The sequence below is a fragment of the Pseudomonas ogarae genome (genome assembly GCF_014268695.2).
Lineage (GTDB): Bacteria > Pseudomonadota > Gammaproteobacteria > Pseudomonadales > Pseudomonadaceae > Aquipseudomonas > Aquipseudomonas kilonensis.
Genome location: NZ_CP077086.1, coordinates 1055001 through 1970831 on the forward strand (window position 1 = coordinate 1055001; position 915831 = coordinate 1970831).

At 60.4% G+C, this 915831-nt stretch carries 843 protein-coding genes, 8 tRNA genes, 2 rRNA genes, 1 other RNA gene, 15 pseudogenes and 2 riboswitches (2 of these 871 running past the window's edge); of the genes and pseudogenes, 513 read left to right on the top strand and 356 right to left on the bottom strand.

Going from position 1 to position 915831, the window contains the following annotated elements; all coding sequences use genetic code 11:
• The 8 genes from HU749_RS04505 to yfiB all read left to right on the top strand — a co-directional run.
• Positions 1–1757: ribosomal RNA gene (locus tag HU749_RS04505) — 23S ribosomal RNA — on the top strand (it extends 1132 nt beyond the left edge of the window).
• 155 nt (positions 1758–1912) lie between these two features.
• Positions 1913–2028: ribosomal RNA gene (gene rrf / locus HU749_RS04510) — 5S ribosomal RNA — on the top strand.
• A gap of 156 nt (positions 2029–2184) precedes the next feature.
• Positions 2185–5637, top strand: a complete 3453-nt coding sequence (gene recC / locus HU749_RS04515; protein WP_079301988.1) for an exodeoxyribonuclease V subunit gamma — start codon at positions 2185–2187, stop codon at positions 5635–5637.
• A complete protein-coding gene (gene recB, locus HU749_RS04520) occupies positions 5634–9323 on the top strand; it encodes an exodeoxyribonuclease V subunit beta (protein ID WP_079301989.1) in 3690 nt (1229 codons plus the stop codon). The genes recC and recB overlap by 4 nt, the downstream gene beginning before the upstream one ends.
• A complete protein-coding gene (gene recD / locus HU749_RS04525; protein ID WP_079301990.1) occupies positions 9320–11416 on the top strand; it encodes an exodeoxyribonuclease V subunit alpha in 2097 nt (698 codons plus the stop codon). The genes recB and recD overlap by 4 nt, the downstream gene beginning before the upstream one ends.
• Before the next feature lie 139 nt (positions 11417–11555).
• Positions 11556–12131: a regulatory sequestration protein YfiR gene (yfiR, locus tag HU749_RS04530; RefSeq protein WP_079301991.1), complete on the top strand. Its 576-nt coding sequence runs from the start codon at positions 11556–11558 to the stop codon at positions 12129–12131.
• A complete protein-coding gene (gene dgcN / locus HU749_RS04535; RefSeq protein ID WP_079301992.1) occupies positions 12128–13396 on the top strand; it encodes a diguanylate cyclase DgcN/YfiN in 1269 nt (422 codons plus the stop codon). The genes yfiR and dgcN overlap by 4 nt, the downstream gene beginning before the upstream one ends.
• 3 nt (positions 13397–13399) lie before the next feature.
• Positions 13400–13903, top strand: a complete 504-nt coding sequence (yfiB, locus tag HU749_RS04540; RefSeq protein ID WP_046063063.1) for an outer membrane lipoprotein YfiB — start codon at positions 13400–13402, stop codon at positions 13901–13903.
• Here yfiB and HU749_RS04545 read toward each other — a convergent pair.
• A complete protein-coding gene (locus HU749_RS04545) occupies positions 13900–14847 on the bottom strand; it encodes a LysR family transcriptional regulator (protein WP_046063064.1) in 948 nt (315 codons plus the stop codon). The two genes, yfiB and HU749_RS04545, sit on opposite strands and share 4 nt — an antisense overlap.
• Positions 14848–14987: 140 nt before the next feature.
• On the opposite strand from HU749_RS04545, the gene HU749_RS04550 reads away from it, so the two are divergent.
• Entirely contained in the window at positions 14988–16514 is a 1527-nt protein-coding gene (locus HU749_RS04550) for a CoA-acylating methylmalonate-semialdehyde dehydrogenase (protein WP_186650466.1), read from the top strand.
• Positions 16515–16524: 10 nt separating this feature from the next.
• Positions 16525–17412, top strand: a complete 888-nt coding sequence (mmsB, locus tag HU749_RS04555) for a 3-hydroxyisobutyrate dehydrogenase (RefSeq protein WP_079301993.1) — start codon at positions 16525–16527, stop codon at positions 17410–17412.
• A 226-nt stretch (positions 17413–17638) separates the two neighbouring features.
• Here mmsB and HU749_RS04560 read toward each other — a convergent pair whose 3' ends face one another.
• The gene (locus HU749_RS04560) at positions 17639–17983 is read right to left on the bottom strand and encodes a cupin domain-containing protein (RefSeq protein WP_003197542.1); all 345 of its coding nucleotides are present in this window, start codon (positions 17981–17983) and stop codon (positions 17639–17641) included.
• Between the two features lie 97 nt (positions 17984–18080).
• Positions 18081–18962, bottom strand: coding sequence for a LysR substrate-binding domain-containing protein (locus tag HU749_RS04565; protein ID WP_079301995.1), 882 nt, complete (start codon positions 18960–18962; stop codon positions 18081–18083).
• Between the two features lie 213 nt (positions 18963–19175).
• On the opposite strand from HU749_RS04565, the gene HU749_RS04570 reads away from it, so the two are divergent.
• Entirely contained in the window at positions 19176–19940 is a 765-nt protein-coding gene (locus HU749_RS04570; protein ID WP_079301996.1) for a sulfite exporter TauE/SafE family protein, read from the top strand.
• On the opposite strand, the gene HU749_RS04575 is transcribed toward HU749_RS04570, so the two are convergent.
• Complete coding sequence (locus HU749_RS04575) at positions 19930–20244, bottom strand: putative quinol monooxygenase (protein WP_024617827.1); 315 nt, start codon at positions 20242–20244, stop codon at positions 19930–19932. The genes HU749_RS04570 and HU749_RS04575 overlap by 11 nt on opposite strands.
• 199 nt (positions 20245–20443) lie before the next feature.
• On the opposite strand from HU749_RS04575, the gene mdaB reads away from it, so the two are divergent.
• On the top strand, positions 20444–21034 hold the full coding sequence (mdaB, locus tag HU749_RS04580; protein WP_079301997.1) for an NADPH:quinone oxidoreductase MdaB: 591 nt from the start codon (positions 20444–20446) through the stop codon (positions 21032–21034).
• Between the two features lie 198 nt (positions 21035–21232).
• A complete protein-coding gene (locus tag HU749_RS04585; RefSeq protein WP_079302023.1) occupies positions 21233–22144 on the top strand; it encodes a LysR family transcriptional regulator in 912 nt (303 codons plus the stop codon).
• A gap of 124 nt (positions 22145–22268) precedes the next feature.
• On the opposite strand, the gene HU749_RS04590 is transcribed toward HU749_RS04585, so the two are convergent.
• Together HU749_RS04590 and HU749_RS04595 are read right to left on the bottom strand one after the other, a co-directional pair.
• Positions 22269–23714, bottom strand: coding sequence for a SulP family inorganic anion transporter (locus tag HU749_RS04590; protein WP_079301998.1), 1446 nt, complete (start codon positions 23712–23714; stop codon positions 22269–22271).
• Positions 23711–24052 carry a hypothetical protein gene (locus tag HU749_RS04595; protein ID WP_139381063.1) on the bottom strand — a complete coding sequence of 114 codons (342 nt, stop codon included), beginning with the start codon at positions 24050–24052 and terminating at the stop codon, positions 23711–23713. Before HU749_RS04595 ends, HU749_RS04590 begins: the two co-directional genes overlap by 4 nt.
• On the opposite strand from HU749_RS04595, the gene HU749_RS04600 reads away from it, so the two are divergent.
• From HU749_RS04600 to HU749_RS04615, 4 genes are all read left to right on the top strand, one after another.
• A complete protein-coding gene (locus tag HU749_RS04600) occupies positions 24051–25400 on the top strand; it encodes a GntT/GntP/DsdX family permease (protein ID WP_186650470.1) in 1350 nt (449 codons plus the stop codon). The genes HU749_RS04595 and HU749_RS04600 overlap by 2 nt on opposite strands.
• Before the next feature lie 27 nt (positions 25401–25427).
• Complete coding sequence (locus HU749_RS04605; protein ID WP_079301999.1) at positions 25428–26288, top strand: MurR/RpiR family transcriptional regulator; 861 nt, start codon at positions 25428–25430, stop codon at positions 26286–26288.
• A 1-nt stretch (position 26289) separates the two neighbouring features.
• Positions 26290–27762 (top strand): N-acyl-D-amino-acid deacylase family protein, encoded by a 1473-nt coding sequence (locus HU749_RS04610; RefSeq protein WP_079302000.1) that lies wholly within the window; start codon positions 26290–26292, stop codon positions 27760–27762.
• Between the two features lie 124 nt (positions 27763–27886).
• Positions 27887–28255 (top strand): glyoxalase superfamily protein, encoded by a 369-nt coding sequence (locus HU749_RS04615; RefSeq protein WP_046063073.1) that lies wholly within the window; start codon positions 27887–27889, stop codon positions 28253–28255.
• A gap of 71 nt (positions 28256–28326) precedes the next feature.
• Here HU749_RS04615 and HU749_RS04620 read toward each other — a convergent pair whose 3' ends face one another.
• The 6 genes and pseudogenes from HU749_RS04620 to HU749_RS29545 all read right to left on the bottom strand — a co-directional run.
• Positions 28327–31110, bottom strand: coding sequence for an RHS repeat-associated core domain-containing protein (locus HU749_RS04620; protein ID WP_079302001.1), 2784 nt, complete (start codon positions 31108–31110; stop codon positions 28327–28329).
• A complete protein-coding gene (locus HU749_RS04625) occupies positions 31107–35585 on the bottom strand; it encodes a SpvB/TcaC N-terminal domain-containing protein (protein WP_186650473.1) in 4479 nt (1492 codons plus the stop codon). The genes HU749_RS04620 and HU749_RS04625 overlap by 4 nt, the downstream gene beginning before the upstream one ends.
• The gene (locus tag HU749_RS04630; RefSeq protein ID WP_079302003.1) at positions 35582–39349 is read right to left on the bottom strand and encodes a Tc toxin subunit A-related protein; all 3768 of its coding nucleotides are present in this window, start codon (positions 39347–39349) and stop codon (positions 35582–35584) included. Before HU749_RS04630 ends, HU749_RS04625 begins: the two co-directional genes overlap by 4 nt.
• Positions 39350–39379: 30 nt before the next feature.
• The gene (locus HU749_RS04635) at positions 39380–41914 is read right to left on the bottom strand and encodes a Tc toxin subunit A (protein ID WP_079302004.1); all 2535 of its coding nucleotides are present in this window, start codon (positions 41912–41914) and stop codon (positions 39380–39382) included.
• Between the two features lie 251 nt (positions 41915–42165).
• Positions 42166–43029, bottom strand: coding sequence for a methyl-accepting chemotaxis protein (locus tag HU749_RS29540; protein ID WP_409557442.1), 864 nt, complete (start codon positions 43027–43029; stop codon positions 42166–42168).
• A 42-nt stretch (positions 43030–43071) separates the two neighbouring features.
• A pseudogene (locus HU749_RS29545) lies at positions 43072–44085 on the bottom strand (methyl-accepting chemotaxis protein); the annotation flags it as partial.
• A gap of 191 nt (positions 44086–44276) precedes the next feature.
• On the opposite strand from HU749_RS29545, the gene pmrG reads away from it, so the two are divergent.
• The gene (gene pmrG / locus HU749_RS04645) at positions 44277–44969 is read left to right on the top strand and encodes a lipopolysaccharide core heptose(II)-phosphate phosphatase PmrG (protein WP_079302006.1); all 693 of its coding nucleotides are present in this window, start codon (positions 44277–44279) and stop codon (positions 44967–44969) included.
• Between the two features lie 22 nt (positions 44970–44991).
• Positions 44992–45837: a phosphatase PAP2 family protein gene (locus HU749_RS04650; protein WP_095962094.1), complete on the top strand. Its 846-nt coding sequence runs from the start codon at positions 44992–44994 to the stop codon at positions 45835–45837.
• Between the two features lie 153 nt (positions 45838–45990).
• On the opposite strand, the gene katG is transcribed toward HU749_RS04650, so the two are convergent.
• On the bottom strand, positions 45991–48255 hold the full coding sequence (katG, locus tag HU749_RS04655) for a catalase/peroxidase HPI (protein ID WP_186650475.1): 2265 nt from the start codon (positions 48253–48255) through the stop codon (positions 45991–45993).
• Between the two features lie 370 nt (positions 48256–48625).
• Here katG and HU749_RS04660 point away from each other — a divergent pair, with 370 nt between their 5' ends.
• Positions 48626–49216: a hypothetical protein gene (locus HU749_RS04660; RefSeq protein WP_046063106.1), complete on the top strand. Its 591-nt coding sequence runs from the start codon at positions 48626–48628 to the stop codon at positions 49214–49216.
• A gap of 50 nt (positions 49217–49266) precedes the next feature.
• Here HU749_RS04660 and HU749_RS04665 read toward each other — a convergent pair whose 3' ends face one another.
• The 6 genes from HU749_RS04665 to HU749_RS04690 are packed head-to-tail and all read right to left on the bottom strand — an operon-like array spanning position 49267 to position 55453.
• Positions 49267–50781 (bottom strand): ABC transporter substrate-binding protein, encoded by a 1515-nt coding sequence (locus tag HU749_RS04665; protein ID WP_186650477.1) that lies wholly within the window; start codon positions 50779–50781, stop codon positions 49267–49269.
• Between the two features lie 28 nt (positions 50782–50809).
• The gene (locus HU749_RS04670; RefSeq protein WP_079302010.1) at positions 50810–51781 is read right to left on the bottom strand and encodes an ABC transporter ATP-binding protein; all 972 of its coding nucleotides are present in this window, start codon (positions 51779–51781) and stop codon (positions 50810–50812) included.
• Positions 51778–52764 carry an ABC transporter ATP-binding protein gene (locus HU749_RS04675; protein ID WP_186650479.1) on the bottom strand — a complete coding sequence of 329 codons (987 nt, stop codon included), beginning with the start codon at positions 52762–52764 and terminating at the stop codon, positions 51778–51780. The genes HU749_RS04670 and HU749_RS04675 overlap by 4 nt, the downstream gene beginning before the upstream one ends.
• Complete coding sequence (locus tag HU749_RS04680; protein ID WP_095962091.1) at positions 52761–53618, bottom strand: ABC transporter permease; 858 nt, start codon at positions 53616–53618, stop codon at positions 52761–52763. Before HU749_RS04680 ends, HU749_RS04675 begins: the two co-directional genes overlap by 4 nt.
• A complete protein-coding gene (locus HU749_RS04685; protein ID WP_079302013.1) occupies positions 53615–54562 on the bottom strand; it encodes an ABC transporter permease in 948 nt (315 codons plus the stop codon). Before HU749_RS04685 ends, HU749_RS04680 begins: the two co-directional genes overlap by 4 nt.
• Before the next feature lie 3 nt (positions 54563–54565).
• Positions 54566–55453, bottom strand: coding sequence for a proline iminopeptidase-family hydrolase (locus HU749_RS04690; protein WP_079302014.1), 888 nt, complete (start codon positions 55451–55453; stop codon positions 54566–54568).
• 164 nt (positions 55454–55617) lie between these two features.
• Here HU749_RS04690 and HU749_RS04695 point away from each other — a divergent pair, with 164 nt between their 5' ends.
• From HU749_RS04695 to HU749_RS04755, 13 genes and pseudogenes are all read left to right on the top strand, one after another.
• Positions 55618–56379 (top strand): LuxR family transcriptional regulator, encoded by a 762-nt coding sequence (locus HU749_RS04695; protein WP_003197595.1) that lies wholly within the window; start codon positions 55618–55620, stop codon positions 56377–56379.
• A gap of 90 nt (positions 56380–56469) precedes the next feature.
• Positions 56470–57369 (top strand): proline iminopeptidase-family hydrolase, encoded by a 900-nt coding sequence (locus HU749_RS04700; protein ID WP_095962088.1) that lies wholly within the window; start codon positions 56470–56472, stop codon positions 57367–57369.
• Positions 57370–57545: 176 nt separating this feature from the next.
• Positions 57546–59252 (top strand): ShlB/FhaC/HecB family hemolysin secretion/activation protein, encoded by a 1707-nt coding sequence (locus tag HU749_RS04705; RefSeq protein WP_186650481.1) that lies wholly within the window; start codon positions 57546–57548, stop codon positions 59250–59252.
• 24 nt (positions 59253–59276) lie between these two features.
• Positions 59277–66983, top strand: a complete 7707-nt coding sequence (locus tag HU749_RS04710; protein ID WP_225919126.1) for a two-partner secretion domain-containing protein — start codon at positions 59277–59279, stop codon at positions 66981–66983.
• Positions 66984–66992: 9 nt separating this feature from the next.
• Entirely contained in the window at positions 66993–67250 is a 258-nt protein-coding gene (locus HU749_RS04715) for a hypothetical protein (RefSeq protein WP_186650484.1), read from the top strand.
• Between the two features lie 145 nt (positions 67251–67395).
• Positions 67396–67647, top strand: a pseudogene (locus tag HU749_RS29445) (hemagglutinin repeat-containing protein); the annotation flags it as partial.
• A 145-nt stretch (positions 67648–67792) separates the two neighbouring features.
• Positions 67793–68116, top strand: coding sequence for a hypothetical protein (locus HU749_RS04725; protein ID WP_225919127.1), 324 nt, complete (start codon positions 67793–67795; stop codon positions 68114–68116).
• A gap of 323 nt (positions 68117–68439) precedes the next feature.
• Complete coding sequence (locus HU749_RS04730) at positions 68440–69474, top strand: hypothetical protein (RefSeq protein ID WP_186650488.1); 1035 nt, start codon at positions 68440–68442, stop codon at positions 69472–69474.
• Positions 69475–69577: 103 nt separating this feature from the next.
• Positions 69578–70003, top strand: coding sequence for an RDD family protein (locus tag HU749_RS04735; RefSeq protein ID WP_186650490.1), 426 nt, complete (start codon positions 69578–69580; stop codon positions 70001–70003).
• A gap of 211 nt (positions 70004–70214) precedes the next feature.
• Positions 70215–70808 (top strand): hypothetical protein, encoded by a 594-nt coding sequence (locus HU749_RS04740; protein ID WP_186650493.1) that lies wholly within the window; start codon positions 70215–70217, stop codon positions 70806–70808.
• 214 nt (positions 70809–71022) lie between these two features.
• Positions 71023–71490, top strand: coding sequence for a hypothetical protein (locus tag HU749_RS04745; RefSeq protein WP_186650495.1), 468 nt, complete (start codon positions 71023–71025; stop codon positions 71488–71490).
• A 175-nt stretch (positions 71491–71665) separates the two neighbouring features.
• Positions 71666–72490 (top strand): DUF695 domain-containing protein, encoded by an 825-nt coding sequence (locus HU749_RS04750; protein WP_225919128.1) that lies wholly within the window; start codon positions 71666–71668, stop codon positions 72488–72490.
• Between the two features lie 41 nt (positions 72491–72531).
• Entirely contained in the window at positions 72532–73605 is a 1074-nt protein-coding gene (locus HU749_RS04755; protein WP_095962084.1) for a tetratricopeptide repeat protein, read from the top strand.
• A gap of 183 nt (positions 73606–73788) precedes the next feature.
• Here the strand turns inward: HU749_RS04755 and HU749_RS04760 are convergent, their stop codons facing one another.
• Together HU749_RS04760 and HU749_RS04765 are read right to left on the bottom strand one after the other, a co-directional pair.
• A complete protein-coding gene (locus tag HU749_RS04760; RefSeq protein WP_186650498.1) occupies positions 73789–75150 on the bottom strand; it encodes a Fic family protein in 1362 nt (453 codons plus the stop codon).
• A 183-nt stretch (positions 75151–75333) separates the two neighbouring features.
• Entirely contained in the window at positions 75334–75606 is a 273-nt protein-coding gene (locus HU749_RS04765; protein WP_095962082.1) for a hypothetical protein, read from the bottom strand.
• A 724-nt stretch (positions 75607–76330) separates the two neighbouring features.
• Here HU749_RS04765 and HU749_RS04770 point away from each other — a divergent pair.
• Positions 76331–77812, top strand: a complete 1482-nt coding sequence (locus tag HU749_RS04770; protein WP_186650501.1) for a leucine-rich repeat domain-containing protein — start codon at positions 76331–76333, stop codon at positions 77810–77812.
• A 403-nt stretch (positions 77813–78215) separates the two neighbouring features.
• On the opposite strand, the gene HU749_RS04775 is transcribed toward HU749_RS04770, so the two are convergent.
• Entirely contained in the window at positions 78216–78908 is a 693-nt protein-coding gene (locus tag HU749_RS04775; RefSeq protein WP_095962080.1) for an HIRAN domain-containing protein, read from the bottom strand.
• A complete protein-coding gene (locus tag HU749_RS04780; RefSeq protein ID WP_095962079.1) occupies positions 78895–79869 on the bottom strand; it encodes a HipA domain-containing protein in 975 nt (324 codons plus the stop codon). Before HU749_RS04780 ends, HU749_RS04775 begins: the two co-directional genes overlap by 14 nt.
• Before the next feature lie 504 nt (positions 79870–80373).
• Here HU749_RS04780 and HU749_RS04785 point away from each other — a divergent pair.
• From HU749_RS04785 to leuA (HU749_RS04800), 4 genes and pseudogenes are all read left to right on the top strand, one after another.
• Positions 80374–80700: pseudogene (locus HU749_RS04785) on the top strand (leucine-rich repeat domain-containing protein); the annotation flags it as partial.
• A gap of 99 nt (positions 80701–80799) precedes the next feature.
• On the top strand, positions 80800–81633 hold the full coding sequence (locus HU749_RS04790) for an oxidoreductase (protein ID WP_095974190.1): 834 nt from the start codon (positions 80800–80802) through the stop codon (positions 81631–81633).
• 21 nt (positions 81634–81654) lie between these two features.
• On the top strand, positions 81655–82590 hold the full coding sequence (locus tag HU749_RS04795; RefSeq protein ID WP_186650503.1) for an AraC family transcriptional regulator: 936 nt from the start codon (positions 81655–81657) through the stop codon (positions 82588–82590).
• A 226-nt stretch (positions 82591–82816) separates the two neighbouring features.
• Complete coding sequence (gene leuA / locus HU749_RS04800; RefSeq protein ID WP_186650591.1) at positions 82817–84511, top strand: 2-isopropylmalate synthase; 1695 nt, start codon at positions 82817–82819, stop codon at positions 84509–84511.
• A gap of 40 nt (positions 84512–84551) precedes the next feature.
• Here the strand turns inward: leuA (HU749_RS04800) and bcsC are convergent, their stop codons facing one another.
• The 11 genes and pseudogenes from bcsC to HU749_RS04850 all read right to left on the bottom strand — a co-directional run bounded on the left by bcsC (position 84552) and on the right by HU749_RS04850 (position 100028).
• Complete coding sequence (gene bcsC / locus HU749_RS04805; protein ID WP_186650506.1) at positions 84552–88028, bottom strand: cellulose synthase complex outer membrane protein BcsC; 3477 nt, start codon at positions 88026–88028, stop codon at positions 84552–84554.
• Entirely contained in the window at positions 88016–89131 is a 1116-nt protein-coding gene (gene bcsZ / locus HU749_RS04810; RefSeq protein ID WP_186650509.1) for a cellulose synthase complex periplasmic endoglucanase BcsZ, read from the bottom strand. The genes bcsC and bcsZ overlap by 13 nt, the downstream gene beginning before the upstream one ends.
• A 4-nt stretch (positions 89132–89135) precedes the next feature.
• The gene (bcsB, locus tag HU749_RS04815) at positions 89136–91418 is read right to left on the bottom strand and encodes a cellulose biosynthesis cyclic di-GMP-binding regulatory protein BcsB (RefSeq protein WP_186650511.1); all 2283 of its coding nucleotides are present in this window, start codon (positions 91416–91418) and stop codon (positions 89136–89138) included.
• Positions 91415–94009, bottom strand: a complete 2595-nt coding sequence (gene bcsA / locus HU749_RS04820; RefSeq protein WP_186650513.1) for a UDP-forming cellulose synthase catalytic subunit — start codon at positions 94007–94009, stop codon at positions 91415–91417. Before bcsA ends, bcsB begins: the two co-directional genes overlap by 4 nt.
• On the bottom strand, positions 94006–94728 hold the full coding sequence (gene bcsQ, locus HU749_RS04825; RefSeq protein ID WP_186650515.1) for a cellulose biosynthesis protein BcsQ: 723 nt from the start codon (positions 94726–94728) through the stop codon (positions 94006–94008). Before bcsQ ends, bcsA begins: the two co-directional genes overlap by 4 nt.
• Positions 94725–94967, bottom strand: a complete 243-nt coding sequence (gene bcsR, locus HU749_RS04830) for a cellulose biosynthesis protein BcsR (protein WP_186650517.1) — start codon at positions 94965–94967, stop codon at positions 94725–94727. The genes bcsQ and bcsR overlap by 4 nt, the downstream gene beginning before the upstream one ends.
• Positions 94937–96565, bottom strand: coding sequence for a cellulose biosynthesis protein BcsG (gene bcsG, locus HU749_RS04835; protein ID WP_079301732.1), 1629 nt, complete (start codon positions 96563–96565; stop codon positions 94937–94939). Before bcsG ends, bcsR begins: the two co-directional genes overlap by 31 nt.
• On the bottom strand, positions 96552–96743 hold the full coding sequence (bcsF, locus tag HU749_RS04840) for a cellulose biosynthesis protein BcsF (RefSeq protein ID WP_018612952.1): 192 nt from the start codon (positions 96741–96743) through the stop codon (positions 96552–96554). Before bcsF ends, bcsG begins: the two co-directional genes overlap by 14 nt.
• Positions 96740–98326, bottom strand: a complete 1587-nt coding sequence (locus tag HU749_RS04845; protein ID WP_225919129.1) for a BcsE family c-di-GMP-binding protein — start codon at positions 98324–98326, stop codon at positions 96740–96742. Before HU749_RS04845 ends, bcsF begins: the two co-directional genes overlap by 4 nt.
• 362 nt (positions 98327–98688) lie before the next feature.
• Positions 98689–98783 (bottom strand): annotated as a pseudogene (locus HU749_RS29550) (LysR family transcriptional regulator); the annotation flags it as partial.
• A gap of 156 nt (positions 98784–98939) precedes the next feature.
• Positions 98940–100028, bottom strand: a complete 1089-nt coding sequence (locus HU749_RS04850) for a GlxA family transcriptional regulator (protein WP_186650519.1) — start codon at positions 100026–100028, stop codon at positions 98940–98942.
• A 98-nt stretch (positions 100029–100126) separates the two neighbouring features.
• Between HU749_RS04850 and HU749_RS04855 the strand changes: the two genes are divergently transcribed.
• From HU749_RS04855 to HU749_RS04900, 10 genes are all read left to right on the top strand, one after another.
• Positions 100127–100996 (top strand): substrate-binding periplasmic protein, encoded by an 870-nt coding sequence (locus HU749_RS04855; RefSeq protein ID WP_079301735.1) that lies wholly within the window; start codon positions 100127–100129, stop codon positions 100994–100996.
• A gap of 78 nt (positions 100997–101074) precedes the next feature.
• Positions 101075–101863, top strand: a complete 789-nt coding sequence (locus HU749_RS04860; protein ID WP_014336530.1) for an amino acid ABC transporter ATP-binding protein — start codon at positions 101075–101077, stop codon at positions 101861–101863.
• Positions 101863–102519, top strand: coding sequence for an amino acid ABC transporter permease (locus HU749_RS04865; protein WP_186650521.1), 657 nt, complete (start codon positions 101863–101865; stop codon positions 102517–102519). The genes HU749_RS04860 and HU749_RS04865 overlap by 1 nt, the downstream gene beginning before the upstream one ends.
• Positions 102516–103199 carry an amino acid ABC transporter permease gene (locus tag HU749_RS04870; protein ID WP_014336532.1) on the top strand — a complete coding sequence of 228 codons (684 nt, stop codon included), beginning with the start codon at positions 102516–102518 and terminating at the stop codon, positions 103197–103199. Before HU749_RS04865 ends, HU749_RS04870 begins: the two co-directional genes overlap by 4 nt.
• Positions 103200–103203: 4 nt before the next feature.
• A complete protein-coding gene (locus HU749_RS04875; protein WP_079301737.1) occupies positions 103204–104631 on the top strand; it encodes an amidase in 1428 nt (475 codons plus the stop codon).
• Positions 104631–105863, top strand: a complete 1233-nt coding sequence (locus HU749_RS04880; RefSeq protein ID WP_186650523.1) for a D-amino acid dehydrogenase — start codon at positions 104631–104633, stop codon at positions 105861–105863. Before HU749_RS04875 ends, HU749_RS04880 begins: the two co-directional genes overlap by 1 nt.
• Positions 105864–105889: 26 nt before the next feature.
• A complete protein-coding gene (locus HU749_RS04885) occupies positions 105890–106258 on the top strand; it encodes a RidA family protein (RefSeq protein WP_014336535.1) in 369 nt (122 codons plus the stop codon).
• Positions 106251–106514: a transcriptional regulator gene (locus tag HU749_RS04890; RefSeq protein ID WP_202888911.1), complete on the top strand. Its 264-nt coding sequence runs from the start codon at positions 106251–106253 to the stop codon at positions 106512–106514. Before HU749_RS04885 ends, HU749_RS04890 begins: the two co-directional genes overlap by 8 nt.
• Positions 106504–106788 carry a helix-turn-helix domain-containing protein gene (locus HU749_RS04895; RefSeq protein WP_053178128.1) on the top strand — a complete coding sequence of 95 codons (285 nt, stop codon included), beginning with the start codon at positions 106504–106506 and terminating at the stop codon, positions 106786–106788. The genes HU749_RS04890 and HU749_RS04895 overlap by 11 nt, the downstream gene beginning before the upstream one ends.
• Positions 106789–107746: 958 nt before the next feature.
• Complete coding sequence (locus tag HU749_RS04900) at positions 107747–108331, top strand: sce7726 family protein (RefSeq protein ID WP_225919130.1); 585 nt, start codon at positions 107747–107749, stop codon at positions 108329–108331.
• Here the strand turns inward: HU749_RS04900 and HU749_RS04905 are convergent.
• The 6 genes from HU749_RS04905 to HU749_RS04930 all read right to left on the bottom strand — a co-directional run bounded on the left by HU749_RS04905 (position 108306) and on the right by HU749_RS04930 (position 113455).
• Positions 108306–109388: a beta family protein gene (locus tag HU749_RS04905; RefSeq protein WP_186650525.1), complete on the bottom strand. Its 1083-nt coding sequence runs from the start codon at positions 109386–109388 to the stop codon at positions 108306–108308. The two genes, HU749_RS04900 and HU749_RS04905, sit on opposite strands and share 26 nt — an antisense overlap.
• Entirely contained in the window at positions 109381–110244 is an 864-nt protein-coding gene (locus HU749_RS04910; protein ID WP_186650527.1) for an ImmA/IrrE family metallo-endopeptidase, read from the bottom strand. The genes HU749_RS04905 and HU749_RS04910 overlap by 8 nt, the downstream gene beginning before the upstream one ends.
• Positions 110244–110876, bottom strand: coding sequence for a hypothetical protein (locus HU749_RS04915; RefSeq protein WP_186650529.1), 633 nt, complete (start codon positions 110874–110876; stop codon positions 110244–110246). The genes HU749_RS04910 and HU749_RS04915 overlap by 1 nt, the downstream gene beginning before the upstream one ends.
• A gap of 224 nt (positions 110877–111100) precedes the next feature.
• Entirely contained in the window at positions 111101–111547 is a 447-nt protein-coding gene (locus tag HU749_RS04920; protein WP_186650531.1) for a ubiquitination-like system serine protease family protein, read from the bottom strand.
• Positions 111544–112731, bottom strand: coding sequence for a ThiF family adenylyltransferase (locus HU749_RS04925; protein ID WP_186650533.1), 1188 nt, complete (start codon positions 112729–112731; stop codon positions 111544–111546). The genes HU749_RS04920 and HU749_RS04925 overlap by 4 nt, the downstream gene beginning before the upstream one ends.
• Positions 112706–113455 carry a multiubiquitin domain-containing protein gene (locus HU749_RS04930; RefSeq protein ID WP_186650535.1) on the bottom strand — a complete coding sequence of 250 codons (750 nt, stop codon included), beginning with the start codon at positions 113453–113455 and terminating at the stop codon, positions 112706–112708. Before HU749_RS04930 ends, HU749_RS04925 begins: the two co-directional genes overlap by 26 nt.
• 100 nt (positions 113456–113555) lie before the next feature.
• Between HU749_RS04930 and HU749_RS04935 the strand changes: the two genes are divergently transcribed.
• The 3 genes from HU749_RS04935 to mobI all read left to right on the top strand — a co-directional run bounded on the left by HU749_RS04935 (position 113556) and on the right by mobI (position 115628).
• Positions 113556–114038, top strand: a complete 483-nt coding sequence (locus HU749_RS04935; protein ID WP_225919131.1) for a helix-turn-helix domain-containing protein — start codon at positions 113556–113558, stop codon at positions 114036–114038.
• A 13-nt stretch (positions 114039–114051) separates the two neighbouring features.
• Positions 114052–114927, top strand: coding sequence for an ImmA/IrrE family metallo-endopeptidase (locus HU749_RS04940; RefSeq protein ID WP_186650536.1), 876 nt, complete (start codon positions 114052–114054; stop codon positions 114925–114927).
• 239 nt (positions 114928–115166) lie between these two features.
• Complete coding sequence (gene mobI, locus HU749_RS04945) at positions 115167–115628, top strand: conjugative transfer protein MobI(A/C) (protein ID WP_186650538.1); 462 nt, start codon at positions 115167–115169, stop codon at positions 115626–115628.
• A gap of 369 nt (positions 115629–115997) precedes the next feature.
• On the opposite strand, the gene HU749_RS04950 is transcribed toward mobI, so the two are convergent.
• Positions 115998–116363: a hypothetical protein gene (locus tag HU749_RS04950; protein ID WP_186650540.1), complete on the bottom strand. Its 366-nt coding sequence runs from the start codon at positions 116361–116363 to the stop codon at positions 115998–116000.
• Between the two features lie 542 nt (positions 116364–116905).
• Positions 116906–117865 carry a site-specific integrase gene (locus HU749_RS04955; protein WP_186650542.1) on the bottom strand — a complete coding sequence of 320 codons (960 nt, stop codon included), beginning with the start codon at positions 117863–117865 and terminating at the stop codon, positions 116906–116908.
• A gap of 225 nt (positions 117866–118090) precedes the next feature.
• On the opposite strand from HU749_RS04955, the gene HU749_RS04960 reads away from it, so the two are divergent.
• Positions 118091–118666 (top strand): recombinase family protein, encoded by a 576-nt coding sequence (locus HU749_RS04960; protein WP_186650544.1) that lies wholly within the window; start codon positions 118091–118093, stop codon positions 118664–118666.
• Between the two features lie 85 nt (positions 118667–118751).
• On the opposite strand, the gene HU749_RS29140 is transcribed toward HU749_RS04960, so the two are convergent.
• From HU749_RS29140 to HU749_RS04975, 3 genes are all read right to left on the bottom strand, one after another.
• Positions 118752–119492, bottom strand: a complete 741-nt coding sequence (locus tag HU749_RS29140; RefSeq protein ID WP_225919132.1) for a hypothetical protein — start codon at positions 119490–119492, stop codon at positions 118752–118754.
• Positions 119493–119610: 118 nt separating this feature from the next.
• Positions 119611–120648, bottom strand: coding sequence for a hypothetical protein (locus HU749_RS04970; protein ID WP_186650547.1), 1038 nt, complete (start codon positions 120646–120648; stop codon positions 119611–119613).
• A 69-nt stretch (positions 120649–120717) separates the two neighbouring features.
• A complete protein-coding gene (locus tag HU749_RS04975; RefSeq protein WP_186650549.1) occupies positions 120718–121356 on the bottom strand; it encodes a hypothetical protein in 639 nt (212 codons plus the stop codon).
• 158 nt (positions 121357–121514) lie between these two features.
• Between HU749_RS04975 and HU749_RS04980 the strand changes: the two genes are divergently transcribed.
• The 3 genes from HU749_RS04980 to HU749_RS04985 all read left to right on the top strand — a co-directional run bounded on the left by HU749_RS04980 (position 121515) and on the right by HU749_RS04985 (position 123774).
• Entirely contained in the window at positions 121515–122630 is a 1116-nt protein-coding gene (locus HU749_RS04980) for a hypothetical protein (RefSeq protein ID WP_186650551.1), read from the top strand.
• Between the two features lie 65 nt (positions 122631–122695).
• Positions 122696–122857 (top strand): DUF6037 family protein, encoded by a 162-nt coding sequence (locus HU749_RS29750; RefSeq protein ID WP_496196832.1) that lies wholly within the window; start codon positions 122696–122698, stop codon positions 122855–122857.
• An 86-nt stretch (positions 122858–122943) separates the two neighbouring features.
• Positions 122944–123774, top strand: a complete 831-nt coding sequence (locus tag HU749_RS04985) for a hypothetical protein (RefSeq protein ID WP_225919133.1) — start codon at positions 122944–122946, stop codon at positions 123772–123774.
• A gap of 144 nt (positions 123775–123918) precedes the next feature.
• On the opposite strand, the gene HU749_RS04990 is transcribed toward HU749_RS04985, so the two are convergent.
• The 11 genes from HU749_RS04990 to HU749_RS05040 form a co-directional block, all read right to left on the bottom strand.
• A complete protein-coding gene (locus HU749_RS04990) occupies positions 123919–124974 on the bottom strand; it encodes an AAA family ATPase (RefSeq protein ID WP_186650553.1) in 1056 nt (351 codons plus the stop codon).
• The gene (locus HU749_RS29450; RefSeq protein ID WP_367575881.1) at positions 124974–125306 is read right to left on the bottom strand and encodes a helix-turn-helix transcriptional regulator; all 333 of its coding nucleotides are present in this window, start codon (positions 125304–125306) and stop codon (positions 124974–124976) included. Before HU749_RS29450 ends, HU749_RS04990 begins: the two co-directional genes overlap by 1 nt.
• 363 nt (positions 125307–125669) lie before the next feature.
• Entirely contained in the window at positions 125670–130562 is a 4893-nt protein-coding gene (locus HU749_RS05000) for a DEAD/DEAH box helicase (protein ID WP_186650555.1), read from the bottom strand.
• Between the two features lie 140 nt (positions 130563–130702).
• Positions 130703–131908, bottom strand: coding sequence for a tyrosine-type recombinase/integrase (locus HU749_RS05005; protein ID WP_186650557.1), 1206 nt, complete (start codon positions 131906–131908; stop codon positions 130703–130705).
• A gap of 173 nt (positions 131909–132081) precedes the next feature.
• Positions 132082–132477, bottom strand: a transfer-messenger RNA (tmRNA) gene (ssrA, locus tag HU749_RS05010).
• A 96-nt stretch (positions 132478–132573) separates the two neighbouring features.
• On the bottom strand, positions 132574–132864 hold the full coding sequence (locus tag HU749_RS05015) for a PA2433 domain-containing protein (RefSeq protein ID WP_079301751.1): 291 nt from the start codon (positions 132862–132864) through the stop codon (positions 132574–132576).
• Positions 132865–132960: 96 nt separating this feature from the next.
• Complete coding sequence (locus tag HU749_RS05020) at positions 132961–135828, bottom strand: FAD-binding and (Fe-S)-binding domain-containing protein (protein WP_079301752.1); 2868 nt, start codon at positions 135826–135828, stop codon at positions 132961–132963.
• Positions 135825–136496: a LutC/YkgG family protein gene (locus tag HU749_RS05025; RefSeq protein ID WP_046063136.1), complete on the bottom strand. Its 672-nt coding sequence runs from the start codon at positions 136494–136496 to the stop codon at positions 135825–135827. Before HU749_RS05025 ends, HU749_RS05020 begins: the two co-directional genes overlap by 4 nt.
• A complete protein-coding gene (locus tag HU749_RS05030; protein WP_079301753.1) occupies positions 136493–137950 on the bottom strand; it encodes a LutB/LldF family L-lactate oxidation iron-sulfur protein in 1458 nt (485 codons plus the stop codon). Before HU749_RS05030 ends, HU749_RS05025 begins: the two co-directional genes overlap by 4 nt.
• The gene (locus tag HU749_RS05035) at positions 137947–138771 is read right to left on the bottom strand and encodes a (Fe-S)-binding protein (protein WP_046063138.1); all 825 of its coding nucleotides are present in this window, start codon (positions 138769–138771) and stop codon (positions 137947–137949) included. The genes HU749_RS05030 and HU749_RS05035 overlap by 4 nt, the downstream gene beginning before the upstream one ends.
• A 150-nt stretch (positions 138772–138921) precedes the next feature.
• Complete coding sequence (locus tag HU749_RS05040; protein WP_186650559.1) at positions 138922–140616, bottom strand: lactate permease LctP family transporter; 1695 nt, start codon at positions 140614–140616, stop codon at positions 138922–138924.
• Between the two features lie 262 nt (positions 140617–140878).
• Here HU749_RS05040 and HU749_RS05045 point away from each other — a divergent pair, with 262 nt between their 5' ends.
• Positions 140879–141646, top strand: coding sequence for an FCD domain-containing protein (locus HU749_RS05045; protein WP_014336561.1), 768 nt, complete (start codon positions 140879–140881; stop codon positions 141644–141646).
• Positions 141647–141765: 119 nt separating this feature from the next.
• Here the strand turns inward: HU749_RS05045 and smpB are convergent, their stop codons facing one another.
• A complete protein-coding gene (smpB, locus tag HU749_RS05050) occupies positions 141766–142248 on the bottom strand; it encodes an SsrA-binding protein SmpB (protein ID WP_003197663.1) in 483 nt (160 codons plus the stop codon).
• Positions 142249–142366: 118 nt separating this feature from the next.
• Between smpB and HU749_RS05055 the strand changes: the two genes are divergently transcribed.
• Genes HU749_RS05055 through HU749_RS05065 form a run of 3 tightly spaced genes read left to right on the top strand, consistent with a single transcriptional unit; the run spans position 142367 to position 144520 of the window.
• Entirely contained in the window at positions 142367–143770 is a 1404-nt protein-coding gene (locus HU749_RS05055; protein WP_046063185.1) for a sodium-dependent transporter, read from the top strand.
• Between the two features lie 7 nt (positions 143771–143777).
• Positions 143778–144221, top strand: coding sequence for a type II toxin-antitoxin system RatA family toxin (locus HU749_RS05060; RefSeq protein ID WP_014336563.1), 444 nt, complete (start codon positions 143778–143780; stop codon positions 144219–144221).
• The gene (locus HU749_RS05065) at positions 144218–144520 is read left to right on the top strand and encodes an RnfH family protein (RefSeq protein ID WP_095974212.1); all 303 of its coding nucleotides are present in this window, start codon (positions 144218–144220) and stop codon (positions 144518–144520) included. Before HU749_RS05060 ends, HU749_RS05065 begins: the two co-directional genes overlap by 4 nt.
• A gap of 59 nt (positions 144521–144579) precedes the next feature.
• Here HU749_RS05065 and HU749_RS05070 read toward each other — a convergent pair whose 3' ends face one another.
• Positions 144580–145107: an outer membrane protein assembly factor BamE gene (locus HU749_RS05070; protein WP_046063142.1), complete on the bottom strand. Its 528-nt coding sequence runs from the start codon at positions 145105–145107 to the stop codon at positions 144580–144582.
• 97 nt (positions 145108–145204) lie between these two features.
• Between HU749_RS05070 and fur the strand changes: the two genes are divergently transcribed.
• Positions 145205–145609: a ferric iron uptake transcriptional regulator gene (gene fur / locus HU749_RS05075; protein ID WP_003197684.1), complete on the top strand. Its 405-nt coding sequence runs from the start codon at positions 145205–145207 to the stop codon at positions 145607–145609.
• A 75-nt stretch (positions 145610–145684) separates the two neighbouring features.
• On the opposite strand, the gene recN is transcribed toward fur, so the two are convergent.
• Complete coding sequence (gene recN, locus HU749_RS05080) at positions 145685–147358, bottom strand: DNA repair protein RecN (protein WP_186650561.1); 1674 nt, start codon at positions 147356–147358, stop codon at positions 145685–145687.
• Positions 147359–147599: 241 nt separating this feature from the next.
• Here recN and grpE point away from each other — a divergent pair, with 241 nt between their 5' ends.
• From grpE to HU749_RS05120, 8 genes are all read left to right on the top strand, one after another.
• Positions 147600–148166, top strand: a complete 567-nt coding sequence (gene grpE, locus HU749_RS05085; RefSeq protein WP_079301756.1) for a nucleotide exchange factor GrpE — start codon at positions 147600–147602, stop codon at positions 148164–148166.
• 101 nt (positions 148167–148267) lie between these two features.
• The gene (gene dnaK, locus HU749_RS05090; RefSeq protein WP_025211778.1) at positions 148268–150184 is read left to right on the top strand and encodes a molecular chaperone DnaK; all 1917 of its coding nucleotides are present in this window, start codon (positions 148268–148270) and stop codon (positions 150182–150184) included.
• 321 nt (positions 150185–150505) lie between these two features.
• Complete coding sequence (gene dnaJ / locus HU749_RS05095) at positions 150506–151630, top strand: molecular chaperone DnaJ (RefSeq protein ID WP_186650563.1); 1125 nt, start codon at positions 150506–150508, stop codon at positions 151628–151630.
• A gap of 9 nt (positions 151631–151639) precedes the next feature.
• The gene (gene dapB / locus HU749_RS05100; protein ID WP_014336570.1) at positions 151640–152446 is read left to right on the top strand and encodes a 4-hydroxy-tetrahydrodipicolinate reductase; all 807 of its coding nucleotides are present in this window, start codon (positions 151640–151642) and stop codon (positions 152444–152446) included.
• Positions 152447–152701: 255 nt separating this feature from the next.
• Positions 152702–153838: a glutamine-hydrolyzing carbamoyl-phosphate synthase small subunit gene (carA, locus tag HU749_RS05105; protein ID WP_003197697.1), complete on the top strand. Its 1137-nt coding sequence runs from the start codon at positions 152702–152704 to the stop codon at positions 153836–153838.
• Positions 153839–153943: 105 nt separating this feature from the next.
• Positions 153944–157165: a carbamoyl-phosphate synthase large subunit gene (carB, locus tag HU749_RS05110; protein ID WP_079301757.1), complete on the top strand. Its 3222-nt coding sequence runs from the start codon at positions 153944–153946 to the stop codon at positions 157163–157165.
• Between the two features lie 2 nt (positions 157166–157167).
• Positions 157168–157644: a transcription elongation factor GreA gene (greA, locus tag HU749_RS05115; protein WP_027911987.1), complete on the top strand. Its 477-nt coding sequence runs from the start codon at positions 157168–157170 to the stop codon at positions 157642–157644.
• A gap of 28 nt (positions 157645–157672) precedes the next feature.
• Entirely contained in the window at positions 157673–158077 is a 405-nt protein-coding gene (locus HU749_RS05120) for an MFS transporter (RefSeq protein WP_079301758.1), read from the top strand.
• A gap of 10 nt (positions 158078–158087) precedes the next feature.
• On the opposite strand, the gene HU749_RS05125 is transcribed toward HU749_RS05120, so the two are convergent.
• Positions 158088–158396 (bottom strand): YhbY family RNA-binding protein, encoded by a 309-nt coding sequence (locus tag HU749_RS05125; protein WP_003177852.1) that lies wholly within the window; start codon positions 158394–158396, stop codon positions 158088–158090.
• A 105-nt stretch (positions 158397–158501) separates the two neighbouring features.
• Here HU749_RS05125 and rlmE point away from each other — a divergent pair, with 105 nt between their 5' ends.
• The 16 genes from rlmE to HU749_RS05205 all read left to right on the top strand — a co-directional run bounded on the left by rlmE (position 158502) and on the right by HU749_RS05205 (position 174033).
• Positions 158502–159134, top strand: coding sequence for a 23S rRNA (uridine(2552)-2'-O)-methyltransferase RlmE (gene rlmE / locus HU749_RS05130; protein WP_003177853.1), 633 nt, complete (start codon positions 158502–158504; stop codon positions 159132–159134).
• Positions 159135–159334: 200 nt separating this feature from the next.
• Complete coding sequence (ftsH, locus tag HU749_RS05135; protein WP_013692252.1) at positions 159335–161245, top strand: ATP-dependent zinc metalloprotease FtsH; 1911 nt, start codon at positions 159335–159337, stop codon at positions 161243–161245.
• Positions 161246–161253: 8 nt separating this feature from the next.
• Complete coding sequence (folP, locus tag HU749_RS05140) at positions 161254–162105, top strand: dihydropteroate synthase (protein ID WP_046063145.1); 852 nt, start codon at positions 161254–161256, stop codon at positions 162103–162105.
• A 16-nt stretch (positions 162106–162121) separates the two neighbouring features.
• The gene (gene glmM, locus HU749_RS05145) at positions 162122–163459 is read left to right on the top strand and encodes a phosphoglucosamine mutase (protein ID WP_186650564.1); all 1338 of its coding nucleotides are present in this window, start codon (positions 162122–162124) and stop codon (positions 163457–163459) included.
• A gap of 66 nt (positions 163460–163525) precedes the next feature.
• Positions 163526–164281, top strand: a complete 756-nt coding sequence (gene tpiA, locus HU749_RS05150; RefSeq protein WP_018612860.1) for a triose-phosphate isomerase — start codon at positions 163526–163528, stop codon at positions 164279–164281.
• Between the two features lie 4 nt (positions 164282–164285).
• Entirely contained in the window at positions 164286–164669 is a 384-nt protein-coding gene (secG, locus tag HU749_RS05155) for a preprotein translocase subunit SecG (protein WP_025211789.1), read from the top strand.
• 21 nt (positions 164670–164690) lie between these two features.
• Positions 164691–164776, top strand: a tRNA-Leu gene (locus HU749_RS05160).
• A gap of 97 nt (positions 164777–164873) precedes the next feature.
• Positions 164874–164950: transfer RNA gene (locus HU749_RS05165), tRNA-Met, on the top strand.
• A 140-nt stretch (positions 164951–165090) separates the two neighbouring features.
• The gene (rimP, locus tag HU749_RS05170; protein ID WP_013692254.1) at positions 165091–165549 is read left to right on the top strand and encodes a ribosome maturation factor RimP; all 459 of its coding nucleotides are present in this window, start codon (positions 165091–165093) and stop codon (positions 165547–165549) included.
• Positions 165550–165608: 59 nt separating this feature from the next.
• Entirely contained in the window at positions 165609–167090 is a 1482-nt protein-coding gene (gene nusA / locus HU749_RS05175) for a transcription termination factor NusA (RefSeq protein ID WP_003177868.1), read from the top strand.
• A 27-nt stretch (positions 167091–167117) separates the two neighbouring features.
• The gene (gene infB, locus HU749_RS05180; RefSeq protein WP_014336576.1) at positions 167118–169637 is read left to right on the top strand and encodes a translation initiation factor IF-2; all 2520 of its coding nucleotides are present in this window, start codon (positions 167118–167120) and stop codon (positions 169635–169637) included.
• Positions 169638–169796: 159 nt separating this feature from the next.
• Positions 169797–170198 carry a 30S ribosome-binding factor RbfA gene (gene rbfA, locus HU749_RS05185; protein WP_003177871.1) on the top strand — a complete coding sequence of 134 codons (402 nt, stop codon included), beginning with the start codon at positions 169797–169799 and terminating at the stop codon, positions 170196–170198.
• A 3-nt stretch (positions 170199–170201) separates the two neighbouring features.
• On the top strand, positions 170202–171119 hold the full coding sequence (gene truB, locus HU749_RS05190; protein WP_014336577.1) for a tRNA pseudouridine(55) synthase TruB: 918 nt from the start codon (positions 170202–170204) through the stop codon (positions 171117–171119).
• Between the two features lie 143 nt (positions 171120–171262).
• Positions 171263–171532 (top strand): 30S ribosomal protein S15, encoded by a 270-nt coding sequence (gene rpsO / locus HU749_RS05195; protein ID WP_003197723.1) that lies wholly within the window; start codon positions 171263–171265, stop codon positions 171530–171532.
• Between the two features lie 194 nt (positions 171533–171726).
• Positions 171727–173832 (top strand): polyribonucleotide nucleotidyltransferase, encoded by a 2106-nt coding sequence (pnp, locus tag HU749_RS05200; RefSeq protein ID WP_186650566.1) that lies wholly within the window; start codon positions 171727–171729, stop codon positions 173830–173832.
• Positions 173833–173957: 125 nt separating this feature from the next.
• A tRNA-Thr gene (locus HU749_RS05205) sits at positions 173958–174033 on the top strand.
• A 9-nt stretch (positions 174034–174042) separates the two neighbouring features.
• Here HU749_RS05205 and HU749_RS05210 read toward each other — a convergent pair.
• Positions 174043–174591, bottom strand: coding sequence for a hypothetical protein (locus HU749_RS05210; protein WP_024617717.1), 549 nt, complete (start codon positions 174589–174591; stop codon positions 174043–174045).
• Positions 174592–174896: 305 nt separating this feature from the next.
• Here HU749_RS05210 and HU749_RS05215 point away from each other — a divergent pair, with 305 nt between their 5' ends.
• Positions 174897–175202, top strand: coding sequence for a DUF6388 family protein (locus tag HU749_RS05215; RefSeq protein ID WP_003197729.1), 306 nt, complete (start codon positions 174897–174899; stop codon positions 175200–175202).
• 150 nt (positions 175203–175352) lie between these two features.
• Here the strand turns inward: HU749_RS05215 and nadC are convergent, their stop codons facing one another.
• Positions 175353–176201: a carboxylating nicotinate-nucleotide diphosphorylase gene (gene nadC / locus HU749_RS05220; protein ID WP_046063151.1), complete on the bottom strand. Its 849-nt coding sequence runs from the start codon at positions 176199–176201 to the stop codon at positions 175353–175355.
• 226 nt (positions 176202–176427) lie between these two features.
• Here nadC and HU749_RS05225 point away from each other — a divergent pair, with 226 nt between their 5' ends.
• From HU749_RS05225 to HU749_RS29555, 4 genes are all read left to right on the top strand, one after another.
• On the top strand, positions 176428–178641 hold the full coding sequence (locus HU749_RS05225; RefSeq protein ID WP_186650568.1) for a DUF1631 domain-containing protein: 2214 nt from the start codon (positions 176428–176430) through the stop codon (positions 178639–178641).
• 64 nt (positions 178642–178705) lie between these two features.
• Positions 178706–179266, top strand: coding sequence for a 1,6-anhydro-N-acetylmuramyl-L-alanine amidase AmpD (ampD, locus tag HU749_RS05230; protein ID WP_186650570.1), 561 nt, complete (start codon positions 178706–178708; stop codon positions 179264–179266).
• Positions 179263–180099, top strand: coding sequence for a regulatory signaling modulator protein AmpE (gene ampE, locus HU749_RS05235; RefSeq protein WP_186650572.1), 837 nt, complete (start codon positions 179263–179265; stop codon positions 180097–180099). Before ampD ends, ampE begins: the two co-directional genes overlap by 4 nt.
• 1645 nt (positions 180100–181744) lie before the next feature.
• Entirely contained in the window at positions 181745–182449 is a 705-nt protein-coding gene (locus tag HU749_RS29555) for a methyl-accepting chemotaxis protein (RefSeq protein ID WP_373419640.1), read from the top strand.
• 150 nt (positions 182450–182599) lie between these two features.
• Here HU749_RS29555 and HU749_RS05245 read toward each other — a convergent pair whose 3' ends face one another.
• Positions 182600–183376 carry a TatD family hydrolase gene (locus HU749_RS05245; protein WP_186650576.1) on the bottom strand — a complete coding sequence of 259 codons (777 nt, stop codon included), beginning with the start codon at positions 183374–183376 and terminating at the stop codon, positions 182600–182602.
• A gap of 20 nt (positions 183377–183396) precedes the next feature.
• Entirely contained in the window at positions 183397–184392 is a 996-nt protein-coding gene (gene cra, locus HU749_RS05250) for a catabolite repressor/activator (protein WP_186650579.1), read from the bottom strand.
• A 288-nt stretch (positions 184393–184680) separates the two neighbouring features.
• On the opposite strand from cra, the gene ptsP (HU749_RS05255) reads away from it, so the two are divergent.
• The 4 genes from ptsP (HU749_RS05255) to HU749_RS05270 all read left to right on the top strand — a co-directional run bounded on the left by ptsP (HU749_RS05255) (position 184681) and on the right by HU749_RS05270 (position 191979).
• A complete protein-coding gene (gene ptsP, locus HU749_RS05255) occupies positions 184681–187545 on the top strand; it encodes a phosphoenolpyruvate--protein phosphotransferase (protein WP_186650581.1) in 2865 nt (954 codons plus the stop codon).
• Entirely contained in the window at positions 187545–188486 is a 942-nt protein-coding gene (gene pfkB, locus HU749_RS05260; protein ID WP_018612826.1) for a 1-phosphofructokinase, read from the top strand. The genes ptsP (HU749_RS05255) and pfkB overlap by 1 nt, the downstream gene beginning before the upstream one ends.
• A 14-nt stretch (positions 188487–188500) precedes the next feature.
• The gene (locus HU749_RS05265) at positions 188501–190246 is read left to right on the top strand and encodes a PTS fructose-like transporter subunit IIB (RefSeq protein WP_041475727.1); all 1746 of its coding nucleotides are present in this window, start codon (positions 188501–188503) and stop codon (positions 190244–190246) included.
• 191 nt (positions 190247–190437) lie between these two features.
• Entirely contained in the window at positions 190438–191979 is a 1542-nt protein-coding gene (locus tag HU749_RS05270) for an alkaline phosphatase D family protein (protein WP_095974218.1), read from the top strand.
• A gap of 162 nt (positions 191980–192141) precedes the next feature.
• Here the strand turns inward: HU749_RS05270 and HU749_RS05275 are convergent, their stop codons facing one another.
• The 6 genes from HU749_RS05275 to HU749_RS05300 all read right to left on the bottom strand — a co-directional run bounded on the left by HU749_RS05275 (position 192142) and on the right by HU749_RS05300 (position 200449).
• Positions 192142–194667 (bottom strand): PepSY domain-containing protein, encoded by a 2526-nt coding sequence (locus HU749_RS05275; protein WP_186650601.1) that lies wholly within the window; start codon positions 194665–194667, stop codon positions 192142–192144.
• Between the two features lie 665 nt (positions 194668–195332).
• Complete coding sequence (locus HU749_RS05280) at positions 195333–196496, bottom strand: type III PLP-dependent enzyme (protein WP_018611340.1); 1164 nt, start codon at positions 196494–196496, stop codon at positions 195333–195335.
• 485 nt (positions 196497–196981) lie between these two features.
• Positions 196982–198139, bottom strand: coding sequence for an osmoprotectant ABC transporter ATP-binding protein OsmV (locus HU749_RS05285; protein ID WP_095974219.1), 1158 nt, complete (start codon positions 198137–198139; stop codon positions 196982–196984).
• Positions 198136–198789 carry an ABC transporter permease gene (locus HU749_RS05290; protein WP_003197757.1) on the bottom strand — a complete coding sequence of 218 codons (654 nt, stop codon included), beginning with the start codon at positions 198787–198789 and terminating at the stop codon, positions 198136–198138. The genes HU749_RS05285 and HU749_RS05290 overlap by 4 nt, the downstream gene beginning before the upstream one ends.
• Before the next feature lie 15 nt (positions 198790–198804).
• The gene (locus tag HU749_RS05295; protein WP_018611334.1) at positions 198805–199707 is read right to left on the bottom strand and encodes a glycine betaine ABC transporter substrate-binding protein; all 903 of its coding nucleotides are present in this window, start codon (positions 199705–199707) and stop codon (positions 198805–198807) included.
• 25 nt (positions 199708–199732) lie between these two features.
• Complete coding sequence (locus HU749_RS05300) at positions 199733–200449, bottom strand: ABC transporter permease (protein ID WP_014336595.1); 717 nt, start codon at positions 200447–200449, stop codon at positions 199733–199735.
• Positions 200450–200781: 332 nt separating this feature from the next.
• Here HU749_RS05300 and HU749_RS05305 point away from each other — a divergent pair, with 332 nt between their 5' ends.
• Together HU749_RS05305 and HU749_RS05310 are read left to right on the top strand one after the other, a co-directional pair.
• On the top strand, positions 200782–202365 hold the full coding sequence (locus tag HU749_RS05305; RefSeq protein WP_014336596.1) for a peptide chain release factor 3: 1584 nt from the start codon (positions 200782–200784) through the stop codon (positions 202363–202365).
• Between the two features lie 625 nt (positions 202366–202990).
• Positions 202991–203248 (top strand): hypothetical protein, encoded by a 258-nt coding sequence (locus tag HU749_RS05310; RefSeq protein WP_186650583.1) that lies wholly within the window; start codon positions 202991–202993, stop codon positions 203246–203248.
• A gap of 121 nt (positions 203249–203369) precedes the next feature.
• Here HU749_RS05310 and HU749_RS05315 read toward each other — a convergent pair whose 3' ends face one another.
• The 8 genes from HU749_RS05315 to HU749_RS05350 all read right to left on the bottom strand — a co-directional run bounded on the left by HU749_RS05315 (position 203370) and on the right by HU749_RS05350 (position 214186).
• Complete coding sequence (locus tag HU749_RS05315) at positions 203370–204350, bottom strand: peptide ABC transporter ATP-binding protein (protein WP_186650585.1); 981 nt, start codon at positions 204348–204350, stop codon at positions 203370–203372.
• Positions 204350–205318, bottom strand: a complete 969-nt coding sequence (locus HU749_RS05320) for an ABC transporter ATP-binding protein (protein WP_046063165.1) — start codon at positions 205316–205318, stop codon at positions 204350–204352. Before HU749_RS05320 ends, HU749_RS05315 begins: the two co-directional genes overlap by 1 nt.
• Positions 205319–205328: 10 nt before the next feature.
• Positions 205329–206240, bottom strand: a complete 912-nt coding sequence (locus HU749_RS05325) for an ABC transporter permease subunit (RefSeq protein ID WP_018604492.1) — start codon at positions 206238–206240, stop codon at positions 205329–205331.
• A gap of 10 nt (positions 206241–206250) precedes the next feature.
• Positions 206251–207261, bottom strand: a complete 1011-nt coding sequence (locus HU749_RS05330) for an ABC transporter permease subunit (protein WP_014336601.1) — start codon at positions 207259–207261, stop codon at positions 206251–206253.
• Between the two features lie 76 nt (positions 207262–207337).
• Positions 207338–208933, bottom strand: a complete 1596-nt coding sequence (locus HU749_RS05335; RefSeq protein ID WP_186650587.1) for an ABC transporter substrate-binding protein — start codon at positions 208931–208933, stop codon at positions 207338–207340.
• A gap of 75 nt (positions 208934–209008) precedes the next feature.
• Positions 209009–210388 carry an OprD family porin gene (locus HU749_RS05340; protein WP_046063167.1) on the bottom strand — a complete coding sequence of 460 codons (1380 nt, stop codon included), beginning with the start codon at positions 210386–210388 and terminating at the stop codon, positions 209009–209011.
• Positions 210389–210562: 174 nt separating this feature from the next.
• A complete protein-coding gene (locus tag HU749_RS05345; RefSeq protein ID WP_095962050.1) occupies positions 210563–212164 on the bottom strand; it encodes an ABC transporter substrate-binding protein in 1602 nt (533 codons plus the stop codon).
• A gap of 396 nt (positions 212165–212560) precedes the next feature.
• A complete protein-coding gene (locus HU749_RS05350; protein ID WP_095962049.1) occupies positions 212561–214186 on the bottom strand; it encodes an ABC transporter substrate-binding protein in 1626 nt (541 codons plus the stop codon).
• A 1273-nt stretch (positions 214187–215459) separates the two neighbouring features.
• Between HU749_RS05350 and HU749_RS05355 the strand changes: the two genes are divergently transcribed.
• Complete coding sequence (locus HU749_RS05355) at positions 215460–215600, top strand: hypothetical protein (protein WP_217870595.1); 141 nt, start codon at positions 215460–215462, stop codon at positions 215598–215600.
• 828 nt (positions 215601–216428) lie between these two features.
• The gene (locus HU749_RS05360; protein WP_053179962.1) at positions 216429–216812 is read left to right on the top strand and encodes a DUF6124 family protein; all 384 of its coding nucleotides are present in this window, start codon (positions 216429–216431) and stop codon (positions 216810–216812) included.
• Positions 216813–217010: 198 nt separating this feature from the next.
• Here the strand turns inward: HU749_RS05360 and HU749_RS05365 are convergent, their stop codons facing one another.
• On the bottom strand, positions 217011–217727 hold the full coding sequence (locus HU749_RS05365; protein WP_095974671.1) for an SIMPL domain-containing protein: 717 nt from the start codon (positions 217725–217727) through the stop codon (positions 217011–217013).
• Positions 217728–217966: 239 nt separating this feature from the next.
• Between HU749_RS05365 and HU749_RS05370 the strand changes: the two genes are divergently transcribed.
• From HU749_RS05370 to HU749_RS05385, 4 genes are all read left to right on the top strand, one after another.
• Positions 217967–219226: an ATP-binding protein gene (locus HU749_RS05370; protein ID WP_046063171.1), complete on the top strand. Its 1260-nt coding sequence runs from the start codon at positions 217967–217969 to the stop codon at positions 219224–219226.
• The gene (locus HU749_RS05375; protein WP_003177957.1) at positions 219223–219783 is read left to right on the top strand and encodes a response regulator transcription factor; all 561 of its coding nucleotides are present in this window, start codon (positions 219223–219225) and stop codon (positions 219781–219783) included. The genes HU749_RS05370 and HU749_RS05375 overlap by 4 nt, the downstream gene beginning before the upstream one ends.
• 92 nt (positions 219784–219875) lie before the next feature.
• A complete protein-coding gene (locus HU749_RS05380) occupies positions 219876–221603 on the top strand; it encodes an ABC transporter ATP-binding protein/permease (RefSeq protein ID WP_046063172.1) in 1728 nt (575 codons plus the stop codon).
• 277 nt (positions 221604–221880) lie between these two features.
• Positions 221881–222627, top strand: a complete 747-nt coding sequence (locus tag HU749_RS05385) for a FadR/GntR family transcriptional regulator (RefSeq protein WP_003197797.1) — start codon at positions 221881–221883, stop codon at positions 222625–222627.
• Between the two features lie 83 nt (positions 222628–222710).
• Here HU749_RS05385 and HU749_RS05390 read toward each other — a convergent pair whose 3' ends face one another.
• Positions 222711–223067: a hypothetical protein gene (locus tag HU749_RS05390; protein WP_189664601.1), complete on the bottom strand. Its 357-nt coding sequence runs from the start codon at positions 223065–223067 to the stop codon at positions 222711–222713.
• Between the two features lie 372 nt (positions 223068–223439).
• Here HU749_RS05390 and kdgD point away from each other — a divergent pair, with 372 nt between their 5' ends.
• The 5 genes from kdgD (at position 223440) to HU749_RS05415 (ending at position 230147) form a co-directional block, all read left to right on the top strand.
• Entirely contained in the window at positions 223440–224351 is a 912-nt protein-coding gene (gene kdgD, locus HU749_RS05395; protein ID WP_003177964.1) for a 5-dehydro-4-deoxyglucarate dehydratase, read from the top strand.
• Positions 224352–224480: 129 nt separating this feature from the next.
• Complete coding sequence (locus HU749_RS05400) at positions 224481–225926, top strand: aldehyde dehydrogenase family protein (RefSeq protein ID WP_014336611.1); 1446 nt, start codon at positions 224481–224483, stop codon at positions 225924–225926.
• Between the two features lie 85 nt (positions 225927–226011).
• The gene (locus HU749_RS05405) at positions 226012–227376 is read left to right on the top strand and encodes an MFS transporter (protein ID WP_079302669.1); all 1365 of its coding nucleotides are present in this window, start codon (positions 226012–226014) and stop codon (positions 227374–227376) included.
• Positions 227377–227389: 13 nt separating this feature from the next.
• The gene (gene garD / locus HU749_RS05410) at positions 227390–228943 is read left to right on the top strand and encodes a galactarate dehydratase (RefSeq protein ID WP_014336613.1); all 1554 of its coding nucleotides are present in this window, start codon (positions 227390–227392) and stop codon (positions 228941–228943) included.
• A 262-nt stretch (positions 228944–229205) separates the two neighbouring features.
• Positions 229206–230147 carry an AEC family transporter gene (locus HU749_RS05415; protein ID WP_046063174.1) on the top strand — a complete coding sequence of 314 codons (942 nt, stop codon included), beginning with the start codon at positions 229206–229208 and terminating at the stop codon, positions 230145–230147.
• A 108-nt stretch (positions 230148–230255) separates the two neighbouring features.
• Here HU749_RS05415 and HU749_RS05420 read toward each other — a convergent pair whose 3' ends face one another.
• The 6 genes from HU749_RS05420 to gatC form a co-directional block, all read right to left on the bottom strand.
• Positions 230256–230636: a carboxymuconolactone decarboxylase family protein gene (locus tag HU749_RS05420; protein ID WP_024616067.1), complete on the bottom strand. Its 381-nt coding sequence runs from the start codon at positions 230634–230636 to the stop codon at positions 230256–230258.
• Positions 230633–231694 (bottom strand): calcium/sodium antiporter, encoded by a 1062-nt coding sequence (locus HU749_RS05425; RefSeq protein WP_095963071.1) that lies wholly within the window; start codon positions 231692–231694, stop codon positions 230633–230635. Before HU749_RS05425 ends, HU749_RS05420 begins: the two co-directional genes overlap by 4 nt.
• 49 nt (positions 231695–231743) lie before the next feature.
• Positions 231744–232121, bottom strand: coding sequence for a septal ring lytic transglycosylase RlpA family protein (locus tag HU749_RS05430; protein ID WP_014336618.1), 378 nt, complete (start codon positions 232119–232121; stop codon positions 231744–231746).
• A gap of 223 nt (positions 232122–232344) precedes the next feature.
• Entirely contained in the window at positions 232345–233790 is a 1446-nt protein-coding gene (gatB, locus tag HU749_RS05435; protein WP_003197813.1) for an Asp-tRNA(Asn)/Glu-tRNA(Gln) amidotransferase subunit GatB, read from the bottom strand.
• 10 nt (positions 233791–233800) lie between these two features.
• Entirely contained in the window at positions 233801–235252 is a 1452-nt protein-coding gene (gene gatA / locus HU749_RS05440) for an Asp-tRNA(Asn)/Glu-tRNA(Gln) amidotransferase subunit GatA (protein ID WP_186650106.1), read from the bottom strand.
• 16 nt (positions 235253–235268) lie between these two features.
• The gene (gene gatC, locus HU749_RS05445; RefSeq protein ID WP_020297123.1) at positions 235269–235556 is read right to left on the bottom strand and encodes an Asp-tRNA(Asn)/Glu-tRNA(Gln) amidotransferase subunit GatC; all 288 of its coding nucleotides are present in this window, start codon (positions 235554–235556) and stop codon (positions 235269–235271) included.
• A gap of 214 nt (positions 235557–235770) precedes the next feature.
• On the opposite strand from gatC, the gene mreB reads away from it, so the two are divergent.
• From mreB to tldD, 8 genes are all read left to right on the top strand, one after another.
• Entirely contained in the window at positions 235771–236808 is a 1038-nt protein-coding gene (gene mreB / locus HU749_RS05450; RefSeq protein WP_002555108.1) for a rod shape-determining protein MreB, read from the top strand.
• Between the two features lie 140 nt (positions 236809–236948).
• Positions 236949–238100 (top strand): rod shape-determining protein MreC, encoded by a 1152-nt coding sequence (gene mreC / locus HU749_RS05455; protein ID WP_095963072.1) that lies wholly within the window; start codon positions 236949–236951, stop codon positions 238098–238100.
• Positions 238097–238585, top strand: coding sequence for a rod shape-determining protein MreD (gene mreD, locus HU749_RS05460; RefSeq protein WP_003197820.1), 489 nt, complete (start codon positions 238097–238099; stop codon positions 238583–238585). Before mreC ends, mreD begins: the two co-directional genes overlap by 4 nt.
• Positions 238586–238748: 163 nt before the next feature.
• Positions 238749–239345, top strand: a complete 597-nt coding sequence (locus HU749_RS05465; protein WP_095963073.1) for a Maf family protein — start codon at positions 238749–238751, stop codon at positions 239343–239345.
• 56 nt (positions 239346–239401) lie between these two features.
• The gene (rng, locus tag HU749_RS05470) at positions 239402–240859 is read left to right on the top strand and encodes a ribonuclease G (protein ID WP_003177988.1); all 1458 of its coding nucleotides are present in this window, start codon (positions 239402–239404) and stop codon (positions 240857–240859) included.
• A 60-nt stretch (positions 240860–240919) separates the two neighbouring features.
• Complete coding sequence (locus HU749_RS05475; protein WP_186650104.1) at positions 240920–244723, top strand: YhdP family protein; 3804 nt, start codon at positions 240920–240922, stop codon at positions 244721–244723.
• A gap of 162 nt (positions 244724–244885) precedes the next feature.
• A complete protein-coding gene (locus HU749_RS05480) occupies positions 244886–245749 on the top strand; it encodes a carbon-nitrogen hydrolase family protein (protein WP_079302664.1) in 864 nt (287 codons plus the stop codon).
• A gap of 5 nt (positions 245750–245754) precedes the next feature.
• Complete coding sequence (gene tldD, locus HU749_RS05485; protein ID WP_095963075.1) at positions 245755–247197, top strand: metalloprotease TldD; 1443 nt, start codon at positions 245755–245757, stop codon at positions 247195–247197.
• Between the two features lie 46 nt (positions 247198–247243).
• Here the strand turns inward: tldD and yjgA are convergent, their stop codons facing one another.
• Positions 247244–247768 (bottom strand): ribosome biogenesis factor YjgA, encoded by a 525-nt coding sequence (yjgA, locus tag HU749_RS05490; protein WP_014336624.1) that lies wholly within the window; start codon positions 247766–247768, stop codon positions 247244–247246.
• Between the two features lie 252 nt (positions 247769–248020).
• Here yjgA and pmbA point away from each other — a divergent pair, with 252 nt between their 5' ends.
• The 6 genes from pmbA (at position 248021) to HU749_RS05520 (ending at position 253393) form a co-directional block, all read left to right on the top strand.
• Entirely contained in the window at positions 248021–249367 is a 1347-nt protein-coding gene (gene pmbA / locus HU749_RS05495) for a metalloprotease PmbA (RefSeq protein ID WP_046063849.1), read from the top strand.
• A 256-nt stretch (positions 249368–249623) separates the two neighbouring features.
• Positions 249624–250019, top strand: coding sequence for a hypothetical protein (locus tag HU749_RS05500; protein WP_014336626.1), 396 nt, complete (start codon positions 249624–249626; stop codon positions 250017–250019).
• A complete protein-coding gene (locus HU749_RS05505; RefSeq protein ID WP_046063850.1) occupies positions 250012–251388 on the top strand; it encodes a class II fumarate hydratase in 1377 nt (458 codons plus the stop codon). Before HU749_RS05500 ends, HU749_RS05505 begins: the two co-directional genes overlap by 8 nt.
• A gap of 28 nt (positions 251389–251416) precedes the next feature.
• Entirely contained in the window at positions 251417–251857 is a 441-nt protein-coding gene (locus HU749_RS05510) for a DUF2753 family protein (RefSeq protein ID WP_014336628.1), read from the top strand.
• Positions 251858–251859: 2 nt separating this feature from the next.
• Positions 251860–252483: a superoxide dismutase gene (locus tag HU749_RS05515; RefSeq protein ID WP_014336629.1), complete on the top strand. Its 624-nt coding sequence runs from the start codon at positions 251860–251862 to the stop codon at positions 252481–252483.
• Positions 252484–252502: 19 nt separating this feature from the next.
• Positions 252503–253393: a ZIP family metal transporter gene (locus HU749_RS05520; RefSeq protein ID WP_014336630.1), complete on the top strand. Its 891-nt coding sequence runs from the start codon at positions 252503–252505 to the stop codon at positions 253391–253393.
• Positions 253394–253481: 88 nt separating this feature from the next.
• On the opposite strand, the gene HU749_RS05525 is transcribed toward HU749_RS05520, so the two are convergent.
• From HU749_RS05525 to HU749_RS05570, 10 genes are all read right to left on the bottom strand, one after another.
• The gene (locus HU749_RS05525) at positions 253482–253757 is read right to left on the bottom strand and encodes an HPr family phosphocarrier protein (RefSeq protein WP_014336631.1); all 276 of its coding nucleotides are present in this window, start codon (positions 253755–253757) and stop codon (positions 253482–253484) included.
• Positions 253758–253772: 15 nt separating this feature from the next.
• Entirely contained in the window at positions 253773–254630 is an 858-nt protein-coding gene (gene rapZ / locus HU749_RS05530; protein ID WP_018613998.1) for an RNase adapter RapZ, read from the bottom strand.
• A gap of 2 nt (positions 254631–254632) precedes the next feature.
• Positions 254633–255097: a PTS IIA-like nitrogen regulatory protein PtsN gene (gene ptsN / locus HU749_RS05535; protein WP_018613999.1), complete on the bottom strand. Its 465-nt coding sequence runs from the start codon at positions 255095–255097 to the stop codon at positions 254633–254635.
• Between the two features lie 12 nt (positions 255098–255109).
• Positions 255110–255418: a ribosome hibernation-promoting factor, HPF/YfiA family gene (hpf, locus tag HU749_RS05540; protein WP_003178005.1), complete on the bottom strand. Its 309-nt coding sequence runs from the start codon at positions 255416–255418 to the stop codon at positions 255110–255112.
• A gap of 77 nt (positions 255419–255495) precedes the next feature.
• Positions 255496–256989 carry an RNA polymerase factor sigma-54 gene (locus HU749_RS05545; protein WP_079302660.1) on the bottom strand — a complete coding sequence of 498 codons (1494 nt, stop codon included), beginning with the start codon at positions 256987–256989 and terminating at the stop codon, positions 255496–255498.
• Positions 256990–257153: 164 nt separating this feature from the next.
• The gene (lptB, locus tag HU749_RS05550; RefSeq protein WP_018614004.1) at positions 257154–257879 is read right to left on the bottom strand and encodes an LPS export ABC transporter ATP-binding protein; all 726 of its coding nucleotides are present in this window, start codon (positions 257877–257879) and stop codon (positions 257154–257156) included.
• Positions 257879–258427 (bottom strand): lipopolysaccharide transport periplasmic protein LptA, encoded by a 549-nt coding sequence (gene lptA, locus HU749_RS05555; protein WP_095963076.1) that lies wholly within the window; start codon positions 258425–258427, stop codon positions 257879–257881. Before lptA ends, lptB begins: the two co-directional genes overlap by 1 nt.
• On the bottom strand, positions 258414–258983 hold the full coding sequence (lptC, locus tag HU749_RS05560) for an LPS export ABC transporter periplasmic protein LptC (RefSeq protein ID WP_079302658.1): 570 nt from the start codon (positions 258981–258983) through the stop codon (positions 258414–258416). Before lptC ends, lptA begins: the two co-directional genes overlap by 14 nt.
• Before the next feature lie 7 nt (positions 258984–258990).
• Positions 258991–259515: a KdsC family phosphatase gene (locus HU749_RS05565; protein WP_079302657.1), complete on the bottom strand. Its 525-nt coding sequence runs from the start codon at positions 259513–259515 to the stop codon at positions 258991–258993.
• On the bottom strand, positions 259516–260490 hold the full coding sequence (locus tag HU749_RS05570) for a KpsF/GutQ family sugar-phosphate isomerase (protein ID WP_095963077.1): 975 nt from the start codon (positions 260488–260490) through the stop codon (positions 259516–259518).
• Between the two features lie 274 nt (positions 260491–260764).
• On the opposite strand from HU749_RS05570, the gene HU749_RS05575 reads away from it, so the two are divergent.
• The 10 genes from HU749_RS05575 to hisC all read left to right on the top strand — a co-directional run bounded on the left by HU749_RS05575 (position 260765) and on the right by hisC (position 268740).
• Positions 260765–261574 carry an ATP-binding cassette domain-containing protein gene (locus HU749_RS05575; RefSeq protein ID WP_079302655.1) on the top strand — a complete coding sequence of 270 codons (810 nt, stop codon included), beginning with the start codon at positions 260765–260767 and terminating at the stop codon, positions 261572–261574.
• Positions 261574–262371 carry a lipid asymmetry maintenance ABC transporter permease subunit MlaE gene (gene mlaE, locus HU749_RS05580; protein ID WP_079302654.1) on the top strand — a complete coding sequence of 266 codons (798 nt, stop codon included), beginning with the start codon at positions 261574–261576 and terminating at the stop codon, positions 262369–262371. The genes HU749_RS05575 and mlaE overlap by 1 nt, the downstream gene beginning before the upstream one ends.
• On the top strand, positions 262371–262838 hold the full coding sequence (gene mlaD / locus HU749_RS05585) for an outer membrane lipid asymmetry maintenance protein MlaD (protein WP_018614017.1): 468 nt from the start codon (positions 262371–262373) through the stop codon (positions 262836–262838). The genes mlaE and mlaD overlap by 1 nt, the downstream gene beginning before the upstream one ends.
• A gap of 11 nt (positions 262839–262849) precedes the next feature.
• Positions 262850–263503, top strand: a complete 654-nt coding sequence (locus HU749_RS05590; RefSeq protein ID WP_079302653.1) for an MlaC/ttg2D family ABC transporter substrate-binding protein — start codon at positions 262850–262852, stop codon at positions 263501–263503.
• 8 nt (positions 263504–263511) lie between these two features.
• Complete coding sequence (locus HU749_RS05595; protein WP_079303433.1) at positions 263512–263817, top strand: STAS domain-containing protein; 306 nt, start codon at positions 263512–263514, stop codon at positions 263815–263817.
• A gap of 115 nt (positions 263818–263932) precedes the next feature.
• Positions 263933–264172 (top strand): BolA family protein, encoded by a 240-nt coding sequence (locus HU749_RS05600; RefSeq protein ID WP_024618940.1) that lies wholly within the window; start codon positions 263933–263935, stop codon positions 264170–264172.
• A 22-nt stretch (positions 264173–264194) separates the two neighbouring features.
• A complete protein-coding gene (gene murA / locus HU749_RS05605; RefSeq protein ID WP_003197868.1) occupies positions 264195–265460 on the top strand; it encodes a UDP-N-acetylglucosamine 1-carboxyvinyltransferase in 1266 nt (421 codons plus the stop codon).
• 129 nt (positions 265461–265589) lie between these two features.
• Positions 265590–266225, top strand: a complete 636-nt coding sequence (gene hisG / locus HU749_RS05610) for an ATP phosphoribosyltransferase (RefSeq protein ID WP_003197870.1) — start codon at positions 265590–265592, stop codon at positions 266223–266225.
• A 123-nt stretch (positions 266226–266348) separates the two neighbouring features.
• Positions 266349–267686 (top strand): histidinol dehydrogenase, encoded by a 1338-nt coding sequence (gene hisD / locus HU749_RS05615; protein ID WP_018614029.1) that lies wholly within the window; start codon positions 266349–266351, stop codon positions 267684–267686.
• Position 267687: 1 nt separating this feature from the next.
• The gene (gene hisC / locus HU749_RS05620; RefSeq protein ID WP_079302652.1) at positions 267688–268740 is read left to right on the top strand and encodes a histidinol-phosphate transaminase; all 1053 of its coding nucleotides are present in this window, start codon (positions 267688–267690) and stop codon (positions 268738–268740) included.
• Between the two features lie 184 nt (positions 268741–268924).
• On the opposite strand, the gene HU749_RS29560 is transcribed toward hisC, so the two are convergent.
• Positions 268925–269767, bottom strand: a complete 843-nt coding sequence (locus HU749_RS29560) for a methyl-accepting chemotaxis protein (protein ID WP_373557688.1) — start codon at positions 269765–269767, stop codon at positions 268925–268927.
• A gap of 15 nt (positions 269768–269782) precedes the next feature.
• A pseudogene (locus tag HU749_RS29565) lies at positions 269783–271063 on the bottom strand (methyl-accepting chemotaxis protein); the annotation flags it as partial.
• A 219-nt stretch (positions 271064–271282) separates the two neighbouring features.
• Here HU749_RS29565 and HU749_RS05630 point away from each other — a divergent pair.
• A complete protein-coding gene (locus HU749_RS05630) occupies positions 271283–272098 on the top strand; it encodes a M48 family metallopeptidase (protein ID WP_079302650.1) in 816 nt (271 codons plus the stop codon).
• 126 nt (positions 272099–272224) lie between these two features.
• On the opposite strand, the gene HU749_RS05635 is transcribed toward HU749_RS05630, so the two are convergent.
• The 3 genes from HU749_RS05635 to HU749_RS05645 form a co-directional block, all read right to left on the bottom strand.
• Complete coding sequence (locus HU749_RS05635; RefSeq protein WP_014336648.1) at positions 272225–272809, bottom strand: TMEM165/GDT1 family protein; 585 nt, start codon at positions 272807–272809, stop codon at positions 272225–272227.
• Between the two features lie 88 nt (positions 272810–272897).
• Positions 272898–273020, bottom strand: a riboswitch (yybP-ykoY riboswitch).
• 49 nt (positions 273021–273069) lie between these two features.
• Complete coding sequence (locus HU749_RS05640; protein ID WP_058543355.1) at positions 273070–274068, bottom strand: methyltransferase; 999 nt, start codon at positions 274066–274068, stop codon at positions 273070–273072.
• Between the two features lie 33 nt (positions 274069–274101).
• A complete protein-coding gene (locus HU749_RS05645; protein WP_186650101.1) occupies positions 274102–275067 on the bottom strand; it encodes a 2-hydroxyacid dehydrogenase in 966 nt (321 codons plus the stop codon).
• Between the two features lie 206 nt (positions 275068–275273).
• On the opposite strand from HU749_RS05645, the gene HU749_RS05650 reads away from it, so the two are divergent.
• The 6 genes from HU749_RS05650 (at position 275274) to HU749_RS05675 (ending at position 284958) form a co-directional block, all read left to right on the top strand.
• The gene (locus HU749_RS05650; protein WP_046063862.1) at positions 275274–275903 is read left to right on the top strand and encodes a LysE family translocator; all 630 of its coding nucleotides are present in this window, start codon (positions 275274–275276) and stop codon (positions 275901–275903) included.
• A 168-nt stretch (positions 275904–276071) separates the two neighbouring features.
• Entirely contained in the window at positions 276072–277754 is a 1683-nt protein-coding gene (locus tag HU749_RS05655) for a fatty acid--CoA ligase (protein ID WP_014336652.1), read from the top strand.
• Between the two features lie 288 nt (positions 277755–278042).
• The gene (locus HU749_RS05660) at positions 278043–279914 is read left to right on the top strand and encodes a DUF1302 domain-containing protein (protein WP_079302648.1); all 1872 of its coding nucleotides are present in this window, start codon (positions 278043–278045) and stop codon (positions 279912–279914) included.
• A 25-nt stretch (positions 279915–279939) separates the two neighbouring features.
• The gene (locus HU749_RS05665) at positions 279940–281304 is read left to right on the top strand and encodes a DUF1329 domain-containing protein (protein WP_018614046.1); all 1365 of its coding nucleotides are present in this window, start codon (positions 279940–279942) and stop codon (positions 281302–281304) included.
• Positions 281305–281662: 358 nt separating this feature from the next.
• Complete coding sequence (locus tag HU749_RS05670; RefSeq protein WP_079302647.1) at positions 281663–284398, top strand: winged helix-turn-helix domain-containing protein; 2736 nt, start codon at positions 281663–281665, stop codon at positions 284396–284398.
• 59 nt (positions 284399–284457) lie between these two features.
• Positions 284458–284958: a methylated-DNA--[protein]-cysteine S-methyltransferase gene (locus HU749_RS05675; protein ID WP_079302646.1), complete on the top strand. Its 501-nt coding sequence runs from the start codon at positions 284458–284460 to the stop codon at positions 284956–284958.
• A 132-nt stretch (positions 284959–285090) separates the two neighbouring features.
• Here the strand turns inward: HU749_RS05675 and HU749_RS05680 are convergent, their stop codons facing one another.
• The 5 genes from HU749_RS05680 to dctP all read right to left on the bottom strand — a co-directional run bounded on the left by HU749_RS05680 (position 285091) and on the right by dctP (position 291332).
• Positions 285091–286995, bottom strand: a complete 1905-nt coding sequence (locus HU749_RS05680) for an alkaline phosphatase D family protein (RefSeq protein ID WP_186650099.1) — start codon at positions 286993–286995, stop codon at positions 285091–285093.
• Positions 286996–287255: 260 nt separating this feature from the next.
• On the bottom strand, positions 287256–288251 hold the full coding sequence (locus HU749_RS05685) for a TRAP transporter substrate-binding protein (RefSeq protein ID WP_186650096.1): 996 nt from the start codon (positions 288249–288251) through the stop codon (positions 287256–287258).
• Positions 288252–288358: 107 nt separating this feature from the next.
• Complete coding sequence (dctM, locus tag HU749_RS05690) at positions 288359–289642, bottom strand: C4-dicarboxylate TRAP transporter large permease protein DctM (RefSeq protein ID WP_186650093.1); 1284 nt, start codon at positions 289640–289642, stop codon at positions 288359–288361.
• Positions 289639–290271 carry a TRAP transporter small permease gene (locus HU749_RS05695; RefSeq protein ID WP_046063870.1) on the bottom strand — a complete coding sequence of 211 codons (633 nt, stop codon included), beginning with the start codon at positions 290269–290271 and terminating at the stop codon, positions 289639–289641. Before HU749_RS05695 ends, dctM begins: the two co-directional genes overlap by 4 nt.
• Positions 290272–290336: 65 nt before the next feature.
• On the bottom strand, positions 290337–291332 hold the full coding sequence (gene dctP / locus HU749_RS05700) for a C4-dicarboxylate TRAP substrate-binding protein DctP (protein ID WP_046063871.1): 996 nt from the start codon (positions 291330–291332) through the stop codon (positions 290337–290339).
• Between the two features lie 358 nt (positions 291333–291690).
• Here dctP and HU749_RS05705 point away from each other — a divergent pair, with 358 nt between their 5' ends.
• The 9 genes from HU749_RS05705 (at position 291691) to HU749_RS05745 (ending at position 300208) form a co-directional block, all read left to right on the top strand.
• Entirely contained in the window at positions 291691–292128 is a 438-nt protein-coding gene (locus tag HU749_RS05705; RefSeq protein WP_225919134.1) for a type VI secretion system amidase effector protein Tae4, read from the top strand.
• Between the two features lie 71 nt (positions 292129–292199).
• The gene (locus HU749_RS05710; RefSeq protein WP_046063873.1) at positions 292200–292427 is read left to right on the top strand and encodes a hypothetical protein; all 228 of its coding nucleotides are present in this window, start codon (positions 292200–292202) and stop codon (positions 292425–292427) included.
• Positions 292428–292891: 464 nt separating this feature from the next.
• A complete protein-coding gene (locus HU749_RS05715) occupies positions 292892–294046 on the top strand; it encodes a mandelate racemase family protein (RefSeq protein ID WP_046063874.1) in 1155 nt (384 codons plus the stop codon).
• A gap of 71 nt (positions 294047–294117) precedes the next feature.
• Positions 294118–295740 carry an ABC transporter substrate-binding protein gene (locus HU749_RS05720; protein ID WP_046063875.1) on the top strand — a complete coding sequence of 541 codons (1623 nt, stop codon included), beginning with the start codon at positions 294118–294120 and terminating at the stop codon, positions 295738–295740.
• A gap of 34 nt (positions 295741–295774) precedes the next feature.
• Complete coding sequence (locus HU749_RS05725; protein WP_024616252.1) at positions 295775–296812, top strand: ABC transporter permease; 1038 nt, start codon at positions 295775–295777, stop codon at positions 296810–296812.
• Positions 296812–297720: an ABC transporter permease gene (locus tag HU749_RS05730; protein ID WP_079302641.1), complete on the top strand. Its 909-nt coding sequence runs from the start codon at positions 296812–296814 to the stop codon at positions 297718–297720. Before HU749_RS05725 ends, HU749_RS05730 begins: the two co-directional genes overlap by 1 nt.
• Before the next feature lie 10 nt (positions 297721–297730).
• Positions 297731–298570: an ABC transporter ATP-binding protein gene (locus HU749_RS05735; protein ID WP_186650091.1), complete on the top strand. Its 840-nt coding sequence runs from the start codon at positions 297731–297733 to the stop codon at positions 298568–298570.
• Positions 298571–298580: 10 nt separating this feature from the next.
• Positions 298581–299348, top strand: coding sequence for an ABC transporter ATP-binding protein (locus HU749_RS05740; protein ID WP_186650088.1), 768 nt, complete (start codon positions 298581–298583; stop codon positions 299346–299348).
• Positions 299349–299485: 137 nt separating this feature from the next.
• Positions 299486–300208, top strand: a complete 723-nt coding sequence (locus tag HU749_RS05745; RefSeq protein WP_186650086.1) for an oligogalacturonate-specific porin KdgM family protein — start codon at positions 299486–299488, stop codon at positions 300206–300208.
• A gap of 129 nt (positions 300209–300337) precedes the next feature.
• Here HU749_RS05745 and HU749_RS05750 read toward each other — a convergent pair whose 3' ends face one another.
• The gene (locus HU749_RS05750; protein ID WP_024616248.1) at positions 300338–301081 is read right to left on the bottom strand and encodes a FadR/GntR family transcriptional regulator; all 744 of its coding nucleotides are present in this window, start codon (positions 301079–301081) and stop codon (positions 300338–300340) included.
• 97 nt (positions 301082–301178) lie between these two features.
• Here HU749_RS05750 and HU749_RS05755 point away from each other — a divergent pair, with 97 nt between their 5' ends.
• Positions 301179–301892: a FadR/GntR family transcriptional regulator gene (locus HU749_RS05755; RefSeq protein WP_186650083.1), complete on the top strand. Its 714-nt coding sequence runs from the start codon at positions 301179–301181 to the stop codon at positions 301890–301892.
• A gap of 198 nt (positions 301893–302090) precedes the next feature.
• On the opposite strand, the gene HU749_RS05760 is transcribed toward HU749_RS05755, so the two are convergent.
• A complete protein-coding gene (locus tag HU749_RS05760) occupies positions 302091–303140 on the bottom strand; it encodes a hypothetical protein (protein WP_014336663.1) in 1050 nt (349 codons plus the stop codon).
• 117 nt (positions 303141–303257) lie between these two features.
• Between HU749_RS05760 and HU749_RS05765 the strand changes: the two genes are divergently transcribed.
• A complete protein-coding gene (locus HU749_RS05765; RefSeq protein WP_013692294.1) occupies positions 303258–303629 on the top strand; it encodes a PH domain-containing protein in 372 nt (123 codons plus the stop codon).
• Positions 303630–303773: 144 nt separating this feature from the next.
• On the opposite strand, the gene HU749_RS05770 is transcribed toward HU749_RS05765, so the two are convergent.
• On the bottom strand, positions 303774–304190 hold the full coding sequence (locus tag HU749_RS05770; RefSeq protein ID WP_186650081.1) for a VOC family protein: 417 nt from the start codon (positions 304188–304190) through the stop codon (positions 303774–303776).
• Positions 304191–304297: 107 nt separating this feature from the next.
• Between HU749_RS05770 and HU749_RS05775 the strand changes: the two genes are divergently transcribed.
• From HU749_RS05775 to HU749_RS05785, 3 genes are all read left to right on the top strand, one after another.
• On the top strand, positions 304298–304951 hold the full coding sequence (locus HU749_RS05775; RefSeq protein WP_041475735.1) for an arylsulfatase: 654 nt from the start codon (positions 304298–304300) through the stop codon (positions 304949–304951).
• 41 nt (positions 304952–304992) lie between these two features.
• Positions 304993–305742 carry a hydroxypyruvate isomerase family protein gene (locus HU749_RS05780; protein ID WP_095974683.1) on the top strand — a complete coding sequence of 250 codons (750 nt, stop codon included), beginning with the start codon at positions 304993–304995 and terminating at the stop codon, positions 305740–305742.
• 137 nt (positions 305743–305879) lie between these two features.
• Positions 305880–306425, top strand: a complete 546-nt coding sequence (locus HU749_RS05785) for a DUF4256 domain-containing protein (RefSeq protein ID WP_095974684.1) — start codon at positions 305880–305882, stop codon at positions 306423–306425.
• A gap of 183 nt (positions 306426–306608) precedes the next feature.
• Here the strand turns inward: HU749_RS05785 and HU749_RS05790 are convergent, their stop codons facing one another.
• Both HU749_RS05790 and HU749_RS05795 read right to left on the bottom strand, forming a co-directional pair.
• On the bottom strand, positions 306609–308120 hold the full coding sequence (locus HU749_RS05790; RefSeq protein ID WP_225919135.1) for a DUF6630 family protein: 1512 nt from the start codon (positions 308118–308120) through the stop codon (positions 306609–306611).
• A gap of 205 nt (positions 308121–308325) precedes the next feature.
• Complete coding sequence (locus HU749_RS05795; protein WP_186650108.1) at positions 308326–308730, bottom strand: DUF488 domain-containing protein; 405 nt, start codon at positions 308728–308730, stop codon at positions 308326–308328.
• 217 nt (positions 308731–308947) lie between these two features.
• On the opposite strand from HU749_RS05795, the gene HU749_RS05800 reads away from it, so the two are divergent.
• From HU749_RS05800 to HU749_RS05810, 3 genes are read left to right on the top strand one after another with little or no spacing between them, the layout of a single operon-like run.
• A complete protein-coding gene (locus tag HU749_RS05800) occupies positions 308948–309751 on the top strand; it encodes a response regulator transcription factor (protein ID WP_186650076.1) in 804 nt (267 codons plus the stop codon).
• Entirely contained in the window at positions 309751–312138 is a 2388-nt protein-coding gene (locus tag HU749_RS05805) for a hybrid sensor histidine kinase/response regulator (RefSeq protein WP_186650073.1), read from the top strand. Before HU749_RS05800 ends, HU749_RS05805 begins: the two co-directional genes overlap by 1 nt.
• 1 nt (position 312139) lies before the next feature.
• The gene (locus HU749_RS05810; protein ID WP_186650071.1) at positions 312140–314488 is read left to right on the top strand and encodes a TonB-dependent receptor; all 2349 of its coding nucleotides are present in this window, start codon (positions 312140–312142) and stop codon (positions 314486–314488) included.
• On the opposite strand, the gene HU749_RS05815 is transcribed toward HU749_RS05810, so the two are convergent.
• Positions 314472–315557, bottom strand: a complete 1086-nt coding sequence (locus HU749_RS05815) for a sensor domain-containing diguanylate cyclase (protein WP_186650068.1) — start codon at positions 315555–315557, stop codon at positions 314472–314474. The genes HU749_RS05810 and HU749_RS05815 overlap by 17 nt on opposite strands.
• A gap of 484 nt (positions 315558–316041) precedes the next feature.
• Here HU749_RS05815 and HU749_RS05820 point away from each other — a divergent pair, with 484 nt between their 5' ends.
• The 3 genes from HU749_RS05820 to HU749_RS05830 all read left to right on the top strand — a co-directional run bounded on the left by HU749_RS05820 (position 316042) and on the right by HU749_RS05830 (position 317297).
• The gene (locus tag HU749_RS05820; protein WP_186650065.1) at positions 316042–316401 is read left to right on the top strand and encodes a DUF6124 family protein; all 360 of its coding nucleotides are present in this window, start codon (positions 316042–316044) and stop codon (positions 316399–316401) included.
• A 175-nt stretch (positions 316402–316576) separates the two neighbouring features.
• On the top strand, positions 316577–317059 hold the full coding sequence (locus tag HU749_RS05825; RefSeq protein WP_186650061.1) for a hypothetical protein: 483 nt from the start codon (positions 316577–316579) through the stop codon (positions 317057–317059).
• Between the two features lie 4 nt (positions 317060–317063).
• Positions 317064–317297: a hypothetical protein gene (locus HU749_RS05830; protein ID WP_186650059.1), complete on the top strand. Its 234-nt coding sequence runs from the start codon at positions 317064–317066 to the stop codon at positions 317295–317297.
• 37 nt (positions 317298–317334) lie between these two features.
• Here the strand turns inward: HU749_RS05830 and HU749_RS05835 are convergent, their stop codons facing one another.
• The 7 genes from HU749_RS05835 to HU749_RS05865 form a co-directional block, all read right to left on the bottom strand.
• Positions 317335–317589: a colicin E3-like toxin immunity protein gene (locus HU749_RS05835; protein WP_186650057.1), complete on the bottom strand. Its 255-nt coding sequence runs from the start codon at positions 317587–317589 to the stop codon at positions 317335–317337.
• A 39-nt stretch (positions 317590–317628) separates the two neighbouring features.
• Positions 317629–317877, bottom strand: coding sequence for a pyocin S6 family toxin immunity protein (locus HU749_RS05840; protein ID WP_186650056.1), 249 nt, complete (start codon positions 317875–317877; stop codon positions 317629–317631).
• A gap of 31 nt (positions 317878–317908) precedes the next feature.
• Positions 317909–318133, bottom strand: a complete 225-nt coding sequence (locus HU749_RS05845) for a hypothetical protein (protein WP_186650054.1) — start codon at positions 318131–318133, stop codon at positions 317909–317911.
• Positions 318134–318199: 66 nt separating this feature from the next.
• On the bottom strand, positions 318200–318430 hold the full coding sequence (locus HU749_RS05850) for a DUF7683 domain-containing protein (protein WP_186650051.1): 231 nt from the start codon (positions 318428–318430) through the stop codon (positions 318200–318202).
• A 90-nt stretch (positions 318431–318520) separates the two neighbouring features.
• The gene (locus HU749_RS05855) at positions 318521–318775 is read right to left on the bottom strand and encodes a colicin E3-like toxin immunity protein (RefSeq protein ID WP_186650049.1); all 255 of its coding nucleotides are present in this window, start codon (positions 318773–318775) and stop codon (positions 318521–318523) included.
• A gap of 29 nt (positions 318776–318804) precedes the next feature.
• Positions 318805–319053, bottom strand: a complete 249-nt coding sequence (locus HU749_RS05860) for a pyocin S6 family toxin immunity protein (protein ID WP_186650046.1) — start codon at positions 319051–319053, stop codon at positions 318805–318807.
• Positions 319054–319066: 13 nt separating this feature from the next.
• Positions 319067–320263, bottom strand: a complete 1197-nt coding sequence (locus HU749_RS05865; RefSeq protein ID WP_186650044.1) for an S-type pyocin domain-containing protein — start codon at positions 320261–320263, stop codon at positions 319067–319069.
• Between the two features lie 492 nt (positions 320264–320755).
• Between HU749_RS05865 and HU749_RS05870 the strand changes: the two genes are divergently transcribed.
• Together HU749_RS05870 and HU749_RS05875 are read left to right on the top strand one after the other, a co-directional pair.
• Positions 320756–321115, top strand: coding sequence for a DUF6124 family protein (locus tag HU749_RS05870; protein WP_041475740.1), 360 nt, complete (start codon positions 320756–320758; stop codon positions 321113–321115).
• A gap of 314 nt (positions 321116–321429) precedes the next feature.
• Positions 321430–322416 (top strand): DUF3644 domain-containing protein, encoded by a 987-nt coding sequence (locus HU749_RS05875; RefSeq protein ID WP_225919136.1) that lies wholly within the window; start codon positions 321430–321432, stop codon positions 322414–322416.
• An 80-nt stretch (positions 322417–322496) separates the two neighbouring features.
• Here HU749_RS05875 and HU749_RS05880 read toward each other — a convergent pair whose 3' ends face one another.
• The 7 genes from HU749_RS05880 to HU749_RS05910 all read right to left on the bottom strand — a co-directional run bounded on the left by HU749_RS05880 (position 322497) and on the right by HU749_RS05910 (position 329678).
• On the bottom strand, positions 322497–325031 hold the full coding sequence (locus HU749_RS05880) for a DEAD/DEAH box helicase (RefSeq protein ID WP_186650040.1): 2535 nt from the start codon (positions 325029–325031) through the stop codon (positions 322497–322499).
• 2 nt (positions 325032–325033) lie between these two features.
• Positions 325034–326020, bottom strand: coding sequence for a HamA C-terminal domain-containing protein (locus tag HU749_RS05885; protein WP_186650037.1), 987 nt, complete (start codon positions 326018–326020; stop codon positions 325034–325036).
• An 822-nt stretch (positions 326021–326842) separates the two neighbouring features.
• Positions 326843–327442, bottom strand: coding sequence for a DUF4326 domain-containing protein (locus tag HU749_RS05890; protein ID WP_186650035.1), 600 nt, complete (start codon positions 327440–327442; stop codon positions 326843–326845).
• A complete protein-coding gene (locus HU749_RS05895) occupies positions 327439–327882 on the bottom strand; it encodes a DUF488 domain-containing protein (protein ID WP_186650033.1) in 444 nt (147 codons plus the stop codon). The genes HU749_RS05890 and HU749_RS05895 overlap by 4 nt, the downstream gene beginning before the upstream one ends.
• 8 nt (positions 327883–327890) lie before the next feature.
• Positions 327891–328562, bottom strand: coding sequence for a dual OB domain-containing protein (locus tag HU749_RS05900; protein WP_186650030.1), 672 nt, complete (start codon positions 328560–328562; stop codon positions 327891–327893).
• Between the two features lie 249 nt (positions 328563–328811).
• Positions 328812–329141: a hypothetical protein gene (locus tag HU749_RS05905; protein ID WP_186650027.1), complete on the bottom strand. Its 330-nt coding sequence runs from the start codon at positions 329139–329141 to the stop codon at positions 328812–328814.
• A gap of 452 nt (positions 329142–329593) precedes the next feature.
• Positions 329594–329678: transfer RNA gene (locus HU749_RS05910), tRNA-Leu, on the bottom strand.
• Between the two features lie 108 nt (positions 329679–329786).
• On the opposite strand from HU749_RS05910, the gene queA reads away from it, so the two are divergent.
• The 6 genes from queA (at position 329787) to HU749_RS05940 (ending at position 335866) form a co-directional block, all read left to right on the top strand.
• Positions 329787–330836: a tRNA preQ1(34) S-adenosylmethionine ribosyltransferase-isomerase QueA gene (gene queA, locus HU749_RS05915; RefSeq protein ID WP_186650024.1), complete on the top strand. Its 1050-nt coding sequence runs from the start codon at positions 329787–329789 to the stop codon at positions 330834–330836.
• Between the two features lie 14 nt (positions 330837–330850).
• Positions 330851–331966, top strand: a complete 1116-nt coding sequence (tgt, locus tag HU749_RS05920) for a tRNA guanosine(34) transglycosylase Tgt (protein ID WP_161796642.1) — start codon at positions 330851–330853, stop codon at positions 331964–331966.
• 43 nt (positions 331967–332009) lie between these two features.
• Entirely contained in the window at positions 332010–332345 is a 336-nt protein-coding gene (yajC, locus tag HU749_RS05925; RefSeq protein ID WP_007982729.1) for a preprotein translocase subunit YajC, read from the top strand.
• A 63-nt stretch (positions 332346–332408) separates the two neighbouring features.
• A complete protein-coding gene (gene secD, locus HU749_RS05930) occupies positions 332409–334277 on the top strand; it encodes a protein translocase subunit SecD (RefSeq protein ID WP_046063907.1) in 1869 nt (622 codons plus the stop codon).
• A gap of 9 nt (positions 334278–334286) precedes the next feature.
• Positions 334287–335201: a protein translocase subunit SecF gene (gene secF / locus HU749_RS05935; protein ID WP_095974616.1), complete on the top strand. Its 915-nt coding sequence runs from the start codon at positions 334287–334289 to the stop codon at positions 335199–335201.
• A 116-nt stretch (positions 335202–335317) separates the two neighbouring features.
• Positions 335318–335866 (top strand): glycine zipper 2TM domain-containing protein, encoded by a 549-nt coding sequence (locus tag HU749_RS05940; RefSeq protein ID WP_014336691.1) that lies wholly within the window; start codon positions 335318–335320, stop codon positions 335864–335866.
• 173 nt (positions 335867–336039) lie between these two features.
• On the opposite strand, the gene suhB is transcribed toward HU749_RS05940, so the two are convergent.
• Positions 336040–336858 carry a type III secretion system regulator SuhB gene (gene suhB / locus HU749_RS05945; protein ID WP_003185165.1) on the bottom strand — a complete coding sequence of 273 codons (819 nt, stop codon included), beginning with the start codon at positions 336856–336858 and terminating at the stop codon, positions 336040–336042.
• 144 nt (positions 336859–337002) lie between these two features.
• On the opposite strand from suhB, the gene trmJ reads away from it, so the two are divergent.
• The 22 genes from trmJ (at position 337003) to HU749_RS06055 (ending at position 356372) form a co-directional block, all read left to right on the top strand.
• A complete protein-coding gene (gene trmJ / locus HU749_RS05950) occupies positions 337003–337773 on the top strand; it encodes a tRNA (cytosine(32)/uridine(32)-2'-O)-methyltransferase TrmJ (RefSeq protein WP_003185164.1) in 771 nt (256 codons plus the stop codon).
• Between the two features lies 1 nt (position 337774).
• Positions 337775–338551: a serine O-acetyltransferase gene (gene cysE, locus HU749_RS05955; RefSeq protein ID WP_046063909.1), complete on the top strand. Its 777-nt coding sequence runs from the start codon at positions 337775–337777 to the stop codon at positions 338549–338551.
• 267 nt (positions 338552–338818) lie between these two features.
• Positions 338819–339310 (top strand): Fe-S cluster assembly transcriptional regulator IscR, encoded by a 492-nt coding sequence (iscR, locus tag HU749_RS05960; protein WP_041475746.1) that lies wholly within the window; start codon positions 338819–338821, stop codon positions 339308–339310.
• A 50-nt stretch (positions 339311–339360) separates the two neighbouring features.
• Positions 339361–340575 (top strand): IscS subfamily cysteine desulfurase, encoded by a 1215-nt coding sequence (locus tag HU749_RS05965; protein WP_014336693.1) that lies wholly within the window; start codon positions 339361–339363, stop codon positions 340573–340575.
• A 43-nt stretch (positions 340576–340618) separates the two neighbouring features.
• Positions 340619–341005 carry a Fe-S cluster assembly scaffold IscU gene (gene iscU, locus HU749_RS05970; protein WP_003185157.1) on the top strand — a complete coding sequence of 129 codons (387 nt, stop codon included), beginning with the start codon at positions 340619–340621 and terminating at the stop codon, positions 341003–341005.
• Between the two features lie 24 nt (positions 341006–341029).
• Positions 341030–341353 carry an iron-sulfur cluster assembly protein IscA gene (gene iscA / locus HU749_RS05975; protein WP_003185155.1) on the top strand — a complete coding sequence of 108 codons (324 nt, stop codon included), beginning with the start codon at positions 341030–341032 and terminating at the stop codon, positions 341351–341353.
• 8 nt (positions 341354–341361) lie between these two features.
• Positions 341362–341883, top strand: coding sequence for a co-chaperone HscB (gene hscB / locus HU749_RS05980; RefSeq protein ID WP_046063910.1), 522 nt, complete (start codon positions 341362–341364; stop codon positions 341881–341883).
• A gap of 50 nt (positions 341884–341933) precedes the next feature.
• The gene (hscA, locus tag HU749_RS05985) at positions 341934–343796 is read left to right on the top strand and encodes a Fe-S protein assembly chaperone HscA (protein WP_186650021.1); all 1863 of its coding nucleotides are present in this window, start codon (positions 341934–341936) and stop codon (positions 343794–343796) included.
• A 3-nt stretch (positions 343797–343799) separates the two neighbouring features.
• Complete coding sequence (fdx, locus tag HU749_RS05990; protein ID WP_003198002.1) at positions 343800–344141, top strand: ISC system 2Fe-2S type ferredoxin; 342 nt, start codon at positions 343800–343802, stop codon at positions 344139–344141.
• A 13-nt stretch (positions 344142–344154) separates the two neighbouring features.
• The gene (iscX, locus tag HU749_RS05995; RefSeq protein ID WP_003198004.1) at positions 344155–344355 is read left to right on the top strand and encodes a Fe-S cluster assembly protein IscX; all 201 of its coding nucleotides are present in this window, start codon (positions 344155–344157) and stop codon (positions 344353–344355) included.
• 88 nt (positions 344356–344443) lie between these two features.
• Entirely contained in the window at positions 344444–344869 is a 426-nt protein-coding gene (gene ndk / locus HU749_RS06000) for a nucleoside-diphosphate kinase (protein WP_003185145.1), read from the top strand.
• 28 nt (positions 344870–344897) lie between these two features.
• Positions 344898–346046 (top strand): dual-specificity RNA methyltransferase RlmN, encoded by a 1149-nt coding sequence (gene rlmN, locus HU749_RS06005; protein ID WP_003198007.1) that lies wholly within the window; start codon positions 344898–344900, stop codon positions 346044–346046.
• A 12-nt stretch (positions 346047–346058) separates the two neighbouring features.
• Entirely contained in the window at positions 346059–346817 is a 759-nt protein-coding gene (gene pilW / locus HU749_RS06010; RefSeq protein ID WP_046063913.1) for a type IV pilus biogenesis/stability protein PilW, read from the top strand.
• Positions 346817–347848 carry a RodZ domain-containing protein gene (locus tag HU749_RS06015; protein ID WP_186650017.1) on the top strand — a complete coding sequence of 344 codons (1032 nt, stop codon included), beginning with the start codon at positions 346817–346819 and terminating at the stop codon, positions 347846–347848. Before pilW ends, HU749_RS06015 begins: the two co-directional genes overlap by 1 nt.
• A 3-nt stretch (positions 347849–347851) precedes the next feature.
• Positions 347852–348961 (top strand): flavodoxin-dependent (E)-4-hydroxy-3-methylbut-2-enyl-diphosphate synthase, encoded by a 1110-nt coding sequence (ispG, locus tag HU749_RS06020; RefSeq protein WP_018607678.1) that lies wholly within the window; start codon positions 347852–347854, stop codon positions 348959–348961.
• A gap of 22 nt (positions 348962–348983) precedes the next feature.
• A complete protein-coding gene (gene hisS / locus HU749_RS06025) occupies positions 348984–350273 on the top strand; it encodes a histidine--tRNA ligase (RefSeq protein WP_014336698.1) in 1290 nt (429 codons plus the stop codon).
• 40 nt (positions 350274–350313) lie between these two features.
• Entirely contained in the window at positions 350314–350955 is a 642-nt protein-coding gene (locus HU749_RS06030; protein ID WP_014336699.1) for a YfgM family protein, read from the top strand.
• Entirely contained in the window at positions 350948–352099 is a 1152-nt protein-coding gene (gene bamB, locus HU749_RS06035) for an outer membrane protein assembly factor BamB (RefSeq protein WP_079302542.1), read from the top strand. The genes HU749_RS06030 and bamB overlap by 8 nt, the downstream gene beginning before the upstream one ends.
• 133 nt (positions 352100–352232) lie before the next feature.
• Positions 352233–353705 carry a ribosome biogenesis GTPase Der gene (gene der / locus HU749_RS06040; protein WP_003185121.1) on the top strand — a complete coding sequence of 491 codons (1473 nt, stop codon included), beginning with the start codon at positions 352233–352235 and terminating at the stop codon, positions 353703–353705.
• A 251-nt stretch (positions 353706–353956) separates the two neighbouring features.
• Positions 353957–355105: a pyridoxal phosphate-dependent aminotransferase gene (locus HU749_RS06045; protein WP_046063916.1), complete on the top strand. Its 1149-nt coding sequence runs from the start codon at positions 353957–353959 to the stop codon at positions 355103–355105.
• Positions 355093–355884 carry an amidohydrolase gene (locus HU749_RS06050; protein WP_186650014.1) on the top strand — a complete coding sequence of 264 codons (792 nt, stop codon included), beginning with the start codon at positions 355093–355095 and terminating at the stop codon, positions 355882–355884. Before HU749_RS06045 ends, HU749_RS06050 begins: the two co-directional genes overlap by 13 nt.
• Before the next feature lie 68 nt (positions 355885–355952).
• Positions 355953–356372, top strand: a complete 420-nt coding sequence (locus HU749_RS06055) for a hypothetical protein (RefSeq protein ID WP_014336703.1) — start codon at positions 355953–355955, stop codon at positions 356370–356372.
• A gap of 185 nt (positions 356373–356557) precedes the next feature.
• On the opposite strand, the gene leuA (HU749_RS06060) is transcribed toward HU749_RS06055, so the two are convergent.
• From leuA (HU749_RS06060) to xseA, 3 genes are all read right to left on the bottom strand, one after another.
• Positions 356558–358237, bottom strand: coding sequence for a 2-isopropylmalate synthase (leuA, locus tag HU749_RS06060; protein ID WP_024616419.1), 1680 nt, complete (start codon positions 358235–358237; stop codon positions 356558–356560).
• 468 nt (positions 358238–358705) lie between these two features.
• Complete coding sequence (locus HU749_RS06065; RefSeq protein WP_186650012.1) at positions 358706–359527, bottom strand: peptidoglycan DD-metalloendopeptidase family protein; 822 nt, start codon at positions 359525–359527, stop codon at positions 358706–358708.
• A 3-nt stretch (positions 359528–359530) separates the two neighbouring features.
• The gene (gene xseA / locus HU749_RS06070) at positions 359531–360910 is read right to left on the bottom strand and encodes an exodeoxyribonuclease VII large subunit (RefSeq protein WP_186650009.1); all 1380 of its coding nucleotides are present in this window, start codon (positions 360908–360910) and stop codon (positions 359531–359533) included.
• A 220-nt stretch (positions 360911–361130) separates the two neighbouring features.
• Between xseA and HU749_RS06075 the strand changes: the two genes are divergently transcribed.
• The 6 genes and pseudogenes from HU749_RS06075 (at position 361131) to HU749_RS06095 (ending at position 366996) form a co-directional block, all read left to right on the top strand.
• Positions 361131–361898 carry a sulfite exporter TauE/SafE family protein gene (locus HU749_RS06075; RefSeq protein WP_186650006.1) on the top strand — a complete coding sequence of 256 codons (768 nt, stop codon included), beginning with the start codon at positions 361131–361133 and terminating at the stop codon, positions 361896–361898.
• A 70-nt stretch (positions 361899–361968) separates the two neighbouring features.
• Positions 361969–362517 (top strand): sugar ABC transporter ATPase, encoded by a 549-nt coding sequence (locus HU749_RS06080; protein ID WP_095962863.1) that lies wholly within the window; start codon positions 361969–361971, stop codon positions 362515–362517.
• A gap of 158 nt (positions 362518–362675) precedes the next feature.
• Complete coding sequence (guaB, locus tag HU749_RS06085) at positions 362676–364145, top strand: IMP dehydrogenase (protein ID WP_014336709.1); 1470 nt, start codon at positions 362676–362678, stop codon at positions 364143–364145.
• A gap of 79 nt (positions 364146–364224) precedes the next feature.
• Positions 364225–365802, top strand: coding sequence for a glutamine-hydrolyzing GMP synthase (gene guaA / locus HU749_RS06090; protein ID WP_095962833.1), 1578 nt, complete (start codon positions 364225–364227; stop codon positions 365800–365802).
• 388 nt (positions 365803–366190) lie between these two features.
• A pseudogene (locus tag HU749_RS29150) lies at positions 366191–366467 on the top strand (hypothetical protein).
• Positions 366468–366471: 4 nt separating this feature from the next.
• Positions 366472–366996, top strand: coding sequence for a helix-turn-helix transcriptional regulator (locus tag HU749_RS06095; RefSeq protein ID WP_095962832.1), 525 nt, complete (start codon positions 366472–366474; stop codon positions 366994–366996).
• Positions 366997–367111: 115 nt separating this feature from the next.
• On the opposite strand, the gene treR is transcribed toward HU749_RS06095, so the two are convergent.
• Positions 367112–367816 carry a trehalose operon repressor gene (gene treR, locus HU749_RS06100; protein ID WP_079302534.1) on the bottom strand — a complete coding sequence of 235 codons (705 nt, stop codon included), beginning with the start codon at positions 367814–367816 and terminating at the stop codon, positions 367112–367114.
• A 244-nt stretch (positions 367817–368060) separates the two neighbouring features.
• On the opposite strand from treR, the gene treP reads away from it, so the two are divergent.
• The 8 genes from treP to tadA all read left to right on the top strand — a co-directional run bounded on the left by treP (position 368061) and on the right by tadA (position 379825).
• Positions 368061–369503 (top strand): PTS system trehalose-specific EIIBC component, encoded by a 1443-nt coding sequence (gene treP, locus HU749_RS06105; protein WP_079302533.1) that lies wholly within the window; start codon positions 368061–368063, stop codon positions 369501–369503.
• Between the two features lie 72 nt (positions 369504–369575).
• Positions 369576–371222: an alpha,alpha-phosphotrehalase gene (gene treC, locus HU749_RS06110; protein ID WP_095974612.1), complete on the top strand. Its 1647-nt coding sequence runs from the start codon at positions 369576–369578 to the stop codon at positions 371220–371222.
• Between the two features lie 143 nt (positions 371223–371365).
• Positions 371366–372589, top strand: a complete 1224-nt coding sequence (locus HU749_RS06115; protein ID WP_095962829.1) for a maltoporin — start codon at positions 371366–371368, stop codon at positions 372587–372589.
• A gap of 74 nt (positions 372590–372663) precedes the next feature.
• Positions 372664–375198 (top strand): phosphoenolpyruvate--protein phosphotransferase, encoded by a 2535-nt coding sequence (ptsP, locus tag HU749_RS06120; protein WP_186650003.1) that lies wholly within the window; start codon positions 372664–372666, stop codon positions 375196–375198.
• Positions 375199–375200: 2 nt separating this feature from the next.
• Complete coding sequence (locus tag HU749_RS06125) at positions 375201–375488, top strand: PTS sugar transporter subunit IIB (protein ID WP_186650000.1); 288 nt, start codon at positions 375201–375203, stop codon at positions 375486–375488.
• 285 nt (positions 375489–375773) lie between these two features.
• Entirely contained in the window at positions 375774–377753 is a 1980-nt protein-coding gene (locus tag HU749_RS06130; RefSeq protein WP_186649997.1) for a tetratricopeptide repeat protein, read from the top strand.
• A gap of 198 nt (positions 377754–377951) precedes the next feature.
• The gene (locus tag HU749_RS06135; RefSeq protein ID WP_186649995.1) at positions 377952–379328 is read left to right on the top strand and encodes a multicopper oxidase family protein; all 1377 of its coding nucleotides are present in this window, start codon (positions 377952–377954) and stop codon (positions 379326–379328) included.
• Positions 379328–379825, top strand: coding sequence for a tRNA adenosine(34) deaminase TadA (tadA, locus tag HU749_RS06140; protein ID WP_003198069.1), 498 nt, complete (start codon positions 379328–379330; stop codon positions 379823–379825). The genes HU749_RS06135 and tadA overlap by 1 nt, the downstream gene beginning before the upstream one ends.
• 172 nt (positions 379826–379997) lie before the next feature.
• Here the strand turns inward: tadA and cmoB are convergent, their stop codons facing one another.
• The 8 genes from cmoB to HU749_RS06180 all read right to left on the bottom strand — a co-directional run bounded on the left by cmoB (position 379998) and on the right by HU749_RS06180 (position 389429).
• The gene (gene cmoB / locus HU749_RS06145) at positions 379998–380954 is read right to left on the bottom strand and encodes a tRNA 5-methoxyuridine(34)/uridine 5-oxyacetic acid(34) synthase CmoB (RefSeq protein ID WP_186649993.1); all 957 of its coding nucleotides are present in this window, start codon (positions 380952–380954) and stop codon (positions 379998–380000) included.
• A complete protein-coding gene (gene cmoA / locus HU749_RS06150) occupies positions 380951–381694 on the bottom strand; it encodes a carboxy-S-adenosyl-L-methionine synthase CmoA (RefSeq protein ID WP_018611163.1) in 744 nt (247 codons plus the stop codon). The genes cmoB and cmoA overlap by 4 nt, the downstream gene beginning before the upstream one ends.
• A gap of 232 nt (positions 381695–381926) precedes the next feature.
• Entirely contained in the window at positions 381927–382562 is a 636-nt protein-coding gene (locus HU749_RS06155; RefSeq protein ID WP_095962824.1) for a lysoplasmalogenase, read from the bottom strand.
• Between the two features lie 2 nt (positions 382563–382564).
• Positions 382565–382957 carry a protease inhibitor I42 family protein gene (locus HU749_RS06160; protein ID WP_014336724.1) on the bottom strand — a complete coding sequence of 131 codons (393 nt, stop codon included), beginning with the start codon at positions 382955–382957 and terminating at the stop codon, positions 382565–382567.
• 216 nt (positions 382958–383173) lie between these two features.
• On the bottom strand, positions 383174–385588 hold the full coding sequence (gene lon / locus HU749_RS06165; RefSeq protein WP_095963310.1) for an endopeptidase La: 2415 nt from the start codon (positions 385586–385588) through the stop codon (positions 383174–383176).
• Positions 385589–385742: 154 nt separating this feature from the next.
• On the bottom strand, positions 385743–387056 hold the full coding sequence (locus HU749_RS06170) for an MFS transporter (protein ID WP_041475749.1): 1314 nt from the start codon (positions 387054–387056) through the stop codon (positions 385743–385745).
• 306 nt (positions 387057–387362) lie between these two features.
• Positions 387363–388604, bottom strand: coding sequence for a transporter associated domain-containing protein (locus HU749_RS06175; RefSeq protein WP_186649990.1), 1242 nt, complete (start codon positions 388602–388604; stop codon positions 387363–387365).
• Between the two features lie 12 nt (positions 388605–388616).
• Positions 388617–389429 carry a cytochrome C assembly family protein gene (locus HU749_RS06180; RefSeq protein WP_041475750.1) on the bottom strand — a complete coding sequence of 271 codons (813 nt, stop codon included), beginning with the start codon at positions 389427–389429 and terminating at the stop codon, positions 388617–388619.
• A 206-nt stretch (positions 389430–389635) separates the two neighbouring features.
• Between HU749_RS06180 and ffh the strand changes: the two genes are divergently transcribed.
• The 11 genes from ffh to HU749_RS06235 all read left to right on the top strand — a co-directional run bounded on the left by ffh (position 389636) and on the right by HU749_RS06235 (position 400090).
• Positions 389636–391012: a signal recognition particle protein gene (gene ffh, locus HU749_RS06185; RefSeq protein WP_046063931.1), complete on the top strand. Its 1377-nt coding sequence runs from the start codon at positions 389636–389638 to the stop codon at positions 391010–391012.
• A gap of 251 nt (positions 391013–391263) precedes the next feature.
• Complete coding sequence (rpsP, locus tag HU749_RS06190) at positions 391264–391515, top strand: 30S ribosomal protein S16 (protein WP_003198088.1); 252 nt, start codon at positions 391264–391266, stop codon at positions 391513–391515.
• A 5-nt stretch (positions 391516–391520) separates the two neighbouring features.
• Entirely contained in the window at positions 391521–392057 is a 537-nt protein-coding gene (gene rimM / locus HU749_RS06195; RefSeq protein WP_003198090.1) for a ribosome maturation factor RimM, read from the top strand.
• On the top strand, positions 392039–392812 hold the full coding sequence (gene trmD / locus HU749_RS06200; protein WP_170845966.1) for a tRNA (guanosine(37)-N1)-methyltransferase TrmD: 774 nt from the start codon (positions 392039–392041) through the stop codon (positions 392810–392812). The genes rimM and trmD overlap by 19 nt, the downstream gene beginning before the upstream one ends.
• Positions 392813–392857: 45 nt before the next feature.
• Entirely contained in the window at positions 392858–393208 is a 351-nt protein-coding gene (gene rplS / locus HU749_RS06205) for a 50S ribosomal protein L19 (protein WP_003175895.1), read from the top strand.
• Positions 393209–393340: 132 nt separating this feature from the next.
• Positions 393341–394237 carry a site-specific tyrosine recombinase XerD gene (gene xerD / locus HU749_RS06210; protein ID WP_003198093.1) on the top strand — a complete coding sequence of 299 codons (897 nt, stop codon included), beginning with the start codon at positions 393341–393343 and terminating at the stop codon, positions 394235–394237.
• 206 nt (positions 394238–394443) lie between these two features.
• Positions 394444–395175: a bifunctional protein-disulfide isomerase/oxidoreductase DsbC gene (gene dsbC, locus HU749_RS06215; protein ID WP_014336731.1), complete on the top strand. Its 732-nt coding sequence runs from the start codon at positions 394444–394446 to the stop codon at positions 395173–395175.
• Between the two features lie 132 nt (positions 395176–395307).
• Positions 395308–396612, top strand: coding sequence for a homoserine dehydrogenase (locus tag HU749_RS06220; protein ID WP_003198098.1), 1305 nt, complete (start codon positions 395308–395310; stop codon positions 396610–396612).
• 105 nt (positions 396613–396717) lie between these two features.
• Complete coding sequence (thrC, locus tag HU749_RS06225; RefSeq protein WP_046063933.1) at positions 396718–398127, top strand: threonine synthase; 1410 nt, start codon at positions 396718–396720, stop codon at positions 398125–398127.
• 120 nt (positions 398128–398247) lie between these two features.
• Positions 398248–399618, top strand: a complete 1371-nt coding sequence (locus HU749_RS06230; protein ID WP_186649988.1) for a transporter substrate-binding domain-containing protein — start codon at positions 398248–398250, stop codon at positions 399616–399618.
• A gap of 184 nt (positions 399619–399802) precedes the next feature.
• Positions 399803–400090 carry a DUF3509 domain-containing protein gene (locus HU749_RS06235; protein ID WP_046063935.1) on the top strand — a complete coding sequence of 96 codons (288 nt, stop codon included), beginning with the start codon at positions 399803–399805 and terminating at the stop codon, positions 400088–400090.
• Between the two features lie 751 nt (positions 400091–400841).
• On the opposite strand, the gene HU749_RS06240 is transcribed toward HU749_RS06235, so the two are convergent.
• Positions 400842–402041 carry a CaiB/BaiF CoA transferase family protein gene (locus tag HU749_RS06240; RefSeq protein WP_095974608.1) on the bottom strand — a complete coding sequence of 400 codons (1200 nt, stop codon included), beginning with the start codon at positions 402039–402041 and terminating at the stop codon, positions 400842–400844.
• A 147-nt stretch (positions 402042–402188) separates the two neighbouring features.
• On the opposite strand from HU749_RS06240, the gene HU749_RS06245 reads away from it, so the two are divergent.
• The 3 genes from HU749_RS06245 to HU749_RS06255 all read left to right on the top strand — a co-directional run bounded on the left by HU749_RS06245 (position 402189) and on the right by HU749_RS06255 (position 405966).
• Complete coding sequence (locus HU749_RS06245; RefSeq protein WP_003198109.1) at positions 402189–402731, top strand: YaeQ family protein; 543 nt, start codon at positions 402189–402191, stop codon at positions 402729–402731.
• A 158-nt stretch (positions 402732–402889) separates the two neighbouring features.
• Positions 402890–404599 (top strand): single-stranded-DNA-specific exonuclease RecJ, encoded by a 1710-nt coding sequence (gene recJ / locus HU749_RS06250; RefSeq protein ID WP_018611096.1) that lies wholly within the window; start codon positions 402890–402892, stop codon positions 404597–404599.
• Between the two features lie 260 nt (positions 404600–404859).
• Positions 404860–405966, top strand: coding sequence for an NADH:flavin oxidoreductase/NADH oxidase (locus tag HU749_RS06255; protein ID WP_063322819.1), 1107 nt, complete (start codon positions 404860–404862; stop codon positions 405964–405966).
• A gap of 112 nt (positions 405967–406078) precedes the next feature.
• Here the strand turns inward: HU749_RS06255 and HU749_RS06260 are convergent, their stop codons facing one another.
• A complete protein-coding gene (locus HU749_RS06260) occupies positions 406079–407707 on the bottom strand; it encodes a glucan biosynthesis protein D (protein ID WP_046065348.1) in 1629 nt (542 codons plus the stop codon).
• Between the two features lie 361 nt (positions 407708–408068).
• On the opposite strand from HU749_RS06260, the gene HU749_RS06265 reads away from it, so the two are divergent.
• Positions 408069–408254, top strand: a complete 186-nt coding sequence (locus HU749_RS06265; protein ID WP_003198116.1) for a hypothetical protein — start codon at positions 408069–408071, stop codon at positions 408252–408254.
• A gap of 57 nt (positions 408255–408311) precedes the next feature.
• Here the strand turns inward: HU749_RS06265 and HU749_RS06270 are convergent, their stop codons facing one another.
• From HU749_RS06270 to HU749_RS06310, 9 genes are all read right to left on the bottom strand, one after another.
• Entirely contained in the window at positions 408312–408599 is a 288-nt protein-coding gene (locus HU749_RS06270; protein WP_186649986.1) for a type II toxin-antitoxin system RelE/ParE family toxin, read from the bottom strand.
• Positions 408562–408825: a CopG family ribbon-helix-helix protein gene (locus HU749_RS06275; protein ID WP_003198119.1), complete on the bottom strand. Its 264-nt coding sequence runs from the start codon at positions 408823–408825 to the stop codon at positions 408562–408564. Before HU749_RS06275 ends, HU749_RS06270 begins: the two co-directional genes overlap by 38 nt.
• A 146-nt stretch (positions 408826–408971) precedes the next feature.
• Entirely contained in the window at positions 408972–410396 is a 1425-nt protein-coding gene (locus HU749_RS06280) for a gamma-aminobutyraldehyde dehydrogenase (protein WP_046065345.1), read from the bottom strand.
• 147 nt (positions 410397–410543) lie between these two features.
• Positions 410544–411362 carry an ABC transporter permease gene (locus HU749_RS06285; RefSeq protein ID WP_041475751.1) on the bottom strand — a complete coding sequence of 273 codons (819 nt, stop codon included), beginning with the start codon at positions 411360–411362 and terminating at the stop codon, positions 410544–410546.
• A complete protein-coding gene (locus tag HU749_RS06290) occupies positions 411352–412299 on the bottom strand; it encodes an ABC transporter permease (RefSeq protein WP_014336741.1) in 948 nt (315 codons plus the stop codon). The genes HU749_RS06285 and HU749_RS06290 overlap by 11 nt, the downstream gene beginning before the upstream one ends.
• 1 nt (position 412300) lies before the next feature.
• Positions 412301–413338, bottom strand: a complete 1038-nt coding sequence (locus tag HU749_RS06295; protein WP_018611080.1) for an ABC transporter ATP-binding protein — start codon at positions 413336–413338, stop codon at positions 412301–412303.
• Between the two features lie 207 nt (positions 413339–413545).
• A complete protein-coding gene (gene ydcS / locus HU749_RS06300) occupies positions 413546–414697 on the bottom strand; it encodes a putative ABC transporter substrate-binding protein YdcS (RefSeq protein WP_186649984.1) in 1152 nt (383 codons plus the stop codon).
• A gap of 90 nt (positions 414698–414787) precedes the next feature.
• Positions 414788–416245, bottom strand: a complete 1458-nt coding sequence (locus HU749_RS06305) for a gamma-aminobutyraldehyde dehydrogenase (protein WP_095963313.1) — start codon at positions 416243–416245, stop codon at positions 414788–414790.
• A gap of 197 nt (positions 416246–416442) precedes the next feature.
• Entirely contained in the window at positions 416443–417357 is a 915-nt protein-coding gene (locus HU749_RS06310) for a LysR family transcriptional regulator (RefSeq protein ID WP_095963314.1), read from the bottom strand.
• A gap of 182 nt (positions 417358–417539) precedes the next feature.
• On the opposite strand from HU749_RS06310, the gene HU749_RS06315 reads away from it, so the two are divergent.
• From HU749_RS06315 to HU749_RS06385, 15 genes are all read left to right on the top strand, one after another.
• Positions 417540–418250: a tellurite resistance TerB family protein gene (locus HU749_RS06315; protein ID WP_046065340.1), complete on the top strand. Its 711-nt coding sequence runs from the start codon at positions 417540–417542 to the stop codon at positions 418248–418250.
• Between the two features lie 282 nt (positions 418251–418532).
• Complete coding sequence (locus HU749_RS06320) at positions 418533–420155, top strand: methyl-accepting chemotaxis protein (protein WP_046065339.1); 1623 nt, start codon at positions 418533–418535, stop codon at positions 420153–420155.
• Entirely contained in the window at positions 420155–420691 is a 537-nt protein-coding gene (locus HU749_RS06325; protein ID WP_046065338.1) for a chemotaxis protein CheW, read from the top strand. The genes HU749_RS06320 and HU749_RS06325 overlap by 1 nt, the downstream gene beginning before the upstream one ends.
• Positions 420688–421953, top strand: coding sequence for a CheR family methyltransferase (locus HU749_RS06330; protein ID WP_186649982.1), 1266 nt, complete (start codon positions 420688–420690; stop codon positions 421951–421953). The genes HU749_RS06325 and HU749_RS06330 overlap by 4 nt, the downstream gene beginning before the upstream one ends.
• Positions 421950–422621, top strand: a complete 672-nt coding sequence (locus HU749_RS06335; protein ID WP_046065336.1) for a chemotaxis protein CheW — start codon at positions 421950–421952, stop codon at positions 422619–422621. The genes HU749_RS06330 and HU749_RS06335 overlap by 4 nt, the downstream gene beginning before the upstream one ends.
• Positions 422618–424882, top strand: a complete 2265-nt coding sequence (locus tag HU749_RS06340; protein ID WP_186649979.1) for a hybrid sensor histidine kinase/response regulator — start codon at positions 422618–422620, stop codon at positions 424880–424882. Before HU749_RS06335 ends, HU749_RS06340 begins: the two co-directional genes overlap by 4 nt.
• Positions 424879–425889, top strand: a complete 1011-nt coding sequence (locus HU749_RS06345; protein ID WP_186649976.1) for a chemotaxis response regulator protein-glutamate methylesterase — start codon at positions 424879–424881, stop codon at positions 425887–425889. The genes HU749_RS06340 and HU749_RS06345 overlap by 4 nt, the downstream gene beginning before the upstream one ends.
• A gap of 45 nt (positions 425890–425934) precedes the next feature.
• Positions 425935–426936 carry a diguanylate cyclase domain-containing protein gene (locus tag HU749_RS06350; protein WP_186649973.1) on the top strand — a complete coding sequence of 334 codons (1002 nt, stop codon included), beginning with the start codon at positions 425935–425937 and terminating at the stop codon, positions 426934–426936.
• 280 nt (positions 426937–427216) lie between these two features.
• Positions 427217–428312 (top strand): peptide chain release factor 2 gene (prfB, locus tag HU749_RS06355; protein WP_095963568.1). Its coding sequence is split into 2 segments (ribosomal slippage): positions 427217–427288 and positions 427290–428312, totalling 1095 coding nucleotides; the frame shifts between segments, so codons are not numbered across the junction.
• 109 nt (positions 428313–428421) lie between these two features.
• The gene (gene lysS / locus HU749_RS06360) at positions 428422–429924 is read left to right on the top strand and encodes a lysine--tRNA ligase (RefSeq protein ID WP_003198151.1); all 1503 of its coding nucleotides are present in this window, start codon (positions 428422–428424) and stop codon (positions 429922–429924) included.
• 101 nt (positions 429925–430025) lie between these two features.
• Positions 430026–430742, top strand: a complete 717-nt coding sequence (locus tag HU749_RS06365; protein ID WP_003198153.1) for a TetR/AcrR family transcriptional regulator — start codon at positions 430026–430028, stop codon at positions 430740–430742.
• 151 nt (positions 430743–430893) lie between these two features.
• Complete coding sequence (locus tag HU749_RS06370; protein ID WP_046065332.1) at positions 430894–431448, top strand: hypothetical protein; 555 nt, start codon at positions 430894–430896, stop codon at positions 431446–431448.
• 36 nt (positions 431449–431484) lie between these two features.
• Positions 431485–432762, top strand: a complete 1278-nt coding sequence (locus HU749_RS06375; RefSeq protein WP_014336757.1) for a flavohemoglobin expression-modulating QEGLA motif protein — start codon at positions 431485–431487, stop codon at positions 432760–432762.
• 59 nt (positions 432763–432821) lie between these two features.
• Complete coding sequence (locus HU749_RS06380) at positions 432822–433727, top strand: alpha/beta hydrolase (RefSeq protein ID WP_046065331.1); 906 nt, start codon at positions 432822–432824, stop codon at positions 433725–433727.
• Complete coding sequence (locus tag HU749_RS06385; protein ID WP_014336759.1) at positions 433724–434053, top strand: PA3694 family proteiin; 330 nt, start codon at positions 433724–433726, stop codon at positions 434051–434053. Before HU749_RS06380 ends, HU749_RS06385 begins: the two co-directional genes overlap by 4 nt.
• 186 nt (positions 434054–434239) lie before the next feature.
• Here the strand turns inward: HU749_RS06385 and lptF are convergent, their stop codons facing one another.
• From lptF to HU749_RS06400, 3 genes are all read right to left on the bottom strand, one after another.
• The gene (gene lptF / locus HU749_RS06390) at positions 434240–435028 is read right to left on the bottom strand and encodes a lipotoxin F family OmpA-related lipoprotein LptF (protein ID WP_024619070.1); all 789 of its coding nucleotides are present in this window, start codon (positions 435026–435028) and stop codon (positions 434240–434242) included.
• A gap of 51 nt (positions 435029–435079) precedes the next feature.
• Positions 435080–435493 (bottom strand): DUF4398 domain-containing protein, encoded by a 414-nt coding sequence (locus tag HU749_RS06395; protein ID WP_095974827.1) that lies wholly within the window; start codon positions 435491–435493, stop codon positions 435080–435082.
• Positions 435494–435777: 284 nt separating this feature from the next.
• A complete protein-coding gene (locus HU749_RS06400; protein WP_003198166.1) occupies positions 435778–436122 on the bottom strand; it encodes a hypothetical protein in 345 nt (114 codons plus the stop codon).
• A 180-nt stretch (positions 436123–436302) separates the two neighbouring features.
• Here HU749_RS06400 and ppc point away from each other — a divergent pair, with 180 nt between their 5' ends.
• The 7 genes from ppc (at position 436303) to HU749_RS06435 (ending at position 443736) form a co-directional block, all read left to right on the top strand.
• Positions 436303–438933 (top strand): phosphoenolpyruvate carboxylase, encoded by a 2631-nt coding sequence (gene ppc, locus HU749_RS06405; RefSeq protein ID WP_046065351.1) that lies wholly within the window; start codon positions 436303–436305, stop codon positions 438931–438933.
• 291 nt (positions 438934–439224) lie between these two features.
• Complete coding sequence (gene adk / locus HU749_RS06410; protein WP_014336764.1) at positions 439225–439872, top strand: adenylate kinase; 648 nt, start codon at positions 439225–439227, stop codon at positions 439870–439872.
• A 93-nt stretch (positions 439873–439965) separates the two neighbouring features.
• A complete protein-coding gene (gene tsaB / locus HU749_RS06415; protein ID WP_095974828.1) occupies positions 439966–440643 on the top strand; it encodes a tRNA (adenosine(37)-N6)-threonylcarbamoyltransferase complex dimerization subunit type 1 TsaB in 678 nt (225 codons plus the stop codon).
• A gap of 353 nt (positions 440644–440996) precedes the next feature.
• Positions 440997–441308, top strand: a complete 312-nt coding sequence (locus tag HU749_RS06420) for a hypothetical protein (RefSeq protein ID WP_014336766.1) — start codon at positions 440997–440999, stop codon at positions 441306–441308.
• Positions 441308–442168, top strand: a complete 861-nt coding sequence (locus HU749_RS06425; RefSeq protein ID WP_079302057.1) for a DUF72 domain-containing protein — start codon at positions 441308–441310, stop codon at positions 442166–442168. The genes HU749_RS06420 and HU749_RS06425 overlap by 1 nt, the downstream gene beginning before the upstream one ends.
• Positions 442169–442199: 31 nt before the next feature.
• The gene (locus HU749_RS06430) at positions 442200–443021 is read left to right on the top strand and encodes an isocitrate lyase/PEP mutase family protein (RefSeq protein ID WP_079302058.1); all 822 of its coding nucleotides are present in this window, start codon (positions 442200–442202) and stop codon (positions 443019–443021) included.
• A 16-nt stretch (positions 443022–443037) separates the two neighbouring features.
• Positions 443038–443736 (top strand): extensin-like domain-containing protein, encoded by a 699-nt coding sequence (locus HU749_RS06435; RefSeq protein WP_046065328.1) that lies wholly within the window; start codon positions 443038–443040, stop codon positions 443734–443736.
• Between the two features lies 1 nt (position 443737).
• On the opposite strand, the gene HU749_RS06440 is transcribed toward HU749_RS06435, so the two are convergent.
• Positions 443738–444358, bottom strand: coding sequence for an energy transducer TonB (locus HU749_RS06440; RefSeq protein ID WP_095974829.1), 621 nt, complete (start codon positions 444356–444358; stop codon positions 443738–443740).
• 108 nt (positions 444359–444466) lie between these two features.
• Between HU749_RS06440 and HU749_RS06445 the strand changes: the two genes are divergently transcribed.
• Entirely contained in the window at positions 444467–445249 is a 783-nt protein-coding gene (locus HU749_RS06445) for a class I SAM-dependent methyltransferase (protein WP_079302060.1), read from the top strand.
• 124 nt (positions 445250–445373) lie between these two features.
• Here HU749_RS06445 and HU749_RS06450 read toward each other — a convergent pair whose 3' ends face one another.
• On the bottom strand, positions 445374–446009 hold the full coding sequence (locus HU749_RS06450) for a TetR/AcrR family transcriptional regulator (RefSeq protein WP_079302061.1): 636 nt from the start codon (positions 446007–446009) through the stop codon (positions 445374–445376).
• Positions 446010–446103: 94 nt separating this feature from the next.
• Here HU749_RS06450 and HU749_RS06455 point away from each other — a divergent pair, with 94 nt between their 5' ends.
• Both HU749_RS06455 and HU749_RS06460 read left to right on the top strand, forming a co-directional pair.
• Entirely contained in the window at positions 446104–447204 is a 1101-nt protein-coding gene (locus HU749_RS06455) for an efflux RND transporter periplasmic adaptor subunit (protein WP_079302062.1), read from the top strand.
• Positions 447205–447210: 6 nt separating this feature from the next.
• Positions 447211–450276: an efflux RND transporter permease subunit gene (locus HU749_RS06460; RefSeq protein WP_095974830.1), complete on the top strand. Its 3066-nt coding sequence runs from the start codon at positions 447211–447213 to the stop codon at positions 450274–450276.
• A 190-nt stretch (positions 450277–450466) separates the two neighbouring features.
• Here HU749_RS06460 and HU749_RS06465 read toward each other — a convergent pair whose 3' ends face one another.
• The 4 genes from HU749_RS06465 to plsB all read right to left on the bottom strand — a co-directional run bounded on the left by HU749_RS06465 (position 450467) and on the right by plsB (position 454739).
• Positions 450467–451156, bottom strand: coding sequence for a DUF4197 domain-containing protein (locus tag HU749_RS06465; RefSeq protein ID WP_046065322.1), 690 nt, complete (start codon positions 451154–451156; stop codon positions 450467–450469).
• 33 nt (positions 451157–451189) lie between these two features.
• Complete coding sequence (locus HU749_RS06470; protein ID WP_003198192.1) at positions 451190–451585, bottom strand: YbaY family lipoprotein; 396 nt, start codon at positions 451583–451585, stop codon at positions 451190–451192.
• A gap of 92 nt (positions 451586–451677) precedes the next feature.
• On the bottom strand, positions 451678–452052 hold the full coding sequence (locus HU749_RS06475; protein WP_046065320.1) for a hypothetical protein: 375 nt from the start codon (positions 452050–452052) through the stop codon (positions 451678–451680).
• Between the two features lie 188 nt (positions 452053–452240).
• A complete protein-coding gene (gene plsB / locus HU749_RS06480) occupies positions 452241–454739 on the bottom strand; it encodes a glycerol-3-phosphate 1-O-acyltransferase PlsB (protein ID WP_186649967.1) in 2499 nt (832 codons plus the stop codon).
• 226 nt (positions 454740–454965) lie between these two features.
• On the opposite strand from plsB, the gene HU749_RS06485 reads away from it, so the two are divergent.
• The gene (locus HU749_RS06485) at positions 454966–455175 is read left to right on the top strand and encodes a cold shock domain-containing protein (protein ID WP_003198198.1); all 210 of its coding nucleotides are present in this window, start codon (positions 454966–454968) and stop codon (positions 455173–455175) included.
• A gap of 161 nt (positions 455176–455336) precedes the next feature.
• On the opposite strand, the gene HU749_RS06490 is transcribed toward HU749_RS06485, so the two are convergent.
• The 3 genes from HU749_RS06490 to dapE all read right to left on the bottom strand — a co-directional run bounded on the left by HU749_RS06490 (position 455337) and on the right by dapE (position 457757).
• Positions 455337–455714: a hypothetical protein gene (locus HU749_RS06490; RefSeq protein ID WP_003198200.1), complete on the bottom strand. Its 378-nt coding sequence runs from the start codon at positions 455712–455714 to the stop codon at positions 455337–455339.
• 82 nt (positions 455715–455796) lie between these two features.
• The gene (locus HU749_RS06495) at positions 455797–456606 is read right to left on the bottom strand and encodes a putative RNA methyltransferase (RefSeq protein ID WP_046065318.1); all 810 of its coding nucleotides are present in this window, start codon (positions 456604–456606) and stop codon (positions 455797–455799) included.
• Entirely contained in the window at positions 456606–457757 is a 1152-nt protein-coding gene (dapE, locus tag HU749_RS06500) for a succinyl-diaminopimelate desuccinylase (RefSeq protein ID WP_014336780.1), read from the bottom strand. The genes HU749_RS06495 and dapE overlap by 1 nt, the downstream gene beginning before the upstream one ends.
• A 362-nt stretch (positions 457758–458119) precedes the next feature.
• Here dapE and tcdA point away from each other — a divergent pair, with 362 nt between their 5' ends.
• Positions 458120–458938 (top strand): tRNA cyclic N6-threonylcarbamoyladenosine(37) synthase TcdA, encoded by an 819-nt coding sequence (gene tcdA, locus HU749_RS06505; RefSeq protein WP_079302066.1) that lies wholly within the window; start codon positions 458120–458122, stop codon positions 458936–458938.
• Positions 458939–459053: 115 nt separating this feature from the next.
• Here the strand turns inward: tcdA and HU749_RS06510 are convergent, their stop codons facing one another.
• From HU749_RS06510 to HU749_RS06525, 4 genes are all read right to left on the bottom strand, one after another.
• The gene (locus HU749_RS06510) at positions 459054–459458 is read right to left on the bottom strand and encodes a SufE family protein (RefSeq protein ID WP_079302067.1); all 405 of its coding nucleotides are present in this window, start codon (positions 459456–459458) and stop codon (positions 459054–459056) included.
• On the bottom strand, positions 459455–460660 hold the full coding sequence (locus tag HU749_RS06515) for an aminotransferase class V-fold PLP-dependent enzyme (protein ID WP_186649965.1): 1206 nt from the start codon (positions 460658–460660) through the stop codon (positions 459455–459457). The genes HU749_RS06510 and HU749_RS06515 overlap by 4 nt, the downstream gene beginning before the upstream one ends.
• A 76-nt stretch (positions 460661–460736) precedes the next feature.
• Positions 460737–461771, bottom strand: a complete 1035-nt coding sequence (gene dapD, locus HU749_RS06520) for a 2,3,4,5-tetrahydropyridine-2,6-dicarboxylate N-succinyltransferase (protein WP_003198211.1) — start codon at positions 461769–461771, stop codon at positions 460737–460739.
• 32 nt (positions 461772–461803) lie between these two features.
• Positions 461804–462166: an ArsC family reductase gene (locus HU749_RS06525; protein ID WP_014336784.1), complete on the bottom strand. Its 363-nt coding sequence runs from the start codon at positions 462164–462166 to the stop codon at positions 461804–461806.
• 176 nt (positions 462167–462342) lie between these two features.
• Between HU749_RS06525 and HU749_RS06530 the strand changes: the two genes are divergently transcribed.
• The 3 genes from HU749_RS06530 (at position 462343) to HU749_RS06540 (ending at position 466702) form a co-directional block, all read left to right on the top strand.
• Positions 462343–463698, top strand: coding sequence for a type III effector protein RopAA (locus HU749_RS06530; RefSeq protein WP_186649963.1), 1356 nt, complete (start codon positions 462343–462345; stop codon positions 463696–463698).
• Between the two features lie 183 nt (positions 463699–463881).
• Positions 463882–465528 (top strand): Na+/H+ antiporter, encoded by a 1647-nt coding sequence (locus tag HU749_RS06535; protein ID WP_079302071.1) that lies wholly within the window; start codon positions 463882–463884, stop codon positions 465526–465528.
• Between the two features lie 814 nt (positions 465529–466342).
• Positions 466343–466702, top strand: coding sequence for a DUF6124 family protein (locus tag HU749_RS06540; RefSeq protein WP_186649961.1), 360 nt, complete (start codon positions 466343–466345; stop codon positions 466700–466702).
• Between the two features lie 251 nt (positions 466703–466953).
• Here HU749_RS06540 and dapC read toward each other — a convergent pair whose 3' ends face one another.
• From dapC to map, 3 genes are all read right to left on the bottom strand, one after another.
• Entirely contained in the window at positions 466954–468153 is a 1200-nt protein-coding gene (gene dapC / locus HU749_RS06545; RefSeq protein ID WP_079302072.1) for a succinyldiaminopimelate transaminase, read from the bottom strand.
• 136 nt (positions 468154–468289) lie between these two features.
• Positions 468290–470992: a [protein-PII] uridylyltransferase gene (locus tag HU749_RS06550; protein WP_014336789.1), complete on the bottom strand. Its 2703-nt coding sequence runs from the start codon at positions 470990–470992 to the stop codon at positions 468290–468292.
• Between the two features lie 44 nt (positions 470993–471036).
• A complete protein-coding gene (gene map / locus HU749_RS06555; RefSeq protein WP_014336790.1) occupies positions 471037–471819 on the bottom strand; it encodes a type I methionyl aminopeptidase in 783 nt (260 codons plus the stop codon).
• Positions 471820–472194: 375 nt separating this feature from the next.
• On the opposite strand from map, the gene rpsB reads away from it, so the two are divergent.
• The 23 genes from rpsB (at position 472195) to ispD (ending at position 498476) form a co-directional block, all read left to right on the top strand.
• Positions 472195–472932 (top strand): 30S ribosomal protein S2, encoded by a 738-nt coding sequence (gene rpsB, locus HU749_RS06560; protein ID WP_003198231.1) that lies wholly within the window; start codon positions 472195–472197, stop codon positions 472930–472932.
• 194 nt (positions 472933–473126) lie between these two features.
• A complete protein-coding gene (tsf, locus tag HU749_RS06565) occupies positions 473127–473990 on the top strand; it encodes a translation elongation factor Ts (protein ID WP_018603730.1) in 864 nt (287 codons plus the stop codon).
• A gap of 216 nt (positions 473991–474206) precedes the next feature.
• Complete coding sequence (pyrH, locus tag HU749_RS06570; RefSeq protein ID WP_003184915.1) at positions 474207–474950, top strand: UMP kinase; 744 nt, start codon at positions 474207–474209, stop codon at positions 474948–474950.
• Positions 474947–475504 (top strand): ribosome recycling factor, encoded by a 558-nt coding sequence (frr, locus tag HU749_RS06575; protein ID WP_003198238.1) that lies wholly within the window; start codon positions 474947–474949, stop codon positions 475502–475504. Before pyrH ends, frr begins: the two co-directional genes overlap by 4 nt.
• 13 nt (positions 475505–475517) lie before the next feature.
• Positions 475518–476273 carry a polyprenyl diphosphate synthase gene (uppS, locus tag HU749_RS06580; RefSeq protein WP_079302073.1) on the top strand — a complete coding sequence of 252 codons (756 nt, stop codon included), beginning with the start codon at positions 475518–475520 and terminating at the stop codon, positions 476271–476273.
• The gene (locus HU749_RS06585; RefSeq protein ID WP_186649959.1) at positions 476273–477079 is read left to right on the top strand and encodes a phosphatidate cytidylyltransferase; all 807 of its coding nucleotides are present in this window, start codon (positions 476273–476275) and stop codon (positions 477077–477079) included. Before uppS ends, HU749_RS06585 begins: the two co-directional genes overlap by 1 nt.
• A complete protein-coding gene (gene ispC, locus HU749_RS06590) occupies positions 477076–478266 on the top strand; it encodes a 1-deoxy-D-xylulose-5-phosphate reductoisomerase (RefSeq protein ID WP_095963146.1) in 1191 nt (396 codons plus the stop codon). The genes HU749_RS06585 and ispC overlap by 4 nt, the downstream gene beginning before the upstream one ends.
• Before the next feature lie 52 nt (positions 478267–478318).
• On the top strand, positions 478319–479671 hold the full coding sequence (gene rseP / locus HU749_RS06595) for an RIP metalloprotease RseP (protein WP_041475753.1): 1353 nt from the start codon (positions 478319–478321) through the stop codon (positions 479669–479671).
• 74 nt (positions 479672–479745) lie between these two features.
• Positions 479746–482121 (top strand): outer membrane protein assembly factor BamA, encoded by a 2376-nt coding sequence (bamA, locus tag HU749_RS06600; RefSeq protein WP_079302077.1) that lies wholly within the window; start codon positions 479746–479748, stop codon positions 482119–482121.
• A gap of 45 nt (positions 482122–482166) precedes the next feature.
• A complete protein-coding gene (locus HU749_RS06605; protein ID WP_003184901.1) occupies positions 482167–482670 on the top strand; it encodes an OmpH/Skp family outer membrane protein in 504 nt (167 codons plus the stop codon).
• Between the two features lie 3 nt (positions 482671–482673).
• On the top strand, positions 482674–483729 hold the full coding sequence (lpxD, locus tag HU749_RS06610; protein WP_095963432.1) for a UDP-3-O-(3-hydroxymyristoyl)glucosamine N-acyltransferase: 1056 nt from the start codon (positions 482674–482676) through the stop codon (positions 483727–483729).
• Positions 483730–483834: 105 nt separating this feature from the next.
• Positions 483835–484275: a 3-hydroxyacyl-ACP dehydratase FabZ gene (fabZ, locus tag HU749_RS06615; RefSeq protein WP_003184897.1), complete on the top strand. Its 441-nt coding sequence runs from the start codon at positions 483835–483837 to the stop codon at positions 484273–484275.
• Positions 484272–485048, top strand: coding sequence for an acyl-ACP--UDP-N-acetylglucosamine O-acyltransferase (gene lpxA, locus HU749_RS06620; protein WP_053178301.1), 777 nt, complete (start codon positions 484272–484274; stop codon positions 485046–485048). The genes fabZ and lpxA overlap by 4 nt, the downstream gene beginning before the upstream one ends.
• 2 nt (positions 485049–485050) lie before the next feature.
• Positions 485051–486181: a lipid-A-disaccharide synthase gene (lpxB, locus tag HU749_RS06625; protein ID WP_079302078.1), complete on the top strand. Its 1131-nt coding sequence runs from the start codon at positions 485051–485053 to the stop codon at positions 486179–486181.
• Positions 486178–486831: a ribonuclease HII gene (rnhB, locus tag HU749_RS06630; protein ID WP_095963433.1), complete on the top strand. Its 654-nt coding sequence runs from the start codon at positions 486178–486180 to the stop codon at positions 486829–486831. Before lpxB ends, rnhB begins: the two co-directional genes overlap by 4 nt.
• Before the next feature lie 195 nt (positions 486832–487026).
• Positions 487027–490548, top strand: a complete 3522-nt coding sequence (dnaE, locus tag HU749_RS06635) for a DNA polymerase III subunit alpha (RefSeq protein WP_046065021.1) — start codon at positions 487027–487029, stop codon at positions 490546–490548.
• Between the two features lie 149 nt (positions 490549–490697).
• The gene (locus HU749_RS06640; protein ID WP_053182408.1) at positions 490698–491645 is read left to right on the top strand and encodes an acetyl-CoA carboxylase carboxyltransferase subunit alpha; all 948 of its coding nucleotides are present in this window, start codon (positions 490698–490700) and stop codon (positions 491643–491645) included.
• A gap of 151 nt (positions 491646–491796) precedes the next feature.
• Positions 491797–493122 (top strand): tRNA lysidine(34) synthetase TilS, encoded by a 1326-nt coding sequence (gene tilS / locus HU749_RS06645; protein ID WP_095963435.1) that lies wholly within the window; start codon positions 491797–491799, stop codon positions 493120–493122.
• A gap of 274 nt (positions 493123–493396) precedes the next feature.
• Positions 493397–495028 (top strand): CTP synthase, encoded by a 1632-nt coding sequence (gene pyrG, locus HU749_RS06650; RefSeq protein WP_046065018.1) that lies wholly within the window; start codon positions 493397–493399, stop codon positions 495026–495028.
• Between the two features lie 4 nt (positions 495029–495032).
• Entirely contained in the window at positions 495033–495878 is an 846-nt protein-coding gene (gene kdsA, locus HU749_RS06655; RefSeq protein WP_003198268.1) for a 3-deoxy-8-phosphooctulonate synthase, read from the top strand.
• 154 nt (positions 495879–496032) lie between these two features.
• Positions 496033–497322 carry a phosphopyruvate hydratase gene (gene eno, locus HU749_RS06660; RefSeq protein ID WP_024619350.1) on the top strand — a complete coding sequence of 430 codons (1290 nt, stop codon included), beginning with the start codon at positions 496033–496035 and terminating at the stop codon, positions 497320–497322.
• Between the two features lie 171 nt (positions 497323–497493).
• Positions 497494–497772 (top strand): cell division protein FtsB, encoded by a 279-nt coding sequence (gene ftsB, locus HU749_RS06665; RefSeq protein WP_003184873.1) that lies wholly within the window; start codon positions 497494–497496, stop codon positions 497770–497772.
• A complete protein-coding gene (gene ispD, locus HU749_RS06670; protein WP_186651818.1) occupies positions 497769–498476 on the top strand; it encodes a 2-C-methyl-D-erythritol 4-phosphate cytidylyltransferase in 708 nt (235 codons plus the stop codon). Before ftsB ends, ispD begins: the two co-directional genes overlap by 4 nt.
• A gap of 155 nt (positions 498477–498631) precedes the next feature.
• Here the strand turns inward: ispD and HU749_RS06675 are convergent, their stop codons facing one another.
• The gene (locus HU749_RS06675; protein ID WP_014336804.1) at positions 498632–499528 is read right to left on the bottom strand and encodes a LysR substrate-binding domain-containing protein; all 897 of its coding nucleotides are present in this window, start codon (positions 499526–499528) and stop codon (positions 498632–498634) included.
• 107 nt (positions 499529–499635) lie between these two features.
• On the opposite strand from HU749_RS06675, the gene HU749_RS06680 reads away from it, so the two are divergent.
• From HU749_RS06680 to rpoS, 8 genes are all read left to right on the top strand, one after another.
• Positions 499636–500748, top strand: a complete 1113-nt coding sequence (locus HU749_RS06680) for an S-(hydroxymethyl)glutathione dehydrogenase/class III alcohol dehydrogenase (RefSeq protein WP_079302082.1) — start codon at positions 499636–499638, stop codon at positions 500746–500748.
• An 8-nt stretch (positions 500749–500756) separates the two neighbouring features.
• On the top strand, positions 500757–501602 hold the full coding sequence (fghA, locus tag HU749_RS06685; protein ID WP_018603685.1) for an S-formylglutathione hydrolase: 846 nt from the start codon (positions 500757–500759) through the stop codon (positions 501600–501602).
• Between the two features lie 43 nt (positions 501603–501645).
• The gene (gene ispF / locus HU749_RS06690) at positions 501646–502119 is read left to right on the top strand and encodes a 2-C-methyl-D-erythritol 2,4-cyclodiphosphate synthase (RefSeq protein ID WP_003184863.1); all 474 of its coding nucleotides are present in this window, start codon (positions 501646–501648) and stop codon (positions 502117–502119) included.
• Entirely contained in the window at positions 502116–503174 is a 1059-nt protein-coding gene (gene truD, locus HU749_RS06695; RefSeq protein ID WP_186651816.1) for a tRNA pseudouridine(13) synthase TruD, read from the top strand. The genes ispF and truD overlap by 4 nt, the downstream gene beginning before the upstream one ends.
• Positions 503162–503911 (top strand): 5'/3'-nucleotidase SurE, encoded by a 750-nt coding sequence (surE, locus tag HU749_RS06700; protein WP_003198282.1) that lies wholly within the window; start codon positions 503162–503164, stop codon positions 503909–503911. The genes truD and surE overlap by 13 nt, the downstream gene beginning before the upstream one ends.
• 41 nt (positions 503912–503952) lie before the next feature.
• Positions 503953–504588: a protein-L-isoaspartate(D-aspartate) O-methyltransferase gene (locus tag HU749_RS06705; protein ID WP_170862085.1), complete on the top strand. Its 636-nt coding sequence runs from the start codon at positions 503953–503955 to the stop codon at positions 504586–504588.
• 211 nt (positions 504589–504799) lie between these two features.
• Positions 504800–505651 (top strand): peptidoglycan DD-metalloendopeptidase family protein, encoded by an 852-nt coding sequence (locus HU749_RS06710; protein ID WP_186651814.1) that lies wholly within the window; start codon positions 504800–504802, stop codon positions 505649–505651.
• A gap of 106 nt (positions 505652–505757) precedes the next feature.
• Positions 505758–506765 carry an RNA polymerase sigma factor RpoS gene (gene rpoS, locus HU749_RS06715; protein ID WP_003198289.1) on the top strand — a complete coding sequence of 336 codons (1008 nt, stop codon included), beginning with the start codon at positions 505758–505760 and terminating at the stop codon, positions 506763–506765.
• A gap of 1484 nt (positions 506766–508249) precedes the next feature.
• On the opposite strand, the gene fdxA is transcribed toward rpoS, so the two are convergent.
• Entirely contained in the window at positions 508250–508573 is a 324-nt protein-coding gene (gene fdxA / locus HU749_RS06720) for a ferredoxin FdxA (protein WP_079302086.1), read from the bottom strand.
• 142 nt (positions 508574–508715) lie between these two features.
• Positions 508716–511283 carry a DNA mismatch repair protein MutS gene (gene mutS, locus HU749_RS06725; protein ID WP_186651812.1) on the bottom strand — a complete coding sequence of 856 codons (2568 nt, stop codon included), beginning with the start codon at positions 511281–511283 and terminating at the stop codon, positions 508716–508718.
• Between the two features lie 242 nt (positions 511284–511525).
• Between mutS and HU749_RS06730 the strand changes: the two genes are divergently transcribed.
• The 3 genes from HU749_RS06730 to HU749_RS06740 are packed head-to-tail and all read left to right on the top strand — an operon-like array spanning position 511526 to position 513514.
• The gene (locus tag HU749_RS06730; RefSeq protein ID WP_186651810.1) at positions 511526–512266 is read left to right on the top strand and encodes a hypothetical protein; all 741 of its coding nucleotides are present in this window, start codon (positions 511526–511528) and stop codon (positions 512264–512266) included.
• Positions 512259–512819: a hypothetical protein gene (locus HU749_RS06735; RefSeq protein WP_186651808.1), complete on the top strand. Its 561-nt coding sequence runs from the start codon at positions 512259–512261 to the stop codon at positions 512817–512819. The genes HU749_RS06730 and HU749_RS06735 overlap by 8 nt, the downstream gene beginning before the upstream one ends.
• Before the next feature lie 29 nt (positions 512820–512848).
• The gene (locus tag HU749_RS06740; RefSeq protein ID WP_186651806.1) at positions 512849–513514 is read left to right on the top strand and encodes a hypothetical protein; all 666 of its coding nucleotides are present in this window, start codon (positions 512849–512851) and stop codon (positions 513512–513514) included.
• On the opposite strand, the gene HU749_RS06745 is transcribed toward HU749_RS06740, so the two are convergent.
• The 7 genes from HU749_RS06745 to HU749_RS06775 all read right to left on the bottom strand — a co-directional run bounded on the left by HU749_RS06745 (position 513511) and on the right by HU749_RS06775 (position 516852).
• The gene (locus tag HU749_RS06745) at positions 513511–514509 is read right to left on the bottom strand and encodes a tyrosine-type recombinase/integrase (RefSeq protein ID WP_186651804.1); all 999 of its coding nucleotides are present in this window, start codon (positions 514507–514509) and stop codon (positions 513511–513513) included. The genes HU749_RS06740 and HU749_RS06745 overlap by 4 nt on opposite strands.
• Before the next feature lie 11 nt (positions 514510–514520).
• Positions 514521–514715 carry a DUF4224 domain-containing protein gene (locus HU749_RS06750; protein ID WP_010564156.1) on the bottom strand — a complete coding sequence of 65 codons (195 nt, stop codon included), beginning with the start codon at positions 514713–514715 and terminating at the stop codon, positions 514521–514523.
• Positions 514716–514778: 63 nt separating this feature from the next.
• Positions 514779–514976, bottom strand: a complete 198-nt coding sequence (locus HU749_RS06755) for a hypothetical protein (RefSeq protein ID WP_186651802.1) — start codon at positions 514974–514976, stop codon at positions 514779–514781.
• Positions 514973–515266, bottom strand: a complete 294-nt coding sequence (locus tag HU749_RS29350) for a CopG family ribbon-helix-helix protein (RefSeq protein WP_186651800.1) — start codon at positions 515264–515266, stop codon at positions 514973–514975. Before HU749_RS29350 ends, HU749_RS06755 begins: the two co-directional genes overlap by 4 nt.
• A gap of 83 nt (positions 515267–515349) precedes the next feature.
• Entirely contained in the window at positions 515350–515505 is a 156-nt protein-coding gene (locus HU749_RS06765) for a hypothetical protein (RefSeq protein ID WP_186651798.1), read from the bottom strand.
• A gap of 127 nt (positions 515506–515632) precedes the next feature.
• Positions 515633–515950, bottom strand: a complete 318-nt coding sequence (locus HU749_RS06770) for a response regulator transcription factor (RefSeq protein WP_186651796.1) — start codon at positions 515948–515950, stop codon at positions 515633–515635.
• A 152-nt stretch (positions 515951–516102) separates the two neighbouring features.
• Entirely contained in the window at positions 516103–516852 is a 750-nt protein-coding gene (locus tag HU749_RS06775; RefSeq protein WP_186651794.1) for an XRE family transcriptional regulator, read from the bottom strand.
• An 86-nt stretch (positions 516853–516938) separates the two neighbouring features.
• On the opposite strand from HU749_RS06775, the gene HU749_RS29455 reads away from it, so the two are divergent.
• The 14 genes from HU749_RS29455 to HU749_RS06845 all read left to right on the top strand — a co-directional run bounded on the left by HU749_RS29455 (position 516939) and on the right by HU749_RS06845 (position 524809).
• Entirely contained in the window at positions 516939–517268 is a 330-nt protein-coding gene (locus tag HU749_RS29455; RefSeq protein ID WP_186651793.1) for a transcriptional regulator, read from the top strand.
• A gap of 249 nt (positions 517269–517517) precedes the next feature.
• A complete protein-coding gene (locus HU749_RS06785; protein WP_186651791.1) occupies positions 517518–517835 on the top strand; it encodes a DUF3077 domain-containing protein in 318 nt (105 codons plus the stop codon).
• A complete protein-coding gene (locus HU749_RS06790) occupies positions 517832–518125 on the top strand; it encodes a hypothetical protein (RefSeq protein ID WP_186651789.1) in 294 nt (97 codons plus the stop codon). Before HU749_RS06785 ends, HU749_RS06790 begins: the two co-directional genes overlap by 4 nt.
• Positions 518122–518856, top strand: coding sequence for a Rha family transcriptional regulator (locus HU749_RS06795; protein ID WP_186651787.1), 735 nt, complete (start codon positions 518122–518124; stop codon positions 518854–518856). The genes HU749_RS06790 and HU749_RS06795 overlap by 4 nt, the downstream gene beginning before the upstream one ends.
• Entirely contained in the window at positions 518853–519446 is a 594-nt protein-coding gene (locus tag HU749_RS06800) for a hypothetical protein (protein ID WP_186651785.1), read from the top strand. Before HU749_RS06795 ends, HU749_RS06800 begins: the two co-directional genes overlap by 4 nt.
• An 8-nt stretch (positions 519447–519454) precedes the next feature.
• A complete protein-coding gene (locus HU749_RS06805; protein ID WP_186651783.1) occupies positions 519455–519679 on the top strand; it encodes a hypothetical protein in 225 nt (74 codons plus the stop codon).
• Entirely contained in the window at positions 519676–520479 is an 804-nt protein-coding gene (locus tag HU749_RS06810) for a helix-turn-helix domain-containing protein (protein ID WP_186651781.1), read from the top strand. The genes HU749_RS06805 and HU749_RS06810 overlap by 4 nt, the downstream gene beginning before the upstream one ends.
• Positions 520463–521296 carry an ATP-binding protein gene (locus tag HU749_RS06815; protein ID WP_186651779.1) on the top strand — a complete coding sequence of 278 codons (834 nt, stop codon included), beginning with the start codon at positions 520463–520465 and terminating at the stop codon, positions 521294–521296. The genes HU749_RS06810 and HU749_RS06815 overlap by 17 nt, the downstream gene beginning before the upstream one ends.
• Positions 521293–522669, top strand: a complete 1377-nt coding sequence (locus HU749_RS06820) for a replicative DNA helicase (RefSeq protein ID WP_186651777.1) — start codon at positions 521293–521295, stop codon at positions 522667–522669. Before HU749_RS06815 ends, HU749_RS06820 begins: the two co-directional genes overlap by 4 nt.
• On the top strand, positions 522662–522949 hold the full coding sequence (locus HU749_RS06825) for a hypothetical protein (RefSeq protein ID WP_186651775.1): 288 nt from the start codon (positions 522662–522664) through the stop codon (positions 522947–522949). The genes HU749_RS06820 and HU749_RS06825 overlap by 8 nt, the downstream gene beginning before the upstream one ends.
• Positions 522946–523329, top strand: coding sequence for an antiterminator Q family protein (locus tag HU749_RS06830; protein ID WP_186651773.1), 384 nt, complete (start codon positions 522946–522948; stop codon positions 523327–523329). The genes HU749_RS06825 and HU749_RS06830 overlap by 4 nt, the downstream gene beginning before the upstream one ends.
• Before the next feature lie 169 nt (positions 523330–523498).
• Entirely contained in the window at positions 523499–523972 is a 474-nt protein-coding gene (gene gvpU / locus HU749_RS06835) for a gas vesicle accessory protein GvpU (RefSeq protein ID WP_186651771.1), read from the top strand.
• A gap of 127 nt (positions 523973–524099) precedes the next feature.
• Positions 524100–524471: a DUF3450 domain-containing protein gene (locus tag HU749_RS06840; RefSeq protein ID WP_186651769.1), complete on the top strand. Its 372-nt coding sequence runs from the start codon at positions 524100–524102 to the stop codon at positions 524469–524471.
• A complete protein-coding gene (locus HU749_RS06845; protein WP_186651767.1) occupies positions 524471–524809 on the top strand; it encodes a hypothetical protein in 339 nt (112 codons plus the stop codon). Before HU749_RS06840 ends, HU749_RS06845 begins: the two co-directional genes overlap by 1 nt.
• A gap of 78 nt (positions 524810–524887) precedes the next feature.
• Here HU749_RS06845 and HU749_RS06850 read toward each other — a convergent pair whose 3' ends face one another.
• A complete protein-coding gene (locus HU749_RS06850) occupies positions 524888–525091 on the bottom strand; it encodes a hypothetical protein (protein ID WP_186651765.1) in 204 nt (67 codons plus the stop codon).
• A 92-nt stretch (positions 525092–525183) separates the two neighbouring features.
• Here HU749_RS06850 and HU749_RS06855 point away from each other — a divergent pair, with 92 nt between their 5' ends.
• The gene (locus HU749_RS06855; RefSeq protein ID WP_186651763.1) at positions 525184–525360 is read left to right on the top strand and encodes a hypothetical protein; all 177 of its coding nucleotides are present in this window, start codon (positions 525184–525186) and stop codon (positions 525358–525360) included.
• Positions 525361–525657: 297 nt separating this feature from the next.
• On the opposite strand, the gene HU749_RS06860 is transcribed toward HU749_RS06855, so the two are convergent.
• Entirely contained in the window at positions 525658–526095 is a 438-nt protein-coding gene (locus HU749_RS06860) for a hypothetical protein (protein ID WP_186651761.1), read from the bottom strand.
• A gap of 100 nt (positions 526096–526195) precedes the next feature.
• On the opposite strand from HU749_RS06860, the gene HU749_RS06865 reads away from it, so the two are divergent.
• From HU749_RS06865 to HU749_RS07015, 31 genes are all read left to right on the top strand, one after another.
• Positions 526196–526381 (top strand): hypothetical protein, encoded by a 186-nt coding sequence (locus tag HU749_RS06865; protein WP_186651759.1) that lies wholly within the window; start codon positions 526196–526198, stop codon positions 526379–526381.
• Positions 526372–526746, top strand: a complete 375-nt coding sequence (locus HU749_RS06870) for an HNH endonuclease (protein WP_186651756.1) — start codon at positions 526372–526374, stop codon at positions 526744–526746. The genes HU749_RS06865 and HU749_RS06870 overlap by 10 nt, the downstream gene beginning before the upstream one ends.
• 148 nt (positions 526747–526894) lie before the next feature.
• Positions 526895–527380, top strand: a complete 486-nt coding sequence (locus tag HU749_RS06875; protein WP_186651754.1) for a phage terminase small subunit P27 family — start codon at positions 526895–526897, stop codon at positions 527378–527380.
• Positions 527380–529107 carry a terminase large subunit gene (locus tag HU749_RS06880; protein ID WP_186651752.1) on the top strand — a complete coding sequence of 576 codons (1728 nt, stop codon included), beginning with the start codon at positions 527380–527382 and terminating at the stop codon, positions 529105–529107. The genes HU749_RS06875 and HU749_RS06880 overlap by 1 nt, the downstream gene beginning before the upstream one ends.
• Positions 529108–529118: 11 nt before the next feature.
• Positions 529119–529283 carry a hypothetical protein gene (locus HU749_RS06885; protein WP_186651750.1) on the top strand — a complete coding sequence of 55 codons (165 nt, stop codon included), beginning with the start codon at positions 529119–529121 and terminating at the stop codon, positions 529281–529283.
• Complete coding sequence (locus HU749_RS06890) at positions 529276–530613, top strand: phage portal protein (RefSeq protein WP_225919137.1); 1338 nt, start codon at positions 529276–529278, stop codon at positions 530611–530613. The genes HU749_RS06885 and HU749_RS06890 overlap by 8 nt, the downstream gene beginning before the upstream one ends.
• Positions 530610–531311, top strand: coding sequence for an HK97 family phage prohead protease (locus HU749_RS06895; protein ID WP_186651748.1), 702 nt, complete (start codon positions 530610–530612; stop codon positions 531309–531311). Before HU749_RS06890 ends, HU749_RS06895 begins: the two co-directional genes overlap by 4 nt.
• A gap of 9 nt (positions 531312–531320) precedes the next feature.
• Entirely contained in the window at positions 531321–532580 is a 1260-nt protein-coding gene (locus tag HU749_RS06900) for a phage major capsid protein (RefSeq protein ID WP_186651746.1), read from the top strand.
• Positions 532581–532640: 60 nt separating this feature from the next.
• Positions 532641–532862, top strand: a complete 222-nt coding sequence (locus HU749_RS06905) for a hypothetical protein (RefSeq protein ID WP_186651744.1) — start codon at positions 532641–532643, stop codon at positions 532860–532862.
• Positions 532863–532877: 15 nt separating this feature from the next.
• Entirely contained in the window at positions 532878–533363 is a 486-nt protein-coding gene (locus HU749_RS06910) for a head-tail connector protein (protein WP_186651742.1), read from the top strand.
• Positions 533363–533725 carry a phage head closure protein gene (locus HU749_RS06915; RefSeq protein ID WP_186651740.1) on the top strand — a complete coding sequence of 121 codons (363 nt, stop codon included), beginning with the start codon at positions 533363–533365 and terminating at the stop codon, positions 533723–533725. Before HU749_RS06910 ends, HU749_RS06915 begins: the two co-directional genes overlap by 1 nt.
• Positions 533718–534239 (top strand): hypothetical protein, encoded by a 522-nt coding sequence (locus tag HU749_RS06920; protein ID WP_186651739.1) that lies wholly within the window; start codon positions 533718–533720, stop codon positions 534237–534239. Before HU749_RS06915 ends, HU749_RS06920 begins: the two co-directional genes overlap by 8 nt.
• Positions 534240–534292: 53 nt before the next feature.
• On the top strand, positions 534293–534691 hold the full coding sequence (locus tag HU749_RS06925; RefSeq protein WP_186651737.1) for a hypothetical protein: 399 nt from the start codon (positions 534293–534295) through the stop codon (positions 534689–534691).
• A 59-nt stretch (positions 534692–534750) separates the two neighbouring features.
• The gene (locus HU749_RS06930; protein WP_186651735.1) at positions 534751–535341 is read left to right on the top strand and encodes a phage tail terminator protein; all 591 of its coding nucleotides are present in this window, start codon (positions 534751–534753) and stop codon (positions 535339–535341) included.
• Positions 535338–535544 (top strand): DUF2635 domain-containing protein, encoded by a 207-nt coding sequence (locus HU749_RS06935; RefSeq protein WP_186651733.1) that lies wholly within the window; start codon positions 535338–535340, stop codon positions 535542–535544. The genes HU749_RS06930 and HU749_RS06935 overlap by 4 nt, the downstream gene beginning before the upstream one ends.
• Positions 535544–537040, top strand: coding sequence for a phage tail sheath subtilisin-like domain-containing protein (locus HU749_RS06940; protein ID WP_186651731.1), 1497 nt, complete (start codon positions 535544–535546; stop codon positions 537038–537040). The genes HU749_RS06935 and HU749_RS06940 overlap by 1 nt, the downstream gene beginning before the upstream one ends.
• A 60-nt stretch (positions 537041–537100) precedes the next feature.
• Positions 537101–537448 carry a phage tail tube protein gene (locus tag HU749_RS06945; protein WP_186651729.1) on the top strand — a complete coding sequence of 116 codons (348 nt, stop codon included), beginning with the start codon at positions 537101–537103 and terminating at the stop codon, positions 537446–537448.
• On the top strand, positions 537445–537741 hold the full coding sequence (locus HU749_RS06950; protein ID WP_186651727.1) for a phage tail assembly protein: 297 nt from the start codon (positions 537445–537447) through the stop codon (positions 537739–537741). Before HU749_RS06945 ends, HU749_RS06950 begins: the two co-directional genes overlap by 4 nt.
• Before the next feature lie 130 nt (positions 537742–537871).
• A complete protein-coding gene (locus HU749_RS06955) occupies positions 537872–539887 on the top strand; it encodes a phage tail tape measure protein (RefSeq protein ID WP_186651725.1) in 2016 nt (671 codons plus the stop codon).
• 3 nt (positions 539888–539890) lie between these two features.
• Positions 539891–541147 carry a DNA circularization protein gene (locus HU749_RS06960; protein WP_186651723.1) on the top strand — a complete coding sequence of 419 codons (1257 nt, stop codon included), beginning with the start codon at positions 539891–539893 and terminating at the stop codon, positions 541145–541147.
• 3 nt (positions 541148–541150) lie between these two features.
• On the top strand, positions 541151–542266 hold the full coding sequence (locus tag HU749_RS06965) for a phage baseplate assembly protein (protein ID WP_186651721.1): 1116 nt from the start codon (positions 541151–541153) through the stop codon (positions 542264–542266).
• Positions 542263–542772 carry a phage baseplate assembly protein V gene (locus HU749_RS06970; protein ID WP_186651719.1) on the top strand — a complete coding sequence of 170 codons (510 nt, stop codon included), beginning with the start codon at positions 542263–542265 and terminating at the stop codon, positions 542770–542772. The genes HU749_RS06965 and HU749_RS06970 overlap by 4 nt, the downstream gene beginning before the upstream one ends.
• A complete protein-coding gene (locus HU749_RS06975; protein WP_186651717.1) occupies positions 542772–543170 on the top strand; it encodes a phage GP46 family protein in 399 nt (132 codons plus the stop codon). Before HU749_RS06970 ends, HU749_RS06975 begins: the two co-directional genes overlap by 1 nt.
• On the top strand, positions 543160–544197 hold the full coding sequence (locus tag HU749_RS06980; RefSeq protein ID WP_186651715.1) for a baseplate J/gp47 family protein: 1038 nt from the start codon (positions 543160–543162) through the stop codon (positions 544195–544197). The genes HU749_RS06975 and HU749_RS06980 overlap by 11 nt, the downstream gene beginning before the upstream one ends.
• Positions 544188–544787 carry a YmfQ family protein gene (locus HU749_RS06985; RefSeq protein WP_186651713.1) on the top strand — a complete coding sequence of 200 codons (600 nt, stop codon included), beginning with the start codon at positions 544188–544190 and terminating at the stop codon, positions 544785–544787. Before HU749_RS06980 ends, HU749_RS06985 begins: the two co-directional genes overlap by 10 nt.
• Positions 544788–544797: 10 nt before the next feature.
• Positions 544798–546024 carry a hypothetical protein gene (locus HU749_RS29165; RefSeq protein ID WP_225919138.1) on the top strand — a complete coding sequence of 409 codons (1227 nt, stop codon included), beginning with the start codon at positions 544798–544800 and terminating at the stop codon, positions 546022–546024.
• A gap of 14 nt (positions 546025–546038) precedes the next feature.
• A complete protein-coding gene (locus tag HU749_RS06995; protein WP_186651711.1) occupies positions 546039–546332 on the top strand; it encodes a hypothetical protein in 294 nt (97 codons plus the stop codon).
• The gene (locus tag HU749_RS07000; RefSeq protein ID WP_186651709.1) at positions 546329–546634 is read left to right on the top strand and encodes a hypothetical protein; all 306 of its coding nucleotides are present in this window, start codon (positions 546329–546331) and stop codon (positions 546632–546634) included. Before HU749_RS06995 ends, HU749_RS07000 begins: the two co-directional genes overlap by 4 nt.
• Positions 546631–547089 carry a DUF1353 domain-containing protein gene (locus tag HU749_RS07005; protein ID WP_186651707.1) on the top strand — a complete coding sequence of 153 codons (459 nt, stop codon included), beginning with the start codon at positions 546631–546633 and terminating at the stop codon, positions 547087–547089. Before HU749_RS07000 ends, HU749_RS07005 begins: the two co-directional genes overlap by 4 nt.
• 117 nt (positions 547090–547206) lie before the next feature.
• On the top strand, positions 547207–547632 hold the full coding sequence (locus tag HU749_RS07010; protein WP_186651705.1) for a cell wall hydrolase: 426 nt from the start codon (positions 547207–547209) through the stop codon (positions 547630–547632).
• Positions 547629–548147 (top strand): lysis system spanin subunit, encoded by a 519-nt coding sequence (locus HU749_RS07015; RefSeq protein WP_186651703.1) that lies wholly within the window; start codon positions 547629–547631, stop codon positions 548145–548147. Before HU749_RS07010 ends, HU749_RS07015 begins: the two co-directional genes overlap by 4 nt.
• Positions 548148–548321: 174 nt before the next feature.
• Here HU749_RS07015 and HU749_RS07020 read toward each other — a convergent pair whose 3' ends face one another.
• From HU749_RS07020 to HU749_RS07050, 8 genes and pseudogenes are all read right to left on the bottom strand, one after another.
• Entirely contained in the window at positions 548322–548657 is a 336-nt protein-coding gene (locus HU749_RS07020) for a hypothetical protein (RefSeq protein WP_186651701.1), read from the bottom strand.
• A 242-nt stretch (positions 548658–548899) separates the two neighbouring features.
• Positions 548900–549607: an SOS response-associated peptidase family protein gene (locus HU749_RS07025; RefSeq protein ID WP_186651699.1), complete on the bottom strand. Its 708-nt coding sequence runs from the start codon at positions 549605–549607 to the stop codon at positions 548900–548902.
• A 17-nt stretch (positions 549608–549624) separates the two neighbouring features.
• Positions 549625–550005 (bottom strand): hypothetical protein, encoded by a 381-nt coding sequence (locus HU749_RS07030; RefSeq protein WP_186651697.1) that lies wholly within the window; start codon positions 550003–550005, stop codon positions 549625–549627.
• Between the two features lie 86 nt (positions 550006–550091).
• On the bottom strand, positions 550092–550301 hold the full coding sequence (locus HU749_RS07035; RefSeq protein WP_186651695.1) for a hypothetical protein: 210 nt from the start codon (positions 550299–550301) through the stop codon (positions 550092–550094).
• A 176-nt stretch (positions 550302–550477) separates the two neighbouring features.
• A pseudogene (locus HU749_RS29460) lies at positions 550478–550648 on the bottom strand (helix-turn-helix domain-containing protein); the annotation flags it as partial.
• Positions 550648–550866 carry a helix-turn-helix transcriptional regulator gene (locus tag HU749_RS07045; RefSeq protein WP_186651693.1) on the bottom strand — a complete coding sequence of 73 codons (219 nt, stop codon included), beginning with the start codon at positions 550864–550866 and terminating at the stop codon, positions 550648–550650. The pseudogene HU749_RS29460 and the gene HU749_RS07045, both read right to left, overlap by 1 nt.
• Positions 550867–551168: 302 nt before the next feature.
• Complete coding sequence (locus HU749_RS29570; protein WP_437127841.1) at positions 551169–551474, bottom strand: hypothetical protein; 306 nt, start codon at positions 551472–551474, stop codon at positions 551169–551171.
• A 1259-nt stretch (positions 551475–552733) separates the two neighbouring features.
• Positions 552734–553087 carry a DUF6124 family protein gene (locus tag HU749_RS07050; RefSeq protein ID WP_046065010.1) on the bottom strand — a complete coding sequence of 118 codons (354 nt, stop codon included), beginning with the start codon at positions 553085–553087 and terminating at the stop codon, positions 552734–552736.
• Between the two features lie 538 nt (positions 553088–553625).
• Here HU749_RS07050 and HU749_RS07055 point away from each other — a divergent pair.
• The 20 genes and pseudogenes from HU749_RS07055 to HU749_RS07150 all read left to right on the top strand — a co-directional run bounded on the left by HU749_RS07055 (position 553626) and on the right by HU749_RS07150 (position 568683).
• Positions 553626–554360, top strand: coding sequence for a LexA family transcriptional regulator (locus HU749_RS07055; RefSeq protein WP_186651822.1), 735 nt, complete (start codon positions 553626–553628; stop codon positions 554358–554360).
• A gap of 512 nt (positions 554361–554872) precedes the next feature.
• Complete coding sequence (locus HU749_RS07060; protein WP_186651691.1) at positions 554873–555292, top strand: tail fiber assembly protein; 420 nt, start codon at positions 554873–554875, stop codon at positions 555290–555292.
• 89 nt (positions 555293–555381) lie between these two features.
• Entirely contained in the window at positions 555382–555732 is a 351-nt protein-coding gene (locus tag HU749_RS07065) for a phage holin family protein (RefSeq protein WP_186651689.1), read from the top strand.
• A 36-nt stretch (positions 555733–555768) separates the two neighbouring features.
• Positions 555769–556281, top strand: a complete 513-nt coding sequence (locus HU749_RS07070) for a hypothetical protein (protein WP_095974588.1) — start codon at positions 555769–555771, stop codon at positions 556279–556281.
• 3 nt (positions 556282–556284) lie between these two features.
• Positions 556285–556896, top strand: a complete 612-nt coding sequence (locus HU749_RS07075; protein ID WP_014336816.1) for a phage baseplate assembly protein V — start codon at positions 556285–556287, stop codon at positions 556894–556896.
• An 11-nt stretch (positions 556897–556907) separates the two neighbouring features.
• On the top strand, positions 556908–557240 hold the full coding sequence (locus HU749_RS07080) for a phage baseplate protein (protein WP_014336817.1): 333 nt from the start codon (positions 556908–556910) through the stop codon (positions 557238–557240).
• Positions 557237–558232, top strand: a complete 996-nt coding sequence (locus HU749_RS07085; protein ID WP_014336818.1) for a baseplate J/gp47 family protein — start codon at positions 557237–557239, stop codon at positions 558230–558232. Before HU749_RS07080 ends, HU749_RS07085 begins: the two co-directional genes overlap by 4 nt.
• Entirely contained in the window at positions 558229–558864 is a 636-nt protein-coding gene (locus HU749_RS07090) for a phage tail protein I (protein WP_079303597.1), read from the top strand. The genes HU749_RS07085 and HU749_RS07090 overlap by 4 nt, the downstream gene beginning before the upstream one ends.
• Complete coding sequence (locus HU749_RS07095) at positions 558865–560757, top strand: phage tail protein (protein WP_186651687.1); 1893 nt, start codon at positions 558865–558867, stop codon at positions 560755–560757. It begins immediately after the preceding gene.
• A 2-nt stretch (positions 560758–560759) separates the two neighbouring features.
• Positions 560760–561188 carry a tail fiber assembly protein gene (locus tag HU749_RS07100; RefSeq protein WP_186651685.1) on the top strand — a complete coding sequence of 143 codons (429 nt, stop codon included), beginning with the start codon at positions 560760–560762 and terminating at the stop codon, positions 561186–561188.
• Positions 561189–561277: 89 nt separating this feature from the next.
• Positions 561278–561487, top strand: a complete 210-nt coding sequence (locus HU749_RS07105; protein ID WP_186651683.1) for a hypothetical protein — start codon at positions 561278–561280, stop codon at positions 561485–561487.
• A gap of 2 nt (positions 561488–561489) precedes the next feature.
• Positions 561490–562656, top strand: a complete 1167-nt coding sequence (locus tag HU749_RS07110; RefSeq protein WP_038855979.1) for a phage tail sheath protein — start codon at positions 561490–561492, stop codon at positions 562654–562656.
• Complete coding sequence (locus HU749_RS07115; RefSeq protein ID WP_079303601.1) at positions 562656–563162, top strand: phage major tail tube protein; 507 nt, start codon at positions 562656–562658, stop codon at positions 563160–563162. The genes HU749_RS07110 and HU749_RS07115 overlap by 1 nt, the downstream gene beginning before the upstream one ends.
• A 156-nt stretch (positions 563163–563318) precedes the next feature.
• Positions 563319–563885, top strand: a complete 567-nt coding sequence (locus HU749_RS07120; RefSeq protein ID WP_079303602.1) for a phage tail assembly protein — start codon at positions 563319–563321, stop codon at positions 563883–563885.
• 128 nt (positions 563886–564013) lie between these two features.
• Positions 564014–566167, top strand: a complete 2154-nt coding sequence (locus tag HU749_RS07125) for a phage tail tape measure protein (RefSeq protein WP_186651681.1) — start codon at positions 564014–564016, stop codon at positions 566165–566167.
• Entirely contained in the window at positions 566167–566550 is a 384-nt protein-coding gene (locus HU749_RS07130; protein ID WP_186651678.1) for a phage tail protein, read from the top strand. Before HU749_RS07125 ends, HU749_RS07130 begins: the two co-directional genes overlap by 1 nt.
• Positions 566543–566755, top strand: a complete 213-nt coding sequence (locus HU749_RS07135) for a tail protein X (protein WP_186651676.1) — start codon at positions 566543–566545, stop codon at positions 566753–566755. The genes HU749_RS07130 and HU749_RS07135 overlap by 8 nt, the downstream gene beginning before the upstream one ends.
• 9 nt (positions 566756–566764) lie before the next feature.
• Positions 566765–567781 (top strand): contractile injection system protein, VgrG/Pvc8 family, encoded by a 1017-nt coding sequence (locus HU749_RS07140; protein ID WP_095962769.1) that lies wholly within the window; start codon positions 566765–566767, stop codon positions 567779–567781.
• A 136-nt stretch (positions 567782–567917) separates the two neighbouring features.
• Positions 567918–568166 (top strand): annotated as a pseudogene (locus HU749_RS07145) (phage tail terminator protein); the annotation flags it as partial.
• Positions 568167–568437: 271 nt separating this feature from the next.
• Positions 568438–568683 (top strand): hypothetical protein, encoded by a 246-nt coding sequence (locus HU749_RS07150; RefSeq protein ID WP_186651674.1) that lies wholly within the window; start codon positions 568438–568440, stop codon positions 568681–568683.
• 71 nt (positions 568684–568754) lie between these two features.
• On the opposite strand, the gene HU749_RS07155 is transcribed toward HU749_RS07150, so the two are convergent.
• A complete protein-coding gene (locus HU749_RS07155; protein ID WP_186651672.1) occupies positions 568755–569861 on the bottom strand; it encodes an acyltransferase family protein in 1107 nt (368 codons plus the stop codon).
• A 147-nt stretch (positions 569862–570008) separates the two neighbouring features.
• Here HU749_RS07155 and HU749_RS07160 point away from each other — a divergent pair, with 147 nt between their 5' ends.
• From HU749_RS07160 to recX, 5 genes are all read left to right on the top strand, one after another.
• Positions 570009–570542 carry a glycoside hydrolase family 19 protein gene (locus HU749_RS07160; RefSeq protein WP_186651670.1) on the top strand — a complete coding sequence of 178 codons (534 nt, stop codon included), beginning with the start codon at positions 570009–570011 and terminating at the stop codon, positions 570540–570542.
• Positions 570539–571054, top strand: a complete 516-nt coding sequence (locus HU749_RS07165; protein WP_095962779.1) for a lysis system i-spanin subunit Rz — start codon at positions 570539–570541, stop codon at positions 571052–571054. Before HU749_RS07160 ends, HU749_RS07165 begins: the two co-directional genes overlap by 4 nt.
• Positions 571055–571125: 71 nt before the next feature.
• Complete coding sequence (locus HU749_RS07170) at positions 571126–571626, top strand: CinA family protein (RefSeq protein WP_014336834.1); 501 nt, start codon at positions 571126–571128, stop codon at positions 571624–571626.
• Positions 571627–571709: 83 nt separating this feature from the next.
• Positions 571710–572762, top strand: coding sequence for a recombinase RecA (gene recA / locus HU749_RS07175; protein WP_079303629.1), 1053 nt, complete (start codon positions 571710–571712; stop codon positions 572760–572762).
• Positions 572763–572770: 8 nt separating this feature from the next.
• Positions 572771–573238 carry a recombination regulator RecX gene (gene recX / locus HU749_RS07180; protein ID WP_186651668.1) on the top strand — a complete coding sequence of 156 codons (468 nt, stop codon included), beginning with the start codon at positions 572771–572773 and terminating at the stop codon, positions 573236–573238.
• Between the two features lie 46 nt (positions 573239–573284).
• On the opposite strand, the gene HU749_RS07185 is transcribed toward recX, so the two are convergent.
• A complete protein-coding gene (locus HU749_RS07185) occupies positions 573285–574403 on the bottom strand; it encodes an LOG family protein (RefSeq protein ID WP_186651666.1) in 1119 nt (372 codons plus the stop codon).
• Positions 574404–574857: 454 nt separating this feature from the next.
• Between HU749_RS07185 and HU749_RS07190 the strand changes: the two genes are divergently transcribed.
• A complete protein-coding gene (locus HU749_RS07190) occupies positions 574858–575052 on the top strand; it encodes a hypothetical protein (RefSeq protein ID WP_014336838.1) in 195 nt (64 codons plus the stop codon).
• On the opposite strand, the gene HU749_RS07195 is transcribed toward HU749_RS07190, so the two are convergent.
• On the bottom strand, positions 575053–575475 hold the full coding sequence (locus HU749_RS07195; RefSeq protein WP_018607947.1) for a quorum-sensing-regulated virulence factor family protein: 423 nt from the start codon (positions 575473–575475) through the stop codon (positions 575053–575055).
• Positions 575476–575659: 184 nt separating this feature from the next.
• Here HU749_RS07195 and HU749_RS07200 point away from each other — a divergent pair, with 184 nt between their 5' ends.
• The 3 genes from HU749_RS07200 (at position 575660) to HU749_RS07210 (ending at position 577706) form a co-directional block, all read left to right on the top strand.
• The gene (locus tag HU749_RS07200; RefSeq protein ID WP_079303635.1) at positions 575660–576406 is read left to right on the top strand and encodes a tRNA-uridine aminocarboxypropyltransferase; all 747 of its coding nucleotides are present in this window, start codon (positions 575660–575662) and stop codon (positions 576404–576406) included.
• 212 nt (positions 576407–576618) lie between these two features.
• Positions 576619–577272, top strand: a complete 654-nt coding sequence (gene erdR / locus HU749_RS07205; RefSeq protein ID WP_095962781.1) for a response regulator transcription factor ErdR — start codon at positions 576619–576621, stop codon at positions 577270–577272.
• A 71-nt stretch (positions 577273–577343) separates the two neighbouring features.
• On the top strand, positions 577344–577706 hold the full coding sequence (locus HU749_RS07210; protein ID WP_186651664.1) for a diacylglycerol kinase: 363 nt from the start codon (positions 577344–577346) through the stop codon (positions 577704–577706).
• A gap of 4 nt (positions 577707–577710) precedes the next feature.
• On the opposite strand, the gene HU749_RS07215 is transcribed toward HU749_RS07210, so the two are convergent.
• Entirely contained in the window at positions 577711–578637 is a 927-nt protein-coding gene (locus HU749_RS07215; protein WP_024617637.1) for a LysR family transcriptional regulator, read from the bottom strand.
• 121 nt (positions 578638–578758) lie between these two features.
• Here HU749_RS07215 and fpr point away from each other — a divergent pair, with 121 nt between their 5' ends.
• Positions 578759–579538, top strand: a complete 780-nt coding sequence (gene fpr / locus HU749_RS07220; protein WP_003184787.1) for a ferredoxin-NADP reductase — start codon at positions 578759–578761, stop codon at positions 579536–579538.
• A 237-nt stretch (positions 579539–579775) separates the two neighbouring features.
• Here the strand turns inward: fpr and tsaA are convergent, their stop codons facing one another.
• The 5 genes from tsaA to rimO form a co-directional block, all read right to left on the bottom strand.
• Positions 579776–580474, bottom strand: a complete 699-nt coding sequence (tsaA, locus tag HU749_RS07225) for a tRNA (N6-threonylcarbamoyladenosine(37)-N6)-methyltransferase TrmO (protein WP_046064976.1) — start codon at positions 580472–580474, stop codon at positions 579776–579778.
• A 6-nt stretch (positions 580475–580480) separates the two neighbouring features.
• Positions 580481–580942, bottom strand: coding sequence for a YehS family protein (locus tag HU749_RS07230; protein WP_014336844.1), 462 nt, complete (start codon positions 580940–580942; stop codon positions 580481–580483).
• A gap of 57 nt (positions 580943–580999) precedes the next feature.
• Positions 581000–581710, bottom strand: coding sequence for an rRNA pseudouridine synthase (locus HU749_RS07235; protein ID WP_024617635.1), 711 nt, complete (start codon positions 581708–581710; stop codon positions 581000–581002).
• A gap of 83 nt (positions 581711–581793) precedes the next feature.
• Complete coding sequence (locus HU749_RS07240; protein ID WP_014336846.1) at positions 581794–582267, bottom strand: GNAT family N-acetyltransferase; 474 nt, start codon at positions 582265–582267, stop codon at positions 581794–581796.
• A 237-nt stretch (positions 582268–582504) separates the two neighbouring features.
• A complete protein-coding gene (gene rimO, locus HU749_RS07245) occupies positions 582505–583845 on the bottom strand; it encodes a 30S ribosomal protein S12 methylthiotransferase RimO (protein ID WP_186651662.1) in 1341 nt (446 codons plus the stop codon).
• A gap of 334 nt (positions 583846–584179) precedes the next feature.
• Here rimO and HU749_RS07250 point away from each other — a divergent pair, with 334 nt between their 5' ends.
• Entirely contained in the window at positions 584180–586021 is a 1842-nt protein-coding gene (locus HU749_RS07250) for a potassium transporter Kup (protein ID WP_412177599.1), read from the top strand.
• A gap of 261 nt (positions 586022–586282) precedes the next feature.
• On the opposite strand, the gene HU749_RS07255 is transcribed toward HU749_RS07250, so the two are convergent.
• The 4 genes from HU749_RS07255 to HU749_RS07270 all read right to left on the bottom strand — a co-directional run bounded on the left by HU749_RS07255 (position 586283) and on the right by HU749_RS07270 (position 590752).
• Positions 586283–587572, bottom strand: coding sequence for a virulence factor family protein (locus tag HU749_RS07255; RefSeq protein WP_186651660.1), 1290 nt, complete (start codon positions 587570–587572; stop codon positions 586283–586285).
• A complete protein-coding gene (gene mprF / locus HU749_RS07260) occupies positions 587572–590214 on the bottom strand; it encodes a bifunctional lysylphosphatidylglycerol flippase/synthetase MprF (protein WP_046064973.1) in 2643 nt (880 codons plus the stop codon). The genes HU749_RS07255 and mprF overlap by 1 nt, the downstream gene beginning before the upstream one ends.
• Positions 590215–590366: 152 nt before the next feature.
• Positions 590367–590443: transfer RNA gene (locus HU749_RS07265), tRNA-Met, on the bottom strand.
• A 232-nt stretch (positions 590444–590675) separates the two neighbouring features.
• A tRNA-Met gene (locus HU749_RS07270) sits at positions 590676–590752 on the bottom strand.
• 282 nt (positions 590753–591034) lie between these two features.
• Between HU749_RS07270 and dinB the strand changes: the two genes are divergently transcribed.
• Entirely contained in the window at positions 591035–592096 is a 1062-nt protein-coding gene (gene dinB / locus HU749_RS07275; protein ID WP_018607870.1) for a DNA polymerase IV, read from the top strand.
• 158 nt (positions 592097–592254) lie between these two features.
• Here the strand turns inward: dinB and HU749_RS07280 are convergent, their stop codons facing one another.
• The 4 genes from HU749_RS07280 to HU749_RS07295 all read right to left on the bottom strand — a co-directional run bounded on the left by HU749_RS07280 (position 592255) and on the right by HU749_RS07295 (position 597028).
• Positions 592255–593208 (bottom strand): hypothetical protein, encoded by a 954-nt coding sequence (locus HU749_RS07280; RefSeq protein ID WP_079303641.1) that lies wholly within the window; start codon positions 593206–593208, stop codon positions 592255–592257.
• Positions 593209–593225: 17 nt separating this feature from the next.
• The gene (locus tag HU749_RS07285) at positions 593226–594941 is read right to left on the bottom strand and encodes a proline--tRNA ligase (protein WP_186651658.1); all 1716 of its coding nucleotides are present in this window, start codon (positions 594939–594941) and stop codon (positions 593226–593228) included.
• Between the two features lie 129 nt (positions 594942–595070).
• Positions 595071–596630 (bottom strand): AmpG family muropeptide MFS transporter, encoded by a 1560-nt coding sequence (locus tag HU749_RS07290; protein ID WP_079303643.1) that lies wholly within the window; start codon positions 596628–596630, stop codon positions 595071–595073.
• A 44-nt stretch (positions 596631–596674) separates the two neighbouring features.
• Positions 596675–597028, bottom strand: coding sequence for an MGMT family protein (locus HU749_RS07295; RefSeq protein WP_186651656.1), 354 nt, complete (start codon positions 597026–597028; stop codon positions 596675–596677).
• Between the two features lie 164 nt (positions 597029–597192).
• Here HU749_RS07295 and HU749_RS07300 point away from each other — a divergent pair, with 164 nt between their 5' ends.
• A complete protein-coding gene (locus tag HU749_RS07300) occupies positions 597193–598200 on the top strand; it encodes a DUF481 domain-containing protein (protein ID WP_079303645.1) in 1008 nt (335 codons plus the stop codon).
• 198 nt (positions 598201–598398) lie between these two features.
• On the opposite strand, the gene HU749_RS07305 is transcribed toward HU749_RS07300, so the two are convergent.
• On the bottom strand, positions 598399–598608 hold the full coding sequence (locus tag HU749_RS07305) for a cold-shock protein (RefSeq protein ID WP_002554837.1): 210 nt from the start codon (positions 598606–598608) through the stop codon (positions 598399–598401).
• A gap of 354 nt (positions 598609–598962) precedes the next feature.
• On the opposite strand from HU749_RS07305, the gene dcd reads away from it, so the two are divergent.
• The gene (gene dcd / locus HU749_RS07310) at positions 598963–599529 is read left to right on the top strand and encodes a dCTP deaminase (protein ID WP_003184751.1); all 567 of its coding nucleotides are present in this window, start codon (positions 598963–598965) and stop codon (positions 599527–599529) included.
• A 99-nt stretch (positions 599530–599628) separates the two neighbouring features.
• The gene (locus tag HU749_RS07315) at positions 599629–599835 is read left to right on the top strand and encodes a hypothetical protein (protein ID WP_014336858.1); all 207 of its coding nucleotides are present in this window, start codon (positions 599629–599631) and stop codon (positions 599833–599835) included.
• Between the two features lie 502 nt (positions 599836–600337).
• Here HU749_RS07315 and HU749_RS07320 read toward each other — a convergent pair.
• The 6 genes from HU749_RS07320 to HU749_RS07345 all read right to left on the bottom strand — a co-directional run bounded on the left by HU749_RS07320 (position 600338) and on the right by HU749_RS07345 (position 607327).
• A complete protein-coding gene (locus HU749_RS07320; RefSeq protein WP_046064968.1) occupies positions 600338–601102 on the bottom strand; it encodes an ABC transporter ATP-binding protein in 765 nt (254 codons plus the stop codon).
• Positions 601103–601115: 13 nt separating this feature from the next.
• Positions 601116–602234, bottom strand: a complete 1119-nt coding sequence (locus HU749_RS07325) for a succinylglutamate desuccinylase/aspartoacylase family protein (RefSeq protein WP_095962784.1) — start codon at positions 602232–602234, stop codon at positions 601116–601118.
• Positions 602235–602261: 27 nt separating this feature from the next.
• Positions 602262–602972, bottom strand: coding sequence for an ABC transporter permease (locus HU749_RS07330; protein WP_046064966.1), 711 nt, complete (start codon positions 602970–602972; stop codon positions 602262–602264).
• Positions 602969–603697: an ABC transporter permease gene (locus tag HU749_RS07335; protein WP_014336862.1), complete on the bottom strand. Its 729-nt coding sequence runs from the start codon at positions 603695–603697 to the stop codon at positions 602969–602971. Before HU749_RS07335 ends, HU749_RS07330 begins: the two co-directional genes overlap by 4 nt.
• A gap of 58 nt (positions 603698–603755) precedes the next feature.
• Positions 603756–604538: a transporter substrate-binding domain-containing protein gene (locus HU749_RS07340; RefSeq protein ID WP_079303651.1), complete on the bottom strand. Its 783-nt coding sequence runs from the start codon at positions 604536–604538 to the stop codon at positions 603756–603758.
• A 338-nt stretch (positions 604539–604876) separates the two neighbouring features.
• Entirely contained in the window at positions 604877–607327 is a 2451-nt protein-coding gene (locus tag HU749_RS07345; protein ID WP_186651654.1) for a penicillin acylase family protein, read from the bottom strand.
• Between the two features lie 208 nt (positions 607328–607535).
• Here HU749_RS07345 and HU749_RS07350 point away from each other — a divergent pair, with 208 nt between their 5' ends.
• Positions 607536–608093, top strand: coding sequence for a cysteine hydrolase family protein (locus HU749_RS07350; protein WP_046065452.1), 558 nt, complete (start codon positions 607536–607538; stop codon positions 608091–608093).
• Positions 608094–608251: 158 nt separating this feature from the next.
• Here the strand turns inward: HU749_RS07350 and HU749_RS07355 are convergent, their stop codons facing one another.
• The 4 genes from HU749_RS07355 to HU749_RS07370 form a co-directional block, all read right to left on the bottom strand.
• Complete coding sequence (locus HU749_RS07355) at positions 608252–608455, bottom strand: SEC-C metal-binding domain-containing protein (protein WP_003198420.1); 204 nt, start codon at positions 608453–608455, stop codon at positions 608252–608254.
• A gap of 5 nt (positions 608456–608460) precedes the next feature.
• Complete coding sequence (locus HU749_RS07360) at positions 608461–608946, bottom strand: LEA/WHy family protein (protein WP_186651652.1); 486 nt, start codon at positions 608944–608946, stop codon at positions 608461–608463.
• 69 nt (positions 608947–609015) lie between these two features.
• Entirely contained in the window at positions 609016–609504 is a 489-nt protein-coding gene (locus HU749_RS07365) for a YchJ family protein (protein ID WP_024619899.1), read from the bottom strand.
• A gap of 2 nt (positions 609505–609506) precedes the next feature.
• Positions 609507–610004: a DUF6231 family protein gene (locus HU749_RS07370; RefSeq protein WP_014336870.1), complete on the bottom strand. Its 498-nt coding sequence runs from the start codon at positions 610002–610004 to the stop codon at positions 609507–609509.
• Positions 610005–610195: 191 nt separating this feature from the next.
• On the opposite strand from HU749_RS07370, the gene HU749_RS07375 reads away from it, so the two are divergent.
• The 4 genes from HU749_RS07375 (at position 610196) to HU749_RS07390 (ending at position 612876) form a co-directional block, all read left to right on the top strand.
• Entirely contained in the window at positions 610196–610891 is a 696-nt protein-coding gene (locus HU749_RS07375) for a PA1041 family peptidoglycan-binding anchor lipoprotein (RefSeq protein WP_079303656.1), read from the top strand.
• A gap of 90 nt (positions 610892–610981) precedes the next feature.
• Positions 610982–611707 (top strand): PA1041 family peptidoglycan-binding anchor lipoprotein, encoded by a 726-nt coding sequence (locus tag HU749_RS07380; RefSeq protein ID WP_003198431.1) that lies wholly within the window; start codon positions 610982–610984, stop codon positions 611705–611707.
• 145 nt (positions 611708–611852) lie between these two features.
• Entirely contained in the window at positions 611853–612125 is a 273-nt protein-coding gene (locus HU749_RS07385; protein ID WP_079303660.1) for a DUF1145 domain-containing protein, read from the top strand.
• The gene (locus tag HU749_RS07390) at positions 612118–612876 is read left to right on the top strand and encodes a hypothetical protein (protein WP_095962788.1); all 759 of its coding nucleotides are present in this window, start codon (positions 612118–612120) and stop codon (positions 612874–612876) included. Before HU749_RS07385 ends, HU749_RS07390 begins: the two co-directional genes overlap by 8 nt.
• A gap of 132 nt (positions 612877–613008) precedes the next feature.
• Here the strand turns inward: HU749_RS07390 and HU749_RS07395 are convergent, their stop codons facing one another.
• Complete coding sequence (locus HU749_RS07395; RefSeq protein ID WP_014336875.1) at positions 613009–613473, bottom strand: CopD family protein; 465 nt, start codon at positions 613471–613473, stop codon at positions 613009–613011.
• Between the two features lie 99 nt (positions 613474–613572).
• Between HU749_RS07395 and dinG the strand changes: the two genes are divergently transcribed.
• From dinG to pdxH, 4 genes are all read left to right on the top strand, one after another.
• Entirely contained in the window at positions 613573–615717 is a 2145-nt protein-coding gene (gene dinG / locus HU749_RS07400) for an ATP-dependent DNA helicase DinG (RefSeq protein ID WP_186651650.1), read from the top strand.
• 237 nt (positions 615718–615954) lie between these two features.
• Positions 615955–617100 carry a serine hydrolase domain-containing protein gene (locus HU749_RS07405; protein WP_186651648.1) on the top strand — a complete coding sequence of 382 codons (1146 nt, stop codon included), beginning with the start codon at positions 615955–615957 and terminating at the stop codon, positions 617098–617100.
• A gap of 118 nt (positions 617101–617218) precedes the next feature.
• Positions 617219–618331 carry an OmpA family protein gene (locus HU749_RS07410; RefSeq protein ID WP_186651646.1) on the top strand — a complete coding sequence of 371 codons (1113 nt, stop codon included), beginning with the start codon at positions 617219–617221 and terminating at the stop codon, positions 618329–618331.
• A gap of 24 nt (positions 618332–618355) precedes the next feature.
• Positions 618356–619003, top strand: coding sequence for a pyridoxamine 5'-phosphate oxidase (gene pdxH, locus HU749_RS07415; RefSeq protein ID WP_046065441.1), 648 nt, complete (start codon positions 618356–618358; stop codon positions 619001–619003).
• On the opposite strand, the gene HU749_RS07420 is transcribed toward pdxH, so the two are convergent.
• Positions 618951–619235: a hypothetical protein gene (locus HU749_RS07420; protein WP_046065440.1), complete on the bottom strand. Its 285-nt coding sequence runs from the start codon at positions 619233–619235 to the stop codon at positions 618951–618953. The genes pdxH and HU749_RS07420 overlap by 53 nt on opposite strands.
• Positions 619236–619406: 171 nt before the next feature.
• Between HU749_RS07420 and HU749_RS07425 the strand changes: the two genes are divergently transcribed.
• A complete protein-coding gene (locus HU749_RS07425) occupies positions 619407–619871 on the top strand; it encodes an outer membrane lipoprotein (protein WP_003184697.1) in 465 nt (154 codons plus the stop codon).
• 375 nt (positions 619872–620246) lie between these two features.
• Here the strand turns inward: HU749_RS07425 and nhaA are convergent, their stop codons facing one another.
• Complete coding sequence (gene nhaA, locus HU749_RS07430; protein ID WP_079303669.1) at positions 620247–621434, bottom strand: Na+/H+ antiporter NhaA; 1188 nt, start codon at positions 621432–621434, stop codon at positions 620247–620249.
• A gap of 268 nt (positions 621435–621702) precedes the next feature.
• Between nhaA and HU749_RS07435 the strand changes: the two genes are divergently transcribed.
• Positions 621703–622797 carry a PLP-dependent cysteine synthase family protein gene (locus HU749_RS07435; protein ID WP_014336880.1) on the top strand — a complete coding sequence of 365 codons (1095 nt, stop codon included), beginning with the start codon at positions 621703–621705 and terminating at the stop codon, positions 622795–622797.
• 150 nt (positions 622798–622947) lie between these two features.
• Here HU749_RS07435 and HU749_RS07440 read toward each other — a convergent pair whose 3' ends face one another.
• The 3 genes from HU749_RS07440 to HU749_RS07450 all read right to left on the bottom strand — a co-directional run bounded on the left by HU749_RS07440 (position 622948) and on the right by HU749_RS07450 (position 625970).
• On the bottom strand, positions 622948–624561 hold the full coding sequence (locus tag HU749_RS07440) for an NAD(P)/FAD-dependent oxidoreductase (RefSeq protein ID WP_046065438.1): 1614 nt from the start codon (positions 624559–624561) through the stop codon (positions 622948–622950).
• 73 nt (positions 624562–624634) lie between these two features.
• Positions 624635–625309, bottom strand: coding sequence for a COG3650 family protein (locus HU749_RS07445; RefSeq protein WP_186651936.1), 675 nt, complete (start codon positions 625307–625309; stop codon positions 624635–624637).
• Between the two features lie 61 nt (positions 625310–625370).
• Positions 625371–625970 carry a short chain dehydrogenase gene (locus HU749_RS07450; protein ID WP_186651934.1) on the bottom strand — a complete coding sequence of 200 codons (600 nt, stop codon included), beginning with the start codon at positions 625968–625970 and terminating at the stop codon, positions 625371–625373.
• A 104-nt stretch (positions 625971–626074) separates the two neighbouring features.
• On the opposite strand from HU749_RS07450, the gene HU749_RS07455 reads away from it, so the two are divergent.
• Entirely contained in the window at positions 626075–626989 is a 915-nt protein-coding gene (locus HU749_RS07455) for a LysR family transcriptional regulator (protein WP_046065437.1), read from the top strand.
• A 122-nt stretch (positions 626990–627111) separates the two neighbouring features.
• Here HU749_RS07455 and HU749_RS07460 read toward each other — a convergent pair whose 3' ends face one another.
• The 9 genes from HU749_RS07460 to HU749_RS07500 all read right to left on the bottom strand — a co-directional run bounded on the left by HU749_RS07460 (position 627112) and on the right by HU749_RS07500 (position 634699).
• Positions 627112–627591 (bottom strand): DoxX family protein, encoded by a 480-nt coding sequence (locus HU749_RS07460; RefSeq protein WP_046065436.1) that lies wholly within the window; start codon positions 627589–627591, stop codon positions 627112–627114.
• On the bottom strand, positions 627588–628346 hold the full coding sequence (locus HU749_RS07465) for an HvfC/BufC N-terminal domain-containing protein (RefSeq protein WP_186651932.1): 759 nt from the start codon (positions 628344–628346) through the stop codon (positions 627588–627590). Before HU749_RS07465 ends, HU749_RS07460 begins: the two co-directional genes overlap by 4 nt.
• Positions 628343–629212 (bottom strand): MNIO family bufferin maturase, encoded by an 870-nt coding sequence (gene bufB / locus HU749_RS07470; RefSeq protein WP_095963396.1) that lies wholly within the window; start codon positions 629210–629212, stop codon positions 628343–628345. Before bufB ends, HU749_RS07465 begins: the two co-directional genes overlap by 4 nt.
• A 25-nt stretch (positions 629213–629237) precedes the next feature.
• Positions 629238–629543: a BufA1 family periplasmic bufferin-type metallophore gene (locus tag HU749_RS07475; RefSeq protein ID WP_046065433.1), complete on the bottom strand. Its 306-nt coding sequence runs from the start codon at positions 629541–629543 to the stop codon at positions 629238–629240.
• A gap of 155 nt (positions 629544–629698) precedes the next feature.
• Positions 629699–630400, bottom strand: a complete 702-nt coding sequence (locus HU749_RS07480; RefSeq protein WP_014336889.1) for an ABC transporter ATP-binding protein — start codon at positions 630398–630400, stop codon at positions 629699–629701.
• Positions 630401–631168 (bottom strand): high-affinity branched-chain amino acid ABC transporter ATP-binding protein LivG, encoded by a 768-nt coding sequence (gene livG, locus HU749_RS07485; RefSeq protein WP_046065432.1) that lies wholly within the window; start codon positions 631166–631168, stop codon positions 630401–630403.
• Positions 631165–632421: a high-affinity branched-chain amino acid ABC transporter permease LivM gene (locus HU749_RS07490; protein WP_095974561.1), complete on the bottom strand. Its 1257-nt coding sequence runs from the start codon at positions 632419–632421 to the stop codon at positions 631165–631167. The genes livG and HU749_RS07490 overlap by 4 nt, the downstream gene beginning before the upstream one ends.
• Complete coding sequence (livH, locus tag HU749_RS07495) at positions 632418–633341, bottom strand: high-affinity branched-chain amino acid ABC transporter permease LivH (protein ID WP_014336891.1); 924 nt, start codon at positions 633339–633341, stop codon at positions 632418–632420. Before livH ends, HU749_RS07490 begins: the two co-directional genes overlap by 4 nt.
• A 230-nt stretch (positions 633342–633571) precedes the next feature.
• Positions 633572–634699: a branched-chain amino acid ABC transporter substrate-binding protein gene (locus HU749_RS07500; protein WP_095974560.1), complete on the bottom strand. Its 1128-nt coding sequence runs from the start codon at positions 634697–634699 to the stop codon at positions 633572–633574.
• Positions 634700–635038: 339 nt separating this feature from the next.
• Here HU749_RS07500 and HU749_RS07505 point away from each other — a divergent pair, with 339 nt between their 5' ends.
• Positions 635039–635344 carry a DUF2288 domain-containing protein gene (locus HU749_RS07505; RefSeq protein WP_046065429.1) on the top strand — a complete coding sequence of 102 codons (306 nt, stop codon included), beginning with the start codon at positions 635039–635041 and terminating at the stop codon, positions 635342–635344.
• Between the two features lie 298 nt (positions 635345–635642).
• On the opposite strand, the gene HU749_RS07510 is transcribed toward HU749_RS07505, so the two are convergent.
• Complete coding sequence (locus HU749_RS07510; RefSeq protein WP_046065428.1) at positions 635643–637820, bottom strand: hypothetical protein; 2178 nt, start codon at positions 637818–637820, stop codon at positions 635643–635645.
• 351 nt (positions 637821–638171) lie between these two features.
• Here HU749_RS07510 and HU749_RS07515 point away from each other — a divergent pair, with 351 nt between their 5' ends.
• Positions 638172–639521, top strand: a complete 1350-nt coding sequence (locus HU749_RS07515; RefSeq protein ID WP_079303683.1) for a spinster family MFS transporter — start codon at positions 638172–638174, stop codon at positions 639519–639521.
• A 154-nt stretch (positions 639522–639675) separates the two neighbouring features.
• Here the strand turns inward: HU749_RS07515 and HU749_RS07520 are convergent, their stop codons facing one another.
• Together HU749_RS07520 and pobA are read right to left on the bottom strand one after the other, a co-directional pair.
• On the bottom strand, positions 639676–641193 hold the full coding sequence (locus HU749_RS07520; protein ID WP_079303685.1) for an MDR family MFS transporter: 1518 nt from the start codon (positions 641191–641193) through the stop codon (positions 639676–639678).
• 69 nt (positions 641194–641262) lie between these two features.
• Complete coding sequence (gene pobA, locus HU749_RS07525) at positions 641263–642453, bottom strand: 4-hydroxybenzoate 3-monooxygenase (RefSeq protein WP_053186039.1); 1191 nt, start codon at positions 642451–642453, stop codon at positions 641263–641265.
• 175 nt (positions 642454–642628) lie between these two features.
• Here pobA and HU749_RS07530 point away from each other — a divergent pair, with 175 nt between their 5' ends.
• Positions 642629–643522 carry a helix-turn-helix domain-containing protein gene (locus tag HU749_RS07530; RefSeq protein WP_014336898.1) on the top strand — a complete coding sequence of 298 codons (894 nt, stop codon included), beginning with the start codon at positions 642629–642631 and terminating at the stop codon, positions 643520–643522.
• A 7-nt stretch (positions 643523–643529) separates the two neighbouring features.
• Here HU749_RS07530 and HU749_RS07535 read toward each other — a convergent pair whose 3' ends face one another.
• The 6 genes from HU749_RS07535 to arcD (HU749_RS07560) all read right to left on the bottom strand — a co-directional run bounded on the left by HU749_RS07535 (position 643530) and on the right by arcD (HU749_RS07560) (position 649238).
• Positions 643530–643706, bottom strand: coding sequence for a hypothetical protein (locus HU749_RS07535; protein ID WP_162843733.1), 177 nt, complete (start codon positions 643704–643706; stop codon positions 643530–643532).
• 200 nt (positions 643707–643906) lie between these two features.
• Positions 643907–644266 (bottom strand): DUF5064 family protein, encoded by a 360-nt coding sequence (locus HU749_RS07540; protein ID WP_095974558.1) that lies wholly within the window; start codon positions 644264–644266, stop codon positions 643907–643909.
• A gap of 65 nt (positions 644267–644331) precedes the next feature.
• Positions 644332–645261, bottom strand: coding sequence for a carbamate kinase (gene arcC, locus HU749_RS07545; RefSeq protein ID WP_095974557.1), 930 nt, complete (start codon positions 645259–645261; stop codon positions 644332–644334).
• A gap of 166 nt (positions 645262–645427) precedes the next feature.
• On the bottom strand, positions 645428–646438 hold the full coding sequence (locus HU749_RS07550) for an ornithine carbamoyltransferase (RefSeq protein ID WP_046065424.1): 1011 nt from the start codon (positions 646436–646438) through the stop codon (positions 645428–645430).
• An 84-nt stretch (positions 646439–646522) separates the two neighbouring features.
• Positions 646523–647779, bottom strand: coding sequence for an arginine deiminase (arcA, locus tag HU749_RS07555; protein WP_014336902.1), 1257 nt, complete (start codon positions 647777–647779; stop codon positions 646523–646525).
• Between the two features lie 31 nt (positions 647780–647810).
• Positions 647811–649238: an arginine-ornithine antiporter gene (gene arcD, locus HU749_RS07560; protein ID WP_046065422.1), complete on the bottom strand. Its 1428-nt coding sequence runs from the start codon at positions 649236–649238 to the stop codon at positions 647811–647813.
• Between the two features lie 396 nt (positions 649239–649634).
• Between arcD (HU749_RS07560) and arcD (HU749_RS07565) the strand changes: the two genes are divergently transcribed.
• Positions 649635–651062: an arginine-ornithine antiporter gene (gene arcD, locus HU749_RS07565; RefSeq protein WP_079303689.1), complete on the top strand. Its 1428-nt coding sequence runs from the start codon at positions 649635–649637 to the stop codon at positions 651060–651062.
• Between the two features lie 110 nt (positions 651063–651172).
• On the opposite strand, the gene HU749_RS07570 is transcribed toward arcD (HU749_RS07565), so the two are convergent.
• The 7 genes from HU749_RS07570 to gap all read right to left on the bottom strand — a co-directional run bounded on the left by HU749_RS07570 (position 651173) and on the right by gap (position 659364).
• Positions 651173–652519 (bottom strand): CoA transferase, encoded by a 1347-nt coding sequence (locus HU749_RS07570; RefSeq protein WP_095963616.1) that lies wholly within the window; start codon positions 652517–652519, stop codon positions 651173–651175.
• 34 nt (positions 652520–652553) lie between these two features.
• Positions 652554–652994, bottom strand: coding sequence for a YbaN family protein (locus HU749_RS07575; RefSeq protein WP_079303693.1), 441 nt, complete (start codon positions 652992–652994; stop codon positions 652554–652556).
• Positions 652995–653066: 72 nt separating this feature from the next.
• Positions 653067–653657 (bottom strand): biliverdin-producing heme oxygenase, encoded by a 591-nt coding sequence (locus HU749_RS07580; RefSeq protein WP_186651930.1) that lies wholly within the window; start codon positions 653655–653657, stop codon positions 653067–653069.
• A 149-nt stretch (positions 653658–653806) separates the two neighbouring features.
• Positions 653807–656401 carry a TonB-dependent receptor gene (locus tag HU749_RS07585; RefSeq protein WP_186651928.1) on the bottom strand — a complete coding sequence of 865 codons (2595 nt, stop codon included), beginning with the start codon at positions 656399–656401 and terminating at the stop codon, positions 653807–653809.
• 119 nt (positions 656402–656520) lie between these two features.
• Positions 656521–657483: a FecR family protein gene (locus HU749_RS07590; RefSeq protein ID WP_095963613.1), complete on the bottom strand. Its 963-nt coding sequence runs from the start codon at positions 657481–657483 to the stop codon at positions 656521–656523.
• 98 nt (positions 657484–657581) lie between these two features.
• Positions 657582–658103, bottom strand: a complete 522-nt coding sequence (locus HU749_RS07595; protein WP_003198520.1) for an RNA polymerase sigma factor — start codon at positions 658101–658103, stop codon at positions 657582–657584.
• A 259-nt stretch (positions 658104–658362) separates the two neighbouring features.
• Positions 658363–659364 carry a type I glyceraldehyde-3-phosphate dehydrogenase gene (gene gap, locus HU749_RS07600; protein ID WP_003184623.1) on the bottom strand — a complete coding sequence of 334 codons (1002 nt, stop codon included), beginning with the start codon at positions 659362–659364 and terminating at the stop codon, positions 658363–658365.
• 231 nt (positions 659365–659595) lie between these two features.
• On the opposite strand from gap, the gene edd reads away from it, so the two are divergent.
• The 11 genes from edd to HU749_RS07655 all read left to right on the top strand — a co-directional run bounded on the left by edd (position 659596) and on the right by HU749_RS07655 (position 673337).
• Positions 659596–661422 carry a phosphogluconate dehydratase gene (gene edd / locus HU749_RS07605; RefSeq protein ID WP_046065415.1) on the top strand — a complete coding sequence of 609 codons (1827 nt, stop codon included), beginning with the start codon at positions 659596–659598 and terminating at the stop codon, positions 661420–661422.
• Positions 661419–662378, top strand: coding sequence for a glucokinase (locus HU749_RS07610; RefSeq protein ID WP_186651927.1), 960 nt, complete (start codon positions 661419–661421; stop codon positions 662376–662378). The genes edd and HU749_RS07610 overlap by 4 nt, the downstream gene beginning before the upstream one ends.
• A 183-nt stretch (positions 662379–662561) precedes the next feature.
• Positions 662562–663293 (top strand): response regulator, encoded by a 732-nt coding sequence (locus tag HU749_RS07615; protein ID WP_095963335.1) that lies wholly within the window; start codon positions 662562–662564, stop codon positions 663291–663293.
• Complete coding sequence (locus tag HU749_RS07620) at positions 663283–664752, top strand: ATP-binding protein (RefSeq protein WP_018611031.1); 1470 nt, start codon at positions 663283–663285, stop codon at positions 664750–664752. The genes HU749_RS07615 and HU749_RS07620 overlap by 11 nt, the downstream gene beginning before the upstream one ends.
• 228 nt (positions 664753–664980) lie before the next feature.
• Entirely contained in the window at positions 664981–666240 is a 1260-nt protein-coding gene (locus tag HU749_RS07625; RefSeq protein ID WP_079303704.1) for a D-mannose isomerase, read from the top strand.
• Positions 666241–666356: 116 nt separating this feature from the next.
• Positions 666357–667658: an ABC transporter substrate-binding protein gene (locus HU749_RS07630; protein ID WP_057448916.1), complete on the top strand. Its 1302-nt coding sequence runs from the start codon at positions 666357–666359 to the stop codon at positions 667656–667658.
• 179 nt (positions 667659–667837) lie between these two features.
• Positions 667838–668746 (top strand): carbohydrate ABC transporter permease, encoded by a 909-nt coding sequence (locus HU749_RS07635; protein WP_003198535.1) that lies wholly within the window; start codon positions 667838–667840, stop codon positions 668744–668746.
• A complete protein-coding gene (locus HU749_RS07640; protein ID WP_003198539.1) occupies positions 668739–669584 on the top strand; it encodes a carbohydrate ABC transporter permease in 846 nt (281 codons plus the stop codon). The genes HU749_RS07635 and HU749_RS07640 overlap by 8 nt, the downstream gene beginning before the upstream one ends.
• 2 nt (positions 669585–669586) lie before the next feature.
• Positions 669587–670747, top strand: a complete 1161-nt coding sequence (locus HU749_RS07645; protein WP_014336918.1) for an ABC transporter ATP-binding protein — start codon at positions 669587–669589, stop codon at positions 670745–670747.
• Positions 670748–670874: 127 nt separating this feature from the next.
• Complete coding sequence (locus tag HU749_RS07650; RefSeq protein ID WP_046065411.1) at positions 670875–672221, top strand: carbohydrate porin; 1347 nt, start codon at positions 670875–670877, stop codon at positions 672219–672221.
• Positions 672222–672482: 261 nt separating this feature from the next.
• A complete protein-coding gene (locus HU749_RS07655; RefSeq protein WP_014336920.1) occupies positions 672483–673337 on the top strand; it encodes a D-hexose-6-phosphate mutarotase in 855 nt (284 codons plus the stop codon).
• A gap of 140 nt (positions 673338–673477) precedes the next feature.
• On the opposite strand, the gene HU749_RS07660 is transcribed toward HU749_RS07655, so the two are convergent.
• Complete coding sequence (locus HU749_RS07660; RefSeq protein ID WP_170842276.1) at positions 673478–674338, bottom strand: MurR/RpiR family transcriptional regulator; 861 nt, start codon at positions 674336–674338, stop codon at positions 673478–673480.
• 196 nt (positions 674339–674534) lie between these two features.
• Between HU749_RS07660 and zwf the strand changes: the two genes are divergently transcribed.
• Genes zwf through HU749_RS07675 form a run of 3 tightly spaced genes read left to right on the top strand, consistent with a single transcriptional unit; the run spans position 674535 to position 677387 of the window.
• Complete coding sequence (gene zwf / locus HU749_RS07665; protein ID WP_046065410.1) at positions 674535–676004, top strand: glucose-6-phosphate dehydrogenase; 1470 nt, start codon at positions 674535–674537, stop codon at positions 676002–676004.
• On the top strand, positions 675991–676704 hold the full coding sequence (pgl, locus tag HU749_RS07670) for a 6-phosphogluconolactonase (protein ID WP_186651926.1): 714 nt from the start codon (positions 675991–675993) through the stop codon (positions 676702–676704). Before zwf ends, pgl begins: the two co-directional genes overlap by 14 nt.
• 17 nt (positions 676705–676721) lie before the next feature.
• On the top strand, positions 676722–677387 hold the full coding sequence (locus HU749_RS07675; RefSeq protein WP_013692437.1) for a bifunctional 4-hydroxy-2-oxoglutarate aldolase/2-dehydro-3-deoxy-phosphogluconate aldolase: 666 nt from the start codon (positions 676722–676724) through the stop codon (positions 677385–677387).
• A gap of 238 nt (positions 677388–677625) precedes the next feature.
• Here HU749_RS07675 and HU749_RS07680 read toward each other — a convergent pair whose 3' ends face one another.
• Positions 677626–678813 carry an aminotransferase class V-fold PLP-dependent enzyme gene (locus HU749_RS07680; RefSeq protein WP_186651925.1) on the bottom strand — a complete coding sequence of 396 codons (1188 nt, stop codon included), beginning with the start codon at positions 678811–678813 and terminating at the stop codon, positions 677626–677628.
• Positions 678814–678829: 16 nt separating this feature from the next.
• Complete coding sequence (locus HU749_RS07685) at positions 678830–679066, bottom strand: DUF3820 family protein (RefSeq protein WP_014336924.1); 237 nt, start codon at positions 679064–679066, stop codon at positions 678830–678832.
• Positions 679067–679273: 207 nt separating this feature from the next.
• Between HU749_RS07685 and HU749_RS07690 the strand changes: the two genes are divergently transcribed.
• The 4 genes from HU749_RS07690 to HU749_RS07705 all read left to right on the top strand — a co-directional run bounded on the left by HU749_RS07690 (position 679274) and on the right by HU749_RS07705 (position 683036).
• Positions 679274–679738: a ferritin-like domain-containing protein gene (locus HU749_RS07690; protein WP_014336925.1), complete on the top strand. Its 465-nt coding sequence runs from the start codon at positions 679274–679276 to the stop codon at positions 679736–679738.
• Positions 679739–679969: 231 nt separating this feature from the next.
• Positions 679970–681970, top strand: coding sequence for an FUSC family protein (locus tag HU749_RS07695; RefSeq protein ID WP_186651924.1), 2001 nt, complete (start codon positions 679970–679972; stop codon positions 681968–681970).
• Complete coding sequence (locus HU749_RS07700; RefSeq protein ID WP_003198565.1) at positions 681957–682163, top strand: DUF1656 domain-containing protein; 207 nt, start codon at positions 681957–681959, stop codon at positions 682161–682163. The genes HU749_RS07695 and HU749_RS07700 overlap by 14 nt, the downstream gene beginning before the upstream one ends.
• 9 nt (positions 682164–682172) lie before the next feature.
• Positions 682173–683036: an efflux RND transporter periplasmic adaptor subunit gene (locus HU749_RS07705; protein WP_018611004.1), complete on the top strand. Its 864-nt coding sequence runs from the start codon at positions 682173–682175 to the stop codon at positions 683034–683036.
• A gap of 130 nt (positions 683037–683166) precedes the next feature.
• Here HU749_RS07705 and HU749_RS07710 read toward each other — a convergent pair whose 3' ends face one another.
• On the bottom strand, positions 683167–683637 hold the full coding sequence (locus HU749_RS07710; protein ID WP_014336929.1) for a MaoC family dehydratase: 471 nt from the start codon (positions 683635–683637) through the stop codon (positions 683167–683169).
• Between the two features lie 44 nt (positions 683638–683681).
• Positions 683682–684626, bottom strand: coding sequence for an alpha/beta hydrolase (locus HU749_RS07715; protein WP_014336930.1), 945 nt, complete (start codon positions 684624–684626; stop codon positions 683682–683684).
• A gap of 224 nt (positions 684627–684850) precedes the next feature.
• On the opposite strand from HU749_RS07715, the gene fadD2 reads away from it, so the two are divergent.
• The 3 genes and pseudogenes from fadD2 to HU749_RS29180 form a co-directional block, all read left to right on the top strand.
• Positions 684851–686539: a long-chain-fatty-acid--CoA ligase FadD2 gene (gene fadD2, locus HU749_RS07720; RefSeq protein WP_014336931.1), complete on the top strand. Its 1689-nt coding sequence runs from the start codon at positions 684851–684853 to the stop codon at positions 686537–686539.
• A 371-nt stretch (positions 686540–686910) separates the two neighbouring features.
• A complete protein-coding gene (gene fadD1, locus HU749_RS07725) occupies positions 686911–688602 on the top strand; it encodes a long-chain-fatty-acid--CoA ligase FadD1 (protein WP_046065649.1) in 1692 nt (563 codons plus the stop codon).
• A 278-nt stretch (positions 688603–688880) separates the two neighbouring features.
• Positions 688881–688994, top strand: a pseudogene (locus HU749_RS29180) (nucleoid-structuring protein H-NS); the annotation flags it as partial.
• Positions 688995–689537: 543 nt separating this feature from the next.
• Here the strand turns inward: HU749_RS29180 and HU749_RS07730 are convergent.
• Positions 689538–689915, bottom strand: coding sequence for a hypothetical protein (locus HU749_RS07730; protein ID WP_030139341.1), 378 nt, complete (start codon positions 689913–689915; stop codon positions 689538–689540).
• A 245-nt stretch (positions 689916–690160) separates the two neighbouring features.
• Here HU749_RS07730 and HU749_RS07735 point away from each other — a divergent pair, with 245 nt between their 5' ends.
• Both HU749_RS07735 and def read left to right on the top strand, forming a co-directional pair.
• Complete coding sequence (locus HU749_RS07735) at positions 690161–691111, top strand: YihY/virulence factor BrkB family protein (protein ID WP_018610993.1); 951 nt, start codon at positions 690161–690163, stop codon at positions 691109–691111.
• A complete protein-coding gene (gene def / locus HU749_RS07740; protein WP_079305390.1) occupies positions 691108–691647 on the top strand; it encodes a peptide deformylase in 540 nt (179 codons plus the stop codon). Before HU749_RS07735 ends, def begins: the two co-directional genes overlap by 4 nt.
• Positions 691648–691770: 123 nt before the next feature.
• Here def and HU749_RS07745 read toward each other — a convergent pair whose 3' ends face one another.
• From HU749_RS07745 to gntR, 3 genes are all read right to left on the bottom strand, one after another.
• Positions 691771–692190, bottom strand: a complete 420-nt coding sequence (locus HU749_RS07745) for a GNAT family N-acetyltransferase (protein WP_079305392.1) — start codon at positions 692188–692190, stop codon at positions 691771–691773.
• 291 nt (positions 692191–692481) lie between these two features.
• Positions 692482–693036 carry a hypothetical protein gene (locus tag HU749_RS07750; RefSeq protein ID WP_079305394.1) on the bottom strand — a complete coding sequence of 185 codons (555 nt, stop codon included), beginning with the start codon at positions 693034–693036 and terminating at the stop codon, positions 692482–692484.
• Positions 693037–693202: 166 nt separating this feature from the next.
• Positions 693203–694234, bottom strand: coding sequence for an HTH-type transcriptional regulator GntR (gntR, locus tag HU749_RS07755; RefSeq protein ID WP_079305396.1), 1032 nt, complete (start codon positions 694232–694234; stop codon positions 693203–693205).
• Positions 694235–694450: 216 nt separating this feature from the next.
• Between gntR and HU749_RS07760 the strand changes: the two genes are divergently transcribed.
• Together HU749_RS07760 and HU749_RS07765 are read left to right on the top strand one after the other, a co-directional pair.
• Positions 694451–694984 carry a gluconokinase gene (locus HU749_RS07760; RefSeq protein ID WP_014336941.1) on the top strand — a complete coding sequence of 178 codons (534 nt, stop codon included), beginning with the start codon at positions 694451–694453 and terminating at the stop codon, positions 694982–694984.
• Between the two features lie 92 nt (positions 694985–695076).
• A complete protein-coding gene (locus HU749_RS07765; protein WP_014336942.1) occupies positions 695077–696429 on the top strand; it encodes a GntP family permease in 1353 nt (450 codons plus the stop codon).
• Positions 696430–696549: 120 nt separating this feature from the next.
• On the opposite strand, the gene alaC is transcribed toward HU749_RS07765, so the two are convergent.
• Positions 696550–697767 (bottom strand): alanine transaminase, encoded by a 1218-nt coding sequence (gene alaC, locus HU749_RS07770; protein WP_014336943.1) that lies wholly within the window; start codon positions 697765–697767, stop codon positions 696550–696552.
• Positions 697768–697975: 208 nt separating this feature from the next.
• Between alaC and HU749_RS07775 the strand changes: the two genes are divergently transcribed.
• Positions 697976–698638, top strand: a complete 663-nt coding sequence (locus tag HU749_RS07775; protein ID WP_041475770.1) for a LysE family translocator — start codon at positions 697976–697978, stop codon at positions 698636–698638.
• Between the two features lie 80 nt (positions 698639–698718).
• The gene (locus tag HU749_RS07780) at positions 698719–699207 is read left to right on the top strand and encodes a GyrI-like domain-containing protein (protein ID WP_079303566.1); all 489 of its coding nucleotides are present in this window, start codon (positions 698719–698721) and stop codon (positions 699205–699207) included.
• An 11-nt stretch (positions 699208–699218) separates the two neighbouring features.
• On the opposite strand, the gene HU749_RS07785 is transcribed toward HU749_RS07780, so the two are convergent.
• Entirely contained in the window at positions 699219–699824 is a 606-nt protein-coding gene (locus HU749_RS07785) for a pyridoxamine 5'-phosphate oxidase family protein (RefSeq protein ID WP_079303837.1), read from the bottom strand.
• A gap of 35 nt (positions 699825–699859) precedes the next feature.
• Complete coding sequence (locus HU749_RS07790; protein ID WP_079303567.1) at positions 699860–700345, bottom strand: GNAT family N-acetyltransferase; 486 nt, start codon at positions 700343–700345, stop codon at positions 699860–699862.
• Between the two features lie 144 nt (positions 700346–700489).
• On the opposite strand from HU749_RS07790, the gene HU749_RS07795 reads away from it, so the two are divergent.
• The 4 genes and pseudogenes from HU749_RS07795 to HU749_RS07805 all read left to right on the top strand — a co-directional run bounded on the left by HU749_RS07795 (position 700490) and on the right by HU749_RS07805 (position 702733).
• A complete protein-coding gene (locus HU749_RS07795) occupies positions 700490–700924 on the top strand; it encodes a YybH family protein (protein WP_046065657.1) in 435 nt (144 codons plus the stop codon).
• 67 nt (positions 700925–700991) lie between these two features.
• Positions 700992–701336: a YciI family protein gene (locus tag HU749_RS07800; protein ID WP_003198606.1), complete on the top strand. Its 345-nt coding sequence runs from the start codon at positions 700992–700994 to the stop codon at positions 701334–701336.
• 27 nt (positions 701337–701363) lie between these two features.
• Positions 701364–701489, top strand: a pseudogene (locus tag HU749_RS29185) (polyketide cyclase); the annotation flags it as partial.
• A gap of 8 nt (positions 701490–701497) precedes the next feature.
• The gene (locus HU749_RS07805; RefSeq protein WP_079303568.1) at positions 701498–702733 is read left to right on the top strand and encodes an RNA polymerase sigma factor; all 1236 of its coding nucleotides are present in this window, start codon (positions 701498–701500) and stop codon (positions 702731–702733) included.
• A gap of 221 nt (positions 702734–702954) precedes the next feature.
• Here HU749_RS07805 and HU749_RS07810 read toward each other — a convergent pair whose 3' ends face one another.
• From HU749_RS07810 to HU749_RS07825, 4 genes are all read right to left on the bottom strand, one after another.
• Positions 702955–704298, bottom strand: a complete 1344-nt coding sequence (locus tag HU749_RS07810) for an imelysin family protein (RefSeq protein WP_079303569.1) — start codon at positions 704296–704298, stop codon at positions 702955–702957.
• Between the two features lie 178 nt (positions 704299–704476).
• Positions 704477–706528, bottom strand: coding sequence for a putative bifunctional diguanylate cyclase/phosphodiesterase (locus HU749_RS07815; RefSeq protein WP_046065661.1), 2052 nt, complete (start codon positions 706526–706528; stop codon positions 704477–704479).
• 294 nt (positions 706529–706822) lie between these two features.
• Positions 706823–707419, bottom strand: coding sequence for a superoxide dismutase (locus tag HU749_RS07820; RefSeq protein WP_046065662.1), 597 nt, complete (start codon positions 707417–707419; stop codon positions 706823–706825).
• Positions 707420–707594: 175 nt separating this feature from the next.
• On the bottom strand, positions 707595–708197 hold the full coding sequence (locus HU749_RS07825) for a LysE/ArgO family amino acid transporter (protein ID WP_186651923.1): 603 nt from the start codon (positions 708195–708197) through the stop codon (positions 707595–707597).
• A 97-nt stretch (positions 708198–708294) separates the two neighbouring features.
• Between HU749_RS07825 and HU749_RS07830 the strand changes: the two genes are divergently transcribed.
• The 4 genes from HU749_RS07830 to HU749_RS07845 all read left to right on the top strand — a co-directional run bounded on the left by HU749_RS07830 (position 708295) and on the right by HU749_RS07845 (position 712330).
• Positions 708295–709194, top strand: a complete 900-nt coding sequence (locus HU749_RS07830; protein WP_046065664.1) for a LysR family transcriptional regulator ArgP — start codon at positions 708295–708297, stop codon at positions 709192–709194.
• 85 nt (positions 709195–709279) lie between these two features.
• Positions 709280–710272 carry an NAD-dependent epimerase/dehydratase family protein gene (locus HU749_RS07835; RefSeq protein WP_003198621.1) on the top strand — a complete coding sequence of 331 codons (993 nt, stop codon included), beginning with the start codon at positions 709280–709282 and terminating at the stop codon, positions 710270–710272.
• 106 nt (positions 710273–710378) lie between these two features.
• Positions 710379–711251, top strand: a complete 873-nt coding sequence (locus HU749_RS07840) for an ATPase (RefSeq protein WP_079303571.1) — start codon at positions 710379–710381, stop codon at positions 711249–711251.
• A gap of 236 nt (positions 711252–711487) precedes the next feature.
• The gene (locus HU749_RS07845) at positions 711488–712330 is read left to right on the top strand and encodes a cache domain-containing protein (RefSeq protein WP_186651922.1); all 843 of its coding nucleotides are present in this window, start codon (positions 711488–711490) and stop codon (positions 712328–712330) included.
• Positions 712331–713404: 1074 nt separating this feature from the next.
• Here HU749_RS07845 and rapA read toward each other — a convergent pair.
• Positions 713405–716251, bottom strand: coding sequence for an RNA polymerase-associated protein RapA (rapA, locus tag HU749_RS07850; RefSeq protein WP_186651921.1), 2847 nt, complete (start codon positions 716249–716251; stop codon positions 713405–713407).
• Positions 716252–716480: 229 nt separating this feature from the next.
• On the opposite strand from rapA, the gene HU749_RS07855 reads away from it, so the two are divergent.
• The 3 genes from HU749_RS07855 to ccoM all read left to right on the top strand — a co-directional run bounded on the left by HU749_RS07855 (position 716481) and on the right by ccoM (position 717339).
• Entirely contained in the window at positions 716481–716822 is a 342-nt protein-coding gene (locus HU749_RS07855; RefSeq protein WP_014336958.1) for a hypothetical protein, read from the top strand.
• A gap of 94 nt (positions 716823–716916) precedes the next feature.
• A complete protein-coding gene (locus HU749_RS07860; RefSeq protein WP_095963529.1) occupies positions 716917–717078 on the top strand; it encodes a hypothetical protein in 162 nt (53 codons plus the stop codon).
• Positions 717079–717222: 144 nt separating this feature from the next.
• Entirely contained in the window at positions 717223–717339 is a 117-nt protein-coding gene (gene ccoM / locus HU749_RS29395) for a cytochrome c oxidase subunit CcoM (protein ID WP_014336959.1), read from the top strand.
• A 164-nt stretch (positions 717340–717503) separates the two neighbouring features.
• On the opposite strand, the gene HU749_RS07865 is transcribed toward ccoM, so the two are convergent.
• Together HU749_RS07865 and HU749_RS07870 are read right to left on the bottom strand one after the other, a co-directional pair.
• Entirely contained in the window at positions 717504–718979 is a 1476-nt protein-coding gene (locus HU749_RS07865; RefSeq protein WP_041475774.1) for an inorganic phosphate transporter, read from the bottom strand.
• Between the two features lie 365 nt (positions 718980–719344).
• Entirely contained in the window at positions 719345–719545 is a 201-nt protein-coding gene (locus HU749_RS07870) for a hypothetical protein (protein ID WP_003184509.1), read from the bottom strand.
• A gap of 580 nt (positions 719546–720125) precedes the next feature.
• On the opposite strand from HU749_RS07870, the gene pcaR reads away from it, so the two are divergent.
• From pcaR to pcaC, 11 genes are all read left to right on the top strand, one after another.
• Entirely contained in the window at positions 720126–720968 is an 843-nt protein-coding gene (pcaR, locus tag HU749_RS07875; protein ID WP_014336961.1) for a pca regulon transcriptional regulator PcaR, read from the top strand.
• A gap of 140 nt (positions 720969–721108) precedes the next feature.
• The gene (gene pcaK / locus HU749_RS07880) at positions 721109–722455 is read left to right on the top strand and encodes a 4-hydroxybenzoate transporter PcaK (RefSeq protein ID WP_046065668.1); all 1347 of its coding nucleotides are present in this window, start codon (positions 721109–721111) and stop codon (positions 722453–722455) included.
• Positions 722456–722670: 215 nt separating this feature from the next.
• Entirely contained in the window at positions 722671–723531 is an 861-nt protein-coding gene (locus tag HU749_RS07885; RefSeq protein ID WP_003198638.1) for a CoA transferase subunit A, read from the top strand.
• Positions 723528–724307 carry a CoA-transferase subunit beta gene (locus tag HU749_RS07890; protein WP_014336962.1) on the top strand — a complete coding sequence of 260 codons (780 nt, stop codon included), beginning with the start codon at positions 723528–723530 and terminating at the stop codon, positions 724305–724307. The genes HU749_RS07885 and HU749_RS07890 overlap by 4 nt, the downstream gene beginning before the upstream one ends.
• Positions 724304–725509, top strand: a complete 1206-nt coding sequence (gene pcaF, locus HU749_RS07895) for a 3-oxoadipyl-CoA thiolase (protein ID WP_172436122.1) — start codon at positions 724304–724306, stop codon at positions 725507–725509. Before HU749_RS07890 ends, pcaF begins: the two co-directional genes overlap by 4 nt.
• A 37-nt stretch (positions 725510–725546) precedes the next feature.
• A complete protein-coding gene (pcaH, locus tag HU749_RS07900; RefSeq protein ID WP_186651920.1) occupies positions 725547–726251 on the top strand; it encodes a protocatechuate 3,4-dioxygenase subunit beta in 705 nt (234 codons plus the stop codon).
• 1 nt (position 726252) lies between these two features.
• Positions 726253–726819, top strand: coding sequence for a protocatechuate 3,4-dioxygenase subunit alpha (gene pcaG / locus HU749_RS07905; protein WP_018610921.1), 567 nt, complete (start codon positions 726253–726255; stop codon positions 726817–726819).
• Positions 726820–727094: 275 nt separating this feature from the next.
• On the top strand, positions 727095–728390 hold the full coding sequence (locus HU749_RS07910; protein WP_079303720.1) for an MFS family transporter: 1296 nt from the start codon (positions 727095–727097) through the stop codon (positions 728388–728390).
• A 44-nt stretch (positions 728391–728434) separates the two neighbouring features.
• Positions 728435–729799: a 3-carboxy-cis,cis-muconate cycloisomerase gene (locus HU749_RS07915; protein WP_079303722.1), complete on the top strand. Its 1365-nt coding sequence runs from the start codon at positions 728435–728437 to the stop codon at positions 729797–729799.
• A gap of 12 nt (positions 729800–729811) precedes the next feature.
• Positions 729812–730612: a 3-oxoadipate enol-lactonase gene (gene pcaD, locus HU749_RS07920; RefSeq protein WP_046065673.1), complete on the top strand. Its 801-nt coding sequence runs from the start codon at positions 729812–729814 to the stop codon at positions 730610–730612.
• A gap of 10 nt (positions 730613–730622) precedes the next feature.
• Positions 730623–731015, top strand: coding sequence for a 4-carboxymuconolactone decarboxylase (pcaC, locus tag HU749_RS07925; RefSeq protein WP_014336968.1), 393 nt, complete (start codon positions 730623–730625; stop codon positions 731013–731015).
• A 206-nt stretch (positions 731016–731221) separates the two neighbouring features.
• On the opposite strand, the gene HU749_RS07930 is transcribed toward pcaC, so the two are convergent.
• Positions 731222–732475 carry an OprD family porin gene (locus tag HU749_RS07930; RefSeq protein ID WP_079303723.1) on the bottom strand — a complete coding sequence of 418 codons (1254 nt, stop codon included), beginning with the start codon at positions 732473–732475 and terminating at the stop codon, positions 731222–731224.
• Positions 732476–732885: 410 nt separating this feature from the next.
• On the opposite strand from HU749_RS07930, the gene HU749_RS07935 reads away from it, so the two are divergent.
• Positions 732886–733074 (top strand): nucleoid-structuring protein H-NS, encoded by a 189-nt coding sequence (locus tag HU749_RS07935; RefSeq protein WP_217870597.1) that lies wholly within the window; start codon positions 732886–732888, stop codon positions 733072–733074.
• Between the two features lie 726 nt (positions 733075–733800).
• Here the strand turns inward: HU749_RS07935 and adeC are convergent.
• The 3 genes from adeC to HU749_RS07950 are packed head-to-tail and all read right to left on the bottom strand — an operon-like array spanning position 733801 to position 739580.
• Positions 733801–735258: an AdeC/AdeK/OprM family multidrug efflux complex outer membrane factor gene (adeC, locus tag HU749_RS07940; RefSeq protein ID WP_014336970.1), complete on the bottom strand. Its 1458-nt coding sequence runs from the start codon at positions 735256–735258 to the stop codon at positions 733801–733803.
• Positions 735255–738419 carry an efflux RND transporter permease subunit EmhB gene (gene emhB, locus HU749_RS07945; protein ID WP_186652546.1) on the bottom strand — a complete coding sequence of 1055 codons (3165 nt, stop codon included), beginning with the start codon at positions 738417–738419 and terminating at the stop codon, positions 735255–735257. Before emhB ends, adeC begins: the two co-directional genes overlap by 4 nt.
• A gap of 3 nt (positions 738420–738422) precedes the next feature.
• The gene (locus HU749_RS07950) at positions 738423–739580 is read right to left on the bottom strand and encodes an efflux RND transporter periplasmic adaptor subunit (protein ID WP_079303729.1); all 1158 of its coding nucleotides are present in this window, start codon (positions 739578–739580) and stop codon (positions 738423–738425) included.
• Positions 739581–739856: 276 nt separating this feature from the next.
• Here HU749_RS07950 and HU749_RS07955 point away from each other — a divergent pair, with 276 nt between their 5' ends.
• Positions 739857–740489: a TetR family transcriptional regulator gene (locus HU749_RS07955; protein ID WP_014336973.1), complete on the top strand. Its 633-nt coding sequence runs from the start codon at positions 739857–739859 to the stop codon at positions 740487–740489.
• Positions 740490–740701: 212 nt separating this feature from the next.
• Here HU749_RS07955 and HU749_RS07960 read toward each other — a convergent pair whose 3' ends face one another.
• From HU749_RS07960 to HU749_RS07975, 4 genes are all read right to left on the bottom strand, one after another.
• On the bottom strand, positions 740702–741325 hold the full coding sequence (locus HU749_RS07960) for a hypothetical protein (protein WP_186652547.1): 624 nt from the start codon (positions 741323–741325) through the stop codon (positions 740702–740704).
• A 182-nt stretch (positions 741326–741507) separates the two neighbouring features.
• Positions 741508–742557 carry an alkene reductase gene (locus tag HU749_RS07965; RefSeq protein ID WP_057449691.1) on the bottom strand — a complete coding sequence of 350 codons (1050 nt, stop codon included), beginning with the start codon at positions 742555–742557 and terminating at the stop codon, positions 741508–741510.
• Between the two features lie 34 nt (positions 742558–742591).
• A complete protein-coding gene (locus tag HU749_RS07970) occupies positions 742592–743758 on the bottom strand; it encodes an MFS transporter (protein WP_079303731.1) in 1167 nt (388 codons plus the stop codon).
• 17 nt (positions 743759–743775) lie between these two features.
• Positions 743776–744078 carry an ArsR/SmtB family transcription factor gene (locus HU749_RS07975; RefSeq protein WP_014336977.1) on the bottom strand — a complete coding sequence of 101 codons (303 nt, stop codon included), beginning with the start codon at positions 744076–744078 and terminating at the stop codon, positions 743776–743778.
• Positions 744079–744236: 158 nt separating this feature from the next.
• Between HU749_RS07975 and HU749_RS07980 the strand changes: the two genes are divergently transcribed.
• On the top strand, positions 744237–744821 hold the full coding sequence (locus HU749_RS07980; RefSeq protein ID WP_046065167.1) for an acyl carrier protein phosphodiesterase: 585 nt from the start codon (positions 744237–744239) through the stop codon (positions 744819–744821).
• Positions 744822–744934: 113 nt separating this feature from the next.
• On the opposite strand, the gene HU749_RS07985 is transcribed toward HU749_RS07980, so the two are convergent.
• Together HU749_RS07985 and olsB are read right to left on the bottom strand one after the other, a co-directional pair.
• On the bottom strand, positions 744935–745729 hold the full coding sequence (locus HU749_RS07985) for a lysophospholipid acyltransferase family protein (protein ID WP_018607020.1): 795 nt from the start codon (positions 745727–745729) through the stop codon (positions 744935–744937).
• On the bottom strand, positions 745729–746484 hold the full coding sequence (gene olsB, locus HU749_RS07990) for an L-ornithine N(alpha)-acyltransferase (RefSeq protein WP_003198679.1): 756 nt from the start codon (positions 746482–746484) through the stop codon (positions 745729–745731). The genes HU749_RS07985 and olsB overlap by 1 nt, the downstream gene beginning before the upstream one ends.
• A gap of 144 nt (positions 746485–746628) precedes the next feature.
• On the opposite strand from olsB, the gene HU749_RS07995 reads away from it, so the two are divergent.
• The 5 genes from HU749_RS07995 (at position 746629) to HU749_RS08015 (ending at position 751197) form a co-directional block, all read left to right on the top strand.
• Positions 746629–747513, top strand: a complete 885-nt coding sequence (locus tag HU749_RS07995; RefSeq protein WP_186652548.1) for an acyl-CoA dehydrogenase family protein — start codon at positions 746629–746631, stop codon at positions 747511–747513.
• A gap of 288 nt (positions 747514–747801) precedes the next feature.
• Positions 747802–748896, top strand: a complete 1095-nt coding sequence (locus HU749_RS08000; protein ID WP_186652549.1) for a serine hydrolase domain-containing protein — start codon at positions 747802–747804, stop codon at positions 748894–748896.
• Positions 748893–749204 (top strand): amidase, encoded by a 312-nt coding sequence (locus tag HU749_RS08005; protein WP_079303741.1) that lies wholly within the window; start codon positions 748893–748895, stop codon positions 749202–749204. Before HU749_RS08000 ends, HU749_RS08005 begins: the two co-directional genes overlap by 4 nt.
• A gap of 243 nt (positions 749205–749447) precedes the next feature.
• A complete protein-coding gene (locus HU749_RS08010; RefSeq protein WP_095962870.1) occupies positions 749448–750038 on the top strand; it encodes a YceI family protein in 591 nt (196 codons plus the stop codon).
• A 1-nt stretch (position 750039) separates the two neighbouring features.
• Positions 750040–751197 carry a phospholipase D-like domain-containing protein gene (locus HU749_RS08015; RefSeq protein ID WP_079303745.1) on the top strand — a complete coding sequence of 386 codons (1158 nt, stop codon included), beginning with the start codon at positions 750040–750042 and terminating at the stop codon, positions 751195–751197.
• A gap of 130 nt (positions 751198–751327) precedes the next feature.
• Here the strand turns inward: HU749_RS08015 and bglX are convergent, their stop codons facing one another.
• On the bottom strand, positions 751328–753619 hold the full coding sequence (gene bglX, locus HU749_RS08020; RefSeq protein ID WP_046065159.1) for a beta-glucosidase BglX: 2292 nt from the start codon (positions 753617–753619) through the stop codon (positions 751328–751330).
• A 251-nt stretch (positions 753620–753870) separates the two neighbouring features.
• Here bglX and HU749_RS08025 point away from each other — a divergent pair, with 251 nt between their 5' ends.
• The 6 genes from HU749_RS08025 to HU749_RS08050 all read left to right on the top strand — a co-directional run bounded on the left by HU749_RS08025 (position 753871) and on the right by HU749_RS08050 (position 758563).
• Positions 753871–754479: a LemA family protein gene (locus HU749_RS08025; protein WP_079303749.1), complete on the top strand. Its 609-nt coding sequence runs from the start codon at positions 753871–753873 to the stop codon at positions 754477–754479.
• 16 nt (positions 754480–754495) lie between these two features.
• Positions 754496–755245, top strand: a complete 750-nt coding sequence (locus HU749_RS08030; RefSeq protein WP_046065157.1) for a TPM domain-containing protein — start codon at positions 754496–754498, stop codon at positions 755243–755245.
• Between the two features lie 27 nt (positions 755246–755272).
• Positions 755273–755890: a TPM domain-containing protein gene (locus HU749_RS08035; RefSeq protein ID WP_014336988.1), complete on the top strand. Its 618-nt coding sequence runs from the start codon at positions 755273–755275 to the stop codon at positions 755888–755890.
• A gap of 213 nt (positions 755891–756103) precedes the next feature.
• Positions 756104–757321, top strand: coding sequence for a class I SAM-dependent methyltransferase (locus tag HU749_RS08040; protein ID WP_079303755.1), 1218 nt, complete (start codon positions 756104–756106; stop codon positions 757319–757321).
• 234 nt (positions 757322–757555) lie between these two features.
• Entirely contained in the window at positions 757556–758137 is a 582-nt protein-coding gene (locus HU749_RS08045) for a DJ-1/PfpI family protein (protein WP_014336990.1), read from the top strand.
• 81 nt (positions 758138–758218) lie between these two features.
• Positions 758219–758563, top strand: coding sequence for a YegP family protein (locus HU749_RS08050; RefSeq protein ID WP_018606998.1), 345 nt, complete (start codon positions 758219–758221; stop codon positions 758561–758563).
• A 151-nt stretch (positions 758564–758714) separates the two neighbouring features.
• Here HU749_RS08050 and HU749_RS08055 read toward each other — a convergent pair whose 3' ends face one another.
• A complete protein-coding gene (locus tag HU749_RS08055) occupies positions 758715–759734 on the bottom strand; it encodes a DUF4917 family protein (protein WP_095962872.1) in 1020 nt (339 codons plus the stop codon).
• Between the two features lie 140 nt (positions 759735–759874).
• On the opposite strand from HU749_RS08055, the gene yiaY reads away from it, so the two are divergent.
• Positions 759875–761023 (top strand): L-threonine dehydrogenase, encoded by a 1149-nt coding sequence (yiaY, locus tag HU749_RS08060; protein ID WP_186649605.1) that lies wholly within the window; start codon positions 759875–759877, stop codon positions 761021–761023.
• 140 nt (positions 761024–761163) lie between these two features.
• Here yiaY and HU749_RS08065 read toward each other — a convergent pair whose 3' ends face one another.
• Entirely contained in the window at positions 761164–762327 is a 1164-nt protein-coding gene (locus tag HU749_RS08065) for an MFS transporter (RefSeq protein WP_095962873.1), read from the bottom strand.
• A gap of 13 nt (positions 762328–762340) precedes the next feature.
• Positions 762341–763576: an aminotransferase class I/II-fold pyridoxal phosphate-dependent enzyme gene (locus HU749_RS08070; RefSeq protein WP_186649607.1), complete on the bottom strand. Its 1236-nt coding sequence runs from the start codon at positions 763574–763576 to the stop codon at positions 762341–762343.
• Between the two features lie 256 nt (positions 763577–763832).
• Here HU749_RS08070 and fos point away from each other — a divergent pair, with 256 nt between their 5' ends.
• The 3 genes from fos to HU749_RS08085 all read left to right on the top strand — a co-directional run bounded on the left by fos (position 763833) and on the right by HU749_RS08085 (position 766620).
• A complete protein-coding gene (fos, locus tag HU749_RS08075) occupies positions 763833–764246 on the top strand; it encodes a fosfomycin resistance glutathione transferase (protein ID WP_079303765.1) in 414 nt (137 codons plus the stop codon).
• Between the two features lie 178 nt (positions 764247–764424).
• Entirely contained in the window at positions 764425–765774 is a 1350-nt protein-coding gene (locus HU749_RS08080) for a sensor domain-containing protein (RefSeq protein WP_095962874.1), read from the top strand.
• A 342-nt stretch (positions 765775–766116) separates the two neighbouring features.
• Positions 766117–766620 (top strand): DUF4142 domain-containing protein, encoded by a 504-nt coding sequence (locus HU749_RS08085; RefSeq protein ID WP_225919143.1) that lies wholly within the window; start codon positions 766117–766119, stop codon positions 766618–766620.
• 88 nt (positions 766621–766708) lie between these two features.
• Here the strand turns inward: HU749_RS08085 and HU749_RS08090 are convergent, their stop codons facing one another.
• On the bottom strand, positions 766709–767113 hold the full coding sequence (locus HU749_RS08090) for a low affinity iron permease family protein (protein WP_014336999.1): 405 nt from the start codon (positions 767111–767113) through the stop codon (positions 766709–766711).
• A 177-nt stretch (positions 767114–767290) separates the two neighbouring features.
• On the opposite strand from HU749_RS08090, the gene HU749_RS08095 reads away from it, so the two are divergent.
• Positions 767291–767437, top strand: coding sequence for a hypothetical protein (locus HU749_RS08095; protein WP_003198724.1), 147 nt, complete (start codon positions 767291–767293; stop codon positions 767435–767437).
• A 144-nt stretch (positions 767438–767581) separates the two neighbouring features.
• On the opposite strand, the gene HU749_RS08100 is transcribed toward HU749_RS08095, so the two are convergent.
• The 3 genes and pseudogenes from HU749_RS08100 to HU749_RS08110 form a co-directional block, all read right to left on the bottom strand.
• Entirely contained in the window at positions 767582–767992 is a 411-nt protein-coding gene (locus HU749_RS08100; RefSeq protein ID WP_014337000.1) for a type II toxin-antitoxin system HicB family antitoxin, read from the bottom strand.
• Positions 767993–768032: 40 nt separating this feature from the next.
• Positions 768033–768209, bottom strand: a pseudogene (locus HU749_RS08105) (type II toxin-antitoxin system HicA family toxin); the annotation flags it as partial.
• Positions 768210–768466: 257 nt separating this feature from the next.
• A complete protein-coding gene (locus tag HU749_RS08110; protein ID WP_079303773.1) occupies positions 768467–769096 on the bottom strand; it encodes a LysE family translocator in 630 nt (209 codons plus the stop codon).
• 144 nt (positions 769097–769240) lie between these two features.
• On the opposite strand from HU749_RS08110, the gene HU749_RS08115 reads away from it, so the two are divergent.
• The gene (locus HU749_RS08115; protein WP_003198732.1) at positions 769241–769720 is read left to right on the top strand and encodes an Lrp/AsnC family transcriptional regulator; all 480 of its coding nucleotides are present in this window, start codon (positions 769241–769243) and stop codon (positions 769718–769720) included.
• Positions 769721–770021: 301 nt separating this feature from the next.
• Here the strand turns inward: HU749_RS08115 and HU749_RS08120 are convergent, their stop codons facing one another.
• Positions 770022–770321, bottom strand: coding sequence for a DUF3077 domain-containing protein (locus HU749_RS08120; RefSeq protein WP_014337003.1), 300 nt, complete (start codon positions 770319–770321; stop codon positions 770022–770024).
• Positions 770322–770712: 391 nt separating this feature from the next.
• Between HU749_RS08120 and HU749_RS08125 the strand changes: the two genes are divergently transcribed.
• Positions 770713–771453, top strand: coding sequence for a zeta toxin family protein (locus tag HU749_RS08125; protein ID WP_186649737.1), 741 nt, complete (start codon positions 770713–770715; stop codon positions 771451–771453).
• Positions 771454–771458: 5 nt separating this feature from the next.
• On the top strand, positions 771459–771638 hold the full coding sequence (locus HU749_RS08130) for a hypothetical protein (RefSeq protein WP_041475779.1): 180 nt from the start codon (positions 771459–771461) through the stop codon (positions 771636–771638).
• Positions 771639–771984: 346 nt separating this feature from the next.
• Here the strand turns inward: HU749_RS08130 and HU749_RS08135 are convergent, their stop codons facing one another.
• The 13 genes and pseudogenes from HU749_RS08135 to HU749_RS08195 form a co-directional block, all read right to left on the bottom strand.
• A complete protein-coding gene (locus HU749_RS08135; protein ID WP_186649609.1) occupies positions 771985–772563 on the bottom strand; it encodes a hypothetical protein in 579 nt (192 codons plus the stop codon).
• A gap of 141 nt (positions 772564–772704) precedes the next feature.
• Positions 772705–772778, bottom strand: a tRNA-Gly gene (locus HU749_RS08140).
• A gap of 162 nt (positions 772779–772940) precedes the next feature.
• Entirely contained in the window at positions 772941–773825 is an 885-nt protein-coding gene (locus HU749_RS08145; protein WP_079303777.1) for an alpha/beta fold hydrolase, read from the bottom strand.
• 311 nt (positions 773826–774136) lie between these two features.
• Complete coding sequence (locus tag HU749_RS08150) at positions 774137–774829, bottom strand: pseudouridine synthase (RefSeq protein WP_079303779.1); 693 nt, start codon at positions 774827–774829, stop codon at positions 774137–774139.
• Positions 774830–774864: 35 nt separating this feature from the next.
• Complete coding sequence (locus tag HU749_RS08155) at positions 774865–775083, bottom strand: cysteine-rich CWC family protein (RefSeq protein ID WP_186649611.1); 219 nt, start codon at positions 775081–775083, stop codon at positions 774865–774867.
• A pseudogene (locus tag HU749_RS08160) lies at positions 775076–775693 on the bottom strand (GGDEF domain-containing protein); the annotation flags it as partial. The gene HU749_RS08155 and the pseudogene HU749_RS08160, both read right to left, overlap by 8 nt.
• A gap of 251 nt (positions 775694–775944) precedes the next feature.
• A complete protein-coding gene (gene atzF / locus HU749_RS08165; RefSeq protein WP_186649613.1) occupies positions 775945–777723 on the bottom strand; it encodes an allophanate hydrolase in 1779 nt (592 codons plus the stop codon).
• Between the two features lie 22 nt (positions 777724–777745).
• The gene (gene uca, locus HU749_RS08170; RefSeq protein WP_186649615.1) at positions 777746–781387 is read right to left on the bottom strand and encodes an urea carboxylase; all 3642 of its coding nucleotides are present in this window, start codon (positions 781385–781387) and stop codon (positions 777746–777748) included.
• 286 nt (positions 781388–781673) lie between these two features.
• Complete coding sequence (locus HU749_RS08175; protein WP_042732480.1) at positions 781674–782315, bottom strand: urea amidolyase associated protein UAAP2; 642 nt, start codon at positions 782313–782315, stop codon at positions 781674–781676.
• An 11-nt stretch (positions 782316–782326) separates the two neighbouring features.
• Entirely contained in the window at positions 782327–783052 is a 726-nt protein-coding gene (locus HU749_RS08180) for an urea amidolyase associated protein UAAP1 (protein WP_186649617.1), read from the bottom strand.
• Positions 783053–783065: 13 nt separating this feature from the next.
• Positions 783066–783854: an ABC transporter ATP-binding protein gene (locus HU749_RS08185; RefSeq protein WP_186649620.1), complete on the bottom strand. Its 789-nt coding sequence runs from the start codon at positions 783852–783854 to the stop codon at positions 783066–783068.
• Positions 783851–784666 (bottom strand): ABC transporter permease, encoded by an 816-nt coding sequence (locus HU749_RS08190; RefSeq protein ID WP_046065143.1) that lies wholly within the window; start codon positions 784664–784666, stop codon positions 783851–783853. The genes HU749_RS08185 and HU749_RS08190 overlap by 4 nt, the downstream gene beginning before the upstream one ends.
• A gap of 15 nt (positions 784667–784681) precedes the next feature.
• Positions 784682–785749, bottom strand: a complete 1068-nt coding sequence (locus tag HU749_RS08195) for a putative urea ABC transporter substrate-binding protein (protein ID WP_079303791.1) — start codon at positions 785747–785749, stop codon at positions 784682–784684.
• Between the two features lie 60 nt (positions 785750–785809).
• A riboswitch (guanidine-I (ykkC/yxkD leader) is annotated at positions 785810–785911 on the bottom strand.
• Between the two features lie 306 nt (positions 785912–786217).
• Here HU749_RS08195 and HU749_RS08200 point away from each other — a divergent pair.
• A complete protein-coding gene (locus tag HU749_RS08200; protein ID WP_079303793.1) occupies positions 786218–786631 on the top strand; it encodes a hypothetical protein in 414 nt (137 codons plus the stop codon).
• 229 nt (positions 786632–786860) lie between these two features.
• Here the strand turns inward: HU749_RS08200 and dspII are convergent, their stop codons facing one another.
• Positions 786861–787973 (bottom strand): enoyl-CoA hydratase/isomerase DspII, encoded by a 1113-nt coding sequence (gene dspII / locus HU749_RS08205; RefSeq protein ID WP_186649624.1) that lies wholly within the window; start codon positions 787971–787973, stop codon positions 786861–786863.
• Between the two features lie 131 nt (positions 787974–788104).
• Between dspII and ung the strand changes: the two genes are divergently transcribed.
• Entirely contained in the window at positions 788105–788797 is a 693-nt protein-coding gene (gene ung / locus HU749_RS08210) for a uracil-DNA glycosylase (RefSeq protein ID WP_014337017.1), read from the top strand.
• Positions 788798–788900: 103 nt separating this feature from the next.
• Here ung and HU749_RS08215 read toward each other — a convergent pair whose 3' ends face one another.
• The 4 genes from HU749_RS08215 to HU749_RS08230 are packed head-to-tail and all read right to left on the bottom strand — an operon-like array spanning position 788901 to position 792956.
• The gene (locus HU749_RS08215) at positions 788901–789938 is read right to left on the bottom strand and encodes an AbrB family transcriptional regulator (RefSeq protein WP_095962881.1); all 1038 of its coding nucleotides are present in this window, start codon (positions 789936–789938) and stop codon (positions 788901–788903) included.
• A complete protein-coding gene (locus tag HU749_RS08220; RefSeq protein ID WP_186649626.1) occupies positions 789931–791445 on the bottom strand; it encodes a tripartite tricarboxylate transporter permease in 1515 nt (504 codons plus the stop codon). The genes HU749_RS08215 and HU749_RS08220 overlap by 8 nt, the downstream gene beginning before the upstream one ends.
• A gap of 1 nt (position 791446) precedes the next feature.
• Positions 791447–791908 carry a tripartite tricarboxylate transporter TctB family protein gene (locus tag HU749_RS08225; protein ID WP_079303799.1) on the bottom strand — a complete coding sequence of 154 codons (462 nt, stop codon included), beginning with the start codon at positions 791906–791908 and terminating at the stop codon, positions 791447–791449.
• A gap of 55 nt (positions 791909–791963) precedes the next feature.
• Positions 791964–792956 carry a Bug family tripartite tricarboxylate transporter substrate binding protein gene (locus HU749_RS08230; RefSeq protein WP_014337021.1) on the bottom strand — a complete coding sequence of 331 codons (993 nt, stop codon included), beginning with the start codon at positions 792954–792956 and terminating at the stop codon, positions 791964–791966.
• 456 nt (positions 792957–793412) lie between these two features.
• Between HU749_RS08230 and HU749_RS08235 the strand changes: the two genes are divergently transcribed.
• Both HU749_RS08235 and HU749_RS08240 read left to right on the top strand, forming a co-directional pair.
• Complete coding sequence (locus HU749_RS08235) at positions 793413–794084, top strand: response regulator (protein ID WP_003198779.1); 672 nt, start codon at positions 793413–793415, stop codon at positions 794082–794084.
• Positions 794077–795468 carry a sensor histidine kinase gene (locus HU749_RS08240; protein ID WP_186649629.1) on the top strand — a complete coding sequence of 464 codons (1392 nt, stop codon included), beginning with the start codon at positions 794077–794079 and terminating at the stop codon, positions 795466–795468. The genes HU749_RS08235 and HU749_RS08240 overlap by 8 nt, the downstream gene beginning before the upstream one ends.
• A 148-nt stretch (positions 795469–795616) precedes the next feature.
• Here HU749_RS08240 and HU749_RS08245 read toward each other — a convergent pair whose 3' ends face one another.
• Entirely contained in the window at positions 795617–796438 is an 822-nt protein-coding gene (locus HU749_RS08245; RefSeq protein ID WP_014337024.1) for an HDOD domain-containing protein, read from the bottom strand.
• 35 nt (positions 796439–796473) lie between these two features.
• Entirely contained in the window at positions 796474–797415 is a 942-nt protein-coding gene (gene ygfZ, locus HU749_RS08250) for a CAF17-like 4Fe-4S cluster assembly/insertion protein YgfZ (RefSeq protein WP_186649631.1), read from the bottom strand.
• Positions 797416–797564: 149 nt separating this feature from the next.
• Here ygfZ and HU749_RS08255 point away from each other — a divergent pair, with 149 nt between their 5' ends.
• Positions 797565–797819, top strand: a complete 255-nt coding sequence (locus HU749_RS08255) for an FAD assembly factor SdhE (RefSeq protein WP_003184348.1) — start codon at positions 797565–797567, stop codon at positions 797817–797819.
• Positions 797803–798255 carry a protein YgfX gene (locus HU749_RS08260; RefSeq protein WP_186649634.1) on the top strand — a complete coding sequence of 151 codons (453 nt, stop codon included), beginning with the start codon at positions 797803–797805 and terminating at the stop codon, positions 798253–798255. The genes HU749_RS08255 and HU749_RS08260 overlap by 17 nt, the downstream gene beginning before the upstream one ends.
• Here HU749_RS08260 and nadB read toward each other — a convergent pair.
• A complete protein-coding gene (gene nadB / locus HU749_RS08265) occupies positions 798224–799840 on the bottom strand; it encodes an L-aspartate oxidase (protein WP_079303807.1) in 1617 nt (538 codons plus the stop codon). The genes HU749_RS08260 and nadB overlap by 32 nt on opposite strands.
• 559 nt (positions 799841–800399) lie before the next feature.
• Between nadB and rpoE the strand changes: the two genes are divergently transcribed.
• The 4 genes from rpoE (at position 800400) to HU749_RS08285 (ending at position 804225) form a co-directional block, all read left to right on the top strand.
• Entirely contained in the window at positions 800400–800981 is a 582-nt protein-coding gene (gene rpoE, locus HU749_RS08270; protein WP_003172477.1) for an RNA polymerase sigma factor RpoE/AlgU, read from the top strand.
• 31 nt (positions 800982–801012) lie between these two features.
• Complete coding sequence (locus tag HU749_RS08275; RefSeq protein ID WP_079303809.1) at positions 801013–801600, top strand: sigma-E factor negative regulatory protein; 588 nt, start codon at positions 801013–801015, stop codon at positions 801598–801600.
• Positions 801601–801612: 12 nt separating this feature from the next.
• Positions 801613–802560: a MucB/RseB C-terminal domain-containing protein gene (locus HU749_RS08280; protein WP_053178425.1), complete on the top strand. Its 948-nt coding sequence runs from the start codon at positions 801613–801615 to the stop codon at positions 802558–802560.
• A 234-nt stretch (positions 802561–802794) separates the two neighbouring features.
• Positions 802795–804225: a DegQ family serine endoprotease gene (locus HU749_RS08285; protein ID WP_079303811.1), complete on the top strand. Its 1431-nt coding sequence runs from the start codon at positions 802795–802797 to the stop codon at positions 804223–804225.
• A 60-nt stretch (positions 804226–804285) separates the two neighbouring features.
• On the opposite strand, the gene HU749_RS08290 is transcribed toward HU749_RS08285, so the two are convergent.
• Positions 804286–805719: a M48 family metalloprotease gene (locus HU749_RS08290; protein ID WP_095973980.1), complete on the bottom strand. Its 1434-nt coding sequence runs from the start codon at positions 805717–805719 to the stop codon at positions 804286–804288.
• Positions 805720–805817: 98 nt separating this feature from the next.
• Here HU749_RS08290 and HU749_RS08295 point away from each other — a divergent pair, with 98 nt between their 5' ends.
• Positions 805818–806057, top strand: a complete 240-nt coding sequence (locus HU749_RS08295; protein WP_014337032.1) for a sulfurtransferase TusA family protein — start codon at positions 805818–805820, stop codon at positions 806055–806057.
• Positions 806058–806086: 29 nt separating this feature from the next.
• Positions 806087–807157: an AI-2E family transporter gene (locus tag HU749_RS08300; RefSeq protein ID WP_014337033.1), complete on the top strand. Its 1071-nt coding sequence runs from the start codon at positions 806087–806089 to the stop codon at positions 807155–807157.
• Positions 807158–807288: 131 nt separating this feature from the next.
• On the opposite strand, the gene HU749_RS08305 is transcribed toward HU749_RS08300, so the two are convergent.
• Both HU749_RS08305 and HU749_RS08310 read right to left on the bottom strand, forming a co-directional pair.
• The gene (locus HU749_RS08305) at positions 807289–807762 is read right to left on the bottom strand and encodes a peroxiredoxin (protein ID WP_024616115.1); all 474 of its coding nucleotides are present in this window, start codon (positions 807760–807762) and stop codon (positions 807289–807291) included.
• A gap of 10 nt (positions 807763–807772) precedes the next feature.
• Positions 807773–808333: a glycine cleavage system transcriptional repressor gene (locus tag HU749_RS08310; protein ID WP_003184325.1), complete on the bottom strand. Its 561-nt coding sequence runs from the start codon at positions 808331–808333 to the stop codon at positions 807773–807775.
• A gap of 315 nt (positions 808334–808648) precedes the next feature.
• On the opposite strand from HU749_RS08310, the gene dapA reads away from it, so the two are divergent.
• The 8 genes from dapA to HU749_RS08350 all read left to right on the top strand — a co-directional run bounded on the left by dapA (position 808649) and on the right by HU749_RS08350 (position 815519).
• On the top strand, positions 808649–809527 hold the full coding sequence (gene dapA, locus HU749_RS08315; protein ID WP_046065123.1) for a 4-hydroxy-tetrahydrodipicolinate synthase: 879 nt from the start codon (positions 808649–808651) through the stop codon (positions 809525–809527).
• A gap of 17 nt (positions 809528–809544) precedes the next feature.
• On the top strand, positions 809545–810660 hold the full coding sequence (gene bamC, locus HU749_RS08320; RefSeq protein ID WP_095962882.1) for an NlpB/DapX family lipoprotein: 1116 nt from the start codon (positions 809545–809547) through the stop codon (positions 810658–810660).
• Between the two features lie 4 nt (positions 810661–810664).
• Positions 810665–811423 carry an MBL fold metallo-hydrolase gene (locus HU749_RS08325; protein WP_003198811.1) on the top strand — a complete coding sequence of 253 codons (759 nt, stop codon included), beginning with the start codon at positions 810665–810667 and terminating at the stop codon, positions 811421–811423.
• 27 nt (positions 811424–811450) lie between these two features.
• Entirely contained in the window at positions 811451–812164 is a 714-nt protein-coding gene (gene purC, locus HU749_RS08330) for a phosphoribosylaminoimidazolesuccinocarboxamide synthase (RefSeq protein ID WP_018606833.1), read from the top strand.
• Positions 812165–812247: 83 nt separating this feature from the next.
• Positions 812248–812337 (top strand) — tRNA-Ser (locus tag HU749_RS08335).
• A 248-nt stretch (positions 812338–812585) separates the two neighbouring features.
• A complete protein-coding gene (locus HU749_RS08340; protein WP_186649636.1) occupies positions 812586–813560 on the top strand; it encodes a hypothetical protein in 975 nt (324 codons plus the stop codon).
• 4 nt (positions 813561–813564) lie between these two features.
• Positions 813565–814098, top strand: a complete 534-nt coding sequence (locus HU749_RS08345) for a hypothetical protein (RefSeq protein ID WP_186649638.1) — start codon at positions 813565–813567, stop codon at positions 814096–814098.
• A 347-nt stretch (positions 814099–814445) separates the two neighbouring features.
• Positions 814446–815519, top strand: a complete 1074-nt coding sequence (locus HU749_RS08350; protein WP_116642982.1) for a PIN domain-containing protein — start codon at positions 814446–814448, stop codon at positions 815517–815519.
• A gap of 537 nt (positions 815520–816056) precedes the next feature.
• On the opposite strand, the gene HU749_RS08355 is transcribed toward HU749_RS08350, so the two are convergent.
• The gene (locus HU749_RS08355; RefSeq protein WP_186649641.1) at positions 816057–816473 is read right to left on the bottom strand and encodes a type II toxin-antitoxin system YafO family toxin; all 417 of its coding nucleotides are present in this window, start codon (positions 816471–816473) and stop codon (positions 816057–816059) included.
• Between the two features lie 286 nt (positions 816474–816759).
• Complete coding sequence (locus HU749_RS08360; protein ID WP_077506093.1) at positions 816760–817026, bottom strand: short-chain dehydrogenase; 267 nt, start codon at positions 817024–817026, stop codon at positions 816760–816762.
• Between the two features lie 496 nt (positions 817027–817522).
• Between HU749_RS08360 and HU749_RS29575 the strand changes: the two are divergent.
• The 3 genes and pseudogenes from HU749_RS29575 to HU749_RS08370 all read left to right on the top strand — a co-directional run.
• Positions 817523–818299: pseudogene (locus HU749_RS29575) on the top strand (MCP four helix bundle domain-containing protein); the annotation flags it as partial.
• 78 nt (positions 818300–818377) lie between these two features.
• A complete protein-coding gene (locus HU749_RS29580; RefSeq protein WP_373419643.1) occupies positions 818378–819157 on the top strand; it encodes a methyl-accepting chemotaxis protein in 780 nt (259 codons plus the stop codon).
• Between the two features lie 13 nt (positions 819158–819170).
• Complete coding sequence (locus HU749_RS08370) at positions 819171–819917, top strand: phytanoyl-CoA dioxygenase family protein (protein WP_186649643.1); 747 nt, start codon at positions 819171–819173, stop codon at positions 819915–819917.
• A gap of 11 nt (positions 819918–819928) precedes the next feature.
• Here the strand turns inward: HU749_RS08370 and HU749_RS08375 are convergent, their stop codons facing one another.
• The 3 genes from HU749_RS08375 to HU749_RS08385 all read right to left on the bottom strand — a co-directional run bounded on the left by HU749_RS08375 (position 819929) and on the right by HU749_RS08385 (position 821636).
• Positions 819929–820297: a cupin domain-containing protein gene (locus HU749_RS08375; protein WP_079303488.1), complete on the bottom strand. Its 369-nt coding sequence runs from the start codon at positions 820295–820297 to the stop codon at positions 819929–819931.
• Between the two features lie 102 nt (positions 820298–820399).
• The gene (locus HU749_RS08380) at positions 820400–821206 is read right to left on the bottom strand and encodes an AraC family transcriptional regulator (protein ID WP_079303487.1); all 807 of its coding nucleotides are present in this window, start codon (positions 821204–821206) and stop codon (positions 820400–820402) included.
• Positions 821207–821444: 238 nt separating this feature from the next.
• Positions 821445–821636, bottom strand: a complete 192-nt coding sequence (locus HU749_RS08385; RefSeq protein ID WP_014337049.1) for a YegP family protein — start codon at positions 821634–821636, stop codon at positions 821445–821447.
• Positions 821637–821855: 219 nt separating this feature from the next.
• Here HU749_RS08385 and HU749_RS08390 point away from each other — a divergent pair, with 219 nt between their 5' ends.
• Positions 821856–822779, top strand: a complete 924-nt coding sequence (locus tag HU749_RS08390) for a LysR family transcriptional regulator (protein WP_186649646.1) — start codon at positions 821856–821858, stop codon at positions 822777–822779.
• Between the two features lie 103 nt (positions 822780–822882).
• Positions 822883–823248, top strand: coding sequence for a 5-carboxymethyl-2-hydroxymuconate Delta-isomerase (locus HU749_RS08395; protein WP_014337051.1), 366 nt, complete (start codon positions 822883–822885; stop codon positions 823246–823248).
• Positions 823249–823251: 3 nt separating this feature from the next.
• On the opposite strand, the gene HU749_RS08400 is transcribed toward HU749_RS08395, so the two are convergent.
• Positions 823252–824184, bottom strand: a complete 933-nt coding sequence (locus tag HU749_RS08400; protein ID WP_095962451.1) for a LysR family transcriptional regulator — start codon at positions 824182–824184, stop codon at positions 823252–823254.
• Between the two features lie 536 nt (positions 824185–824720).
• Between HU749_RS08400 and HU749_RS08405 the strand changes: the two genes are divergently transcribed.
• The 6 genes from HU749_RS08405 (at position 824721) to HU749_RS08430 (ending at position 831219) form a co-directional block, all read left to right on the top strand.
• Positions 824721–826088: a glutamine synthetase family protein gene (locus HU749_RS08405; protein ID WP_186649739.1), complete on the top strand. Its 1368-nt coding sequence runs from the start codon at positions 824721–824723 to the stop codon at positions 826086–826088.
• A 167-nt stretch (positions 826089–826255) separates the two neighbouring features.
• Positions 826256–827905 (top strand): phosphoethanolamine transferase, encoded by a 1650-nt coding sequence (locus HU749_RS08410; protein ID WP_079303482.1) that lies wholly within the window; start codon positions 826256–826258, stop codon positions 827903–827905.
• A gap of 68 nt (positions 827906–827973) precedes the next feature.
• A complete protein-coding gene (locus HU749_RS08415; protein ID WP_024619682.1) occupies positions 827974–828615 on the top strand; it encodes a class I SAM-dependent methyltransferase in 642 nt (213 codons plus the stop codon).
• Between the two features lie 121 nt (positions 828616–828736).
• Positions 828737–829870 carry a ribonuclease D gene (gene rnd, locus HU749_RS08420; protein ID WP_046062919.1) on the top strand — a complete coding sequence of 378 codons (1134 nt, stop codon included), beginning with the start codon at positions 828737–828739 and terminating at the stop codon, positions 829868–829870.
• On the top strand, positions 829867–830160 hold the full coding sequence (locus HU749_RS08425; RefSeq protein WP_014337057.1) for a YcgL domain-containing protein: 294 nt from the start codon (positions 829867–829869) through the stop codon (positions 830158–830160). The genes rnd and HU749_RS08425 overlap by 4 nt, the downstream gene beginning before the upstream one ends.
• A 126-nt stretch (positions 830161–830286) precedes the next feature.
• Positions 830287–831219 (top strand): D-2-hydroxyacid dehydrogenase, encoded by a 933-nt coding sequence (locus tag HU749_RS08430; RefSeq protein WP_014337058.1) that lies wholly within the window; start codon positions 830287–830289, stop codon positions 831217–831219.
• A gap of 71 nt (positions 831220–831290) precedes the next feature.
• On the opposite strand, the gene HU749_RS08435 is transcribed toward HU749_RS08430, so the two are convergent.
• A complete protein-coding gene (locus HU749_RS08435) occupies positions 831291–831884 on the bottom strand; it encodes a nitroreductase family protein (protein ID WP_046062921.1) in 594 nt (197 codons plus the stop codon).
• Between the two features lie 159 nt (positions 831885–832043).
• Here HU749_RS08435 and HU749_RS08440 point away from each other — a divergent pair, with 159 nt between their 5' ends.
• The gene (locus HU749_RS08440) at positions 832044–832493 is read left to right on the top strand and encodes a YcgN family cysteine cluster protein (RefSeq protein WP_014337060.1); all 450 of its coding nucleotides are present in this window, start codon (positions 832044–832046) and stop codon (positions 832491–832493) included.
• Between the two features lie 32 nt (positions 832494–832525).
• Positions 832526–833755 carry a M61 family metallopeptidase gene (locus HU749_RS08445; protein ID WP_079303481.1) on the top strand — a complete coding sequence of 410 codons (1230 nt, stop codon included), beginning with the start codon at positions 832526–832528 and terminating at the stop codon, positions 833753–833755.
• A 122-nt stretch (positions 833756–833877) separates the two neighbouring features.
• Here the strand turns inward: HU749_RS08445 and HU749_RS08450 are convergent, their stop codons facing one another.
• Positions 833878–834255 carry a YgaP family membrane protein gene (locus HU749_RS08450; RefSeq protein WP_079303480.1) on the bottom strand — a complete coding sequence of 126 codons (378 nt, stop codon included), beginning with the start codon at positions 834253–834255 and terminating at the stop codon, positions 833878–833880.
• A gap of 77 nt (positions 834256–834332) precedes the next feature.
• A complete protein-coding gene (locus tag HU749_RS08455; RefSeq protein WP_003198862.1) occupies positions 834333–834803 on the bottom strand; it encodes an RNA methyltransferase in 471 nt (156 codons plus the stop codon).
• A gap of 241 nt (positions 834804–835044) precedes the next feature.
• Between HU749_RS08455 and HU749_RS08460 the strand changes: the two genes are divergently transcribed.
• The gene (locus tag HU749_RS08460) at positions 835045–835377 is read left to right on the top strand and encodes a DUF2790 domain-containing protein (RefSeq protein WP_079305156.1); all 333 of its coding nucleotides are present in this window, start codon (positions 835045–835047) and stop codon (positions 835375–835377) included.
• 71 nt (positions 835378–835448) lie between these two features.
• Here HU749_RS08460 and HU749_RS08465 read toward each other — a convergent pair whose 3' ends face one another.
• The 4 genes from HU749_RS08465 to HU749_RS08480 all read right to left on the bottom strand — a co-directional run bounded on the left by HU749_RS08465 (position 835449) and on the right by HU749_RS08480 (position 839286).
• Positions 835449–837608: a copper-transporting P-type ATPase gene (locus tag HU749_RS08465; protein WP_186649649.1), complete on the bottom strand. Its 2160-nt coding sequence runs from the start codon at positions 837606–837608 to the stop codon at positions 835449–835451.
• Between the two features lie 2 nt (positions 837609–837610).
• A complete protein-coding gene (locus tag HU749_RS08470) occupies positions 837611–837871 on the bottom strand; it encodes a DUF2933 domain-containing protein (protein WP_046062925.1) in 261 nt (86 codons plus the stop codon).
• Positions 837872–838176: 305 nt separating this feature from the next.
• Complete coding sequence (locus tag HU749_RS08475; protein WP_003184246.1) at positions 838177–838551, bottom strand: YajD family HNH nuclease; 375 nt, start codon at positions 838549–838551, stop codon at positions 838177–838179.
• A 48-nt stretch (positions 838552–838599) separates the two neighbouring features.
• Entirely contained in the window at positions 838600–839286 is a 687-nt protein-coding gene (locus HU749_RS08480) for a spermidine synthase (protein ID WP_079305160.1), read from the bottom strand.
• 73 nt (positions 839287–839359) lie between these two features.
• On the opposite strand from HU749_RS08480, the gene HU749_RS08485 reads away from it, so the two are divergent.
• The gene (locus tag HU749_RS08485) at positions 839360–839647 is read left to right on the top strand and encodes a hypothetical protein (RefSeq protein ID WP_186649651.1); all 288 of its coding nucleotides are present in this window, start codon (positions 839360–839362) and stop codon (positions 839645–839647) included.
• 121 nt (positions 839648–839768) lie between these two features.
• Here HU749_RS08485 and HU749_RS08490 read toward each other — a convergent pair whose 3' ends face one another.
• Together HU749_RS08490 and HU749_RS08495 are read right to left on the bottom strand one after the other, a co-directional pair.
• The gene (locus HU749_RS08490) at positions 839769–840242 is read right to left on the bottom strand and encodes a cyclic nucleotide-binding domain-containing protein (protein WP_014337065.1); all 474 of its coding nucleotides are present in this window, start codon (positions 840240–840242) and stop codon (positions 839769–839771) included.
• A 251-nt stretch (positions 840243–840493) separates the two neighbouring features.
• Complete coding sequence (locus HU749_RS08495; RefSeq protein WP_079305164.1) at positions 840494–842548, bottom strand: S9 family peptidase; 2055 nt, start codon at positions 842546–842548, stop codon at positions 840494–840496.
• A gap of 135 nt (positions 842549–842683) precedes the next feature.
• Here HU749_RS08495 and HU749_RS08500 point away from each other — a divergent pair, with 135 nt between their 5' ends.
• The 3 genes from HU749_RS08500 to HU749_RS08510 are packed head-to-tail and all read left to right on the top strand — an operon-like array spanning position 842684 to position 844545.
• The gene (locus tag HU749_RS08500) at positions 842684–843181 is read left to right on the top strand and encodes a hypothetical protein (protein ID WP_014337067.1); all 498 of its coding nucleotides are present in this window, start codon (positions 842684–842686) and stop codon (positions 843179–843181) included.
• A 32-nt stretch (positions 843182–843213) separates the two neighbouring features.
• Positions 843214–843990, top strand: coding sequence for a class II glutamine amidotransferase (locus tag HU749_RS08505; RefSeq protein ID WP_014337068.1), 777 nt, complete (start codon positions 843214–843216; stop codon positions 843988–843990).
• A gap of 12 nt (positions 843991–844002) precedes the next feature.
• On the top strand, positions 844003–844545 hold the full coding sequence (locus HU749_RS08510) for a DUF2937 family protein (protein WP_014337069.1): 543 nt from the start codon (positions 844003–844005) through the stop codon (positions 844543–844545).
• A gap of 125 nt (positions 844546–844670) precedes the next feature.
• Here HU749_RS08510 and HU749_RS08515 read toward each other — a convergent pair whose 3' ends face one another.
• The 3 genes from HU749_RS08515 to HU749_RS08525 all read right to left on the bottom strand — a co-directional run bounded on the left by HU749_RS08515 (position 844671) and on the right by HU749_RS08525 (position 848094).
• Positions 844671–845849 carry a vWA domain-containing protein gene (locus tag HU749_RS08515; protein ID WP_003198888.1) on the bottom strand — a complete coding sequence of 393 codons (1179 nt, stop codon included), beginning with the start codon at positions 845847–845849 and terminating at the stop codon, positions 844671–844673.
• Between the two features lie 34 nt (positions 845850–845883).
• Positions 845884–846729 (bottom strand): AAA family ATPase, encoded by an 846-nt coding sequence (locus HU749_RS08520; protein WP_024618564.1) that lies wholly within the window; start codon positions 846727–846729, stop codon positions 845884–845886.
• A 288-nt stretch (positions 846730–847017) separates the two neighbouring features.
• Complete coding sequence (locus HU749_RS08525) at positions 847018–848094, bottom strand: DUF748 domain-containing protein (RefSeq protein ID WP_079305166.1); 1077 nt, start codon at positions 848092–848094, stop codon at positions 847018–847020.
• A 147-nt stretch (positions 848095–848241) separates the two neighbouring features.
• On the opposite strand from HU749_RS08525, the gene cysK reads away from it, so the two are divergent.
• Together cysK and HU749_RS08535 are read left to right on the top strand one after the other, a co-directional pair.
• Positions 848242–849216 carry a cysteine synthase A gene (cysK, locus tag HU749_RS08530; RefSeq protein ID WP_014337073.1) on the top strand — a complete coding sequence of 325 codons (975 nt, stop codon included), beginning with the start codon at positions 848242–848244 and terminating at the stop codon, positions 849214–849216.
• 575 nt (positions 849217–849791) lie between these two features.
• Positions 849792–850655: a DMT family transporter gene (locus HU749_RS08535; RefSeq protein WP_018607563.1), complete on the top strand. Its 864-nt coding sequence runs from the start codon at positions 849792–849794 to the stop codon at positions 850653–850655.
• Between the two features lie 121 nt (positions 850656–850776).
• Here HU749_RS08535 and HU749_RS08540 read toward each other — a convergent pair whose 3' ends face one another.
• Positions 850777–851685 (bottom strand): DMT family transporter, encoded by a 909-nt coding sequence (locus HU749_RS08540; RefSeq protein WP_186649653.1) that lies wholly within the window; start codon positions 851683–851685, stop codon positions 850777–850779.
• Between the two features lie 130 nt (positions 851686–851815).
• On the opposite strand from HU749_RS08540, the gene aceK reads away from it, so the two are divergent.
• From aceK to HU749_RS08580, 8 genes are all read left to right on the top strand, one after another.
• Positions 851816–853537: a bifunctional isocitrate dehydrogenase kinase/phosphatase gene (aceK, locus tag HU749_RS08545; RefSeq protein WP_079305170.1), complete on the top strand. Its 1722-nt coding sequence runs from the start codon at positions 851816–851818 to the stop codon at positions 853535–853537.
• Between the two features lie 177 nt (positions 853538–853714).
• Complete coding sequence (gene hrpA, locus HU749_RS08550) at positions 853715–857626, top strand: ATP-dependent RNA helicase HrpA (protein ID WP_079305172.1); 3912 nt, start codon at positions 853715–853717, stop codon at positions 857624–857626.
• 339 nt (positions 857627–857965) lie between these two features.
• On the top strand, positions 857966–859087 hold the full coding sequence (locus tag HU749_RS08555; protein WP_046062938.1) for a beta-ketoacyl-ACP synthase III: 1122 nt from the start codon (positions 857966–857968) through the stop codon (positions 859085–859087).
• Positions 859088–859290: 203 nt separating this feature from the next.
• Complete coding sequence (locus HU749_RS08560; protein ID WP_079305176.1) at positions 859291–859902, top strand: RNA polymerase sigma factor; 612 nt, start codon at positions 859291–859293, stop codon at positions 859900–859902.
• On the top strand, positions 859896–860132 hold the full coding sequence (locus HU749_RS08565; RefSeq protein ID WP_046062940.1) for an anti-sigma factor family protein: 237 nt from the start codon (positions 859896–859898) through the stop codon (positions 860130–860132). Before HU749_RS08560 ends, HU749_RS08565 begins: the two co-directional genes overlap by 7 nt.
• 289 nt (positions 860133–860421) lie before the next feature.
• Complete coding sequence (locus HU749_RS08570) at positions 860422–861732, top strand: OprO/OprP family phosphate-selective porin (protein ID WP_095962459.1); 1311 nt, start codon at positions 860422–860424, stop codon at positions 861730–861732.
• A 257-nt stretch (positions 861733–861989) separates the two neighbouring features.
• A complete protein-coding gene (locus tag HU749_RS08575; protein ID WP_225919144.1) occupies positions 861990–863105 on the top strand; it encodes an RHS repeat-associated core domain-containing protein in 1116 nt (371 codons plus the stop codon).
• Positions 863106–863248: 143 nt separating this feature from the next.
• On the top strand, positions 863249–864373 hold the full coding sequence (locus HU749_RS08580; protein WP_079305182.1) for a GNAT family N-acetyltransferase: 1125 nt from the start codon (positions 863249–863251) through the stop codon (positions 864371–864373).
• A 16-nt stretch (positions 864374–864389) separates the two neighbouring features.
• On the opposite strand, the gene aqpZ is transcribed toward HU749_RS08580, so the two are convergent.
• The 5 genes from aqpZ to HU749_RS08605 all read right to left on the bottom strand — a co-directional run bounded on the left by aqpZ (position 864390) and on the right by HU749_RS08605 (position 869594).
• Positions 864390–865079 (bottom strand): aquaporin Z, encoded by a 690-nt coding sequence (aqpZ, locus tag HU749_RS08585; protein WP_186649657.1) that lies wholly within the window; start codon positions 865077–865079, stop codon positions 864390–864392.
• A gap of 290 nt (positions 865080–865369) precedes the next feature.
• Positions 865370–867202 carry an ABC transporter ATP-binding protein gene (locus HU749_RS08590; protein WP_079305186.1) on the bottom strand — a complete coding sequence of 611 codons (1833 nt, stop codon included), beginning with the start codon at positions 867200–867202 and terminating at the stop codon, positions 865370–865372.
• An 82-nt stretch (positions 867203–867284) separates the two neighbouring features.
• Positions 867285–867848 (bottom strand): peptidylprolyl isomerase, encoded by a 564-nt coding sequence (locus HU749_RS08595; RefSeq protein ID WP_014337086.1) that lies wholly within the window; start codon positions 867846–867848, stop codon positions 867285–867287.
• A gap of 4 nt (positions 867849–867852) precedes the next feature.
• Positions 867853–868656, bottom strand: a complete 804-nt coding sequence (locus HU749_RS08600; protein WP_046062943.1) for an alpha/beta fold hydrolase — start codon at positions 868654–868656, stop codon at positions 867853–867855.
• Positions 868657–868670: 14 nt separating this feature from the next.
• Positions 868671–869594 (bottom strand): PA3225 family LysR-type transcriptional regulator, encoded by a 924-nt coding sequence (locus tag HU749_RS08605; protein WP_014337088.1) that lies wholly within the window; start codon positions 869592–869594, stop codon positions 868671–868673.
• Between the two features lie 50 nt (positions 869595–869644).
• Between HU749_RS08605 and HU749_RS08610 the strand changes: the two genes are divergently transcribed.
• From HU749_RS08610 to HU749_RS08625, 4 genes are all read left to right on the top strand, one after another.
• Entirely contained in the window at positions 869645–869959 is a 315-nt protein-coding gene (locus tag HU749_RS08610; protein ID WP_003198925.1) for a hypothetical protein, read from the top strand.
• Between the two features lie 150 nt (positions 869960–870109).
• Entirely contained in the window at positions 870110–870709 is a 600-nt protein-coding gene (locus tag HU749_RS08615; protein WP_014337089.1) for an FMN-dependent NADH-azoreductase, read from the top strand.
• A gap of 299 nt (positions 870710–871008) precedes the next feature.
• The gene (locus tag HU749_RS08620; RefSeq protein ID WP_186649659.1) at positions 871009–872877 is read left to right on the top strand and encodes an ATP-binding protein; all 1869 of its coding nucleotides are present in this window, start codon (positions 871009–871011) and stop codon (positions 872875–872877) included.
• Positions 872878–873018: 141 nt separating this feature from the next.
• On the top strand, positions 873019–873885 hold the full coding sequence (locus tag HU749_RS08625) for a carboxylate/amino acid/amine transporter (RefSeq protein WP_095962463.1): 867 nt from the start codon (positions 873019–873021) through the stop codon (positions 873883–873885).
• Between the two features lie 115 nt (positions 873886–874000).
• Here HU749_RS08625 and HU749_RS08630 read toward each other — a convergent pair whose 3' ends face one another.
• On the bottom strand, positions 874001–875299 hold the full coding sequence (locus HU749_RS08630; protein WP_046062946.1) for a mechanosensitive ion channel family protein: 1299 nt from the start codon (positions 875297–875299) through the stop codon (positions 874001–874003).
• Positions 875300–875492: 193 nt separating this feature from the next.
• Between HU749_RS08630 and HU749_RS08635 the strand changes: the two genes are divergently transcribed.
• Positions 875493–876839 carry a DEAD/DEAH box helicase gene (locus tag HU749_RS08635; protein ID WP_014337093.1) on the top strand — a complete coding sequence of 449 codons (1347 nt, stop codon included), beginning with the start codon at positions 875493–875495 and terminating at the stop codon, positions 876837–876839.
• Between the two features lie 239 nt (positions 876840–877078).
• On the opposite strand, the gene HU749_RS08640 is transcribed toward HU749_RS08635, so the two are convergent.
• From HU749_RS08640 to HU749_RS08655, 4 genes and pseudogenes are all read right to left on the bottom strand, one after another.
• Positions 877079–877354: a hypothetical protein gene (locus HU749_RS08640; protein ID WP_095973966.1), complete on the bottom strand. Its 276-nt coding sequence runs from the start codon at positions 877352–877354 to the stop codon at positions 877079–877081.
• A gap of 128 nt (positions 877355–877482) precedes the next feature.
• Positions 877483–877620 (bottom strand): annotated as a pseudogene (locus HU749_RS08645) (helix-turn-helix domain-containing protein); the annotation flags it as partial.
• A 52-nt stretch (positions 877621–877672) separates the two neighbouring features.
• Positions 877673–877945 (bottom strand): hypothetical protein, encoded by a 273-nt coding sequence (locus HU749_RS08650; RefSeq protein ID WP_095973965.1) that lies wholly within the window; start codon positions 877943–877945, stop codon positions 877673–877675.
• 243 nt (positions 877946–878188) lie between these two features.
• A complete protein-coding gene (locus tag HU749_RS08655) occupies positions 878189–878920 on the bottom strand; it encodes a DUF899 domain-containing protein (protein WP_095973964.1) in 732 nt (243 codons plus the stop codon).
• A gap of 185 nt (positions 878921–879105) precedes the next feature.
• Here HU749_RS08655 and HU749_RS08660 point away from each other — a divergent pair, with 185 nt between their 5' ends.
• On the top strand, positions 879106–879498 hold the full coding sequence (locus HU749_RS08660; protein WP_079305198.1) for a transcriptional regulator: 393 nt from the start codon (positions 879106–879108) through the stop codon (positions 879496–879498).
• Between the two features lie 156 nt (positions 879499–879654).
• On the opposite strand, the gene HU749_RS08665 is transcribed toward HU749_RS08660, so the two are convergent.
• From HU749_RS08665 to HU749_RS08675, 3 genes are all read right to left on the bottom strand, one after another.
• The gene (locus HU749_RS08665) at positions 879655–880521 is read right to left on the bottom strand and encodes a DUF6279 family lipoprotein (protein WP_046062952.1); all 867 of its coding nucleotides are present in this window, start codon (positions 880519–880521) and stop codon (positions 879655–879657) included.
• 81 nt (positions 880522–880602) lie between these two features.
• Complete coding sequence (locus tag HU749_RS08670) at positions 880603–881319, bottom strand: TorF family putative porin (RefSeq protein ID WP_186649662.1); 717 nt, start codon at positions 881317–881319, stop codon at positions 880603–880605.
• 194 nt (positions 881320–881513) lie between these two features.
• Positions 881514–881702: a PFL_1563 family small protein gene (locus HU749_RS08675; RefSeq protein WP_172436054.1), complete on the bottom strand. Its 189-nt coding sequence runs from the start codon at positions 881700–881702 to the stop codon at positions 881514–881516.
• Between the two features lie 339 nt (positions 881703–882041).
• Between HU749_RS08675 and HU749_RS08680 the strand changes: the two genes are divergently transcribed.
• Both HU749_RS08680 and HU749_RS08685 read left to right on the top strand, forming a co-directional pair.
• Positions 882042–882878: a CvfB family protein gene (locus tag HU749_RS08680; protein WP_014337103.1), complete on the top strand. Its 837-nt coding sequence runs from the start codon at positions 882042–882044 to the stop codon at positions 882876–882878.
• A 398-nt stretch (positions 882879–883276) separates the two neighbouring features.
• On the top strand, positions 883277–884731 hold the full coding sequence (locus HU749_RS08685; protein WP_186649664.1) for an NCS1 family nucleobase:cation symporter-1: 1455 nt from the start codon (positions 883277–883279) through the stop codon (positions 884729–884731).
• Here the strand turns inward: HU749_RS08685 and HU749_RS08690 are convergent, their stop codons facing one another.
• On the bottom strand, positions 884732–885904 hold the full coding sequence (locus HU749_RS08690; protein WP_186649667.1) for an MFS transporter: 1173 nt from the start codon (positions 885902–885904) through the stop codon (positions 884732–884734). It lies immediately after the preceding gene.
• A 104-nt stretch (positions 885905–886008) separates the two neighbouring features.
• On the opposite strand from HU749_RS08690, the gene ptrR reads away from it, so the two are divergent.
• Positions 886009–886902 (top strand): putrescine utilization regulator PtrR, encoded by an 894-nt coding sequence (gene ptrR, locus HU749_RS08695; RefSeq protein WP_046062955.1) that lies wholly within the window; start codon positions 886009–886011, stop codon positions 886900–886902.
• Positions 886903–887041: 139 nt separating this feature from the next.
• Positions 887042–887170, top strand: coding sequence for a PA1414 family protein (locus tag HU749_RS29355; RefSeq protein WP_003198971.1), 129 nt, complete (start codon positions 887042–887044; stop codon positions 887168–887170).
• Positions 887171–887378: 208 nt separating this feature from the next.
• Here the strand turns inward: HU749_RS29355 and HU749_RS08700 are convergent.
• The 4 genes and pseudogenes from HU749_RS08700 to speB all read right to left on the bottom strand — a co-directional run bounded on the left by HU749_RS08700 (position 887379) and on the right by speB (position 891870).
• Positions 887379–888765, bottom strand: a pseudogene (locus HU749_RS08700) (sodium:solute symporter family protein).
• A gap of 143 nt (positions 888766–888908) precedes the next feature.
• Entirely contained in the window at positions 888909–890453 is a 1545-nt protein-coding gene (locus HU749_RS08705; RefSeq protein ID WP_225919177.1) for a purine-cytosine permease family protein, read from the bottom strand.
• 49 nt (positions 890454–890502) lie between these two features.
• The gene (locus HU749_RS08710; RefSeq protein WP_014337109.1) at positions 890503–890910 is read right to left on the bottom strand and encodes a YybH family protein; all 408 of its coding nucleotides are present in this window, start codon (positions 890908–890910) and stop codon (positions 890503–890505) included.
• A 9-nt stretch (positions 890911–890919) separates the two neighbouring features.
• A complete protein-coding gene (gene speB / locus HU749_RS08715) occupies positions 890920–891870 on the bottom strand; it encodes an agmatinase (protein WP_003198979.1) in 951 nt (316 codons plus the stop codon).
• Between the two features lie 340 nt (positions 891871–892210).
• Here speB and HU749_RS08720 point away from each other — a divergent pair, with 340 nt between their 5' ends.
• Positions 892211–893104 (top strand): LysR family transcriptional regulator, encoded by an 894-nt coding sequence (locus tag HU749_RS08720; protein ID WP_186649672.1) that lies wholly within the window; start codon positions 892211–892213, stop codon positions 893102–893104.
• Positions 893105–893106: 2 nt separating this feature from the next.
• The gene (locus tag HU749_RS08725; RefSeq protein ID WP_186649674.1) at positions 893107–893703 is read left to right on the top strand and encodes a tRNA-uridine aminocarboxypropyltransferase; all 597 of its coding nucleotides are present in this window, start codon (positions 893107–893109) and stop codon (positions 893701–893703) included.
• Between the two features lie 159 nt (positions 893704–893862).
• Here HU749_RS08725 and HU749_RS08730 read toward each other — a convergent pair whose 3' ends face one another.
• From HU749_RS08730 to HU749_RS08740, 3 genes are all read right to left on the bottom strand, one after another.
• Positions 893863–895227 carry an HlyD family type I secretion periplasmic adaptor subunit gene (locus tag HU749_RS08730; RefSeq protein ID WP_046062959.1) on the bottom strand — a complete coding sequence of 455 codons (1365 nt, stop codon included), beginning with the start codon at positions 895225–895227 and terminating at the stop codon, positions 893863–893865.
• A 196-nt stretch (positions 895228–895423) separates the two neighbouring features.
• Positions 895424–897583 carry a type I secretion system permease/ATPase gene (locus HU749_RS08735; protein ID WP_046063049.1) on the bottom strand — a complete coding sequence of 720 codons (2160 nt, stop codon included), beginning with the start codon at positions 897581–897583 and terminating at the stop codon, positions 895424–895426.
• A gap of 31 nt (positions 897584–897614) precedes the next feature.
• Positions 897615–898973 (bottom strand): TolC family outer membrane protein, encoded by a 1359-nt coding sequence (locus HU749_RS08740; RefSeq protein ID WP_014337113.1) that lies wholly within the window; start codon positions 898971–898973, stop codon positions 897615–897617.
• A gap of 454 nt (positions 898974–899427) precedes the next feature.
• Here HU749_RS08740 and HU749_RS08745 point away from each other — a divergent pair, with 454 nt between their 5' ends.
• Complete coding sequence (locus HU749_RS08745) at positions 899428–905055, top strand: retention module-containing protein (protein WP_217870567.1); 5628 nt, start codon at positions 899428–899430, stop codon at positions 905053–905055.
• 261 nt (positions 905056–905316) lie between these two features.
• Here HU749_RS08745 and HU749_RS08750 read toward each other — a convergent pair whose 3' ends face one another.
• Complete coding sequence (locus HU749_RS08750) at positions 905317–905712, bottom strand: YbaN family protein (RefSeq protein ID WP_014337115.1); 396 nt, start codon at positions 905710–905712, stop codon at positions 905317–905319.
• 8 nt (positions 905713–905720) lie between these two features.
• Positions 905721–906308 carry a UPF0149 family protein gene (locus HU749_RS08755; RefSeq protein ID WP_003198997.1) on the bottom strand — a complete coding sequence of 196 codons (588 nt, stop codon included), beginning with the start codon at positions 906306–906308 and terminating at the stop codon, positions 905721–905723.
• Positions 906309–906742: 434 nt separating this feature from the next.
• On the opposite strand from HU749_RS08755, the gene recQ reads away from it, so the two are divergent.
• The 3 genes from recQ to HU749_RS08770 all read left to right on the top strand — a co-directional run bounded on the left by recQ (position 906743) and on the right by HU749_RS08770 (position 911494).
• A complete protein-coding gene (recQ, locus tag HU749_RS08760) occupies positions 906743–908869 on the top strand; it encodes a DNA helicase RecQ (protein WP_046062965.1) in 2127 nt (708 codons plus the stop codon).
• A gap of 118 nt (positions 908870–908987) precedes the next feature.
• The gene (locus HU749_RS08765) at positions 908988–909422 is read left to right on the top strand and encodes a MarR family transcriptional regulator (protein ID WP_003199001.1); all 435 of its coding nucleotides are present in this window, start codon (positions 908988–908990) and stop codon (positions 909420–909422) included.
• 113 nt (positions 909423–909535) lie between these two features.
• Complete coding sequence (locus tag HU749_RS08770; protein WP_186649678.1) at positions 909536–911494, top strand: FimV/HubP family polar landmark protein; 1959 nt, start codon at positions 909536–909538, stop codon at positions 911492–911494.
• Between the two features lie 180 nt (positions 911495–911674).
• Here the strand turns inward: HU749_RS08770 and HU749_RS08775 are convergent, their stop codons facing one another.
• Positions 911675–913876 carry a patatin-like phospholipase family protein gene (locus HU749_RS08775; protein WP_186649680.1) on the bottom strand — a complete coding sequence of 734 codons (2202 nt, stop codon included), beginning with the start codon at positions 913874–913876 and terminating at the stop codon, positions 911675–911677.
• Between the two features lie 71 nt (positions 913877–913947).
• On the opposite strand from HU749_RS08775, the gene HU749_RS08780 reads away from it, so the two are divergent.
• A complete protein-coding gene (locus HU749_RS08780) occupies positions 913948–914235 on the top strand; it encodes an Rdx family protein (RefSeq protein ID WP_079305214.1) in 288 nt (95 codons plus the stop codon).
• Here HU749_RS08780 and HU749_RS08785 read toward each other — a convergent pair.
• The gene (locus tag HU749_RS08785; protein WP_186649682.1) at positions 914229–915119 is read right to left on the bottom strand and encodes a DMT family transporter; all 891 of its coding nucleotides are present in this window, start codon (positions 915117–915119) and stop codon (positions 914229–914231) included. The genes HU749_RS08780 and HU749_RS08785 overlap by 7 nt on opposite strands.
• Positions 915120–915327: 208 nt before the next feature.
• Positions 915328–915831: the 3' portion of a helix-turn-helix transcriptional regulator gene (locus HU749_RS08790; protein ID WP_057448540.1), read on the bottom strand. Its footprint extends 246 nt past the window's final position; only the last 504 of its 750 coding nucleotides appear in the window; its start codon lies beyond the right edge, outside the window; its stop codon occupies positions 915328–915330.

Genomic DNA, 915831 nt, shown 5'->3' on the forward strand with positions numbered 1-915831 from the left:
ACCATACACCGAAGCTACGGGTATCACGCAAGTGATGCGGTAGAGGAGCGTTCTGTAAGCCTGTGAAGGTGAGTTGAGAAGCTTGCTGGAGGTATCAGAAGTGCGAATGCTGACATGAGTAACGACAATGGGTGTGAAAAACACCCACGCCGAAAGACCAAGGTTTCCTGCGCAACGTTAATCGACGCAGGGTTAGTCGGTCCCTAAGGCGAGGCTGAAAAGCGTAGTCGATGGAAAACAGGTTAATATTCCTGTACTTCTGGTTATTGCGATGGAGGGACGGAGAAGGCTAGGCCAGCTTGGCGTTGGTTGTCCAAGTTTAAGGTGGTAGGCTGGAATCTTAGGTAAATCCGGGATTCCAAGGCCGAGAGCTGATGACGAGTTACCCTTTGGGTGACGAAGTGGTTGATGCCATGCTTCCAAGAAAAGCTTCTAAGCTTCAGGTAACCAGGAACCGTACCCCAAACCGACACAGGTGGTTGGGTAGAGAATACCAAGGCGCTTGAGAGAACTCGGGTGAAGGAACTAGGCAAAATGGCACCGTAACTTCGGGAGAAGGTGCGCCGGTGAGGGTGAAGCACTTGCTGCGTAAGCCCACGCCGGTCGAAGATACCAGGCCGCTGCGACTGTTTATTAAAAACACAGCACTCTGCAAACACGAAAGTGGACGTATAGGGTGTGACGCCTGCCCGGTGCCGGAAGGTTAATTGATGGGGTTAGCTAACGCGAAGCTCTTGATCGAAGCCCCGGTAAACGGCGGCCGTAACTATAACGGTCCTAAGGTAGCGAAATTCCTTGTCGGGTAAGTTCCGACCTGCACGAATGGCGTAACGATGGCGGCGCTGTCTCCACCCGAGACTCAGTGAAATTGAAATCGCTGTGAAGATGCAGTGTATCCGCGGCTAGACGGAAAGACCCCGTGAACCTTTACTATAGCTTTGCACTGGACTTTGAATTTGCTTGTGTAGGATAGGTGGGAGGCTTTGAAGCGTGGACGCCAGTTCGCGTGGAGCCATCCTTGAAATACCACCCTGGCAACTTTGAGGTTCTAACTCAGGTCCGTTATCCGGATCGAGGACAGTGTATGGTGGGTAGTTTGACTGGGGCGGTCTCCTCCTAAAGAGTAACGGAGGAGTACGAAGGTGCGCTCAGACCGGTCGGAAATCGGTCGTAGAGTATAAAGGCAAAAGCGCGCTTGACTGCGAGACAGACACGTCGAGCAGGTACGAAAGTAGGTCTTAGTGATCCGGTGGTTCTGTATGGAAGGGCCATCGCTCAACGGATAAAAGGTACTCCGGGGATAACAGGCTGATACCGCCCAAGAGTTCATATCGACGGCGGTGTTTGGCACCTCGATGTCGGCTCATCACATCCTGGGGCTGAAGCCGGTCCCAAGGGTATGGCTGTTCGCCATTTAAAGTGGTACGCGAGCTGGGTTTAGAACGTCGTGAGACAGTTCGGTCCCTATCTGCCGTGGACGTTTGAGATTTGAGAGGGGCTGCTCCTAGTACGAGAGGACCGGAGTGGACGAACCTCTGGTGTTCCGGTTGTCACGCCAGTGGCATTGCCGGGTAGCTATGTTCGGGAAAGATAACCGCTGAAAGCATCTAAGCGGGAAACTTGCCTCAAGATGAGATCTCACTGGGACCTTGAGTCCCCTGAAGGGCCGTCGAAGACTACGACGTTGATAGGCAGGGTGTGTAAGCGCTGTGAGGCGTTGAGCTAACCTGTACTAATTGCCCGTGAGGCTTGACCATATAACACCCAAGCAATTTGTGAACTCGAGAGAGACCAGATTGCGGTGTGTGAAGACGAAACGAACCGAAAGTTCGAATCTCACAAAACACCGAAGCTATCACATACCCAATTTGCTGAAGCGAGGCCCACGGGCCGCGACTCAGTACCCGAATTTCTTGACGACCATAGAGCATTGGAACCACCTGATCCCATCCCGAACTCAGCAGTGAAACGATGCATCGCCGATGGTAGTGTGGGGTTTCCCCATGTGAGAGTAGGTCATCGTCAAGATTAAATTCCGAAACCCCTATCTGCTGATGCAGGTAGGGGTTTTGTTTTGCCCGCAGGAAAGTTCTTACGACAAGTGCGGACAGCTCCCGGCTGTCACAACCCCCCGACAGTGCTAAGGTTCTGCCCCTAGCTTTTGCATTTTCAAGGATGCCTTTCATGCCGGACGCAACGTCCCTCAGCCCTGCTTTCATGGTGGTTCATGGGAATCGCCTTGATGAATTGCGCAGCCTGGTGATCAGCTTGATGCGGCGTTATCCGCTGGCACCCCTTGAAAATGAAATCGCCCTGGTACAGAGCAACGGCATTGCCCAATGGCTTAAGCTCGCATTGGCTGAAGACCCGGAAGACGATGATTCCGGCGGTTGCGGTATTGCGGCAGCCATTGATGTACAGCTACCGGGCAGTTTCATGTGGCAGCTTTATCGAACAGTCCTGGGACGCGACGAAATTCCGGCCAAGTCCCTGCTGGATAAGGCTCCGCTGACCTGGCGCCTGATGCGTCTGCTGCCGCAGTTGATCGAGCAGCCTCATTTCGAACCTCTGCGACGATTCCTTACCCACGACACCGACTTGCGCAAGCGCTATCAACTGTCCGAGCGTCTTGCCGATCTGTTCGACCAGTACCAGGTCTACCGGGCCGACTGGCTAGAGGATTGGGCGGAAGGTCGACACCAGACAAGAAATGTCCGAGGCGAAATCAAGCCGCTCGCGCCGGCAAATTGCTGGCAAGCGGAACTGTGGCGAGCCTTGTTGCTGGATGTGGGGGAACAAGGCATGGCGCAAAGCCGTGCCGGCGTTCATCAACGTTACATCGAACGCATCAACAGCCTGGAAGTCGCTCCGCAAGGCCTGCCTGCGCGGGTCATCGTGTTTGGTATTTCTTCGTTGCCTGCCCAGGTCCTTGAGGCGCTCGCCGGCCTTTCCCGGTTCAGCCAGGTTCTGCTCTGCGTGCATAACCCGTGTCGCCATCATTGGGCGGACATCGTCGCCGACAAGGATTTGTTGCGTCATCAATACAAGCGCCAGGCACGCAAGGCTGGCATGCCCGTCGTCCTCGATCCGCAAACCCTGCATCAACATGCCCATCCATTATTGGCCGCCTGGGGCAAGCAAGGGCGCGACTATATCAACCTGCTCGACAGCTACGATGATCCCAACAGCTATCGCTCGGTATTTCGCGATGGGCGAATCGACCTGTTCACCGATGGGACCCCCACGACCCTTCTCAGCCAGTTGCAGGATGACATCCTGGAACTGCGCCCCCTGGACGAAACCCGGGAACACTGGCCTGTCGTCGATCCGGAGCGAGACGGCTCGATCCGTTTTCATGTGGCCCATGGCGCCCAGCGTGAAGTCGAAATTCTCCACGACCAATTGCTGGCCCACTTCAGTGCGGATCCGACCCTGCGCCCACGGGATATCATCGTCATGGTCCCGGACATCGACAGTTATGCACCGCACATTCGTGCAGTGTTCGGCCAGCTCGACAGGAGCGACCCGCGTTTCATTCCCTTCACGCTGACCGACCAGGGCCAGCGTGGACGTGATCCATTGCTGATCGCCGTCGAGCATTTGCTCAAGCTGCCGGACAGTCGTTTCCCGGTCAGCGAAATCCTCGACCTGCTGGATGTCCCGGCGTTGCGCGAACGGTTTGGCATCGATGAGGCCGACCTGCCGACACTGCACCGCTGGATCGAAGGCGCCGGCATTCGCTGGGGGATGAGCGCCGAACACCGTGCCGGCTTGGGCCTGCCTGCCGAGCTTGAGCAGAACAGCTGGCATTTCGGCTTGCGTCGCATGTTGCTGGGGTATGCCGTCGGCAGTTCGAACGCTTATGAGGGCATTGAGCCTTATGACGAGATCGGTGGCCTGGATGCGGCGTTGATTGGTCCCTTGGTTGCTTTGCTGGATGCCCTGGAGGTCGCCCATCAGGAACTCACCCGGCCGGCATCGCCGCAGCAATGGGGTTCACGCCTGCAAGATCTGATGCAGCTGTTTTTCCAGGCAAGCAACGAGCATGACGACTATTTGCTGGCCCAACTCGAAGACTTGCGTGAAACCTGGCTGGAAACCTGTGAGTCGGTGGGGCTGCACGACGAATTGCCGCTGACGGTGGTACGAGAGGCGTGGTTGGCCGGACTGGATCAGGGGCGACTGTCCCAGCGTTTCCTGGCCGGCGCAGTCAACTTCTGTACCTTGATGCCGATGCGCGCAATCCCCTTCAAGCTGGTGTGCCTGCTGGGGATGAATGATGGTGATTATCCGAGAGCCCAGCCGCCTTTGGACTTCGACCTGATGGGGGGCGATTATCGTCCGGGTGATCGTTCCCGCCGTGAGGACGACCGTTACCTGCTGTTGGAAGCGCTGCTTTCTGCCCGGGAAAAGCTGTACATCAGTTGGGTGGGGCGCAGTATTCGCGACAACAGCGAGCGCCCGGCATCGGTGTTGATCGGCCAACTGCGCGATCATCTCGCCAGTGGCTGGCGGTTGGCAGATGACAGCAAGCCTCTTCTCGATGCCCTGACCCAGGAGCATCCGTTGCAACCGTTCAGTGCGCGTTATTTCCATCAAGGTGACGCGCTGTTCAGCTACGCCAGCGAATGGCGGATGCTCCATGACGCTTGCGATCACACCGACAAAAACCAGGTATTGGAACCCTATGTCCAGGAGGAGCCCTTGGGCCTCGGGCAGTTGCAGGACTTCCTGCGCAATCCTGTCCGCCATTTCTTCAGTCAGCGGTTGAAGGTGTTCTTCGAGGCCATCGAAGCGCCTCTGGCCGATGACGAACCTTTTGTGCTCGATGCGCTGCAACGCTACAGCCTGAGTGACAGCTTGCTCGAGGCCGCCCTGGTACGCCTGGACCAGCCGGATCTTGCCCTCACCGCCCACGCCAAAAGACTGCAGAACAGTGGCCTATTACCCATGGCCGGTTTCGGTGAGTGCATGCAGCGTGAATTGATCGAACCCCTGCCGGATCTGCTCCAGCGTTACCAACAGCTTCTAGCGTTATGGCCGACACCGTCGGTCAGCGCTGTGCCAGTCAGCCTGCAATTGCAGGGAGTGAATGTCGAAGGGTGGCTCAGCGGTTTGCACCAGCGTTCCGACGGTGCGGTCCTCGCCATCACGGCCATACCCAACAGCATCGGCTCCACCAAGACCCGTAAGTGGCATCGCTTGATACGGCCTTGGGTCAACCATCTCGTGGCCTGCGCTAATGGTTTGTCGTTGACGACGGCACTGGTGGCCAGTGATGACAGCTTGCTGCTGGCACCTTTTGAGGAGCCTGTCGCACAAAGGCTGCTGGGCGACATGCTGCTGGCCTGGCAGACCGGTATGCGCCAGCCGCTACCGATCGCGGTGAAGACGGCCTTCGCCTGGCTCGGCCAGACCGATCCGGACAAGGCCGAAGCGGCGGCTCGCAAAGCCTATGAGGGCGATGGACAGACGTTTGAAGGCGAACGGCGGGAAAGTCCGGCGTTGGCTCGACAGTTTCCTGATTTCGATGCCTTGATGGCTGACGAAACATTCCCCGATTGGTGCGATGCGCTCTACCGGCCGTTGCTCGAAGCCCCATGGCGTTCATTGGTCGGCGAGGAAGCCCGTTCATGAGTCGACAGACACCATTGGCCCTGGCTTTCCCGCTACGTGGCAGCCAACTGATCGAGGCCAGCGCCGGTACCGGCAAGACCTTCACCATCTCGGCGTTGTACCTGCGTCTGGTGCTGGGGCATGGCGGTTCGGCGTCCGGCTTTGGCCGCGAGTTGCTTCCGCCGCAAATCCTGGTAGTGACCTTCACGGATGCCGCCACCAAAGAGTTGCGTGAACGAATTCGCACCCGTCTGGCCGAAGCCGCGCGTTTCTTCCGCGACGAAGTTCCCGCCCCGGACTCGCTGATCGCTGCGTTGCGCGACGAGTTCAACGCTGACCAATGGCCTGGCTGTGCGAACCGGCTGGACATCGCTGCGCAGTGGATGGACGAAGCGGCCGTCTCGACCATCCACAGTTGGTGCCAGCGCATGTTGCGTGAGCACGCCTTCGACAGCGGTAGCCTGTTCACCCAGACCCTGGAAACCGACCACAGCGAATTGCTGGGCGAGGTGCTGCGCGATTATTGGCGGTTGTTCTGCTATTCGATGCAAGGCGAGGCGCTGAACTGGGTGCGTACCCATTGGGGAGGGCCTGCTGCGCTGTTGCCGCGGGTACGAGGCTTGTTTTCCAGCGAGCGTGGCGATGGTGACGGGCTTGAGCCTGCCGAACTCATCGCCGCGGCCTTGCAGGAGCGCAGTGCCGCCTTGCTTGATCTCAAGGCACCGTGGCGGCAATGGGCGGTGGAACTGTTGGAGATCTGCCAGCAAGGCGTGGCCAGCAAGTCTGTCGACGGGCGCAAGATGCAGGCGCGTTACTTCGAACCGTGGTTTCAGAAAATCACTGCCTGGGTCGATGACGAAAGCCTTGAGCTGTTGGACATCGGCACCGGGTTCTCGCGGTTGACGCCCGAGGGCATGGCCGAAGCCTGGAAAGGTGAAGTGCCCAACCACCCCGGGTTGGACGCCATGGCCAGTCTCAAGGCCAGCCTGGACGCGTTGCCCACACCAGATGCCGCCGTGCTGCAGCATGCCGCGCAATGGGTCGGGGCGCGCTTCGAGGCAGAGAAGCGTCGCCGCGCCGAGATGGGCTTTGATGACATGCTGCTGCGTCTCGATGCAGCCCTGCAGGCCGACGGAGGCGAGCGTCTGGCGAGCCTGATCCGCGAGCAGTTTCCGGTGGCGCTGATCGATGAGTTCCAGGACACCGACCCGGTTCAATACCGGATCTTCGAAAGCATCTACCGTATCGAAGACAACGACCCCGGGACCGGACTTTTCCTGATCGGCGATCCGAAGCAGGCGATCTACGCTTTTCGCGGTGCCGACATCTATACCTATCTGCGCGCTCGCGAAGCCACTGCTGGCAGGCTGCACACGCTGGGCACGAACTTCCGTTCCAGCCATGCCATGGTGGGCGCGGTAAACCATGTTTTCCAGAATGCCGAGTCCCGCCCGAAGGGGCGCGGGGCCTTTCTGTTCCGTGAACCTTCGGGCGAGAACCCGGTGCCGTTCCTGTCCGTTGAGTCCCAGGGGCGCAAGGAGTCCTTGCAGGTCGCTGGGCAGGCGGTCGCGGCGCTGAACATCTGGCACCTGTCGTCGGAGCAGCCACTTTCCGGTGCGGTGTATCGACAATCCATGGCTGCCGCCTGCGCCAGTGAGATCACGGCGTTGCTCAACGGCGGCCAGTCGGGACGCGACGGCTTCACGGTCGATGGAGACGTGCTGCGAGGCGTGCGTCCGGCAGATATCGCCATCCTGGTGCGCGATGGTAAAGAAGCGCAGGCGGTGCGAGACGCGTTGTCCGCGCGAGGCGTGCGCAGTGTCTATCTGTCCGACAAGGATTCGGTCTTTGCCTCGCAGGAAGCGCGGGACTTGCTGATCTGGCTCAGGGCCTGTGCCGAGCCGGATGCCGAACGACCGCTACGGGCGGCCCTGGCCAGCATCACGTTGAACCTATCGCTGACGGAACTGGAACGACTCAACCAGGATGAGCTGGCCTGGGAAGCGCGGGTCATGCAATTTCGCGGTTATCGTACGGTCTGGCGCAGCCAGGGCGTGCTGCCGATGCTGCGGCGCCTGCTGCATGATTTCGAACTGCCCCAGGCCTTGATGGCGCGCAGCGATGGCGAGCGGGTGCTGACCAACTTGTTGCACCTTTGCGAACTGTTGCAGCAGGCAGCCGGTGAACTGGATGGCGAGCAAGCCTTGATCCGGCATTTGTCCGAGCACCTGGCCTTGTCCGGGCAAGCGGGCGAAGAGCAGATCCTGCGTCTGGAAAGCGATGAGCAACTGGTCAAGGTGGTCACGATCCACAAGTCCAAGGGGCTTGAATATCCATTGGTCTTCTTGCCCTTCATCTGTTCGACGAAACCGGTGGACGGCAGTCGATTGCCATTGCATTACCACGATGAGGCCAACAAGGCGCAGATCAGCCTAAAACCCACTGCCGAATTGATCGCCAAGGCCGATGACGAGCGTCTGGCCGAGGATCTGCGGCTTCTCTACGTGGCCCTGACCCGCGCGCAACATGCCTGCTGGCTAGGTGTCGCGGATCTCAAGCGGGGCAGCAACAACCGCTCGATCCTCCATGTGTCCGCGCTAGGGTATCTATTGGGCGGTGGTGCACCGCTGACCGAGTCGGTGGAGTTGAGGCGTTGGCTGGAAGACCTGCAGCAAGGCAGTGACGCGGTGAGCTACCAGCCAATGCCTGAGGCCACCGACGAGCACTACCGGCCCCCGCGCAACGAAGCCGTGTTGCTTGAACCCTTGGTGCCCTTGCGAAAAGCCAGCGAGAACTGGTGGATCGCGTCCTACAGTGCCTTGCGCATCAGCGAAAGCCTGAGCGAAGGCAGCGATACCGCGCCAGAGAGTCCCCAGGCCCAGAAACTGTTCGACGATGAACGACTGGACCCGGACGCTCCCAGGGAGACCGTCGCTGTCGGTGGCGACATCCACCGCTTTCCCCGTGGCCCCAACCCCGGCACTTTCCTGCATGGCCTGCTGGAGTGGGCCGCCGGGGAGGGCTTTTCATCGGCACCAGCGGATATCGAGGATGCCATTGCCCGACGCTGCAATCGCCGAGGCTGGAAAGGCTGGATCACCACGCTGAGCGATTGGCTGCAGCACCTGATCAAGATGCCCATGCATGTCGGCAACGACCAGGCGCCAGTGGTGCTCGAACAACTGAGCCGATTCCAGGTGGAGATGGAGTTCTGGTTCGCCAGCCACAAGGTCGATGTGCAAAAGCTCGACCAGCTGGTTTGCCGGTTCACCCATGGCGGTGTGGCCCGCGTCGCGGCAGAACCGGTGCTGCTCAACGGCATGTTCAAGGGCTTCATCGATTTGACGTTCGAGCACGACGGTCGGTACTACGTGGCCGATTACAAATCCAACTGGCTGGGTGTCGATGACATGGCCTACACCGTACCGGCCATGGAACAGTCGATCCTGGACCATCGCTACGACCTGCAATACGTGCTGTACCTGTTGGCCCTGCATCGCCAGCTCAAGGCACGGCTCCCCGATTACGACTACGATCGGCATGTCGGCGGCGCGTTGTACCTGTTCCTTCGCGGAACCCGCTCAGCCAGTCAGGGGGTGTATTTCACCAAGCCGCCACGGGCATTGATCGAACAACTGGATCGCCTGTTCCAGGGGGCGCCCGAACCCAAGGCCGAGCCGGCGTGGGTACAGGGGGAATTGCTATGAGTCGTTCTTTTGCCGACCTGCTGCCTAAATCGTCCGACGACGAAAGCCTGGTGGAGTTGGCACCCTTGAGCCGTGCGCAGGACCTGCTGTTGTTACTGACGCGCTGGGTCGAGCGCGGCTGGTTGCGCGCCTTGGACAAGGCATTCGTGGCGTTCCTCCATGAGCTGGCACCTGACGATGATCCATTGGTCCTGCTCGCCGCTGCGCTGACCAGTCATCAACTGGGCCACGGCCATGTTTGCCTGGATGTGTTCGAGACTCTCAAGGAACCGGATTTTGCGCTGTCGCTGCCTCCCGAGGGTGACCTGCAGACGGGCGTCATGCTGTTGCCATCGCAAATATTGGCGACACTGGACGGCGTCCATTGGTGCAAGGCCCTGGCGTCCAGTCGTCTGGTGGCCCTGGCCGTGGATGGGAGCGAAGAGGCGCAGCAACGTCCGTTGGTGTTGTCTGGCAAGCGTCTTTATCTGCGCCGATACTGGGGTTATGAACGGCGAATCGATGAAGCGTTGCGTCAACGGCTTATCGAGCATGAAGCGGCGCCCGGGGACCTGCGCGAGCGTTTGGACGGATTGTTCGGACCGGCCAATGCCAGCGGCCCGATCGATTGGCAGAAACTGGCCTGCGCACTGGCGACCCGCGGGGCCTTCAGCATCGTGACCGGCGGCCCGGGCACCGGCAAGACCACGACCGTTGTGCGCCTGCTGGCCCTGCTCCAGGCACCGGCCGTCGAGGCCGGGAAGCCGCTGCGGATTCGCCTGGCCGCGCCCACTGGCAAGGCGGCGGCGCGCCTGACCGAGTCCATCAGCCAGCAGGTCCGGACCCTGGATGTGGACGACGCTGTGCGCGAACGCATTCCCTGCGACGTCACGACAGTCCATCGTTTGCTGGGCAGCCGCCCCGGCACCCGGCATTTTCGCCACCATGCAGGCAATCGCCTGCCACTGGATGTGCTGGTGGTCGATGAAGCGTCGATGATCGACCTGGAGATGATGGCCAATCTGCTGGATGCGCTGCCGGCCCATGCACGGTTGGTGTTGCTGGGGGACAAGGACCAGTTGGCCTCTGTAGAAGCCGGTGCGGTGCTCGGGGATTTGTGTCGAGACGCCGAGGATGGCTGGTACAGCCCCCGGACCCGAGCCTGGCTTGAGTCGGTCAGTGGTGAAAATCTGGCGGCCAGTGACCTGCAACAGGACCTCGCCGGCACTCATCCCCTGGCACAGCAAGTGGTCATGCTCAGGCATTCCCGGCGCTTCGGCGAAGGCAGCGGGATCGGTCAGCTGGCCCGTTGGGTCAACCAGCAGCAGCCTGAAAAAGCCCGTCAGTTGTTGGAGCAAGGGCAGCATGCCGATCTGTCTTCCCTGAAGTTGGCGAGTGAACACGACACGAAACTGGAGAAGCTGTTACTCGATGGCAAGCCAGATGGGCCCCAGGGTTATCGGCATTACCTGAGCCTGCTACGGCAGCGACGCCCGGTCAATTCTCGCCCGCTGGAAGATCGTTGCTGGGCCGATTGGGCCCGGGAAGTCCTGGCGGCCTTCGACGAATTCCAATTGCTTTGCGCGGTGCGCAAAGGTCCGTGGGGCGTCGAAGGACTGAACCTGCGAATCACCGCCGCCTTGCTCAAGGCCCGCCTTATCGATAGCGATCACCAGTGGTACGAAGGGCGCCCGGTGCTGATGACCCGCAACGACTATGGGCTGGGGCTGATGAACGGCGATATCGGTATCGCCCTCAAGTTGCCCGAGCGTGACGGCCCCGATGCCGGCAAGCAGGTTCTGCGGGTCGCTTTCCCGCGCAACGACGGCCAGGGCGGTGTGCGTTTCGTCCTGCCCAGCCGCCTGAATGATGTGGAAACCGTGTATGCCATGACGGTGCACAAATCCCAGGGCTCGGAATTCACCCATACCGCATTGATCCTCCCGGATGCGCTGAACCCGGTATTGACCAAGGAGTTGGTGTACACCGCCATTACCCGGGGCAAGCAATGGTTCAGCCTGATAGAGCCGCGAGCGGGGGTGTTCGAGGAGGCGGTGCGGCGCAAGGTCAAGCGCTTGAGCGGGCTCATGTTGGAGTTGGAGGGTGATGACTGAATGATCAGCTTTCGTGATTCAATGCTGGAGTCACGATTTTGGCTGTTTTCTGTCAGATATGTCCGTAGGGCGCCGGCTCGCTGGCTTTTTGGCACTGTGCTATCGTTCCGACACTTATCGTATTACCTAGAGATTTTCCATGAAAGTGGCGGTTCGGGAGGCTGTGCGCAGCAAGGAGTGGGGGCATTATCTGCTTGCCGGTCTTCTGTGGTTGCTGTCGCCTATGGTGTTTGCCGAAGACCCGCCCTCCACGAGCCGGGCTGAACAGCGGGCTGAATCGGTCACTCAAGTCGTCTTGGGCATTCTCAGCTACGCTCGCTGGCCAGTGGAGCCTGCGCAGTTGCAACTGTGCGTCGTCGGCCCGACTCAATACACCGACGACCTGGTCAAAGGCACCACCCAGGCCACTGGTCGACCGGTGACAGTGCAGCGATTGCTGGCCGATCACCCCAACATCGCTACGGATTGCAACGCCGTCTACATCGGCAGGCTGACCAGCGACGAGCGTATCCGTCTGTTTGACTCCCTGATCGGCAAGCCCGTGTTGAGCATCAGCGAAGGCGGTGACCAGTGCACCGTGGGTAGCCTGTTCTGTCTGCGGGTCGGTGATGAGCAGGTATCGTTCGAGGTCAACCTCGACTCGGTAGCGCGCAGTGGCGTGCGTATCCATCCGAGCGTTCTGCAGCTTTCCCGTCGCAGGCCGGCAGTACCATGAGCCTGTCCAAGTCGCGGATCCGTCCCACCTTGGGCTCGGTCATCGGGCGCGGCCACCTGATTGTCGCGTTGGTGGCGATCACCATGGCCAGTGTCTCCCTGACGTTGCTGGGTGTGCTTGCGTTGCGGGTCTACGCCGATCACAACCTGCACCTGATCGCCCGCTCGATCAACTACACCGTGGAAGCCGCTGTGGTGTTCGATGACCCGGCTGCGGCCACCGAAGCACTGGCCTTGATCGCCTCCACCGAGGAAGTCGCCGATGCCCAGGTGCTCAATGAGCATGGCCGTCTGTTGGCGCGCTGGCAGCGACCGGAAACAGGCCTGTTGTCGGGGCTGGAAGTGCATATTGCCAAGGCATTCCTGGAGAAGCCCATCAGCCTGCCAATTGTTCACCAAGGACAGAATATCGGCCGCATCGTGTTGGCGGGGCATGGCGGCAGCCTGTTGCGTTTTTTGCTTAGCGGCCTGACGGGGATTATCTTATGCACGGCGGTGAGTGCCTGGGTGGCGCTTTATCTGGCGCGGCGCCAGTTGCGGGCGATCACCGGACCATTGCGCAGCCTGGCCGAAGTGGCCCACGCGGCACGCAGCGAGCGAGCCTTGGACCGGCGCGTGCCGCCGGCCGCCATCGCCGAACTGGACAATCTGGCCAATGACTTCAACGCACTGCTCGACGAACTGGAGTCCTGGCAGACTCACCTGCAAAGCGAAAACGAAACCCTGGCACACCAGGCCAGCCACGACAGCTTGACCGGCTTGCCGAACCGGGCGTTTTTCGAGGGGCGGCTGATCCGCGCCCTGCGCAACGCCAGCAAGCTCAACGAGCAAGTGGCCGTGTTGTACCTGGACAGCGACCGGTTCAAGGGCATCAACGACAATTTCGGCCATGCTGCCGGTGACGCGGTGCTGACGGCCGTGGCGACCCGGGTCCGGGCACAGTTGCGTGAAGACGACTTGGTTGCACGCCTGGGAGGCGATGAATTCGCCGTGCTGCTGGCACCCCTGCACAAGGCCGAGGACGCCGAGCGGATCGCTGAAAAAATCATCGCCAGTATGGAAATGCCGATTCAATTACCCGGCAATGCTTCAGTGCTGACGTCCCTCAGTATCGGCATCGCCGTTTACCCCGATGATGGTGCCACACCGGGTACCCTGCTCCACGCCGCCGATGCGGCGATGTACCAAGCCAAACGCCTCGCCCGAGGCGGTCAACATACGGCGGAATCGGATCACTCCGTCGCTGATCTTCAAACCAGGAGCTGACTCGTGCGTTCATATCCTTCATTTTTCCTGCGCTGGTTCGCAGCGTTTTTGTTGCTGGCCGTCCTGGCCCTGAGCGGTTGCCAGACGGCACCGCAGAAGGGCCTGACTCCGGCGCAAATCGCCGTACTCAAGCAACAGGGGTTCGAATTGACTGACGATGGCTGGGCTTTCGGTTTGTCGGGCAAGGTGCTGTTTGGGAGCGATGTGGAGAACCTCAATCCGGCCAGCACCGAAATCGTCGAGCGCATCGGCAAGGCGTTGCTGGGGGCGGGTATCGAGCGGGTACGGGTCGATGGTCATACCGACGCATCGGGTTCCCAGGCCTACAACGAACAACTGTCGATGCGCCGGGCCGCCAGCGTGAGCAAGGTACTGACCAGCATTGGCATACGCGAAGAGAACGTCCAACTGCGCGGCCTGGGCAGCAGCAAACCGGTCGCCTCCAACGACACCGCCAGCGGCCGCACCGAAAACCGCCGCGTCGCCATCGTGGTCATCGCCGATTAATCGGCAAACACCATCTCCCGGCTGTCACCCATCAGCAGTGGCTGGTTCTGTTCAGTCACCTCGCGAATGTAATCCCACAACAACGTAATCCGCTTCAGCTTCCTCAAATCCTCCCGGCAGTACATCCAGAACTGCCGGGTGACGGTGATGTCCTCCGGCAACACCGGCAACAGCCGTGGGTCCTGGGCGGCGAGGAAGCAGGGCAGGATTGCCAGTGAACGGCCTTGCTGCGCTGCCACGAATTGCGCGATCACGCTGGTGCTGCGCAGGTGGGCATTGGCGCCGGGCAGGACGTTGGCCAGGTAGAGCAATTCGGAACTGAACGCCAGGTCATCCACGTAACTGATGAACGAGTGCTTGCCCAGGTCTGCCGGGCGCTGGATGGGTGGGTGGTTGTCCAGGTAGGACTGGGTGGCGTAGAGCTGCAGTCGGTAATCGCACAATTTGCAGCACACATACGGGCCATGTTCGGGGCGTTCGAGGGCGATGACGATGTCGGCTTCGCGCTTGGAGAGGCTGATGAAGTGCGGCAGCGGGAGGATGTCTACCGAAATGGCCGGGTAGGCGTCGACGAAGTGGCTCAGTTGCGGGGTGATGAAGAAGCTGCCGAAGCCTTCGGTGCAGCCCATGCGCACGTGGCCGGACAGTGCGACGCCAGAGCCTGAAACCTGCTCGCAGGCCATGTGCAGGGTGCTTTCGATCGATTCGGCGTAACCCAGCAGGCGCTGGCCTTCGGCCGTCAGGACAAAACCGTTGGTCCGGGATTTCTCGAACAGCAGCGTGCCCAACGAGGCTTCCAGCGAGCTGATGCGTCGCGACACCGTGGTGTAGTCGACAGCCAGGCGCTTGGCGGCCGTGCTGGCCTTGCGGGTGCGGGCCACTTCGAGGAAAAACTTGAGGTCGTCCCAATTCAGCGACCCCAGGGAGGTGATGTTTTTTTGCATGTTGGACCGGTTTTTATGTGCGTTCTTATTAGAAGTTTGCACATCTATACTCCAAAAACAGTCTCATCACCAAGCGTGTCCTATGCACCTTGGTTTTTGCTGAACAAGCGCTCTCTATAAGAACAATCCCGGAGGCCAGCATGAACGTTTCCCTTACGCCCAGCGATACCACCCTGCAAACCGTCAGACTACTGATCGATGGCGAGTGGGTTGAATCCCAATCCAGCGAATGGCACGACATCGTCAACCCGGCCACCCAGCAGGTGTTGGCGAAGGTTCCGTTCGCCACGGCCTCGGAAGTCGATGCTGCCATCGCCGCTGCCCAGCGTGCTTTCCAGACCTGGAAACTGACGCCCATCGGCGCGCGGATGCGCATCATGCTCAAGCTCCAGGCGTTGATCCGCGAGCATTCCAAGCGCATCGCCGCGGTGCTCAGCGCCGAACAGGGCAAGACCATCGCTGATGCCGAGGGCGATATTTTCCGTGGCCTGGAAGTGGTCGAGCACGCCTGTTCCATCGGCACCCTGCAGATGGGCGAATTTGCCGAGAACGTCGCCGGTGGCGTTGACACCTACACGCTGCGCCAGCCGATTGGGGTGTGCGCGGGCATTACCCCGTTCAACTTCCCGGCAATGATTCCGCTGTGGATGTTCCCGATGGCCATCGCCTGCGGCAATACCTTTGTGCTCAAGCCATCGGAACAGGACCCGCTGTCGACCATGCTCCTGGTGGAGCTGGCCATCGAGGCCGGCGTGCCGGCGGGCGTGCTCAACGTGGTGCACGGCGGCAAGGACGTGGTGGATGCGCTTTGCACCCACAAGGACATCAAGGCGGTTTCGTTCGTCGGCTCGACGGCGGTCGGCACCCACGTGTATGACCTGGCGGGTCGCCACGGCAAGCGCGTGCAGTCGATGATGGGCGCCAAGAACCACGCGGTGGTGTTGCCTGATGCCAATCGTGAACAGACCCTCAACGCCTTGGTCGGCGCCGGTTTCGGCGCGGCGGGCCAGCGTTGCATGGCCACCTCCGTAGTGGTGCTGGTGGGCGCTGCCAAGCAGTGGTTGCCGGAGCTCAAGGCCCTGGCACAGAAGCTCAAGGTCAATGCCGGCAGCGAGCCGGGCACTGACGTCGGCCCGGTGATTTCCAAGCGCGCCAAGGCGCGGATCCTCGAATTGATCGAGAGTGGCGTGCAGCAGGGGGCGAAGCTGGAGCTCGATGGTCGTGGCATCAGCGTGCAGGGCTTCGAGCAGGGCAATTTCGTTGGCCCGACCCTGTTTTCCGGCGTGACCACCGACATGCGTATCTACACCGAAGAAATCTTCGGCCCGGTGCTGGTGGTGCTGGAAGTCGACACCCTGGATCAGGCGATTGCCCTGGTCAACGCCAACCCATTCGGCAACGGCACCGGCCTGTTCACCCAGAGTGGTGCGGCGGCGCGCAAATTCCAGAGCGAAATCGACGTCGGCCAGGTGGGCATCAACATTCCGATCCCGGTGCCGGTGCCGTTCTTCAGCTTCACCGGTTCCCGCGGTTCGAAACTCGGCGACCTTGGTCCGTACGGCAAACAAGTGGTGCAGTTCTACACTCAGACCAAGACCGTGACCGCGCGCTGGTTCGATGATGACAGCGTCAATGACGGTGTGAACACCACCATCAATTTGCGTTAAGGAGCCGGACATGAACATCGCATTTATCGGCCTGGGCAACATGGGCGCCCCCATGGCGCGCAACCTGCTCAAGGCTGGCCATTCGCTGAACCTGTTCGACCTGAACCAGACGGTGCTGGCTGAACTGGCAGCGTTGGGCGGCACGATCAGCGCCTCGCCTCGTGACGCGGCCCAGGGCGCGGCACTGGTGATCACCATGCTGCCGGCCGCCGTCCATGTGCGCAGTGTCTGGCTGGGTGAAGACGGCGTGCTGGCCGGCATCGCCGCCGGCACACCGGCGGTGGATTGCAGCACCATCGATCCACAAACCGCCCGCGACGTGGCGGCTGCTGCGGCGAAACAAGGGGTGGCGATGGCCGATGCACCGGTCTCGGGCGGCACCGGCGGTGCGGCGGCGGGCACGTTGACCTTCATGGTTGGCGCCACGGCCGAGTTGTTTGCCACCTTGCAACCGGTGCTGGCGCAAATGGGCCGTAACATTGTGCACTGTGGTGAAGTCGGCACCGGGCAGATCGCCAAGATCTGCAACAACCTGCTGCTGGGGATTTCCATGGTCGGCGTCAGCGAAGCCATGGCGTTGGGCGATGCCTTGGGGATCGACACCCAGGTGTTGGCCGGCATCATCAACAGCTCGACGGGCCGTTGCTGGAGTTCGGACACCTACAACCCATGGCCGGGCGTGATCGAAACGGCACCGGCGTCCCGTGGTTACACGGGTGGCTTTGGCGCCGACCTGATGCTCAAGGACCTGGGCCTGGCGACCGAAGCCGCGCGGCAGGCCCATCAGCCGGTGGTGCTGGGGGCGGTGGCGCAGCAGTTGTACCAGGCGATGAGCCAGCGGGGCGAGGGCGGCAAGGACTTTTCGGCGATTGTGAACAGCTATCGCAAGCCGCAGTAGAACCTGCGGTGTTCTGAAGCTTTTGTGGCGAGGGGATTTATCCCCGTTGGGTTGCGACGCGGCCCCTGAAAATTGACGCCTCGGTGTGTCAGATAAATTGGGCTGGCTGTTCTGGGGTTGCTTCGCAACCCAGCGGGGATAAATCCCCTCGCCACAGGGGGCCGCGCTCCGGATCTGCAAATTGTTTTCCGAGAGACCATGTCGGGTGGCCTCTCGGTTTTTTGTTTCAGGCAAAGACGAAATATTTGCGCACGGTTTCGACCACTTCCCAAGTGCCTTTCATGCCTGGCTCGACGACGAAGATGTCACCAGCACGCAGATGGATCGGCGCCATGCCGTCCGGGGTGATGATGCAGTAGCCTTCCTGGAAATGGCAGTACTCCCACTTCACATAATCCACGCGCCATTTGCCGGGTGTGCAGATCCAGGTGCCCATGATCTTGCTGCCGTCTTCGCTGGTGTAGGCGTTGAGGTTGACGGTGTGCGGGTCGCCTTCGAGTTTTTCCCATTTGCAGGCGTCGAGTACGGGCAGCGGATGGGTGTCGCGCAGGACGGTGATGGGTGCGGTCATGTGAGCTCCGAAAGGGGCAGAAGAGAACAGGCACCCTAACGCGCGGCATGAGCGGGTAGATGTCTGTGGTCGACACCGGGCTATCCAGAAGCGCGCATCAATCGGCCAGATGCCGAGCCAGGGCCGTGGCGTAGGCCGGCAAACCGTCGAAGTTGCGGGCGCACAGCAGCAACGCCCGGTGCGCCCAGGCTTCTTGCAGCGGGACGCATTGATACGCAGGCTCGGGTGGGCGCCGGTCGATAGCGGCCTTCGGCACGATGGCAATGCCTGCACCATGGGCCACCATGCGAATTATCCCGTCGAAACCATCGGCGCGAATACGCACTTGCATGCGTGAGCCGATGTGCAGGGCCTGCTCTTCCAGGTGGATCGCCAGGGCGCTGGAGGCGTTCAGGCCGACATAATCGTGGCTGAGGGTCTCGCTGAAACGTATGGCGCGACCGTCAGCCAGGGGGTGCCCGGTCGGTAGGATCAATACCAGCGGATCGTCGCGAAAAGGCCAGGTCTGAAGGCCATCGGTCTCCACTGCGTCGGAAACTATCCCGAGGTCTGCCGCGCCTTGGCGCAGCGCATGGGTGATCCGAGAGCTGGGCAATTCCTGGAGGTCAATGTCGAGGTTGGGATGGGCCTGGAGAAAACCGGCCAGCAGCTCGGGCAGGTATTCGGTCATGGCGCTGGTGTTGCACAGCAACCGCACCCGGCCTTTGACGCCTTTGGCGTATTCGGCCAGGTCCTGTCGCAGGCGTTCGGCCTGTTGCAACAGGATCCGGGCATGCTCGGCCAGGGCTTTGCCCGCGGGAGTGGGCGTTACACCACGCCGCCCGCGTTCAAGCAGGTCGATGCCCAGGGACGCTTCCATGGCACGCACTCGTGCGCTGGCCGCGGCCAGGGACAAATGGCTGCGGGCCGCGCCGGCGGTGATGTTGCCGGTGTCGAGGATGTTCAGGTAGAGGCGCAGGTCGGTGAGGTCGAAGTGCATGGAAGGGGTCCTCTCTCAAATTCTGCGGTGTTGGGTATGCCGTCTTCGCGAGCAAGCCCGCTCCCACAGTTTGAAATGCAATCCCCTGTGGGAGCGGGCTTGCTCGCGAAGGCGCCAGTAGCACCAAAAAAGTTTTCAGCCTCTTGCTGCAAGAGAGGCAACCTCAGTATATGGCAGATTTTCAAGCCAAGCCCCGGGGCGCACGATACCCCCATGAACACACTCGTCGCTTTTTATCAAAACCTCGGCCTGGCCCTTTCCCTGCTGGTTATCGGCACCTTCCTGCTGGCCGGCACCATCAAGGGTGTGATCGGCCTAGGCCTGCCGACCATCTCCATGGGCTTGCTTGGTCTGGCTATGGCCCCGGCGCAGGCTGCGGCGCTGCTCATCATCCCGGCGACCCTGACCAATCTCTGGCAATTGGCTTTCGGCGGTCATCTGCAAGCCCTGCTCCGGCGCCTGTGGCCGCTGTTGCTGGCGATTTTCATTGGCACCGGGCTCGGTACGCTGTGGCTCGGCATGACGGGCGGGGCCTGGGTGGTGCGGGCTTTGGGCGCGGCGCTAGTGCTGTATGCGTTGAGCGGGCTGTTGCTGCCAACGCTGCGGGTCGGCGCCCGTGCCGAGCCGTGGATCGCTCCGCTCTGCGGGTTGCTCACCGGCCTCATCACATCCGCCACAGGCGTATTCGTCATTCCGGCGGTGCCCTATCTGCAAGCGCTGGGCCTGAGCAAGGACGAACTGGTACAGGCCTTGGGCCTGTCATTCACCGTTTCTACCCTGGCCCTGGCCGCCGGCCTGTTGTGGCGCGGCGCACTGGGCGGGGGCGAATTGAGCGCTTCGTTGCTGGCGCTGGCACCGGCGCTGCTGGGGATGTGGCTGGGGCAATGGTTGCGCCAGCGGATCAGCGCCGTGTTGTTCAAGCGGGTGTTTTTTGTCGGCCTCGGCGTGCTCGGCGGCCATCTGCTGATCAGCGGCTAGCCGAGGACGGGCTGAGCATGTCGACGCGGCGGATGTCGAAGTCGCGCTCCAGATAATCCATGCGTTGCTCGAAGAACTGCTGCATGTGCGGCAGGTTCGAGTGCACCTCCAGGTGCGCCTGGGATGCCCAGATCTCATAGAAGATAAACAGCGTCGGATCCTGCTGGTCCCGCAGCATGTGATATTCGATGCAGCCGGGTTCGGCGCGGCTTGGTTCGACGTAGGCGCGGAACAGCGCTTCGAAGGCTTCGGCTTTTTCCGGACGGGTCTTGGCGTGCAGGATGAAACCGTGCAGTTCGCTCATCGAGGTGGCTCCTGAGATAAAAGAGGTCTCGAAGTCTAAGGCAACAATCGGTCGTTCATTCGTGCGTATAGGTCAAATCAGTTTTGCCGTTGGGCTGCTTATTCCCCATGAAACTCATCGTTATTCTGCCGCCATCATTTTCAACCTTTCCATGCAGCGGCCCTTTGACGGCCATGCCGTGGAACCCGATGAGGCTCCCATGAAAAAAGTCCTGTTGCTCAATGGCGGCAAACAATTCGCCCACTCCGACGGTCGCTACAACGCCACCCTCCACGACACGGCGGTCAGTGTGTTGGACCGTGGCGGTTTTGATGTGCAAACCACCTTCATCGACGGCGGCTACGACATCAAGGAGGAAGTCGCCAAGTTCCTTTGGGCCGACGTGATCATTTACCAGATGCCAGGTTGGTGGATGGGCGCGCCCTGGACCGTGAAGAAATACATCGACGAAGTCTTCACCGAAGGCCACGGCAGCCTCTACGCCAGCGACGGTCGGACCCGTTCCGATGCCTCGCAGAAATACGGCAGCGGTGGCCTGATTCAGGGCAAGCAGTACATGTTGTCGCTGACCTGGAACGCCCCGCAGCAAGCCTTCGACGACCCGACCGACTTCTTCGAGGCCAAGGGCGTGGACGCGGTGTACTTCCCGTTTCACAAGGCCAATCAGTTCCTCGGCATGACCGGCCTGCCGACCTTCCTGTGCGTGGACGTGATGAAGCGCCCGAACATCGACGGGGATGTGGCGCGGTATGAGCAGCATTTGCGCGAGGTGTTCGGTCTTTCGCGGTAATCCGGCTACTATCGGGACTTACCCGAAAGCAATTCTGCACCCAAGGAGAGCGCGCTTTTGTGGCGAGGGAGCTTGCTCCCGCTCGGGCGCGCAGCGGCCGCTTTTTTTGGGGGCTGCTACGCAGCCCAGCGGGAGCAAGCTCCCTCGCCACAAAGGCATCTTCATCACATTGAGTGTGCATTCCACGAGAGGATGTCCGTGAAAGCCAGATCCGACGAATTGCAGATTTTCGTCTGCGTGATCGAGTGCGGATCCATCTCCGCCGCCGCCGAGCAGGTCGGGCAGACGCCGTCGGCGGTCAGCCGCACGTTGTCGCGGCTGGAGGCCAAGCTCGACACCACGCTGATCAACCGCACCACGCGGCGCATGGACCTGACCGAGGAGGGCAAGTATTTCTTCGAGCAGGCCAAAGGCATACTCGACCAGATGGACGAGCTGGAAGAGCGCCTGTCATCCCGCCAGAAGAACCCTGCAGGCCGGTTGCGCATCAACGCGGCCTCGCCGTTCATGCTGCATGCCATCGTCCCGCACATTGAAGAGTTCCGCAGGCTCTACCCGGACATCCAGCTCGAACTCAACAGCAACGACCTGATCATCGACCTGCTGGAGCAAAGCACCGACATCGCCATCCGCATCGGCACCCTCATCGACTCGACGCTCCACGCCCGCGCCCTGGGTTGCAGCCCGTTGCACATCCTGGCCAGCCCCGCTTATCTGAAGCGGCACGGCACGCCTTCAAGCGTCGCCGAACTGGCAGGCCATGCGCTGCTGGGGTTTGCCCAGAACGAGGGCCTCAACCAGTGGCCACTGCGCCACGTACACGGAGATCGTTGGCCGATCCAGCCCACCATCAGCGCGTCCAGCGGCGAGACCGTGCGCCACTTGGCGCTGCAGGGGCAGGGCATTGCCTGTCTGTCGGACTTCATGACTCGCGAAGACATCCACACCGGTCGGCTGAAGGTGCTGCTGGCCGATGCCAACAGCGGATACCGCCAGCCGATCAATGCCGTGTATTACCGCAACTCGCAACTGGCCCTGCGCATCCAGTGTTTCCTGGACTTCATCCAGGACAAGCTCGCCGGCTACGCCTCGCGGGAGTTCAAGGGCTGATAACCCCCTATCCCTGTGGGAGCGAGCTTGCTCGCGATGGCGCCGGGTCAGTCGCTATTGAAGTTGGCTGATCCACCGCTATCGCGAGCAAGCTCGCTCCCACAGGTTTTTGTTGGGTGTTGCTTCAGTCGTGCTGCACGCCCGCGCGCTTGAGCATTTGTTTGCAACGCTCGGACAGGTGGAACACACGCAGGTGCTTGCCGGCTTTGCTGTAGCGTTCGCGCAGGGTCTTGAGTGCGGCAATGGCCGAGTAGTCGACGAAGCTCAAATGCTGGCAGTCCAGAGTGACCTGGGCCGGGTCGTTGGCCGGGTCGAACTGGTTGAGGAACGGTGTCGTCGAGGCGAAGAACAGCGTGCCGTGCAGGCGATAGAGTTTGCTGCCGTCGGCTTCCTGATGCGTGTCGGCGTACAGCTCCCGGGCCTGTTGCCAGGCGAAGTTGAGCGCCGCGATGACGATGCCGCAGAGCACGGCCACCGCCAGGTCGGTGAACACTGTAATGACGGTCACCGCGATGATCACCAACACATCATTCTTCGGCACCTTGTTGATCACCCGCAGCGAGGCCCAGGCGAAGGTCTGCTGTGCAACCACGAACATCACGCCCACCAGCGCAGCCAGCGGGATGCGCTCGATCAGCGGCGACAGGAACAACACGAACAACAACACCATCACCCCGGCCACCACGCCCGATAATCGTCCGCGCCCACCCGAGCTGAGGTTGATCACCGTCTGGCCGATCATGGCGCAGCCGCCCATGCCGCCGAACAGCCCGGAGGCGATGTTGGCTGCGCCCAGCGCCACGCATTCACGGTCCGGATAACCGCGGCTCTGGGTGATTTCGTCGGTCAGGTTCAGGGTCAGCAGGGTTTCCAGCAAACCGACCATTGCCATGATCACCGCGTAGGGCATGACGATCTGCAGGGTCTCCAGGTTCCAGGGAAGATCGGGCCAGGCTAGGGCGGGCAAGCCGCCGGCGATATGGGCCATGTCGCCCAGCGTTCGGGTGGGCAGGCCGAGCAGGTAGACCGCCAGGCCGATACCGAGGATCGCCACCAGGGCCGGCGGCACGCTGCGGGTCAGCCGCGGCAGCAGGTAGACGATGGCCATGGTCAGTGCTACCAGGCCGGCCATCAGATACAGCGGGCCGCCGCTGAGCCAGGTTTCACCCTGCTTGAAATGCTCCAGTTGGGCCAGCGCAATGACAATCGCCAGGCCGTTGACGAAGCCGAGCATCACCGGGTGCGGGACCATGCGCACCAGCTTGCCCAACCGCAACAGCCCGAAGGCCATCATGATCAGCCCGCCCAGCAGCACGGTGGCCAACAGGTACTGCACGCCGTGCTGCACCACCAGCGCGATGATGACCACGGCCATCGACCCCGCCGCCCCCGACACCATGCCCGGCCGACCGCCGAACAATGCGGTCAGCGTGCAGATGATGAACGCGCCGTACAGCCCCATCAGCGGGTTGAGGTGGGCGACCAGGGCGAAGGCGATGCATTCGGGGAGCAAGGCGAAAGAAGTGGTGAGGCCGGCGAGGGCGTCGGCGCGAAGACGTGCTGATTTCATGATTTACCTGACTGGGCGCCGGTGGAGAGTCGGCTGCCGGGGAGTGGTGCAAAAAACAGGTGCGGATGGTACGGAATTGAATGCGGGGCGGCCAGCCGTTGGTTGATTGTGTTGATGAATGTGGGGCCGCTTCGCAGCCCAGCGGGAGCAAGCTCCCTCGCCACAAGGGCGATGAAAGTCTTGCGCTGAATTTTCATCAACGCCGTGTCGCGATGTCCGTCAGCGACAACTTTTATCTGTGCGCGAAAATTACTTTCAGTGGGTTTGAAGATTCTCCGTCGAAATGATTTATGAGTTTCACAACACATCGACGTGACCCCATTCGAGGAGTAACGCATGGCCCCTGCTTTCGGTTATTGGCTACTGGTCTACGCGGCCATCGCGATCATTGCGCTGATCGTGCTGATCGCCCGTTATCGGCTCAATCCGTTCATCGTGATTACCCTGGTGTCCATTGGCCTGGCGCTGCTGGCCGGGATGCCGCCGTCGGGTGTGGTGGGGGCGTACGAGGCGGGTGTCGGCAAGACGCTGGGGCACATCGCGCTGGTGGTGGCCCTGGGCACGATGCTCGGCAAGATGATGGCCGAGTCTGGCGGGGCGGAGCGGATGGCGCAGACGCTGATCGAACGCTTCGGCGAGCGCAACGCCCACTGGGCAATGGTGTGCATTGCCTTCCTGGTCGGGCTGCCGTTGTTCTTCGAAGTCGGTTTTGTGCTGCTGGTGCCCATCGCCTTCACCATCGCCCGGCGTGTGGGCGTGTCGATCCTGATGGTGGGGCTGCCGATGGTCGCCGGGCTGTCGGTGGTGCATGCGCTGGTGCCGCCGCATCCGGCGGCGATGCTGGCGGTGCAGGCGTTCCAGGCTTCGGTGGGGCAAACCTTGTTGTACGCGATCCTGATCGGCATTCCCACCGCGATCATCGCCGGCCCGCTGTACGCCAAATTCATCGTGCCGCGCATTCAGCTGCCGGCTGAGAACCCGTTGGAACGACAATTCCTCGACCGTGAGCCGCGCGCGAACCTGCCGGGCTTCGGCGTGACCCTGGGGACCATTCTGCTGCCGGTGATCCTGATGCTGATCGGCGGCTGGGCCAACCTGATTTCCACGCCGGGCAGCGGTTTCAATCAATTCCTGCTGTTCATCGGTAACTCGGTGATTGCCCTGCTGCTGGCGACCATCCTCAGCTTCTGGACCCTCGGTCTGGCCCAGGGCTTCAACCGTGAGTCGATCCTCAAGTTCACCAACGAATGCCTGGCACCGACCGCCAGCATCACTTTGCTGGTGGGCGCCGGCGGCGGGTTGAACCGCATCCTGGTGGACGCCGGGGTCACGCAACAGATCGTCGGCCTGGCCCAGGAATTCCAGTTGTCACCGCTGGTCATGGGCTGGCTGTTTGCCGCACTGATGCGCATCGCCACGGGGGCGGCCACCGTGGCAATGACCACGGCCTCGGGCATCGTCGCGCCCGTGGCGATTGGCCTGGGTTATCCCCACCCCGAGCTGCTGGTGCTGGCGACCGGCGCCGGGTCGGTTATCTTTTCCCACGTCAACGACGGCGGCTTCTGGCTGATCAAGGAATACTTCAATATGACCGTCACGCAAACCTTCAAGACCTGGACCGTGCTCGAAACGCTGATCTCCGTGGTCGCGTTCGCCTTGACCCTCGGGCTTTCACGCTTGCTTTGAGCGCAACGCCACCCAACAGGAGCCGCCATGGACATCCTCTACCAGATCCGCTCCCGGCAGGATTCCTTCAGCGCCGGTGAAGGCCGAATCGCCCGGCTGATGCTCGACGACGTAGGCTTTGCCGCCTCTGCCAGCCTCGAGGAACTGGCCCAACGGGCGGAAGTCAGCAGCGCTACGCTGTCGCGCTTCGCCCGTACCGTTGGATGCCGCGACCTGCGGGACTTGCGCCTGCAACTGGCCCAGGCCAGCGGTGTCGGCAGCCGTTTCCTCGACCCGGCTGGTGCGCCGGAGCAATCGGCGTTTTATGGACAAATCGTTGGCGATATCGAAGCGACCCTGCGCCAGCATTTGTCGGCGTTCGAAGAGTCGCGGTTCGGTGATGCGGTGCGGATGATCGGCAAGGCGCGGATGATCCATGCGTTCGGCCTCGGTGGCTGGTCGGCGCTGTGCGGCGAGGAGTTGCAAGTACGGCTGGTGCGTTTTGGCTACTCGATTGCCGCCTGCCGGGACCCGGTGATGATGCGCATCACCGCCACTTCGCTGAGCGATCAACATCTGGTCATCGCCTGTTCACTGACCGGTATCACGCCGGAGCTGTTGAGCGCGGTGGAACTGGCCCGCAGCTACGGTGCGGCGATCCTGGCCATCACCCGCGCCGACTCGCCGCTGGCCCAATTGGCCGACTGCGTGCTACCCCTGCAAGGCGCCGAAACCTCGTTCATCTATAAACCCACGGCGGCACGCTACGGCATGCTGCTGGCCATCGACGTGCTCGCCACCGAGCTGGCGCTGGCCCACCCCGAAGACAATCAAGAGCGCCTGCGGCGGGTCAAACTCGCCCTGGACGATTACCGCGGCGGCGACGATCACTTGCCGCTGGGAGACTGACATGCTGTACGACACGCTTATCCGCAATGCGCTGGTCATCGATGGCAGCGACGCGCCTGGCTACCGCGCCGACGTCGCCATTCGCGCCGGTCGCATCGAACGCATCGGCGACTTGCGCGATGCCCGCGCGGTTGAAGACATCGACGCCGTCGGCCGCGTGCTCGCACCTGGCTTCATCGATGTGCACACCCACGACGACACGGTGGTCATTCGCCAACCGCAGATGCTGCCCAAGCTCAGCCAGGGCGTTACCACCGTCATCGTCGGTAACTGCGGCATCAGCGCTTCGCCGGTGAGCCTGCGGGGCGATCCACCGGACCCGATGAACCTGCTCGGCACGGCCCAGGCGTTCGCCTACCCGCGCTTTACGGATTATCGCGCAGCCGTAGAGGCCGCCACACCGGCGGTCAACGTGGCTGCGTTGGTCGGGCACACGGCGTTGCGCAGCAATCACATGGACGATTTGTTGCGCACCGCCTCGGTGGGAGAAATCGCTGCCATGCGTCGGCAATTGCGCGAAAGCCTGGAGGCCGGGGCGCTGGGTTTGTCCACTGGCCTGGCCTACGCCAACGCGTTTTCGGCGTCCACCGACGAAGTCATGCAACTGACCGAAGAGTTGGCCGCGTTCGGTGCGGTCTACACCACCCACTTGCGCAGCGAATTCGAACCAGTGCTCGAAGCCATGGACGAGGCCTTCCAGATTGGCCGGCACGCCCAAAGCCCGGTGATCATTTCCCACCTCAAATGTGCGGGCGCCGGTAATTGGGGGCGAAGCCCGCAGGTGCTCGCGGCGTTGGAGAACGCGGCGAAAAACCACCCGGTCGGTTGTGATTGCTACCCCTATGCGGCCAGTTCCTCGACCCTGGATCTCAAGCAAGTGACCGATGCCCATCGCATCACCATCACCTGGTCGACAGCGCATCCGCACATGGGCGGTCGCGACCTGGCCGACATCGCCAACGAATGGGACGTGTCGCTGCTGGAGGCGGCGCGGCGCCTGCAACCGGCCGGCGCGGTGTACTACGGCATGGATGAAGGCGATGTACGACGGATCCTCGCCCATCCGTTGTCCATGGTCGGCTCCGACGGTTTGCCCGAAGACCCGTTTCCCCATCCGCGCTTGTGGGGCGCTTTCCCACGGGTGCTGGGACATTTCAGTCGTGACATCGGGCTTTTTCCGTTGCACACCGCCGTGCACAAAATGACCGGCCTTTCTGCGGCGCGCTTTGGCCTGAAGCAACGGGGCGAAATTCGTGAAGGGCATTGGGCGGACCTGGTGTTGTTCAATCCCAAAACCATTCGCGATGTGGCTGATTTCAACGAACCTCAACGGGCTGCCGACGGTATCGATGGCGTGTGGGTCAATGGTGTCTTGAGCTATCGCGAAGGACAGGCAAACGGGCGACGGGAAGGTCGATTCCTGGCGCGCGAGGGCGATCTGCGCCGGGGGTTCAGTCCATCGAATGGCGTGTAAGCGGCTGAAATTGTATAAATTGGCGTCACAATAATGGCACTGCGACACTAAAGAAGCCGGGTTCAAGGCCGAAGCATTGAGGTCAACCCATCTACACTGGGTCTTTTCAGCCAGGGAGCAACCCATGAGCTTCGGTAAAACCACCCCAATCCTGCGGATCTTCGATGAAGCCAAGGCGTTGGCGTTCTATGTCGACTTCCTGGGCTTTACCGTCGATTGGCAACATCGCTTCGGTGACGACTTCCCGCTGTACCTGCAAGTCTCCCGCGGCGACTGCGTGCTGCACCTGTCCGAGCACCATGGCGATTGCACACCGGGCTCGGCGTTGCGGATCGAGACCGATGAATTGGAAGCCTTCCAGCAGCAATTGCTGGGCAAGCAATACCGCTACGCCCACCCCCAGATCCAGGCCATGCCCTGGGGTAGCCAGGACATGGCGATCAGTGATCCGTTCGGGAATCGGTTGGTGTTTACCAATGCGATTAATGTCTAGAGCCAGATACCCATGTTCTTTCCGGGCCGTGCTCCAGATTCAGGGCATGGCTATTTCAACGTCTCGGCTCATTATTTGATTTCCGATACATGAAAGTTGTACACCCCATAGTTCCTGGGGTTGCGGCCGGTCGAGATACGAACGTTTTCGGGAATGATGCCGCTGCAGTTGAAGCAGGCAACAAATGGCTCCGGCTGGGTCAGCTGCCCCGTCAGTTTTTCGGTGAACAGCGTCGTATCTGAAAGCACCCGTTCAGCTTGGCCCGGATACAGCGCTACAACTGAGTTCAACACGCCAACTTCTCCATGGGCTCCCGGTCCTCCGGCTCGTATGGGAATGATTGCGTTGCAGGCATCGATATGTTTTTCGATGAGCTCGCGGGTCGGACCTTGTAGTTCATACAGGTTGTCGATGGTCCTGCTCAGCGTTGGGTCGAGCTTCAGCGCTTCAGGATCGACTTGAAATTGATGGTTTGGGTCTTTTTTCCGGTCGCGGTAGTTGTCGGCCAAGTGTTCCATGTAATCAGGCGTGTTGCTGATCTTGTAGCTGCCGAAGTTCAAGTAGAACTTCTCGCTGGTGGCGGAGCCGTCGTAATCCGGGTCTACCCCGCGATACCCCGTTGGGCCGGATCTTGGCGCTGGCAGGTTGTAATGCTCGTTGAGGACCATATCGTTATCGCCCGTGCGGTCCTGAATAACGCCATAGGCGTGAACGACCAGCTCCTTGCGCTTTGTCTTGCTGAAGCTGGGGCTGCTATCGAAACCCTCTCCATGCATTTGCGCGGATTGTTTCGTACGCTTTGTTGGCGGCGGCAGCATCATTTTTTTCGAGCGTTCGTGACCATCACGCTGGGTCCATTCGAATGGGTCAATGTCCCGCCCTTGAGCATCAACGAGCACCAGCCCTTGATGGTCGACGAATCGCAGCGGGTTATTCCCGACCATGCAATACAGGTTCAACCCGTCCACCGCTCCCGCCGGATCCGGGCTGATCCAGCGTTGCAGCCAGGGTGCGTAATACCGGTGTCCGTAGTAGTACAAGCCGCTGGCGTCGCGCTCCTTGCCGGAGTAGCGAAGGGTCCGGTAATCGGCCTCCACGGCCGAGCGGGAGGCCATCCAGGCAGTCCCTCCAAAAGGCAGGTAGCTTTCCTGGCTGATCAGCGCGGCCTGGTCGTCGAGTTCCAGTGAGCTGGAACCCAGATGATCGTCCAGGCTATAGCGCATCTGATTGGCGGCAATGCCAGAGGGTCGGCCTTCAGTCCAGTGCAAGTAACGCACGCTGCAACGGCCGGCTTGCAGGGTGATGACTTCCAGGCGCTCGCCGGGACGGCTGCGAATCTCGAGGCCCGGCAAATAACGGACTTCTCGAGTCTGCGTCGCTGATGAGGTGTAGGTGGTTTGTATCTTGCGCACCCGCAGGCCGCTGCTGTCGTAGCCATAGCATTCAATGTCGTGGGGACGGTCGTCGCGCTGGACCAGTAGCACGCTGTCGAGTTGATTGCGGCTGTTCCATCGCAACGTCCGACCAAGGTCCAGGCTCCGCTGGTTACCGTTGGCATCGAAATCCATTGCTGTGGCGGGCATCGAGTGGCCTGTGCGCCAGGACAGGAGCCGATTGCTTGTGGCGGCGACGTTCAGTGTCCGGGTGTAGTGGTTGCCTTCGCGAGCATGGCGCAGTTCGGTCAGGTTGCCACCGGCATCGTATTCATAGTGCTCGGTAAAGTTGAACAGTTGCCCGGGGTCGACGGGTGTCTTGCTGAGTGCCGCAACGCTCAGTCCCGCCGCTTCGCGGCCCGTCGCGCGGATCAACTGGTAGAGGCTGTCGTAGGCGAATGTGCTGATGGCTTCGACCCGCTGGTTATGGCCGAACCGCACCGCTTGGACCTTGTCCTCGATTCGCGTCACGTTGCCCACCGCGTCATAGCTGTAGTGCAGGTCTTGCAAGGTACGGCCAGAGACCGATGCGCAGAGTGAGGTCAGGCGACCGTTGGCTGGATCGAAAACGGCGCGGCTGACGACGCCATTGCCGAGGGTCTGGGATTCGACTTGGCCAAACGCGTTGTAGACGAAATCCTTCGCGATGGTTTTTTCAGTGGTTGTGTTGTTTATTTTCAAACTCACGGACGTCAGTTGGCCGGCAACATCAAACGCGTAATGCTGTTGGTGCTGGGCCGCATCGGACTGTTGAATGGGTTGTGCGAGGGCGTCGTAGCGCCAACTCGTCTTGTGGCCTTTCCCTTCTTCAAGCAGTGAATCGCGGTCTTTCTCGTCGGCAGGCCAGTCGGGTGGCGTGATGTCGGCCAGCAAGCGCCTGGTCTGGCTGAGCGGCTTGGCGCAAAGCGCATATTCGTCGATGAGCAAGGTGCCGGCGCTGTCATCGTGACGGATGAGCGCACCGCACAGGTTGCGCGCCGCCGCCTCTGGCGAACTGTCACCGTAGCGCAGGCACTCGACTCGGCGCGGGGCTTGTCCGGCTGCTCGCTCCAGGACCGCCGTCGGCCTGAGTTGGTGGTCGTAGGTCGTTCGCCAATGCTGTTCGTTTTGGTCCCAGCGGTGCACGATCTGCCCGGCATCGCCAGGCAGGCTCAGTCGCCATCCAGCGTCGACACTGTTCACCAGCAGTGCCTTGCCGGACAGGCTGTAGACCGTGACCAGATTGGCGTCGGTTGCCGTGGCAAACAGGCGAGGGTCTCGCTGCGCAACCTGTCGCCCGGCCAGGTCATGGTCTTGCTGGGTGATACGCGCCTGGGCGGGCTCATCCACTTGGCATCGATGGTAAGCGACGTGCCGCACCGGCAGGCCACGGCTGTCGATGGCGTTGACCGTGGGGGTCTTGCGATGAAGGCGTGCGTTCATGCCATACCTCCTGCGGTCGAGGAAGGTTCGGCCATGACGTCTTCCAGCGTGTCGTTCTCGTCCTCGCCCACGCTGTACCAGGGGTGACGGGTAAGTCGTCGCAGATAGCAAAGACCGTCTCGTTTGGCGAGACGGGTGTGGGTCGCACGCCCCAGCGCGTCGTAGAACTGCTGGTCGTAGTACCCAAACTGCCGCAAGGACGCATCGTTGATGTAGCGATGCTGATCGGCAAAGTAAGGACGGTAGATGCGGATCGCCAAGCCCTTGCTGTTGTATTCCACCCGTTCGCTGATGCGCCAGCGAGTGGCTGCGATCTGTTTCTGCGGTTTGCCGTCCTTAAGCGTCAGTTCACCGTTGGCGTCCACGACGTAGGCCATGCCCGATTCCACCCATTGCTTGCTTTGCAAGGTGCGACCAAAGCCGTCGAAGCACGTCTTGGTGACGCGGATTTGTTTCTGGTGATCATCGGGGTAACGATCGGCAACCAGCGTGGTGATGTGCATCGGCTCACGTACCGAGGCGTGAAGTTCACCTTTGAGTTTTGCATCGTCGACAGAAAGTACTGGGAGGTTCGACAGTCGGGTTCGAGCCGAAGCACAGATATGCCCGGTGGGGAGCAGGTCACGGTTCGCCACACAGCGCGCGAGCCAGTCGGCGTCCATCAGTGCCGCCTTCGATACGCGACCCATCCAACTGAAGGGGGCGTAATAGGTAGCCGTGGCGGCCTGCTGTAGAGCCTCCCTGCGCGATTGAATGGCCTCTGCCGGGTCTTTGAAGAGCGCTCGGTCGAACTGCTCGAGCGGTTTGAAACCCACACGGGTGGCGTTCTCGTCGCCATAAACGCTGGTGGCCAAAACTTGGCCGAACGCGTCCGCGAGGCATTCCTGTACGTTGCCGTTGGGGTCGGTAATGCTCACGGGCAAAAGTGAGCGGTAATCGTAGCGGGCCCGAGTAGTACAGCCATCGGGCAGTTTGAACGCGGTGACAAAGCAGTTGCACGTGTCGTAGCTGATCTCGGTCACGCCGTGGCTGCTGCTCGGCTGTATCGCCTTGGCGTTATAGAAGCCTTCCAGCCCTGCGTAGGTCGCGAAGCCACTCTTGACTGACCAGAGGGTTCTCGAAGGCGTGCTCGCGGGGAGAAAGTCGGCCATGCGATGGTAGCCACATCGTTCAAGCAGTCTTCCCTTGGGGCGAGAGGTGGGTGGCAATAGTTGAAAGGCATGCAGAGCGGCTTCGTCCAGCTCGGCGGTTTCCAGATGATCGACCAGGGCCTCGAAATGAGCGACGCCGTCCGGCAAGGTTTCTGCGAGGGTGCTGTCTTTGTAGCGTTGCACGCAAAGGCCGGTCAAAACGCCCTGGGTCATCCAGGCTGCTTCCTTGCTGAGCCCGATGAGTTTTTCGTAAGTCAGATCTTGTGGGGCCAAGCCTTCGGCCTCGGGGGCCTTGGGGCGTTTCCAGGCGTTGGTGCGTTGGCGATAGGGCAGGCTCAGTCGCCATCCTTGAGCGGCTTGCAGATGGATGAACTCGGCACGGGTTTCCCTCAGGTAGTAGAACTGTTGCGCCGGATCATGAGCGTCTCGCCACCATTGTTGCTGGTAAGCATCGCTGAAGGGCGGTGTATCGCTGGCGGTTTTGCGTCGGGCGTAATGGACGTTCACGCTGTGAGTCAGGGCGCCGTAGCGGTCATGCTGCAAGTTGAGGGTGTGCTGGCACTGTGGGTCGTCGCTCAGGCCTTCGTACTGGAAGCTGATGGACTCAAGCAACAAGGGCAGCAGGCGCGCGTAACGCCGATGACCTTCGGGCGCCTGTAGCAAACGTACCCGATAACGGTTTTCCTGGACCGAATACAACTGGCGTTTATCCCTTGCGTAGGTCTCGCAGCGCAGTAAATGGCCACTCAGTGCGCGGCACATTTCAAGGGTGGTCGCTGCGTCTGGCGGATCAATCAGTACGTCGCTATTGCTGCCTGCATCGTATTGGCACAGCAACGCCTTGCCCAGCGCCACGGCTGCCCGGTCAGCGTCGTGATAGCCGGTTCGGGCCATGTCCACCGACTGTCCGGTATGAAACCAGCTTTTTTTCAAGCAGGGCGCGGTGAAGCTTGGTGAGTCAGCATCGTTGGGATGGGCTTCGTTGTCGGTTTGCAGCAGCAAGCCGAAGCCGCGAAATTCCCGTTCGATGCCATCGTAATAACCCTGGCGATAGGAGAATCTCTGGCTCAGGCGATTACCGCTGATCTCATCCACCTGGGTCTGGCGCGACACCAGGTGCAGAGGCAACGGCAGATGACAGGCAAGGGGGTCGCGGGCATTTACTCTTGCCGCCTTTTCGTCCAGCCATTCCTGGGCCGAGCTGCGGTAGGTGATGCTGTGGGCGGCGCCCATGTTGTTGTGGGTGCCGGTCAGCAGATACGGTTTTTCACGAACAAAATCGTAGCGCCAATGTTGCGCCGGGGTCAGGTACGGCACGCTCAGTATCAGGCTGGAGCAGCCGAGCCCTTGCAGGTCGGCGATGTTCACCTGGCATAAGCGGTCGTGGCGCAGGCCTTCCGGCCAGGGCAGCGCAACCGCAGGCGCGAAGCCGTTGCCACAGCGGTTCATGAAGATCAGTGCCTGATCTGCTTGCAGGTAGATCAGGTCGGCAGCACCGGAACCATCCAGGTCCGCAAAACGGATGCGCGAGGCATCGAAGGTCTGGTGGGCAAGGCCCGGAAAGTCCAACACGATGCCTTTGCCGAAACGTCCACGGCCCAGGTTTGGCCAACACTTCACTTCGTTGTGGCGAATGCGCACCAGATGCTGTTGGCCGCTGCCGAGCAAATCACTGAACGCCACCAGCTCGGAGGGTGACGCGGTGAGTACTGGCAAGGCATCGTCATCGCAGTCATGAGGGATGTCCCGGGCCGCAGAGAAGCCTTTTTCGCGCTGATTGGCATACAGGCGAATGCTGCGTGGGCCTATCAAGGCCAGGTCGCCGAGCCCTTCGCCCATCAGGTCGGCCAGTTGCCCTTGTGGATGGAAAAATTCTGCAGGGAACGCGTGAAACGTAGCGAAATCCGACCAGCTTCGATCAGCACCGAGGGAAAAAAAACCGTTGAGCCCCGGTTGGGCAACGACCCAGTCCAGCCGTCCATCGCCGGTGAGGTCGCCTAGCGTCTGGCGCAGCGGCTTTGCCGTATCGGCGACGGGGATGCGGGGGAGTGCTTGCCACTGGTCGTAAGCCACTTCATCCGTCTTGGCTTTGGCTCGAATGGGTTCGCGGTAATACCAGCCTGTGTCACTTCGATAGAGCACACCGGGCAGACCTTCACCGTACAGATCCACCAGTTGAAAACCCAGATCGCCGCTGAGGCCAGGCATGTCTTGGAAACGTTGCCAGGCGCCAGGATCTGGCAAGCGCTTGAACTCGCTGTAGCTGAATTCAACGGGAGGGCGGTTCTGCGCCACTGCCCGGTCGTCGAACGCCTGGTCATGGGCGGTGCTCAGGAGGTGATACCCCAGGGGTGTCTGGCGGTAATCAAGCAGCAGGCGTCGAACGAGGACGGGGGCAGCGCCCAGCTCCTCGGGAAAACAATGGAACATCAACACCTGGCGGCACAGGCGCTCGGTGCGTAGTTCAAAACCGTAGGCAAAGGTGGAAAAAGCATCGCTACGGGGTTGCCATCGTTGGCCTTCATAGCGCGGTTGCTGGTCGTACCCGGTGCTTCGTTCGCCATAGTCGAACACCAATTCGAAGTGCCATTGCACAGCCGTGGGCTGACTCGTTTTCCACAGGTAAAGGTCGGCGTCGGCCTTGAAATTGCCATAGCGCACGTGGCTCAAATAGCGTTGGGCCGTTGTATCCCCCGTGTATTGATAAAGAATGTGCTCGCCGCGAGCGTTCAGGCTTTCCTCCAGCAGCCATTCACCGACACGGCTAGCTTGCCGGGGATCTGCCCGGCGCGATTGGGGATTCTTGCCGAAAAGATGGAGGCTGCCATCGGCACCGTGCACGAGCCAGAAACCTGGTTTGTCGTTGTTCGACGACCAATGTTCAATGCGGTCGAAGCCGCTTTCGATTCTTGGAAAGTGGCGCGTCACTGTGTAGGTCGTGCCCAGGGCCAGCGTGTTGTAGCGATCAATGAGGGTTGAACGGATGACGCCGTTTGCGTCGCGTTCGGGCAACCAGACCACACCGCTGGGGCCGATGATTTCGTCATCCTCGGCATAAGTCGGGACGCCCTTGTTGGTGCGTCGTGCCACGCTGGGTAACGACAGTCCCCAGCCGATACCGAACACGCTGTTGCCGACCGAGCTGTCGTAACGCAGAGACAAGGGCGGAGCAAAGCCGCGTCCTGGCGAAATCGGCAACGCAATCTCGTAGGACGCGGTGCCGTGGGCGCCGACGTTTCCCCAGCCTTTGCCGATGCTCTGGATGGCGCCGCCGCCCTTGGGCAGGGTCGGCGCGGTAACCGGCAACGCGGGTTGCTCGTTCATTGCGCACCCCCGGCGGCCCTGGCCGTATAGCTCATGTGCACGATGACGTCGCTCAGCGATTCCAACAGGTCTTTTTGTGCTTGAGGATTGGGGAAGGCCAGTTGCCACGTGGAGACAGCGCCGGTGTATTCGAACGGCAGGTAGCGTTCATCGTTGAAGTTCAGGGTGAACAAGCCGTTGTCGTCGACGCCGGTGGAAAGGGCGATCTGTTGGTTGGCGCGCCGGTCCTCCATGACCTGTCGCGGGTCATCAGGGGCCATGAACACTTTGCTGGAGGTCTGGGTCAGCGTGGCCCGGATGTTTTCGTAAGGCGCGACGACGACCGGCAGGGAAACGCTGATGGTTTTGATCCGCCGCAGGTAATGTTTCTGATCCTTGTAATCAGCGTCGAACAGTTCGTGGGGCAGCTCGAACGTGCATTGGCCTTTCTTCAGATCGGCATGCATGTCCTGCCATGGCTTGTTGAGCGTCGAGGTTGGGCTCTGGTTCTTCAATTGACGCAGTGAAATCGTCTTGCCGATCTCCAACTCTCGCTCGCTACAGCGCAGATATCTGGCCTGCATGTTCAACAGGCTGAGTTTCAATTGCTCGCCTGCTCCTAGCCCTCGATAGGTGGTATTCCATGCGTCGGGTTGGATGAATCGCGTCGCGAAATCGGCAATTTCGTATTGCCAGCAGGTCTCGGCGGCGAGGCACAGGGCGAGCGTCGTGTCGTAGGCCTGGCGGTAGAACTGCGCGAACCGGCTGTTCAGCCATTGATACAGTTGCGTCTTTGTAAAGCGCTTGCTGAGAAAGTCGTAGTGGGACTTGGCCTGGCTCAGGCCGGTTTCAGCCAGGCGTAACTGCAGGCGGGTGGCGGTTTGCTGCTCGTTGAAGTGCGCCAGTTGGGCGTCGATCTGCGCAAGTTCGAGCTGCGCCTGGTTGTGTCCCTGTATCCATTCATCCCGGCGGCGATTGAACGACTCCGTGCGGTCGATGTTTTCTGCGGCCATACGGCTGGTAATGGCGGCGCTGTGGGCTGATGCGCTGGCAGAGAGCATCGGACCTTCCCAGCGGCTGCCACCAAAGGAGAAGCCGGCAATGTTCGGAATCACCATCAGGCCCCCTGCCGCGATCTGGCACGCCGTTGCCACGATCTCGGCCGTGCCACTGGCCAGTTGAAACTGGGTGGCCAGTCTCTCGTTTGGACTGACGTCCTTTTCCAGCAACATTTTGTAGTGGTCGATTCGGCTTTGGACAATCGCCTGGCTGGCCAGCAGCGCCTGGTGTTGCTGACGGTCGATGTTCAAGGCCTGGCGTTGCAGGTCGACCGAGATTTTCGCCAGGTTCCATGCTTGCTGCTGCTGTAGCTCCTGCAGCTGGGCCTGTTCTTTGTGCTCGATCAGCGACAACAGCGAAGCGCCAAATTGGCTGAGGCTGTCCACTGCACTCAACGCCTGGCTGTGCATGATCGAGAACCGATAGTGTGGGATCGATGCACTCGGCAGCCCTCGAACCGAATTGTCCGAGGTATTCAGTACTGGGCTACCGAGCAACGCGCGCGGGTCCAGCGGCACGGCAAATACCGGCAGATGCAGCGGCTTGCCGGCGATGTCGAGGTTGTGCCGCAAGTTGTACAGGCGGCTTTCAGCAATGTCCCAGCATTGGAGCAACTGCGGGTTGAACGGCAGGCGCAAGTGCGGGCTGTCGATGGCTGGCCAGGACGCATGCAGGTTGCCTCCGCGAACGGGCACCGAGGGCCGGGAGCGGGCGAGCGATCGTTCAAATGTGCGTAAGTCGTCACTGGTGGTTTCGCTCAACGTTTGCAGGCTGAGGCTTACCCAATGGTCGACCGATTGAACGGTCGGACGTGGCCCCAACAGATCCAGTACCCGCACGTACCACAGCTTTGCCTCGCTGAGGCCGTCCGGGGTCAACTGGCGGTAGGCGGCGTCGCCTCGATTGATCAGGATGTCCAGGTACAGGAAGTACAGCGCCTTGCGAAAGTGCGCCGGATGGCTGAGCGCGATCTGATGAGGGTCGTGGGGCGTCCGGTCGGCATACGAAGGCGTGGTGCTATCGATTAAAGAAACGGCCCTCCAGCAATTTTTCTGGCCGCGACCTGGATCGAAGAGGCGACGCAACCAGCGTTCGGCCTCTTCATAGCGCTGTTCGGCGTTCAAGCGCTGGGCAACCAGCCATGGCACGTAGAGGAACAGTTCGGTGAAGTAACGACCGTAAGGCCCGTGGAAGTCCATCCTGTTGTTGGCGTCGTCTGGTATGGCGGGTTCTGGCAGGTGTTGTGTGGTCCAGACGAACAGCTTATCCAGACCGTTCTCTGTACGGCGGATCAGTTCTGCGGCGAAGGTGGTGTTCAACCTGATCGGCGGGCGCGCTTTGCCGCGCCGGGCGGATTCGGAAAAGTCGATAAATTGGACAATGCCCTGGCCGCGTATCGATTGTTCAGTAATTTTTATAGGAGAGTCAGTCAGGGGGAGGACGAAAAGGGTCGCAGGCAGAAAGGCACCGATTCTATCGTTCTCATGGACGACCTCAAGGTCGAGGGTTGCTTTGGTTTGAATACGTTGGTCGTTAGCGTCAAAAAGCCTTTTTCGGAGCTCTTTATCGAGGTGCTTCAGTTCTATTTCCGCTTTTTCTGGAGGTGATTTTGACAAGTAAGGTTGGACGCTAAGGTCTTTGTTAATGCGAGTGGTTCCAAGAAAAATGCAGTTGTCGGCTGATGCCGGTTGCGTGTTGGCCTTGGCTCCCAAAGCCAGGAAAAGGAGGTCTTGCGAGGCGTTGCGATGATGCTCTGCAACGGTACACAGCAATGGCTTGATATCATTGATGTTCTTGCCGTGAAGCGCTTTGTCGTCGCAGTAACCCTGCAAGCCAACTCGCGGCGTACTCCAGCTTCCATCCTGTTTTTTGAAGCAAAAGCTCAAGCGCAATAGCGGATGACTGGTGCCCGATTGCCCGGTGGAGGCATGAGCAGAGTCAATGCTGAAAGCCTGCGAATCTTGCTGTATGCATTCTGCCCATACGATAAACAGACGGTTGTTGAACCAGACGGGGCGGATCGAGTGTTCAACCGCGTTTTCGGGAATGGGCACATCGGCCTTTTCCCAATCCGACCAGGCAAACGGGGCCGGCTGATCAATGGCTGGACGTTGCGCCATGTCCAGCGAGCGCCAGAAATAAGTATTCTCCGATCTTGATTTGGCAATGAAATAGTAAGTGCTGTTGGCAAAGTCTTCGCCGTCGATGTAGCCGTTGAGAATATTCAGGTTGGCGATTTCTTCGAAACGGGTCAGGTAGGCCATGACTGCCGATTGAACCGCATCGGCCTGGATCCGGCTCTGGTTGAGGTCGTTTTCCAACTGCTGGAAGTTGTCGCTCTTGTTATTCCTCAAGGCCGGGTCCAGGTAACTTGCGGGGAAATACAGCAGCTTTTGATGAGCCGCCCAGATGGGGTACTGGTGCATCTCGTTGCGCCACGTCTGCAGGTGCTCGGGCGCGATGCTTGCCTGGTCGTAGCCGGGCTCCATATTCATCAGGATGCGATTGATGTATTGCTGAACGCTGGCGATGGCGCACGCCACAGGCGTGGTGGGCACATCCTGGCTGACCAGTACGTCCAGTAGCCAGTATTCGTAGAGGTCCTGAGCCGTCTTGAGCCGTACCGTCCCGGTCGGGTCATTGTCGGGCGCGACCTTGTCCAGGTAGAGCGCCAACTGCGCATCGCGCAGGCGCTCATCCAACTGCTTTTTCATGGCAACGGTCATATTCAATCCTTGAATAAAAAAATGTTCGCCTCAATGGCACGCAGCGATCAGCCCTTCACCGACGATTTTCCAGTCCTGTGTCAGGCTGTCGCTATTGAGTGCGGCGGCCTTGAGCAGCTGGCTTGCCGACAGGCCCGTGCTCAAGCAACACGCTTGGCAACGCATGACCCAATCCACGGCTTGCATGGTGGTGGCGCGTTTTGGCGTCAGCAGCGCGGTCAGGCAACTCACTTGCTCGGTGCTCCAGCCCAGCAGGTGGGCCAGCAGGCCGTTGACTGTCTCTGCTGAATGCTGCGGTAGGTCTTGGTTGGCGAGTTGCAAGTAGTGCAACAGGTTTGCTTCCGACTGCGCCTGACGGCGCGCGCAATGATTGAACCGTTCGAGCAAATACAGCGTTTGAGGTGTAAGCGTTCCTGAACTGTTCGAGGCTAACCACGTGGGATGGTCCATTAACGCCTGTAGCGTGCTGCTGCTCAGATGCAATTTCTGGCAGGCTTCAGCGGTGCGAAGCACGTGCGCCAGCAATGGCGGTGTTTTGCCGACAGTGGCGATGATGGCCTGGACTATTTCCGTGGCATTCGTGCCGGCCATTTTCATCACGCAGGGAAGGTATTCGGCGGACACGTCAGCCCTGTCGTGCAGCAGCGTTTCTACCAGGCGTTGAGGGTCGTGGGTGGATTGGGCGTGTTCCCGAAGTGCGGCCAATCGCTTTTCCAGGTTCTGATCCAACGGCAAGTCATGCCTGAGACTCTCGAACAGGCGACACCACTGCAATACATCGAGATCGTTTTGCTTGAGCCAGTCCAGCGCCCAGTCCATCGCCATCAAAACGTCGAGGATGTCCGGGCCGGTGGAGGTCAGTGTTCCGGTCACCAACGCCCGACAGAATGTATCGCCTCCCAGTAGCCGGGCCAGTTCCGTGCACGCCAGCGGCGACAGGCCAAACATCCGGGCGATACGGGCCTGGCGGTAGAGTGAGGAGACTGTAGGCAAATCCTTTTTTAGCGCCAGGTACTTCCCGGTCTGTTTCACCAGCAACAACAACGCGTCTCCCGTGAGGGCGAGCCCCAGGCCCGCGCCGAGATAGCTGAGGGTTTCAAGATCCGCGGGATCGAGGTCCGTCGCTTGCTTCTCCCATGCCGGGCTTTTGAGTAAACGGGTGCGATTGAATACTTGGTCGAACAACGGAACACGTTCTGCGCAAGCGCAGGTCGGCATTTCGTGCACCAGCGAAGCAAACTCCTCAGGGGTGATGCCATGGCGCCGCGTCATGTACTGATAGACCCCAAGCGCGCGCAAGGTGTTGGCGCCGAGTGTCATGGCGGTGTTGCCTTCCGAATACAGGCTATTGACGATCAGCGTATCCAGTTCGGCAAAGGTAATGCCGGTCCATCGTTGCAGTCGGACCATGCGCTGCATGCGGTCGAAACGCTCGTAGGACTTGTTGCCGAACCCTCGCTGGTTCTTGTTGGTTTCAAGCACCAAAGCGGGGGTGGTGTCGGGGCCGTTGATGTAAGCGGCGCCCTGGAGGTTACGCGTCGGGGGCGGGTTATGGGGCGAGATGCGAGGGCTGTATCGGCCAAGCGCCAGTAGCTGCTCAACCTGTTCCGTCGTCAGCCCGGTGTGCGCCTTGAAGAACGTGAAATCACCCAGGCGCTGCACATCTTCAGTGCCATAGGTTTTTTTCAAGGCCTCGAAATCGGAGTTCGAAGCGAGCGGTGCGAGCAAGAGTGCCTGTTGCGCCGGACTGAGCCCTGAAAGCAGTTTTTGCGCTTCGACAGGCGATTGCGAAACGCGTCCGTAGGTTGAGCCGTCCTGGCAAAACGGCAGCTTCAGGCTGACCCGATAATTGACTTCACCCAGGGCGGGTTTACCTGCGCCCAAGCCAAGCAGGCATTGGTGGTGGTGAAGATCATAGGGCAGTGAAAAGGGATAGTGTGCGCTGGCCAAGGCCTGCTGAACGGTCGTGCCGTCATCGAGACTGGCCTCGATATGGCTGCGCAACGTGTCGTTGACGATGTTGAGCATCGGGCGTGCAACCAAGGCGCTGTGTGGGTCGAGCATCAGTGTGTTGAGGTCCGGTCGACGTTTCTCCAGGGGGATCTTGCGGGCGTGGGTGGAGCTGTTTTCCAACTGCCTGGCAAACAGGTACAGCGCACGCAGGTAGGCTACGGGCGAGTCGATCGCGGCGATGTCACCGTCCTTGCAAAACTGATCCCAGTTTTCCTGGAACAGTGCTTGGTAGCTGATCGGCCCGGATGTCGGGTCTGAGTCCAGGCTGCGTCGCACACGGGGCTTGGTGGCGCTGGGGCAGAGTTGATGCTCCAGGTACAAGCGGCTGATCTGCCGGGCGTGGCTCGACGCATTGTCGTAGGCCTGCCCGGCATCTGCATCGCAGTGCCTGGCGAGCGCCTGGGCGAACTGCGCCTTGCCCAGGCGCAGGATGTCGAATACCGATGTCAGCCCCATTCGCTGCAGGGCGGTCTTGAAATCGGTTTTTGCAGCGTCCTCGCCAATTGGCGAGGCAACGAGCGTGTGCAACAGAGAGCCGTTGTCTGCGTCCATGTCGGTGCCTCTCCTGTTCGAACGGAATGTTCTTGTCAGGAGAAAACCGTACAGCAGTACGCAAAAAAAGACGGTAGGACGTGGGCGGGAGATGTGTACGAAAGAGCGATTCGTGGGCTGCGCGGATGCAAGTCCTGTGGGAGCGAGCTTGCTCGCGATGGCGTCGGACCAGCCAGCATTGAAGTTGGCTGAACCTCCACCTTCGCGAGCAAGCTCGCTCCCACAGTGGGTCACACAAATCGGGTCGGGCGTTAGACGCGGAAGTGGCTGACCATCATCTGCAACTGATTACCCAGCCGTGCCAGTTCCACACTGGAGGCGGCGGTTTCTTCGCTGGCGGCGGCGGTCTGTTCGGACACGTCGCGCACGTTGATGATGCTGCGGCTGATCTCCTCGGCCACGGCGCTTTGCTGCTCGGCGGCCGCGGCGATCTGCTGGTTCATCGACTGGATATTCGACACCGTGCGGGTGATGTTTTCCAGTGACGCGCCGGCCTTGCGGGTCAGGGCCACGCTGCTGTCGGTGAGGTTGCGGCTGTTGTTCATCACGGCCGCCACTTGCTGGGTACCATTCTGCAGGCCGGCCACCAGGCCTTCGATTTCTTCGGTGGATTTCTGCGTGCGCTGGGCCAGGCCACGGACTTCGTCGGCCACCACGGCAAAACCACGTCCGGCTTCACCAGCGCGTGCCGCTTCGATCGCGGCGTTGAGCGCCAGCAGGTTGGTCTGCTCGGCCACGGCCTTGATCACGTCCATGACGCTGCCGATCTTGTCGCTTTCCTGTTGCAGCACGGTCATGGCGTCGGTGGAACGCACCACCTCGCTGGCCAGGCGTTCGATCTGGGCGATGGCTTCGCTGACTACCTTGTCACCGGCACGGGCTTCGCCGTCGGCGGCGGCCGCAGCCTGGGAGGCCTCTTCGGCATTGCGGGCCACTTCCTGCACCGTGGCGGTCATTTCGTGCATGGCGGTCGCGACCTGGTCGGTCTCGACTTTCTGGCTGTTGACCCCGGCGCTGGTCTGCTCGGTCACCGCGGACAGTTCTTCGGCGGCGCTGGCGATCTGGGTCACGCCATCGCGGATGCCGCTGATCAGGTCGCGCAGGGTTACGCCCATGCGCGCGATGCCTTGTTGCAGCACGCCGAGTTCATCGCGGCGGGTGACGATGACCGTGTGCGAGAGGTCGCCGCTGGCAATGCGCTCGACCACGGCCAGGGTATCGCGCAGCGGGCCGGTGATCTGGCGAGTGATGATCACAGCCGCAATGACACCGACCAGCAATGCCAACAGGGTGCTGACCAGTTGCAGGGTGCGGGCCTGGGCACTTTCGGCGTCGCGGCGGTCGAGCTGGATCTGGTACAGCTGCTCGCTCAACGTCACGATTGACGCGCCCTGTTCAGTCATTTCCTTGCGTGCCTGTACCGCGTCGGCGGTGGCCAGCTTGAAGGCCTGCACGGCGCTGCGGTATTGGGTGAGGGCGTTTTCCAGTTGGCGCAGTTCATCCTGGCGGGTGCTGGAGAAGTGCTCGTTCAGCGGCTTGAGCGATGCGATGGCGGCGTCCAGTTGGGCGACGGCCTTGCGTTCGGTGTCGGCGTTGCTGTTGGCGGTGTAGCCGCGCACTTCATAGCGGGCCAGCATGAAGTCCTGCTTGGCCTGGGTGATGGCCTGGAACTGGGCGAAACGCTCGTCGCCGGGGGCCATATTCCGCACGTCCGAATCCAGGGTCTCGATCAGTTTGTAGGCGATATCAGCGTTCGTGCCCATGGTATCTCGGGCGGTGTTGCCCGTGCGGTAGGCGCTGCGCATTTTGTTCAGGGACACCTGATAGGCGCTGATGACTGCGCTCTGCTCCTTGAGCAACTTGACGTTTTCCGGGCTCTTGAAACTGCTGAGCAGGGCATTCTGTTGCGCCACGAAACCATCGAGGGTGGTCTGCACGTTTTGGGCGGCGGTCTCGTCACCGTTGGTCAGCATGTATTGCAGGCGCGTGACCCGAAGTTTGGTCAGGCCGGCGTTGAGCTGGGTGATGTCGCTCATCCAGTTGCTACGGTCGATCAGCCCACCCAGGCTGGTCCAACTGGTCAGGGCCAGCAGGCAGGTCAGTACCAGTACCAGGCCGAAGCCCAGGCCCAATTTCATGTTGACGCTAATGTTGCCAAACCAGCTGTTCATCAAATTCCTCCAGGAACGTTGTGCTGCTTGATCGTCGGTACGCTGGAAGATTGTTGTTGTTAAGAGCCAGCAAGAGCATGTAACAGGGCTATATCGGCGGTGGGGCCTGGATCTGAAGCTTTTTTTCACATCGGTTTCACCGCCTGCCCACGTCGGCCTCTCTACTGTCGCGCCATCGAATGACTGGGTGGATGCCGTCGGGGCGGCTTGATGTGGAACTGAGACTGAGCCTTTTCGGCCTGAGGCGCTCGATCGATACGCGCCGACTTGCCCGCTACCAAAACGCTGTGGTCGTGCTGGCTTCGGCGCTGCTGGTCATCCCGTTGACCCTCTGGCTGCTCAGCCCGGCGGCGATACCGGACCTGGCCCATGGCAATGCTGCCGGCGCCCGGGCCTTGGCCGATGGCTGGGCCAAGGGTGAGATGATCGTACTGGTGCGTCATGTCGAGCGCTGTGACCACTCCAAGGCCGCGTGCCTGAATGATCGCGAAGGCATTACTGCCCGGGCCCGTGCCGTTGCGGTGGGCCTCGGTGCCCGGTTCGAGCAACTGGGCCTGGGCAACGCCGACCTCTACAACAGCCCACGTGTGCGCGCAGCCCAGACGGCGGGGTACATGTTCAACAAGGTGGGCACCGGTGACGATTGGCTGATCAATTGCCGGCATGACTTGCTGCGTAATGCTTTGGCCCACAAGGTGGCGGGGCGAAACCTGATCCTGGTGACCCACAGCGAATGCATGCAGGCGATGGAAACCGCGCTCCAGCGTCCGACCTCTGCCTTTGGCTATGGGGCTTCGTTGTTCGTTTCCACTGCCCAGCCACAAGCGCCACGGTTGCTCGGCTTTATCGAAGCGTCTGACTGGCGCTCGGTGACATTTCAGTAATTTCTTACGATTAGGACCGCTCATGCTGACGTCTGCTCGCGCCCGTTTCTACGGATTTAATCTCGGAATTCCGCTGGTCTGTGCTGCCGTGGTGTTCTTGCTGTTCGACATGACCCACGTCGACATCGCCATCAGCGATCTTTTCTACGATCCGCTTCACCAGGTGTTTCCGTTGGGGCACATGCGGCTGTTCGAGCAAATCACCCACAAATGGGCAAGGGTCATTCCGAACTGGACCGGCGAGGCGGCCATTATCGGTGCGCTGTTGTCGCTCTTCTGGCCGATCTTCAAACCGCCAAAGCGCCCTGGACTGCTTCGCCTGCTGGATAAAGCCCGGCTGAGCAAACCACTACGTCTTGCTCACAAGCACCGTCGCGATTTCCTCTATGTGGTCTTCGCCTTTTCCCTCAGCACCGGGGTGATCCATTACCTCAAGGGCCACACCAGCGTGTACTGCCCGGTGGAAACCACCCAGTACGCCGGCAAGATCGAGCACAAGGAATGGTTCCAGAATTTCGACCTGCTGCACGTCGCCGGTGAGGGGCGCTGCTGGCCCGGCGGTCATGCGTCCGGCGGCTTCACGATGCTGGCGCTGTATTTCGTCGCCCGCCGCTACCGCTGGCGTCATTCGAAAACCTTGATGCACGGGGCGCTGGCCTTGGGGTTTGTCTACGGCACGACGCGGGTCCTGCAGGGCTGGCATTACATGTCCCACACGTTCTGGGCAGGGATTTTCGTCTGGTTGAGTTGTTGGCTGATGGCGTTGCTGTTTTATGGGCGTGCGGCCTTGGAGCAGCCTGTGTTGAAACCACAGCGAGCGACGGCGCCTGTCGTGCCTGCGTCGGGCAACGCACATTCTTCAGCCTGAATGCCAGGCAAAAAAAAAGCCCGCTGGGAGAGCGGGCTAAAACCTTAGTTTCTTGAATGAGCGAGGGGACTTTACCCAATCACACGCAGGCGTGGGGTGAAGAAAAGTTCATGAGGCCGCCTCCTTGCACGACCTCATGCCCACGGGGTCTTCTCACCTGAGATCAAACCGATCCAGGTTCATCACCTTGACCCACGCCGCAATGAAGTCCTTGACGAACTGCTCCTGCGCATCCGGGCTGGCATAGACTTCGGCCAGGGCCCGTAGCTGGGCGTTGGAGCCGAAGACCAGGTCGACACGGGTGCCGGTCCATTTGACCTGGCCGGTCTTGCGGTCGCGGGCCTCGAAGGTTTCCTGGGTGTCGGAAAGGGCTTTCCATTCCACGCCCATGTCGAGCAGGTTGACGAAAAAGTCGTTGGTCAACGTCCCGGGCCGTTGGGTAAAGACACCGTGAGCGGTGTGGCCGACATTGGTGTCCAGTACCCGCAGACCGCCGATCAGCGCCGTCATTTGCGGGGCGCTGAGGGTCAGCAGTTGGGCCTTGTCGATCAGCAGTGCCTCGGCGGACACGCGATACCGGCCCTTGAGGTAGTTGCGAAAGCCATCGGCGATGGGCTCGAGAAAACCGAACGACTCGACGTCCGTCTGCTCCTGGCTCGCGTCCATGCGTCCCGGCGCGAACGGTACCGTCACGCTGAGCCCGGCATTTTTCGCGGCTTGTTCAATACCGGCGCTGCCGGCCAGCACGATCAGGTCCGCCAGGGAGATTTTCTTGCCGTCGGATTGGGCGGCGTTGAACTCATTCCGGACCCCTTCGAGGGTCGCCAGCACCTTGGCCAGCTGCTCTGGCTGGTTGGCCGGCCAATCCTTTTGTGGGGCCAGGCGCAGACGGCCACCGTTGGCGCCGCCGCGTTTGTCGGAACCACGGAAGGTGGAAGCCGCGGCCCACGCCGTAGACACAAGCTGTGAAATCGACAGGCCCGAGGCCTGCAGCTTGCCTTTGAGGGCGGCGATGTCGTTGTCGTTGACCAGCGGATGGTCGACCGCTGGGATGGGGTCCTGCCACAGCAGTTCTTCGTTGGGCAGTTCCGGGCCGAGGTAGCGTGAGAGCGGGCCCATGTCGCGGTGGATCAGCTTGAACCAGGCGCGGGCGAAGGCGTCGGACAATTGGTCCGGATTTTCCAGGAAGCGCCGCGAGATCTTTTCGTAGATCGGGTCGAAGCGCAGCGCCAGGTCAGTGGTCAGCATCGTTGGGTTGCGCCGTTTGGCCGGGTCATGGGCATCGGGGATGATGCCCGCGCCTGCACCGTTTTTCGGCGTCCATTGGTGCGCGCCTGCCGGGCTCTTGGTCAGCTCCCACTCGAAGCCGAACAGGTTCTCCAGGTAGTTATTGCTCCAGCGGGTGGGGGTGGTGGTCCAGGTGACTTCCAGGCCACTGGTGATGGTGTCGGCGCCTTTACCGGTGCCGAAGGTGCTCTTCCAGCCCAGGCCTTGCAGCTCCAGGCCTGCGGCTTCGGGCTCGGCGCCGACATTGTCCGCAGGGCCTGCGCCGTGGGTCTTGCCGAAGGCGTGGCCGCCGGCAATCAATGCCACGGTTTCTTCGTCGTTCATCGCCATGCGGGCGAAGGTTTCGCGGATGTCCACCCCGGCGGCGACCGGGTCCGGTTGGCCCTCGGGACCTTCCGGGTTGACGTAGATCAGCCCCATCTGCACGGCGGCCAGCGGGTTCTCCAGGTTGCGTCCATCGTCAGTGCGGCTTTCTTCGTTGCCAGGCTCGGCCACCAGTTGGCCTTCGCCGGGGTCTTGCATGGCGGCTTTGTCGGGCTTGCCGTAGCGAACATCGCCCCCCAGCCATTTGTTTTCAGACCCCCAATAGACGTCTTCATCCGGTTCCCAGACATCGGCGCGGCCACCGGAAAAACCGAAGGTCTTGAAGCCCATGGATTCCAGCGCGACGTTGCCGGTGAGGACGATCAGGTCGGCCCAGGAGATATTGCGACCATACTTCTGCTTGATCGGCCACAGCAGCCGACGTGCCTTGTCGAGGCTGACGTTGTCTGGCCAGCTGTTGAGCGGTGCAAACCGCTGCTGGCCGGAACCCGCGCCACCGCGCCCATCACCGGTGCGGTAGGTGCCTGCACTGTGCCAGGCCATGCGGACAAACAGCGGTCCATAGTGGCCGAAGTCTGCCGGCCACCAGTCTTGCGAGTCGGTCATCAGTGCATTCAGGTCTTGTTTCAGGGCCTGGAAGTCCAGGCGCTTGAACGCTTGGGCATAGTTGAAATCCTCACCCATGGGATCGGACAGCGAGGAGTGCTGGTGCAGGATCTTCAGATTCAGCTGGTTCGGCCACCAGTCGCGGTTTGTCGTACCACCGCCAGCGGCGTGATTGAACGGGCATTTCGATTCGTTTGCCATGAGAAGCTACCTTTGGTCGTATTCATCCAGCTATCCAGCCCGGCCGGGCTTCGAATAGCGACAGGCGAAATAAATGACACAGGGCGCAGGGCTCACAGTTCGCTCAACTGATCGTGTGCGGCCACACGGCAACGCGGGAGATGTCTGGTTACCCATTCGGTGGCCCACGGCAAGCCCAGTACGGTTCTGAACGCTTCGTATCTCTTTGTCAGGTTTCACGGGCCGGATTGCACCAGCCTGAATTCAGGCTAGTCCTCCTTTGCCAGATAGCTAATAGGCGCAGTATTAACGGTCGATAGGGATAATCTTTTATCGAAGCCTAGCGGCGAGGCAGATGATATGAATGGCGCCTGCCGTGACGGACCCAATAATGAACAAATGCCCGCGCAGCACGGCCTTCCACGAAGCCGGTCATGCCCTGGCTTTCTGGTGGAACGGCCAACCGATAAAACGCATCATCGTGCGTACCAAGGCTGAAGCCTGCACGGGTCCTCTGTTCGACCTGCGCGGCAACCCGCAATACGCAGAAGGGTGGGTCGAAGCTGACTACCTGGTCTCGCGCCCGGCCTTCGAAGCCCCGGGGATCGCTGAATACCTGCCCTCGATGGTCGACGCCATTGAGCGAGACCTGCTCCACTGCTTCGCGGGGCCGGTGGCCGAAGCGGTCTACCGGCACCGCCGGTCCGACCGGCTGATCAGGGGCAGTGGCCGGGGTGACCTGGATCGGGGGCACGAACTGATCAGCCTGCTGCCACCGCGCAAACTGCTCGACGCCCAATCCCAGGCCATCGCCCGCTGCAGTTGCCTGGTGCACCGTTACTGGCCGGCTGTCAGCGCCGTGGCGGGTTTTCTGCAAGAGCACGGAACGGTTGAAGGGAGCGCCGTCACAGCGCTGTTGTGCGAGATGAGCGGGGAGCGGCCGATGTTCCTTGGCCATCAAGTGGCAAGCCTCGACTTGTGATCAAGGCATTGCCACGGGCCCTATCCGACGCGGATCAAAGCCACTACTTGCTAGCGCTTCACCGTTTCCTCAAGAGAGAAGCGTCCCAGCGGGTTTTGTTGGAAGTGCTCGATGTTCTTGCGCGAAATATTGATGTACGGGCTGTAGTAGAGATCGATCCAGTTGACGTCCTGCTTGGCGATCGCCTGAAGGTCGGTATACATCTGCTTGCGCTTGGTTGGGTCGACTTCTACCCGCGCCGCCGCGACCAGATCCTTGACCTTGTCGTTCTTGTAGCGGGTCATGTAGTTCATGTTGGTGTCGTGTCCCAACACGAAGGTGGTCTTCTGGTCCGGGTCGAGGATGTCGTTGGTCCAGTACATCACGGACAGATCGTAATCGCCGTCGATCAGCATTTGCCAACTCTGGGTTGGGTCGACTTTCTGCAAGGTGGCTGTCACGCCGACCGCTGCGAGCTGTTGCTGGACCAGCACGGCGATCTGCTCGTCGGCTTCATTGCCCGCATTGACCACATAGTTGAGCTTCAGGCCTGAGGCGCCTGCATCTGCCAGCATTTTCTTGGCTTTTTCGGGGTCGTACGGGCGCTGCAGATTATCGGCATTGTGATAAAGCGCGCCTTTAGGAATGTAGGAATAAGCCACCTGGCCATGGCCGAACGTCACGGTATCGACCAGGGATTTTTTGTTGATCGCAAGGTCCAGGGCCTGGCGTACTTCAGGCTTGCCCAACAATCCGTGCTCATGGTTGATCAGCAGATGATCCTCACGGGTGGAGGGATCCATGTGTACGACCAGGTTGGGATCTTTCTTCAGGGTTTCGACGCGCGAGAAGGGCACGAAGATCGCCGAATCCAGCTCACCGGCCTGCACCTTCAACATCCGCGTATTGTCATCCGGGATGGAGATCCATTCCACGCCATCCAGGCTCACCTTGTCGGCCTGCCAGAAGTTGGGGTTCTTCTCCAGCACCACGCGATCACCGCGTAGCCATTCCTTGACGATAAAGGCGCCAGAGGCAACGGGGTCCTGGGCATAGGCTTCCTCACCCATTTTTTCCATGGCCTTTTGCGACAGGATGGAGACGTTGGGCAACGCCAGCTGCGCGAGGAAGGGCACTGAAGGGCTCGTGAGTGTCACCACCAGTGTCTGCGGGTCGGGTGCTTGGGCCTTGTCGATAATCTTGTAGGAGTCGCTCCACAGCGACCCTTTGTTGTCGCGAATACGCAACAGACTGAACGCTGCATCGCTGGCGGTAATCGGTGAGCCGTCGGAGAACTTGGCCGAGCGTAGTTTGAAGGTGTAAGTCAGGCCATCGTCGGAAACCTGCCAGCTTTCGGCCAGCCCCGGTACCAGCTTGGTGCCGGTGTTGTCGACGCGCACCAATACGTCGTAGACATTGGAGAACACCCAGTTATCACGGTTCTGCGCGCTTTTGATCGGGTCGAACGTCGTACTTTCTTCACGGCAACCGATGGTCAGCACGCCTGCCGCCTGGGCGACACCGGCCGCCAGTGTGCAAACGGTCAACGTCGCGGCGGTCAGCAACTTCAAATGTTTCGATCGCATGGTCAAACTCCCTATTGATGAATGTTTTTTAGAGCAATGGCTCTCCGAGCACACAGCTATAACGATGTCCATTGATGTCATGGATGGGGGGCGGCGTTTTCGCGCAGATGGGTTGTGCATACCGGCAGCGCGGGTGAAAAGCGCAGCCGGATGGAAGGTTCAGGGGGCTGGGTGGCTCGCCAGGCAGGGGGGCGCTCAGCAACGGTCGAGTCGGGTCAATGTGTGGAATGGATTGGATCAGCGCGACGGTATAAGGATGCCGCGGGCTGCTGAACACGGCCTCCGTGGGGCCTTGCTCGACGATCTCGCCGAGGTACATCACGGCGACCCGATCACAGAGCCGCCGAACGATCGCCAGGTCGTGGGCGATGAACAGAATCGCCAGGTTCATGCGCTGTCGCAGCTCCAGCAGCAGGTTGATGATCTGTCCCTGGATGGAAACGTCCAGCGCGGCCACGCATTCATCGGCGATGATCAACCGTGGCTCGATGGCCAGTGCCCGAGCGATCCCCACACGTTGGCATTGACCGCCACTCAACGAACCCGGTTTGCGGTGGGCCAGCTCCGGTCGCAGGCCGACCAGGTTCAGCAGTTCATCGACCCGCTGGCGAATCAGCGATGCAGGGATCGCACAGCGCACTCGCAGCACTTCAGCCAGGGTGTCGCCAATGCTCATTCGCGGATTGAGGGCGGTATAAGGATCCTGGAAAATCATCGCGGTTTCGTGGCGCAGTCGCTCGATGTCGATCCGCTTGCCCTGAGCCATATCCACGCCATCGAACAGGATTTGTCCGGCGCTGACCTCAGTGAGGCGCAAGATGGCCCGACCCAGGGTGCTCTTGCCGCTGCCCGACTCACCCACCAGCCCAAGCACCTCCCCGGTGGCCAGGCTCAGCGACACACCGTTGACGGCCTTCACCCATTGCCTGTTGATCCCGAACGGACCACTGCCAGGGGCGGCGAAGCGCACCTGCAGATCTTTCACGTGCAACAGGGTCATGACGAAACTCCCACAGGCAGCGGGTAATGGCAGGCCACGCGGTGTGCCTCTGTCGTGACTTGCATCTGTGGCAACAGCCGCGTGCACTGGCTGCCCTGCTGAAGGCAGCGTGGGTTGAAGCGGCAACCGGTGGGCAGCGCATCCAGCAGAGGAGGCTGGCCGGCGATGGTTTTGAGCATGGCATGGCCGGCGCTGGTAGCCGGTTGGCAATCGATCAGGGCCGCCGTATAGGGATGTCGTGGGTGAGTCAGCAGATCAAGCTTGTTGCCGTGCTCGCAGAGTCGACCGGCGTACATCACCGCGATGGAATCACAGGTCTGGGCGACGACCCCCAGGTCGTGGGTGATCATGATGATCGACAGCCCACGTTGATCGCGTAAATCCAGGAGCAGGCGCAGGATCTGTGCCTGTACGGTGACATCCAGGGCGGTGGTCGGCTCATCGGCGATCAGCACCTGGGGGTTGCAACCCAATGCCACGGCGATCATGGCGCGTTGGCGCATGCCACCGGAAAACTCATGGGGATAACTGTCGACCCGCGTTAGCGGATCGGGAATGCCCACCTGGCGTAACACATCAATGGCCTTCGCCCGTGCTTCACGTTTGGACGCCCCCTGATGCAGGCGTATGCCTTCGCCGATCTGTTCACCGATACGCATCAACGGGTCGAGATGACTGCCGGGATTCTGAAAAATCATCCCCAGCCGCCGACCCCGTATGCCCCGCATGTCGGCTTCATCCAGCGACAGCAGGTCCTCACCGGCAAGGCGCACGGCTTTGCCCTGGACCCGGAGGTTTGCAGAGGGTAGCAAGCGCATCAAGGCCCGGCAGGCCATCGTCTTGCCTGAGCCGCTTTCACCCACCAGACCGAGGATTTCGCCTTCGGCCAGGTCAAATGACACACGATCCACCAGCGTGACTTCGCCCTCACCGTGACCGGCGATCACGCTGAGGTCTTCGACGTGCAGCACCGGTGTGCTCATGGGCGTTCTCCCAGGTGCTCGGCGACACCGTCGGCCAGCAGGCTGAAGCCCATGGCCAGGGTGACGATCGCCAGTCCCGGGAAGGTGCAGATCCACCAGGCGTTGGTGATAAAACTCTGGCCCTCGGCGACCATCGTGCCCCACTCGGCGGTGGGTGGCTGAACCCCCAGGCCGAGGTAGCTGACCGCCGCCCCATTGAGCAGTACCAGCACCGCGTCGGACATGGAAAACACGATCGAACCGAACATGGCATTGGGCAACAGGTGCCGAAACAGAATGCGTCCATGGCCGAAGCCCAGGCTTTTCGCCGCCAAGGCGAAATCGCTTTGCTTGAGCACCAGGATCTGCGAACGGATCAGCCGTGCATAGGACACCCAACCCACCAAGGCCATCGCAATATAAAAGCTGCCCAGGCCGGGGCCGAGGATGGCCATGATTGCCAACATCAGCACCAGGAAGGGGAAGGCCAGAATAATATCGATCAGGCGCATGCAGATCGTGTCGAACCGGCCACCGATATAGCCGGCCAAGGCGCCGACGCAAGTGCCGATCAAGAACGGGAAAACCACCCCGATCACGGAAATCTGCAAGTCGATGCGCGCGCCCCAGATCACTCGGGAAAGAACGTCGCGGCCGAAATTGTCCGTGCCGAACGGATGGGCCAGGCTCGGCCCCAGCAGGCGGATATCGGTGTTCTGGGCAATCGGATCGAAGGGCGCGACCCAGGGGGCGAAGAGTGCGAGCAACAGCCAGCCAAACAGAATCGCCAGGCCCAGCACGGTGGCCAGGCGACCGTTGCGCAAGCCCAAACGCAGCGCAAGACGCCAGGTGGGACTGAGGGCCTGGCCGCTCATCGCATGTTCACCCGCGGATCAATCATCACGGTCAGCACATCGGCGAGGAAATTGACCGTGACGGTGGCGAGGGCCAGCACCATGGCCACGCCTTGGACCACCATGTAGTCGCGGGTAAAGATGCCGCGTACCAGCAATTGGCCGATGCCGGGAATGGCAAACAGACTTTCGATGACCACCGTGCCGCTGATCAACCAGCCGATGTTCACCGCCAGCAGGTTGACCGCCGGTACCAGGGAGTTGGGCAGCACATGCCGACGAAATATCGCCCGCTCGGACAAGCCCCGGGCCCGTGCGGCGGTGGCATGATCGGCTTGTAGCTCCATGAGCATGCTGGCGCGCAGATTGCGCACCAGCACGGCGCAGAGCGCCAAGGCAATGGTCAGGCACGGCAAAACCATGTGATGCAGTTTGTCCCACCCTGTACGGCCATAGCCTGAGACCGGGAATAGCCCCAACTGCACACTGAGCAGCAGGATCAACATGATGCCTAGCCAAAACGCCGGCATGCCAAGCCCTGCCGTGGTGAACAGACGAATCAGGTGATCCTGCCAGCCACCCTTGTTGCGCGCCGCCACCGTTGCCAGCGGCACGGCAATCAGCAGCGCCAGCAGTACGCTGCCGAGCACCAGGAACAAGGTTGGCTCAATGCGGGTACTGATCAGCTTCAAGGCGTCGACTTTGTAGAGCAGCGATTGGCCGAGATCGCCTTTGAGCAGGTTCTTGAGAAAGTAGAAGTACTGCATCCACAACGGCTGGTCGAGACCGTATTGGGCACGAATCCTGATCAGCGCCTCCGGCGTGCTGCGCGAGCCCAGCAGTGCCCGGGCGGGGTCCCCGGGGATTGAGCGCACGAGCACAAAGGTGATCATGCTGATGCCAAACAGCACCGGCAATAGCTGTAGCGGGCGCGACAGTATGAAACGGTAGCGCGCCAGGTTCATGGGCTAGTTCCGATGGCGTTGCAGAAAATCCAGCAGGACTGGGAAATAGGCGTGGGGCTCTTCGTAGAACGGCATGTGGCTGCTGTTGGGGAACACATTCAGTTGTACATCCTTGAGCGCCATTTTCATGCGCATTGCACAGGCTGGCGTCAGTTCATCATGTTGACCGGTGGTGATCAGCACAGGCATTTCGAAGCTGGCCATCTGCTCGATGCGATTCCAGTCCTTGAGATTGCCGGTATAGAGAAATTCGTTGGGGCCCTGCATGGTCATGTAAGGCCCCATGTTCCAGTCGCCCAGGGAACGTGTCACCGGCGCTGGCCACTCGTCCAGACGGCAGACATGGCGATAGTTGAGCAGGGTGATGGCCGCCTGGTATTGCGGATGATCCAGGGTGCCCAAGGCTTCATGGCGCTGCATCATCGCGACGGTCTCACTGCCCAGGGCAGCCCGCAGACGTTCGAGCTCCAGGGACAGGTGGGGGATATCGCCGGCGGTATTTTCCAGGATCAGGGTTTTCAGCGCTTGGGGATGATGAATGGCGTACTCGATCGCCAGCCAGCCACCCCAGGAGTGCCCCAGCAGGTGCACCTTGCCCAGGTCGAGGGCTTGGCGGACGGTCTCTACCTCCGCAACATAGCGGGTGATGTCCCACAGGGATTCGTCAGTAGGCCTGGCCGAGGCGCCGGTCCCCAACTGATCGAAAGCGATGACCCGCAAGCCCTTTTCCTTGAGCCAGCCATGGCTGTCACGCAGATAATCGCAAGGCAATCCCGGGCCGCCATTGAGGCACAACAGCACTTCGTCGCCGTCGCCAAAGCCATAGGCCACCAGGTGATGACCATCGACTTCCACGTCGTACCGCTGGTCTGGCTCGATCTCACGCCACATCATTGCTCTCCTGCTCAGGTACCGCCCGTTGGCTAAACCTTACCGAGGAAGCTACGCGCCCATAAGCTAGCAATTCTTATAGGTTTGATCTGGCATTCCCTCGCTCAGGCGTGGCATTCTACTTGCACGATTTCAGGATTGAAATTAATAAGGGAGCCGAATGGATGCAGGCCAAGCTGTCTGACTTCAATACCCGTCTTTTGTCTGGCAGGAGCCTGGACGAACAGATGGACAACACCCTGGGGATGGTCCAGGCGCTAGGCTTTGAAGCCTTGGTGTACGACTACAGTCCGGTGCCGCTGGATCATGATGGGGCACTGATCACCCCGACTGTGCTGAAGTTGCGCAATACCCCCCGTGATTGGCACTCGCTCTGGTGTGAAGAAGGTTATTACCAGATCGACCCTGTCCAGCATCTGGCAATCAATGCCATTTCTCCTTTTGTCTGGTCCTATCGACCGGAGGCCGACACAGTGCTGCAGCCGTTCATCGGCCAGAGTCATGCACCAGTCGTGAGTTACCTGCAGGATTCGCGCATGACCTGTGGCGTGACGGTGCCGATGCATTTGCCCAAAGGTGGCTTTGCGACATTGACCGGGCTACGCGCCGATACGAAGGGGAGCACCCTGCAGGATGTCCGGCAAACCCTGGGCGACTTCAGCCTGATTTCCCATGCCCTGCAAGAGGCGGCTTTTCCGCTGCTCGGCAAGGAAGCCCGCGCATGCCCGGTTCGCCTGACCAAACGCGAGCGTGAGTGCTTGAGATTGGCCGCTGAAGGGTTGACGGCGGCGGACATCGCCAGGCAACTGAATCGTTCCTTGGCCACCATCACCCTCCACCTGACGTCTGCAATGCACAAGCTCGGCGCCAGGAATCGGGTCCAGGCCGTGGTCAGGGCGGTGCATTATCGGTTGCTCGATAGCTGAAATCGGGCAAAAACCTATCTGTTTCTCTAGTTATTCCGCCGGCCAGTCCCCGGTATCGTGTGCCGCAGGATTCCTAGGGAGCGGCACGAAATGGATCTTCCCGTAACGCACGAAGGCTTTGCGCCTTTTGGTCCGTATCAAACCTGGTATCGCATCACTGGCGATTTCAGCAGTGGCCGTACGCCGCTGCTGATCCTCCATGGCGGCCCGGGCTGTACACACGATTATGTCGATGCCTTCAAGGATATTGCCAACAGTGGCTATCCGGTGATTCATTACGACCAACTGGGCAATGGGCGTTCCACCCATCTTCCGGAAAAAGACCCCTCGTTCTGGAACGTGGCGCTCTTTCTCGATGAGTTGGCGAACCTGCTGGATCATCTGGGCATTGGCGACAACTATGCACTGTTGGGGCAATCCTGGGGCGGCATGTTGGCCAGCGAACATGCGGTGCTCCAACCGGCGGGCTTGCGCGCGTTGATTATCGCCAACTCCCCGGCGGACATGTCCACCTGGCTCCTTGAAGTCAATCGCTTGCGCCAGCTTCTACCCATTGAGGTGCAGCAAACACTGCTCAAGCACGAGCGGGCTGGAACCTTGACGTCTACCGAGTATTTGGAGGCCGCTCGGGTTTTCTACGACCGTCATGTCTGCCGTGTCACGCCCTGGCCCGATGACGTCGCCCGTACCTTTGCCCAGATCGATGCCGATCCCACTGTTTATCACGCCATGAATGGCCCCACCGAATTCCATGTGATCGGCAGCATGAAGGACTGGTCCATCACCGATCGCTTGTCTCGGATCAAGGTGCCGACCCTGTTGATTTCAGGCCGATACGATGAAGCGACGCCGTTGGTGGTCAAACCCTATGTGGATCATGTTCCCGACATTCGCTGGGCGTTGTTCGAACACTCCAGCCATATGCCCCATGTTGAGGAGCGGATGGCTTGCATGGGAACGGTGGTGAGTTTCCTGGATGAGTGTTTGTAGGCGTCTGCGCAATCCGAGCAGTCGTGTTGTGTTGTGTTTTTCGACGCGTCCTGTGAGACGCGTCTCTTTTTTGAGTGGAAAATTCCCGCTCTCTTGAACCGAAAGCGATATGCAGGGTCTGGTGTGTGCGCATTGCTGTGCATGCCTGCTGTCATTTCTGTATCGAGGGATCGAACATGTCCGTATTCGCCTTAGGGACGAGGCTAGTCGTCGCGTCGCTGTGTTTTCTGGCGATGAACATTGCCGTCGCCGCGCCAACCCCCGGTGACACGGACCTGATCCGTGAACGCCAGGACCGTCTGCTCCAAGAGCAGCGCCGACGCCTTGAAGAACTCAAGGACCTGCCTGGCAAGGAGGCGAAGCCGGCCCAACCCACGGCACCTGTCGATACCCGTTGTTTCCCGATCAAGACCATCGAGCTCAAGGGCGCCGACGCCCTCTCCGAAAGCGAGCGCCAGCGCCTGCTCAAGCCCTTCCTCAACCAATGCCTGGGCGTGCCGCAGCTTAACCAGTTGCTCAAGGTCATCACCGATTACTACTTGGAAAAGGGCCTGGTCACCAGTCGCGCCTACTTGCCGCAACAGGACCTGTCCAGCGGTCACCTGCAAGTGCTGGTCGTCGAGGGCCGCCTGGAAGGCCTGAAAGGTGCCGAGAACAGTAAGCTGTCGGAGCGCGAGTTGGCGATGGCGTTTCCCGGCCAAACCGGCGCACTGCTCAACCTGCGTGAGATCGAGCAGATGGTCGATCAACTGAACCGTTTGCCGTCCAACAGTGCTCGAATGGAACTGACGCCGGGACAGAACATCGGCGGCAGTGAAGTGTTGGTCAATAACACCCCGCAAAAACCTTGGCGCGCCGGCCTGTCACGGCATAACGATGGGCAGAAAAGCACCGGCGAGCAGCAATGGGGCGCCTCCCTGGACTGGGACAGTCCCCTGGGCCTGGCTGACCAATTGGCCTTGCGCGGCGGCCACGATGCCGTCAGTGATCACCAGAAAACCTCGCGCAACGCCATGCTCTATTACAACCTGCCATTTGGCTGGTGGAACCTGAGCTACACCTACAGCGAAAGTGAGTACCGCGCTGTGGGCCAGGCCAACGGCTTCAATTTCAAGCAGAGTGGCGACAGCCAGAACCACCAACTGAGCCTGGAGCGGGTGGTCCATCGCGACGCGGTGAGCAAGACCTCACTCAACACCGGCCTGGCCTATCTGCGTACCAACAACTTCGTCTCAGACAGCAAGATCGCCGGGAGTAGCAATCGCATCAGCGAGGCGCAGTTCGGCATCAACCATGGACGGCGGGTTGGCAATGCCTTCGTCAACCTCGACCTGGGCATGCAAGAGGGCATCGGCGCCCTCGATGCCCAGGGCGATGACGACCCTGGCCCCGGGCTGCCGGATGCGCGCTATCGCAAATACACCGCCACCCTCAGCTACCTGCAACCCTTTGAACTGGGCGGCGAGTCCTTCAGCTTCAGCAGCCTGATGACCGGCCAGCGCAGCGAGGATGCGTTGTTCAGCTCGCAGCGCATGAGCCTGGGCGGCCTGTCGTCGATTCGCGGCTACAAGGACCAGACATTGTCCGGCGACAGCGGCGGCTACTGGCGCAACGACTTGCGTTGGAGTCGTCCGGTGACACTGGAGTGGATGCGCCCGGTGTTCGCTGAATACGGCACCAGCCTCGGTTATGACCAGGGCGTGATTCGCGGCAATCGCTACAACGGCGACCAGCACGGGCGTATGTCGAGCAACTCGCTGGAGTTGTTCGCCCGCGGTGAGCACCTGAGCGCCAGCGTCACCTTCGCCCACTCCCTGGAACGTCCGGATGCCCTGACCGAGCGCGAAGCGCCGATCTACTTCCGCGTGGATGTATCTATCTAATTTCTGCTGCAACGAGACCTGATCATGGACGACCGCCAATACGCCTTCCTGGCCCGCCAGCCTTCCACTGCCCTGCAAACCCGCGACACCTTCTGGGGCATGCCCAAGCGTGGCCTGGCGTTCCTATTGGCAAACGTCATGTTCTGGCAGCCGATGTGGGCCCAGGCGGACGGCATCGTGGTCAGCGCGCCAGGCACCAGCCTCGGCAAGGCCGGCAACGGCGTGCCGGTGGTCAACATCGCCAAGCCCAACGGCAGCGGCCTGTCCCACAACCGGTTCAAGGACTACAACGTCGGCAGTAACGGCGTGATCCTCAACAACGCCACCAAACCCGCCCAGTCCACGCAACTGGGCGGGATCATCCTTGGCAACCCGAACCTCAAGGGCACCGCCGCGAAGGTCATCCTCAACGAAGTCAACGGCGGCAACCCCAGCCAATTGCGCGGCTACACCGAAGTGGCGGGGCAGTCGGCCCATGTCATCGTCGCCAACCCCTATGGCATCACCTGCAATGGCTGCGGGTTTATCAACACCCCGAAGGCGACCCTGACCACGGGCAAGCCGATCATCGAAAACGGCCAGGTGGGTCGCTATCAGGTGGACCAGGGCAGCGTCGCCATTGAAGGCGCGGGCCTGAACGCGAACAACGTCGACCGCTTCGAAATCATCACCCGCAGCGCCAAGATCAACGCCGAGATCCAAGCGAAGAACCTGACCATCGTGGCTGGGCGCAATGACGTCAATGCCAATACCCTGAACGCCACTGCCCGGGCCGATGATGGCAGTGCGAAACCGGAGCTGGCCATCGACTCGTCGGCGTTGGGTGGTATGTACGCCGGCGCGATCAAACTGGTGGGCACCGAGGCCGGGGTTGGCGTGAAGCTGGACGGCAAGATGGTTGCCAGTGGGGGGGATATTCAGCTGGATGCCAATGGTCATTTGAGCATGGCGCAGACGGCTGCTGCCGGCGCCATCGTCATCGACGCCAAAAGCCTGGAAACCCGTGGCCAGGTTTACGCCGGTAGCCGCCTGGACGTGAAGACCCAGGGCGACCTGACCAGCCAGAACAACCTGGTAGCCCGCGACAACGTTCATCTGGACAGCGGTGGCACACTGAGCAACAACGGCATTATCGAAGCCGGGGTCAACGCCGATAACAGCCGCAATACCACGGGTGATGTCACCCTCACCGCCAAGCAGTTGAACAACGCCGGCAAAACCGTCATCGCCAGCCGCGACCTGAATGTCACGACCACCGCTGTGCTGAATAACCAGGGCGGCACGCTCAGTGGGCAGGGCAAGACCACCGTCACCGGCAACGTTGTGGATAACCGCAATAAAGGCCGGATCCTGGGTAACACCGAACTGCACCTGAGCGCCGATCAAGTCCTCAACAGCCAGGGCGGCCTGATCAATAGCCAGGGCCTGCTGACGGCCAACCTGGGCCATCTGGAAAACAACGCAGGTGAGCTGTCGAGCCTGAACAGCGCGACCCTGGTCCTCGGCAGCCTGGACAACCTGACCGGCCTGGTCATGGCCGGCAAGAACCTCGACATCACTAACACCGGCGCGATCAATAACCGGGGCGGCGAGCTATCCAGCCAAGGCGTCATGACCGTGCGCACCGCCAGCCTGGACAACAGCAACAAAGGCACCGTCGCCGCCAATGGCAAGTTGCTGGTCAGCGCCACCGGCGCGGTCAACAACGCCGAAAAAGGCCTGCTCGCCAGCCGTACTGCCGAGGTCGAGCTCGATGCTGCCAGTCTGAATAACGCCAAGGGCACGCTGCAAGGCGAGGGCCTGGTCACCGTGGATGTATCCGGCGACATCGATAACCAGGGCGGCAGCATCATCGCCAAGGACGCCAAGCTGAGTGTCTTCGCCACCAACCTGGACAACCGTGGCGGCGTGCTGTCCAGCGTCAAGGCGGCGCTGGAGGCGCGGGCCACCGGTGTGCTGAAAAACGGCTATGACGTGAACCGCCAGGGCGGCACGATCCAGGCTCAAGGACTCAACATCCGAGCCTTGGCTGGGCTGTTCAACGACGGCGGACGCATCGCTGCGCAAGCCGGCGATGTCGTGGTCACCAACGCGACGGCGGATATCAACAATCGCAACGGCGGGATATACGCCACGGGAAAGGTCTGGATCTCTGGCCGGGACATGGACAACAGCGGCGGCGGGCAGGTCAGCGCCAGTGGTATCGACTTTGACCTTTCGGGTGCGCTGAACAACAACGCCGGCATTATTGAAAGCCAGGACAGCTTGGATATTCTGGCTGCCAGTTTGAGCAACCAGAAAGGCCAACTGCGCACCCTGGGCCAGAACAGCACCACGGTGTTCAAGATCGATGGCCTGTTCGATAACAACGACGGCACCCTGGAAACCGCCAGTAATGATGTGGGCTTCAACACCGGCAGCGTCCAGAACGTGGGTGGCAAGCTGCTGCACACCGGCCTGGGACTGTTTGGTATCAGCCAGGCCAACCTGGGGCAGGCCGGCGGTCAGCTGGTGACCTACGGCAACCTGACGGTGACGGCTGATCGCTGGACCAACAACACGGCGATCCAGGCCGGGCACCTGGTCGTGAATGTCGACCAGTTGACCCAGACCGCCACCGGCCAACTGCTCAGTACCGACAGCATGTTGGGCCGCGGCAGCAACTGGCGCGTCGACGGCCTGATCGGCAGCGATGGGGCGACCGACCTGCAACTGACCGGCGCCTATACAGGCAACGGTCGCTTGAGCAGTCTCGGGACCTTGGGCCTGAAGGCCGCGCTGATCAATCTGGAGCAAAACGGCAGTATCGCTGGCGGTGGCAACACAACCGTCGTGGTCGATGGTGTCCTCAACAGCTACGGTCGGCTGACCTCGGCGGCGGACCTGAGCGTCACGGCCGCCACGATCAACAACTACGGCACGTTGGGCAGTGCCGGCGCGCTCGGCGTATCGACCGGCGACCTGCTCAACGAGCACGGATTGATCTTCAGCGGCGGCAATACCAGCCTGCGCATCAACAGCCTGACCAACCGCTATGCCGATATCTACAGCCTGGGTGATCTGAGCATCGATCGCGACGGCCTCGGCACCCGTGCCAGCCGCATCCTCAACAGCTCTGGCACGCTGCAAAGCGACGGCAACATGCGCCTGGCGGCCAGCACCATCGACAACGTCCGCGAGGTCTTGGCCACCCACGATGCTGGCATCTACACCGCCTCGATCAGGGAAGTGGCCTGCATCGAAGGGGTCAACGCCGGTGATTGCAGCGGTGGCAAGGAAAACCACGTCTGGCAGATTGTCCAGCGCGACAAGTTCGAAGTCACCGCGGCCAGCGCTGCCTCCAGCATCACCACCGGCGGCAACCTGAATATCCAGGGCGACACCCTGACCAACCGGAGCAGCAGCATCGGCGTCGGCGGTGCATTGACCGCCAACCTCGTCAGCCTGAACAACATCGGCATCGAGACCGGCGAGATTGAAACCTCGCGCACCTTCAGGTCCCAACGCACGCGCCGCCCGGGTAGCTGGCGCGCAGACGCCAATGACTTCACCAACAAATACTGGTTGCAGAGCCCAGGCTACAACGCCAATGACCTGAGCGGTCTTGAAGCGGCGATGAGCCATTTTATCGGCAGAACCGAACGTGAGCTGACGCAGTTCCGTACTCAGACAGCCACCACCGACAGCCAAACCTATGCTGCGATTATCCAGGCCGGTGGTGCCGTCGACATTCCTACCCAGGGCGACCTCAACAGCGGCGTCGTGCGTGGCGGCTACAACTACGTTGGCGCCGGCCCGCGTACCGACACCCAGGCCGACAACGCCTTCTCGACCCGCATCAGCGTCAATCGGCAGCTACCCCCGAGCCTGACCCAGCAACAAGTCGATCCGCTGGCCTTGCCGGGTTTTGACTTGCCCACCGGGCAAAACGGCCTGTTCCGCATGAGCGGCGACGGCTCCACCACGCCGACCCAAAGCACGGGCCTGACGCAAGTGCGAGGCCTGCCGGACCGTTCGTTCCAGGCCAACCCGCAAAAGTACCTGATCGAGACCAACCCGGCGCTGACCGACATGCGCCGGTTCATGAGCTCCGATTACCTGCTGACAAACCTGGGCTACGACCCCGACGTCGCCGCCAAGCGCTTGGGCGACGGCTTCTACGAACAACGCCTGATCCAACAGGCGGTGATCGCCCGCACCGGCCAACGCTTCCTCGACGGCCAGAACTCCGACGACGGCATGTTCAAGTACCTGATGAACAATGCCATCGCCAGCAAGGACAGTCTCAACCTGTCCCTGGGCGTCAGCCTGACCTCCGAACAGGTTGCGGCCCTGACCCATGACATCGTCTGGATGGAAAACCGGACGGTGAATAATCAACAAGTGTTGGTGCCGGTGCTTTATCTGGCCCAGGCCAATAATCGTCTGGCGCCGAATGGTGCGCTGATTCAGGGCTCAGACGTCAGCCTGATTGCGGGTAAGAACCTGAACAATGCGGGCACCTTGCGTGCGTCCAGCAACCTGAGGGCGACGGCGGGCGACAGCTTGGTCAACAGTGGGTTGATGGAAGCGGGTGGTCGGCTGGATGCGTTGGCGAGTAAGGATCTTACTAACCGGGCTGGCGGGGTTATTGCTGGGCGGGATGTCAGTGTTGTTGCTCTGACTGGCGACGTGACTAACGAGCGTACCGTTACCACCCACGAAAGCGACAGCGGCTACCGCAGCGAACGCACCGACTTCATCGACAGCGCCGCACGTATCGAAGCCGGCAACAACCTGATCATCAGTGCAGGGCGTGACATCAACAGCGTCGGCGGCGTGCTGAAAAGTGGCGCCGACACCACCCTAAACGCCACGCGCGATGTCAATCTCATCGCCGCCGAACGCATCACCAGCGGCACTCGCGGCAGGCATCGCGACCAAGACATCAAGCAATACGGCTCCAGCCTCGACAGCGGCCGCGACCTGACCGTCAACGCTGGTCGCAACCTCACCGTTGTCGGCACTCAGATCGATGCCAAGCGCGACGTTGCCATGGCCGCCCAAGGAAACTTGACCTTCGCCTCGGCGGCGGATGAGCAGCATTCCTACGGCAAGAGCAAGAAGGTCACCCGCCAAGAGGACCACGTCAGTCAGGTGGCCTCGACGGTTAATGCGGGGCGCAACGTTGTAATGAGCGCCGGGCAGGATTTGGCGATGATCGCCAGCAAGGTCAACGCTGCAAACCAGGCCTACTTCGTGGCGGGTGGCAAGCTTGAGCTGCTGGCTGCGCAGAACCGCGACTATTCGCTGTATGACATGAAGAAGAAAGGTGGTTGGGGGAGTAAGAAGACTCAGCGGGATGAAGTGACCGATGTGAAAAACATCGGCAGTGAAATCACTACCGGGGGCGACCTGCGATTGGTCAGCGGCGGCGACCAGCTGTATCAGGTGACGAAACTGCAGAGCGGCAAGGACATCACGCTGGACAGTAGCGGTTCCATTACCTTCGAAGGCGTGAAGGATCTACATCAGGAGAGCCACGAGAAGACTGACAACAACGCGTTCTGGGTCTCGTCCAAGGGTAAGGGCAAGACCGACGAAACCTTGCGTCAAAGCCAGTTTATTGCTGAGGGCAGTGTTGCGATCAAAGCCGTCAACGGTTTGAAGATCGATATCAACCAGGTCAATCAGCAAACCGTCAGCCAATCCATCGATGCGATGGTCAAGGCTGATCCGCAATTGGCATGGCTCAAGGACGCGGAAAAACGCGGTGATGTGGACTGGCGTCAAGTCAAAGAGATCCACGACAGCTTCAAGTACAGCAACTCCGGCTTGGGGCCGGCTTCGCAGATCATCATTGCGATTGTGATGGCAGCGGTCGTTGGACCGTTAGCGGCAGGCGCAATGGGAACCGCGACTGGAGGGATGGTTGCCGCCGGGACAATTACGGCGGAGACGGCTGCTGGTATTTCAGCCGCGGCAGGCGCCGTTGCAGCGGGAGCTGCAACTAACGCGACCGTCAGCGTTGTCAATAATCGCGGCAATCTTGGCGCCGTGTTCAAGGACGTGACTTCTTCAGATGCCATGAAGGGGTATGCCATCGCTGGCGTTACAGCAGGGCTGACGGCTGCATATTTTGATGGGTGGACTGGCACTGAAACGAATACGGCAATCGACAACGTAAGCACGACGAGCTCACTGAGCACTTGGAGCGGCGTCGGTCAATTTGCCGCCAATCAAGCGTTGCAGAACGGAACCTCCATGTTGCTGAGCAAGGCGCTCGGGCAGGGTGGCAGTGCCAGCGATGCGTTGAAAAGCGCGCTGTTCAACACCTTGGCGGCAGCAAGCTTCAACGCGGTGGGCGATTACACGAAGGGTGTGTTCGCCACCGGTACGCCACAGAAAATTGTGATTCAAGCAATGGTGGGCGGGCTTCTCGCTGAAGCTACTGGCAGTGATTTCAAAATCGGAGCCTTGGCAGCGGGGGCTAACGAGGCGCTAGTTGGGCATCTCTACGATCTGGTTAAAGGTGATCAAAACCTGCTGAGCATGAGCTCCCAGATGGTTGGGTTGCTTGCGGCAGCTTCGCAGGCGGATGGAGATGCCAGCAAGCTAGAGAAAGGTGCCTGGGTGGCGAGGAACGCTACGCAGTACAACCATTCGTTGCATGAAATGCAAACCGTTGCATTGGATGAGCAACGTCGACGCAACCCCGATAACAAGGCCCGCCTCGATGCAGCTGCATGTGCATTGACCCACTGCAGTAAGTCCGTTCCGTCGAGTGATAAACACTACGATGACCTCGTGAAACTGGAAACGCTAGGGCAAGGGTTTACTGAGGAACTCGCGTTACTTAAAAGCACAGGACAGTTTGATTATGGCGTTGGAGATAGGATAGACGACACCCTCAGTGCTCATGATGAGTTAATTAACGACCTAGGGTGGACGGGGAGTGCGGCCGTGGAGGCAGGAGCGGGCGCGCTCTCATATATTGGTATGGTCGGCTCCGCCCCTGCCTGCGTAAGCGTTGTAGGTTGCGCGGCACCATTCGCCTTGGGATCGGTGGGAACTCTCGCGTTTGCAAGCGCAGCTGAATCTTTCGACCAGACCAACGCTCCTTATATCTCAGCAGAGGGTGAGCGAGTTCTCGCTTCATTTGATCCAGCTCAGTATCCCGGAGAAGCGAGCCCGACCGGGGATCTCGGCTATAAGGCTGCTCAGTCGCTGGCAGAACTGCTAGCCGCGCACGTTGGGGGTAAGGCACTATCCGGAGAACTCTCCTCTGCTTTGAAAGGTGGCGCTACTCCTAATCTGGGTGGTACAGCAGATGAGCTTCTAAGCGGTGCAAAAGCTACTGAGCCCTTGAAAGCGTTGCCGGCACCCCGGCAAATTGAGGCGTCGTGGGGCTCTAACACCTATAAGCAAGGCGGGCTGATGACGGGTATGGCAAATAACACCTATAAGCCCGGCGGACTGATGACAGGCATTGAGCATGTCTTCTATCGCCATGGCCCTGACTCTGGGTTCTCCAATACAAGTAAATTTGCTGCTGGGACATCTGTAAAAGATGTTTCGAGCTATGTTGATCGCGCTTTGCAATATGGGAAGGTAACTCCCAATGGTCCGGGTGGGTATGTGGTTGAGTACAACGTTGGAAAGACTATTGGTGTGGATGTTTCTGGAAAGCCAACCAGTGTTCTTAAGGTAAATATTAGGGATGGAATCATAAATACGGCATTCCCCAAATGAGATTGTGCTATGAGTAATGATTTGCTTAGCGCCTTTTTGGAGCAGGAGTTTAATGATTCTGTTCGAGAGGTGCTTGAGGCCGCAGTGAAGGACTCTTTAAGGCCAGGGGCGCAGGTCGCCATAAGAAGTTTTGAATTCAACTGTTTTGATGTTGTGTTGGACTTTGAGTGTGGCACGGTTACTTTAGGGGATGTCTTGTCTTCAGACGCGGATAGTGAGCAGAAAATGTCGCTGCTGTTTTTCCTGAGGGCATGCGGTTTGAACTAATGGTACAAAAGGCACAGGCGATTGGGCAAAGTTGAGTGGCCAACTCGCTGAAAAAAAGGGGACGAAAAAAAGGGGGCGGATTTATTTAAGGCGCGGAGAGCGATGCCCATGCTTTAGTGTTAAATAAATCTGTCCCCTTTTTCGCGGTGGTACCAGTGGCGGCTTCAAGATTGGTGTTGGCGGTAGCAATGGCATTGCCAGCGGCGACAGCGAACAGCAAACCTCGACCGTCACATCCCTTGATGCGGGGCGAGACGTCAATCTGCGTGCAAGCAATGACCTGAACCTGATAGGTACTCAGGTCAAGGCTCAGCGTGACATCGACCTGCGCGCTGCAAACAACCTGAACATCCGTGCCGCTCAGAACGACAGCGCCAGAGAGACTGAAAAGGGGACAGATTTATTTTGTGAGGCGCAGAGGGTCAGGCTCATTGCTTTTCTTGGTTTATAAATAGATCTGTCCCCTTTCCTTCTTTTGCACACGCATGCCTAGGAATATGGTCCAGGCTTTGGCTCCAATGGGAAAGAGACGAGGATCAATAGTGGTTAGTCTTCCAGAGTTGAATGAATTGCTTGTTGCTCACAACTGCTTGCATGCAATTAGTATTCAGTTGGATGTTGACGGGATAGCTTATGATTTATCTCTATCGATTTCGGCCTCTGAAAAGGTAGGGGCTGATGTCGTGAATATCAGATTCATTGATGTTTGCCAATTTACGTCCCGTGATTTTGGCGGCGGATTAACTCAGCTGATGCACATGAACGTTAATAAGCTGGATTCTGGCTTTGATAGAATGCGTTATCAGTTGAGTGATCTTGAGGATAAAAAGTTGTCGTTTTACTTCTCGTCATTCTCGCTTGATTAGCTGGTGCAAAAGCAACTGGAGCTGTTCTTGATGACGCGGTCAAGGCATTGCAAGCTCCGAAAAGAGGGGGCGAATTTATTTTGTAAGCGCAGACGGGGTAAACTTGTTGGGTATGCTCGGTTTGTAAATAAATTTGTCCCAGATGGCACTTACTTAACGACTAACCAGCTGATACACCTATAAAAAATGAAAAAGGAAAAAGGGGACGGATTTATTTTATAAGGCGCTGAGGGGGCGAGTTTATTGAATTCTCTCGGTTTTAAAAAAAATCTGTCCACTTTTCTCCAGATCTATAATTTTTTAGGATGTACTTGGAGTTACTCATGAAGAAAGCATTACTACTAATGTTGAGCCTGATCCTGACGTTGCCAGGCTGTAAATCCAACGTCAGAGACTCTTCCCCCACCGTGCTCAACGACGGCATCCAACTGCACCAAAACAAAGTGACCGTAGACGCCCAGCACGCCAAGGTGATCATGAAAGCGACGGGCAATGTCGTCCCTGTGGAATTTGCAATCAGGCGAGCGACGGACCCAGACCGGCGTATGGATGTGCAGGGGACAGTGGTGGATTCCGGTCGCGGCAAAGTGTTCGGCTGGATTGCCAAGCTCAACGAAACGGCCCACAGCGCGACCTTGAAGCATTTCCCTCAGTTGGAAGTGCAAGCTGATCCCGATCAGCCATTCGAGGTATCGGGTTACGCCACTGGCGAAAGTATCAACCGCGGTTATCGTTGCGGTCCGATCAGCACCATTTTCACACCGGAGAAGGGTAAGGTTTATCTGGCGGAACTCCAGTTTGTAGGTGGAGGCTGTGAACTGCATGCCTATGACATCACGCAGCCTCAGGAGCGTATTCCTGTCGTAGATAGCGCGCAAAACGGTGGCTTCGCCAACGCAGTCCCGGGCTGCAAGTCGGCAACGGCCTCGGTGAATAATCAGCCGGTCACAACACAGTTTTGCATCAAGTCCATCATGCTCCAGCCTTCGCAGTATCGCGTTAGCGTCAACGACCAGACTGTTTTCAGCGGTACCGATTACGAGCGCGTTGCTTTTGTAAAAACCGTTAAGGAAGGGGCCGTAACCGGTGGTTGCAATGAAATGATCGAGGCGCAGGCGGGCACTACTCAAAAGCCTGTCGCCTTTAAAGACCTGCCAGCTGATTTAGTAGCGGGCTGCCACATTACTGCGGACGCTGAGGGCAGAGCCCAACCGTTTAGTAAAGATGAAGCCTGTGACAAGGTGTTCTACAAGGCCATGATGCCGGTTTTAGGCAAGGTAGTACCCGTCGAGGTGGCACGGCAATGTGTCGTCAGAATAGGGGGGCAGACAGTATTTGAGGACCGTTTCAGTTTCTGACTTAAGATTTGAGATGCGTTTATATGAGGATGTGGTCCTCCATAATATTTTCGTTTGTTTTCGTTGCTAATTCTGTATCTATATACCTAAGGAGTAGTAATTCATGGAGATCAGCAACAATACTCAGGATGAGTATCGTAAACCCAATAATCTGGCAGGCCTGGGGCGTCGATGGGGAGGGCAAATCATTGACTCTCTCATTACTATTTTTCTGTTCGTCCTCGTAGGACGCTCAGCCGAGTTCGTCGGTCTTCCGCCAAGCGTGGTCGGTTTTCTGGCTTTAGGTGTGGCTGCGGCGTACTACCTGTTTTCTGATTCAATGCCGAACGGCCAAAGTGTGGGGAAAAAGCTGCTAGGAATGTCTGTGGTTGATGAGCGCAGTTACCTGAGCTGCAACGTTTATCAGTCTTTTATGCGTAACATCACTACCCCGTTCCTGAATGTATTTGATTGGGTATTTATTTTCTTTGGCTCACGGAAGCGGCTTGGTGACATGCTCGCATCTACAATTGTGATCCGATCCAAGTAAAGGGAGGGTGCCACGGGAAATCGAGCGTTCAAAAGCGAACGAAAAGGGGACAAGCATTTGTATGGCCACCAAACCAGATCGTTTCCCGATGCATTAGGAAAATAACAAAAAAGGGGACAAATTTATTTTGTGAAACGCAGAGGGGCAGATTTATTTTTTTGCTCTATTCTAAATAAATCCGTCCCTTTTTTAGAAGCAGGTGGGTTCCGGAATGAACTACGATGTAAACATTGAAATCTCTTGGCATGCACCTGTAATACCTGCCAAATCTTTAGCCGGGATTCCTCTGTTAATATCAGTGGCTGAATTCGAAAGGGGGCTTGGTCGTTATTTGGTTGATGAAGGTAAAGCTCTTTATCAGTTTGAAGGTTCGCCAGTTCTTTCCATGGTAATGGGGCTCGACTCGGATGGTAATGGGGGATATGGTTTCTCTGTTTTTGATAGGGGTTTGACAAATTGGCATTTGTTTTTTAATAGTCCAGAGCATCCGGGTGCTGATCCTCGGGCGCTATATGTTATTGTCCGCTCTTGGAAGATTTATGCGGTTAAGGTTTTGATGTTTGAAAAATACAGGGATGGCGGCAGGCCAGTAAATTCATACAAGGGTAAGTTGGCTTGTGGTATAGGTTTGGGTGACCTGTTAAGTGATCTTCAGAGTTGTGCTGAGCTAGAGTTTGATGCCGAAGAGGAGTGGTATGTTGCTATGGGTGATTATAGTGGTCTGGAGGTTTCCGGGTATGGTGTGAGTTTAGCGGATAATTCGGATCAGGTTGTAATGGCCTTGGCTGTTCTGGTAGAAGGGTAAGTTGTAAGTGTTCGAGATTGTTTGACTCGCGTCGAAGCGAAAAGGGGGCAGATTCAAATGGCGCTTACTTAGCGGCTAACCAGCTGATACACCTATAAGAAATGAAAACGGCTGGCCGAGTGCTCCCTCGAGGATGTTGTGTCAGGCTAAACCGTTTTCACCCCTAGCTTCTAGTTTCGCTAGGGCTTTTTCATGCTTAGACGAGTCATTCAATATGTTGATGAAGTTGGCGCCGAAGAAACGGCGCAACCCGCGTAATTTCTATTTGGGTATCGCTGCGGTAGTACTGATTGCCGGCATTGGACGCTATTTCGCGCTCAAAGCCGAGCAGGAGAAGATGGCCCAACAGGCGCTGCTGGTCGAGCACCTCGCCCAGCTGGACGCGACGCTGCCAAAGCAACTGGATGCAATTACCACCCTTGAGTACGTCGGTTTTACGTACGGTGACACGATCTTCTACCGCTACAGGATCGACTTAGCAGCGAGCAGCCTCTCCGAGGAACGCAAGGCCAGCATGGAGGCGAGAGTACGCCGTGATTTGGAGGAACTGGCCTGCAAGGAACCGCAGTTGCTGACGATGATGCGCAGGTTCAAGTTTCACCAGGAGCATCACTACCTGGCCCGAAACAGCACACTCTTTTCCATTGAGCTTCGCCCTGAACAGTTGAACTGCCCAAAATGATGCCGGTAAGGTGGCTGCCAAAAAGGGGACAGATTTATTTTGTGAAACACAGAGGGGCAGATTTGTTGGTTTTGCTCGGTTTATAAATAAATCTGTCCCCATTTCTGGTCCATTTTTGTAAGAATTAGAAGGACCGGTCTTCAGGACGAGGTCGCGAGTTGAGGGAAAAACACCGATGGTCACTGAAAAGTCCGAGCGCTCTTTGATGGAGTCTGGTCATGGCGTGCAGTACGTCACAGCAAAGCTTCGCAGGCAACGCCAGGACTGCAAACTCTCCGGATCACAGTCTCTGGACTTGGGGCTTAGCCAGATGGGCGTCCATAACCGGCTCCGGTTGTTGGCGCTAGCAAGCGTACTCATCGCGGGCTGCTCCAGCTCCAAAACCCACTCGCCCCCACCGGTCGAGCGCGACCGGTGCCTGGATGCGGGCCCGGTTAAAAGTGTGGAGTACGATAACTGTGTGGCTGATCGGGAGGCCAGCCAAAGTATGGCTCTCAGCGCTCTTCTCGATGATACCGGCGATTATCCTCAACCAATGGAAATAGTCGACGTTGTCGACGATATTTACCAACCGTCCGATTTTCCAGATACACCCGTTCCCATGCTCTACAAGGGTGCTGGTTCGATATCGACGACTGAAAAGCGGGCACTACCTTTTAAGGTCAAGGTCACTTGGAAGTACTCTTCCAAGGGGCTCATACCGGCTCTCCGAGACCGTGTCCGGATGAATGAAATGGAGAGGCTGATACTCCCGGCGATGCAGGATAAAGGGCTAGCGAAGTGGGTGTGCACGGTGACGGGTGGAAAACAGCGGGAGTGGATCTTCTATACACGCAACGACGAAGCTTTTATCGCTCAAACAAGAGCAATCCTAGCGCAGACTGGGCCATACCCTATTGAGTTGAGCGCACGCAAAGAACCAGCGTTGAGCACTGAAATGCAAAGTGGTGAAAGTCTGCCTGAAAATATCCGTATCACGCCCAAGACATGTGTGGAGTGAAGAAGGCGGGGGCAGACAACCCTTTATCAGGTAGTTAGCAGTTGTTTTTTGCTAAAGCTAGGTCTGTCCAGTTTATTGTTTATTTATTGGAGCACACGCGGATCATCACCACGAGCAACCGCGTTTCACGTATGGACACGACACAGCATGCAAAAAATATCGTATTGATCGGTCTGATGATTGCCCTCGGCGGTTGCCAGAGCATGAAAGACCTTGGGAGGAGCACCGTCGAGTACCTTGAGGAGTCCCGCACCACTCCGACGGACCGTTACCTTGCGGAGTTGCGCAATCCCTTCGTGCCGCTTGGCACCTTTGACGACGCCTTGGATGGCAACCAAGGCAAGGCATGTCGCCAAACCACCCACTACCGAACTGTTCAACCGTCCGACTTGCAGCTCGTCATATCCGCGAGCGAAGGTGGAATTCCGACTTGCCAGCATGTGCTCGGTACCTTCTATGAGCGCGGCACAGGCGTGAGCCAGAACACTGCCCGGGCCAGGTCACTCTACCTGCAAGCGGCGCCGGCCGATCCATATGCCTATGTGGAGCTCGCGCGCATGGCGCGGGATGGGATTGACGAGCCAGTTGACCCGGTGAAGGCCCGCGATTATTACACCCGCGCAGGTATAGGTGGTGTGGTGGGGTTGGGTGGGTTGATGGAGCAGGGCAAGGGCGGTGCGCAGGATGTGTCGGGTGCTTTGAAGCTGTACGTCGATGCTACCCAAAAATATGGTGACCCCGCCTGGAAGGCAATGCGGCCGCTATTGGCCCTTGGGCTGGAGCTCGATGCTGAGCAGGTGCAGAAATACAATCGAGTATGGATTGGGGGGCTTCTGCGCCAGATGCGTTTCGAGTTATGGCGCTCGTATGAGCTCGGTGGGCTCAATCACTCTGGTCAAACGCTGACAGTTAGAGTGCTTTTCAGGTTCTCGACCAGGAGTCCGAAGCCCGAGGTTTACCTGGCCGAGAGTTCCGGCGATCCAGTGATAGACACTGCTGTGGTGTCTGCGGTGTACCGCCTGACTATGAAAGATCCCTACATGCTTCCAGCGGGTCAAGAAACGTTCGACTTCGTGGCGCCGGTCGTCCTGTCCCCGAGTGCCAAACGGGGCTGACAACTCGGTTAGTCACTTCAAGACGGCTTCGGTGCAATAAGTGCAGGGGCCTAAGGTAAGTCAGTACGCGTGTGCGCTAACTGGAGCATATAAGCGAAACGGGCGACCAAAGGTCGCTCGTTTTCATTTATTTAGCAGCCTGCGCCCGTAACCATCGGCCAATCACATCACCCCCGTCATCCATCAGTGGCCATGGAGCGACTTCCAGGACATGAACTCCGATGGTCGTAACCCGTAGCGTGCGAGCACCCCTTCGTGCAGTCGACGGAGTTCTTCGACGATCAGTGCTTGCACCTCCGGCTGCTCTCTTTCTGAAACATATTCCGCTACCGAGCGTTGAATACATGACAATGGGTCAAGTTCTGGGTGAGTGATGATTTCCCGAATGGTCTTCTTGATGAAGTCTCGCCATGCCAGGCGTAAAGGATCCGGCTCCGCAAGGTCTTGCTTGATTGCCAGATATTCCTGTGTTGAGCGTTCGTAGGCCCAGATATACAGGTCGCGAAGCAGCTCTACACGGGTCATTTCGTACACACCCAATGTGGCTCGGCTGTAGGCCTGCTCCGGTACATCCAGAAAGGTCAGCGGACAAAGGTTGGCCCGGAACAAAGGGAGATTCGCTGCCAGTCGGGAGGTGCGTTTATTGATGTCGGCAAAAGGCTGCAAATAGGGCAGGTGCACCATCATGAAGAAAGACTGCTCGAACGGATCAGCGATCTGATTGGCTTTGCCAAGCAGGACATCCAGTGCTTCTTCAATTTGCTGTGGCGTTGAGAGCGGGCGATAGGTGCTTTTCCCGATGTCGACGGCGTGCTGGCGAATTCGGCCCTCGTCTGCTGGGTTGGGCAGCAGGTTTTCGGCCAGGGAGCTATGCAGGTTCATTAATGTGTAACGGTTGAACTCGGCACTCTCGATGTTCTCGACCAAAAGCTCGATAGCTGTCTTATGGTTCAAGATCATCTGCGTTTCTATAGCGGCCTTGCCCTGTGCTGCCTTACCTTGCTCAATGAGTTGTCGTGTGTCGAGCCGTGAGTAGGTGTTCCCTTCCAGATGGCTTGATGCCCACGACAGATCAATCAACAAGCGATTCAGGACCGCCCGGCTGTAAGTGCCTGCTGGCTCCGTCGCATCTGCGGTTTTGCCCATCCTGTGCAATTGGCGCCGCAACGACTCAGGTAAGTACCCTGTCTCGTTAGGACGATAGGCGTCCAGAAAGTCACGTTGGTAGCCCACCGGCTTGCGCGCTTCTGTGGGCTGGTTGATATAGGCGAGTATGTCCCGGCTGTCTGCAGATAATGGAATGAAGGCAGGGAAGGCATCGGTGTCAGTATTCAGGGCGTGGGTTTCGGCCTGGTGTTCTATTGCGAAATAACGTCGTGCCCTGCCTTCTCCCTGTGCAGTGATTTGGCTGCTTTCGACCAGGTTTGCAAGGATGCGCTGCGCCGTTCGCCGGGCGATTTCCGGGTGCTTGGTCAAAAGCTCTGAGAGGCTCGCCCCGCTCCTGGATGCCTGGATACTGTTCAGTATGTCGGTGGTCGAAGGCATGGTTATGTTGGCGCTGTTAGAGAAGATTTGGCGCGATTATGGCGCAGTTCTCAGAATCGCGCCATTTTGGGTTGAAAATGTGGCGCAGTTCTTGACGAACTGCGCCACAGCTCATCGGAGTAGATAGATGTAGTTGCTCCCGACGGTAGGGGCTACGTTATGGCCATAGTCGCCCGTCGTCACTTATTCCGCCGCCTGCGCCCGCAATCGTCTGCCAATCACATCCATCACATCACACCCATCGCGCAACGCGATCGTCAGCATTTTGCAGAAGTCGGAAAGCACCAGCGTGTCGGAACTGATCTCCGAGCGGAACGCGATGTTTTCCAGCAGTTGAGTCACGGTGCGGATGCGGTAGTCGGCGGTTTCGAAGAGGACGTCGAGTGGGGCTTGGGTGTCGATCAGCAGGGTAGCGGGGATGCAGTCGATGCCGGTGATGGGCATGTATCGGTTCATCGGTAGGACCTCATTCAGTTGAAAGGAGCTACCTCGTTGCCGGGTCGCCAAACCCGAGTCGCCATTGGGGCGACGAGGAACTATAGGCCGCCCCGCTCAAGCGCCACAAGACACCGCTTTCCGAGCTTCATGTAGGAGCTTTGGCCTTTCAGCGGCGGTATTTCCCTACATCGCTTTGTGGCTATCAACAGGGGCGAGCCAGTCGTCCATTCGGCACATCATCATGGCTAGAGAGAGGACTGTGGCGAGGGAGCTTGCTCCCGCTCGGTTGCGCAGCGACCGCAAAAACGTGGGGCCGCTTCGCAGCCCAGCGGGAGCAAGCTCTCATGGAACAAATTACAACTTGCTGATTTTTAATAAAAAAAATTCTGCTGAAATAAGTCGGCCATGTGTCTCAGGTAGGAAAGAACACTCCCTTTGTGGCGAGGGGATTTATCCCCGCTGGGCTGCGCAGCAGCCCCCAAAACCAGGCAACTCGGTGTGCCAGGAAGATTGAGTTGAGTGCTTTAGGGCCGCTGCGCGCCCCAGCGGGGATAAATCCCCTCGCCACAGGGCCTTGTTCCCTGCGCGACAGCGCAGCGTCGAAGACGCGGCGGGGACTCCCTCGCCACAAGGTGAAAGCATATGGCGCTACCCAACCCTGGCAGCCTCTTCAGCAAGACTTTGTTTTATGCTTCCCTAACGGCCATATCCCCCTTCAATCCCTTTCGCAGATTCCTAGATCGTGCAGACCCCCAACCGCAACGCTCTAATCACCCAACTCGCCACCAACCCCGATGACACCACCACGCGTGCTTCGCTCTATCGCGATTTGCTCGATACTGGTGAGGCGTCACTGGAAGGTTTACGCGTCGCGGCGGGCCTGGGCGATCCGGCGGCTAACTTGGTGGTGGCTCAACTGAACACCACGGCCCACACAAACCGCCCCGGCCCTTTGCTGTCGCACCTGCGTGGCCTGCCGGTCGACCATCTGGAGTTGAACAACGCCGAACCCCAGTGGTGTGACGCCCTGGCCGGGCTGCCCTTGCGCACCTTGGTGCTCAACAGCCCGAGGTTTATCTGCGGGCCGGAGACGTGGCAGCGTTTGCCCGCCAATGCCCTCGAAACCTTGGAAGTCAGTAATTTTTCCCGCGACGATAACGCCAATTGCCTCCCGTCGCCCGCACGTTTGCGTCGGCTGAAGTTGCAAACCTACGGCGAGGACTTCGACGACAGCTTCCTCCGTCAACTGAGCGACAGCCCGTTGCAGGAACTGTCGTTGAACCGTTGCGATGACATCACCGACGACGGCCTTCGTGCACTGTCACGCCTCAAGCTGCGCTCCCTGACCTTGCAACGCGTGGGCGAGCTGACGTCCCGTGGCATGGCGCACTTGGCAAGTCATCCCCTCGAACAGTTGTCCCTCAGTGGCAGCGGCGCGATCCTCGACGATCCGTCCTGGCTTGGCGACCTGACGGAGTTGCGCTCGTTGAGTCTGGATGACTGTTATGCAAGCGAGAGCGTGTTGCAGGCGATTCAAAATCTGCCGCTGGAAAAGCTTTCGCTCCAATCTGCGTTCATCTGCGAAGACGATCTTGAAGTGCTGGAGGGAATGCCGCTCACAGACCTGGACCTCAAGTGTCTACGGCAAGTGATCGAGCGGCTCGATTTGCTGCACGAGTTTCCCCTGAAGCGCTTGGGACTCTCCGATGTGCAGGGCGTCTGCGCCAGTACGTTGAGTGATCTGCGCGGGTTGCAGTTGGAGTCCCTGGACCTGTCCTTGAACGACATCACGTCGAAGGCGCTGAAACAACTGGCCGGGCTGCCGCTGAAACGGCTCGATCTGAGTTATTGCCAGGGCATTGATGGCAAGGTCTTGCGCAAACTCGTTGAGTTGGGATTGCCGTTGGAGCAACTTGAAATAAGTGGTCTGAACCTGCGCGACGCCGACTTGGCCTGTTTGCGGGACCTGCCGCTGCAGCGCCTGGGCTTGCTTGACAGCCCATGGCTGACTGACGCCGGCGTGGCTCATCTTGCGCGTATGCCGCTGCGGGACCTGACACTCGGGGCTGATCCAGGGGAATCGCGGATCACGTCGGCCGTGGTGCCTGTATTGGAGCAGCTTCCGCTGCAAACACTGTGGTTGCCCAACTGCGCCGGGATCGATGCAAACGGTTGGGATCGCTTGGCCAGATTGCCAGCCCGCGTGACCGGTCCGGGAATCTGACACGCTGATAGGAGGGATGCGGGAAAAGATTACTTATATAGTTTCTTATATGCCAAAACGTTGTCTGTTCCCGTTTTCCCGCTTATGTGCAGTGAGGATCACCTTATCTCTCACCTCTGTATTGGATAGAGGATTGCCGCTGCGAACCCCTAGTTTTTATACTATCTACATTGCCCTTTTATCCCGCCATACAGCGATCTCTGAAGGTCTCACCCATCATCATTTCTAAGGCTATAGGCTGGCCGGCTCCGCTAGACCTGGTTTTGAGTGGGGTATGCTCAGTCCTCCCTCACGGCTCTGAGTATAAAAAAAACCGCACTTGGCGAGCTCGTATCAATAGAACGTCGACTTGTGCTGTGCAGCAAGGTAGAAAAAACCGGCATGAATAATTCATAGTGGCTTGTTACTTAAATGCCGCAAGTACTAGGATCTTGATTTTTTCGTTGATTGTATTAGTGCTTAAGATAGAGCCTTGCACTACAGAATGAGTAAGTAGTTCGGAGAATCCTTTGTTGAGAGCTCTGCTAACGTAACCAATTCTGCCAAACTCAGTAACTATTGCGATTGCATTTTTATCATGAGTGTTTTCCGGCTCGCGGACAAAATTAATCGGCATTCCTTCGGTCAGTTCGCCAAATATTTTGTTGTACTGCGTTCCACTTACTTCCAATACTATATCTATAGGGGCTGATGCCGTCGAAAGATCTGGGCATAACTCAAAGCTATCGCTAGCTAACCTTGCGCCTGTATATCCAAGAAGTGAAAAGTCGGAGCCGCTAAAGTTACTAGGAAGACCATATTGAGCCAGATACTTTGGGAAATCCTGTCTTTTTCGTGGCGGTATCCGACTCATAAATGCTGCCAATGCGTTCTCAAACCACTCATTTCCATGAATTGTGAATGCTGGAAAGCTAATAAAACCTTCGTTTACCGCAGCGTGATAGTCGGGAGTGTCTTTCAAGTAACGGAACAAGTAAGAGTCATTTCTCTTAAGTAGTTCGCCTACTATCCTACGATTGCGCGCAACTCCTTCCGTTACGCTCGTCCAGACCAAAAATAGCCGAGATGGTTCAAAAACGTGATCAATGGTGTGCATTTAATTTTTCCGTAATCAATTCTATGCGCCTCAAGGTGAGCCTGATCACAAAATTGGCCCTTGCTTTGGTCAGTCTAGCATGGGGCGGCATTGGTAGGTCAACCAGTTGCTCCATAAAATTTATAAAGTGCGCAGTATCGAATTGTTTGAGTTTTCTTAAGATTAGTGCACGTACTTTGGGGTTGTGCTTAGAAATAAAATCCATAGATTCTAGATGTCCGACTTGGACTAAGTTGTCCGGCGCCCATCTAATATGGTGTGTGCCTTTTCTGATGAAATTATCTAGGCGAAACGCATCCCATTGAGAGAATTTTCTTTCTAGTATTTGATAGCCAAGACTTGTGCCGTTGTCAAACCAGGGGGCGAACTTTAATCTTAGGCCGTATTGTTCTCCCTTTCTTCTTGCGACGCTTTTGGTGTTGGGTGAGGATGTGATCAAGTATCCCCAGTTATCTTGATGGCGATCGGTATTTCCTATCACGGCGTCGAACATTAGCATTGACCAGAAATCAAATATTTGGTTGTCGCCGATAAAGTCTATGCTCAGTTTTTGAGCGGTAAGAAGATTGTGTTGTGTCCCCCTGTCTTTATCAAAGTTTTTAATTTCTCTGTAGAAAAAATAGCCTGCGGCAAAGAAAACCTCTTCGTCTGGCGTATAAAACCATTCGCTTAAAGATCCGCACTCACCCGTCATTGAGTCAAATGCAGCGTGGGCCGGTGGAACATCAATATTTAGAAGCAGGCCGATTTGATATGCGATCAGCTCCGCCCAGTATTGTTCTGGATATTTTTCATCGGAAAGTTTGAACATGTATTGCCAGTCGGGCCTTATGACATCTTGGATAGGGTCATAGGGTGAGACCACAAGGCGCTTAGGTCTAGCTCCCTCCGGGTATGCCTCCGAGAACTCTCGGTGACGGCGCCACTCGGCAATATCAATGGGGTTTAATTGAATAGGCAATTTATTAGTCCTTTAGCGATTACTCATTTGGTAATCGTGAAACCGTTGACTCAGCGTAAATACATCGCCCTACCAGAGCACACGCCGTAGATCAGAAATTACACAACCGACCCTGAAAAATTCTTTCCGTCTTCGTCTCGCCTATACCCCGCTGCAAGCAGTATTTAACACATTCGGAATTGCGCAGAAGTCCAGCTCATCCCCTGACGAGCTCCGCGTTAGGTGAGCCCATTGGCCCGACCTCAGGCCATTTAAGGTCGGACGCAGCCTCCTAGCTAAACTCCCTTCAGTTCTTGCTCTGGTTCGCTGAGATCTATGTTGCACTACATCAGCCGGTCGATGACTGAGTATTGAAGGAAAGCCGTATCTGACTCAATACGACGTTTTGTTAGCATTTGTTAGCGAAAACGCTCGGGGGAGCGTTGCCATAGAGCCGGCATCCTCAACCCAGAACCAACGTCCAGGGCACAAAAAAGGGCTACGGGGACCGACACGTTTTTTGAATTGCCATTGGAGCAACTTGAAATAAGCGGCCTGAACCTGCGCGATGCCGACCTGGCTTGTTTGCGGGATCTGCCCCTGCAGCGCCTGGGTCTATATGACAGCCCTTGGCTGACTGACGCCGGGGTGGCCCATCTCGCAGGCATGCCGCTGCGGGACCTGACACTAGGGGCGGATCCAGGGGAATCGCGGATCACGTCGGCCGTGGTGCCCGTGTTGGAGCAACTGCCGCTGCAAACACTGTGGTTGCCCAACTGCGCCGGGATCGATACAGACGGCTGGGATCGCTTGGCCAGTTTGCCAGCCCACGTGACCGGTCCGGGCATCTGACGCGCTGATAGGAATAGGCAATGCCCCAAGGCAAACCGGCATAGGTGGGCCATTTTTCGATCGTTACCATGGCCTCCTATTTATCCATTGGAGTTCACCATGCACGACAGAAAAACCCTCTTCATCACCGGCGTGAGCAGCGGCTTGGGCAACGCCCTGGCGCAGGAGGCGCTCGCAGCAGGCCATCGTGTCATCGGCACCGTGCGCAGTGAGGCGGCGTTGCAGGCCTTCGAAGCGCTCTCCACGGAGCGTGCCCATGGCGTGATCCTGGATGTCACCGAGTTCGATCGAATCGATAGCGCGGTGGCGGAGATAGAAACCACTTACGGCCCGGTCGATGTCCTGGTCAACAATGCCGGCTACGGCCATGAAGGCATTTTCGAAGAATCGCCGCTGGAGGAGATGCGTCGCCAGTTCGACGTCAACGTGTTTGGCGCGGTGGCGGTGACCAAGGCCTTCGTGCCGTATTTTCGCCAGCGCCGTGCCGGTCATATTCTCAATATCACCTCCATGGGCGGCACGATTACCATGCCGGGCATTTCCTATTACTGCGCGAGCAAGTTTGCCCTCGAAGGCCTCTCCGATACGCTGAGCAAGGAGCTGCTACCGTTCAACATCTTCGTGACCGCGGTGGCGCCTGGTTCGTTTCGCACCGACTGGGCGGGGCGTTCGATGCAGCGTACGGCGCGGAGCATTGCCGACTACGACGCCAGTTTCGATCCGATACGTAAAGCGCGCGTGGAAAAAAGCGGCAAGCAACTGGGCGATCCTCGGAAAGCGGCGCAAGCGATGTTGCAGATCATTGCCAGCCCGACGCCTCCTGCGCATGTGTTGTTGGGCAGCGATGCACTGAACCTGGTGCGCGACAAACTCAGTCGAGCGGCCAGTGAGATCGATCAATGGGAAGCGCTGACCCGTTCGACCGACGGTTGAGCGGCCAGCAAAGGGGCATCAATGACTCAGGCCTCAAACACTTCGCGCATGGTGCAGTTGATGGAACAGCTCGCGCCGGTCGAGGGCTACAACCTCAGCGCGCTGGAGGATATCCGTTTTCTGCGTTCAAACCGGCCGCTGACGCGCACGCCGGTGTTGTATGAGCCCGGTATCGTGATCCTGTGCCAGGGGCGCAAGCGCGGTTATCTGGGTGAGGACGTCTACGTATATGACGCCCAGCACTACCTGGTGGTGTCTGTCCCGGTTCCGTTCACCATGGAGACCGACGCCACCGAAGCTGAGCCCATGCTGGCGGTCTACATGCGTCTCGACTTGCAGCTGGCCAGCGAGTTGATGCTGCTAGTGGACGAGACCCTCGGCCCCAGCGATGCCCAACCCAAAGGCATGTACGCCTCGCCCATGGACGATTTGCTGCGCAGCTCGACGCTGCGTTTGCTGGAAGCCATGAGTCGCCCGGGCGAAGCGCAAATACTCGGGCCGTCACTGGTACGGGAAATCTACTACCGGATCCTGACCGGCGAGCAGGGCGGCTCGATGCGCGCCGCGCTCAGTCGCCAGGGGCACTTCGGCAAGATCACCCGGGCGATCCGCAAGATCCACAGCTGCTACCACGAGCACCTGGACGTCGAAACGCTCGCCCACGAAGCCAACATGAGCATCCCCAACTTTCACCTGCACTTTCGCAGCGTGACGGACTCCACGCCCATGCAGTACTTGAAATCGACACGCCTGCACCAGGCGCGCTTATTGATGCTGCGCAACACCATGAGCGCCTCGACGGCCGCGTTCAACGTCGGCTACGAAAGCGCCTCGCAATTCAGCCGCGAGTTCAAGCGGATGTTCGGGCGAACACCTCAGGCGGAGATTGAATGGATGAAGGCGACTTATGCGTTGCCGGCACCTGCTGAGCCGTCTGTTTATGTTTCGTCGCATTAGGGGTGGGCTGGATCCTGTTAGATCTGAAATTGTTCAAATGTTTAGAGCTTGAGCATAAATAACCACAGAATTGAATTTTATTGGTTATTCCTTGTTGTTTTTTCATTCTGTTGATGTGGAAACGCAATTTGCATCAAGTTATGCTCGTTTATTATTGGATCCAATGTTCGGTGGCGTCAGATGCCGAGCCTGCCCACCTATGGACGTATCAAAAAGGATAAACGCCATGATGCTGAAGGATCCTTCCAGCAAATATCGACATTTCACCACCGTGGATCTGCCGGACCGCACATGGCCCGGTAAGGTCCAGTCCGTTGCGCCTAGCTGGTGCAGCGTCGATATGCGCGATGGCAATCAGGCCTTGATCGAGCCGATGAATGCCGAACGCAAGCGTCGTTTCTTCGACCTGTTGGTCAAGGTCGGTTTCAAGGAAATCGAAGTAGGCTTTCCAGCCGCTTCGCAGACCGATTTCGATTACGTGCGCGAACTTATCGAAACCGGTGCGATTCCCGATGACGTGACGATTCAGGTCATGACGCAAGCCCGCAGCCATCTCATCGAGCGCACGTTTGAGGCATTGAAGGGCGCTCCCCGCGCTATCGTGCATGTGTACAACGCGACCGCACCGGTGTTTCGAGACGTGGTATTCGGTGTTGACCGCGCCGGGTGCATCGAGATTGCCACCCAGGCCACTCGCGAAATCAAACAGCACATGGACAACAATCCCGAGACGCAGTGGACCTTCCAGTATTCCCCCGAGACTTTTTGTTTCACCGAGTTGGATTTCGCATTGCAAGTCTGCGAGGCGGTGACGGACGTCTTCGCACCAACGCCTACCAACAAGATGATCCTGAACCTGCCGACGACCGTCGAAGTCTCCACGGCCAATGTCTTCGCCGATCAGATCGAATGGTTTTGCCGGCATTTCAGCCGTCGTGACAGCGTGATCATCAGCGTCCATCCGCACAATGACCGGGGCACCGGGGTTGCCACCGCCGAGCAGGCCTGCCTGGCCGGTGCCGAACGGGTCGAGGGCACGCTGTTTGGTAACGGCGAGCGAACCGGCAATGTCGATATCCTCACCCTGGCCATGAATCTCTACACCAGCGGTATCGATCCGCAGCTGGATTTCTCGGATATCCTCCACGTCCAGCGCGAGGTGGAATACTGTAACCAGCTGCCCACGCATCCTCGCCATCCTTACGCGGGCGAGCTGGTGTTCACGGCCTTTTCAGGGTCGCATCAGGACGCGATCAAGAAAGGCTTTGCAGTGCGCCAGGCCAATCCCGATGGCTTCTGGGAAGTGCCTTATCTGCCTATTGATCCGGCGGATATGGGGCGCAGTTATGAGGCGGTCATTCGCGTCAATAGCCAATCCGGTAAAGGCGGCGTGGCCTATCTGCTTGAACAGCATGGGGTCGTGATGCCGCGCCGGTTGCAGATGGAGTTCAGCAACCTGGTCCAGCAAGAGGCGGATGGATCGGGCCAGGAGATCAGTAGCGAGATGATCCTTGCGTGCTTTACCCGGCACTATCTGGAGGAGGGCACGCCCTACACGTTGTTGCAGCCAAAATTGGTCAGCGAAGGCGCCGTGACTTACCTGGAGGGCGTGCTCGACATGGGCGGCACCCAGTTCGACCTCAGCGGTGAGGGCAACGGTCCGCTGGCGGCGCTGGTCGATGCATTTGCCCAGCGTGGCGTTCACTTCGATATCGCCGATTATCATGAGCACGCTGCTCGCGATGGGGCTCAGGCCGAAGCACTGGCCTATGTCGAGATTCGGGTGAATAACCGGCTGCTATTCGGCGCCGCGCGCGACGGCAGTAGTTTGCTGGCGTCGCTCAAGGCGGTGACAAGCGCCGTCAATCACGCATCGCGCCTGGGGCTGCTCAGCGTGATGAGCGCTGCGGGGCCTTGCTGACAGGGCTGCGTGTACAGCCCGGCGCCGCTGCTGTGGCGCTCTAGCGCATATCCGCATAAGGCGAGATCGGCTCCACCGGTAGCGGCAGGTTGCCTTGCCACGGGTCAAATGTGTAGCGCAAGTAAAGCAAGGCCCGGCTCGGGGCGTAGCCTTCGCTGTGCTGCCAGGTGATGCCGGCGCCCAGGACCAGGTTATCGGAAAGGCGACGCTCCACGAGGCCCTGGACACGTAAATTGTAGCCGTTGCTGCTACTGCCACTCTTGGTCAGGGACGGGTTGTCCACCAGCGTCTTGTTCGATTGCGCCAGCAGGCTCTGCAGATCAGCTTCGCGATTGTCTTTGGGGTAGAAATCAGAGCCGTCGATTTTCGCGAACGACCAACCCACTGAGCTTTCGAGCAGGGCCGACCAGTCAGCGTTACGCCAGGCGTAGTTCACCGGCACGCTGACCGAGTAGTACTGCTGTGGGCTGTAGTAGCCGCCCTGGCCGAGTGTGTCTTCGCTCAAGTCCTTGTCGAAGCCCATGTACATCAGGGTCAGGCCAGTGCGCAGACGTTCGTCGGCACGTTCCACCAGGCGATAGTAGTAACCGCCCATGGCTGTGCGCCGTTGGTTGTTCTCAACGTTTTGCCCCACTAACCAATGACTGCTCAGGCTTGCCCACACGCCATCCTTGGCGCCTCGGTCATGGCTCAGGCCCAAGGTGAAGCCGTTGGCGGTAACGCCGCCCCACTGGGTTCCGGTGACCGGATCGACCGCACCGGCATACGACACCAGTGAGTTGGTCAGGGGACGCCGCGATGCCGTGAGGCGGTAGTCCAGGCTGCTCCAGTCGCCGCTGTAGGTGACACCGCCCACCCAGTTCGACACGGTGAATTCTTGTGGCGTGTGGCCAAGGTCGAAGGCCCATCGATCATCGTGCCAGCCCATGCCCAGCTGGGTGCCGCGCACGCTCTGCGAAGCGCTGGTGCAGCCATTCACCACCACCGCGCACAAGCCGAACCGGTCGGTGCTGGAAAAATTGCTGACATCCAGATTTATGTCTTCAGCCTGGACAAAGCCTTGCCCTTGGGCCACCGGCGCGTCGATGCGCAGGATGGTGGTTTGGGTGGTCAGGTCCGAGACCCCCGAGGAACTGTTGTCGGTGCGCCAGGCGAGGTCGTGGTACAGGTTCACCGTCGGATTCTGCTTTTGGTACAGCTCGTCGACGTCGCTGCGGATGCTGCGCTTCAACCAGTCATCGCCGTCGCTGGCACGGCTGGCCAAGGTCATGGCGCGGTTGTCGCGCGGTTCGGCCTGTGGCGGTTCGATCATCCTTGCCGCGCCCATGCTGCGCGCATAGTCATCCAGGGCTCGCTGCGGCTCTTCTCGAGACAGCAGACGCGCCGCATCCCGATAGACCAACGGATCAGTTTGCGGGGTATTGAGCAACTGCGCGAACAGCGCGTTCGCACGCGTCTTGTCGCCCAGCGACGCCCAGGCATTGGCCAGCCGGCGCTGAAACGACACATCCGCCGGTACCGGCGCCGACACGGCCATAAGACTGACCTTGGCGGCGTTCGGTTGACCGCTGGCGATCAGCACTTCGCTCAGGCCGAGTTGGGCCTCGGCATTTTTCGGCACGCTGGTCAGCACCTTGCGATAGCGGCTTTCGGCCTGTACCAGGTCGCCACGCTGCTGGGCCCAGTCGGCCAGGGTCAGGTAGTCGTCAGTGGTCGGCGCGCGCATCAGCAGCGCTTCGGCCTGGGCCTCATGGCCGCCGTCGCGTAGCGCTCGGGCCTTCGCCAGCAACTGGCGACGCTGCAGACGAGCCCACAGCGCGTTCATGTTGTCGCTCCAGGCGGCACGGGGGATCTGTTGCAGCGTGCCCATGGCATCGCCGTCACGCTCGGCATTGGCCAGAAACAGGCCGTGGGCATAGCGCGCGTCGGCGTTCTGGCCCCGACGTTGTAACAGCCAGTGGAAGCTTTGATCGGCCTCGGCATTGAGACCACGTTCGCGCTGGGCATTGGCCAAGCGGTACACCAACCAGGGATTGTCCGGGTCCAGCACGCGAGCCTTGCTCAAGGCTACCGTCACCTGCGCCCAATCGCTGCGCCGGGTAGCGCCATCGGCCTGCGCATTGAGGCGATCCAGCGTCAGTTCCCGACGCACGCTTTGGAACTCTTGCTGTTCTTTGGGCGTCAGGCTGTCGAGGTAGTGCTCGGCCTTTTCCGGTGATTGCGACTGGTACAGGCGGACCATCGCACGCACCGTGCTTGCATTGCTCGGATCGAGCTTGCGCGCGCGCACCAGCAAGGCTTCTGCGGTGATGTCATCGGATTCGCCACGGGCAACGTAGGATAAGCCGATCAGCGGCGCAGGGTCGTTTGGCTTGGCTTGGTTCGCCTGCCGGTACCATTTTTTTGCAACGCGATAATCCTTTCGCTCAAGGGCTTCATCACCCTTTTGCAGCAGCATCCACTGATAGTTGGCAGCCTTGAGATCCTGCCATTTGGTCATCCAGAAGGTGTCTTGCTCGATGGACGAGGCTTTGACGAAAGCGTGGTATGCCGCTTCGTGCCTGTTCTGGCGCATCAGCGAAACACCCAGCGAGCCCAGCAGGCTGGAGTCTTGTGGGTAACGTTTGATCGCCCGACGCAAACTGGCTTCAGCGCCGACGTTGTTGCCGGCCTCAAGCAGTGCCTTGCCTTTGACTCCGGCCTGCCAGGCCGGATCAGCCAGGTATTGCTCCTGCTCTTGCAACTGCTTAGTCGCGTCAGGGCGCATGCTGGTATTGGGATAGAGCTTCAGAAACACTCGCCAGCCCTGCGCGGTTTCGGGCCCTACCGGTTGTTCGAGCCAATAGTTGTATTCGCGCTCGGCAGCGTTGTCGCTGGCGTTCGGATCGCCAGCCAATTGATGCAGGACGTCCAGCGCCTCAGGATCACGCTTTTCGGCAAACAGCAGGCCGGCCAAGGTCTGGCGCAGCGAGGCATTGCCGGGGTACTGCCGGTCCAGTTCGAGCAACTGCTCGATCACGACAGGGCGCTCGGCCTTGATGCCGCTACGCACATTCAGATATTCCAGAGCCGTGGCAAAGTCCGGCATATCATCGCCGAACAACTGTCGATAGGCCTTGATAGCGTCTTCAAAGCGGCCGGCGACGGCCAGCAGGCGCGCCTCCTGCAGAGCCCTTTGACCATCGGCACCGTGCCTTTTCAACAAGCTCTCGGCCTTACGCAGGGCCGCCGTGCCTGGCGCCTGTTGGCGCAGTTGGGCGACCAGGCGTTCGGCTTCCGGTTGATTTTTTTGCAGCAGTGCCTGGCGGACTTCGACAACTTTCACCTGCGCATTGTCCGGGGCGATCAGCTCCAGGCGAGCCAGCGAGTCATGCACCAGGTCTTCGCGGTACAGCGCCTCACCAATGCGGATCTGCTCCAGCAGCCATTGCTGCTGGTCGGGCGGGCTGAGAGGCTCGCCCAGGGCGACCCCATAAACGCTGCTCAGCAGCAGCCCGAAACCGGTCATTTTTTGCATGCGGCAATCCAGTTTGGCACGAGGCGTCCGTTCTTATCGAAGCGATAACGTTGTTGGTCCCAGCCCTGCCCGAACAGCATCAGCGATTGGTTGTAATAGGCATCTGCCAAGGGCGGCTGTTGTTGCAGGCGTTGGCGTTGGGTCTTGAGGGCAGCCACGCTGTCCGGGCTGGCAGCCAGCAAGGGCAGCAATGCAGCACTGAAACCAACCGGGCCGGCGCCATTGTCAAAACCGGTGAGTGTGTCGACTTTTTCCGGAACGTGGCCCAGCCGCGCAGTCAGGTCCAGCATGGGTTTGAAGTGTTCGATCAACCTGGTGCGCCCGGGGGTATCCTTGTCCAGCATGCCCACCCAGAGGTAGACACGAATGGCGTCATAGCTACCAACGCTGCCTTTCTGACTGTCCACGGCCCAACCCTGCCCGGGTTTCCACAGTTGCCAGTCGGGTGCCAGGCCCTTGGGTGAACTTTCGATCAGCAGACGCTCGGTGTTGCTGGCCAGCTCCGCCCAGATCGGTGCTTCCAGGGCGAAGCGTGCCAGCAATTGCGGCGGCAGATAGCTGGCATTCAGGCGCCAACCCTCGGCGTTTTCGAATCCGGAGTCGCCGGGCAACAGCATCAGGCCCAGGCCTGGTAGCTTGCGCAGGCTTTGTGCCGCACTGCGCCAGAGCAGGCTGCGGCCCAAGGCCAGGTAATCCGGTTGATGCCACAGACGCCCGGCTTCCAGCAGGCTATAGGCGATCCACAAGTCGGCATCGGTGGCGTTGTTGCTATCCAGTACCTGCCAGCGGCCAGCGTTGTCGCGGCCCCACTGCCATGCCGGAAGCTGCCGGTTAAGGTCTCCGCCGGCCAGGTTGTCCTGAGTCCAGCGCAGCACTTTGGCGAAGCTATCGCGGTCATTGCCCAGCAGGGCGAAAAACAGCCCGTAGCTCTGTCCTTCAGACGTGGAGATCAACTGCTCCGAGGAGTGGTCAATGACCCGTCCGTCCGAGCTGAGCATCGCCTGACGAAAATTCTGCCAGGCCGGCCAGTCGCATTCAGTAGCACCGGCAAAGCCAGGCGCTACGATCAACGCGGCCAAGGCCAGCGCGAAGAAAGCTTTCACCCGACTACTCCTGACCAGCCAGGCGACGACGGGCAGCCCAACGGAGTGCGCGCCACAGCAGGAATGCCGTCAGCAGCACACTGATGGTGGCCATGACCGCCAGCAGGATCGGGTGCTCGGACAATTGGTACCAGAGCAGCAGCCACCACGGAAGGTGGCCGACGAAGTACTGCTGGCCCACCCAACTGCTATCTACGCCACTGCTGCGGATCAGCGCCACAGAACCGGCAACGGCGTCCATTTTTCCCACGTCGCCCAGGGTGTCGCGCAGCAGTTGGTAATCGGCGTCATCGCTCGCCAGCAAGGCCACGATGCTGCGTTGTGGGTGATGCGGCGACTGCAAGCCAACGATGGCGGCGATCGGTGCCTGGGCGCTGACTTCGATGCGGTTGGCACCCAGGTCGCGTTCATCGCTGAACTGACCGGCGCGGGTCGACTTGCCGCTCTGCTCGTGGGACGGTTTGAGTAGCCAGGCACGCGTCTTGTTCAGCACCAGATTGGCATCGGCACCATCGCCCACGCCCGGCGCCATGGCGCCGAACACCAGCAGATCGACATCCGCCTTGGCGTCGTCCCAGTTGTCCGACAGCCGCAGGCCAAACGCTGGCAGGCCTGAGCGCGCAGAGATTCCGGCGATGGTCTCGAACAGCGTACTCAGTTGCACAGCACTGCTGTGGGTCGGCACCATCACCAGGGTTTGCGACAGGTCAGCCATACGGCTGTATGGAAAACCGCTTCGGGCAAGGGCGCGCAGGTCGGGCATGGCGATGTAGTGATAGTAACCGGACAGGTCGATGGTCGACTCTTCATCAATCACGGCCTGGTTGTTCACCGGCAGCGAAGTCTGGCAACGGTCGCGCTGGGCACTGCCAAAGGTGCTGGCGAAGTTGAAGTCGAAACGCAGGGTGTTACGGTCGCCAATCTTCAGGGCTGGCACCAGCAACTTGTCGCTGTGGTTAGCCGAATCGTTGGACAACACCGCCAGGCGCAGCTCCTCCAGACGGCTGTCGGTCTTGCTTTGCAGCGCCAGGCTGGTGATGAACTGGTTGTTCAGGCTGATGGTCAAGCGCGAATCGTCGTTGACCGACGGTGGCGTGTAACGGAACTTGGTTTGCAGCCCAATCCCTTGGTTACGCCAGACGAACAGGTCAGGCGGCAGATTCACGTCCACCGTGATGGGCCGTGGCTGTAGCCCGTTGGCCTGAAGCTGCTCGGGGTACTTGATCAACTCGGCGAAACGTACCGAGCGGTCCGTGCGCATCCAGTTCGGCGCGTCATAAGGCACCCGAGGCTTGAGCTGCTCGACCTTGTTGACCGTCACGCTCGAGCCTCGGAACGCGCCTGCGCCCAAGGCCAGGGCGCGGGCAGCTACAGTCAGGTCATCTTCATTGCGACCCAATACCAACAACACTTTACTGTAGGGATCCTGCGGGTTGTCGATCATCTGTACAACGGGTGCGTCCACGGCCGGGAACTTGTCTGTGTCAGCCAGGAAGGACGGACGATGATCGTTGGTGGCAAAGACAATGGCCGACTTGGCGCGATGGTGTTCATCAGCGGGCGGCAGCTGGTCGAACAGAACCGGGAACTGCGCACCACGCCAAGCGGCCAGACTGCCGAAATAGGACACCAGGATCCCGGCTGCACGCTGCTCGCCCAAGGTCGGCGCATCGGCCAAGACCACATTCAGGACCGGCTTGTCCTGGCCCCGAGTGTCGAAGAAAGGCATCGGAAAATAGGCCAGGTCGTTCTTGAGTGTGAGTGCCTGCTCCTGCAATTGGATCTGGCTGCTGCGCGCAACGTTCAGCCATAGCGTGCTGTTGGCCGGATCTTCGCAGACATCGGTGTAGTGGCCGACGAACTCCAAGCGTACGCGGTTGAAGTCCGAAATCAGTCGCGGGTCCAGGGCTACCGATTGGTTGACCCTCTTACCCAATTGGTCCTTTTCGATCGGCACAACGCTCATCAGCACGTCGTTGAGATACACACGTAAATGCGAGATCTGTGGCTGCAGCGAAGGCGACGGCGTGTACTCCAGCTGCAGTTTCGCGTCACTGGCAATACGATCACGACGCAGGCTGAACTCGATCTGGTCGCTATTGTGGATGCCCAGCAATAGGCTGTCGGCGGGACGGCCCAGCTGTTCGAAGCTGTACGCGGTGTTCCAGCTCGGTACGTTGCTGACCGCGGCTGGCGCGGCTGGCGCTAGTGCGGTGGCGGCCTGGGCACAAACGGTGGCCAGGAGCGCCAGACTGGCAACAAGGGTTTTGCTGAAGTAGCAGCTCATGGTGCGCTCACTGATCGAGAGTTGAGAGTTGGGGTAACTGCCGGCATGCGCGGCAGAAAACTGGCCAGCCAGCGCAATATTCGCAACGGCGGGCCGGCGATGCGGCGGATCCAGGCAGGCAGGTATTCGTAGAGGCGGTAGTAACCGGTACCGCCAAGTTTGAGAACGTCCACAAAACTGTGCAGCGGGCGATCCGGGGTGAATTTCTCGCCCCAGTTGAGCCACGCGTCGGCGCGGGCAAACGTGCACTGCACAAAATCGACATTCTGTTGTGCATTGAGGCCGGTGAAGCTGATACCAATGAAGTGCTTGTGGCTGCGGCTGATATAGCCCGGGAACACGAATTCACGGGTGCCGCGCTGCATCATCAGCGAGATGCTCCCACCCACCGCCAGCGACTGTGGAGTGTCGAGCTGGATGCCTGCGCCACCGTCGCAATAGTCCTGCAACATGCCTGGATAACAGTGACCATTCTCAAGGCGCACTGCAGCGGGCAACTTGACGTATACCCGGTGGGTCTGGCGAACCTGGCGTACTTCAGCGGCGACCGCCATGGCGCCCCCGATGATCAGCAGGTTGTAGATCACCCAGAGAATACTCACCACAACGGTGACAATCTCGTCGCGAGGGCCGCAGATCAGACGCCAGGCGGCAAAACCCAGGCCGGTAATGTTCAGCAACGCCAGTAGCAGGTACGGCTGGGCGATTTTCCAGTCAAACTGGTTCTGCTCCATCAGGCCGCCCTTGGCGGTGACATTGAACTTGCCTTTGCTGGGGTTAAACAGTGCCACGGTGGTAGGGCGCGCGATGTACCAAGCCAGGACGGTCTCGTACACCTCCCCCCAGAAAGTCCGACGATAGTCGCCCTGCAGCCGCGAGTTGGTGAGGCTTGCGTGGATCATGTGTGGTAGCACGTACAGCAGGATCATCAGCGCCGGGGCGTAGATGATGTAGGCATGCAGGAACAAAAACGCCAGCGGCGCCATCAGAAACACCAAACGCGGCAGGCCGGCCAAAAAGTGCATCATCGCGTTGGCGTAACAGATGCGCTGGAAGAGGGTGAGGCCTTTTCCGAGCAAGGGGTTGTCGGTGCGGAAGATCTGCACCATGCCACGGGCCCAGCGAATGCGCTGGCCGATATGCGCTGACAGGCTTTCGGTCGCCAGGCCAGCCGCTTGCGGCAATTTGATATAGGCCGAGTTCCAGCCGTTGCGGTGCAGGCGTAGCGCCGTGTGGGCGTCTTCGGTAACCGTCTCGACGGCAAATCCGCCAATCGCATCCAGCGCGGTGCGCCGCAGCACCGCGCATGAGCCGCAGAAAAACGCCGCGTTCCACATGTCGTTGCCGTCCTGAATCAACCCGTAGAACAACTCGCCCTCGTTGGGGTGCTCGCGGAATACATTGAGGTTTCGCTCGAAGGGGTCCGGTGACAGGAAATGGTGCGGGGTCTGCACCAGCGCGAGTTTCGGATCACGCAAAAAGCCCCCGGTGGTCATCTGCAGGAAAGAGCGCACAGGTATGTGGTCACAGTCGAAAATGGCGACCAGTTCACCGTTCAGTTGCTTCAGCGCGTGGTTGAGGTTACCGGCCTTGGCGTGACGATTGTCGCTGCGAGTGATGTAGCCCACCCCCACTTCGGCGGCGAACTGGCGGAAACTCTCGCGTCTGCCGTCATCGAGAATGTAGATGTTCAGCTTGTCGGCCGGCCAGTCGATGCCCATGGCCGCGTACACCGTACCTCGCACGATCGACAGGTCTTCGTTGTAGGTCGGGATCAACAGGTCGACGCTCGGCCACAGGCGCGTGTCGCGCGGCAGCGGCGCCGGTTTTCGGCCCAAGGGCCAGCACGTCTGGATGTACCCCAGTATCAGCACTACCCAGGAATAAGTTTCGGCCACCAGCAGGAGCATCCCGCACATCAGGTCCAGGGGCTGGTTCCAGTTCAGGGTCGAGGTGTAGCGCCACCACAGGTAACGGCACGAGACGATAGTCGACAGTACCACCATCAACAACGTCGCAAAGCGGCCCGGAACCCGCCGCACCAGCAGGGCCACGCCCCACAGCAGCAAGACGAATACCAACTGGGAGACGTAGCCGAAGGGCTCGGTGATGCACAGCAACATAAAAACGAAGGCGACGACACCGATGGCCGCGTTGACCAATCGTTGGCTGTGACGGTCCAGGCCTTTCCACCATTGGCTGCTCTGACGAATTTGCTGGCTGGACTCGGCGCGCTGGGGCAACGCTTCCAGCACCTTGCCAAGCCGCGTCCACAGCCGCAGGTACAGCGCTCCGACGCGTTTGAGCCAGGCTGGGGTCGACAGCGTCCACACCCGCGGCCTGGCCGGGCGAACCAGCAGTAGCCAGAGGCTTTGTACCGCATAGCGCAACGGATCGCCCAGGCTCGGCGCCTTGTTGCTCAGTTGTGGATACCAGCGCTTTGGCTGATTGAGCACTGCGCGCCAGTTCGATGACTCCAGACGCAACAACAGCCATGCCAGGGCGTTCATTGTCGCCAGCAGCAACGCAACTGGCGGAGTACAGTCATAGCGCCGACGCAGGTGAGCGTAAGGGAAAATGCGAGCGATCATGCCGTCCCCATGCGTTGGGTCAGGCACCAGGTGGCCAGGCTCAGCACATCCTGGGCAACCAGGCTGGCCTGGGCATAAGCCCCCACCGGCATCTTGAACGCCTGGGCTTCGCGCATCGCTTCATCCTGATGCACGTTGAGAGGCAGCAGGCGGGCACCATATTGTTTGCGCCAGATCAGCAGCAGGTCGCGCTGCAATTGGCTGACCGGGTCGAAGCGGTTGATCAGCAGATGCTCGCGAGGGGCTTCCTCCTGCTGCAACAGCACGTGACAGGCAGCATCCGCCTCGACAATCTGCAGGCGCAACGCACAGGGTCCGACACAAGCATGACCGGGCAGTCGCAAGGGCACATCGAACAGGATCCAGTCAAAGTGCTCGGCAAGGGCGGCCTGTCGGCGGCGCCATAGATTCGGCTCGTTTAGCAGGCGCTGCTCGATGTGGTCCTGCTCTTCCCGTTTCAGGCGGCCGTAAGGCAGCACACTCAATCCCGGTTCCACGGTCCAGGCCTGGGTGTTCCAGCCCTTACCTTCGATCATGGCGCGCGCCCAGCCACCGCGCTCGCCGAAGTTGACACTGAAGTGCAGGCGAAGCAGGTTTTCCGGGCTCATGTCGACCAGCAGCACGCGCTCGCCCAGGCTATGCAATGCATAGCCTGTGGCCGCCAGCAGCGAGCTGGTGCCGACACCGCCGCGCAGACCACGCAGGCTAAGTGCGGTCACGACAGCATCTCCAGTCCGCACTCATGGATCATCGGCAGGGCCGCCGGCTGCTGGCGTTCCATCTCTGCCAGCAGTGGCCAGCGATGCAGGGCCTTTTGCAACTCGATCTGTGCGGAGGTGTCCACGTAGTCCAGTTCGGGCAGCTCAAGCGTCAGTTTCAGGCGGGCGATGTCATCGGCACGATCCGCACGCGACTGCACCCTGGCTTTCACTTGAAGCGCTGTGGGTAAGGCAGCCATTCTGCTTTCTCCTTGATTCGTATGTAGGGTTTCCCGGCGTAGTCAACGACCACCGTGCCAGCGTTTTCGGAGACTGCCGCTGTCTGCGGCAGATTGCTCAGCAGAGCCGACCAGTTGAGACCCTGGCCATCCACCTGGGGCTGGGCGCTATACAAGCGGCTGATGATTTCCGACAGGGCCAGGAAACTGCTCGGATCGGTGATGTGCAGGGGGGCAGAACCGGGGTTATGCCCCATGCCCACCAACTTGATGCCGACCGGCACGAGGGTAATGGACTGGCTCGGGATCTCGCGCATGCCGGCGATCTGCATGCGGTCGCCATGCAGCGCCGCACCATGCTCCGGCACGATCACCACCACTACCCGACGGCCACTGAGTTCCAGTTGTTTGATGAAGCCATTGAGGTCATCGATCAGCCCTTGGGCCAGCTGTTTGTAATCGCTGCTGCTGGTGCCGCCATCAGCGGTCAGCACACGGTTGCCGTCATGCAGTGTGGTGGTGTTGTAGAACAGCGCCACGCGATCGTTCTTTTCTGCTTCGCGGTGCTTCCACCAGGCGTCCAGTACCTGAGCATCGCGCAGGATCGGTGAACCGTCGAAACCCACCAAGGCACGCGGTAATTTTCTGGTACTGATCGCGGGCCCCGGCAATGACCCTTGGGCGCGGACTTCGTCAAGGAAGCCTTCGAACTGCCCAGTGTGGTTGAGCATGACTTCGCTGGAAAAGCCCAGCTTGCTCAGGTCGTCCATCAACCTGCACTGCTCCGGGGCGGTGCCATAGAGCTGCTTGTGCGGAACCTGTCCACAACTGGCGCGCAACAGGCGGATCGCCGCCGGGCCGCTGTAGGAAGTGGCCGAGTTGAAGTTGTCGAAAATAACGTCCATCTGCTGGAACAGCGTGTTATCGCGCAGCCCCACGGTTTCCAGATCATCCCAGGCCATGGAGCAGATATTGATCAGCAACAGGTCGAAGGGCTGCGCTGCAGATGTCGCAGGCTTGAACTCCACCTGCCGTCCAGCCTCGGTGCTATAGAACTTCTGCAGGTAGGCTTCCAGTGTCGCGCTGTCCGGGGGGGCACTGCTCACCGCTGCAATGGGAGCGCCACTGGCCGCCGCCGCGACCGGCTCGTTGCTGGGGCTCAGGGCTAGCACATTCGCGCTGGCCAGCCAGGCTAAACCCAGCACACTCAGAGTGGTCAGGCGCAGCCAGTGCCGGACGAAGGCGTAGACCACCACCAACAGCGCCAGCAGCGCACACAGGTTCCAGTCAATGAAACGACCCATCAGTTCGACCATGTATGCACCGCTGAAATCCAGCACGCCTGGCTGGCTCAGCAGGCGGCTGAAGGGCGGCAGCCAGGTGTCCTGGTAAAACAGCGCAACACCCACGGGGATCGCGATGACTGTGCGCAGGATACGCAGATAACGATGCGGCAACGGCAGCAGCAACGCCGCCGCGAATACCAGGTTGGGCAATACCTGCAAGTTCAGGTAACCCGCCCACAGCAATACGAACTTGAGGATGAAATATAGATTCCAGGGGCCCAGGCCCGGCCAGACGCGCACTGACGCCGGGCTAATGATTTCAAACTGGCTCATTGGGCTCGCTCTGGGCTGGGGCACGACGACGCACACCACGGGATTTCAGGTAACGCGGAGGCAAGAGGCCCTGCACGACAGATAGAAAATGGCGACCGAACCTGATCAGTACCACGATCAGTGCCAGGGTCAGCAGGCTACTGAGGCCAATCACCTGGATCAGCTGGGAATAACTCATGAACAAGGGTCCGTAATGGGCAGTGTGGTGCGTCGAGGCGAATAGGCAACACGGCCGACAGCTTCGGCGGAGCTACTGGCCGTGCGTTCTTCTGCTAGAGCGAACGTGGGAGGCAGCAAGGGCGCCGCGAGGAAGTCCTCGCGCGGCAACGCTTCAACGCCTTGGAGAATCTGGAAACTGCTGAAAAGATCGCGCCAGGCGAGCCGACAGATATTCCCCAATGCGGGTTCCAGTCCGTCCGCGCGACAGCCAAACAGGAACAGATAAAAGGCACCATTGACCACGCAGGCGACGTCACCAAAACGACGCAAGCCGATTTGACTAAAGTACTGCTCGATTTCCAGGCCACCGCGCGGCATCAGCTTGAGCAGTTGGTGGCTGATCTCTCCAGAGGCGCCGTTGTAGACGCGCTCCACCATGCCGATGAATTCCTGGGGCGTTAACAGACCGCGCTCGGGGGGCGGCCGCAGACGTTCGAATAGAGACTGGAAGTTGGTGGTGCGGCTCTGGCGCCAGGTCTGGCCCTGGGCTCTGTCGATGATGCTGAAGAAGTGCGCCAGCGTCGTCCCATAGGGCACGGTGATGTTGGCACCGCAGGACACCAGCAAACGCTCGTCCCGATAACGCAGGCAGGGCTCCATCTCGCGGATGATGATCTTCAGTGCGATACCGCAGCGCTCGCGCAGGGCGTGAATCTGACGAGCCAACGCTTCGACGTGCAGGTTGCTGTCGATGGCCACGATGATACTGGCAGCACGCGCGTGACTGGCTTGCTGGAGCAAGTCCTCGCGGCTCTCGAACAGCCTCCACTGATCCGACAACGGCGGCGAGCCTTCAAGCACAGAACGCTGGGTCAGGTAGATCCGCTGGTCGTCGGTATGGGGCGCTTGCACATTGGCCTGCTCATTGACCGACAGCGCAAACCCGTCCACCAGCAACTCGAGCTCGAACTCCTGCCCACTGCACACGCCCAGTTCGCTGCGCCAGTAGTGCAATTGATAGCGAATACCACCATCACGGCGATAGAGCTGAGCGAGCCCGGAGATCGTATCGTTGAGCCGCAACAAACCGTCATGCAGTTGAGGTGTCTGGCCATGGCTGATCACCAACAGAGAGCATTGGCGTGCGCCCACCCATTGCCTCAGGGACAGACAGCAATGCCGCAGCTGCGGCGCGACTTCGCCCTGCCATGCGCTCCCCGGCAGCATCAACACAATGGTAGTGCCGGCAACCGGAGCAGCACGGGTCAGCTCGCCGACCAGCGATTTGAGGGTCAGGCCAATGTCGTCTTTGTAGATGTCAAACAGCTTCAGCTGACCAGGACCGGTATCTGCCGCCAGTTTCTGGGCCAGGTTCTGACTTGAATGTCCGCAGCACACTAACATCCCTTGCGCATGGGCCGGCATCGCTGCCAGGCACTGGACCGCCAGCGCGGCAGAGTCGCTCGCCTGATCCACTGCCACCCAATAGAGCCCGCCGTCACGTAACAAGATCTGCTCATCGCGCAGATGGCGGATGTCTAATGTGACCTGACTCAAATGAAACTCCCTTTTCCTTTTAATCGGATGCGGCGCGATCAGCACCTTCCCTGGCGTTACAGTTTTTCAACGTGAGTCACGTTTCTGACGACTAGCACAAGCTCTCCGAGCCGGGCTAAGTGTCAGACTTTGTCAGCATGAATAGGATGTTGCACTGCCAAGCAGCCCCATGATGTTCAGGGCGCGAGCTTTCAAAGCAGTATCGAGCGGCTGGAAGAAGACGAAATATCGCTTTCTCCGCCGATCACCTTATGCCTCGGTGACGGCGCGCAATTGTGATGACGTCGGACTGATAGTGTCAATAAATTGTAACGAATTAGCTCAAGTATTGAGCATAAACGGTTTGGGTGATCGTTTCGCCATTTTATTGGCGGGTTGGCCGGGCAGCCTAATTTCAACACGCTGATTTATACGCGGATTTTCGGTGAAAGATGGCGACTGGCCGGCCACAATGCCCAGAACTGCCCTGATCTTCGCTATGACCGTCGAGCATCGACACCAGCCAGATCCCGCTGACGATACGGCGCTTGGCCTATACCGCCGGGTTCAACACCTTGTTGCAACTGCTGGCGATGTCCACGCTGTTCACTGCCACCGTGGTCTTTTTATTCCTGGGTCGCCAAGGCGAGGTCTACGTCGGTGTCGATTACTTGCCGCGTTATTTCCCATCTTGTTGCATCAGGGCCTTGCGTAACTTCCCTGGTGACATGCCAAACATGCTCTGAAAGTGCCGAATAAAATGCGGCGCATCCGCGAAGCCACATTCAAAGGCGATCTCGCCGATCTGGCGATCGGAACTCACCAGCAGCCATCTGCCGAACCTGAGTCGGACCTGGCGGTAGAACTGGGCTGGGCTGTTGTTGGTTTCAGCGACAAACAGGCGTTCCAATTGCCGTTTGCTGGTGCCGACCAGATGCGCAATGGCCTCGATATCCAGGGGTTGGGCCATGTGTTTTTCCATCAACATCACGGCTTCGTGCAATCGACGATTGGATGAACTGGCGTACCCGAGCGCCTTGCGTCGATCGACGAAACTGTTGGACGTGTTCTTTGCCACCGTCATCTGATGCACAACTTTGCCCGCACGATCCGGCCCGCAATGCATGCCGATCAGATGAAGGGCCAGTTCGATCACTGAAACACCGCCCGCGCAGGTAATCCGGTCCCGGTCGATCAGAAAGTCTCTGTTGATGACAAAGCGCAACGTGGGAAACCGGTGCTTCCAGTCATCGCCATGATAGGCGTGGACACACGCCGTTCGCCCGTCCATCAGGCCATGTCGAGCGAGCACGAAGCTGCCGGTGCACAGGCCGATCAACGACACCTGTGCGGCTGCGGCCTGGTGGAGGAACGCGGGATAGGTTTTCGGCACCGCCTCGATGGAATCGAGCAATCCACCAATCACCACGATGTAGTCGAAACGCTCCGGGTCAGCGAGTTCACTGTCGATCGGTACGTCCAGTCCGCTACTGGAAATGACTCTTTGCCCGGGCGTGCCGAGTACTTTCCATTGGCAGCGTATGGGGCGGCTTTGATCACCCGTATCGGCGGCATGCCGCAACGCATCGGTCAGCCCTGACAGCGACAGCAAGGGGAAGCGTGGCCACAACATGATGCCAATGGACAACTCGGCGGTGCCGCGGCGCATGGGTGGATGACGCGCCTGCCCATGATCGAGCCCGTCTACGAGGCTTTCCTGGGATGCCACAGGCTCTGTGCCGCCAGAATGTCGCAAATGTTCAATCATTTGTGCAAAGCATCCAACAAGTTATACCGCCGGTCCCACTACGATGGGCCTATGCGAAACGTTCTGCTGCCACCATAAAAACTATTTAGGAGCATCCGATGAAGACGTCCAAAGTTCAGCGTTTTTCCGGTATTTGTGCCGGTTTTCTGGTGTCCGTGCTGGCTGCGGCACCGGTGTTCGCATTGGAGACAGTAGAGCCTGGCAGCCTGACCATCGCCTTCAGTGGTGATATGCCAGGAACAGGGTATCAAGATAGTCGGATGGTCGGCTATGACGGTGAAATCCTTCAACAAATTTCCGAAAAACTGGGCCTTAAGGTCAAACCGGCATTAATGGAGTGGTCAGGGACGATTGCATCGGTGCAGTCCAAGCGCGTGGATGTCATGGCAGGCACCATGGGCTGGACCGAGCAGCGCTCGAAAATCATGGCCTTGAGCGACCCTATCCACTATTTCAAGAACGGTATCACCCAGACAGACAAGACCAACTGGAACAGCCTCAAGGATTTGCAAGGCAAGAAAGTCGGCACCATCACCGGCTTTTCGTTCATCCCTGAGATGCGCAAGATCGATGGCCTGCAAGTCGCCCTGTACGACACGTCGGATGCGGCCGTTCGCGATCTGCTCGCCGGACGCATCGATGCGGTGATCGGCGACCCACCGGTCATGCAATACGCCATTTCCCGCAATGAGCAATGGCACCTGCATTTCAACGCCTTCGTCGACAACGATCCGAATTTCCCACTGCTGACTGGCTTGGGTCAGGTGGTGTTCGGCTTCAACAAGGCCAGTCCGGAACTGGTGACGGCGGTCAACGCGCAGATTCAGACGCTCTGGAAAAACTGTGAGATGCGCAAGATCGGCGCTCGCTACGGCCTGACCCAGGATGTCTGGTTCATGCCCGAAGGCAAGGACCTGCGCCTGGGCGTCGATCGCCCAGCGGACTGGACGCTGCCCGGCTGTAAATAAGTGTGTGCGGCGATGGGGCGGATTCATGCCAATGCACCGACTCATCGCCATGCCTATAACAAAAAGAGGTTAGCCAAGATGTCGAGCCCGTCTGACACCGCGTTGCTGCGCGTGCACGAATTACACAAGAACTATGGCGATCTGGAAGTGCTCAAGGGCATCAGCCTGGAGTTGAAGCCCGGTGAGACCTTGTCGCTGATTGGCCCAAGCGGGTCTGGAAAGTCCACCTGCCTGCGTTGCATCAATTACCTGGAAAAACCGACTAGTGGCGAGATCTGGCTAGGAGACGAACTGATCGGGCAGGTCAAGGACGGTCAGCGTTTGCGCCTGATGAGTGACCGCGAGATGGCTCCGCAGCGCCGCGAGATCGCCATGGTGTTCCAGTTGTTCTATCTCTGGCCGCACTTGAACGTGCGCGATAACGTCGCGCTCGGTCCCATCAAGGCCCAAGGCATGCCGCGCAAGCAGGCGTATGAGTTGGCCGACGCGATGTTGGAAAAAGTCCATCTGCGGCACAAGGCCGAGTCTTATCCCGAGCAATTGTCGGGTGGTCAGCAGCAGCGGGTCGCCATCGCCCGGGCTTTGGCCCAGCAACCGAAAGTGATTCTGTTCGACGAACCGACCTCGGCGTTGGATCCCGAGTTGGTCGGCGAAGTGTTGGCCGTGATTCGCGAGCTGGCGGAAGAGGGTCGCAGCATGATCATGGTCACCCACGAAGTGAGGTTCGCCCGCGATGTGGCGGATCGGGTGATCTTCATGGACGGCGGACGCATTGTCGAACAGGGGCCGTCGGCGCAAGTGATCGACAACCCTTGTCACGAACGTACCCGCAGTTTTCTTGGGCGCATGGCTGTGGAGAGCGCTTGATGGCGAATCTGGAAACTTTCCTCGGGCTGCTGCCCTTGCTGTTGAAAGGCGCAATGAACGCGCTGGAAATCGCCCTCTGCACCTTGGTGCTGGCCAGCGCTGGCGGTCTGGTGCTGGCAGTTTTACTGACGTTCAGCCGATCGCGACTGGTACACGGCGCCACCGCCTGTTTCATCGAATGGATGCGCAACGTGCCGGCGCTGGCACACCTGTTTCTGATCTACTTTGGGCTGTCCTATCTGGGAATCAATCTGCCCGCGTGGCTGGCGGCCATTGTCGGTTTGAGCCTGGTAGGCAGCGCCGTGTTGGCCGATACTTTCCGAGCTGGCTTGCAATCGCTGCACGTCGGCCAGCATGAATCCGGGCAGGCCATCGGCCTGCACCGTCTGCAAATTCTGCGCTACATCCTCTTGCCCCAGGCCCTGCGTGTTGCGTTGCCGGCTTATGCCAACTATGTCACGCAACTGATCAAGGACACGTCCATCGCCTCGGCCATTGCCGTGCCGGAAATCATGTTCCTGGCACGCAATCTTGTGACATCCACGTTCCAGACCTCGCTGATTTATCTGGCGGTGATGTGCATCTATGCGGCGATGATCCTGCCCATTGGCGTGGGCTTCATCCGACTTGAACGTCATCTGGGGGCGGCGCGATGATCAGTTTTTTCCAGCAATACCCGGAATACTGGAGCGACTGGATCGCGCGCCTGCTACTCGGCGCACGAGTCAGCGCCGAGCTGTCCCTGACAGGCTTCGCCCTGGCGGCGCTGTTGGGCGCGTTACTGGCTTGGGCGATGAAAAGTCCCAGCGTACTGCTCAAGCGTCTGGCGGTGTTCTTCATCCAGGGGATGCGTGCGGTGCCGCTCCTGGCGTTGCTGCTGGCGCTGTATTTCACCTTGCCCAGCCTCGGGCTGACGCTGTCGGGTTACTGGGCCGGAGCCATCGGTTTGGGCTTGCAGGGCTCGGCCTACGTCGCGGAAATCCTGCGCGGTGGACTGGACTCCTTGCATCGTGGCCAACGTGAGGCGGCCATTGCCACCGGCCTGACGCCATTGCAAGCCTTCACCGCAGTGATCTTTCCGCAAGCCATTCGCGGCATGTTGCCGCCGTTGCTTAATGCCTACGTGTCGATTCTGAAGGACAGCTCCCTGTGCGCCTTGATCGCCACCGATGAGTTGATGCTGGCGGCCCGGGCCATCGCGTCCGAATCCTTTTTGCCGATGCATATTTTCCTGCTGGTGGGGCTGTTCTATTTCGTCATCGCTTTCCCTCTTTCTCTGTTATCGCGAGTGCTGGAAGTGCGATTTTCTCGCGGACGCAAAACCATTCGAGGTTGAACACATGAACATCAAGGATCGAACCGCTTCCCACAGCATTGGCCAGTTGCGGCAAGCGCTGGAGTCCGGAGCGCTCACGAGCGAGTCCCTGGTTTGCGCGCAATTGGAGCGGATCGAGCGCTTCAACGGTCAACTCAATGCTTATGTCGAGGCCTATCCCCAGCGTGCGCTCGGTGCCGCCATCGCGGCTGATCGGCAGCGGGCTGCCGGTGTCAACCTGGGGCCATTGCATGGCATTCCGGTTGCGATCAAGGATTTGTTCGAGATCGACGGCAAGGCCATAACCGGTGGTTCGCTGGCACAGAAGCCGCGTATCTCGCGGCTCACCGCCACGGCAGTCCAGCGACTGGAGCGCGCCGGGGCGATCATCATGGGCAAGACCCACACCGTTGAATTTGCTTTCGGGGGATGGGGCACCAATGCTGTGATGGGCACGCCATGGAATCCGTGGGACGCCGACGTGCATCGTGCTCCAGGGGGTTCCAGCAGTGGTTCAGCGGTGGCCGTGGCCGGCGGGTTGGCAAGCGCGGCATTGGGCACCGACACCGGCGGCTCGGTGCGGATTCCCGCAGGTATGTGTGGTCTGGTTGGCCTGAAAACCACGCGTGGGTTGATCAGCCGTCACGGTTTGATTGAGTTGTGCCCATCGCTGGATTCGGTGGGGCCGATTACCCACACCGTCGAAGACGCCGCGTGGATGCTTGACGCGCTGCTGGGGCCGGACCCGCTGGATCCGGTCTCGGCCAAGTCGCCAGTCTTTAGCGCCGCGGCAGGTTTGAATCTTCCGGTGGCCGGTCTGCGCATCTGGGTGCTGCCACAGGCCGAACGCGTACACATCGCGCCTGGCGTATTGGCAGCCTATGACCAAGGGCTTGAGCAATTGGCCGCACTGGGCATGCATCTGGTCGAACAACCGCTACCGACTTCGCTGGAGCAGTGCATGCGCGTTGCCGGTGGCCTCATGAGTGCCGAAGGCTACGCTAGCCTTGGTAGCCTGTTCGAACGCGATGATCTGCGCTTCGATCCTCATGTGCAGCGTCGGGTGCTGAGCGGGCGCGCCATCGACGCGGCGGCTTATATCCATTTGCACAACCAACGACGTGTTGCCCGTCAAGCCATGGACGAAGCCATGTCCAATGTCGATGCCTGTGTGTTTCCGACCAACGCCATTGGCAGTGTGCCGTTGAATCAGGTCGATGAGTACGGTACGCCGCTGGCCTTGCTCGGCCGTTTCGCCAACTTGCTCAATCTCTGTTCAGTGGCGCTGCCGGCGGGCTTCGACGAGCAACGCATGCCGGTCTCGATGCAGATCGTCGGGCGTGCTTTCGCCGAGCCGTTGGTCCTGCGGATCGCCCATGCCTACCAGCAAGTCAGTGATTGGCACCAGCGGCGGCCTGTGGGTTGGGACCTGTCGGACAGAGTGGTGGCGTAATGGAAATCTGTGTCGTCGGCGCTGGAATCGTTGGCTTGAGCAGTGCCTGGTTTTTACACAAGGCCGGTCATAACGTCACCGTTATCGATCGTGCGGGGGAGGCAGGCATGGGAGCCAGTGCTGCCAATGGAGCGCAATTGAGTTACAGCTATGTGCAACCGCTGGCTGATCCCTCTTTGTTACCGGGCATTCCGAAGATGCTGTTGGCGCGCAACGGACCGCTGAAGTTTTCGCCGCAATGGAGCGTGGAGCAATGGCGCTGGTGTGTGGAGTTTCTCGCGGCCTGCCGTACGTCCATTTCGCGTCAGACCACTGTCGAGCTGCTGGAACTGGCGCATGAAAGTCGGCTGGCGCTGGACGCCTTCATCAGTCAGGAAAAGGTGCAGTGCGATTTCGCCCGTACCGGAAAACTGGTTCTGTACCCCGATGCTGAAAGCCTGCGCAAGGCCGGCGAGCAGGTGCAGTTCCAGGCCGCCCAAGGCGCCAGGCAACAAAAAATCGTCAGCCCCGCCGAAGCCTTGTCGATCGAGCCTGCACTTGAGGGCTACAAGAAGGCGTTTCACGGCGCGATCCATACCGACAGCGAATGCGCGGTCGATGGGCGCAAGCTTTGTCAGGAGCTTGCGAGGTTATTGAGCAAGCAGGGTGTGCGTTTTCTGTTCGACAGTGAGGTTGCCGCCTTCCGACGTGAACGCGGGCGCATCACCGCGTTGGAGATTCACCACGCCATCGAAGGCCCTGGTCTTTTAGGGACGCAAGCGGTCGTGCTGGCGGCTGGTGCTTACAGTGCGGGGTTGTTATCAGCGTTCGGTGTGCGCATGCCGGTCTACCCGCTCAAGGGATACAGCATTACGTTGCCGATCACTGATTCGATGAATGCACCGACGGTCAGCGTGACTGACATGCGGCGTAAAACAGTGTTCGCCCGGATCGGTGATCGCTTGCGCGTCGCGGGGATGCTCGAGTTGTGTGGGCTGGACGCATCGATTCCCGTTAAGCGTATCGAACAACTGAAAGCCTCGACGCAGGCATTGTTCGGTCCGGGATGGAACGCCGATGATTGTCAGCCCTGGACCGGTTGGCGTCCGGCGACCCCCACCGGGCGGCCGATTCTGGCCGTCAGTGGTTGTGAGAACCTGTACGTCAATTGCGGCCAGGGTGCGCTGGGCATGACCTTGGCATTCGGTAGTGCCCAGCGTCTGGTCCGGTTGATCGACGGCACCGCGCCTTAACTCTCTCAATTCAGGGAATAAACCCGATGGCAACGATTCAACGTTTTCAGAGCAGCGTGCGGATGTCCGGTGTGGTCAGTCACGGCGACCTGCTTTACCTCTCCGGCCAAGTGCCCACTGATCTGCAGGTTGGCATCGAGGAGCAGACGCAGCAGGTGCTGGCTAAGATAGAAGCCTTGTTGTCGCTGGCGGGCAGCGACAAGGGCCAGCTTTTGAGCGCACAGATCTGGCTCAAGGACATTGATCGTGACTTCGCCCTGATGAATTCGGTGTGGGACGCCTGGCTGCCAGCGGATAGTGCTCCGGCACGGGCCACTGTTCAGGCACGTCTGGCGCGGCCTGAGGTGCTGGTGGAGATCATGGTTATCGCCGTGAAACCTGCTTCTGGTGTTTGAGAAGGTTCAGGCGTTCATCACCTGGTTGGCTGCAAACCCGTTGGTTGGCGATGTGATTCCCGGCTGCGGTGGGTTGCGCAAGGTGCGCTGGTCTTGTGGCGGGATGTGTAAGCGTGGTGGTACGCGGGTTATCTACTACAACGCGCTTCCTGAAGGCCACATCTGGTTGCTGATAGCCTACGCCAAGGCGAAGTTCGACAACCTGCCGACCGCCTTCCTGAATCAATTGAAAGAGGAGATCAGCAATGGATCATGAAATGGAGAACTTTCAAAAAGACTTGTTGGCTTCGGTACGCCAAATGAAAGCTGGCAAGGCGGCACGCACAACCGAGGTGACGCTTTCGGCTGCAGCTGAGGCCAGGGCTAAAGTCGGTGTATCTCAAAGTGCATTTGCCGAGCTGCTGGGAGTCAGCCTGCGTACATTGCAGGATTGGGAGCAAGGTCGTCGGCGACCTGCCGGTGCGGCACAAACCCTATTAAGGGTTGCAAGCCAGCACCCAGAAGCACTGCGAGACCTTCAAGCCATCTGACGTTTAATTACGTCGAGCCGTGAATTCCAGGCACAAAAAAAGACGTCCGTGGACGTCTTTAGATGATGAAGTGGTGGAGCCGGGGGGATTCTAAAACACTATATAACTATCTGTTTTAAATGGCCTTATATTAAGGCTAAGACGTGCGTGCCCCTATATATGCCCCCGCACGCGTATTTCCGACGAGCGGCCATTTAAGGAGTTGAACTGGCGTCCTGATTATCGTTTTTTTGGCAGCGCTAGAGCCCGTCAACCACCGAGGGGAATGGTATTGGTCGTGGATAGGATGGTATCGGTTATATGGCGATCTGGGCGCTGGATAGCTGTTGGGCCATCCCGTTGGGTTTTTTAGGCGGTAACGCACCATGGGCTCATTTAGGGCAATCTGAGCTGAGGTGCGGTATGAGACACTCGATGGTTACCTGCCACAACTGTGGCAAAGCGATGGTTCCGAGAACGACATATAGTCGCGGCTTTTGGGGCTATTCACCTTCGTCGAATCACTGCCCCTTTTGCCTGAGTGAGAACTGGCATGGCGGAAATCCTGGGTTAGGGGCTCGACTGTTCGCTTTGGTTGGCCTAGCTCTAGGTGTTCTGGTCTGCGTGTTGGTAGGCGCGTTTCTATTCAAAGTGCAGTGGTGGCTTAATGTCGAGGGGCAATGGCCTCTATTGACGCTGGGCACATATGCTCTGTCGGTTAGCGTGGGATACCGTTTTTACAACTGGTTTGTGGATTGCTGACAGCTGGTCATCATGCTGCGTGGAAGACAGTTATCGACCAAAAGCGGGCTGGCAGAATTGTTTGCGCACTAGAGATGGAGGGGTACGCATCCATGGTGCGATTCATTTCTTATTGCAGCTTGCAGGTAGCGATGAAGACCGCAGTACGAACCAGTCACATCACCACTATCGATTTATTTACCTCGCACGTGTAAACTAAAACTTTGCCAGAATTGCAGTGGAAGAAATTATTGCTATGCTTAAAGATGCTGAGATTCGAAACGCGCTAGTGCAGCATCTAAATGGTAGGTTTCCTCGGCCGAGCCATATATTGCAAGAGCTTCATGTTCACAATGGAAATGCTATTGCAGACGTTGTCGCATTTTATAAACAAATGCATTGCTATGAGATCAAAGGCGAAACCGATAGTATTCAGCGAATAATAAAACAAGCGGAAATATTCTCTCACTCTTTTCCCAAGCTGACATTAGTGCTGACTACCAAACATATACGCTGGGCGCTGCGAAATCTCCCCGAATACTGGGGCGTACTGGTTGCAATTGATAAGGGCGACCGAGTCATATTTAAGTATGAGCGCAAAGCAACCAATAACCCTGACTTCGTTACCGACAAGGCACTCATGATGCTTTGGCGTCAAGAGCTTCTTGACGTTTCCGACAAAATGGGAGTGTTCCAGAAGAAATCTGGCAATCGGAATGATTTCGCAAAGACCCTAGGGTCTATCGTTACTAAGAGCGACGCCTTGGCACAAATCCAAAGCGCCATCCTAAAGCGCACTAACGTTTCCTTACGACAAACGTGATGTGAGCTGCGAGGGTTGCTTTGATCCAGCTGCCCGGTGAGCCCCCCTTCTTGGGGCGTCGTGCGCTCAGATGACTTCTGGTGTGTATATACTTGTCACCATCTGAATAACCAGCGCCGCGAAAGTATGGCTTATTCACAATATTATCTGCAATGTCAAAATATTGGCCATACCCCTTGGCATGCCCTTGAAATTGCCCTCCGCGCTCAGCATAAAACTCTCCCTTCGTCGTGTAAAAGACTTTTGGGGCCATAAACTTAGGCATTAATTCGACAGGTAAATCCGACTCTGAGAACTCAGGGCTAACTACTCCATAGTCTCCGTAATTTATTCCTGAAAGCTCTGGAATGGACGCCAGCTTCTGCCAGAGCTTGTCCTCTAACCTTTCAACTATCATAGTGGTTTTGGTTTTCATTAGTTTCGTAATATTTGCAGGAATCACCGATCCAACAACTATGTAGTGACTAATCGAAAATTGCTGAATGCATTGGTTGTAAAATTTTTCAATTGAAGCTTTAAAGTCATCAACGTCCCCCTGCTTCTCAAGCATCCTACAATCGAAAATGAGATAGGTGATCTCCACGCCTGCCTCAGCTGCCTCAGATAGAATCTTAGCCAGTTTCGGCTTAAGTAAGTTGAAACTCTGAAAATCCTCGGTTTGCAGTCGAATGCCTAGTTTTTTGCATTTTTGCTTGCAGTATTCGATGGCTGCGACGTTGTGATCCGGCGCTCGATCGAAAGCAACAACAGGTATAATGTTGTAAGCCTCAAGCTTGCCTAGAATGTATCTGTATTGCTGGATACCGCCTAAAAGCACGCTGTCGTCAAGATCGTAATTATCTATGAAGAATTTTAGGTTTGGGATTTTCTTTGAATGAGCAGCTAATTGCTTCTCGCCCTTGCTCAACCTATTCAGTATGTCCAGCTCAGTATCCTGCTTTTTCTCTTTAGGTATATCAAAGAGTGGCAGCGTAAATTTCTGGATGTCAGGATATATCGAAAATACCGCCTGTATCTCGTTTTGCTTAAACTTCAAGAAAGGTGCGTAATTATACATCGGCAAACCCCAAAAGTTTTTTGACGTCCACTGTGCGATGGCGGCTGGGATAGAGTTTGTAGTCTTTAGCAGCAAATCTTATTAAACCCGCAACAACATCCGGATGAACACCTAGGCTCGCACACGTTTTTTCTAACTGGAAGTCGCTGTGACGATTTTCGTATAAAACACGCCACTCACGGCGCGGCACAAAGATATCCCTGGCAAATGTGTTTGCCTCTGCTTCTATATCCTGTGTTATAGATTCGTCTAAGTCATCTACGATTGGAATATCAAGCCGATCATCATGAAGGCACAGATGTGCAAGTTCATGTACAAGTGTGAACCAAAAGTTGTCGTAGCGATTGTATCGAAGCGTAATTCCAATCATTGGTCGGGAGTCTGCTAACTTGAGTGCGCAGCCATCCATTTTCATCGAGGTATAGCCTGGCTGAATCACCAATATAACGCCGTAATGTTCGGCCAGAATATCAGGTAGCCTAACAATATTCTCTGGCTCTAAACTTAATTTAGTTATGTTGCTGATATCGTCCTGAGAAATACCTTTGTATCTCATGTCCATCATGAGTGATAGCCGCTTTGCTTTCGTGATAGACGACGAAAGCCAAGCGTGGATTTTTGTTTCATGTGCTTTAGGGTTCTTTCTATATAGAACACCAGCCACCTCAGTAGATTGAAGCGCGAGCATGGCCAAATACTCTTGTCTCGACATATTCGCCGATTTTCGCGAGTCGATATCTTTACCTGACAGCTCCTCGCTGAATCGCTTGAATGCCTCAAACAACGGTTGAGGCGACATTTCAGAGCTTGGGATGATGGGGGCGTCATCCCAAGGAGAGAAATTGTCTTCACTCATCACGCAGCTCCTTGCGCTATTGACCGGGCTACTGGCTCTGAGGCTTCAAAGTACCGAAGATTCTGATAACCGTCATCCACGCCATAATCCGTCATTTGCAGGCCTCGGTAATAACCTTCTGACGACGGTAGAGAATGAAGCGAGAATCCAGGGCGATATCCTAGAACGTCAATCGAATAGTTTATTGCGTGAACCAGCAACTTCGTACCGACTCCATCGAAGCGACGGGCATAGCCGTTCCGCCGCCGATTCCAGTATGCAACGGCAAGATAATCGACGTAGAAGATCCCCGCATTATCCACCCGACTTTCTTTTGGATGCTTGATTATACATGCAGCCTGAACTTTGCCGTCCGCCTTCAAATAAAACCAAAAATATTCAGCAGAAGTACACTGCTGGGCTTTTTGAGCCCACGCCCAGTGAAAGTCATTTAACTGATAGGCATCAAGCAGCCCACTCCATTTAGCTGGATCGTCCAAAGCACCCGGATTCTCGGCTATCAGCTGCCCGAAAACCCTAGCCTTCTCCTCTCCCCAGTCCACGTCGACGCTGACCGTCGTGCGAAGATCAATGCCATCGGAGATTGTGTAAGGTATGTCGTTACCAGTGTGGAGGCATCTCAATGTTTGCATGCGGCCCTGCGTCCTTGAATGGCTCTTTAAGTGAATATAGCAAATTGCCAGCGTGATGGAGATTTTCGATTCCGACTTATCTGCTCATCTATCGCATCACTGCCATCTTCATCGGCACAGCAGTTCAAGCAGAGCTCGCTTGGCTAGATTGCGTCGCCCCCCTCAATCAGCAGATGAAGGATTCCCGCCTCTTTGCAAACCTAAGCACCTGACGCTCTGCTCCATCACAACCCAAGCCGACTTTTTAGCCTTTCAAACCAGGTCGTGGCCTTAGGCTCAGCCTGAGAATCTGCCCATTCCGGCTGGCCTACGTCCTCGCTCTTTGCCCTAGCTGCTTGGTGCAGTGCCTTCGCTTGAATGTCTCGCTTGCGAACTGCATCGATCACTTCTTGGGACATATCGCTAGCCCATACAACCCGACCTGATCGCACCCAATAGTGCGATCGGCAGCGGAACGACCAATTACCTATCGAGGGTCTCAGCGATACCGTTTCACCATCAAAAGACATCTGCCAGTCAGTCGGAGAGAACGGCGTTATCACCTTGCTTTCGCATCCACACGCACACAGATGCACAGCAGTAGCAAACTCCATGGCCAGGTAAAGCTCACCTGGCTTGAGCTTCTCCGGGAAATGCTCAACAAACTGCGGATTGAGTCGACTAATTGTCATGGCCTCGCCTCACTGTTGCCCATTTCGTTCAGGTTGGTCGAGTACGTAATGTGGTCGGCCTGACTGTTATCGGAGTAGAAGCCACAGAGCCGCTTCCACATCCCTACTGCCAGCATCGCATTAAGGGCGTTCAGATCGGCAATTTGTATGTTTGAACGGTAGATGTCTTCCGCATCATTATCGGTCAGTGGCATCGTACGGTCAGCGTGATCATGGTGCTCCGAGGTGAGAGTGGTCACCCGGCACGTACCCCAAACCTGCTGCGTCTCGTTAACCAGGTGCACGCCCATGCCAACATCGATCAGCGAGGTTTGCGTCCCCCTGAGCACCTTCACGACCAGCTCGCGCGCCTTGGTGTTATCGACGCAAAGGAAAACGTAGTCGAAGGTACGAAGCTCCCCCACGTTGTCCGCAGTGATCATGCAAGGATGCGGAATGATATGGCGATGCATAGCACTAAATACCTCATGCAAGTACTCCACCTTCTTCATGCCTCGCTCCAATACAGCGAACGGTACCGCCCCAGGAAAACGGAACGCATTGTGCTGCTGTAAGGCATCGCCGTCATACATGTGGATCTCAGCCACTGGCGTCTTCGATACCTGATCCACTATGTACGCGCCAGTGCCACCCAATCCCACAATCGCAATTTTCAGCCGCTTGAATTTCTCTGTAGGCATACCGATCCCAGCACGTGCAGAAGCCGTATCGGTATATGTGAACACCGACTCCTCAGTGTCCGACCGGATAGGCGAGAACGTTTTCGCGGTGGTGTCCTTGTCGAGAGCATTAGCTGGACCACACAGCATCGCCACGTACAACGACACCTTCTCGTAGTAGTCGACGTAATTGCCAGTGCGCGGCTTAGCTGAGAAGTAGTGGTTCACCGTCAACTCAGGCAGCAGTTGGTTCGGATTGCTATTGTTGATGATCTGCTCAAGTGGCCTCCCCTGTGAATCACAGGGGGTTTCGCCAATGAAATGTGCTGTGTGATCGTTCGGGCGCTCTGCAACATCCGCTGTCAGATCGAGCATCACAACCAGCACGCCTTTGCAGACCTGGCGCTGTGAATTCACATAGGGTACGTCTCGAACCAGCAGGTAAGACCCTATGATTTCCAGGTTGTACCCTTCGTTGCGCAAGCGCAGGAGATGCGGACTACGACTTATCAGTTGGTGTGACATTGAAGTGCATCCCTTTCTTGATACGGACGATCTGGCCGTCAACCAGGTTGGTAAGCGAGTTGCCTTCGAAGCCCTTGGCGTAGGTCACCGTGAACTGCGCATTGGGTGCCGGCACCGCGTCCGGGTAAGCGAGGCGTACCACTTCCCAATAGCTGAGGTAGCGGGAGTGGACGTAGGTGGGCAGGGTGTTCACGAAGACCTTGATGTTGATCTCCACGGCAGCGAAGTGCTCCACCCCAGGGCGAGTCAGATCGAACAGGTCATGGTCTTCAATCAGCTCATCGTCCTTGCCCGGAATCACCAGATAGACCTCATGTTTATGAGCGTCGACGCCAGCGAGTTGCTTGAGTGTGCGACCAGAGATGCGCTGGCCACCCCAGTCATGCGAACGGCCATCAATGAAGAAGCGGAACGAGCGGTCGCTCTTGAACGCTAAGAATTTCTCGACACCCGCCTGACGCAAATCCGTCGTCTCACTTGGACTGAGCAGCTCCAGGTGACCATTGGCGTACATCTGAAAGAGCAGGTGCTCATCCATTGGGCGCAGCCCTGCTACTTCCAGAATCTGTTGCCCGGTTGGGACCGGATCCGAGATAACCAAAGACTGGTACTCCAGCCCCTCGTTACCCACCTGGATTTTGTATGGCCCGTGCTCACGTACTTCGCGACCAGCCAATACAGCGGCGGACACGTCCTCTACGTCGAGATCGTTTAACTGCGTCATGGTAAAGCCCTCATATAGGAACCAAATGGTTTGTTGTCCGGCTAGACAACATCGCCGTTCGAAAAAAACGATCCGCAGATCGTTGTCCAGGCAGACAACAGTGGACTTCAAAAAAAAGCCGCTTATCATGGAACACGAAATGCGACTGTTGTCTGGCTGGACAACAGATTACTCCCGCCTTCGCGGGCAATGCAAGCGGTTGGAGAAAATAATGGATTTGGCTGGGTTCATCGCATCCATGCGTGAACGAAAAGAGCTGAGCTTTCGCGAGCTGGAGAAGCGCGCAGGCGATTTGGATCACGCGTACATCTGGAGGCTAGAGAAGGGTAATAAGCAGGCCCCTTCCGACGATGTCGTATCGCGGCTGGGCCAGGCTCTAGGGTTGGGGCATCGAGAGGCTGAGGTGTTCAAACTGCTCGCAAAGCCAGTAACCATCGATGACGCGCTCTACGGCCTAATGATGTCTCGCGAGGACATTCCTTGGGAAGACTTTGAGGACGCTGCGACCATGAGCTTTCGAGGTGAGCGTCCTAATACAGAAGAGGCTTGGCTCAAGCGGATCGCGCTCATTCAGCAGATGTAAGGGTGAGATTTTCATGGACGAAAGCATTGCGGTCGCGCGGGCTAGAAAGCTTCTGAGAGATGTTGGAGTAACGACGGTACCTGTTGATGTCGAGGCGTTAGCATTGTCGCTGGGCTTTCATGTATCGCGGCAAGAACTGCCTGATGATGAAGCCGGCTGTACCCTCAAGCGGCGCAGCAAAATACACATCTGGGTGAACCAGAATGACAGCCCGCTGCGACAGCGATTTACCATCCTCCATGAGATCGCCCACCACGTTCTCGAGCTTCCATCCCGCCATGGTGAAAAAGTGCCCGCTGACGAGCTTGAACGCTTCAGCGGGCGCCATCCTGAAGAGATCCTGTGCGACATTTTCGCCGCAGAGTGCCTGGTTCCCTGGGAGGTAATTCAACCTCTCGCTGAAGAGAAGGAATTCACGCTTGAGAACCTCGCTGAACTAGCCGAACAGTTTCAGGCCTCTCGATCTTGTGTCGCGTCCAGGTTCGCTCAGGCCTCTGGGGCTCACTTAGCGTTTGTGGTTGCCGAGGAAGGGATAGTCAAGTATTCAATCGCCTCTAAGGCGCTGAAAGAAGCTCGGCTGTGGATCACCAGAGGTATTCCGCTGCCGAAGAGCTCTGCAGCTGCCAAGGCCTTTAAGTCCGGATTCAGTGGCCTTCATGAGGCTGATAGCGAGGCCCAGGATTGGAGCAATAGCGATGATGCCCGTCGATTTGCCTGCTATGAGCAAGCGACCTACCACGCCCCCACTAAACAGACCCACTCCATCCTGATTTTTGAGGAACTTGAACAGCGCCCTATATCTAGTAGCTATCGATGTGTCCAGGATGATCGCGATGACCTGCTTGAAGAAATCGACGGGTATCCAGGATGGTCGAAGCCTCGATACTGACCCTTTCTAAGCTAGGCATCGAGGCTGCCGTCGTCATCTATTGTGCATCCTTTGCATATCATGTTTTTCTGCGTCTGACATGTCGTCATCTGTCGGCCATCTGATGCGAGGTAGGTGACAGCATGAGCCAGACTACCCACTTTCGGTAGATTTCTGACGATAAAACCGTCTGAAATCGAGTTCCGGGTGCTCAGCGATCAATCATCATTTTTGCTCTTACAGCGAAGAGAGCCTTGGTTATGAGCAAAGATGCACAAACGATAGTCACCCTGCTGGATCAGCAGTACGAGCAGATGCTCGCAGGTGCGAGACGCTTGGTCGAGAGCTATGTGGATGCGTCCATGAAGCTGTACAAAAAGACCGGGGTCAAATCTGTTGTAGCTGCCGTGTCTATCAAGCAGACGAGCCCGAATGCGTGCTCACTATACTGGTGCAAACTGGTGCCGCTGCAAGGACAAAAAAACAAATTCGCGCCCCTGACTATTGCCAAGGGGAATGGCAAACATAAATACCCGGCTTCCTCATTTGAGTTTGTTAAGTACCCATACCGTCACCTCGTTCTGCAGGTTGAGGGGCGGCTTGCTGAGATTCGCAGCATTGCCAGCGAGAATCGTCAGTTGCGCCGGACGTTGGTCGCTTATGAAAAGAAACTGGCTAGATACCAAGCGCTTGATCATGGCGATCTCTATTCGGGAGAATAGAGGCTGACTGCCTATAAGCAGTGCAGAACGGATCTGAACCGATTTTAAAGCCCGAAAGCCCCGTGCAGCTTGGTCTGACGGGGCTTTCTTGCATCAGCAGTGAATTTCGGTGCGACATGCTGCAGCGCTTGAGTAGGTTGCGGGCTATAAGCAGTGCCGTGCGGTACATTTACTCGCGGCCGGCCAGCAGGACCGTGCAGGCGGGGTTCGCAGGCTATATTTGCTATTAGCAGTGACGCGTAACTCCAAGCCTGCCGGTCAATTGCGACCTGTATTAGCAGTGAAAGGCTTCACTTTCATAAAATAAACATTGGTAGGTGCCGGCCTAGCTGGCGTCCGTGTCGCGCAGCGGATGGCAGCGGTGATGCGCTACCCTTCACTGCCTCGCTGCTGTTCGAATGCAATGCGGTTCATTACGCAGATAGGGATGGGGTAGCCCTGGATGTGGGTCGTGAGAGTCTCGCTGCCGGCGATCACCATGATGCAGGATAGGCCTCTGCGGAAGCGCATTCCTCGTCCTAAGTAGTTGCGCGGGATGATCTCCCAGGATTCGTCGTCGTAGTAACAACCAACGATTTCTGACCAGCGCAATTGGATGCCCGCGCCCATGATGCCTACAGGGGTCAGGCAGAAAATTTCTACCTGGGTTTCCTGCCCAAGAGGTACAGCGTAAACCCGACTGTTTGGTGCAATGGGTGGGAAGTACTGCCCGTTACCGAGGTGACGAAATTCCATGGTGGTGCTCCGGGTAGATGAGGTCGCTAGACACTCTCCGGTAGCTTTCGGAAAACCCAAGGTCAGATGTTGCCTGCGAGTCGGCGCACGAGTTTTAGCGTACTGGGCAAGTTAGCTCGCCACATGGAGGGCGTGCATGTCGCTGATCTAAACGCTTCGGCGCTCCGGTCACTTTCGCTATGGTGCGGAAATTAACGGCCCTTCCGAAGTCACCCCATGACCTTATAGGCTGGGGAAAAACTGCGTATCGCAGCGGTAGGGTGCCTTGCCGATGGATTTTGGTAAGCGCCCGCTGCCAAGGGGCAGCGGACAGTTTGTTGCAGGTATCTGGTCGTTCCGCTGAAGGCTCAATCGTTGCCGTGCTTCTTGTCCAGATATGCTGCGACCATGTAGCCAATTACACCTGCGATAGTCAGCGCACTGATGACGGCAAGCACGGCATATACAAGCAATTCAAAACGATCCATACCCAGACTCCTTTGATTCGAGCTCTGCCAAGGTTAAGTGCGTCTGATCTAATCCCAAATCTGCTGTGTGATGGCTTAGCGACTGATTGCGGCGGCTTCCTTCCGCAGGTTGGCTCGGGCACCGACGTACGCATCAGTTTCCCAGATACGCAAATTCCCGAGTTCGTAGGCGACGTGTTCCCGCGCTTCTAGATCCTCGACATTGGGAGCGCGCCCTCCAAGAATCGGGGCTTCATGACCGGACCATTGCTTGTAAAGCTCACATGCAAACGCTGCTCGGCAATCACAGAAGCTCAGCCCATGAAAAAGTAAAATCTCCTTGGCAGCAGGTAAGCTGTTCTGCTTCCAGAGCCGCCATGTCTGCTTTGATTGTGGATAGCGATGAACATCTTGGACGGCGGATGCCGTCTCCAGAACGGCGATCTGCTTTGGCATCGAGATGTTAATTATCCTCTGTGTATGCGGCCCTTCTTTGCCGCTTTCCAGGGAAATACATCCATCCCCCTTGGCTGCCTCTAGAGCCGCTTGGGCGTCGAAGAAAACAGCTTCACGTAGCGAGATGCCGAGGTGCCGCACTAACATCAACACCACCGCCAGATGCTCTGATAGGCGGGCCTGAACGTCTTCCACTGCGGCTTCGAACTTCGCTTGATCAAGGCTGTGTGGGGCCGTAATCCGTGCATGGCCAGGCAAGCCAATATCAGGCATCACGACTTTCCAGTCACCACTGGTCGCGAGGGCCATAACTGAACTCACGGTCTCAAGAAGACCCACCGCGGTCTGCACCGAAAGATTCCCGTAGTACACCTGCGTACAGAGTTCTTCGCCGTATTGCCGCACCAGTTTTTTCTGGACGAGCTCCAAGATATCCACCTCATGAGATTCCTTAGCGTAAATACTGAACTGGGTCCACTGCTGGTCGTGGATCATTGCCTCGTGCTGACTGAGGCGACCGCAGCGGACTGCCTCTCTGAGGATCGCCGAGCCAGCTTTGCTCAAGTCCCGGTCAAAATGTAGGTGGAAGCTTTGCTTCATGGTCATTCCTCCAATCAGCTCAGGTGTTGAGCTGTTGTGGAGAGGATGAGAAAGAAAAGATTCTCTGAGGCTCGGTTTCGGTCGCTTTTAGAGTCTGAAATTAACGAGCGCATCCATCCCGTAAACGGTCGTTTACGGCACACCTATTCCAGCTGATCTTTTGGACTTGGGATTTACCGCTTTCCTGTCACTTTTCCTGTACCGAAATCAGAGTGAGAAAAACGTATGGGAAAGCGGATTGGATATGCCCGAGTGTCGACTGATGATCAGAATCTCGACCTGCAGCGAGATGCACTTGCTCTGGCTGGGTGCTCAACAGTCTACGAGGAGACCATGAGCGGCAAGTCGGCGGACAGGCCGGAGCTGGGGCATTGCCTCAAAGCTCTGCGTAACGGTGACACTCTGGTTGTCTGGCGACTGGACCGCCTCGGTCGCTCTTTGTCTGACTTGGTTGGGATTGTCAGTAGTTTGGAGCGGGAAGGGGTGGCCTTCGAGTCCATAACCGAACGAATCGAAACCACCAGCGCTGCCGGCAAGCTGATCTTTCATGTGTTCGCTGCCCTGGCGGAGTTCGAGCGCAACCTCATTCGAGAGCGAACTCGTGCGGGACTGGCTGCGGCTCGTGCCCGTGGGAGAAAAGGTGGACGCAAGCCTGCGCTGGATGATCGTCAGGTACGTGAGATACGAGCTCTTCTCAGAGATCCTGAGATACAGGTAACCGATGTTGCCCGACGGTATGGCGTTTCTCGAACAACGCTTTACCGCTACGTCGGTTCGCCGAAATCATCTGCGGTCGTTTAAGTGGTGGTGGTATTTTCCGCTGAAGTTGCCCAGATAATTTTGGGCGCTATGACCTGGCAGGCAAGTGTCGGATGTCCCCGGCTTACTACGTGATGATGACCTCGTCGTTCTCGCTCAGTCCATCAAACCAGCTTGCCTTGGCCGCCCACACACTCACTTCGAGGCTGATACCGTTTGTGTGTTCGTTGGGATCCTGCGTGACCCTGAGTCGTTCTAGGTTCATGACATTAAGCTTGGGATCGTCCTTGACGCCCCGCTTGATCTTACCGACGCGCCCTTGGATGGCAATGGGGTATTGAGTCGAACTTTTTGCGACAGCGTAGTGGGCTTCTATTTGCCGGGCGTGTTCGAAGTAGAACTGGTTCCAGCCGACGGTATTGCCTGCAAACACTAGTTCCAGGTGCTCCTCGATGTCAGCGTCTTCGTCGCACATTGCGCGCAATCTAAGGACGCGCTGTGCGGTGTTGATGTAGGAAGACAGCCGATTGGATGATGGTGTGTAGCTTTTGGAGGCAGTAGGGGTTCTTTCGCCACCGTCATCTTCCTTGAGTCGCCTAGCAGTTGCTTTCAACTCTTCTGTCACCGCGACCAGACGCAAGCGGAAGCGGTTTTTCTGGACGCTTTCGACTAGGCCGTCGGAGGTGCTGGCGAGCTCAACGATTTGCTTGTCAGCGCCAAAACGGCAGTTAGAGCCATGCGTTCCATTCGCTTGCTGGCGGAAGAAGGCCCAAACCTTAGAGGGGTTGTCGTAGCAGTCCCGAGTGAAGGAGTTGACATGAATTACTGTGGCGTCGCACCGTTCATACTTCAGAGGAGCTGTGCCCATGCCTGTTGTGAGAGGACGGCGGATGTGAGTCCGCCTCCTACTCGATTGCGACGTGCGCTGCTCAGAGCACCTGCTAGCCCCTTCAGCCACATCCGGAAGTCGTGAGCACAATTCTCATCTACACAGGGCGGATGGAGCTTCGTTGTTCAAAGGAAGGCATTGGTTTAGTTTGTTTCATCCAGTTCTCAGCAAGTCCATCGGGCTTATAGATCCAATTTTTTTGATAGCTTTCAATTTCCATAAGTCGGCTGAAGAAGTCATTGTCTTCTGTGATCAAGAGGGCAGGTAGTTTAAGATACCCATATAAGTAATAATCGACGCCGTCATTAATGTTTCGTTTGTTTCTTGGGTCATAGCGTCGCTTTTCTCTTTGCATTCTAGAAAATTGCTGCCAGTGATATCGAACCTCCAAATGCATGCCGACGGTCTCCGGCAAGGATCTGTCGAAAGCTTCATCGAAAGAGGTTAAAACCACTTCTCTAATCTTGGGTTCAATCGACTCCCAAGAATAATTTTCCTCGACCCAGCTTTCCAGTGCCTGGTGTGGGTTTTCTGGATTCGCAGATAGGTATTCCATTATACTTTCTTCTGATGCCATCAGGCTGCAAAGGTCTTTCGGAGCTAAGTCTGATGCAGTTTGAAGAATTTCTTGCCCTTTGGATTTGGCACTGTCTACCACGGCTTGCCAATTTGTTAGGCGGTTGATCCACTCGTCACGGGCAGCATTAATCAATGCCTCAGCCTCATCGCTTTCAGGGGGATGCTCAATGCATTGCTGAAGGAAAGCCCAAGCTATGGCCGAGATGTTACGGCATGACTCCTCAGTCCAGGATGATCGATTGATCTGAAGCATCCCTAACAGATCAATTCCTCCTAAGATGACTGGAAATTCGGTGTTGATAAAAAGGCTTAAGCGCTCACACATTCTTTTAAACTGGTCAGTTCTGATCGATCCACGCGCGCGCTGTATAACGAGCTCAGTAAAAGCCTCCTCGGCCAGTGAGAAAGAATATCCATCACTTCTCATTTTTGCGAATACGTCGACCCATGGTGGACACGCATCTAGCTGAGCCAGGTTTCGGGCGGGATTGGTGTCTAGCACAACAATGGTCTGGCTGTCGTCAATGATAAGGCGAGGCGGTGTCGAATGATGCATTGAGTCCCTGTCTAGTTAGCTTGTTAACGAAGCGCGTGTCTCAAAATGGTGAATGATCAAGTCAACCGGTCAGCGATCCTCTTCTTCTAGCGCACTAGGGTGCCAGAGCCATTCAATCCCCCAAAGCGGGCGGCCTGCTTGGATATCTTTTATCACACTGAGGTGTGCGTCATAAGCTGGCTTTTCAAAAGTTGTCCAGCTTTCGCCTAGGTTCAGGGCAGCTTTAAATTTTTTCTGAAGATCAGATCCTTTGTGGTTTGGACGGGCAAGATAACTGCCGATCGCATTCAGGAGTTGTCGATCCAGAGGTGGGTGAAGTGCTGAGATCTTACTTTGATCGGCGTCTGAAAATGCGCACACTAGTTTCGACTTGAGATAGACATTCACAAGCTTTTGGGCTCGACCGTAACTGCATATGAGATCATGCTGGCTTGAGTGTTCAGCTTTAGTCTCATCTTTCCAAGTTCGTGTGTAGGTCAACTTGACCGCTATGTTTATGACATTACGGAATTGTAGGTCTAGAAAGGCATCAATTTCTTGTGGTGGAGGCAGGTCATCGGGTGTCGAAATCTGTCCCACCCCTGACTCATTAATCAACTGAGTGGCCACTGCAATCGTGTGGCCAGGGCCTTGCCTGGAGTACGCTCGGCCCGCTGCCCAAATCGCGAACCGATGGCGGTGTTCGGCAATACTGTAGTTATCCTGCATTCTGTGCCTCGCTTTGGATCTGCTTCTGCATTTTTGTGCCATGATAATGCCGGCATTGCCAGATCGCCACGCGTTACCGGCTGATCAGATGGATCGTTATGATAGTAAGGTTTGACGAGACTATCGTGCCGCTGAATTGAAATTCTACAAGGATATTTATGAAGGTCACGCCTGCGAATACGAGTCTGTTTGGGGAAGATGCGAGGGTGGTAAAAGGCTATTTTGAATCTTTTGCCGAGTTTTTGGCGGAGAAATTCGAGGTTCAGTCTGAGATGTTTGCCACTTATTTGGGTACTTTTGAGCTGTTTTTGATGACTCGGGAAGGAGGTGAGGATTTATCTTTCCTAGAAGTGGCGGTCAATGCATTGGTGGAGTGGTTTGGTGAGCTCGACAAGTTGGTTGCGCGAGCTATTTTTATTAAAGCGGAAGAAGGCTGTAGAGAAGGTAATGACTCTTTCTGGTCGATGCTTAATTCTGACCCTAGGATTCGCAATGATTACAGTTTCAAAGAGAATGTTGATAAGCAATTTGAAGTAATTGGTAAGGTTTTGGAGTTTATGGTGGCGAGGGAGGGTTGGTTGATTGCCGCTTTCCAAAGAAACCATTTTGATGTGGAAAAAGATATACCCTTGCATTTGCTGTGGGATGGCTGCAGGTCTTTTTTTGGGGAAGACGGTAACCTCGCTGTTGTTGGTGAGAATTTATTCGGTGTTCCACTTAATCAGTGGCGAAATATTGCGGCGCATAAGAGTTACAAGTGCTTGGGTGGAAAGATTGAAGCAAGCTATGGGAGGGATGTAGTAAAAGTTGTCACGCTTTCTGGGGATGAGCTTGGGCGCGCATGCATGGAGATATACAAGTTTAGGATCGGGATTAAACTTGTTACAGGGCTGGCGTTGACCATTGTGGCTGCAAGGGGTCAAGACCTTGCTGAGGCTGTTCAGCTTTCTCCTCGGTCGTTTTTACATGATCTAAATTATTTGCTCGGTCGGTACGGTGCTCAGGTGGAAACCTTTGAACTTCTGAGTGAGTTAGTGGTAAATGGGGAGAAGTTTGAGGTGCCGGATGATTTTTCGATTTTCGATGTAAAGTTTGCCTGTGATGACGCTGGTGGTAGTGATGATGCCCGTCTCCCAAATATGGCAGTGCGCATCGCAAAAGTGCTTTCATATATATTTGGTGATCACAATAATCTTCCTGGAAAAGAAAGAATTTTACTGCATTTCTCGCGCTCACCCGATAATGGATTTCATATGATTTATACATATGATTAATATAATGGTGTGGCTAGAGTTTAGCGTTGTGCCTGGGGTGGAGGGGGGCGAGCACTATTATTTAGGTGAGGAGCACATGTTCCGGAGGGCATGGCAGTCCAAGCGAGGAAAACCAGCACAAGACACTGTTGTTGCTCGGGCCCGAAGCCGCGCGTCATAGCCGGGAGCGAAATGCTTCATCACGATGGAGTTCTACCGATACTGGTGGAAGTTGGGAGCGATCCTGAATATAGGGGGCGCTCTGTATATAGTGGTCAACACAAAGACAGCCACCGCGTGTGCCGGACTACCACTGAATAAATAGGGAGTTTTCATGTCGATGCTTTTTTCTGTGAAGGGATGCGTTGGTACCTTGCTGTTGGTTGCGCTGGTTGGTTGCTCCAGTACCCCGAAGGTCACGTTGCCGGAACCTAAAGATGTTCCTCGCGAGAAATGGTCCGATGCCATGCTGGTTCTGGAAGCCATGCGCATCGATGGTCAGCGCGATATTCCAAGGGAAATGGTCGGGAGTGAAGTAGATAACCTGAGCGCGCAGCGGTCGGGGGGCTCTGGAAGTCTAGCGACGGCAGGTTTGGGGTACGTATCCCCACCCACAGGATTTAGCAGCGCAGGAGCAGCCTCTCTTGGCGTCGGGTTGTTCTTGCTGGGTGGTGGCAGTGCTGGTCCTGTCTATCACTACCAGGTTGCTGCGTGGGTGCCTGAGGAGCTGGCGTCTAACCCAAAGCAGGCATCTGCGTTGGTGAGGTCGGCCTGGCTGGACGCGAGAGAGAAATACTTCGGTGGAAAAATCTCAAAGTTGCGTCATGAGCCGGCTAAGTATGCTGACGGATCAGGCAAGAAATACGACAGGCTTGCAGATTTGGCTGCTGGGAACCCCGCGCCGTTCGACGCTCCGGCGAGCGCTGCGCCAGCGTTCATTTCGGCCGAGAAAGCCTACGGCCCGATTTTCCTGACCGATCCCTCAGGCGAACTATTTGCTGACGCTAGCAGAGCTGATAAGGACGGCATGGATGCGCTGGCGGGTATTGCTCGTCACCTGCCCGAATGGATGTATGCATACTATCCTGGACGGAATTGGCCTAAGGACTTCCGACCTGCCGCTATTTACAACAAGAACGGCAATCTCTATTTCATTGGGAAGTAGTTCGTGGTCTACCTGTGTGCCTGGCGTGCCGGGGTTTTATCTGCGGAATCAGTCATACAGACTCTCTCGCGAGTCGAAGGCGTTCAATAAAAACGAAGATGCTCAACACAAATATTGAGCACCTTCGACGTGCGTTGAGCGCCTTCAGGGAGCGGTGGGAAGCTCCCATGCCCATCCGCCCTGCATACCTGTTTTGTGTGAACGTATACCTAGCTGTTTCTGGGCTCTGCGAAGTGACGCCGAAGAAATGCAACGTTCTTCAGCTAAAGCCATCAACGCATTGATTGCAACAGGCCCAGCTTGCAACGTCTCCTCAAGAAAGCTGCGCGCTTCTTGAGTAGCTGATGCGGGTCTGGCGTCACCCGTTTGCTCGATAGCAGCGAGAATGGCTTCAGCGCTACCGTCGATGGCCTCTCCCCATCGGATGCAGGTTGTCTCCAGCTGCTCGTCTATAACGATGGGCTCAACGAAATACTCGATTCCTCCGTTATCAATCGAAACGTTGGATTTGGCTCGGACAAGCACCCTGGCTTCTGAGTTCTGATCTTTCTCTGCCACCAGTACAGTGCGAGCAAGCGCGGAGAATGCCTGGCTGCCGATGACTCGATTAGCTGCGGAGGACTGGGCCGTACCTTTGCTCAGGTGAGATATGCCGAGGACAGCGCAACAATGCCGCTCTGCAAAGTCCACTACCATTTGTAGCCCTTGCCGAACCTCGTTTGCTCGGTGCATGTCCCCCCGTATGAGATTTATCAGTGGGTCGAAAATCAGCAATGAAACGCCGTCAATCCGTGCGGCTGCCTCGTTCAAAAGGGCAAAGTTGGCTGCAGGATCAAATTGTCGCCTGTTCCCACTCTGATCCCTGAGCCCTTCGATAATGTGCACGCGGGTTAGGTCTGCATCTGCGGCTGTGAGGCGGGGAATGATCGTGTCAGCGATTCCATCCTCGCCACTCCAGATTATGACGTTGCCTGCGGCCTCACATTTGCTGCCGTCTGGCCAGTCACCTCCTCTACTAAGCCTGGCGGCCAGCGAGATTGCCAACGTGGTTTTGCCGCACCCACCAGCGCCGGCAAGAATGGATAGCTTTGCCCTTGGCAGCCAGCCTGGCCAAATCCACTGGATCTTTTCCACTGGAATATCGACCGCTGCTGTGAGTTCCACCATCCAGCCTGGCTGTTGAGGTGTTCGGGGCTGCATTACAAAGCCTCCCTTTGCCGAATCCAAGCCTGGACTTCGCTGTTACGCCAGCCGACGCTGGAACCGCACAAAAGACGTTGTCGCGGGAAAAGGCCCTCCGATATTTTGCGGTAGATCGTTGAGCGTTTTAGTCCGACGATTGCCTCGACATCGCGTAAACGAAGAATTTTGTCATCGTCGCTGACGTCGTCAAAGTTGCTAACGTGCATTGCCATAGATTTGAGTCCTAGGTCCTGAAGCGTGAGGCAGCGTCCTCCGGCACTACTGCTAAAAAGGGTAAAAGACGGATATCGGCTGGCTATATAGCGAGCACTGGCATTTGCCACACGCATAGGTATATGCGCGTTTCCGAGATTAATGTTCGGTAGCGTCGGAGGTCGTTGTGGGCTACAGAAGTTCTAGGGCCGTAAGGCTTCTAGGGGCAGAACGGAGTGAGAGTGTTCTGACCAGATACGCAAATCAACCAATGGCAGTTGATGCGGCCCGTTCAGCGAACGCGAACGAGGCGAAGTTTTTAACGTCGTTACCAAGGCGACGTGGCGGACCGTTGCGGATCGATAGGGATCGCTTGGGACGGGTACTATTTAACATGAGAGTGCCGGGCTGGCAATCAGGAGGTGCTCTGCCTTGGTTGGGAAAGGTTGGCCCAACCAAGTCAGTAGTTGACTGAACGCTCAGCGTTTTATCGGACTCGACTAATCATCTGTACCGATATCGAGTTTGGGCAGCGCCTTGACGATTTTCTGGGTTTCCACGCTCACTGTGACCACGCGCTGGAACAGCTCCAGTGGGTACTTAGGGTTGCCCATAGTTTCCACTGCCCAATCGTTAGCATCGTTGACGATGCCGCTGGCCTTGTCGGTACGCACCGCTTGGCGATCCATCACCCAATCCAGTGCTGGCTTGCCGTTGACCACGTATTCCCAAGCTGCCTCGGGGATCCCCTTGAGGGTGATGCGGTGGTTGTAGATGACTGTGCTTTTGTCTCCTTTCTTAGCGAACTTCATCTTTTCCACCCGGTAATCGGCGCCATTCAACGTGCCCCTGGCCTCGATGGTCAGGGGATAGGGTTCGACGGTTTCGTAGTTCAGGTGGAGATCGGCCAAGGCGCGGCCCGCCTTGCTGAAGGCCCAGAAGTCGGCAGCCTTTTTCACAGCCGGGATGCGCGGCAGCTCTTTACTCAAATTGTCGGAAAAGCGCTCACGGTAGTCCGAGGAATGGAGGATTCCGTAGACGTAGTAAAACAGGTCCTCCTTGCTGATCTGCTCACCTGGGTAGGCCGCGTGGAAGTGAGACTGGCCCGTGTCCGTGATAGCCTCACGGCGGCGCAAGCCGCCCTCAACCGGCTCAGCGAAAAGGTCGTCATCGCAAGCCTGAGCGGCTTCGTCGTAGAGGTAGAGGGGGAAGCATTGACCACCGCCGTCAGGCTGCAAGCAGGTAACGCTATCGACCATATAAGCAATCTGGCCATCGCCCCGCCAATTTCCCTTAACCATGATGGCTCTGTTTTCAGATGTGGCGTCTGGGAAGATGCGCGGCATCTGGTAGACCATCTCGTTGAAACGACGATTGAAGTACAGCCATTGCTTGGTGAAGGGGCGATATAGACCGGGCACCATGCAGTCGGCGTCGAAGGCATAGCTGCGATCTCTGCCAAGATCCTGTTTCAGTGCGCGAGTCCAGCTGATACGGGTCGGATTAGTGTCTATGAAACCATCAACTTTCGCCTGCCGTGCTTTGGTATCCATCCCTGGATGCGCCGCATTGAAGCGCTCCACCTCGGTATTGTAGAAGTCAATCATGCTGCTCATATTGACTTCCAGCTTGTGCTTGCTGGTGTTGTAGGCCCAGGAGTCTCGGCCGGTCGCAACACCCAGTGAGAAGCTGTCAAATAGCTTGGGCGCATCGCCCTTCTTATCTCCCATCAAGATGAACTGGCTGAAACTATCGTCGCGCTGTTTGAGCCAGTCACCGTGCTCATCCGGGGTGATTGATTGCCAGTGTTCGATACCGGCCACGCTGACGTAGTTGGCGATCTTTTCCAGCTTTTCTTCGCGGCTGAGATAGTCGCCAATGTCATGGAAATAAATCTGCCCATGTGTCTGCGCCTCGGGATTCTTGACCAGAAGCGAGATGGCGATGGGTGTACGGCTGCCACTGCCGAAAATTTTGCCCCCTTCCTTCCGAGAGATTTCGCCGCTGGTGCGTTGATTGCCTCGCAGGTGGAACACATAGAGGCTAGAGAACTCCTCCGCCAAGCATTTGCGCATGCCGTCGGAAGACGTTGATTCCAAGTATCCAGCATTGGTGACAAAGCCGATCACACCCGCGTCGCCAATACGATCGCTGGCCCAGCGGATCGCACGGATATAGCTGTCATATATATTCTTCACGGACGTCATTGAGGAGCGTGCCGCGTAAGTAGAAGCGATGCAGGCATCGAGCGATGGGTAAGCGAGATTCGTGTTGTTGTCATTTGCACTACCTTGCCCAATAGAATAGGGGGGATTACCCACAATCACCCGAATATCCAAATCCTTCTGGCGTCTACGCCGGGCGCTGTTGTCCTCTAGTAGTGCATCTACCAAATCGTCCTTCTCATACATCTGAAAAGTATCGGTCAGGCAGATACCTTCAAATGGGGTGTACTCGTCGATCACTTCGCCGTGATAGGCAGCTTCGATATTGATGGCTGCAATGTAGTAGGCCAGCAGCACCAGCTCGTTGGCATGGATCTCATGCTTATATTTGTGCGGCAACTCTTCCGGCTTGATCAGACCCGACTGGATCAGGCGTGTGATGAACGTCCCTGTGCCGGTAAAAGGGTCGATGATGTGGACGCCCTTACTGCCTAAAGTTTGGCCGAACTCCTGTTGCAGCAGGTGGTTGACGCTGTGGAGGATGAAGTCCACAACCTCGACCGGGGTGTAAACGATGCCCAAGCGCTCCGTCATCTTGGGGAAGGCGTTGCGGAAGAACTTGTCGTACAGCTCGACGATGATCTTCTGCTTGCCTTGGGCGTTGTCGATGCCGGCAGCGCGTTGACGAACGCTGGCATAGAACTTTTCCAGTGTGTCGGCTTCCTTGGCCAGGTGATGCTCATGGAGCGCGTCCAGCACGCCTTGCATGGCCTTGGACATGGGGTTGTGGCTGGCGAAGCTGTATTCCTCGAACAGCGCATCGAACACTGGCTTGGTTACCAGATGCTGGGCGAGCATTTCGATGATCTCGCCATCGCTGATGCTGTCGTTGAGATCATCGCGCAGCTCAGCGGCGAAGGCCTCGAAAGTCGCTCTCTCCCTGATGTGTACAGGGTTCTCCAAAATGCCCTGGATACGGTCGATATGGGTGCGGGCGATCTTGGCGATGTCGTTGGCCCAGTCTTCCCAGTGGTGGCGGTTGCCGCACTTGTCGACGATCTTGGCGTAGATGGCCTTCTCGATTTCACCCACTTCGTAGGTCAGTTCGGCCTGCTGGGTCATCTGACCTTCGACATCGTACTTAGCGCGTTTCTCACCAATGCCGTACTGACCTTTGCCTGCCTGGCCGTTGCTGGTGCCGCTAGCTTTCCTGGCCTTTTTCTCGGCCTTGTCGGTGATGGCGATGACTTCCATCTTGCGCGGGTCAGAGCCGATCAGATCGAGCTTGTTGACCATGGCGTCGAAGCTGTCGTCGTGCGAGCGCAGTGCCTGGAGCACCTGCCAGACGACCTTGTAGGTCTGATTGTCGTTGAGGGCTACATGGGGTTCCGTATTGGCTGGGATAACCACCGGCAACACCACATAGCCACGCTTCTTGCCTGGTGCGTTGCGCATCACTCGGCCTACGGATTGCACCACGTCCACTTGGGAGTTGCGCGGAGTGAGGAAAAGCACCGCGTCCAGTGCCGGTACGTCCACGCCCTCAGACAGGCAGCGCACGTTGCTAAGGATGCGGCATGTGTTGGTGGGTGGTTCTTCTTTCAGCCAGTTGAGCTTGGCTTCTTTCTGGCTGGCGTTCATGCCGCCATCGACGTGTGCGGCTTCACAGATGATGCGCGAGCCCTCGTTGATCTCTTCGGACTCCTGGTAAGCCTCAACCACTGACTGGAACATGCTGGCGATGTTGATCGAGCTGACCTTGTGCTTGGTTCCTTTGTAGTTAGGCGAGATGACCTGGCAGAAGGCCACAGCGCGCTTCATGGGCTGATCATCACCCACAAGATTTTCAGCTAGCCCTTGTTTGGCCAGCGCCTTCCAGCAGCCGACGATCTTGGCGGCGTCGTCCACCTTGAGTTGATTGTCTTCGTCCTTCAGCAGTTCCTGAAGCCGACGACTGATAACGCTCTCTTCAACAGTGAGTACCAGCACCTTGTAGTCGGTGAGCAGGCCGCGCTGAACAGCCTCGGAGAAGTTGATGACGAACAACTCTTTGCCGTAAAGCGCTTCGTCATCCATCGAGCACAGGGTGACTTCACCAGACTCGGCCTTGATCTTGGCGTTGTCGCCGTAGATGCGCGGCGTAGCGGTCATGTACAGGCGTTTGGTGGCACGGATGTAGTCGACATCATGAATGCGAACGAAGGTGCTTTCGTCATCATCGTCGAAGGTCGCGCCGGTTGTGCGGTGGGCTTCGTCGCAGATCACCAGATCGAAAGCGGCCAGGCCATGATCAGCCTGGGCGCGGCTGATCACGTCGATGGAGTGATAGGTGGAGAACACCACGCTCATGTGCTCGGCATCATGGCGCTTGAGCATTTGCGCTGCGAGGCGATCTGCCTTAGTGGTGGCCGGGTAGCGTAACTCGTGGGTGAACACCTGAACGGCGTCATCCTCTGCTTTGCGCTTCTTGCCTACGTCGCTGTCGGAGCAGACGGCAAAGCTGTGGAGCGGGGTGGCGCTTTCCTGCGTCCATTCGGTAAGGGTCTGCGATAGCAGCGACAGGCTGGGCACCAGGAACAGTACACGCTTACCCTTACCGGCCTGCTGCTCGGCAATTTTCAGGCTGGTGAAGGTCTTGCCGGTGCCGCAGGCCATGATCAGCTTGCCGCGTTCTGCGTCCTTGAGGCCAGCGGCCACGGCATTCAACGCGGTTTGCTGGTGCTCTCGCAGCTGCTTCTTGGCCTTGAGAGCGACTGCCTGATTGGGCTGGTACTTGGCCCAGTCTATCTGGCTGTCTTCCAGGGCTTGCAGGTCGATTTTACTGACCGGAGGCTGCTGGCCCTGCAACGCGTCCTCAGCGTGCTCGCTCCAGTTGTTGGTGGTGGCGACGATGACGCGGTGCGAGAACGGTGCCTTGCCCGAGGCGGTGAAGAAACTGTCTATGTCCTTCTTCTGGACTTTGTAGTCCTCGGCGTACAGCTTGCACTGGATGGCGTGGTACTCGCCGGTGCCTTGGGTGCGAGCCACTAAATCAATGCCCGCATCCTTGCCACTGAGGCTTTGTTCCTTCGCCCACTCCGCATACGTCCATACTCTGTCGTAAAGGTCACGGTAGGTGGCTTCGTTGCGGAGGTAAGTGCAAATCAGCTCTTCGAAGTAAGTACCTTTTTCGCGTTCGGTGACAGAAGCGCTGCGGTAGGTATTCAGCAAAGCTGATAAGGCTGACATCGGTAGGAATTCCTTTTGGACTGCGCCTGGCGCATTACAGGCGCCAAATCGGCGCAGTTTAGCAATTCAGCCAGTACTGGAGCGATAAGATAGTGCTCGTATTAGCTTGAAGGCTTGCTGGCTGATGGGGGCGCTTGCATTCAGCGTTTTATCGAGTCCAAAAAGTCGGCCCAGATCTGCATCATTTCACGCCGCTCCGGCAAGAAGGTGGTTCGATCGTACGCACGTCCCAGCGGATTTTTTACCGTGTGAGCAAGCTGATGCTCCAGAAGATCGGGGCGAAACCCCAGCACCTCAGCGCCTATGGTTCTCGCTGTCGCACGAAAGCCGTGCCCAGTCATTTCGTCGCCGCTGATGTCCATGCGGCGTAACGCGCTGAGTACGGCATTGTTGGACATCGGCCGGTCGCCTCCTCGTGCCGAGGGGAAGGCGTACCGATGTCTGCCGGTGAGTGGTTTCAGCTCGCGCAGAACAGCGATTGCTTGCTGGCTTAGGGGAACCAAATGATCCGGGCGATCCTGTTTGGTGACAGTGAGCCCTTTCATCTTGTGGCCGGGAATCAGCCATTCGCCAGCATCCAGATTGACCTCCGACCATTCCATGTGTCGAAGGTCTCCGGGTCGGCAGAACAGCAACGGAGCCAGTTTTAACGCACAACAAACAGGCATCGTTCCGCTGTAGCTATCCAGTGCTTTAAGCAGAGCGCCGAGCTTTTCAGGGTCGGTCACGGCAGCAAAGTGTTTCACCCGCTTGGCTGGGAGAGTGCGCGCGAGATTCCCGATCTGGTTGGGTGGGGTGATGCCGGCAGCTTCGGCGAACTCGAAAATCTGTTTGTAGATCTGGGCAACACGACGCGCCGTCTCGCGAGCGCCGCGCTTGATGATGCGCTGCAGGTTTTCGACCAGCATGGGCGTGCTGATGCTGCTGATCGGGAGTTTTCCCAGCCAGGGGTAGGCATTGAGCTCAAGGCGCTGCCGCACCGTGCGGGTGTACTCCGGATCCCAGGATGACTCGCGAATACTCAGCCACTGCGTGGCAACCGACTCAAAGGTGTGCTGGTGATCAAGCTGGCTGACCACCTTGGCCATACGCCGTTGCAGCGAAGGGTCTTGGCCGCCGGCAAGCTGAACACGAGCGTCATCACGCTTGCGCCGGGCCTCCTGCAGGCCGACCTCAGGATAAACACCAAGCGCCAGGCGCTTTTCCTTTCCCAGAAAGCGGTACTTCAAGCGCCAGTAACGGCCTCCGTTGGGCTGCACTTCAAGGTACAAACCTTGTTCGTCGTACAGGCGGTATGGCTTGTCCTGGGGCTTGGCGTTACGGCAGTTGGTGTCTTTCAGGGGCATTGGGGGCACATCCTCTCCGAGCGAGCTGATGAGCGTTTTATGCCCCCATATGTGCCCCCGTCAACCGTGGGATGCCCTGGGATTAGGTGGGAAAACGCGGGCAAGAAAAAAGCCGTAAAGCTTTGATTTCTCTAGGCTTTACGGCTTTTCTGGGTCTTCCTGGGAAGACTAAATGGTGGAGCCGGGGGGATTTGAACCCCCGTCCGCCAGTACTCCGCTGTCGGTACTACATGCGTAGCCGTGTCTATTAAGTTAACCCTCAGCGACCCGACGGGCAGGGTGCTTTGGGCGAGTTGTGTAAGTTTTAGCCGCTTCGTCCACAACGTACTGCACGGCGATTCTGTTCTATATGACAATCACTTTGGGTTTACAGACATCCCCTAATGATTGCTGGACCCGAAGGTACCAGAAGCTCAGGTCTAAGGCTGCTTACGCAGCGATAGCGAATTCCTGGCCGTAGTTTTCGTCATTGGCAACTATAGAAGTTGCAACAGTGGATTTACGAGTTCTGTTACCAACTCGGCATGCACCTAAAGTTTCGCAACCGGCGTCGAATCCTAAACGGCCCCGAACCTGCCGCTCCATGAAGCTGGAGGAGTGGCAGGCATTTGCAGTGTACGCCAATCCGCGTCTGAGGCCAACCCGAAGGTTGGCTGCACGCGACATTACTGCTGACCGCCTTTGGTGTTGTTCTGCAGTTTCTGAAGAGCTTGGGTGGTCAGCGAGATGCAGTTCTTGCTGCCTTCCTCGGTGCCTTTGGCTTGTTCGGCCGTGGCCTGCCCGACGGTGGCGTCGATATCGGTTTTCATGCTTTCGCTCATCTGCTCGGTGCTGACTTTCGCATCCTTGATTTTTTGCAGATTGATCTGGCAAAGGTCTGCCTGGCTATCTGCAAACACCGGAGAGGCCAACATCGCAGCGGAAATGAACAAGCCAGCAAGTGCGGTGCGCTTCATGTGTATCTCCTTGAACGTATGGTCTCGGTGCCGCTGGACGGTCGCGGCCAGGCCGAGTCGGTGGATGGCCCAGCGCAGCCGGGCCTATTCAAGTGACTACAGCGACGCGCAGGAATTCGATTTTTCTTCGAGTCCCATTGCAAGGCCCTCACCGTTGGCGGGTTTGGGGCGGGTGACACGGTCTACCAGATACACCAGCCCGTGGTAGTCAATTGCGCCGTGTTGGGTAAGACCGATCTCACAAGTGCGGCTGGTGGAGATCCCTTCGCTGCAATGCTGTACCGCGTCCTTCAGTGAGCGCAGCGAGTGGGCATTGAGTTCTGGCGTGGAGAAGCCCTTGTCGCCGGCGAAACCGCAACAATGGATGCCTTCGGGGATGACTACGTTTTTACTGCATTGGCGCGCCAGGTCGATCAGCGCCTGGCTTTCGCCGAGGTGCTGCGTGCTGCACGTGACGTGCACGGCGATGGGCGCCTCTTGGGGAGTGAAGTCGAGTCGATCCATCAAGTGGGTACGGATGAAGCGCACCGGGTCATACAGATCCAGGCGCACGTCGCCAAGGTCCTGGACCAGCCGCAATGTGCAGGGGCTGGTGTCACAGTAGATAGGGTCGAGCCCGCCGCGACTGGCGTGCAGCAAGGCGCCGATCAGTTCCTGGCGCTTGTGCTCGGCTTGTTCGGTGTAGCCTTTGGAAGCAAAGGGCTGACCGCAGCAGAGGCTGTCCACATTGTCTGGAAAGACCACCTGATAACCGGCCTTTTCCAGCAGGCCGCAGGTCTTGTCGTACAGCGACGTCTGCTCCTTGTCCGCTGCCGCCGGGCCCATGACCCGCGACACGCACGCCGCCAGGTACACGACTCTCGGACGTTCGTCCGACACGGCGGGGCTGAAACGGATCGCCTTTTCCGGCTGGGGCATGGCGTTGGTCCACTGTGGCACCTGACCCTTGGACAGGCGCGTCAATGAGGCCGACAGTCTCGCCAGGCGAGGCGCGCCCAGCAGCATGCGCGCACCGTTGGCCACGTGCAGGGCGAAGCGCGCGCCTTGCAGTGTGGTGGCGAAATTTCCTTCAATCCAGTTGGCGGTTTTCGTCTTCGTCGCGTCAAGGCTGCGCAGTTTTTTCACCAGCTCGCCGGTATTGATGCCTACCGGGCAACGTTGTGCACACAGCCCCGTGGCGGCGCAGGTATCGATGCCCTGGTATTGGTAGGCACGTTCCAGTTCGGTGGTGTCCGTGCCGGCGCGTTTCTTGGCTTGGATATCGCGCCAGATCACGATGCGCTGGCGCGGGCTCAAGGTCAGGTCCTTGGACGGGCACACCGGCTCGCAGAAACCGCACTCGATGCACTTATCCACAATATCATCGGCGGCCGGCAGCGGTTTGAGGTGCTTGAGGTGGATCTGCGGGTCTTCGCTGAGCACCACGTCCGGGTTGAGGATGCCGCTGGGGTCGAGCAGGCGTTTGAGCTGCCACATCAACTGATAGGCGTCACTGCCCCATTCCAGCTCGACGAACGGCGCCATGTTGCGCCCGGTGCCGTGTTCGGCTTTCAGCGAGCCACCGAACTCCACCGCCACCAACTGCGCCACGTCATCCATGAACGCTTGGTAGCGTGCGACTTCTTCAGGGTTGTTGAAGCCTTGGGTGAAGACGAAGTGCAGATTGCCTTCCAGCGCGTGTCCGAAAAGGATCGCTTCGTCGTAGTGATGTTTGTCGAACAGCTCGATCAGGCGGTTTACGCCAATGGCCAGTTGTTCCACCGGAAAGGTCACGTCTTCGATGATCACCGTGGTTCCGGTTTTGCGTACTGCCCCGACGGCAGGAAAGGTGTCTTTGCGGATCGCCCAGAGCCGGGCGTTTTCCCGTGGGTCCTCGGTAAAGTCGACCTGTTTTTCCACCGGGAAACCAGCCAGGGAGGCCATGATCCGGGCCAGTTGTTCTTGCAGTAAAGACGAGGAAGCGGCGCGGGATTCGATCAGCAAGGCGCAGGCATTGGTCGACAAATGCTGTACGAAATCCGGCATGCCCGGTTTGTCCTGCACCGAGCGCAGGCTGCGGCGGTCCAGCAGTTCCACGGCCGATACCGGCTGGCTTTTCAGCACGGTGACGGCGTTGCAGCAGGTCTCTACATCGGGGAAGACGATCAGGGCCGAAGCCTTGTTCGGATGGTCGATAACGGTGTTGTAGGTCACCGCGCTGATGAAGCCGAGGGTGCCTTCGGAGCCGACCAGCAGGTGGCTCAAGATATCCACAGGCTCGTCGAAATCCACCAGGGCATTGAGTGACAGGCCGGTGGTATTTTTCAGACGGTATTTATGCCGGATTCGCGCAGCCAGTTCAGTGTTGGCGCGGGTCTCGCGGCCCAAAGTCGTCAGGCGTTCCAGCAGTTCGCCATGGCTCGTACGAAAAGCCGCCACGCTGCTGTCGTCTTCGGTGTCCAGGCGCGTGCCGTCGGCCAGCACCAGGCGGATGCCAGCCAGGGTGTGATAGGTGTTCTGCGCCGTGCCGCAGCACATGCCGCTGGCGTTGTTGGCGACGATGCCGCCGATTTTGCAGGCATTGATCGACGCCGGATCTGGGCCAATCTTGCGCCCGAACGGGGCCAGCCAGGCGTTGGCCTGGGCGCCGATCACGCCGGGTTGCAAACGAATCTGCATACCTTGCTCACGAACCTCGCGCCCGTTCCAGTTATCCCCCAGCACAATCAGCACCGAGTCGCTGATGGCTTGCCCGGACAGGCTGGTGCCGGCGGCGCGGAACGTGACTGGAACCTGGTCGCGCTGGGCCAATTTCAGCAGGGCAATCACTTCATTTTCGGATTCGACGCGCACCACCAGTTTCGGAATCAACCGATAGAAACTGGCGTCGGTGCCGAAGGCCAAGGTCGACAGCGGATCGTCGAAACGGCGTTTCTGCGGGATCAGTTGTTGGACGTCGTGTAGGAAAGGGGCCGGAAGGGTCATTGGTCCTCCAGAATCAAAACCACCAGATCCTTCGGACCATGGGCGCCATAGGCCAGGATTTGCTCGATGTCGGCGGTTTTCGACGGGCCCGATACCAGCAGGGCGTTGGTGGGCATGCCTTGGGCCCACTCGAATTCCTGCTGCACTTCATAGAAGTTGTCACGGATTTCGCTGGCCTTGAGCAGGGCGAAATGCACCGGTGGCACCAGGCTCATCAGTCGCGGCTCTTCCCGGGTCGGCCAGAGAATCAGGCTGCCGGTGGCGGCGATGGCGCCAAGGGTGCCGGTCAGGCTAGCGGGGGTGTCGTTGAACAACTCGGCTTTCCACTCTTCTACCGGGCGGTCGTAGGCCTTGAGGGTTGGCAGGTCCGGATGGTTCGCCCAGAACTGTGTGATTTTTTCCCCGTGCGCGGTGGTCGGGGCGATGAGCAGGCTCGGCAATTGGCGGTCGCGCAGCAATTGCGCGAGCAGCGCCGGCCAGTCGTCACCGGATGTCAGATGGATTTCGGTGTGCACCGCTTCCATCAATTTGCGCAATTGCGGGATGCGCTCCTCGGGCGCATAGCGGTAGGTCTGCGTCACCAGCTCGACGTCGAAGTTGTCGGCAACGGGCGTGGCGCCGGTCAGGCTTTTACGCAGCTTGGCGAGGATATTGTCCTTGGCGCTCATCGGCGGTCTCCCTGCTGGTTCAGGTGTTCGCGGGCCAGGTCATGCAATGAACGGGCGGCGGGTTTGGGGGCGCTGTGGTTCTGGGTCCATGGCCCGACATTGTTGGGCGTCAGGGCGCGCAGGCGCGTGGCGAGGAACCCGAACAGCCGATACAACCGTGGCGAACTGTTGAGCCGAGCCCAGGCATTCCAGATGAAGCGTTCCTTGGGCGAGTATTTGCTGCCCTGGCCGCGCATCACCTGATGGGGGCTGTCCGGCGCCTTGACGTTTTCTTCGCGCAGCCGGCGTAGCAAAGCCGGGATCGGAATCTTCACCGGACACACTTCACCGCAGGCGCCGCACAGCGAAGAGGCGCTCGGATGGTCGGGCACCTTGGCCAGGCCGACCATGTGCGGCGTGATGATTTTTCCGATAGGTCCCGGGTAAACCTCGCCGTAGGCATGACCGCCGATTCGGGTATAGACCGGGCAATGATTCATACAGGCGCCGCAGCGGATGCAGTTCAGCGTCTGGCGCAATTCGCTGTCGGCAAACGCCTGGCTGCGACCGTTGTCGAGCAGGACCAGGTGGACTTCCTGGGGGCCGTCCAGTTCGTCAGCCTTGCGCGGGCCGGAGATCATGTTGACGTAGGTGGTGATGGGCTGGCCGAGGGCCGAACGGGTCAGCAGCGACAGCAGCGGCACGACGTCGCGCAGGTTCTCGACGACTTTTTCGATGCCGGTCACGGCAATGTGCACCGGCGGGACGGTGGTGGACATCCGCCCGTTGCCTTCGTTTTCCACCAGCAGCAGCGTGCCGGTTTCAGCGACGGCGAAGTTGACGCCGGAGACGCCGATGTCGGCCTCGAAGAATTTCTGCCGCAAGACCTTGCGACCGATCTGAATGAGTTGGTCAACGTCCTTGGTGTACTCCACGCCGAGTTTGTCGTGGAACAAGGACGCGACCTGACCGGCATTCTTGTGGATCGCCGGCATAATGATGTGTGAAGGCTTCTCGTGGTCGAGCTGGACGATGTATTCCCCCATGTCGGACTCAAGACATTCAATGTCCCGAGCCTCGAGGAAATGGTTCATCTCCATCTCTTCGCTGACCATCGATTTGCCCTTGATCACTTGCCGCGCCTCGTGAGCGCGGATGATCGAGAGGACGATGCCGTTGGCTTCGTCCACCGTTTCCGCCCAGTGCACGTTCACACCGTTGCGGGTCAGGTTGCTTTCAAGTTGCTCGAGCAGGTCGGGCAGCTTCGATAACGCACGGGCGCGGACGGCATTGCCCAGCACACGCAGGTGTTCTCTTTCGTGGGCATCGCTGAAGGACGTTGCCCGCTTGGTCATCAGTGAATCCATCGCGCTGCGAAAGTTGTTTCGCAGTTGCGTGTCGTCCAGGGCCTTGTGGGCCCGGGCGCGAAAATCTTCCTGCACCTCAACGGTCGGAATCAGCGTCGGCGTGCTCATGCGACACCTCCGCTACGCTGCCAGAGGAAGCTCGCCAGGTGCTGGCCGCGTAGCGCCTCCTGCTGCTTTTCCAGTGCGCCGTTGATGTTCATCAGGCAGCCACAATCGGCACTGATGACCTTGTGCGCGCCGGATTCCTTCAGCGCTCGGGTCTTGTCGGCCACCATCGCGCCGGAAATATCCGGCATGCGAACGCTGAACGTCCCACCAAAACCACAGCATTCACTTTCGTGGCTGTGGTCGACTCGCTCCACATTGCGCAGCTGCGCCAACAACGCGCGGCCGTGCAGGTGGGTGTTCATTTCACGCCGTGCCGAGCAGGACGTGTGCAGCGCAACCTTCACCGGCTCACCGCTGTCGCTCAGTTGCACCTTGCAGACAAACAGCAGGAATTCAGCCAGTTCATAGGTCCGGGCCGCCAGGGCCTGGACCTGTTTGAGCGTGTCGGGCTCGTCCTTGAACAGGTCGGCGTAATGCTCGCGCAGCATGCCGGCGCAGGAGCCCGAGGGCACCACCACCGGATAGTCTTCGGCAAACAAGGCCAACTGCGCCCGTGCCACTGTCCGCGCTTGCTCGGTATAGCCCGAGGTGTAGGCCGGTTGGCCGCAGCAACTTTGCCCTTGCGGGTAGTCCACCCGGATTCCTTCGCGCTCCAGCAGATGAATCGCATCCATCCCGGCTTCGGGATAGAACAGGTCCACCACGCAAGTGCCGAACAGGTAGACCCGTTGCGGTTTTTCGCTGGGGTACTGCCGAGGCTCGGGCAATGGCGGGGCGACACGGGTCGCGTTCGGCACGGCGTTGTAAAAAAGCTCGCTCATCAGGCGTGTCTCCGGGTGGTCCCGGTTATCCGTCCGCTGAGGCTGCTGAATATAGACAGGAAATCTTTCAGCAGCCTTGCAGACCCGGTTGTGAATAGCAGACGCCGAATCACGGTTCGGCGTCGGTTTTTCCAGTATTACGTGTAGGACTTAATGAACCAGCATGCCGGTAAACCAGTAGGCCTGGGCCAACGTGATCAGGCCGACAATCGTTGCAAAGAATAGGCTGTGTTTGAGGGTGAAACGGAACAGATCCGATTCTTTGCCCACCAGCCCGGTCGCGGCGCAGGCCACCGCGATCGATTGCGGCGAAATCATCTTGCCGGTCACGCCGCCGCTGGTATTGGCCGCCACCAGCAGGGTGTCATTGACGCCGATTTGATGCGCGGTGGTGGCTTGCAGCGAGCCGAACAGCGCGTTGGACGAGGTATCGGAACCGGTCAGGAACACGCCCAGCCAACCAAGGAATGGCGAGAAGAACGGGAACGCCGCGCCCGTGCCCGCCAGGACCAGGGCCATGGTCGAGGACATGCCGGAGAAGTTGGTGACGAAGGCGAACGCCAGCACCATGCCAATGGAAAGAATGGGCCAGCGCAGCTCGTAGAAGGTCTCTTTTAAAGTGGTAAGACCAGTTCTAATGTTGATCTTGAGCACCAGCATCGAGATCAGTGCCGAGAAGAAAATCGCCGTGCCGGTGGCGGAAATCGGATCAAGCTTGAACACGGCCGGAATGGCAGTGGGGTTGATCACGATGGGCGCGACCTTGATCACCATCTGGTCCAGGTGCGGGATGGCGAAGTTGAACACCCAGCCGTACATCGAACCGCCAGCGGCGAACATCGCCTTGAACGGCTTGAGGGTCCAGATCGTCACCAATACGGTCAGGATCAGGAACGGCGACCAGGCCTTGATGATTTCCCCCAGGCTGTAGGGCGAAGCCACGGTGCTGCGCGGTTGACCGAAACCGCCGACGCTGGCGGTGACCGTTGCGCTGGAGGTGGCGCCGGCAATCTGGGCGCCAGCGGTGCGCTTGGGCTGCCAGACTTTCAGGAACAGCGTCAGGGAAATCAGGCTGGCCAGGGCGGAGGTGATGTCCGGCAGTTCCGGGCCAATGAAGTTGGAGGTGAAGTACTGGGTGATGGCGAAGCTCAAGCCTGCCACCAATGCCGCTGGCCAGGTTTCCCGCACGCCGCGCAGGCCGTCCATCATGAACACCAGCCAGAACGGCACGAACAACGACAGCAAGGGCAATTGGCGACCGGTCATGGCGCCGATCTTGAAGGCGTCGATTCCGGTGACCTGGCCGGCCACGATAATCGGAATGCCCAGCGCGCCGAACGCCACTGGGGCGGTGTTGGCGATCAGGCACAGGCCGGCGGCGTACAGGGGGTTGAAGCCCAGGCCGACCAGCAGGGCGGCAGTGATCGCCACCGGTGCGCCGAAGCCGGCGGCACCTTCCAGGAATGCGCCGAAGCAAAAGCCGATCAGCAGAACTTGCAGACGCTGGTCATCGGTAATCGACAGCACCGAGCTGCGAATCACCTCGAACTGGCCGCTCTTGACCGTCAGTTTGTAGAGGAATACGGCGGCGACGATGATCCAGGCGATGGGCCACAGGCCATAGGCAAAGCCATAGCCGGCGGCGGCAAAGGCCATGTCTGCCGGCATCTGGAACGCGAAGATCGCCACGGCAATCGCCAGCGCCAGGGTGATGCTGCCGGCCACATGCCCCTTGAGGCGAAATACCGCCAGGGCCAGGAAGAAAAATACGATGGGAATAACGGCCGCGAGGGCGGACAAGCCGAGGCTGCCGAGCGGGCTGTAGAGCTGTTGCCAGGTTTGCATAATGGGTGGGCCCCTAATTGTTGTTGGTCAGGCACTGCCAGCGGGTTTGGTTAATTGGTAATACCAATTTACAATCGCTGTTGGCTAGGGTAAAAGCCTTGGTTGTCGTGTGTCAATTTGCCGCCCTGAAACTTTCGTCGAATAAGCGGTGCAGAGGGCATCTGATCCGGTGCTGAAAACAGCTTTTGATGGGTGTGGACAAGGCCCGGATGGGCCAGAATAGAGAGCCCGGCGAGCCGTCGGGATCGTGGAGAATTGAGTTATGGGGTTTGATCAGATTCGTCAGCGCCGTTTGTCTGACGATATTGTCGAGCGGCTTGAAGGCATGATCCTTGAGGGCACGCTCAAGTCCGGTGAGCGGCTGCCTGCCGAGCGGACCCTGGCTGAGCAGTTCGGCGTGTCACGCCCTTCGTTGCGCGAGGCGATCCAGAAACTGGCGGCCAAAGGCTTGTTGGTCAGTCGTCAGGGCGGCGGCAACTATGTGGTGGAGTCGCTGGGCTCGACGTTCAGTGATCCGCTGCTGCAACTGTTGGAAAGCAATCCCGAAGCGCAGCGTGACTTGTTGGAGTTCCGTCACACCCTGGAAGCGTCCTGCGCTTATTACGCGGCGCAGCGGGCCACGGAGGTGGATCGCGAACGGCTGACGGCGGCCTTTGACGAGCTGCAGGATTGTTACTCACGCCACGACGAGGTGAGCCGGGCGGAGGAGGGCGCGGCGGATGCCCGGTTTCATCTGGCGATCGCCGAGGCCAGTCATAACGCGGTGTTGCTGCACACCATCCGCGGCTTGTTCGACCTGCTCAAGCGCAACGTCGTCACCAATATCGGCGGCATGTACAAGCAGCGCAGTGAAACTCGCGACATGCTGATCAGCCAGCACCGAGAGCTGTACCAGGCCATCATGGACGGGCACGCCGAACAGGCGCGGGAAGTGTCCAGCCGGCATATCTTGTATGTGCAGGAAGTCTTGGAAGAGGTGCGTCAGGAAGTGCAGCGCGTGGCGCGGGCGGAGCGGCGTAAAGGGATGTAATCGCGCCGGTGGACCCCTGTGGGAGCGAGCTTGCTCGCGAAAGCGGTCTGTCTGACCCATCACTGCCGGATGTGTCGACGCCATCGCGAGCAAGCTCGGCTCCCACAGTTGATCCCGGGCTAGTCTTCCTTGCCCTTGTTGCGCACAGCGCGCTGCAGCTCGCGGCCGGCATCGCGTTCGCGTTCGGTGTCGCGCTTGTCGTATTCCTTCTTGCCCTTGCCCAGGGCGATCTCGCACTTGATCAAGTGCTTGCTCCAGTACAACGACGTGCAGACGCAGGTGTAGCCCTTCTGCTGCACGGAGGCGAAGAGCTTTTCCAGCTCGCGCTTGTTGAGCAGCAGCTTGCGCGAGCGCGTCGGGTCGGCGATCACGTGGGTGCTGGCGGTGGTCAGCGGCGTGAAATGACTGCCCAGCAGCCAGGCCTCGCCGTCCTTGAGCAGCACGTAGCTGTCGACCAGTTGCGCCTTGCCGGCACGCAGACTCTTTACTTCCCAGCCGGCCAGGACCATGCCAGCCTCGAAACGTTGTTCGATGAAGTAATCGTGTCGCGCCTTTTTATTTTGCGCGATGGTCCCTGTTGGGTGTTTCTTCTGTTTAGCCATAGGGGCGGCATTATAGGCAGTTGCGTGCGTGTCGGCTACGGTGAAGCTGCGTGCTTGAGCACGTTGAGTGAATCCCGGACAATGCGGCCTCTTTTTCGAACGCTTGGGCGTGATCACGATGTCGACAGACAAGGTTTCTGTCCACGGCAGTTGGGCTAGCCGCTGGGTCTTTATATTCGCTGCAACCGGTTCGGCGGTGGGGCTGGGCAGTATCTGGAAATTCCCCTACATGGTCGGCGTCTACGGTGGCGGTGCCTTCGTATTGATGTTCCTGGCGTGCATTGCGCTCATCGGCGCGCCGGTGATGCTGGCCGAAACCCTGATCGGTCGTCGTGCCCGGCAAAGCCCGGCCAATGCCCTGAAGGTGCTGGCGCTGGAAGCAGGGCATTCGCCCAAGTGGTCGTGGGGCGCCTTCGCCGGAATGATCACGGCGCTGTTGATCCTGTCTTTCTATAGCGTGGTCGGTGGCTGGTCGCTGGACTACATCATCGACATGGGGCGCGGGGATTTCCAAGGGGCCACGCCGGATCAGGTGGGCGCCTACTTCGGCAATGTGATCGCCGATCCCTGGCGGCTGACCCTCTGGCACACGATCTTCATGGTGCTCTCGGCGGTGGTGATTGCCCGGGGTGTGGTGGCCGGGCTTGAGCGCAGCCTGCGGATCATGATGCCGTTGCTGTTCGTGATGATCCTGGTGTTGCTGGGCTACAGCATGACCACCGGGCACTTCATGGAAGGCGTGCATTTCATGTTCGACTTCAAGCCTGAGAAAGTCATGGATGGCCTGCTACCGGCCATGGGGCATGCGTTTTTCTCCCTCAGCGTCGGGGTCGGGTCGATCATGATCTACGGCGCTTACATGCCCAAGAATGCATCCCTGACCCGGACCGTTGTCGGCGTCGCGCTGTTGGATACCTTCGTGTCGCTGTTGGCGGGGGTGGCATTGTTTCCGATTGTGTTCGCCGCTGGCCTGAACCCCAGTGAGGGGCCCGGGTTGATGTTCGTCAGCCTGCCCTTTGCCTTCGGCAGCATGGCGTTCGGTCAGGTAATGGGCGTGGTGTTTTTCCTCCTGGTGGCCATCGCGGCCTGGAGTTCGGCCATCTCCCTGTTGGAACCCATGGTGGCTTACCTGGTTGAACGGACCCGGCTCAGTCGTGCCTGGGTAACCTTCTGGCTGGCTTTCACCTGTTGGTTTGTCGGCCTGGGCACGGTGTTCTCCTTCAATATATGGAAGCAAGCGAAGTTTTTCGTGAACGAAGGCGGGCTGTTCCATCTCTACCAGTGGGGCGCAACCGGAGGGCTGGATTTCTTCGGCGTGATTGATTTCTTCACCTCGCGGATCATGCTGCCATTGGGTGGTTTGTGTTTCGTAGTGTTTGCAGGATGGATCATGGGGCGTGAAGCGGTGCGTGATGAACTGTCGCTGCGCAGCCCGGTATTGTTTGGTTTGAGCCTGTTCTTGATGCGCTACGTGGCGCCCATCGGCATTCTTGTAGTGTTTGCCGCCCAGCTGTGGAAGTGACGCTTACATGACGACACATATTCAACGCTCGGCCTTGCTGCCCTATCCGGCGCAGGCGCTGTATGACCTGGTCAACGATGTGGCGAGCTACCCGGAGTTCTTGCCGTGGTGCTCATCGGCGGAGGTGCTGGAGAGTTCCGAAACTCATATGCGCGCCAGCCTCAACATTGCCAAGAGTGGCTTGAGTCAGCGCTTCGTCACGCGCAATACGCTGGTGCCGGGGCATTCCATCGAGATGAACCTGGAAGAAGGGCCTTTCAATCAGCTCCACGGTGTCTGGGTGTTCAAGCCGCTGGGTGAGAAGGCCTGCAAGATCAGCCTGGACCTGTCGTTCGACTACGCCGGCCCACTGGTGCGGGCGACGCTGGGGCCGCTGTTCAATCAGGCTGCCAATACCCTGGTCGACGCGTTCTGCCAGCGGGCCAAGCAGAATGCAGAGCTCAAGCGTTGATTGAGATAGAAGTGGTGTATGCCGCGGTGGATCGCCAAGTCTTGCGCGCATGCGTGGTGCAGGAAGGCACCAGTGTTCGCGCAGCGCTGGTGGCCTCGGGGATTGCCGATGCATTCCCGGAACTGGATCTGGCGACTTGCCCGGTGGGGATTTTTGGCAAGCAGGTTGCCGATCCAGAGCGCCAGGTGGTGCAGGCGGCTGATCGACTGGAGATTTATCGCCCGTTGTTGGCCGATCCGAAGGAAATTCGGCGCCTGCGCGCGGCCAAGGCTGCCCAGGCGCGCCAATCGGAGCAATAACCTGGCCGGAATGGCAGGCGATAAAAAACCCGGCATGCCGGGTTTTTTATTGTCGCGATTTATTGCGGCGAGGTATCCAGAGGCTCTGGCGTCGGGACGGGTACAGTCTCGACCTGGTCCACGTCCTTTTGGATCTGGTCCAGCAGCGAACCTGGCTTGACCGGTTTTTCCGGTTTCGGCTGTTCGGCATTCTGGGCCGGGTCGGTAACGGTGGTGCCGCTGTCCTTGCCCATGATGGCCTCGTCACGGCTCACGCCAGGCATGAAGTCACCCGACAGGCTGACGAGTTGGTCGTCAGGGCTGAAGATAACGCTGATGCGTTCCTGCTGGCGCTCACCGCCGCCTGGCTGCAAGCTGTACAGGTAATCCCAGCGATCGGCATGGAACGTGTCGGTCAGCAGGGGGTTGCCCATGATAAACCGTACTTGCCGGCGGGTCATTCCCGGGCGTAACTGGTCTATCATGTCCTGCGTGACGACATTGCCCTGCTGGATGTCGATTTTGTAAACCCCGGGGAATGAACAACCGGCGAGTGCGAGCAGTCCCACAAAGGTGAAACTGGTTAGCAAGAGCTTGGTGTTTTGCATCGGTGGGCGACTTCCACTATCTTGGCTGGGACAACGTAAACGCCGATCATACCCGCATTAAGAGAAGCTGCGAAGCAGCATCGCGAGAAAGCTGACCATGGTTGAAAATAGCGAACTACGCAAAGCCGGCCTCAAAGTGACCCTGCCACGGGTCAAGATTCTACAAATGCTCGATTCCGCCGAGCAACGCCACATGAGTGCTGAAGATGTCTACAAGGCGCTTATGGAGGCTGGTGAGGACGTCGGTCTGGCCACGGTTTACCGTGTTCTGACCCAGTTCGAGGCAGCTGGCCTTGTGGTGCGACACAACTTCGACGGAGGCCATGCGGTCTTCGAGCTGGACGACGGCAAGCATCACGACCATATGGTCAACGTCGAGACCAGTGAAGTGATCGAATTCTTCGACGAAGAAATCGAGCGGCTGCAGAAAGCAATCGTCGACAAGTATGGCTTCGAGATGGTTGATCACAATCTTGTGCTGTACGTACGCAAGAAAAAGTAAGCATGTCGCGCGGACTTAAGGTTCGCGAAACGAACGAAGGCGACCCCAGGGTCGCCTTCGTGCTTTCTGCTGTTCTCAGATTTTCGCGGTAACGACCATTTTTTTCGCGTGGGCCAGGGATTCCTTGGTGAGGTCGATGCCCCCGAGCATTCGTGCCACTTCTTCCACGCGCTCGTTTTTGTTGAGCTTGGACACGGCGGTACGAGTCGCGTCCTCGCCGCGCACCTTGTGCACAAATAAATGCTGGTGTCCCTGGGCGGCGACCTGAGGCAGGTGAGTGACGGTCAGCACCTGGCCGCGTTCCCCCAGCCGGCGCAGCAACTGGCCGACAATTTCTGCAGTTGGGCCACCGATACCCACGTCCACTTCGTCGAATACCAGTGTCGGCACGCGAGAGGTTTGTGCGGTGATGACCTGGATGGCCAGGCTGATTCGCGACAACTCACCGCCGGAGGCGACTTTGGCCAAGCCTTTGAGCGGTTGTCCGGGGTTGGCGCTGACCAGCAATTCCACCTGTTCCAGCCCATTGGGTTGGAGCTCGTCGCCAGCGTTGGGGCGCAATTCGATGGTGAAGCGCCCGCCCGGCATGCCCAGGCGCTGGATCTCCTGCTCCACGGCGCTGGCCAGCCCTGCTGCGGCATGCTGCCGCAATTCACTGAGCTCCCTGGCCTTTTCCTGGTAATGACGGGCATAAGACGCCAGTTCGTCCCCCAGGCGCTCGATGGACTCATCGTTGGCGTTCAGGGTTTCCAGTTCTTCCAGCAGCCGCTGCTGGAGTTCGGCAACGTCGGTTGGCTGGATACGATGCTTGCGCGCCAGTGTATAGATGCTATCCAGGCGCTCTTCCAGGTATTGCAGGCGGGCTGGGTCGGCATCGAAATGATCGAGGAACCGGTTTAGCTCCCCGACGGCCTCTTCGACCTGGATCTGCGCGCTGGTCAGCAGGTTGGTCGCTTCGTTCAAGGCGCCCACCGAATTGTTCACGCTGGAGAGTCGGTTCAGGCTCGCTGTCAGTGCATTGAGGACATTGCCCGAATCGCTCTCGCTGCATTGTTCGACCACCTGGCGGCAGATGCCCAGCAGGGTTTCGGCGTTGGTCAGGTTCTTGTGTTCCTGTTCCAGTTCTTCCAGTTCATTTTCACCCAGGGCCAGGTTCTCCAGCTCTTCGAGCTGGTAGCTCAACAACTGGTGGCGGGCGCGCTGTTCGTCGCCGGAATTGGAGAGTCGATCCAGTTCCTGCCGGGTCTGGCGCCAGCGTTGGGCCGCCAGGTGGACTTGCCGGGCCAGGTCCGTGGCGCCGGCGTATTCATCCAGCAGGCGGCGATGGGTGTCGGTCTTGAGCAGGGATTGGTGTTCATGCTGGCTGTGAATGTCGATCAGCAGCTCGCCGAGGGCCTTGAGATCGCCCAAGGGGCAGGGCGTGCCGTTGATGTAGCCTCGGGAGCGGCCTTCGGCGGTGATGACCCGGCGCAGGATGCACAGGCCGTCGGTGTCCAGGTCGCGTTCGGCCAGCCAGGCGCTGGCCTCGGGGATGTCGACCAGGTCGAACGTCGCCAGGATGTCGGCCTTGTCCGCTCCGGGGCGCACCACGCCACTGTCGGCGCGATCGCCCAGCGTCAGGCCCAGGGCATCGAGCATGATCGACTTGCCTGCGCCGGTTTCACCGGTGATCACACTCATGCCTCGATCGAGTTCGAGGTCGAGGTGTTCGACGATGGCGTAGTTGTGTACGGACAGGTGCACCAGCATAAGGCCGCTCCCAGGCTTTAGGTCTGGTTATTTATACAGTGTTTTGTTTCGGCCTGACAATGCCCTCGCTTAGCTCGATTTGCTTGGGCAGATGATTTTCTTAGCGCTGCGAGGAATGGTTATGCAGCTGTTTTTTGTAAGGTTAATTCGTCAGATAGCCCTTGAAGCTGCAAAACCCGACCCCATATACCGGGGCAGAAGCGCGAGTTGAGCTCGCGGACGAAGTTGAGAGGAGAAATCTATGGCTGACGAACAGACCCAGGACACGCAAAATCAAGACGCCAATCAGGCTTCCCAGGTTTCCGGTGAAGACCTGGCGGCACGTGTACAAGTGCTCGAGGAGCAACTGGCCGGTGCGCAGGATCAGGCGTTGCGTGTAGCAGCCGACCTGCAGAATGTCCGCCGTCGCGCCGAGCAAGATGTAGAGAAGGCTCATAAATTCGCCCTGGAGCGTTTCGCTGGCGACTTGCTGCCGATCATCGACAGCCTGGAGCGCGGCCTTGAGCTGTCCAACCCGGATGACGAAAACATTCGTCCGATGCGTGAAGGCATCGAGCTGACCCTGAAAATGTTCCAGGACACTCTCAAGCGTTATCAGCTCGAAACCCTTGATCCGCATGGCGAACCGTTCAACGCCGAGCATCACCAGGCCATGGCGATGCAGGAAAGTGCCGACGTCGAGCCAAACAGTGTGCTGAAGGTTTTCCAGAAGGGCTATCTGCTCAACGGTCGCCTGCTGCGCCCGGCCATGGTCGTGGTCAGCAAGGCGCCAGCGCCGGTTTCGCCTTCTATTGATGAGCAGGCTTGAAATCGGTCGTAGCGGCCCCATCTATATGTCAAGCGTTTAAGTGCTACCGCAGTTAGCCACCACTGCTGCGGCAACCAAATCCAAGTTCCGGGAGAGTTAACATGGGCAAGATTATCGGTATCGACCTGGGGACCACCAACTCGTGCGTCTCCGTGCTGGAAAACGGCAAGGCCAAAGTCATCGAAAACGCTGAAGGCGCGCGTACCACGCCGTCGATCATTGCTTACGCCAATGATGGCGAGATTCTGGTTGGCCAGTCGGCCAAGCGTCAGGCAGTGACCAATCCGCATAACACCCTGTACGCGGTGAAGCGTCTGATCGGTCGCAAGTTCGACGAAGAAGTCGTCCAGAAAGACATCAAGATGGTGCCTTACAAAATCGCCAAGGCTGACAACGGCGACGCCTGGGTTGAAGTGAACGGCCAGAAAATGGCACCGCCACAGATCTCGGCTGAAATCCTCAAGAAAATGAAGAAAACCGCCGAAGATTACCTTGGCGAAGCGGTGACTGAAGCGGTCATCACTGTTCCTGCCTATTTCAACGACAGCCAGCGCCAGGCGACCAAAGACGCCGGCCGCATCGCGGGCCTGGACGTAAAACGTATCATCAACGAACCAACCGCAGCCGCTCTGGCCTACGGTATGGACAAGGCCAAGGGCGATCACACCGTGATCGTTTACGACCTGGGTGGCGGTACCTTCGACGTCTCCGTGATCGAGATCGCTGAAGTCGATGGCGAGCATCAGTTCGAAGTGCTGGCAACCAACGGTGACACGTTCCTCGGTGGTGAAGACTTCGACATTCGCCTGATCGACTACCTCGTCGACGAGTTCAAGAAAGAAAGCGGCATGAACCTCAAGGGTGACCCGCTGGCCATGCAGCGCCTGAAAGAAGCCGCTGAAAAAGCCAAGATCGAACTGTCCTCGAGCCAGTCGACCGACGTGAACCTGCCGTACATCACTGCAGACGCCACCGGTCCTAAGCACCTGAACGTAAAAATCTCCCGCGCCAAGCTCGAAGCGCTGGTGGAAGACCTGGTTCAGCGCACCATCGAACCTTGCCGCATCGCCATGAAAGACGCCGGTATCGACGTTGGTGCGATCAACGACGTGATCCTGGTTGGCGGTCAGACCCGTATGCCACTGGTTCAGAAGCTGGTGACCGATTTCTTCGGTAAAGAAGCACGTAAAGACGTCAACCCTGACGAAGCTGTTGCCATGGGTGCTGCTATCCAGGGCGCGGTATTGGCTGGTGACGTGAAAGACGTTCTGCTGCTCGACGTCAGCCCGCTGACCCTGGGTATCGAAACCATGGGCGGCGTGATGACCGCGCTGATCGAGAAAAACACCACGATTCCTACCAAGAAATCCCAAGTGTTCTCGACGGCTGACGACAACCAGGGCGCAGTGACCATTCACGTACTGCAAGGTGAGCGTAAGCAAGCCGCACAGAACAAGTCCCTGGGCAAGTTCGACCTGGCCGAGATTCCACCAGCACCACGTGGCGTGCCACAAATCGAAGTGACCTTCGACATCGACGCCAACGGCATCCTGCACGTCGGCGCGAAAGACAAGGCTACCGGCAAGACTCAGTCGATCGTGATCAAGGCCAACTCCGGTCTGTCCGAGGAAGAAATTCAGCAGATGGTTCGCGATGCTGAAGTCAACGCCGAGGAAGACCGCAAGTTCGAAGAGCTGGCCAGCGCTCGCAACCAGGGCGATGCCTTGGTGCACTCGACCCGCAAGATGATCGCTGATGCTGGCGAAAAAGTGACTGCGGAAGAGAAAACCGCCATCGAAGCGGCCGTGGTTGCCCTGGAAGCTGCTGTAAAAGGCGACGACAAGGCGGCCATCGAGGCGAAGATCGAAGAGCTGTCCAAGGTCTCCGCGCCAGTGGCTCAGAAGATGTACGCCGAGCAGGCTCAGCCTGCCGAGGGCGCGGCTGCGCAGGGCGAATCGGCCGAGAAAGCCGACGACGTCGTTGACGCCGAGTTCGAAGAAGTGAAAGACCACAAGTAATCGCTTGTTGGTCGGCCGGTTGACTGCATTTGTGCGGTGGCTGGTAGGATGTCGCCGCGCGGGAGCTTGCTCCCGCGTTGGCGTGTCTGGAGCTAATGAATTTTTACAGCATGCGACAGTGTTCGGGTGCTGGCGGTGTGTTCGGGAATGCTCCTGCTTTCCGAGCGACATGCACCGCGTTTTGGCCGGGTCCCTGGCTGAAAGAAATATGACCAGGATCGTTGAATTGACGTGAGTTGGGTCCGGGCCTGTATTGGGGCTCAACGAGTTTGGCAAGGTTCAGGAGAGGTTTGCCGGACGTCCATGAGAGTGCAAAGACCAATGGCAAAGCGTGACTTTTACGAAGTATTGGGTGTCGAGCGGGGGGCCAGCGAGGCAGACCTGAAAAAGGCCTATCGTCGCCTGGCGATGAAGCACCACCCGGACCGTAATCCCGACGATAAAGCGTCGGAAGAGATGTTCAAGGAAGCCAACGAGGCTTACGAAGTACTGTCTGATTCGAGCAAGCGCGCGGCGTACGACCAGTACGGGCATGCCGGCGTCGACCCGAGCATGGGCGGCGGCGGTGCCGGTTTTGGCGGCCAGAACTTCTCCGATATTTTCGGTGATGTGTTCAGCGATTTCTTCGGTGGTGGTCGCGGCGGTGCCCGTGGTGGCGCCCAGCGTGGCAGTGACCTGCGCTACACGCTGGAGTTGAACCTGGAAGAAGCGGTGCGCGGTACCACCGTCAATATCCGTGTTCCGACACTGGTCAATTGCAAGCCGTGCGATGGCTCGGGCGCCAAGAAGGGCTCCTCGCCCGTGACCTGCCCGACCTGCGGCGGTATTGGCCAGGTTCGCATGCAGCAGGGCTTCTTCTCGGTGCAGCAGACCTGCCCGCGTTGCCATGGCCAAGGCAAGATCATTTCCGACCCGTGCGACTCCTGCCACGGCGAGGGGCGTGTCGAAGAGTACAAGACGCTGTCGGTCAAAGTGCCGGCCGGTGTCGACACCGGTGACCGCATTCGGCTGTCCGGCGAAGGCGAGACGGGTGCCCAGGGCGGCCCGACGGGCGACCTGTATGTGGTCATCAATGTGCGCGAGCATGCGATTTTCCAGCGCGACGGCAAGCACCTGTTCTGCGAAGTGCCGATCAGCTTCGTCGATGCGGCCTTGGGTGGCGAGCTTGAGATCCCGACCCTCGACGGTCGCGTCAAGCTGAAGATCCCCGAGGGCACGCAGACCGGCAAGCAGTTCCGGATCCGTGGCAAAGGCGTCGCGCCAGTGCGTGGCGGTGGTGCGGGCGACCTGATGTGCCGTGTGGCGGTAGAGACTCCGGTCAACCTGGGGCGGCGTCAGCGTGAGCTGTTGGAGGAGTTCCGCAACTCGCTGGCGGATGACAACAGCCACTCCCCGAAAACCACCGGTTGGTTCGAAGGCGTGAAGCGCTTCTTCGGCGATCTGTAAGGAGTTCGCATGCGACGTATAGCTGTGATGGGCGCTGCGGGGCGCATGGGTAAGGCGCTGGTCGAGGCGGTGCAGCAGCGCTCGCCGCTTTCCGGCCTGACGGCGGCCATCGTGCGGCCCGACAGTACGCTGGTGGGTGCCGATGCTGGCGAGCTGGCTTCGCTGGGGCGTATCGGCGTGCCGATGTCCGGCGGCCTGGAGAAAGTGCTCGACGAGTTCGATGTGCTGATCGATTTCACCCTGCCGGACGTGATGCTGAAAAACCTCGCGATCTGCCGCAAGCACGGCAAGGCCATGGTGATCGGCACGACGGGGCTGGATGCTGCGCAGAAGCAATTGCTGGCCGATGCGGGCAAAGACATTCCGATCGTGTTCGCCGCGAACTTCAGCGTGGGCGTGAACCTGTCGCTGAAGCTGCTGGACATGGCGGCCCGGGTCTTGGGTGACGATGCGGATATCGAAATCATCGAGGCGCATCATCGGCACAAGATCGACGCGCCTTCGGGAACGGCCTTGCGCATGGGCGAAGTGATTGCCGATGCGCTGGGTCGCGATCTGCAGGAAGTGGCCGTGTATGGGCGCCAGGGGCACACCGGTGCGCGTGAGCGCAGCACCATCGGTTTCGCCACTGTTCGCGGCGGTGATGTGGTGGGCGACCACACCGTGCTGTTCGCCACTGAAGGCGAGCGCCTGGAGATCACCCACAAGGCATCGAGTCGGATGACTTTCGCCAAGGGTGCCGTACGTGCCGCGCTGTGGCTGGATGGCCGCGAGCCTGGTTTGTACGATATGCAGGACGTTCTCGACCTGCGTTGATGCCCTTAAGTGCGGGGTTCAGGTTATACTGGGCCCCGTTTTACACCGCCTCGCGACGTCCTGTCGCATTCCCCTGCCTTTAAGGCTCATTAGCGGTGGACCAAAAAAGCCTTTTTCTGTAAGCTACAGCTTTAGTGTGTCCACTAAAAGCGCGCAGAATAATTCAGTGAACAAGCGGGGTGACGTGTCCATACGTCACTCCGCTTTTTTACAACCTGCGATCGCCCTTTCAGGCTTTATTTACGGGAGGTCTTCTTGACTAAGCCAGCCATACTCGCCCTTGCTGATGGCAGCATTTTTCGCGGCGAAGCCATTGGAGCCGACGGTCAGACCGTTGGTGAGGTGGTGTTTAACACCGCAATGACCGGCTATCAGGAAATTCTTACCGATCCTTCCTACGCCCAACAAATCGTTACCCTGACTTACCCGCACATCGGCAACACCGGCACCACGCCGGAAGACGCCGAGTCTGATCGTGTCTGGTCCGCCGGCCTGGTCATCCGTGACTTGCCGCTGGTAGCGAGCAACTGGCGTAACACGATGTCCTTGTCCGACTACCTGAAAGCCAACAACGTCGTGGCGATCGCCGGTATCGACACCCGTCGCCTGACCCGCATCCTTCGGGAAAAAGGCGCGCAGAACGGCTGCATCATGGCCGGCGACAACATTTCCGAAGAAGCTGCCATCGCCGCTGCCCAGGGCTTCCCTGGCCTCAAGGGCATGGACCTGGCGAAAGTCGTCAGCACCAAGAAGCAGTACGAATGGCGCTCCACGGTCTGGGACCTGAAGACCGACAGTCACGCGACGATCGAGGCTTCCGAGCTGCCTTACCACGTCGTGGCCTACGACTACGGCGTCAAGCTGAACATCCTGCGCATGCTGGTCGAGCGTGGTTGCCGCGTCACCGTGGTGCCGGCCCAAACCCCGGCTGCCGACGTCCTGGCCCTCAAGCCCGACGGTGTGTTCCTGTCCAACGGCCCGGGTGACCCGGAGCCTTGCGACTACGCGATCCAGGCGATCAAGGACGTGCTGGAAACCGAGATCCCGGTATTCGGTATCTGCCTCGGTCACCAGTTGCTGGCTCTGGCTTCGGGTGCCAAGACCTTGAAGATGGGCCACGGCCACCACGGTGCCAACCACCCTGTGCAGGACCTGGACACCGGCGTGGTGATGATCACCAGCCAGAACCACGGTTTCGCGGTGGACGAAGCCACCCTGCCGGCCAACGTGCGCGCGATTCACAAGTCGCTGTTCGACGGCACGCTGCAAGGTATCGAGCGTACCGACAAGAGCGCGTTCAGCTTCCAGGGCCACCCTGAAGCCAGCCCGGGCCCGAACGATGTGGCTCCGCTGTTCGATCGCTTCATCAACGAGATGGCCAAGCGACGCTGACCGCGAGAAGCCCGAGGGCGGCCCCGAGCGCGGCGGCCCCTTCGGGCGCTTCAAAGATTGTTCGACGGCCTAGCCGACTGACCTGCGGATTTGAGTGACAAACCCATGCCAAAACGTACAGACATAAAAAGCATCCTGATTCTCGGCGCTGGCCCGATCGTGATCGGCCAGGCCTGCGAATTCGACTACTCCGGCGCCCAGGCCTGCAAAGCCCTGCGCGAAGAGGGCTACCGCGTCATCCTGGTGAACTCCAACCCGGCCACCATCATGACCGACCCGGCCATGGCCGACGCCACCTACATCGAGCCGATCAAGTGGCAGACCGTTGCCAAGATCATCGAGAAGGAGCGCCCGGACGCGCTGCTGCCGACCATGGGCGGCCAGACCGCGCTGAACTGCGCCCTGGACCTGGAGCGCGAAGGCGTCCTGGAGAAGTTCGGTGTGGAAATGATCGGCGCCAACGCCGACACCATCGACAAGGCCGAAGACCGTTCGCGCTTCGACAAGGCGATGAAATCCATCGGCCTGGACTGCCCACGCTCGGGCATCGCCCACAGCATGGAAGAGGCCAACGCCGTCCTGGAGCGCCTCGGCTTCCCGTGCATCATCCGTCCGTCCTTCACCATGGGCGGCACCGGTGGCGGCATCGCCTACAACCGTGAAGAGTTCGAAGAAATCTGCGCCCGTGGTCTCGACTTGTCGCCGACCAAGGAACTGCTGATCGACGAATCCCTGATCGGCTGGAAAGAATATGAAATGGAAGTTGTCCGCGACAAAAAGGACAACTGCATCATCGTCTGCTCCATCGAGAACTTCGACCCGATGGGCGTGCACACCGGTGACTCGATCACCGTCGCACCAGCCCAGACCCTGACCGACAAGGAATACCAGATCCTGCGTAACGCCTCCCTGGCGGTGCTGCGCGAGATCGGCGTGGAAACCGGCGGCTCCAACGTCCAGTTCGGCATCTGCCCGAACACCGGTCGCATGGTGGTCATCGAGATGAACCCGCGGGTATCCCGTTCGTCGGCCCTGGCTTCCAAGGCCACCGGTTTCCCGATCGCCAAGGTCGCTGCCAAGCTGGCCGTGGGCTACACCCTGGACGAGCTGTCGAACGACATCACCGGCGGCAAGACCCCGGCGTCCTTCGAACCGTCCATCGACTACGTCGTCACCAAGCTGCCACGCTTCGCCTTCGAGAAGTTCGCCAAGGCTGACGCCCGCCTGACGACTCAAATGAAGTCGGTCGGTGAAGTCATGGCCATCGGCCGGACCTTCCAGGAATCCTTGCAGAAAGCCCTTCGCGGCCTGGAAGTGGGCGTCTGCGGTCTCGATCCGAAGCTGGACCTGGCCGACCCGGAAAGCATGAGCGTGCTCAAGCGCGAGCTGACCGTGCCGGGCGCCGAGCGCATCTGGTACGTGGCCGACGCCTTCCGTGCCGGCATGACCGTCGAGCAGATCTTCGGCATGAACATGATCGACCCTTGGTTCCTGGTGCAGATCGAAGATCTGATCAAGGAAGAAGAGAAGGTCAAGACCCTGGGCATGTCCAGCATCGACCGCGACATGATGTTCCGTCTCAAGCGCAAAGGCTTCTCCGACATGCGCCTGGCCAAGCTGCTGGGTGTGACCGAGAAGAGCCTGCGCACTCATCGCCACAAGCTGGAAGTGTTCCCAGTCTACAAGCGCGTCGACACCTGCGCGGCCGAGTTCGCCACCGACACCGCGTACCTGTACTCCACGTACGAAGAAGAGTGCGAAGCTGCGCCATCGACCCGCGACAAGATCATGATCCTGGGTGGCGGTCCTAACCGGATCGGCCAGGGCATCGAGTTCGACTACTGCTGCGTACACGCGGCACTGGCTCTGCGCGATGACGGTTACGAGACCATCATGGTCAACTGCAACCCGGAAACCGTGTCCACCGACTACGACACCTCCGATCGCCTGTACTTCGAGCCAGTGACCCTGGAGGACGTGCTGGAAATCGTTCGCGTCGAGAAGCCGAAAGGCGTGATCGTCCAGTATGGCGGCCAGACCCCGCTGAAACTGGCGCGCGCCCTTGAAGCCGCTGGCGTGCCGATCATCGGCACCAGCCCGGATGCGATCGACCGCGCCGAAGACCGTGAGCGCTTCCAGCAGATGGTCGAGCGCCTGAACCTGCGCCAGCCGCCAAACGCCACCGTGCGCAGCGAAGACGAAGCGATTCGTGCCGCCGCCAAGATCGGTTACCCGCTGGTGGTGCGTCCGTCCTATGTACTGGGCGGCCGTGCGATGGAAATCGTCTATCAAGAAGACGAGCTCAAGCGCTACCTGCGCGAAGCGGTCCAGGTCTCCAACGACAGCCCGGTGCTGCTGGATCACTTCCTCAACTGCGCCATCGAAATGGACGTGGACGCGGTCAGCGATGGCAAGGACGTGGTGATCGGCGCGATCATGCAGCACATCGAACAAGCGGGCGTTCACTCCGGTGACTCCGCTTGCTCGCTGCCGCCTTACTCGCTGCCGGCGCACATCCAGGACGAGATGCGCGAGCAGGTCAAGAAAATGGCCCTGGAACTGGGCGTTATCGGCCTGATGAACGTGCAACTGGCCCTGCAGGGCGAAGACATCTACGTCATCGAAGTCAACCCGCGCGCTTCCCGGACCGTGCCGTTCGTCTCCAAGTGCATCGGTGTTTCCCTGGCGATGATCGCTGCCCGGGTCATGGCTGGCAAAACCCTGAAGGAACTGAATTTCACCAAGGAAATCATTCCGAACTTCTACAGTGTGAAAGAGGCGGTGTTCCCGTTCGCCAAGTTCCCTGGCGTCGACCCGATCCTCGGCCCTGAGATGAAGTCCACCGGTGAAGTGATGGGTGTGGGCGATACCTTCGGTGAAGCCTTCGCCAAGGCCCAGATGGGCGCCAGCGAAGTCTTGCCGACTGGCGGCACGGCGTTCATCAGTGTGCGTGATGACGACAAGCCACTGGTTGCAGGCGTGGCCCGTGATCTGATCAACTTGGGCTTCGAAGTGGTCGCCACTGCCGGTACTGCCAGGCTGATCGAAGCGGCAGGCCTGAAAGTGCGCCGCGTGAACAAGGTGACCGAGGGACGTCCGCACGTGGTCGACATGATCAAGAATGACGAAGTCACGCTGATCATCAACACCACCGAAGGTCGCCAGTCGATCGCCGACTCCTACTCCATTCGTCGCAATGCGCTGCAGCACAAGATCTACTGCACCACGACCATTGCTGCGGGCGAAGCGATCTGCGAAGCGCTCAAGTTCGGTCCCGAGAAGACCGTGCGTCGCTTGCAGGATCTACATGCAGGATTGAAGGCATGAGCATAACCAAGTACCCGATGACAGTTCAGGGCGCGAAGGCCCTGGAAGAAGAGCACGCTTTCCTGACCAAGGTCGAGCGCCCGCGCTTGAGCCAGGCTATCGGTGAAGCGCGTGAGCTGGGCGATCTCAAGGAAAACGCCGAATACCACGCTGCTCGAGAGGAGCAGGGGATGGTCGAGGCGCGTGTCCGTGATATCGAAGGTCGCATGCAGAATGCGGTGATCATCGATGTCACGACGATCCCGCACACCGGCAAGGTGATCTTTGGCACTACCGTGGAAATCGCCAACGTCGAGACCGATGAAAGCGTCACTTACCAGATCGTGGGTGAGGACGAGGCAGACATCAAGCTCGGCAAGATCTCCGTTGGTTCGCCCATCGCTCGCGCCTTGATTGCCAAGGAAGAGGGCGATGTGGTGGTGGTGAAGACGCCAGGTGGTGTCATCGAGTATGAGATTGTCGAAGTCCGTCACATCTGAACGAAGGCGCCCGCTGCGAGCGGGCGCCATGATCTGGCAGCTCACCCAGATGTTGTGGGTGGGCGGCGTCTGGTTGTTGCACGTCGGTTTGCTGCCGGTGCTGGGTCGAGTCGGCCTGGCACCGCTGCTCATCGATGAAATCGCAGGCATGCTGACGGCGCTGCTGGTGGGTTTCTCCGCGGCGTGCGTAATGTTTCAGGCTTTGGTGCTGGTTCAGGCCGAGGGCCTTGCCAGTCTATGGCGCGACATTCGTGGGCAATTGTTGCTCATGTCGTTGTACGCGTGCGGGATGTTCTTTGCGGTGCGTCTCGGCTGGCCGGATGCGAGCCAGTGGCAGGTATTCAGTTACCTGGTGCTGGGTTTTTCCGGATTGGTGCTGGTGTTACAGCCGGTTCCCGGCTGGAGCGGCAGGGTGTGCGAGGCACACCCTTGACCCTTTGGCATCACTTGAAGCGGTGCACGTTCGACAGTTGCTTGTTGACGCTGAAGTTCTTGCGATAAATCAGCGCCATCTTGCCGATGACCTGCACCAGGTCTGCCTTGCCGGTCTTGCACAGTTCGGCAACGGCAGCCAGGCGGGCTTCGCGATCGAGGATGTTGAGCTTGATCTTGATCAGCTCGTGATCGCCCAATGCGCGTTCCAGTTCGGCGAGTACACCTTCAGTCAAACCGTTGTCAGCCACAGTCAAAACCGGTTTCAGATGGTGGCCAATGGATTTGTATTGTTTCTTCTGCTCTTGAGTGAGCGGCATAATCTGACCCCTGCGTCTGATCTTGTAAAAAGCGGCGGCCAGTTTACCCGAGCAAGTCCGGGACCGCCCACTTAATCACGACCCGTTTTATTTTTGAGGTGGCCCGTGGCCCGTTCCAAGACAAGTCTTAAATGGCTGCAAGAGCATTTCAACGACCCATTCGTGAAAATGGCGCAAAAAGACGGGTATCGTTCCCGTGCCAGCTACAAGCTGCTGGAGATTCAGGAAAGAGACCGTTTGATCCGTCCAGGCATGAGCGTGATCGACTTGGGCGCTGCCCCGGGTGGCTGGTCCCAAGTGACCAGTCGTCTGATTGGTGGGCAAGGCACACTGATCGCTTCCGATATCCTGGAAATGGACAGCATCCCGGATGTGACCTTCATTCAGGGCGACTTTACCGAGGACGCCGTACTGGCGCAGATCCTTGAAGCGGTTGGAAAAAACGAGGTGGACCTTGTGATTTCCGATATGGCCCCCAATATGAGTGGATTGGCATCTGTTGATATGCCGCGATCGATGTTCCTGTGCGAGTTGGCACTGGATCTTGCGACTCGGGTTTTGAAGCCGGGTGGTGATTTTTTGATCAAGGTCTTCCAGGGTGAAGGCTTCGACGAATACCACAAGAGCGTGCGCAAGCAGTTCGAGAAGGTCACGACGCGCAAGCCGAAATCATCGCGTGATCGCTCCCGTGAGCAGTACCTGCTGGGCCGTGGTTTCCGTGGTCGCAGTGAGGAATAAGAGGTTTTTCGACCGGGGCGATAGGTTTTTCGTATTTCGTCCCGTGAGCATTAGCGAATATTGTGTAGAAAGTGTTTCACAAAGGGTTACAGACGGCGCCTGCCAGAGTCGTAGGTAATGTAGTAAGTTAGGCCGGTGAATATCATGCGAAGCGCGCGCCAGTAGCGGAGCTTGCTTCAGAGGGTAGTTAATTGAACGATATGGCAAAGAATCTGATCCTGTGGTTGATCATCGCCGCTGTCCTGGTGACCGTGATGAACAACTTCTCCAGTCCTAACGAGCCGCAGACCCTCAACTATTCCGACTTCATCCAGCAGGTCAAGGATGGCAAGGTCGAGCGTGTAGCCGTTGATGGCTATGTGATTACCGGCAAGCGCACCGATGGCGACAGCTTCAAGACCATTCGTCCGGCTATCCAGGACAATGGCCTGATCGGCGACCTGGTGGACAACCATGTCGTGGTCGAAGGCAAGCAGCCTGAGCAGCAAAGCATCTGGACCCAGCTCCTGGTCGCCAGCTTCCCGATTCTGGTGATCATCGCCGTGTTCATGTTCTTCATGCGCCAGATGCAGGGTGGTGGCGGAGGCAAGGGCGGGCCGATGAGCTTTGGCAAGAGCAAGGCCCGTCTGCTTTCCGAAGACCAGGTGAAAACCACCCTGGCCGACGTCGCAGGTTGCGACGAAGCCAAGGAAGAAGTCGGCGAGCTGGTTGAGTTCCTGCGCGATCCGGGCAAGTTTCAGCGCCTGGGCGGTCGTATTCCACGCGGCGTGCTGATGGTGGGCCCGCCTGGCACCGGTAAAACCCTGTTGGCCAAGGCGATTGCCGGTGAAGCCAAGGTGCCGTTCTTCACGATTTCCGGTTCCGACTTCGTCGAAATGTTCGTCGGCGTGGGCGCCAGTCGTGTTCGCGACATGTTCGAGCAGGCCAAGAAACACGCGCCATGCATCATCTTCATCGACGAAATCGACGCCGTCGGTCGCCATCGTGGCGCCGGCATGGGTGGCGGTCACGACGAGCGTGAGCAGACCCTCAACCAGTTGCTGGTCGAGATGGACGGTTTCGAAATGAACGACGGCATCATCGTGATTGCCGCCACCAACCGCCCTGACGTACTTGACCCTGCGCTGCTGCGTCCAGGTCGTTTCGACCGCCAGGTCGTGGTGGGGCTGCCGGATATTCGCGGCCGCGAGCAGATCCTCAAGGTTCATATGCGCAAGGTGCCAATGGGTGACGACGTCGCCCCGGCAGTCATCGCGCGTGGTACGCCGGGCTTTTCCGGCGCCGACCTTGCGAACCTGGTCAACGAAGCGTCGCTGTTCGCCGCTCGTACCGGCAAGCGCGTCGTGGAAATGAAGGAATTCGAGCTGGCCAAGGACAAGATCATGATGGGCGCGGAGCGCAAATCCATGGTCATGTCGGAGAAAGAAAAGCAGAACACTGCGTATCACGAGGCGGGTCACGCGATCGTCGGTCGTGTCGTGCCTGAGCATGATCCGGTCTACAAGGTCTCGATCATTCCGCGCGGTCGTGCCCTGGGCGTGACCATGTTCCTGCCGGAAGAGGATCGCTACAGCCTGTCCAAGCGTGCATTGATCAGCCAGATATGTTCGTTGTACGGCGGCCGTATCGCTGAAGAGATGACGCTGGGCTTCGACGGTGTGACCACCGGCGCGTCCAACGACATCATGCGTGCCAGTCAGATCGCCCGGAATATGGTCACCAAGTGGGGCCTGTCCGAGAAGTTGGGGCCGCTGATGTATGCCGAAGAAGAGGGGGAAGTATTCCTCGGTCGTGGTGGCGGTGGCCAGCATGCAAGCTTCTCTGGTGAAACGGCCAAGCTGATCGATTCCGAAGTGCGCAGCATCATCGACCAGTGCTACGGTACAGCCCGGCAGATTCTCACGGACAACCGTGACAAGCTCGATGCCATGGCCGATGCCCTGATGAAGTACGAAACCATCGATGCCGAGCAGATCGACGACATCATGGCGGGTCGCGTACCTCGCGAGCCTCGTGACTGGTCGGGTGGTACTGGCACCTCCGGTACACCTCCGGCTGTACAGGGTGAGCGTCCGGAAACACCGATTGGCGGTCCGGCCGCTGATGTCTAAGGCTTGAAATGACTTCTGTTCAGTCCTCGACCCGGTTGCCTTGCGGCAACCGGGTTCTTGATTTGGCCCATGCGCATGTCATGGGTATTCTCAATGTCACGCCTGATTCCTTTTCCGATGGTGGTCGATTCAGCCAGCTCGATGCTGCGCTGCGGCATGCCGAGGCCATGGTGGCCGCGGGCGCAACGCTGATCGATGTGGGTGGTGAATCGACCCGGCCGGGCGCACGTGCGGTCTCGCCTACCGAAGAGTTGGAGCGAGTGGCGCCGATTGTCGAGCGTATCCATCACGAACTTGATGTCATTATCTCGGTCGATACGTCCACGCCTGCGGTCATGCGTGAGACTGCGCGACTGGGGGCGGGCTTGATCAATGATGTTCGGTCCTTGCGGCGCGATGGTGCCCTGGATGCGGCGGCGGCCACCGGGTTGCCGGTGTGCCTGATGCATATGCTCGGTGAGCCGGGGACCATGCAGAATGATCCGCACTATGATGATGTAACCAGGGAAGTGAGTGAATTCCTGGCGGAGCGTCTGGACCAGTGTGCCGCCGCGGGCATTCCCGCCGAGCGGATCATTCTTGACCCCGGGTTCGGCTTTGCCAAGACTCTGGCTCACAACCTGAGCCTGTTCAAACATATGGAAGCCTTGCATGCCCTGGGGCGGCCCCTGTTGGTAGGGGTCTCGCGAAAGAGCATGATAGGCAATGCCTTGGGCCGCCCGGTGGGCGAGCGCCTGTATGGCGGTCTCGCCCTTGCGGCTTTGGCCCTTGCCAAAGGTGCACGCATATTGCGCGTGCACGATGTAGCCGAGACGATGGATGTCGTGCGGATGATCGCAGCTGTGGATTCAGCCGAATAAGAATGACGGAGCACTTATGAGCAAGAAATACTTTGGCACCGACGGTATTCGTGGTCGGGTCGGCGAATACCCTATTACCCCTGATTTCATGCTCAAGCTCGGCTGGGCGGCAGGCATGGCGTTCCGCAAAATGGGCGCGTGCAAGGTGCTGGTCGGCAAGGACACGCGAATTTCCGGCTACATGTTCGAATCGGCACTCGAAGCAGGCCTGACATCGGCGGGTGCCGATGTGATGCTGCTGGGCCCGATGCCGACGCCAGCCATTGCCTACCTGACGCGTACGTTCCAGGCCCAGGCAGGCATCGTGATCAGTGCCTCGCACAACCCGCATGATGACAACGGCATCAAGTTCTTCTCCGGCCAGGGTACCAAGCTGCCGGATGATATCGAGCTGATGATCGAAGAGCTGCTGGACACGCCGATGACTGTGGTTGAGTCGAGCAAGATCGGCAAAGTGTCGCGGATCAACGATGCGTCGGGTCGCTACATCGAGTTCTGCAAAGGCAGTGTGCCGACCGGCACCAGTTTTTCCGGCCTGAAAATTGTCGTCGATTGCGCCCACGGGGCAACCTATAAGGTCGCGCCGAGCGTCTTTCGCGAGCTGGGCGCCGACGTGGTGGTGCTTTCCGCCCAGCCTAATGGTCTGAACATCAACCACAACTGCGGCTCCACCCATACCGAGGCGTTGCAGGCTGCGGTGCTGGCCGAGCAGGCCGATCTGGGGATCGCTTTCGATGGCGACGGTGATCGGGTCCTGATGGTTGACCATACCGGTACGGTTGTCGACGGTGACGAGCTGCTGTTCATCATTGCTCGCGACCTGCATGGGCGTGGCAAGCTGCAGGGCGGCGTGGTCGGTACGTTGATGAGCAACCTCGGGCTTGAACTGGCCCTGGCGGATCTGGATATTCCGTTCGTGCGGGCTAACGTGGGTGACCGCTACGTGATCTCGGAGCTGCTGGAGCGCAACTGGGTGATCGGAGGCGAGAACTCCGGCCACATCGTGTGCTTCGACCATACCACCACGGGTGATGCGATCATTGCGGCCCTGCAAGTGCTGATGGCGCTCAAGGCGCGCAGCGAAGGGCTCGCACAATCGCGCCAGGCATTGCGCAAGTGCCCGCAAGTGTTGATCAACGTGCGTTTCGGTGGCGGTGTAAATCCTCTCGAGCATGCGAAGGTCAAGCAGGCCAGTGAGCGTGTGACACAGGCGATGGCCGGGCGTGGGCGCGTGTTGTTGCGCAAGTCCGGCACAGAGCCTTTGGTGCGTGTCATGGTTGAAGGAGAGGATGAAGCGCAAGTTCGCGGTTATGCCGAAGAGCTGGCAAAACTGGTTACTGAAGTTTCTGCCTGAATTCGGCTTGCCAGTCATGAATCGGTTGGGTAACATCTGCGCCCACTTTGACCGACGAGGTACAGCATGCGTCGCCCTATGGTAGCTGGTAACTGGAAGATGCACGGTACCCGCGCCAGCGTCGCTGAGCTGATCAATGGCCTTCGTCATCTGGCCTTGCCTAGCGGTGTTGATGTCGCGGTATTCCCGCCTTGCCTGTATATCAACCAAGTGGTTGATGGCTTGAAAGGTAAATCGATTTCGGTCGGTGCGCAGAATTCTGCGGTGGAATCCATGCAAGGTGCGCTGACCGGCGAGATTGCGCCGAGTCAGTTGGTGGATGCAGGTTGTTCCCTGGTCCTGGTCGGGCACTCCGAGCGTCGCCAGATCATGGGTGAGCAGGACAAGACCTTGATCCGCAAGTTTGCTGCGGCCCAGGCCTGCGGTCTGATTCCGGTGTTGTGCGTAGGGGAAACCCTCGAGCAGCGTGAAGCCGGCAAGACCCTTGAAGTTGTCGGGCGTCAGCTGGGCAGCATCATCGAAGACCTGGGTGTCGGTGCTTTTGCAAAGGCAGTCATTGCTTACGAGCCGGTCTGGGCCATTGGCACCGGGCTGACTGCTTCGCCGCAACAGGCGCAGGATGTGCACGCAGCCATCCGCGCACAGTTGGCGGCAGAGAATTCTGAAGTGGCACGAGGTGTGCGGCTTCTATACGGCGGCAGCGTGAAGGCGGCCAATGCGGTCGAACTGTTCGGCATGCCGGATATCGATGGGGGGCTCATTGGTGGAGCGTCCCTGAATGCAGATGAGTTCGGTGCGATTTGTCGCGCCGCGGGAAACTGAAAAAATGCTGGAAACAGTCGTAGTCGTTTTTCATCTGCTGGGTGCACTGGGCGTAGTTGCTCTCGTATTGCTGCAGCAGGGTAAAGGTGCGGATGCTGGTGCGTCTTTCGGTGCAGGTGCTTCAAATACTGTGTTCGGAAGCCAAGGTTCCTCTACCTTTCTTAGTAAGTTTACTGCTATACTTGCCGCCGGTTTCTTCATAACCAGCTTAGGGTTAGGTTACTTTGCTAAAGAGAAAGCTCATGAGTTGACTCAAGTAGGTTTGCCAAACCCAGCGGTACTGGAAGCGCCAAAGCAACAACCGGCTTCTGATGATGTCCCGGTGCTTCAAGAGCAAAAGTCGGCCAACCCGGCGACTGACGTACCTCCAGCTCAAGAGCAGAAGTAAGAAGGTTTCAAACGCTGTATTGCCGAGGTGGTGGAATTGGTAGACACGCAACCTTGAGGTGGTTGTGCCCATAGGGTGTAGGGGTTCGAGTCCCCTTCTCGGTACCAATTATCAGGAGAGCCCGCGATTGCGGGCTTTCTTGTAGGTGGAAGGGTTACATTGACCCTGTAAGGGATCGGTCGTATACTTCCGCCCCAGCTTTGTCGCGGGATGGAGCAGTCTGGTAGCTCGTCGGGCTCATAACCCGAAGGTCGTCGGTTCAAATCCGGCTCCCGCAACCAGTTTCAGGGGCCCCTTCCAAGGGGCTTTTTGTTAGCTGGACACTTTATAACGCCGCTGTTCGACGGCGTTTCAGGGATGGGCGATTCGCCCATTTTTTTTTATTTGCACAGCATGCACAAACATGCACGAGGGGGTTCAGGTGTCGAGCAAGCTAGAACAGTTGCAGGCCTTGTTGGCCCCGGTGGTCGTGGCCCTTGGCTATGAATGCTGGGGTATTGAGTTCTCGGCTCAAGGTCGCCACTCACTGTTGCGCGTTTATATCGATAAGGAAGGCGGCGTGTTGGTGGATGATTGCGCCATCGTCAGCCGTCAGATCAGCGGTGTACTGGATGTTGAAGATCCAATCACCTCCGAATACACCCTTGAAGTTTCCTCGCCTGGCATGGAGCGCCCCCTGTTCACACTTGAACAGTTCGCTTCGTTTGCCGGTGAACAAGTGAAGATCAAGCTGCGTTCGCCTTTCGAAGGTCGACGCAACTTCCAAGGCCTTCTGCGCGGTGTAGAAGAGCAGGACGTCGTGGTGCAGGTAGATGACCATGAGTTCCTGTTGCCGATCGATATGATCGACAAGGCCAACATTATTCCCAGTTTTGACTGATACGTGCCAGATACTGCGGATCCCGCGGATCCAATGGCTTGCGAAAGGCGAGGCGTACGATGAGCAAAGAAGTACTGCTGGTTGTTGAGTCGGTATCCAATGAAAAGGGCGTACCGGCTAACGTTATTTTTGAAGCGCTGGAGCTGGCTCTGGCCACTGCTACCAAGAAGCGGTTTGAAGACGAAGTTGATTTGCGTGTGGAAATCAATCGCCACACCGGTGCCTACGAGACTTTCCGTCGCTGGACGGTGGTCGAGGAAGCCGACCTGGACGATCCGGCTATCGAAACCTGGCCGAGCAAGGTTGCAGAAACGCATCCGGGCGCCAAGGTCGGTGATGTAGTAGAAGAAAAAATCGAGTCCATTGAGTTCGGTCGCATCGCTGCACAGACTGCCAAGCAGGTTATTGTGCAGAAAGTTCGCGAAGCCGAGCGCGCGCAAGTCGTCGACGCTTATCGCGAGCGCCTGGGGGAAATCATCTCCGGCACCGTGAAAAAAGTGACCCGTGACAACGTGATCGTCGACCTGGGCAACAACGCCGAAGCGTTGCTGGCTCGCGAAGACATCATCTCTCGCGAAACTTTCCGGGTTGGCGTGCGCTTGCGTGCGCTGCTCAAGGAAATCCGCACCGAGAACCGCGGCCCGCAGCTGATCCTGTCGCGTACAGCGCCGGAAATGCTGATCGAGTTGTTCCGCATCGAAGTGCCGGAAATTGCTGAAGGCCTGATCGAAGTCATGGCCGCCTCCCGTGATCCGGGTTCGCGTGCCAAGATCGCGGTCCGCTCCAAGGACAAGCGCATCGACCCGCAAGGTGCCTGCATCGGCATGCGTGGTTCGCGTGTCCAGGCCGTATCCGGCGAGTTGGGCGGCGAGCGCGTGGACATCGTCCTGTGGGACGACAACCCGGCTCAGTTCGTGATCAATGCCATGTCGCCTGCTGAAGTGGCGGCAATTATCGTCGACGAAGATGCCCACGCCATGGACATCGCCGTTGGCGCAGACAATCTGGCTCAGGCCATCGGTCGCGGTGGTCAGAACGTGCGTCTGGCCAGCCAATTGACTGGCTGGACCCTGAACGTGATGACCGAATCGGACATCCAGGCTAAGCAGCAAGCTGAAACCGGCGACATCCTGCGCAACTTCATCGAAGAGCTTGAAGTCGATGAAGAGCTGGCGCAGGTGCTGGTGGATGAAGGCTTCACCAGCCTGGAAGAGATTGCCTACGTACCGGTGGAGGAAATGCTCAACATCGACGGCTTTGACGAGGAGATCGTCAACGAGCTTCGCGCTCGGGCCAAGGATCGTTTGTTGACCAAAGCCATCGCTACTGAGGAAAAGCTGGCAGACGCCCATCCGGCCGAAGACCTGCTCTCGCTTGAGGGCATGGACAAGGATTTGGCGATGGAACTGGCGGTGCGCGGCGTAATTACCCGCGAAGACCTGGCCGAGCAGTCTATTGACGATCTGCTCGACATCGACGGCATTGACGATGATCGTGCCGGCAAGTTGATCATGGCCGCCCGAGCCCACTGGTTCGAGTAATTAGGCGCGGCCTGAGGAGAGAAGTGCATGACGCAAGTCACGGTGAAACAACTGGCCGATGAGGTCAAAACACCGGTAGAGCGCCTGTTGCAGCAGATGCGTGAGGCAGGTCTGCCGCACACCGCCGCCGAGGAACATGTGACCGACAGTGAGAAGCAGTCCCTGCTGACTCACCTGAAGAGCAGTCACAAGGCGAAAGTGGAAGAACCGCGCAAGATCACTCTGCAGCGTAAAACCACCAGCACCCTGCGTGTTGCCGGTAGCAAAAGCATCAGCGTTGAAGTACGCAAGAAGAAAGTCTTCGTACAGCGCAGCCCGGAAGAAATCGAAGCCGAGCGCAAACGCGAACAGGAAGAACGTCGCGCAGTAGAAAATGCTGCTCGTCAGAAGGCTGAAGAAGAAGCCAAGCGTCGCGCCGAAGAAGAAGCGCGTCGCCAGCCTGCTGCTGCGCAAGCCGCTCCGGTAGAAGCCGTCGAGGCTGCTGCCCCGGTAGCCGAACCTGTGCGCGAAGCGGCTCCAGTCGTGGCTGCGGCTGCGGCGCCTGCCGATACTCGCAAGCGCGACGAACAGCGTCGTCCGGACAAACCACGTGCCGACGACAACCGTCGTGGCAGTGGCGATGGTGAGCGCAAAAACGCTCCTCATCGTGCTTCGGTCAAGGAAAAGGCGCCAGCACCGCGTGTTGCGCCACGTACCACCGACGAAGAAAGCGACGGCTTCCGTCGTGGCGGTCGCGGCAAGGCCAAGCTGAAGAAACGCAACGCCCACGGTTTCCAGAGCCCTACCGGCCCTGTCGTGCGTGAAGTGAAGATCGGCGAGACCATCACTGTGGGCGATCTGGCCCAGCAGATGTCGGTCAAGGCTGCTGAAATCATCAAGTTCATGTTCAAGCTGGGTACGCCAGCCACTATCAACCAGGTACTGGACCAGGAAACTGCCCAACTGGTTGCTGAAGAGCTGGGCCACAAAGTGACCCTGGTCAGCGACACCGCCCTGGAAGATTCCCTGGCTGAGTCCCTGAAGTTTGAAGGTGAGGCGGTTTCCCGTGCGCCGGTCGTGACCGTCATGGGCCACGTCGACCACGGTAAAACCTCCCTGCTCGACTATATTCGTCGTGCGAAGGTTGCGGCAGGTGAGGCTGGCGGTATTACCCAGCACATCGGCGCCTACCACGTTGAAACCGACCGCGGCATGGTGACGTTCCTTGACACCCCTGGTCACGCCGCGTTTACCGCGATGCGTGCCCGTGGTGCCAAGGCGACCGACATCGTGATCCTGGTGGTTGCAGCGGACGACGGCGTGATGCCGCAAACCATCGAAGCCGTTCAGCATGCCAAGGCAGCTGGTGTGCCGCTGGTGGTTGCGGTGAACAAGATCGACAAGCCGGGCGCCGATCTCGATCGCATCCGCAGTGAACTGTCGGTCCACGGCGTGACCTCCGAAGAGTGGGGTGGCGACACTCCATTCGTTCCGGTCTCGGCGAAGATGGGTACCGGCGTTGACGAACTGCTCGAAGCCGTTCTGTTGCAAGCCGAGGTTCTGGAATTGACCGCTACGCCTTCGGCTCCAGGCCGTGGTGTGGTTGTCGAGTCTCGCCTCGACAAGGGCCGTGGCCCGGTTGCGACCGTTCTGGTCCAGGACGGTACGCTGCGTCAAGGCGACATGGTGCTGGTCGGCTCGAACTATGGCCGCGTGCGCGCCATGCTCGACGAGAACGGCAAGCCAATCAAGGAAGCCGGTCCGGCTATCCCGGTCGAGATCCTCGGCCTGGACGGTACTCCGGATGCTGGCGACGAGATGAGCGTTGTGGCTGACGAGAAGAAAGCCCGTGAAGTGGCTCTGTTCCGTCAAGGCAAGTTCCGCGAAGTCAAACTGGCTCGTGCTCACGCTGGCAAGCTGGAAAACATCTTCGAGAACATGGGGCAGGAAGAGAAGAAGACGCTCAACATCGTCCTCAAATCCGACGTCCGTGGTTCGCTCGAAGCGTTGAACGGCGCCTTGAATGGCCTGGGTAACGACGAAGTGCAAGTGCGTGTGGTCGGTGGCGGTGTCGGTGGTATCACCGAATCCGACGCCAACCTGGCACTGGCTTCCAACGCTGTACTGTTCGGCTTCAACGTGCGTGCCGATGCCGGCGCTCGCAAGATCGTCGAGCAGGAAGGCCTGGATATGCGTTACTACAACGTGATCTACGACATCATCGAAGACGTCAAGAAAGCGTTGACCGGTATGCTGGGCAGCGACGTCCGGGAGAACATCCTGGGTGTGGCCGAAGTTCGCGACGTGTTCCGTTCGCCGAAGTTTGGTGCCATCGCCGGTTGCATGGTGATCGAGGGTGTTGTTCACCGTAACCGTCCGATCCGTGTACTGCGTGAAGACATCGTGATCTTCGAAGGCGAGCTGGAATCCCTGCGCCGCTTCAAGGATGACGCTTCCGAAGTACGTGCCGGCATGGAATGCGGTATTGGCGTCAAGAGCTACAACGACGTCAAGGTCGGCGACAAGATCGAAGTCTTCGAGAAGGTCCAGGTTGCTCGCAGCCTCTGACTCGCGCACTTCAAGAGCCGCGCCGGGTAGCCGCATGAACATGCGCTGCCGGGCTGGCGGACTCTAAACGCAACGCCCGGTCTGGCTTTTGCCAGGCCGGGCGTTTGCCGCTTTCAGACCTCGCGGGTTTCACCGTGGGGCAGTAACAGGTAACAAGACATGGCAAAAGAATACAGCCGTACCCAACGAATCGGCGATCAGATGCAGCGTGAGCTGGCCCAACTGATCCGTCGCGAAGTCAAAGACCCGCGCGTTGGCCTGGTCACCATTACCGCAGTGGAAGTCAGCCGTGACGTTGGTCACGCCAAGATTTTCATCACTGTGATGGGCCAGGACAGCGCCGAAGAAATTGCCCAGAGCATCAAGGTGCTCAACTCGGCCGCCGGCTTCCTGCGTATGCAGCTGGCCCGGGAAATGAAGCTGCGCAGCGTTCCACAGCTGCACTTCCACTACGACGAAAGCGTCGTGCGTGGCGCGCATCTGTCGGCCCTGATCGAACGCGCCGTGGCTGAAGACAGTCAGCACCCGGTTGCGGCTGAACCCGAAGACACCAAGGAGTAATCGGTGGCTCAGGTCAAACGTATCCGTCGTAACGTCAGCGGTATCATCCTGCTCGACAAGCCGCTGGGGTTCACGTCCAACGCGGCGTTGCAGAAGGTTCGCTGGCTGCTCAATGCTGAAAAGGCCGGGCACACCGGTAGCCTCGATCCGCTGGCCACCGGCGTACTGCCGCTGTGCTTTGGCGAGGCGACCAAGTTTTCCCAGTACCTGCTCGATTCCGACAAGGGCTATGAGACCCTGGCGCAACTGGGCAAGACCACCACCACGGCGGATGCCGAAGGTGAGGTTTTGCTCGAGCGCCCGGTGACCGTTGGTCAGGCCGATATCGAAGCGGTTTTGCCGAAATTTCGTGGGCAAATCAGTCAGATACCGCCGATGTACTCGGCTCTGAAGCGTGATGGCCAGCCGCTGTATAAACTGGCTCGTGCAGGCGAAGTAGTGGAGCGTGAACCGCGTTCTGTTACTATTGCGCGCTTGGAATTGCTGGCCTTTGACGGTAATACTGCGCGGCTGGCCGTGGATTGCAGCAAGGGCACCTATATCCGCACCCTGGTGGAGGATATTGGTGAACAGCTCGGCTGTGGCGCGTACGTGGCAGAATTGCGACGGACCCAGGCCGGGCCTTTCACGTTGGCCCAGACGGTCACGTTGGAAGAGCTTGAAGCGGTACATGCCGAAGGCGGCAACGAAGCGGTCGACCGTTTCCTGATGCCATCGGACAGCGGCTTGCTGGATTGGCCGCTGTTGCAATTCTCGGAACACAGTGCGTTCTACTGGCTCAACGGCCAGCCGGTACGTGCCCCGGATGCGCCGAAGTTCGGCATGGTCCGGGTGCAGGATCATAACGGTCGCTTCATCGGTATCGGTGAAGTGAGCGAAGACGGGCGCATTGCGCCGCGTCGACTGATTCGGTCGGAATGACCGGAACCAGCCTGCGTAACAGCAGGTTGGCGAGTGTGGCTGTTAACAGGCACGGTCACTACTCATTTATAGATACAGGGATTTGTCCCTGGCCTGTTGAAGCTGTTTCCTTGAAACAGTTTCCTGACTAAAAGGATTGCCTCATGGCTCTCGACGTTCAAGAAAAAGCTCAAATCGTAGCTGACTACCAGCAAGCTGTTGGTGACACTGGTTCGCCAGAAGTGCAAGTTGCACTGCTGACCCACAACATCAACAAACTGCAAGGTCACTTCAAGGCCAACGGTAAAGATCACCACTCCCGTCGTGGTCTGATCCGCATGGTAAACCAGCGTCGTAAGCTGCTGGACTACCTGAAAGGCAAGGACGTGAGCCGTTACAGCGCTCTGATCGCTCGCCTGGGTCTGCGTCGCTAATCAGCGATTGCGCTAGAGGTTGGTGGTCTGTCGTACGTCAGTGGGTTTCCCGCTGGCGCATGGCAGGCTCCCAGCCTCAAGTTTTATCTGGATACACGTTTTACCCTGGACAGGCGTCGGGCCGATTCCCGCCATTGCCCAAGAATTTCGCAAGAAGACAAGTTCCCCAAGAGCCACAAAGAAGGTAGGACACCGTGAACCCGGTAATCAAAAAATTCCAGTTCGGTCAGTCGACCGTTACCCTCGAGACTGGCCGTATCGCCCGTCAGGCCTCCGGCGCAGTGCTGGTCACCGTTGACGACGACGTCAGCGTATTGGTGACCGTTGTCGGTGCCAAGCAAGCCGATCCAGGCAAGGGCTTCTTCCCTCTGTCTGTTCACTACCAGGAAAAGACTTACGCTGCCGGTAAGATCCCTGGCGGTTTCTTCAAGCGCGAAGGCCGTCCTTCCGAGAAAGAAACCCTGACTTCCCGACTGATCGACCGTCCGATCCGTCCGCTGTTCCCAGAAGGCTTCATGAACGAAGTGCAGGTTGTCTGCACCGTCGTGTCCACCAGCAAGAAAACCGATCCGGACATCGCTGCGATGATCGGTACCTCGGCTGCCCTGGCGATCTCCGGCATTCCTTTCGATGGCCCGATCGGCGCTGCCCGCGTTGCGTTCCACGAAAGCACCGGCTACCTGCTGAACCCGACCTACGAGCAACTGAAGGCCTCGAGCCTGGACATGGTCGTGGCCGGTACTTCCGAAGCCGTGCTGATGGTTGAATCCGAAGCCAAAGAGCTGACCGAAGACCAGATGCTGGGCGCCGTGTTGTTCGCCCACGACGAGTTCCAGGTGGTGATCAACGCCGTCAAGGAACTGGCCGCCGAAGCTGCCAAGCCAACCTGGACCTGGGCTCCGCAAGCCGAAGCCACCGAGCTGCTGGGCGCGATCCGTGCCGAGTTCGGCGAAGCGATCTCCCAGGCCTACACCATCACCGTCAAGGCCGACCGTTATGCACGCCTGGGCGAGCTGAAGGACCAGGTCGTTGCCAAGCTGTCCGGCGAAGAAGGCCAGCCATCGGCCAGCGACGTCAAAGCCGCTTTCGGTGAAATCGAATACCGCACCGTTCGCGAAAACATCGTCAACGGCAAGCCACGTATCGACGGTCGCGACACCCGTACCGTACGTCCGCTGAACATCGAAGTCGGCGTTCTGCCAAAGACCCACGGTTCGGCACTGTTCACCCGTGGCGAAACCCAGGCGCTGGTCGTTGCAACACTGGGCACCGCCCGTGACGCGCAACTGCTGGACACCCTGGAAGGCGAAAAGAAAGACCCGTTCATGCTGCACTACAACTTCCCTCCGTTCTCGGTGGGCGAGTGTGGTCGCATGGGTGGCGCCGGTCGCCGCGAAATCGGTCACGGCCGTCTGGCCCGTCGTTCGGTCCAGGCCATGCTGCCTGCCGCTGACGTGTTCCCGTACACCATTCGTGTGGTATCGGAAATCACCGAGTCCAACGGTTCGAGCTCGATGGCTTCGGTCTGCGGCGCTTCCCTGGCCCTGATGGACGCCGGTGTGCCGATGAAGTCGCCGGTTGCCGGTATCGCCATGGGTCTGGTTAAAGAGGGCGAGAAATTCGCCGTCCTGACCGACATCCTGGGTGACGAAGACCACCTGGGCGACATGGACTTCAAAGTGGCCGGTACCGCCAAAGGCGTCACCGCACTGCAGATGGACATCAAGATCAAGGGCATCACCGAAGAGATCATGGAAATCGCCCTGGGCCAGGCCCTGGAAGCGCGCCTGAACATCCTCGGCCAGATGAACCAGATCATCGGTCAGTCCCGTACCGAACTGTCGGAAAACGCTCCGACCATGATCGCGATGAAAATCGACACCGACAAAATCCGTGATGTCATCGGTAAAGGCGGCGCGACCATCCGTGCGATCTGCGAAGAAACCAAGGCTTCGATCGACATCGAAGACGACGGTTCGATCAAGATCTTCGGCGAAACCAAGGAAGCGGCAGAAGCAGCACGCCAGCGCGTCCTGGGTATCACCGCAGAAGCCGAGATCGGCAAGATCTACGTCGGCAAGGTTGAGCGCATCGTCGACTTCGGCGCGTTCGTCAACATCCTGCCAGGCAAGGACGGTCTGGTTCACATCTCCATGCTGAGCGATGCTCGCGTCGAGAAAGTGACCGACATCCTCAAAGAAGGCCAGGAAGTGGAAGTGCTGGTACTGGACGTGGACAACCGCGGTCGTATCAAACTGTCCATCAAGGACGTCGCAGCAGCCAAGGCATCGGGCGTTTAATCACCCCGTAGCCTAACCGCTGAACAAGCAAACGCCCCGACTGGTTCGGGGCGTTTTGCTGTGCGGTGAAAATCCCTGTGTCGCGGGTTGCCTGGCCACAGGGGACGGTGCTAGGTTTAGCCACCGCCCGTGTAGCTCAGTCGGTAGAGCAGCGCACTCGTAACGCGAAGGTCGCAGGTTCGATTCCTGTCTCGGGCACCATCCCCCTCGTTATTTCACTTTCCTGCTCAGTTCCTCGACCGTGCGTTTGAGCTGATCCATCTCGCGATCCTGATCGCTGAGCTCCCGTTTCAGGGACGAGATCTCGCTGTTGCTTGAACTCGAACTGGAGCCGCTATTGCGCTTGAGTTCCTCCACTTGCTTGCCCAGATCGTTCAGGTCGCGCTCCTGTTCCTTGATGGTGCGTTTGAGCTCGTCAATTTCCTTGCTGCTGGAGGTGGAACTGGAGCCACTGTTGCGCTTGAGCTCTTCGATCTGGCGGGCCTGCTCGCTGAGGGTGCGTTTCTGGCTTTCCAGTTCCTCGGCGTTGTTCTTCACGGTTTTTGGCAGGTTTTCCAAGGCGCTGACGCTGACGTTGGTCTTGACGAGTACGTACTTATCAAATCGATCATAACGAAGGGCAGGAATGGCGTCGTTGGAAGACGGCCCATCAGAGGAGACTTCAACAGCCGCTTGGGCAACGCCGGTCAAGGTCAGGCTGCCGAGCAGCAAGGTCGCGGTAGCAAGCCGGGTCAACGAACGTTTGGAAAAGCTGCGCATCACTGGGGTTCCTTGTGAAGTGCCGGCATGGCACATGGCTATGACTGGTTATTTTGACAGATGTTCCCAAGCTCCCCTGGTTTCTCAGGCGCATGTTTTTTTGTGGGATAGATGTAAAGAACCGTGTAAATCAGCGGCAAAACGTCCTATATTCATTGCCTGCATGTGCATCGCCCAGCAGTTTTCAGATGATCCCCGAATGGTTCTGAAGGCCAGATAAACCGGGCTTCACACGGTTTTTTTGCGTCAGAGAGATCCTTGATGATCCAGATCCATCTTCCATTCCCCAGATCAACGAGAACGCCATGACTGTTAAAGAATTGACCCAGGAAGCCAGGCACGAAGAAGCGCTGAAGAAGTACGTGTTGGATGCGCCCCAGTTGCTGGAAGAGATCAAGGATTTGTCTGCCGATGATCAAAAAGACCAGATCCAATGGGCGTTCGAGGACGAGGCCGAAGCCCAGGGCCTGCAGCCTTGGGAGTTGACGCTCAAGTACACCAGCACACCTGAAGAATTCGAGACGCAGCGCCTTGCGTTGCACAAGGAAGCGGCCGAGGTGCTGGGTGTGGAATGGGATGAGTACTGCGAGATGAACAATCTGGTGGTCTGAAAAAAAACGCCAAGAGCAACACTGTGGCGAGGGAGCTTGCTCCCGCTGGGCTGCGCAGCAGCCCCAAAAGAGGGGGCGCTTCGCGCCCCAGCGGGAGCAAGCTCCCTCGCCACGGACTATCTTTGTTTCTGATTGCCCGGCGTCAGCCTGTTAGAGGCTCAAGCGCATCGACAGATCCACTGCCTTCACATCCTTGGTCATCGCGCCGATCGAGATGTAGTCCACCCCAGTCTCGGCAATCGGGCGTAACGTGCTTTCGTTGATCCCGCCGCTGGCTTCCAGCTTCGCCTTGCCGCCATTGAGGCGTACGGCTTCACGCATGTCGTCCAGGCTCAGTTCGTCGAGCATGATGATGTCGGCGTTGGCCGCCAGCGCTTCTTTCAATTCCGCCAGGCTCTCCACTTCGACTTCCACCGGTTTGCCCGGGGCGATCTTGTGGGCGGCCGCGATGGCCTGGGCGATTCCGCCGCAGGCGGCGATGTGGTTTTCCTTGATCAGGAAGGCATCGTACAGGCCGATGCGGTGGTTATGGCAGCCACCGCAGGTGACCGCGTACTTCTGGGCCAGGCGCAACCCGGGCAGGGTCTTGCGGGTGTCCAGCAGCTTGACCTGGGTACCGGCGACAAAGTCGGCCAGGTAACGGGCCCGCGTGGCAACGCCGGAAAGCATTTGCAGGAAGTTCAGCGCGCTGCGTTCGCCGGTCAGCAGCGAACGGGCCGGGCCTTCCAGGTGGAACAGCACTTGATCGGGGTTGACCCGGTCGCCGTCGCGCACTTGCCAATGCACCGCGACACGCGGGTCCAGTTGCCGGAACACGGCATCGACCCAGGCCGTGCCACTGATGATCGCCGCGTCGCGGGTAATGATGGTGGCCTTGGCCAAGCGTTCGGCGGGGATCAGTTGCGCGGTGATGTCGCCGCTGCCGATGTCTTCAAGCAACGCACGGCGCACGTTGGCTTCGATTTCGGCGGTCAGATCGGCGAGACGTAGATTCGGCATAACGGGCTCCACAAACAAAGTGGCCTGATTATAGGGTGTCGAAACCTGCATTTGGTCGCGTCCTCGCAACATTTCCTCATTTCCCGGGTCACTTATTGCGCCGTATTTCGAGATGGATCACAGAGTGTGCTGGTACGACAGGGTTGTTTTACCCGATAATCCGCCTTTCGATTGACGTCATAGCTTTGACGTTGCGAGCCGAAGAAAGCCGTTTCAGGAGGCCAGGATGCACAACGACGGGAATGTAGTGCCTTTGCACAAGGCGTCTACCGATCAGGCGAATCATTCGTCGCTCGCCCGCCTGCCTGTGATTCTGCTTCAGGTTCGCGACAAGGCCGCCCAGCAGTTGCGCCTGGGCCTGCAAGGGCTGTTCGATAACGCCGACGACACCTTGTTTGAAATGGCCGATCGGGCGCGCGACGACGTCGAGCAGAACCTGTACTTCGAGGCCATGCGTGACCTGCGCCTGAAGCGCAAAAGCATTGAACGTGAATTCATCGAGCAGTTTTTCGAGACCTTCGTCAGCCTTGCCCAGTACGACCTGACCCACACCACCTTGGCGCCCACCCTGGCGCCGGACAACCAAGCCCAGCGCTCCCAGGACGAGCTGGAGCGCCATTTGGCTGTCGAGGCGATGGTCACTCGGGTGCTCAGGCGCGATGGCGTGGCGCTGGAGCAACTGACGGCCCGGCTCGGTGCGCTGCTGGGCCGACCGCTGGCCAATCAGCACAATCCCCTGAGCCCGGCACTGCTGTGCGAGAAGTTCCTGCAGGCCGGGCGCAACCTGGGCGTGGGCATCAAGGTCAAGCTGATCCTGCTCAAGCTGTTCGAGCGCTATGTGCTTAGCGATTGCGATCAACTCTATACCGAGGCCAACCAGTTGCTGGCCGCCACAGGCGTGCTGCCGGAGCTCAAGGTTACGCCTGCGCGCCGGGCGTCGGATCGCCCCGAGGAAACTCCCAGGCCCAACGCCGAGATCGCTGACAAGCCCGGCGATGCCGAGGTCGATGACAGCGTGCAGGAAGTGTTCGCCGCCTTGCAGAAACTGTTGATGCAGGTGCGTGGCAGCGTGGCGCCAACCCTGGAACCCAGCGTACCGCCCCAGCCGATTTCTACCCGTGACCTGCTACGGTTGCTCTCTCATTTGCAGCAATACGTACCGGCACCTACCGTTCACGACGAGTTCGATTTGCGTAGCCAGCTCGAACAACTCCTGACTCGGGTCAGCGTGCGCAGTGGCAAGTCCCGGGTGGTCGAAGGCGCCGATGAAGACGTGATCAACCTGATCTCGATGATGTTCGAATTCATCCTCGACGATCACAACCTGCCAGACTCGTTCAAGGCCCTGATCGGCCGCCTGCAAATCCCGATGCTCAAGGTCGCGGTGCAGGACAAGAGCTTCTTCAGCCGCGGCAACCATCCGGCCCGGCGGCTGCTTAACGAAATCGCGGCCGCGGCCTTGGGCTGGGGCGATTGCGACGACCATCAGCGCGACAGCCTGTACCTGCGCATCGAGCAGGTGGTGCAGCGCCTGCTGAACGACTTCGTCGATGACCCGGCGATTTTCTCCGAGCTGTTGGCCGATTTCCTGGCCTTCACCAGTGACGAGCGCCGCCGCAGCGAATTGCTTGAACAACGTATTCGCGACGCCGAAGAGGGCCGGGCCAAGGCCGAACTGGCGCGCCATCGCGTTGAAGGGGCGCTGAACCAGGTGATGTTGGGCAAAGTCTTGCCGCAAGCCGTGGTGGAGTTCGTGCAACACGCCTGGAGCCAAGTGTTGTTGCTGACGTGCTTCAAGCATGGCAAGTATTCCGCCGAATGGCAGGCCGACGTCTTGACCCTGGAGCAATTGATCTGGAGCGTCCAGCCTCACGACGAGCCCGACGCCGGCCTGCGTTTGCTGGCGATGGTGCCCGAACTGCTCAAGGCCCTGCGTGAAGGCCTGAGCCGCTCGGCGTTCGACCCGTTCGCCACCGGCGAGTTTTTCAGTGAGCTGGAAGTCCTGCATGTCCAGGCGCTCGAGCGCATGGGCCAGGCAACGGAGCAGGCCCAGTCGTTCGATTCGCCGGTCATGGTCGAGGTGCTGGAAAAGATCGTCCTGCGTGCCCCACAAAAAACGGTGGGGGAGAGCGTGGCGGTGCATTTGCCGGCAGATGATGTGGGCCTGTTGCAGGTCGACCAGTTGCACCTGGGGAGCTGGGTCGAGTTCCAGGAGGACGATGACAACACCCTGCGTTGCAAGCTGGCGGCGATCATCGAGGCCACCGGCAAGTATGTCTTCGTCAATCGCACCGGCCTCAAGGTGCTGGAGCACAGTCGCACCAGCCTGGCCCTGGAGTTTCGTCGGGGAGCGGCGCGGCTGTTGGACGACACCCTGTTGTTCGACCGCGCGCTGGAGTCGGTGCTGGGCAATCTGCGCCAGCTCAATCGCGGCAAGTGATCGCGCAGCCCGGTCCGATCACGGCATACTGGCGGCATTCACCGCCGTCATCGAAGGAACCTGTATGCAGTTGGACTCCGCGAGCGGTTGGTGCGAGGGGGTGCGTCATTGCCCATCGCCCAACTTCAATGCGCGCCCGGAAGGCGAAATCTCCCTGCTGGTGATCCACAACATCAGCCTGCCACCGGCACAGTTCGCCACGGGCAAGGTGCAGGAATTCTTCCAGAATCGTCTGGATGTCACGGAACATCCCTACTTTATCGGTATCGCCGACCTGCGCGTTTCTGCGCATTTTCTGATCGAGCGTGACGGCGCCGTGACCCAGTTTGTCTCTTGTCTGGATCGCGCGTGGCATGCGGGCGTCTCGTGCTTCGAGGGGCGTGAGACCTGTAACGATTTTTCCCTGGGCATCGAGCTTGAGGGCACGGATGATCTGCCGTTCACTAACGCGCAATATGTCGCATTGGTGGACCTGACCCGGCAGTTGCAAGCGGCGTTCAAGGCGATCACTGTGCAGCGTATCTGCGGGCACAGCGACATCGCACCGGGGCGCAAGACCGATCCGGGACCGGCATTTGACTGGGCGCGCTATCGTGCGGCCCTGACCGAAGGGGAAGGACAATGAGTTTTCTGGTGTTGCTGCTGGCCGTCTGGATCGAGAAGTTCTCGGCCTTGCGCCAGCGGGTCCAGCGTGACGGCGGTTGGCTGCACGAGCTGAACAAGCTTGAGGCGAGCCCGCGTTGGGTCAGCCGACCCTGGCTGGTGCTGACGCTGATGGTGGTGCTGCCCGTGGCGCTGCTGGCGTTGCTTTTGTGGGTGCTGGAGCCGGTGGCCTATGGTCTGCTGGCGCTGCCGGTGCATTTGCTGGTGGTGATCTACAGCCTGGGGCGTGGTGATCTGCTGGCCGGCCTCGGGCCGTTTCGCGACGCGTGGCGTCGGGAAGACCTGCAAGCGGCGGCCCATGTCGCCAAGCGCGACCTGGACATTGAAGCCGATGACGGTGAGCAGTTGCTGGAGCGGGTCCAGAGGCATTTGTTGTGGCAGGCCTACCAGAGCTTTTTCGCGGTGATTTTCTGGTACTTCCTGTTGGGCCCGGTCGCCGCCCTGAGTTATCGACTGCTGGCGCTGGCCGCCGAGCACAGCCAGAACCCCGGCGTGGCCGAGCGAGCTGCACAAATGCGCCATGCCTTCGATTGGGTGCCGGTGCGGTTGCTGGCGGCGAGCTTCGCCCTGGTGGGCAATTTCGTCGCGGTCAGCCGGGTCATGCTGCATGAGCTGCTGAACTGGAACATCAGCGCCGCCGCCCTCATCGACAAGGTCGGCCTGGTGGCGGGCGAGATCCCCCGGCCCGTCGCCGGGCCGGACGGCATCAACAGCCTGGACCGTCTCTGGGAATTGTTGCTGCGTGCGGCGGTGCTCTGGTATGCCGGGTTTGCGTTGTGGACGGTGTTGGCCTGAGAACAACCAACACATTTCCTTGTGGCGAGGGATTCTGTGGGAAAGGTTTTGTGGGAGCAAGGCTTGCCCGCGATACAAGCGATGCGGTCTTTCAGAAATCGAGGCGCCTGCATCGCGGGCAAGCCTTGCTCCAACAACGCCTTGCTCCCACAGATAAATCCCCTCGCCACAGCTGAACCGTGTCAGTCCTTCTCGTTAACCTTAAGTTACAAATCTCCCCGCCGATTTAGGCTATACAGGGACAGCGCCCGAATAGTGGCTTTCTGCTGTCTCCGTGCGCGAGCTCATAACAATAAGAACACTACCGGGAGACTTCCTTGTGAAGAGTTTGCTCTGGCCCGCCGTCGCGCTGATGAACCGCCTGAGCTTCGGCATGAAGTTCAGCCTGATCAGCGTGCTGTTCCTGCTGCCCATGCTGGTGACCAACTTCTTTCTGGTGCGCGAGTCCTATCGGGAATTTCTGGGCACCCAAGTGGAGCTGCAAAGCCTCGACCTGCTGGGCAGCAGCCTGACCCTGCGCCGGGACCTGGAAACCCTCAATAACCTGGTGCAGATCAACGCCAGCCTGGGCCAATCCGGCAAGGCCGGTGATGTCGAAGCGAAGATCGGCAGCCTGGAACAACAGGTCCTCGCACGGCTGCAAGGCATGACGGCCATGGCCATCGAGCCTGAGCAGGTCAGTGCCTTCGAGGCCAAGCGCGACGAGATGATCGGTGCTTTCAAGGTCCAGCAGGCCGAAAGCTCCCTGCAGAGCAAAAGTGCGCTGATCGGCAAGTTGCTCAACAGCGCCCAGATGTTCGGCCAGATCATCGCCAGCCAGGCGGGGCTGAGCCGCGACAACCAGAGCGACATCCGCCAGCTCAGTGAGCTGATCATCGGCACGACCCCCAAGGTCACCCAGATTCTCGGTGAAGGCCGGGCGCTGGGCGCGTCCTCATTGGGGCTGGGGTTTCTCAACTCGGCGTCGAGCACCCGCTTCGACGAGTTGCTGGCGCAGATCGAAAAGCTCCAGGGCGAGTACGACTTGAAACTGCAGGACGCCCTCGGCTCCAGCCAGGCGGCTGGACAGGCACTGGCCGCCCAGGCCAACGGCAGCAAGAGTGCCCTCAAGAAGGCCTCGGAACTGATCGAGGAGCAGGTGGTGATGGCCGACACCCTCGATGCGCCCTGGCCGGCATTCTTTGAGCAGGTCGGCGGCCTGATGGAGCAGACCTATCGGCTGAACGAGGCGACCCAGGGCTTTCTTGGTGTGCAGTTGCAGCAGCGTTTGGAGCAGAACCGCAGCCACATGGTGCTGCAAGCCGTGGCGCTGGTGCTGGTGTTCCTGTTGATTTTTTACCTGTACGCCGGTTTCTACGCCTCGACCCGCACTACGCTCCAGCATTTGGGCCAGATGATGGACAAGGTGGCGGCGGGGGACATGACGGTCAATTTTGTTGCCCGCAGCAAAGACGAACTGGGTGAGCTGGGTGAAGTGTTCAACGGTACGGTGGCGAAGATCCATGACCTGATCGAACAGGTCGGCCGCACCGTCGCCGAAGTCGAACGCCAGGCCGGGCAGGTGGAAACGGTATCGGCCCAGAGCAACCAGGCCGTCGCCGGCCAGCGCAGCCAGATCGAACTGGTGGCCACGGCGATGAACCAGATGTCGGCCACGGCCCAGGAAGTGGCCCGCAGCGCCGCTGCCGCCGTGAGCAGCGCCCACAGCGTGAACGACGAAACCCTCAGTGGGCGCGGGTTGGTGGAGTCCCAGCAGGGCAGTATCGCCCGCTTGGCCAGCGAGATCGATCAGTCGGTGCAGGTGATCAATCAACTGGCGACCGACAGCCAGGCCATCAGTCGCGTGCTGGATGTGATCAAGAGCATCGCCGAGCAGACCAATCTGCTGGCCCTCAACGCCGCCATCGAAGCGGCCCGGGCCGGTGAACAGGGGCGCGGCTTTGCGGTGGTGGCCGATGAGGTGCGGACCCTGGCCAAGCGAACCCAGCAATCGACCGAAGAAATCGAAGCGATGATCACCCGCCTGCACGGTGGTGTCGGCGCCGCGGTCAAGGCGATGGGCACTAGCCATGAGATGGCCAGCGGCACGGTCAGCCAATCGGAAAAGGTCCAGCAGGCCCTGGAAAATATCCTCGGTGCCGTCGGCATGATCGTCGACCAGAACCAGCAGATCGCCGCCGCGGTAGAGCAGCAGACGGCGGTGGCCCATGACATCGACCAGAACATCGTCGAGATCAACCGCGCTGGCGAACGCACCGCCGAAGGTGCCCATCAGACCGAAGACGCCAGCCGTGCACTGTCCGCCCAGGTGGTGCAGCTCAAGCAGTTGATCAATGCGTTTCGGGTGTGATTGCCGCTGATTCACCGCAGGTTCAGTGTGGGAGCGAGCTTGGTGGGAGCAAGGCTTGCCCGCGATGAAAACACTGCGGTCTCTTGAGTGCTGCGGTGCCTGGATCGCGAGCAAGCCTTGCTCCCACCAAGCTCGCTCCCACAGGTTTTTTTACCAGTTGAACAGTTGGCGGGCATTGGTGGTACTGGCCTCGGCCAAGCGTTCCGGGCTGATCGCCATGATGCCCGCCAGCGCCTCACAAATCGCCGGCAAATGCGCCGGGCTGTTACGTTGGCCGGGGAACATCGCCGGGGCCATGTCCGGGGAATCGGTTTCCAGCACCACCGCGTCCAGCGGCAATTTCGCCAGCACCCGGTGCATGCGCAAGGCCTGGGGCCAAGTCGCGGCACCGCCCAGACCGAGTTTGAAGCCGAGCTTGATGTATTCGCGGGCCTCTTCGAAACTGCCGGCGAAGGCGTGGATGATCCCGGCGCGTTTGGGCCCCATGCGCTTTAGGGTCGCGATCACGTCGGCATGGCTGCGGCGCACGTGGATCAGCGCCGGCAGTTCGAACTCCACTGCCAGTTGCAGTTGTGCTTCAAACAGCGCCTGCTGGCGTTCGCGGTCCAGGGTGGGGATGTAGTAATCCAGGCCGATTTCCCCCACGGCACACAATTGCCGATGCCCGGCCAGGCGGCTCAACCACTCGCGTAGCTGCGCCACGTCGTCGGGCCGATGCTGATCGAGATACACCGGGTGCAGGCCCAGTGCGGCATGCAGGTCCGGGTCGCTTTGCACCAGGTCCCAGACCCGCTGCCAGTTGTCCCGGTACACGCCCAGTATCACCATTTGCCGCACGCCCAAGGCGCGGCTTTCCGCCAGCAGCGCCGGGCGGTCCGCGTCAAAATCTGGAAAATCCAGGTGGGTGTGGGTGTCGATCAACTCCATGGATCAATCCTGAACAAGCGTCAGCCTTGGTGAATACGCTGCTTGAATGTCCGCGCGATGGCCTGCACGCCTGGCTGGTAGTCATTGTTTTCGATGGCCGCCAGGGCCAGTTCCAGGGCTTTGTCGGCGATCAGTTGGTGCTGCTGGGACATGGCATTGACCGGCAGGGGCAGGAAATCCAGCAACTGCGTGTCACCAAACGTACCCAGGCGCAACGGCCGCGACTTGAGCGGGAAATCGTGCAGGGCGTCGAACACCCCTTGCAGCAGCACGTAGGACGTGGTGATCAGCGCGTCGGGCAGATGCCCCAGGCGCGCGAGCATTTCCTCCATCAACTGGCGGCCGCATTCACGGCTGAACGACTCGCCATGCTCGATCAGCACCTGGCCCTCGAACCCGGCCAAGGCCTCGCGAAAGCCTGCGGCCCGTTCCTGGCTGATGCTCAGCTCGGGACGGGCGCTGATCAGCGCGATTTGTCGAGGGTGGGTCTCCAACAGGCTGCGGGTCAATTGCAGGCTGGCCTGGCGGTCGTCGCTGATCACCGAGCAGAAATGCGCCGGCTCCATCACCCGGTCGATGGCGATGATCGGAATGCCCTTGGCCTGCAACTGCTGGTAACTGTCGTCGCCGGCCGGCAGGCAACTGGCGACGATCAGCGCATCGCAGCGGCGGGCGCGGAACAACTGCAACAGTTGCCGTTCGCTGTCGGGGGCGTCGTCGGAACTGGCGATCAGCAACTGGTAGCCCCGCGCCCGTGCCCCTTGCTCCAGCAACTTGGCGATGCGTGCGTAACTGGGGTTTTCCAAGTCTGGCAGGATGAAGCCCAGGGTGCGGGTGTGGCGACTGCGCAGCCCGGCGGCCTGGGGATTGGGCGTGAAGCCGTGTTCCAGGACCACCGCCCGCACCCGTTCGACGGTAGCGCTGCTGATGCGTTGCTGTTCGGCCTTGCCGTTGATGACGTAACTGGCGGTGGTCACGGACACACCGGCTAGTTGGGCAATATCACTGAGTTTCAACCCGGTTTTCCTTGTTTTTTCGAGTTAGCCCCGACGATAAGGGCCATCCTACCCGATTCAAGCCGACGGTCACCGTCCAAGCGCTTACGACAAGTTGCACTTCAAGGATGAGAGATTATCGAGTAACGTGCCAATCTTTCTAGATTAAACGTTTCAGCAAGCGTATTTTCAAGGCTAGCAGGATTTTTGGCCCTTCTGCCGTGATCACGCCAAAAATCATCCTGCAACGCTAAGCTGATTCATTCAAAACAATACCTGGCGCCAACCGGACGCCAAAAAGGAGAAAGCATGCTCGAGCTCACTCTAGAGCAGATATCCATGGCGCAGACCGCTGTGGATAAAGACGCTGCACTGCAACTGCTCGCCGACAAACTGGTGGCCGATGGCTTGGTGGCCGAGGGTTACCTCGCCGGCTTGCAGGCTCGCGAAGCCCAGGGCTCGACCTTTCTTGGCCAAGGTATTGCCATCCCCCACGGCACCCCGCAGACCCGCGAGCTGGTTCATTCGACCGGCGTGCGCCTGCTGCAATTCCCCGAGGGCGTGGACTGGGGCGATGGTCAGATCGTCTACCTGGCGATTGGCATCGCGGCCAAGTCCGACGAACACCTGCGCCTGCTGCAACTGCTGACCCGCGCCCTCGGCGAGACGGACCTGGGCCAGGCCCTGCGCCGTGCCAGTTCCGCCGAAGCCTTGCTGAAGCTGCTGCAAGGCGCGCCGCAGGAACTGGCCCTGGATGCCCAGATGATCGGCCTCGGTGTGTCGGCTGACGATTTTGAAGAATTGGTATGGCGCGGCGCTCGCCTGCTGCGCCAGGCCGATTGCGTGAGCAACGGCTTTGCCGGGGTGTTGCAACAAGTCGATGCGCTGCCCCTGGGCGATGGCTTGTGGTGGCTGCACAGTGAACAGACCGTCAAGCGTCCGGGCCTGGCGTTCGTCACGCCGGACAAGCCCATCCGTTACCTGGGTCAACCGTTGAGCGGGCTGTTCTGCCTCGCCAGCCTCGGCGAAGCTCACCAGGCCTTGCTGGAAAGGCTTTGCGCCTTGCTGATCGAAGGCCGCGGCCACGAACTGGGTCGCGCCACCAGCAGCCGCAAAGTGCTGGAGGTGCTCGGCGGCGAATTGCCCGCCGACTGGCCCAGCGCGCGCATCGGCCTGGCCAATGCCCATGGTCTGCATGCCCGTCCGGCGAAGATCCTTGCCCAGTTGGCGAAAAGCTTCGAAGGCGAGATCCGCGTGCGCATTGTCGACGGCCAGGACAGCGCCGTGTCGGCCAAGAGCCTGAGCAAGCTGTTGAGCCTGGGCGCCCGTCGCGGCCAGGTCCTGGAGTTCATCGCCGAGCCGAGCATTGCCGCCGATGCGTTGCCGGCGCTGCTGGCGGCCATCGAAGAAGGCCTTGGCGAAGAAGTCGAACCGCTGCCGCCGCCGAGTGCGCCGCGGGAAACCGTGATAGCCGAAGTGGCGACTGTCGTGTTGGCGCCCGAATCTGGCAGCCTGATCCAGGCCGTCGCCGCCGCACCGGGCATCGCCATCGGCCCGGCCCACATCCAGGTATTGCAGGCCATCGACTACCCGTTGCGCGGTGAATCGGCGGCCATCGAGCGCGAACGCCTGCAAAACGCCTTGAACCAGGTGCGCCGCGATATCCAAGGCCTGATTGAACGCGCCAAGGCCAAGGCCATCCGCGAGATATTCATCACCCACCAGGAAATGCTCGACGACCCGGAGCTGAGCGACGAAGTCGACACTCGCTTGAAGCTGGGCGAGAGTGCGCAAGCGGCGTGGATGGGGGTGGTTGAAGCCGCCGCGAAAGAACAGGAAGCCTTGCAGGACGCCTTGCTGGCCGAACGGGCCGCCGATCTGCGAGACGTCGGCCGTCGGGTGCTGGCGCAACTGTGCGGCGTCGAAACCCCGAACGAACCCGATCAACCCTACATCCTGGTGATGGACGAAGTCGGCCCGTCCGACGTCGCCCGCCTGGACCCGACGCGGGTGGCGGGGATCCTCACCGCCCGTGGCGGCGCCACCGCCCACAGCGCCATTGTCGCCCGGGCCCTGGGCATTCCGGCGCTGGTGGGCGCCGGTGCGGCGGTATTGTTGCTGGCGCCGGGCACGTCCTTGCTGCTGGATGGCCAGCGCGGTCGCCTGCACGTGGACCCTGACGTTGCCACCTTGCAACGGGCTGCTGAAGAGCGCGACACCCGCGAGCAGCGCCTCAAGGTGGCCGCCGAGCAGCGTCACGAACCGGCGGTGACCCGTGACGGTCATGCCGTGGAAGTGTTCGCCAACATTGGCGAAAGCGCCGGCGTCGCCAGCGCGGTGGAGCAGGGCGCCGAAGGCATTGGCCTGTTGCGCACCGAACTGATTTTCATGGCCCACACCCAGGCGCCGGATGAAGCGACTCAGGAAGCCGAATACCGCAAGGTGCTCGACGGCCTGGCCGGTCGACCGCTGGTGGTGCGTACGCTGGATGTTGGCGGTGACAAGCCGCTGCCATACTGGCCGATCGCGAAAGAAGAAAACCCGTTCCTCGGCGTGCGTGGCATCCGCCTGACCTTGCAGCGTCCGCAGGTCATGGAAGCGCAACTGCGGGCCTTGTTGCGTTCGGCGGACAGCCGTCCGCTGCGGATCATGTTCCCGATGGTGGGCAGCGTCGATGAGTGGCGCCAGGCCCGGGACATGACCGAGCGCCTGCGCCGGGAAATCCCCGTGGCAGACCTGCAACTGGGGATCATGATCGAAGTGCCGTCCGCCGCATTGCTGGCGCCGGTGCTCGCCAAGGAAGTCGACTTCTTCAGCGTCGGCACCAACGACCTGACGCAATACACCCTGGCGATCGACCGTGGTCATCCGACCCTTTCGGCCCAGGCCGATGGCTTGCACCCGGCGGTGCTGCAACTGATCGACATCACTGTGCGCGCCGCCCATGCCCATGGCAAATGGGTCGGTGTGTGTGGCGAACTGGCGGCCGACCCACTGGCGGTGCCGGTGCTGGTGGGCCTGGGCGTGGACGAACTGAGTGTCTCGGCCCGCAGCATTGCCGAGGTCAAGGCGCGGGTCCGCGAGTTGAGCCTGGCGCAAGTACAAACCCTGGCCCAAGAGGCCTTGGCCGTGGGCAGCGCCGATGACGTGCGCGCATTAGTGGAGGCGCTGTAATGGCGAAGATTCTTACCCTGACCCTCAACCCGGCGCTCGACCTCACGGTGGAGTTGGCGCGCCTGGAGCCGGGCCAGGTCAACCGCAGCGACGGCATGCACGCCCACGCCGCCGGCAAGGGCGTGAACGTGGCCCAGGTGTTGGCCGATCTCGGCCATACGCTGACGGTCAGTGGTTTTCTGGGCGAAGACAATGCCCAGGTGTTCGAGACGCTGTTTGCCCAGCGTGGTTTTGTCGATGCATTTATCCGTGTTCCCGGCGAAACCCGTAGCAATATCAAACTGGCTGAGCAGGACGGACGCATCACTGACCTCAACGGCCCGGGCCCGGTGGTTGATGAAGCCGCACAGCACGCCTTGCTGGCGCGCCTTGAGCAAATCGCCCCCGGTCACGACGTGGTTGTGGTGGCGGGCAGCTTGCCCCGGGGTGTCAGCCCGCAGTGGTTGCAGGCCTTGATCACGCGCTTGAAAACACTCGGCCTGAACGTGGCCCTCGACACCAGTGGCGAAGCCTTGCGTGTCGCCCTGGCGGCGGGGCCGTGGCTGATCAAGCCGAACACCGAAGAACTGGCCGATGCGCTGGGTTGTGAGGTGGTGAGCGAATTGGCCCAGGCGCAAGCGGCGCAGCGCCTGCATGCCCAGGGCGTCGAGCATGTGGTGATTTCCCACGGTGCCGACGGCGTGAACTGGTTCAGTGTCGGTACGGCGCTGCATGCCTCGCCACCCAAGGTCAGCGTCGCCAGCACCGTGGGCGCCGGGGATTCGCTGCTGGCGGGCATGCTGCACGGCCTGCTCAGCGCCGACACCCCGGAACAGACGTTGCGCACCGCCACGGCCATCGCTGCCATGGCGGTCACGCAGATCGGTTTTGGCATCCACGACACCGCGTTGCTGGCGTCGCTTGAACAGGGCGTGCGCGTGCGCCCCCTGACAGAACAATAAGAGGGTTAGCAAGAATGAAACTAGCCATTGTGACGGCCTGCCCGAACGGCATGGTTACCAGTGTGTTGTGCGCCCGCCTGCTGGACGCTGCGGCGCAGCGCCAGGGTTGGAGTACCAGTGTCGAAGTCCATGACGCGGCCCATCCGGAGCGCCAGTTGTCGGCCGCGACCCTCGAAGCGGCCGAGTGGGTGTTGCTGGTCGCCAGCGGCCCGGTGGACCTGTCGCGGTTTGTTGGCAAGCGGGTGTTCCGCAGCACACCGGCCCTGGCTCTCCAGGACGTTGATGCGGTGCTGCGTCGTGGCGCCGAAGAAGCTGAGGTTCTGGGCGAGGCCGACGTGTTCGCGCAAGAGCCGGCGACGTCGACCGAGCGCGCTCCACGCCTGGTTGCGATCACGGCTTGCCCGACCGGCGTTGCACACACCTTCATGGCCGCCGAAGCCTTGCAGCAGGCGGCGGCGCGCTTGGGTTACGACCTGAAGATCGAAACCCAAGGCTCGGTGGGCGCGCGCAATCCGTTGAGCCCCGAGGCAATCGCCGAGGCCGATGTGGTACTGCTGGCGACTGATATCGAAGTTGCCACCGAACGTTTTGCCGGCAAGAAAATTTATCGTTGTGGCACCGGCATTGCCTTGAAACAGGCCGAAGCCACGCTGAAAAAAGCCTTGGCCGAAGGGCGGCAGGAAAGCGCGGCGAGTGGCGCCGCCTCGGGGCCGGCGAAAGCGGAAAAAAGCGGTGCCTATAAGCACCTGCTGACGGGCGTATCGTTCATGTTGCCGATGGTGGTGGCCGGTGGTTTGATGATCGCCTTGTCGTTCGTGTTCGGTATCGAGGCCTTCAAGGAACCTGGAACCCTGGCAGCCGCGCTGATGCAGATCGGCGGCGAAACCGCGTTCAAATTGATGGTGCCGCTGCTGGCCGGCTACATCGCCTATTCCATCGCCGACCGGCCAGGCCTGGCGCCAGGCATGATCGGCGGGTTGCTGGCGAGCACCCTCGGCGCCGGCTTCATTGGCGGGATCATCGCCGGTTTCCTGGCCGGTTACACGGCCAAGGCGATCAACCGCTATGCGCGTTTGCCCCAGAGCCTGGAAGCGCTCAAGCCGATCCTGATCATTCCGCTGCTGGCGAGCCTGTTCACCGGCCTGGTGATGATCTACATCGTCGGTAAACCGGTGGCGGGGATGCTCGACGCCCTGACCCACTTCCTCGACAGCATGGGCACCACCAATGCGATTCTGCTGGGCGTGTTGCTGGGGGCGATGATGTGCGTCGACCTCGGTGGGCCGATCAACAAGGCTGCCTACGCGTTTTCGGTGGGGCTGCTGGCTTCCCAGAGTTATGCACCGATGGCCGCGGCCATGGCCGCCGGCATGGTGCCGCCGATTGGCCTGGGCATCGCCACCTTCATCGCCCGGCGCAAATTCGCCCAGACCGAGCGCGAGGCCGGTAAAGCCGCGCTGGTGCTGGGGCTGTGCTTCATCTCTGAAGGCGCGATCCCGTTCGCGGCCAAGGATCCGCTGCGGGTGATCCCGGCCAGCATTGCCGGCGGCGCGCTGACCGGTGCGCTGTCGATGTACTTCGGCTGCAAGCTCATGGCCCCCCACGGCGGCCTGTTCGTGATGCTGATCCCCAACGCCATCAACCATGCGCTGTTGTACCTGCTGGCGATCGTGGCGGGGAGCCTGCTGACTGGGGTGGCGTATGCGCTGCTCAAGCGGCCTGAGGTGGTAGAGATGGCGTTGGAGCCGGCAAAAGCCTGACCAACCCTGTTCTCCCCTGTGGGAGCGAGCTTGCTCGCGATAGCGGTGTATCAGTCGACAAATAGGTTGCCTGACACCCTGCCATCGCGAGCAAGCTCGCTCCCACAGTGGTTTTGGGGTGGTCATAAAATTCCTGTCACACCCACTTCACAGAGCCATGCTTAAGTTTTCCCATTTCAAGGGAGAACACCATGAGCGAATTCGACCTGGGCCGTCGTCGTGTGATGCAAGCCGTGGGGGCGGGGTTGTTGTTGCCGGGGCTGGCGCCGGCGGTGATGGCTTCGGTCAAGGATCGGCCGGTGCTCACCGACGGTGTGCAGTCGGGCGACTTGCAGGGCGACCGGGCGATGATCTGGAGCCGCAGCGACCGTCCGGCGCGGATGGTGGTGGAGTGGGACACCCGCAGCACGTTCAGCAATCCGCGCCGCTTCGTCTCGCCCATGGCCGACGCCCGCAGCGATTTCACCGCCCGGGTCGAACTCACCGGGCTGCCCCGCGACCAGGCAATTTTCTACCGAGTGCATTTCGAAGACGCCCAGAGCGGTGTCGCCAGCGAACCCTGGCTCGGCCACCTGCGCAGCGTGCCACAGTTCAAGCGCAACATCCGGTTTGTCTGGAGTGGTGACACCGTCGGCCAGGGCTTCGGCATCAACCCGGACATCGGCGGCATGCGCATCTACGAAGCCATGCGCCTGCGCCTGCCGGATTTTTTTATCCACAGCGGCGACACCATCTACGCCGACGGCCCGGTGCCGGCGCAAATCACCGCTGAGGGTGGACGCGTCTGGCGCAACCTCACCACCGAAGCCAAGAGCAAGGTTGCCGAGACCCTGGATGAGTATCGCGGCAACTATCGCTACAACCTGATGGACGAAAACGTCCGTCGCTTCAATGCCGAAGTGCCGCAGATCTGGCAGTGGGACGACCATGAGGTGGTCAACAACTGGTCGCCGGGCAAGCAACTGGACGAGCGCTACCAGACCAAGGATATCCACAGCCTTGTGGGGCGCGCGCGACAGGCCTGGCTGGAATACGCGCCGATGCGCTTGCAGAAGGCTGACGGCGGTGGACGGATCTACCGCAAGCTCGGTTACGGGCCGCTGCTGGATGTGTTCGTGCTGGACATGCGCAGCTACCGCGAAGCCAACGACGCCAACCTCGGCGCGGCCAAACCGTTCCTGGGGCGTGAGCAGTTGAATTGGCTCAAGCGCGAATTGAAGCAATCCCGTGCCCAGTGGAAAGTCATCGCCGCCGACATGCCCATTGGCCTGGGTGTGCCGGATGGCGAAGTCAGCCCCGGCGTGCCGCGCTGGGAAGCTGTCGCCAACGGTGACCCGGGCGCGGCCCAGGGGCGTGAACTGGAGGTCGCCGAACTGCTCGGCTACCTGCGCAAGCATCAGGTGCGCAACTACGTCTGGCTCACCGCCGACGTCCACTATTGCGCCGCCCATCACTACCACCCCGAACACGCCGCGTTCCAGGATTTCGAACCATTCTGGGAGTTCGTCGCCGGGCCATTGAATGCCGGCAGCTTCGGGCCCAATGCCCTGGACAAGACCTTCGGCCCGGAAGTGGTGTTCCAGAAAGCGCCCCCGGCCCAGAACACCTCGCCGTTCGCCGGGTATCAGTTCTTTGGCGAGGTGAACATCGACGGGCAGAGCGGGGAGATGAGCGTGGTGTTGCGGGACCTGGAAGGCGTGGCGGTGTTCGAGAAGAAGTTGCAGCCGGTTTGACTGTCAGTCGGGCCAGGAACCTCTGTGGGAAAAGCCACTGTGGGAGCAAAGCTTGCTCGCGATAACGGTATATCTGTCTAGAAGTGGCTGACTGACAGTTCGCCATCGCGAGCAAGCTTTGCTCCCACAAGGGGGCGGTGGGTTACTTAAGATGGGGGTCTGTCAGTAGACATCCCGCCGATACCGCCCCTGCTCGATCAGCCGCTCCACTTCCTCGCGCCCCAGCACGTTGTTGAGCACGTGATCCACCCCGGATGCCATGCCCTGCAAGCTGCCGCAGACATAGATCACCGCGCCGTCGGCCAGCCATTGCTTGAGCAGCGCGGCCGATTCCAGCAGGCGGTCCTGGACGTAGACTTTCTGCTTCTGATCCCGGGAGAAGGCCAGGTCCAGGCGTTCCAGGTCGCCCGAGGTCACCCATTCCTGCAACTCATCGCGGCAGTGGAAATCGTGTTCGCGGTTGCGCTCGCCAAACAGCAGCCAGTTGCGCTGCATGCCCTCGGTGACGCGCGCCTTGAGCAGGCTGCGCAGGCCGGCCAGGCCGGTGCCGTTGCCCAGCAGGATCATCGGCACACCCTGGGCCGGCAGGTGGAAGCTGCTGTTGCGGCGCAGTCGCAGGCTGACGGCGCTCCCCAGCGGTGCGTGTTCGGTCAGCCAGCCGGAGCCGACGCCCAGGCTGCCATCGGCGTGACGTTCCTGGCGCACAATCAACTCCAGCACACCGTCGGCCGGGATCGAGGCGATGGAGTACTCGCGTATCGCCAGCGGTGCCAGGGCATCCACCAGTGCCTGGGCATGCAGGCCGACCAGGTGGGCGCGGTTTTCCGGCAGTTGACGGGTCGCCAGGGCCTGGTCGAGGCTCTGGGACAGGCCATCGATTTGCACGCGCGCGTGGCCGGAGAGGCCGAGTCCGTCGAGGAAATGTTCGATGGCCCACAGGTCATTGCGCGGCAGGATTTCCACCAGGTCACCGGCCAGCCAACTGCTCGGGCCGGGGGCGGTGAGGCCCAGCAGGTACACGCCCGAGCCGCTGCTGTCGGGGTTGAGCAGGGTGCGCTGGCTGAGGGTCCAGTTTTCGAAGCTTGGCGCCTGCCAAGTGTCCAGCGGGGCTTGGCCGGTCAGCTCCGCCAATTGTTGTTGCCAGTGACGCAGGGCGTAAGGATCGCCGCTGTCGACTTCCACCGGCGCGAACAGGGTCTTGCCGCCGTGTTCCGCCAGCCAGGCGTGCAGGCGCCGGGCGAAGCCGCAGAAGTGTTCATATTGCCGGTCGCCCAGGCCCAGCACCGAATACTGCAGGCGCTCCAGGCTCAAGGCCTGGCCCAGCACCTTGCGTTCGAAGCCTCGGGCACTGTCCGGCCCTTCGCCGTCGCCAAAGGTGCTGACGACAAACAGCGCATGGGTGGCGTCGTTCAGGTCCTGCTCACGCACACCGGCCAGTGGCTGGACCTTCACGGGCAAGCCGGCGGCCTGGAGTTGGCCGGCGGTCTGCCAGGCCAGTCGCTCGGCGAAACCGCTTTGGCTGGCGAAGCCGATCAGCCAGGCCGGCGCATTGCCCGGGTTGGCGATGAGGGCCTGACGGGCGTTTCTGACGTGGCGCTTCTTGCGGCGGCGGTCCAGGTACAGTAACCAGCCGGTGATGAAGAACAGCGGCATGGTCAGCGCGGCGATGGTCACCAGGATCCGTCCGACCAGGCCGAAGTAACTGCCGACATGCAGGGCATAGACACTGGTCAGCAACTGCGCCTTGAAACTCTTGTCGCTGTAGCGGCTGTGCCGGTTGATGACACCGGTGGCCGGGTCGAGGATGAGCTGGTTCAGCGCCCGGTCGTGGGGCGAGTTTTTCAGCAGGTAGAACACGGTCGCCGGTTGTCCGGCCACGGGCGGCATGCGCACGTTATAGGACGACAGCCCCGGACCGGCGGCGCTGTAGATGCTGCTCCACATGGCCCGGTAATCGGCCACGGGAAGTGGACCGCTCGGCACCGGGCCACGATTGCGCACCCGTTCCTCTTTCGGTGAATCGGAGAGCAGGCGGGTCACGCCTTTGTTGTACCACTCGTAGGACCAGGTCAGCCCGGTCAGGGCCGCCAGCAGATAAAACACCAGGCACCAGGTGCCCGCCACGGAGTGCAGGTCCCAATTGAAGCTCCGACCTTTTTTCCCCCAGTCGAGGGTCAGCCAGGCGCGCCAGCTTTTCCATTGGCGCGGCCAGCGCAGGTACAGCCCGGACAGGCAGAAAAACACCAGGATCAGCGTGCAGGCCCCGGTGATTTGCCGACCGACATCATCCAGGGTCAGGACGCGGTGCAACCTGAGCACAAAGCCGAAGAAGTCCTGGCCCGTCACATCGCCCATGAACTGCGCGTTGTAAGGGTTGAAATAGCGCATGGCGCCACGTTTTTCCCCAGGAGGCGCCGCAAAGATCACCCGCGCGGCGTTGCCGCTGTCGGTCTCGACCCAGAGCATGGCGACGGTCTTGCCGGAGGCAGCCTCGATCTGTTCCACCAACTCGGCAGGCGGCAGGACGCCGGCCGGCTGCTTCTCGACCATCAGCACCTGTGGGTTCAAGGCCCGCAGGATTTCATCCTGGAACGACACCACCGCCCCGGTAACGCCCATCAACGCCAGGACCAGCCCGGCACTGATGCCGAAAAACCAGTGCAACTGGAACAGGGTTTTCTTCAACACGTCGCTCGCCTTGTTCATTTACTGTTCATCACGGCGTGCATTATGCCGTGTGTTATCGAGAAGCATTCATAAACACACCCAAAAGCTTCGATCATTTGCATGAGCGAAGAACTCCTGTGGGAGCGAGCCTGCTCGCGAAGAGGCCGGCACATCCAACATCTTCATTGACTGGAACACCGCATTCGCGAGCAAGCTTTGCTCCCACAGGTCCTGCTCAAACAGATCTGATGGGTGTACGACCGGGAGAGCCAGGCCGGCTGTTAGGCCGCCTCGCGGTGGACGTTGATCTCGGCGCCCCGTTAACCACGCTGGCTGAACGAAGGTGTTGCGCAGTGGGCAACCCGGCATGGATGCCGGGTTAGCCGCGCTGGGCCATGGATGGCCCTTCGCGGCGGCCCACGGAGCAATGCCTTCGTTCAGGCATGCCGAGCCTAGGCGAGGCACCGAGTGGTGGGGCACAAGCGCTTTGGTTACTTTCGACTGGGCCGGCTTCCGCGCTTTTCGAAAGTGACCCGCCGTCAGGGCGGAACCATAAGCAGCCGTTACCTAAATAACGGATCTGCACACCAACCCATCAAAAAAAACGGCGCCTTCCATTTCTGAAAAGCGCCGCTTTTTATTACCTGACAGAGCAAGAACTACGGAGGTTCAAGCGCCCAAACACATCACACGTAAAACGATTTCAGCGGCGGAAAGCCATTGAATTCCACCGCGCTATAACTGGTGGTATAGGCCCCGGTCGACAGCCAATACAGGCGATCACCAATAGCCAGGTTCAACGGCAACCCGTACTTGTAGTTCTCATACATGATGTCGGCGCTGTCACAGGTAGGCCCGGCGATGACCACTTCTTCCATCTCGCCTTTCTTCTCGGTCCAGATCGGGAACTTGATGGCTTCGTCCATGGTTTCGATCAGGCCGGAGAACTTGCCCACATCCGTGTACACCCAACGCTCGACGGCGGTACGGGACTTGCGCGCCACCAGTACCACTTCGCTGACCAGGATACCGGCGTTGGCGATCAACGAACGGCCCGGCTCCAGGATGATTTCCGGCAGGTCGTCGCCGAAGTCTTCCTTGAGGAAACGGATGATTTCCTCGGCGTAGGTTTCCAGGCTGTTGGTACGGGTGATGTAGTTGGCCGGGAAGCCGCCACCCATGTTGATCAGCTTAAGGACAATGCCGTCTTCTTCCTTCAGACGCTCGAAGATCACCTTGACCTTGGCAATGGCCGCGTCCCAGACGCTAATGTCGCGTTGTTGCGAGCCGACGTGGAACGAAATGCCGTACGGCACCAGGCCCAGGTCGCGGGCCAGGATCAGCAGGTCCATGGCCATGTCGGTCTGGCAGCCGAACTTGCGCGACAACGGCCAGTCAGCGGTGGTCGAGCCTTCGGTGAGGATCCGTACATAGACTTTCGAGCCCGGCGCGGCCTTGGCGATGTTGCGCAGGTCGGCTTCAGAGTCGGTGGCATACAGACGCACGCCCTTCTCGTAGAAGTAGCGAATGTCGCGGGATTTCTTGATGGTGTTGCCGTAGCTGATCTGGTCCGGGCCGACGCCACGGCTCATGACCTTATCCAGCTCATAGATCGAGGCGATGTCGAAGTTCGAGCCTTTATCCTTGAGCAGGTCGATGATTTCCACCGCCGGGTTGGCCTTGACGGCGTAGTAGACCTTGGCGAATTCGAAACCGGCGCGCAGGTCGTCATAGGCCTTGGAGATCATCGCGGTGTCGATCACCACGAAGGGGGTTTCCTGCTTGTCGGCGAACGCTTTCATTTTCTGGAAGGTTTCGCGCGCGAAATAATCTTCGACCTGGATCGACATACTTGGGACTCCTACTGGCAAACATCAGGATCAATGGGTGTGAGGGCAAGCAGCCCTCGTGAACGTCCTCCGTATCCCCACTTTGGTTCGCCTACTTCCCAAGGCATGTCGCCGAAAGCAAAAAGGCCACGGGATGCGTGATTCCCTTGGCCTTGCTGTCTCGTCGTCAGTACTTGAGCCGGATGGATCGTTTCCAGCATGGACGTTCGGCGCGAACTTTAGGGCGTGAGGGGCCTGAGATCAACTAAAAATGTCGCGTTTTTGCACACATCCGTCGTGCGGCCCGCGACAGCTCATGATGTAACCGACCAGCGTGACAGATTGATGTTCCCTTGGATTGGTATTCGACCTTGCTCAATATGGCTTTTGCCTTTGTGGCGAGGGAGCTTGCTCCCGCTTGAGTGCGAAGCGCTCATCGCTTTTTTGGGGCCGCTGCGCGACCCAGCGGGAGCAAGCTCCCTCGCCACAAAAGCAGTCGTGCTTGGTCAGACTGAGGCAGTCTCGGCCGGCGAGACAATGCTGGTCTTGCCCCCGCGCGAGCGCCCCGAGCTCAGGTACTCGGCAATCGATTCCTGGGTCACTTCGCCGAGGAATACCCGCTCGGCATCCAACACCGGCAGCCACGAACGGTTGAACTCGTACATGCGCGACAGCAGGATCCGCAGGTGTTCGTCATAGGCTGCGGTGGCGTTGAACTCGCGCAGGTATTGTCCGCAGGTGCCGGTCTGGCGGTGCAGGTCGCGACGGCGCACATACCCCAGGGCCTTGTTCTCGGCACAGGTGACCACCAGGTAGCGACGGTCATGTTCGTCCATCAACTCCAGTGCCTCACCCACTGGCGTCTCGGGGCTGACCGACGGGGCGTTGTCCGCCGCGTCTTCGGCCTTGACCAGCAACAGGCGCTTGAGCGTGCTGTCCTGGCCGACGAAGCTGCTGACGAACTCGTCGGCCGGATGCGCCAGCAGCGTGTCCGGGTGATCGAACTGGACCAGCTTGCCGCCGCGGAAGATCGCGATCTTGTCTCCCAGCTTGATCGCTTCGTCGATGTCGTGGCTGACCATGATCACGGTCTTGTTCAGCGCCCGTTGCATCTCGAAGAACTCGTTCTGGATCATCTCGCGGTTGATCGGGTCCACCGCGCCGAAGGGTTCGTCCATCAGCAGCAGCGGCGCATCGGCCGCCAGGGCCCGGATCACGCCGATCCGCTGCTGCTGACCACCGGACAGTTCACGGGGGTAGCGATGCAGGTACTGCTTGGGTTCGAGCTTGATCATGCTCATGAGCTCGCGGGCGCGGTCGTGGCATTTCTGCTTGTCCCAGCCGAGCAGGCGCGGGACCACGGTGATGTTTTCCTCGATGGTCATGTTCGGGAACAGGCCGATCTGCTGGATCACATAACCGATGTTGCGGCGCAGGGTCACTTCGTCCAGGCCGGTGGTGTCTTCACCGTTGATCAACACCTTGCCCGAAGTGGGCGGGATCAGGCGATTGATCATCTTCAGCGTGGTGCTTTTGCCGCAGCCCGACGGCCCGAGGAACACGCAGATCTCGCCTTCGTTGACGGTCAGGTTCACCGAGTCCACGGCCTTGACGTCCTTGCCGTTGCTCTTGAAGGTTTTGCTGAGGTTTTGAAGTTCGATCATTTCAGTAATCCTTTTGGGGTCAGCGAGCGTTGCAGCCATTGCAGAAGCAGGTCGGCGAAGATGGCCAGGAGACTGACCAGCACGGCGCCGACGATCAGCATCGACATGTCGCTGCGGCTGATGGAAGCGAGGATGAGCACGCCCAGGCCACCGGCGCCGATGGTGGCGGCGATGGTCATGACGCCGATGTTCATGACCACGGCGGTGCGTACGCCGGCCAGGATCACCGGCACGGCGATGGGCAGTTCGACCATGCGCAGGCGCTGGCCGAAGGTCATGCCGATGCCACGGGCAGCTTCACGGATGCCCGGTTCGACGCCGGTCAGGGCCAGGTAGGTGTTGCGCATGATCGGCAACAGCGAATAGAGAAACACCGCGGTGATCGCCGGCATCGGGCCCAGGCCTTGGCCGAACTTGGAATAGAACGGCAACAGCAGGCCGAACAGCGCAATCGACGGAATCGTCAGCAGCACTGTGGCGCTGGCCTGCAATGGGCCGGCGAGCGCCGGGAAGCGGGTCATGAAGATGCCCAGCGGCACACCGACAACAATTGCCAGGGTCACGGCGATGCCCACCAGGGTGATGTGCTGCCAGGTCAGGTGCAGTACCAGCGGCCAGTCCAGATGGGAAAAGGCGTCAAGAAAATCCATGGCTTTTCCTCCAGGTCATTGGGTTGAGAGCAGCGAATGCTGGCGCAGGAAATCGGCGGCAACGGTGGAAGGGCTTTCGTGGTTGACGTCCACGCGGGCGTTGAGCTGGCGCATGGTTGCGTCGTCGAACAGCTCGGCCAGGGGCTTGAGCTGTGCGGCCAGTTGCGGGTGCGCGTCGAGGTACGCCTGGCGCACCACCGGCGCGGCGGTGTAGTCGGGGAAGTAATGCTTGTCGTCTTCCAGCAACTTCAGCTTGAACGCGTTCAACCGGCCGTCGGTGGTGTACACCAGGCCGGCGAATACCTGGCCGTTGCGCAGGGCGGTGTAGACCAGGCCTGCGTCCATCTGCCGGATGTTCTTGCGGGTCAGGTTCATGCCGTACTGTTCGACCATGCCCGCCAGGCCGTCGGAGCGGTTGGCGAACTCGGTGTCCAGGGCCACCAGATGATTGTCATCGGCTTCGGCCTGCAGCACCGTGTTCAACTGGCTGATGCTGTTGATCTGCGGGTATTGGCGGGCGATTTTTTCCGGCAGTGCCAGGGCGTAGGTGTTGCTGAATTTCGACGGTGTCAGCCAGACCAGGCCTTTTTTCGCGTCGAGTTCTTTCACACGGGCGTAGGACTGGGCGCTGTCGAGTTTCTCCGTGACATGGTTGTAGGCCACCAGTGACACACCGGTGTATTCCCAGAGCATGTCCAGTTGCCCGGTTTCATGGGCGCTGCGGGCCAGGTTGCTGCCCAGGCCGCCGGTAATCTGCGCGTCGTAGCCCTTGCTGCGCAGGTATTGCGCGGTGATTTCCGCCAGCAACGTCTGTTCTGTAAACACCCGGGCGCCGAGGCGGATCAGCGGTTTTTCAGCAGCTTGGGCGAATCCTGCGAACAGCAGAACGCAGCCCAGTATCAAGCTCAACTTCTTCATAAACGATTTCCTTTATCCAGCCGGCTTATGACGGTCGCAGACCGCGTTCCAGCCAGAGGCGGCTGGCCAGTGTCACCAGGCCGTCGAGCAGCAACGCCAGCAGGGCGGTGCAGGCCGCGCCGAGCAACAGCTGCGGCTGGTTGTTCAAGGCGATGCCGGGGAAGATCAGGCTGCCGAGGCTGTTGGCGCCGATCAGGAACGCCAGCGGCGCGGTGCCGACGTTGATAGCCAGTGCCACGCGCACGCCACCGACGATGATCGGCACGGCGTTGGGCAACTCGACTTTCCACAGCACCTGGCGCGGGGTCATGCCGATGCCGACGGCGGCTTCCTTGAGGGAGCCCTGGACGTTTTTCAGGCCTTCATAGGTGTTGCGCACGATGGGCAACAGCGAGGCGAGGAACAGGGCGAAGATGGCGGGACCGCTGCCGATGCCCAGGATGCCCAGGGCGATGGCCAGCACGGCCAAGGGCGGCACAGTGTTACCGATGTTGAACACTTGCATGAAGCGTTCGGCGCGCCCGACCATGCCGGGGCGACTGAGGGCGATGCCGGCGGGAATGCCCACGAGCAGGGCCGCCAGCATGGAAGCCAGTACCAGCAGCAGGTGCGCTTGCAGGTAGAACAGCAGATCGTCGTGGTAGCGTTGGATCGTATCGATGCCGATCCAGTGGACCAACAGGGCCAGGAGAGCGACGACGACCGCACCCCCGATAAGCCCTTTGCCATAGCGGATAGCCACAGGCGGACTCCTTTGTCTTTCAGTCGGCGCACGCTTTCCCGGGCGGCAAACCATCACTGGTTGCCGGGAGAACGTTCGCGAGAAGCAGCTCTTTTCCATGCCGGTAAAACGGCAGGTAAATCGAGCCATGAGCGCAGCCTCGTCAGGCTAACTTGCTGATTTTTCAGCCCCTGACGGTTGCTCGTATCAGGGGGGTGGACGCCTCCACGCAGCAAAAGGTTCCCATGCCAGGGAAGATCTGGCCACCCTGGATGTGCTCAACGGTTCGGTTCCTGGCACAAGTTGAGCTATAATCGCCGCCCTTTTTTGAATCACCTGCCAGGCGATTTCCCATGACCAAACAGGCCGCCGAAGTCGCGAAACGCCGCACTTTCGCCATTATTTCCCACCCCGATGCCGGTAAGACCACCATCACCGAGAAGCTCTTGCTGATGGGCAAGGCGATTGCGGTCGCCGGCACGGTGAAATCTCGCAAATCCGACCGCCATGCCACCTCCGACTGGATGGAAATGGAAAAACAACGGGGTATTTCCATTACCACGTCGGTCATGCAGTTCCCGTACCGCGATCACATGATCAACCTGCTCGACACCCCGGGCCACGAAGACTTCTCCGAAGACACCTACCGCACCCTGACGGCAGTGGACTCGGCACTGATGGTCCTCGACGGCGGTAAAGGCGTCGAGCCACGGACCATCGCGCTGATGGACGTCTGCCGCCTGCGGGACACGCCGATTGTCAGCTTCATCAACAAACTCGACCGTGACATCCGCGACCCGATCGAACTGCTCGACGAAATCGAAGCGGTCCTGAAGATCAAGGCGGCGCCGATCACCTGGCCGATCGGTTGCTACCGCGATTTCAAGGGCGTGTACCACCTGGCCGACGACTACATCATCGTCTACACCGCCGGTCACGGGCATGAGCGCACCGACGTCAAGATCATCGAGAAGCTCGACTCCGACGAGGCCCGCGCGCACCTGGGCGACGAGTACGATCGTTTTGTCGAGCAACTGGAACTGGTGCAGGGCGCTTGCCATGAGTTCAACCAGCAGGAGTTCCTCGACGGACAACTGACCCCGGTGTTCTTCGGTACCGCCCTGGGCAACTTCGGCGTGGACCATGTGCTCGACGCCGTGGTCGATTGGGCCCCGCGCCCGCTGGCCCGTGTCGCCAACGAGCGCACCGTGGAGCCGGTGGAAGAGAAGTTCTCGGGCTTCGTGTTCAAGATCCAGGCGAACATGGACCCCAAGCACCGCGACCGCATCGCGTTCATGCGTATCTGTTCCGGCAAATACGAAAAGGGCATGAAGATGCGTCACGTGCGCACCGGCAAGGACGTGCGCATCGGCGACGCCTTGACGTTCTTCTCCTCGGAACGCGAGCAACTGGAAGAGGCCTTCGCCGGTGACATCATCGGCCTGCACAACCACGGCACCATCCAGATCGGCGACACCTTCACCGAAGGCGAAACCCTGGGCTTCACCGGCATCCCGCACTTCGCGCCGGAACTGTTCCGACGCGTACGCCTGAAGGACCCGCTCAAGTCCAAGCAACTGCGCCAGGGCCTCCAGCAACTGGCCGAAGAAGGCGCCACCCAGGTGTTCTTCCCGACCCGCAGCAACGACATCATCCTCGGTGCCGTCGGTGTGCTGCAGTTCGACGTCGTCGCCAGCCGCTTGAAAGAGGAATACAAGGTCGAGTGCTCCTACGAGCCGATCACCGTGTATTCCGCTCGTTGGATCGAATGCGACGACAAGAAGAAACTCGAGGAATTCTCCAACAAGGCCGTGGAAAACCTCGCGCTGGACGGCGGCGGTCACCTGACCTACCTGGCCCCGACCCGAGTCAACCTGGCGCTGATGGAAGAGCGCTGGCCGGACGTGAAATTCCGCGCGACGCGTGAGCATCACTAAGCGCTGAGCGTTGAAACCGAAACCCCGTTGCGAAAGCTGCGGGGTTTTTTATGGCTTGTCCCGTGTCCTGAACATAAATAATTCACTGTGGGAGCGAGCCTGCTCGCGATAGCGGTGGGTCAGCCTGCCTGGATGTTGGATATGCTGGCCTCTTCGCGAGCAAGCCCGCTCCCACACTGGATCTTTAGTGGGCAAAAAACTTGTGCTCGGCATAGATCCCTCTGTGGGAGCAAAGCTTGCTCGCGATAGCGGTGGGACAGCTGGCCTGGATGTTGGGTATGCCGGCCTCTTCGCGGGCAAGCCTTGCTCCCACACTGGATCTTCAGTGGGCAAGAAACTTGTGTTTGGCACAGTTCCCTCTGTGGGAGTAAAGCTTGCTCGCGAAAGCGGTGGGTCAGCCTGCCTGGATGTTGGCTGTGCCGGCCTCTTCGCGGGCAAGCCTGGCTCCCACACGAGTTCCTGGCTTTAGTAGGTTTGGAGATAACGCTTATTCGAAACCAATCTGCCGGGCGGGGGCATTTATGGTGGTTCGGCAGCGTCCTATCTGGTGAACCGGCCTGTTCAGAACTAGATTTTCTTGAGCGCCGTCAGGCCCCGGCTTTATCCGGAAAAGAAGGAAGTGGCTATGAACAAGCTTCTACGCATGATGTTTTTGCTGAAGGTGTTGGTGATGCTGTCCCTGGGCTCCACGGCTGTGTGGGCCGAATGCGATGAGCATGAGAAGCACGCGTCGAGTGGCTCGGTGGTTCAAGGTGAGTTGATGCTGGCCGCGACCGATGCGGATGCAGGTGATCCGGACGATGGCGAGGATGATGATGGTTCGCCGATTGATACGCCGGATGACGATGAAGATGCGGAGGGTGAAGGCGATAGCCAGACGTAGATTTCTGACCTGAAGAAAACCCCTCCAGCCCCAACTGATGTTCAGTCGGGGCTGGAGGGGTTTTTCTTGCCTGATGCATTACCCAGGGCAAGGGTTGAACCTATGGGTGATCAGCCCTCGATCATGCCGCACCTTCGAGGAACTGCTCGGCGTAATGACACGCTACCTGCCGGTTATCCAGCAAACGCAAGGCCGGCTCTTCAGTCTTGCAGCGCTCGGTGGCGTACGGGCAGCGCTTGTGGAAGGCGCAGCCGGACGGTGGGTTGAGCGGGTTGGGCAGTTCGCCGACGATCTTGATCTTCGGCTTGTTCGGGTCCGGGTGAATGGTCGGGGTGGCCGACAGCAGCGCCTGGGTGTAGGGGTGCAACGGGCGGCTGTAGATGGACTCGTTGGGGCCCATTTCCACCGGGCGGCCGAGGTACATCACCATCACGTCATCGGCCACATGCTGCACCACCGCCAGGTTGTGGGAGATGAACACGTAGGCGGTGTTGAATTCCTGCTGCAGGTCCATGAACAGGTTCAGCACCTGGGCCTGGATCGACACGTCCAGCGCCGACGTCGGTTCGTCCGCCACCAGCACCTTGGGTTGCAGCATCATGGCGCGGGCCAGGGCGATGCGTTGGCGCTGGCCGCCGGAGAACATGTGCGGGTAGCGCTGGTAATGCTCGGGGCGCAAGCCCACCTGCTTCATCATCGCTTGGACTTTTTCCCGCCGCTCGGTGGCCGACAGGTTGGTGTTGATCAGCAATGGCTCGGCCAGTTGATCACCGATTTTCTGCCGCGGGTTGAGGGACGCATAGGGGCTCTGGAAGACCATCTGCACGTCTTTGCGCAATTGCTTGCGTTCGGCCTTGTTGGCGCCGGTCACTTCCTGGCCGGCGATTTTCAAGGAGCCGGAGGACGGCTCTTCAATCAGCGTCAGGGCCCGGGCGAGGGTGGATTTGCCGCAACCGGATTCGCCGACCACAGCCAGGGTCTTGCCGGCTTCCAGTTCGAACGACACACCATTGAGGGCGCGCACGGTCGCATGGCCCTTGAACATGCCACGGGACACTTCGTAATGACGGGTCAGGTCACGGGCGGTAAGTACGACGGCCATCACGCCACCTCCTGGTTCAACGGGTAGAAGCAGCGGGCGAGGCTGTTGGATTTCGGATCGAGGGCCGGGCGTTGTTGACGGCAGTTGTCCTGCACGTACGGGCAGCGCGGCGACAGCAGGCAACCTTGCGGGCGGTCATAGCGACCGGGCACGATACCGGGCAAGGTCGCCAGGCGCTCGGCGCCCATGCTGTGCTCTGGAATCGCCGCCAGCAGCGCTTCGCTGTAGGGGTGGGCCGGAATGTCGAACAACTGCGGCACCTGGCCCACTTCCACGGCCTGGCCGGCGTACATCACGCACACGCGCTGGGCGGTTTCAGCCACCACGGCGAGGTCGTGGGTGATCAGCACCAGGCCCATGTTCTGCTCTTTTTGCAGGGCCAGCAGCAGGTCCATGATCTGCGCCTGGATGGTCACGTCCAGAGCGGTGGTCGGTTCGTCGGCGATCAGCAGTTTCGGCTCGCCGGCAATCGCCATGGCAATCGCCACACGCTGGCTCATGCCGCCGGACAGCTGATGCGGGTAGGCGTCCATGCGGCTGGAAGCACCGGGGATCTCGACTTTTTCCAGCAGTTCGATGGCGCGTTTGCGCGCGGCCTTGCCGGACATTTTCAGGTGCAGGCGCAGCACTTCTTCGATCTGGAAACCCACGGTGTAGCTGGGGTTGAGCGCGGTCATCGGGTCCTGGAAGACCATCGCCAGGTCCTTGCCGACGATCTGCCGGCGCTGGCGGTTGCTCAGCTTGAGCATGTTCTTGCCGTCGAAGTTCAGCGCATCGGCGGTGACGATGCCGGGGTGCTCGATCAGCCCCATCAGCGCCATCATGGTCACGGATTTACCCGAGCCCGATTCGCCGACGATGGCCAGGACTTCGCCTTTGTCCACGCTCAGGTCGAGGCCGTCGACCACCGGCACAGCGGTGGCGTCGCCGAAGCGGACGTTGAGATTCTTGATTTCTAGCAGTGACATGGGAATCTCCTCAGGCGGCATTCTTGAGTTTCGGGTCCAGCGCATCGCGCAGCCCGTCGCCCATCAGGTTGATTGCCAGCACGCTGAGCAAAATGGTCAAGCCAGGCAGACTCACGACCCACCAGGCGCGTTCGATGTAGTCGCGGGCCGAGGCCAGCATGGTGCCCCACTCCGGGGTGGGCGGCTGCACGCCGAGGCCGAGGAAGCCCAGGGCGGCGGCGTCGAGGATCGCCGAGGAAAAGCTCAGCGTCGCCTGGACGATCAGCGGTGCCATGCAGTTGGGCAGCACGGTGATGAACATCAGGCGCGGCAGGCCGGCACCGGCGAGGCGGGCGGCGGTCACGTAGTCGCGGTTCAGTTCGCCCATCACGGCGGCACGGGTCAGGCGCACGTAGGACGGCAGCGAGACGATGGCAATGGCGATCACGGTGTTGATCAGGCCTGGGCCGAGGATGGCGACGATCGCCACGGCCAGCAGCAGCGAAGGCAGGGCCAGCATGATGTCCATCAGGCGCATGATGGTCGGGCCGAGCAGGCGCGGGAAGAACCCGGCGAACAGCCCCAGCAGGATGCCCGGGATCAGCGACATCACCACCGACGACAAGCCGATCAGCAGCGACAGGCGCGAACCCTGGATCAGGCGCGACAGCAAGTCACGGCCCAGTTCGTCGGTGCCCAGCAGGAACTGGATCTGCCCACCTTCAAGCCACGCCGGCGGCGTCAGCAGGAATTCGCGGTACTGCTCGCTCGGGTCGTGAGGCGCGACCCATGGGGCGAAGAGCGCGCAGAACACGATCAGGGTCATGAACAGCAGCCCGGCGACGGCGCCCTTGTTGCGGGAAAACGCTTGCCAGAATTCTTTGTACGGGGATGGGTACAGCAGGCTTTGATCGACTGCTACCGCGGTAGTTGGAGTACTCATGGTTTTGATCTCAGCGCTGGTGACGGATGCGTGGGTTGGCAAAGCCGTAGAGGATGTCCACGACGAAGTTGACCAGAATCACCAGGCAGGCGATTAACAGGATGCCGTTCTGCACCACGGGATAGTCCCGGGCGCCGATGGCTTCGATCAGCCACTTGCCGATGCCCGGCCAGGAGAAGATCGTTTCGGTCAGGACCGCACCGGCCAGCAGTGTGCCGACTTGCAGGCCGACCACGGTCAGCACCGGGATCAGCGCGTTGCGCAGGCCGTGCACGAACACCACGCGCGACGGCGACAGGCCTTTGGCGCGGGCGGTGCGGATGTAGTCTTCGCGCAGCACTTCGAGCATCGAGGAACGGGTCATGCGGGCGATCACCGCCAGCGGAATGGTGCCCAGCACGATGGCCGGCAGGATCAGGTGATGCAGCGCATCGAGGAACGCGCCCGGCTCGTCGGCCAGCAGCGTGTCGATCAGCATGAAGCCGGTTTTCGGCTCGATGTCGTAGAGCAGGTCGATCCGTCCCGACACCGGCGTCCAGCCCAGGGACACCGAGAAGAACATGATCAGGATCAGGCCCCACCAGAAGATTGGCATCGAATACCCCGCCAGGGAGATGCCCATCACCCCATGGTCGAACAGGGATCCTCGCTTGAGTGCCGCGATCACCCCGGCCAGCAGGCCCAGGATACCGGCGAACAACAGCGCGGCCATGGACAGTTCCAGGGTCGCGGGAAACAGGGAGCTGAACTCGGTCCATACGCTTTCACGGGTACGCAGCGATTCGCCGAGGTCGCCGTGGGCCAGTTTGCCGATGTAGTCCAGGTACTGGGCATACAGCGGTTTGTTGAGGCCAAGGCGTTCCATTGCCTGTGCATGCATTTCGGGATCGACCCGACGTTCGCCCATCATCACTTCCACGGGGTCGCCGGGGATCATGCGAATCAACGCGAAGGTCAGCAAGGTGATGCCGAAGAACGTGGGGATCAATAATCCCAGTCGGCGGGCAATAAAACTAAACATCTTCAGGTGTACCTCATCAGCCGGTTAGGCGTGCCCGGCAGCCCTTGGGGTCAAGGGTTGCCAGGCGTTTTCTTATCTACTTCACCTGGGTGGTGGCGAAGTTGTTGGTGGTGAGCGGGCTAATCACGTAGCCCTCTACGTTGTTGCGCATTGCGGTGAACATGCGGGTGTGGGCCATGCTGATCCAGGGTTGATCCTGGTTGAAAATCACCTGGGCCTGTTCATAGAGCTTGATGCGCTCTTCGGGGTTCACTGTGGCGCGAGCCTGGTCGATCAGCGCCTGGAATTTCTCGTTGCACCAGCGCGCGTAGTTTTCGCCGTTCTTGGCGGCCTCGCAACTGAGCATAGGCGTCAGGAAGTTGTCCGGGTCGCCGTTGTCGCCCGCCCATCCGGCGGACACCATGTCGTGCTCGCCGTTTTTCGCGCGCTTGAGCATTTCGCCCCATTCCATCACGCGGATGTCGACCTTGATCCCGACCTTGGCCAGGTCCGCCTGCATCATCTGCGCGCCGAGCATCGGGTTGGGGTTGGTCGGGCCGCCGCCGTTGCGGGTGAACAGGGTGAACACGGTGCCTTCCGGCACTCCGGCTTCCTTGAGCAACTGGCGAGCCTTGTCCAGGTCGCGGGTAGGGTTCTTCAGGTCGTGGTTGAAACCCAGCAGTGTCGGCGGGTACGGGTTGACCGCCGCGGTGGCGTTGCCCTTGCCGAACAACGCGTTGACGTAGGCCTCCTTGTCGAAAGCCAGGTCGATGGCTTTGCGCACCCGCACGTCGCTCATGTACTTGTGGCTGGTGTTCAGGGCGGTGTAGGAGACGGTCATCGCGTCCAGCTCGGCGACCTTCAGGTTCGGGTCTTTCTTGATGCTGGGGATGTCATCGGGTTTGGGGTACAGCGCGATCTGGCACTCGTTGGTCTTGAGCTTCTGCATGCGCACGTTGTTGTCGGTGGCAATGGCCAGTACCAGTGCGTCCGCCGGTGGCTTGCCGAGGAAGTAGTCCGGGTTGGCCTTGAAGCGAACCTGGGCGTCCTTGTTGTAGCGCTGGAAGACGAACGGGCCGGTGCCGATTGGCTTGCTGTTGAGATCGCCGGTCTTGCCGGCCTTGAGCAATTGGTCGGCGTATTCGGCCGGGTAGATCGAGGAGAAGGCCATGGCGATGTCGGCCAGGAACGGTGCTTCGCGGCGGGTCAGGCTGAATTTGACCGTGTGCTCGTCGACTTTCTCGACATTCTTCAGCAGTTCCTTGAAGCCCATGCTTTCAAAGTAGGGGAAGCCCACGCTCGACAGTTTGTGCCAGGGATGGTTTGGGTCCAGTTGGCGCTGGAAACTCCAGACCACGTCGTCGGCATTCATGTCGCGGGTCGGCTTGAAGTAGTCGGTGGTATGGAACTTGACACCCTTGCGCAGGTGGAAGGTGTACGTCAGGCCGTCGTCACTGATGTCCCAGGTCTCTGCCAGCGAGGGAATCACTTCAGTAGTGCCGGGCTTGAAGCCCACCAGACGATTGAAAATGGTCTCGGACACCGCGTCGCCTGTGACTGCAGTCGTGTACTGGACCATGTCGAAGCCTTCCGGGCTGGCTTCTGTGCAAACCACCAGGGGCTTGGCGGTGGCGCCGACGGCGACACTCAGCAACGCAGCGGCGATGGCGGCGCGTAGGGGAATCATGTTCATCGTCAATCCTCTGCAATCGGGTAAATGGCAAAAGACCGGGCGGCCAACCTTGTGAGTCGACCGCCCGGTGGCAGTTTAGAGAATGTTGAACGGGATGGTGGTGACCAGGCGGAACTCGTTGAGGTTGCCATCCGCCTGGTTTTCGCTGGCGCGGTGCGTGGTGTAGGTTGCGCGTACTGCGGTGGCTTTCAGCGGGCCGCTTTGTACGGCGTAAGACGCACCGATGCCGTATTCGTAGTGATGTTCACCGTCCATGGCTCTCACATCGGAATAGCCGGTGCTGTTGTAATGCGTACCATCGATGCCCCAGCCGCGAGCCTGGTAGATGTTGAACTTCAGGCCAGGCACGCCGTATTCGGCCATGTTCAGGCCGTAGGCGATCTGGAAGGATTTCTCGTTCGGGCCGTTGAAGTCCGACAGCAGGGAGTTGGCCAGGTAGATGCCGTTGGTTTCGTGCAGGTAATCGAAGTACTCGTTACCGTCCACTTCCTGGTACGAGAACGTCAGGCTGTGGGCCTGGTGAGTCAGGCCGAACGACAGGGAGTAGGTATTGTTGTCGATGTCACCCAGCTTGCTTTTACCCGAATCCACAGTCCTGTAGTAGTTCAGGCCGGTGGTCAGGCTCAGCACCGAGCTGTCGCCCAATACGTGACTGGCGCCGAAGTAGTATTGGTTCCACAGGTCTTCGGCCTGGGTGCCCCACAGGCTGGTGGTGAGGCTGGCGAACGGCTGGTAAGTGATACCGGCGGTGTTCACATGATCAGCTTCGGCCGAGGAACTGCCGTATTCGGAGCGGAACTTGGCGAGGCTTTGCTCGGTACGGGGAGAGTTGCGGTCGAAGGTCGCGACGTCGAATGCCAGGTTTTCGAGTTCTTCGCTGTGCAGGCTCACGCCCTGGAAGCTCGAAGGCAGGGCGCGGTTACCGATGACGTCGACCATCGGGCTGCTGAAGTTTTGGCGACCGGCGGTCAGCGTGGTGTTGGAAACCCGCGCCTTGACGTTCGCCAGGCCCAGTTTGCTCCATTGGTCGACGGCGTCGCCGTCGGAGTGCGCCAGGGTACGGTTGGAACCACCCATGATGTCATCGTGGTCGCCGAGCAACGCGATCGCGTTATAGGCCGCGACTTCGGTACTGAAACCAACGGTGCCTTGGGTGAAGCCGGAGGTGTAGTTCAGGATGGTGCCCTGGACCCAGTTGGTACGGCGCGAATCGCGGTGTTCAACACCGTCGCGCGTGTAGCTGAAGGCGCTGCCGCGGCGTCGCAATTCGTTGGAATACCAGTTGCGAGTGGTGCCACTGACCGACTGGCCTTCTACGAAACCGGTGGCTTCGGATTGAGCGCTGGTGGTCTTGACGGTCACCGGATTGAACGCCTGGCTCTGCGATTCTGCGTATGCCGTGGCGGTGACGCTGCTGATGGCCAAGGCCAGTAACGCGGTGCTGCTCAGTTTCATGGGTAAAGCTCCTTTTCTTTCTTTTTTAATGCCGGTCTTTTTAGGTGATACGGCTATTGGTTTTTGCAACTCATTCACAGCTAGCAAACGTTTGCATGGCGCCGGATCGGCGAATTCAGGCAAGACGTCTGCGTGAGGGCTTCCAAAGGAAACCCTCGCTGTGTGGCTATACGGTTATGGGTTCAGGCTGACGCCCGAGAACACGTTGCGACCGAAGGGGCTGACTTTGAACCCTTCGACTTTGGTACTCAGCGGCTGGTTGACCGTCGAGTGGGCAACAGGGGTGATCGGCACTTGCTGCTTGAGCAACTGCTGGGCCTGTTTGTAGAGCACGGTGCGCTGGTCGCGGTCGGTGACGACCTTGGCCTGCTTGATCAGCTTGTCGTAGTCCTGGTCACACCACATGGAGTAGTTGTTGCCGCCAATGGCGTCGCAGCTGTACAGCGTGCCCAACCAGTTGTCCGGGTCCCCGTTGTCACCGGTCCAGCCGATCAGGCTGATGTCGTGCTCGCCGTTCTTGGTGCGCTTGATGTACTCGCCCCATTCATAGCTGACGATCTTCACCTTCAAGCCGATCTTCGCCCAGTCGGCCTGGAGCATCTCGGCCATCAGCTTGGCGTTGGGGTTGTAAGGGCGCTGTACGGGCATGGCCCAGAGGGTGATTTCGGTGCCTTCCTTGACCCCGGCGGCCTTGAGCAGCTCCTTGGCTTTTTCCGGGTTGTAGGGAACGTCCTTGATGGTCTCGTCGTAGGACCATTGGGTCGGCGGCATGGCGTTCTGTGCCAGTTGTCCCGCGCCCTGGTACACGGCATTGAGAATGCCTTGCTTGTTCACCGCCATGTCCAGCGCCCGGCGCACGTCGACCTGGTCGAACGGCTTGTGGCGGGTGTTATAGGCGATGTAGCCGAGGTTGAAGCCGGGCTTCTCGATCAGTTGCAGCTTGGGGTCGTTCTTCAAGGCCGGCACGTCCGCCGGACGCGGATGCAGGGTGACCTGGCATTCGTTGGCTTTGAGCTTCTGCACCCGCACCGAGGCGTCGGTGTTGATGGAGAAGATCAGGTTCTTCAGTTTCACGCGTTCCGGCGCCCAGTACTTATCGTTGGCGACGTAGCGGATGTTCGAGTCTTTCTGGTAGCTCTTGAACTCGAACGGCCCGGTGCCGATCGGCTTCTGGTTGATGTCGCTCGGCTTGCCGTTCTTGAGCAACTGGTCGGCGTACTCGGCCGACAGGATCGCGGCAAAACTCATGGCGATGTTCTGGATGAACGCGGCGTCGACGCTGTTGAGGGTCATGACCACGGTCAGTGGCCCGGTCGCCTCCACCTTGGCGATGTTCTTGTTCAGGCTCATGCCGTTGAAGTACGGGAACTCGGTGGGGTAGGCCTTGCGGAACGGATGCTGCGGATCCAGCATGCGGTTGAAGGTGAACAGCACGTCGTCGGCGTTGAAATCCCGGGTCGGCGTGAAGTAGTCGGTGGTATGGAACTTCACCCCTTCACGCAGGTGGAAGGTGTACTTCAAGCCGTCTTCGGAAATGTCCCAACGGGTCGCCAGGCCCGGCACGACGTTGGTCGCGCCTTTTTCAAACTCGGCCAGGCGGTTGTACAGCGGCTCGGCGGCATCGTTGTCGGTGGCCGTGGTGTATTGCGCGGTGTCGAACCCAGCGGGGCTGCCTTCGGAACAAAACACCAGGCTGCCGCCAGCAGCCTGGGCTGCGGATGTCGCGGCCAACAGGCCGGTGCCCAGCAATGCGGATAAAACCAAGGTATGGCGCATGACGCTCCCTCTCTCATTCGGGGTGTTTTAACAGTGAGCCGGTGTCTGTCCGAGGGCAGGTCCGGAGCACTGAGCTCATTCCATTGCGTAGCGATGCCGCAGGATCAGCAAGCCGTCCAGGCCCGACGGTATGAGTCGTGGGCCTGGCGGTAAATGCGTAATGCCTGAAAGACTTGTGGGAAAAGGCGATACGTCCTAAACCAACTGCTGTGGTACGCAGTGCTTTTGGATGTAGGCGATTTCCTGAGTCTTGGCTTAAAGCAACGGCATGCCGTGGGAGCGAGCCCTGCTCGCGATGGTGTTGTTGGTACACCGCCATCGCGCTTAAAAAGGAGCCGCTACGCCCGAAGCGTCGGACCGGCCCAGCGGGAGCAAGCTCCCTCGCCACAGGTCACCTTATTTGCTGACGCTGACGCCGTAGAAGGAGTTCAAGCCAAAGGGGCTGATCTTGAAATCCTGCACGTTGGCGCGCATGGGTTGATACACCGTCGAGTGAGCGATAGGTGTCATTGGCACGGCATCCTTGAGGACGTGTTGTGCCTGTTTGTACAGTTCGGTGCGCTTGGCCTGGTCGGTGGTGCGCTTGGCTTCCTTGACCAGTCCATCGAATTTCTTGTCGCACCATTTGGAGAAGTTGTTGCCGGCCAGCGAGTCGCAGCCGAACAGCACGTTGAGCCAGTTGTCCGGGTCACCGTTATCACCGCTCCAGCCGATGATCATCGCCTGGTTCTCGCCGCCTTTGGAGCGCTTGATGTACTCGCCCCATTCGTAGCTGACGATGTTGACGTTCAGGCCGATTTTCTTCCAGTCGGACTGCAGCATCTCGGCCATCAGTTTCGCGTTCGGGTTGTACGGACGCTGGACCGGCATCGCCCACAGGGTGATGTTGGTGCCTTCCTTGACGCCGGCTTCCTTGAGCAGCGCCTTGGCTTTCTCAGGGTCGTACTTGGCGTCCTTGATGGTGGTGTCGTAGGACCATTGGGTCGGCGGCATGGCGTTGACAGCCAGCTGGCCGGCGCCCTGGTACACCGAGTCGATGATCTGCGGCTTGTTGACCGCCATGTCCAGCGCCTGGCGGACTTTCAGGTCAGCCAGCACGTTCGGCTCGTTGCTGCCCTTGATCTTGTCCATCACGTTATAGGCGATGTAGCCCAGGTTGAAACCCGCCTGGTCAGGCATCTTCAGTGCCTTGTCTTCCTTCAGGGCCTTGAGGTCGGCCGGGCGTGGGAAGAGGGTGATCTGGCATTCGTTTTTCTTGAGCTTCTGCATGCGCACCGACGGGTCGGTGGTGATGGCGAAGATCAGGTTGTCGATCTTCACGTCGTCAGGCTTCCAGTAGTCCTTGTTCCCGGTGTAGCGGATGTTGGAGTCTTTCTGGTAGCTCTTGAACACGAACGGGCCGGTGCCGACCGGCTTCTGGTTGATGTCCGCGGCCTTGCCTTCCTTGAGCAACTGGGCGGCGTATTCGGCGGACTGGATCGAGGCGAAGCTCATGGCCATGTTCTGGATGAACGCGGCGTCGACATCCTTGAGGGTGAACTTGACGGTGTGGTCGTCGACTTTATCGATCTTGGTGATGTTGGTGTCCATCCCCATGTCGGTGAAGTACGGGAATTCGGTAGGGTAGGCCTTACGGAACGGGTCATCCTTGCTGATCATGCGATTGAAGGTGAACAGCACGTCGTCGGCGTTGAATTCGCGGGTCGGCTTGAAGTACGGGGTGGTGTGGAACTTGACGCCTTCACGCAGGTGGAAGGTGTAGGTCAGGCCGTCTTCGGAAATATCCCACTTGGTCGCCAGGCCAGGAATCACGGCGGTGCCGCCACGTTCGAACTGGGTCAGGCGGTTGAACATGGTCTCTGCAGAGGCGTCGAAGTCGGTTCCGGTGGTGTACTGACCAGGGTCAAAACCGGCCGGGCTCCCTTCGGAGCAGAACACCAGGTTAGTCGCGGCTTGGGCGAAAGGTGCGCTGGCTAATAAGCTTGCGCCGACTAAAAACGGAATGACCGCTTGTTTAAGCATGTTGGCCTCATGATTTGTTGTCATTTTTGGATTTGAGGGCGACCTCGTGAGTCGTCCTGCGGATACTTATGCAGGCCCCATACCCAATGCAAGATCCAGAGCGGTCACAAGCCCGAAACAGTGGCACGAACGTACCTTAATGTCGCATCTGTGTAACTTTCGACGCATTTGATCGTTTGCGCGTGTTTTTTCGGGGTAAATAGCGCTCTTTTCGGGGGCGTTTTTCGGCTGCGGTGCACCGGGAAAGGGCGGGTGTTACCTCTTCAAACCCGCGCCGTAGAAGGGTATGTGGACTGATGGGCTGAGTTTGAAAACCCTGTTTATCGCTCCAGTCAGTTGTCGGTTATCGGGGGGCAGGTGTAAATCATTGCAGCATGTTCGCCATTTTTTGCGCGCTTGATGTGCTTGCTTCATTCATGCTGACGATGGTCTTGATCCAATTTTGCTGGAGCATTTGTGCTGGCATTCGTGCGTTCGGGGGGATGCGCGTTGCACCGTCATTGCCCATGAGTTGAGGGTGGTACTCGGCGCAACCTGCGGCTTTCCTGGGTGGCGCCTTGTTGTTTCGGGGGCGAGGCTGTCTCTCCCGGCCGTACCCCCGTCAAGTCTGTGGGAGCAAAGCTTGCTCGCGAGGCGGCCTAATAGCCGACCTGGCTTTCCCGGCCATACTCCGATCCAACTGTGGGAGCGAGCCTGCTCGCGAAGGCGGTCTGACAGCCGGCCAGGGTTTTGTTGGTGGGGTACATATCCATTGCTGCGGTGACGGCTGCTTAGGGTTCCGCCCTGACGGCGGCTCACTTTTGAGAAGCGCAAAAGTAAGCAAAACGCTCTTGCCCCACCACTCGGTGCCTCGCCTAGGCTCGGCATGTCCTCACTCCGGCATTGCTCCGTGGGCCCGCCGCGAAGGGCCATCCATGGCCCAGCGCGGCTATCCCGGCATCCATGCCGGGATGCCCACTCCACAATGCCTGCGTTCGGCCATCGTGGTTAACGGGGCGCCCGAGATCAACGTCCACCGCGAGGCGGCCTAGTAGCCGACCTGGTTCTCCTGGTCGTACACCTATCAGATCTGTTTGAGCAGGACCTGTGGGAGCAAAGCTTGCTCGCGATGGCGGTCTGATTGAGTACATATCCATTGCTGCTGTAACGGCGGCTTAGGGTTCCGCCCTGACGGCGGCTCACTTTTGAGAAGCGCAAAAGTAAGCAAAACGCTTTTGCCCCACCACTCGGTGCCTCGCCTAGGCTCGGCATGCCCGAACGAAGGCATTGCTCCGTGGGCCGCCGCGAAGGGCCATCCATGGCCCAGCGCGGCTATCCCGGCATCCATGCCGGGATGCCCACTCCACAATGCCTGCGTTCGGCCATCGTGGTTAACGGGGCGCCCCAGATCAACGTCCGCCCCGAGGCGGCCTAGTAGCCGACCTGGTTCTCCCGGTCGTACACCCATCAGATCTGTTTGAGCAGGACCTGTGGGAGCAAAGCTTGCTCGCGAGGCGGACTTACAGCCGGTCTGTTTCTTCGGCTGTCCCCAACCCAAATTGTGGGAGCGAGCTTGCTCGCGATGAGGCCAGCAAGCTCAACATGCATGTGACTGAACCACCGCCATCGCGAGCAAGCTTTGCTCCCACAGGAGAAACGCGGTCTCACCAAGAGCCAGGTCGGCTATAAGGCCGCCTCGCGGTGGACGTTGATCTCGGCGCCCCGTTAACCACGATGGCCGAACGCAGGCATTGATCCGTGGGCACCTCGGCATGGATGCCGAGGTAGCCGCGCTGGGCCATGGATGGCCCTTCGCGGCGGCCCACGGAGCAATGCCGGAGTGAGGGCACACCGAGCCTAAGCGAGGTGCCGAGTGGTGGGGCAGAAGCGCTTTGGTTACTTTCGCGCTTTTCGAAAGTGACCCGCCGTCAGGGCGGAACCATTAGTCGCCGTCACAAAAAAAACGGATATACACACATCTCTGAAAAGGGGCCGCTGCGCAGCCCAGCGGGAGCAAGCTCCCTCGCCACGGCGGTTGCAGCGCCAGGAGGTGTGATGAGTCATTCATTTGTGTCGGAAGGATCACCTGCCACGAAACGAAACATCCCACAGCTTTTTAAGGTTGCCGCTCGGAAGTGGGCTCTCTAACCTTTTTCTTGTCGCTGCAAAACAGCGGCCGGGAGTGGGAACCCGAAATTAATAGGTCGTAAGCCTCACGACCATAACGGCAAGTGATGGCTCCAATTTCATCAGGAGCATGCACATGAACGAAGGAAAGACTGAACCGAACTTCAACAGAACAAATCCATTGGCGGATTTCGACTCCATCGAAGACCTACTCAAAGACCGCGCCGCTGCCGAGCGGGCACTTAACCATTACCTCAACCCAAAAAAACCAGAGCCAAGCACCGACCCGCGCATCGACAGCCTGTTTTCCGTCACCGCCAAAGCCGATGCCGACACACTACTGACCAGCACCTCCGAAACCCTGGCCTCGATAAAAGCCATGGCCGAGGACCTGGCCTTTGAAGTGGAGGGCACGCGACGCAGCGTGGCGCTGGGGATTCATCAATTGGTGGAGTTGTGCCAGTTGCTGGTGGACAAGGCGTTGGATCAGCTTGAGGCACCGGCCAGCCCTGCACCGTAATCCCCTGTGGCGAGGGAGCTTGCTCCCGCTGGGGCGCGAAGCGGCCCCAACAGCAGCGACTGAATCCATCTGATACACCGAGGTGTCAGGTTTGGGGCTGCTGCGCAGCCCAGCGGGAGCAAGTTCCCTCGCCACGGGAGTTTTGTCGCTCGGCTTCGGTGGTTCAGTCAGTGAGACTGGCTGAACCACCGCCAATCATCACTGCATCGACACCTCAACCACCCCATCCGCCGTCATCGTCACCTGGCTGGTGCCCGCTTCAACTTCCGGCGTCACCGACTCAGCATCCATCGACGCCGCTTTCATCATCATCTGCGGGCGCATGTACGGTTGTGGATAACCGTTGGTATTGAAGTTCAGGTTGACGATTTTGTAACCCTTGCCGCCCAGGGCGTCGGTGGCCAGTTGGGCGCGGGCCTTGAAGGCGTTGACGGCTTCCTTGAGCAGGGCGTCTTCGCTGGTTTTACGGGTGGCGGTGGCGATGGCGAAGTCCATGCCGCCCATTTTCAGGTCGCCCAGCAGTTCGCCGGTGAGTTTGGACAGGGCAGCGAAGTCGGCGCTTTCCAGGCGCAGTTCGGCGCGCTCACGCCAGCCGGTGATTTTCTGGCCTTTGTTGTCGTAGACCGGGTAGCTGTTGCGGCTGCCCTGGCGCAGGTTGATGTCCTTGACCTCTTTGGCCTGGCCGATGGCTTTGTTCAGCGTGGTGCTGACGGCGGCGGCGAGTTTGGCCGGGTCGGTGTTCTGTTCCTCGGTGTAGAGGGTGACGATCATCAGGTCGCGGGCTACTTCCTGGCTGACTTCGGCGCGCAGGGAAATCTGGTTGTAGTGCAGCTCATCGGCGGCCAGGGCCGGCAGGCTGGCGACGGTGCCGAGGCTGAGGGCGAGCAGGGCGGCGGGGCGACTGAACGTGTGCATGAAAGCTCCTTGGGATGATGCGCAGGGATGGGGTCCGGGCCTGCGTGAACGTTAAGACTCTAGCTTTTATGGGTGGGTTCGCACAGTTACAACTTCTATACAGATCATGCACGGTGAAAGGCTTTCTGTGGCACGCCGCAAGGCCGGAGGCTGTGGCGCTTTGCCGCATATCTGCCGCTGCAAGCCGCGCCTTGGTTATACTCCGTGCGATTCGCCTGGAGCGCTCATCAGGAGAGCTCATGCTCGCCCCTTTGCAAATGACTTCCGCCTCTCGCCAGAACCTCTGGCGCCTGACATTCATCCGCATTCTGGTCCTGGCGGCCCAGGCCGGCTCGGTGGGGCTCGCCTATTGGTTCGACCTGCTGCCGCTGCCCTGGCTGCAATTGGCGATCACCCTGGTCTGCTCCAGCGTGCTCTGTGCGCTGACGGCGATTCGCCTGCGCACCTCGTGGCCGGTGACCGAGCTGGAATACGCCGTACAACTGGCAGGCGACCTGTTTATCCACAGTGCGCTGCTGTATTTCTCTGGCGGTTCCACCAATCCCTTCGTCTCTTATTACCTGGTGCCACTGACCATCGCCGCGGTGACGTTGCCGTGGCGCTATTCGCTGATTCTTTCCGGTATCGCCCTGGCGCTGTACACCTTGCTGCTGGCGCGCTTCTATCCGCTGGAAACCTTCCCCATCGCCCGGGAAAACCTGCAGATCTACGGCATGTGGCTGAGTTTCGCCCTGGCCGCGGGGGTCATCACTTTTTTTGCCGCGCGCATGGCCGAGGAGCTGCGCCGCCAGGAAGAGCTGCGGGCCATCCGCCGTGAAGAGGGCCTGCGCGACGAGCAATTGTTGGCCGTGGCGACCCAGGCCGCCGGTGCTGCTCATGAATTGGGCACGCCGCTGGCGACCATGAGTGTGCTGCTCAAGGAAATGCGCCAGGATCACCACGACCCGGCGCTGCAAGATGATCTCAGCGTGCTGCAGGATCAGGTCAAGCTCTGCAAGGAAACCCTGCAATACCTGGTGCGTGCCGCCGAGGCCAACCGCCGGCTGGCCATCGACATGCAAGACGTCACCGATTGGCTCGACGAAGCGCTGAACCGCTGGCACCTGATGCGCCCGGAAGCCAGTTATCGCTTCCAGCGCCTGGGCCAGGGCCCGGTGCCGCGCATGGCGCCGCCGCCGGACCTGACCCAGGCGTTGCTGAACCTGCTGAACAACGCCGCCGACGCTTGCCCCGAAGGGCTGGAAGTGGCGTTGGACTGGAACGTCTATGAGCTGACCATCAGTATTCGCGACCATGGTGCGGGTGTGCCGCTGGCGATTGCCGAGCAGATCGGCAAACCGTTCTATACCACCAAGGGCAAAGGTTTCGGCCTGGGCCTGTTTTTGAGCAAAGCCAGCGTGACACGCGCCGGCGGCTCGGTGAAACTCTACCCCCATGAGGAAGGCGGCACGCTCACCGAGCTGCGCCTGCCCCATGCCGACCGAGGAGACGAAACATGAGTGACGAGATCCAAGTCGACGGCGAAGAACTGCCGCACCTGTTGCTGGTAGATGACGACGCCACGTTTACCCGCGTCATGGCCCGCGCCATGTCCCGTCGCGGTTTTCGCGTCAGCACCGCAGGTTCTGCCGAAGAAGGCCTGACCATCGCCCAGGCCGACCTGCCTGACTACGCCGCCCTGGACCTGAAAATGGACGGCGATTCGGGCCTGGTGCTGCTGCCCAAGCTGCTGGAGCTGGACCCGGAGATGCGCGTGGTGATCCTCACCGGTTATTCGAGCATCGCCACCGCGGTCGAGGCCATCAAGCGCGGTGCCTGCAATTACCTGTGCAAACCGGCGGATGCCGATGATGTACTGGCGGCGTTGTTGTCCGAGCACGCCGACCTCGACACCCTGGTACCGGAAAACCCCATGTCGGTGGATCGCCTGCAATGGGAGCACATCCAGCGGGTGTTGACCGAGCACGAAGGCAACATCTCCGCCACGGCCCGCGCCCTGGGCATGCACCGGCGGACCTTGCAGCGCAAATTGCAAAAGCGTCCCGTGCGTCGCTGAACCTGCGCTGAACAGGTGTTGTCCACCCTCGCGACACATCGGGCCGTTGCTTTATGATCGGCCCGAGTTCTTTTCCCTATTGAGCCTTAACCATGAATCAGAACGCTGAATATTCCGCGGTCAATGACGCGGTGCGCGGGCAGTTTTTCCGCCGTGTCTGGCAAATGACCACGCCGTACTGGCGCAGTGAGGAGAAGGGCAAGGCCTGGACGCTGTTGATCGCCGTGATCGCGCTGTCGCTGTTCAGCGTGGCGATTTCGGTGTGGATCAACAGTTGGTACAAGGATTTCTACAACGCCCTGCAAGAAAAGGACAGCGCGGCGTTCTGGCAGTTGATCCTGTATTTCTGCGGCATTGCGGCGGTGGCGATCCTCGGCGCGGTCTATCGCTTGTACCTCACGCAGATGCTCACCATTCGCTGGCGGGCCTGGCTGACGGAGCAGCATTTTGCCCGTTGGCTCAATGACAAGAACTATTACCGACTGGAGCAGGGCGGTTATACCGATAACCCGGACCAGCGGATTTCCGAAGACCTCAACAGCTTTACCAGCAATACCCTGAGCCTGGGCCTGGGGTTGCTGCGTACCGTGGTCAGCCTGGTGTCGTTCTCGATCATTTTGTGGGGCGTGTCAGGCAGCATCGAAGTGTTCGGCTACACCATCCCCGGCTACATGTTCTGGTGTGCGCTGGTGTATGCGGCGGTGGGCAGTTGGCTGACGCACCTGATCGGCCGTCGCCTGATCGGTCTGAACAACAACCAGCAACGCTTCGAAGCGGACCTGCGTTTCTCCATGGTCCGGGTGCGCGAAAACGCCGAGAGCATTGCCCTGTACAACGGCGAACCGAACGAAAACCGTCGCTTGAGCGGGCGTTTTGGCCTGGTCTGGCATAACTTCTGGGACATCATGCGGGTGTCCAAGCGCCTGACGTTCTTCACCTCCGGCTATGGCCAGATCGCGATCATCTTCCCGTTCATCGTCGCCGCGCCGCGCTACTTCGCCGGCAAGATCCAGCTGGGCGAGCTCATGCAGATCAACTCGGCCTTCGGCAATGTGCAGGAGAACTTCAGTTGGTTCATCAGTGCTTATGCCGACCTCGCCGCGTGGCGCGCCACCTGCGATCGTCTGCTGAGCTTCCGCCAAGCCATGAGTGACAACGAAGACCGTGTGCCGGCCATCGATGTGCAAAACCAGGGCGATGGGTTGAAGGTTCATCACCTGGGGCTGGACCTGGCCGACGGTCGCCATTTGCTCGAGAACGCCGACATGACCGTGGAGCCGGGCGAGCGGGTGATGCTCAGTGGCCGTTCAGGCAGCGGCAAATCCACCCTGCTGCGGGCGATGGGGCACTTGTGGCCGGCGGGGCACGGGACGATCCGGCTTCCGGCTGCGCGTTACCTGTTCCTGCCGCAGAAGCCTTATCTGCCGATTGGCAGCCTGCGTGAGGTAATGAGTTATCCACAGGCCGGCGATATCTACCCCAACGAACGTTATGCACAGGTGCTGGAAACCTGCCGCCTGCCGCACCTGATCTCGCGGCTGGATGAGAGCAACCACTGGCAACGCATGCTCTCGCCTGGCGAGCAACAACGCCTGGCCTTTGCCCGGGCATTGCTTTATGCGCCGCAATGGTTGTACATGGACGAAGCCACGTCGGCGATGGATGAAGAAGACGAGGCGACGCTGTACCAGGCGTTGATCGACCAGTTACCGGGCCTGAGCATCGTCAGCGTTGGCCACCGAAGCAGCTTGAAACGTTTCCATCCGCGACATGTGCGTATCGAAAATGGCCAACTGGTGGAGCGCACCGTGACAGCATAAACACCCAAAACCTGTGGGAGCGAGCTTGCTCGCGATAGCGGTGTATCAGTTGATATTGATGTGGCTGACCCACCGCCATCGCGAGCAAGCCCGCTCCCACAGGGGGTTTGTGGTGAGCCGGATGCTAATGCACACAACTGATCCAGTGTGGGAGCGAGCTTGCTCGCGATGAAGGCCATCCGATTCCAGCCCAAGACTCATCAATGCACCCACGGTGATCGTACAACCACGTTGCGCTATGATGATGCCATTCAGCCGTTTACCGAGACACAGCCCCATGGAAAACCCGATCGAAGTACCACGCTTTCCCCGCAAGCGCCGCAGCCTGGCGCAGGAGCTGGTGACGGTGTTGACCGAGCAGATTCGCGACGGCCTGCTCAAGCGTGGCGATAAATTGCCCACCGAGTCGGCGATCATGGAAGCCCATGGCGTCAGCCGTACCGTGGTGCGCGAGGCGATTTCCCGCTTGCAGGCGGCCGGCCAGGTGGAAACCCGCCATGGCATCGGCACTTTCGTGCTGGACACGCCGAGCCCCAGCGGTTTTCGCATTGACCCGGCCACCGTGGTCACCTTGCGTGACGTGCTGGCGATCCTGGAGTTGCGCATCAGCCTGGAAGTGGAGTCCGCCGGGCTGGCGGCGCAGCGACGCAGCGACGAGCAACTGGCCGCGATGCGCGCCGCCCTGGACGCCTTGAACGAAAGCGCCGCCCACGCCAGTGATGCGGTGGCCTCGGACTTCGCCTTCCACCTGGAAATCGCCCTGTCCACCGGCAACCGCTACTTCACCGACATCATGACCCACCTGGGCACCAGCATCATTCCGCGTACCCGGGTGAACTCGGCGCGCCTGGCCCACGATGACCAGCAGCGCTACATGAACCGCCTGAGCCGCGAGCACGAGGAGATCTACGACGCCATCGCCCGCCAGGACTCCGAGGCAGCCCGTGCGGCCATGCGGTTGCACCTGACCAACAGCCGCGAGCGGCTGCGCCAGGCCCATGAAGAGGCGCAGGCGCAGGGCTAGCTGCTGTCAGTTGAGATGAGGTGAGTCACACAGATACTGCGTTGCTGCTCGCTTACCAGCCGACAAACGCACGGAGATGGCTACTACGCCTTGACCCGCAACATTTGCGGCTCGGATGTATCGGGATCCCAGCTCTCGTAGCTAACCTCGTAACGAAGCTCAACCAATTTGCCGATGTAAGCTGTCAAGTCGGCATTGGTTAGCGTCATTGTCACATCCTTGCAGGGCGTACCTTCCTCGCCCTCGGTCAGCGGTGTAAACGCGCCTACCGGAGTTGGAGACGTCGAGCCGACGCCCAGAGTCAGTCGGGCGTTTGAGTAGGGGTCGAAATCTGCATCCGGAATCTTCACGGTCAACGTCTCTACCTGTGACAAGTTGATCGTGACTTCCCCTGTGGTTGGAAAACCCTTGAGCGTCGGTTTCGCATAGCTCTTCGCCATGATGTCACTCCCTGTGAGGCAGCCCTGATCGTCGCGTACGGGCGACTCACTTAAAAGATTGTGAAAGGGACTACGGCCGTGCACAGCACAGCCATGCCTGGGTTATGCCCCCTTGCCATAACGGCGCCTACTGACAGAGTTGACAGTGGCGATGAGCGGTCCTGGTGCTCGGTCGGCAAGTTTCATCAGTCTTTTCCATCCTGCTCAAAGGCCCGATCTACAAGGTTTTGCGACAAACGCCTCAACCCCGACACCCGACAAAAGACGAAATGCAGTTGACGTTCATATTTTAAGTTGTACGATGACCTACAACTTCACATGAAGCTGAACCGTTTCCTACAACACATCATTTGCGTCCAGGGTGTTCGAATAATGAATCCACAAGAACTGAAGTCCATCCTCTCGTCTGGCCTGCTGTCGTTCCCGGTCACCGATTTCACTGCCCAAGGCGATTTCAATCGCGACAGCTACATCAAGCGCCTCGAGTGGCTGGCCCCGTATGGCGCCTCTGCCTTGTTCGCGGCGGGCGGCACTGGTGAATTCTTCTCCCTGGCCGCCAGCGAGTATTCGCAGGTCATCAAGACCGCCGTCGATACCTGCGCCACCAGCGTGCCAATCCTTGCCGGTGTTGGCGGTGCCACTCGCCAGGCCATCGAATACGCTCAAGAAGCCGAGCGCCTGGGCGCCAAGGGCCTGTTGCTGCTGCCGCATTACCTGACCGAAGCCAGCCAGGACGGCGTTGCCGCCCACGTTGAGGCCGTGTGCAAATCGGTGAAGATCGGCGTGGTGGTGTACAACCGCAACGTCTGCCGCCTGAACGCCACTTTGCTGGAACAACTGGCCGAGCGCTGCCCGAACCTGATCGGCTACAAGGATGGCCTGGGTGATATCGAACTGATGGTGTCGATCCGTCGCCGCCTCGGCGATCGCTTCAGCTACCTGGGCGGCTTGCCGACCGCAGAAGTCTATGCCGCGGCCTACAAGGCCCTGGGCGTGCCGGTCTACTCCTCGGCGGTGTTCAACTTCATTCCGAAAACCGCGATGGATTTCTACCACGCCATTGCCCGCGACGATCACGAGACCGTTGGCAAGATCATCGACGACTTCTTCCTGCCGTACCTGGACATCCGCAACCGCAAGGCCGGTTACGCAGTGAGCATCGTCAAGGCCGGCGCGAAAATCGTTGGCTATGACGCGGGCCCTGTGCGTACGCCGCTGACCGACCTGTTGCCAGAAGAATACGAAGCACTGGCTGCGCTGATCGACAAGCAAGGCAAGCAGTAACACACCCCATAAAGCCGCTGAGCAATCAGCGGCTTTTTGCGTAAGGCTTGATCGTTCCCACGCATCGCGTGGGAATGCAGTGAGGGACGCTCTGCGTTCCTAGACAGCTTTTGTAGAAGGAGTAGCTCCGTGGCAGATTCAAAGCGTTTCGATAACTACATCAACGGCCAATGGGTAGCCGGTGCTGACTATTGCACCAACGTCAACCCGTCTGACTTGTCCGATGTCATCGGTGAATACGCCAAGGCTGACGCAGCGCAAGTCAATGCCGCCATCGAAGCCGCCCGCGCCGCCTTCCCTGCCTGGTCGACCTCGGGCATCCAGGCCCGTCACGATGCGCTGGACAAAGTCGGCAGCGAGATCCTCGCCCGCCGTGAAGAACTCGGCCAACTGCTGGCCCGGGAAGAGGGCAAGACCCTGCCCGAAGCCATCGGCGAAGTGACCCGCGCCGGTAACATTTTCAAGTTCTTCGCCGGTGAATGCCTGCGCCTGTCGGGCGATTACGTGCCGTCGGTGCGCCCGGGCGTCAACGTCGAAGTGACCCGCGAAGCCCTCGGTGTGGTTGGCCTGATCACCCCGTGGAATTTCCCGATTGCCATTCCCGCGTGGAAAATCGCCCCGGCCCTGGCCTACGGCAACTGCGTGGTGATCAAGCCTGCCGAACTGGTGCCGGGCTGCGCCTGGGCCCTGGCCGAGATCATTTCCCGTGCCGGTTTCCCGGCCGGTGCGTTCAACCTGGTGATGGGCAGCGGCCGCGTGGTTGGCGAAGTGCTGGTCAACAGCCCGAAAGTCGACGGCATCAGCTTTACCGGCTCCGTGGGCGTAGGGCGGCAGATCGCGGTCAACTGCGTGTCGCGCCAGGCCAAGGTGCAGTTGGAAATGGGCGGCAAGAACCCGCAGATCATCCTCGACGATGCCGACCTCAAGCAGGCCGTCGAACTGGCAGTACAGAGCGCGTTCTACTCCACTGGGCAGCGCTGCACGGCCTCCAGTCGCCTGATCGTCACCGCCGGCATCCATGACAAGTTCGTCGAGGCCATGGCCGAGCGCATGCAGTCGATCAAGGTTGGCCATGCATTGAAGGCCGGCACCGATATCGGCCCGGTGGTTTCCGAAGCCCAGCTCAGCCAGGACTTGAAGTACATCGACATCGGCCAGAGCGAAGGTGCGCGGTTGGTCAGCGGTGGCGGCCTGGTGACGTGCGACACTGAAGGTTACTTCCTGGCACCGACCCTGTTCGCCGACAGCGAAGCCTCGATGCGCATCAGCCGCGAAGAGATCTTCGGCCCGGTGGCCAACGTCGTGCGCGTGGCTGACTACGAGGCGGCACTGGCGATGGCCAACGACACCGAGTTCGGTCTGTCCGCCGGTATCGCCACCACCTCGTTGAAGTACGCCAACCACTTCAAGCGCCATTCCCAGGCGGGCATGGTGATGGTCAACCTGCCGACCGCCGGCGTGGATTACCACGTGCCGTTCGGCGGGCGCAAAGGTTCGTCCTATGGGTCGCGTGAGCAAGGTCGCTACGCGCAAGAGTTCTACACCGTGGTGAAGACCTCTTACATCGGATCGTAAAACGCAACACCGGTCGGCACCGGGCACCGGTGCCGACCGCACACATTGATTTCCCGTATAAAAATAAATAGTGGAAGTAGATTACATGCAAGAGACCAAGCCGACGCACGTCCGCTATTTGATCCTGCTCATGCTGTTTTTGGTGACGACGATCAACTATGCCGACCGTGCCACCATCGCCATCGCAGGCTCCAGCCTGCAAAAAGACCTCGGCATCGATGCCGTCACCCTCGGTTATATCTTCTCCGCTTTCGGCTGGGCCTACGTGGCCGGGCAGATTCCCGGCGGCTGGCTGCTCGACCGTTTCGGCTCGAAAAAAATCTATGCCTTGAGCATTTTCACCTGGTCGCTGTTCACCGTGCTGCAAGGCTATGTCGGTGAATTCGGCATGTCCACGGCCGTGGTTGCGCTGTTCATGCTGCGCTTCCTGGTTGGGCTGGCCGAAGCGCCGTCCTTCCCGGGCAACGCACGGATCGTCGCCGCCTGGTTCCCCACCGCAGAACGCGGTACCGCCTCGGCGATCTTCAACTCGGCGCAATATTTTGCCACCGTGTTGTTCGCACCGCTGATGGGCTGGATCGTCTACCGTTTCGGCTGGCAGCACGTGTTCATTGTGATGGGCGTAATCGGCATTGTGTTCTCGCTGGTCTGGCTGAAGGTGATCTACAGCCCGCGCCAGCACCCGATGATCAACGAGGCCGAGTTCAATCACATCGCTGCCAACGGCGCGATGGTCGACATGGACCAGGACAAGGGCAAGGAGAAGAAAGCCGACGGTCCGAAGTGGGATTACATCCGTCAACTGCTGACCAACCGCATGATGCTCGGCGTGTACCTGGGCCAGTACTGCATCAATGGCATCACCTACTTCTTCCTGACCTGGTTCCCGGTGTACCTGGTGCAGGAGCGCGGCATGACCATCCTCAAGGCCGGTTTCATTGCGTCCTTGCCGGCGATCTGCGGTTTCATCGGTGGTGTGCTGGGCGGGGTGATTTCCGACTACCTGCTGCGCAAGGGCCATTCGCTGACCTTCGCCCGCAAGGCGCCGATCATCGCCGGCCTGCTGGTGTCCAGCAGCATCGTGGCGTGCAACTACGTCGACATCGAATGGATGGTGGTGGGCTTCATGGCCCTGGCCTTCTTCGGTAAAGGCGTCGGCGCACTGGGCTGGGCCGTGGTCTCCGACACGTCGCCAAAACAGATCGCTGGCCTGAGCGGTGGCCTGTTCAACACCTTCGGTAACCTGGCATCGATCACCACGCCAATCGTCATTGGCTACATCATCAGCGCCACTGGCTCGTTCAAATGGGCACTGGTGTTCGTCGGTTGCAACGCGCTGGTAGCGGTGTTCAGCTACCTGGTCATCGTCGGGCCGATCAAGCGTGTCGTGCTCAAGGAACCAACGGCCAAGGATGTCGACATCTCCAGCCTGTCTGAAGCTAAATCCTGAAGGAGCGGCGTCCATGCAACTGATTGAACATGCCGATTCGCCGCGTTACATCCGCCTGCACGAGCGGGACAACGTAGTGATCGTCGTTAATGACCAGGGCGTACCGGCCGGGACCGAGTTCCCGGACGGCCTGGTCACCGTCGACTTTGTGCCGCAGAGCCACAAGGTCACGCTGCAGGATATTCCCGAGGGTGGCGAGGTGATTCGCTACGGCCAGGTCATTGGCTACGCGCTGCAACCAATCCCTCGCGGCAGTTGGGTCAAGGAAGACCAGTTGCGCATGCCCACCGCGCCGCCGCTGGACAGCCTGCCGCTGTCCACCGACGTGCCGGTGGCCGATGCGCCGCTGGAGGGCTACACCTTCGAGGGTTACCGCAACGCCGACGGTACCGTCGGCACACGCAATATCCTGGGCATCACCACCACGGTGCAGTGCGTGACCGGGGTGCTGGACCATGCGGTCAAGCGCATCAAGGATGAGCTGCTGCCCAAGTACCCGAACGTCGATGACGTGGTGGCGCTGACCCACAGCTATGGCTGTGGCGTGGCGATCACTGCCACCGATGCCTACATCCCGATCCGCACCGTGCGCAACCTGGCGCGCAACCCGAACCTGGGGGGTGAGGCATTGGTGATCAGCCTGGGCTGCGAGAAATTGCAGGCCGGGCAGGTCATGCATGAAGGCGACAGTTCGGTGGACCTCAGCGAGCCATGGTTGTATCGCTTGCAGGATTCCAGCCACGGTTTCACCGAAATGATCGAGCAGATCATGGAACTGGCCGAGACCCGTCTGAAGAAACTCGACCAGCGCCGTCGCGAAACCGTACCGGCTTCGGAGTTGATCCTGGGCATGCAGTGCGGCGGCAGCGATGCGTTCTCCGGCATCACCGCCAACCCGGCGCTGGGCTACGCCTCGGACCTGTTGCTGCGGGCGGGGGCGACGGTGATGTTCTCCGAAGTCACCGAAGTGCGCGATGCGATCTACCTGCTGACTTCCCGGGCGCAAACCCAGGAAGTGGCCCAGGAACTGGTGCGTGAAATGGACTGGTACGACCGTTACCTGGCCAAGGGCGAGGCTGATCGCAGTGCCAACACTACGCCAGGCAACAAGAAGGGCGGGCTGTCGAACATCGTTGAAAAGTCCCTGGGCTCGATCGTCAAGTCCGGCAGCAGCGCGATCAACGGCGTGCTCGGCCCGGGCGAGCGCTTCAAGCAAAAGGGCCTGATCTTCTGCGCCACGCCGGCCAGTGACTTTGTCTGCGGCACGCTGCAACTGGCGGCGGGGATGAACCTGCACGTGTTCACCACCGGCCGCGGCACGCCGTACGGCTTGGCCATGGCCCCGGTGGTAAAGGTCTCGACCCGCACCGAACTGGCCCAGCGCTGGCCGGACCTGATCGACATCGACGCCGGCCGGATCGCCACTGGACGGGCGACCATCGAGGAACTGGGCTGGGAGCTGTTCCACTACTACCTGGACGTGGCCAGCGGCAAGAAACAGACCTGGGCCGAGCGGCACAAACTGTACAACGACATCACCTTGTTCAACCCGGCACCGATTACCTGAGCCTGATTGCAGGGCTAGAGCTTGCTGGCGATGGTGTTGCTGACATGGCCATCGCGAGCAAGCTCGCTCCCACAAAGGATGTGGGGATGATTGCGGATTCTGTGACCGCCGCCGATCCAGTGTGGGAGCGAGCTTGCTCGCGATGGCGGCGGCACATTCAGCATTGATGCAAGCTGATCCGACGATAGCGCTCTAACAGACGCCAATGCCGTGAGTGGCTTATCATTAGCCACCTAACGACGCCTCTCTCAAGGTCCCCGGCATGCTGGCAATTTTCCTCGAAACCCTGAACATCACCGCGCCGGTGTTTGCCATGCTGTTTCTGGGGGCGTTGCTCAAGCGCATCAACTGGATCAACGACAACTTCATCCACATCGCCTCGTCCCTGGTGTTCAACGTCACCATGCCGGCGCTGTTGTTCCTCGGCATCCTGCATGCCGACCTGCATGCGGCGTTGCAGCCCGACCTGCTGATCTACTTTTCCATCGCTACCCTGGTGAGCTTCGCGATGGCCTGGGGCTGGGCGATCTGGCGTTGCCCGCGCGAAGATCGCGGCATCTATACCCAAGGTGCGTTTCGCGGCAACAACGGGGTCATCGGCCTGGCACTGGCCGCGAGCATGTATGGCGACTACGGGATTTCCCTGGGGGCGATTCTCGCGGCGCTGGTGATCCTGTTCTACAACACCTTGTCGACCATCGTGCTGGCGGTCTACAGCCCGGTGATCAAGTCTGACCCGTGGAGCATCTGCAAGAGTGTGATCAGCAACCCGTTGATCATCAGCGTGATCATCGCCGCGCCGTTCGCCTATTGGCAGATCGGCCTGCCGAACTGGTTCGAGACCTCGGCCAAGTACCTGTCGCAAATGACCTTGCCCCTGGCGTTGATCTGCATCGGCGGCACGCTGTCGCTGGCGGCCCTGCGCAAGAGCGGCAAGATGGCCCTGAGCTCAAGCCTGGTGAAGATGGTCGGCCTGCCACTGGTGGCCACCCTCGGTGCCTGGCTCTGGGGCTTTCGCGGGGCGGAGCTGGGGATCCTGTTCCTGTACTTCGGCAGCCCCACCGCCGCCGCCAGTTACGTCATGGCCCGGGCGGCCGACGGCAACCATGAACTGGCGGCGGCGATCATCGTCATCACCACGCTGATGGCGGCGATTACCACCAACCTGGGGATCTTTGTGTTGCAGTGGGGTGGGTGGATCTAGGCTTGGGTTTGCGCTGTTCTTGAGGTCCAAATCGCTAGCGAGCTCGCTCCCACAGGTATATCGCAATCACCTGTGGGAGCGAGCCTGCTCGCGATAGCGATCTAACAGTCACTCAGATTTCTGATAACTATCGATCACTTCCTGCGCCGCCCGAAACGCATCGATCGCCGCCGGCACGCCCGCGTACACCGCGCAATGCAGCAATGCCTCGCGAATCTCTTCCACCGTACAGCCGTTGTTCAGCGCGCCACGCACGTGGCCTTTGAGTTCCTGCGGGCACTTGAGGGCAGTGAGGGCGGCCAGGGTGATCAGGCTACGGGTCTTCAACGGCAAGCCGTCGCGGCTCCAGACGCTGCCCCAGGCATGTTCGTTGACGAAGTCCTGCAAGGGTTGGGTGAATTCGGTGGCGTTGCCCAGCGCGCGGTCGACGAACGCGTCGCCCATGACCTGGCGACGCATGTCCAGGCCGGTCTTTGGAGTGTCGGTCATGGCAAATCCCTCTTGTGGTGTTGGCGGCGCCAGGCGCGCAGGGAGGTGAACAGCAAGAATGCGAGCAGGGCCGGCAACACATAGAACAGCATCAGCCGTTCCAGTTGGCCGGCCAGGGGCATGCCGGTGGTGAACGACACCACGTGCAGCCCGTAGGCCAGGTACAAGCCCAGTAACAGCAGGCCTTCGGCGCGGGTGACACGATAACCGGAATAGAATACTGGCAGGCACAGCACCGCCACGCCGAGCATCACCGGCAGGTCGAAATCCAGGGCGTTCGGCGAGACCGACAGCGGCGTGGGCGCGGCGAGGGCGGTTACTCCCAGCACGCCCAGCAGGTTGAACAGGTTGCTGCCGATCACGTTGCCTACCGCAATGTCCCGTTGGCCGCGCAGGGCGGCGATCAGCGAGGTGGCGAGTTCCGGCAGCGAGGTGCTGACGGCGACGATGGTCAGGCCGATGATGCGTTCCGAAAGCCCCAGGTCCGTCGCCACTTCCACCGCGGCGCCCAGCAGCAGGTGGCCGGCGAAAACCAGCATGGCCAGGCCCAGCACGATCATCGACAGGCTCTTGGGCCAGGACCCCTGGGCCACGGTGATACCCTCGGCGTGCGGTCGCCCCGAGTGTCGCGATTGGCGCAGCAACAGGCCCAGGTACACCGCCAGGGCCACCAGCAGCCATACGCCGTCCAACCGGGTCAGTTCTTCATTCCAGGCCAGCACGAACACCAGCAGGCTGGCACCGATCATCAACGGGATGTCCAGGCGCACCAGTTGGCGCGAGACGCGCAGCGGAATGATCAGCGCCGAGAGCCCGAGGGTGACGAGGATGTTGAAAATGCTGCTGCCGATCACGCTGCCCACGGCGATGTCGGCGTTTTGCGCCAGGGTTGCCTGCAGGCTGACGGCCATTTGTGGGGCGCTGCTGCCGAACGCGACAACGGTCAGCCCGATGATCAGCGGCCGTACCTGCAAGCGTGCCGCCAGGCCCACGGCGGCTCGTACCAGCAGTTCGGCACCGCCGATGAGCAACAGCAGGGCGCCGAACAATTCGATCAGGCTGAGCAGCGGTAGGGCGGTGAGTAGGGAAATGGCCGGGCTCCGTCTATCAGTCGTCGAGGGCTTGCACGCGCACCCGTGCGGTGCCGCTGCGCAACATGCCCAGTTGTTCGGCGGCTGCGCGGGATACGTCGATCAAACGACCACGAGTATACGGGCCGCGGTCGTTGATGCGGACCACGACGCTGTCGTTGTTTTTCAGGTTGGTGACTTTCACCCGAGTGCCGAACGGCAACTGGCGATGGGCGGCGGTCAGGCCATTCTGGTTGAAACGCTCGCCGCTGGCGGTGCGTTTGCCATGGTGCCGGGCACCGTAATAAGAGGCGACGCCGGTCTGGTCGTAGCCGTGTGGATCGACCGTCCCACTCTGGCTGGCGCAACCGGCCAGCAGGGACAGCAGGGCGCAGGCGCCGAGGAGACGCTTCATGTGGGGTTTCCAACTACAGATATGGGAGCTGACCAGTGGGAGTAAAGCCTGTGGAAGCTAAGCCAGTGAGAGCAAAGCCTGTGGGAGCAAAGCTTGCTCGCGATGAACGATAACGCGGTCCACTGATGGATCGAGGTGTCTTCATCGCGAGCAAGCTTTGCTCCCACAGGCTCGCTCCCACAAGGACGAAGGGAGCCAGGCTTGAAATCTGGCCCCATGGTCATCAGCCCTCGAGCTTGCTTTTGAGCAGTTCGTTGACCTGTTGCGGGTTGGCCTTGCCCTTGGAGGCTTTCATGGCCTGGCCGACGAAGAAGCCGAACATCTTGCCGCGCTTGGCTTCGTCTGCCGCACGGTACTGTTCGACTTGCTCGGCGTTGGCCGCGAGCATTTCATCGAGCACGGCGGAAATGGCGCCGGTGTCGGTGACCTGCTTCAAGCCGCGCTTCTCGATGATCTCGTCGGCGCTGCCTTCACCATTGGCCATGGCTTCGAACACCATCTTGGCGATCTTGCCGGAAATGGTGTTGTCCTTGATCCGCACCAGCATGCCGCCCAGTTGCTCGGCCGAGACCGGCGACTGGTCGATTTCCAGGCCCTGCTTGTTCAGCAGGCTGCCCAGCTCGACCATCACCCAGTTGGCCGCCAGCTTGGCGTCGCCGCCGATGCTCACGACTTTCTCGAAGTAATCGGCCTGTTCGCGGCTGGTGGCCAGGACGTTGGCGTCATAGCTCGACAGCCCGAATTGCGCCTGGAAGCGCTCGCGTTTCTGTGGTGGCAGTTCCGGCAGGGTGGCGCGCACCTCGTCGAGGAACGAATTCTCGATGACCACCGGCAGCAGGTCCGGGTCGGGGAAGTAACGGTAGTCGTTGGCTTCCTCTTTGCTGCGCATCGGACGGGTCTCGTCCTTGTTCGGGTCGTACAGGCGCGTCTGCTGGATGACCTTGCCGCCGTCCTCGATCAGTTCGATCTGGCGCTGGATCTCGCTGTTGATCGCCTTCTCGATGAAGCGGAACGAGTTGACGTTCTTGATCTCGCAGCGGGTGCCGAACTCGACCTGGCCCTTGGGCCGGATCGACACGTTGCAGTCGCAGCGCAGCGAGCCTTCGGCCATGTTGCCGTCGCAGATGCCCAGGTAACGCACCAGCGCATGGATTGCCTTGACGTAGGCCACGGCTTCCTTGGCGCTGCGCATGTCCGGCTCGGAAACGATTTCCAGCAGCGGCGTGCCGGCACGGTTCAGGTCGATGCCGGTGGCGCCATTGAATTCTTCGTGCAGGCTCTTGCCGGCGTCTTCTTCCAGGTGCGCACGGGTGATGCCGACGCGCTTGACCGTGCCGTCTTCCAGGGCGATGTCTAGGTGGCCCTTGCCAACGATCGGCAATTCCATCTGGCTGATCTGGTAGCCCTTGGGCAGGTCCGGGTAGAAGTAGTTCTTGCGGGCGAACACGTTGTGCTGGCCGATCTCGGCGTCAATCGCCAGGCCGAACATCACCGCCATGCGCACCGCTTCGGCGTTGAGCACCGGCAGTACACCGGGCATGCCCAGGTCCACCAGGCTGGCCTGGGTGTTGGGCTCGGAGCCGAATGTGGTGGAGCTACCGGAAAAGATTTTCGACCGGGTGGTGAGCTGGGTATGAATCTCCAGCCCGATCACGACTTCCCATTGCATGTGTTTCTCCTCAGAAGCCGGTTGGGGTGCGGGTGTGCCAGTCAGTGTTCAACTGATACTGGTGAGCCACGTTGAGCAGGCGGCCTTCCTGGAAATACGGCGCGAGCAACTGCACGCCTACCGGCAGGCCATCGACGAAACCGGCCGGCATGGACAGGCCCGGCAAGCCGGCGAGGTTGGCGGTGATGGTGTAGACGTCTTCCAGGTACTCGGCGACCGGGTCGCTGTTCTTGGCGCCGAGCTTCCAGGCCGGGTTCGGCGTGGTTGGGCCGAGGATGATGTCGACCTCGTTGAAGGCGGCCATGAAGTCGTTCTTCACCAGGCGACGGATTTTCTGCGCCTTGAGGTAGTAGGCGTCGTAGTAGCCGGCGGACAACGCGTAGGCGCCGACCATGATCCGGCGCTGCACTTCGGCACCGAAGCCTTCGCCACGGGAGCGCTTGTACAGGTCGATCAGGTTTTCCGGGTTCTCGCAGCGATAGCCGAAGCGCACGCCGTCGAAACGCGACAGGTTCGAGGACGCTTCCGCCGGGGCGATCACGTAGTACGCGGGAATCGCGTGCTGCATGTTCGGCAGGCTGATTTCCTTGATGATCGCGCCGAGCTTCTCCAGCTCCTTGACGCTGTTATGGACCAGCTCGGCGATGCGTGGATCGAGGCCGGCGCTGAAGTATTCCTTCGGCACGCCGATGCGCAGGCCCTGCAGCGAGCCGTTGAGGCTGGCGCTGTAGTCCGGCACTGGCTCATCGATGCTGGTGGAGTCGTTCGGGTCGAAGCCGGCCATGCCTTGCAGCAGGATCGCGCAGTCTTCGGCGGTGCGCGCCAGCGGGCCACCCTGGTCGAGGCTGGAGGCGTAGGCGATCATGCCCCAGCGCGAGACGCGGCCGTAGGTGGGCTTGAGGCCAGTAAGGTTGGTGAACGCCGCGGGTTGGCGAATCGAGCCGCCGGTGTCGGTGGCGGTGGCGGCCGGCAACAGGCGTGCGGCCACGGCTGCGGCGGAACCGCCGGACGAGCCGCCCGGTACGTGTTCCAGGTTCCACGGGTTCTTCACCGCGCCGTAGTAGCTCGACTCGTTGGCCGAGCCCATGGCGAATTCGTCCATGTTGGTCTTGCCCAGGGTCACGGTGCCGGCGGCGGCCAGCTTGGCGACCACGGTGGCATCGTACGGGGCCTTGAAGTTGTCGAGCATCTTCGAGCCGCAGCTGGTGCGGATGCCTTGGGTGCAGAACAAGTCCTTGTGGGCAATCGGCGCACCGAGCAGGGCGCCGGTTTCACCGTTGGCGCGCCGGGCGTCGGCGGCCTTGGCCTGGCTCAGGGCCAGCTCCTGGGTGAGGCTGATGAAGCTGTTGAGCTGCGGGTCGAGCTGGGCGATGCGCGCCAGCAGGACCTGGGTCAGTTCTTCGGAAGAAAACTTTTTATCGGCGAGTCCGCGGGCGATCTCGGCCAGGGTCATGTGATGCATGAGAGGCTCTTTCCCTTTAGTCGATGACTTTCGGAACCAGGTACAGGCCGTTTTCGACCGCTGGTGCGATGGACTGGTAGGCCTCGCGGTGATTGGACTCGGTCACGACGTCGGCGCGCAGGCGCTGGCTGGCTTCCAGTGGGTGGGCCAGCGGTTCTATGCCGTCGGTATCGACCGCCTGCATCTCGTCGACCAGCCCCAGAATGCTGTTCAGGGCAGAAGTGATGTGTGGAAGATCGGCTTCATTGAGGCCCAGGCAGGCCAGATGAGCGATTTTTTCCACGTCGGAGCGTTCAAGCGCCATGGGATTCTCCAGTGGAAAACAAAACGGACGTAATCTGTCCGTGTGTTAGATTGTCGGAACACTACCGCATTTCTACGGGTCTATACCCGCGATTGTGGGGTTTGGTGCACAGAAAAGCGGCCAATTTAACATATTGGCGCCTTGCCCAAAATCCCTGTCGTTGTTAGAGTTTGCCGCACTTTTTTACCCACGCGTTGCCTAGGGTCCCTTTCCCATGTTCAAGAAACTGCGTGGCATGTTTTCCAGCGATCTTTCCATTGACCTGGGCACTGCCAACACCCTTATTTACGTGCGCGAGCGCGGTATCGTCCTGAATGAACCCTCGGTCGTGGCCATCCGCACCCACGGTAACCAGAAAAGTGTCGTGGCTGTCGGTACGGAAGCCAAGCGCATGCTGGGCCGTACACCGGGCAACATCGCGGCCATTCGCCCGATGAAAGACGGTGTGATCGCCGACTTTAGCGTCTGCGAGAAGATGCTGCAGTACTTCATCAACAAGGTTCACGAAAACAGCTTCCTGCAGCCCAGCCCTCGTGTGCTGATCTGCGTTCCATGCAAGTCCACCCAGGTAGAGCGACGCGCTATCCGTGAATCGGCCCTCGGTGCCGGTGCCCGTGAAGTGTTCCTGATCGAAGAGCCAATGGCCGCTGCCATCGGTGCCGGCCTGCCGGTGGAAGAAGCCCGCGGCTCGATGGTCGTCGACATCGGTGGCGGTACCACTGAAATCGCGCTGATCTCCCTCAACGGTGTGGTCTACGCCGAATCCGTACGTGTGGGTGGCGACCGTTTCGACGAAGCGATCATCACTTATGTGCGTCGCAACTACGGCAGCCTGATCGGCGAATCCACCGCCGAGCGCATCAAGCAGGAAATCGGCACGGCCTATCCGGGCGGTGAAGTGCGCGAAGTCGACGTACGCGGTCGCAACCTGGCCGAAGGCGTTCCACGGGCCTTTACCCTCAATTCCAACGAAGTGCTCGAAGCGCTGCAAGAGTCGCTGGCGACCATCGTCCAGGCCGTCAAGAGCGCCCTGGAGCAGTCGCCGCCGGAGCTGGCGTCGGACATCGCCGAGCGCGGCCTGGTGCTGACCGGTGGTGGCGCGCTGTTGCGTGACCTCGACAAGCTGCTGGCCCAGGAAACCGGCCTGCCGGTGATCGTTGCCGAAGACCCGTTGACCTGTGTTGCCCGCGGCGGTGGCCGTGCATTGGAAATGATGGACAAGCACACCATGGACCTGCTCTCCAGCGAATAAGTTGGCTGGATCGTCTATGTTGTTCGCTCCCGGGCAGCACTTTGCAGTGCTGCCCGTTGGCGTTTATCTTCTGTCATTCGTATCCAGGCCGGTTTGATGCCGTATGAATAAAGAAAACATTTGCCTGGGAGGAGCGGCCTATTAAACCGCTTTTCGCCAAAGGCCCCTCATTGGGTGTGCGCCTGCTGGTGCTGACCGTGCTCTCGGTCGCGCTGATGGTGGTCGATGCCCGCTTCACGCTGCTCAAGCCTGTACGCAGCCAGATGTCGCTGGTGTTGATGGAATCCTACTGGATCACCGACCTGCCGCAGCGCTTGTGGCAAGGTGTGGCCAGCCAGTTTGGCAGCCGGACCGAACTGGTCGCCGAAAACGAAAAACTCAAGACCGAAAACCTGCTGTTGCAGGGGCGCATGCAGAAGCTGGCGGCCCTCACCGAGCAGAACGTGCGGCTGCGCGAGTTGCTCAACTCTTCCGCGCTGGTCAACGAGAAGGTCGAAGTGGCCGAGTTGATCGGCATGGACCCCAACCCCTTCACCCATCGCATCATCATCAACAAGGGCGAGCGCGACGGCGTTGTCCTCGGCCAGCCGGTGCTCGACGCCCGGGGCCTGATGGGCCAGGTGGTGGAGTTGATGCCCTACACCTCCCGGGTGCTGCTGCTGACCGATACCACCCACAGCATTCCCGTGCAGGTCAATCGCAACGGCTTGCGCGCGATTGCCAGCGGCACCGGCAACCCGGAACGCCTGGAACTGCGGCACGTGGCCGATACCGCCGACATCAAGGAAGGTGACCTGCTGGTCAGCTCCGGTCTTGGCCAGCGCTTCCCGGCCGGGTACCCGGTGGCGACGGTCAAGGAAGTCATCCATGACTCCGGCCAGCCGTTCGCCATTGTCCGCGCGGTGCCGACGGCTGCATTGAATCGCAGCCGCTACCTGCTGCTGGTCTTCAGCGACAACCGTACGCCCGAAGAGCGTGCCAACGATGCCGCCGTGGCCCAGGAAGCCCAGGACCGCCAGGGCGGCGAGTCGGCTGCCCCGGCGACAGCAATGCCGGCGCCTGTCCCGGCCACTCTGCCAAAACCACAAGTGCCTGCACCGGCGACGGCGGCTCCGGCCACCACACCGGCAACAACCCCGGCCAGCGCACCCGCCGCGCCCGCTGTGAAACCGACCCGCTCGGCTACCCACGCGCCCGCCGCGCAGCCTGCTCAACCAGCCCGGCCCGCCGCCAAACCGCCAGCCTCCACGCCGGCCACTGCGCCAGCCACCAGGGGAGCACGAGAAGAATGAGCAGTACCCAATCCGGTAACGGCTGGATGGTCTGGCTGACCTTCGCCATCGGCCTGTTGCTCAGCGTTTCGCCGCTGCCGCAATTCATGGAAATCCTGCGTCCACTGTGGCTGGCCCTGTTGCTGGCCTTCTGGGCGCTGGCCTTGCCGCACAAGGTCGGCATGGTCACCGCCTGGTGCCTGGGCCTGGCCGAGGACGTACTTTATGGCACGTTGCTGGGGCAGAACGCGCTGATCCTGACGCTGATCACCTTCCTGGTGCTGTCGCTGCAACAACGCCTGCGGATGTTCCCCATGTGGCAACAGTGCCTGGTGATCCTGGTGATCTTCGGCCTGGCGCAACTGGTGCAATTGTGGCTCAGCGCGCTGACCGGCAATCGCCAGCCGACCCTGGCGCTGGTCTTGCCAGCCCTGGTCAGCGCCTTGCTCTGGCCCTGGGTCAGCTTCGGTTTGCGTGGCCTGCGCCTGCGTTTCAAAATCAACTGATTCGCTCAGGATATCTACACTTTTTTTGGTGACTCATATCCCTGTGGCGAGGGAGCTTGCTCCCGCTCGGTTGCGTAGCGACCGTAAGATTGGGGCCGCTACGCGGCCCAGCGGGAGCAAGCTCCCTCGCCACAAAAGCCGGCCGCGTTAGGGAGATGTCTTGATGAAACCGCTTTACCTCGCCTCAGGCTCGCCGCGTCGGCGTGAACTGCTCACGCAGATCGGCGTGCCCTTTACCGCCATCGGCGCGGACATCGACGAAACTCCCCAGGACCACGAAACCCCTTCGGCCTATGTCGAACGCCTGGCGCGCGGCAAGGCCGAGGCGGGGCGGCGAGCCTTGGACGCCGGCATGGATGGCTGCGTGTTGGGCGCCGATACGGCTGTGGTACTGGATGGGCGAATTCTCGGTAAGCCCGTGGACCAGGCCGATTCCATGACGATGCTCTTGAGCCTGTCCGGTCGCGAACATGAAGTATTGACCGCCATTGCCATACTGGATGGGCAGCGTTGCGAATCCCGCGTTGTGCGCAGCCTGGTGCGCTTTCGGTCGATCACGGAACAGGAAGCAGCGGCGTACTGGGCCAGTGGTGAACCCCGGGACAAGGCCGGCGGCTATGGTATTCAAGGGCTGGGCGCGGTGTTCGTCGCCGGGCTTGAAGGCAGTTATTCAGCCGTGGTCGGCCTGCCGCTGTGCGAAACCGCAGAACTACTGGGCCATTTCGGCATACCCTGTTGGCAAACCTTGAGCGCGCGCTGAGCGCCGTCTGACTTGATGCGGCCATAATCGTGAACATGCCTGAACGAGACCCTGCCATGAGTGAAGAGATCCTGATCAACATCACGCCGATGGAATCGCGCGTGGCGGTGGTTGAAAACGGTGTGCTGCAAGAGGTCCACGTCGAGCGCACGCAAAAGCGTGGCATCGTCGGCAATATCTATAAAGGCAAGGTGGTGCGGGTGCTGCCGGGCATGCAGGCGGCCTTCGTCGACATCGGCCTGGACCGCGCGGCATTCATCCACGCGTCGGAAATTTCCATGCGCGAAGGGCCGGCCGTGGAGAGCATCAGCGCCCTGGTGCATGAAGGCCAGAGCCTGGTGGTACAGGTCACCAAGGACCCCATTGGCTCCAAGGGCGCGCGCCTGACCACGCAACTGTCGATTCCGTCGCGCTACCTGGTGTACATGCCGCGTACCGCTCACGTTGGCATTTCCCTGAAGATCGAAGACGAAGGCGAGCGCGAGCGCCTCAAGCAGGTGGTCAGCGACTGCGTGGAAAAAGAAGGTATCAAGGAAGCCGGTGGGTTCATCCTGCGCACGGCCGCCGAGGGGGCCGGGGCCGATGAGATCCTCATGGACATCCGCTACCTGCGCAGGCTTTGGGACCAGATCGCCGCCCAGATCAAGACCATCGCCACCCCCAGCGTGATCTACGAAGACTTGGGCCTGGCGCTGCGGACCCTGCGTGATCTGGTCAGCCCCAAGATCGAGAAAATTCGTATCGACTCCCGGGAAACCTTCCAGAAGACCACCCAGTTCGTCGCCGAACTGATGCCGGAAATCGCCGACCGCCTCGAGCATTACCCTGGCGAGCGGCCGATTTTCGACCTGTATGGCGTCGAGGATGAAATCCAGAAAGCCCTGGAGCGCAAGGTACCGCTCAAGTCCGGCGGCTACCTGGTGGTCGATCCGGCCGAGGCCATGAGCACCATCGATGTCAACACCGGGGCGTTCGTCGGCCATCGCAACCTGGAAGAGACCATCTTCAAGACCAACCTGGAAGCCGCCACGGCCATCGCCCGGCAACTGCGTCTGCGCAACCTGGGCGGGATCATCATCATCGACTTCATCGACATGGAAGATGAAGAGCACCAGCGCCAGGTGCTGCGGACTCTGGAAAAACAACTCGAACGCGATCACGCCAAGACCAATATCATCGGTATCACCGAGCTGGGCCTGGTGCAGATGACCCGCAAGCGTACCCGCGAAAGCCTTGAGCAGGTGCTGTGCGAGCCATGCAGCAGTTGCCAGGGACGCGGCAAGCTCAAGACCCCGGAAACCGTGTGTTACGAAATCTTCCGGGAAATCCTCCGGGAGGCGCGTGCCTATCAGGCGACCGGCTATAGAGTGTTGGCGAACCAGAAAGTGGTGGATCGCCTGCTCGACGAGGAGTCAGGCAATGTCGCGGAGCTGGAAGCGTTTATCGGACGCACGATTCGCTTCCAGGTGGAAACCATGTATTCCCAGGAACAATACGACGTGGTGTTGCTCTGAAGAGCTTGGGAAGCGGCGGGCCCGCGGATTTGATTGTCTTTGCCAGGGGAGCCCACTGACATGGAGCGTCTGACACGCATTTTGGCGGCGCTGACTCGCTGGGGGCTGGGGCTGTGCGCGCTGTTGCTGGTGCTGCTGGCGTTGTACGTCAGCCTCGGTCGGGAGCTGGTCCCGCTGGTGGCTGAATACCGCGCCGAGGTCGAGACCCAGGCCAGCGTCGCCTTGGGCATGCCTGTGCACATCGGAAGCCTCGACGGTAGCTGGAGCGCCCTGGCGCCGATCCTGGCGGCGCGCGACGTGGTGGTCGGCGAAGGCCCCAATGCGTTGCACCTGGATCAGGTGCGAGCCGTGCCTGATCTGTGGGATAGCCTGCTGGCACGTCAGGTGCGTATTGCCCACCTGGAAGTCAGCGGCCTGAAGATCAGCCTCAAGGAGGGCGCCGACGGCAAATGGGCCCTGGAAGGCCTGCCGGTGAAGGACGACCAGCCCCTCGATCCGCAGCAATTGCTCGAACGCATGCAGGTGGTTTCCAAGTTCTCGCTGCTCGATAGCCAGGTGACCTTGCAGCCCGTCGAGCAACCCCCGCTGACCCTCACCTACGTCGGCTTGAGCCTGCGCACCGGCGCCACCCGCCAGCGCCTGGAGGCACGCCTGACCCTGCCGGACGGCCAGCCGGTGGCGATCAACCTGCGTACCCGCCTGCGCGCCAGCGACTGGAAGAATGGCCAGGCCGATGCGTACCTGAGCCTGCCGCAAAGCGACTGGTCCAAGTGGCTGCCGAAACGCCTGACCCAGCAATGGCATTTTTCCCGGATCAAGGCCGGTGGCGAATTCTGGCTGAGTTGGGGGGGCGGTACGGTGCAAAGCGCGGTCATGCGCTTGAATGCTCCTGACATCCAGGGTGCCTACGCCGAGCGCAAGCCGGTGCAAATCCATAACCTGGCGCTCAATGGATATTTCCAGCGTGGCGACCAGGGATTTACTGCGACCTTCGATTCCCTGGCGATGAACCTGGGCGAAACCCGCTGGGAATCGCGCCTGCAACTGCAACAGAGTGCCGCCACCGAAAAGGCCGAGGAGCGCTGGCACCTGCAGGCCGACCGCCTCGACCTGACTCCGCTCACGCCGTTGCTCAATGCCCTGGCGCCGTTGTCCGAAGGCCTGGCGACGACCATCGACCGTCTCAAGGTGACCGGTGCCCTGCGCAACGTGCTGTTGGACTATCGGCCGCAAAATACCGGTGACCAGAAAGTCAGCTTCGCCACCAACCTGGACACCGTCGGCTTTGATGCCTATCGCGGCGCCCCGGCTGCGCGCAACGTCTCCGGCAGCCTGAGCGGCGACCTCGGTGGCGGCGAGCTGCGCATGGACAGCAAGGACTTTTCCCTGCACCTGGACCCGATTTTCGCCAAGCCCTGGCAGTACTTGCAGGCCAACGCCCGACTGACCTGGAAGCTCGACAAGCAAGGCTTCACCCTGATCGCGCCGTATCTGAAGGTGCTGGGCGAGGAGGGCCGGATTGCCGGCGACTTCCTGATCCGCCTGCATTTCGACCACAGCCAGGAAGACTACATGGACCTGCGGGTCGGCCTGGTGGACGGTGACGGGCGCTACACCGCCAAGTACCTGCCGGCGGTCCTCAGCCCGGCGCTGGATGAGTGGCTGCGCACGGCCATCGTCAAGGGCGCGGTGGATGAGGGCTTTTTCCAGTACCAAGGCTCGCTGAATAAAGGTGCCGGGGACGCGGACCGCAGCATCAGCCTGTTTTTCAAGGTGCATGACGCCGAGCTGGCGTTCCAGCCGGGCTGGCCTTCGGTCAGCAAGGTCAGCGGCGATGTCTTCGTCGAAGACAGTGGCGTGCGCATCTTCGCCAGCCAAGGGCAATTGCTCGATACCCAGGTCAAGGATGTTTCAGTGAACATTCCCCATGTACCCAGCGGGCAGAGTTCTCATCTGCTGCTGGACGGCGGGTTCGCCGGAGGCCTGGGCGACGGTTTGAAGATCCTCCAGACCGCGCCGATCGGGACCGCAGAGACATTCGCCGGCTGGGAAGGCGAGGGCGACCTGCAAGGCAGCGTCAAGCTCGATATCCCGCTGGTCAAAGGCGAGCAACCGAAGATCCTGGTGGACTTCGCCACCGACAAGGCCCGTCTCAAGCTCAGCGAGCCGGTGCTGGAGCTGACCCAGCTCAAGGGCGATTTCCGCTTCGACAGCAATAAGGGCCTGAGCGGCAAGGGCATCAGTGCCCGGGCATTCGACCGGCCCGTGACCGCACAGATTTTTGCCGAGGGCCGCGCCGGAGCGCTCAACACACGGGTCGCTGCGTCCGGACAGGTGGAGATCAAGAAACTCACCAGTTGGCTGAACGTCACCCAGCCGTTGCCGGTGTCCGGTGTCGTGCCCTACCAGTTGCAAGTGATCCTTGATGGCGCCGATAGCCAGTTGTCGGTCAGTTCCAACCTCAAGGGCGTGGCCATCGACCTGCCGGCGCCTTTCGGCATGGCCGCCAATGCCGGGCGCGACACGATGTTTCGCATGACCCTGCAAGGGCCGGAGCGGCGTTACTGGGTCGATTATGGCGATTTGGCCAGTTTCACCTACGCCGCGCCGAGCGGCAAAGTCGCCGACGGTCGTGGCGAATTGTTGCTGGGTGCCGGCGATGCGGTGCTGCCCGGGGCCAAGGGGCTGCGACTGCGCGGCAAACTGTCGGAGCTGGACGTGAGTCCCTGGCAGGATCTGGTGAACAAGTATGCCGGCCAGGATCCGGGCGGCAGCGCCAAGCAACTGCTCAGCAGCGTCGATCTGACCGTTGGCAAGCTCACAGCCATGGGTACCACCCTGGACCAGGCATCGGTGCAACTGGACCGCAAGCCGGATGCCTGGGCCATGCGGCTCGACAGCCAGCAGGCCAAGGGCAATGTCAGCCTGCCAGATGCAAAGGCCGCACCGATTGGTATCACGCTTGATTATGTTCGCCTGCCGGCCACAGACCCGACGGTCCAGGCGGATGAAAACTCTCCAGACCCGTTGGCCTCGGTCGATCCCGGCAAAATCCCGGCCATGGATATTGCCATCGACCAATTGTTCCAGGGCCCTGATCTCATCGGTGCGTGGTCGTTGAAAGTGCGCCCGACCGCCAAGGGCATCGCGCTGAACAATCTGGACATGGGCCTCAAGGGCATGGTGTTGAACGGCAGTGGCGGCTGGGAAGGCGCGCCCGGTTCCACCAGCAGTTGGTACAAGGGCCGTATCAGCGGCAAGAACCTGGGCGACGTACTCAAGAACTGGGGTTATGCCCCGAGTGTGACCAGCCAGACCTTCCGCCTGGATGTCGATGGCCGCTGGCCCGGCTCGCCGGCGTGGGTTGCCACCAAGCGTTTTTCCGGCAGCCTCGACGCGTCGCTGAGCAAAGGCCAGTTTGTTGAAATTGAAGGCAGCGCCCAGGCGTTGCGGGTATTTGGCCTGCTGAACTTCAACTCCATCGGCCGACGCTTGCGCCTGGACTTCTCCGACCTGTTCAGCAAGGGCTTGAGCTACGACCGGGTCAAAGGGCTGCTGGTGGCGAGCGACGGTGTGTACGTGACCCGCGAACCCATTACCCTGACCGGGCCGTCGAGCAACCTGGAACTCAACGGCACGCTGGACATGGTGGCCGACCGGGTCGACGCCAAGCTGCTGGTGACGCTGCCGGTGACCAACAACCTGCCGATCGCCGCGCTGATCGTTGGCGCACCGGCGGTGGGTGGGGCGCTGTTTCTGATCGACAAACTGATCGGTGACCGCGTAGCGCGCTTTGCCAGCGTAAGATACGACGTCAAGGGGCCGTGGAAAGAACCGAAGATCACCTTCGACAAGCCATTCTGACGAGTTCGACGCCAGCCCCTTGTGGGAATGTGCCTGTGGGAGCAAAGCTTGCTCGCGATTGCGGTGCATCAGTCAGCCTGTATGTTGGATATACCTGCCTCATCGCGAGCAAGCTTTGCTCCCACAGCCGCCTTGGGCGAGGATAAAAAAGAGGGAAGCTCCATGCCAGTCGCAGTGATTCAAATGGTCAGCCAAAGCGATGTGCTCGCCAATCTGGCCCGTGCCCGTGTGCTGCTGGAGCAGGCTGCCGCAGGCGGTGCAAGGCTGGCGGTGCTGCCGGAGAATTTCGCGGCGATGGGCCGGCGGGACATTGCCGATATCGGCCGTGCCGAAGCCTTTGGTCAGGGACCGATCCTGCCCTGGTTGAAACAGGTCGCCCGAGACCTCAAGTTATGGATTGTGGCCGGCACGTTGCCGTTGCCGCCAGTGGACCAGCCCGAGGCCAGGTCCCATGCCTGTTCGTTGCTGGTCGACGATCAGGGCCAGATCGTCGCGCGCTACGACAAGCTGCACTTGTTCGATGTGGATGTGGCGGACAATCGCGGGCGCTATCGCGAGTCGGATGACTATGCTTATGGCGCTAACGTGGTGGTTGCCGATACCCCCGTGGGCCGGGTGGGCCTGACGGTCTGTTATGACTTGCGGTTCCCGGAGCTCTTCAGCGAGCTGCGGGCTGCCGGGGCCGAACTGATCACGGCGCCGTCGGCGTTTACCGCGGTGACCGGCGCGGCCCATTGGGACGTGCTGATCCGCGCCCGGGCCATCGAGACCCAGTGCTATGTGCTGGCGGCCGCCCAGGGCGGCGTGCATCCGGGGCCGCGGGAAACCTTTGGTCATGCCGCGATTGTCGACCCCTGGGGCCGTGTGCTGGCACAACAGGATCAAGGCGAGGCCGTGCTGCTGGCCGAGCGCGACAGCAGTGAACAGGCGTCCATCCGGGCGCGTATGCCGGTGGCCAGCCATCGGCGCTTTTTCTCGCAGGGCGCTCGACAGCGGCCTGTCCAAGACGACGAATTCAAGGCGTAAATCATATGAGCGGGTTGTTGTCCTCAGTCAGTGAACACCTTCTAGCCCCCGGCGGCGTGACCCTCGAAAGCCTGCAAGGCGTGCTGGGCGACCTGGCTGGCCCGGGCATCGATGCGGCCGACCTGTATTTCCAGGGGCAGATCTCCGAGTCCTGGTCGCTGGAAGACGGCATCGTCAAGGAAGGCAGTTTCAACCTTGACCAGGGCGTGGGCGTGCGCGCCCAGTCCGGGGAAAAGACCGGTTTTGCCTACAGCAACGCCATCACCCTCGAAGCCCTTGGCGCTGCTGCCCGTGCGGCCCGCTCGATCTCCCGCGCCGGGCAGAACGGCACGGTCCAGGCGTTCAGCAGCCAGGCCGTGGCGCAGTTGTATGCGCCGGATAACCCCCTTGAAGTCATGAGCCGCGCCGAAAAAGTCGAGCTGCTCAAGCGCATCGACGTCGCCACCCGTGCCCTCGACCCGCGCATCCAGCAAGTGTCGGTCAGCATGGCCGGGGTCTGGGAACGGATCCTGGTGGCGTCCACCGACGGCGGCCTGGCGGCGGACGTGCGGCCGCTGGTGCGCTTCAACGTCAGCGTGATCGTCGAGCAGAACGGTCGCCGCGAGCGCGGCGGCCATGGCGGCGGCGGGCGCACCGACTACCGTTATTTCCTCAGCGAAGACCGCGCCATGGGCTACGCTCGCGAAGCGCTGCGCCAGGCGCTGGTCAACCTGGAAGCCATTCCGGCCCCGGCAGGTACATTGCCGGTGGTGCTGGGGTCAGGTTGGTCCGGCGTGCTGTTGCACGAAGCGGTGGGCCACGGCCTGGAAGGCGATTTCAACCGCAAGGGCAGTTCGGCCTACAGCGGGCGCATGGGGGAAATGGTCGCCTCGAAACTCTGCACTATTGTCGATGACGGCACCCTGGCCGGGCGTCGTGGATCCCTGAGCGTCGACGATGAAGGCACCCCGACCGAATGCACCACGCTGATCGAGAACGGCGTGCTCAAGGGCTACATGCAGGACAAGCTCAACGCGCGGTTGATGGGCGTGGCCCGCACAGGCAACGGTCGCCGTGAATCCTATGCGCACCTGCCGATGCCGCGCATGACCAACACCTACATGCTCGGTGGTCAAAGCGATCCGGCGGAAATCATCGCCTCGGTGAAAAAAGGCATCTATTGCGCCAACCTCGGCGGTGGCCAGGTGGACATCACCAGCGGCAAGTTCGTGTTCTCCACCAGCGAGGCCTACCTGATCGAAGACGGCAAGATCACCGCACCGGTCAAGGGGGCGACCCTGATCGGCAACGGGCCAGAGGCGATGAGCAAAGTGTCGATGGTCGGTAACGACCTGGCGCTGGACAGCGGTGTAGGCACGTGCGGCAAGGACGGGCAATCGGTGCCGGTGGGCGTCGGCCAGCCGACCCTGAAGATCGATGCGATTACCGTGGGTGGCACGGGCGCATGACCGGAGCGTCGGGTGGAGTCCAAGGGCCTCCACCCGTGGGCGTTACTCAGCGCAGGCCGCGTTGGGTTTCGTCCAGCTCACGGATGTACTTGAAGATTTTACGGCTCGAGGCCGGTGGCTTGTTCTGCGCCAGTTCGTGCTGGGCCTGACGAATCAGGGAGCGCAATTGCTGACGATCAGCCTCCGGGTAGTCGATGACGAATTTTTCCAGGGTGCCGTCGTCGCCTGCGATCAAGCGATCGCGCCAGCGCTCCAGGTTGTGGAAACGTTCGTTGTACTGCCGGGTGGAGGCATCGAGTTGATCGAGCAGGACCAGGATGGCGTCAGTGTCCTGATCGCGCATCAGTTTGCCGATGAATTGCAGGTGCCGTTTACGCGCGATATTCGCGGTGTGCTTGGGCGCATCGGCCAGGGCCCGGCGCAAGGCGTCGGTCAAAGGCAGTTTGGCCAGCAAGTCAGGCTTGAGTGTTGTCAGGCGCTCGCCGAGGTCAACCAGAGCATGCAGCTCGCGTTTGACCTGGGATTTGCTTTTTTCACCCTCGTAGAGGGAGTCGTCGTAAGAATCAACCATGGTGGCAGTCCGCAAAGAAACGCCGCCATGATAACCAGTCGGGGGCCGCTTGTCCGGCCCGGTCGCTCGAAGGCCAAGGGTTTGTACGAAAAGTCGCCGAGCGGCGATCAGGCAAGGCGAAAACAGGCGAGGAAGCGGAGTTTACTGGTTGTAAATGAGCATTCCGAGCCTGTTTTCAACGCAGCATGATCGTCGCGCAGGCACTTTACGTACAAAGCCTTAACCGAAAGAAGAATTTGAGTGGAGAACACCATGAGTGCAGTTCAAAGCGTCGGCCCGCAAGCATTGCCGGCACTGCAGGAACAAGTCGAGCAGATCCTCGCCGAAGCCAAGCGCCAGGGCGCCACTGCCTGTGAAGTGGCGGTATCGCTGGAGCAGGGTCTGTCGACGTCGGTGCGCCAGCGCGAGGTGGAAACCGTCGAATTCAATCGCGACCAGGGCTTTGGCATCACCTTGTACGTGGGCCAGCGCAAGGGCTCGGCCAGCACTTCGGCCAGCGGCCCGGAGGCCATTCGCGAAACCGTCGCCGCGGCACTGGCGATTGCCAAGCACACCTCCGAAGACGAAGCCTCGGGCCTGGCCGATGCTGCGCTGATGTGCAAGGAGCTGCGCGACTTCGACCTGTTCCACGCCTGGGACATCACCCCCGAGCAGGCCATCGAACAGGCACTGCGTTGCGAAGCGGCGGCATTCGAGGCCGACAGCCGGATCAAGAACGCGGACGGCACGACGCTCAATACCCACCAGGGCTGCCGGGTCTACGGCAACAGCCACGGTTTCATCGGTGGTTATGCATCGACCCGCCACAGCCTCAGTTGCGTGATGATCGCCGAGGCCAACGGCCAGATGCAGCGTGATTACTGGTACGACGTGAGCCGCCAGGGCACCTTGCTGGCAGACCCGGTGAGCATCGGCCAGAAAGCCGCGCAACGGGCGGCCAGCCGCCTGGGCGCGCGCCCGGTGCCGACCTGCGAAGTGCCGGTGCTGTTTTCGGCCGAGCTGGCCGGCGGCCTGTTCGGCAGTTTCCTGTCGGCGGTGTCCGGCGGCAACCTGTACCGCAAGTCGTCGTTCCTCGAGGGCGCGCTGGGCCAGAAACTGTTCCCGCAATGGATGACCATCGACGAGCGTCCGCACCTGATGCAGGCCATGGGCAGCTCGGCGTTCGACGGCGACGGCCTGGCCACCTACGCCAAGCCGTTCGTGGAAAATGGTGAGTTGGTGTCCTACATCCTCGGCACCTATTCGGGTCGCAAGCTCGGCATGCCGAGCACCGCCAATGCCGGTGGCGTGCATAACCTGTTCGTGACCCATGGCGAAGAAGACCAGGCGGCCTTGCTGCGGCGCATGGGCCGAGGCCTGCTGGTGACCGAACTGATGGGCCATGGCCTGAACATGGTCACCGGGGACTATTCCCGTGGCGCGGCGGGTTTCTGGGTCGAGAACGGCGAGATCCAGTTCCCGGTCCAGGAAGTGACCATCGCCGGGAACATGCGCGACATGTTCAAGCAGATCGTGGCCGTGGGCAACGACCTGGAACTGCGCAGCAACATCCGCACCGGCTCGGTGTTGATCGAGCGTATGACGGTGGCAGGTAGCTGACGCTCACCGCTTAAAAAGGCGCGCCATCTACTGGGTGACGCGCCTTTTTTGTACCCGCAAATCCTGTGGCGAGGGCGCTTTTGTGGCGAGGGAGCTTGCTCCCGCTGGGCCGCGAAGCGACCCCAAGATCTTGCGGTCGCTGCGCAACCGAGCGGGAGCAAGCTCCCTCGCCACAATGAATTTGTGCGGTCTAACGGTTGTGTTGCTTCTTATTATCATCTAATAATGAATCTCATTAGCCGAGTGAGCCCCGGTCATGAGTTCTGCCCTGCACGAACAACCCTACCTTGAAAGCTGGCGCTGGATGAGCCGCCAGATCCGTTGCGCGATGAACCCGGACGAGCCGCGGCTGATCGAGCACTACCTGGCCGAGGGCCGCTATCTGGCCGGCTGCACCGCCACTTCACCATGGATGATCTCCGAGACCGCGTTTCGGCTGCTGCTCGACACCGCCTCGGATGTCGCGCTGCCCTGGCATTGGCGCAATCTCTGCCTCGACCAGGCCTGGCGCCCATTGCGCGACCTCGAGCAACAGTCACTGTGCCGCTGCCGCCTCAAGCGCTGGCAGAGCCATGCCTGGGCGCTGGCGACCTGCGCCCTGGAACCGTCGATTCCTCTTATTGAACTGGTGCAAGGATCTCCCGATGAGTAATACCCGTATCGAACGCGACAGCATGGGCGAGCTGCAAGTCCCGGCGGATGCCCTCTATGGCGCCCAGACCCAGCGCGCCGTGGATAACTTTCCGGTCAGCGGCCAGCGTATGCCGGCGCAATTCATTCGCGCCCTGATCCTGGCCAAGGCCGCCGCCGCTCGGGCCAACGTAGAGCTGGAACAAATCAGCGCGGCCCAGGGCAAGGCGATCGTCGATGCTTCACTGGGGCTGCTCGAAGGCCGTTTCATGGATCATTTCCCGGTGGATATCTTCCAGACCGGCTCCGGCACCAGCTCCAACATGAACGCCAACGAAGTGATCGCCACCCTCGCCAGCCGCCTGCTGGGAGAGACGGTCAACCCGAACGACCACGTCAATTGCGGCCAGAGCAGCAACGACATCATCCCCACCAGCATTCATGTCAGCGCTGCCCTGGCCTTGCATGAGCAACTGCTGCCGGCGCTGTTGCACCTGGTGCAGGTGATCGAGCGCAAGGCCGAAGAGGTCCACCCATTCATCAAAACGGGTCGCACCCATCTGATGGATGCCATGCCGGTGCGCCTGAGCCAGGTGCTCGACGGTTGGGCGCAGCAACTCAAGGCCAATATCGGCCATTTGCAGGATGTGCTGCCGAGCCTGCAATCCCTGGCCCAGGGTGGTACGGCGGTCGGCACCGGGGTGAATGCCCATCCACGTTTCGCCGAGCTGTTCAGCCAGCAACTGACGCAATTGACCCAGGTGCAATTCACCCCGGGCAAGAATCTGTTCGCGCTGATCGGCTCCCAGGACACCGCCGTAGCGGTTTCCGGGCAGCTCAAGACCACTGCCGTGTCGCTGATGAAAATCGCCAACGACCTGCGCTGGATGAATTCCGGGCCGCTGGCAGGCCTAGGCGAGATCGAGCTCGAAGGCTTGCAACCGGGCTCCTCGATCATGCCCGGCAAGGTCAACCCGGTCATACCTGAAGCCACCGCGATGGTGGCGGCCCAGGTGATCGGCAACGACACGGTGATCACGCTCGCCGGTCAATCGGGCAACTTCGAGTTGAACGTGATGCTGCCAATCATCGCTCAGAACCTGCTGAGCAGCATCACCTTGATGTCCACCGCCAGCCGCTTGCTGGCGGACAAGGCCATTGCCACGTTCAAGGTCAACGAGGCCCGGCTCAAGGAAGCGTTGTCGCGCAACCCGATCCTGGTGACCGCGCTGAATCCGATCATCGGTTACCAGAAGGCCGCTGAAATCGCCAAGAAAGCTTACCAGCAAGGTCGGCCGGTCATCGATGTCGCCCTGGAGCACACCGACCTGACACGCAGCGAACTCGAAGTCCTGCTGGACCCGGAGAAGCTCACCGCCGGCGGCGTGTAAACCCCGACACCTGTGTGGAGGACTCATCATGGAACACTGGAAACGTACGATCGAACGGGCCAATCGCTGTTTCATGCTGGGCGAGCTGGTAGACGCCCGCGAAGCCTATCTGCAAGCCCTGGCGCTGGCCCAGGTGTTGTTCGAGCGCTGGGCGGATGCCGACGAAGCCGTGGCCGCGTGCGTCGTCTCCCATCACAACCTGGCGGACCTGCACTTGCGCCTGAACCAGCCGGAGGAGAGCGCCGAATACCTGTGCGCGATCCACCAACGGTTGTTGCAGACGATCCAGGACGAGCGGCTGGCGCCGGCCCTGCGCACCGCCGCGCTGCGCCAGAGCCACAAGACCTATGTCGAACTGCTGAATTTCATCAGTGAGCACGGTGAATACCCACGCACCCAGCGCTTGCTGCACTGCAACGCTGCTGCGCCCCGGCAGCGCAATGCCCCCCTTCATCATGGAGTCCATTGAACATGGCTTTTACCTTGCCTGCATTGCCCTACGCCTACGACGCCCTGGAGCCGCACATCGATGCGCAAACCATGGAGATCCACTACACCAAGCATCACCAGACTTACATCAATAACCTCAACGCGGCGGTGGACGGCACCGAATATGCCGGTTGGCCCATCGAAAAACTGGTGTCCAGCGTGGAGCAGTTGCCGCCAAGCCTGCAGGCCGCAGTGATCAACCAGGGCGGTGGCCATGCCAACCATTCGTTGTTCTGGGAAGTGATGACGCCCCGGGGCAGCGGCCAACCCGAGGGTGATCTGGCGGCGGCGATCGAAGCACAACTGGGCGGTATCGAGGGTTTCAAGGAAGCCTTCACCAAAGCAGCGCTGACCCGTTTCGGTAGCGGCTGGGCCTGGTTGAGCGTCACCCCGCAAAAGACCCTGGTGGTGGAAAGCAGTGGCAACCAGGACAGCCCGCTGATGAAGGGCAATACGCCGATTCTTGGCCTGGACGTCTGGGAGCACGCCTATTACCTGCGCTACCAGAACCGTCGTCCGGAATACATCAGCGCCTTCTACAACGTGATCAACTGGCCTGAGGTCGCCCGACGCTACCAGGCTGCGCTGGCTTCGAGTCCTTCATGAAAACAACCCAAGGCTGACTATGGATACTCAAACACTGGCGATTGGAAGCGGACGGATGTTCCGCTACGCCTTGGGATCGTTGTTGCTGTTGGCCGGGATGACGTTGTTGGCGGCGCAGGGCCTGGCATGGCTGGACCTGGAGCCCAGGCTGCTGCGTGCGCTTGAGGGCGGCGGGCTCTGCGCCTTGGGCACCGCGCTGGGAGCCGTGCCGGTGTTGGTCATTCGGCGCATGCCCCAGGCCGTCAGCGATTCGCTGCTGGGTTTTGGTGCCGGGGTGATGCTCGCGGCCACGGCGTTCTCGCTGATCGTGCCGGGCATCGTCGCGGCCGAGCAGTTGGGGTTAACGCCGTGGGCGGCCAGTGGCCTCATCTGTTTTGGCATTATGTCAGGGGCGTTCGGGCTGTACCTGGTGGACCGCAAGGTCTCGGCCAGCCCCGAAAGGCTGGTCGCGGCGCCAGGACGTCCGATCATTGCGCCGCGGATCTGGCTGTTCGTGTTTGCCATCATCGCCCACAACATTCCCGAAGGCATGGCGGTGGGCGTGTCGGCGGGTGGTGGCATGCCGGATGCCGACAGCCTGGCGATGGGCATCGCCTTGCAGGATGTACCCGAAGGACTGGTAATCGCGTTGGTGCTGGCTGCGGCGGGAATGTCTCGGGTCAAGGCGTTCCTGATTGGCGCGGCATCAGGATTGGTCGAGCCGGTGTTCGCGCTGCTGTGCGCCTGGCTGGTGAGCCTTGCCGAGATGCTATTACCCCTGGGGCTCGCGTTGGCGGCCGGGGCGATGCTGCTGGTGGTGACTCACGAGGTCATTCCGGAATCCCGTCGCAATGGTCACGAGAAACTGGCGAGCCTGGGGCTGTTGCTGGGATTTTGTTTGATGATGGTGCTGGATACGGCGTTGGCGTGACAAGTGGCTGATCTGTGGTGATGTGATTTATCTGTGGTGAGGGGATAAATCCCCTCGCCACAAAAAATCCGCCTTGGGACTTGGTTAGTTACTCGCCTTCGTCGAAGTATCTGTTGATCAGGTCAACCAAGGCATCCATCGCTTCCTGCGCCTGATCACCTTCGGTGTGCAGGTGGATCCTGGTGCCCTTGCCGGCGGCGAGCATCATCATCGCCATGATGCTTTTACCGTCGACCGTAGACTCTGGCGTGCGACCGACCCTGATGGTGGTGTCCTTGAACTGGCCCGCGACGCCGACGAACTTGGCCGACGCTCGGGCATGCAAGCCCAGCTTGTTGATGATTTCAATTTCCTGAGCAGGCATCGCGATGTGAATCCTTTAGCTGAGGTCGCGGTGGCGAACCTGGACGTTCTTCAGGGACTGTTGCAGGAGCTGACCCAGGCGTTCGGTCAGGTAGACGGAGCGGTGATGGCCACCAGTGCAACCAATGGCGATCGTGACATAGGCGCGGTTGCTCGCGGCAAAGCGGGGCAGCCATTTGAGCAGGTAGCTGGAGATGTCCTGATACATTTCCTCGACATCCGGCTGTGCGGCCAGGTAGTCGATCACTGGTTGGTCGAGCCCGGACTGCTCGCGCAATTCCGGTTTCCAATAGGGATTGGGCAGGCAGCGCACATCGAACACCAGGTCGGCGTCTACTGGCATGCCACGTTTGAAACCGAACGACTCCACCAGGAACGCCGTGCCCGGCTCGGGTTGGTTGAGCAGGCGCAGCTTGATCGTGTCGCGCAACTGATACAGGTTCAGGTGCGTGGTGTTGACCTTAAGGTCCGCCAGGTCGGCGATCGGACCCAGTAGCTGGCTTTCGTCCTCGATGGCTTCGGCCAGGGAACGGTTGGCATTGCTCAGCGGGTGGCGCCGGCGGGTTTCGGAAAAACGCTTGAGCAGTGTTTCTTCATCGGCATCCAGGTACAGCACATCGCACTGGATATGCCGGCTGCGCACTTCCTCGAGCAGTTCAGGAAAGCGCGACAGGTGGCTTGGCAGGTTACGTGCGTCGATGGACACCGCTACCAGCGGTTGTGCCAGCTCGGTGTGGATCAGGGCGCGCTCGGCCAGTTCCGGCAGCAGGCCGGCGGGCAGGTTGTCGATGCAATAGTAGCCGCTGTCCTCAAGCACGTTGAGGGCTGTGCTTTTACCGGAGCCGGAGCGGCCACTGACAATGATCATGCGCATTTTTAATGACCGTTCTGCTCGTCCAGGACAACCTGGTACAACGCTTCGTTGCTCGGTGCGCTGCGCAGTTTTTCGCGCACTTCCTTGCGGTCCAGCATGCTGGCAATCTGGCGCAGCAGCTCGAGGTGCGCATCGGTCGCCGCTTCCGGTACCAGCAATACAAACAGCAGGTCGACCGGGGCGCCGTCGATGGCGTCGAAATCTATGGCGGTTTCAAGGTGCAACAGCGCGCTGATCGGCGCGGCACAACCCTTGAGACGGCAGTGAGGAATGGCGATGCCGTTGCCAAAACCGGTGGAACCGAGTTTTTCACGGGCAACCAGGGCCTCGAAGACGTCCTGCATTTCCAGATCCGGCACTTCGCGGTGGATCAGGTTGGCAATTTGTTCGAGGGCTTTCTTTTTACTGCCGCCCGGCGCGTTCACTTGGGAACGGCCGGGGGTCAGGATGGTTTCTAGTCGGATCATGGATTAGGGGGGTTAACGACCGGTCGCGCCCTGGAGGAGGCTCTGGGTCTTTTCCTTATGCTTTTTGAGTTGGCGATCCAGCTTGTCGGTCAGCAGGTCAATCGCGGCATACATGTCTGTGTGCTCTGCGTTGGCAACCACTTCTCCGCCGGGGATATGCAGCGTGGCTTCGATTTTCTGCAGCAGTTTCTCGACGTTCATCGTGACTTGCACGTTGGTGATCTTGTCGAAATGCCTCTCCAATCGGTCGAGTTTTTCGCCGATGTAGGTGCGCAGGGGTTCGGTCACTTCCAGTTGGTGTCCACTGATGTTGACTTGCATACAGCTTCTCCTTCGTTGCCAGTGCATAAAGCGGCAGGCAGAAATGCCTGCCACTGGAACGCTGTGGCGTGGCCTTGTTACATCAACCGCTTGCGTTCGCTCGAAGGCGCGATCCCGAGGGATTCGCGGTACTTGGCGACGGTACGGCGGGCCACCTGAATGCCTTGTGCCTCCAGTAAACCAGCGATCTTGCTGTCACTCAACGGCTTTTTCTGATTTTCCGCGGCCACCAGTTTTTTGATGATCGCGCGGATGGCCGTGGACGAGCATTCGCCGCCTTCGGAGGTGCTGACATGGCTGGAGAAAAAGTATTTCAATTCATAGATGCCCCGGGGGGTATGCATGAATTTTTGGGTGGTTACCCGGGAAATCGTCGACTCGTGCATGCCCACTGCCTCGGCAATGTCATGCAGGACCAACGGTTTCATCGCCTCATCGCCGTACTCCAGGAAGCCGCGCTGATGCTCGACGATCTGGGTGGCCACTTTCATCAGGGTTTCGTTGCGGCTTTGCAGGCTCTTGATGAACCAGCGCGCTTCCTGCAACTGGTTGCGCATGAAGGTGTTGTCGGCGCTGGTGTCGGCGCGCTTGACGAAGCCGGCGTACTGGGCGTTGACGCGCAGCTTGGGCACTGACTCCTGGTTGAGCTCCACCAGCCAGCGATCATTGTGCTTGCGCACGATCACGTCGGGGACCACATATTCGGGCTCGGTGGATTCGATCTGCGAGCCGGGGCGCGGGTTGAGGCTCTGCACCAGTTCGATGACCTGGCGCAGCTCATCTTCCTTGAGCTTCATGCGACGCATCAGTTGGCTGTAGTCGCGGCCGCCCAACAGGTCGATGTAATCGGTGACCAGCCGCTTGGCTTCGGCCAGCCATGGTGTCTTGGCGGACAACTGGCGCAGTTGCAGCAACAGGCACTCACCCAGGTTGCGGGCGCCGATGCCGGCCGGCTCGAACTGCTGGATGCGATGGAGGACGGCTTCGATCTCGTCCAGCTCGATGTCGAGCTCGGGGTCGAATGCTTCGAGGATTTCGTCGAGGGTCTCGTCCAGGTAGCCCTGGTTGTTGATGCAATCGATCAGGGTTACGGCGATCAGGCGATCGGTGTCGGACATCGGCGCCAGGTTCAGCTGCCACAGCAGGTGGCTTTGCAGGCTTTCGCCGGCAGAGGTGCGGGTGGTGAAGTCCCACTCGTCGTCATCGCTGCTCGGCAGGTTGCTGGCGCTGGTCTGGTAGACGTCTTCCCAGGCCGTGTCCACGGGCAACTCGTTGGGGATGCGTTCGTTCCATTCGCCATCCTCGAGGTTATCCACCGTCGGGGCGGCTTCCTGGTAGGACGGTTCCGGGATTTCGGTGTTGGTCTTCTGCTCGACGTTGTCGGCCAGCGGATCGGCGTTATCGAAGTCGTCGCCTTCTTCCTGGCGTTCGAGCATCGGATTGGACTCCAGGGCCTCCTGGATTTCCTGTTGCAGGTCCAGGGTCGACAATTGGAGCAGGCGGATGGCCTGTTGCAGCTGCGGTGTCATCGTCAGCTGCTGGCCCATTCTCAAGACTAGCGATGGTTTCATGGCAGGGGCTTAACACCTTATTCGCCGGCGCACATGCGCCATCCACTACAGGGCGCCGAAGCGCCAAACTTAAGCAAATTATATGCCTGAAACTGAAGTGTTTGCCTAGAGCGTCGCCATAATAAAATTAAACGACGCTCGGGCAAGTCGCCAGACACTTGTCCTTACAGGCGGAACTCATGGCCCAGATACACTTCCTTGACCAGGTCATTGGCCAGGATAGCTGCGGAGTCGCCTTCGGCGATCAACTGGCCGTCATTGACAATGTAGGCGGTTTCGCAGATGTCCAGCGTCTCGCGCACGTTGTGGTCGGTGATCAGCACGCCGATCCCCTTGGCCTTGAGGTGATGAATGATCTGCTTGATGTCGCCCACCGAGATGGGGTCCACGCCAGCGAACGGTTCGTCGAGCAGGATGAACTTCGGTGCGGTGGCCAGGGCGCGGGCGATTTCCACGCGGCGCCGCTCGCCACCGGACAGGCTCATGCCCAGGTTGTCGCGAATGTGGCTGATGTGGAATTCCTGCAGCAGGCTTTCCAGCTCCTGGCGACGACCGGCCTTGTCGAGTTCCTTGCGGGTCTCGAGGATGGCCATGATGTTGTCGGCAACCGACAGTTTGCGGAAGATCGACGCTTCTTGCGGCAAATAGCCGATACCGGCCTTCGCCCGGCCGTGCATCGGCTGGTGGCTGACATCCAGGTCGTCGATCAGCACGCGACCCTGATCGGCCTGGACCAGGCCGACGATCATGTAGAAGCAAGTGGTCTTGCCCGCGCCGTTGGGGCCGAGCAGGCCGACGATCTGGCCGCTGTCGATGGACAGGCTGACATCACGCACGACTTGACGGCTCTTGTAGCTCTTGGCCAGGTGCTGAGCTTTCAGAGTTGCCATTACTGGGCCTTCTGCTCGTCGGTTTTCTTTTTCGGTTGGATCACCATGTCGATCCGCGGACGCGACTCGGTCACCTTGCTACCGGTGGCGCGACCGGCGCTGGCGAGCTTCTTGTTGGTGTCGTAGACGATTTTCTCGCCTTGGGTCACGTTGTTGTCCTTGTCGACGACCTTGGCGCGGTCGATCAGGACGACACGATCCTGTGAGGCGTGATACTGGATGGTGACCCCGTAGCCCTGCACAGGCTTGGTATCGCCTGCGGTTTGCATCTGCTCGAAATAGGCCAGGTTGCCCACGGAGGTCACTACGTCGATGTCGCCGGACGGGGTGCGGGTGATGGTCACGGTATTGCCGGTGACCTTCATCGAGCCCTGGGTGATGATTACGTCGCCCTTATAGGTGGCGACGCCATTCTTGTCATCGAGCTGGGCGTCGTCGGCCTGGATGCGGATAGGCTGGTCGCGGTCGGTGGGAAGAGCCCAGGCGCTCGCGCTTCCCAGTGCTGCGCCCAGACTGAGCAAAATAGGGAGGGTTTTAGCGAGCTTCATACTGTCCTCTTACGTTCGATAGCAGGTGTATCCTGCTTTCCTTCAAATACGCTTTCATTCCCGTGCCGGTCGATACACCCCCGGCGCCGTCGATTCTAACGGGTTGCTCGGTCTGCGCATATTCTTGCTGTGGGAACACGGTCATGCGCGTGCTGGTGATGATGGTCGTGCGGTTTTTCTCGTCGGTTCGGGCGATGCGTACCGAGTCGATCAGTTCCACTTCGGTGCCGCCGGAATTGACTTCGGCGTGCTCGCTCTGCACGTGCCACGGAAAATCGGTGCCGCGGAACATGTTCAGGTCGGGCTTGGTGACCAGCGTAATGTCAGTGGCCTTTACGTGGTCGACCTTGTCGGACGTCATCTCATATTGCACTTTGCCGTCGGGCAGGTACTGCAGGGTATGCGTGTTGGTCGCGTACCAGTCGATCTTTTCCTCGATCTGGGTCGCAGGCCGGTCGAGAAACCGTTCGGGGCTGATGTTCCAGTAGCCCACCGCAGCAAAGAGCGCCGCGATACAGCCGAACACCACGATGGTGCGAATCTTCTTGCTCAGCATAAGTGGCTCACAGGTACGCGGCGTTGGCCGCTTCGAGGTGGCCCTGGGCGCGCAGGATCAGTTCACAGAATTCGCGGGCCGCACCTTCGCCGCCTCGCGCCGTGGTGACGCCGTGGGCATGCTCGCGTACGAAGGTGGCCGCGTTGGCGACGGCCATGCCCAGGCCGACCCGGCGAATCACCGGCAGATCTGGCAGGTCGTCACCGAGGTAGGCCACCTGTTCATAGCTTAGGTTGAGTTGACCCAGAAGCTCGTCCAGCACCACCAGTTTGTCTTCGCGCCCCTGGTAAAGGTGCGGGATGCCGAGGTTCTTCGCGCGCCGCTCGACCACCGGGGTCTTGCGACCGCTGATGATAGCGGTCTGTACGCCGGCGGCCATCAGCATCTTGATGCCTTGGCCGTCGAGGGTGTTGAACGTCTTGAACTCGCTGCCGTCTTCAAGGAAGTACAGGCGGCCGTCGGTCAGCACGCCGTCTACATCGAATACGGCCAGTTTGATGGCTTTGCCGCGTTGCAACAGGTCTGTGTTCATTTACATGACTCCCGCACGCAGCAAATCGTGCATGTTCAGGGCGCCCACTGGACGATCTTCGGCGTCGACGATCACCAGGGCGCTGATCTTGTGGTCTTCCATGATTTTCAGGGCCTCGGCGGCGAGCATCTCGGCGCGGGCGGTCTTGCCGTGGGGCGTCATGACTTGCTCGATGGTCGCACTGTGGATGTCGATGGTGCGGTCCAGGGTGCGGCGCAGGTCGCCGTCGGTAAAGATCCCGGCGAGCTTGCCGTCGGCCTCCAGGACCACTGTCATGCCCAGCCCCTTGCGGGTCATCTCCATTAGCGCATCTTTGAGCAGCGTGCCGCGCAGCACCTGTGGCAAATCCTGGCCGGCGTGCATCACGTTTTCGACTTTCAGCAGCAGGCGACGTCCGAGGGCGCCACCGGGATGGGAAAAGGCGAAATCTTCCGCGGTAAAGCCCCGGGCTTCCAGCAGCGCCACGGCCAGAGCGTCGCCCATGACCAGGGCGGCGGTGGTGGAGGAGGTCGGTGCCAGGTTCAGCGGGCAGGCTTCGTGTTCGACATGGACATTGAGGTTTACTTCGGCGGCCTTGGCCAGTGGCGAGTCCGGGTTACCGGCCATGCTGATCAACTGGATGCCCAGGCGCTTGATCAGCGGCAGCAGCGTGATGATTTCATTGGTGGAGCCGGAGTTGGACAGGGCCAGGATGATATCGTCCCGGGTGATCATGCCCATGTCTCCGTGGCTGGCTTCGGCCGGATGGACGAAAAAGGCGGTGGTGCCGGTGCTGGCGAGGGTGGCGGCGATCTTGTTGCCGATGTGCCCGGATTTGCCCATGCCGACCACGACCACGCGGCCTTTGCTGGCCAGAATCATCTCGCAGGCGCGTACGAAATTAGCGTCGATATGGGGCAGCAAGCCTTGCACGGCTTCGAGCTCGAGGCGGATGGTACGTTGTGCTGATTGAATCAGGTCGCTGGATTGGCTCATGTCAGAAATCGTATAGCCCGATGAAAAGGCGGCGATTATAGCGGTAATGAACAATTCCCTCACGTAAGTTCGTCATGCTTTGTTCGAGGGGGTGCAAGGTTCGACATAAAATGTGGCTTTTTACCTTAAGCCAGGCTTAACGGGCGGGGCGTTGGCCTTGGGAGCTTGGCTGTTGCAGTGATATAGTTCGCCGCCGGTTCGCGTGCCCGGCGGTACCGGCACTCGTCGGCTGCCGAGGGCATTCGAATGTGAGGCTGCATCGCAAGGAGTTTAGATGAGTGCCGACAACGCCTACGCGGTCGAGCTGAAGGGACTGTCCTTCAAGCGAGGGACGCGCAGCATTTTCAATGACATCGATATTCGCATTCCACGCGGCAAGGTCACCGGCATCATGGGGCCTTCCGGGTGCGGCAAGACCACGCTGCTTCGGCTGATGGGGGCACAACTGCGCCCCAGCGCCGGCGAAGTCTGGGTCAATGGTCAGAATCTTCCCGAGTTGTCTCGCAGCGACCTGTTCGATGCGCGCAAGCACATGGGCGTGCTCTTCCAGAGTGGTGCGCTGTTTACCGATCTCGATGTGTTCGAGAACGTGGCGTTCCCGCTGCGGGTCCATACCGACCTGCCGGAAGAGATGATCCGTGACATCGTCCTGCTCAAATTGCAGGCCGTCGGGCTGCGTGGCGCCCTTGACCTGATGCCCGACGAGCTGTCCGGCGGCATGAAGCGTCGGGTTGCGCTGGCGCGGGCGATTGCCCTCGATCCGAAGATCCTCATGTACGACGAACCCTTCGTCGGGCAGGACCCGATCGCCATGGGCGTGCTCGTACGCCTGATCCGCCTGCTCAACGATGCGCTGGGCATCACCAGTATCGTGGTCTCCCACGACCTGGCCGAAACCGCCAGCATTGCCGACTACATCTATGTGGTCGGCGATGGTCAGGTGCTGGGGCAGGGGACACCGCAGGAACTGGCAGACTCGGACAACCCGCGCATTCGCCAATTCATGACGGGTGATCCGGACGGGCCGGTGGCGTTCCATTTTCCGGCCACGGATTACCGTACCGATCTGTTGGGGAAGCGCTGATGCGCAAGAAATCACTGTTGGAAAGAATTCGCCTGTTTGGCCGCTCCGGCATCGACGTGGTGGCGGTACTGGGCCGTTCCTCGTTGTTCCTGATGCACGCCTTGCTCGGTCGCAACTCGACGGGCGGCGGCTTTGGCCTGCTGGTCAAGCAGTTGCACTCGGTGGGCGTGATGTCCCTGGTGATCATCGTGGTCTCCGGGATCTTCATCGGCATGGTGCTGGCGCTGCAAGGCTTCAGCATTTTGTCCAGCTACGGTTCGGAGCAGGCGGTCGGGCAGATGGTTGCGCTGACGCTGCTGCGTGAGCTCGGCCCCGTGGTCACGGCGCTGCTGTTCGCCGGGCGGGCCGGTTCGGCGCTGACGGCCGAAATCGGTAACATGAAGTCCACCGAGCAGTTGTCCAGCCTGGAAATGATCGGCGTCGACCCGCTCAAGTACATCATCGCTCCGCGCCTGTGGGCCGGTTTCATTTCCCTGCCGGTGCTGGCAATGATTTTCAGCGTCGTGGGGATTTGGGGCGGTTCGTGGGTGGCCGTTGACTGGCTGGGGGTCTATGAGGGTTCCTACTGGGCCAACATGCAAAACAGCGTCGATTTCCTCGACGATGTCCTCAATGGCGTGATCAAAAGTGCCGTATTCGCTTTCGTCGTGACCTGGATCGCCGTGTTCCAGGGCTATGACTGTGAGCCCACGTCAGAGGGGATCAGCCGTGCCACAACCAAGACCGTGGTGTACGCCTCACTGGCGGTCCTGGGCCTTGACTTTATTCTGACCGCCTTGATGTTTGGAGATTTCTGATGCAAAACCGCACCCTGGAAATCGGTGTCGGCCTTTTCTTGCTGGCTGGCATCCTGGCTTTGCTGCTGCTGGCCCTGCGGGTCAGTGGACTGGCGCCGACGGCAAGCACCGATACTTATAAACTTTATGCCAACTTTGACAATATCGCCGGTTTGACGGTCAGAGCAAAGGTGACCATGGCCGGTGTCACTATCGGCAAGGTCACGGCAATCGATCTGAATCGCGAGGATTTCACCGGTCGGGTGACGCTGGAGTTGGAAAAACGCGTGGATAACCTGCCGACTGATTCCACTGCATCTATCCTCACGGCTGGGCTGCTGGGCGAGAAGTACATTGGCATCAGCGTGGGTGGGGAGGATGCCGTGCTCAAGGACGGTGGCGTCATCCACGACACGCAGTCGTCCCTGGTGCTCGAGGACCTGATCGGTAAATTCCTGCTCAATACCGTTAGCAAAGACGCCAAATGAGGAGCTTTTGAATGATCTCTATCTTGCGACGTGGCCTGTTGGTGTTGCTCGCGGCGCTGCCGTTGGTGGCTAACGCCGTGGCCGCGCCTTCGGCCCATGACATCATCCAGGACACGACAACCCGGCTGTTGGCGGACCTTGCCGCCAACAAAGAGCAATACAAGCAGGATCCCAGCGCGTTCTATGACGCACTGAACGGCATCGTCGGCCCCGTGGTCGACGCCGACGGCATCTCCAAGAGCATCATGACCGTCAAGTACTCGCGCAAGGCAACCCCGGCGCAGATGACCCGCTTCCAGGACAACTTCAAGCGCAGCCTGATGCAGTTCTATGGCAATGCCTTGCTGGAGTACAACAACCAGGGCATCACCGTTTCGCCGGCCAAGGACGAAAGCGGCACCCGCACCAGCGTAGACATGCAGGTCAAGGGCAACAACGGCGCGATCTACCCTGTGTCCTACACGCTCGAAAAAATCAACGGCGAGTGGAAGGTGCGCAACGTGATCATCAATGGCATCAACATCGGCAAGCTGTTCCGCGATCAGTTCGCCGATGCCATGCAGCGCAATGGCAACGACCTGGACAAGACCATCAACGGTTGGGCCGGTGAAGTCGCCAAGGCCAAGGAAGTGACCGAAGAAGCCAAAGAGAAGCAGGCGCAATGATCGAGTCGGTGAGTGAGTCGACCGTTCGTCTGGGTGAGGCTGGCGTGCTGATGCTCAGTGGCGTGCTGGATTACCGCACCGGTCCGGCCCTGCGCAAGCAGGGCCAGGCGCTGATCAAGTCCGTCAGTGCCGCGGAGGTGGTCATTGATTGCTCGGCGGTGCAGAAGTCCAGCAGCGTCGGGCTGTCGCTGCTGCTGTGCTTCATGCGGGACGCCAAGGCGGCCGGCAAAACGTGGAGCATCCGTGGGATGCCCGAAGACATGCGCGAAATAGCCCAGGTCAGCGAGTTGACCGAGTTATTGGCGCACCCCTGACCCACATTGTTGGAAAAGTCCCCCCGTCAGAGTCCTGCTTCGCGGGGTTCGCAGGCGCGGGGCTTTTTTGTATGATGTGCGACCCGCGCGCACAGGGCGCCGATTGAGGTTGAGCATGCAGGCTGTAGAAGTGAAGAGCTTCCTTGAAGGAAAGCTGCCTGGTACGCAGGTGGAAGTTGAAGGCGAAGGCTGCAACTTCCAGTTGAACGTGATCAGCGACGAACTGGCGACGTTGAGCCCAGTGAAGCGTCAGCAGAGCATCTATGCCCATTTGAACCCATGGATCGCCGATGGCAGCATCCACGCGGTCACGATGAAATTTTTCAGCAGCGCGGCCTGGGCCGAGCGCACCTGAGCCCAAGGGCCTCGAGATTCTTATGGATAAACTGATTATTACCGGCGGCGTTCGTCTTGATGGCGAAATCCGTATTTCCGGGGCAAAGAACTCCGCCCTGCCGATCCTGGCCGCGACCCTGCTGTGCGATGGTCCTGTGACCGTGGCCAACCTGCCGCACCTGCACGACATCACCACGATGATCGAGCTGTTCGGCCGCATGGGCATTGAGCCGGTGATCGACGAGAAGCTCAGCGTCGAGATCGACCCGCGCACCATCAAGACCCTGGTCGCCCCGTACGAGTTGGTGAAAACCATGCGTGCGTCGATCCTGGTATTGGGCCCGATGGTCGCCCGTTTCGGTGAAGCTGAAGTCGCCTTGCCTGGCGGTTGCGCCATTGGCTCGCGTCCGGTGGACCTGCACATTCGCGGCCTGGAAGCCATGGGTGCGGTGATCGACGTCGAAGGCGGCTACATCAAGGCCAAGGCGCCGGAAGGCGGCTTGCGCGGCGCGCACTTCTTCTTCGATACCGTCAGCGTGACCGGTACCGAGAACATCATGATGGCCGCCGCACTGGCCAAGGGCCGCAGCGTGCTGCAAAACGCCGCGCGCGAGCCTGAAGTGGTCGACCTGGCGAACTTCCTGATCGCCATGGGTGCCAAGATCAGCGGCGCTGGCACCGACACCATCACCATCGACGGTGTTGAACGCCTGCATTCGGCCACCTACAAAGTGATGCCGGACCGGATCGAAACCGGCACTTATCTGGTCGCCGCTGCCGTCACCGGTGGTCGCGTCAAGGTCAAGGACACCGATCCGACCATCCTTGAAGCCGTCCTGGAAAAACTCAAGGAAGCCGGTGCCGAAGTCACCTGCGGCGAAGACTGGATCGAAGTGAACATGCACGGCAAGCGGCCAAAAGCCGTCAACGTGCGGACCGCTCCGTACCCGGCGTTCCCGACCGACATGCAGGCGCAGTTCATCTCCCTCAACGCCATTGCCGAAGGCACCGGTGCTGTGATCGAGACGATCTTCGAAAACCGCTTCATGCACGTCTACGAGCTGCACCGCATGGGCGCCAAGATCCAGGTCGAAGGCAACACGGCTATCGTCACCGGCACCGAGAAGCTCAAGGGCGCGCCAGTGATGGCTACCGACCTGCGGGCTTCGGCCAGCCTGGTGATCTCGGCCCTGGTTGCCGAAGGCGATACCCTGATCGACCGCATCTACCACATCGACCGTGGCTACGAGTGCATCGAAGAAAAGCTGCAGATGCTCGGCGCCAAGATCCGCCGCGTACCGGGCTAGTTCCGGCTGCATGGGCGCAGGGACGTGCCCGTTGATTTCGTTTCAGGTCGAGGGTGTTTGCACCCTCGATGTGTGTCCGGCGCCGCTTGCGACCGGGCATGAGTACCTTGATAAGGACTGACGTTTCCCATGTTGACCATCGCACTGTCCAAGGGCCGCATCCTTGACGACACCCTGCCGCTTCTGGCTGAAGCGGGCATCGTGCCGACCGAGAATCCGGACAAGAGCCGCAAGCTGATCATTCCCACGACCCAGGCCGACGTGCGCTTGCTGATCGTGCGTGCCACCGATGTGCCGACCTACGTGGAACATGGCGCCGCCGACCTGGGCGTTGCCGGCAAGGACGTGCTGATGGAATACGGTGGCCAGGGCCTGTACGAGCCCCTGGACCTGCAGATCGCCCGCTGCAAGCTGATGACCGCCGGTAAAGTCGGCGCGCCGGAGCCCAAGGGGCGTTTACGCGTGGCGACCAAGTTCGTCAACATTGCCAAGCGTTACTACGCCGAGCAGGGCCGTCAGGTCGATATCATCAAGTTGTACGGTTCGATGGAGCTGGCGCCGCTGATCGGCCTGGCGGACAAGATCATCGACGTGGTCGACACCGGCAATACCCTGCGGGCCAACGGTCTGGAACCCCAGGACTTCATCGCTGACATCACCTCCCGGCTGATCGTCAACAAGGCTTCGATGAAAATGCAGCACGCCCGTATCCAGGCTCTGATCGATACCCTGCGCAAGGCAGTGGAATCGCGACACCGCGGCTGATTCACCTGCGCGACCTTGAGTCGCGCCCGTCTATCCGTGTCATAGCCAATTTTCTCAGGTGCCCACGCGAATGGACTGGTAGCTTAGGGCGCCTGAGCATTTGCCATTAATGAGGCCCTCGCTATGACCGCTCCCACTTCGATTCGCCGACTCAATGCTGCCGACCCGGATTTCGCACATCATCTGGATCATCTGCTGAGCTGGGAAAGTGTGTCTGACGACTCGGTCAATCAGCGGGTGCTGGACATCATCAAGGCCGTGCGCGAGCGTGGCGATGCCGCCTTGGTGGAATTCACCCAGAAGTTCGACGGCCTGCAAGTGGCGTCCATGGCCGACCTGATCCTGCCGCGCGAGCGCCTGGAACTGGCCCTGACCCGGATCACCGTGCCCCAGCGCGAAGCCCTGGAAAAGGCCGCGTCCCGGGTGCGCGACTATCACGAACGGCAGAAACAGGACTCCTGGAGCTACACCGAAGCCGACGGCACGGTGCTGGGCCAGAAGGTCACGCCGCTGGACCGCGCCGGCCTGTACGTGCCGGGTGGCAAGGCGTCCTATCCGTCTTCGGTGCTGATGAACGCCATCCCGGCCAAGGTCGCCGGCGTGACCGAAGTGGTCATGGTTGTCCCGACCCCGCGCGGTGAAATCAACGAACTGGTGCTGGCCGCCGCCTGCATCGCTGGCGTGGACCGGGTGTTCACCATCGGCGGTGCCCAGGCCGTGGCTGCGCTGGCCTATGGCACCGAAAGCGTGCCGCGGGTCGACAAGGTGGTCGGGCCGGGCAATATCTATGTCGCCACCGCCAAGCGCCATGTGTTTGGCCAGGTCGGCATCGACATGATCGCCGGCCCTTCGGAAATTCTCGTGGTGTGCGACGGCCAGACCGATCCGGACTGGATCGCCATGGACCTGTTTTCCCAGGCCGAGCACGACGAAGACGCCCAGGCGATCCTGGTCAGCCCGGACGCCGAGTTCCTCGACAAGGTCGCCGCCAGCATCGACAAGCTGCTGCCGACCATGGACCGCGCCGAGATCATCAACACCTCGATCAACGGTCGTGGTGCGTTGATCAAGGTCCGCGACATGGAGCAGGCCATCGAAGTCGCCAACCGTATCGCGCCGGAACACCTGGAATTGTCGGTCGCCGACCCGCAGGCCTGGTTGCCGCAGATCCGTCACGCCGGTGCGATCTTCATGGGGCGCCACACCAGTGAGGCCCTGGGTGATTACTGCGCTGGTCCCAACCACGTGTTGCCGACTTCCGGTACCGCGCGCTTCTCGTCGCCGCTGGGGGTGTATGACTTCCAGAAACGCTCGTCGATCATCTTCTGCTCCGAGCAGGGCGCATCCGAACTGGGCAAGACCGCTTCGGTGCTGGCCCGTGGCGAATCGCTGAGCGCCCACGCGCGCAGTGCCGAGTACCGCATTCTTGACGAGTCATCCATTGAAGGGCAGGGGAACTGAAATGAGTAAATTCTGGAGCCCGTTCGTCAAGAACCTGGTGCCCTACGTGCCGGGTGAACAGCCGAAGCTGACCCGGTTGGTCAAGCTCAACACCAACGAGAACCCCTACGGCCCATCGCCCAAGGCCCTGGCGGCGATGCAGACCGAGCTGAACGATAACCTGCGCCTGTATCCGGATCCCAACAGCGATCTACTGAAAGGCGCCGTGGCTCGGTACTACGGCGTGCAGAACAACCAGGTGTTCCTGGGTAATGGCTCGGATGAAGTGCTGGCGCACATTTTTCACGGCCTGTTGCAGCACGACCAGCCGCTATTGTTCCCGGACATCAGCTACAGCTTCTATCCAGTGTATTGCGGGCTGTACGGCATCCAGTTCGATGCGGTGCCGCTGGATGCACAGTTCCAGATCGACCCGGCGGACTACGCCAAACCCAATGGCGGGATCATTTTTCCCAACCCGAACGCGCCGACCGGCTGCCTGCTGGCGCTGGAAGCGGTCGAGCAGATCCTCAAGGCCAGCCCGGATTCGGTGGTGGTGGTCGACGAGGCCTATATCGACTTCGGCGGCGAGACGGCCATCAGCCTGGTGGATCGCTATCCGAACCTGCTGGTGACCCAGACCCTGTCCAAGTCCCGCTCCCTGGCGGGGCTGCGCGTGGGCCTGGCGGTGGGCCATCCGGACCTGATCGAAGCGCTGGAGCGGATCAAGAACAGCTTCAACTCCTACCCGCTGGATCGCCTGGCGAATGTCGGCGGCGCGGCGGCGTTCGATGATCGCGAGCATTTCGACCGGACCTGCCAGTTGGTCATCGAGCACCGTGAATGGGTCGTGGCCCAACTGCAAGCCAAGGGTTTTGAAGTGCTGCCCTCGGCGGCCAACTTCATCTTCGCCCGCCACCCCCGGCACGATGCGGCAGGCTTGGCGGCGAAACTGCGGGAGCAGGGTGTGATCGTGCGGCACTTCAAGCAGGAGCGGATTGCCCAATTCCTGCGGATCAGCATCGGTACCCCGGAGCAGAACCAGGCCCTGATCGAAGCCCTCGGCGAACTCTAAAGCCTTGCATTGAACCTGTGAGAGTCTGTGGGAGCAAAGCTTGCTCGCGATAGCGGTTTCGTTGTCCGTGACGACGCCATCGCGAGCAAGCTTTGCTCCCACAGTTGTTCTGCTGCGTTCACAAATCGGCATGCCATCGCCCATCCCCTGTGGGAGCGAGCCTGCTCGCGATAGGGTCTTTGGATCAGACCCTGAACTGATTGATCAACCGCCGCTGCTGCTCCGCCAGTTTGGTCAACCCGGCGCTGGCCGCGCTGGACTCGTCGGCGCCGCTGGCGACTTCATTCGCCACTTGCCCGATGTTGATCACGTTACGGTTGATGTCATCGGCTACGGCGCTTTGCTCCTCGGCAGCGCTGGCGATTTGGGTGTTCATGTCGTTGATCACCGACACGGCCTGGGTGATCGTCTCCAGGGCCTGGGCCGCTTTCGCCGCATGCTGCACGCTTTCGTCGGTGCGGTTCTGGCTGTCTTCCATCACCCGCACCACGTCCCGGGTGCCTTGTTGCAACTGTTGGATCATCGTCTGGATTTCTTCGGTGGCCTGTTGCGTCTTCTGCGCCAGGTTGCGTACTTCATCAGCGACTACCGCGAAACCACGGCCCTGTTCACCGGCTCGGGCGGCTTCGATGGCCGCGTTGAGGGCCAGCAGGTTGGTCTGCTCGGCGATCCCGCGGATGGCGGTGAGGATCGCGTTGATGTTCTCGCTGTCCTTGGCCAGGGTCTGCACCACACCCACCGCCTTGCCGATTTCCACGGCCAGGGCACCAATGGAGGTGGAAGTGTCCCGCACGATCTGCATGCCCTGGCTGGCAGCCTGGTCTGCATGGCTGGCGGCTTGGGCGGCTTGGGTCGCGTTACGGGCCACGTCCTGGGCGGTGGCGGTCATTTCGTGCACGGCAGTGGCGACCTGATCGATCTCCGACATCTGCTTGTGCACGCCCTGGTTGGTGCGGATCGCGATATCGGCGGTGTGCTCCGACGAATCGCTGACGCTCTGCACCGAGGTCACCACCTGGGTGATCATGCCCTGCAACTTGCTCAGGAAGGTATTGAAGCCCCTGGCGATCGCCCCCAGTTCATCGGCGCGGTCGCTGACCAGGCGACGGGTCAAGTCGCCTTCGCCCTGGGCGATGTCATCGAGCATCGCCACCATTTGCTTGAGCGGTCGGGCAATGCCGTGGCCCACCAGCCAGATCACCAGCAGGCCGATGCCGGCAATCACCAGGCCCACTATCGCCATGCCGAAGATATCGGCCTGGCGCTGATGGTCGAGGTCTTGCTGCAACGCTTGCAGGTCGGCCATGACCGCATTCAGGGGCAGTTGCAGCATCAGCGTCCAGCGGGCGTTGGTCTCGCCGATGCCGAACGGCATGTACACCTCGATATGCCCATGTGCTTCGTCGATGTCGTAGCGCACTTCGCCGACGCCCAGCTTGGCGAGGTTATCCAGTGCACTGGCGTCCAGCAGGTCGCTGGCCTTTTCCCCGAGTTTGCTCGGGTCCTTGGTGAAGGCCACCAGTCGGTTGTTGCTGGAGAGCAAGGCCATTTCCCCGGCGCCGTCGTACAACTTGCCATCGGCGGCCACGAGCATGTCCTGGATGAAGTTCACCGACAGGTCAGCGCCAACGATGCCCTGGAACTTGCCATCGATCATGACCGGTTCGATGAACGAGGCGAGCATGGTCATCGTGCTGCCAACGCGATAGGGCGCCGGGTCGATCACGCAGGCTTTCTTGCTGTCCTGGGAGCACAGGTAGTACTCACTGGCGCGGATGCCGGTGGAGAGTAGTTTCTGGTCGGTTACGTCGGCGAGTTTTTCCAGGCCCAGGGAGCCGTCCTGGTTACGGAACCACCACGGCAGGAAACGCCCGTTGGTTTCCATGCCCACCACCTGGCTGTTCACATAGTTGGCGTCGTCATGGTCGATGGCGTTCGGCTCCCAGGCGATGTAGGCACCGAGGATCTTCGGGTTGCGCACCACGGTTTCGCGCAACAGGCTGATCATTTGCTCGCGGGGCACCTTCAGTTGCGGGTTGCCGTCCGTGCCGTTCATGCCCATCAAGGCGTTGCTGGTGGCCAGGCCACGGGCGAGCAGCAACGGTGCTTCCAGTTCCCGCTGGATCAGGCTGGCCTGGGTGCGGGCCAGGGCAGTGAGGCGTTGTTCGATGAGTTGTTCGAACTGCGCCTTGGTCCGCTGTTGCACCATGTCCTGGGTGCGCGCGCCGGCAAACAGCGCGTACAGCACCAGGGCGCCCACCACGCTGAGCACGATGGCACCGGCCAGGGCGGCCACGGAAAACTGGATCGATCTGAATTTCATAAAGGCTCCGGACGCGGAAATGACGTCTGGAGCCGTTATCGGCGTTTCTGTGGCGCGGCATGAGGCGCTGTTCGTCGGGTGACTGTTTTAGCTGCGTGGGTGTCGTAAATGGACTGGGTGGGGTCTGTCCGAAAAAACCTGTAATCCTTCGTTATGTATCTGGCGCCGATACAAATCAAGGCCTAGGATACGCCCACGTTTCCAGGGAGCTTCTTTTACATGAACAAGACATTGATGGTGAGTGCTCTGAGCGCGGCTCTGCTGCTCACCGGTTGCCAGTCGGTCAATACCACCAGCGGCGGAGCCGTGGGCGTGGAGCGCAAGCAGTACATGTTCAGCATGCTGTCGACCGCTGAGGTCAACCAGATGTACGCCCAGTCCTATCAGAAAACCATGGGTGAGGCGAAAGCCCAGGGCGCGCTGGACAAGACCAGCAACGATGCCAAGCGCATCCAGGTCATTGCCGACCGCTTGATCGCCCAGGCGCCTGTGTTCCGCCCGGATTCGGCTCAGTGGAACTGGGAAGTGAACCTGATCAAGAGCGATGAGCTCAACGCCAATTGCGGTCCTGGCGGCAAGATCATGTTCTACACCGGGCTGATCGACCAGTTGAAACTGACCGACGCTGAAATTGCCGCGATCATGGGCCACGAAATCGCCCACGCCCTGCGCGAGCACGGGCGCGAAGCGATGTCCAAGGCCTATGGCATCGAGATGGCGAAGCAGGGCGCTGGCGCCTTGTTCGGCCTCGGCCAGGACAGCCTGGCATTGGCCGACACCGTCGCCAACTACGGCATGACCTTGCCCAATAGCCGCGGCAACGAGAACGAAGCCGACCTGATCGGCCTCGAACTGGCCGCCCGCGCCGGCTACGACCCGAACGCGGCGATCACCTTGTGGAACAAGATGGCCAAGGCCTCGGAAGGCGCGCCACCGGAATTCATGAGCACCCACCCGTCGTCGGGCAGCCGTATCGCTTCGTTGCAGGCGGCGATTCCGAAGGTGATGCCGCTTTATCAGCAGGCCAAGAAGTAAGCTTCACTGTGGGAGCAAAGCTTGCTCGCGACAGGGGCGACGCAGACGTCAATCAGACCGCGTCATCGTTTATCGCGAGCAAGCTATGCTCCCACAGCTATCCTCTGCCCAAGGTGTGACACAGGGTCAAACCCACCCACTACTCTGCATCGCCTTGTACACCGCCACGATCGCCAGGACGAAGAATGCCGAGGCGGCCAGGCGGCGGATCAGGGTCAGGGGCAGTTTCTCGGCGGCGAAATTGCCCGCCAGGACCACCGGCACGTTGGCAATCAACATGCCCACGGTGGTGCCGATGATCACCAACCACAACTCCGGGTATTGCGCGGCGAGCATCACCGTGGCGATCTGCGTCTTGTCGCCGATTTCCGCCAGGAAGAACGCAATCAGCGTGGTCAGGAACGGGCCGAACTTGCGGGCCGTGTTCGCTTCCTCATCGTCCAGTTTGTCCGGGACCAGGGTCCACAGCGCCGTGGCCGTGAAGCTTGCCGCCAGTATCCAGTGCAACACCGCATTGGAGAAAAATCCGCTGACCCAGGCCCCTACCGCCCCGGCGGCTGCGTGGTTGGCGAGTGTTGCGGCAACGATGCCGGCGATGATCGGCCAGGGTTTGCGAAAGCGAGCCGCCAGGATGAGCGCGAGCAATTGCGTCTTGTCGCCGATTTCGGCCAGCGCAACGATAGCGGTAGGTACCAGGAGTGAGTCCAGCATCAGGGATTCCTAAAGGGGCGGGTCGACACGGCTATGACACGTACAGCCTTCCCGCCCCGGGTAAGGTGTGCGTGTCATAGGTCTTGTCAAACCCAGCGACCATCTGCGTGGACGCTTGGGCCGCATACGCCATGGTCTGCTGACCAAGTATGTTGACGTATGCCGGGCGAGCATGGCGCTCGCGGGAGACTACTCCCCTAGGACGGAGCGGATTCTGCCTAGGCAAATCCGATTGAGCAAGTGCTGTTGCCTAAAAGATTTCAACCGCGCTTGGCCCGGTAGATGCGAAAGCCCTGGCCTTCGGCCTTGATGGCGCAGACGCCCAAATGCTCCTCGATCAGTGGCTGATACTTGAGGAAGCTATTGGCAACCAGCCGCAGTTCGCCGCCGTTTTTCAGATGTTTGGCTGCTTTTCGCAACAGGTTTTCCGTGGCGTGGTAATCGGTGTGCACGCCGACATGGAACGGCGGGTTGCTCAGGATCGCGCTCAAGCCCATCGGCGCGGCGTCGATGCCGTCACCGGTCAGCACCTCGGCCTCCAGGCCGTTGGCGGCCAGGGTCAGGCGACTGCTGGCGGCGGCGAATGCGTCCACGTCCAACAGGGTGACGGTGTTGTGCGGATAGCGCCGCTTGACCACCGCCCCCAGCACCCCGGCACCGCAGCCGAAGTCGAGCAAATGCCCGCTGGGCAGTTTATCCAGGTGTTCCAACAGCAGCGCACTGCCGCGGTCCAGGCGACCATGGCTGAACACCCCCGGCAGGCTGATGACTTTCAATGGGCCTTCGGCCAGGGGCAATTCGTAGGTCTGGGCCAGGCTTTCCAGCGGCGTGGCCTCGGGCGCGTTGGCGACGGTGACCTGCCACAGTTGGCAATGCCGCGCACTGTCGAGCTTGCGTGGCTTGCCGAACGGGTTGAGCTGCTTGGACGCGCCTTCGATGCCGCTGCGTTTTTCCCCCACCAGGTACACCTCGCGCCCGGCCAGGCGCGCCGCCACGGCATTGAGGATGTAGTCGGTCAGGTCCTTGGCCTTGGGCAGGAACACCACGGCCGTGTCGAACCCGCGCTCGGGTACGTTCACGCCAAAGTGGCTGCGCTCGGGGAAGCGAGCCTCCAGCGCGGCCTGATCGCCGGCATGCCAGCACCAGCCATGGGCCTCTGGCAAACGGCCGAGCAGGTCATCGGCGGGCAGGCCGGCCAGCAAGACCGAACCCTGGAATAACTCGGCCTGACGAAGCAGTACTTCACTGCGCGGATCCATGGTCTGCTCCTTGAAAAAAAGTGCGGCAGTTTATCAACTGACGACACGCCGCGCTGTACCGCTGAAAAAGCCCTGGGCGTTTTCGCTCATTTGCCCGACGATCCGTTGTCGCGCCTCGCGGCTGCCCCAGGCGTTGTGCGGTGTGACGATCAAGCGTGGAATATCGCCGGCCAGCAGCGGGTTGCCTTGGGCCGGCGGCTCCACGCTGAGCACGTCGGTGGCGGCGCCACCCAAATGACCGCTGCGCAGGGCTTCGGCCAGGGCCTGTTCGTCGATCAGGCCGCCACGGGCGGTGTTGACCACGAACGCACCGGACTTGAGCAGTGCCAGTTCGCGGGCGCCGATGAAGTGTCGGGTGTGCTCGTTGAGCGGGCAGTGCAGAGTCAGGGCATCGACTTGCGGCAACAATTGTTCCAGCGGCAAGCGGTCGGGGCGGGCTGGGCGCCCGGGGATCTGCCCCAGCAGTACGCGCATGCCAAAGGCTTCGGCCAGCCGCCCGACGGCACTGCCCAGTTCGCCATGGCCGAGCAAGCCCAGGGTCTTGCCTTCCAGTTCGACAATCGGATAGTCCAGCAGGCAGAACTGCGAAGCCTGCTGCCAGCGACCTTCACCCACCGCTTTTTGGTAATCGGCCAGGCGCGTTGCCAGGTTCAGCAACAGCATGATCGTGTGCTGGGCCACCGACGGTGTGCCGTAGCCCTGGCAATTGCACACCGTGATGCCGTGGCTGCGGGCGGCGGCCAGGTCGACATTGTTGGTGCCGGTGGCGCTGATCAGGATCAGCTTCAGTTCGGGGCTGGCCGCCATGGCCTGCGCATCGATCACGATCTTGTTGGTGATCGCCACAGTGGCGCCTTTGAGCCGCTCGATGACCTGCTCCGGCGTGGTCCGGGCGAACAGTTGCAGGTCGCTGAAGCAGCTGCGCAGCGGGTCCAGGTCCAGGTCGCCGAGGTCCAGGGAAGGGTGGTCGAGGAAAACTGCACGAGCGGTGTTCGTCATCAGCTGTACCTTTTATGTCAAGAACCGAAGGCGTAATGTGGCGAGCCTATCAGATGTCTGTGGGAGCAAAGCTTGCTCGCGACATCGACGATGCGGTCTCCCAGGAATCGAGTCGCCCGTTTCGCGAGCAAGCTTTGCTCCCACACAGCCCCCTCATTACACAGTTGATGTTTGTTTTGAGATTGCGTTAGCCAAGGAGCTCCACCATGTACCTCACCGAATTCCTCACCGTCGCCCTGATCCACCTGCTGGCCGTTGCCAGCCCCGGGCCGGATTTTGCCGTGGTGGTGCGTGAAAGCGTGACCCATGGCCGGCGCGCCGGGACCTGGACGGCGCTGGGCGTCGGCACGGCGATTTTCCTGCACGTGGGGTATTCGCTGTTGGGTATCGGCCTGATCGTGTCGCAATCGATCGTGCTGTTCAACGCGCTGAAATGGGCTGCCGCCGCCTACCTGCTGTACATCGGCTTCAAGGCACTGCGGGCACAGCCGGCCAAGCCCAGCGAGGACAACCTGCACAAGGAGGCCGGTGAGCGTACCGCCCGTGGCGCGTTCACCTCGGGCTTTGTCACCAACGGCCTGAACCCCAAGGCGACACTGTTTTTCCTGTCGCTGTTCACCGTGGTGATCAACCCGCACACACCGTTGGCCGTTCAGGCCGGTTACGGCGTGTACCTGGCGGTTGCGACGGCCGCCTGGTTCTGCCTGGTGGCGCTGCTGTTCAGCCAACAGCGGGTGCGCGCCGGTTTTGCGCGCATGGGCCACTGGTTCGACCGGACCATGGGCGCGGTGCTCGTCGCCATTGGGGTGAAGCTGGCGTTTACCGAGGCGCACTGATCCCGCTCTGTGTGGGAGCTCCTGCAGGGGCGCGCAGGTCCCGGAGGATGGCTCAAGGCTAGTATTGGCGCGCTGATCAAATCATTCCTTTGGCTGATTTGATCGGTGTATAAGCGCTCTAGAGTGCTTACTTCCAGCCAAGACCGTGCAGTCAGAAAAGGGACTCTTATGTTGCAGACTCGCGTTATTCCTCCAGCCGAAGGCGCTTATCAATACCCGCTGCTGATCAAGCGGCTGCTGATGTCCGGCACGCGTTACGAGAAAACCCGCGAGATCATCTACCGTGACCAGTTGCGCTACAGCTATCCGACGCTGATAGAGCGGGTCGCGCGCCTGGCCAACGTGTTGACCGAGGCGGGGGTCAAGGCCGGTGATACCGTGGCGGTGATGGACTGGGACAGCCATCGCTACCTGGAATGCATGTTCGCGATCCCGATGATCGGTGCGGTGATCCACACCATCAACGTGCGCCTGTCACCGGAACAGATCCTCTACACCATGAACCACGCCGAGGACCGCTTCGTGCTGGTCAACAGCGAGTTCGTCGGCTTGTACCAGGCGATTGCGGGGCACCTGACCACGGTGGACAAGACCCTGCTGTTGACCGACCTGCCGGAAAAAACCGCTGACCTGCCGAACCTGGTGGGTGAATACGAGCAACTGCTGGCCGCCGCCGCCCCCACCTATGATTTCCAGGATTTCGACGAAAACTCCGTCGCCACCACGTTCTATACCACCGGCACCACAGGCAACCCCAAGGGCGTGTACTTCACCCATCGGCAACTGGTGCTGCACACCATGGGCGTGGCGACCATCATGGGCTCCATCGACAGTGTGCGGCTGCTGGGCACCAACGACGTGTACATGCCCATCACGCCGATGTTCCATGTCCACGCCTGGGGCCTGCCCTACGTGGCGACCATGCTCGGGCTCAAGCAGGTCTACCCCGGTCGTTACGATCCCGAATTCCTGGTCCAGCTGTGGCGCAAGGAAAAGGTCACCTTTTCCCATTGTGTGCCAACCATTCTGCAAATGGTCCTCAACGCCAAGGGCGCCCAGGACACCGATTTCGGCGGCTGGAAAATCGTCATCGGCGGCAGCGCCCTGAACCGCAGCCTGTACGAAGCGGCCAAGGCCCGGGGCATCCAGCTCACTGCCGCCTATGGCATGTCGGAAACCGGCCCGCTGGTGTCCTGCGCCCACCTCAACGATGAGCTGATGGCCGGTAGCGAAGACGAACGCACCACTTACCGGATCAAGGCCGGCGTGCCGGGCCCACTGGTGGAGGCGGCGATCGTTGACACCGAGGGACGTTTCCTGCCGGCCGACGGCGAGACCCAGGGCGAACTGGTGCTGCGCGCGCCGTGGCTCACCGAGGGCTATTTCAACGAGCCGCAGAAGGGCGCCGAGCTCTGGGCTGGCGGCTGGCTGCACACCGGTGACGTCGCCACGCTCGATAACATGGGCTTCATCGACATCCGTGACCGCATCAAGGATGTGATCAAGACCGGTGGCGAATGGATCTCCTCCCTGGACCTGGAAGACCTCATCAGCCGTCACGTGGCGGTACGCGAAGTAGCAGTGGTCGGCATTCCCGATCCGCAGTGGGGGGAACGGCCGTTTGCCTTGCTGGTGATTCGCGAAGGGCATCAGCTCGGGGCTCGCGAACTCAAGGAACACCTCAAGCCGTTCGTCGAGCTGGGGCACTTGAGCAAGTGGGCGATCCCGAGCCAGATCGCCCTTGTTACGGAAATTCCCAAGACCAGCGTCGGCAAGCTCGACAAGAAGCGCATCCGCGTCGACATCACCGAATGGCAGAGCAACAACAGCACCTTCCTGTCCACGCTTTAGGCCTTTTTGCCGTGCCCGAAAGGGCACGGCAGCCCCACCAAGCAAGCGCTTGCCTTGTCAAACCGAAAATTTCAGCCATCCTTGCCGTGCCGGCATCTGTCGGTCTGGCGAAAGGACTGTTCCAGAGTGGTTGAGGGCTGCAAATCACACTTTAGAGGGATCAAGCCGTACTACCTGCTGGCTATAGTCCGCTCATGGGATTTTCGGAATGGGACGTACGTGCCAGCACGGCGAAGGGTTTCTGGAAATGTCCACTGCCATAACAATAAAACACATGGAGTTGCGTCGATGACCTCAGCAAACACTTTCTGGCGCCGGGCAAAACTGCCTCTGGCCGTCAGTCTTGCCTCCTCGCTCGCCGGCCCGGCATTCGGCGTCAGCTTCAACATCGGTGAAATCGAAGGCCAGTTCGACTCGTCCCTGTCGGTGGGGGCGAGCTGGTCCACGGCCAAGGCCAACAAGGACCTGATCGGTGTCAACAATGGCGGCAAGGGCTTGTCGCAGACCTCCGACGATGGCCACTTGAACTTCAAGCGCGGGGAAACCTTCTCGAAGATCTTCAAGGGCATCCACGACCTGGAACTGAAGTACGGCGATACCGGTGTGTTTGTGCGCGGCAAGTACTGGTACGACTTTGAACTCAAGGACGAAAGCCGTCCGTTCAAGGACATCAGCGACAACAATCGCAAGGAAGGTGCCCAGTCCTCCGGCGGGCAGATTCTCGATGCGTTCGTCTACCACAACTACGCCATTGCCGATCAGCCGGGCTCGGTTCGCCTGGGCAAGCAGGTGGTCAGCTGGGGTGAAAGTACCTTCATCCAGGGTGGCATCAACTCCATCAACCCAGTCGACGTGTCCGCATTCCGTCGCCCGGGTGCCGAGGTCAAGGAAGGCTTGATCCCGGTCAACATGTTCTATGTGTCCCAGAGCCTGACCGACAATTTGTCGGCTGAAGCGTTCTATCAACTGGAGTGGGACCAGACTGTTGTCGATAACTGCGGTACGTTCTTCTCCCAGCCGGATGTTATTGCCGATGGCTGTACGGATAATCTGCGGGTATTGAGTCAGCGTTCCAACTTTACAGCTGGACAACTAGCCGCATTGGGTTCATTGGGAGTCGACATAAACGATGAAGGCGTGCTTGTGCGTCGCGGCGCGGACCGCGATGCCCGAGATAGCGGCCAATGGGGCGCTTCCTTGAAATACATGTTCGAGCCGCTGGACACCGAATTTGGCGCTTACTTCATTAACTATCATAGTCGGGCGCCAATTTTCAGTGCAACTGGCGCTCCACAGTCTATCTACAACATAGCACCGGGCCTTGGCCAAGGGGCGCCGGTGCTTGTAGCGGGTAACTCGGAATACTTCGTCGAATATCCAGAAGATATCCGCCTCTATGGCCTGAGCTTTTCTACCACCTTGCCTACCGGTACCGCATGGAGCGGTGAACTGAGTTATCGGCCGAATGCACCGGTTCAACTAAGCACCACCGATATCTTGTTCGCGGGTGTTCGCCCGATCGATTTCGGCCCCGGAGGCCGTCCGTTCGACGATGCTTCGCTGCTTACAGGCGTACCAGGCCAGGATCTGCATGGCTACCGCCGCAAGGAAATCACCCAGTTCCAGACCACATTCACTCACTTCCTCGACCAGGTCATGGGCGCCAGCCGTCTAACCCTGGTGGGCGAAATTGGCGTGACGCATGTGGGCGGCTTGGAAAGCAAATCCGACGTTCGCTACGGTCGTGACCCGGTGTTCGGTCCGGGCGAGCTGCCCAATGGCTTCTGTGACACGCTCAATGCCTCGACCGCCGCTGGGGGCGGCCAGACCAGCAGCGATGTGAACAGCAACTGCAACAACGACGGCTTCACTACCTCCACTTCCTGGGGCTACCGCGCTCGCGCGATCTGGGAATACCCGGACGTCTTCGCCGGTGTGAACCTCAAGCCTAACGTGGCCTGGTCCCATGATGTAAAAGGCTACTCGCCAGGCCCTGGCGGCAACTTCGAAGAGGGCCGCAAAGCCGTCAGCCTCGGGCTGGATGCCGAGTACCAGAACACCTACAACGCCAGCCTGGCCTACACCAACTTCTTTGGTGGCGACTTCAGCACCGTGGACGATCGCGACTTCCTGGCGCTTAGCGTCGGCGTGACCTTCTAAGCACCGTATTTCAGGACGACACACTATGAAAATAACAAAGAATCTGTTGCAGGTCGGTGCTTTGGGGCTATCCCTGTTGGCGGCCAGTGTCATGGCGGCGGTGCCTGCCGCCGAGGCCGACAAACTGGGCAAGAGCCTGACGCCGATGGGCGCCGAAATGGCTGGCAATGCCGACGGCTCCATCTCGGCCTGGAAACCCATGGCCAAGAACGCCGGTGCCGTGGACAGCAAGGGTTTCCTTGCCGACCCATTCCCGAGCGAAAAACCGCTGTTCACCATCACCGCGCAGAACGTCGAGCAGTACAAAGCCAAACTCGCCCCGGGCCAATACGCGATGTTCAAGCGCTACCCGGAAACCTTCAAGATGCCGGTCTATCCGACCCATCGCGGTGCCACCGTGCCTGACGAGGTGTTCGCCTCCATCAAGAAAAACGCGGTCAACACCAAGCTGGTCTCCGGCGGCAACGGCCTGGAGAACTTCGAGACGGCCGTGCCGTTCCCGATTCCCCAGAGCGGCGTGGAAGTCATCTGGAACCACATCACCCGCTATCGCGGCGGCAGCGTGACGCGCCTGGTCACCCAGGCCACCCCGCAGCCAAACGGTTCGTACAGCCTGGTGTATTTCCGCGACCAGTTCGTGTTCCGCGACAAGATGAAGGATTTCGATCCGGCCAACCCTGGCAACATCCTGTTCTACTTCAAGCAGCAAGTGACCGCTCCAGCGCGACTGGCCGGTGGCGTGCTGCTGGTGCACGAAACCCTCGACCAGGTGAAGGAGCCGCGTTCGGCGTGGGTCTACAACGCCGGCCAGCGCCGTGTGCGCCGTGCCCCGCAAGTGTCCTATGACGGCCCGGGTACCGCTGCCGATGGTCTGCGTACTTCCGACAACCTGGACATGTACAACGGTGCGCCGGACCGCTACGACTGGAAGCTGGAAGGCAAGAAAGAGCTGTATATCGCCTCCAACAGCTACAAGATCGATTCGCCGCAACTCAAGTACGCCGACATCATCAAGGCCGGCCACATCAACCAGGACTTGGCCCGCTACGAGCTGCGTCGTGTCTGGCATGTGACCGCGACCCTGAAGGAAGGCCAACGCCATATCTACGCCAAGCGTGACTTCTACATCGACGAAGACACCTGGCAAGCCGCAGTGATCGACCACTACGATGGCCGTGGCCAACTGTGGCGCGTGGCCGAGGCCCATGCCGAGAACTACTACGACAAGCAAGTGCCGTGGTATGCCCTGGAAACTCTCTACGACCTGCAGTCCGGCCGCTACCTGGCACTGGGCATGAAGAACGAAGAGAAATCGGCCTACGACTTCGGCTTCACCGCCACCACCGCCGATTTCACCCCGAACGCACTGCGTCAGGAGGGCATCCGCTAAACCGCTTTACCCGAGGCCGCATCCTCGAAGAAACGCCCCGACTGGTTCGGGGCTTTTTTTTGAGCAACACAAACCCCCTGTGGCGAGGGAGCTTGCTCCCGCTGGGCTGCGCAGCAGCCCCAAACCAGCCTTCTCATTGTGTCAGGTACAACGCAGTCGCTGCCTTTGGGGGTTGCTTCGCAACCCAGCGGGAGCAAGCTCCCTCGCCACAAGAGCGGTGGCTGCCTAAGTTTTTTCAAGTCGGTCGGCGTGTAGTCTTTTTGTAGCCATTTGTAGCACTCCCTTCAATACCTCCTCGTTTACCGCTAGTCTGCGGACATCTGCAACGCCGACACCCGCATTCCAACAAGAGCCGGCCATGACTGATTTGTCTTCACTTCCGGATTCTGCCCGCGCTGCCATCGCGGTACAGGACGGGCGTTTCTACCGCCCGCCCTTGCCCGACGGCCATGTTGTGCGGCCGCGGTTGTGCGAGCGTTTGAGCGCCGGGCTTGGGGGCAGGTTGCTGTTGGTCAGTGCTCCAGCGGGGTTCGGTAAAAGCTCCCTGGCGGTGGAGTTCTGCCAGAGCCTGCCGGCCCATTGGCAAAGCCTGTGGCTGGGGCTCAGCGCCCGGGACAACGATCCGGGGCGCTTCCTGGAACGGCTGCTCGAAGGGCTCCAGGCGTTTTTCCCGCAATTGGGCGGCAGGGCACTGGGGCTGCTGAAAATGCGCCAGCGCCATCAACCCTTTGCCTTCGAAGAATGGCTCGACGGCCTGCTGGACGAACTGTCCACGCACTTATCGCCTCGCGCACCCTTGCTGCTGGTCCTTGACGATTACCACCTGGCCCAAAGCCCGGTGCTGGATCGCTGCCTGCAATTTTTCCTCAATCACCTGCCCGACGGGTTGCTGGTACTCGTCACCAGCCGCCAGCGCCCGGACTGGCATCTGGCGCGCTTGCGCCTGTCGCGGCAATTGCTCGAACTCAATGAGCAGGACCTGCGCCTGACCCATGACGAAGCCTTGACCCTGCTCCAGCATCACAGCAGTTCGTTGCGCGGTGAGGCACTGGAAAACCTCATCCTGCGCAGCGAAGGTTGGGTAGCCGGGCTGCGTTTCTGGTTGCTCGCCGCTTCCGAAGCCGGCACCGAAGGCCTGCTGCCCCAGGCCCTGCACGGCGGTGAAGGGCTGATTCGCGATTATCTGCTCGAAGAAGTCATCGACTGCCTGCCCGCCGAGGTGCAGGCGTTCCTCTACGACACGGCCCCCCAGGAACGCTTTTGCAGCGAACTGTGCGACGCCGTGCGCGAAGCCCATGACAGCGCCGAGATCCTGCGTTACCTGGCGGCCCACCAAGTGTTCCTGGTGCCGCTGGACGAGCACGGCCATTGGTACCGCTACCACCACCTGTTTTCCGACCTGTTGCGCAGTCGCCCCAGCGCGCCGGCCATGGTCCCGGCCGCGACCCTGCACCTGCGGGCCTGTCGCTGGTTCAACGCCCAGGGCCTGATCGACGAAGCCGTGGAACAGGCGCTGCGGGCGGGGCACCTGGACGTGGCGGCGAATCTGGTGCAGAACCTCTCGGAGGAGCAACTGCTGGCCGAGCAGAACGTGGGCATGTTGCTGCGCTGGAAAATGGACTTGCCCGACAGTCTGCTCATCAGTACCCCGCGGCTGATCGTGCTCTACAGCTGGGCGTTGGGGCTGGCCTGCCAGCTGGACGCTGCCGAAGAGCTGGCGGCGCACTTGAGTCGTTTCCTGCCGGCCCCGTCGGCCACCGCGCAAAAATCCATGCTCGCCCAATGGCTGGCGCTGAGTGGGATCGTCGCCCGTGGCCGCGGGGATCGCGAGGCCACCGTGCGGTATTGCAGCGAAGCCTTGGAGAGCTTGCCGCAAAAGCGCTACGGCCAGCGCCTGATGTGCCTGTCCACGTTGTCCAACCTGGCGATTGCCGACGGCGACCTGTGGCGCGCCCGGAACCTGAACCGTGACTCCCTGGAGCTGGCGCAGCGGGTCGGCAATCCACTGTTCGAGGCCCTGGCCCATTACGATCGTGCCCGGGTCCTGCAGGCGCGGGGAGAGATCCTGCGGGCGCTGGATGAAGTGCGCCAGGGCCTGCAACGGTTGCACACGCTGTCGCCCCAGCGGCTTTATGCGGTGCGGGCGCGGTTGATCATGTACGAAGGTTTCCTGCTGACCTTGCGCATGCAGCCCCAGGCCGGCGTCGCGCGGTTGCAGGCGGGCCTCACCGAGGCCCGCGCCTGCCGCGACATCAGCGTGCTGATTGGCCATTGCGTGATCGCGCGTATCGAAGGCTATCGCGGCGAATTCGCCCGGGCGTTCGCCGAACTGGCTGAAGCCGAACGCCTGATGCACATCTGGGACGTTCCGCCGATCTACTATCTGGCGATGATCACCCTGGTCAAATGCGAACTCTGGCTGGCCCAGGGCCGCACCGACCTGGCCGAAGCCTGGCTGGCCCGCTTGGGCCAGACCTACACCGGCGAACGGGCCGCCGCGCCGCCCGAGTTCCATCCGCAACTGCCACTGCATGTCGAACTGCAACAGGCGGTGCTGGAATCCATCCGGGGTCAACCGATGCTCGCCGAAGGCCGGCTCAATGCCTTGCTGGAACACGGTCAGCAAAGCGGCCGGCAGATGCTCAGCGTGATGGCGCTCAACCAGAAAGTCGCCTTGCTGCTGAGTGTCGGGCGCGAGCCCGAAGCCCGTCGCACCCTGGCCCAGGCTTTCGAAGCCGCCAGCGGCGGGGTTTTGCAGCCTTTCGAATGGTTGTTTGGTGAGCACCGTGAATGGTTGCGCGAACAACTGCTGCACGCCCCACCCAGCACCTTGCGCGAACATCTGCTCGAACGCCTGCCCTCGACGGTAGCCCAGCCTGCCGACCCAGCGGCGCCCGTCGAAACCCTCAGCAGTCGCGAACGTGCGGTGTTGCAGTTGATTGCCCAAGGCTGCTCGAACCAGGAGATCAGCGAGCAATTGTTTATCTCGCTGCACACCGTCAAGACCCACGCCAGCCACATCAACAGCAAACTCGGCGTCGAGCGCCGCACCCAAGCGGTGGCGCGGGCGAAGGCGCTGGGGTTGTTGGGCTGAGCAAGATATTGCGGCCGGTGAGATCCCTCGCCACAAAGGCTTTGACAAGGAATCCCTCGATGTTGCCTCTGTACAAAACCATCCAATCCCCCGTCGGCCAACTGATCCTCGTCGCTCGGGAGACACGGCTGGCGGCGATCCTGTGGGAAAACGAGCGGCTCAATCGGGTGCGCCTGGGGCCTTTGGAGGAGGACACTGAGCATCCGCTCCTCAAGGAAACCGAACGTCAGTTGCTGGAATACTTCGCCGGCCAGCGCCGTCGTTTCGAGCTGGAGCTGGATTTCGCGGGCACTGATTTCCAGATCCGGGTCTGGCAAGCCCTGTTGACCATCCCCTTCGGAGAAACCCGCAGCTACCGCGACATCGCCGTCCAGATCGGCCAACCGACAGCGGTCCGGGCGGTCGGCGCCGCCAATGGCCGCAACCCCATCTCGATCATCGCCCCGTGCCATCGCGTCATTGGCAGCTCCGGCAGCCTCACCGGCTTCGCTGGCGGCCTGGCGGCGAAACAGTTGCTGCTCAGCCTTGAAGGCCAGCAGAGCCTGCAATTGGCATTTTGACCGGCCGACTTCCCTGTGGGAGCGAGCTTGCTCGCGATAGCGGTGGATCAGTTGCCGATGATGCTGTCTGTGCCGCCGTCATCGCGAGCAAGCTCGCTCCCACAGGTGTTTTTGCATCCGCTCCCACAGGTTTCAGGCTGATGGGGATTTGGGCGGCAGCATCCGCGTCGGCGGTTGGCCGTTGGCGTTGTGCTGGAATATCTGCGCGGGTTGGCCCTGTTCATTGAAGAACACCTGGCCAATGCCCGCGCTGTTCCACAGCCGCTCACCGGCCTCGGCGTGTTCCGGGGTGTGGGGGACGATGCGCATGCTGCGGCGCTTGGTGAACCAGTTCAGGGGCGAGCGCGGCGAGTAGAGCCAGCGGTTCAGGCGATCGAACCATTCCAGCAGCGCAGGGGGAAACTCATTCTTGATGCCGCTGCTGGTGATCTGCCAGATGCGCGGGCCGCCCTTGCGGTGTGGGATCAATACTTCGTAAACGAAGGAATAATGCACATCCCCGGACAGCACCACGTAATTACCCGGTGTACGCGAGTGGCGGAAAATATTCAGGATCACCTGGGCCGCGCCGCGATGGGCCATCCAGTTTTCCGCGTCCACCAGGAGCGGATAACCGCACCAACTGAACAGCCGCTGCACAGTCTCGATCAGCTTCACACCGAAGATCGGCGCCGGTGAGACGATGATCGCCGACGGGTGATCCAGCAACTCTTGCTGCAATTCGCTCAGGGCTTCCCAATCCAGCAGGCCGGAAGGCTGCTTGAGGGTCGTCTCGCTGCGCCAGCGGCGGGTACGGGTGTCGAGTACCACCAGGGCCGGGGTGCTCGGCAGCACATAGTGCCAGCGCTGGAAAGCCAGCAGGGTGTCGATCAGTTTGTCCTGTGGCTCACTGTCGAGGTAGCGGTCTCGGGCGGTATCGCTCAGGGCCAAGGTTTGCGGGAGTACGTCAGCAAAGGCATCCGGGTTGTTGCCCCAGCCCTGGCAGAGCATGTAGGCGATCAACGCATTGCCGATGATGCGCTTGGAGAACGGATGACCGTAGGCCGTTTCCTCCCACTGCGCGGACAGGTTCCAGTCATCGGTAATGTCGTGGTCATCGAAAATCATCAGGCACGACAAATGCGCAAACACCCGTGCCACGCCGCCCAGCCCGGTCTTGAACGCATCGATGCGCTGCTGTTCCAGGTCGTAGCGCTGGCGCCGTTCGACGGTCAGTTCGGGCGGCTGCACCGTGATCAGCGTCCAAGGCACTGGCGACCACACCAGCAGGTACATCGCCATGACCTCGGCGAAGGTCACCAAGTGATTGTCGGCGCTGCTGCTGGTGAAAATCGGCTTGCGGGCCCCGCCGAAAAAACGCTCGCGCAGGGTTTCGTTGCTCTCAAGTGCCGGTAACAAATCGGCACGATGGTAATAACTGGCCGGGTGTTGATAGAGCTTGGCGCTGTCTGCCACCACGGCACCGTCCAGGCATTCCTCGAACAGCCCCAAGCGCTCGATCAGCGCATGAATCGCCCGCAACATGGGGCCGGCGACGTCATCGGCATAGACCTGATCGCCGCTCATCATCAGCAATGCCGGGCGTTGCGCCGGGTTTTGCGCCAGCAGCCGGTCGACACAAAGCAGGCCGTCGTTGGCCGGGTAATGAGGTTTGCGGCAGGAGCCGTGGACCAGTTGCTCGATGCGCGAGTGCAACATGAAATTCGGGCACGGTGCGCCGTCATACAACAGGTGCGGCGCCCACTCGGCAATGGGGGCGCCGTCCACCAGCAGGTCGTAGTCGATCGCCACGTCCTGGGGCAAGGGGCTGTCGAGCCGCACATCGATCAGATGCACAAACGCTCGCTGCCCCACCGGCACCACGGTGCAGTGCGACGTATCCAGCGCCAGATCGCCCACGCCATCCACGCGCAGCGTCAACGCCAATGCTCGCGTACCCACCAGCCACATCACCAGTCGCGTGGGCTCCAGGCGCCGCAACAGCGGGCCGACCAGGACGGGGGGCAGGGTGGTGATATCAGAAGTGGACGACAGCATTCGCGGATAAAGCTCTGTTCAGGGAGAGCGGGGGATCATAACGCAATGTGCCGGGTTGCTGGGGACAGGGAGGCGTTGTGGTAACCCTGCTTTTGTGGCGAGGGAGCTTGCTCCTGCTGGGGCACGAAGCACCCCCAAAACCTCACACCGCGGTGTGTCAGGCAAACATTTGGGGGCTGCTGCGCAGCCCAGCGGGAGCAAGCTCCCTCGCCACAGATAGTGTTCAGCCAGGGGTATCAAGTATCCCCCGCCTTGTTACGTCACTGGGCCTTGTTGGACGCCTGCGCCGCCTTGATCAGATCGGGCCCGATCTCCTGTTCGAACTTGGCCCATACCGGCTTCATTTTTTCGCGCCAGGCATTCCGTTCCTCCGGTGTGAGGGTAACGATCTCGGTGGTCTTGGCGTCCAGCACAAGCTGTTTGTCCTGCTGGTTGAATCGCTCCGCTTCCTGGTTGGCATGGGCGGTGGATTCGACCACGATCTTGTCCAGTTCGCTGCGGATATCCGGCGGCAGGCCGTTCCAGAAGTCCGAGGTGGTGATCAGCATGTAGTCGAGTATGCCGTGGTTGGACTCGGTGACGTATTTCTGCACTTCATTGAGCTTCTGGTTATAGAAGTTCGAGTAGGTGTTTTCCGTGCCGTTGACCAAGCCGGTGCGCAGCCCCTGGTACACCACCGAGAAAATCATCGGTTTGGCTTTGGCATCCACCGCCTTGAACTGTTCCTCCAGCACCGCAGAGGTTTGTATCCGGAACGTCAGGCCCCGGGCATCTTCAGGCAGGCGCAGGGGCTTGTTGGCCGACAGATGCTTCATGCCATTGTGCCAATAGGCCAGGCCGGTGATGTTCTTGCTTTCCATGGACTTGAGCAGCTTCTGGCCCTCGGGGCTCTGCTGGAAACGGTCTACTGCGGCGATGTCGTCGAATAGAAACGGCAAGTCGAACAACTGCACGGTCCTGGTGTACTGATCGAACTTGGCCAGCGACCGCGCAATGATCTGCACGTCGCCCAACAGCAAGGCTTCCATCTCCTTGTCATCGCCGTACAGCGTGGAGTTGGGGTAGACCTCGACCTTCACCCTGCCCGGCAGCCGCTCCTCTGCCAGCTTCTTGAACATCAGCGCGCCCTGGCCCTTGGGCGTTTGTTCGCCTACGACGTGGGAGAATTTGATGACGATCGGCTCAGCCGCCATGACCATGCCCCACGCCCCGAAAGCCAGGGTGCAGGCGAGCGCTTTCCATATAGTTTTTAGCATTGCAAGGCGTCCCTTTCAGTGTCCGAAGGTACAGGGCCGACAGGGCGGCCCATCCCTCTGTGGCGGGCAAGTTGTCCTGCGCCCGCCACGGTGTGTGTCTGCCGGGCTTAACTCATCCCCAACCAATTCGGTAGCGCCAGCGAGATCCACGGCACATAGGTAATCAGCACCAGGAATGCCAACAGAATCATCAACCACGGCATGGCCGCGCGGATCGTGGCAGGCAAGGACATGCCGGTCACCGCCGAGGTGACGAACAGGTTCAGCCCCACCGGAGGTGTGATCAAGCCGATCTCCAGGTTCACCACCATGATGATGCCCAGGTGGATCGGGTCGATGCCCAGCTTCATGGCGATGGGGAACAGGATCGGCGCCAGGATCAGGATGATCGCCGAGGGCTCCATGAACGCGCCGGCAATCAGCAGCACGATGTTCACCACCAGCAGGAACGTCACCGGCGTCAACCCGGCCTCGATCACCCATGCGGTGATTTGCTGAGGCAGTTGCTCGGTGGTCAGCACGTGGGCGAAGAGCATGGCGTTGGCGATGATGAACATCAGCATGATGCTCAGCTTGGCCGACTCCAGCAGCACCTTGGGCGTCTCACGGAACGTGAGGTCCTTGTAGACGAACAACGCGATGAACGCCGAATACACCGCTGCCACCGCCGCCGCTTCGGTGGGGGTGAACATTCCCGAATAGATCCCGCCGAGGATGATGACCATCAGCAACAGGCCCCAGATGGCCTTGCGCGCGGTGGTCAACCATTCACGGAACGTTGCGCGGGGCAGGGCTGGCAGGTTTTTCTTCACTGCGACGATGTAGATCGCCACCATCAGGAAAATACCCAACAGCAAGCCCGGAATCACCCCGGCCATGAACAACTTGCCCACTGACGTTTCGGTCGCTGCGGCGTACACCACCATCACGATCGAGGGCGGAATCAGGATACCCAGGGTGCCGGCATTACACACGATGCCTGCGCCAAACGCCTGTGGATAACCCGAGCGCACCATCCCGGCGATGGCAATGGATCCGACCGCCGCCACCGTCGCGGGACTTGAGCCCGACAACGCCGCAAACAACATGCAGGCCAGCACCGCCGCAATCGCCAGGCCGCCACGGATATGCCCGACGCAGGCGTTGGCAAAATCGATCAACCGTCGCGCCACACCGCCGGTGGTCATGAACGCACCGGCCAGCAGGAAGAACGGAATCGCCAGCAACGTGTAGTGCTCGGAGGTTTCGAACAGCTTGATCGCCAGGGAACGCACCGAGTCGGGGCTGAAGAAAATGATGGTCAGCGAGCCGGCCAATCCCAGCGAAATGGCAATAGGCACGCCGATGAACATCAGCACGAACAGTGCAATGAACAGGAAGGCAATGGTCATGGCTTGTCTTCCTCGTGTTCGGTCAATTTGATGGCTTCGGCCGCTTCATCGGCCAGGCCAAGGCCGGTCTGGCGATTCATCAGGATGCGCACGAGAATTTCAGCGAAACGAATGAATACCAGCGCGAACCCCACCGGCACGATCAACCCGACGTGCCACTGCATGATGCCGAAATGGCCGAGGTCCTCGGCACCGATCTGGGCAATCATCAAGGTGTTGATCCATTCGAAACTCGCCACCGCCAGCAGCCCGGCGTAGGCGAGGCAGCACAGGCAGGCGATGACACCGATCAAGCGCTGGACCGGTTTGCTCGCCAGTTTCACCAGCGCATCGACGCCGATGTGACCGGCCGTACGCACGCCGTACGACAGCCCGAAAAAGATCAGCCAGCCAAACAGGGCCTTGGTCAGTGACGTGCTCCAGGTCATGGCCTGGGCCATGCCCATGACGGTGTCGCCAATGGCGAACATCGACTCGCTCGCGGCTGACCATTGGTCGCCGAGGCTATAGAAAACGGTATAGAGATTGTTGAGCACCACGTAGACGAACGTTACAAGCGTCATGGCGGCCAGAAGGAAGGCAATGAAAGCTTCCTCGAAGTGTTCCCAGATGCGCCGAAGGGCGTTCATGGCGTGACCTCTCCTGTGGGGGACGACAGGCCGGCGCTACCAGGGCGGCAGCACCGGCCAACCAATCACTGGGCCTTGTTGGAGGCTTCTGCGGCTTTGATCAGGTCAGCGCCGATATCGCCTTCGAACTTCTTCCATACCGGTTTCATCTTGTCGCGCCATTCGCCACGTTCTTCTGGCGTCAGGGTGATGATCTCGGTGGTCTTGGCGTCGAGGATGCGCTGCTTGTCGTGCTCGTTCAGCTGTGCCGCCTCTTTGTTTACGTGGGCCGTGACTTCTACCAGGATCTTGTCCAGTTCAGTACGGATGTCCGGTGGCAGACCGTTCCAGAACTTGGTGTTGGTGATCAGCATGTAGTCGAGCAAACCGTGGTTGGACTCGGTGATGTACTTTTGCACTTCATGCATTTTCTGGCTGTAGATGTTCGAGTACGGGTTTTCCGCACCGTTGACCACGCCGGTCTGCAAACCTTGGTAAACCTCGGCGAAGCTCATCTTGCGCGGGTTGGCGTTCACTGCCTTGAATTGTTCTTCCAGTACCGCCGATGCCTGTACGCGGAACTTCAGGCCACGAGCATCCTTGGGTTCACGCAGCGGTTTGTTCGCCGACAGCTGCTTCATGCCGTTGTGCCAATAAGCCAGGCCGGTGATGTTCTTGCTTTCCATGGACTTGAGCAGTTTCTGGCCTTCAGGGCTCAACTGGAAACGGTCCACGGCAGAGATGTCATCAAACAGGAACGGCAAGTCAAACAATTGCACCGTTTTGGTGTATTGCTCGAACTTGGCCAGCGACGGCGCGATCATCTGCACGTCGCCCAACAGCAAGGCTTCCATTTCCTTGCCATCGCCGAACAGCGAAGAGTTTGGGTAGACCTCGACCCTCACTTTGCCTGGCAACCGTTCTTCCACCAGTTTCTTGAACAGCAGCGCGCCTTGGCCTTTTGGTGTTTGTTCGGCGACCACATGGGAGAACTTGATCACCACCGGATCTGCCGCCATGGCCGTGCTCATCGCACTCAGGGCCAATGTGCAAGCGAGCGCTTTCCAGATAGGTTTGAACATTACGGGCTTTCCTCTTGTTTTTAGTATTTTCGTGCGGGCTCATTCAAAACACAGCACGGCGGAACAATGATGAGTCTAGGCAGAAAAACAACTTGTCGGGGACGGTTAACGGGAAAAACCGTCATTCGGCTGTATGTCTCGACAGGTTGCGCTAGAGCCTTCCTTGAGTCGGGCTGAAACATCACAAGCGGCTCATTTCGAATGCTTTCAGTCAACAACCGTGCCTGGGGCAGGAAACCATAAAGGAGCGGTGATGGCTACTGGCTTTCAATCTTGCGCCAGCGCTTATTGAATCCGTGGGGCGAGCAGGTCTGCTAGGCTATTCGTCCAGGATAAAAAACCTCATGGAGAGGGCAGAATGTTTACATTCGACACGTTGTGGAAAAGCCATCCGCAGATATTTGGTGATGCCGCGCCTTGCAGAACCAATGGCGCCAAGAACTTCAGTGACCAATGCGCGATCAACCTCGGCGTGGCCCTGCGTCGCGCCGGTGCAGACATGAGCCAGCTCAAAAGCGTGCGACATTGCTGGCAACACCCCAAGAGCGACGGGCATATATTGGCCGCCGAAGAACTTGCCAAGGCCTTGAGCCGCACCAAGATCCCTGGCTTGCAGGCCATGAAGACCATTAAAAGCGAAGAATTCGAAGAGACCCTGGGCGGGCAGCAGGGCGTTATTTTCTTCAAGGACTTCTGGCGTCGGGCAAACGAAACCACGACCAACCGCAGCGGCGATCACATCGATCTGTGGAATGGCCGTCGCCTGACGGATTGGCTGAGCTACCCACGTATATAAATGGGTTTTTCGATTGAAGGCACGTTCTCGGACTTTCACGATTCCAAGGACATCTGGTTCTGGAAAGTCATATGAACGTCATCAAGGGAACCTTGTTCGTCCTCATGATCATCGTGTTGGCGGTCGGCACATTTAATTTGGTGTTCATGGCCGTTGGTAGTTATTTCGGGCCGTTCTACGAGAGCGAAGCCGACCAGAGCCGCAACTTTGCGATCTGGTTGTTTGGCAATGTCGGGGTGGTGGTCGTGGCTGCGGCGGTGGGCATTGTCTGGAGTCGACGGCGCAAACCTCGAGTCTAGCCAGGCAGCCAAAGTCTACACAAACTCTGTGACAGAGAGTTCACCCTCCGCAGCCACCGCCTCCCACAGTTTTTGATTGCGGCTGTTCACAAATTTGGCGTCTGCCAGAGATCCCCTGTGGGAGCGAGCCTGCTCGCGATGACGGCGGCCCAGCCAACATCACCGCCTCAGACAGACCGATTTCGCGAGCAAGCCCGCTCCCACAATTGCCCATCTCCTGGCCCACGTCTTCAGCCTTCAAGGCACTACCTCGTCTGCGGCAAGTGGTACCACCTCATGCCTCGTGGTATGACGACTTTTCAAGATTTCGTCCGTGGAAATGATCACGTCTCCGCAAAAACTCTCGTGATTACGCAAGTTTTATTGCGTTACAGGGGTTGACAGTCCGCCAGTAACGTCAGAATAATCCGTCGCGTTGTATGACGACATACAAATAAACAATAACAACATTGGTGCTCCTCCCCATGAGAATCACAGGCGTTCACGTCGAAGTTTTTTCCACCCCTTCGCGCCGTGCCCAGGACAGCGCCGGCCATGCCCATCCAGGCGATGAGGTCATGATCAAGATGGCTTTGCTGCGAATCGGTTGCGACGATGGCTCCGAGGGCTATGCCTTCGGCTCGCCTGAGTTGATTCGTCCGCACATCATCGAATCCTTCGTGCGCAAAGTGCTGATCGGTCGCGACCCAATGGATCGCGAGAGCATCTGGCAGGACCTGGCGCACTGGCAGCGCGGCAGTGCCGGGCAGTTCACTGATCGGGCGCTGGCGCTGGTGGAACAAGCCTTGTGGGACTTGGCCGGGCGTGCGCTCAAGTTGCCGGTGCACAAGTTGATTGGTGGTTATCGCGACAAGGTCCCGGCGTACGGCTCGACGATGTGCGGCGATGACCTGCCGGGTGGCCTGTCGACGCCGGACGAGTACGGTCAGTTCGCCGAGAAGCTGGTCCAGCGCGGCTACAAGGCCATCAAGTTGCACACCTGGATGCCGCCGATTTCCTTCGCCCCGAACCCGCAAATGGACATCCAGGCCTGCGCCGCCGTGCGTGAGGCGGTCGGTCCCAACATCGCGTTAATGCTCGACGGCTACCACTGGTACAGCCGCATGGACGCGCTGACCATCGGCAAGGCCCTACAGGAACTGAATTTCGCCTGGTTCGAAGAGCCGATGATGGAAGACTCGGCAGAGTCCTATGCCTGGCTGGCGGCCAACCTGGACATTCCGGTACTGGGCCCGGAAAGCATCGCCGGCAAGTTCCATAGCCGCGCCAGTTGGGTCACCCAGAAATCCTGTGACATCCTGCGTGCCGGCGTGGCCGGGGTCGGGGGTATCGGGCCATGCCTGAAGGTGGCGCACTTGGCCGAATCGTTCGGCATGGACTGTGAAGTCCACGGCAATGGCGCGGCGAACCTGGCGGTGGTCGGTGCTATCAGCAATTGCCGTTGGTATGAGCGCGGGCTGCTGCACCCGTTCCTCGACTACGAAGAAGTCCCGGCGCACCTCAACAGCATCGTCGACCCGATGGATGCCGACGGTTTTGTGCATCTGTCCGACCGGCCGGGGTTGGGCGAGGACATCAACTTCGCGTATATCGAGGCCAACACCTTGTCTCGACATTGATCCTGTTCCACGCCTGAGGCTGATGGCTGCCCGGGCGACAAGTCTTTATAAATATAAGAAAGGACTGAACCATGAATCTCTGGCCCAAGCGCCTGACCAGGCTGCTGTGTGTCGCCGTGGCCCTGTGCGCAGTGCAGGTGCCCGTCAGCCTGGCCCAAGGCGAAACGCCCCCCGACCAATTGGTGGTGGGCATGAGCATGATCAATCTGCTGTCCCTGGACCCTGCGGCGGCCACCGGCCTGGAGGTCGCCGAAGTCAACGCCAACGTCTATGACATGCTCCTGGAGCAGGATGCGGCGCAACCGGACACGCTGATTCCGGCCCTGGCGAAAACCTGGGACGTCAGCCCCGACCGCATGCGCCTGACCTTCCAGTTGCGCGACGACGTACGTTTTCACTCCGGTGCGCCACTGACCGCGCAAGATGTCGCCTGGTCGTTGCAGCGGGTGGTCACCCTCAACCGCGCCCTGGCTTCGACCTGGAAAGCCTACGGTTTCACCGCCGACAACGTCGTCAAACTGATGCGCGCCGAAGGGCCGCACACCTTTGTCATGGAGTTGCCGCGCGTCACCGACCCGATGCTGGTGCTCAACACCCTGGCGACTTCACCCAGCGCCTTCATCATCGATCGCAGCGTCGCCTTGCAACATCAGGTCGGCGACGATCAGGGGGCGGCGTGGCTGGCGACGCACACGGCCGGGTCCGGCGCGTTCAAGCTCGACATCTGGCGCGCCAACGATGTGATCCTGATGAGTCGTCATGACGACTATTGGCGCGGCCCCGCGAAGTTGCGCCGGGTGATCATGCGCAACATGACCGAGTCCCAGGCCCTGCGCCTGATGGTCGAGCGCGGTGACCTGGACGTCGCCCGCGGTATGGCGGCCACGGACATCAAGGCGCTGGGCAAGGTCGATGAAGTGCGCATCCAGAGCATCGCCCGCGGCACGCTGTACTACGTGGCGATGAGCATGCAGCAACCGTTGTTCCAGGACATCCGCGTGCGCCAGGCCATCCGCCTGCTGATCGACTACCAGGGCATCAATGACGTGGTCATGCCGCACTACGGTGTGATCAATCAGCGGCCCTTGCAACTGGGGCTGCCGGCACGCCTGGACGATCCGGGTTATCGCCTGGACGTGGCCGAGGCCAAGCGTCTGTTGGCGGCGGCCGGACATGCCGAAGGCTTCAAGGTGACCATCCGTTCGCTGACCGATCCGCCGTTCATCAACATCGCCACCAGCCTGCAAGCGACACTGGCCCAGGCGGGGATCCAGGCGACGATCATCACCGGCACCGGCAACCAGATCTATGGGGCGATGCGCGACCGCCAGTTCGACATCCTCGTCGGTCGTGGCGGTGGCGGGGCGGAGCGTCATCCGCATTCGAGCCTGCGGGCCCTGGTGTACAACCCGGACAACCGCACCGAAGCCAAGCTGAGCAACTTCCAGGGCTGGCGCACCTCGTTCTTCAACCCGCAGCTCAATCAACTGATCGAGCAAGCCGAGCGCGAGCGTGATCCCGAGCGCCAGCGCGAAATCTACGCACAGATCCAGACCCTCTACGACCAACAGGCCGGGGCGATCATGCCGGTCTCACAGATGGTGGACGAAGTGGTGATCCATGCGGATGTGCGCAACTACATCGGCCACACCGCCGCCACCACACGTCTTCGGGACGTCTACAAGCAGCGCTGAAATCGACGGCCACAGGGCCAAGGCAGGAATGAACATGTCGACTGCATCCTTTTCAATCTGGACCACCCGGGCCGCTTCGGCGACCCGGCGCAGTGGCTCGGTGGCGGTGACGCTGCTGGGGTTGCTGCTGCTGACCTTTTTCATCGGACGAGTGATGCCCCTGGACCCGGTGCTGGCCATCGTTGGCCCGGACGCCGACGCCTCGGCCTACGCCCAGGTGTACAAAGAGCTGGGCCTGGACAAGCCGTTGTGGACCCAATTCGCGATCTACCTGGGCGATCTGCTGCACGGTGACTTCGGCATGGCCTTGCTGACCGGCAACCCGGTCATCACCGACATCGCCCGGGTCTTCCCGGCCACGCTGGAACTGGCGACCCTGGCCATTCTGTTCGGTGTGTTGGCGGGCTTGCCGCTGGGTGTCTACGCGGCGACGCATCAGGGGCGCGCCGGTGACCATGTCGCACGGCTGATCACGTTGTTCGGTTACTCCACGCCGATTTTCTGGATTGGCATGATGGCTTTCCTGGTGTTCTACGCCTGGCTGGGTTGGGCCGGTGGCGTCGGGCGCATCGGCCTGGCCTATGACGGGCTGATCCCGAAACACACCGGGCTGCTGTTGATCGACACTGCCTGGTCGGGCGAGTGGGAGGCCTTTCGCAGTGCGCTGCGCCACATCCTGTTGCCGGCGGTGATCCTCAGCTTCAACTCGGTCGCCTACATCAGCCGCATGACCCGCAGCTTCATGCTCGAGCAACTGTCCCAGGAGTACATCATCACCGCCCGGGTCAAGGGCTTGTCCCAGCGCCGCATCGTCTGGGGCCATGCCTTTGGCAACATTCGCGTGCAGCTATTGACCATCGTCGCGCTGGCTTACGGCGGCCTGCTGGAGGGCGCGGTGCTGATCGAAACCGTGTTCGCCTGGCCGGGCTTCGGCCAGTACCTGACCAGCAGTTTGCTGCTCGGTGACATGAACGCGGTGATGGCTTGCGTGCTGTTGATCGGCCTCATCTTCGTGACGCTGAACCTGATCAGCGACGCGCTGTACAAGATCTTCGACCCGAGGACTCGCTAATGAACCTGCCCCTGGTTTCCAGCGCACCCGGCGCCGCCGCGCTGCCCGCTTCCAGTACCGCAGCGATGGTCGCCAGCACCTTGCGCCTGCTGCGTTTCCTGCTGCGCAACCCGATGACCTTCGCCGGCCTGGTCGTCGTCGCAACCCTGATGCTGGTCGCGGCTTTCGCACCCTGGATCGCCGGCCATGATCCGCTGCTGCAGAACCTCGCCGGCGCGTTGCAGGCACCCAGCAGCGCGCACTGGTTCGGCACTGACGAATACGGTCGCGATGTGTTCGCCCGGCTGGTGTATGGCTCGCGCATCACCCTGTACATCGTCTTGCTGGTGACGGTGATTGTCGGCCCCATCGGCCTGCTGGTCGGGACGGTTTCCGGTTACTTCGGCGGTTGGGTCGACAGCCTGTTCATGCGCATCACCGACATCTTCATCTCGTTCCCCAGCCTGGTCCTGGCGCTGGCCTTCATCGCCGCCCTCGGCCCGGGCCTGGAGCACGCGGTGATCGCCATCGCGCTGACGGCCTGGCCGCCGATTGCCCGGCTTGCCCGCGCCGAAACCCTGCCGCTGCGCAACGCCGACTTCGTCGTCGCGGTGCAACTTCAGGGCGCGTCCAGTACCCGGGTCATCCTGCGCCACATCATCCCGATGTGCCTGTCGTCGGTGATCATCCGCCTGACCATGAACATGGCGAGCATCATCCTCACCGCCGCCGCCCTGGGCTTTCTTGGCCTCGGCGCCCAGGCACCGCTGCCGGAGTGGGGCGCGATGATCTCTACCGGGCGGCGCTACATGCTCGAAAGCTGGTGGCTGGTGGCGGCGCCCGGTGCGGCGATCATGCTGGTCAGCCTGGCCTTCAACCTGTTGGGCGACGGCTTGCGCGACGTCCTCGACCCACGCAGCCAATCCTGAGGAACAGGCCATGACTGAGATAAAACTTGCGGTACAGGACTTGTGCGTGGAGTTTCGCAACGCCGGCAAAACCTCGTTGGCGGTGCGTGACGTGTCGTTCACCCTGGGCCGGGAAAAACTCGCCATCGTCGGTGAATCCGGCTCGGGCAAATCCACCGTCGGCCGCAGCCTTTTGCGTCTGCATCCGCCGACCGCGCGGGTCACCGCCAAGACGTTGCGCTTCGCCGACATCGACCTGTTGGCCGCCAGCGAAAAGCAGATCCAGGCGATTCGCGGCGCGCGCATGTCGATGATCATGCAAGACCCCAAGTACTCGTTGAACCCGGTGGTGCGGGTCGGTGAACAAATCGCCGAGGCCTACCTGGCCCATCACAAGGTGCCCCATCGCGAAGCCCGCGAACGCGCCTTGGATATGCTCGCCAAGGTGCACATTCGCGACCCTCGGCGGGTCTACGACCTGTACCCCCACGAGGTCTCGGGCGGCATGGGCCAGCGGATCATGATCGCCATGATGGTAATCACCGATCCCCAGGTGATCATCGCCGACGAACCGACTTCGGCGCTGGACGTGTCGGTGCGCCGACAGGTGCTCAACGTGCTGGAAGAGTTGGTCAGCGAGCGGGACCTGGGGCTGATTTTCATCAGTCACGACCTGAACCTGGTGCGGCATTTCTGTGACCGCGTGCTGGTGATGTACGCCGGTCGCGTGGTCGAGTCGATTGTCGCCGCCGACCTGGATAACGCCACCCATCCCTACACCCAGGGCCTGTTGGCCGCATTGCCGAGCCTGGACCATCCACGCGCCACGTTGCCGGTGCTGCAGCGCGACCCCCACTGGTTGAATGCTTGAGGAGCCTGTCATGAGCATGATTGAAATCGCCGGCCTGAACCTCAGTTTTGGCACGGGCGCGACACTGAACGCGGTACTGCACGACGTCGATTTGAGTGTCGCCGAAGGCGAGGCATTCGGCCTGGTGGGGGAGTCCGGTTCGGGCAAGACCACCGTGCTGCGCTGCCTGGCCGGGCAGTACCAGCATTGGAGCGGACAGCTGCGGGTCGCCGGGCAAGCCGTCACGCGCAACCTGCCGCTGAACCACTATCGCACGGTGCAGATGGTGTTCCAGGACCCGTATGCCTCGTTGCACCCGCGCTATACCGTCGATGCCGCGTTGCAAGAACCGTTGCGTATCCATGGCATCGACGGGCGTGCGCAGAAGGTCAGCGAAATCCTGCGCAAGGTTGGCTTGAACGACAGCTTCCGTTTCCGTTATCCGCACCAGTTGTCCGGTGGTCAGCGCCAACGGGTGGCGATTGCCCGAGCGCTGATCCTGCGTCCCCGGGTGCTGTTGCTGGACGAACCGACCTCGGCGCTGGACGTCTCGGTGCAGGCGGAGATCCTCAACCTGCTGGCCGACTTGCGTCGCCAGGAAGGGCTGACCTACCTGATGGTCACCCATGATCTGGCGGTGGTTGCGCACCTGTGTGATCGGTTGGCGGTGATGCAGCAGGGCAGGGTGGTGGAGACGCTCGACAGTCATCGCCTGGCGAGCGATGGCGCCACCCATGCGTACACCCGTTTGCTGGTGCAGGCCAGTCGGGACATACAGCGAGTACCTATCGCTGTCTGAGTTTTGTTTTAACTCATGAGTTGTACTTGTTTTAACCCGTAAAAGACGTTGAACCCCAGGTATCAATGCCGCGCACGCGCTCGCCTGTGATTTGGCGTTTACCCCAACTTACTATTCAACCAACAAGAATAAAAACCATGAAAAAGACACTCGTAGTACTTTCTGTCGCTTCGTTGTTCACGTCGCTAGTTGCCCAGGCCGATACCGGTTATATCAACGTGCGCCATCAATATGCGGAAAAAACCCGCATGCACGCCGACCGTGCCAAGTTTGGTATTCGGCTGGAAAACGGCGTGGGGCTGGAAGGGGAACTCAAATACAAGACCGCCGGTGACCGGCAAGACGTCGCCTTCGACAATACCGTTGGCAGCGGCCATGAATTTACCGTCAACTACCAACACAAGATCAATGACCGCTGGACGCTGACGCCTTCGCTGGCCCTGGACAGCGATGAGGAGTCCACCACCTACAAAATGGGCCTGCGCCTGGGTTACAAGATCACCAAGGAACTGAGCATCGCCGGTCGCTACCGTTTTGACTCAGCCAAGCTTGACCGCGACCAGATCGACCGTGACGTACCGGATAATGGGCAGGACGATCAGAAGGTCAACCGTTACGATGTTTATATCAACTATGGTCCTCAAGGACCGTGGGCCTATGAGTATCAATTGACTTACTTCGATGCCGACTACATTCGCTATAACGGCGGTACCGACGACTATGAACAAAATGCGGTGGTCAAATACCAGTGGGATAAACGCTGGGCGCCGTTCTTTGAAGTCGGTGATATTAAAGTCAACTCGGTCGACAGTGATCGCCAATTGCGGCTGCGGGTCGGTGTTAAATACAGCTTCTTCTAAGTTATGTGAACACTGGGATCAAAAACTGTGGGAGCGAGCTTGCTCGCGATAGCGGTCTGCCTGTGCCGATGATGTTGGATGTATCGCCGTCATCGCGAGCAAGCTCGGCTCCCACAGAAGCAGTGTGGGTTATTCGTTGTAGAACGCCTGGCGTTGTTGGGTTTCACACAGGCGCATGCGGCTGTTGCTCAAATGCAGGTACATGGCCGCTCGCGCTGCATCGACATGACCGCTGGCGATGGCGTCGAAGATCTGCTGGTGTTCGGCGTTGATCCCTTGCAAGTACGCACTGCGGTCACTTTGTCCGGAATAGGCAGAGTTCATGCGCGTACGCGGGATCAGCTTCGTGCCCAGGTGCTTCATGATGTCGATCAGGTAGTAATTGCCGGCCGCCTTGGCGATTTTCAGATGGAACTGGAAATCGGCATTGATGGTGGTGCCGGACTTTTCCGGGCCTTGCAGCAACGCCTCCAGCGCCTGGGCCAATTCGGCCAGCGCTTCAGGCGTTGCGCGCTCGGCGGCCATGCCGGCGGCCTGGACTTCCAGGCTCAGGCGAAACTCCAGCAGGTTGAGCACATCCGACAACGTGGCAATCGTCGCTGGCCCCAAGGTGAAGCCCTCCGGCGCCGGCATGTCCAGGACAAAGGTGCCGACGCCATGCCGCGTCTCCACCAGCCCCGCCGCCTGCAAGCGCGACAGCGCCTCGCGCACCACCGAACGACTGACGCCTTCGGCCTCCATGATATGCACTTCGGTGGGGAGCTTTTCGCCGCACTTGAGAATGCCGTCGCGCATGCGCTGGGCAAAGCGGTCGACCAGGGTTTCGGCGAGGCGGCGCGGCTTGTTCAGTGGAGATAACGCTTGATCCGTCATCGGCTTGCTCTTGGGTGATCAGCGGGCATTATAGTGAGTTTTGGCGCAAGGTCGCGGCTATAATGCCGCGATCGTCTGGCTTTAATGGATAGGTGCAATGGACCGTGTCACACCCGATCGACGCCTGAGCATGACCCAGCAACTGGTGGTCGACCTGACGCAGCAGATACTGGCCGGCGAACTGCCTGCGGGCAGCAAATTACCGACTGAACAGGTCATCATCAAGGAACGCGGCGTCAGCCGGACAGTGGTTCGCGAAGCCATGTCGCGGCTCCAGGCCGAAGGTTTGGTGGAAACCCGTCACGGCATTGGCACCTTCGTGGTGGACACCGCCCGCCCGGGGGATTTCCAGGGCAGCAAACACGTCAAGGGCGGCGCCTACGATGCATTGGCCGTCATCGAACTGCGCCTGAGCCTGGAAGTGGAAGCGGCCGGCATTGCCGCGCAACGGGCCACGCCGGAGCAATTGCTGGCGATGCGTGAAGCGCTCGACACGGCGATTGCTTTTGACGCAACGGATGACGAAAGCGCGCGGGTCGATTTCGAGTTTCATCTACATATCGCCCAGTGCACCGGTAACAGTTTTTTCATCGACGCCATGGCCCATGTGGGAAATGCGTTGATCGCCGTCGTGCAACAGGCCGGGCCGACTGTGACGAGTGAAAATCGGGCGTTGGTGGTGCGTGAGCGCGAGCAGATCTACGCGGCGTTGGCGCGGCATGATGCGCAAGCGGCGCGGGCGTCGATGCGCTTGCATCTGATCAATATGCTGCAGCGGGTTCGGGGCGTGGTTGAGCTGACGGCGCAATAATCTCCACCGCAGAACCCTGTGGGAGCGAGCTTGCTCGCGATAGCGGCGGATCAGTCAACATTAGTGTGGCTGACACATCGCCATCGCGAGCAAGCTCGCTCCCACAGTTTTTGATCTCGGGGGTTTGCAAATGCTGTGTCCAGCACCGACCCCCTGTGGGAGCGAGCCTGCTCGCGATGACGGTGGCCCATCCTCTTGCTAGTTGCGCTTCCAGCACTCCGCAAACCGAGCACACACACCGTAACGCTCGTCCATCTGCGCCATCCTCTCCAGGTGATGACCTACCGCTTCGACTGTCACTCCATTCCCGATCCGGAAGTACTCCACCATCATCGCGACGTCCAGGTCGATCTCGGCTTTTTCCGGCTTGGCATTGGCGGTTTTGGGCAACGCCCACTGTTCCAACTGCTCGTCCTTCAACTGCCGCAGGCGCGTCTGGTATTCGTCCCTGAAGCGTTCCATCGAGTGCGCCTTGTTCTGCGCCATGTCATCGCCAAACGTCTTCAGGTTTTCCCGGTACAGCGTCCAGTAGTCAGCCGGCAGCTCGAAGCCGAGCTTGGCCTTGCGTTCGCTGATCAGGGTGTCCAGCTTCTCTGGCGAGTAACTCTCGACTTTTTCCTTGGCCGGATCGGTCTTCACCGTGACGACCAGGCTTTTATCGATGACTCGATTCATCAGCTCCAAGCGATGGGGCGTGTCCGGGTAGGTCTTGGGGAACAGCGGATTGCGACCGGCGCAGGCGGGAAAGTCTTTTTTCAGGATCGGGATCGGTGTGCGTACGTCCTTGCCGTCGACCCGTTGCAAGCGTTGCAGTTGAGTCAGGCAGAAGTTCTTCTCGGACTTGAACGTCACCTCGTATTCGGCATTGGCCTCGGGCGTAAAGTTGAAGCCCTTGCCGCACACGGCATAACCGCTGTTCATGTTGGTGCGCAGGTGAATCTGCTCACCGGGCTTGAGCTTGACCTCCAAATAACCCCTGGCATCCTTGGGCGCCGGAACGCTCATCCCCACCCGCCGCGCGGTATCGCTCAGCAGCATATTGTTGAGAATGCCCGTGGTTTGCCCGTCGCAATGGGCCGCGTCGAAATAATCCAGCGTTGCGTTGCTGGTATTGGCGACGAACCGCAACTTGGCGGCGTCCGGTTCGATGGCATCGGGATAACTGCCATTGACGCTGCAACCGCCGAGCAATACAAACAACGCGGACAATGCTAACAACGGGGCAGGGCAGCGAGGCAGGGCGAGCATAGGTCATCCTTGAAGGATCGATAAAGTTGGCGAATGCTACTGAAGTGCCACTATTGCGTCCATCACCTGCCGCTGGGCTGTAGGCAATACCCTCATCTTCTCGACAAGGACTTATCGATGATCGACTTCAACAACAAAGGCTTCTTCAAGCTCAAGCAAAACGACGAATACGCCGAACGTGTCACGGCCCTGCTGCTGGACGGTGAACAGGTCATCGACGCTTATAAATCCATGCGCGATGGGGTGGTTTTCACTAACAAACGCATCATCGCGGTGAACGTGCAAGGCATCACCGGCAGCAAAAAAGACTTCACTTCCTTGCCCTACAAAAACATCGTCGCCTATTCGGTCGAAACCTCCGGCACCTTCGACCTGGATTCTGAACTGGAGATCTATTTTTCATCCCTGGGCAAAGTGAAATTCGAATTCACCGGCAAGACCGGCATTGTGGAAATCTCCAAGGTGATCTCCAAACACCTGCTGACCTGATCGGCAAACTCAGTGTCCACCGCCAACCCCCTGTGGGAGCGAGCCTGCTCGCGAAGACGGAGGCACAGCCAACATCACCGGCCCAGACAGACCGCCATCGCGAGCAAGCCCGCTCCCACAGGGGCAGCATCCGCCCGTTGAAGCTCAGGGCTCCAGCGCTGGCCCCTTCAACTCGATCTGGTTGCCATCCGGATCTAAGCAGTAGATCGACCAACCCTTGCCCTCCGCGCCATAGCGCATCTGCGCTTTCTCAACGGTCAGGCCGGCCGAGGCCAAATGCGCGAGGAGGGCTTGCTCATCAAACGGCTCGATACGCAGGCACAGGTGATCGACATTGTGCCCCTGCTTGCCGGGCGCCGGCCCACCCTGGCGACCGAGAGGCCCGTCGACGGCCACCAGGTCAATCATCGAAACACCGGTGCCCAGATGAAGCATGCCTAGATCGTCCCGGCGCTTCTTGAGCTCGCAACCAAGCACCGACGTGTAGAAAGCGAGGCTGCGCTCGAGGTCTTTTACGCGCAGGACGATGTGGTCGATACGTTGAATCGTGAAGTTCTTCATACAGGCCTCATGTGCTCAGTGCCGCATGTTTATTGCCACAGGAATTCCACACGCTATCGGGGCTTCTGATACCGTGCAAAAAACATGATCTGGAGAATGGCATAAGCATGAAGGCTCCACGAATTTTTATGATCCACGCAACCCCTTTGGCGATCGAGCCCATCACGGCGGCCTTTGCCCGGCATTGGCCACAGGCACGGATCATCAATCTGCTCGAGGATTCGCTGCCCCAGGACCGGGTGGAAGAGGGCGAGTTGACCACGAGCATGAAGGCGCGCTTCCTGACGCTGTCCCACTACGCCGTACAAAGCGCGGCGGATGCCATTCTGTTTACCTGCTCGGCGTTTGGCGATGCCATCGACCTGGTTAAACCCGAGGTGGCCATTCCCGTGCTCAAGCCGAACGAAGCCATGATCGACCAGGCGCTGAGCCAGGCATCGCGCATTGCTGTGCTGGCAACGTTCGAGCCGACCATTACCTCGATGATGCCCGAGTTCAAGCAAGCGGCAGAGCGCAGTGGTCGCGCGGTGGAAGTGGTGCCTTATTTCGTTCCGGGTGCATTGCAGGCGTTGAAAGACGGCAACCCACAAGCCCACGATGCTGCCATTGTGGAAATGGCCGCTCAGGTTAAGGATTGCGACTTGATCTGCTTCGCCCAGTTCTCGATGACCAGTGCCGCCGAACAGGCCCAGGCTCGCTCCGGACTACCGGTATTGACCACGCCCGACAGTGCCGTGCTGGCGCTGCGCAAGTTGCTCTAAACGGATGATTTCGTTTCTTTCCAGGATGGATGATTTAGCCAATGCCCAAGTTCAACGCTCACCTCGGTTTTCAGTTCAATGAAGTGCCTTTTCTACAACGCATCGAAGCCGCCGCCGCTGCGGGCTTTCGCGCGGTGGAATTCCCGTCGCCCTATGAGTTCGACGCCAGTCTTCTGGCCGATCACCTGACTCAACACAACCTGCCGTTGATCCAGTTCGCCGCACCGGCTGGCGTGACCAAAGGCATCGCCGCCTTGCACGGCCAGGAAGAGGCGTTTCGCAGCGGCTTGCTCCAGGCTGCTCGTTATGCGAAGGCGCTGGCGTGTTCGGATGTCCACATCATGTCGGGCGTTACGACCCAGGAAGACGCCGCGCTTATCTATGGGAGCAACCTGGAGTACGCCGTCAAATACCTTGAGGACCAGGGGCTGCGGCCGCTGATCGAAGTCATCTGCGTGCAGGAAATGCCGGACTACTACATGTCCGACTTCAGCAAGGCGCAACAGGTGCTGGAGACGTTCCCGAGTGTCGGGCTGATCCTCGATCTTTACCACGCCCAACGGCTGACCGGGGACGCTGCGGATGTCCTGGCTCGCTTCTATGACCGAACCGTCCATGTGCAAATTGCCGACTGTCCGGGGCGTCATGAACCAGGGACGGGGAGCATGGATTTTGCGGCGTTGTTCGCAGACCTGGAGCAGCGTGGCTATCAAGGCTGGATCGGCTGTGAATACCGTCCCACCGGCTCTACCGTGGCAGGCCTTGATTGGATCAAGCAGTTCAGTGCCTGACAAACACACCCCTGTGGGAGCGAGCTTGCTCTCACAAAAAAGCGGCCAGGTCTGTGGGAAATCTGCCGCCCGTCTATCCTAGGTAGTCTTGAACCAGGCGCGGAATCGGCAACCGATCACCCAGGGACTCCCACACCATGAAAAAACAAGAACAAGACAACCTCATCCAAACCCTGAAAACCCGCTTCGAAAAAAACCTGAACCGTCACCCAGACATCCCCTGGGCCGACGTCCAGACTCGACTTGAAAACAACCCCAAAGCCTTGAAGTCCCTCCAGGCCATGGAAGCCACCGGGGGCGAGCCAGACGTGATCGGCCTCGATCCGAAAACCGGTGCTGTCACCTTCTGCGATTGCGCCAAAGAAAGCCCAACCGGTCGCCGAAGCCTCTGCTACGACCGTGCCGCCCTGGACGCACGCAAGGAGAACAAGCCCAAAGGCAGTGCCGTTGAAATGGCCGAAGAAATGGGCATCGCCCTGCTGACGGAAGAGCAGTACCGAGCCCTGCAAACGCTCGGCGAGTTTGATGCCAAGACGTCCAGTTGGCTGGCAACCCCTCCAGCGCTTCGCGCCCTCGATGGGGCGATTTTTGGCGACTACCGTTATGGCCGGGTGTTCATCTACCACAATGGCGTGCAGTCGTATTACGCAGCGCGTGGGTTTCGTGGGTTGCTAAGCATCTAAGCAAACCCGTGGCGAGGGAGCTTGCTCCCGCTGGGTTGCGAAGCGGCCCCAAACCCATTCACCGCGGTGCACCAGGAGAAACGGTGTCGGCAGGTTTTGCGGCTGCTGCGCAGCCGAGCGGGAGCAAGCTCCCTCGCCACAAAAGCTGATGCGTTCGAAGGATCGCGGTGAGGCAAAACCGCCTCACTCAAACACCAAAACCTCACACCCCTTGGCCTCAACCATCTCACTGAACTCCGGCAACCGCGCCACAAACTCCGTCTCAAACGCCAGGTACCGATCCTGCCCCGGCACATAACGGACATCCGGTTTAATACGCGGGATGTCCTTGCTCGACAGCTTCACCACCTCATTGCTGCCCTGATTCCAAAACCACGCCAGCGTGTGTGTGCCAAAGGTGTTGGCGCGATAACTCCACACCCACCAATCCCCATGCCCCCGGGCCACATGAAGCTGCCCATGAAACGTGCGCAACGTAATGACCTGCTTGGGCTGCGTGACAAGCAGGCGCGTGTCCTGGCGTAGCTCACTGCCGAAGCCGTCCAATGTCGCCTTCGTCGCAGTGCCAGTCATGAAGTTGAAGCGCCACGCCAACAACACCGTTTCCTGATAACCCGAGTGCTCAACGTTCTGCCGCGCGCCTTCGCTGAACAGCAGAACCTCGTCACCCCCCAGGTACGCGGTTGAGGCCCGCAGCTTATAGGCCTCAGCGGGCATCGGTTTGGCGACGAAGGCCTGGTGCGGCGATTCTTGATTCCAAGTCCAGCAGTGCGGGCCGTTGTGCTGCATGAACAGCAAGCGACCAGGACCGACGGGCAGGATCGTCAGTTCATCCGCGTACTCGAAAATCACCTCGCTGCTGTCCGCCGTGATCCGCCAGATCCGCGTCAAATGCTCGGGTTCGTAAATGCGCTGGCGTTCGAATATCTCCGAGCCCACCACCACGCAAGGCTGTTCAAATTCCGGCCACTGCTCCCCGGCAGGCCCGAACGCCGCGATCTCATCGCCTTGCCGAATCTCGTATTGGTAACGGTCATCCGCACTGTAATCGCCGCGTATGACCCGACGTTTCCACAGGCTGCGCTGGGCATCGGCATTGATGAGCTGCAAGTCCGCGGCGTCCACGTCATCGGTCCTGTGTTCGAGCATGTCCTGCTCGGCGGGCGGCCATTGGTTGTAATCGATCAGGAAGCACAACCACTGGTCTTCGTCCTGCTCGGTGATGGCCGCCCAACCGTTGCGGTAGTTGTATTCATGCACATAGGTGGCGCCGGGATAGTCATGGACTTCCTGCAGCCACTTCACCTTGCTGCGCTTGGGTTTGGCCGGTTTGCGTTCGATGGCGGCGGGCTTGGGTGGTGCGATCAAACTCGCCGTGAACCTCGGCTCGCCGCGCTGGCCCTGCCAGTGCTGGGCAAACGCCTCGCGCTGATCGGCCTGGACAATCACCGGCCGATAATCATCGCCACCGGCATCCAGGTTCCACAAGTCATAACCCTGAGCCGCCAACACCGGCGCCAGCGCCTCGAAACAGACCTCGGGCATCTCGTTGGATACCTCATCCAACAGCGCCTCGAACCCCGGGCCGGCAAACACATCGATGTCGGGGTAGTAATGCTGCAGCAGCCCGAGCAAGTCGCTGCCCGGTGTTTTCCAATCGATATGAACCAACGGATCAAATGGCGATTGCGTCACGGCTGTCTTCCTTGTGGATTCTCTGCGCATCTTAGCTGCACACCGCCGAACTCAAGCAAACCAATAAGCCGATTTTGATTGACTGGCCGTGCACAGCCCCCTGTGGGAGCGAGCTTGCTCGCGATAGGGGCAGGTCAGGCAACATCAATGGCGGCTGGTTTACCGCTATCGCGAGCAAGCTCGCTCCCACAGGTAGTTCAGTGACTCAAAGCTCCGGAAACTCAGACAAATAACAAACCGACGAACTCCCCTCCGCCCGTTTCTCCACCTCATCCTCCAACCACTGCGCCAACACCACCGCATTATTCTCAACCGTAGACTTGGCCGCATACACCAACGTCAGCGTCCCATCCCGCGCAATATCCACCAGCTTCCACCAATGCTCTGGCCGCGCCGCCAGCTCACGCCGATACGCCACGCTGAACTCGGCAAACGAAACCGCCCCCGCCTTGAACGCCTTGCGCAACTCATGGGAAGGCCCGACCTCCGGTAGCCACTGCGCAATCGCCAACGCATCCTTGCGACAATTGCGCGGCCACAAGCGGTCGACCAGAACCCGTACGCCATCCGCGGCGCTGGCTGTTTCATAGGCGCGTTTGCACTGGATCATCAAAGCCTGCCTGTCGAAGTGGAATCGCCTCAGCATAGCGGCCATGGACATATCGGCGCCTTCAAGTCTTCGCCGCACCTGCCGCTATTGGTGTAACGATTTTTACCGATCCATCGATTTTGCGTTGCGATAGCGTTGCTTTCCGGCAATTAATTGGCAAACGCACGATAAGAGAACGTAGCGAATGGACAACGGACGATACGAAAGGCGGGCGGCTATGGAGGCAAGCGCGGCGGTGTCGTCCGAGCCGCCGCATATTCTGCTGATCGACGACGTCCCGGAGGATATCCGTGCGACGCTCATCCTGCTCAAGGCCCAACCCTGGCGAGTTTCCCTGGCCAGCGATGCCCACCAGGGTTATCAGCGGGCACTGGCCTTGCGTCCGGACTTGATCGTGCTGGACGTGCACATGCCGCACATGAACGGTTTCAGCCTGTGCCGGCTGTTGCGCGAGGCGCCATCGACCCGGCACACGCCCATCCTGTTCCTGTCTTCAGCCAACAGCTCCATCGAACGCCTGGAAGGGCTCACCGTGGGCGGGGTGGATTACATCCCCAAGTCCTGCGCGCCCGAGGAAGTGCTGGCGCGTATCAAGATCCACCTGCAATTGACTTGGCGCGCGCCGCCCACCCATCAACACAACCCGGCGGATCCGGAGCCGGAAGGCGACGAGATCGTCCTGCGCGCCGTGATGCGGTTGATCGAAGACCACCTCGATGACATGCCGTCCCTGGTCCAACTGGCGCAAAAAGTCGGCACTCACGAGAAGCGTCTCTCGCGGATCTTTCGCGAGCACCTGGGGCTGACCGTGTTCGCCTACATTCGCGACGCACGACTGCGGCGCGGCCAGGATCTGCTTTCCGAAAGCGCCATGAGCGTGCAGGACGTTGCCGAACTGGTGGGCTTTCGCAACGCCTGCAACTTCACCACGGCCTTCCGCCAGCGAATCGGCATGACGCCCAGTCAGTTTCGCCAGCAAGCCCTGGGCATCACCGAAACCGAGTTGGCCGGGCGCACCTGATGCGGCTCCTACAGGTTTTATTGCTGACGATAGCGTTGTTATCCACAGGCTTGCTGCGTGCCGCGCCTGTGGATATCTGCCAGGCTGACCACCTGGACCTGATGCCCGCGATACAGATTTTCGAAGACACCCAGGCCAGCCTGAGCCTGGAAGCAGTCACTCAACTACCCAACACGTATTTCAACCCTGCAACCCCTGGCTGGCCGACCCAAGGCTACAGCCGCTCCGCCTTCTGGTTGAAAGTGCAGCTCAGCAACTCAAGTACTGCGGCGTGTTCGCGCCTGCTGGTGGTCGGCGCGCCGCGCCTGGAAGACATCCGCGTCTATCAACCGGGTCAGGATGCCCATGCCGGTGGCGCCTATCCCTTGACCGAATGGCCGCAGCCGGCGACACGTCAGCCGGCGTTCCCGGTCTCGCTGGCAGCAGGGGAGAGCATCACGTTGTACGTCCGCGTGGCGAGCAATTTCCAGATGTTGCTGGAGCCGGAACTGTGGTCCGAACCGGCGCTGCTGCGCAGTCAGCAACAGACTTATTTGAGCGACGGACTCACCCTCGGCATTGTCCTGCTGGTGGTCCCGTTCGGTTTCATCGTCGGCTGGATCCTGCGCTCCCAACTGCTGACCGTGAACGCGGGCGCGGTATTGAGCTACATCCTGCTGACCTGCATTCTCAACGGCTACCTGATCTACTGGCCCGCGGCGCTGGGCTGGACACGGGAGCTGCTGACCTGCGCCAGCGCGATCGCGTTCGTGCTGTTCCTGGCCTACTTCCGCGTGCTGTTGCAGGTTTCCCAACTGCCAAAAATCATTGGCTGGAGCTATTGGGTTCCGTTGTTGGGCTGTGTCTTCGGCCGAATCTGGTGGCTGAAGATCGACCCGGTCCAGGGCGCGCAAATCGTCCAGATATTTCTCATGAGTTTCTATGGCGCGCTACTCGCCACGTTATTCATGGCGTGGCGCAAGCGGCTGAACTACAGCTGGATGGCCTGGCTGGTGCCGGCCCTGATGCTTGCACAATTGCTGATGCGGATGCTTTTCCCCCAGGAACACTTGCCTTGGCAGTCGCCCCAAAGCAAATACAGCTTATCGTCCACACTCCCGGGCGTGGTGTTGCTGGTGTGCACGTTGATCATGGAAGTCGCCCGCAGTCGCAACCGTGAAAAAAACGCCCTGTCCACCCTCGACCAACAACGCCAAGCCGAACAGGAACGCCTGGAAAGCACCGTGGCGCTGCGCACCTCGCAGCTGCGCGAATCCCTGGCGGCGCGCAGCGCGTTGATGGCGCGGATCAGCCACGACCTGCGCTCGCCGCTGGTGCGCATCATCGACTACGCGCGGCTGCTGCATGCCGGCCCCAACCGCGACTATCAAGCCACCATCGAGCGCAACGCCCGCCAGCAACTGGAACTGATCGACGAGATGCTCGAGTTCTCCCATGGCGAGCTGGAGCAGATGCAACTGACCCTCGCGCCGGGCTACCTGTACGGCTTCCTGCAAGAGATCGCAGATGAGGCGGGCTTTCTCGCCGCACGCCAGGGCAACACCTTTGAGGCGGTGCTGGCGGATGACCTGCCACCCCTCGTAGAGGCTGACTTCAAACGTCTGCGGCAGATCCTCATGAACCTCCTGGCGAACGCGGCGAAATTCACCCGCAACGGCCAGATCCGTTTTGAAGTGTGCGCTTCTTCAGGTGCGAGCACCGACACCGTGGAACTGCGCTTCAGCGTGATCGACACCGGCATCGGCATTGACCCGCAAGAGTTCGAACAACTCCTGCAACCGTTCCGCCGCGGCCGCAATGCCCAGCGCTTCGAAGGCAGCGGATTGGGCCTGTCCATCGTCACGCAACTGCTGGAGCGCATGGACAGCCGCCTCGAACCCCAAACCACGGGGCAGGGCAGCCACTTCAGTTTTCGCCTGCAACTGAACTGCGCCCAAGAACACGACTTGGAAAACGGTATCGTCGACAACAACGCCACGCCCCTCGACGGCCAGGGCAAACACGTCCTGCTAGTGGACGACATCGAACAGAACAGCGAATGGCTCTACGACCTGCTGGCCGGTTACGGCTTCGACGTGAGCATGGCGGCGACCGGCGAAGACGCCTTGGCCTGCCTGGCTGAACAATCGATTGACCTGCTGATCAGCGACCAGATGATGCCCGGCATGGACGGGTGGGAACTGCTGCGCCAGGTGCGCGACGGTGCGTGCGATCTACCCGTGATGCTTTATTCCGCAGTGCCGCCACGCAGGCCGGAGAACTATCCAAAGGACCTGGCCTTCGACGCAGTACTGCTCAAGCCCGCCGACAGCCGCGAATTGCTGGCCTGCGTCAAGGCACTGGCCTGTCCGGACACGGTGCGTCGCGCGACGGCTCGGGAGCAATAGCATGCTCGGTTTGGGTTACCGCCTGCTCTTGCTCGGCAGTTTTTCAGCGTTGCCCTTGGCGTCGGCCAATGCCGAACAAGAGGCACCCAGCATCCTCACGCTCGACGAAACCACCGTCACCGCTCGCCGCCGCGAAGAAGATCCGCAAAACGTACCGATCCCGATCAACGTCCTCTACGGCGACCAACTGGACGAAGCCGGTCTGCATCGACTGCAAGACATCCAACAACGCGTGCCGGGCTTGATAGTGTCCGGCCACGACGCCCGCTACGCCGGCTTCGGTCTGCGTGGATTCGGCGCCACCGCCTACAACGAAGGCCTGGAAGGCAGCGTCGGCACCTACGTCGATGGTGTTTACCAGGCGCGCCAGGGCATGGCCTTCACCGAGTTGATGGACATCGAGCGCATCGAAGTTTTGCGCGGGCCCCAAGGCACCTTGTTCGGCAAAAACACCACCGCCGGCGCGCTGAACATCATCACCCGCCAGCCGACCTTCCAGCCCGAAGCCAACCTCGAAGCGAGCTACGGCGAGCGCGGTTTGCGGGAATACCGCGGGACGGTTTCCGGGCCGCTGCAAGACGACGAGCTCGCCGGCCGCCTCAACGTCTTCGACAGCGCCTCCGATGGCGCCGTGGAAAACCTGCACGACGGCAGCCGCCTCGGCGACGCCGACAGCCAAGGCCTGCGCGGACAACTACTGTGGACGCCGAACACCGACTTCAGCGCCCGCCTGATCGCCGACTACGCCGAGCAAAACGAAGCCGGCAACGTCCTGCTGGTCAATCATTACGGCGAGCAAACCCGCAAACGCGCCAAATTCCTCGGCTATCCACTGACCGAGCCCGCCCCCTACAAACGCGAGTCCCGCATCGACGCGCCGGGCCATCCGCAAACCCTGCAGAACGGCGTCTCACTGGAGTTGAACTGGGACCTCGACGAGGCGATGCGCTTCACCAGCATCACCGCCTACCGCGACTGGGACTACCGCGCCACCCGTGACAGTGACAGTACCGCGTTGTCGGTGATCCAATCCGAAACCGAACTGGGCCACCGGCAGTTCAGCCAGGAATGGCGCCTGTCCGGCACAGCCGGCTCGTCCGTCGATTATGTCGCCGGCCTCTACTACCTGCGCCAACAGCTCGACCGGCAGATCGACGCCGAATTCGGCAAGGACGCCGCGCCCTGGTTCGTCGGCGATCAACTGGAGCAACTGAAGAGCCTGGGCATCAATATCACCGATCCGAGCCAGGTGCCGGCCATGCTGCTGGACGGCGCCCGGCAACGTTACGACGGCGAGCAGAAGGGCGACAGCCGAGCGATTTTCGGTCAGCTCTCCTGGCGCCCGATTGACCCGCTGGAACTCACCGGCGGCCTGCGCTACAGCCAGGAGCGCAAGGACGGCTGGATCTCCCGCGATGTCAGCAACCTCGCCCCGCTGACCGGCTTGCCACCAGTGTTCCAGGCCGGTGGGCAATTGCTGCGCGACATTGCCCTCGGTGGTGCTTATTACCGCGAAGATTCGATTGAAGAAGACAACGTCTCCAGCCTCCTCAGCGCCAGCTACCGTTTCAGCGAGGCGGTGATGGGCTACGTCAGCTGGTCGCGGGGCTACAAGGCCGGCGGCATCAACTTCGACGTGGTCGGCCCGTTCACCGCACCGACCTTCGAGCCCGAGCGGGCCACCTCACTGGAACTGGGCATGAAAACGCGGTTCTGGGATGAGCGCGCATTGCTCGACCTCGCCGTCTACCAGACCGACGTCGACAACTACCAAGCGCTCACCTACAGCCCGCCCACTTCGCTGTTCGCACCACCGCTGCGGGACAATCTGATCAACGTCGGCAAAGTCCGCCTGCGCGGCATCGAACTCGATTCTGCCTGGCAACTTACCCCCAAACTCACCGGGCGCCTGGGCCTGGCCTGGAGCGATGCCCGCTACCGCAGCTTCCCCAACGCCCCGTGCCCACCGGCCTCGGGCCAATGGACCTGCGACCTCAGCGGCGAGCGCCTCTACAACGCGCCGGAATGGAACCTCAGCAGCGGCCTCGACCACACCCATCCGCTGCCCTACGGCTTGGAAGCCTTCAGCGGCATCGACTACAGCTTTCGCACCGGCTACTCCGGCACCCTCGAAGGCGGCGAAGGCAGCTATCAACCCAGCTACGGCCTCACCAATTTGCGCCTGGGCCTGCGCAGCCAGGACCGCGCCTGGGAAGTCGAAGGCTGGGTGCGCAACGTCTTCGACCGCAACTACATCACCGCCGTCTATTCACTGCTCGGCACCGGCGACTACGGCGTCATAACCGGCAGCGAACGCACCCTCGGCACCACCGTCAGACTTCGCTATTGACCGAAATAAACCGCGTCGGACAAAACGCCAAACGATTACCGCCAGCCTTCTTCGACAGATACATCGCCTGATCCGCCTTACTGATCAGCCCATCGATCTCATGCCCATGCTCAGGGTAAAACGCCACCCCGATACTCGCCGCGATCTCCACCGTTTGCGCACCAATCAAAATCGGCGCATTGGCCGCCGCCAGCATCCGCTTGAGCAACGGCTCGCAGTCCTCCACCGCCTGCAACCCCACCAGCCCCGCGACAAACTCATCGCCCCCCAACCGCGCCAAGGTATCGCCTTCACGCAACGTCGCATTGATCCGCGCCGCGACAATCTGCAACACCCGATCCCCCCAGTCATGGCCATAACTGTCGTTCAGCGCCTTGAACCCATCCAGATCAATAAACGCAATCGCCACCTTCTGCTGATAAATACGCGCCTTGCCCAACGCCTGACGCATCCGCTCGGCCAACAACAACCGATTGGGCAACTGCGTGAGCGCGTCATACCGCGCATCCCGCTCCAGCAACTGCAGACGCTGCTTCATTTGCGTCATGTCGCTGAACAGCGCCACGTAGTGCTGAACATTGCCGTGACGGTCATGCACGGCGCTGATGCTGATTCGCGACGTCATCTCCCGACCGTCCTTGTGGTTGCTTTGGATTTCACCGGACCAATGGCCGTGGAAATCCAGCGCGTTTTTCATGGGGGCGTAAAAGGCGGTGAGGCGACGCACCATGCGATGGGAGTTCAGCTCGCGGCCTTTTATCTCTTCTTGCCCGTAACCGGTGAGCCGCGTGAAGGCCTCGTTCACGGCGATGACCCGGCCGAAGGGGTCGACCAGGATGATGCCTTCGCGGGCGTGGCTGAACACCGTGGCGGCCAGTTCTGGGCAGACGGTGTTGAGGCGACGGTCCAGCGTGGCTTCGTCACGGGTGGCCGGCCATGTTTCGGAGTCGAAGCCTTGCTGGGCCAGGTAGCCGGCCAGGGACGACAGCGTTCGGTGCAGGCGGGTCAGGGCATTTGTGGCGAGCCTGGAGTTGAGGCAGTAGCTACGGATGAAGGTGCGTAGGTTCATGGGGGTACACGGTGCTCGGTTGCAGCGCTTGGGGTGAGTAAGCGGAGCATTATCGAGGTGCAGAACTGCCGAGGACTTTGCTGGAGCGGATGGGAGCTTTGCGGGAGGGGATGGATTGGAAAGATTTTCCCATGTGTCAGCCGGGGCTGTCAGACACTGGGCGGCTGCGGCTTGCAAGCCGACGTCGCCTTGCGCCTTTGCCTACAACTACGCCAGAATCCGCCGGCTTGTTCGCCTGGGGTTGCGTCGGTAGTTTGGGACCTGTCACTGCTCATCAGTGATCGGGTTTAGCAGCTCGTGGTGAAACAGGTTGTGCAAGGCGTCATCCAGTCAGGAATCCCCATCCTGCACTTGATGGTGGCTGTGCGCAGGGCGTCCCCGGACGCGCCGGTTTCTTGTTTCCCCGGTCTGCTAACCTGCGTACAGCTGCCTCCCATCGTTTAGCAGCGAGCGGGTGATGGCTCCAATTACAGGAAGCAAGACGATGGTAAAAGTGACTCCGAACCCTCCTGCGGCAGACGAACCCACATCCCGCGCCCAGTCCGCCCGCAACAAGAAAATCGACGACGCTGCCACGCGACCGTTGGATTACTACCTGAAACCCAAGCCTAAGAGCGAAACGTCTGATAAGTCGGACTCCATTTTTCGGATTGATCCGGGTGTGGATTCTGAGTGTTTGCTGGCGAATCTCAGTGAGAACCTGGCTTCGGCGAACGCGATGATCAGTGATTTGGCGTTTGATCTGGATGGCTCGCGGCGGCGCGTTGCGATGGGGATTTTGCAGGTGATTGAGGTGAGTGAGCTGTTGGCGAATCGGGCTTTGGATATTGTTGAGGTGAGGTAGTCGAGAGGTTCGCCCTCAGCGCCAGAGGGGTCTTGGCAACGAGACCTCTCTCGTTCATTGCCAAATAGCTGACCAGTCCAGGCCATTGCAGCTGTGCCCCGTTTTTACCATTTGCGAAAAGCGCACCCGCTAAGACAAAATCCCCGCCTTCCCAGACTCGATAAGGATGCGAGCATTGAAGTTTGAAAACGGTCAGTTTTCTGGCAGCCATGGAATTGTCTTCAGCGTATCGCGCTTCACCCTGTCAGCCGATGAGCGGGGTAGCCTCAGAACACTGCACTTTGGCGAAGCGAAAGCCGCCCACTACGAAGTGAGCAACCGGGTAGTGGAGCTTTACGACAAAATGCTCGCCAAGGATCTACCCTGCCAAATGATGGTCGGGATTTCAAAACCCTTGACCCGGCAACAGGGTGATTTACTCAACGCCCAACGAACGAGTATCGCCAACCTCACCAGCGGAGTTTTCGCCGCAGCGGCCGGCAAGTTCATTCCCGGAGCGGTCATCCCTGTGGGATGGGCAGTCCGCGAGTTCACGTTGGGCAAATTGCCGACCTATCACGCCGGTGATGTCATCGTGAGCTTCGATGCACAGGTAAGCGGTGGCATAGGTCCGCAACACTCCGGATCCTCCATGATCATCAAGGCGCAAGGCGGCTAAGACTATGAACGAATATGGCCTGTACGCTTTGGCATACGCAGTGTTCCTGCTGTTGTTCTTCTATATGAAATCCTACGGCCTCAGGAAATGGCTAGGCATTGCTTTGGTTGTCATGGGATTTGCGAGTATTTTGATGCTGCCGTCTTTCATCTCCGGTTTTGATCTGGGGATCGCCTCAACCAGTGCTATTGGTATCGGAGCGGCACTGTTTTTTAGCCGGGCCCGATATGTGGCGTGAATTTGCGTTCCTTTTTTATTGAGCACTCGCTCCGTGGCTACCAGCTGTCTCGATAATCGAAGGAGACCTGATAGACGTAGGTGGGCCAATCAATTGAATGTTGAAAGTGAGGTTGGAGGGTTGTTACCCATTCTTGTGGGACATTAAAGCCTCCGTTATTTATGTTGTTTTTGATTGGAATCCCTAGGGCTTCAATGACAGAGCCGTCGTCACCCAAGTCTTCGGAGTACTCCTCGCCCTCGTAGGATTCGGTTTGCTTGTTATACCATTCAAGTCTTAGTTTTAGTCCCATTTGGCTCGTTCAGCTTTTTGATCTGGTTTTTGTTGAGGGTTAGTAGGCGCGAGTCCCGATGAAATATTCCAGTCCGGCAGGGAGTTTTATATCGAGAGTTTTTTCTATTTTTTTGAATTGCTCTTCTGTTATCTGAAACTCTCCTGGTTCAACAGCGTTGAATGGTTTTGCTTCAGTTATCTGGGCGAGGGCTTCGTTTTGCTCGGCGTTTTTAATGCAGGTCTTGAACTGCAGTGAATCGTCTTTCTTGTCGTCTGGATAGAAGCCTGTTATTGAGAGGTAACGCATGGTATTCCTCGTTTTGATGGTTTTTAATGAGTTAATTGCTGCTGCTTAAAAAAAGCAGCAGATTTCGTGGTAGCTCTATTGAACATGCTTTTTCCAGCGCTGCAATTTGAGATGTGTTCAATGCGTAATCATAAAAATAGCTTTCTTCTTTGGTCCAGTTCATTATTTTTGCTAGAGCCTGAGAGCCAATGCAGAGCGAGTTTTCGTATGAGGCAAGGTCGTCGCCGTCTATTACGCCCATTATTTTATGCTTCATGGTTCTATCAGCCTCGTTGGGGACGCTGGTTTGGGCGCCCATAACAGTGGCGGATTTGCGTCGGCTTTATTCAAGGCAAACGATTTGAATGATGCGGTTATCGCCATGAATTGTTGTGTGAGTCCACTCTTCTATCGTCTTTATCTGCTCTGGTAACAGATCATAGACAAAACAAAAATCTTCAGGCTCTTTCCAGTCCATAAGTGTGGCCAGCCGGTCCATGTAGGCGATTGGGACTTCTACGGTCTTTATCAACTCTTCAGTAGTCATGTCAAAAATTTCAACGACGGGCTTCATTTCTCTACTTTCCTTGTCGGAGGTTGGGTCTAGTTTGCTTGCCAGCTATCGGGTTTTTCGTGATATTGGCCTTGTGTGTGGCACTAGTTTTTACCAATTGGTTCTGTACCGAAATGCAATTTGATAGTCGAATATTTCTGGTTCGATTGGGTGGTCAAAGAAGGGCTGGAGGATTGGTATCCATTCGGCGCGTACATCAAAGCCGCCGTCATATATTTCTGGTTCGCTTTCCAGATCCATCGCCGAGATTACCGATACATCATCTCCCATGTCGTTCGAATATTCTTTGCCTTCACCCAATTCGGTTTTTTTGTCGTACCAATCAAGTCTTAATTTTAGTCCCATTCGGGCTTTCTCCCGGTTTCTGTTGGGGGCTAGTCGGCGCAAGTTCCGATGTAATACTCCAGCCCGTCAGGAAATTTTAGATCTAGAACTTTTTCTATTTTGCTGAGCTGTTCCTCTGTTATCTCCAACTCTCCGGGTTCAATTTTGTTGAAGGGTTTAGCTTCAGTTATTTGCGCCAGCGCTTCTTTTTGTTTGGCGTTCTCTATATAAATCTCAAACTGTAATGAATCGTCCTTTTTGTCATCTGGGTAGAAACCTGTTATGGAGAAGCAAGGCATGGTATTCCCTCTTTTATTGTCGTGGGGTTGTTCTGCCGGGTTTGGCAGGTTTTGTTTGGCGACCTGTTAAGTGGTCGTATTCGCCCAAATGGCTTCCTAGCTTGTCGTACTTTTCTACGGCATTACTTTTGGAGTCCCATTCATAAATACGACCCTTCCGATCGACCCAACGTTTTCTTTTTTTGCCCCCGCCTTGTACGGAGGACTTTGATTTTACCTTGACGGCATCGGGGAAGGCCGGTAGCAGTTTTGGAGCTTCGTAGTACTTATGATCCCCCGGAACACTCAAAACCACATAAACCGGCCGAACCCCCGAATCCGCCGGAAACACCAGAATGAAATCCTTGTACTCCGGCGGATAGATCGGGTCGACGATGATGCTGTCGGCCATCGGCGTCGGCGGGTAGATCCAAATAGGCGGTGCCTGGGGCGCAGCTTCCAGGGCGGGGATGCCGAGGGTGTCGGCCGGATTGGTAGCCGGGGTCCAGATCAGTTCGATGCCATCACCCAGGTCGACGATGAACTGATCGGCTCGCGGTGTGAACTGGACAACGTCGACCATTTCCCAGTCGCGATTCTGGCCGGTGTAAAAGCCGTAGCCCTTGAGGCTGCCGTCGGCCTGCTGCTCGACGCTCAGGCGCATGCGGCTGCGGGCCTGCTTGAGATCGCGTAGCTGGTCTTCGCTATAAAGCGCGCTGTCACCCAGATTGGACGGCCAGAGCAGGGCGACGATGCCGGTCAGCAGGGCAGCGCCGACGGTGCCGCCGGCAACTGCAGCCGAGGAAGTCGCCGAACCACCCAGCGCGAGCCTGCCCAAGGTAACGGGAACCGTACCCGAGCCGATCCGCTTGAGGGGGATCGTGCCGGATGGATCGGCGCTGCGACCACCGAGCCACATGAGTTCGCCGTACTGCTTGACCAGATCTGCCGGGACGTAGCCGTTGAGGTTGTTGTAATCGATGATGCCATTGGGGAGCTTGCAGCTCTTGGCAAACACGCTTCCGGTCACGCTGAATACGGGCTTTTTATCCACCGTGGCCCAGCGCTCTCGTTCATAGGCTGCCTGCCGGGCAAGCATGGCTTCGTAAGCCAGCTGCCGGGCTTCGCGCTCGGCCAGTTCGCTGGCGGTCATGTCCCGATAGGTGACGTGATGCCCATCGCCGCCGGGCGGGTTTCGGACCTGGGGGATGTCTTTTTTGCGTGTCGCCACGTAGTGAATCTCGTCCGCTAAATGCAGCGCAGACGCTAACGCGGGAAGAGAGGGGCGCGATGTAGGAGGATTCTTGAAGTGGTCGTTCCGGTTTCCTCAAAACAGGTAGGGCTGGCTATGTGGGGCCGGAACAATGTGAAGTGTCAGCTGGGGCTGTCAGTCAGTGGGCAACCGCAACTCGCGAGCCGACGTCGCCTTGCGCCATTGCCTACAACTACGCCAGAATCCGCCGGCTTGTTCGCCTTGGATTGCGTCGGTAGTTTGGGACCTGTCACTGCTCATCAGTGATCGGGTTTAGTCGCCCGTCGTTGCTAAGTCGCTCAAGCGTCCATCAGTCAGGTATCCCCATCCCTGCACTCGATGGTGGCTGTGCGCAGGGCGCCTCCGGGCGCGCCGATATCTTAGCTCGTCGGTCGACTAACCTGCGTACAGCTGCCTCCCAATCGTTTAGTCGCGAGCGGGGAGTAGCCTCAACCAAAGAGAGCTAAGGCTATGGTCAAAATTACACCGAATCCTCCAGTAACAGACGAACCCACATCTCGTGCCCAGTCTGCCCGTAACAAAAAGCTCGACGACGCGGCCACCCGCGCGTTGGATTACTACCTGAAACCCAAGCCTAAGGGCGAGACGTCTGACAAGTCCGACTCCATTTTGCGGATTGATCCGAGTGTGGACTCTGAGTGTTTGCTTGCGAACCTCAGTGAGAACCTGGCTTCGGCGAATGCCATGATCAATGATCTGGCATTCGACCTTGATGGCTCGCGGCGGCGTGTTGCGTTGGGGATTTTGCAGGTGATTGAGGTGAGTGAGCTGTTGGCGAATCGCGCTTTAGACATTGTTGAGGTGAGGTAAGTTACACAGCTAAATCAATTGTTAATGCGAAATAAAAGGCCTTGCTTAGTAAGGTCTTTTATTTTTTCAAGTGAAGTGTCTGAATGCGCGTCATAGCTGTGAGCGCATGTCGTATTGCTTCTCAGGGCTGATGGTGATTGTTTGTCTATAATGCAATGCTCGATTGATATCCCGAGGTACTAAATCTAGTATCAAATATTTGTATTTTAAGAGGAATGGCTTAAAAAAAGGGCATTCCGCCTGTTAAGTTATCTTGGCTGGAAATTGACGGAGATGGGGCTATGCTGTTTAGATACTACTGAAGGATGAGTAATATGGCCTCTCAAAAAAAACGTATTCGAACTGTAGGTTCTATATCGGGCGAGTTAATTAAGAAATCTCGAGAGGCAGCGTTGGCGTCGGTACAGATATTCAATAATCCAGCGCTGATGTTTAAATCTGAGATATTTATCGTGCTGATGATGATCTCATGGACATATTTGCTGCATGCTTATTATCGAAAAAAACAAGTAGAGTATCGCTATTACAAGATGGTAGGTGCTAGAAGGAGGTTTGATAAAACAGCTAAAGGTGCTATGAAACATTGGGAGCTGGAGCGTTGTCTCAATGATGAAAATTCACCTGTACCTGAAAATGCTGCAAAAAACCTGAGATTTTTAATTGGGCTCAGACATGAAATTGAGCATCAAATGACGACGAGGATTGATCAATTTTTGAGTGCGCGCTTTCAAGCTTGTTGTCTTAACTACAATGATCTTATAAAAAAAATATTTGGTGCTGAGTGCGGGATAGATAAGCATTTGTCATTCAGTTTGCAGTTTTCATCCCTTAACAAAGATCAGGTTGATATGCTTTCTAAAACGGAGGGGTTGCCTGAACATATAAGAGCTTACATAACTGACTTTGATATGAGCTTAAGTGATGAGGAGTTTAATGATCCCCGGTTTTCTTATCGGGTGTTTTTTATTCCTAAGACGGCTAATCGAAAAGGTCAAGCTGATCAGGTTATTGAGTTTATTAAGTCTGACTCGGAGCTTGCTAAAGGCATAAATGCACAATATACCGTAATTAAAGAAACCGAACGCCCCAAGTGCCTTCCTTCGGAAATTGTGAAGAAGGTTGCAGGGGCTGGTTATACAAAATTTACTATTACAAACCACACCGTTCTTTGGAAGGAACTAGATGCTAAAAGGCCAAGCCTAGGCTTTGGAACTCAAGTCGCAAATACTTGGTATTGGTATGAAGCATGGCTTGAATATGTCGTCGGGCATTGTGCCCAGCAAGGTGAGAAGTATCGATAAAATCATGGTTATCGATACTTGGTATGTGTAGTAGGAAAGGAATCAACATATTGCTGTGGTTAAAAAATCAGATTTAAGAGCTACTTAAAAGAAATTATTTTTCTTACTTCTTCGATCATTAGTTCTGATAAGCCCATCCTCTCAAGCTTCAATTGTTTAAGCCACCTTCTTGCGGCGCTGACGTCCATATGTTTACTAACAGATTTTTCCGTAAGTCTTTTTGCGGATACTCGTGAAAGTCCCATTGACATTAAACTTATCATCGTTCGGTCTGATGCGCCTACCTCTAGAAATAGTGTAAGAGGAACCGCGGAATCGAGCATTGAACTCATGTTTCGACTTTCTAAAGCGTACTTGAGGAGAGAAAGAAAACAGCCAAAAAGTCTAACTAATTTGAAGCGTATTTCTTTTTCTATTGTGGATAGTGTCTCGCGTATTAGCGCTCTTGTATCCTTGTCCGGTTGGCGATCAATTTGGTTTTGTATTATCTGAGGTAAGGAGATTCCCTTCATCCACTTTATAGCAATTGCTGCCTGAAATCGACTTAGGCGCTCAGACGTGTCATAACCGTTAATATGTTTGTGGCAAATCATTAAAATATTTACATAGTTGTTAAAGCTATTGCTGTTTTTTGGATGTCCAGGAATAAGAGTATTTACGGCCAAAGGATGCTGGTCTAGAATTTCTAGGATGGCATTGTATAAGGCTTGCTGTTTGTGTCCTGATATATTCGGGTTGTTTAATAACACAGAGTCTGGAAGCGAAATTATGGAGTCCGCATATTCTAATGCAAAGGTTAGAGCGTTAAGAGCGTCTGTCTTGTTTTCTCCATTAAGTCGTTCGATTGTAAGTGGTAGAGCCCCCTTTCTGTAATCAGATAGAAGTCTAACAAAAACACTTTCGATGTCATGGCTGTCATGGGGTTGAATATATGGGCGATTCGATATGGCATCGATTAGATTTGTAATATTTTCGAATACCCCAGACTCCATTGCTGGTATGATATTTTCATCCTTCGGTTCGTCGAGTGGCTGTTTTTGCCAGTGAGCGTACTCAATTAAAAAAATGTTTCCTTGGAATTCACGTAAAAGCCTTCCTGCTCTTCCTGCCAAATTCCAAAAATCGGTTCCGTTAAGGGGGCGGTTGTTGCCCTTTTCAGGTTTGGAAAGAAAAATGTTTTTTGCTGGAAGGTTTACACCTTGTAGCAGTGTGCTCGTGCACACTAAGTAATCTATATCGCCTTTAGAAATGGCCTCTTCAATGGCTCTTCGAAGCACAGCCGGAACTTCGCCGTAATGGAAAGCAACGCCTTTCTTCAAACATTCAGCCATCTCGTAAGCGCTATGAACAGATTCATTTGCTAGCTCTGCTAGTGCGGCCCTAGCTGATGTGATTTTAGTACGGCCGAGCGCTTTACGCAGCTTAATAGCAATTCGCTCAGCTTCATCTGCACCATTAGCATAAATTATATTAATCGATCCTTTACCTAATCTAGTCGATATCTGGACCAACTGGTCCGTGCGGAAGGTTAGATCTTGTGGAGAATTTACAGTTGCTATAAAATTTGTATTTTTACTAGTTTCCTCTATGGTGCTTATATGGAACTGGTTAGTGTTGTTTTCATCAATTTCAACTAAGATAAAATTTTGTGTGACTGTTGGTTCTAAAGAGGATAACTGCACAATATCTGTGGCGCCGAACAAGCGCCCAAATACGTCCAAATTTCTAATTAAGGGGCTGGCAAATAAAAGCTGTGCAGAGGGATTTCTTTGTAAAAGATCGTCTGTTACGCTTTGGAGTAAAACACCTCTTGAACCGTCAGAAATAGAATGAGCTTCGTCGATTATAATGGTGTCAGCTTTTATGCGTTTGTGTGAGATTAGTAGTATTTGTACCCGTTCTTGAGTCATTACAAAAATTGTTTTTTCGGGAATGGTCTCCTCAGAGTCTGTTGGAATGGTTATGATTTCCGGCCGGGCCTTCTCTTCAATATTTAAAAATTGCTTACTGAGATCCTCTGCAACTTGGGTTATTAGCGCCCTAGTAGGGACTATATATATTACGAGGGGGCTTTTTTCGGTGAATAGCGATAATAGAAAGCTCTGCAGTACAAAGGATTTTCCAGCGGAGGTAGGGGCCGCTACCGCGACACGACCTCCAGTCGATAATATATGCCAAAGAGAATGTTGAAACTTAGTAAGATGATAGGTCTTTGCCCCGACGTTTAATTTTCGGTGCTCTAAGGCATGAGCTTCTTCAGAGGCTAGGCTAATGGGAAAAAATTTTGCGGCTTCGGAAACCTGATTTCTAGTTAATGTCGATGGAAAGTTGTCTAGTCTAGTTAGAACTACACGTAGTGCTTGTTCAAGAGGCAAGTGTTTTGAGCCAAAAAGATCATATGCTGAGGTGGCTACTCTAAAAGCGGATCTACGGTGAATTGGATTATCTGAACATGCCAAAATTGCCGCAGCTTGAAATGCCTTTTTCACATCTTGGATTTCAATATAATCAGTAATCCCAAGCTTTATATCATTTCTTAACCATTCAATTTCAATTTTTTTGGCTACTATGTGAAAGTTTTGGTTCTGCCAGACTTTATCAATGAGTTCTTGCATGTTTAGTCATTCCATCCGATTTTTTTTTGAAAGAGGTTGCGAAGCTCTTGCACTGAAGGAACCGGAAAGAAGAAGAACTCAATTTCCTTATGCTCTAAGTTTCTTTTTTGTAATGTGTTTGTGAGCGTCACGCTAATTTCTTCAAGTTTCTTTTCGGCTAGCAGTCTAAAAGTGTCCTCAGGGTCATCTTCTTGTGCTATTTGAGAGAACTTCTCAAAGTCAAAGCCAATGAGGCATGTAATTATATCTTGTCGCTCATTATAATTTTCATCAAATGGATCTAAGTAGCTTAAAATTGCATTGCGTGCATTTTCTTCCATGTTGCTGAAATCAATGTATCGTTTCACCAATTCGATTTCGTGGTCCAGTGACGTGCTAGATAATGATTTTTCAATTGATTTTACTGCCGAGTTTATTGCGTCACCGATATCGCTATATAGTTTTGATTCCCCCCAATACAGGAGTAGTTTTGATTGGGTCGAACAGTACCGAACATGCACGCCATCCGATCCATGAATAGGCATTTCCGGATTGGTCTTTAACGACATTTTTGCCAGCAATTGTGGTGCCGCTAAAAGCCATTCGGTCAAAATATAAAGTAATAACTCTCCAGCCTCACCATTTCTATTTGTGAGTCTATGAGCACGCTTAAAGAGACCTACGGCTTGTTGTTCTAGTCTTGAAGTTTTAATCATGAACTCATCTACAGAGACAATTCCGTACTGATCACGTACTCTTTGAACATCTGAGCGCGGAAGGCAAAACGGAACGATAAATTGGTAGATGCTATCGACCAGTTCAGATACGGTGGCGTTACCCTGTCGTAATGCAGGAAAATGCAACCTCAAGGTTACTTTTTTTAAGTCGCACTTGGGCGTATATGTAAGAGTTCGAATTCTTGGCGATAAAATGGAATAATCACGCTGAAAGGCTGCTAATGCCTCTTCGAGCCTTTTTTGCTGGGAGGGAACATCCGAGTATGGATTCATTCTATTCGGTCCATCGACGCTGGAGATACTGAAATTTTATCTCGTAAAGGATCTATGAAATGGCAGTATTCAAATGCACCGCACCTCTGCCGCTGGTTGGAAAATTCGCATCTCAGTAATACCCACTTTAGGTAGTACGCTTCAAAAATACTCTCTAGGAGGGTTCTATCAAGAATGGTGGCGAATTGCAATAGGTTGGCGTCGTTGTAGGCGCTTCTCTATTCTATTTATTGAGAGTTGAGTGAGCAAGACGCGATAGTCATCGTTAATACTATTGGAGCGTATGCTGTTGAGGCGCAACGGAGAGGAGTCTTGATAGACAGAAGGGGGGCGATTTTTTATCAATTTTTGAAAGCTATTTAATACCTTTTGTCTTGTGGCTTGCTCGCGTTTCTGTGCGAAGGTACGGTAATATTCTCTTAAGTAATAATCTTATTTTTTTTGTTGGCGGTAGTCATGGGAGACAAATGGAGGCAAGAGGCACTGTACTTTATTCAAATGAAGTCCCGCTCCACTTTTTTTTAAGTTGAGTTCGTCCGTCTTGGTGGAAAATGTAAAGTATAATACCAGTGGGGCTGTTTGGCTTGAGCGGTGGAAAGTAGAACGATGACTTTACGCTGGGTTGATGTTAAGTAGAGAGGTTGTGAGAAGTTTTAAATATAGCCTCTCAAGGAAAGAAGGTAGAAAAAGGGGGGGGTAAAATTTAGAGTGTATCATCATTTGTTTTTTGTTCGGTGGCTTGAGGTGGTTGAATTGTAAAGGTACAGGCAGCGATGTCATTAGGTTGGCGGCAATAGATTATTTAAAATAGTTGCGTGAGGCCTATTCGCCATCGTCCTGGGAGTTGAGATAGTTTGCAATTACGTCCCCATGGCAAGCAGCTGGCTTGCAATGGCATCCGAGTGTCTTACCTCTGAGCTTTTCAATATTCACGTCAAACTGTTCAGGTAATTTGAGAAAACGCCTTTCAAAATCATAAGCGAATTTGGCGATTACCTCATCGCGTGTACCCTCTTTTCCCATCTGGTAGGGGTTGCCCCAAAGAGTTCCCCTGCCGATGTAAATGTCATAGCTATCGCCTAAGTCCTTATTTGAAACTTTCGTAATTTTGAGATTTATTTTTCGTATTGGTATTTTTCTATCCATTAATTGATTGAATAGTGTGAAGAAGCAGTTTCTTTCTTCATCTTGAAAGAGAATTGCGTGCGTGACATTATTCATGGCTTCGCTGTCGGAGCCAAAAGGCGTAGCATGTAAACCCTTTGTCGTTGAATAATTAACTATAAAATCGTTCTCGTCGCGCACATAAATCAGCTCAACTTTTTCAAGAGAGCTGATGATTTTGTCGACTTTCCTTTCAAATTTTGAGTATGAAAGAAAGTCGTTAGGGTAGGCGATTAAAATTCTTGCCTTGCTGCTCATATTAGATCTTTGACAACTGTATCAGATTGATTCCATGCTTCTTTGAGATAGTTTGCGACCAGGCGTCTATGGCACTGGTGCGGAAGGTGTTCGCTGCAAAGCAGGCATCCTTCATCAATGGTATCTGGCTTTACATGCTTTTCTATATTTCGTTTTGCCATGAGATTGAGAAACTTATCCTCATATTGCTGCCAAGAAATTTCCTTTTTTTGATATGGCGACAAAATTTCTTTTGTGGGAGCCAGCTCAGGTAAATGTACATAATCAACGTCGCATAGTTCTTTAAGGAAATATTTCAGGTCATCTCTTTTTGCGAATCCGGAGAGCTGAGAAATATTGTTTAGTCGAACGTCAACTATCCGCTTAGTGCCAGATAATTTTACAAGAGAGAAGAAGCGCTCCGCTTTTTTCTCGGTGAAACCTATTGTGAATATCTTCATCCATCCCCCTAAAATACTGCGGCAACCAATTTGTAGGCGTCTCCGTTGTAAGGTTCACCTAAGCTGATGGTGAAATAGCTTACATTAGCCGGGTATTCGCCATTTTGCTGGGCTTTGTAGTGTTGCTCTGTCTCTGGATCTGTCACGGTGAGAGCGTACTGAGTGCGGTTATAGGTGAATTTTGCACGGACAACACGTTTCGGATTACCAAACTGGGCACCCTCTGCACTAACCTGGAAAGAGACGTTCTGCGGCTGTATGAGGTACAGGCTTTGACGAGGTTCGGTCAGATACTCCACAGACACTCTATCGTTTGTGCCTGAAAAGCTATGGTTGCCGTTCTCCCACAGGGTAGCCGGAGCATCTACAAATCCTGCGAGGTCATTGACAACCATTTGATCCGCTTTCGCCCAATAAATAGTGTCGTCAATGATGTGGTTCTCTCGCTGAAACCCTGCTGGGGCTGCGTTTGTGAAGGTAATGTCTATGACGTCCAGTTTTTGTGCTGTGCTCCCGTCCAAGTATTTACGGTCTAGGTCGGTGATCTCATGTGTTGCAGACGTGCCGATGGGACGCAACCAAGCCCCAGTATTGTCTCCAGTTGTTACCTTGCCAGCCACACAACGACCATTGAGTTTACGAGAGTTTGCCAAACAGATGATCCGATGTTGATAAGGCATTTTGCGTTTTCCTTCCATGGTGGCGATGTGCCTTTTCGCATCCTCTCCTTTGGCCGTGGTGGAGGCAAGTCCTACTTTGGTTGGTGCTTCTGAAAGGGGGGGCGAAAAGTCACAGAATCTTGATCGGCGTCAAGAAAAGGAGGATTTATTTACAAATCGATCCAAGGCTGACCTTGGCAAAATCGAAGTCGCATTCCGTGGAAAAACGGTCCAGGGAAAGGGGTAGATCTATTTATGCTCCTGTCCTGCTCACAGAACATCACGCAAATAGTCCCTGAGCATGATAGTCGGAGCATAAAGCCCCTCCATCGTCCGCGTACCGCCAAAGTCCTCCGCTAACCGCCCCAATTCCCGTCCCAACACCGTATCCCTCCCACCAACCGCCCCCAACGCCAAATCCAAGCATCGACCGATTTCGCCATGAATCCCAGCCACATCGCCCCGCCGTATCAACAACTCAAAAACCTCACGGTCGCAACTGCCCATCAACGGATCATCCCGCAGAATCGGGCTGTGGCCCTCCGTCTCATAAGCCAGCTTGAGCGAGTAAAGAGCGACCGTTTCCAGCAGCAATTCCATGGGGTGAAATCCTTTGTGACTGGGTGGGTAGGGTGGGTTATGTCTTGGATTTGGCAGCTCGGGGTATTGGTGAGGGTGGTGACTGCTTTGTGAGCGCTTCGCGCTCAAGCGGGAGCAAGCTCCCTCGCCACAGGTTCTTCTCCTGCCACAGGTTTTTCCCTGCTACAGGTTCTTCTCTACCACCGGGGTGCTTCCTTGTTCCCAGGTTCTTCCTTACCACAGGTTCTTCCTCTCCATGGGGTTGGCTGTGGGGGGCCGCTTCGCGGCCCAGCGGGGATAAATCCCCTCGCCACAAAGGGGGAGTAAATCCCATCACCACACAGGGGGGCGGGGATAAATCCCCCTCACCACAAAAGCGCGTGGGGGATTGGCTGGGATCTGCATTAGCCGCGGCAAACCACTTTTCTACAGACGAAAAAAAAGACCTTGAATTTCAAGGTCTTTCTTTAAGATGGTGCCCCGAGGGAGACTCGAACTCCCACTCCTTTCGAAAACGGATTTTGAATCCGCCGCGTCTACCAATTCCGCCATCAGGGCTCAATGGCGGCGAAGTATAGAGAGGTGCCTACCGTTGGTCAATCACGTTTCATGGTGAATTTTTGATATTTCCGCTAGACTTTCCGGCCCTGCTAGACGAACCCCATCATGCGTGTTGCTGACTTTACCTTCGAACTCCCGGATTCGCTGATCGCTCGCCACCCTCTGGCCGAGCGTCGCGCCAGTCGACTGTTGACCCTGGACGGGGTCAGCGGTGCCATGGCTCACCGTCAATTCACTGATTTGCTTGAGCATTTGCGCCCGGGCGATTTGATGGTGTTCAACAATACCCGGGTGATTCCGGCGCGGTTGTTTGGCCAGAAAGCCTCCGGCGGCAAGCTGGAGATTCTGGTGGAGCGGGTGCTGGACACTCACCGCGTGCTGGCCCATGTGCGGTCGAGCAAGTCGCCCAAGCCCGGTTCGTCGATCTTGATCGACGGCGGCGGTGAGGCGCGGATGGTGGCGCGGCATGATGCGTTGTTCGAGCTGGCGTTTGCCGAAGAGGTGTTGCCGCTGCTCGACCGTGTCGGGCACATGCCGTTGCCTCCTTATATAGACCGCCCGGACGAAGGTTCGGACCGCGAGCGTTATCAGACCGTGTACGCCGAGCGCCTGGGGGCGGTGGCGGCGCCGACGGCGGGGCTGCATTTTGATCAGCCGTTGCTGGAGTCGATTGCCGCCAAGGGCGTGGAGACCGCGTTCGTGACGCTGCACGTCGGTGCTGGCACGTTCCAGCCGGTGCGCGTCGAGCGTATCGAAGATCACCACATGCACAACGAATGGCTGGAAGTCAGCCAGGAAGTCGTCGATGCCGTGGCGGCCTGTCGCGCGCGCGGCGGGCGGGTGGTGGCGGTGGGGACCACCAGCGTGCGCTCCCTGGAAAGCGCCGCGCGCGATGGCGTGCTCAAGCCGTTCAGTGGCGACACCGATATCTTTATCTACCCGGGCCGGCCGTTTCATGTGGTCGATGCCCTGGTCACCAACTTTCATTTGCCTGAATCCACGCTGTTGATGCTGGTTTCGGCGTTCGCCGGTTATCCCGAAGCCATGGCCGCCTACAAGGCCGCCGTCGAGCATGGATACCGCTTTTTCAGCTACGGTGATGCGATGTTCATCACCCGTAACCCCGCGCCACGCGGACCCGAGGAAACAGTATGAGTCGCACCTGTCGCATGTCCTTCGAGTTGCTCGCCACCGATGGCAAGGCTCGTCGCGGTCGTCTGACCTTCCCCCGCGGTACCGTGGAAACCCCCGCGTTCATGCCGGTGGGCACCTACGGCACGGTCAAGGGCATGCTGCCGCGTGACATCGAGGCGATTGGCGCGGAAATCATCCTCGGTAATACCTTCCACCTGTGGCTGCGCCCGGGCATGGAAGTGATCAAGGCCCACGGCGACCTGCACGATTTCATGCAGTGGAAAGGCCCGATCCTGACCGACTCCGGCGGCTTCCAGGTGTTCAGCCTCGGTGCGATGCGCAAGATCAAGGAGGAGGGCGTGACCTTCGCTTCTCCGGTGGACGGTTCCAAGGTGTTCATGGGGCCGGAAGAGTCGATGCAGGTGCAGCGCGACCTGGGCTCGGACATCGTGATGATCTTCGACGAATGCACGCCGTACCCGGCCGATGAAGATGTGGCGCGGGTGTCCATGGAGCTGTCGTTGCGCTGGGCCCAGCGCTCGAAGAACGCCCATGGCGACAACACCGCGGCGCTGTTCGGCATCGTCCAGGGCGGCATGCACCGCGACCTGCGCATGCGCTCCCTCGAGGGCCTGGACAAGATCGGCTTCGACGGCCTGGCGATTGGCGGCCTGTCGGTGGGCGAGCCCAAGCACGAAATGATCAAGGTGCTCGATTACCTGCCGGGCGAGATGCCCGCTGACAAACCTCGTTACCTTATGGGCGTTGGCAAACCGGAAGATCTGGTTGAGGGTGTGCGCCGCGGTGTGGACATGTTCGATTGCGTGATGCCAACCCGTAATGCCCGCAATGGGCATCTGTTCATCGACACTGGTGTGCTGAAGATCCGTAACGCGTTTCATCGCCATGATAATTCGCCGCTGGATCCGACTTGCGATTGCTACACCTGCCAGAACTTCTCCCGCGCTTATCTGCATCATTTGGACAAGTGCGGCGAAATGCTCGGCAGTATGCTCAATACCATCCACAATTTGCGCCATTATCAGGTGCTTATGGCTGGTTTGCGCGAGGCTATCCAACAAGGTACATTGGCCGCCTTTGTCGAGGCCTTCTATGCCAAGCGCGGGTTGCCTGTTCCGCCCTTGGACTGAGTTTTCCGATCCCTAGATTCAATACTTGCAACTGGAGTGCTAAATGAGCTTTTTTATCTCTAATGCCATGGCTGACGCGGCTGCACCGGCTGCCGGCCCTATGGGCGGTGGTTTCGAGTGGATTTTCCTGGTCGGCTTCCTGGTCATTTTCTACCTGATGATCTGGCGTCCACAGGCCAAGCGCGCCAAAGAGCAGAAGAACCTGCTCAGCAGCCTGCAAAAGGGCGATGAAGTGGTCACCACCGGCGGCATCGCTGGCAAGATCACCAAAGTGGCCGATGACTTCGTGGTACTGGAAGTGTCCGACACTGTTGAAATGAAGTTCCAGAAGGGCGCCATCGCGGCCACGCTGCCAAAAGGCACGCTGAAAGCGATCTAAGTAACAACTTCTTTTCAATCGACGGGGCGCGCAAGGCGCCCCGCGTCATAAGCGGGCGGCGTGATGCTGAACAAATACCCTCTGTGGAAATATGTACTGATCCTGGCGGTGCTGGCGGTCGGTCTGATTTATTCCGCTCCCAATCTATACCCGGATGACCCGGCCATTCAGGTCAGTGGCGCAAGCACTGCGCTGCAGGTCACCCAGGCCGATCTGGACCGTGCGAGCGCTGCGCTCAAGGCGTCCAATATCGAGGTCAAGGCTGCGTCCATCGCCGAAAACGGCAAGGGCGGCCTGTTGCGCCTGGTCAAGTCTGAAGACCAACTGCCAGCCAAGGACGTGGTCCGCAAGGCGTTGGGCGACGATTACGTTGTGGCCCTGAACCTGGCCCAGACCACCCCGCAATGGCTGCGCAACCTCGGCGCGCATCCGATGAAGCTGGGTCTGGACTTGTCCGGTGGTGTGCACTTCCTGCTGGAAGTGGACATGGACAAAGCCCTCGACGCGCGGATGAAAGTCTACGAAGGCGACGTCAAGAGCCTGTTGCGCAAGGACCGCGTGCGTTATCGCAGCCTTCCGCCACTCGACGGTGCCATTCAGCTGGGCTTCAGCGATGAAGATACCCGCGAGCAGGCCCGTGCGCTGATCCGCAAGAATTTCAACGATTTCGACATTGTACCGGCCGACCTCAATGGTCAGGCGGTGCTGCGTCTGGCGATGACCCCGGCCAAGCTGGCGGAAATCCGCGAATACTCCATCAAGCAGAACTTGACCACGGTGCGTAACCGCGTCAACGAGCTGGGTGTGGCCGAGCCGATCGTGCAGCGCCAGGGCGCCAACCGCATCGTGGTTGAGCTGCCAGGTGTGCAGGACACTGCCGAAGCCAAGCGTATCCTCGGCAAGACCGCCAACCTGGAATTCCGCCTGGCCGCTGAGCCGGGTGCTTCCAAGGCCACTTCCGAGAGCTTCGAGTTCCGCGAGGGCGGTCGTCCGGCGGCGCAGATCGAGCGTGGCCTGATCATCACCGGTGACCAGGTGACCGACGCCCAGGCGGGCTTCGACGAGCAGGGTCGTCCACAGGTGAACATTCGCCTGGACGGCCACGGCGGCGAACTGATGAGCCGCGCCACGCGCAGCAACGTCGGTCGCAGCATGGCGGTGATCTTCATCGAGCAGAAACCGACCACCACCTACACCAAGCAAGTGGTCAACGGCGTCGAGAAAGACGTGCCGGTGCAGACCTTCAAGGAAGAGAAGAAAATCATCAGCCTGGCGACCATCCAGTCGCCACTGGGCAGCCAGTTCCGCATCACCGGCCTGAACGGCCAGGGTGAATCCTCGGAACTGGCCCTGCTGCTGCGTGCCGGTGGCCTGGCCGCGCCGATGTACTTCGCGGAAGAGCGCACCATTGGCCCGAGCCTGGGTGCCGACAACATCACCAAGGGTGTCGATGCATCCCTGTGGGGCATGCTGTTCGTGTCGCTGTTCATCATCGCCATCTACCGCTTCTTCGGCCTCATCGCCACCGTTGCGCTGGCGGTGAACATGGTGCTGCTGCTGGCACTGATGTCGCTGCTGGGGGCCACGCTGACCCTGCCGGGTATCGCCGGTATCGTCTTGACCATGGGCATGGCGGTGGACGCCAACGTGCTGATCTTCTCGCGGATACGTGAAGAGATCGCCGCGGGCATGTCGATCCAGCGGGCAATCAACGAAGGCTTCGGCCGGGCGTTCACTGCGATTATCGACTCCAACCTGACCACGTTGCTGGTCGGCGGGATTCTCTTTGCCATGGGCACCGGCCCGGTCAAGGGCTTCGCAGTGACCATGTCCCTCGGGATCTTTACCTCGATGTTCACAGCCATTCTGGTGACCCGCGCAATGGTCAACCTGATTTATGGTGGCCGTGACTTCAAGAAGTTGTGGATTTAAGGGGCTGCCATGTTACGTACAATCAACTTCATGGGCGTTCGCAACATTGCGTTCGGCGTCACATTGTTTCTCACGGTCCTGGCGTTGTTCAGCTGGGCCACCAAGGGTCTGAACTACGGCCTGGACTTCACCGGCGGTACGCTCATCGAGCTGACCTACGAGCGTCCGGCCGACGTCACCAAGGTGCGTGAGCAACTGGCGACCTCGGGCTACAGCGACGCCATCGTGCAGAGCTTTGGCGCAACGACTGACCTGTTGGTGCGTATGCCCGGTGAAGACCCGCAATTGGGTCACCAGGTAGCCGAAGCCTTGCAGAAGGCCGGCGGCGACAACCCGGCCCAGGTCAAGCGCGTCGAGTTCGTCGGCCCGCAAGTGGGTGAAGAGCTGCGCGACCAGGGCGGCCTCGGCATGCTGTTGGCGCTGGGTGGCGTGATGCTCTACCTGGCCTTCCGCTTCCAGTGGAAGTTCGCGGTGGGCGCCATTGTCTCGCTGATCCACGACGTGATCGTGACCGTGGGCATCCTGTCGTTCTTCCAGATCACCTTCGACTTGACGGTGCTGGCGGCGGTGCTGGCGATCATCGGTTACTCGCTCAACGACACCATCGTGGTGTTCGACCGGGTGCGTGAAAACTTCCGAGTGCTGCGCAAGGCGTCCTTGATCGAGAACATCAACATCTCGACCACCCAGACCCTGTTGCGGACCATGGCGACGTCGATCTCCACCTTGCTGGCGATTGCCGCGCTGCTGTTCTTCGGCGGCGACAACCTGTTCGGTTTCTCCATTGCGCTGTTCATTGGTGTGATGGCGGGTACTTACTCGTCGATCTACATCGCCAACGTGGTGTTGATCTGGCTGAACCTGAGCACCGAGGACCTGATTCCTCCTGCGACCACTGACACGGAAGTGGACGACCGCCCGTAAGGCTTCGGTTCCACCCGTCACAGCTGAAAAGGCGCGAGTTGAACTCGCGCCTTTTTTTGTGCTCCAAGGCTGGGAGAAGCGCGGATTAATCCGCTTGTGATGGTCAGGAGGTTCAAGTGAACAAATCGATGCTGGTTGGTGCGGTATTGGGTGCTGTCGGTGTAACAGCCGGTGGTGCGGTCGCCACCTACAGCTTGGTAAAAAGTGGCCCTGAGTATGCGCAAGTATTGGCCGTGGAGCCGGTCAAGACCCAAATCAAGACCCCGCGTGAAGTGTGCAAGGACGTCACCGTGACTCGGCAGAAGCCAGTCCAGGACCAGCACCAGATCGCCGGTACCGTGCTGGGTGCCGTAGCTGGTGGCCTGCTGGGTAACCAGATCGGCGGCGGCACCGGCAAGAAAATCGCCACCGTGGCGGGTGCGGCCGGTGGTGGTTATGCCGGTAACAAGATTCAGGAAGGCATGCAGGAACGCGACACCTACACCACCACCCAAACTCGCTGCAACACGGTCAATGACATCAGCGACAAGGTTGTAGGCTACGACGTTCGCTACATGCTCGACGGCAAAGAAGGCAAAGTCCGCATGGACCGCGACCCGGGCAACCAGATCCCGGTGAGCAAGGAAGGCCAACTGATCCTGGGCCAGAACGAACCGGCCCAGTAATCCAACCGCTATGAAAGAAGCACCCTTCGGGGTGCTTTTTTATGCTCGTATTTTATGCCCCATCCCTGCTCCCACAGGCTTTGCTCTTGAAAACTTGCAGATAATTGGAGGCATGTCGAAATCCGGGCATAAAAAAAGCACCCCGAAGGGTGCTTTTTCTGTAGCCGAGCTGCTTAGCGCTTCAGCGAAGCCGGCAGGTGTGGCTGGATGGCGGTGAGCACAGCCTTGAAGCATTTGGTGTTGCCGGCAACGATGTGGCCTTTTTCAAGGAAGTCGTGGCCGCCGGTGAAGTCGCTCACCAAACCGCCGGCTTCCTGGATCAGCAGGGCGCCTGCAGCCATGTCCCATTCGGACAGGCCCGATTCCCAGAACGCATCGAAACGGCCAGCGGCCACATAAGCCAGGTCCAGGCTCGCAGCACCGGCGCGGCGGATGCCGGCGGTCTGGCCGACCAGGGCGCGGAACATGCCCAGGTAATTGTCCAGGTTGTCCATCTGGTCGTCACGGAACGGGAAGCCGGTGCCCAGCAGGGCGCCGTCCAGGCTGGTGCGGCCGCTGACGCGCAGGCGACGACCGTTCAGTTGGGCGCCACGGCCACGGCTGGCGGTGAATTCTTCCTGGCGAACCGGGTCCAGCACGACGGCGTGTTCCAGGCGACCACGGTATTTGCAGGCGATGCTGACAGCGAAGTGAGGAATGCCGCGCAGGAAGTTGGTAGTGCCGTCCAGCGGATCGATGATCCACAGGTACTCTTCACCTTCGATGCCAGTACCGGCGTGCATGCCAGTCTCTTCACCGAGGATCGAGTGGTTGGGGTAAGCCTTGCGCAGGGCGTCGACGATTTTTTGCTCGGCGGCGCGATCAACCTCGGACACGTAGTCCTTGGCGTCTTTTTCATCGACCTTGATGGTATCCAGGCGCTCGATGGAGCGGAAGATCAGTTCACTGGCGCTGCGGGCGGCGCGCAGCGCGATATTCAGCATGGGCTGCATGGATGTGTCACCTAAGGTTGTTAAAGAAAGCCGCGCATTCTATCAGAAAGTTTTCTCAGGAGAAGGTTGGTGTTCGCTTTCATAGCTTAACGGTAGGTGCTTATGTAAGATTTGCTCCCTTTATCGTGTTCGAGAGCGCCTCCCTTGTTGCAGAACATTCGTGTCGTCCTGGTCAATACCAGCCATCCGGGTAACATCGGCGGAGCTGCGCGGGCCATGAAGAACATGGGCCTGTCGCGCCTGGTGCTGGTCGAGCCGCGCTTGTTTCCCCATCACGAAGCCGACGCCCGGGCCTCCGGCGCCGGTGACATCCTCGCCAACGCGCAGGTCGTCGCCACCCTGGAAGACGCCCTGGTGGGGTGCAACCTGGTGCTCGGCACCAGCGCCCGCGACCGCCGTATCCCCTGGCCGCTGCTCGACCCCCGCGAATGCGGCACCAAAGTGGTCGAGGAGGCCGCGCAAGGCTTCGAGATCGCCCTGGTGTTTGGCCGTGAAGACTCCGGCCTGACCAACGACGAGCTGCAGCGATGTCACTTTCACGTGCATATCCCTTCCGACCCCGAGTTCAGTTCCTTGAACCTGGGGGCGGCGGTGCAGGTGTTGAGCTATGAAGTGCGTATGGCTTGGCTGGCAGCCGAAGGCAAGCCCAGCAAAGTCGAAAAAACCGAGGTCACGTCGCCGCGCAGTGAGACACTGGCGACCATGGACGAGCTGGAACGGTTCTTTGAACACCTGGAACAGACCCTGGTGGACATCGAGTTCCTCGACCCGGAAAAGCCGCGACACTTGATGGCGCGCCTGCGTCGGTTGTACGGACGAAGCTCGGTCAGCCGGGCGGAGATGAATATATTGCGCGGCATCCTCACGGAAACCCAGAAGGCGGCCCGTGGCGAGCTGATTAAGCGGAAGAAATAAAATGTTCGAACGTTTGCGTGAAGATATCCAAAGTGTTTTCCATCGTGACCCGGCGGCGCGCAATGCCTTTGAAGTGCTGACCTGCTACCCGGGGATGCACGCCATCTGGATCCATCGCCTGTCCGGCGCCTTGTGGAACATGGGCTGGAAGTGGCTGGCGCGGGTTGTCTCGAACTTCGGGCGCTGGCTGACCGGGATCGAGATCCACCCGGGCGCCAAGGTCGGTCGCCGCTTCTTCATCGACCACGGCATGGGCATCGTCATCGGCGAAACCGCCGAGATCGGCGACGACGTGACCCTGTACCAGGGCGTGACCCTCGGCGGCACCAGCTGGAACAAGGGCAAGCGCCACCCAACCCTGGAAGACGGCGTGGTGGTGGGTGCCGGCGCCAAGGTGCTCGGGCCGTTCACGGTCGGGGCGGGGGCGAAAGTCGGCTCCAACGCGGTCGTAACCAAGGCCGTGCCGCCTGGCGCGACCGTGGTGGGCATCCCTGGGCGGATCATCGTCAAGTCCGATGACGAGCAGGACGCCCGACGCAAGGCCATGGCCGAGAAGATCGGCTTCGATGCCTACGGTGTCGGCGAAGACATGCCCGACCCGGTCGCCCGCGCCATCAACCAGTTGCTCGATCACCTGCAGGCCGTCGATGGGCGCCTGGAGGGGATGTGCGGCGCCCTGAAGGACCTGGGCAGTAATTACTGTGCCAAGGACCTGCCTGAGCTGCGCGAGGAAGATTTTGCGTGTGTGAAGGACAAGGATGAGACCCAGGCCAGCTGAAACCCTGCTGGCCTCATCGCGAGCAAGCTCGCTCCCACAGGGGGCTTTGGTGGATGCACAATTCGTGTACGCCGCAGATCCCATGTGGGAGCGAGCTTGCTCGCGATAAACGATAACGCGGTATCACTGGTCGCCGCCAACCAGCCTTTGCTATCATGCGCGCGCTCTTTCGCGGGTAAACCTGAGTAAAGCACTAGGTCTTATACTTGACTTAAATACTCGGGAATTGCATACTCGCCCCCATTCCGAACTCCGTGGTAATTGTCCATGCGACTGACTACAAAAGGCCGATACGCCGTGACCGCAATGCTGGATCTGGCATTGCATGCGCAGCACGGGCCGGTGTCCCTGGCCGATATCTCCGAGCGCCAGGGCATTTCCCTGTCTTATCTTGAGCAGCTGTTCGCCAAGCTGCGCCGTAGCAACCTGGTTTCCAGCGTTCGCGGCCCAGGCGGTGGCTACCAGCTGTCGCGCGACATGCAGGGCATCCAGGTTGCCCAGGTGATCGATGCGGTGAATGAATCGGTCGATGCGACCAAATGCCAGGGCCTTGGCGACTGCCATGGCGGCGATACTTGCCTGACCCACCACTTGTGGTGCGACCTCAGCCTGCAGATCCACGAATTTCTAAGCGGTATCAGCTTGGCTGACCTTGTAACTCGCCGTGAGGTGCAAGAAGTAGCCCAGCGTCAGGACCAGCGCCGTTGCAATAGCAAGTCGCTGCACCTGGACAAGATTGAAGCGTCCGCCGTCGAATGACTGCCGCAGAGCACGCGGAACGCCAGCCAGCCTGATTTAGGAGAAAGTCCATGAAATTGCCGATTTACCTTGATTACTCTGCGACCACCCCGGTTGATCCGCGTGTTGCGCAAAAAATGAGTGAATGCCTGCTGGTCGACGGAAACTTCGGTAACCCGGCGTCCCGTTCCCACGTGTTCGGCTGGAAGGCCGAAGAGTCGGTGGAAAACGCCCGCCGCCAGGTCGCCGACCTGGTCAACGCCGACCCGCGTGAAATCGTCTGGACCTCCGGTGCCACCGAGTCCGACAACCTGGCAATCAAGGGTGTCGCGCACTTCTATCACACCAAGGGCAAGCACCTGATCACCTCCAAGATCGAGCACAAGGCTGTCCTGGACACCATGCGCCAACTGGAGCGTGAAGGCTTCGAAGTCACCTACATCGAGCCCGGTGAAGACGGCATCATCACCCCAGCCATGGTCGAAGCCGCCCTGCGCGACGACACCATCCTGGTTTCGATCATGCACGTGAACAACGAAATCGGCACCGTCAACGACATCGCGGCCATCGGCGAACTGACCCGCTCCAAGGGCGTCCTGTTCCACGTCGACGGCGCCCAGTCCACCGGCAAGGTCGACATCGACCTGTCCAAGCTGAAAGTCGACCTGATGTCGTTCTCGGCCCACAAGACCTACGGTCCTAAAGGCATCGGCGCCCTGTACGTCAGCCGCAAGCCGCGTGTTCGCCTCGAAGCGACCATGCACGGCGGCGGTCACGAGCGTGGCATGCGTTCCGGTACCCTGGCGACCCACCAGATCGTCGGCATGGGTGAAGCCTTCCGTGTAGCCAAGGAAGACATGGCTGCCGAGAACGTGCGCATCAAGGCCCTGAGCGACCGTTTCTTCAAGCAGGTCGAGCACCTGGAAGAACTCTACGTCAACGGCAGCATGATCGCCCGCGTACCGCACAACCTGAACCTGAGCTTCAACTATGTTGAAGGCGAGTCGCTGATCATGGCGCTCAAGGATCTGGCCGTGTCGTCCGGTTCGGCCTGCACCTCGGCATCGCTTGAGCCTTCGTACGTACTGCGCGCCCTGGGCCGCAACGACGAACTGGCCCACAGTTCGATCCGCTTCACCTTCGGCCGTTTCACCACCGAAGAAGAAATCGATTACGCCGCGCAGAAAGTCTGCGAGGCCGTTACCAAGCTGCGCGCTCTGTCGCCGCTGTGGGACATGTACAAAGACGGCGTCGACATTTCGAAAATCGAGTGGGCGGCGCACTGAAGAAGTCGCCACCAGAGCGACTCACTGATGAGGATTGAAGCAAATGGCATATAGCGAAAAGGTCATCGACCACTACGAGAACCCGCGCAACGTCGGCAAGATGGACGCGCAGGATCCTGATGTCGGCACCGGCATGGTCGGCGCCCCGGCGTGCGGCGACGTCATGCGCCTGCAGATCAAGGTCAACGAGCAAGGCATCATCGAAGATGCCAAGTTCAAGACCTATGGCTGCGGTTCCGCCATCGCGTCCAGCTCCCTGGCCACCGAGTGGATGAAGGGCAAGACCCTTGATGAAGCCGAAACCATCAAGAACACCCAGCTGGCCGAAGAACTGGCCCTGCCGCCAGTGAAGATCCACTGCTCGGTACTCGCCGAAGACGCCATCAAGGCCGCCGTTCGCGATTACAAGCAGAAGAAAGGCTTGATCTGATCCGCGCATTGGTAAGGAGTTTTCATGGCTATCCAGATGACAGAAGCGGCAGCTAACCATATCCAGCGCTCCCTTGCGGGGCGCGGCAAGGGCGAGGGTATCCGCCTGGGTGTTCGCACCACGGGCTGTTCTGGCCTCGCCTATGTACTGGAATTCGTCGACGAAGTGGGCGAAGACGATCAGGTGTTCGAGAGTCATGGTCAGAAAGTGATCATCGACCCGAAAAGCCTGACGTACCTGGACGGCACCGAACTGGATTTCGTCAAGGAAGGGTTGAACGAAGGCTTCAAGTTCAACAACCCCAACGTGCGCGGTGAATGTGGCTGCGGCGAAAGCTTCAACATCTGAGGCAGCTTGTGGGTACTCCTTGTCATTTTGCGTTGTTCCAGATGCAGCCTGCGTTCCAGCTGGATCTCGATCAGTTGTCCGCGCGTTACCTTGAATTGGCCCGTGGCGTCCATCCCGACCGCTTTGCCGATGCTTCCGAGGCGGAGCAGCGGCGGGCGCTCGAGCAGTCGGCGAACCTCAACGAGGCCTACCAGACGCTCAAGCACCCGGCCAAGCGCGCGCGTTACCTGCTCGCCATCAGCGGCCATGAGTTGCCGCTGGAGGTCACGGTCCACGATCCCGAGTTTCTTTTGCAGCAGATGCAATGGCGCGAAGAACTCGAGGACCTGCAGGACAGTGCCGACCTGGCCGGTGTCGCGGTATTCAAGCGTCGCTTGAAAGACGCCCAGCAAACACTGAACGAAAGCTTCGCAGCCTGCTGGAACGATGCCGCGCAACGCGAACAGGCCGAACGCCTGATGCGGCGCATGCAGTTCCTCGACAAGCTCACCTACGAAGTGCGCCAGCTCGAAGAGCGCCTCGACGATTAACCCAGTGCCGCTCCGGTCGCACGCCTGATTACAGATAAGTCCTGATTACGATGGCCCTACTGCAGATCGCCGAACCCGGCCAAAGTCCACAACCGCACCAGCGTCGCCTGGCTGTCGGGATCGACTTGGGTACCACCAATTCCCTGGTTGCTGCCTTGCGCAGCGGTCTTTCCGAACCGCTGGCCGACGAGCAGGGGCGGGTGATCCTGCCGTCCGCTGTGCGCTATCACGCCGATCGCGTTGAAGTGGGTGAGTCGGCCAAGCTGGCCGCCGCCACCGATCCGTTGAACACGATCGTCTCGGTCAAGCGCTTGATGGGTCGTGGTCTGTCCGACGTCAAGCAACTGGGCGACCAGCTGCCGTACCGCTTCGTCGGTGGCGAATCCCACATGCCGTTCATCGAAACCGTACAGGGCCCGAAAAGCCCGGTAGAGGTTTCCGCCGACATCCTCAAGGTCCTGCGCCAGCGCGCCGAAGCGGCATTGGGCGGTGAATTGGTGGGTGCGGTCATCACTGTGCCGGCCTATTTTGACGACGCCCAGCGCCAAGCCACCAAGGACGCGGCCAAGCTCGCCGGCCTGAACGTGCTGCGCCTGCTCAACGAACCGACCGCCGCTGCGGTGGCGTATGGCCTGGACCAGCATGCCGAAGGCCTGGTCGCGATCTACGACCTGGGCGGCGGTACTTTCGATATTTCGATCCTGCGCCTGACCGGCGGTGTCTTCGAGGTCCTGGCCACCGGCGGCGACAGCGCCCTGGGCGGCGATGACTTCGACCATGCCATTGCCGGCTGGATCATCGAGCAGGCGGGCCTCTCCGCCGACCTCGACCCGGGTGCGCAACGCCATTTGCTGCAAGCCGCCTGCGCCGCCAAGGAAGCCTTGACCGACGCTGCCACGGTTGAAGTCGCTTATGGCGACTGGAAAGCCGCACTGACCCGCGAAGCCTTCGATGCCCTGGTCGAGCCCATGGTCGCCCGCAGCCTCAAGGCTTGCCGCCGTGCCGTGCGCGATTCCGGCGTGGAGCTGGAAGACGTCAAGGCCGTGGTCATGGTTGGTGGTTCGACCCGCGTGCCTCGGGTTCGCGAAGCCGTTGCCGAGGCCTTTGGCCGCCAGCCGCTGACTGAAATCGACCCGGACCAGGTGGTTGCCATCGGTGCCGCGATCCAGGCTGATACCTTGGCCGGCAACAAGCGCGATGGTGGCGAACTGCTGCTGCTCGACGTGATTCCGTTGTCCCTGGGGCTGGAAACCATGGGCGGCCTGATGGAGAAGGTGATTCCGCGCAACACCACCATCCCGGTTGCTCGCGCCCAGGACTTCACCACCTATAAAGACGGCCAGTCGGCCATGATGGTCCACGTGCTGCAAGGCGAGCGTGAGCTGATCAGCGACTGCCGCTCCCTGGCTCGCTTCGAATTGCGTGGCATCCCGCCGATGGTGGCGGGTGCAGCGAAGATCCGCGTGACCTTCCAGGTCGACGCTGACGGCTTGCTCAACGTCTCCGCCCGCGAACTGGGTTCGGGCGTGGAGGCGAGCATCCAGGTCAAGCCGTCCTATGGCCTGACCGACGGCGAAATCGCCAAGATGCTCAAGGATTCCTTCCAGCATGCCAGCGACGACAAGGTGGCGCGTGTGCTGCGCGAGCAACAGGTCGACGCCCAGCGCCTGATCGAAGCCGTGCAAGGTGCCCTTGAGGCTGACGGCGAGCGCTTGCTGGATGCCGAAGAGCGCATGGTTATCGAGCTGCAGATGCAGGAATTGTCCGAATTGATCAAAGGCACCGATGGTTATGCCATCGAGCAGCAGACCAAGCGTCTGTCGCACGTCACCGATGCCTTTGCTGCCCGCCGCCTGGACTCGACGGTGAAAGCCGCCCTGGCGGGGCGCAACCTGAATGAAATCGAGGAATAACTGATGCCGCAGATCATTTTTCTGCCACACGCCGAGCATTGCCCGGACGGTATGGTGGTCGAGGCCGAAACCGGCAAGTCCATTCTTGAAGTGGCCCACGACAACCACATCGAGATCGAGAGCGCCTGCGGCGGCGTCTGTGCCTGCACCACGTGCCATTGCATCATTCGTGAGGGTTTCGACTCGCTGAATGAGGCCGATGAGCTGGAAGAAGACTACCTTGATAGGGCCTGGGGCCTGGAGCCGACGTCGCGCCTGACCTGTCAGGCCAAGGTCGGCACCGAAGACCTGGTGGTCGAAATCCCGAAATATTCGCTTAACCATGCGGCCGAAGCGCCGCACTGATGGTGACACTGTCATGAGCTATGGTTGGAATGATGTACAACGCATCGCAGAAGAACTGGCCGAAGCCAAGCCGGACGTGGATCCGCTGAAGGTCAATTTCGTCGATCTGCAGCACTGGATCATGGAGCTTCCCGGTTTCGACAGCACCTCTGGCCGTTGTGGCGAGAAGGTCCTGGAAGCGGTCCAGGCGCTCTGGATCGAAGAAATCGACTGATCGACCTGGCAGGTTAGGCAATACCCCTGAACCCGCGTATAATTCGCGGGTTTAATTTTTCGCAAATTACCGTTTCTGGAGTTACACCATGGCTGTTCAACGTACTTTCTCCATCATCAAGCCTGACGCCGTTGCTAAAAACGTGATCGGCAAGATCGTTACCCGCTTCGAAGACGCTGGCCTGCGCGTTGTAGCTTCGAAAATGAAGCAACTGTCCAAAGCCGAAGCCGAAGGCTTCTACGCTGAGCACAGCGAGCGCGGTTTCTTCGGTGAGCTGGTTGCTTTCATGACTTCCGGTCCGGTTGTCGTTCAGGTGCTGGAAGGCGAAAACGCTATCGCTCGCAACCGTGAGCTGATGGGTGCTACCAACCCTAAAGAAGCCGCTGCCGGCACCATCCGTGCTGACTTCGCCGAGTCCATCGACGCCAACGCCGTTCACGGTTCGGACTCCGAAGCCGCTGCTGCTCGCGAAATCGCTTACTTTTTCGCTGCTACTGAAGTAACCGCTCGCTAAGCATTGGCTTAAGAGTGAAGGTGAATCCATGACTACATCGACTGTTAAAACCAATCTGCTGGGGCTGACCCAGCCGGAAATGGAGAAATTCTTCGACTCGATCGGGGAGAAGCGTTTCCGTGCCGGTCAGGTGATGAAATGGATTCACCACTTTGGCGTCGACGACTTCGACGCCATGACGAATGTCGGCAAGGCCCTGCGCGAAAAGCTCAAGGCTGTTGCCGAGATTCGCGGCCCCGAAGTGGTCAGCCAGGACATTTCCAGCGACGGCACCCGTAAGTGGGTGGTGCGCGTGGCGTCCGGCAGCTGCGTCGAGACCGTCTACATTCCCCAGGGCAAACGCGGCACCTTGTGCGTTTCGTCCCAGGCAGGCTGTGCCCTGGATTGCAGTTTCTGCTCCACCGGCAAGCAAGGCTTCAATAGCAACCTCACCGCCGCCGAAGTGATCGGCCAGGTGTGGATTGCCAACAAATCCTTTGGCAGCGTCCCGGCGACCGTCGACCGTGCCATCACCAACGTGGTGATGATGGGCATGGGTGAGCCGCTGCTGAACTTCGACAACGTCGTTTCCGCCATGCACCTGATGATGGACGACCTGGGCTACGGCATCTCCAAGCGCCGTGTGACCCTGTCCACCTCCGGCGTGGTGCCGATGATCGATGAGCTGGCCAAGCACATCGACGTCTCCCTGGCGCTGTCGCTGCACGCACCTAATGACGCATTGCGTAACCAATTGGTGCCGATCAACAAGAAGTATCCGCTTAAGATGCTGCTCGAGTCGTGCCAGCGCTACATGTCGTCCCTGGGCGAAAAGCGCGTGCTGACCATCGAGTACACGCTGCTCAAGGATGTGAACGACAAGGTCGAACACGCGGTCGAGATGATCGAGCTGCTCAAGAACATCCCGTGCAAGATCAACCTGATCCCGTTCAACCCGTTCCCGCATTCCGGTTACGAGCGTCCGAGCAACAACGCGATTCGTCGCTTCCAGGATCAGCTTCACCACGCTGGCTTCAACGTCACCGTGCGCACCACCCGCGGCGAAGACATCGACGCTGCCTGTGGCCAATTGGTAGGACAGGTGCTGGATCGCACCCGTCGCAGCGAACGCTACATTGCCGTGCGTGAGTTGAACGCCGCGGACGATGCGGTGCAAAACGCTGCGAACAGTCACTAAGAGAGGAACTCTATGTCCCTGCGCTTCGCGCTCGTTTTGCTGTTGGCCGGCCTTTGTTCCGGTTGTGTCCTGTCGGGTGACTACAACCCGATGAGGACCAGCAAAGGGCGCGACGAGGCACGTGTGGCCTACGTGCAACTGGGCATTGGCTACCTGCAGCAGGGCATGACCGAACGGGCCAAGGTGCCGCTCAAGAAAGCCCTGGAGCTGGACGATTCCGACCCGGATGCCAACGCGGCCCTGGCCCTGGTGTTCCAGGCCGAGATGGAGCCGGAGCTGGCCGACCAGCATTTTCGCAAGGCGCTGTCTGCCCGTCCGCAAGACGCACGGATCCTGAACAACTACGGCAGCTTTCTTTTCGAGCAGAAGCGCTACAACGAAGCCTACGAGCGCTTCGAGCAGGCTGCCGCCGACACCCTTTACCCTGAGCGTTCGCGGGTTTTCGAAAACCTCGGCATGACGGCCGCGCAGCTGGGCCAGCGTGACCTGGCCCGCCAGCAGCTGGAAAAGGCGCTGCGGCTCAACCGCCAGCAACCGCGGGCGCTGCTGGAAATGGCTGAGTTGTCTTACGAAGACAGGCATTATGTGCCCGCGCGTGACTATTACGAGCGTTTTAGCCTGCTGAGTGAGCAAAATGCACGTAGTCTATTGCTCGGCGTTCGGCTGGCACATGTGTTTGAAGATCGCGACAAGGCTGCAAGTTACGGCCTGCAACTCAAAAGACTCTATCCCGGTACGCCGGAATATCAGCAATACCTGTCGGAGCAATGATGAAAGCGGCGCATCCCGAAGTTGTAGCAGCGACTCGCGTAAATCCTGGTGAGACCCTGCGTCAAGCCCGCGAAAGCAATGGTTGGTCGCTGGCCGAAGTAGCCCTCAAGCTCAATCTCACCGTGGCTTCCCTGGGCAATCTGGAAGCGGGCGCGTTCGACAAGCTGCCTGGGCACACCTTCGCCCGGGGCTACATCCGCGCCTATGCCAAGTTGCTCGGCAAGGACCAGACCGTACTGGTCCAGCAATTCGATCAATACACCGGTTCCGATGCCCAGGGCAGCAGCGTGCACAGCCTGGGTCGCATCGAGGAGCCGGTTCGCGTTTCCCACACCATTTTGCGAATCGTCAGCCTGTTGCTGCTGATCGCGGTGATTGGTGGCGGTTTTGTCTGGTGGCAGGACCAGGCGTCCTTGCGCAGCAAGGAGCCGGTCGCCATGAACACTGAGCACGTTGAGGTCGAGGGCGCCGACGGCACCACCCAGATCCATCCGCTGGACGAGCCGGAAGACCAGGCTGTCGTCGAAGGCCAGGCCGAAGGCGAAACCGCCCTCGCGTTGCCACAAAGCCCGGACGCTGCCGATGCCCAGGCGGGTGCCGAGCCGGCTGTTCCAGCCCCGGCACCCGCTGCACCGACAGCGCCGGCTGCACCGATCACCGGCAGCGCACCGATTGCCACGGTACCTGCCGCGCCGAGCACACCAGCGCCGACCGTGGCTGCGCCTGCGACCCACGCCGTTCCAGCCGCTCCGACAGCTCCAGCGGCTCCGACCCCGGCTCCGGTCGCGGGTGAAGGCCAGGTACAGATTCAGTTTGTCGCCGACTGCTGGACGCAGATCACCGACGGCAACGGCAAGGTGCTGTTCAGTGGCCTCAAGCGCAAGGGCGACAGCACCTCCATCAACGGCAAGCCACCCTTTGCCGTACGCCTGGGCTATGCCCGCGGCGCGCAGGTCAGCTACAACGGCCAGCCGGTCGACATCGCTCCGTTCACCAGTGGCGAGACCGCTCGCCTGAAGTTGGGTCAATAAGTCATGCACGGCGAATCTCCAATCAAGCGTCGCGAATCCCGAAAGATCTGGGTCGGCAACGTGCCCGTGGGCGGCGATGCGCCTATCGCTGTGCAGAGCATGACCAACAGCGACACCAATGACGTGGCCGCCACGGTCGCGCAGATCAACCGCCTGGAAGCTGCCGGTGTCGACATCGTGCGCGTATCGGTGCCGGACATGGACGCCGCCGAGGCGTTCGGCAAGATCAAGCAACTGGTCAAGGTCCCCTTGGTAGCCGACATCCACTTCGACTACCGCATCGCCCTGCGCGTGGCCGAGTTGGGCGTCGATTGCCTGCGCATCAACCCGGGCAACATCGGTCGCGAAGACCGTGTCCGCGCGGTGGTGGATGCCGCTCGCGACCGGGGCATCCCGATCCGCATCGGCGTGAACGCCGGTTCCCTGGAAAAAGACCTGCAAAAGAAATACGGCGAGCCGACCCCGGCGGCGCTGGTGGAGTCGGCCCTGCGCCACGTCGAACACCTGGAGCGCCTGAATTTCCAGGACTTCAAGGTCAGCGTGAAGGCGTCCGACGTGTTCATGGCCGTCGCAGCCTACCGCTTGCTGGCCAAGGAAATCGTCCAGCCGCTGCACCTGGGCATCACCGAAGCCGGTGGGTTGCGTTCGGGCACGGTGAAATCCGCCGTCGGCCTCGGTATGCTGCTCGCCGAAGGGATTGGCGATACCATCCGCATCTCGTTGGCGGCTGACCCGGTCGAGGAAGTGAAAGTCGGCTACGACATTCTCAAGTCCCTGCACCTGCGTTCCCGTGGCATCAACTTCATCGCCTGCCCGAGCTGCTCGCGGCAGAACTTCGATGTGGTCAAGACCATGAACGAGCTGGAAGGGCGCCTCGAGGACCTGCTGGTGCCGCTGGATGTCGCGGTGATTGGTTGCGTGGTCAACGGGCCGGGCGAAGCCAAAGAGGCCCACATCGGCCTGACTGGCGGTACACCGAACCTGATTTACATCGACGGCAAGCCGTCGCAGAAACTGACGAATGACAATCTGGTGGATGAGCTGGAACGGCTGATTCGCCAGAAAGCGGCCGAAAAGGTCGAAGCCGACGCAGCGGTCATCGCGCGCGGTTAAGTCGAAAGATTAAGGAATACACGTGAGCAAGTCCCTGCAAGCCATTCGTGGCATGAACGACATCCTGCCCGAGCAGACGCCCCTGTGGCGTTATTTCGAGGGCACTGTGGCGCGTCTGCTGGATAACTACGGCTATCGGCAGATCCGCATGCCGATCGTCGAGTTCACCGAGCTGTTCAAGCGCTCCATCGGTGAAGTGACCGACATCGTCGAAAAAGAGATGTACACCTTCGACGACCGCAACGGCGACTCCCTGACCCTGCGCCCCGAAGGCACGGCGGCCTGCGTGCGTGCGGTGCTCGAGCACGGCATCACCGGCGGCGGCCAGGTGCAGAAACTCTGGTACGTCGGGCCGATGTTCCGTCACGAGCGTCCGCAGAAAGGCCGTTATCGCCAGTTCCACCAGATTGGCCTGGAGGTGTTCAACCTCGAGGGTCCGGACATCGACGCCGAGCTGATCGTCATGACCTGGCGCCTGTGGGGCGAGCTGGGGCTGCGTGACGCGGTCAAGCTTGAGCTCAACAGCCTGGGCACCAGCGAGTCCCGTGGCCGCTACCGTGAAGCGTTGGTGGAGTTTCTTTCCGCCCACCTGGACAAGCTCGACGAAGACAGCCAGCGCCGTCTGAAGACCAATCCACTGCGCGTGCTCGACACCAAGAATGCCGAGACCCAAGCGGTCCTGGTCGACGCGCCGAAAATGGCCGACTACCTCGACGACGAATCCCGTGCACACTTCGAAGGGCTGAAAGCGCGCCTCGACGCCGTGGGCATCCCCTACGTGATCAACCCCAAGCTGGTCCGTGGCCTGGACTACTACAGCAAGACCGTCTTCGAATGGGTCACCGACAAACTCGGCGCCCAGGGCACTGTCTGTGCCGGCGGCCGCTACGACGGGCTGGTGGAGCAGATGGGCGGCAAGCCGACTCCAGGCGTGGGCTTTGCCATGGGCATCGAGCGCCTGGTGCTGATGCTTGAAGCCTTGGACAAGGTGCCCGAAGAACTGTCCCGTCAGGTCGACGTCTACCTGTGCGCCTTTGGCGAGGCCGCCGAGCTGGCAGCCCTGTCGTTGAGCGAGCGAATCCGCGACCAGTTACCCAACCTGCGCCTGCAGATCAACGCCGGCGCCGGCAGCTTCAAGAGCCAATTCAAGAAGGCCGACAAGAGCGGTGCGCTGTACGCACTGATCCTCGGTGACGACGAACTGGCCCAACAAGTGGTAGGTTTCAAACCCCTGCGTGGCCAGGGCGAACAACAAAGCATTGCCTGGGATGCGCTTGCTGCACACCTGGCCACCTGCGTCGTGCAGGGTTGAAGCTGTCAAACAGCCGATTTAGCGATTAAGGAGTATTGGGGTGTCGAGTACCGAAGATGAACAGCTGGCGGATTTGAAGGACTGGTGGACGCGCAACGGCAAGCCGCTGGTCACTGGCGGCCTGTTGGCGCTGGTCATCGTGTTCGGCTGGCAGGCCTACCAGAAATACCAGAGCAACCAGTCGCAAGGCGCCTCGGTGCTCTACCAGCAATTGCTGGAAACCACCCTGACCCCGGACGGCAAGCCTGACGCTGCCCGCGTGGCGGACCTGGCCGGCAAGCTGGACAAGGAATTCGGCGGCACTGCCTACGCCCAATACGGTCGCCTGTTCGTGGCCAAGGTGGCGGTGGACAGCGGCAAGCTGGACGACGCGGCCACCGAGCTCAAAGGTATCGTCGACAAACCGGCCAACCCGACCCTGGGCGAAGTGGCGCGTCAGCGCCTGGCGCAGGTGCTGGCGGCACAGAACAAGGCCGAAGACGCCTTGAAGCTGCTCGACGGTGATGCCGACAAGGCATTCCTGGCGACCCGCGAAGAGCTCAAGGGCGACCTGCTGGTACAGCTGGGCCGTGCCGATGAGGCCTATGCGGCCTACCAAAAAGCCAAGGCTGCGCTGTCGGATGAAGCCGCAGTCGGTGGCCTGCAAATCAAGCTGGACGACCTGGCCAAAGGGGATGCGTGACGTGATCCGTTGGAAACATGCAGCATTGCTGGCTCTGGCCATTCTGGCCGCGGGTTGCAGCAGCAACAGCAAGAAAGAACTGCCGCCGGCCGAACTGACCGACTTCAAAGAAGAAGTCGTGCTGCAGAAGCAGTGGAGCCGCTCCATCGGCGATGGCCAGGGTGAAACCTACAACATGCTGGTGCCGGCCATCGATGGCGACACCATCTATGCGGGTGACGTCACGGGCGTGGTGATGGCGATGGACCGCACCAACGGCGACGTCAAATGGGAAGCGGATCTTGAACTGCCTGTTTCCGGCGCCGTTGGCGTGGGTTACGGCCTGGTCATGATCGGCACGCTCAAGGGCGAGATCGTCGCCCTGGACGCGAGCAGCGGTGAAGAGAAATGGCGCGCCCGCGTGACCAGTGAAGTGCTCGCACCGCCGGCCACCAACGGTGATGTGGTGGTAGTCCAGACCCAGGACGACCGTCTGATCGGCCTGGATGCCGCCACCGGCAACCAGCGCTGGTTGTACGACAGCACCCCGGCGGTACTGACCCTGCGCGGCACCAGTGCGCCGATCGTCACCAACCGCCTGGCGGTGGCTGGTTTGTCGACCGGTAAAGTGGTGGCCCTGGATGTTTCCAACGGCGTGCCGGTGTGGGAACAGCGCGTAGCGATCCCGCAAGGTCGTTCGGAGCTGGAGCGTGTGGTCGACATCGACGGCGGCTTGCTGCTGTCCGGCGGTACCCTGTACGTCGCCAGCTACCAGGGCCGCGTGGCGGCACTGGACCTGGAAAGCGGTCGTCCGTTGTGGCAGCGCGATGCGTCCAGCTACGCCGGTGTTGCCCAAGGCTTTGGCAGCGTCTACGTGAGCCTGTCCTCGGGCACCGTCGAAGGCGTTGACGAGCGTTCCACCACCGCCTTGTGGAGCAACGACTCCCTGGCCCGTCGTCAACTGTCGGCCCCGGAAGTGTTCTCCAGTTACGTTGCAGTGGGTGACCTGGAAGGTTACCTGCACCTGCTCAGCCAGGTGGACGGTCGTTTCGTCGGCCGTGAGCGCATCGACAGCGACGGCCTGCGTGCCCGTCCGCTGGTGGTGGGCGACATGATCTATGTGTATGGCAACAGCGGCAAACTGGAAGCCCTGACCATCAAGTAAGACTATGCTTGGGGCTAATCCCCCAAGCGGCCTTGTTCACAAGGTTTGCAGGGCTTGCACAGACTGCCCCGAGCACCAGCCGCTGCCTCGCAGCGGCTTTTGTATTTTCTGAAATAACGAAGTGGAGAGCCGCATGGTTCCCGTAATCGCCCTGGTGGGCCGACCGAACGTCGGCAAGTCCACCTTGTTCAACCGCCTGACCAGGACTCGCGACGCCATTGTCGGCGACTTGTCCGGTCTGACCCGTGATCGCCAATACGGTGAGGCCAAGTGGCAAGGGCGTACCTATATTCTGGTCGACACCGGCGGCATCTCCGGTGATGAACACGGCATGGACGAAAAAATGGCCGAGCAGTCGCTGCTCGCCATCGAAGAAGCCGATGTGGTGCTGTTCCTGGTAGACGCCAAGGCCGGTTTTACCGCCGCCGACCAGATGATCGCCGAGCATTTGCGCAAGCGTAACAAGCGTTCCTACGTGGTCGCCAACAAGGTCGACAACATCGACCCGGACATGGCCCGCGCCGAGTTCGCCCCGTTGGGCATGGGCCAGGCGATTCCGATCGCCGGCGCCCACGGTCGTGGCATCACCCAGATGCTGGAAATCGCCCTGGAGAGTTTCCCCAAGGACGACGCAGAAGAACCGGAAGACGGCGAGGAAGAGATCGTTGCCGAAGGCGAGGAAGCCAAGCGCATTCCGGGCCCGAGCGAAAAAGACGGGATCAAGATCGCCATCATCGGCCGCCCGAACGTGGGCAAGTCGACGTTGGTCAACCGCATGCTCGGTGAAGACCGGGTCATCGTCTATGACCAGCCCGGCACCACCCGCGACAGCATCTACATTCCCTTCGAGCGTAACGAAGAGAAGTACACGCTGATCGACACCGCCGGTGTGCGCAAGCGCGGCAAGATCCACGAAGAAGTTGAAAAGTTCTCCGTGGTCAAGACCCTGCAGGCGATCAAAGACGCCAACGTGGTGATCTTCGTGATGGACGCCCGCGAAGGCGTGGTCGATCACGACCTCAACCTGCTGGGCTTCGCCCTGGAAGCCGGTCGTGCGCTGGTCATCGCGATCAACAAGTGGGACGGCATGACGCCGAGCGAACGGGATTTCGTCAAGGTTGAATTGCAGCGCCGGCTGTTCTTCGTCGACTTTGCCGATATCCACTTCATCTCGGCCCTGCACGGCACGGGCGTGGGCAACCTCTACGCTTCGGTGCAGAACTCGTTCAAGTCGGCGGTGACTCGCTGGCCGACCAACCGCCTCACCCAGATCCTCGAAGATGCGGTAGGCGAGCACGCGCCACCGATGGTCAACAACCGTCGGATCAAGCTGCGCTACGCCCACTTGGGCGGTGCCAACCCGCCGATTATCGTGATTCACGGTAACCAGATCGAGAAGGTGCCCAAGTCGTACGTTCGTTACCTGGAGAACACCTACCGTCGCGTCCTGAAGCTGGTCGGCACGCCGATCCGCATCGAGTTCAAGGGCGGCGAGAACCCGTACGAAGGCAACAAGAACACGCTCACCGACCGCCAGGTCAACAAGAAGCGCCGCTTGATGTCGCACCACAAGAAGGCCGACAAGAAGCGCCGCGACAAGCGCTGATCCAGTCTGGATCTGGGATCTGGGATCTGGGATCTGTGGACCTATGGACCTATGGACCTATGGACCTATGGACCTGTGGGAGCAAGGCTTGCTCCCAAAGTCTTGCTTACCACAGCCCTGGCTCCCACAGGGCATGAGTCTTCAGCATGAGAAGGGTGCCCTGGGTGGCACCCTTTTTCATGCCCGGCGATTGGGCTATTCTCGAGCTCTCCCGCGCCGCACCAGAGCCGGGTGCAGAGCAGGGACCCTTCATGATCACCAGCAAGTTGCCGAATGTCGGCATCACGATTTTCACCCAGATGTCCCAGCTCGCCGCGCAAACGGGCGCGCTGAACCTGTCCCAGGGTTTTCCCGATTTCGATGGCCCGCAGGCCCTGCGCGATGCGGTCGGCCGGCACATTGCCCAAGGCCATAACCAGTACTCACCGATGACCGGTCTGCCGGCGCTGCGCCAGCAGATCGCAGCGAAGATCGCCCGCAGCTACGGCGCCAACGTCGATGCCGATCAGGAGGTCACCGTGACCCCAGGTGCGACCCAGGCGATTTTCTGTGCCATTGCGGCGGTGGTCCACAGCGGCGACGAAGTGATCGTCTTCGACCCCAGCTACGACAGCTACGAGCCTGCCGTGCAGTTGGCCGGCGGGCATTGCGTGCATGTGCCATTGGGCCTGGATGACTTCGCCATCGACTTCGAGAAGCTCGGCCAAGCCCTGAGCCCGCGTACGCGCATGATCATCCTCAACTCGCCACACAACCCCAGCGGCGCCCTGATCAGCCGCGCCGAACTGGATCAATTGGCGACGCTGATTCGCGACCGAGACATCTACCTGGTCAGCGATGAGGTCTACGAACACCTGGTGTTCGACGGCGTTGCCCACGCCAGTGTCCTGGCCCATGAAGAGCTGTACCGCCGCGCCTTCGTGGTCAGTTCGTTCGGCAAGACCTACCACGTCACCGGCTGGAAAACCGGCTACGTGGTGGCGCCAGCGGCCCTGACGGCGGAGCTGCGCAAGGTGCACCAGTACGTCAGCTTCTGTGGCGTGACGCCGTTGCAGTACGCCCTGGCCGACTACATGGCCGAGCATCCGGAACACGTCGATGAGCTGCCGGACTTCTACCAGGCCAAGCGCGACCTGTTCTGCGATCTGCTGGCGCCGTCGCGGTTCAGCTTCAAGCGCGTGACCGGCACTTATTTCCAACTGGTGGATTATTCGCAGATTCGCCCGGACCTGAATGACGTCGACATGGCGGTGTGGATGACCCGCGAGCATGGCGTGGCGACGATTCCGATCTCGGTGTTCTACCAGCATCCACCACAAGGCCAGCGCCTGGTGCGCCTGTGCTTTGCCAAACGCGAGGAGACGCTGCGTGAAGCGGCGCAAAAGCTATGCGTGATTTGAGCACATTGCCGGACCTGGACATTGCCCTGGTCCAGACCACCCTGGCCTGGCACGACCGCCGGGCCAACCTGGAACATTTCGAAGCGTTGCTGGAGCAGGCACGCGGGGCTGACTTGATCATCCTCCCGGAAATGTTCACCACCGGCTTCTCCATGGAATCCGAGACCCTGGCGGAGCCGGAGAACGGCCCGACGCGCCAATGGCTCAAGGCCCAGGCGGCGAAGCTGGACGCAGTGATTACCGGCAGTGTGATCATCCAGGCCGCTGACGGCAGCCATCGCAATCGCCTGCTCTGGGCACGGCCGGATGGAGAAGTGCTGCATTACGACAAGCGCCATCTGTTTCGCATGGCGGGGGAGCACAACCACTACACCCCGGGTGAGCGACAGGTGCTGTTCGAGCTCAAGGGCTGGCGGATTCGTCCGCTGATTTGCTACGACCTGCGCTTCCCGGTCTGGAGCCGCGATGCCGAGGACACCGACCTGCTGCTGTACACCGCCAACTGGCCCGGGGCGCGGCGTCAGCATTGGAACCGGCTGTTGCCGGCCCGGGCGATCGAGAACCTGTGCTACGTGGCGGCGGTAAACCGTGTCGGTACCGACGGCAAGGGCTTCGCCTATACCGGTGACAGCCAGGTATTGGATTTCCAGGGCGAGAGCTTGCTCAGCGCCGGCGAAGCGGATGGTGTGTTCAAGGTGTGCTTGAACGCAGCGGACCTGGCGGCGTATCGCACGCGGTTTCCGGCGAACCTGGATGCCGACTCGTTCGAATTCATCTAACTGAAACGTTTCAACCCTTCAGGAGTGAGGTTGCGTGCCGATAACCGGTCAGCCAAGGAGAAGTCCCTATGACCAGCATCAGCGCAACCACCGTTAACCCTTATCCATTGTCAGCCCCTAAAGTCTCTATTCGTGGGGCTGAAGAAGAGAAAGCGGTCAGTCCAGTGACATCGACTGACGGCAGCGAAGACAAAAGCAAGACACTGGAAGTCGACACCAGTGGCGCGAATATCGCAGGTGCGGGTGGCAGCAGCGGCAGCAGCGATGTCATCGAGCAACTGAAGAAGCAGATCGAACAGACCGAGAAGTTGCTGGCCGAACAGCAAGCCCAGCTGGCACGGGTGCAAAAAAGCCGCGCCGATGAGGAGCAGAAAGCTCAGGAAACCATGGCGATCCAGACTCAGATCATGGCGACCCAAGCGACTTTGCAAACCTTGCAGGCCGCGTTGTTGCAGGCGATGACTGTTTCGATCGATACCCATGCCTGACATTTTGGCTGCCTGATAGGCCGCCATCGCGAGCAAGCTTGCTCCCACAGGATTTTGCATCATGCCGACCAGTGTGGGAGCGAGCTTGCTCGCGATGAGGCCCTGACAGGCGAGACAAAATCATCAGCCAAACAAAAAGGCCCCAGGGTTCACACCCCGGGGCCTTTTTGCATTTCAGCCTTGGATCAGGCCGCTTTGGCTTCCGGCTGGCTCAGGGAACGGTTCAGTGCACTGAACAGCGCCTTGAAGCTGGCGGTGGTGATGTTTTCATCGATACCCACGCCGTGCACCGCACGCTCGCCGTTGACCCGCAGTTCGATGTACGCCGCCGCCTTGGCGTTGGTGCCGGCGCCGATGGCGTGTTCGTTGTAGTCCATGATCTCCACCGGAATTGGCAGGCCGGCCACCAGCGCTTCTAGCGCGCCGTTGCCCTTGCCGCGCCAGTGCAGGTTGGTCTCGCCCTGGCCCTTGCTCGCCACTTCCACTTCTACGGCGCTGTTGCCGTTTTCTTCCTGCAGGCGATGGCTGACCAGCGCGTACGGAGTGTTGGCTTGCAGGTATTCACGCTGCAGCAAGGCGTGGATCTGCTGAGCCGTCATTTCCAGGCCCAGGCGATCGGTTTCGCGCTGTACCACCTGGCTGAATTCGATCTGCATGCGACGCGGCAGGCTGATGCCGTATTCCTGTTCCAGCAGGTAGGCGATACCGCCCTTGCCCGACTGGCTGTTGACGCGAATCACCGCCTCGTAGCTGCGGCCGATGTCGGCCGGGTCGATTGGCAGGTATGGCACTTCCCACAGACCGTCCGATTTCTGCTGGGCGAAGCCCTTGCGGATGGCGTCCTGGTGCGAGCCGGAGAATGCGGTGTGAACCAGGTCGCCAACGTACGGATGACGCGGGTGCACCGGGATCTGGTTGCATTCCTCGACCACTTTGCGCACGCCGTCGATGTCGGAGAAGTCCAGCCCGGGGTTGATGCCCTGGGTGTAGAGGTTCAGCGCCACGGTCACCAGGTCGACGTTGCCGGTGCGTTCGCCGTTGCCGAACAGGCAGCCTTCGACACGGTCGGCACCCGCCATCAGGCCCAGCTCGGTAGCGGCCACGCCGGTGCCACGGTCGTTGTGGGTGTGCAGGCTGATGAGCACGCTGTCACGACGGGTGATGTTGCGGTGGAACCACTCGATCTGGTCGGCGTAGATGTTCGGCGTGGCGACTTCCACGGTAGCGGGCAGGTTGAGGATCACCTTGCGCTCTGGCGTCGGGTTCCAGACTTCGATCACCGCGTCGCAGACTTCCTTGGCGAATTCCAGCTCAGTGGCGCTGAAAGTCTCTGGCGAATACTCGAACTGCCACTGGGTTTCCGGCTGCTGCGCGGCGTATTTTACGAACAGCTTGGCCGCGTTCACCGCGATTTCCTTCACGCCTTCCTTGTCCTGGTTGAACACGATGCGGCGGAACGACGGGCAGGTGGCGTTGTACAGGTGGACGATGGCCTTTTTTGCGCCGCGCAGGGATTCGAACGTACGGGCGATCAGGTCTTCACGGGCCTGGGTCAGCACCTGGATGGTGGTGTCGTCCGGGATGTGGCCTTCTTCGATGAGGGTACGCACGAAGTCGAAGTCGGTCTGCGAAGCGGCTGGGAACGACGCTTCGATTTCCTTCACGCCCACTGCGACGAGGGTTTTCCAGAAGCGCAGCTTCTTGACCGCGTCCATCGGCTCGATCAGCGACTGGTTGCCGTCGCGCAGGTCGGAGCTGCACCAGATCGGCGCGGCGGTGATGGTCTTCGACGGCCAAGTGCGATCCGGCAGGTTGATGGTCGGGAAGGCGCGGTATTTGGAAGACGGGTCTTTGAGCATGCTCATGGGCGGAATCCTTATTGTCGTGGCCGGAAAAAGGCGGCCTGCCGGTGGTTCGATGGGGGTGGCTTCACAGCCGGGACGAGGTGCCGCGATTCAGCCCGGCAGTCGTGCGCTGACGAGGCACAGGCTGCGGTGCTGGCGAAGCTGAATGAGGGTGTGAGAGGTTTTCATGCCTTCAACCCTAACCGCGTGAGGGGCGGATCGCAAGCAGTCGGAAAAAATTGAGATAAGTTCTGCTTTTAGGCGGGTTTGCGAGATTTAATCGCGCATATAGACAGTTTGTATCCTGAGGATTGCGTCGATATTTAGGGCTTGGCAATTCCCAGGATAGTGGTGATGCGGTTGCCGTCATCGCGAGCAGGCTCGCTCCCACAGGGGATCTCTGTGGGTTGCAAATGTTGTGTTCACAACAGATCCCAATGTGGGAGCGAGCCTGCTCGCGAAGAGGCCAGTGGCCTCATCGCAAAATACTCAGGGTTGGAAAGCCCCGATAAAAATCGCCGGATCCACCCGCGCATCGTTCAGGCTGATGTTCCAGTGCATGTGCGGCCCCGTCGCGCGGCCGGTGGCGCCGACCTTGCCCACCACGGTGCCCCGGGCCAGTTGCTGGCCGACCTTCACGTCGATCTTCGACATGTGGCAGAACATGCTGATGAAGCCCAGGCCATGGTCGACGAACACGGTGTTGCCATTGAAGAAGTAATTACCGGTGAGGATCACCTTGCCGGCGGCCGGGGTCTTGATCGGCGTGCCGGCGGGCACGGCGAAGTCCAGGCCGGCGTGGGGGTTGCGCTCTTCGCCGTTGAAGAAGCGGCGCACGCCGAACTTGCTCGACAACGGGCCGTTGACCGGTTTGTCCAGCAACAGGTTGCTGGGGATGTTCGGGCTGAAGCTGCGGTAGGCCTTCAGTTGCACCGCCAGTTCGGCCTCGATGCGTTTGAGGTCCGCCGGGTTCGGGTTGACCTGGCGCTTATTCTTCAGGGTGATGTGTTGCTCGGGATACTTCTTGTAGCCGACCACGAACGGCTGGGTGCCGCCGCCACTGCTGATCTGCTGTGTGCCGGGCTGGACCGTCAGCGGGATGCCGACAATCGCCAGCCAGTTGTCCTGTTCCTTGACCACCAGCACCGGCTTGCCCTGGTAACTGGCTTTCGGTGCCTTGGCCGCGCTGCCCAGGTCCACCACGGCCACGCCGCCGGGCACCGGTTTGTTCAGCAGGCGGGTGATGTAACTGTCGGCGTGGGCGTTGAAGGTCAGGCACAGCAAGAACAAGGGGGCGAGATATCGCGGCATGAATCAGTCCAGTAAAGAAAGGGTGACCGGCGTCAGGTGATTGTCTTCGACCCGTACCAGCAATTCGCCTTCGCCGAGCTTGGCGGTCAGGCGCTGGCCGGTCTGGGTTTGCCCGGCACTGCGGATTGCCTGGCCGCGTTCGTCGAGCAAAATGCTGTAGCCCCGGCCGAGGGTCGCCAGGGGGCTGACAATGTGCAGCGTCTGCATCTGGTTGTGCAATTGCACGCGGCGCGTCTTGAGGCCTTCGCGCATGGCCCGGGGCAGGCGTTCGGCCAGGCTGTCCAGGCGCTGGCGCAGCAATGCCAGTTGCCGGCCCGGATGTTGCCCGGCCAGGCGGGTTTCCAGGCGGATCAAACGTTCACGACGGGTATTGAGGTTGCGTTCGAACGCCCGGCGCATGCGCATGTCCAGGTCGTCGAGGCGCTGGGCTTGCTGGCGCAGGCGTTCGCCGGGGTGGCGCAGGCGTCGGGTGAGGCCTTCGAGGCGCAATTGATCGCGCATCAGTCGGTCGCGCATGCGCATCACCAGTCGGCGATGCAGGCTTTCGACCCGACGCACCAGGTCACCGGCATCGGGAGCGAGCAGTTCGGCGGCGGCGGACGGGGTCGGGGCGCGCACGTCGGCGACGAAATCGCTGATAGACACGTCGGTTTCATGGCCCACGGCGCTGACGATCGGCGTGACGCAGGCATCCACCGCCCGGGCCACGGCTTCTTCGTTGAAGCACCACAAGTCTTCCAGCGAACCGCCGCCCCGGGCCAGGATCAGCGCATCGAAACCCCGGGCGTCGGCCAGCTTCAGGGCGCGGACGATTTGTGCGGTAGCTTCGCGACCTTGCACGGCGGTGGGAATCAAGGTCAGGGCAATCTGCGGCGCGCGGCGGCGGAAAACACTGATGATGTCGCGGATCACCGCGCCCGTGGGCGAACTGATGATGCCAATGCGTTGCGGATGGGCCGGCAGCGGCACCTTGCGCTCGGCACTGAACAGGCCTTCGGCGCTGAGTTTCTCCTTCAGGGCATCGAAGGCCAGGCGCAGGGCGCCATCGCCGGCCGGCTCGACGGTATCGAGGATCAATTGATAGTCGCCACGGCCTTCGAACAGCGAGACCTTGCCGCGCACTTTCACCGCCAGCCCGTCCTTCAAGGCCTGGCGCACCCGCGCGGCATTCTGCCGGAACAGCGCGCAACGCACCTGGGCGCCACTGTCCTTGAGGGTGAAGTACACATGGCCGGAGGCCGGGCGGGCGAGGTTGGAGATTTCGCCCTCGACCCAGATGTTGCTGAACACGTCTTCAAGCAACACCCGCGCACGGCCGTTGAGCTGGCTGACAGTCAGGACCTCGCGGTCCAGGCCCAGTCGGGCAAAGGGATCTTTAATCATGGGCGGCATGATAAGGGGATTCGCCGATGGTGTGCAGACAATTAGACCGGGTTGCCTGCATCGCGAGCAAGCTCGCTCCCACAGGAGATCTATGCCGCACTGAAGATCAAATGTGGGAGCGAGCTTGCTCGCGATAGCGGTAGGCCAATCACCACAAATGCTGGAAGTAGTCCCCCGGATCTGGCTAAAGTCGCCGCTCTCCTCATCAAGGAAGTGCCGGATGAATCTTCTCCCATGGTTGGGCCAGTGGGCCTTCGCCCCCACGCAATGGCTGGTGATCGGCTCGGCCATTGCCCTGGCCTACATCGTGTTCGGCATTGCCGGGTTCGGCACGGCGCTGGTGGCCGCGCCCATCCTGCTGCTGTTCATGCCCCTGTCGAAAATCGTCCCGCTGCTGGTCTTGTTGGATTTCGTCGCGGCCTTCGGCAACTTGCTGCCGTCGCGCCGAGATGTGTCCCGGCCGGAGCTGCTGCGGTTGCTGCCGTGCATGGCGCTAGGCTGCACCCTCGGGGTGATTTTCCTGCTCAACCTCAAGTCCGACCTGTTGTTGCTGTTGATGGGGGTGTTCATCAGTTGCTATGCGATCTACAGCCTGTTGATAAAAGCTCGGCCGACGCAGTTGTCAGCGCGGTGGGCGTTCCCGATGGGCACGGTGGGTGGGATGTTCGGCGCGTTGTTTGGCAGTGGCGGCTTTTTATATGCCATCTACCTGAACAGTCGCTTGCCCAAGGACGCGGCCCGAGCCACGCAAAGTGCCCTGATCAGTTGCAGCACCGTGGTGCGCCTGAGCCTGTTTATCGTGGCCGGGGTGTATGCCGAGCTACCCTTGTTGGTACTGGCGCTGTGTTTGTTGCCGGCCATGGCGCTGGGGTTGTGGGTAGGGCGTCGCTTGACTCTGAAGATGTCGCGTGAGGCATTCGTGCGGCTGGTCACCTGGCTGGTGCTTGCCAGCGGCCTCGCGTTGATCGGGCGCTACCTGAGTGCTTGACCTGGCCCGGCCAGGGATTAAGCTGCCGGCCTTTGATCAGACCCTGCCAGGGAAACAGCCAGGCCTCGCCATGAACTCGCAAAGCATCATCGTTCCGAAAATTTCCACCCTGCCGGTCCACGAGCCTCGGGCCCGGGCGATCGTGCGCTGGCTGGTGCGCAAGAATATCGTCGAAGAACAACTGACCACCTGCGGGCGCACCGGCAATCGCATGGCCCACGCCATCGCCCCCGGTGCCCGCGAGGTGGTCATGCACCCCGAAGCCTTGCCATTCGGCGAGTCGATCAATGGCTTGGAGATCATCACCAAGCGCTGCATCTATACACCGGCCAAGGGCTTTCTCGAAGAAGCCGGTTGCGCCGAGTGCCGCAAGGAAGTCGGCGAAGCGCTGTTCGAAAGCCTGGAAGACTGGATGCCGGCGCGCACCGACAACTTCACCTGCCCCGAATGCGGCCATGAGGATGACATCAACGGCTTCCTGTTCCTGCAGCCCTGCGGCTTTTCGAACCTGGGGTTCATCTTCAACAATTGGCTGGAGGCGGGGTTCAAGCAGGACTTCCTCGATGAATTCGCCGATTGGCTCGATCAGCCGGTGAGTTGGGTGAAGGTGGAGTTGTAGGAGGGGGGGCAATAACCCCTGTGGGAATGTGTTGGCAGTGGGGCAGTGATTTAGCCCGTCAATCAGACCGGCAATAATAGACAGAGTTTTACATTGAGCCAGAGGGGGTCCATGAGTATAATGGCGCGCTTCCATTTTCCCGCTCGGGAGCCCCCGCGATGCTGCGTATCAGCCAAGAAGCTCTGACCTTCGACGACATTCTCCTAGTGCCCGGTTATTCCGAAGTACTGCCTAACGAAGTCAGTCTCAAAACCCGTCTCACCCGTGGCATCGAACTGAATATCCCCCTGGTTTCCGCCGCCATGGACACCGTGACCGAAGCCCGTCTGGCCATTGCCATGGCCCAGGAAGGCGGTATCGGTATCATCCACAAGAACATGACCATCGAACAGCAGGCCGCCGAAGTGCGCAAGGTCAAGCGGTTCGAGGCTGGCGTGGTCAAGGATCCGATCACCATCGAGGCTGACGCCACGGTCCGGGATCTGTTCGAACTGACCCGCATGCACAATATCTCCGGCGTTCCGGTGCTGCACGATGGCGACCTGGTCGGCATCGTCACCTCCCGTGACGTGCGTTTCGAGAATCGCCTGGATGCCACCGTCCGCCAAGTGATGACGCCTAAAGAGCGCCTGGTCACGGTCAAGGAAGGCACCAACAAGGACGAAGTCCGCGAGTTGCTGCACAAGCACCGCATCGAGCGCGTGCTGATCGTCGACGACAAATTCGCCCTCAAGGGCATGATGACCGTCAACGACATCGAAAAAGCCAAGGCCTACCCGCTGGCCAGCAAGGACGACCAAGGTCGTCTGCGCGTCGGCGCTGCGGTCGGTACCGGCAAGGACACCGGTGACCGTGTCGCCGCCCTGGTCAGTGCCGGTGTTGATGTGGTGGTGGTCGACACCGCCCACGGCCACTCCAAAGGCGTGATCGACCGCGTTCGCTGGGTCAAGCAGAACTTCCCTGAAGTGCAGGTGATCGGCGGCAACATCGCCACCGGCGCTGCGGCCAAGGCCCTGGCCGAAGCCGGCGCCGACGCGGTCAAGGTCGGTATCGGCCCTGGCTCGATCTGCACCACCCGTATCGTTGCCGGTGTCGGCGTGCCGCAGATCAGCGCCATCGCCAACGTCGCCGCCGCCCTTGAAGGCACTGGCGTGCCGTTGATCGCCGACGGCGGCATCCGCTTCTCCGGTGACCTGTCCAAGGCCATCGTAGCCGGTGCCTCCTGCGTGATGATGGGTTCGATGTTCGCCGGTACCGAAGAAGCACCGGGCGAGATCGAGCTGTTCCAGGGCCGTAGCTACAAGGCCTATCGCGGCATGGGTTCGCTGGGCGCCATGTCCCAGGCCCAGGGCTCGTCCGACCGTTACTTCCAGGACTCCTCCGCGGGTGCCGAGAAGCTGGTGCCGGAAGGCATCGAAGGTCGCGTGCCGTACAAAGGCACCCTGAGCGCCATCATCCATCAACTGATGGGTGGCCTGCGTTCTTCCATGGGCTACACCGGCAGCGCCAACATCGACGAGATGCGCACCAAGCCTGAATTCGTGCGTATCACCGGCGCTGGCATGGCCGAGTCCCATGTCCACGACGTGCAGATCACCAAGGAAGCGCCGAACTACCGCGTAGGTTAAGGCCTTCAGCAAAACGTTAATCACCGGGGCTGTTCATTCAGCCCCGAGTTGTTTCTGATTCACTACATGAGAATGAGTCATGGCCCTCGACATTCACGCTCACCGCATCCTGATCCTCGACTTCGGTTCCCAGTACACCCAACTGATCGCCCGCCGCGTGCGTGAAATCGGCGTGTACTGCGAATTGCATCCGTTCGACATGGATGACGAAGCGATTCGCGAATTCGCGCCTAAAGGCGTCATCCTCGCCGGCGGCCCCGAGTCCGTGCACGAAGCCGACAGCCCGCGCTGCCCGCAAGCCGTGTTCGACCTGGGCGTGCCCGTCTTCGGTATCTGCTACGGCATGCAGACCATGGCTGAGCAACTGGGCGGCAAGGTCGAAGGTTCGGACCTGCGCGAGTTCGGTTATGCCCGCGTTGACGTAGTCGGCAAGAGCCGCCTGTTGGACGGCATCGAGGACCACGTCGACGCCGACGGCCTGTTCGGCCTGGACGTGTGGATGAGCCACGGTGACAAGGTCACCAGGATGCCGGAAGACTTCCACATCCTGGCCAGCACCCCGAGCTGCCCGATTGCCGGCATGTTCAACGATGATCGCCGTTACTACGGCGTGCAGTTCCACCCTGAAGTGACCCACACCAAGCAGGGCGGCCGCATCCTGTCGCGCTTCATCCTCGACATCTGCGAGTGCGAAGCCCTGTGGACCCCGTCGAAAATCGCTGAAGACGCCATTGCCCAAGTCCGTGCTCAAGTCGGTACTGACAACGTGCTGCTGGGCCTGTCTGGCGGCGTTGACTCCTCGGTGGTTGCCGCATTGCTGCACAAGGCTATCGGCGACCAACTGACCTGCGTCTTCGTCGACAACGGCCTGCTGCGCCTGCACGAAGGCGAGCAAGTGATGGCCATGTTCGCCGAGAACATGGGCGTCAAGGTGATCCGCGCCAACGCCGAAGAGCAGTTCCTGAACAACCTGGCCGGCGAGTCCGACCCCGAGAAAAAGCGCAAGATCATCGGCCGCACCTTCATCGACGTGTTCGATGCCCAGTCCAACAAGCTGGAAAACATCAAGTACCTGGCCCAGGGCACCATCTACCCCGACGTGATCGAGTCGGCCGGCGCCAAGAGCGGCAAGGCCCACGTGATCAAGTCCCACCACAACGTCGGTGGCCTGCCGGAAGAGATGAACCTCAAGCTGGTCGAGCCGTTGCGCGAACTGTTCAAGGATGAAGTGCGTCGCCTGGGTCTTGAGCTGGGCCTGCCGTACGACATGGTCTACCGCCACCCATTCCCGGGCCCGGGCCTGGGCGTGCGGATCCTCGGTGAAGTGAAGAAGGAATACGCCGACCTGCTGCGTCGCGCCGACCACATCTTCATCGAAGAACTGCGCAAGGCCGACTGGTACCACAAGGTCAGCCAGGCGTTCGTGGTGTTCCAACCGGTGAAATCGGTGGGCGTGGTCGGCGACGGCCGTCGTTACGCCTGGGTCGTGGCCCTGCGTGCCGTGGAAACCATCGACTTCATGACCGCGCGCTGGGCACACCTGCCGTACGAGCTGCTGGAAACCGTTTCCGGGCGCATCATCAATGAAATCGAAGGTATTTCTCGCGTGACGTACGACGTGTCGAGCAAGCCGCCGGCGACGATTGAGTGGGAATGAGTCAGGCTTAGATATCTGACTGCTGACGGCCCCTATTGGCCCTGGCGCCCGTTTTGAACAAAAGCCCTGTGGATAACTTCCATGGGGCTTTTTTCATTTTGGCTCAATTCCAGGCTTCATCAGCTTCCGCCCGTAGTGACCTAGCGTGACGGTATTGGGAGGGCGGTGCCGTCACCTTTCGCTACGATTACCCGCCTTAGCGGTGTTCCGGAGACGCTTATTATCGGGCGGCATGGCCCCAAGAGTATTTCACCGTACGGTTCACGAGGACCTGTCACATGCCAACCTATCTCCTCGTTTGAGACGCTGCTGAGTGGCGCCGCTTGAAGGGGATGCCTGGGTTGTCATTTGACAACCTGGCGAGTCATGCGAATACTGGAGATCACGGATGATTCGTCCAACGCACCCGAAGAAAGAAATTGAAGAAGCGCTTAGGCATGCCGAAGGGCAGGGCTGGCGCATAGAGGTTGGCGGCAGTCACGCCTGGGGGGCGGGTTTATTGCCCGTACAAAGAGGTGGAGTGCCGTTGTGGCGAGTTCTGCATCACCTCGATGTGGAGCACGCCGAAGAACCCTGGCAACCATGCGCGAGCATTGCGACGCGTCGTGGACAATTGCACTGCGCATCGCAATCGGCGCGAGGCTGATGACGATGCTGAGGAATAGAACAATGGAATATATTTTTACCTTGAAATATCAGCTTGCTGACGATGGCTGTGCCATGGATGAACTGGTCGAGCGGCTGGGAGAAACGGGCTGCGACGATGCCTTGATAGGCATCGGGCAGCCAGGACGGCTGGCGCTTGAGTTCACTCGCGAGGCTCCTGATGCGGTCAAGGCTGTGCTTAGCGCTCTGGCCGACGTCCATCGCGCGGTGCCGTCGGCCAAATTGATCGAGGTTGCGCCTGATTTGGTCGGGCTGACCGACGTTGCTGAGATCGTAGGTGTGTCTCGGCAGAACATGCGCAAGCTGATGTTGGCCCATCCAAGCAGCTTCCCGACGCCGGTGCATGAGGGGAGTGCATCTATCTGGCATTTGGCAGATGTGCTGACCTGGCTGCAGGCAAGGGGCAACTATTCGCTTACCAAGGACGTGTTGGATGTGGCCCAGGTGGCGCTGCAGGTCAACGTTGCGAAAGAGGGCCTACGGTTGCCTGGTATGGCTTGCGAAGAGTTGGACGCTTTGATTGGGTGACAGCCTTGGGGAGTCACTGAACCGGGATTCCGACAACGTGGACGTGTCCAGGCTTGGCTGGATGCGCACAACAGTTTTCGATCACGGCCTATGAAGGCCGTCATCTAGGCTGACTTCACCGCCGCGCCACATCCGAAAAATAAAACTTATCCAGCGTATGCCGCGATTCGGTGTACTCGAACTGTCGGCCGTCCTGGAGAAAGGTCTGGTTGCTGACCACGATCACATGGCTCTGGCCGTCGAGGTCCAGGTGTTGCTGGTCGTCCTTGCCGCAGCGGACTGCTTCGATGGTGCGCTGGGCGTAGGCGATTTGCAGGTGCAGGGTCTGTTCGATGAAGGCGTAGATCGACTGCACGGCGATGTCGCGGGTCAGGCCGGGGATCACGTCGCTGACGAAGTGGTTGATGTCCAGGATCACGCGCTTGCCGTCGATTCGCCGGACCCGCTTGATGCGGGTGATCGGGCTCCCGGCGGGGGCCTTGATGTGTTCGAGCAGCGCTCCTTCCAACGGAAACTGGCTGAACTCGACCACTTCGGTGCTGACATCGTTGCCCAGGCGCGGGTAGGTCTCCTGGAAGCTGACGATGCCGCCGAGCTGGAATTCGATGGGCTGGGTCGACAGCACGAAGGTGCCCTTGCCATGGATCTTCTGGGCGAAGCCGCGCTCCTGGAGTTGTTCGATGGCCTTGCGCACCGTGCCACGGCTGGCCTGATAGCTGTCCATCAGTTCGGTTTCGGAGGGCAGGCGAGCGCCTCGCTCCAGGCGTTCGGTGGTAATGCTGGTCAGCAGATCGTTGTAGATCTGGTTGTATTTGCTCATGGAGAGGGCTCTGTACCGCGCTGTTCACCGGGGCGGAACCTTACGGGCCAAGTGGGGGAGTTGTCCATTCGGCTGTCATCATTTGACGACAGGAGCGTAGGACGTTTCCCGGTTTTCGGAGGCTTATCATAAACAAAAATAAAACTCGTCTGTACGAGTTGTTGATTTAACTCGTACAGACGAGTACTTTCTCTTCCACGTGCTGTCGACTCTCAATAACAAGAATGACGCGGAAGAAAAAAGCATGAGCCACGATTACTCCAAAATCGCCAGCGAGCTGCTGCAAAGCTTGGGTGGCGTCGACAATATCGAGCAGGCGGCCCATTGCGTGACGCGCCTGCGCCTGTCCCTCAAGGACGCGACCCGGGTGGACAGCGCCACGCTGAACCAGATCGACCTGGTCAAGGGTTCGTTTTTTACCGGGGGCCTGTTCCAGGTGGTCATCGGCCCGGGCGAGGTGGAAAAGGTCTATGCCGCCCTGCGCGAACTGACGGGCCTGGCCGCCGCGACCATTGCCGACGTCAAGCGCCAGGGCGCGCAGAAGGGCAACGGCATGCAGCGCCTGGTGCGGGTACTGTCCGATGTGTTCATGCCCATCCTGCCTGCCCTGGTGATCGCCGGCCTGCTGATGGGCGTCAACAACCTGTTGGGTGCCAAGGGCATGTTCATTGCCGGGCAGACGTTGCTCGATGCTTATCCGAACCTGGATGGCGTCTGGAGCCTGATCAACCTCATGGCCAATACCTCCTTCGTCTTTCTCCCGGCCCTGGTGGGCTGGTCGGCGGCCAAGCGTTTCGGCGGCAGTGAGATCCTTGGCATCGTGCTGGGCCTGATGCTCGTCCACCCGGACCTGCTCAACGCCTGGAACTACGGCAAGGCCGTGGCGGGGTTGGAAGGCCAGAGCCTGCCGTATTTCGATATCTTCGGCTGGTTCCGGATCGAGAAAGTCGGTTACCAGGGGCAGATTCTGCCGATCCTGCTGGCGGCCTATGTCATGAGCGTGATCGAGCGATGGTTGCGGGCCAGGGTGCCCAACGCCATTCAGTTGCTCGTGATCCCCATCACCACCATCGTCATCACCGGTGTACTGGCCCTCGCCATCATCGGTCCGGTCACCCGGCACCTGGGCATCCTGATTACCGAAGGCATGGTGGCGCTGTTCGACCTGGCGCCGGTGATTGGCGGGGCGATTTTCGGCCTGCTCTATGCGCCGCTGGTGGTGACCGGCATGCACCACATGTTCCTGGCGGTGGACCTGCAATTGATCTCGACCCAGGGTGGCACGTTCATCTGGCCGATGATCGTCATGTCCAACCTGGCCCAGGGCAGCGCGGCACTGGCGGTGTTCTACATGACCCGCAATGCGCGAGACAAGAGCATGGCGTCCACGTCGGCGATTTCCGCTTATTTCGGCATCACCGAACCGGCAATGTTCGGCGTCAACCTGCGCTACAAATTCCCTTTCTATTGCGCCCTGGCCGGCTCGGCCCTGGGCTGCATTTTCCTGTCGCTGAACAAGATCAAGGCCTCGGCGATTGGCGTCGGCGGCCTGCCGGGTTTCATTTCGATCGTGCCTGACTACATACCGATGTTCGTGGTCGGCATGGTCATCGCCATGAGCGTGCCCTTTGCCCTGACCTGCGCGTTGAGCATGAAGATCGTCCGGCCAGGGTATCGGGTGGCCTGACACCTGTGGGAGCCGGGCTTGCCCGCGATAAGCCCGCTGGGCCAGTACCAAACAGAACGAAGGAATCTCGCCATGCAAGACTGGCAACGCTCAGTGATCTACCAGATTTATCCAAAGAGTTTCTACAGCCATGGCGGCCAGGCCACCGGTGATTTGCGAGGGGTGGTGGACAAGCTCGACTACTTGCACTGGCTGGGTGTGGATTACCTGTGGCTGACACCGTTCCTGCGTTCGCCGCAACGGGACAACGGCTACGACATCAGTGACTACTACGCCATCGACCCCAGCTACGGCACCATGGCCGATTGCGAATTATTGATCACTGAGGCGCGCAAGCGCGGTATCAAGCTGATGCTCGACATCGTGGTCAATCACACCTCCATCGAGCATCCCTGGTTCCAGGCCGCCCGCAGCAGCCTCGATAACCCATACCGCGATTTCTATATCTGGCGGGACCAGCCGAACAACTGGGAGTCCAAGTTCGGCGGCTCGGCCTGGGAGTACGAAGCACAGACCGGCCAGTATTACCTGCACCTGTTCGACCACACCCAGGCCGACCTGAACTGGGACAACCCCCAGGTGCGCGCCGAAGTGTTCAAGATGATGCGTTTCTGGCGGGACAAGGGGGTGGGGGGCTTTCGTCTCGATGTGATCAACCTGATCTCCAAGCCGGCCGACTTCCCTGACGACCATACCGATGGCCGGCGTTTTTATACCGACGGTCCCAACGTGCATCGCTACCTGCAGGAAATGCACCGGGAAGTCTTCGAGGGGTTCGACCTGATCAACGTCGGCGAGATGTCGTCCACCAGCCTCGAACACTGTGTTCGTTATTCGTGCCCGGCGTCCCGTGAACTGTCGATGACGTTCAATTTCCATCACTTGAAGGTGGACTACCCGAACCTGCAAAAGTGGGTGCGGGCCGACTTCGATTTTCTCGAACTCAAACGCATCCTGTCCGACTGGCAAGTCGGCATGCAGGCCGGTGACGGTTGGAATGCGCTGTTCTGGTGTAACCATGATCAGCCGCGGGTGGTGTCGCGGTTCGGCGATGACGGTGAGCACCGCGAGCCTTCGGCGAAGATGCTTGCCACGGCGTTGCACTTTCTCCAGGGCACGCCGTTTGTGTACCAGGGCGAGGAGTTGGGGATGACCAATCCGGGCTTCGAGCACATCGAGCAGTATCGCGATGTGGAAACCCTGAACATCTATCGCCTCAAGCGCAACGCCGGGGTGTCGGAGTCCGAGGCCATGGCGCCGATCATGCAGAAGTCCCGTGACAACGGGCGCACGCCGATGCAATGGAATGCCGGGCCGAACGCAGGTTTCAGCCGGGCCGAACCCTGGATCGGCGTGCCCGCCAACGCCGCTTTCATCAACGTCGAGCAGCAACAGCAAGACCCGACGTCGGTGCTGCATTACTACCGTCAATTGATCGCCTTGCGCCGCAGCGAAGCCTTGATCCAGGACGGCGTCTACCGCCTGCTATTGCCCGAACATCCCAACGTGTGGGCGTACCTGCGCGAAGGGCAGGGGGAGCGCCTGTTGGTGGTCAGCCATTTTTATGGGGGCGACTGTGAGGTGGAACTGCCCGAAGGGGTCATCAGCCATGGCACGAAACAACGCTGGGTGATCGGCAACTACGAGGCCGGCGAACACCGATACCGACAGCTGCGCTTGCGGCCTTACGAGTCGTTTGTGTTGCACCTGAGCGACTGAATAAAAAACTTCCCCTGACCCAGGCAATGCCTGACAGCGAACACGTTGCGCCAGACGCATCGTGGGCCCTTTGTCGTCAGCCAAATGGCGGCCAAGGGGGAAGTCATGGAGCAAAAAAACAATAAGAAATAATGGAGAGGCGTATGAAAACAATAATAAACCGTGGCCTTGCCGCGTCCTGTATCTGCCTGGCGCTGCCGTTCCCGGTTCAGGCCCTGGAGTTTTCCGGCTATCTGCGCAGCGGCGTCGGCAGTGCGACCAATGGCCGTTCCCAATCCTGCTTCCAGTTGCCTGGGGCGCAGACTAAATATCGCTTGGGCAATGAATGCGAGCAGTACGGGGAACTGGAACTGCGCCAGGATCTTTTCACCCTCGACGACGGCTCGGTGTTGAGCGTGGACGGCATGGCATCGCTGTACAACCGCTATGACCGCACGCCGACTTTCCAAGGTGAAAACGGCTCGGCACGCATGCCGCAGATGTATGCCCAATGGTCGAACATGCCCAGCCTGAACGGCGGGTCGCTGTGGGCCGGTCGGCGTTACTACAAACGTAACGACATCCATATCTCGGATTTCTACTACTGGAACCAGAGTGCTACCGGTGGCGGGATTGAGGACGTGCTGATCGGCGGGTTGAAGTACAGCTACGCCTTCTCGCGCAAGGACAACCTCTACCAGAAAGACCCGGTCAGCCGGCATGACTTCAACGTCGCCGGTTTCAAGGCCAACCCCGGTGGTGAGTTGGAGTTTGGCCTGAGCTTCATCGACCGGGCGGACCGTCGCGATGCCCATCGCGGCTGGGCGGTGACCGCCCAGCATGTGCAGCAGGACTTCCTGGGTGGGAAGAATAAACTGGCCTTGCAATATGGCGAGGGGCCCGGCACCGGGCTGGGTTATACCGGCGACACCGGACTGGACGACAGCAACAAGAGCTATCGTCTGGTGGAGTTTTTCGATTGGCAGGTCACGCCGCGTTTCGGCGGGCAGGTGCAGGCGGTGTACCAGAAGGACATCCGCCCCGATGGCGCCGACCAGGACTGGCTGTCGTTGGGGGTTCGCCCGGCGTACGCCATCACTGATCAATTCAAGTTGGTGGCCGAACTGGGCCATGACCAGGTTCAGGCCAGCGATGGAACACGCAAGCTGAGCAAATTCACCTTTGCGCCCACCTGGTCGCCCAAGGGCCCGGAATTCTGGGCACGCCCGGAAATCCGCCTCTACTACACCTACGCCAGTTGGAACGAGGCGGCCAAGCGTGCAGCCAATGAACTGGCAGCCGGTTCGGCGCTGTCGGACACCGGTGTATTTGGCGGTGCGCGACATGGTTCCAACGTGGGCCTGCAGGTCGAATACTGGTGGAAATGACCCGTGTAGCGCGGGTCGCTGATCTCTGCGTGCCCGCGATGCCAAAAAGAACAGACAGCAGCAGGTGAAGTCTCATGAACACAACGCAACCTTTGCAATTGCTCGCACCGCTGTCCGGGGTCTTGATGCCCTTGGACAGCGTGCCGGATCCAGTCTTCTCCAGCCGAGTAGTGGGGGATGGCATCTGCATCGATCCGACCTCGCAGACCCTTTGCGCACCCCTGTCCGGTGTCATCGGCACGCTTCAGGACAGCGCCCATGCGGTGAGTGTCACCGCTGACAACGGCGTCCAGGTGCTGATGCACATTGGCCTGGACACGGTCAATCTGGCGGGCAAGGGGTTCACCTCGCGGGTGACCATGGGGCAACGGGTCGAGGCCGGCCAGCCGCTGATCGATTTCGATGCCGACTACATCGCCCTGCATGCGCGCAGTCTGTTGACGCTGATGCTGGTGATCAGCGGCGAATCCTTCAGCCTGCTCGGGGACGGGTCGAGCTGTATCGAGAGTGGTGCTCCGTTGTTGCGTGTGTGCCCGACGGAACAAGGGCCAGTCGACGAGGCGCAGCAGGGCTCGGTGCTGTTTTCCAAACCGCTGATCGTGCCCAATGAAAGTGGCCTGCATGCCCGTCCTGCCGCGGTGTTCGCCCAGGCGGCCAAGGGGTTTGATGCCCATATCCAACTGCATAAGCAGCAAGCCGGCGCCAACGGCAAATCACTGGTCGCGATCATGGCGTTGCAGACGGCCAAGGGCGACAGTGTGCAGATCAGCGCCGCCGGCCCTCAGGCCGGACAGGCCATCGAAGCGTTGGAACAATTGCTGTTGTCGGGCTGCGGCGAGACGGTGCAAGCGCCACGGACATCGGTGCCGACCGTCACCGTCGAGCCGTCGATGCCTGGTCGGCTGCGGGGTGTCTGTGCGTCGCCCGGTTCGGCGTTTGGTGAGGTGGTCCAGGTCGCCTCCCAGGTGTTGACGATCGAGGAGGCGGGGGCCGGCGTCGAGGTTGAGCAGGCCGCCCTGGATCAAGGGCTGGAGCAAGCGACGCAAGCCTTGAAGGCGTTGCAGGACGAAGCGGCGGGCAGTGTCCAGGCGCAGATTTTTCGCGCCCATCAAGAGTTGCTGGAAGACCCCACCTTGCTGGATCAGGCCCAAGCCTTGATCACCGAGGGCAAGAGCGCGGCATTCGCCTGGAGGACCGCTACCGAGGCGAGCGCTGCGCTGTTCCAGCAATTGGGCAGCGCTTTGCTGGCCGAGCGCGCAGCGGACCTGGCCGATGTCGGGCAACGGGTGCTCAAGCTGATCCTGGGGGTTCAGGACAACGCCTGGAACCTGCCTGAACGGTCGATCCTGGTGGCCGAGCAACTGACGCCCTCCCAGACCGCCAGCCTCGACACTTCACGCATCGCCGGTTTCGTCACCGTGGGTGGTGGCGCCACCAGCCATGTCGCGATCCTCGCCCGTGCGCTGGGCCTGCCCTCGCTGTGTGGCGTGGCGCACCCGGTGCTGGCCCTGGAAAACGGCACCCGGGTGTTGCTGGATGCCGACAACGGCGAACTGCACGTGAATCCGGATCAAGCCCTGGTCGAGCAACTCCAGGCCACTCGTGAGCGGCAGCGCCAGCGGCATCAGCGTGACCTCGAACAATCGGCCCAGGCGGCGCGTACCCTTGACGGCCATCGAGTCGAGGTCAGTGCCAATGTCGGGTCGCTGCGGGACGTGGAGCAGGCCATGAGCCTGGGCGGTGAAGGTGTCGGGCTGTTGCGCTCCGAGCTGCTTTACCTGGATCGCGCGCACCCACCTGGCCATGACGAGCAAGCGGCCCTGTACAGCGCCGTCGCCCGGGCCCTGGGGCCGGAGCGCAATCTGGTGGTACGTACCCTGGACGTGGGCGGGGACAAGCCGCTGGCCTATGTGCCGATGGCTCATGAGGCCAATCCGTTCCTCGGCATGCGCGGTATTCGCCTGTGCCTGGAGCGCCCCCAGTTGTTGCGTGAACAGTTCCGGGCCATTCTCGCCTGTTCGGGGCTGGCGCGGCTGCACATCATGCTGCCCATGGTCACGCAACTGGCGGAGCTGCGCCTGGCGCGGCAAATGCTGGACGAAGAGGTCCGCCACCTGGGACTCGAGCAGGCGCCGAAGCTGGGCATCATGATCGAAGTGCCGGCGGCGGCGCTGATGGCCGACCTGTTCGCCCCAGAAGTGGATTTCTTCTCCATCGGCACCAACGACCTGACCCAATACGCCCTGGCCATGGACCGTGACCACCCCCGCCTGGCCAGCCAGGCCGACAGCCTGCATCCCTCGGTGTTGCGCCTGATCGCCCGTACGGTCGAGGCCGCCCGTGCCCATGGCAAATGGGTCGGGGTGTGTGGTGCGCTGGCATCGGAACCCCTGGCGGTGCCGGTGTTGCTGGGGTTGGGCGTGGATGAGCTATCGGTCAGTGTGCCGCTGATTCCGGCGATCAAGGCCAGCGTGCGTGAATGGAACCTGAGCGAGTGCCGCACGCTGGCTCAACAGGCCTTGGGCCAGGAAAGCGCCGAGCAGGTGCGTGATCTCCTGCGTACTCACTCATCCACGGCCACCCCGGCCACGCTGGCTATGGAGCATTGAACATGTTCGACAAACTGCAACAGGCATTCTGGAAAGCCCTGACCCCGGACCTGGTACCGGAAGAACCCAAGCGACCGGCCTCGGTAGATGGACTGGCACCGGCCATCATTGCCGCGTTGGGCGGTGCGGAAAACCTCAAGTCCCATCAGCCCGTGGCGTTGACGCGGCTGCGGGTGGAACTGCGGGACATGGCGCGGATCGATCGGGCCGGGTTGAGCGCCGCCGGTGTGGCAGGCGTGATGACGCTGGACAACGGTGTGGTGCATCTGATCACCGGCTTGCAAGGCTGAACCGAAGCTGGCTCACCGCGATGACGGTTCTGGGGCTGCTGCGCAGCCCAACGGGGATAAATCCCCTCGCCACGGGGGAACGATCAACGCCCAGGCTCTGCGCAAAGTCGGGTTTCAAATTGTGCTTAAATGCCAACTTCCCCATCGTTGCTCTTGGCTTGTCCACGTTTGTCCGTCGCTCTCTGCACGTGAATGCGCAAAGCTGTCGGCCGCTCACAAGAAGACTGCAAACTTCCATCCCAAGAACACCGTGCCGACAAACTCAGAAACGGTGTCACTGCCCTTATGTTCAAACGCATCCTGTCCGCTCTGAGCGGCAAGAAATCCAGCACGTCGACACCGGTTTCTTCCGCGCACGCTGATGCGCCGCCGCCCCAGCCGGACGAGGGTGAATTGATCACGGTCTACGACAGCTACGGTCGTGAGATGCAGATCACCCGCAACGAGTGGCGTAACAACGTCTTCCTGCCAAACCTGCGAGAGAAATGGAATTCTGCCGACGAACTCTACAGCCTGATCATCTCGGGTTTGAATGATGGTTTTGTCGCTGACTTGATTCCGGCCGCGGCGCAACTGGTCGAGATCGACAGCAACCCCGAGCGCAGTCATGTCATCCAGGGCATTGTGCTGCTGGAGAACGGCCAGCTCGATGCCGCCGAAAACGCGCTGCGCACCGGGATGGCGAAAGTGGGCGCGACAGGCACCTTGCTGACCAACCTGGCCAAGGTCTTCAGCGAGCGCGGCGAGCAGGCGCTTGCCGATGAAACGCTTTGGCACGCGATCCAAGCCGATCCGAATCAAGAGAATGGCCTGTTGTGGTGGGCGGCCCTTCAGCGGGAAAAGGCCGGCGAGGCGGGCTATCTCGAGGCGCTGCGTACCGTGGCTGCATTGCCCGGCAGTTGGCGTGCGCCCTTGTGGTTGGCGCGTCATTGCCTGGAACAGAAGGACGTCGAATCGGCACGCGGGTTTTACACGCAGGTGCTGACGGCGGGTACGTTCGACGGCAGCGCGCTGATGATGATCTCGGGCGACTTGGGTAACAACGGCCAGATTCCACTGATCATCGAGCTGGTCGAGCCCATCTACGATGAGCACAAACACGACCCCATGGCCGGTATCAACTTGCTGCGCGCCTATCAGGAACTTGGCCAAGCGGCCGAAGGCGAGGCGCTGCTCGCTCGCCTGTATGCCCTGGGTTTTGCGCCGATCAAAAGCCAACTCGACCAATTTGCCCAAGCCTTCCAGCAAATGCACAAGCAGGACGCCCAAGGCGTGCCGGTGGATCCTGAAAGCCTGCAGTTCGCGACGTTGGCATTGAGCCAGCCGATCTGGCACTACGGTTTGCGCAACGCCGATTGGTTCTTCGCGCAGAAGCCGGAAGGAGCATCTCAAATCGGTTTCTTCGCGCTGTCCAAAAGCACAGACGGGGCAGAGCGCGCCGAATCGCAACGGGAGGATGAACTGGGACGCTTCTCGCGTGCGATTCCTCTCTACCTGGCCGAAGCCGTGCACTACTGGAGCGACCATGTAGGCACTTGTTATATCCAAATCGTGGAAGGCGGTGGCCCGGTGCTATCGGGGGGTGAAGCCGACGGCCAAGCGCTTTTCGATATCGTGCCGCCGACGATGAAGTCCTTCATCACCGGCGAGATCGGCTGTTCGGGTGAAGGTGATCAAGCCCAATGGCAGCTTTCCCTGAGCCTCTGGGACTGCGCGACTCGCACCAGGCAAACTACCGAAAGCGGCAGCGCGGCGAAGGCCGGCATCGGTGCTCTGGTACTCGACCTTGAGCAGCGTTTGCTTGCCCGCATTGGCCTGAGGCGCGAGACGCCCGTGGATTCGTTCTACCTGCATCCCACCGCCGAAGCCCTGCCGGTCTACCTGACCGAGCTGGGCCAGGCCTTCATGTTGACGCTGCTGGCGAACGGGCGCATGCCTAAATCCGCGATGTGGGGTGAGCGTGCCATGCTCGACTGGCCGCTCAACATGGCTCTTCATTGGCCCACGGTGGAAGTCGCCAAGCTGATGTACATCTCCGGGTTGGGCAAGGCCCACGATTACCAGTCGGACGTACTCGCCGAATACAAAGAGCGCAGCCTGCAGTGGCTGCGCGAGTTGGAGCAGGCGGGCAACCCTGCATCGCGCTTGGCGCCGTTGATATGGAAGGTGTTCGGTATGCAAGCAGAGCTACACGCTTACCTGAGCAACTTGCCCGACGATACAAGTGCTGCGCACAAGGCCTGGCTGGAGCGGGTGAGCGAGTAGTCGCTCGGCTTTTTTTACGCCACGCGGTGCAAAAGCACGCTGACCGTTCGATTCATTCTCCTATCGGGAAAACGTTGGGAATAACCACCACACGTTTTTTTCATCTTGCTTTCCTTACCGTTTCTCATCTGCGGGTGTATCGTATTCGCCTTTTGCGGGCCCAACGGTTCGCCGCAGATTCAATAGGTGGTTGCGTTCATGTCCTTTACCCGTCGCCAAATACTCGGTGGCCTGGCCGGTCTTGTTGTCGTTGGCGTGGGTGCGGGAGGTGCGTCGCGGTACTGGTTGGGCAAGCGCGCCGATGCCGAGGCCGGTCACGACTATGAATTGATCGCCGCGCCCCTGGACGTCGAACTGATGGCCGGGCACAAGACCCAGGCCTGGGCGTTTGGTCCCTCGGCGCCGGGCACCGAGCTGCGGGTGCGCCAGGGCGAATGGTTGCGGGTACGCTTCATCAATCACCTGCCGGTCGCCACCACCATTCATTGGCACGGGATCCGTTTGCCGCTGGAGATGGACGGTGTGCCGTATGTCTCGCAATTGCCGGTGCTGCCGGGCGAGTATTTCGATTACAAGTTCCGCGTGCCAGACGCCGGCAGCTATTGGTATCACCCTCACGTCAACAGCAGCGAAGAGCTCGGGCGTGGACTGGTGGGGCCGTTGATCATCGAAGAGCGTGAGCCCACCGGCTTCAAATACGAGCAGACCCTGAGCCTCAAGAGCTGGCATGTGGACGAGCAGGGCGAGTTCGTCGCGTTCAGCATTCCCCGTGAAGCGGCGCGTGGCGGCACGGCCGGGCGGCTGGCGACCATCAACGGCGTGGCGCAAGCGGTGATTGACCTGCCGGCCGGGCAGATCACCCGGGTGCGCTTGCTCAACCTGGACAACACCCTGACGTATCGCATCAACATCCCAGGCGTTGAAGCGCAGATCTATGCGCTGGACGGCAACCCCATCGAACCGCGCCCGTTGGGCAAGGAATACTGGCTTGGCCCGGGCATGCGCATTTGCCTGGCGATCAAGGCACCGCCAGCCGGCGAAGAGTTGTCGTTGCGCAATGGCCCGGTGCGCCTGGGGACTTTGCGTTCGGTGCCTAACAGTGACGCGCCGAGCCAATGGCCGCCGGCGCTGCCGCCCAATCCGGTGTCGGAGCCGGACCTGGTCAATGCCGAAAAACTCAACTTCAATTTCGAATGGGTTGGCTCGGTGTCGGTCAACGTCGACAATGGCAAGCCGCCGAGCCTGTGGCAGATCAACGGCAAGGCCTGGGACATCACTGACAAAACCTGCGCCGACCGGCCGATCGCCACGCTGAAGAAAGGCCAGAGCTACATTTTCGAATTGAAGAACATGACCCAGTACCAGCACCCGATCCATTTGCACGGCATGAGCTTCAAGGTGATCGCATCGAACCGGCACAAGGTCGTGCCGTATTTCACCGACACTTACCTGCTGGGCAAGAACGAGCGGGCGCAGGTGGCGCTGGTGGCGGATAATCCAGGCGTATGGATGTTCCACTGCCATGTGATCGACCACATGGAAACCGGCCTGATGGCCGCCATCGAGGTGGCTTGATGCGCCAGATTCGCCCTGCCAGGATCATCGACCGCAGCCGTGACCAGGACTTCATGCGCGAAGCCCTGGCCCTCGCCGCACAAGGCGCCGCCCTGGGCGAAGTGCCCGTGGGCGCGGTGCTGGTGCAGGACGGCGAGATCATCGGACGCGGTTTCAACTGCCCGATCAGCGGCCACGACCCCAGTGCCCACGCGGAAATGGTCGCCATCCGCGCCGCCGCCCAGGCGGTGAGCAACTATCGCCTGCCCGGCAGCACGTTGTATGTGACGTTGGAGCCATGCAGCATGTGCGCTGGCCTGATCGTCCATTCGCGTATCGCCCGGGTCGTCTACGGCGCCCTGGAGCCCAAGGCCGGCATCGTGCAGAGCCAGGGGCAGTTTTTCAGCCAGGGTTTCCTGAACCATCGGGTGATGTACGAGGGCGGGGTGTTGGCCGAGGAGTGCAGCACCGTGCTGAGTGAGTTCTTCAAGGCCCGAAGAGCCAAGCCTTCAGACTGACACCGTCCCCCTGTGGGAGTGAACCTCTGTGGGAGCAAGGCTTGCCCGCGATGAACGATAACGCGGCCTTGCTATAGACCGCGGTGCCTCCATCGCGGGCAAGCCTTGCTCCCACAAGGGCTCGCTCCCACAGTGGAGTTTTGTGGTGAATGGGCGATTCAGCTTGGGCGATTTACTTACGCGCCACAATCACCGCCCGCATCGGCGCCGGCAGCCCTTCGATGGTTTTGCTGTGGTCGGCGGGGTCGAGGAAGTCGCTCAGCGACTGATACTTCATCCACTCGGTGCTGCGCTGTTCCTCTACGGTGGTCAGGCTCACGTCCACGCAACGCACGTCGCTGAACCCGGCGCGGCGCAGCCAGCGCTCCAGGGCCGGGACCGACGGCAGGAACCATACGTTACGCATCTGCGCGTAGCGGTCCTCGGGCACCAGCACCTGGTGTTCGTCGCCCTCGATCACCAGGGTTTCCAGCACCAGTTCGCCGCCCTTGACCAGGCAGTCCTTCAAGGCCAGCAGGTGCTCGATCGGTGAGCGCCGGTGGTAGAACACGCCCATGGAGAATACCGTGTCGAAGCCTTCCAGCTCCGCTGGCAGGGCTTCGAAGGGGAACGGCAAATGCCAGGCGTTGGGCTGCGACAGGTAGCGCTGCACCGCCTGGAACTGGCAGAAGAACAGCCAATTGGGGTCGACGCCGATCACCGTGTCAGCCCCGGCGCCGAGCATCCGCCACATGTAGTAGCCGTTGCCGCAGCCCACATCGAGGATGCGCTTGCCTTTCAGGTCCAGGTGCGGGGCCACCCGTGACCACTTCCAGTCCGAGCGCCATTCGGTGTTCACGTGCACGCCAAACAGGTCGAAAGGGCCTTTGCGCCATGGCGACAGGCCCATCAACGCAGTACGCATTTGCGCACGGGTTTCGTCGGAACAATCGGTGTCCAGCGTCAGACCATTCAGCAGGTCGACCGTGGTGGGTTGCAGGGCCGGCAGCGCATCGAGCGCGCTTTGCCAACGCTCCAGATCGCCATGGCCCTTTTCCATCTTGCTGTCGAGTTGCGTCTGCAGTGTCGCGGCCCAACCGGCCAGGGGCGTGCCGGCCAGATGGCGGGCGAGGGGGGACAGATCAATCATGGCAGGGCAATCAACGAGGCGAAGTTAAGACACTGGAACCACGGCACGACTTTCGAGAACCCGGCCGCCAGCAGGCGTTCGCGGTGTTCCTCGAGGCTGTCGGGCTTCATGACGTTTTCGATGGCGCTGCGTTTCTGGGCAATTTCCAGCTCGCTGTAGCCGTTGGCGCGCTTGAACGCCACGTGCAGGTCGGTGAGCAGGGCGTGTTCCTCGGCATCGTTGAACCGCAATTTTTCCGACAGGATCAGGGCACCGCCGGGTAGCAGGGACTGGCGGATGCGGCTCAACAATGCGGTGCGCTGGTCTGGCGCGATGAATTGCAGGGTGAAGTTCAGTGCCACCACCGAGGCCGGCTGGAACGTCAGGGCGAGGATGTCGCCTTCGATCACTTCCACCGGCAGCAGCTCCTGGAACATCGAGTCCTGGCCGTTGAGGTATTCGCGGCAGCGCTCGACCATGGCCGCCGAGTTATCCACAGCGATTACCCGGCAACCGTCGGTGCGCACGTGACGGCGCAGGGCCTGGGTCACGGCGCCCAGGGACGAGCCCAGGTCGTAGAGCACGCTGCCCGGCTGGGCGAATTGCGCGGCGAGCACGCCGAGGTTTTCGACAATGGTCGGGTAACCTGGCACCGAGCGCTTGATCATGTCCGGAAACACCCGCACCACGTCCTCGTTGAAGGCGAAGTCCGGCACTTGGGCCAGGGGTTGGGCGAATAGGCGATCGGGGTCTTTACTCACGGCGGTTCCAGCGGCATGGGTGGTGAAAAGGCCGGCATTTTAACCAAAAAACCTGTGGGAGCGAGCTTTGTGGGAGCAAGGCTTTGTAGGAGTAAGGTTTTGTGGGAGTAGGGCTCTGTGGGAGCAAGGCTTGCCCGCGATGAACGATAATGCGGTCTTGCTATAGACCGCGGTGCCTTCATCGCGGGCAAGCCTTGCTCCCACAGATCCTTGCTCCCACATTAATCTTTGTTCAGTGTGGCTTTTGGGGGAACGCCGACGCCGTAATCCCCCACTGGCCCAGCCAATAACTGACGATGATCAGGTAAGGCGCGGCATGGAAGGGCTGCACGAACCGGTTGATGCCAATCAGGCTGTCGGAGAATACAAAGGCCAGCGCCCCGGCGGCGGCCAGCCAGGCCGAGCGTTTCGGCACGCCGGTGCCCAGCCGCGCCAACGCTCGCCAGAGCATGGCGCTGATGGCCAGGCCGTAGACAATCACCGGCACCAGCAACGGCCCGAGGCCGTTCGACACCAGGATCCCCAACAGCACCGCGCCGATGCCCAAGGCCAGGGCCAATGGCAGCAGTGCCGGGCGGTGGCAGTCGCTGAGATAGGCTTTCAGGTAGGCCAGGTGCGCCAGCAGAAACGCGCCAAGGCCGAACACGAACAGATCCCCCGGCCAGGCCAGCAACACGTCGCCCACCAGCGAAAAAATCAGCCCGAGGCTGATCCAGCGCCGATAGTCACTGGGCGGCGCATCGTGCAGCCAGCCGAGCAGGGCCAGGACCGGCATGGGCTTGACCAGCAGGCACAACAGCGTGGCGTGCACGGTCAGGCCGTACAGGTAGGTGGCTGCGCCCATCAGTGCAAGGATCAGCCAGCCCACGGTCAGTTCACCGCAATGGCGCAGTCGAAGGTTTCCACGGGCGGTACTTCCGGGGCCCAGGGCTGCTGATAAGTCAGGCGCAAGCGCCCGGTGCCGGCGCTGAACGCCTGAAAGCGCCAGGTCGAGACACCTGCGGCGCCGACGATGCCGGCGTCTTCCGGGTTGCGATAAACCTCCGGCCCCAAGCCTTTGAGCACGCCACCGGCCGAATCCTGGATCGCCCAGCGATAACCGGTGCTGGGGTTGCTGGGCAGGCTCAGGATCAGGTTCTGCCCGTTATTGAGCCTTACCGGGCACTGGCTCAGTTTTTCCACGGTCACGTTGTTGCTGGTTTGCGTGGCGCAGGCGCTCAACAGGGCGAGGCTGAGAGGGACGAGCAAGCGAGTGAGGGACATAAGGGCAACGGCTCCGGCATTTACGACGAACGGCGAGCATAACCGAAGATGCTACTGGGTGTGTCAGGTGGGCATATGTTGTTGCTGATGCCGTCATCGCGGGCAAGCCTTGCTCCCACAATAGATCTTTGTCGCACACAAAATCTGTGAGCGACATTTTACCCTGTGGGAGCAAGGCTTGCCCGCGATGGCGCCCGCACAAGCGCTAGAGAAATATCAGAACAACACCTTGGCCACATCCGCAAACCGCTTGGCAAAGTGCACCGTGACACCTTCCTTGAGGTAGTCCGGCAGTTCTTCGAAGTTGCCCCGGTTGGCTTCCGGCAGGATCAGCTCGTTGATTTTCTGGCGGCGCGCCGCGATGACCTTCTCGCGCACCCCGCCTATCGGCAGGACGTGCCCGGTGAGGGTCAGTTCGCCGGTCATGGCTACGCCTTTTTTCGGCGGCTGGTTGCGGGCCAGGGACAGCAACGCGCTGGCCATGGTCACGCCGGCGCTCGGGCCGTCCTTGGGCGTGGCGCCTTCCGGTACGTGCAGGTGAACGAAGGCCTCGTCAAAGAACTTCGGATCGCCACCAAATTGCTTCAGGTGCGAACTGACGTAGCTGTGGGCGATTTCCGCCGATTCCTTCATCACGTCCCCCAGTTGCCCGGTCAGCTTGAAGCCGCGATTGAGGGTGTGGATGCGCGTCGCTTCGATCGGCAAGGTCGCGCCGCCCATGCTGGTCCAGGCCAGGCCAGTGATCACGCCGACGCCGGACAACACCTGCTCGTTGCGGAATACCGGTTTGCCCAGAGAGGCCTCGAGGTCCTTCGGCCCGAGCTTGATCACGGCCTTGGGGTCGTCGATCAGCTTCATCACCGCCTTGCGCACCAGTTTGCCCAGCTGTTTCTCCAGCTGTCGCACCCCAGCCTCACGGGCATAGCCGTCGATCAGCGCCTTGAGGGCGCTGTCGTTGATGCTCAGGCTGCCCTTGGACACGCCGGCCTTGGCCAGTTGCTTGGGCCACAAGTGACGCTTGGCGATGGCGACTTTTTCTTCGGTGATGTAGCCCGACAGGCGGATCACTTCCATCCGGTCCAGCAGCGGGCCGGGGATCGAGTCCAGAGTGTTGGCGGTGCAGACGAAGAGCACTTTCGACAGGTCCAGGCGCAGGTCCAGATAGTGGTCGAGGAATTCGACGTTCTGTTCCGGATCGAGGGTCTCCAGCAAGGCCGAGGCCGGGTCGCCCTGGTAGCTCTGGCCCATCTTGTCGATCTCGTCGAGCATGATCACCGGGTTCATCACTTCGACGTCTTTCAGTGCCTGCACCAGCTTGCCCGGCTGGGCGCCGATGTAGGTGCGTCGATGCCCCTTGATCTCGGCTTCATCACGCATGCCGCCGAGGCTGAAACGGTAGAACGGTCGCCCCAGGGACTCGGCGATGGATTTGCCGACGCTGGTCTTGCCCACGCCCGGCGGGCCCACCAGCAGCACGATGGAACCGCTGATCTCGCCTTTGTAGGCGCCGACGGCGAGGAACTCCAGGATGCGGTCCTTGATGTCGTCCAGGCCGGCGTGGTGCTGGTCGAGCACCTTGCGCGCGTGCTTGAGGTCAAGCTTGTCCTGGCCAAACACGCCCCACGGCACCGAGGTCGCCCAATCCAGGTAATTGCGGGTGACGGCATATTCCGGGGAGCCGGTTTCCAGGATCGAAAGTTTGTTCATTTCCTCTTCGATGCGTTTCTGCGCCTGGGCCGGCAGCACCTTGCCTTCGAGCCGCTGCTCGAACTGTTCGATATCGGCGCTGCGGTCGTCCTTGGTCAGACCCAGCTCCTGCTGGATGACCTTGAGCTGCTCCTTGAGGAAGAACTGGCGCTGATGTTCGCCGATCTTGTTGTTGACCTCGGCGGAAATCTCTTTCTGCAACCGCGCCACTTCGACTTCCTTGCGCAGCATCGGCAGGACTTTTTCCATGCGCTTGAGCATGGGCACGCAGTCGAGTACTTCCTGCAGTTCGTTGCCGGTGGCGGAGGTCAGCGCGGCGGCAAAGTCGGTCAGCGGCGAAGGGTCGTTGGGGCTGAAGCGGTTGAGGTAGTTCTTCAACTCTTCGCTGTACAGCGGGTTGAGCGGCAGCAGTTCCTTGATCGCGTTGATCAGCGCCATGCCGTAGGCCTTGACCTCGTCGGTCGGCTCGCTCGGCTGGTGCGGGTATTCGACTTCCACCAGGTACGGTGGGCGATGGTGCTTGAGCCAGGTGCGGATGCGCACGCGGGTCAGGCCCTGGGCGACGAATTGCAGTTTGCCGCCTTCCCGGCTGGCGTGGTGCACCTTCACCAGCGTGCCGTACAGCGGCAGTTTCGAGGTGTCGAAATGGCGTGGATCTTCCTGGGGCGAGTCCATGAAGAACAGCGCCAGGGAGTGATGGTCGGACTTGGCCACCAGCTCCAGGGTCTCGGCCCACGGTTCTTCGTTGACGATGACCGGCAACACCTGGGCCGGGAAGAACGGACGATTGTGGATCGGGATGATGTAGACCTTGTCTGGCAAATTCTGGCCAGGCAGGGCCAGGCCGGTGCCGGAAGAGGTGTGTTCGATGTGTTCGGAGTCAGCGTAATCGTGAGTGGCTTCTGTAGAGTGCTGGTCGCTCATGGGGCACCTGCGCAATGGGGTATGGGTCTTAGATGGGGCAGGTGGGGGGTGGTTTCAATGGTGGGCGATTGTTAGTGGTTATTTCATTGGCGGGCGTTCAGGCTTGCGACAGGTTCCCGTGGCGAGGCGTGGAGCCCTCGCCACGGCCCCGGGCCTAGGCGACCCGGTTCAAGTCGTTGTGGCGCGTCTCCTTCAGGCACAGCACGGCGATGACGCTGAGCAGCGCGGCCGCTGAAACATAGCCCCCGACATAGCTCAAACCGCCCATCGCCACCAGTTTCTGGGCGAAGAACGGCGCGGCCGAGGCGCCGACGATGCCGCCCAGGTTGTAGGCCGCCGAGGCACCGGTGTAGCGCACGTGGGTGGGAAACAGTTCCGGCAGCAAGGCGCCCATGGGGGCAAAGGTCACCCCCATCAGGAACAGCTCGATGCACAGGAACAGCGCCACGCCGCCAGTGGAACCGTGGGTCAGCAACGGCTCCATGAGGAAACCCGAGGCAATCGCCAGTACACCACCGAGGATCAATATGGGTTTGCGGCCGTAGCGGTCGCTGGCCCAGGCCGACAGGGGCGTAGCGGCGGCCATGAACAGCACGGCAAAGCACAGCAGGCCCAGGAAGGTCTCGCGGCTGTAGCCGAGGGTGGACACGCCGTAGCTCAGGGAAAACACTGTCGAGATGTAGAACAGCGCGTAACACACCACCATCGCCGCGGCGCCCAGCAAGGTTGGCGCCCAGTACTGGCTGAACAGCTCGACCAACGGCACCTTCACCCGCTCCTGACGGGCCATGGCATTGGCGAACACCGGGGTTTCGTGGAGCTTGAGCCGCACATAAAGGCCGACGATCACCAGCACGGCACTGAGCAGGAACGGAATCCGCCAGCCCCAGGCGCGGAACTGCTCGTCGTCCAGGCTCATGGCCAGGGTCAGGAACAGCCCGTTGGCCGCCAGGAAGCCGATGGAGGGCCCCAGCTGGGGGAACATGCCGAACCAGGCACGCTTACCCTTGGGCGCGTTCTCCGTGGCGAGCAGCGCCGCCCCGCCCCATTCACCGCCCAACCCCAGGCCTTGGCCGAAACGCAGCACGCACAGCAGGATCGGCGCCCAGGCGCCAATGCTGGCGTAGCCGGGCAACACGCCGATGAGCGTGGTGCACACGCCCATCAGCAGTAGGGATGCCACCAGCGTCGACTTGCGCCCGATCCGGTCGCCGAAGTGACCGAACAGCGCAGAACCCAGCGGGCGCGCGAGGAAGGCGATGCCGAACGTCAGGAAGGACGACAGCATCTGTGCCGTGCCTGAGGTTTGCGGGAAGAATACCGGCCCGATCACCAGGGCCGCAGCCGTGGCGTAGACGTAGAAGTCGTAGAACTCGATGGCGGTGCCGATGAAACTCGCGGTGGCCACGCGGGTGGCCGAATTTGTCGGCTGGGCAGACACAGCCTCGTTGCAGGTAGCGGTCGTCATGCGGTTATCCCTGACAGTCATGTGCTCCGTTGGAGCGAATTATTATGGTCGAACACCCAGGGATGTGGGCGGGTATCCTTTCGCTGTTTCGGGTAGGAACAGTCGCAGGACCGGTGCGGATTTTGCCGATGGTCGGGTCGGAACCGGCTGGGTGCGGGTAAGCACGGGGTTCGGACGGGGCTGGGTAAGCGGATTGAGTATAGGAAGGGGGCTAACGAATCAACAAGAGTGCTGCCATACAATATCGGCGCTGGCGATGAGCTTTTTGTGGCGAGGGAGCTTGCTCCCTCGCCACGGGTGCGGTGTTTAGAGCACCGCCGGCACCGAACTGTTATGCCACGCCAGCACCTGGCTGACGCGATTGTCCACGGTTTCGATGATTTCCAGCCGATAACGGCCGATCTTCAGGCACACCGGGCTTTCGGGGATGGTTTCCAGGGCTTCGGTCACCAGCCCGTTGAGGGTCTTGGGGCCGTCGCAAGGCAGGTGCCAGCCCAGGGTCCTGTTCAATTCGCGGATCGACGCCGCGCCATCGATCATCAGGCGACCGTCGGGCTGGGGGTGGACGTGGGGGTTGTCGAGGCTGTGCTCGCTCTCGAATTCGCCGACGATTTCTTCGAGGATGTCTTCCAGGGTGACGATGCCCAGCACTTCGCCGTATTCGTCCACCACCATGCCCAGGCGCCGCTGCTGCTTGTGGAAATTCAGCAATTGCAGTTGCAGTGGCGTGCTTTCGGGGACGAAGTAGGGCTCGTGGGAGGCGGTCAGCAGCGCTTCCTTGGTCAGGCTCGCGTCCGCCAGCAAATGACGGATCTGGCGCGTGTTGAGCACCGCTTCGACCTGGTTGATGTCGCTGTGGAACATCGGCAGGCGGGTACGCCGGTTCAGGCGCAACTGTTCGATGATCTCGCCGATGGGGTCGTCGAGGTTGATCCCATCGACCTCGCTGCGGGGCACGAGGATATCGTTGACGGTGATGTTGTCCAGGGCGTGGATGCCGGAAATCGGGTGCAGCCGGCTGCTGCTGTGCTCTGGTTCCTGCTCGCTGCGCGGTGGCGCGGGCATTTCGTCGTCGCTCTGTTGCACCATGCTGGCTTTGCGCGCAAAGGGGCGCAGCAACAATTGGCTGGCACCATTCAACAGCCAGGCAAACGGATAGAGGATCTTCAACGGTATGCCCAGCAAGGCGTTGCCCAGCGCCAGCACCGCTTCGGGTTGGCGGGTGGCCAAGGTGCGCGGCAGGTAGTCGGCGAACACCAGCAGGGCCGCGCCGCTGCCGAGCCAGGCTACCCAAGGGCCGTTTTCCAGCCAGGTAAAGATCGCCAGCAAGGTGCCGATGACCACGGCCAGGGTGCGGCAGAGGGTATTGCACAGGATCAGGCTGGCCAGCGGGAATGTCAGCGTTGCCAGCGGTTTGTCACTGGCGCGTGAGGCCGTGCGTTGGGTCAGTAGGTGCTGCTGGGCGGCTTCGATGGCGGTGAACAGGGCCGACCAGAGGATCAGCACCACCAGCACGGCAAACAGCGGCGCCACGGGCAACGTATCCATCAGCGCCGTCCGTCACACATGCAGGATGTATTCGCGGACCAGCTTGCTGCCGAAGTACGCAAGCATCAGCAGGCAGAAACCGGCCAGGGTCCAGCGGATTGCCTTGTGGCCGCGCCAGCCGAGGCGGTTGCGGCCCCACAGCAGCACGCTGAACACGACCCACGCCAGGCAGGCGAGCAGGGTCTTGTGTACCAGGTGCTGGGCGAACAGGTTCTCGACGAACAACCAGCCGGAGATCAGCGACAGCGACAGCAGGCTCCAGCCGGCCCAGAGGAAACCGAACAGCAGGCTCTCCATGGTTTGCAGCGGCGGGAAGTTGCGGATCAGTCCGGACGGGTGCTTGTGCTTGAGCTGGTGGTCCTGCACCAGTAGCAGCAAGGCTTGGAATACCGCGATGGTGAACAGGCCATAGGCGAGTATCGACAGCAGGATGTGGGCAAGGATGCCCGGTTCTTCGTCGATGATCTGCACCGTGCCCGACGGCGCGAACTGCGCCAGCAGCACCGTGGCCAGCCCCAGCGGGAACAGCAGCACCAGCAGGTTTTCCACCGGAATGCGCGAGCAGGCCAGCAGCGTCAGACCGATCACGGCGACGGCGATCAGGCTGGCGGCATTGAAAAAGTCCAGGCCCAGGCCAATCGGCGTCATCAGGTGGGTATAAAGGCTAATCGCGTGGCCGAGCACCGCCAGCACGCCAAGCGTGACCAACAGGCGTTTGTTCGCCTTGGCGCCGGTGGCCAGGCGGGTGCCTTGATAGAGGGTCGCAGCGGCATAAAGGCAAGCGGCGGCGAGCGTGGCAAGCAAGCTGGGTGACAAGGGGAGCATAAATCCTGTTAGGCAAGCCCGAAAGGCGCTGAGTTTGGCATAGAACCCCCTCCGCACGAAAGACCACCGCAACTGACAGTAAGGTGTACGTTGCCCGCTTCTTCGCTATAATCCGCGACCTGCCCACGCCGCAGGCTCGCCGAGCACATTTTTCACGGTCTGGGCCGCCATTATCCCGGTCTCATCTGGGCCTGAAAGGATCGCGCATGTTTGAAAACCTAACCGACCGTCTCTCGCAGACGCTGCGCCATGTCACCGGCAAGGCGAAACTGACCGAGGACAACATCAAAGACACCCTGCGCGAAGTGCGCATGGCGTTGCTCGAAGCCGACGTCGCCCTGCCGGTGGTCAAGGATTTCGTCAATTCGGTCAAGGAACGCGCCGTCGGCACCGAAGTGTCGCGCAGCCTGACACCGGGCCAGGCGTTCGTGAAGATCGTCCAGGCCGAACTCGAAAGCCTGATGGGCGCCGCCAACGAAGACCTGAACCTGAGTGCCGTACCGCCAGCGGTGGTGCTGATGGCCGGCCTGCAGGGCGCGGGCAAGACCACGACAGCCGGCAAGCTGGCGCGCTTCCTTAAAGAGCGCAAGAAGAAGTCGGTGATGGTGGTGTCGGCGGACATCTACCGTCCGGCGGCGATCAAGCAACTGGAAACCCTGGCCAACGACATTGGCGTGACGTTCTTCCCGTCCGACCTGAGCCAGAAGCCGGTCGACATCGCCCAGGCGGCTATTAAAGAAGCAAAACTGAAATTCATCGACGTGGTCATCGTCGATACCGCCGGTCGCCTGCACATCGATGAAGAGATGATGGGCGAGATCAAGGCGCTGCATGCCGCGATCAACCCGGTGGAAACCCTGTTCGTGGTTGATGCCATGACCGGCCAGGATGCGGCCAACACCGCCAAGGCATTCGGTGATGCGTTGCCGCTGACCGGCGTGATCCTGACCAAGGTCGACGGTGACGCCCGTGGCGGTGCCGCGCTGTCGGTACGCGCCATCACCGGCAAGCCGATCAAGTTCATCGGTATGGGCGAGAAGAGCGAAGCGCTCGAGCCGTTCCACCCCGAGCGTATCGCTTCGCGCATCCTTGGCATGGGCGACGTGCTCAGCCTGATCGAGCAGGCCGAACAGACCCTCGACAAGGACAAGGCCGACAAACTGGCCAAGAAGCTGAAGAAGGGCAAGGGCTTCGACCTCGAAGACTTCCGCGACCAGTTGCAACAAATGAAGAGCATGGGCGGCCTTGGCGGCCTCATGGACAAACTGCCGAACATCGGTGGCGTGAACCTGGCGCAGATGGGCAATGCCCAGGGCGCTGCTGAAAAGCAGTTCAAGCAGATGGAAGCCATCATCAACTCCATGACCCCGGCCGAGCGCCGCGACCCTGAGCTGATCAGCGGTTCGCGCAAACGCCGTATCGCCATGGGTTCCGGCACCCAGGTGCAGGACATCGGTCGCTTGATCAAGCAGCACAAGCAGATGCAGAAGATGATGAAGAAATTCTCCGCCAAGGGCGGAATGGCCAAGATGATGCGCGGCATGGGTGGTATGTTGCCCGGCGGCGGCATGCCGAAAATGTAAAGAATCTGCGCCGACTGTCATGTCGGCGTTGCCCCGCACGGATGCGGGGATCTCCAGCAAACCCGCGCTACGCGGGAGCTGACTTGCCGTTTTTCATGACGGCTCTATGGCAAATCTTGATCGCATGGCGCCAGGCGCCGGAAAAAGACATTTGCAAAAGTCCGGATATTCCTTAGAATATGCGGCCTTTCGGGCACCTATGCCCGCTGTGCATTTAGATTTGCAGCACCGACTACAGGAACGATGTTCACATGCTAACAATCCGTCTTGCCCTTGGCGGCTCCAAAAAGCGCCCGTTTTACCACCTGACCGTAACCGACAGCCGCAACCCGCGTGACGGTTCCCACAAGGAGCAGGTTGGTTTCTTCAACCCTGTTGCCCGTGGTCAGGAAGTTCGTCTGTCCGTGAACCAAGAGCGCGTAGCCTACTGGCTGAGCGTTGGTGCACAACCTTCTGAGCGCGTTGCTCAGTTGTTGAAGGAATCGGCTAAGGCTGCGGCCTGAGCAATATGAACGCGACGCCAAAAGATGCTGATGATTTGATCGTTGTCGGCAAGATCTATTCTGTACATGGCGTTCGCGGCGAAGTGAAGGTGTATTCCTTTACTGATCCGATCAAGAACCTGTTGGACTACAAAACCTGGACGCTCAAGCGCGAAGGTAGCGTGAAACAGGTGGAGCTGGTCAGCGGACGCGGGAACGACAAGTTCCTGGTCGCAAAGCTCAAGGATCTCGATGATCGTGAAGAAGCGCGTCTTCTGGCCGGTTATGAGATCTGTGTGCCGCGCAACCTGTTCCCTGAACTGACCGACGGCGAGTACTACTGGTACCAGCTCGTGGGTCTGAAGGTCATCGACCACCTCGGGCAATTGCTCGGGAAGATCGATCACCTGCTCGAGACCGGTTCGAACGATGTCATGGTGGTCAAGCCTTGCGTCGGCAGCCTGGATGATCGCGAACGCCTGTTGCCCTATACCGAGCAATGCGTGTTGGCCGTCGACCTTGCCGCAGGCGAGATGAAGGTGGAATGGGATGCGGATTTCTAAACGTGGCTAACTTGCGCGTTGAAGTCATCACATTGTTTCCCGAGATGTTTTCCGCCATCAGCGAGTACGGCATAACCAGCCGCGCGGTGAAACAGGAGCTGTTGCAGCTCACCTGTTGGAATCCGCGGGACTACACCACGGATCGACATCACACTGTGGACGATCGCCCGTTTGGCGGTGGTCCGGGCATGGTGATGAAGATCAAGCCCCTGGAAGATGCGCTGGTTCAGGCCAGGACGGCAGCCGGGGAGGGTGCGAAGGTGATCTACCTGTCGCCCCAAGGCCGTCAGCTGACTCAGTCGGCGGTACGCGAGCTGGCGAATTCGGATGCATTGATCCTGATTGCCGGCCGTTATGAAGGCATTGACGAGCGTTTCATTGAAGCTCATGTCGATGAAGAGTGGTCGATTGGCGACTATGTACTGTCTGGCGGCGAGCTGCCGGCGATGGTCCTGATCGATGCGGTTACACGACTGCTGCCTGGAGCTTTAGGGCATGCAGATTCCGCTGAGGAAGATTCCTTTACGGATGGTCTGCTGGATTGCCCGCACTACACCCGACCGGAGGTGTATGCGGATCAGCGTGTTCCCGACGTGTTGCTAAGTGGCAACCACGCGCACATCCGGCGTTGGCGTTTACAGCAGTCCCTTGGTCGGACCTATGAACGACGCGCCGATCTTCTGGAAAGCCGCTCGCTTTCTGGAGAAGAGAAGAAGCTGCTCGAGGAATACATCCGCGAGCGGGACGATAGTTAACAACGTATCGATGGTGAGTCCGACGACTTGCCTTAGGAGCACAGCATGACTAACAAAATCATCCTTGCACTCGAAGCAGAGCAGATGACCAAAGAAATCCCTACCTTTGCCCCAGGCGACACCATTGTCGTTCAGGTGAAAGTGAAGGAAGGCGACCGTTCCCGTCTGCAAGCGTTCGAAGGCGTCGTTATCGCCAAGCGTAACCGTGGCGTGAACAGTGCATTCACCGTTCGTAAAATCTCCAACGGTGTCGGCGTAGAGCGTACTTTCCAGACCTACAGCCCGCAAATCGACAGCATGGCTGTCAAGCGTCGCGGTGACGTACGTAAAGCCAAGCTGTACTACCTGCGTGACCTGTCGGGTAAAGCAGCTCGCATCAAGGAAAAACTGGCTTAAGTCCAGCTTCCGATGCAAAAAAAGCAGCCTGCGGGCTGCTTTTTTGTTGCCTGCGATTTGCTCTTTGAGCACCCTGCATAGCTTCATTTCCCATTTCGATGCCGTGTGTGCCCGCATCCTTCAAGAGTTTTTATGCCAGCCATCGATCATCCGTTGATAGACCAGTTTCTCGACGCCCTGTGGCTGGAGAAGGGCCTGTCCGATAACACCCGTGATGCCTATCGCAGCGACCTGGCGCTGTTCAACGGTTGGTTGCAGGAAAACCACCTGGAACTGATCAATGCCGGCCGGGAGTTGATCCTCGATCACTTGGCGTGGCGCCTGGAGCAGAACTACAAGCCGCGCTCGACCGCGCGTTTTCTCTCCGGCCTGCGTGGTTTTTATCGCTACTTGCTGCGGGAAAAGCTGATTGCGGTGGACCCGACCTTGCGCGTGGAAATGCCGCAACTGGGGCGCCCATTGCCCAAATCCCTGTCGGAAGCCGATGTGGAGGCGCTGCTGGCGGCACCCGACCTCAGCGAAGCCATCGGTCAGCGCGACCGGGCCATGCTGGAAGTCTTGTATGCCTGTGGCCTGCGGGTCACCGAGTTGATCAGCTTGACCCTGGAGCAGGTCAACCTGCGCCAGGGCGTGCTGCGGGTGATGGGTAAAGGCAGCAAGGAGCGCCTGGTTCCGATGGGTGAGGAAGCGATCGTCTGGGTCGAGCGCTACATGCGCGATGCCCGGCATGAATTGCTGGGTGGGCGTCCCAGCGATGTGCTGTTTCCCAGCCTGCGCGGCGAGCAGATGACTCGCCAGACCTTCTGGCATCGCATCAAACACCAGGCCAAGGTGGCCGGGATCAACAAATCCCTCTCGCCCCACACCTTGCGCCATGCCTTTGCCACGCACCTGCTCAACCACGGCGCCGACCTGCGGGTGGTGCAAATGCTGCTCGGCCACAGCGACCTGTCCACCACCCAGATCTACACCCACGTCGCCCGGGCGCGGTTGCAGGACCTGCATGCCAAACACCATCCGCGCGGATGAATGAAGTCCCCTGTGGGAGCAAGCCTTGCTCCCACAGGACAGCTCCCACAGAAAAGCCTGCATCAATCCTCAAAGCGTCTTGCGTCAGCGGCATTCGGTCACGCGGGCCTTATGTGGTAGGCTTTGTCGGTTTGCACAGTGGGCGGTTGGAACCCGAATCTGCGGGTCGGCGTTTCCCGTCTCATTTGTTCGCCTCAGGAGTCCCCATGCGTTTGATCCAGATGTTCACCGCCGCCGCCATTGCGCTGGCCAGTACCTTTGCCATCGCCGACGACGCGGCCGACAAGGCTATCCGCAAGAGCCTGGAAAACCTTCAGCTTGAAGTGCCGATCGAAACCATCTCGGCCAGTCCCATGGCCGGCCTGTATGAGGTCAAGCTCAAGGGCAGCCGCGTGCTTTACGCCAGCGCCGACGGTCAGTACATCGTCCAGGGCAACCTGTTCGAGCTCAAGGACGGCAAGCCGGTCAATCTCACCGAGATGACCGAGCGCCAGGGCATTTCCAAGTTGATCAACGGCATTCCAGTCGCTGAAACCGTGGTCTATCCGGCGATTGGCGAAACCAAGTCGCACATCACCGTGTTCACCGACACCACCTGCCCGTATTGCCACAAGCTGCACGCCGAAGTGCCGGAGCTGAACAAGCGCGGCATCGAAGTGCGCTATGTTGCGTTCCCGCGCCAGGGCCTGGGCTCGCCGGGCGATGAGCAGTTGCAGGCGGTCTGGTGCTCCAAGGACAAGAAAGCGGCCATGGACAAGATGGTCGATGGCAAGGAAATCAAGGCCGCCAAGTGCGAGAACCCGGTTTCCAAGCAGTTCGCCCTTGGCCAGTCCATTGGTGTGAACGGCACGCCGGCCATCGTTTTGGCCGACGGCCAGGTGATTCCGGGCTACCAGCCGGCGCCACAAGTCGCCAAACTGGCCCTGGACGCGAAATGATCATGGGCGATCCGCTTCTGAAGATCACGGCTCGGCGAAAACCTTCGTCGGGCCGTTAAACACAAAGTCGCGTTGCTGCGCGGCTGTATTTCACGGCCGACCTTGCGTCGGCCGTTTCATGGGGAGTCAAGAGTGAATCCGGTCAAAGTAGGCATCTGTGGGTTAGGTACCGTCGGTGGCGGCACCTTCAACGTACTTCAGCGCAACGCCGAGGAAATTGCTCGTCGTGCCGGGCGTGGGATCGAAGTGGCACAAATTGCCATGCGCACGCCAAAGCCTCAGTTCCAGACGACCGGTATTGCGATTACCAACGATGTCTTCGAAGTGGCCACGAACCCTGAGATCGACATCGTCATAGAGCTGGTCGGCGGCTACACCGTTGCCCGCGAGCTGGTACTCAAGGCCATCGAGAATGGCAAGCATGTGGTCACCGCGAACAAGGCGCTTATCGCTGTTCACGGTAATGAGATTTTCGCCAAGGCCCGCGAGAAGGGCGTGATCGTGGCTTTCGAAGCCGCCGTGGCCGGTGGCATCCCGGTGATCAAGGCGATCCGCGAAGGCCTGTCGGCCAACCGCATCAACTGGGTCGCGGGGATCATCAACGGCACCGGCAACTTCATCCTCACCGAGATGCGTGAGAAGGGTCGCACCTTCGAAGACGTGCTCGCCGAGGCCCAGGCCCTGGGTTACGCAGAGGCTGATCCGACGTTCGACGTGGAAGGCATCGACGCGGCGCACAAGCTGACGATCCTGGCCTCCATTGCGTTCGGCATTCCGTTGCAGTTCGACAAGGCCTACACCGAAGGCATCACCAAGCTGACCACCGCTGATGTGAACTACGCCGAAGCCTTGGGCTATCGCATCAAGCACCTGGGCGTGGCGCGCAGCACTGCCAACGGCATCGAGCTGCGCGTGCACCCGACCTTGATCCCGGCCGATCGCCTGATCGCCAACGTCAACGGTGTGATGAACGCGGTGATGGTCAACGGCGACGCCTCCGGCTCGACGTTGTTCTACGGCGCTGGTGCCGGCATGGAGCCGACGGCCTCTTCGGTGATCGCCGACCTGGTGGACGTGGTTCGCGCCATGACCTCGGACCCGGAAAACCGTGTGCCGCACCTGGCCTTCCAGCCAGACTCGCTGTCGGCTCACCCGATTCTTCCGATCGAGGCGTGCGAAAGCTCCTACTACCTGCGCATCCAGGCCAAGGACCATCCGGGTGTGCTGGCGCAGGTGGCGAGCATTCTCTCGGAACGCGGTATCAACATCGAGTCGATCATGCAGAAGGAAGTCGAGGAACACGACGGCCTGGTGCCGATGATCCTGCTGACCCACCGTGTGGTCGAGCAGCGCATCAACGACGCGATTGCGGCGCTCGAAGCGCTCCAGGGTGTCGTTGGCCCGGTGGTCCGTATCCGCGTCGAACATTTGAATTAATTTAGCGGCAAGCGGTAAGTTGCAGGCTGCGAACGAAGGCAAACTTGTCTTTGAATGTGTCGCCTGCAGCTTCAACGCTTGAAGCCCAAACCGAAGGTTTGCCCCATGCGCTATATCAGCACCCGCGGCCAGGCACCGGCCCTGAATTTCGAAGATGTCCTCCTGGCCGGCCTGGCCACGGACGGCGGTCTCTATGTGCCGGAAAACCTGCCGCGCTTCACCCAGGAAGAAATCGCTTCCTGGGCCGGCCTGCCGTATCACGAACTGGCGTTCCGGGTCATGCGCCCGTTCGTCACCGGCAGCATCCCGGACGCCGATTTCAAGAAAATCCTGGAAGAGACCTATGGCGTCTTTTCCCACAACGCCATCGCACCGCTGCGTCAGCTCAACGGTAACGAATGGGTCATGGAGCTGTTCCACGGCCCCACCCTGGCGTTCAAGGACTTCGCCCTGCAATTGCTCGGTCGCCTGCTGGACTACGTGCTGCAAAAGCGTGGTGAGCGTGTGGTGATCGTCGGTGCCACCTCTGGCGACACCGGTTCGGCGGCCATCGAAGGCTGCAAGCATTGCGAGAACGTCGATATTTTCATCCTGCACCCGCACAACCGGGTCTCGGAAGTACAACGTCGGCAGATGACGACGATTTTCGGCGATAACATCCACAACATCGCCATCGAGGGCAACTTCGATGACTGCCAGGAAATGGTCAAGGCCAGCTTCGCCGACCAGAGCTTCCTCAAGGGCACGCGGCTGGTGGCGGTGAACTCGATCAACTGGGCGCGGATCATGGCCCAGATCGTTTATTACTTCCACGCGGCCCTGCAATTGGGCGGCCCGGCCCGCTCCGTGTCGTTCTCGGTGCCGACCGGCAATTTCGGCGATATCTTCGCCGGCTACCTGGCGCGTAACATGGGCCTGCCGATCAACCAGTTGATCGTCGCCACCAACCGCAACGACATCCTGCACCGCTTCATGAGCGGCAACCAGTACGTCAAGGAAACCCTGCACGCCACGCTGTCGCCTTCGATGGACATCATGGTGTCGTCGAACTTCGAACGCCTGCTGTTCGACCTGCACGGTCGCAATGGTGCGGCGATTGCCGGCCTGATGGACAGCTTCCGCCAGGGCGGCGGTTTCAGCGTCGAGCCTGAGCGCTGGACCGAAGCCCGCAAGTTGTTCGACTCCCTGGCGGTGGACGATGAGCAGACTTGCGAAACCATCGCCGAGGTGTTCGAGCAGAGCGGTGAACTGCTCGATCCGCACACAGCCATTGGCGTCAGGGCCGCCCGTGAATGCCGTCGCAGCCTGGATATCCCGATGGTGATCCTGGGCACGGCGCACCCGGTCAAGTTTCCGGACGCCGTGGAGAAAGCCGGTGTAGGAAAAGCACTTGAGCTCCCTGCACATCTTTCTGATTTGTTTGAGCGAGATGAGCGTTGCACCGTGTTGCCCAACGACTTGAAGGCCGTGCAGGCCTTTGTCAGTCAGCATGGGAACCGCGGCAAGCCGCTCTGACCGCGCAACCCTGTCACATCTTGAAGCCCGTCTCCTGACGGGCTTTCTTGTTTCTGCATGCCAAACTGGTCGGGTTTTCGCCCTTGGAGGGACGGGCGAGTCATCTCGAAGGAAATGCAGATGTCGTTTTTTAGCAAAGGCAAACCAGCCCTGGGCTGGGTAATGAGCCTGGCCCTGATGTACTGGGCGCAGGGGGGCAACGCGGCGCAGTTGGCGGCTTTCGAAACTCCGCCGTTCAATCCTGGCGAACGGCTGGTGCTGGATGCGCGGGAATTGAAGTGGATCAAGGAGAACCCCCGCGTCATCGTGGCCACGATGCAGTTTCCGTTGTACCTGTTCAAGAATGAACTGGGGCAGTGGAACGGCCTGAACCACGACATTCTCCAGCGCATTACGCAAATGACCGGCCTTGAGTTCGTGCACCGGGAGTCGTTCTCCCCCGGTGAGTTGCTGACGATGCTGGAAAACGGCGAGGCCGACATGACCACCCTGTTGGCGATGAATGACGAACGCCGGGACTTCCTGAGTTTCAGCCATGCATTTGGCGGCTCGGGCTGGGTATTCGTCGGCCGTGACGGAGAGTCGCCTCTTCATTCGCTGGAGCAGCTGGAAGGGAAGGTCCTGGCGTTACCAGCACGGCATGCCTTGGAGGCGGAAATCAGGCGCGATCACCCGGCCATCGAATTGCGCACGACCAAGACCCATGGCGAGGCGCGGGCATTGGTCGAGAGCCGGGAAGCCTATGTCACCATCGAAAATGAAAGCGGGGTGCACCTCTATCCGGCGGGACAGTTGCAGGTAGGAAGAGGTCTTGAGGGCAAGTGGGAACCAGACTACCTCGCTGTACGCCAAGACCTGAGCGTGTTGCTGAGTATCTTGAATAAAGCCCTGGAAGCCTTCCCGGCCGAGGACATGCGCGCAATGCGGTCCAAATGGATGGCCGGCATGACGCCTGTCCAGGCGCCATCGATGTGGGAGCGGCTGTCTCGCTGGGGTTACTGGTGTGTGACCGTGGTCGTGTTGTTCGGCCTCCTGTCCCTGCTGTGGAACCGCCGCCTGCAGATACAGATCGACCAACGTCTCAAGGCCGAAGCGGTCCTCAAGGACCAGTTGATGCTCCAGCGGGCCTTGATGGATGCCATTCCCGACCCGATTTTCATCCGGGACCTGGAAGGGCGCCTGATCATGTGCAACAAAAGCTACGAGGACCAGTTTGCGACCCGTTTCGAAAAACTGCGGGGCACGCGGCTGACGGATTCGGCGGCATTCCCGCCGGCCACCGCCGAGTTGCTGCATGGGGAGGTGATGGAGCAATTGCGCACCGGCCAGTCTCGGTTCGTCGACCGGCAATTGATGTTCAGCAGCGGATTGCGGGAAATCTATCATTGGTCGGTGCCCTTCTATGGGGCTGACGGGCAGTTGCGCGGCATTCTGGGGGGCTGGACCGATGTCGGGCGTCGCTGGCGCCGTTGCGCCAAGTTGATGGCCTGACGCCGACTGTCACCACGCCAAGGCTTCAAGAGAAGGCTGTTGTTTGCCTGTCATATTGGGCGCGCATGCTCGGTTGAACAGGTTGGAGGCGTGCCGGTTCGGTGCGCTGACGAACTTTCTGCTGCGGCCCACGGTCACTTACTGTGAACATGCAGTTGTTTTCGGACTATTGAAGGGTGAGCGAATGGAAAGTATCAGCCTATTGCTGAGTGAGGCTTTGAGCCCGTATCAGGTCACGCTGACTCCCTCCGGCGCCAAGGGCGAGTGCCTGGTGACGCTGAAGAATGCCTCCGGGGCCATCATGGTCGAGCGAGTGTTCAATCAGGCCCAATTGACCGACAAACGTCAGTTGACCGACGTGGTCGATGGCCTGCATCGCGATGTGCTGATTGCCGAGGGTCGGCTGGAGCCCTGTGTGATTGCGGCGCTGCGCAATCTGGCGCGGGACAAGGTCATGGTCGCGGCGAATTGACTGGGGTTTTGTGGGAACCTTCCTACGTCCTGATGAGTCAGATCTTTTACCAACAAGAGCAAGCATTGTGCTCCGGTGCTTGTCGCTTGTTGTACGGACCATGAGTGGTCACGTTTAACCCCGAGTCGTCTCCCCACTTCTCGGGGTTTCTTTTTGCCTGGCTTTTACGTTTTTAGCGCGTTCTGTCAGGCGCTGGAGCCTATTGTTGGCTGAGTGATATCCAATGCTGCGGTAACGGCGGCTATTGGTTCCGCCCTTACGGCGGCTCACTTTTGAAGAGCGCAAAAGTAAGCAAAACGCTTTTGCCCCACCACTCGGCACCTCGCTAAGGCTCGGTGTGCCCGAACGCAGGCATTGCTCCGTGGGCCCGCCGCGAAGGGCCATCCATGGCCCAGCGCGGCTATCCCGGCATCCATGCCGGGATGCCCACTCCACAATGCCTGCGTTCGGCCAGCGTGGTTAACGGGGCACCCGAGATCAACGTCCACCCCGAGGCGGCCTAGTAGCCGACCTGGTTCTCCCCGTCGTACACCCATCAGATCTGTTTGAGCAGGACCTGTGGGAGCAAAGCTTGCTCGCGAGGCGGCCTTACAGCCGACCTGGCTCTCCCGGTCGTACTCCGATCCTAATGTGGGAGCGAGCTTGCTCGCGATTGCGGTGTGCCAGTCAACATCAAGTCGATTGAACGGACGCTATCGCGAGCAAGCTCGCTCCCACCGTTTGATCTTCGGTGACTGGCCCCTACAGAGCGTCAAATGGCCCCGTCGGCGCGCAGTTTGGTGATCTGCTGCGCGTCGTAGCCAAGCTCGCCGAGCACTTGTGCGTTGTGTTCACCCAGCGCCGGGCCGACCCATTCGGAGGTGCCCGGGGTGTCGGAGAGTTTCGGTACTATCCCCGGCATCTTGAACGCCTTGCCGTCGGGCAACTTGGCCTGCAGGAACATTTCACGGGCGAGGAATTGCGGGTCGCTGAACATATCCTCGGCGCTGAAGATCCGACTGGCCGGCACTCCGGCCTGGTTCAGTTGGTCGATAACGTTATCGAGCGGCAGCGAGTTGACCCAGCGATCGATGACCCCGTACAGCTCGTCGCGGCGGTTGTCACGGCCATCGTTGCTGGCCAGTTGCGGGTCATTGGCCAGGTCGTCGCGGCCAATGATCTGCATGAAGCGCTTGAAGATCGCGTCGCCGTTGGCGCCAATCTGTACGTGCTTGCCGTCAGCGCTGGTGTGGATGGACGAGGGGGTGATGCCGGGCATGATGTTGCCGGTGCGCTCACGGATGAAGCCGAACACGTCGAACTCCGGCACCATGCTTTCCATCATGGCGAAAATCGCCTCGTACAAGGCCACGTCCACCACTTGTCCGGTTCCGCCATTGATCTCGCGGTGACGCAGGGCCATCAAAGCGCCGATCACGCCCCAGAGGGCGGCGATGGAGTCGCCGATGGAAATCCCGGTACGCACCGGCGGACGGTCCTCGAACCCGGTGATGTAGCGCAAGCCGCCCATGGATTCGCCCACCGCGCCAAACCCAGGCTGATCTTTCATCGGCCCGGTCTGGCCGAAGCCCGAAAGCCGCACCATCACCAGTTTCGGGTTCAGTGCGTGCAGGACATCCCAGCCCAGGCCGAGCTTTTCCAGTACGCCGGGGCGAAAATTCTCGATCAGGATGTCGGCTTCGCCGATCAGCTTTTTCAGGATTGCCAGGCCTTCGGGGTGCTTGAGGTTCAAGGTCAGGGATTTCTTGTTGCGTGCCTGGACGAACCACCACAGCGAGGTGCCTTCGTACAGCTTGCGCCACTTGCGCAGGGGGTCACCGCCGTCGGGCGATTCGACCTTGATGACTTCGGCACCGAATTCACCGCAGATGCGCGAGGCGAAGGGCCCGGCGATCAAGGTGCCGAGTTCGATGACTTTGACGCCGGCAAGGGGTTTGGCAGTAAGCGACATGACAGATCCTGTAGGACAAAGGCAGAACGAATAGAGCGTTTTATCATAGGCCAAGGCTGGTCGCCGCAGGTTGATGGTCGGCAATTCGTGGATTGCCCGCGTCATCGGTTAGACTTGCCGCCTTTCCTCGTATCAAGAAGCCCGTTCATGGCCCAGCCGTCCACGACTTACAAGTTTGAACTGAACCTCACCGATCTCGACCGCAATGTGTATGAGAATGTGAAGCAGACCATCGCCCGCCACCCTTCGGAAACCGAAGAGCGTATGACCGTGCGTCTGCTGGCCTACGCGTTCTGGTACAACGAGCTGCTGGCGTTTGGTCGTGGTCTGTCAGACGTCGACGAGCCTGCGCTGTGGGAAAAAAGCCTGGATGACCGTGTGCTGCACTGGATCGAAGTCGGCCAGCCGGATGCCGATCGCCTGACCTGGTGCTCGCGCCGGACCGAGCGTACCAGTCTGCTGGCCTACGGCAGTCTGCGGGTCTGGGAAGGCAAGGTGATCCCGGCGGTCAAGAACCTGAAAAACGTCAACATCGCCGCTGTGCCCCAGGAAGTGCTGGAAACCCTGGCCCAGGACATGCCGCGGGTGATCAAGTGGGACGTGATGATCAGCGAGGGCACGATTTTCGTGACCGACGACCGTGGCCAGCATGAAGTCCAGCTGCAATGGTTGCTGGGCGAGCGTGGTTGAGCCATTGACCCGGCATTGAGTGAACTTATTGTGGCGAGGGAGCTTGCTCCCGCTTGGGTGCGCAGCACCCACAAAAGGGGCCGCTACGCAGCCTAGCGGGAGCAAGCTCCCTCGCCACAGTCCAGGATTCCAAAAAATAGAGAAATGTCCGTTCCCCCATGCGCATAGAACCCCGCCAGCTGCCCGATACCCTGCCATTTCTCGGTGACCTGCCGCCCCTGTTGACCCGCCTGTACGCAGCGCGTGGCGTGCAGTCCGAGGCTGAACTGGACAAGAGCCTGGCGCGCTTGATTCCCTTTCAGCAGCTCAAGGGGATCGACGCCGCGGTGGATCTGCTTGTGACGGCGCTGGAGCAGCGCCAGCGCATCCTGATCGTGGGCGACTTCGATGCCGATGGCGCGACCGCCAGCACCGTGGGCATGCTGGGGTTGCGCCTGCTCGGTGCGGCCCATGTCGATTACCTGGTGCCCAATCGCTTCGAATATGGCTACGGGCTGACCCCGGAAATCGTCGAAGTCGCCCTGGCCCGCGAACCGCAGTTGCTGATCACCGTGGATAACGGTATTTCCAGCGTGGAAGGCGTGGCGGCGGCGAAAGCGGCGGGGCTCCAGGTGCTGGTCACCGACCACCACTTGCCCGGTCTCGAACTGCCGGCAGCTGACGCCATCGTCAATCCGAACCAGCCGGGCTGCGAGTTCCCGAGCAAGGCCCTGGCTGGTGTCGGGGTGATTTTTTATGTGCTGATGGCCCTGCGGGCGCGTCTGCGCAGCCTGGGGTGGTATGCCAGCACCCCTCAGCCGAACATCGGCGAATTGCTCGACCTGGTGGCCCTGGGCAGCGTGGCCGACGTGGTGCCCCTGGACGCGAATAACCGGATCCTGGTGCACCAGGGCCTGGAACGGATTCGCGCCGGACGCGCCCGCCCCGGCATCAAGGCGATCCTGGAAGTGGCCAAGCGCGATGCTTCACGGATTACCTCCACCGACCTCGGTTTTATCCTCGGGCCGCGTCTGAATGCGGCGGGGCGCCTGGACGACATGAGCCTGGGTATCGAATGCCTGCTCACCGATGACCCGGCCCTGGCGCGGGAGATGGCGGCGCAACTGGACGGCATGAACCAGGACCGCAAGTCCATCGAGCAGGGCATGCAGCGCGAAGCCCTGGCCCAGCTCAAGGACCTGCCGGTGGAGTCGATGCCGTTCGGTTTGTGCCTGTTCGATCCGCAGTGGCACCAAGGGGTCATCGGCATCCTCGCCTCGCGGATGAAAGAGCGCTATTTCCGTCCGACCATCGCCTTTGCCGATGCCGGGGACGGTTTGCTCAAGGGCTCGGGCCGCTCGGTGCCGGGCTTTCACATTCGCGATGCGCTGAGCGTGGTGGCGGCGCAGCATCCCACCCTGATCAGCAAGTACGGCGGTCACGCCATGGCGGCGGGGCTGACGCTGCCGGAGGCGAATTTTCCGTTGTTCGCCGAAGCGTTCGACGCGGAAGTGCGCCGGCAATTGCGCGAAGAAGACCTGACCGGCCGGCTGTTGTCGGATGGCACCCTGGCGGTCGAGGAGTTCCATCTGGAACTGGCCCGGGCGCTGCGTCATGCCGGTCCCTGGGGCCAGCATTTTCCTGAGCCAATGTTCCACGGCCTGTTCCAGTTGGTCGAACAGCGCGTAGTGGGCGAACGGCACCTGAAGGTCGTCCTCAAGAGCGAGTGCGGCTCGGTGAAGCTTGATGGCATCGCCTTTGGCATCGACCGCGAGATCTGGCCCAACCCTACCGTGCGCTGGGTGGAACTGGCCTACAAGCTCGACCTCAACGAGTTCCGCGGTCAGGAAACGGTGCAATTGATGATTGCCCATATCGAGCCGCGGTAGCCGATCGGCTTTTGTGGCGAGGGAGCAAGCTCCCTCGCCACAGGAGTTCGGGCAAGAACGCTATTGCGCCATACCGTCGGTTTTTAAGTTCTGAACCCTCCGTCCTGCCGGGTTGTCGACTAGGCTCTAAGCACTGCTTGATAGCCCTTGTGACGTCTTGTCGAATTTTTTGCCCGCGGGGGCGGGTGTTGCACCTTTTGTCACTCGTCGACTTTTCAAACAGAACCCTGGAGCCTGCCCACTGATTCGAGAGGTGCCCCATGAGTCTGCTGCTGGAACCCTATACCCTTCGCCAATTGACCCTGCCCAATCGCATCGCGGTATCGCCGATGTGCCAGTATTCGAGCACCGATGGCCTGGCCAACGATTGGCACCTGGTGCACTTGGGCAGCCGTGCCGTGGGCGGTGCCGGCCTGGTGTTCACCGAAGCCACCGCCGTCACCGCCGACGGTCGCATCACTGCCCAGGACCTGGGGCTGTGGAATGATGAACAGATCGAACCCTTGCAACGCATCACCCGTTTCATCACCGCCCAAGGGGCCGTGCCGGGCATACAACTGGCTCATGCCGGGCGCAAGGCCAGCACCTGGCGACCCTGGTTGGGCAAGCATGGCAGCGTCAAACCGGCGGACGGCGGCTGGGTGCCGGTCGGCCCATCGCCAATTGCCTTCGACCCGCAACACACCCAGCCGGTGCAGTTGGACGAAGGACAGATCGCCGGTGTGATCCAGGCTTTTGTGGATTCAGCCAAGCGCGCCCTCACGGCCGGCTTCAAAGTGGTCGAGGTTCACGCGGCCCATGGTTATCTGCTGCACCAATTTCTGTCGCCCTTGAGCAATCAGCGGCGCGATCAATACGGCGGCTCGTTCGAGAATCGCATCCGCCTGGTGCTGCAAGTCACCGAAGCGGTGCGGGCCGTATGGCCTGAAGAACTGCCGGTGTTCGTTCGCGTTTCCGCCACCGATTGGGTCGAGGACGGGTGGAACCCGGACGAAACCGTGGAGCTGGCGCGGCGCTTCAGGGCCCTGGGGGTGGATTTGATCGATGTGTCATCGGGTGGCACGGCGGCCAATGCGGAAATTCCCACCGGCCCGGGATACCAGACACGCTTTGCCGAGCGGGTGCGCAAGGAGTCGGAAATCGCCACCGGCACCGTCGGCATGATCACCGAACCGGCCCAGGCCGAACACATCCTGCGCACCTGCCAGGCTGACATCATTTTCCTGGCCCGTGAATTGTTGCGTGATCCGTACTGGGCCTTGCATGCCGATGATGACCTGGGCGGCCGCAAGGCCACGTGGCCGGCGCAGTACCAGCGGGCCACACATCGGGACCAGCCGATTCATGAGTCGGATTTGCGGGACTAGTGCCTGATAAAACAAAAAGCCCTGGTCGTCATTGGCCGGGGCTTTTGTTTATCTGGCTGGATTATTCGGTGGCTGTACCGGCCTCATCGCGAGCCTAGACACCCGATCCCTATCAGGGATACTTGCGCTTATCCGGCGCCGGCGGGAAGTATTGGTACAACCAGGTCTCGCTCAAGGTCCGGTCCTTGGTGCGAATGAACAGGCGCATCTGCACCGGCTCTACACTGTCGTCGGTCGGGTACCAGTCGAACGTGATGCGGTAGCCCTTGATCGCATCCAGCACCAACACGTTGAAGTCCTTCACCTCGCCATGGGAGCAGGTCACCACGGGTTCGATACCGGTGCCCGGCGGCAGTTGGTCGAGGCCGCCGCCGCTGAAGTCCACGGCAAAGCGACGGGCCCAGACGGTCGGGTAATGCTCGCCCGGTGCCCAGCCTTCGATGAAACCGCCCATGCCTGAGCGGGTGGCGTCGACATGGGCCAGGTCGGTGCTGACCGGCGGCAGCGCGCTCCAGTAGAGCTTGTAGCCATAGTTCAGCGAGTCGCCGGCGGCCACCGGTTTTTTCGGCGTCCAGAACGCGACAATGTTGTCCAGGGTTTCGCCGGTAGTAGGAATCTCCAGCAGGTCGACCGAGCCTTCGCCCCAGGCTGTGGTTGGTTCGACCCACAGGCTTGGGCGCTTGCTGTACCAGTCCACGGTGTCCTGGTAGCTGGCGAAGTCGTGGTCGGTCTGCACCAGGCCGAAACCTTTCGGGTCCTTGTCGGCGAAGGCGTTGAATTGCAGGGTGGCGGGGTTGTTCAACGGCCGGCACACCCACTCGCCGTTGCCGCGCCACATGGCCAGCCGGTCGGAATCGTGGATTTGCGGGTGAATGGTGTCGCACATGCGCCGTTCGACGGTGCCGCAGCTGAACATGCTGGTCATGGGGGCGATGCCCAACTGCTCGATGGCGGTACGGGCATTGATGTGCGCGTCGATCTCCATCACCACTCGGGTCGGCTGGCAATCGATGTCAAACCGATAGGCACCGGTGGCGCTGGGGGAGTCGAGCAGGGCGTAGACCACGAAGCGGGTGCTGTTCTTGTCCGGGGTTTCAAACCAGAACTTGGTGAAGTCCGGGAATTCCTCACGCTTCTTGGCGTAGGTGTCGATGGCCAGGCCGCGGGCCGACAGCCCGTACTGGCCGCTGGCATCCACGGCGCGGAAGTAGCTGGCCCCCAGAAACGAAACGATGTCGTGCCGGTCCAGCTCCGGCGCCTTGAAGACGCGAAAGCCGGCGAAGCCCAGGTCACCCTTCAATTGCGCGGTGTTGACCGTGGTTTTCTCATAGTTGAACAGTTCCGGGCGGAAGTGCACCTCACGGGCCATACGCGTCTTCGGATCGACGCTGTACATGCGCACCGGCTGTTTGAAGCCCATGCCGACGTGGAAGAACTGCGCATCCAGTTGCCGCCCGTCGAGGTCATTCCACAGCGAGTGGTTGACGTCGTACTGGATGGCGTTGAACTGCAGCGGCGACATCAGGGCCAGGGTTTCTGGCAGGACTTGCTTGGTGTCGACGTAGCGGCTCTCGGCCAGCCGCCGGGCCTGATCCTTCAAACCGTTGAAGTCGAAGGGGCGGGCTTCGCCGTCGGCAGTCTGATCGGCGGCCCAGGCGCGTGCGGCCATGAGTCCGGAGGCCGACAGCCCAGTGTAGGCGGCAAAGGCCATGGAGGCCTTGAGCAGATTCCTGCGGTGCATAAATACAACCTTTCTCGAAACAGTCCCGAGCCGATCCTGGCTACAGAGACTGATAAATGAGTTCGGACATGCCTTTGGCCAAACGCGACGAACGTTAGAACAGATGCCTGAGAGCTGGATCGGTTCACCGAGGCGCAAAATCATAGGGGAAATGCGGGCTTCAAGAGAAAGGAAAGCGAGGCTTGGTCAAAATTTCTTACAGTTATTTCTTTTTTTATCTCGATTTCAACTTTTTTTGACTAATTACTCTAAAACTCCCTTTTCACGCTTTGAATCCTCCCTATTCTTTAGCGTGATAGGCGATCTAAGCCGGATTCAGACGGCGCTATCAGGTCAACCTCGACGTAAAGAAGGACAACTCATGACAAAAATACAGGGCATTACCGAAATGCTGGGGATCTTTCCAGGCCTGACCAACCCGCGCAGGACACGCCGGCTCAGCCTGGAAGAATTGAGACTGGTGGAGCGCTATCGGGAGTTGTCGGAAAACGACCGCATCGCCATGCGCTATCTGGTGGATGCGATGCGCAGTGTTTCGCGGTTTTGAAGCGTGGCGCAGGTGAGCGGCCGGGGCGGGGAGCACCGGCCGACATCACTCCACCGACTAGTCCTGGAGGCGTTCGGTGCGCTGGTGCAGTATCCGCAGGACCTGCAGTTGTCCATGCTTGAGCCGGTAGGGGGCTACGAATGGGTAGCGCGTCAGTACCAGCTCTCGAATATCAGGAGCGACTGACGGACGCCCCGAGCCGGGAAAGCGTTGCAGTTGGCGCAGTGTCTCCAGGATGGCACTGATGACAGCATCGGCGCCTTCCGCGCCGATAGCGCTTTGGTAATGTTCGTGGATCGAGTCGAGGTCACTCTGTGCTTTGGCGGTCAGTACGATGCTCGGCACGCTTTGCCCACTTAGCCTTTACGGCGTCCAGATCGGTCAGGTTTCCAGCGTCGGCATCGGCTATGCCTTCGCTGATGGCTTGCAGATGCCAGGATTCGGCTTCCACATATCGGACCAGTGCACGCTTGAGGTGATACTGACGGTCGCGGTCGGTGGCCGCGGCCAGCAAATCCAGCTGTTGGGCCAGACCTTCTTCCACACGAAAGGACAAGACGGGCGAGGCCATGGCTGATCTCCAAGGTGTATACGTTGTAGACACCCTAGGTGCTGCCAGGATTTCCGTCAACCGGCGAGCGTGCACCGATCGACGAAAACCTTGGCAGGACGAACGCAGGGCAAGCGCGAGCATGTGTTGCCAAGGTTGTCTTGTCGTCAATGCTTGAACATCACATGCCGCACCACCGTGTAATCCTCCAGCCCATACATGGACATGTCCTTGCCATAGCCGGAACGTTTCTGGCCGCCATGGGGCATTTCGCTGACGAGCATGAAGTGCGTGTTCACCCAGGTGCAGCCGTATTGCAGGCGTGCCGACAGGCGATGGGCTCGGCCGATGTCGGTGGTCCATACCGATGAGGCCAGGCCGTAGTCGGAATCGTTGGCCCAGGCCAGCACTTGTGCCTCGTCGACGAAGGGTGTGACGGACACCACTGGCCCGAAGACTTCCCGGCGGACGATTTCGTCATCCTGCTGGGCGTCGGCCAGCACCGTCGGCTCGAAGAAGAACCCATTGCCGTCCACGGCCTTGCCGCCAGTGATCAGGCGAATATGCGGCTGGGCAATGGCCCGTTCGACAAAACCGGCCACGCGGTCGCGGTGCTGGGCGGTGATCAGCGGGCCCATCTCGGTGTCTGGCGCGGTTTGCAGGCCGTACTTGATGCTGCCCACCGCGGCGCCAAGTTTCTCGACGAACTGGTCGTAGATGCCTTGCTGGGCATAGATGCGGCAGGCGGCGGTGCAGTCCTGGCCGGCGTTGTAGAAACCGAAGGTGCGGATGCCCTCCACGGCGGCGTCAATGTCAGCGTCGTCGAAAATGATCACCGGAGCCTTGCCGCCCAGTTCCATGTGCATGCGTTTGACGCTGTCGGATGTGCTGGAAATGATGTTCGAGCCCGTGGCGATGGAGCCGGTCAGCGACACCATGCGTACTTTCGGGTGGGTGACCAGCGGGTTGCCGACGGTTGGCCCACGGCCGAAGATCACGTTGAGTACGCCGGCGGGGAAAATCTCCGACGCCAGTTCTGCCAGGCGCAGCGCCGTCAGCGGGGTCTGCTCCGACGGCTTGAGCACCACGGTATTACCGGCCGCCAGGGCCGGGGCGATTTTCCAGGCGACCATCATCAGCGGGTAGTTCCACGGCGCGATGGAGGCGATGACGCCCACCGGGTCGCGACGGATCATCGAGGTGTGCCCTGGCAGGTATTCGCCGCCCGCCGAACCACTCATGCAGCGGCTGGCGCCGGCAAAGAAGCGGAACACGTCGGCAATCGCCGGGATCTCGTCATTCAGCGCGGCACTCAAGGGTTTGCCGCAGTTGTCCGACTCCAGCTTCGCCAGTTCTTCGCCATGGGCTTCGATGGCATCGGCCAGCTTGAGCAGCAACAGCGAACGGTCCTTGGGCGGCACTTGCGACCAGGCCTCGAAGGCAGCATCGGCGGCGCGCACGGCGGCATCGACCTGAGCTTCGCTGGCTTCATTGATCTCCACCAGCACCCGGCCCAGCGATGGGTTGAACACCGCCTGGCCAGGGCCTTCGCCGTTCACCAGATGGCCGTTGATCAGCAGTTTGGTTTGCATAGCATTGTCCTCATCGAAGCAGTTCTGTGTCTGCTGGAACCGATCCCTGTGGGAGCGAGCTTGCTCGCGATAGCGGTCTTACAGTCGACATCTGTGTTGAGTGTTTGTCAGTCATCGCGAGCAAGCTCGCTCCCACAAAAAGCCCTTCTACTTCCCGCCGCTACCGGCCACGCTCTCACCGCCACGGGTCAGGTAATACGCGCCCAATATCGGCACCATCGTGACCATCATCACCAGCATCGCCACCACGTTGGTCACTGGCACATCGCGCGGGCGGCTGAGTTGGTTGAGCAGCCATAGCGGCAAGGTGCGTTCGTGGCCGGCGGTGAAGGTGGTGACGATGATCTCGTCGAATGACAGCGCAAACGCCAGCATCCCACCGGCCAACAGTGCCGACCCCAGGTTGGGCAAGATGATGTAGCGAAAGGTCTGCCAGCCGTCGGCGCCCAGGTCCATCGACGCCTCGATCAGGCTGTGGGAGGTGCGGCGCAGGCGGGCGATGACGTTGTTGTAGACGATCACCACGCAGAAGGTTGCATGGCCGACGACGATGGTGAACATCCCTGGCTCGATGCCCAGGGTCTTGAAGGTCGCCAGCAGCGCGATGCCAGTGATGATGCCCGGCAAGGCAATCGGCAGGATCAGCATCAGCGAAATGCCTTGCTTGCCGAAGAAATCCCGACGGTACAGCGCCGCTGAGGCCAGGGTGCCCAGCACCATGGCGATCAGCGTGGCGATGGCCGCGACCTGCAACGACAGCTTGATCGCCTCCAGCACATCCGGGCGCGAGAAGGCGACGCTGAACCACTTCAGGGTCAGGCCCTTGGGCGGGAAGCTGAACGCGGCGTCCTCGGTATTGAAGGCGTAGAGGAAGATGATCAGGATCGGGAAGTGCAGGAACACCAGCCCGCCCCACGCCGCGATCCGCAAGCCCCACGAGGCCCGGTCTTGAGAGTCAGAGTGCATCGAAAGCTCCCAGTCGCTTGACGATGGATAAATAGATCGCGATCAGCACGATGGGCACCAGGGTGAACGCCGCGGCCATGGGCATGTTGCCGATGGCGCCTTGCTGGGCGTAGACCATGCTGCCGACGAAGTAGCCCGGCGGGCCCACCAACTGGGGCACGATGAAATCCCCCAGGGTCAGCGAGAAGGTGAAGATCGAGCCGGCGGCAATGCCGGGGATCGACAGCGGCAGGATCACCTGCATGAACGTCTGGTGTGGCCTGGCGCCCAGGTCGGCCGAGGCTTGCAGCAGCGATGGCGGCAGGCGCTCCAGGGACGCCTGGATCGGCAGGATCATGAACGGCAGCCAGATGTAGACGAATACCAGGAACCGGCCCAGGTGTGAGGTGGACAAGGTGCTGCCACCCACGCCCGGGATCCCCAGCACGAACTGCAACACCGGCCCCAGGCCCAGGTGCTGGACGAACCATTGCGCCACGCCACCCTTGGCCAGCAGCAGCGTCCAGGCATAGGCCTTGACGATATAGCTGGCCCACATCGGCAGCATCACCGCGATGTAGAAAAACGCCTTGGTCTTGCCACTGGTGTAGCGCGCCATGTAGTAGGCAATCGGGAACGCGACGATGGCGCTGGCGATGGACACCGCTATCGCCATGCTCAGGGTGCGCAAAATGATGTCGAAGTTCGACGGTTGGAACAGCGCCGCGAAATTCGCCAGTGTCAGGTCCGGCGTGACCGCCATGGTGAAGTCGTCGAAGGTGTAGAAACCCTGCCACAACAAGGTCAGCAGCGAGCCCAGGTAGATCGCGCCGAACCAGAGCAGCGGCGGCACCAGCAACATCGACAGGTACAGGTTGGGGCGCCGGTACAGCAGGTTGGAAAAGCGTCGCAACGGTGAACCGGGCGTGGGCGTTTGAGCGATGGCCAGGGTGTTCATCTCACACCTCGCCGCTGACGGTGTCGTGCAGCGCGACCATCGCCTCCCGCGCCCAGCGTACGCTCAGGTGCTGGCCGGTCTGGTGCTGGGCTGTGTTGTCGAGCCACTGGGTGTTGGCCTGGCTGAGGTTCAGGGTCTGGCCGTTGGCAAGTTTCAACTCGTAGCGCGTGGCGCTGCCCTGGTACTGGATGTCGTGCAGCAGGCCGTGGACTTCGATTTCGCCACTGGCCAACGGTCCCTCGGCGAAACGCACGTGTTCCGGGCGAATCGAGAACGGCTGTGGATAACCGCTCAGTTCCCGGGCCAGCTCGCCACGGATCACGTTGGAGGTGCCGACGAATTCAGCGACGAAGGTGGTCGCCGGCTTCATGTACAGGTTGCGTGGGGTATCGACCTGTTCGATGCGGCCCTTGTTGAACACCGCGACACGGTCGGACATCGACAGCGCCTCGGTCTGGTCGTGGGTGACGAAAATGAAGGTGATGCCCAGCTGGCGTTGCAGCTTCTTCAATTCGCCCTGCATCTGTTCACGCAGCTTCAGGTCGAGGGCGCCCAAGGGTTCATCGAGCAGCAACACTCGCGGGCGATTGACCAACGCGCGGGCCAGGGCCACCCGTTGACGCTGGCCGCCGGAGAGCTGCACCGGCTTGCGCTCGCCGTAGCCGCCCAGGGCAACCATCTCCAGCGCTTCGTCAGCGCGCTTGATGCGCTCGGCCTTGGCAACGCCTTTGACTTTCAGGCCGTAAGCCACGTTGTCGCGCACGTTCATATGGGGGAAGAGGGCGTAATCCTGGAACACCGTGTTGACGTCCCGCTGGTACGGCGCAAGCCCGGTGGCCTCTTCGCCATGGATGCGGATCGAGCCGGCACTGGGTTGTTCGAACCCGGCGATCAGTCGCAGGCAGGTGGTCTTGCCCGAGCCGGACGGGCCCAGCATGGAAAAGAACTCGCCGTCCTGGATGTCGATGCAAACCCGGTCAACGGCTTTCACTTCGCCAAATTGACGGGATACCTGGGTGAATTGGACTGCAAGCGTCATGGTGCGGGGCTCCAAAAAGCGCGATTTCTATTGGATCGTGGGTGGGTTGCCGTGCACCAAACCTTTGGGAGCAGTGCTGTGGGAGCAAAGCTTGCTCGCGATACAGGCGCCTCGGCTCCCCGAGAGACCGCGTCATTTTCATCGCGGGCAAGCCTTGCTCCCACACAAGAGCGGTGCTCAGCTCCAGTTTTTCGCCGACTGAGGGCCTTACCGCCCGCCCATGATCGCAATGTAGTCCTGGGTCCAGCGGCTGTACGGCACGAACTTGCCGCCCTCGGCCTGTGGGGTTTTCCAGAAGGCGATCTTGTCGAACTGATCGAAACCGTTGGTCTTGCAGCCCTCGGCGCCCAGCAGCTCGCTGCCCTTGCACGCCGCAGGCACCGCCGGCAACGAGCCGAACCACGCGGCCACGTCACCCTGGACTTTCGGTTGCAGCGACCAGTCCATCCACTTGTACGCGCAGTTGGGGTGCTTGGCCTCGGCGTGCAGCATCGTGGTGTCGGCCCAACCGGTGGCGCCTTCCTTCGGAATGGTCGAGGCGATCGGTTGCTTCTCGTTCATCAGGCCGTTGACCTGATACGGCCAGGCGCCGGATGCCACCACGCCTTCGTTCTTGAAATCGCTCATCTGCACGGTGGTGTCGTGCCAGTAGCGGTGGATCAGCGGTTGCTGGGCCCGCAGCAATTCCAACACAGCCTTGTACTGGGCTTCGTCGAGTTGGTACGGGTCCTTGATGCCCAGCTCAGGCTTGGCGGTCTTGAGGTACAGCGCCGCGTCGGCGATGTAGATCGGGCCATCGTAGGCTTGCACGCGCCCCTTGTTCGGCTTGCCGTCGGGTAAATCCTGGGCGCTGAACAGTACGCTCCAACTGGTGGGCGCCTGCTTGAATACATCGGTGTTGTACATCAGCACGTTCGGGCCCCACTGGTACGGGGTGCCATAGGTCTGCTGGTTGACCACGTACCACGGCGCATCCTTGAGGCGCGGGTCGAGGTTTTTCCAGTTGCTGATCAGTGCGGTGTTGATCGGCTGCACACGCTTGCCGGCAATCAGCCGCAACGAGGCGTCGCCCGAGGCGGTGACCAGGTCGTAGCCACCCTTGGTCATCAGGCTGACCATTTCGTCGGAGGTGGCGGCGGTTTTCACATTGACCTTGCAACCGGTTTCCTTCTCGAAACCGCTGACCCAATCGTAGGCCTTGTCGCTTTCGCCGCGTTCGATGTAACCCGGCCAGGCGACGATATCCAGTTGGCCCTCGCCGGCGCCGACGGCCTTGAGCGGTTCGGCGGCCTGGAGGCTGACGCTGGTCAGCAGCGCCGTGGTGATTGCGCTGAGCAATACGGTCTTGTGCGCGTACATGGAAATCCCTCTTGCTTTAATTATGGTCGGGGCAGTGTTCGAACAGGGTGAAGCGCCATGGATGGCCTGTTATTAGAGTAGTGCTGTTATCTACAGATGCTGGCCGTGGCGGGCCATGATGTGGCGCACCACGCTGTAGTCCTGGAGCGAATCGCTGGACAGGTCTTTGCCGTAGCCCGAACGTTTCAGGCCGCCGTGGGGCATTTCGCTGACCAGCATGAAATGGCTGTTGATCCAGGTGCAGCCGTATTGCAGGCGTGCCGCCACCTGCATGGCCTTGTCCAGGTTCTGGGTCCATACCGAGGACGCCAGGCCGTATTCGGAGTCGTTGGCCCAGTCCACCGCCTGGCTGAGTTCGTCGAAGCGGGTCACGGTGACGACCGGGCCGAATACTTCGCGCTGGACGATTTCATCGCTTTGCTTGCAGCCGGCCAGCAGCGTGGGCTGGTAGTAGAAACCGGCGCCGGAATGCACCGCCGCGCCGGTAATGCGTTCTATGTGTGGCTGGCCGAGGGCGCGTTCGACAAAACTGGCCACGCGGTCGCGCTGACGGGTGCTGATCAGCGGGCCGATCTCATTGTCGGCGTCGCGCTTGCCGGCAAAGCGCAGGCTGCTGACGGCCGCGCCGAGTTCGGCCACCAGACGGTCGTGAATTGCGCCTTGGGCGTAGATCCGACACGCCGCCGTGCAATCCTGCCCAGCGTTGTAATAGCCGTAGGTGCGTACGCCTTCGACCACGGCCTGGATGTCGGCGTCGTTGCACACGATCACTGGCGCCTTGCCGCCCAGCTCCAGGTGTGTGCGCTTGAGGGTTTTCGCTGCTGCCTGGAGGATCTTCTGCCCGGTGACGATATCGCCGGTCAGCGAGACCATGCGCACCTTGGGATGGCTGACCAGATGGCTGCCCACACCTTCGCCGCCTCCGCAGAGGATATTGATGACGCCTCGTGGCAGGATCCGGGCCAGTGTCGGCGCCAGGGCCAGGATCGACAGCGGTGTGTGTTCCGACGGCTTGAACACCAGCGTATTGCCAGCGGCCAGGGCCGGGGCGATTTTCCACGCGGCCATCATGATCGGGTAATTCCACGGCGCAATGGACGCCACCACGCCAATCGGGTCGCGGCGCACCATGCTGGTGTAGCCGGGCAGGTATTCGCCACTGAGCTGACCGGTCTGGCAGCGCACGGCGCCGGCGAAGAAACGGAATACATCCACCGTCGCACTGAGGTCGTCCTGGCGCGCCAGGTGCAGCGGCTTGCCGCAGTTCAGGGATTCGAGGCGGGCCAGCTCATCGGCGTTCTTTTCGATGGCGCTGGCGATGTCCAGCAGCAGGTTCGAGCGTTGTTGCGGCGTGGTGCGCGACCAGCCGTCGAAGGCCTGATGGGCGGCGAGGATCGCGGCTTCGACCTGCTCGGTACTGGCCTCGGCGATGTGAGCCAGCACTTCGCCGGTGGCCGGGTTGAGGATCGGCTCGACAATGCCTTCACCGGGAACGAGTTCCCCGTCGATCAGCAACGCGGTGCACAACGGGGTTTGCGTGCCAGCCATTTTTTATAGGTCTCAGTTGAAACAAAGAACCTGTGGGAGCGAGCTTGCTCGCGATAGCGGTGTATCAGTCGAATTAATGTTGCCTGTCACACCGCTATCGCGAGCAAGCTCGCTCCCACAATGGATTGTTGGGGCTCAGCAAGACTAGTGCTCGGCCGCAGGGCTGACAAATTCGAAATACTCAAGGCTGCGTTCGATTAAATAGATGGCTTGCGCCCGCCATGGGGCTGTTCCCGGGCGACGGCCAGGAACGGGTCGACCGACGCCGGCCGTGCCGTGCCCCGGCGCCAGGCCAGGCCGACGTCGAGGGTCTGGTTGAGGTCGGCAATCGGTCGCGCTTCGATGATGTCGCCTTCCAGCGACCAGGGGCGGTAGGTCATGTCTGGCTGGATCGACACCCCCAAGCCTGCTGCCACCAGGCTGCGCACCGCTTCGGTCGAGGCAGTGCGCAGGGTGATCCTGGGTTGCAGGCCGGCACCACGCCACAGGCGTTGGGCGTTGCGGTCCATTTCATCGACGTTCAGCTGGATCAGCGGCTCGTGGGCCACGTCGGCCAGGTTGATGCTGTCGTGCTCCAGCAGCGGGTGCTGCGCCGGCAGCCACAGGCGGTGTGGCGAATGCGTCAGGACTTCGGTCTGCAAGGCGTGGCGGTCTTCCAGGTTGGACAGGATCAACACCCCGACGTCGATTTCGCCGCTGACCAGCAAATGCTCGATGTACGGTCGCTCGTCCTCCATCACCCGGATCTCCACGTTGGGATAGGCGCGCTGGAAACGGGTCAGCAGGTCCGCCAGGTAATAGCCGGCGACCAGGCTGGTGACGCCGATGGTGACTTGGCCGGCGACCTGGTCGGTGCTTTGTTGCAGGCTGCGCTTGGCGTTGTCGACGGTGGCCAGGATCAGGTGGGCCTGGCGCAGGAATTGGTGGCCCTGGTGGGTCAGGGTCATGCCCTTGGCGTGACGGTTGAACAGGCTGACGCCGATTTCCTGCTCCAGTTGCTGGATGGCCAGTGTCAAAGTGGACTGGGAAATGAATGCCGTTTGCGCAGCGGCAGAGATGGAGCCGGTTTCAGCCACGGCGATGAAATGGCGGATCTGACGCAGGGTCATCATGGTCGAATACCCAGTGGGCGGTTTTATCGATGTGCTGGAGTGTATATCGTTTTTTTAGAAGGGTAGGTGAGCGCTTCGCTGAAGGCGCCAAGCAACATCTGGAAGCAATCTCGCCCGAGGCGCCGGGGCACTTTCGATCTAGGCTGGGGGCCTTACGTTGACCCGAAATGTGGAGACAACAAATGAACACCCGTGGATTGCTCGATCAGCTTCTCAAGTCCGGCCAGGAAATGTTGCAGAACAAGGCTGGCGGCTCCCAAGGCAAGTCGTCCGGCGGTCTGGGCGGGTTGCTCGGTGGCTCCGGCAACTTGGGCGGGATGCTTTCCGGCGCGGGCGGCGGGGCACTGGCCGCCGGGGCCATGGGCCTGTTGCTGGGCAACAAGAAAGCCCGCAGCTTCGGCGGCAAGGCCCTGGCCTATGGTGGCCTCGCGGCCTTGGGCGTGATCGCCTACAAGGCCTACGGCAACTGGCAGGCCCAGCAGGGCACCGCGCCGAAAACCGAACCGCAGACCCTCGACCGTGTACCCCCGGCGCAGGTCGAGCAGCATAGCCAGGCGATCCTCAAGGCGCTGGTGGCAGCGGCCAAGGCCGATGGCCATGTGGACGAGCGCGAGCGGCAGTTGATCGAAGGCGAGTTCACCAAGCTCGACAACGACCAGGAACTGCAACACTGGCTGCACGCCGAACTCAACAAACCCCTGGACCCCACCGACGTCGCCCGTGCCGCCAGCACCCCGGAAATCGCGGCGGAAATGTACATCGCCAGCGTGATGCTGGTGGACGAGGAAAACTTCATGGAGAAGTCCTACCTCGACGAACTGGCGCGCCAACTCAAACTGGAGCCAGGGTTGAAGGTGGAGTTGGAGAAACAGGTACGCCAGGCGACTGTATAGATCAGTCCCAACCTAACTCCCACAGTGGTTTTGTGTCGTCTGATACTTCTGTGTCCAACGCATTTCCTGTGGGAGCGAGCTTGCTCGCGATGGGGCTCGATCAGTCACAGCTTCGTTGCCTGACACTCCGCTATCGCGAGCAAGCTCGCTCCCACAGGAGGCATTGCTCATCTTGAGAGAACTACGAGCCTCGCCTTCGTCAAAATCCCCTCACGCCGCCATACTGGCCCGGCGCCGCCCTCGGCTATACTGCCCAGCATTTCAAGTGCCCGAGGTTTTACTGTGAAGAATTGGACATTGCGCCAACGCATCCTGGCGAGTTTTGCGGTGATCATCGCCATTATGCTGCTGATGGTGGTTGTCTCGTATTCACGGTTGTTGAAGATCCAGGACAGTGAAGAAAACGTCCGGGTCGATGCTGTGCCGGGGGTGTATTTCAGTTCCATGATTCGCGGCGGCTGGGTTGACAGCTACGTCTTGACCCAACAAATCGTCGGCCTTTCGGGCAACCGGGAAATTACCGCCGAGGACAAGGCCCGCTACCAGGGCTTCGAGCAGCACCTGCGCGAAGAAATACAGAACTATCAAAAACTGATCCAGAACCCCGCAGACCAAGTCTCTTTCGATGAGTTCGAGGTCAACCACCAGGACTTCAACAAGGCCCTGGCGAAGGTCCTGGACCTGTATCAGCGCAAGGATTACGAAGGGGCGCGACGGGCGCTGAACACAGAGCTGACGACGGCGTGGCTCGACGGCCGCGGGCACTTGAACCAGATCATCGAGCGCAATCGCGAGCTGGCGGAAAACGCCACCCTGACCATTGGCGATGCGGTCACGGCGGCCAAGATCGCCATGGGCCTGTCGTTACTGGTCGCGCTGATCATCGCCGTGCTGTGCGGGCTGTTGTTGATGCGGGCGATCATGGGGCCGATGAACCGTATCGTCGAGATTCTCGAGATCATGCGCAGCGGCGACCTGAGCGGGCGCCTGAACCTGGCGCGCAAAGACGAATTTGGTGCCGTGGAAACCGGCTTCAACGACATGATGGCCGAACTGACCTCGCTGGTGTCCCAGGCCCAGCGCTCTTCGGTGCAGGTCACCACCTCGGTCACCGAGATCGCCGCCACCTCGCGCCAGCAGCAGGCCACGGCCACCGAAACCGCCGCCACCACTACCGAGATCGGCGCGACGTCCCGGGAAATCGCCGCCACCTCCCGGGACCTGGTGCGTACCATGACCGAAGTGTCCACCGCCGCCGACCAGGCTTCGGTGGCCGCCGGCTCCGGCCAGCAAGGCCTGGCGCGCATGGAGGAAACCATGCATTCGGTGATGGGCGCCGCCGACCTGGTGAACGCCAAGCTGGCGATCCTTAACGAGAAGGCCGGCAACATCAACCAGGTGGTGGTGACCATCGTCAAAGTGGCCGACCAGACCAACCTGTTGTCCCTCAACGCGGCCATCGAGGCCGAAAAGGCCGGCGAGTACGGTCGCGGTTTTGCCGTGGTGGCCACTGAAGTACGACGCCTGGCCGACCAGACCGCCGTGGCGACCTATGACATCGAGCAGATGGTGCGCGAGATCCAGTCCGCGGTATCGGCCGGTGTGATGGGCATGGACAAGTTCTCCGAAGAAGTGCGTCGGGGCATGGCCGAAGTGCAGCAGGTGGGTGAGCAACTGTCGCAGATCATCCATCAGGTCCAGGCCCTGGCGCCGCGCGTGTTGATGGTCAACGAAGGCATGCAGGCCCAGGCCACCGGTGCCGAGCAGATCAACCACGCCTTGGTGCAACTGGGCGATGCCAGCAGCCAGACCGTGGAGTCCCTGCGCCAGGCCAGTTCCGCCATCGACGAACTGAGCCAGGTCGCCGTGGGACTGCGCAGCGGCGTCTCGCGTTTCAAAGTCTGATGGGCGAACTCGAGACCCGGCGTGGCGCCGCACCGACGGCCCGCCAGTCGTTGTTCCTGGTGTTCTGCATCGGCAACGAACGTTACGCCCTGCAGGCCATCGATGTGGTGGAAGTGCTGCCGCGCCTGCCTCTCAAGCCGATTGCCCGGGCGCCGTCCTGGGTGGCGGGGGTGTTTGCCTGGCGCGGCACGGTGGTGCCGGTGATCGACCTGTGCGCCCTGACCTTCGGCCAGAGCGCACAGGCCCGGACCAGTACGCGATTGGTGCTGGTGCGCTATCAGGGCGACGCGCAACAAACGGGACAAGTGCTGGGGTTGATCCTGGAACAGGCGACCGACACCGTGCGCTGCGACCCGGCCGATTTCAAACCCTATGGCCTGGACAACCGGCAGGCGCCGTACCTTGGCCCAGTACGCGAAGATGCCCAGGGGTTGCTGCAATGGGTGCGGGTCAATGACCTGCTCGACGATTCAGTCCGGGCGCTGTTGTTTCCTGCGCCGCCGCTGAACCTCGATGACCTCGAGGCAACGCCATGAACAACGATCAGCGTTTTTTCGATTTCCTCAAGGAGCGCATCGGCCTGGATGTGACCTCCGTTGGCACCGCGATCATTGAGCGGGCCGTGCGCCAGCGCATCATTGCCGTGCCCGGGCGAACCGCCGATGAATATTGGCTGGCCCTGCAGCATTCGGCCCAGGAGCAGCAGGCGCTGATCGAAGCGGTGATCGTCCCGGAGACATGGTTCTTCCGCTACCCGGAATCCTTCGCGACCCTCGCCAGGCTGGCCGTCAAGCGCCTGGCCGAGATCAAGCATTTGCGCGCGCTGCGCATCCTCAGCCTGCCGTGTTCCACCGGCGAAGAACCTTATTCGATTGCCATGGCCTTGCTCGACGCAGGCCTGGGACCGCATCAGTTCAAGGTAGACGGCCTGGACGTCAGCCCGCTGTCGGTGGCGCGGGCCAAGGAAGCGCGTTACGGCAGGAATTCCTTCCGTGGCGCGGAACTGGGTTTTCGCGAGCGGTACTTCGACGCCGAAGACGAGGGTTACCACCTCAGCGAGCGGGTGCGCGAACAGGTGCGTTTGCAAGTGGGTAACCTGCTGGATCCGGCTTTGCTGGTGAACGAGGCACCTTACGATTTTGTGTTCTGTCGCAACCTGTTGATCTATTTCGACCAGCCGACCCAACAGCAGGTGTTCGAGGTGCTCAAGCGCCTGACCCATCAGGACGGTGTGCTGTTTATCGGCCCCGCCGAGGGCAGCTTGCTGGGCCGACTGGGCATGCGCTCGATCGGGATCGCCCAATCGTTCGCCTTCAGCCGCCAGGGGGCGCCCGAGCCACAACCGTTGCCGGCCTTGATGCCGACTCCGCTGCCGGTTCGTCAGCCTCCGCCCCGCGTCGTTGCGCCAGTGATTCGGCCGCGGCCGTTTGCGGCGAACGTGACGCCGATTGTCGAGCCCAAAAGCAGCGATGCCGCGACCTTGCTGGCCAATATCGCCGCCCTGGCCAACGGTGGCAAAAGCGCCGAGGCCCGCGTGGCTTGCGAGGCCTACTTGCGCAGCCACGCGCCAAACGCCCAGGTGTTCTATTGGTTGGGTCTGCTCAGCGACATGGCTGGCAGCGCCCTTGAAGCCCAGGGTTTTTATCGCAAGGCGCTTTATCTTGAACCGCAACACGCCGAGGCCCTGGTGCATCTGGCGGCGCTGCTGGCTTCCCAGGGAGACGCGGCTGGAGCCCGTCGATTGCAGGAACGCGCCGCCCGTAGCGGGCGCGCGGCAGACAGTGAGCACAAACGATGAGCGGTTCGGCTTCTTACACCGTCACCCATGACGATGCCCAGGCTATCGACGACTGCTGGAATCGCATCGGCGTGCATGGCGACAAATCCTGTCCGTTGTTGGTCGAGCATATCCACTGCCGCAATTGCTCGGTGTATTCGGCGGCCGCCACCCGGCTGCTCGACCGTTATGCCTTGCCGCAGGATCAGCGGGACTTGTCCCTGGCCCCGGTGGACACCGATGTGGTCACGCGTTCGCTGCTGATGTTCCGCCTCGGCGAGGAATGGCTGGGCCTGACCACTCGCAGCCTGGTGGAAGTGGCGCCGTTGCAGCCGATCCATTCCTTGCCCCACCAGCGCTCGCGGGCCTTGTTGGGCGTGGCGAATGTACGCGGGGCGCTGGTGGCCTGCCTGTCGCTGGTGGAACTGTTGGACCTGGAGCCCGGCGTGGCGGCGGTTTCCGGCGCACGGGTCATGCCGCGCATGTTGATTGTCGCGGCCAAGGGCGGGCCGGTGGTGGTGCCGGTGGATGAGGTGGACGGCATCCACGCCATCGATGAACGCATCCTGGCGAGCGCTTCGCAATCGACGGGCAAGTACACCCGTGGCGTGCTGCCCTTCAAGGGCCGCAGCCTGCGCTGGCTGGATGAAGAACAACTGCTGTCCGCCGTGGCACGGAGCCTGTCATGACCCCTGATCAGATGCGCGACGCCTCGTTGCTGGAGCTGTTCAGCCTGGAAGCCGAAGCCCAGGTCCAGGTTTTGAGTGCCGGCCTGCTGGCCCTGGAGCGCGATCCGACCCAGGCCGACTATCTGGAGTCGTGCATGCGCGCGGCGCATTCCCTCAAAGGCGCGGCGCGCATTGTCGGGGTAGACGCCGGGGTCAGCGTGGCCCATGTGATGGAAGATTGCCTGGTCAGCGCCCAGGAGCGGCGGCTGGTGCTGGGCGCTGAGCACATTGATGCCTTGCTGCAAGGTACTGACCTGCTGACGCGCATCGCCACCCCGGGCAACAGCGTCGGTGCCCCGGACATCGACGCCTATGTGGGGTTGATGGGGCGGCTGCTTGATCCCAACGCGCCACAGGCCCCGGCAGTGGCGTCACCGAGCGTCGAAACACCGGTCGAGCCGCTACGCGTTGAGCTGCCGGACGTGGAACCGCCCGCGGCAACGGAGCCGGCTCCCAAGCGCAAACGGGTCACCGAAGGCGGCGAGCGGGTCTTGCGGGTCACGGCCGAACGCCTCAACAGTTTGCTCGATCTGTCGAGCAAGTCCCTGGTGGAGACCCAGCGCCTCAAGCCCTGGCTGGCGACGATGCAGCGGCTCAAGCGCCAGCAAAGCACTGGCCTGCGCGCCCTTGAAGAGCTGAACGTGCACCTCAAGGACCACGCCCTGAGCCTGCAAGCCCAGGAAGCCCTTGGCGATGCTCGCCGTTTGCTCGCCGAAACCCAGCAATTGCTGGCGCAGAAAACCGCCGAGCTGGATGAGTTCGCCTGGCAGGCCAGTCAGCGGGCGCAGGTGCTGTACGACACGGCGCTGGCCTGTCGCATGCGCCCGTTCGCCGATGTGCTTTCGGGTCAGGCACGCATGGTCCGTGACCTGGGCCGCAGCCTGGGCAAACAGGTGCGCCTGGAGATTGAAGGCGAGAAAACCCAGGTCGACCGCGATGTGCTGGAAAAGCTTGAAGCGCCACTGACCCACTTGCTGCGCAACGCCGTGGACCACGGCATCGAAACCCCGGAGCAACGAATGCTGGCCGGCAAGCCCGCCGAAGGCCTGATCCGCCTGCGGGCTTCCCATCAGGCTGGCCTGTTGGTGTTGGAGCTGGCGGACGACGGCGCCGGGGTGGACCTGGAACGGGTGCGCCGCAGCATCGTCGAGCGCGGCCTTTCCCCTGAGCAAACCGCCGCCAGCCTGAGCGAAGAGGAGCTGCTGACCTTCCTGTTCCTGCCCGGTTTCAGCCTGCGCGACAAAGTCACCGAAGTGTCCGGGCGCGGCGTCGGCCTGGACGCTGTCCAGCACATGGTCCGGCAACTGCGCGGTGCGGTGGTGCTGGAGCAGACGGCGGGCGAGGGCAGTCGCTTCCACCTCGAGGTGCCGCTGACGCTTTCGGTGGTGCGCAGCCTGGTGGTGGAAGTCGGCGATGAAGCGTACGCCTTTCCCCTGGCCCACATCGAACGCATGTGCGACCTGGCGCCGGAAGACATCGTCCAGGTCGAAGGTCGCCAGCATTTCTGGCACGAAGGCCGGCATATCGGCTTGGTCGCCGCCAGCCAGTTGCTCAATCGCCCGGCGACGCAGAACGGCAGCCAGACCCTCAAGGTCGTGGTCATCCGTGAGCGCGAGACGATCTACGGCGTGGCGGTGGAGCGCTTCATTGGCGAGCGGACCCTGGTGGTCCTGCCCCTGGACGAACGCTTGGGCAAGGTCCAGGACATTTCCGCCGGGGCCTTGCTCGACGACGGCTCGGTGGTGTTGATTGTCGATGTCGAAGACCTGCTGCGTTCGGTGGACAAGTTGCTCGATACCGGGCGCCTGGAACGCATCGCCCGACAGAACCAGGCCCAGGCCCCGCGCAAGCGGATCCTGGTGGTGGACGATTCCCTGACCGTGCGCGAGCTGCAACGCAAGTTGTTGCTCAATCGCGGCTACGACGTGGCGGTGGCGGTGGATGGCATGGATGGCTGGAATGCATTGCGCTCGGAGGATTTCGACTTGCTGATCACCGATATTGACATGCCGCGCATGGACGGCATCGAGCTGGTATCGCTGTTGCGGCGCGACAACCGCTTGCAGTCGCTGCCGGTGATGGTGGTGTCCTACAAGGACCGCGAAGAAGATCGTCGTCGTGGTCTCGACGCCGGGGCCGACTATTATTTGGCCAAGGCGAGTTTCCACGACGACGCCTTGCTCGACGCCGTGGTTGAGTTGATCGGAGGGGCTCGCGCTTGAAGATCGCCATCGTCAATGACATGCCCCTGGCGGTCGAAGCCCTGCGCCGCGCCCTGGCGTTCGAGCCGGCGCATCAACTGGTCTGGGTGGCGGCCAATGGGGCCGAGGCGGTGCAGCGCTGCGCCGAATACACCCCGGACCTGATCCTCATGGACTTGTTCATGCCCGTCATGGATGGCGTGGAGGCCACCCGGCGGATCATGGCCGACAGCCCATGCGCTATCGTGATTGTCACGGGTGACAGCCAGCAGAACGTCCACCGGGTGTTCGAGGCCATGGGTCATGGCGCACTGGATGTGGTCGATACCCCGGCCCTGGGCGTCGGTAACCCGGCAGACGCGGCGGCGCCGCTGTTGCGCAAGATCACCAACATCGGCTGGCTGATCGGTGAGCGCAACAAGCGTGAGCGACCCGCGCCGGCGGCGCAGCGTGCGGCAGTGTCGCGCAAGAGCCTGGTGGCCATCGGGTCGTCGGCGGGCGGGCCGGCGGCGCTGGAGGTGCTGCTCAAGGCGCTGCCGCGAGACTTTACCCCGGCCATCGTGCTGGTCCAGCATGTGGACGAGGTGTTCGCCGCCGGCATGGCCGAGTGGCTGGGCAGTGTCTCGGGCCACACGGTGCGCCTGGCCCGGCAGGGCGAGACGCCACAGAGCGGCACGGTGTTGCTGGCCGGGACCAATCATCATCTGCGTTTGTTGAAGGACGGCACCCTGGCCTACACCGCTGAGCCGGTGAACGAGATCTACCGGCCTTCCATCGACGTGTTTTTTGAAAGTGTCGCCCAGTACTGGAGCGGTGACGCGGTGGGCGTATTGCTCACCGGCATGGGCCGCGACGGTGCACAAGGGCTTAAACTCATGCGCCAGCAGGGCTATGTGACCATCGCCCAGGACCAGCGCAGCAGTGCGGTGTACGGGATGCCCAAAGCGGCGGCCGCCATCGACGCCGCCGCCCATATTCTTGCCCTGGACGCTATCGCGCCACGGCTGTTGGAGATTTTTACCCCATGAAGAACCCCGCCAGCGTTGCCCCAGGCCGTACTCAGGTAAGCCACCATGAATGATCTGCAGCTCGACGATTTCAAGCGCGATGAGAACGCCGCCATGGTCTTGCTCATCGACGATCAGGCGATGATCGGCGAGGCGGTACGGCGCGGGCTATCGAACGAAGACAACATCGACTTCCATTTCTGCTCCGACCCTCACCAGGCCATCGCCCACGCGATTCGCATCAAGCCGACGGTGATACTCCAGGACCTGGTGATGCCCGGCCTGGATGGCCTGAGCCTGGTTCGCGAGTACCGTAACCATCCGGCCACCCGCGATATCCCGATCATTGTGCTGTCCACCAAGGAAGACCCGTTGATCAAGAGCGCGGCGTTCGCCGCCGGGGCCAACGACTACCTGGTCAAGTTGCCGGACAACATCGAACTGGTGGCGCGCATCCGCTATCACTCGCGTTCCTACATGATGCTGTTGCAACGCGACGCGGCCTATCGGGCACTGCGGGTCAGCCAGCAGCAACTGCTCGATACCAACCTGGTGCTGCAACGCTTGATGAACTCCGACGGCCTGACCGGGTTGTCCAATCGCCGGCACTTCGACGAATACCTCGAGCTGGAATGGCGCAGGGCGATGCGCGACCAGAGCCAACTGTCGCTGCTGATGATCGATGTGGACTACTTCAAGGCCTACAACGACAGCTTCGGCCACCTGGAGGGCGACGAAGCGCTGCGCAAGGTCGCCACGGCGATCCGCGAGGCGTGCAGCCGTCCGTCCGACTTGCCGGCCCGCTACGGCGGCGAGGAATTCGCCCTGGTCCTGCCCGGCACCTCGCCGGGCGGCGCCCGGCTGATGGCCGAGAAACTGCGCCAGGGTGTCGCCGCCCTGAAAATCCCCCACACCACGCCCGACGGCGGCGAAAACCTGACTGTCAGCATCGGCGTCTCGACCTTCACCCCCCAGCAGGGTAGCGATTGTCGGCAACTGATCTCGGCGGCGGACAAGGGGTTGTACCTGGCCAAGCACAATGGGCGTAATCGGGTGGGGGTTGAATAGGCTCCTTGCCTGGTGAGATTGCTTTTGTGGCGAGGGAGCTTGCTCCCGCTGGGCTGCGCAGCAGACCTGAAACCAGACGGCTCGGTGTATCAGATGAGTTGAGTCGCTCCTTTTGGGGCTGCTGCGCAACCCAGCGGGAGCAAGCGCCCTCGCCACGGGGCCAGTGTTGAGCCCTATCCCTGAGTTTCATGCCCCTAAAGCCGCCAGGCGGGCTGCCGCTGGCGCTTGATTACGTTATACTCGCCGGCTTTCAAAAGTTCGCCAATGAGTGCTGCCCGCCATGGAAATCAACCCGATCCTGAACACCATCAAGGACCTCTCCGAGCGCTCCGAAACTATTCGGGGGTATCTTTGACTACGATCAAAAGCATGAGCGTCTGACCGAAGTCAATCGCGAGCTTGAAGATCCGAATGTCTGGAACAACCCTTCGTACGCCCAGGAGCTGGGCCGCGAGCGTTCTGCGCTGGCGCAGATCGTCGAGACCCTGGACGAGTTGTCCAGCGGCCTGGCCGATTGCCGCGACCTGCTGGACATGGCTGTCGAAGAGAACGATGAAGGCGCGGTCGGCGATGTCGTCGCCGAGCTGACACGCCTGGACGAGAACCTCGCCAAGCTGGAATTCCGTCGCATGTTCAGCGGCGAGATGGACATGAACAACGCCTACCTGGACATCCAGGCCGGTTCCGGCGGCACCGAGGCCCAGGACTGGGCCAACATCCTGCTGCGCATGTACCTGCGCTGGGCTGACAAACGCGGTTTCGACGCCACCATCATGGAACTGTCGGCCGGTGAAGTCGCCGGGATCAAGGGCGCCACCGTGCACATCAAGGGTGAATACGCCTTTGGCTGGCTGCGGACCGAGATCGGCGTGCACCGCCTGGTGCGCAAGAGCCCGTTCGACTCCGGCAACCGCCGCCACACCTCGTTCTCGGCTGTGTTCGTCTCGCCGGAAATCGATGACAACATCGAGATCGAGATCAACCCGGCGGACTTGCGCATCGATACCTACCGTTCCTCCGGGGCCGGTGGTCAGCACGTTAACACCACCGACTCGGCCGTACGGATTACCCACGTACCGACCAACACCGTGGTCAGTTGCCAGAACGAGCGTTCCCAGCACGCCAACAAAGACACCGCGATGAAGATGCTCCGGGCTCGCCTGTACGAGCAGGAAGTGCAGAAGCGCAACGCGGCGTCCCAGGCGCTGGAAGACACCAAGTCGGACATCGGCTGGGGTCACCAGATCCGTTCGTACGTGCTCGATGCCTCGCGGATCAAGGATCTGCGGACCAGCATCGAACGCAGCGATTGCGACAAGGTGCTCGATGGCGATATCGATGAATACCTGATCGCCAGCCTCAAACAAGGGCTGTAACGCGACACCCATGCGGCGGGCAGGCACGCTTCCATCAAGGAGCATGACTCGCCCGCAAACTCCGGCCCGGGGCCGGGGGCAACGAACCTGTGATGGAATCCTTAAAGACATGAGCGACCTAGAACTCGACCCGCAAGCCCTGCAACAGGAAGAAAACTCCCTGATCGCCCTGCGCAAGGAAAAGCTTGCTGCCGAGCGCGCCAAGGGCCAGGCCTTCCCCAACGACTTCCGCCGCGACGCCTACTGCGACGTCTTGCAGAAGCAGTATGCGGACAAGACCAAGGAAGAGCTGGCCGAGGCGGCGATTCCAGTCAAGGTGGCCGGTCGTATCGTGCTCGATCGTGGTTCGTTCATGGTGATCCAGGACATGACCGGGCGCCTCCAGGTCTACGTCAACCGCAAGACCCTGCCGGAAGAAACCCTGGCCGCCGTCAAGACCTGGGACCTGGGCGACATCATTGCCGCCGAAGGCACCCTGGCCCGTTCCGGCAAGGGCGACCTGTACGTCGAGATGACCAGCGTGCGCCTTCTGACCAAGTCCCTGCGCCCGCTGCCGGACAAGCACCACGGCCTGACCGACACCGAGCAGCGCTATCGCCAGCGCTACGTCGACCTGATCGTCAACGAAGACGTGCGCCAGACGTTCCGCGTGCGCTCGCAAGTCATCGCCCACATCCGCAGCTTCCTGATGAAGCGTGACTTCCTGGAAGTCGAGACGCCAATGCTGCAGACCATCCCCGGCGGTGCGGCGGCCAAGCCGTTCGAAACCCACCACAACGCCCTGGACATGGAAATGTTCCTGCGTATCGCGCCGGAGCTGTACCTCAAGCGTCTGGTTGTGGGTGGCTTCGAAAAAGTCTTCGAGATCAACCGCAACTTCCGTAACGAAGGCGTTTCGACCCGGCACAACCCCGAGTTCACCATGCTCGAGTTCTACCAGGCCTACGCCGACTACGAAGACAACATGGACCTGACCGAGGAACTGTTCCGCGAGCTGGCCCAGCTTGTTCTCGGGACGACCGACGTGCCGTACGGCGACAAGGTGTTCCACTTCGGTGAGCCGTTCGTGCGCCTGTCGGTGTTCGACTCGATCCTCAAGTACAACCCTGAACTGACTGCCGATGACCTGAACGACATCGAAAAGGCCCGCGCCATCGCCAAGAAGGCCGGTGCCAAGGTGCTCGGCTTCGAAGGGCTGGGCAAGCTGCAAGTGATGATTTTCGAAGAGCTGGTCGAGCACAAGCTGGAACAGCCGCACTTCATCACCCAGTACCCGTTCGAAGTGTCGCCGCTGGCCCGTCGCAACGACGAGAACCCAAGCGTGACCGACCGTTTCGAGCTGTTCATCGGTGGCCGTGAAATCGCCAACGCCTATTCCGAGCTCAACGATGCAGAAGACCAGGCCGAGCGTTTCATGGCCCAGGTGGCTGACAAGGACGCCGGCGACGACGAAGCCATGCACTACGATGCCGACTTCGTGCGTGCCCTGGAATACGGCATGCCGCCGACCGCTGGCGAAGGTATCGGCATCGATCGCCTGGTGATGTTGTTGACCAACTCACCGTCGATCCGGGACGTGATTCTCTTCCCGCACATGCGGCCTCAAGCGTAAGTGCTTCAACTAAAAAGCCGCCTGGAAGGGCGGCTTTTTATTGCCTGTCTGGTACAAACGTATCAATTGGTTACTTTTTCAAAGAGCGAGGAAGACCTGTCGTGAATCGTGCAATGGCTTCAGAAGGTGCAGCGGGCGTCGCCACGGCTGTCGCTGAAAGTGTTCAGTACCAGGGCCGCAAGGCCAGCCGACAGGGCAGTGAGCAGCGTCGCCAGGAGATTCTCGACGCGGCCATGCGCATTGTGGTGCGTGATGGCGTGCGAGCCGTGCGTCACCGCGCCGTGGCCGCCGAAGCCGGCGTGCCGCTGTCGGCCACCACGTATTATTTCAAGGACATCGATGACTTGCTCACCGATACCTTCGCCCAGTATGTGGAACGCAGCGCGGCGTTCATGGCCAAGCTGTGGACCAACAACGAAGGCCTGCTGCGGGAAATGGTCGCCTATGGGGACGGCAGCGCCCAATCGCGTTCGCAACTGGCGGACGACATTGCCCGGATGACCGCCGACTACGTGCAACACCAATTGGACAGTCGCCGTGAGTACCTGATGGCCGAACAGGCCTTTCGCCAGGAAGCGCTGCTCAACCCGCGCCTGGCGGTATTGGTGCGTTCCCACCAGCAGATTTTGCTGCACGGCACCTGTCAGTTTTTCCAGGTATTGGGCTCCCGTGAGCCGCAACAGGATGCCAAAGTGTTGACGGCGATTATCGGTCGGATGGAATATCAGGGCTTGCTCAATGGCGCCGAGCCGGTAGCCGATGAAGATATGCTCGGCATCCTGACCCGCTACATGCACCTGGTACTGGCGTCGGTGTAACCCAGATGGGTTCACCACAGCCCTTGTGGCGAGGGAGCTTGCTCCCGCTTGAGCGCGCAGCGCTCACCAAAAAAGGGGGCCGCTGCGCAGCCCAGCGGGAGCAAGCTCCCTCGCCACAAAGGCAAGGCGACCTGTGCCATAGGGAGTTCAAATGAAAGCCTGGCGTGCCGTTGTACTGGCCGTGTCGTTGCTGCTGCTCAGTGGTTGCCTGGTGTCGTTCAAGGCACCGTTGCCTGACAGCGAAGCCGCGCCCGCGGGCCTGCTCGGTCACTGGACCAGCACCAATGCCTGGGGCGAACCGTTGAACCTGGAGCTGACGCAGGTCGGCAAGCACCGCTACCAGGCCATCAGCTACTTCAGGGCCAGGCCCCATGAGCGCGAAGCCATCCCGCTGACTGTGTCCCGTCATGGCAGCCGCTGGTACGTATCGGCCAAGGTGCCGGCCCGGTTTGGCGGCCATTATCTGATCGCCGGTTTCGAGTTGACCGACAAGCAAGAGCTGGTGGTCTACAACCTGGACCTGGAGCAGATCAACCAGGCCATCGGCCAGAAGATCCTCAGCGGCCAACCGAACCAGAGCGAGGAAGGTGACGGCGTGCTGGTGGACAGCGACATGAACAAGGTTTTCGGTTACCTCGACGACCCGGCCAATTCCGACGTGTTCTCGGAGGCCGTGCGCTACCAGCGGCTGGTCAAATCCCAATAACGGCAACAAGCGGACGTTTTTTCACAGGAGTTCCGGGTGGACGATTACCAGCAGACGATACGCACCTTGTCCGATCGCATTGTGCTGGCGCAAACGCCGATTCGCATCCTCGACGCGGTGAAGTGGGACGAGAGCATCCGCAAGGGGTTTCTCAAGGCCAAGGGCAAGGAAATGCCTGCGGTGGATCGCGACTATTACCTCAACCGGCCACTGTCCTTCGATTCCAGCAAGGTGAAGCTGGAGTTCCAGAACATCGAGCGGGACATCACCCGCCAACTGGGGCAGTTCAACCCGGTCGGCCAGATCATGCGCCGCATGTGCAAGGAATACCGCATGGTGGTGCGCATGCTCGAGGCGCGTGGCACCGAGGATTTCGGGCTGATCTCCCAGGAGCTCTATGGCGCCGCCTCCGATGCCTTCCACGCCGGCGACCCGACCCTGGCCGACCTGGGCCTGATGCTCTCCGATTACCTGAACAACATCGATGGCCGTGGCGACCTCAAGGACGAGCCCAAAGTCCTCAGCGCCAAGGAAGCCGTCAGCCTGCTGCAGCACCGCCTCAACCGGGTGTTTGGCGAAGCCGAGGAAACCATCCGGGTGTTCGAGTCCGATGGCATTGTGGCCGACGCAGCGGCGGGTGCGGACTACATCAAGATCCGCACCGATGCGATGTTCAACGAGCGCGACGTACGAGCGCTGGAAGTCCACGAAGGGCTGGTGCACGTCGGCACCACCCTCAACGGCCTCAACCAGCCAATCTGCACCTTCCTGTCCAAGGGCCCGCCCTCGTCCACCGTGACCCAGGAAGGCCTGGCGATCCTGATGGAAATCATCACCTTCGCCTCCTATCCGAGTCGCCTGCGCAAACTGACCAACCGCACCCGGGCCATTCACATGGTGGAGGAGGGCGCCGATTTCCTGCAGGTCTTCGAGTTCTTCCGCGAGCAGGGCTTTGAAATGGCCGAAAGTTACGGCAACGCCAGTCGGGTTTTCCGAGGATCGGTGCCGACGGGTCTGCCATTCACCAAAGACTTGTCCTACCTCAAGGGCTTCATCATGGTTTACAACTACATTCAGTTGGCCGTGCGCAAGGGCAAGCTGGAACAGGTGCCGCTGCTGTTCTGCGGCAAGACCACCCTCGAGGACATGCGTACGTTGCGGCAACTGGTGGACGAAGGCCTGGTGGTACCGCCCAAGTACCTGCCCGAGCAGTTCCGTGACATGAACGCCCTGTCGGCCTGGATGTGTTTCTCCAACTTCCTGAACCACCTGAGCCTGGACCGGATCGAAGCGGATTATTCCAATATCCTCTAATCGCACCACCCATCCCACAGGGGGACGGCGTTTACTTCTGACTTGCGAGGCTTCACCGGATGCGAACCCTCGGCATCATTTGCCTGTTGCTGGCCCTGAACGGTTGCAGCTCACTGCTGTTCTACCCCGAACGCGGCCTGCCGTTCACCCCGGAGCGGGCCAAGCTCGAATACCGCGACGTCACCCTGACCACCGCTGACGGGCTCAAGCTCCGCGGCTGGTGGCTGCCCGTCAAACCAGGCGTGGAGGTCAAGGGCACGGTGCTGCATTTGCATGGCAACGGCGGCAACCTGGCCTGGCACCTGGGCGGGAGCTGGTGGTTGCCGGAGCAGGGCTACCAGGTGTTGATGGTCGACTACCGTGGTTACGGCGTGTCCGAAGGCGAGCCAAGCCTGCCGGCGATCTATCAGGACATCGACGCGGCGTTCCAATGGCTCGACCAGGCGCCGGAGGTGCAGGGCAAGCCGCTGGTGTTGCTCGGCCAGAGCCTGGGTGGCGCGCTGGCGGTGCATTACCTGGTTGAGCACCCGCAGCGCCAACGGCAGCTCAAGGCCCTGGTGCTCGATGGCGTGCCCGCCAGTTACCGCGACGTCGGCCGTTTTGCCCTGAGTACCTCGTGGTTGACCTGGCCGTTGCAGGTGCCGTTGTCCTGGCTGGTGCCGGATGGGGACAGCGCGATCAGTTCCGTGGCGCAATTGAATGGCGTGCCGAAATTGATCTACCACAGCCTGGACGACCCCATCGTGCCCCTTTCCAACGGCATCCGTCTGTATCAAGCTGCGCCGCCGCCGCGGGTCTTGCAGTTGACACGCGGCGGCCATGTGCAGACATTCGCCGACCGAACCTGGCGCACCGTGATGCTGCGCTACCTCGAGGATCCCCAGCACTTCGACGGCCTGCGCCGCCTGGGCGAGGTCCCGAACTATCCGAAATCACCCGTTGAATCACCAGAGAGTCCGCAATGAGCGAAGAACGTAACGCCATCCCCCTGATCATCACCGGTATCTGCAGCATCCTCGGCACCGTGGGGGTGCTCTGGTACTACGGTTACCTGCACTTCGCCAAGCCCGAGGACGCGTTGCTGCTCAACCAGTTCACCATGCTCAAGACCGTACCCGGCGAGGACTACAAGGTTTCCCTGGAACCGGCCCCCCAGGTCGCCCAATGCATCGATGGCGTGCTGGTATTGTTCGACACCGAGCAGAAAGGCCTGACCGGCGTGCTGATCAACGAGAAGAAACGCGCGGTGCGCTGCATGGGCCAGGAAACGCCGCAAAAATTGCAGCCATAAGCGAGCCCCCTGTGGGAGCGAGCTTGCTCGCGATAGCGGTGGTTCAGCAGCATAAATAGTGCCTGACACTCCGCCATCGCGAGCAAGCTCGCTCCCACAGGGATTGTGTACAGCCAAACCTCTTCGGCCATGAAAAAGCCCCGCCTGATGAAAGTCAGGCGGGGCTTTTTTGTTGCTCTCAGCCGATCAGTTGGCGCTCATGGTCGAGCGCGGGGCCACTGGCTGGTTGTCGTTGGAGATGGTCACTTCCACGCGACGGTTCATGGCACGGCCAGAGACGCTGGTGTTATCGGCCACCGGGAATTCCTTGCCGTAACCCTGGGTCACGATGCGGGCCGGGTCCACGCCCATTTTCACCAGGGCAGTGCGCACGGAGCTGGCGCGGCGCTCGGAGAGCGACTGGTTATAGGAATCCGAACCGGTGCTGTCGGTATAGCCTTCGATGATCACCTTGCGGTCCGGGCTTTCCTGGAGGAACTGCGCCAGTTTGCTCACATTCGTCATGCCGCTGGCGCGCAGGTCGGACTTGTTGGTGGCGAACAGCACGTCGCCGAAGGTCACCAGCGTACCGCGTTCGGTCTGCTTGGCGTTGAGGCTGTCCTGCAGTTGCTTGATCTGCGCGTTACGCGCATCGAGCAAGGCACGCGCACGTTCGTCACCGGCGTTTTTCAGTTCGGCTTCGGCGTTGCGCAAAGCGATGGTCTGCTTGGCCACTTCAACGCGCTGGTTGGTCAGATAGGCCAACTGGTCGACCTTGGCTTCGTCTTCCTTGTCCAGATAGGCCTTGTCAGCCTTGGCCAGGAAGTCCGCCGCGTCCTTGGTTTCCAGGGCCGCCACTTTGGTTGCCGCTGGGTCAGCCTGCAGGCCGTTGTAGTTGGTGCGCGCCTGTTCCAGGTTCGCGTTCGGGTCGTGGGAGCAAGCGGCCAGGGCTACGCAGGCAGCGAGCAGGGCGGGCATCATCAAGTGTTTGTGCATCATAGTCTGTCGTCCTTTTATCAATGAGAAGTACGTCGTGGCGTGAACGGTTTACTGAACCTTGTTCATGCCTTCCTGACGCAGTTCCTGAACCCCTTTCTGAGAATCCTTGAGTGCTTGTTCGGCCTTGGCGGCCTGAGCCTTGCGCTCGGCGACGCGGGCATCCCACTCGGCCTGTTCGGCCAGTCGCTTGGCTTCTTCGTAGTTCTTGTCATGCATGGCGATTTCGGCCTGCTTGAGCTTGTCCTGGGCCGATTTCATTTCCACAGCGGCGAATTCGGTACCGCCGGCGCTGACGGCGCTGTTGACCGCCGATTGGGTCACCGCGTACTGCTCCGAAGGTGGATTACCGGCGCAACCGGCGAGAATGAAGCTGCTACCGATCGCCAGGGCAGCCAACTTCAAACCGCGCAGGCCAGTGGATGAGGGTTTGGCAGTGCAGGTATTCATAGGCTTCAACTCCATTGGAAAACTCCTGAAAAAACGACAAATCCATGCTGGGACCGAAGCCGTGACGTCTGGTTTGGCGCTGGCGCCAAGGCGCGTTTATTTAAACGACCGTTCCAGTATGGTTACTCGGTGTGACCCGAGGCGTTTTTCAAAAGTTCAGCGAAGATGGCCATTCGCCAAAAGAATTACTGACTGATCGGTCAGTGGCAGAAAAGCTGAACTTTCAAGGCGCGCAGCGGTATTGCGGCGCAGGTGGAAAAGCCACCGCGCCGGAAAGTCGCAACCAGGAATGAAAGAAGTCAGTGTTTGGATTTGTCGTTCTGCGAGGAAAGTTCGTGCAGATGCCGGCGGGACAAGGCGAGGAATCGCGGGGTCGGGCCGACGTCTTCGTACAGCGGGTCGCCTTCTTCATCGGTGGCGACGACTTGTGAGCCCTTGATGTAGGGAAAGCTTGCTTCCAGTTCTTCCAGCGCCGCCCCGATCAGCTCGCCGAGCAGCTCCTCGGGTTGGCGCTTGGGGTACATGTCGCAGATCGCCGCCAGCCGGGCGGCGGCTTCCACGTCCAGATGGATCGTGTAGCCGGTCTGGGTCAGGCGGCCCTTGGCGTTTTCTTCCCAATGCTGGGCAAGCTCACGAATTTTCATGATGACCTCAATCAGTCTGCTCGTGGCAGGCGCGGTGAGTGACAAGCCGTTGTGTGGCTTACTCATGAGACTAGCTTTGTTGTGCAAGGTTTAAAGTCCCTTCGTCGCTTGTCATAAGCGACGGGCATCGGCACTCTCTGATCCAAGAGCTGTCCGGACTTTTTTGCTGGAGAAATGCTGATGACCGATATCGATGCCCGCTTGCGCGAGGATGTCCACCTGCTCGGCGAACTGCTGGGCAATACCATCCGCGAACAGTACGGGGACACGTTTCTCGACAAGATCGAGCAGATCCGCAAGGGCGCCAAGGCTGACCGACGCGGCTCTGTGGACGCCGAGCTCAGCGCCAGCCTCAACCAGCTGAGCGAGGACGAACTGCTGCCGGTGGCGCGGGCGTTCAACCAGTTCCTCAACCTTGCCAACATCGCCGAGCAGTACCAACTGATTCATCGCCGCGAAGAGTCACAACCGGCGCCCTTCGAGGCACGGGTGCTGCCCGAGTTGCTCGCCCGGCTGCGCGCCGAGGGTCATGGCGCCGAAGCCCTGGCACGACAATTGGGGCGGCTGGAGATCGAACTGGTCCTCACGGCCCACCCCACGGAAGTGGCTCGCCGTACGCTGATCCAGAAATACGACGCCATCGCCGCGCAACTGGCGGCCCAGGATCACCGCGACCTGACCAGCGCCGAGCGCGCGCAGATTCACGAACGCCTGCAGCGGTTGATCGCCGAAGCCTGGCACACCGAAGAAATCCGCCGCACCCGGCCGACCCCGGTGGACGAGGCCAAGTGGGGTTTCGCGGTGATCGAGCACTCGTTGTGGCAGGCCATCCCCAATTACCTGCGCAAGGCCGACCAGGCCCTGCATGCCGCCACCGGGCTGCGCCTGCCGCTGGAGGCTGCGCCGATCCGTTTTGCCTCGTGGATGGGCGGCGACCGTGACGGCAACCCGAATGTCACCGCCGCCGTGACCCGCGAGGTGCTGTTGCTGGCGCGGTGGATGGCGGCGGACCTGTACCTGCGTGATGTCGATCAACTGGCGGCCGAGCTGTCGATGCAACACGCCAGCGAGGACTTGCGTGCCCAGGCCGGCGACAGCGCCGAACCTTATCGCGCCGTGCTCAAGCAACTGCGTGAACGCCTGCGCGCCACCCGCAACTGGGCCCACGCTTCCCTGAGCGCCGCCACGCCGCCAAGCGCCGACGTGCTGCAGCACAACCGCGAGCTGCTGGACCCCCTGGAGTTGTGCTACCACTCGTTGCACGAATGCGGCATGGGCGTGATTGCCGACGGGCCGCTGCTCGATTGCCTGCGCCGGGCGGTGACCTTCGGTCTGTTCCTGGTGCGCCTCGATGTGCGCCAGGACTCGACGCGCCATACCGCCGCCATGACGGAAATAACCGACTACCTGGGCCTGGGGCGCTATGAGGATTGGAACGAGGAGCAGCGCATCAGCTTCTTGCTGGCGGAACTGAGCAACCGGCGTCCGCTGCTGCCGGCCCATTTCAAGCCGTCGGCCGATACGGCGGAAGTCTTGGCGACGTGCCGGGAAGTGGCTGCGGCGCCAGCGGCGTCCCTGGGTTCCTACGTGATCTCCATGGCCGGTGCGGCTTCCGATGTCCTCGCCGTGCAGCTGTTATTGAAGGACGCCGGCGTGTTGCGGCCAATGCGCGTGGTGCCGCTGTTCGAGACCCTGGCCGACCTGGACAACGCCGGGCCGGTGATCGAGCGGCTGTTGCTGCTGCCCGGCTATCGCTCGCGGCTGCAAGGCCCTCAGGAAGTGATGATTGGCTATTCCGATTCGGCCAAGGACGCCGGGACCACCGCGGCGGCCTGGGCACAGTATCGGGCCCAGGAGCGGTTGGTGGACATCTGCCGCGAGCAGCAAGTCGAACTGCTGTTGTTCCATGGCCGCGGCGGCACCGTGGGCCGTGGTGGCGGTCCGGCGCACGCGGCGATCCTGTCCCAGCCACCGGGTTCGGTGGCCGGGCGTTTCCGCACCACTGAGCAAGGCGAAATGATTCGTTTCAAATTCGGCCTGCCGGACATCGCCGAACAGAACCTCAACCTTTATCTCGCCGCCGTGCTCGAAGCGACGCTGCTGCCACCGCCGCCGCCCACGCCGCAGTGGCGGGACCTGATGGACGAGCTGGCGGCCGATGGCGTCCGTGCCTACCGCGCCGTGGTGCGGGAAAACCCGCAATTTGTCGAGTATTTCCGCCAGTCCACCCCCGAGCAGGAACTGGGGCGCCTGCCCCTGGGCAGCCGTCCGGCCAAGCGTCGGGCCGGTGGTATCGAAAGCCTGCGGGCGATCCCGTGGATCTTCGGCTGGACCCAGACCCGCCTGATGCTGCCGGCCTGGCTCGGCTGGGAAACCGCACTGAGCAAGGCCCTGGAGCGCGGCGAAGGTGAGTTGCTGGGGCAGATGCGCGAGCAGTGGCCGTTCTTCCGGACCCGCATCGACATGCTGGAGATGGTGCTGGCCAAGGCCGACGCCGATATTGCCCGCTCCTACGACGAGCGTTTGGTTGAACCTGGGCTGCTGCCTTTGGGTGCGCAGTTACGCGACCTATTGTCGCAGGCCTGTGGGGTGGTACTTGGGTTGACCGGTCAGTCGCAGCTACTGGCACATAGCCCAGCCACGCTGGAATTCATTCGCCTGCGCAACACGTACCTCGACCCGCTGCACCTGTTGCAGGCCGAACTGTTGGCGCGCTCGCGGCAACAGGATGTGGCCCAGGGCAGCCCCGTGGAACAGGCGTTGCTGGTGTCTGTGGCGGGGATTGCCGCCGGTTTGCGCAATACCGGCTAAGATCAGGCAGCGCACCGAAACGGCTCGCCCGGCGTTCCCGGGCGTTGTCCGTCGGGGGAGGGGACAGGTCGGTCAGGCGACAGTTTGTTGCCCGGTTGCGACTCTCGCCACCCCCTGCGAAGGTCGTATCCGGCGCGGGTTCCTCCGACTTTCGGCGGCTTGTGTGGGTCGGGCCTGCTGTGTATCTTGATCAGCCTTTGGCCGTTTGGGCGGTCACGATCCTGTTTTTCGAAGATTGGCCCCACGAGGCGAATCCGAGCGTTTTACATAAAAAAATTGAGGAGCACATCGATGCGCGTCATTCTGCTGGGAGCTCCCGGGGCCGGTAAAGGTACTCAGGCAAAGTTCATCACCGAAAAATTCGGTATCCCGCAAATTTCCACTGGCGACATGCTGCGTGCCGCGGTCAAGGCAGGCACTCCACTGGGCGTTCAAGCCAAGAGCATCATGGATGCCGGCGGCCTGGTGTCGGATGACCTGATCATCGCCCTGGTCAAGGATCGCATCGCTCAACCCGACTGCGCCAATGGGTTCCTGTTCGATGGCTTCCCACGCACCATTCCCCAGGCCGAAGCCCTGGTGACGGCTGGTGTCGAGCTGGATGCGGTCGTTGAAATTGCCGTCGAAGACGAGGAAATCGTCCAGCGCATTGCCGGTCGACGCGTTCATGAGCCTTCCGGGCGCGTTTACCACACCGTCTACAATCCGCCGAAAGCCGAAGGCAAGGATGACGTGACGGGTGAAGACCTGGTGCAGCGCAAGGACGACACCGAAGAAACCGTGCGTCATCGCCTGTCGGTCTACCATTCCCAGACCAAGCCGCTGGTGGATTTCTACCAGAAACTGTCGGCTGCCAATGGCAAGCCGAAATACAGCCATATCGAAGGCGTCGGTTCGGTTGAAGCGATCACTGCCAAGGTGCTTGCAGCCTTGAGCTGAAAAGTCTGATCAGTTGCATCAACTACGGCCCGCTTGCGGGCCGTAGTTGTTTATACTGGCGCACTTTTTTCCACCTGATTTACGGACACATCGATGAGCACCTTGCTGGCCCTGGACACCGCGACTGAAGCTTGCTCCGTTGCCTTGCTGCACGACGGCAAGGTCACGAGCCATTACGAGGTGATCCCGCGCCTGCATGCGCAGAAACTGTTGCCGATGATCCAGAAACTGCTGAGCGATGCCGGGACGACCTTGCAGGCAGTGGACGCGATAGCCTTCGGTCGCGGGCCGGGGGCTTTTACCGGCGTGCGCATCGCTATCGGTGTGGTGCAGGGGCTGGCGTTTGCCCTGGAGCGGCCGGTGTTGCCGGTGTCGAACCTGGCGGTGCTGGCCCAGCGCGCCTTGCGCGAACAGGGCGCCCGTCAAGTCGCAGCGGCCATCGATGCGCGCATGGACGAGGTGTACTGGGGCTGCTATCGCGAAACCGACGGCGAGATGCGCCTGGTCGGTGCTGAAGCGGTATTGCCGCCCGAAGCGGCGGCGTTGCCGAACGAAGCCAGCGGCGATTGGTTCGGCGCCGGTACCGGTTGGGGCTACGGCGAGCGCATCGCCGTCAACCTGGCCGGCCAGGACGCCACCCTGCTGCCTCACGCCGAAGACCTGCTGGCCCTGGCCCGATTTGCCTGGGCCCGTGGTGAAGCCATCCCGGCCGATGATGCGCAACCCGTTTACTTGCGGGACAAAGTCGCCACGCCAAAGTCCGAGCGATAAAAAGCATCACTCCGCTTTCAAGCGGGCAGCGTTGTGGCGAGGGAGCTTGCTCCCGCTGGGGCGCGAAGCGGCCCTAGAACCTCGCTCGCATCGTTCTGGTCCAGGTTTTGGGGCTGCTTCGCAGCCCAGCGGGAGCAAGCTCCCTCGCCACAAAGGCATGGGGTCCTCCCAAAAGCGGTGTTCTCGCAAAAAGTCATTTTCGCCTCTAAAAGTCACACCCAATATTGCCAGTCGTCACTTTTTCAGCCCGTTTTTAAACCTTTTAGGCTTTATGTGTTCTAGTTATCACTTGCGCATTTGCGCGGCTGCGAAAGTGCCGCTAAATTGCCATCATTGATACCGAGCATTCTGTTATGCGTATAGACGGCGTTTCATCCCAGTCCTATCCCATCAAGCGCAAGCCTCGTGCAGGCAAAATCGCTGAGCAAGAGTCCTTCGATGATGATATCGATGGCGAACTGGAGTTCCCGTCTGAAGAGCAACTGGCCGCCCGCGCCGCCAAGGCCTCCGCGCAACGCCTGAGCAATCTCCCCGCCCGTCAGCAAGACATGCTTTATCACCGTGCAATGAGCCGCAGTGTCGCCACGGCCCTGGCGAGCTACCTGAGCACCGCCGGTTTTGTCGATTGGGATATGGAAGTGCTGGGACTCGATCTCTACATCTGATGGTCTTGCCTTACTACCTGGGCTGTCCGTCCTGGAGCGAAAACGCCTGGCGTGATTATCTCTATCCCCAGGACGCGAAAAGCACCGACTTTCTGAATCTCTATTCCCAAGTGTTCAATGCCGTGGAAGGCAATACGACCTTCTACGCCAGCCCTTCTGTGGCCACGGTCCAGCGCTGGGCCGAAATCATGCCCGAGCACTTTCGCTTCACCGCCAAGTTTCCCGGTGACATCAGCCACAACGGCGACTTGCGCGAGCGCCTGACGGCCACCGAAACCTTCCTGCAACTGCTCAGCCCCTTGGGTGAGCGTGTCTCGCCGTACTGGCTGCAACTGTCCAAGGCCTTCACCCCGAATCGGTTGCCGGAATTGGCGGGGTTCATCGACGCCTTGCAGCGCCCCTTGGCTGTGGAAGTCCGTCACGATGAGTTCTTTGCCAAGGGCGACGCCGAACGGCGCCTCAATCGCCTGTTGCTCGATCGTGGTGTCGAACGCATCTGCCTCGATCCCCGGGCGTTGTTCAGTTGCACCTCGACTGATCCTGCGGTGCTCCACGCGCAATCGAAAAAGCCCCGCGTACCACCCCGGCCCGCGGCGTTCACCCAATGTCCGCAAGTGCGCTTCATCGGTCATCCGGTGCTGGAAGCCAATGAACCGTTCCTGACGCCCTGGGTGGAGAAAATCGCCGGGTGGATCGAAGAAGGGCGCACGCCCTATATCTTCCTCCACACCGCCGACAACCTGCTGGCAGCCAAACTCGCGCAACGCTTCCACACTCGCCTGATGAGTCGTTTGCCTGGCTTGCCGGCCTTGCCTGAGCTATATAGAGAGCCCGCCGCCGAGCAACTGGGTTTGCTCTGAGGCCAACCCTCCCTGCTCAGGAGCGAACTACATGGATGCGCAAACTCGTCGAGCCCAGGCGTTCAAGGCCTTGCACGCACGTGAAGGGGCTTTTGTCATTCCCAATCCGTGGGATGCCGGTTCGGCCAAGATGCTGGCCAGCCTCGGTTTTGAAGCCCTGGCGACCACCAGTGCCGGTCACGCCTTTTCCTTGGGTCGGCCCGATGGCGCGCTGGGCCTGGAGGACACGCTGGCTAACGTGCGGGCGATTGTGGCTGCCACTGACCTGCCGGTGGCCGTCGACCTGGAGAACGGTTTTGCCGATGCCCCCGACGATTGCGCACGCAACCTGCTCCGTGCGGCAGCGGCCGGCGCGGTGGGCGGTTCGATCGAGGATGCCACGGGGCGTGAAGACAGCCCGATCTATTGCTTCGACCACGCCGTGGCGCGGGTCAAGGCCGCCGCCGAGGCCGTGCGCAGCTTGCCGTATCCCTTCCTGCTGACGGCCCGGGCGGAGAACTTCCTGCACGGCAATCCGGACCTGGACGACACCATTCGCCGCTTGAAGGCCTTCGCAGACGCGGGGGCCGACGTGTTGTACGCCCCAGGGCTGAGCAGCGCCGAGCAAGTGCTGGCGGTGGTACAGGCCGTGGCGCCGAAACCGGTGAACGTGCTGATGTCCGGGGCGCTGGACCTGACGGTGACGCAGTTGAGCGAGTTGGGCGTCAAGCGCATCAGCGTCGGATCGGCGTTGGCCCTGGCCGCGCTTGGCGAGTTCTTCCGCGCCGCCGAAGAAATCCAGCAGCAGGGCACGTTCACCTTCACGCGCCGCTCGATGCCGTTCAAGCAGGCCAACCAATTATTCAAGGGTTGAGGCCCGAGGCAACGTCGTGCGGTTTTTGAAAGTTCTTGCGGTAGTGGCACTGCTCGTTGGCGTTGCAGTGCTGGGAGTATGGCGCGGCTGGGTGGCGCTGCCGCCCCAATGGAATCCCTGGGCGCCTTTGGACGTCAACCTTGCGCCGAACCTGCTGACCCGCTTCAAGCTCATGGCCCTGCGTAACGACCCGCAGCTGTGCGACCAGGCCCTCGCCACCTCGGGTCTGCGCACCGCCCGCCAGGCGGACAGCGGCGCCAGTTCGACGTGCCCGCTGACCAATGTACTGAGGGTGCAGGGCGGTGAAGTGGCGCTGAGCAGCAGTTTCCTCGCCAGTTGCCCACTGGCCGTGGCGTTTGCGCTGTTCGAGCGCCATGGGTTGCAGCCGGCGGCAATGGCGGTCTATGGGCAGAAAGTGACGCGAGTCGATCACCTCGGCAGTTTCGCCTGTCGCAACATGTATGGCCGTGAGAGCGGGTCGCGCAGCCAGCACGCCACCGCCAGTGCGCTGGACATCGCTGGGTTTCGCCTGGCCGATGGCCGCACGGTCAGCGTGCTCAAGGACTGGCCCAAGGACGATGCCGATGCGCGGTTTCTGCGTCAGGCCCGCGACGGCGCCTGCGATATGTTCAGTGTGGTCTTGAGCCCGGATTACAACGCGGCGCACCGCAACCATTTTCATCTGGACGTGGGGCCATGGTGGATCTGTCGTTGATTTAAGCGGCGATACGCAGGTTCTGCAGCACGATCGGACGTGCCCAGCGGATGTCGAAATCCAGTTGTTTCTGCTGCGCCACCAATTCCTCTTCCGGGAAGGGCGGGAACGGCTTGTCCAGCAGGTCGAGTTCGAACTCGGCGATCGGCAGGTGCAGTGGGCGCGGTTGCGGTGCCGGGCTGGGCTCCGGCAGCGGTTGGCCGGCGGTGAGGACGAGTGGGCGAACCCAGTTGCTCTCGAAGGTCTGCTGCTTTTGCTGGGCGGCGATTTCTTCCGCTGGGAAGGGCGGGAAGGGCTTGTCCAGCAGGTCGAGTTCGAATTCGGCGATGGGCAGGAACAGCGGCTCAGGCGGCTTGACCGGCGTTTCGGTCACTTCGCAGGTGCGCTGGCTGACGATGTGCTCCAGCAACTCGGCGCCGAGGGTCGGTTCAACCGCTTCATCGAGGGCCACTGGCTGGTAGCTGCCAGGTGCCGGTGCGTTATCACCCAGTTGATCGGCCAGGGCCCGGGCAAAAAAATCCTGCCACAGGTGACTGACGCCGCTCAGCGCTTGGGTGTTACGCAGGCTGTAATCGCCGTAAGGGGAGATAACGCCTATCGATGTGGATTGAATGTCTGACATTTTTCTCGGTCGACGCTCAGCTCTGGCAAAATGCCGTTCACCGTTGTTATCGGCCGTTTTTGCCGATCCTTAATTTTTTGAGCATGTTTCCAGGAATGAACAACTTCCATGAGTGAGCAACCCGCGGCCTGCCGCATCCATGTCGAGGCCCTGGCCCCGGCCTTCCAACCGCAGGCCGAGCACTGGGCCGAGCGGCTTGGCCTGCCTATGCAAGTGGACGATGGCGAGTTTGCCTTGCAGGTCGGCGAGCAGGGGTTGCAGTTGCAGCAACTGGGCCCGGACGCGCCAGGGCCGGTGCGTGTGGACTTCGTCGAGGGCGGTGCGGCCCATCGGCGCCTGTACGGCGGTGGCAGCGGCCAGATGATCGCCAAGGCGGTCGGCATAGCCCAAGGTGTGCGTCCGCGGGTGCTGGACGCCACGGCCGGGTTGGGCAAGGATGCGTTTGTGCTGGCCAGCCTGGGCTGCGAAATGAGCCTGATCGAGCGTCAACCGCTGATTGGCGCCTTGCTGGAGGATGGCCTGGCCCGTGGGGCAGAGGACTTCGAGGTGGCGCCGATCGTGGCGCGCATGCGTTTGCTCAAGGGCAACTCCATCGAGGTGATGCGCAACTGGGAAGGCGAGCCGCCCCAGGTGATCTACCTGGACCCGATGTTTCCTCATCGGGAGAAAACCGCCCTGGTGAAGAAGGAAATGCGCCTGTTCCGCCCTCTGGTGGGCGATGACCCGGACGCCCCGGCATTGCTCGCTGCGGCCCTGGCCCTGGCGACCCACCGGGTGGTGGTCAAGCGCCCGCGCAAGGCCCCCTGCATCGAAGGGCCGAAGCCGAGCCATGGGCTCGATGGCAAATCCAGTCGCTACGACATCTACCCCAAGAAAGCGCTCAAGCCCTGAGACCGAAGCGCCTGCATCGCGAGCAAGCTCGCTCCCACATTGGATCTGTGTGTTCATCAAACCCTGTGGGAGCGAGCTTGCTCGCGATGGGGCCCTTCCAGCCAGCGAAAGGCTGTCGGTCGAGCTAAGGCCGATAAGCCCGCACAAACAACCCCACCACTTCCTGCACATGAGCCTCGGCGGCTTCCGGTTCCGGCGCCGGGCCGCAGCCAGACAACAACCGGAAGTTCGCCGCGCCCTTGATCAGGCAGAAAAAATGCTCGGCGGCATTGCGTGGTTTATCGATGCTCAGGGCACCGCTCTGGTTGACCTTGCTCAGCAGCCGCTCCATGCCTGAGAGCATCCGCTGTGGGCCTGCTTCGTAGAAAATCGTCGACAGCTTCGGATCCTGGCTGCCCAAGGCCATGATCAGCCGATGCAGGTTCAACGATTCATCGCTGTTGATCAGTTGGTTGAACCCACGGGCAATGTTCAGCAGCACGTTTTCGATCGGAACGCCGTCAGGCCATTCGTAAAACAGCGACGGTACCTGCTCTTCACATTTGGCCATCACGGCGGCGGAAAACAGCGTCTCCTTGTCGTTGAAATGGCTGTAGACCGTCAGCTTCGAAACCCCCGCCTCGGTGGCGACGGCGTCCATGCTGGTATTGGCATACCCCATGCTCAGGAACAGACGTTTCGCCGCGTCGAGAATGGCCTGGCGCTTGGCCAGGTCCTTGGGACGGCCGGGGCCGGAGGGGACTGGAGGATTGTTCGACATTTCTTCGCTTTAATACTGGACTGGTGAGTTTGCTATTAATAACATACTCGCCAGTATAATTATTCCAAGCACCATTAGCGAAAGGTCACTCGCCATGTTCCGCTATGCCCTGCCCCTCGCCGTGCCAGTCGCCCTGGCTTTTTTATTGTCTGCGTGCGGTCATGACGAGCCGGTCCCGGTCGCCGTGCGCCCGGTCATGGTGGTCAATCCAGAGCCTTCGGCCCAGGCGATGGACAGTTATCCCGGCGAAGTACGAGCCCGATTCGAGCCCGACCTGGCCTTTCGCATTGGCGGCAAGGTGAGCCGACGGCTTGTCGAAGAGGGCCAGCGGGTCAAGGCCAATCAACCGCTGGCTGAACTTGATCCCGAAGATGTGCGTCTGCAATTGGAAGCAACCCGTGCCCAGGTTGCCGCCGCCGAGGCCAACCTGAACCTGGTCCGCGCCGAGCGTGACCGCTACAAGACCTTGATGGAACGGCAGATGGTCAGCCGCTCCCAGTACGACAACGCCGAAAACCTTTATCGCTCCGGCACCGCGCGGCTCAAGCAGATCAAGGCCGAGTTCGATGTCGCCAACAACCAGGCCAGTTATTCGATATTGCGTGCGCCCCAGGATGGCGTGGTCGCCCGGCGTTCGGTGGAAGTCGGGCAGGTGGTGTCGGCCGGGCAAACCGTCTTCACCCTCGCCACCGACGGTGAGCGTGAAGTGCTGATCAGCCTGCCGGAGCAGGGTTTTGGCCGGTTCAAGATCGGCCAGCCGGTTTCGGTCGAACTGTGGAGCCAACCCGACCAGCGGTTCAGCGGACGCATTCGCGAGCTGTCGCCTGCCGCCGACCCCAAGTCTCGCACCTTCGCCGCCCGCGTGGCCTTCACCGCCGGCAGTGTTCCAGCCGAGCTGGGCCAGAGCGCCCGGGTGTTTATCCAGACCGCCGACAAGGTGCCGCTGTCGGTGCCGTTGTCGGCCCTGACGGCGGAAAATGGCGCGACCTATGTCTGGGTCGTCAACGCCGACAACACCCTGAAGAAAGTCCCGGTGCGGGTCGGCGCCTTCGGCGAAAAGACCGTTCCGGTGCTTGAAGGCCTCGGCCCAGATGACTGGGTGGTGGCGGCCGGTGTGCATGTGCTCCTCGACGGCCAGCAGGTGCGGCCGGTGGATCGCTCCAACCGCGTGGTCAACCTGACGGCCAAGGAGTAATCCCCGATGGGTTTCAATCTTTCCGAATGGGCGTTGCGCAACCGCCAGATCGTACTGTTCCTGATGCTGTTGCTGGCCATCGTTGGCGCGCTTTCCTACACCAAGCTTGGCCAGAGCGAAGACCCGCCGTTCACCTTCAAGGCCATGGTCATCCGCACCGCCTGGCCGGGCGCCACGGCCGAGGAAGTCTCGCGGCAGGTTACTGAGCGCATCGAAAAGAAGCTCATGGAAACCGGCGATTACGAAAGGATCGTCTCGTTCTCCCGGCCGGGCGAGTCTCAGGTGACCTTCATGGCACGCGACTCCCTGCATTCGGCACAGATTCCCGAGCTGTGGTACCAGATCCGCAAGAAGATCAGCGACATCCGCCACACTTTGCCGCCGGGTATCCAAGGGCCATTTTTCAACGATGAATTCGGGACCACCTTCGGCAATATCTATGCGCTGACCGGCGATGGTTTCGACTACGCCGTGCTCAAGGACTACGCCGATCGCATCCAGATCCAGCTGCAGCGGGTCAAGGACGTGGGCAAGGTCGAACTGCTCGGTTTGCAGGACGAGAAGATCTGGATCGAGCTGTCGAACGTGAAGCTGGCGACCCTCGGCCTGCCCTTGGCGGCGGTCCAGCAGGCCCTTGAAGAGCAGAACGCGGTATCGACCGCCGGCTTCTTCGAAACCGGCAGCGAGCGATTGCAGCTCCGGGTTTCCGGGAATTTCCAGACCGTGGAAGAGATCCGCAACTTCCCGATCCGGGTCGCCGATCGTACGTTCCGTATCAGTGATGTGGCCGATGTGCGCCGTGGCTTCAACGATCCACCGGCGCCACGCATGCGTTTCATGGGCGAAGATGCCATCGGCCTGGCCGTGGCGATGAAGGACGGCGGTGACATCCTGGTGTTGGGCAAGGCCCTTGAGGTCGATTTTGCCCGGATCCAGGACACGCTCCCGGCCGGCATGCAATTGCGCAAGGTGTCGGACCAGCCGGCGGCGGTGAAGACCGGGGTGGGTGAGTTCGTCCAGGTGCTGGTGGAAGCGCTGACGATTGTGTTGCTGGTGAGCTTCTTCTCCCTGGGGCTGCGCACCGGGATGGTGGTGGCCCTGGCGATCCCGCTGGTGTTGGCGATGACCTTCGCCGCGATGTATTACCTGGGGATCGGCCTGCACAAGATTTCCCTCGGCGCGCTGGTATTGGCGCTGGGGTTGCTGGTAGACGATGCGATCATCGCCGTGGAGATGATGGCGATCAAGATGGAGCAGGGTTTCGACCGGATCAAGGCCGCCAGCTTTGCGTGGACCAGCACGGCGTTCCCGATGCTCACCGGTACGTTGATCACCGCGGCCGGCTTCCTGCCAATCGCCACCGCGCAATCGGGCACCGGCGAATACACACGTTCGATCTTCCAGGTCGTGACCCTGGCATTGGTGGCGTCCTGGGTGGCTGCGGTGGTGTTTGTGCCGTACCTGGGGGAAAAGCTCCTGCCGGACCTGGCGAAAATTCACGCGGCCAAACATGGCACGGCTGACGGCCAGACTGACCCTTACGGCACGCCGTTTTATCAGCGTGTCCGGCGGATGGTGGAGTGGTGCGTGCGTCGCCGCAAAACCGTCATCACCTTGACCGTGCTGTTGTTTGTCGGCTCGGTGGTGTTGTTCCGTTTCGTGCCGCAGCAGTTCTTCCCGGCATCGGGGCGGCTGGAGCTGATGGTCGACCTGAAACTGCAGGAAGGCGCCTCCCTGAGCAACACCGCCGAGCAGGTCAAACGCCTTGAAGCGCTGCTCAAGGACCATGCCGGCATCGATAACTACGTGGCGTACGTGGGCACCGGTTCACCGCGTTTCTACTTGCCGCTGGATCAACAATTGCCAGCGTCCAGCTTCGCCCAGTTCGTGGTGCTGGCCAAGACCATCGAAGACCGCGAACCCCTGCGCAGTTGGTTGATCAGTACCCTGAACGAGCAATTCCCGACCCTGCGCTCGCGGGTCACGCGCCTGGAAAACGGCCCGCCGGTCGGTTACCCGGTGCAGTTCCGCGTCACGGGTGAGCACATCGAAGTGGTCCGGGCCCTGGCGCGCAAAGTGGCGACGAAAGTGCGAGAAAACCCTTACGTGGCCAATGTGCATCTGGACTGGGAAGAACCGAGCAAGGTGGTGTACCTGAATATCGACCAGGACCGTGCCCGGGCGTTGGGCGTGAGCACCGCCAACCTGGCGAGTTTCCTGCGCAGTTCCCTCACCGGCTCCAGCGTCAGCCAGTATCGGGAAGACAACGAATTGATCGAAATCCTGCTGCGCGGCACGGTGCATGAGCGCACCGAGTTGTCGTTGCTGCCGAGCCTGGCGGTGCCGACTGACAACGGCAAGAGCGTGGCCCTGTCGCAGATCGCGACCCTGGAATACGGCTTCGAAGAGGGCGTGATCTGGCACCGCAACCGCCTGCCGAGCGTGACCGTACGGGCCGATATCTACGGCAAGGAACAACCGGCGACCCTGGTGCAGCAGATATTTCCGACCCTGGAGCCGATTCGTGCAGAACTGCCGTCCGGTTACTTGTTGGAGGTGGGCGGTACGGTCGAGGATTCGGCCCGCGGCCAGAAATCGGTGAATGCCGGTGTGCCGCTGTTCATCGTAGTGGTGTTGACCTTGCTGATGCTGCAACTGCGCAGCTTCTCACGCACCGCCATGGTGTTTCTCACCGCGCCGCTGGGGTTGATCGGTGTGACGCTGTTCCTGCTGGTGTTCCGCCAGCCGTTCGGTTTCGTCGCCATGCTCGGCACGATCGCGCTGTCGGGGATGATCATGCGCAACTCGGTGATCCTGGTGGACCAGATCGAACAGGACATCAAGGCGGGGTTGGCGCCGTGGCAGGCGATCATCGAAGCGACGGTACGCCGCTTCCGTCCGATTGTGCTCACCGCACTGGCGGCGGTGCTGGCGATGATCCCGCTGTCACGCAGCCTGTTCTTCGGCCCGATGGCGGTGGCGATCATGGGCGGCTTGATCGTGGCGACGGCGTTGACGCTGTTGTTCCTGCCGGCGTTATATGCGGCGTGGTTCAGGGTCAAGAAAACCTGATCAACAGGTGTACACCTAACCTGTGGTGAGGGAGCTTGCTCCCGCTCGGTTGCGCAGCAACCGCAAAAGCTTGGGGGCCGCTGCGCAGCCCAGCGGGAGCAAGCTCCCTCGCCACAGGATTGTGGTTTGTCAGATAGACAGTGTATTCATCGCGAGCAAGCTCGCTCCCACAGTTGTTTTGGATTGAGGCTTAGAGAGTACCGAAAACCTTCTTCGCCAAACTGGTCGCCGCAGCCGCCGGGTTCTGGCGAATGGTGGCTTCCTGCTTGCCGATCATCTCGAACAACCCGTCCAGCGCCTGCTCGGTCACGTAGTTTTCGATGTTGGCGCTCTTGGCGTCCAGCACGCCGAAGGTCGCGGCCTGGCCGGCGAAAGCATTGTATTTCTGCGCCAGGCCGACCTTGTCGGTGGCTTGCTTGACGATGGGCAGGAACTTGGCGCGGATCTGCTCGCGGCTGCTCTTGTTCAAGTATTGCGTGGCGGAGTCCTGGCCGCCGCTGAGAATGCCCTTGGCATCGTCCACGCTCATGTTCTTCACGGCATTGACCAGAATTGGCTGGGCCTGGACCACGGCAGCCTCGGCGGCCTGGTTCATGCTGGTTTCCAGTTGATCGACTTGATCACCCATGCCGAAGGCTTTCATCTTGCTGGCGACTTTGCCCAGCTTGCCTGGCAGTTCGATCTTCACATCCGGGTTGTTGCTGAAGCCGCCGGGGGTGCCCAGTTGCTTGACCGCCACCTGCGCGCCTTGGGTCAAGGCGTCCTTGAGGCCGCCCGTGGCGTCCTTTTGCGACAGGTCGCCCAGGGACAGGGCCATGGCATTGGCGCAGAGCAGCAGGCCTGCGCACAGGCCGGTGAAACGGAGGGTTGAGCGAAGCATGATGGCGTCCTTGAAAAAAGTTGGAAAAAGGAATCAGCGTGCGGCGTTGACGCGGATCTTCAACGGCTGCGGATCCTTGCCATCGAGTTGCACGGCGTGTTGTTCGGTGGTGATGAACATCAACTGGCCGTCCACTTCGATGCGGGCGCTCACGGCATAACGATGGCCGGGCTTGACCTGGGCTGGATCATAACTGAGGTGGAACGGCAGCGGGACCTGGCCTTTGATCGGGCCGCTCTGCTCATCGAGCACCACCGCAGGGGCGTCGGCCAGGGAAACGTCCTGCAGGCTCACGCTCAAGGTAGCGTTGGGCGGCAGGGCGATGCGTTGCAGGTAGAACACTTCGCCATCGAGGGATGCTGAGGGGGGCGTTGTCGATTGGCAGGCGGCCAGTAACGCCATGGATGCAAGCAGAGCGAGTTTTTTCATTGGAAGCACCTGGCTCATTGACACCAGCCACACCGGGCGTCAATGAGCATTTAGCGGATTTGCGTCCAAGCATCCATTCGTAACGTCGCGGCTCAGGAACCGAACGCAGGCGCTTGAACAGTTTCAGCCAGCGATGCTGGCGCCAGGCTCAGCGGGATGTCAACGTGTTGATTGCTGCCATCCCAGGTGAAGGCCTGTTCGGTATCAAGAAAAAGCGCGGTGTCGCCTTGGTACGCTTGGGCCTTGACCGAGAGTTTTTCGCCTACGGGCGTCGTCTTGGGGTCGACAAGAAAGCGATATTGCCAAGGCTGCTGGGCCACTGCTTCCTTTGGCGCCATGTTGGAGCCCTGGCCGCCGCTGGCGCTGATCTGCGCGCCGGCTGCATTTCGCACACTGACTTCGGTGCGAGCGGCTTCCGGGAGTTGGAAACCTTCAGGCAGTTGCAGGGTTAACGTGATGATGTTCATGCTGAATTCCTTTTCAGTACGTCGACGTTGACGTGATCCCATCCTAGGGGCCTGCTCCAAAGTTCTCTGTAGGTCTTTTCTTGGTTTGACGTCGCCTTAGCCGCTGCGCAGTGTCGGAGTAAGCCCGATGACTGGCCCATCAACTCACCGCAAGCGTTCCATGCTTCTCGGTGAGTGATCGGCAGTCTTCAACTGTCGGGGCTGACGGCGATCTCCGCAGCATCCTCACTGCGATGCAGCGCCACCTGGCGAATCGACAGGCGAATTTCCGCTGGCAGCACCCGCTTGGCTGCGCCTTCGGCCAGTTCGCCCAGCAGCACGTGGTAGCTGAGTTTGCCGGCCTCGTCGCGGCGCAGCACGTCGAGGTCAAGCATGGTCTGGATGAAGTGGCGGAACAGGCTCTTGTCGAAGAACTCCGGCGCATTCAGGCCATGCAGGATCGACAGGCGCTGGGCCATGACGGTGCAGAGGTCTTCCAGTTCTTCGGCGCTGATGGTGTTCTGGCCGCTGTTGAGCAGCAGCGAGACGGTCATGTAGAAGCGCTGCAAGGTCTGGGCGATGCTTTTTGACAGCAGGGTCAGCAGCACGAAGTGCCGCGAACTCGGCGCCGGGCGCAGGTACAGGTCATTTTCGAAACGCAGCAGGCCCTGTTCGACGAATGCTTCGAGCCACTGGTCGACCACGCCGTCCAATTCTTCCAGCGACCAGCGAATGAACAGCTCCGATTGCAGGTACGGGTACAACGCGTGGGTGTAGCGCAGGATCTGCTCGCGGCTCATGCGCGAGCTGCTCTGGAAGAAGCTCGCCAGCAACGCCGGCAGGGCGAAGATGTGCAGGACGTTGTTGCGGTAGTAGGTCATCAGTACCGCGTTCTGCTCATCCAGGTACAGAATCTTGCCCAGGGCATCGCTCTGTTCCGACAGCAGGTCCATGCCTTTTACATGTTCGATCAGCGCCCGGCCATCGCCTTCGGGCAGGGTGGTGTGGGGCGAGTACGGGACTTTGCGCAACAACGCCAGGTACAGGTCGAGCACCCGGGCCATGGCGCGGTCGTCCAGGGCCAGGCGGCTGGTGGACAGCAGCGCCAGGGCGACGAGGTTGACCGGGTTGATCGCTGCGGCTTCGTTAAGGTGCCGGGCCACGCGCTCGCCAAGGCGATTGGTGGTCGCGTTGAGCCAGGCCGGTTTGAATTGCGGACCCAGTTCCTGTTGGCGCCAATCCAGCTGTTCGCTGTCGAGGAATTCCGCCAGCTTGATCGGTTCGCCGAAGTTCACCGCCACCTGGCCGAAACGTTGCTTGAGGGCGCCGATGACCTTGAAGATGTCGAAGATCGATTCTTTTTTCTTGCTGGCCCCACGCAGTTCGCCCAGGTAGGTGCGGCCTTCCAGCACCCGCTCATAACCGATGTAGACCGGCACGAACACGATGGGCATGCGCGAGGAGCGCAGGAAGCTGCGCAGGGTGATGGCGAGCATGCCGGTCTTGGGTTGCAGCATGCGCCCGGTGCGCGAACGCCCGCCCTCGACGAAGTACTCCACCGGAAAACCTTTGGTGAACAGCGTGTGCAGGTATTCGTTGAACACGGCGGTGTAGAGCGGGTTGCCCTTGAAGGTGCGACGCATGAAGAACGCCCCGCCACGGCGCAGCAGGCTGCCGATCACCGGCATGTTGAGGTTGATGCCGGCGGCGATGTGCGGCGGCGTCAGGCCGTTGCGAAACAACAGGTACGACAGCAGCAGGTAGTCGATGTGGCTGCGGTGGCACGGCACATAGATGACTTCGTGGCCTTGGGCGACGTTCTGCACGCCTTCGATGTGGTTGACCTTGATGCCGTCGTAGATCTTGTTCCAGAACCAGCTCAGCACCACTTCCAGGAAACGGATCGCGGTGTAGGTGTAGTCCGAGGCAATCTCGTTGCCGTAGCGCAGGGCTTGGGCCTTGGCTTTTTCGGTGGAGATCTTTTCCCGCTCGGCTTGCTCGGCAATCGCCTGCTTGACCAGCGGCTGGTTCAGCAGGCCCTTGACCAGGTTGCGCCGGTGGGAAATGTCGGGGCCGATGACCGCTGCTTTCAGATTGCGGAAGTGCACCCGCAGGATCCGCTGGGCCATGCGTACAGTGCGCTCGTGGCCCTTGTCGTGTTCGATCAGCTCGCGCAGGTGGATCGGCGCGGAGAATTGCACGCGGGTCTTGCGCCCCAGAATCATGATGCTCAACAGGCGGCGCAGGCGCCCGGTGACGGCCCAACTGTCGGCGAACAACAGCTTCCAGGGGCTGGATTCGCTGTCGGGCGACTGCCCCCAGAACACGCTGACCGGGATGATCTGGGCGTCTTCGGCGGCATTGTGGGTCAGGGCGTTGACCAGTCGCGTCAGGGTGGGTGGCGCACCGCGCTTGTCCTGGCGGCCGATCCAGTCCGGCGCTGGCGTCAGGTAGAAAAACGCCGCCGGCTCCAGCAGGTTGCCCACCGAGACCGGCAGCACCGGACGGGGCAGGCCGGCCTTGGTGCATTCGGTGTCGAGCACCGCCAGGTCAGTGAGCGAAGGATCTTGCAGGACGTAGAACACCGGACGACTGCGGTCGAGGTTGAGGGTGAAGGACGACTGGTTGATCGTCTCGGAGCGAACCCAGAGATACAACAGTCGGCGCAGGGTGCCAAACACAAGACGGCGGAACGGGGAGCGGGTCATACGGCTTCTGCATGAGTGAATGGAATGGGGCGGGCGCCAGTGTGCCGGATTCGCCGAAAATCGGCAAAAAAGCGCCGAAGTAAAGTCAGTTGAGAGTTTTTGTGTCTGTCATATACTCGGCCAGTGACTGCCATGGCCTCCCTTATGGACGGCTGGACGGCAGCTAACGTTCGTACGGCTTTCCCTCGAAAAGCCGACTTAAAAATAAGAAGTGGGAGTGAGCATCATGGCAGCACGGGAAACCGGCAGTGTGAAGTGGTTCAACGACGCGAAGGGCTACGGTTTCATCCAGCGTGAAGGCGGGGCGGATGTGTTCGTGCATTACCGCGCCATCCGCGGTGAAGGCCACCGTTCACTGACCGAAGGCCAGCAGGTCGAGTACGCGGTCGTGGAAGGGCAGAAGGGCTTGCAGGCTGAGGATGTGGTGGGGTTGTAACCCCACTCTTGAAGCCGTGGTAGGTCCCTGTGGGAGCAAAGCTTGCTCGCGACAGTGGTAGGTCAGCTTGCATCGATGTTGAATGTACCTCCGCCATCGCGAGCAAGCTTTGCTCCCACAGTGCTCCCACATTTGGCTCTAGGCTGCGCCTGAGACGGGTGTCACGCCGTCTTCCAGGTAATTTCTTCTTCCCCATCGGCGCTGATGCGAATCCAGCGGTCCGCCGATTCCTCGCCTTCTTCCTCGACCCATGACCCAGGTGCGCAGCGCACTTCGACGTTCAGTGCGGCGAAGGCGGCGCGGGCGCAGGCGATGTCGTCTTCCCACGGGGTCTGGTCACTTTCCAGGTACAGGCTGTTCCATTTGCCCACGGCCTTGGGCAGCCAGGTCACCGGGATATTGCCGGCCTTGCACTTGTAGGTCTGGCCTTTCTGCACCCAGTCGCTGCACGGGCCCAGGGCCTGGCCGAGCCAGGCGGCGATGGCCTTGTGGTCGACGTCGGCGTCTTTGAGGTAAATCTCGATATCGGGTTGGCGCATGGATGTCCTCGCTGCGGTCTTGAAAAATCCATTCGCGGATTTAACGGGTCCCGAGCGGTTGCCCGGGACCGGAATCAAAAGGTTATTGAAGAACGAAATAATCGTAGCGCATCGACACCGTGACCTCGAACGGCTCGGCCTGCTCGATCACGCTGGCACGGCGTTCGGCACTGGCGCGCCAGCCGTGGGGCGTCATTGCCAGCAGGTTGGCGCGGTCCTGGCCACTGTCGAGGGTCAGCTTGAATTCGAGGGTTTCGCTGTGATCCAGCACCATGCCCGGCGGCACCAGGGCCAGGTGCTTGTCGTCGGTGTATTCGCGCACTTCGTCGTACAGGCGCTCGCGCAGTTCCATCAGGTGGCCGGCGGTGGGGCCGACTTTCATCAGGCCGCCGCCGGGGCTGAGCAAGCGCTTGGCCTCCTGCCAGTCCAGCGGACTGAACACGCTGGCCAGGAACTGGCAGCAGCCGTCCGCCAGCGGCACCCGGGCCATGCTGGCGATCAACCAGGTCAGCTGCGGGTTGCGTTTGCAGGCGCGCTTGACCGCCTCGCGGGAAATGTCCAAGGCATAGCCATCGGCCTGGGGCAACGCCTCGGCGATCTGCGCGGTGTAGTAGCCCTCGCCACAGCCAATGTCCAGCCAACGCCCAGGCGCGCGTTCGGCGGCCAGTTCGGCCAGGCGCCGGGCGACCGGGGCATAGTGCCCGGCGTTGAGGAAGTCGCGGCGGGCTTCGACCATTGCCTGGTTGTCGCCGGGGTCGCGGCTGTTCTTGTGCTGCACCGGCAGCAGGTTCAGGTAACCCTGCCGTGCGCGGTCGAAGCGGTGGCCGGCCGGGCACACCACGCCGTTGTCCACCGCGTTCAGCGGTTCACTGCAGATCGGACAGGCGAGCATCAGGCGAGCAACTTGATCAGCGTCTTGTAGTAGATCTCGGTCAGCACGTCGAGATCGGCGGCCAGCACACGCTCGTTGACCTGGTGGATGGTCGCGTTGACCGGCCCCAGTTCCACCACTTGCGTGCCCATGGTGGCGATGAAACGACCGTCGGACGTGCCGCCGCTGGTGGACGCCTGGGTCTCGCGCCCGGTGACGTCCTTGATGCTCGACGATACGGCGTCGAGCAGTGCACCGGGTTCGGTGAGGAACGGCAGGCCGGACAGTGCCCAGTCGATGTGCCAATCCAGCTGATGCTTGTCGAGGATATCGGCAACGCGCTGTTGCAGGCCTTCGACGGTGGACTCGGTGGAAAAGCGGAAGTTGAACACCGCCACCAGGTCACCGGGGATCACGTTGGTCGCGCCGGTGCCGGAATTGAGGTTGGATATCTGGAAACTGGTCGGCGGGAAGAAGTCGTTGCCGTGGTCCCAGTGTTCGGCGGCCAGTTCGGCCAAGGCGGGCGCGGCCAGGTGGATCGGGTTCTTCGCCAGGTGTGGATAAGCCACATGGCCTTGCTTGCCGCGCACGGTCAACTTCGCGCCGAGGGAACCGCGCCGGCCATTCTTGACCACATCGCCCACCAGCGTGGTGCTCGACGGCTCGCCGACGATGCACCAGTCCAGTCGCTCCTGGCGGGCCTTGAGGCGCTCGATCACGGCTTTGGTGCCGTGGTGGGCCGGGCCTTCTTCATCGCTGGTGATCAGGAAGGTCAGCGAGCCCTTGTGGTCCGGGTAGTCGGCGACGAACCGTTCGGCCGCCACGACCATCGCCGCCAGGCTGCCTTTCATGTCCGCCGCGCCACGGCCGCAGAGCATGCCCTGTTCGTCGATGACCGCATCGAACGGGTCGAGTTGCCAGGCCTGCACCGGACCGGTCGGCACCACGTCGGTGTGCCCGGCGAAGCACAGCACCGGACCGTCATGCTTGCCATGGCTGGCCCAGAAGTTATCCACATCCTCGATGCGCATCGGTTCGAGCGTAAAGCCCGCGTTGCCCAGGCGCTGCATCATCAGTTTCTGGCAATCGGCATCCACCGGCGTCACGGACGGACGGCGGATCAGGTCGCAGGCGAGTTGCAGGGTCGGCGAGAGGTCGGCGTGGGCCGTCATGGAAAACTCCGAAAAGCTGGAAAGGAGATCACAGTCCATGTGGGAGCGGGCTTGCTCGCGAAGGCGTCATCACTGACGCTAAAAGCTTCGCGAGCAAGCCCGCTCCCACAGGTCCTGAGTTCGACCGTTGGATTGTATTCGGTCGAGGCTTACAAAATGGCGGTTATCTTATAGCAAAACGACCACCATGGGCCCCTGGCGCGGGACCGGTGGAACACAAAAACTGTGGGAGCGAGCCTGCTCGCGATAGCGGTGGATCAGCCGGCATTGAACTGACGCTATCGCGAGCAGGCTCGCTCCCACAGAGGTTTTGCTTAAATTGCCGAGACAAAGCCCTATAATGCGCGCCGGTTTTTGGGGTAATGGTCATGAGTACAGAAGATCCACGGTTTGCCGGTATCGCCCGCTTGTATGGCATCGAAGGCCTGGAGCGCCTGCGGGCGGCCCATGTGGCGATTGTCGGGGTTGGCGGTGTCGGCTCCTGGGCGGCGGAAGCCATTGCCCGTTGCGGCGTGGGCGAGATCTCGCTGTTCGACCTGGACGATGTCTGCGTGAGCAACGCCAACCGTCAGTTGCACGCCCTGGACAGCACCGTCGGCAAGCCCAAGGTCGAGGTCATGGCCGAGCGGCTGCGTGGGATCAACCCCGACTGCACCGTGCATGCGGTGGCCGACTTCGTCACCCGCGACACCATGGCCGAGTACATCACGCCGAACATCGACTGCGTGATCGACTGCATCGACATCGTCAACGCCAAGGCTGCGCTGATCGCCTGGTGCAAGCGCCGTAAGATCCAGATCATCACCACCGGCGGCGCGGGCGGGCAGATCGACCCGACGCTGATCCAGGTCTGCGACTTGAACCGTACGTTCAACGATCCGCTGGCCTCCAAGGTGCGCTCCACCTTGCGCCGCGACTACGGTTTCTCCCGCACCGTGACCCGCCACTACAGCGTGCCTTGCGTGTTCTCCACCGAACAACTGCGCTACCCGAAACCGGACGGCAGCATTTGCTTGCAGAAGAGTTTCGTCGGCGACGGCGTCAAGCTCGACTGCGCTGGCGGGTTTGGCGCGGTGATGATGGTCACGGCGACATTCGGCATGGTCGCGGCGACCAAGGCTGTGGATAAGATCGTGGCGGGCGTGCGGCGGCCGGCGGACAGGGTCAAGCCTCAGGTTTGAGGGTGGGGCTGTTGGCCCCTTCGCGAGCAAGCTCGCTCCCACATGGGATCTGGCTGAATGCAGTATTTGCGTACACCCAAATCCCCTGTGGGAGCGAGCTTGCTCGCGATGGCGGTTACTGAGTCAACTCAAACATCCGCTTCAACACTGCATTCAAGCCATTGCTACGCGACGGCGACAGCTGCCGCGACAATCCCAACTGATTGAACCAATCCGGCAAATCCACCTGCTGCAACTCTTCAGCGGACAACCCGTTGACCCGCGCCAACAGCAACGCCACCAGCCCACGGATCAACCGCGCATCGCTGCTGGCGCAAAACTGCCAATGCCCGTCGTGCAACTGCCCCACCAGCCACACCTGACTTTCACAGCCGTGGACCAGGTTGGCGTCGCACTTGTCCGCATCGCTCAACGGCGGCAAACGTTCGCCCCATTGCATCAGCAGTCGGGCGCGTTGTTCCCAACCTGACGCGTCCTGGAAAATCTGCAGCGCTGTGGCAGCCTCGGCGGGCAGGTTCATCGGAGCATCTCCAGGGCCTGGTCCAGGGCCTCGAAGAAACGTTCGAGATCGGCGGAGTCGTTGTACAGCGCCAGCGACACCCGGATCGCCCCGGACAGCTTCAAATGCTTGAACAACGGCATCGCGCAGTGATGCCCGGCGCGCACGGCGATACCTTGCTCGGTCAGCAGGTGCGCGAGGTCGGCGTTGTGGATGCCTTCGACCACGAAGCTGACCAGGGCCAGGCGCGGGTTGCCCACCAGGCGAACGCCGTTGCGGGCCAACAGGCCATGGAGCAGGTAGTCATGCAGCGCTGCCTCATGCTCGATGACCGCCTGCGGGTCGAGGTCGGACAGGTAATCCAGGGTCGCCCCCAGGCCGATTACGCTGGCAATCGGCGGTGTGCCCGCTTCGAAACCCAGCGGCGCCGGGCGGAAGCTGGCGCTGTGGTAATCGGCCTGTTGCACCATTTCGCCGCCGAACTGCCAATGATGCAGGTTGCCAAGGGCTTCGGTACGGCCAAACAGCACGCCCAGCCCGTCGGGGCCGTAGAGTTTGTGGCTGGAAAACACATAGAAATCGCAGCCCAGCGCCTCGACGTCGTGGCGACCATGGACCACGCCCTGGGCGCCGTCGATCACCGTCAGCGCGCCCTGGGCCTTGGCCAGCGCCAGCAGCGCCGGCACCGGCTGCCAGGCCCCGAGCACATTGGATAACTGGCTCACCGCCAGCAAGCGCGTACGCGGGCCGATCAGTTCGGCGGCGGCGCCAGGGTCGATCACCCCGTTGGCATCCAGTGGCAGCACCACCAGGGTCAACGAACGGCGCTCGGCCAGTTGCTGCCACGGCAGCAGGTTGGCGTGGTGTTCCAGGGCGCTGATGACGATCTCATCGCCCGGGTTGAATAAGTGTTCCAGCCCGTAGGCCAGCAGGTTCAGCGCCGAAGTGGCGCCGTGGGTGAAGACGACTTGCCCGCAGTTTCCGCCATTGAGCCATTGGGAGACCTTGAGGCGGCTGTCCTCGAACGCCTGGGTGGCATGGGCGCCCGGCAAATGTTGCGCGCGGTGCACATTGGCCGCGCCATTAGCGTAGTAATGCGTCAGGGCGTCCAACAGGGCTTGGGGTTTTTGCGTGGTGGCGGCGCTGTCCAGGTAGGTCTGGCCTTGCCGCTGCAGGGCGGCGATGGCCGGGAAATCGGCACGCCAGGGGGATTGGATCAACATGCTTTCGGGCCCTGCTGGAATGACGCCGGACCCTGTGGGAGCAAAGCTGCTCCCACAGGTGAGGGTGTGAAGCGGCTTAGTTGTGGGCGTGCAGTGCTTCGTTCAGCTCGATGGCCGATTTGTGCGTCTTGCATTCCACCGCACCGGTTTCGGAGTTGCGGCGGAACAACAGGTCAGGCTGGCCGGCCAGGTCGCGGGCCTTGACCACTTTGACCAGTTGGTTGTTTTCGTCCAGCAGTTTCACCTTGGTACCAGCGGTCACGTACAGGCCCGACTCCACGGTGTTGCGGTCTCCCAGCGGGATACCGATGCCGGCATTGGCGCCGATCAGGCAGCCTTCGCCAACCTTGATCACGATGTTGCCGCCGCCCGACAGGGTGCCCATGGTCGAGCAACCGCCGCCCAGGTCCGAACCCTTGCCGACGAATACGCCTGCCGAAACACGGCCTTCGATCATGCCCGGGCCTTCGGTGCCGGCGTTGAAGTTGACGAAACCTTCGTGCATCACGGTGGTGCCTTCGCCCACGTAGGCGCCCAGGCGGACCCTCGCGGCATCGGCGATACGCACGCCGGCCGGAACCACGTAGTCGGTCATTTTCGGGAACTTGTCCACCGAGAACACTTCCAGCAGCTCGCCACGCAGGCGGGCTTCAAGCTGGTGCTCGGCCAGTTCGCTCAAGTCGATCGCGCCCTGGCTGGTCCAGGCCACGTTCGGCAGCAGAGGGAAGATGCCGGCCAGGTTCAGGCCATGAGGCTTGACCAGGCGATGGGACAGCAGGTGCAGCTTGAGGTAAGCCTCAGGCGTGGAAGACAGTTGGGCATCTTCGGCCAGCAGCGTGGCGACCAGCGGCTTGTGGCTTTCGGCCAGGCGAGTCAGCAGCGCGGCTTGCGCGGCATCGACGCCCTTGAGGGCTTCTGCCAGTTGCGAGGCCTGGGCGGTGGTGAAGGTGATGGCCTGGTTGCCTTCGCTGTAGCCAAGGATTGGCGCGATGGCTGCGACGATGTCAGCCGACGGGTTGAGCAGCGGCTGTGCGTAGAACACTTCCAGCCAGGCGCCTTGACGGTTTTGTGTGCCGACACCGAAGGCCAGGCTGAACAGGGTAGTGGACATGAAATTACCTCTACAAAATGGACTGGGCAGGCTTACTTGATCTCTGCCGCATAAATATCTGGCTTGAAGCCAATCAGGGTTCGGTCACCGAGGTCAAGCACCGGGCGCTTGATCATCGAGGGTTGGGCGAGCATCAGTTCGATGGCTTTCGGCTGGTCGAGATCGGCTTTGCGTTCGTCGTCGAGTTTGCGAAAGGTCGTACCGGCACGGTTCAACACCACTTGCCAGCCATGCTCGTTGCACCATTGGGTCAGGTGCTCACGGTCGATGCCGGCAGTTTTGTAGTCGTGAAAGTCATAGCGCACCGCGTGCTCATCGAGCCAGGTACGCGCTTTTTTCATCGTATCGCAGGCTTTGATGCCGAAAAGCTGTAAGTGCTTGTTTTCCTTGGGCATGAATGCTCCCCCAAAACGTTCCCGGTATCGTCCTGAAAATCAGCGGACGATTATGCCACGTCGTTCCTTTCAGTGCCTTGACTGTCGCGACGGATCGGACGAGGCGGAACCGATAGGAAAGAGGTGACCACACAGCACAGGTAAACCCGGCACTTTTTCGCACAAGAGACCCGCCCATGGATTCCATCTCCCTGACACTGCCCCATCCACTGACGCTTCAGACTGAAGAGACGCTCCCGCCCCATTCAACGACATCGACCACCGGGACCGCTGCATCCGTCCCGATCGGCCCTGTCTCGGCTGAACAGGACTTGGCAAATCGCACTGGTGCAATCAAGGCCCAGCTCACCCGGGTATTCGAGCCGCATATGAACGGTGCCAATCGCGAGGCCTTCGAAGCACTGATCGACGATCGTTCGCGCACCTTGGCCAATGACGGGGAAACCGCGGAAAGCGTCGATGCCGTGCTGACCAAAGGCTCGCGGCTGGATCGCGCGTCCCATGACACTGTTGGATTCCTTCGTTCGGTTCCCTTCGGCGCGGCGTCCATCGCGCTGGACTTCGCCCCGGCGGTGACCGGCAATGGCTCGATTACCGCGCCGTTGGCATTGTCGGCGATTGCCGGCCTGGTCAGCAGCGCCACCGACACGGTCGGCAATGGCCTGATCAAGCGCGCCACCAGCGACACCCAGTGGCTGGTGGCCGAAAATGCCGATCTGGAGCCGGTCATGCAGGAAGCCGCCCAGGCGGTGAAACCGAGCCTGACGACCCAGGCTATTGAAGGCAGCCTGACTTTCCAGACCTTCTCCGCGCGAAACGTGTTGCGCACGGTCATCCAACCCGTCGTGACGAAGACCGTCGATGCGCAAACGGGCAGCAAGGTGGACTCGGTGATAGCTGCCGTCGGTTCTCCGCTTTCAGGCATGGCCGCCTATGACCTGCAACATTCCATCGATAAATCGAAACACCGGATTGGCCCGGAATACCTGCTGGGACGTCAAGACTGGCACCAGCGTTACAAGGACCTCAAGAATTATGGTGTAGGGAGTGCTGCGATGGGCATTGCGAAGCGGGTCGGCAGCCTGCCGCTGGACGCGATGCGCGATGGCAGCAAATCGCTGCAAGCCTTGGTTACGCCGACAGGCCTGGTCAGTGGTCTCGGAGCGTTGGCCGGCGGTATTACTGCGATCGGCATGGCCCAGACCGCCGCTGTCAACGCAGCCAGGAGCGCCGGGATTTCGCCTGCGGGTGTTGCGGCGGCGGGCAAGGCGACGGTTACGGCGACGATGGCCCCGGTGCTCGCCGCCTGGGTGACCACGGCTGTGATGACCCAACCATTGGCGGACAAGGCTTCTGCTGCGTTGGACAGGCTTTCCGCCGGTCCCGCGCACCCGGATGAGCTGCAGGGAATGTTGCCCTTGGTCGAAAGGTCGACGGCCGAACATATCGCGGAAGACAGCGACAACGAGGGTGACAGCGTTGATTTTGTCTCGGCTCGCTCGACCCTCAGTGCCGCCGAGCGAGCTGTTTAGCGTCGGATAGTCGCCGGTCGCTCCTGCCGCGTGGAGGTTAAGAGCGACCAAGGGGCGACTGCGCATTGACGCCGCTGAGGTGCGACCAATGTGCAAAGGCAGCGGCTCACCTGGGCAGTTAATATGGCACTTCAACGGCAAGCTGTTGCCGCAGATGTGTATGGCTGTCATTGGAAGTCCGTTATGCAAAGCGCCTATACCGTCCTGATCCTGTTGATGCTGGTGGGCGTCTCGCGCCTGATTGGACGGTTGATCCCGCTGCCGTTGCCCCTGGTGCAGATCGGCGCCGGCGCCTTGTTGGCCTGGCCGTCCCTGGGCCTGCACGTGGCCCTCGATCCGGAACTGTTCCTGTTTCTCTTCTTGCCTCCGCTGCTGTTTTCCGATGGCTGGCGCATGCCCAAGCGTGAGTTGTGGCGCCTGCGAGGGCCGATCCTGACGTTGGCAGTGGGCCTGGTGTTGTTCACGGTGGTGGGCGCCGGTTATTTCATTCATTGGCTCTTGCCGAGTATCCCGCTGCCGGTGGCCTTTGCCCTGGCAGCGGTGCTATCGCCGACCGACGCGGTGGCGGTGTCGGCAATTGCCCGCGACCGCCTGCCCGCGCCGCTGATGCACATGCTCCAGGGCGAAGCTTTGATGAACGATGCGTCGGGCCTGGTGACCTTCAAGTTCGCCCTGGCGGCGGCGATCACCGGCGTGTTTTCCCTGGCGGGCGCGAGCCTGACCTTTGTCCTGGTGGCGATCGGTGGATTGTTGGTGGGCGTGGCCTTGAGTTGGCTAGTAGGCCGCTTGCGGGCCTGGATGATTGCCCGGGGCTGGGACGATCCGGCCACCCACGTAGTATTCATGTTGCTGCTGCCGTTCGCGGCCTATGTGCTGGCTGAACGCTTGGGGGCCTCGGGGATTCTCTCGGCGGTGGCGGCGGGGATGATGCAGAGCTGGCTCGACCTGCTGCCGCGCCAGACCGGCACGCGGTTGCTCAATCGCAGCGTCTGGTCGCTGCTGGAATTCGCCTTCAATGGCTTGATCTTCCTGCTGCTGGGCCTGCAATTGCCGGACATCATCAAGGCAGTGACCAGCCAGGAGCCGACGTTGTGGCCAACGCTGTTCTACCGCTGCCTGGATGTGGTGGCGATTTTCCTGGTGTTGCTGGTGCTGCGGTTTGTCTGGGTGCAAAGCATCTGGCGCGTGTCCGGGCTGTTGCGCCGCTGGCGCGGCAAGGGCGAGTTGACCCTGGTGCCGACAGCGCGTTCCTGCTGGTTGTTGACCTTCGGCGGCGTGCGCGGGGCGGTGACGTTGGCGGGCGTGTTGTCGGTGCCGTTGTTGTTAAGCGCCGGTGTTGAATTCCCGGAGCGCGACTTGCTGATCTTCATTGCCGCCGGGGTGATCCTGCTGTCGCTGATCGCGGCCTGCCTCGCCCTGCCATTGCTGCTGCGAGGTATCGAGAAAAGCCCTGACGACAAGCGCCGTAACGAAGTTCGCGAGGCCTGGCGCAAAACCGCTGAAGCGGCGATCCATGCGCTGGAAGTGGAGGAGCCGACCGAAGCGACCAGTACGCCGGATGCGGCCCAGGCGGCGCTGGCGACCGAGGTCAAGGCGCGGCTGATGTCTGAGTATCGCCATCAGTTGGAGGTGTTCAACGACTCCGCCGAAGCCCAGGCGCTGGCGCTCGAAATGGACCTGCTGGAGCGCCGGCTACGCTTGAAGGCCTATCGGGCGCAGCGGTTGGAGTTGTATCGCCTCAGTCGTCATCACCAGATTGGGGATGATGTGTTGCGTGAGGTGTTGGGGGAGTTGGATTTGGCGGAGGCGAATTTGGGGTTGGGTAAGTAGCAGTGATGCGCCGGCCCTTTGTGGCGAGGGGATTTATCCCCGTTGGACTGCGCAGCAGTCCCAAAGCAGTCAATTCAAGCTGTCCGACACAGCGCGTTGTTAGCTTTGAGGGCTGCTACGCAGCCCAGCGGGGATAAATCCCCTCGCCACAGGGGAGATCCCACCACTTTGCGGAGCTTCAGCATTTCAGGCGCAACAAAGCCCGGCGTGCCTTGTCCTCATAAAAAGCAAAGCCGCCCGAAGGCGGCTTCAATCGACACGCAACTGAGCTTGCTTGGCCCCGTCTGCGTGGCTGGGTCAACCCGAAGAGGGACCCAGACTCCTGCCAGCGTTCACTGGTGACGGGGCGATCATGGCTGCCGGTAATAACGAATTCAAGCCAGCTTGATTCTTGAAACAGGGCTGTGTGAGATCTGTTGAGGTGCTTAACCAGTGAAATCAATGGCTTGCTTTATGGAGGTGCGTTTTATTTTTTTCTTGTCTGAGCAAGTGATTGTGGTCTGTCAGACGCGCCGAAGTTTCCGACAAGTTTTTAAGGTTGTCCGTCGGAAGCGAGGGCTCTAGCCTCTGGGTGTCGCTGCCAATTCAGCGACCGGACGTGAGAATCCGATCCTCCCTAGTAGGCGCGTAGGCGCCGACCATATAAAGTGCAGGCGCTTTTCGTCTGGGCACTATGTTATGGCGGCTGTGCGCGGGCATGCTTCGGCATGGCCGGGCTTCCTAGGGGCTTGGATTCTCACCCCGCGTACGGCTGCCACCCTCCGGTCCGTGAGAAGACTCGGTGGCGGCTCCCAATTTCCCTAGGAGCAATAGCATGACTAAAGAAACGCCTAATCCTCCAAAACCGGCCTCCACTTTCCCCTACGGCGACTACGCCCCCGAAAAGCTGCAAGAAGCCGCTGATCGTGCGCTGGACCATTACCTCAAACCTGACGACAGCGAGCCAGAACCCAAGCCCCCAGTGCAGTTATTCACTGTGGCTGACGGTATCGACACCGAAGTGTTGCTGGCCAACCTCAGTGAAACTCTGGCTTCGGCCAATGCAATGCTCAATGACCTTGTCTTCGATCAGGACGGCTCGCGACGACATGTAGCATTGGGGGTGGCCCAGATGATTGAGTTGGGGATGTTGTTGGCGAACAAGTGCCTGGACCGGGTAGAGCTTCGGACTTGATGTAATAAGTGCCGGCCTCATCGCGAGCAAGCTTTGCTCCCACAGGGGATTTGTGGTGTTCACAGACATGGGGGCGACACCAAGCCCTTGTGGCGAGGGAGCTTGCTCCCGCTGGGGCGCGAAGCGGCCCTGAAACCGGGCAACGCGGTACGTCAGGCAGATTGAGTTGGCTACTTCAGGGGCCGCTGCGCAGCCCAGTGGGAGCAAGCTCCCTCGCCACAACAGCGGTCCGCTTCAGCGCGATACAGTCATCAACCCCGACGCTGGATGAACGCGCGAATCCGCTCGGCCGCTTCCACGCATTCAGCCAATGGCGCAACCAAGGCCATGCGCACGCGCCCGGCGCCTGGGTTGACGCCATCCACGTCGCGGGACAGGTAGGAGCCCGGCACGACCGTCACGTGTTCCTGTTCGAACAGGTCCCGGCAGAACGCCGCATCATCGCCCGCTACGTTCGGCCACAGGTAGAAGCTGCCATCGGGACGCTGTACGTCCAGCACCGGGCTGAGGATCTCCAGCACGGCGTCGAATTTCTCGCGGTACAGCGCGCGGTTGGCGCGTACGTGCACTTCGTCGTTCCACGCCGCGATGCTCGCCAGTTGGGTCTGAACCGGCATCGCGCAGCCGTGGTAGGTGCGGTACAGCAGGAAACCCTTGAGGATGTCGGCGTCGCCGGCCACGAAACCGGAACGCAGGCCGGGCAGGTTGGAGCGTTTGGACAGGCTGTGGAACACCACGCAGCGCTTGAAATCCTTGCGACCGAGTTCGACGCAGGCGCTGAGCAGCCCCGGCGGCGGGGTTTGTTCGTCGAAATACAGTTCGCTGTAGCACTCGTCCGCGGCGATGACGAAGTCATATTCGTCAGCCAGGGCGATGAGTTTCTTCAGCACGTCCACCGGAATCAATGCGCCGGTCGGGTTGCCAGGGGAGCACAGGAACAGGATCTGGCAGCGTTTCCAGATGTCCGGCGAAACGGCATCGAAATCCGGGTTGAAGCCGTTCGTGTCCAGGCACGGCAGGTAGTGCGGCTTGGCCCCGGCCAGGAACGCCGCACCTTCGTAGATCTGGTAGAACGGGTTCGGGCTGACCACCAGGGCGTCGTCGCCACGGTTGACCACGGTCTGGGTGAAAGCGAACAGGGCTTCACGGGTGCCATTGACCGGCAGCACATGGCGCGCCGGGTCCAGCCAGCCGTTTGGCACGTTGAAGCGGCGCTCGCACCAACCAGTGATGGCCTCACGCAGCTCCGGGATGCCGAGGGTGGTCGGGTACACGGCCATCTTTTCCAGATTGCTGGCCAGGGCTTCAGCCACGAAGCTTGGCGAGCGATGCTTGGGTTCGCCGATGGACAGGGCGATCGGGCGTTTGTCCGGATTGGGCGTGACGCTGCCAAGCAAGGCGCGGAGCTTTTCGAACGGGTAGGGCTGGAGCTGGTTCAGAGCGTTGTTCATCAAGGGCCTCGTCAATGTGGGCGCGGTCCTTGTGGGAGCGAGCTTGCTCGCGATGGCGGTGAGTCAGGCAGCATCAATGCTGGATGCTCCGTCGCTATCGCGAGCAAGCTCGCTCCCACAGAGGGAGATTGTTCGTTTAGATGCTGATGCGTGTCATGTGAGCATCGGGTTCCTGGTTGACGCTCAAATGCCGCACGATCGCTTCCTGCAGGCGGCTGCACAGCTGCGGATCGGACAGCGGCTGGTTGTGAGCGTCGGTGATGAAGAAGACGTCTTCCACCCGTTCGCCGAGGGTGGCGATCTTGGCGTTTTGCAGCGACAGGTCGAACTCCAGGAAGATATGGCCGATCCGCGCCAGCAGGCCCGGGCGGTCCGGGGCGCTGAGTTCCAGCACGGTGACCTGGCGCTGGGCGTCGTTGTGGATCGTCACCTGTGGCGCGAAGGCGAAATGCTTGAGCTGGCGCGGCACCCGGCGCTGGATGATGGTCGGGTAGTCCGCCGGGTTGCGCAGGGCTTCGGTCAGGCCGTCGCGAATCTGCTTGACCCGCGCCGGGTTGTCGCCAATCGAGTCGCCGTCGGTGTCGAGCACGATGTAGGTGTCGAGGGTGAACTGGCTGCTCGAGGTGATGACCCGGGCGTCATGGATGTTGAGGTTGAGCTGGTCCATCGCCGCCACGGTCACGGCGAAGAAATCATGCTGGTCCGGGGCATAGATGAAGATCTGCGTGCCACCCTCGAACTCGCGCTGGGTGGTTTCCTTGATCAATACCAGCGGCCCGCCATCGGCCGGTTGCTGCAGGATCGCGTCGCTGTGCCAGGCCACGTCGCCGGCGGTGTGGCGCAGGAAATAGTCGTCGCCCAATTGCGACCAGAGTTGCTCGACGTCGTCCGGATCGGTGCCACCGCGCACTAGGATGTCCAGGGCCGCGCTTTGGGTGCGACGGATCTGCTCTTCGCGGTCCACCGGGTTTTCCAGGCCGCGGCGCAAGGCGCGCTTGGTCTCGGTGTAGAGCTGGCGCAGCAGGCTGGCGCGCCAGGAATTCCACAGGCTCGGGTTGGTGGCGTTGATGTCGGCCACGGTCAGCACGTAGAGGTAATCCAGGCGTGTTTCATCGCCGACGATCTGGGCGAAGTCGTGGATCACCTGCGGGTCGGACAAATCCTTGCGTTGGGCGGTGGTCGACATCACCAGGTGGTTCTGCACCAGCCAGACGATCAGTCGGCTGTCCCACAGGGGCAGTTGATGGCGCTGGCAGAACGCCTCGGCATCCACCGCGCCAATCTCGGAGTGGTCGCCTTGGCGGCCCTTGCCGATATCGTGATACAGCCCGGCCATGTAGATCAGTTCGGGCTTGGGCAACTTGGCCATGAGCTTGCTGGCCAGCGGGAATTTTTCTGACACCTGGGTGTACTGCAGCTTACGCAGGTGCTTGATCAGGTTCAGGGTGTGGGCATCGACCGTATAGATGTGGAACAGGTCGTGTTGCATTTGCCCGACGATGAAACCGAACTCCGGCAGATAACGTCCGAGGATCCCGTAGCGGTTCATCCGGCGCAGGTTGCGGTGCACGCCGATCCTGCACTTGAACAACTCGATGAACAGGCTGGTGTTGCGGATGTCGTTACGGAAATCTTCATCGATCAGATGACGATTTTCCCGCAGCAGGCGAATGGTGTCGGCGCGTACGCCCTTGATTTCCGGCTGCTGGGCCATGAGCACGAAGATTTCGAGCATGGCGAACGGCGTGCGGCGGAACACATAGTCGTGACGCGCTTCGATGTAGCCGTCGTGCAGTTGAAAGCGTGAGTTGATCGGCTGCGGCGGCTCCTCGTCCTCGGGCGCGAGGATGACTTCCTCGAAGTGCTGGATGATCAGCTCGCTGAGCTGGGCAATGCTCATCACCACGCGGTAGTACTGCTGCATGAAGTTTTCGATGGACTGCTTGGCATCCTGCCCTTCGAAACCCAACAGGCTGGCGATGGAGCGCTGGTGGTCGAACAGCAGGCGGTCCTCGGAGCGCCCGGCCAGCATGTGCAGGGCGTAGCGAACCTTCCACAGAAATTCCTGGGACGAGGCCAGCAAGGCGTTTTCGCTTTCCACCAAAAAGCCTTCGCCGGCCAGGGCGCGCAGGTTCAGCGTCCCGTACTGGCGGCGGGCGACCCAAAGGATCGTCTGGATGTCCCGCAACCCGCCGGGCGAGCCCTTGACGTTGGGCTCCAGGTTGTATTCGGTGTCGTTGTACTTGTGGTGGCGGGCCTTCTGCTCGGCGTGCTTGGCCAGGAAAAAATCCTTGCTGGGCCACATGTGCGCCGTGCTGGTGACGTCGAGCATGCGCTGGCGCAGGTGCTCGGGGCCGGCGATGGTGCGGCTTTCCATCAGGTTGGTGATCACCGTCAGGTCGGCGCGGGCCTCGTCGGCGCATTCCTGCACCGAGCGCACGCTCTGGCCGACTTCCAGGCCAATGTCCCACAGCAGCGTCAGGAACCGCTCGATGGAGTCGCGGAAAACTTCATGATCGGCGCTGTCCAGCAAGATCAGCAAGTCGATGTCGGAGTAGGGGTGCAGCTCGCCACGTCCATAGCCGCCCACCGCCACCAGGGCGATGTCGGCGTCTTCGCTCCAGTCGAACTGCTCCCAGGCCTTTTGCAGGATGTTATCGACGAACCAGGCGCGGTCCTCGATCAGCCGACGAATGTCCCGACCATTGCGAAAGCGCTGGTCGAGCACTTCGTGGGCCTGGCGGATCGCCTTCTTGAACGCCGAGATGGGGCTTGCCTTCAGGGCCAGTTCAGCCTGGAACTGGCCGCGGTCGAAGAGTTCGGGATCCACCTGCGGCATTGAATGACTTTCCTTTCTATCTATATCTATAGGCTGGGTTCGGATCAGGCGGAAACGCGAGGGATGGTGTCATCGCTGCGCAGGGTGAAGATCTCGTAGCCGGTCTCGGTGACCAGCAAGGTGTGTTCCCACTGGGCCGACAGCTTGCGATCCTTGGTGATGGCAGTCCAGCCGTCGCCCAGCACCTTGGTGTCGGCGCGGCCCTGGTTGATCATCGGCTCGATGGTGAAGGTCATGCCCGCCTGCAGTTCCATGCCAGTGCCGGCACGGCCGTAGTGCAGGATCTGCGGTTCTTCGTGGAACACCTTGCCGATGCCGTGGCCGCAGAACTCGCGTACCACCGAGAAGCCGTTCTTCTGCGCGTGCTTCTGGATCACTTCGCCGATGTCCCCCAGGCGGCAGCCCGGTTTCACCAGTTCGATGGCCATGTACATGCATTCCTGGGTGACCTTGGACAGGCGCTCGGCCCACTCCGGCACGTTGCCGACATGGAACATGCGGCTGGTGTCGCCGTGAAAGCCGTCCTTGATGACGGTGACGTCGATGTTCAGGGTGTCGCCATCCTTCAACGGTTTTTCGTTGGGGATGCCGTGGCAGACCACGTGGTTGATCGAGGTGCAGATCGACTTCGGGAAGCCTTTGTAGTTGAGCGGGGCCGGGATGGCTTTCTGCTCGTTGACGATGTAGTCATGGCAGATGCGGTCCAGCTCTTCGGTGGTCACGCCAGGCTTGACGTAGTCGGCGATCATCTCCAGCACATCGGCGGCGAGTTTGCCGGCGACACGCATTTTGGCGATGTCCTCGGCAGTCTTGAGGGTAACGGTCATACAGGCTCTCTCTGCGCCCGACGGCGCTGTTCAAAACGAAATGGGCGGCGGATGATGCTTCACGTGGCCCTGAAAGAGGCGATTCTAACAGACGATCAGCGCAAATCCGCGTCCACATGCATCGCTTCTCTCTATAAGGGTGTGCATCCACAGCCCATGAAAGGGCTGTGGGAGGGGCTCCTCACCAGGATTTCAGAATCCGTGTTCCGTTTTCGCCCTTGCTGTGGTATAAAATGCGCCGCTTTCCGGGGATGACCCCGCAAGCTTAAATCCACACACGTGTCGACACGATGACCTGGGTGCCTTCGGCTTATATAGCCGCTGGTTGGTCATTGGGATACGTGGAGGCCAAACCCGACTTATCAAGGAACTATCATGTCCCAAGTCAACATGCGCGATATGCTGAAGGCCGGTGTGCACTTCGGTCACCAGACCCGTTACTGGAACCCGAAAATGGGTAAGTACATTTTCGGCGCGCGTAACAAGATCCACATCATCAACCTTGAAAAAACCCTGCCAATGTTCAACGAGGCACTGACCTTCGTAGAGCGCCTGGCCCAGGGCAAAAACAAGATTCTGTTCGTCGGCACCAAGCGTTCCGCTGGCAAGATCGTTGCTGAAGAAGCAGCACGTTGCGGTTCGCCGTACGTCGATCACCGCTGGTTGGGCGGCATGCTGACCAACTTCAAGACCATTCGCGCTTCCATCAAGCGTCTGCGTGACCTTGAAGTCCAGTCCGAAGACGGTACTTTCGCCAAGCTGACCAAGAAAGAAGCGCTGATGCGCACTCGCGATCTTGAGAAGCTGGACCGCTCCCTGGGCGGTATCAAGGACATGGGCGGTCTGCCTGACGCACTGTTCGTGATCGACGTTGATCACGAGCGCATCGCGATCACCGAAGCCAACAAGCTGGGTATCCCGGTCATCGGCGTTGTCGACACCAACAGCAGCCCGGAAGGCGTTGACTACATCATCCCAGGCAACGATGACGCCATCCGCGCCATCCAGCTGTACATGGGTTCGATGGCTGACGCTGTTATCCGTGGTCGCAACAACGTGAATGGCGGCACCGAAGTCTTCGCTGAAGAAGCTCCGGCAGCAGCCGCTGAGTAATTGACGCCCTGGCGTTGACTCAGTAAGCAAAAAGGGGGCTTGGCCCCCTTTTTGCCACCTCGAAAACCATTTGCCGCCAGCGCAGTGACCTGTTTGTAACCTGCCGCGGCCTATAAGCAGTGGTTTTCCAGGAAGAATTGATCGCCCGTTCGATCGGGTGGAATGGTTGAAAACCTATCCAAGAGGATTTTGAAATGGCAGAGATTACTGCAGCGTTGGTCAAAGAACTGCGCGAGCGTACCGGCGAAGGCATGATGGATTGCAAGAAAGCCTTGACCAAGGCTGGCGGCGACATCGAGAAAGCCATTGATGACATGCGTGCTTCGGGCGCCATCAAGGCTGCCAAGAAAGCTGGCAACATTGCCGCTGAAGGTGCGATCGGCATCAAGGATGACGGTAAAGCTGCCGTTATCATCGAAGTCAACTCGCAGACTGACTTCCTGGCCCTGCAAGACGACTTCAAGGCATTCGTTGCTGCCAGTGTAGAAAAAGCATTCGCCGACAAACTGACCGACGCAGCTCCGCTGATCGCCGCTCAGGAATCGGCTCGTGAAGCCCTGGTTGCCAAAGTAGGCGAAAACGTCAACATCCGTCGTCTGGTTCGCGTCGAAGGTGATGTTGTCGGTTCCTACCTGCACGGCAACAAGATTGGCGTCGTTGTAGCCCTCAAAGGCGGCAGCGTCGAGCTGGCCAAAGACATCGCGATGCACGTTGCTGCCAGCAACCCTGAGTTCCTGCTGCCGTCGGAAGTTTCCGCTGATGCCATCGAACGCGAAAAAGCCGTGTTCATGCAGCTCAACGAAGACAAGATCAAAGGCAAACCAGCCGAAATCGTTGAAAAAATGGTTGCTGGTCGTATCACCAAGTTCCTGGCTGAAGCCAGCCTGGTTGAGCAGGCGTTCGTCAAGAACCCTGAAATCAAGGTCGGTGAACTGGCCAAGAAAGGCGGCGCTGAAATCGTTTCCTTCACCTACTTCAAAGTGGGCGAAGGCATCGAGAAGCCAGTAGACAACTTCGCTGAAGAAGTTGCTGCTCAGCTGGCTGCCAGCAAGCAATAAGACAGTTTTTATAACTGTCGCCCTGAAGAGGCTGCCCGCTTAACGCGCGCAGCCTCTTTTTGGATGGGGATGCCGATTTTTATTGGTTTCCTGTCGGAACTGGCTTACAAAGCCGTGTTCCGATGGCGCTGTGTCAGCGTCAAGCTAGAGTGAACGCAGGCTGAAAACAGCCCGCAAAGAATTTTTTGAACACATACGCCGCAGGAGAGATTCGCAATGGCTCAGCAGGGCAGTGGTTATCAGGCTCGCTATAAACGCATTCTACTCAAGCTTAGCGGCGAGGCCCTGATGGGCTCGGAAGAGTTCGGGATCGATCCGAAAGTGCTGGATCGCATGGCCCTGGAAGTCGGCCAGTTGGTCGGGATCGGCGTTCAGGTCGGCCTGGTCATCGGCGGCGGCAACCTGTTCCGCGGCGCAGCGCTGAGCGCGGCCGGCATGGATCGGGTCACGGGCGACCACATGGGCATGCTGGCCACTGTGATGAACGCCCTGGCTATGCGTGACGCGCTGGAGCGTGCCAATATCTCGGCCATCGTGATGTCGGCCATTTCCATGGTGGGCGTGACCGACCACTACGACCGCCGCAAAGCCATGCGCCACCTCAATGCCAAGGAAGTGGTGATTTTTGCCGCCGGCACCGGTAATCCGTTCTTCACCACGGATTCGGCCGCCTGCCTGCGAGCGATCGAGATCGATGCCGATGTCGTGCTCAAGGCAACCAAGGTCGATGGCGTCTATACCGCTGACCCGTTCAAGGACCCGCATGCCGAGAAGTTCGATCATCTGACCTACGATGAAGTGCTGGATCGCAAGCTGGGTGTAATGGATCTGACGGCTATCTGCCTGTGCCGCGACCACAAGATGCCGCTGCGCGTCTTTAACATGAACAAGCCCGGTGCCCTGCTGAACATCGTCCATGGCGGCGCCGAAGGAACACTGATCGAGGAAGCTCAACAATGATCAACGAAATCAAGAAAGACGCTGAACAGCGCATGCAGAAATCCCTGGAGTCCCTGGCGCACAACTTCGGTCGCATCCGCACCGGCCAGGCGCACCCGAGCATCCTCGAGGGCGTGATGGTGCCGTACTACGGCTCCGATACCCCGATCAAGCAAGTGGCCAACATCACCGTCAAGGATGCGCGCACCCTGCAGGTCGTGGCCTTCGAGCGCAACATGCTGGGCGCAGTCGACAAGGCCATCGGCAGTGCCGGCCTGAACCTGAACCCGACCAACCTGGGTGAGCTGCTGCTGATCTCCATGCCGGCCCTGACCGAGGAAACCCGCAAGGGCTTCACCAAGCAGGCCCGTGATGTGGCTGAAGACGCCCGTGTTGCCGTGCGCAACATCCGTCGTGATGCCAACAGCCAGCTCAAGGACCTGGTCAAGGAAAAGGAAATCAGCGAAGACGAAGAGCGTCGTGCCACTGGCGAGATCGACGACCTGACCAAGAAGTACGTAGCTAAGATCGACGCGGATTTGGCGCAGAAAGAAAAAGACCTGATGGCCGTATAAGGGTCTCGTTTTCATGGAAAAGACCAAGCAGGCCGTGCCGTTCGCAGTGCCGCGCCACGTGGCGATCATCATGGACGGCAATAACCGCTGGGCCAAGAAGCGCTTTATGCCTGGCGTCGCCGGGCACAAGGCGGGGGTCGACGCGGTTCGTGCGGTCATCGAGGTGTGCGCCGAGGCAGGGGTGGAAGTGCTGACCCTGTTCGCCTTCTCCAGCGAGAACTGGCAGCGCCCGGCCGATGAAGTCAGCGCCTTGATGGACCTGTTCCTCAAGGCCCTGCGTCGCGAGGCCAAGCGCCTCAACGAGAACCGGATCAGCTTGCGGATCATCGGTGATCGCTCGCGCTTCCATCCTGAGTTGCAGGCTGCGATGCGCGAAGCCGAGGCCGCGACCGCGGGCAACGACCGGTTTGTCCTGCAGATCGCCGCCAACTATGGCGGTCAGTGGGACATTGCCCAGGCCGCCCAGCGGCTGGCGCGGGAAGTCCAGGCTGGGCACTTGCGCCCGGAAGACATCACGCCGGAACTGCTGCAGACCTGTCTGGCGACCGGCGACCTGCCGTTGCCAGACCTGTGCATCCGTACCGGTGGCGAACATCGCATCAGCAACTTCCTGCTCTGGCAGTTGGCTTATGCCGAGTTGTATTTCTCCGACCTGTTCTGGCCGGACTTCAAACACGAAGCCATGCGCACTGCGCTGGCCGATTTCGCTTCCCGTCAGCGTCGCTTCGGTAAAACGAGCGAGCAGATCGAAGCTGGAGCCCGGGTTTAATGCTGAAACAACGAATCATCACTGCCTTGATCCTGCTGCCCATCGCCCTGGGTGGTTTCTTCCTGCTCAAAGGTGCCGGTTTTGCGCTGTTCATCGGGCTGGTCGTGACCTTGGGGGCGTGGGAATGGGCGCGGCTGGCGGGTTTTCCTGCGCAGTCGGCGCGCGTGGCCTACGCAGTGGCCGTGGCGGCCATGCTGTTCATCATGTACGTGGTGCCTGGCCTCGGGCCTTGGGTGCTGGGTGCGGCGGTGCTGTGGTGGGCGACAGCGACCTTCCTGGTCCTGACCTATCCGCGGACTACCCATCATTGGGCCAACGCGGCGACCAAGCTGGTGATCGGCCTGTTGATCCTGCTGCCGGCCTGGCAGGGGCTGATTTGGATCAAGCAAGGCCCGCTGGGCAACTGGCAGATCATGGCTGTGATGGTGCTGGTCTGGGGTGCCGACATCGGCGCCTATTTTTCCGGCAAGGCCTTCGGCAAGCGCAAGCTCGCACCGAAAGTCAGTCCCGGCAAGAGCTGGGAAGGCGTCTATGGTGGTCTGGCCTTGAGCCTGGTGATCACCACTGTGGTCGGTTTCGTGCGGGACTGGACGGTCGCGCAATTGCTGATGGGCCTGATTGGTGCCGCCCTGATCGTCTTTGTGTCCGTGGTCGGCGACCTGACCGAAAGCATGTTCAAGCGTCAATCCGGGATCAAGGACAGCAGTAACCTGCTGCCCGGTCACGGTGGCGTGCTGGATCGCATCGACAGTCTTACTGCCGCGATCCCGGTCTTTGCCGTGCTGTTGTGGATGGCGGCATCGTGAGTCGCCCCCAGCAGATCACGGTCCTTGGTGCGACCGGTTCGATCGGCCTGAGTACGCTGGACGTCATCGGTCGGCACCCGGAGCGTTACCAGGTGTTCGCCCTCAGCGGTTTCACGCGCTTGAGTGAATTGCTGGCGCTGTGCATACGCCACACGCCACGGTTTGCCGTGGTGCCTGAGGCTGGCCTGGCGCGGGGGTTGCAGGACGATCTGCGCGCAGCCGGTTTGCAAACCCGCGTGCTGGTGGGCGAGGAGGGCCTCTGCCAAGTGGCTTCCGACCCCGAAGTCGACGCCGTGATGGCGGCCATCGTCGGTGCGGCAGGCTTGCGCCCGACGCTGGCGGCGGTGGAAGCCGGCAAGAAGATTCTGCTGGCCAACAAAGAGGCGCTGGTGATGTCCGGCGCGCTGTTCATGCAGGCTGTGCGCAAAAGCGGTTCGGTGTTACTGCCCATCGACAGCGAGCACAATGCGATTTTTCAATGCATGCCGCAGGATTTTTCCCGTGGACTGGGCGCGGTAGGGGTTCGGCGGATTTTGCTGACAGCCTCCGGTGGTCCGTTCCGGCAGACACCGCTGGAAGAATTGGTGCATGTTTCACCCGAGCAGGCCTGTGCGCACCCGAACTGGTCCATGGGGCGCAAGATTTCCGTGGATTCGGCCAGCATGATGAACAAGGGGCTGGAGCTGATCGAGGCCTGCTGGCTGTTCGATGCCAAGCCAGCCCAGGTCGAGGTGGTGATTCATCCCCAGAGCGTGATCCACTCCCTGGTGGACTACGTCGACGGTTCGGTGCTGGCCCAGTTGGGTAATCCGGATATGCGGACCCCGATCGCCAACGCCCTGGCCTGGCCGGAGCGCATCGACTCAGGTGTTGCCCCGCTGGACCTGTTCGCCATCGCTCGCCTGGATTTCCAGGCGCCCGATGAGCAGCGTTTCCCCTGCCTGCGCCTGGCGCGTCAGGCGGCCGAGGCGGGCAACAGTGCCCCGGCGATGCTTAATGCCGCCAATGAAGTGGCGGTTGCAGCGTTTCTCGATGGACGTGTCCGTTACCTCGAGATCGCGAGTATCATCGAGGAAGTCTTGAATCTCGAGGCCGTGGTTTCGGTCAATGACCTCGATACGGTATTTACGGCGGATGCCAGGGCTCGTGAGTTGGCGGGCCAATGGCTGCAGCGCCACGGGCGTTGAAGCTGCGATACGTTAGCCAGGGTTGCCCTGGACAGGATTGCGGAGAAAACAGATGAGCGCGCTCTATATGATTGTCGGCACCCTGATTGCCTTGGGGGTGTTGGTCACATTTCACGAATTCGGTCATTTCTGGGTCGCGCGGCGCTGTGGCGTCAAGGTCCTGCGTTTTTCCGTGGGCTTTGGCATGCCCTTGCTGCGCTGGCACGACAAGAAAGGCACCGAGTTCGTCGTGGCGGCCATCCCGCTGGGCGGCTACGTCAAGATGCTCGACGAGCGCGAAGGCGAAGTCCCGGCCGACCAGCTCGATCAATCCTTCAATCGCAAGAGCGTCCGTCAGCGTATCGCCATCGTCGCGGCGGGACCGATTGCCAACTTCCTGCTGGCCATGGTGTTTTTCTGGGGCCTGGCCATGCTGGGCAGCGAGCAGGTGCGTCCGGTCATTGGTGGGGTAGAGGCCGGCAGCGTTGCCGCCCGTGCCGGGCTGGGTGCCGGGCAGGAAATCGTTGCCATCGATGGGGAGCCGACGTCCGGCTGGGCGGCGGTCAATCTGCAATTGGTACGTCGCCTGGGTGAGAGCGGTTCGTTGCAATTGATGGTTCGTGAGCAGGGTTCCACGGTGGATTCGCCTCGCGAACTGATCTTGGACAACTGGCTCAAGGGTGCCGATGAGCCGGATCCGATCCGCTCCCTGGGGATCAAGCCATGGCGTCCGGCGTTGCCGCCGATCCTCGCCGAGCTCGATCCGAAAGGCCCGGCCCACGCCGCAGGCCTGAAGACCGGCGATCGGTTGCTGGCGCTCGACGGCCAGCCGGTCACTGACTGGCAGCAGGTGGTCGATTCGGTTCGCGTACGTCCTGATAGCAAAATTGTGCTTCGCGTCGAGCGCGAGGGTGCTCCAATCGACGTCCCGGTGACCCTGGCCGCCCGTGGCGAGAGCAAGGCGCCGACCGGTTACCTGGGTGCAGGTGTCAAGGCGGTCGACTGGCCGCCGGAAATGATCCGCGAGGTCAGTTTCGGCCCTGTGGCGGCGATTGGCGAGGGTGCGCGGCGTACCTGGACCATGAGCATCCTGACGCTGGACTCGCTCAAGAAAATGTTGTTCGGCGAGCTCTCGGTAAAAAACTTGAGTGGACCGATAACCATTGCTAAAGTGGCGGGCGCTTCTGCCCAGTCGGGCGTTGCTGATTTCCTGAATTTCCTTGCTTATCTGAGCATTAGCCTGGGGGTTCTGAATTTGCTGCCCATCCCGGTACTGGATGGGGGGCATCTGCTGTTTTATCTGATCGAGTGGGCGCGTGGTCGTCCCTTGTCGGATCGGGTGCAAGGTTGGGGGATACAGATCGGTATCAGCTTGGTGGTCGGGGTCATGTTGCTTGCCCTCGTCAACGATCTGGGTCGTCTGTAACGCTTCGCTGAATTGCGAATCTGCCGCATTTTGCGGCAGTTTGTTTATTGCCAGTTGGAATAAGAAAGGACTTCATGAAACGTCTGCTGCTAACTGCGGTTCTCACCGTATTGATGATCGCCGAAGTTCACGCCGAGTCCTTCACTATCTCTGATATTCGCGTCAATGGCCTCCAGCGGGTCTCCGCGGGTAGCGTCTTTGGTGCCTTGCCGTTGAACGTCGGCGAGCAGGCGGATGATCGGCGCCTGGTGGAATCCACGCGTGCGCTGTTCAAGACCGGCTTCTTTCAAGATATCCAACTGGGCCGTGACGGCAATGTCCTGGTCATCACCGTTGTCGAGCGTCCGTCGGTCGCCAGTATCGAGATCGAAGGCAACAAGGCGATCTCCACTGAAGACCTGATGAAGGGCCTCAAGCAGTCCGGCCTGGCCGAAGGCGAGATCTTCCAGCGCGCCACCCTCGAAGGTGTACGTAACGAGCTGCAACGCCAGTACGTTGCCCAGGGTCGCTACTCGGCCACCGTCGACACCGAAGTGGTGCCGCAGCCGCGCAACCGCGTCGGCCTGAAGGTCAACATCAACGAAGGCACCGTGGCGGCGATCCAGCACATCAACGTGGTGGGCAACACGGTTTTCCCTGATGAAGACCTGATCGACCTGTTCGAGCTCAAGACCACCAACTGGCTGTCGTTCTTCAAGAATGACGACAAGTACGCCCGTGAAAAACTCTCCGGTGACCTGGAGCGCCTGCGTTCCTACTATCTGGACCGTGGCTACATCAACATGGACATCGCTTCGACCCAGGTGTCCATCACCCCGGACAAGAAGCACGTCTACATCACCGTCAACGTCAACGAAGGCGACAAGTACACCGTTCGTGACGTCAAGCTCAGCGGTGACCTGAAGGTCCCTGAGGACCAGGTCAAGTCGCTGCTGCTGGTGCAGAAGGGCCAGGTGTTTTCACGCAAGCTGATGACCACCACCTCCGAACTGATCACCCGCCGTCTGGGTAACGAGGGCTACACCTTCGCCAACGTCAACGGCGTGCCGCAGCCGCACGATGAAGACCACACCGTCGACATCACCTTCGCCGTGGATCCGGGCAAGCGTGCCTACGTCAACCGTATCAACTTCCGTGGCAACACCAAGTCCGAGGACGAAGTGCTGCGCCGTGAGATGCGCCAGATGGAAGGTGGCTGGGCGTCGACCTACCTGATCGACCAGTCCAAGACCCGCCTGGAGCGCCTGGGCTTCTTCAAGGAAGTCAACGTCGAGACCCCTGCCGTGCCGGGCGTCGATGACCAGGTCGATGTGAACTACAGCGTCGAAGAGCAGGCTTCCGGCTCGATTACCGCCAGCGTCGGTTTCGCCCAGAGCGCCGGCCTGATCCTCGGTGGCTCGATCACCCAGAACAACTTCCTGGGTACCGGTAACAAGGTCAGCATCGGCTTGACCCGCAGCGAATATCAGACCCGCTACAACTTCGGTTACGTGGACCCCTACTGGACCGCTGATGGTGTGAGCCTCGGCTACAACGCCTTTTATCGCACCACTGACTATGACGAGCTTGACTCCGACATCTCCAGCTATGCCGTGGACAGCCTGGGTGCCGGCGTCAACGTGGGTTATCCAATCAGCGAGACTTCGCGGCTGACCTTTGGCCTCACCGCCCAGCAGGACGAGATCAGCACCGGGCGTTATACCGTTGACGAGATTTTTGACTTCGTTAATAAGGAAGGCGACAAGTATCTGAACTTCAAGGCGTCTGTCGGTTGGTCCGAATCGACCCTGAACAAAGGTGTGCTGGCGACCCGTGGCCGTTCCCAGAGCCTGGTTCTGGAAACCACTACGCCAGGCAGTGACCTGTCGTTCTTCAAGCTTGATTATCGCGGCCAACTGTTCCAGCCGCTGTCTGACAACTACACCATGCGCCTGCACACCGAGCTGGGTTATGGCGACGGCTACGGTTCGACCGATGGCCTGCCGTTCTACGAGAACTACTATGCCGGTGGTTTCAACTCGGTTCGTGGCTTCAAGGACAGTACCCTGGGCCCGCGTAGCACTCCGAGTTCGGGCAACAACCCAGGTACTATTCGTGATCCGGACCAGGATCCGCTTCCATTCGGTGGCAACGTGCTCATTCAGGGCGGCGCCGAAATCCTGTTCCCGATGCCATTCGTCAAGGATCAACGCTCCCTGCGTACCTCGGTATTCTGGGACGTGGGTAACGTTTTCAACTCCAGTTGCAGTGATACCACCAACGCCAACGGCACCAGGTCCGACACTAAGTGCAACGACATCAGCCTGAGCAACCTGGCCAGCTCCGTGGGTGTGGGCGTGACCTGGGTTACCGCACTGGGCCCCTTGAGCTTCGCATTGGCGATGCCGATCAAGAAGCCGGATGACGCTGAAACCCAAGTGTTCCAATTCTCCCTCGGCCAGACGTTCTAAGCGTTTGACCCAAGATAACGACAATGGATTTTGTAGGAGTACATCGTGCGTAAGTTGACTCAATTGGTTCTCCTGGCGACCGTACTGGTCGCAGGTCCGGCTTTTGCCGACATGAAGATCGCCGTACTGAATTATCAGATGGCCCTGCTGGAATCCGACGCGGCGAAGAAATACGCCGTGGATGCGGAGAAGAAATTCGGCCCGCAACTGACCAAGCTCAAGGGCTTGGAAAGCAGCGCCAAGGGCATTCAGGATCGTCTGGTGGCCGGTGGCGACAAGATGGCCCAGGGCGAACGCGAGCGTCTGGAGCTTGAGTTCAAGCAAAAGGCCCGTGACTTTCAGTTCCAGTCCAAGGAGCTGAACGAAGCCAAAGCTGTTGCCGACCGCGAAATGCTCAAGCAACTCAAGCCGAAACTCGACAGCGCTGTGGAAGAAGTCATCAAGAAAGGTGGTTTTGACCTGGTGTTCGAGCGTGGCGCAGTGATTGATGTCAAGCCTCAATACGACATCACGCGCCAGGTGATCGAGCGCATGAATCAGCTGAAGTAATCCATGACAGCGACTATCAAGCTCGGCCAGTTGGCCGAGTTCCTCGGCGCCACCCTGCGTGGCGACCCGGAGAAGGCAATTACTGGGCTAGCCACTTTGCAAGAGGCTGGCCCAGCTCAGTTGAGCTTTCTGGCAAATCCTCAATACCGCAAGTACCTGGCTGACAGCCGGGCGGCCGCGCTGTTGCTCAAGGCAGCTGATGCCGATGGGTTTGTCGGCGATGCCCTGATCGTGCCTGATCCGTACCTGGCGTATGCCCGCATTTCCCATCTGTTCGATCCCAAGCCGAAATCGGCCGCTGGTATTCATCCCAGCGCAGTGATCGCGGCAGATGCCGTAGTTGATCCCACAGCCAGCGTCGGCCCATTCGTGGTCATCGAAAGCGCGGCCCGAATTGGTGCCGGCGTCACGCTGGGTGCCCATTGCGTCATTGGCGCGCGCAGCGAGATCGGCGAAGGCGGTTGGCTGGCGCCACGGGTCACCCTGTACCACGATGTGCGCATCGGCAAGCGGGTAGTGATTCAGTCCGGCGCAGTGCTGGGCGGCGAAGGGTTCGGTTTCGCCAACGAGAAAGGCATCTGGCAAAAGATCGCCCAGATCGGCGGCGTCACCGTTGGCGACGACGTCGAGATCGGCGTCAACACCGCGATCGACCGCGGCGCCCTGGCCGACACGGTCATCGGCAATGGCGTCAAGCTCGACAACCAGATCCAGATCGCCCACAACGTCCAGGTCGGTGACCACACCGCCATGGCCGCCTGCGTGGGCATCTCCGGCAGCACCAGGATCGGTAAGCATTGCATGCTCGCCGGTGGCGTGGGGCTGGTGGGCCATATCGATATCTGTGACAACGTGTTCCTGACCGGGATGACCATGGTGACCCACTCGATTACCGAGGCAGGTGCCTACTCTTCCGGTACGGCCATGCAGCCGGCGGCCGAATGGCGCAAGAGCGCGGCGCGTATCCGCCAGCTCGACGACATCGCGCGACGCCTCAAGCAGGTGGAAAAGCGTGTAGGGGACGTGACCCCTGGCGGTAATGCTTCATCAGATGGCTGATACCATTTCCATATCAAGTGTGCACAGCCGTTAGGGCATCTTGATTTGCTAGCGGAGTGCGCGTCACTCGTGCGCTTCCAATCTTTACATAGGCTTCCCCCCGAAATGATGGACATCAACGAGATTCGCGAATACCTGCCTCACCGTTACCCGTTCCTGCTGGTGGATCGGGTGGTGGACCTGGACGTTGAAGGCAAGCGCATTCGCGCCTACAAGAATGTCAGCATCAACGAGCCGTTCTTCAATGGTCACTTCCCCGCGCATCCAATCATGCCGGGCGTGCTGATCATCGAGGCAATGGCTCAGGCTGCCGGGATCCTTGGTTTCAAAATGCTCGACGTAAAACCTGCCGACGGCACGCTCTACTACTTCGTCGGTTCCGACAAGCTGCGCTTCCGCCAGCCTGTCACCCCGGGTGATCAGTTGATCCTCGAAGCCAAGTTCATCAGTTGCAAGCGCCAGATCTGGAAGTTTGAATGCCAGGCTTCGGTCGACGGCAAGCCAGTCTGCTCCGCTGAAATCATCTGTGCGGAACGCAAGCTATGAGTTTGATTGACCCTCGCGCAATCATCGATCCGACGGCCGTCCTGGCCGCCGATGTCGAGGTCGGCCCGTGGTCGATCGTCGGCGCAGGTGTGGAAATCGGCGAGGGTACGGTGATCGGTCCTCACGTAATTCTCAAGGGACCGACCCGGATTGGTCGACACAATCGCATCTACCAGTTTTCTTCGGTAGGCGAGGACACGCCCGATCTCAAGTACAAAGGTGAAGAAACCCGTCTGGTCATCGGCGATCACAACGTGATCCGCGAAGGCGTGACGATTCACCGTGGCACCGTTCAGGATCGCTGCGAAACGACCTTGGGCGACCACAACCTGATCATGGCCTACGCGCACATCGGCCATGACAGCGTGATTGGCAACCATTGCATCCTGGTCAACAACACCGCGCTGGCCGGCCATGTGCATGTGGATGATTGGGCGATCCTGTCCGGGTTCACCCTGGTGCACCAGTATTGCCATATCGGCGCCCACAGCTTCTCTGGCATGGGCACCGCTATCGGCAAGGACGTCCCGGCCTATGTCACGGTGTTCGGCAACCCGGCCGAAGCCCGCAGCATGAACTTCGAAGGCATGCGCCGTCGTGGGTTCAGCGAAGAGGCGATTGCGGCGCTGCGTCGCGCCTACAAAGTCGTGTATCGCCAGGGCTTGACGGTCGAGCAGGCACTCGCCGAACTGGCCGAGGCTTCGGCGCAATACCCGGAAGTCGCGATCTTCCGCGACTCCATCCAGTCTTCGACCCGCGGCATCACTCGCTGACCATGGCTAATTTGCGTGTTGCACTGGTGGCGGGAGAGGCTTCCGGTGACATTCTGGGCGCCGGTCTGATGCGCGCGCTCAAGGCGCAGCATCCTGCCGTCGAATTCATTGGGGTTGGCGGGCCGTTGATGGAAGCCGAGGGCCTGACGTCCTATTTTCCGATGGAGCGCCTGTCGGTGATGGGGTTGGTGGAAGTGCTCGGTCGCCTGCGTGAGCTGCTGGCCCGGCGCAAGAAGCTGATCCAGACCCTGATCAACGAAAAACCGGATGTGTTCATCGGCATCGATGCGCCGGATTTCACCCTTAATATCGAACTCAAGTTGCGTCAGGCCGGGATCAAGACCGTGCATTACGTCAGCCCGTCGGTCTGGGCCTGGCGGCAGAAGCGGGTGCTCAAGATTCGCGAAGGCTGCGACCTGATGCTGACGTTGCTGCCGTTCGAGGCAAAGTTCTACGAAGAGAAGGGCGTGCCGGTGCGGTTTGTCGGGCACACCCTGGCCGATACCATTCCCCTGGAAGCCGACCGCGATGCGGCCCGCCAGGCGTTGGGCCTGCCCGAGGGACCACTGGTGGCCTTGATGCCCGGCAGCCGGGGCGGTGAAGTGAGTCGCCTGGGCGGTCTGTTTTTCGACGCTGCCGAACGCCTTCGGGCGCTGCGCCCCGGTGTACGTTTTGTCCTGCCGTGTGCCAGTGCGCAGCGTCGCGCCCAGTTGGAAGCGCTGCTGGTGGGCCGCGATTTGCCGGTGACGCTGCTCGACGGTCGTTCCCACGAAGCGTTGGCGGCCTGCGATGCCGTGTTGATTGCCTCCGGCACTGCTACCCTTGAGGCGCTGTTGTATAAGCGCCCGATGGTGGTCGCCTATCGCCTGGCGCCACTGACGTTCTGGATCCTCAAGCGCATGGTCAAGAGCCCCTACGTGTCCTTGCCGAACCTGTTGGCCCAGCGCTTGTTGGTGCCGGAGCTGCTGCAGGATGATGCGACCGTCGAGGCGCTGGCCACCACGCTGTTGCCCTTGATTGATGGCGGCGAGGAACAGACTCGGGGCTTTGACGAAATCCACCGTACCTTGCGTCGTGATGCTTCCAACCAGGCGGCTGACGCGGTACTGACCCTGATTGGCGCAAAACCATGAGCAACTCAAAGCTACAGATGGGCCTGGATTTCAACCTGGTCGCCGAAGTGGAAGATCTGGTTGCTGGTGTCGATGAGGTGGGTCGCGGCCCGTTGTGCGGCGCGGTGGTGACGGCCGCGGTGATTCTCGACCCGACGCGGCCGATCCTGGGCCTCAATGATTCGAAGAAGCTCACTGAAGCCCGTCGCGAAAAGCTCTACGACGAGATCTGCGAGAAAGCCCTGAGCTGGTGCATCGCCCGGGCCGAAGTCGAAGAAATCGATGAGCTCAATATCCTGCACGCCACCATGCTTGCCATGCAGCGTGCGGTGCAGGGCCTGCACATCACGCCGAAACTGGCGATGATCGATGGCAATCGCTGCCCGAAACTGTCGATGCGCGCCGAAGCGGTGATCCAGGGCGACGCCAAGGTGCCGGCCATTGCAGCGGCCTCGATCCTGGCGAAGGTCAGTCGTGACCGGGAAATGGCCGCCTTCGAATTGATTTACCCGGGCTATGGCATCGGCGGCCACAAGGGTTACCCGACCCCCGTTCATCTCGAAGCCCTGGCGCGCCTTGGGCCAACGCCGATCCACAGGCGCTCGTTCGCCCCGGTGCGGCTGGCTTATGAAGCTCGTGATGGCTTGATCGAAAGCGAAGGGTTCACCTGATTCATCGTGGCGAGGGAGCTTGCTCCCGCTTGGGTGCGAAGCGCCCATAAGAAGGGGGCTGCTGCGCAGCCCAGCGGGAGCAAGCTCCCTCGCCACGGGTTCAATCCTCAAGAGCATGGGTTGCTGGCTGATGTTTTACCCAAGGCCCGGTACAATCCGGGCCTTGTTGTTTTCATGACTTAACGCAGGATCACTATGCCGGCTTCATTCGTTCATCTACGCCTGCACACTGAATACTCCCTGGTCGACGGTCTGGTGCGGATCAAGCCCCTGGTCAAGACCCTGGTGGGCATGAACATGCCTGCCGTGGCGGTCACCGACCAGAACAACATGTGTTCGCTGGTCAAGTTCTACAAGGCCGCCATGGGCGCCGGGATCAAGCCGATCTGTGGCGCCGACCTGTGGCTGTCGAACAAGGACCCGGACGCTCCGCTGAGCCGTATCAGCCTGTTGGTGATGAACGCCCTGGGTTATCGCAACCTCACCGAGCTGATCTCCCGTGGTTTTATCGACGGCCAGCGCAACGGCTCGATCATCATCGAGCGCGAGTGGGTGGCCGAGGCCAGCGAAGGGCTGATCATGCTGTCGGCGGCCAAGGAAGGTGAAATCGGCCTGGCCCTGCTCAGTGGCAACCCCGAGGAAGCCGAGACCCTGGCCCGTGACTGGATGTCGGTGTTCCCGGACCGCTTCTATATCGAGGTGCAGCGCACCAATCGTCCCAATGATGAAGAGCACCTGCACGCCGCCGTGGCCCTGGCCGACAAGATCGGCGCGCCGCTGGTGGCGACCAACGACGTGCGCTTTATCAAGCAGGAAGACTTCGAAGCCCACGAAACCCGTGTCTGCATCGGTGAGGGTCGGGCCCTCGACGATCCACGGCGGTCGAAGAACTACAGTAACCAGCAATACCTCAAGAGCGCCGAGGAAATGGCCGAGTTGTTCAGCGACCTGCCCGAGGCGCTGGAAAACACCGTCGAGATCGCCAAGCGCTGCAACATCGAAGTGAAACTGGGCAAGCACTTCCTGCCCAACTTCCCGATCCCCGATGGCATGACCATCGACGAATATTTTCGCAAGGTGTCTTTTGACGGCCTGGAGGATCGCCTCAGCGTCCTGCTGCCCAAGGACACCACCGAAGATTACGAAGCCAAGCGCCAGGTCTATGTCGACCGGTTGAATTTCGAGCTGGATATCATCATCCAGATGGGCTTTCCCGGTTACTTCCTGATCGTGATGGACTTTATCCAGTGGGCCAAGAACAACGGCGTGCCGGTGGGCCCAGGCCGTGGGTCGGGTGCCGGGTCGCTGGTGGCCTACGTGCAGAAGATCACCGACCTCGACCCGCTGGAATATGACCTGCTGTTCGAACGTTTCCTCAACCCGGAACGGGTATCCATGCCCGACTTCGACGTCGACTTCTGCATGGACGGTCGCGACCGGGTGATCGACTACGTGGCCGAGAAATATGGCCGCAACGCCGTGAGCCAGATCATCACCTTCGGTTCCATGGCCGCCAAGGCGGTGGTGCGCGACGTGGCGCGGGTGCAGGGCAAGTCCTACGGCTTGGCGGATCGTCTGTCGAAGATGATTCCGTTCGAAGTCGGCATGACCCTGGAGAAGGCCTACGAGCAGGAAGAAATTCTGCGGGACTTCATCAAGGTCGACGAAGAAGCTGCGGAAATCTGGGAGATGGCCCGCAAGCTTGAAGGCGTGGTGCGTAACGTCGGCAAGCACGCCGGGGGCGTGGTGATCGCGCCGACCAAACTGACTGACTTCTCGCCGATCTATTGCGACGAAGAAGGCGACGGCCTGGTAACCCAGTTCGACAAGGATGACGTCGAGGCGGCGGGCCTGGTGAAGTTCGACTTCCTCGGCCTGCGGACCCTGACCATCATCGACTGGGCGCTGAAAACCATCAACCGGGACCGGGCCAAGGTCGGCGAAGAACCGCTCGACATTGCCTTCATCCCGCTGGATGACAAGCCGACCTACAGCCTGCTGCAAAAAGCCGAAACCACGGCGGTGTTCCAGCTTGAATCCCGGGGCATGAAGGAGCTGATCAAAAAGCTCAAGCCCGACTGCCTGGAAGACCTGATCGCACTGGTGGCCCTGTTCCGTCCGGGCCCTTTGCAATCGGGCATGGTGGATGACTTCATCAACCGTAAGCACGGCCGCGCCGAGCTGGCCTACCCGCACTCGGACTATCAGTACGAAGGCTTGAAACCGGTGCTGGCACCGACCTACGGCATCATCCTGTATCAGGAACAGGTGATGCAGATTGCCCAGGTCATGGCCGGTTATACCCTCGGCGGCGCGGACATGCTGCGCCGGGCCATGGGTAAGAAAAAGCCCGAGGAAATGGCCAAGCAACGCGGCGGTTTCATTGAGGGTTGCGCGACCAACGGCATCGACCCTGACCTGGCCGGTAACATTTTCGACCTGGTGGAAAAGTTCGCCGGCTACGGCTTCAACAAATCCCACTCCGCCGCCTACGGCCTGGTGTCGTACCAGACCGCGTGGCTGAAGGCCCATTACCCGGCGCCGTTCATGGCCGCGGTACTGTCGGCGGATATGCACAACACCGACAAGGTCGTGACCTTGATCGAAGAAGTGCGGACCATGAAGCTGCGCCTCGACGCACCGGATGTGAACGCTTCGGAGTTCAAGTTCACGGTGAACGACGAAGGCCGCATCATCTATGGCCTGGGCGCGATCAAGGGCGTGGGCGAGGGGCCGGTGGAAGCCATCACCGAAGCGCGCCAGGACGGGCCGTTCAAGGACCTGTTCGATTTCTGCGCCCGGGTTGACCTCAAGCGCATCAACAAGCGCACCCTCGACGGTTTGATCCGCAGTGGTGCCCTGGACCGGCTGGGGCCTTACTTCCAGGATGAGCCCAAGGCCTACCAGGCCAACATCGACCGCAACCGCGCGGTGTTGCTGGCGGCGATGGAGGAGGCGATCAAGGCCGCCGAACAGACTGCCCGTACCCATGACAGCGGCCACGCCGACCTGTTTGGCGGGCTGTTCGTCGAAGAAGACGCCGATGTCTATGGCAACCATCGCAAGGCCAAGGAGCTGACCCTCAAGGAGCGCCTCAAGGGTGAGAAAGACACCTTGGGCCTGTACCTCACCGGTCACCCGATCGACGAATACGAAGGTGAGATCCGCCGCTTCGCCCGTCAGCGCATTATCGACCTCAAGCCGGCGCGCGACACGCAAACCGTCGCTGGCATGATCATCGCCCTGCGGGTGATGAAGAACAAAAAAGGCGACAAGATGGGCTTCATCACCCTCGACGACCGCTCCGGGCGCATCGAGGCCTCATTGTTCGCCGATGCGTTCCACTCGGCGCAGTCGCTGTTGCAGACCGATGCGATGGTGGTGGTGGAAGGCGAGGTCAGCAACGATGACTTTTCCGGTGGCCTGCGGCTGCGGGTCAAGCGGGTGATGAGCATGGAAGATGCTCGTACCAACCTGGCTGAAAGCCTGCGCCTGAAGCTGCAGACCCAGGATCTCAAGGGCGATCAGCTACGCTGGTTGGGTGAATTGTTCAAGCGCCATCGCGGTGCCTGCCCGATCACCATGGAGTATGTACGCCCCGACGCCAAGGCTGTGTTGCAGTTCGGCGAAGGCTGGCGAATCGATCCGGCGGATGCGTTGATTCAAGCCTTGCGTGACCAGTTCGGCAAAGACAACGTCTTCCTCCAATACCGTTGACGGCCAGGGGTCATTCTTGAAACCGGAATACCCCTGATCTCGACCCGAATTTTTAATCTCGACCTGAACGCGCCTCTCCCTTAAGGTAGGCGCGAATAGACAACCGGCCGGCCCAAGCTCTCTTGGACGTCGACCCAAGACGGACGCCTATGAACCCGAATTTTCTAGATTTCGAACAGCCGATCGCCGACCTGCAAGCCAAGATCGAAGAGTTGCGCTTGGTCGGTAATGACAATTCGCTGAATATCGGCGATGAAATCTCTCGTCTGCAGGACAAAAGTCGCACGCTGACCGAAGACATCTTCGGCAAGCTGACCAGCTGGCAGATCGCCCGCCTGGCGCGTCATCCACGTCGTCCCTACACCCTGGACTACATCGACCACATCTTCACCGAGTTCGATGAACTGCATGGTGACCGTCACTTCTCCGACGACGCAGCGATCGTCGGCGGTGTCGCCCGCCTGGACGACCAGCCGGTGATGGTTATCGGCCATCAGAAAGGCCGTGAAGTGCGCGAGAAGGTGCGCCGCAACTTCGGCATGCCGCGTCCGGAAGGCTACCGCAAGGCGTGCCGCCTGATGGAAATGGCCGAGCGCTTCAAGATGCCGATCCTGACCTTCATCGACACGCCGGGTGCCTACCCGGGCATCGACGCCGAAGAGCGCAACCAGAGCGAAGCGATTGCCTGGAACCTGCGCGTCATGGCGCGCCTGAAAACCCCGATCATCGCCACTGTAATTGGCGAGGGTGGTTCCGGCGGTGCACTGGCTATTGGCGTCTGCGACCAGTTGAACATGCTGCAATATTCCACCTATGCGGTGATCTCGCCGGAAGGCTGCGCCTCGATCCTGTGGAAAACCGCCGAGAAGGCGCCGGATGCCGCTGAGGCCATGGGCATTACCGCCGAGCGTCTCAAAGGCCTGGGCATCGTCGACAAAGTGATCAACGAGCCAGTCGGCGGCGCTCACCGCGACCCGGCTGCGGCAGCGGCACTGATCCGCGCCGAGCTGAGCTCGCAACTGTCGATGCTCAAGAAGTTCGACAACGACGCATTGCTGACTCGTCGCTACGAACGGTTGATGAGCTACGGCCTCTGATCTGACCACGCTTCCAGCAGCTGTGGGGGAGCCAATGTGGGAGCGGGCTTGCTCGCGAAAGCGGTTTAACATTCAACCTATGTGTTGACTGATTCACCGCCTTCGCGAGCAAGCCCGCTCCCACATTTGATTTGTGCCAAGGCTGAAACCCATGAACGCAAGCAACGATCTGCCAAGCCGCCTGCTTACCCAGCTCATTCCCTGGCGCAACGCCGCCACCTGGCGCATCGCCTTCTCCGGCGGCCTCGACTCCACCGTCCTGCTGCACCTGCTCGCGACCCTTTCGCAACACCACTCCTTGCCCGCATTGAGCGCTATCCATGTGCATCACGGCCTCCAGGCGGTGGCTGAGGCGTGGCCGGACCATTGTCGTTCGGTCTGCGCGGCCCTGGGCGTGCGGCTGGACGTGGTGAGTGTGCAAGTGCGCCCTGGTGCCAGTGTCGAGCGCGCTGCCCGGGAAGCGCGTTACGCGGCCTTTGTCGCGGCGATCCACAGCAATGAAGTGCTGCTTACCGCCCAGCATCGCGATGACCAGGCCGAAACCCTGCTGTTTCGCCTGCTAAGGGGAGCGGGGGTGAAGGGCTTGGCAGCAATGCCGCGGCAGCGTCCTTTGGGCCGAGGGCATCTGCTGCGACCGTTGCTCGATGTGTCCCGTGTGGAGCTGGAAGCTTATGCGAGGCAGCACGGCTTGAGCTGGATCGAAGATCCCTCCAACGACGACCACCGGTACGCGCGCAATTACCTGCGCCAGCGGGTTTTTCCAGTGCTGGCCGAGCAATGGCCGCAAGCCTCGGCGACCCTGGCGCGCAGCGCTGCGCACATGGGCGAAGCCCAAGGCTTGCTGGATGACTTGGCGCGGATCGACCTGGCCCAGGCCGCGACCGCGGGCGCGTTCGACTGGCTTGGGCTGCAATCCCTGGCGCTGGCGCCTTTGCGGGTGTTGTCGCCGGCCCGTCAGCGCAACGCCTTGAGCCATTGGCTGGCGCCGATGACCCTGCTGCCCGACAGCGATCACTGGTCGGGCTGGGACTCGCTGCGCGATGCCGCCGATGATGCCCGGCCGATCTGGCGACTGGCCGGTGGTGAGTTGCACCGCGCCGCCGGGCGGGTCTGGTGGTTATCCGACCACTGGCTATCTTCGCTGCCAGGCGCCGTCGACTGGGTCGATCCGACGGTTGGGCTGAGCTTGCCGGACAACGGTCGCGTGATGCTTAGCGGTACGCCGCCTGCGGGACCGCTTTGCGTACGCTATCGTCAAGGCGGCGAGGTGCTGGCGTTAGCGGGGCGTGGTCATCGCGACCTTAAGCGTTTACTCAATGAAAAGGGCGTGCCAGCGTTCGTTCGCGGCCGATTGCCGCTGCTCTATCAGGGCCAACAATTACTGGCGGTGGCCAACCTGGCCGGGCTCGATGCACAGGCTGATGGCAGTTGGCAATTGATCTGGACGCCAGGAAGCCAAGATCTGGGTTTGAGCTGAAAGGGGCTTTCCGGTAGACTACGCTCCCTTCTTGATACAACTTCTGTGGATTCGCCTGAATTGCAGGAGTTGCCGATTACCAAGCAGTCTTTGCTGGGCGATTCCAAAAAATGTGTAGCGAGCAACGTACCGGTGATTTCACTTCCGGTCTGTCCCAACGCGGCGGTTTTTTTGAAAGGTGCACTGTGATTAATGCAGGTGATCGGGGGCTTCGGCCTTCCTTCGCTTTCCCCGGCGGCTCGGACCGCTTTAACGCAGACTTCTAGGGTTTTTCATGACGCGCTACATATTCGTCACGGGCGGTGTTGTTTCTTCATTGGGGAAAGGCATTGCCTCGGCTTCATTGGCGGCCATCCTGGAGGCGCGGGGACTTAAGGTCACCATGCTCAAGCTGGACCCGTACATCAACGTTGACCCGGGCACCATGAGCCCGTTCCAGCACGGTGAAGTGTTCGTCACCCACGACGGCGCCGAGACCGACTTGGACCTGGGCCACTACGAGCGGTTCATCCGCACGACCATGACCCAGAACAACAACTTCACCACCGGCCGTGTCTACGAACACGTGCTGCGCAAGGAGCGTCGTGGTGACTACCTGGGCGCGACCATCCAGGTCATCCCGCACATCACCGACGAAATCAAGCGCCGCATCATCAAGGGTGCTGGCGATGCCGACGTGGCGATGGTCGAAATCGGCGGCACCGTGGGCGACATCGAGTCCCAACCGTTCCTCGAGGCCATCCGCCAGTTGCGTTTCGAAATCGGCGCCAAGCGCGCGATGCTGATGCACCTGACACTGGTGCCGTACATCGCCACGGCCGGCGAAACCAAGACCAAGCCCACCCAGCACTCGGTCAAGGAACTGCGTTCCATCGGCCTGCAGCCGGACGTGCTGATCTGCCGCTCCGATCACCCGATCGACATCTCGTCGCGTCGCAAGATCGCCCAGTTCACCAACGTTGAAGAGCGCGCGGTCATCGGCCTGGAAGACGCCGACACCATCTACAAGATCCCGGGCATCCTGCACTCCCAGGGCCTGGACGACTTCGTCGTCGAGCGCTTCGGCCTGCAATGCGCCAGCGCCGACCTGTCCGAATGGGAGGCCGTGGTCGATGCCAAGCTCAACCCGGAGCACGAAGTCACCATCGCCATGGTCGGCAAGTACATGGAGCTGCTGGACGCCTACAAGTCGTTGATCGAGGCGATGAGCCACGCCGGTATCAGCAACCGCACCAAGGTCAACCTGCGCTACATCGACTCCGAAGACATCGAGAACCAGGGCACCGGCCTGCTTGAAGGCGCCGATGCGATCCTCGTGCCGGGCGGCTTCGGCCTGCGGGGCGTGGAAGGCAAGATCACCGCCGTGCAATACGCTCGCGAAAACAAGGTGCCTTACCTGGGTATCTGCCTGGGCATGCAAGTGGCGGTCATCGAGTTCGCCCGTAACGTGCTGGGCTGGAAAGACGCCAACTCCACCGAATTCGATCGTGCCAGCGGCCATCCGGTCGTGGGCCTGATCACCGAGTGGGAAGATGCCACCGGTGCCGTGGAAGTACGCACCGAAGCCTCGGACCTGGGCGGCACCATGCGTCTTGGCGCCCAGGATTGCCTGCTCGAAGCCGGCTCCAAGGTGCACGATTGCTACGCCAAGGATGTGATCGTCGAGCGTCACCGTCATCGCTACGAAGTGAACAACAACCTGCTGCCGCAGTTGATCGAAGCCGGCCTGAAAATCTCCGGTCGTTCCGGTGACGGCGCGCTGGTCGAAGTGGTCGAGGCTCCGGATCACCCATGGTTCGTCGCTTGCCAGTTCCACCCCGAGTTCACCTCGACGCCACGGGACGGTCATCCGTTGTTCAGCGGTTTCGTGAAGGCCGCTTTGGCTCAACATCAGAAAAAGGCATAAGACGATGGCCCAGAAGATCATCCGCGTCGGCGACATCGAGATTGCCAACGACAAGCCCATGGTGCTGTTCGGCGGCATGAACGTGCTGGAAAGCCGCGACATGGCGATGCAGGTTTGCGAGGAGTACGTGAAGGTCACCCAGAAACTGGGTATTCCTTACGTGTTCAAGGCCAGCTTCGACAAGGCCAACCGTTCCTCCGTGACGTCCTACCGTGGCCCGGGCCTGGAAGAAGGCATGCGGATCTTCCAGGACATCAAGCAAGCCTTTGGCGTGCCTATCATCACCGACGTCCACGAGCCTGCCCAGGCCGCGGTCGTCGCCGAGGTCTGCGATATCATCCAGTTGCCGGCTTTCCTGTCGCGCCAGACCGACCTGGTGGTGGCGATGGCCAAGACCGGTGCGGTGATCAACATCAAGAAAGCCCAGTTCCTCGCGCCCCAGGAGATGAAACACATCCTGAGCAAGTGCGAAGAAGCCGGCAATGACCAGTTGATCCTCTGCGAGCGCGGTTCGAGCTTCGGCTACAACAACCTGGTAGTGGACATGCTCGGCTTCGGCATCATGAAGCAGTTCGAATACCCGGTGTTCTTCGACGTGACGCACGCCTTGCAGATGCCCGGTGGTCGTTCCGACTCCGCTGGCGGTCGTCGCGCCCAGGTCACCGATCTGGCCAAAGCCGGCATCAGCCAGTCCCTGGCCGGTCTGTTCCTCGAGGCCCACCCCGATCCAGACAACGCCAAGTGCGATGGCCCTTGTGCCTTGCGTTTGAACAAGCTGGAACCCTTCCTGTCTCAGCTCAAGGCATTGGACGAGCTGGTCAAGAGTTTTCCGACGATAGAAACCGCGTAACGCGGTTTTCTCCGGTAAAGTACCGCTCGATAAACGCTCTGGCCTGCGGGCCGGGCGTTATCGTCGGCAAGCCTGCCCGCTGCTCTCTACCCGCCGACGGTAAAAGATTTCCTCTCGCTGCGTCGTTTTCGTCAACTTTGGAGTGTTTACAACAATGGCAAAAATCGTCGACATCAAAGGTCGTGAAGTTCTCGACTCCCGTGGCAACCCCACTGTTGAAGCGGACGTGCTTCTCGACAACGGTATCATCGGCAGCGCTTGCGCGCCGTCCGGTGCTTCCACTGGCTCGCGCGAAGCGCTGGAGCTGCGTGATGGCGACAAGAGCCGTTACCTGGGCAAGGGCGTGCTCAAAGCCGTCGCCAATATCAACGGTCCGATCCGCGAGCTGTTGCTGGGCCAGGATCCTGCCGACCAGAAAGCCCTCGATCACGCGATGATCAAGCTCGACGGTACGGAAAACAAAGCCACCCTGGGTGCCAACGCGATCCTCGCCGTGTCCCTGGCCGCTGCCAAGGCCGCTGCCCAGGACCAGGACCTGCCGCTGTACGCCCACATCGCCAACCTCAACGGTACCCCGGGTGTCTACTCGATGCCGGTGCCGATGATGAACATCATCAACGGCGGCGAGCATGCCGATAACAACGTCGACATCCAGGAATTCATGGTGCAGCCGGTTGGCGCCAAGACCTTCTCCGAAGGCCTGCGCATGGGCACCGAGATTTTCCATCACCTCAAGGCTGTGCTCAAAGCCCGTGGCCTGAGCACCGCGGTTGGCGACGAAGGCGGTTTCGCACCGAACCTGGCGTCCAACGAAGACGCGCTGAAAGTGATCTCCGAAGCTGTGGCCAACGCTGGCTACAAGCTGGGCACCGACGTGACCCTGGCCCTGGACTGCGCGGCCAGTGAATTCTACGAAGACGGCAAGTACAACCTGTCCGGCGAAGGCCAGGTGTTCACCGCCGAAGGTTTCGCCGACTACCTCAAGGGCCTGACCGAACGTTATCCGATCATCTCCATCGAAGACGGCCTGGACGAGTCCGACTGGGCTGGCTGGAAAATCCTCACCGACAAGATCGGCGAGAAAACCCAACTGGTGGGTGACGACCTGTTCGTGACCAACACCAAGATCCTGAAAGAAGGCATCGACAAGAAGATCGCCAACTCGATCCTGATCAAGTTCAACCAGATCGGCACCCTGACCGAAACCCTGGAAGCCATCCAGATGGCCAAGGCTGCCGGCTACACCGCCGTGATCTCCCACCGCTCCGGTGAAACCGAAGACTCGACCATTGCCGACCTGGCCGTGGGCACTGCGGCAGGCCAGATCAAGACTGGTTCGCTGTGCCGTTCCGACCGCGTTTCCAAGTACAACCAACTGCTGCGTATCGAAGAGCAATTGAATGGCAAGGCCAAGTACAACGGTCGCGCCGAGTTTCGCGGTTAAGCGGTAAATGATAAAAAGACAGCGGGTTAGGTCGCAAATGTCGCCATGGCGGCGGTTTTGCCTCTAATCTGATGCCTTATCAAGCACAAGCCTGGGTTCTCCAGGCTTCGTGCTATCAGACGCTTCAAAGTTTGGCATGGCGGTCTTTTTTCACTGGATACCTGATATTCGATGCGCAGTCCCAATTGGTTGTTTCTTGTCTTGCTCCTGTTGCTGGCCGGCCTGCAGTACCGCCTGTGGGTGGGCAATGGCAGCTTGGCGCAAGTGGCCGACCTGACTCAGCAAATTGCCGACCAACACGCCGAAAACGAGGCGCTGCTGGAGCGTAATCGGGTGATGGACGCCGAAGTGACCGAGCTGAAAAAAGGCATGGAGACCGTTGAAGAGCGGGCTCGACATGAACTGGGCATGGTCAAGGAGGGCGAAACCCTCTACCAGTTGGCCCAATGAGTATTCGTTTGCCGGCCTTCTGGGCCGTGATTCCAGCCGCGGGCGTTGGCGCTCGTATGGCCGCGGACCGTCCCAAGCAATACCTGCAGTTGGGCGGACGCACAATTCTTGAACACAGCCTCGGCTGTTTCCTCGATCACCCCACCGTCAAGGGTGTGGTGGTCAGCCTGGCACACGATGATCCCTACTGGCCGACCCTGGCCTGTGCCAACGACCCACGCATCCAGCGCGTCGACGGTGGTGAACAACGTTGCGATTCAGTGCTCAATGCCTTGCTGCACCTGCACGAACAGGGCGCCGACGATCACGACTGGGTGCTGGTGCACGACGCTGCCCGGCCCAATCTGGCCCGGGACGACCTGGACACACTGCTCAGCGAGTTGGCGACCGATCCGGTCGGCGGCCTGCTGGCTGTCCCTGCGCGCGACACCCTCAAGCGCGTCGACAAGCACGGCCGCGTGCTGGAGACCGTTGATCGCAGCGTGATCTGGCAAGCCTACACGCCACAGATGTTCCGTCTCGGCGCCTTGCATCGGGCCTTGGCCGACAGCCTGGTTGCAGATGCGGTAATTACCGACGAAGCGTCCGCCATGGAATGGGCGGGACAGGCGCCTCGGCTGATCGAAGGGCGGGCCGATAACATCAAGGTCACCCGGCCGGAAGACCTGGAGTGGTTGCGCCAGCGGTGGGCGAATCGGCATTAAGCGAGAAGTGGAGGCGTCTTCTGAGTCGCCATCGCGAGCAGGCTCGCTCCCACAAGGGATTTTGGCTGTACACAAAATTTGTATCCGCTGAAGATCCAATGTGGGAGCGAGCCTGCTCGCGATAGCAATCGATCAAGCAACATAAAAAACCACTGTCATCCCCGATATTCCGGCCGCCCAGCCAAGCCTTCCTTCAAGTAATCCACCAACTTGCGCACCTTTGGCGACAGGTGTCGCTGCTGCGGGTACAACGCCCACACCGCCGTATTCGGGGGCTGATGAGCCTCCAGCAGCGAGATCAACGCCCCACTGTGCAAATGCTCCAGCACGTAATAATCCGGCAGTTGACACAACCCCACCCCTTGCAACGCCGCATCCAACACCGCTTGCCCACTGTTGCAGCGCCAGTTTCCCTGTACCCGTTGGGAAAATTCCCGCCCGTTCTGCTCCAGTTGCCAGACGTCGGAGCTGCCGATCAGGCAGTTGTGGCGGCTCAGTTCCGACAAACTGTGGGGCCGCCCGTAGCGTTCCAGGTACGAGGGTGAAGCGCACAGGTACATGCGCCGCGGTGCCAGGCGCGTGGCGACCAGGCGGGAGTCCTGCAAGCGACCCAGGCGAATCGCCAGGTCCAGGCCTTCGTGCACCAGGTCCAGAGGGCGGTTGCTCAGTTCGATGTCTACCCGCAACTGCGGGTACAGCCCCATGAACCGCGTTACCAGGGGCACGATAAACCGTTCGCCATAGGCCACGGCGCAAGTCATGCGCAGCATGCCCTTGGGTTCGCTGGTGAGATCGCCCACCGCCCGCAGTGCTTCCTCGCGTCCGTCCTGCAAGCGTTGGCAATGCTGCAAAAACGTCTGGCCGGCCTCGGTCAGGGTGACCCGCCGGGTACTGCGGTAGAGCAATCGTGTCTGCAAACGCTCTTCAAGCCGTACGATTTGTCGGCTGATGTGGGAGGAAGAAACCCCAAGACGTTCGGCGGCGGCGGTGAATTGACTGCATTCAGCCACGGCGACGAACTCGTCGATGCCTTCCCAGCGGTTATCGGACATGAAGGATTATCCCTGTACAGCAATAATGTTTTGCTTTTGGTTGGATTATTCATCGTCCGGCGGAGGATTACACTCCCGGTCTTGTTTTTATTTGCTGGAGAGTCCGGATGATCAAGTCGCGCGCTGCCGTTGCCTTCGAGGCCAAGAAACCCCTGGAAATCGTTGAAGTCGACGTCGCCATGCCCAAGGCGGGCGAAGTGCTGTTGCGCGTGGTGGCTTCCGGTGTCTGCCACACCGATGCCTACACCTTGTCGGGCGCCGACCCGGAGGGGATCTTCCCGTCGATCCTCGGTCACGAAGGCGGCGCGATTGTCGAAGCCGTCGGCGAAGGCGTGACCTCGGTCGCGGTGGGCGACCATGTGATCCCGCTGTACACGCCGGAATGCGGCCAGTGCAAATTCTGTAAGTCAGGCAAGACCAACCTCTGCCAGGCGATTCGCGCCACCCAGGGCAAAGGCCTGATGCCGGACGGCACTTCGCGCTTTTCCTACAAGGGCGAGACGATTTTCCACTACATGGGCACCTCGACGTTCTCCGAGTACACCGTGCTGCCGGAAATCTCCGTCGCGAAGATTCCAAAAGAAGCCCCGCTGGAAAAAGTCTGCCTGCTGGGTTGTGGCGTCACCACCGGTATCGGCGCGGTCCTCAACACCGCCAAGGTCAAGCCGGGTGACACCGTGGCGATCTTCGGCCTGGGCGGCATCGGCCTGTCGGCAGTGATTGGCGCGGTAAAGGCCAAGGCCGCGCGCATCATTGCCATCGACATCAACCCGGCCAAGTTCGAAATCGCCAGGCAACTGGGCGCTACCGACTGCGTCAACCCGAAAGACTTCGACCGTCCGATCCAGGAAGTCATCGTGGACATGACTGACGGCGGCGTGGACTTTTCCTTCGAGTGCATCGGCAATGTCCAGTTGATGCGTGCCGCGCTGGAGTGCTGCCACAAAGGCTGGGGCGAGTCGGTGATCATCGGCGTGGCCGGCGCTGGCCAGGAAATCGCCACCCGTCCCTTCCAGTTGGTGACCGGGCGCGTCTGGCGTGGTTCGGCCTTTGGTGGCGTGCGCGGTCGCACCGAGTTGCCAAGCTACGTGGAGATGGCCGCGACGGGCGAGATCCCGCTGGATACGTTCATCACCCACACCATGGGCCTGGAAGATATCAACAAGGCATTCGACCTGATGCATGAAGGCAAGAGCATCCGCACCGTTATCCATTTCTGAGGTCGGTCATGAGTCTGGAAAACATCTCCTGCCAGAAAAGCTTCGGCGGCTGGCACAAACGTTACCGGCATCGTTCCGACGTGCTCGGTTGTGACATGGTGTTTGCCGTGTACTTGCCGCCGCAAGCGGAGCAGGGCGGCAAGTTGCCTGTGCTGTATTGGTTGTCCGGGTTGACCTGCACCGACGAGAACTTCATGCAAAAGGCTGGCGCCCAGCGCATGGCCGCCGAGCTGGGCCTGATCATCGTCGCGCCGGACACCAGCCCCCGTGGCGCCGACGTGCCGGGCGATCCGGACAATGCCTGGGACTTTGGCCTGGGGGCGGGCTTTTATTTGAACGCCACGCAGGATCCGTGGGCACGGCACTATCGGATGCATGACTACGTGGTGCAGGAATTGCCGGCACTCGTCGAAGCGCATTTCCCAGCCTCGGACAAACGCGGCATCAGTGGTCACTCCATGGGCGGCCACGGTGCGCTGGTCTGCGCCTTGCGCAACCCGGGGCGTTACCGTTCGGTGTCGGCTTTTTCGCCGATCAACAATCCGATGGATTGCCCATGGGGCCAGAAGGCTTTCTCCCGTTACCTGGGGGAAGACCGCTCGAAATGGCGGGAATGGGATGCCTGTGCATTGATTGCCGAGGCACAGGAGAAGCTGCCACTGCTGGTGGATCAGGGCGATCGCGATGATTTCCTGGCCAACCAGCTCAAGCCCGAAGCCTTGCAACAGGCGGCCAAGGCTGCCGACCATCCGTTGGAGCTGCGCCTGCAACCGGGCTACGACCACAGCTACTTCTTCATCGCCAGCTTCATTGACGACCACTTGCAGCATCATGCGCGCGCTCTAAACGCCTAATGCAGGTAGAATCACGCCCTGACAAAAATCGGGGCGTTTTTTTATGCGTATTGGCCACGGCTACGATGTTCACCGTTTCGCTGAAGGCGACTTCATTACTCTGGGCGGCGTGCGAATCGCACATGGCTTCGGGCTGCTCGCGCATTCTGACGGTGATGTCCTGCTGCACGCCTTGAGCGATGCATTGCTCGGCGCGGCTGCCCTGGGTGACATCGGCAAGCACTTTCCCGATACCGACCCGCAATTCAAGGGCGCTGACAGCCGTGTGCTGCTGCGCCATGTTGTCTCGCTGATCCATGCCAAGGGCTGGAAGGTCGGCAACGTCGATAACACCATCGTTGCCCAAGCCCCCAAGATGGCGCCGCACATCGAAGCGATGCGCCAATTGATTGCCGAGGATCTTCAAGTTGAGTTGGACCAAGTGAACGTGAAAGCCACCACCACCGAGAAGCTGGGCTTCGTCGGTCGCGAAGAAGGCATTGCCGTCCACTCCGTCGCCTTGTTGCTGCGCCCATGACGGAACTGGAACTGTTAGGGCCGCGTGCCTACGGTGAACCGCTGGGCAGTGCGGTACTCAAGGCCACCGCTGAAGATTTCCAGGTCGATGAAGTACTCGATATCCCGTTGACCGGCGATGGCGAGCACCTGTGGATCTGGGTTGAAAAACGTGGCTTGAACACCGAAGAGGCTGCCCGGCGAATCGCCAAGGCGGCTGGCGTGCCGTTGCGCACCGTCAGCTACGCCGGGCTCAAGGATCGTCAGGCCCTGACCCGCCAGTGGTTCAGCGTCCAATTGCCAGGCAAGGCCGATCCGGACCTGTCGGCGGCAGAGAACGACACGCTGAAGATCCTCAAGACCGCACGCCACAGGCGCAAGCTGCAACGCGGTGCGCACTCGGCCAATGGCTTTACCTTGCGCCTGACCCAATTCAAGGGCGACACGGCGGCGATCGATGCGCGTCTGCAGCAGATTGTCCGCCAGGGCATCCCCAACTATTTTGGCGCCCAGCGCTTCGGCCATGACGGCGGCAATGTCGTCGATGCCCGGGGCTGGGCGGCGCGCAAGGCGTTGCCGGAACAGCGCAATGTGCGCTCGCGTCTGTTGTCCACCGCCCGCAGCTTTCTGTTCAACCAGGTACTGGCGGCACGGGTCGCCAACGGTACCTGGCAGCAAGCCCAGGTAGGCGACTTGCTCGCCTTCACCGACAGCCGCAGTTTTTTTCCGGCCGGTGAGGCTGAGTGCAGCGACCCGCGCCTGGCCATTCTCGATTTGCACCCGACCGGGCCGCAGTGGGGCGAGGGACCTTCGCCTGCCGCCGGTGCGACGTCCGAGCTGGAACAAGCCATCGCCGCGGGTGAGGCCGATTTGCGGGACTGGTTGATAAACGCGGGAATGAGTCACGAACGTCGCATCCTGCGACTGCCCATTGGCGGGCTGTCGTGGCATTATCCCTCGCTAGACATTCTGCAACTGGAATTCGTCCTGCCGGCCGGATGTTTCGCCACTGTCTTGGTGCGCGAACTCGTCGATCTGGTGCCGGTGGGGCAGACGGACAGCCCATGCGTATTCTGATTTCTAACGACGACGGGGTGACAGCACCCGGTCTTGCCGCGCTTTATGCTGCGCTGGCGGATTTTGCCGAGTGCGTGGTCATCGCCCCGGACCAGGACAAAAGCGGCGCCAGCAGCTCGCTGACGCTCGACCGTCCGTTGCATCCCTGCTATCTGGATAACGGTTTCATCAGCCTCAACGGCACTCCGACCGATTGCGTGCACCTGGGCCTCAATGGCTTGCTGGAGCGTGAGCCGGACATGGTGGTGTCGGGTATCAACCTTGGCGCCAACCTGGGGGACGACGTGCTGTATTCCGGCACGGTTGCCGCCGCCCTGGAAGGTCGCTTCCTGGAAAAGCCATCGTTTGCCTTTTCGTTCGTTTCACGGCAGGTCGACAACTTGCCGACCGCCGCCTACTTCGCCCGTAAACTGGTCGAAGCCCACGGCGAGCTGGAGCTGCCGCCACGCACGGTGCTGAACGTGAATATCCCCAACCTGCCGCTCGATCACATCCGTGGCATCCAGCTCACTCGCCTGGGCCATCGTGCCCGCGCCGCCAAGCCGATGCACGTCGTCGACCCGCGCGGCAAGGCCGGTTACTGGATCGCCGCCGCCGGTGATGCCGAGGACGGCGGGCCGGGCACTGATTTCCATGCGGTGATGCAAGGTTATGTCTCGATCACGCCGTTGCAACTGGACCGCACCTTCAACGACGCCTTTCGAAATCTCGATGGCTGGCTGGAGGGGCTGCGCTGATGGCTCGTGAGCAAGACGATATGCTGCGCCGCGGAATCGGCATGACCTCCCAGCGCACCCGTGAACGACTGATCCAAAGGCTCTACGAAGAAGGCCTGTCCAATGCCCAGGTGTTGGAGGTGATTCGCCGCACACCACGCCATTTGTTCGTCGATGAAGCCCTGGCCCATCGCGCCTATGAAGACACGGCGTTGCCGATCGGCCACAACCAGACCATTTCCCAGCCGTACATGGTGGCCCGCATGAGCGAGCTGCTGCTGGAGGCGGGGCCGCTGGACAAGGTGATGGAGATCGGTACCGGTTCGGGTTACCAGACGGCGGTGTTGTCGCAGCTGGTCGAGCGGGTGTTTTCCGTGGAGCGGATCAAGGTACTGCAGGATCGCGCCAAGGAACGCCTGGTTGAGCTGAACCTGCGCAACGTGGTGTTTCGCTGGGGCGATGGTTGGGAAGGTTGGCCAGCCCTGGCGCCGTACAACGGCATCATTGTGACCGCGGTGGCCACCGATGTGCCCCAGGCCTTGCTGGATCAGCTTGCCCCCGGTGGACGACTGGTCATTCCGGTGGGCGCCGGCGAAGTCCAGCAACTGATGCTGATCGTGCGCGAAGAACACGGTTTTTCGCGACATGTCCTGGGGGCGGTGCGGTTCGTGCCATTACTCAATGGGCCGTTGGCCTGAGCATTTATAAACAGACGCTGAATTCCGTGGCCTGGCCTATGTCTTACAGCGGCACCGATTTGCTGAACAGAGTCCAACGGCGTCGAGCAAACGTGTGCGGTGACACGTTGCGCTTCATTAATAGAGGCGCAGTCGTTGCCAGCTATATTTGTATGAGGTCTGCCTGGACAGGCAGTTTCCAATTTTTCAGCCACCACAAAGGGAGCGGCGGGTGAGTCTCACAGTCATTGCGCAGTGTATGGGTATCACGAGCTTTCAGCGCCTGGTGACTGGCCTTGTCTTGAGTACTTTGCTGGTCGGGTGTTCCAGTACGCCGTCGGGTAACGTCCGGGTTGTCGATCGCAACAACAACAGCGCAACACCTCAACGTCCTACAGTAACGACCGGTCAATATGTAGTCCGTCGCGGCGATACCCTGTTTTCCATCGCTTTTCGCTACGGCTGGGACTACAAAGCCCTCGCGGCGCGCAACAACATTCCTGCGCCTTATACGATTCACCCCGGTCAGACGATTCGCTTCGATGGCCGTAGTGGCTCAACGCCTACCGCCGTGGTGACGCAGTCGGGTTCGACGGCTTCGTCGTCTAGCAAAACCACGGTTATTCGCCGGCCGGCGGGGGCTGGGACGGTGGTAATACCGTCCGTCGCGAGCAAACCGACCCCTGCTCCGATGCCTCCTGCAGGCCCCGCCCCGACAGGCTGGGGATGGCCTTCTAATGGCGTTCTCATTGGAAAATTCTCTTCAAACGGTAGTTTGAATAAAGGAATTGATATCGCCGGGGATTTGGGACAGCCTGTTTTAGCCGCGTCTGATGGGACGGTTGTGTACGCCGGGAGTGGTTTAAGGGGCTACGGCGAACTCGTCATCATCAAACACAGCGATACCTACGTCAGTGCCTACGGTCACAACCGCAGGCTGTTGGTTCGGGAGGGGCAGCAGGTCAAAGTCGGACAGACAATTGCCGAAATGGGATCAACGGGAACAGACCGGGTGAAACTGCATTTTGAGATTCGCCGGCAAGGTAAACCAGTCGATCCGCTGCAATTCCTGCCTCGGCGTTGATTTGATTGTCAGCCTGTTCCGTCACGTAGAGGGAACAGGCTCCAGCGTTGCCAAGGATAAAGGCGTCGCTTGAGCTTGAGGTCGAACTCACCAAAGGACTATAACAATGGCTCTCAGTAAAGAAGTGCCGGAGTTTGACATCGACGATGAGGTTCTCCTTATGGAGACCGGCATCGCTATGGATTCGATGTCGAATGATGAAGGGGCGACTCCACCTTCCGTTCGTGCCAAATCCAAACACTCCGCTTCACTTAAACAACATAAGTACATCGACTACACCCGGGCGCTGGACGCCACTCAGCTGTACCTCAACGAAATCGGTTTCTCGCCACTGCTCTCCCCCGAGGAAGAAGTTCATTTTGCGCGGCTGTCGCAAAGTGGCGACCCGGCCGGCCGAAAACGCATGATTGAAAGCAACCTGCGCCTGGTGGTGAAAATCGCCCGACGCTACGTCAATCGCGGGCTTTCGCTGCTGGACCTGATCGAAGAGGGCAACCTGGGCCTGATTCGCGCCGTCGAGAAATTCGACCCCGAGCGCGGCTTCCGTTTCTCGACCTACGCCACCTGGTGGATCCGCCAGACCATCGAACGGGCAATCATGAATCAAACCCGGACCATCCGGTTGCCGATTCATGTGGTCAAGGAGCTGAACGTCTACCTGCGGGCTGCCCGTGAGTTGACCCAGAAACTCGACCATGAACCTTCACCCGAAGAAATCGCCAACCTGCTGGAAAAACCGGTGGGAGAGGTCAAGCGCATGCTTGGGCTCAACGAGCGTGTTTCCTCGGTAGACGTCTCGCTGGGGCCGGATTCGGATAAGACCCTGCTCGATACCCTGACCGACGATCGTCCGACCGATCCGTGCGAGTTGCTTCAGGACGATGATTTGTCCCAGAGCATTGACCAGTGGCTTTCGGAACTTACGGACAAGCAACGGGAAGTGGTGATTCGCCGCTTCGGCTTGCGCGGTCACGAAAGCAGCACGCTTGAAGATGTGGGCCTGGAGATTGGTTTGACCCGTGAGCGGGTGAGGCAGATCCAGGTTGAAGGTCTCAAGCGCCTGCGAGAGATCCTGGAGAAGAACGGCTTGTCGAGCGAGTCGTTGTTTCAATAATACCAGTGCAGCAGCGAATGCCTCCGCATCAGGGGTAATGCTGTTTAGTTAGAGAAAATGGCGCTTCTTTCAGAAATGGAAAGTGCCATTTTTTTTGGCTTGGGTTTGGGGGTATATCCGTTTTTTGCGTAACGACGGCTTATGGTTCCGCTCTTACAGCGGGTCACTTTTGAAAAGCGCAAAAGTAACCAAAACGCTCTTGCCCCACCACTCGGTGCCTCGCTTAGGCTCGGCATGCCTGAACGAAGGCATTGCTCCGTGGGCCGCCGCGAAGGGCCATCCATGGCCCAGCGCGGCTAACCCGGCATCCATGCCGGGTTGCCCACTGCGCAATACCTTCGTTCAGCCAGCGTGGTTAACGGGGCGCCCCAGATCAAAAGCAAAAGCGAGGCGGCCTTATAGCCGACCTGGTTCTGGGTGAGACCGCGTTTCCCCTGTGGGAGCGAGCTTGCTCGCGATGGCGGTGGGGCAGTTTGCGGTGATGTTGGATGTGCCGGCCTCATCGCGAGCAAGCTCGCTCCCACAGGAGGTCTGTGTTGGATATGAATTTTGTGTCCGCTGAAGATCGAATGTGGGAGCGAGCCTGCTCGCGATGGCGGTGGTTCAGTTACATGGATGTTGGGCTTACTGGCCTCATCGCGAGCAAGCTTTGCTCCCACAGATCTGATGGGTGTACGACCGGGAGAGCCAGGTCGGCTATAAGGCCGCCTCGCGGTGGACGTTGATCTCGGCGCCCCGTTAACCACGCTGGCCGAACGCAGGCATTGTGGAGTGGGCATCCCGGCATGGATGCCGGGTTAGCCGCGCTGGGCCATGGATGGCCCTTCGCGGCGGGCCCACGGAGCAATGCCTTCGTTCGGGCACACCGAGCCTAGGCGAGGTGCCGAGTGGTGGGGCATGAGCGTTTTGCTTACTTTTGCGCTTCTCAAAAGTGAGCCGCTGTAAGAGCGGAACCATAAGCCGCCGTTACGCAAAAAACGGATATACACACTACCCCTGACCCCCCCACCCGTAAAACGATAGAACATCACGACTGGTTCAAAGCTTTCCGAAGGGCGTTTCCCCAGTTCCGCCCTATTTGTAGTTTCAGCTTGTAAGCCTTTGCCTAGTCTTACGTAAGCGATCAGTTCCCCATCGGCCGGACAGACCGCTATAAATACCGTGATCTTTTTGTATTCATCTGATTTATAACGAAAATTTGTTTATGAACGTAGCGTTACAGAGCAAGCCACCTGTATCAGCCGCGTTGCACTCGCCCGGGAAAATACTAATATCAGTCCTGTGTCGACGGACAGACACACCCGTCAAGGACGATGGGAAGGAAGGACATCGCAGGACGCGATTCATCAGGATGATGAAAAGGATTAAAGGGATTAGGGAAAAAATGTGGGCGGGTCAAACCGCCCCTTTTTTTTGCCTGCGATTTCTTGATCCGAAAAAGCAAAAAGGCCCGCAAGGGGCCTTTTCGACGAACGCAGGGGTGATCAGCGTTCGAGGTCTGCGATCTTGCCTTCCTTGCCATCCCACTCTTCAGCGTCAGGCAGCGCATCTTTCTTCTCGGTAATGTTCGGCCAGATGTCCGCCAGTTCGGCGTTCAGTTCGATGAAGTTCTCCATGCCGGTCGGCACTTCGTCTTCCGAGAAAATGGCGTTCGCCGGGCATTCCGGTTCACACAGGGCGCAGTCGATGCACTCATCCGGGTGAATGACCAGGAAGTTCGGGCCTTCGTAGAAGCAGTCCACCGGACAGACTTCTACGCAATCGGTGTACTTGCACTTGATGCAGTTGTCGGTGACGACGAAGGTCATTTCTAATTCTCTCCTCAGGCGGCGGCAGCGAAGCCCCTTCACGGTAGGGTCGCCAGGTTTGGGAGCGATAGTCTGCGGACCAGGCTAATAGTCCGCAGCATCCCAAACCGCGCGCGATTCTAACAGCTTGAAAGCCTGTGTGTTAGATCCGTGTCTTCAATGTATAGAGTAAATCCAGTGCCCGACGTGGCGTCAGGTCGTCCAGATCGAGCTTGGCCAGTTCATCGAGAACCGGATGCGGCAGGCTGGCGAACAGGTCGCTTTGCTGCGGCGCGGCCGGTTTGCCTTTGGTCGGGCGCGGTGCTTCGTGAGGCAGGCTGGTGGTTTCCAGGCGGCTCAGGTGCTCGCGGGCACGAGTAATGACTTCACTTGGCACACCGGCCAGTTGCGCCACCGCCAGGCCGTAGCTCTGGCTGGCCGGGCCGGGCAGCACGTGGTGCAGGAAGACGATGCGCTCGTTGTGCTCGGTGGCATTGAGATGCACGTTGGCCACTAAAGGCTGGCTTTCCGGCAACACGGTGAGTTCGAAGTAATGGGTGGCGAACAGCGTGTAGGCCCGCAGGTGCGCCAGGCGCTCGGCCGCTGCCCAGGCCAGGGACAAGCCGTCGAAGGTGCTGGTGCCGCGTCCGACTTCGTCCATCAGCACCAGGCTGCGTTCGGTGGCGTTGTGCAGGATGTTCGCGGTTTCGCTCATTTCCACCATGAACGTCGAACGTCCACCGGCCAGGTCATCGCTGGAGCCGATCCGGGTGAAGATCCGGTCCACCAGGGACAATTCGCAACTGGCCGCCGGGACGAAGCTGCCAATGTGGGCCAGCAGCACGATCAGTGCGGTCTGGCGCATGTAGGTGGATTTACCGCCCATGTTCGGACCGGTGATCACCAGCATGCGGGTGTTGTCGTCCAGGCTCAGGTCGTTGGCCACGAACGGCGTGGTCAGCACTTGCTCGACCACCGGGTGACGGCCTTGGCTGATGCGCATGCACGGTTCACTGACGAAGCGCGGGCAGTTCAGGTCCAGGTTCAGTGCGCGTTCGGCCAGGTTGCTCAGCACGTCCAGTTCCGCCAGGGCGCCGGCGGTGTCCTGCAAGGGCGGCAATTGGCTGATCAGGTCCTCGAGCAACGCTTCATAGAGCATCTTTTCCCGGGCCAGGGCGCGGCTCTTGGCCGACAGCGCCTTGTCTTCGAACGCTTTGAGTTCCGGGGTGATGAACCGCTCGGCGCCCTTGAGGGTCTGGCGGCGAACATAATCGGCCGGGGCCTGTTCGGCCTGCTTGCTTGGCAATTCGATGAAATAACCGTGGATGCGGTTGTAGCCGACCTTGAGGTTGGCAAGGCCCGTACGGGCTTTTTCCCGGGCTTCAAGGTCGATCAGGAACTGGCCGGCGTTCTCGCTCAGCGCTTGTAGCTCGTCGAGTTCGGCGTCGTAGCCGGTTTTCAGCACGCCACCGTCACGGATCACCGCCGGTGGGTTATCGATAATGGCTTTTTCCAGCAGCGCGGCCAGCTCCGGGTAGGTGCTGGTGGTGCGCGCCAGTTGCTGCAGGTGCGGCGCTTCGAGATCGGTCATCGCCACCTGCAATTCGGGCAACGCGCCCAGGGCATCGCGCAGGCGCGCCAGGTCACGGGGACGGGCGTTGCGCAAACCGATGCGGGCGAGGATGCGCTCGATGTCGCCGATTTCCTTGAGCTGCGGTTGCAACTGCTCGAAGCGATAACGATCGAGCAGGCAGGTAATGGAGGTTTGACGCGCCAGCAGCACGGTCAGGTCCCGCAGCGGACGATTCAACCAGCGAGTCAGCAATCGGCTGCCCATGGCGGTCTGGCAGCGATCGACCACCGATTGCAGGGTGTTGTCGCGCCCGCCGGCCAGGTTGGTGTCCAGTTCCAGGTTGCGGCGGCTCGCGCCGTCCAGCACCACGGTGTCATCCAGGCGTTCGTGCCGCAGGCTGCGCAAGTGGGGCAGGGCGGTGCGCTGGGTTTCCTTGGCGTAGGCCAGCAGGCAGCCGGCCGCACCGATGGCCAGGGTCAGGTTCTCGCAACCGAAGCCCTTGAGGTCCTGGGTGGAAAACTGCTGGCAGAGACTTTTCAGCGCCGAATCACGCTCAAAATCCCACGGCGCCCGACGCCGCACGCCACGGCGTTTTTCCGCCGGCAGGTCTTTGGGCCAGTCATCTGGGATCAACAGTTCCACCGGGTTGACCCGCTCGAGCTCCGCCAGCAGGTTTTCCCAGCCCTTGATTTCCAGCACCGAGAAGTTGCCGCTGGTGATGTCCAGTACCGCCAGGCCGAACAGGCGTTCATCGCCGAGCACGGCGGCGATCAGGTTGTCCCGGCGTTCATCCAGCAAGGCTTCGTCACTGACCGTACCCGGGGTGATGATCCGCACGACTTGGCGTTCCACCGGGCCTTTGCTGGTGGCCGGGTCGCCGACTTGCTCGCAGATCACCACGGATTCGCCGAGCTTGACCAGCTTCGCCAGGTAACCTTCTGCCGCGTGATAAGGAATCCCACACATCGGAATGGCCATGCCCGCCGATTGCCCACGCGCCGTCAGGGTGATGTCCAACAGCTTGGCAGCCTTCTTCGCGTCCTCGTAGAAGATCTCGTAGAAGTCGCCCATGCGGTAGAACATCAGCTGATCGGGGTGCTGGTTCTTCAGGCGCCAGTATTGCTGCATCATGGGGGTGTGGGCGGAAAGGTCGGTCATTCAAGGCCTTACAACGTGGTTGTCTATTAGACGAGTCAGGATTGTCTAATATTCTCGTTCAATACGCCACCTGCGCCACCTGCGGCAGCTACGACCAAGGTCGCGCCGACACATGAAACTTTTACTGCCGAAGTGACATCAGCGGTAAATGGGGACTATATTTCGTATATTTACCCATTCTCCAAAGGGGGGACGAACCTGAGGTGGGGTTGGGTGCACAGTTTTTAAGACGGAGCTTCAGTATGAGTTTGCCCGATATCAAGGAATGGCACGTAGAGACGTTAAGGCTGACCGTGTTTAGCATTGAGCCGATCAGCGGAGTGGGGCGTGAGTGGTGGAAACAGGTCACAAAATTTGATCCCGAAACTGCGGTCAATCGGCCCAGTGCAGGCGAGTACTTCGAGTCAGGCGAGTTTCTAGGCGGTCAATTTGAGCTGAAGACCGCTTTCAATAGAGTGGATTGGAGTCTTTCGTTTCCATTTACTGACTTGCCCGGCGCTCCAAAGCCGGAAGAGATTCACGCTTTAACGTTCAAATGGCTAATGGCATTTAAGTCTTGGCTCACCAGTTTGGACTTTGGTGTTGCGAGAGTTGCAGTCGGAGCTGTGTTCATTAAAAAGATTTCAAGTATTGCTGTAGGTAATAGTCTGATAAGTGATTATTTGCATTTTGTAAATGTCAATGACGGCTGCGAAATAGAGGATTTAATGATTCAAGTTAATAGTCCTTCTAGTTTTAAGTCGGTTGAGGGTTTGCGTCACAATCGGATTATTAAGTTGGGGGTATTAGAGCGTCAGGTGATTACCATCGGCCCAGCAGGCTTTCCGAATGCGGCGTCTGATACTGTGCTTCGTTGTGAGCTTGATATGAGTTCACCTCTTGGTCACCAACATGCAATTTTAGCGAGCGATTCTTACGAATTATTTAGTGAGATGGTTCATGCGTACTTGTCAATACTCAAGGATGGGATGATTGATGAATAGACTTAGCGATTTTTCCGAAGTTTATTTTGCGTCCAGCGAAGCAAGCACTGGAGAGTGGTTTTCTGGTGGTTCAAATGCAGTGTGTACAAAGTTTGAGGTGCTGTTCGACACGCCAGAATGTAATGATTATCTCTCAAATTTGAGTGTTTTAACCTATACTGTTGCAGATGCCGGTAAACGTAGTGTCAGGCTAAGCAATAACAATACGATTTTTTCGGAGTGGGATCGCATAGAAGACTCTCTTGCGGATTACAGTTCTGCTCGGGATCTTCTGTATTATTGGGAGAAACACGCAAAGGGGCGCTTTGCTTCTGTATTTATCGTTTATTTCGTGGAAAAGAATTTTTCGAGGATGAACTTGGATGTTATCAATTCTCTTCTACTTACGGCCTCTCCACACCGCCTCACTGAATGGTCCATGGTAGCCCTGCTTAGGGCCTCTTACTCCGCGAAGCATTTGCTCCCTGGATGGTTGGTGTTTTTTGAAGGCGTAAAAAAAGAACTTAAGGATAACGAACGAGCTCCCAAATTGCTTGCTGGGCTTGATTTGTAGCTTGTTGAGTGTTGTTGGCAGGGAATTGCATGAAGCTAGAACTGAAAAGGTATGATGTTGAGCTGCCAGATAATGTAAATCTCGCTCTAGTTATTACGGGTGATATTAGCGATGGTGGTCAGCGGCACACAGGTTTTGTAGTAAAAGATTTTTTTGGCGATGTTTGGCTTTTTCATCTCGCCTCAAATAATGTATATATTAAAAGTATATTTACCTCCAGATACCACTATCTTCTTGTGCCCTCTCTAGAGCCTGAGACTGAGTTGGTTATAATTTCATTCTTGGCTGTTCTGTATGGTGTCACTGAGGGTAAGGTACCTTACTCGATTGGCTGGGATGAGAAGCAGTACTTCGACTCTGGTGGCGGATTGGTCATGGATAATCCGGGAGATGGATTTACATGTGCAACTTTTGTTCTGGAATCTTTCAAACGATACGGAATGGATATGGTGGCGCGCGAAACTTGGCCGTTATCTCCAGAGGATTCTGCCTGGCAAAATAAAATTATAAAGTTGTTAGATTTAAGCCCTGAGCAATTTTTAGCGCAAGTTGAAAAAGTAGGTAAGTATCCGCGGTTTCATCCCGAACAAGCTTTGGGAGCCGCCCACCATTTCACAAATTTTCGCCTTCCATACTCCGTTGTTCATCCAGCAGGGGAGGAGGTCGTTGCAGAAATGGCCAGGTTGAGCGCTTAAGTTTCAAAATTCTTTAGTTGTGTTAACGCTGGAGGGACTCCGACGTGCATCTTGCGTAACCTCAAATAACGTTGCGTCATCTTCGCGTCTGTGTGACCTCCGAGTTTCTGAGCGTCGTTGCCTTGGTCGTCGGTATCAGAAAGAGACTTGGCTCGCAGGTCGTGCAGGCTCGCGTCTTCGACGCCGGCCTTTCTGCAGCTGATCGCGAAGGCGTCCTTCACCGAACTGTAATGCACGGGCTTTCCGCCGCGCGGAGAGCAGAACAGAGTGAGTCCCCGGATCTTTCGTGGCAGCGCCTTGACTCTGGCTATCAACTCTTCCAAGTCTGGAGTCATCTGAACCAGCAACCTCGCATTCGTCTTCTCCTGTTTGAACGCGATTCCATCAGAGCTAATGTCCGCCAAGCGAATGGCTAGGACGTCACCGATGCGCTGTCCGGTCAGGTAGCACATCTCATAGATCACCCGCATGTTGTCGCTTGAGTTGTCACAGATCGCCTGGAACTCCCCGTGGGTGATGTAGCGATCGCGCTTGTGTTCCAAGTGGCGTCGGACACCGATGCAGGGGTTAGAGTCGACGATCTGCTGCTCCAAAGCGTAGGTAAACACCGCTCGAAGCACCGAGATAACCCGGTTCGACATATTCGGTGTGTCCGCCATGTGCAGCTTGAGCGCGACGACGTGGCGCTGCAGTACCTCTCGAGGCTCGAAGTCGGCGAAGTTTTCTTTGAGGCGCTCACAGGCGGCTTCGTACTGCTTGAGGGTGTTCGGCTTGAGGGGCGGCTTGGTCCTAGTGCGCATGTGTTCGAGCGCATCGTCGATCAGCTTTGGCATGCCGCCCTGGGTGCCCTTGTCCAGCAGCTTCGCGTATTCAGTGAGTGATGCCTGAAAGTCGGTGCCCAGGCGCTTCCACTTGCCCTTGCGGACCAGGTAATAAGCGCCATGCTTTTGGTACATGCACGCCGGCAGGTGCCGGTCCTTCTTGCGCGGACGCATAGATCTTCACCTCAACCCAGCCGAAGTTCCGGCCCCTTTCTTGATTGAATACCACCCAGACGGCCGATGACTACCTGACGCAGCACCTTCGGGTGCCCATCACCACCTACCGCGAACCCGTAGCGTTCGGCGGTTAACCACTTTATCTGTGCCCCTGGCTTCTTATAGCCGGTCAGGTCGGCAACTTCCTCTGCAGTCAGAAACATACCTGCCTCCTTCCGTGTCGCGACACGATTTCGCTATTCGCGTTTTGTGTCGCGACATTTTCTTCACTCATCGCCGTTCCCCGACTCAGATACCACGTGCAGCTTGAGGTTAATGCCGCATGCCTGGGCCAAACGCATTAGCTCGCTGACCGTGGTGCTCGGCTCCTGCATGGCCTGGCCGAAGCGGACCAGGCGGGAGCCTAGCTGGCTGAACTCATTCTGGAGAGCAATCCGGCTGGCGCTGGGCGTTGTGGCTGTCATGGCTGCTCGCTCCCACAGACAGAGCCTTGCTGGATCTGGGTTTCAGCAGTATTTGAGCCTTGTTCGCTCCCACAGGTAGCGGACTGTCGCTTGCCCATGGAGGCATCGCGCAGGGCGTCCAGCAACAGCTCTTGGCGTCGATTGAAGTCGAGGTGGTTTCGGATCGCCTGGACAGTCACGCTGTTCATGCTGCGGTCTTCGAATGTCGCCAGTGCTTCGACATCGGCTCGCATGTCGTCTGGCAGGCGCACCACGAATTTATCGGCGGTGCGGGAGTCGTATCGCTTCATGGTTGCTTCTCCGTGGTTTTGGCTGAATATCATTTGTTGATGATGTAAACGACGATGCAGGTGGTGCAGATAAGCCACAGGACCTAGCCTGCAAAACCTGTGAGAACGGCGCCAGTGGAGACGCTGCTCATCATTTCCGGCGCGGCGAAGCCAAACCAGGCGACCGTGAGCGCGACGTAGACGAACATGAACATCAGCACCTCGAACAGGCGCATTGCCGATAAGCGTTTCTGTTTCATCACTTTCTCCAGGCCGAGCGAATCCCGGCCGCGTTGTTGGCATTCGCGAAAATAAGGGTTGGCTATTTAGCGTTCAGCAACGGCTGATCCACTGGGCTACGCCCGGCAGGAGGCGCACGCCGCTGGATCAGGCGATGAATACTCCCAAGTGCTTGTCTCCCTGGTGGCCCTCGCCTTGCGGGTCTGGAGTTACTGGCGCTGAGCTGGCGAAGCTGATCAATCCTAGGCGGAAGGCTTCCGCAATCATTGCCGTTCGGCTTGAGACGCGAAACTTGAAGAAGATTCGCTCTATCGTTTTTTTGGCCGTGCCTGGGGCGCAGCCAAAAGCTTTGGCTATTTCCTTTGTGCTGAGCCCTGCGCAAATGGCGAGGGCGGTACGCAGCTCCTGCTCAGCAAGGATGCCGATTTTTCCTTGCAGCTTCCCGAAATTAATAAGTGTGGGCATTCCTTTTATCCATCATGTGCGTTGTCGATGGCTAAAATATAAGTGTATTGATATTTCTGAGCAAGCAGTATCTTGATTTTTTTAACAGAAAACTGTTTTTTTAATCGGCAGGCGAAAAAAAGCCCGGCAGGCCGGGCTTTGGCGAGGGGAATCTACAGGAATGAGGCACCCCAAAATGCTCTTCCGATGATGGTGATTGATTTCTCTTCCATTTCCTTGGAGGTGTATGACTCCTCAGGGTGTTCCGCAGGGTTCATGCTGCGTAGCCTGATACCGCCCCCAGGAATTCGATACAAAAATTGCGTTCGCAATTGCCCGCTATGCCTGATGACATAGATTTTCCCGTCTTCAATGTCTGTGCTGCCTGTATCGACCGCGACGATGCTTCCGTTTTGCAGTACTGGAGACATGGCATTTCCGGACACTGAAACGCAAACCACTTCGCCGGTAGCCAGCGATTCGAGCATCCTCTTGCTGAAGCGGTAACTGATGTTGGATTTCTGGGAGCGGGCTATCCGCTCAGGGTCTGACCCTGGGTAGTAATCGCGAATTATGGGTACCAATACTGCTTCGTTTTCATTGCCATCATTTACTACTGCGATTGGCGAAATCGAGCTGCTTAAAAAGCCCAAGAGAGCAGAGTTCGGGGTTGAGGGTGGCGTTTCTTCAAGGTCAATTTCAAAAGACCCTTCCGCAGGCTTCATCTCCCCCTCGCCGAGAGCTAGCCATTTGCTACTCACTTCGCACGCATAGGCGATTTCAGCTATGTACGTGCTTCGCTGTGCCTTGCCGCTTTCCAGCTGGCTGATGGCGGTTTGAGCCACTCCAACGAGCTGGGCCAGCTGTTGTTGGGTAAGGCCTGCGTGCTTTCTGGCTGCTTTGATTCTTTCTGATAGGTTCATCCGCTCATCCTATAAATGAACTTATAGTGTTGCAAATAAGTGTTCTTCTGTGCAGTCTATAAAAAGACTTATCAGAGGCCGGCTTCGTGGCTCATAAAATCAACGAACTAATCAGATATTTTGGCAGTCAGGCAATGACCGGCAGAGCTCTGGGTGTTTCCCAGGCAACCGTCTCTTACTGGTTATCGGGGGCTCAGAAAGTGAGTCCGGAAAAAGCCTTTCTTGCCGAGCTTGCGACCGGCGGCACGATAAAGGCTTCCTCGCTGTGCAGTCTCCTTGCCCAAGTTGAAGCTCGCCACAAGTTAAGTGAATCATCCTCCGATTTGCTCGGCTCAGCACCTGGGCTGGATGGCTCTGTATGCGCATCCAGTACTGCCAGCAATACGAAACTCGACCCTCCTGAGGCCCTCGCTTAATGGGTATCTTCCGGACCTGCACGTTTCCTGTGAAAAAGGAAGGCCCTCGCCAGGGCCTGTTCAGCGACTTCCAATGGTTGGCTTTTGGCTGCCCAATGAAAAGGAACCCGACATGAGCCAGCGCATCCCATCCCAGTTTTTGCTGTCCGGCTGACTTTCTTCCGGGCAACAAAAAGCCCGCTTCGCAGGCGGGCTTCTTAACCGGACCCTTCGCAGGGGTCTTCGTACTTCTTCGTTCTGGAGAACGATATGTCTCAACCGAAAAATACCACCGGACCTAACCGGATGCAACACCAACTGCTCACTGAGGCTACTGACTTCGAAACCGTGGCTGGCGAAAACCGCCAACCTTTCGGCGTGAATGCCGGAATTCCCGTCGGGGAAGCGATGAATATGGCGACCGGCTTGCTTGGCGCTCTTCAGCATATCGCGACGATGTGCATCGATCGCAATCCCGATGTCAACGACGCAGTAGCAATCCGTTTTCTTGCCATGGCGAGCCAGGCTTTGATCACCGCATCAGTATTGAGCGTCGAGCTGTGCGAAGGCCAAGGCGGTGCTCAGTGATGACCTCAAAACCTACCGTTAAAAACGTCGCTGACGAAGCAGAGTTTCAACTGGTTTGCGCTCGGGAGAACCTTCAATGGCTCGCTGCATTGGCCAGGGCAATTGCTCGTGAAGCCGGGGGCGATGATCGCGACACGAAAGTGCTGGTTGGCCTCGTCAACTATCTGGATGACACCGGTTTTTCTGGGGTCGATCAAGCAATCGAACACTTCAAGGCAGCGTCCCTCGAGTACGCGACAAAAAACGCGCACGACACAAGCGTGTCGCGACATTCGGAGGCTGCCCAATGACCATCACTCCATTCAGTGGCGGTGATGCGGTCACCATGTCCTCCCAAGAGATTGCCGATCTTGTCACCGTCCGCCATGACAGCGTGAAGCGCACGATTGAGCGCCTTGCGGAGAAGGGCGCGATTCAACTTCCACCATTGGCGGAAGTTAAAAATCACCTTGGTCAGACTGTTTCCGTGTTCCAAGTGTGCAAGCGTGACAGCTTCGTGGTGGTCGCTCAGCTCAGCCCTGAGTTCACGGCCGCGTTGGTTGACCGGTGGCAGGCTCTGGAAGAGCAGGCTTCCCGTCCCATGACCCAGGCCGAGATCACCGCTGCCAACGCGAACCACCTTGTGGCCGTCGAGCGCCAGCAGCGGGAGCAGCAGTTCGCGCTGGAGCGGATCGAAACCCGGGTAGCCAATGTTGAACAGGTGCGTTACCTGGACTCCAGGCCAGCGGGCTTCGAGTCAATGACCTCGATCCGCGAGCGCATCAACTTGCGTTTGGGGCTTCCCCAATGGGTCATCAACGCTGTCATGCGCGACATCCCGGGCGCGCCCCTGCCATTCGCCATGGTGCGCAGCAAGCACGCCGACGACGGCGCCCAGCCATACGCGATCTGGCCCAAGGCCGACATCACCCGTCGCTTCGATCGGTTCGCCGCCGAGTGCACCTTCGTCACGCCTGAGCGCGCGACCCATCCCGATATTCAGCAAAGCCGCTTCAAGCTGTGCCAGAGGAGACCCGCATGAAGAACGTACTGAATCTCCCCCAGCCGGCGCAGATCGTGGAGCACATTGATGAGGACCACTTCGAGAAATATCCCGATGCTGCCCTGCTGTTGAAGTGCTTCGAGGTCGTCAAGGACGCCCTGGACGTGATCGACGAGCCTGAATATTCCATTGAGAAGGAGGATGACACGCACATTGATCTGTATCGCGCCTACTACGCACTCAAGGTGCTGTTCAGGCGCAGGACCGGTCACGATGCGAGGCAAGTCGCACAAGATCACCAAGAGGCAATGACCCGTCACCTGCTGGCGGGTGAGCCGCGCCCTGAAAACAAAATCCCCGTCGTCGTGTACCCGGCCGAGTGCTTGCCTGAGGAAGCGTTTGCCGGCCTGACCGATCAACAGCTGGCTTGCGCGGCGTTCAACTACAGCGATCGCGTTCGACTCCTGATCATGGAACACACCCCGCAGGCTCTGGCGTTGGACGAGGCTCGCACGTTCTCCATTGACTCAACTACAGCACTACGGTTGCTGGTCTTGCGTCTGTCTGGCGGCTCAGTAGAAGCCATGGCCACCGGGATGTGCCGCAAGCCAGGGGAGACGCTGCAATGACGACTCCCATGGAATCAACTACCGGAATTCCGGTAGTTACTCCCGCCACCGGTTCGGTAATCGTCGGCCCCTGGCCAAGCTATACGGCGTTCGCTGATCTGCCGGAGCAGAAGCGCTGGATGATGTACAGCGGCGCCAAGGCACATCGCGAGATGCTGGAGCAGGCGGGCTTCGTCATGTCTGAGGCTTACGACGACTTCGTGCGCCGCGTTACTCGGGAGTTGGACATATGAGTGTTCAAGCTATGTCCTGGGCGCTTACCCAGCAGGTTGTCACCGATTCGCACACACGGCATGTGCTGTTGTGCCTGGCCAACTATGCCGACCAGTCCGGTCGTGCTGCATTCCCTGCCGTTTCGAGCCTTGCGCTTGATACCGGCCTGGCACCCCGCACCGTTCAATATCGGCTCCGTGAGTTGGAGTCGAGTGGGTTGATAAAGCGCGGAAATCAAGCTGTTGCCGCCGCCTACATCACCCAGCGGGATCGCGTCCCTGTCTGCTACGACCTAGACCTTTCACGGGGTGCACAGGATGCACCCCGCTCCGAACGGGGTGCACCTGAAGACGCAACGGGGTGCACGCCAGAACAGAACGGGGTGCACGCCACGACCGAACGGGGTGCACCGGGTGCACCCAATCCATCCCTTAACCACCCATTAACCATCCTTAACCAAAAAGAAGGCGCCAAGGCACCTCAGAAGGTCGGAAAGGGGAAGGCTCAAAAGTTCGATCCACTGACTGCCAAGCCAGCCAACGCATCCGACAACGCCTGGGCCGACTTCTGTGAAATGCGAAAGGCGAAGCGGGCACCTTTGACCCTGAGAGCCTGTGAGCTGATCGCCAAGAAGCTGGCCAACCATCCGGACCCTGATGCCGTCCTGGATAAGTCCACCACCAGCAGCTGGTCGGACATCTACCCGGATTCGGTTTTGCCTGGTGCTGGCGTCAAAAACGGCAAAGCACCGGCCTACACCAACCTGCCAGAACACACCGAAGACATGTACCAAGGAGGCGGCAATGGTCCAGCGTTCTAATTTCCGCCGGCAGCCCGAGATTCGATCGTTCAATGGCAGCTGCCCACACCACCCTGAAGTGGTGTCGCGAAGCGAGGTCCAGCAGTTCGATGGAACGATGCAGGTCCGCGCTTGCAAAAATTGCCAGTTCCACGGGCTCCGGGTTGCGCCGGCGGGGAGCGAGGAGCATTCCCTGGCACTGGCTAACCTCAAAGCCGAAAACATCAACATCGCGCTTATAGGCTCCGGCATCACTCCGCGGTTTGCAGCCAGCTCGTTCGACAACTACCGGGCGAGTTCGCCAGCCATGAGTCAGGCCTTGGAGTTGTGCCAGAGCTACGCGGACAACTTCGGCGAGCATTATCGCGCCGGTCGCAACCTGCTGCTGACCGGGAACGTAGGCACCGGAAAGACGCACCTGGCCTGCAGTATCGTCCAGCAGCTCATTCGCCGGGAGAACGCCGTGGCGGTGATCACCACTGCTGCCGAGATCATCCGGGTGTTCAAGCGCTCAATGGCTCGAGACTCTGGCTATACCGAGGGCGACGTGATCGATGAGCTGGCGAGCTTTGACCTGCTGGCGATTGACGAGGTGGGCGCCCAGGCCGGCACCCAGTACGAACTGACGGTCCTGCATGAGGTGATCGACCGCCGGTATCAATTGGTCAGGCCCACCGTGGTGGTTTCTAACCTGCCTGCCAAATCGAAGCAGGACGCCGAAGGAAAGCATGCCCCGAGCCTGGAGCAGTACATCGGCGCCCGGGCGCTCGATCGGCTCCGGGAAAACGGTGCATTCCTGGCCGGCTTCAGCTGGGCGTCGGCAAGGGGGCGCCCATGAGCGACTATCGAGAGCTTTACAGCGACGAGGCAGAACACGCTCTTCTCGGTGCCCTGATGTTGGACGGTGATCTATTCGACTCGATAACCGCCAGCGTCACAGTCGCTGACTTCCATGATCCGGAAAACGCAGCGCTGTTCCGGCTGATGGTTGACCTGCATGCAACCGGCGCACCGGTGGACCCGGTCACGCTTCACGATTTCAGGCCATATCTGCCCAGTGGCGCGTCGACCATTGCCTATGCAGGGGAATTGGCGAAGAACACGCCCAGCACCGCCAACTGGAAGGCATATGCCCGAACGGTGGCAGAGAGAGCGGTTCTCCGTCGCTTGGTTGAAGCGGCCGACGCCGTGCGAGAGTCGGCCAGCGAGAACAAGCCGGTGGCGGAGATCATCGCCAGCGCCCAGCAAGCCATGGCGGATCTTCGCGATCTGGACACTGGCGAGCCAGATTACAAGCGTATGGACGAGGTGGTGACTCGAAACATCGACATCATCGACTCCAAATTCAACAAAACCTTGAAGACCGGTCTTTCCACCGGCCTGACGGACCTGGACAAACTGATCCGCGGCCTGCGCAAGAAGACCGTAACCATCGTCGCCGGCCTGCCAGGGAGCGGCAAGACCACGCTCGGCCTGCAAATCGCCCAGCACATTGCCTGTACCGGTCTTGGTGTGGGCATGGTTTTCTCGCTTGAGATGCCGGAGGAGGAGTTGGGAAACCGCGCGCTAGCCTCCCTCGGTAGCGTCGATCTGCAAGTACTGGACAACGGCCAACTGCAGGATGAGGACTGGCCCCGCCTGACCTCTGCCGTGAGCCTGATCATGGATAAGCCGCTGTATGTCAGCGACAAGTCAGGGCTGACCGTGGCGCGGATTCGGAGCATCTGCCGTCAGGTCAAGCGCAGGCACGGCCTCGACGTGGTTGTGATCGATTATATCGGCTTGATCGGTTCCGACGGGAAGGCCTTCAACCGCACCTCGGAGCTGGGAAAGATCTCGACAGGCATCGTGAATATCGCCAAGGAACTGGATGTGCCGGTGATCCTGCTGGCGCAGCTCAACCGCGACTCCACAAAGCGTCCTGGGAAAAAACCGATCGCCTCGGACCTGCGCGAATCCGGACAGATCGAGGCGGACGCCCACTGCATCATCCTGGTTCACCGGGACAACGATTCGGAGGAGGGCCAAAACGGCGTCACTGAGCTGCTCATGCCCAAATGCAGGCACGCCCCGGTAGGTTCGTGCCTTGTGCAACAGCAGGGCAAGTTCGCCCGCTTCGTCAACTTTGCAGGCCGCGAGCCCACGCAGGAGGAGGTCGAAGCAAATCGCCCCTTCGCTGGCCGCATCAAGGGGAGAGCAAATCATGAGTAACGTCAAAGCGGTACTGCCGCGCAAAGCCATGAGCGATATCGAGTGCCAGTTTTTGAAAATCGCCGGCGAAGAGTTGGCGAAGGTCAAAATGGGCGGCCCGGCCGCGCTGGCGGCTCTTTTGGACATGGTCGCCAGTTGGCACTCGAGCCGGTTGCAGATCGGTTTTCATGATTACGGCCAGCGCTGGCTTCTGGAAGGCAATGCGAAGAAGACCGCGGCTGACCGCTTGCTTCGAGATCTGTTCGGCCTGAGTGACCCTGACCCGAGGAAAGCAGCATGATGATTCGAAAGCCGTTGCAGCGCCCCCTGGGCGATACCGAGTACATGCTGGAACAGTGGGGCTGGTGGCGCATGGATGGAATGGGTATTCCCAGCTACGCCTCGCCGATGATGGCGATCATGCGGGAGGTGATGCCGGCTACCACCAAGTCCTATGTCATCACGGACGAACTGGCGGGCGTGGTCGATGGCGCGGTGGCCAGGTTGTGCAAGCGCGATCAGCAGATGGGCGACATGATCTGGCTGTACTACGGCGCGAAGTGGGCGGCAGTGCGAGTCGGACGCCAATACGGCATGAGCGAAGGCAAGGCCAGGGAGCTGATCAAGGCCGGCGTTGCCTGGGTGGATTGCGTCTTGGAGCGGGTGAGGGAGGCAGCTTGAAAAAAGAGTTGTCCATATGGAATAGCTCTGTTTTCATAGCACCGTGTTCAGCTTTTCAAGCGCGACACCACAGAGAAAGCCCGGCCATTGCGCTGGGCTTTTTCGTTGCGCAAATAGAACCCTCGGAGTATAGGTGGCGCTCGACATAAGAAGGCTGGGAGCCATGAAGATGAGTGAGAATACCGAGGGGTTGGAGGCTGTTGAAGAGTTAAGAGAAGACCTGAACGACCTTGTGATTCTAAAAGGATCTTGGGAGGGGCGCAGGATAGATGACACGCTTCAAAGTATTGTGCACATTGCTAATGATTTCGGTATCGAAGCATCCATCAGCCTCACAATTGGTGGGAGTTTAGTTACCGGTATTCTGATTTCAGTAAATACCTATTTTGATCAGGTAATCGCTGGGTTTGCTGGCGCAGCTGAAGGCGGAGCTAACTCTGGTGTCGATACCATGACACAGTTGTTGACCGCCAGACGGCCCCCAGGAGGCAGTCCAGTGCCCTCCCAATATCTGCACTTAAAGGACGCAAAGATTTACAACGGTGGGAGCGTCCCAATCCCAGGAGACGGCACGCTTTGGCGAGGAAAAATCTCATCGGTGGATGGCTTTTTCTTCGGCATCGTGAGATCGATCGGTAAGTAGACGCTCAGCAGAGCGCCTGAATAAAAAACCGAAAAATAAACTTCAATAGCCTCAGTTGATGCTGGGGCTTTTTCGTTTCCGGGAATTAGCCAAGGCCACCTCAGGCCATTTTCATTTTGGAGTAGCGATGGACCCTACCGACCTCGGCCCAGGCACAGCTACCTGGCTGGGCGGTACTGGCACCGTATTGCTGGGCGGCTTTCTCTGGTTGAGGAAATTCCTTTCCAAGGACGCGACTGACCGGGCGATGGATAACGCCGACATCGGCACCGTCCGCCGGCTAAATGAGCTGCTCGATACCGAGCGTGCCAGGGCCAACGCGGCTGAAGCCAGAGCCGACCAATTCGCCAAAGAGCGCAACGAGCTCGCCGCCGCGGTTGGCCGGATGGAAGGGAAGGTCGAGGCCCTCACCAGCCAGATCGCCCAACTCACTGACAAGGTGACCACCCAGAGCGCTGAGATTGCGCGCTTGCGGGCCCAGTTGGGAGGCATCAACTAATGGACAGATGCGCAATGGAATTCATCGCCCGCCGATGGTGGCGCCGCGCCGAAATCTGGATCATCGCGATCCTGCTGGTAGCGGGCGGATCCGTCTTGGGCTTCCAGGCTGCTCAGTGGTCAATGGCCAGCTGGTATTCCGCCCAGGTCGCCGAGGTGCGCCGCGGGTATGACGAGGCCACCAAACAGCGCGACATGCGGCTGAACAAGCTGGCCAAGAGCGCGACCGAGGCCGCCGTCAAAGTGGAAGGTGCCGCAGGCAAGGCAACTGAGGCAGCAGAGACTGCCGGAAAAGCCGCCGACAAGGTCACCGAGGCGCTGGAACGGCAGGGCCCGTAAATCGCGTCACATTTCGCGCATTCGGAAATTGTGTCGCGATATGGGAGTTGCGCCGCCGATGAGCGCGGCGCGGGTGGGTCACTTAACTTTCAGCGCTTCCTGGATCTGATCGGCGTAAGCGGAAAGGTTGTGGAATTCACGAGAAAGGCCCGTGGCATCCGCACCTGACGCTTTTGCTGCGATTACTTCCAAAGCGGCAGCTACGGCATGAGCTCGATTAGTCTTTGGATCGAGGCCGGCATTAGCAGCATTCAGGGTCGAAGCATTTAGTGTTGCTGACATGTTGACTTCCTTGCTCGTGGTGGATTGATTCGTACCAATACCGGCAACCCGCCACTATTTCAAGTACTGCCCAAGCGAGGCATCTAAACCCAATGAGCACGGTAAGCGCCGAGTACTACCAGATCAAGGGCATGGTCAGCGACATGACCCCCGAGGAGCAGGCAGAGGTTGCCCGGGTTGAGGCCCTGGTGGTGGAGCTTGCCAAGACCTCTCAAGCAGCTGCGCTCGGTGTGATCCTCGCCTCGATCAAGCTTTCGCTGGAGCAGTGACCATGCGCCTCGGTTACAGCAACCCGGTTTGCAGAGGTGATTGGCGTCTTGGCACTGCCTGCGGCAAGTGCGCTCGCTGCGTTATCACCAAGCCCGCACAACCGGCACCGCCACCCATGCGCACACCAATGCCCGCATCGATCATCCCGACCACTAGCTCAATGCTGGTGGTGCCGGTGTTCCTTGCTGGTGTAGCGGTAGGCGCCAAGATGACAGGAGGCTGGTAGTGGCTAATACCTCACCGTGGCATCACCTGTACAAGACCAAAGAGTGGTACAGGCTCCGTTGGGACAGCGTTTAGATACGTCCCGTTGAGGCGTAGCAAGCCCTCAGCGATTGGTGATAATCGTTCATTACGCGAATAGAGCGCTCGATTTCCTGAGCGGGGTGGTTATTGTTTTCCTCATAGATGATGTCGTTGCGTATGCGATCAATATCACCCTTAAGAGGTTGGCAGCGGTCGTTCTCCAGTTCCGCTACTCGCGATTGAGCCGATCTAAGAGCCTCACCTCTGACGTCATAGGCTTTACTCCATTTTTCAATACTTGCAACTAATTGGTCATTTGCCTCTTTGTAGTCCGCAACACGTTGGACAAGAGTCCCGTTCGCAGCCTCCTGCTTGCCATAACTAACCGCAGCAACGACTACGCCGCTGATGACGGAGAAAAGCAGTGAGAAAAAAGTGACGGTTAACCAGGAAGGGGCCGGAGCCTGTAGGTGAGCTGTTTGAGTCATGGATTCCTGCCGTGGAAGTGATTTTGCCGAGGAGTTTAAAGCATGTGTAAAGGCTGCGCCGCCCGGCGCGAATGGATCATTAAGATGAAGAGGCTTGCATATGAGCGAGCAGCCCAGCTCCTTGGAAAGCCTGCTGACCCAGGTACTGGCCGAGCAGGTCAAGCAGACCGCACTGCTGCAACGGATGGCCGACCAACAGTTGATGTTGATCCAGGCAATGGCCGATGAGCCAGAAGATCCAGATGCACTGCCACTGACTTACATGGATGGCTCGCCATGCCTCTAAGGCCAAAGAAGCCGTGCAACGCCCAGGGTTGCAACACGCTGACGCGCAACGCCAGGTACTGCGACGAGCATGCTCACCTGTTGACGAGTGCTGCGCGAGCCAAGCCTCGGGAGAGCAGCACACAGCGCCTCTACACGTACAAGTGGCAGAAGGCGAGCAAGGGCTTCCTCGCCCGCTACCCGCTGTGTGCTGAGCATGAGCGCCAGGGCGAGGTGGTTGCTGCCACAGAGGTCGACCACATCGTGCCCCACAAGGGTGATGCGACGATCTTCTGGAACCGAAACAACTGGCAGTCGCTGTGCCATAGCTGCCACAGCCGCAAGACGGCCCGTGAGGATGGCGGCTGGGGCAACCCGAGGCGCTGACCATGCAGAATGCCCGGAAATGGCCTAAATAAGAGAAATTCACATCCATGGGGAGGGGGAGGGCCAAAAGTCCAGGGCTTTTGCCTTCTAGACCGTCCGCCCAGCCTTTCTTTCACGACCGCGAAATTAAAAAATCAGGAGTTGCGCGATGGGGGGCACCGCCACGGTCGCCGGCCGTGGTCGCAAACCCAAGCCAACGGCCAAAAAAGCACTCGCCGGAAATCCCGGCAAGCGTGCGCTGAACACGGATGAGCCGCAGTTTTCCACGGTCACGAACATCGATCCGCCGGACTGGCTGAGTGATCGGGCGGCCACGATGTGGCGCATGTTGATCCCCGAATTGCTCCGTGAGCACGTCGTCGCGCTCACCGATCTACACAACGTCGAGGCGTTTTGCACCGCCTATGACAAGTGGCGGATGGCTGAAGAGGCCGTCCAGCAGTTCGGGATTGTTGTTGAGTCTGCCCAGGGCAGCCCCATGAAGAATCCGGCGCTCACAGCTGCGAACGAATCGATGCGCCAATTGGTGACGTTTGGTTCGTTACTCGGCCTTGATCCCTCCAGCCGGACCCGAATCATCGGCGGAAACAAGCAACGATCCACCAATGAGTTCGCCAAATTACTGAGTAGCTGATGGCCAAGACCGCCCACCCCAACGTCGACAAGGCGATGGCTTGGGCAAGAACCGTTTTGAAAGGCAAGTTTCCGGCTTGCCGGTACATCCACCAATCTATCCAGCGACACTTTGACGATGTTGCCGCCAGCCGGCTCAAGTCGTTTCCGTACAAGTTCGACCCGAAGAAAGCCGAGAAAAAGCTCAAGCTGATGCAGCTTTTGCCGCACACCAAAGGTGAATGGGCGTTCAAGCGGCAGCTCATCACGCTGGAGCCGTGGCAGTTGTTCGGCCTGGCGTGCACCTTTGGGTGGGTAAAGAAGAAGGGCGGCTACCGACGGTTTCGGGAAAGCTACTGGGAAGTTCCCCGGAAGAATGGGAAAAGCGTAATTGCTGCAGGTGTTGGCATCGGCATGTTCGTGGCCGACAACGAGTTTGGCGCCGAAGTCTATTCCGGTGCGACCACCGAGAAACAAGCCTGGGAGGTTTTCCGCCCGGCGCGCTTAATGGTCATGCGATCGCCGATGTTGATCGAGGCGGCCGGCATCGAGGTGAACGCCTCGAACATGAACATTCCCTCGGATTGCAGTCGTTTCGAACCATTGATCGGCAACCCGGGCGACGGTGCGTCCCCATCCTGCGCAATCATCGACGAGTTTCACGAGCACGACAGCGCCGCCCAATACGACACGATGTTGACCGGGATGGGTTCCCGTAGGCAGCCGCTGATGTTCATCATCACCACCGCCGGCGCGAACATCGAAGGCCCTTGCTACGACAAACGTCGCCAAGTCCTGGAAATGCTTAACGGCACGGTGCCCGACCCTGAGTTGTTCGGCTACATCTGGACCCTGGATGAAGGCGACGATTGGACCGACCCGAAGAACCTTGCCAAGGCCAACCCATGCATGGGCGTCTCGGTGTTCCAGGAGTACCTGGAAAGCCAGTTGGCCCGCGCAATCCGCTCGGCCAGATTTACCAACACGTTCAAAACCAAGCACCTCAACCTGTGGGTGAGTGCAAAGGCGGGATTCTTCAACGTCGAAACTTGGCGGTCCTGTGAAGACAAGACGCTGACTCTGGAGATGTTCGAAGGGCAGGAATGCATCCTGGGCTTCGACCTGGCCCGCAAGCTTGATATGAACTCGATGGCGCGCTTGTTCTGGCGGGTCATCGACGGCAAAACGCACTATTACTCGATCGCCCCGAAGTTCTGGGTCCCCGAGGATACAGCCAACGACACCGACAACAGGCGGATGGCTGAGCGGTTCCAGGCCTGGATCAACACCGGGCACCTGCTCACGACCGACGGCGCCGAGGTGGACTACCGCGAGATTCTCGCCGAGGCCAAAGAGGCGAATCATCTGGCGCCTGTCCGGGAATGCCCGATCGACCCCCACGGGGCAACTGGGCTTTCCCATGACCTTGATGACGAAGGGCTCAACCCCGTCACCATCACCCAGAACTACACCAACATGAGCGACCCGATGAAGGAGTTGGAAGCGGCGATTACCGCTGGCCGGTTCCATCACGACGGTAACCCGATCATGACTTGGTGCATCGCCAACGTCATTGGCAAGTTTCTGCCGGGTAACGACGATGTGGTCAGGCCCATCAAGCAAGGCGATGACAACAAAATTGACGGCGCCGTGGCGTTGATCATGGCGATCGGCAGGGTGCTCACTTTGGCCGGCAACAACGAAGGCAACATCAGCGACTTTTTCTCAAGCCCAATTATCGTTGGATAACAGGAATACCCATGAATACAGGCCTCCTCATATTTCTGCTGGCGGCCGTGGCCGGGTTCTGCTTGATGGTCGGCGGGGTTTTTGTTCTGGCCGGTCTGGGGTGGTCCCTTATCGCAGGCGGTTTGGCATTCCTGCTCGCCGCCGGCTTCATTCGCAAGGGGCTGACCAGTGAATAAACCCCTCAAGTCCGTGCTTCGCCAGGCGCTGTTTAAGTCGGCTGAGCCTGGAATAGTGAAGTCATCGCTTGCAGGCTGGGTGGGTCGACGAATCGGTCTTGGCGATGCTGCCTTCTGGAACGGTTACTACGGTACCGACTCTGCATCAGGAAAAACTGTTAGCCAGCAAACCGCGCTGCAGCTGTCCACGGTTTGGGCATGCGTTCGGCTCATTGCTGAAACCTTGGCGACGCTGCCGATTGCGCTCTATGAAGACAAGAATGGTGTGCCACAGGTTGCCACCTCGCACCCCGTACACCGAGTGATCAGCCAGCAGCCGAACGCCGACCAAACCCCTGTTGAATTCTGGGAATGCGTGGTGGCGAGCTTATTGCTCAGCGGCAACAGTTTTAATGAGCCTCATCTGGTGGGACGCGACCTGTCTTCGCTGGAGTTTATTCTCCCGCAGTCGGTTTCGCCGCCTCGGCGCACAAGCAGTGGCGCAATCGAATACCGGTTTATCGATAGCGAGGGCAAGCCTCATACGCTGATCGATGAGCAAATGATGCACACGCGGGGGTTCGGGACTGACCCCATGTGCGGGTTGAGCCCGCTTGCCATGGGCCGAAATGTATTCGGGGCTGCGATGGCTGCCGATGAGTCGGCGAGCAAGATGTTCGCCAACGGAATGAAACTCGGCGGCGTTCTATCGACCGACCAAATCCTCAACAAAGCCCAGCGGGAGGACATTCGCGAAGACATGGCGGCCAAGTTCGCCGGCGCGGTGAACACCGGCAAGACGATGGTGCTCGAAGCGGGCATGAAATATCAGCAGGTGTCCATGACGCCCGAAGATGCCCAAATGCTACAAACCCGAGCCTTCAACGTCGAAGAGATCTGCCGGTGGTTCCGTGTTCCGCCCTGGATGGTCGGACACACTTCGAACAGCACCAGTTGGGGAACGGGGATGGAGCAGCAGATGCTCGGTTTTCTGAGTTTCACGCTGCTGCCTTGGATGAAGCGCATCGAGCAAAGCATCAATCGTCGCCTGTTGCGCCCTGATGAGCGCCGCCGGTTCTACGCAAAGTTCAACCCGGAAGGCTTGCTTCGCGCTGATAGCGCGGCTCGCGCAGCCTTCTATAGCTCCATGACCCAGAACGGTATCTACACCCGCGACGAGTGCCGGATCAAAGAGAACCTCGCACCTCAAGGCGGCAACGCCGCTCAGCTCACGGTCCAGTCAAACATGTTGCCAATCGACAAGCTCGGCGGTGATGCCGGTGATGCGCAGCGAGCGCGCTCGGCACTCTTGGATTGGCTCAACGATAAACCCAAGGGGAACCAGGAATGAAACTTAAGGACCAGTCCCTGGCGGTGAAGTACCGCTCATTTGACTACGACGTGAAGGCTGTCAGCGATGACGGCCTTTTTTCTGGCTACGGTTCCGTGTTTGGCGTGATCGACAGCTACAACGAAGTGGTTGCCCCGGGAGCGTTTCTGGAGTCCATCGCGGATCTAAAGGCGAAGGCTCGGTCGCTGCCGGTTTTGTGGCAGCACCGAACCGCCGAACCCATTGGTTCGTGGTCAATGGACACCCTGAAAGAGGACGCCAAAGGCCTGTTCGGTGATGGCGAACTCTGGCTGGCTGACGCGCCTTATGCGCGTATCGCCATGCGAGGCATGAAGTCCCGATCGATTACCGGGCTGTCCATCGGCTACTACGTGCGTGAGTCCAGCTTCGACGAGAAGACGCGGATCCGGACCCTGACCAAGCTCGACCTGGTCGAGATTTCCATTGTGACTGTACCGGCCAACGACGAGGCCCGAACCGACACCATTAAGTCGAAGCTAGCCCACGGCGGCCTACCTTCACTTCCTGAATTTGAGCTGCTCCTGCGCGAGGCAGGCTTCTCGAAAACTCAGTCTGCGGTGATTGCCAATCGCGGACTGCAGCATCTGCTCCGGAGCGAGTCCGCGGGCGACCTGGCAGCAATTGGAGTCGTCGAGGCGCTTAAGTCTCGTCCCGCACTCTCCCTTCCTTCGTTTTGAGGATCCACCATGCATAATGCCATGAGCAACCAGGCTCGCGCCGAAGACCGTCAGATGCACCGAAAGGAGCATGCCGACGACAAGGTCCAGCTGAAAGCGGTCAATGATCTGCTTGATCAGCGCGACCAAGAGATCAAAGCGTTTGCCGAAAAAGCGAACAAAGAAATCAAAGAGCACGGCACCATTCTGGCCGACACCAAGAACGTCCTGGATGGCTTGGTCAAAGATGGATTGGGCCTGCAAGACCGTTTGCAGGAAATCGAGCAAAAGATGGCGCGCCGCTTCGCGGCGAATGATCCGACTGAGCAGAAGTCCGTCGGCGAACAGATGTCCGAATCGGACGACTACCAGGCTCTGACCACAAAAGGTCGCGGTATTGCTCGCCTGAATCTGAAGGCCGTTACCAATATCACCAGCGCCACCACTGGCACTGGTGGCGTGGGTGTCGGTATTCAGCCGACTCGCGTTGCAGGGATCATCACGGACCCTGAGCGTCAGTTCACAATCCGTGACCTGATCATGCCAGGTCGCACTTCCTCGAACGCAGTTGAGTTCGTTCAGGAAACCGGCTTCCAGAACATGGCCGCGCCGCAGGCTGGTGAAGGTGCTGCGAAAGCGCAGTCGGATCTGTCGTTCGGCATGGTCACCACCACCGTCAAAACCATCGCTCATTGGTTCCGGGCTTCGAAACAGGTGCTGTCGGACATTCCGCTCCTGCAAAGCTACATCAACGGCCGAGCGATCTACGGCCTGAAGTACAAGGAAGAGGAGCAGATCCTGGCGGGCGATGGCACTGGCCAGAACCTGCTGGGCCTGATCCCGCAAGCCACCGCATTCAACGATGCCCTGCGCAAAGCCGGCGACACCAAAATCGACACCCTGCGCCGTGCCATTCTGCAGGTGCGTGTCGCTGAATACCGCGCCTCGGCCATCGCCCTTAACCCGGTGGATTGGGCGGACATCGAACTGACCAAGGACAGCACCGGTTCTTACATCTGGGTCAACGTGCAGGAAGGCGGCGTTCAGCGCCTGTGGAAGCTGCCGGTGGTGGACAGCAACGCGGTCCCTGAAGGCGAGTTCCTGGTAGGCGCGATGAACATCGCGGCCCAGGTGTTTGACCGTGAAGATGCCGCTGTTGAGGTCTCGACCGAAGACGGCGACAACTTCCGCACCAACATGGTCACCATCCGCGCCGAGGAGCGCCTGGCTCTGGCGGTGTACCGTCCTGAATCGTTCGTGCACGGCGAGTTCGAAGACCCTACGCCGTAATCGCAATTCTCTTCCTCTCACTGATCAGGAGCGCGCCCGGGCGACTGGGCGCGATTTGCCATGCCAGAGATTCAACTGACAACCAAAAAGGGATTCCTCGATGGGCATGTTTATGCCAAGCGTGGGTCCACGATCACCGCTGACGAATTCCGGGCGGCTGAGCTTCACCGGCTTGGACTCGTCGAGGATTACGGCGAAAAAGCGGCGGCTGAGCCAGAAAACAAGAAAGCGCCCGAGCCAAAAAATAAGGCCGCTGGGAAAACCAATCCACCGAAGACCTGAACGAGCTGACCAGACATGAGCGTCATTGATATCGAACTGGCGATGAAGCACCTTCGGGCTGAATCCGAGGATGTCGAAGACGTTCAGTCGAAGCTTGATAGTGCTGAAAGTGCTGCCCAGAAGTTTCTGCAGCGGCGTTTCTATGCTGACGCCGCCGCTTTGAACGCTGCGCTCGCCACGGTACCGGCTGCGCGTCTAGCTGCCCGCACGGCATACGAAGCGGCAGTGACGACGGCAGAAGCCGTTGAAAACTGGGATGACCGCTGCGCAGCTCTTACCGATGCACAGTTCGTGTTTTCCGAGGCATTGCGAAATTGCACCGCTGTGGCCCGCGGGATGGTCATAAACAAATCCATCGTCGCGGCTTGCCTGCTTACCCTCGGCCACCTTTGGGCAAACCGGGAAGATGCTGTGACAGGAATCAATACCTCTTCTGTCACGGAGCTACCCCACGGCTCTCGCTCTTTATTGCAGCCCGACAGAGTTTCGATGGGGGTTTAATGGCGTACAGGGAACCGGGAGCTGGCGAGCTCAATAAGCACGTAACGCTTCGCCGTCGCGATGATGTGCCCGCGGCTGACATGGGGCTGGATTCGCTTTTTTCGGAGCTGAACCCTCGTTGGGCGAAGATTGAACCGGTCGGCTCTGCCATCTATACGGACAGCGCGCAAACCGATAACAAAATCACTCACCGCGTGTTCCTGCGGTACCGGACAGGGATCACGACCGCTTATGAAGTGGTTCATCAAGGGGTTCTATATCGGGTAAAGCGAGGATTCGATATGAACGGTCGGGGCAGATTTGTCGTGCTTGAGGTCGAAGAACTCGGTTTGTTGAAGGCTGGCGGGGGTATCTATGTCTAACTCCGCCTCGATCGACGGTTACCTACACGTCGAGGCCTTCGACAACTTCGAGCGTGATGCCTTCGACAAGCGAAAGATCCGGGCCGGCATGCGTAAGGTCGGCCTGCTGATCACCCAGCGCGCGCAGATGAACCTGGTGCTGGGGAAAGGCCAGGACGGCTATCCGGTGAACAGAACCGGGGCAACAGTCGAGTCGGTGACCTTCAAGGTTTCCCGCTCGGGCTTCCTGGTGCGGATATCCCCCACAAAAACCTCGGCCATGGAAGAGTTCTACCCGGCCTACCTGCACTACGGCGTCAAGCAAGGGCGCAGGCCCGGCAAGCTTGCGCCGGGTAAGGGTAAGGGCAGGAAGAACAGGCGCGCCGCCGGTGTTCGGGCTCGTCTGGTTGCGGAGCGCGCTGCTGGCGAATGGCGGATTAAGCCCCGCGACAACTACATGGCCGATGCCCTGCAGGATTCGGCTTCGCAAGTTCAATTGATTCTCTCGGCTGCGTTCGCCGCCGCACTTGGGTGACTGGGTAGATTGCTTTCGGGTAGGCTCGAGGCTTTGCATACATGGAGTTACCTATGAAAGCATCGATATCATCGCTTGTTTGCTTGGCTCTTATGGGGCTCGCGGTGCAAAGCCACGCGGCTGAGTCGCCCCAGGAAGCGCCGAGTTCTGTGATTGATCGGTTAACGCTCATCTACCTTGACCACAAAATCTATCCCGCTGGCGCAGTTGAGTGTGAGCCCAAAGTTGTGGGCGCTCGGTCGATGATTGGATGTTCGAACGTAACCCTTAACGGCACAAGCATGCCGCATCTCTGGCTTTACGAGTCGGGAAAAATCAAGTCGATCAACGGGAAGGCCCGTCAACTTGCCGAAGGCACATTTGCAAATGAGCCTGAAATATCAGTTATGCCGCTCCCTCTGCCGGCGGATATTGACGTCGGTGCAACATTGAGTGCTTTTACCAAGGGCTGATTAATTAGCGTCACAAAAACCTCGCAAAAGCGGGGTTTTTTTACGCCTGGAATTCACGAATGAAACTGAACCCCATCGTTGCCCATCTGCGGCAGACGTGCCCAACCTTTGCCGGTCGAGTTTCCGGCGGCATTGACTGGGATGCCGTTGTTGACAGTGCCCAGCTTGCGTTACCGGCTGCTTACGTCATCGCCACGGCGGATGCGGCAGAGCCGAGCAAAGCGCAGAACATGGTGCTTCAGGCCGTCACCGACCAGTTCAACGTGGTGATTGTCCTGGCGACCTCCGATGAGCGTGGGCAAGACGATAACGACCTGTTGCATGACATCCGGGCCGAGCTGTGGCGCTCACTGGTTGGCTGGGAGCCTGGGCCGGAATACACCCGCATCGAATACGGCAAGGGCGCGCTGCTGCACATCAGCCGGGCTCGCGTCGTTTATCAGTTCACCTTCTTTTCGGAGTTCCAGCTTGGCCGAAACCGGGCGAGCGACCCGCCGGAGACCTGGCAGGAATACGAGCTGGACGGCCTGCCGGGCTTCACCGGCGCAAATATCAAAATGGACTGCATCGACCCAGCAGACCCGAACCTGAAACGACCCGGCCCGGACGGGCGCATCGAAGCGCAATTCACTGGAGAGGTAACACCATGACCAATCGCATTACTGTGGTGCCGGCCTCTGGCCGTTCTGTGCCCGACCCGGAGGCCGGCGATCTGTTGCCGAAGGAAGGCCGCGAGGTTCCGAACAACGCATGGTGGCGCCGCCGTCAGGCCGATGGCGACGTAACCCTGAAAGCCGACAAGGCCCCATCCACCAAAGCCGGCGCGCCGGCGAAAGCTGAGGAAACGCAATAATGGCTATCGGATTTAGCAACATCCCGGCTGATATCCGTGTGCCGCTGTTCTACGCGGAGATGGATAACTCGGCGGCGAACAGCGCATCGTCGGCCATGCGCCGGCTGATCGTCGGTCAGGTCAACGACAACGCGACCAGCGAAAGTATCGGCCAGTTGGTCCTGGTGTCCAGCGTGGCGCTGGCGAAGGAGATCGGCGGCCAGGGTTCCATGCTCGCCGCGATGTACGAAACCTGGCGCAAGGTCGATCCCATCGGCGAAATCTGGTGCCTGCCGTTGCAGAACGACACCGGCGCCGTGGCGACGTCGACCGTCACCATCACGGGCGCTGCTACCGAGGCCGGCCTGCTGAATCTGTACGTCGGTGGCATCCGGGTTCAGTCGGTTGTGCCTTCCGCAGCAACCCCAACGGTAGCCGCTGCTACCCTGGCGGTGAAGATCAACGCAACGCCAGACCTGCCTGTCACGGCTGCAGCGGTTGCCGGTGTGGTGACGTTGTCCTGCAAATGGACTGGCGAAAGCGGTAACGACATCTCCATCGCCATGAACCGCCTGGGCAAGTCCAACGGCGAAATGACCCCGGCAGGCCTGACCGTCGTCACCACGGCAATGACCGATGGTGTCGGCGTGCCGGATCAGGTGGACGCCGCGGCCGCCCTGGGCGATGAGCCGTTCGAGTTCATCTGTATGCCATGGTCCGACACGACCAGCCTGAATGTCTGGAAGGACACGATGGACGACAACACCGGTCGCTGGTCCTGGGCCAAGCAGCTGTTCGGCCATGTCTACAGTGCCAAGCGCGGCACCATCGGTACCTTGGTGGCGGCAGGCCAGGCGCGCAACGACCAACACGTCACCATCCAAGCCGTCGAGATGGCCGTTCCGCAGCCGGTGTGGGTGCAGGCGGCCGCATTGGCTGGGCGCACGGCCGTGTTCATCTCGGCGGATGCCAGCCGGCCCACCCAGAGCGGTAGCCTGCCGGGCCTGGACCCAGCTCCGGCCAGCGAGCGGTTCACCCTGACCGAGCGTCAGTCGTTGCTGACCTACGGCATCGCCACGGCGTATTACGAGGGCGGTTACGTGCGCATTCAGCGCTCGATCACCACCTACCAGCAGAACCCCTACGGCCAGGCGGACAACTCCTATCTGGACAGCGAGACCATGCACCAATCGGCGTTCATCATCCGCCGGATGCGCAGCGTGATCACCAGCAAATACGGTCGCCACAAGCTGGCGAGCGACGGCACCGCGTTCGGCGCCGGCCAGCCGATCGTCACCCCGGCGGTTATCCGTGGTGAGCTAATCGCGCAGTACGCCAAGCTTGAGCTGGAAGGGCATGTGGAAAATGCCGAGCTGTTCGCGCAGCACCTGGTAGTGGAGCGTGACACGCAGGACCCGAGCCGGGTCAATGTGCTGTTCCCGCCGGATTACATCAACGGCCTGCGCGTCTTTGCGCTGCTCAACCAGTTCCGCCTGCAATACGACGAAGCGGCGTAACCCCGACCCACGACACCCAGCCCGCCCTGTGCGGGCTTTTTCATTCTGGAGACACAGACCATGGGTCAAAAAGTAGCGGGCACCGTTTACGTCAAAGTGGACGGCGAACAGCTGATCATCACTGGCGGTGCTGAAGCCCCGTTGATGGATGTGAAACGAGAAACGATTTACCCGGGCTATTACAAGGAAGAGGCACTGGCCCCGTATCTGAAGGTGACGGCGGTGCACACGCCAAACTTCCCTATCAAGGCCCTCACCACAGGTCGCGACATGACCGCCACCTGCGAGTTCAGCAACGGATCGGTCTACGTGCTGGCCGGCGCTTACCTTGTGGATGAGCCGTCGTCAAAAGGCGATGACGGCACCATTGAACTGCAATTCGACGGCATCAAAGGGAGCTGGCAATGAGTAGCGCTCACACACTTCAGGTTGCGATCGAGGCCCACGGCGAGCCGATGACCGAGCTCAAACTGCGCCGGCCCACCGTGCAGGAAGTCCGGACGATCAAGGCGCTGCCGTACAAGATCGACAAAAACGAGGAGGTCAGCCTGGACATGGATGTCGCCGCGAAATACATCGCGGTCTGCGCCGGGATCCCGCCGTCGTCGGTGAACCAGTTGGACCTGTCCGATCTGAACGCCCTGAGCTGGATGGTCGCCGGTTTTTTCATGAGTGCGGCGTCGCAGCCATCGGCGACTTGATTGCAGCCGCCTATGACCTGGCCTGGTTCTGGAAGGTTGACCCCGAACAGATGATGGCCAGGCCACTGGATGTGCTCCGCGAATCCCTGGAGCACGCCCAACGAATTAACGCAGCCCAGCAGGTGCAGTGATGGCGGACAAGTTCCAGCTCAAGGCGTTGATCACCGGCGTCGACAAGCTGTCGCCGACGCTGGCGGGCATTCGCAAAAACGTTGCGGGTTTCCGCAAGCAGATGAACAGTTCGGGCCTGGGCAATATCGGGTTTAAGGATCTGGTCCAGGGCGGTGCGTTTGCCGCGCCGTTCATTGCTGGCGCGAAAGCGGCGATGGAATTCGAAACGGCCATGGCTGACGTGAGGAAGGTCGTCAACTTCGAAACGCCGAAGCATTTCCAGCAGATGGGACAGGACGTCCTCGATATGTCTGAGCGGCTGCCTATGGCTGCGACCGGTATCGCGGCGATTGTCGCCGCCGGCGGCCAGGCCGGTTTCGCCGCAGGCGAGCTGAAGCAGTTCGCCGAAGACGCGGTGAAGATGGGTATCGCTTTCGACCAAACCGCCGACCAGTCGGGCGACATGATGGCAAAGTGGCGGACGTCATTCAAACTGACTCAGCCCGAAGTGGTGGCCCTGGCTGACAAGATCAACTACCTGAGCAACATCGGGCCATCGTCAGCAGCACAGATCTCGGACATCGTCACCCGTATCGGCCCGCTCGGTGCGATAGCTGGCCTAGCATCCGGTCAGATCGCCGCCATGGGCGCCACCCTAGCGGGTGTAGGTGTGCCCAGCGAGGTGGCGGCCACTGGCATGAAGAACTTCATGCTGGCGCTGACAAAAGGCAGCTCGGCCACGAAACAACAGGCGCAGGCATTCAAATCTTTGCGCCTGGACGTGAAACAGGTTGCCAAGAGCATGCAAAAGGATGCCCAAGGCACAATCGAGGATGTGCTCGAGCGTATCGCGAAGGTGGACCCCGCCAAGCAGGCCGGTCTGCTGACGGAGTTGTTCGGCACCGAATCGGTATCCGCGATCGCGCCACTGTTGACCAATCTCGATCTTCTGAAAAAGAGCTTCGGCGCAGTAGGTAAAGGCGGCAAATTTGCAGGGTCCATGGAAGTCGAGTTCGCCGCACGATCTAAAACCACCGCCAATGCCATGCAGCTGCTGACCAACAAGGTCAACCGGCTGGGCGTGGAAGTCGGCAATGCTTTGCTTCCACCGTTCAACGACTTCATGACGTTGGTGGGGCCGCTTGTATCCGAAGTGGCTTCACTGGTCGCGCAGCACCCAGGCCTGATCAAGGGAGTGCTTGGCGCCGCGGTCGCCTATGGGGCGCTGCGGGTGGCGGTTACCGCCGCAATTTTCGTCATGAAGCTGCTCGACGGCACCATGAAGCGCTCCATTGTGGGCCTGGCTGTCATGGGCATTGCCCTGGCGGCTGGTGTGCTGATTGCCCACTGGTCCACGGTCGCGCCGTACTTCCAGCGCGTGTGGCAGCTGATCCAGGGGCCGGTGCTAGCCGTTTGGGATTTCTTCAAGGCCTTCGCCAATTGGGGCCCCATTGCCCAAGTCAGGGAAAACTGGGAACCGCTTACCGAGCTCTTCGGTGCGACTTGGAATTTGGTCATGGCACTTTCAACGCCGGTGATGGACTACCTCAAGACCATGTTCGACTGGTCGCCACTGGGGATGATCATCAACAACTGGGGGCCCATCACGGCCTGGTTCCAGCAGCTGTGGGAAAAGCTGCGGCCCATCATCGAGCCGATCATGAAGTGGTTCGGCGGCGGGGAGGGTGGTGAAGGAATCATCCAGAACGCCACCGACAAAGTGAACGCTTTCACCGAAGCCCAGCAGAAGCGCAACGCGGGCGCTGGCGGCGGTACCGGTGATTTGCTGATGGCTGACGCTGCTCAATCCGCCGCTGCGCGCCAGGCTATGAACAATCAGGCGTTCGGCATCAGTAACAACCAGCTTTTACAGCAGACCGCTGCCACCAACGGGCAAAAGCTCAACGGCGAACTCAACATCAACCTGAACGGCGCACCGCCGGGCACGACGATCGAGCAGCCGAAAACCAACCAGCCAGGGCTGAACATAAAGCCCAACGTCGGTACCCGTACCGTTGGCGTCATGAGGGGGTAGAACATGGCACGCGATTGGCGAAAGGAACTGCTGCCTGCGTCGTTCCGTGGGATCAACTTCTTGATCCCGCAGGCGTCGGTGCCGGTCGGCCAGAAGGGGCAGCTTCACGAATACCCGCAACGGGACGAGCCGTTCTTTGAACAGCTCGGCAAGCAGGCCCAGGTTCACACTATGACGGCCTGGGTCATCGGCGACGACTGCTTCGAGCGGCGCGACAAGTTGCTTGAGGCATTGCAGACCCCGGGCCCTGGTGAGTTGGTCCATCCATGGCTTGGCCGAATGCAGGTCAAGGTTGGCGATTGCAAGGTATCCCACGAGCTGACCGCCGGCGGTATGGTCAGCTTTGACCTGACTTTCTACCCGGACAAGCCGCTGACCTTCCCGACAGCCAAGGTCAACAGCCAGCAGCAGGTGGTGAAAGCGTCCGACAGCATGCTTGGATCGGCGTTGGAGCGGTACAAGCAGGCAATGGCGAAGGTTGATCAGGCCCGTCTGGGCCTGCTCCGTCTGCGCAACAGCCTGTCGAACGTCTACGCGGTCATTCAACAGCAGTTCGCCCCTTTCGTGGGGGTGTTTACCAACCTGACGGGGTTCGTCCAGTCGCTGATGAACTCGCCGGGTGCGCTGTCGTCGCTGTTTTCCAGCTACTTCAGCGACTTTTCGTTGCAGGACAGCGCTTTCTCCGACACGAGTTCGAGCTACAAAAACGCGGTGGCCACCACCACCCAGCAAACAGAGGCGGTGAGCGCCATCAACTCGGTGAGCCAGTCCGGCGGCATTGACTCGGCGGCAGCCGCCCAGGCGACCGCAAACCTGGTACAGGACGCGCTGCTGGTTCAGGTGGCGCTGATCATCAGCGAAATGCCAATCGCATCACAGCCCGTCTCCAGCGGATCAACGCCCAGCGTCGAGCAGCAGGCCATCCTGCCCGCGGTTCGGCCCGAGGTGCCCGTGGCGGACGACGTGCTGCAGCTGCGCGACAGCCTCAGTGATGCGATTTTCGAAGCATCGCTGAAAGCCGACCCCGCTCATTACGTCGTGATGAACACGCTGCGCCAGACCCTGGTGAAACACCTGACGGCGGTTGCGGAGTCTGGGGTGCGGCTGGTTGACATCACGCCGCCCGAAACCATGTCGGCCCTGGTGCTGGCTTACCAGCGCTTCGGCGATGCCACCCGCTCGGCGGAAGTCGTACAGCGCAACCGTATCCGGCACCCGGGCTTTGTGCCGGCGGAATCCCTGAAAATCGCCCAGAGGTAATTCATGACCGAAGATCAGAACACCGTCAGCCTCACGGTTGATGGTCTGGATTACTCCGGCTGGAAATCGGTCGAGATCGCCGCCGGGCTCGAGGATCAGGCCCGGTCGTTCACCCTTAGCATCACCTGGAAGTGGCCGGGGCAGAACGTCGCGGTACCGATCCGGCAGGGCGCCAAGTGCCATGTGCGTATCGGTGGCGACCTGGTGCTGACTGGCTGGGTGTTTTCGTCGCCGATTGACTACGACGACAAGCAAATCACAACGACCATCACGGGTCGTTCATTGACTGCCGATTTGGTGGACTGCGCGGCTGTGAACAAGCCCGGCCAGTGGAACAACCAGAGCGTGCTGACCATCGTTAAGGCGCTGGCGGGGCCCTACGGAATTTCCGTGCGCAGCGAGATCCCCGAGGGGGCGAAGCTCTCGGACCACACGATCGAGCCCGGAGAGACGGCCTTCGAATCCATCGACCGCTTGCTGACGCTGTTTCGGGTGTTCTCCACCGACGATGCGCGCGGCATGGCCGTGCTGGCCAGGCCAGGGAGTGAAGGGCGGGCCTTCGATCATCTGGAGGTCGGCAAAAACATCCTAACCGGTGGCGCGGCGCTGGATTTCTCCGGGGTGTTCTCCGAATACCAGGTGCTCGGCCAACGCTCGGGCACGGATGATGAGTTCGGCGCGGCGGCAGCAGAGGTCTCGGCTGTCCTGACGGATGATCGGACGACCCGCAAGCGGGTGCTGATCATCCAAGAATCGGGGCAGATGACCAACGAACTTGCGCAGGCCCGAGCCAACTGGGAGCGCGGCACCCGGATGGGCAAGGCGCTGGCGACCACCTACACCGTCCAGGGCTGGCGGCAAACGAACGGGGCACTCTGGAAGCACAACACCCTGGTGCGGGTTATTGATCCGATCATCGGCTTTGATCGGTGGATGCTGATCGCCCGGGTGACTTACACCCTGACTGACGCCGGCATGATCACAAAAATGGAGGTCGGCCCGCCAGATAGCTTTGAGCCGGAACCGCACGACCCGCACAAGAACCGCAAGTTGAAGAAGGGCGGCAAGGCCGACAACTTCGAATACCTGATTCCTGCCGACTACGAGCCTAAACAATGACCGTGAAAAATATGCTGGCGCGCGGCACTGTGGTGCTCGTCGACGCCTTGAAGAAAATGCAGTCCCTGCAAATGCGCCTTACCGCCGGCGAGCTGAAAGACAACGCCGAGCACTTCGAGCCTTACGGCTTCACCAGCAACCCGCTGGCCGGCGCCGAGGTGCTGACGGCCTTTATCGGTGGCGATCGCTCCCACGCCGTGGTGCTGGTAGCGGCTGATCGCCGGTACCGGATTCAGTCGCTGGAGCCTGGCGAAGTCGCGATCTACACCGATGAGGGCGACAAGATCCACTTCAAGCGCGGCCGGATTATCGACATCGAAACCGGCACGCTGAACATCAAAGCTACGACCGCGGTGAACTTCGAAACGCCGGTGATCAATCAGACCGGCCAGATTGTCTCGGCTGGCGACCAGTTGGCCGGCGGCATCAGCCAGATCGGCCACGTTCACACAGGCGTCCAGGCTGGTAGCGGACAAAGCGGCGCGCCCGCTGCGGGGGGGGGCTGATGGTTACTCAAACCTCCGTTGAATCTGCGCTGATTCGCGCGGTGGTGATCAGCCTGTACACCTGGCGCCGCGCTGACATCGATGACCAGGTAGACGATGACCAGTTGTATGGCTGGTGGGGCGACAGCTACCCGGCCATCGCCGATGACCGTATCGGATCGCGTCTTTGGCTGCTGCGACGGGTCAAGCTCACTGACGCCACCCAGCGGGACGCGGAGTTCTACGCCGCCGAGGCGTTGCGCTGGCTGATCGATGACGGCCACGTCCTGGACGTTTCCATCAGCAGCAACAGGGCGGACACCAATCGATTGAATCTCGGCGTGGTCCTGACCATCCCGGACGGCACGCGTGTGGAAATCCCCTCTACCCCTACATGGCAGGTGATCTATGCCGTTTGAAACGCCCTCGCTGCCGGTGCTGGTTGATCGCACCCAGAGCGACCTTGCCAGCGACACGCTACGCCGTTCGGATGCCCAGGTGCTGGCGCGCACGCTGGGCGGTACCGCGTACGGTTTGTACGGTTACCTCGACTGGATTGCCGAACAGATCCTGCCCGACCGCGCAGACGAAGAGACGCTGAAGCGAATTGCCCAGCTACGGCTGGCCCAGCCAAGAAACCCGGCCCAGTCTGCGTCGGGTGCCGCTTCGTTCCCCGCCGTGGCGGGCGCAGTGGTCGATGCTGAAACCGTGCTCCAGGCGGCCGATGGCCGAACCTACCGGGTGACCATGAGCGTTACCACCGTTGCAGGGCTCAATACCGCAACGGTTGAAGCGGTAGACGCCGGAACCCTGGGCAATGCCGACGCTGGCCTGGTGCTAACTCTTGTGCAGCCAGTGGCGGGCGTTACCAACAGCTTCACAGTGTTGGCGCCTGGGCTCACCGGCGGTATCGCGCAAGAGAGCATCGAGTCGCTGCGTGCCCGGGTGATTCGCTCGTACCGTGTCATCCCTCACGGAGGGTCGGCGGCTGACTACGAAACCTGGGCGCTAGAGGTACCCGGCGTCACGCGGGCGTGGTGCCGAGGCAACTACGTCGGGCCAGGAACGGTGGGGCTGTTCGTCATGCGTGACGGCGACGCTGAGCCTGTACCTAACTCGGCCCAGCTTGCCGAGGTGAAAGCCTACATCGAGCCGCTTCGCCCTGTAACTGCTGAGCTGTACGTGCTGGCGCCCGTTGAGGTGCCAGTGGTCTATAGCATCCACCCGGTACCGGACACTACGGCCATACGGGCGGCCATCCAGGCGCAACTGATTGACCTGCATGATCGTGAAGCCGGCCTGGGTGAAACCTTGCTGCTGACGCACATTGCCCAGGCCATCAGCGGCGCTTCCGGCGAAACGGACCACGACCTTGTATCACCTGTGGCCGATGTGCCGGCGGGTATCAACCAGTTGCTCACCTTCGGAGGCATCACATGGCTGTAGCCCGAACTGCCGACCAGTATCGACAGCAACTGAGCGGCCTGCTGCCGTCCGGCCCTGCCTGGGATCCTGAGCTGGTACCGGAAATCGCGGTGATTCTCGCTGGTGTGTCGCAGGAATTCGCCAGGCTCGATGCGCGCGCAGTCGATTTGTTGAACGAGATGGATCCGGCGGGCGTGAGCGAGCTGGTGCCCGACTGGGAGGTCATCATGGGCCTGCCTGATCCTTGCCTGGGCCTGAACCCAGCATTTGAGGATAGGCGCCTGGCCGTTCGGCGACGGCTCGTAGAGGTGGGTGGGCAAAGCATCTCGTACTTCATCGACATAGCGGTCAGCCAGGGTTACCCCGATGCCACTGTCACGGAGCACCGAGCCCCCCGGATGGGACGCTCTCGTTTCGGCGTGGCGCGGTTTGGTGGCTGGAATGCCCAGTTCATGTGGACCCTGAACACCGGTGGCCGACAGCGGCAAGGCCGGCGTTTCGGTGCGAGTTACTGGGGGGAGCGGTTCGGCGTAAATCCAGGCAACCCGCTCGAATGCCAGATCCGGCGCGCCGCCCCTGCGCACACCGTCGTGCAAATAAATTACAACTGAGGGATAAAGCGTGGACTTTCCGAAAAGCGTGCCGAGCGTAGGCCTGGTCGATGGGAAATTTGTTGATGAGGACGTGGTTGCAGGAACTCCCGGTTCGTTGATTCCTGCTCAATGGGGTAACGCAGTCACCGAAGAAGTTTTGAGTGTCATTGAGTCCGCCGGACTGACTCCGGACGAGAACAACAACGCCCAGCTCTTGGCGGCGGTGAACGTGAAGATTGCCGCAGCGATTCCAGGCTCGCCGCCCGATGCCTCGACAACGGAGAAAGGGCTCGTTGAACTCGCGACTAGTTTGGAGACCCAGACCGGAACGGATGCGCTGCGTGCAGTAACGCCGGCGGCACTAACTGCCCGCACGGCGACCGATACGCGCACGGGCGTTGTTGAGCTGGCAACTTCCACGGAGACCCAGACCGGAACTGATGCTGTCAGGGCTGTCACTCCAGCTGGTCTTGCGTCTCTCACTGCTACGGCGACACGCTCCGGCCTCGTGGAACTGGCGACAGACGTAGAGACTCAGACTGGCACCGATACGCTGCGTGCGATTACACCTGCTGGCCTTGCCTCTCTTACCGCCACAGATACTCGCGCCGGCCTGATAGAGACTGCCACGGCGGCAGAGGCCAGCGATGGGACCGATAACTCCAGGGCCGTTACACCGTTTGGTCTCTACCCATTGGTCCGGCCAACAACCATCACGAACCTGAATAGCCATTCTTTCGGGGACTTTACGGCGGACGCTGCCGCTACAGGATCGCCGGATCCAGCGGCTGGCGCGTTATGGGGAAGGACTTTCTCAAATCCAACCCTGTCAACTCTTAAGTTTCAATTGATGGGAGCTTCGGCGACGAACAAGGTTTATGCCAGGTTTTACAATGGCACAACTTTCGGTACCGCCAAAGAGATCGCCACCTCATCCTCGCAGCTGGCGGCTAGGGCCTGGGTCAAGTTCAACGGCACTGGAACGCTGAACGTGAACAAGTCTTACAACGTATCCAGCGTGACGGATAACGGAGTGGGGGCCTATACCATCAACTTTACGACGCCGATGGATGACATCAGCTATGCCTACGCCGGGATGGCGACTTCCATAGGCGGTACCGGGGTCTCTGCAGCCTGCGTGGATCAACATCCAACCAACGCACCGACTGTCAGCGCCTTGCCCATTGTTGTGAAGGCTAGCGCTGGCGGTGCGTATAACGATGCCCAAGGCATCTGCGTTGTTGTCTTCGACTAAGGCGGAATTAAATAATGAACGAAAGAATTATTTTCCAAGGCGAAGGCCAAACGATGGCCGTGGTCATCCCGTGTGATTGCGGAATTCCGGTTCTACAGATCGGGCTAAAAGATGTGCCGGATGGCGTTCCGTTCTGGATTGTCGCCGCGTCAGATATTCCAGAAGACAGGGTTCTGCGGAATGCTTGGGACCTGGACGTGGCGGCCATGGGCGAGCCGCACGGCGTGGGTGACAATTCCGCCTTTGCTGTTTGGTGGAATGAAAAACTGGCCGCAGAGTTGGCCCTTGAGCAGGAGCTGAACGCATGATCAAGATCAACGCGGAACGCGGCGCGAATATAGAAATGGCGCGCTTTGAACGGGCTGTACAAAGCACGCTCGATGCATCAGCCAAGGCCGCTGGCTATGACAACGTAATCACCGCGGTAAGCTACGCTGAGGAACCTGCTATCCCTAAGTTCCAGGCGGACGGTCAAGCCTTTCGGGCGTGGCGATCGAAGTGCTGGGACTACTGCTATGAGCAGTTGGCTTCGGTAAAGTCTGGAGTACGCGAACAGCCAACGCTTGAGGCTTTCCTGGCAGAACTGCCGCAGCTGGAGCTGCCGGCGTGAGCCGCTTCTCGCGCCCGCTGCGGGCTGAGCTGCAGAACGACCGCGAGACGTGGAGGCTACTTGACCCGCTTATCTATCTGGACGCCGTGCATGGCGTGATCGAGGTGCCGGCCGGATTCGAAACCGACTTCACCACCACAAAGCCGCTGAGGACAATTGCCGTCGCACTTCTTACCGCATCGGTGGTGCTGGCGATACTTCCGTGGGGGTGGCTGTGCTGGGTTGCGCTTTTGCTCGGCATTGCAGCGTTGGCTCTCTATGCGGCGATGGTGGGCTACGCCAACAAGCCATCGGCAGTGCATGACTGGGTCTATCAGACCCGCCGCTTGCCGCGACGAGAGGCCGACGACATCTACAGGCGCGCTTGCCGTGATGACGGTATTGCCAGGTGGCGCGCCTGGATCATGTGGATCGGCGTTCGCGTAGGCGCCGCCAGTCGTTACGGAAAACGCTAGGTCGAATCAAGGTGGTTCCGCCAGGCCCTAGAATTCCCAATAGCGCGCCCAGCTCGAAGTTTTACTGAAATTCCGCCACCCGCCATTGAGCGGGATTTTTTTGCCTGGAGAAAAGCTATGACTGTTTCTGAGAAGGATCGCGACATCCTGGCCCGCACCTTGTGGGGTGAGGCTCGAGGTGAAGGCTTGGTCGGGCAGATCGCGGTGGCCTGGACCATCCGCAATCGCGTGGAAGATGGCAAGGCCAAGTCCTGGTGGGGCGAAGGTTACGCCGGTGTCTGCCTGAAGCCCTGGCAGTTCAGCTGCTGGAACAAGAACGACCCGAACTATCCCTACCTGAGCGGCGTCAAGCCGATCCCGCCGAAGCAGTTCGCCCAGGCGCAGCGGGCGGCCGACCTGGTGATCTCCGGCCAGGAGCCTGACATCACCCGTGGCGCGACCCACTACTACGCCACGACCATGCCGAAGGCGCCAGCCTGGGCCAAGGATGCCACCCAGACCCTGCGCCTGGGCAATCATGTGTTCTTCAAGGACGTGCCATGAATCCCCTGGGGCTGAAGGCCTGGGCTGTCGGCGTGTTGGCGCTGCTGGTGCTGGCCGTGGGCGCGACGTGGAAGGTCCAGAACTGGCGCTACGGGAAACGGCTGGCGGAGCAGGACGGATTGCACCAGTCCGACCTGGCCGAGATCAGCAGGGCGGCAGCCGCCCAGGTCCAGGCGGCACAAGCCAACCGCCTGGCGCTCGAGCAGAAGCTTTCCACCAGCGAACAAACCCATCACCAGGTGCTGACCAATGTTCAGAAAGATCAGGATCGTTTGCGCGATCGCCTTGCCACTGCTGATGTCCGGCTGTCAGTCCTCCTTGCCGAGGATCCAGCCAGTTGCAATGCAGTGCCTTCCACCGCCAGCGCCGGCGGCGTGGTTCATGGAAGAGCAAGAGCCCAACTTGACCCAGCGCATGCTCAAAGAATTATCGCCATCACCGATGCCGGCGACCGGGGGCTGATCGCGTTGCGGGCGTGCCAGGCGTATGCTAGGGGACTGAGCAAGCAGAAATGAAAAGGCCCCGCAAATGCGAGGCCTAGAATTTTTTAGCGGCGTATTAAGCTGCTTGCTTGGCGCCTACATGGGATGCCAATGCTTTTTCGGTGGCGTCCAGCTTGCTCTCGATAGATTCGAGAATAGCTGCTGCGCGTTGAGCCAGTTTGGCAAATTCGAAATCGCTTAGCTTTTTCAAAGGAATGGCCTCATATCTAGTTGTTTAACAAATCTGTCGAGAGCGTCGGAATCGTCTTCATCGATCGCCTTCGCAATCCCTTCCATGCAACTCACATATTCCGCAGCTTTCTGCGCTGTGTGAGCATCATCAATCTGCTCCGCTAGAAGACCGATGATCGTGCATACTTCCCTGAACTGTGCAGCTATCTCAGCGTACGTCGGGTTTTCGAGCTTCAGAACGCTGATCGAATAGTTTTTCGCTTGGTGCAATACACGGTTTGCAGCATGTAGCACAGCGTCATACAGAAATGCAACCGTTTTCTGCTTCTTGTCTAGCTCTTCCTGAACCATCCCCGACGACCTTGCTCATTAGTAAAAGGTCGCGGGATTCTATAGCTATTGGTGAGACTGTCAATCTAGCTATCGGGTCACATCTCCAATATGGGCTACGTTTTTCGTCTCGTCAATCGAGTTTCTTTATCCATTCAATACAGCTATTCGATGCGTCTAGCACCTGTCATAACGCCGAAACAATAGCTTCCGCTTATGCCTGTACTGACACCTATAAATCGGAAAGTACTCAGTTTTCTTTACTATCCATTCGTCGGATTTGTCGGTTCTGTGTCCAGTATCTTGACCAGCTCCGGGCCTTGGTTGCGCACGTTGCCGACGGCGCGGTCCACCTTGAACCACTCGAAGGCCTCGGCCGGCTCACCCTGCTGCAAGACGATTTGCTCAGCGCGCTCCTTGGGCGTGGCCGGGTCCAGCCATTCCCGGGCAAGATCCGCCCCCAGGACCACCGGACGGCGATCATGAATGTCTATCATGCCGCCCTGGCTGTCGGCGGTGATGATGACAAAACCGTCGTGCCTTCCAGGCTCACGGCCACCGGTTGGGAACTGGCCGATGGCGGCGCAAAATATCGGCGCCTGGTCCCGACGGCGGATCAGGTAGGGCTGCTTCTTCGGTCCACCCTCATCGACCCACTCAAACCAGTTGTTGATAGGTGTGATGGCGCGGCTCGGCCAGATCGCACGGTAGAAGGGGCCGTGGGCGGCTTTCTCGACCCGGGCATTGATTGGCGCTGCCCGGTCTTTGGCCCAGGCCGGTCGCCAGCCCCAGGGCACCATGTCGGCGTGCAGGACGTCCGCCTCCTGGTGGAAGAGGGCGAGCTGCTGCGACGGCGTTCCGTTGTACCTCTCCAGTGGAAGGTCGCCGGCTGAATTGACCAAGGCGTTGGGCGTGCTCAAGGCCGCCACGAAGTCGTGAATGCCGGTGTATTGCGAGAGTCGTCCGCACATGGCGCCTGCTCCTGTAGTCACCTTGGCTGGGTGCTAGGGATTATGTCGTCGGGAAGTCTATCCCCTTCATAAACCTTGAGCCGACGGTGCAGCTCGGCGATAAGCGTGGTATTCGCCACACACTCACCATTCGACTTGTTCATCAGTTCGACATATCGAAGGTGCTCGGAATTCCACGCCCATTTCGCCTTCTCTAGCTCAGCCCGAAGCCTGGCGCACTCCTTGGCCTCAGTCGCGTGCATTTCCACCAAACCAAAAATGTCCTGGCGCGCCTTGCGTAGTTGGGTGGTCAGTTCCTGCACCTCGTTCTCCAGCATGTGACAGGATTGCCTGTACATCTCCAGAGGTGTGGGGCAGCCCAGCCAATCGCTGGTGTCTTCGATTTCAAACGGGTCCATGACCATGCCTTGCTTGATACTGTTTGGATATACAGTAATCGAGGCAAGGTGATGGAGGCGAGGGCGAGGCGACGAGCAGCGCTATTTCACTCAGGAGCCATCAGCACAGCGATTGTCAGCTTAATGAACTCCTCGTTCTTATCGATCGTATCCAGGGCGCCCCGCACATTATCGGCGACGTCTGCCGATCCGAGCGCTTCCACCCAGTTGGAAAGCTCCATGATGGCCGCTTCCAGCGCGAGCTGGTTCTCGTTGATCTTGCACAGCAGGGAAGGGAGAAGGTCCGAGTTGGGCATGTGACGACTCCTTGGGCAATCGGCCTGGCCTGGAGCAACTCGTCTAGCTCTTGCGTGAGACGGGCAGGAGATTTTAATCCGTAGGCTCCTGTTTCACCGGCAGCGCTGGAGGTTGGGTTGCGATTTGAGTGTCGGGCGGAATTCACGCTTGCGTCAGCTTCCGCATCAATCAAGGCTTGCAGTCGTTCTTCGTGAACCCTTAAGGGCCCAAAGCTTCGCACGCATGGGATGCGGCTTTCCTTCGCGAGACGATAGGCAGTGGTGCGACCGATGCCCAATATAGCCGCGGCCTTCGCGATTGATATCAGCGTCAAGATAGTGCGCTCCTGTTCACAGGCTGCAGTCATCACCAAGTCTGATCTTTATTCGGCGCGAACGAGTGCATCCATTCAACGATCTCTGACTGCCGCCACGCAACCGAATTGGGGCCTATCCTAACCTGCTTTGGAAATGTGCCTTCCCTAATGCGGCGATAAACTGTGTTACGGCCAAGGCCGGTGACGTGAAGTACCTCGTCGAGGCGCATGAAGCGATCGAGGCTGTTTGTTCCGGCTCTGCTTGGCATGGGCTGCTCTCCCTTCAGCGAAGAGTTACGAGCTTCGGTGGCGGGCGCCGCTTCCTGCCCACTTTCGGCGTCTTGTGCTCGCCATCCCGGCAGGCGCGCAGGAACTCCTTCACATCATCCTTGAGCCAGCAATGCCTAGCGCCCATCTTGAATCCCTTCGGCAGCCAATCAACGCCGCGGCGAATCCCTTCTCTTACCGAAGCTTCAGTTCGCCCGAGCATTTTTCCTAGGCCTGCTACGTATACGACCTCACACTCATCATCCATAGGGAACCTCCCCAGCCACGCATGCTTGGAATCTGACTAGAGCTTCCGTTTTCGTTTGCCCAAGATCGTCTCTATCAATCTGTCAAATTCTTCCTTGGTTGCGTGAGCGGGCGCCGTTTTCCTAGTGGCCGCTCCGGGCTGCGCTCGCGAGATTAGCTGTGCAGCGGATCCCGGCTGTTGCGTTGGTGCGCAGATCGACGGATGTTTTTCGATAGCGTTAGCGGCAATGTACGCATCCGCCCAGGCATCTAGCTCCACACGGTCAAAGCCGACGCCCTGCTTGCCGATCGGGAACTCGCGAACGTTTGGCCGAACTGTCTTGTTGAACTCATCCCGGCACATACCCAGGTAAGTCGGCGCTTGAGAGGCCCTAAGGATTCGGGGTTGAACAAGTGGTTTGGTCATGGGCGCACACTTTCACGCTTTATGGGAGGTACGGCCACCTCTTGCTGCGCAGCGAGCGACAGTTTGACTCAAGTAGGAGGGGCCGTACTCGTTTGAGCGTAGCAGGTGATGGCATGCTCTGCGAATTACTGCTGGCTGGTCTGGCTCTAAGTCGGAGGAACGGCGGGCCGAAGGTGCCGCGATGCTGGACGGGAATTGATAGTGCATGGACCCGGCCTGGATCTCGGGGCCGTCGTTATGGCTTTTCGGAATGTATTGAGATAGGGCGGGAGAGCTCCGACGCGTGTCTAAAACTACCTCTATCTATCTCTGTTTCATTGATCGAAACACATGCGAATCACGCTAAGAGTTTTAGACGCGGAATGTCTGTAGCCCGCGTGGTGCGCAGCCTAAGCGACCCTCCAGCCCATACTGCTGCATCATCGGGGTGTGGCTGGAAAGGTCGTTCACGGCTGTATTCATGGGTGTCAGGCAAGCTCGTTGAAAGGTGTAGGGCAAAAGGAGGGGCATTGGCCCGGCTTTTCCGCGATGGGCGCAAGGTTAACATGGGTGGTCGGGGGGGACCCAGGCGTGAGTGGTTTTTGGGGTGGGGTGTATATCCGTTATTTAGGTAATGGCTGCTGACGGTTCCGCTCTTACAGCGGCTCACTTTTGAGAAGCGCAAAAGTAAGCAAAACGCTCATGCCCCACCACTCGGTGCCTCGCCTAGGCTCGGCATGCCTGAACGAAGGCATTGCTCCGTGGGCCGCCGCGAAGGGCCATCCATGGCCCAGCGCGGCTAACCCGGCATCCATGCCGGGTTGCCCACTGCGCAATACCTCGTTCAGCCAGCGTGGTTAACGGGGCGCCGAGATCAACGTCCACGCCGAGGCGGCCTGGTAGCCGACCTGGCTCTTCCGGTCGTACACCCATCATATCTGTGGGAGCAAAGCTTGCTCGCGAGGCGGCCTGATAGCCGACTTGGCTCTCCCGGTCGTACACCCATCATATCTGTGGGAGCAAAGCTTGCTCGCGAGGCGGCCTGACAGCCGGCCTGTCTCTCCGGCTGTACCCCGATCCAATGTGGGAGCGAGCTTGCTCGCGATGACGGCAGCCAATACAACTCAGTTGTCACTGGACTACCGCTATCGCGAGCAAGCTCGCTCCCACAGTGATGACTCGGGCTTCTCTTAGGTCTCGGCTTGCATCATGGATGCCTACCTCACCTCGACCACATCCAACGCCCGATTCGCCAGCAACTGGCTCAGTTCGATCATCTGTTGAACCCCCAGCAAGATATTCCGTCGCGAACCCTTCAGGTCGAATGCCAGGTCACTGACCATGGCGTTGGCCGAGGCCAGGGTTTCGCTGAGGTTGGCGAGCAGGCATTCGGCGTCGATGTTAGGGGCGATGATGAAAAGGGTGTCGGGTGTGTCAGAGGCTTCCTTGTCGGTTTTCGGCTTGAGGTAATAGTCCAGGGCGCGAGTGGCCGCGTCGTCGAGTTTCTTGGCGTTGGCCGATTGGCTGCGGGAGACGTGATCGTCTGGGGGATTTTGCGTGTTCTTCGGCATTCTATTGGATCCTTGAAGTTGAGCCACCACTCACTCGCGACTAAACGAGGGGTGGCAGCTGTACGCAGGTTAGTCGACCGGGGATCCAAGGAACCGGCGCGCCCGAGGGCGCCCTGCGCACAACTACCATCAAGTGCAGGAATAGAAGTACCTGACTGAATGGAGCAATGAGCACCTTGGAATACCGAGCGACTAAACCCGATCACTGATGGGCAGTGACAGGATCAAAAGTACCGATGGGCTCCAAGGCGCACAAGCCGGCGGATTCTGGCGTAGTTGTAGGCAGAGGCGCAAGGAAACGTAGCCTTGCGTCGCACATTTGAAGGACGGGGGCGGTGCGTTTTCCTAAGGGCGTGTAGGGCGATTCAATGGCGAGGGAGCTTGCTCCCGCTTGAGCGCAAAGCGCTCACAAAAAGGGTCTGCTGCGCAGCCCAGCGGGAGCAAGCTCCCTCGCCACAATGGATGCAAAAGGCAGGAATTGCATATTTATGCAAAACAGCATTTGTCTTCTGCGAAAAGAACAAGCACTATGCGCGTTATGCAAAAACGCAACGTTTCTTCCGTATTAAGAGCATTGCTCGATCAGCACGGGATCTCCCCCACGGAGCTTCACCGGCGTACCGGCGTGCCTCAGTCCACCCTCTCGCGGATCCTCAGCGGCAAGATCGTCGATCCTTCGGATAAACACATCTCGAAGATCGCCGAATACTTCGCCGTGAGCACCGATCAGTTGCGCGGGCGCGCGGACGTAGTGCCCGCCGGCAATGCCCGCCGCGATGAGCCGCATTCCGAACTCAAGGACATAAGCCTGTGGGACGACGAAACACCCGTCGAAGAAGACGAAGTGTCGGTCCCTTTTCTGCGCGAGGTTGAATTGGCTGCTGGATCAGGAAGATTCGTCATCGAGGAAAGCGAGCGCTCAAGCCTGCGCTTTGGCAAGCGCAGCCTGCGCCATAACGGTGTGCAATTCGACCAGGCCAAGTGCGTGACGGTGCGCGGCAACAGCATGTTTCCGGTGTTGCGCGACGGGGCCACGGTTGGGGTGAACGCAGGCAAGTGTGGGATCGGCGACATCGTCGACGGTGATCTCTATGCCATCAATCACAACGGCCAACTGCGAGTGAAGCAGCTTTATCGCCTGCCCACCGGCATTCGCCTGCGCAGTTTCAACCGTGATGAACATCCGGATGAGGACTACACCTTCCAGGAAATGCAGGATGAGCAAATCGTCATCCTCGGTCACGTCTTCTGGTGGGGCATGTACGCCCGTTAACCCCTCCACTGTCAGATAAAACCCGCCGTCGTGCGGGTTTTTTTTCGCCTCCTGAAAACCCGCGACCCCCGTATTTACGAGGCCTCAATGCATTTACGCATCCATCATGCATAAATAAATGCATTTGCGCATTGACTGGATATGCATCCATGCATATTCTGTGTCCAAGCCGCTCGACAAAGCGGCTGGCAACGAAGCTCTTTAGTTCCACCAACAGGCAGCGATGAACCGGCCTTAACGGTTCAGAGGGTTGGCAACTGACCCGGGTGTGCAGCGTAAAGCACCAGAAGCAGTTATCCGGCGGGCAGGGACCGCGGTCGGAAGAACAATTTGAATGGATCCGTACCGCGCCAGTCGCGCCGAAAGATCAACTTCCTTCTGGCCATTGGTCAAGGAAGGCGAAGGAGCGCATTACTGAAAAGCCCGGTTCATTGCCGGGCTTTTTGGAATGCCTACCTGAAGCAGGCAGATCGAAGAGTGCCGGAGTACCGGCAATCAATAAGGATATGAGCATGAAAAAATACGCACGTGTTGTGGGCGGCAAAGTCGACAACATCTACGAAACCGTCAACCCGATCTCTGAGGAGTTCCCAGCAGACCAACTTTGGATTGACGTTACTGGCAGGTCCAGCGCTGAGGTCGATTATGACTACAACGCAGTCAACACTGATGGGCTCTGGTCGTTCAACTCTGGGTTCCCTTGGCCACAGACTGCACTTGCGGAGCAGATGCGTATTGAAAAAAGCAGGCGACTCGACAGCGTCATGACCCAAGTGGCGTCTTCGGGATTGCAATTCAAAGTCGATCTGGGCGTCGCTACCGCCGCCGAGCAGGCTTACTTGATTGCCTTCAAGGAGTATTGCGTCGCCTTCACTCAGGTCAACAAACAACCCGCTTTTCCACTGAGCATTGTTTGGCCAGAGTTGCCCTGAACGGAGTGTCTTCTTGAAAAGCCCGGCGCAGTGCCGGGCTTTTGCACTGCCTTTCAACACTCATCCATTACCCCCCCAGGAAACGAGACATGACAAACGAGCAACAAGCGTTGCTGGACATGCCGATCTGGCTGGTCATCGTGCTCGCCCTGGTGGGCGGGGTGTCCGGCGAGATGTGGCGCGCAGACAAGGAGGGCGCCCGTGGCTGGTCGTTATTGCGGCGCCTGGCCTTGCGCTCCGGTGCCTGCGTGGTCTGCGGCGTATCGGCAACCATGCTTTTGTACGCCCTCGGCATGTCGATCTGGAGCGCCTGCGCCCTGGGTTGCCTGACCGCCATGGCCGGTGCCGACGTGGCGATCGGTCTTTACGAGCGCTGGGTCGCCAAGCGGCTCGGCGTATGCGAAGTGCCGCCGCGGGACGTTCCTCCCAACCAGCCGTGAATCGACAGCGCTGATCCATACCAAAGGAGGCGATCAATGCCTGCCCTTATCGAAAAACCGTCGCAGTTGTTCTCGGCCATTGCCCAGACGCTGCGCGCCATTTATCCCGCCTTGAAAGTCGGCAGCCCCCAGGATTTCGATGGCACCGACGATCAACCCTGGGTGCTGATTGCCCTTGAGCGTGATGCGCCCGGTCACCGCGCCAATGACGGGCGTATCGCCCATGTCCTGACGGTGTCCTTGCAAGTGGTCATGGCCGTTCCAGGATGGGATGCCTGCGATCTGGCCGGGGAGCTGAAACACCTGGTCATGGACAACCGCTGGGGTCTGTCGGGCGATCAATGCGACCTGCCCACGGAGCTCGATGGCCTGCCATCCACCTTCATTAACCCGGCACGGGCGTACACCGCCTGGACCCTTTCCTTCAACCAAACCCTGTACCTCGGCCCGACGCTGCTGGAGGACCCGCTGGGTATCCCGAAGTTTGCCCGCACCTGGGAAGTGTCGAACATCGACGACCCGGACCAATACACCGCACTCGAGGGTTGAGCCATGTTTGATGCGCTGTTACGGATGCATCTGGGGCCGATCATCGAGCGTCTGGCGCAGATGGAAACCGAGCTGGAAGACATGCATCGGCGGGCGGAGAGTTTCTGCCGCATCGGCGTTTGCCAGGAAGTCGACGCGGCCAGCAATACCTGCAAAGTCAGCCATGGCGGTCTGCTGACCCCGGCGATCCGCTTTTTCAATCCGAGCGCCGGTGCCCAGAGCGAGTCGCGGATCCCGTCCGTGGGCGAGCAATGTCTATTGCTCAACCATGGCGGCGGCGAGGGCGGTGGGCAGGCGGTGGCGTTGTTCGGCCTCAACGGTGGTCAGTTCCCGCCCGTCTCGACCCAGGCCTCGCTGACGCGGCGCCTCTATCAGGACGGTACGGAAAACGGCTACGACCATGCCAGCCATGTCCTGCACTGGCAAAACGGCCCGGCGGCGTTCAGCGGTTCTCGTGAATCCCTGCTGTTGAACATTGGCCCGTCGCGGCTGGCGATGACACCCGAAACCATCGAATTGCAAGTCGGCGCCGTCGGCATTCGGCTCGACGCCTCCGGCGTGCACCTGAGCGGCCCGGTGGTGGATCACCAGGGACGCGTCATCAGTACCGCCTAAGAGATTTCCTCATGATTGGAATCGATCGAAATACCGGCGCCACGGTCGACGACTGGCTGCAGTTTGTGCAGCGCGCCACCCGTGCATTGACCACGCCGTTGGGCACTCGCCAGAAGCGCCCGTTGTATGGCTGCGCACTCACGCAATTGCTGGGGCAGAACCTCGGTGACGACCTGCTGATCCTTGCCCAGAGCCACGCGGCCCAAGCGTTCTACAACCCGGACAACGGCATCGATGATTTCGAGCCGCAGGTCATTGTCGCCAGCCGGCACGGTGCCGGATTGCTGCTGCGTTTCGCCGGCACCTGGAAAAACCGCAAACAGACTTTCGAGGTGGTGACATGAGCATGTTGATACCCGGCCAGAACCAACTGGCCGAACCGGCCATCGTCACTGTCGAAGCGTTCGAGGATCTGCTGGCAGAGTTCAAGACCTTCGTGGTCGAGTACGTCGGCGCACGCTCTCCCGCCAGCGCCGCCAAATTGGTGGACAGCCTCGAGAACGAAAGCGAACTGCTGACCCTGGCCCTCGAGGCGTTCTGCGTCCGGCTGCAAACTCACGAACGTAAATACAACGCCCGCATCAAGCAGATGTTGGCGTGGTGGGCCACGGGCACCAACCTCGACGCTCGCCTCGCGGACATGGGCCTTGAGCGCCAGTTGCTCGACCCGGGCGACCCGGCAGCATTCCCGCCCATCGCCCCGGTCTACGAGAGCGACGATGACGCCCGGTTGCGTTATTACCTGGCGCCCCACGCCCCGGCGGCCGGCTCGCGCATGCAGTATCGGCGGGAGATCTTCACCCTTGGCGAACGGCCAGCGGTGAAGGTGGAAAACGCCTCGGCGGGTGTGGTGACGGTCACCTACACCTTCGACCCGGATGGTCATGCTGCGCAGGTCAAGGATGGTAATGGGCGTCGCACCGCACCGGGCGAAGTCACGGTCACGGTGCTGTCCCGTGACGGCGACGGCACGCCCACCGAGGCGCTGCTCGACGGTGTTCGCCAGCATTTCGCCCGGCCTGATGTACGACCGGAAACGGACCTGGTCATCGTGCAGGCCGCACAGATCAAACCTTACAAGATCCGCGTCTTGGCGAAGATCAATGCCGGCCCGGATTCGGGCTTGACTCAGGTTGCCGCCGAGCAGCAGTTGCAGGCGTATGCCGAGGCGTGTCATCGCCTGGAAGGTCGGGTTGACCCAAGCTGGATCGACTACACGCTGCACAGCGCGGGCGCGGTTCAGCTGCAGATTCTCGAACCGCTTGCACCGATAGTAACGACGGCTTTCCAAGCCCCGTACTGCACGGGCATCGAGGTCGAGGTGGATACGTTATGAGTGACGACACACCTCGCCCGAGCCTGCTGCCGGTCAACAGTTCACCGCTGGAAAGGGCACTGGATCTGGGGTTCGCTCGGCTGCTCGAAGGCATCGATCCGCCGTTTCCCGAGCTGATGAACCCGGCGACCACGCCCTTGGCGTTCCTGCCGTATCTCGCGGCGGATCGTGGGGTCAACGAGTGGAGCTCCGCGGCGCCCGAAGCTGAAAAGCGCCTGACCGTTGAGCTCGCCTGGCCAACCGCCCGGCAGGCCGGGACGCGAAAGGCGCTGGAAAACGCGGCCAAGGGTTTGCAACTGATGCCTGAAGTGCGCGCCTGGTATGAGCAAACACCCCCTGGCCCGCCCTACAGTTTTTCCGTCAGGGCGTTTACCGAGCAGCCCTACAGCGAAGAAATCGACGCCCGTCTCGACCGTCGCCTGGCGGATGCCAAAAGCGAGCGCGACACCTTGAAGGTGTCTGTCGGCTTGAGTGCATTCGGCCGTCACGTCATCGGCGCCGCCACGCTGTGCGGCGAATTGACCACGGTTTATCCGATCGTCATCGAAGGGCTGGAAGCCTCGGCTCAGGTCTTCATGGCTGCCGGGCTCTACACCGTCGAAACCTCCACTATTTATCCACAGGGGTCCTAAATGGCCGACTACTACACCCTGCTCACCGATGCGGGGATCGCCTACGAAACCGCCTGCAAGGCGGCGGGCACACCGATCAAGCTGTCGCAGATTTCCGTCGGTGACGGCGGCGGCACGGAATACAACCCGGCCGCAACCGCTACAGCACTCAAGCGCGAAGTCTGGCGCGGGCCGCTCAATGCGCTGTTCCAGGATGAAAACAACCCGAGCTGGCTGCTGGCCGAGGTCACCATCCCGTCCGACGTCGGCGGCTGGTATGTGCGTGAGGCCGGGATCTGGACCGATACCGGGATCCTGTACGCGATTGTCAAATATCCGGAATCGTTCAAGCCAGTGTTGGCGACGTCCGGCTCGGGCAAAGAGTTCTACATTCGGTCGATCTTCGAGACCAGCAATGCTGAGCTGGTGACGCTGCTGATTGACGATACGGTGGTCAAGGCGACGCGGGCCTGGGTGACCGGCTACGTGGCCGACGAACTCGCCAAGCTCGACAGGAAGCAGTCGGTGCGGGTGGCGACAACGGCCAACATTGTCTTGAGTGGCGCGCAGGCGATCGACGGTGTTGCGGTGATCGCCGGGAATCGTGTCCTGGTCAAGTCCCAGACCTTGGCGAAAGACAACGGTATTTACGTGGCCGCGAACGGCGCTTGGGTTCGGGCAAAGGATGCCGATGCGAGTGCCGAAGTGACCTCGGGGTTGATTGTTTCGGTGGAGGAGGGCACGACGCTTGCCAACACGATCTGGCAGTTGATTACCGATGGTGCGATTGTGCTGGGCACTACGGCGTTGGCGTTTCAGAACATCACTCAAGGATTTGCGCCGCTCAATTCGCCGGTGCTGGTGAATCCGACGGCAAATACGCCACCGATTTTCGATAGCAGCAAGTTGCTGGCCACTACCGAGTTTGTAGAGCGCGCGAAAGGGAACTATCGAGGATTCCTTAATGCAACATCCAATACGACGCTGGTAGCTTCTACGGCGTTCGGTTCTATGGTGTCCTGCCTTGGGACGTTTAACGTCACTCTACCTGCTGCCAACAGCGGCGGTGCAGGCGGAACGGTAAGCCTTCGAAACCGGGGGACGGGTGTAGTAACCATTTTTTGTCCAGGTTCAGACAATATTAAGTCGGGCAGTCTTACTAAGACGACGATGGTTATGCCCGCGGGTTCCACGCTGGATCTTACTACTGACGGCGCCAGCGGGTGGTGGGCATCAGGCTCTGCCCAAATTGTGGATTCGACAGCCATCAACTCCTTAATTGGCAATTATTCGGGCATAAAGATCATTACTGCGTCGACTGCGCTGACGGTAAACGATACTGGATGTCTAATTATCGGATCTGTTGGGTTGGCTGGTTTAGATGTCACGTTGCCAAAACTATCAACGACAACACCTGGCCAATCAATCATTATTTCCGCAGGTGCAGGAAGTTTCAATTTGCAAGCCTTTGCGGGCGATCTGATATCTATCGGATTATCTGTTCTGTCCTCTGTTCCTATTGATGTCTTCGAAAGCATCATATTGGTTTCCCATTCTGGTGGATGGAGGGTGGTGTCAGGTACCGTACTGACTAAATACTCGGGAATGTTCTCCACTAGTATCGGGCCTAGCGGCAGTCAAGATTTTCCGAGCGGGCTGATCCGTCAATGGGGAACTTTCAACGCAGCTTCTGCGATTGCTGGCGGTGCCTATACAACGTTGACGATCACGCTGCCTAAAGCGTTTCCAAACGGACTTCTTTCCGGTTCAGCGGCAGTCCATAGCCAAGGCTTGTCGAACGCACAGCCTCGGCCTAACGGCACTTCAAAGAGTTCTATTGCGATTTGTGTGAATAACAACTCTACCGTGTCACTCAGCAATACCGTTGGAAGCTGGGAATATTGGGGATATTGATCATGACTGTATTTTTTTGCGCCGAAACAGGCGGCTTTTATCCCGGAGAACCTTATGGCGATGCAGTCGGGAAGGAGTGCGTAGAACTTTCTCAGGAAGCCTACCAAGCCTTGAGAGATGAGATTGATCAAGGCAAAGAAATAAAGGTCGTCAACGGTTGGCCCAAAGCCTTTGAGCGGGTGATACCACCAGATCAATTGATCGCCTTTGAGCGTAACTGGCGCGATTTTGAAATTCGAAGCACTGAATGGTTGGTCGCACGTCACCGTGAAGAACAGGAATTAGGGTTGGCTCCTACGTTGAATGCAGAGCAGTTTCCCGTGTTGCTCTCCTATCGTCAGGCGCTTCGGGACTGGCCGCAAGCATCTAACTTTCCTTCCTTGGAATCGCGGCCGATTGCGCCTCTTTGGCTCACCGAACAATCCCAATAAACGCCCCGCACCGACGGGGCGTTTTCTTACCCATCCAAAACCCAACAACCCCTTCCTCAAGGGTTTTTTTCATATCTGGAGAAACACAAATGGCACTACGCCAAACCTACACCGTGCTCCTCCCATTCCCCACCGGGGGTGGTCACTGGTCGAGCGTCGGCCAGGAACTCGATCTGCTCGACGTCGAGGCCAACGCCTTGCGCAGCGCCGGTCGCCTGGCGCTGAAAAAAACCGAAGCCGTCGAACCGGCTTCTGCATCCAACAAGGCCTTGAAGGCCGCCACCAAAAAGGCTGAATAACCATGGCTGAGGTTTTGAACTTCGAGCACAACGGCATTACCGTCAATGCCACCGAATCTCCCGAGGCCATGGGTGGCCTGGGTGACAACGTCATCGGGCTGGTCGGCACCGCGCCGAATGCCAACGCGCTGATTCCAAAAAACACCCCGTTCCGCATCAACAGCTTCACCACTCAGGCCCAACTGGACCCGACCGGTGCCGAGGCGGGTACGCTGTTCCAGGCGGTTTACCAGATCCTCAAAGTGGTCAAGGTGCCGGTCTACGTTGTCATCGTCGAAGAGGGCGCGACACTGGCCGATACGCAGAACAATGTGATCGGCGGTATCGAAGCGCAGACCGGCCGTAAGCTGGGCCTGGCAGCGCTGAGTGGGGTTGCCGAAGACCTGACCATCATCGGCGCGCCGGGTTTCACCGGCACCAAGGCGGTGGCCAGCGAGTTCGCCTCGTTCGGCAAGCGCATCAAGGCCCGTGTGGTGCTCGACGGCAAGGACGCCGCGGTCGCCGATCAAGTGACCTACAGCCAGGAACTGGGCGGCGCGGATCTCGGTTTCGACCGTTGCCTGGTGGTACATAACATGCCGGCGGTGTACTCCAAGGCCGCGAAGAAAAATGTCTTCCTGGCCCCGTCGAGCCTGGCCATCGCAGCCCTCGCCAAGGTCAAGCAATGGGAGAGCCCGGGCAACCAGGTCACCTACGCCGAAGACGTTTCGCGCACCGTCGAATACAACATCCTCGACACCTCCACCGAAGGCGATCTGCTCAACCGCTACGGCGTCAGCTACTACGCCCGGACCATCCTCGGCGGCTTCTCGCTGCTGGGCAACCGTTCCATCACCGGCAAGTTCATCAGCTACGTCGGCCTGGAAGATGCCATCAGCCGCAAACTGGTGAAGGCCGGCCAGAAAGCCATGGCCAAGAACCTGACCAAGTCGTTCATGGACCAGGAGGTCAAGCGCATCAATGACTGGCTGCAAACCCTGGTCGCCGACGAAACCATCCCCGGCGGCAGCGTGTACCTGCACCCGGAATTGAACAGCGTCGAGAAGTACAAGAACGGCACCTGGTACGTGGTCATCGACTACGGCCGCTACGCGCCGAACGAACACATGATTTATCAACTCAATGCCCGCGATGAAATCATCGAGCAGTTCCTGGAGGACGTTCTCTAATGTTTACCAACCGCGTAAGACAGGCCATCGCGGCCACCCTGCAAGGCCTGCCGTTGTCGGCGACGGTGGAAGAGTTCAGCCCGCCGAAGATCGAGTTCGAGATGGAAGAGATGCGTGGCGGCCGTTTCATTGGCGAGGAAATGGCCAAGGGCGGCAAGGTGCTGACGGCCAAGCTGACGCTGCAAGGCCTCGGCCCGGAAATCATGCTGGCGCTGGGCGTGAGCGTGGGTGACGACATTCTGCTGAACGTGCGTGAAGCCGGCCAGGATCAGGACGGCAACACTTGGTTCACCTACCACACGGTGGGCGGCAAGTTGAAATCCCTCGAGGAAACCCCGCTGAAAATGAACGAGAAGCCCAAGACCAACCTTGAGCTGTCCTGCCGCACCTACAACCGCCTCGAAAACGGTGTCCCGGTGATCGACATCGACGTGCGCACCCAGAAGTTCGTGCTCAACGGCGTCGACATCCTCGGTGATGCGCGCCGTGCGGTGTTGCTGCCTTAAACAAACCCGTCGGTTAGACACAGTCCCTGTGGGAGCGGGCTTGCTCGCGAAGAGGCCATCAAGTTCAACATCAATGTTGATTGACATACCGCTTTCGCGAGCAAGCCCGCTCCCACAGGTGGCTCGCCCACCATGATTCACCAAGGAACCGATTTCATGTCCTGGATGCCTCCTACACACGAGCTGTTGTCACCGATCACCAGTGACGACGGCTCGCAGATCGAGCAGATCACCCTCAAACCGCTGTACTACGCCGCGCAAAAAGACGCCCTGGCCCGTGCGGGCGATGACGAAGACGATCAGTTCTTCGAGCTGGCCAAGCTGGCCACCGGCCTGTCGGTCAAGGAACTCGACCAGCTCAAGCGCCCGGACTACGTCAGCATTGCCCAGTACGTGCACGAAATGTCTACCCGTCCGGCGTCGTACTTCCTGGATGAGCCACAGGCCGACCCCGACCAGGTGCAACTGCTGCAAGCGCTCGACGTCGCGGGCCGCAGCCTGACGTCGCTGACCCTGGAAATGCCGGTGCTGCGTGCCACCAAGGCGATGAAAAAACTGAAGACGGCCAAGGAGCGCGCCGAGTTCATCACGGCCCATTGCACTGGCCTGATGATTCCCGATCTGGACCTGCTGACCGTGCCCGACTGGACACAACTTCAGGTGCGCATTGACGATTTTTTAAACAAACCGGCGGACTTCTTTCGGAGCGCGACATCGAAGTGATCCTCGATGTGGTGCCGCTCATTTACTCGGTAAGTGAGGCGGAAATCCTGGAGTGGGACGCCGGCAAGGCCTTGCGCCGCTACGACATCGCGATCACTCGCCTTGGCGTGAAACAGGAGTAGAGCGGGATGGCGGACGATAGATATTCGCTCAAATACGCAACCTTCAATGAGAGTGGGTTGGCGTTCGGTAATACCAGCCTCACCAGTGGCGTGTCGGCACAAGGCGCGTTCGCCAGGGACCAACTGGCGAGCCTCGATCTGGCGCTGGAATCACTCGGGCTCAAGCTCGGGCTGCTGACCACGGCGATCGAGTCACTGACGGTGAAGCTTTCGGCGCAACGATTGTTCTCCCAAGCGATGGGCGCCGACGCCAAGGGCGAGTCGGCTGGTGGGCCAAAGAGCAAACCGAGTGGCGGTATCGAACCGCCGGCGCTGCTCAAACCTGCGATAGCGATGGATTCGGCCATGGCCGATCTGAAGCAGGTCACCGGATTTACCCCGCGCCAGATCGAACAGACGACTGAGTCAACCCGGCACGTCGCCACCGCTAAGCTGGTGGCGGCCGGGGGCACCACGGCGGTTGAAGTGGTGGGGATGCAAAGCCTGGCGGCCAGGAAAGGCATCGGCAACGATTTGCCCGATGCCTCGGACCGACCGCAGGAACTGTCGCGTTTCGCCTCGGATGCTGCCGTCATCGCGACGGCGTCCAGGAGGCCGGCCATGGAGGTTGCCGAGATGCTCGCCGACTGGCGCATCTCCATGAAGCTCAGCGGCGTTCAAGCCTTTGACTTGGCGGATGCAACCAACCAGCTGGGCAAATTACCCAATGGTGCGAAAGCGGCTGAGATAGGCACGGTGTTGCAGCGTGACGGTGCGGCCGCGACCTCGGCAGGCCTGGCCCCGGCGCAGGCCGCAGCGGTGACGGCGGCGTTGCTCAATACCGGTACCAAGCAAGCTGAAGCCGGCTTGGCTCTGGATAGCTTCACGACTGCCCTGGGCAAGGGTGACCAGGCCTCCGCCACCGAGCAATCGGCATGGAAACAGTTGGGGCTGGAACCCACGGCGGTGGCGAGCGGCTTGCGTGACAAGGACACGGCGTCTGGCACGGTGATGACGGTGCTGGCGGCCTTGAACGCACAACCGGCCGAGAAGCGCTCGGCCCTTGCCACCACGCTCTTCAGCAATGGCGATGAAGCCGTGCTGCGCATGGCGCAGAAACTGACCGATGTGAATGCGGCCTTCTTGCAGGTGAAAGACCCCGGCCAGTACGCCACTTCACAATTGGGCAACAACGGCTCGGTGCGGCAGGACGCGTTGGCGCTGTCGAACACCCGGCAGGGCCAACTGAACGTCCTCAACGCCCGCAGCGAGCGTTTGTCGCTGGCCACGGGAAATGCCCTGATGCCCTCGGCGGATACCTCGTTCCAGTGGCTGGGTTCGCTGGCCGATGGCATGAGTGAGTTGGCTGAGTCCTCACCTAAAGCCGCTGCGGCCATCGTGTTGATTGGCGCGGCGATCAAACCGCTGCTGGGTGCGCTGCTCAAGGCTGTTGGGGATGAGATCTCCAGTCAGGTGGCCAAGCGGGTGTTGGGCAGGGCCGCTCCGCACCTTCCCGGCCGATTGGGTGAGGTGATCTCCGAAGATTTCAGAAACCCTCGTGTGAACAAGCTGGAAACAAGCAATGCCAACCAGCGTCCTGAATCCACGAGCAGGCCGAAAATACCCGTCAGTACACAAGGCTCACTCGGGCCAACGGCCTCATTACGCTCAATGACTCGTAGGGCGCCCGGCCCATTAAAAGTAGTTGGCGCCGTCGCTGATGTGGCCGAGGGGGTCCTTACCGGCGACAAACGAATGATGGGCGCAGGCCTGGGCGCCGCAGGTGGCGGCTGGGCAGGCGCTGCTGCGGGGTCTGCGGCCGGTGCCGCTTTGGGCAGTGTCGTTCCGGTGCTCGGCACTGCCATTGGCGGTGTGATTGGCGGACTGCTGGGCGGCTGGTTGGGGAGCGATGCCGGTGCGTCCCTGGGTGAGAAGCTCGTCGCCCCCGCCGACAGACTCGCCGCTCCGGACCAGGTCAGCAAAGACCTGACCAACGCCCAAACCAGCCAACAACAAAACACCATGACCGCCAACATCTACATCAACGGCCAGGACCAGGCCAGCGCGAGTCAGTTGGCCAACCTGGTCGTGCAGCAGCTCTCGGGCCAGTTCGGCCTGACAACCATGCCCAACTCACTCGCCATGCGCAGTGACGCGGCCCTGACCGACGGAGGTACGTGATGCGTCAGCAAATGGCACTCGGCAGTTTCATTTTCGGTCTGTCGAGAAACTTTGCGTACCACAGCCTGGTACGCACCTCGGACGGTGGCTGGAAGAGCATCGACATCCTCACCAGCAAACCCAAGTCCAGCCAGGTCGGCCAAGGCCTGCAAGGGCTGACGATCACCGGCAAGTCGATGTACGCGACCGCTATGGATCGCCTCGATGAGTTGCGCGCCTTGCAGGCGCAGCGCCTGCCCGTGCCGTTGGTTGACGGCATCGGTCGCAACTGGGGCTTGTGGCAGATCAGCAAGGTCACGGAAACCCAGACCGAGATCATTGATGACGGCACGGCGATGGTGGTCGGCTGGGTGGTTGAATTGACGGAGTTCGCCAATGCGTAGGGTTCGAAGTATCGCCGGTGATTCGGTGAATCTGTTGCTGTACCGCGAGCTTGAGCGTTGTGACGATATCGTCGAGGAGGCGCTCTGGCTGCTCAATCCGGGCTTGGCTGAATGGGGCCCGGCATTGCCGGCCGGGGTGTGGGTTGTCCTGCCGGAAGTGGATCTCAAACCTGTTGCACCCACACCGGTTTCGGCCTGGGATTAAGGAGGCAACATGTCACTGGGTTTCACGCCTGCGGTGGAAATTTATGGTGCGAACGCCGCACTGCTCAACGAACGCCTGCTCAAGTGGGAGCACGTCGACGCGGCGGGGATCGAGTCCGATCAACTGACGCTCACCATTAGCCTGGACGGGCTCCAAGGGTTGCCCAGCCTGGGCGGGAAGATCGGCCTGCGGGTCGGTTATCTGGAGTCGGGGCTGGTGGATAAAGGCGAGTTCGTCATCACCCGACGCACGCCGTTCCTGTTTCCCCTGCAACTCGTGCTGGTGGCGATGGCCGCACCTTTCAGTGCGGCGGACCAGACCGGGTTCAAGCAACGCCGATCCGTCAGTCATGGCCCGACCACCCTGGGCGCCCTGTTTCGGCAACTGACTTCCAGGCACGGTTTTTCCCCCCGTGTGGCGCCGGACCTGTCGCTGATCAAAATCGAGCACATCGATCAGACCAACGAAACCGACATGGGCTTCCTCACGCGCCTGGCCCACCGTTATGACGCTGTCGCCAAGCCAATCAACGAGCTGTATGTGCTGGCTCGACGCGGCCAGGCGAAGTCGTTGTCGGGCAAGGTCCTGCCCGAGATGAAACTGTCGGTGACGACCAATAATCGCCCGGGCGACCACGCGTTCATCTCGGCCAAGCTGGATGAAACCGCCCGGGCCAAGTACCAGGGCTGCAAGACCAGTTGGTGGGATGCGGCGGCCGGCAAAGTGCGTGTCGAGGAGAGCGGCCTCGCGCCGTTCAAGACCCTGCGCCAGCGCTTCCAGAGCGCAGACGACGCCCGTGCCGCTGGAGAAGGCGAGGTACGCCGGATGGAGCGCGAAGCACTCAAGGTGAACATCGAGTGCCCTGGCAACCCGGGACTGTCCGCTGAAGGCATCGTGCTGCTGGATCCCACCTGGCCGGACTTCATGCGCGGTCGTTGGTCGATCGACAAGGTCACCGCCAGTGGCGACCGGGAAAAAAGCTATCGCAGCTTGATTCATGCCACCTGCCTGGATGCCAAGGCCTGACCCATCCCCCTGTGGGAGCGGGCTTGCTCGCGAAGACGCCAGCATATCCAACATCAATGTTGCCTGACCCACCGCTTTCGCGAGCAAGCCCGCTCCCACAGGGTTCACTCGCACCTTCAGATACTGGAGCACCTCCATGAAGATCACACCGATCCTCACGCAGTTGCGTGAGCAATGCCCCACGCTCGCCCATCGCGTGGTCGCAGGCTTCGACCTTTCCACTCTGCAAGCCGAGCCCCCTCTGCAGACCCCCTGCGCCTATGTCCTGCCCACCGCCGACATTGCCAGCAAGAACGCGGCTCAGAACGTCACGCTGCAAGCGGTGCGTGATCGCTTCGATGCCGTGCTGGTGCTCGATGCCACTGACGCGACAAAAGCGTTGGATAAGGTCTTCGTCGGGGTTTTCGTCGGTTATTGACAATGGGGTCGGTGATTACACTCTGATGTTCAGTACGCCTGAATCTGATTCGAATTTCTCAGTAGTGGCTTCTGGTACGAGCGCTTCAGTCCCCATCACCGGTATCAGCTGTGTAGGGGTATATGCTAGGACCACGATTTCTGTAAGTGTATCAACTTCAGCGTCTTCATCGTCTAGAACGGACTTCGCAAATATTGATGTTGCGGTATTTTCTGTTAATTAATTTATGGTGGTATAAATGGAGATGCTTGCTTTTTTTCAACGCCCTGGTCGTCCTGTAAGTATTTTAAGAGCTGCGGACCCTGTAGCTGATATGTTTGAAATGGCAAAAAAAGTCGTGCCTGCTGGCATTCCGTATTGGGTCGTGAGTTTAGATTACGCAGAAAAACATTCATCTCTCCATGAAGTAGATAGGGATGAATGGGTAGTGGATGCTGAGTATATGGGGCGAGCCCCTGATGGTCTTGGTTCGCTCGCCCTGTGAGCGTAAGTTTTAATGGTGGATATGATGGTTTCAAAGCAGCCATCATGCCCACCTCTAAAATGTGGTGCTTTTTAATCGGCCCGAGTTGGTGGCCGAGTGAACGCGACTTTAAGCCGTTCTTTAAATGGGCCTGAAGTAATTTTTCCTAATCGAATGAAAGGCGTTTCTATTTTCCTGAAGCAGTAGGTGGCGGAAACTAGGACTATCGGTGCTACTATGAAAAACGCAAACTCAGACGGAGTGAGGTTTTTCATGAGGCCTTTGTAGATGTGCTTCTGGAGATATAAGAAAAGTAAACCGTGGAGCATGTATACAGAGTAAGAAATTTCGCCTAGATGCTTTAGTATTTTCTCGAATCCACTTTTACCGGTGGCGTTCAGGTTGAAGCATGCATAGCAAGCGGCTAGGCTAAATGCAGTAAAAATCAGACGATTCGTCGAGGTCACCAAGCCAATCGCATCAGGAGTGTTCTCGTAAAGAAATAGACCGCTTAGGCTAAGAGCTAGAAGCGCGACATAAGCTGTTTGAGGAAGCGTCAAGTGGCGGGCATGGGTGCTTACCTTTGCCAAAATGATTCCGCCAGCAAATAGGAATGCCTGATTTAATGGGTGGATGTAGCTCTTCCACTCAGAGGCGAGTGTCGCGTCTTGATTTAAAGAGATGAAAGCGAATTGCAGGTAAATGGCAAAAAGTGCCACGCACAGTGTTGTGAATAAATAGATGTTTTTGGCTGAGATAATTATTATAGGGAATATAAGATAAAAGCAAATTTCATTGCCAATGGACCACCCGCCAGTGGGGATGTAGTGTGTGTAATCAAGGAAGCCGAACGTTAAAGAGAGGTTGCCAATGATTGTTTCAATTGGGTGGTTTCGATACCCTTTCAATAATATTAGAACGCCTATGCAAGCAACCCAGTATACGGGGGCGATCCGGAGAAATCGACGTTTCCAAAACGTAAATAGCTCGCTTTTATTCCAAGATACGTTGCTGTAGGCCACATAGAGCGACATGCCGCTGAGGATATAAAAAATCGAAACGCCGTAGATTCCGAGGCGTCCTAGAACAGTATTGCCGTCGGGGACTCCCAAACTCCATGCAGTGAAGTGATAGAACATAATCGCCAGCGCCATACAGCCGCGCAAATAGTCAACGGCTTCGATCCTTCGTTTCTCCACAACTTTTATCCCGCATACGTAAAATCAGACGATTGTATCAGATGCCATGCATATCGGCTGCCTACGCCAATTCATAAGCTTTAACTGTCAGTGATTGAGTGAGAGCGACCCTCCGGGAGCGGGTAGTCTTTCGCCAGGAGAAAAGTTATGCCCGTCACCACAAAGCAACTGCTGCAGATCCTCCCGAACGCCGGCGCCAACGCTGGCGTTTTTACGCCTGCTCTCAACACCGCCATGGGCCGGTACCAGATTATTGGCCGCCACCGTGTGGCGGCTTTCATGGCCCAGATCGGTCATGAATCCGGCCAGATGCGCTACGTTCATGAACTTTGGGGACCAACCCCTACCCAAGCCCACTATGAAGGCAGGGTAGACTTGGGCAATACCGCTCCGGGTGACGGCTTCAGGTTCCGTGGACGGGGCCTGATTCAAATTACCGGTCGGGCCAACTACGCAGAGTGCGGAGACGCTCTGGGCCTGGACCTGATCGGTCAGCCTGAGTTGTTGGAACAACCGCAATGGGCTGCGACGTCCGCTGCCTGGTTCTGGTCCTCTCGCGGGTTGAACACCCTGGCGGATGTGGGCGCCTTCGACAAAATCACGCGGCGAATCAACGGCGGTCAGAATGGCGCCGCAGATCGGCGAGCACTGTATGTCCGGGCGCTGCAGGTGTTGGCTTGAGTCCCGTCGGGCTGAAACTCTGGGTGGTCGGCGTGTTGGCACTCCTGCTGCTGGCCGTCAGTGGAACGTGGAAGGTCCAGGACTGGCGCTACGGCAAGCGGTTGGCGGAGCAGGCCGGCCTGCACCAGTCCGATCTGAACACCATAAGCAGGGCCGCCTCGGCCCAAGTCCAGGCCGAGCAAGACAAACGCCGGGCCCTGGAACAGCAACTCTCCGCCAGCGAACAAACCCATTACCGAGCCTTGAGCGATGCCCAACGTGACCAGGATCGCCTGCGCGATCGCCTTGCTACTGCCGATGTCCGGCTGTCAGTCCTCCTCGACGCCGACGATGTTGCCGCCGGTTGCGCAATGCCTGCCACCCCCCGCGCCGGCGGCGTGGATCATGGAGGCGCGAGAGCCCGACTTGACCCGGCGCATGCTCAACGAATTATCGCCATCACCGACGCCGGTGATCGCGGACTGATTGCCTTGCAGGCCTGTCAGGCCTATATCAGAGCGCTGGGGCGGTAATCCCTCGAGCCTTGCAAGCTTCGAATGCTCGTGTACGGTAGGCCTCAATTGTGTGGAATCAGGAGAGCACCATGGACGACATTACCGAACTGGCCGCTGAGCTGGGCAGGCGCCTGCAGTTGCTCAATGCCCATGTCACCACGGCCGAGTCCTGCACGGGCGGCGGGATTGCCGAGGCGATTACCCGGATTCCCGGGAGTTCGGCCTGGTTCGAGGCCGGTTTCGTCACCTATTCCAATCGCCAGAAGACCCAGCAGCTGGATGTGCCGGCCGAGTTGTTCGAGAAGGTGGGGGCGGTCAGCCGCGAGGTGGTCGAGGCCATGGTGCGAGGCGCCCAGCAAAAAAGCCTGGCGCGTTTTGCCGTGGCGGTCAGCGGTGTAGCGGGGCCGGACGGGGGTTCTCCGAATAAACCGGTGGGCACTGTGTGGCTGGCCTGGGGTGTTGGCGAGGCGGTGATCAGCGAGCAGCGATTCTTTGCAGGCAACCGCGACGAGGTCCGCCGACAAACGGTGAAGGCCGCGCTAGACGGGCTGCTGCAACATGCCGCTGTAGAAATCTCAAATCAGGGGTAGGCGATCCTCAATCGCTGTGGAATAATACTGGCTACTTATACAGGTGTTGGCCGTCAGGCCTTATTGATTACGTGAGGACTTTAATGGACGACAACAAGAAGAAAGCCTTGGCTGCGGCCTTGGGTCAGATCGAACGTCAATTCGGCAAGGGTGCCGTAATGCGTATGGGCGATCAGGACCGTCAGGCTATTCCTTCCATCTCCACCGGCTCCCTGGGCCTGGACATTGCGCTTGGCATCGGCGGTCTGCCAAAAGGCCGAATCGTTGAAATCTACGGTCCTGAATCCTCCGGTAAAACTACACTGACCTTGTCCGTGATCGCCCAGGCCCAAAAAGCCGGCGCGACTTGCGCCTTCGTCGACGCCGAACACGCCCTGGACCCGGAATACGCCGGCAAACTGGGGGTCAACGTCGACGACCTGCTGGTTTCCCAGCCGGACACCGGCGAGCAGGCCCTGGAAATCACCGACATGCTGGTGCGTTCCAACGCGGTTGACGTGATCATCGTCGACTCCGTGGCAGCACTGGTGCCAAAGGCTGAAATCGAAGGTGAAATGGGCGACATGCACGTGGGCCTCCAGGCTCGCCTGATGTCCCAGGCCCTGCGCAAGATCACCGGTAACATCAAGAATGCCAACTGCCTGGTGATCTTCATCAACCAGATCCGTATGAAGATCGGCGTGATGTTCGGCAGCCCGGAAACCACCACCGGTGGTAACGCACTGAAGTTCTACGCCTCGGTTCGCCTCGACATCCGCCGTACTGGCGCGGTGAAAGAAGGTGATGAAGTGGTTGGCAGCGAAACCCGCGTCAAGGTCGTGAAGAACAAGGTGGCTTCGCCGTTCCGTCAGGCCGAGTTCCAGATTCTTTACGGCAAGGGCATCTACCTCAATGGCGAGATGATCGACCTGGGTGTGCTGCACGGTTTCGTCGAGAAGTCGGGCGCCTGGTATGCCTACAACGGCACCAAGATCGGTCAGGGCAAGGCCAACTCGGCCAAGTTCCTGGCGGATAACCCGGAAGTCGCCGCCGCCCTTGAGAAACAACTGCGTGACAAACTGTTGAGCCCGGTTGCAGACGTCAAGGCAGTGGCCAACCGTGAGACCGCTGACGACTTGGCTGACGCTGACATCTGATCGATCCGATGACCGCCGTACTCGATACCCTCGTCGCGGTGCGACGAACCGCGATGGACCTGCTCGCCAGACGCGAGCACGGTCGAGTCGAGCTGACGCGTAAACTGCGTCAGCGCGGCGCTCCCGATGAGTTGATCGACACGGCCCTCGACCGTTTGACTGAAGAGGGCTTGCTGTCGGAATCCCGTTACCTGGAAAGCTTTGTCTCTTATCGCGCTCGCTCCGGTTATGGTCCTTTGCGCATTCGTGAGGAGCTGGGCCAGCGCGGTTTGCAACGCCCGGATATCGAACTCGCCTTGCGCGAAAGCGGTATCGATTGGCAGGAGCAACTGAAGGGCACCTGGCGTCGCAAGTTCTCAGGACATTTGCCCATCGATGCACGGGAACGAGCCAAACAAGGGCGTTTCCTGGCGTATCGAGGCTACTCCATGGAAATGATCAACCGCTTGTTCAGCGGTCGCGGTATGGATGACTAAACAAAAACGGCCCGCTATTTCGATAGCGGGCCGTTTTTTTATGGGCTCAGGTTACTTTGATCGGGTCCCATGTGAGGGGATGGGGCTTTTGGGCGGGCTGGGCCCAGTTTTCCGACATGTTGATGTAGTCCACCAGTTCCCTCAAGCGGCCGTGGTCGCGGGCGTTGAAGGCAAACGCCAGTCGTGTCAGATGACTGAAACGGGCCTCATCGTGCTCCTCGCCGCTGTAGTCATGCTGATGAAAGCAGTCGTTCAGGCACAGATCGGCAAAATCTTTCTGCATCTGCTGCAGTGCCTGTTCGCTTAGCTTGTGATTCATGCGGATCACGAACTGATGCTTGAGCCAGCGACTGGAGTGGAAGTTGCGGTAGAACTGATTGATCTCTTCCACGGCTTCTTCGGCGTTGTACACCAAACGCATGAGCTTCATGTCAGTGGGCAGGATGTAGCGGTTCTCCTCCAATTGCTCACGAATAAAGTGCAGGGCTCCTTGCCAGAACTTGCCTCCTGGAACATCCAGCAGGACCACCGGTACCAGCGGACTCTTGCCTGTCTGCACCAGCGTCAAGACCTCCAACGCCTCATCTAACGTGCCGAAACCGCCGGGGCAGAGCACCAGTGCGTCGGCCTCTTTGACGAAAAACAGTTTGCGGGTGAAGAAGAAGTGGAACGGCAGCAGGTTCGGCGTGCCTTCAACGGTCGGGTTTGCGTGTTGCTCGAAAGGCAGGGTGATATTGAATCCCAGGCTGTGGTCGCGTCCTGCGCCTTCATGGGCGGCGGCCATGATGCCTCCGCCGGCGCCGGTGATGACCATCATGTCCGAGCGGGCCAGTGCCACCCCCAGCTCTCGGGCCAGGCCATACAGCGGATGTTCGATGGGCGTTCGGGCCGAGCCGAAGACTGTGACCTTGCGGCGGCCCTTGAACTGTTCGAGTGTACGGAAGGCGTGCTCCAGTTCCCTCAGGGCTTGTAGCGTGATCTTGGCATTCCAGCGGTTGTGATCTTCCTGGGCCATGCGCAGCACAGTCAGGATCATGTCGCGGTAAATGGGGAGGTTGGGGCTGTTGGGGGACACCAGGTTGAGTTGCTCTTCGACCTTGCGGGTGAGGTCGTGGCCATGGTTCTCAAAATGACGACTGAGCAGGTCATTCGGTTTGTAAGGCATTCAACTTCTCCTTCTTAACAGAACCCTGGCCCGAACGAGAGATTCGTCAGGGCTACGACACTCCGTGTGTCGTTGTCGGCCCAGGCCCGTGCCTGGACGTTCGACCTGGCTCGACGCGGTCTGTAGCAAAGCGATCAAGCCATCCAACAGGTTCCGTTTTTCCCTTGGATGAAAAACAATCACACGGCAAGGTGCTGGCAGGGCAGCCTCTTTCTGCCCGATGAAAAAGAGATACTTCTGAATCTAGCTGATCTTCGCAGCCTTGATGATGGCGCTCAAAAGTGACCGTTGGCAACCGCTGATCCGCGCGTTGAAATATCGCGCCGCTCGTCAGATTGCCGGCCGGGTGCGTGCCGCTCTGATTTACTGATAACAAGCGTGCCAATGCAATTTGACGCCCAGGGCTGGGTGCCACGTGATGGATTGAAGCGGATCGGGCATGGAGGCGGGAGAAATGACCAGGGTGACTCTGGAGCTCGACAGGCAGTTGTACCTGATGCTGCGGGAATCGGCACAGGCCAATCGGGTGAGCCTTGAGGAAGAATGCTGTCGTCGGCTGGGAGGGCGAGCGTGGCGCTCGCGTTACTTGCAGGCGCTGGTGGCGGAGTTGCGCGCCGACGATGAGCAGCGGCGCGCAAGCTCGGGTTGATTACTTCTTCGTCTTGGCGGGTTTCGGGCAATCCGATTCCTGGAAGCGCTCGGTCGCGACCGGGCGGTTGGTCTTAACCTCGGTGAACTCATAGCGCATCGTTGCACCCTTGGCCATCAACTTGCGGAAGCCCGGATTGGTGCACACCGTGGAGCCCAATTGGAAATACACGGCCTTGGGGTCTGCGCGCATTTTCTGGGCATGGCTGCTTTGCACGCTGAGATGGTTGATCAGCTCGGTGCCTTCGACGGTATAGCCCTGGTCGAGAATGTCTTCGCTGATCGCCCGCGGCGTACCGACGCTACTTTCCTTGGCAACGTTCTGCAGCATCTTGTTCAGTTCGAGTTCTTTCAGCGAAGCAGCCTGAGCGCTGAAGGACGTCGCCAGCAGAACGGCAACGGTAGGGACGATAAGGCGCAGCATGAAACTCTCCTGGTTCAGTGACTGGTGGTTCGACCGATCACATGACTGTGCGTTCAGTGGCCGGGAATTATAGGGGAGCCCGGGTGGACGGTACAGGCGCGTGCGCTCTGGTAGACTGCCGGCCTTTATTGCCCTGCCGAGTGTTGTTCGTGTCGAGTTTTCCTGTCTGCCGGCGTTGCCCACGATGAATCACGCCCCTAACGCCGTAGCCCGCCTGCGCGACCAGCGCATGGATGAGGGGATCAGACCGATTCAGGCCCGTGGTTGGCGCGCCCCCCGTTGCAGCGCCTGCCGCGTGATCGAAAGCCATTGCCTGTGCGCCTGGCGTCCTAGCGTCGAGACCCGCTCCGGGGTCTGCCTGATCATGACCAGCAAGGAAGTGTTCAAGCCGAGCAACACCGGTTGGCTGATTGCCGATGTGGTGCGTGACAACCACGCGTTCATCTGGTCGCGCACCGAGGTCGATGAACAACTGCTGGCGCTGCTGAACGATCCGCAATGGCAACCGTACCTGGTGTTTCCGGGCGAGTACGTCGAGCCATCGCGGGTCACCCACACGGTTGACCTCGATCAGTCCAGGCGTCCGCTGTTCATTCTGCTGGATGCGACCTGGACCGAGGCGCGGAAGATTTTCCGTAAAAGCCCGTATTTCGACCGACTGCCGATCCTGAGCCTGCTGCCCGACAGGCTGTCGCGTTACCGCCTGCGCCGTTCGACCCGCAGCGAGCACCTGTGCACCGCCGAAGTGGCGGCGTTGTGTCTGGAGCTGGCGGGGGACAGCGACGCCGCGTCGGCCCTGGACGCCTATTTCGATGTGTTCAGCCAGCATTACCTGGGCGCCAAGGGCCAGCAGGAGGTGAACATCTCGACCCCGGCCCACGCCGAGTTGCAAGCCTTTATTCGTACGCCGCGAGCAGTATTGGCCCAATAGTGGCCCATACTGGACACTGCGGCGGTCGTGCTGCTTGACCACCCCGGCTTCGCTGGGCATGCTTGGCGCCGACCAGGGCGCCACCAATGTTTGAAACGCCGTGTTTGGCGTTGAATGTGTCCCTGTGGATGCCGCAGACATGGCGGTGTCTTGAGTTGCTTGGCGAGGCGCGAATCATCGGGCCTGCCATTAAAAACAGGATCATTTGAAAAATGGCCACATACGAAATCCTGATTGCCGATGACCATCCGCTCTTTCGCAGCGCGTTGCATCAGGCAGTGACCCTGGGCCTCGGCCCGGCTGTCCGGTTGACGGAGGTGGCCAGTATCGCGGAACTGGAGGTCCAGTTGACGGCAAAGGCCGATTGGGACCTGGTGCTGCTGGACCTGAACATGCCCGGTGCCTATGGTTTCTCAGGGCTGGTGCTGTTACGGGGGCAATACCCGCAGATCCCCGTGGTCATGGTCTCAGCCCAGGAAGAAGCCTCGGTGATGGTCAAGGCCCGGGAGTTCGGCGCCAGCGGCTTCATACCCAAGTCCAGTTCCCTGGAGATGATTCAGAAGGCCGTGAAGGCGGTCCTGGACGGCGATGTGTCCTGGCCGCCCCAGGCGTTCGAAGCGGTGAGCGTGTCCGAGGAAGCCAAGGCCGCCAGCGAAGGGCTGGCCAGCCTCACGCCACAGCAGTTCCGGGTATTGACCATGGTCTGCGAAGGCCTGCTGAACAAGCAGATTGCCTATGAGCTGAACGTGTCGGAGGCCACCATCAAGGCCCACGTCACGGCGATCTTTCGTAAACTGAACGTGCGCACCCGGACCCAGGCGGCCTTGCTGCTGCAACAACTTGAGTCAATTTCACCGCAGGCTTAGTGTTCCGGTTCACGCTTTTTTGACCGGGTTTGAATTAGCTTCTCCACTCCTTTTGATCAGTTGCCCACTCTATGTCACCTTTTAAAGGCCAGACCGGCCTGAAACGCATCCTCAACGCCTCCGGCTATTCCTTGGACGGGCTGCGTGCGGCTTTTGTCGGCGAAGCAGCTTTCCGTCAGTTGGTGCTGGTCAACGTTGTGCTGATTCCATTGTCCTTCTTCCTGAACGTCAGCCGTGTCGAGCAGGCACTGCTGATTGCCGTGTGTCTGCTGGCATTGATCGTGGAATTGCTCAACTCGGCGGTGGAGGCGGCCATCGACCGCATCTCCCTGGAACTGCACCCATTGTCGAAAAACGCCAAGGACATGGGCAGCGCTGCCCAGCTCGTCGCCCTGACGATGATCGCCTTGGTGTGGGGCTTGGTGCTGTTGTAACGGCTCAGGCAATGGCCGGCAGCACGATTTCGTCGCTGCGCTGGGCCCCGGCGGTGAACGCCCGACACAGTTCGAGGAATTCGCGCATGGCCGAGGTCTGGTACTTCTGTTTGTGCCAGATGAAATAAAACTGCCGCGCCAGGTCCATGTCCGGGGTTTCCACCGCGACGAGGCTACCGCGGCGGAAGGCGTCGCGCAGGGCCAGGCGAGAGATGCAGCCAATGCCCAGGCCGGACTCCACGGCGCGCTTGATCGCTTCGGTGTGTTCCAGCTCCAGGCGGATATTCAATGCGCTGCGGTGGTGACGCATGGCCTGGTCGAAGGTCAGTCGCGTGCCGGACCCTTGTTCCCGCAGAATCCAGGCTTCATGGGTCAGTTCTTCCATGGTCGCCTGGCCGCGCTTGGCCAGCGGGTGTTGAGGGGCGCAGAACACCACCAGTTCGTCCTCGACCCAGCTTTGCACTTCGATGTCCGGATGGCTGCAGTCGCCTTCGATTAGACCCAGATCAATTTCATAGTGGGCAACCTGGTGCACGATATTGGCAGTGTTCTGCACATGCAGCTTCACCTGGCTTTCCGGATGACGCTGCATGAAACCGCCGATCAACAAGGTCGCCAGGTAATTGCCGATGGTCAGCGTGGCACCGACCGCCAGTGAACCGAAGCCGGACTTGCCGTTGAGCAGGTCTTCGATCTCCTTGGCCTGGTCCAGCAGCGCCACTGCCTGGGGCAGCAGCTGCTTGCCCAGGGCATTGAGGCTCAGGCGCTTGCCGGCACGGTCGAATAACTGGCAGCTCGATTGGCGCTCCAGTTCGGTGATGGAGGTGCTGGCCGCCGATTGCGACAGATTGAGCTGGCCCGCAGCGCGAGACACGCTTTCCTGCTGGGCGACGGCGACGAAAACTTGAAGTTGACGGAGAGTAAATCGCATATCTATATAACCGATAACCCTTATCTTAATAATCCATTTAACAGATATTGTCGCCGCCATTAGAATGCGATGCAATTGCGCAGATTATCGGCGCAGGCATTATTCCCAGGAGTCCCCGTACATGAGCAACATGAACCACGAGCGTGTCCTCAGTGTTCATCACTGGAACGACACTCTGTTCAGCTTCAAGTGCACCCGCGATCCGGGCCTGCGCTTCGAGAACGGTCAGTTCGTGATGATCGGCCTGCAACAGCCCAACGGCCGCCCGCTTATGCGCGCTTACTCGATTGCCAGCCCGAACTGGGAAGAGCATCTCGAATTCTTCAGCATCAAGGTGCCGGATGGTCCGCTGACCTCCCAGCTGCAGCACCTGAAGGAAGGCGACGAGATCATCATCAGCAAGAAACCCACCGGCACCCTCGTGCTGGACGATCTCAAGCCTGGCAAGCATTTGTACCTGCTCAGCACCGGCACTGGCCTGGCGCCGTTCATGAGCGTCATCCAGGATCCGGAAACCTATGAGCGTTTCGAAAAAGTGATCCTGTGCCACGGCGTGCGTTACGTCAATGAAGTCGCTTACCGCGAGTTCATCACCGAGCACTTGCCGCAGAACGAGTTCTTCGGTGAAGCCCTGCGTGACAAGCTGATCTACTACCCGACCGTGACGCGCGAGCCGTTCGAGAACGAAGGCCGCCTGACCGACCTGATGCGCAGCGGCAAGCTGTTCCGCGACATCGGCCTGCCACCGATCAACCCGCAGGACGACCGCGCCATGTTGTGCGGCAGCCCGAGCATGCTCGACGAGACCAGCGAAGTGCTCAACAGCTTCGGCCTGACCGTTTCGCCGCGTATGCGCGAGCCGGGTGATTACCTGATCGAGCGGGCGTTTGTAGAGAAGTAAGCTGTTGCGATAAGTGTGGAGTGGGGCGTCAGCCGACATAGTCGTTGAATGTTGGATCGCTTTCGCGAGCAAGCCCGCTCCCACATTGGATCGCAGTGAGCGCGAATCTTGTGTTCACTAGAGATCCAGTGTGGGAGCGAGCTTGCTCGCGAAGAAGGCGACTCGGTCCAACAGATGCCCCACAAAAAAGCCCGCGCCGCCTGATGAAGGCTGCGCGGGCTTTTTCGTTTCTGGTGTTTACGGTTTCGCCGGAATCACTTCCAACACCCGAATCAACCCCGCCTGCGGGTAATGCCAACGAACGTCCAGGTCCCAGAACTGTGCGCCATATTCCCGCTCGGCGGTAGGAACCTGGTACGCCGGGCGTGGGTCTTGGGCCAGGCATTGTTCAATCAGTTCCACCAAGGGCTCTGCCAGGCGCGTGGCGTGCTCGCGGGCTTGAAGCAGGGCAGTGTCCGCCCATTGCACCGGAATCAATTCAGGCGCTGCGCTGGCGATGCTGTTGGAGGCCGAGCCGATGATGTCGGCGTAGGGCACGTAGGGCTTGATGTCCAGCACCGGCGTGCCGTCCAGCAAATCGATACCCGAGATCCACAGGCGCCCGGCTTCGACCCGTTCCAACTTCACGACCGACTGGCCGATGCCGTTGGGGCGGTGGGTGGCGCGGGTGGCGAATACACCCATGGACTTGTTGCCGCCCAGGCGTGGCGGCCGTACTTTCAACCGTGGCTTGTCTTCCAGGGCCTGGTGGAACAGGAACAGCAGCCAGACATGGCTGACCTGCTCCAACCCCTGCACCGCCTCGCCCTGATCGAACGGCGCCACCAGCTCCAGCACGCCACGTGCAGCCGGTGCCAACTGCGGTTGGCGGGGGATGGCGAACTTCTCCTTGAAGCAGGAGCGGACGAAGCCGATGGGGGAGACGCTGTAGGTCACGGGGTGTCAGCCGCGAACGCGCAGCGTCAGGCCCTTGAGGAAGTTGCGCAGCAACTGGTCGCCACACGGCCGGTAGTTGGTGTGGCCGAATTTACGGAACAGTGCGCTCAGTTCCGGTTTGGACACCGGGAACTCGGCGGCCTTGAGGATCGCGTGCATGTCGTCTTCCTTCAGTTCGAAGGCCACTCGCAGTTTCTTGAGGATGATGTTGTTGGTCACCGGCACTTCGATCGGCTGTGGCGGACGGCTTTCGTCCTTGCCACGCTTGAAGATCACCAGGCCATCGAGAAAATGCGCCATGACCTCGTCAGGGCAGAACACGAAGCCCTCTTCCTCGTCTTTCTTGAGGTAGCCCGTCAGGTCGGCCAGGGAGACGTCCAGGCCGCCCAGCTTGATGATCTCGATGACTTTCTTGTCGCTGATGTCGAGCATGTAGCGCACGCTGCGCAGTACGTCGTTGTGAATCATGTGTGCAGTCCTGATCAATCGGCAGTGGGCGCCCCGGTTCGGTGCGGCGCCGGAAAATTAGAATTTCTCTTTGGCAGACAGGTAGCGCCATTGGCCCAGCGGCACCTTGCCGATGGACACGCCGCCGATGCGAATGCGGCGAATGGCGACGACCTTGAGCCCGACCGCCTGGCAAAACAGAGCGATCACGCCGGGCTGCGGGTTTTTCATGGCGAAGCGCAGGCGGTTCTCGTTCTGCCAGCTGGCCTTGACCGCCGGCAGCTCCTTGCCCTTGTAGGTCAAGCCATGGTTCAGGCGATTGAGGCCATGGGCGACCATCTCGCCTTCGACTTCCACCACGTATTCCTGCTCGATCTTGGCGGCGTCGGCGGTGAGCTTGCGCAAGATCTTCCAGTCCTGGGTGAACACCAGCAGCCCGCTGGCGTTGGCTTGCAGGTCGGCGCTGGCGGTCAGGCGCAGGAAATGGCCCTTGAGCGGGCGTTTGCCGAAGCGGTGTTCTTCGCTCAGGGTCTGCGGGCCAAGGGAGGCCATCGCGGTGTCTACATCCATGCCAGCAGGCGCATTCAGCAGGAGGGTCACCGGCTCCGGCGCGGTGGCCTTGGCCTCGGGGTCGAGTTCGACTTTCTGGGTGGTGACCTTGAACTGCGGCTCATCAATCACTTCGCCATCCACGGTGACCCAGCCGCCCTCGATGAACAGCTCAGCCTCCCGACGGGAACAGCCGACGAGTTCGATGAGGCGTTTGGAGAGACGAATCGGGTCAGTCATGACGGGGGCCGTAACAAAAAGAGGGTGGGCATTGTACCTGCCTGGCGCCGGTTAATCGCGGGTCCATTTGCCTCATGCCGTTTTTAGCCGCGCCCAGCCTTCAGGTCGGGCTGCTTGTAGCGCATGTGCAGCAGAGGGTAGGGCTGGTTCATGCCATCCTTTGCCGAACGCCCGACCACTTCGAAACCTTGCTTGAGGTAAAAGCCCAGGGCTTGCGGGTTCTGTTCGTTGACGTCCAGTTGATCGGCGTTCAGGTGTTCCATGGCGTAGCGCAGCAACTGTTTGCCCAGGCCTTGGCCACGGTGCTGTGGGTCGATGAAGAGCATCTCGACCTTGCCGGCCGCGACACCGGCGAAACCGGTGATCCGCTGGCGCGCGTCCCGGGTGCAAATGAGCATTACCGCATCCAGGTAGCGGGTGAGCACCAGGTTTTTCAGCAGCTCGATGTAGCTGTCCGGCAGGAAGTCGTGGGTGGCACGCACCGAGGCCTCCCAAACCTGGGTCAGTTCCTGGTAGTCGCTCGGTTTCGGTGTGTGGATGACCGAATGCTGACGCATGCCCGCCTGTTCCTTGTGCTGGATGTGCTGGGTTTCTCCATACGATAGTCGTAAAAAAGCCCCGCATCTTGTAGCAAGAGCGGGGCTTTTCAATTTTTTACCGAGTTTCGCAAGAGCCTGTGGGAGCACAGCTTGCTCGCGATGGCGGAGCATCAGTCAACATTTGCAGTGGCTGACACTGCGCTATCGCGAGCAAGCTGTGCTCCCACAGGCCAACCGATCTGCTCAGCTCACAAATCAACCGATCTGCTCAGCCCACAAATCGTACTCATCGGCGTCGGTCACTTTGCACCAGACCTTGTCACCCGGCTTGAGGTTGCTGCCGTTGTCGATGAAGACGTTGCCGTCGATTTCCGGGGCGTCGAAGAAGCAGCGGCCCACGGCGCCTTGCTCGTCCACCTCGTCCACCAGCACTTCGATTTCACGGCCGATGCGCATTTGCAGGCGCGCCGAGCTGATGGCCTGCTGGTGCGCCATGAAGCGCTCCCAACGGTCCTGCTTGACGTCGTCCGGCACCACGTCCAGGTCCAGGTCGTTGGCCGGGGCGCCTTCGACAGGGGAATACTGGAAGCAGCCGACGCGGTCGAGCTGAGCTTCGGTCAGCCAATCCAGCAGGTACTGGAAGTCTTCTTCGGTCTCACCGGGGAAGCCGACGATGAAGGTCGAACGGATGATCAGGTCCGGGCAGATTTCGCGCCAGTTCTTGATGCGGGCCAGGGTCTTGTCTTCGAACGCCGGGCGCTTCATGGCCTTGAGGACTTTCGGGCTGGCGTGCTGGAACGGGATGTCGAGGTACGGCAGGATCTTGCCGGCGGCCATCAGCGGGATCAGTTCGTCGACATGTGGATACGGGTAGACGTAATGCAGGCGGACCCAGACGCCGAGGGTGCTGAGGGCTTCGCACAGTTCGGTCATGCGGGTTTTCACCGGGGAGCCATTCCAGAAGCCGGTGCGGTATTTCACGTCGACGCCGTAGGCGCTGGTGTCCTGGGAGATCACCAGCAGTTCCTTGACGCCGGCCTTGACCAGACGCTGGGCCTCGTCGAGCACATCGCCCACCGGGCGGCTCACCAGCTTGCCGCGCATCGACGGGATGATGCAGAAGCTGCAGCTGTGGTTGCAGCCTTCGGAAATCTTCAGGTAGGCGTAGTGGCGCGGGGTCAGCTTGATGCCTTGTGGCGGCACCAGGTCGATCAGCGGGTTGTGGTCCTGGCGTGGCGGCACCACGTCATGCACGGCGTTGACCACCTGCTCGTACTGCTGCGGACCGGTCACGGACAACACGCTTGGGTGCACGTTGCGGATGTTGCCTTCTTCCACGCCCATGCAGCCGGTGACGATGACCTTGCCGTTTTCCTTGATGGCTTCGCCGATCACTTCCAGGGACTCGGCCTTGGCCGAATCGATGAAGCCGCAGGTGTTGACCACGACCACATCGGCGTCCTGATACGTGGACACGACGTCATAGCCTTCCATGCGCAGCTGGGTCAGGATGCGCTCGGAGTCGACCAGAGCTTTCGGGCAACCCAGGGATACGAAGCCAACCTTCGGATTGGCGGGCGCGGTAGTGGTGGACATGTCTAACCTCGGTGTAGGGGGATCGTCTCTTGCCGAGACAGGGCGCCTGGCGCGCCTCTGATCAAAAAGTGCGCAATTCTATCCATGGCCGACGCACTTGACCAGCTTTATACCGGGAAATGCGACGAGTGCTGCGCTATGCTTCGCGCCTTTGCGTTCTGACGATTGCTACAGTCAACAAAACGTCTGTAACAATACGTAAAACAGCGCATGCTGCCTCAACAAAGCATAGTGCCTCGTTCAAGAAGACAGGTCTGGGAATCGGGAGTGTTGGATGGGTCATGCAAGTAGTCAGGCGGTGGGTGCCGAGCATTCGGCAGCGAAGCCGCTGAGCATGCTGGTTGCGGCGGTCGGAGTGGTTTATGGCGACATCGGTACGAGCCCGTTGTACACCCTCAAGGAAGTGTTTTCTGGTGCCTACGGCGTACCTGTCAATCACGATGGGGTGCTGGGGATTCTCTCGCTGATTTTCTGGTCGCTGATCTGGGTCGTGTCGATCAAGTACATGATGTTCGTCCTGCGTGCCGACAACCAGGGCGAGGGCGGGATCATGGCGCTCACCGCCCTGGCGCGGCGCGCGGCGGCGGGAAGGGCGCGGCTGCGGACATTCCTGGTGGTCTGCGGCTTGATCGGCGCGGCGCTGTTCTATGGCGACAGCATGATCACTCCGGCGATTTCCGTGCTCTCGGCAATTGAAGGCCTTGGCCTGGCGTTCGAAGGTATCGATCACTGGGTGGTGCCCTTGTCGCTGGTGGTGCTGGTGGGGCTGTTCCTGATCCAGCGCCACGGCACTGCCCGCATTGGCATCCTGTTTGGCCCGATCATGGTGACCTGGTTCCTGGTGCTCGGCGCCCTGGGGGTGTACGGCATCCTGCAACACCCGGAAGTATTGCAGGCGGTGAACCCGGCCTGGGCCGTGCGCTTCTTTGTCGTCCACCCGGGCATGGGCGTGGCGATCCTCGGCGCTGTGGTGCTGGCGTTGACCGGCGCTGAAGCGCTGTACGCCGACATGGGCCACTTCGGTCGCAAACCGATTGCCCGCGCTTGGTTCCTCCTGGTGTTGCCAGGCCTGATGCTCAACTATTTGGGCCAGGGTGCGTTGTTGCTGGGAGACCCGGAAGCGGCGCGCAACCCGTTCTATTTGCTGGCGCCGAGCTGGGCGTTGCTGCCGTTGGTGGGCCTGTCGACGCTGGCCACGGTGATCGCTTCGCAAGCGGTGATTTCCGGCGCGTTCTCCCTGACGCGCCAGGCGATCCAGCTCGGTTACATCCCGCGCATGTACATCCAGCACACCTCCAGCGCCGAGCAGGGCCAGATCTACATCGGTGCGGTGAACTGGTCGCTGATGATCGGCGTGGTGCTGCTGGTGTTGGGTTTCGAATCTTCCGGCGCGCTGGCTTCGGCCTACGGCGTGGCAGTGACCGGTACGATGCTGATGACCACGGTTTTGGTCTCTGCCGTCATATTGCTGTTGTGGAAATGGCCGCCGCTGCTGGCGGTACCGCTGTTGTTCGGTTTTCTGTTGGTGGACGGCCTGTACTTTGCCGCTAACGTGCCGAAGATCGTTCAGGGCGGCGCTTTCCCGGTCATTGCCGGTATCGCCTTGTTTGTACTGATGACCACCTGGAAGCGTGGCAAGCAATTGCTGGTGGAACGCCTGGACGAAGGCGCGTTGCCGCTGCCGATCTTCATCAGCAGTATTCGCGTGCAGCCACCCCATCGCGTACAGGGCACGGCTGTGTTCCTGACCGCACGCTCGGATGCGGTGCCCCATGCGCTGTTGCACAACCTGTTGCACAACCAGGTGCTGCATGAGCAAGTGGTGCTGCTGACGGTGGTGTACGAAGACATCCCCCGGGTACCGCCGCAGCGGCGCTTCGAGGTCGATGCCTATGGCGAAGGGTTCTTCCGGGTGATCCTGCACTTCGGCTTCACCGACGAGCCGGACGTCCCGCTCGCGCTCAAGCTCTGTCATCTCGATGACCTGGACTTCAGCCCGATGCGCACCACCTACTTCCTCAGCCGCGAGACCGTCATCGCTTCCAAGCTCGAGGGCATGGCCCGCTGGCGCGAGATACTGTTCGCCTTCATGTTGAAAAACGCCAATGGCAATCTGCGCTTCTTCAATCTGCCGCTGAACCGAGTGATTGAATTGGGGACGCAGGTGGAGATGTAGCAACCAGAAAACAAAAAGCCCTCGTTGCCTTGCGGCGGCGGGGGCTTTTTTGTGGGCGCGCTAAAGGGCTGATGCCAGAGTGAAGGCCTTGTCGGAGCGAGCTTGCTCGCGATAGCGCAGTGTCAGTTTGCAAAGATGTTGAATGTACCACCGCCATCGCGAGCAAGCTCGCTCCCACAGGGTTATGTGTCAATCGAGCGGCCACAAAAAAGCCCCTGCAGCCGTAAGGCAGCAGGGGCTGGGTGTCATGCGTGGTTCAGATCACTGTTCGGCTGTCTTGCTCTGGCGCTTGTTGATCTCATCGATCAGGCGCTTGGCCAGGGCCGGGTAGTTTTCGTCGAAGTGGTGGCCACCAGGCAGCTTGATGGCTTCGCCTACGGCTGTCTTGTCGGTGCAGCCGCTTTCGTCGGCCTCTTCAGCGCCGTAGATGCACACCACCTTCTCGGCTGGCAGCTTGGCCATCTCCGGGCCGGTGGCGGCTTCGGTGCCGGCGTTGCCGAGCCAGCCTTCGACTTCGATCTCGAAGCTGCCGGTGCGGGCGAAAGCCAGCAGGATGATCGCATCGACCCGCTGTTGTTCGGTGGCCGGCAGGCGATTGTAGATGGCCGGCAACACGTCGGCGCCGAAGGAGTAGCCGGTCAGGATGAAGCGCTTGGTGCCCCAGATCTGACGGTAGTGCTGCATCAGTTCGGTCAGGTCCGCCGCGCTTTGCTCCGGGCTCTTGTGCTGCCAGTAATAGCGCAGGGTGTCGATGCCGACCACTGGGTAGCCGATCTTGGCCATTTCATCGGCCACGTCGCGGTCCAGGTCGCGCCAGCCGCCGTCGCCGGAGAGAAACAGGGTGACGGTGTCCCGCGCCTGGCTGGCTGGGACTTCCACCACCGGGATGCTCAGGCCGCCCTTGGCCTTGTCGGTGCCCACCAGGATTTTGCGCAGCTCGTTGTTCAGCACTTGCGGCAGGTTGATGTCGTAGTCGCTGATGCTGGTTTCGGCATTTTTCTGATCCCTTACGAAACCGGCGCTGGTGTCGTCAGGGTTATCGTTCCAGGCCACCAGCCAATGACCGTGGGCCGCAGTTTTTGGCAGCAAGTGCGTGCAGCCGGGTTTTTCCAGGGCCAGGTCCACTGAAACGGCCTTTGCCTTGTCATCCTTCTGCTCGGCCAGCCAGCGCCAGGCCAGCACGGCGCCCGGGCCGATACCGCTGACCAGCGTGGCCGGGCCTTGCAGTTCTCTCAGGCCTGCTTGCAGGGCGCGACCTTGCAGCATGCAGTCCTTGGGCAGGATCACCTGGACGATCTGCGCCGAGCCACTGCGGCTGATGGTCGTCAACTGCGTGTCGCTGAGCTTCTGGTCCTCATTGACTGCCACCAGCACCTGGGCGCGCGGTTTGGTGCCGGGGATGACCCGGGTCATTGCTGCGCCATCGGCGGGCGCCAGTTGTTCCAGGATCGGTTGTGGGGCCGGGCGGTTCCAGTACCAGTAACCGCCACCGAGAATTACCGCCAGCACCAGCAGGGCGGCCACTACGTATCGCCAGGAGCGTTGCATCATCAGCGTTTCACCAATCCAGTCAGGCCGCCTGCAATCAGGGCGGCGGTATCGGCCAGTGCCACCAGCGGATCGAGTCCGGCGGGCACGGCCATGTAGCGAGGTTCCCAGTCAGGCTGGAATTTGTCTTTGAAGCGGCGCAGCCCCTGGAAGTTATAGAGCTGTTCGCCGCGGCGGAACACCATCGAACCCAGGCGTTGGGTCAGCGGTGCGCCGCGCCGTGGTTGCAAGCCCGACAGCGGGACCATGCCGAGGCTGAAGCGGGCGTAGTCATGGTTTTTATAATGCTGGATGAGGCCGACCATCATGAACTCCATGGTCAGTTTCGGGGCCTCGGGGTGGGCGCGCATCAGGTCGAGGCTGGCCAGTTCGTGGCTGTGGGTTTCCAGCAGGTTGGCGAACGCCACCGGCCGGCCCTCGAAACGAATCACCGCGATGCGAAAATGCTTGAGGTAGTCATTGCTGAAACGGCCCAGGGAGAAACCTTTCTCCCGCACGTTCTTGCCGGTCAGCCAGGCATCGGAAATGACCTTGAGTTCATCCATCGGCGCCTGGCCCGGTTCGTGGATTTCCAGCGACAGGCCGTCACGGGTGCCGCGGTTCCAGGTGTAGCGCAAGTCCTTCATCTCTTTGCCCTTGGCTTCGAGATCGAAACGCTTGAGGTCGACCCGTGCTTCCTCGCCCAGCTTGATGGCTGTCAGGCCGATGTCCATGTAGTACGGCAGGTTCTCGGCACGTACCTGATAGAACACCGGGCGGGCATGATGGATGTCACACAGGTCGCGGAACTGCCATATCATTTCAGCCCGTTGCAGGGTCGGCCCGATCGGGTCGTACAACGCCACCAGGCTGCGGCCACGGCGGGCGTACATCAGGAACGCCTCGTCATTGGGGTGAAACAGCAGCGCCTTGTCACCGGTCAGGGCCAGGCCACCGTCGGGTTGCGACGAGGTCATGAGGATCGCCCGGGCGCGCTCCAGTTCTTCTGGTGACGGCAAATGGATCACCGGCCGCGCGGTGCGCAGTAGCCAGGTCAGGGACACCACCACCAGCAGTACCGCGGCGCCCAGCAGGGAGCGCAGGCCGCGAGGGGCGTCGGCATCGAGGGTGAACTGCCACCACAGTTGATGGCTGTAGGGCACGTCCTGGTAGGCAAACAGCAGCAGCCAGGTCGACGCGCCCAGCACGCAGATACTGGCGATCAGGAACAGCGGGGAAAAGGGCAGTTCAGTCAGGCGGCTCGGACGATAGAAGGAGCGTCGGAATATCGCCAGCAAGGTGGCCGTCAGCGTCAGCAGCGTGGCTTCTTCCCAGTCAAAACCCTTGAGCAGCGAGAGCAGGGCGCCCACCAGCAGCAGAACCGTGGTCAGCATCCAGGCGGCCGACAGGCGACGGCGCAGGCCTTGGGCGAGCAACAGGCACAACACGCCCACCAGGCTGGCGCCAAAGTGCGAAGCGTCGACCAGTCGATGAGGGATCAGGAAGCCGATGTGCTCCAGGCGGGTGTCGATTTCCGGTGTCACCCCGGAAAACAGCAGCACCACGCCGGAGAGGAACACCAGCACCGCCAGGATCGGTGCTGCGAAACCCGATGCCGCCCGCAGGCTCTGGCGCGTCTGGAACAGCCGTTGCGCCTCATTGATCAGCAGCAGCACACAGGCGACCAGCATCGGCAGTAGCACGTAGATCAAGCGATACAGCAGCAGCGCGGCGGCCAGGGGCGCGGCGCCGAGCTTGTCGGCAAACGCGGCCAGCAGGATCGCTTCGAACACCCCGACACCGCCGGGTACATGGCTGAGCACCCCGGCGGCCAGCGCCAGCAGGTACACCAGCAGGAAAGCGCCGAACGGCGGTGCTTCGGGCAGCAAAAGATACAACACGGTGGCGGCGGCGGCGACATCCAGCGCGGTGATCACCAGCTGCAGGAAGGTCAGGCGTCGGCCCGGCAGGCGCAGCGTGCGGCGCCCGGCCTTTACCAGCAGGCTGTCTCGATGAGGCTGCTCCGGCAGGCGCCGGCGGTAGATGCCGATGGCCAACACGCTGGTGAGCAGCAGCACCGCCACGGAAATGGCCCCCAGTAAAGTGGCAGGCAGATGCAGCGCGGCAGACGCGGCGGGCAGGTTGCTGAGCGTTGCCAGGGCCGCCAACGGCGGCAGCGCGCAGCCCAGGGACAGGCTGGCGAACAACGTCATGTGGGCGACATCCGAGGCCCCCAGGCCATGACGCGCATACAGACGGTAGCGAACCGAACCGCCCGACAGCAGTGACAGGCCAATGGCGTTGCCGATGGCGAACGCGGTGAATCCGCCCAGGACCATGGTCTGTGGCGGCAGCGTCACCCCGGCATAACGGCTGGCGGACCATTCGTAGCCCAAAAGAATGATGAAGCCGGCTACCGTGGCGGCGATCGCGCCGAGCAGGGCTGGTCGGGGTACTTCCAGAATCGAGTCGTGCAGAGCGTACAGATCGAGCTCGCTCAGCAGATGGCGGCAGGCAATCAATGCAATCGCAAACAGCAGCAGCGTGACGGCGAGGCCGATGGGCTGGCGGTACTGGCTGATCCGATCCAGCCAGCGCAGTCGCTCAGCCTTGATCGGTTGTGTCGCAGTAACGGAGTCTTGCGGGTCAGACGAGTGGGCGCGCATCAATCACCTCTTGAGCTATGCGCGACAGGATGGGGGTATCCAGTCAAGTTACCAATCCCCGCAGTAAAAAATAATTACAAAATATTTGTAATGAGGCCTTTTTTCACCAGGCACAAAAAAGGCCACTCTTTCGAGTAGCCTTTCTTGATGTTTGGTTGCGGGAGCCGGATTTGAACCGACGACCTTCGGGTTATGAGCCCGACGAGCTACCAGACTGCTCCATCCCGCGTCTGTGTGGCGGCATTCTACAGGCGAACGCCCGAGTGTCAACCGTTAAAAGGCGATGGGCTCAAATAAACCGTCAATCCGCACCTTGTCTTCCTAAATGCTCGGAATTTAAAGGAAATTGTCCTACACCTGGTTGCGCGTAGGGCGTCGCAGGCGACGAGTCCCTGATCAGGTAGTCAGAAAACGAGCACGCACAAAAAAGGCCACTCTTTCGAGTAGCCTTTTTTGATGTTTGGTTGCGGGAGCCGGATTTGAACCGACGACCTTCGGGTTATGAGCCCGACGAGCTACCAGACTGCTCCATCCCGCGTCTGTGTGGCGGCATTCTACAGAGGATCGCGCCGCTGTCAACCCTGGTGTTATAAAAACCTGTTCCGCTTCAAATGCTTAGCCTTGGGAAAAGGCATTGTGACAACGCTGTGACGCAGGCCTGGCAAGGGCTGAGGCTCTATTGACCAGCTCGTTGCGATTGAAGAAGTAAATTTGTGTAGGCCCTTTCGAGTCTCAACGAAGGATCTTTCAAACTACTGGTGCTATATACAGGTGCTGGTGCGATACTGGTGGCCCGATCTGTCGCACACTCCGCTCTGCTATGACGCAACGTAAAATCATCCATGTCGACTGTGACTGTTTCTATGCCGCTATCGAGATGCGCGATGACCCGCGGCTGGCCGGCAAGCCCCTTGCGGTAGGCGGCTCGGCGGATCGGCGGGGCGTGATTGCCACGTGTAACTACGAAGCGCGGGCCTATGGGGTGCGCTCGGCCATGTCCTCCGGCCACGCCTTGAAGCTTTGCCCGGACCTCACCATCGTCAAGCCACGAATGGAGGCCTATCGGGAAGCGTCGAAGGAAATTCATACGATTTTCAGCGATTACACTGACCTGATCGAGCCGCTGTCGCTGGACGAGGCCTACCTGGATGTCTCCGCCAGTGCCCATTTTGGTGGCAGCGCCACGCGCATCGCCCAGGACATTCGCCGGCGTGTTTCCAACCAGCTGCACATCACCGTGTCTGCTGGCGTCGCGCCGAACAAGTTCCTGGCCAAGATCGCCAGTGACTGGAAAAAGCCCAACGGGCTGTTCGTCATCACCCCCGACCAGGTCGAGGACTTTGTCTCGGCCCTGCCGGTCAGCAAGCTCCACGGCGTTGGAAAGGTCACCGCCGATAAGCTGAACCGGCTCGGCATCGTCGACTGCTCGCAGTTGCGTCAATGGGACAAGCTGGCGCTGGTGCGCGAATTTGGCAGTTTCGGTGAGCGGCTTTGGAGCCTGGCCCGGGGGATCGATGAGCGTCTGGTGCACAACGACAGTCGACGGCAGTCCATCAGTGTGGAAAACACCTACGATGTCGACCTGCCCGACCTGGTGAGCTGCCTCGACAAACTGCCGGAGCTGATGGAAACCCTGAAAGGGCGCATGGCGCGGATCGACAGCAGTTATCGACCGGGCAAGCCGTTCGTCAAAGTGAAGTTCCACGACTTCACCCAGACCACGCTGGAGCAGGCCGGGGCAGGGCGGGATTTGGGTAGCTACCAGTTGTTGTTGACCCAGGCGTTCAACCGGGGCGGCAAACCGGTGCGGTTATTGGGGATCGGGGTGCGGCTGGAGGATTTGCGAGGTGGGTTTGAGCAGTTGGAGTTGTTTGAACGGTGAGGCTTACGATGAGTGCCCTGCTTGGCGCGGTCCTTGTGGCAAGGGAATCCTGTGGGAGCAAAGCTTGCTCGCGATGGCATCCTTGAGGCCGTCATCGCGGGCAAGCCTTGCTCCCACAGGTCTTGCCCTCACGCAATCCCCTTGTCACAGGAGGTATTTCAGTTAGCGCCAGGATCCGCCACCAACCGCCCGCCATCCTTGGTCAGTGCCTTAATGAATTCGGCCTGCAACTCCGGATCATTACGCGTCAGTTCGATCAGGCTCTGCTCCAGTTCGCTGGCCTCTTCTTCAAGTCCCAGCTCCGACAGGCGCTTGACCCGATGAACCCACTGGCTTACCTCGTCGTCTTCCAGGTCGTCGTAGATCAGCGCGTGGGCTTCCACCAGCTTGCTGCGCAAAGTACTGCTGATGCTCAGGGATGAGTCGGTGTGCACCTCGTCCTGGGCATCCGTCACGCTGATCTGCAATTTGCCGAACTGGCTCAGGTCCTGCTCGGCGAACGGGCTTTCCAGCAGGTTCAAGCGCAGCACGCCGTTACGGTCAGTGCTCAGCTCGAAGGTCTGTCGGGCGGCCTTGACCTCCACGGGGCGTTCGCTCCAGGGCAGGCTCGAGTGTTCCGTGCGCTTGTCGCGCTGGACTTCGTCGATGCCCGCCAGGTTCTGTTGGGCGCGGCCATGGGAGGGGACGTTCATGAATGGGTTGAGCCCGGCGAAACCGTAGCTGATCCAGTCACGGGTCGCGGTGTCCGGCAGGTTGCCGAGGGCGAACACATTGACCACGTTCGCGCCGACACCGGCCACCACGGCCACCGCGCCCAAGGGGATCTCGTAAATCTCCCGCCAGGGTTGGTACGGCGTGTAGCGATCGTAATGGCGAGTGACCTCGAACTCGGTGACTTCGAAGGTCTTCTGCTCATTGATGCGCACGCGACGCTGCGGCAGGTCGAGCACCTTGGGTTCGCCCACATCGATCTGCAGGCTATGGTCGAGCAATTTGCGCTCGACCCGCTCTTCGTGCTCGCTGCGTTGTGACATTTGGTTGGCACAGCCGCTGACCAGCAGGGCGCCGCACAGGGCGGCGCCACCGAGGCCTAAGGTGTTTCGCTTGAACATGACGTCTCTATCTGGTGTCAGCGGCGGATACGGGCCTGGAGGAACGACAGCACGTCGGCGACCGGCAGCGCTTGCGGCTCGGCCTCGGTGCGGCTCTTGTATTCCAGGTTGCCTTCGGCCAGGCCACGGTCACTGACGACGATCCGATGCGGGATGCCGATCAGTTCCATGTCCGCGAACTTGATGCCGGGGCTGGTTTTCTTGTCGCGGTCGTCCAGCAGCACTTCAAAGCCGACGGCCGTCAGTTCGGCATAGAGCTTGTCGGTGGCTTCACGCACCTGGTCGGTTTCATAGCGCAGCGGTACCAGGGCAATCTGGAAAGGCGCCAGCGTGTCGCTCCAGATGATGCCTTTCTCGTCGTTGTTCTGCTCGATGGCGGCAGCCACCACGCGGGAAACGCCGATGCCGTAGCAGCCCATTTCCAGGGTGACCGGCTTGCCGTTCTCGCCCAGCACTTCGCACTTCATCGCCTTGCTGTATTTGTTGCCCAGCTGGAAGATGTGCCCGACTTCGATGCCCCGCTTGATTTCCAGGGTGCCCTTGCCGTCCGGGCTCGGGTCGCCGGCCACGACATTGCGCAGGTCCGCGACGGTTGGAACCGGCAGGTCGCGTTCCCAGTTCACGCCAAAGTAATGCTTGTCGTCGACGTTGGCGCCGATGGCGAAATCGCTCATCAACTCCACCGAGCGATCGATGATGATCGGCAGTGGCAGGTTCAATGGGCCGAGGGAGCCGGCACCGGCGCCAATAGCGTCGCGCAGATCGGCTTCGGTGGCCATGACCAGCGGGCTGGCGACGCCAGGCTGGTTGGCGGCCTTGATTTCATTGAGCTCGTGGTCACCACGGACGATCAGGGCAATCAGCTTGCCTTCCTCTTCGGCCCGCACGATCAGGGTCTTGATGGTGCGCTCGATCGGCAGGTCGTAGCCTTCCACCAACTGGGCAATGGTCTTGGCGTTCGGTGTGTCTACCAGGCGCAACTCTTCGGTCGGCGCAGCGCGGGAGGTTTCCCGTGGCACGGCTTCGGCTTTCTCGATGTTGGCGGCGTAGTCGGAGCCATTGCTGAAGACGATGTCGTCTTCGCCGGACTCGGCCAGCACGTGGAACTCGTGGGAGCCGGCACCGCCGATGGAGCCGTTGTCGGCTTCAACCGGGCGGAATTTCAGGCCCAGGCGGGTGAACACGTTGCAATATGCCTGGTGCATGCGGTCGTAGGTGACTTGTAGCGAGGCCAGGTCGGTATGGAACGAGTAGGCGTCCTTCATGATGAATTCGCGACCGCGCATCAGGCCGAAGCGTGGACGGATTTCGTCACGGAATTTGGTCTGGATCTGGTACAGGTTGATCGGCAGCTGCTTGTAGCTGCTCAACTCGTTGCGCATCAGGTCGGTGATCACTTCTTCGTGGGTCGGGCCTGCACAGAAGTCGCGACCGTGACGGTCTTTGATGCGCAGCAGCTCAGGGCCGTATTCTTCCCAACGTCCTGATTCCTGCCACAGCTCGGCCGGTTGGGTGCCCGGCATCAACACTTCCAGGGAACCGGCGGCGTCCATCTCTTCGCGAACAATGGCTTCCACCTTGCGCATGACCCGCAGGCCCATCGGCAGCCAGGTGTACAGGCCCGAGGCGAGTTTGCGGATCATGCCGGCACGCAGCATCAACTGATGGCTGATCACGACGGCGTCGGAAGGCGTTTCTTTCTGTGTGGCGAGCAAATATTGACTGGTGCGCATGGTTGGCCGTTGTCGGTTGCTGATGACGAGAAGTGACGGAGCATTGTACGGGCGAGATGCCCTGGCGTACAGGCGCGTGGCCGGTCGCCCGCTGCGAACGCCGGTTTCCCCGGCGTTTTCTGAAGTTTCCTACGACTCTTCCGCAGGCCGGGTGGGCGCCGCTTCCTCGGTGGGCGTCGAGTCCTGGCGACGGTTCTCCTGGAACCAGTGCAGGGCGATCAGCAGCAGGGTCGGAACGCCAAGCAATGCGGTGATCAGGAAGAATTTGTGATAGCCGAACTTCTCCACCATCACCCCTGAATAACCACCGATCAAGCGCGGCAGCAGCAGCATGATCGAGCTGAGCAGGGCGTATTGGGTGGCGGAGAATTTCAGGTTGGTCAGGCTCGACAGGTAGGCGACGAACGCTGACGTGGCCAGGCCGGAGCTGAAGTTGTCCAGGGAAATGGTGACAATCAGCATCTGTACGTTGGCGCCCATGTCGGCGAGCATCAGGAAGAGGATGTTGGTGCCGGCCGAGGCCACGCCGCCGATGAACAGGATTGGCAGGATGCCGAAGCGCACGATCAGCAGGCCGCCCATGCCGGCACCGACGAGGGTCATGATCAGCCCGAAAATCTTGCTGACGCTGGCGATCTGGTCCTTGGTGAAGCCCTGGTCGATGTAGAACACGTTGGCCATGACGCCCATGACCGTGTCGGACATCCGATAGGTTGCGATCAGCCCGAGCAGCAGCAAGGCTTGCCAGCGGTAGCGCAGGATGAAGTCGTTGACCGGCGTCAGCACCGGCGCCAGCCCTCGGCGGCCCATGGCCGACAGGCACAGGGCCGTCAGGATGATATAGAGGATGGCCCGTAGGAACGCGCGGTCTTCGAGCAACAGATCAAGCAGGCTGACACCCTCGAACAGCACGCTGGCGAAGTCGGTGTTGTAGAGCTGGGTGAACATCGCCGGGACGGACACCAGCAGCACGATCAGCACGAATACCGACGCCAGTTGATGCACGAACGTGTAGCGTCCGGCCTGCAATTGGGTGCGCAGCGGCACCGGCGGCTCGCGCATGAACAACGAGGTCAGCAACGCCGGGACCATCAATGCGCCGAACAGCAGGTAGGTACCGGCCCAGGCCGAGTGCTTGTAGTTGAAGCCGGTGGAGCCAAACCCTTCGGCGAAGAACAGGGCGCCGGCGGTGGCTAGCAGCGCGGCGATGCGGTAGCCGGACATGTAGCTGGCGGCGAGGGCGGCCTGGCGGGTGTCGTCGGCGATCTCCAGGCGATAGGCGTCGACGGCGATGTCCTGCGTCGCAGAGGCGAAGGCGACGATGACGGCGATGGCGATCAACCATGACAGGTGCTTTTGCGGGTCGCAGAAACCCATGCCGATCAGGCCAAGGATCACCAGGGCCTGGGAGAGCACCAGCCATGAACGGCGACGCCCCAGTTTGCCCAGCAAGGGCAGGCGCCATTGGTCGAGCAGTGGCGACCAGACCCATTTAAAGGCATACGCCAGGCCGATCAGGCTCGCGTAGCCAATGGTTTCGCGGGCGACGCCGGCTTCGCGCAACCAGACCGAAAGCGTGGAAAACACCAGCATGTATGGCAAGCCGGCGGCGAAGCCAAGCAGCAACAGCACGAGCGTCGAGGGACTGGCATAGGCGGCGAGGGCGGCGCGCCAGGTTTTACGGGGCATGGGCTGGAGTCTGCCTCAAAAATTGCGAAAACAAAGCGCGCACTCTAACCGCTGTGCTCTACCGGGCGCCAGCCATGGCGCTGAATATCAACACGATTGTTCAGGACACGGATCCCTTCCAGGCGCAGGCGTGCGCGCTGTTCATCTCCTGAGGCGCTGCCCGCCGGCAGGCTGATCCGACCGCCGGCAGCCAAGACCCGGTGCCAGGGCAGCTTGGTGTCGTTCGGCAACTGGCTGAGGGTTCGCCCCACCCAGCGTGCGGCACGGCCCAGGCCGGCCATTTCGGCGAGTTGGCCATAGGTGACCACCTTGCCTGCCGGCACCTGTGCCAGGGTCAGATAAAGGGTGGTGCGGCGGATTTGGGCGGCGTTCTCGGTGTCCAGGGATGCATCAGTCACGTTCAGGCGTCCGGAAAAAGGGTGTATGGCCGTTTGTAGGTTAAGTCCTGTAAAGCTGGTTGAGAAATGAACTCATTACAAATACTTTGGTCAGTCCTTGCTGAGGTGTCGTCCCGGGGGATAATGCCGCCTTTTCACCGCAAACTTGAGCTCTTTATACGCTTATGTTGTCTAGAACCCTGCTATGCCTGGCTGTGGCCAGCGCCTCCATGCCCTTGCTTGCCGACACTGTCTGGTTGAAGAATGGGGACAAACTCAGTGGCAAGATTACCGTTTTCGATGGCGGCAAGTTGCTGATCCAGACCGATTACGCCGGTGCGATTCCCATCGACTGGAAACAGGTCAAGACCCTGGAGAGTGACCAGCAGCTCCTGGTCAAGCAGGATGCCTATACCGGCGAGAAAGCCAAGGCGCTGCAGGCGGCCGAGGATGGCAAGGTCACTCTGGCCAACGGCGACGGGCCTAAAACCGTCGAACTGGCCAGTATTCAGCAAATCCTCAAGCCCAAACCGGTGGTCGAGGATCTGGTGTGGAAGGGCAATATCGATGCCGCGCTGGATTATCAGCGTGCGGAAAACGATACCGACGACTACGACATTGACTTCAAGACCTCGGCGCGCCACGGCAGATGGCGGCACACCGCCGAAGGCGAATACAACCGTGAATTCCAGGACGATGTGGTTTCCGCCGATAACTGGCGCCTGGAGTATTCCCTCGACCGCTTCCTGACGGATAAATGGTTCTGGCAAGGCCGCCTGAACTACAAGCGTGACAAAGTCGAAGACCTGGCGCGCCAGCGCGTGGTGGGTACCGGTCCGGGCTATCAGTTCTGGGATGACGAGTTGGGGGCTTTCTCGTTGGGCTCTCTGCTCAATCGCACCGACTATGAATACCGCGACGGTGGAACGGACAACTTCTATTCCGTTGCCATGAAGTGGGACTACAACCGCTACCTGATTGGCAAGCGCGTCGAGTTCTTCACCAACGGCGAAGTGGGCAAGCCGCTGTCGGACGTTGCCGATTATGCCTACGACGCGGAGATCGGGCTGCGCTACAAGGTCACCGACTGGGCATCGCTCAACCTCAAGGCGGAGAAGGATGTGATCGAGGGGACCGAAGACAGTGACTTGAGCAAGACGCGCTACACGGCCGGGTTTGGCGTGACTTGGTAACCCCTCCCGGAAAGTAACAAACCCCCTGTGGGAGCGAGCTTGCTCGCGATAGCAGTCTGTCAGACAACGTTGATGTTGCTGATCCACCGCTATCGCGAGCAAGCTCGCTCCCACAGTTTTTTTGTGCTGGCAAAAACAGACAGGCACAAAAAAGCCCCGCTTTTTGAGGGCGGGGCCTTTTACTAAAGCAAGGACAAGTTAGATAACTTGAACTTCTTCAGCTTGCATGCCTTTCTGACCGCGGGTAGCGATGAAAGAAACCTGTTGGCCTTCTTTCAGGCTTTTGAAGCCGTCGGATTGGATAGCTTTGAAGTGAACGAACAGGTCGTCACCGGATTGTGGGGTGATGAAGCCGAAGCCTTTTTCATCGTTGAACCACTTAACGGTACCGGTTTGGCGATTAGACATGGTGTAACTCCTTGAACAAAGATAACTGCGACTCAGGAAGAACCCTGGCCGAGACTGAGTGCAAAGAGCAGGAAAAATTCTTGTAGATGGTTGGATCGAAATTCAACATATCGTGTAGAGATTCTCAGTGACACAAGCAACACAGTGGCGCCACCTTAACCCTTTTTCCAGAATGTGCCAATGGTCTTTGCGAAGGTTTCTCTTATTTGGTGACTGACGGCGCGGGCGATGGCCGGCAGGACCCGGAAATCAAGGTGGATCGGCGAGATTTGCGCGCCGTGCTTGGAACCCGGCCCCGCGCCCCGGTAAGATGCCGGACGTATTTTTTCCACCTCGCTATTTCAGGAAACCGCCATGAGCATCAAATCGGACAAGTGGATTCGCCGCATGGCGCAAGAGCACGGCATGATCGAGCCCTTCGTCGAACGCCAGATGCGTGGCGAAGGCGCCGACCGGCTGATCTCCTTCGGTGTCTCCAGCTACGGCTACGACGTGCGCTGCGCCGACGAATTCAAGGTGTTCACCAATATCAATTCGGCTACCGTCGACCCGAAGAACTTCGACGAGAAGAGCTTCGTCGACGTCAAGAGCGACGTTTGCATCATCCCGCCGAACTCCTTCGCCCTGGCCCGCACCGTCGAGTACTTCCGCATTCCGCGCAACGTACTGACCATCTGCCTGGGCAAGAGCACCTACGCCCGTTGCGGCATCATCGTCAACGTCACGCCGCTGGAACCCGAGTGGGAAGGTCACGTGACCCTGGAATTTTCCAACACCACGACCCTGCCGGCGAAGATCTACGCCAACGAGGGTGTGGCGCAGATGCTGTTCCTTGAATCCGATGAAGAATGCGAAGTGTCCTACAAGGATCGCGGCGGCAAGTACCAGGGCCAGCGCGGTGTGACGCTACCGCGTACCTGATTCTGACGAACTGTTGGAATTCCTGGGCGGGCAGACACTCTATTGCGTGTACTGCCCGTTTTTGCGTCAGCGCAACGGGCTTCGCCCAGGAGTTGCTCTATGAAGATCGATCCGCGAATCAGTGCCGAACTGGCCAAGCTTGAGCCCAATCAGATCGGCGTCATGGCCTGGTCATTGCTGGCCCATCCTGTCGAAGCGGCGGGCGGCATCCCCGGCCAACCCGATCCCGATACCCCCAACGAACAGCCTACCGAACCCGGCGAACCCACCCTGCCGGACGAGCCGCCTCCTGCGCCTGTTGCCTGATGAAACATGGCCCGTGGCCTGTTTTTTTCAGGCCACGGGCCATATTTCGTTATAGGTACTGAATCACTGATTTGTGAAGTTGTTGGATGTCGCCATGCCTGCCGTGTGCGCTCCGGCAGTCCTTCTCCAGTGACCACGGCGGGATGCAAAAGGTTTTATGCAAGATATCGTGGCGAGCGTGCTTTTGTGGCGAGGGAGCTTGCTCCCGCTGGGCTGCGAAGCGGCCCCCTGGATCTGGATGACACGCTGCAAGGGGAGGCTGCGCCTCCAGCGGGAGCAAGCTCCCTCGCCACAAAAGCAGCGCTTGGCGCCGAATGCCAGTCAGTTAAGCAGCAAACCCGTGGGAGCAAAGCTTGCTCGCGATTGCGGTAAGCCAGCCGACTAAGATATTGGCGACTCTGCTGCTATCGCGAGCAAGCTTTGCTCCCACAGGATTTATGCCGTTTGTTCCTAACTGACAGGCATTGGCGCCTGGCGCCTCCTTTTCAGGGGAGTCCGAAATTTATTTCAGGTTGCCACTGAGAAACTGCTTGAGCCGTTCGCTGGTGGGATTGCCCAACACGTCTTCCGGCCTGCCTTCTTCTTCCACCAGGCCCTGGTGCAGGAACAGCACCTGGTTCGAGACTTTGCGGGCGAAGCTCATCTCGTGGGTCACCATGATCATGGTCCGGCCTTCCTCAGCCAGGCCCTGGATCACCTTCAGCACTTCGCCCACCAGCTCCGGGTCCAGGGCCGAGGTGGGTTCGTCGAACAGCATCACCTCGGGCTCCATCGCCAGGGCGCGGGCAATGGCCACCCGCTGTTGCTGACCGCCGGAGAGGAACGCCGGGTACTGCTCGGCGACGCGTGCCGGCAAGCCGACCTTGTCGAGGTAACGCCGGGCGCGGTCATCCGCTTCCTGCTTGCTCACACCCAACACCCGGCGTGGCGCCATGGTGATGTTCTCCAGCACGCTCATGTGGCTCCACAGGTTGAAGTGCTGGAACACCATGGCCAGGCGCGTGCGCAGGCGTTGCAGTTCGTCGGCGTCGGCCACGTGCATGCCGTGGCGGTCCTTGATCATCCGGATCGGCTGGCCGTCCAGGCTCATGGCGCCGTCATTGGGTTGTTCCAGGAAGTTGATGCAGCGCAAAAAGGTACTTTTGCCTGAGCCGCTGGCGCCGATGAGGCTGATGACGTCGCCGGTCTTGGCCTTGAGCGAAACGCCCTTGAGCACTTTATGTTCGCCATAGCTTTTGTGCAGGCCTTCGATGGTCAGTTTGTACATGGAGCATGCATCCTCAAGGCGAAAGTAGGTAGCCGCTGCGGTAGGCTTCGGTGCCGGCGACATGGGCGATCACCATGCCGGCCGTGGCCATGCGGCGCAGCGAACGGGCGTACAGCAGCCCGGCGTTACGGCAATGAACGGGGGTGACGGTGTCGTTGACCGGGTCGATGACTTGCGCGATCAGTTGCCCCGCCTCCAGGTATTCGCCGGGCAGGGCGCTGTAGACCAGCAAACCACCCACGGGCGTCGCCACCGGCTCGACAGCGGCCAGCGGCGTGGCCGGGTAGGGCAGCTTGGGCATTGGCATCGGTTCGCCGTCGATGGCGCCGAAGCGGATCAGGTATTGGATCAAGGCCTGGCAGTCGAGGCTCGCCAGACCGTGGTTGACGTCACCCTGGCCGCGCAGCTCCACGGTGACCGAAAAGCTGCCCAGGGGAATCTCGAAGCGTTCGCCGAAGCGTTCCTTGAGTTGCCACCAGAGCAGGGTGAAGCATTCGTCGAACGACTGGCCGCCCGAATCGGTCGCCAGCAGGCAGGCTTCGGCGCCGATGTAGCGGGCCAGCGGTTCGACCTGTGGCCAGGCTTCGGGTGTGGTGTAGAGGTGGGCCACGGCTTCGAAGTCGCAATGCAGGTCCAGCACCATGTCGGCGTCGCAGGCCAGCCGCTGCAGGGCCAGGCGCAGGGATTGCAATTGCGTGCCTGGGGTCTGTCGGGCGAGGGCATCGCGCAGGCTGGTACGGATCAGCATCAGGTTGTGCTGCGGATCGTCGGTGAGCAGGTCCTGGATTTCGTTGCCGATTTCTTCGCTCAGGTCGACGAAACGGCGGTTGAAATTCTGCCCACTCTCGGTTTCGTAGCGGCCCAGGGGCACGTCCATCAGCACTTGTTCGAGGCCGATGGGGTTGGCGACGGGCACCAGCACGATCTCGTGCCGCAGGTGGCCCGACGCTTCGAGTTCGGCCAGGCGTTGCTTGAGGTGCCAGGCGACCAGCATGCCCGGCAGTTCATCGGCGTGCAGGGACGCCTGGATATAAATTTTGCCGACGGCTTTTTCCGGGCCGAAGTGGAAGCTGTGGATCTTGCGTGCGGTCCCCGGTACCGGGGCCAGCAGGTCATGGATCTGGTGGCGCATGTGCGTGTGTGTCCTGGAACAAAAGCCCTAGTGGGTCGGCCCGAGAAAGGCCAGCCAGCGGCGTTCGGCGAGGCGGAAGAGGCCTACCAGTGCAAAGGTGACGGTCAGGTAGATCAACGCGGCGATCCCGAACGACTGGAACGTCAGGAACGTCGCCGAGTTGGCGTCCCGGGCGACTTTCAGCACGTCTGGAACGGTAGCGGTGAATGCCACGGTCGTCGAGTGCAGCATCAAGATGACTTCGTTGCTGTAATACGGCAGCGAGCGGCGCAGCGCCGACGGCATGATCACGTAGGTGTACAGCTTCCAACCGGTCAGGCCGTAGGCCTTGGCTGCTTCCACTTCGCCATGGTTCATGCTGCGAATCGCCCCGGCGAAAATCTCCGTGGTGTAGGCGCAGGTGTTCAAGGCGAAGGCCAGGATCGTGCAGTTCATCGCATCGCGAAAGAAGCTGTCGAGCATGGGTTGGGCGCGCACCGCCTCGATGCTGTAGATGCCGGTGTAGCAGATCAGTAACTGGATATAGAGCGGCGTGCCCCGGAACAGGTAGGTGTAGAACTGCACCGGCCAGCGGACGTAGAACTTGGGCGAAACCCGGGCGATGGACAGCGGGATCGACACCACGAAACCGATCAGCAGCGAGGCGCTGAGCAGCCACAGGGTCATCGCCAGGCCCGTGACGTTGACGCCATCGCTGTAAAGGAACGGCCGCCAGTATTCTTGCAGAAGTTCGATCATCGCACCGCCTCCCGGGCGCCGGCGGCGTAACGGCGTTCAAGCCAGCGCAGGATGACGTTGGACGCGCTGGTGATCAGCAAATAGATCAATGCCGCCAGTACCAGGAAGTAAAACAATTGGTAGGTGCTCTTGCCCGCATCCTGGGCCGCCTTGACCAGGTCGGCCAGGCCGATGATCGACACCAGCGCGGTGGCCTTGAGCATTACCATCCAGTTGTTGCCGATACCCGGCAGGGCGAAGCGCATCATTTGTGGAAACACCACGAAGCGAAAGCGCTGGCCACGCTTGAGGCCGTAGGCCGTGGCGGCTTCGACCTGGCCCCGGGGGACCGAGAGGATCGCGCCGCGAAAGGTTTCGGTGAAGTACGCGCCATAGATGAAGCCCAGGGTGATCACCCCGGCGCCGAATGGGTTGATCTCGATGTATTCCCATTCCATGAAGTCGGTAAACGAGGTCAGCCAGGTTTGCAGGCTGTAGAAGATCAGCAGCATCAGCACCAGGTCCGGCACGCCACGGATCAGCGTGGTGTAGAGCTGGGCAGGGATTCGCAGCAGTTTGACGCTGGACAGCTTGGCGCTGGCGCCCAACAGGCCGAGCAAGACGCTCAACAACAGGGACAGGGCCGACAGCTTGATGGTCATCCAGGTGCCTTGCATCAGCAGCGGGCCAAAGCCCTGCAGGCTGAAGGCAGAGAGCCCCAGATTTTGTAGGAGTTGTTCGAACATGGAAGAAAGCCTTTGGCAGGAGAAAAGCGCCCATCCGAGACCGGATGGGCGCAGCGCATTATTTGCCGCTGTACAGATTCAGATCGCCAAAGTGTTTTTTCTGGATCTCGGCGTACTTGCCGTCGTCGTGTAACGCTTTGATACCTTTATCTAAAAGGGCCTTCAGCTCTTTGTTACCCTTTTGGATGCCGATGGCGGTCTTGGATGGCAGCAGTTCGCTGTCCACCGGCTTGCTGACTTCATAGCCTTCGCCTTTTGGCGATTTCAGGAAGCCCAGCTCAGCCTGGAGCATGTCCTGGATCGCGGCATCAAGGCGACCCGAGGTCAGGTCGGAGTAGACCTGGTCCTGGTTCTGATAGGCCTGGGTCTTGACGCCAGCCTTGTCCAGCACGGCCTTGGCGTAGGCTTCCTGGATGGTGCCTTGCTCGTAGCCGACGGTCTTGCCTTTGAGCGAGGCAACGTCTTCGCTCAGGCCCGAGCCCTTCTTGAATACATAGGCGGTTGGGCCGGAGAACAGTTCGCTGGAGAAGTCGATGACTTTTTCACGGGCCGGGGTAACGGTCATGGAGGAGATCACGCCGTCGAATTTATTGGCCTTGAGGCCCGGGATCATGCCGTCGAAATCGCTTTCGACCCATTTGCATTTGACCTTCAGCTCTTCGCAGATCGCATTGCCCAGATCGATGTCGAAACCGACCAGGCTGCCGTCGGCGGCCTTGGACTCAAACGGGGCGTAGGAAGGGTCGACACCAAAACGCAGTTCCTTGTATTCCTTGGCCGTGGCGACGCCAGCAGCCATGCACAACGCCAGTGCAGAAAGGGTCAGCAGTGCTTTTTTCATTATTCAATCCCTAAAACCAATATGAGCGCTTGTGGCGCGTAAGTATTGTTACCGGTGAAGGCGAGAACGGTATGACGGCATAAAGGTAGCAATTTCCGAACCAGAGTGCCGAACAAGTGTTTTAAAAGCTTCGGCGGCAGGCAGCGGAATGCGATGGTGCGCGGGGATGAGCGTACATCAAAAAATGCACCAGGATGGCGCGCGCTCTACTGGGTAAAACACATGTGGCGAGGGAGCTTGCTCCCGCTGGGCTGCGAAGCGGCCCCTTTATTTGCGGGCGCTGGCGCGCCCGAGCGGGAGCAAGCTCCCTCGCCACAGGAAAGCAGAACAGCCTGCAGTTATTTGCCAGGCACCAACGTCAACCGCGTCTTGCCATAGGCCCGATCGAAATTCTGCGATTGCAACGGCAGGCTCTGGTACTGCCCCTTGATCCACGGATCGATGCCATTGGCATAGTTCGGGCTGACCGGGTTGCCGGATTGGCCGGCACCGTCCTGGATCATCAACGGTTCAGGCTGGCCGAAGTCGACGATAAAGCGCATGGCTGGCGCCAGGGTGGTGTTGAAATCCTGCCCCCCAGCGAACGCTGCGGTGTTGAGCGTGCTGGCGTCGCCACCGGCCGGCAGCGGGCCGCGTACGATCTGGCCGGAGCTGTTCTTCCATGCGTAGCGATGCAACTTGCCCCACTGCCAAGCCTTGTGGTCACCGCCCAACTGGCTTTCACCGGCGCCGATGGTGGCGGCCAGGCTGCGGGCGAGAATGACGGCCTTGTCTTCTTTCTGGGGTGTGCGCACATCGTCCCAGAACGGGCTGTCTTCACGCCCCAGCAGATGATCGGCCTGGGCCGAGTAGGACAATTGGCCGTTGGCAACCAGCGCCTGCCACGCCGGGCTGCTGTCCGGGCCCAGCTCGTCGAGGAAAATCTGCTTCATGCTTTCCTGCAGGAACAGCTCATAGATCGCCGCGTCGGTGGAGGTCGGGCTGAGCCGGCCATCGAATGCCATCAAGCGGGTATAGGCCTCGTGGGCCTTGGCCCGGTCAGCCATCGGCAGGGCTTCGATCGCCTGTTTGAGCGGCTGGGCCATGCCCGGTGCCTCGAAAACTTTCTTGAGCTTGGCCGCGAAGGTCGTGCCCTGGTCGTATTGCATGGCGGTCAGGCTGCGGGTGTCGTGCTTGCCCGCGCCGGCCAGTTCGGCCATGCGTTCGCCGCGCTCCGGTGCGGCCCAGGAGTTGGACAGCTGCATGCCATAGCCGTGGGGAATGACCCGCTGGTTGGCGGTGCCGAGCCAGCCCTGGGCCGGGTCCTGATCGTAGGGGTGCAGCATGGGGTCGGCGTAACCGTCCCAATCGTAGCGACCGTCCCAGCCCGGCGACGGCAACAGGCCTTCGCCTTCACGGCGGTTTGGATAGCGACCGGTGACTTGCCAACCGATATGGCTGGCGTCGGCAAATACCAGGTTCACGGCCATGGCGCGGATTTCCCGGCTGGCGTCGGAGGCTTTCTCGACGTTCTGTGCCCGGGACAGGTCGAAGAACGCATCCAGGGTCTTGTCGTCGCTCAAGTTCGGCGTCTGCAAGGCCAGGCCAAAGCCGTTGGCCATCGCCGGGCCCTGGGCGCTGTTGAGCAGCGGGCCGTGGCGGGTCTCGAACACCGCTTCACGAATCGGCCGCTGGCCTTTGATGAAGTAGGTTTCGTTGCGCACGATCGCCGGCTGCCATTTGCCGTTGACCTCATAGGACAGGCTGTTGCCCTGGCGGCGGATTTTTTCCAGGAACAGGTCCTGGTTGTCCCCCAGCACGCTGGTCATGCTCCAGGCCACTTTGCCGTTGAACCCGGCCAGGATCATCGGGATGCCCGCCACGGAAACCCCGGCCGCCTGGTACTTGGGCGCGCGGATCTGTACGGGGCTCCACAGCCCCGGCATGCCCAGCGGCCCATGGCTGTCGCTGGCCAGCAGGCTTTTGCCACTGCGGCTGCGTTGCGGCGCGATGGCCCAGTTACTCGAAGACGCAGCGCTCAAGAGGTTCAGCCCGGCCAACTGACTGGTGGCCTTGCTGATCTCGTTCAGGCCCGGAATCTGGCCGTTGAGCCGCAAGCCCTGGAGTTTGTCGGCCTCGGCCACGGGCAGTGGTTCGTCCGGATAGGACGGGTTCAGCCAGGCGAGCTTGTCGTTGGTGACGGTCTGGGCCAGCACCAGGCTGGCGATTTCTTCCGGCAGGTTGGCCGACTGGCTGAAATTCAGCAGGCAGAACATCAGCGCCGAGTCTTCCGGTTTCCAGTATTCGGGTTTGTAACCGGTGGCGGCCAGGTCCGACGGCAACTTGTCGCGATAGCGGAACAGGTAGGCGTTGACGCCGCGGGCATAGACTTCGAAGAAACGCTTGAGCCGTGGCGAAGACGCCTTGTACAGCTCGTCGGCGTTTTTCTTCAGGTTGACGGCGCGCATGTAGCGGTCGACGTCCAGCCGTTCGGCGCCGGACATCTCTGCCAGCCGCCCCTGGGCCAGCAGGCGCAGGGTGACCATCTGGGTGATGCGATCGCTGGCGTGGACGTAGCCGAGGGTGAACAGGGCGTCATGGAAGCTGTTGCTTTCGATCAGCGGCATGCCCGTGGCATTGCGCCGGACCGAGACGTTCTGCGCCAGCCCCTTGAGCGGTTGCACACCGGAAGTCGGTGGGACAGTGTCCTGGGCATTCCAGGTCTGGCATCCGCTCAAACCGAGCACACTGGCCACTGCGGCGGCAACGCCGAGCCGGGGGATAAGGGAAATAGAGGCTGGCGAGGCCATGGCAAAGCTCCTGCGGGAGGGGGGTGGCACCAATAAAGGCGCTACGTTAGTGAGCAGGCGGGGGCCGCGCAAGCGGGGGCGAGGGTTATTTGTTGATTTGGCGATGAAACCCCGGTTTACGGGGGTAGCCTGCCCAAAGACTTGCCTGAAAGAAGCCCTGATGCTCAAAGTGGAGGGGGACCCAATGACTGAACAAGAGAAAACTGGCATGGAGCTACATCACAACGCAGCGCTGATCCTCATCGATCAACAAAAAGGCATCCTTCATCCCAGGCTCGGCCCTCGCAACAATCCCGAGGCAGAGCTGCGCATGCTGGAGCTACTGGCTTTATGGCGACACACGGCGCGACCGGTGATTCACGTCCACCATTTGTCCCGCTCGCCGGACTCGGTGTTCTGGCCGGGGCAGTCGGGCGTGGAGGTCCAGCCACGGTTCGAGCCGCTGGCGGGGGAATGGCTGGTGCAAAAACAGGTGCCGGATGCGTTCAGTGGCACGCGCCTGGAGGAAGACCTGCGCAGGGCGGGCGTCGGGCAACTGGTGATCGTCGGCGTGGCGACGCACAACTCGGTGGAGTCCACGGCGCGTACGGCCGGCAACCTGGGATTCGACACGTGGGTGGTCGAGGATGCCTGCTTTACCTTCGACAAGAGCGATTACTTCGGTAACGCCCGTTCGGCTGCCGAGGTGCATGCCATGTCCCTGGGCAACTTGCATGGCGAGTATGCGACGGTGGTCGATGTGAAGCGGATTCTGCAGGCGGGCTGATACATAAGCAGTGAATGTACCGGCCTCATCGCGAGCGAGCTCGCTCCCACATTGATTCTTCGGCGATCATTAAATATCGCCTCACCGCAAATCCCCTGTGGGAGCGAGCTTGCTCGCGATGACGGTCTAACCGGCGAAAAACTTTTTCGCCCGGCCCCTCAAGCCCCGTGGCACTTCTTGAATTTCTTGCCATTGCCGCATGGGCAAGGATCGTTGCGGCCGACATCCTTCAGGGCGTTGCGCACCGGTTCCTGGTGGGCGTGGCCGCAGTTCGGACCGTGGACATGGCCGTGGTCATGATCGTGATGATGGTCGTGATCGTGGTTGCAATCAGGGCCATGGACGTGGGGTTGTTGGGTCATCGAGGTTACTCCGCAATAAAATCGGCGGCGATTATCACGCCATTGCGTTCCAGGTGCACGTAGTCGGCGATGAATAATCCGGTTTCCAGCTCACCTTCCAGACGATAGGGGATCTGTTCACGGGGTTTTTCCAGCAACTTCACCACGTCCCGCACCTGCGGCCACAGGTTGGTGCGGATCGGCACTTTGAAATAGGCGCTGTGCCGGGGGCGCACGGTGAACCAGTGTTCATGCTCACCTTCTGTCAGCAACAGGTCGCCCAGGTGGATGCGGTAGGTCAGGCCGCGAACGGTCAGGTCGCTGTCGCCGGGGTTGTCGACGCGAAAGTGCAGCATGAACTTCTGCTCCAGCAGTCTGGCCCGCACCACCTCGACCTTGACCAGATGCACCTTTGGTTCAGGGGCTTCTTCACCTTGCCAGGACGCACAGCCGCCGAGCCCGACGAGCAGCAGCAGGCAGGTGATGCGTAGCAAGAATGATGGAGGGGTCATGTCCGTGCCTCTGGTTTACCCCCAGTCTAGCCCTCTGGGCCGATGGATGAGCGTCGGACATTGGCGAAATCAACGATTGAAGTAGCCGGCGCAGCACTTCTTGAATTTGTGCCCGCTTCCGCACGGACAGCCGTCATTGCGGCCTGTCTTGACCGGCACGGTCGGGTCGATGAAGTACCAGCGCCCGGTGTTCTGCACGAACGAGGACTGTTCACGGTGACTATGCTCGCCCTGGCCGTCGTGCCAGCGTGCCGTGAACGTGACAAAGGCGTGTTCCGGTTGACCGCCGAACACTTCGCTGCTTTCCACGTCCAGCCCCAACCAGGTGCTGTTGGCGCTCCACTCGCTGATAGACTGGCGATCAAGGCCTTGCTGCTGGGCGGGCAGGGTGGTGGCGACCAGATAATCCACCAGGCCCAGCACATAGGCGCTATAGCGCGAGCGCATCAAGGCTTCGGCGCAGGGCGCCGGGTGACCGTCGTGGTAGTGGCCGCAGCAGGCGTCCAGTGAGTTGCCACTGCCGCAGGGGCAAATGGGTGTGTGCGGGCTTGTGTTCACGGTTACCACCAATATTTTCCAAAGTTTTCCGGGTTGGCCCAAAAGCGCGAGTTGAGCCAGTCGGGGACTTGTTTGTATTCAAGCAGATCGTAGGTGAACAGGGTCAACACCTGATCTTCACGCTGGAATCGTTCGCTGGCTTGCAGGGCCAGGGAAAAAAAGTCCGTCTCTTGCCAGCCACAGGCGTTGAGGTCTGCCAGCACGGCGATGCGGCTGGCGTTGAGATTGCGAATACCACCCAACAGGTTCAGACCCTCGCGTTTGGGCAAATGCTCCAGGCAATCGAGCGCCAGGGCCAGGTCAAAACGCCGCGCCGCCACGTCCGCCGGCAGCGCGCCGGGGCCGGCGTGGATCACTTCGGTGTCGGGGTGGGCCTGCTGGAATGCTTCGAGTGCGGGAAAGTCGCTGGCACCGATCAGCAGCAGTGTTTGTGGGGCATAACGGTCAAGCACGGCCGCCAGGGCTTGCTGGGGCGTACGCGAAGAAATGGCAACGGTCATCGAAGTTCCTCAGTCAGAACCACCACGATAGCCTGCCCGGACATCGTGGCCTAGAGCGGTTTGTCCCAGAATGTGCGCAAACGTCGCAAACACGGGGCGAAAACCCGCGATTGCTCAGGCTGGCGCAGATTCGAAGACGGGTCTTTACTCCCCTGAATCGGCGCAAAGCCGATCCCTCAAGGAGAAACCCGATGAGCATAGTTCGGACAGCGTTACCCCTGGTTCTGCTAACCAGTGTGTTGACTGGTTGTGCAGGTTTGCAGAAAACCGACTGGCCGACCTGTGCGGCAGTCGGCGGTGCGATCGGTGCGGGATTAGGCGCCATAGAAAGTACTTCTTGGGCTGGCGGCGGCGCGCTGTACGTTGGCGGCATGGCGGCAGCTTATTGCTGGGTGCACGGCGATGGCGACGAAGATGGCGATGGTGTGCCGGACAGTCGCGACAAGTGCCCGGGCACGCCGAAGGGCGTACAGGTCGATGCTGACGGCTGCCCGCCACCTGTTCCAGCGCCAGTGGTTGAAGAGGCCGTGGTGGTCCAGGAAGAAACCATCGTGATCCGCGATGTGCACTTCGAGTTCAACAAAGCCACGCTGACCCCGGCCGACATGGATGTACTGAGCACGGTCGCCACCCGGCTGAAACAGGAAACGTCCACCGCGCAACTACGGGTCACCGGCCATACCGACAGTGTCGGCAGCGATGCCTATAACCAACGGTTGTCGGAGAAACGGGCCAACTCGGTGGTGCAATACCTGGTCGAAAACGGCGTACCGCGTGCCAGTTTTGTCTCGGTGTCCGGCGCCGGAGAGAGCCAGCCGGTGGCCGATAACAAGACCGCCGACGGCCGCGCGATGAACCGTCGCACGGAAATCAAGATAAACCGCTGAAACCCTTGCCATCCGCGGCTTGTAGAGTTGCGGATGCGGGTCTTTACTCCTGTGTGACCGGTATGGGCCGGTGACACAGGAGCCTTCACCATGAACGTTCTAATCAGGGCCGCCTTACCGGTACTGCTGGCGAGCAGTCTGTTGTCCGGTTGCGCCACTCACAGCGACGGTAGCGCACCTCTCAATCAACGCACCTGGCCAATCTGTAGCCTGATCGGCGGCTTGGTTGGCGGCGGGTTGGGGGCCATTGAAAGCAGTGGCTGGGCCGCTGGCGGCGCCGCACTGGGGCTGCTGGGCGGTGGCTTGATCTGCTATGCCCAGGATGGTGATGAAGACGACGACGGGGTGTTCGACCGCCGCGACCGTTGTCCCGATACGCCGGCCAATACCCCTGTCGAACATCACGGTTGCCCTGTGCCGCAATACCCGGCCAGCGCCCCACCCGTGGAGCCTGAAGCACCGGCTAGCGAGGTCATCACCCTCAACGACGCCGGCAAGGTACTGTTCGATTTCGACAAGTCCGATCTCACCGCAGAAGCTCGAAGCCAGCTCGATGGGCTGATGGGCAAGCTCAGCCATGCCAATGTCGCCAGCATCCGGGTCGTGGGTCACACCGACAGTGTCGGCAGTGATGCCTATAACCAGGGGCTGTCTGAACGTCGGGCCAGCAGCGTCGTGGAGTATTTGCTGACCCAGGGGCTGGCCCCGGACAAACTCACTAGCGAAGGCAAAGGCGAAAGCGAGCCGGTGGCCGACAATGAGACCGACGAAGGGCGGGCGCAGAACCGTCGGGTTGAACTGCATATCCAGCGTTGAGGCTCGGGCCAGGGCTGCCGGGTCGTCAGTAAGGCGATCCGGGGGCCGGGGCTCAGGTTAGATTAAATTTGCCTGGCCCTCTGGCTTATCCTGCGCGCAAGCCGTTACTGTGCGCGCAAAGAATAATTCCCGATCAGGGGGGCGTATGAAGGTGTTTTGGGGGCTGGGGCGCTTGCTGACCCTGCTGTTCTGGCTGGTGGTACTGGTCAATCTGGTCGTGCCGTTCGTCCATCCGCTGCATCTGCTGGTCAATGTCGCCGGCGCGTTTTTGCTGGTGCTCCATCTGCTGGAACTGCTGTTGTTCAGGGCCAGTTTCCGTGGCCGCCCCGCGCCTGGCCGTGATCGCCTCAGAGTGCTGCTGTTCGGCATCTTCCACCTGAAAACCCTCCCGACCGCGCCAGAGGCTTCCCATGCGTAAATTGTGTCTGCTTGCCGCACTCGTATGCCCGTGGGCTTCAGCCCAGGTGCTCCAGGTCGAAGGCCATTCGTTGATGCGCCTGCCCAACACCACCAGCACGCTGACCCTGGAACGCCTGGACGTGGCCGATTACGGCACGCTGCTGGTGCCTTCCAATGTCACGGAACTGACCATCGACCAATTGCACCTGGGGCGCGAGGCGCGGATCGCCATCGTGCCGGCGCAGCAGGTATTGGCCATGAAAGTGGCCCAGGCTGAGCTGGCCGAGGGCAGTCAGATCACGTCACGCGGCGCACCGGGTACCTACACCAAGGCGGCGCGGCCGGGGCGTGATCTCAACCTGCAGTTCAAGGCGTTGAATGCGCCGCTGTTGTCGGTGGATGCCCGCGGTGGTGCCGGTGCGCCGGGTTTCGTCGGCCTTGACGGTGCCAATGGCCAGGCGCCGGGCTGCACCTGGGGTTCGGCCGGTCGCGGGGCCGACGGCAGCAATGGCAGCGATGGCCAGCCGGGCGCGGCCGGTGCGCTGGTACGCCTTGAACTGCCCAACGCCTATCCTGCCGAGCAGATCAAAGTGCTGGTGGATGGCGGAGCCGGTGGCGCGGCGGGTCCTGGCGGCAAGCCTGGGGCGGGGGGCAAGGCCAAGGGCTGCCTGGTCTATACCGCCGACGGCGGCAAAAACGGCCGTCCTGGCGCCGATGGCCAGCCAGGGCCTGCTGGAGCGGCGGGGGTGGTGACGGTGCAGCGGTTCTGAACGTATGACGAACCTAATGTGGGAGCGGGCTTGCTCGCGAAGAGGGCGTGTCAGGTTAATCAGCATTGACTGACCCACCGCCTTCGCGAGCAAGCCCGCTCCCACAGGTTCTGTGTGATGCCGCCGATTTTTTCAGAACATCGGTCGCGCCGCGCCAATCGCCACCACCAGCAACCCGATCAACAGGTTGATCCCTACCAGCCTGCGAATCTTCCCCAGCACCGCCGCACCCGCCGGCCAGTCCTGCGCCGTCACGGCGTTACGCAATGTCGGCAGTTGCAGGGCCTGGATGCGGATAAACAGCGCCGTCATCACCACATACAACCCCATCATCACTTGCACATACCGCGGCGCGGTTTCGAAACCGGCGAAGCGCATATGGATCAGGCCTACACCGCTGATCGGTAAAAGCACCACCGCGACCCAGACCCAGACAAAAAAACGCTGAAACACTTCTACCCACAACTTGAGCCGGGCAGGGCCCTCAAGCGCCGTCATTGCGGCGGGGCGCAGGATCATCCAGGCGAAGAACATGCCGCCGACCCAGACCAGGGCCGCCAGTAAATGCAGGGTGTAGACGAGGGCAAAGGGTGTCATTGGGTTACTCCGTTCTGCGCAGGATTCATTAGCGGGGTATGATAGCCGCCGATCCGAACCACTGAAAATTTATCCAGCGTTTTTTGCGCCCGACCATTCATGATCAGCACCGAACTCAAAACCACGATCCAGGGCGCCTATTCGCGTTTTCTCGAAGCCAAGAGCCTCAAGCCGCGATATGGCCAGCGCCTGATGATTGCCGAAGTGGCAAAAGTCCTGGGTGACATCGACACCGACGACGAAGGCCGGCGCAGTGGCGAGCCCGCCATCGTGGCGGTGGAGGCCGGCACCGGTACCGGCAAGACCGTGGCCTACAGCCTGGCGGCGATTCCCACTGCCAAAGCCGCTGGCAAACGCCTGGTGATCGCCACGGCCACCGTCGCCCTGCAGGAGCAGATCGTCTACAAGGACCTGCCCGACCTGATGCGCAACAGCGGGCTGAACTTCACGTTCGCGCTGGCCAAGGGCCGTGGGCGCTACATGTGCCTGTCCAAGCTCGACATGTTGCTCCAGGAAGGCCACGCGCAGACTGCCACGGCCCAGTTGTTCGAAGAAGAAGGCTTCAAGATCGAAGTCGATGAGGCCAGTCAGAAGCTGTTCACCAGCATGATCGAGAAGCTGGCCGGCAATAAATGGGACGGCGACCGCGACAGCTGGTCCACGGCCCTGGAAGACGCCGACTGGTCCCGCCTGACGACCGACCATAGCCAGTGCACCAACCGCCATTGCCCGAACTTCGGCCAGTGTGCCTTCTACAAGGCCCGCGAAGGCATGGGCAAGGTCGACGTCATCGTCACCAACCACGACATGGTCCTGGCTGACCTGGCCCTGGGCGGCGGTGCGGTGCTGCCGGACCCGCGCGACACGATCTACGTGTTCGACGAAGGCCATCACCTGCCGGACAAGGCCATCGGGCATTTCGCCCATTACACCCGGCTGCGTTCCACCGCCGACTGGCTGGAAACCACCGCCAAGAACCTCACCAAACTGTTGGCCCAGCATCCATTGCCAGGTGACCTGGGCAAGTTCATCGAGCAAGTGCCGGAGCTGGCGCGGGAAATCAAGACGAACCAGCAGTTCATGTTCACCGCTTGCGAGCAAGTGGCCGACTTCAAGCCCGGCGAAGACGTCGAGGGCCGCGAGCGGCCACGCCACCGGTTTGTCGGCGGGGTGATCCCCGAGCACATGCGCGAAATGGGCATCGAGCTCAAGAAAGGTTTCGCGCGCCTGACCGACCTGTTCACGCGCCTGACCGACCTGCTCAAGGAAGGCATGGATGGCGAGGTCAACATCGGTATCGCCAGCAACCAGGCCGAAGAGTGGTACCCGCTGTTCGGTAGCCTGTTGTCCCGCTCACAAGGCAATTGGGAACTGTGGACCGCCTTCACCGCCGAAGACCCGGAAGACAACCCGCCAATGGCGCGGTGGCTGACCCTGGCCGAAAGCGGTTCGCTGTTCGATATCGAGGTCAATGCCAGCCCGATCCTGGCGGCGGAAATGCTGCGTCGCAACCTGTGGAACGTGGCCTATGGCGCGCTGGTAACCTCCGCCACGCTGACCGCCCTGGGCACGTTCGACCGTTTCCGCATGCGCGCCGGCCTGCCGAAGAAATCCGTGACCGCCGTGGTCCCGAGCCCCTTCCATCACGCCGATGCTGGCGTGCTGCGGGTGCCGGACCTCAAGGCCGACCCGCGGGATGCCGCCGCCCACACGGCGGCGATCATCCGCGACCTGCCAGAACTGGTGGAAGGCTCACGGGGCACCCTGGTGCTGTTTTCCTCGCGTAAACAGATGCAGGACGTGTTCGACGGCCTCGACCGTGACTGGCGCAAGCAGGTGTTCATCCAGGGCAACCTGTCGAAGCAGGAAACCCTGAACAAACACAAGGCGCGGGTCGATGGTGGGGATTCCAGCGTGCTGTTCGGCCTGGCGAGTTTTGCCGAAGGCGTGGACTTGCCGGGTGCCTATTGCGAGCACGTGGTGATCGCCAAGATTCCATTCTCGGTCCCCGATGACCCGGTGGAAGCCGCGCTGGCCGAGTGGATCGAAGCCCGAGGCGGCAACCCGTTCATGGAAATCTCCGTACCGGACGCTTCGCTGAAGCTGGTCCAGGCGTGTGGCCGCTTGCTGCGCACCGAAGAAGACCGCGGCACCATCACCTTGCTCGACCGGCGGCTGGTGACCCAGCGCTACGGCAAGGCGATCCTCAACGCGCTGCCGCCGTTTCGGCGAGAGATTTCCTGAGGCTGCTGCAACTTCACGGTGAGGCAAATGTATTTGTGGGAGCAAGGCTTGCCCGCGATGAAGGTACCTCGGTCTCAGAAAGACCTCACAGACCTCATCGCGGGCAAGCCTTGCTCCCACAGGTTCTTCTTGCCACGGGGGCATGCTTAGCCAGCCGTCTTGCGGCGGTTCCCAAAAGCCTGAATGGCTGAAACAATGCCAGCCACCTTAAAAGTGTTTGTTTCAAGGGAGTTACGGGTGCAGATTCAAGGCCATTATGAACTTCAGTTCGAGGCGGTGCGTGAAGCGTTCGCGGCACTGTTCGATAATCCCCAGGAGCGCGGCTCGGCGTTGTGCATCCAGGTGGGTGGTCGCACGGTGATCGATCTGTGGGCCGGTACTGCCGACAAGGATGGCCATGAAGCCTGGCACAGCGACACCATCGCCAACCTGTTTTCCTGCACCAAGACCTTCACCGCCGTCACCGCCCTGCAACTGGTGGCCGAAGGCAAGTTGCAGCTGGATGCCCCGGTAGCCCGCTATTGGCCCGAGTTTGCCGCCGCCGGCAAGCAATCCATCACCTTGCGCCAATTGCTCTGCCATCAGGCCGGGCTCCCGGCATTGCATGATTTATTGCCGCCCGAAGCGCTTTATGACTGGCAAGCCATGGTCGATGCCCTGGCCGCCGAAGCCCCTTGGTGGTCGCCGGGCGAGGGCCACGGTTATGCCGCGATCACCTATGGCTGGCTGATCGGCGAGCTGCTGCGCAGGGCCGATGGGCGTGGCCCGGGGGAGTCCATCGTGGCCCGTATTGCCAAGCCGTTGGGCCTGGATTTTCACGTTGGCCTGGCTGACGAGGAGTTTCATCGCGTGGCCCATATCGCCCGTGGCAAAGGCAACGTCGGCGATGCCGCAGCCCAACACCTGCTGCAGGTGACGATGCGCGAACCCACGGCCATGACCACCCGGGCCTTTACCAATCCGCCGTCGATCATGACCAGTACCAACAAGCCGGAATGGCGGCGCATGCAGCAACCGGCGGCCAACGGCCACGGTAACGCCCGCAGTCTGGCCGGGTTCTATGCGGGGCTGCTGGACGGCAGCCTGCTGGAAGGTGAAATGCTCGACGAACTGACTCGCCAGCACAGCTTCGGCGAGGACAAGACGTTGTTGACCCAGACCCGTTTCGGCCTGGGTTGCATGCTCGACCAGCCGGATGTGCCGAATGCGACCTACGGCCTCGGCCCACGGACGTTCGGTCATCCGGGGGCCGGGGGCTCCATGGGGTTTGCTGACCCGGAACATGATGTGGCTTTTGGCTTCGTGACCAACACGCTCGGGCCTTACGTATTAATGGACCCGCGCGCGCAGAACCTTGCGAGGGTACTTGCCACTTGTCTATAAAGCGCCATTGAAGGCGGCGGGCACCGGAACCTCGTGTCCTTTTCAGTTTCCAAGCGTCTGTTTATGCGGCCAAAACATGGCCTTTGTTTTTCCATTTACATCATTTTGTGGATATCCAATGTCATCGAATAAAACCCTCGCTCTGGCGCTGTGCTTCGCTATCACCGGTTGCGCACAAACCCCACAAAATGATGCCGAGGGCGGCGGTAGCTGGTGGTCGTTCGGCTCTTCCGACAAGGTAGTGGCCAAGGAAACGGCGCCAGCGGCGCCTCTGAAACCGGCCGTCGGCGCCCCGCAAGCCAAGGCCGAGAGCGCCACGAACTGGTGGTGGCCGTTCTCTTCCGATGACGCTGCCGACGTCGCGAAGAAAGAAACCGTCAAGCCTCAAGACAAGCCCGAAGCCAAGGCACCGGCCGTTGCCAAGGCCGAAGCCGAAAGCAACGGCAAGTGGTGGTGGCCGTTTGGCGGCAAGGATCAGGAAACCGCCAAGGCGGTGCCGATGCCCGATCCGAAAGTCACCCAGGCCTGGCTCGACGACTACGAGCCGAAGCTGCGCACCGCCATCCAGGACAGCAAGCTCCAACTCGAGCGCCGCGACAACGTGCTGGTGGTCACCGCGCCGGTGGACGGCTCCTTCAACCCGGACCGCCCGGCCATGCTGCTGCCGGTGACCCTCGGCCCGTTCACCCGTGTGGCGAAGATCCTTGAAGCCGACCCGAAGACCGCCGTGCTGATCCTCGGCCACGCCGACACCTCGGGCGCCGCACCCGCGAACCTGAAACTCAGCCAGGAGCGTGCCCAGTCCGTGGCGGCGATTTTCCGTCTCAGCGGCCTGCAACGTGATCGCCTGATGCTGCGCGGCATGGGCGCAGTGGCACCACGTGCGGCCAACGACAGTGTGGAAGGTCGTGCTTTGAACCGTCGTGTGGAACTGCTGGTCACGCCGGCCAACACCATGGTTGCGCTGCTGAGCAAATACAACATGCCGGCACCTGCGCCAGTGACGCTGGTGGCGGCCCAGGACGTGAAACCCGCAGCCCCGGCTCCAGCGCCTGCGGCTAAAAAAGCCGTGACCCCGACCAGCAAAAAAGCACCGGCCAAAAAAGCCGTGGCCAAGGCGCCTGCCAAGAAAGCCCCCGCCAAGGCCACTACTGCGGCGAAGAAAACCCAACCGGCCAAAGCCGCCACGGATACCAAGAAAGTCGCGGCCGCCGATACCCCCAAGCAGTGATGGGCTAACCACAAGGAATGCGCCATGACCCAACCGCTGGCTGATATGCGCCGCGATTACACCCGCGATGGCTTGACCGAGGCACAAGCCCCGGCCGAGCCGTTTGCACTGTTCCACCACTGGTTCGCCGACGCGGTGAAAACCGAGCAGGCGCCTGTGGAGGCCAACGCCATGACCCTGGCGACGGTGGATGCAGAAGGGCGCCCGCACTGCCGGATCCTGCTGCTCAAGGGGCTGGATGCCCTGGGCTTCACGTTCTTCACCAACTACGACAGCGCCAAGGGCCAGCAACTGGCCGCGAACCCATTCGCGGCCATGACGTTTTTCTGGCCAGCCCTGGAGCGCCAGGTGCGGATCGAGGGCAAAGTGGTGAAGGTCACGGCGCAGGAGTCGGACGCCTATTACCAGGTTCGCCCGCTGGGTAGCCGTCTCGGCGCCTGGGCCTCACCCCAGAGCCGAGTGATTTCGGGGCGCGCAGAGCTGGACGACTTGCTCAAGGCCACCGAACAACGCTTCAGCGACAGCCAACCGCACTGCCCGGAGCATTGGGGCGGTTATCGTTTGCTGCCCGAGCGCATCGAGTTCTGGCAGGGCCGTCCGAGCCGCCTGCACGATCGCCTCAACTACCGCCTGCAAGGGGCGAACTGGACGCGCGAGCGTCTGGCGCCTTAACTTCGGGGTAACCTGCCGCAGCGGTTTTAAGCCATTGCGGCAAGTCCCGGCGCTTGACCCCTTGCTCCCGGGCGCGGGCCAATTGTTGCAGCATGTAGGTCTTTTTCTGCTCATCCTGCCCCGCCAGGGACAGCGCCAGGTCGCGGTCCATCCAGCGTTTGATTCGTACGTACAGCCACCAGTGGAAGTACAAACCGGCCACGGTGACCGCGACGATGATGAAATAATCCATGAAAAATCCCCGGGTTGATGACGCAGGTTTCGGAAATTGGCGCTACTGTTTGGTGAATTTTTCGGGTGCGCCTGTATCCCACCTGAATGAAAACAATTTTATCCCGGCGAGGCCGTGACAGGCGTCAAGCTGCGGAGTTTAATGAATCCCTGTCTTTTGGAGTTTGATGCTATGCGTAAGTCTGTTTTGCTGGTTGCTTCCTTTTCCACGATGGCGATGTTGCTCACTGGCTGTCAGTCGAGCCTGACCGGTGACTCCTACTCCCGTGACGAAGCGCGTCGCGTGCAGACGATTCGCATGGGGACCATCGAATCCTTGCGTCCGGTCAAGATCGAAGGCACCAAGACCCCGATCGGCGGTGCGGCCGGTGCGGTGGTCGGTGGTGTCGGCGGCAGCGCTATCGGTGGTGGCCGTGGCAGCATCGTCGCCGCTGTGATCGGCGCGGTGGCCGGTGGCCTGATCGGTTCTGCTACTGAAGAAGGTCTGACCCGTACCCAGGGTGTGGAAATCACCGTTCGTGAAGATGACGGTAGCATGCGTGCCTATGTGCAGCAGGTTCAGGAGAACGAGGTATTCCGTGTGGGTGAGCGGGTTCGTATTTCCACTGTGGATGGTACGAGTCGCGTATCGCACTAAGCTTGGTTAGGTAAGAGAAAAAACGGCGCTTATTCCGGGAATGGAAAGCGCCGTTTTCTTTTGGGGTTGGATTGGATTGGATTGGATTGGATTGGGTACATATCCGTTGCTGCGGTAACGGCCACTTAGGGTTCCGCCCTGACGGCGGCTCACTTTTGAAAAGCCCGGAAGCCGGCCCAGTCAAAAGTAAGCAAAACGCTCTTGCCCCACCACTCGGTGCCGAGCCTGAGCGAGGCACCGAGTGGTGGGGCAAAGCGCTTTTGGTTACTTTTGGCGCTCTTCCAAAAGTGACCCGCTGTAAGAGCGGAACCGCCAGCAGCCGTTACCGAAAAAATGGATATACACCCCCCTCCTGATCTATCCGGCAGCCAGGAATCAGCTTGGCAATGCAGGCTGCTTGCGACTGGCCGCCGCCGTCACCGCATAACCGAGCAACGCCGCCAGGATCGAACCAGTGAGAATCCCCATCCGGTCCATGCCCGCGTAGTCACTCACACCCGGCTCGAACGCGAGGGAGCCGACGAACAGGCTCATGGTGAACCCGATACCGCACAAGATCGCCACACCCAATACCTGGCCCCAGTTGGCGCCAAGGGGCAGGCTGGCGATGCCGATCTTCACGGCCAGCCAGGTCAGGCCGAAGACGCCGACGGTCTTGCCCAGCAGCAGGCCAATGGCGATGCCCATCGGCACGTCATGGGTGAAACTCTCGACAGTGATGCCACTCAGGGACAGGCCGGCATTGGCGAAGGCGAACAGCGGCAGGATGCCATAGGCCACCCAGGGATGCAGGGCATGCTCCAGGGTCAGCAGCGGCGAAGTCTCGGCGTTTTTCGTGCGCAGCGGGATGCAGAACGCCAGGGTCACGCCGGCCAGCGTGGCATGGACACCGCTCTTGAGTACGCAGACCCAGAGGATCAGGCCAATGACCATATAGGGCCCGAGCTTGACCACGCCCATCCGGTTCATCGCCACCAGCGCAGCGATGCAGGCGGCTGCCAGCATAAGCGACAAGGTCGACAGGGCGCCGGAGTAAAAGATCGCGATGATGATAATGGCGCCCAGGTCGTCGATGATCGCCAGGGTCATCAGGAACAGCTTGAGCGACACCGGCACCCGTTTGCCGAGCAAGGCCAGCACGCCGAGGGCGAATGCAATGTCGGTGGCCGTCGGAATCGCCCAGCCAGCGAGGGCGGCCGGATTGTCGCGGTTGAGGAACCAGTAGATCAGGGCCGGCACCACCATGCCGCCGATCGCTGCCGCGCCCGGCAAGACGATTTGCGAGGGTTTCGACAGTTGCCCATCGAGGACCTCACGCTTGACCTCGAGGCCGATGAGCAGGAAGAACATCGCCATCAGGCCGTCGTTGATCCACAGCAACAAGGGTTTGGCGATCTTCAACGCGCCGACCTGGGCGACCACCGGCGTGTCCAGCAGGCCGTTGTACAGCCAGGAAAGAGGCGAGTTATTGATGGCCAGGGCCAACACGGCGGCGGCGATCAGCAGCAGGCCGCTGGCAGCCTCCAGTTGGAAAAAACGTGTCAGAGAATTGCGTAGAGCCACGATCGCTCTCCATTCATTGAATCAAAAAGATGGCACACCCTAACCCGTACTGTTAGTTGTTAAAACAAAAGTTATATTCTTTTTTGTTATATGTCGTTACAACGCCAGCGCCACGCAGTCGGGCAGTTATGGGCCATATTGGACCTTAGCTGTACCTGTGCGTGATGTAGGTTTTTTCCTAAGCTTGCGACTGGTTTTTCCGAGACCAAGTTGCGCCTGCATGACCACCAGGTTTCCCAGCGTCGAATCGAGCCAGTGAGAAAACACCATGAACGACCACCGTCAGTGGGCGCGCGAAGCGATCCGCATCATCGAGGCTGACTTCCAGCGCAGCGCCGATACCCACCTGATTCCGCTGCCGCTGCCTGGCCTGCCGGGCATCGAACTGTATTTCAAGGATGAATCCAGCCATCCCACCGGCAGCCTCAAGCATCGGCTGGCGCGTTCGCTGTTTCTCTATGCGTTGTGTAATGGCTGGCTCAAGCCCGGTGCGCCGGTGATCGAGGCCTCCAGCGGCTCGACAGCGATTTCCGAGGCCTACTTCGCCAGGTTGCTGGGCCTGCCGTTCATTGCGGTGATGCCGGCGACCACCTCCCGGGAGAAAATCGCACAGATCGCTTTCTATGGCGGCCAGAGCCACCTGGTGGACGATCCTACGCAGATCTACGCCGAATCCGAGCGCCTGGCCCGCGAGCATGACGGGCATTTCATCGACCAATTCACCTACGCCGAGCGCGCCACGGACTGGCGGGCTAATAACAACATTGCCGAATCGATCTTCCAGCAGATGCGTTTCGAGCAGCATCCAGAGCCCACTTGGCTGATTTCCAGTCCCGGCACCGGCGGCACCACCGCCACCCTGGGGCGCTATGTGCGTTATCGCCAGCACGGCACCCGCGTGCTGTGTGCCGACGCCGAGCGTTCAGTGTTCTTCGACTACTACCGCAGCGGCGATGCCAGCCTGCGCCTGGATTGCGGTTCTCGCATCGAGGGGATCGGCCGGCCCCGGGTCGAAGCGTCGTTCTTGCCGAAAGTCATCGATGCGATGGTCAAGGTCCCGGACGCCTTGTCGCTGGCGGCCATGCATTACCTGGCCCAGCGCTTGGGACGACGGGTTGGCGGGTCCAGCGGCACCAACCTGATCGGCGCCCTCATGGCGGCCCGGCAGATGGTGGATGCGGGTGAGTCGGGGTCGATCGTGGCGATTTTGTGCGACGGTGGCGAGCGCTACGCCACGACCTATTACGACCCGGCGTGGCTCAAGGCCCAGGGGTATGAGTTGAGCGGATTGATGGACGTCGTGGCGGCCAGTGTGGAGCGGGGCGAGGCGCTGCCGGAGAGTGTGTTGCGGGCCAATATCTAAATCTTGAAAACCCTGAGATCCCTTGTGGGAGCGAGCTTGCTCGCGATAGCGGTGGATCAGTCGACATCGGTGTTCAATGCCAGGCCGCCATCGCGAGCAAGCTCGCTCCCACAGGGTCATGCTGTCTACTTAGGCTGAGTCATTGGCCCTTCAGGCCTCGAGGCCGAGGATATCCCGAGCCACCGCCTCGGCAATCCGGATTCCGTCCACGCCCGCCGACAGGATTCCGCCGGCATAACCGGCACCTTCACCGGCCGGGAACAGGCCCTTGACGTTCAGGCTCTGCAGCGATTCGTTGCGGGTAATGCGCAGGGGCGATGAGGTGCGGGTTTCGATGCCGGTCAGCACGGCGTCGTGCAGCGAGTAACCGCGAATCTGTTTCTCGAACGCCGGCAGGGCTTCGCGGATGGCTTCGATGGCGAAGTCCGGCAGGGCCAAGGCCAGGTCGCCCAGCGACACCCCTGGCTTGTAGGAAGGTTCCACGCTGCCCAGTGCCGTAGATGGCTTGCCGGCGATGAAATCACCCACCAGTTGCGCCGGGGCCTCGTAGTTACTGCCACCGAGTATGTACGCGTGGGATTCCAGGCGCTCTTGCAGCTCGATCCCGGCCAGCGGGCCGCCCGGATAATCCACTTCCGGGGTAATGCCGACGACAATGCCGGAGTTGGCGTTGCGCTCGTTGCGCGAATACTGGCTCATGCCGTTGGTCACGACACGGTTCGGCTCGGACGTCGCGGCCACCACGGTGCCGCCCGGGCACATGCAGAAGCTGTACACCGAACGACCATTCTTGGCGTGGTGCACCAGTTTGTAGTCGGCAGCGCCGAGTTTCGGGTGGCCGGCGTACTTGCCCAGGCGTGCGCTGTCGATCAGCGATTGCGGGTGTTCGATACGGAAACCCACCGAGAACGGCTTGGCTTCCATGTACACGCCGCGGCTGTGGAGCATGCGGAAGGTGTCCCGGGCGCTGTGGCCCAGGGCCAGGATCACATGTTTCGAATGAATCCGTTCGCCGCTGGCCAGTTCGACGCCGACCAGTTGGCCGTCCTCGATCAGCACATCGGTGACCCGCTGCTGGAAGCGCACTTCGCCACCCAGGGCGCGAATCTGCTCACGCATGGTTTCCACCACACCGGTCAGACGGAACGTGCCAATGTGCGGCTTGCTGACGTAGAGGATTTCTTCCGGCGCCCCGGCCTTGACGAATTCGTGCAAAACCTTGCGGCCAAGGAATTTCGGATCCTTGATCTGGCTGTAGAGCTTGCCGTCGGAAAACGTCCCGGCGCCGCCTTCACCAAATTGCACGTTGGATTCGGGGTTGAGCACGCTTTTGCGCCACAGGCCCCAGGTGTCCTTGGTGCGCTGGCGCACTTCCGGGCCACGCTCGAGGATGATCGGCTTGAAGCCCATCTGCGCCAGCAACAGGGCGGCGAAGATCCCGCACGGGCCGAAGCCGACCACGATTGGCCGCTCGCTCAGGTCAGCCGGTGCCTGGCCCACCACTTTGTAGCTGACATCCGGCGCCTCGTTGACGTTACGGTCATCGGCGAACTTGCGCAGCAGGCTGGCTTCGTCGCGCACCGTCAGGTCGATGGTGTAGATGAAGCACAGTTCGGAGGATTTCTTGCGCGCATCGTAGCTGCGCTTGAACAAGGTGAAGTCGAGCAGGTCATCGCTGGCGATGCCCAGGCGCTGCACGATGGCAGGGCGCAGGTCTTCTTCGGGGTGGTCGATCGGCAGCTTGAGTTCGGTGATTCGTAACATGGTGGGATCCGGTTCGCGGGATGCACAACTGCACCAGGGCGTGAACCGGCGATTATAAGCCAAAAGCTGTGAATCAGTCGTTGCGCGCACCACCGAAGTAGGCGCAGCCGCGCTGGACCTGACCGTTGACCCGCAGTTCGGCGCTCATGTGTTGCACGCTGCCGGTGACGCTGTCGACGCAGCGCTGGCCGGCCACCCACAGTTCGACCTTCTGGCCGTTGGCTTCGGTGCTGAGGTTGAAGCGGCCGTCGCCCAGTTGTTCTTCAAGGAAGGGCACCGCCAGCGTCGGCTGGCCTTCACGCTCAAGCACCATGCCCTTGCCGCTGGCCTTGAGGTTCCACTCCGGGCCATGACCGGCGGCACGCAAGACCAGCAGTTTGAAGTTGCCGTCATCGCAAGCGCTGCCCGAGCGTTCCAGGCGGTACAACTGCTCCAGGTCCAACTGGCTGTCGGTGCCGGCCGCTGCGCTGGAGACGATACGACCGCGCACATCGGCAAATAGCTTGCCTTGGTCATCGGCCAGGCTGGCGGCCTGTTGCAGCACGCTGGTGCCACCGCTGTCGTTGACGATGTAGCGGCGCTGTTCCTGGCACGGCTGGAACACCAGTTTGCCATCGGCCGCCGTGAGCTCGCCCTGCATGCGCGTCTGGCCGGCGTGGGAGGCACTCTGACGAGGGGCGTCGAGCAATTGGCAGCCGCTGAAGAGCGGCAGGAGGGCGACAAATAGCAGGGAGCGGGCGGCACGCATCATTGGGTCTCCAGACAAGTGCCGCCACGTTACTCAGACTGATCCTGCATCACAAGGGGTGTTAGCCCACGTGAAAGGTCTGACCGGTTTGCAGGCCTTCGACACTCTTGGCGTAGGCCAATGCGACATCGATGGCCGGGACTGGTTTGTAGCCGCGAAAGTACGGGGCGTACTTGTCCATGGCTTCCAGCAACACGTTCGGGCTCACCGAGTTGACCCGCAAGCCCCGTGGCAACTCGATTGCCGCGGCGCGCACGAAACTGTCCAGGGCACCGTTGACCAGGGCCGCCGACGCACCGCTCTTGATCGGATCGTGGCTGAGTACGCCGGTGGTGAAGGTGAAGGACGCGCCGTCGTTGGCGAATTCACGACCGATCAGCAGCAGGTTGACTTGGCCCATCAGCTTGTCTTTCAAACCCAGGGCAAAGCTGTCTTCGCTCATGTCGGCCAGGGGCGCAAAGGTGACATTGCCGGCGGCGCAAACCAGGGCATCAAAACGGCCGGTCTTTGCGAACAGGGCGCGAATCGAGGCGCTGTCGCTGATATCCACCTGCAATTCACCGCTGTGGCGGCCGATCCGCACGATTTCGTGGCGGGGCGACAGTTCGTTATCAACGGCTGAACCGATGGTGCCGTTGGCGCCGATCAACAGGATTTTCATGAGCTGTTCCTCAATGGGTTGAATGAGTTTTCAGTCTAGAGAGGTTCTTTCCATTGATAATCATGCTAATAGGCAACCTTTGGTTTTCAATTGGAAACAATCCAATGAGCGAAATGGATGACCTGGCGGCGTTTGCCGTGTTGATGGAGGCCGGCAGCTTCACCCTGGCGGCCCAGCAGTTGGGGTGCAGCAAGGGCCAGTTGTCCAAGCGCATCAGCCTGTTGGAGAGCCGGTTTTCGGTGGTGTTGCTGCAACGCACCACGCGGCGCTTGAGCCTTACGGCGGCAGGGGCGGCGTTGTTGCCCCAGGCCCAGGCGCTGTTGGTGCAGGTGGAACGGGCACGTCAGGCATTGGCGCGTTTGAAGGACGATATTTCTGGACCGGTGCGTATGACGGTTCCGGTTTCGTTGGGTGAAACGTTCTTCGAGGGCTTGCTGATGGAGTTCGCTCGTACGTATCCCCACGTACAGATCGAACTGGAGCTCAACAACGGTTACCGCGACCTGACCCGCGATGGTTTCGACCTGGCGATCCGCTCCGACGCCGCTATCGATGAGCGGCTGGTGGCCCGGCCATTGCTGGCGTGGCACGAAATGACCTGCGCCAGCCCGGCCTACCTTGAACACTATGGCGAACCCGAGACGCCCCAGGCCCTGGTCGAACATCGCTGCCTGCTCAACAGCCACTACAGCGGCCGGGAAGAATGGCTTTACCACCAGCAACACGAGCTGCTGCGGGTCCGAGTCTCGGGGCCGTTCGCCAGCAACCACTACAGCCTGTTGAAAAAAGCCGCCCTGGCCGGCGCCGGAATCGCCCGGCTGCCGTCGTATTTGCTGCATGAAGAGTTGGCCGATGGACGCCTGCACTGGCTGCTGCGCGACTACCAGACCCGGCGCATGCCGATGTACCTGGTGCACCCGTATCAGGGTGGATTGCCCAAGCGCACCCAGGTGCTCGCCGACTACTTGATCGACTGGTTCAAGCGCAGCGGCGAGGCGTTGGATCGGCTGCAGCGATAGCCCGGTCATCGGCCAGTCCCTGTGGGAGCGAGCTTGCTCGCGAAGGCGGTGGCACATCCGGCATTTGTACAAGCTGACCCGCCGCTATCGCGAGCAAGCTCGCTCCCACAGGGGATCTGTGTTCAGTCGTGGGCGTAACGCTTGGCAATCAGGTGGTCGATGGACAACACCCCCGGCCCACGGGCCATCAGGTAGAGCAAGACCGCCGCCCAGGTGCCATGGGTCGGGTAGGCGTCCGGGTAGACGAACAGCTGGATGGTCATTGTCATGCCCAGCAAGGCCAGCGCTGAAAAACGTGTCGCCAGGCCAAGCAGGATCAGCACCGGGAACACGTGCTCAGCAGCGGCCGCCAGGTACGCGGCCAGTTCCGGCGACAGCAGCGGCAGGGCGTATTCGCTTTTGAACAGGGGAATGGTCGAGTCCGCCAGCCGCGGCAGGCCGATCTGGAAAGTGCCGTCGAACAGGTCGATGGCCAGGCCTTCGATTTTGGTCTGGCCGGATTTCCAGAACACTGCGGCAATCGAGAAGCGCGCGATGAAGGCGATCAGGCTGTGGGGGATTTTTTCCAGCCATTGGATGGAACCGGCAATCAGGGCGTTCATGGGGATATCTCTTCAGCCAGGAGGTGGGTGATGGCCTGGTGGCGGATGAGCCCGGCCAGGGTGTGTTCAAGGTCGAGATCGATCGAGGCTTCAATGGCAGCGCTCAGGGACACCCCCTGTTGCAGGGCCGTGATGAACCCATGGGCCGCGTGACTGATCGCAAACACTTCCACGTCGAGACCGTGGCGCAGCACCAAGGCGTTTTGCGCAGCAAAGGCTTCGAACGGCACGGGCGTCTCGTGCTGATGGGCGGCCCAGATCGTCACCACGGCGAAGGGCGATTGCAGCAGCCGCAGTGACGGGTGAAGACCGATCTTCAGGTGCCTTGTCAGCGTGGGAGATGACAGCGCCTCGACGATGGGTTCTTGCGCCATGGGCTCGGCGTCGGCGGCATGCCAGGCTTGCACGTGCAGTCGCTCCAGGCGGGCGACGTCCGCCAGGTACGGCACACAGGCGGCGGGTTCGAATTGCTCGACGAACTCGGCAAAATCATCCCCGTAGTCGCTCATCACCGGGCTTCGCGGCGGTGCCGACTGGACGTAGACCCCGGCCATGCCTCGGAAAAACTCCTCGCCCACCAGTTGCACCACCACCGGGTAGTTGTCGGCCAAGGCGTTGATCAATGAGCTGAGCACGTTGTTGCGGTACACCGCGAAGCGGCTCTGCGGGTCGGCGCCATTGGCGCTGACCACGCCGGGTGGACATGCCTTGCGCGGGTCGAGCAGGGCGGCGGCGAATGCGTGCTGGCCGCTCATGGCCGGGCTCCGGCGGTGGCTAAAAGTTGATCGGCCTGGCGCGCCTCGGCCAGTAGCACCCCCCAGGGAGGGATGTGGTTGTCGCGCTCGATCAGCGTGGCTACCGGCCCGGTCCGCTCCAGTACCTGGAGATACAGTTGCCAGACGTCGTTGTCGATGGGCGCGCCGTGGTTGTCTATCAGCAGGCGTGCGCCGAGGCTGTCGGTGTCCTCGGCAAAGCCGGCCAGGTGAATTTCACCGGTCGCTTGCAGGGGCAGGGCGTCGAGGTAGGCCAGTGGATCGCGGCAGTGGTTGACGCACGAAACGTAGACGTTGTTCACATCCAGCAGCAGGCCGCAGCCGGTGCGCCGGATCACTTCGCTGATGAAGAGGGGCTCGTCGAGGGTCGAGGCCTCGAACGCCAGGTAGGTGGCCGGGTTTTCCAGCAACAGCGTACGTTTGAGGCTGGACTGTACCTGGTCGACGTGTTCGCAGACCCGGTCGAGGGTCGCTTCGTCGTAGGCCAGGGGGAGCAGGTCATTGAGGAACACCGGGCCGTGGCTGGACCAGGCCAGGTGTTCGGAAAAGGATTGGGGCTGATAGCGTTCGACCAATGCGGCCAGGCGCTGCAAATGCGCGACATCCAGCGGCCCCTCCCCACCGATCGACAGGCCGACGCCGTGTAGCGACAGCGGATACTGTTCGCGTATCCGCCCCAGGAAGTGATGAAGCGGCCCGCCGGCGACCATGTAGTTTTCCGCGTGCACTTCGAAAAAGCCCAGATCCGGTCGGGTCTGGAGCGCCTCACGAAAATGCTCGCTCTTGAGCCCCAACCCTGCCCTTGGCGGCAGCCGGTTATCAGTGGCGAGGGAGGGGGGATTCAACATGGTGGCGGGCCTCAGGCAGATGCGATCAGGACTTGGCTTTGAACGCTTCGAGCTGGCCGAAACCAGTCGGGGAGGTTTTGCTTTCCATGGTGGTGCAAGTGCCTTTGGGTACCGATTTCCAGGCGTTGCCCTGATAGTCCATTTTTGCCGTACCGGCGCAGGTGGTGCCGGCACCGGCGGCGCAGTCGTTCTTGCCTTTGAGGGCAATGCCGAAGCATTTCTCCATGGTGTCGTCGGCTGCGTGGACGGTCGAGACGGCTGTCATGCTCAGGGCAGAACCCAGGGCCAGGATCAGGGCTGTGGCGGACAGGGTGCGGGTCGAAGCAGTCATGATGATTCTCCAGTCATTCAGGGAAATGAACCGGCGTTAGCGCCGGTCTGCTGAACTAGAGAAGGGGGATAGGGAAGTGTTACAGCGGGTCCTCGATTTTTTTTGCTTACCTCAAAAAAAAACGGCCCGAAGGCCGTTTTTTTAATGCTGCAGACTCAACCGCCCAGGTACGCCTCGCGCACTTTCGGGTCGGTCAGCAGGGCTTCACCGGTGCCTTGCATCACCACGCGACCGTTCTCCAGCACGTACGCCCGGTCGGCGATTTTCAGCGCCTGGTTGGCGTTCTGCTCCACCAGGAACACCGTCACGCCGTCCTTGCGCAGTTGTTCGATGATGTCGAAGATCTGCTGGATGATGATCGGTGCCAGGCCCAGGGAAGGCTCGTCGAGCAGCAGCAGCTTGGGCTTGCTCATCAGCGCACGGCCGATGGCGAGCATTTGCTGTTCGCCGCCGGACATGGTGCCGCCGCGCTGGGTAAAGCGTTCTTTCAGGCGTGGGAAAAGGTGCAGGACCTTGTCCATTTGTTCCTGAAAGTCGCCCTTGTCGGTGAAGAATCCGCCCATGGCGAGGTTCTCTTCCACGGTCAGTCGGGCAAATACCCGACGGCCTTCCGGCACCACCGCGATGCTCTTGCGCATGATGTGCGACGAGTCCTGGCCCACCAACTCCTCACCCATGTAGCGGATGCTGCCGCTGTGGGCCTGGGGCGAACCGCAGAGCGTCATCAGCAGGGTGGATTTGCCGGCGCCGTTGGCACCGATCAGCGTGACGATTTCGCCCTGGCGGACCTCGACGTTGACGCTGTGCAGGGCCTGGATCTTGCCGTAGAAGGTGGAAACGTTTTCGAATTGCAGCATTTACGCTTCCCCCAGGTAGGCTTTGATCACTTCAGGATTGTCGCGGATCTGTTCCGGCGAGCCGTCGGCCAGGGGGGTGCCCTGGTTGATCACGACGATGTGGTCGGAAATGCTCATGACCAGCTTCATGTCGTGCTCGATCAGCAGCACGGTGACGTTGTGCTCCTCGCGCAGCACGCCGATCAGGGCTTTCAGGTCTTCGGTTTCCTTGGGGTTCAGGCCGGCAGCCGGCTCGTCGAGCATGAGGATCCGCGGACGGGTCATCATGCAGCGGGCGATTTCCAGACGCCGTTGCTGACCGTAGGCCAGGGTCCCGGCGGTACGGTTGGCGAACTCCTTGAGGTTGACCTTCTCCAGCCAGTACTCGGCGTACTCCATGGCCTCGCGTTCGCTTTTGCGGAACGCCGGGGTCTTGAACAGACCGGCAAAGAAGTTGGTGTTCAGGTGACGATGCTGGGCGATCAGCAGGTTTTCGACCGCCGTCATGTCCTTGAACAGCCGCACGTTCTGGAAGGTGCGCACCACACCCTTGCGGGCGATCTGGTGGCCGGGCAGGCCCTGGATCGGCTCGCCGTCCAGCACGATGGTGCCGCCAGTGGGCTGGTAGAAGCCGGTCAGGCAGTTGAACACGGTGGTCTTGCCCGCGCCGTTAGGTCCGATCAGCGCAACGACCTGTTTTTCTTTCACGGTCAGGGCCACACCATTGACCGCCAGCAGACCGCCGAAGCGCATGCTCAAGTTTTCGACTTTCAGGATCTCGCGGCTCATTTGCGCAGCTCCATGTGAGGGCGTTGCATCGGCAGCAGACCTTGAGGACGCCAGATCATCATCAGCACCATCAAGGCGCCGAACATCAACATGCGGTATTCGCTGAATTCACGCATCATTTCGGGCAGCAGGATCATCACGATGGCCGCCAGGATCACGCCCAACTGCGAGCCCATCCCGCCCAGTACCACGATGGCGAGGATGATCGCCGACTCGATGAAGGTGAAGGATTCCGGTGTCACCAGGCCTTGGCGAGCGGCAAAGAAACTGCCGGCAAAACCGGCGAACGCAGCACCGAGGGTGAAGGCCGACAGCTTGATGATCGTCGGGTTGAGACCCAGCGCACGGCAGGCGATTTCGTCTTCACGCAATGCCTCCCAGGCGCGGCCGATCGGCATGCGCAGCAGGCGGTTGATGACGAACAGCGCGGCCAGGGCCAGCAACAGCGCAACCAGGTAGAGGAAGATCACCTTGTTGATCGAGTTGTATTCCAGGCCGAAGTACTCGTGGAAGGTCTGCAGGCCTTCGGCGGCTTTACGTTCGAAGGTCAGGCCGAAGAACGTCGGTTTCTCGATGTTGCTGATGCCGTTCGGGCCACCGGTGATGTCGGTCAGGTTGCGCAGGAACAGACGGATGATCTCGCCAAAACCCAGGGTCACGATGGCCAGGTAGTCACCGCGCAAGCGCAGGACCGGGAAGCCCAGCAGGAAACCGAAGGTGGCGGCCATCATCCCGGCGATCGGCAGGCAGATCCAGAAGCTCAGGCCGAAGTAGTGGGACAGCAGCGCATAGCTGTAGGCGCCGACGGCGTAGAAGCCGACGTAACCCAGGTCCAGCAGGCCGGCCAGGCCTACGACGATGTTCAGGCCCAGGCCGAGCATCACGTAGATCAGGATCAGCGTGGCGATGTCCACCGCGCCGCGAGAGCCGAAGAACGGCCACACCAGGGCCACGACGATCAGGCCTAGCACGATCCAGCGCTGGGTCGATGGCAGGGTCAGGAAGTTGCTGGCCTTGGCCGGGATCACCGGCAGGCCGGGCGAGGACTTCCACATGGCGCTGATCTGCGTGCTGAACAGCACTCGCACGAACATCAGCAGCGAACACACGGCGATGGTCGCCAGGATGGCCGGGCTGGTGCCATGCACTTCCAGGTTGATGCCGACGATGGTCAGTTTAAGACCCAGTACCGGGTAGGCCACGGCCCAGACCAGCAGGGCGCTGAAGAGCGCCGATTTGAGATGCCTAGTCATACTTTTTCAACCTCCGGGCGGCCCAGGATGCCGGTCGGCCGGAACAACAGAACCAGAACCAACAAGCCGAATGCCACGACGTCCTTGTACTGGTCGCCGAAGATGTCGGCGCCAAAGGCTTCCGCCACGCCCAGCACCAGCCCGCCGAGCATCGCGCCGGGAATGCTGCCGATACCGCCCAGTACCGCGGCGGTGAAGGCTTTCAGGCCGACGAGGAAGCCGGCGTTGGGGTTGATCACGCCGTATTGCATGCTCAACAGCACCGCGGCGATGGCCGCCAGGGCCGCACCGATGACGAAGGTCAGGGCGATGATGTTGTTGGTGTTGATGCCCAGCAGGTTGGCCATCTTGATGTCCTCTGCACAGGCGCGGCAGGCGCGGCCCAGGCGGGAACGGGAGATGAACAGCGTCAGGCCGAGCATGGCGACCAGGGTCACCACGAACACCACGATTTGCATGTAGGAAATCAGCACTTCATGTGCCCCGCCTGGTCCGATGGCAAAGTTGCCCGGAATCAGGTTGGGTATGGATTTGTCCTTGGAGTCTTGCGAAAGCAGTACCGTGTTCTGCAGGAAAATCGACATGCCGATGGCGGAAATCAGCGGGATCAGACGGTTGCTGCCGCGCAGGGGGCGGTAGGCTATCCGTTCGATGCTGTAGCCATAGGAACTGGTGACGACGATGCTCGCGATGAAAGCCGCGGTCATCAACAGCGGGACACTGTCGAGTCCCATCATGGCCAGCCCGGCGATGGCGATGAACGCCACGTAGGAGCCGATCATGTACACCTCGCCGTGGGCGAAGTTGATCATTCCAATGATGCCGTAAACCATCGTATAGCCGATGGCGATCAGGGCATAGGTGCTGCCAACGGTCAGGCCGTTAACCAGCTGCTGGAAGAAGTGATAGATGTCAGGCATTACAGCGCTCCTAAAAACCTGATACGCATTTCACTGGTGGAGTCATTTTCCCGCCCGAGTCCCGTGGATCTGCATCCACTTCGAACACGAGGTTTGCCAGCGAACCGCTGATGACGGTTTTGAGATTTTCAGGTGGGGAGACTGGCGGATCACGCCAGCGCGGCCCAATACATTTAAAACAAAGCCCACGGCACGCCGTGGGCTTTATTGGCAGTCAGTCAGGCCAGGCCTTACTGAGGCGAAGCTTCGGTTTTAGGTTTGCCGAAATGCCACTCGTAGACCACGAACTTGAAGTCTTTCAGGTCGCCTTTCTCGTCGAAGCTCAGGTCACCGGTTGGCGTCTTGAAGGTGCCGGCGTGGATGGCTTCAGCCACTTTGCCTGCGTCTTCGCTCTTGGCAGCCTTGATAGCGTCGGCGATCACGGTCACTGCGGAGTAGGACGGGAACACGAACGGACCGCTCGGGTCTTCTTTCTTGGCCTTGAAGGCGTCAGCCAGGGCGATGTTGGCAGGGTCCTGGTCGAAAGATTTCGGCAGGGTTACCAGCAAGCCTTCGGAAGATTCCTTGGCGATCTGCGAGATGGAGTCGTTACCCACGCCTTCCGGACCCATGAACTTGGCCTTCAGGCCTTTTTCCTGGGATTGACGCAGGATCAGGCCCAGCTCTGGGTGGTAGCCGCCGTAGTAGACGAAGTCGACGTTGGCTTGCTTGAGCTTGGCGATCATCGAGGAGAAGTCTTTGTCGCCGGCGTTCACGCCTTCGAAGACGGCAACCTTGACGCCTTTGTCTTCGAGGGTTTTCTTCACGGCGCTGGCGATGCCTTCACCGTACTGCTGCTTGTCGTGCAGGACCGCAACGATCTTCGGCTTGACGTGGTCGGCGATGTAGTTGCCGGCCGCAGGGCCTTGGGCGCTGTCCAGGCCGATGGTGCGGAAGATCATCTTGTAGCCGCGAGCGGTGATGTCCGGGCTGGTAGCGGCCGGGGTGATCATGATCACGCCTTCGTCTTCGTAGATGTCCGAAGCGGGCTGGGTGGAGCTGGAGCACAGGTGGCCGACCACGAACTTGATGCCGTCGTTGACGACTTTGTTCGCGACCGCGACCGCTTGTTTTGGATCACAGGCGTCATCGTATTCAACGGCGACGAGTTGCTTGCCGTCGACGCCGCCCTTGGCGTTGATCTGTTCGATGGCCATTTTCGCGCCGCTGAACTGCATGTCGCCGTATTGGGCTACAGGGCCGGTCTTCGGGCCGGCGATGCCGATCTTGATGGTGTCGGCGGCAAACGAATGGCTGGCAACCCCGGCCAGAACCATAGCGGCAAACAGTTTGGAAATCTGCTTAGTAGCCTTAGTCATAGTGCTCCACTCATGCTGTTGTAGTTTTTATAGTCCTGGCGCCGTAGCAGCAGAACCGGGTCAGATATCTTGGATACCCTCGCGGAAAATGCCCCCGGCAACTGTACCGGTACAGTGTAGAGCGCCGATTGTTGGCAAGGGAAGCTGGCGCTTGGGGGCAAAACCTGGGGGTGTCGCTTAATTGAAAGAAAAAGACAGAATAGCGGCGGGGTTTGTCCGGTCAAATCGGCAATCCTTGGCTTTCCTGGGATTTTCAATCGGTACTGCAATTGCTACCGGGTTTTTCTGCCAGACCACCGACGTTATCATTCGCGCCGATTTCTTTTCCGGACAGGTCCCATGAATCAAGAACCTAGCACCCTCTATGCCAAGCTGCTTGGTGAAACCGCATCCATTACCTGGAAAGAGCTGGAGCCGTTCTTTGCCAAGGGTGCCCTATTGTGGGTCGATCCGGCACTGGATTTGATCGCCGCCGCCGAGGCTGTTGCCCAGGACGAAGGTACCAAAGTCGCCGCCTGGCTGGCCGCCGAGCAGCTCGCCAAGCTGTCTGAAACGCGGGCGCTGGATTTTCTGGAACGCGATCCGCAGCTTTGGGCGGTGGTGGTTTCGCCCTGGATTATGATCCAGGAAAGGGCGTCGAACTGATCGATGCACCAAGTTGGTTCGTGTTTTTTGTCCGCTGAAAGTGTGTAGGTGAGTAGCGTGATGGCGTCCTGCCGTGGCGAAACGCCACAGGGGAGGGTGACGTATACGTAACGGGAACAGTTTATGGAGCAGCCTTGGGGCTGCTCAATTGTTTCTGGATGTTGTCTCGGTGGTGTATTCAAGGCCGCCTTCGCGAGCAAGCCCGCTCCCACAGTGGACCGCGTTTCTTCAGAAAGAATGCGGTCCACTGTGGGAGCGGGCTTGCTCGCGAAAGGGGCAACGCGGTGCTGCGCCAGCCTCAGTAACTCTTGCCAGTATGGTTATTCAGCGAAATAACCTTGGTCTTGCCAATGCGGTGACGGTAGATCTCACGCAGGTACTTGATGGATTTCTTCACGCAGTCGCGGGACAGGCGGATGTCGTTGATCGAGACGAACTTGTCCTTGTCGTTGATCAGCTCGCGATACTTCTTCTCGTACATCGGCTTGATCGCGTACCAGTTGGTGTCGAGGATCTTCGCCGGGTTTTCGAATTCGTTGAGCAGGTCGTCGATCCGTTCTTCGTCGAAGTCTTCATTGATGATGAAGTCCAGGATCGAGTTGTCCAGGGTGTCGTCGAAGCGGTACGGGGTGCGGGCGAAGCAGCGTTTGATGAAGGCCACGATCAGGGTCAGGAAATCATCCGACAGGCACGGGCTCTTGGCGATCAGGGTGGTCAGCGACAAGTTGGCCGACGCGCCGATCACCAACGCGTAGCGCTTGAGGGTGGTGTTGGGGAACAGGCTGTTGAGGTGGGTCTTGAGCCGGTTCAGGTCCATGTAGGACAGCTTGTAGTCCTTGGGCAAGGAAACGATGGACACCACCGACGAGCAGTTCTTGAAGAAGTGCAGGTCATGCAGGGCGGCTGCGTCGTAGCCGGAATTCTTGTACTGCTCAAGCGATGCCCGGTAGCGCTTGGATTCGATCGGCAACAGGCTGATGCCTTCGATGGCCTGGGTGACCTTGTTGAAGTGCGGCAGGTCGATGGAGCGGAAGAACAGGTCGTCGATGTTCAGGCGTGGCGGCTCTTTCTCGAACACCTTGAACTTGTCGCCGCTCGGCGCCGGGGTTTCCGGGACGACGGACTCGGCGTAGGCAATTGCCACCGGGCCGGCCAGGCTCATGAACAGGTCGTTGGCGTCCAGGCGAATGGTTTCGCCAATGTCGATGCCGGCACGGCGGAAGTAGTTCTGGTCGTAGTCGGTGGTGACCGCCTGGGCCGTCAGGATGTTGAAGATCTGCTGGGAGATGTACTGGTTGGCGTGTTTCTCCATGGCATTGACATCAATGTTCTGGATGTTGCCGTCATCGCTTTCTTCGGCGTAGCGCATGATGTCGTTGGAGATCAGCATCATCGCGTTCCAGGGGCGGATACGCCCCATGACGCTGGCTTCGCTGCTGTCTTCGTTGGCGAAGTTGTACGAGAAATCCCATTCTTCCGACAGGTACTTGCACAGCAGGCGTCCGGCGTTGATGTGCAACGCCTCGGACATTTCGCTGCGGTGGTCGGAAATGTTCGGCAGCACACAGATGCCGCTGGTGAAAATCGGTTCGAAGACGAAGGAATGACCGCTCTTGCTGTCGTGTTCGTCCATCGGCTTGGTGTCGAACGTCTTGTTCATGTACGAGTATTGCTGGGCCAGGCCGAACTCCGAGGCCATGCCTGAACCGGTACCGCCGCCGGCGCTGAAGATCGAGAAGTACAGGCGCGACTGGTTGGCCTTGATGCCGCAGCTGTCGATCAGGTACGAGTGGATCATTTTCCAGTCGGGGCTGGAGAAGCGCTGGGTGTCCTTGTTCAGGATGATCTTGGCCAGGTACTGGCCCAGGATCGGCGCGTTACCGGCGCCACCGGCATGGACTTCCGAGAGGTCCATGATCTTCATTTTGCTGTAGTCGCGCAAAAAGCCGCTCTTCTCGCCCTTGCGCGAGAAACGGATACGCCCGGCGATGTCCTTGTCCAGGTCGCCGAGCATCACCAGCGGTTCCACCAGGAACACCGGTTTGCTGGCCTTGCTGGTGCCCAGGCGCAGGTTGTTGCGGATCCACTGCGCGGGGCTGTAGCCCTTGTCGCTGTAGGCCTTGTCTTCGGCGTTGAATTCGTTGAGGTAGAACTTGCGGGCGTTGTACACCAGCTCCGCGACGTCCAGGGCGATGTTGGAGCCGCAGCGCCCCAGGCCGATCAGGCACACCGACGGGAACTCCTGCTGGGCGCGGTCGCTCTCGTCCTCTACCAGATGGGGTGGTCGCGGGAACACCGCGTCGCGCAGGCCATCGAGGTTGTCGAGGATCCGGTCGGTGTTGGTTTCGGTGAAATACAGATACTGCTGAGTCGAGAGGGGACGCGAGCTGCTCGATGGTTTCGAGACTTCAGGGCCGTTGGCGGCCGGGCTCAGGGTCAGATCGGATACCGCAGTGGCTGTTTTTTTGGAAGTCATTGTGCGCCATATGCCTGAACTGGTTGGTTCGACGAGCGCTGTCATCGAACCATCGCGGATGGGAGCTCGCGTCCGTGGATGGCGCGAAGGTCGGCCCGAGCGTCCAGGGCTATAGCCTGAGCGCCGCTCGAGAGATTCTTTCCTGATAGGTTGAATCGGCCACCGGAAGATGATCTTTAATCAGGAATGGGCGAAATGATGGCAATTGTTACAGGAAATTGACCGTTATCAAGAAACGCGCCGCTCGCCATGGGTGGGTATCAGCCTTGCGAATGATTGGAGACAGCCTGCGCGCCGCTGTCTAGATTGCAGATTCCGCTAATGCTCCATAACAATAAAAGAGACGGACCCATGCAGAACTCGACCCAAGCGGCGAATGCCTGGCGCATTCTGTTCCTGCTGTTCCTGGCCAACCTGTTCAACTTCTTCGACCGCACCATCCCGGCGATCATCATCGAGCCGATCCGCATGGAGTGGAGCCTCAGCGACTTCCAGATCGGCATCATCGGCACCGCCTTCACCATCGTCTACGCCATTGCCGGGTTGCCATTGGGACGCATGGCCGATACCGGTTCGCGCAGCAAGTTGATGGGCTGGGGCCTGGCGACCTGGAGCGCGCTGACGGCGGTCAACGGCCTGGTGGGCAGTTTCTGGGCGTTCCTGGTGGTGCGCATGGGCGTGGGGATCGGCGAGGCGAGTTATGCGCCGGCGGCCAACTCACTGATCGGCGATCTGTTCCCGGCCCATCGCCGGGCGCGGGCCATGGGCATCTTCATGTTGGGCCTGCCGATTGGCTTGCTGCTGGCGTTCTTCACCATCGGGGCGATGGTCAAGGCGTTCGACAGCTGGCGCGCGCCGTTCTTTATCGCGGCAGTGCCAGGCCTGGTACTGGCGGTGTTCATGTTCTTCATCAAGGAGCCCAAGCGCGGCGCGGCGGAAGCCGTGCAGGTGTCCCAGGAAAAGATCGACCGGCCGATCCGTCGAGTGTTGGCGATTCCCACTTTCCTGTGGCTGGTGCTGGCCGGGTTGTGCTTCAACTTCGCCACTTATGCCTGCAACTCCTTCCTGGTGCCGATGCTGCAGCGTTATTTCCTGATGCCGCTGCACGAGGCGGCCGTGGCGACCGGGATCATGGTGGGTGTGACGGGGTTGTTCGGACTCACCCTTGGCGGCTGGGTCGCGGACAAGATCCACCAGCGCGTGCCCAACGGCCGCCTGCTGTTCGCAGCGTTCAGCCTGGCGATCTCGACGGTCACCACGGCCTGGGCCCTGCATGCCGGGCGCATTGAGATCGGCGTGTTCGTGGCGGTGTTCAGCGTCGGCTGGCTGTTTGCCTATAACTTTTACACCTGCGTCTACACCGCGATCCAGGATGTGGTGGAGCCGCGCCTGCGCGCCACGGCGATGGCGTTGTACTTTGCCGGGCTGTACTTGCTCGGAGGCGGCCTGGGGCCGGTGGTGGTGGGCGCTTTGTCCGACTACTTCGCCCGCACGGCCATGGCCGCGGCCGGGGTCGACCAGATGACCGAAGCGTTCAAGGCCATCGGCCTGCATGACGCCATGTACCTGATCCCGGTGGCGTTGTTCCTGACCATGGTGTTCCTGTTTTTGGCGTCACGTTGTTTTGTGCGCGATGCCAAACGGATGAAGGACGGGATGAGCGCGGTGGTGGTGCCCGAAGGTGTCGTGGCGACGGCCTAAAGAGATTTTGTGGCAATGATGCTTTTGTGGCGAGGGAGCTTGCTCCCGCTGGGCCGGGCTGGCGCTCCAGCGCGAAGCGGCCCCAAAAATGTTGCGGTCGCTGCGCAACCGAGCGGGAGCAAGCTCCCTCGCCACAAAGGCCGTGTGTTACAGGTTATCCAGCCTTTTCATCTCGCCCACGCAACAGGCGATTGGGCATCGCCAGCGCCGCGGCCAACCCCAACAGCGACACTGCCGCGCTGATCACCAGCAAATGCCGGAACGTCGCCTGCAATTCCTGGCGCAAGGCGTTCTGCGCCTCGCCTGGGGCGGCGTTCAGGCCGTCCAGCAAGACGTTGCCGGAATGCCCTTCGCCGATCAGCGACGTGCTGGCAAGCTGGGCGAAGCTTGAGTCCTGCAGCAAGGCCAGCAGCAACGCCGACATCAGTGCCACGCCCACCGCGCCGCCAAGGGAGCGGAACAGGTTGGTGGTGCTGGTGGCGACGCCGATGTCCTGTTGGTGTACGGCGTTCTGCGCACCCACCAGCGAAGTGGGAAACTGCATGCCGGAGGCGATGCCGCTGAGCAGCATGAACAGGCTGCTCAGCCAGAGCGCGGCGGGCGGGGTGAAGGCCATGCCGAGGATGGTGAACGGGAAGAGCAGGGCGCCGCTCAGGATCATCGGCTTGTAGCGCCCCGTGACCGAGGTCCGGCGGCCGGCGAAATACGCGCCGATCGGCAGCCCTATCGCCAGCGGCAACAAGTGCAACGCCGCACTGTCGGCGCCCGCGCCGGTCACGCTCTGGAAGCGCAACGGCACCAGCACCGTCAGGGAAATCGCCTGGAAGCTGGTGAAGAACACCGTGCACCAACACAGCACCGCATCGCGGTTGGCGAACAGGTGCATCGGCAACAACGGCTCCCGGGCCCGGCGCTCGTGCCAGGCGAACACCCCCAACGCTGCTCCTGCGCAACCCAGCAACCCCAGCACTTCACGGCTGTGCCAGGCATGACCCTGGCCGACCTGGGTAATCCCCAGCAGCAGCGCCGTCAGGCCAATGATCAGCAACACGGTGCCCAGGTAATCGATGATCGGCGTGCGTTGCGGCACCGGCAGCCCGACCAGGCTGCGTCGGGCCACCCACCAGGCCACCAGGCCCAGCGGCAGGTTGATCCAGAACACCCAGCGCCACGACAGGTACTCGGTCATGTAGCCGCCGAGCACCGGCCCGGCGACGCTGGCCACCGCGTACATACTGCTGAAATAACCCTGGTAGCGACCGCGTTCGCGGGGTGGAATGATGTCGCCGATGATCGCCTGGCTCACCGAAATCATCCCGCCGGCGCCGATGCCCTGGAAAATCCGCGCCAGCACCAGTTGCTCCATGTTTTGGGCCAGGCCACAGAACAGCGAGGCCAGGGTGAACAGGCCCATGCCGAACAGCATCAGCGGCCGGCGACCGTAGAGGTCACCGAGCTTGCCGTAGATCGGCACCGCCACGGTCATGGCGACCATATAGCCGGAAATCACCCAGGCCAGCAGGCTGACGTCGGCAAACTGTGCGGAGATGGCCGGCATCGAGACGGCGACGATGGTCTGGTCCAGCGCACCCAGGAAAATCGCCAGCATCAGCGCCACCAGCACGCTGCGGATAGCCGGCTTCGGGGCTTGGAGGGTATTGAGCTGAGTCACGACAGAACCTGCGGGCATCACGCCACGACGGCGAATGGAACGAAGCCCGCAGTTTAAGTCGATAGGCGACTATTCGATAGCCTCGTAAGGAAGTCCGACGTAATTTTCCGCGATGGTCTTGCGACCGGCCTCGGAGTCGACGAAATATTCCAGCTCGGCTTCGCTGATGCGCTGGTTGAAGGCATCGTCGTCGAAGCGATGCAGCATCGAGGTCATCCACCAGGAGAACCGTTCAGCTTTCCAGACGCGCCGCAGGCAGATGGCCGAATACTTCTCCAGCAGATCCACACGGCCGTCGCGATAGACCTTGAGCAGGATGTTGAACAGCGTGCTGACATCGCTGGCCGCCAGGTTCAGCCCCTTGGCGCCGGTGGGCGGAACGATGTGGGCCGCGTCGCCCACCAGGAACATCCGCCCATACTGCATCGGCTCGACCACGAAGCTGCGCAGCGGGGCGATGCTTTTCTCGATGGACGGGCCGGTCACCAGGGCTTCGGCCAGGTCGGCGGGCAGGCGGTTTTTCAGTTCATCCCAGAAGCGCTCGTCCGGCCAGTCGGCCACTTGTTCCTCGGCGGGCACTTGCAGGTAATAACGGGTGCGGGTCTTGGAGCGCATGCTGCACAAGGCAAAACCGCGTGCGTGGCGAGCGTAGACCAGTTCTTCGTGGACCGGCGGGGTGTCGGCCAGCACGCCGAGCCAGCCAAACGGGTAGACACGTTCGAAGACCTTGAGCTTTTCCGCAGGAATTGACTGTCGCGCCACGCCGTGGAAACCGTCGCAACCGGCAATGTAGTCGCAGTCCAGGCGCCAGGTTTCCCCTTCATGCTCGAAGGTCACGAAAGGGTTTTCAGTTTGCATGTCGTGGGGTTGAGCATTGCTGGCCAGGTACAGGGTCCGGGCGCCGGCGGCTTCGCGGGCGGCCATCAAGTCACGGGTCACCTCGGTCTGGCCGTAGACCATGACGTTTTTACCGCCGGTCAGGCCCTTGAGGTCGATGTGCACCCGCCGATCGTTGAGCACCAGTTCAAAACCGTCATGGGGCAGGCCTTCGGCGTCCATGCGCTGGCCGACGCCAGCCTGGCGCAGCAGTTCGACCATGCCCTGCTCCAGCACACCGGCGCGGATGCGGCTCAGGACGTATTCCGGGGTCTGGCGTTCGAGGATGACAGTGTCGATCCCGGCGTTGTGCAGCAACTGGCCGAGCAACAGGCCAGAGGGGCCGGCACCGATAATAGCGACTTGGGTCTTGAGGGTTTTCATTGTTCTTATGACTCGCACGAAGCACGCGACCAGGGTCGGTGTTGATTATTAGAAATCGAGTGCCTACATTTTTCGCTTGCGGACCTGTCAATTGAAGGGGAAAACTGAGCCGATACCTGTTCTTTTCGCCAATTGGTGCGATTATCGCCCGCAACCCCAGGCCCGGATCCACGTTATGAAAAAACCTGACCTGCCTTCGATCCCGGTGTTCAAGCTCTACGGTGAGAGCCAGGAATGGCCGACGCCGGACCTGTTGCACTGCGAGACCATCTCCAAGCGCAGCCGCGAGCATCAATGGGAAATCAAACCCCATCGGCATGCCGATCTGTGCCAGTTGTTGTTTGTCTTCAAGGGCCAGGCGGAACTGGAAATCGAGGGTCGGCGCACGCACCTCACCGAACCGGCCGTGCAGATCCTGCCGCCGCTGTCGGTCCATGGCTTTCGTTTTTCCGAGGACGTGGAAGGTTACGTGGTGACCCTGGCCGCGCCGCTGGTCACGCACCTGCAAGCGCAACTGGGGCACTCGGTCAACGTCCTGGCCCAGGCCGAAAGCTACCCCGCCCTTGAAAATGCCGAGTACCTCAATAGCCTGTTCAGCGCCTTGCAGAATGAGTACGTGGGGCATCAACCGGCGCGGGAAATGCTGATGCATGCGCTGGTCAGCGTGATCATGGTCTGGGTCAGCCGCCAGGTGATGCAGCGCCACACCCAGGCCCAGCGCCCGCAACGGGCCCGGGAATACCTCAACGGGTTCATTCAGTTGGTGGAAGAAACCTATCGCGAGCACGTCAAGGTCGAAGACCTGGCCCATCGCCTGGGTATTTCCGTGTCGCACCTCAACGGCACCTGCCGGGAACTGGCGGGGCAACCGGCGTTGCAGATCATGCATGAGCGTCAGTTGCTGGAAGCCAAGCGCCTGCTGACCTACACCGGCATGACCATCTACGAGATTTCCGAAATGCTCGGGTTTTCCGACCCGACCAACTTCACCCGGCTGTTCCGCCGGCGCGTCGGGATCTCGCCCAAGGCGTTCCGCGACCGGCTCAAGACCGATCAACAGGACGACTGACCACGCCTCAGCGCAGGGCGTTCAGGGTCGCGCTGTGGGGGATGCACCGTTCGAAGTTGCAACTGGCGTATTCACGGGGCAGTTGCCGGGCCTGCTCGACCCGATAGGCCGCAGTGCCATACAGCGCTAGCGTGGCGGCGCAGGTGACAAAAATGGCGAGGCGTCTTCTTGTTTTAATGTTCATGGCGGTGACCTCTGAACGAATACCCGGGGGTACTACTTTCAGCATAGGTCAGCTATGGCGAGTTGCCAGCCAGGCAGGCTTTGTGTGTAACCCGATATTCAGAACACTGATAACCCCCTGTTGGGGGAGCAGACCTGTGGGAGCAAGGCTTGCTCCCACAGATCAGTTCCACAGGGGATTGGGGTGGTCTTTTAACCGGTTTATTCCAGGTGTTCTGGCTTCATCGGGTCGCCTGGCTTGACGTCCAGTTGCTTGCGCACGTCTTCGAACATTTCGTCGTAGTACTTGTGCATCGAGCCGATGCTGGCGGTCTTGGGCAAGCCGTATTTCTGGGCGATGCGCGTGGCATGGCGGGCGAAGTCGAAGGCCTGGTCCTTGGCCAGGAAGAACGTCTCGTCCAGGGGCTTGTCCTCGATGGTGCCATGCACCCGGAACGACATGCCCGTGCCCTCCTTGCCGTCCTGATCGACCTTGTAGTCGATGCACAGGTTGTAGCTGAAATCGTCCTTGTTCAGCGCATGGCGCTCCATGTGCAGGTGTCCGGGTTCGAACATGGCCATAAGCAACTCTCCTTCGAAGGCATGGGGAGTAGGGCAGACCCTGGATCCGCCCCGCAAGTTTCCTGTTATCGATAAGTGATGCCGGGTGTCGCCGTGCTGATGCGGGTGCCGGCCTTGCCCTGGACGATCGCGTCGATGTCCGAGAGTGAACCGATCACGGCGACCTTGCCAGTGTTGCGCGCGAATTCGCAGGCCGCCTGGACCTTCGGCCCCATGGAACCGGCGGCGAAGCCGAGCTTTTCCATGTCGTCGGGGTGGGCCTGGGCAATGGCTTTCTGGGTCGGCTTGCCGAAATCGATGAACGCGGCGTTGACGTCGGTGGCGATCACCAGCAGATCGCTTTCCAGCTGTTCGGCCAGCAGCGCCGAGCACAGGTCCTTGTCGATCACCGCTTCCACGCCTTGCAGCTTGCCGTCGGCGTCGTACATCGTTGGAATGCCGCCGCCGCCGGCACAGATCACGATGCTGCCTTTTTCCAGCAGCCATTTGATCGGGCGGATTTCAAAGATGCGCTTGGGCCTGGGGCTTGCGACCACGCGACGGAATTTGTCGCCGTCGGGGGCGATGGACCAGCCCTTCTCCGCCGCGAGCTTTTCCGCCTCGCTCTTGCTGTAGACCGGGCCGATGGGCTTGCTGGGCTTCTGGAAGGCCGGGTCGTTGCCATCCACTTCCACCTGGGTCAGGAGCGTGGCGAAGGGGACTTCGAAGTCCAGCAGATTGCCCAGTTCCTGTTCGATGATGTAGCCGATCATGCCTTCGGTTTCGGCGCCGAGCACATCCAGCGGATACGGCGTGACCGAGGTGTAGGCCGCCGCCTGCAACGACAGCAGGCCGACCTGCGGGCCGTTGCCGTGGGCGATGACCAGCTCGTTGCCAGGGTGGATTTTCGCGATCTGTTCGGTCGCGGTGCGGATGTTGATGCGTTGATTGTCTGCGGTCATGGGTTCACCCCGACGCAGGAGGGCGTTACCGCCCAGGGCAACGACGATACGCATGGTGCTGTCCTTTCAAAAATGGAACTAACAATGCAGTCCTCTGTGGGAGCGAGCTTGCTCGCGATGGCGGTGCCACAACCAACATCAATGCCAACTGATACTCCGCTATCGCGAGCAAGCTCGCTCCCACAGTGAAGAGCACTTCAACATGGGATCGGGCCGGTGTTTAGATATCCGCCAACGCCGACACCAGGATCGCCTTGATGGTGTGCATGCGGTTTTCCGCTTGCTCGAAGGCGATGTTGGCCGGGGATTCGAAGACCTCTTCGGTCACTTCCACACCATTGGCCAGGTTCGGATAACGGGCGGCGATGTCCTTGCCGACCTTGGTTTCGCTGTTATGGAACGCCGGCAGGCAGTGCATGAACTTCACCCGCGGGTTGCCCGAAGCCTTCATCATCTGCGCGTTGACCTGGTACGGCAGCAATTGCTCGATGCGCTCATCCCAGGCTTCCACCGGCTCGCCCATGGACACCCAGATGTCGGTGTGGATGAAGTCCACGCCCTTGACGGCTTCCTTCGGGTCTTCGGTGATGGTGAGGCGCGCGCCACTTTCGGCGGCGAAGGCCTGGCACTGGTCGATGAAGTCCTGATGCGGCCACAAGGCTTTCGGCGCGCCGATGCGCACGTCCATGCCCAGTTTGGCGCCGATCATCAGCAGCGAATTGCCCATGTTGTAGCGCGCGTCGCCCAGGTAGGCGTAGCTGATGTCATGCAGCGGCTTGTCGCTGTGTTCGCGCATGGTCAGAGTGTCGGCGATCATTTGGGTGGGGTGGAATTCGGCGGTCAGGCCGTTGAACACCGGCACTCCGGCGAACTTGGCCAGTTCCTCGACGATCTCCTGTTCGAAGCCACGGTACTCGATGGCGTCGAACATCCGCCCCAGCACTCGGGCGGTGTCTTTCATGCTTTCCTTGTGACCGATCTGTGACGACACCGGGTCGATGTAGGTGACGTGGGCGCCCTGGTCATGGGCCGCGACTTCGAAGGCGCAGCGGGTGCGGGTCGAGGTTTTCTCGAAGATCAGCGCGATGTTTTTGCCTTGCAGGTGTGGACGCTCGGTGCCGGTGTATTTGGCACGCTTGAGGTCTCGGGACAGGTCCAGCAAATAGTGCAGCTCGCGAGGGGTGTGGTGCATCAAACTCAGCAGGCTGCGGTTGCGCATGTTGAACGCCATGATGTGGATCTCCTCAGGTGTAGGTTATCCCCGGGGCCGGTCTCTGCCGTGGGATGCAGAGCAGTGCCGGCCCAGGCTCAAAGGTTAGTAATCGATCGGGTCGCGGATGATCGGGCAGGTCATGCAGTGACCACCGCCCCGGCCTCGGCCCAGCTCACTGGCGCTGATGGTGATGACTTCCACACCGGCCTTGCGCAGCAGGGTGTTGGTGTAGGTGTTGCGGTCGTAGCCGATCACCACGCCCGGTTCCACGGCCACCACGTTGTTGCCGTCGTCCCATTGCTCGCGCTCGGCGGCGAAGCTGTTGCCGCCGGTTTCGACCACCCGCAGGGCCGGCAGCTTGAGGGCCGCGGCCACGGTGTCGAGGAAGCTGCTGTCCTCGCGGCGCACGTCGATGCCGCCGGGCTTGCTTTCGTCAGGGCGCAGGGAGAAGGCGACGATCTGGCTCACCACTTCCGGGAAAATCGTGACCAGGTCGCGGTCGCAGAAGCTGAACACGGTGTCCAGGTGCATGGCGGCGCGGGATTTCGGCAAGCCGGCGACGATCACCCGCTCCACGGCTTTGTTCTTGAACAGGTTCAGCGCCAGTTGGCCGATGGCCTGGCGGGACGAACGTTCGCCCATGCCGATCAGTACCACGCCGTTGCCAATGGGCATCACGTCGCCGCCTTCGAGGGTGGCGTTGCCGTGATCCTGGTCCGGGTCGCCGTACCAGATCTGGAAGTCAGCCTGGGTGAACTCAGGGTGGAATTTGTAGATGGCGCTGGCCAGCAGGGTTTCCTGGCGGCGCGCCGGCCAATACATCGGGTTCAGGGTCACGCCGCCGTAGATCCAGCAAGTGGTGTCGCGGGTGAACTGGGTGTTGGGCAGCGGCGGCAGGATGAAACTGGAATGCCCGAGGAAGTCGCGGAACATCTGGATGGTCTTGCCACCGAAGCTGTCCGGCAGGTCATCGGCCGAGACGCCGCCGATCAGGAATTCGGCGATATGGCGCGGCTCCAGGCTGCGCAGCCACGAACCGACTTCATTCACCAGGCCCAGGCCCACCGAGTTGGCGGTGATCTTGCGTTGCAGGATCCAGTCCAGGGCTTCGGGGATGGCGACGATGTCGGTCAGCAGGTTGTGCATTTCCAGTACGTCGATGTCACGCTCGCGCATCTTGGTGACGAAATCGAAATGATCGCGCTTGGCTTGGTTGACCCAGATCACATCGTCGAACAGCAGCTCGTCGCAGTTGTTCGGGGTCAGCCGCTGGTGGGCCAGGCCTGGGGAACACACCATGACTTTACGTAGTTTGCCGGCTTCGGAATGAACGCCGTATTTCACTTTTTCCGTGGTCATTACAAATCCTCCCGTTAGAACAATCAGCCAACTACAAGGTCAGGAAGCCGTCGTAGAGCCCGTAGGCCGCCACCAGGGCGCCTGCGATCACTGCGGCGAAAATCAGCTTCTCGACAGAGGTGAAAATCGGTTTGCCCAGCTCGCGCTTGGCCTTGGCGAACAGGATCGCGCCGGGGGCATAGAGCAGGGCGGAGAGCAGCAGGTACTTGATCCCGCCGGCATACAGCAGCCACACCGCATAGATCAGGGCGATGGCGCCGATGGCCAGGTCCTTGCGCCGCTCGGCCGCGAAGCCTTCGTAGGTCTCGCCGCGCACCGCCAGCAACACGGCGTAGGCCGCCGACCACAGGTACGGCACCAGGATCATCGAGGTGGCGAGATAGATCAGTGACAGGTAAGTGCTGGCCGAAAACAGGGTGATGACCAAAAACACCTGGACCATCGCGTTGGTCAGCCACAGGGCGTTGGCCGGTACGTGGTTGGCGTTCTCCCGGCGCAGGAACTCGGGCATGGTGTGGTCTTTGGCGGCGGCGAACATGATTTCGGCGCACAGCAGCACCCAGGACAGCAGGGCGCCGAGCAGCGAGATGATCAGGCCGACGCTGATCAGCACCGCGCCCCAGTGACCGACGACATGCTCCAGTACGGCGGCCATGGAGGGGTTCTGCAACTTCGCCAGTTCCGGCTGGGTCATGATGCCCAGGGACAGCACGTTCACCAGCACCAGGAACAGCAATACGGTGATGAAGCCGATGACGGTGGCCTTGCCCACGTCGGTGCGTTTCTCGGCGCGGGCGGAAAAAATACTCGCGCCCTCGATGCCGATGAACACCCACACGGTGACCAGCATCATCTTGCGCACCTGGTTCATCACGCTGCCCAGGTCCGGATTCATCGTGCCCCAGATGTCCCGGGTGAAGATCTCGAGCTTGAAGGCGAACACCGCGATCAACACGAACAGCACCAGCGGCACGACCTTGGCGACGGTGGTCACCAGGTTGATGAACGCGGCTTCCTTGATACCGCGCAGCACCAGCCAATGCACCGCCCACAACAACACCGAGGCGCCAATCACCGCAGCGACGGTGTTGCCTTCACCAAAAATCGGGAAAAAGTAGCCCAAGGTGCTGAACAACAATACGAAGTAGCCGACGTTGCCCAGCCAGGCGCTGATCCAGTAACCCCAGGCGGATGAGAAACCCATGTAGTCGCCGAACCCGGCCTTGGCGTAGGCATACACCCCGCCATCCAGATCGGGTTTGCGGTTGGCCAGGGTCTGGAACACAAAGGCCAGGGTCAGCATGCCGACGGCGGTAATCGCCCAGCCGATCAGCACGGCACCGACATCGGCACTGGCCGCCATGTTTTGTGGCAAGGAAAAGATTCCCCCGCCGATCATTGAGCCGACCACCAGTGCAACCAGCGCACCCAATCGAAGTTTTCCGGGCGTATCAGACATTTGCGAGACTCCAGTGCAGGAGAAGAGAGTCAACAGACTAAGTCGATTTGAAAGTTGAATATCTGATCTGGATCAGTGCATGACAACATTCCATTGTTAATGAAGGAGTTAACACCGTCCGTTGGCGTCTTTAAGTTGCTCGAAAGGCCCGTTTCAGGGCCTTTGGCAAAGGGTTTGTGAAGGTTTTCTTGCCGCAGGATTATTCAAGCTAGTTGATTTTCGTTGAGTCGCAACTATTTTGTAGGCTGCATTCATGACAAAAAAATAACGGGCGTCATGGTCTTTTTAATTACGCTCTTGGAGAATGGCCGAGTCATAAGGCTTTGGACTTTCTATGGGTGACGTTATTCAAAAACGTTATGTCGCTTTATTTACTTAATTTAATAGTGAGAAAAAATGCCGCAGCCGATTGAAAAGTTGCCACTGGGCGCGCTGATCGCCCTGGTGGTGGGGTCGATGATCGGCGGCGGGATTTTTTCCCTGCCGCAAAACCTGGCGGCTCGGGCCGATGTCGGTGCGGTGCTGATCGGCTGGACCATCACCGCCGTCGGCATGCTGACCCTGGCCTTCGTGTTCCAGACCCTGGCCAATCGCAAGCCGGAGTTGGACTCGGGCGTGTACGCCTATGCCAAGGCCGGGTTTGGTGACTACATGGGCTTCTCGTCTGCCTGGGGCTACTGGATCAGCGCCTGGATGGGCAATGTCGGCTATTTCGTGCTGCTGTTCAGTACCTTGGGCTACTTCTTCCCGGTGTTCGGCCAAGGCAACACGCCGGTGGCCATCGGATGTGCGTCGTTGTTGCTGTGGGCGGTGCATTTCCTGGTGTTGCGCGGGATCAAGGAGGCGGCGTTCATCAACCTGGTGACCACCGTGGCCAAGGTTGTGCCGCTGTTGATGTTCGTCGTCATGGCCGCCGTGGCCTTCAAGGCCGAGATTTTCACCCGCGATATCTGGGGCGCGATGAACCCGGACCTGGGCAGTGTGATGGACCAGGTGCGGCACATGATGCTGGTGACGGTGTTCGTGTTCATCGGCATCGAAGGCGCCAGCGTCTATTCGGCACGGGCAGAAAGACGTGCGGACGTAGGGCGTGCGACGGTGATCGGCTTCCTCGGGGTATTGGCGCTGCTGGTGCTGGTGAATGTGTTGTCCCTTGGGGTCATGAGCCAGCCGGAACTGGCGCAGTTGCAGAACCCGTCCTTGGCTGGCGTCCTGGAGCACATTGTCGGGCCCTGGGGCGCGTTGCTGATCAGCCTGGGGCTGGCGGTTTCACTGTTGGGAGCCCTGCTGTCCTGGGCGCTGTTGTGCGCTGAAATCCTCTACGCCACCGCCCGGGACAAGACCATGCCGGCGTTCCTGACCAAGGAGAATGCCAACCATGCGCCGGTCAACGCGCTGTGGCTGACCAATGGCATGATCCAGCTGTTTTTGCTGATCACTCTGTTTTCCGCAGGCACCTACACCAGCCTGATCTACCTCGCCTCGTCGATGATCCTGGTGCCATACCTGTGGTCGGCGGCCTATGCGGTGCTGCTTTGCGCCCGCGGGGAAACCTACGAACAGGGCTCGGCCCGGCGCATGAAAGACCTGTGCATCGGTGGCGTCGCACTGTGCTACGCGGTGTGGCTGCTGTATGCCGGAGGCGTGAAATACCTGCTGTTGTCGGCGCTGTTGTATGCCCCCGGGGTGATCCTGTTTGCCCAGGCCAAGCGGGAACAGGGACAGCCCTTGTTCACCCATGTGGAAAAGGGGATTTTTGCTTGCGTGATGTCAGGGGCGGGCGTGGCGGCGTATGGGTTGTACAGTGGGTTTTTGGCGTTGTGAGGCGAAGGTCACCTTTTTGGGGGAGTGAAGGGGGGCTGTGGGAGCAAGCCTTGCTCCCACATAAATCCCCTCGCCACAATGAACTGTCCTCGACACACAGGCATGGGCCATCACCATCGTGCTCGATGCGCGCCCAGTTCCGCCGCCGGCAAGGTCCATTGCAGCGGCGTCCCGGTGATTTTCAAGGGTACCTGCAGGCGATGGGCCGGCCCCCACGGCGTCTGCTCGACCACCAGGCCCTGATCATCCTCGGCTTCGGCCCGCAATGGGGTCGAGTCCCCAGCGCCACGTTCGATCAACAGCTTCGCGGTGCGTGCCAGTGACAAGCGTGCCGAGCCGCCGTGACCGCTTGCCAGGCGCCGGGACAATAGCACCAGGGCGCTGGCCGCCAGCAAATAGCCGGTGCCGTGATCCAGCGCTTGCACCGGCAGCGGCGTCGGTTTGTCGGTGTGTTTCCAGCCCATGCCGGCTTCGGCAATGCCGCTGCTCATCTGCACCAGGCTGTCGAAGCCGCGCCGGTTCTGCCACGGGCCGCTCCAGCCATAGGCGTTGAGGCTGACGTCGATCAGGCCCGGGGCCATTTGCCGACGCTGCTCGGCGCCGTAGCCCAGGCGCTCGAGGGCGTCGGCACGGTAGCCGTGCAGGAGGATGTCGGTGTCCTTGAGCAGTGCCTCGAATGCCGCGCGGTCTTCGGCCCGATGCAAGTCGAGGCGGGCGCAGCGTTTGCCCAGGGTGACTTCCGGCACCACGCCGGGTTCGTTCCAGGTCGGCGGGTCGATGCGCAGCACGTCGGCCCCGAGGCCGGCGAGGAAGCGGCTGGCGACGGGGCCGGCCAGCACGCGGGTCAGGTCCAGCACCTTGAGGCCCGCCAGTGGCTGGGTCACGGAGCCGAGCCAGGGTTTGCGCTGCTCTCCAGGCGTTTCACTCAGGTGCACCAGCGGCTCGGCATTGACTGCCAGGCCTTGGGGGTGGGTTTGCCAGGCCTGCCACGAACGCATCTCGGCGGCGCAACCGCCGGCGTCGACCACGGCCTGCTCCAGCTCGGCCTTGTTCCATCGGGCCACCCTGGCCGCCATGTCGGCGCGGTCGGTGCAGGTGCCGAGGACTTTTTCCGCCGCAAGGCGATGATGCGGCGCGTTGGTGTGCAGGCGAATCCAGCCGTCGGCACTGGCGTAGTCACCGGCCACCGGGTCCCACATCGGCGGCACGCTCCAGCCGATGGGGCGCAGGGAGGTGGAGAACCAGAACGACGCCAGGCGCCGGTCGACCTCAATGGGTGGCAGGCGGCCGGTTTGCTGGTGGATGAGCTCGGTGGTGGCTTGGCTGGCCACGGCGATGCTGGCGCTGGCCAGCTCCGTGACGGCGAAGGCCGAGGGCAGGGCGCCGTCGCCGGTGAAGGTGATTGGGGTCGTGGGCAAGCCGAGTGCGGTTTGCATGGACGTGAGCAGATCTGACATCGAAAGCCCTCCAGTACGAGAGGGCGATCATAGATCAAAAATCCGTTGGGGGGCGCTTTGCGGCCCAAGGGGAGCAAGCTCCCTTGCCACAAGAGCCCTGTGCCTGTTCCGGGCGCGACCAGATCCACAGATTGCCCAGGCCCATGCCGGCGAGCGCGAGGTAAACCGGCCAGCCGTGGTCGAGCAGCACCAGCATCAAGCCTGCGCAGAGCAGCATGCTGGCGGTGGCACCGACCTTGGCCCGGCGCGGGATGACCTTGCCGTTGCGCCAGTTGTGCAGCATCGGCCCGAACAGGCGATGGTTCTCCAGCCAGGCACTCAGGCGCGGCGAACTTCGGGTCGCGGCCCAGGCGGCCAACAGGATGAACTCGGTGGTCGGCAAGCCAGGCACGATGATGGCGACCAGGCCGATAGCCAGGCTGCTGTAGGCGAGCAGGGCGAAGAGCAGTTGGGTGAGTTTTGAGGGGCGATTCATCAGCGTTTTTCAGTCATGCACAATCTCTGTGGGAGCGAGCAAGCCCGCTCCCACAGGGGATAGCGGTGATTTTCAGGCCAACTCGGCCGCGTAGGCCTGTTCCAGCAGCACCGTAAATCGGTTGAACGCATCCAGTGCGCCTTTGTCCGCCTCGGCTTCCTGCTGTTCGGTAAAGGCCAGGCTGTCGAGGGTGCGGGTGAAGGATTTCCAGCCTTCGGCGCGCCCACCGGCAGGTTCTGCCAGATGCCGGGCGCCAAAGGTTTCGCTCAACCCCAGGCCCACGGCACGCTTGATCAAGAACGCGGCGCCGAGCTTGGAGCCCTCGGAGACGAACAGCCAGCCCAGGGCTTCGGCCTGGGTCGGATTGTTCACCGCGCCGGCCACTGGCACGGGGACTTCGGTGGCCAGGTCGGCAAGGTCCGCCTTGGCCGCTTTCGCCCTGCATCGGGCCGGAAGGTCGGGGATCAGGGCGGACAGTTCGGCGTCGTTGTACAGCGCCACCAGTTCCGACTGGAACAGGTACTGGGCAACGACGAAACGGGCGAAGCTGGCCGGGGTTTCGAACGGGGCGTGGGCCTTGACCAGTGCGTCGAGCTTGCTGTGGGGCTCGTGGGTGATCTGGTTCAGGCGTTGGGAGCGTGAAGTGGGGCGTTGTGTGGTCATGAACAATTCCTTCGAGTTGGAACATTGTGGCGAGGGAGCTTGCTCCCGCTCGGTTGCGCAGCGACCGCAAATTCTTGGGACTGCTGCGCAGTCCAGCGGGAGCAAGCTCCCTCGCCACAGGGCATTTGGCTTGTCGACAAAAATCTTGGTCAGATATCCCAGATCAGATTCACCGCGAAGTTACGCCCGGGCGCCGTCAGCCGATCGAGGTTGGCGGGGCTCAGCACCGCCGCTTCGCCGACGCTGTCGTAGCCGCGCACGTCGTCCCAGAGCCAGTACTTCTTGTCGGTGAGGTTGTAGAGGCCGCCGCTAACGGTGACGTCGTCGGTCACCTTGTAGAAACCGCTCAGGTCGAGGATGCCGAAGCCTGGCGTCTTGAACTGGCTGCTCACGCCATCGGGCGAGTTGAAGTTGCTGTCGTCGACGCGGTCCTTTTTCCTGACCAGGGTCCAACTGAGCAAGGTGCCGTAGCGGTCCTGGTCGTAGCCCAGGCCGAACACGCCGGTGAGCGGGTTGACGCTGTTGAGCGGTTCGCCAGTGTCGTCGTTGCGACCGTACGCGTAGGCCACCGAACCTTGGGTGTAGAGGCCCTTCGGTGCGCCAAACACGTCCAGGTCCAGGCGTCCCTTGACTTCGGCGCCCTTGATGGTGGCGTGCTTGATGTTGTTGCTCTGGAAGGTCAACTGGTCGTCACCGGGGGTGATGGCGTCCTCGTTGATGAAATCGCGGTACTTGTTGTAGAACACCGCCACGTCGAACGAACCGGAATCGAAACGACCGCGCAGGCCGGTCTCGTAGCTCTTGCTTTTTTCCGGTTCCAGATCGGGGTTGGGTTCTACGCTGTAGCCGACGTCGGGGTTGTCGAAACGACCGTACAGGGCCTTGGCGGTTGGGGTGCGGAAACCTTCAGCGTACTGGCCGTACCAGGTGTACTCATCGCTCAAGGCATAGGTCAGGCCGAACTTCGGTGAGACGCGATGCCAGGTCTTGTTCTTGCCGCTGACTGTACCGCCGCCGGTAGGGTCCACGGAGTTGAGGAATTCCTCGGTCAGGTGTGGCTTGAGCCGGGTGTAGTCGTAGCGCAGGCCCGGTGTGAAGGTCCAGCGGTCCCAACTGATCTGGTCCTGGGCGAACAGGCTGTAGGTGTTGATGGTCGGGTCCGGGAAGTCACTGACCTTTGCCAGGACGTCCCGGGTACTGATGGCGCCGACGGCGGAGCAACCCACGCCGACCGCCAGGCACACACCATTGCCGCTGCGCGAGCCGGTGACTTTCTGTTGCTTGAGGGTGGTGCCGTAAGTCAGCGCGTGATCGGTGTCGGCGACGCTGAAGGCCTTGTCCAGTTGCGCATCGAAGACCCACTGTTTCTCTTCGTAGAGGGTATCCCGGGTGCGCAGGACCTGGCGGGTGATGGGGAAGTAGAACTCGGCGGTGCTCTCATCGGTCTTGGCAACTTGGTGGTTCAGGCTCCACTTGACGTGATCGGCCAGCAGGCTGTCGAGGGCGAAGCTGTGCTCCAGGCCGAAACGCTCGCGGGTGATGGTGTCGTTGCCGGTGCGCCACTGGTACATGCCGCCGGGCAGCACAGAGACGGGGATGGCCGGTTGGCCGTTGGCGTAGGGGCCGCCATAGGCGCTTTTCAGGTCGGTGTCGCGGTCGTCCTTGTATTTCTCGTAGATGAGGCCAAGGCGTGCGTCATCGCTGTAGTTCCAGCCGAGCTTGGCCAGCACGTTGTTGGCGCGCACGTCTTCCGGGTTGGCCGCGGTGCGGTCCAGGCCGGTGCCGTTGTGGCTGCCGTAGGATTCGGTTTCATGACCGTCGCGTTGGCTGTAGTGCAACAGGCCGTCGAACTGTCCGCTGCGACCGGCCACTGTGGCGGACTTGAGCCAGCTCTCGTCGGCGGAGCTGTAGCCGGTCTTCAGGCGGGCGCCAACGTCCTGGCCCGGCTTGATGATGTCGTCCGGATCCAGAGTGAAATAGCTGACGGCACCGCCAATGGCATTGCTGCCGTACAGCACCGAGGCCGGACCGCGCAGGATTTCCACGCGCTTGATGATTTCCGGGTCGACGTAGTTGCGCTGGGTCTTGGCGTAGGGGCCGTTGAAGAAACTGCCGGGGATTTCCACGCCGTCGACCTGGGTCAGGATTCGGTTGCCGTCGATACCGCGGATGTTGTAGCCGCTGATACCGCCGCGCTGGCCCGCGCCGCCCACCGATACGCCCGGCTCATAGCGCACCAGGTCCTTGAGGGTATTGACGTTGTTGCGATCCAGTTCCTGGCGGTCGTGGACCGTGACCGTGCTCGGTACGCTGGTGATGTCCTGTTCCTGGCGGGTGGCGCTGATGGTCACCTGTTGCAACTCCAGCGCGCTGCCGGCGCTGCGTTTTTCCAGGACGATGCTGTTGTCGCCCAGTTTGCGGTAGCTCAGGTTGGTCCCCACCAACAGGCGCTCCAAGGCTTTTTCAGGTGGCAGCGAGCCGTTCACCCCTGGCGAGGCGACGCCTGCGGCCAGTTCCGCGGGCATCCCGACCTGCCAGCCGGTGACCGCGGTGAATGCATTCAGGGCCGAGACCAGTGGCTGCCGGGCGATGGCAAAGGTGTAGTCGCCCATGTTGCGTGCAGCGGGTTGCACGGTGGTGGCGGCCAGGGCGAGCGGCGCGGTGCCGGCCATCAGGATGGCGGCGGTGAGCAGTGACAGCGTGCAAGAGGGGGCAAGAAACCGGCAAGTAAGGCGAGAGGACATCAATAGCGCTCCGTGTCGCATCTGTTATAGGTGCAGATTCACATCGCTGGATGCGAATCAATTGCATTGGCTATAACGAGACGAATCAGCGGAGCCTATCGAGTAAAAATAATTCTCATTTAGTTCAGGATCACCAGCGCCGGGAACTCCTGAAGCCGCGCCGAGGTGATATGGGCCAGTGAGCGGACCACATCCAGCGGCTGATCGAGGCGGTAATTGCCGGTCACAGCGACGTTGGCCAATTGTTCGTTACTGTTGATGATCCAGCCGGGGTAATAGCGTTGCAGCTCGGCCAGTACCTGGCCCAGCGGCCGGTTTTCGAACACCAGCCGACCCTGGACCCAGGCCAGGTCCGTGTTGGCCTCGAGCCGGACCGGGCGGTCGAAGCCGTTGGGGCCGATGCGGATGCTTTCGCCGGCCGACAGCCGCACATGAGCGTCGTTGCGGGTGGCCCGCAGGTCCACGTCGCCGCGCTGCACCTGGACTTGCGCCACGCCGTCGAGGTAACGCACGGCGAATGTGGTGTTGCTGACGCTGGCCGTGACCGGGCCTGCATCGATTTCCAGCGGCAGGTTACGGTTGCCCGGGACTTCGAAAAACGCCTCGCCCTTGTACAGGCGCGCGACATGCCGTTGTTCGTTGAACGTGCTGGAGAAGGCCGAGTCGGTGTTGAGCAGGACTTTGGAGCCGTCCTCCAACTGCAGGCGCTGGCGTTCACCGACCACGGTCAGGTGGTCGGCCTGCAAGCGCAGGGGCAGGTCGCTGAAATTGAACAGGCCGAGAAACAGCACGGCGGCGGTGGCCAGGGGTTTCCAGTGGGCGCGCAGGCGCGACAGCGCGGAGACCTTGGGCGCGGCTGCAAGTCGGCGGGCACTTTCCATCACCTGCGGGCCGTTCCAGATCGCCTGGGCCCGGGCGAACGCCTCGCCGTGACGTGGATCGGCCGCCAGCCAGGCGTGGAACTGCCGCGTCTGTTCCTCGCTGGGGTTGTCCAGCAGGATCAGCCAGTCCAGCGCCTGCTCCATGGCATGGGCGGTTTCCGGCGTCGCAGTGGGCTCGGCAGAGCGGTGATTGTCCGTCACAGTGGGTTCTCGGTTTTAGCGGCACGGGCTCAAGCTACAAGCTGTATGCAGCAAGTGGCAAGCGTGTACGCAGCTTATGGCCTGAAGCGTGAGGCGGGTCACTGCTCGCCGTGGCTGCGTTCAGCCACTCCCACACAGATCGCCATGATCAGTTTCAGTTCCTTTTGCACGGTGCTCAGGGACACGCCCAGGCGTTCGGCGATTTGCTGGTAACTGTGGCCATGCAGGCGGCTGAGGATGAAGATCTGCTGCTGTCGCGAACTCAGGGCCTGGAGGCTGACGTTCAGGCGCTCAAGCAGTTGTTGGGCATGGGCGGCGTCCTCGGCACTGCTCTGGGGAGCGACGACGTTGTGGACGACCTCCGGCGGTACGTCATCGAGCAAGGTCCGCGACTGGATGCGCCGGGCACGCAGATGATCCAGCGCCAGGTTGCGGGCAGTCTGGAAAACAAAGGGCTCGAGGTGTTCGACCGTGCGTTCGCCCAGTGCGCGGGTGACGCGCAGGTAGGTTTCCTGGAGCAGGTCTTCGGCGGTACTGGGGTTGCTGACCATGCGCTCGAGGGTGCGCAGCAGCGGCGTGCGCTGGGCGAGGAAGACGTGATGAAAGCGCGATTGACTCACGGTAGGGCCCGATCCGGTTCGAGTAGATGATAATGCTTATCATCTACTTGGCAGGTCAAGCCTTCATTTCATCACGCCGAGCCCATGTGAGGAGCAAACCTTGGGGCAAACCTGTGGGAGCAAAGCTTGCTCGCGATAGCGTTCTCAAAGCCTGCACAGTTGCTGCATGTGACGGTGTCATCGCGAGCAAGCTTTGCTCCAACTGGCCTGCTCCCAAGGTTTGCTCTTACAGGCTCGCTCCACATTGGCCAGCAGTCAGTTACTCGGCGTTACACAACGCCAGGCAGTTATCCAGCATGCGGTTGGAGAAGCCCCATTCGTTGTCATACCAGGCCAGTACCTTGAGCAGCTTGCCGCTGGCCTTGGTGTGGTTGGCGTCGAAGATCGACGACAGCGGGTTGTGGTTGAAGTCACTGGAGACCAGGGGCAGGGTGTTGTAGCCAAGGATCTTCGAATGCTGGCTGGCATGACGCAGCAGTTCGTTGACTTCCTCGGCCGACGCTTCGCGCTTGAGCTGCACGGTCAGATCCACCAGGGACACGTTGATCACCGGTACGCGCACTGCCATGCCGGTCAGCTTGCCCGCCAGTTCCGGCAGCACCAGGCCCACCGCCTCGGCGGCGCCGGTCTTGCTCGGGATCATGTTCTGGGTGGCCGAGCGGGCGCGGTACGGGTCGCTGTGGTAAACGTCGGTCAGGTTCTGGTCGTTGGTGTAGGCATGGATGGTGGTCATCAGGCCGCTTTCGATGCCCAGCTCGCGGTGCAGCACCTGGGCCACCGGGGCCAGGCAGTTGGTGGTGCACGAAGCGTTGGAGATGATCTGGTGGGACTGGCGCAGGATATCGTGGTTCACGCCATACACGACGGTGGCATCGGCACCCTTGGCCGGGGCCGAGATGATCACCTTGCGGGCGCCGGCGCTGATATGCGCGGCAGCCTTGGCACGGTCGGTAAACAGGCCGGTGCATTCGAACACGACGTCGATTTTTTCAGCCGCCCAAGGCAGTTCGGCCGGATTGCGGATGGCGCTGACCGAGATGCGGTCGCCATTGACCGTCAGGCTTTCGTGGTCGTGCTGCACATCGGCATCGAACGTGCCGTGGACCGTGTCGAACTTGAGCAGATGGGCATTGATTGCACTGTCACCCAGGTCGTTGATGGCGACGATCTGCAGGTCGCGACGATAGCCTTGGGTATACAGTGCACGGAGGACGTTGCGGCCGATGCGGCCAAAACCATTAATTGCGATTCGAAGAGTCATTAACTGCGCCGCCGTCGATTTGTTGTTGGAATTACAAGATTATTCGCATAAAAATAGAAAACAAGCCTTTTTAGTGGCAATATTTTGTTTTATCTACAACGAGTGACCTGAATCAACTGGTCCGAATGGTCAAGAAACCGTCTGTCGCCTCGCTTTTTACACAGCGTGCAGCGGGCTTTTGATCAGCATAGACAATCAGGTCGCCACACCCGTTAGCCTGGAGTTCTACACATGCATCCCCGCGTTCTTGAGGTCACCGAACGGCTTATCGCCCGCAGCCGCGCCACGCGTCAGGCTTACCTTGCATTGATCCACGGTGCAGCCAGCGACGGTCCGATGCGCGGCAAGCTGCAGTGCGCCAACTTCGCTCACGGCGTGGCTGGTTGCGGCACCGAGGACAAGCACCACCTGCGGATGATGAACGCCGCCAACATCGCCATCGTGTCGTCCTATAACGACATGCTCTCGGCCCACCAGCCCTACGAAACCTTCCCGGAGCAGATCAAGAAAGCCCTGCGCGAGATCGGCTCGGTCGGCCAGTTCGCCGGTGGCACGCCCGCGATGTGCGACGGCGTGACCCAGGGCGAGGCGGGGATGGAACTGAGCCTGCCGAGCCGTGAAGTGATTGCGCTCTCCACGGCGGTGGCGCTGTCCCACAACATGTTTGACGGCGCACTGATGCTCGGCATCTGCGACAAGATCGTCCCGGGCCTGATGATGGGCGCGCTGCGCTTTGGTCACTTGCCGACGATCTTCGTGCCAGGCGGGCCAATGGTCTCAGGCATTTCCAACAAGGAAAAAGCCGACGTGCGCCAGCGTTACGCCGAAGGCAAGGCCACCCGCGAAGAGCTGCTGGAGTCGGAGATGAAGTCCTACCACAGCCCTGGCACCTGCACCTTCTACGGCACCGCCAATACCAACCAGTTGTTGATGGAAGTGATGGGCCTGCACTTGCCGGGCGCCTCGTTCGTCAACCCGAACACGCCGCTACGCGATGCCCTGACCCGTGAAGCGGCGTTCCAGGTCACGCGCATGACCAAGCAAAGCGGCAGCTTCATGCCCATCGGCGAAATCGTCGACGAACGCTCGCTGGTCAACTCCATCGTCGCGCTGCATGCCACTGGCGGCTCCACCAACCACACCCTGCACATGCCGGCCATCGCCATGGCGGCGGGTATCCAGCTGACCTGGCAGGACATGGCCGACCTCTCCGAGGTGGTGCCGACCCTGAGCCACGTCTACCCGAACGGCAAGGCCGACATCAACCACTTCCAGGCGGCGGGCGGCATGTCGTTCCTGATCCGTGAATTGCTGGAAGCCGGTTTGCTCCACGAAAACGTCAACACCGTGCTCGGTCACGGCCTGAGCCGCTACACCCAGGAACCGTTCCTCGAGGACGGCGAGCTGGTGTGGCGCGACGGCCCGATCGAAAGCCTCGACGAAAACATCCTGCGCCCGGTGGCCCGTGCGTTCTCGTCTGAAGGCGGCCTGCGGGTGATGGAAGGCAACCTGGGCCGTGGGGTGATGAAGGTCTCGGCCGTGGCCCTGGAAAACCAGATTGTCGAAGCACCGGCCATGGTCTTCCAGGACCAACAGGACCTGGCGGATGCGTTCAAGGCCGGTCTGCTGGAAAAGGATTTTGTCGCGGTGATGCGCTTCCAGGGCCCGCGCTCCAACGGCATGCCGGAGCTGCACAAGATGACGCCGTTCCTCGGCGTATTGCAGGACCGTGGCTTCAAAGTGGCGCTGGTGACCGACGGGCGCATGTCTGGTGCGTCGGGGAAAATCCCGGCGGCCATTCATGTCAGCCCCGAAGCTTATGTCGGCGGTGCGTTGGCCCGGGTGCAAGAGGGCGATATCATCCGTGTCGATGGCGTCAAAGGCACCTTGGAGCTGAAGGTGGACGCCGAGGAATTCGCCGCGCGCGAGCCTGCCAAAGGCCTGTTGGGCAACAACATTGGCACCGGTCGCGAGCTGTTCGGTTTCATGCGCATGGCCTTCAGCTCGGCGGAGCAGGGCGCCAGCGCCTTCACTTCTGCCCTGGAGACGCTTAATTGAAATTGGCTTTGGTCGGTGACATCGGTGGGACCAACGCACGCTTCGCGCTGTGGAAAAACCACACCCTGGAAAACATCCAGGTGTTGGCAACGGCGGATTACGCCTGCCCGGAGGATGCCATCCAGGTGTACCTGAACGGCATGGGCCTGAAACCGGGCGCGATCGGTTCGGTGTGCCTGTCGGTGGCCGGTCCGGTGAGCGGCGATGAGTTTCGCTTTACCAACAATCACTGGCGCCTGAGCAACCTGGCGTTCTGCCAGACCTTGCAAGTGGAGAAGCTGTTGCTGGTCAACGACTTCTCGGCCATGGCCCTGGGCATGACCCGTTTGCGTCCCGATGAATACCGGGTCGTGTGCGAAGGCACCCCGGAGCCGTTGCGCCCGGCAGTGGTGATCGGCCCGGGCACCGGGCTGGGCGTCGGTACGCTGCTGGATCTGGGCGAAGGTCGTTTCGCGGCGTTGCCGGGGGAGGGCGGCCATGTCGACCTGCCCATGAGCAGCCCGCGGGAAACCCAGCTGTGGCAGCACATCTACAACGAAATCGGCCACGTCAGCGCCGAAACCGCCCTGAGTGGCAGCGGTTTGCCTCGGGTGTACCGGGCCATTTGCGCGGTGGACGGCCATGTGCCGGTGCTCGACACCCCCGAATCCATCACCGCCGCCGGCCTGGCCGGCGACCCCATTGCCCTGGAAGTGCTCGAGCAGTTCTGCCGCTGGCTGGGGCGCGTGGCCGGCAACAATGTGTTGACGCTGGGCGGGCGTGGTGGTGTCTACATCGTCGGGGGTGTGGTCCCAAGGTTTGCCGATTTCTTCCTCGAAAGCGGTTTCGCTCGCTGCTTCGCCGACAAGGGCTGCATGAGCGATTACTTCAAGGGCATTCCGGTCTGGCTGGTGACCGCGCCGTACTCGGGCCTGATGGGCGCGGGTGTGGCGTTGGAGCAATCCGCCGCAGCTTAAAGTTGAAATGTGGCCTCTTGTGGGAGCGGGCTTGCTCGCGAAGGCGGTGTGTCAGACAACAAAAAAGTTGAATGACACACCGCCTTCGCGAGCAAGCCCGCTCCCACAGGGGGGTTGCAGTGTGTTTGTAGAACCCGTCCATCAGGCATAATCGCCCCCATCCAAACAACAAGGACGAGGCCCGTGAGTTCAGTGAACAAATCGATTTTGTTGGTCGACGACGACCAGGAGATTCGCGAACTGCTGGACACCTACCTCAGCCGTGCGGGTTTCCAGGTGCGGACCACACCCGACGGCGCCGGGTTTCGCCAGGCGCTGAACGATGCACCGAGCGACCTGGTGATCCTTGATGTGATGCTGCCTGATGAGGACGGCTTCAGCCTTTGCCGCTGGGTTCGCCAGCACCCGCGCCAGGCCCATGTGCCGATCATCATGCTCACCGCCAGTTCCGACGAGGCTGACCGGGTCATTGGTCTTGAACTGGGCGCCGATGATTACCTGGGCAAACCTTTCAGCCCACGTGAATTGCAGGCGCGCATCAAGGCGCTGCTGCGTCGGGCGCAATTCGGCCAGGAACGCACCGGGGGTGAAGTGCTGGCCTTCGATGAGTGGCGGCTGGACATGGTCAGCCATCGGCTGTTTCACACCGACGGTGAAGAAGTGATTCTCTCCGGTGCCGATTTCGCCCTGCTCAAGTTGTTTCTCGATCATCCCCAGGAAATCCTCGACCGCGACACCATCGGCAATGCGACCCGCGGTCGTGAGCTGATGCCCCTGGACCGAATCGTTGACATGGCGGTCAGTCGCTTGCGCCAGCGCCTGCGTGACACCGACAAGCCGCCGCGGCTGATTCGCACGGTGCGCGGCAGCGGTTATCAACTGGCGGCCAGTGTGGTTGCCAGCAATGGTCATTGACTGGATCAAAAAAATCGCCCGACGGGTACCGGTACCGCGCTCGTTGCTGGGCCGGATGCTGCTGCTGACCTTGCTGGTGGTGCTGTTCGCCCAGACCCTGTCCAGCCTGATCTGGGTCTCGCAACTGCGCGCCACCCAGCTCGAAGGCCTGGTCACCAGTGCCCGCAGCCTGGCCCATTCGATGACCGCCAGCGTCAGCTATTTGCGTTCGCTGCCAGTGGCGTACCGGCCATTGGTGCTGGACCAGTTGCGTAGCATGGGTGGTACGCGGTTTGTCGTTACCCTCAACGACAAGCCCCTGGGCATGGATGTGCTGCCGATCACCCCGCGCAAACTGGCGGTGCTCAAGGCGGTGGACGATGTGCTGCGCCGTTCATTGGGCAGTAACGCCGACATCTCGGTGAATTTTGTCAGCCCCGACGACCTGCGAATTTTCAACGCCGGGCTCAAGCTCGATGAACTGCCCCGTTCGTGGGCTCACTACGCCTTGACCCTGGAACCGGTGAACCCGCCGGTACTGGTTACGCAAATCCAGATGGCGCCGGGGGAGTGGCTGTACATCGCCTCGCTGTTGCCCGAACCCTACACCAGCCTCGAAGAGCAAGACCTGCCCACGCAACAGGTCGGTTTCATCGTGCTCACCAGCAGCTTGCTGTTGCTGTTCATCGGCTTGCTGGTGCACTGGCAGAGCCGGCCGCTCAAGCGTTTGGCCCGGGCCGCGCGGGACATGTCCCTGGGCGCCGAGGTGGAGCCGGTGGCCGAGGGCGGCGGCAGTGAAGTGGTGGAGGTGGGGCGCGCGTTCAATGCCATGCGCGAACGCATCAGCCGTTACCTGACGGAACGCAGCCAGTTGTTCAGCGCGATTTCCCATGACTTGCGCACACCGATCACCCGATTGCGGCTGCGGGTCGAGCTGCTGGAAGACGAGAACCTGCAGGCCAAGTTCGGTCGTGACCTGGATGAGCTGGAACTGCTGGTCAAAGGCGCGCTGCAATGCGTCAAGGACACCGACATCCACGAAAATATCGAGCCGGTGGACCTCAACCATGTGCTCGATTGCCTGGTCGAACCTTACCTGGCGCCCAACGGCAACGGCCGGGTGACTCAGGATGGCCGGGCGCTGGCGCCGTATCCCGGCAAGCCGCTGGCCCTCAAGCGCTGCATCGGCAACCTGATCGACAACGCCTTGAAATACGGACAGAACGCCCACCTGCACATCGATGACGATGAAACCGCCTTCATCCTGCACGTCGACGACGAAGGCCCCGGCGTGCCGGAACAGCGCCTGGAGCAAGTCTTCGAACCGCACTTCCGCCTCGCCGGGCAACAGCAGGGTTATGGCCTGGGCCTGGGCATTGCCCGCAACATCGCCCACAGCCATGGCGGCGAAGTGAGCTTGCAGAACCTGCGTGAAGGCGGGTTGCGGGTGACGTTGCAGTTGCCTCGCAGTGTGGAGTAGCCGGACCGCGTTATCGTTCTTCGCGAGCAGGCTCGCTCCCACAGTGGACTTCATGGAATACAGATCTCCTTGTGGGAGCGAGCTTGCTCGCGATGGCGCCAGTAGCCTCACCCCATCTCCCAGGTAAATGTCACAACTCGGTGACATAACTCGCCCCTTTCGTTACGTGCCCCTCGCCATCCCTTGTTTAGACTCCCTGCGTCAAAACAACAAAAAAGGTACCACCCAATGGACACCTTCCAACCGGCCTTCAGCAGTTGGCTGAACGCCCCTGCCCACCAGCAATGGCTTGCCGACGAAGGCTTGCGGTTGCTGGCGTTCGCCAAGGCGTCGAAGCTGGCGGACGGCTTTGGCAACCTGGACGAGCGCGGCCACCTGCCGGCCGATGCCCGGGCCGAGACCATGAACACCGCGCGCATGACCCACAGCTTCGCCATGGCCCACATCCAGGGCCTGCCGGGTTTCGCCGAGCTGGTAGACCACGGCGTCCAGGCGCTGAGCGGCCCCTTGCGCGACGCCGAGTACGGTGGCTGGTTTGCCACGACGCGGCCTGATGAAGACGGCGCGGGCAAGGCGGCCTACCTGCATGCATTCGTTGCCCTGGCGGCCAGTTCCGCGGTGGTGGCCCAGCGTCCCGGCGCCCAGGCGTTGCTGGACGAAGCGGTGCGGATCATCGATGAGCATTTCTGGAGCGAAGAAGAGGGGGCGCTGCGCGAATCCTTCAACCGCGACTGGAGCGAGGAGGAGGCCTATCGTGGCGCCAACAGCAACATGCACGCCACCGAAGCCTTTCTCGCCCTGGCCGATGCCACCGACGACCCACGCTGGCTGGCCCGCGCCCTGCACATCGTCGAACGGGTGATCCACGGCCATGCCGCCGCCAACGACTACCTGGTGGTGGAGCATTTCGATCGCCACTGGCAGCCGCTGCGCGAATACAACCAGGACAATCCTGCCGATGGTTTCCGTCCCTACGGCACCACCCCTGGCCACGGTTTCGAATGGGCGCGACTGCTGCTGCACCTTGAAGCGGCACGCGTCCAGATCGGCATGCTGACCCCGGGTTGGCTGGCCCAGGACGCGCAAAAACTCTTCGACCAGAACTGCCGTCACGGCTGGGACGTCGATGGTGCGCCGGGCATTGTCTATACCCTGGATTGGGACAACCGCGCCGTGGTTCGCCATCGCCTGCACTGGGTCCACGCTGAAGCGGCGGCCGCTGCCAGCGCCTTGCTCAAGCGCACCGACGAGGCGAAGTACGAAGCCTGGTACCGGCGATTCTGGGAGTTCTGTGACAAACATTTCATCGACCGCTGCAACGGCAGCTGGCATCACGAACTCGATCCGCAAAATTGCCCCAGCGCCGATATCTGGCCGGGCAAGCCGGACCTGTATCACGCCTGGCAGGCGGTCTTGATTCCGCGACTGCCCCTGGCACCAAGCATGGCGTCAGCCCTGGCGCGGTTATCCAGCGCATCGCCTGTGTAACCATGTCGTGACATTTGCACGTCCCTTCGTTACCTGCGAAGGGATTCCCTCTGATTAGAATCCATGCAGCGCAAGCACCAGACTTGCATGCATAACAACAAGAAAGGTAATTCTAGATGAATGCGATTTCTCGCCTCGCTACTGTCATTTCTCTTGCTTCCTTGCTTCCCGTCGCAGCATTCCCTGTCACTACCCTTGCCGCCGAATCGAAAGGTTCCGTGGAAGTCGTTCACTGGTGGACGTCGGGTGGCGAAAAAGCCGCGGTCGATGTGCTCAAGGCCCAGGTAGAAAAAGACGGCTTTACCTGGAAGGACGGCGCTGTCGCCGGTGGTGGCGGTTCCACTGCCATGACCGTGCTCAAGAGCCGTGCCGTGGCCGGCAACCCACCTGGCGTCGCCCAGATCAAGGGCCCGGACATCCAGGAATGGGCGTCCACCGGGCTGCTCGACAGCGACGTCCTGAAAGACGTGGCCAAGGCCGAGAAGTGGGACAGCCTGCTCGACAAGAAAGTCTCCGATACCGTGAAGTACGAAGGTGACTACGTCGCCGTGCCGGTGAACATCCACCGCGTCAACTGGCTGTGGATCAACCCGGAAGTCTTCAAGAAAGCCGGCATCACCAAGAACCCGACCACCCTCGAAGAATTCTACGCGGCCGGTGACAAGCTCAAGGCCGCGGGCTTTATTGCGCTCGCCCACGGTGGCCAGCCTTGGCAGGACAGCACCGTATTCGAAGCCGTGGTGCTCTCGGTCATGGGCGCTGATGGCTACAAGAAAGCCCTGGTCGACCTGGACAACAAGGCGCTGACTGGCCCTGAAATGGTCAAGGCGCTGACCGAGCTGAAGAAAGTCGCGACCTACATGGACGCCGACGGCAAGGGCCAGGACTGGAACCTGGAAGCAGCCAAGGTCATCAACGGCAAGGCCGGCATGCAGATCATGGGTGACTGGGCCAAGAGCGAGTGGACCGCGGCGAAGAAAGTCGCCGGCAAGGACTACGAGTGCGTCGCCTTCCCGGGCACCGACAAGGCCTTCACCTACAACATCGACTCCCTGGCGGTGTTCAAGCAGAAGGACGCAGGCACTGCGGCTGGCCAGCAGGACATCGCCAAGGTCGTGTTGGGCGAGAACTTCCAGAAAGTCTTCAGCATCAACAAGGGCTCGATCCCGGTTCGTAACGACATGCTCGGCGACATGGCCAAGTACGGTTTCGATTCCTGTGCCCAGACCGCTGCCAAGGACTTCCTGACGGACGCCAAGTCCGGCGGCCTGCAGCCAAGCATGGCGCACAACATGGCGACCACGCTGGCCGTACAGGGTGCGTTCTTCGATGTGGTGACCAACTACATCAACGACCCGAAAGCCGACCCTGCCGATGCTGCCAAGAAACTGGGCGCAGCGGTTCAGTCAGCCAAGTAATTAGCACCGCTTCCTTTGTGGGAGCGAGCCTGTGGGAGCAAAGCTTGCTCGCGATGCACGATAACGCGGTCATTGGAAAGACCGAGGTGCCTTCATCGCGAGCAAGCTCAGCTCCCACACAAGCCCGCTCCCACACAGGGAATGTTCTGTAGTCTTTTTCTCTTGTACTGGATCTTCCCATGAGTTCTGTTGCTGTGTTCAGCAAGGCCTCGCCGTTCGATGCATTGCAGCGCTGGCTCCCGAAACTGGTGCTGGCGCCGAGCATGTTCATCGTCCTGGTGGGCTTCTATGGCTATATCTTGTGGACGTTCGTTCTGTCGTTCACCACCTCGACGTTCCTGCCGAACTACAAATGGGCAGGCCTGGCGCAGTATGCGCGGCTGATGGACAACGACCGCTGGTGGGTGGCGAGCAAGAACCTGGCACTGTTCGGCGGTTTGTTCATCGGCATCACCCTGGTGATCGGCGTGTTGCTGGCGGTGTTCCTCGACCAGCGCATTCGTCGCGAAGGTTTCATCCGCACCATTTACCTGTACCCGATGGCGCTCTCGATGATCGTCACCGGTACGGCCTGGAAATGGCTGCTCAACCCGGGCATGGGCCTGGACAAATTGTTGCGTGACTGGGGGTGGGAAGGCTTCCGCCTGGATTGGCTGATCGACCCGGATCGCGTGGTGTACTGCCTGGTGATCGCCGCGGTTTGGCAGGCCTCGGGCTTCATCATGGCGATGTTCCTGGCCGGCCTGCGGGGTGTCGATCAATCGATCATTCGTGCCGCGCAGATCGATGGCGCAAGCATGCCGCGCATCTACTGGAAAGTGGTGCTGCCGAGCCTGCGCCCGGTGTTCTTCAGCGCCGTGATGATCCTGGCGCACATCGCGATCAAGAGCTTCGACCTGGTGGCGGCGATGACTGCCGGTGGCCCCGGTTACTCCTCCGACCTGCCAGCCATGTTCATGTATTCCTTCACGTTCAGTCGCGGTCAGATGGGCATGGGCTCGGCCAGTGCAATCCTGATGCTCGGTGCGATTCTCGCAATCATCGTGCCTTACCTGTACTCCGAGCTGAGGACCAAGCGTCATGACTAGTCTCGCTGCCAAACCTTCCATCAGCCTGAGTCGCATCGCCATCTACGCGGTGCTGATCCTCGCCGTACTGCTTTACCTGGTGCCGTTGGTGGTCATGCTGTTGACCAGCTTCAAGACGCCGGAAGACATCAGCACCGGCAACCTGCTGAGCTGGCCGACCGTGGTCAGTGGTATCGGCTGGGTCAAGGCCTGGGCCACCGTCGACGGCTACTTCTGGAACTCGATCAAGATCACCGTCCCGGCGGTGCTGATCTCTACCGCCATCGGTGCCTTGAACGGCTACGTGTTGTCGATGTGGCGTTTTCGCGGTTCGCAGTTGTTCTTCGGCCTGTTGCTGTTCGGTTGCTTCCTGCCGTTCCAGACCGTCCTGCTGCCGGCCTCGTTCACCCTCGGCAAGATGGGCCTGGCCAGTACCACCACGGGCCTGGTGTTCGTGCACGTGGTCTACGGCCTGGCATTCACCACGCTGTTCTTCCGCAACTACTACGTCAGCATTCCCGATGCACTGGTGAAGGCGGCGCGACTGGACGGTGCGGGGTTCTTCACCATCTTCCGGCGGATCATCCTGCCGATGTCCACCCCGATCATCATGGTCTGCCTGATCTGGCAGTTCACCCAGATCTGGAACGACTTCCTGTTCGGCGTGGTGTTTTCCAGCGGTGATTCGCAGCCCATCACGGTGGCGCTGAACAACTTGGTCAACACCAGTACCGGGGCCAAGGAATACAACGTGGACATGGCGGCGGCGATGATCGCCGGGCTGCCGACCCTGCTGGTCTATGTGGTCGCAGGCAAGTATTTCGTGCGCGGTCTGACGGCCGGCGCAGTCAAGGGGTAATCATGGCAACGCTTGAACTTCGCAACGTAAACAAGACCTATGGTGCCGGCCTGCCGGACACCCTGAAGAACATCGAGTTGTCGATCAAGGACGGTGAGTTCCTGATCCTCGTCGGGCCTTCGGGCTGCGGCAAGTCGACGCTGATGAACTGCATCGCCGGCCTCGAGACCATCACCGGCGGCGCAATCATGATCGGCGATCAGGACGTCAGCGGCATGAGCCCGAAGGATCGCGACATCGCCATGGTGTTCCAGTCCTACGCGCTGTACCCGACCATGAGCGTGCGCGAGAACATCGAGTTCGGCCTGAAAATCCGCAAGATGAAACAGTCGGACATCGACGAAGAGGTCACCCGCGTGGCCAAGCTGCTGCAGATCGAGCACTTGCTCAACCGCAAGCCCGGCCAGCTTTCCGGCGGCCAGCAACAGCGCGTGGCCATGGGCCGGGCGCTGGCGCGGCGGCCGAAGATCTACCTGTTCGACGAACCGCTGTCCAACCTCGACGCCAAGCTGCGGGTCGAGATGCGTACCGAAATGAAACTGATGCACCAGCGCCTGAAGACCACCACGGTCTACGTGACCCACGACCAGATCGAAGCCATGACCCTGGGCGACAAAGTGGCGGTGATGAAGGACGGGATCATCCAGCAGTTCGGCACGCCGAAAGACATCTACACCAACCCGGCCAATCTGTTCGTGGCGAGCTTCATCGGTTCGCCACCGATGAACTTCATCCCGTTGCGCCTGCAACGCAAGGACGGTCGCCTGCTGGCGCTGCTCGACAGCGGCCAGGCCCGTTGCGAACTGCCGATGGGCATGCAGGACGCCGGCCTGGAGGACCGCGAAGTGATCCTGGGCATGCGCCCGGAGCAGATCATGCTGGCCGGCAGCGAGCCCAATGGCTTGCCGACCATTCGCGCCGAAGTCCAGGTCACCGAGCCCACCGGGCCGGACACCCTGGTGTTCGTCAACCTCAACGACACCAAGGTCTGCTGCCGCCTGGCGCCGGACGTGGCGCCGCAAGTCGGGGAGACCCTGACGCTGCAATTCGATCCATCGAAAGTGCTGCTGTTCGACGCCAAGTCCGGCGAACGCCTGGGCGTGGCCGGCCAGCCGCAAGCCGATGCCCGATCGGCGAACGTGGCGCAGTTCAAAGGTCGATGAAGAACAAATGTGGGAGCAGGCCTGCTTCCACAGGAAGGAGTATGCGGTGGATGGGGACATCCGCCGCAATCGTTGTAAACCGCGTTAGATAAAAACAGTTAATAACAATAAAGACGAGGATGTAGGGATGAAGAAGAAAAATAACGCCCAGCTTATCTGCCAGTTGTCAGCCGTTGCGGCGATGATGCTGGCCGGTAGCGCACACGCTGCCGACGCGTTCAGCGCCGATTCGCAGTGGATGACGGGTGACTGGGGTGGCGAACGGACCAAGCTGATCGAGCAAGGTATCGATATCAAGGCTGACTTCGTCGGCGAGATGGGCGCCAACCTCCACGGCGGCTACAACGATGACAAGACCGCGCGCTGGTCCCAGCAGTTTGGCCTGGGGGTCGCGCTCGACCTGGAAAAACTGGCGGGCTGGGGTGATACGGAAGCCAAGATCCAGTTCACCCGGCGTGACGGTCGCAACATCTCCAACGACCGTATCGGTGATCCACGTGCTGGTACCCTCAGTTCCTCCCAGGAAGTCTGGGGCCGTGGGCAAACCACGCGTCTGACCCAGTTGTGGATCAAGCAGAAGTACTTCGACAGCAAACTGGATGTCAAAGCCGGTTATTTCGGTGAGGGCGAAGACTTCAACACCTTCCCGTGCGAGTTCCAGAACCTGGCGTTCTGCGGTTCGCAAGCGGGTAACTGGGCGACCGGCATCTGGTACAACTGGCCGATCATGCAGGCGGCGATTCGCGTCAAATACAACCTCACGCCTGAGCTCTATGCGCAAATCGGCGCCTACAACCAGAACCCTTCGCAACTGGAAAACAACAACCGCTACAAGCTCAGCGGCAGCGGTACCAAGGGTACCCTTATTCCGGTCGAGTTGGTCTGGTCCCCCAAGATCAATAACCTGCCGGGTGAATACCGTGTCGGTTACTACAAAAGTACGGCCAAGGCTGATGACGTCCGTGAGGACGAGGATGGCAACGACGCCGCGACCACCGGCAACGCCTATCGCAGCCACAGCAGCAAGGACGGCTACTGGCTCGTCGTGCAACAACAGCTCACCAGCCACAACGGTGATGCTTCGCGCGGCCTGAACATCGCGGCCAATGCGACTTTCCATGACAAGGAAACCAACGTCGTCGACAACTACCAGTCGTTGATGTTCGTGTACAAGGGGCCGTTCGATGCACGTCCAAAAGACGATGTCGGGATCGGTTTCTCGCGTATCCATGTCAACGAAGACGTGAAGAAAAACGCCGAGTTGGTCAACGCCGCCAATGGCGTCAGCGACTACGATGATCCGCTGTTCTCGCCGCTGCGCAGCACTGAGTACAACTACGAGATCAACTACGGTTTCCACGTGACCAACTGGCTGACCGTGCGTCCGAACCTGCAATACATCACTCATCCAGGTGGTGTGGATGAAGTCGACAACGCGCTGGTGGCCGGCCTGAAAATTCAGTCGGTGTTCTAACGCTGTTGCGATAAGCTCCTCTCTATGTGCGCATATTTGCGGACGGCCAAGGCTGTCCGCTTTTTTTTGCAAGGTGGCTGGCACAGAACCTGTGGCGAGGGGATTTATCCCCGCTGGGCCGCGCAGCGGCCCTAAAACAGGCGCCTAGGTGTTTCAGTCACTGCTTTGGGACTGCTTCGCAGTCCAGCGGGGATAAATCCCCTCGCCACAATCAGTGTCGCAGACAGATCGGTAACTCAGTGATTTCCAGGACCGCGGCCCATGCATGAGCATCCGCTACAACGCTTTTTCAGATCCTTGCGCGAACGCCCGGTGTTCGCGTGGGAGCGCTATCGGCAGCGCGATGTGTTGGTGATCGATCACCCGTTGTGTCAGGCGGTGTTCAGTCGCCAGGGCGCACAGTTGCTGCATTTTCAGCCCAAAGGCCAGAAACCCTGGTTGTGGTGCGCGTCCAAGTGGCCGCAAGTGGGGGCGATACGCGGCGGGGTGCCGGTGTGCTGGCCGTGGTATGGCCGCCATCCCAGCGAAAACGCCTGGCCGTCCCACGGCTGGGCGCGGTTGATCGACTGGAAACTGCTCGACAGCCGCAGTGATGACGACGGTGTGCATTTGCACTGGCAACTGCAGTTGTGCGACTGGCAAGTGGACCTGCATGCGGACCTGGGTGAACGCATGGAATTGCGCTTGAGCACCGAGCACCAGGACAGTCTGCCATGCCAGTTGAGCCAGGCCTTGCACGCCTATTGGCGTATCGGTGACGTCGGTGAGGTAGCGCTGTCTGGTCTCGAAGGCGCCCAGGGCTATGACCAGTTGAGCCGTGCTGTTTGCCAGCAGGAAGGCGAGTTGCGGGTCGAGGGTGGCTGCCAGCGGGTGTTCCAGCATGAGGGGGAGTTGCAGCTCAAGGACCACGCCTGGCAGCGCGAATTGTGCATCGACACCGGCGACAGCGCCGACACCGTGGTCTGGCATCCCGGCGCACGGCCGTTGCTGGGGGTGAGTTGGGATGAGGTCAGCGAATTCGTCTGCGTCGAAGCGGCCAGTGGCGGCACCGACAGCTTGTGCCTGGCGCCGGGGGAGCGGGCGCATTTGAGTTTGCAGGCGCGAGTGGGGGCTTGATTCAGGTTAGTGGGTGAGACTAATGGTCCCTTCGCGAGCAAGCTCGCTCCCACAGGGGTTTTGTGAACACCAAAGATCCAGTGTGGGAGCGAGCTTGCTCGCGATGACGGCTTATCAGGCAATAAAGCAATCAGGCTCGGTCAGTTGAACTCATCCCCTACCGGATATCGGCTGGCGTTCAAGCTTTCCTTGATCTTGCGCAGATGCGGCTGGAAGTCCACGCCCCGACGCAGGGTCATGCCGGTGGCGAGCACGTCCAGTACGGTGAGCTGGATGATCCGTGAGGTCATCGGCATATAGATATCAGTGTCTTCGGGCAGGGGAATGTTCAGGCTCAGGGTACTGGCCTTGGCCAATGGCGAGCCTTCGGCGGTCAGGCCCAGCACCGACGCGCCGTTTTCCCGGGCGATGCGCGCCACTTCCACCAGCTCGCGGGTACGACCGGTGTAGGAAATGATCACGAACAGCTCGCCCGTATGGGCCACCGACGCGATCATGCGCTGCATCAGTACGTCGGCGTGGGCGGTCACCGCCAGGTTGAAGCGGAAAAACTTGTGCTGGGCATCCAGCGCCACCGGGGCGGAGGCGCCGAGGCCGAAGAAGTGGATTTGCCGGGCCTGGATCAGCAGGTCCACGGCGCGGCTGATCAAATTGGGATCAAGGGCCTGGCAGGCGCTGTCCAATGAGGCAATGGCACTGCCAAAGATTTTCCGGGTGTAGGCTTCCGGGTTGTCGTCGGCCTCCACCGCACGGCTCACATAAGCAGCGCCGCTGGCCAGGCTTTGGGCCAGTTGCAGCTTGAGTTCCGGGTAACCGCTGACGCCAAACGAGCGGCAGAAACGGTTGACGGTCGGTTCACTGACCGAAGCCGCCTGGGCGAGGGCGGCGATGCTGAAGCGGGTCGCCTGCTGCGGGTTGAGCAGGATGATCTCGGCCACCTTGCGTTCGGCCTTGTTCAGGTCTTCAAGGCGACTCTGGATCTGTTCCAGTAAATTTCGCACGCGGTCCATACAAGATTCCTAGGAAGACGGGTCTTTGATACGACCCTTTGCGGTGGCCTATCCTACTGATGGCTCCGACGGACCACCACTCGGAATCGGTATTTTCGAAAAATGTTGTGGTTATTACTACATTTTTCCTTGAGTGATACCTTGAAAAAAGGTATTTGTAGTTTAACTTGATAAAAGAACAAACATCATGCCTTCGATTACGGTTGAACCGTGCACCTTTGCCTTGTTCGGCGCGTTGGGCGATCTGGCCTTGCGCAAGCTCTTTCCTGCCCTGTATCAGCTCGATGGCGCCCAGTTGTTGCACGAGGACACGCGAATCATTGCGCTGGCCCGTGAACCCGGCAGCGAGCAGCAGCACCTGGCATTCATCACCGCCGAACTGCGGCGCTACGTCGGTGAAAAAGACCTGGACGAAGGCGTACTCGAGCGCTTCCTGGCACGATTGACCTACCTGCACGTGGATTTCCTCAAGACCGACGATTACGTCGCCTTGGCCGAAGCGGCCGGCTCGACCCAACAGGTCATTGCCTATTTCGCCACCCCTGCGGCGGTGTATGGGGCGATCTGCGAGAACCTGGCGAAGGTCGGTTTGAGCGAAAACACCCGTGTCGTGCTGGAGAAGCCCATCGGCTCGGACCTGGAGTCTTCGCGCAAGGTCAACGACGCCGTGGCGCAGTTCTTCCCGGAAAACCGTACCTATCGCATCGACCATTACCTGGGCAAAGAGACGGTCCAGAACCTGATCGCACTGCGGTTTGCCAACAGCCTGTTCGAAACCCAGTGGAACCAGAACTACATTTCCCACGTGGAAATCACCGTGGCCGAGAAGGTCGGTATCGAAGGCCGCTGGGGCTATTTCGACAAGGCCGGCCAACTGCGGGACATGATCCAGAACCACCTGCTGCAGCTGCTGTGCCTGATCGCCATGGACCCACCGGCCGACTTGTCCGCCGACAGCATCCGTGACGAGAAGGTCAAGGTGCTCAAGGCCCTGGCGCCGATCAGCCCGGAAGGCCTGACCACCCAGGTGGTGCGCGGCCAGTACATCGCCGGCCACAGCGAGGGCAAGGCAGTGCCTGGCTACCTCGAAGAACCCAACTCCAACACCCAGAGCGACACCGAGACGTTCGTTGCCCTGCGCGCCGACATCCGCAACTGGCGTTGGGCCGGGGTGCCGTTTTACCTGCGTACCGGCAAGCGCATGCCGCAGAAGTTGTCGCAGATCGTCATCCACTTCAAGGAACCGTCCCACTACATCTTCGCGCCCGAGCAGCGCTTGCAGATCAGCAACAAGCTGATCATCCGCCTGCAACCGGACGAAGGGATTTCCTTGCGAGTGATGACCAAGGAGCAGGGCCTGGACAAGGGCATGCAATTGCGCAGCGGTCCGTTGCAACTCAACTTCTCCGACACCTATCGCAGCGCACGGATTCCCGATGCCTACGAACGGTTGTTGCTGGAAGTCATGAACGGCAATCAGAACCTGTTTGTCCGTAAAGATGAAATTGAAGCCGCGTGGACGTGGTGTGACCAGTTGATCGCCGGGTGGAAAAAATCCGGTGATGCGCCCAAGCCGTATGCGGCTGGGTCCTGGGGGCCGATGAGCTCCATTGCACTGATCACGCGGGATGGGAGGTCATGGTATGGCGATATCTGAATTGAAACTGCCGCAGGGCGTTAGCGCCCATGAATTCAAGAACCCGGTGGTGCTTGCCGAGGGCCTGGCGCTGAACGTGGCCGAGCAGTTGCGCAATGCAATCGAGGCACGCGGTGCGGCGACCCTGGTGGTTTCCGGTGGCCGCAGCCCGGTGGCGTTTTTCCAGCACCTGGCCAAGCAGGCGCTGGACTGGTCCAAAGTGGTGGTCAGCCTGGCCGACGAGCGCTGGGTACCGGTTGAACACGCCGACAGCAACGCCGGCCTGCTCAAGCGTTACCTGCTGCAAGGCGCGGCAGCCAAGGCCCAGTTCCTGAGCCTTTACAGCGCCAGTGCCAACCTGGAAGCGGCTGCCGAGCAGGCCGATCGTCTGTTGGCCGAGTTGCCGCCGATCGATGTGCTGATATTGGGCATGGGCGATGACGGGCACACCGCCTCGCTGTTCCCTGGCAGCCCGAACCTGGCCCAGGCCCTGGACGCCAATGGCACACGTCGCTGCTGGCCGATGCTGGCGCCGACCGTGCCGCACCAGCGCTTGACCATGAGCCGCGCCTTGCTGGCTTCGGCGCAACACAAAGTGCTGTCGATTTCCGGTCAGTCGAAATTGACCACCTTGAACGCTGCGGTGGCGGGTGACGATGTCGCCGAAATGCCGATCCGCGCGTTTTTGCAACCTACGTTAGAGATTTACTGGTGCCCATGAACCAAGGATCAGCCGCTATGACAAACCCATCCCCGACCGTTTCCATGGCGGACAAAGTTGCCCTGATCGACAGCCTCTGCGCCAAGGCGCGGATCCTGCCGGTGATCACCATCGCCCGTGAACAGGACATCCTGCCGCTGGCCGATGCCCTGGCTGCCGGTGGCCTGACGGCGCTGGAAGTGACGCTGCGTTCCCAATACGGCCTCAAGGCCATCCAGGTGCTGCGCGAGCAGCGTCCGGAACTGGTGACCGGTGCCGGCACGGTGCTCGACCGCCACATGCTGGACGCCGCCGAGGCGGCCGGTTCGCAGTTCATCGTCACTCCGGGCATCACCCGTGATCTGCTCGAGGCCAGCGTCTACAGCCCTATCCCGTTACTGCCCGGCATCAGCAATGCCTCGGGCATCATGGAAGGCTACAGCCTGGGCTATCGCCGCTTCAAACTGTTCCCGGCCGAAGTCAGCGGCGGCGTCGCGGCCATCAAGGCCTTGGGTGGTCCGTTCGGCGAAGTGAAATTCTGCCCGACCGGCGGCGTGAGCCCGGCCAACATCAAGAGCTACATGGCGTTGAAAAACGTGATGTGCGTGGGCGGAAGCTGGATGCTCGATCCTGAGTGGATCAAGAACGGCGACTGGGCCCGCATTCAGGAATGCACCGCCGAGGCCTTGGCGCTGCTGGACTGATTGTTTTACCGAACCTCGTTGGGTGTTCTACGGTTTTACGGTGCGCTTGGTCGGCGCGCCGTTTTTTTTGCCTGGGTTTTTATGGCAGCACAAAATTCCTGTGGCGAGGGAGCTTGCTCCCGCTGGGCTGCGAAGCAGTCCTGAAATCTGTCACCGCGGTCCGCCAGGTCAGTCTCATTGTGCCTTTTTGGGGCTGCTGCGCAGCCCAGCGGGAGCAAGCTCCCTCGCCACAAGGGATCTAGGTACGGCTCAGTTCGAGCAGTGCTTGGGTCAACCGCTCGATATCACTCGCCAAGGTAATCAGCCCCGGGGTAATGCGAATGCACGGCCCGACGCTGGTGTGGCGCACCACCGTGAAGATCCCGTGCTCATTGAGCAATCGATCGGCCATCGCCTGTTGATCGGCGTGGGCGGTGAAGCGCATCGCGGTGATCGCGCAATAGAGACGCTGGTCATCCGGGGTCATGACTTCGATGCCCGGCACATCGCGCACGGCGCTCACCCACAGATCACGCAGATAACAGAGGCGCGCGCCTTTGGCCGAAGCGCCGCCCAGGGCCTGGTGTTCTTCGAAGACCAGCGGCAGGGTGAGCAAGGCAGGGATGTTGGGCGTGCTGTGGGGCGTACGTGAGCGGACGTCGGTGGCGGGGTAGCTGTCTTCGTCCATGTCCGGGTCGATGTCGGCCAAGCGCTGCGGGGCGATGTACAGGAAGCCCTGGGAGAGGGGCCCGCCGATCCACTTCTGCAGGTTGAACCCGGCGAATTCGATCCCGAGCTTCTTCAGGTCGAAATCGATCTGGCCCAGGGCGTGGGCCCCGTCGAGGATGATGTCGACGGCGAACTCGCGGGCATTCTCGGCAATGGCCTGGACCGGCATCACCAGCCCGGTGAGGTGGTTGACGTAGGTCAGCGCCATCAGCTTGAGGCGTGGGTAGCGAATGAACGCTTCGCGATAAGTGCCCACCAGGCTTTCGAAACTGGCAGGGTGCTGGTGGACGATTTCGATCACCTCCACGCCACGCTGGCGGGCCAGCCAGCGCATGGCGCTTTTGACCGAGGCATATTCCAGATCACAGATCAGCACTTGATCGCCCGGCTTGAGGCCGTTGTAGTTGCGAATCAGCGTCTGCAAGGCATCCACCGCACTGCCGGCCAACCCGACGCTCTGGGGTGAAGCGTGGATCAGCCGGGCTACCTGCCGACGAATGGCTTCGCCGTGTTCACGGTCGAAATGCTGGCGCACGTACACCGAGTTGCCCCGGTTGATGAATTCGATGTTGCGCTGGTACTCCTCCACCACGGTGCGGGACATGCGCCCGAAGTAGCCATTTTCCAGATTGAGTGGCCCGGCGGGATCGATGTCGTAGCGGCCGACAAACGTATGCCAGAAAGCTTCATCATGGGCGCGTAGCGTGTTTTCGGGCATGACGGGGCTCAACTGATCAGGGGCGAGGCTTGGGTTTGCCGTGTTTGGCGCGCAATGGATCGAGCAGGTCCGACAGCCCGTTGTGATCGATTTCCTGCATCAGTGCCAGCAAACCACCCAGTTCACCGTGAGGAAAACCCTCGCGGGCGAACCAGTTCAGGTATTGACCGGGCAGGTCAGCCAGGATTCGACCCTTGTATTTGCCGAACGGCATTTGACGCGTGATGAGCAATTCGAGCTTTTCCGGGTTCATGGCAATCGTCTTGATTCGAATCTGCTTCGAAAATACAGGCATTCTGCATGCAGGCCAAATGACAGATCATGCAAATAACGCGGATACAGTTATCTTGTTTTTTGATAACTAATTGATTTTTAATGAAATTAATCAGGTTCTTGGGCTGGCATGGCCGATGCAATATCCCTTGCAGGTTTTCTATTCACCCAGCAAAGGAACTGAAAAATGACTGACATCAACAAAGAATCCATCTCCGTCTTGAACGACCTGATCGAGACCAGCAAAGATGGCCAGGAAGGCTTCAAGACCTGTGCTCAAGACATCAAGCACCCACAACTCAAGGCGCTGTTCGTTCAACGTGCTGCGGATTGCGCGACCGCTGCGGCCGAGTTGCAAGCGGCGGTTCGTTCCCTGGGCGGCGATCCGGAAACCTCCACCAGCGTTGCTGGTGACCTGCACCGTCGTTGGGTGGACGTGAAATCCATGTTCACCGGTAAGGATGAAGAAGCGGTGCTCAACGAAGCCGAGCGTGGCGAAGACCATGCGCTCAAGGCCTACAAGGAAGCGCTGGAGAAAATCAGCAAACACAACCTGGTGGGTATCCGTGATCTGGTTGAGCGTCAGTACCACGGTGTGCAACGCAACCATGACCAGGTCAAGGCTCTGCGTAACCAGGCGCGCGCCAGCTAACAACGCGTCCTGATCGAAAAAAACGCCAGCTTGCTGGCGTTTTTTGTGGGGACGACTCAGATTTAAGGTGAACACTCGTGTGGCGAGGGAGCAAGCTCCCTCGCCACGAAAGCCTTCGCATGGTGGGGCGACAATCACCTCTAGACTCTGATAGATAGCTAGCTAATAATTGCACCGCCGATCCCTCGCATTGCATCTATTGTTACTGGCGTCCCCCAAAGAGTTTTTCGCGTGCCCATAACCTTCCAGGCCTTGTTTGCCCCTGACCGCCTCGCTTTGCAGTTCGCCATCAAGACCGTGCTGGGTGCTGGGCTGGCGTTGTGGCTGGCGTTGCGCTGGGGATTGGAGCAGCCGTCATGGGCGCTGATGACCGCGATCATCGTCGCCCAGCCACTGTCCGGGATGGTGGTGCAAAAGGGCTTGGCGCGCTTGCTCGGCACGTTGGTGGGTACCGTCATGTCGGTGGTGTTCATGGGCCTGTTTGCCCAGGCGCCCTGGTTGTTCCTGCTGGCCCTGGCGCTCTGGCTGGGGGTGTGCACAGCCTGTTCGACGCTGCTGCGCAGTGCCTGGTCGTATTCATTCGTGTTGGCCGGCTACACAGTGGCGATCATTGCCTTGCCGGCCATTTCCCACCCGCTGGGTATATTCGACCAGGCGGTGGCGCGCTGCACCGAGATCAGCCTGGGCATCGTCTGCGCCACGGCGGCCAGTGCCTTGCTCTGGCCGTTGCGGGTCGAGCGGCAATTGGCCGGTCAGGCGTTTGCTGCCTGGCAGAGCGGCATGCAGGCCGCCCGTGCCACCCTGGCAGGCGATGCCCAGGCCCGTAAAGGGTTGCTGGAAATCCTGGGCAGGATCGTCGCGGTGGATGCCCAGCGCGAACATGCCTGGTTCGAAGGCAGCCGTGGCCGACAGCGCGCCCGGGCTATCAGCGGCTTGAGCCAGAAATTGCTGATGCTGCTGCGCCTTTCGCGCTCGGTGCGTCGGCAGTGGAAACAGCTCGACCCCGAGGAGGCCGAGGCCCTCCAGCCGTGGATGAACGAGGTGCAGCAGGCCCTCGACGCCGACGGTGCGACCCTGCAAGCCTTGCGCCCCCGGGTATGGGATGCGTCCCACGACCCGCAGATCAGCTCGGCGCAAAGTTACTGCCTGGCGCGATTCGCCTTGTTGCTCGATACCGCCCTGGCCGCCTGCGCGGCCTTGACGGCTGTGCAGGAGGGCAGGGAGGCGGCGGATCCACCGCGAACCCTGGCGCCTCATCGTGATCTGTCCCTGGCCATGGTCTTCGGTGCGCGCAGCGCCCTGGCGTTCTTGGTCGTTGCCGGTTTCTGGCTGGCGACCGCCTGGCCCGCCGCATCGGGCGCGATGCTGTTGACGTGCGTGGTGTGCAGCCTGTTCGCCAGTCGCGAAAACGGCGCGCAGATCGGCATGAGTTTTCTGCGCGGCATTCTGTTGGCCGTGCCGACTGCGTTCGTGATTGGCGAGCTTTTGCTACCGCAATGGAGCAGCTTTGCGATGCTGTGCATGGCCATGGGCGTGCCGTTGTTTTTCGGTGCGCTGGGCATGGCCAAGCCGCAGATCTTCGCCACGGCGACGTCGTTCTGCCTGCATTTTGTGGTGTTGATTTCACCGCTCAACGCCATGAAATATGACGTCGCAGCGTTCTTCAACAATGCCCAGGCGATGTTGATCGGTGTAGGCGCGGCGGTGCTGGCTTTCAATCTGCTGATTTTGCGCAACCCGGCCTGGCACAGCCGCCGCCTGCTGGCCGCGACCCTCCACGATCTGGTGCGTTTGACCCATCGCAGCCTGCGTGGCGCCGAGAGCTGGTTCGGCGGGCGCATGGCCGACCGGCTGTTGCAACTGGCGCGGCATTACCCTGAATTGCCGGTGCAGGCGCGCAGCCGTTGGGATGATGGTTTGCTTGGCCTGGATATTGGCGATGAATTGTTGCATTTGCGCCTGAGCCTGGCCGTCGCCCAGGTGCCTGATACCCGGGCGCAGCGCCGTTATTTCGCAGCGCTGGAGCAGGTGCTCGAACACGGCCCGACCGGTGACCAGGCCGATGCGCTGGCCCCGGCAAGCGCCGAGTTCCTGAACGTATTGTCGACCCAATCGCCCGGTGACGCACTGAAGCTGGCCCAGGGCGCGGTGGTGCAATTGCAAAACAGCTGGCGCGCCTGGTGCCGCCAGCACGAACCTGAACGACGGGAGCACAGCCATGGGCTTGCGTGAGTGGTCGATTGGCGGGGTGTTGCTCAGCCCGTTCCTGATTTATGTGGTGCTGGCGTTGCTGGTGACCGGTGCGTTGCGCCTGTTGCTCAGCCTGGTGCCGGCCGGGCGCTGGATCTGGCATGAAGCCTTGTTCGACTGCGCCCTGTATGTCTGTGTCCTGACCGTTATTACCGTGGTCCTCGGGCCGCTATAGGAGTTGAACATGCGTACATCCGTACGTGTCGCCGTCACGCTGTGCATGGTGGCCGTGGCGATCTTCGCCGGGTTTCACTTGTGGCAGTACTACATGCTCACACCCTGGACCCGCGATGCGCGGATCCGCGCCGACGTGGTGGTGATTGCCCCCGACGTGTCGGGTTGGGTGCGTGAGCTCAAGGCGGTGGATAACCAACAGGTCAAGGCCGGCGATGTGTTGCTGAGTATCGACCGTGAGCGTTTCGAGGCAGCGCTGGAGAAGGCACGGGCCGTGGTGCAGACGCGCCAGCAGCAACTGAGCCTGCGCGAACACGAAGCCAGTCGCCGCGCCGCCCTTGGGCCTCAGGCCATCAGCGCCGAACTGCGGGAAAACGCCCAGATCAACGCCGGCATCGCCCGAGGCGAACTGCGCGAAGCCCAGGCCGAGGCCAAGGTCGCCGAACTGAACCTGGCGCGTAGCCAGGTCCTGGCCCCACGCAACGGCCACATCACCAACCTGCGACTGGCCGAAGGCAACTACGTGAATGCCGGGCAGCCGGTGATGGCGCTGATCGACGACTCGACGTTCTATGTGCAGGCCTATTTCGAAGAAACCAAGTTGCCGAGGATTCGCGTGGGCGATCCGGTCAAGATCTGGCTGATGAGCGCCGGCCATGCGCTGGAGGGTCATGTCGAGAGCATCAGCCGTGGCATTACCGACCGCAACACCAACCCCGATGCGCAGTTGCTGGCGGAGGTCGAGCCGACCTTCAACTGGGTGCGCCTGGCCCAGCGGATACCGGTGCGGATCAAGTTGGACAAGGTGCCGGAGGGGGTGAACCTGAGCGCGGGGATGACGGCGAGCGTGCAGGTGCGCGAAGACTCGCCTTAAATGTGGGAGCAAGGCTTGCCCGCGATGAAGATAACTCGGTCTCTCAGGGAACCGAGGTGCCTGCATCGCGAGCAAGCTTTGCTCCCACACAACCGCTCACCACAAGTCACTCACCGTAGGCGCCTGTGAATCAACCCACAGTAATCGCCGGCAACGTCGGCAACGTCACGGTCTGCTGCTTGCGCGGTGCGAGGATTTCGGCCTCGCCGTCCACCACCAGCTCATCGCGCTGGTTGAACACGCGGGTGGCGATGCGCACACGGAATTTCGGCAGTTTTTCCAGGATCTCCAGGCGCACGGTCAGGGTGTCGCCGATTTTCACCGGTTTCTGGAAGCTCATCTGCTGGCCGATGTAGATGGTGCCCGGCCCAGGCAACTCGCAGGCCACCGCCGCGCTGATCAACGCACCGCTGAACATGCCATGGGCAATGCGCTCCTTGAACATGCTCGCTGCGGCGAACTCGGCGTCCAGGTGCACCGGGTTGTGATCGCCCGACATCGCCGCGAACAGCTGGATGTCACGCTCTTCGACGGTCTTGCTGTAGCTGGCGGTCTGGCCGATTTCGAGGGCTTCGTAAGGTGTGTTGGTAACCTGGGTCATCTGTTTCAAATCCTGTGACGGGGTAAAGGAAAAACGCGGCAAGCCTACTCGCTGCGTGGCGGCCGCTTGTGGCTCAGGGCCTGGGCAATCCAGGCCAGCACGTCGGCGGTCACTTCATCGCGGTTGGTTTCATTGAACAATTCGTGTCGGGCCTGCGGGTAAATCGTCAATTGCAGGTGCTGGTTGCCGGCGTCGCGCAGGGCGTCGGCCAGATCCTTCAGACGCTTGCCTTCGCTCACCGGATCACATTCGCCACCGATCACCAGCAGGGGCAGGCCCGGATCGATCTGGGCGAGATTGGACGCTTTGCTGATTTGCTGCAAGCCACCGAGCAGATCGACCCACAGCTGATTGGTGCAGCGAAAGCCGCACAGCGGGTCGTGGACGTACTTGTCGACTTCAGCCGGGTCGCGGCTGAGCCAGTCGAAGGGGGTACGCGTGGGTTTGAATTTCTTGTTGAAACTGCCGAACGACAGCCACTCGATCAACGCGCTGCGCCCCGTGGCACCCTGGCGCCAGCGTTCGAAGCGGGCGATCAGGCGAGCGCTGCGGTAGAGCGTCACCGGCTGAAAGTTCGAGCCGCTGAGAATCGCCCCGTGCAGGCTGGCGCTGTGATGCAACAAATAACCCTGGGCGATATAGCTGCCCATGCTGTGGCCCAGCAGCAGGATGGGGGTATCGGGATATTGCTGGACGATGTGGTGGTTGAGGCTGGCCAGGTCGCCCACGACCTTGAGCCAGCCGTCCTCATCGGCAAAGTGACCGAGAATCGCTTCCTCGCCCGTCTTGCCATGGCCGCGCAGGTCCACAGCGCAGACACCGTAGCCCTCGTCGCACAGTGCCTGGGCCAGGCGGGCGTAGCGGCCGCTGTGTTCGGCCATGCCATGGGCCAGCATGATCACCGCCAACGGGGCGGTTTCAGGCAGCCACTGGTTGACGAACAGGCGGCTATGGTCGGTCGCGGTCAGCCAGAACGTTTGGTGGATCATGGCGATTCCTTTGCACAAAGTCAGACGCAGCGTCGCTGCATTGTATAGCGCATCCGTTGCGTCTCGCCTGATCAGCCCGCATCGTGGCAAGAAGATTCACACAATCTATGACGCAGGTTGCCATATTTGCCTGATTGGCCATAGCTGCTAGTGTCCCAGGAGCTCCGCCTCTGCAAGCGATACAGACGCGGCCCGGACATGCTCAGGTAAAGAGGACAAAAACAATGCAGCCTGATTTCTGGAATGACAAACGCCCGACCGGCGTGCCCCTGGATGTTGACCTTGGGGCCTACAAGTCGGTGATCGAGGTGTTCGAGCGTTCCTGCAAGAAATTCGCCGACCGTCCGGCGTTCAGCAACATGGGGGTGACCCTCACCTATGCCGAGCTCGAGCGCTATAGCGCAGCCTTCGCCGGCTACCTGCAAGCCCATACCGACCTGGCGCCAGGTGATCGAATCGCAGTGCAGATGCCCAACATCCTGCAATACCCGATCGCCGTGTTCGGTGCCTTGCGCGCCGGGCTGGTCGTGGTCAACACCAACCCGTTGTACACCGCGCGGGAAATGCGTCATCAGTTCAAGGACTCCGGTGCCCGGGCGCTGGTGTACCTGAATATGTTCGGGCAGAAAGTCCAGGAGGTGTTGCCCGATACGGACCTGCAGTACCTGATCGAAGCGAAGATGGGCGACCTGATGCCCACCGCCAAGGGCTGGCTGGTCAATACGATGGTGAGCAAGGTCAAGAAAATGGTCCCGGCCTATTCGCTGCCCCAGGCCATTTCCTTCAAGAGCGCCTTGCGCCTGGGACGCGGCCAGGGCATCAAGCCGCTGAACGTCAGCCTCGATGACATTGCGGTGTTGCAGTACACCGGCGGCACCACCGGGTTGGCGAAGGGCGCGATGCTGACCCACGGCAACCTGGTGGCCAACATGCAACAGGCCCGGGCCTGCCTGGGGCAGCTCGGCGATGACGGCCATCCACTGTTGCGCGAAGGCCAGGAGGTCATGATCGCGCCGCTGCCGCTGTACCATATCTATGCGTTCACGGCGAACTGCATGTGCATGATGGTGACCGGCAATCACAACGTGCTGATCACCAATCCGCGGGACATCGGTGGTTTCATCAAGGAGCTGAAGAACTGGCGTTTCTCGCTGCTGCTGGGGCTCAACACGCTGTTCGTGGCATTGATGGACCATCCGGATTTCAAGACCCTGGATTTTTCCAACCTCAAGGTCACCAACTCGGGTGGCACGGCGCTGATCAAGGCCACCGCCGAGCGTTGGGAGCAGATCACCGGTTGCGGCATCACCGAAGGTTATGGCCTGACCGAAACCTCGCCAGTGGCCAGCGCCAATCCTTATGGCGGCAAGTCCCGGTTGGGCACGGTGGGGATGCCGGTGCCGGGCACGCTGATGAAAGTGATCAACGACGATGGCGTCGAGCAGCCCCTGGGCGAGCGCGGCGAGCTGTGCATCAAGGGCCCGCAGATCATGAAAGGCTACTGGAACAAGCCTGAGGCCACGGCCGAAGTGCTGGACCACGAGGGCTGGTTCAAGTCCGGCGATATCGCAGTGATTGACCCGGACGGTTTCGTGCGGATCGTCGACCGCAAGAAGGACATGATCATCGTCTCGGGTTTCAATGTGTACCCCAACGAGATCGAAGACGTGGTGATGGCCCATCCCAAGGTGGCCAACTGCGCGGTGATCGGCGTGCCGGACGAACGTTCGGGGGAGGCGGTGAAGCTGTTCGTGGTGGCGCGGGAAACCGGCGTCAGCCTTGAGGAGCTCAAGGCCTACTGCAAGGAGAACTTCACCGGCTACAAGATTCCCAAGCACATCGTGCTGCGGGAGTCGTTGCCGATGACCCCGGTTGGCAAGATTTTGCGGCGGGAGTTGCGGGATATCGCCTGAGGCCAGAGAAGTCCAGTAGAAACCCCTGTGGGAGCGAGCTTGCTCGCGATGGCGGTGTATCAGCTAAATCAGATTCAGCTGGTCCACCGCCATCGCGAGCAAGCTCGCTCCCACAGTTTTTTTGGGTATTCAGGGCGATTCAGATGAGGCTTAGAATTTTTACTCTAAAAGTGACCATAAAATATTCATGAGTCATGTTTGTGACTGTGGGGGCTGCTTTTGGCTCTAGGCGGCCCTCGGCAAAGCTGCTACTCTCGGCGCGCTTTTGTGACTTCTCGGCCTTGATTCAAGCCAGATTCACCAATAAACACACACCAATAATAATCGCATCAAATGCGGTGAGAATTCGCGTTGCTGAGGAGTGGGCTTCCATGATTGAAGACTTTTGGAAGGATAAGTACCCAGCTGGGATTGCTGCCGACATCAATCCAGACGAGTATCCGAATATTCAGGCGGTGTTGAAGCAGTCCTGCCAACGCTTTGCCAACAAGCCGGCATTCAGCAACCTCGGCAAGACGATCACCTACGGTGAGCTCTACGAGTTGTCCGGTGCCTTTGCCGCGTACCTGCAACAGCATACCGATTTACAGCCGGGCGATCGAATCGCCGTGCAACTGCCCAATGTTCTCCAGTACCCTGTGGCCGTGTTCGGTGCGATCCGCGCCGGGCTGATCGTGGTCAACACCAACCCGCTGTACACCGCGCGGGAAATGGAACACCAGTTCAATGACTCCGGGGCCAAGGCGCTGGTGTGCCTGGCGAACATGGCGCACCTGGCCGAGACCGTGGTACCCAAGACGGGCGTCAAGCACGTCATCGTCACCGAAGTTGCCGACTTGCTGCCGCCGCTCAAGCGCCTGTTGATCAACAGCGTGATCAAGTACGTCAAGAAGATGGTCCCGGCCTATCACTTGCCCAAGGCCATCAAGTTCAACGACGTGCTGAGCAAAGGTCACGGCCAGCCCGTGAGCGAAGCCAACCCCACCAGCGACGATGTCGCCGTGCTGCAATACACCGGTGGCACCACCGGCGTGGCCAAGGGCGCGATGCTCACCCACCGCAACCTGGTGGCAAACATGTTGCAGTGCAAGGCGCTGATGGGCTCCAACCTCAATGAAGGTTGCGAGGTCCTGATCACGCCGCTGCCGCTGTACCACATCTACGCCTTCACCTTTCATTGCATGGCGATGATGCTGATCGGCAACCACAACATCCTGATCAGCAACCCGCGCGACCTGCCGGCGATGGTCAAGGAGCTGTCGAAGTGGAAGTTCAGCGGTTTCGTCGGCCTCAATACCCTGTTCGTGGCCCTGTGCAACAACGAAGCTTTCCGCAAGCTGGATTTCTCGGCCCTGAAAGTCACCCTGTCCGGCGGCATGGCCCTGCAACTGGCAGCGGCTGAGCGTTGGAAGGCGGTGACCGGTTGCCCGATCTGCGAAGGCTACGGCATGACCGAGACTAGCCCGGTGGCCACGGTCAACCCGATCCAGAAAATCCAGATCGGCACCATTGGCATTCCGGTGCCGTCGACGCTGTGCAAGGTGATCAATGACGCGGGCGTCGAACAGCCATTGGGCGAAATCGGCGAATTGTGTGTGAAAGGTCCGCAGGTCATGAAGGGCTACTGGCAGCGCCAGGACGCCACCGACGAGATCCTCGACAGCGAAGGCTGGCTCAAGACCGGTGACATTGCGCTGATCCAGCCGGACGGCTACATGCGCATCGTCGATCGCAAGAAAGACATGATCCTGATCTCCGGTTTCAACGTTTACCCCAACGAACTGGAAGATGTGCTGGCAACCTTACCGGGCGTGCTGCAGTGCGCGGCCATCGGCATACCGGACGAGAAGTCTGGCGAGGCGATCAAGATTTTTATCGTCGCTCGACCGGGTGTCACGTTGACCAAGGAGCAGGTGATGGAACACATGCGTGCCAACGTCACCGGCTACAAGGTACCCAAGGCCGTGGAGTTCCGTGATGCCTTGCCGACGACCAACGTGGGCAAGATCCTGCGGCGCGAGTTGCGGGATGAAGAACTCAGGAAGCTGGGTTTGAAGAAGTAAGACCGTTGCCAATGAAGAGCCCCGCTGATGCGGTAATGCTCTTCACTTAAAGAAACGGCGCTTTTCCGAGGAGGGAAAGCGCCGTTTTCTTTTGGGCTGGATTGGGGGCATATCCTTTGCTGCGGTCACGGCGGCTTATGGTTCCGCTCTTACAGCGGGTCACTTTTGAGAAGCGCAAAAGTAACCAAAACGCTTCTGCCCCACCACTCGGTGCCTCGCCTAGGCTCGGCATGCCTGAACGAAGGCATTGCTCCGTGGGCCGCCGCGAAGGGCCATCCATGGCCCAGCGCGGCTACCTCGGCATCCATGCCGAGGTGCCCACTGCGCAACACCTTCGTTCAGCCATCGTGGTTAACGGGGCTTCCGAGATCAACGTCCACCGCGAGGCGGCCTTAGAGCCGACCTGGTTCAGGGTGATCGCGTCTCTCCTGTGGGAGCGGGCTTGCTCGCGAAGGCGGTGTGTCAGTTTGCGGTGATGTTGGATGTGCGGGCGTCATCGCGAGCAAGCTCGCTCCCACAGGTTTTGTGGTGTGTATGGGTTTTCTGTCTGCTGAAGATCCTATGTGGGAGCGAGCTTGCTCGCGATAGCGGTGGCTCAGCCACATAGATGCCGGCATGTGCCCGCTCTTGCTCTTGCTTTGGATCTTGATCTGGACGCCCCGTTAAACCACGCTGGCCGAACGCAGGCATTGCGCAGTGGGCACCTCGGCATGGATGCCGAGTTAGCCGCGCTGGGCCATGGATGGCCCTTCGCGGCGGCCCACGGAGCAATGCCGGAGTGAGGGCACACCGAGCCTAGGCGAGGTGCCGAGTGGTGGGGCAAAGCGCTTTTGGTTACTTTTGGCGCTCTTCCAAAAGTGACCCGCTGTAAGAGCGGAACCGCCAGCAGCCGTTACCGCAGCAACGGATATACACACCAAAGCTAGGAAATCGCATTACAACCTGAACTGCGCAAAATCCAGGTTGGTGCCACCCGGGCGCATGTCCTGCAGGTAGGAATCTTTGTCGGCGCTCAGTTCCAGGCTCAGGGCTGCCTTGCGTTTACCTTGGTTGCGCACTTCCAGGCCTTCCATCTTTTCGCGCAGGAACACGGTCGGCACCTTCAGGTGCAGCAGCTCATCGGTGGCCGGCGTGTGCAGCAGCAGGTGAATCCATTCGTATTGACCGATGGCCAGGCGCGCCACCGGGATATCGAACCAGAAGATGTTGCGGTTACGGTTCAATTCGCTGAAGTGGCAGTTGTTGACGCCCAGTACGGCGCCGCCCAGTTCCTGGTTTCTGCGGGCGATGGCCTGCTTTTTATCGAGTTTCATAACGTTCCTACGGGGTTGGAGCTTCAGGCCGCAGCCTGAATACGTGGGGCATTCTCGGTGGTTGCCGGGCAAACATAAAGCCCCGCTTGTAGGAACAATGAAACTTGGCTCGGCAATCGCCGGTCAATTCAGCGTCGGGCATGAAAGACGAAATTGATCCAAAGTCGCCAAACAGGCTACTTTGTTGTGATAACGGCCCTTGAGTCGCCAAGCGACCCCCTTTTTTGCGGCGAAAGGAGACGCACATGATGTTCCCGGCCTTGAAAGGCTTACCCTTGCATCGTGTGATGATGCGCACCGTGACCGAGTTTCTCGACGACGAGATGTCGACCTACGCCTCGGCATTGGCGTACCAAATGCTGTTTTCGCTGTTTCCTTTCATTCTCTTTTTGATCGCGTTGATCGGTTTCCTGCACTTACCGGACTTCTTCTCCTGGCTGCGCCTGCAATCGGAGCTGGTGCTGCCGCCCCAAGCCCTGGAGCAGGTCAACCCGGTGATCGACCAGCTCCAGCAATCCAAGGGCGGGTTGTTGTCGGTGGGTATCGTCATTGCCTTGTGGACCGCCTCGGCGGGCGTGCGGCTGATGATGAGCGCGATGAACGCTGCCTACGACGTAGTGGAAGGCCGCCCGGCCTGGAAGCGTTTTCCGCTGTCGATCTTCTACACGGTCGGCATCGCCGGCATGCTGCTGGCCGCTGCGGCGCTGATGGTGCTCGGGCCGCAGGTGATGGGCTGGATTGCGGCCCAGGTGGGCTTGGAGGAGTTCATCGTCACGCTCTGGACGATAGTGCGCTGGCCGGTGATCGTGATCTTGCTGATGGTGGCCGTGGCGCTGATCTATTACGTGATGCCCGACGTCAAACAGGAGTTTCGCTTCATCACGCCGGGGTCGGTGCTGGCGGTGGTGGTGTGGATCATCGCTTCCCTGGGGTTCGCGTTTTACGTCAAGACCTTTGCCAACTACAACGCGATGTATGGCAGCATCGGTGCGATCATCGTGTTGTTGCTGTATTTCTATATTTCTGCGGCGGTGCTGTTGCTCGGTGCGGAGATGAATGCGGTGATCGAGCACATGTCCACCGAGGGCAAGAACCCGGGCGAAAAGAGCGCGGGCGAGCACGAAAAGCAGCATGTGTCGGGCCTGGGCCGCGACCATTCCATCCCTCATCCCCACCCTGACGAAGCCCGACCATGATCCGTGACATCCTGAAAATGGGCGACGAACGCCTGCTGCGCATCGCCCCGCCAGTACCTGCCGACATGTTCGACAGCCCAGAATTGTGGCAATTGATCGACGACATGTTCCAGACCATGGAAAGCGTCGGCGGCGTCGGCCTGGCGGCGCCACAGATCGGCGTGGACCTGCAACTGGTGATCTTCGGCTTCGAGCACAGCGAGCGTTACCCCGACGCCGAGGCGGTGCCCCAGACCATCCTGATCAACCCGCTGATCACCCCGCTGGGCCCGCAGATGGAGGAGGGTTTCGAAGGTTGCCTGTCAGTGCCGGGCTTGCGCGGTGCGGTCGAGCGCTACCAGGACATCCGCTACGAAGGCTTCGATCCCAAGGGCGAGCCGATCGTGCGTTACGCGTCGGGCTTTCATGCGCGGGTGGTGCAGCATGAATGCGATCACCTGATCGGGCGCTTGTACCCGTCGCGCATCAGTGATTTCAGCAAGTTCGGGTTTACCGAAGTGATGTTCCCGGACCTGGACCCCACGGCTGACGATTGATCTCCCACCCCGAACCCTATGGGAGCGAGCTTGCTCGCGATTGCGGTGTGTCAGCCACTATTGATGCAGCTGACCTGACGCCATCGCGAGCAAGCTCGCTCCCACAGTGGGCTGTGTTGATCTTTAGGGCTTTGAGGGTTCCAACCCCATCGCAATCATCGGCTTGCTACGCGCATACCGGCTCAAGCGTTCGGCCATCGCATAGGGCAGTTCGGGGTCGAAGCTGAAACCACGCCGCTCATAAAAACCACGCAAGTCCGGGTGGCAGAACAGCCACACCGGCTCATTCATGTCTTTCACCGCCTGGGCGATCAACCGCCCCGCAATGCCCTGTACGCGGTACGCCGGGTCGACGAACAACCCCGTCAACCAATGCCCGCCCGACACCGGCCGCAGGCATAGGGCGGCGACGATCTCATCGCGCCGCGCCACCCAAAGTTGGGCATCTCGCACGGCTTTCATCGAGGATTGGTGGGCGCGATAAAACTTGTTCATCAGCGGCCAAAGCGATTCTTCGAGCGCTGCGTAATGGATTTCGGGCATGGCAGGGTCGTGGGCGATAAGGGGAGGGCGATTATAAAAGAACGCAGGTGCGGCGATAGGTGTATACCTGACTTCACATCCCGTATGAGTGGAGTACGTATCATGGCCAAAGGCATGGATTCAAAAAAAGCGGCAAAGAAAAAACCGGCGAAGACTGCCGATGAAAAGCGCGCCGACAAAAAAACCAAGAAGGTGAACCTGTTCGGTCATTGAACCGATACTGACTCGGTTGGCCTCAGGTTTGAGCTGGGGCGCTAACCCCAGCTCAAACGCTGCGCAATGTGCCGAGGCTTAAAGCGAGGCGAGAAACATGTCCGTGGCCGAGGCTTTGTCGTCGGTGCGGCTCTGCTGGGCCTTTTCCACTTGTGCAATCGCCGACTTGTCCTGCATGCGCAGGGCAATCTCCTGGCTGACCGCCATCTGCTTCTGGGGCGGCATCGCCTCGAACTCTTCCTCGGTAATGCCCATCTCTTCGAGAATGCTGTCGCGCAGGCGCTCTTCGGGCGTCTTGCTCATGTAGTCCTTGAATTCTGCTGTCGCAGAACCACCCAGTGTCGTGGTTTCTTCGGCCGCTGTTGAAGCCACGGTCTGCAATTGCACGCGGGTCTTGGCGAACGCCTCGTCGACATTGTCGCTGATGGCGGTGCTCGCATTGACCTGTTGCGTGGCTCGTTGAGTGAAGGACTCCTGAACCTGGGCAGCGCCCTGGCTGGCCTGGGCCTGGACGTTATCGCGCAAGGCCTGCAACGCGGCGCTTTGCAGGCCGCTGGCGGCTTCGGCGGTGGGATCCTCGCCCGGGCGTTTGAGCGGCAAGACCATCGCTTGCTGTTTTGCACTGACCAACATGATGAGCACCTGTGGGTAATGGCTGAACGGTGGGCAGGAGCAATTCCCATGCCGTCGCCGCAAGGCCTCTATTCCAAGGTTTGTGGGCAGTAACGCGGCCAGCGGGGCGGCCAACCCTTGCCGGCGGACGGCATGGATCGACCGCACTGGTGTGCGGCGGGCCGACTCAGGTGCTTTCGCGGACCTTGAGCTCAAAGCCCATGTCCACCACCGGCTGCGCGATGCGGTTGCCAGCCATCAACGTCAGCATTTGCTCGGCGGCGCGACGGCCGATGGCTTCCCTTGGCGTGCTGATGCTGCTCAGGCGCGGCACCATGTGGGCCGAGGCGGGCAGGTCGTTGAAGCCCAGGACCGAGACCCGCTCGGGAATCTTGATGCCGCAGCGAAGGGCCTCGAACAGGGCACCGTGGGCCAGGTCGTCGTTGCCGAAGAAGATCGCATCGACGTCCGGGTGGCTGTCCAGCATTTGCAGGAACAATTCGCCGCCCAGGCCGACCGATGACGGGCGAGGGGTCAGCAGCTCCAGGTCCGGGTCATACAGGCCGGCTTTCTGCAGGGCGCGTCGAAAGCCTTCGCCACGCAGCAGGGTGCGTTGGTCCAGTTGCGCGCCGATATAGGCCAGGCGCTTGCGGCCCTTGGAAATCAAGTGCTCGGCCGCCGTTTCGCCGGCCTTGAGCTGGGAAAAGCCGACGCAGTTGAGCCCCGCGCCGGGGTCCAGTTCCATCATGTACACGCAGGGAATGTTGCTGGCCTCGATCATGCGCCGGGCGCTTTCGGTGCGGTCGAAACCGGTCAGCAGCAAACCGCGCGGCTGATAGGCCATGTAGTTGCGCAGCAGGTCTTCTTCTTCGTCCCGGGAGTAGTGGTAGTTGCCGATCACCACTTCGAAGCCCTTGGGCCGCAGCACCCGATGAATGGCTTCCAGGGTGTCGATGAACAACAGGTTGGACAACGACGGCACCAGCACCACCACCGAATGGCTCTGGGCCGAAGCCAGGGCGCGGGCGGCGGGGTTGACGACGTAGTTGAGCTCCACGGCGGCCTGGCGGACTTTTTCCACCAGTTCCGAGGCAACGGTGCTGACGCCGCGCAGGGCACGGGAGGCGGTGATGGGGCTGACACCGGCCAGGCGTGCGACTTCATTGAGCGTGGGGCGACCAGTGGTGCGAGTATTCTTATCGTTTTTAGGGATGGTCATCAGGGCGGCTTGCCAAACAAAAATCAAGGTACTAAGGTAGCGCTGTCTCGACGCCGCTGCAAATGCGTGAATGGGGGTTGCCTGATCTCCCATCCGTTGGCGTCCTGAACGAACATGCTGCAACCACAAAAATGACAAGAAGGCGTCGGCAACTTCTGCTTTTGCTGCGGTGTCATAACTGGCAAAGGTAGCGCTGTCTGCGCGCTGAGGTGTTACATGAACAATCCCATCACCGCCCTGGTCATCATGGGCGTTGCCGGTTGCGGCAAAACTTGCGTCAGCCAGGCCTTGTGCCAATTGAGCGGCGCCACCGCCATCGAAGGCGACACGTTCCACCCCGCGGCCAACATCCAGAAGATGAGCGCCGGTATTCCCTTGAACGACGACGACCGTGCCGGCTGGCTCGACAGCCTGTGCGACGAGTTGCGCCGTGTCGACGCCACGGGCGAGCGCCCGGTGCTGACCTGCTCGGCCCTCAAGCACAGTTATCGCGAGCGTCTGCGCAGTGCCTTGCCCGGCCTGGGCTTCGTATTCCTTGAATTGACCCCCGAAGTGGCCGCCGACCGCGTTTCCCATCGTCCCGGTCATTTCATGCCGTCGACCTTGATCGACAGCCAGTTTGCCACCCTTCAATCCCCTGTCGGCGAGCCCCTGACCCTGGCTCTGGACGCGTCCAGCCACAGCGTTGAGGAGTTGGCGCATCAGGCTTACGTCTGGTGGCTGGACCATGGTTTGAAGCTTGCCGGCTGAGTTTCAAAAAATTTGCGTCAGAAAGATAGCGCTACCCCGACGGCTAACCAATAACTGCTTCAATAACAACAACAAATCAGGAGACACCTCCCATGTTCGGCATGTCCCACGAGACGTTCCTGCTGCTTGATGCAGTGGTCACGGTGATCGGACTCATCATCCTCATCACCAAGTTCAAATTCCACCCGTTCATTGCCCTGACCATCGCCGCCGCGTTCCTCGGCCTGACGTCGGGCATGCCGGCCGGCACCATCATCAAGGCGTTCCAGGACGGCTTCGGTGGCGTGCTGGGCTTTGTCGGCATCATCCTGGCGCTGGGCACGATGCTCGGCAAGATGATGGCCGAGTCGGGCGGGGCCGATCAGATCGCCCAGACCCTGATCCGCGCCTTCGGCAAGGACAAGGTGCAGTGGGCCATGATGTTCGCCGCGTTCCTGGTGGGCATCCCGCTGTTCTTCGAGATCGGCTTCGTGTTGCTGATCCCGCTGGTGTTCATCGTTGCGCGCCGTACCGGCGTGTCGATCATCAAGATCGGTATCCCGCTGCTGGCCGGCCTTTCCGCGGTCCACGGCCTGGTGCCGCCGCACCCGGGGCCGCTGCTGGCGATCGGCATATTTGGCGCTGACATTGGCAAGACCATTCTCTACGGCCTGATCGTGGCGCTGCCAACGGCCATCATTGCCGGACCGATCTTCGGTACGTTCATTGCCAAGCACATCCCCGGACATCCGAACCAGGAACTGGTGGATCAACTGGCCCGCGAGACGAACGCCGCCGAGCTGCCAAGCTTCAGCATCACCCTGATCACCGTACTGTCGCCGGTGTTCCTGATGCTGCTCAAGACCTTTGCTGACGTAGCGCTGCCGGACGGCAACCTCTTCCGCGTCTGGATGGACATGATCGGTCACCCGATCTCGGCCTTGCTACTGGCGTTGCTGCTGTCGCTGTACACCTTCGGCTACAAGCAGGGCATCGGCTCCAGCCAGATGCTCAAATGGCTGGACGCAAGCCTGGCCCCGACTGCCGCGATCATTCTGATCATCGGTGCCGGTGGCGGCTTCAAGCAGATGCTGGTGACCAGCGGCGTGGGCGATGTGATCGGCCACATGGCGGTCAGCGCGCAAATCTCGCCGATCCTGCTGGCCTGGCTGGTGGCGGCAGTGATTCGGATTGCGACGGGTTCGGCGACGGTGGCAACCATTACCGGTGCCGGGATCGTGGTGCCGGTGGTGGGGATGATGCCGGGTGTGAACCGTGAGCTGCTGGTGCTGGCGACCGGTGCCGGTTCGTTGATCCTGTCCCACGTCAACGACGCGGGCTTCTGGCTGGTCAAGCAGTACTTCAACATGACCGTGGCCGAAACCTTCAAGACCTGGACCGCGATGGAAACCATCCTGTCCGTGGTGGGGTTGATCTTTATCCTGCTGTTGTCGCTGGTGGTCTAACAAACACCACAAAACAACTGTGGGAGCGGGCTTGCTCGCGAAGGCGATATAACATTCAACCTATTTGTTGACTGTCAGTCCGCCTTCGCGAGCAAGCCCGCTCCCACATTGAGTTTCGTATCAGGCGCCAGGTTTGTTTACCAAGCCATCGGCCCGAAACATCCCACGGATCCCGCGCACAGCCTGGCGAATCCGGTCCTGGTTTTCGATCAGCGCGAAGCGCACGTGATCATCCCCATATTCCCCGAACCCCACCCCCGGCGAGACGCAGACCTTGGCTTCGGCCAACAGCTTCTTGGCAAACTCCAGTGAGCCCAGGTGGGCATAGGCCTCGGGAATCTTGGCCCAGACGTACATCGACGCCTTGGGGTTTTCCACCATCCAGCCCAGCTCATGCAGGCCCTTGACCAATACGTTGCGGCGCTGGCGGTACTGCTCGGCGATGTCGCGTACGCATTGCTGGTCGCCTTCGAGGGCGGCGATGGCGGCCACTTGCAGCGGGGTGAAAGTGCCGTAGTCGTGGTAGCTCTTGATCCGCGCCAGGGCGTTGACCAGTTCCGGGTTGCCCACCATGAAACCGATGCGCCAGCCGGCCATGTTGTAGCTCTTGGACAGGGTGAAGAACTCCACCGCGATGTCTTTCGCGCCGGGCACTTGCATGATCGACGGGGCTTTCCAGCCGTCGTAGACGATGTCGGCGTAGGCCAGGTCGTGGATCACCAGCACGTCGTACTGCTTGGCCAGGGCGATGACCCGTTCGAAGAAATCCAGCTCCACGCACTGGGCGGTGGGGTTGGAGGGAAAGCCGAGGATCATCATCTTCGGCTTGGGAATCGAGCCGCGAATGGCCCGCTCCAGTTCAGCGAAGAAATCCACGCCCGGCACCAGCGGTACCGAACGCACCTGGGCGCCGGCGATCACCGCACCGTAGATGTGGATCGGATAGCTGGGGTTGGGCACCAGCACCGTGTCGCCCTGGTCCAGGGTCGCCAGCATCAGGTGAGCCAGGCCTTCCTTGGAACCGATGGTGACAATGGCTTCGGTTTCCGGGTCGATGTCCACCTCGTAGCGGTCCTTGTACCAGCGCGAAATGGCGCGGCGCAGGCGCGGGATGCCTTTGGAGGTGGAATAGCCGTGGGTGTCTTCCCGCTGGGCGACGGTGACCAGTTTTTCCACGATGTGCGGGGGCGTGGCGCCGTCGGGGTTACCCATGCTCAAGTCGATGATGTCTTCGCCGCGCCGACGCGCAGCCATCTTCAGCTCGGCAGTGATATTGAATACGTACGGGGGGAGTCGATCGATGCGCGCAAAGCGGCGCGGCGAACCTTGTTCGGCCATTGTTGCCTCGAGATACGTGAGCGCCCGGAACCGTCCGAGCGACGTTGGCCACTGCGGTGGCCTGCGGCGCAAGATAATCGGGCGGATGTCGGATTGTCCAGTAGCGGCGCGCAACTATTTTCGACGACACTGTCGACCTCGCCGCGCAGCCATCAACGACGGCTGCGGGCAGTTGAATTCGCCGTACCCCAATCGAACGGAATGAATGATGGAATTTTCCAGCGGTTTCCTGCTGAGTCTCTCCCTGTGCCTGGACATTGGCGTGGCCAATATCGCGATGATCACCCTGGCGATGCAGCGCGGTTACTTCCAGGGTTTCGCCCTGGGCCTGGGCACCTGTGTAGGCGATCTGGTCTATGCCGTCCTGGCCCTGGCCGGCATGACCGTGCTGCTGCAATACGAAGCGGTGCGCTGGGTGCTGTGGGTCGGTGGCTCGGTGCTGTTGCTGTATTTCGCGGCGAAGATGATCCATTCGGCGATCTATCACAGCGCCGTGCTGGCCGAGGCCGGCGAGGTGCAGGGCAACTCCTCGCGCCAGGAGTTCTTTCGCGGGATTTTCCTGGCCATGTCATCGCCCAGTGCCATCCTCTGGTTCGCAGCGGTGGGCGGCACACTGATCGCGCGTTCGGGTGGTGGCACCTTGCTCAGCTCGGCGCTGTTCCTCAGTGGTTTTCTCTGCGCCGGGTTGTTGTGGTGCGCGGCCCTGTGCCTGGCGGCAACCCAGGGCGGCAAATTGTTGGGGGATAAACTGCTGCGTTACTCCTATTGGGCATCCGCCGCGATCTTCTGCTATTTCGCGGTGTACGTGATTGTTTCTGGCTACAACGAGTTTGTAGGGAAGACCCTCGCCAGCGCCCTGCCAGGCATCTGACAAGCGAAACGATCCTGGCAATCATGGTTTGGCTTCTATACTGCCAAACCCGACTTCACGTTTTGCTGGAGTGTTGCCGCATGGAAAAGCCCAAACGCGATTACACAGCTCAACCACGCTTTGAACAGGGACGTTTTCAGCTTATCGCCGGCTTTGGTGCTCGGTTCACCCAGGACACCGCCCAGGACATCCCTTTGCTCTGGGAAAAGTTCCTGCCCTGGCTCGGCAAGGTGCCAGGGCAGAAAGATGAAGTGACCTACGGCGTGTGTTGCAACCCGGACGGGAAGGGTGGGTTCGAATACATTGCCGGCGTGGAAATCAGCCGGCTCGACGATCTGCCGGAACAATACCGCTGGATCGAAATCCAGCCGGGGTATTACGCCGTCTTCGAACACAAGGGACCGTTGAAACAACTGCCGGACACCTTCCAATACATCTGGGACGAGTGGCTGCCGCATTCCGGTCACACAGCGGCGCAGTTGCCGGAGTTCGAGCGCTACAGCGAGGACTTCAACCCCAGGACCGGCGAAGGCACCCTGGAGATCTGGATCCCGCTCAGGCCGAGTTGATCGTCGCTACTTCAGTACAGGCTGGCCTGCACCCGCGCAGGTGCTTCACGGTCATAAGTCTCGGCATCGAACTGCCCATCATTCAAGCGCTTGTGGATCGCTCCGGCGCTGGGCAGGGCCGAGCGCTCGAGATGGCGAGCTGGATTCCACAGGTCTGAGCGCACGATGGCTTTGGAACAATGGAAAAACGCCGCTTCGACCGTCACCAGCAGCACCGTGCGAGCCGGCTTGCCGTTGACTGCAAAACGCTCCAGCAGTGCGGGTTCGGCGCTGATCCGGGCGGTACCGTTGACCCGCAAGGTCTCGCCAATCCCGGGGATGAGGAACAGCAGCGATACCCGCGGATCGTGCAGGACGTTGCGCAGGGTGTCGATGCGGTTGTTGCCGGGGCGGTCTGGCAAGGCCAGGGTGCGTTCGTCGAGGACCTGCACGAAACCCGGCACATCGCCCCGGGGCGAGCTATCGAGGCCGTCGGGCCCTGCCGAACCGATGACCACCAGGGGCGAGGCCCGGACCATCGCCTGGTAATCCTCGTTCAGGAAGGGGATCTGTTTGCGCACTGCCCGTTCGTGGGGCAGGCCATAAAGCGCTTCCAGCTGTTCAATCGACGTCAACATCATCCATTCATCCTGAGTCTATGGGTCAAGGTCCATCAGAACGCCAACCCCATTCGCCGCTCGTAACCGATGCGGCCCTTGTAGGCTTCGCCACTGTCGACCCAACCCAGCCGGGTGTACAGGCCGATGGCCGAGTCGTTATCGGCGTCGACCGAGAGCTCCAGCCCGCGGATTTCCGGCCAGGCGGCTAGCGCCACGGCGGGCAGCGCCCGCAGGCAGGCCTTGCCATAACCTTTGCCCTGGACCCGGTGGTCGACTTGCAGGGCATGCAGGGTGGCGCTGTGTTCATTGGCCCAGGCGGGCAGTACCGGCGGGCGCTTGAGCAGCAGGAACGCCACCGGCACCTCCTCGGCCAATAGCGCAAACCCTTTGACCCCGGGGCCGGGCCTGGAGAGCAGCATGTGCAGGGCACCGTGGATATCGCCAGCGAACTTGATCTGTTCGGGGTGGATTTCGATGGCGCTGACCTGTTCGCGTTGCAGCGGGGTCAGGTCTTCGTAGGGTACGAGCTGAGCGGTCACAAAAAACGTCCATTGTCTGCCAGCAGAATAGGGTTGGGATTCTAGCGTTTTTTTTTCTTTGAATTATTTTTGTTGGGTTGTCGATTCGCTGTTTCTCCAAACGACAAAGGGTGTCTTCAACAAAAAAACTGCGGAGAATTCACCATGAATACCCAAGTCACTGAAACCGAAATCCAGGCCCTGATCGACACCTATCGCCAAGCGGTCATGGCCAAGGACGTCGAAAAGGTCATGGCGCTCTATGACGAAGACATCGTCTCGTTCGATGCCATCCAGGCCTTGCAATTCAAGGGCAAGACCGCCTACCGGGCCCATTGGCAAGCCTGCATGGAGATGTGCCCCGGCCCGCACAAGTTCGACTTTCATCAGGTCAAGATTACCCCGGCCGAGAACATCGCCTTCGCCCACTGGCTGGCCTATTGCGGCGGCACCAACGAAAAAGGCGAGGAACAGGCCTGCTGGATGCGCGTGACGGCCTGCTATCAGCGTGTAGCCGGGCAGTGGCGGATCGTCCACGAACATTGGTCCGCACCGTTCGACCCAATGGCCGGTACGGCGCTGTTCGACCTGCAGCCCTGATCGTCGGTTTTTTTGCTGAGCGTCATTCTGCCGTCCATAGTTGATCAGTCCGATCACGGAGCCTTCCATGAAGTACCTATGCCTGGTGTATAGCAACGAACACACGCTGCACAACTCGCCCGACAGTCCGGAGGACGCCGAGTGCATGGCCTATGCCGAATCGATCCAGGGCAGTGGGCGGATGCTGGCCGCCGAGGCTCTGGAGTCGGTGCAGACCGCCACCACGGTACGCATGCGCGGCGGCAAGCTGTCGATCACCGACGGTCCGTTCGCCGAAACCAAGGAGCAACTGGCGGGCTTCTACCTGATCGATGCCAAGGACCTCAACGAAGCCATCCAGGTCGCCGGCAATATTCCGGCGGCCCGGGTCGGCTGCGTCGAAGTGCGACCGGTACGCCAACTGAACCCCTGAACAACAAATACAAACAGGACTTCATTCATGAACCTTGCAGCTGTCCCTTATGGGTTATCCATCAGCCGAATGATCGACGCCCGGCGTCAGAGGATTTTCCGCGCCCGGAGCGAGCCGGCCTTACGGGGCCAAGGGTGGGGCCCCCAAGGCATGCCCGACTGATGTCGGTCGAAGCGGTCAAGGCGCGGGTCGAGCAGGTTTATCGGCAAGACTCGCGGCGGATCCTGGCGACGTTGATTCGCCTGCTGGGGGATTTCGACCTCGCCGAAGAAGCTTTGCACGAGGCCTTCTTCATTGCGGTCGAGCGCTGGCAGCGCGACGGGGTGCCGGACAACCCGCGGGCCTGGCTGGTGTCTGCCGGGCGTTTCAAGGCCATCGACAGTTTGCGCCGGCGTGCGCGTTTCGCCGCGTCCCGGCCGATGTTGATCGCCCAGCTCGAAGCACTGGAGCAAGGCCAGTGGAGTGACGAAGACGTGGAAGACGATCGCCTGCGGCTGATTTTCACCTGTTGCCACCCGGCCCTCGCGGCGGATGCCCAGGTGCCCCTGACGCTGCGGGAAGTCTGCGACCTGACCACCGAGCAAATCGCCCGGGCTTTCCTTGCCGCCCCGACGGCGATTGCCCAGCGTATCGTGCGGGCCAAGGCGAAAATCCGCGATGCCAGGATCCCCTACCAAGTGCCGTCCCGCGCGGAACTGCCGGAACGGCTGGACAGCGTGCTGCGGGTGATCTACCTGGTGTTCAACGAAGGTTATTCGGCCTCGATGGGCGCCGAGCTGACCCGCGAAGACCTGACGCGCGAAGCCATCCGCCTCGGGCGCCTGCTGATGGAGTTGCTGCCCGAGGCTGAGGTCATGGGGTTGCTGGCGTTGATGCTGTTGCACGAGTCCCGGCGCCCGGCGCGAACGTCATCGACCGGTGAACTGATCCTGCTGGATGAACAGGATCGATCCTTGTGGGACGCCGAGCTGATCACCGAGGGCTGCACGTTGGTGGAAGCTGCGCTGAAAACCCGGCGATTCGGGCCGTACTGCCTGCAAGCGGCGATTGCGGCGGTGCATGCCGAAGCACCGACGGCGCAGGAGACCGATTGGCCGCAGATCGTCGGGCTTTATGATGTGTTGTTGCGGGCCGTGCCGTCACCAGTGATCGAACTCAACCGCGCCGCTGCCCTGGCCAAGCGCGACGGACCGGAAGTCGGCTTGCGCCTGGTCGAGGCGATCCTGGGGCGTGGGGAATTACTCGACTATCACCTGGCCTACTCGGCGCAGGCGGAGTTCTGTCGTCAACTGGGACGATTGGACGAGGCGAGGGCGGCGTATCGACGCGCGCTTGAGTTGACGCAGCAATTGCCGGAACGGCGGTTTATTGAAGCCAGGCTTGTCGGGTTGCAGTAATGGCCGAAGGATAGCCGAGCATGTCCTTGTGGCGAGGGAGCTTGCTCCCGCTGGGCCGCGAAGCGGCCCCCCTGCGGTGTGTCAGTTACATCGGGGTGGGGCTGCTGCGCACCCCAGCGGGAGCAAGCTCCCTCGCCACAGAGTTATCCATATGTCCCTGAGCCGACGGTCTCAAACAAAAAGGCGACCCGAAGGTCGCCTTTTCAGCCAGCCGGCGTTGATCAGAACTCGTGATCAGCGCTGTCCGGGTTCAAGTCGCTGATGCCCAGTTTGCCCGCAGCCTGTTCGATCGAACCGGTCTGCTTGACCAGTGCGGCGATGGCGTCGCGCACGATCTGGTTGCCAGCGGTGTTGCCGGCGGCGATCAGTTGGTCGTAGTGCTCACCCTTGTTGGCGTGATCGACCATGACCTGGAGCTTGGCCTCGGTGTCGGCCAGGTCGGCCTTGAGCGCGGTGTCCGCGGCCGGATCGGCCTTGGCGACCAGGGACGACAGGCTCGCGCCGGTCATCTTGGTGCCGTCTACACGGGTGTATTCGCCCAGGTACACGTTACGCACGCCCTTGGCATCGTAGAAGTGCGAGTTGTGGGTGTTGTCGCTGAAGCAATCCTGCTCGTCTTCTGGCGAGTTGGCTTCCAGGGACACCTTCATGCGCTCGCCCGCCAGTTCACCCAGGGACAAGCTGCCCATGCCGAACAGCATCTTGCGCAGGCCGCTTTCGCCTGGCTCGGCTTCCAGGGTGGCGCGGTAGTTGTCGGTCACGTTCGGCTTCCAGTTGCCGACCATCTCTTCCAGGTCGTTGACCAGCAATTGGGTCACGGACTTGAGGTAGGCACGACGACGGTCGTTGTGGCCACCGGTGGCGCCGGCACCTTCCAGGTAGTCGGACGCCGGGCGGTTGCCGGCACCCGGGCCGGTGCCGTTGAGGTCCTGGCCCCACAGCAGGAATTCGATGGCGTGGTAACCGGTGGCGACGTTGGCCTCGGAACCGCCCAGCTCGTTCAGGCCGGCGAGTTTTTCCGCAGTGATGTCTTTGACGTCGACCTTGTCTTCGCCGACCTGGACTTCGGTGTTGGCGATGATGTTGGCGGTGGCGCCCGGGTTACCCAAGGCGTGCTCGTAGGATTTGTCGACGTAGTCGATCAGGCCTTCGTCCAGCGGCCAGGCGTTCACTTGGCCTTCCCAGTCGTCGATGATGGTGTTGCCGAAGCGGAACACTTCGCTTTGCAGGTAAGGCACGCGTGCGGCGACCCAGGCAGCCTTGGCGGCTTTCAGGGTCTCGGCGTTCGGCTTGGCCAGGAACGCGTCGACGGCGGTTTGCAGGGTTTTCGCCGTGGATTCGGCATCGCTGTAGACGGCATAGACGATGTCGGCGTAGTGCGCGACAACGGCCTTGGCGGCGGCTTCGTCGACTTTGCCGGCAGCAGCAGGGGCGACCGGTGCCGCGGTGCTGGCGGCAGGCGTTGGCGCTTGCGGCGCGGCGGCCTTGTCTTTGCCTTCGCCGCAACCGGCGAGGGAAATAGCGATGGCCAGCAGACTGGCGGTAGCCAGGGGCATACGAATCATGGCGAACATCCTGCTTCGGTGATGGATGGGACAGGCGCGAGGGTGCGCAAAAACTGCGACATAATGCGAAAGATTTGCATTATGTGTAAAGGGTTATGGTTGTAAATATTTCTTATTTAATGATGTGGGTCGCTGCCTTTCGACAGCGCCTACAGGGGCTTGGCGCCCAGGAGAGAAATCAGATGATGGAAACCTTGCTGCGCTCGGCCTGCTTCAGGTAAGCGCCCAATTCCCGTGCCGGCAGCGGTTTGCTGTAGTAATACCCCTGACCTTCGTGGCAGCCCTCGGCGATGATGTAGGCTTCCTGCTCGACCGTCTCGACGCCCTCGGCAATGACCTGCATGCCCAGGCTCTTGCCCAACTGGATGATGGCCCGGACGATGGTTGCGTCGTCCTCGTCGTCGAGCAGGTCCTGGACGAAGCTCTTGTCGATCTTGATCTTGTCCAGCGGCAGGCTCTTGAGGTAGCTCAAGGACGAATAGCCGGTCCCGAAGTCATCGATGGCAATCAGCGCTCCGGAGCGGCGCAGGCTCAACAAATGCTGGGCTGCGGTGGTGATGTCTTCCATCAGGCCGGTCTCGGTGACTTCCAGTTCCAGGCTGCGCGGCGGCAGCCGGTACATTTGCAGGAGATTGTTCACCACCCGCGGCAGTTCGGCGTGGTGCAGTTGCACCGTCGACAGGTTGACTGCCATGCGCAGGTCGAGGAAGCCCTGGTCGTGCCATTCGCGCAGTTGCTTGCAAGCCTGGTCCAGCACCCACTCACCGATGGCGATAATGGTGCCGTTCTGCTCGGCCAGGGGAATGAACAGGTCCGGTGGCACCAGGCCGTGCTCGGGATGGTGCCAGCGGATCAGGGCTTCGGTGCCCACCACTCGCAGGTCGCGGTAGCTGATCTGTGGCTGGTACACCAGGCTGAACTGCTCGCGGGCCAGGGCCTCGCGCAAGTCTTTTTCCAGTTCGCGACGGCGACGCATCTCGCTGTCGACGCTGGCAATGTAGAACTGGTAGCGATTGCGCGAGCGGCTCTTGGCCAGGGTCATGGTCTGCTCGGCTTTCTGCAACAGCTTCTCGGTACTGTCGCCATCCTCGGGGAAAAGGGTGATGCCGATGGTGGCCCGCAGGCGGATTTGCTGATCGTCGATGGCGAACGGCGCTTCCAGGTCATCAAGAATGCTCTGGGCCAGTTCGGCGGCCTCGTAAGGCTGTTCGATGTCGGCCTGGACCAGGGCGAACTGGTCGCCCCCCAGTCGCGCCAGTGCGCCGAGCCGACCACTGTGGGCCCGCAGCCGATCGGCCAGGGCCAGTAGCAGCTGGTCGCCGGTCTGATAGCTGAACTGTTCGTTGATGCCCTTGAAATCATCCAGCCCCACACACAGCACCGCCACCCGGCGTTGCAGGCGCCCGGCGTCCACCAGGATCTTGTCCAGTTGCTGTTGCAGCTGCTGGCGGTTGGGCAGGCCGGTGAGGAAGTCGTACTGGGCCATGCGTAGCAGGCTGTTTTCCGCTTCGTGGCGCAGGTGCGTGTTGCGCTCGATGGATTCGAGCAGTTGATTGGCCGTATTGATCCACAGGCCCAGCTCGTTTTGCTCGTGGCCGCGCAACTGCGGGATCTTGTGTGCGCTGGGGCGGTCAGGGTTGATTTCGGTCAGGTGCTCAATGATCCGCGACAACGGCTTGGTCAACAGCCAGTGGTAGACCAGGTACAACACCAGGCCCATGGCCAAGGCCCGCAGCATCCCGGAAATGAAGATGATCACCGAACTGACGATGAAGGCCTGGCCGTAGGTAGCGGTGTCGAGGGTAATGCTCAGGTCACCGTAATATTCGCTATAGGGGCCGCGTCCCACCAGTTGCGTGGTGAACGTGCGTTCCTTGCCCAGGATCAGGTCGGTCAGCCAGCGGCTTTCGGAGTGCTGCAAGGGCCGGGTTTTTTCGGCGAGCATGGTTTCGCGGGGATGGCCGATGGAAGCCATGCGTACGGCTTCGTCCTGGAACAGGCCCTCGATCACTTGCATGCCCATCTCCCGGTCCAGGCTGTAGACGGCCTGGGTCGAAGGATCGCGGAACATGTCGAGGATCCGCTGGGCGTCACTGGCGACGGCCTGGTTGGTTTTGTAGGCATCGAACACGATCTGGGCGCAGCTCAAGACCATGCCAACGATCAATGCCGAGAGGAGCACGACCCGGAGCAACTTCACAGACAAGCTGTTCTTGAGTTCCAGCTTCAAAGAGTGGTTCCTTGTTCCGTGCGGGTAGCGTCAAGTTGCCATGAGTATTGGCAATCCTGTGATGTCAGTCAAAGGGACAATCAAACACAAGGGTTTTCGCTTGAAACCTGACCGATGTACGTTTTTTCCAGAGTGATTGCTCTACGACCATTGTGTCGGTTGGAAGGCGCCGCAACTTGAGGCCTCCAGGGATTTTTTCTTGGGTTCCAGACGCGAGGTATTTTGCCTGCGGTCATTTTTGCCCGGCAAAAAAAACCCGGCACGGTGCCGGGTTCTTTTGTCTGGCATCGGCGCTTAAGCGGTGAAGGCTTTGCCTTCGAACTGCTCGGCGACGAATTTCCAGTTGACCAGGTTCCAGAACGCTTCGACGTATTTCGGACGAACGTTGCGGTAGTCGATGTAGTAGGCGTGTTCCCAGACGTCGCAGGTCAGCAGCGGGGTGTCGCCGCTGGTCAGCGGGTTGCCGGCGCCGATGGTGCTGGCCAGGGCCAGGGAACCGTCAGCCTTTTTCACCAGCCAGCCCCAGCCGGAACCGAAGGTGCCGATGGACGTCTTGCTGAATTCTTCCTTGAACTTGTCGAACGAACCGAAGGCATTGTTGATGGCTTCAGCCAGCGCGCCGGTTGGTTGACCGCCGGCGTTTGGCGCCAGGCAGTTCCAGTAGAAGGTGTGGTTCCAGACCTGAGCGGCGTTGTTGAAGATACCGCCCGAGGAAGTCTTGACGATTTCTTCCAGGGTCTTGCCTTCGAACTCGGTGCCAGGCACCAGGTTGTTCAGGTTCACGACATAGGTGTTGTGGTGCTTGTCGTGGTGGTATTCCAGAGTCTCTTTGGAGATGTGCGGCTGCAGTGCATCGTGTGGATAGGGCAGCGGCGGCAATTCGAAAGCCATGGTGATTCTCCTAATCAGGTCAGGTGCGGTGAGCGCAAGGCCGATCACGGGCGGCCAGACTAGCGCCGGGGAGTTTGTACTCTTTGCGGCGCAGGAGTCGGATCATAGCACCGGGGGTGCGGCATAACCACGCAACAACTGTGTGGAATAGAGGTTCCAGAGCGGTTTGGAATAATCAGCCGTTGACGATCAATTGCACCGCCACGGTAAACATCATCACCGCCACCAGCAGGTCGAGGATCCGCCAGGTGCTGGGACGAGCCAGCCAGGGTGCCAGCCACGCAGCGCCGAAGGCCAGGGTGAAGAACCACAGCAGCGAGGCACTGGCCGCGCCCACGACATAGGCGCCGGGCACGCTCTGCTGGGCACCGAGGGAACCGATCAGCAGCACGGTGTCGAGGTAGACGTGGGGGTTGAGCAGCGTCACTGCCAGGGCGCTGAGCAGCACCGCCCGCAGCGAGCGCACGGCCTGGTTTTCACCTCGTTGCAGGCTTTGCTTCAAGCAGGCCCGACGCAACGCCTGGCTGCCGTACCAGAGCAGGAAAACTGCGCCACCCCAGCGGGCAATTGCCAGCAACATCGGGCTCTGGGCCAGCAGCGTTGCCAGTCCGAACACGCCAGCGGCCACCAGCAGTGCATCGCAGGTGATACACAGCGCAGCTACCGGCAAGTGATGCTCGCGGCGCAGGCTCTGGGCCAGTACGAAGGCGTTCTGCGCGCCGATGGCCATGATCAGCCCGAGGGCCACCAGCAGTCCGTTCACATAACTTTGCCACATGATTTTTACTCCCCATCGATACCTGAATGCTGGCCATTCTCCAGTGGCAAGCTGTATAAGAAAAACCAATCCTGCTGATTGCTCATTAGGAAAACTGATGTTCGATTACAAATTGCTCTCTGCCCTGGCTGCCGTGGTCGAGCAGGCCGGTTTCGAGCGCGCGGCCCAGGTGTTGGGTTTGTCGCAATCGGCCATTTCCCAGCGGATCAAGCTGCTGGAGGCGCGGGTCGGCCAGCCGGTGCTGGTGCGTGTCACGCCGCCCGCACCAACGGAAATCGGCCGACGGCTGCTCAATCACGTCCAACAGGTGCGTCTGCTTGAGCGCGACCTGCAAAGCCTGGTGCCGGCCCTGGATGAAGAGGGCCTGCCCGAACGGCTGCGTATCGCCCTGAATGCCGACAGCCTGGCGACTTGGTGGGCGGCGGCCGTGGGCGATTTCTGCGCCGAGCAGCATCTGTTGCTCGACTTGGTGGTGGAGGACCAGACCGTTGGCCTCAAGCGCATGCGCGCCGGTGAAGTGGCGGCATGTGTCTGCGCCAGCGAACGCCCGGTGGCTGGCGCCCGCAGCGTGTTGCTGGGGGCGATGCGTTACCGGGCGCTGGCCAGCCCGGGGTTCATCGCCCGGCATTTCCCCGGCGGCGTGCGGGCCGATCAACTGGCCCGTACGCCGGCATTAGTGTTTGGCCCGGATGATTTCCTGCAGCACCGCTACCTCGCGTCCGTGGGCGTGGAGGGCGGTTTCGAGCACCATCTGTGCCCCTCGTCCGAAGGTTTCATTCGTCTTGCTGAAGTCGGGCTCGGCTGGGGGCTCGTGCCGGAGCTGCAGGCGCGCGAACAGCTGGAGCGCGGCGTGCTGGTGGAATTGCTGGCAGATAAACCGATCGATGTGCCGCTGTACTGGCATCATTGGCGCAATGGCGGGCAGTTGCTTGGCTTGTTGACCGAACAGTTGATCCGCGCCTCCCGGCAGTGGCTGGTGCCTTGGGAGGCGCCGTAGACGTCAAGCTGCAGGTAAAAGCGGCGCACAGATAAATTTGCAGGTTGTAGCGCGAGGCTCGTAACCGCATTTCTTAGGAGCATTCATGAAAATTCTGGTCACCGGCGCGAGCGGCTTCATCGGCGGGCGCTTTGCGCGTTTCGCCCTGGAGCAAGGCCTGGATGTACGGGTCAACGGTCGCCGGGCCGAGAGCGTGGAACACCTGGTGCGTCGCGGTGCACAGTTTGTCCAAGGGGATCTGAGCGACCCGCTGCTGGCCCGGGATTTGTGCCTGGATGTCGAGGCCGTGGTCCACTGCGCCGGCTCCGTGGGGCTCTGGGGCCGCTACCAGGATTTCCACCAGGGCAATGTCCAGGTCACGGAAAATGTCGTCGAGGCCTGCCTCAAGCAGAAGGTTCGTCGCCTGGTTCATCTGTCCTCGCCGTCCATCTACTTCGACGGTCGTGACCACCTTGGGTTGACCGAAGAACAAGTGCCCAAGCGCTTCAAGCACCCTTACGCGGCCACCAAGTACCTGGCCGAGCAGAAAGTCTTCGGCGCCCAGGAGTTCGGCCTCGAAGTGTTGGCCCTGCGCCCGCGTTTCGTGACCGGTGCCGGTGACATGAGCATTTTTCCGCGTTTGTTGAAAATGCAGCGCAAGGGGCGCCTGGCGATTGTCGGCAACGGGCTCAACAAGGTGGATTTCACCAGCGTGCAAAACCTCAATGAAGCGCTGCTCAGCAGCCTGCTGGCTACCGATTCGGCTTTGGGCAAGGCCTACAACATCAGCAACGGGGCACCGGTTCCGCTGTGGGATGTGGTCAATTATGTGATGCGCCAGATGGAAGTCCCACAGGTCCGGCGTTATCGTTCCTACGGCTTGGCTTACAGTGTCGCCGCCCTGAATGAAGGTTTCTGCAAATTGTGGCCGGGCCGCCCCGAACCGACGCTGTCGCGCCTGGGCATGCAGGTCATGAACAAGAATTTCACCCTGGACATCAGCCGGGCCCGGCATTATCTCGATTATGATCCGCAGGTCAGCTTGTGGACCGCCCTTGATGAATTTTGTGCCTGGTGGAAGGTCCAAAGTGCCCGCTGATCGCCCCGTCATGAACCGAGTGCCGGGTTTGGGGTCAATCGGTGCGGCGGGCGAGGGGGTTATACTCGCCGAATCAAGCCATCACCGGTTTCCCAAAGGTTGAACCATGCCCATGCGTAACGATGCCAACGACGACTTCGATGATGTACCGAGCCTGCGGATGCGGGCCGACATTCCCGATGACGATGATTTCCTGCCCAACCGCCAGCCTCACGTGCAAGCGCGCCCGGCGCCCGTTGCCGCGGCCAAGGTCAAGGGGCCGAGCACCGGGCCTCTGTGGGCATTGGTCGGCGCGCTGCTGTGTGCGTTCGGTTTCCTGGCCTGGTGGAGCTTCCAGCAGATTTCCCTGATGGAACAGCAACTGGTGGCCACCCAGGAAAGCTTCGCGCGGATCAGTGAAGATGCGGCGGGACGCCTGCAGGAGTTTTCCGGCAAGGTCGTCGCCGGCCAGTCCAATGTGATGAGCGACAGTGAGGCCTTGAAACTGCAGATCAAGCAATTGGAAAGCAAGTTGCAGGATCAGGGCAAACAATTCGACAGCAAACTGCTGGAGCAGTACAAGCAACAGCAAGCGACCTTCGGTCCGTCCGCCGACCTGGACAAGGAACTGGCCCAGCTCATTGCCCAGGCCACTGAACAGCAGAACACCAACACTCAGTTGCAAGCTTCCAACAAGGAGCTCCAAGCCCAGGTCAAGACGCTGGCGGCTGAAGTGACCGCCCTGAAAAACCAGGGCGAGGGTGGTGCCCTGGATGCCCAGCTCAAGAGTATCGGTGCCGACATCACCGCCCTGAAAAGAGCCACCTCCAACTCGGCCATCGAACGCCTGGAGCAGGACGTGATCGTGCTCAAGAGCCAGCAGGATAACGGCAACACTGCCGAGTTCGACGCCTTCCGCGGCCAGGTCACTCGCAACATCAACACCTTGCAAGCGCAGATCCAGAACTTGCAGCAGCAACTCCGCGCTGGAGCTCAATAAGCCTGTGGGCGTTTGTTCGCGATAGCGATTCTGAATGTGCCGCCGCTATCGCGAGCAAGCTCGCTCCCACAGGAAATGCTGTCCAGTGTGGGAGCGAGCTTGCTCGCGATGGCGCCACCTCAGTCAATAACCATACCCACTGACTCCCCCGGCTCCCTAGCAATTCCCTGAATACTCCAACATCACCCCACGCCGTCTACGCTCTTGAAACACCAACAAGAACGAGGGGCGCGCATATGGTTTTTTTTCACAGGATGGCCTGGCTGGGCGCAATGCTTGTGCTGGGGCTGGCACCGGTTCAGGCAGCGACGCCGGATGACGGCCAGGCGGCCCGCTCGCTGCTGGAAAAGGCCTTGGCCTATTACCACGACAACGGCGACAAAGCCTTTGCCGCCTTCAGTCGCCAGGGGGAATTCGTCGACAAGGATCGCTATGTGTTCGTGGTGGATACCCAGGGTGTGATGCTCGCCAGCGGCGGGCCTTCCTCGGCATTGATCGGGCGAGACGTGTCCGAAGTGCTGGGCCCGGACCTGCGCAAAGCCTTCAAGGACGCCTTGAAAACTCCCGAGGCCAGCGGCATCCAGCAAGCCGAGTACCGTTGGCAGAACTGGGCGGACGGCAAGGTCGAGCGCAAGCATGTGTATTTCCAGCGCGTCGGCGAACGAATCCTGGCCGTCGGCTACTACCTGCCACGGGCTTCCGCCGAACAGGCCAGGGCGTTGCTGGACAAGGCCTCGAGTGATCTGCTGAAAAACGAGAAAGCCACGCTGACGGCGGTCAATTCCCTCAAGGGCGGTTATCTGCAGGATGACCTGTATGTCTTTGTCGTTGACCTCAATACCCGGCGCTATGTTGGCCATGGCACCAACCTGCGCTTGATCAATACCGATTTCGCCAAGGTCAAGGATCCGGAGGGCAAGCCGGTGGGCGAGCCGATCCTGGCCATGATCGGCAAGCAGGACGTGGGGGAGTTTGAGTATCGCTGGAAGAACCCGGTGACTGGCAAGGTCGAGGACAAGCATGCGTACTTGAAGAAGGTTGGGCATTTTCTGGTGGCGGTGGGGTATTACAGTCCTTGAGGGGTTAGGGCTGGGTTTTGGGTGTATATCCGTTTCTTTGGTAACGGCTACTTAGGGTTCCGCTCTTACAGCGGGTCACTTTTGGAAGAGCGCCAAAAGTAACCAAAAGCGCTTTGCCCCACCACTCGGTGCCTCGCTCAGGCTCGGCATGCCTGAACGAAGGCATTGCTCCGTGGGCCGCCGCGAAGGGCCATCCATGGCCCAGCGCGGCTATCCCGGCATCCATGCCGGGATGCCCACTGCGCAATACCTTCGTTCAGCCAGCGTGGTTAATGGGGCGCCCCAGATCAAAAACAAAACCGAGGCGGCCTGATAGCCGACCTGGTTCTTGGTGAGACCGCGTTTTTCCTGTGGGAGCGGGCTTGCTCGCGAAAGCGGTGGATCAGTTTGCAATGATGTTGGATGGTACCGACGCCTTCGCGAGCAAGCCCGCTCCCACAGGGTTCTGCGGCGTCTGGGCATCTTGTGGCTGCCGAAAATCCATGTGGGAGCGAGCCTGCTCGCGAAGGCGGTGCTCCAGTCGATGAAAATGTTGGATGTGCTGGCCTCTTCGCGAGCAGGCTCGCTCCCACAGTGGTTCTGTGTTGAATATAAATTTTGTGTTCGCTGAAATTGGATGTGGGAGCGAGCTTGCTCGCGATGGCGGTGGTTCAGTCACATGGATGTTGAGCTGACTGGCCCCATCGCGAGCAAGCTTTGCTCACACAGATCTGATGGGTGTACGACCGGGAGAGCCAGGTCGGCTACTAGGCCGCCTCGCGGTGGACGTTGATCTCAGCGCCCCGTTAACCACGCTGGCCGAACGCAGGCATTGCGCAGTGGGCATCCCGGCATGGATGCCGGGATAGCCGCGCTGGGCCATGGATGGCCCTTCGCGGCGGGCCCACGGAGCAATGCCTTCGTTCGGGCATGCCGAGCCTAAGCGAGGCACCAAGTGGTGGGGCTGAAGCGCTTTTGGTTACTTTTGGCGCTCTTCCAAAAGTGACCCGCTGTAAGAGCGGAACCGCCAGCCGCCGTTACCGCAGCAACGGATATACACCCGATAAAACCACCACAGCGCAACCCCAGCAGAACTCAGCCCGCCACCAACACCCGAATCGCCTCCAAACGCAACGCCGCCTTCTCAAGCATCGCTAGCCCTTGCTCGCGCTGTTGACGCAGGGCTACCAGTTCGCTGTCGCGCACGGTCGGGTTGACCGCTTGCAGGGCGGTCAGGCGTGCCAGTTCCTCGTCGGTATCGGCGGCCAGGCGACGCTGGGCCTCGGCCACGCGCTCGGCGTGACGCGGGGCGATCTTTTCTTCGCCGGCATTGATCCGTGGTGTGAGCAGGTCGCGTTGGGCCTGGATGAACTTGTTGGCGCTGGCACGGGGTACGCTTTCGAGCTGGTCGTTCAAGGTTTCGAACGAAACCCGGGCGGCCAGGTCGTTGCCGTTGGCGTCCAGCAGGCAGCGCAGGGCGGCCGGCGGCAGGTAGCGGCCCAGTTGCAGCGAGCGCGGGGCGACCACTTCACTGACGTAGAGCAGTTCCAGCAACACGGTGCCGGACTTGAGGGCCTTGTTCTTGATCAGCGCCACGGCGGTGTTGCCCATGGACCCGGACAGCACCAGGTCCATGCCGCCTTGCACCATCGGGTGCTCCCAGGTGATGAACTGCATGTCTTCGCGCGACAGCGCCTGGTTGCGGTCGTAGGTGATGGTCACGCCTTCGTCGTCGCCCAGCGGGAAGCTGGCGTCGAGCATTTTTTCGCTCGGCTTGAGGATCAGCGCATTTTCCGAATGGTCCTCGCTGTCGATACCAAAGGCATCGAACAAGGTTTCCATGTAGATCGGCAGGGCAAACTGGTCATCCTGCTCAAGAATGGCTTCCACCAGCGCATCGCCTTCACCGGCGCCCCCGGAGTTGAGCTCCAGCAAACGGTCGCGACCGGTGTGCAGCTCGGCTTCCAGGCGCTCGCGTTCAGTACGGGCCTCGTCGATCAGCGCTTGCCACTGGCCATCGTCGGCTTCTTCCAGCAATGGCAGCAGGCGTGGGCCGAACTGGTGTTGCAAGGCGTTGCCGGTCGGGCAAGTGTTGAGGAAGGCATTCAGCGCTTCGTGATACCACTGGAACAGCCGCGCTTGCGGGCTGGTTTCCAGGTACGGCGCGTGCAGTTCGATGGTGTGTTTCTGGCCGATCCGGTCCAGACGACCGATGCGTTGTTCCAGCAAGTCCGGGTGCGCCGGCAGATCGAACAGCACCAGGTGATGGGCGAACTGGAAGTTGCGGCCCTCACTGCCGATTTCCGAGCAGATCAGCACCTGGGCACCGAACTCTTCGTCGGCGAAATAGGCCGCCGCGCGGTCGCGTTCCAGGATATTCATGCCTTCGTGGAACACCGTGGCCGGGATGCCGGAACGCACGCGCAGGGCGTCTTCCAGGTCCATGGCGGTTTCGGCGTGGGCACAGATCACCAGTACTTTGGTGCGCTTGAGCATCTTCAGGGTGTCGATCAGCCACTCGACCCGCGGGTCGAAACGCCACCAGCGCTCTTCTTCACTGGCGTCCGGCTGGGCCTGGAAGCTGACTTCCGGGTACAGCTCGGGGTGATCGCCCAGGGGCAGCTCGAGGTATTCGTCCGGGCACGGCAGCGGGTAGGCATGCAGCTTGCGTTCGGGGAAGCCCTGCACAGCGGCGCGGGTGTTGCGAAACAGCACGCGGCCGGTGCCGTGGCGGTCCAGCAACTCACGTACCAGGCGGGCACTGGCTTCGACATCGCCATCATTGACGGCGGTCAGCAAGGCTTCGCCTTCGTTGCCCAAAAAGCCGTGGATGGTCTTGTGGGCCTCAGGCGAGAGACGGCCCTTGTCCAGCAGCTCCTGCACGGCTTCGGCCACCGGGCGATAGTTTTCGCTCTCGGCGCGGAAGGCCTTGAGGTCGTGGAAGCGATTCGGGTCCAGCAGGCGCAGGCGGGCGAAGTGGCTGTCCTGGCCCAGTTGTTCCGGGGTCGCGGTCAGCAGCAGCACGCCCGGGATCGTCTCGGCGAGTTGTTCGACCAGGGCGTATTGCGGGCTGGCCTGGTCTTCGTGCCACACCAGGTGATGGGCCTCGTCGACCACCATCAGGTCCCAGCCGGCGGCGAACAGCGCGTCCTGGGCCTTCTCGTCGTCCACCAGCCACTCCAACGCCACCAGGGCCAGTTGCGTGTCTTCGAACGGGTTGCTGGCATCGCTTTCGATGAAGCGTTCTTCGTCGAACAGCGCGACCTGCAGGTTGAAGCGCCGGCGCATTTCCACCAGCCACTGGTGCTGGAGGTTTTCCGGTACCAGGATCAGGACGCGGTTGGCGCGGCCGGACAGCAACTGACGGTGGATGACCAGGCCGGCCTCGATGGTCTTGCCCAGGCCCACTTCGTCCGCCAGCAACACCCGCGGCGCAATGCGGTCGGCCACTTCCCGGGCAATGTGCAATTGGTGGGCAATCGGCTGGGCGCGGACGCCGCCCAGGCCCCAAAGCGAAGACTGCAACTGGCGACTGGTGTGTTCCAGGGTGTGGTAGCGCAGGGAGAACCACGCCAGCGGGTCGATCTGGCCGGCGAACAGACGGTCGCTCGCCAGGCGGAACTGGATAAAGTTCGACAGTTGGGTTTCGGGCAGGGTGACGACTTCGTTCTGCCCGTTGAGGCCGTGGTAGACCAGCAGCCCATCGACGTCATCGACTTCGCGCACGGTCATTTTCCAGCCTTCGAAGTGAGTGATCACATCGCCCGGCGAAAACCGTACACGGGTGAGCGGCGCATTCCGTAGCGCGTACTGGCGAGTGTCGCCAGTGGCCGGATAGAGCACGGTCAACAAGCGGCCGTCCTGTGCCAGAACGGTGCCTAAACCCAGCTCGGCTTCGCTGTCACTGATCCAGCGTTGCCCCGGTTGATACTGCTGCGCCATGCTGCCTGACTCCCGCCTTGAAAAAGCCGGTTATCTTAACGGAAGGATCCTTCAGACCAAAGGATTTACGTACGCTGATTCATTACCGGTGGCACGGAACTTAAGCTTGCCCAGGAATCAAACAAGCTTGGCCCCGGGGATCGCTGCAATGCCAACTGGGTCACAAGTTTCGGACCGGCGGTTCAAGCTGCCACTTTCCCAGCCGACAACCTGAAGACAGGAGACCTTTATGTTGCCACCCATGCTCCCTTTGAGCGCCGTACCCGTCACCGCTCAACAGGATCCGGTTCGCCAGCGACCGGACATACCGCCCGTGGTCCCGGTGCAGCAAAGCTCCAACGAAAGCACCATCGACCTGAAAAACCGCGACCCGGAAGAGGCCGCGTTGCTGTTGCGCGAGGAGCAGCGTCGCCGGCAGGAGCGTGACAAGCGCCACCGCGAGGCCGATGAAGACCCTGAAGAACACCTGGCCGTACCGGGCACCGAACTCAACGCCGACAACACCGTGCCGGTGGTGCCGCTGATAGACGACGAGTCGCGCCAGGGCTTGTGGGTCGATATCCAGATCTGATTCAGGTGTTTGCCGACGTACGCAGGCTGGTCAATGCCGCCGACAGCCCGCATCATGGGTGCATCCGCAATTCACTGCATGATGCCCACACGCCATGAGCCAAGACGACAAGCTGATCGACCTCAGTGCCGAACGCGCCAAGCGCGTTCACGACCTCAACGAAAAACGCCTCAATGAAGTCCGTCAGGCTTTCGAGCAGGCCATGCCGTTGGGCAAGACCAAGAAAAAGTCGAAAAACAAACCGAAAAAGCGCTGAACCCCCTCGATCCATTGATGCAGATCAGTTATTTCCCCACCTTTTCGCCCGCTTGCGGGCGTTATTGACCCCGGTCAATTTTCATCCAGGCCTGATTGGTTAACTTGAACCCATCGCAACAGGGGCAAGACCAGGAGGCCAGTCATGTTTTTCGATAATGTGGTGTTTGCCGGAGTGCTGACGGTTGGCCTCATGGTCGTATTTTTCGCAGGCTTTGGATTATTCATCTGGAAAGACGCACACAAGCGCAAAAAACCGTAGGTCTTTCCGGTTACAACGAGCACGCAAGGCATTTTGGGCGACTTCGGTCGCCCTTTTTTTTTGGGCAAATTTCCCCTGCTTGACACAAAACAACTGTGTGAGCGTTGGGCATAAAAAAAGGTGCGAGCCGCAAGGGTCGCACCTTCTTTTTTGAGCCGCTGGAATCAGCTGCCTAGGGCCTTGGACGCCAGCCAGAACAGCGCGGCGGACAGCGCTACCGTCGCCGGCAGGGTCAGCACCCAGGCCAGCAGGATGGTACGGACGGTGCCACCTTGCAGGCCGCTCTTGTTGGCGACCATGGTGCCCGCCACGCCCGAGGACAGGACGTGGGTGGTGGAAACCGGCAGGCTGAAGATGTTCGCCATGCCGATCATGCACGCGGTGGTGATCTGCGCCGACATGCCCTGGGCGTAGGTCATGCCTTGCTTGCCGATCTTCTCGCCGATGGTCAGGACCACACGCTTCCAACCGACCATGGTGCCCAGGCCCAGCGCCAGGGCGACTGCCAGGATCACCCAGAACGGGGCGTATTCGGTGGTGGCGGTCAGGTCCTTGCGCAGCTTGTTCAGGTCGTCTTTTTCACGGGCTGCCAGGCCTGGCAGCTTGCCGACCTTCTTCGCCGTGTCGTCCAGGCAGAGCAGGTAGCGACGAACCTCGATGCGTCGTTCCGACGGCAGCGAATGGTAGTCCGCCACGCCTTTGAGCGTGTCGAGCAGGGCGTTGATGGTCGGCTCTGTCTGCTGCGGGTTGCAGCGGAATTTCTCTGGCAGATCGCCTTTCACGCTTTTGCCCAGTGCCAGGTATTCACCCAGGGACTCGCTGTTGCGTTGGTAGAACTGGCTCAGGTGCAGGGTCGCGTCACGGGTCCGCTCAATCTGGTAGGTGGTGCTGCCCAGGTCGAGTACGAACTGCGCCGGCACGATACCGATCAGCACCAGCATGATCAGGCCGATACCTTTCTGACCATCGTTGGAACCGTGGACAAAGCTGACGGCCATGGCCGAGATCACCAGCACCAGGCGGTTCCAGAACGGCGGGTGCTTCTTGTCGTCGATCTGGCGGCGCTGTTCCGGCGTCTTGTGCATCTTCGACAGCGGACGCCACCATTTCAGGCTGATCAGCACCAGGGCGGCGATCAGGAAACCGGCCATGGGCGAGAACACCAGGGAGGCGCCGATATCGATCGCCTTCTGCCAGTTCACCCCGTCGGCCAACGGAATATCGTTGATCAACGCGTTGGCCAGGCCCACGCCGAGGATCGAGCCGATCAACGTGTGGGAACTGGACGCCGGGATACCGAAGTACCAGGTGCCCAGGTTCCAGGTAATGGCCGCTGCGAGCAGCGAAAACACCATGGCCAGCCCGTGTCCGGTGTTCACATTGATCAGCAGTTCCACGGGCAGAAGGTGAACGATGGCATACGCCACCCCCACACCACCCAGCAGCACGCCGAGGAAATTGAACACGCCGGAAAAGAACACCGCCAGATGAGGCGGCATGGCTTTGGTGTAGATAACAGTGGCAACCGCGTTAGCGGTGTCATGAAAGCCGTTGATGAACTCGAAGGCGAGGACAAAAGCCAGGGCGAGCAAGAGGCTCACAAGCACCCAAGCATCCAGTCCGCTGAATAAATCGATCATGAAGGTTTTCTGACCCGGTCATAAGGGGGCGCGATTATGCCAGAAAACCTCGGTAATCGATGCATTGCCTGCTCATCGGTAACATTCTTCAACGAAATAATTTGCAGGAAAGCCTCTGGGGCGAGGTTTTCCGCGGGGTGCGTAACCCTTTGATTAGGTAGCGCAAAGCGCACCCGAACAGGATCGCCGCCCACTGACGGACGCCTCACGCGGTTGTATGAAATATCTGAAAAGGCGGTCGGCCATGACCCTTCCCGGCCGTCGGACGGGGACGGATGGCGGCCCGCTCATGGCGGGCGTGCGCTACGGTTTCCGGTCTGGGTGGCGGCCGGAGACCTCTTCACAAGAACATCAGGCCCAGAGCGTCATTGCTCTTCGGCTTTGAGTTCTTTTTCCATTTTCTGGAGTTCCTGGGTGAAGGCCTGGTCCTGAACGGTGGCGCGCTTACGCCAGGGTTTGCGTTCCGGTTCAGGTTGCGCGGCGTAGGTGGTGACTTCCCCGCCGTAAACTTCCTTGTAACGTTGTTCCTGGCGCTCAAGTTCCGCGCGCAGTTCGTCTTTCGTCACAGTTTTACCTAATTAATTGAAATTGAATCTGGTGATACGCACTGCATGCAGAACATGCAGACGGCCACGGCACCAGAGCTGACAGCTGACGTAGCATCAGGGCTTCGTGTTGTTGCCAATACAGGGGAAGCGACCCTAGAGTTGCTTCGGGCGCCACGGTATTAACCAAAGGTGCCGGCGTACGGGAGCGGTCGATTGGCCGTACCGTCGCTGAATTGCATTATAGCGGTCCAGCTGAATAACACTATCGGGAAAAATTCGAAGGGCCTGTTGTTTGTGTGAATTGATGTTTGTATGTGCAAACTTGTGTCAATCAGGTTTCAGAAGATGCCTGCTAGTGCAGGTATCCTGATGCCCTTCAAGGCGACAAGTTCAATATTGGCCACCCCTTCCGTCAAATCGCTTGTCACTCTTGCTCAACTTGTTATCGAGCGTTCGACGGCTGGCAAATCCATGATGGCTGGCGGGATTGCGATTATCGGTTGCTGGTTCGATAATCGAACACTGTTGGCGGTCCGACCCTTGTCTGTCCGTCAGGCAGCCGCTTGTAATAGCCGTCATTCCCGGGGAAGGACCAGACATGAACGACCAATTGCGCAATGCTTTCACTTCAGTCGCGCCACCGATCGTCGCTTCGCCGGCCAAGCGGATCCAGGCCCTGACCGGCGATCCTGATTTCATGACGTCCCTGGCCCGCGGATTGGCTGTGGTCCAGGCCTTCCAGGAGCGCAAGCGGCACCTGACCATCGCCCAGATCAGCCATCGCACGGAAATCCCTCGCGCCGCCGTCAGACGTTGCCTGCATACCTTGATCAAGCTCGGCTACGCCACCACGGACGGACGCACCTATTCGCTGCTGCCCAAAGTGCTGACGCTGGGGCACGCCTATCTGTCCTCGACGCCTTTGGCTGTTTCTGCCCAGCCGTACCTGGACCGCATGAGCGAGCAACTGCACGAAGCCTGCAACATGGCCACGCTTGAAGGCGACGATATCCTCTATATCGCCCGGTCAGCCACCACCCAGCGCCTGATTTCGGTGGATCTGTCGGTCGGCGGGCGCCTGCCAGCCTACTGCACCTCAATGGGCAGGATTCTCCTGGCGGCCCTGGATGATGCTTCGTTGCGCGACTACCTCGACCACGCCGACCTGCAAGCCAAGACCAGCCGCACCTTGCATACCCCCGAGGCATTGCTCGAATGCCTGGAACAGGTACGGCAGCAAGGCTGGTGCATCGTCGACCAGGAACTGGAACAGGGCCTGCGTTCGATTGCCGTGCCGGTGTACGACGCTTCCGGCCAGGTGGTGGCGGCACTCAACGTCAGTACCCATGCCGGACGGGTCAGCCGCAATGAGCTGGAACAGCGTTTCCTGCCAGGCCTGCTGGGGGCCAGTCGCGACTTGAGCGCGCAGCTGTTCACTTAAGCTGTTCGATAAACGCACACAGTCGGCGGCGATGAATTGACGGTATTTGCCTGCCCTCATTAATGTCGCGCAGCGTCATCCGGCGGGTTTCGCCGGTCCCTGATCGTTCGCCTGCGTTTATCGCGTGGAATAAAAATAAAATGAACCAGCCCCAGACCTCCGTAGGCAACTGCCTCGACGTGCAGTCCTTCATCAATGCCCAACCCATTTCGCGCTACCAGTGGCGGGTGGTGATTCTCTGTTTCCTGATTGTTTTCCTCGACGGCCTCGATACAGCGGCCATGGGCTTCATCGCCCCGGCGCTGTCCCAGGACTGGGGCATCGATCGCGCCAGCCTTGGCCCGGTGATGAGCGCCGCGCTGATCGGCATGGTTTTCGGCGCATTGGGCTCAGGGCCGCTGGCTGATCGCTTCGGACGAAAAGTCGTGCTGGTGGGCGCGGTCCTGTTGTTCGGCGCGTTCAGCCTGGCGTCGGCCTACAGCACCAACGTCGATCAATTGCTGGTACTGCGTTTCCTGACCGGCCTGGGATTGGGCGCCGGGATGCCGAACGCCACCACCTTGCTCTCGGAATACACCCCGGAACGCAAGAAATCCCTGTTGGTGACCAGCATGTTCTGCGGCTTCAACCTGGGCATGGCCGGCGGCGGGTTCATCTCCGCCAAGCTGATACCGGCGTTCGGTTGGCACAGCCTGCTGCTGATTGGCGGGATCCTGCCGTTGATCCTGGCGGTCGTGTTGCTGTTCTGGCTGCCAGAGTCGGCGCGTTACCTGGTGGTGCGCAATCGCGGTACCGACAAGGTGCGCAAGACCCTGGCGCCGATCGACCCGAACACGGTGGCCCAAGCGGCGAGCTTCAGTGTGCCGGAACAGAAAACCGTGAAAGCCCGCAACGTGCTGGCGGTGATCTTTTCCGGTACCTACAGCGCCGGCACCTTGCTGCTGTGGCTGACCTATTTCATGGGTCTGGTGATCGTCTACCTGTTGACCAGCTGGCTGCCGACCCTGATGCGCGACAGCGGCGCGAGCATGGAGCAGGCAGCGTTTATCGGTGCGCTGTTCCAATTCGGCGGCGTGTTGAGCGCCGTCGGGGTGGGTTGGGCGATGGACCGGTTCAATCCGCATAAGGTCATCGGCATTTTCTATCTGATGGCCGGGGTGTTTGCCTACGCGGTGGGGCAGAGCCTGGGCAACATCACCTTGCTCGCGACCCTGGTGCTGGTGGCCGGCATGTGCGTCAACGGCGCGCAATCGGCGATGCCTTCCCTGGCCGCGCGTTTCTACCCGACCCAAGGCCGCGCCACCGGTGTCTCGTGGATGCTGGGCATCGGTCGTTTCGGCGCGATCCTCGGCGCCTGGATGGGCGCGACCCTGCTGGGCCTGGGCTGGAACTTCGAACAGGTCCTGACCGCCCTGGTCATCCCAGCAGCTCTGGCGACCACGGCAGTGGTGATCAAGGGCATGGTCAGTCATGCGGATGCGACCTGAGCCCACGACCTAACCCCAGTGGAACTCCTGTGGGAGCGGGCTCTGTGTGCTTGGGCGAATATAGATAGCCAAACAACAATCTGTTCGATAAACGAACACTCAGTCGATTATCGGATTGTTTGGCTTTTCCCCCAGGCTTAATCTTCAGTCACTCCGGCGCTTAACCTCGCGCCTTTTTCTTCATGTCGGTCTACTGGAAAACGGGAGCCTGCCCCATGGCTGAAATCCTTTCGCTGCACGACGCGGTGAAGCAATTCGTCAACGACGGCGATACCGTCGCGCTCGAAGGCTTCACTCACCTGATTCCTACGGCGGCGGGTCATGAAATCATTCGTCAGGGCAAGAAAGATCTGACCCTGGTACGCATGACGCCTGACCTGATCTACGACCAGTTGATCGGCGCCGGTTGTGCTCGCAAGTTGATTTTCTCCTGGGGCGGCAACCCTGGCGTCGGATCGTTGCACCGCTTGCGCGATGCTGTGGAGAAACAATGGCCGCACCCGCTGGAGATCGAGGAACACAGCCACGCCGACCTGGCCAACGCCTACGTCGCTGGCGCCTCCGGCCTGCCGTTCGCAGTGCTGCGAGCCTACGCCGGTTCCGACCTGCCGAAGGTCAACCCGCTGATCAAGAGCGTGACCTGTCCTTTCACCGGTGAAGTATTGGCCGCTGTACCTTCGGTGCGCCCGGACATCACGGTGATCCACGCTCAGAAAGCCGACCGCAAGGGCAACGTGCTGCTGTGGGGCATTCTCGGTGTGCAGAAAGAGGCCGCCCTGGCCGCCAAGCGTTGCATCGTCACCGTGGAAGAAATCGTCGACGACCTCAATGCACCGATGAACGCCTGCGTGCTGCCGACCTGGGCATTGAGTGCCGTGTGCCTGGTACCGGGTGGTGCCCATCCGTCCTACGCCCACGGTTACACCGAGCGTGACAACCGTTTCTACCAGGCGTGGGATCCGATCGCCCGGGACCGTGAGACCTTTACCGCCTGGATCAACGAATACATCCATGGCACTAAAGACTTCAGTGAATTCCAGGCCAGACTGGCAGCCGCTTCGCAGGTGAAACCATGACTTACTCCACCAACGAAATGATGACCGTCGCCGCGGCGCGTCGCTTGAAGAACAATGCCGTGTGCTTCGTTGGCATCGGCCTGCCGTCGAAAGCGGCCAACCTGGCGCGGCTGACGTCGTCGCCGGACGTCGTGCTGATCTACGAATCCGGCCCGATCGGTGCCAAGCCCAGCGTACTGCCACTGTCCATCGGCGACGGTGAGCTGGCGGAAACCGCTGATACCGTCGTACCGACCGGTGAGATTTTTCGCTACTGGCTGCAAGGCGGACGCATCGACGTCGGTTTCCTCGGCGCAGCCCAGGTCGACCGTTTCGGCAACATCAACACCACGGTGGTGGGCGACTACCATCAGCCGAAAGTCCGCTTGCCGGGTGCCGGTGGCGCGCCGGAAATCGCCGGCTCTGCCAAGAGCGTGTTGATCATCCTCAAGCAGTCGGCTCGCTCGTTTGTCGACAAGCTGGATTTCATCACCTCGGTCGGCCACGGTGAAGGCGGCGATTCGCGCAAACGCCTGGGCCTGCCGGGCGCCGGTCCCGTCGGTATCATCACCGACTTGTGCATCATGGAACCGGAAGCCGACACCCATGAGTTCGTGGTCACCGCGCTGCACCCTGGCGTGACCCGCGAGCAAGTCATTGCGGCCACCGGGTGGGCGATTCGTTTCGCCGATCAGGTGCAAACCACCGCCGAACCGACCGAAGTGGAGCTGCGCGCACTGCGCGACCTGGAAGCTCGTACCGCGGCGGCCCACGGCCAGGCACCGGGAGAAGCCTGATGCGCGACGTTTATATCTGTGATGCGATTCGAACCCCCATCGGTCGGTTTGGCGGCGGTTTGTCCGCCGTGCGTGCCGATGACCTGGCGGCCGTGCCGATCAAGGCGCTGATGGAGCGCAACCCATCGGTGGACTGGAGCGCGGTGGACGAAGTGTTTCTCGGCTGCGCCAACCAGGCCGGCGAAGACAACCGCAACGTGGCGCGCATGGCGCTGCTGTTGGCGGGCCTGCCGGAAAGCATTCCCGGCGTGACCCTCAACCGTCTTTGCGCCTCGGGCATGGACGCCATCGGCACGGCGTTTCGCGCCATCGCCAGCGGTGAAATGGAACTGGCCATCGCTGGCGGCGTGGAGTCGATGTCCCGTGCGCCGTTCGTAATGGGCAAGGCCGACGCGGCGTTTTCCCGCAACATGAAGCTGGAAGACACCACCATCGGCTGGCGTTTCATCAACCCATTGATGAAAGCCCAGTACGGTGTGGATGCGATGCCGCAGACCGCTGATAACGTGGCTGATGACTACGCCGTGTCCCGCGCCGACCAGGACGCTTTCGCCTTGCGCAGCCAACAGCGCACGGCAGCGGCCCAGGCGGCAGGGTTCTTTGCCGAAGAAATCGTTCCGGTGCGCATCACCCATAAAAAAGGCGAAACCGTGGTCGAGCAGGATGAGCATCCTCGCGCCGACACCACGCTGGAAACCTTGAGCAAACTCAAGCCGGTCAACGGCCCCGACAAGACCGTCACCGCCGGCAACGCCTCGGGTGTCAACGACGGCGCGGCTGCACTGATCCTGGCGTCGGCCGAAGCGGTGAAGAAACACGGCCTGACGCCGCGCGGCAAAGTGCTGGGCATGGCCAGTGCCGGCGTGGCGCCCCGAGTGATGGGCGTCGGTCCGGTGCCGGCGGTGCGCAAGCTCACTGAGCGTCTGGGCCTGGCGGTCGCGGATTTCGATGTGATCGAACTCAACGAAGCTTTTGCCAGCCAGGGCCTGGCGGTGTTGCGCGACCTCGGTCTGGCGGACGATGCGCCTCAGGTCAACCCGAACGGCGGGGCCATCGCCCTCGGCCATCCCCTGGGCATGAGCGGGGCGCGCTTGGTGTTGACGGCGTTGCACCACCTGGAAAGGACCGGCGGCAAGAAAGGCCTGGCGACCATGTGCGTCGGAGTCGGCCAGGGTCTGGCGCTGGCGATCGAACGCGTCTGACGCGTCGTTCTACTAATAAGAAATCGAGGAACGCTGCATGACTGACAAGCCTGGTTATCGTCGCCCCCAAGCGGGCACCCAGCCGGAGTATCTGCACCCACCGTACCAGTCCACCAACCTGCGCTCGCCGTCCAAGCCGTTGGTGTTCCTGCCTCATTCGCTGTCGGAAATTACCGGCCCGACTGTCGGTGCCGACCGCTTGCAGGAGAAGGACCACGACCTGACTGCCCAGCATGCCGGCGAGCCGCTGGGGGAGCGGATCATCATTCACGGGCGCGTGCTGGATGAGCATGGCCAGCCGGTGCCGGGCATCCTGGTAGAGATCTGGCAGGCCAACGCCGCCGGTCGCTACAACCACGACCGCGACAACCATGACGCGCCGCTGGACCCGAATTTCACCGGCACCGGTCGTACCGTCACCGACGCCGACGGCTGGTATCAGTTCCAGACCATCAAGCCTGGGGCCTATCCGTGGGGCAACCACCACAACGCCTGGCGCCCGGCGCACATCCATTTTTCACTGTTCGGGCCGAGCATTCTGACGCGCCTGGTGACGCAGATGTATTTCCCTGGCGACCCGTTGCTGGCCTACGACCCGATCTACAACTGCGTGCCGGACACCCGTGCCAAGGAACGCCTGATCGCCAGTTTCGACCTGGAAAAAACCGTCCCTCACTACGCCCTCGGTTACCGCTGGGACATCGTCTTGCGCGGCCGCGATGCCACGCCGATGGAGAAATAAGATGACGCTCACCGCCACCACGTCCCACACCGTTGGCCCGTACTACCACATCGGCCTGACCTGGCTGAACCGCGAAGACTTGACCGTCACACAAACCCTCGGCCAGCGCGTGGCGATCACCGGGCAGGTGGTCGACGGCAATGGCCAGTTCGTCAACGACGCGATGCTGGAAGTCTGGCAGGCCAACGCCGCCGGCAAATACGCCCACCCGGAAGACGACCAGGACAAACCCCTGGACCCGCACTTCGAAGGCTTCGGCCGGGTGCCGGTGGATGCCGAAGGGCGCTTCCGCTTCACCACCATCAAGCCGGGCACTGTGCCAGGGTTGAACGGTACGACCCAGGCACCGCACCTGGTGGTGCTGGTGTTCGCTCGCGGGTTGGTCAAGCATTTGCTGACGCGCATCTACTTCGACGGCGAACAGGCCAACGAAACCGACCCGCTGCTGGCCTGCGTGCCTGAGGAGCGTCGCGCCACGATCGTGAGCAAACCCGATGCGTCGGGCGTGTACCAGTGGAACGTGATCCTGCAGGGCACGGATGCCGAGACGGTGTTCTTCGATTACTGAGTGATGGGCGATTTTGTGGCGAGGGAGCTTGCTCCCGCTCGGCTGCGAAGCAGTCGCAAACCCGGCTAGCACGACCGGCCTGATACACCGGGTCGTCAGCTTGGGCTTGCTGCGCAAGCCAGCGGGAGCAAGCTCCCTCGCCACAGAGATGCTGCAATCCCTGTGGGAGCAAGGCTTGCCCGCGATAGCGTCAGTCCAGGCAATGCAATACTGTGGAACGGGACTGTTACTAAGTGTGTCTAGAACTTCGTCAGTCCCCAACGAGTGAGTAACCCATGGCCACCCCAATCAGCCATTACACCGGTGAAGAACGCAGCAAGCGCATCTTCGCCATCGTCGGCGCCTCATCCGGCAACCTGGTCGAATGGTTCGACTTTTACGTCTATGCGTTCTGTGCGATTTATTTCGCGCCGGCATTCTTCCCCTCGGACAACCCTACGGTGCAACTGGTCAACACGGCCGGTGTGTTCGCCGCCGGGTTCCTGATGCGACCCATCGGCGGCTGGATTTTCGGCCGGGTGGCGGACCGTCACGGGCGCAAGAACTCGATGATGATCTCGGTGCTGATGATGTGCTTCGGTTCGTTGCTCATCGCCTGCCTGCCCACCTACAAGGACATCGGCGTCTGGGCGCCGCTGCTGCTGTTGTTCGCGCGCTTGCTGCAGGGCCTGTCGGTAGGTGGCGAATACGGCACCACCGCCACCTACATGAGCGAAGTCGCCCTCAAGGGCCAACGTGGCTTTTTCGCCTCGTTCCAGTACGTGACGCTGATCGGCGGGCAACTGCTGGCGGTGTCGCTGGTGGTGATCCTGCAACAGTTCCTCAGCGAAGACGAACTGCGCGCCTATGGCTGGCGGATTCCATTCGTGGTGGGCGCTGTGGCTGCGTTGATTTCCCTGTTCCTGCGACGCTCCCTGAAGGAAACCAGCAGCAAGGAAATGCGCGAGAACAAGGACGCTGGCAGCATCGCGGCGCTGTTTCGCGACCACAAGGCTGCGTTCATCACCGTGCTGGGCTACACCGCCGGCGGCTCGCTGATTTTCTACACCTTCACCACCTACATGCAGAAATACCTGGTGAACACCGCCGGCCTGCACGCCAAGACCGCCAGCTACATCATGACCGGCGCGCTGTTCCTGTATATGTGCATGCAGCCGTTGTTCGGCATGCTGGCGGACAAGATTGGCCGGCGTAATTCCATGCTCTGGTTCGGTGGCCTGGGGGCGTTGTGCACGGTGCCGATCCTGCTGACCCTCAAAAGCATCAGCAGCCCGTTCCTGGCGTTTGTCCTGATTACGTTGGCGCTGGCGATTGTCAGTTTCTACACCTCCATCAGTGGCCTGGTGAAAGCGGAAATGTTTCCACCTGAAGTGCGGGCACTGGGAGTAGGGTTGGCTTACGCGGTGGCCAATGCGATTTTTGGCGGTTCGGCGGAGTACGTTGCCTTGAGCCTGAAGGCCCAGGGCATGGAGAACGCCTTTTACTGGTATGTCACGGTGATGATGGTGGTGGCGTTCCTGTTCAGCCTGCGCCTGCCCAAGCAGCCGGCGTATTTGCACCACGACCTTTGACCCAACCGCGCCGGCCGTGAGGCTGGCGCATCCAAGGACTGTTTATGAGCGAACGACCGGGCAATCAGCTGTTCGATGCCTACTTCACCGCCCGCGACATGCGCGAGGTGTTCTGCGATGCGGGGCGGGTCCAGGCCATGCTGGATGTCGAAGCCGCGCTGGCCCGGGCCGAGGCTCGGGTAGGGTTGATTCCCCAAGATGCGGTGGCGCCGATCGAGAACGCCTGCCGTGCCCAGCTGTACGATTTTTCCGCGTTGAGCGATGCGATTGCCAGTGCCGGCAATTCGGCGATCCCGTTGGTCAAGGCGTTGGGCAAGCTCATCGCCACTGAGAGCGCTGAGGCCGAGCGCTATGTGCACCTGGGCGCGACCAGCCAGGACGTGATGGACAGCGGGCTGGTGCTGCAACTGCGCCAGGCGTTGGGCTTGATCGAGGCAGAGCTGGCGCAGTTGGCCGGCATCCTGGCCCGCCAAGCCGAACGCTACGCCGCCACGCCGCTGGCCGGGCGCACTTGGCTGCAACACGCGACACCGGTGACCCTGGGCATGAAAATCGCCGGTTGGCTGGGGGCGATCACCCGCAGTCGCCAACGTTTGAAAGAACTCAAGCCGCGCTTGCTGGTACTGCAATTCGGCGGTGCCTCCGGAACGCTCGCCGCGTTGGGTGAACAGGCGCTGCCTGTCGCCGAAGCCCTGGCCGCCGAGTTGCAACTGAACCTGCCGGAACAGCCGTGGCACACCCAGCGCGATCGCCTGGTGGAGTTCGGCGCGGTGCTGGGTTTGATCGCCGGCAGCCTGGGCAAACTGGGCCGCGACATCAGCCTGTTGATGCAGACCGAGGCCGGCGAAGCGTTCGAGCCGTCGGCGCCGGGCAAGGGCGGTTCGTCCACCATGCCGCACAAGCGCAACCCGGTGGGCGCGGCAGTGCTGATCGGTGCGGCGACGCGAGTGCCTGGCTTGTTGTCGACGCTGTTCAGCGCCATGCCCCAGGAACACGAGCGCAGCCTGGGCCTGTGGCACGCCGAATGGGAAACCCTGCCGGAGATCTGCTGCCTGGTGTCCGGTGCCTTGCAACAGGCGCGGCTGCTGGCCGAAGGGCTGGAAGTGGACGCGGCGCGCATGGCCCGCAACCTGGAACTGACCCAGGGATTGGTGCTGGCCGAAGCGGTGAGCATCGTCCTGGCCCAGCGTGTGGGGCGCGACACGGCGCACCATCTGCTGGAGCAATGCTGCAAGCGCGCCGTGGCCGAGCAACGGCATTTGCGTGATGTGCTGGGGGATGAACCTCAGGTCACTGCGCAGCTATCCGCGACCGAGCTTGATCATCTGCTCGACCCGGCGCACTACCTTGGACAAGCCCAGACCTGGGTCGCCCGGGCCGTGGCCGAACACCTTGCCTTGAACGCCTGAAAGGAGATTGTTGTGGGATTCGTCAAACTCGCCGAGGGCGATCTGAACTATCGTTTTGATGGGCCGCAAGACGCCCCTGTGTTGGTGCTCTCCAATTCCCTGGGCACTGACCTGCACATGTGGGACGAGCAGGTCGCGGCTTTCAGCGAACACTTTCGTGTGCTGCGCTTCGACACGCGCGGCCACGGTCAATCGCTGGTGACCGAAGGCCCCTACAGCATCGAACAACTGGGCCGTGATGTGCTGGCGATGCTTGATCAGTTGAACCTCGACAAGGTGCATTTCTGTGGCTTGTCCATGGGCGGGTTGATCGGCCAGTGGCTGGGGATCAACGCCGGCGAGCGCCTGCACAAACTGGTGGTGTGCAACACCGCAGCCAAGATCGGCGACCCGACGGTGTGGAACCCGCGAATCGAAACCGTGCTGCGTGACGGCAAGGCGGCGATGGTGGCGTTGCGCGATGCCTCGATTGCCCGCTGGTTTACCCCTGACTTTGCCGAGGCCCAGCCTGCGACGGCAAAAAAAATCACCGACATGCTCGCCGCCACTTCGCCTCAGGGCTATGCGGCCAACTGCGCGGCGGTGCGTGATGCCGATTTTCGCGAGCAGTTGTCGTCGATTCGCGTACCGCTGCTGGTGATCGCCGGCACCGAAGATGCCGTGACGCCGCCGTCGGGTGGGCACTTTATCCAGGAGCGGGTCCGTGGGGCCGAGTACGCCGAGTTCTACGCCGCGCACCTGTCCAACGTCCAGGCCGGCGCCGCGTTCAGCGCGCGGGTGCTGGATTTCCTGCTCGATTCCGGCCGTGCCTGAGGAGTTTTTTGTGGACGAGAAACAACGTTACGACGAAGGCATGCAAGTGCGCCGCGCGGTGCTGGGCGATGCCCACGTCGATCGCAGCCTCAATGCCCTGACCGAGTTCAACAGCGAATTCCAGGAGATGATCACCCGCCACGCCTGGGGTGACATCTGGACCCGCCCGGGCCTGCCGCGCCATACCCGCAGCTTGATCACCATTGCCATGCTGATCGGCATGAACCGCAACGAAGAACTCAAGCTGCACCTGCGCGCCGCCGCCAACAACGGCGTGAGCCGCAGCGAGATCAAGGAAGTGATCATGCAGAGCGCCATCTACTGCGGCATCCCGGCAGCCAATGCCACCTTCCACCTGGCCGAATCCGTCTGGGATGAACTGGGCGTCGAATCGCGGGCTTGAGAACCACCGCCAGTCCCTGTGGGAGTCAATACTGTGGGAGCAAAGCTTGCTCGCGATGCAATGCCACTGACCCACCGCCATCGCGAGCAAGCTTTGCTCCCACACTGGATCTTCAGTGAGCACTGATTTTGTGCTCGGCACTGATTCCCTGTGGGAGCGAGCCTGCTCGCGATGACGGTGGTACAGCCTCTCTCCTTGTCTGGCTTTTACAGCAAGCTGATCGGGTAGCTGACAATCAACCGGTTCTCATCGAACTCATTGGTGCTGTAATCCCGACGCATCGTCGAGTTACGCCACTTCACATTGAGGCTCTTCAGCGCGCCGCTCTGCACGGTATAAGCCAGCTCACTTTCACGGCCCCATTCCTTGCCATCGTCGACCGTGGCGGTGTGCACGTTGTCGCCGCTGATGTAGCGGTTCATCAGGGTCAGGCCCGGCACGCCGACGGCGGCGAAGTTGAAGTCGTGGCGCACTTGCCAGGATTTTTCCTGGGCGTTGTCGTAGCTGGAGTTGTAGCTGTCGTTGGCCAGGGTACCGCCGCTGGTGCCGTTGACGCGCATCCAGGCGTCATCGCCGCTGAGTTTTTGCAGGCCGACGTAGAAGGTGTTGCCACCGAATTTGGCCGAGAGCATGGCGAACGCGGTTTTGTTGTCCAGGTCGCCGGCCAGGGCGCTGCCGTCTTCCTTGCCGATGAAGTAGCCGAGGTTGGCGCCCAGGGTCCAGTCGCCGATAGGCTGGCTGTGGGTCAGGTTGAAATATTTTTGCTGGTAGATGTCGGACAGTTCCGAGTACCAGACGCCGACCTGGGTGCGTTTTTCGTTGAAGGCGTATTCACCGCCGCCGAAGTTGAAACGGTCGGAGGTGAACGCGCCGCGGCCGTTCATCGACATGTCTTCCATGCTCGCGTCGTTGCGCGGGCTGTTGGCGCGGAATTGCCCACCGTAGAGGCTCAGGCCGTTGATTTCGGTGGAGGTCACCTGGCCGCCGCGGAAGGTTTGCGGCAGGGAGCGGCCATCGTCGGAACGCAGGATCGGCAGCACCGGCATCCATTCACCGACCTTCAGTTCGGTCTTCGACACCTTGCCCTTGAGGGCCACGCCCAGGCGACCGAAGTCGTCGGCGGGGCGACCATCATCATGCACAGGCAGCAATTGTGTACCGGCCGTGCCACGGCCGCCGTCGAGCTTGACCGAGTACATGCCCAGCACGTCCACGCCGAAACCGACCGTACCCTGGGTGAAGCCGGACTTGGCGTCGAGGATGAAACTCTGGGTCCATTCCTCGGCTTTGCCCTGGGCATTGTTCGGGTTGGTGAAGTTGCGGTTGATGTAGAAGTTGCGCAGGTTGAGGTTGACCTTGGCATCCTCGACAAACCCCGATTCCGCAGCCAGGACGGGCAGGGCGGTACTGGTCAGGGCTACGGCAATGAGGCTGGGGAGAAGGTGCGGTGTGGGCTTCATGGGCGTTGTCTCTATTTTTTGTGGACGAAGCGAGTCGTTGCCGCACGTTTGAGGTGCTGGCGGTAAGGGTGGAGCCAGGGGCGTCAGGGTGATCGAGGATCAGCCGGGTGAGGCGGGGTGTAGGGGCATGGCGTCGAACCTGTTGTTATTGGTTTTGTGCGAGCGATGGTGAAGGGCCGCCCGGGATCGGTTCAATTGCCGATTGTGGGTTTTGGGCGATTATCGAACGGCAAAAAACTGATTGGATGGACGCATTCCACTGTGGGAGCGAGCTTGCTCGCGATGGCGGCCTGTCAGTCTTGGCTGAGTACGATATCCATTGCTGCGGTAACGGCGGCTTAGGGTTCCGCCCTGACGGCGGCTCACTTTTGAAGAGCGCAAAAGTAAGCAAAACGCTCCTGCCCCACCACTTGGCACCTCGCCTAGGCTCGGTGTGCCCTCACTCCGGCATTGCTCCGTGGGCCCGCCGCGAAGGGCCATCCATGGCCCAGCGCGGCTACCTCGGCATCCATGCCGAGGTGCCCACTGCGCAATGCCTGCGTGCGGCCATCGTGGTTAACGGGGCGCCCGAGATCAACGTCCACCACGAGGCGGCCTAGTAGCCGACCTGGTTCTTTGATGATCGCGTTCCTACTGTGGGAGCGGGCTTGCTCGCGAAGAGGCCGGAGCATTCAACATCTCCAACGACTGTGCCATCGTCTTCGCGAGCAGGCTCGCTCCCACATTGGGTCAGTGGCGACCTACAGATTTGCGGGCACTGCAAATCCCTGTGGGAGCGAGCCTGCTCGCGATAGCGGTGGACCAGCCTGCATCAGCGTTGGATGTGCCGCCGTCTTCGCGAGCAAGCTTTGCTCCCACAGATCTGATGGGTGTACGACCAGGAGAGTCAGGTCGGCTCTAAGGCCGCCTCGTGGCGGACGTTGATCTCGGGAGCCCCGTTAACCACGCTGGCCGAACGCAGGCATTGTGCAGTGGGCATCCCGGCATGGATGCCGGGATAGCCGTGCTGGGCCATGGATGGCCCTTCGCGGCGGGCCCACGGAGCAATGCCGGAGTGCGGGCATGCCGAGCCCTAGCGAGGCACCGAGGGGTGGGGCAGGAGCGCTTTGGTTACTTTCGCGCTTTTCGAAAGTGACCCGCCGTCAGGGCGGAACCCTAAGCCGCCGTTACCGCAGCAATGGATATGTACCCGATCAACAAAATCTTGGCCAGCCGTAAGGCCGCCATCGCGGGCAAGCCTTGCTCCCACATAGGCCAGCGTTAAAGCGCACACAAACAAAAAGCCCACCTTTCGGTGGGCTTCATGTTCAGCATTCAAACATCAATCAGAACAACTTCATCTTCGGCGCTTCTTCTTTCACCGGTTCGTTCTTGCCCGTCTCGGCATTCCAACCACCGCCCAATGCCTTGTACAGATTGACCTCGCTGGTCAGTTGCGCAAGACGGTCAGTGATCAGCGATTGTTGCGCGCTGAACAACTGGCGTTGGGCGTCGAGGAAGGTCAGGTTGCTGTCGACGCCGATGCGGTAGCGACGCTCGGCCAGGCGGTAGTAGTCCTGGTTGGCAGCGACGAAGTCGGTCTGGGCCTGCAACTGTTCGTTGTAGGTCTGACGCGCGGCCAGGCCGTCGGAGACTTCCTGGAAAGCCGTCTGAATCGACTTCTCGTACTGCGCGACGTTGATGTCTTTCTGGATCTTGGCGTAGTCCAGGCTCGCGCGCAGGCTACCGGCGTTGAAGATCGGCAGGTTGATTTGCGGCGCGAAGGTCCAGGTGCCCGAACCACCCTTGAACAGGCCGGACAGGTCCGGGCTCAGGGTGCCGGCGTTGGCCGTCAGGCTGATGCTCGGGAAGAACGCTGCCCGCGCGGCGCCGATGTTGGCGTTGGCGGCCTGCAGGTTGCGTTCGGCCTGGAGGATGTCCGGACGACGTTGCAGCAGGTCCGACGGCAGCCCGGCCGGCACTTCGCTGAGCAGGTCATCGCTCAACGGTTGCGAGCTCAGGTTGGCCGGCAGGCCGGTGCCCAGCAGCAGGGTCAGGCTGTTTTCGTCCTGGGCGACCTGGCGGGTGTACCGGGCCAGTTGCACGCGGGCGTTTTCCACGGCGGTGCGCGCCTGGCTCAGGTCCAGGGCCGAGGCCACGCCGACTTCGGCGCTGCGCGAGGTCAGCTTGAAGCTTTGCTCGTAGGCCCCGAGGGTTTCCTGGGTCAGCTTGAGCAGTTCCTTGTCGGCCTGCCAGGTCAGGTAGGCATTGGCGACGTTGGCCACCAGGCTGATCTGGGTGCTGCGCCGGGCTTCTTCGGTGGCGAAGTAGCTTTGCAACGCTTGCTCGCTCAGGCTACGAACCCGACCGAACAGGTCCAGTTCATAGGCGCTGATGCCCAAGGTCGCCGAGTAGGAACTGCTGATCGCCGCTTCACCGGTTTGCGAAGCCCGTGCCGGTACCCGCTGGCGGCTGCCGGAGCCGGTGGCCGAGACCGCCGGAAACAGGTCCGCGCGCTGGATGCGGTACTGCGCGGCGTAGGCATCGATGTTCAGCGCCGCGACGCGCAGGTCGCGGTTGTTTTCCAGGGCGACCTGGATCAGCTGTTGCAACGCCGGGTCATGGAAAAACTGCTTCCAGCCTTGCTCGGCGGCGGCCTGGCCGGGCGCATTGGCCGCCTCGTAGGCCGGCCCTTGCGGGTATTGCGCCGCGACCGGTGCTTCGGGCCGCTGATAGTCGGGGATCAGCGAGCAACCGCTGAGCACGACGGCGGCGATGGTCAGGGAGAGTAGCGACTTGCTCATTGGCCAGCCTCTTTGGAAGTTTCAGGAGTGTCGTGCTCGTCGGTATTTTTGCGACGGCCTATCGACGACACGGTCACGAAGAACAATGGCACCCAGAAGATCGCCAGGATGGTCGCGGTCAGCATACCGCCGATCACACCGGTACCGATGGCGTGCTGGCTGCCTGAACCGGCGCCTGTGGAGATCGCCAGCGGGACCACACCGAGGACGAACGCCAGGGACGTCATGATGATCGGCCGCAGACGCATCCTACAGGCTTCAACGGCGGCTTCCACCAGGGTTCGGCCCTGTTCGTGGAGTTCCTTGGCGAACTCCACGATCAGAATGGCGTTTTTCGCCGCCAGGCCGATGGTGGTCAGCAAGCCCACCTGGAAGTACACGTCGTTGGACAGGCCGCGCAGGCTGGTCGCCATCAGGGCACCGATGATCCCCAGCGGCACCACGAGCATGACCGCGATCGGGATCGACCAGCTTTCATACAATGCTGCCAGGCACAGGAACACCATCAGCAGCGACAAGGCGTACAACGCTGGCGCCTGGGAGCCCGACAGACGTTCCTCGTAGGACAGGCCCGTCCAGGAAATGCCGACACCGGCCGGCAGCTTCTTGGCGATGGCTTCGACTTCGGCCATGGCTTCACCGGTGGAATAGCCAGGCGCCGGGGTGCCGAGGATTTCCATCGCTTCCACGCCGTTGTAACGAGCCAGTTTCGGCGAACCGTAGACCCACTCACCCTTGGCGAACGCCGTGAACGGCACCATGGTCCCGGCGCTGTTGCGCACGTACCACTTCTGCAGGTCTTCGGGGCTCATGCGCGCGTTCGGCTGGCCCTGGACGTACACCCGTTTCACCCGACCACGGTCGATGAAGTCGTTCACATAGCTACTGCCCAAGGCAATCGACAGGGTGTTGTTGATCTCCGAGAGGGTAATGCCCAGGGCACTGGCCTTCTCGTCATCGATTTCCAACTGGTATTGCGGTTCATCGTTCAGGCCGTTCGGACGCACCTGGGCCAGTATCTTGCTCTGGGCCGCCATGCCCAGGAACTGGTTGCGGGCTTCCATCAGCTTGTCGTGACCGATGCCGGCGCGATCCTGCAGGAACACGTCGAAACCGGTGGCGTTACCCAGTTCCATCACCGCTGGCGGGGCGAAGGCGAACACCATCGCGTCGCGGAAGGTGAAGAAGTGTTGCTGGGCGCGGCCGGCGATCTTGAACACGGTGTTATCAGCGTTACGCTCTTCCCACGGCTTGAGCATGATGAACGCCAGGCCGGAGCTCTGGCCACGACCGGCAAAGTTGAAGCCGGTCACGGTGAACACCGAGGCCACGCCATCACCTTCGCCGCCGTCCTTGCTCGGCCGCAGCAGGAACTCACGCATCTTGTCCACCACCACCTGGGTACGCTCGGCGCTGGAACCGGCCGGTGTCTGCACCTGGGCAAACAGTACGCCCTGGTCTTCTTCCGGCAGGAACGCCGTCGGGATGCGGGTGAACAGCCAGACCATGCCAACCACGATGATGATGTAGGCCAGTAGGTACGGGGCCTTGTGCTTGAGCATATTGCCCACGCCCCGTTCGTAGCTCCTGACGCCACGGTCGAAGGTGCGGTTGAACCAACCGAAGAAGCCGCGTTTCGGCGTGCCGTGCTCACCCTTGGGGATTGGTTTGAGCATGGTGGCGCACAGGGCCGGGGTGAAAATCAGGGCCACCAGGACCGACAGGGCCATGGCCGAGACGATGGTGATGGAGAACTGCTTGTAGATCACACCGGTGGAGCCGCCGAAGAACGCCATCGGCAGCAATACCGCCGAGAGCACCAGGGCGATACCCACCAGGGCGCCCTGTATCTGGCCCATGGATTTCTTGGTGGCTTCCTTGGGCGACAGGCCTTCTTCGCTCATTACCCGTTCGACGTTTTCCACCACGACGATCGCGTCGTCCACCAGCAAGCCGATGGCTAGCACCATGCCGAACATGGTCAGGGTGTTGATGCTGAAGCCGAACGCCGCGAGGATGCCGAAGGTGCCGAGCAGTACCACGGGTACGGTCATCGTGGTGATGATGGTGGCGCGGAAGTTCTGCAAGAACAGGAACATCACCAGGAATACCAGTACGACCGCCTCGACCAGGGTTTCAACCACACCCTTGATCGATTCGCTCACCACCGGCGTGGTGTCGTAGGGGAACACCACTTCCAGACCTTGCGGGAAGAACGGCTTGAGGTTTTCCACGGTCTGGCGCAGGGCCTTGGCCGTGTCGAGGGCGTTGGCGCCAGTCGCCAGTCGCACCGCCAGGCCGGAGGCCGGGGCACCGTTGAACTGCGCGTTGATGCTGTAGTTCTCACCACCCAGGGCCACATCGGCCACGTCGCCGACACGTACTTGCGAGCCGTCCGGGTTGACCTTGAGCAGGATTGCCTTGAACTGCTCGGCGGTCTGCAAGCGGGTCTTGCCGATAATAGTGGCGTTCAGTTGCTGGCCGGGCATGGCCGGCAGGCCGCCGAGCTGGCCGGAGGCGATCTGGACGTTCTGCGCGGTAATCGCCGTGCTCACATCCACCGGGGTCAGGTTGAAATTGTTCAGCTTGGCCGGGTCGAGCCAGATCCGCATCGCGTATTGGGCGCCGAAGACCTGGAAGTCACCGACACCAGCGGTGCGCGAGATCGGGTCCTGCATGTTGGACACGATGTAGTTGGACAGGTCTTCCCGGGTCATGCTGCCGTCGCGCGACACCACGCCGATCACCATCAGGAAGTTTCTCACTGACTTGGTCACGCGGATGCCCTGTTGCTGCACTTCTTGCGGCAGCAGCGGGGTGGCCAGGTTCAGCTTGTTCTGGACCTGGACCTGCGCGGTATCGGAGTTGGTGCCTTGCTCGAAGGTGGCAGTGATGGTCATGCTGCCGTCGGAGTTACTTTCCGACGATACATAACGCAGGTTGTCGATGCCGTTGAGCTGCTGCTCGATCACCTGCACCACCGTGTCCTGCACGGTTTGCGCGGATGCGCCCGGGTAGGTCACCTGGATCGCAATGGCCGGCGGCGCAATGCTCGGGTACTGGTTGATCGGCAACTTGAGGATCGATAGAGCCCCGACCAGCATGATCACCAGGGCGATCACCCAGGCGAAAATCGGACGGTCGATAAAAAATTTCGACATGGTTTACTCCCCTTTGCCGCCGGCGGCTTTATCAGCTGCCTGTGCGGGGGCCGGGTTCTTGGTATCGACGTTGGTGGCTTCGGTGGCTTTGACTTCCACGCCAGGGCGTACGAACTGCAACCCTTCGGTGATCACGCGATCGCCGGCCTTGAGCCCGTCTTCGATCAGCCATTGGCTGCCAACGGTGCGGCTGGCCTTGAGCTGACGCAGTTCGACCTTGTTGTCGGGGCCAACGACCAGGGCGGTCGGCGCACCCTTGAGGTCACGGGTCACGCCTTGCTGCGGGGCGAGGATCGCCGCGCTGTTCACGCCGGCCTGCAGTTGCGCATGGACGAACATGCCCGGCAGCAGGGTGTGGTCAGGGTTGGGGAATACGGCGCGCAAGGTCACCGAGCCGGTGGTCTGGTCGACCGACACTTCGGAGAACTCCAACTTGCCTTCGTGCGGATACTGGCTGCCGTCTTCCAGGGTCAGCTTGACCATGGCGGCGTTATCGCCGGCCTTTTGCAGGCGGCCGCTTTCCAGCTCTCGGCGCAGTTGCAGCAGCTCGACCGAGCTCTGCGTCACGTCGACATAGATCGGGTCCAGTTGCTGGATGGTCGCCAGGGCATCGGTCTGGCCGTTGCTCACCAGCGCACCTTCGGTGACCGAGGAACGACCGATACGGCCGGAGATTGGCGCGTAGACCTTGGTGTAGCGCACATTGATCTGGGCGGTCTGCAGGTTGGCTTCCGACTCCAGGCGGTTGGCCACGGCGGTGTCGTATTCCTGACGGCTCACCGCCTGTTCGTCCACCAGTTGCTTGTAGCGGTCGGCAATCGACTTGGTGGAACGCAGGTTGGCCTCGGCGCTCTTGAGGGTCGCTTCATAGACGGCGGGGTCGATCTGGTACAACTGCTGGCCGGCCTTGACGTCGGCGCCTTCCTTGAACAGGCGCTTGAGAATGATCCCGTTGACCTGTGGCCGTACTTCCGCGACGCGGAACGCGCTGGTGCGCCCCGGAAGTTCCGACGTCAGGGTGAAAGGCTGGGTCTTGAGGGTTACGACGCCGACCTGAGGAGGCGGAGGAGCAGGTGCGGCCTCTTCCTTTTTGCATCCGCTGAGCAGCGATGCCAGGGCGATGGCAGTAACCAGGGCAGTAACAGCTGGCTTGAATTGCATGGAAATCCTCGGGTCCAGGCGCGCAACTGGCGCACTCGAAAGGTGGAAAGGTAAAAAGGCGCACTATTTCAATTAGTAGGATGCTAAGAAATATACTTACGTACATGGTTGTTTGTAAACAGCCAAATTGCGTAACATCCGGATTTACAAAAGCCTGACAAAGGCCAGCGTAGATCGGGGACGCGTTCCAAGAGACGTCGCCTCATATTTTGTTCCGTTGATTCTTACGCATTGCTGACGCGTTGCTGACGCATCCTGATTGAGGTGTTTACTGCCATGGTCCGTCGTACCAAAGAGGAAGCCCAGGAGACTCGCAGCCAGATACTCGAAGCGGCCGAACAAGCTTTTTTCGAGCGAGGCGTGGCGCGTACGACCCTGGCCGACATCGCGACACTGGCCGGTGTGACGCGTGGTGCCATCTATTGGCATTTCAGCAATAAGGCGGACCTGCTCCAGGCCATGCTCGATACCCTGCACGAGCCCCTTGATGAGCTGGCCCGTGCCAGTGAAAGGGAAGAAGAGCTTGATCCGCTGGGCTGTATTCGCAAGCTGCTGGTCCGGTTGTTCCAGGACGTGGCCCTGGACCCGAAAACCCGGCGCATTAATGAGATCCTGTTCCATAAGTGTGAATTCACCGATGAAATGTGCGATTTGCGCCAGCAGCGACGCGAGGTCAGCCTCGACTGCAATGTGCGCATCGCCCTGTCGTTGCGCAATGCGATGAAACGCGGCCAGTTGCCGGATGATCTGGACCCCGAAAGGGCGGCAGTTGCCATTCATGCCTATATCGACGGCATTTTGTACCAGTGGCTTCTGGCCCCCGACAGCTTCGCCCTGGCGGCTGAGGCCGAGCGCTGGGTGGAGATCGGGCTGGACATGCTGCACTTGAGCCCCAGCCTGCGCAAATGAAACAAAATGCGTAATTGCGTCGGTTTGTGTCGATACATCCGCGTAAGGGTGCTTTTATAAACCGACACTGGCGCGGTTGATAGGCAATTGGCGGCGAATTTTGTAGGAAATTTGTTTCGCGCCTGTCAACACGGATGAGAATTCCGGTCAGACAAGGGCGTCTGAAGCGGTAGGCAGATGCCCCGTCAGACCGATCTGACGGGGCCGCCTGTTCAGCTCAGTGTGATTTCCACGGTAAAACCATACGGTTCCTCATTGGACGAATGAATGATCCGGGTCACGCATTTCATGGCGGTTGTGCCGATAGAGGCCACCTTGTTTGTCCGTACGGGCGTCAGCGTTGGTGAAAAAACACCGAAAGAAGTATTGACGTGCAAACCGAAGTCGAAGCGAAAGCCGAGTGCCTGGTCGCCAAATATAATAGAGCGCTTGAAGATGTCCTGGCTGCGACTGCCCAATGGCCGGGAATAAAAGAAGTCGAACTTCAAGGCCTGGATGTCCCAAGGGAGAATGTTCATGAATGCTTGTTCGTTGGCACTCAAATTGAGATTGTTTTCACCGACCTCAAGAGCCTGCTCGGTATGATTGATTAACTTCACCAGGAAACGGCTGCGGTTTGGGCGCACGCTTTCCTGTTCCCAGGTTTGAAGCTGTCGGTTGACATCATCGTTCTGCCTGGCCTTTTCCATCAAGGCTTTGAGCACCTGGGTGTAGTCTTGCGTGTCGAGCGACTTAATGTATTCGTACAGTATTGTCAGTGGCGCGTAGTTGAATTGGGAGAGTAGGTTTTCATAAAAGCTGCTGGTCGGTTGAGTGTTTTCAGTTAAGTTGTTCACTTTGAATTCCTTTTCAATAGTGCTTATTAGTGGCTGTGCTGCGACAGTTCGGTTTGTTTTGTTGTTGGCGATAATATGATGAGTTGAACGGTTTTTAGAAAGTTTGGAAGTTTGACTGGATATTTAAAGGTAAATAAAAAAGCCCTGACTCTTTCGAGGCAGGGCTTTTTACCGGCTATTGATTAGAGCACAGGGTAATCGATGTACCCCACCGGCCCTTTGCCATAGAACGTTTCCGGATGCGCCTCGTTCAGCGGTGCATCGGCTTTCAAGCGTGCCGGCAGGTCCGGGTTGGCAATGAACGGCACTCCAAAGGCCACGGCATCGGCCTTGCCCTCGGCCAGCCAGGCATTGGCGCTGTCCTTGGTGAAGCGTTCATTGGCGATGTACGGGCCGCCGAAAGCCTGCTTGAGTTGCGGGCCGATGCTGTCGTCGCCTTCCTTCTCACGGGAGCAGATGAAGGCGATGCCACGCTTGCCTAGCTCGCGAGCCACGTAGCTGAAGGTTTCCAGGCGGTTCTCGTCACCCATGTCATGGGAGTCGGCGCGTGGCGCCAGGTGCACGCCAACCCGGCCGGCGCCCCAGACTTCGATGGCTGCGTCGGTCACTTCCAGCAGCAGGCGGGCACGGTTTTCCAGGGAACCGCCGTAGCTGTCGGTACGCTGGTTGGTGCTGCTTTGCAGGAACTGGTCAAGGAGATAGCCGTTGGCGCCGTGGATTTCCACACCGTCGAAACCGGCGGCCTTGGCATTCTCGGCACCGACGCGGTAGGCGTCGACGATGTCGGCGATTTCAGCGGTTTCCAGTGCGCGTGGGGTCGGGTAGTCGGCCAGCGGACGCACCAGGCTCACGTGGCCTTTGGGCTGGATCGCGCTGGGCGCCACCGGGGTTTCGCCGTTCAGGTACGACGGGTGGGAGATCCGCCCCACGTGCCACAGTTGCAGGAAGATCTTGCCGCCAGCGCCGTGGATCGCCTTGGTGACGTTGGACCAGCCGCGCACCTGGTCGTTGGACCAGATGCCCGGCGTGTCCGGATAGCCCACGCCCATCGGCGTGACCGAGGTTGCTTCGCTGAGGATCAGGCCGGCGGATGCGCGTTGCACGTAGTACTCGGCCATCAGCGCGTTGGGCACGCGACCTGCGTCGGCGCGGCAGCGGGTGAGCGGGGCCATGATGATGCGGTTCTTCAACTCGATGTCGCCGAGTTTGATGGGGTCGAAAATAGTCGCCATGAAATACAACCTCGAAAGTGGAAGGGATTAAAAGTCAGTGAGTTGCCGGCGCCAGGTCGGCATTGCCGCCCTGGCGGAAAGTGATCAGGGTGACCAGCAGCGCCAGCACGGCCAGCGCGCCGGCGGCCAGGGGCACGGAGGTCAGGCCCAGGCCATGGTCGATGACACTGCCGCCGACCCAGGCGCCCAGGGCGTTGCCGATGTTGAAGGCGCCGATGTTCAGGGTGGAGACCAGGTTCGGCGCGTCTTTGCCGAAGGTCACCACGTTGACTTGCAGGGCCGGCACGGCGGCGAAGCAGGCGGTGGCCCAGAGGAACAGGGTGATTTCGCTGGGGATCAGCGCCACGCTGGTCCAGCTCAGTACGGTGGACATCACGGCCATGGTGATGAAGACGCCCATCAGCGTGTTCGCCAGGCTCTTGTCCGCCAGCTTGCCGCCGATGATGTTGCCCAGGGTCAGGCCCAGGCCGATCAGCACCAGGGTCCAGGTCACGCCACGGGGCGATACGCCGGTCACTTCACCCAGCAGCGGGGCGACATAGGTGAACAGGGTGAACACCGAGGCGGAGAACAGCGCGGTCATGCTCAGGGACAGCCACAGGCCTGCACCCTTGAGCGCCACCAGCTCCGAACGCATGTCGAGTTTTTCTTCATCGCGCTTGGCCGGCAGGAAGCGAATCAGGCCGATCAGCGCCACCACTCCAATGACGGTCACGGCCCAGAAGGTCGAACGCCAGCCGGCTTCCTGGCCCAGTGCGGTGCCCAGCGGTACGCCGAGCACGTTGGCCAGGGTCAGGCCTGTGAACATCAGGGCCACGGCCGAGGCGCGCTTGTTGGGCGCCACCAGGCCGGCGGCCACCACTGAACCGATACCGAAGAACGCGCCGTGGCACAGGGCCGTGACCACGCGGGCAAACATCAGCACGTTGTAGTCGCTGGCGATGGCGCAGAGCAGGTTGCCGACGATGAAAATCCCCATCAACGCCACCAGGGCGGCCTTGCGCGGCAGCCGGGCGGTGGCCAGGGCCATGAACGGCGCACCGATGGCCACGCCCAGGGCGTAGCCGGTCACCAGCCAGCCGGCGCCAGGAATCGACACGCCCAGGTCGGCCGCCACTTCGGGCAGCAGGCCCATGATGACGAACTCGGTGGTGCCGATGGCGAAGGCGCTCAGGGCCAGGATCAGGAGTGAGAGGGGCATGATGGATCCTTGTCAGGTCAGAGCTCTTGGCTCATTTGCTTGAGGAACTGCTGGATCACGTCCTCGTTGCGTTTGAAGAAGTGCCATTGACCGACCTTCTGGCTGGTGATCAGCCCCGCCCGTTGCAACACCGCCAAATGCGCAGACACCGTCGATTGCGACAGGCCGCAACGCTGGTCGATCTGCCCGGCACAAATGCCGAACTCGTGGTTGTGCAACTGTTCGGGGAACTGGACTTTGGGGTCTTTGAGCCAGTTGAGGATGTCTCGCCGTACTGGGTGCGCCAGGGCTTTTATTATTTCGTCGAGGTCGAGGGTCATGGGTGGCAAGCTCGGGGGTGAGTAAAACGCTATATCGCGATGAGGCGAACCTTAAATCGTTACTTCGCGATATACCAATATGGATTTGATCTGAATGCCGAATAAATCGCTATATCGGGTTATAACGATATTGGCCTGGGGGTGCTAAGCTGCGGGCCATGAATTATCTCGCGCACCTGCACCTCGGCGGCCCCGGCCGGGAACAACTACTCGGCAGCCTCTACGGCGACTTCGTCAAGGGACCGCTGCAAGGGCTCTACGACCCACGGATCGAAGCGGCGATTGCCCTGCATCGGCGCATTGATATGTACACCGACCGCCATCCCTTGGTGGACATCGCCCTGTCGCGCTTTTCCACGGTGCGACGGCGCTATGCCGGGATCGTGCTCGATGTGTTTTTCGACCACTGCCTGGCCCGGGACTGGACGTTGTACGGCGAAGGGCCGCTGCTGGATTTCACCTCCCGGGTTTACCAGGTGCTTAGCACCGAACCGCAGCTACCGGGGCGCCTGGCGCACATCGCGCCGCACATGGCGGCGGATGACTGGCTGGGGTCTTATCAGGAGTTCGAGGTGCTTGGGCAGGTGCTGCGCGGCATTTCCCGCCGCCTGTCCCGACCCGAGGAGCTGGCTGGGGCGATGCCGGAGTTGATCAGGCTCTATGAGCCGTTGAGCGAAGACTTTCGGTTGTTCTACCCACAGCTTCAGGATTTTGCTCAAAACCAAGTCACGCTGCAGGACTAATTGTGGGAGCGAGCTTGCTCGCGATAGCGGTGTATCAGCCAGCACATCTGCTGAATGTTAAGCCGCTATCGCGAGCAAGCTCGCTCCCACAGGGGGCTGCGCAGAGATCCGGATCAGGCCGCAATCGCAGCAGGCCGTACCGGCGCTTGCTGTTTCTCTGGAAGTGCCCCAAACAACGCCTTGTGCACCGCCTGCTGCGCCTGGAAGGCCAGTGCCGCGCGTTCCTGGCCGTGGCAGGCAATCGGTTCCAGCAGATGGATTTCCACCTCACCCCGATCATTGGCGAACAAGCGCATCAGATGCGAGAGCAAATCATCATCGCCAATGAACGGTGCCAGCGAGTCCGGTTCACCGTTGCGCAGGTAACGGATTGCCACCGGCTGCAACGCGACATCGGCGTCGATGGCCGCTGACAGCAGGCGACCGTGGAAGGTGCGCAAGGTCTGGCCATCGGTGGTGGTCCCTTCGGGGAACATCAACAGCGAATGGGCCTGTTCCAGATGGCGGCTCATCTGCTTGCGGATCAATTGGCTGTCGCCCGAACCGCGCCGGATAAACAGGCTGCCGGCCTTGGCTGCCAGCCATCCGGCGACCGGCCAGGTGCGCACTTCGGCCTTGGACAGGAACGACAGCGGCGTGAGCATGCCCAGCAACGGGATGTCGGTCCAGGACACATGATTGCTGACCCACAGCATCGGCCGTTGCGGCAGTTGACCGTGGACGGTGACGGAAAAGGGCAGGGCATGGCTCAGCCGTGCCATGAAGAACCGCGACCAGCGCTGGCGACGGACCATCGAGTTGGCGATCCCCAGGCGTTCGAACAGACCGAAGACGCTGGCCATGCTCAGGCCCAGTGTCACCACCAGCAACACTCGCGCGATACGCGCGTACACCCGCAACCGACTCATTACACCGCTGCCTTGAAGTGGCGGGCGTAGCGCGGGCAGAGCTCGTCGCGCTTGAGCAGGATGAACACGTCGGCCACCTGGAAATCCTCGTCCCAGCACGGCTCGCCGCAAATCTTCGCGCCCAGGCGCATATAGGCCTTGAGCAGCGGTGGCATCTCGGCGATGACGTTGGACGGCACGTCCAGGGTCGGCAAGGGTTTTTTCGGCACGGCTTGCAGGTGTTCGGTGCACAGGTAGCGTTCGCGCAGGCGCTGCATGATCGCCTGGGCCTGGATACCGCCATCCTGCATCGGAATGCTCGCGCAGCCCATCAGGTAGCTGTAGCCACCTTCGTTCAGGACTTCGGCCAGTTCGCCCCAGAGCACCGCGATGGTGCCGCCGTTGCGGTAGGCCGGGTCGACGCAGGTACGGCCGATTTCCAGGATCGGGCCCTTGAGATGGACCAGGCCGTGGAGGCTGAATTCTTCTTCGCTGTAGAACCGGCCCAGGCTGCTGGCGGCCTGGTGGTCGAGCAGGCGAGTGGTCGCCACGAGGCGGCCGGTGTTCAGGTCGCGTACGCCGATGTGGGCGCAGTGAACATCATAGTCATCCATGTCCAGACCCATTTCCGCGCCCTTGAGCTTGGCGTTGAATTCGCCGCTGAAGACGTTGAAACGCAGGGCCTGTGCTTCTTGCAAGGCTTGGGCGCCGATCAGGCGTTCGGCTTGCAGGCGGCGTTCATTGCCGGTGTCGCTGATGCGGGCGATCTGGGTCATAGCGAATCTCCGTGCGGGCTGTTCAGTTGCAGCCTGTCGACTTTCTTTATGCAGCCATGTTGTGCAAAGTCAGGCTATGTAGCCCCGGTGTCATCGCCATGAAGCTTTGGTGATGCTTATGTGACAGCCCTCAAGGAGCCTCTTATGCCCTGGCACACACTGATCGAACGCGGCGAGCGCCTGCCCGTCCATCCGGACCTGGCCGAAGGTTATTCAGCATTGCTGCAACGCCTGGGGCCGGTGACGCCGTTCGAACTGGCCGTGACCGGGGCACGTTTGATGGCCACGCCGGGCCTGGCGTTCCTGGTGGGGTACCAGGCGGCGCTGCGGGTGCTGTGGCCCAGCGCGCCGCAGAGCCTCGGTGCCTTGTGTGCCACCGAACAGCGCAGCCTGCGCCCGGCGGACATGCAAACCCGCCTCGACGACTTGCGCCTGAGCGGACGCAAGGATTTCGTCACCGCCGGCGACGCCGCCGAGTGGCTGCTGATTGCCGCTCGCTGCGAAGCGCCCGGTGAAACGCCACGGCTGAACCTGGCAGTCGCCTATGCGGGGGAGCCTGGCGTCACCCTGGAAAAACTGCCCGCCATTGCCCTGATGCCGGACATCAGCCATGGCCGCGTCCTGCTCGACGGCGCGTTGTGCGAGTTGCTGGCAGGCGACGGTTGGGACGCCTACGTCAAACCGTTCCGCACCCTGGAAGACCTTTATGTGCTCAGCGCGATGACCGCCTGGTTGTATGGCGTCGGGCAGGAATGTGCCTGGCCCCAGGCGTTGCAATTGCGCCTGCTGGCGTTGCTCGCCGGTTGCGCGGAGGTCAGTCGACATAACCCTTCCAGCGCTGCCGGGCACGTGCTGCTGGGCGGGTTGTTCGCTCAGTTCCAGGGGCTCGACGGCGAACTCAACGCTGCCCTGGCCGCCGGGCCTGCGACGTGGCGCGAGATGTGGACGCGGGATAAAGGGGTAATGGAGATTGGAGCGGGGGCACGGGCCAAGCGGCTGGCCAAGGCGTTGGGAGCTTCATTGGGTTGAAGGGCCTCATCGCGGGCAAGCCTTGCTCCCACAGGTCTACAGCAGACTGTCATTTGGCACTGAGCCTGTGGTGCAAGCCTTGCTCCCACGGGTCTACAGCAGACTGTCATTTGGCACTGAGCCTGTGGTGCAAGCCTTGCTCCCACAGGCCTACAACAGACTGTCATTTGGCATTGCACCTGTGGGAGCAAGGCTTGCCCGCGATGGCGTCGGTACTGTCGACACAAGCCTCGAAACTGTCATCAAGTCTGAATAGGCTCTGAAGGTTCAATCCTGCGAGCCCCGAGCATGTCCAAAGGCTGGTTCCTGATCCCGCTGCTGTTGCTCAGCCTGAGCGCCCACGCCGAAGACTGGCCCGGCGAGCAATGGCCAAGTGGCCCGCCACTGAGCGGGCCGGCCATCGAAGCCTTGGAGCAATACGCCTTCCCACCCCGGGACGATGCGAGCCGCGAGGGCATCCGCACCGATGCGCTGCTGGTGATCCAGGACGGTCGGCTGGTCTACGAACGCTACGCCGGGCCGACCAGCGCCGAGACCCCGCACTTGACCTGGTCCATCAGCAAAAGCTTGCTGGCGACGGTATTCGGCGTGGCCTACGGTGAACAGCGCTTTGCCTTGGATGATCCAGCGGCCAAATACTACCCACCACTGAACCGGCACCCGAGCCTGACCCTGGCCGATCTTTTCCACTGGGCCTCAGGCCTGGACTGGCAGGAAGACTACGAATACGCACCGCTCAACTCTTCGGTGGTGGCGATGCTCTATAGCCGTGGGCGTCATGACATGGCGGCGTTCACTGCGCAGCATGAGAGCTTCAGCCTGCCGGGGCAGGCGTTCCGTTATTCCAGCGGTGACAGCAACTTGCTGGCGGCGGCCTTGAAAACCATCGTCGGCCCGGCGCGCTACCCAGACTACCCTTGGACGGCTTTGTTCGACCCCCTGGGCATCCGCCACGCCACCTGGGAAACCGACGCCAGCGGCACGTTCGTGGGATCGTCCTATGCCTACCTCACCGCACGGGACCTGGCGCGTGTCGGGTTGTTGCTGCAGCGGGACGGCCGCTGGGGCGAACGGCAACTGATCCCCAAGGCCTGGGTCGCGTTCAATCGTGAACCTTTTGCCCACTTCCAGGCCGGCCAGGACGAAGCCGTGCCCGGCGGGCATTGGTGGCTCAACCGCGCCGACGATCCGGCGATCCATCCCTGGCCCGATGCGCCGCCGGATACCTTTGCCGCGTTGGGCCATTGGGGCCAGGCGCTGTACATCATTCCCAGCGCCAAACTGGTGATCGTTCGCTACGGCGACGACCGCGACGGCGGCTATCGCCATAACGAATTGCTCAAGCGCGCCATGGAGGCGTTCGCCGGGACGGTGCAGCCATGAAGCGCAAAGTGTTGCTCACCCTGTTGTCGATGCTGCTCATCGCCCTGTTCAGTTGGGTCTGGCTGGAGCGGGTGGCATTGCGGGCCTTCCCCGACATCATCAGTGCCTACACCGCCAAGGAATACTGCTCGTGCCGCTACGTGATGGAGCAATCGGCGGACTACTGCCGTGGCTATGTGAAGCAGTCGGTGCCCATCAGCGACTTTCTCGAGACCGTTGAAGCCAAGCGCGTCACCGTCAGTGGATTGGGGCGGAGCAACAGTGCGCAATGGTTGGGGGAGCGGCAGGGGTGTCGGTTGGAGCCCTGAGCTAACTGTTGGGAACAAGGCCCGTGGGAGCAAGGCTTGCCCGCGATGGCGATTGCAAAAACGCCATCGCGGGCAAGCCTTGCTCCCACAGATAACCCTCTTCACCCAGGGAGCCTTGCTCCCACAGATAAACCCCTTCACCCCAGGTTCTGTGTCTTCCTGGCCGTTGTTGCAACAGACAGTTTGCAAGCGGCCTCGGCCCGGTTAAGGTTCGCCACAGGTTTATCTGCCCCCCGAGTGTGTATGTTCAAGCGGTTTTTCCCTCACGCGGCCGCCAGCTTGCTGCTGGCCTGCGCAGCGCTGCCGGCCCAGGCCGACTGGTACCTGGATAGCGAATCGTCGCGGCTGTCGTTCATCAGCAGCAAAAACGGCAACGTCTCCGAGGTCCAGCGGTTCCTGGTGCTGCACGGTCAAGTCCAGCCCGAGGGCTTGGCGCGCCTGGAAGTGGAGCTGGAATCCATCAACAGCGGCATTCCCCTGCGTGATGAACGCATGCGGGCCGAGCTGTTCGAGATCAAGCAATTTGCCGAAGCCACTGTCACCGCAAAGATCGACCTGGCGCCGATCCAGGACCTGGCCAACGGCGCGCAGTTGGAGTTGCGTCTGCCGCTGACGGTGAACCTGCACGGCAAACAACATGAATACCCCGTCGAACTGCTGGCGACGCGCCTGGATGAACGCCGCTTCCAAGTGGTGACCCTGGAACCGGTGGTGCTCAACGCGGCGGATTTCGATCTGGCGCCGGGGCTGGAAAAGCTGCGCAACCTGGCCGGGTTGTCGGCCATCAGCCTCTCGGTGCCGGTGAATGCGGTGCTGATTTTCACGGCGCGCTGACATGAGCGGCCCGATATTTCCCTGGCGTGAAGGCAATCGCTTCGAGCTGTTGATCGACGGCCCGCAGTTCTTCCCGCGCATGCTGGTGGAAATTGCCCGTGCCCAGGAACAGGTCGAGCTGGAACTGTACCTGGTAGAGGCGGGCACTTGCGCCGAGGCGATGGTCCAGGCGCTGGTGCAGGCCGCCGAACGTGGTGTTCGCGTGCGCTGCCTGTTCGATGACTACGGCAGCCTGGCGTTTACCCTGGCCCTGCGCAAGCGTCTGACCGAGGCAGGGGTGGAGTTGCGTTTCTACAATCGCCTGAGCTGGCGCCGCTGGGTGCGCAACCTTTACCGGGATCACCGCAAGCTGCTGTTGGTGGACCAACGCCTGGCCGTGGTCGGCGGCACCGGGGTGACCGATGAATTCTGGAACCCCCTCGACGACCGCAGTGAGTGGCACGAAGTGATGGTGGAAATCGTCGGCCCGCTGGTGCTCGACTGGCAGTTGCTGTTCGACCGCCAGTGGCTCGCCAACCGCCATCGGCGAGCCTGGAAACCGGCGTCCAACTTCGGCTTGCCGCGCCTGCCGCGGGTACCGCCAGTGGGCGAGGGCATGGGCCGGGTGGCGTATGCCGACGCCCGCCAGCATCGCGACATCCTGCAATCGCTGTCCCGGGCCTTGAACAGCGGCCAGAAACGCATCTGGATGGCGACGCCGTATTTTTTGCCGACCTGGAATGTGCGCCGATCCTTGCGCAAGGCCGCCGCCCGCGGTATCGACGTGCGCCTGCTGCTGACGGGCCCGCGCACCGATCACCCCTCCGTGCGCTACGCCGGGCACCGTTACTACCCGCGACTGCTCAAGGCCGGCGTGCAGATTTTCGAATACCAGCCGTGTTTCCTGCACCTGAAGATGGTGCTGGTGGACGACTGGGTCAGCATCGGCTCCTGCAACTTCGATCACTGGAACCTGCGCTTCAACCTGGAAGCCAACCTCGAAGCCTTGGATTCCAGGCTCAGCAGTGCCGTGGCGGCCAGTTTCGAGCGGGATTTCGCCCAGAGCCTGCAAGTCAGCCTCGACGCCTGGCAGCGCCGGCCATTGTGGAAGCGCTTCAAGCAGCGGCTGTGGGGGTTGGTGGATCGGGTGGTGGTGAACTTGCTGGATCGACGCGGCTAGCCCGCCCCCCCAGATACAACTGTGGGAGCGAGCTTGCTCGCGATGGCGGTCTGATATTCAACATCTGAGTTGAATGTTAAGCCGCTATCGCGAGCAAGCTCGCTCCCACATGGGTTGTGTTGCCTGGGGATCAGAGCAACTCAAAACTCTGCTGCTTCACGTCCTGGGAATCCAGGCCGATCTGCACGTTGAACTTGCCCGGTTCAGCCGCGTACTTGAGTTGGGCATTGAAGAACTTCAGGTCGTCTTCGGTGATGGTGAAGTGGATGACTTTCTTCTCGCCGGCCTTGAGCATCACCTTGCGGAAGTTCTTCAGTTCCTTCACCGGGCGAATGATCGAGCCGGTCACGTCCTGGATGTACAGCTGCACCACGGTTTCGCCGTCACGCTTGCCGGTGTTTTCCAGCGTCACGCTGGCATCGAGCTTGCCGGTCTTGTTCAGCGTGGTCGACGACAGGGCCATGTCCGACAGGCTGAACTCGGTGTAGCTCAAGCCGTAGCCGAACGGATAGAGCGGGCCGGTGGTGTCATCGAAGTACTGCGAGGTGTAGTTGCCCGGCTTGCCTGGCGTGAATGGCCGGCCGATGCTCAGGTGGTTGTAGTAGGTCGGAATCTGCCCCACCGAGCGTGGGAAGGTGATTGGCAGCTTGCCCGACGGGTTGTAGTCGCCGAACAGCACATCAGCGATGGCGTTGCCGCCTTCGGTGCCGCTGAACCAGGTTTCCAGGATCGCATCGGCCTGCTGTTTCTCGTCCAGCAACGACAGCGGACGGCCATTCATCAGCACCAGCACCAGCGGCTTGCCGGTGGCTTTCAGGGCCTTGATCAGCTCGCGTTGGCTGGCCGGGATGTTCAGTTCGGTACGGCTCGACGATTCATGGGACATGCCTCGGGACTCACCCACGGCGGCCACCACCACGTCGGCATCCTTGGCAGCTTTCACCGCTTCGTCGATCAGCACCTGGGCCGGGCGCGGGTCGTCTACCACTTCCGGGGCATCGAAGTTGAGGAAGTTCAGGTAGTCGAGCACCTTCTTGTCGCCGGTGATGTTGGCGCCACGGGCGTAGATCAGCTTCGAGTCAGCGCCCAGGGCGCGGGTCATGCCGTCGAACAGGGTGACCGATTGTGCTGGACGCCCGGCCGCGGCCCAACTGCCCATCATGTCGATAGGAGCCTTGGCCAACGGGCCGACCAGGGCGATCTTCGCCGTCTTCTTCAGGGGCAGCGTCTGGTTGCGGTTTTCCAGCAGGACCAGGCTGCGACGCGCCACGTCACGGGCGTCGGAGCGGTGCATGCGGCTCTCGGCATAGGTATCGGCCGGGTCGTCCTCGGCCTTGCCGATGCGCAGGTACGGATCCTTGAACAGGCCCATGTCGTATTTCGCCGCGAGCACTTCGCGCACTGCGTTGTCGATGTCGCTCTGCTCGATTTCACCGGCCTTGAGCAACCCTGGCAGTTCCTTGCCATAGAGCGAGTCGTTCATGCTCATGTCGATACCGGCCTTGATCGCCAGTTTCGCCGCTTCGCGACCGTCCTTGGCGACGCCGTGCTTGATCAGTTCGAAAATGGCGCCGTGGTCACTGACCGCCAGGCCCTTGAAGCCCCATTCCTTGCGCAGCAGGTCGTTCATCAGCCAGGTGTTGGCGGTCGCCGGCACGCCGTTGATGGAGTTCAGCGCGACCATCACCCCCCCGGCACCCGCGTCGATGGCGGCGCGGTAGGGTGGCAGGTAGTCCTGGTACATTTTCAGCGGACTCATGTCCACGGTGTTGTAGTCCCGGCCACCTTCCACCGCGCCGTACAGGGCGAAGTGCTTGACGCTGGCCATGATGCTGTCGGCCGCGTTGGCGCCGTTGCCCTGGAACGCCTTGACCATCACCCCGGCGATGCGCGACACCAGGTAGGTGTCCTCGCCGAAACCTTCGGAGGTGCGGCCCCAGCGCGGGTCACGGGAAATGTCGACCATCGGCGCAAAGGTGATGTCCAGGCTGTCGGCGGCCGCTTCCTTGGCCGCGATGCGGCCGGAGTGGTAGATCGCGTCCATGTCCCAGCTCGAGGCCAGGGCCAGGGGGATCGGGAAAATCGTGCGGTGGCCGTGGATCACGTCATAGGCGAAGAACATCGGGATCTTCAACCGGCTGCGCATGGCCGCGTCCTGCATCGGACGGTTTTCATCGCGCGTGATGGAGTTGAACGTGCCACCGATGTTGCCGGCGGCGATTTCCTTGCGAATCATCTCCCGGGGCATTTCCGGGCCGATGCTGATCAGGCGCAATTGGCCGATCTTCTCTTCGAGGGTCATCTGCTTCATCAGGTTGCTGATGAAGGCGTCCTTGTTCTCTATGGGGGCTGGCAGGTTGTCGGCCAATACGGAGTGACTGGCCAGACTGACAAACAGACCCAGCAAACACAGCTTCTTCATGAATAATTTTCTCGCAAGCCTAAAGGGCGGTAATCAGGACACGCCGGTCAGCCAAAATGTGAGGAGCGGCTATTGTTGTTCAGTTAAATGCAGCACACTTTCGAACCCATTGGGCTGAACTTAGTTTCGCACTGCGCATCTTTTAGCCCATCGACCCGTTTCAATCCAGTGCGGCGGCAGATTATGCCCCAGGCGCCGGTGAGATAGGTGGCCGGGTTTTTCCAATGTCATGCAAGGGAGAGCTCCACCCGATGAATCCACGACTGAACCACCTTCGCAGCTTGCCGATGCTGGCCCTGATGCTGCTCACCACGTTGCTGGCCGGTTGCGGCATCAATAACATCCCGACCCTGGACGAACAGGCCAAGGCCGCCTGGGGCCAGGTGCAGAACCAGTACCAGCGCCGCGCCGACCTGATTCCCAACCTGGTGGAAACCGTCAAGGGCTACGCCCAGCACGAGCAGGAAACCCTGACTGCGGTGATTGAAGCGCGGGCCAAGGCGACGTCGATCCAGGTGGATGCCAACACCTTGAACAACCCGGAACAACTCAAGCAGTTCCAGCAGGCCCAGGACCAGTTGACCGGCGCGTTGAGCCGGCTGATGGTGGTGTCCGAGCGTTACCCGGACCTCAAGGCCAACCAGAATTTCCTGGCGTTGCAATCGCAGCTCGAAGGCACCGAGAACCGCATCGCCGTGGCCCGCCGCGATTTCATCCTGGCCGTGCAGAAGTACAACACCGAAATCCGCACGTTCCCGGGACGCCTGTGGCACAGCGTGATGTACAGCGACCTGCCGATCCGCGAAACCTTCGAGGCCACCAGCCCCAATGCCGAAAAAGCCCCTGAAGTGAAGTTCTGAAAAAAATGTGGGAGCGATGCGAGTGTTGAAATTTGGCCTTGTGCTGTTGTTCTGGGTGTTTGCCATCACGGCCCAGGCCGAGCTGAAGTTTCCGGCATTGACCGGGCGGGTGGTGGACGCCGCGCAGATGCTCGAACCGTCGGTGAGCGCGCAACTGGAAGCGCAGCTCAAAGCCCATGAACAGGCCACCGGCGAACAGGTGGTCGTCGTGACCCTGGCGGACCTGCAAGGCAGCAGCATCGAAGACTTCGGTTATCAACTGGGGCGCCACTGGGGCATCGGGCAGAAGGATAAAAACAACGGCGCACTGCTGATCGTGGCCCGGGATGACCGTAAACTGCGCATCGAGGTGGGCTACGGCCTGGAGGATCGCCTGACCGACGCGCAGAGTTCGGTGATCATCAACCAGGTGATCACCCCGGCCTTCAAGACCGGCAACTTCAACAAAGGCATCAGCGACGGCGTCGCGGCGATGCTGGTGGTGCTGGGCGGCAGCCCGTTGGACGAGCCGGCACCGGCGTACAGTGCGGACGGGCAGCAAGAGCCGAGTGATTTCGTCGAGCGCCATCCCGGGCTGTTCATCTTCCTGGTGATACTGTTTATTTTGACGATATTGGTCTGCCAGATGCTCGGTATCCTGCCGACCGGAAGCGGTGGCTCCAGCCGTTCGGGCGGTTCCGGTGGAGGCTTCGGCGGCGGAGGCGGCGGGGGCTTCAGTGGTGGCGGTGGCAGTTTCGGGGGCGGCGGTTCGTCGGGCGGCTGGTGATAATAATAATGAGCAGGCACTTTTAACATGGCATTACTGACTGAACACGAACAACGCAAGGTCGCCGAGGCCATCGCCCGGGTCGAGCGGCATACCGACGCTGAACTGGTCACGGTGCTGGCCGCCCGCGCCGACGACTACGCTTATATCCCGCTGCTCTGGGCCAGCCTGCTGGCCCTGGTGGTGCCTGGCGTGGTCCATTACCTCACCGGCTGGTTGGCCATGCACAGCCTGTTGCTGGTGCAGTGGGTCAGTTTCATTGTGCTGTGCCTGGTGTTTCGCATCCCCAGGATCACCACGCACCTGATCCCCCGTTCCGTGCGTCACTGGCGGGCCTCCAACCTGGCGCGCCGGCAATTCCTCGAACAGAACCTGCACCACACCGTGGGCAGCACGGGGATGCTGATCTTTGTTTGTGAGGCTGAGCGGTACGTGGAAATCCTGGTCGATGAAGGCATTTCCAAGCGCCTGGACAACAAATGCTGGGATGCCATCGTCGCAGCGTTCACCCAGCAGGTTCGCCAGGGACAGACCCTGCAGGGTTTCGTGACCTGCATCGAAGCTTGCGGCGAATTGCTCAAGGAGCACGTGCCGGTGACCCAGGAGCGCAATGAGCTGCCGAATCGGTTGGTGGTGCTGGGCTGAAAATTCCCTGCCAGCACAAGCCTGTGGGAACAAAGCTTGCTCGCGATGAACGATAACGCGGTGAGCCTGCACTATCGCGGCGTATTCATCGCGGGCAAGCCTTGCTCCCACAGAGGCTACTGCTCGCCACACCAACTTTTCCGTGCCCTCGCTGCCCATCCCCCCTAAAATACCCGCCATTCCCGATTCGCCCCGCCCCGAGGCCGTTTTTTCATGTCTGCCACCGCAACGCCCGTCCGTCCCGCGCCGGATCACCACGCCCAGTTCATCGAGCTGCTGCGCATCAGCCTTGAACAGAACGCTTTCATCAAACTGGTGCTGGCCAAGTACGTGGGTGACGAAGCGGACCTCCAGCGGCTGATCATCAAGCAGCTGACGGTCAAGGACCAGCCGTGCCTGTCCTTCGTCTACCGCTACAAGACTCGCGACATCACCAAGAATTTCCCGCTGGCCGAAGGGGTGGAAACCATTGCTGCGCTGTTGCCGGCATCGTTCAAGAACGCGCATTTGCTGGCGGTCACCGACGAGGCGCAGTTGGAGTACAGCAAGAAGGGCAAGAGCTCGCTGTTCAAGAGCAAGCCCCAGCAACTGCGGGAAGTGCCATCTGCCGAACACAACCGTGAGAAAAATCGCTTCCTCGACCTGAGCCGGCCATTTTTGGCCGACCTGGGCGTGACCAACCACAAGCACGAGCTGATTCCGGCGATGTCGCGCAAGTGGAAGCAGATCAACAAGTTCATCGAGGTCTTCAGCCATGCGCTGACGTCTTCGCCGCTGGCCCTGGACAAACCGGTGCGGGTCTCGGATTTCGGTTCGGGCAAAGGCTACCTGACGTTCGCCATCCACGATTACCTGCGTAACACCTTGCAGGCCGAAGGCGTGGTGACCGGTGTCGAGCTGCGCGAAGACATGGTCAAGCTGTGCAACGAAGCCGCCGCGCGCCTGGAACACCCGGGCCTGAGCTTCCAGCACGGTGACGTGCGCAGCGTGGCACCGAGCGCGGTGGACGTGATGATCGCCTTGCACGCCTGCGACATCGCCACCGACTACGCAATCCACATGGGCATCCGCTCGGGCGCCTCGATCATCATGTGTTCGCCGTGCTGCCACAAGCAGATCCGCTTGCAGATCCAGAGCCCGGCCTTGCTCAAGCCGATGCTGCAATACGGCCTGCACCTGGGCCAGCAGGCGGAAATGGTCACCGACAGCTTGCGGGCGCTGTTCCTGGAAGCCTGCGGCTACGAGACCAAGGTCTTCGAGTTCATCTCCCTGGACCACACCAACAAGAACAAGATGATCCTGGCCGTCAAACGCGCCGAACCGGTGGACCCCACCGAGCTGCTGGCCAAGATCCAGGAACTCAAGGCCTTCTACCACATCACCGAGCACTGCCTTGAAACGCTGCTGCGGGCTGATGGTTACCTCGCCTGAGGCTGGTGCCCCAAATACTGTGGGAGCAAAGCTTGCTCGCGATAAGGGCGACACGGTTTAACTGCTGGAACCGCGTCATCGTTCATCGCGAGCAAGCTTTGCTCCCACAGGACTCGCTCCCACAAGGGCAGAGGTGCAGCCCGTCAGGTAATCAGCGCTTATCCCTCATCTACCGACGTAGCGGACTACCTTTAATGCGTTAACCACCCACGCATCCCCAAAGGAGCCCACCCCATGCCCGCCAAGAAAATCCTCATGCTGGTCGGCGATTACGTCGAAGATTATGAAGTCATGGTGCCGTTCCAGGCCCTGCAGATGGTCGGCCACACCGTGCACGCCGTGTGCCCGGACAAAACCGCCGGACAGACGGTGCGCACGGCGATCCACGATTTCGAAGGCGACCAGACCTACAGTGAAAAACCGGGGCACTTGTTCGCCCTCAACCATGACTTCGCCAACGTCCAGGCCGCCGACTACGATGCGCTGCTGGTGCCGGGTGGGCGAGCGCCGGAATACCTGCGCCTGAATGAAACCGTCCTGCAACTGGTGCGCGATTTCGATCTGGCGGGCAAGCCCATTGCCGCAGTGTGCCACGGTGCGCAATTGCTGGCGGCGGCGGGCATCCTCGAAGGCCGTGAATGCAGCGCCTACCCGGCGTGTGCCCCGGAAGTCCGGCTGGCGGGCGGGACCTATATCGACATTCCCGTGACCCAGGGCCATGTCCAGGGCAACCTCGCAACGGCACCGGCCTGGCCTGCGCATCCGAACTGGCTGGCGGGTTTCCTGACGCTGCTGGGCACGGCCATCACTTTGTAATAACGCCGCACAGCGGACTGGCAAGGCAAGCGCAGCGGGTCTTTACTCTCGGGGCATGTCTTCATTGCCAGGAGAAAAATCATGTCCGGATGGTACGAAATCAGCAAAAGCAGCAGCGGCCAGTTTCGGTTTGTGCTCAAGGCGGCCAACGCCGAGACAATCTTGACCAGTGAGTTGTACACCACCCGCAGCGGTGCCGACGGTGGCATTGCTTCGGTGCAGAAAAACAGTCCGTTGGCCGAGCGCTATGAACTCAAGAACACCAAGGACGGCCATCCGTATTTCAACCTCAAGGCGGCCAACCATGAAGTGATTGGCAGCAGTGAGGCTTATTCATCGGACGCGGCCCGGGACAAAGGTATCGCCAGCGTCAAGGCCAACGGACCGACGACGGTCATCAAGGACAAGACGGTGGCTGCGCTCTGACAGAACGATAATAAGGAGAACTGTGGCGAGGGGATCTGTGGGAGCAAGGCTTGCCCGCGATGCAGGCGCTGCGATTGTGCAGGCTCACCGCGTTATCGTTCATCGAGAGCAAGCTTTGCTCCCACACATGGATCCCCCCTCCACACGTGTTTTAAACCTCCACCGGCACCGACAACTTCGGATCGCCCAGCGGATGGCTCTTGGCATCGAAGAAGCGCAATTGCACCTCCAGCCCTTGGAACACCTTGGCGTAATGCCGCTTCTGATGCTGGATGAACGCCTGGCTACGGGGGTAGATCGAAATCGCCACGGTTTTCGGTGCCGCCAGGCGCAGGGCATGGACAATGTGCCGGTCCTGTTCGCCCAGGGCATGGCCGAACAGGCACAGGTTGTCGCCATGCTGCAGTAACTGGTCGTAGCAGAACGACAGGTAATCGCTGCTGCGGATGGTCTTGAGCTTGTCCTGGCTCGGGCCTTCATTGACGAACAGCGGCACATCGTCGAGGGTCTTGATCGTGTTGTTGATGGCGAAACTGCCCAGCAAGGTGCCTTCGGTGGACGTGAGCTTGCGCGCCGTGCCGTCCTGGTTGCGCACCAGGTGCAGGCCGCCGTGCAGGTACAACAGGCGTGGTTTGTCGGTGGTCGCCTGGCTCAGGTCGAAACTGTGGTCATCGCCCAAGAACAGGTCGCTGATGCTCTCGGGCGCCTGCTGGATTGCCCAGTAGTTGAGCAGGTCGTAGTTGGTGGTGAACACCGTGCGGTAGCGGCTCAGCTCCTGGTTGAGCGTCGACAGGGTCGACGGTTGCACCAGGCGCCATGGGATGTGCACCGCATGCACGGTGTTGATCAGTGCTTCCTTGATCGCGTAATAGCGATTGCGCGGCGCGGCAGAGCTGACGGCCAGGGCCTTGTTGACCCGACTGGTGGTTTTCAGCGCAGCGAGCACCTGCTCGAAACTGCGCGTCTGCATCGCGTCGAACACGCTCAGCTCCGACGGGCTCAGGGGTTTTTCCTCGACGGTGCGGGCATTTTCGAACAGCGAGTCATAGCCGAAATCATCCCACACCGCGCGGCTGGCGCCGTTGCCCACCAGCAGGCCGTTGAAGGCGGTGTCGGCGCGCAGGGCCTCCCAGTCTTCGAGCCGGGTGTCGTATTCCTGGAAATCGGTCATCGCAAGGATCATCTCAAAACGTGGCAAAGGCAGGGCGCGACTTTATCACGACCCAGTCTTGAGCCAGATCAAGATGCGTCATGACTAGTCGGTCATTCTGTAGGCCCTGCCGATCCGGCCTCAACCAGGAGCGTGACCCCATGAGCAGCACTTTTTTCATTCCCGCCGTGAACATCATGGGGCTGGGCTGCCTCGATGAAGCGATGACCGCTATTCGCAACTACGGCTTTCGCAAAGCCCTGATCGTCACCGACGCGGGGCTGGCCAAGGCCGGCGTCGCCACCAAAGTGGCCGAGTTATTGGCGATACAGGACATCGACTCGGTGATTTTCGACGGCGCCAAGCCCAACCCAAGCATCGCCAATGTCGAGCTCGGGCTGGGGCTGCTGAAGGAGAGTCAGTGTGATTTCGTCGTGTCGCTGGGCGGTGGTTCGCCCCACGACTGCGCCAAGGGCATCGCCCTGTGCGCCACCAACGGCGGGCAGATTCGTGACTATGAAGGCGTCGACCGTTCGAGCAAGCCGCAGTTGCCGCTGATCGCCATCAACACCACGGCGGGCACCGCCAGCGAAATGACCCGTTTTTGCATCATCACTGACGAGACCCGTCACGTGAAAATGGCGATTGTCGATCGCAACGTGACCCCATTGATGTCGGTGAACGACCCGGCGCTGATGGTGGCGATGCCCAAGGGCCTGACGGCCGCCACCGGCATGGATGCACTGACCCACGCGATCGAGGCTTATGTTTCTATCGCCGCCAATCCGATTACCGATGCCTGCGCTCTGAAGGCCATCACCCTGATCAGCAACAACCTGCGCCTGGCCGTGCGGGACGGCAACGACCTGACAGCCCGGGAAAACATGGCCTACGCGCAGTTTCTCGCGGGGATGGCGTTCAACAATGCATCGTTAGGTTTCGTGCACGCAATGGCGCATCAGTTGGGTGGCTTCTACGACCTGCCTCATGGTGTGTGCAACGCGGTGCTGTTGCCTCATGTGCAGAGCTTCAACGCTTCGGTGTGCGCCGTTCGCCTGACCGACGTGGCCCATGCCATGGGCGCCGATACACGGGGCTTCAGCCCGGAAGAAGGGGCCCGGGACGCCATTGCGGCGATCCGCAAACTGGCCCTTGATGTAGACATTCCGGCCGGTTTGCGTGACCTGGGCGTACGCCTCAATGACGTACCGGTGCTGGCCGCCAACGCCTTGAAAGACGCCTGCGGCCTGACCAACCCACGGGCGGCGGACCAGCGGCAGATCGAAGAGATTTTCCGCAGCGCGTTCTAGGCTTTGTATGAAAAGTCGCCGAGCGGCGATCAGGCAAGGCGAAAACAGGCGAGGAAGCGGAGTTTACGGATTGTAAATGAGCATTCCGAGCCTGTTTTCAACGCAGCATGATCGTCGCGCAGGCACTTTTCGTACAAAGCCTAAGCGACCCGGGGTGGCACGAACTTCACACAGAGCATCGCCGCCGTCCCCAACAGCGCGCACAACGCCGCCAGCGGCCAGGCCTGTTGGCTCAACAACAGGCTGGCCATGGCACCGATCACCGAGGCCATCAGTTGGTGCAGGAATCCGCTCAACGCCATGGCATACGCGCCGGCCACCGGTGAGCCTTCGTTGGCCAGGGACAGGCTGATGGGGTAGATCAACGACTGGCCAAACACCGCGAAGCAATACGGCAGCCAGAAGAGCAGCGCGATGCTGCTCAGGGTGAGGCTGCCTGCCAGCATGGTCATGCTCCCGCCCAGCACCAGGGCGATGCCCCAGCCCATCATTCGTCGTTGGCCGGTACGCAGTACAAAAGCGTTCACCGCCAGCGCCCCAAGCAAGTACGCCGCACTGACCGGCCAGCCCAGCAGGCCGTATTCGATGGGCGACCAGTGGAAGCTCTCCTGCAGGATCAGCGGCGCGGCGGTGTTGAAGGCGACGATCACGCCGTAACCCAGCCCACCCGCCAAGGCCGGCAGCAGGAACGCGCGTCGGTGCAGGATGTGCCCGTAGATCCCCCACGCCGATTGCCCGTTGCCGGCTTGCACCAGCACCGGGAACCTGGCCCTGGACACTGCCGCTGCCATGGCCAGGCTGACGGCGCCCAAACCGTAGAAAATCGCCTCCCAGCCGAAAGCGGCCTGGATCAGCGAGCCCAGGTACTGGCCGATACCGAGGGCAATCACAAAGGCGATCGATATCCAGGACAGGGCCTTGGCCAACAGGTCGCCGCTGAAACTGTCCCGAATCAAGACCCGTGCCATCACCGAGATACCGCTGGCGCCGATGCCCTGGATCAACCTGAGCGTCAGGAACGCCTCCACGGTTGTGCCCAGCGGCAGGGCCAGGTTGGCCAAACCGTACAACCCCAAGGCCGCCAGCAAGACCGGCTTGCGCCCCAGCCGCTGGCTCAGGCTGCCCCACAGCAACATCGGCAGCGCCATGCCGATCAGGTACACCGACAAGCCCCAGGAAACCCGGGACGCCTCGGCGTCCAGGTCCCGGGCGATATCGGGCAGGGCCGGCAAGTAGATGCTCATGCCCAGTTGGGCCAGGAAAACGGTGGTGCAGGTGACGATCAGGGTTGTACGGTTCTTCATCGAGCGTCCTGTCTCAAGGGCGGATGTCACGCCCGTGGGTCAGCAGCAGTTCGGTGATCTTTTCGCAAAACGAGCGAATCACGTTCGGCTCCATGTCGGCGCGCAGGGTAATGCGAATGGCGGCCTTGCCTTGCGGCACCACGGGAAAAAAGACCGCTGAAGTGAAATACCCCAGTTCGGCCAGTTCGACGGCCAGGCTGTTGGCCAGGGCCGCTTCACCGCAGGGCACCATGCGGATCGCCATGGGGTTGCCGTGCTGTTCAGTGCGCACGAGGCTGTCGAAGAAGCGGATATTAGCTTGCAAACGCTCCTGCAGGGCGCTGAATTCTCGACTGCGGTGCAGGCGGATCGACGCCATGCCGGCGCCGATGGCCGCTGCGTTCAGGCTCTGGGACCAATTGCTCGGCCCACCGTAACGCTGCACCAGCGCCTTGTGCCGTTCACTGCCAAACATGACCAGCCCGCCACTGGCGCCGAAGGACTTGGCCAATGAGGCAACGATCAGGGTGCGTTCATCCACGGCCGGGACGCGCGAACGGACCAGGCCTGCGCCGGACTCCCCGACCGCAGACAATGCGTGGGAGTCATCCAGGTAGAGAAACAGGCCATAGCGCTGCTTGAGATACATCAGGCTGTCCAGGTCCGCCAATCCGCCCATGCTGTAGGCGCTGTCGGCCACGTATGCCACGCAGCGCTGGCGTTTGCACAGGTCTTCGATGAAATCCATGTCGTTGTGCTGGCAGGTGATGACCTGGGTTTCATCGGCGCAGGCGGCCTTGCTGTGGTTCATCGAGTAATGGGCGTATTTGTCGAACACCATGACCGGCGAACACTGGTTGGTGAGCGCGCCGCTGGCCAGCAGCGGCAGGATTCCGGCGCTTGCCGCACTGCACGACAGGGCACTGAGGCAACTGGCCCCGAACAGCTCCGACAATTGGGTTTCGTACTGGTCCAGGATCGCCAGCTTGCAGCGATTCCTTGAGTTGGCGACCCGCAGGGTCCCGGTTTCCCACAGGGCAGTCATGGCGCCGTCCAGCAACGCGGGGTGATAGTCCAGGCCCAGGTACGACGTAGTACAGAAGTGATGAAAGGTACGACCGTATTGGTCGACCAGCACATTGGGTGTCTTGACCTCGACATTCAGCCCTGAGATTTTTCCGGCTTCGGTGCCCTGCCAGTTCTGGTCTGCGAGGGTAATCACCTTGCGGTAGTGGGTGAAGTGATGGGGCGCTTGAGCAGTCTGGTTCATGGTGCGATTGCATTCCTTGGTGAGTGGTGCTGTCCGTGGGTGTTTCGATAACGGTGTGTTTCCAGACTTTACAGATTGTTATGCAGGGCTTTGAATCGGCTGTTTCCGGCGTGTTTGAGTGTCACTGGAGAGTTCTACGTAGGACTTTGCCTAGGACCTTGGACGGGGAATCCGTCGGCGATGTCGGAGCTTGGAAATACCCTGGGTTCGCCCCAAGTCCGCTGGGTTATCACTCTTTTCTGAAGGTTGTTTGCTAATGCTCTCAGGCCTCAATCATCTGACCCTTGCCGTCACCGACCTGGACCGCAGTGTGGTTTTTTATGGCGAGCTGTTGCAGCTGCGTTTCGAAGCCAAGTGGGACCGCGGGGCCTATTTATCGCTGCCGGGTTTGTGGTTGTGCCTGTCTTTCGACCCGTTGCGCAGCCCCGAACCGGCGGCGGACTACACCCATTACGCTTTCAGCATCGCTGCCGAGGATTTTCCGGTGCTGGTGGCGCGGCTGAACGCGGCCCAGGTGTCATCGTGGCGAGACAACCGCAGCGAGGGTGATTCGTTCTACTTTCTCGACCCGGACGGGCACAAGCTCGAAGTCCATGTCGGCGACCTGGCATCGCGGTTGAAGGCCTGTCGGCAGGCACCGTATGCCGGTATGGCGTTTTTTACGGAGTGACGGGGTTGCGTTGAAGCGAGTGGCTGCACCTCCTGGGCGTTTCGTTCCCTACAGTTGATCCCCTGCGCTATCCTCATCGGTACAGGGGGCGCGTCGGGCTCGCTCGATGTATCGGCGTCATGAACTGACGATCACCCGCTTCGCTCACCGTTGCATTATCCGGATGACCTCCAGCCCCATGGACACTCGAAGTTCCGCGCCGCTGGCCAGCTACATCGACCTTCTGATGGACGCCGTGTGTGCCGTCGACGGCCAAGGGCGTTTCGTGTTTGTCAGTGCTGCCTGCGAACAGATTTTTGGCTACACCCCGCAGGAACTGATCGGCCAGCCGATGATCGACTTGGTGCACCCCGCCGACCGCCAGCGGACCCTTGAGGCGGCGCGGGAGATCATGGACGGCGAGCCCAAGCTCAATTTCGAGAACCGTTACCTGCGCAAGGACGGTCGGGTGGTGCACATCCTGTGGTCGGCACGCTGGTCGCCGGCGGACCAACTGCGCATTGCCGTGGCCCGGGACATCACCGAACGCAAGCAGGCCGAGTCCCGACAGGCGGCGTTGTATGCGATTTCCGAGGCCGCCCATGCTGCGGCGGATCTGCTGGCGCTGTTCAAGCGCATCCACCTGATTATTGGCGAGTGGCTGCCGGCGCTGAATTTTTCGGTGGCGCTGTATGACGAACAATGTTCGCAACTTAACTTCCCCTATCACGTCGATGACCGGGAAGGGCAGCCCGAATTGCCGGGCACGGTCACCGGGCGTTTGTGCGCCGAGGTGATTCGCAGCGGCCAGCCAATCCTGCTGACGCCCGGTTGCAGCCACTTGCCGCCGGGGTTCGACGACCTTGTGGCGCAGCCGGATGCGCCGTGTTGGCTGGGCGTGCCACTGAACTCGCAGAGCGGCACGATTGGCGCGCTGATCGTCAAGAGCGCGCCGGACAACGTGCGCTACACCGAGCAGGACAAGGAGTTGCTGCAATACGTTTGCGCGCAACTCACCATCGCCATCGAGCGCAAGCAGTTGCATGCCCGGTTGCAGCACATGGCTCAGTACGATCAGTTGACCCAGGTGCCCAACCGCGAATTGCTCCGTGAACGGTTCAAGTACGCCTTGGCAACCGCCCGTGCTGCGTCCGGGCGCATGGCCTTGCTGTATATCGACCTGGACCGTTTCAAGCAGGTCAACGACACCTATGGCCACGGGGTGGGCGACATGCTGTTGCAAGCGGTGGCCAATCGTCTCAAGGGCTGCATCCGCGACACCGACACCGTGGCGCGTATTGGCGGCGACGAGTTCGTGGTCCTGTTGCACAGCATCCAGGCCTTGGAGGATGCCCACAGTGTGCGGGAGAAAATCCGCCATGCACTGGCCCAGCCGCTGCGTCTGGACGGGCACTGCCTGAGCATCGAACCGAGCATCGGCGTGGCCTGTTTCCCCGACCATGGCACCGAAGATGTCGCCTTGTTCCGCCACGCCGATGAGGCGATGTACGCCGCCAAACGTCACAATCACCGGGCGTTCGGCATCTGATAGCGCGTCACCGTTCGTCGTGGCGCCAGCGCCTTTCCCAAACCTTCGGTCTGTATCCCATTCGAATATAAAAAGGGGCCTGCACGGCCTGTATCCACGAATAGGGAGGGCTGGACCATGCTCGGTTCAAGCCGTATTTATCCGGCAAACATTGCTCACGATCGAACGAAGGTGTCCGAATCAGGTCGCAGAAGTGGGAGAACCACCATCACGACCGTCGATAGAAGCCCCTCGAAAGCCGAAATTGGCCGGAAGCCGGGTAGGACGTCTCGCTGAATTCATGGCTGGTTCTGATTCAACGGTGGATAACCCGCCAGAACTTTCATAGAGGAGGGCGCGACCATGAGCCGTATGGCCAGCTTTTTTCGCACCACCAGTCTCGTCGTGTTGATGGGCCTGGGCGCCAACAGTGCCTGGGCCCAATCGCCTGCCGAATTCATCAACGATGCTTCAGCCAAAGGCATGGCCAACATCGAGGCCAGTCGCATGGCCCATGGGAAAGCCGAATCCAGGGAGGTCAAGGATTACACCATCATGGTCATCAACGACCGCACCACGGCCAATCAACACCTGGCGAAGATCGCCAAGAAACTCGACCTGCCTGTCGCCCCCCGGGAGGAGGTGGCTGACAAGGCCAAGGCCCTGATGCCGCAGGTCAAGGAAGGCGAGTCATTCGAAGCTGCGTATGCCGCCAGCCAGGTCAAGGCCACCGAGGAGGCCATCGCGCAGATCGAGCAGCAGGCCCAGACCACCGAAGTGCCGGAGATCAAGGCCTTCGCCGATGAAACGCTGCCTAAACTGCAGACCCATCTCGAAATGGCCAGGGCGCTGCAGGCCAGCCGCTGATCTGCTGTATTTTTGTATTCAGGGCCGGGACGTTCGCGTCCCGGCTGATTTTTGCTCGCCAAAAGGAGAACCTTCCAGCGCATCTGCGTCAGCACTGGTTCAGGTCTACTTTGTTCTTTTCTTCCAGCCCTTCAAGACTCTTGGCTTCGCCTTGGCCCATGGCCTGGTAATGCTTTCTCAGCGCCTCCAGTTGCTTGAGGTCCAGCGACTCAAGGCCCAGCATTGCATTCTGTGCCTCCTTGGTCGCTCGTAATAACTCATCGACCTTGAGGTGCAAGATGTCGGTATCGCGGTTCTGCGTGTTTTGAATCAGGAATACCATCAGGAAGGTAATGATCGTCGTTGATGTGTTGATGATCAGTTGCCACGTGTCATTGAACTGGAAAAAAGGCCCGCTGAGGGCCCAGAGTGCCAACAACACGATGGCCCCCAGAAACGTCTTGGGGCTCCCCGCCCAAAGGGCCAGTTTTTGCGCGATTTTTGCGAAGGTCATTGCTGTGTTCCTTATGGATGCACCTGTCCTTTGTGACAGCAATGAATTGATGAAAATTCTGCTTACATTTTCAGGCGCCGCTGTTCGGCAAGGATTTTCCGTGCAGCCTGAAAATCATCGCAACCAATTGCCGTGTTGGCGGGTCACTCCTTAAGGCCCTCAGCTTCGGAGTCCACCATGAATCTCGCACGCACTGTTTGCCTTGCCTGCTGTTTGTTCGCCCTGCAAGGCTGCTTCGACAACTCGGGTAACGAGACCAAGGACAACACCGATGGCACCAAGTCCTCGGTGCAGATGCAAGAGTCTGGAGCGGAAAAGAAATAGGCAGCCCGCAACCCCTCGAATGGGCTGTCGCAAAACCCTGTGGGAGCGAGCCTGCTCGCGATGGCGGTGGATCAGTTCGCAGTGATGTTGGATGTGCCGACGCCTTCGCGAGCAAGCTCGCTCCCACAGGTTGTGGCGGCTTTCTTAGCGCCCTTGCTGCAACACCTTGAGCGCTGCCGAAGCGAGGAAGCCGGAACGGCTCTTCTCTTCAGGATGGTGCAACACATATTCATCGATTCGGTTGAGCAGGTAGCCGGGCAACGTGATGTTGAGTTTCTGCGCCTTGCCCAGGTACTTGGTCACATCGATGTCCACCAGCGCCCAAGTGCAGCCGGCATATGTCGGATTGGCGGCGTGCAAGGTGACGGTGTTGGCCGACGGAATCGGCGAGCCGTCTTCAGCCAGAATCTCGAAATGTCCCTCGATGGCCTCGCGCGCCATTGCCATGGCCTCGTCCAGGTCGTCGCCTGCGGAAAAACATCCGGGAATATCCGGCACTTCAACACCCCAGGCGTGCTTGTCATCGCCCATGGAAATCGCAATCGGGTAAAGCATAATCATCGTCCTCCGGGAACGTCGAGCAACGGACTGGCTGAAGCAGCGCCTGTTGCAAAATACTGATGGCCGTTTTCTTGAGCAGGTCCTTCTTCGGATGAGGAACCGTGACCAGCCCCGGCTTAGTCGGGTGCTTGAAGTGATGGTGGCTGCCCCGAACTCGTACCAGATACCAACCGTCTGCAATGATCTGGCTTATCAAAAATCGGCTATTCACAACACCTCCGTGTGGTGTGCTTGGTGGGTACTATACCTACTGAAAATTAATGATCAACACTATAACCACCGAGGGTGACCTCGGCAGGCATGCGCAGCGACTGCGACGAAGTCTAGAAGCGGCGTCGCACAAGGGCGGCAGAGGGGCGGGGTGGGTTTATTTCGGGATGTGAAGCCGGACGTAATGCTTGTGGGGCGAGGGAGCTTGCTCCCGCTTACAGATCAAATACCAGGAGCCACTTCGCGAAACTACGGTCGCTATGACTGCTGCACAAACGTCAGCCGTACCGCAAAACCAATCAGAAGACTGCCAAACAGCCACTGCTGTACGCGCTGGGCCGAAGGCGAACGCTGAAGCCAGCGACCGAGTGCGACACCCACCAACGCATAGGCGCTATCGAACAGCAGGCCGACGCCGACCAGTACCACGCCCAGGGTCGCGAATTGCCCCAGCACCGGCCCGCCCTGTGGATCGATGAACTGCGGCAACAACACCGAGCAAAACAGCAAGGCTTTGGGATTGAGCAGATTGGTCAGCAGCCCACGCCGAATCGCCTGGTAGCAGCGCCGTTTCCCGACCTCGACTGCGACACCTTCAAAACTCGGCAACAAGGTGGTCCGCAGGCATTGAAAACCGATCCATAACAAGTAAGCAGCACCGGCCAGACGCACGACGTCGAACGTCCACGGCGCGGTCTTGAACAAGGCCGAAAGCCCCAACGCCGCCAATGCAACATGACACCCCCGAGCAATCCCCAGGCCCACCGCCGTCGCCAGTGCCGCGCTCCTGCCCTGACGGGCACCGGTTTGCAGCAGCAGAATCATGTCCGGCCCGGGCAACAGATACGCCACCGTCAACGCCATCAAAAACAACCCGAGCTCTGCCATGCCACACCCCTTCATCAACGATTCGCAAGTGCCCAGTCTATGGCGGAGGGGCGGGGCAGGTGGTTGCGAAGTCAGCTTCTAAAGCTTCGAGAATTGGCATAATCTGCCACGTATCTGCGTCATCCAATCGGAAAATGCCAACTTATGAAACTGGACGCCTTTGACCGCAAAATCCTCGTCGCACTGCAACGCGACGGCCGCCTGAGCAACGTGCAACTGGCCGAAGAAATCGGCCTGTCCCCCTCACCCTGCCTGCGCCGCGTGCGGATGCTCGAAGAGGCGGGGGTGATTCGTGGTTACCAAGCCGTCCTGGACCGCGACGAAGTGGGCCTCGGGCTGACGATCTTCGTCGGCGTCAAGGTCGAACGGCACAACGACGAGCGAGCCGAAGCATTTCGCCAGGCAGTGACGGCATTGCCCGAAGTGATCTCGGCGTTCCTGGTATCGGGCGAGTCGGATTTTCTACTGCAAGTCGTGGTGCCGGACCTGCGGGCTTATGACCGTTTTGTCACGGGGCATTTGTTGAAATTGCCCGGCATCAGCGATATCCGGAGTAACTTTGCGATTAATACGGTGAAGACGCCGGGTGCGTTGCCGTTGGGGCATTTGCCTGGGGCTGAATAGTTTTTACGATGGGGATTTACCCCACGAACTAGTAACATTCGCTGTTTGAATGCGTCGGGATTGAATGGGCGAGGGGGGCCGCTGGACTCACCGTCTTCAAGGGCCGAGCGAATAGTCTTCAGTTCAGCCTTATGTCTCTGGATGGGCTGATTGGCCACGGTGATGGTTTTTCGAACGGTTCCCATGCTTGAGCCTCCTAGGTACGTCGGTATTGCTAAGCCCCGCTGCGAAAGAAGCAGGGCTTAGCGCTGTCTATCGGATGGGGTTCCCTATGTCCCCATTCTCAGGACTTACTGTCGATCTACTGCGCCTCGGATTTTTTCTTGGACTCAGCCGCCGGCCTTGGCGTAATGACCTTCACAACGTCATCAATCACCGCCTTGCTCATCTCCAACAAAAAGTGCGCAGCCCAGGCGTAGCGGTCGGTGCTCTTTTCAAACGCCGCGTCTTCGGCAAGCCGGTGAGCGAGATGCAAAAGATCTGACGCCCGTTCCAATGCCTCTTGGATGGGGACACCGCCGTTGACACGGAACAGTGCTCGATCAGCGGAATAGTTGAAGGGGGTGTAGCCGATGGTTTTTAGCTCAGTGTTTTCGTTCATGGCCTGCCCCCGTCGATCGAGAAACAGTAGGTTCGAGGCCTGTGCTTTGGCTGGTTTGAAAGTGATTTAATTTGCTGCGAGGTACGCATTGTCTAGCTCCCGTGAAGCGCGGTTGCTTGACTCACGGGTTTCCAAGCCCGATCGCCTGATTTGCAGCGACGTCTAGAAGGGTAACCACGGAAGACAAACCCAACAAGTCGGCACACCGCCTAAAAAGCGTAGTTAGCGTGCTCCTTACGCAACGCTCGGAATTTCCCTACAAATATTCGTGAGAGCCAGAGGATACTTTATGTGACGATGTTCAACGAGACACTGATCGTCGTTGCCTTCGTCCGTATGGGTAACGATCAACGTTCTAAGTTTGGATCAAGTAAAACAGGTCGATGTCGGTATGACGCCAGAAGAAATTGCTATCGAGCAAGCCGCCCTTGAATTCGCTAGAGTGAATCGAGCTTCCTTGGCTCGGCATATTGCGGACACCGCTGTGTACCTCAGTGAGGAGGTACCATTCACGGTGTTCATGGCGGGGTCGCCTGGGGCTGGCAAGACGGAAATAGCCAAGGCTATGGCTGACGATTTGGACGAGAGAAATCTGAGCCTTTACTCCAAACGTGTTCTTCGTATCGATCCTGATGATTTTCGAAGTCTGATTCCCGGCTACGACGGACGCAATTCATACCTTTTTCAGCGTGCGGTTACGAAGATTCTAGAAAAGGTGTTGGACCGCGCGTTCAAGAAGCGGCTTTCGTTCATTCTGGATGGGACGATGGCCAACCTTGGGGTAGCGAAGCGGAATATCGACCGCGTCTTGGGAAGTGGCAGGAAAGCCCAGATTATGTATGTCTACCAGAGACCAGAACTCGCCTGGCAGTTCGTGCAGGCTCGGGAAGTTACAGAGGGCAGGAACATTCCGCTGCAGGAGTTCGCCAGACAGTTTGTTGCCGCACGGCGCAATGTCATTGAGTTGAAGCGCATCTACGGTAGCCAGGTCCACATCGATTTGCTTATCAAGGACTTTGATGGCGACGACGCTCAACAGGTTGAGCTTGATGTGGCTGGGGATACGATTGACGCTCTGATTCCCCAGATCTATGATCAGGCTCAGCTCGTTGAGCTGTTAGCAGAGGTTTGAAATCAATGAGTACAGATAAGATCAAGAAAACCAGCGCTTTGACTGAGTTTTTCACTAACACTCCCGCCGAGACTAGAAAAGAAATCTTGATGGGCATCATTGGCAAAGCTAACGCCTCGCAACGTGATGTTGTGCAGAAAGCAGAGGCTATCAAAGCTGCGCGGGCCTCTGCTCAGGCACACTGAGATGTTGCCGTCAAATCAGCCCAAGGTTCATTAGGCTCTGTTCAAAGTCTCGTCGAACTCGTGGTTTCCTTGCGCGAGCTGATGGGCGAAACGCTGTCGCTATATCCGCGTTACGTTGCTGCCGTTCAGCATCGGTGCTACGTTCGCCCTGACTCTGTTCGCCGTCGTCGCTTTTGTCGCAAGGCATGTTTGATTCTTTGCCACTCATCTCAAATCATCGGTGCCCTACCCCCTACGTGTTCAGCGCCATCGCTTCTACTTTGCTGTAAGCGGATCCAAGAGGCTTGATCACCTGCCTAGCACTTCTCCTATGGCGAAGGTCTGATGAAGTTATCTCCATGAGCGCTCATTCATGCTCACTCTTCTTCAAAGCGCCTGCTGCACAACGCCTCGCAATAGCCCTCAGCATGCGCCGACGAATAAGCCCGCTGACCGGGCGAATCAAATACCAATACGACGTAAAACTTCGCAACGCATCCGCGTCGAGGCAATGCACCCGTGTCTGCGTGGTCACCCTCGTCAAGCCCGATCGCAGCAGCTGGCAGCTGAAGCTAATGACCAGCTTCACATTCCCCGGCTCATTGAACAGCTCGAACGCTTCGGCATCCGCGACAACGACTTGGCCGTAGTCAGCTTTCCACAGCTTGCCGGCGAGCCCGTAGGCGATCTCTTTGTCGCCGTTGCGTTGAAGCAACGTGAAATTATCCATGCCGAATGAAGCGCGTTGATCAGCGCCTGGATGCGGAGAACGACCCAGCAGGCGCATGGGGAGTTCGCGAAGCTTGATTGCATACCGAAAAAAACGGTCGTCTTCGGGGCGATGGGCGAGGATTGCCGCCATGGCATGGGAAGGGTCTACGGGGATGTCCGCGGTATGCAATTCACTGAACTGATACGTAGGCAGATATGAGTCAATCAGGTGCATCCTTGCTCTCCTTCATAGGTGCTCGGTGTGAACCTCAGGGGCGCAAATCCCACAAAATTCCAGACCAAAAAAAACCGGCCACCAAGAGCCGGTTTTTTAATCCCTCGCCAAAAAACATACGGCGCAGGACCAGAATTCGATTGGAGCGGGTGAAGGGAATCGAACCCTCGTTATCAGCTTGGGAAGCTGGAGTAATGCCATTATACGACACCCGCTCAGAGCGGCTGACTTTGTACCAGATGTGGGCACGGATTTGAAGTTTTTCTTCACACAGCGTGCGGTCAGTCGTCTACGCGAGCCTCAAACCAGAGCGGTCGTTGGCGGGCAAGCCCCGTTGCTGAAGGCGCAGGACGGGGCTTGCTCGCCAGGACTCGGTTTCAGATGGCCGGTGCATGGTAGCCCTGTACGTAGCTATAGCGCGGTCGGCTTTCGTGGTGTTCCGGTGTGAGGAAACCCATCAAGGCGTTACGGCTGTCGCGGCAGGCGGCTTTGTGTTCCATGTCCAGGAAGTGCCCGGTGGCTTGCAGCGTGCTGAAGCTGCTGTGCTGCACGTGATCGGCAAAGAGCCTGGCGTCATCGGCCGCAGTGTATTCGTCCCATTCGCCGTTCAGGAACAACACCGGTACGTTGATCTTTTTCGCGGCGTTGACGTAGCACAGCTGGTCGCTGTGGAGCACATCGCTGATGTGGAAGTGCATCTGCCCGTACTCATGCTCGGCCAGGCTGCTGACATGGCGATAGTTGAAGCGCTTGAACAGCGGCGGCAGGTGTTTGCCGATGGTGCTGTTGACCAAGTGCCCGACACGGTCGCCGTCCAGGCTGCCCAGGTAGTCCACGCCGCGTTCCAGGTAGTCGCGCATCGGCGCATTGAGCACCGGCGAGAACGAGCTGATCACCGCTTTTTCGATGCGCCGTGGTCGCTGCGCCAAGGCGGTCAACGTGGCGGCGCCGCCCCAGGAAAACGACAGCACGTGCTCGGCGGCGAAGTGGTCGATCAGTTCCAGGAGAATCTGGCCCTCGATCTCTTTCGTCAGCATTTGCTCATGTCGGTTGTGAGCTTTTGACTTGCCCGCGTAGGGTTGGTCGTACAGCACAACATTGAATTGCGGGTAGAGGTTTTTGGCGGTCTGTGCAAACGACGCGGTGGTGGCCATTGAGCCGTTGACCAGAATGATGGTCTTTTGTGCGGCGTCTGCGCGATAGAACTCCGTGTAAACCCGATACTGACCCTGTATATCCAGCACAGCGATTTCTGGCCTCATGTCATAAGACTCCTGGCAAGCGGGTATGCGCGCAATGAGATTGCACGGGCAATGTGACAGGTAGGCATACGCCTGGAAGATAAAGCCCATGTCGATCCAAAAAAAACGGTCGACGGGTATTGTTATAGGCGGGCAGTTCGCCGGCGGGACAAGGCGGAACCTGAGGGTTCCAGCCGGCAAAAGGTTTCTTGGAAGTATGTTGTGACTCATCGGTCACATTTCGGCCGACGGTTTGATTCAAGCAGGGGGGCGACCGTTGCGCAAGTACCTATCGGAAAATTGTTCGACACTTCTGCCCAGCGGTAGTGGGTTCAGATGAGATGGACTTCTTCAAGGCTCAAGGCGCGGTACTGGCCCGGCTCGAGATGGGCATCCAGTGTCAGCGGGCCCATGCGCTCGCGGTGCAGGCGCAGCACCTTGTTGTTGAAATGGCCGAACATGCGCTTGACCTGGTGATAGCGCCCTTCAACGATGCTCAAGCGCGCCGATCTGGGCCCCAGCAGCGTCAGCTCTGCAGGTTGGGTGGTGAGGTCTTCGAAGGCAAAGTACAGGCCCCGGGCGAAGGTATCGGCGTATTCGGCCGTGATGATTTGCTCGGTTTCGACGTAGTAGACCTTGGGCAGTTTGGTCTGCGGTTGGGTCAGGCGGCGCGACCAGCTGCCGTCATTGGTGATCAGCATCAGCCCGGTGGTGTTGAAATCCAGGCGCCCGGCGATGTGCAGGTCGTCCTTGTCCGGTTCGTCCAGCCAGTCGAGGACGGTGGGGTGTTGTGGGTCGCGAGTCGCACTGACACAGCCGGGCGGCTTGTGCAGCATGAAGTAGCGCGTCGGCCGGCCCGTTTGCAGCACTTCGTCGTCGACCTCTACACGGCTGAATTCACGGACTTGTGCATGGGGATCGCTGACGGTCTGGCCGTCGATCCGTACCCGGCGTTCCACCAGCAACAGGCGCACTTGTTGGCGATTGAATCGCGGCAGATTACTGAGGAAACGGTCGACGCGCATGGGCAGTTCAGGCAAGGCAACGGAGGGCGGGCATCTTACGCGATCGGCTGGGGCTTGGCGCGCAACTGGGCTTCGACCTGGGCGCAGCGTGGGCACAGGCAGGACTGATCGCGCAGTTCGGCTGGCAGTGCCTCGAGCACGGCCGGGTCGATGCTTACGCCGTAACACCAGCAGGCCCGGTCGGCGGTTCGTGGGTCGGCCAGGGTGCAGTCGTTGACACCGCCGCAGGCCGGGCAAAGGTCGGGTTTATTCATAACTGGAATGAGGCATTTCCACGCAGGTTCGGTTGCACCCGGTCTGTCGGGCGCGTTGCAGCGCATGATCGGTCCGCGACAGCAGGCTGTGCAAGGTGTCTTCGTCCTGCAAGGTGGTGAGGCCGAGGCTGACGGTGACCAGCAATTGTTTTCCACTGCAGAAATAGCGCTGCTTTTCGATGTGCTGACGAATTTTCTCTGCGATCTTCAGACCGGTCTGTCCGTCGGTGTCCTTGAGCAGGACGGCAAAGGCTTCAGTGCTCCAGCGACACACGATGTCCGAATGCCGCAGGCTTTGCGTCAGGTCGCGGGCGAACCCGGTCAGCAGTTGTTCGGTGGCGATATGACCATGGGTGCTGTCCAACCGCTTGAACTCGTCCAGTTCCACCAGCACCGCAGTCAAGGGTTTTGGCTCGCGCTGGGCTTCATGCAGGGCTTGCACGGCCAGCAGGTCGAAGCCACGGCGATTCGGCAATTCGGTCAGGCTGTCGAGGGTGGCCTGGGCGTCGATGCGTTGTTGGTAGCTGTTGATCAACCGATAAAGGATTGCCAGGACCGCCAGCGTCACGAGCATGCCGATCAGCAGGTTCAGATACAGCGTCTTGAGGATGTTATCGCGTACCGAGGCATGGGCTGCGTAGTAGCCCAGCAACGCAATGATCAGGAAACCTGTACCGAGCAGCGCCACCACGGCCAGGAGCGGCTTGCGCTGGGAATACAACGGCGAACGGAGCGACATGGCGATTCCCTTGGCGCAGACCCAATGAAGTCAGTTTAGTGGCCTTGTGGGAAAAGACATTCGGATTTGCAGGTTTGTGGGACGGTGATGAGGGAACAAGTGCCCTCACCACCGGTTCAGCCTTATTCCAGGCTACGCAGATAAGCCCGCCATCCCCCCAGGTGACTGATGTCCCGCGCGCCTTCCAGGCCATACGACTCGCAGATGAATCCGCTTTCCCAGCGACCATCGGCCAGTTGCACCTTACCCAGCCCCAATGGTGCGGGGATGCCGGTCAGGAATGAACCCAGTTCGCTGCTCGGCAGTTCCCAGACCTCCACCTCGATCGCCACGCCGCCCTCGCTGACCCGAAGCATGCCGGGACGCAAGGGCGGGCCACCGGCCAAGGCGTAGAGGCGGTAATCCGCTGAGCTTTGGGTGGCCTCGATCAGCCGCGCGCCGCGTTGCTTGAGTTGCCAGTTCAGCGCCAACCCATCCAGGTGTGCGCCACACACCACCAGCCGCGCCCGGTCGTGGCGCGCCGGGTTGGCGGGCGCTGGCAAGGCCTTGTCCTGTTGACGCTGCAGGGCATCGGCCACGCTCAAGAGGTATTGGTCGGTGAAGGCTCGACCGAGCAACGTCACGCCCCAGGGCAAGCCGTTGGCCATGAACGCACTGGGTACGGCGACGGCGGCGTAGTCCAGCAGGTTCATGAAATTGGTGTAGTAACCCAGCTCCGAATTGCGCAGCACCGGTTCGGCGGCCAGTTCGGCGAGGGTCACCGGGCGGCCGATGGTCGGGGTGAGGACGCAATCGAGCGTATCCATGGCCCGGTCGCACTGGGCCTTGAGGGCTTGCAAACGGTAACGGGCACGGAAGGTTTGTACACCATCCACCGTAGGTGCTTTCGCCAGGACAGCGCGGATGACCGGCAGTACGGCCTCCGGCTCATGTTCCATCAAGGCGCCGGCAACGCTGTAGCGTTCGGCCACCCAGGGGCCTTCATACAGCAGCCGTGCGGCTTCCAGGAACGGCGACAAGTCCAGTTCCACGGCTTCACCGCCCAGGCGTTCGAGTCGGTCGATGGCTTCCTGAAACAGCTGCGGACCTTCCAGGCAGCCGAAAAATGCCAAGTCCCGTTGGCGCGGCACACCGAAACGAAAGCGCCGAGGCGCGCCGAACGCGGCGCCGTCGTTCCACTGCGGGTTGTGGCGGCTGTAGTCGTCACGAGGGTCTGGACGGGCCGTCAGCGCCAAGAGCTGGCTGGCTTCCTTGGCTGTCGCTGTGAAGGTGGTGACGCAGTCCAGGGTGCGACAGGCTGGGACCACGCCCGCCGTGGAGATCAACCCCAAGGTGGCCTTCAACCCCACCAGGTTGTTCAACGCTGCGGGCACCCGACCGGAGCCGGCGGTATCGGTGCCCAAGGCAAAACTCGCCACGCCCAGGGCCACGGCCAGCGACGAGCCGGCGCTCGAACCGCCTGCCGGATAGTCGGGCAACACGCTGTTGCGGCAGGCGCCGTAGGGCGAGCGAGTGCCATTGAGCCCGGTGGCAAATTGGTCGAGGTTGGTCTTGCCCAGAGGGATCGCGCCCAGAGCCAGCAACTGCTCGACAATGGTCGCCGAACGGTCTGGCACGTAGGCAAACGCCGGGCAGGCGGCGGTGGTCGGAATGCCGGCCAGGTCGATGTTGTCCTTGATGGCAAACGGCACGCCGTACAGCGGCAGGCTCTCCAGGTCGCGGCTTTCCAATGCGGCCAGGTAGGGTTCCAGTTCTTCGGCCGTCAGCAGGTGGATGAACAGGTGATAGTCCGGGTTCAGCGCTGCGGCTTTTTCCCGCAGGCCCAACAGCAATTGGCGTGGCGTCAGTTCGCCGCTGCGGTAGGTGTTGCGCAGGTCGTCCAAGCGAAGAGAGAGGTTCATGGTGTTAATCCTTTGATTGAGTTCAGTCACGGTCCAGCACCACGACGCGCTGTCCGGCGCGCACTGCAGAACCTGGCTGGACGCGCACCTCGCGCACCACGCCGGCCGAGGGCGCAAGCAGCGGGATTTCCATTTTCATCGACTCCAGGATGACCAGCACATCACCGGCGGCGACCCGTGCGCCAACGTCTACCTGCACCTGCCAGAGGTTGCCGGCGATGTGGCTGTCGACACTTAATTGACCGTCGTTCAGCGGCGAATCTTCGCTGGGTTCGATGGCCGCTTCTTCACTGTCGAAGTGCGCTTGGCCACTGGCGATCCAACGCTCGCGCTCGGCGTCGAAGGCGCCTTGTTGCCGTTGGCGGAACGCGGCGATGCCGTCGGCTTCCTGCACCAGGAAACGCTGGTAGTCGGCGAGGTTGAGCTGGCTGTGCTCGATCTCCAGGTCGAAGCGGCCCAGGGGGAAGTCCCGCCGGATGCGCAGCAGTTCGTCGGCGCTGACCGGATAGAAGCGGATCTGGTCGAAGAACCGCAGCAGCCACGGCTTGCCGTCGAAGGCGGCGACGTTCCGATAACGATTCCACATCTGCAACGTGCGTCCGACGAACTGGTAGCCACCAGGACCTTCCATACCGTACACGCACATATAGGCGCCGCCGATGCCCACCGAGTTTTCCGCGGTCCAGGTTCGGGCCGGGTTGTATTTGGTGGTCACCAGTCGATGCCGTGGGTCGAGCGGCGTGGCGACCGGCGCGCCGAGGTAGACGTCCCCCAGGCCCATCACCAGGTAACTGGCGTCGAACACCGTGCGTTGCACTTCATCGAGGTTGGGCAGATCGTTGATGCGTCGGATGAACTCCAGATTGCTCGGGCACCAGGGCGCGTCCTTGCGCACCGTGGTCATGTATTTTTCGATGGCGAGCTGGCAGGCCGGATCATCCCAGGACAGCGGCAGGTGGACGATGCGCGACGGCACTTGCAGGTCCTGCGCCGCGCACACGGCGTCCCACTCACCGGCGACGATATTCAGTAGATCGGCCAGGGGCATTTGCTCGGGTTGGTAGTGCACTTGCAGCGAGCGAATGCCCGGCGTCAGGTCGATCACGCCGGGCAGGTGTTTGTGTTCCAACGCCTGCATCAAGGCATGGGCGCGAAAGCGCAGCACCAGGTCCAGTTCGGGGGCGCCGATTTCCAGCAGCAGGTGGGTGTCGCCAGATAGCCTTGCCACCAGGCGCGTATCGTCCTGGCCGATATCCAACACCACAGGCGACCCCAGCCCCTGTGGGAGCGAGCTTGCTCGCGATAGCGGCGTGACATCCAGAATCGATGTGACTGACAGATCGCTATCGCGAGCAAGCTCGCTCCCACATTGATCCCATTGCAGGGCCAGTGAGCGCGCGGTCGATACATCCACCGACACAAACCGCACCTTGTCCCCCGCCTTGAGTTGCCCCAACTGCCAGAGGTCCGCTTCGATCACCGTCACCGGGCAGACGAAACCGCCCAGGCTCGGGCCGTCGGGGCCGAGGATGACGGGCATGTCGCCGGTGAAGTCCACGGCGCCGATGGCGTAGGGGTTGTCATGGATGTTGGAAGGATGCAGCCCGGCCTCGCCACCGTCGGCGCGGACCCATTCGGGTTTCGGCCCGATCAGGCGCACGCCGGTGCGGCTGGAGTTGAAGTGCACTTCCCAGGCCGTGTCGAAGAACGTCTGGATGTAGCGCTCGGTGAAGTATTCGGGCGCACCGTGGGGACCGTAGATCACGCGGATCTGGCGCACGCTTGGCAGTTCCAGGATCGGCGCGCTCGTTGGCGGCAGCATCGCGTGCTCATCCAGCGGTGCCAGGTGCAACACGTCGCCGGTACACAACGCCCGTCCGCCATGGCCGCCGAACTGGCCGAGGGTGAAGGTGCTTTTACTGCCCAGGTAATCCGGCACTTGCACGCCGCCTTGCAGGCACAGGTAGCTGCGCGCCCCGGCGCCAGAGATGTGGCCGATGGCGAGGGTGGCGCCGGCAGCAATCGACAACGGCGTGTTCATCGGCACCGCTTCGCCGTCGAGCGTGAGGGCAATCACCGCACCGGTCACCGCCACCCGGGCAGCGCAGTTGAAGCGCAGCAGCGGCCCGTTCATGGTGATTTCCAAGGCCGCCGCACCTTCTTCGTTGCCCAAGAGGCGATTGCCCAGGCGCAGCGAACGGCTGTCCATCGGTCCCGACGGCGGCACACCCACCGCCCAGTAACCGAGGCGGCCGGGATAGTCCTGGACGCTGGTCTGGGTGCCGGGGCTGAGCACTTCGACGGTGTTGGCGCGATAGACCAACGCCTCCAGGCAGCGGGTCCAGGGCTGACCGCTGGCAAACGGCGTGTCGAGGAGAATCTGTTGCAGGTATTGGCGGTTGGTCTCGACGCCGTACAGCAGGCTTTCGTCCAGCGCTTGATGCAAGCCCAGGCGCGCCTGCTCGCGGGTTGGCGCCCAACGGATGACCTTGGCGATCATCGGGTCGAAATAGGGTGGGACCTGGCAACCGGCCTCGACCCAGGTGTCGATGCGCAGTGCCTTGCCGTCGGCCTGGGGAAATTTAACGGCGGTCAGCAGCCCCGGGCTTGGCTGGAAATCCCGACCTGGATCCTCGGCATACAAGCGCGCCTGGATCGCGTGGCCCTCGGCTTTCAAACCTTGGCCCAGCTCACTCAGTGGCGGTAGATCACCGGCCGCCAGTTGCACCATCCAGCGCACCAGGTCCACGCCCCACACCTGCTCGGTGACGCCGTGCTCCACTTGCAGGCGGGTGTTCACTTCCAGGAAATAGAAGCGCCCCGCGTCGCTGTCGAACACGAACTCCACGGTGCCGGCGCTGCGGTAGTTCACGGCCTGGGCCAGTTGGATCGCCGCTGCGCAGAGTTCATCGGCCATGCCCTCGGGCAGGTTCGGCGCCGGGGTTTCCTCGAGGACTTTCTGGTTGCGCCGTTGCACCGAGCAGTCGCGCACGCCCAAGGCAATCACTTGGCCCAGGCCGTCGCCGAATACCTGCACTTCCAGATGCCGCGCACGTTCGATGTACTTTTCGATGAACACCCCGGCGTCGCTGAAGTTGTTCTGGCCCAGGCGCTTGACCGCTTCGAAGGATTCGCTCAGGTCGGCGGCGCTGCGACACACACGCATGCCGATACCGCCGCCGCCGGCGGTACTTTTGAGCATCACCGGATAGCCGAGCTGCGTGCCGGCCAATAGCGCGGCGTCGAGGCTGTCGAGCAGTTCGGTGCCTTCGAGCAGTGGCACACCGTGCCGGCGCGCCAGGTCGCGGGCTGTGTGCTTGAGGCCGAACATGCGCAGTTGTTCTGGCGTCGGACCGATGAAGGCAATACCGGCAGCTTCGCACGCTTGCGCGAAGGCGGCGTTTTCCGAGAGAAAGCCGTAGCCGGGATGGATCGCGGTCGCGCCGCTGCTTTTGGCAATCGCCAAAAGCTTGTCCACCGCCAGGTAAGTACCGGCCGCCGCGCCTTCGCCCAGGCAGTGGGCTTCATCGGCCTGGAGGATATGCAAGCTGGCCGCGTCGGCCTGGGAATACACTGCGACGCCTTCGACCTTCAGCTCACGCAAGGTCCGCAGGATGCGGCAGGCGATGGCGCCACGGTTGGCGATCAGGATTTTTTCGAACATGGCATTGCCCCCTCAGGCATGCGTGCTGCCTGAACTGGGATGCGGGCCGTCCCGCAGTTTTCGATGGCCGCCGGGGTCGTCCCTGGCGACAAACCTCCAAACACCACTACTCCCCTTGTGGGAGCGAGCTTGCTCGCGATAGCGGCGGTACATCCAACCTTGATGTAACTGACAGACCGCTATCGCGAGCAAGCTCGCTCCCACAGGGGATCAGGGCGTTATTTGATGCACTGCCCCGACCGGCTCTGGCACAACGCGAACAGCCAGCGCCGAAGGCGGGTGAGTTTCAGTTCCATATCAAGAGCTCCGCTGGCGTGGGGTTGTAGGCGTTGCACGGGTTGTTCAGTTGCGGGCAGTTGGAGATCAACACGATCACGTCCATCTCGGCCCGCAGGTCGACGTACTTCCCTGGCGCCGAGATCCCATCTTCGAAGGTCAGGCCGCCATCGGCGGTGACCGGCACGTTCATGAAGAAGTTGATGTTCGGCCCGATGTCGCCCTTGCCCAGCCGACCGTCGTGGGCGCAGGCCCGCAGGTAGTTGTCGCGGCAGCTGTGCATGTAGCGTTTTTCCAGGGCGTAGCGCACGGTGTTGCTTTCCTGGGCGCAGGCGCCGCCGAGGGTGTCGTGGCGTCCGCAAGTGTCTTCGACGATGGTCAGCATCGGGTGGCCGAGGTTGGAATACAGCACGCTGCCGGTGCTCAGGTAGACGCTGTTCTGCCGGCGCAGGGTGCGCTGCACGTCGTAGCGTTCCTTGGGGTTGGCCAGGCTGTAGAACAGCGTATCGACCGCCTGGTTGCCTTCCAGGTCGAGGATGCGCAGGGTCTGGCCGGCCTTGACCTCCACCAGCCAGGGCTCCCCGGCGGGGATGGTGGCGCGGTAGACGGCAGTATCGGGTTGCTTGTGTGCGGTGGCGATGGCGAGTGACATGGCAGCGATCCTCAGGCGAACAGGCGGTCGGTGTTGATGAAGCCGCGCTGGTTTTCCGGGCGCGAATGACGACAGTGCTCGGCGACGCTGGCGTCAGCGTTCATCCAACTGAGCTTGAGCGGTTGCGGGGCGTATTGCGGGTTCGGGTCCATCGGGTGCTGCAGCGCGGTCAGCACCACCAGGGTGTCCATCGGTGCGTACAGCTCGATGTAATCACCGGCCTTGGAGTTGCCTTCGACAAAGTGAAAGCCTCCGGCCTCATCGACATCGACCCGGCTGAACAGGTTGAGGGTCATCAGCAGGTCGGACAGGCCCAGCCCCCATTTGCCCAGCTCCACCAGCAGGTTGTCGGTGCCGTTGCGAAAGAAGCCGTTGCGCAGTTCCTGGTAGCGGCCCTGACCGTATTTTTCAGCGACTTCCTCGGCGCAGAGCACACCGCCGAGGCTGTCGCTCCAGCCGCAGGTGTCGGCGGTGATGGCCGCCAGCACCCGGCCCATGTCGGAGTAGAGGCAATGGCCGGTGGTGAGCTTGGCGGTGTGTTGGCATTTGAGGCTGTCGGGCAGGTTCAGGCGTTCGGTTTTTTCGTTGGCGTTGAGCAGCGTCAGGCTCACGTTGGCCCCGCCGCGCAGGTCGGTCAGGCGCAGCAGTTGGCCGCGCTTGAGCACGAAGGAACGGTGGCCGCCGCCGGGCAGCAGTTCTTCGGCGAAAGGTGTAAACAATTGGGTCGAGTCGGTCATGGCAAAACTCCGTTCAAGCGATACGCAACGTGCCGGCCAGTCCGGCGGGCAGGGCGTCGACGGCGGCACGGGCGGTGCGGCGGTCGCTGTTCAATGGAATGTCGTAGGTAATGCGGGCGCCATAGGCGCCGGGGGCGTGCGGGTCGACACGGACCTTGTCGAACACCAGCAGGCGTGTGCCGAGGCTGAAACCTTCGGACAGGTCATGGGTGACCATGAACACCGTCAGCCGGGTTTCGCGCCACAGCTCCAGCAACAGGGCGTGCATGTCTTTGCGAATGCCCGGGTCGAGGGCGCCGAAGGGCTCGTCCAGCAGCAGGACACGCGGCTTCATGATCAGTGCCTGGGCGATCGCCAGCCGCTGTTGCATGCCCCCGGACAGTTGCGCCGGGTATTTATCCAGCGCATGGCCCAGGCCGACCTTGTCCAGCAGTTGCGCGGCGTCGTCGCGGGCCTGGCGCTTGGCGCTGCCAAACAGGCGGCCCAGCAGCGGCGAGCGCGGCAACTCCAGGCCCAGGGCCACGTTGTCCAGCACGCTCAGGTGCGGGAACACCGAATAGCGCTGGAACACCACGCCCCGGCTGGCATCCGGCTCGCCGGCCAAGGGTTCGCCATCCAGGAGAATCTGTCCGCGACTGGCGCGTTCCTGGCCCAGCAGCAAGCGCAGGAAGGTCGACTTGCCGCAACCCGAGGCGCCCACCAGGGTGCAGAACTCACCCTCAGAGACGCTCAGGTTCAAACGCTCCAGTACCACCTGGTCGGCATACTGTTGCCAGACGTTGTTCACCGTAATGAAGCTCATGCCTTCGCCCCCTCGTACCAGGGGAACGCTTGCCGGGTCAGTTGCTTGAGGCCCCAGTCCATCAGCCAGGCGAGCAGGGTGATCCACACCACATATGGCAAGATCACGTCCATCGCCAGGTAACGACGCACCAGGAAAATCCGATAGCCCAGCCCATCCGTAGAGGCGATGGCTTCAGCGGCGATCAGAAACAGCCAGGCCGAACCGAGCATCAGCCGCAGGGAAATCAACAGGCGCGGCAGCAGTTGCGGCAGCACCACCCGCAGCATCAGGGTCCAGGTCGACGCGCCGAGGGTCTGGGCCTTGATCAGCAGCTCGGGCGGAATTTCCCGGGCGCGCTGTTCCAGGTCGCGCGCCAGGCACGGTGTGATGCCAATCACGATCAGCATCACTTTCGACAGTTCCCCCAGGCCGAAGACGATGAACAGGATCGGCAGGATAGCCAGCGGCGGCACCATCGACACCACGGTGAGCAACGGCGACAGCGGTGCGCCAAACAGCGGCAACGTACCGGCGGCAATGCCCAGGCACAGCCCGGCCAGGGCGCTGATGCCCAGGCCGATGGCCAACCGACGCAAGCTCGACGCGGTGTCTTGCCAGAGCAGATAGTCGCCGCTGCGGGCATCGGCGGTGAAGGCCAGGCGTTTGACCGCATCGGCCATTTGCACGGCGCTGGGCAGGAGCTTGTCGTTGGGGTTGTCCGTCAACCGTTCGGCCGAGCCCATGAAGTAGGCGAACAACACCAGCGCGAATGGCAGGATCACCAGCAACAAGCGGCTGGGACGATCCGGGTAGCGGTTGATCAGGCGCATGCCAGGTCCTCCGGTTTACAGCTTGGCGTCGGCGGCCAGCTGTACGTAGGTCGGGTCAAAGCGCAGCTTGAGGTTGGCCTTGTCGCCGCGGGTCACGCCATTGGCGAACGTCATGCCGACTGCGTCGGTGCTCTTGGCGCCTTCGCCCAGCAAACCGTGCTGGAACGAGAACTCGGCTACCTTGCCCATGGTGGCGGGCAGTTGTTCGCCGGTGGCGAAGTTGAGCGCTTCCTTGGGTGTGGCGAACAATTTGGTGGTGTCCAGCTGCGCCTGGAAACCTTTGAGGTCGGTGCCCGACGCTTTGGCCATGTGTTCCAGCGCAGCCTGGCTGGCGGCGTTTTTCGCGTTCATCAGCGCCACCACTTCGAACCAGGCGCCGGTCAACGCTTTGCCCAGGGCGGGGTTGTCCTGCAGGGTCTGGGTGTTGACCACCATCATGTCCATGATCTCGCCGGGAACCTGGCTGGAATTGAACACTTCGCTCACACCTGGCTGGGCCTTGATGTCCGAGAGCATCGGGTTCCAGGTGGTGACGGCCTTGACCTGGTCGGTGTTGAAGGCGGCGGAGATGTCGGCGTCGGAGGTGTTGACGACTTTCAGGTCTTTCTCGGCGAGACCAACCGAATCCAGGGCGCGGGCCAGCAGGTAATGGGACACCGACAGTTCCACCAGATTGACGTCCATGCCCTTGAGGTCGGCGACTTTCTTGCCCTCGCCCTTGAGGACGATACCGTCGTTGCCATTGGAAAAATCGCTGACGATCAGCGCGGTGCTGTCCACGCCACCGGCCGCGGGAATGGTCAGGGCATCCATGTTGGTCATGGTGCAGCCGTCGAACTGACCGGCGGTGTACTGATTGATGGATTCGACGTAGTCGTTGAGCTGCACGACATCAATCTTGATGCCGTACTTTTTCGCCCATTTATCGACGATGCCTTGGCTGCCGGCGTATTCCCAGGGCATCCAGCCGGCGTAAATGGTCCAGCAGACGCTGAAATGGTCTTTTTGGGCGGCGGCGGATGAGAAGCTCGCGAGGGCCGAGAGGGCGGCGAGGAGCAGGGCGGACAGACGAAGCTTGAGCATGGTAATTCTCCAGTTGATCAAGGGCGGACAGGAGCAACGCGGCACCGCGAACGGTGGCTTGTCTCCCGGGCTTTTGTCCCGCCGTGTAACCTCAACTGGAGGTCGCCAACTCTCGGACCAGCCGCTCGCCAGAAGCGAGCCGGAACCCTAGTCAGCCATTGCAAATTGTGGTGCCGCGAACCTGTGATGACTCCTGCACGGAATTTGTTAAAGCGAGAGCCGTGCCAACTGGGGTCAAGGCCCGGTCCAGAGAGGGCGGGGGCCGCAAGTCGGTGGCTGGGGGCGGGCCGGGTGCGCAATTGTGGTGCCGCTGCGCACCGGCATGAGGCAAAGAGCTACATGTTTCAACTTATTGCTGGAGCGCACCAGATCTCGATTTCGCTGTCAGATTAATCGTCAGTCACCCAATAGATGACTGCCGCCCATCAGCGTCGCTGATGTGGCCCATCCGCGGTCCAGGAGGCCGCCATGTATCGACGACTGCTGCTCATTGCGTTTCTCGGTTTGACTCTTTCGGCCTGCGTGCCTTATTACGACGGAGACTCGAGCTACTACCGTTCCGAGGTCTACACCTCACCGGCACCGGTCTATTACAGCGGTGGCGGGAGTTACTATTCGGCACCGCGTGGCTATTACGCCCCGCGGTATTACCAACCGGCGCCGCGCTACTACTCGGCACCGCGTTACTACCAACATGGCCCACGCCACTACTCGCCACCGCGAGCGGCGTACCGACCTTATCCACACCGGGGTGGCTGGGACGGCCATAGCCGGGGTGGCTGGAATGATGACCGACGGGGTCGAGGCGGGCGTGATCATCGTGGACGCGGTGATTATGATCGTGGACGCGGCGATCACGATGGACGACGCAACCACCGCTGATCCCAGGGCAGAAAAAGGCGGCGCATCAAGCGCCGCTTTTTTATGTCTGCAATAAACCCGATGGGATAAGGCTTGTGGGAGCAAAGCTTGCTCGCGATGACAGGGGATCAGTCAGCCTCTCTGTGACTGGCATACCGCTATTGCGAGCAAGCTTTGCTCCCACAGATGTCACATCCCACAGATATCACTCTCACAGAATGTCACTCCCACTGGGTGTCACCCAGGGGCTTTATTCGTTGGACAAATCCGCCAACGGATGCCGACCTTCCCACGCCTTGTGAAAGTGCGCCTCGACCGCCGCTTCGGGCACATGGTTGATGTCCGGCCAGTGCCAGTGGGGCTTGTGGTCCTTGTCGATCAGGCGCGCGCGTACGCCTTCGCTGAATTCCGGATGGCGGCAGCAGTTGAGGCTCAAGGTGTATTCCATCCGGAACACACCGGCCAAGGACAAATGGCGGGCCCGGGCGATCTGCTCCCAGACCAGACAAGCGGTCAACGGCGAGCCTTCGGTCATGGTCTTGGCCGCCCGGGCGATCAGCGGATCAGGGTGCTCCACCAGCAGGCTGAGGGCTTTCCAGGCGCAACGCACGTCGCTGACATCCAGCCATTCGTCGATTTTCTGCCGGCGTGGTAGCCATTGCGCTTCTGGCATTTTGTCGACCGCTTCCTGCTGCAAAGCCTTGAGCAGGCTGTTGAGCTGCATCTCGGTTTGTTCCTGCCAATTGAGTTGCAGCAGGCCCTCGATCAGGTCGTCCTGTTGTTCATCCAGAAAAAAGCGGTCGGCCAGGCCCAGGTCGATGGCGTCCCGGGCATTCATGTGGGCGCCGGTCAGGCCGAGAAACAGCCCGAGCTTGCCGGGCAGGCGCGACAGGAACCAACTGGCGCCGACGTCCGGGTACAGGCCGATGCTGATCTCCGGCATTGCCAGGCGACTGCTTGGTGTGACGATGCGGGTACTGGCGCCTTGCAGCAGCCCCATGCCGCCGCCCAGTACATAACCATGGCCCCAACACAGCAGAGGTTTGGGGTAGGTGTGCAGGTTGAAGTCCAAGCGGTATTCCGCCGCGAAGAATTGTGCAGCCAGCGGCGGCACTTCGCCGGGATGGGCACGGCAGGCTTCCACCAGGCTGCGCACTTCACCGCCGGCGCAAAATGCCTTGGGGCCATTGCCGCGCAACAGCACACAAACAACCTGCGGCTCCCGGGCCCAGGCATCGAGACGATCACGCAAGGCGTTGATCATCGGCAGGGACAAGGCATTCAGGGATTTTTCGGCGTCCAGGGTGGCAATGCCGATACGGGCCCCGTCGATGCCGGTGAGCTCTTCGAAGTGCAGATTCATCGTGACCTCGATCAGAAATTGGAATGATCAGTATGACCGCTGCGTAGGAAAGTGCCGGTTCTGCGTCAGATCAATTGACAAGCCATGTAGGCTTTCCTAGGGTGCGCCCATTGTTTTTACCGGATGCAACCATGACTGCCGACGACCGTATCAAACTCGAACCGAGCTGGAAGCAGGCACTGCGTGCCGAGTTCGACCAGCCCTACATGGCAGAGTTGCGCGAATTCCTGCGCAGTGAATACGCCGCCGGCAAGGAGATTTACCCACCGGCACCGCTGATTTTCAATGCCCTCAATTCCACGCCGCTGGATAAGGTCAAGGTTGTGATCCTCGGCCAGGACCCGTACCACGGCCCGGGCCAGGCCCATGGTTTGTGCTTCTCGGTACAACCGGGCGTGCCGGCACCCCCCTCGCTGGTGAACATCTTCAAGGAATTGAAGCGCGATTTGAACATCGACATTCCAAATCACGGCTACCTGCAAAGCTGGGCCGACCAGGGCGTGTTGCTGCTCAACACCACCATGACCGTGGAGCGCGCCAACGCCAACGCTCACGCGGGCAAGGGCTGGCAGCATTTCACCGACCGGGTCATCGAAGTGGTCAGCGAACACCAGCCGAACCTGGTCTTCCTGCTGTGGGGCGCCCATGCCCAGGGCAAGCAGAAGCTGATCGACGCCACCAAGCATTTGGTGTTGACCTCGGTCCACCCGTCGCCGTTGTCGGCTTATCGTGGTTTCTTGGGCTGCGGGCATTTTGGCCGGACCAACAAATTCCTCGAGCAGCATGGCGAGGCGCCCATTGATTGGCGATTGCCGCCGCTTTAAATGGTCGGCAATAAGGGCCCCATCGCGAGCAAGCTCGATCCCACATAAGGTCACACACCTCTTGTGGGAGCGAGCTTGCTCGCGATGAAGGCGCCGCGGACGATCAGGCCGCCCCCGGCCTGCGCATCCAATACCTGAATAACGGCTCCGCCAGAAACAGCACAAACAGCAATCGCATCACTTGCAACGCCGTCACCAATGGCACCGACAGTTGCAGCGTCTCGGCCGTCAGGCTCATTTCCGCGATACCGCCGGGCATCATGCCGAGGGTCAGTGAACGCAGGTCCAGGTGGGTCAGGGTACTCAGGCCCAAGGCCGCCAGGGTGGCGATCAGCATCGTCAACACCGTGCCGACCAGGGTGCGGCCCATGAACGACGGCGCCCGACGAAAGAACTGCCGGTTGAAATGACACCCCAATCCGCTGCCGATCAACCATTGGCCGACCTGGCTGGCGCCATTGGGCAGGCCGATGTGCAGGTCCCAACCGACGCTCACCGCCGCACTGACCAGCAATGGCCCGAACAACCAGGGATTGGGTTGGCGCAAGCGTTCCCAGAGCCAGGCGAGCAGGGCGCCCACCGGGAACAGGATTGCCAGCCACAGCCAGTCCACCGTGGTGGCGTGTTGCCCCGGGGCGCCTTCGCCCAACAGGTACTTGAAGGCCGCCGGCACGCACAGCACCACCACCAGCACCCGCAGGCTCTGGCCCGCCGCAACACGGCTGAGGTCCGCGCCGTTGCGGGCGCCGAGGTTGACCATTTCGCCGGAACCGCCCGGCATGCTCGAGAAGAAAGCCGTAGCGCGGTCCTCGCCGGTGCGCCGCATCAGCCAGACACTCACTACGCTGGACACGCTGGTGATCAGCGCGCCGAAGAAGATCAGGCCGAAGTGGCTCAGGACCTGTTCCATCACCACCGGGGTGAAGTGCAGGCCGATGCCGATGCCCACCACCCATTGGCCGCATTTACGGCCGCCGGGGATTTCCATCAATTGCCACGGCGTGAGACAGCGCACCAGGATGATCGCCAGCAACGAGCCGACCATCCAGGGCAGAGGCCAGCCGATCAGGCTGGCCAGGTAACCGCCGGCCAGGCCGACCAGCGGTGTTCCCCACCACTGTCTGAAGGTTGCCTCAGACATTGGCCAGGGCGCGACGTTGCGCACTGCGGCGACGCCAGATCCGCAGCAGCGGCATGAACAGCATGATTGCCGTCAGGATCCAGCAGCCGAAGGTGATCGGGCTCGACCAGAGGATTTCCAGCCCACCATTGGAAATCGACAGCGCACGCCGCAGGTTCTGCTCCATCAGGCCACCGAGGATGAAGCCCAGCAGCACAGGCGACAGCGGGAAATCCAGCTTGCGCAGGATGTAACCGAAGATGCCGATACCGATCATCAGGAACAGGTCGAACGTGGTGGCATGCACCGCGTAGACACCAATCCCGGTGATGATCGCGATGACCGGTACCAGCGCCCAGTTCGGCACGGCCAGGATGCGGGTGAAGATGCGGATCATCGGGATGTTGAGGATCACCAGCATGATGTTGGCGACGAACAACGACGCGATCAGGCCCCAGACGATGTCCGGCTGTTGCTGGAACAGCAGTGGACCCGGGGTGATGTTGTACAGCGACAGCGCGCCGATCATCACCGCGGTGGTGCCCGAGCCGGGAACGCCGAGGGTCAGCATCGGCACGAGTGCGCCGCAGGCTGCGCCGCCGATAGCGGTTTCCGGCGCCGCGAGGCCACGCTTGTCGCCTTGGCCGAACGTGCCACTGGTGCCGGCGATGCGTTTTTCAGTCATGTAGGCCACGGCACTGGCCAGGGTTGCGCCCGCGCCAGGCAATACGCCCATGATGAAACCCAGTACGCCGCAGCGGATGTTCACCCAGAACACCGATGCCGCTTCCTTGAAGTTGAACATCATCCGCCCGGTGGCTTTTACCGCTTCCTGGCCGCGATGGGTTTTCTCCAGCAACAACAGGATTTCGCTGATGGAGAACAGGCCCAGCACCAGCACGACGAACTGAATGCCGTCGGTCAAATGGATGTTGTCACCGGTGAAGCGGTACACACCGCTGTTGGCGTCGATCCCGACGCAGGACAGGAACAAGCCGATCAGCGCCGCGATAAACGTCTTGAGCGGTCGGTCGCCGGCCATGCCGCCGAGGCAGACAATGGCGAACACCATCAGGACGAAATATTCCGCCGGCCCGAAGGCAATCGCCCATTTGGCCAGCAGCGGTGCGAACAACACCATGCCGCAGGTGGCGATGAACGCGCCGATGAACGAGCTCCACGCCGACAGCGACAACGCCACGCCGGCCAGGCCTTGGCGGGCCATCGGGTAGCCGTCGAGGGTGGTCATCACGGTGGAGGCTTCACCCGGGATGTTGAGCAGGATCGAGCTGATCCGTCCGCCGTATTCGCAACCCAGGTACACCGCCGCCAGCAGAATCAGCGCCGATTCCGGCGGCAACCCCAGGGCAAAGGCAATCGGGATCAGCAGCGCCACGCCGTTGATCGGGCCCAGGCCCGGCAGCAGGCCGACCACGGTGCCGATCAGGGTGCCGGTCAGGGCTGTGACGAGGTTGTAGGGGGTCAGTGCAACGCCAAAACCCTGGCCGAGATAATTCAGGGTATCCATATCAATTCTCCAAGACGTCGAGCAGGCCCAGGGGCAGCGGCACGTCCATCAGCTTGTCGAACAACAGATAAAGACCGATGGCCATCAGGCTGATGATCACCACGCTCGGCACCCAGCGACCGCCGTAAAGGCGCGCCATCGGCACGCCGGTCAGGATGCTGGCGAGGATGAAGCCCAGGGGCTCGAAGGTCCCGGCGAAGACCAGCAGCAGCACCACGCAGATGCCGATTTTCTGCAAGGTTTCGCGGTCCAGGTGCGGATCGTCATCGCTGTGCACGACGGGGGTCGGGCGAAACAGCATGTACAGCAATGCCAGGCCCATCAGCCCTAGCATCAGCAAGGGAAAGGCGCGGGGACCGACCGGTTCGTAGGAAAAGGCGGCCTGGTAGGGCCAAGCCATCAGCGCCAGGCCGATACAGACCAGCAGCAGCACTGCGGCAAAAATACGTTGGATGGTGAGCATGACTAACTCCTGGGCGGCGCCGACAGTGCCAGCGCCGCCGCGAGAACAGAGACGGTTACTGGATCAGGCCGAACTCTTTGGCCAGCACCTTGTAATCAGCCACTTGCTTCTTCACGTAGGTGTCCAGTTCCGGGCCGGTCATGGCAAACGGGAACAGCTCGCGCTGATCGCGCAGCTTGGCGAACTCTTCGGAAGCCAGCAGTTTGTCGAAAGCGTCTTTCCACCAGGCGTAGTCTTCGTCGCTGACCTTCGGCCCGAGGTAGAAGCCGCGGACCACTGGCCAGACGATGTCGTAGCCTTGTTCCTTGGCGGTCGGAATGTCTTTCATTTCCGGCTCGTCGATGCGTTTCTCGGCAAACACGGCGAGCAGGCGCATGTCGCCGCTCTGGATGTGCGGCATGGAGTCGGAAATATCCGTACTGCCTACCTGGATGTGTCCACCGAGCAGTGCGGTGGCGATTTCGCCGCCACCTTCGAGGGCCACGTAACGCAGGTCGCGAGGGTTGATGCCGGCGGCCTTGGCGATGAGGGCGGTCTGCATCCAGTCCTGGCTACCGACGGTGCCGCCGGAACCGATCACCACCGAGCCCGGGTCTTTCTTCAGGGCCTGGACCAGGTCGTCGAGGTTTTTGTAGGGCGAGTCGCTTTTCACGGCGATGGCGCCATAGCTGGTGCCGACGGCGGCCAGCCAGCGCACGGCGCTTTCATCGAAGCGACCGAACTTGCCCTGGGCCAGGTTCAGTAGCGAACCGCTGGACCAGGCCACCAGCGTGCCGGCGTCGGCCGGGCGCTGGGCGACCACTGCGTTGTAGGCTACCGCGCCGACACCGCCGGGCATATAGGTGACGCGCATAGGCTTGGTCAGCAGCTTCTGGTTGACCAGCGCGCTTTGTGCCAGCTTGCACGTCAGGTCGAAACCGCCGCCGGGGGAGGCCGGGGCGATGCATTCGGGGCGCTTGGGCTCTTTGGATGGATCGGCGGCGAGCAACTGCCCGGCGAACATCAGGCATCCGGCGGCCAGGGCTACTTTACGCAGTGATAGGTTCATTATTGTCTCCACAGGAGTTGTTGTTGTGTGTTGTAGATTGGACATTACAGGCTTGAAGCTGTAGCGGACCTGCGCAGCGTTTTCAAAGAAGCGGCAGGTCGCGTTGCGCGCATGCACCTTGTCGTCGATGCAAATCGGCCCAGGCGAAGGCACAGACAAGGGTAGTCTGGTTGGGACGGGAGAGAGGGGCGGGCGTGAAGGCCTGGGGCTGCATGGACAGCATGGTGGTACTCCGCTTTATTGTTCTTATTTGGCGAAAACGCTTCGAGGCGTTTTTCGTTCGCGATGTGCATCGCGACGGCAGCCGAAACTGTCCGTGGGAGGACTCTAACGGCTCAACCTTTCGCTAACCTTTCAAAAGCTTTCAGCGTGTTTTTTGGCTTCACAGTGGCAGATGCGGCTGTAAACTCCGCGCCAAAGAATGGCGTCGGCCATCCCTGAATCGAGGATTAACCCATGCGTGTCCTGCTCGTCGAAGACCATCTTCAGCTCGCCGAGAGCGTTGCCCAGGCGCTCAAGAGCACCGGTTTGACCGTGGACGTGTTGCACGACGGCGTCGCGGCCGACCTGGCCTTGAGCAGCGAGGAATACGCCGTGGCGGTCCTGGATGTCGGGCTGCCGCGCATGGACGGCTTCGAGGTGCTGGCGCGCCTGCGGGCGCGTGGCAAGACCTTGCCGGTACTGATGCTGACCGCCCGCAGCGACGTCAAGGACCGTGTCCATGGCCTGAACCTCGGGGCCGACGATTACCTGGCCAAGCCATTCGAGCTCACTGAGCTGGAAGCCCGGGTCAAGGCGCTGTTGCGCCGCAGCGTACTGGGCGGCGAACGCCAGCAACGTTGTGGCGGGCTGGTCTATGATCTGGACACCCGTCGTTTTACCCTCGACGACGAACTGCTGACCCTGACATCCCGCGAGCAAGCCGTGCTGGAGGCGTTGATTGCCCGGCCAGGGCGGGTGATGAGCAAGGAACAACTGGCGGCCCAGGTGTTCGGCCTGGACGAAGAGGCCAGCCCCGACGCCATCGAAATCTACGTCCATCGCCTGCGCAAGAAACTCGACGGCCATGCGGTGGCGATCGTGACGTTCCGCGGCTTGGGCTACCTGCTGGAAAACCGCAATGCATAAGCCCGACAGCCTGCGCTGGCGGCTGCTCAGGAACCTGGCATTGCTGCTGGTGGTGCTGATGCTCGCCAGCGGCTTGAGCGCCTACTGGAATGGTCGCGAAGCGGCGGACACTGCCTATGATCGGACCCTGCTGGCCTCGGCCCGGACCATCGCCGCAGGCCTGTCCCAGCGCGACGGCAGTCTCAGCGCGGATGTGCCCTATGTGGCCCTGGACACCTTCGCCTACGACAGCGCCGGGCGCATTTATTACCAGGTCAATGACATCGACAAGAAGCTGATTTCCGGCTACGAAAACCTCCCCGGCCCGCCGCCCGGGACGCCACGCACGGACGATTACCCGGCCCTTGCGCGCTTCTATAACGCCCAGTACCAGGGGCAGAGCGTGCGGGTGGTGAGCCTGCTCAAGGCCGTGAGCGAGCCGAACATGAACGGCATGGCGGAAATTCGCGTGGCGGAGACCGAAGAGGCGCGGGTCAGCATGGCTCGCGGGCTGATGGCCGACACGCTGTTGCGCCTGGGCATGCTGGCCGTGGGTGCGCTGCTGTTGGTGTGGTTTGCGGTCAGCGCGGCACTGCGCCCGTTGGAGCGCTTGCGCACCGCGGTGGAGGAGCGCCAGCCGGACGATCTGCGGCCGTTGCCGTTGGTGGAAGTGCAACACGAATTATGGCCGCTGGTGCGGGCCCTCAACCATTTCACCGAGCGTCTGCGCGGGCAATTCGAGCGTCAGGCGCAGTTCATCGCTGATGCCGCCCATGAGCTGCGCACGCCCTTGGCCGCGCTCAAGGCGCGTCTTGAGCTGGGCTTGCGTGCCAGTGAACCGGCGACCTGGCGTGAAACCCTGGAAACCGCGGCCCAGGGGACCGATCGATTGACTCACCTGGCCAATCAGTTGCTGTCCCTGGCGCGCGTGGAAAATGGCGCCCGGGCCATTGCCGAAGGCGGCGCGCAGTTACTTGATCTCAGCCAGTTGGCCCGCGAATTGGGCATGGCCATGGCCCCGCTGGCCCATGCCCGAGGAGTGGCGCTGGCCCTGGAAGCTGACGAGCCGGTATGGCTTCGAGGCGAGCCAACCTTGTTGAACGAGCTGTTGAGCAATCTGGTGGACAACGCCCTGGCCCATACCCCATCGGGCGGCAATGTGATCCTGCGGGTTTCTGCGCCGGCCGTGCTGGAGGTTGAAGACGATGGGCCCGGCATCCCACTGCACGAACGGGATCGGGTGTTCGAGCGGTTTTATCGACGCAACCAGCAAGTGGCCGGTTCGGGGCTGGGATTGGCCATCGTCGGCGAAATCTGCCGTGCCCACCTGGCGCAGATCACCTTGCACGATGGGCAGGAACGCGGGTTGAAGGTGCGGGTGAGTTTTATCCCGGGCGCAGACTGATTCTGTGGGAGCAAGGCTTGCCCGCGATGATGGCGACACGGTCTTTATACGAGGCGCCTGTTTCGCGAGCAAGCTTTGCTCCCACAAATCCTGTTGCCACAGGTCGCAGATTCAGGCCTGACTACGAGTTCGTAGGTGTCCGACCTGCTTAATAGAACATCGACCGCGCTTCTTCGATATCCGCGCAGCGGGCCTTGTTCTCCGGGTCGATGCCCAGTTTCTTGAAGGCTGGAACGCCGAACACGTCAATCTTGCTCAGGGGATGGTCGGTGTCCTTGTAGCAATACAGCGCGGCGACCTGCACCAGGTCGACATAATCGATTTGCTGGGAATCCCGGGTGAAATCCAGATACAACCCCGGCAGTTTCACCAACCGCTCCGGAAACTCCCAGACGCTGAGTAGTTTGTCCCCCAGCACCGGGTGAATCGTTTCGATGACGTGGTTGAGGCTGACCGGGTCCGAGAGCAATTCATTGTTGTCTTGCGCATACGTCAGGATGGGCAGCACGCCGATCTGGTGCACCAGCCCACCCAACGCGGCCTGGTCGGGCTTGAGTTGGGTGTAACCGCGACACAGCGCATAGCTGACGCCGGCGATCTCCAGGCTCTTGCGCCAGACTTCGCGCATCTTCAGTTCCACCACCTCGGAGCGGGCGTGGAAAATCTGCTCCATGACCAGGCCGATGGCCAGGTTGCTGCTGTAGTTGACGCCCAATCGAGTGATGGCCGTGTGCAGGTCGGTGACTTCCTGGGTGGCGCGCAGCAGCGGGCTGTTGACCACTTTTATCAGGCGTGCCGAGAGAGCCGTGTCGCGGCCGATCACTTTGCTCAGGTTGCTGACGCTGATTTCCGGGTCTTCGGCGGCCCGGCGAATCTGCAGGGCCACTTCCGGTAATGTCGGCAGAACCAAGTCATCGTTGTCGATGGCCTGTACCAAATCCCGTTGGACCTTATCCGCCAAATCGCTCATTTCGGTTCTCTAGGGTATTGCGGCAAATGCTGCGATCAGCGCTGGATTTCGCGGTCGCGATCCAGTTCGTAAGGCAGGTCCAACTGTTGAAGGCGTGGGCCTTCCAAGGTACCGAGGTGCAAATTGTCGTCTTCTGCTGCTTCGGCCTGCAATACCGCCAGCAGTTCAATGTTTCCTTCGCTGCGGGCAGCCATCACCACTTCGCCGATGGAACTGCCATGCGTGGGGGAGAACAGCGCCGTGCCGGGTTCCGGGAGTTCGCTGGCGTCCAGCTGCAAGCGATATAGGCGTCGCTTGAGCTTGCCCAGGTATTGCATGCGGGCGACGATTTCCTGGCCGGTGTAGCAGCCTTTCTTGAAACTGACGCCGCCGACGGCTTGCAGGTTGAGCATCTGTGGGATGAACAGTTCGCGGGTGGCCGGCATGACCTGGCCGATCCCGGCGCGGACCTGGCCCAGCAGCCAGGGGTTCAGGTCTGTCTCGGCCAATTCTGCGCCCAGGCGGGTTCGCAGCGTCTGTGCCTGTTCGGCGGGGGCCCACAATTCGGCGCGACCGGGCGATACGCGGATGGCGATCAAGGCTTCATGGCGTGCCACGCTGTCGGTGTCGCTCGGCAGTTCGAGGCCCAGGCCGGCCAGCGCCTTGTCGGCGTTTTCCAAGCCGAAGCGAACCCAGGCCGCGCTTTCGTCGGTGAGCTTGGATTTGGAGAATACGGCGTATTTTTTCAGGTCGGCCAGTTGCGGTTCGAGCAACTCGGTGGCCATGGCCATCAACACGCCGTCGCCTTCGAGCAGGATGCGAAAGCTCGATTGCATCCGGCCTTTCTGGGTGCAGCGGGCACCGAGGCTGGCCCGGCTGTCACTCAGGTAGTCGAGGTTGCAGGTCAATTGGCCTTGCAGGAATTTGCCGGCATCCACGCCGCGGACCGCGAGAATGCCTTCGTGGGACAGGGTGCAGAAAAAAGCGGAATCAGCCATGGGTCATCGCAGGGTAAAAAGTCTGGTAGACATCATAAGGGGGCGCCCTTGAAATGGGTAGTTCACAAAGGATCGGTGGTGGCCGACCAAAGCCGTCTGTTCCGCTGCGGCGGGGCCTGTATACTTGCGCTCTATTTGAGGAGCGCTCCATGGTCGAAGATGTTGAACTGAATCGCCTCTACTGGCACAGCCGCCGCGGCATGCTTGAGCTGGACGTGTTGCTGGTGCCATTCGTCAAAGAGGTTTATCCCCATCTCAATGAAGTGGACCGTGCCTGCTATGTCCGCCTGCTCGAATGCGAGGATCAGGACATGTTCGGCTGGTTCATGGAGCGCAGCGAATCCGAAGACCCTGAGTTGCAGCGCATGGTCAGGATGATCCTGGACCGTGTCCAACCCAAGTAATCGCTTCGAATGCCGCTGGCAGGCCTCCGGGCAGTTGCTGGCGGCCTATCTGCTGGCCCAGGTGTTCGCCCTGGGGTCGTTGTTCCTGTTGTCCGTGCCGTCCTGGTGCGCAGCGCTTGGCGTCATAGTGTGCCTGGCCCATGGCGCCTGGGTGATCCCCCGGCATTTATTGCTGACCCATCGCCGGGCCTTCTGCGGGTTGCGGCGTAGTGTCGCGGGCTGGCAGCTCTGGAGCCGGGCCGATGGCTGGCGGGCTGTGCAACTGCGCCCCGATAGCCTGGCGCTGCCGATGATCATCGTGCTGCGTTTTCGCGTGCCGGGTGAGCGGCGTGTCCGCTCGCTGTGCGTGCCCCGCGATGCGCTGGCGCCGGATGTCCATCGGCGCCTGCGGGTGCGGCTCAGGTTCAGTCGGCGTAGGTGGGCGGCACCAGGATAGTGTCCAGAGCCTCAGGCAGCAGGTTCGGGTAGTCCAGCGTGTAATGCAGCCCCCGGCTTTCCTTGCGCTCCATGGCCGAGCGAATCATCAGTTCGGCCACCTGGGCCAGGTTGCGCAGCTCGATCAGGTCGCGGCTGACTTTGTAGTTGCTGTAGAACTCGTCGATTTCATCCAGCAGCAAGCGCACCCGGTGCTGTGCCCGTTGCAGGCGCTTGTTGGTGCGTACGATGCCCACGTAGTCCCACATGAAGCGCCGCAGTTCGTCCCAGTTGTGGGCGATGATCACGTCTTCGTCCGAGTCGGTGACCTGGCTGGCGTCCCACGAAGGCAGGGCGACTGGAATAGCGATCTGCGGCAATTGCGCCAGGATGTCTGCCGCCGCCGAGCGGGCGTAGACGAAACATTCCAGCAGCGAGTTGCTGGCCATGCGGTTGGCGCCGTGCAGGCCGGTGAAGCTGGTTTCGCCGATGGCATATAGCCCAGGCACATCGGTGCGGCCCTGTTGGTCGACCATCACACCGCCGCAGGTGTAATGCGCGGCCGGCACCACCGGGATCGGTTGTTTGGTGATGTCGATGGAAAACTCCAGGCAGCGCTCGTACACCGTCGGGAAGTGGCTCTTGATGAACGCTTCGGGCTTGTGGCTGATGTCCAGGTAAACGCAATCGATGCCCAGGCGCTTCATTTCATGGTCGATGGCCCGGGCGACGATGTCGCGCGGTGCCAGCTCGGCGCGCGGATCGAAGCGTTGCATGAAGCGCTCGCCGTTGGGCAGCTTCAAGTGTGCACCTTCGCCACGCAGGGCTTCGGTGATCAGAAAGCTCTTGGCCAGCGGGTGATAGAGGCAGGTGGGGTGGAACTGGTTGAACTCCAGGTTCGCCACCCGGCAACCCGAACGCCAGGCCATGGCGATGCCATCGCCGCAGGCGCCGTCGGGGTTGCTGGTATAAAGGTAGACTTTCGCTGCGCCACCGGACGCCAGGATGACGAAGCGCGCGCCGTAGGTGTCGACTTCGCCGGTGCCGCGATTGAGCACGTAGGCGCCGAGGCAGCGATCGCCGTCCAGGCCCAGGCGTTTTTCGGTGATCAGGTCGACCGCTACGCGCTGCTCCAGCAATTCGATGTTCGGCCGCTGTCGCGCTTGGGCGAGCAGGGTCTTGAAGATCGCCGCACCGGTGGCGTCGGCCGCGTGGATGATGCGCCGATGGCTGTGACCGCCTTCGCGGGTCAGGTGGAACTCGAAACCGCCGTCTTCGGTGCCCGATTGTTCGTCACGGGTAAACGGCACACCCTGGTCGATCAGCCACTGGATGGCTTCCCTGCTGTGTTCCACGGTGAAACGCACCGCTTGCGGATTGCACAGGCCACCGCCGGCATTAAGGGTGTCGTCGACATGGGATTCAATAGTGTCGGTATCGTCCAGCACGGCTGCGACGCCGCCCTGGGCCCAGAAGGTCGAACCGTTGGCCAGGTCGCCCTTGCTCAGGACTGCAATGCGCAAATGCGCAGGCAAGGTCAGTGCAAGGCTCAATCCGGCGGCTCCGCTGCCGATTACCAGAACATCGTGTTGAAACTGTTGGCTCATTCGAATGGTTTCCGCTCAAGGCGACCCGGGTCGGGGTTGGCGCAAGACACCGCTTCAACGGGTCAGGCAGCCACGCAGCCCACTAGTATATAGAGGGGGGGATCGGCACAATAGCCGGGCATTCATGGCAATGTGAAACCAGCGTGACAGAAAAGCGACACGCTTCGTCGGATCGCTGGTTTTGATACAAGGTCGACAAGGCTACCGTTTCGAGGACAGAACGCAGTTTATCTCGTCACGGTTGCCTGATATTCAGTGCACAGCACTATAAATAGAGGGAACTTTTGCCAAGCGCCTACGTTCAATAGACGGTTGTCTGCAAAAGGGAGCAGCATCGGGTTGGTGCAGGATTTCGATTGGAATCTCTGCCAACAGGCCCGGTGACAGATTATTCGCGCAGCCGGGGAATCTCCTGCTGCGTTTTTCGTGCGTGCCGAGATCAGAGCGCGCCGGAAACTTGCTTGAAAGGGGGAGAACTTTTGCGAAAAGCCCGAGTCTATGTTTGCAAGCCCGGTCAATTAGTAATGCAAGCCTCCTTCGAGCTTATCGAGGAGTGTTCATGCTAACCCAGGAAGAGGATCAGCAGCTGGTCGAGCGCGTCCAACGCGGCGACAAGCGAGCTTTCGATCTGCTAGTGCTGAAATACCAGCACAAAATTCTCGGGTTGATCGTGCGTTTCGTGCACGACACCCATGAAGCGCAGGATGTCGCTCAGGAAGCCTTCATCAAGGCCTACCGGGCACTTGGTAATTTTCGCGGGGACAGCGCGTTTTACACGTGGCTTTACCGCATCGCCATCAACACGGCGAAAAACTATCTGGTTTCACGCGGCCGTCGGCCGCCGGATAGCGATGTAAGTTCTGAAGATGCCGAGTTCTATGATGGCGATCATGGTCTCAAGGATCTCGAATCACCGGAACGTGCGTTGCTGCGGGATGAGATTGAAGGCACTGTCCATCGAACCATCCAGCAACTGCCCGAAGATTTGCGTACGGCTTTAACTTTACGTGAGTTCGACGGTCTGAGTTACGAAGACATTGCGAGCGTCATGCAGTGTCCTGTAGGCACCGTGCGCTCCCGGATCTTCCGCGCCCGGGAGGCCATTGATAAAGCCCTGCAACCTTTGTTGCAGGAAAACTAGAGACAGCGGCGACAGCCAAGAGAGGAACGCCATGAGTCGTGAAGCCCTGCAGGAATCGCTGTCCGCAGTTATGGACAACGAAGCGGACGAACTGGAATTGCGTCGGGTATTGAATGCCTTCGACGATGTTGAAACCCGTGAGACCTGGGCTCGTTACCAGATCGCCCGGGCTGTGATGCACAAGGACTTGTTGCTTCCACGCCTGGACATCGCTGCGGCCGTTTCTGCTGCATTGGCTGACGAAGCCGTACCGGCAAAAGCTTCTCGCGGACCATGGCGCAGCCTGGGTCGCCTGGCAGTAGCCGCTTCGGTCACCGTGGCTGTACTGGCCGGTGTGCGCCTGTACAATCAGGATGAGATTGCCGGCGTGCAAATGGCGCAGCAGTCCAACCAGCCAGGCCTGATGGCTCCACAGGTCAAGGGCCCAGCGGTACTGGCCGGTTACAGCGAAGGCTCGGAAACCGCAGGCCCGATGGTCAACGGTGTTCTGCAAGGCCAACCTGGCTGGCATGATCAGCGTCTGCCCAACTACCTGCGTCAGCATGCTCAGCAAGCTGCTCTGAAAGGTACTGAAAGCGCGCTGCCTTACGCCCGTGCAGCCAGCCTGGAAAACCGTTAATAAGGAAAGCCATTGCGCGCCATACCTCTATTCACGCTTCTGCTTGGTGGCTGGTGTGCGATTCCAGCCCATGCCGATGAGGCTCAGGACTGGTTGAACCGCCTGAGTCAAGCCGAGCAACAGCAGAGCTTCCAGGGCACTTTCGTTTACGAGCGCAACGGTAGTTTTTCTACCCATAACATCTGGCATCGCGTCCAGGATGGAAAAGTCCGCGAGCGGTTACTCCAGCTCGACGGCTCGGCACAGGAAGTCCTGCGCATTGATGGGCATACTCAATGCGTCAGTGGCTCCTTGATCGCGGGGCTGGGCAATACGCCTGACGGCACCTCACGTACACTCGATCCGCAAAAACTCAAGAATTGGTATGACCTGGCCGTCATTGGCAAGTCGCGCGTGGCCGGCCGTCAAGCGGTCATCGTTGCGTTGACGCCCAAGGACCAGCATCGCTATGGCTTCGAGCTGCACCTGGACAAAGAGACCGGCCTGCCGCTCAAGTCCCTGTTGCTCAATGACAAGGGCCAGCTACTCGAGCGTTTCCAGTTCACTCGCTTGAACGTCGCCGCGCCGACCGATGGTGAGCTGCAAGCCAGCGCCGAATGCAAGGCTGTCGCCCAGGATCCCGGCAAGGCCGTCGCGGCGAAAACCGCCTGGCACTCGGATTGGCTTCCGCCGGGTTTCGAACTGACCAGCAGTGCTGCACGCAAGGACCCGGACACCCAGGTCCAGGTCAACAGCTTGATGTACGACGATGGCCTGGCGCGCTTTTCGGTGTTCCTGGAGCCGTTGAACGGTGCCAACGCCACCGATACCCGTACTCAGCTCGGCCCGACGGCTGCCGTCTCGCGCAGGCTCACGACGCCCCAGGGCGAAATGATGGTTACGGTGGTCGGTGAGATTCCTATTGGAACGGCGGAACGGATTGCGCTTTCCATGCGCTCCGACGTCACGGCGACTCAATAGCCTGCTGACTGCATGGGTGGTTCGATTGCGCGAGAGGCTGATGACGCCAGGGCTTGATCGAAGTGCCGAAACTTCCTGTCAGCATTTTCATTTGCAAAAACCCAGCTTTTTTTCTATAGGTCAGAGCCGCACGGCCCTGGCCTTGTCTGTTCCCGGAACAAAAATACCGGCGTATCTTTTCCTGGTATTCCTTGCTCCATATCGCTTAACCATGCTCGTCGTAACGGGAGCCGTATGTCGATACCACGCTTGAAAACCTATCTCTCCATCTTTGCCACCGTGCTTGTGCTCGGCCAGGCCGTTCCTGCCGTGGCGGTCGAATTGCCTGATTTCACGCAACTGGTCGAGCAGGCTTCGCCCGCCGTGGTGAACATCAGCACCACCCAGAAACTGCCGGACCGCCGTGTATCGGACCAGCAGATGCCGGACCTGGAAGGTCTACCGCCGATGCTGCGGGAGTTCTTCGAGCGTGGCATGCCACAACAACCACGCTCCCCCGGCGGTGGTCGCCAGCGCGAAGCGCAATCCCTGGGCTCGGGCTTCATCATTTCGCCTGACGGCTACATCCTGACCAACAACCATGTAATCGCCGATGCCGACGAAATCCTGGTGCGCCTGGCCGATCGCAGCGAGCTCAAGGCCAAGCTGGTCGGAACCGATCCACGTTCCGACGTGGCGCTGTTGAAAATCGAAGGCAAGGACCTGCCCGTGCTCAAGCTGGGCAAATCCCAGGACCTGAAAGCCGGCCAGTGGGTCGTGGCCATCGGTTCGCCGTTCGGCTTCGACCACACCGTGACCCAAGGGATTGTCAGTGCCATCGGTCGCAGCCTGCCGAACGAAAACTACGTGCCGTTCATCCAGACCGACGTGCCGATCAACCCGGGCAACTCCGGTGGCCCGCTGTTCAACCTCGCGGGTGAAGTCGTCGGCATCAACTCCCAGATATATACCCGTTCGGGGGGCTTCATGGGCGTGTCCTTCGCGATTCCGATCGACGTTGCCATGGACGTATCCAACCAACTGAAAAGCGAAGGCAAGGTCAGTCGCGGCTGGTTGGGCGTGGTGATCCAGGAAGTGAACAAGGACCTGGCCGAGTCGTTCGGGCTGGATAAACCCGCTGGTGCGCTGGTGGCACAAATCCAGGAAGGTGGCCCGGCTGCCAAGGGCGGCCTGCAAGTGGGTGACGTGATCCTGAGCATGAACGGTCAGCCGATCGTCATGTCCGCCGACTTGCCACACTTGGTGGGTGCCCTCAAGGCTGGCGCCAAGGCCAATCTGGAAGTGATTCGCGAAGGCAAGCGCAAGAACGTCGAATTGACCGTCGGCGCCATTCCTGAAGAAGGCAAGGAGCTGGATTCGCTGCCCAAGTCTGGAGTCGAGCGCAGCAGCAACCGTCTGGGCGTGGCTGTGGCCGAGCTGACCGAAGAGCAGAAGCGCACCCTGGAGCTCCAGGGCGGCGTAGTGATCAAGGAGGTACAGGAGGGGCCTGCCGCGCTGATCGGCCTTCAGCCGGGCGACATCATCACCCACCTGAACAACCAGGCCATCGGTTCCGCCAAGGAGTTCACCGACATCGCCAAGGCGTTGCCGAAGAATCGTTCGGTGTCGATGCGCGTCCTGCGCCAGGGGCGTGCGAGCTTTATCACCTTCAAGCTGGCCGAATGATCGGTTAGCCGCTGAAAAAAAAACGCCTCGAAAGAGGCGTTTTTTTTGCCTGGCGAATGCTCAGCCCATCATGTCCTTGACTATGCGTTCCTGCTCCATGAGCTCCCGCTGCCGGGCATCGATGCGTGACGACAGGGGGAAGTTGGTGCCGGCGCGCCGTTTGGCGAAGTCCAACTGCTGAATGGCCTGACGGTAGTCACCTACCAGTGCGAAGTACTCGGCGCGAGCCTGATGCAGGCCGATGATGTTGCCTGACAGCCCGCGGGTCTCGGCCACCATGTACCAGACGTCCGGATCGTACGGGCGGGTCTTGAGCAAGGTTTCCAGGGCCTTTTCGGCATCGGCGGGGCGGTTCTGCTTGAGCAGCAGGTCGACACGTACCTGATTGAGCGGATAGTTGCCCGGGTACTGACTCAGCATCCGGTCGACGCGCGATTGAGCGTCGGCGAGTTTGTTGCTGGTGATGTCCAGGTCCACCTGGGCTAGGTTGTAGATGATCTCGTTGGGCGATTTGGCCAGCAACGGCTTGAGGTTTTCCCGTGCTTCATTCAACTGGCCGCCCTTGATCTGCGCGATTGCCAGGCCATAGCGCGCCACGTCGTTCTTCGGGTTCTCATCCAGCTGTGCCCGGAAACGCTTGGCGCCCAGGCCCGGGGTTTCTTCATAGATCAACTGGACCCGTGCGCGAATCAGTTGATAGCGCACACTGTCCTCGATACCGCCCGGCTTGGCCTGTTCGGCGCGGTTGCGGGTGTCGGCGATCCGGGATTCGGTTACCGGGTGAGTCAGCAGGAATTCCGGGGGCCTGGCGTCGAACCGGTACTGGCGCATCAGACGCTCGAACATGGTCGGCATGGACCGTGGATCGTAGCCGGCTTTCTCGAGGTTCTGGATGCCGATGCGGTCGGCTTCCTGTTCGTTCTGGCGCGAGAAACGCCGTTGTTCCTGGATGGCTGCGGCCTGGGTCCCGGCGATGGCCGCGATCCCGGCGTCACCGCCACCGGCGGCGGCAATCACGATGCCGGCCAGCAGCGCGGCCATCATTGGTACCTGCATGCGCTGCTGGGCTTCGACGCCGCGGGCGAAGTGACGTTGTGACAAGTGCGCCAGTTCGTGGGCCATGACCGAGGCGTACTCGCCTTCGGTCTGTGCATTGAGGAACAGGCCGCCGTTGACCCCGACGATTCCGCCCGGTGCGGCGAAGGCATTGAGCTGCGGGCTGTTGATCAGGATGAACTCCAGGCGCCGGTCGTTGACCTGGCTGGTTTCCACCAGTTTATAGACGCTGGATTCGACGTAGTCCTTGAGCTGTGGATCGTTGAGCTGTGAAACCTGGCTGCGCAGCAGCGCCAGCCAGGCGCGGCCCAGTTGGTGCTCCTGTTCTGGCGAGACGATGGCAGAACTGGCGTCGCCAAGTGACGGCAGGTCGTCGGCGAAGCCCGGTGAGGCAAGCAGGCAAGCGAGCGTCAGCAGGGTGGGGCGCAGAAATGTCATGCACGAAGCCTTAGTCGACAAAGACCTTACTGTAGCCGGACACCGGGCCCGGGACCAGATATTCTAGGCCGTTCAACGATCTGCCGCGGAGTGAACCCATGACTGATGCTGTAGCCCACGATGCCGAACTGGACGCCAGCGGCCTGAACTGTCCGTTGCCGTTGCTCAAGGCCAAGCTGGAACTCAATCGCCTGGCCAGCGGCAGCGTGCTCAAGGTGATCGCCACGGATGCGGGCTCCCAGCGTGATTTCCGCACCTTCGCCCGATTGGCCGGTCATACGCTGCTGCGTGAAGAAGACGATAACGGCGTCTACCGTTACTGGCTGAAAAAGGCCTGAAAACCGACAGCGTCCCTTAAGGATTTTTAATGTTCAAAGTGTTACGCGACTGGATCCAGCGCTACTTCTCCGATGAAGAAGCTGTGGTCCTGGCAGTGCTGCTATTCCTGGCCTTTACCGCCGTGCTCACCCTGGGCGGCATGCTCGCGCCGGTGCTGGCGGGGATGGTGCTGGCGTACCTGATGCAGGGGTTGGTCACGACCCTGGAGCGCTTGCGGTTGCCGGGTGCGGTGGCGGTGGGCTTGGTGTTCGCCCTGTTCATGGGCTTGTTGTTGGTGTTCATAATCGTGATTGTGCCGCTGCTCTGGCACCAGTTGGTGACGCTCTTCAACGAGTTGCCGGGGATGCTTGCCAAATGGCAGTCCGTGCTGTTGCTGTTGCCCGAGCGTTATCCGCACCTGGTGTCCGACGAGCAGGTGTTGCAAGCCATCGAAGTGGTGCGCGGCCAGATCGGCAAGTTCGGCCAGTGGGCGCTGACGTTTTCGCTGTCCAGCCTGCCGCTTCTGGTCAACATCATGATCTACCTGGTGCTGGTGCCGATCCTGGTGTTTTTCTTCCTCAAGGACCGGGAAATGATTGGTCGTTGGGTCCGGGGCTACCTGCCGCGTGAGCGGGCGCTGATTACCCGGGTGGCCCAGGAGATGAATCGCCAGATCGCCAACTACATTCGCGGCAAAGTCATCGAGATTTTCATCTGCGGTGGCGTGACCTACATCGGCTTCGTCGCCCTGGGACTCAATTACGCCGCCTTGCTGGCGCTGCTGGTGGGCATCTCAGTGGTAGTGCCTTATGTCGGCACTGTGGTGGTGACCGTGCCGGTGGCCTTGATTGCACTGTTCCAGTGGGGCTGGAGCGATCAGTTCATCTACCTGATGGCGGTCTACGGGATCATCCAGACGCTGGACGGCAACGTGCTGGTCCCGCTGCTGTTCTCCGAGGCGGTGAACCTGCATCCGGTGGCGATCATCTGTGCGGTGCTGCTGTTTGGCGGGCTGTGGGGGTTCTGGGGGGTGTTCTTCGCGATTCCCCTGGCGACCCTGTTCAAGGCGGTGCTGGATGCGTGGCCGAGCAAGGAGCCAGTTGTCGCGCCGTTGTTGTAGCTCTTTGAATAATGGTAGGGCTTATGCCCCCATCGCGAGCAGGCCCGCTCCCACAGAGGATCTACGGTGTTTAATAGAACCCTGTGGGAGCGAGCCTGCTCGCGATGGGGCCACTACGGCCAGCGAAAATTTCAGCCCTTGTTGAGGGCCTGAGCCGCCGCCAACACCGCATCCACATGCCCCGGCACCTTCACGCCACGCCATTCCTGGCGCAGCACGCCGTTCTTGTCGATCAGGAATGTGCTGCGATCAACGCCCAGGTATTCCTTGCCATAGAGCTTTTTCAGCTTGATCACGTCGAACAGCTGGCAGACGGCCTCGTCCTTGTCACTGATCAGCTCGAACGGGAACTCCTGCTTGCACTTGAAGTTCTCGTGGGACTTCAGGCTGTCCCGGGAGACGCCGAACACTTCGGTGTTGGCGGCCTGGAATTGCGCGTACTGATCGCGAAAACCCTGACCTTCGGTGGTGCAGCCCGGCGTGCTGTCCTTGGGGTAGAAGTAGATCACCACCTGCTTGCCCTTGAGGGCGGCGAGGCTGATGGTCTGCCCGCTGGTGGCGGGTGCCTGGAAATCGGTAACCGGCTGGTCGACGGCAACGGCCATGAACGTTTCCTTACATTGGGTTTTGTGGGCGCCACGGTTCGATCAGGGCATCCAGGTTCATCGCATCGGCGAAATCCAGGAACTGATCGCGCAGCCAACTGATCTGGGTGCCGGCGGGCAGGGTCACGGTGAACGTGGCATTGAGCATGGTGCCGCCGGTCTGCGGAGCCTGGTAGGTGTCGCAGGTCAGGTTTTCCAGCTCGACGTGATGGTCCATGAAGAACTGGCACAGCTCGTTGATGATGTCCGGGCGGTAGGCCGAGCTCACGTAGGCCACGTAGGGCAGGGCCTGGGGACGGTTCTCCAGGGCGGCGCTACGCACCACGTTGACGGTAAAGGCATGCTTCTTGGCCAGCACCGGCAGGCTGCCTTCCAGGCGCGCCAGGGCGTCCCAGCTGCCGGAGATCTCGAGCACGAGGGCACTGCATTCGCCATGACGGGTCAGGCGTGAGGTCACGACGGCGCAGCGATTTTCATGGCTGGCGCGGCACAGGACGTTAGTCAGCTCCATGGGGTTGGCGCCAAGGGCACTGATAACAAGGAATTGTTCGCGGACTGTGGGGGTGGACATGCAGCATTCCTAAAGCGATGAGCGGTCGATACCTTTGCCGCTCGACACAGCGCCAGGCTCGGAAAAACGAACGGCTCAAGCCTTGTGCCCGGGGTTGCGCTGCATTCCGCGACAGCAGGAACGCACCAGGACAAACCCGGGATCGGGGCTTGCGGCGACGAAAACGGAGGCTGGAAACCGGCGTATGAGCTTGTCGGTACCGATCAAAGCCTGAAGGGTAGCGAAAACCATCGCCTAGGGGAATGGTAGTTCGCTTGTACAAGCATCTTGGCGCCAGTACCATTACCGCTCTCTTTTTCCGGCAGGAGCGGTTTCATGATTGCGGGCAGTATGGTGGCACTGGTCACACCCATGGATGCACAAGGGCATCTTGACTGGGCCAGCCTCAGCAAACTCGTGGACTTCCACCTTGAGAACGGCACCCATGCCATTGTCGCCGTCGGTACCACCGGCGAGTCGGCAACCCTCGACGTCAATGAGCACATCGAAGTCATCCGTGCCGTGGTCAAGCAGGTCAACGGTCGCATCCCCGTCATCGCCGGCACCGGCGCCAACTCGACTCGCGAAGCCGTCGAGCTGACCCGCAACGCCAAGGAAGCCGGTGCCGACGCCTGCCTGCTGGTCGTTCCGTACTACAACAAGCCGACCCAGGAAGGCTTGTACCAGCACTTCAAGCACATTGCCGAAGCCGTCGACATCCCGCAGATCCTCTATAACGTTCCCGGCCGCACCTCCTGCGACATGCAGGCCGAGACCGTGATCCGCCTGTCCACCGTGCCGAACATCATCGGCATCAAGGAAGCCACCGGCGACATGAAGCGCGCCAAGGCCATCCTCGATGGCGTGAGCAAGGACTTCATCGTGCTGTCCGGCGATGATCCGACCGCAGTCGAGCTGATCCTGCTGGGTGGCAAGGGCAACATCTCCGTCACGGCCAACGTTGCCCCGCGCGAAATGGCCGACCTGTGCGAGGCCGCGCTCAAGGGCGACGCCGAGACCGCACGGGCGATCAACGAAAAACTGATGCCGTTGCACAAGGACCTGTTCATCGAGGCCAATCCGATTCCGGTGAAGTGGGCCTTGGTTGAAATGGGCCTGATGCACGAAGGCATCCGCTTGCCACTGACCTGGCTGAGCACCCCCTGTCACGAACCGCTGCGGCAGGCCATGCGCCAGTCCGGCGTCCTGGTTTAATTGAGGAAGTACAACGCATGAAGCGAATGGCCGGACTTTCCGCACTTGCCTTGATTATCTCCAGCACCAGCGGCTGCGGATGGATCTGGGGGCCGGAAGGTTACTTCCGCGACCGTGGTAGCGATTACCTGCAGGCGCAACAGACTGCACCGATGCAACTGCCGCAAGACGTCAGCGTTGCCAAGCGCCTGGATCCGCTGCTGCCGATCCCGCGCAACGTAGCCGACGACAGCGTCAAGGGCGAATACATCGTCCCACGTCCACAGCCGCTGTCGGCCGTGGCCGATGCCAGCGACTACACCCTGCAGAAGAGTGGCGATTCCAGCTGGGTCATGGGCCAGCATCCACCGGCCGAAGTCTGGCCTGTGGCGATCCAGTTCTTCCAGGACAACGGTTTCCGCCTGGACGAACAGCGCCCGCAAACTGGCGAGTTCACCACCACCTGGCAGCGCGCCGATGAACTGTCCGCCGCCATGGCCAAGCGCATGAGCGCCGCCGGTGTCGCGGCCGACAGCGAAACCCGCGTGCGGGTGCGTATCGAGCCAGGCGTGCAGCGCAACACCAGTGAAGTCTATGTGGTCAGCGCCGAGCGGCCTGCCGGCAGCACCGCCGACGTGGCCTTCACCAACCGTTCGGTCAATACCGGCCTGGACGCTGCCCTGGTGGACGACATGCTTGCCAGCATGAGCCGTACCGCAGAGCAGGGCGGCTCGGTTTCGATGCTGGCTACCCGCGACTACGACACCCCGAGCCGCGTCAGCCTGAGCGAAGACGGCAGCGGCAACCCGGTGCTCAACGTCGGCTCCGACCTGGACCGTGCCTGGTCGAGCGTTGGCCGGGCGCTGGAGCAGGGCGAGTGGCGCGTCGAAGACATCAACCGCAGCCTGGGCCTGTACTACATCAACCTCGCTGAAAAGGCCGAGAGGAAAGACGAGAAGCCAGGCTTCTTCAGTGGCCTGTTCGGCAGCAAGCCGGACAAGGAAGAAATCGAAGCCCGCGCCGAGCGTTACCAGGTTCGCCTGAGCAAGGTCGGCGACAACGTCCAGGTCACCGTCGAGAAGAACATCAACACCGTGGCGCCGGCCGATGTGGCCCGCAAGGTGTTGGGCTTGATTCAGGACAACCTGGGCTGATCCGATGCGTTTTGCCGTTCTCGGCAGCGGTAGCCAAGGGAACGGCACGCTGGTAGCCAGTGCCGGCACGTATGTGTTGGTCGATTGTGGTTTCTCCCTGCGGGAAACCGAGAAGCGCCTGTTGCGCCTGGGTGTGCATCCGGCGCAACTGAGCGCGATACTCGTGACCCACGAACATGCCGACCACGTGCATGGCGTGGGTTTGCTGTCTCGGCGCTACAATCTGCCGGTGTACCTGAGCCGTGGCACACTGGAAGGCCTGCGCAAGCCCATCGAACCGGCCGGCTTCGTGGCCGGTGGCGAGCAACTGCGCATCGGTTGCCTGGATATCAGCGTGGTCAGCGTGGCGCACGATGCCCGGGAACCGACGCAATATGTGTTCAGTGACGGCGAGCGGCGCTTTGGGCTGCTGACCGACCTGGGGTCGTATTGCGACAGGGTGATGGACAGTTACCGGGACCTCGATGCGTTGATGATCGAGTCCAACCACTGCCGCGACATGTTGGCGCGTGGTTACTACCCGTACTTCCTCAAGCAGCGGGTAGGCGGGGAACACGGACATTTGAACAACCACCAGGCAGCGTTCCTGGTGGCCGAGTTGGGCTGGCAAGGCCTGCAACACCTGGTCCTGGCCCATCTGAGCAGCAAGAACAACCTGCCGCAGCTGGCCCGGCAATGTTTTGTCGACACCCTCGGGTGCGACCCGGACTGGCTGCAACTGGCCGATCAAGATTCAGGGCTCGACTGGCGACATATCGCCTAGCCCACTACTTAGCAAGCGGAGCCCATCATGGAAAAACGTGAAGAACTCTACCGCGGCAAAGCCAAGTCGGTTTACAAGACCGACGACGCTGACCGCTTGATCCTGCTGTTTCGCAACGACACCTCGGCGTTCGACGGCAAGCGCATCGAACAGCTGGACCGCAAGGGCATGGTGAACAACAAGTTCAATGCCTTCATCATGCAGAAGCTCGAAGCCGCCGGCGTGCCGACCCAGTTCGACAAGCTGCTGGGCGACAACGAATGCCTGGTCAAGAAGCTGGACATGATCCCGGTTGAATGCGTCGTGCGTAACTACGCCGCCGGCAGCCTGGTCAAGCGCCTGGGTGTGGAAGAGGGCATGAAGCTCAACCCTTACACCTTCGAGCTGTTCCTGAAGGACGACGCCAAGGGCGATCCGTTCATCAACGAATCCCACGTCGTGGCATTCGGTTGGGGCACCGCCGAGCAACTGGTCCGCATGAAGGAATTGTCCCTCAAGGTCAACGAAGTACTGACCAAGCTGTTCGACGACGCCGGCCTGCTGCTGGTGGACTTCAAGCTTGAATTCGGTGTGTTCAGCGACGGCTCCATCGTCCTGGGTGACGAGTTCAGCCCGGACGGCTGCCGCCTCTGGGACAAGGACACCAAGAAGAAGATGGACAAGGACCGCTTCCGCCAGGGCCTCGGTGACGTCATCGAAGCCTACGAAGAAGTCGCCCAGCGTCTGGGTGTGCCGCTGTAATCGACGCAAGCATCTGATAGCACGGAAAAAATTTCGCTCGGGGGTTCGCTTCCGGCGAATGTGCTGGTATGATGCGCGCCACTGGAGAGATGCCGGAGTGGCCGAACGGGACGGATTCGAAATCCGTTGTACTGGCGACAGTACCTAGGGTTCAAATCCCTATCTCTCCGCCATTATTGTGTATGACTAAGCCCCTGAAATGGTTGAACATTTCAGGGGCTTTTTCGTTTTCGATGATTAAGGTAGGGTATTTTTAGTGCAAAAATACCTTCGGCGAGCCCGGTAGCGTCCCTATGCTCCGTTACGGTGAAAGAGCAATCGCTGCTCATTCAGCGGATCTCAGTGACAAAGATTCACTGGGGCGCTAAAGTCAGCCATCAAATGGCTACCAAGAGCGTTAGCGCTCATTTAGAGGGATCTAATGTCTAGACGCCAGTACCCGGTTGAAATGGCGAATCTCGTTTGCAAATTTGGGAATCAGAACCTTCTCGATTATTTCGCAGAAATTGTACTTCCGTCCTTTTCTGATCCTGATCTCAAAAGAGTTTATGGAACGACGGAATTTTTCTTTGAAAACGTTGAGTTAGTTACAGTTGATGACCGGGTTTTACTTGTTGGCCGATTTATCAAGGATATGGTTCTAGAGCGAGAGCAAATTTATACAAAATCGGGGTTGGTAGAAGATCACGAGGAAATGCAGTCCTCACCCTCTTCTATTTTTGTCTTGGTTCTTGATATCCATCGCCTTATCTTCCTCAAAGAAACGAGGTTCGCTCCAACGCTGGATAATTTTAAGTCGACACTTGAGAGCTTTTTGAAACGTAACCATAAAGCTTACATTGATGCTACATACGATCAGCGTAAAGAGAGTGGTGAAAAGGTAACGAAAAAACAGTTGATGCTTGATATTTTTCCTCCTGCTTTAGAGTTGATTCCGTTAACTTCCGCTCAGAGCATTGACTCATTTGTTCGGCAGTATGACGTTTTGAGCTCGGTTACATATAAGTTTTCAGATCGTAATGATGAACATGATAACGAAGGTTTTTTCGAAGCTGTGCAGCGTCAGAAAGATGAGGTCAATAGTAAGATAACCACAATTCGTCACTCAAACTCTGAAGGGTTGGATAAAGATAGTGTTATCGAAGAAGTGCAGGCTGCCACGGTTCAGGGGAATCAAAAGGTAACGCTTGTAGGTAAAGATAGCTCGGGTACGGAACTGCGTGGCGACAATGAGCATTTCCAGCTTAAGAGTTATGTTGAGTTAACAACGAACTCACCTTCGCAAGCTGCGCCTACTCTGTTTCAAAAATTCATTCAGTTGGTAGGCGATGGTATGATCCAAGTTGCAGCTCCCACCCTAGCTGCGATTGCCAAACTCACTCCTTATCGTAGGTGAAGCAGTGAACGATGATTTGTCCCCCAAGGCGTTGATGGATGAAAAAAGCTTGTGGGCGATTTACGTCAAAGCGAGAAGAATTCCCTTCAGTTCATTTAATTTTTGGACGACGTTTACCGTTTTTATTTTGGTGGTGCTTCAATACTGTATGTTGGAAATCTCATTGGATGAGAAACTTAAAGTTGTGCGTGAGTTTAGCTCCATGGCTTTGGGGGTTGTGGTTTCTGTCTTAGGTTTTATTTTGGCCGGCTTTACTATTTTTGCAACTATAAGCCAGCCAGACATGCTTGTGGCCATGTCTACGCACAGGCATGAGAAATCGCAGTTGTCCTTCCTGAAGAATAATTTTTTCATTTTTATGCGAGTGTTTATTTATTACTTGGTTTATACGGTTTTCTGTTTGTTGGTGATTGTGTTCGCTATTAAAGGAGGGCTGGTGCATAAAATAGTCCAGCTCTCCCCGATATCATGGAAAATTACTGAGTGGTTGGTTGGTATGGCTTACGTTACTCTTTATACGGGAATGTTTTTTTGTTGATGCAATTAAAATCCTTTATTTACAATGTCTATCATACCGTCATGACTGCGATTCGCTGGAAAGCTATCCAGTAAGATTGCTTATTGGCTTTTAACGTCGTTCGAAAACCCATCTATTTGGATGCGAGGGTGCCATGCTTTTTGTATCTCTTGGAATTCAGCGTTATTGTTGAGGGAAAAAGTGGGGGGGCTGACCACGCTTATGGAGCGGGGCGATTACAAGTGAACTCAAAATCGTGGTCTGTCCCCCCCCCGATTCCTTGAATATGATGATTAAATAAGTCCGTTATGCGTATATTCTGAGATTGGGATGTAAGAGATCTAAATTACTCGCTGAAGGAAACGACGATGCCGCTTCAGACAAGGAATGTGTTTATAGATACAGAGTTTTTCGTCAAGGCGGGTCTGGATTTCTCATCCAAGACTCTCGAATCATTTAAGGATATTTGTAACAAGGATGGGCTGAAACACATTACTTCCACAATAGTAGTTCGGGAAGTGAGGCGTAAAATTGAGGAACACATAGGCGAAGCATTGAACGGCGTTAACTCCTTTCGGCGGAAGGCTAAGATCCTGACAAACTCGAAAGATAAGGTAATCAAAAATCTGTTTGCTCCATTCGACCAAGAAGAAATTCAGAATCACGCCATTCAGGTTTTTGACAGCTTTTTAGATGAGTCGTGTACGAAAGTTGTGGATCTCAGCAAAGTGGATGGGAATGAGATAGTCGAAATGTACTTCAGCCAAACGCCACCCTTCCAAGGAGGAAAGAAAAAAAATGAGTTCCCGGATGCATTTACTCTGTTAGCGGTCAGGGGGGTATTAAGAGGCAGGGAAGAGATTTATGTCGTGTCTGAGGATAAGGACCTAATTATTTTCTGTGAGGAGAACCCAAGGTTCATTCAAATTGATAGCTTGAGTAAGCTTCTTGACCTCTACAACGCTCACGATGAAGCTAGGTCTAGCTTCATAAAAAATTACATAGAAGAACAAGAAAGAGAAATCAAGCGAAACATCAAGGAGCAAATTGAAGATGCTGATGCTTACAACGCATCAACGTGGGAAGATGCAGAGGTAGAAGAATTCTCAATATTAGAGATCAGTGATTTTGAGCCTTCAATTATCCACATTGATGATGAAGAATGCCAAATTGTCTTTGATGTTGATGTTTACTATAAAGTCAAGGTAACAGGTCCTGACTACGAAAATGGGCGGTATGATAAAGAAGACGACGTTATCTACACGTTCGATGACACTACGCAAGTAGAAGAAGGGACATTGACATTTACTGTCGGGGTGGATTTGGCCTATGAAGTCGATGATGGTGAATTCACTATCCAGGGCATGGATATCAACGTCGATGGACTGTCCGGCGGCTTAGAATTTTCGGTAGAAGAGAGTCCTTACGAACATTACAAGTAAGAACGCAAACCTAGGCCATGCAGTGGCACGGCTGTCTGGTGGTCGCTTCGCTTGAAATCACAAGTTTTCAGTTCACAAGGGGACAGGCCACGATTATGAAGCAGGGCGATTATAAGTGAACTCAAATCGTAGTGTGTCCTCGTTTTCTTCAGAGTCCTTCAGAGTCTTGCCGCTCCACAGCAAACCGCTGTTAAACTGCGGGAAAGAAACTATACAGGAGCTGTGCAATATCGCCATTGTGCGTAATATTACAGGGCCATTCTGTGTTGGAAAGAAGTCATGTTTAAATGTAATACCGAAAGAAATACGAAGACTCAGGCAGGCATAGAGTTTGTCGACCTGTTCAATAAGTACATCAAGGACAATCCTGAGAGGATCCAGCCCGTCTCTCGTGCCCTATTGCAGCGAATTCAAATTATTCGCAATCAGGCAGACGCCAATCGTCGTCGCGAGCTCCAAGAAGACTAAGCGTACTGAAATATCGGAACAGCTCTTCGACGCGGAGAGCACGAATATTTTGCTTAGAGTTAGATTCTGTCAGTCATCTATCTCAGGGAAAGTGATTTTTCCCACAATCCAAGGTTCCACAATGTCACTATGAATCGTACGTAAAAAAGATCCCCATTCCGTACGGTTGTGAGCGTCTGGCCCAATGATCGTCAGCAGTAGGTACGCATCTTTGAAATCATCATAGGCATAGATAAGCCAGAAGTCGTTGTCAGGGTCTTCCGTTAGGGCTGTGCGATAGTACTGGCGGCCGATTTGAGTCCAGCGAGCTTGTGCTTCTGCAGTGCTCGCCAAATGGATGTGACACATATCGCTCAGATCAAGTTTTTCATCTCTTCCAAAGATAGCCGGAAGCTCACCGCACACTTTGTAGTTATAAAAGTGTGCGGCAATATTTTTCCAGTTCTGTGTTTCTTCAAAAAGTGCGGAAATTTTAACGTCTGGCATCCACGCCTACTTTGTAATAGGAAGCTTGCCAGTGATTACAAATTTATCGAACACCTTCTGACCATCACGTGCAGCTTGTCGAACGTCAAGAAATGTCAGCTCTTCGTGAGTGACTTTTCTGCGCGCTTTCTCAACTTTTTTTGTGGTAGCCATCGGAGCCTCCGAGGTGTGTGTATTCATGCTGATCAGCTTATGTGATTAATCGAGTCCGGGCAAACCGGAGGGTTTCAGTGTCGTAGAACCATGTTCGTTTCGACGAAATGGGCCCCATCAGGGGCCCTTTGAACTAGGCCGGCTCTGCGTCTAAGCGTCGGGCTATGACATCGAGCACGTCGCAACCATCCCTCAACGGAATGCAGCACAGCTGTGCAAAGTCCTGAAGGACCACTGAGTCGCTGGGAATGTCCCCTCGCATGGCGAGGTTCTCTAAAAGCTGGGTGACCGCGCGGATTCTATAGCCCGCCGTGTCGAGCAGGATGTGCAAAGGCGCAGTGGTATCGACAAAGAGGGGTTGATCATCGGCATTACTGGTAAGAGCCATGTATCTATTCATTTTTTAAACTCCATTTGATTGAGGACCTTCTTAGTCGTCGCCAAACGAATAAGGTGGTAGCTGTACGCGGGTTGGCGAACCGGACAAATAGAAAAACCGGCAGATCCGAAGATCTCCCACGCACAGCTACCGAAAAGCAGCATATTGCGCACGGTAGCGTTCCGCAATCCGCGAGAGGTTCCTGCATATTTGTCATGGGTCGCCAAACCCTAGCCGCTCTTACGAACGACACTTGGACTATAGGACCCTTCTGTAGAAATCATCAATCAGATGATGAGTCAGAAAATTCTCTAAATTATGTGGGCGGGAAATGTCAGAAAATTCCCCGCAGCTATTGCCTCCCCCCGCCTTTTTTATCCCGCCCAACCCCCTTCGCGACCTGCATAACCCCGGTGTCTGCCAGACCCAAAGCTTTGTAACAATTAGACTAATGGTCTATAGCTCAAGGCATGGCTGCCGATAGGTAAGTTAATTCCCATGAAAGGAGTGACACCCCATGCTGCGGTTTTTTGCCGATCTGGGCTTTCGCTGGAAAATCACCCTTCCGATCGCATTCCTGGCTGTGTTGCTGGTGCTGATGGGGTGGGCGGGCATGCGCGGTATTGGTCAGGTGACTGAATCCAGTACGCAATTGACCAAACGTTATCTGCCGGCGATCAGCCTGCTGCTCAACGCTGATCGTGATCTTTATCAGGCTTTCGTTGCCGAACGTAGCCTGCTGGATGGTCATGCCAATGAGCATCTACAAGCGCTGAGCGCCAGTCATAGCGAGAATGCGAAGCAGGCTTATGACCGCGTGCAGAAATATGCCGCGATGCAGCCCGGTGCCGAAGCGCAGGCGTTGGTCAGTCAGTTCAATGACAGTTTTGGGAAATGGATGCAGGTCTCCCGGCGCGTCCTCGAGCAGTCGGTAGGCGATCCGCAGGGCGCCAGCGCCCTGAGTTTTGGTGACAGTGAGCGCCTGTTCGAAACCATGCGCGACTCCATCGACAAGCTCGGTGAGCTGGAAGATGCGGCGTCCCATCGTGAAGGTGACGCAGCGATTGAAAACGGTGAGACGGTCGGCGTGCATCAGGGCGTGATTCTGCTGGTCGGCCTGCTTGGTTGCATCCTGGTGCTTGTCGTTCTGCCACTTGTGGTGCTGAGCCCTATGCGTCGACTGCTGCACCGCGTCGAGCAGATTGCCGAGGGTGGTGGCGATCTGAAAGGGCGTCTGGAGGTCCGTTCGGCCGATGAGTTGGGCCAACTCGGCAGTGCCTTCAACCGTTTTCTCGACAAGTTGCAGCCATTGATCGCCGAGGTTGGACGGGTGACCGGGGAGGTCGATTCCGCAGCGCGTGCCATGGCCGATATGGCCGCGACGAATGACCGGTTGATCAGCAGCGAACATGCGGCGCTCGATCAGGTCAGCACTGCTGCTACCCAGATGAGCGCAGCGGTGCATGAAGTGGCGCATAACGCGGCGAACGCCTCGGGTGCCGCGCAACAGGCGAGCAGTCAGTCTCGCGACGGCGCCGAGGTGGTCAGCAGCACCATCGAGTCGATCCGCCAGTTGGCCCAGGAAGTGGAGAGCGCTTCGGGCACGATCGAGGCATTGGCCCAGGAAACTTCCAGTATTGGCGCCGTGCTCGAGGTGATCCGTGGCATTGCCGAACAGACCAACCTGTTGGCGCTGAACGCTGCCATCGAAGCCGCGCGGGCCGGTGAGCAGGGCCGTGGTTTTGCCGTGGTGGCCGATGAAGTGAGGGCGCTCGCGGCCCGTACCCAGGACTCGACCAAGGATATCCAGGTTCGCATCGAGCGGTTGCAGAGCGGTGTCGCCAAGGCTGTACAAGCCATGCATGTGGGCAGCAGCAAGGCCCGGGACAGTGTCGAACGAGCTGCGGGCGTCGATCAGGTGCTCAGCGGTACCGGCGGTTCGATCCAGCGGATCAACGACATGGCCGCGCAAATCGCCAGTGCATGTGAGGAACAGAGCAGCGTCACTGAGGAAATAGCCCGCAATATTTCTGATATCCGTGATCTGTCCAACGAGGCGGCATCCAATTCTGCCCAGAGCATGCAGGCCAGCCAACAGCTTTCCAGCCTGTCGAGAAACCTGGCAGAACTGACCGGCCGCTTCCGCACCTGAGACAGGTGGTGTCGTGTCTACTGACGACCATTTGCGAGCCCTGCATCAGGACGGTTTCGTCCTGATACCCGGTGTGTTGGATGCCCGGCAGATCGCCGACCTGCGCCATGCCATCGACCAGTTGAAGCCCCAGCATTGGGACTACAGCGGCGTCATCGATCATTACAAGTGTGTGTTCAATCGCGATCCGTTCTGGCTGCCGTTCCTGGATGTGGCCGGGGTGATCGAGCTGGCCGAGGCGGCCCTGGGCGATGATTGCCATGTCATTGGCCAAACGGCCTGGCGCTGCCATCCCGGTTTCGCAGGGGCACCGTTGCACCTGGATTACCTGGCGATGGCATTGCCGCCAACGCTGTTGGACGACCCGGCTTTCGACCTGCCCATGCAGGTGTTTACCGCGCAGTTCTACCTGGATGACATCGACGCCGACTTGAGCCCGACGCAGGTGCTTGCGGGCAGCCACAAGGCCGGCCGCGCGCCAGTGAAGGGCGAAACACAATGGCAAGGGCGCCCCGCACAACCGGTACTGTGCCAGGCCGGCGATGTGCTGATACTGCGCAGTGAGTTATGGCACGCCGGCAGCGACAACCGCTCCGTCGACCGTACGCGGTACATGCTCCAGGTGCACTACGGCCGGCGGATGGTCGCGCAGAAGTTCTCACCTTATCTGCACTGGCAGTTCAACCCTGCTGTCCTGGCAGCCGCGACACCTCGTCAGCGGCGGTTGTTGGGCGATCACCAGGAAGCTGAATACGATTGAGCCTGGCTCAGTCAGATCCACACATCATTGACTGCCGTTCGCTCATTGGTTTGCTCGCCGGTATTGAGGACGCCACGTGGTTCGATCAGCAGCAGTTTCACTTCGTGTGCGGCGCAGGGCTTGTGCTCGACACCTTTTTTGACCACGTACATTTCGCCCGGCCCTATGGTCACCGCACCGTCGCGAAAGTCGATACGCAACTCGCCCTCCAGCACGATGAAGGTTTCATCCGTATCGGCGTGGGTGTGCCAGACAAAGTCTCCTTCGAGCCGGGCAAGCTTGAATTGGTAGTCGTTCATTTCGGCCACGACTTTGGGCATCCACTGTTCTTGGAACAGGGTGTATTTCTGGGCGAAATTGATGGGGCAATAGTGGTTCATCGAGGCATGCTCCTCAGGTGGGTGGTGAGCCATACCTTACTGTCGGGGCCTGGGTGCGTATTGGATGATCGTGCAGCTTTTTGCCGTGCGCAGCTTATGCTTTCAGCGCAGCATTTTCAGCCAGCGTGCCGGTGAGATACCAAAGGCCTGGGTGTGCAGCCGGGTCATGTGGCTCTGATCGAAAAAACCACAGGCCAGGGCCACTTCGCTCAACGGCATGCCATGCAATACCAGGCGCCGAGCTTCGTTCAAGCGACGCTGGGTGATGTAGCGATAGGGGCTGGTGCCGTACAGCGCCCGGAAATCCCGGGACAGGCTCCATCGGTCCCGGCCGCTGGCCTGCACCAGGTCGTCCAGTGTGATCGCCTGATGGAGGGCATCGTTGATGAACAGGCGGGCACGCTCCGCCGCCGGGTAGTCGATCAGCCGCCGTCCACTTCGGCTGCCCGCCGCGATGTCGAGTGCCTGGGCCACATCGTAGATGGCGTCCTCTTCCTCCAGCGGATCGAGGGGATGATCCAGGCCTTTCAGGAGCCGACGGGTGGCGATGTTGAGGCGCGGGTCGCTGGATAATCCTCCTTCGATGAAGGGCAATGGCTTGCCGCCCAGCACTTGCTGGATCAACGACGGTTCTATGTAGAACATCCTGTAGCGAAAACCCTCGCTCGTTCCTGCTTCGCCATCGTGCACCTCGTCCGGGTGCAGGACGATGGTGCCGCCGGGCTGGCTATGACGCTTGCTGTGGCGATAGTTGAAACTCTGCACGCCGGAAAGCGTGATCCCGATGGCGTAGGTGTCATGGCGATGGGTGGTGTAGCCATGCCCGCTGAAATAGGCCTCGATGCGTTCCATTTTCCTCGATTCGGGCGCCCGCACCAGCCAGTCGCGATTATGGATTGATCGAGTCATTGCACCGGGCTCCTGCTTTTGTCCGCATACCCTACCTGCCTGATGACATTCGTCACAGGTGGCAATGCAGTTCTCTCAAGAAAAACGATGAACCTGTGGCGAGGGAGCTTGCTCCCGCTTGAGTGCGAAGCGCTCACAAAAAGGGCTGCTTCGCAGCCCAGCGGGAGCAAGCTCCCTCGCCACAATGATTCAAACAAGCCAGAGAGATTGAGCCCAGGCCAATCTCACACAGCGCTGTTCATATCTCCTTCACAGGCGTTTCGCCCTGGACATTCTTGATCAGCCCGATGACATGAAGGCAGTCACTCTTGTTCACATAGGATTCGCCGCTGGCGATCGTTTCGTGGTTGCCGGCTCTCAAGCGCCAGCGCCATTGGCCTTTTCCGGTGCTGGGGGTGCCTCGGGTCTGTCGATAGATTTCAAAATACATCGGTTCGCTCCCTGCGATTCATTCAGTCAAGACATGCGTTGGACATGTGGCTGCCAGCCTAGCCAAATGGGTGGTTTTGGCTATGGGAAATTCGTTTCCAATGGTTATCGAATATTGCTGGCATGAGAACACGCGATCGGGAAGTGAGCCTTTTTGCGCATAGACGCACAACCCTTGGCGTTTCTACACTGCAGCCAATCAAGGGATCGAGGGCAGTGAATGAACCGCAACGAATTGCGCAAGGCCGACATCAACCTGATGGTGGTTTTCGAAACGCTGATGCTTGAGCGTAACGTGACACGGGTGGCGGAAAAACTGTTCCTGGGCCAACCGACCATCAGCTCGGCCCTCAATCGTTTGCGCAAGATGTTCAACGACCCGCTGTTCATTCGCGTCGGCCACCGCATGGAGCCGACGGCCCGGGCCGAGGAAATCATCCGGCATCTATCACCGGCGCTCGATTCGCTGTCGGTGGCTTTGAGCCTGACCCACGATTTCGACCCAGCCAGCAGCACCATGACGTTTCGCATCGGCCTGTCGGACGACGTCGAGTTCGGCTTGTTGCCGCCCCTGTTGAGCAGCCTGCGGCAAGAGGCGCCGCAAATCGTGTTCGTGGTCCAGCACGTCGATTACTGGCGCATCCCCGATCTGCTGGCATCGGGCGACATCACCGTGGGCATCAGCCAGACTCGCGGTCTGCCGGCCAACGCCAAGCGCAAATTGTTGCGACACATCCAGCCCCGCGTGTTGCGCGCCGATGCATCGGACACACCACTGACCCTGGACGAGTACTGTGCCCGGCCTCATGTGCTGGTGTCCCATACCGCGAACGTCGCCGGGTTTGCCGATGAATGGCTGGCCGAGATCGGACGCACGCGCCAGGTCGTGCTGTCGGTGCCGCAATACAGCGCATTGCCGGCGTTGTTGGCCGGCACTGACCTGATCGCCAGCCTGCCGGACTATACCGCCGTCGCCATGGCCGCCTCGGGCCAACTGTTCAACGAACCGTTTCCTTTCAAGACCCCGACCCTGGATTTGTCCATGGTCTGGCTGAGCCATGTCGACAGTGACCCGGCCGAACGCTGGTTGCGGTCGCGGCTGGAGGCGTTCATGGGCGAGCACGTTGTCTCGGCGCAACCTTGAGCCCGTGAAACGACGAAACAAAACCTGCCCCAAAGAATAAAGTCGAGGTAAGGTTGTGGCGGCTGAAACCACCTCGTCATATTTTCGAATCGGAGTCGAACACATGCCTCACCTGCACATGGAGTACACCGCCAACCTGCCCGAGCTGAAGGCCGATGTCGCACTGTTGCGCTTGAACAATGCGCTGGTGGCCTCCGGTCAATTCGCCGCCGAACTGGACATCAAGAGCCGGGCCGTGAAGCTCGAGACTTTCCGGGTGGGCACGGGGCTGGGCGAGCGAGGTTTCGTGCACGTGAAGCTGGCCTTGCTGAGCGGCCGCTCGCCGGAAATCAAGAAGCAACTGGCCGATAGCCTGCTGGCGGTGATCCAGGAACTGGGGCCATGGCCGGCCGACGTTAGCGTGCAACTGTGCGTGGAAATCCTCGACATCGACCGAGGCCCGTATGCCAAGGCCTTGGTCGGTCAGTGACGATCAGGCGTCGCGGGCGGCGCAGGCCTTGATGATCTGTTCGCGCAGCCAGGCGTTGGCGCTGTCCTGGTCGACGGCCAGGCTCCACTGCATGTTCAAGGTAAACCCCGGCAGGCCCTGTGGCGCTTCGTGGTGATTGAAAATCGCCTCGTTGGCCAGCAGTTTCTGGATGCGGCGGGGCAGGGTGAGGATGAAGTCGGTGCCGGTGATCATCTTCAGTGCGGCGCTGTAGCTGTTGGCGCGAGCGGCAATCTGCCGTTGATGCGCCTGCTGCGACAGCCAACCGTCCACCATGTTCGTCGCTGACGTCCAAGGCGTCGGAAACACGTGTCGGCGCCGTACGAAAGACTGAAGGCTCAGTTGCGGCTCAAGCGGCGTCGCCCGTTTATCCACGACACAAACCAGGTCCTCCTCCAGCAACTGCCGGGATTTGAAGTCGGCATGGTTGCTGTGAAAGTTCGGGCCGAAGCAGATCACCAGGTCGAGGCTGCCGTCGCGTAATTCTTCGGCGGGAATGTCGGCTTCGAGCTTGTGCATGTTCACCACCACCGGCAGATTGGCATAATCGAAGCCTCGCAGCAGTTGCGGCAGGATCAGTTGTTCGAAATATTCCGGTGCGCAAATATTGAAGGTAATGGCTTGCCGCGTCGGATCAAAAGTTGGCGTTCCGGCATGGCACAGGTTGATGCTTTGCAAAATGGCGCGCACGTGATCGTACATGGCCTCAGCCTTATAGGTGGGGCGCATGCCGGTGCGGGTGTTGATGAATAGCTCGTCTTCGAAACAGGTTCGCAGTTTCTTGAGGCAATAACTGACGGTTGACTGACTGACGCACAATGCCTCGGACACGCCGGTGACACTGCTTTGCTCGTACACGGCGCTAAACACCATGAGGTCTTGCATGTCGAGCTTTCTGAGGGAGTTACTGTTCAGCATCCGTTCTGTCTCTCGCTGTGCTCCTTGCGCGGATTTTGCGCAAACCAGGCTGACGATCCTAACGGAACGATCGTGCCAAGAGAATGCCAGGCAGGCGCTTTCATGGTCGGGAACGGGACAGATAATGTAGCGAACACGACGTGTCGATCAACGACTGTTTGGTTTGCCTATGTTTAGTTAGCTGCGATCCAAGCTCCATCAAATCCAGGTTTAACCTCCCAGGGGGGCGTGGGACGCTTGCCCGATGTGTTTCCTGTGATGCGCTCATGGACGGTTGGCCCCTGGCATTCCAATACCCTTCATCTGCCGCGGTCGATCCGGTCGGCAGGTTCACGCCTGCCATGGCCCCAATCCTCAGTGCGTTGCCCTCCGAGCTGGCCTTTTGGGCGCTCTGGCATTGCCGTCACGCCCGTCCTCCAGATATTCGTATTACCTGTTGATCACTCACGGTGTTCGCGCAATGGCGAGCACAGACTGACGGCGCCTTGTCGCCCGTCCGACATGGAAATACGAGCCTTCTCATGAGCCTTGCCAAGATTTCTTTCGCACCCGTGCAACACGCCGAGGCGTTCCTTGCCCAGAACCCCGATATCGAATTGTTCGAACTGTTCATCCTCGACAACAACGGTGTGCCCCGGGGCAAGTTGTTGCATCGGGACGAGCTGCTGGCGGTCTTCGAAAGTGGTCGGCCACTGCCCAGTACAATTCTCGGGCTGACCGTCAATGGCGATGATGTGGAAAACTCCGGACTGGTGTGGGACGTCGGTGACATCGATTGCCGTGCCTATCCCCTCATCGGCAGTTTGCAGCGCATGCCGTGGCGATTGATGCCCACGGCCGCCGTGCAGGTCAGCATGCATCCCCAGGAGGGCATGCCGGCGACCATCGCCGATCCGCGTTATCTGCTCAGCCAGGTGATCGAGGCCTTGCAGGCCGACGGTTATTACCCGGTGATGGCGGCGGAGCTGGAGTTCTATCTGCTGGACGCGCAACGCGACAGCCAAGGCCGGCCACAGCCGGCGCGGGACGCCGACGGTGGTCGACCGCGTGCCACCCAGGTCTACGGTTTGCGCGAGCTGGAGCAGATCGAGCCGTTCCTGGCCGACCTGTACGCCGCGTGCAAGCTGCAAGGCATTCCGGCCCGGACCGCCATTTCCGAATACGCACCGGGGCAAGTGGAGATCACCCTTGAACACCGCAGCGATGCCTTGCAAGCCATGGATGAAGCGGTGCGCTACAAGCGACTGGTCAAGGGTGTGGCCCACAAGCACGGCATGCAGGCGTGCTTCATGGCCAAGCCGTTCGATCACTTGGCGGGCTCTGGCATGCACATGCATGTCAGCCTGGCGGACCGCGATGGCCACAACCTGTTTGCCAGTGAAGCCGCCGACGGCACGCCGCTGTTGCGCCAGGCAGTGGGTGGGATGCTCGATACCTTGCTCGATTCGCTGTTGATGTTTTGTCCGAACGCCAACTCCTACCGGCGATTCCAAAGCAACAGCTACGCACCGCTGGCGGCGACCTGGGGCGTGGACAACCGTACCGTGAGCCTGAGGGTGCCCGGCGGTCCGGCGTTCTCGCGGCACATCGAGCATCGTATCTGCGGCGCCGATGCCAACCCGTACCTGGCTGCGGCGGCGATATTGGCCGGCATTCATCGCGGTATACGTGAACAGTGCGATCCCGGAAAACCTGTCGAAGGCAACGGCTATGCCCAGGCGACCGAGTTGCTGCCCACTGACTGGCTCACCACCCTGCGTGCCCTTGAGGCATCGGCCTGGGCGCGAGAAGCGTTTGGCGATGAGTTTCTTGGCGTTTATCTGGCGGTCAAGCGCGCCGAGTACCGTCAATTCATGGGGGAAGTCGGGGAGCAGGATTGGCGCTGGTATCTGAATCAAGCTTGAAACCGGCTTGCGGCGTGTTTTTTAAATAATTATTTAGTGGCAACTTTTTCACGAAAAATTGATGGTGGGCTACCTAAAGTTTGTGTTGCCGTAGGGAACGATATTTTCACACGTTTCCTGCGGCCCTTCTTTTTTAAAGAGCAACTTTCAGGAAACCGTCAATCATCATGCTGACTATTAAAGCCGTGCGCCCCGAGTGGGTGACGCTGGCCGCCAGTGCCTTTTTATTAGTGGGCTTCAACATCGTTCTCTGGCAACACTTGCTGGCGATCACCACGGCTGACGCTCAGGGTCTACTGATGTGCGTGGCGTTTGGCCTGATGATCTTCTGCGCGTTCAACCTGGTGTTGACGCTCGTGGCTTTTCGTTCGCTGCTCAAGCCCGTGCTGATGCTGTTGTTCTTGATCAGCGCTGGCGTGGCGTATTTCATGGCCCAGTACGGCGTATTGATCGACGCTGGCATGTTGCGCAACTTTGCTGAAACCAATGCCACGGAAGTTCGTGATCTGTTGTCGCTGAAGTTGTTTGTTTATATCGGGTTGTTGGGGGTGTTGCCTTGCTGGTTGTTGTTCAAGACACCGATCAACTACCGTCGCTGGCCCAAAGAACTATTAAGTAAGTTGCTGGTCGGCGTGGCCTCGGCCGCTGTGATTGGCCTGGTCGCCCTGGCCAACTACCAAGGCCTGTCTTCATTGTTTCGCAATCACCACGAGTTGCGCTTGATGGTCGTGCCGAGCAATTACATCGGTGCGTCGCTCGGCTACTTGCGTGAGCAGGTCGCGTCGGCCAAGCAGCCGTTTATCACACTGGGCGAGGACGCGAGTCGCAACCCCGCCTGGCAAACCCACGGCCGCAAATCCCTGACCGTACTGGTGGTAGGCGAGAGTGCCCGGGCCGAGAACTTCGGCATCCTCGGCTATCACCGCGATACCACGCCGACACTGGACAAAGAGGCCGGCCTGATCGCGTTCACCGACGTGCAATCCTGCGGCACTGAAACCGCCGTGTCGGTGCCCTGCATGTTCTCCAATATGGGGCGCAAGAACTACGACGCCAGCAAGGCCCGGAATGAAGAGGGTTTGCTGGACGTACTCAAGCGCGCCGGGCTGGAGGTGATCTGGCGGGACAACCAGTCCGGCTGCAAGGGCACTTGCGATCGGGTCACGCTGCAGGATGTCAGCAATCTCAAGGATCCCGCCCTGTGTGCCAACAGTGAATGCCGCGACGAGATCCTGCTCCAGGGGCTGCAGCATTTCATCGACACGCTCGACAAGGACACCGTGCTGGTGCTGCACCAGATGGGCAGCCACGGGCCGGAATACTTCAAGCGCTATCCCAAGGAATACGAGCATTTCACCCCGGTGTGCGAAAGCAACGCGCTGAACAATTGCAGCCGCGAGAGCATCGTCAACGGCTACGACAACACGCTGGTGTACACCGATCATGTGCTGTCGACCCTGATCGATCTGCTGCGGGCCAACCAGGACAAGGTCGACACAGCCATGCTGTACCTGTCGGACCATGGTGAGTCCCTGGGCGAATACAACCTGTTTCTCCATGGCACGCCCTACATGCTCGCCCCGGAGCAACAGAAACACGTGGCGATGCTGGCCTGGTTTTCCGACAGCTATCAGAAGTCTTTCTCGGTTGACACCCATTGCCTGCAACTGAGCCGGGAAAAGCCCTTGAGCCAGGACAACCTGTTTCACTCGATGCTTGGGCTGCTGGAAGTCAACAGCCACGTCTACAACCGGGACCTGGACCTGTTCGCCAACTGTCGCGGCGCGGTGATTGACGGTGTCCTGGCGCAGGAGTGATGGCGTGGACCTTTTTTTCACGCGAGGTTGTTTAACCTGTCATCCAATCTTTACCCAGAGCCGTTGGTATGTCCGGGCTACCCCCATCCGCCGTCGAACTTGAGTTCGCCAGGCAGCATGACCAGGAACATGCGCAGGTCTGCTGTCGGCCGGCACCTCGGCGCTTGCGCCTGGCGTTCTGGCGCGACGAGCAAATGGTGCGCAACGCCCTGAAGGTGGCGGGCGAGCCCGGGTTGGTGCTGGATGTGGCCTGTGGGGCGGGGCGGTTCTGGCCGGTGCTGGCCGAGCATGCGAACCGGGTGATCCTGGCGGCGGACCCGTCGCCGGACATGCTCGAACATGCGCTCACCCATCATGGCGGCGCGTGGCTCCAACGGGTCAAGACTTTCCCGAGTTCGGCGTTCACCATCGGGCTGTCGGCCAACGCGGTGGATTGTATTTTCTGTCTGCAGCTGTTTCGCCACGTCAGCGCCAGCGAGCATCGCCTGGCGTTGTTGCGTGAGTTCCATCGGGTCAGTCGCGACACGGTGATCGTTTCGGTGCAAATCGAAGGGCGCCTCAAGATTGGCCAGGCGCCGCAACGAAGCCTGGCCGACAAGGCCGATGTCGAAGCCGAGTTTCGCCAGGCCGGTTTCAGCATGCTGTGGTATCAGGATTTCCTGCCCGGTTTTGCGCTGACGCGTGTTTATGTGCTGCGTAAGACCGGTTAAGTCCTGATGTAGGACTATTCTTGCTTTTTCGCAGGCGATTTCTCTCAGGCAGCTGCTCTACGGATGCTCGCAATCGCCAGCGGCGATATATACTGCGCGCCATTCTTCAAGGGAGAGCCGTGTGGCCATCGATATTCACTGGATTCGCGACAACGATAGCCTCGGTCAGTTTTGCGCCGAGTGGCAGCAGTTGCCATTCGTCGCCCTCGACACCGAATTCATGCGGGTCGACACCTTTTACCCTATTGCTGGTTTATTGCAGATCGGCGACGGCAAGCGTGCCTACCTGATCGACCCCTTGACCATCGACAATTGGCAACCCTTGGCCGCACTGCTGGAAAACCCGGCGGTGCTCAAGGTGTTGCACGCCTGCAGCGAAGACCTTGAAGTGCTGCTGCGCCTGACTGGCAGCCTGCCTGCGCCGCTGTTCGATACTCAATTGGCTGCTGCCTACCTGAACCTGGGTTTTTCCATGGGCTATTCGCGGTTGGTGCAGGAAGTGCTGGGTATCGAGTTGCCCAAGGGCGAGACCCGTTCCGACTGGTTGCAACGGCCCCTGTCCGAGACGCAGATCAGCTACGCGGCAGAGGATGCCGTGCATCTGGCAGAGGTTTTCGTACTGCTGCGCCCGAAGCTTTCCGACGAAAAATACCGCTGGGTCCTGGAGGACGGCGCCGAACTGGTGGCGAACCTGCGTCGCGAAGTCGACCCGTACGAGGTCTACCGCGAGGCCAAGCTCGCCTGGAAACTGTCCCGCGCCCAATTGGCCGTGCTGCGCGAGCTGTGCGCCTGGCGCGAGCACGAGGCGCGGGCCCGTGACCTGCCGCGCAATCGCATCATCCGCGAGCATTCGCTGTGGCCCCTGGCCCGCACTCAGCCGGATAACCTCGGCGCTCTGGCGAAGATCGAAGACATGCACCCGCGCACCGTGCGCCAGGACGGCCAGTTTCTGCTGGACCTGATCCAGCGCGCCGCCAACGTGCCGCCCGAGCAATGGCCGCCGGCGGTGGCCGAGCCGTTGCCCATCGAGGCCGCGGCGCTGGTCAAGCGTCTGCGGGCGCTGGGGCAGGCTGAAGCCGAGCGCCTGGAAATTGCCCCGGAGCTGATGCTGCGCAAGAAAACCCTCGAAGCGCTGATCAAGAGCGGCTTCCCCGAGGGCCCTTACCAATTACCCGATTCGCTGCGTGGCTGGCGCCGCGAATTGATGGGCCAGGCGCTGCTCGACAGCCTGGTCACCGTGGGAGAACAGCCTTGAAACGTATCTGCTCCATCTACCGAAGCTCGAAGAAAAACGAGATGTACCTGTATGTGCTCAAGAGCGATGCCTTGGAGCGTGTACCTGAGCCGTTGATGGCCGCCTTTGGCAAGGCGATCCATGCCTTCGACCTGGTGCTGAGCCCCGAGCGGGCGCTGTCCCGGGAAGACATCAACAAAGTGCTGGAAAATCTCGATACCCAGGGCTATCACTTGCAGATGCCGCCGGCCGAAGATGAGTACATCGAGCATTTGCCCGAAGAGTTGCTACGCCGCAACGACCCGATCTGACGATTCCCTGGGCCCCCTGTCCTGGGGGCTCTTGAAACACACTGGAATAGTTTATTGGCGATGACCGCCTGGATGGAGCGACACTCTGTCGGCGGTTGTCTGCACTGTTTTTGAAAGGTTTGATTCATGCGCGTTCTGATTGCCGAACACGACCACCCGGTGTACGCCCAGCTTTTGCGTCAGGCGGCACCCGATATTGAAGTGCTGACCAGCGGCGACTCCGCCGAACTGTCGCGCCTGGCCACCGATTGCCCGGTCTGGCTCGGTCAGCCTGATCTGCTGGCCACCCTGTTGCGTCAAGGCCATAGACCCAGCTGGCTGCAATCGACTTGGGCGGGCATCACGCCGTTGCTGGCCGAGGGCTTGACGCGCAATTACCGCCTGACCCGTGCGGTGGGCATTTTCGGCCAGGTGATGGCCGAGTATGTGCTGACCTACATGCTCGGTCATGAGCGCGAGGTGCTGGCACGGCTGGTCAGCCAGGTCGAGCGCAAGTGGGACAACCGCCAGGGGCAAGGCCTGGCCGGGCGCAAGGTGTTGATCGTCGGGACCGGTGACATTGGCCAGCGTGTGGCGCAGTTCCTCGTGCCGTTTGGTGTGCAGCTGTATGGCGTTGCCAGCGAGGCGCGGGCGTTGGCGCCGTTCCTCGAGGTCGGGGCGCTGAAGGATCTGCCGCGCCTGGTGGGCGAGGCGGATTACGTGATCAATTTGCTGCCCAACACCCCCGATACCCATGATGTGTACGACGCGGCGCTGTTCAAGCAATTCAAGCCGACCGGGTTGTTCATCAACGTCGGTCGCGGCGTAGCGGTGGTGGATGCGGACCTGGTGCAGGCCCTGAAGGACGGGCACCTGGCCGGTGCGGTGATCGACGTCTGCCGCCAGGAGCCACTGCCGCAGCGCCACCCCTTCTGGACCGCCTGGGGCCTGCTGCTCACTGGCCACAGCTCGGCACCGACCTCGCCACCGATGATGGTGCAGTTGTTCCTGGAAAACCTGCGGGCCTACCAGGCGGGCGACGCGCTGCGCGGTGAAGTGGACTTCAGCCGGGGATACTGAAGCTAACCCCAATCAAACTGTGGGAGCGAGCTTGCTCCCACAGTGGTTATTTCAGTGATCACAAAACAGGATTACAGGCTGAAATCGCCTTCTGCCACCAGTTCGCTCAACGGCCGGCGCGGGCTTGGGGTTTCGCGGGCCTGAAGGTATTCGGCCAGTGTCGATTTGTCCCCCAGCTTGCCAATCGCCACGGCGGCGTGCAGAGCGTAGCCTTCCGGGATCTTCAGTTCCTTGCGGGTCAACTCCTGGTCGAAACCGGCCATGCCGTGGGTATGCCAGCCGCTGAGGCTGGCTTGCAGCGCCAGGTGGCCCCAGGCCGCTCCGGTGTCGAAGGTGTGGCTCTGTGCTGGGGTTTCTTCGGTGGCGCCGGGTACGGCGAAGGTGGTTTTCGAAACAATGATCACCAGTGCCGAGGCCTGTTGGGCCCAGCTGCGGTTGAATTCATTGAGCAGGCCCAGGAAACGCTCCCAATTCGGCGTGTCGCGGCGCGCATACAGAAAACGCCATGGCTGGGAGTTGTACGCCGACGGTGCCCAGCGTGCGGCCTCGAAGAAGCCCAGCAGGGTTTCTTCGGCAATGGTCTCGCCGGTAAAGGCGCGGGGCGACCATCGCTCGATGAATTGAGGGTGAATCGCGTAATCGGCAATGCGGGGATTGGCACTCATGGGCTTACCTGGCTGGGGTTTGGAAAGTCAATGAAACAACCTACGTCCCGCCGGTCGGGCTGACAAGTCCGGCCTACCGACAGTCGCCAATGCTTGGCCTGAAGAGGCCCGGGTACTAGACTGTCGGCCTTTTCACCACCTGATGTTGATGCTTGAGCCATGGCCGCCAAAGTCGAACCGTTCTGGATACGCAAAACCCTCGATCAGCTCGACCTGCAGGAGTGGGAATCGTTGTGCGATGGCTGTGGCCTGTGCTGCCTGCAAAAGCTCGAAGACGAAGACGACAACAGCGTCTACTACACACGTATCGCCTGCAAACTGCTGGACCTGAAAACCTGCCAGTGCACCGACTACCCCAACCGCCGCGACTTTGTCCCCGATTGCATCCAGCTCACACCGGGCAAGGCCGATGAGTTCAAGTGGCTGCCGCCGACTTGCGGTTATCGGCTGGTCAGCGAGGGCAAGGACTTGCCGTTGTGGCACCACTTGGTCTGCGGTGATCGCGATGCCGTGCACCACGAACGTATTTCCCAGTCCGGGCGCATGCTGGCTGAAGGCAGCGTGCCGGAAGACGATTGGGAAGATCATCTGATTTTCCGCGCCGGCTGAACCGCCGGGCGGCGCACCACCAGGGAGACCCCATGGCTGCAGGATTGAAACGGATGCTGGCGGCCGGGCTGCTGGCGGTGTGCGCGCCGCTGTGGGCGGCGCAGAAAGTCGACCTGGATTATCACGTGCATCTGTTGCCCCAGAGCGATCAGGCCGAGGTGCGCCTGACCCTGGCCCGGGGTTCGGCGGTGCGCAGCCTGGATTTCGACCTCGGCGACGGCAGCCGCTACAGCGATTTCAAGGCCGATGGTCAATGGCAGCTCACCCCCGGCAAGGCGGCGCGAGGTGTCTGGCGCCCGGCCGCCGACAAGGCCAGCCTGAGCTACCGCGTACGCATCAGCCATGCGCGCAAGAACGCCACCTTCGAAACCCGCATGACCCCGACATGGGCGTTGCTGCGCGGCGACGATCTGGTGCCGTCGGCCAAGCTCGACCAGCAGGACGGTGTCGAACTGGTGGCCCGTCTTGAAGTTGAATTGCCCGCTGGCTGGAAAAGCATCGAGACCCCCTGGCCGCGCATCGGCAAGCAACGCTTTCGCATCGACAATCCCTCGCGGTTGTTCGACCGCCCCACGGGCTGGATGCTCGCCGGCAAACTGGGCAGCCGCCGTACACGCCTGGGCGAAACCGAAGTGACGGTGGCCTCGCCTCAGGGCCAGGGCATGCGCCGGATGGATGTGCTGACATTGCTGACGTTCGTCTGGCCGCAGGTGCAAGCGCTGGTGCCGCGCCATCCGGCCAAGTTGCTGATTGTCGGCGCCGGTGATCCGTTGTGGCGTGGCGCCCAGGCCGGCCATGACTCGATCTACCTGCACAGCCGACCGCCGCTGGTCAGCGAGCGGGGCAATAGCCCATTGTTGCGGGAGTTGGTGCAGGCGCTGGCCAGGGTCAATGATCATGATCGTAGCGACTGGATCAGCGAGGGGCTGACCGAGTACTACGCCATCGAACTGCTGCGCCGCGCCGGCGGCCTGAGTGATGAGCGCTATCAGACCTTGAACGACCGGCTCGCCCGCGACAGCAAGGGCGTCACGACCTTGCGCGGCGAACAGCTCAGCTCGGCGGCGGTGGCCAAGGCGGTGTTGCTGTTGCAGGAACTGGATCGCGAGATTCGCCTGAAAACCCGCAACAAGCGTTCGCTGGATGATGTGTTGCAGGCGGCGATGCGACTGGAGACAGTTGATACCGAGGAGTTTGTGCAACTCAGTGAAAGTGTCCTGGATGGGGCTTCTACTGTGCTGGATACCAAGTTAATTCAGTAATACCGCTATCGCGGGCAAGCCTTGCTCCCACAGGATTGAGTCGTACCAAATATCTCACCCGGCGAAGATCCAGTGTGGGAGCAAGGCTTGCCCGCGATGAGGCCATCAGCCTCACCACAAAATCAGAGCCCAACCTTCGGCGAACCCAACGAATCATTCCCCGTCACCGTAGCCGTGCCAGTCGCCGCCTCGGCATTGGCCTTCAGGCGGCTCAGTTCGTCACCGGCCTGCTCGATGCGGGCGCGGGCGCTGTTCAGATTCTGGCGATTCTTTTCCAGCAGGCTCTTGGCCGAGCAATGCCCGGTGATCCCCCGCGCCAGCGCCATGCCGCCGATCGCCAGTTGAGCCAGGCCGACCACACCGCCACGGCGCAAGCCCTTGCCCATCATCAGCACACCGCCGGCCAGTGAGCCAATGCGTTCCCAACCATGCACGTTTTGCGGCGGATGGGATTGGAAAGGGGTGGTCTCAATCGGCTCGAACGGATTGTTATCGCTCATGATCTGTCTCCAGTGTGGGGATTGGTATAAAACTGACTGCCCGAGCGCTTGCCTTGTTCAATCCAATTGCGCACCGATCAGCGGAATTGCGGCCCTGAGCGGGTGTTGTTGCCTTTGGCCATGCGGTCATACAGCACGACGTTGACGGTGGCGGCCAGATTCATGCAACCGGTGGTGGGTATGTACACCACGTCCTCGCACCAGTCGCGAATGTCCTTGTCGAGCGAGCCGTCTTCCGGGCCGAAAATGTACAGCGCCCGGTCCGGGTGGGTGTATTCGGGCAGCGGGCGAGCACCTTCCACCAGTTCCACGGCCACAGGCACACAGCCCAGGGGCAGGATTTTCTTCAGGTCGTCGATACCGATCAGCGGGATGTCGTAGTGGACTTTCTTGGTGTCGGTGACGAAGTCGGCGGCACGCTCATAGCGCTTGCCGGTGTAGAACACCGACGCCACGCCGTAGCAGCCGGCGGCACGCATGACCGAACCGACGTTTTCCGGTGACTTGGGGTTGAACAGACCGATGCAGCTATAGCGTTTGTTGGCCACGGGCGGGGTGCCTTTGGGGAAAAGGCGCGATTATACGGGGAATGGGGGAGGGTGGTCAGTTTCGAGATGTGTGGTGTTTGTTTGATCGCCATCGCGAGCAAGCTCGCTCCCACATTGGACTTGTGGGGGGGGATGGTCGGTTACCTGTTCACGAACCTGACCAATCGGTAACGTCCCCGCCAGCGTCGTGAAAGGCACCAGTCGTTATGGTTTGCCTGACAAATGACTGCTGGAGTTCCTCATGAAGACCCTTGATGCCTTGCTCGCCGTTTCGATCCTGTCCCTTTCTTCCCTTACCTTGGCGGAAGGCGGAGGTGACCGGGTTTATGGCCAGATGATCCAGAACAATCAACAAGCCATGGCGCGATACGCCGCCGAAAACGACAAAGCCGTCGCCGAAATCGTTCATTACGAATACGGCATGAAGCTCGATGTAAAAAAAGTGGTGAGCATTACACCGGCCAATAAAGGCTGTGGTGTCGGACCGTCGCGCATGACTTACGAAGACTCGAACGGCAAGCTCAATACCCTGGAATACAGGCTCCTGGGTGATAACTGTCCGAATGGCGGCTGATTACCGTCTCGTTTGTTCTCCTTTGGTTTTGAGACGGTCAGGCGCCCTGGTGGCGCCTGTTTTTGTGCGGATTATTGTGCTGGCGTGTTACGCAACCGCAAGGCATTGAACACCACCGACGCCGAACTCACGCTCATGGCGATGGCGGCAATCATGGGCGAGAGCAAGTGACCGGTGAGGGGATACAGCAGGCCGGCTGCCAACGGAATACCCATCGAGTTATAGAGGAAGGCAAAGCCGAGGTTCTGGCGCATGTTTCTAACGGTTGCCACCGAAAGGGTGCGGGCTCGCAAGATGCCCATCAAATCGCCTTTTACCAAGGTCAGTTGGGCGCTGTTCATCGCTACGTCCGTACCTGTCCCCATCGCAATGCCGACGTTCGCTCGAGCCAGGGCGGGAGCATCGTTTATTCCGTCACCCGCCATCGCAACCTGGCGGCCATCGTGCTGCAGGTCCGCCACCAGGCGCTCCTTGTCCTCGGGTTTGACTTCGCCATGGACCTCTTCAATGCCCATCTCCCTGGCCACGGCGCGAGCAGTGGTGAGGCCGTCGCCGGTGGCCATGATGATTTTTATGTTGTGAGCCTTGAGCTGGCTGACCGCTTCCCTGGAGGTCGGCTTGATCGGGTCCGAGACGGCCAGCAGCCCGGCCAGCGCACCGTCGATGGCCATGTAGATAATGCTGATGCCTTGCGCGCGTAGCTGCTCGGCCTGTTGTTGCAATGGGCTGACGCTGATATTGGCGGCGTTCATCAGGGCGGTATTGCCCAAGTGGACCTGTTTGCCGTCCACCTGGCCACTGACACCGATGCCGCTGCCGGATTCAAATGAAGCCGGCTTGATCAGTTCAAGGTGCTCGGATCGTGCGTGATCGACGATGGCGTGGGCCAGGGGATGCTCGCTGCCCTGGTCGAGACTGGCGGCCAACAGCAGCACCTGGCGGTCGTCGAAGCCCTGGGTGGCTTTCACGCTGTGAAAGGCCGGGCGTCCTTCGGTCAGGGTGCCGGTCTTATCGACGATCAGCGTGTCGATCTTGCACAAGTTCTCGATGGCGCTGGCGTCCCGGAAAAGCACGCCCAGGCTGGCAGCCTTGCCGGTAGACACCATGATCGACATGGGGGTGGCGAGCCCCAGCGCACAGGGGCAGGCAATGATCAGCACGGCGACGGCATTGATCAGCCCGAAGACCCAGCCAGGTTCGGGACCTAACAGCCCCCAGCCGAAAAAGGTCAGCACGGCGATGGCAATCACGCCCATGACGAAATAACCCGCGATCACGTCGGCCATGCGCTGCATAGGGGCTTTCGAGCGTTGGGCCCGGGCGACCATCTGAACAATTTGCGCCAGGACGGTCTCGGCGCCGACCTTCTGCGCCGTCATCACCAAGCTGCCGTGGGTGTTGATCGTGGCGCCGATCAGGCTGTCCCCGGCGCGTTTGATCACCGGAACCGGCTCGCCGGTGAGCATCGACTCGTCAACGGCACTTTCACCTTCGAGCACCGTACCATCGACCGGGACCTTTTCACCGGGCCTGATCCGCAGGTGGTCACCCTGATGGACGTGGGGCAGGGGGATGTCTTGTTCCTGGCCATCGGCATTGATCCGGCGCGCGGTCTTGGGTGACAGCCCCAGCAGCGACTTGATGGCGGCCGACGTCTGCGAGCGAGCCTTGAGCTCCAGCATCTGCCCCAGCAAGGTGAGGGAGATGATCACCGCAGCGGCTTCAAAGTAGACGCCGATCCGCCCCTCTTGCATGAACGTGGCGGGAAATCCTCCAGGCCAAAACGTGGCGGCGACACTGTAGAGATAGGCCGCCGCGGTGCCCAGGCCAATCAGGGTCCACATGTTCGGGCTACGCTGGCGAACGGACGCCACTCCCCGCACAAAAAACGGCCAGCCTGCCCACAGGACCACGGGTGTCGCGAGGAAAAACTCGACGAGATTTTGCGTTTCACCGTGAAACAGCGACAAGGCGTGCCCCGCCATGGCGAGCACGGTGACGATCACCGTCAACGGCAGGGACCACCAGAAGCGGCGGGTGAAGTCCTTGAGTTCTGGATTGTCCTCTTCTTCCAGCGCGGGCATCACCGGTTCCAGCGTCATGCCGCACTTGGGGCAGGTGCCGGGGCCGGGTTGGCGTATTTCCGGGTGCATGGGGCAGGTGTATTCAGTCGCCATGTTGCCGCTGGGGGCTGAAGTACTGTGGTGAAGGTGCATTGGAGTGTCGGGCATGGCTAGGGGCCTTCCTGATCCCTGCGGTTGACGGGTGGTTCGCCATGTCGTCCATGACCGCCATGGCCGTGTCCGTGCCCGTGCCCGAAGATATGCATCAAGGGACATATCAGGAGAATCAGGTACGGCCAATTCGCCGCGATGTGGCTGAAGTGTTCTCGCGCCAGATAGAAGAGGCCAATGGCCAACAACATGATCAATACAATGCCGGTCTTGCCCCGCCAGAATGGCGTTGCGCCAGTTGGGGGTTGATGAGTGTTCATGGTGTCGCTCCTTCAGGCCGGGCGAGCCACCGCCACCGATAACCACAGCATAGGCAGGGAGGGCTTTGGCAGATTGATATTCATCAACCTTGGCTTACTTCACCTGCAAATGAGGGAAGTAGCGGGCATGCTAAAGGTGCGAGGCTGTCAGCGACCTGACGGGGGCATTGCAGATTTGTCAGCGGGGCCATGAAAGCGGCCTAGGCAGCCGCTCCACAGTCGAGTAAGCCATTTTGGGCGAGGGGATTTGATCCGTGGAGCAACACTTTGCAGCGCACGATAAACCCGCTCGCCACAACGGCTAATTACTCGTCCTTCTTCATCAACCCGGCCAGCGCGGCGAAGGGGTTGTGGGTCGCCTTGGCGATTTTCGGGGTGCTCAGGGAGCCGTCGCCGAAGTATTGCTGGTCGGTGTAGCGCGAATGTTCGTTGTCGTGGCAGTACAGGCACAGCAGTTCCCAGTTGGAACCGTCCTGCGGGTTGTTGTCGTGGTTATGGTCGCGGTGGTGAACGGTCAGTTCGCTCAGGCGTTTGCCGGAAAACTCACGGGCGCAGCGACCACAGACATGGGGGTACATTTTCAGGGCTTTGTCGCGGTAGCCCATCTCCCGGTCGCGCTGGGCATCGGCGAGGATGCGGTCCAGCTTGGCGGTGTTGGACGGTGGCGTTGACGAACTCATGGGTTCACCTTTGTAAAAAAGACTGATGACGGTTGGGCACAGTTTAGCTCAGCCCTTGAGCTTCTCGGCAATCCAGATGGTATGGCGGGTGCCTTTGTTGCCATGGGCGAACACTTGCACCTCTTCGGCCTTGAAACCGGCTTTCTTCAGCTTGTCGGAAAACTGCCGGTCAGCGCTGGCCGACCACACCGCCAGCACGCCCTTGGGCCGCAGGGCCTTGGCGCAGGCGGCCAGGCCTCCAGCCGAATACAGCCAACTGTTGGCTTTCTGGGTCAGGCCTTCCGGGCCGTTGTCGACATCGAGCATGATCGCGTCGAAACCCTGGGGTTCGGCTTGCAGCACCTTGGCCACGTCTTCCATGCGGATCACCGTGCGCGGGTCCGACAGCGGCCGCCCGGCCTTTTCACCCAATGGGCCATGGTTCCACTCCACCACGCCGGGCACCAGTTCAGCCACCACCACTTCGGCGGTCTTGCCCAGGTGCTTGAGGGCCGAGGCGAGGGTGAACCCCATGCCGAGGCCGCCGATCAGCACGCGCGAGCCAGGACGACCGGCCACCTTGCGGCAAGGAATCTCTGCCAAGGCGTCTTCGGAGCCGTGCATGCGGGTGTTCATCAACTGTCCGCCGTCACCGCCCTGGATCTTGATGACGAAGTCTTCGCCGTACTCGAACAGGCACAGGGCACCGCCGTTATCAGGGATGGGCGTGGTGTCGAGCAGAACGAAACGTTTCATGGAAATCTCGTAGGAGGGCAGACCGGCGCGGTAACGACTAGCCTTAGAGCAGACAATAGCCACGGAGCCATTGATGAAGTGCATCATTCTAACGGCCATTGCCCTGGCGGCGCTCTCAATAAGTTGCGCCCAGGCTCAACAACCGACGATTCCGGTTAACCCGCCGAGCATCCCCGGGTCGCCTGGCACCGCCACTCCCATGCCCTATCCGCCGGTCACGCCCAACGGTGTGCCCAAGACTGGCACCGGAAGCGGTGGGCCGCCGTTGCTGCCACCGATCGAAATGCCCAAGCCGCCCAAGGACCAACCGATACCGGGCATGGAACCCAAACCGGTGAAGGCCAAGTCGCCGGGGGGGTAGACCTGAAGCCCGTCGGTGAAAGAACTGAATGGTAAAAAACTATGGGTTCGGGCATTGCGGTGGACTCTGTGGGAGCAAAGCTTGCTCCCACAGGTTCTGTGTTTCAACTGACAGAGGGAGGTCAGACCTGCTGCGACAACAACTGCCCATCGGCCATGCGCAGGCGCTTGGACAGGGAGACGGCGAGGGCGCGGATGATCTTGGCGGCGATCTTCGGGGCGTCGTTGAGCATTTTTTCCAGGGAATCCTTGCCCAGGTTCAGCAACTGGCAATCACTGGCGGCGATGCAACTGGCCGAGCGCCGTTCGCCGTCGAGCACGGCCATTTCGCCGAATGCCCGGCCACTGCGCAGCGTGGCGATGGTCACGGGTTGGCCGTCGGGGCCGGTTTTCTGCACGGCCACCTGGCCGGTGTGGATGATGCACATGAAGCTACCGGCATCGCCCTCGCGGAAAATTGCTTCGCCCTCGGCGATGGCGCTGATGCTGAAATAGCCCGACGCCGCGGCGAAGTCGACAGGCAACAACTGGTCGAACAGACCGCAGTCCATCAGCCAGTCGCGGATTTCTTTGTTCAGTAAGGTCGGTTCTGACATGTTGGCACGGTCTTTTTCTTGTGTTTGTTGCAGGTTCAGTTTGGCCCGGGTGTAAGCAGACCTCTGGGACAGGCTTTTATCTTTTGTGGGAGCAAGGCTTGCCCGCGATACAGGCGACTCAGTTCTGTCTGTCAGATCAAGCCGATGCCATCGCGGGCAAGCCTTGCTCCCACAAAGCCTTTCCCACATTGGGCTGTGTTACAGCAAGGCCCGGCGCATGGAGCTAAGACCCGGCCATCCCACAGAGTTCCTCAGACCATCCCCAAAACCTTCAAGACAAATGCATATTCGAGCGCTACGTCACGCAATCCCTGGTAGCGCCCGCTCATTCCACCGTGGCCGGCGCCCAGTTCGGTCTTGAGCAGCAGAGGGTTGTCGTCGGTCTTGGTGGCCCGCAATTTCGCCACCCACTTGGCCGCTTCCCAGTACTGCACACGGCTGTCGTTGTAACCGGCGATCACCAGCAGCGCCGGGTACGCCTGGGCGCTGACGTTTTCGTACGGGGCGTAGGCCCGGATCCGGTCATAAACGTCCGGCTCCTCTGGATTGCCCCATTCGTCGTATTCGGTGACGGTCAGCGGCAGGTCGGGGTCGAGCATGGTGTTGAGCACATCGACGAACGGCACCTCGGCAATCGCGACCTTGAACAGCTCCGGGCGTTGATTGAGCACTGCACCGATCAGCAGGCCACCGGCACTGCCGCCACTGATCGCCAGTTGCTCGGCGGTGGTGAAACCGTTGGCGATCAAGTGCTCGGCACAGGCGATGAAATCGCCGAACGTGTTGTGCTTGTGTTCCTGTTTGCCGGCGCGATACCAGGCTTCCCCCAGCTCACCGCCGCCCCGCACATGGGCGATGGCAAACGCCACGCCGCGGTCGAGCAGGCTCAGCCGCGCATGGGAAAACCACGGGTCGAGGCTCTCGCCGTAGGCACCGTAGCCGTACAGGTACAGCGGTACCGGCTGGCCGAGGGCTTCGCGCTTGACCACCAGGCTGATGGGCACCTGGGTACCGTCCGCTGCCGTCGCCCAGAGCCGCTGGCTGACGTAGGCATCGGCGTCGAACGGCCCCAGCACCGGAGTTTGCTTGAGCACGACCTGTACGCCGCTGGCCAGGTCCAACTGACGGATCTGCGCCGGACGGTTCAGGGCCTCGTAGCGCAGGCGGATGCGATCGCTGACGAATTCCAGGCTGTTCTGCACATGCAGGCTGTAGGCCGCATCCGGCAGTTGCACCCGATACGCTGGCAAGCCCTGTGGATGCACCTCGATGATCGGCAAGCCGCCCTCACGCAGGCTCAAGGTCATGGCTCCGGCGTTCAGGCTCAGGCCGTCGATCATCACCGTGTCGCTGTGGGGGATCAGGTTCTGCCAGTCAGCTTCGGTCGGCGCCACGCCCGTGTCGGCAGCCTGGTACAGGGCGAAGTTGATCCCGTCGCGGTTGCTGCGGATCAACCAGGTCCATTGGCCATCGAGCAGGCCGTGGTCGACGTCGTATTCGTGGTTTTCCCGGCGTGGCGCCAGGCAGGTGAAAGGTTGTTGCGGCTGCGCAGCGTCCAGCACCCAGATCTCACTGGTGGTCTTGCTACCGAGGGACAGGATCAACTGCTTTTCTGAGCTGGAACGGTAGCAATGCAGGAAAAAACGCCCGTCCGGCTCATGGAATACTTCTTCGGCGGCCGTGCCATCCAGGCGATAGCGCCAGAGTTTGTGCGGGCGATGGGTGTCGTCCAATTCGCCAAAAAACAGCGTCAGGCTGTCGTTGGCCCAGGTCATGCTGCCGTCGCAATCGGTGAAGGACAGTTCGCTGACCTTGTCGTTGGACAATTCCTTCACGAACAGGGTGTAGATCTCGTCGCCCGTGGTGTCCAGGCTATAGGCCAGGCGCTGGTGGTCGGGGCTGATGCTGAAAGCGCCCAGGGAAAAGAAGCCACCGCCAGCCAGCACGTTCGGGTCCAGCAGCAGTTGTTCGCGGCTTTCATCCACGCTCAGGCTATCGTCGGCCGGACGCGGGCAGCGGTAGTGGCGCGGGTATTCGTCACCAGCCGTGGTACGGGTGTAATACAGGTACGGGCCCCAGGGCGAGGGCAGTGACAGGTCGGTCTCGAGGATCCGGCCCTTGATCTCCTGGAACAGGGTTTCGCGCAGTTCGGCCTGGTCGGCGAGTTGCGCCTCCTGGTAGCTGTTTTCCGCCTTGAGGTAGTCGAGCACGGCGTCGGTGTCGCGTTCCTGCAGCCAGGCGTACGGGTCAACACCGGCGTCCCTGCGGGCAATCGGGGCGTTGGAAACGTGGGCAGATAGGGACATGAAAGGCTCTCGAACGTTATACGAAAAGGGACACATGGCCTGGACAAAACCCACTACACAGGCCATTCGCCAGACGCCGGGGCAGCCTGACGCGCGAAAAGCCGTTACTATAAGCGTCTCTTTGCCTGCCTTGCCATGGACACCATGACCGAGAACGACTATCTGATCGCCTGGGGCCTCTACGCCTTCGCCGCCCTGGGCTGCCTGCTGGTGTGGATGCGCATGACCCGCTGGATGTGGCGCTGGTTGCGCGAACCGCTGCGCTTGTTGATGGCGGTGTTGCTGTTCAGCCCCACCGTCGTCGACCCGGTGAAGGACAAGGTTGCCCCGGCCTTGGCCATTGTCGCCCTGGACGTCATGTTCAAGGTCGGCAACAACGTCTGGCGGGCGGCTTCCGATCTGCTCATGTACGGCATGATCGCCTTCGGCCTCTACTTGATTTTAGTGCTGATCCGCTTCCCCATCGAGCGCGCCGCCAACGCTCGCAAGGAACGGGCTGCCGCCGCAAAAGCCGCCGCTGCGGCCGATGAGCCGGAGGACGAACCACCGTTCGGCGTGGCCGGTGATGACCGTTATGGTCGCCCGCCCGTGCCGAGCAACCCCCAGCGTTCGCGTATCGAACCGCGCCTGTAACCGGGCCTGCCCCTTGAAGCGAGAGTTCGAGCATGTGTGAGTTATTGGGCATGAGCGCCAATGTGCCGACCGACATCGTGTTCAGCTTCACCGGGCTGATGCAGCGCGGCGGCAAGACCGGGCCGCACCGGGACGGTTGGGGTATCGCCTTCTATGAGGGCCGTGGCCTGCGTCTGTTCCAGGATCCGGCCGCCAGCAGCGAATCGGAAGTGGCGAACCTGGTGCAGCGCTATCCGATCAAGAGCGAAGTGGTGATCGGGCATATTCGCCAGGCCAACGTCGGCAAAGTCTGCCTGTCCAACACCCACCCGTTTGTGCGTGAGTTGTGGGGCCGCAACTGGTGTTTTGCCCACAACGGCCAGCTCGCCGATTTCCAGCCGGGGGTGAGCTTCTACCGCCCGGTGGGCGATACCGACAGCGAAGCGGCCTTCTGCGATCTGCTCAACCGCGTGCGCCAGGCCTTCCCCGAACCGGTGGAGGTGGAACAATTGCTACCGGCGTTGATCGAGGCCTGCGCTGAATACCGCAGCAAAGGCGTATTCAACTGCCTGCTCAGCGATGGCGACTGGCTGTTCTGCTATTGCTCGACCAAACTGGCCCAGATCACCCGTCGTGCGCCGTTCGGCCCGGCTCGCCTCAAGGATGTGGATGTGATTGTCGATTTCCAGGCTGAAACCACGCCCAACGACGTGGTCACGGTGATCGCCACCGAGCCCTTGACCGAAAATGAAACCTGGACCCGCTACGAACCGGGCCAATGGAGCCTGTGGCGACGCGGCGAATGCGTCAGCCACGGCCGGACCGAATAAGGACGTCACGCTATGTTGCTCAGTTATCTACGTCTGGTGTTGTTCGCGGTGGGCCTGTTGGTTGGGGTCCAGGTGCCGGGCTTCATCAGTGATTATGCCAAGCGGGTCGAGGCGCACCTGATCGAGGCGCAGACCGGCCTGCAAGGCTTCCAGGGCACCGCCAACCAGTTCTTCAAGGGCGACATGCAGGCCCTGGTGGCCCATTACCGTGCCAGCGAAGACCCGATCTTTCGCAGCGATGCCGACAGCCTGAACACTTTGCTCGTGCGCCAGCAGGCCCTGGACAAGCAGTTCCAGGCGATGCAAGGCCCGTGGTACATCCGCTTGCTGCAAGTGGCGCTGGCCGCCGACCCGGACATTCGCAAGGAAACCTGGAACGGCTACAGCTACCAGATCCTGCTGACCCCCGAGGCCATGGTCTGGGGCATCAGCGGTGCGATGTTGCTGTCGTTCGGCCTGGAATGCCTGTTCCGCCTGATCGACTGGGTGGTGCTGGGCGGCAAGCGCCTGCGCCAGGGCCGGCCGATTGAAGAGCGCGACCTGCGCGGGCTGTAACACCGCTGGGCAAAAGGCTCTTGTGGGAGGTAGCAAGCCCCCTCCCACAGGGGATCTCGAGTGTGACGAAGATCCAGTGTGGGAGCGAGCCTGCTCGCGATGAGGCCCTGAAGGACGCCAAAAACTTACTTGGAAAGAAACCGCATCCCTTCCTCCAACCCCCGCAAGGTCAGCGGATACATCCGGTCTTCCACCAACTCGCGCACGATGTTGGTCGAGGCGGTATAGCCCCAGGTGTCCTTGGGGTACGGATTGATCCAGATGAGCTTCTTGTATTTCTCCATGAAGCGCTGCATCCACACATAACCGGCTTCTTCGTTCCAGTGTTCGACGCTGCCGCCGGCCTGGGTAATTTCATAGGGCGCCATGGCGGCGTCACCGATGAAGATCACTTTGTAGTCGGCACCGTACTTGTGCAGCAAGTCCTGGGTCGAGGTGCGCTCCGACGTGCGGCGCAGGTTGTTCTTCCACACCGATTCGTAGACGAAGTTGTGGAAGTAGAAGTACTCCAGGTGCTTGAACTCGGTCTTGCAGGCCGAGAACAGTTCTTCGCAGATCTTCACGTGGGCATCCATCGAGCCACCGATGTCGAACAGCAGCAACAACTTGACGGTGTTGCGTCGTTCCGGGCGCATCTGGATGTTCAAAAGGCCGGCGTCCCGGGCGGTGTGGTCGATGGTGCCGTCGATGTCCAGTTCTTCGGCCGCACCCTGGCGGGCGAACTTGCGCAGGCGGCGCAGGGCGATCTTGATGTTGCGGGTGCCCAATTCCACCTGGTCGTCGAGGTTCTTGTATTCGCGCTGGTCCCAGACCTTCACGGCCTTGCCCTGGCGCTTGCCGGCGTCGCCAACCCGGATGCCTTCGGGGTTGAAGCCGCCGGAGCCGAACGGGCTGGTTCCGCCGGTGCCGATCCACTTGTTGCCGCCGGCATGGCGTTCCTTCTGTTCTTCCAGGCGTTTCTTGAATTCTTCGATCAGCTTGTCCAGGCCACCCAGGGACTGGATCTGCGCCCGCTCTTCGTCGGTCAGCGAACGCTCGAACTCCTTGCGCAACCAGTCTTCGGGAATCAGCGCCTGGAGGTGATCGTCGAGTTTCTCCAGGCCGTTGAAGTAGGCGGCGAACGCCCGGTCGAACTTGTCGAAATGCCGTTCGTCCTTTACCAGGATCGCCCGGGACAGGTAATAGAATTCGTCCATGTCGGCGAAGATCACCCGCTGTTTCAGCGCGTTGATCAGGTCCAGCAGTTCGCGCACCGACACGGGCACCTTGGCGGCGCGCATCTCATTGAACAGGTTAAGCAGCATGGCAATCGCCCTCGCTCTTGTTAGACGAAGAGGATCAGCGAGTGCCGCGACGGCTCATGAACGCCAGGCGCTCGAGCAATTGCACGTCCTGTTCGTTCTTGACCAGGGCGCCGGCCAGCGGCGGGATGGCCTTGGTCGGATCACGCTCGCGCAGCACCGCTTCGCCGATGTTGTCGGCCATTAGCAGCTTGAGCCAGTCCACCAGTTCGGAAGTGGAAGGTTTTTTCTTCAGGCCCGGCACCTTGCGCACATCGAAGAACACGTCCAGCGCTTCGCTGACCAGGTCCTTCTTGATGTCCGGGTAATGCACGTCGACGATTTTCTGCAGGGTGACGCGGTCGGGAAAGGCGATGTAGTGGAAGAAGCAGCGGCGCAGGAACGCGTCCGGCAGTTCCTTTTCGTTGTTGGAGGTAATGATGATGATCGGCCGTTTCTTGGCCTTGATGGTTTCGTCGGTCTCGTAGACGTAGAACTCCATCTTGTCGAGTTCCTGCAGCAGGTCGTTGGGGAACTCGATGTCGGCCTTGTCGATTTCGTCGATCAGCAGAATGACTCGCTCCTCGGACTCGAACGCTTCCCAGAGCTTGCCCTTCTTCAGGTAGTTGCGCACGTCGTGGACCTTGTCCACGCCCAGCTGCGAGTCCCGCAGGCGACTGACCGCGTCGTACTCGTAGAGGCCCTGGTGGGCCTTGGTGGTGGACTTGATGTGCCAGGTAATCAGGCGCGCGCCAAAGGATTCGGCCAGTTGTTCGGCCAGCATGGTCTTGCCGGTGCCCGGCTCGCCCTTGACCAGCAATGGTCGCTCCAGGGTGATGGCGGCGTTCACGGCCAGTTTCAGGTCATCGGTGGCCACGTAGGCGCTGGTGCCTTCGAACTTCATTCTGCAATTCCTCGAACGGTGTCGCCGGCCTGACGAGGCGGGGCGCGGGAAATAAATATCGTGCCCGACTATAACGCGGCGCCCCGCCGACTGTGAACGCAGACGCTGTATTCAGTCTCTGAATGGGGCGTCACATGTTGACTCAGTCTCGGCTATCACCCTATGGGGCATCATCACCCCTGTGGCGAGGGAGCTTGCTCCCGCTGGGCTGCGAAGCAGCCCAAAAAGCCTGCAAGCGCTGCGCACTTGAGCGGGAGCAAGCTCCCTCGCCACAAAAAGCCGCAAACCCTAGTCGGTCGATGGCGGTGGCTGCTCATAACGGGCATTGAAAGCCTGGACGAAACCGTTGCGCAAAATCTGCAGGAAGGCTTCGAAGGCACTGATGTCCTGCTGGTGAACATTGCCGCTGAGTTCCACCCGGGTGGCGAACTGGTTCTTGCGCTGGTTCTTGAGGGCCGTTTCACCCGTGCCCACCAAGGCTTCCCAGACCGAGCGGAAGATGTTCTTGTTCTGGTTCTCCACGTCCTGCTGCCAGTCGAACACATCGACATCACGCAGCAGCGGCTTGATGTAGCCGCTGAGCCTGGCGTTGTCGGCTTCGGCCTCGATCACCAGGTCGCCGTGGCCAGCATTGAAATCGAATTTGCCATAGGCCGCGGCGAAATCGTTCAGGCGCTTGAGTTCGATGTTCCTGGCCCGCAGACGGAAATCGAAATCTTCGAAATTGCTCAAGGGGTCGAAGGTGGCCTGCATCTCAAGGGGCGCGTGTTCGGCCACCAGGGCCTTGCCTTCGAAACGGGCGTCGCGCCTGCCTTTGGTGTCGACCACGTTGGTCAGGTTGTAGAAGCTGGCGTTGACGTCGGTGGCCCGCAGGTTGACCGGTGGCTTGGAGTTGAAATTGCGAAAGGTGACCTTGCCGTCCCTGATGCGCACTTCGTTGAAGGTGATGGGCAGCAGTTTGCTCAACTGCTCGCGCCAGTTGGTGCCCTGGCCGGTCTGGGAATTCTGGCGGTTGGCGCCGCCGTCGACGAAGTTCACTTCGGCGCGGGCGAATTCAACCTCGGCGACCACTGCATGGTCGTACCACAGCGAGTGCCAGCTCACAGACAGGTCCACCAGCGGTGCGCTGACGAACGGCACCGGGACCTTGCCATCGACCTTGACGATTTCCAGGCCATTGATCCGGTAGGCACCGCGCCACAGGGCCAGGTCCACGTCGGTGATCCGGCCGCGATAATCGCCCATGTTGGCCAGTTTTTCGTTCAGGTAGTCGCGTACCAGGTAAGGCAAGGCTAAATGCAGGGCCACCAGCACCGCGGCGATGGCGGCGAAAACCCACAGCGGCCAGCGGTATCGACGCTTCATGTCAGTCAGTCTCCAGCGTTTGTTGAGGGAGCGCCTTCTAATGCCATTGACTGTCGCAACAACGGGAACGTTCGGTGCAACTGGACGCCCATGGGCAACAGGCATACCTTTAAAGGCTTACATTCCCGCTGCATCAAGGACCCAGCCATGAGCCGTATATTCGCTGACAACGCCCATTCCATCGGTAATACGCCACTGGTACAGATCAACCGCATTGCCCCGCGCGGCGTGACCATCCTGGCCAAGATCGAGGGGCGCAACCCAGGGTATTCGGTCAAGTGCCGGATCGGCGCGAACATGATCTGGGACGCCGAAAGCTCGGGCAAACTCAAGCCGGGCATGACGATTGTCGAACCGACTTCGGGCAACACCGGGATCGGCCTGGCGTTCGTCGCCGCCGCCCGTGGCTACAAGCTGATGCTGACCATGCCCGCTTCCATGAGCATCGAGCGGCGCAAGGTGCTCAAGGCCCTGGGCGCGGAGCTGGTGCTCACCGAACCGGCAAAGGGCATGAAGGGAGCCATCGAGAAAGCCACCGAGATCCTGGCCAGCGATCCGGCCAAATACTTCATGCCGCAGCAGTTCGATAACCCGGCGAACCCGGCGATCCACGAAAAAACCACCGGCCCGGAAATCTGGAACGACACCGACGGCGCGGTGGATGTGCTGGTAGCGGGTGTGGGCACCGGCGGAACCATCACTGGGGTATCGCGGTATATCAAGAACACCTGTGGCAAACCGATCCTGTCGGTGGCGGTCGAGCCTGAGGTTTCGCCGGTGATTACCCAGGCGATGGCGGGCCAGGAGATCAAGCCCAGCCCCCACAAGATCCAGGGGATCGGCGCCGGATTCGTGCCGAAGAACCTCGATCTGTCGATCGTTGACCAGGTCGAGCGGGTCACTGACGACGAGTCCAAGGCCATGGCCCTGCGCTTGATGCAGGAGGAGGGCATTCTCTGCGGGATCTCTTGTGGCGCGGCGATGGCCGTGGCCGTGCGCCTGGCAGAGAAACCGGAAATGCAGGGCAAGACCATCGTCGTGATCCTGCCGGATTCGGGCGAGCGCTACCTGTCGAGCATGTTGTTCAGTGATCTGTTTACCGAGCAGGAGATTCAGCAGTAACCGTGAATTCACAGTCGTAGCGAGAACGCTTTTGTGGCGAGGGAGCTTGCTCCCGCTGGCGTGCGGAGCGCGCCCGTGCGATTTGGCGACCCGCGTTAAACTCCGGGCGCCTGCTTCGCAGTCGAGCGGGAGCAAGCTCCCTCGCCACAAAAAAACAGAGAATGTTGCGTCTGACGGTTGCGGCCGGTGTTGGCGGTGGCGGTGCTGACGGCGCTTGGCCATTGGTTGTTCGTTTAAACATTGCGTAGTCCATCGAGCGCTGGTTATAGTCTGCGCTCTTCGGGTTTTCGAACCCCCTTCAAGAGATCGGCTCATGCCTGCATCCCCTGTCATCGCGGTCGTGGTTCCAGCGTTCAACGCTGGCGTCGTGCCGTGTGGGAACCAGCAGCCTGCGCAGATCGGTCAATACCCCCCACCTGTCAGTAGCTCATCGGTGTACGCCTTCGTATCACCGCCGGGTGTTGGCATTCAGGGCTGATCGGCAACGGTTGCCATCCCCTGTGCCCGCCTGAAAAAAAACTACTGGACTTCAGCTTCGGCTGAGTTGGCTTTTTGCCTGACTACAGGTGGTATCCATGTTTTCCCTTTCCAAAAACGCCTTGTTGGCGGCGGCTTCCACGAGCCTGTTCGTTTTGTTGTGGAGCAGCGGGGCGATCTTTTCCAAGCTGGGTCTGGCCCACGCTTCACCCTTCGCCTTTTTGCTGATCCGTTTTGCCATCGCGCTGTCGGCGCTGGTGCTGTTGATTCCGTTGCTCAAATTCAAGCTGCCCAAGACTGGCAAGCCGATGTTGTACGCGGCGACCACCGGGATGGTGCTGTTGGGCGCCTACCAGATCTTTTATCTGCTGGCGCTGCAAATGAGTGTCACGCCGGGGGTCATGGCAACGCTGATGGGCGTGCAACCAATCCTGACCGTGGTGCTCATGGAACGTCAGCGTTCCTGGTCGCGGATGTTCGGCCTGGCGCTGGGTTTGGTCGGGCTGGTGATGGTGGTGTACCAGGGCATCGGCCTGGCCGGTATGTCCCTGGCCGGGATGCTCTGCGGGTTGCTGGCACTGGTGAGCATGACGGCCGGTTCCATCATGCAGAAGCGCATCACCGACAACCCACTGGGCACGCTGCCGGTGCAGTACCTGGCCGGGCTGGTGCTGTGCGCGGTGTTCGTGCCGTTCCAGCCGTTTCATTTCGAGTACAGCACAGGGTTCTTCGTGCCGGTGTTGTGGATGGGGCTGGTGGTGTCGGTGCTGGCGACGTTGCTGCTGTATCGACTGATCGCCCGCGGCAACCTGGTGAATGTCACCAGCCTGTTCTACCTGGTGCCGGCGGTGACGGCGATCATGGACTACCTGGTGTTTGGCAACCGGCTGGCGTTGTTGAGCTTGCTGGGGATGGTGCTGATCATCGTGGGGTTGGTGTTTGTGTTTCGTAAAAGTCGCTGAGTTTTGGCTGCTCGCTGACTGAACAACCGCCATCGCGGGCAAGCCAAGCTCCCACAGGTTATGTGTAGTCCTTGTGGGAGCAAGGCTTGCCCGCGATGGCATATTCGGCTACACCGATGAGCTACCGGGCAGACACCTCGGCCGGTTTCACCCCCCCTGGCTTGAGCACCAACCACAACGCCGCCGCAATCAACACCCCACCATACAGATGCGCCATCCCCAACGGCTCATCCAGCAGCAACGCGCCCCACAGCACGCCGAACGGCGGGATCAGGAAGGTCACCGTCATCGATTTGACCGGGCCGATGGAACTGAGCAGGCGGAAATAAAGAATGTACGCCAGCGCAGTACACACCAGGCCCAGCCCCAGCAGTGACAACCAGACGCTCCAACCACCCCAGCTGGCCGGTGGCTGGCTGATGACGCTGTAGCCAAACAGCGGCAGCAAGAACACCGTGGCGCCGAACATGCTGCCCAGGGCCGAGAGACGGCTGTCCAGGCCCCCTTGCTGATCGAGCCAGCGACGGGTGAGGAATCCGGCAAAGCCATAGCAGGTGGTGGCCAGCAGGCAGGCGAGGGCGCCCATCAGCAATTGCAGGTCGAACGCCACCGGGCCGGCGCGGGTCAGGATGCCGACGCCGAACAGGCCCAGGCAGACACCGCTAACCTTGGCTGGGGTGAGTTTTTCGCTGAAGAACAAACCGCCGATCAGCACCCCCATCAACGGCGTGGTGGCGTTGAAGATCGCCGAGTAACCGGCCGGCAGCACCTGGGCCGCCAGCGAATAGAACGTGGCCGGAATGCCGGAGTTGATCAGGCCCAGCCCCATCACGACCTTGAGCTTGCCGCGAAAATTCCAGTCGACGCGCATCAGGGCCAGGATCACCAGCAGCCCGACGAAGGCGATGGACACGCGAAAAAATGCCGTGGGGATGGTGCCAATGACGGGGGCGATAATGCGCATGAACAGGAAACTGGCGCCCCAGATGGCGGCCAGTGACAGTAAACGCAGGATATCGACGAGGCTCACGAGTCATTCCTTCCTTGATTGGGCGGCAAGTGTCGCCGTCCTGAATAGCGATGGCAATGGTTGCGTTGGCGCGTGATTGGCCTCTAAGCTCAGTCGCCAATAACAAGCATGACCCGCCGAGGTTTACCCTATGCCGCAGCCATGGCCCGCCATCGAAATCGCCCGTTCGATCCTCGACGGCTTCGACGATTATCGTGAGCATTTCCGGCAGATCACCGATGGCGCCCGCGCCCGGTTCGAACAGGCCTTGTGGCTGGAGGCGCAAGCGGCTTCGGCGGCGCGCATCAACTTGTATGAAGAAAAAGTCTTCGAAACCGTCGCCAGGCTGCACAACGCCTTCGATGACGAAACCCTGATGGACGTGAGCTGCTGGCCGCTGGTCAAGAGCGCCTACATCAGCCTGATCGACCTGCGCTTCGACGATGAGCTGTCGGAAACCTGGTACAACTCGATCTTCTGCGGGCTGTTCAGCCACGACCTGATCAGCGACGGCACCATGTTCATCCACACCACCCGGCCCAGCCTGCGCCGGGCTCGCGCCGCCCAGACCCGCACCTACAAGCCCCAGGGGCAGTTGGACCGGATGCTGGCGAGCGTGTTCGCCGATTACCGTTTCAGCGAGAACTACGCCGATCTGCCGGGTGACCTGCAGCGCCTCGAAGCGCAGTTGCGCGAGAACCTGCCCGACTGGGTCTGCAAGGACCCGGAGCTGACGGTGGAGTTGTTTTCTTCAGTGCTTTATCGCAACAAGGGCGCCTACCTGGTGGGCCGGATCTACACCCGCGAGGACCAGTGGCCGCTGGTGATCCCGCTGTTGCACCGCGAGGGCCGGGGTATCCAGATCGATGCGCTGATCACCGACGAGGCGCAGGTGTCGATCATCTTCTCGTTCACCCGCTCGTACTTCATGGTGGACGTGCCGGTGCCGGCGGAATTCATCGGCTTTCTCAAGCGCATCCTGCCAGGCAAGCACATCGCCGAGTTGTACACCTCCATCGGTTTCTACAAGCACGGCAAGTCCGAGTTCTACCGGGCACTGATCAACCACCTGGCGAACACCGACGACCAGTTCATCATGGCCCCGGGTGTGCGTGGCATGGTCATGAGCGTGTTCACCCTGCCGGGCTTCAACACGGTGTTCAAGATCATCAAGGACCGTTTCTCGCCGTCGAAAAACGTCGACCGGGCCACGGTGATCGAGAAATACCGACTGGTGAAAAGCGTCGACCGGGTCGGGCGCATGGCCGATACCCAGGAGTTCGCCGATTTCCGCTTTCCCCTGAGCAAATTCGAGCCGGCGTGCCTGGAGGAACTGCTGGAAGTGGCGCCGTCCACGGTGTCGGTGGAAGGCGACACGGTGCTGATTCGCCACTGCTGGACCGAACGCCGGATGACGCCGCTGAACCTGTATCTGGAAAACGCCAACCCGGACCAGGTGCGCGAGGCGCTGGAAGACTATGGCCTGGCCATCAAGCAACTGGCGGCGGCCAATATCTTCCCCGGCGACATGCTGCTCAAGAACTTCGGCGTGACCCGCCACGGCCGCGTGGTGTTCTACGACTACGATGAAATCTGCTTCCTGACCGAAGCCAACTTCCGCCACATCCCCCAGCCCCGCACACCGGAAGACGAAATGGCTTCTGAGCCCTGGTATTCCATCGGCCCGCTGGACGTCTTCCCCGAAGAGTTCCCGCCGTTCCTGTTCGCCGACGCCGGGCAGCGCAAGCTGTTCGACCAGTTGCACGGCGAGTTGTACAACGCCGATTACTGGAAAGGCCTGCAAGAGGCGATCCGGGCGGGGAAGGTGATCGATGTGTTCCCGTATCGGCGCAAGGACCTGGACAACGAATAACCCGGCAAGAGCCCTCAAAAAAACTGTGGGAGCAAAGCTTGCCCGCGATGAAGATGACGCGGTCTCCCGGGGGACCGAGGCGCCTGTATCGCGAGCAAGCTTTGCTCCCACAGGTTTATTTGTGCGCAAATCTGCGACAATCGCCCCCTGCTCAAACCGACGACCCTTGCGTACCTGATGACTGACCAAGCCCCCGCTATCGACAAGCTGCTGAAAAACCTCGACCACGCCATGCTCGCCGACCGTAACCGGTTGCGGCGCCAGTTGTTCGAGCTGCGCAAGAAGCCCGACGAGGCCAAGCTGGCCCAGTGGGTGACGCGCATGCAGGCGTCGTGCGATCAGGTTCTGGCGCGCAAGGCGAGCCTGCCGGTGATCCGCTACGACGACAATTTGCCGATTGCCGCCAAGCGCGACGAAATCAAGGACGCGCTGCTCAAGCACCAGGTGCTGATCATTGCCGGCGAAACCGGCTCGGGGAAAACCACGCAGTTGCCGAAGATCTGCCTGGAAATCGGTCGCGGCCAGCACGGCTTGATCGGCCACACCCAACCGCGCCGGATCGCCGCGCGCAGTGTGGCGAGCCGGGTGGCCGAGGAACTGGCCACGCCGTTGGGGGCGCTGGTGGGCTATCAGGTGCGGTTCGAGGACCAGAGCGACGCCAACACCCTGATCAAGCTGATGACCGACGGCATCCTGCTGGCCGAGACCCAGAACGACCGCTACCTCGAGCGCTACGACACGATCATCGTCGACGAAGCCCACGAACGCAGCCTGAACATCGACTTCCTGCTGGGTTACCTCAAGACCCTGCTGCCACGCCGTCCGGACCTGAAAGTCATCATCACCTCGGCGACCATCGACCTGGAGCGCTTCTCCAAGCATTTCGATGACGCGCCGATCGTGGAAGTCTCGGGCCGCACCTTCCCGGTGGAAACCTGGTATCGCCCGCTGACCCTGGAGCAGGACGAGGAGGGCAACCGGGTCGAAGACGACTTGACCGTCGACCAGGCGATCCTCGCCACCCTCGATGAGATCGCCGCCTACGAGCGCAGCGAGCGGCGCAGCCCTGGGGATGTGCTGGTGTTCCTGCCGGGCGAGCGGGAAATTCGCGACGCCGCGGAGATGCTGCGCAAGGCCCAGCTCAAGCACACCGAGATTCTGCCGCTGTATGCGCGACTGTCGCCGGCCGAACAGCAGCGCATCTTCCAGTCTCACCCGGGCCGTCGTGTGGTGCTGGCGACCAACGTCGCCGAAACCTCGCTGACCGTGCCGGGAATCCGCTACGTGATCGACAGCGGCACCGCGCGCATCAGCCGCTACAGCTATCGGGCCAAGGTCCAGCGCCTGCCCATCGAAGCCATTTCCCAGGCCAGTGCCAACCAGCGCAAGGGCCGCTGCGGGCGGGTCGAGCCGGGGATTTGTGTGCGGTTGTACAGCGAGGAAGATTTTCTTGGACGGCCGGAGTTCACTGACCCGGAGATCCTGCGCACTAACCTGGCGGCGGTGATCCTGCAGATGCTGCACCTGCGCCTCGGCGAGATCACCGATTTCCCGTTCATCGAGCCGCCGGACGGCAAGGCCATCAGTGACGGTTTCAACCTGCTGCAAGAATTGTCGGCGGTGGACCGCAACAGCCAGTTGACCCCGCTCGGTCGCCAGTTGGCGCGCTTGCCGGTGGACCCGCGCATGGGCCGCATGCTGTTGGAAGCGGCGAAGCTGGGCAGTTTGCAGGAAGTGTTGATCGTCGCCAGTGCCATGTCGATCCAGGACCCCCGCGAGCGTCCGCCGGAGCGCCAACAGGCGGCGGACCAGGCCCATGCCCAGTGGAAGGACGCGGATTCGGACTTCGCCGGGCTGGTCAACCTGTGGCGCGGTTTCGAAGAGCAGCGCCAGGCCCTGACCGCCAGCCCGCTGCGCAATTGGTGCCGCAAGAACTTCCTCAATTACCTGCGCCTGCGCGAGTGGCGTGATTCCCATCGGCAGTTGAGCTTGATCTGCCGTGACATGCAGTTGAGCCTCAACAAAGAACCGGCTGATTTCCCGAAACTGCACAAAGCGGTGCTCTCGGGCCTGTTGAGCCAGATCGGCCAGAAAACCGAAGACGGCGACTACCTGGGCGCTCGCCAGCGGCGGTTCTGGGTCCACCCCTCGTCGGGCCTGGGCAAGAAGCGTCCGCAATGGCTGATGACCGCCGAGTTGGTGGAAACCACCAAGCTGTATGCGCGCATGGTGGCCAAGATCGAACCGGACTGGATCGAGCCGCTGGCCGGGCACCTGATCAAGAAAAACCACTTCGAACCCCATTGGGAGAAGAAGCGCGGGCAGGTGGTGGCCTATGAGCAAATCACCCTGTTCGGGCTCATCGTCGTTGGTCGGCGACCGGTGCATTACGGGCCGGTGGACCCGGTGGTTTCCCGTGAATTGTTCATCCGCGAGGCATTGGTGCGCGGCGAGATCCAGTCCAAGGCCAAGTGCCTGAGCGCCAATACCCGGTTGCTGGAGCAACTCGACGAGCTGGAAGCCAAGGCCCGCCGCCGCGATATTCTGGCGGACGAGGAAACCCTGTTTGCCTTCTACGACGCGCGCTTGCCGGCCGAGATCCACCAGACCGCGACATTCGACAGCTGGTACCGGATCAACAGCCAGAAAGACCCGCAACTGCTGATCATGCGCGAAGAAGACGTGTTGGCCCGCGAAGCCAGCGAAGTCACCGCCGCGCATTACCCCGACACCTTGCGCGTCGGCGACCTGACCTTGCCGCTGAGCTATCACTTCGAGCCCAACCACCCGCGCGACGGCGTGACGTTGCGAGTGCCGGCGCCACTGCTGCCGATGCTGCCGCCGGAACGCCTGGAATGGCTGGTGCCGGGGGTGATCGAGGCCAAGTGCATCGCCCTGGTGCGCAACCTGCCCAAGGCCTTGCGCAAGAATTTCGTGCCGGTGCCGGATTTCGTCAAGGCGGCGCTGCAACGCATCACCTTCGCCGAGGGCTCGTTGCCGCAGTCCCTGGGCCGTGAATTGCTGCGCATGACGGGCGCGCGGGTCAGTGACGAAGCCTGGGCCGAAGCCGCCCAGCAGGTGGAAAGCCACCTGCGCATGAACCTGGAAATCGTCGACGGCCAGGGCAAGTTCCTTGGCGAAGGCCGCGACCTGGCCGAGTTGACGGCGCGTTTTGCCGAAGCCAGCCAGGCGGCCTTGGCCGTACCGCAAACGGCGAAAAGCCAGGCACCGGTGGAGGCGAAGGTCTTCGCGCCGGTGGCCGAGAAAACCCAACAGAAGATCGCCGGGCTGTCGATGACGGTCTACCCGGCGCTGGTGGAAGAGGGCGGCGTGGTCAAGGAAGGGCGTTTCCCGACGCCGGCCGAAGCCGAGTTCCAGCATCGCCGGGCCTTGCAGCGCTTGCTGATGCAGCAATTGGCCGAGTCGGCCAAGTTCCTGCGCGGCAAGCTGCCGGGGCTGACGGAGCTGGGCCTGCTGTACCGCGACTTGGGCCGCATCGACAGCCTGGTGGAAGACATCCTGCTTACCAGCCTCGACAGTTGTGTGCTCGAAGGCGAAGCGAGCCTGCCCCGTGACGGCGCCGCACTGGCCTCCCTGGCCGAGCGCAAGCGCGGCGGCTGGACCGAGCACGCCGAACGCCTGGCGAAGCTGACCCTGGACATCCTCAAGCTCTGGCATGGCCTGCAAAAACGCTTCAAGGGCAAGATCGATCTGGCCCAGGCCGTGGCGCTGAACGATATCAAGCAGCAACTCAGCCACCTGGTCTACCCGGGCTTCGTCCGCGAAACCCCACATCAGTGGCTCAAGGAACTGCCGCGCTACCTCAAGGCCATCGAGCAACGCTTCGAGAAGCTCGGTAGCCAGGTGCAGAAAGACCGGGTCTGGAGCGGCGAGTTGTCGAACCTCTGGGCCCAATACCAGGCCCGCGCCAGCAAACACGCCCAGGAAGGCAAGCGTGATCCGCAACTGGAGCTGTACCGCTGGTGGCTGGAGGAATACCGGGTGTCGCTGTTCGCCCAGCAACTGGGGACCAAGGTGCCGATCTCGGACAAGCGCCTGGGCAAGCAGTGGGGGCAGGTGGAGGGTTGATGCCACAAACCATCAACCCCCTGTGAAACCCCTGTGGGAGCGAGCTTGCTCGCGATAGCGGTGTATCAGTCAATATCAATGCAGGCTGAACCACCGCTATCGCGAGCAAGCCCGCTCCCACAGGGTAGGGTGTTGTAGCTCAAGGAGAATGGGCCAAACGCCAGCGTTTATGGCAAACTTCGCGGCTATAAATGCCGGTCCCGTGGTTTTGAGCTTCAATGCCTCGGGCGGATCGGAATAAAGCGATGCCAGGGCTGCTTCCCCGGATGGGAAAAGTCCCTTTGTGTATTGGTACGTCGGTGCCAATGCTTTCTGCCTGAACAGATCAGAGACACGACCATGCATAACGTCGTCATCAGCGGCACCGGCCTGTACACCCCGGCCAACAGCATCTCCAACGAAGAGCTGGTGCAATCTTTCAATACCTATGTCGCGCAATTCAACGCCGACAACGCCGACGCCATCGCGCGCGGTGAAGTCGAGGCCTTGACCGAATCCAACGCCGCGTTCATCGAAAAAGCCTCCGGCATCAAGAGCCGCTTTGTCATGGACAAGGACGGTATTCTCGATCCGCAACGCATGACCCCACGTTTGCCCGAGCGCTCCAACGACGAGTGGTCGGTGCTGTGTGAAATGGCCATCGGCGCCGCGAAACAGGCCCTGGAGCGCGCCGGCCGCACCGTCGCCGACATCGACGGGGTGATCGTCGCCTGTTCCAACCTGCAGCGTGCCTACCCGGCCATCGCCATCGAAGTCCAGGAAGCCCTGGGCATCGAAGGTTTCGGTTTCGACATGAACGTGGCCTGTTCCTCGGCCACTTTCGGCATCCAGGCAGCGGCCAACAGCGTGCAACTGGGCCAGGCCCGGGCGATCCTGATGGTCAACCCGGAAGTGTGCACCGGCCACCTGAACTTCCGTGATCGTGACAGTCACTTCATCTTCGGCGACGCGGCCACCGCCGTGATCATCGAACGGGCGGACCAGGCGACCTCGCCGTACCAGTTCGACGTGGTCAGCACCAAACTGCTGACCAAGTTCTCCAACAACATCCGCAACAACTTCGGCTTCCTCAACCGCGCCGCGGAAGAGGGCGCCGGTAGCCGCGACAAGTTGTTCGTCCAGGAAGGCCGCAAGGTGTTCCGCGACGTCTGCCCGATGGTGGCCGAGCTGATCGGTGCTCACTTGGAAGAAAACCAGCTGAACGTTGGCGAGGTGAAGCGCTTCTGGTTGCACCAGGCCAACCTGAGCATGAACCACTTGATCGTGCGCAAACTGCTGGGACGCGAAGCCACCGAAGAGGAAGCCCCGGTGATCCTCGACCGCTACGCCAACACCAGTTCGGCCGGTTCGGTGATTGCATTCCACAAATACCAGGATGACCTGCCCAGCGGCTCGGTTGCCGTACTCAGTTCGTTCGGCGCCGGTTATTCGATTGGCAGCGTGATTTTGCGCAAGCGTTGATCCACTTTAGCGGCCAGAGGATTTATTCCTGCTGGCCTATGGCCTATGGCTTGTGGAACCTGTGGGAGCAAAGCTTGCTCGCGATGCAGACGCCTCGGTTTCCCGGAAGACCGCGTCACCTTCATCGCGGGCAAGCCTTGCTCCCACAAGTCTTGCTCCCACAAGCTGCAACAACCGCGATCCATCCAACAATAGGGCGTTGAATGACGGTCACCGATGACACCCTCCTGCTCCAACGCCTCCTGGCCGGCGAGCAGCAGGCCTACAAGGAGCTGGTCAGCGCCTATCAGAGCCCGATGCGTGCCGTGGCCTATGCCATCGTCGGCAGCCGCCATGCCGACGAAGTGGTGCAGGACGCGTGGTTGTCGGTGGTACGCAATCTCAGTGGGTTCCAGGGCCGTTCCAGCCTCAAGACCTGGCTGTTGACCATCACGGCCAACGCCGCCAAGGGGCGCTACAAGCAAAACCGCCGGGAAGTGCTGCTCGATGACCTTCCGTCCCCCCACGGCACCCTGGGCGATGATCGTTTCGCCGCCGATGGGCATTGGCTGCTGGCGCCGTTCGCCTGGCACCAGGACACGCCTGAGGCGCTGCTCACGATGAGCGAATTGCGCGATTGCCTGGAGCACACATTGCTCAGCCTGTCGGAACTGCAAGGCAGCGTGCTGACCCTGCGGGAACGCCAGGGCCTGGAGCTGGAAGAAATCTGTAATCTTCTGGATATCTCGCTCTCCAATGTACGCGTGCTGCTGCATCGAGCCCGACTGAAGGTCTTCGCGACTGTTGAACATTTCGAGGAAACCGGCGAATGCTGACCTGCAAGGAACAAGTGGCGCGCTCCAGTGACTATCTCGACGGACAACTGAGCTTTCGTGAACGCCTGATGGTGCGCCATCACTTGATGTTCTGTGCCAAGTGCCGGCGTTTTATCCGCCAGATGCGCCTGATGCAGGCGACCCTCAAAAAACTGCCGCAACCACCGATTCCCGACCTGGATCACCTCGCCGAGAAACTCGCCGCCGAGCGCCGTAAAAACATCCGCTAAACCTCAAGATACTCCAAACCCTGTGGGAGCGAGCTTGCTCGCGATAGCGGTGTATCAGTCCACATCAATGCAGACTGAACAACCGCTATCGCGAGCAAGCCCGCTCCCACAGGTTCTCCATGGCTGTATTTGTTATTCCCATTCGAAGTAAAAAGTTCCGCTGTCATAAAATCTTTATCTGGTAGCAACTCCCCTGACACAACCCATCGCCAAGATCCCCTCCCAACACCAGCGGGCCCAGTTCCGCGTGTTTTCTAACGGCATAGACTACCAACAGGGGAATTCTTCGATGATTCGCAAGCACTTCGCAGGTGTTGCCGCCAGCGCACTGGCAATGGCAGTAACCGCCCAGGCTTTCGCCGGCACCGTCACCACCGATGGCGCCGATATCGTGGTCAAAACCAAGGGCGGCCTTGAGGTCGCTACCACTGACAAAGAGTTCAGCTTCAAGCTCGGTGGTCGTTTGCAGGCTGACTACAGCCAGTTCGACGGTATCTACACTGACAACGGCAAATCGGCTGACGCCGCTTACTTCCGTCGTGCCTTCCTGGAACTGTCCGGCGTGCTGTACACGGATTGGGCCTACACCATCAACTACGACATGTCCCATAACACCGGCGATTCCGATAACGGCTACTTCGACGAGGCGTCTCTGGCCTACAACGGTTTCAAACCGGTTTCCATCAAGGTTGGCCGTTTTGACCCGGACTTTGGCCTTGAAAAAGCCACCAGCTCCAAATGGGTCACGGCGACTGAGCGAAACGCCGCCTACGATCTGGTCGATTGGGCCATGGACAAGCAGAATGGTATGGGTATCCAGGCCTCCAGCACCTTCGCTGATTCGTTCTATGCCTCAGCCGGTGTGTTCAGCAAGGACAATGACGATGCTGACGGCGACAGCGTCAAGCAAGTCAACGGTCGCTTCGTGTTCGCCCCGATGCACGAAGCCGGTAACGTGCTGCACTTCGGTTTGAGCGTGGCCTCCCGTGACGTTTCGGATACCGTGTTCGACGCTCGTTATCGCTCCCGCCTCGGCATGCGCGGTGTTGATACCTTGGGCGGCAACGACGCCGGTGCTAACGGCAACCGTCCGGTCCTGGGCGGCGCCAACAACTCGCCGGCCGGTTCGTACGACACCGACACCGCCTTCGGCCTGGAAGCTGCTTTCGCCATGGGCCCTGCGTCGATCCAGGGTGAGTACATCTCCCGCAAGACCAAGGCTGACAGCGACGCCTTCGAAGACCTCAAAGGCCACGGCTTCTACGTCCAGGGTGCCTACACCATTACCGGTGAGGCCCGCGGTTATAAGGTCGGCAAGTTTGACGCGATCAAGCCTCAGAACAAATCCATCGGCGCCTGGGAAGTGTTCTACCGCTTCGACAGCATGACCGTCGAAGACGACAACATCACCACTGCCTCGGCCACCCGTGAAGTGGGCGATGCCGAAGCCAAGGTGCACAACCTGGGCGTGAACTGGTACGCCAACGAAGCGGTGAAAATCACTGGTGCCTACGTCAAGGCCAAGACCGACAAAGTCACCAACGCCAATGGCGATGACGATGGCGACGGTTTTGTGATGCGTGCCCAGTACGTGTTCTAAATCGCGCTGACTTGATACAGAGCTCTTTCTTCATCCGTTAAAGCTCCTTTTTTCAACCCCGCCCCTGGCGGGGTTTTTTTTCGACACTTATTCGAGCATGTGTACCGTGCTACCTGAATCACTGTATGGGTAGTCACCCTGTCAACCCTGACAGTTTCGCGGTATCTGAAAAAAGCGCTTACTTCGACCCATTGCAAACCGACTGCAAGCACGCGGGAATGCCCGAGTACTCACGCTGCTTGTCGAAATCAGGCGCCATGAAAGGTATATGGCTATCAACGGTAAGCATGGAGAACAACGTGGCTGGGTCAGATAAAACAGGGCAGCCTGCGTTTGATGAATCCGTACCCGACGTTAGCGCTTCGCCCGATGAAACGGTGGTCAGCTTTCACTACGACGCATTGGATGCCCTAATCGGACGCAGTGCGTCGGAGGGCAGGGAACAACGGTTCTACCGAAACGATAAGTTGGTGAACGATATCCGGGGGGCCAACAGCTGCACCTTCGTACGGGTAGATGAGCTGGTACTCGCCGAGCAGCAGGCAGGTGGTGCCCCGAAGACCCTGTTGCTGGTGGGCGATGATAAGAACAGTGTGCTGTCCGAGATAAGCCAGGAGGCAGTCAAGGGCATTGTTTACTCACCGTATGGCCATCGTGCAGAGGATGGGGCGGTGAATGGCCATTTGGGATACAACGGCGAGCGGCGCGAAACGCAAACCGGTTGGTACTTGCTGGGCAAGGGCTACCGCGTCTTCAATCCACTGTTGATGAGGTTTCACAGCCCGGATAATTTGAGCCCCTTCGGTAATGGCGGATTGAATGCGTACATGTATTGTGTAGGGGATCCGATTAATAATGTGGATCCAACAGGACATAGTCTTTGGGGATGGTTGTTTAGAGGGCTTAGGCGGATATCTGGATCTCATAGAGTTACCACGGCTACTTCCGGTTATAACGAGTTGCCCGATATACTTGCCCGCAATACAAAGTCCCGTCCGACAACTTTGTATCCTATTAAATCTAAGCATGTTGTGCGTTTGAAAAAAAGAGCACTTTTGTTTTGGGATGAAGCCGGCAAAGCAGGGGCTAAAAACTCTCCAAAATTCGAACAATATAAAAGGGAGGCGGAATTGGCCAGTGAGGCGCTTGACTTTGCTGCCAAAAACGTAGGTGAGCCTAGTATCACTAGGGAAGGCGCCGCAATAATCAAGAGAACCGCAGAAAGTTACGATTCTATAATGGCAAAAAGAGCTAAGAATAGAAAAGATAACGTCCGGATGGCGCTAGCATACAAGATTGAAAAAGTCAGAAAGCAAGGGGGACGCAATGGAGACCAGGCGCGGTATTTAGGTTATGACCCTCATGGTGATTGATTTGTCGAACGGAATAGCAACGGGAGTTAATTTTGCTATCCATCCCCATCGACCATCAATCATAAAAACTACTTTGTCCTCGTCCTACCCAGTCCAGATCGGCGATACTCGTTCCATCCGCCGTCTGGCTATCGAGTAACCGCATGCCGCTTCATGTCTTGGACAGCCTGTCCGCCATCGCGCCTCTGGAGTGGGATGCGCTGGTGCCCGCCAATCAACCGTTCCTGCGCCACGCCTTCCTCAGCGCCCTGGAGGACAGCGCCAGCCTGGGCCCGCAATCCGGTTGGCAAGCCGAGCATTTGTTGCACATCGAAGACGGTCGTCTGCTGGCGGCCTTGCCCAGTTACCGCAAGTGGCATTCCTACGGTGAATATGTGTTCGACCATGCCTGGGCCGACGCTTGCGCCCGCGCCGGCATCGACTATTACCCCAAGCTGCTGACGGCGGTACCGTTCAGCCCGGTCAGTGGCCCGCGATTGCTGGCAGCGCGCGCGGAAGATGGCCTGGAACTGCTGGGCAGTCTGCCCGGCTATCTGGAAATCGAAGGGCTCTCCAGTGCCCACATCAATTTCACCGATGCCTTCACCGACGCGGCGCTTGTCGGGCAGGAAGGTTGGCTGCAGCGGATTGGTTGTCAGTATCACTGGCAAAATCGCGGCTATCGGGACTTCCAGGACTTTCTCGATGCCCTCAGTTCCCGCAAGCGCAAGCAGATGCGCAAGGAACGTGAGCAAGTGGCGGGGCAGGGCATCGCGTTCGAATGGCTCGAAGGTCATCAGTTGGACGAGGCGCAGTGGGACTTTGTCTACGCCTGTTACGCCAACACCTACGCGATACGACGCCAGGCGCCGTACCTGACCCGGGCATTCTTCAGCCTGCTGGCCGAACGCATGCCCGAGGCCATTCGCGTGGTGCTGGCCAAGCAAGGTTCGCGGCCGGTGGCGATGGCGTTCAGCCTGGTGGGTGGCGACAGTTTCTATGGACGTTATTGGGGCTGTCTGGCGGAGTTCGACCGCCTGCACTTCGAGACCTGTTTCTATCAAGGCATGGACTACGCGATTGCCCACGGCTTGCAGCGCTTTGACGCCGGTGCCCAGGGCGAGCACAAATTGATTCGCGGGTTCGAGCCGGTGATTACCCGCTCTTGGCATTACCTGCGTCACTCCGGTTTGAAAGCCGCGGTCGAAGATTTTCTCGCCCGGGAACAGGAGGGTGTGCTGGCGTATGCCGAAGAGGCGAAGACAGCACTGCCTTATCGGCAGTGCTGATCTTCGCGGGTGTGACTCAGCGGTTTTCCTGGCCCAGCCAGCGGTACGAGACACCGCCGATGACGGCGCCCAGCAGCGGCGCCACCCAGAACAGCCACAGTTGCTCGATCGCCCAGCCACCGACAAGCAGCGCCGGACCGGTACTGCGGGCCGGGTTGACGGACGTGTTGGTGACCGGAATCGAGATCAGGTGAATGAGCGTCAGGGCCAGGCCGATGGCAATCGGCGCCAGCCCCGCCGGCGCACGTTTATCGGTGGCGCCGAGGATGATCAGGATGAACATCGCTGTCATGACCAGTTCGGTGACAAAACCGGCCGTCATCGAATACCCACCAGGCGAATGCTCGCCGTAACCGTTCGCGGCCAGGCCGGACGCAGCCAGGTCAAAGCCTTCCTTGCCGCTGGCGATGAAGTAGATCAGCGCGGCGGCCAGCATACCCCCTATGACCTGGGCAATGATGTAGGCGGGCAACTCCTTGGCCGGAAACCGCCCTCCCACGTACAAGCCCAACGAAACGGCCGGGTTCAGGTGACAACCCGAGACATGCCCGATGGCGAACGCCATGGTCAACACCGTCAAGCCGAAGGCCAGGGCAACCCCCAGCACGCCAATCCCGGAGGCGGCCAATACCGCGCTGCCACAGCCGCCCAGTACCAGCCAGAACGTACCCAACAACTCAGTCGTTGAACGTTTGAGTAAAGACATAAGTATCCTTGATAAAACAGTCGTGATAATCGGTTATGCATCCAGCAGCATTACGACAGGTTCATCTCCAGAACCTGGGCTGAGTACAGCAGAGTGTGGCGACAAATCCAGCGACATAAAAAACCGCCAGCGTCATGGACGGTGGCGGTTTCGGCCGTGGTCGGCGGGGAGTATGTCGTTGCGGTGTGGGCTAAATGGATCCTGGACAGAATTTTTCAGAAAGGTCTTGGGGTTGCACTGTCATTGCTGTTTAAGCCGGACCCCACAGGTTTAGTGGTGTCTGGTAGAGATCAGTCGATCCCCACGAACCCACCTGTCTGGTGCTGCCACAGCCGCGCATACAACCCGCCATGGACCAGCAACTCGGCATGGCTACCGGTTTCGGCGATGCGGCCATTCTCCAGCACCACCAACCGGTCCATCCGGGCGATGGTGGAGAGGCGGTGGGCGATGGCGATCACGGTCTTGCCTTGCATCAAGGTCTCGAGGCTTTCCTGGATTGCCGCCTCGACTTCCGAGTCCAGCGCCGACGTTGCTTCGTCCATGATCAGGATCGGCGCATCCTTGAGCAGCACCCGTGCGATAGCGATACGCTGGCGCTGGCCGCCGGACAGTTTCACGCCGCGCTCGCCTACATGGGCATCGAAGCCGGTGCGGCCTTCGGCGTCCGACAGCAGTGGAATGAACTCATCGGCCCGGGCCTTGCGCACGGCTTCCCAGAGTTGCGCATCGGTGGCGTCTGGCTTGCCGTAGAGCAGGTTGTCGCGAATCGAACGATGCAGCAGCGAGGTGTCCTGGGTAATCATGCCGATGCGCTCGCGCAGGCTTTCCTGGCCGACTTCGGCGATGTCCTGGCCGTCGATGAGGATACGCCCGCCCTGCACGTCATAGAGGCGCAGCAGCAGGTTGACCAAGGTGGATTTCCCCGCGCCGGACGGGCCGATCAGGCCGATTTTCTCGCCGGGCTTGATGGTCAGGTTCAGGTCGCCGATCACGCCGCTTTTCTTGCCATAGTGGAAATCCACATGCTCGAAACGCACCTCGCCCCGGGCCACGGCCAGGGGCTTGGCCTGGTCACGGTCGGTGACACTGACCGGCTGGGCGATGGTCTGCAAACCATCCTGGACCATGCCGATGTTTTCGAAGATGCCGGTGACGACCCACATGATCCAGCCGGACATGTTGACGATGCGGATCACCAGCCCGGTGGCCAACGCGATGGCGCCGACGCTGATCAGCGACTGGGTCCACAACCACAGCGCCAGGGCCGTCGTGCCGACGATCAGCAGCCCGTTCATGCTGGTGATGACCAGGTCCATGCTGGTCACCACCCGGCCAGCCAACTGGGCTTTTTCGGTCTGCTCCTGGATGGCTTCGCGGGCGTATTGCTGTTCGAAATTGGTATGGGCGAACAGCTTCAGGGTGGTGATGTTGGTGTAGCCATCGACGATCCGCCCCATCAGCTTGGAGCGGGCATCGGACGACACCACCGAGCGCTCCTTGACCCGTGGCACGAAATAGCAGAGTGCGCCGATGTAGGCGGCAATCCACATCAGCAGCGGGATCATCAGGCGCCAGTCGGCTTCGGCGAACAGCACCAGGGAACTGACGGCGTAGATCAGCACATGCCACAGGGCATCCACCGCCTGCACCGCCGAGTCACGCAGGGAGTTGCCGGTCTGCATGATGCGCTGGGCGATGCGCCCGGCGAAGTCGTTCTGGAAGAAATTCAGGCTCTGCTTGAGCACGTAGCTGTGATTCTGCCAGCGAATCAGGCTGGTCATGCTGGGGCTCAGGGTCTGGTGCACGAGCAGGTCATGCAGGGCGACGAAAATCGGCCGGAAAACCAGCGCCACCACGGCCATCCAGGCCAGTTCCAGGCCATGGACCTTGAAGAAGTCCACATTCGGCGTGCCCTGGGTCAGGTCGATGATGCGACTCAGGTAGCTGAACAGCGCCACTTCGATCAGCGCGCCGATCAGGCCGACTACCAGCAGTACGGCGAAGCTGGGCCAGACCTGTTTCAGGTAATAGGTGTAGAAGGGCAGGACGCGATTCGGTGGGGCCGAGGTCGGGGCGTCGCGGAAGATATCGATCAGTGTTTCGAAACGGCGATAAACCATCAGTCAATGCCCTGGCAAGGGCTCTCCTTTTGCTATGGGCGGCGCGGGATCACCGCGCCGCCCAGGCTTGCCATGTGCCTCTTCAGTCGACGCGCTTGGCCGACTTGATGAGCACAGGGTCGATCGGCACGTTTTGCATGCCTTGTTTGGTCGTGGTCTGGGAGTTGACGATGATGTCCACCACGTCCATGCCCTTGACCACTTTGGCGAACACCGCGTAACCGGCGTCACGGCCCGGATCGAGGAAGGCGTTGTCGGCCACGTTGATGAAGAACTGGCTGGTGGCCGAGTCCGGGTTGGAGGTGCGGGCCATCGACAAGGTGCCACGAACGTTGTGCAGGCCATTGCTGGCTTCGTTCTTGATCGGTGCCTTGGTGTCTTTTTGCTGCATCTGCTGGGTAAAGCCGCCGCCCTGGGCCATGAACCCCGGGATCACCCGGTGAAAAATCGTGTTGTTGTAGAAGCCACTGTCCACGTACTCAAGGAAGTTCTTGGTACTGATGGGGGCCTTGACCGGGTCCAGTTCGATTTCGATCTGGCCGTTGGTGGTGTCCAGCAATACATGCGGTGCCTTGGCGGGTGTCGCGGCCATCAGGTTGGCGGCAAACAGTACGGTGCCGGCGGCAAGGGCGAGTTTTTTCAGCATGGGGTCAGAGATCCTGAGTGGTGGAATCGGTTGCGGTCAAAAAGTCGAGCAGGGTTTGGTTGAAGCGTTCGGGTTGATCCAGCGGGGTAGCGTGCCGTGAATCGGCGATGACCACCAGTCGTGCATCGGGCAGCCGTTTTACATAGGCTTCTTTCAGCGCCACCGGGGTGTAGTCGTGGTCGGCGCAGATGACGAGGGTTGGACAGGTGACCTGTGAAAGTCGTTCCTGAACGCCCCAGCCTACGATCGCATCGAAGCTGGCGAGATAAGCACGTTTGTCATTCTTTGCCCAGCGTCGGGCCATTTCCAGGCGTAACTCGGTTTGTTCGGGCTTGGGGAATAACTTGGCGCCGAGGGCCTTGCCGATGGTCTCCAGGCTGAGCAGGCGCATCAGGCTCCAGCGCTTGAACCATTGCCAGCAATCGTCGAGCGTGCGGACCTTGACCTCCGGTGCGCTGTTGACGATGCACAGGCTCTTGACCCGATGGGGCTCATCCACCGCCAACTGAAAAACAATCATGCCCCCCATGGACCAACCCACCAGATGCACCGGGCCCAGGCCCAGGTGTTCGATCAAGGCGATCAGGTCGGCGCTGAAGCCTTCGATGCTGTAGCGCTCCGGCGGCTTGTCGGAGCGACCGTGGCCGCGCACATCCACCACGATCAGGTGGTAATGGGCGGACAGCACCGGGATCTGCTTTTCCCAATCCCGGGTACTGGAGCCCAGCCCGTGGACCAGCAGCAAGGGCGCGCCGTGGCCGTATTCCTCGTAGTGCAGGTTGCAACCTTCGTGTGAAAAATAGGCCATCGTCGAAGTCCTTGTCAGGCTTGTTCAGGGGCGGCGAACGGTGCATCCAGCGGCGCAGTGTCGAAGGTGCGCAGCAATTCGACCAGGATTTGCGTGGCCGGGCCCAGGGGTTTTTCCTTGTTCGAATACAGATAGAAGCTCGGGTTGCGACTGCCGCCCTGATCCAAGGGTAGCTGTTTAAGCGTGCCTTCCTTGAGTTCCCGCTCAATCATGTGCCGGGGCAGCCAGGCGAAGCCCAGGCCGCTGCCCACGAAAGTCGCAGCGGTGGCCAGGCTGCCGACGGTCCAGCGCTGCTCGGCACCGAGCCAACCCACGTCACGAGGTTGCTGGCGTCCAGAGTCGCGGATCACCACTTGCAACTGGCTTTCCAGATCCTGGAACGTCAGCTCGCGGTTGAGGCGATGCAGGGCGTGTTCGGGATGGGCCACCGCGACGAATTCAACGTCGCTCAATTCGGCTCCCAGATAGCCAGGAATGCTGAAGCTGCTGATGGCCAGGTCGGCCACGCCTTCGAGCAGCACTTCTTCGACACCCGACAACACTTCTTCGCGCAGCCGCACCCGGCAGCCACGGCTTTGTGGCATGAACGCCGTCAAGGCGCGAACCAGGCGGGCGTTGGGGTAGGCCGCGTCGACCACCAGGCGCACTTCCGCTTCCCAGCCTTGCTCCATGTGGTGGGCCAGGTCTTCCAGTTGGCTGGCCTGTTTCACCAGTTGTCGCGAGCGGCGCAGCAGCACACCGCCGGCTTCGGTCAACACGGCCTTGCGCCCATCGATGCGCAGCAACGGCACGCCGAGCTGATCCTGCATGCGGGCCACGGTGTAGCTCACTGACGACTGGGAGCGATGCAGCACTTCAGCGGCCTGGGCGAAACCGCCGTGGTCGACCACGGCCTGCAAGGTGCGCCATTGATCAAGGGTCACGCGGGGCGCTTTCATATCGGGCTCCTCTTGTCCTAAGCTGGCAGTCCCTTGGTGGAGACTGCCGAATGAAGAAAATCTGTTGTGTGGTGCTGGCCTTGCTGCCACTGACTGCGTTTGCCTACCCGATCGATGTGGAAAAACACCTCAACGGCCTGAGCATCGACTACAACGCCTATGACACCGATGCCGATATCGGTTCCATCCAGGTCAACAACTACGGCAGCACCGATGCGGCCTGCACCGTGGTCTTCAGCAATGGCCCTGAAGCACCTCGCACCCGCAAGATCGAAGTCGCCGCCGGCAAGTTCAAGAACGCCACGGCCAAGTTCAACCGCAACATCATCAAGCTGCGCATCAAGCTGACCTGTCAGCCGAAATAGCCCGGGAGTGGGGCAGGCAACATTGCTTGCTCCGCTTATAAACGAATTTATCGATGCTTTACAGCAGTTATTTGCGCTTTTTCATCGATATGCTCGCGTTTAACCTTCACTCCATCGACTGACAACATTCTCAGATGGAGCCTACAAGCCATGTCCCGCGTTCTGATCATCGAAAGCAGTGCCCGCCAGCAAGACTCGGTGTCCCGTCAACTGACCCAGACCTTTATCAGCCAGTGGAAAGCGGCGCATCCGGCCGACGAAATCAGCGTTCGCGACCTGGCCATCAATCCGGTGCCGCACTTGGATGCCAATTTGCTGGGTGGCTGGATGAAGCCTGCCGAGCAGCGCAATGACGTTGAAAACACCTCGCTGGAGCGCTCCAACCAATTGACCGATGAGCTGCTGGCCGCTGACGTGCTGGTGATGGCAGCGCCGATGTACAACTTCGCCATCCCCAGCACCCTGAAAGCCTGGCTCGACCACGTGCTGCGTGCTGGCGTGACGTTCAAATACACCCCCACCGGCCCCCAAGGCCTGCTGGCCGACAAGCGCGCCTTCGTGCTGACCGCCCGTGGCGGCATTCATGCCGGCGGCAGCACTGACCATCAGGAACCCTACCTGCGCCAGGTCATGGGCTTCATCGGGATCCACGACGTGACCTTCATCCATGCCGAGGGCATGAACCTGGGCGGCGACTTCCAGGAGAAGGGTTTGAATCAGGCCAACGCCAAACTGTCCCAGGTCGCTTGATCCGTTAATCCTCGGATAATCGCCAGATGGTCTATTGAGCTGGCGCTTCCCTTCAAACCGTTTTGCGCATCGAACCTCCCTTTGCACTTATTGCTCCTGAGTGCATCAGCCCGATTGAACGCTTTAGCGAGATCGGGCTTTTTTTTTGGGGGAATAGAAACAACGACCACTTAAATGGACGGCCCTTCACGTCTTGAGGGCTGGAAGATGTGCAGGCGGCAGACCCACTCGGATTGGGCAAGTCTCTCGACGCTGGCTGTGGTAATTTACGCGCGCTATTACGGTAGGGAGACTGTGACATGTTAAAACTCAAACGGAAAACATGGGCTTTATTCCTGGTCTACCTCCTAGGGGCGGGTGGCTATATCTACTACCTCTATGTCGAGACGCAAAGCGTCCTCACTGACAATATCAATAATAAATTGTTGCATGCCGCGCTGGGCGCTTCGGCCATCCTCGGCGACCGTTACCATGACAATCTGGTCGATAGACAATCCAAATCGCAAGCGCAAGACTGGGATACCATTGAACGGCTCTCCAGCTTCAACGAGTCCATGGGCACTGCTTTTGTCTATAGCGTGATCAAGCGCGGTGGAAAAGCTTATCTGGTCAGTTCCAGCGCATCGAAGAAAGAAATTCAAGAGAACAATTTCGTGCGTTTCTTCGATCCTTATCCCGATGCCAGCCAGGCTTTACTCGATAGTTTTGAGCGCACTGCGCCAACCTGGATCGACTACTCGGATCATTGGGGTGATTTTCGCGCGGTCTTTGTTCCCTTAAAATCACAAGACGGTACGGTGTATGTTGTCGGGGCTGAAGTTACCTTGGCGGACTACTACCAACAACTTAATCATGACTCCCTCTACCATATCATCCTGGCCATTCTGGTATTTCTCGCTTTCCTCCTTTTACGCATGCGTGCTCATCTCCAGCAACTGCGAGTCAATGAACAGGTATTGAATCAGGCGAAAAATGCCGCCGAGGACGCTGATCGTTCAAAAACCAGCTTTCTGGCAACCATGAGTCATGAGATTCGCACCCCCATGTACGGTGTCATTGGCGCGACCGAGTTACTGGCCCGCTCCGCCCTGGATCCCGAGCAACGCCGTCTTCTCACAACGATTCATTCCAGTGGACGGACCCTGCTGTCTCTTATCGATAACATTCTCGACCTGGCAAAAATCGAAGCGGGCAAACTTGAATTGAAACCCCGTGTTTTCGAAGTGAGAGCGCTGGTTTCATCCTGCATGGAAATAATCCGGCAAAATATTCAGGACAAACCCATAGAATTGGAGGCGCAGTTTTCCCCGGACGTACCACCTTTGGTCAAGACCGATATGGATTGCCTTCGCCAGATATTGATCAACTTGCTGGGCAATGCGGTCAAATTTACCGAAGCCGGAAAAGTATCGCTTCTGGTCACCTCCAGCGGTTACGGCTCTCAAGCGTGGCTCGACTTCTCCATCCGTGATACCGGCATCGGTATCCCCGCCGAACGGCAAGACAATCTGTTCAAGCCCTTTGCCCAGTTCAAAGGGCCGGCTAGCCAACGCTTCACGGGGAGTGGCTTGGGTCTTTCGATCTGTAAGAACCTGCTCGAGGCGCAGCAGGGGACTTTATCGTTCACCAGCCAGCCCGGTGTCGGCTCGACATTCTCTTTTTCTCTCCCCATGGCGCTTTTTTCAGTCTCGGAAATACCCGACAGGGATGATCATGCGGCGGTTGGCTTCGACTCGTCTTTTGCCGAGGATTATCCGCTCGATATCCTTCTGGTGGAGAACCATCCGGTGAGCCAGAAAGTGGCCATGGCGATGCTACACGAGTTGGGCTATGCACCCGGCCTTGCGTCAGATGGCCTGGAAGCGCTCAATCGCTGCACGGCTTCGATGCCAGAGATCATTCTGATGGATATCAACATGCCCGTGATGGATGGGTTGGAGGCGGTGCGTAGAATCCGCGAATTACCAAAGGGCGATACTTGCTACATCGTTGCGTTCACCGCGAGTGTTTTTTCCAGCGAGATAGAACGTTTCAGGGCCGCGGGTGCCGATGACATCTTGACCAAACCGGCCAACTTCCAGGCGCTGACCCGAGTGCTCCAGCGTGCCGCCAGCCATCGGCACCAGCGTCAGGCCAATTCTTCGGTCGTGGATGAAATTTCAAGTTAGTGGAATACCTGTGGGAGCGAGCTTGCTCGCGATTACGGTGGGTCAGAAATACAGATGCTGACTGACACCCCCAATCGCCAGCAAGCTCGCCTCCACCGTTCAAAACCGCTATCTTCGCCGCCATTCGAAACGAGGGGCGGTATGGGCTATCTACTGTTTGTGACATTGATCCAGGCGTTTTCCTTCAGCCTGATCGGCGAGTACCTGGCCGGGCATGTGGACAGTTATTTCGCGGTGCTGGTGCGGGTGTTGCTGGCCGGGTTGGTGTTCATCCCGCTGACGCGCTGGCGCCAGGTGGAGCCGACGTTCATGCGCGGCATGCTGTTGATCGGCGCCTTGCAGTTCGGCGTGACCTATGTCTGCCTGTACCTGAGCTTTCGAGTGCTGACGGTGCCCGAGGTGCTGCTTTTCACCATCCTGACGCCCCTGCACGTGACCTTGATCGAAGACGCGCTGAACCGTCGCTTCAATCCCTGGGCACTGATTGCGGCGCTGGTGGCCGTGGCCGGCGCGGCGGTGATTCGCTACGACCGGATCAACCCGGATTTCTTCATGGGCTTCTTGCTGCTGCAACTGGCCAACTTCACCTATGCGGCCGGGCAGGTGCTCTACAAACACCTGGTGGCTCGCCATCCGAGCGACCTGCCGCATTACCGGCGTTTCGGTTATTTCTATCTCGGTGCGCTGATGGTGGCGTTGCCGGCTTTCCTGCTGTTCGGCAAGGCCAACTTCTGGCCTGAAGCGCCGCTGCAATGGGGCGTGCTGGTGTTCCTCGGCCTGGTCTCCACCGCCCTGGGGTTGTACTGGTGGAACAAAGGCGCGTGCCTGGTCAACGGCGGGACGCTGGCGGTGATGAACAACCTGCATGTGCCGGTGGGGCTTCTGGTGAACCTGCTGATCTGGAACCAGCACGAGGCACTGGGGCGGTTGCTGCTGGGTGGGTCGGTGATATTGGCGGCGGTTTGGATCAGTCGGTTGGGGATACGCCAACCTCAGACTTCGCCCTGAACACTGTGGGAGCGAGCTTGCTCGCGATAGCGGAGTATCAGTCAACATCTATGCTTCTGACACACCGCTATCGCGAGCAAGCTCGCTCCCACAAGGGATCTCTGGTGTTTGAGGGTCAAACCACCTGCTTCTGCGGCTCCGGCAGGTGGCTCGCCCCCAGCACCGCCGGCAGCAGCCCCGAGCGCAGGTCCGTGCCGCTAGGCTGCTGGTACAGGTTCAACCCGAACTCCGGCATCACCGCCAGCAGGTAATCGAAAATATCCCCCTGGATGCGCTCGTAGTCGGTCCACGCGGTGGTGCGGGTGAAGCAGTAGATTTCCAGCGGGATGCCCTGGGCGGTGGTTTGCATCTGCCGGACCATGCAGGTCATGTTCGGTTGGATCTCTGGATGGCTCTTCAGATAGGCCAGCGCATAGGCGCGGAAAGTGCCCAGGTTGGTCATCCGCCGACGGTTGGCCGACATCGCCGCGACGTTGCCCTGGGCCTCGTTCCAGGCCTTGAGTTCGGCCTGTTTGCGGCCGATGTAGTCGGTCAGCAGGCGCACCTGGGTCAGGCGCTGCTCTTCCTCGTCATGCAGGAAGCGCACGCCGCTGGCGTCGATGAACAGGCTGCGCTTGATCCGTCGCCCGCCGGACTGCTGCATGCCGCGCCAGTTCTTGAACGACTCGGACATCAGGCGCCAGGTGGGGATCGAGACGATGGTCTTGTCGAAGTTCTGCACCTTGACCGTGTGCAGCGTGATGTCCACCACGTCACCGTCGGCACCGACCTGGGGCATCTCGATCCAGTCGCCGACCCGCAGCATGTCGTTGCTGGTCAGTTGCACGCTGGCGACGAACGACAGCAGGGTGTCCTTGTAGACCAACAGGATCACCGCCGACATCGCCCCCAGGCCCGACAGCAGCAACAGCGGCGAGCGGTCGATCAGGGTGGCAACGATGATGATCGCGCCGAACACATACAGCACCATCTTCGTCAGTTGCACGTAGCCTTTGATCGAGCGGGTCCGCGCATGTTCGGTGCGTGCGTACACGTCCAGCATGGCGCTGAGCAGGGCACTGAGGCTCAGCACCATGAACAGGATGGTGAACGCCAGGGCGACATTGCCCAGGAAAATCATGCTGGTCTTGCTCAGTTCCGGCACCAGGTGCAGGCCGAACTGGATGATCAGCGACGGCGTCATTTGCGCCAGGCGATGAAAGACCTTGTTCTGGCGCAGGTCGTTGACCCAGTTCAAGGCCGGTTGGCGCCCCAGCAACTTGGCGGCGTGCAAAATCAGGTAGCGCGCCACGCGCCCAAGCACCAGGGCGATGACCAGCAGCAACATCAGGGCGAGGCTGGAATGCAGGATCGGGTGCTGGTCAAGGGCACCCCAGAGGTCTTGGATGTTGACCCAGAGTTGTTTGATGTCCATGGACGAAACGGTTCTTCTATAAAGACGCGACGGTGCGATTAGAGCATTTAAGCCCGGTCAAGTGACCGTTGATGCAATAGCAGCTGATAAAAATGCACTGATTTACCGCCGTTTGTATAAAGAAACTCGGCCTTCGCGCTCGAAACCGTTACCCTATGCAGCTGTTTTTTTGCATTTCTTCGAGGTAGCACCCGTGTTTTCCCAATTCGCCCTGCACGAACGCCTGCTCAAAGCCGTGGCCGAGCTTAAATTTGTCGAGCCAACGCCGGTGCAGGCAGCGGCTATTCCGCTCGCGCTCCAGGGGCGTGACCTGCGGGTGACGGCGCAAACCGGCAGCGGCAAGACCGCCGCGTTCGTGCTGCCGATCCTCAACCGCCTGATCGGCCCGGCCAAGGTCCGCGTCAGCATCAAGACCCTGATCCTGCTGCCGACCCGTGAACTGGCCCAGCAGACCTTGAAGGAAGTGGAGCGCTTCTCGCAGTTCACCTTCATCAAGTCCGGCCTGATCACTGGCGGCGAAGACTTCAAGGTCCAGGCCGCCATGCTGCGCAAGGTGCCGGACATCCTGATCGGCACCCCAGGGCGGATGATCGAGCAGTTGAACGCCGGCAACCTCGACCTCAAGGAAGTCGAAGTGCTGGTGCTGGACGAAGCCGACCGCATGCTGGACATGGGCTTTGCCGAAGACGTGCAGCGCCTGGTGGATGAATGCGTCAATCGCCAGCAGACCATGCTGTTCTCCGCCACCACCGGCGGCTCGGGCCTGCGCGAGATGATCGCCAAGGTGCTGAACAACCCTGAGCACTTGCAGCTCAACGCGGTCAGCCAACTGAACTCCACCACTCGCCAGCAGATCATCACCGCTGACCACAACCAGCACAAAGAGCAGATCGTCAACTGGTTGCTGGCCAACGAGACCTACGAAAAAGCCATCGTCTTCACCAACACCCGGGCCATGGCCGACCGCATCTACGGCCGCCTGGTGGCCCAGGAATACAAGGCGTTCGTACTGCACGGCGAGAAAGACCAGAAGGACCGCAAGCTGGCCATCGACCGCCTCAAGCAGGGCGGCGTGAAGATCCTCGTCGCCACCGACGTCGCCGCTCGCGGCCTGGACGTGGAAGGCCTGGACATGGTCATCAACTTCGACATGCCCCGCAGCGGCGACGAATACGTGCACCGCATCGGCCGTACCGGCCGTGCCGGCAACGACGGCCTGGCGATCTCGCTGATCTGCCACGGCGACTGGAACCTGATGTCGAGCGTCGAGCGCTACCTCAAGCAGAGCTTCGAGCGCCGCACCATCAAGGAAGTCAAAGGCACCTACGGCGGACCGAAGAAGGTCAAGGCCTCGGGCAAAGCCGTTGGTGTGAAGAAGAAAAAGGTCGACGCCAAGGGCGACAAGAAGAAAACCGGCGCCAAGGCCCCGACCAAGCGCAAGACCGCCAACCGCCCGAAGAGCGACGCTCCGTCGCTGGTCAGCAAGGACGGCATGGCGCCCCTCAAGCGCCGCAAGCCAGAGGCGCCTGCGGCTGAGTGAGTCGGCGTTAGCGCTTGATAAAAGAACCGGACCTTGGGTCCGGTTTTTTTATGGGCAACTGAATCTGACGCAAAACCCTGTGGCGAGGGGATTTATCCCCGCTGGGGCGCGCAGCGGCCCTAAAGCAGTCAACTCAATCTTCCTGGCACACCGAGTTGCCTGGTTTTGGGGGCTGCTGCGCAGCCCAGCGGGGATAAATCCCCTCGCCACAAAAGCGGGTTAGGCTCGGCTGTGGCTAATCACCCAGCTTTCTTTTCTGCGTTCTTCAATTCTTCCAGGCGCTTATCAATCAACTGGCACTTATCCGGCACATCCTTACTGGCCGTCTCCATGTCCATTTTCTGCAGCTCATCGTTGATTTCCTTGGCCTTGGCCGGGTTCTGTTCGGTGAGCTTGGTCACTTCCTGGGCCAACTGTTCGCGCTTGGCGGTCGCTTCCTCTGGCGTGCAAGTGGCCCAGACGGGCAGGGCGCAGGTGAGGGTGGCGGCAAGGGTGAGTTTCAAGAGGGTTTTCATGGCAGGGCCTCATATTCCTTGTTGGGCAGGTAATGGGTTGAGGCCGGTGTTGTGGGGAAAGTTCATTAGCCGGCGATTTGTCTGCTGCTTGGCAGATGTTCCATCACCCGTCCGTTTTGTAGGAAGTTGGCGCGTGTGACTACTTCCATCGCTTTGTCGATATAGCTTGTATCGCCGGTTTCCCGGGCATCTCTCATGAACTCCGCAATGGCCTCTGGAGTACTGAGATATTCTGCGGGGTCAAATTCTGTAAAGGTCTCGATCATTTTGCTCTCCGCGCATGTAAAAAACGGGTGACCCAAAGGTTGCCCGTTTTCGTTACCCAGCAGCTTGCGCTCGCAACCGTCTCCCAATCACATCCAGCACATCACACCCGGCGCGCAACGCTATGGTCAGCATCTTGCAAAAGTCTGAAAGCACCACCGTATCGGAGCTGATATCCGAACAGAACGCGATATTTTCCAGTAACTGGGTCACCGTGCGGATGCGGTAGTCGGCGGTTTCGAAAAGGACGTCCAGCGGGGCTTCGGTGTCGATGAGCAGGGTGGCCGGGGTGCAGTCGATTCTGGTGATGGGCATGTATCTAGTCATAAGCAGAGCCTCGAAAGTTGATGAGTCTCTCTGTAGATCGGGTCGCCAAACCCGGTCGCCTTTTTGGGGCGACGAGGGACTATAGGCTGGCCCCCTCCAGTGCCACAAGACACCGCTTTCCGAGCTTCATGTAGGACGTTTGGCCTGGTATTTGTCGGCTTAAAGCAAGCGACCGCTACGCAGTCGAGCGGGAGCAAGCTCCCTCGCCACGGGGATCACGCTCGACTTGGGCGGATTGGCGCATCAACCATGGCAGCAGCCGTGGGGCTTGGCCTCGTCGTATTTATCGTGATGCCGCACCCAGTCCATGATTTCGTCTTCGTTGCGGCCCTTGGGCGTCAGGTCGAGGTAGTTGTAGGTGCCGACCAGGATGTCGAGGCCACGGGCGTAGGTGGAGTAGGTGTGGAAGATGTCGCCGGCTTCGTTGCGATAGAAGACGCTCAGGCCGGGGAGTTCGCCTTCGGTGGTGTCGGTTTTTTCGTAGTTGTAGGTGGCTTTTCCGGTGGCGGTGTCTTCGGTTTTGAAGCTGACGCCGAAGTCGTAGTTGAAGTCGCAGCCTTCGGATGAGACCCAATCGAAGGCCCAGCCCATGCGGCGTTTGAAGGGTTGGAATTCGGCGAAGGGCGCGTGGGAGACGGCCACGATGGCGACGTCGTGGTGGGCCAGGTGTTGGTTGGCACCGTCGATGTGGTCGGACAGGAATGAGCACCCTGGGCAGCCTTCTTTCCAGCCTTCGGCGAACATGAAGTGGTAGATGATCAGTTGGCTGCGGCCGCCGAACAGGTCGGCCAGGCTCAGTTCGCCGTGGGGGCCTTGGAAGCGGTAGGGTTTTTCGATTTTTACCCAGGGCAGGGCGCGGCGTTCGGCGCTGAGTTTGTCTCGTTCGCGGGTGAAGGCTTTTTCGTGGGCCAGGTGTTGGCGGCGGGCGGCGAGCCATTCTTCCCGCGAGACGACTGGATGATTCTCTACGTTCATGGTGATTTCTCCTGTGGTCAGAGCCGCGAAATCGGCCTTCAACAGTTGGTCGTTTGGCCTCGGAGCAATTCGACAGACCGTTGGTCGGCTCAAGGTTGAGACCGCCCGGAAACCCGGCTGAACGGCGGCGCGGCGCCTCGGTCACAACCCAAGTAGGCATCTCACTCTTTGGAGGATGGACCAGGATGACGACTTATAACTGGGACTTGATCGAACGGTTGTTGCACGAAGTGCAGAACGGCGCCGGCCACAGCTTTACCCCTCGGCCTTATGCGGAGCAGTATGCGGCGGCGAAGGCGGCTGAAGGCGAGGCGATCGAGAACCTCGATCATCTGAAAACGGTTGCCGGGGAGTACGAGAAGTTGCTGCTCATGCGCGGCTATATTGAGCCGCGGCCGGAGGAAGAGGGCGGCAATGGCGAGAATTTTGTGCTGACGCCGCGTGGTTCGCGGCTGTTGAGCCTGATTGATAGCAGCATTCCGGGTAACGATCATCCGCGCCAAGTGCTGGATGAGCAGGTGGATGCGCTGGATGAGTTTACGTTTGATGAGTTGGCTTCTAAGGCGCAGATTGCCTGACAGGCCTGCACGGAACCCTGTGGGAGCTGGGCTTGTGTGGGAGCAAGGCTTGCCCGCGATGCAGGCAACACGGTCTATCAGATGGACCGAGGTGATGCTATCGCGGGCAAGCCTTGCTCCCACACAAGCTCGCTCTCACATGGGATCTCAGTGGTTTTAGGAGCGTGTTGCTTTCAGGCACTTCAAGTCAGTGAAATCCTTCTTCACCCCGTCGATTTTCTTCAGCAGCCGTTCGCGCTGGGGCGGGGTGCTTTCGGCCATCAGGTCCACCAGCAGGCTGCGGGCCTGGGCTTCGGTTTTGCTGAAGGCTTCGCGGTAGGCGGGGGTCCAGAGGCTTTCGCGGTTGACCAGCAATTGCTCGATGCGTTTGGGAAAGTCGGGGCTGTGGCGTTGGGCTACGGCTTCGCTGAACTGGTTTTGCCAGTGGGCGCGGTTGGCGATCCATTGCTGGTTCTGGTCACCCAGGGCGGTGGACCAGGCCATCACCCGTTGGCGCTGGGCGTCGTTGAGCGGGCCGAGCCAGTCGTTCAGGCGTTTGACCATGCGTTCGCTGCGTTGCTGGATCTGCTCCTGCAACGTCGGCTTGAGGTATTGCTGCTGGCGTTTGCGCTGGTCCTTGACGAAGGCGGCGTCCATGTCATCGACCTGGTCGTCGTTCAGGCCTTGCAGCAGTTCGATGGCCGAAGGGGTGATTGCCCGGGCGGTTTCGGCGATGGCGGCCTTGGCTTCCCGGGTACGCTGCTGCAGGGCTTCGTCGGTTACCTGCTCGGTTTGCACCATGGTCTTGAGGCGATCCAGCCAGTCGAGGTAGCCGGGCAACTGGGTGGTGCAATGCCAGCTAAGGTGTTCCTCGAGGCGTTCGTTGAACCAGTCCTTTTTCTCGCCGTTGATCTCCAGGTAATCGTTGAGGGTCCAGGGGATGATCAGGTCGAGGTTGCGGTAGGCCAGGCCTATACGGCTGCAGGCGGTGAGCGTCAGCAGCAGGGCGATGAACATGGCGGTGCGGGTCAACCAGCGCGGCATGAGCGAGTCCTTGCAAAGGCGTAGGTGCTTTGTTTGAGCATGGCAGGCGCGCGGCAGTTCAGCCGATCGAATAAGTAACGCTTAGTAAAAAGGATGGGCCATCTTGAGGGTCAGCAGGCTGTCGCATTCGCTGTTGTGGCCGGAGTAGGCCGAGCAACTGCTGCCGCTGAGGCTTGAGTCGCTGTAGATCAGGTCCAGGTCGATGCCCATCCAGGGGCGGGAAATTTTCAATGACCAGTCGCTGAAACTGCCGACATAACCGTTCTCGACCGAGACCGGGGTGTTGAGCTGGTGGGTGGTGTATTTGGCGCTGATGCCAATGCCGAACGGCACATTGCCACCCAGGTCGGCAAACAGCGTGCTGTTCTGTTTGTCCGGATCGTTGCTCAGGGCTGCGCCAAAACGGCTGCCGAGTACGGTCAGGCCGCCGTAGAACTCCTGGCTGTCGAGGGTATCTACGGTGGGGTAGCTGTAGTGGATCAGGCCGACTTCGTAGCCCAGGGTCTGGTCGAAGGGTTGTTTAAAGCCTATGTAGGAATCGACCTCAAGGTTGGTGGACGATGTCAGGCCGGCGCTGGGGGACCACTGGCCGACGTACCAGCCGCTGTCGTGGCTCAGGTCCAGGCCACCATGGAACGAACCGGTGCTCGACGGCGTGACCAGGCCCTGGGCCATGCTGCGGCTGGGGGTGGTGCCGAGTTTGAGGTCGAAGTCGCCGAGTTCGCGCTGGAATACCTGCCCCTGAGCGAGGGAACATGGCAATAGGCTGATCATCAGCAGAGCGATAGGGGCGCGCATGCTTCACTCCATGAAAAGCGAGAAGCAGGATCGGTAATTAAGCTGAAACGCTTGAGCTAGAGAGGTGCAAGCATACCGGCGAATGCTCGGCAGCGAGGGCCGTTCGTCGATTCATGGGAAATGGGTGAGACGGGGAGGGTTCCAGTCCAAGCGCTTCGAAGCTCAAAGCGCTTTGGGACCAGGTGATGCGCAGCTTACTTCTTGCCCAGGCTGATCTGCTTGGACGGGCCGAATGTCTGGCCGCTGACGCCTTTGGCAATTTGCTGGATCTCGCCGCCGGACTTGAGGAACGCAGCGATCTGGTCGTTGATCGACTCGCTGGTTTCAACGGCTGGAGCTGGCTTTGATTTGCTGTTGGATGCTTTTACGCGCATGACGACCATTAACCTGTAGATAATTAATTGGGCCAGGCATCGTACAGGAAATACTTGACAATTGCTTGGTAAATATCCTTCTGAATTATCGCTGCCGTGACGGGAATAATAGACGACTCTCCTGCAATTATTGCCCTAAGCCTCTGTTTTAAATAACAACCGGGGGAGAAATAGGGCGCCGATGGCGAGCGATACGCAGCGCCGCCCGCCTGACGAATGGCCGTGGCTGGGGCGAAAGCCCATGAAAATCAACGGTTGTGCAGGGCCTTGCTGGCAAACCTTGCCTGCGGCCACGAATCGCGCTGCAAAACCGGGTAGAATGCCACCCACGCAATGAGGGTATTGGAAATGGCTTTAGTCGGGCGCTACAACAGTTTGCAAGTGGTTAAACACACTAACTTCGGTTTATATCTGGACGGCGGTGCGGACGGCGAAATCCTGCTGCCCAATCGATATATTCCCAAGGATATTCCCAGTGAAGATGAAGACTGGCTCAATGTTTTCATTTATCTGGACAGCGACGACAAACTGATCGCCACCACGGAAAAACCCAAAGTTCAGGTGGGTGAATTCGCCAGCCTGAAAGTGGTTGAGGTCAATAGCATCGGCGTGTTCCTGGACTGGGGCCTGCCCAAGGACCTGTTGCTGCCGTATTCCGAAGAAAAGCGCCAGATGACCGCTGGCGAGTACTGCGTGGTGCATGTCTACCTCGACAAGCACACCCGCCGCATCACCGCCACAGCGCGCCTGGACCGTTATCTGGACAAGACCCCGGCCAACTATACGCCGGGCCAGGAAGTGGATTTGCTGGTCGCCGAAGCCACCGACATGGGGTTCAAGGCGATCATCAATAACAAGCACTGGGGCCTGATCCACAAGAACGAAATCTTCAAGTTCATGCGCGCCGGCAAACAGGAAAAAGGCTTCATCAAGGAAATCCGCCCGGACGGCAAGATCAGCCTGAGCCTGCAGCCGGTGGGCCAGGAAGCCGCCACCAGCCTTAACGCGAAGATCCTCGCCAAGTTGCGTGAGAACAACGGCACCTTGCCGGTCAGCGACAAGAGCGACCCGGCGCTGATCAGCAGCCTGTTTGGCGTGAGCAAGGGCAACTTCAAGAAAGCCATTGGTGCGCTGTACAAGAATGGGCAGATTGTCATTCATGCCGATCGCATTGAATTGAGCTGATCTTCAGTCGAGCCACAGCATCTGTGGCAAGTAAGGGTTTTATGTGGCCAGGGAGGCCAGCTGTGGGAGCAAGGCTTGCCCGCGATGAAGGCGATGCGGTCTTTCTGAAACCGAGGCGCCTGTTTCGCGAGCAAGCTTTGCTCCCACATAGCGGCGCGCTGCGACTTTCCTCTGTATACAAAACCCTGCACCTTTAGCATGCACTCGCGCCCTGTTCGTGGGCGCATGCCTGCTCCTGCTCGACTTTAACCCCCGCTCCACACCCCGGTTTGTCTCACATTCAGCGCCTATGGCACGCATTCTGCGTAGCAACGCGTATACAAACCATGCCGGCTCCCGTGCGCAGTATGGTGAGCAGGTCGATACGGGGGCACGGTGGTACTCAAAGGAGCCCCGCAATGTCCGAGCAATTGCCCAACGGCTACAGCCCCCGCCTCTATAATGAGGACTTGGGCCCGCTGCCGCAGAAATGGAATTGGTACAACATCTTCGCGTTCTGGATGAGCGATGTGCACAGTGTGGGCGGCTATGTGTTTGCCGCCAGCCTGTTCGCACTGGGGTTGGCGAGTTGGCAGGTGTTGATTGCCTTGCTCGGCGGTATCTGCATTGTGCAGTTGATCGCCAATCTGGTCGCCAAACCGAGCCAGCAGGCGGCAGTGCCGTATCCGGTGATCTGCCGGTTGGCGTTCGGCGTGTTCGGGGCGAATATTCCTGCAGTCATTCGTGGCTTGATCGCCGTGGCCTGGTACGGGATTCAGACGTACCTGGCCTCCAGTGCGCTGATCATCGTGGTGTTGCGGTTTTTTCCTTCGATGGAAGCCTACGCGACGCCGCATTTTGCCGGCTTGTCCTACCTGGGCTGGTTCGGTTTCCTCAGCTTGTGGTTCGTCCAGGCGCTGGTGTTCTGGACCGGTATGGAATCGATCCGTCGTTTCATCGACTGGGCCGGACCAGTGGTGTATGCGGTGATGTTCCTGTTGGCCGGTTGGATCGTGTGGAAGGCCGGTTGGAGCAATATCAGCTTCACCCTGGCGGAAAAATCCTTGTCCGGCTGGCAGGCGTTCGGCCAGGTGATCGTGGCGACGGCGTTGGTGGTGTCGTACTTTTCCGGTCCGACCCTGAACTTCGGCGATTTCAGCCGTTACTGCCGGAGCATGTCTGACGTACGCCGGGGCAATTTCTGGGGGCTGCCGGTGAATTTCCTGGCGTTCTCCCTGGTCACCGTGGTGATTGTTTCCGGGACCTTGCCGGTGTTCGGCGAAATGCTCCATGACCCGATCGCCACCGTGGCGCGCATCGACAACGATGTGGCCGTCTTGCTGGGCGCCTTTGCCTTCGTGACCGCCACCATCGGCATCAACATTGTCGCCAATTTCGTCTCCCCGGCGTTCGACTTCGCCAACGTCGCGCCGAGCAAGATCAGCTGGCGCGTCGGCGGCATGATCGCGGCGGTGGCCTCGATTTTCATCACGCCGTGGAACCTGTTCAACAACCCTGAAGTGATCCACTACACCCTGGACGTGCTGGCGGCATTTATCGGCCCGCTGTTCGGGATCCTGCTGGTGGATTACTACCTGATCAAAAAACAGCAGATCGACGTCGATGCGCTGTTCAATGACGGGCCGAGCGGGCGCTATTACTACAGCGGCGGCATCAACTGGACTGCAGTCAAGGCGTTGGTCCCGGCAACGTTGATGGGCGTGGCGATCACCTTCACGCCGCTGCTGCAACCGATGGCCAACTTTGCCTGGTTCACCGGTTGCTTCCTCGGTGGGGTGTTATATTTCGCCTTGGCGCGGCGCGAGTCGGCCGCGCAGTCGAACAAAGCGTTCAGCCCGGCCGGCCAGGCCTGATCAACGCAGGGCGGTCTGGGCGCAAGGCCTTGCCGCGCCCTGGCTGGCGGGCCGCAGCAGCAGGCCACCGGCCAGCAGTAGACCGCTGCCGGCGATGATCAGGGCCGGTTGCAGGCCGCCGCTGAAATGGCTGCTCAGCGCCGCCAGCAGTGGCCCGCTGAGCTGACCCACAGCAAAACAGGCGGTCAACAGGCCCGCGTTGCGCTGGGTGGCGTGGGGCGCCAGCTCCCGGGAGCGCAGCATCACCAGCTGCATGCAGGCCAAGAACGGCGCGCCACACAGGAGCACCCCCAACGCCAGCCCCGGCCCGCTGCCCAGCAGGCAGGCAAATACGCCGGCGGCTTGCAGCCAGAGCGTACCGATCAGCCAGCGACCGGTGGTGTTCGGGTTGGGGCGACGCAGGCTGACCAACAACACGCCGCTGGCGGCAGCCAGGCCGAAGCAGGGCCAGAACAGGTCGGCCAGCCATTGCCCGTGGAACTGCGCCGAGGCCATTTGCGACAGGAACGTGGCCGGGATGATGTAGCCCAGGCCGTACAGGGCGTACACCACACCGAGTCGAGCGATGCCACCGTTCGGTGAGGGAGTGACCGGCGCGGCAACGGTCGCGGTTGCGGCGGGTTGCGGCAGGATCGGCAGGATCACCAGCAACATCGCCAACCCCACGCCGGCATACACCAGCCACAGGGTCGCAGAGGTCTGGCCCAGCAGGTTCGAGCCCAACGCCAACAAACCTGTCAGAAAAATCCCCAATCCAGGTCCGGCAAATACCAGGGCGCCGAGCCGTGGCCGTCCCGCCGCCGCTGCCAAGGGTTGGCTCAGGGCGGTGATCATCACCATCACCCAGGCGCTCGCCACACCGGTGCCAAAACGCAATGCCAGGTGTGGCCAGAAACCCCAGGCCCAGAACGACGCCAGGGTCAGCAGCACGCACAGCCAAAGGCCGCCGAGCAACCGTCGCCGCACCTGTTCCGGGCGGTGGGCGAACATGGCGTCCAGCGCGCCGAGGAAATAGCCCAGGTAGTTGGCCGCGGCAATCAGACCGGCGGCGGTCAAGTCGACCTGACCTTCGCCGATCAAATGAGGTAACTGCGGTGTAAGGGCGAAGCGGCCAATGCCCATGGCCATCATCAGCGCGATGAAACTGCCGAGCAGGCGAATTAGAGGTGACATGGTCGTTCTCCGGGTGTCGGGGCGAATGACCGTCAGGCTAGGACTGATTGACTTTCATTAAAAATGAATAATAGTGAGTAACTTGTTCTTTTTTGGAGAAGGTCATGGAGTTCAGCCAATTGCGGATTTTCCAGGCCGTGGCCGAGGAAGGTTCCATCACCCGGGCCGCCGAGCGCCTGCACCGGGTGCCGTCGAACCTGTCGACCCGGCTCAAGCAGCTTGAAGAGCAATTGGGCGTGGACCTTTTCCTGCGTGAGCGTCAGCGTTTGCAGTTATCACCGGCAGGAAAAGTCCTGTTGGACTACGCGGCCAAGCTGTTCGCCTTGCACGACGAAGCCCATGCCGCCGTGCAGGGCGGGCAGCCGGCCGGGGATTTCCTGCTGGGCACGATGTACAGCACGGCAGCGACGCATCTGCCGGACCTGCTGGCGGCTTATCACCGAGCGTATCCGGCGGTGAACCTGCAAGTGCAGTCCGGGCCGAGCGGCGAATTGTTTGAGGGCCTGCTCACCAATCGGCTCGACGCGGCGTTGGTGGACGGCCCGCTGGAGCTGGCGGGGCTCGATGGCGTGCCGTTGTGCGACGAGCGGTTGGTGCTGATTACCGAGGCCGATCATGCGCCGGTAAGCAGCGCGCTGGATGTGCAGGGCCGCGCCGTGTTCACGTTCCGGCGTGGCTGCTCATACCGGATGCGCTTGGAGGCCTGGTTTGCCCATGACCACGCGACCATGGGCCGGGCGATGGAAATCGAGTCTTACCAAGGGATGCTGGCGTGTGTGATCGCCGGGTCCGGGGTGGCGTTGATGTCCGAGTCGATGCTGGCCAGCCTGCCGGGCCGCGAGCGGGTGACGGTGCATCCGCTGGCCGAGCCGTTTGCCAGCGCCACGACCTGGCTGATGTGGCGCAAAGGCATGGTTGGGGCCAACCTCAACGCTTGGATCGAATTGCAACAACAGGCCTGGCCGCGAGCGCCCATGACGACGGCGCAATCGGCTTGAACTCCGGGAGGTGGATTTGGATCAATTCAGTAACAGATCATTGCAAACTGAGACGAGCATTGCGTAGAACATCGGACTATTATCAGTGCGAAGGGGCCACAGTAATTTGCCGCTCGTACCACCCTGAGGGGGCACCACGATGAAAGAGAAAATCCAGAATTGGCTTCACGACCTGGGTGTCGCGCTTGGCCTGATCGAGCCACCGATGCAACCGGTACCGATCCGCACCGATGACGAGCAACGCCGCCGCCAGCCGCGCCGCCGGTAAACCCACCAGGAATTTGGAGAGATCGCAGTTCCGGACCATTTCAATTGAGATGGCCCGGAACTGCGATCTTTTTTATGCCTGAAGACAACCAATGTGGGAGCGAGCTTGCTCGCGATAGCGTTGGACCGGCATGCATCCATGTTGAATGCACCGCCGTCATCGCGAGCAAGCTCGCTCCCACAGGGATCTCATTGCCCAGGGTTGTCGGTCAGACTACCTTGGCCACCGCACTCGGCCGTGGCGACAACAAGCTCACCAGCACAAAACTCACCAGCGCCACGCTCAGGCTGTAGTAGATCGGCGTGTTGGCGTCCAGGCCGTCCTTGAGCATGAAGAGCAGCGCGGTCAGGAAGCCCAGCGACATGCTGGTGATTGCGCCAGCGGTGGTGGCGCGTTTCCAGTAGATGGCGCCGATCAGAGGGATCAGCATGCCGCCCACCAACAGGTTGTAGGCCAGGGTCAGGGCACTGATGACGTCGCTGACCACCAGGGCGATCACCAACACCACCGCCCCCATCAGCAGGGTCGCGATGCGGTTCTCGTGGACGTCGCCATTGCCACTCTCACGGCCCTGGCGCAGACGGGGCAGCAAGTCCTGGACGACCGTGGTGGATGCCGCGAGCAGGCCCGCTGCGGCAGTGGACATCAAGGCTGCCAGGGCGGCGGCGATCACCAATCCACGAATGCCGTTGGGCAGGCTGGTCTGGACGATGCTGGCGAAGGCGTTGTTGACGTTCGCAAGGTCCGGCAGCAATACCTTGGCCGCCATGCCGATCAACGCACCGGCCAGGCCGTACAGCACGCAGTACAGGCCGGCGGCGGTGCCAGCCACTTTGGCCACGCCTTCGCTGCGAGCGGTGAACACCCGCTGCCAGATGTCCTGGCCGATGAAAATGCCGAAGAAGTAGATCAGGAAATAGGTGAGGATGGTGTCCCAGCCAATCGCGGTGAAATCGAAGTAGCTGGCCGGCAAGGCCGCCACCATCGCATCCCAGCCGCCGGCATCGACGATGGACATTGGCATCAGCAGGAACACCAGGCCAACGGTCATGATCAGAAATTGCACGATGTCGGTGAGGGTCAGCGACCACATGCCGCCGATGGTGGAATACAGCACCACCACGCCGCCGCCCACCAGGATCGACACCCAGAACGGCAAGCCGAACAGCACCTGCATCACGGTGCCGATGGCGATGGTCGAGGTGGCACCGATCATCAGTGCGTAAACCAGCATGATCAACGCACTGGCCTGGCGTGCGGCCGGGTTGTAGCGGCGCTCCAGCACTTGGGTCACGGTGTAGATCTTCAGCTTGAGCAACGGCTTGGCGAGGAACAGGCTGAGGCCGACGATGCCCAGGCCAATGGCGCCGCACAACCAGAATCCGGAAATGCCGTAGACGTAGCCCAGGCGCACGGTGCCAATGGTGGACGCACCGCCCAGGACGGTGGCGGCCATGGTGCCCAGGTAAAAGCCCGGGCCGAGGTTGCGCCCGGCGACCAGGTAGTCGTCACGGGTCTTGGCGCGGCGCATGCCGTACCAGCCGAGGGCGATCATGCCGGCGGCGTAGAAGAACGACGATTAAGTCCAAAGCCATGGTGGCGTGTCTCCGATTGTCTTTTTTGTAGAAAGTCGAGATGGCGCCGTGGACAGATGGAGTTGTGGCGAGGGGATTTATCCCCGCTGGGCTGCGCAGCAGCCCCATGGCAGCCAACTCAATCTGTCAGGCACATCGAGATGTCAGGATTTGGGAGCGCTGCGCGCTCCAGCGGGGATAAATCCCCTCGCCACAGGTTCAGCGCTCGGCGAGACCGAACCCTTGCTACGCGGATCTTGCGGCCCATACACCGCCGCCGGCTCTGGAAACAGCCCCAGCAACGCCAGGTACACCACCGAGGCCAGGCCCAGGGTCACGGGCAGGCTGATATCGATCCCGCCGGCCAGTTCCCCCAGCGGCCCGACGAACTGCCCCGGCAGGTTGACGAAGCACAACCCCACCAGCGCGCTGGGGATCCATGCCCCCAGGCCGCGCCAGTTCCAGCCGTGGCTGAACCAGTAGCGCCCGCCGGTTTCGCCGCGGGTGAACACTTGCAGGTCATCCGGGCAGTAGAAGCCACGGCGCACCAGCAGGCCGATGATCATGATCACCATCCACGGCGTGGTGCAGGTGATGATCAGCACGGCGAAGGTCGAGACGCTCTGCACCAGGTTCGCGGCGAAGCGTCCGATGAAGATGAAGGCAATCGACAGCACGCCGATCAGCAGCGTCGCCTTGACCCGCGACAGCACCCGTGGAAACACGCTGGACATGTCCAGGCCGGTGCCATACAGCGAGGTGGTGCCGGTGGACATGCCGCCGATCACCGCGATCAGGCACACCGGCAGGAAGAACCAGCTTGGCGAAACTGCCAGCAATCCGCCCACGTAGTTGTTGGCCGCGATGTAGTCCGGCGCCTTGATCGCCACGATGGTGGCGGTGGCGAGGCCGAACAGGAACGGGATCAACGTCGCCAGTTGCGCAGCGATCACGGCCAGCATGATGCGGCGCTTGGGCGTATTGCGGGGGATGTAGCGCGACCAGTCACCGAGGAACGCACCGAAGGAAATCGGGTTACTCATGGCCACCAGCGCCGCGCCGATAAACGCCGCCCAGAAGCCCGGCTGGCCGAGGCTGACCGTGCCGGCGAACTGGCTGTCGAAAGTCGGTGCGAAGGCCAGGATGCCCAGCAAAAACAGCAGGCTGGCCGCCCATACTGCGATGCGGTTGACCCACAGCATGAAGCGAAAGCCATAGATGCACACCGTCAACACCAGCAGGGCGAACAGGCCGTAGGCCAGGCCCAGGCTCAGGTCGGTCTCTGGCATGCCGATCAACCGTTTGGCGCCGCCGATCAACGCATCCCCAGAGCTCCAGACCGACAGCGAGAAGAACGCGATGGCGGTCAGCAACGAGAGGAACGAGCCGACGATCCGTCCGTGCACGCCGAAGTGTGCCCCGGAAGAAACGGCGTTGTTGGTGCCGTTGAGCGGGCCGAACAGGCCCATCGGCGCGAGAATGATCGAACCCACCAGGACGCCCAGCACAATGGCCCAGACCCCGGCCTGGAATGACAGACCGAACAGCACTGGGAAACTGCCGAGCACGGCGGTGGCGAAGGTGTTGGCACCGCCGAAAATCAGGCGAAACAGGTCGCCCGGACCGGCGCTGCGTTCGTGGTCGGGGATCTGTTCGACCCCGTTGGTTTCAATGTGCGTAAGGCTTTTATCGTTATTGTTATTCATGATCTGCTCCGATCATCGAGGCGCATTCATCGTGTGTGAATGTCGCCTGTTGCTAAGGGGATGGCAGCCCTTCCGGCATTGCGGACAAATGTTCGTGACAGGCCAGCCATAGGCCTTGTTGTTCTCGGCGAAACACAATGGTTTCGCGCTCCTGGCTAAAGTGCAGCTCCCCTTGCATGCGCAGCTCGGTGGCCACGTCATGGATGAAAATCGCCACGTCCCCTTGCAGGCTGACGAAGGCGTTGCTCGACGTGCAATTGAGCACCTCGAAGCCATCCTCGGACCGCCAGCGATCCCACAACGCCAGGTAGGCATCGCGTGACAGCAGGGGCTGTTCGAGGGTGTAGAACACGAAACTCGCATCGGCCGTGAACGCGCCGAAGTAGGCGTCACGGTCATTGCGGGCGAAGGCCGACACCAATTCGGCGGCGGCCTTGAGAACCTGATCTCGATCGTTCATGACCGCACCTCAGCGATGAACCACGCCAGGCAGTACGCAGAGCATCTCGTACAGCAGGTTGGCGCCCAGCAGCGAGGTGTTGCCAGTGGTGTCGTACGGCGGCGAGACTTCTACCAGATCGCAACCGACCAGGTCGAGGCCTTGGCAGCCACGGACGATTTCGATCGCCTGGATGGTGGTCAGGCCGCCGATTTCCGGAGTGCCGGTGCCTGGCGCCCAGGCCGGGTCGATACCGTCGATGTCGAAGCTCAGGTACACCGGGCCGCCGCCGACTTTCTCACGTACTTCGGCCATCAGCGGGGCCAGGGATTTGTGCCAGCACTCTTCGGCCTGGACCACGCGGAAACCCTGGTTGCGGCTCCAATTGAAGTCATCGGCGGTGTAGCCCTGGGCCCGCAGGCCGATCTGCACCACGCGGTCGCAATCGAGCAGGCCTTCTTCCACGGCGCGGCGGAAGGTGGTGCCGTGGGCGATTTTCTCACCGAACATGTGGTCGTTCACATCGGCGTGGGCATCGATGTGCACCAGGCCGACCTTGCCGTGTTTCTTGTGGATGGCCCGCAGGATCGGCAGGGTGATGGTGTGATCGCCGCCCAGGGTCAGGGGGATGACGTTGTGTTCGAGGATCTTGTGGTACGACTCCTCGATGATCCGCACCGCGTCCAGCAGGTTGAAGGTGTTGATCGGCACGTCGCCGATGTCGGCCACCGACAGCGAGTCGAACGGCGCGGCGCCAGTGGCCATGTTGTAGGGGCGGATCATCACGGATTCGGCGCGGATTTCCCGCGGCCCGAATCGGGTGCCGGCGCGCAGGGAGGTGCCGATGTCCAGCGGCACGCCGACGAACGCAGCGTCCAGGCCGGCAGCGGTTTGCAAATGGGGGAGTCGCATCATGGTGGCGATGCCGCCGAAGCGCGGCATTTCGTTGCCGCCCAGTGGTTGGTGAAGAATCTTGTCCACGGGTAGGGCCTCATCGTTGTTTTATTTATCAGGGGCCGATTCTGCGAAAAGCCATTGCCGCGAAGAATCGCTAGGGGCAAATACTTAGTTCAGATTTTTCTAAACTAATGGCGGGTGGGGCGATAGACTTCGCAGCAACTCAATCCTGGGCAGATGATGCCCCCTGTGGCGAGGGAGCTTGCTCCCGCTGGGCTGCGAAGCAGCCCCAAAACCATTCACCTCGGTGCATCAGGTAGATCGTGTCGACAGGTTTTGCGACGGCTGCGCCGCCGAGCGGGAGCAAGCTCCCTCGCCACAAAAGCGCGACAAGTTCTGTCTATGTGTGATCCGGAGACACCCCATGGCCAACGCTCTACCCGACCTGAAACTGCTGCGCATTTTTGTCAGCGTGGTCCGGCACCAGGGTTTCGCCAATGCTCAGCACGAGCTCAACCTGTCCACGTCGGCCATCAGCACCTACATGAGCCAGCTTGAGTCGGCCCTGGGCCTGGTGTTGTGTCATCGTGGCCGGGGTGGGTTCAGCCTGACCAGCAAGGGCGAGTTGTTCCATCAGGAAACCCTGCGCCTGTTGGGTGAGCTCGAAGGGTTCGAGCAGTACGCGGCAGCGCTCAAGGGTGAACTGCGCGGCACGCTGAACCTGGGAGTGATTGACTCTACCGTCAGCGACAAGGCCTTACCGTTCGCCGAAGCCATCGGTGCCTACAGCCAGGAGCATCCGGCGGTGCATTTGCACCTGTCGGTCATGAGCCCTTACGAATTGCAACTCGGCGTGCAGGACAACCGCCTGGACCTGGCCATCGGTGCGTTCTCCACGCGCATGAGCGGGCTGGTCTACATGCCGCTGTACCGTGAGCAGCACTGGTTGTATTGCAGCAACCGTCACCCGCTGTTCAACGAGCGGCGCATCCCCGAGCAGGTCATCACTCAGCAGCGCATGGTCGGGCGCGGTTACTGGAGCCAGGCCGAACTGGCTCGCCATGGCTTCAAGCACAGCGCGGCGACGGTGGAGAGTATGGAGGCGCAGTTGATCCTGGTGTTGTCCGGGGCCTACGTTGGTTACCTGCCCGAGCACTACGCCCAGGCTTGGGTCGACAAGGGTGACTTGCGCGTACTGCTGCCGGCGACCTTCGGTTATCAGGCGCCGTTTTCGATGATCGTACGCCGTGGTCGCAGCCGCGAGCCGCTGATCCAGACCTTCCTCGATTTGCTCAAAGCTCAACTGAATCAGGCGTGACCATGTCCAGAACTCAATGCCCGCGTTGCCTCAGGCCGCAAAGCCACTGTCTGTGCCCGTTGATCCCCAGCCTCGACAGCCGCACCCGCGTCTTGCTGTTGCAGCATCCCAGCGAAGTGAACCATGCCTTGAACACCGCCCGCTTGGCGGCGTTGGGGCTTAACAACGCTGAACTGATCGTGGGCGAGGTGTTCGAGGATTTGCCCAGGTTGCTCAATCAGCCGGGTTATCAGGCGCGGTTGTTGTTTCCGGCTGACGATGCCCAGCCGTTGCAGGCTTATGCGCGCTCCGATGAGCCGTTGCTGCTGGTCGTGCCCGATGGCACCTGGCGCAAGGCGCGCAAGCTGTTGCACCTCAACCCGCTGCTGGCGGCGCTGCCGAGGGTGACATTGGCCGAGGGCGGGGTGTCTCGTTATCGTTTGCGCAAGGCGCCAGGGCCGGGTGCGTTGTCGACGGTGGAGGCGATTGTCCAGGCGTTGCAGGTGCTTGAGGCGCCAGCGAGCTTCGAGGGGTTGCTGAGGCCGTTCGAGGCGTTGATCGAGGGGCAGATTGCGGCGATGGGGGAGGAGACTTACCAGAAGAACCATGGCGGGGTTTAGAGGCACCTGTGGCGAGGGAGCTTGCTCCCGCTCGGCGGCGCAGCCTCCGTAAAACCTGCTGGCGCGGTCTGCCTGACACAACGAGGTGAATAGTCTTGGGGCTGCTGCGCAGCCCAGCGGGAGCAAGCTCCCTCGCCACGGGGTCGGGGTAAATTCGGATCAGCGCTCACGCATCGCCTCGGTCCGCGCCTTCAACACTGGCTTGAGCAAGTAATCCAACACACTTTTCTCCCCGGTGATGATGTCCACCGTCGCCACCATCCCCGGAATGATCAGCAAGGGTTTGGCATCCCCACCCAAGTGATTTTTATCGGTACGCACCTGGATCAGGTAGAAGCTGTTGCCCTTGTCGTCGGTGATGGTGTCGGCGCCGATCAGTTCGAGCTTGGCGCTCATTCCGCCGTAGATCGTGTAGTCGTAGGCGCTGAATTTGACCATGGCTTTCTGGCCTGGGTGTAGGAACGCCACGTCCTGAGGGCGGACCTTGGCTTCGATCAGCAGGTTGTCTTCCAGGGGCACGATTTCCACCATGTCGTTGCCCGGTTGCACCACGCCGCCGATGGTGTTGACCTTCAGTTGCTTGATCACCCCATGCACCGGCGAGACCACGGTGGTGCGGGTCACGCGGTCGTCGATGGCGATGCTCGAGGCGGTGATTTTCGACAGTTCGGTGCGTTTCTCGTTGAGGTCCTTGGCTGCTTCGGAGCGAAAGGTCTGTTCCGATTCGTCGATCTTGCTCTTGATCTCATTGATCGCCGATTCGGCCCGGGGAATGGCCAGGGTGGTGGCGTTGAGCGAACCGCGGATTTCCACCGCGCTGCGTTTGAGCCGCAGGATCTCCACTGGCGACACCGCCCCGGTGCGCACCAGCGGGGCGGACATGTTCATTTCTTCTTGCAGCAAGGCCAGGGCCGAGCTGAACTGGCCTTGCTTGGAGCGAAACTCAGCCAGCTCCTGGGTCTTCTGCCGCAGCTGTTCGGTCAGGGTGCGTTGTTCGCTGGCCAGGCGCCGCTGACGTTGTTCGTACAGTGAGCGCTCGTCCTCGGCGACTTGCGGGGCCTTGGCGATCACCTCGGCCGAAAGATTGAACGGCCGGCCCTCGGCCTCGGCCGACAGGCGCTCGACCTGGGCTGTCAGGGCATAGCGGTCGGCCTCGCTTTCGCCCTTGTTCGACAGGAACCGCGTGTCGTCCAGGCGCAGCAGGGTGTCGCCCTTGTTCACCATCTGGCCTTCACGCACGAATATCTCAGTGACGATGCCGCCCTCCAGGTTCTGGATCACCTGGATCTTGCTCGACGGAATCGCCTTGCCTTCGCCGGTGGTGACTTCCTGCAACACCGCGAACTTCGCCCAGACCAGCCCGGTGACGATCAACCCGGCGGCCAGCCACACGGTCACCCGCGAGCGGCGGGGCGAGTCCTGCAGCGTGGCGCCGGCGGTTTCCGGCATGAACTCGCTTTCGGCGCTTTTGCTGAAACTGCCGAAGTAGCTTCGGGCGGCTGAATCCGGTGTTTGAGCAGACATGGGGCGGTACCCGTTGGTTAAGTGAAAAGAGCTGGATGCTGCATTTTGTGGCGAGGGAGCTTGCTCCCGCTCGGCGGCGAAGCCGTCGTAAAACCTGCCGGCGCGGTCCGCCTGACACAACCGAGTGAATGGCCTTGGGGCTGCTTCGCCGCCCAGCGGGAGCAAGCTCCCTCGCCACAGTGGTATGTGTTGGCAGCTATACCGCCGCAGAGCCCACACGCCCCTTGCGCAGCGCATCGATCACCGCCTCTTTCGGGCCATCGGCCACGATCCGGCCGTTATCCAGCACCACCAAGCGGTCCACCAGGCTCAGCATCGAGGTGCGGTGGGTGACCAGCAGCACGGTCTTGCCCTGTACATGGGTATGCAGCTTCTGCCGCAAGACGTCTTCGCTGCTGTTGTCCATGGCGCTGGTGGGTTCGTCCAGCAGCAGGATCGGCGGGTCGAGCAGCAAGGCCCGGGCCAGTAGCACGGCCTGGCGTTGGCCGCCGGAGAGCAGTTGCCCGCGCTCGCCCACCGGGCGGTCGAAGCCTTGGGGATGCTGGCGCGCCAGTTCGGTGACACCGGTCAGTTCCGCCACTTCCAACATGCGCGCGTCGCTGACGTAGCGGGCGCCCAAGGTGAGATTGTCCCGCAGGCTGCCGGCCAGCAGCGGCAGGTCATGGGCGACGTAGCCGATCTGTTGGCGCAGGTCGGCGACGTCCAGTTGCCGCAGGTCCAGGCCGTCCAGCAGCAGTTGGCCTTCCTCCGGCGCATAGAAACCCATCACCAGGCGCGCCAGGGTGCTCTTGCCCGAGCCACTGCGGCCGATGATCCCGACCCGTTCACCGGGTTTGAGGCTGAAACTGATATTGGCCAGCGCCGGGGCATTCTGGCCGTTGTAATGGAATGTCACGCCGTTGACGTCCAGTGCGCCCTGCAATTGGGTGCGATCCAGGGGCCGCTGCTTGGCGTCACGTTCCTGGGGCAACGCCATCAAAGCATCGGTGCTGCGCATGGTGAGCTGGGCTTGCTGGTAACGGGTGATCAGCCCGGCGATCTGCCCGAGCGGGGCGAGCACCCGGCTGCCGAGCATGTAGGTCGCCACCAGCGCGCCGACGCTGAGGTTGCCGGCGATGATGCTGTAGACCCCGGCGACGATGGTCGCCATGCCCGCCAGTTGTTGCAGGAACAACGTGCCGTTGGTCGCCAGTGCCGAGAGGTTGCGCGCGTGGCTGTCCAGGCGGGTGAGGGCGCCGTGGGTGCTTTCCCATTGATGCTGGCGCTCGCTCTCGGCGCTGCAGGCCTTGAGGGTTTCCAGGCCGCCGAGGGTTTCGATCAGCAGGGCTTGGCGCTGGGCGCCCAGCGCCAGGCTTTTTTCCACGGTGTCGCGCAGGCGCGCCTGGATGATCATCGCGAAGACAATGGTGATCGGAAACGCCACCACCGGAATCACCACCAGCCAGCCGCCCAGCAGGCCGATCACCACCAGCATCAGCAGGGCGAAGGGCAGGTCGATCAGGCTGGTGAGGGTCACCGCGGTGAGGAATTCGCGCAGGCCCTGGAAGTCGTGGATGCTCTGGGCGAAGCCGCCGATGGTCACTGGCTTGGCCTTCATCGCCATGCCGGTGATGCGCTCGAACAGGGTGGCGGAGAGAATCACGTCGGTTTTCTTGCCGGCGGTGTCCAGCAGATGGGCGCGCACCACCCGCAATACCAGTTCGAAACCGGTGCCGATCAACAGCCCCACGGCCAGCACCCATAAGGTCGACGTGGCCTGGTTCGGCACCACGCGGTCGTAGGTCTGCATGACGAACAGCGGCACCATCAGCCCCAGCAGGTTGATCAGGAAGCTCGCCAGGATCGCGTCGCTGTACAGCCAGCGCGACAGTTTCAAGGTGTCGCGAAACCACGCCTCGACGCGCGGCACCAGGGGCGAGCGCAAGTCTTCGAGTTCATGGCGCGGCCGGGCGAACAAGGCCTGGCCACTGTAGTCCAGGGTCAGTTCTTCGCGGCTGACCCATTGCTCGCCGCCGTCGGCTTCGCTGGGCAGGATCAGCGCCTTGCCGTCCTCGCCCCAGCGCCTGAGTACCGCACAGCGGCCCCCCGCCAGGATCAGCATCACCGGCAGGTTCAGGGGTGAAATATCCGCCAGCTCACGACGCAACAGCCGCGCCTGCAAGCTCGCCCGGGCCGCTGCGCGCGGCAGCAGGTCCAGGCTCAAGCGTTGGTGCGCCATAGGAAGCCCGGCGCTGAGGCTGGCGCGGCTGACCGTCGCACCATGGAGTTTGCAGAGGATCAACAGGCCGTCCAGCAAGGGATCATCGAAGTTCAGGCGCGGGTCAGCGCTCGGGGTTGCGGGTTCCATGCTGGTCACGTCGGTTGCTCCCATTTTTTTTCGAGGGGGGCTACTTCAGTTCCGGCAGCCGAGCCTGATTCTTGACTTCGGTCTGCGCGACCGCATCGGCCGGCAGCACGATCCGTTGTTTGTGCAACAGCAGACCCATGTTCGCCAGCACTCGGTACATCGAGTACTCCTCGGTGTAACGCACCTCGGTGTAGCGACGGTTGGCGTTGTACAGCTCGTTTTCGCTGTCGAGCAGGTCGAGCAGGGTGCGCTGGCCGAGACCGAACTGATCCTGGTACGCGGCGCGCACGCGGGCGGTGGTGTCAGCATATTCACGGGCGGTAGGGGTCTGTTTGCGGGCGTTGAGCATCGCGTTCCAGGCCAGGCGTGTGTCTTCGTTGAGCTGGCGCAGGGCATTGTTGCGAATGTCCATGGCCTGGTTGATCTGGTGGGCGTTGGACGCCAGCCGTGCCTTGTCGCTGCCACCGCGGAACAGGTTGTAGTTCATCACCACGCCGACCCGCCAGTTGTTGTCGTGGCCTTCTTCGCCACCGATGTTGTTATTGGCGCCCACCGCCGCCTCGGCGTCGAAGCGCGGATAGAACGGCGACTTCGCCACTTCGTACTGGCTCTCGGCGGACTGTATGTCGGCCTGGGCCGATTTCAGGTACGGATTGTTATCCACCATGCTTTGCTGGGCTTCGCGCAGGTCGGCGGGCATTTCGCCTTTGGTCGAGGGTGGCGCTTCCAGTTCATCGGGCATGCGCCCGACCACGCTGTAGAAGTTCGCCTCGGCGTCGGCCAGGTCGACCTGGGCGGTGTCGTAGTTGTTTTCCGCCAGGGCCCGACGGGCATTGGACTGGTCGGAGTCGGCCGTGCTGCCCACCCCACGCTCGGTGCGCAGGCCAATCTGGTCGTTGACCCGCAGGTGCGCCTGCAGGTTGTTCTTGGCCAGGGTCACCAGTTCACGACGCTTGAGCACTTCCAGGTAGACCTCGATGGTGCGCAGCGCCAGATCCTGGGCGGTGCCCTGGGCGTAATAGGCCCGGGAGTTGACCACGCCCTGGGTGCGCTGCACTTCATTGGATGTGTTGAACCCGTCGAAGATCATCTGCCGCAGGCGCAGCTCCGATTGGGTGTAGGTCAGGATATTGGTGTGGTGGTTGCCCTGGGCGCGGGTAGTGGTGTTGTCGCTGTAGCCACGACCGTAACCGGCATTGAGATCCACCGATGGGAAAAAGCCCCCTCGGGCGACTTTGACGTCTTCATTGGCCGACAGACGGCTGTCTACCCGTTGTGCCAGCTCTGGGTGAGTGGCAATGGTGCTCTGGATCGCTTCGGTCAAGGACAGGGCCTGCGCCTGAGAAGAGCAGGCCATGGCCAGCAAAACCGCGCTGCAGAGGGGGGTTAGAACGCGCATGGGGTGCATCTCCTGAGGTCTGTAGTGCTTCGCTTGTCGCCAAAATATTGACGTATTTAAGATCAAAACCGTTTCAACCTTGTAACAACACAGCTAAGAACATCCTGAGCAAAACCTAAGAAGAATTTCTCATAAGACTTATTCCGAAAAAAACTTATGTGCTTGAAAAAAACCGGCACATTGTTCAAAGCGAAAGCCTTTGAATCTGCGGGTTCTGACGGCTTTTAGGCGTCAATAAAAGTTCCATGCAGATTTTTAAGCAACGTGAAGAAGTGCCGAAAGGGTGATGTGTAAGGCGGTTTTTGGTGACGGTTTTTTGTCGTTTTGGCGAATTGCCAGCACCTTCTGCTTTCGCGAAAGCTGGCAGATTTTCCAGCTTTTTTGGTCGCCAACCCGAGGACGGATTCTTCACCCAGACAGGTGCCGATTGCGGTCGGCAACGGAGGAAATGCACATGGCAGCGCTCATCGGTATCGTCAGCAAAGTGGTCGGGCAAGTTTTCGCAGAAGCGGCCGGTGGCCTGCGGCGGCCTCTGGTCGAAGGCGATCGGCTTTATGCCGGCGAACACCTGGTCACCGGTGCCGAAGGGGCCGTGGCTGTTCATATGCAAAACGGCCAGACCTTGACCCTGGGCCGCGAAAGCAACCTGACCCTGACCCCGCAGTTGCTCGCCAACCATGCGCCTCATGTCGACACGGCCGACGCGGCGGCACCGAGCGACGCGCAACTGACCGATGTGCAAAAGCTGCAGCAAGCCATCGCCGCCGGTGCCGACCCGACCCAGACCGGTGAAGCCACGGCCGCCGGCCCCGAGGGCGGCAACCCGGGGGGCGTGGGTGGCGGGCACAGTTTTGTGCTGCTGGAAGAAGTCGGCGGGGAGGTCGATCCGCTGATCGGTTTCCCGACGGCCGGGTTCAACGGGATCCCCGAGTTTCCACTACTGCGCCTGGCCGGTGATCCGGACAGCTCGGGTGACGATGCAACCGTGCCGCCGGTGACACCGGATAACCCGGTGACCCTCGACGGGGTCAATGTCGAGGGCGGCGAACTGACCACCAACGAAGCCAATCTGGCCGATGGGTCGGCCAGCAATCCGGGGGCGCTGGTGCAAAATGGCACCTTCACGGTTTCCGCACCTGACGGGCTGAGCAGCCTGAGCATCGGCGGCATCAACGTGATCACAGGCGGCGTGCCCGCGGGCTTCCCCCAGACCATTACATCGCCTCTGGGCAACACGTTGACCGTCACTGGCTATGACCCGGCCACGGGGGTGGTCAGCTACAGCTACACCCTGGCGGACAATGAAACCCATCCTGCCGGTGGCGGTGCCAACAGCATCACCGAGCAGTTCCCGGTGGTGGCCGTCGACACCGACGGCGACACGGCCACCGGCACCCTGGACGTCAACATTACCGATGACGTGCCCCAGGCGATCGACGACAGCCACGCCAACACGGCGTCGGAAACCCTGGTCACCCTCACCGGCAACGTATTGCCCAACGACCATCAGGGCGCCGACCGGATCCCCACCGGTCCCGACAGCGGGCCGATCATCGGCGGGACGTTCACTGGCACCTACGGCACCCTGGTGCTCAACCCCAACGGCACGTACACCTACACCCTGAACACCAGCGACCCGCAATTCGTCGCGTTGCATGGCGGGGGCAGCGGCACCGAGACGTTCACCTACACGCTGACCGATGCCGACGGCGACACCAGCACCGCCAATCTGGTGTTGCAAGTGCACAACAACGACGACCCGGTGATCATCACCGGCCTCGACACCGAAGGCGGTGAGCTGTCATTGCAGGAGAAAAACCTCAGCGACGGCAGCAGCCCGGATGCGTCGGCGCTGACTCAAAACGGTACTTTCACGATTACTGCTTTGGACGGTGTGCAGACCTTGAGTGTGGGGGGAATCAACGTCGTCACGGGCGGTGTAGCAGCCGGTTTCCCACAATCGATTACCACCGCGCTGGGCAACACCCTGACCATCACCGGCTTCAACGCCACCACCGGCGTGGTCAGCTACAGCTACACCTTGCTGGATAACGAAGCCCATCCAAACGCCAACGGCGCCAACAGCCTCAGCGAACAATTTGCGGTCGTCGTCACCGACGACAACGGCACCACGGCCAACGGCAACCTGGACGTGAACATCGTTGATGACTTGCCGACCGCTCACGCGGATTCCGCCTCGGTGGATGAGGGCGGGACGGTCAGTGGCAACGTCCTGAACAACGACGAAGGCGGCGCCGACGGGCCGGCCGCGAGCGGTGCCGTGATCGGCGTGCGTGCTGGCAACGACACCTCGACTCCGGCGATTGGCGGCCTGAACACCCAGATCAACGGCACCTACGGCTACCTGACCCTGGACGCCAATGGCAACGCCGTCTACCACAGCAACCCGAACACCGTCAGTGCCCCGGGCGCGACCGATGTTTTCACCTACACCGTGCGCGACGCCGATGGCGATGAAAGCACCACCACCATCACCATCGATGTCCACGATGTCTGCCTCGTCGCCACACCTGACCAGGAAATCAGCGTCTACGAAAAAGCCCTCGACCTGAACCAGGACGGCCAGGACCTGGCCCCCGGCACTGTCACCGGCAGTGCCCCGAGTGCCACCAGCGAGACCGCCAGTGGCAGCCTTGTCGGCTCGATCAGCGGTGCCGTTGGTGCAGTGACCTTCGCGCTGGTGGGCAATGCCAACGGTGCCTACGGTCAACTGTCGCTTCAGCCCGACGGCTCCTACACCTACACCCTGACCTCGCCAGCCACCACCACGCCTCACGCCAACGATGGCCCGAATGTGTTGAGTGAAAGCTTCACCTACCAGGCCACGGACTCGTTGGGCAACACGGTCACCAGCACCATCGTCATCGACATCGTCGACGACGTGCCCAACGCCCATGCCGATTTCGCCTCGGTGCTGGAGGGCGGCACGGTCAACGGCAACGTGCTGGACAACGACGTACTTGGCGCGGATGGCGGCATGGTGATCGGCGTGCGCGCCGGCAACGACACCTCGAACCCTGCCGTCGGCGGCCTGAACACCCAGATCAACGGCACCTACGGCTACCTGACCCTGGACGCCAATGGCAACGCCGTCTACCACAGCAACCCCGACGCTGTCGGTGCGGCGGGTGCCACCGATGTGTTCACCTACACCGTGCGTGATGCCGACGGCGATGAAAGCACCACCACTGTTACCATCGACGTGCACAACAGCTGCCTCATCGTAGAAACCGACCACGACATTACGGTCTATGAAAAAGCCCTCGACCTGAACCAGGACGGCCAGGACCTGGCCCCCGGCACCGTCACTGGCAGCGAGCCGAGTGCCACCAGTGAAACCGCCAGCGGTAGCTTGGTCGGCTCGATCAGTGGTGCCACCGGCGCCGTCACGTTCACCCTGGTGGGCAACGCCACTGGTGCCTACGGTCAACTGTCACTTCAGCCCGACGGTTCTTATACCTACACCCTGACCTCGCCGGCCACGACCACGCCCCATGCTAACGATGGCCCGAACATGTTGAGCGAAAGCTTCACCTACCAAGCCACGGACACCCTGGGCAACAGCACCACCGGCAGCCTGGTGGTCAGCATTGTCGATGACGTGCCCAAGGCTGTCGCGTCCGAGCGTTCGGTCACGGCGGTGGAGATCGATACGAACCTGCTGATCGTGCTCGACGTGTCCGGCAGCATGAAAGACGCCTCCGGCGTGTCGGGGCTTTCGCGGATGGAACTGGCGAAACAGGCGATCAGCGCCTTGCTCGACAAATACGACGACATGGGCGATGTGAAAGTCCAGCTCGTGACCTTCAGCGGCAGCGCTACCGAGCAGAGCACCCTGTGGGTGGATGTGGCTACGGCCAAGACGCTGATCTCCGCGCTGAATGCCCACGGTGACACCAATTATGATGCTGCCGTGGCGATGGCCAAGACTGCGTTCGCAAATCCCGGCCAACTGACCGGCGCACAGAACGTTGGCTATTTCTTCTCCGACGGCAAGCCGACCTTGGGCGAAATCGGCTCGGCAGACGAGGCCGCCTGGAAAGCCTTTCTCGACGCCAACGGCATCAAGAACTACGCCATCGGCCTGGGCGGCGGTGTCAGCAACACACACCTCGACCCGCTGGCCTACGACGGCAGCGCCCACACCAACACCAACGCGGTGGTGGTCACCGACCTGAACCAGCTCAACTCGGTGCTTTCCGACACCGTGCAAGGCGCGCCGGTCACCGGCAACCTGCTGGGCGAGGGGGGCTCGTTCGGCGCCGATGGCGGGTTTATCAAAAGCCTGGTGGTCGATGGCACCACGTACAGCTACGACCCGGCGGCCAACGGTGGCCACGGTGCGCTGACCGCCAGCGGCGGGCTCAACCATGGCTCCTTCAATACCGCTACCAACACACTGAGCATCGCCACCGATCATGACGGCACCCTGGTGGTCAATCTGGATACCGGTGCGTTCAGCTACACCTCCCAGACCGCCACCAGCACCCTGATTACCGAGCACATTGGCTACACCGTCAGTGACAACGATGGCGATCTGGCCAGTTCCAACCTGGTGATCAACGTCGTGCCCAACAGCCCGCCGATCGCTGTCGACGACAACATCATCACCAACGTGCTGTCGGGCAACATCGTGATCCCGGGTGAGTTGCTGCTGGGCAACGACAGCGACGTCAACGGCGATCCGCTCACCGCATCACCCACCAGTTTCAATACCGGTTGGACCGCCAAAGGCGGGGATTTCACTGGCAGCACCGGCACGGCCAGTTTCACCGGCAACAACGTGCAGTCGATCAACCTCAGCCGCAGTGCCTTCGTCGCCAATACCGCGAGCATGACGGCGATGCTGGTGGTCAGCGGTGCACTGGGGATGGTGTCCAATAACAACGCCAACGATGAAGACCGGCTCAACATCAGCCTCAAACAGGGCGAAACCCTCACCCTGGATCACAACCTTTCGGCCGGTCGCATTGCGATGGAGTATTCACTCAACGGCGGGCCATTCATTGCGATCAACGATGGTGCTTCGTTCACAGCGGCAGCGGATGGCAACTACCAGATCCACGTCATCAACATCGCCAATCCTGGCGGCGGTAATTCCAACACGGCGGAAAACTATCAACTGACCCTGACCGTCGACTATGCCGGGGCACAGGACAAAACGCCGGATTACCACGGCAGCTACACCGCCAGCGACAACCACGGCGGCAGTGACAGCGCATCGGTAGACATCAGCTATCAGGCGGGCCATACCCTGACGGGCACCAGTGGCGATGATGTGCTGGTGGCCGGCAACGGCGATAACCTCCTCAACGCAGGCGACGGCAACGACATCCTCAGCGCCGGTTCGGGCAACAACACCCTGCATGGCGGGGCAGGCGATGACTTGCTCTACAGTGGCGCGGGGAATGATCTGCTTGACGGCGGTACGGGCAACGACACCGCGAGCTATGCTCACGCGACCGCCGGGGTCACCGTCAACCTGGGCCTGCTGGCGGCGCAGAACACCCTTGGCGCCGGCACCGACACACTGGCAGGCATCGAAAACCTGATGGGTTCGAACTTCAACGACACCCTCATCGGCGACGGTGCCAGCAACCGCATCAACGGCGGATTGGGCCATGACGTGCTCAATGGCGGTGGTGGCGATGACTTGTTGATCGGCGGCCTGGGTAACAACACCCTGACCGGCGGCAGCGGTGCCGATACCTTCCAATGGCAGGCAGGCAACAGCGGCCACGACGTGATCACCGATTTCGCGCCCGGCGTCGACAAACTCGACCTGTCCCAGCTGTTGCAAGGGGAGAACGGCAGCGCGGCGTCACTGGATGATTACCTGCATTTCAGCGTGAGCGGCAGCGGTGCTTCGGTCGTCACCAGCATCGATGTCAGCGCCATTGCCGGTGCCACGCCGAACCAGACCATCGACCTGGCCGGCGTCAACCTTGCCAGTCATTACGGCGTCACGCCGGGAGCGGGGGGAATCATCGGCGGAGCGGATACGGCGACCATCATCAATGGGATGTTGAATGATCATTCGTTGAAAGTGGATACGGTGTGAGCTGAGCTGAGCTGAGCTGAGCTGAGCTGAAACGACAAAACCCGCCATCTCCGGTCTGGACATGGCGGGTTTTGCCTTTGTGGCGAGGGAGCTTGCTCCCGCTCGGCTGCGCAGCAGTCGTAAACCGGTTGCTGCGGTCTGCCTGGAAGACCACGTCAGGTCCATTTGGGGCGGCTTCGCCACCCAGCGGGAGCAAGCTCCCTTGCCACAGTGGGCAGCGCTGTACTTCCAGATGTACACAGGGTAAGCACAGCCCCACACTCAGGGTTTGCGCAATGTCTTCTGCCTGAGGATATAAACCGTCACCAGCACCGCACTGGTGAGCATGAACCCCCGGGCCCACGGCAGGGGCACCAGGTAGCAGGAAAAGAGGATGCTCGCCCACATCAGCCCGATGGCATAGACCTTGCCCTTGAGCGGGATGCCGTTGCCGCTGAGGTAGTCGCGGATCCACGGGCCGAGGCGGGGATGTTCTACCAGCCATTGGTAGAAGCGCGGCGAGCTGCGAGCGAAGCAGGCCGCCGCCAGTAGCAGGAATGGGGTGGTGGGCAGCACAGGGACGAAAATGCCGATGACCCCCAGCACGACGCTCAGCCAGCCGATGGCCAGCAGAGCGTAACGCAGGATCAGCGGGCGATTGCCGACTGGCGAGGGCACCCGCTCACTCAGTGGTGGCGAGGCTTGAGGATCGCCGGTTTCTCGTCCGGGGCGTTGCACAGCAGGTACAGGGCGGTGAGGGCTTCCGGGATCTGGACGATCATGTCGTCCATCAGGTTGGCGTCGGCGGCGATGTCGGAAAACTCCGGTTGCTCGTCGAACAGGCCGGAACCAACCATGATCGGCAGCAGCATTTCGCTGACTTCCTCTTCGGCGGTTTCGAACCAGGCGGCTTCGCGCAGGAACACGCCTTCCATGAAGCCGATGCACCAGCCACGCAACTCCGAATCGTCCGGGTCATCGCCCAGGTCCAGGTCGCACGGCAGTTCGAATTCTTCGTCGGAGGCCAGTTGACGGGCGATGTGGGCCTTGAGGCCGACCAGCGTGGCTTCGATCTCGGCACGCTGGGCTTCGTCGCTGTAATGCGGCTCTTCGGCGAACAGGGCGTCGATCCATTCACGGTCCGGCACCGTTTCTGCGCAGATGGACAGGGCGGTCAGATAGCCGTGAGCGGCCACGTAGTCCAGCGCCTCTTCGTGCAGCTCATCGGCGTCGAGGAAGACTTGCAGGCGGGTCAGTTGCTCAGCGAAGGACATTACGGGCTACCTTGGGGAATAAACAATGCGGGAATTCTAGGCCTTCTTGAGCGCCCAGGCCAGCCGCGTGGCGTATTTGCCTCTTGAAGGCCGGGGGGGACACAAATGGAGGGCACCGCAGATCAAATGTGGGAGCGAGCTTGCTCGCGATGAGGGCGGCACATCCAGCACCTTCTCAAAATGACCCACCGCTATCGCGAGCAAGCTCGCTCCCACAGGACTTGTGGCAACAGAAGCAATGTGTTGGGCATCCCAGCCGCTAGCACCTCCTGTCAGCAGCCCCCTTTGCAACGAAGGCCTCGGGTATACTGCCGCGTTTTGTGATGCCCTGCGGCGTCCCGCCGGTTCGAAACGCACACTTACGATTTGCCGGTGCAGCGTTTGTGATCCTGAACCAGCCTTGCAGGGATGTTTTGGTGATTTTTGGAGTTTTTATGCTCGAACAGGCTCAACGCGTCCTCAAGGACATCTTCGGCTACGACAGTTTCCGTGGCCGCCAGGGTGCCATTATTGAGCGCGTGGCCAGCGGTGGCGATGCCCTGGTGCTCATGCCCACCGGCGGCGGCAAATCCTTGTGCTTCCAGGTCCCGGCGCTGTTGCGCGACGGTCTGGCGGTGGTGGTATCGCCGCTGATCGCATTGATGGACGACCAGGTCGCGACCCTTGAAGAACTGGGGGTCGCCGCCGCTGCGCTGAACTCCACCCTCAGCGCCGAGCAGCAGCGGGACCTGGCGACGCGGATCAAGCGCGGCGAAGTGAAGATGTTGTACCTGGCCCCGGAACGCCTGGTGCAGCCGCGCATGCTGGCGTTCTTGCAGAGCCTGGAAATCGCCCTGTTCGCCATCGATGAAGCTCACTGCGTGTCCCAATGGGGCCATGATTTCCGTCGCGAATACCTGCAACTGGGGCAATTGGCGGAACTGTTCCCCGACGTGCCGCGCATCGCCCTGACCGCCACCGCCGACAAGCGCACCCGCGAGGAAATCGTCGAGCGCCTGCACTTGCAGGATGCCGAGCGGTTCCTGTCCAGCTTCGACCGCCCCAATATTTTCTACCGCATCGTGCCCAAGGAGCAGCCGCGCAAGCAGTTGCTGGCGTTTCTCGCCGAGCGCCGCAGCGATGCCGGCATTGTCTATTGCCTGTCACGCAAGAAGGTCGATGAAGTGGCCGCGTTCCTGTGTGAGCAGGGGTTCCCGGCCTTGCCGTATCACGCCGGTCTGCCCAACGACCTGCGGGCCTATCACCAGAAGCGCTTCCTCAACGAGGAAGGTCTGATCATGGTGGCCACCATTGCGTTCGGTATGGGCATCGACAAGCCCAACGTGCGTTTTGTCGCGCACCTGGACCTGCCCAAGTCCCTCGAGGCGTACTACCAGGAAACCGGACGTGCCGGCCGTGATGGCTTGCCGGCCGACGCCTGGATGGCCTACGGCCTGCAAGACGTGGTGATGCTCAAGCAGATGCTGCAGAACTCCGAAGGCGATGAGCGCCACAAGCGCCTGGAGCAGCACAAGCTCGATGCGATGCTCTCGCTGTGCGAAGAAACCCGCTGCCGTCGCCAGACCTTGCTGGCCTATTTTGACGAAGACATGCCCCAGCCTTGCGGGCATTGCGACAACTGCGTTGATGGCGTGGAAACCTGGGACGCCACCGAACCGGCCCGCCAGGCCTTGTCGGCGATTTTCCGTACCGGCCAGCGCTATGGCGTCGGGCATCTGGTGGACGTGTTGCTGGGCAAGGACAACGAGAAGGTCCGCAACTTTGGTCACCAGCACCTGTCGGTGTTCGGCGTGGGCAAGGCGCGCACCGAGAGTGAGTGGCGTTCATTATTCCGACAACTGGTGGCCCGCGGTCTGGCCGACATCGACCTGGAAGGCTACGGCGGCCTGCGCCTGAGTGCGACGTGCCGGCCGTTGCTCAAAGGCGAGGTCACCCTCGAACTGCGCCGTGACCTCAAGCCGGCAACGGCGGTCAAGAGCAGCAAGAGCCAGGCCAGCCAACTGGTGCGTGGCGAAGAGCGCGACCAATGGGAAGCCTTGCGCGCCTTGCGGCGCAAGCTGGCCGAGGAACACGGTGTCCCGCCGTACGTCATCTTTCCCGACTCGACGCTGCTGGAAATGCTCCGCAGCCAGCCCACCTCCCTGGAGGAAATGGCTCGGGTCAGTGGCGTGGGCGCGCGCAAGCTGGAGCGGTATGGCGAGGCCTTCCTCCAGGTACTGGGTGGCGAGGCCGAAGCACCGAAAGCGGTGGCCGATGTGCGCCACGAACTCATCACGCTGGCTCGGGCCGGCATGACGCCATTGCAGATCGCCGGGCAATTGCAGTGCTCGGAAAAGAACGTCTACACGATGCTGGCCGAGGCCATCGGCAAACAGCAGTTGTCCCTGGAGCAGGCGCTGGATCTGCCTGAGGAACTGATGGGCGAGGTTCAGGACGCGTTCCTGGATGGCGAAGGTGAGTTACCCCCAGTGTCTGAAGTCGCTGCACTGTTTGTCGGACGAGTTCCCGAAGGCGTGCTGTACTGCGTCAGGGCTGCGTTGCAGTCGGAATTTGAAGTCTGATCAGTGAGTTGCGTTCCTTTAACGATTCAGTACAAGGCGAGCCTTGCTTGAATCCAAAGCTCATGCTTAGCTGACTAATAATTAGTTTTTCTCTATTTCAGATCTGATGAGTTTTTTTATGCCGTTAACCGATCAACACCGTTTTGGCATGCAGTTGGCGCAAATGTCTCGAGGCTGGCGTGCCGAACTGGATCGTCGCCTGGCCGGGCTGGGCCTGTCCCAGGCGCGTTGGCTGGTACTGTTGCACCTGGCCCGTTTCGAACAGGCGCCGACCCAGCGTGAACTGGCCCAGAGTGTCGCCGTCGAAGGCCCGACCCTGGCTCGGTTGCTCGACAGCCTGGAAACCCAGGGGCTGGTGCAGCGCCAGGCTGTGGCCGAGGACCGCCGGGCCAAGAAAATCGTGCTCTGCGCACCGGCACTCCCCTTGATCGAACAAATCGAAACCATTGCCACACAATTGCGTCGGGAGCTGTTCGAAGGTGTCGACGAGGCGGACATGCGCGTGTGCATGCGGGTCCACGGCACGATCCTGGCCAACCTGGAAAAGTCCTGAGGCATATCCCTGGCGTCAGACTTTTGAGATTCGCCGGTTAGCGAACTATAACCAGTACTAAGTGATCGTATTGGATGCGTTTACGCTCAGTCTGGTAGTCGAAAGGGATGCCCATGCTTGAAAGTTTGCAGTCCACGTTGCGCAGTTGGGTCAACGTGTCGGTCGTCGTGGGTGCCTTGGGGTTTCCGGCTTTGGCGTCAGCGCTGGGGCTTGGCGAGATCACGCTCCATTCCGCCCTGAACCAGCCGCTACGCGCCGATATCGCCCTGGTCGATGTGGCCGGGATCGGCGAGGGCGATCTGTCGGCCAGCCTGGCGAGCCCGGACGATTTCAGTCGTGCGGGTGTGGAGCGGGTGTTCTTTCTCAATAACCTGCGCTTCACGCCGGTATTGCGCGGTGATCGCAGCTTCATTCGGGTGACCTCCAACAAGCCGGTGGAGGAGCCGTTTCTCAATTTCCTGGTGCAGCTCAATCAGCCCAACGGGCGTCTGCTGCGCGAATACACCGTGCTGATCGACCCGCCGGGCACGCCGGGTATCGTGCCAGTCCGTGACGAACCCTCCGCGGCCCCACAGTCCATCAAGCCGCCCCCGGCGGTACAGGGCAAGCGCTACACCGTGGTGCAGGGAGACAACCCCTGGATTATCGCCAAGCGTCTGCATGACGCCGGCAGCAACGCGTCGGTCAATGAGCTGATGCAAGGAATCCAGGCCTTGAACCCCGGCAGTGACCGGCTTTCCATCGGCCAGCGCTTGTTGTTGCCCGATTCGGCCGTGCTGCCGACGCCGGCTGCAACCCCTGCCGGCCAGGCCCCCGCCGCGTCCGATGAACAAATGGCCGCCAGCGTGCTGCAAAACCAGCAGCAACAGAAAACCATCGATGAACTGCAGGCCAGGCTCCAGGCCCAGGATGAGGAAATCGCCGGCCAGCGCCAGCAGATCAGTGAATTGCAGGCCCGGCTGGCCGAGGTTGCGCCAGTCCCTGTTGCATCGACACAACCGCAAACGGCGCTTCCTGCATCGGAACCGGCGCCGCAAGCGCAACCCGCTACAGAGCCGGTAGCAGAGCCAGAGGGCATCAATTGGGCATGGGTGGCGGGGCTGGTGGGCCTGTTGGGGTTGCTGGCGCTGCTACTGTTTGTTCGGCGTCGGCAGCAGCAGGCCGAGCTGGAACCGATGACCGGGCGTCCCGAGCCGATGCTGGAGGAGGGCGATGAAACCTTTGCAGCAATCCCCGACACGGAACCGCCCGAGAGCGCTGCATCGTTCAATAACGGGGATACGCCCCAGGGTGATGTGCTGGAGGGCGTCGGGATCTACCTGACCTACGGTCGTTTCACCGAGGCCGCTGGGCTGTTGCGCGCCGCGTTGCTGGCGGAGCCGGAACGCACCGACCTGGGCCTCAAGTTGCTGGAGGTACTGGGCAAGCAGGGCGATGTCATCGGTTTCCAGGCCCAGGAACATCATCTACTGGCACAGGGTATCGATGCCGGGACATTGGAGGAGATCCGCGGGCGCTCCCCCAAGGTTGCCATGATCGCCGCGCCGACAGTCGCATCGGTACAACCTCAGGTACCGGTTCTTGCACCTGCTCTGGCACCGACACCTGTTCCTGAACGTGAGCCGGTGCCTGGTGACGAGTTCGAGTTGGACCTGGATGCACTGTCCATGGAAACCAGCTGGGACCTCGCCGATGCCCAGGACAATACTGCTGAAAAAGAGGACGTTTCACCCCATGCCGTCGAGGGCTTGTCGCTTTCAGGTTTCGACGAACCGGACTTGCAATGGGAAGCGCCACTGGAAACCGAGTCGCTGGACGATGCTTTCCTCGATAGCTTTGCCGACGAAGAACAATCGCTGGAGTTTGAGCCGCTGGCCCTTGAACCTGTTTCCCTGGACACCCTGTCCCTCGAGCCTCAGGCCCCGGAACACTCGGTCAAGCTGGAACAGGCACAGAATTGCATCGACGATGGCGACCTGAAGACTGCCGTCACCCTGCTTGAAGAACTGCTCGAGGAGGGTGACGAACCCCTCAAACAGACCGCCCGGGTGCTGCTGGCAGGGATTCGCTAAGGTTGCAGCACAGCCAACATCACCGACACTGACCCACCGCTATCGCGAGCAGGCTCGCTCCCACAGGGATTTGTGGTGGACAGCCATTGCGCGGACACCCATGGACCCCATGTGGGAGCGAGCTTGCTCGCGATAGCGGCTTGTCAGGCTATCAATCCAGCCCAGGCAAACGCCTACCCCTCAAAACGTCTGCCCCAGGTTCAGATATACCGCCTGTTCATCATCGTCGTTAAAGCCATAGCTGAAATTCAGTGGCCCCAGCGGTGTATCGAAACCGAGGAAAATGCTGGCGGCGTTGATGTAGCCGCTGTCGAATTCGTTGTCATTGTTCCAGGCCCGGCCGCGTTCCAGTGAGCCGCCGATGTACAGCGGGAAGTCCAATGGCAGGTAGGTCCGCGGTGTGAGGCGGCGGTAATACACAGCACGCATCAGGCTGATGTTCTGCCCGGAGACCCCGTCTTCGCGAAAGCCCGACAGTTGACGTGCGCCACCGAGCACAAAGCTGGACGTCACGACCTCTGCGGTGTCCAGTGTTCGGCCGTAGCGCCCACCCAGGATGAAGGTGTTCGGGCCGCTGCTCAGAGCCTTGTCCAGTTTGAACTCCCACTGGCGGTAACGCTGGTCGGAACCCAGCCCCGGTTCGTATTGGCGCCAGGTCAGTCCGATGTCTTCCCCTTCATGGGGGAAATAGACGTTGTCGAAGGAGTCGAAGGAGTACTTCAGCTCATAGAAGCCTTCATTGAAGTTTTCGCTGGGCTGGTCGTGATCGCCAATACGCACATCCGCCTTGCCCCAGGCCTGGCCGACACCAAAGCGGATTTCGCCGTTGTTGCCGATCTGGCGGCCCACGTTCAGCCCGAAGCCATAGCGCTCGACGCGATACTGGGCCACTGGATCGTTGTCCAGGATGGACTCCACGTTGCGCGACTCGAATCGCCCGTAGGGGGCGATGAAGTAGCGTGAGCCGACATCCAATGGCTGGTAGAACTCGCTGTACAACTCTTGCTTGCCGCCGATCTGCGCCCGGGTCAGCCATTCGGCACCGAGGCGATTGATACCGTTGACCCGGTAGCTGGCCCCCAGGTTGAAAGCGCTGTCGCCGCGCATGTCGTCCGACAGGCTCAGCCCCAGTCGCAGGTAGTCGGTGCCGGTGCGTCTGCCTCGGGCGCTGATCACCAGCGTGTGGTCCGGGCCCTTGTGGACCACGCGGTATTGCACCTGTTCGAAGTAGTCCAGGCCGTACAGCGTGCCCATGTCGGTTTGCAGGCGTCCCAGGTCCAACGGCTCACCGATCTGCTGGCGAACGTAATAGCGAATCACGTCATCACCGACTTTCGAGTCGTTCTCCACGCGAATGGCGGTGATGACCGGCGTGCGTTCGCTGGGAGTGCGCGCGGCCATGAGTTCGGCGTCGGGCGCCTCGGGCGGACGCAGAGGCGCCAGGCGCGCCTGGAGTATCCGGGTGGCGCGGTAGCCGGCGTCGATCATCTCCCGGGCCTGGCCGAAGTCGGTGGAGCCGAAGCTCGCCAGGGCCGGCTGGATCAGTACGTCGTCTTTTTTCAGGGTGGCCAGTTGCTCTTCAGAGTTGCGCCGGGTCATCAAGGTGGTCGACTGGTTCAGCACGTCGACCACTGTGACCAGTTGCTTGCGGTTGCGCAGCGGTGTACCGATGTCGACCACGATGGCCACGTCCACGCCCATCTCCCGGGCCACATCCAGCGGGATGTTGTCGGCCATGCCGCCGTCCACCAGCAGCCGGCCGTCCAGCTCCACCGGGGCGAATACCGCCGGGATCGACATGCTGGCGCGAATGACCTTGGGCAGGTGACCTTTGCGGAACACTACTTTTTCACCGGTGGCGATGTCAGTGGCGACTGCGCGAAACGGGATCGGCAGTTTGTCGAAGTCCCGTGTATCGCTGGCGTGGGCCAGCAGGCTTTCGAGCAGCAGGGCCAGGTTCTGGCCCTGGATGACCCCCAAGGGCAGGCCGAGGCTGCCGTCGTCGCGAAAGCTCAGTTTCTGTTTTACCAGGAAGTCGCGGTCATCCTGCTTGCGTCGGAATGGCACGTCCTTGCGTGGTGGCGCATCGGACAAGGCCTGTTGCCAGTCGATGCCCAAGGCGAGTTTTTCCAGTTCGTCGATCTTGTAGCCCGAGGCATACAGCCCGCCGATCACCGCGCCCATGCTGGTGCCGGCGATGGCATCGATCTTGATGCCTTGCTCTTCCAGGGCCTTGAGCACGCCGATGTGGGCCAGCCCCCGTGCGGCGCCGCCGGACAGCACCAGGCCGATTTTCGGGCGTGGCGTTTCGACGGCGGGCTCGTTGGCATGGCCGAGCAGGGGCAACAGCAGCAGAAGCAGAAGGGGCAGCAGGCGGCGCATCGTCAATCTCGGGGCGGGCGTTCAAAGGCAGGTATTATAACGACGCCTTCGAACCCAGGAGTCCACCCGCAATGACCGAACATAAACCGGAAGTCATCATCACGTATTGCACCCAGTGCCAATGGCTATTGCGCGCTGCCTGGCTGGCCCAGGAACTGCTCAGCACCTTCGGCGACGACCTGGGCAAAGTGTCCCTGGTGCCGGGCACCGGTGGTGTGTTCCACATCAGTTGCGACGGCACGCAGATCTGGGAGCGCAAGGCCGACGGCGGGTTTCCCGAGGCCAAGGTCCTCAAGCAGCGGGTCCGCGACCGGATCGACCCGGAGCGGGACCTGGGCCACAACGATCGGGTTCAGTGAGACGCGGCTTGGGCGCCAACCCCCGGTTTCTTCGAACCGCTCAGTTGGCTTGAGATCACGATGGCCGTGATGATCACCACGCCGCCCAGCAGCATGCGCAGGGTCGGGCTCTCATCGAACAGCCACCAGGCCATGGCGATGCCGTAGACCGGCTCCATGGCGAACACCACCGCTGCCGTGCGCGCCTTGATCACCGCCAGGCTGGCGACGAACAGGCTGTGGGCCAGGCCGGTGCAGAACACGCCGAGCAAGCCGATCCACAACCAGTCGATGGGGCGAACGTCGCTCAATTGTGGCGCGGCCAGCGGCAGCAGGCACAACCCGACCACCACGTTCTGGCACAGCGCGGCCTGCACCGGCGGGACGTGCGCCGAGCCGGCACGGTTGGTCAATGACAGCAGGGAGAAGAGCAACCCCGAGAACATGGCCCACAGCAGGCCAGTGGTGGCGCCGCTGGCCAGGTCGAAGTTCGGCGTGACCAACACCAGGCCGACGCTCACCAGCACCACCAACCAGATTTCATTGGCGCGAATCCGCTCGCGGAAGATCAGCCCTTCCAGCAACACCGTGAAGGCGGGGAAGCTGGTGAACCCCAGCGTGGCGACCGCCACGCCGGCAACCTTCACGGCGATGAAGAAACTCACCCAATGTCCGGCCAGCAACAGCCCCCCAAGCAACAATCTTCGGCCATCCTGTGCCCGCAGTTTCTGCCAGCGGCTGCTACTGGCGAACCGGGCAAACATCGCCAGGGCGAGTACGGCGAAGACGGCGCGCCCGAACACAATGACCGCTGGTGAGGCCGCGGCGAGTTTGCCGAATACACCGGTGAGGCCAAACATGAGTGCGCCGATGTGCAGGGCGCCGAGGGCAGTACGAGGTGTCATTTCAATCCTTTCAACAGACAGTGGGGCAACTGGCGAGTGTCTTCTGTGGGAGCGAGCTTGCTCGCGAAAGCGGTGGTTCAGGCAATGCAGATATTGACTGACAGATAGCAATCGCGAGCAAGCTCGCTCCCACAGGATCGTCCCCTAGTATTTAAGCGTTTGGGAGGTGGTGGTGTCTGTCGCGATCCTAGCGATTTTTAGCGCGAAGCTAGCGCTGACGCCGCAGCTTGCCCGGCGAGACGCCGAATTCGCGCAGCACCGCAGCGGCGAAGGCACTTTGGGAGCTGTAGCCGACGCGGTGGGCGATCTCGCCGATGGGCAACTGCGAATCACGCAACAACGCCACGGCCTTGTGCAAGCGGCGGCTGCGGATGTAATCCATCGGGGTTTGTCCGCACTCGGCGACGAAGCGTGCGTGCAGGCGGGCGCTGGAGAGGTCGGCGATTCGCGCCAGGTCCGCCACTTGCAGCGGATAGGCGGCGTTCTGGTCGATGTGGGCGTTGAGTGCGGCGTAGGGCAGGCGCCGGCCGCCGAGGGTTGCCTGGCGAGCGTTATTGAGACTCGCCAGCAGCAGCACCGCGCCTTGCTGGGCGATCACCGGATCGTCCACCGGGCTGCCCGCCAACCAACTGACCAACTGGCTTTGCCCCGCATCCAGGGGCAGGCGCGCGGTGTCGTCGAGCAAACGGCGGCTGGCGTCGGCGTGATCCCC

Bases quoted from the DNA above. Each gene is read 5' to 3' on its own strand.
- fadD1 (WP_046065649.1), top strand. From the start codon at position 686,911: ATGATTGAAGACTTTTGGAAGGATAAGTACCCAGCTGGGATTGCTGCC.
- HU749_RS05835 (WP_186650057.1), bottom strand. From the start codon at position 317,589: ATGGGACTAAAACTAAGACTTGAATGGTATAACAAGCAAACCGAATCC.
- lpxA (WP_053178301.1), top strand. From the start codon at position 484,272: ATGAGTTTGATTGACCCTCGCGCAATCATCGATCCGACGGCCGTCCTG.
- HU749_RS07060 (WP_186651691.1), top strand. From the start codon at position 554,873: ATGAAAAAATACGCACGTGTTGTGGGCGGCAAAGTCGACAACATCTAC.
- HU749_RS07800 (WP_003198606.1), top strand. From the start codon at position 700,992: ATGAAGTACCTATGCCTGGTGTATAGCAACGAACACACGCTGCACAAC.
- HU749_RS07860 (WP_095963529.1), top strand. From the start codon at position 716,917: ATGAGCCAAGACGACAAGCTGATCGACCTCAGTGCCGAACGCGCCAAG.
- HU749_RS08480 (WP_079305160.1), bottom strand. From the start codon at position 839,286: ATGAAACGTTTCGTTCTGCTCGACACCACGCCCATCCCTGATAACGGC.
- ftsB (WP_003184873.1), top strand. From the start codon at position 497,494: ATGCGCAGTCCCAATTGGTTGTTTCTTGTCTTGCTCCTGTTGCTGGCC.
- HU749_RS07200 (WP_079303635.1), top strand. From the start codon at position 575,660: ATGAATCACGCCCCTAACGCCGTAGCCCGCCTGCGCGACCAGCGCATG.
- rpoS (WP_003198289.1), top strand. From the start codon at position 505,758: ATGGCTCTCAGTAAAGAAGTGCCGGAGTTTGACATCGACGATGAGGTT.
- HU749_RS07440 (WP_046065438.1), bottom strand. From the start codon at position 624,561: ATGTTACGAATCACCGAACTCAAGCTGCCGATCGACCACCCCGAAGAA.
- HU749_RS08220 (WP_186649626.1), bottom strand. From the start codon at position 791,445: ATGGATACCCTGAATTATCTCGGCCAGGGTTTTGGCGTTGCACTGACC.
- HU749_RS07620 (WP_018611031.1), top strand. From the start codon at position 663,283: ATGGTCATTGACTGGATCAAAAAAATCGCCCGACGGGTACCGGTACCG.
- HU749_RS08040 (WP_079303755.1), top strand. From the start codon at position 756,104: ATGTCTGCCACCGCAACGCCCGTCCGTCCCGCGCCGGATCACCACGCC.
- HU749_RS07335 (WP_014336862.1), bottom strand. From the start codon at position 603,697: ATGTTCGAACAACTCCTACAAAATCTGGGGCTCTCTGCCTTCAGCCTG.
- HU749_RS05120 (WP_079301758.1), top strand. From the start codon at position 157,673: ATGATCTGGCAGCTCACCCAGATGTTGTGGGTGGGCGGCGTCTGGTTG.
- ftsH (WP_013692252.1), top strand. From the start codon at position 159,335: ATGGCAAAGAATCTGATCCTGTGGTTGATCATCGCCGCTGTCCTGGTG.
- HU749_RS29355 (WP_003198971.1), top strand. From the start codon at position 887,042: ATGAAAGAGAAAATCCAGAATTGGCTTCACGACCTGGGTGTCGCGCTT.
- HU749_RS04625 (WP_186650473.1), bottom strand. From the start codon at position 35,585: ATGAACGAGCAACCCGCGTTGCCGGTTACCGCGCCGACCCTGCCCAAG.
- edd (WP_046065415.1), top strand. From the start codon at position 659,596: ATGCATCCCCGCGTTCTTGAGGTCACCGAACGGCTTATCGCCCGCAGC.
- HU749_RS07460 (WP_046065436.1), bottom strand. From the start codon at position 627,591: ATGAACGCCCTGATTGCCGGTTCCATCCAATGGCTGGAAAAAATCCCC.
- HU749_RS05370 (WP_046063171.1), top strand. From the start codon at position 217,967: ATGCTCGCCCCTTTGCAAATGACTTCCGCCTCTCGCCAGAACCTCTGG.
- HU749_RS07230 (WP_014336844.1), bottom strand. From the start codon at position 580,942: ATGATTCACAACGACGTACTGCGCAGCGTGCGCTACATGCTCGACATC.
- HU749_RS07185 (WP_186651666.1), bottom strand. From the start codon at position 574,403: ATGCCTTACAAACCGAATGACCTGCTCAGTCGTCATTTTGAGAACCAT.
- dsbC (WP_014336731.1), top strand. From the start codon at position 394,444: ATGCGTTTGATCCAGATGTTCACCGCCGCCGCCATTGCGCTGGCCAGT.
- plsB (WP_186649967.1), bottom strand. From the start codon at position 454,739: ATGACCCGCTCCCCGTTCCGCCGTCTTGTGTTTGGCACCCTGCGCCGA.
- hisC (WP_079302652.1), top strand. From the start codon at position 267,688: ATGAGTAAATTCTGGAGCCCGTTCGTCAAGAACCTGGTGCCCTACGTG.
- HU749_RS05025 (WP_046063136.1), bottom strand. From the start codon at position 136,496: ATGAGCGCCAAGGACAATATCCTCGCCAAGCTGCGTAAAAGCCTGACC.
- HU749_RS04550 (WP_186650466.1), top strand. From the start codon at position 14,988: ATGAACGTTTCCCTTACGCCCAGCGATACCACCCTGCAAACCGTCAGA.
- HU749_RS08450 (WP_079303480.1), bottom strand. From the start codon at position 834,255: ATGAGCGATAACAATCCGTTCGAGCCGATTGAGACCACCCCTTTCCAA.
- lysS (WP_003198151.1), top strand. From the start codon at position 428,422: ATGAGCGACCTAGAACTCGACCCGCAAGCCCTGCAACAGGAAGAAAAC.
- bamC (WP_095962882.1), top strand. From the start codon at position 809,545: ATGAAGCGAATGGCCGGACTTTCCGCACTTGCCTTGATTATCTCCAGC.
- fabZ (WP_003184897.1), top strand. From the start codon at position 483,835: ATGATGGACATCAACGAGATTCGCGAATACCTGCCTCACCGTTACCCG.
- HU749_RS08595 (WP_014337086.1), bottom strand. From the start codon at position 867,848: ATGCTGAAAAAACTCGCCCTTGCCGCCGGCACCGTACTGTTTGCCGCC.
- HU749_RS06960 (WP_186651723.1), top strand. From the start codon at position 539,891: ATGGCACGCGATTGGCGAAAGGAACTGCTGCCTGCGTCGTTCCGTGGG.
- HU749_RS06850 (WP_186651765.1), bottom strand. From the start codon at position 525,091: ATGTCAGCAACACTAAATGCTTCGACCCTGAATGCTGCTAATGCCGGC.
- HU749_RS05900 (WP_186650030.1), bottom strand. From the start codon at position 328,562: ATGCCTTATCAACATCGGATCATCTGTTTGGCAAACTCTCGTAAACTC.
- HU749_RS07105 (WP_186651683.1), top strand. From the start codon at position 561,278: ATGGCACTACGCCAAACCTACACCGTGCTCCTCCCATTCCCCACCGGG.
- HU749_RS05855 (WP_186650049.1), bottom strand. From the start codon at position 318,775: ATGGGACTAAAATTAAGACTTGATTGGTACGACAAAAAAACCGAATTG.
- HU749_RS07210 (WP_186651664.1), top strand. From the start codon at position 577,344: ATGTCACCTTTTAAAGGCCAGACCGGCCTGAAACGCATCCTCAACGCC.
- HU749_RS08110 (WP_079303773.1), bottom strand. From the start codon at position 769,096: ATGGCAGAGCTCGGGTTGTTTTTGATGGCGTTGACGGTGGCGTATCTG.
- HU749_RS06825 (WP_186651775.1), top strand. From the start codon at position 522,662: ATGAGTAACGTCAAAGCGGTACTGCCGCGCAAAGCCATGAGCGATATC.
- HU749_RS05875 (WP_225919136.1), top strand. From the start codon at position 321,430: ATGGCCTCTCAAAAAAAACGTATTCGAACTGTAGGTTCTATATCGGGC.
- HU749_RS08090 (WP_014336999.1), bottom strand. From the start codon at position 767,113: ATGACCTTCGCAAAAATCGCGCAAAAACTGGCCCTTTGGGCGGGGAGC.
- HU749_RS04985 (WP_225919133.1), top strand. From the start codon at position 122,944: ATGTCGATGCTTTTTTCTGTGAAGGGATGCGTTGGTACCTTGCTGTTG.
- recA (WP_079303629.1), top strand. From the start codon at position 571,710: ATGGACGACAACAAGAAGAAAGCCTTGGCTGCGGCCTTGGGTCAGATC.
- HU749_RS05000 (WP_186650555.1), bottom strand. From the start codon at position 130,562: ATGTCAGCCTTATCAGCTTTGCTGAATACCTACCGCAGCGCTTCTGTC.
- HU749_RS06445 (WP_079302060.1), top strand. From the start codon at position 444,467: ATGAGTGAGCAACCCGCGGCCTGCCGCATCCATGTCGAGGCCCTGGCC.
- HU749_RS07280 (WP_079303641.1), bottom strand. From the start codon at position 593,208: ATGTTCAAGCGAAACACCTTAGGCCTCGGTGGCGCCGCCCTGTGCGGC.
- erdR (WP_095962781.1), top strand. From the start codon at position 576,619: ATGGCCACATACGAAATCCTGATTGCCGATGACCATCCGCTCTTTCGC.
- HU749_RS04710 (WP_225919126.1), top strand. From the start codon at position 59,277: ATGGACGACCGCCAATACGCCTTCCTGGCCCGCCAGCCTTCCACTGCC.
- dapD (WP_003198211.1), bottom strand. From the start codon at position 461,771: ATGTCCACTACCCTGTTCAGCCTGGCCTTCGGTGTCGGCACACAAAAC.
- livH (WP_014336891.1), bottom strand. From the start codon at position 633,341: ATGCCTGACATCTATCACTTCTTCCAGCAGCTGGTTAACGGCCTGACC.
- HU749_RS07835 (WP_003198621.1), top strand. From the start codon at position 709,280: ATGAAAATTCTGGTCACCGGCGCGAGCGGCTTCATCGGCGGGCGCTTT.
- pcaK (WP_046065668.1), top strand. From the start codon at position 721,109: ATGAACCAGCCCCAGACCTCCGTAGGCAACTGCCTCGACGTGCAGTCC.
- HU749_RS06945 (WP_186651729.1), top strand. From the start codon at position 537,101: ATGGGTCAAAAAGTAGCGGGCACCGTTTACGTCAAAGTGGACGGCGAA.
- HU749_RS07235 (WP_024617635.1), bottom strand. From the start codon at position 581,710: ATGACTGACCCGATTCGTCTCTCCAAACGCCTCATCGAACTCGTCGGC.
- HU749_RS06335 (WP_046065336.1), top strand. From the start codon at position 421,950: ATGAGCGGTTCGGCTTCTTACACCGTCACCCATGACGATGCCCAGGCT.
- HU749_RS04620 (WP_079302001.1), bottom strand. From the start codon at position 31,110: ATGAACGCACGCCTTCATCGCAAGACCCCCACGGTCAACGCCATCGAC.
- HU749_RS08510 (WP_014337069.1), top strand. From the start codon at position 844,003: ATGTTGCTCAGTTATCTACGTCTGGTGTTGTTCGCGGTGGGCCTGTTG.
- HU749_RS06260 (WP_046065348.1), bottom strand. From the start codon at position 407,707: ATGCACCGCAGGAATCTGCTCAAGGCCTCCATGGCCTTTGCCGCCTAC.
- ccoM (WP_014336959.1), top strand. From the start codon at position 717,223: ATGTTTTTCGATAATGTGGTGTTTGCCGGAGTGCTGACGGTTGGCCTC.
- HU749_RS06830 (WP_186651773.1), top strand. From the start codon at position 522,946: ATGATGATTCGAAAGCCGTTGCAGCGCCCCCTGGGCGATACCGAGTAC.
- HU749_RS07100 (WP_186651685.1), top strand. From the start codon at position 560,760: ATGACTGTATTTTTTTGCGCCGAAACAGGCGGCTTTTATCCCGGAGAA.
- HU749_RS08525 (WP_079305166.1), bottom strand. From the start codon at position 848,094: ATGAAGCGTCGATACCGCTGGCCGCTGTGGGTTTTCGCCGCCATCGCC.
- HU749_RS05845 (WP_186650054.1), bottom strand. From the start codon at position 318,133: ATGAAGCATAAAATAATGGGCGTAATAGACGGCGACGACCTTGCCTCA.
- HU749_RS06785 (WP_186651791.1), top strand. From the start codon at position 517,518: ATGTCTCAACCGAAAAATACCACCGGACCTAACCGGATGCAACACCAA.
- dnaK (WP_025211778.1), top strand. From the start codon at position 148,268: ATGGGCAAGATTATCGGTATCGACCTGGGGACCACCAACTCGTGCGTC.
- HU749_RS05385 (WP_003197797.1), top strand. From the start codon at position 221,881: ATGGAAAACCCGATCGAAGTACCACGCTTTCCCCGCAAGCGCCGCAGC.
- treR (WP_079302534.1), bottom strand. From the start codon at position 367,816: ATGAGCAAATACAACCAGATCTACAACGATCTGCTGACCAGCATTACC.
- HU749_RS08080 (WP_095962874.1), top strand. From the start codon at position 764,425: ATGGACACTCGAAGTTCCGCGCCGCTGGCCAGCTACATCGACCTTCTG.
- HU749_RS08685 (WP_186649664.1), top strand. From the start codon at position 883,277: ATGTCCGAGCAATTGCCCAACGGCTACAGCCCCCGCCTCTATAATGAG.
- HU749_RS06400 (WP_003198166.1), bottom strand. From the start codon at position 436,122: ATGAAAATTCGTGAGCTTGCCCAGCATTGGGAAGAAAACGCCAAGGGC.
- aceK (WP_079305170.1), top strand. From the start codon at position 851,816: ATGCCGCAGCCATGGCCCGCCATCGAAATCGCCCGTTCGATCCTCGAC.
- HU749_RS06295 (WP_018611080.1), bottom strand. From the start codon at position 413,338: ATGACGCTTGCAGTCCAATTCACCCAGGTATCCCGTCAATTTGGCGAA.
- HU749_RS07020 (WP_186651701.1), bottom strand. From the start codon at position 548,657: ATGGTTCAGGAAGAGCTAGACAAGAAGCAGAAAACGGTTGCATTTCTG.
- ispG (WP_018607678.1), top strand. From the start codon at position 347,852: ATGCACGGCGAATCTCCAATCAAGCGTCGCGAATCCCGAAAGATCTGG.
- dnaE (WP_046065021.1), top strand. From the start codon at position 487,027: ATGCCGGCTTCATTCGTTCATCTACGCCTGCACACTGAATACTCCCTG.
- HU749_RS08470 (WP_046062925.1), bottom strand. From the start codon at position 837,871: ATGAACACTCATCAACCCCCAACTGGCGCAACGCCATTCTGGCGGGGC.
- zwf (WP_046065410.1), top strand. From the start codon at position 674,535: ATGCCTTCGATTACGGTTGAACCGTGCACCTTTGCCTTGTTCGGCGCG.
- pmbA (WP_046063849.1), top strand. From the start codon at position 248,021: ATGAGTGCAGTTCAAAGCGTCGGCCCGCAAGCATTGCCGGCACTGCAG.
- HU749_RS08085 (WP_225919143.1), top strand. From the start codon at position 766,117: ATGAGCCGTATGGCCAGCTTTTTTCGCACCACCAGTCTCGTCGTGTTG.
- folP (WP_046063145.1), top strand. From the start codon at position 161,254: ATGACTTCTGTTCAGTCCTCGACCCGGTTGCCTTGCGGCAACCGGGTT.
- HU749_RS08710 (WP_014337109.1), bottom strand. From the start codon at position 890,910: ATGAACGATCGAGATCAGGTTCTCAAGGCCGCCGCCGAATTGGTGTCG.
- HU749_RS06535 (WP_079302071.1), top strand. From the start codon at position 463,882: ATGCAAAGCGCCTATACCGTCCTGATCCTGTTGATGCTGGTGGGCGTC.
- HU749_RS05570 (WP_095963077.1), bottom strand. From the start codon at position 260,490: ATGAGCCAATCCAGCGACCTGATTCAATCAGCACAACGTACCATCCGC.
- HU749_RS06940 (WP_186651731.1), top strand. From the start codon at position 535,544: ATGGCTATCGGATTTAGCAACATCCCGGCTGATATCCGTGTGCCGCTG.
- HU749_RS05475 (WP_186650104.1), top strand. From the start codon at position 240,920: ATGGAGCGTCTGACACGCATTTTGGCGGCGCTGACTCGCTGGGGGCTG.
- lptF (WP_024619070.1), bottom strand. From the start codon at position 435,028: ATGCACAAACACTTGATGATGCCCGCCCTGCTCGCTGCCTGCGTAGCC.
- HU749_RS07050 (WP_046065010.1), bottom strand. From the start codon at position 553,087: ATGCCGAAGAACACGCAAAATCCCCCAGACGATCACGTCTCCCGCAGC.
- HU749_RS06930 (WP_186651735.1), top strand. From the start codon at position 534,751: ATGAAACTGAACCCCATCGTTGCCCATCTGCGGCAGACGTGCCCAACC.
- HU749_RS05210 (WP_024617717.1), bottom strand. From the start codon at position 174,591: ATGCGCAGCTTTTCCAAACGTTCGTTGACCCGGCTTGCTACCGCGACC.
- HU749_RS05815 (WP_186650068.1), bottom strand. From the start codon at position 315,557: ATGAACCTACGCACCTTCATCCGTAGCTACTGCCTCAACTCCAGGCTC.
- yjgA (WP_014336624.1), bottom strand. From the start codon at position 247,768: ATGGTTGATTCTTACGACGACTCCCTCTACGAGGGTGAAAAAAGCAAA.
- HU749_RS08575 (WP_225919144.1), top strand. From the start codon at position 861,990: ATGAAAGGTATATGGCTATCAACGGTAAGCATGGAGAACAACGTGGCT.
- bcsG (WP_079301732.1), bottom strand. From the start codon at position 96,565: ATGAGCCAGTTTGAAATCATTAGCCCGGCGTCAGTGCGCGTCTGGCCG.
- HU749_RS05800 (WP_186650076.1), top strand. From the start codon at position 308,948: ATGGAGGCAAGCGCGGCGGTGTCGTCCGAGCCGCCGCATATTCTGCTG.
- HU749_RS07885 (WP_003198638.1), top strand. From the start codon at position 722,671: ATGGCTGAAATCCTTTCGCTGCACGACGCGGTGAAGCAATTCGTCAAC.
- HU749_RS07395 (WP_014336875.1), bottom strand. From the start codon at position 613,473: ATGACACCCTTTGCCCTCGTCTACACCCTGCATTTACTGGCGGCCCTG.
- HU749_RS07030 (WP_186651697.1), bottom strand. From the start codon at position 550,005: ATGGACCCGTTTGAAATCGAAGACACCAGCGATTGGCTGGGCTGCCCC.
- HU749_RS07390 (WP_095962788.1), top strand. From the start codon at position 612,118: ATGCGTAAATTGTGTCTGCTTGCCGCACTCGTATGCCCGTGGGCTTCA.
- fos (WP_079303765.1), top strand. From the start codon at position 763,833: ATGCTCTCAGGCCTCAATCATCTGACCCTTGCCGTCACCGACCTGGAC.
- HU749_RS08185 (WP_186649620.1), bottom strand. From the start codon at position 783,854: ATGAGCTTCATTACGGTGAACAACGTCTGGCAACAGTATGCCGACCAG.
- HU749_RS04615 (WP_046063073.1), top strand. From the start codon at position 27,887: ATGAGCTTCGGTAAAACCACCCCAATCCTGCGGATCTTCGATGAAGCC.
- rbfA (WP_003177871.1), top strand. From the start codon at position 169,797: ATGGCAAAAGAATACAGCCGTACCCAACGAATCGGCGATCAGATGCAG.
- HU749_RS04765 (WP_095962082.1), bottom strand. From the start codon at position 75,606: ATGAACCGATACATGCCCATCACCGGCATCGACTGCATCCCCGCTACC.
- HU749_RS04700 (WP_095962088.1), top strand. From the start codon at position 56,470: ATGGATCTTCCCGTAACGCACGAAGGCTTTGCGCCTTTTGGTCCGTAT.
- HU749_RS06705 (WP_170862085.1), top strand. From the start codon at position 503,953: ATGACCTCCCAGCGCACCCGTGAACGACTGATCCAAAGGCTCTACGAA.
- trmD (WP_170845966.1), top strand. From the start codon at position 392,039: ATGGGATGCGGATTTCTAAACGTGGCTAACTTGCGCGTTGAAGTCATC.
- tilS (WP_095963435.1), top strand. From the start codon at position 491,797: ATGAACGCAAGCAACGATCTGCCAAGCCGCCTGCTTACCCAGCTCATT.
- HU749_RS07075 (WP_014336816.1), top strand. From the start codon at position 556,285: ATGTTTGATGCGCTGTTACGGATGCATCTGGGGCCGATCATCGAGCGT.
- HU749_RS08475 (WP_003184246.1), bottom strand. From the start codon at position 838,551: ATGAGTTCGTCAACGCCACCGTCCAACACCGCCAAGCTGGACCGCATC.
- HU749_RS05245 (WP_186650576.1), bottom strand. From the start codon at position 183,376: ATGGAGTTGATCGACACCCACACCCACCTGGATTTTCCAGATTTTGAC.
- HU749_RS08195 (WP_079303791.1), bottom strand. From the start codon at position 785,749: ATGCTCAAGCTTCGTCTGTCCGCCCTGCTCCTCGCCGCCCTCTCGGCC.
- HU749_RS08520 (WP_024618564.1), bottom strand. From the start codon at position 846,729: ATGAAGTTCGAAGGCACCAGCGCCTACGTGGCCACCGATGACCTGAAA.
- HU749_RS06730 (WP_186651810.1), top strand. From the start codon at position 511,526: ATGAGTTTGCCCGATATCAAGGAATGGCACGTAGAGACGTTAAGGCTG.
- HU749_RS08375 (WP_079303488.1), bottom strand. From the start codon at position 820,297: ATGAACCACTATTGCCCCATCAATTTCGCCCAGAAATACACCCTGTTC.
- HU749_RS05680 (WP_186650099.1), bottom strand. From the start codon at position 286,995: ATGCTGTCGTCCACTTCTGATATCACCACCCTGCCCCCCGTCCTGGTC.
- hisG (WP_003197870.1), top strand. From the start codon at position 265,590: ATGTTGACCATCGCACTGTCCAAGGGCCGCATCCTTGACGACACCCTG.
- HU749_RS08015 (WP_079303745.1), top strand. From the start codon at position 750,040: ATGAGCGGCCCGATATTTCCCTGGCGTGAAGGCAATCGCTTCGAGCTG.
- HU749_RS06240 (WP_095974608.1), bottom strand. From the start codon at position 402,041: ATGTCGCTTACTGCCAAACCCCTTGCCGGCGTCAAAGTCATCGAACTC.
- HU749_RS07710 (WP_014336929.1), bottom strand. From the start codon at position 683,637: ATGACCCAGGTTACCAACACACCTTACGAAGCCCTCGAAATCGGCCAG.
- HU749_RS04605 (WP_079301999.1), top strand. From the start codon at position 25,428: ATGGACATCCTCTACCAGATCCGCTCCCGGCAGGATTCCTTCAGCGCC.
- pyrG (WP_046065018.1), top strand. From the start codon at position 493,397: ATGACGCGCTACATATTCGTCACGGGCGGTGTTGTTTCTTCATTGGGG.
- HU749_RS07535 (WP_162843733.1), bottom strand. From the start codon at position 643,706: ATGAACATTAAAACAAGAAGACGCCTCGCCATTTTTGTCACCTGCGCC.
- bcsF (WP_018612952.1), bottom strand. From the start codon at position 96,743: ATGAGTTATTCCCAGCTGATCCAGGTGATTGGCCTCAGTAGCCTGCTG.
- HU749_RS08680 (WP_014337103.1), top strand. From the start codon at position 882,042: ATGGCTTTAGTCGGGCGCTACAACAGTTTGCAAGTGGTTAAACACACT.
- HU749_RS05640 (WP_058543355.1), bottom strand. From the start codon at position 274,068: ATGGATCCGCGCAGTGAAGTACTGCTTCGTCAGGCCGAGTTATTCCAG.
- pilW (WP_046063913.1), top strand. From the start codon at position 346,059: ATGTCCCTGCGCTTCGCGCTCGTTTTGCTGTTGGCCGGCCTTTGTTCC.
- HU749_RS04855 (WP_079301735.1), top strand. From the start codon at position 100,127: ATGAAGACGTCCAAAGTTCAGCGTTTTTCCGGTATTTGTGCCGGTTTT.
- recN (WP_186650561.1), bottom strand. From the start codon at position 147,358: ATGCTGGTGCACCTGTCCGTACACAACTACGCCATCGTCGAACACCTC.
- HU749_RS08590 (WP_079305186.1), bottom strand. From the start codon at position 867,202: ATGGTTTATCGCCGTTTCGAAACACTGATCGATATCTTCCGCGACGCC.
- HU749_RS06340 (WP_186649979.1), top strand. From the start codon at position 422,618: ATGACCCCTGATCAGATGCGCGACGCCTCGTTGCTGGAGCTGTTCAGC.
- HU749_RS08155 (WP_186649611.1), bottom strand. From the start codon at position 775,083: ATGAATAAACCCGACCTTTGCCCGGCCTGCGGCGGTGTCAACGACTGC.
- HU749_RS07965 (WP_057449691.1), bottom strand. From the start codon at position 742,557: ATGGCGACTATTTTCGACCCCATCAAACTCGGCGACATCGAGTTGAAG.
- HU749_RS07070 (WP_095974588.1), top strand. From the start codon at position 555,769: ATGCCTGCCCTTATCGAAAAACCGTCGCAGTTGTTCTCGGCCATTGCC.
- HU749_RS08350 (WP_116642982.1), top strand. From the start codon at position 814,446: ATGCCGCTTCAGACAAGGAATGTGTTTATAGATACAGAGTTTTTCGTC.
- HU749_RS06280 (WP_046065345.1), bottom strand. From the start codon at position 410,396: ATGCAAACCAAACTGCTGATCAACGGCCATCTGGTGAACGGCGAAGGC.
- rapA (WP_186651921.1), bottom strand. From the start codon at position 716,251: ATGGCGCAGCAGTATCAACCGGGGCAACGCTGGATCAGTGACAGCGAA.
- recC (WP_079301988.1), top strand. From the start codon at position 2,185: ATGCCGGACGCAACGTCCCTCAGCCCTGCTTTCATGGTGGTTCATGGG.
- HU749_RS05755 (WP_186650083.1), top strand. From the start codon at position 301,179: ATGGACCGTGTCACACCCGATCGACGCCTGAGCATGACCCAGCAACTG.
- HU749_RS04850 (WP_186650519.1), bottom strand. From the start codon at position 100,028: ATGATTGAACATTTGCGACATTCTGGCGGCACAGAGCCTGTGGCATCC.
- HU749_RS07025 (WP_186651699.1), bottom strand. From the start codon at position 549,607: ATGTGCGGACGACTCTCGCAATACACCGGCATTCACGACTTCGTGGCG.
- lon (WP_095963310.1), bottom strand. From the start codon at position 385,588: ATGAGCGACCAGCACTCTACAGAAGCCACTCACGATTACGCTGACTCC.
- HU749_RS06230 (WP_186649988.1), top strand. From the start codon at position 398,248: ATGTCGTTTTTTAGCAAAGGCAAACCAGCCCTGGGCTGGGTAATGAGC.
- HU749_RS07490 (WP_095974561.1), bottom strand. From the start codon at position 632,421: ATGACTAGGCATCTCAAATCGGCGCTCTTCAGCGCCCTGCTGGTCTGG.
- HU749_RS07675 (WP_013692437.1), top strand. From the start codon at position 676,722: ATGACAAACCCATCCCCGACCGTTTCCATGGCGGACAAAGTTGCCCTG.
- HU749_RS08300 (WP_014337033.1), top strand. From the start codon at position 806,087: ATGTTCAAAGTGTTACGCGACTGGATCCAGCGCTACTTCTCCGATGAA.
- kdgD (WP_003177964.1), top strand. From the start codon at position 223,440: ATGAATCCACAAGAACTGAAGTCCATCCTCTCGTCTGGCCTGCTGTCG.
- HU749_RS05035 (WP_046063138.1), bottom strand. From the start codon at position 138,771: ATGAGCGAGCTTTTTTACAACGCCGTGCCGAACGCGACCCGTGTCGCC.
- lpxB (WP_079302078.1), top strand. From the start codon at position 485,051: ATGGCTAATTTGCGTGTTGCACTGGTGGCGGGAGAGGCTTCCGGTGAC.
- nadB (WP_079303807.1), bottom strand. From the start codon at position 799,840: ATGAGCCAACAGTTTCAACACGATGTTCTGGTAATCGGCAGCGGAGCC.
- HU749_RS05890 (WP_186650035.1), bottom strand. From the start codon at position 327,442: ATGAGCAGCAAGGCAAGAATTTTAATCGCCTACCCTAACGACTTTCTT.
- HU749_RS05565 (WP_079302657.1), bottom strand. From the start codon at position 259,515: ATGAACACAGACCTGTTGCAACGCGGCAAAGCCATCAAACTGGCCGTA.
- HU749_RS07035 (WP_186651695.1), bottom strand. From the start codon at position 550,301: ATGCCCAACTCGGACCTTCTCCCTTCCCTGCTGTGCAAGATCAACGAG.
- dctP (WP_046063871.1), bottom strand. From the start codon at position 291,332: ATGTTCAAACCTATCTGGAAAGCGCTCGCTTGCACATTGGCCCTGAGT.
- frr (WP_003198238.1), top strand. From the start codon at position 474,947: ATGATCAACGAAATCAAGAAAGACGCTGAACAGCGCATGCAGAAATCC.
- HU749_RS04610 (WP_079302000.1), top strand. From the start codon at position 26,290: ATGCTGTACGACACGCTTATCCGCAATGCGCTGGTCATCGATGGCAGC.
- tgt (WP_161796642.1), top strand. From the start codon at position 330,851: ATGTCCTTCGAGTTGCTCGCCACCGATGGCAAGGCTCGTCGCGGTCGT.
- HU749_RS06855 (WP_186651763.1), top strand. From the start codon at position 525,184: ATGAGCACGGTAAGCGCCGAGTACTACCAGATCAAGGGCATGGTCAGC.
- HU749_RS07980 (WP_046065167.1), top strand. From the start codon at position 744,237: ATGAATTATCTCGCGCACCTGCACCTCGGCGGCCCCGGCCGGGAACAA.
- HU749_RS05285 (WP_095974219.1), bottom strand. From the start codon at position 198,139: ATGATCGAACTTCAAAACCTCAGCAAAACCTTCAAGAGCAACGGCAAG.
- HU749_RS05295 (WP_018611334.1), bottom strand. From the start codon at position 199,707: ATGAAGAAGTTGAGCTTGATACTGGGCTGCGTTCTGCTGTTCGCAGGA.
- hscA (WP_186650021.1), top strand. From the start codon at position 341,934: ATGGCCCTACTGCAGATCGCCGAACCCGGCCAAAGTCCACAACCGCAC.
- HU749_RS07795 (WP_046065657.1), top strand. From the start codon at position 700,490: ATGAATACCCAAGTCACTGAAACCGAAATCCAGGCCCTGATCGACACC.
- HU749_RS07010 (WP_186651705.1), top strand. From the start codon at position 547,207: ATGACTGTTTCTGAGAAGGATCGCGACATCCTGGCCCGCACCTTGTGG.
- ampD (WP_186650570.1), top strand. From the start codon at position 178,706: ATGCAGTTGGACTCCGCGAGCGGTTGGTGCGAGGGGGTGCGTCATTGC.
- HU749_RS05040 (WP_186650559.1), bottom strand. From the start codon at position 140,616: ATGCAAACCTGGCAACAGCTCTACAGCCCGCTCGGCAGCCTCGGCTTG.
- HU749_RS06820 (WP_186651777.1), top strand. From the start codon at position 521,293: ATGAGCGACTATCGAGAGCTTTACAGCGACGAGGCAGAACACGCTCTT.
- HU749_RS07890 (WP_014336962.1), top strand. From the start codon at position 723,528: ATGACTTACTCCACCAACGAAATGATGACCGTCGCCGCGGCGCGTCGC.
- fghA (WP_018603685.1), top strand. From the start codon at position 500,757: ATGAGTCTGGAAAACATCTCCTGCCAGAAAAGCTTCGGCGGCTGGCAC.
- HU749_RS04675 (WP_186650479.1), bottom strand. From the start codon at position 52,764: ATGAGCACACCGGTGCTGCACGTCGAAGACCTCAGCGTGATCGCCGGT.
- lptB (WP_018614004.1), bottom strand. From the start codon at position 257,879: ATGGCAACTCTGAAAGCTCAGCACCTGGCCAAGAGCTACAAGAGCCGT.
- HU749_RS08230 (WP_014337021.1), bottom strand. From the start codon at position 792,956: ATGAACCTATCACTGCGTAAAGTAGCCCTGGCCGCCGGATGCCTGATG.
- HU749_RS05070 (WP_046063142.1), bottom strand. From the start codon at position 145,107: ATGCAAAACACCAAGCTCTTGCTAACCAGTTTCACCTTTGTGGGACTG.
- bamB (WP_079302542.1), top strand. From the start codon at position 350,948: ATGCGTGACGTGATCCGTTGGAAACATGCAGCATTGCTGGCTCTGGCC.
- fdxA (WP_079302086.1), bottom strand. From the start codon at position 508,573: ATGACCTTCGTCGTCACCGACAACTGCATCAAGTGCAAGTACACCGAT.
- HU749_RS08690 (WP_186649667.1), bottom strand. From the start codon at position 885,904: ATGTCACCTCTAATTCGCCTGCTCGGCAGTTTCATCGCGCTGATGATG.
- HU749_RS07125 (WP_186651681.1), top strand. From the start codon at position 564,014: ATGGCGGACGATAGATATTCGCTCAAATACGCAACCTTCAATGAGAGT.
- HU749_RS06925 (WP_186651737.1), top strand. From the start codon at position 534,293: ATGAAAGCATCGATATCATCGCTTGTTTGCTTGGCTCTTATGGGGCTC.
- HU749_RS04685 (WP_079302013.1), bottom strand. From the start codon at position 54,562: ATGAACCTGGCGCGCTACCGTTTCATACTGTCGCGCCCGCTACAGCTA.
- HU749_RS06305 (WP_095963313.1), bottom strand. From the start codon at position 416,245: ATGGCTGGCACGCAAACCCCGTTGTGCACCGCGTTGCTGATCGACGGG.
- HU749_RS05670 (WP_079302647.1), top strand. From the start codon at position 281,663: ATGACTGATTTGTCTTCACTTCCGGATTCTGCCCGCGCTGCCATCGCG.
- HU749_RS04880 (WP_186650523.1), top strand. From the start codon at position 104,631: ATGGAAATCTGTGTCGTCGGCGCTGGAATCGTTGGCTTGAGCAGTGCC.
- HU749_RS05720 (WP_046063875.1), top strand. From the start codon at position 294,118: ATGAATCTCTGGCCCAAGCGCCTGACCAGGCTGCTGTGTGTCGCCGTG.
- bglX (WP_046065159.1), bottom strand. From the start codon at position 753,619: ATGAAGAAGCTGTGTTTGCTGGGTCTGTTTGTCAGTCTGGCCAGTCAC.
- HU749_RS05430 (WP_014336618.1), bottom strand. From the start codon at position 232,121: ATGAAGCGTCTCCTCGGCGCCTGCGCCCTGCTGTCCCTGCTGGCCGGT.
- HU749_RS08600 (WP_046062943.1), bottom strand. From the start codon at position 868,656: ATGGCCTATTTTTCACACGAAGGTTGCAACCTGCACTACGAGGAATAC.
- def (WP_079305390.1), top strand. From the start codon at position 691,108: ATGATCCGTGACATCCTGAAAATGGGCGACGAACGCCTGCTGCGCATC.
- pobA (WP_053186039.1), bottom strand. From the start codon at position 642,453: ATGAAAACCCTCAAGACCCAAGTCGCTATTATCGGTGCCGGCCCCTCT.
- HU749_RS08780 (WP_079305214.1), top strand. From the start codon at position 913,948: ATGACCGAACATAAACCGGAAGTCATCATCACGTATTGCACCCAGTGC.
- HU749_RS08560 (WP_079305176.1), top strand. From the start codon at position 859,291: ATGACGGTCACCGATGACACCCTCCTGCTCCAACGCCTCCTGGCCGGC.
- HU749_RS07635 (WP_003198535.1), top strand. From the start codon at position 667,838: ATGAGTTCTGTTGCTGTGTTCAGCAAGGCCTCGCCGTTCGATGCATTG.
- HU749_RS07930 (WP_079303723.1), bottom strand. From the start codon at position 732,475: ATGAAGCCCACACCGCACCTTCTCCCCAGCCTCATTGCCGTAGCCCTG.
- HU749_RS04630 (WP_079302003.1), bottom strand. From the start codon at position 39,349: ATGACCGTTGCCATGAAAAAGCAGTTGGATGAGCGCCTGCGCGATGCG.
- HU749_RS04925 (WP_186650533.1), bottom strand. From the start codon at position 112,731: ATGTCACACCAACTGATAAGTCGTAGTCCGCATCTCCTGCGCTTGCGC.
- fpr (WP_003184787.1), top strand. From the start codon at position 578,759: ATGAGCAACATGAACCACGAGCGTGTCCTCAGTGTTCATCACTGGAAC.
- gatC (WP_020297123.1), bottom strand. From the start codon at position 235,556: ATGGCGCTTGAACGCTCCGACGTGGAAAAAATCGCTCATCTGGCCTGC.
- surE (WP_003198282.1), top strand. From the start codon at position 503,162: ATGCGTATTCTGATTTCTAACGACGACGGGGTGACAGCACCCGGTCTT.
- HU749_RS07305 (WP_002554837.1), bottom strand. From the start codon at position 598,608: ATGTCTAATCGCCAAACCGGTACCGTTAAGTGGTTCAACGATGAAAAA.
- HU749_RS06425 (WP_079302057.1), top strand. From the start codon at position 441,308: ATGGTCTTGCCTTACTACCTGGGCTGTCCGTCCTGGAGCGAAAACGCC.
- HU749_RS06430 (WP_079302058.1), top strand. From the start codon at position 442,200: ATGGATGCGCAAACTCGTCGAGCCCAGGCGTTCAAGGCCTTGCACGCA.
- HU749_RS04940 (WP_186650536.1), top strand. From the start codon at position 114,052: ATGGACGAAAGCATTGCGGTCGCGCGGGCTAGAAAGCTTCTGAGAGAT.
- HU749_RS08640 (WP_095973966.1), bottom strand. From the start codon at position 877,354: ATGAAAACCCTCTTGAAACTCACCCTTGCCGCCACCCTCACCTGCGCC.
- HU749_RS08045 (WP_014336990.1), top strand. From the start codon at position 757,556: ATGCCCGCCAAGAAAATCCTCATGCTGGTCGGCGATTACGTCGAAGAT.
- HU749_RS05575 (WP_079302655.1), top strand. From the start codon at position 260,765: ATGAGTGCCGACAACGCCTACGCGGTCGAGCTGAAGGGACTGTCCTTC.
- HU749_RS05505 (WP_046063850.1), top strand. From the start codon at position 250,012: ATGAGTAATACCCGTATCGAACGCGACAGCATGGGCGAGCTGCAAGTC.
- HU749_RS08610 (WP_003198925.1), top strand. From the start codon at position 869,645: ATGAAGAAAATCTGTTGTGTGGTGCTGGCCTTGCTGCCACTGACTGCG.
- HU749_RS04775 (WP_095962080.1), bottom strand. From the start codon at position 78,908: ATGCACACCATTGATCACGTTTTTGAACCATCTCGGCTATTTTTGGTC.
- HU749_RS08615 (WP_014337089.1), top strand. From the start codon at position 870,110: ATGTCCCGCGTTCTGATCATCGAAAGCAGTGCCCGCCAGCAAGACTCG.
- treC (WP_095974612.1), top strand. From the start codon at position 369,576: ATGCAAGACTGGCAACGCTCAGTGATCTACCAGATTTATCCAAAGAGT.
- thrC (WP_046063933.1), top strand. From the start codon at position 396,718: ATGCGCTATATCAGCACCCGCGGCCAGGCACCGGCCCTGAATTTCGAA.
- HU749_RS06350 (WP_186649973.1), top strand. From the start codon at position 425,935: ATGAATGATCTGCAGCTCGACGATTTCAAGCGCGATGAGAACGCCGCC.
- HU749_RS04670 (WP_079302010.1), bottom strand. From the start codon at position 51,781: ATGACCCTGTTGCACGTGAAAGATCTGCAGGTGCGCTTCGCCGCCCCT.
- pgl (WP_186651926.1), top strand. From the start codon at position 675,991: ATGGCGATATCTGAATTGAAACTGCCGCAGGGCGTTAGCGCCCATGAA.
- arcA (WP_014336902.1), bottom strand. From the start codon at position 647,779: ATGACCACGGAAAAAGTGAAATACGGCGTTCATTCCGAAGCCGGCAAA.
- dctM (WP_186650093.1), bottom strand. From the start codon at position 289,642: ATGACCATTGCCTTCCTGTTCATTGCACTGTTCGTGCTGATGTTCATC.
- HU749_RS08650 (WP_095973965.1), bottom strand. From the start codon at position 877,945: ATGACTAGATACATGCCCATCACCAGAATCGACTGCACCCCGGCCACC.
- HU749_RS08770 (WP_186649678.1), top strand. From the start codon at position 909,536: ATGCTTGAAAGTTTGCAGTCCACGTTGCGCAGTTGGGTCAACGTGTCG.
- HU749_RS06585 (WP_186649959.1), top strand. From the start codon at position 476,273: ATGCTGAAACAACGAATCATCACTGCCTTGATCCTGCTGCCCATCGCC.
- hisD (WP_018614029.1), top strand. From the start codon at position 266,349: ATGACCGCTCCCACTTCGATTCGCCGACTCAATGCTGCCGACCCGGAT.
- HU749_RS07140 (WP_095962769.1), top strand. From the start codon at position 566,765: ATGTCACTGGGTTTCACGCCTGCGGTGGAAATTTATGGTGCGAACGCC.
- HU749_RS06530 (WP_186649963.1), top strand. From the start codon at position 462,343: ATGGATTCCATCTCCCTGACACTGCCCCATCCACTGACGCTTCAGACT.
- HU749_RS06965 (WP_186651721.1), top strand. From the start codon at position 541,151: ATGACCGAAGATCAGAACACCGTCAGCCTCACGGTTGATGGTCTGGAT.
- xerD (WP_003198093.1), top strand. From the start codon at position 393,341: ATGCCAGCCATCGATCATCCGTTGATAGACCAGTTTCTCGACGCCCTG.
- purC (WP_018606833.1), top strand. From the start codon at position 811,451: ATGGAAAAACGTGAAGAACTCTACCGCGGCAAAGCCAAGTCGGTTTAC.
- HU749_RS06310 (WP_095963314.1), bottom strand. From the start codon at position 417,357: ATGATGACCCTGCGTCAGATCCGCCATTTCATCGCCGTGGCTGAAACC.
- HU749_RS04690 (WP_079302014.1), bottom strand. From the start codon at position 55,453: ATGTGGCGTGAGATCGAGCCAGACCAGCGGTACGACGTGGAAGTCGAT.
- uca (WP_186649615.1), bottom strand. From the start codon at position 781,387: ATGTTCGAAAAAATCCTGATCGCCAACCGTGGCGCCATCGCCTGCCGC.
- HU749_RS07370 (WP_014336870.1), bottom strand. From the start codon at position 610,004: ATGACCGTTGCCATTTCTTCGCGTACGCCCCAGCAAGCCCTGGCGGCC.
- HU749_RS07190 (WP_014336838.1), top strand. From the start codon at position 574,858: ATGACCAGGGTGACTCTGGAGCTCGACAGGCAGTTGTACCTGATGCTG.
- HU749_RS05880 (WP_186650040.1), bottom strand. From the start codon at position 325,031: ATGCAAGAACTCATTGATAAAGTCTGGCAGAACCAAAACTTTCACATA.
- HU749_RS07380 (WP_003198431.1), top strand. From the start codon at position 610,982: ATGAACGTTCTAATCAGGGCCGCCTTACCGGTACTGCTGGCGAGCAGT.
- HU749_RS06885 (WP_186651750.1), top strand. From the start codon at position 529,119: ATGAATACAGGCCTCCTCATATTTCTGCTGGCGGCCGTGGCCGGGTTC.
- HU749_RS08285 (WP_079303811.1), top strand. From the start codon at position 802,795: ATGTCGATACCACGCTTGAAAACCTATCTCTCCATCTTTGCCACCGTG.
- yiaY (WP_186649605.1), top strand. From the start codon at position 759,875: ATGAGCAGCACTTTTTTCATTCCCGCCGTGAACATCATGGGGCTGGGC.
- HU749_RS07240 (WP_014336846.1), bottom strand. From the start codon at position 582,267: ATGCGTCAGCATTCGGTCATCCACACACCGAAACCGAGCGACTACCAG.
- HU749_RS05600 (WP_024618940.1), top strand. From the start codon at position 263,933: ATGCAGGCTGTAGAAGTGAAGAGCTTCCTTGAAGGAAAGCTGCCTGGT.
- HU749_RS07090 (WP_079303597.1), top strand. From the start codon at position 558,229: ATGAGTGACGACACACCTCGCCCGAGCCTGCTGCCGGTCAACAGTTCA.
- HU749_RS04980 (WP_186650551.1), top strand. From the start codon at position 121,515: ATGAAGGTCACGCCTGCGAATACGAGTCTGTTTGGGGAAGATGCGAGG.
- tldD (WP_095963075.1), top strand. From the start codon at position 245,755: ATGAGCGGGTTGTTGTCCTCAGTCAGTGAACACCTTCTAGCCCCCGGC.
- HU749_RS05380 (WP_046063172.1), top strand. From the start codon at position 219,876: ATGAATCAGAACGCTGAATATTCCGCGGTCAATGACGCGGTGCGCGGG.
- HU749_RS08070 (WP_186649607.1), bottom strand. From the start codon at position 763,576: ATGAACCAGACTGCTCAAGCGCCCCATCACTTCACCCACTACCGCAAG.
- mreB (WP_002555108.1), top strand. From the start codon at position 235,771: ATGTTCAAGAAACTGCGTGGCATGTTTTCCAGCGATCTTTCCATTGAC.
- HU749_RS07120 (WP_079303602.1), top strand. From the start codon at position 563,319: ATGTCCTGGATGCCTCCTACACACGAGCTGTTGTCACCGATCACCAGT.
- HU749_RS05885 (WP_186650037.1), bottom strand. From the start codon at position 326,020: ATGAATCCATACTCGGATGTTCCCTCCCAGCAAAAAAGGCTCGAAGAG.
- HU749_RS07845 (WP_186651922.1), top strand. From the start codon at position 711,488: ATGGTTTTTTTTCACAGGATGGCCTGGCTGGGCGCAATGCTTGTGCTG.
- HU749_RS06750 (WP_010564156.1), bottom strand. From the start codon at position 514,715: ATGTTTCTGACTGCAGAGGAAGTTGCCGACCTGACCGGCTATAAGAAG.
- HU749_RS07475 (WP_046065433.1), bottom strand. From the start codon at position 629,543: ATGACTGCTTCGACCCGCACCCTGTCCGCCACAGCCCTGATCCTGGCC.
- HU749_RS07690 (WP_014336925.1), top strand. From the start codon at position 679,274: ATGACTGACATCAACAAAGAATCCATCTCCGTCTTGAACGACCTGATC.
- treP (WP_079302533.1), top strand. From the start codon at position 368,061: ATGAGCCACGATTACTCCAAAATCGCCAGCGAGCTGCTGCAAAGCTTG.
- HU749_RS04950 (WP_186650540.1), bottom strand. From the start codon at position 116,363: ATGGAATTTCGTCACCTCGGTAACGGGCAGTACTTCCCACCCATTGCA.
- HU749_RS06130 (WP_186649997.1), top strand. From the start codon at position 375,774: ATGTTCAAACGCATCCTGTCCGCTCTGAGCGGCAAGAAATCCAGCACG.
- rng (WP_003177988.1), top strand. From the start codon at position 239,402: ATGAGTGAAGAGATCCTGATCAACATCACGCCGATGGAATCGCGCGTG.
- xseA (WP_186650009.1), bottom strand. From the start codon at position 360,910: ATGATTAAAGATCCCTTTGCCCGACTGGGCCTGGACCGCGAGGTCCTG.
- HU749_RS06920 (WP_186651739.1), top strand. From the start codon at position 533,718: ATGTCTAACTCCGCCTCGATCGACGGTTACCTACACGTCGAGGCCTTC.
- tsf (WP_018603730.1), top strand. From the start codon at position 473,127: ATGGCAGAGATTACTGCAGCGTTGGTCAAAGAACTGCGCGAGCGTACC.
- HU749_RS08135 (WP_186649609.1), bottom strand. From the start codon at position 772,563: ATGCACCTGATTGACTCATATCTGCCTACGTATCAGTTCAGTGAATTG.
- HU749_RS08275 (WP_079303809.1), top strand. From the start codon at position 801,013: ATGAGTCGTGAAGCCCTGCAGGAATCGCTGTCCGCAGTTATGGACAAC.
- HU749_RS04920 (WP_186650531.1), bottom strand. From the start codon at position 111,547: ATGACAATTAGTCGACTCAATCCGCAGTTTGTTGAGCATTTCCCGGAG.
- katG (WP_186650475.1), bottom strand. From the start codon at position 48,255: ATGGCAAACGAATCGAAATGCCCGTTCAATCACGCCGCTGGCGGTGGT.
- HU749_RS06055 (WP_014336703.1), top strand. From the start codon at position 355,953: ATGACCAGCATCAGCGCAACCACCGTTAACCCTTATCCATTGTCAGCC.
- smpB (WP_003197663.1), bottom strand. From the start codon at position 142,248: ATGGCTAAACAGAAGAAACACCCAACAGGGACCATCGCGCAAAATAAA.
- HU749_RS08775 (WP_186649680.1), bottom strand. From the start codon at position 913,876: ATGCGCCGCCTGCTGCCCCTTCTGCTTCTGCTGCTGTTGCCCCTGCTC.
- dapE (WP_014336780.1), bottom strand. From the start codon at position 457,757: ATGACGGCCCACGCCGACCTCTCGCCGACCCTGCAACTCGCCTGCGAC.
- HU749_RS06840 (WP_186651769.1), top strand. From the start codon at position 524,100: ATGGACCCTACCGACCTCGGCCCAGGCACAGCTACCTGGCTGGGCGGT.
- HU749_RS07450 (WP_186651934.1), bottom strand. From the start codon at position 625,970: ATGAAAATCCTGTTGATCGGCGCCAACGGCACCATCGGTTCAGCCGTT.
- HU749_RS08570 (WP_095962459.1), top strand. From the start codon at position 860,422: ATGATTCGCAAGCACTTCGCAGGTGTTGCCGCCAGCGCACTGGCAATG.
- HU749_RS05740 (WP_186650088.1), top strand. From the start codon at position 298,581: ATGAGCATGATTGAAATCGCCGGCCTGAACCTCAGTTTTGGCACGGGC.
- HU749_RS08725 (WP_186649674.1), top strand. From the start codon at position 893,107: ATGTCCAGAACTCAATGCCCGCGTTGCCTCAGGCCGCAAAGCCACTGT.
- HU749_RS04730 (WP_186650488.1), top strand. From the start codon at position 68,440: ATGAAGAAAGCATTACTACTAATGTTGAGCCTGATCCTGACGTTGCCA.
- cmoB (WP_186649993.1), bottom strand. From the start codon at position 380,954: ATGATTGATCTGTCCCCCCTCGCCCGCCATCTGGCCGGCACGCCCCTG.
- HU749_RS06515 (WP_186649965.1), bottom strand. From the start codon at position 460,660: ATGTTGATCCAATCCCCCTGGCGTGCCGATTTCCCGGCCATCGCCGCC.
- HU749_RS06370 (WP_046065332.1), top strand. From the start codon at position 430,894: ATGAAAGCCTGGCGTGCCGTTGTACTGGCCGTGTCGTTGCTGCTGCTC.
- HU749_RS06640 (WP_053182408.1), top strand. From the start codon at position 490,698: ATGAACCCGAATTTTCTAGATTTCGAACAGCCGATCGCCGACCTGCAA.
- HU749_RS08125 (WP_186649737.1), top strand. From the start codon at position 770,713: ATGACGCCAGAAGAAATTGCTATCGAGCAAGCCGCCCTTGAATTCGCT.
- HU749_RS05735 (WP_186650091.1), top strand. From the start codon at position 297,731: ATGACTGAGATAAAACTTGCGGTACAGGACTTGTGCGTGGAGTTTCGC.
- ptrR (WP_046062955.1), top strand. From the start codon at position 886,009: ATGGAGTTCAGCCAATTGCGGATTTTCCAGGCCGTGGCCGAGGAAGGT.
- HU749_RS07420 (WP_046065440.1), bottom strand. From the start codon at position 619,235: ATGGATTATTTCATCATCGTCGCGGTCACCGTGGCCGGTTTGTACTTC.
- HU749_RS08785 (WP_186649682.1), bottom strand. From the start codon at position 915,119: ATGACACCTCGTACTGCCCTCGGCGCCCTGCACATCGGCGCACTCATG.
- HU749_RS07425 (WP_003184697.1), top strand. From the start codon at position 619,407: ATGCGTAAGTCTGTTTTGCTGGTTGCTTCCTTTTCCACGATGGCGATG.
- rpoE (WP_003172477.1), top strand. From the start codon at position 800,400: ATGCTAACCCAGGAAGAGGATCAGCAGCTGGTCGAGCGCGTCCAACGC.
- HU749_RS05840 (WP_186650056.1), bottom strand. From the start codon at position 317,877: ATGCGTTACCTCTCAATAACAGGCTTCTATCCAGACGACAAGAAAGAC.
- HU749_RS07505 (WP_046065429.1), top strand. From the start codon at position 635,039: ATGAATCAAGAACCTAGCACCCTCTATGCCAAGCTGCTTGGTGAAACC.
- HU749_RS08115 (WP_003198732.1), top strand. From the start codon at position 769,241: ATGAAACTGGACGCCTTTGACCGCAAAATCCTCGTCGCACTGCAACGC.
- HU749_RS08005 (WP_079303741.1), top strand. From the start codon at position 748,893: ATGAAGCGCAAAGTGTTGCTCACCCTGTTGTCGATGCTGCTCATCGCC.
- HU749_RS07340 (WP_079303651.1), bottom strand. From the start codon at position 604,538: ATGAAAAAAGCACTGCTGACCCTTTCTGCACTGGCGTTGTGCATGGCT.
- HU749_RS07840 (WP_079303571.1), top strand. From the start codon at position 710,379: ATGCCCATGCGTAACGATGCCAACGACGACTTCGATGATGTACCGAGC.
- HU749_RS08180 (WP_186649617.1), bottom strand. From the start codon at position 783,052: ATGACCGACTCGACCCAATTGTTTACACCTTTCGCCGAAGAACTGCTG.
- HU749_RS05060 (WP_014336563.1), top strand. From the start codon at position 143,778: ATGACGACACATATTCAACGCTCGGCCTTGCTGCCCTATCCGGCGCAG.
- HU749_RS07360 (WP_186651652.1), bottom strand. From the start codon at position 608,946: ATGACCCCTCCATCATTCTTGCTACGCATCACCTGCCTGCTGCTGCTC.
- HU749_RS04635 (WP_079302004.1), bottom strand. From the start codon at position 41,914: ATGGACGCAGACAACGGCTCTCTGTTGCACACGCTCGTTGCCTCGCCA.
- kdsA (WP_003198268.1), top strand. From the start codon at position 495,033: ATGGCCCAGAAGATCATCCGCGTCGGCGACATCGAGATTGCCAACGAC.
- HU749_RS07865 (WP_041475774.1), bottom strand. From the start codon at position 718,979: ATGATCGATTTATTCAGCGGACTGGATGCTTGGGTGCTTGTGAGCCTC.
- HU749_RS06895 (WP_186651748.1), top strand. From the start codon at position 530,610: ATGAAACTTAAGGACCAGTCCCTGGCGGTGAAGTACCGCTCATTTGAC.
- bcsA (WP_186650513.1), bottom strand. From the start codon at position 94,009: ATGATCGCTCGCATTTTCCCTTACGCTCACCTGCGTCGGCGCTATGAC.
- HU749_RS06860 (WP_186651761.1), bottom strand. From the start codon at position 526,095: ATGACTCAAACAGCTCACCTACAGGCTCCGGCCCCTTCCTGGTTAACC.
- HU749_RS04735 (WP_186650490.1), top strand. From the start codon at position 69,578: ATGGAGATCAGCAACAATACTCAGGATGAGTATCGTAAACCCAATAAT.
- HU749_RS08010 (WP_095962870.1), top strand. From the start codon at position 749,448: ATGTTCAAGCGGTTTTTCCCTCACGCGGCCGCCAGCTTGCTGCTGGCC.
- HU749_RS07350 (WP_046065452.1), top strand. From the start codon at position 607,536: ATGGAGCTACATCACAACGCAGCGCTGATCCTCATCGATCAACAAAAA.
- HU749_RS08175 (WP_042732480.1), bottom strand. From the start codon at position 782,315: ATGTCACTCGCCATCGCCACCGCACACAAGCAACCCGATACTGCCGTC.
- HU749_RS05660 (WP_079302648.1), top strand. From the start codon at position 278,043: ATGACCTCAGCAAACACTTTCTGGCGCCGGGCAAAACTGCCTCTGGCC.
- ispF (WP_003184863.1), top strand. From the start codon at position 501,646: ATGCGTATTGGCCACGGCTACGATGTTCACCGTTTCGCTGAAGGCGAC.
- HU749_RS05745 (WP_186650086.1), top strand. From the start codon at position 299,486: ATGAAAAAGACACTCGTAGTACTTTCTGTCGCTTCGTTGTTCACGTCG.
- HU749_RS05590 (WP_079302653.1), top strand. From the start codon at position 262,850: ATGATCTCTATCTTGCGACGTGGCCTGTTGGTGTTGCTCGCGGCGCTG.
- HU749_RS04665 (WP_186650477.1), bottom strand. From the start codon at position 50,781: ATGCGATCGAAACATTTGAAGTTGCTGACCGCCGCGACGTTGACCGTT.
- HU749_RS04705 (WP_186650481.1), top strand. From the start codon at position 57,546: ATGTCCGTATTCGCCTTAGGGACGAGGCTAGTCGTCGCGTCGCTGTGT.
- ptsP (WP_186650581.1), top strand. From the start codon at position 184,681: ATGCTCGAGCTCACTCTAGAGCAGATATCCATGGCGCAGACCGCTGTG.
- pdxH (WP_046065441.1), top strand. From the start codon at position 618,356: ATGACCCAACCGCTGGCTGATATGCGCCGCGATTACACCCGCGATGGC.
- HU749_RS07985 (WP_018607020.1), bottom strand. From the start codon at position 745,729: ATGAGTCGGTTGCGGGTGTACGCGCGTATCGCGCGAGTGTTGCTGGTG.
- HU749_RS07855 (WP_014336958.1), top strand. From the start codon at position 716,481: ATGTTGCCACCCATGCTCCCTTTGAGCGCCGTACCCGTCACCGCTCAA.
- HU749_RS29580 (WP_373419643.1), top strand. From the start codon at position 818,378: ATGGCCGCGACGAATGACCGGTTGATCAGCAGCGAACATGCGGCGCTC.
- HU749_RS05635 (WP_014336648.1), bottom strand. From the start codon at position 272,809: ATGCTGGACTCACTCCTGGTACCTACCGCTATCGTTGCGCTGGCCGAA.
- HU749_RS05725 (WP_024616252.1), top strand. From the start codon at position 295,775: ATGTCGACTGCATCCTTTTCAATCTGGACCACCCGGGCCGCTTCGGCG.
- HU749_RS08340 (WP_186649636.1), top strand. From the start codon at position 812,586: ATGTCTAGACGCCAGTACCCGGTTGAAATGGCGAATCTCGTTTGCAAA.
- rimM (WP_003198090.1), top strand. From the start codon at position 391,521: ATGAACGCGACGCCAAAAGATGCTGATGATTTGATCGTTGTCGGCAAG.
- bamA (WP_079302077.1), top strand. From the start codon at position 479,746: ATGAAACGTCTGCTGCTAACTGCGGTTCTCACCGTATTGATGATCGCC.
- HU749_RS08030 (WP_046065157.1), top strand. From the start codon at position 754,496: ATGCGAGTGTTGAAATTTGGCCTTGTGCTGTTGTTCTGGGTGTTTGCC.
- HU749_RS06900 (WP_186651746.1), top strand. From the start codon at position 531,321: ATGCATAATGCCATGAGCAACCAGGCTCGCGCCGAAGACCGTCAGATG.
- rpsP (WP_003198088.1), top strand. From the start codon at position 391,264: ATGCTAACAATCCGTCTTGCCCTTGGCGGCTCCAAAAAGCGCCCGTTT.
- HU749_RS05480 (WP_079302664.1), top strand. From the start codon at position 244,886: ATGCCAGTCGCAGTGATTCAAATGGTCAGCCAAAGCGATGTGCTCGCC.
- HU749_RS07330 (WP_046064966.1), bottom strand. From the start codon at position 602,972: ATGATCGAACTTCTGCAAGAATACTGGCGGCCGTTCCTTTACAGCGAT.
- HU749_RS05515 (WP_014336629.1), top strand. From the start codon at position 251,860: ATGGCTTTTACCTTGCCTGCATTGCCCTACGCCTACGACGCCCTGGAG.
- HU749_RS06510 (WP_079302067.1), bottom strand. From the start codon at position 459,458: ATGAACCTGCCCGCCGAGGCTGCCACAGCGCTGCAGATTTTCCAGGAC.
- HU749_RS06915 (WP_186651740.1), top strand. From the start codon at position 533,363: ATGGCGTACAGGGAACCGGGAGCTGGCGAGCTCAATAAGCACGTAACG.
- HU749_RS06475 (WP_046065320.1), bottom strand. From the start codon at position 452,052: ATGAACATCATCACGTTAACCCTGCAACTGCCTGAAGGTTTCCAACTC.
- HU749_RS08215 (WP_095962881.1), bottom strand. From the start codon at position 789,938: ATGTCTGAGGCAACCTTCAGACAGTGGTGGGGAACACCGCTGGTCGGC.
- HU749_RS08305 (WP_024616115.1), bottom strand. From the start codon at position 807,762: ATGGCCGTTGCCGTCGACCAGCCGGTTACCGATTTCCAGGCACCCGCC.
- HU749_RS07730 (WP_030139341.1), bottom strand. From the start codon at position 689,915: ATGAAACTCGATAAAAAGCAGGCCATCGCCCGCAGAAACCAGGAACTG.
- HU749_RS07160 (WP_186651670.1), top strand. From the start codon at position 570,009: ATGCCCGTCACCACAAAGCAACTGCTGCAGATCCTCCCGAACGCCGGC.
- pmrG (WP_079302006.1), top strand. From the start codon at position 44,277: ATGCCGTCGGGGCGGCTTGATGTGGAACTGAGACTGAGCCTTTTCGGC.
- HU749_RS06810 (WP_186651781.1), top strand. From the start codon at position 519,676: ATGAGTGTTCAAGCTATGTCCTGGGCGCTTACCCAGCAGGTTGTCACC.
- HU749_RS06420 (WP_014336766.1), top strand. From the start codon at position 440,997: ATGCGTATAGACGGCGTTTCATCCCAGTCCTATCCCATCAAGCGCAAG.
- HU749_RS08390 (WP_186649646.1), top strand. From the start codon at position 821,856: ATGAACCGCAACGAATTGCGCAAGGCCGACATCAACCTGATGGTGGTT.
- guaB (WP_014336709.1), top strand. From the start codon at position 362,676: ATGCTGCGTATCAGCCAAGAAGCTCTGACCTTCGACGACATTCTCCTA.
- HU749_RS08065 (WP_095962873.1), bottom strand. From the start codon at position 762,327: ATGAAGAACCGTACAACCCTGATCGTCACCTGCACCACCGTTTTCCTG.
- HU749_RS08240 (WP_186649629.1), top strand. From the start codon at position 794,077: ATGCATAAGCCCGACAGCCTGCGCTGGCGGCTGCTCAGGAACCTGGCA.
- HU749_RS04600 (WP_186650470.1), top strand. From the start codon at position 24,051: ATGGCCCCTGCTTTCGGTTATTGGCTACTGGTCTACGCGGCCATCGCG.
- HU749_RS07750 (WP_079305394.1), bottom strand. From the start codon at position 693,036: ATGTTGGTCAGTGCAAAACAGCAAGCGATGGTCTTGCCGCTCAAACGC.
- HU749_RS29540 (WP_409557442.1), bottom strand. From the start codon at position 43,029: ATGGGCGTAACCCTGCGCGACCTGATCAGCGGCATCCGCGATGGCGTG.
- HU749_RS07625 (WP_079303704.1), top strand. From the start codon at position 664,981: ATGGACACCTTCCAACCGGCCTTCAGCAGTTGGCTGAACGCCCCTGCC.
- HU749_RS05320 (WP_046063165.1), bottom strand. From the start codon at position 205,318: ATGTCACTGCTAGAAATCAAGAATCTCAACGTCCGCTTCGGCGACGCC.
- fadD2 (WP_014336931.1), top strand. From the start codon at position 684,851: ATGCAGCCTGATTTCTGGAATGACAAACGCCCGACCGGCGTGCCCCTG.
- ung (WP_014337017.1), top strand. From the start codon at position 788,105: ATGACTGCCGACGACCGTATCAAACTCGAACCGAGCTGGAAGCAGGCA.
- HU749_RS05345 (WP_095962050.1), bottom strand. From the start codon at position 212,164: ATGCGCCATACCTTGGTTTTATCCGCATTGCTGGGCACCGGCCTGTTG.
- ygfZ (WP_186649631.1), bottom strand. From the start codon at position 797,415: ATGGCTGATTCCGCTTTTTTCTGCACCCTGTCCCACGAAGGCATTCTC.
- HU749_RS07550 (WP_046065424.1), bottom strand. From the start codon at position 646,438: ATGGCGTTCAACATGCGCAACCGCAGCCTGCTGAGTTTGATGCACCAC.
- suhB (WP_003185165.1), bottom strand. From the start codon at position 336,858: ATGCAGCCCATGCTGAATATCGCGCTGCGCGCCGCCCGCAGCGCCAGT.
- rpsB (WP_003198231.1), top strand. From the start codon at position 472,195: ATGTCCCAAGTCAACATGCGCGATATGCTGAAGGCCGGTGTGCACTTC.
- HU749_RS07820 (WP_046065662.1), bottom strand. From the start codon at position 707,419: ATGGCTTTCGAATTGCCGCCGCTGCCCTATCCACACGATGCACTGCAG.
- gap (WP_003184623.1), bottom strand. From the start codon at position 659,364: ATGACTCTTCGAATCGCAATTAATGGTTTTGGCCGCATCGGCCGCAAC.
- HU749_RS05360 (WP_053179962.1), top strand. From the start codon at position 216,429: ATGAACGAAGGAAAGACTGAACCGAACTTCAACAGAACAAATCCATTG.
- pcaH (WP_186651920.1), top strand. From the start codon at position 725,547: ATGACTGACAAGCCTGGTTATCGTCGCCCCCAAGCGGGCACCCAGCCG.
- HU749_RS08740 (WP_014337113.1), bottom strand. From the start codon at position 898,973: ATGCGCGTTCTAACCCCCCTCTGCAGCGCGGTTTTGCTGGCCATGGCC.
- HU749_RS05030 (WP_079301753.1), bottom strand. From the start codon at position 137,950: ATGAGCACGCCGACGCTGATTCCGACCGTTGAGGTGCAGGAAGATTTT.
- HU749_RS04680 (WP_095962091.1), bottom strand. From the start codon at position 53,618: ATGAGCGGCCAGGCCCTCAGTCCCACCTGGCGTCTTGCGCTGCGTTTG.
- HU749_RS08415 (WP_024619682.1), top strand. From the start codon at position 827,974: ATGTCCGGGCTACCCCCATCCGCCGTCGAACTTGAGTTCGCCAGGCAG.
- HU749_RS07065 (WP_186651689.1), top strand. From the start codon at position 555,382: ATGACAAACGAGCAACAAGCGTTGCTGGACATGCCGATCTGGCTGGTC.
- HU749_RS06465 (WP_046065322.1), bottom strand. From the start codon at position 451,156: ATGCTTCGCTCAACCCTCCGTTTCACCGGCCTGTGCGCAGGCCTGCTG.
- HU749_RS07085 (WP_014336818.1), top strand. From the start codon at position 557,237: ATGAGCATGTTGATACCCGGCCAGAACCAACTGGCCGAACCGGCCATC.
- HU749_RS07455 (WP_046065437.1), top strand. From the start codon at position 626,075: ATGAGCGAAATGGATGACCTGGCGGCGTTTGCCGTGTTGATGGAGGCC.
- HU749_RS08290 (WP_095973980.1), bottom strand. From the start codon at position 805,719: ATGACATTTCTGCGCCCCACCCTGCTGACGCTCGCTTGCCTGCTTGCC.
- HU749_RS06540 (WP_186649961.1), top strand. From the start codon at position 466,343: ATGACTAAAGAAACGCCTAATCCTCCAAAACCGGCCTCCACTTTCCCC.
- HU749_RS06975 (WP_186651717.1), top strand. From the start codon at position 542,772: ATGGTTACTCAAACCTCCGTTGAATCTGCGCTGATTCGCGCGGTGGTG.
- HU749_RS05715 (WP_046063874.1), top strand. From the start codon at position 292,892: ATGAGAATCACAGGCGTTCACGTCGAAGTTTTTTCCACCCCTTCGCGC.
- HU749_RS05330 (WP_014336601.1), bottom strand. From the start codon at position 207,261: ATGTTTAGTTTTATTGCCCGCCGACTGGGATTATTGATCCCCACGTTC.
- tpiA (WP_018612860.1), top strand. From the start codon at position 163,526: ATGCGTCGCCCTATGGTAGCTGGTAACTGGAAGATGCACGGTACCCGC.
- HU749_RS08310 (WP_003184325.1), bottom strand. From the start codon at position 808,333: ATGTCCACCCCCACAGTCCGCGAACAATTCCTTGTTATCAGTGCCCTT.
- HU749_RS07300 (WP_079303645.1), top strand. From the start codon at position 597,193: ATGTTGTCTAGAACCCTGCTATGCCTGGCTGTGGCCAGCGCCTCCATG.
- HU749_RS05770 (WP_186650081.1), bottom strand. From the start codon at position 304,190: ATGAAGAACTTCACGATTCAACGTATCGACCACATCGTCCTGCGCGTA.
- mlaE (WP_079302654.1), top strand. From the start codon at position 261,574: ATGCGCAAGAAATCACTGTTGGAAAGAATTCGCCTGTTTGGCCGCTCC.
- HU749_RS07685 (WP_014336924.1), bottom strand. From the start codon at position 679,066: ATGAACCCGGAAAAGCTCGAATTGCTCATCACGCGTCAAATGCCGTTC.
- HU749_RS06470 (WP_003198192.1), bottom strand. From the start codon at position 451,585: ATGAAAAAACTCGCTCTGCTTGCATCCATGGCGTTACTGGCCGCCTGC.
- eno (WP_024619350.1), top strand. From the start codon at position 496,033: ATGGCAAAAATCGTCGACATCAAAGGTCGTGAAGTTCTCGACTCCCGT.
- HU749_RS06115 (WP_095962829.1), top strand. From the start codon at position 371,366: ATGAAAACAATAATAAACCGTGGCCTTGCCGCGTCCTGTATCTGCCTG.
- HU749_RS06875 (WP_186651754.1), top strand. From the start codon at position 526,895: ATGGGGGGCACCGCCACGGTCGCCGGCCGTGGTCGCAAACCCAAGCCA.
- gvpU (WP_186651771.1), top strand. From the start codon at position 523,499: ATGAGTGAGAATACCGAGGGGTTGGAGGCTGTTGAAGAGTTAAGAGAA.
- HU749_RS07195 (WP_018607947.1), bottom strand. From the start codon at position 575,475: ATGCTGCGCCTTATCGTCCCTACCGTTGCCGTTCTGCTGGCGACGTCC.
- HU749_RS05055 (WP_046063185.1), top strand. From the start codon at position 142,367: ATGTCGACAGACAAGGTTTCTGTCCACGGCAGTTGGGCTAGCCGCTGG.
- HU749_RS08720 (WP_186649672.1), top strand. From the start codon at position 892,211: ATGGCCAACGCTCTACCCGACCTGAAACTGCTGCGCATTTTTGTCAGC.
- HU749_RS06775 (WP_186651794.1), bottom strand. From the start codon at position 516,852: ATGAACCTATCAGAAAGAATCAAAGCAGCCAGAAAGCACGCAGGCCTT.
- HU749_RS04875 (WP_079301737.1), top strand. From the start codon at position 103,204: ATGAACATCAAGGATCGAACCGCTTCCCACAGCATTGGCCAGTTGCGG.
- HU749_RS07130 (WP_186651678.1), top strand. From the start codon at position 566,167: ATGCGTCAGCAAATGGCACTCGGCAGTTTCATTTTCGGTCTGTCGAGA.
- map (WP_014336790.1), bottom strand. From the start codon at position 471,819: ATGACCGTTACCCTCAAGACTGCCGAGGACATCGCCAAAATGCGTGTC.
- HU749_RS07255 (WP_186651660.1), bottom strand. From the start codon at position 587,572: ATGATGCAACGCTCCTGGCGATACGTAGTGGCCGCCCTGCTGGTGCTG.
- HU749_RS06315 (WP_046065340.1), top strand. From the start codon at position 417,540: ATGAACACCCGTGGATTGCTCGATCAGCTTCTCAAGTCCGGCCAGGAA.
- ptsN (WP_018613999.1), bottom strand. From the start codon at position 255,097: ATGATCCGACTAGAAACCATCCTGACCCCCGGCCGTTCCCAAGTGAAC.
- der (WP_003185121.1), top strand. From the start codon at position 352,233: ATGGTTCCCGTAATCGCCCTGGTGGGCCGACCGAACGTCGGCAAGTCC.
- iscU (WP_003185157.1), top strand. From the start codon at position 340,619: ATGGCATATAGCGAAAAGGTCATCGACCACTACGAGAACCCGCGCAAC.
- HU749_RS07575 (WP_079303693.1), bottom strand. From the start codon at position 652,994: ATGAATCGCCCCTCAAAACTCACCCAACTGCTCTTCGCCCTGCTCGCC.
- HU749_RS05335 (WP_186650587.1), bottom strand. From the start codon at position 208,933: ATGAACATGATTCCCCTACGCGCCGCCATCGCCGCTGCGTTGCTGAGT.
- recQ (WP_046062965.1), top strand. From the start codon at position 906,743: ATGCTCGAACAGGCTCAACGCGTCCTCAAGGACATCTTCGGCTACGAC.
- dgcN (WP_079301992.1), top strand. From the start codon at position 12,128: ATGAGCCTGTCCAAGTCGCGGATCCGTCCCACCTTGGGCTCGGTCATC.
- HU749_RS07055 (WP_186651822.1), top strand. From the start codon at position 553,626: ATGCAAAAACGCAACGTTTCTTCCGTATTAAGAGCATTGCTCGATCAG.
- HU749_RS08580 (WP_079305182.1), top strand. From the start codon at position 863,249: ATGCCGCTTCATGTCTTGGACAGCCTGTCCGCCATCGCGCCTCTGGAG.
- HU749_RS04715 (WP_186650484.1), top strand. From the start codon at position 66,993: ATGAGTAATGATTTGCTTAGCGCCTTTTTGGAGCAGGAGTTTAATGAT.
- HU749_RS04895 (WP_053178128.1), top strand. From the start codon at position 106,504: ATGGATCATGAAATGGAGAACTTTCAAAAAGACTTGTTGGCTTCGGTA.
- HU749_RS07780 (WP_079303566.1), top strand. From the start codon at position 698,719: ATGGAAAAGCCCAAACGCGATTACACAGCTCAACCACGCTTTGAACAG.
- HU749_RS08670 (WP_186649662.1), bottom strand. From the start codon at position 881,319: ATGCGCGCCCCTATCGCTCTGCTGATGATCAGCCTATTGCCATGTTCC.
- HU749_RS07580 (WP_186651930.1), bottom strand. From the start codon at position 653,657: ATGACCACACAACGCCCCACTTCACGCTCCCAACGCCTGAACCAGATC.
- HU749_RS08490 (WP_014337065.1), bottom strand. From the start codon at position 840,242: ATGTCAGAACCGACCTTACTGAACAAAGAAATCCGCGACTGGCTGATG.
- HU749_RS06675 (WP_014336804.1), bottom strand. From the start codon at position 499,528: ATGTCCGATAACCGCTGGGAAGGCATCGACGAGTTCGTCGCCGTGGCT.
- HU749_RS08630 (WP_046062946.1), bottom strand. From the start codon at position 875,299: ATGGACATCAAACAACTCTGGGTCAACATCCAAGACCTCTGGGGTGCC.
- HU749_RS06735 (WP_186651808.1), top strand. From the start codon at position 512,259: ATGAATAGACTTAGCGATTTTTCCGAAGTTTATTTTGCGTCCAGCGAA.
- HU749_RS08385 (WP_014337049.1), bottom strand. From the start codon at position 821,636: ATGTATTTTGAAATCTATCGACAGACCCGAGGCACCCCCAGCACCGGA.
- arcD (WP_046065422.1), bottom strand. From the start codon at position 649,238: ATGTCTGATACGCCCGGAAAACTTCGATTGGGTGCGCTGGTTGCACTG.
- tadA (WP_003198069.1), top strand. From the start codon at position 379,328: ATGCGCCAGATTCGCCCTGCCAGGATCATCGACCGCAGCCGTGACCAG.
- HU749_RS07915 (WP_079303722.1), top strand. From the start codon at position 728,435: ATGAGCGAACGACCGGGCAATCAGCTGTTCGATGCCTACTTCACCGCC.
- HU749_RS08120 (WP_014337003.1), bottom strand. From the start codon at position 770,321: ATGAACGAAAACACTGAGCTAAAAACCATCGGCTACACCCCCTTCAAC.
- HU749_RS08100 (WP_014337000.1), bottom strand. From the start codon at position 767,992: ATGCTTTACCCGATTGCGATTTCCATGGGCGATGACAAGCACGCCTGG.
- HU749_RS08730 (WP_046062959.1), bottom strand. From the start codon at position 895,227: ATGTCTGCTCAAACACCGGATTCAGCCGCCCGAAGCTACTTCGGCAGT.
- HU749_RS06970 (WP_186651719.1), top strand. From the start codon at position 542,263: ATGACCGTGAAAAATATGCTGGCGCGCGGCACTGTGGTGCTCGTCGAC.
- HU749_RS06755 (WP_186651802.1), bottom strand. From the start codon at position 514,976: ATGACAGCCACAACGCCCAGCGCCAGCCGGATTGCTCTCCAGAATGAG.
- HU749_RS04865 (WP_186650521.1), top strand. From the start codon at position 101,863: ATGGCGAATCTGGAAACTTTCCTCGGGCTGCTGCCCTTGCTGTTGAAA.
- HU749_RS07480 (WP_014336889.1), bottom strand. From the start codon at position 630,400: ATGCTGCAATTCGAAAACGTTTCCACCTTCTACGGCAAGATCCAGGCC.
- dapC (WP_079302072.1), bottom strand. From the start codon at position 468,153: ATGAACAACGCTCTGAACCAGCTCCAGCCCTACCCGTTCGAAAAGCTC.
- HU749_RS05785 (WP_095974684.1), top strand. From the start codon at position 305,880: ATGAAAAAACAAGAACAAGACAACCTCATCCAAACCCTGAAAACCCGC.
- HU749_RS07435 (WP_014336880.1), top strand. From the start codon at position 621,703: ATGAACGACCACCGTCAGTGGGCGCGCGAAGCGATCCGCATCATCGAG.
- mreD (WP_003197820.1), top strand. From the start codon at position 238,097: ATGAGCAGTACCCAATCCGGTAACGGCTGGATGGTCTGGCTGACCTTC.
- HU749_RS05805 (WP_186650073.1), top strand. From the start codon at position 309,751: ATGCGGCTCCTACAGGTTTTATTGCTGACGATAGCGTTGTTATCCACA.
- HU749_RS29140 (WP_225919132.1), bottom strand. From the start codon at position 119,492: ATGGGCACAGCTCCTCTGAAGTATGAACGGTGCGACGCCACAGTAATT.
- HU749_RS06905 (WP_186651744.1), top strand. From the start codon at position 532,641: ATGCCAGAGATTCAACTGACAACCAAAAAGGGATTCCTCGATGGGCAT.
- HU749_RS07445 (WP_186651936.1), bottom strand. From the start codon at position 625,309: ATGCGTGCCGCCCGCTCCCTGCTATTTGTCGCCCTCCTGCCGCTCTTC.
- gatB (WP_003197813.1), bottom strand. From the start codon at position 233,790: ATGCAATGGGAAGTCGTGATCGGGCTGGAGATTCATACCCAGCTCACC.
- HU749_RS06285 (WP_041475751.1), bottom strand. From the start codon at position 411,362: ATGCACTCTGACTCTCAAGACCGGGCCTCGTGGGGCTTGCGGATCGCG.
- mutS (WP_186651812.1), bottom strand. From the start codon at position 511,283: ATGACCGACCTTTCCGCCCACACCCCCATGATGCAGCAATACTGGCGC.
- ppc (WP_046065351.1), top strand. From the start codon at position 436,303: ATGACCGATATCGATGCCCGCTTGCGCGAGGATGTCCACCTGCTCGGC.
- HU749_RS04565 (WP_079301995.1), bottom strand. From the start codon at position 18,962: ATGCACTTCGACCTCACCGACCTGCGCCTCTACCTGAACATCCTCGAC.
- HU749_RS06080 (WP_095962863.1), top strand. From the start codon at position 361,969: ATGAACTCGCAAAGCATCATCGTTCCGAAAATTTCCACCCTGCCGGTC.
- HU749_RS07760 (WP_014336941.1), top strand. From the start codon at position 694,451: ATGAACAATCCCATCACCGCCCTGGTCATCATGGGCGTTGCCGGTTGC.
- HU749_RS07955 (WP_014336973.1), top strand. From the start codon at position 739,857: ATGGTCCGTCGTACCAAAGAGGAAGCCCAGGAGACTCGCAGCCAGATA.
- arcC (WP_095974557.1), bottom strand. From the start codon at position 645,261: ATGCGTATCGTCGTTGCCCTGGGCGGTAACGCCCTCCTGCGTCGGGGT.
- HU749_RS05225 (WP_186650568.1), top strand. From the start codon at position 176,428: ATGCACAACGACGGGAATGTAGTGCCTTTGCACAAGGCGTCTACCGAT.
- HU749_RS06180 (WP_041475750.1), bottom strand. From the start codon at position 389,429: ATGCTCCCCTTGTCACCCAGCTTGCTTGCCACGCTCGCCGCCGCTTGC.
- HU749_RS05905 (WP_186650027.1), bottom strand. From the start codon at position 329,141: ATGGAATTGCTGCTGGAAACGGTCGCTCTTTACTCGCTCAAGCTGGCT.
- HU749_RS05310 (WP_186650583.1), top strand. From the start codon at position 202,991: ATGAACAAGCTTCTACGCATGATGTTTTTGCTGAAGGTGTTGGTGATG.
- alaC (WP_014336943.1), bottom strand. From the start codon at position 697,767: ATGGCCGAACAAGGTTCGCCGCGCCGCTTTGCGCGCATCGATCGACTC.
- HU749_RS06255 (WP_063322819.1), top strand. From the start codon at position 404,860: ATGAGTCTGCTGCTGGAACCCTATACCCTTCGCCAATTGACCCTGCCC.
- HU749_RS07570 (WP_095963616.1), bottom strand. From the start codon at position 652,519: ATGTCAGATCTGCTCACGTCCATGCAAACCGCACTCGGCTTGCCCACG.
- HU749_RS06325 (WP_046065338.1), top strand. From the start codon at position 420,155: ATGGGCGAACTCGAGACCCGGCGTGGCGCCGCACCGACGGCCCGCCAG.
- HU749_RS06490 (WP_003198200.1), bottom strand. From the start codon at position 455,714: ATGCGCCAACCCGATATCGAGATTTACCTCAAAGACGCCGACGTCGAC.
- HU749_RS04560 (WP_003197542.1), bottom strand. From the start codon at position 17,983: ATGACCGCACCCATCACCGTCCTGCGCGACACCCATCCGCTGCCCGTA.
- mobI (WP_186650538.1), top strand. From the start codon at position 115,167: ATGAGCAAAGATGCACAAACGATAGTCACCCTGCTGGATCAGCAGTAC.
- nadC (WP_046063151.1), bottom strand. From the start codon at position 176,201: ATGCCGAATCTACGTCTCGCCGATCTGACCGCCGAAATCGAAGCCAAC.
- HU749_RS08355 (WP_186649641.1), bottom strand. From the start codon at position 816,473: ATGCCAGACGTTAAAATTTCCGCACTTTTTGAAGAAACACAGAACTGG.
- HU749_RS06460 (WP_095974830.1), top strand. From the start codon at position 447,211: ATGGGTTTCAATCTTTCCGAATGGGCGTTGCGCAACCGCCAGATCGTA.
- HU749_RS08050 (WP_018606998.1), top strand. From the start codon at position 758,219: ATGTCCGGATGGTACGAAATCAGCAAAAGCAGCAGCGGCCAGTTTCGG.
- dinB (WP_018607870.1), top strand. From the start codon at position 591,035: ATGACGCAACGTAAAATCATCCATGTCGACTGTGACTGTTTCTATGCC.
- HU749_RS05375 (WP_003177957.1), top strand. From the start codon at position 219,223: ATGAGTGACGAGATCCAAGTCGACGGCGAAGAACTGCCGCACCTGTTG.
- HU749_RS29570 (WP_437127841.1), bottom strand. From the start codon at position 551,474: ATGTGCCGGGATGAGTTCAACAAGACAGTTCGGCCAAACGTTCGCGAG.
- HU749_RS06680 (WP_079302082.1), top strand. From the start codon at position 499,636: ATGATCAAGTCGCGCGCTGCCGTTGCCTTCGAGGCCAAGAAACCCCTG.
- HU749_RS05325 (WP_018604492.1), bottom strand. From the start codon at position 206,240: ATGAGTACTCCAACTACCGCGGTAGCAGTCGATCAAAGCCTGCTGTAC.
- HU749_RS04545 (WP_046063064.1), bottom strand. From the start codon at position 14,847: ATGCAAAAAAACATCACCTCCCTGGGGTCGCTGAATTGGGACGACCTC.
- HU749_RS06950 (WP_186651727.1), top strand. From the start codon at position 537,445: ATGAGTAGCGCTCACACACTTCAGGTTGCGATCGAGGCCCACGGCGAG.
- HU749_RS05655 (WP_014336652.1), top strand. From the start codon at position 276,072: ATGTTGCAGACTCGCGTTATTCCTCCAGCCGAAGGCGCTTATCAATAC.
- HU749_RS08765 (WP_003199001.1), top strand. From the start codon at position 908,988: ATGCCGTTAACCGATCAACACCGTTTTGGCATGCAGTTGGCGCAAATG.
- HU749_RS08675 (WP_172436054.1), bottom strand. From the start codon at position 881,702: ATGGTCGTCATGCGCGTAAAAGCATCCAACAGCAAATCAAAGCCAGCT.
- HU749_RS04795 (WP_186650503.1), top strand. From the start codon at position 81,655: ATGACTCAGGCCTCAAACACTTCGCGCATGGTGCAGTTGATGGAACAG.
- recJ (WP_018611096.1), top strand. From the start codon at position 402,890: ATGCGCATAGAACCCCGCCAGCTGCCCGATACCCTGCCATTTCTCGGT.
- rnhB (WP_095963433.1), top strand. From the start codon at position 486,178: ATGAGCAACTCAAAGCTACAGATGGGCCTGGATTTCAACCTGGTCGCC.
- rlmN (WP_003198007.1), top strand. From the start codon at position 344,898: ATGACTACATCGACTGTTAAAACCAATCTGCTGGGGCTGACCCAGCCG.
- HU749_RS04790 (WP_095974190.1), top strand. From the start codon at position 80,800: ATGCACGACAGAAAAACCCTCTTCATCACCGGCGTGAGCAGCGGCTTG.
- bcsR (WP_186650517.1), bottom strand. From the start codon at position 94,967: ATGGCTGCCTTACCCACAGCGCTTCAAGTGAAAGCCAGGGTGCAGTCG.
- HU749_RS08660 (WP_079305198.1), top strand. From the start codon at position 879,106: ATGACGACTTATAACTGGGACTTGATCGAACGGTTGTTGCACGAAGTG.
- HU749_RS05765 (WP_013692294.1), top strand. From the start codon at position 303,258: ATGATCGACTTCAACAACAAAGGCTTCTTCAAGCTCAAGCAAAACGAC.
- HU749_RS06095 (WP_095962832.1), top strand. From the start codon at position 366,472: ATGGAATATATTTTTACCTTGAAATATCAGCTTGCTGACGATGGCTGT.
- lpxD (WP_095963432.1), top strand. From the start codon at position 482,674: ATGACAGCGACTATCAAGCTCGGCCAGTTGGCCGAGTTCCTCGGCGCC.
- HU749_RS07735 (WP_018610993.1), top strand. From the start codon at position 690,161: ATGATGTTCCCGGCCTTGAAAGGCTTACCCTTGCATCGTGTGATGATG.
- HU749_RS29350 (WP_186651800.1), bottom strand. From the start codon at position 515,266: ATGAAGCGATACGACTCCCGCACCGCCGATAAATTCGTGGTGCGCCTG.
- HU749_RS06290 (WP_014336741.1), bottom strand. From the start codon at position 412,299: ATGAACACCCTGGCCATCGCTCAAACGCCCACGCCCGGTTCACCGTTG.
- HU749_RS08410 (WP_079303482.1), top strand. From the start codon at position 826,256: ATGCTGACTATTAAAGCCGTGCGCCCCGAGTGGGTGACGCTGGCCGCC.
- yfiR (WP_079301991.1), top strand. From the start codon at position 11,556: ATGAAAGTGGCGGTTCGGGAGGCTGTGCGCAGCAAGGAGTGGGGGCAT.
- HU749_RS05965 (WP_014336693.1), top strand. From the start codon at position 339,361: ATGAAATTGCCGATTTACCTTGATTACTCTGCGACCACCCCGGTTGAT.
- HU749_RS04930 (WP_186650535.1), bottom strand. From the start codon at position 113,455: ATGACGCAGTTAAACGATCTCGACGTAGAGGACGTGTCCGCCGCTGTA.
- HU749_RS05860 (WP_186650046.1), bottom strand. From the start codon at position 319,053: ATGCCTTGCTTCTCCATAACAGGTTTCTACCCAGATGACAAAAAGGAC.
- HU749_RS07810 (WP_079303569.1), bottom strand. From the start codon at position 704,298: ATGATTCGTATGCCCCTGGCTACCGCCAGTCTGCTGGCCATCGCTATT.
- HU749_RS07830 (WP_046065664.1), top strand. From the start codon at position 708,295: ATGTTCGATTACAAATTGCTCTCTGCCCTGGCTGCCGTGGTCGAGCAG.
- secF (WP_095974616.1), top strand. From the start codon at position 334,287: ATGTTACGTACAATCAACTTCATGGGCGTTCGCAACATTGCGTTCGGC.
- HU749_RS05365 (WP_095974671.1), bottom strand. From the start codon at position 217,727: ATGCACACGTTCAGTCGCCCCGCCGCCCTGCTCGCCCTCAGCCTCGGC.
- HU749_RS08200 (WP_079303793.1), top strand. From the start codon at position 786,218: ATGTATCGACGACTGCTGCTCATTGCGTTTCTCGGTTTGACTCTTTCG.
- HU749_RS06550 (WP_014336789.1), bottom strand. From the start codon at position 470,992: ATGCCGCAGGTGGATCCCGAACTCTTCGACCGCGGCCAGTTCCAGGCT.
- HU749_RS05525 (WP_014336631.1), bottom strand. From the start codon at position 253,757: ATGCCTGCTCAGGAAATTGAAATCATCAACAAGCTGGGCTTGCATGCC.
- HU749_RS05685 (WP_186650096.1), bottom strand. From the start codon at position 288,251: ATGCTAAAAACTATATGGAAAGCGCTCGCCTGCACCCTGGCTTTCGGG.
- HU749_RS08435 (WP_046062921.1), bottom strand. From the start codon at position 831,884: ATGAGTGCCAATCCCCGCATTGCCGATTACGCGATTCACCCTCAATTC.
- pcaR (WP_014336961.1), top strand. From the start codon at position 720,126: ATGAACGACCAATTGCGCAATGCTTTCACTTCAGTCGCGCCACCGATC.
- mmsB (WP_079301993.1), top strand. From the start codon at position 16,525: ATGAACATCGCATTTATCGGCCTGGGCAACATGGGCGCCCCCATGGCG.
- dspII (WP_186649624.1), bottom strand. From the start codon at position 787,973: ATGAATCTGCACTTCGAAGAGCTCACCGGCATCGACGGGGCCCGTATC.
- HU749_RS06050 (WP_186650014.1), top strand. From the start codon at position 355,093: ATGCGTGATTTGAGCACATTGCCGGACCTGGACATTGCCCTGGTCCAG.
- atzF (WP_186649613.1), bottom strand. From the start codon at position 777,723: ATGAACCTCTCTCTTCGCTTGGACGACCTGCGCAACACCTACCGCAGC.
- HU749_RS05710 (WP_046063873.1), top strand. From the start codon at position 292,200: ATGAACGTCATCAAGGGAACCTTGTTCGTCCTCATGATCATCGTGTTG.
- HU749_RS08625 (WP_095962463.1), top strand. From the start codon at position 873,019: ATGGGCTATCTACTGTTTGTGACATTGATCCAGGCGTTTTCCTTCAGC.
- HU749_RS08325 (WP_003198811.1), top strand. From the start codon at position 810,665: ATGCGTTTTGCCGTTCTCGGCAGCGGTAGCCAAGGGAACGGCACGCTG.
- HU749_RS05730 (WP_079302641.1), top strand. From the start codon at position 296,812: ATGAACCTGCCCCTGGTTTCCAGCGCACCCGGCGCCGCCGCGCTGCCC.
- HU749_RS08235 (WP_003198779.1), top strand. From the start codon at position 793,413: ATGCGTGTCCTGCTCGTCGAAGACCATCTTCAGCTCGCCGAGAGCGTT.
- HU749_RS05270 (WP_095974218.1), top strand. From the start codon at position 190,438: ATGAGCGAATTCGACCTGGGCCGTCGTCGTGTGATGCAAGCCGTGGGG.
- HU749_RS06265 (WP_003198116.1), top strand. From the start codon at position 408,069: ATGACAAAAATACAGGGCATTACCGAAATGCTGGGGATCTTTCCAGGC.
- HU749_RS08485 (WP_186649651.1), top strand. From the start codon at position 839,360: ATGAAGTGCATCATTCTAACGGCCATTGCCCTGGCGGCGCTCTCAATA.
- HU749_RS04590 (WP_079301998.1), bottom strand. From the start codon at position 23,714: ATGAAATCAGCACGTCTTCGCGCCGACGCCCTCGCCGGCCTCACCACT.
- HU749_RS05850 (WP_186650051.1), bottom strand. From the start codon at position 318,430: ATGAAGCCCGTCGTTGAAATTTTTGACATGACTACTGAAGAGTTGATA.
- grpE (WP_079301756.1), top strand. From the start codon at position 147,600: ATGGCTGACGAACAGACCCAGGACACGCAAAATCAAGACGCCAATCAG.
- livG (WP_046065432.1), bottom strand. From the start codon at position 631,168: ATGAGCCGCGAGATCCTGAAAGTCGAAAACTTGAGCATGCGCTTCGGC.
- cysK (WP_014337073.1), top strand. From the start codon at position 848,242: ATGAGCCGTATATTCGCTGACAACGCCCATTCCATCGGTAATACGCCA.
- HU749_RS08395 (WP_014337051.1), top strand. From the start codon at position 822,883: ATGCCTCACCTGCACATGGAGTACACCGCCAACCTGCCCGAGCTGAAG.
- HU749_RS04750 (WP_225919128.1), top strand. From the start codon at position 71,666: ATGGTCACTGAAAAGTCCGAGCGCTCTTTGATGGAGTCTGGTCATGGC.
- HU749_RS07715 (WP_014336930.1), bottom strand. From the start codon at position 684,626: ATGATCCACCAAACGTTCTGGCTGACCGCGACCGACCATAGCCGCCTG.
- HU749_RS08495 (WP_079305164.1), bottom strand. From the start codon at position 842,548: ATGTCCCTATCTGCCCACGTTTCCAACGCCCCGATTGCCCGCAGGGAC.
- HU749_RS07650 (WP_046065411.1), top strand. From the start codon at position 670,875: ATGAAGAAGAAAAATAACGCCCAGCTTATCTGCCAGTTGTCAGCCGTT.
- HU749_RS04975 (WP_186650549.1), bottom strand. From the start codon at position 121,356: ATGCAGGATAACTACAGTATTGCCGAACACCGCCATCGGTTCGCGATT.
- HU749_RS06495 (WP_046065318.1), bottom strand. From the start codon at position 456,606: ATGCTCGCCTGTCCGATCTGCAGTGAACCGCTGAACGCGGTGGACAAC.
- HU749_RS05015 (WP_079301751.1), bottom strand. From the start codon at position 132,864: ATGAAGCGCACCGCACTTGCTGGCTTGTTCATTTCCGCTGCGATGTTG.
- HU749_RS06815 (WP_186651779.1), top strand. From the start codon at position 520,463: ATGGTCCAGCGTTCTAATTTCCGCCGGCAGCCCGAGATTCGATCGTTC.
- HU749_RS08605 (WP_014337088.1), bottom strand. From the start codon at position 869,594: ATGAAAGCGCCCCGCGTGACCCTTGATCAATGGCGCACCTTGCAGGCC.
- rplS (WP_003175895.1), top strand. From the start codon at position 392,858: ATGACTAACAAAATCATCCTTGCACTCGAAGCAGAGCAGATGACCAAA.
- dapB (WP_014336570.1), top strand. From the start codon at position 151,640: ATGCGACGTATAGCTGTGATGGGCGCTGCGGGGCGCATGGGTAAGGCG.
- HU749_RS07640 (WP_003198539.1), top strand. From the start codon at position 668,739: ATGACTAGTCTCGCTGCCAAACCTTCCATCAGCCTGAGTCGCATCGCC.
- HU749_RS06170 (WP_041475749.1), bottom strand. From the start codon at position 387,056: ATGACGACCGCTACCTGCAACGAGGCTGTGTCTGCCCAGCCGACAAAT.
- HU749_RS06380 (WP_046065331.1), top strand. From the start codon at position 432,822: ATGCGAACCCTCGGCATCATTTGCCTGTTGCTGGCCCTGAACGGTTGC.
- HU749_RS06880 (WP_186651752.1), top strand. From the start codon at position 527,380: ATGGCCAAGACCGCCCACCCCAACGTCGACAAGGCGATGGCTTGGGCA.
- HU749_RS06910 (WP_186651742.1), top strand. From the start codon at position 532,878: ATGAGCGTCATTGATATCGAACTGGCGATGAAGCACCTTCGGGCTGAA.
- olsB (WP_003198679.1), bottom strand. From the start codon at position 746,484: ATGACCCAGATCGCCCGCATCAGCGACACCGGCAATGAACGCCGCCTG.
- HU749_RS08755 (WP_003198997.1), bottom strand. From the start codon at position 906,308: ATGTCCTTCGCTGAGCAACTGACCCGCCTGCAAGTCTTCCTCGACGCC.
- fur (WP_003197684.1), top strand. From the start codon at position 145,205: ATGGTTGAAAATAGCGAACTACGCAAAGCCGGCCTCAAAGTGACCCTG.
- HU749_RS08535 (WP_018607563.1), top strand. From the start codon at position 849,792: ATGTTTTCCCTTTCCAAAAACGCCTTGTTGGCGGCGGCTTCCACGAGC.
- HU749_RS07320 (WP_046064968.1), bottom strand. From the start codon at position 601,102: ATGTACAAACTGACCATCGAAGGCCTGCACAAAAGCTATGGCGAACAT.
- HU749_RS05695 (WP_046063870.1), bottom strand. From the start codon at position 290,271: ATGAACGCCCTTCGGCGCATCTGGGAACACTTCGAGGAAGCTTTCATT.
- dapA (WP_046065123.1), top strand. From the start codon at position 808,649: ATGATTGCGGGCAGTATGGTGGCACTGGTCACACCCATGGATGCACAA.
- HU749_RS05405 (WP_079302669.1), top strand. From the start codon at position 226,012: ATGCAAGAGACCAAGCCGACGCACGTCCGCTATTTGATCCTGCTCATG.
- HU749_RS04570 (WP_079301996.1), top strand. From the start codon at position 19,176: ATGAACACACTCGTCGCTTTTTATCAAAACCTCGGCCTGGCCCTTTCC.
- adk (WP_014336764.1), top strand. From the start codon at position 439,225: ATGCGCGTCATTCTGCTGGGAGCTCCCGGGGCCGGTAAAGGTACTCAG.
- HU749_RS05215 (WP_003197729.1), top strand. From the start codon at position 174,897: ATGACTGTTAAAGAATTGACCCAGGAAGCCAGGCACGAAGAAGCGCTG.
- HU749_RS04745 (WP_186650495.1), top strand. From the start codon at position 71,023: ATGTTGATGAAGTTGGCGCCGAAGAAACGGCGCAACCCGCGTAATTTC.
- HU749_RS05645 (WP_186650101.1), bottom strand. From the start codon at position 275,067: ATGACGAACACCGCTCGTGCAGTTTTCCTCGACCACCCTTCCCTGGAC.
- HU749_RS04650 (WP_095962094.1), top strand. From the start codon at position 44,992: ATGCTGACGTCTGCTCGCGCCCGTTTCTACGGATTTAATCTCGGAATT.
- HU749_RS05675 (WP_079302646.1), top strand. From the start codon at position 284,458: ATGTTGCCTCTGTACAAAACCATCCAATCCCCCGTCGGCCAACTGATC.
- HU749_RS08255 (WP_003184348.1), top strand. From the start codon at position 797,565: ATGGTCGAAGATGTTGAACTGAATCGCCTCTACTGGCACAGCCGCCGC.
- HU749_RS04860 (WP_014336530.1), top strand. From the start codon at position 101,075: ATGTCGAGCCCGTCTGACACCGCGTTGCTGCGCGTGCACGAATTACAC.
- tsaB (WP_095974828.1), top strand. From the start codon at position 439,966: ATGAGCACCTTGCTGGCCCTGGACACCGCGACTGAAGCTTGCTCCGTT.
- HU749_RS08035 (WP_014336988.1), top strand. From the start codon at position 755,273: ATGGCATTACTGACTGAACACGAACAACGCAAGGTCGCCGAGGCCATC.
- HU749_RS05265 (WP_041475727.1), top strand. From the start codon at position 188,501: ATGAAACTAGCCATTGTGACGGCCTGCCCGAACGGCATGGTTACCAGT.
- HU749_RS05510 (WP_014336628.1), top strand. From the start codon at position 251,417: ATGGAACACTGGAAACGTACGATCGAACGGGCCAATCGCTGTTTCATG.
- HU749_RS06235 (WP_046063935.1), top strand. From the start codon at position 399,803: ATGGAAAGTATCAGCCTATTGCTGAGTGAGGCTTTGAGCCCGTATCAG.
- lptC (WP_079302658.1), bottom strand. From the start codon at position 258,983: ATGCTGAGCAAGAAGATTCGCACCATCGTGGTGTTCGGCTGTATCGCG.
- HU749_RS07500 (WP_095974560.1), bottom strand. From the start codon at position 634,699: ATGACTAAGGCTACTAAGCAGATTTCCAAACTGTTTGCCGCTATGGTT.
- ptsP (WP_186650003.1), top strand. From the start codon at position 372,664: ATGAACACAACGCAACCTTTGCAATTGCTCGCACCGCTGTCCGGGGTC.
- secG (WP_025211789.1), top strand. From the start codon at position 164,286: ATGCTGGAAACAGTCGTAGTCGTTTTTCATCTGCTGGGTGCACTGGGC.
- truD (WP_186651816.1), top strand. From the start codon at position 502,116: ATGACGGAACTGGAACTGTTAGGGCCGCGTGCCTACGGTGAACCGCTG.
- HU749_RS06015 (WP_186650017.1), top strand. From the start codon at position 346,817: ATGAAAGCGGCGCATCCCGAAGTTGTAGCAGCGACTCGCGTAAATCCT.
- HU749_RS04575 (WP_024617827.1), bottom strand. From the start codon at position 20,244: ATGAGCGAACTGCACGGTTTCATCCTGCACGCCAAGACCCGTCCGGAA.
- HU749_RS07080 (WP_014336817.1), top strand. From the start codon at position 556,908: ATGATTGGAATCGATCGAAATACCGGCGCCACGGTCGACGACTGGCTG.
- HU749_RS07110 (WP_038855979.1), top strand. From the start codon at position 561,490: ATGGCTGAGGTTTTGAACTTCGAGCACAACGGCATTACCGTCAATGCC.
- leuA (WP_024616419.1), bottom strand. From the start codon at position 358,237: ATGAGCATGCTCAAAGACCCGTCTTCCAAATACCGCGCCTTCCCGACC.
- HU749_RS04695 (WP_003197595.1), top strand. From the start codon at position 55,618: ATGCAGGCCAAGCTGTCTGACTTCAATACCCGTCTTTTGTCTGGCAGG.
- rapZ (WP_018613998.1), bottom strand. From the start codon at position 254,630: ATGCGCATGATCATTGTCAGTGGCCGCTCCGGCTCCGGTAAAAGCACA.
- glmM (WP_186650564.1), top strand. From the start codon at position 162,122: ATGAGCAAGAAATACTTTGGCACCGACGGTATTCGTGGTCGGGTCGGC.
- ampE (WP_186650572.1), top strand. From the start codon at position 179,263: ATGAGTTTTCTGGTGTTGCTGCTGGCCGTCTGGATCGAGAAGTTCTCG.
- HU749_RS08465 (WP_186649649.1), bottom strand. From the start codon at position 837,608: ATGCCCGACACTCCAATGCACCTTCACCACAGTACTTCAGCCCCCAGC.
- HU749_RS06450 (WP_079302061.1), bottom strand. From the start codon at position 446,009: ATGTCGAACAATCCTCCAGTCCCCTCCGGCCCCGGCCGTCCCAAGGAC.
- HU749_RS05305 (WP_014336596.1), top strand. From the start codon at position 200,782: ATGACCAAACAGGCCGCCGAAGTCGCGAAACGCCGCACTTTCGCCATT.
- HU749_RS05290 (WP_003197757.1), bottom strand. From the start codon at position 198,789: ATGGATTTTCTTGACGCCTTTTCCCATCTGGACTGGCCGCTGGTACTG.
- HU749_RS05420 (WP_024616067.1), bottom strand. From the start codon at position 230,636: ATGACCGACACTCCAAAGACCGGCCTGGACATGCGTCGCCAGGTCATG.
- HU749_RS07285 (WP_186651658.1), bottom strand. From the start codon at position 594,941: ATGCGCACCAGTCAATATTTGCTCGCCACACAGAAAGAAACGCCTTCC.
- HU749_RS06805 (WP_186651783.1), top strand. From the start codon at position 519,455: ATGGAATCAACTACCGGAATTCCGGTAGTTACTCCCGCCACCGGTTCG.
- HU749_RS05500 (WP_014336626.1), top strand. From the start codon at position 249,624: ATGAGTTCTGCCCTGCACGAACAACCCTACCTTGAAAGCTGGCGCTGG.
- dnaJ (WP_186650563.1), top strand. From the start codon at position 150,506: ATGGCAAAGCGTGACTTTTACGAAGTATTGGGTGTCGAGCGGGGGGCC.
- HU749_RS08745 (WP_217870567.1), top strand. From the start codon at position 899,428: ATGGCAGCGCTCATCGGTATCGTCAGCAAAGTGGTCGGGCAAGTTTTC.
- ndk (WP_003185145.1), top strand. From the start codon at position 344,444: ATGGCTGTTCAACGTACTTTCTCCATCATCAAGCCTGACGCCGTTGCT.
- HU749_RS05020 (WP_079301752.1), bottom strand. From the start codon at position 135,828: ATGACCCTTCCGGCCCCTTTCCTACACGACGTCCAACAACTGATCCCG.
- HU749_RS06485 (WP_003198198.1), top strand. From the start codon at position 454,966: ATGGCAGCACGGGAAACCGGCAGTGTGAAGTGGTTCAACGACGCGAAG.
- dinG (WP_186651650.1), top strand. From the start codon at position 613,573: ATGATCAGCACCGAACTCAAAACCACGATCCAGGGCGCCTATTCGCGT.
- HU749_RS05350 (WP_095962049.1), bottom strand. From the start codon at position 214,186: ATGCTTAAACAAGCGGTCATTCCGTTTTTAGTCGGCGCAAGCTTATTA.
- iscA (WP_003185155.1), top strand. From the start codon at position 341,030: ATGGCTATCCAGATGACAGAAGCGGCAGCTAACCATATCCAGCGCTCC.
- HU749_RS07645 (WP_014336918.1), top strand. From the start codon at position 669,587: ATGGCAACGCTTGAACTTCGCAACGTAAACAAGACCTATGGTGCCGGC.
- HU749_RS07095 (WP_186651687.1), top strand. From the start codon at position 558,865: ATGGCCGACTACTACACCCTGCTCACCGATGCGGGGATCGCCTACGAA.
- murA (WP_003197868.1), top strand. From the start codon at position 264,195: ATGGATAAACTGATTATTACCGGCGGCGTTCGTCTTGATGGCGAAATC.
- HU749_RS05895 (WP_186650033.1), bottom strand. From the start codon at position 327,882: ATGAAGATATTCACAATAGGTTTCACCGAGAAAAAAGCGGAGCGCTTC.
- HU749_RS07950 (WP_079303729.1), bottom strand. From the start codon at position 739,580: ATGCAATTCAAGCCAGCTGTTACTGCCCTGGTTACTGCCATCGCCCTG.
- HU749_RS07785 (WP_079303837.1), bottom strand. From the start codon at position 699,824: ATGTTGACGTCGATTGAACAGCTGGAAGCGCTTTATGGCCTGCCCCAC.
- HU749_RS08055 (WP_095962872.1), bottom strand. From the start codon at position 759,734: ATGACCGATTTCCAGGAATACGACACCCGGCTCGAAGACTGGGAGGCC.
- iscR (WP_041475746.1), top strand. From the start codon at position 338,819: ATGCGACTGACTACAAAAGGCCGATACGCCGTGACCGCAATGCTGGAT.
- HU749_RS08000 (WP_186652549.1), top strand. From the start codon at position 747,802: ATGTCCAAAGGCTGGTTCCTGATCCCGCTGCTGTTGCTCAGCCTGAGC.
- HU749_RS07410 (WP_186651646.1), top strand. From the start codon at position 617,219: ATGTCATCGAATAAAACCCTCGCTCTGGCGCTGTGCTTCGCTATCACC.
- tcdA (WP_079302066.1), top strand. From the start codon at position 458,120: ATGGTCATGAGTACAGAAGATCCACGGTTTGCCGGTATCGCCCGCTTG.
- HU749_RS06800 (WP_186651785.1), top strand. From the start codon at position 518,853: ATGAAGAACGTACTGAATCTCCCCCAGCCGGCGCAGATCGTGGAGCAC.
- HU749_RS06125 (WP_186650000.1), top strand. From the start codon at position 375,201: ATGTTCGACAAACTGCAACAGGCATTCTGGAAAGCCCTGACCCCGGAC.
- HU749_RS05390 (WP_189664601.1), bottom strand. From the start codon at position 223,067: ATGGCGAAGAGCTATGCGAAACCGACGCTCAAGGGTTTTCCAACCACA.
- HU749_RS08245 (WP_014337024.1), bottom strand. From the start codon at position 796,438: ATGAGCGATTTGGCGGATAAGGTCCAACGGGATTTGGTACAGGCCATC.
- HU749_RS07540 (WP_095974558.1), bottom strand. From the start codon at position 644,266: ATGGCCATGTTCGAACCCGGACACCTGCACATGGAGCGCCATGCGCTG.
- HU749_RS05830 (WP_186650059.1), top strand. From the start codon at position 317,064: ATGAACGAATATGGCCTGTACGCTTTGGCATACGCAGTGTTCCTGCTG.
- HU749_RS06935 (WP_186651733.1), top strand. From the start codon at position 535,338: ATGACCAATCGCATTACTGTGGTGCCGGCCTCTGGCCGTTCTGTGCCC.
- HU749_RS05545 (WP_079302660.1), bottom strand. From the start codon at position 256,989: ATGAAACCATCGCTAGTCTTGAGAATGGGCCAGCAGCTGACGATGACA.
- HU749_RS06525 (WP_014336784.1), bottom strand. From the start codon at position 462,166: ATGCCCAAGGAAAACAAGCACTTACAGCTTTTCGGCATCAAAGCCTGC.
- ydcS (WP_186649984.1), bottom strand. From the start codon at position 414,697: ATGTACGCGCACAAGACCGTATTGCTCAGCGCAATCACCACGGCGCTG.
- HU749_RS07015 (WP_186651703.1), top strand. From the start codon at position 547,629: ATGAATCCCCTGGGGCTGAAGGCCTGGGCTGTCGGCGTGTTGGCGCTG.
- HU749_RS08565 (WP_046062940.1), top strand. From the start codon at position 859,896: ATGCTGACCTGCAAGGAACAAGTGGCGCGCTCCAGTGACTATCTCGAC.
- HU749_RS08225 (WP_079303799.1), bottom strand. From the start codon at position 791,908: ATGCTCACCATCCAACGTATTTTTGCCGCAGTGCTGCTGCTGGTCTGT.
- HU749_RS08440 (WP_014337060.1), top strand. From the start codon at position 832,044: ATGGCCGCCAAAGTCGAACCGTTCTGGATACGCAAAACCCTCGATCAG.
- HU749_RS05780 (WP_095974683.1), top strand. From the start codon at position 304,993: ATGCCCAAGTTCAACGCTCACCTCGGTTTTCAGTTCAATGAAGTGCCT.
- HU749_RS08500 (WP_014337067.1), top strand. From the start codon at position 842,684: ATGGACACCATGACCGAGAACGACTATCTGATCGCCTGGGGCCTCTAC.
- HU749_RS07215 (WP_024617637.1), bottom strand. From the start codon at position 578,637: ATGCGATTTACTCTCCGTCAACTTCAAGTTTTCGTCGCCGTCGCCCAG.
- HU749_RS04955 (WP_186650542.1), bottom strand. From the start codon at position 117,865: ATGAAGCAAAGCTTCCACCTACATTTTGACCGGGACTTGAGCAAAGCT.
- HU749_RS07995 (WP_186652548.1), top strand. From the start codon at position 746,629: ATGCCCTGGCACACACTGATCGAACGCGGCGAGCGCCTGCCCGTCCAT.
- HU749_RS05810 (WP_186650071.1), top strand. From the start codon at position 312,140: ATGCTCGGTTTGGGTTACCGCCTGCTCTTGCTCGGCAGTTTTTCAGCG.
- HU749_RS29555 (WP_373419640.1), top strand. From the start codon at position 181,745: ATGTCGGCCACGGCCCAGGAAGTGGCCCGCAGCGCCGCTGCCGCCGTG.
- HU749_RS07805 (WP_079303568.1), top strand. From the start codon at position 701,498: ATGTCGGTCGAAGCGGTCAAGGCGCGGGTCGAGCAGGTTTATCGGCAA.
- HU749_RS06745 (WP_186651804.1), bottom strand. From the start codon at position 514,509: ATGCGTCCGCGCAAGAAGGACCGGCACCTGCCGGCGTGCATGTACCAA.
- pyrH (WP_003184915.1), top strand. From the start codon at position 474,207: ATGGCTCAGCAGGGCAGTGGTTATCAGGCTCGCTATAAACGCATTCTA.
- HU749_RS07315 (WP_014336858.1), top strand. From the start codon at position 599,629: ATGAAGATCGATCCGCGAATCAGTGCCGAACTGGCCAAGCTTGAGCCC.
- HU749_RS04960 (WP_186650544.1), top strand. From the start codon at position 118,091: ATGGGAAAGCGGATTGGATATGCCCGAGTGTCGACTGATGATCAGAAT.
- HU749_RS06845 (WP_186651767.1), top strand. From the start codon at position 524,471: ATGGACAGATGCGCAATGGAATTCATCGCCCGCCGATGGTGGCGCCGC.
- HU749_RS06455 (WP_079302062.1), top strand. From the start codon at position 446,104: ATGTTCCGCTATGCCCTGCCCCTCGCCGTGCCAGTCGCCCTGGCTTTT.
- HU749_RS07585 (WP_186651928.1), bottom strand. From the start codon at position 656,401: ATGTCCTCTCGCCTTACTTGCCGGTTTCTTGCCCCCTCTTGCACGCTG.
- HU749_RS08655 (WP_095973964.1), bottom strand. From the start codon at position 878,920: ATGAACGTAGAGAATCATCCAGTCGTCTCGCGGGAAGAATGGCTCGCC.
- HU749_RS06765 (WP_186651798.1), bottom strand. From the start codon at position 515,505: ATGAAACAGAAACGCTTATCGGCAATGCGCCTGTTCGAGGTGCTGATG.
- aqpZ (WP_186649657.1), bottom strand. From the start codon at position 865,079: ATGTCTTTACTCAAACGTTCAACGACTGAGTTGTTGGGTACGTTCTGG.
- mdaB (WP_079301997.1), top strand. From the start codon at position 20,444: ATGAAAAAAGTCCTGTTGCTCAATGGCGGCAAACAATTCGCCCACTCC.
- HU749_RS06275 (WP_003198119.1), bottom strand. From the start codon at position 408,825: ATGGCCTCGCCCGTCTTGTCCTTTCGTGTGGAAGAAGGTCTGGCCCAA.
- HU749_RS08130 (WP_041475779.1), top strand. From the start codon at position 771,459: ATGAGTACAGATAAGATCAAGAAAACCAGCGCTTTGACTGAGTTTTTC.
- HU749_RS08555 (WP_046062938.1), top strand. From the start codon at position 857,966: ATGCATAACGTCGTCATCAGCGGCACCGGCCTGTACACCCCGGCCAAC.
- HU749_RS07700 (WP_003198565.1), top strand. From the start codon at position 681,957: ATGGGCTTGCGTGAGTGGTCGATTGGCGGGGTGTTGCTCAGCCCGTTC.
- HU749_RS07530 (WP_014336898.1), top strand. From the start codon at position 642,629: ATGAAAAAACCTGACCTGCCTTCGATCCCGGTGTTCAAGCTCTACGGT.
- HU749_RS06245 (WP_003198109.1), top strand. From the start codon at position 402,189: ATGGCCCAGCCGTCCACGACTTACAAGTTTGAACTGAACCTCACCGAT.
- HU749_RS06995 (WP_186651711.1), top strand. From the start codon at position 546,039: ATGAACGAAAGAATTATTTTCCAAGGCGAAGGCCAAACGATGGCCGTG.
- HU749_RS08360 (WP_077506093.1), bottom strand. From the start codon at position 817,026: ATGAATAGATACATGGCTCTTACCAGTAATGCCGATGATCAACCCCTC.
- HU749_RS05045 (WP_014336561.1), top strand. From the start codon at position 140,879: ATGGGGTTTGATCAGATTCGTCAGCGCCGTTTGTCTGACGATATTGTC.
- garD (WP_014336613.1), top strand. From the start codon at position 227,390: ATGCAACTGATTGAACATGCCGATTCGCCGCGTTACATCCGCCTGCAC.
- HU749_RS07765 (WP_014336942.1), top strand. From the start codon at position 695,077: ATGTTCGGCATGTCCCACGAGACGTTCCTGCTGCTTGATGCAGTGGTC.
- HU749_RS06770 (WP_186651796.1), bottom strand. From the start codon at position 515,950: ATGCCCACACTTATTAATTTCGGGAAGCTGCAAGGAAAAATCGGCATC.
- secD (WP_046063907.1), top strand. From the start codon at position 332,409: ATGCTGAACAAATACCCTCTGTGGAAATATGTACTGATCCTGGCGGTG.
- HU749_RS08380 (WP_079303487.1), bottom strand. From the start codon at position 821,206: ATGACTCGATCAATCCATAATCGCGACTGGCTGGTGCGGGCGCCCGAA.
- HU749_RS07115 (WP_079303601.1), top strand. From the start codon at position 562,656: ATGTTTACCAACCGCGTAAGACAGGCCATCGCGGCCACCCTGCAAGGC.
- adeC (WP_014336970.1), bottom strand. From the start codon at position 735,258: ATGAGCAAGTCGCTACTCTCCCTGACCATCGCCGCCGTCGTGCTCAGC.
- HU749_RS07250 (WP_412177599.1), top strand. From the start codon at position 584,180: ATGCTGGTTGCGGCGGTCGGAGTGGTTTATGGCGACATCGGTACGAGC.
- HU749_RS06440 (WP_095974829.1), bottom strand. From the start codon at position 444,358: ATGTCAGACATTCAATCCACATCGATAGGCGTTATCTCCCCTTACGGC.
- HU749_RS07170 (WP_014336834.1), top strand. From the start codon at position 571,126: ATGGACGACATTACCGAACTGGCCGCTGAGCTGGGCAGGCGCCTGCAG.
- bcsB (WP_186650511.1), bottom strand. From the start codon at position 91,418: ATGAGCTGCTACTTCAGCAAAACCCTTGTTGCCAGTCTGGCGCTCCTG.
- HU749_RS04915 (WP_186650529.1), bottom strand. From the start codon at position 110,876: ATGCAAACATTGAGATGCCTCCACACTGGTAACGACATACCTTACACA.
- HU749_RS04905 (WP_186650525.1), bottom strand. From the start codon at position 109,388: ATGTATAATTACGCACCTTTCTTGAAGTTTAAGCAAAACGAGATACAG.
- leuA (WP_186650591.1), top strand. From the start codon at position 82,817: ATGATGCTGAAGGATCCTTCCAGCAAATATCGACATTTCACCACCGTG.
- HU749_RS06865 (WP_186651759.1), top strand. From the start codon at position 526,196: ATGAGCGAGCAGCCCAGCTCCTTGGAAAGCCTGCTGACCCAGGTACTG.
- HU749_RS08620 (WP_186649659.1), top strand. From the start codon at position 871,009: ATGTTAAAACTCAAACGGAAAACATGGGCTTTATTCCTGGTCTACCTC.
- lptA (WP_095963076.1), bottom strand. From the start codon at position 258,427: ATGAAGCTCGCTAAAACCCTCCCTATTTTGCTCAGTCTGGGCGCAGCA.
- HU749_RS07375 (WP_079303656.1), top strand. From the start codon at position 610,196: ATGAGCATAGTTCGGACAGCGTTACCCCTGGTTCTGCTAACCAGTGTG.
- iscX (WP_003198004.1), top strand. From the start codon at position 344,155: ATGAGCTATGGTTGGAATGATGTACAACGCATCGCAGAAGAACTGGCC.
- gntR (WP_079305396.1), bottom strand. From the start codon at position 694,234: ATGACCATCCCTAAAAACGATAAGAATACTCGCACCACTGGTCGCCCC.
- HU749_RS05465 (WP_095963073.1), top strand. From the start codon at position 238,749: ATGAAACCGCTTTACCTCGCCTCAGGCTCGCCGCGTCGGCGTGAACTG.
- HU749_RS06065 (WP_186650012.1), bottom strand. From the start codon at position 359,527: ATGCCGCGATATCTCGCCCCCTTGTTCTTGCTGTGCCTGACCTTCAAC.
- HU749_RS06160 (WP_014336724.1), bottom strand. From the start codon at position 382,957: ATGTCCCTCACTCGCTTGCTCGTCCCTCTCAGCCTCGCCCTGTTGAGC.
- HU749_RS05630 (WP_079302650.1), top strand. From the start codon at position 271,283: ATGAACAAGACATTGATGGTGAGTGCTCTGAGCGCGGCTCTGCTGCTC.
- HU749_RS04760 (WP_186650498.1), bottom strand. From the start codon at position 75,150: ATGCCTTCGACCACCGACATACTGAACAGTATCCAGGCATCCAGGAGC.
- HU749_RS06175 (WP_186649990.1), bottom strand. From the start codon at position 388,604: ATGGATACGTTGCCCGTGGCGCCGCTGTTTGCCGTGCTGGTGGTGCTG.
- HU749_RS07825 (WP_186651923.1), bottom strand. From the start codon at position 708,197: ATGTGGCAAAGTTATGTGAACGGACTGCTGGTGGCCCTCGGGCTGATC.
- HU749_RS08515 (WP_003198888.1), bottom strand. From the start codon at position 845,849: ATGCTGCTTAACCTGTTCAATGAGATGCGCGCCGCCAAGGTGCCCGTG.
- HU749_RS07970 (WP_079303731.1), bottom strand. From the start codon at position 743,758: ATGCCCCTCTCACTCCTGATCCTGGCCCTGAGCGCCTTCGCCATCGGC.
- infB (WP_014336576.1), top strand. From the start codon at position 167,118: ATGACGCAAGTCACGGTGAAACAACTGGCCGATGAGGTCAAAACACCG.
- HU749_RS07745 (WP_079305392.1), bottom strand. From the start codon at position 692,190: ATGCCCGAAATCCATTACGCAGCGCTCGAAGAATCGCTTTGGCCGCTG.
- fdx (WP_003198002.1), top strand. From the start codon at position 343,800: ATGCCGCAGATCATTTTTCTGCCACACGCCGAGCATTGCCCGGACGGT.
- HU749_RS07910 (WP_079303720.1), top strand. From the start codon at position 727,095: ATGGCCACCCCAATCAGCCATTACACCGGTGAAGAACGCAGCAAGCGC.
- HU749_RS05820 (WP_186650065.1), top strand. From the start codon at position 316,042: ATGGTAAAAGTGACTCCGAACCCTCCTGCGGCAGACGAACCCACATCC.
- emhB (WP_186652546.1), bottom strand. From the start codon at position 738,419: ATGTCGAAATTTTTTATCGACCGTCCGATTTTCGCCTGGGTGATCGCC.
- hpf (WP_003178005.1), bottom strand. From the start codon at position 255,418: ATGCAAGTCAACATCAGTGGACACCAACTGGAAGTGACCGAACCCCTG.
- HU749_RS04990 (WP_186650553.1), bottom strand. From the start codon at position 124,974: ATGCAGCCCCGAACACCTCAACAGCCAGGCTGGATGGTGGAACTCACA.
- pcaG (WP_018610921.1), top strand. From the start codon at position 726,253: ATGACGCTCACCGCCACCACGTCCCACACCGTTGGCCCGTACTACCAC.
- HU749_RS06395 (WP_095974827.1), bottom strand. From the start codon at position 435,493: ATGGAGTTGAAGCCTATGAATACCTGCACTGCCAAACCCTCATCCACT.
- ffh (WP_046063931.1), top strand. From the start codon at position 389,636: ATGTTTGAAAACCTAACCGACCGTCTCTCGCAGACGCTGCGCCATGTC.
- HU749_RS08460 (WP_079305156.1), top strand. From the start codon at position 835,045: ATGAAGACCCTTGATGCCTTGCTCGCCGTTTCGATCCTGTCCCTTTCT.
- HU749_RS06980 (WP_186651715.1), top strand. From the start codon at position 543,160: ATGCCGTTTGAAACGCCCTCGCTGCCGGTGCTGGTTGATCGCACCCAG.
- HU749_RS08025 (WP_079303749.1), top strand. From the start codon at position 753,871: ATGAATCCACGACTGAACCACCTTCGCAGCTTGCCGATGCTGGCCCTG.
- gatA (WP_186650106.1), bottom strand. From the start codon at position 235,252: ATGCATCACATGACCCTGGCCGAGATCGCCCGCGGACTCGCCGATAAA.
- HU749_RS07325 (WP_095962784.1), bottom strand. From the start codon at position 602,234: ATGCGCCACCAGATCCATGACCTGCTGGCCCCGGTACCGGGGACCGCA.
- bufB (WP_095963396.1), bottom strand. From the start codon at position 629,212: ATGTTGAATCCCCCCTCCCTCGCCACTGATAACCGGCTGCCGCCAAGG.
- HU749_RS05315 (WP_186650585.1), bottom strand. From the start codon at position 204,350: ATGGCCGTCGTACTTACCGCCCGTGACCTGACCCGTCATTACGAAGTG.
- mlaD (WP_018614017.1), top strand. From the start codon at position 262,371: ATGCAAAACCGCACCCTGGAAATCGGTGTCGGCCTTTTCTTGCTGGCT.
- HU749_RS05415 (WP_046063174.1), top strand. From the start codon at position 229,206: ATGCTGGCAATTTTCCTCGAAACCCTGAACATCACCGCGCCGGTGTTT.
- HU749_RS06045 (WP_046063916.1), top strand. From the start codon at position 353,957: ATGATCACCAGCAAGTTGCCGAATGTCGGCATCACGATTTTCACCCAG.
- HU749_RS07135 (WP_186651676.1), top strand. From the start codon at position 566,543: ATGCGTAGGGTTCGAAGTATCGCCGGTGATTCGGTGAATCTGTTGCTG.
- HU749_RS05005 (WP_186650557.1), bottom strand. From the start codon at position 131,908: ATGCCCCTGAAAGACACCAACTGCCGTAACGCCAAGCCCCAGGACAAG.
- rseP (WP_041475753.1), top strand. From the start codon at position 478,319: ATGAGCGCGCTCTATATGATTGTCGGCACCCTGATTGCCTTGGGGGTG.
- HU749_RS05760 (WP_014336663.1), bottom strand. From the start codon at position 303,140: ATGCTCGCCCTGCCTCGCTGCCCTGCCCCGTTGTTAGCATTGTCCGCG.
- HU749_RS07775 (WP_041475770.1), top strand. From the start codon at position 697,976: ATGGAATTTTCCAGCGGTTTCCTGCTGAGTCTCTCCCTGTGCCTGGAC.
- dcd (WP_003184751.1), top strand. From the start codon at position 598,963: ATGAGCATCAAATCGGACAAGTGGATTCGCCGCATGGCGCAAGAGCAC.
- HU749_RS07630 (WP_057448916.1), top strand. From the start codon at position 666,357: ATGAATGCGATTTCTCGCCTCGCTACTGTCATTTCTCTTGCTTCCTTG.
- HU749_RS07045 (WP_186651693.1), bottom strand. From the start codon at position 550,866: ATGCCAAGCAGAGCCGGAACAAACAGCCTCGATCGCTTCATGCGCCTC.
- HU749_RS05705 (WP_225919134.1), top strand. From the start codon at position 291,691: ATGTTTACATTCGACACGTTGTGGAAAAGCCATCCGCAGATATTTGGT.
- recD (WP_079301990.1), top strand. From the start codon at position 9,320: ATGAGTCGTTCTTTTGCCGACCTGCTGCCTAAATCGTCCGACGACGAA.
- HU749_RS04595 (WP_139381063.1), bottom strand. From the start codon at position 24,052: ATGCGTTACTCCTCGAATGGGGTCACGTCGATGTGTTGTGAAACTCAT.
- uppS (WP_079302073.1), top strand. From the start codon at position 475,518: ATGGAAAAGACCAAGCAGGCCGTGCCGTTCGCAGTGCCGCGCCACGTG.
- HU749_RS07510 (WP_046065428.1), bottom strand. From the start codon at position 637,820: ATGACTTCCAAAAAAACAGCCACTGCGGTATCCGATCTGACCCTGAGC.
- cysE (WP_046063909.1), top strand. From the start codon at position 337,775: ATGTTCGAACGTTTGCGTGAAGATATCCAAAGTGTTTTCCATCGTGAC.
- HU749_RS04870 (WP_014336532.1), top strand. From the start codon at position 102,516: ATGATCAGTTTTTTCCAGCAATACCCGGAATACTGGAGCGACTGGATC.
- HU749_RS08400 (WP_095962451.1), bottom strand. From the start codon at position 824,184: ATGCTGAACAGTAACTCCCTCAGAAAGCTCGACATGCAAGACCTCATG.
- HU749_RS08665 (WP_046062952.1), bottom strand. From the start codon at position 880,521: ATGCCGCGCTGGTTGACCCGCACCGCCATGTTCATCGCCCTGCTGCTG.
- HU749_RS07705 (WP_018611004.1), top strand. From the start codon at position 682,173: ATGCGTACATCCGTACGTGTCGCCGTCACGCTGTGCATGGTGGCCGTG.
- rpsO (WP_003197723.1), top strand. From the start codon at position 171,263: ATGGCTCTCGACGTTCAAGAAAAAGCTCAAATCGTAGCTGACTACCAG.
- HU749_RS05125 (WP_003177852.1), bottom strand. From the start codon at position 158,396: ATGCCGCTCACTCAAGAGCAGAAGAAACAATACAAATCCATTGGCCAC.
- HU749_RS04970 (WP_186650547.1), bottom strand. From the start codon at position 120,648: ATGCATCATTCGACACCGCCTCGCCTTATCATTGACGACAGCCAGACC.
- HU749_RS04885 (WP_014336535.1), top strand. From the start codon at position 105,890: ATGGCAACGATTCAACGTTTTCAGAGCAGCGTGCGGATGTCCGGTGTG.
- HU749_RS06985 (WP_186651713.1), top strand. From the start codon at position 544,188: ATGGCTGTAGCCCGAACTGCCGACCAGTATCGACAGCAACTGAGCGGC.
- HU749_RS04740 (WP_186650493.1), top strand. From the start codon at position 70,215: ATGAACTACGATGTAAACATTGAAATCTCTTGGCATGCACCTGTAATA.
- nusA (WP_003177868.1), top strand. From the start codon at position 165,609: ATGAGCAAAGAAGTACTGCTGGTTGTTGAGTCGGTATCCAATGAAAAG.
- HU749_RS08145 (WP_079303777.1), bottom strand. From the start codon at position 773,825: ATGAGGCCAGAAATCGCTGTGCTGGATATACAGGGTCAGTATCGGGTT.
- HU749_RS07975 (WP_014336977.1), bottom strand. From the start codon at position 744,078: ATGACCCTCGACCTCGACGAAATAATAAAAGCCCTGGCGCACCCAGTA.
- yajC (WP_007982729.1), top strand. From the start codon at position 332,010: ATGAGCTTTTTTATCTCTAATGCCATGGCTGACGCGGCTGCACCGGCT.
- HU749_RS06795 (WP_186651787.1), top strand. From the start codon at position 518,122: ATGACCATCACTCCATTCAGTGGCGGTGATGCGGTCACCATGTCCTCC.
- ispD (WP_186651818.1), top strand. From the start codon at position 497,769: ATGAGTATTCGTTTGCCGGCCTTCTGGGCCGTGATTCCAGCCGCGGGC.
- HU749_RS04660 (WP_046063106.1), top strand. From the start codon at position 48,626: ATGAACAAATGCCCGCGCAGCACGGCCTTCCACGAAGCCGGTCATGCC.
- HU749_RS06075 (WP_186650006.1), top strand. From the start codon at position 361,131: ATGAATCTTCTCCCATGGTTGGGCCAGTGGGCCTTCGCCCCCACGCAA.
- HU749_RS06955 (WP_186651725.1), top strand. From the start codon at position 537,872: ATGGCGGACAAGTTCCAGCTCAAGGCGTTGATCACCGGCGTCGACAAG.
- queA (WP_186650024.1), top strand. From the start codon at position 329,787: ATGCGTGTTGCTGACTTTACCTTCGAACTCCCGGATTCGCTGATCGCT.
- mprF (WP_046064973.1), bottom strand. From the start codon at position 590,214: ATGCGCGCCCACTCGTCTGACCCGCAAGACTCCGTTACTGCGACACAA.
- HU749_RS07515 (WP_079303683.1), top strand. From the start codon at position 638,172: ATGCAGAACTCGACCCAAGCGGCGAATGCCTGGCGCATTCTGTTCCTG.
- guaA (WP_095962833.1), top strand. From the start codon at position 364,225: ATGGCCCTCGACATTCACGCTCACCGCATCCTGATCCTCGACTTCGGT.
- HU749_RS08190 (WP_046065143.1), bottom strand. From the start codon at position 784,666: ATGCGCCTGATCAACCGCTACCCGGATCGTCCCAGCCGCTTGTTGCTG.
- HU749_RS04910 (WP_186650527.1), bottom strand. From the start codon at position 110,244: ATGAGTGAAGACAATTTCTCTCCTTGGGATGACGCCCCCATCATCCCA.
- recB (WP_079301989.1), top strand. From the start codon at position 5,634: ATGAGTCGACAGACACCATTGGCCCTGGCTTTCCCGCTACGTGGCAGC.
- HU749_RS07385 (WP_079303660.1), top strand. From the start codon at position 611,853: ATGAAGGTGTTTTGGGGGCTGGGGCGCTTGCTGACCCTGCTGTTCTGG.
- HU749_RS08295 (WP_014337032.1), top strand. From the start codon at position 805,818: ATGACTGATGCTGTAGCCCACGATGCCGAACTGGACGCCAGCGGCCTG.
- HU749_RS07680 (WP_186651925.1), bottom strand. From the start codon at position 678,813: ATGCCCGAAAACACGCTACGCGCCCATGATGAAGCTTTCTGGCATACG.
- recX (WP_186651668.1), top strand. From the start codon at position 572,771: ATGACCGCCGTACTCGATACCCTCGTCGCGGTGCGACGAACCGCGATG.
- HU749_RS06135 (WP_186649995.1), top strand. From the start codon at position 377,952: ATGTCCTTTACCCGTCGCCAAATACTCGGTGGCCTGGCCGGTCTTGTT.
- HU749_RS07355 (WP_003198420.1), bottom strand. From the start codon at position 608,455: ATGACCCAACAACCCCACGTCCATGGCCCTGATTGCAACCACGATCAC.
- HU749_RS07655 (WP_014336920.1), top strand. From the start codon at position 672,483: ATGCATGAGCATCCGCTACAACGCTTTTTCAGATCCTTGCGCGAACGC.
- HU749_RS06330 (WP_186649982.1), top strand. From the start codon at position 420,688: ATGAACAACGATCAGCGTTTTTTCGATTTCCTCAAGGAGCGCATCGGC.
- pfkB (WP_018612826.1), top strand. From the start codon at position 187,545: ATGGCGAAGATTCTTACCCTGACCCTCAACCCGGCGCTCGACCTCACG.
- HU749_RS08430 (WP_014337058.1), top strand. From the start codon at position 830,287: ATGCGCGTTCTGATTGCCGAACACGACCACCCGGTGTACGCCCAGCTT.
- bcsC (WP_186650506.1), bottom strand. From the start codon at position 88,028: ATGCAAAAAATGACCGGTTTCGGGCTGCTGCTGAGCAGCGTTTATGGG.
- HU749_RS06385 (WP_014336759.1), top strand. From the start codon at position 433,724: ATGAGCGAAGAACGTAACGCCATCCCCCTGATCATCACCGGTATCTGC.
- HU749_RS05340 (WP_046063167.1), bottom strand. From the start codon at position 210,388: ATGAAACTGAGCAGCACCGCGTTACTGGCCTTGGCCATCAGCAGCGTC.
- HU749_RS08445 (WP_079303481.1), top strand. From the start codon at position 832,526: ATGGCTGCAGGATTGAAACGGATGCTGGCGGCCGGGCTGCTGGCGGTG.
- carB (WP_079301757.1), top strand. From the start codon at position 153,944: ATGCCAAAACGTACAGACATAAAAAGCATCCTGATTCTCGGCGCTGGC.
- HU749_RS07000 (WP_186651709.1), top strand. From the start codon at position 546,329: ATGATCAAGATCAACGCGGAACGCGGCGCGAATATAGAAATGGCGCGC.
- HU749_RS05795 (WP_186650108.1), bottom strand. From the start codon at position 308,730: ATGATCCAGTGCAAACGCGCCTATGAAACAGCCAGCGCCGCGGATGGC.
- HU749_RS06740 (WP_186651806.1), top strand. From the start codon at position 512,849: ATGAAGCTAGAACTGAAAAGGTATGATGTTGAGCTGCCAGATAATGTA.
- HU749_RS29450 (WP_367575881.1), bottom strand. From the start codon at position 125,306: ATGCGTGTGGCAAATGCCAGTGCTCGCTATATAGCCAGCCGATATCCG.
- HU749_RS05750 (WP_024616248.1), bottom strand. From the start codon at position 301,081: ATGACGGATCAAGCGTTATCTCCACTGAACAAGCCGCGCCGCCTCGCC.
- HU749_RS07465 (WP_186651932.1), bottom strand. From the start codon at position 628,346: ATGAGCGGCCAGCACGCATTCGCCGCCGCCCTGCTCGACCCGCGCAAG.
- HU749_RS08505 (WP_014337068.1), top strand. From the start codon at position 843,214: ATGTGTGAGTTATTGGGCATGAGCGCCAATGTGCCGACCGACATCGTG.
- HU749_RS07290 (WP_079303643.1), bottom strand. From the start codon at position 596,630: ATGCCCCGTAAAACCTGGCGCGCCGCCCTCGCCGCCTATGCCAGTCCC.
- HU749_RS08095 (WP_003198724.1), top strand. From the start codon at position 767,291: ATGAATCTCGCACGCACTGTTTGCCTTGCCTGCTGTTTGTTCGCCCTG.
- HU749_RS08150 (WP_079303779.1), bottom strand. From the start codon at position 774,829: ATGCGCGTCGACCGTTTCCTCAGTAATCTGCCGCGATTCAATCGCCAA.
- HU749_RS05870 (WP_041475740.1), top strand. From the start codon at position 320,756: ATGGTCAAAATTACACCGAATCCTCCAGTAACAGACGAACCCACATCT.
- HU749_RS05650 (WP_046063862.1), top strand. From the start codon at position 275,274: ATGTACCTCACCGAATTCCTCACCGTCGCCCTGATCCACCTGCTGGCC.
- HU749_RS07345 (WP_186651654.1), bottom strand. From the start codon at position 607,327: ATGGCCTCGCCAGCCTCTATTTCCCTTATCCCCCGGCTCGGCGTTGCC.
- hrpA (WP_079305172.1), top strand. From the start codon at position 853,715: ATGACTGACCAAGCCCCCGCTATCGACAAGCTGCTGAAAAACCTCGAC.
- HU749_RS05665 (WP_018614046.1), top strand. From the start codon at position 279,940: ATGAAAATAACAAAGAATCTGTTGCAGGTCGGTGCTTTGGGGCTATCC.
- HU749_RS05775 (WP_041475735.1), top strand. From the start codon at position 304,298: ATGAAGGCTCCACGAATTTTTATGATCCACGCAACCCCTTTGGCGATC.
- HU749_RS05520 (WP_014336630.1), top strand. From the start codon at position 252,503: ATGGATACTCAAACACTGGCGATTGGAAGCGGACGGATGTTCCGCTAC.
- HU749_RS05280 (WP_018611340.1), bottom strand. From the start codon at position 196,496: ATGTCGATCCAGGTCGAAGATTATTTCGCGCGCGAAACCTTCCAGAAA.
- HU749_RS07150 (WP_186651674.1), top strand. From the start codon at position 568,438: ATGGAGATGCTTGCTTTTTTTCAACGCCCTGGTCGTCCTGTAAGTATT.
- HU749_RS06870 (WP_186651756.1), top strand. From the start codon at position 526,372: ATGCCTCTAAGGCCAAAGAAGCCGTGCAACGCCCAGGGTTGCAACACG.
- rimO (WP_186651662.1), bottom strand. From the start codon at position 583,845: ATGTCCACCACTACCGCGCCCGCCAATCCGAAGGTTGGCTTCGTATCC.
- HU749_RS29560 (WP_373557688.1), bottom strand. From the start codon at position 269,767: ATGATCACCCAGGTGGTGACCTCGGTGCAGAGCGTCAGCGATTCGTCG.
- arcD (WP_079303689.1), top strand. From the start codon at position 649,635: ATGCCGCAGCCGATTGAAAAGTTGCCACTGGGCGCGCTGATCGCCCTG.